Below are 689,119 nucleotides of genomic sequence, written 5' to 3'. Positions count from 1 at the left end.
TTCCTCAATACCTCACGCAAAAGTCAGCGGATCTTCCGCGTACATCTTTCACTTGAACTTTTTGCATTTTACTCTTATAATAACTAGAAGGGAAAGGAGGCGCTCTCTTGGCACAACAGAAGGTAAGGCCCCGAAAGAAGGAGGCGGCCCCGAAAAAAAAGAATAAGAAGATCATTAAATACCGGAAGCCGCTTCATATTAATGTCGGAATGATCATCTTCGCATTGATTTTTGTTTATATGGTGTTCAGCGTCTATACCTACATACGGAGGGACAAGGTCCAGTTCTATGAAGTACAGGAAGGAAGCATCGTGAATAATACCGATTATACCGGTATTATTTTGAGAGAGGAAGAGGTGAAGACCGCCGACCGCTCCGGATACATCAACTATTATATCCGGGAGGGAAAGAGGGCGTCGGTGGGAACTCGGATCTATTCCATTGATGAAACAGGAAATATCGCATCATTCCTGGAAGAAAATACAGAAGAAAATGTCACACTGACAGCGGAGAATCTGGCTGATTTAAAGAAACAGCTGACAGTATTCAGCCTTACGTACGACGACAACCGTTTTAACTCGGTTTACGATACGAAGTATACGCTGGAAGCGGACGTGATGGAATACATGAATTTTAATGCGCTCGATAACGCGGGAAGCCTCCTTGACGAGGCGGGATTTAATTTTCAGCAGGTGCGGGCCGATGAGGCCGGTGTCGTGTCCTACGGAGTGGACTCTTATGAGAGTCTGAACGCTTCAGGAATTTCGGAAGCGGTATTCGACCGCAGCAAGTATACGAAGACGATTACAAAAGCAGGGAATCTGATTGAAAAGGGAATTCCTGTCTATAAGATGATCACGTCGGATCAGTGGTCCGTGGTATTTCCGCTGAGTGACGATGATGTGAAGGCTTATGGGGATAAGACAAGCTTGACGGTCACATTTTCCGGTCATGACTTAAAAGCCACAGGCAGCTTTTCCATGCTTACCGGAACGGACGGAAAGCCATACGGCAAACTGGATTTTGATAAATACATGGTCCAGTTCGCTTCAGACCGTTACGCGGACTTTGAGATTATTTCTGATAAGGTGGACGGGCTTAAGATTCCGGCCAGCGCCGTGACGACGAAGGACTTCTATCTCGTTCCCATGGAGTACTTAACCCAGGGCGGCGACAGCTCCGAAAGCGGATTTAATAAAGAGGTCTATTCGGAATCCGGAAGCTCTGTGGTATTTGTTCCGGCGACGATCTATTATTCCGAGGAGGACAACTATTATATTGAGATGGGCGGAGAGAACGGCTTTAACGCAGGCGATTACATCGTGAAGCCGGATTCCACAGACCGCTACCAGATAGGGGCGAGCGCGTCCTTACAGGGTGTGTACAATATCAATAAGGGCTATGCTGTGTTTAAGCAGATCGATGTGCTGGCGTCCAACGATGAATACTATACAATTAAGAAGAATATGACGTACGGTCTGGCTGTATACGACCACATCGTGCTGGATGCGTCGACAGTCAGTGAAGGTGAATTAATCTATCAGTAAAGAGGTGTTACAATATGGTAAAAGAAAATCTGGAAGAGGTAGAAAGACGGATTTCAGAGGCCTGCAGACGGGCGGGAAGAAGCCGTGAGGAAGTGACGCTGGTAGCGGTCAGCAAGACGAAACCGGTTTCCATGATTGAAGAAGCGTACGGGACCGGAATCCGCGATTTTGGAGAAAACAAGGTTCAGGAGCTGTGTGAAAAGCACGAGGTGCTGGAATCAGATATCCGCTGGCATATGATTGGCCATTTACAGAGAAACAAGGTACGCCAGGTGGTGGACAAGACCGTCCTGATTCACAGTGTGGATTCGGTCAGGCTGGCGGCCCAGATCGACGAGGAAGCAGCAAAAAAGGGCATTACCGCAGACATTCTGCTGGAAGTGAATGTGGCGGCGGAGGAGAGCAAATACGGCTTCCGCCTGGAGGAAACGGAGCAGGCGCTGAGAGAAATTGCGGCATTTTCCCATGTGCATATTCAGGGATTGATGACAATTGCGCCTTTTGTAGATAATTCCGAAGAAAATCGGCCAATTTTTAAAAAATTATATCAATTTTATGTTGACATGCGCGGGAAAAACATTGATAATGTTACTATGAGTATGCTCTCAATGGGTATGACCGGAGACTATGAAGTAGCGATAGAGGAAGGAGCAACTCTGGTAAGAGTCGGTACCGGCATTTTTGGTACAAGATATAAGATTGGAGAGAATGAAGGATGAGCATAATTAGCAAATTGCTGGAGAGTGTGCATTTAAACGGTGACGATGAAGAGGATGACTACTACTTAGATGACGATTACGAAGATGAAGATGACAGACCTGCCAGAAAAGGACTCTTTGCCAAAAAAGATGAAGATGACTATTACGATGACGATGAAGAGTACGATCAGAAGCCGCGCTTTCTATCACGTTCTCCAAAGGTAGTACCGATGAAACAGCGCTCCATGATGGAAGTTTCCATGGTGAAGCCGACGTCCATCGAGGATGCCAAAGAGATTTGTGATTATATGCTGGCTGGAAAAGCAGTTGTGCTGAATATGGAAGGAATCCATACGGAAGTGGCACAGCGAATTATCGATTTTACATCGGGTGCGACATACTCTATGAACGGCAATCTGCAGAAGATCTCGAATTACATATTTATAGCAACTCCGGAATCCGTAGAGCTTTCCGGTGATTTTCAGGACTTGCTGAATAATGGTACGCTGGATATGGGCGGAATGAATCTTCGTCTGTAGCCATGACGATAAAAGACAATCAGATTTTAGGTATAGTACAAGCAGACAATCTTCCAACCACCGGCCTGCCGGCGCCGCGGGATTTTTCGTGACGGGGACCGTCAGGAAGGAAGATTGTTTGCTTTCTATTTTACTTTGGAGGAACCGTAATATGGAGAAAAGAATTCCGGTACATATGGATGGAAGAAAAGTATACGATATTGTAATGGAACAATCCTTCGGTCAGCTGGAGGAAGAGCTGCGCGGGATGAATCTGGAGGAACGGAAGATCTGCGTCGTCACGGATTCCAACGTGGCCCCGCTCTACCTTGAGGAGGTGGAACGGATTGCCTCGGCCTGCTGCCGGAAGACAGAGCATTTTATATTCCCGGCAGGGGAGGAGAATAAGAACTTAAATACGGTAAAGGATCTCTATGAGACCCTGATCTTGAAGAAGTTTGACCGCCACGATTATCTGCTGGCCCTGGGCGGCGGCGTGGTAGGAGATTTATGCGGCTTTGCGGCCGCGACGTATTTGAGGGGGATCTCCTTTATTCAGGTTCCCACCACCCTTCTTTCGCAGGTGGATTCCAGCATCGGAGGGAAGACCGGAGTTGATTTTGACGCCTACAAGAACATGGTCGGCGCTTTTCATATGCCGAAGCTGGTCTATACGAATATTTCCACGCTGAAGACCCTTACGGATGAGCAGTTTTCTTCCGGTATGGGAGAGATCATCAAGCATGGCCTGATTAAGGATGCGGCATACTATGAGTGGCTGGGAGAGCATGGGGAGGAGATCGGCCGGAGGGATCTGTCCGTCTGTGAGGAGATGGTCCAGGTCAGCAACCGGATTAAACGCGATGTCGTGGAAATGGATCCGACGGAGCAGGGAGAACGGGCGCTGCTTAATTACGGCCATACGCTGGGCCATGCAATCGAGAAGCTGGCTGATTTTAAGCTGATGCACGGCCACTGTGTGGGACTGGGATGTATCGCGGCCATGGGAATCTCTGCTGCCAGAGGTACGATGGCGGAGGAGAAACTGCTGCGGTTAAAAGAGATGATGGGGCGTTTCGGCATGCCTCTCACGGTCAGCGGACTTTCTGCAGATGAGATCATTGAAACGACGAAGAGTGATAAAAAGATGGATTCCGGGACGATACGCTTTATTCTGCTGGAAGAGGTAGGAAAAGCTTATATTGACAAGACCGTAACGGATGATGAAATGAATGCGGGACTTTCACGCATTTTGGCATAAGGAGACATACATGAAACAGAAAGCAAAACTTGTTACAGGACTTATCATAGGATTTCTGGCGGCAATCGGTCTGGACCAGTGGACGAAGCTGCTGGCGGTCAATCATCTGATGGACCGGCCGGCCTACGTCATATGGGATGGGGTGTTCGAATTCCTGTATTCGGAAAACCGCGGCGCGGCCTTCGGGATGCTCCAGGGAAAACAGTGGTTTTTCCTGATTATCGCTGTGATTGTGGTGGCCGCGGCTGTGTACTCCATAAGCCGTATGCCGGCTACGAAGAAGTATCTGCCGCTGCATTTGATCGCCATGTTTCTCTCTGCCGGCGCAGTTGGCAATATGATCGACCGGTTTACGAGGGGCTATGTGGTGGACTTTTTGTATTTCAAGCTGATTGATTTCCCCATCTTCAACGTGGCGGACTGCTATGTGACGGTGTCCATGTTTATCTTTATCCTGCTGTTCCTGTTTCTGTATAAAGAAGAGGATTTGAATTGCCTGTCAGGCCGGAAGGAAAGGGAAGCGGATTGAAACAGCAGTTTACGGTAGGAGAGGACGAGAAAGCCATACGGATCGATAAATACTTATCGGAGCAATGCCCCGATATCTCCAGGTCCTATCTTCAGAAGCTGCTGAAGACAGAGGCAGTTTTTGTGGGCGGAAAGCCGGTTAAGAGCAGCTATAAGACGGCGGCCGGAGACTTGATTGAGCTGGAGATTCCTGAGGCGGTAGAGCCCGAAATCGTTCCGGAGGAGATGGAACTGGATATCCTGTATGAGGACTCCGATATTATTTTAATTAATAAACCGAAGGGGATGGTGGTGCATCCCGCCGCAGGGCATTACAGCGGTACGCTGGTAAACGGGCTGATGGCCCACTGCCGGGCGGATTTATCCGGTATCAACGGCGTGATGAGACCGGGTATCGTTCACCGTATCGACATGGACACGACCGGTGTTCTCATCGTCTGCAAGAACGATATGGCGCACAACTCCATTGCGGAGCAGCTGAAGGTGCACTCCATTACGAGGAAATACTACGCCATTGCCCATGGCGTGATGGGGGACGACGAGGGGACCATAAGCGGGCCCATCGGCCGCCATCCGGTGGACCGAAAAAAGATGTGCATCAATGAGAAGAATGGCCGCGAAGCCGTGACCCATTACCGGGTATTGGAACGCTTCCGCCAGTTTACGTATGTGGAGTGCCGGCTGGAGACGGGACGTACCCATCAGATTCGCGTTCACATGGCGAGTATCGGCCACCCGCTTCTGGGTGACGCGGTATACGGTCCGGCCAAGTGTCCCTATAAGCTTACGGGACAGACACTGCACGCAGGCGTGCTGGGAATCGTGCATCCGAGAACCGGGGAATATATGGAATTTACGGCCCCGCTGCCGGAGTATTTTGAAGAATTATTAAGAAAATTACGTACCACCTAGAACTCTTTCTGGGTGGTATTTTTAAAGAAACTGTTAAGAATCAATAAATATATAGATTTTTCTGAAACTTTGATGTATAATAGGCATATAAGATAACTGGAAGGAGCGGTCTATATGAGCGGAAATTTAGTAATTACAATAGGAAGACAATGCGGTAGTTCCGGTAAGATCATCGGACAGAAGTTAGCCGAGGAGATGGGCGTGAAGTGCTACGACAAGGAATTGCTGGCACTGGCAGCCAAGAACAGCGGTTTATGCGAGGAATTATTTGAGACTCATGACGAAAAGCCGACCAACAGCTTTCTGTATTCCCTGGTAATGGATACCTATTCCATGGGATATACGACGTCCGGCTATATGGATATGCCGATTAATCATAAGATATTTCTTGCACAGTTTGATACCATCAAACAGCTGGCAGAACAGGAGTCCTGTGTGATCGTCGGAAGATGCGCCGATTATGCGCTGTCCGATTATCCGAAGGTAGTGTCCGTATTTATTACGGCCAGCGACGAGGACCGCATCGCTTCCCTGAAGAAGCTTTACAATGTGGATGATGCAAAGGCAAAAGACATCATGGTGAAGACCGATAAAAAGCGTGCAAGCTACTATAATTACTACTCCAGCAAGAAGTGGGGCGATACGAGAAGCTACGATCTCTGCATCAACCGGAGCGCGGTAGGCGTTGACGGCGCGGTGAAGATGATCCGTGCATTCGCGGAAACCAAGCAGGAGTGGCTGAATAAGAATACTTAAACCAACCGATGTGGGGCCCGGAAACGGGAGCATCAGGGAATTAAAGACCCGCCGCTCGCGGGAAGAACGGGGAACGGCCGCAGGATCAATCATTGATTCTGCGGCCGTTCTTCGTTCTTATTCCACGGTAACGGATTTTGCCAGGTTTCTCGGCTGGTCCACATCGAGATTCTTGCCGGTGGAGGCGTAGTAGGCGATCAGCTGGAGCACGACCGCGATAGGGAAGACGGTAAAACGGTCCCCGATCTTCGGAATGCGGATATGAATATCGGCGACTCCTCTATCTAAGACGGCGTCCTCCTTGGTGATGAGAATTACGAAGGCGCCGCGGGCCTTGACCTCGCGGATGTTGGAGATGGTCTTGGCGAAGACTTTTTCCTGTGTGGCGATAGCGATAACAGGTACCTCCTCTGTGATCAGAGCGATGGTACCGTGCTTCAGCTCGCCGGCCGCATAGGCTTCCGCGTGAATATAGGAGATTTCCTTCAGCTTCAGCGCGCCTTCCAGGGAAAAGGAGTAATCCAGTCCACGGCCGATGAAAAACGCATCGGGTTTGTTGATTAAATGTGTGACCAGAGCCTTGATGGAATCTTTCTGAGCGATCATGGCCTCCATGGCGGGAATGGCCTCCAACAGCTTCTTCATGAACTCGGTGGCCTGGGGGACGCTGTATTTGCCCCGCACAAGGGCCATACGGCAGCCAATCATATAGAGGGCGGCCAGCTGCACGGAGTAGGCTTTCGTGCTGGCTACAGCGATTTCAGGGCCTGCATGGGTATAGAGCGTGTAATCACTCTCCCTTGCGATGGTGGATCCCTTTACATTGACGACGGATAAGGCGGCCGCGCCGTAATTCTTCGCCAGCCGCATGGCGGCCAGCGTATCGATGGTCTCTCCGGACTGAGAGATGATGATGACGAGTGTGTCCTCGCCGATCAGGGGCTCCTCGTAACGGAATTCCGACGCTACCGACACTGTGACCGGGATTCGAAGGAGGGGCTCCATCATGCTCCTGGCTGCCATCCCGGCGTGCATGGCAGTGCCGCAGGCCACGATGTGGATCTGGGAGCAGGAAGTGAACACATCATCCGGGATCTGATCGTCGGTAAAATCGGGCAGCCCCTTGCTCAGACGGGGGAGTATGGTGTTTCTCAGCGCCTCCGGCTGTTCGTGGATTTCTTTCAGCATGAAATGGGGGAAGCCGTTTTTCATGGCGGCATCCATGTTCCAGTTTACTTCCATCAGTTCCGGCATCTCTTCATGGCGCTGCAGGTTGTAGAGGTGGACCTTATAGGAGGTCAGACGCACGATATGGTCTTCGGGGACGACAAAATACTGTCTCGTATAAGGGATGAGCGCCGTTAAGTCCGAGGCCACGAAGGAGCCTGAACGCGTGTAAGCCGCTACGAGGGGGCTTACATTCCGGATGGCATAAATCTCTCCCGGGTAGTCTTCGAACATGATACAGAAGCTGTAAGAGCCCTTAATCAGGGCTACAAGCCTGGTGATGGCCTCCAGCGGGTCACCCTGGTAGAGGCTGTCGAGCACCCAGGCGGCCACCTCGCTGTCCGTCTCGGAATGAAGCTTAGCTTCCAAGTGAAACTGTTCGGTCAGCTGATGGTAATTCTCGATGATCCCGTTGTGGACCAGAGTGACTTTTCCGGCCTGATGGGGATGGGTGTTCTGTGTTGTCACACCGCCGTGGGTCGCCCATCTCGTATGGCCTAAGCCGCAGTGGGAGACGTCTGTGATCCGTTCCATCGTCTCCTTTAAGTTTGCCACCTTGCCGGTCCGGCGGACCAGGCAGATGTGGGAGTTCTCCATGCAAAGCGCGGCTCCGGCGCTGTCATACCCGCGGTATTCCAGCTGGGAAAGTCCGTTTAAAAGTATTTTTTTAGAGTCCAGGGGTCCTGTATAACCAATAATTCCACACATAGTTGTTAATCTCCTCTCAGTTTTTCTGATAAAAGGCCGCACAAAAAAGAGACTGTCTGTTTCTCGTCTTTGAGAACGGCAGCTTTTTCAGCTTCGGTTTTAATTTTTGTCTGTCAGTCTGTCATTTTAGTCTGTTATGCTGTTTAGTCGCATCAGTCCGGTTCCTGCGCGTTTGTTTTGCGGTTACCCGCATATTTCGTTCAGGATACACGCCCGGATGGCATGGAAGAGCATCCGCCGAATTCTTCGATAAACTCTTCTCCTCGTTAACCTTCAGTACCGGTCTTCACCGTTCACGCTCGTACTTACAGGTGCATGGCGCTTAGCTTTGCTATTGAAATTTATGCCTCCTCATAAATTTAGTCTATTATATCCCGAACAACTTTGTGCGTCAATAGAAGGTTTACAACCATTTTACGAAAACTTTCTTTTTCATTTTACATTGCCCTTATAAAATTAGAGCATACCGGAAAGAAAAGGAAGGAACTGTTATGGCGAGTTTATCGTTAGTAAATGTGTGCAAAACCTATAAGAACGGTTTTGAGGCGGTGAAGGATGTGAACCTCGATATCAGGGATAAGGAGTTCCTGATTCTGGTGGGACCGTCGGGGTGCGGGAAGTCGACGACGCTCCGTATGATCGCCGGGCTGGAGGAGATTTCCTCCGGTCAGCTCTGGATTGACGGTCAGCTGGTCAACATGCTGGAACCAAAAAACAGAGATTTATCCATGGTGTTTCAGAACTACGCGCTGTACCCTCATATGACGGTGTATCAGAATATGGCCTTTGGGCTGAAGGTGCGGAAGACACCGAAGGAGGAGATCGACAGACGGGTGAGGCAGGCCGCAAAAATTCTGGATATCGCCCATCTGCTGGACAGAAAACCACACGCGCTGTCGGGAGGCCAGAAGCAGAGAGTGGCGATTGGCAGCGTGATTGTAAGGGAGCCGAAGGCGTACCTCATGGATGAACCTCTCTCTAACTTAGACGCGAAGCTGCGGTCGCAGATGAGGGTGGAGCTTTCGAAGCTGCACCGGGAACTGGGCGCTACCGTGATCTATGTGACTCACGATCAGGTAGAGGCCATGACGCTGGGGACGAGGATTGTCGTTATGAGGAGTGGTAAGATTCAGCAGGCCGCTGCCCCCGGGGATTTATATCAGAATCCCGTGAATAAATTCGTGGCTGGTTTTATCGGTTCTCCGGCGATGAATTTTCTGCCGGCGTGGGTGGAACGGCGCGATGAGAGAGTCTGCCTGGAATTTGGCAGCAGCAGACTGTATGTAAACCGTATGTGCGCCTCCCGGCTGATCGAAGGCGGATACCTGGGAAGACGGGTGTATCTGGGGATCAGGCCGGAAGACTTTCATGAGACGGGACCCGGGGAAAATGCGCTTCCGCTGGAAGTGGAAATCAAGGAAATGCTGGGTGCCGAACAGCTTCTCTATGGAAACAGCGGACGAAATGAGCTCTGCGTCCGTACGAAACCGGATTTCAAAGCGGAACCGGGAAGCACGGTGACGGTCTTTGTCGACATGGACCGCATCAAGCTGTTTGACATGGAGACGGAAGAAAATATTTCATTTCATAGGGGAGTTCGTCCTATGTAATGAAAGCCCTACGGGGTATGCGCACTACGCGCTGAGGAAATATGGCCGCTAAAGCGACCGCGCTCCGGCGCGCGAGTCCGGCAAAACGGACTCTTTATTCTATCTGTAAGGAGTGAGTATTCCAATGAAAGTGAAAGCAATGGTAAAAAAGGCCGGCCCATACGCCTATCTCGTCCCGGCCCTGGCGGTTTTCGCGGTTTTCCTGTTCTATCCCTTTTTCAAGACCATCTATTTAAGCCTCTATAAAACGAACAAAATGGGGCAGGCCAGGCTCTTTGTGGGAGCCGGAAACTATAAGGACTTATTAACGTCCTCCTCATTTTTAAACAGCCTCGTGGTAACGGGTGTGTTCGTGGCGATTGTGGTCTCTGTAAGCATGCTGCTGGGACTCTTTACGGCCCTGCTGTGCAATAAGACATTTCCGGGAATCCGGGTCTTCAGCACAGCCTATGCGCTTCCTATGGCGATCGCCTCCAGTTCGGCAGCCATGATCTTCAAAATTATGCTTCACCCGTCGATCGGCATTGTAAACAAGCTGACGGGACTTAATATCAACTGGATCAGTGATCCGAAATATGCGCTTCTCTGTGTGGCTCTTGTGACCGCATGGCTGAACAGCGGGATCAATTTCCTGTATTTCAGTGCGGGACTCAGCAATATCGATGAATCGATCTACGAAAGGGCGTCCGTGGATGGCGCCGGCGCGTGGGCCAAATTCTTTCATCTGACACTGCCGGGACTCAGCCCTATTCTGTTTTATACGCTGGTGGTCAATATCATTCAGGCCTTTCAGTCCTTTGGCCAGGTCAAGGTCCTGACACAGGGCGGGCCGGGAGAATCCACCAACTTAATCGTATATTCGATCTACCGGGATGCGTTCTTTAACTACCGGTTCGGAGGCGCGGCGGCGCAGTCGGTTCTTTTGTTCGGCATCATTATGATTCTCACGCTGTGCATGTTCCGGCTGGAGAAGAAGGGGGTAAACTACTGATGGATTCTACCATAACTGCAGAGAGAAACAAAATGAGCGAGGCGGAGATCGCCAGACTCTACCAGGAGGCCAATCAGAAGGCCCTGATCAAAAGAAGAGTGGAACGGACCGCGCTGGTAGCTGTCAACGTCGTGGCGGCTTTTGTGATCCTGCTGCCGCTTTTCTACGCCGTGAGCATCGCTTTTATGCCCTCCAGTGAGCTTTTTACCACGGAACTTAATCTGTTTCCGTCGAGTCCTACCATGGATAATTTTAAGGAGGCCATGAGAAAAATTCCGCTGGGACGGTTTATTCTCAACTCGTTTATCGTGGCGGGCGCCATTACCTTCGGGCAGATCATATCCTGCTCTCTGGCGGCATTTTCCTTCTCTTTTTTAGACTTTAAAGGCAAAAATGTCCTGTTCATGATTGTCATGGCGACGATGATGATACCGGGCGAGGCCACCATCATATCCAATTACTTAACCGTCAGCCGTCTCAAATGGCTGGACAGCTATCAGGTGCTGATTATCCCGTACCTGACATCGGCCATGGGGATCTTCCTGTTTCGTCAGTTTTATATGACGTTTCCCATTTCACTGTATGAATCGGCGAAGATCGACGGATGCTCGAATATAAAATTCATTTTCCGAATTCTGATTCCGCTTACGAAGGCGGCGATCGGAGCTATGGCGGTCTATACCTTTATCAACGCCTGGAACATGTATATGTGGCCGCTGCTGGTTACCGGCTCTGATTCCATGCGGACCGTGCAGATCGGAATCGGAATGCTGGACAGTGTGGATTCCCAGTCCATATCCATGATGATTGCCGGCGTGGTGATGATCATTATACCGTCCATTTCGGTATTTTTGATCGGACAGAAACAATTGATCCATGGAATGTTTTCGGGCGCCGTCAAAGGCTAGTTCCGGCGGTATTAGCAGACCGGCGCCAAATGAGGCGCACGGCAATCCCGATGCAGATAAAATAAGAAAGAAAATTCTGGAGGAATAAGCATGAAGAGAAATGCAATTGCTGCCTGCATGGCCCTTATGGTGGCCGCAGGAAGCGTGACAGGCTGCAGCAGCCAGACAGGAACGAAAGAAAGTGATACGACGGCACAGGATACGTCTGCGGGAACAGAGGCGGTGAAGAGCAGCGCGGCAGAGAATAAGGCGGATGGTGTAACCATCACCTTCTGGCATTCCATGGGCGGCGTGAACGGTGAGGCGATCAATACTCTGGTGGAGCAGTTTAATAAGGAGAACACAGATAAAATCACCGTGGAAGCCCAGTATCAGGGCAGCTATGACGATGCGATCAACAAGCTTAAGAGCGCCCAGATCGGCAGTATGGGGGCCGACCTCGTTCAGATCTATGACATTGGCACCCGGTTCATGATCGATTCCGGCTGGGTGATCCCCATGCAGGATTTGATCGACGGGGAAGGATGGGACTTAAGCCAGGTAGAACCGAACATCGCGGCCTACTATACGGTGGATGACGTCCTTTACTCCATGCCGTTTAATTCCTCTACTCCAATTCTCTATTATAACAAGGACATGTTTGAGAAGGCGGGAATCACGGAGATACCGGACAGCCTGCCGAAGATTGCGGCTGTGGGAGACGGGCTTCTCGAAAAGGGAGGTGCCGGAGAGGTGATTTCCCTGGGAATTTACGGCTGGTTCTTTGAACAGTTTACTTCCAAACAGGGCGCGGACTATGCGGACAACGGCAACGGAAGAACCGCGGCGGCAACGGCAGTCGATTTTGACAAAAACGGCGCGGGCGTTAAGACGCTTACCGCATGGAAGGCTTTGGCAGACCAGGGGTATGCGCCTAATGTGGGACGCGGAGGAGATGCCGGACTGGCTGATTTCAGCGCAGGAAAGGCGGCTATGACGCTTGGATCTACCGCTTCGTTAAAACAGATCTTAAATGACGTAAACGGCAAATTTGAAGTGGGCACCGCTTATTTCCCGAAGGTGAGCGACGAGGACCAGGGCGGCGTGTCGATCGGCGGCGGTTCCCTTTGGGCGCTGAACAACGAAGATCCGGCGAGACAGAACGCGGTCTGGCAGTTCGTGAAATTCCTCGTTTCTCCGGCCAGCCAGGCTTACTGGAATTCCCAGACCGGTTACTTCCCGGTAACCGTGGCTGCACATGAGGAGACGGTATTCCAGGAGAATATTGCGAAGTATCCCCAGTTTGAGACGGCGATCGACCAGCTTCATGATTCCACACCGCAGTCAGCGGGGGCGCTCTTAAGCATTTTCCCAGAGGCGAGACAGATCGTGGAGACAGAAATTGAAAATATGTTAAACAACGGCACTTCCCCGGAAGATACGGTGGCGAAGATGGCCGATAGCATCAATAAATCCATTGAGGATTACAATCTCTTGAACGAGTAAAGAAAAGGAGTACGGGACGATGAAAACGAAGGTTTGGGCACACAGAGGGGCGTCGGCCTATGCGCCGGAAAATACGCTGGAGGCATTTGAACTGGCGGTCAGCCAGGGCGCGGATGGAGTGGAGCTGGATATCCAGATGACGAAGGACGGCTCTCTGGCCGTAATACATGACGAGACCATCGACCGGGTCTGCGACGGCAGCGGCTGTGTGGCAGATTTTACGATGAAGGAGTTAAAGAAGTTCCGATGCAGCAGGCTGCACCCGGAGTTTGCGGATGCGAGGATTCCGGAGCTGGGAGAGGTGCTTTCCCTTATCAAACCTTCGAAGCTGACCGTAAATATCGAACTGAAGACGGGGATCGTCCGTTATAAGGGGATCGAAGAGGCGGCCGTTAAGCTGGTAAAGGAGATGGGAATGGAGGACCGGGTGATCTATTCGTCCTTCCACCATCCCAGCCTCTTAAAGGTGAAACGGTTGGACCCGGATGCCAAAACGGGACTCCTGTATTCGGATGGCTGGATCCATGTGGCTTCCTACGGGAAGAAGCTGGGAGTGGATGCGCTCCATCCGGCACTCTACCACCTGCGTTCCGGGAAGCTTCTCAAGGAGGCGAAGGAGAAGAAACTGCCGCTCCACGTGTGGACTGTGAACGAGGAAGGGGCCATGAGGATCCTTGCGGAGCAGAAGATCGCCGCCCTGATCACCAACTACCCGGATGTGGCGCTGCGTGTGGTGCGCGAGATGAGCCGATACTGAATCTTAATAAACAATTAATTCTTTTTCTCTGTTTTTTGACGGGACAATATGGTATATTCTTACTTTAGAAACGATAACAGGAAGATGAAAACCGATGAAACGAAACAGAACCGTCAGAAACCAGACTATATCCGCCATTTTTATGGCTCTTGTGGGAACCGCGATTCATGCGGGGGCCCAGTCTTATCTTTCATCCTATGATATACCAGAAAATAAACCGGCGCGGCCTGTGGTCTCTATACCGCCTGTCGTGCCGGAGGAAACAAAGCCGGTGGAAACTATGCCGGAGACGGAGGCGGAAGAAGTATTTTCGCCTTCTCTTGCTGCGCTGAATCTGGCTTATCTCTATCCGGAGGGCGCAGACCGCACGGATGCGCAGAACAGTCTGGCAGGGCAGATCCTCCGTGAATTATCTGTAAAAGACTCGGAATGGCTGGCCTCCATCTATGATTTATCCAACCGGAAGCCGGCAGAAGCCGCTGCAAAGCTGGGACTTCCCGCGGACCGTGTGCGGGGACTCTACAATCCGCTTGATGAATCGCAGACAGAAGACAATCCTGACAGCTGGCTGCTCTCCGAGTGGTCGCGCATCGACATGGTCTTTACTGATGAAAATGGAAACAGAATTATGGCTGATTCCAATATCAAGGAAATCATGGCCATGGCAAATACATACTTTTATTACACGGACCCTGAGGACAGTGATGCCTTTCTGAATTACGTGCTGAATCTCTGGGACAAGTCTCACTCGATTCATTATTCCATCGGAGAGGTGTATTACTGCGACGGCTGTCTGGAGGAGGCGTCCGGTGATACGGAAGCCTCTGAGGCAGCAGGAACCGCCGGTTCGGGAGAGAACCCGGAGAATGCATCAGGAGACGGTTTGACGGGCTCTGAGGAGGCGCAGAGCGGAGCGGACGGGACTGCGGCTGCCTCCGCTTCAGATCATTCACAGGCGACGCCGGAAACAGCGGAGATTGGGGCGGGAGTGCCGTCTGCTTCAGAGGCAACGGCTTTGGGAGAAGACAACAGGACAGGGAGTGGAATGGCGGAAGGGGCAGCAGAAGCCGTGGAACAGGAGACCAAAGCGGAGATCGGCCCTGGAATCGCACTGATGGAAGCATCTAAAGCCGCTGAGACAGAAACGGCAGAGGAAACGGATAAGGAAGAGGAAAGGGATAAGGAAGAAAAAACGCCTCTGACGAAGTGTCCGGGGCATGTGGACCTTCATATTACTGCGGCTGTTGCAGGCGCCTCTTCATCGGAAAAATCGCTGTTCTCCATAGCGGAGGAAGTGACAGCCGCCGAACAGGAAGCTGGTTTTCCCGGCTGGACCGAGGAACATAAAAACGCGGTACTAGAACTGGCCGCCCAGGACTGGAAGGCTGCCTATGGGCTGACGGTTTCGTCCACCTATATTTCGAATCCGCTTTCGCAGTCTGAGACGGAATACTACTTAAGCCTTCTTCCTGCGGACACCTCTCTGGAACGAAGGCGCCTGATCCGCTACGCCCTGTCTTCTGTGGGAAAAGTCCCGTACTACTGGGGCGGAAAGCCATCGGCGCCGGATTACGACGGGAATCATTTTGGCTCCCTGGCGGCTGCCGATGAGAAGGGCCGCACGATGAAGGGACTGGACTGCTCGGGATGGATCAGCTGGGTATACTGGTCGGCGCTGGGAAAGAGGCTTCCTGCAGAGAGCACCGACGGACTCGCCAACTGCGGCACCGCTGTGGCGAGAGCGGATTTAAAACCGGGAGATATTATTGTCCGGCTGGGCGACGAGGGGCATGTCGTCATGTTCCTGGCATGGGAATCAGAGGATCGGATGAAGGTGGTGCATGAGTCCAGCGGAAGCGTAAATAATGTGACAGTCAGCACCATGCAGGCCAGCTGGCCTTATTATAGAAAGCTGATTGACTGAGAAACGTAAGAGAAAAGCAAGAAACAGTAAGATTGTTTCTGGTAGAATAAGTAAGGTTTGCCAAAGTAAATCACAGGAAAGGACTGAATAACCTGTTATGGATTATGAGGATGAATTAGACCGTATGCGTGCACAGAAGAGGCGCAGCAGCGGTGCAAAAAGAAAGGTGGACAACTTAAGCGGCCGTGCATATCATGAGAAAGGTGACGGTAGAAACCCAAGAGTGGAATATGCGGGACGCCAGGATGTACACCAGAAGCTGCGGGAGGAACGGATCCGCAAGAAGAAAAAGAAGAAACGGATGCTGATGATCGAACTGGCCGTTTTGGCCATATTGGTGGTGAGCGCATTTTTGATTTTTGGGAAGGGAACGAATCAGAAGGGATACTGGACGATTGCAATATTCGGTGTGGATTCCCGCGATGGAAAACTGGAAAAAGGCGCCCTGTCCGACGTTGAGATGATCTGCAACATTGACAAGGCCACGGGGGAGATCAAGCTGGTGTCCGTATTCCGTGATACATATTTAAAGATTAACAGCGAAGGAACGTATCATAAGATCAATGAGGCCTATTTTAAGGGCGGCCATAAGCAGGCAGTAGAGGCGCTGAACGAAAACCTGGATTTAAAGATCGATGATTACGCCACATTTAACTGGAAGGCGGTGGCGGAGGCCATCAATATCCTGGGCGGCGTGGATATTGAGATTACAGATGCGGAATTTTCTTATATAAACGGTTTTATCACTGAGACGGTTAATTCCACTGGGATCGGCTCCTACCAGCTGAAGAGCGCGGGTATGAATCATCTGGACGGAGTGCAGGCGGTGGCGTATGCCAGACTGCGTCTGATGGATACCGATTTTAACAGAACGGAACGTCAGAGAAAGGTTGTGACCCTCGCGCTGGAAAAGGCAAAACAGGCCGATTTTGGTACGTTAAAGACACTGGTATCCACGGTATTCCCTCAGATTTCAACGAGCATTGGGATCGATGATTTATTTACGATTGCCAAGGGGATTACAAAGTACCATATAGGCGAGACAGCCGGTTTCCCATTTTCCAGGACAACCATGAGAATCGGGAAAATGGACTGCGTAATTGCGACGACACTGGAGAGCAACGTCATTCAGCTTCATCAGTTCCTGTATAATGTTGAAAATTACTCCCCGTCTTCCACGGTGAAATCCATCAGTGCGAGAATATCGGAGGAGAGCGGAATCAGCGAACCGGGAAAGAACGCTCCCACAGGCGGCGGCTCTACGAAAAAGAATTCGGGGGCAGCTTCTGCGCCCAAAGAGACGGCTCCGCCTGAGACGGAAAGAGTGACAGAGGTGAGCGTGGAAGAGACCATGGAAACCACGGAGGAGACCGAAGCCGAGACAACGGAGGAGGAGACCACCGCGGCTGAGACCAATGGTGACGGAAGCCTCATCGGTCCGGGCGCCGGCCTTGACGGTGCGGCGAAAGAATCGGAGGAGACGAAGGGAACGAAAGAGACGAAGGAAGAAACTAAGGCAGAGACGAAGGCCTCTGAGCCGGCTGCGTCTGAGACGACGAAGGCTCCGGAGACACCAGCCCCCTCAGCGCCTGGTGATAAAGGTCCGGCAGGAGGTTCTTCGGGTGGCCCGGGAGAAGTGGGACCTGGGGTCTGATGCAGTGACAGGAATAGTGAAAAATAGCGGTATGAAATAGAATCACAGCCGACAGGTTGACATAAAAATATTATGTTGACCTGTCGGCTGTTTTTTATGGAAATGAAAAAACGAAAACTTTAAGAAAACTTAAGTCTTTCTCTTCCTTTATCTTTAGATTCCGGGTGTACGATTAAGAAAAAGAAGAGAATGAAAATGGATTGGAGGGTATTATGAAGAAAATCATCTGTATTCTGAGCACAATGTTCGCGGCATTGCTGCTGATGGCCTGCAACGGCCTGTCGTTCAGCGGCAGCAGAATGGGGAATGGCAGCCAGCTTATTATGAGGTACAGCATATTTAATACCACGGATTCCCAGTACTTTGAGATGGATCAGGGGGACGTGATCGACGCCGATATCGTGAGTGATTCGGGAAAGCTGTCGGTAACCGTTCAGAGTGAAGACGGGGAAACGGTATATGAAAACGAGGACGTCCCCACAGGCGCATTCCAGATCGAGATCAAGAAGAAGGGGATATATAAGATCAAAGTAACCGGAAAGAAAGCGAAGGGCAGCTTAAGCTTTATAAAGAGCACGGAGCAGGATACCCTGGAAGCCAATCTGGCAGCGCTGAGCAATTCTTATTATGAGGGGCAGTCTTCACGGGCTTATGAGATGGTGCAAAAATCCATCTTCAAAAAATTGCTGTTAAACGGATGGCTCGATGAGATAAGCGGCATGGAAAACGCCAGGTGGAATTACGATACCTTTACGAAATATACGGTTTTAGACCGTGATCCGGTTCCTGATGAGGAGCAGGGGGAGCTGTACTGCTGTACATTTTCCGCCGATAACGGCAGATATGGTTACATCGTGATATCGTACAGCGGCGACGGCCTGTCAAAAATTCGCGCGGTTGAAACTCCATACCTCTATGATTTCTTTTCTGAACGGGATCAGATTAAGAAGGAGCTGGAGACGTCCGGAGTGGATTTATCAACGGCCTCCGCGCAGAGAGCGGAAGCATTGGGAGAGGACGGCAGCGATCCGGCAGAAGGAATTTACTTTACCGACAGCAAAGGAAACCACTATTTTTACAGCTTTTCATAGTACATGTAAGTGGGAAATAGAAAACGAAGACTGTGCAGCAGGCTGATTTTAGACAAAAATATATGCCATTCTGGAATTTGGGGAGTGTCCATGAATGGCATGTAAAAGAAGAGCTGAATGTAGTATAACACAAAAAGTTACAAAAGTCATGCTAAAAATGCGTTAATTATCAAAAATGTAACCAAAACCGCTAATTATATAGCAAAAATATAACTGTATGGCAGGAATATGGAACGAAAAATTCATATTTCTGCCATTTACAATGTGCTTGACAAATGGATGGGACTGCGTTAAGATTAGTGTAATATATGATAGTAACAAAATAATAATATCTAAATGATAATAACTAAAAGAAAATAAGAGAGACGGAGAAAGGGGACGCCATGAGAAACAGAATCTACGATCTGGAAACTTTAAGAAAGGCCTATAACAGAGGCGATCATTTAAAATATCTATTTTTCTGGGGACACACGCCGCCTGCGGACGGACGCATCAACGAGTCGTGCTTCAGCCAGTGGTGGATGTGCCGGTTTGCGGTTGACGGTACGGAATATACGTGTGCGGAGCAGTTTATGATGGCGGAAAAGGCCAGGATGTTTGGTGACGGGGAGATGCTCTCCATGATTCTTAAGGCAAAGCATCCGAAGGAGATGAAAGCGTACGGGCGTGCCGTCAGGAATTTCGATAAGGATAAGTGGGACGGCGCCTGCTATGAGATCGTTAAGCGGGGGAATCTGGCGAAGTTTTCCCAGAATCCGGAGTTGTGGGATTATTTGAAGACCACGAAATCGCGAATCCTGGTGGAAGCGAGTCCGAGAGACCGGATCTGGGGCATCGGTATGGGAAAAAGTAATCCCGATGCGGAATGTCCTGTGAAGTGGCGGGGGACTAATTTCCTGGGCTTTGCCCTGACGGAGGTCCGTGACCTTCTCCTGGAAAGGGAAGAGGGGGAAAACGGATGAAGAAGAAGGAGCTGCGTGACCGGAACGGGCTGACAGAGGCTGAGTATCTGAGCAGTTACGAACCGGGCGATTACGTGCGGCCGTCTGTTGCGGCCGACATGGTTATCTTTACCGTCATGGAGACGGAGGAGGAGAATTACAGGAAGCTTCCGGAAAAGGAGCTGGAAGTGCTGCTGATTCAGAGAGGCGTCCACCCTTATCTGGGCTGCTGGGCGCTTCCCGGCGGCTTTGTGCGGCCTGATGAGACGACGGAGGCGGCGGCCAAGCGGGAGCTGAAGGAGGAGACAGGAGTTGACCACGTCTATCTGGAGCAGCTTTATACCTTCAGCGAGCCGGAGAGAGACCCGCGTACATGGGTTATGAGCTGTTCCTACATGGCGCTCATCGACTCTTCCAAGGTTCGGGTAAGTGCCGGGGACGATGCGGATCAGGCGGTCTGGTTCCGTACTTCCTTCCGCTTAATGGATGAACACATCGAGTACAGAAAGAACATGACCTACGACGGCATGAAGACGATACGCACAAAACGGTATGAACTGGAATTAAGCCATGAGGACGTGGTGCTGCGTTCCATGATAGAAAAAAAGATTGTAAAAACAGAACACGAAACAGTTACGGAATACAGAATTCTGGAAAATGACGGGCTGGCCTTCGACCATGCGAAGATCATTGCCTATGCGCTGGAACGGCTGAAGGGAAAGGTGGAGTATACGGATCTCGCCCTCCATATGATGCCGAAGGAGTTTACACTGACCCAGCTGCAGCAGGTGTATGAGGTCATCCTGGGGAAAACGCTGCTAAAGGCGGCGTTCAGGCGTAAGATTGCCCATCTGGTAGAGGAAACCGATTCCTTCACGGAGAATGAGGGCCACCGTCCCTCCAGACTGTTCCGCAGAAAATTGGAGGAAGAATAATGGACAGAAAAGCGACGGCGCGGGAAACGCTCCGGATCCTGGAACAGGGATATTATCTGTATGGAGACCAGAGGATTTCCATCGAAGAAGCACATGAAAAGTCAGTAAAGGAGAGCGTCCTGATCACCCCGGAGGAGGGGGCGCAGCTTTTGGAGGCGTATGAAGAAGGCGGCCGCACAGGAGATGAGCAGTGCGGATGCACCGTGGGAGACATCTCCACCGTGGAGGCAGCCTGGAAGTTATCTCTGGAGGGAAAGAAGAATATCGCCATCCTGAATTTTGCCAGCGCCAAGAATCCCGGCGGCGGTTTCATAAACGGAGCCATGGCCCAGGAGGAAAGCCTGGCTGCCTCCAGCGGGCTTTACAGGACGCTGACCGTCCACGAGGAGTATTACAGAAACAACCGGGCGTGCCAGTCCATGATGTATACGGACCACGCCATCTATTCTCCGGAGGTAGTATTCTTCCGGGACGGAGGCTTCCGGCTCCTGGAGAAACCGTTTACTTCGTCGGTCCTGACACTGCCAGCCGTCAATATGGGCCAGGTCCTGTTAAAGGGCGAAGACTGCGACACGGCGGAACGCGTAATGCGGCGCCGGATGAAGCTGGCTCTCGCTGTTTTTGCAGAGAGAGGGGCAAAGAATCTGGTTCTGGGAGCGTACGGATGCGGCGTATTCAGAAACGATCCGGTAAAAATCGCCGCATGGTGGGAGGAACTGCTGAGCGGAGAGTTTAAAGGCGTTTTTGAACAGATCGTATTTGCGGTTCTGGACAGAAGTAAAAATAAGGCATGTCTGAACGCATTTGCATATTATGGGGTTCTATGCTAAAATTGTTACAAATGGCCAAAATTATGAGCCTTTGGCAGACAGGTACGGCACCTGCAGGAGGGGTAAAGGAAGATGAACGAACAGATAACAGCCAGGGAATGTGTGAAAGCGCTTTGCTGCGCCTGGTTTGAACGACGCAGTATGGAGGAGACCATTGCTTTTTTTGCAGATGACGTCATGTTTATCGGTACCGGTGAGGAGGAAGCGGCCCACGGAAAGAAAGAGATGGCCGAGTATATCGCTCAGGACATCCAGGAGATACCGGAACCGTTCGCGGTGGGAGTTACGATCGTTCACGAGCAGCGGCTTGGAGAGGATCTCCGGAATTTCTCCATTGGGCTGACGCTTAAAAATACTCTATATTCCTGGCTCCTGCGCGGCTTCTTCATTCTGATGCGGGAGCACGGTGTGTGGCTGGTTAAGAGCCTTCATTTTGCAGAACCCAGCGACAAGCAGGGGGACGAGGAACACTATCCGCAGACGCTTGTCATGGAGAACATCGCAAAACAGCGTCAGAAGCTGCTGGACGATTCTCTGCCGGGCGGCATGATGGGCGGATACATAGAGGAAGGATTTCCATTTTACTTTATCAACCGGCGGATGCTGGATTATCTGGGCTATGAGAATGATGAGGCCTTTATTCGGGATATCGGCGGAATGATTACCAACTGCATGCATCCGGAGGACCGGGAGCGGGTGGACAGCGAGGTGGCCGGTCAGATAGCGGTCTCGGGGGAGTATGTGACCGAGTACCGGATGAAGAAGCGCGACGGCTCCTATATCTGGGTTCACGACCAGGGACGCGAGGTGACGGCGGAAGACGGCAGACCTGCGATCATGTCGGTCTGCGTCGATGTCACCGCTCAGAAACAGGCCAGGGAAGAGGTCCTGAATCTTTATAATAACATTCCAGGCGCCGTGTTCCGGTGCCGTTTTGACGCGGAGTTTTCTGTGATTGACGCCAATGACGGTCTGTTTGAATTCCTGGGCTATACCAGAGAGGAATTCGCGGCTATGGGGAATACCATGGCTTCCGTCATTTACCCCGATGACCTGGAGATTATGGCAGACCGGCTGAACCGGCAGCTGACCCATGGCAACACGATTCACAACGAGAACCGGCTGATCTGTAAGGACGGAACGGTGAAGTGGATCTCCATCAAGGCCCAGCTGCTGAAGGAAGAGGGAAGTGAACAGTATTTTTACTGCGTTTTCGTGGATATAACGGAGGAAAAGCTTCTGCAGGAACGTATGAGGGAGCTGTACGAGAAGGAACTGACCTATTTTGCGGAGATGTCTTCCTCGGACGGCAGCATCCAGGGACGCATGAACGTCACGCAAAACCGGGTGGAGAGCTATCTGTCCACCTCGGATATCATCCTGACCCATACGGGAACTTCCTACGATGAGACGATTGAGAGTCTGTCCTCCTGTGCCGTGGACGCTGCATATGGAGAGGAACTCCGCTGGGCGCTGCGGCGGGAGAAGCTGCTGGAAGACTATGCGGCCGGAAAGACGGATTATCATTACGAGTTCCTGTGCAGATATAACGGCGGAACCTTCTGGGGGAGCATGAACTTCAAGTCCTGCTTAAACCCGGAGACCGGCGATATTATCGTTTTCTTTTATGTCCTGGATATTACGGAGCAGAAGCTGACGGAGCGCCTGCTCAAGAGGATTGCGGAGCTGGATTATGACAGCATTACGGATGTCGATATCCGGCGGAATACGTACCAGCAGGTTTCTTTCAACAGTTCGGAGAAGAATCTGATTCCGTGGCAGGGAGAATTCCAGAAAGAGATTACCAAGATTGCGGAACAGTATATGGACAGCGCGGCGAAAAAGGAGTACTTAAGCCAGCTGGACAGCGAATATATGAAGGAGATGTTAAAGGATCAGAACACTTACTCCTTTGTGGCGGAGATGCGGGATGAGTACGGCAACGTGCGGGTCAAGCGGTTTAAAGTGTTCTATATCAGCAGAGAATTGGGGCGGATCTGTATCGTGCGCACCGATGTAACCGATATCGTGCGGGGCGAGCAGCGCCAGAAGGAGGAGCTGGCGGCTGCGCTGGCGGCCGCGGAGCAGGCGAACGCAGCCAAGAGCGATTTCCTCTCCAGGATGAGCCATGAGATCAGGACGCCCATGAACGCCATTATCGGCATGAGCACCATTGCGGCCAAATCCATCGGGGACGACGATCAGGTAGCCGACTGCATCTCCAAAATCGGCATTTCCTCCCGCTTCCTGCTGTCGCTGATCAATGATATTCTGGACATGAGCCGGATTGAAAGCGGAAAGATGCTGCTGAAGAACGATAAAATTCCCATGGAAGAATTCCTCTGCGGAATTAATTCCATCTGTTATCCGCAGGCGGCCTCGAAGGAGGTTGACTACGAGTGCATTGTGGACCCGGTTCTGGACGATTACTACATCGGCGACGCCATGAAGCTGCAGCAGGTTCTGATCAATATTTTGAATAATGCGATCAAATTTACCGGCGAGAGCGGGAAAGTCACCCTCTCGGCGTCTCAGCGGAGCAAGATGAAGAACGATGCCGTTCTGCGCTTTATTATCAACGATACAGGCATCGGTATGAGTGAGGAGTTCCTGCCCCATATTTTTGAGCCGTTTACCCAGGAGTCCATCGGCACTACCGCCTTATACGGAGGCACGGGCCTGGGGATGGCGATCTCCAAGAGCATTGTGGATATGATGGATGGCAAGATCACGGTGCGCTCCATCAAGGGAATCGGCACGGAGTTTACCGTGGATGTGAAACTGGGGATCACGGAGGAGGAGAAGCTGCGCCATAACCAGAAGAAGCAGAATTTTAATTTCTCCCACTTAAAGACGCTGGTCGTGGATGACGATGTGGCTGTCTGTGAGAGCGCCGTCGTGACGCTTCATGAGATGGGAATCAAGGCGGAATGGGTGGACAGCGGGCGCAAGGCCGTGGACAGAATCAGGGAATGCTGGGGCCGGGGCGCCTATTACGATATGGTCCTGATCGACTGGAAGATGCCGGAGATGGACGGAATCGAGACGGCGAGACAGATCAGGCAGATTGTGGGGCCTGATGTCACGATCATTATCATGACCGCCTACGACTGGAGTTCCATCGAGCACGAGGCGAAGCTGGCCGGGGTCAATCTACTGATGAGCAAGCCCATGTTCAAGTCTTCCCTGGTGTCCGCGTTTTCAAGGGCGCTGGGAGAGAAGGATGAGCAGGAACAGGTATCCGCAGGCTTTGATTTCGATTTTTCAGGGAAACGCGTGCTTCTGGTGGAAGACAATGCGATCAACACCGAGGTGGCGGCTCTGCTGCTCACGGATCAGGGCTTCGAGGTGGATACGGCGGAAAACGGACTGCGGGCGCTGGAGATATTCAGCAAAACGGAGCCTGGCTATTACGACGCCATACTCATGGATATCCGTATGCCGATCATGGACGGATTGTCGGCCACGGTCAATATCCGCCATTTGAGCAATCCGGATGCCAGGGATATTCCGATTATTGCCATGACGGCCAATGCCTTTGACGATGATATCGAAAAGAGCCGGGCGGCGGGGATGAATGCGCACCTGGCCAAGCCCATAGAGCCGGAACGGCTGTATCAGACACTGTATGATTTTATCTTTGGAAAGGAGGAGTGACACAGATGCGTGAAGACTCTCTCTCCATGAATCAGCCGGCTCCTCTGGAGCCTGAACGGACATCCTGCGTCGAAGAAACGATGCAGGATGTTTTCGATGCGGTTCAGGGCGGTCTTTCGGTCTACCGCGTCGCCGGAAAACAGTTTGTGCCCTCTTTTTTCTCGGATGTGCTGGGCCTCATCTGCGGCCGGGACAGGGAACGGGTGATGGAGGCGGTATGTGCGGCTTATGACAGCGGTGAATTATTGGACCTTTCATGCAGGATCAGGCAGAACAACGGAGATCCTGTGTGGATTCGTCTGAATGGACGGCGGGCAGCAGGCAGGGATAAATTTTGTATTGTGTATACAGTCATGTCCGCAGAGAACCGTCTGCTGAAGCAGATTGCAGATGAGACGGCGGACGGAATCTATGTGATTGACAGGGAGACGTATGAGCTTCTCTATGCCAATGAATCAGGCCGGTTTCGCGGGCAAGAGCGGGGCAGAGTCGGACGGGCGTGTTATGCCGCCTTGTACGGCAGAACGTCGCCCTGCGAGTTCTGTACACTTACCAGCCATGAGCCGGATGGAACGTCTCATATCATGGAGACGGGAGAGACGGGGCGGTTTTACAGCACCCATTTCCGTGAAATTGACTGGAATGGAAGGCCGGCCATTGTAAAATACGTCCGGGATGTCACGGAGGAAGTGACCAACAGGAGAGAACGGGAACGTCTGGAGCAGTATTTCCAGACGGTTTTAAAGCATCTTCCCGGCGGTATCGTGGTGGTTCATTATGAGAAGGACGGGACGCTGAAGCCGGAATTTATCTCCGAGGGCTTTGCGGACATGACGGATATGACACTGGAGGACGCGTGGCAGCTGTATGAGACGGATGCCCTGGCCGGTGTCCATCCGGATGACAGAGTCCGGGTGAACGCGCAGATGGAGGCGTACGTCGGGGGAAGTGACCGGAACGGTGAGATCGTGTACCGCCTGGAAAAGGGCAGCGGCGGTTATGTCTGGATAAAGAACAGCCTGACCATGAACCGTGATAGCGAGGAGAAGCGGATTTATTCGGTTCTGAGGGATATGACGGGGGAACTGGAGGAGAAGGAGCTGATCCGGAAGCAGTACAAGGATGTGATTCTTCAGCATTACCATACACAGGATTCCAACGCCCTGATCGTGGGTCACTGCAACATTACGCAGAACAGAATTCTGGAAATCATCGATTACACGGGAGTGAACCCGCTAAAACTGTTTGGAAGCGTGCGGGAGGAGTTTTTTACCGGAATGGGCACTCTGATAGTGGATGAGGAAGAGAGGCGCAAATTCTATGGTATCTATTTGAATGAGCCGTCCCTTGCCGCGTTTAAGCGCAAAGATTTTGAGCAGTGTATGGAGTGCTTCGTCCAGATTCCGGGAGAGGCGACGGGCCGGTACGTGCAGATTATGATGACTCTGGTGGATACGCCGGACAGCAGCGATGTCACCGGTATCCTGGCGATCACCGACATCACCGATCAGACGATTAACGACCGGATTCTGCATCGGCTTACCACCGCCAGCCATGACTTTGTCGTGGATATTAACCTGACGGCAGACTATTACCGGGTACTTACGCAAAGCGACAGCATCTTATGTGTTCCGCCGCCCCAGGGAAACTATTCGGAGTGGACCTCCTGGGTGCAGACCTCGGGCGTTATGGCGCCAAGAGACCGGGAGCGGTATAAGTACAACATGAATCCGGAGTATGTGATAAAAAAGCTGCAGTCAGGGCCTTATTCCTTCACCTTCTCCCTTATGGATCAAGACGGGGATATCCGCACAAAAAGTATAACTCTGTCCCCGGTCGACCTCCGACTTGGAAGAATCTGTCTTACGAGAACGGATATTACGGATTCTGTCAGGGAGCAGCAGGGAATGCTGCGTCTGATCGCTTATACCTTTGAACTGGCCGGATTTATCAATCTGGCCAGCAGGAGTCTTACCATGTACACGAGGGCGACGGTTCTGGAAAATCTTCCTCCCGCCTATTCCGAGTGCTATGAGGAGGCGATTTTGGGATTTATCGACCAATGCATCACCGAGGAAAATGAGGCGGAAGTCCGCGCCAGATTCCGCATCCATACGATTCTGGAAGGCCTTCGGGAGAAGCCGGACGGATACGATTTCCTTCTTTCGTACCATACGGATGAGGGGGAGCGGTACAAACAGATCACCGTCATGTGGAGCGATGTCAATCACTCGACGGTAGGCCTGGTGAGGGCAGACGTGACGGATACGCTGACTGCCGAGAGGAAGGCCAAGAAGGCGCTGGAAGACGCCCTGGCCCTCGCGGAAGAGGCAAACCGGGCGAAGAGCGACTTCCTTTCCACCATGAGCCACGATATCCGCACGCCCATGAATGCGGTGATGGGCATGACTGCTCTGGCGATCGCCCATTTAGGGGACCGGGACAGGGTGGCGGACTGCCTGCAGAAGATATCCATCTCATCCAGGCATCTGTTAAGTCTGATCAATGATATTCTGGATATGAATAAGATCGAACGTTCCCAGATTACGCTGAACCGTATGAAGATATCCTTAAACGAGCTGCTGGCGCAGATGTCCGCGATGATGGCGCCTCAGGCCAGGGCGGCGGGGCTTCAGTTTGCGGTCCATATGGAAGACGTGAGACACAAGCATTTTTACGGCGATTCCCTGCGGTTAAATCAGATTCTGATCAATATTCTGGGAAATGCGGTAAAGTATACGCCGGTGGGCGGAAGCGTGGAGTTCCGGCTGACTGAGATTTCTCCGGTCGAGCCTTCGGCAAATGAGGCCGGCCGCGCCCGCTATCTCTTTACGATCAGCGATACGGGTGTTGGCATGTCGGAAACGTTTCTGGCCTGCATGTTTGAACCGTTTATGCGCAATGAGAGCACAGAACGCATCGAGGGAACGGGACTGGGGCTCAGCATTACGAAAGGGCTGATTGACCTGATGGGAGGCAGAATCCAGGCAGAAAGCCAGGTGGGCAGAGGAAGCTGCTTTAAAATAGAACTGGAATTCGACTGCCTGGAGGCGGAGGAAGAGGCCGCGGCGGAGGCTGAAAGGAAGACGGAGCCAGAGGCGGCCAGGTGGAATGCATTTTCGCTTGCTGACGGCGATACGTTTGCCGGATGTCTCTTTCTGGTGGCTGAGGATAATGCGATTAACGCGGAAATTCTCTGCGAGCTTCTCGCCATGAGCGGCGCCAGGACTGTGGTAACGACCGACGGAAAACAGGCGGTACGCGCGTTTATGGAGTCGGAACCCCATACATACAGCGCTGTTCTGATGGATGTCCAGATGCCGGGGATGAACGGATATGATGCGACCAGAGCGATCCGCAGCATGGAGCGGGAGGAAGCGGCAGCTATTCCGATTATTGCGATGACGGCCAATGCGTTTGCCGAGGACATACAGGCGGCGGCAGCGGCGGGAATGAACGCCCACGTGGCAAAGCCTGTCGATATGGCGGTGCTTCGGGAGACCCTTTTGAGGGCACTTAAGAAAAAGACAGTTTGGGAGGCAGAAGATAGTGATAGATAATCAAAAGACCGTTTTATTTGAGCAGATGCCAGTGCCGAAGGCGGTTATGAAACTGGCAGTTCCGACTATTTTAAGTTCCCTGGTTATGGTCATTTACAACCTGGCGGACACGTATTTCGTCGGAATGATGAACAATCCGGTGCAGAACGCTGCGGTTACGCTGGCGGCCCCGGTGCTGCTGGCATTTAATGCGGTCAACAATCTGTTCGGCGTCGGCAGTTCCAGCATGATGAGCCGCGCTCTGGGACGAAAGGATTACGAAACGGTCCGCCAGAGCTCAGCCTTTGGCTTCTACTGCGCGCTGTTTTTCGGCTTCCTGCTGTCCTTCGCCTGTACCGTGTTTCACCAGCCGCTGCTGACGCTTTTAGGCGCGGATGCGAACACGGCACAGGCTACGGCGGAGTATTTAAAATGGACCGTGTCTTTCGGCGCAGCGCCCGCGATCTTGAATGTGGTTATGGCATATCTGGTGAGATCGGAGGGCGCATCGCTCCATGCCAGTATCGGAACCATGAGCGGATGTCTGTTAAATATAATCCTCGATCCCATATTTATTCTCCCGTGGGGGCTGAACATGGGGGCGGCCGGAGCGGGGCTTGCCACCTTTTTATCCAACTGTGTGGCCTGCATCTACTTTTTCGTCCTGCTTTACGTGCGCAGATCGAATACCTTTATCTGCATCCTTCCGAAGAATTTCCGCCTGAAGAAGGCGATTATTCTCGGCGTGTGCGGTGTGGGAATCCCGGCGGCTATCCAGAACCTGTTTAATGTGACGGGGATGACGATTATGAATAATTTCACCTCTTCCTTTGGGGCCGATGCGGTGGCGGCCATGGGAATCGCTCAGAAAATCAACATGGTGCCGGTGCAGATCGCCCTCGGCTTTTCCCAGGGCATCATGCCGCTGGTCAGCTACAGCTATGCCAGCGGAAACAGGAAGCGGATGAAGGAGGCGATCCTCTTTACGGTGAAGACGCTGCTTCCCTTCCTGTTCTGCGTGTCCGTGTTCTATTATATCGGGGCGGGCAGCCTGACCAGGGCATTTATGAACAATGAGGCCATTATCGCCTATGGAACGCGGTTCCTGCGCGGCTTTTGCCTGGCGCTTCCGTTCCTCTGTATGGATTTCCTGGCAGTCGGTGTGTTTCAGGCGGTTGGTATGGGAAAAGCGGCGCTTACCTTCGCCGTGCTCCGTAAGATTATCCTGGAGATTCCGGCACTCTATGTGCTCAATTACTTATTCCCGCTTTACGGCCTGACGTACGCCCAGTTCACGGCGGAATTTGTGCTGGCAATCGCGGCCGTGTGGATGCTGACACGCATCTTCAGAAGAATGCGGGAAGGCGAAGCATCGGTGGGATAGAGTATGGCTGAAAAACTATATCTGCTCCGCCTCAGCGTTTCGGGCGGTAGATGATTTCATTGACGGTGTAAACCGTGACAAATGCATTTTTATCCGTTTTCATGATATAGGACATCAGCATGGCGTATTCGTTTTTATCGACGATGGTGATGATCTCTTTTTTCGGCTGGTTGTCGTAGGCTCCGATTGCCTCATAGATGGTGGCGCCGCTGTGGAGATGGTGGAGGATGAAGTCTCTGATTTCTTCCTCGCGCTTCGAGATGATGCACACCCGTTTCTTTAAGTTGAAGCCGAAGATGAAATGATCCAGTGCGATCCCGTTTAAATACGTTCCCAGCACGCTCAGCACCACGATCTTCTTATCGTAGACCAGGGCGGAGGACAGCGCGACGCACATGCCGGCAAGGGACATGGCCTTTCCCAAGTCCATGTGAAAGTATTTATTCAGAAATTTTGCAACGATATCCAGGCCGCCGGATGACGCATTTCGGTTAAACAGCATGGCGAGTCCGATGCTGACCACGAAGATGTAGCAGAGCATGTCCAGAAACGCATCGTTTGTAATCGATTGATTGTTCGGGAAAAGCAGTTCAAACACACCCAGCATTACAGGGAGCAGAAGCGAGGTATAGACGGTTTTTGCGCCGAATTCCCTGCCGATAAACAGAAATCCCAGGATCAGAAGGAAGATATTTAAGACAAGGGTGATGGCCGATATTTTCAGCGGAATAAAGTTGCCCAGAACGATGGCCAGACCAGAGATGCTTCCTACCGACACGTGGCTGGGGATCAGAAAGAAAAACACGGCAGCCGCCACGATGACGGTGGCAAAGGTTATAATTAAGAATTCCCGGATTGCTTCCCATTTCTTCATATGGAACCTCCAATAAAATAAGTGATATTCTCCGCGGCGCGTCATCGGCCGTGAGGAGTTCTGTCTCGTATTGTAACATAAGGAAACCGTTCTTGCGAGAGCAAAATGCAGTAAAATTATAAAAACAGGAGGCATTCGGCCTCCTGTTTTCTATTGCTGCGGCAATTACAAAGGTACCTTCATTTTCTTCTTGACATTTTACTAAGGTACCTTTATAATGTGAAAAGAAGGTACCTTAGTATTTGACTGTTGAAAGGAGGGAGTACCATGTCAACAATAATAATCGGTCTGGTTTTATCTGCAATGGCGGTCTGTTCGCTGAGACTTTCTGCCTTGCGTCTGGCAGGGGGCTGCAGCGGCGGGTCCGGTCAGCCGTACATTCCTAAAGTGAAGGTTCGGGATCGTAATCGGTTCCATTATCCATACCATACGAGTTTAAAAGTATCCGGGATGTCGTCCGGCAACAGCGCCGTCTGTGTGGAGAACGCGTTAAACAGCATGGAGGGCGTATGGGCAAAGGTGAATCTGCTCAATGAAAAGGTCAGCGTTTATATGAAACGGGAGGTGGACGAGGCGGCGCTTCGGATTGCACTCAAGGACGCGGGCTATGCAGTCAGCAGGGAGACGGAATATGGAGCGGCGGAGCTTTGATCAAACGACGACAGGGTATGAGAGGAGAAGGACGATGAAACAGAATGCGCACGAACTGATGGAGCGGTTAATGCGGATGCAGTGGCTGCTCAACCGGTATTTTCACCGGAATTTAAGAGATCGCGGCGTTCCCTACAGCGGGCAGGGAAGGGTGCTCAAGGTATTGAAGATGAAACCGGAGATTCCCCAGAAGGAGCTGTCGGAGATTCTGGGAATGAGGCCTCAGTCCATTGGGGAACTGCTGTCCAAGCTGGAGAAGAAGGGCTTTATCACGCGGACGCCGTCACCGAATGATAAACGCGTCATAATCGTTCACTTGACGGAGAAGGGGGCCGGCGCAGAGGAGAGCGAGAACAGCCAGCCCGGTCCCGACGATATATTTGGCTGCCTTTCCGAGGAAGAGCAGAGTACATTTAAGGAGTATTTAGACCGCATGATTGACGATCTGGAGGAACGCTGCGGTGAAGGCGGCGAACGGAGACGGCGCTGCCGCCGGAGTCAGGAATTCTCCTCTGAGTACCAGGAAGACGCAGAGGGGGCTGACTTTGACCGAAGACAGAGGCGCGACCGGTTCTTTCGCGGCTGACAGTTTATTTTGTAGTTACCATTTTACTTTCCATACCAATATTGAACAGGAGGCAGATGTTCCTATGGCACTGACGATGTCACGTGAAAATTATTTGAAGATTATTTATATCCTGAAGAAGGCGAACGGGGAGGTCCGGTCGATTGATATTGCAAATTATATGGAGCTGTCAAAACCCAGTGTCTGCGCGGCGGTGAAGCAGCTGCAGGCGCAGGGCTACATTACAAAGGATGGGAACGGGATCATCGAGCTTACGGAGAGCGGCAGAGCGGAGGCCAAAGAGGTGTTTGAGAGGCACTGCTTCTTCGAGGAAAAGCTGATTGCCGTCGGCGTTTCCCCGGAGCAGGCGCATGCAGATGCTGCCAGACTGGAGCACGCGGTCAGCAATGAGAGCTTTCATGCGCTGAAAAAGGCAGGCCTGCCCGCAGGCAGCTAAATATGCACAATGAGATATAGGAGATATGCACAATGAAATTAAAATAGTGTCATACCATGGTTTCTGTGCTATACTGGACATGTGTCAATTTACTTACGATTATTAGGAGATAGCTGCATGAAGAGAGATGTCATACGAAAGAACAGTCAGGACGCTGAGCTCTTTCCCTTCGCGCCGATCCGCAGACGCTTTCTCATATTCTGCATCGTATGTGTCCTGGCGGTCCTGTTCAGCGGCGCATGTCTTACGGTCCGAAGAATGAGGCAATCCGCAGAGGCCGCGTATCAAAGCGCTTCTGCACAGATATCGCAGAAGGCAGGGGAGTCCATAAAGCTGCTGACTTCACTGGCGGCGCTGCCGGAATTTTATGATCCGGACGTCCCGTGGGAGTCGAAGACGGCGAAGCTTGATGAGATCAATCAATATTTCGGGTATATGTTCATCTGCTATGTGGATGAGGACATCGAGGTCTATACTCTGGGAGAGGAAGCCGCGAGCCTGGCCAGCCGTGAGTATATGCAGACGCTTTATTCGACCAGGGAGATTCAGGTGACGGATGGCTTCGTCGCAGGGGCGGACGGCCGGACTTTGAATTACACGGTCGCGGTGCCTCTGATTCAGGATGACGTCATGACCGGCAGTCTGTTCTGTTCCATCTATTTCGATGATGCCGTCAATCTGTTAAAGCAGTCCGCGGCGGCCAACGGGGCGGAGGCCGTGCTGATCGGTTCCAAGGGCCAGATCATGTCGTCCACCGGAGGCCTGGCGTTTGGCGCGTCCTACACGGAGATTCTTCATGAGTATAAGCTGATCGGACTCACGACGGACAAGCTGGAGACGCTTCTGCTGGCGAGGGATTCCGGCTCTTTCCGGAGTCTGAAGGCGGGGAATTCCCGCTATACCGTGTTCGGGCCGATCGAGAATACGAACTGGGATATTCTGGTGACAGTCGATTTCCTGTCGCTGTTTTCTGCGGAGCTGCCATCCCTTCTGCTGGCTGCGCTGTTTCAAATACTCATTACACTGATTCTGTATCTGTTCGTTAAAAAGCATATTTTCGGTCAGATGGCGATCATGGAAAATCTTCTGACCTCGATACATAAGATGGAGAAAAAGCTGTACAGCAATGCAATCGCACCGGAGAGCGTTGATTATGAGGATATTCTCCAGATGTCCAGCAAGGGGCTGCGGGATGAACTCACAGGTCTTGCGACCAGGACATTCTTCCTGAATCAGCTGGAAAAACTGCTGCGGGACGGAAATTCTTCAGGCAAACTGTCTCTCTGCTTTGTAGATCTGGATGATTTAAAGCTGCTGAACGACACATACGGCCATGAGGCCGGAGATTCCGCGCTGAAGAAGATCGGCTTTATCCTGCGCGGATATGAAAAGAAATATGAGGGCGTTGTAGGCAGGTACGGCGGTGATGAATTTATTCTGATCCTTAAGGACATCGACAGCGTGGAAGAGCTGAATGATGTTTTGAGCGAGCTTGCCGAACGGCTGCATTTTTCCATTACCGTAAACGGGACGGAGATCCCTGTCCACTGCAGCATGGGAGCGTGTGTCTGGAATCGGAAGGATACGTTAAAGACCCTGATCTCAAAGGCGGACAAGGCCCTGTACGATGTGAAACGCCATGGAAAAGGAACGTACTCCCTTTTCCTGAATGGAGAATAATACTATGTTTTTCAAAGACAAAAGAAAGTGGATTCCATTCGGTATCCTGATTGTGTTTGTGATCGGTACTGCTGTGCTGGTACGGAGTGAGATTCAGTCTGCCTCCGTTCAGAAACGGCAGAAGGAGGCGCAGACGGCGCTCAGCTTCTTCTATGAAAATCTGTCGGTAAACTTTGAAAAGCTCAATTATGCGAAGCAGCTGTCTTATACCGATCCTTACCTTGACAGGGATCTAACGCTGTTTGAGCAGGTATCGCTGAGGCTGCTGGCGGAATATTCCGCCATTGAGGCGATCGCTTACTTTGAAGGAGATACGCTGACGGCAGTATATCCGAAGGAGGAATACGGGGAAGTCGTGGGAAAAGAGCTTCGGGAGTTTTCCTACAGCTATACTCTGGCAAAAGTGATAAAAGACGGCGTGATCGAGGGACCGGAGCAGCTGGGAGTCAACCAAAAGGACGTATTTCTTTTTCTTTATCCCATGATTGTGGAAAATGAGTATAAGGGAGAAATCGCGGCGGCCCTCGACCGGGACTACGTGATCTCACAGATGGGACTCGGCTTTCTGGAGGAGGCAGGCTATGATTATGAGCTGTGGAGAGTCAATTCCATGGGGGAGAATAAAAACGTAATCGCCGTATCCGACTCGTCGATTGATTTTTCCGATGCAGTGAAATTTACGTTCAGTCTTCCTGCCGTATGGACGCTCAGCATCATACCGGAGAATGGCTGGTTTTCTGTAAAACAGCGTGTGGCCGTTAATGTCTGCTGCGGTGCGGCTGCACTTCTCATCATAGCGCTGGCTATGCTTGCGTGGCGGATCACGGAGCAGAAACGGGAGATTTACAAAGCTGGCTATACGGAGCCGGACAGCGGTCTGTATACCGTCGAAGGCTTCTGCAATTTTGTTGACCGCCGGATTGGGAGAAGGCCGCAGACCAGCCTCTGCGTGCTCTATGTCCGGCTGTCCAATTTCCGCAGGCTGTCCGGGGCGGCCAGCAGGGAGGAAGTGCTTGCCTACCTAGGCCGGATCCGCGGGAGCATCGGGGAGAATTTCCCTGCCGGAACGCTGGCTGCAAGGCTGGGCGAGGAGGTTATTGCGATCGCTCTGTTTGAAGACAGGGAGAGTGGGGCTGCTGAGGAGATGATCGAGGAGTTTGTTCTGCAGCTGTTCTGGAAGCGGAGCATGAATGGTAAAAAGGAATTCGTGAATCCAGAATACTGCACGGTGTCCTATTCGGCAGACGGTTCCCATGCGGCAGAGCTTCTAAGGCATGCGGCGGAACGTTTTGAGAGGGAATTTAAAGAGAAAGAACAGATGGTGTGAAGAGGACATGCCTGAGAGGAAAACACATGAGAAAAAGGACTGACAGATGGAGGGCAGCAGTGGCCTGTATCGCTCTTTGCGGCGTGCTGACTGCCTGTGGACAGAAGGAAAAGGTACAGGACTTAAAGGAAACGGGAATCACAAAGGAAACGGGAATCACAGCGGAAGCGTCAGAGGGTGAAAACGGCGGCGGAGAACCTGAGATTAAGATCGAGAACGGGAGCAAAGAGCAGCAGGCAGCAGGAACCCAGGGAGCGGATTCTTCCGGCACCGGGGAGAATGGATACAGGATCATCAGGGACCAGACGTTTGAGGCGAACTTAAATCCTTTGGGAAAGGTGACATTTGTCTCCTATGAACCGGAGGCAGGGGAAAATTCCACCGCAGATGCACGGTTCGAGCTGAAGGACGGCGGTCGGACTGTCGCGGTTCTGGACGGCGTATATAAGGATAATAACCGTGAAAAGGAACGGTTCCAAAAGGTGGAGGCGGTGTCCTTCCCAGACTATAACAGCGACGGTTTCAACGATATTATAATCATATGCAGCTATTTACCGATGTCCGGGACAGAGGCCGGCCGTTCCGAGGTGAGAATCTACAGCGGAAGTGAAAGCGGCGCATTTACCCTGGAAAAGGGACTGTCGGAGGCAGCCGATTCTGCACTTGCAGAGAAGACGGTTCAATCCGTGCTGGGATTTCTGGGAGCGGGAAAGAAGAATGAAGCGCCAGCCGGATGGAAGCAGGCGTACATCGATTATCTTCAGGCCCAGGACGGAGAAGAGTGGGTTGGATATCAGCTGATCTATCTCAATGATGACGACATACCGGAGCTTGTAAAGATCGGAAACAGTGAGGCGGTGGGCTGTATGATTGCCGCCTACGCCGGCGGCTCTGTCGTTGATAACCAGCTGAACCGGCTGTATTTCAGTTATATTGAGAAGGGAAACCTTCTCTGCAATTCTGAGGGGAATATGGACAGCTACTATGATCTGGTATACACCATGGCAGACGGTCAGTTATCGCTGGCTGCCAGCGGTTACTATGGGGCAAAGGACAATTCAAAGCTTGAATTCGACGAAAACGGGGAGGTGGTCTACCAGTATGAATGGAATGGCACGCTGATGTCCCGTGAAGAATACAGCCAGGCCCTAAATGCAGTCTATGACACCTCGAAGGCCAAGGACGGGTATGCGTGGGAGCAGTATCTTTCCAGGGAGCAGGCTATTCAGAAAATCAGTGAAATGCAGCAGTAACATTGCAAAGATGGAATGACTATGGTAAAATATAGAAAAATTCTGTAAGAAAGAGAGGCGTCAATGATGGATAAAAACGTATTGGATTATGTTGTTGAGAAGACGAACGATTTAATGGGTGCACCGTCATGCAGCGGCGAGGCAAAGGCAGCGGCCCAGGCCTGGCTCGATGCGGTTGGAACGGACCGGGAAGCGGAAGAAACCAGGAAGTATGTGGAGGAACTGGAAGCGGATATTATGCCGATTGACGGCCTGATTGGTTTTGCAGAATCCGAGCACGGTGCTCAGGTCTTCGGAGCGGATAAGGCGAAGGCGGTTGCGGCTCATGCAAGAGAGATCAAAGCAGCCGGAGCAAAGTACTGTGATTGTCCGGCCTGTGCGGCAGCGGAGGCAATTCTGGATAAGAAGGATACACTTCTGGGCTAGGAGAAACGAAGAAACGGAATACTTAACAGGGCATCGGTCAGCAATGGCCGGTGCCTTTTACCACATGAACAATACAGGTTTAGAAAGCGAATTGTATGGAGCTTAAATTAGAATTAGACAGCCGGTCCTGCGGCGTGTCTCTCTTCCTTCCGGAGGGAACGAAACCGGATAAAAAAGCCGTGGATGAGCTGAGAAGTATGATGCAGATGGAACGTACCGTGGAGCGCATGAAGGCGGAGGGAGGCTTTTTTGAGAATCCGGACAGCTCAGTGAGAAGAGCCGCTGTGACGCCGGATTTTCACAAGGGCGCAGGCATTCCCATCGGCACGGTACTGATGACGGAGGGATTTGTGATTCCCCAGGCCATGGGCAATGACATTAACTGCGGGATGCGGCTGTATACCACGGATTTGAAGGAGGAAGAACTGGAGCGCAGGCTGTCCTCCCTGCTGCCGGAGGTCCGCCGTATCTTCTTTGAAGGCGGCCGCGGCATTGCCATGAATGGAATTCAGAGGGAAGCCATGCTGAAAGATGGCCTCACTGGCCTGCTTGAGACATCCGGAGAGGCGGCGGGAAAAGGAATCTGGAGGCTTTACAGCCGGGAGGAGCAGGAAAAGGAACTGGAGTACACCGCATTTCGCGGAAGTCTGAAGGCCGGAGATACGGAAGGCTTGGGAGATTTTACCGGAGATCCCCATTCCCTGTCCTACGATGATCAGATCGGTTCCATAGGAGGCGGAAATCATTTCGTGGAAATGCAGCGCGTGGCAGAGATCTATGACGGGCAGACCGCCAACGCCTGGGGAATCAGGAAAGGCGCGGTCCTTATTATGATACATACCGGTTCTCTGACGATCGGCCATCAGAGCGGCAGGATCAACCAGATGATAACGAAGGGACTGTACCCGAAAGGCATTCCCCATCCGGACAATGGGATTTACCTTCTGCCGGAAAGAGGCGGAATGGACAGGGAATGGCGCCGTTTCCGCGATACCACCCGCAATGCCGCTAATTTTGGATTTGCCAACCGGATGTTTCTGGGGCTGATGCTTCAGAATGCCGTTGAAAATACGGTGCGCGCCTTTGGGATGAAGCTTCTGTACGACTCGCCCCATAATTTTATCTGGGAGAGAGAGGCGGAAGGCCGGAAGTATTACATTCACAGAAAGGGCGCCTGTTCGGCCAGAGGCATGGAAGAGATGGAGGGAACCCCCTTCGCCTATTACGGGGAACCGGTGATGATTCCCGGTTCCATGGGAAGCTCCAGCTATCTCCTCAGAGGCATGGGGAATCCGGATGCGCTGTGGAGTGCAAGCCATGGGGCGGGCCGAAGGCTGTCCAGAGGGGAAGCGATCCATGGCAGCGATGAGGAATTCCAGAAGTTTATGAAGAAATTTCACGTTGTAACGCCCATCGATCCAAACAGGAGTGATTTGAAGGGGCGGAGCGATATACTGAAGAAATGGGAGGAATCCATACGTTCTGAGGCTCCCTACGCTTATAAGGATATCGACCAGGTGGTGAAGGTCCATGAGGACCACGATATGGCCGGGCTGGTGGCAAGAATGGAGCCGTTGTTTACGGTAAAGGCATAAGGATTGTGAACAGATTTGACGGCGAAGTGATCAGAAGCTACGAGGTGGAAAGCACGGCCGATGAGATTTGGATTACAGAGAGAGTCAACAATCTCTTATTTCAGAAGAAGTGTTAAAGTGACAGAAGAAAAAACAGAAGAAAGAACAGAAGAAAGACGGCAGAAAGACATTGGAAAGGTAATAGACAGATCATGATAAACAGAGAAGATATGCTGGAACTGACAAGGCGTATGACCCTTGCAAGAACATCCTTCACGAGGATCGCGGGCTGTTATGTGGACAGGGACGGAGATTTTGAGGGGAGTTTCAATACGAATTTTCTGAAAATATCCGCGCCGGAGAGGACGAAAAAACTGAAGCTGGCAAAGGAAATCCCTTTTTCTGCGACAAATGTTAATCTGAAGAAGTACGAGTTTCCCCAGAGCATGCGAAAGCCGGGAAGTATGTGGCAGCTGCTTATGGCCATGAATGAGTGCGGCTTAAAGAACGATGCCCTGATGGACACCTTTTACGACCTGGTCATGGAAAAATACCATAAAAATGCGGCATACGCGATTCTGGTTTTTCATGACCGGTACGATATCCCGGCAAAGGGGTCTGACGGGGAACGGCAGTGGGAGTCTGAGGAAGTGTTTGAATATATGATCTGCGCCATCTGCCCGATGACCGGGGAATATGAGCCGGGAAAACCGGAATGCGGCTTCCTGTTCCCCGCATTTACGGACAGGAGCGGCGATCAGAACCATATTAATATCTTCCAGGCGGATGCCGACCGGCCTCACAGGGAACTGCTGGAGCTATTAGGGTTGGGATGAGGGCTGGAACTGCCTTTTCAGAACGATGTTAAGGAGTTGGGGAAACTATGTGGGGTGTATGTCTCGATTTTGGAACCGTGCAGGCTGGATTGTTTCAGACTGTCATACAGTATGAGATTAATGATGCAGCAAACTATGAAAATGGAAAAGTGACCATTCTTGCGCCTGTGACGAATCTTACCATAGAAGCAGATAAGATTAAGCGGTTGGAGGAAGCGCCGGGCCATCTGTACGGAGAACCGGTTTCTCCAAGGAACCATCCGGAAGTGACTGGCGTTGTCACAGGTATCTGCTGGCATTTTAAAAGAAACTGTTATTATTACAAAATAGCGGTTGACGGAAAAAGAAAAAGCAGGCGTTATTTTGAGGGTGATTTGAGAGATTAGATCAGAAAAGACCATATTTTCAGGGGATTAAGTAGTTCGGAGCATGAGAAAAGGGCTCGATTGATGCAGGGAAAAGCAGGTATGATAAGTGCCTGCTTTTTATGACTGCAAAAGTGATGTTAGAGAAAGGCCGGGAGCTTAAAATATGGAATGGTATGAGAAAATGGAAAAGTTTCTTTTTGTCAATAATTTCGGCCAGTACCTGCTGAACTTTTTAGCGGACAGGGCAGAAATTACCGGGCAAAGCAATTCTGAAAAATGGAATCTGTTTTTTGAAAAGGTTGAGGGCTGGAAGAATCAATTCTTTATCTCTTCAGAGCCGGTTGAACTCTACGGAGTGAACGGCTGGTATGTGGATCTGGAATTCAGCCGCTTCCGGCGCCCGGATGGTACGGAGGTTGCAGACGAGATCATCCGTTATGCTTTTGATCTGTAGGTACCTGGACCGGAGTTTCAGGTAGTTTGTTAAATAGCAGGCCAGGGTGAAGTGAGATCAAACAGATTGCATTTTCATGGTCATAGTGTTAAAATAGAATATAATGACTGATACACATATGGACACTGTATTTGCGGAAGAGACGTTTGACTGGGTAAGAAGAGGATTTATCGTGATAAAAAAACTGTGCAAATTTTGCGGATGAGATTTTTGAGGGATTTATATTCGAATGCCGGTGATGGACGGCTGAGCCGCATCGGTTAAAATGAGAGTGCTGGAACGGCAGGATGTCAGGACGATACCGATCATCGCGATGACTGCCAATGTGTTCGCAGATGACCGGCAGAAGACTGTGGAATCCGGAATGAACATTTGGCGATACCGATTGATATTCCGCAGTTATATCAGCCCCTGGACCGATGGCTATAGATGGCTCTCTAAAAACGCAGCGCATGCCTGCTCCAGCTGCATCAGTCCCGGTTCTTCTATGGGAAAATGCCCAGCGCCTTCCAGTATGACCGTGTGCTTTTCGCATGCCAGACGTTGATAGAAGAGAAGACTAAACTTTAAATCAGTCCAATGATCTTCGGCGGGATGAACCAGAAGAAAGGGACAGGATTTGAAATCTTCGGGTTCTGTTTTTATAACCGGATTCAGCATGGTGTGGATGAAGGCCAGAGATACCCTGGCTCCGGAAGATTTTTTGTCTTTCATCAGAACCGCGGCAAGCTCTTCATTGTTGACAATCGCTTTCATATTGCCAATCCATTTCATTGGAATTCTGACACGGCCTGCAACTCTTTGCAGCAGCGCCAGAGCGGGCTTGGCGGCCATTCCCACATAGGGATTTTTTGCAGAATGCTTCGTGACTTCCTTGTCTCTCTGATCGAGAATACAGGAGGCCATCAGACCGTTAAGCTGGGGGCATTCCGTGGCTGTTTGATAGGCCAGCATGCCGCCTGCGCTGAGTCCGAATAAAAATGTGGGGAGTTGTTTCGTACTTTGATAGTGATTTACAATTTCTGTTCCGACGGAAACCCATGTCTGCCAGGTTACGTTCTTTGAACAGCGGGTATACCCATATAATGGCAGATCCGGACAGATCACTTCGAATCCATTTCTCATTAAGGGCAGCGCTAGAGCAGAGAGCATGCGCCCGTTTCCGCCGACTCCATGAAAGAGTATGACTCTTCCTTTGGGGGAAGCAACTTTATAATGATCAATATGGATCTCCATAGTGTCTATGGTTAAATAATATTCTTCGGGCAGTTCCGCTTTCTCCAATCGATTATGAGGCGGCAGATATTCCTGAACCTTTAACCAGGTCCGGTCATTTTGATAGCTGTCCATTCTGTTTATCTCCTTACTGTTTAAATGTCCCACTTGTGGCATTTATGATTTTATATTATAATAAGACTATAGTCAATGAGGGGGAGACATGTTCCCCATATGACATAAAATGTGGCAGGAGACGCCTATGAACATGAAAAAAGAGAATCCCCTTACGGTTCAGTCGAAACAGTGGATATTAGAAGCGCTGCTGAAATTAATGGAAGAGAAAAATTATGAGAAGATCACGATCAAAGAGCTGACGGCCCGTGCGGATCTGGACCGGAAGACCTTTTACCGTAATTTCCGTTCCAAAGAAGAGGTGTTATACTTACAGCTTCAGGAACTGTGTGATCTCTATATTCAAATGCTTCAGGATTTGCCGCAGCTTTCAGCCTATTCCGTGACAGAAGCGTACTTTTCGCTATGCCGGCAGTACGCCCATTTTTTCATGCTGCTGAAGCGGAACAATCTTCTTTTTCTGGTGCTGCAGAAATTTGACGAGTATTTGCCTGCGATCAATGATCTGTTTCTCAGTAATCCCGTGTATAGGGGCAAATCAAAGCAGGAGCTTATCTATCAGGCAGGCGGGTTCTGGAATATCACGATTCACTGGATAAACGATGGAATGGAAGAGAGCCCGGAGGAGATGGCGGAGGTGATCAGCAGTATCATGCCGTCACCGTTTAAGTAGATACAGGATCGTAAGAAACAGAAGGACTCGGCCGGAAAACGGTGATGGTTGATTCCTTCTGTTTTTATTTGATTTCTGGCCTATTTTTTCCTACAATGAGAAACAAGCGCTATAGGAACCAAGTGCTGCATGTATCATAATTTCCCTAATATTCATTATATGGATATAATGAATATTTCTGTTTAACATACCGGGGCCCCCTCGGGCGTATTTAGTAATAGCCAGCAGAAGTGGTGATGGCGGCAGTGATTAAAAAAGAGTTATAGATAGTGAAAAATTATTTCCACGCATAGTTGAAAACCAATCCAAACCATGGTACGATAAAGAGAGCGATTTCCAACTATGCGCGAAACACTTCTTAAATGCGAAAAGTAGTAGAAGAGAAACACTACGTTTCACAGTCTTTCAAATCATCTAAGCCGATTTGTAAATTCACTTTATTTTTAATCGATTCCATAACCTGTTTCTCCGCCTCCAAACAGCCTATTTTCCTCTCCATAAGCTCCAAATCAGCAGAGCCACCATAATATCGCATATTCCGTTCAAAACGCCTGTCAAGCCATTCTAAGCGCTCTACAACAAGGCGACGAAGATACAACAGTTCAATCACCGAAAAAACCAAAATAACACCTCCCATAAAGGTAACTCCGCGACGGCGGGCCCCCCGGCGATGCTCCCACCGTCCGACCGCAACAACGGATTCTCAAAACGGTTAATGGGTAAACAAGGAAAAGCAGCTAAATCACCACCCGGCCGGGACTGAATAACGAGCGGTAAATCGTAAACAACAGGAACAAAACACCTAAAAACAAAACGGCATATAAATACAGGGAATCCCGAGCAAGGACCGGATACCCCCCAAGATCAGAATACACAATATAGCTATCAGCACGTAAAGTAAAAGAACCTTCTGCGCCAGAAGCCCACGTGTAATAACGGGAATCATAAGCAATATAATCAGCATCAGCAGAGGTAAAGACGTTACCATCACATTGCAAATCATCAGCATACACCAACCTATAAGAATACTGACCCGATCGGAACAACACATATGACACATTGCCAATCTTCGGCAGCGCATCAGACATGTATTGAATCACAGCCGTAGAAATAGAGGAATCATAAGGAGTGTAATTACTATAAAGCGCCAGTGCCGAAGGAGACGTTCTCATTACATTCGAACGCGTCGCCACCGACGGAGAGGCCAAAGAATCCATATAATCCTGCCACTCGTAAAAATCATCAAAGCCGTCTAAAGAGTTACCTTCATCAGCACTTTCCCGAATATCCGGCGAATAAACTTCCCAATCAGCCGCAAAAGCCGGTACGCAGAATAAAGCATTGAACAGTAAATATAAAATTCCAACATGAATTAACCTCCTCATAAGCGGACCTCACCTTTAAAGGCCATACCAAGAAACAATGTGACCACACGTTGACCAATAGCAAAAACTACAGCATAAGGCATAGCCAAAGCAACAACATCAGCAAAAAGTGTAATAGCATTCTGCATCATCTCACCCCCAATCCTGCCGATAGCGATTCATAACTGCATAAGTATCATAAGAGTCATAGAGCTGCGGAGAATGGAACCAGAAAAAGCGTTTAATACTAGAAGCAACAACTTCGCCGTTTTCTTCATGAGCGTTCTTTGCATCGATCAGCGAATTGATCTGAATGCATTTAAACAACGTCCGGCAGGCCACCGCATAGCGGAATTGCTCCCGGAAAGGTTTCGCGATCCGAGAAAAGACCTGCGAGGTACCAACAATATGTTTACGCTGTTTCCTCTGCTGGGACACAACAGTAAAGATATTGGAATCCATCTTTTTCGACTCCAAGGAATTAAATTCCAGGTGGATCTCGTCCAGCAGATAGATAACTCCAGCGTAGCCATTATCAATATCAGTAAAGCAATGGACTCCGTCCCATGGGATAAATTCGATATTCTCAGGTAGTTTCAGCGTCATATTGCTGCATACTTTCACCTGCGGATACTTTTCACAAAGCTTTTGAACATACTGAACAGCCGAGATCGTCTTTCCGGCTCCCTGCATACCACAAAAAACAATAATGCCCTCCGGGTCAAAAAATTCCGGATGCTGTTTCCGGAAATCTTGATTATATTTAACAACCCTTAACATATTGACTGGATCAAGTGAACCCATATACCATTTAAACGACATAGAACCCTCCAAATAAAAATATGGGGGAGACCCATCTCCCCCATATAAGACTACATGGAAACTTTGCCTTTACGGAAAGCAGACATGAGAGTCCGTACAGCTTTGCGACCGCCCCACCACATGAATACAAGACCAATACCAGCAGAAATCGCAGAAGCAATCACACCAACTACCGTAGACACAGAAATCTGAGCCGTCATAGCTGTAATAATTGGCGCCCAATCGGCAGGCTTAGCAACCGAACTAGATTCAGAAGCCCAGACCGGAAAAGAAGCTAAAACACAAAGCCCCGTAGCTACTGGAACAGTACCAAAACGCTTAATTGACTGATACAGTTTCATGACATAACACCCCTTTCTTAATTGATCGAAATCAAATTAATTTTGCCTGATACCGGATTATAATCAAACTCGGCTTCTACATCCGAATAAGGCTCAATAGCAGCATAGCGGACGTAAGACTCAGCGTCCACATAACAGCGCAGAGAATCCAGACCCTGACTGAGTCCAATGATATAAAATATTTGAGACGGATCTTTAAAACCCTTACGCGTCTCCGCACCCATAAACTTACAAAACCCAGTAAACCTCATAATGTAACCTCCTTTTTATCTATTAATAAAATCTTAACAAAAATGTGTCATTATGACAAGTTAAATATGTGCCAAAAAGGCACATATTTTTTCGGTACATATGCTACAATAAAACTATAGAAAGAAGGTGAAACATTGTATACAGAACAATTCCCAAACAAACTAAAAGAAGCACGTAAAAGATGCGGAATGACACAAGAAGAAATAGCCAAAGAGCTAGGATTGCCCAGAGGAAATATCGCAAATTACGAAACAGGCAGAAGAGAACCAGACTTAGAAACAATAGCCAAATTAGCAAACTATTACAATGTTTCTACAGACTGGCTATTAGGAGTAGGAAAACAAAAACAAATAGAAAATTAAACAAAAAGGACTAGGAAAACCCAGTCCTTTTATATTAATCACACGTACAGACAACTTCATCAATAAAATCAATAGCATCATCTACAGAATTAAAAAGACGTTCCGAAAGAAAAGGATCATCAATACGATATCCCAATTCATCACCAGCAGCCGGATCAGACGACTTAAGACAACAAATACTAAAATACTTATGACTCCACACTTTCACATAACGATCACTTAAACATTTCATAAAAGCACCTCCAAAAACGTATTGACAAAACAAAATTAAACCATTACAATGAATTTACAACTCAAATAGTTTTAACCCTTGGGTCATTTCCCCATACTGTACAACACTAGATTTTTTATACTCTGCAACCTCATCAAGTTCAGTGGATAAGATAAAACGGTCCGTAGCGTCAAGATAGTAGGTTTCCTCTACTGGTAATAGAAGATTCCGAGAACACCAATAACGCTTACGACCATACGACGCATTACACAAATCTTTTGTGACGTACTTCGTTATGTAGGAAGTGACCCTTTCTTTTTCCCGAATCTTCGTTGCCGTCATCCAACCTAACTTATAACTACCAAACTTATATATCTTATCCGCCGTTCTTACATACTTACTTCTATTCAACATTCTAACACGCTTAATCACATACTTACCAGTCCATACAATCTGCCTATCATTCAAACCACTAAATAACCCATGAAAGTGCCATGCACCGTCCTTATGACGTTCAGGAACAACCAAATACGAAAGATCAGGAGAAGAACGACGAACAATTTTAAGCCAGTTTGTAAGCTTCCTAACACATTCATCATAATCATACCGATCAACCTTTTCAGGACTAAAAGTAAACGTAACAAACCATTCCCACTCATTACAACGAGCATAATCAAATACTTTCTTCTGTGTCCTTTTCATACTAACTTCTGAAACATGTTGGAAATGCTTATCGATATCCATATCTATATCTTTTGTCCAACGATCATCAAAAGGATTCTTCACCCGATCTTTCCTAAAATACCCCCTATAATACACATCTTGATGATAGATACGATACTGCTTTGTTAAATCCGGATATGTAATTACTTTTACATTATACGGTTCCATTTTTACCTCCTTTTACCCTAAAAAGTTCCTTAAGTGTTTATACTGTCAAGTAATGGTCTCGGCCCACGCCGCTGGCGTTGGGCCGAAACCATCTCACTTTATCCCCAAAAAAGGAATTTTTCTCAGAACGAACATTACAAGCTTATATACCTTATCAAAGTTCGCAACCACAATCACCAGCGGCAACATAATACGAATCAGATCAATGCTAAAGAAAAGGAATACAAAACACATCCCGGATTTCATATATTCGATTAACTGATTCACTACGGATGATATTTCGGCGGGAAGCTCCGGGAGAGATATCCAGCCAAAAATAAGTTTCAGGGCAGAAGAGAAGAGGTTTAAAATACTTTCTACTATCAATTCATCATAACCTCCTCCCATTTTCGCTCACACAGATGGATAAAATTAAAGACCAAAATGACACTGGTACCCAACTTAATAGCATCTAATACAAACTTAAAATTCTCATTCAGAAACGACGTCAAATTAAAAGAGGATTCTTCCCATAACTTGAAGCCGGATATAGAGAAACTGGGAAGAGTAAGAATACAATCAGTGGAAGAGGAGCCAAGGAACATTTCCGCCAGCTCCGCGAGCAGGTCGATCGGGAAGGACAGAAAGCCAAGTCTTTCCCCAAACCACGAATACAAATCATCAAAATAGCTTTTAAAAAAATCTTCGGACGGAATAAACAGGTTCTTCAGCCCTTCAATAATTCCGCTTATGATTCCGGTTTTCACATCTTCAAGTTTTTCCGTAACCTTATTTGTATTTTCGTCCTGGTTTTTAGTAAGTTTGTCGGTATTCTCATCCTGATTTTTTACAACCTTATCAGTATTCTCATCCTGATTCTTTATAACCTTATCGGTATTTTGATTCTGATTATTTGTAATTGTATTCGTTTGCCCCTGTATCTTGTCTGAAAGAGTATTTGTCTGCGAATTAATAGAACCAGTTACCTGATTCGCAACATTGTTCACAGCATTCGTGATCGTAGTGGTAGAAGTAGTAATCTGATTACTAATATTACTCACGGTGTTACTGATATTCGTGACTACATTTTTTATGATAGTAGTGTTGGCGGCAGTAGTCTGACCTTGTTGCCCCGTATCAGATGCAGGTATATAACTGGAAGATGAAGAAATGTAATAAAATACCCCTTGTAGATTTTCTTTACCAATTCCTTTATCAACATAAAAAAGCAAATCAGACGTATTCAAATCACGAGTTGGAGTAAATGTAAAAGTAACATAATTACCATCATTAACCCCCTCACAAATATTAGTTAAATTTGTTTGCAAACGTAAAGCAGACCAAGAGGACGACCCAAACGAATTATAAAAAGTAAAAGAATATTCATAACCCTTTTTTAAAATACCGCCACCTGTAAAAACATAGTTTAACCATCTGTTTGATGTGCGCGCAAAAGATTTTGGATACAATGAAACTCCATCAATTTTAACCGTTTTTAATTTAAATTTAACATCTGAATTATCATAAATACCGCTTATATCCAAGGACAAAGATGAATCAACATATTGATTAACACCTATCATAAACGATGATGAAGTATTAACAAAAAAATACACGGGTGAAGACTTAGGATTAAAATTGCCCATATAAAAAATACCATCATCATCAAGATAATTTGAAAAATAATCCCAAACAGAAGAAAAACTACCATCAGCATCATCGGGATAGTAAACAACTGAACCAAATTTACCTAAATCAGAAGAATCCACACGTAAACGTAAATGACGAGTCCCGGAAGGAGCAATCCAACAAAGACGAGTACAGTCAGAAGGCACCCACACGTAATTCAAAGAATTATCATACGGTAATTGTGTCCATTGATTCTGAGCATTAACAGAATACAAAGGAGACAACTCAGAAGCCGCCGCCTTAACTATAGATGATTCAACAGATAATAATTGATTCGAATAATAATCAGCATCGGAAGCCGTTGCCAGATCATCAGCAAAAACAGGGAACGCAAAAGACACGGCCAGAGCAACAGCCAGAACAAGAGAGTAGACAGATTTTCGATTCATAAAAGGCCCCCTCAAAAATTAATAACGAATAGTTGAAAAAGCCTTAAAACCATGGTACGATAAAGAGAGCGATTTCCAACTATGCGCGAAACACTTCTTAAATGCGAAAAGTAGTAGAAGAGAAACACTACGTTTCACAGTCTTTCAAATCATCTAAGCCGATTTGTAAATTCACTTTATTTTTAATCGATTCCATAACCTGTTTCTCCGCCTCCAAACAGCCTATTTTCCTCTCCATAAGCTCCAAATCAGCAGAGCCACCATAATATCGCATATTCCGTTCAAAACGCCTGTCAAGCCATTCTAAGCGCTCTACAACAAGGCGACGAAGATACAACAGTTCAATCACCGAAAAAACCAAAATAACACCTCCCATAAAGGTAACTCCGCGACGGCGGGCCCCCCGGCGATGCTCCCACCGTCCGACCGCAACAACGGATTCTCAAAACGGTTAATGGGTAAACAAGGAAAAGCAGCTAAATCACCACCCGGCCGGGACTGAATAACGAGCGGTAAATCGTAAACAACAGGAACAAAACACCTAAAAACAAAACGGCATATAAATACAGGGAATCCCGAGCAAGGACCGGATACCCCCCAAGATCAGAATACACAATATAGCTATCAGCACGTAAAGTAAAAGAACCTTCTGCGCCAGAAGCCCACGTGTAATAACGGGAATCATAAGCAATATAATCAGCATCAGCAGAGGTAAAGACGTTACCATCACATTGCAAATCATCAGCATACACCAACCTATAAGAATACTGACCCGATCGGAACAACACATATGACACATTGCCAATCTTCGGCAGCGCATCAGACATGTATTGAATCACAGCCGTAGAAATAGAGGAATCATAAGGAGTGTAATTACTATAAAGCGCCAGTGCCGAAGGAGACGTTCTCATTACATTCGAACGCGTCGCCACCGACGGAGAGGCCAAAGAATCCATATAATCCTGCCACTCGTAAAAATCATCAAAGCCGTCTAAAGAGTTACCTTCATCAGCACTTTCCCGAATATCCGGCGAATAAACTTCCCAATCAGCCGCAAAAGCCGGTACGCAGAATAAAGCATTGAACAGTAAATATAAAATTCCAACATGAATTAACCTCCTCATAAGCGGACCTCACCTTTAAAGGCCATACCAAGAAACAATGTGACCACACGTTGACCAATAGCAAAAACTACAGCATAAGGCATAGCCAAAGCAACAACATCAGCAAAAAGTGTAATAGCATTCTGCATCATCTCACCCCCAATCCTGCCGATAGCGATTCATAACTGCATAAGTATCATAAGAGTCATAGAGCTGCGGAGAATGGAACCAGAAAAAGCGTTTAATACTAGAAGCAACAACTTCGCCGTTTTCTTCATGAGCGTTCTTTGCATCGATCAGCGAATTGATCTGAATGCATTTAAACAACGTCCGGCAGGCCACCGCATAGCGGAATTGCTCCCGGAAAGGTTTCGCGATCCGAGAAAAGACCTGCGAGGTACCAACAATATGTTTACGCTGTTTCCTCTGCTGGGACACAACAGTAAAGATATTGGAATCCATCTTTTTCGACTCCAAGGAATTAAATTCCAGGTGGATCTCGTCCAGCAGATAGATAACTCCAGCGTAGCCATTATCAATATCAGTAAAGCAATGGACTCCGTCCCATGGGATAAATTCGATATTCTCAGGTAGTTTCAGCGTCATATTGCTGCATACTTTCACCTGCGGATACTTTTCACAAAGCTTTTGAACATACTGAACAGCCGAGATCGTCTTTCCGGCTCCCTGCATACCACAAAAAACAATAATGCCCTCCGGGTCAAAAAATTCCGGATGCTGTTTCCGGAAATCTTGATTATATTTAACAACCCTTAACATATTGACTGGATCAAGTGAACCCATATACCATTTAAACGACATAGAACCCTCCAAATAAAAATATGGGGGAGACCCATCTCCCCCATATAAGACTACATGGAAACTTTGCCTTTACGGAAAGCAGACATGAGAGTCCGTACAGCTTTGCGACCGCCCCACCACATGAATACAAGACCAATACCAGCAGAAATCGCAGAAGCAATCACACCAACTACCGTAGACACAGAAATCTGAGCCGTCATAGCTGTAATAATTGGCGCCCAATCGGCAGGCTTAGCAACCGAACTAGATTCAGAAGCCCAGACCGGAAAAGAAGCTAAAACACAAAGCCCCGTAGCTACTGGAACAGTACCAAAACGCTTAATTGACTGATACAGTTTCATGACATAACACCCCTTTCTTAATTGATCGAAATCAAATTAATTTTGCCTGATACCGGATTATAATCAAACTCGGCTTCTACATCCGAATAAGGCTCAATAGCAGCATAGCGGACGTAAGACTCAGCGTCCACATAACAGCGCAGAGAATCCAGACCCTGACTGAGTCCAATGATATAAAATATTTGAGACGGATCTTTAAAACCCTTACGCGTCTCCGCACCCATAAACTTACAAAACCCAGTAAACCTCATAATGTAACCTCCTTTTTATCTATTAATAAAATCTTAACAAAAATGTGTCATTATGACAAGTTAAATATGTGCCAAAAAGGCACATATTTTTTCGGTACATATGCTACAATAAAACTATAGAAAGAAGGTGAAACATTGTATACAGAACAATTCCCAAACAAACTAAAAGAAGCACGTAAAAGATGCGGAATGACACAAGAAGAAATAGCCAAAGAGCTAGGATTGCCCAGAGGAAATATCGCAAATTACGAAACAGGCAGAAGAGAACCAGACTTAGAAACAATAGCCAAATTAGCAAACTATTACAATGTTTCTACAGACTGGCTATTAGGAGTAGGAAAACAAAAACAAATAGAAAATTAAACAAAAAGGACTAGGAAAACCCAGTCCTTTTATATTAATCACACGTACAGACAACTTCATCAATAAAATCAATAGCATCATCTACAGAATTAAAAAGACGTTCCGAAAGAAAAGGATCATCAATACGATATCCCAATTCATCACCAGCAGCCGGATCAGACGACTTAAGACAACAAATACTAAAATACTTATGACTCCACACTTTCACATAACGATCACTTAAACATTTCATAAAAGCACCTCCAAAAACGTATTGACAAAACAAAATTAAACCATTACAATGAATTTACAACTCAAATAGTTTTAACCCTTGGGTCATTTCCCCATACTGTACAACACTAGATTTTTTATACTCTGCAACCTCATCAAGTTCAGTGGATAAGATAAAACGGTCCGTAGCGTCAAGATAGTAGGTTTCCTCTACTGGTAATAGAAGATTCCGAGAACACCAATAACGCTTACGACCATACGACGCATTACACAAATCTTTTGTGACGTACTTCGTTATGTAGGAAGTGACCCTTTCTTTTTCCCGAATCTTCGTTGCCGTCATCCAACCTAACTTATAACTACCAAACTTATATATCTTATCCGCCGTTCTTACATACTTACTTCTATTCAACATTCTAACACGCTTAATCACATACTTACCAGTCCATACAATCTGCCTATCATTCAAACCACTAAATAACCCATGAAAGTGCCATGCACCGTCCTTATGACGTTCAGGAACAACCAAATACGAAAGATCAGGAGAAGAACGACGAACAATTTTAAGCCAGTTTGTAAGCTTCCTAACACATTCATCATAATCATACCGATCAACCTTTTCAGGACTAAAAGTAAACGTAACAAACCATTCCCACTCATTACAACGAGCATAATCAAATACTTTCTTCTGTGTCCTTTTCATACTAACTTCTGAAACATGTTGGAAATGCTTATCGATATCCATATCTATATCTTTTGTCCAACGATCATCAAAAGGATTCTTCACCCGATCTTTCCTAAAATACCCCCTATAATACACATCTTGATGATAGATACGATACTGCTTTGTTAAATCCGGATATGTAATTACTTTTACATTATACGGTTCCATTTTTACCTCCTTTTACCCTAAAAAGTTCCTTAAGTGTTTATACTGTCAAGTAATGGTCTCGGCCCACGCCGCTGGCGTTGGGCCGAAACCATCTCACTTTATCCCCAAAAAAGGAATTTTTCTCAGAACGAACATTACAAGCTTATATACCTTATCAAAGTTCGCAACCACAATCACCAGCGGCAACATAATACGAATCAGATCAATGCTAAAGAAAAGGAATACAAAACACATCCCGGATTTCATATATTCGATTAACTGATTCACTACGGATGATATTTCGGCGGGAAGCTCCGGGAGAGATATCCAGCCAAAAATAAGTTTCAGGGCAGAAGAGAAGAGGTTTAAAATACTTTCTACTATCAATTCATCATAACCTCCTCCCATTTTCGCTCACACAGATGGATAAAATTAAAGACCAAAATGACACTGGTACCCAACTTAATAGCATCTAATACAAACTTAAAATTCTCATTCAGAAACGACGTCAAATTAAAAGAGGATTCTTCCCATAACTTGAAGCCGGATATAGAGAAACTGGGAAGAGTAAGAATACAATCAGTGGAAGAGGAGCCAAGGAACATTTCCGCCAGCTCCGCGAGCAGGTCGATCGGGAAGGACAGAAAGCCAAGTCTTTCCCCAAACCACGAATACAAATCATCAAAATAGCTTTTAAAAAAATCTTCGGACGGAATAAACAGGTTCTTCAGCCCTTCAATAATTCCGCTTATGATTCCGGTTTTCACATCTTCAAGTTTTTCCGTAACCTTATTTGTATTTTCGTCCTGGTTTTTAGTAAGTTTGTCGGTATTCTCATCCTGATTTTTTACAACCTTATCAGTATTCTCATCCTGATTCTTTATAACCTTATCGGTATTTTGATTCTGATTATTTGTAATTGTATTCGTTTGCCCCTGTATCTTGTCTGAAAGAGTATTTGTCTGCGAATTAATAGAACCAGTTACCTGATTCGCAACATTGTTCACAGCATTCGTGATCGTAGTGGTAGAAGTAGTAATCTGATTACTAATATTACTCACGGTGTTACTGATATTCGTGACTACATTTTTTATGATAGTAGTGTTGGCGGCAGTAGTCTGACCTTGTTGCCCCGTATCAGATGCAGGTATATAACTGGAAGATGAAGAAATGTAATAAAATACCCCTTGTAGATTTTCTTTACCAATTCCTTTATCAACATAAAAAAGCAAATCAGACGTATTCAAATCACGAGTTGGAGTAAATGTAAAAGTAACATAATTACCATCATTAACCCCCTCACAAATATTAGTTAAATTTGTTTGCAAACGTAAAGCAGACCAAGAGGACGACCCAAACGAATTATAAAAAGTAAAAGAATATTCATAACCCTTTTTTAAAATACCGCCACCTGTAAAAACATAGTTTAACCATCTGTTTGATGTGCGCGCAAAAGATTTTGGATACAATGAAACTCCATCAATTTTAACCGTTTTTAATTTAAATTTAACATCTGAATTATCATAAATACCGCTTATATCCAAGGACAAAGATGAATCAACATATTGATTAACACCTATCATAAACGATGATGAAGTATTAACAAAAAAATACACGGGTGAAGACTTAGGATTAAAATTGCCCATATAAAAAATACCATCATCATCAAGATAATTTGAAAAATAATCCCAAACAGAAGAAAAACTACCATCAGCATCATCGGGATAGTAAACAACTGAACCAAATTTACCTAAATCAGAAGAATCCACACGTAAACGTAAATGACGAGTCCCGGAAGGAGCAATCCAACAAAGACGAGTACAGTCAGAAGGCACCCACACGTAATTCAAAGAATTATCATACGGTAATTGTGTCCATTGATTCTGAGCATTAACAGAATACAAAGGAGACAACTCAGAAGCCGCCGCCTTAACTATAGATGATTCAACAGATAATAATTGATTCGAATAATAATCAGCATCGGAAGCCGTTGCCAGATCATCAGCAAAAACAGGGAACGCAAAAGACACGGCCAGAGCAACAGCCAGAACAAGAGAGTAGACAGATTTTCGATTCATAAAAGGCCCCCTCAAAAATTAATAACGAATAGTTGAAAAAGCCTTAAAACCATGGTACGATAAAGAGAGCGATTTCCAACTATGCGCGAAACACTTCTTTAACGAATAGTTATCGCTAAAAAGCGCCATTTTACATCAATTACATAAAGGAGCCAATTTACATGAAACTTCAACGGCTATACAGTCTCACCCGCCAGGCTATCGACCACTACCATCTGATTGAGGACGGCGACCATATCGCTGTCGGTATATCCGGCGGTAAAGACAGCCTCACTTTATTATATGCCTTACAGGGATTAAAACAATTTTATCCGAAGCAATTTGAATTATCCGCTATTACAGTAGATTTGGGCTTTGGAGAATTTGACTTATCTCCTGTCAAAGAACTCTGTGAGCGATTTTCAGTTCCTTATACGATAGTTTCTACGGAAATTGGAAAAATATTGTTCGACACACGCGAGGAATCCAATCCGTGCGCCCTTTGTGCAAAGCTTCGCAAAGGTGCTTTAAATGAAGCGGCCATAAAGCTGGGCTGCAATAAAATTGCTTATGCGCATCATCGTGAGGACCTGATCGAAACCATGTTATTATCATTAATTTATGAAGGCCGGTTTTACGCATTTTCTCCCAGTACGTATTTGGACCGTACCGGATTAACGGTGATTCGCCCGATGATTTACGTTAAGGAAGCCGATGTAATTGGCTTTAAGAACAAATACGATTTACCGGTATGTAAAAATCCGTGTCCTGTGGACGGCCATACAAAACGGGAATATGTTAAAAATTTAACGAAAACACTGGAACGGGAAAATCCGGGTGTAAAAGATCGTCTTTTCCATGCGATTGTCGATGGAAATATTGAAGGCTGGCCGGAAATTCTCAGAAAACCCACAACGGAAGTTATAAAAAATCATGAATAAATCATGAAGGAATCATGAACGAATCAGGAGGTATTAATTATGAGTACACTCTCCTACCATCAGCAGAGAGATATTGAGAATGTAAAACATTTAAGGGAACTGATCCGGGAACTTCCGCCCTTCTGCGCCGATTTCTTTCGTGGAATCGAGCCGCGCACCTCCTCCAGGACCAGAATTGCCTATGCGTATGATTTAAAAGTATTCTTCGATTTCCTTTTAAAGGAAAACCCTGTGATTGCGAAAATGGATATGAAAGACATCAGTCTGGACCATCTCGACAATTTAAAGCTTGTGGACATGGAAGAATATATGGAGTATTTGAAATACCGTTTTAACGATAAAAATCAGGAAGTCACCAATAAAGAACGCGGAATCATGCGAAAAATTTCTTCGCTGAAGAGCTTCTATAATTATTATTACCGGAATGAACGCCTTGTAAACAATCCGGCGGCTCTGGTACAGCTTCCCAAGCTTCACGAAAAAGAGATTATTCGTCTCGACGTGGACGAAGTCGCTCTTCTGCTGGACGAGGTAGAAAAGGGAGATGCGCTCACGGAGAAACAGAAAAGCTATCACGATAAGACGAAGCTGCGCGACCTGGCTCTGCTGACGCTGATGCTGGGGACTGGTATTCGTGTGTCGGAGTGCGTTGGCCTGGATATTGATGATATAGACTTTAAAAATGGCGGAATCCGCATTCACAGAAAAGGCGGAAAGGAAGTAACTGTTTATTTCGGCTCTGAGGTTGAAGACGCCCTTAACGATTATCTGGAAGAACGGAAAATGATCATTGCCGAGGAAGGCCACGAATCGGCCCTGTTTCTCTCTCTCCAGAGAAAGAGACTCGCCGTGCGCAGTGTGGAAAATCTGGTGAAAAAATACGCGCGGATCGTGACCCCTTTAAAGAAAATTACGCCGCATAAGCTGCGCAGTACCTATGGAACCAATCTGTATAAAGAGACAAATGACATCTATCTGGTCGCAGATGTACTGGGACACGCCGACGTCAATACGACGAAAAAACATTACGCGGCTCTTGAAGATGAACGCCGGCGCAGTGCGCGGAATAAAGTATGGCTGCGTGAGGACTGAGATGTCCTTAATTTAAAAGAATCGATTGAAAAGTGGGTAGAGATTAGACACTCTGCCCACTTTTCTTATGTTACTGTCCCGCAGTATTTTTGACAAATTCCCTGACTGCATGCAGCTGCTTCTCACTTAAGTCAAAATACCCTTTGCTCCCAAACGCGGCATGATTCGTAAGAAACACTTTTACAGGCAGTGTTTTCTCACATACGCATATCCCCTTTTCTTTTGCAAGCGCGCCGATCTTACGAGCGCCATCCATTCCGCCGGCAGTCGAGAACGCCGCAATGGATTTTACCAGATTGGAATCCAGCGTTCTCAAATACGCTTTCAAATCAGGATCGATGTCCCATTTATATACCCCGCCGCCCACATACAACAGATCGACGGGTTCCTCTAGCGGAACACCGATGGCCTGCGCTCTGACGCCTGCGATTTTGCTAATAGCTTCTGCGACGGTCTTGGTATTGCCTCCGCGTGATTGGTACCGTATCGCGATTTTCATAATCCGCCTGTCCTTTTACGAGTGTCTGCAGGCCATACGCAATCCCGCGTAAAATTCCATGGCCAGATGCAGGGAATGGCCGCTCACAATTTCATCCGGCGTATTTTCAGGCCAGTAAACGGCCAGCTTGGCCTCAAACCCATCCGCTGCAGGCTTAAACTGATGATAGGGAGTATTGATTTCAGTCACCCCATCCGTTAGATAGGCACGCCCAGCCATAGATACAGGATAATCCGGGTCTCTGTCTGCCCGAATTTGCTGCCCCAGCTCGGAAATGTCAACCACCCGTACGTTGCACAGCGTCGGGGTTCCATACATGCCAAAGGGTTCAATGCCGCAGAGTTTCCCGTCGTCAAACGCTACATTGCAGATAAAGTGCTCCGGGTGCGCGGAGAGGCCGACGCGGTCATCGTCCTGCATAGAACGCATCATCATCATAAACTCCTGTAAGGAAACGCCGCTGACTGACATATTACAGCGTGAAACCCTCATAGGCTTGTCCTGGGAAAATGCAAGCTCACGCCACATTGCATCGGACTTTGCCAGAGAGTCCTGATACAGTTCAATGATTTTATCGCCGGTATACTGTATGCGGGTATTAATCGAAATCTCCCACGCTTTTCCGGCTGTGAGATGGTCGATCTCGTCGTCGGTCAGAGTCGCCTCCCCCTCCTTGATTTCCACGCCATGGCGTTTCATCTGGTGCAGAACATGGAGGTTCCGCTCATATTCCAGCCGTTCCAGATGACTTTTTTTCCATACCTCACCGTTGACGGTGAAGGTGTAATTCATTTGAGACATAAAATTTCCTCCTTGTGATGGTTGATATTATGGTGATGATTGTATTGTGCAACAACGTGTTGTGTGATATATTATCAGATATACAGCTTTTCAGTCAACAACACTATACCAGGGAGATGTCGGATTGTTATGAACAAACAGCCGGAAATTACAGATAGAACGAGGCAGACTTTTATGGAGGCGTTTTGCCTGTTATATAGCAAAAAGCCCCTTGAAAAGATAACTGTTCAGGAAATTGCAAGGAAAGCCGGATTCAATCGAAGTACATTTTATCAGTACTTTTTAGATGTTAATGATTTGCTCTGCGATGTCGAAAATGAATTTTTAAAGTATATTTCTGATAAACGCGGGCAGGCTGGAGCCGGCAGCACGCCCTTTATCGAAGACATTGTGGTGCTGTATGAAACAAAGTCCATCTACATCAATGCTCTGTTTGGCAGATATGGCAGCAATCAGTTTTTAGAACGATTAAAGGCAGCGGTTAAGCTGGAGATGCCGGAGCTTGACCGGTCGACGAATGACGGGCTAAAACCGTATTTGATGGAATACCGTTTCTCTGGTGCGTTGTCGTTGTTTCGCTTCTGGCTAAGCAGGGGAAAAGACCTCTCCACACAAGAATTTTTGACTTTGATAGCGAGCCTGTATGAGCATGGAGCATCCTCCATCAGTTTTATTGAAAATGGAGAAAAAGAATCACAGTAATAATCAGGCCGCAGCGGAATATCCCCCCTGTGGCCTGATACTTATACAACCGTAGCTGCATACCCCTTCTGCATTTTTCCTTTTTCAACACACTGTATCACCCCATCTACGTAGAAGGGAATATTATCTTCGCTCCCATTGATAATGCGTCCCTTTACCTTTTCCCAGGCTTTAATGGAGACAGAAAAATCAGGAAGCCCAATCACGAGAAGCGGCTGCTCTTCCTTCTGGAGCCATACGTATTCGCCGCCCAGATTTCTGCGGACCGTTTCAAACACGTATGCGCCAATCATGGTGGAGGCGTTATAAACCGCCTCGTCGTCTTCGAAAATATAGTCCGCCATTTCATCAAGAAGTTCCTCTGCAAGCGTTAAGCTGTCAAAGGAGTAATCGAATGTCCCCCTGTCTGAAAAATTCACAGCAAAACTGTCTGCAGTACTGATCATATCATCATATAAACGATTCATATTCACACCCTTCCGAATATCACTGTAACTATACCATCCAGCCTCTGCCATTTCCATACTTTTTCACATTTTCCCTGTATATGATAAAAAACACTTGACAGAATGATGCGAAGCCATTATGATCAAGCTAGGTAATTTCAGGAACAACAGAAAGAAAATTATAGAAATCAGAGGTCTGAGAGATTGTTTATTAGATTAAGATAGTAAAGACTGTTCGTTATAAGAGATCATGTATAAATTCCATGGTGGCACGGTACCGTATCCATTCGCAGGTACGCTTGTTTTGCATGGTTTATTTATATATGTTTATAACCGGAACAGTTTTTTTGTGTCTTAGTCTGCCGATCCGGCATGGATACAATCTCTTTTTTTGTACCTGAAATTACCAATATCACGATTAGGAGGTACGCGATGATGTCAGGAATGATATGCTTTTTTATTCGGTTACGATTCAAATGTGTGAATAACAGGATGATAACCCGTTTATAATCAGGCGGTTACAGCCGCGTACTGCACAGAGCCAAATCGATCCGGCTCGCTGCCCGCGGAAATAAATTTGCCGCCTGAAGCTGCGCCGCGCCCCTCTCCTTTCCAGGACGGTGAGAAATGGGAACGGCAGCAAGGAGGCTGAACAATATATGAAACAACAGAATGAAACCATAAGACCCCGCGCTCTGCTGGCTGGGGTACATTTAAACGAAAACAATGATTTTGAAGCATCCATGAAAGAACTGCACAATCTGGTGAAGGCCTGCGATATGGATCCGGTGGCCAGAGTCGATCAGAATCTCTCCTGTATTAACGCCGCTTACTATATCGGCTCGGGAAAGGTTGGCGAGATCAGGGAAGCCGTGGAGACGCTCTACGTGGACTATGTCATTTTCAACGATACCTTATCTCCCTCCCAGCTTAAAAATCTGCAGAGGGAGATCGATGTGCCGGTATGGGACCGGACCTACCTGATTCTGGAGATATTTTCACGGAGAGCCCGGACCAAAGAGGCTAAAATGCAGGTGGAATCGGCCAGACTTCAGTATATGCTGCCGAGACTTATGGGACTCAGAGACTCTCTGGGGCGCCAGGGCGGAGCCAGCGGTTCCTTGAGCAACAAGGGATCCGGTGAAAAGCAGATTGAGCTGGACCGGCGAAAAATCGAGGGGCGTATCAGCGAACTGAGGCGCGAACTGGAACGGATGGAGCAGGAACGCGAAGTCCAGAGAAGAAAACGGACCCAGGGAACGTGTCCGCAGGCCGCGCTGGTCGGATATACCAACGCAGGCAAATCCACGCTGCTGAACAAACTGGTGGAACTGTCGAGCGGAAAAGAGGAAAAGATGGTTATGGCGAAGGATATGCTGTTTGCCACGCTGGACACCACCGTTCGAAAGATATCCCTGAGCGGCAGCCAGGATTTCCTGCTCTCCGATACGGTCGGTTTTATCAGCCGCCTTCCCCACAGCCTGGTCAAGGCGTTCCGCTCCACGCTGGATGAGATACGTTATGCGGATCTTCTGCTTCATGTAGTGGATTTTTCGGATGAGCATTACAAAGAACAGATAGAGGTAACAGAGGAAACGCTGAAAGAACTGGGGGCCGGTGATATTCCAAGGATCTATATTATGAACAAGGCCGATTCCGTTATGGAGGAGGAAACGTTCCCTAAAATTTCGGATAACCGGATCTATATGTCGGCGAAATACGGCATCGGAATCCCGGAGCTGATGCGTATGATGGAGAAGATTCTCTTTTCTGAATACCAGGAGGCCCAGTTCCTGATCCCTTATGAGAACGGTAATGTGGTCCACTACTTAAACAGCCGCGCCATGGTTCACAGCCGGGAATTTCAGGAAAATGGAGTCTGCCTGACAGTCAGCTGCCGGGAAGGCGACAGGGAGAAATATAAGCAGTATTTGACGAGATAAGATAAGAGTACCAATGAATAAAAGTACCTGATGCGCAGAAACCGTGTAACCGGTCTGCGGTATCAGGTACTTTTTTCACATGGCTCAATCTGTTTTCTTTCACTAAATCACGGAGTTTCTGATATGTATCTTTGTCAGCCTCTCGATCTGCTGCATAATCTCCGGAATTCGAAGCTTATGGGGACACTGCTTCATGCAGGACATACTGGTACAGCTTCTGCAGGCCGCCGCGCTCTCTTCTATTCCCAGATCGAGCTTTCTGAGGGCCCAGTAATCCTTTCCCAGAAAAAAGTAGTGATACTGCCGGAAAACCGTATGAATTTCCGTTCCATGCGGGCAGGTACACCGCTGGCACCTGTCGCAGGAAATCGGCTCGTAACGCTTCCCCAGGACGGTGAGCACCCTTTGAAAATCGGGGCGTTCCGGGACCGTATCCCCGGCTGCGGCTGCGTTTACCTCTTCCACTGTCCCTAGTCCGATCAGGGCGCAGGAAACCGGATAAGTAAGAACCCCTTCAATCAGTGTCTTTACAGGGAAAAAGGAAGGCAGAATCCCGGCGGCGTAAACCTTATTAACCAGAAATCCCTTTTGCCTGAAAAGCGGCTCTCTTTCGATGCGGTCCAGCATGCCGCGTTCCAGAATGTTGCCGCTTCCCTGCAGCACATCGATCCGGTCATCCTTTGCTCCTCTTAAGAGGATGTCGTAGTAATGGGAGGCAATACCTGTGAAGCGAATTTTCCCCTCAGCCTTCAGTTCAGCCAGAGCATCGGCGGCGCCGTACCGGCCAAAGACCTGATCTTCGTGATCCGGATCCACCTGATGGGAAAAATAGATGTCCGGTGCGGTTCCCAGGTTCTTAGTCGATTCAAGAACAGCCTGATACATCTCATTGCCGGTATAGAACCGGGCTTTATCAGAGATGACGATCTTATCGCGGCCGATTTTTTTCGCAAATGCTCCCAGTTTCAGTTCGGCGTCTCCATATTCCGGGACAATGGCCGTATCGTACAAATTGCATCCGAGTCTCCAGGCGTGCTCCATGACGGCGACAGCCCCTTCTGTATCAGGGCTGTAGTAGCCTGGAAGAACCGGGACATTGCCGCTTAATATGGGAATGGTTCCAAAACCGATCTCCGATACGCGCAGACCGGTAGTTCCGAGATCTCTGTATTTCATGGCATCACCCTTTCTGCCTCATGATTACGGCACCAGGCAAACGCCCTTTCCCCAACCTGTTCGATCCCCTCTGGCAGCGTGATATCCGTCAGGTTATAGCAGAATGCGAATGCCTCTTTCCCGATTCTCTTCAGTGTAGACGGGAGCACCACCCGTTTCAGCTCATGGCACCGGTAAAAGGTTCCTGGAAGAATCTCCTCAATGCCTTCCGGCAAAATGATTTCCTCCAGTGAGGTGCAGTTTTCAAATGCGCGCTCTCCCAGAGACTGGAGCATGGGCAGTTCTTCGATCCGTTTCAAACGGACGCAGCCGGAAAAAGCCATGCGGCCGATACGGGTGAGGCGGGAGGTGCCGCTCACCGTTTCCAGCCATTTACACTGTTCAAATGCGCACTCACCGACTGCTGCGGCAGAGTCCGGCAGCGTGATGCTGGTGAGAAGGTTGCTGTCCTTTAACGCACCGCGCCCGATTTCCGTGATTCCCTCCGGCAGAATTAAGCGGCTTATATTTCCCGTACATTCCAGCAGCAGTCCCGTTCCGTCTGTCTTGAAACAGTTACAGCAGTCCTCGAAAATCTGTCTTACCATGGATGGAAGCTCCTGATCCAGCGAAGGAAGGCCCTCCAGGCAGTACTCTCTCCCATCGGCTGTAACAATGCGTTTCAGCCGGATACAGTTTCGAAACGCATGTATCTCCACCACTGTCCGGGAGGAAGAAAATCTGATTCCGGTTAAATCGATGCAGTTGGCAAAGGCCCACCCTGAAACCCGTTTGACGATAGGGCTGATTACCACGTCGCCGGAGCAGGCGGCCGCGTCAATGATTATATTTTTAACGGTAACAGGATCTGTTCCGCTGACGGCGCGCAGCTGTTCCAGCCAGGGGGTCTTGTCAAATGCCCGCGGACCGATATACTCCACGGAATCCGGGATTGAGACTGCCTCAAGCCGTGCCTGATCCTTAAACACCTCTTCCCCGATGGTTTTCACGCCTTCGGGTATGGCCACAAACCGGCCGCAGTTCCTGTATTCGGTTAATGCGAACTCCTCATCGATGGTAAAACAGCTCAAGGCACTTCCATAGATGCGCCTGATGGCCTCCGGCAGCTTCCGGTCAAACAGAGTCTCATATCCCGTAAGCTGATACACTGTGTTCTCCAGTATAACCCTGCGCATGGCGGTACAACCGGAAAATGCATAGCTGGCCGGAAAATCCATGTTCTGTCCGTCACGCAGTAGGATTTCCTCCAGATGTCCACAGTCCTCAAAGCTGTGATCGGACAAGGCGGACAACGTGGGAAGCAGCATGCTTTTTAATGCATCACAGCGCTCAAATGCCCGTGTACCGATCCGTTTGGCCAGCGGGAAGTGAACCGCCTCCAGACTTTTGCAGCAGCTGAAGGCTTCTCTCCCCATGCGGCGGAGATTTTCCATGCGGCATATTTTTAAAGCCGAACAGCCGCAGAACGCGCCGTCCCCCAGGAGAACCGTCTCCTCTAACGTGACTGATTCAAGACTTTGACACCAGGCAAATGCTCTGGCGCCGATTTCTGCAATCCGGCAGGAGAAAGCGGTCAGGGAGATACATTTTTCGAAGGCGGAACTGCCCATCTCCTCAAGCGGGGCTGAAACATGAACCGACTTTAAATTCCGGCATCCTGCAAAGGAAGAGCTGCCAATTCTTTTTAAGCTTACTGGAAAATAGAGCGACCGGAGGCGGTCATTTCCGGCAAAGGCGTAGTCCGCGATCCCGGCAACGCCTTCCGGAATGGTCACGTCACCGCTTAAGCCTGAGCCGTCAATCAGAATACCGGAGACGATGGCGGCTCCGGGAAGCGGACCGTTTTCCAGCCGCTTCTGTTCCGCCAGAAATGGTGTACCGGAAAATGCCGAGTCTCCGATCTGAAGAAATACCCCCTCAATCCTTCTTAACTTTTCACAACCGGAAAACGCACTGGTTCCCACCACAGTACAGCGTTCCAGAGAAGGAACCTCTGTCAGTTCCCGGCAGTTTAAAAATGCGCGGGCCGACACCGAAGTCAGCTGACCGTCAGGCTGTGATGCTGAAACCGTCTGTAAGGCCGTGCAGCGGGCGAAAACGCCTTCCTCGAGGATTTTAACGCCAGGAGGGAGAAGGACCTCTGTGAGCCCGGTACAGCCGCAAAACGCATATGGCCCAATCTGCGACAGCGTCTTCGGCAGGGTGATGGAGGTGAGCTCCGTGTTCCCGTAAAAAGCGCCTCCCGCAATGGCCCGAACCTCATCTCCGAGAACGACGCCGCCGGAGAATCCGCTGCCGTCCAACAATATGTGACGGACCGTTTTACCGGCTGGAAGCTCCTTTAGAAAGCGGCTGCCTTCAAATGCGTGTTTTCCAATGGCTTCGATCGAATCCGGCAGTATGACAGCGGCGAGCTTCTCACACTGGAATGCAAATTTATCTCCGACATACCGTACCCCGTCTTCAAATGTGAGCCGTCTCATCTTCCCGCACTGGGAAAATACGTCGGTTCCGCAGGAAACCGGATTGCAGAATACCTGGGCATTTCGAATCCCGGAATGGGTAAATACGTTGCGCCCGATCACCTTCAGGGAAGGCGGCAGCACGATATCCCGCAGGGAGAGGCACCTGTAAAAGGCCATGTCGCCCAGAACGGTCACTGTCTCCGGCAGCACAATGTCTTTTAATTTCTCACATCCGTAGAAGGCCAGCTCTCCGATCTCTTCGAGCCTGGCGGAGAAACGCACTTCGTTTAATACACGGCACCGGTTAAATACGGATGGACAGATGCTTATAAGAGAATCCGGAAGGATGGCCCGAATCAGTTTTACGCAGTTTTCAAATGCGGATTTTCCAATATGTCTGACTCCCTCCGGAAACTGGATGGTCTGCAGGACGAGACAGTCTGCGAATGCTTCCTCCCCGATCATCTCCACCGAATCCGGAAGGATGACCCGGTCGATGGCTTCATTGCCTGCAAAGGCCCGCTCGCCGATCACGGTAATTCCATCGGGAACGACGACCCGTTCCTCGCTTCCGCGATACCGAAGCAGCGTGGTCCCGCTGATGGAGAAATTCCCCAGGACCTGGGCGTGGATTTCCCGGACTATGGACGGAGCGCCCGTTTCATCCTGGCCGCTTAAGCCGGTAAGCTCGTATTCACTTCCGTCCGCCAGGCGGATGGTATGAAGCGTGGAGCAGTTCTTAAACGCGTCTTTGTGAATGGCCACCCGGCCGCTGGCAAATTCCACCCGTTCCAGGTTGATGCAGTTTCGGAAGGCGCGGCTCCCGATTTCTGTGAGACTGACGGGAAGCCTTACGGAAATGATTCCTTTTTTATCAAAGAAGCAGCTTTTCCCGATCGCGGTAATTCCCTCGGCAAGTTCCACGTGTTTTAAATTCGTGAGAAAACGGGTGATGACGCCATCCTGTATCTCCATCATCCGGCAGATATCGGCGGCAATGGCGCGGACCGTCTCGGGAGCGTCGGAACCGGGTGCCATGGCGGCGACGGCATTGGCCATGTGATAGGAGGTCCCGTCGGAAAACGCGATATCCAGAAGACCGCTGCATCCGGTAAAACAGTCACAGATATGTTGAATATCAAGCTCCGGAGAGATCAGGATGCGTCGGAGCCTGATATCATTTAAAAATGTCTGAAGGCCCAGAGACTGAACACCGGGCATATTTACGGTCTCCAGGCTGTCACAGTAAAGAAAGACGCAGTTGCCAAGCGCCTTGACGGAGGCAGGGATCGTGATGGCCGTAAGGCTGTGGCAGCGGTGAAATGCGTAATTGCCGATGGTGTCCAGCCTGTCCGGCAGCGTGATTTCCGTCAGCTTCCGACAGCCCTTAAAGGCGTCATCAGAGATGACCGTGACCGTATCCGGAAGAAGAATCTGCTCCAGGGAGGTACAGCCCTTAAACGCCCCTTTTCCAATGGTGTGAACGCCACTGGGGACGGCAACGGAACGGTTCCGTGTCTCACATTGTTCCAGAATTCCGTTTTTTATGACCAGGCCGTCATTGTTATTCAGTTCTGAGCCTGCGCTGCTGCTGTTTGGGATATTTGTATCTGTTCCATTCATCTCCGGTCCACCTCCTCCTCATAGAATATTGCTTTTAATATCTGTTTCATTTCTTCCACATTGCCGCAGTGATAGAGAAGCTGCTTGTATTTTTTCGTTCCGCTCCTCTTCTTCATGCAGTAGGATGCCAGCTTCTTCATATAGGTCAGCGTGTAGGTCTCATCATAATGGCGGGAGGTCAGTTCCAGCTGGCCCATTAAAAGGCTGTATTTGTCTTCGGTAACACTGCGGCCGGTAAGACGGCTGAAAATGTACGGATCCTGGAGGGCGTAACGGCCGATCATCACTCCATCTGCGCCGGTGGCCTCCAGCATGTGCTGCGCTTCGCTGTCGGAAAAGATTCCGCCGTTGGCGATGACAGGGATGGATACGGCGGATTTTGCCTGTTCGATCTGATCGTAATACGGAGTGCCGTCATACATCATGCTGCGGCTCCTCCCGTGGATAGAGACCATGTCAGCGCCGGCTTCCTCACACATCTTCGTGAATTCCGCGGCAATCAGCTCGTCCTGCCGGATGCCGACGCGCGTTTTTACGGTTACCGGTTTTCCGCTTTTTTTACAGCCGCGGATGACAGCGGCCGCCCGTCTGGGATTGGCCAGAAGCGCGCTGCCCTCTCCGCTCTTAAAGATATTCGGTACCGGACATCCCATATTGATATCGATGATATCGAAGCCGGACAGAGCCTCGCTGCAGGCGGCCCGTTCCATCACCGCAGGATCGGAGCCAAGAAGCTGCACGGCCCGGATCCGTTCTTCTCTGGTGGTGTACAAAAGCTTTTCTGTGGCTTTATCTTTATATTTCAGCGCGTTGGCGCTGACCATTTCCGTAAAACAGAGGCCGGCTCCCAGCTCCTGACACAGCATTCGAAAGGGCCAGGAGGTGTAGCCGGCCAGGGGCGCCATCAGCACATTGGAAGGGAGAAGCAGATGGTTAAGCCTTAAAGGATTTGTGTTCATACTAATTACTCCATAGGTGTTGTCAGTTCCTTTTATTTTACCGTAAAAGAGCCGTTACGGCAATGAAAATTAAAACGGTGGATAAAGGAAGGGAGAACGCTGTTCTTCCCCTCTCTTTATCCACCGCAGAATTAATCCATGGTGACGAGATCGATGGACGCCGGATTGACGAATATGCGTATGCGCTCCACGGAAACCGTGTCGTAAGAGCCGATCTGCCGATTCTTTATATCTTCCAGAAGCTGATCCTTACCTGCCATAAAGAGCTCCATATCATCAAGAAGATAATCGAACTCGATTCCTACATACGGGTCATCCGATTCCTTATCCGAGTATCGCAGATAAGGGGCAACCGCTTTTACATTATAGGTGATCTGAAAACGAATGGTGTTCTCCGGAACGGTCTCATCCGGTAAGATCTCTGTGGAATCAGCCGAGTGTCTGCGAAAATAGTAATTACCGTATATTCTCAGCTTCTGCTCTTCCTGAAGCTGAAAGGAGTAGTCGAGATTCTCAGTTGTCATCTTCACATCGCCAATCATGGTCCTGCCGGAATAGGCGAAAGATGAAAATTCGGAGAAGGAAATTCCGGTGCCGATTCCGGTAATGAATACTCCGCTGCAGAAAACTGCGATCAGCGCTTTATGTAAGTTACGCATCCTGTACCTCCTCTGTGAGTGGAACGGCGGTTTCTTCCGCCTTATAACGATTCGTTTTATTCATGCGAAGCAGGCTTACGCAGAAAAAGGTAAATGCACCGCTGCAAAGCACGGTGCCGAACAGAACCAGGGTAATCCCTGTCAGGGGATATCCCTTAAACAGCCATACGATCAGAATGCCGAAACAGAACAGTGATCCCAGCACGAACAGACCGCCAAACAGGGCCAGAAACATCATAAACAGATTCCAGCACCACTTAAGGCCCCACAGGCAGAGGCGAATGATTCCGTGAAAGCAGCTTCCAATGACGAAGGCGATGGAATGGCCCAGCGTGTGCATGACGGGGACTGCCCTTCCAGAGACGCCGGCGGATGTTCTACTGTGTTCTCTCTTTTTTCTTTCAGTATCAATGGTCACGTTTTTTTTCTCTCTGTGCAGCAGCGAGCGAATCTTTCGTATGGGACAGAGGATCAGATAAGCCGCCTTTTTTCCTATGGCCTTTCCCGCTTCATAGCAGCAGACAGCGCCGTGGCGTGCTGCGGCAGACAGCTTCTTAAAAAAGCGGGCAAACTTATCACGCAGGTCGGCCCCGTGAACCGTGATCGGCTTTACCGGGAGCTTCCGGCCGTCCTTCGCCGCATCACCGGAAAATTCCGCTTTGACGTGGTAAGCCTCCAGAATCTGGGCGGCCAGCTCCTTAACACTTCCAAAATCGCGGATGGCCTCGTCCTCACTTAATCCGCTCTCCACCTTCATATCAATATGCTGGGAGTACTCCTCCAGAATATCCTGCTGTTCCTCATCTTCAAGGATAAGGAGGTGCCGGTTTAACTCTTCCAAAAATTCATTCTTATTCATCCTTCTGCTCCTTCAAAAATGTACATACCCGCTGTTGAAATTCGTTCCACTCCTGCTCCAGTGTCTCCCGGTAGAGAACTCCGGCAGCAGTCAAGTGGTAATACTTCCGCGGCGGCCCCTCTGTGGATTCCCGCAGATATGTCTCAAAATAGTGCTCATTGGTCAGCCGCTTCAGCAGCGGATAAATGGTTCCCTCATTCACATCGATGACCTTGGATACCTCTTCCACCAGCTCGTACCCATACATATCCTTCTTCCTCACGGACTCCAGCACCACCAGTTCAAGGACTCCTTTTTTAAACTGTGCATTCATTTTAAGTCCTCCTTTAATACTATATTATACATACTACTATGTAATGTCAAGTACTAATTAAAATAAAATACTGAAAGTGCACGAAATGTATTTATAATTCTGAATCCGATCGGGTCACGTGCATCAAAAAAACACCGGCCTCGCATGACCCGATTACAGATCATGGAAGCCGGTGCTGCCTATATTGATAGAGGAATGGAGGATATGGCCAGAAAGATACGGCTCTCTGCCCTTTGCCCTCTTCTACTCTTCGCTGTTTTTGTCTATGTTCTGCTTTCTTTTTTCTCAATGAATCTCTGGATTTGTCTCTTCATGTTCTCTGCCTCTGATTCTCTGTCTTTTATCTCTGCCTCTATTTTTCTGCCAGAACCTCAGTAACAGGCACACAGTACATGATGGTCAGATGCTGGCCGCTGTGGATCACATCCTCCTTCAGCCCGTTCATACTCTTCAACTCAGCGACGTAATCGGTGGTGGACATGCGGCAGCTCTCGGCATATTCATCGGCGATTCCCCAGAGTGTATCGCCTTTCTGAATCTCGATGCTGGTATAATACTTTTGAGACTCCGGAAGCTCTGTTTCATCGGCCAGTGCATTCATCAGAGAATGACCGCAGACGTTCGACAGAATCAAAACAACAAGTGCCATCGTAATCATTAATTTTTTCATCTGTATTTACCCCCTGTAACTCTTTTGTGACAAAAAGAACGTTTGTTCTGTATAGGTATATCATACCACTCGAACAAATGTTTGTCAAGAAAGAAAGCCACTTTTTTCGAACAAAGGTTTGCATTTTTATCGAACATATGTTACTATAAAAGAAAGAAAAAGGATTGAGGAGGCTGTGTTATATGGCTCAGGAGAAGATAACAGCGAAACAGCAGGAAATTTTAGAATATATCAAAGAAACGATCTTAAAAAAGGGGTATCCGCCGGCTGTCCGGGAGATCTGTGAAGCGGTACATTTAAAGTCAACCTCTTCCGTCCACTCCCATTTAGAGACACTGGAGGAAAAGGGATACATAAGAAGGGACCCCACCAAGCCGAGAACGATTGAGATTATCGACGACTGCTTTAATTTGACGAGACGCGAGGTTGTGAACGTGCCGCTCGTTGGTACCGTGGCCGCCGGTGTTCCGCTTCTGGCTGAAGAGAACATTGAGAATTACTATCCCATCCCCGTGGAGCTTCTCCCGAATGCGGAGACCTTTATGCTGAATGTAAAGGGAAACAGTATGATTAATGCCGGTATCTTCGATGGAGATCAGCTGATTGTGGAACGGTGCTCCACCGCTTACGACGGAGAGATCGTTGTGGCGCTGGTTGATGATTCGGCTACAGTAAAGCGTTTTTACAAAGAAGACGGCTACTACAGACTTCAGCCTGAGAATGATGAGATGGATCCGATTATTGTGGATCACCTGGAGATACTTGGAAAGGTGATTGGACTGTTTCGTTTGGGAATTAACTAGATTGCTGACAGCCAGAAACACGGAATTTTAGGAAAATAGAAAGCAAAAGCAGGAAGAGGTTGACATAATTAATTTATGTCAACCTCTTCCTGCTTTTGCTTTCCGGTTTCTATCTGTTTCGACCTGCTTCTGAATCCAGTCAGTTTCGTTCTGTTATTTCAGTTCACTGACATCCAGTGTCTTCCCATCGCGCCAGATGCGCTCCAGATCATAGAAGAGTCTGTTGTCACGGTCAAAGACGTGTACGATGATGTCGCCGTAATCCATAAGGATCCAGTTGGCAGACTGATAACCTTCCACCTGACGGCAGGTGCAGCCCATTTTGCCAAGTTCCTCTTCCACGTTGTCTACCATGGCCTGAACCTGGTTGGAATTGGAACCGCTTGCTATAATAAAGTAATCCGCCATAACGGAAACGTTGCGGATATCGATGATGCGGATATCTTCGCCCTTTTTGTCGGATAAAGCCGCGTAAGCTGCTTTTACCATCTCGCTAGAATGATTCATTGTTTAATTTCCTTTCTTTTCCTCGTGAAGCTGTTTGTAATAATCATATGCCAGATTCGTCATGGAATCCACATAACAGCCTTTCCCATTCAGATAATCCAGGGTATCCTTTAAAATCTGATAGATGCATTCCTTCAGATCCGTAAATGCCAGCGGGCGCACCAGAGGTAAATCCGGGGCCTCATACCGGCGCGGTTCGATATAATCCGCCGTGAAGATAATCTCCTCCAACAGTGTCATATCGGGCCGCCCGGTGGTGTGCCACCGGATTGCCGAAAGCACTTCCGGATCCGATATCTGATATTTCGTCTCGGCCAGCCAGGCGCCGTATTTCGCATGAAGGACAGCCGGGGCCTTCTTCTCATCTTCGGTCAGCGTGATCTTCTGCTTCTCGCATTTTTTGATGATGGTCTCATTGCTGTAGTGCTTTGCGCAGTCATGCAGAAGACCGGCCAGTTCCGCCTTGTCCAAATCACAGCCATAGCGCATGGCCAGTGCCGCTGCGGTAAATGACACGCTTATGGTGTGTTCGTATCTGGAAGGCGTCAGTTTTCCGCTCAATTCGTTTCTCAGCTGTGCAATGATTTCCTGCATTCCGCCACCTCCTGATATAGATGATGCTCTTTAATATACCTGGCTACCGGCTCCGGGACGAATGGTTCAATGGACTCTCCAAGCGCGGTCATCCGGCGCAGCTCAGCCGAGGAGATATCGATCTCCCTGCAGTGCAGCATGCGGACGTCAGCCTGATATTTCTCTTTCAAATAGGCAATCTGTGTTTCCATGGAACGGCCTGCCGACTCATATTCCCGTACTGCCGCCAGGATTACGGCCTGTGCCAGTACCTTTGCCGGTTCATGCCAGTGCTCGATCTCATAGAGGGAGTCTGCGCCGATGATGAAATAAAACGTATGGCCGGGATATTTCTCATGAAGAATTTCAAGCGTCTGCGACGTATAGGTGTTGCCGCTGCGCATGACTTCAAAATCCGAACAGGAAAATCCCTCGCGGCCCTCCATGGCGAGCCGGGTCATCTCCAGACGTATATGGCTGTCTGTTACACGGTGGTCCTTTTTGTGCGGCGGCTGTCCCGAAGGCATGTACCAGATCTGGTCCAGACCGTATTCGTGATAGGCCTGTTCTCCGAGGAGAAGGTGACCGTTATGGATCGGGTCGAATGTACCGCCCATGATTCCGATTTTCCCCATATTCAGTAACTCCTTACGTTACGCCGGCTGAACCTATGGAAGGATGATCTTTCTCTTCTTCTCTTCTTTCGCCGGTTTATAAAGGACAATTTTTCTTCCAATAACCTGAACCACCTCAGAATGGGTGCGCTCAGCCAGTGTCGCGGCGATTGCACTGCCGTCATCGAGACAGTTTTTTAATACCGTAATCTTAATCAGTTCCCTTGCTTCCAGAGCTTCCGCAATGGCGGTGGTAATCTCCGGCGTGATGCTGGATTTACCGATCTGGAAAATAGGCTCCATGGTCATTGCTAAGCCCTTTAAATAAGAACGCTGCTTGCTTGTCATATTTCCTCCATCATATTACTTCTCAATTTTATCATTAGTCTATTTGTAATAGTCGAATTCCAGACCGTACATACGGACGGTATCGCCTTCTTCGATTCCGGCTTTTTCCAGTTCTTCGAGAATTCCGTTTCCTTTTAAGAATCTCTGGAAGAATAAAAAGCCCTTTTCTGACTCTAAATTGGTATATCCCAGCATTTTTTCGATGCGCGGGCCCTCTACGACGTAGATGCCTTCCTCGTTTCTCTCCACCGTATAAGGCAGCGTCTCGTCGATCATCATCGCCGGATCGAATTCCTTCTCGAAGATAACCGGTGTAGAATCTACCGTCTGCAGCAAATCGTAAACAGCGTATAAAAGTTCCTTGACTCCCTGGCCGCTGACCGCGGAGATCGGATAAACCTTGATTCCCTTCGGTTCAAATTCTGCTTTCAGCTTTGCAACCGGATCCTCGTCCTCGGCGTAAATGACGTCGGTCTTGTTGGCTGCGATGATCTGCGGCCTTTTCATAAGATCCGGGTTGTAGGCTTCCAGCTCTTTATTAATGGCCCGGATGTCCTCAAGCGGATCACGGCCCTCTGTAGATGCGGCATCCACGACGTGAACCAGTACACGGGTGCGCTCGATATGACGGAGGAAATCATGACCGAGGCCGATTCCCTCGGAGGCTCCTTCGATCAGACCCGGGATATCCGCCATGACAAAGCCCTTGCCGCCGTCGATATCCACAACTCCCAGATGAGGATTCAGAGTGGTGAAATGGTAATTGGCGATCTTGGGACGGGCGTTGCTGACGCGGGAAAGCAGCGTGGATTTACCCACGTTTGGAAATCCCACGAGACCGACATCCGCGATGACCTTGAGTTCCAGCTGGACCCAGAGCTCCTGGCCGGACTGTCCAGGCTGGGCGTATTTCGGTGCCTGCATGGTTGGAGTGGCGTAATGCATGTTGCCCTGACCGCCGCGGCCGCCTTTTAAGATGACTTCTCTCCGGTTTTCACCGGACATATCGGCGATGACTTTTCCTGATTCAAACTCTTTGATGACCGTTCCTTCCGGAACCTTGACGATGAGATCGCCGCCATTTTTCCCGTGGCAGCGCTTCTTGCCTCCCTGTTCTCCGTCCTGGGCAGCGTATTTGCGCACCTGGCGGAAATCGCTTAAGGTATTTAAACCGTCATCCACTTCAAAGATAATATCGCCGCCGTCGCCTCCGTCACCACCGTCTGGACCGCCGCAGGGAACATAGAGTTCCCGGCGGAAGCTGACGTGGCCGTCGCCGCCTTTTCCTGATTTAATAAATATTTTTGCTCTATCGGCAAACATGAATTCACCTGTTTCCTTTCCATTGGCATTTTAAAAGAAACGGCTTCATACGGTGAGGTATGAAGCCGGTCTAATTATTCGCTTATTACTCTTGGATAAACAGAAACCTGCTTTTTGTCTCTGCCTTTTCTTTCAAATCTGACAACGCCGTCCACCGTAGCGAACAGTGTATCGTCTCCGCCGCGGCCTACATTAAGACCTGGATGGATATGAGTACCACGCTGTCTGTAGAGAATGTTGCCGGCTAATACGAACTGACCATCGGCTCTCTTAGCACCTAACCTCTTAGACTCGGAGTCTCTGCCGTTCTTTGTAGATCCAACACCTTTTTTATGAGCGAAGAATTGAAGGTTCATCTTTAACATCACTTACACCTCCTCAAATCGAATTTTTATATATTGTTTCCCATATGATTCCATGATATTCGTAAGCCCGAGCACCAGAGAATTCATAAGGAGTTTTGATTCCGGACTGATCTCTCCTGAAAAACGCAGCTGAAAGTCTCCCGAACGTTCATCGGCACTTCCCTCAAAATCGTCTTCCGTAAAGGTCTCGATCGAGTTATAAGCGGAGAATACCAGGGCTGAAACGGCGGCACAGACGATGTCCTGCCCTTCCTCACCGTACCCGGCATGTCCTGTAAGCTTAAGTTCGCGGACCACTCTGTCTGAATCTTCCAAAACTGTTACTTTAATCATAGTCTCTGCCTGAATTAAGCGTTGATCTTTTCAATCTTCACCTGGGTATAAGCCTGTCTGTGACCATTTTTCTTATGGTATCCGGATTTTCTCTTATACTTGTAAACAATGACTTTTTTCGCCTTGCCTTCTTTCACAACTGTACCTGTTACGGTAGCACCTGTTACTGTCGGGCATCCAACTGCTAATTCGCCGTTGTTTACTACCAGTACCTGATCAAATGTGACTGCTTCACCAGCGTCAACACCAAGCTTTTCTACTTTAATGATATCGCCTTCAGCTACTTTGTACTGCTTACCACCTGTTGCAATAATCGCGTACATATGGCACCTCCTATTATCATTACTCGCCAACTGTGGTGCTTCGCTTTTACACGAAAACTTTTAGACCTCATTGTGCGGCATACTGTAACATAATACCATTTGTCTTTTGTAAAGTCAACATAAATAAAACAAAATTATAAAGTTTTTCTGGCCGTTTTTGCCTTGTATTTCCACTTTCTTCTTAGTATAATGGAAAAAGTTTGGTTTGACAAGGAGGGGTAATACCCATGAAAACAGATAGAAGGAAACAAATTTTTATCCGCTGCTGCTACGGCTATTCGGTCAGCGGGATGGCGGTGCTGGTGATCGGAGCGATTCTGCCGTCGGTGATTGCAGAGGCCGGAATCAGCTTTCTGGCTGCGGGCGGACTGCTCTCCGTGATGGCGGTGGGGAATCTTCTGGCCAGCTTCCTCTTCCCCGTCATGGTTCCCGCCATGGGAAGACGGTTCTCCATCACAGTGATGACCGCCATGGCGCCGCTCTGTCTGCTGGGACTCACTCTTCTGCCGCCGCTTCCTGTCATGTACGGCATTATGCTGGTCTACGGCCTTGTGAGAGGTTCTGTTACAATTATAAATAACGCCGCCGTCAACGATATTTACGATGGAGGCGCGGCCGGGAAGCTGAACCTTCTGCACTGCAGTTTCGCGGTCGGGGCGTTCCTGGCGCCATTTCTCACCGCAGTCCTGCTGAAGCTGGGATTTGGCTGGCGGTCGGTCGTCTATCTCCTGATCTTCATCACCGCCACCTCTGCACTCACTTACGGAACCATGGATTACAGTCTGTTAAATGAACGGGCCAGAGATGCGGCGCATTTAAAGCATTCCGGAAAACGGGAGGGGCGGGAATTCTTAAAGTCCTTTCAGTTCTACTGCATCGCTCTAATTCTTTTCTTCTACCTGGGTGTGGAAAATTGTATTAACGGCTGGTTTGTCACGTATTTGCAGAATACCGGGGTCATGAGCGAGACGTATGCCACCACGCTGGTGTCGGTGACCTGGCTGGTCATCATGGCGGGCCGGCTGGTCTGCGCCTCACTGTCCGGAAAGATGAGGCGCAGCTCTCTCATACTGATGAACGCACTGGGAAGCGGTATCTGCTTTTTCCTGCTGATCTCTACGAAGAGCCTTCCGCTCATTACACTCGCGCTGATCGGCTTCGGCTTTTTCCTGGCGGGCATCTATCCCACCTGCATCGCCGACGCGGGACCGCTGATCCAGGGATCAACCTTCGGCATGTCGGTGCTTACGGCGATCTCTGCCATGGGTGGCATTCTGACACCCCAGATAGTGGGCGGCGCAGCGGATCATGTCGGGATCGTGGCGGCGATCGGGATCCTGGTGGTGAATGTAATTCTGGTGATTCTGCTTGCAGCGATTAATAGGAAGAAGTACTGTGATTGAGGCTGAGAGCATAGGAAGAAGTACTGTGACTGAGGCTGAGAGCATAGGAAGTAGTACTGTGACTGAGGCTGAGATGCATAGGAATAGGTATATTGACTGAGATTGCGATAAATAGAAGGAAGTATCGCGGCTGCGAACAGGATGCAAAGAGCACAGAGGGAAAGAATATCCATTCAGCCCTCTGTGCTTTTTTTGACAAAAATATTTACTTTTTCCATGTGGATGGTGCAAACAGCAGAAGCATCGGGAAAACCTCCAGACGTCCGGCCAGCATATCGAACATCATCACCCATTTCGACATGGCCGAGAAGCCGGAGAAATTGCCGGTGGGGCCGACAGCGCCGAGTCCCGGTCCGATGTTGTTGAAGGTCGCCGCTACAGCGGTAAAATTCGTTGTAAAATCAAAGTTATCGAGGCTTACGATCACGGTCGAGAGAACGAAAATCACCAGGTAAGCCACCAGAAGTGTATTGATGGACCGGATGACCTGATGCTCGACCGGTTTGCTTTCGATCTTTATGATCTTGACACTTCTCGGATGAAGCAGGGAAAATAACTCCTTTTTCACCGATTTAAGCAGAATAATGACCCTGGATACCTTGAGGCCGCCGCCCGTACTTCCGGCGCAGGCGCCGATGAACATCAATACGACGAGCAGGCCCTTGGAGAATTCCGGCCATTTGTCAAAATCTACCGTGGAGAAGCCGGTGGTCGTGATGATGGATGCTACCTGGAACGCCGCGTGGTGGAAGGCCGCAAAGATGCTGGTAAAGCTTCCGCGGATATTGAGGGTGATGAGAAGAACGGTCACGCCGATAATTCCCAGATAAGCCCTCGCCTCCTCGCAGCGAAGCGCGTCCTTCGGATGGTGAATCAGGAATAAGTAATACACGTTAAAGTTAATGCCAAAGAGTATCATGAACACGGTGATGACTCCCTGGAGATAATAGCTGTCATAGAAGGCAATGCTGTTGTTTTTGATGCCGAAACCGCCGGTACCGGCCGTACCGAAGCTGGTTGCCAGCGAATCGAACAGCGGCATGCCGCCGACAAGCAGGAGGATGACCTCCACCACTGTCATGAAGAAATAGATTCCGTAGAGAATCTTGGCGGTGGATTTAACCTTTGGAACCAACTTGCCTACAGATGGCCCCGGGCTCTCCGCTTTCATGAGGTACATGTTATAACCGCCTGCCAGCGGAAGGATGGCGAGAATAAACACGAGAACACCCATGCCTCCGATCCAGTGTGTAAAACTCCTCCAGATCAGCATACAGTGGGACAGACCTTCCACATCCGTTAAAATACTGGCTCCCGTCGTCGTAAAACCGGAGATTACCTCGAACATGGCATCCTCAAAACGGGGAATCTCCCTGCTTAAGTAAAAAGGCAGGGAACCGAAAAAACTGAGCACAATCCAGCTCAATGCAACAGAGACAAAGCCCTCCTTGGCGAAGAATACCATATTATCCGGTTTCCTGCGTGTCAGAAGAAGACCGGTCGTTCCGCATACCGCCATGACGGCCAGGAACCAGATTCCGCTGCTTTCCCGGTAAATGGCAGCAACCACACATGGAAGCAGCATAAAGATGGCTTCCATATTCATAATCCATCCCAGAAGATAGACGATAATTTTCTTATTCATTTCCTTCGCCTTTTCCTACTTTAGTATATCCTTTAAATCATTTAATCCGGTATTGGTGGTAACGATGATGACACGGTCGCCGGTTTCGATAACATCTTTGCCGCGGGGGCTCCGGATCCTTCCATTGCGGTTAATACAGGCAACCAGAAGATTGTCCTTTAAGCGAAGCTTTTCCAGCGGAATGCCGACGATCGAGGGATCGTTCATCACGCGGAATTCCAGAGCCTCGGCGCGGTTAGCCACGATTTTATAGAGCGTCTCCACATTGCTGCCCATGGAATTCTGCATGGCGCGCACGTACTGCAGGATGGAATCAGAGGTAATTAACTTGGGATAGATCACACTGCCTAAATTCATGGAGTTAATTACATTTTCAAAGGCTATCTTATTGACCTTTGTGATCAGCTTCGCCTTCGACTGGCTGGCCGCGTACAGCGACAGCATGATGTTTTCCTCGTCGAATCCGGTCAGGGATGCAAATGCCTCTGTCTGGCGGATGCCCTCCTGTAAAAGCAGCTCCTGATCAGAACCGTCGCCGTGGATAATCATGGCCTTTGGCAGCAGCTCGCTGAGCTCGTTGCAGCGTTCGCCGTTCTGTTCGATGATTTTAATCTGAATCTTCGTGTTTTCCAGAAGCTTTGCCACGTAATACGTGATCTTGCCGCCGCCCACAAACATGGCGGTTTTAATGGTATTATTGATGATTCCGGCCTGCTTGAAGAATTCCGTGGATTCTGCAGGAGGCGCGATGATGGAGATCTTGTCTCCCGCCTGCATCTCGAAATCACCGCTGGGGATGATGACCTCCTCTCCCCTCTCCACCGCACAGATCAGGACGGTACAGCGAAGCTTGTCCAGAACGTCACGGACCTTCATGGCATGGAGCTTCGAGTGGTCGGGAACGAGGAATTTTAAAATCTCGATACGGCCCTTGGCGAAGGTATCGATCTTGATGGCCGACGGAAAGCGAAGCAGTCTGGAGATCTCCATGGCCGCAGCCATCTCCGGATTGATGGCCATGGACAGCCCCAGCTCCTCCCGGATATAACGCGTTTCCGAGTTGTATTCCGGATTCCGGATTCTCGCGATCGTATGACAGTTACCTGCTTTTTTTGCAATCAGACAGCAGAGCATATTTAACTCGTCTGAATTGGTGGTGGCGATGAGTAAATCTGTTTCCTGGATTCCCGCCTCCATCTGAACCTTGTAAACCGCACCATTTCCCACGACACCCATGACGTCGATCCGCTCAGTGATAGCGCTTAGAACAGCTGTGTTCTTATCAATGATCGTGATGTCATGATGTTCGTTGTTCAACTGTTCGGCCAGGGTAGTTCCTACCTTCCCACACCCGACAATTATGATTTTCATGTGTCTGCCTTCCCTTTTATAAGCGCGGCCTGTTCATGGAACGGCCTGCGTATTTTTTTCCTGGTGACTTCCACCAGATTCAGTTTTGTAATTTCCACAACGGATGTCTTAACCGGATCCTTTGCCAGAACCCGGGACAATACGGATAAGAGTTCCCGCTGATCCTCTTCTGTCTCCATATCGATGAAATCGATGATGATGATTCCGGATAAGTTGCGCAGCCGCAGCTGGCGGGCGATTTCCACGGCCGCCTCCGTGTTGATCTTCATAATCGTGTCATGGAGATTCTTTTTGCCGGAGTACTTCCCGGTGTTGACGTCGATCACGCAGAGCGCCTCCGTAGGCTCGATGACGAGATAGCCGCCGGATTTCAGCCATACCCGTTTGCCCAGCGCTTCACTCATGAATTTTTCCACTTTGTAAAGCTTGGACAGCGGCAGCAGGGCGTCGTCATAAAATGTCAGCTTCTGTAAGTCTCCGGGCTGAAAGCTTTTGAGATAAGCCTGAATGGCCTCGTAAATATCGGTCTCATCCGTCACGATCGCTCCCAGAGAACCGTGAAAGCTGTCGCGGATATCAGTCAGATACGACGGAGGGGTCCGGTATAAGAGACTGTAGCATGTCCGGTGAAGGGCGTCCTCCATGACTCTGCGGTATAACGCCTTTAAGCTCTTAAGTTCTTCCAGAATCGCATCAAAAGAGGCTTCCGGCGCATTTGTTCTCACAATTATACCGAAATCCTCTTCCTTTTCTGCTTCCAGAATGGGTTTGATCCGTTTCTTCCACTCCAGATCCGACAGCTTTGAGGAAAACCCCAGCTGCCGTTTACCGGCCGTCAGGACGATGTAGCGCCCCGTGAAGTTTAAATTGCCGGTAAGGACGGGTGCCTTTGTCTTGACTGCGTCACGGTCAACCTGTACGATGATCTCATCGCCGGCCCTCAGCTTCCCATCCGGACTGGCGGCGGAGGCATGATGAATATAGCCGTCCGCAAGGCTTAAATATCCCATACAGCCGTCTCCGATCTCGACGAAGGCCGCCCCAATGTTCTTCACGATGTTCTTTACTTTACCAATATAAATGCTGCCGAGAATGGAACGCTCTTCCTCCGGCTCAAGGTTCAGGGAGACGGTATCACCATCTGACTGAACCATCGTAAGGATTGCTCCGTTCCATCTCGTAATGATGAGCTTATTCAACTTCTTCACCTATAAGTCCCAAAGGTACCAGGTTTCTGTGTTCTTCATCACCGGTATTGCCGTAGACCTCTTCCCGCTGGATTAGAAAGGCGAATTCCGGGCAGGACTCGCCCCGCCACCGGTCATACGTCTCCATGATCAGCTCCGGCTTTAAGTTGTCCTGGCTTCCGGCGGAAACCTTCATGAAGATACGGTCTCCTTCTGTGGTAAGCTCGTAGATGGCCGGCTTTAAATCCATCTCCCGCTCACCCTTTTTTGTCTTTTTCACTGCGAGAATCTGATCCTGCTGATAAAATTCCTTCAGGCCTGCAAAAAAGGCTTCCAGATCCTCCGGCGCTTTTCCCTCGCGGAACGTAAGCGTATAGTCCGCGGCGGCCACGATGGACATGGCATTTTTCGCCTTGTCCTCCAGTTTATGGCACTCCAGAACTTCAATTCCGTCCACCATAACCGCGTTCAGCTGTTTCACCATGGTATCGCAGTCGCTCATGGAATTTACCTCAATGTCCATGTACTCTCCGCTGCTCGTGAGGCCGAGCCCCAGGGGAGCCGCAAAGGACATGATCTGGTGGGGGCTGAAGCCCTCACTGTATTTGATATCGATGCCGGCACGCCGCATGGCCTTCTGAAAATACCGCATGACATCGAGATGACCGATAAATTTAACGGGGCCCTGCTTCGAGAACTTAATTCTTACTTTCATAGCAGACACCTCCTCCAAAACGCATCCCGCCGCAGGCAGAACATCTCTGTCGGCAGTTCGGCGTTAATTTTTCATCAATGGCGTTCAGCCACTCTCTCTTTAAGAACTCCTTGGAAACACCCGCGTCGATGAAATCCCATGGGAAAACTTCGTCCAGGCTTCGTTCTCTCGTCGTATAGAAATCCACGGAAAGGCCGCAGGTCTCAAAGGCTTTCATCCAGATTCTGTTGTCGAAGTATTCGGACCAGGAGTCGTAGATGGCACCGTTTTTATAGGCTTCCTCGATCAGCGCTCCGGTCTTTCTGTCGCCGCGTGCCAGAACTCCTTCCAATACGGTTAAATCCGCCTCGTGGTAATTGTACTTAAGGCTCTTCTGGTTCTTCATCTGCCGGAACTTGTCCTTGACGATGTAAGCCCTTTCGATAAACTCTTCTTTCGTACACATGCGGGCCCACTGGAATGGAGTAAACGGCTTTGGTACGAAGAACGAAGAACTGGCCACTACGTTGACCTTACCGTTTCTCTGTTCCTTCGGAATCTCATAGTAGATTTCCGCCACCTTTTCAGAGAGTTCGGCAATGCCTTCCATGTCCTCCTTCGTCTCCGTCGGAAGACCCAGCATGAAGTAAAGCTTCACACGGTTCCAGCCGCCATGAAAGGCGTCGTTCGCGCCCTGTAAGATCACTTCTTCCGTCAGTCCCTTGTTGATTACGTCGCGGAGTCTCTGAGAGCCGGCTTCCGGGGCAAAGGTCAGGCTGCTCTTCTTTACATCCTGTACCTTGCTCATGACGTCTAAGGAAAATGCGTCGATTCGGAGGGAGGGCAGGGAAATATTCACGCCCTGTCCCTTGAACTCATCGATCAGGAAATTCACAAGCCCTTCCAGGTACGTATAATCGCTGGAGCTTAAGGAACTCAGGGAAATCTCCTCGTGTCCCGTGCTTTTCAGCATCTTATAGGCGTAATCTTTTAGATATTCGAGGCTGTGTTCGCGCAGCGGACGGTATACGTTGCCGGCCTGGCAGAAACGGCATCCGCGGATGCAGCCCCTCTGGATCTCTAGAACCACGCGGTCCTGAGTCGCTTTGATAAAAGGAACCACGGGAGTCTCGATATAGTATGCGTCGTCCATGTTCACCACCAGCTGCTTGGTGATGGTCTCCTTCGCATGGCTGTTATTGGGGCGGAAGCTTTTTATGGTTCCGTCCTCATGGTATTCCACATCGTAAAAGGCCGGAACATAGATACCTTCAATCTCGGCGGCCTGTTCCAGGAATTCACGGCGGCTCCTGCCCTGTTTCTTATTTTCTTTATAGCGGTCCATCAGTTCGAAATAAACCGTCTCTCCCTCACCGATATAGAACATGTCGAAGAAATCGGCCAGGGGCTCCGGATTATAGGCACAGGGGCCGCCTCCGATGACGATGGGATCACTCTCCGTCCGGTCCGCCGCGTGAAGCGGAATCTGTGCCAGATCCAGAACCTGCAGAATGTTCGTGTATGACATCTCATACTGAAGCGTGATTCCAAAGAAATCAAAATCTCTGACCGGTTCCTGCGATTCCAGGGCGAACAGCGGAATCTTCTTTTCCCGCATAATCTTGTCTAAATCGGTCCATGGGGAATAGACACGTTCGCAGTAGATGTCTTCCCGGCGGTTGAACATATCGTAGAGAATCTGCATGCCGAGATGCGACATACCGATTTCGTACACGTCGGGGAAGCACATGGCAAAGCGGATGTCCACTTTTTTCGGATCCTTATTTACTGTATTTACCTCGCCCCCAATGTAACGGGCAGGCTGCTGAATACTTAGTAATATTTCATCATTTAAAGCTAGTTTTCTCATTCTTTTTCCTTATTTATTGTGCTGTCTGCACAGTATTTTTGGTTTGCGCAAAGGGCCAAACTGAATTGAAAAGAGCTTGAAAATACATCCTGATTTGCTCTTATTTGTTCCTTTTTCACCCCTTTTTTCAAGAAAATCGGGCCCTTTTTTGAAAAAAACGACAAATCTTTTTTATCCCGACTACTTAACATGGGATAACACAATATGCCACAATGCATAATTATAAGGCATTTCACAGTATTAAGCAACACCATTCGGCAGAACATAATCAAGAAAGGACGGTGAAAATGCACAATCGATCACCTGTGGCTCATCAGACGGAAGAATCTCGTCAATGAAGCTGTCAAATTCCGGAACCCCGTGGCTGATAATTTGATCCGAGCCCGTATAGACATTTAATGTAAACAACTCATCATAATGTCCCAGCGCTATGGACAATTCTTTTAAAGTTGTCAAAATTAAATTATCCTTCTTAGCCTGAATTGGCTTCCTGTGATGTTATCAGCTGTATTTTATCCGAATCAAATACAATATCGCCGACTTTTTCTTCGCCTTGCAGCAGAGAGATATCCACAAAAGATTTCACGTCTACGTCTGCCTCATAGAGCGATAATGAATGGTTCTCGTTAACAAAAACCATATCCTTATTAAAATAGGAATAATCAAACAGAACAACCTCTTTATTATGTGTGTCAAAATATCCGGCCAACGACCGGTGGATACCTGATCCCCATGAGTAAGTAAAGTACAGTTCGCTTTTACCATTCTGGTCGATATCTGCAACAGCAAACGATGTGATTCCTAATCCGCCGAAGTACTCGCCAAGATTATATGTCTCGTTTTCATACAAAAGAAAACCCGCGCAGCATTGATCCAGCTTGAAAATTTGAAAGCCGTATTCATCGGAAATCGTTTGTGGTGTAACATTATAGCAAAACTCATTCTGATACAACATTTTTATTTCACTGATTTTCAGGAACTCTTCTACCCCATTGGCAGACGGGGTAAGCTGAAACAGGACAATATTGCTGTTATCGTCCGGCAATGTGCTCTTACCATCACTGCAAGCGGCTACCCATAACACAATTGTGAGTGTAAAAGCAAAGAAATATAGTTTTTTCATTCCGCCACCTCCAGGAAAACGAATCAAGGTGTCACCTTACATCCGGTGTCATTTAATAACCCAAGAGGGGTTACCGCACCGGGTACCAAGCCCATAATTCCCATTAAATCATCTGCCGATGCAAAGGATAATGGTCTTGTATTGTTGTTTTTACGAAACTCTTTTAAATTCACTCGTTTATCGCCTTTGACAGTAATGAGATAATAATTTCTTTTTTTGTCATCCCGAACAAATAGATTTTTTGCATCGTATTCAGGATATGGTATCTCTATATTAGAAAGTTCCGCCATATTGTAAACAGCCTCGTGTTAACCTGGAATTTACACTTCTGAAATATTTTTGATTTGTTCTAAATCACCACTGCATAAGACTTCAAGGTTTCTGAATATCTTTTCAGGTGACCAATCCCACCATTTTAGTTCCTGCAAATATGAAATAATTTTATCATCAAATCGCTTTCTAATAATTTTACAAGGATTTCCGCCTGCGATATGATAAGCAGGAATATCTTTTGTTACAACTGAATTTGCCCCAACGATAGCCCCATCACTAATATGAACACCTGGCATAACAGTAACATTTTGACCGAGCCAGACATCGTTTCCAACAATTGTATCGCCTTTGTATGGCAAATCTTCCAAGGCAGGTGTGCATTTTTCCCAACCACATCCCATGATATTAAATGGATAGGTCGTTACGCTTTTCATTTTGTGATTAGCACCGTTCATTACAAATTCAATGCCCTTTGCAATGGCACAAAATTTCCCAATAATCAACTTATCTCCGAGAAACTCATAATGGTGGGTCACATGTTCTTCAAACTTTTCTGCACCATTTACATCATCATAGTAGGTATAATCGCCTATTGTAATATTAGGGCGAGTGATTACATTTTTAATGAAGCAGACACTTTTAATTGCTTCATTTGGATAAACTGCATTTGGATTCGGTCCGTATTGCATATTCAAATCCTCCTTGATAAATTCAAAGTTATTAATCAAAATTATTAAAAACTGATATCCCTAAAATCTTTATATTCCACCCATCATTGTAACCTGTTTCTGATTCTAAATCTAACTGATGATATTTTGAAATGTCATACAAAACTGCTCTATAGCGAACACTGCCGCCATCTTTATATCTTGTTGGAACAGGTATCAAAAGCACAAGTAAAATAATAACTGCAATAATAATTTTTGATTTCTTCTTCATCTACATGATCTCCCGTACAAATTCAAACTTATCAGGCAAAATATTCTGTCTCTATGAAGCCGACTTGCGGGCAGCAACCTCCGCACAGACCAGCCTGGCTATTTGCTCCGCTGTTTCATTTGTCAGTAGGAAGAACATTCCATCATTCCGGCATTTTTTATATGTGTCACCATTCAAGGTATAAACAAAACCTTTCACACAGGTGCCGCTACAAGCATTAGGATCAATCAGTCTCTTGCAATCACGAGAAGCCGTCATTTTCTTTTGCATATCAGCGGGCAGAGAAGCGATTACATCTCTATACCTGCCAGCGTTGTCACCGTAAATCCGTGCTAATACACCCGACTTCCGAAACACCCAATTCATTACTGTTTTCTTCTCTAATTGATATGAAGCAGCATAACCGCTCTTTACTTCTTTAATTACAAGGTTACAGCCTTGTTCTATAAGTTTATAATTAAGTTTCTCGACAAACGCACGGTGTTTTGGTTCAACTGCCGTTAGAAACTCTCTAAATGAAGCCTTTTCATTTGCCATTATCTTTTTCTCCCTCAACTTCCAATTGAACAAAATCGCTGCGCGATGGCCTGCCAAGGCTGTGGCGCAGCGATTTTGTTCAATTCAAATTTATCCAGTTTGTCAAACTGGAAATTCACTAATTGAAATCATGGTTTATAAAGATTAAAACCATGTTCCCGCTGATAAGCTGGTCCTTGTGATTTTATTCCAGCCCAATCCCTATCGCTTTTTACTTTATCAAATAGCCTCCGCAAATTCTTATTTTTCTGCCTGAAAAGCTGGGGATTTGTTATATTACTTCTCTATTGAAATAAACGGAGGAAAGGTGTCCGAGCTATCGTTACGTTGCATGGTTCTTGTATCCACCTCAAAAGACCTGCCATCATATTCATAGTGAAGCTTTTCATTTTTAACATAAAAACGATGTTCCGCTTGAAATGCAACGGGCTTAAAACGCCCTCCCTGTATCGGCTGGTCACGATACAATACTTGGTCTTCTGATAATTTTAGCACATCATTTTCAAGACGCAAATCATAAATACCACTTACGATAGCCTCTGCCGCCACATTTTTTCCCGAAGCCGAAATGAAACGAAAACACCCTGTAATACCATCAGTGCTTTTTCTCTTTGCCAGTTCAAATCGGAACAAGGATACAGCGCTGAAATCTTTTCGTAATTTTTCTCGTTGTCCCTCCTTATCTATAAGCCATATCTTCTCATTTGATACAATAAACATATCCAACTGAAATCCACTCTGAGAATATTTTAAATTAGAAAAAGATATTTGATCAGAGTAAACGCCCTGTAACGCTCCATTTTCCAGCTTGTAAACTAATTCATTTGTAAACAACGTTTTACCATCCACATTCGCTTCAATGAAGTTGATAATTTCTTTCATTTTCACCTGTCCGCCCTTTCAATCTGAAATACACCTTCTCTGCAAAAAAAACGTAGCCCATTTATCGTTGGATTAATTATACTTCATTTTGCCATATATGTATAGCGTGAGCGTGAAAGAGCCCATGGCCTCTACAGGATAATTCAGACTTGTGAAACAAAGCAGTCAGGGGGCTGATATTGCTTCAATAAGTAGGCGTTATAGTAACAGTATCCGTCAATCCAGTACCAGCCATTTTCGAAAGCTGCACCGTATGTGCCATCATGGATCGGGTAAAAAAACACCAGATACCACTAATAAGATGCCACCCTTCTGCCAACTGGCCGCTTTCATCCAGATAATAAAGTTTTCCATGTCCTGGCAAAAGCCGTCATACACTGAGACACTGTAAGCAGCACAATAAGCGGCTTTCCTACTACTTTCCTAATCTTCATAGATTGACCTCCTTTCTCTGATAATTATGGAGGCCAACTCTTTTATTTTGGTTCTGCCAGCAGCAGGTCGGGAGTTTCCGTATATTTCGAAGTGTACTCAGTCACATTGAAAATCCGATTTTGATATGATATGATGATTTAAGCAAAAGCCTATGGAAAACGACCACAATTAAAGTTATACCGCTTCGGCGATATGATAAATAAGAAAAAAAGAAGGAGTGATTGCGATGGAAAAAACAGTTTTCTCATTTACTATCAAACAAAAAGAAAAAAGGAGAAATTACTATGAGTACAATCACTTATCAAAAACTATGCAAAAACCATCTGCATGATGAGGTTCTCGACAAATTTAATCGTTACCAAAAAGTCAGCCGTTGCTGGAGAAAACAAAATGATGAATGGGTTCTGATAGATCATCCGTATATTGAAGATTGGGATTTAGAAAAAAAACGGAATATTGTATCCGAATTGGTTAATTGCGTTAACAACAACGGAGTGGTTTATGGAGCGATTATTGACAACACGTTAATAGGGTTTTCCTGTATTTCTGCTGATTTTTTCGGCAAAAATAACGAGTACCTTGAACTGTTAATGATGCAAGTTTCTACAGAATATAGGAACAAGGGCATTGGCAAACAGCTTTTTAAATTAATTGCCGATAGTGCAAGGCAGCTTGGTGCAAAGAAAATTTATATTTCTGCACATTCTTCAGAGGAATCTCAGGCTTTTTATCGAGCAGTTGGTTCTGTAGATGCAGTGGAAATCAATCAAGTTATTGCCCGAAACGAACCCTTTGATTGTCAAATGGAATATGTACTTTAACGACAAAACTTAAGTAGCAGAAGCCAGCCCGCCCTTATCAACGATAAAATGAACGTCATGCCGTTGTTGACAAGCTCGCCAGCCTCAGCTTATGTGGCAATTAAGAGGGCGAAAGCAAAGAGGGCTTTCGCCCTCTTTCTATGATGAAATGAAAGTCACGCAATAGGAACCAGTACAGCCTTGATTTGAGCGGTTTTCAAGATACAGAAAACACCCAGTATCCATCGTATGCATATCCTGTTTTACCAATCAGCAAATCTTCCGTTTTAGTAAATACAACTTTCTTAATAGCATTGATTCTATCTACAGCATATATTTGAGCCTTTGTAAACACGCCTTTACACCCTAACAATGCATCAATTTCTGGTGTGATAAGCGAAAAAATATCATACTCTCTTCTATGACAAAATCCGGAAGCGGCCGCGGCCGCACTTCAATCAACGTATCTCTCCGAACACTGTTAATTTTCATATTACCAATTTTAGGATTAATATAGTTATATATGATATTTCGGTACGATACATATGTTCCGTTTGCTATTTTAACATCATCAATCATATGGTAGTAAAGCCGATAATCATAAAACTCTTTTACTGTTACTTCAAATGCAACAAATTCATGATTATGTGATTGTACGCTCATTTTTATATTGCCATAGTTTCCAATACACAGAAATTCACCCCCCACCGTACTCCACTACTTTCCCTCTGCCGGAATTCTTAGCCATATACATGGCGGCGTCCGCGCGCCCGACTAACTTACCGAATGTGTATGCCTCCTCCTCAACCCAGGCCACACCGGCCGATATTCTGATTGGCAGCTGCTCACCATCAGGCAGGACGATTGGATGCCGGTCGAGTGTATCAAAGAAAGACTTAATCTGCTCATGGAGAGCTTCTCTGTTCTCATAGCCGTACAGCAACATGAAGAATTCATCCCCTGACCGTCTTCCCACCACAGTATGTTCCTTTGGAATTTTCATCATGCACACGGCCGTCTCTTTAATATAGAGGTCACCGTACTCATGGCCAAGCCGGTCGTTGACTTTTTTCAAGCCGTCCAGATCCATCATAACCATGGCCGCTGTGCCGATTTCCTTTTGCTGGCGCAGCTTCTCCTCCGCGCATTTCCGGAATGCCTCCCTGTTATAGATCCTGGTCAGGCTGTCATGATCACGTTCGTACTGAATCCTCCGCTTCTCTGTCATGTCCGCTGTCACATCTTCTATGATCCCCAAGGAGTTTCCCTGGTGCTGCGACATTGAAATCCGAATCCAGCGCTCCGTTTCACCGTCCCTGTAGACATCCCTTTCCTCCGGCTCCGGATTTTTGCGCACCTCATCCAGTCTGGCCCAAAATGCCTCATTGTCCACATACAGGCGGCCTCCGTCCTCCTCCGGCAGGTTCAGAAGGCCAAATATCTGCTTTGTAACCTGGACCTCGCCGCCCTCCGGACTATATTCAAAGGCGCCGATCGGTATACCCACAAGATCCATAATATGCGACATTTTTAACGTGGAATCCAACAGGTTTTGGTTGGATATTTCCACTGCCTGCGACAGCAGATCCAACTCCTCAAGCCCGGTCCGCTCCAGCTTTATTTTCCTGGTAAAATCAAAATTCCGAACCTTTTCCGCCAGTTTTGTGATGGGTTTCGTAATCCTGCGGCTGATAATGCCGGCCGCAATGGCACCGAGAACCAGGGATACCAGCAAAGCGAACAGGAATATCCGCAAAATGGTGTATGGAAAGCTGAATAATGTATCCCCCTTCATCAGGCCGACCACCACCCAGTTTCCGCTGTCGTAGGGCATATTTTTAGCATTATACAGATCCAGACTTTTGATGCAGGCGTAGATCTCTCCTCTGCTGTTCGCATTCTCCACTTGGCAGATCGAATACTTACCGTCCTCTCCTTTCACCTCCAGGCGGTCAACATTTCCAAACAGCCGCTTTTGGTACTCCCCCTTCCGTATCAGAGGGATCAGGTAATTTTCCCCCTCCGGATAAACGGCAATCATGTAACCCGGTGAATCCTGTGTCGCTAATTCATTGGCAGGCAGAAGCTTTTTTATATACTCCTCCGATACCTCCACGCCGACAACGCCTCTCACCTCACCGCCCTGGTCAAACAACGGCACCGTATAGGTGATGACAGGTACGTCTCCGGGTGTTATTGAAAATGGTTCGCTCCAATACCCCAGCGCCCTATAATCCAGGGACTGACCGGCCGCGCTGATTGGCATCCTGTAAAAATCCTGGCTGCCGCCTTCCTGGGAGAGACCATAATGCCAGACACTGTCCAGGGGAATCTGATATTTTCTCGAAATATCAGCCGGTCCCAACACCTGATACAGATCGCTGTTGTCCGTGCTGTTCGTCTCAGGATCATAGTCCCTGATGTACAGTCCCGCATGGCTCTTCGCCTCCCCTGTTTCATGCAGAATCACAAATGTTCCTGTAGTTCCGCTGACCCTGAGCATGGAGATAAGAGTATCGGCAACATCCGTCAGATATGCCTTCTCCTCATTTCCATCCCAGTCAGCAGGCAGTTTCCGGGACAATTCCTGGACATAAGGGTCGATATTGGTCCATCGGTTGTCAATCTGATCCTTCAGGGAACTGGCTCTGAGCGTTACAGTAGACTCGAAGGACTGATACACTGTTTCCCTGGCCTGTTTTATTATTCCCCCGGCTATCAGCATCCCCAGCACCAGCAGCGACTGTGTCAGCACCAGGCAGACTGTAAATAAAGAGTATTTTGAAGCAATGGATTTCCATTTCCATTTCATATTAATAATTAACTCCCCACTATTTTTGCCATGTTATTAAGCCAGCCCTCGTACCATATGCGAAAATGGGCTTCGTCCGTCACCAGTTTTTCCGCTTCCTCAGGGGGCATCCCTTTTTTTGTTTCTTCCTGAACCTTCATGCGGGCACTGTTGACCGTTGTCATCATGTAATCATTGTAGAACTGGCGCATTTCATAGCTGCCGCTAAAGGGCGGATTCGAATAAAAATGATATTCCGCCAGCATTTTCTGAGTTGCCTGCGCAGAAAGCCCAACTGCCGGATTCACCTCCGGAGCCTGGGAATAGGATTCCATTGCCCTGGTATATACCTGCTCCAACGCTCCGTTTTCAACGGGCAGATATCCGCTGTCCACCGCAAAATCAAGATTCTGTTCTTCCTGGGTAAGCCACTTTAAAAAGACCGCTGAGGCATACTCATGGGCCGTGTCGCTTTTTCCCATAGCAAATCCCGCGCCCTGCACCATCGCCCAGGGCTTCCCCTCCCGGAAACAGGGGTATGGAAGCACAGCACTTTCGATGTTATAAACCTTATCCTGACTTAGGGTAACCTCCTGGGGAAAATAGGCCGAGCCTGCGCTGGAACCCACATACATCAGAATATCCCCCACCTTTTCATCATCAGAGCGGAACTTGCCCAGATTTGCGTAGTATCCCTTCACATATGGCACATACAGATTTTCCCATATAATACGGGCCAGTTCTTCATCAAATGAAAACTCTGCCTCATTGTTCTCAAATTTGTAGATATTCCGGTCCGTCTGCACGGACGCGATAATGATATAGTTGGCCAGACTGTCAATTCCCAGCAATGCCTTGCCGCCGGACCACTCATAATAAGCTTCCGCTGTCTCTACAGTTCCCTCCCAGGTAGAAAGGCTGCCCAAATCGGCCCCTGTTTCGCCGGAAAACTTATCCCAATCCGTCTTGTTTAAAAATAAATTCTCCGTGGACCGCACCACCGGCATGATTTTAAGACCATATTCTCTGCCGAAGCTGCAATCCTGTAAAAAATCGGTCCGGTAAGCACTCAGCTCTTCCTCCGAAAAATACTGGTTCAAATCCACCAGCATTCCCAACTCCTCTATGCGGTAGGCGTTCTCCGGATATGCCGCGAACAGATTGGGCATCGCATCCGCCCCCAGCCTCTTGCTGGCCGCATTGAACGTTTCCTCCGCAAGCTGGTTAACATCTCCGTGGCTGACGCTCTCCACTATAATTCCCTTCTCCATGCCTACCGTATCGTTAAACCGTGACACCAGATCATCAAACGCACTTTTTGTCCGTCCATTGTAATAATTCCAGACCGTAATCATAACCGGCTGCTTAGGATCCAGCTGATGTTCAGCCTCCCCACCACGCGAACAGCCGCTTCCCGCAACTAAAATAACTGCCATAACCACAGCCATCAGGCGGGCACACCGTTTTTTTATCATACTGTGCCTCCCTACTATTCTATAGCTTTTATTTTATCATGTTTTTAAATTTTAGGAAACTGGCAATTTAACCGGCATACCCCTTCGAAAATAACGAAAATCCCCAGCACAGCTGTTATGAATATTCAATGCAGAATATTCAACAAACATTCAGCCATGCCGGGGATTTCCTTATGATCAGTTCCGCCGTAATTCATTTTAATCAAACATTAATCCGCTCTGCATACGCCTGTGGGCGAGATATTTACTTTCCCTTCTTGCATTGATATCCAGCCGTAAGTCTATCGGTTATGCCTACGCAGCTTCTATGACGGCAGAACTGGCTGTAGAGGCCGTAAGAAACGCCTGCCTGAATGTGAAGGAAACCAGAGGAATTCTTCTGCATACATACGAAGACGCTAAGGAAGCCAGGAGGGCAATTTTCGAGTATATAGAATCCTGGTATAACCGAAAAAGGCTTCACAGTGCAATTGACTATATGACACCCCAACAGAAAGAAGATGAGGGATTTAAAAAAGCAGCGTGAGCTTTCAACTTTTTTTGTCCAAAGTATTGACATAGGTCCAGACATAGACAGTAAACAACTTATGATGAAAGGACCTCAACCGCACAGCTATGTTTCTTATCCACCTTATCATAGCTAATGCCGACAGCAAGAATCCTTCCACCATACTGTGGAGTTTCTCCCAAATGCCTCCTGAACCGGAGTGCATATTCTTTATCTTTTATTTGTTGGATCGCCTCCTGAGGTGTATGGCCTACTTTCAACTCTAATATGATACAGTCCGCACTTTTGTCTCTCTCCGGATAAAAGATAAAGTCCACATATCCCTTTCCGGCCTTGTCTTCACGTTCCACTTTATAAATATCGCGTGCCGCCAGGTATACAAGATTTACGATTGCGGTTAATTCCGTCTCATAATTATAGATTAAAAGAGGTACCTCTGTATTGTGCGTCTGCTCCAGAATCTCAGCCATCGTTTTCGTATCTGCATCAAGAGTGGCCCGAAGCATACGTCCGGACTCTTTTGCAAGATTATATACATATCCCAAAGTTGGTTTCTTTTGCAGCATGTCTGAAATTTTATCCATCAGCTCTTTGTTTGGAATCGATACCTTCCCATTTTCAAAGCTTAGGAATCCATAAACCACCATGGCAGAGAATATCTCCTCCCTGGTACTGAGATTCATCGATGTTGCCGCATATTCCCTGATTTTGATAGAGATTGCCTCACCGGAAACCATAAGTGCCAGGTCGTCACGAACTGCATCCACACACATGGGTTCAGGCCCAGCAGGATACTCTGGAGCATTTCGGCAGTAAAAAGCTGACGCCTGCTCCCGTCAAACGCCTCATACTCAGCTTCCATGAAGGCGTAAAGGTCAGGCAGGATCGGATAATCCTCCGGATCCCTCCATCGTGATCACTCTGGTCACTGATGTTCCATCTGGCATAATTAATATGTAATGCTACATTTATGTTATTTTCTCCCTTCCTACTTTGGGCCAAATTGGCCGAAGCTACAAAGGCTGGCTGTCCAGGCTGTTACTCTCCTCCTCCACATGATTCACAGTAATATAAATCCTGCGAACCGGCAGGGTCTTATCGATGATCCTGTCGTACAGATCCATGGTGGCGTCCATAATCAGTTTTGTGGAAGAAGTCTGCCAGTTTAGATTCGCCGTTCCATGGGCGTGTTTCGGAACCCTGCGGCCATAGTGATCTGTGGTGACGGCTCCCTTATACTGTTTGTTAATTTCCGGTCTCGTCAGATTCTCTATATCGCAGCCTACTGTGAGCACCACTTGGTCTGTTACAAGCCCTTTATCAACTAAATCCAATACCAACAAATCCGTCATCTCCTGGACAATTAGTTTTGCTTTGACATGGTCTATAAGAAGCTCTGCATTGATGCCAGCAGCTTGTAGAGCATATCGTTTGCAAGGAACCACCGAAAGTTTTCTCCACAATATTCCGGCTGGCATTCTGTACTACCTGTTCTCGCAAAACACAGGAACGCACGATTAAGTTCTCGTTGATTAGAACTCCCTTGACCACCATTTTTTTTAACTTGGTACATGTTGTGGATTTCTTCCAGCCCAGCTTTTCGTTACATAATCTAACCAATTCAGAAGACTGTACCGGCTCGTTTTCCCACACGATGTCTGCCAGGTGAAATTCGCTCTCCCATAATCTCAGTAGTTCTTCATTCATAAATCGTCGCCCCCCTCAGTCTATCATTGTAATTCAATTATTCGCAAAAGGTCTATTAAAGAAGACCTTATATGTCGATACATTAGCATACTCCTTTTACATATATTTACATGCAATTAAAAAAACGAAAAGAGTCCAATTTTTAGAACTCTTTTCGTTCCTTGACTATATGTACATCAATCTCTTATACCTGGCTCCGCAGAAACTCCAAAAACTTCTCCACGCCGCCGCCCAGCACCTGCACCTTATCTGGTCTGGCGCCAGCCGCCTCTGAGACATCAAAGAAATCCCCGTCTCCGGTCAAAGGCGTTTTCATATAACTATCACTGCCAAACAAACCATCATCCAGCCCAATATATTCGTCCCCCCAATAAGCGCAGTCCTTCGGCGCTATTGCGTCTTCTTCCATCAACAGTGTCAATATAGTATTCACATTGTCACTTTTGCTGGAGACACCCACTTCCAGGTATTTTGCATCGGTCGTAGATGCAGCTTTTACGCCGTACGCCGCCGCCGTCTCATCCGCCAGCTTCACAAGTCCCAGGAGCCCTCCGTGAAAATTATGGGCCTCCAGAGTCTGTTTCACCTGATCAAGTTCGCTGGACTGGAAGAACAGCTGATCACCACGGTTATTATCCACCATCAGATCGATCTTGCAGTAATTGGGGCGGCTGAACACCACATCGGTGGGATAGCCGTATTGCTCTAGCAATATACGGTGAATCGCGTAGGCCGTATCATGAATGGCCAGCATCTCCTCTTTTCCAGGGATGCAGTGCTTCCAGATATACGGTGAACCGTCCTCGTGATAACGGTAATTATATGCGCCTCTGCCCAGACCAAGCCACAGATGCGTTAACTCCTCCGGTGTAAAATATTCATGCAGACGCCCCCCAGCTATATTCTCATATGTTGTACCGCTGACCACCACCAGCTTTATGCCTTTGGCCAACAGAGGTTTCATCACTGCTACCGCGTCATCCACCGGCGCCTTCCGCGAGATGACAGCAGTGCCATCCCAATCAAAGAAAATTGCTTTATATTGTTTTTGACTCATGGACGATATCCCCCTCCTTTGCGAGATGGTATTCCGTATTGTTAAGTTTAAATGAGACAGCGTTTCCCTGCTCCAGTGTGATCTGGGTGCCATCTTCCTTTACAGATACTTCCAGGCGGCTTCCCTGATAATTAATCTTAAAGGTATAGCCTTTCCACTGTGACGGCAGATACGGAAGTAATTCCAGGTACCCGGCATTCGATCTAAGTCCTGCGAAACCATTGACGATCGCCTGCCAGGTGCCGGCCATATTGGCCGCATGGATTCCTGCGTAGAAGTTATTATGATAATCATCCAGATCCATTCTCGCGGACTGGGTGAAATATGTGTACGCTTCCTCATAATATCCGATTTCACAAGCCAGGATACCGAAGATGCAGGTCGAGAGCGAGGAATGATGTAACGTGACCTCCTGATAGAAATCATAATTTCGTTTTAATTCCTCTTCCGTAAATAAGTTGCTGTGCAGATACATGCCTAATATGGCATCCGCCTGCTTTGACATCCTCTGGCGGTACACAAAAAGCGGGTGGAAATTCTCATACAGCAGATGACGTTTCTCCGGGGCGATCTTAGAATCATCCCAGGGCTTGCGCATCATAAAACCGTCATCCAAAGGGTACACCTGACGTTTTTCATCATATGGGAAATACATATTATCTATGATCCGCTGCCAGTAGACAGTCTCGTCACTGGTCAGTCCAAGCTTTTCTATCAACTGCTGACAGGCAGCCGGCTCATGCTTTTTCAAAAGCTCCAAAGCTTCCAAAGCATTCCTTAAGTTCTCTCTGGCCATCAGATTGGTGTAGAAGTTATTGTCAACGATAGCATTATACTCATCCGGCCCGGTGACCGCGCAGATACAGTACCGGTTCCCCTTGCATTCCGCAAAGCTGCCCACATCTGCCCACACTCTGGCCGTCTCGCACAATACCTCCGCCGCGCAATCCTTCAGATATTCCATATCTCCGGTCACAGTCACATAAAGCCAGAATGCATATGCGATGTCCGCATTGATGTGATACTGGGCTGTTCCCAGCGGGAAATATGTGGATGCTTCCTCACCATTGATGGTTCTCCACGGGTAGAGTGCGCCGGTCTGGTGCCCCAATACCCTGGCACGATCCCTTGCGATATCCAGAGTATTGAATCTGTAGTCCAACAGTTTTTTCGCTATATCTGGAGCTGTGTAGATAAATACCGGCATAACATACATTTCCGTATCCCAGAAATAATGGCCTTCGTAACCCTCTCCAGTCAGCCCCTTGGCCCCCATGCCGGTCTTCCCGTCACGCCCGGCGGCCTGCATAATGTGGAATAAATTAAAACGGATTCCCTGCTGCAGAGCATCATCTCCATCCACTGTAACATCAGCGTTTTTCCAGAAATCATGGACATAGTTCTTGTGAGATGCGCTTAGTGAATCGTAACCTTCTTTTTGTGTTGATTTCAATTTGCATAACACAAATTCATGCAGATCATCTTTTGCCATGTCCAGATCTGATGTATAGACGATAAATTTCTCCAGGCACACAGTCTCCTGCTCTGCTATTTTTATCTGATAATCAGCATCTGCCGTGTATTCTCCTGTTTTAAAAAATACTGAATAATTTTCTGCCGGGTACCCCGTTAATTTATGCCCTTCGGGCAGGGGCACGACCTGCGACAAGGTATGAGTCGCCCCGCAGGCCATCGTCAGTCCGCTTTTCAACGTATGCCCCTGATAAAACAGCCCATCATCGCCTGCCTCCAAAGCTTCCGGCACAAGCCTTCTTCCAAATGGTCCATAATCCACAAGAGGATTCGTCACTCTGGTATGATTTTCCACATCCCCATTCAGTTCAGATACAAACCGGATCGTTCCGCTGAAATTCAGCGCTGTCACCCGATACCTCATCGCCATCAGATTCTTATCCGTGAATGATACAAAGCGTTCCAGTTCCACCTTCACACTTCGTCCTTTTGGTGACGTCCAGACGAACTCCCTTGTTATGGTGCCTTCCTTCATGTGAAGCGCGCGGCTGTACTCAGTCACAGCCCCTTCGCGCATATCCAGCATCTCATCATCCAGATACAGTCTCACAGCCTTTACATCCGGGAGATTGAGCAGCGACTGGCTCTTTTCAGGGAAGCCAAAATTCCACTCCCCGTACCGGATATCCTCGCTCTCATAGAATCCATTGATAAAATTCCCTTCCAGCCCTTCCGTTGCAGGGAAATCATAGGCTTCCTCATAGGTTCCTCTGGTCCCAATATAGCCGTTTGACAAGGCAAAGGTTGTCTCATTCCGGTAATTATTCTGTGGGTTATATTCTGTCTCTGTCACATCCCATGGTTCGATGGGATAGATCGGTTCTCTATACTGTTCCATAAAATCTCCTCATTCCTTACTCTTTTACAGCCCCCGCAGTCAGACTCTCCATCACCTGTTTCTGCAGAATAATAAATATAACAATAGTCGGCAACACCGTCATGACTACAGCCGCAAACAACGCCGAATAGTTATTCGCAAAGGTACCCATATAATAATTCAAAGCAATGGGGATCGTCCTCGCACGGTCACCACTGGTCAACATAAGTGCGAAATAGAACTCATTCCATGTATTGATAAACTGAAGCATAGCTATGGTTACCAGCCCCGGTTTCGCAAGCGGCAGAATAATATAGACAAATGTTTTGAAAAATGTCGCTCCATCAATATACGCGGACTCTTCAAGCGCCGGAGAAATGGTTTTATAATAACTCATCATAACAAAGAACGACATAGGAATTCCCATCGCCGAATACACAATCACCAGTCCCAGCTTCGTATCAAATATCTTAAGTGCCCTCATAATCGTAAACAGCGGCTGTGAGATCGCCTGTGCCGGCAGCATCAGAGATGCAGAGATCAGAAGCACGATCACTGCCTTCATTTTAAAATCAAACCTGGACGTCACGTAGGCGCACATAGCCACAAACATCACTGTCACCAACACACTGCAGCCTACAATCATCACACTGTTAAAGAAATATTTTGCTATCGGCGCATACTGGAACGCGGAGGCATAGTTCTTAAATGTAATGCTCTTTGGCAAAGAGATTGCGGAAGAGTTGATCTCCGCATAAGTCTTAAAGGAGCTTAAAAATGCCCAGATGAGCGGACCAATGGCGATAGCAACGAAAAAGATCATATAAGCATATTTAAAAATGCTGCAGATTACCCGAATCGATTTTGGAGTCTCTCTCATCTTACTTTACCTCCTTCTTGATCTTTTCCTTGCCCATGGCAAACAATCCCTGAATCAGAACAACCAGCACAAGACCTACGAGAATCTGAACAACACCTACGGCGTTGGCTTTTCCGTAGTTATTCTCCAGCGTGGCCGTCTTGTACAGATAGATCGGCAGGTTCAGCGTCGCAGTGCCGGGGCCGCCTTTTGTGGTCACATAGATAATGTCAAACTGTGATACCATAGCTACAGATGCCAGAACCACACAGGTTCCCACCACATTTTTCATAAGGGGAAGCGTGATGTAACGGTCAAGCTGCCACGGTTTGGCGCCGTCCACTCTGGCCGCCTCATAGATCGAGGTATCGATAGCTCCCATCTCTGCCAGGAATATAATCGTGTTAAATGCAGAGTAGAAAATCCAGGTGCAGGTCACAGTCCAGAATGCAAATTTGGAGTTGCCGAACAGGTTGGGAATCTTTGACATATCAAGGCCGAACACGCCGTACATAGATTTGAGGATACCAAAGCTGGGGTTTAACAGAAGTGTAAACATAACGCCGGTCGCTGCTGTCGGAATAATATTGGGAATCATGTAAGCTGTTCTCACAAACTTCCAGCCCTTCGGTTTTCTTCTCAACACCAGAGCCATCAACAGTCCCAGCATAACGTGGAATGTAGACTGCAGAGCTACCCATACCAGCGTATTTTTTATCGAGATCAGAAAATCCTTATCGCCGAAAATAAGCTGGAAGTTCTTCAACCCTGAAAATGCCGGTTTCGTTGTGATTGTGTAATCGCAGAATGAGGTGAAGAGCACCGTCACGATAGGCACTGCATATACAATACAGAACAGTACCATACAGGGCATAACAAAAAGCGTGATCCACAAATTCTTTTTCTTAACCATAATGAACTCCTTTCACAATTCTTTCGTGGAAATATGTAAATATAAAAATGTGTAATTTACCAAACCATTGTAAACAAATATTTATATGAGCATAAATATAGCGGGAAAGGCCGACGGCCCTTTCCCGCCCAGATTACAAGCATTCTACGCTCTCGATACCGGGAGTTCGAGGGCAGAGCCCTCGAACTGGAATCACGTAGGTGAAATTCACTTCCGCACGTATCCTAAAATTTATGGCGCAGCCATGAATTTTAATTTTTCGCTGCTGACTCACTAAGCTTGTTGCAGAACTCTTCCGGTGTCATATTCTTATATGCCAGCTCTGGAAGTACGGTAGAGAATGTATCGATTACGTTCTGATACCAATATGCCTGGTTCTGTCCATATGTATATTTTGCAAGCGGCTGTAAATCAAGTACCTCTGCCATCAGAGGATCACTGCTCTTTAAGCTGTCAGGAATGGTGATCTGAGAGGATACTGGCTGTAAGCCTGTCATCTCAAGCGCTTTGACCTGATTTTCTACGGTTGTCTCAAATTTTAAGAATGCAACTGCTGCATCAATCTTAGCCGGATCTTTTGCGCCTACCATGTCGCCAGGAGTTGGAACCATCTCCATACCGCTGCATGGAAGAAGCATAACGCCAACCTTGTCATAGAAGCCTTCCGGAGCTTTCTCTGTGTTCTTGAAATCCGGGATCATCCAAGGGCCATTCGGGAACATAGCAACTTCGCCATTGAAGAAATGGGTAGCCATCGGATCGTATTTGCCGCCAACTGCATCTGCTGTGGTGTATTCGCTCAGCATTTTCTGTAAATCTGTGGTTGCTTTGATCACTTCCGGTGTAGCATAATCTGTCGGGTACATGGTGTTCATCCAGGTATTTCCTGCATCGCCGGCAGTTCCGATCAGTCCGCTGTACCAGAGGTTGGTCAGCCAGCCGCTGTCTGCTGTATCCATACCTAACGGGATACATCCTGCTGCTTTTAACTTCTCACATGCTGCAAAGAAATCATCCCAGGTAGCAAAACCTTCTTTTGGAGCCTCGATACCAGCTTTCTGGAACAGTTCTTTATTATAGTAGATGTAAGAAATCTCTTTGGAAACCGGAACACCGTAGATCTTGCCGTCAACCGTATTGAATTCCAGAGATTTATCATCAAATAATGCTTTCCACTCAGGATCCTTCTCAAAATATGGTGTCAGATCGGCTACCTTACCGGATTTAGCTGCCATCTCAGTGATATTATTTCCACCGTTCAGAACGATATCAGGTAAATCTCCGCTGGAGATCAATAATTTAATTTTCTGGTTGTAAGCATCTGTTGTAGGAATTTCCTCAAAGTTGAATTCTACATTCTTGCCTGCGTCCGTCTGCTTGAATGCGTCAAACAGATAGGAATAATATTCTGCTGCGTAATCCGTACCTACGTGGTAGTTGATCACATTTAATGTTACCTTGTCTGCAGTAGTACCTTTATCTGCTGAACCACTCTCCTGCGCTTTTGTAGCTTCAGCCGCCGGCTGTGTGCTGGTACCGGATGAACACGCTGTCATACCTGCTGCCATCACGCCTGCCAATGTCATGGCTGCTGCACGTTTCAGAAAACTTTTTTTCATATCATTTCCTCCTTGTATTATATCGTTATGATCGTATTATATCGGTTCTGAGAGTCCATTTGAATTCAGATTCTTGCCCGTTTCTATGAAATATTTGCATAAGTTTCGATTGATTTTGTACGAAATTAGCACCATTTTACTAAAACTATGAAAATCTTGACATTTTCTGTGAAATATCTGCGCATTCTTCAAATTCCGTTGAATCCCCCCAATTCCTATGAGATAATTAATGCAATTACTTTCATTCACTGGAAGAGGGGAATCAACATGAAAATCAACACGCTTCGTTCCTTTATCACACTGGCTGTATCCGCAACCGTGGCTGCTGCTCTGTTTTGTGCCGCTACTTTATTTTATACGAAAAGTGCGGACACACTCAAGGACAATTACAGTAAAGATATCACCAGACAATTGAATCAGATCAATAACCAGGTCGAAGATCAGATCGACATCATAGATTCCGTATATCCACTGTTCATGTCCAACAATCTGATCCGTGAATATCTGGACCCGGCCAGCAGTGTATACACCAGCAAAAGCCCGGTAGAGAAGCGGCTGGAGATCGAGCGCCAGATGAGCTACCTTCTGATCAGCACTTACCTTTGGGATGAAAAGTTTGTCAATTCCGTCTATATATTTGATATGAACGGAGGCTACTCCAAAGTATCCTTATATGAGAATAATTCAGAACTGGACCAGGTAAAAACCATATATGACCAGGTATCCAAGGAAGGTGCCTCCCTGCAGATCAAGACATTAAACAGCGATAACCACTCGATCTATTTCTCGCGGAACGTGAACAGTATGTACACAGGCAGTCAGATTGGCACCATTATCCTTGATATCAGCCAGGATGCCTGGAAGCAGTCATACAGCAGAAATACGGACGAGAACTGGCTGATCTGCATCTTTAACAAGGATATGCAGGTGTTAAGCCATGCACAGTCCAGCAACACTGCCGTATTTCAAGGTCTGATGGAACAGGCTTCCACCGGAGGAAGTCCATTCAGGGAAATCAAGCTGGACAAGACCAGCTATTTCATGGCCTCCCAGCAGTTGGGTACCAGCGGGATCACCTCCGCTGTGGCAGTTCCAAAACCGTACTTATTAAAGGATTTGAACCAGACGCTCCGAAGCTTCCTCTTTATCTTCCTGATCATCATCTTGATTACACTGGTTTTCACCATTCTTCTGAGCCATCTGATCACGGCACCCATCGAGCGAATGATACAGCACATTAAATGTATCGCCGATGGCAAACGGGAACAAGCCGGAAGCGCTCCGGTCAGCCTGTATTCAGAATTTAATGATCTGGCGGGAGCATTTGAGGCCATGCTTGAACAGCTTGATATCTATTACAATGATATTTACCAGAAACAGCTTTTGCTGAAGAACTCAGAGATCAAGGCACTCCAGTCACAGATGGATCCCCATTTTCTGTTCAATGTTCTTGATACCATCGCCTGGAAAGCACAGATGAGTGGAAATGAAGACATTTACCAGATGATCATATCCCTGGGTGAGCTGCTTCGCTCCAACATTCTGTCCCACGAAAAGGATTTTGTAAGTCTGGAAGAGGAACTTACCTATGTAAGATTCTATATCTACCTTCAGCAGACCAGATTTGAGGACAAATTTACCGCGGAGATCCACGCAGACCTGGACGCAAAACACATCACAGTGCCGCGTTTCTGCATTCAGCCGCTTGTGGAGAATTCCATCGTCCATGGGCTGGAACCGAAAGCAACCTTTGGCAGACTGGCCGTGAACATCATTGAACAGGATGATTTTATAGAGATCAATGTGGCAGATAACGGCGTAGGATTTGCAGATTCCAAATCTTCCACAGAGCACGGCAGTGCAGACTCACCGCTTAATATTGATACCTTGAAACCCTCGAAGGAAGACTCCCGCACCCATATCGGTCTGCGCAATCTAAACAAGCGCCTGATACTCCTGTATGGTGAGAATTGCCGTCTGCAGATTATGAGTATCCCGGACAAATGCACCACTATTACTTTTAAAATTCCAAAAGAAAGAGGAAACGAACTATGACCTTTCATCTGATGATAGTAGATGATGAACCTACCATAAGAAAAGGATTATCTAATTTTATCAAATGGGACACCTTAGACAGTATCGTGGATGCCACAGCCTGCGATGGAGCTGAGGCCATGGAACTGATTCGCCTGAAGCAGCCGGATATCGTAATTACAGACATCCGTATGCCTCAGGTGGACGGTATCGCCCTGGCTAAATTCATATACGAAGAATATCCTCAGATCAAAGTGATCCTGCTGACGGGCTACGCCGATTTCCAGTATGCCCAGTCGGCAATCTGCTATGCCGTCAGCGATTTTTTACTGAAACCAACCTCAAAGGATAAGCTGATTGAAGCCGTGAAGAAAGCCCAGGCTGCCATCGCAGAACTTCGGAACCGAACCGTCATCCAGAAGGAAGACTTCTCCTACCTTCAGGAGCAATACCTGGCGGAGGTCACCAGCACCCTCAGAACCGACATCGAGCTTCTGGAGCGCAGTTCAAACTATAAGATTGAATTAGACAGGTATTACGCCGCAGCATTCCAGATCAACGCACCGCACAATCAAGTAAACGAACATGATATCTCCGCCCTGAAGAGCATTCTCGCAGGGCAGTCAGAGACTGGCTACGTCTATGGCTATGAGAACCGTCTGCTGATCTGGCTGTACCGGACAGAGCTGGCGGATACAAGGCGGCTTCAGGAGCTAAGGAATACCTGTGATGAACTGCTGAGCAGTATGCAGTCCCTCTATGATATCCGATTGAACGCCGGAATCAGTCTGCCTCACCGCGGACTGGGCGAATTATCTGCTGCTGCGATTGAGGCCATCGGTGCCCTAAACATGAATTTTTATAATGACGCTTCCATCTCCGTCTTTGAAACAAGGGTGGAGAGGGAGTATTTTGACACGGAATCGGAATTCACCATGGAACTGTACCATTTTGAAAATATGATGAAAGAATGGGCTTTTGAGGACGCCCGAAAATGGATTCACGTCCTGTTCTCAAGGCTCCGCGTCAATCTGACCCGCTCCTTTGACGTGAAAAGTGTGTGCGTACAGATCTATTATATATGCTCCCGCATACTGATCAAAAAGAATCTGATCCCGCCCTCTCCCGCAATGATCGAGCAGCTGCAGTCCTGTACCACGCTGAGCCAGCTGGAAGATAATATCAATCATCTGTTTGACCAGGTAACCGAAATGCTGGCCAACAAAGGTATGGTCTTAAGCCCATTAATAGAAAAAGCTATGATTTACATTCACTCGCATCTGGATGAAGCGTTGTCGTTGGAGACCATTGCAGACTATGTCCATGTGAACCCAACGCATTTGAGCCGGACGTTTAAAAAAGAGTGTGGGGAAAGTATTACAGAATTTATCAATAAGGTGAGAATAGAGAAGGCCCAGGAGCTGCTGTCTTTTTCGAATACATTGGCTTATGAAGTGGCCGAGAAGGTTGGGTTTAATGACCCGTCATACTTCTCTTCTATCTTCAAGAAATATACCGGGCTGAGTCCTAAGGAATTTAAGCAGATGCACTCTATATGATGGCTTTAACCGGGGGCTAAGGAGGACGCCATAAAAGCCGCAGGGGGGGAGAGCTAACCGTAGCACCCAAAGCTTCTGGCTTCGTAGGCGGAAGCGGCTTTTACCACGTTCCCAGCAACACCGGCTATTGCAGCCCCCGCTACTGCACACTCTTCCCGCTTGGATCGATATAATTCGGCGTTTTCAGGATAACAAATATCATCATATGGAATTGAGTATACTTCATTATTATTTAATAAAAAACGTAACATATATACTTTTCGTTGTATAATAAACGACTTTTTCGTATAAACCTATCAATAATCTTATTTCTTGATAGAACCCATGTATTATTGATATCCTCGATAACTAGCGCATCATATTCTTTGGGAAAATTAGGTAAAAACGTTTCCTTTATTGGTATTGAATAATGATAAAGTCCGTTTTTTAACATAAGCCCCTCATTCAGAGCTAGATCACAAGCCTCCTTTAATAATTTTCCATCATAGAATTCAACATAAGGACTTTTGTTTTTCTTTAAGGTCATCCCTAAAATCTATGGATCTACGCCGCACCATCGACTTCTATAGCCAAAGTTCCAATTCAAGAACTTTTCACTGCTAAACGCAAAACAACCTCTTCCATGTAATTTATAATTAATACCATTTACATAAAATTCCATAATATGAGTCTTGCTAATATATTCAAAAAAATCCCACTTTGTTTTAAGTTTTAAATTTTTCTGTTCATTTCCCCCTTCCAGCAATATACGTATATCATTTACATTTGCAATATATTCATCAATAATAAAATTTATTTTATCCTCCACAGTATCATCTCCCACAAATTTCAAATTATCGAACTCCTCGCATTGTCCTCTTGCTCTTGTAAAGCAACATGACCGCCCGTGTTGCTTTCTGGCTGGCTTGGAAAGATCCACCTATATCGACTCATTGCCCCGATGTGAAATAGTACCATTGTTCAGATAAATTATGAAAAAATCGTAAGGTTGAAAAGTGTGCGGGTTAAAGTGAAGAAAACTACCCATACATTTAAACCGCCATAAGCGGGGAGCAGACTCCCTATAAAGTCACCATTTTTAACCTGTACTTTATCACTGGACACAGAGATTACAAAATCAAAATTAACAATGAAGGATTTGTGGATCCGTATAAAATTGGTATGGCGCCTGTCCATCTGTTTGATAAATTCCTCCAGCTTACCTTTTACAGATATAATTTCATGAACTGTAATCAGTTTTACATAATGCCCATCAGACATTATATATAGTATTTTTCCATATTCAATATGTTGAAAACTCTGGCCGCCATTAAAAGCTAAAAGTGCCGCCCTTCCATTCAGCTTATCAATGGCTCTGGAAAAGGAAGAAAAGAATTTCTCTTCACTGATTGGCTTTCCTATGAAATCAAATACATCCGCTGGAAGAAGGGTTATCAGAACCTGCTCATGATTTGATACATATATCAATATGGCATCCTTTGTGCCCAGTACTTTTCTCATCATCGCATAGCGCAATATTAATCATTTAATTTTACCCATTATTAGGAGTATAGCAAGAACTGCGACCGCATAGAACATACTTCCACTGATTTACGGCTTAAACTGATAGAGGACGGCCATGAAAACAAGTACGATGACCAGTCCTAACCGCGTCCGTCTCCTATATATACATAGTTCAGTTTCAGACAGGGGTTTATTACTGCTTTCCAATGGAACAACAAAGAAAATTATACCAGAGGATACAGCCATAATGAACAGAAACACCCAGAAATCCAGTTCCATATATTTCAGCCCCAAGAGGGACACAATAACAATAAGGATAGAAAATAGGTAACATCGAGCGGGAGTCTGTGCATGATACCCACCAGCATAACTGCGGATGGGAATGGAGGTGAGCATGAAAACCATGCATTGCCACCCCATTCCCATTAACAAGCATCAGGCCATACCTACAGAGTTCTTTTACTTCTGCTGTGATTTTTCCCTGCTGGAAAAGAAATTCAGTTATTTTGTCCGATAAAACCCGGATCATTTAATTTTGGTGAAATTATTACTATACTCTCCTTTTTCAAAATTACTTTAGGGCAGGCATTTACAACGTTCTTAAGAGATTATTAATTGAAAATCCCCCTCTGGTATGATAGGGTAATATTGAACTTTACAGACGATTCCAAAGCATTCAAATCCTATCATGAAAAGAAAGCAAAGGGAGTCCATTATGATAAAATCACTGAACCTTTTCGTTCCTGCTGTCCTGGCGGCCGTCATGCTGTCAACTGTTTCCTGCGCAAAAGCGCCGATTTCCATCGACAGTGAATCCGCCTCTTCTTCCCCTGCTGCCGTTCCTGACATGCCCCTTGGGACGGAACCTGTCCAGACTGTCAGTCCGCTGGAGGAATACCTTTCCGTCGTTGAAAGATATATTGACGATGTCATATTTCAGACAGCGGACGAAGAAGATGTAAGACAACTATCGGACAAGCTTCAGGGGCATTATGAGATCACCGGACGGACAGACGGCGGCGGACTGGAATATTATGTAGCTGTCAGACGTGAGGATGCTCCGGTATATGATGACTACGATTCACTGAATGTGGGTGAGCTCGATGCTCAGCTTTATGTTGGTTATTATGACCAAAATTCCGATCCTGTCGTCCTCTATGAGTTGGGAGGCTACTCCCTGCTGGACATGCCTTTTGGGTATGATACCGGTCTGGACAGCTTCTGTTTTGGAAAATACGATGATGACGCCTTGACAGAGAACCCATCCTTTCTCTATGCATTCAGCCAATCCGGCAGAGATATGCTTGATTTCATGAAGAGCAGGCCGGAACTGTCCTTTTACCAGGAAGGACAGTCTTATGTCCAGTTTTATTATCAGGATGAGAGCACGATAAAATTTTATTCTGAGCCATATACCTGCAGCATCGCCCTTACCGGCGCGGAGCAGGAAGAACTCCGCCAAAAACTGGAGACTTCTAAGACCGAAGAAGGCATCGGGAGCTTCCAGGAAGCCATGACTTTTATGCGTAAAAGGGGCGGTATAAAAGACGGAATCTACTCCACAGGTTCCTCCCTGCTGCTCGACGGCCACCGCTATAAGAGCTTCGGTAATTCTGAGTTTCCAGGATATTTGATGGTTTTGGATGAGGAAACGGGCGATCTTCTCTCCCTCGAATATAACGAGGATATCTGCCGGTTCATCAGGGAAAAAGTGAAGGCGGCCGTCGGTTTGGATTATGGATATGTGGATTCCGGCTGGTTTAAGACGCCGCTCAAGAGTGCTTCTATTGCATTTCCAGAATATATGGGGATAAGCGGCGCCGAAGAGGCCCAGCTGCGGACACAGACTATAGAAGACAGGACTAAGCTGGATGCCCTTGAAAAGCTTATGGATCAGGCGCTGAACAACGGAGAAGTCTACGGATTTTCCGCCTGCCCTTACGTTGCCCCTGTTGATTTTGTCCGGGAGGACGGCGAGACGCTGCGCATATTCGTTGCCACAGATTCCTGTGATTCCATGGCCTATGAGGGCCGGATCAGCTTCGAATACGGCAGGCAGGCCGATTTGGCAGCCATCTTTGATGAGGCGATGGTGAAACGGCTGGAGGAATAGAACATAAAAAGGAGGAGCATACATTCGCTCCTCTCCATCAAATGACGCCAGTTTATACTGTTTATTTCGTTATTCTGTCAACCATGCCAATAACTCTGATTTCACCTGTTCCAAAATCTGTTGTCCAATGATTTCGTCTCCTGCACTTCCTGCTAAGGTACAGTTGAATGTGCATACATCCCGAAAGGTACTAATTGTCAATTGAAAATATGGTGGAAGCCGAAATGTACCTGCTAAAGAGCAGCTTACAACATCGATATTTTTAAAATAAAGTCTCATATTAGCTATGGTTAAATGGTCAGGCTCTGATTGAAACCTGCGCAGATCAGCCGGACAAGGAATGACAACCTTATTGATATGTTGGAGACGGGCAATCACGCGAACATAGGCCGTCATAAAAACATCGTTGAGGCTTACACCGCATTTTTTTGCTTTCGCCTGAAGTGCTGTCAGATCATCGGACGTAATGCTGCAGTTTAACCAGAAATAGTTCTTCCCATTTGAAACAGGCCGCAATGGCGGAACGGCGGTATAGCGCCCTCTTCTGGTCTGCACGGTTGGCGGCTGAACATGAATATTTTTCAAGAGAGGGGCAATCTCTCTCTTGTTTTGTAAATGAACAGCTGGAGACTTGCCGTTATATAAAGAGGCCAAAAGGTACAGATATTGTAAAAATCCATTGCCGTCTGTTAGTATGTGGCTTATTCCAATCAGAACCGTATCTTTTCGCTCTTCTCTATAAATGGTAATTCGAAGCTGGGGGCACTGACTTAAATCCCATCGCAGAGCTTCCACCAGATCGACTTCCACCAGATCGTATTGTTTGATAATAACTGTATGATCCGCAGTAAAACCTTGATTGACAAAGCACCCGCGCCTGAAATTGTAAGAATATAGAACCTCCGGTACGATTTTGCTGGATAAGTGTATCGCGTTTTTTAGGCGGGCTGTATCGAGATTTCCCATTGTTTCCATGCGGCAATACAGCAAGGGATATACCTGGTTCCTATGGGTGGCTTCTACGAAATCCATACATTCACATTTTGTGATGTTGTTACTTCCTTTCCCTGTCTTCCTGCGGCAAAAGCCGATGACGATCTTTTTTTGATTTTGAGTTTGCTTATCCATTCGTTTGATCTCCGTTTTCTTCGCATGATCTCCGTTTTTTATTTTGTCACATTGATGTCCCCATTCTTTGTTTCCAACCCTATTTTTACGTCAGCGTCATTGCCAATCGTTCCCCCAGCTGTTTTTTCAGTAATGGATAACAATTCCGGAAAGGACGTTTGGGTAGTGCCGTTTTGGGTTGTGGCAGTAAACGCAAAATGCAGGCTATCTGGAATTACCAGCGTAATGCTGCCGTTTTTGGTGTATGCGGATAGGTCGCCGGTTACTTCCGCAAAAGTAAGCTTTAAGCTCCCATCTCCTGTTACTTTAAAGTTTCCAGAGCCAACGCCTTCGTCCACTGTCAAATCTCCGCCTTTCGATTTGTATTCAATCATGCCGGTTATGGAATCCAGCCGTGTATCTGCATTGGTAGTATCAATTGCACAAACTTGCGCGGAAATATTTTTTGCCGTCAGCTTTCCTCCGGTGCTTTTAAAAACAATTTTGTCAGCGGTAAGGTTGGAAACTTCAAGTTCGCCGTTGGTCGTATCGGCGTGGAAACTGTCTAATGTCAGGGCAACACCGGATAAAATGTTTCCGTTCGTTGTATGAATGGAAAGGCTGTCCTGATAGGCCTCCGGCAAATAAAGCTCCATATAGGAATGCACGCCGTTCCCGATGGGACGCGCGCCCTCGGATATGGTTAGTACGCCTCCCACTAAATCTATTTTGGCGAAATACGATTTTTGGGTTTTATCCATATACTCCACAACAACAATTTTGTCAGAATTACACTCTTTCATGGTCACGCTTTCCCCATCATAATCGACCATAATTGACTTCACATCGGTCAGTGAAAACTCTTTCGTTTGGGTGGGACCCTGCGAGCTGGAACAGCCGCCGGATAATGCAGTAAGACACAGAAGACTTGCCAGTGCGGCAGCGATTTGCGTTTTTGAAAACATAATAATTCCTCCTATAATTGAATGGTTCATTTAATAAAATGGGTATTTTTATACGGGGTCTCTCTGCGCCCCGTATAAATGATTTATTTCTTGTAGGCATATAAAAGATTATCCATACAAATCTCTTTTGCCACAGAAACAGGAATGTTCTTTTGCGTTTCAAATGCATCGTTCTGGACGTGCATGCCCCACCAGGCTAAGGTTTCGACAATTTGTTGCGCAGTCAGCTCCGGGTATTTAACCGCCCGCATCTCTCCGCTGTGAAGATAGATCTTGACGTAGCGTAAAATATTATCAAAAAAGCTTTTACGGTATCTTTGATAGTAGTCTCCCAATACGCCCATATCGTTTATGTTTTTTTCTAATACGAGACAGCCGGTTCCATATCGCGCTATTGTATCAAAAGCGTCAGAAATCATTTGTTCAAATAAATATCCGTCTGCTTCTCTTGATAACGGTTGGCTGAATTTTGCGTGGCTTTCATTCAGGACCGTAATAATTTCTTCGGACAGCCTCTCGAAAAAACGTTCATCAATCGGATATTGAAATTCCTGCTGTATAAAATCAGGGTCAATGGTACATTTCAAAATAAAGTCCAAGATGTCCTTTTTCCCCTTAAAATATACATACAGCATACCTGTTGATAAACCAATCTCCTTAGCGATATCTTTCATTTGAGTTCTCATATATCCCTTGTTGATAAACAAAGAACTTGCGGCTTCATAGATTGTCTGCAGTCTGTTCTCCACGGGTGCCCTCCTTTTATTGAACTGTTCATTCAATTACAGTATACACTGCTCATTAGAAATGTCAAGTGCACCAGATGTCAATCGCGAAAATTTCCTTTTGTTGTGGTTTCAAGGGCTGTGATAGAGCATAACAGTCCCAGCCGTATTCCTCTTGACCGCAATCTCTTTTCGCGTGATCACTCCGCGCGATTGCAGGAAGCTTCGAAAGATTGTCAAAAATACATTCAGACAATTGGTTCGGGCGGTATGACAGTAAGATTATTATTATAAATGTCCAGCTCCGTAATCCAGCTTCGATACTGCTCATATGCGGCCTTCTGGGAGACGTAATTCTGCTCTTCCGCAATGCATTCCTGTATGATCGTATTCTGGCTTTCTATTCTTTCTTTCAGGGAACTGCGCAGGAGATGGTTATTCTGTAGAGCAGCGGACACCTCCTCACGGACCTCCGTTTTGTCTGTCGAGCAAACCAACTGATCGGATATGGGACAGACGGGTTTGTCAAGGCTGGAAAGTGTCGTATGGAAAAGCTTAATATTACGTTCAATCACCATGAGTTCGCAGTTCATAGCCATTCTTCTGCTTTCTGCTTCTGCTTTTCGCGAACAGGTATCTATGAACTGGCGGTCAGACGGCTGAGCAACCGGCACCTCTCCGATCAGCTTCTGAAGCTCAGTGATCCGCCGATTCTGAACAGCGCGCCGTTTGACCGCCTCTTCGTACTGATTCCATTGTTCCAACACACAATTCATACAGTTTTGCTGCATGGTTCGTTCTGGCAGCAGGTTTCGGATTACTGACAGCACGCCCTGGCAGGTGAGCTTCCGAAATAAAACCCTGACCCTTCCATATCTGCGCCGCTGCCCCGGAGGGTGCCCTGAAATCCAGCCGCGGTTCTGAGGGCTGACCACAGAGGCGTCTCTGGGAAGCATGGCCAGAGACGCATAGTCTCTTTCTGCTTTTATTTTCAGGCGCTGATCCCCGTATTGTTCTGTTGTTTTCTGCTGCCTTTTTAATTTCTCGGCTTTCGATTCCTTTGCCATTTTCAGTTCTCCTTTTTGAGGGTTAAAAGTATGGATAGACATACTCTGTTGCCGGTTTCTCTGCTTTGTCAATACTCTGTGCTTTCAGCATCAGGGTCTCGCCGTCCGCGCTGGCTTCGAGCGTTCCTTTTACGACCACCCAGTCGTCCTCCTTAAAATCCAAAGTTCCGCTGCAGTCTACCAGGAAGCCGATCGGTGATAAATCCGCCGCGCAGCACCACATAGACAGACGAACCAAAGCGAAATCACTGATTTTTTCTATCTCAGGGTCTTTGTATATAAATCCTTTCATCACGACGGTGTAGCCCTCATACTTTTCGTAGAAGGAACTCAGCTCATACATCCAGGTATAGTAATCTTCGTCTGCGATTGTGATGGTTTTTGTATCCTCGTCCAAACCGTTTAAGTCGTACCAGGGACTTTCGTCTTCGTTGACGGCTGTTTCATCGGCTGTTTCATCGGCTGTTTCACCAGCTATTTCATCGACGGATTCATCAGCGATTCCTTCCGTGATTCCTTCCGGGGATCCTGTGTTTTTTGTGGCTGTTCTGTTTTCAGACGGTGTATCGGTTTCTAAAGCTTCCTGGCTGTCTGCCACGGAATCCTTTTTTTCACTTGGCGTCTTCTGATTTCCTCTGGCAGACAGAAGCCCGCCGCCATTTCCTGCTGCCATCGAGATCCCGGGACCGTCGTAATTTTGAATCATACTGCTTCCTCCCGGTGCAGCAGGACGGACGGCGAGCAGCAGAATCGGTATAATAAAAACGAAGGAGCGTGACAGGTTTGCCTTGTACTGCGGTGTCAGCAGTTTCCTTCCCTCCAATACAGTCCAAAGAAGCATCAGAGCCGACATTCCGTAGAGGTACGGCTTCATTCTCGGCGTCACATAGTTCAGATACTCACCCGAGTATGTCAAACGAAAAAGCAGATATCCAAAAATCAGATAACAGCAGCATTCCGTCAGCACCTGGAGATTCCAGCCTTTTCCTTTCAGCATCATATCCATATACCTCCGCTTCCGCACAGCATAAACAGTGCGACTACAATGAAACAGACAAGAAACGCGGTCACGGCCAGCCGGACCACAAACTTCGACCGAAAGCCCGACAGCAGCATGGCAGCATTCTTAATGTCCATCATCGGTCCGAATACCAGGAATCCGATCAGTGGCCCGGCAGGGAGGCTTCCTGCCATACTTCTCGCCACCACCGCGTCGGAGGATGAGCAGAGTGACAGAATAAAGGCCAGCCCCATCATCAGAAGAAGGGCTTTCCACGGGGCAGACCCGCTTCCGGCCAATACGGCAGAAGGAATGAGGTCCTGAAACAGCGTTGATACAAAAATACCGGTGAGAAGATATTTTCCCACGGCAAAGAACTCGTTCTGCGCATGACGGATCATCATGGAAAAACGGGCCGCCCGGGTATTTTCATTACCGGTGGGAAGACTGTAATCTCCACAGCCGGATTGTACCGGCACGGCTTCCTCCAGCAGATAATCCCCCGGTGTCCGGATCAGATAGGTCAGTCCGCAGATCACCGCGCACAGAATCCCCAGACCGCAGCGGACCGCAATCATCCGGTAATTGCCGTTAAAGGCATACCAGGTGGAGAGAATTACCACAGGATTAATAACCGGGGATACCAGCATAAAGGTTACCGCAGAAGGCAGAGGGACGCCTTTCTTAACCAGACTTTTAAAGACCGGGATGGAGGCGCAGTCGCAGACTGGCAGGCAGAAGCCAGCCAGAATCGCAAACAACTGGCCTGTCAGAACTTTTTCCGGGAACCTTCTCTGAATCCAGTCCGGTGGTATATAAACCTGGATGGCGGAGGAAAGCAGGACTCCGATTGCCAGAAACGGGGCTGCCTGTAAAAATACTCCGAGAAATATGCTGGCATAACGCCCAACAGGAACCCCGAAATCTCCGAGCAGGTTAAACGCAAACAGATAAGTCAATGCAGCAGTCAGAACAATCAGGAACCAGTGTCCTGGCTGTGCGTTGAAGTGAAACATTTCACGGACAAATCGCTCCCATTTCCGCTCGGAAAACACCCGGATATCCGGATTGCAGTTATAAAGGAGCCTGGCGTCTGTTTTGCTATGTAAGTGTTTTGTGGCTCTGATGTAAGCGCAGTCGCTTCCTGCAATCTGCGAGAATGCCGCGGCTCCGGCATCGGGAATCCTGTACTGCAGTCCGGTCTCATCCGCCATATAGATTACTTTTTCCACGCTCACCATCGGTGCGGCTGAAAACTGGAGCAGCATTTCCTCCAGCTTGTGGAAGTGCTCCATCCCGTTCCATTCTACCAGCATTAAATCCGGATTGTGCTGTTCTAAATACTCCAGAATCCGGTCGGTAATACTCATGGGTAACTGCTCCAGCTGGCTCTTGGAGAACACCAGCTTCTGAATCTGTCTGTCATTTCGGAGCGCCTCTTCCCCGGACTCGAACTGGATAACCAGGACGTTCAGCTCATGCAGCTCCTCTTCCATCAACTTGTTAATCAGTGTTGTTTTTCCCGAATCCAATAATCCGGTTATGACCCATGCGGGTGTCCTCATATCACAATTCCTCGCTGAATAATGTCTTGATCTGCTGCTCGTCAAGCCCTGTTCCGATAAAACAAAGCTGGTTTCCTTCTATATTTGCAGGCACTATCTCCAGGCTGCCCGGCATAAAATGAAAAATCAGACTATGAGGAGAACTTTTTACAATTCCCTTTCCCCTAAGAATCTCTCCATCCGCCTGCTTTACGACATGCAGCACCTTTTTTCGAAGCTGTTCTTCTGAAAGCGGCTCCGTACACTCCAGCGTTACTGCCGAAAAAACCTCTCTGGCAAAATGACGGTAAAGAATCCCTTTTTTCTGTTTGCTGTCCTTCCGGTATCCCGTTCTGATCTGAACCGGCTTCATGGATACCGTCTGCTCCATACCCAGCTTAAACAGGGCAATATTTCGCGGCCCATACTGGAAGACAGGGCGTGGAATGGAATCCCAGAAGTCCGCTTCAATTCTGGCTTGCGGATTGATATCCAGAATACTTTTTTTTACCCGTCCGATTTCTTTCTGACACTCCTCCTGGTGGCTCAGCAGGATTAGATCTGCATAGGATATCTGGTCCTTAAAAAACTCTCCATAGTTTTTCAAATACTTATCAAAGAAACGGATATCCACCACGGTAATCGTTCGTTGAAGGTGAAGGTTTCCCTTATCCTCCTGTTTTAAGCATAGTCTGGCGATGTCAGAAAGCTTCCCCACGCCGGACGGTTCCACCACAATGGCGTCCGGCGCATAATCCTTCTGAATCCGTTCCAAGGCTTTTTCAAAATCGCCGGTCAGGCTGCAGCAGATACAGCCTGCATTCAAGCTGGTGACCGTCAGGCTGCATTCCCGAAGCAGCCCCGCGTCAATCCCCGCCTCCCCGAAATCATTTTCAATGACAACGATCTTCTTATCCCGGAATACAGAACGTACCATGGTTTTAATTAATGTTGTCTTACCCGCGCCTAAAAAGCCGGATATAATATAAATATCTGTCATTTACTCTCCTTTTCCGCCAGCCTTCCTATCGCGGCAGGCCGGCTTCCTGTTTTAGCTGACCTCCAATCCTCCGGAACAGCCTTTTTCCTGCAAATACCAGAAGCAGGAATATGACGCCAACTAAAACAATGGTTCCTCCCGGTTTTAATCCCAGATAGTAAGCAGCAAACAGTCCGGTAATCATAAAGGTCACATCGAGTCCCACCGCCCATAAAACGGTCTGGCGGTAATTTTTACCGAACTGCATGGCGCAGGCCACCGGAACTACCATCATGGAGGACACAATCAACGCTCCCACGGTTCTGGCTGCGACGGAAACCGTCACTGCGATCAGAAAAGTGAACAGAAAATTTACCGTCCGCACCGGCACGCCGGCCAGCCTGGCGCTCTGTTCATCCAGGGACACGTAGAATAATTCTTTATACAGCAGCAGGAACATCAGAAGCACTGCGGCGCTGACTGCCACCACGAGATGCAGCTCCATATCACTGATTGCCACGATGCTGCCAAACAGAAAGCTGTTAAAGTTTGCCGCATTCTTTACAAATCCGGACAGGACGCCAGCCAGCCCCACTCCTGCGGACATGATGATGGCAATGGACATCTCGGAATAACGCGGCAGCTTCCTGCGGATCAGTTCAATTCCCAGGGAGGCGGTGATACAGGCAATCGCTGCTGCCGCCACCGGATTTATGCCCAGAATCAGTCCGGCCGCAACTCCGGCCAGAGAAGTATGGGACAACGCATCACCGATCATGGACAGCCGTTTAAACACAATGACAATTCCAATACAGGGAATAACGGCCGCAAGAAGGATTCCAACAACAAAGGCACGCTGCATAAAGCCGTAATTAAAGATCTCCATGAGCGCATTCCCCCTCTCCGGCCCGTATCAGTTCCATGCCCCCATTCTCCAAAAGCCAGATATCATCTGCAAAGGCTTCCAGCCGTTTCCGGTCATGGGTAACCATCAGTACCGTTACCCCCTGTTCCAGGTTAATCCTCTTTACCAGCTGGTAAAAATCCTCCGTGCTCCGTTCATCCATCCCCGTTGCCGGTTCATCTAAAATCAACAGCCTGGGTTGACTCACCAGCGCCCTTGCCAGAAGGATTTTCTGCTGCTGGCCGCCGGACAGCCGTCCAATCAGCCGTTTTGCATAATCTTCCATCCCAACCTGGAGCAGTGCCTGGCGGACCTGGTCTTTTTCTCTTTTTCCGGCAAAACGAAAGAGTCCGATCTGGGCATATAGGTTTGCCTGGACGATCTCCTCCACAGAGGCCGGGAAATTCTGACAGGATGCCATGCCGCTCTGGGGGACATAGCTTAAGCACTTCCAGTTTTTAAACTGCCGGATATCGCATCCGAAGATAGAGATTCCCCCATTTTTTTCACCGGAGGATAGTTCCCCCAGCAAAAGCTTTAACAGAGTGCTTTTCCCTGCTCCATTTTGCCCCAGCAGAACCGCAAAGCGGCTCTCGGGAACTGTAAAATCAATTTGTTTCAGGACCTGAGTGCTTCCATAAGAGAAGTTCAGTCCTCTGACTGCAATGGCATCCATCCCGTTATACTCCTTGTCTGTCTTTTGTCATTTTTATTCAGCCTCTCTTATTTCAGCGCTGCCTCCAGCTGTTTTAAGTTCTCCTCCATTACCGAGAAGTAGTCGGCGCCGCTTTCCAGTTCCTCATCGCTTAAGCCTTCCAGCGGATTTAACACCTGTACTGACGAACCGGTTTCCTTTGCAATGGTTTCGGCAACCTTTGGGCTTACCAGCTCTTCGAAAAAGATAACCCTGACATGATTGGCTCTTACAAAATCGATGATCTCCGCCATTCTTGCAGGGGAGGGCTCAGAATCCGGGGACAGTCCCTCGATTCCCACCTGATTGAGACCGTAGGCGTCACAGAGATAGCCGAAGGCTTCATGGGATACCACAATATCCTTGTTCGGCAGGGAAGACAGGGTATCTTTAAATTTCTGATTTAAGTCAGCGAACCTGGAGGCGTACAATTCGTAGTTGGCTTCATAGTAATCCCTGTTGTCAGGATCTGCTTTTATGTAGGCATTCTTGATATTTTCCATCTCTTTTTCCGCATTCAGAGGGCTGAGCCATACATGAGGATCATACCGCCCCTCTTCTTCCGGTTCCCCGGCGCCTTCCTCCTCCTCATGGCTGTGGCTGTGGCCGTCTCTAAGCGCCACCCCCTTGGAGGCCTCCACCGATATCAGATTTTTGTTATCTAAGCTGGCCAGCACATCGTCCACCCAGTGCTCCATTCCGGCTCCGCTGTAAATGAACAGATCGGCTTCTTCCAGATTCCTGATATCGGCAGCAGCCGGCTCCCAGTCATGGGGTTCTGTGCCGGACGGAACCAGGGTAATCACTTCCGCCTTGTCGCCGCCGATTTTAGCTGCAAAGTCGTACATGGGATAAAAGCTGGCCATAACCTTCAGCATTTTTTTGCTCTCCATGGCATCTGCTTTGGCTGCCGGGTTCGGCGCAGCGGCTCTTGTGCAGCCGGAAAGCATGGTAGCGGAAACAAGCGCTGTCATAGCCAGCGCACACAGCATTTTAATCGAATAAAATTTCATAAAATAAATCCTCCAGATTGTGTTTTTTAGTCATTCAGCCCTTCGGGCAGAGAAAAAGGGTACACAAAAACAAGGCAGATTTCATGACAGGCGTATCCTGTCAAGCCATACACAAAAAGTGAACGGCTAACTGCCTTGCGCGAGGATGATTCAATTATCTAAACGGATTTTTAAGCTGACCAAAGATACCGGGCACAGAAAGAGTCCGGTCTGACAGAGTGATAAGATTTTTGAAATGACAAGATATGCAAAGATGACAGCTGCTCCTGTTCCAACTGCTTTTGACAACAGCTGTATTGTACATACGCAGGCTTCGATCTCCGCGCAGACAAGGCAGTCTTCACCCGTACAGTCATGCTCAGCATGTGTGACGATAAAAAGACCGGAGAGAAGCAGCACTGCGGTCACAAGAAACGCAGCAAGAAATGCATAGAGTCGTTTGTTTTTATTAAAATAGTTCACTTCCTCTCCTCCTTTCCGTCTCACTGGCATTTTCAATCCAGCATTTTTACATTTTATATATTATAACAACAGTTATGACATTGTCAAGGAATCATTTTCGCTTCCGCTGCTAATAGGGATACACATACCCGTCCACCGGTTCCGCCGGCATGATATGGGATACCATAATCAGAGGATTGGCATACTTGTGTCCGCCATACTCCTCGTAGGCTGCCGTAAGCGTTCCCTCTACCGTCACCCAGGAATCTTCTTTCAAGTCCGACGCACCCGGATAACTGCACATCAAACCAGCCGGGGCTAAATCAGCCACACAGCAGGTCATGGCAAGGCGGGCGGCTGCGAATTCATCTTTCCCGAAGGACTCCGGATCTTTTAGTACATATCCGGTTATGACAATCGTGTATCCTGTATACTGCTCCATGTGTAAATACAGTTCAGAATACCACATGCCAAACAGGTCATCAGATATTGTGATCTTCTTCTCCGCCGCATTCAGCCCGGGCAGCTCCGCTCCAGTCTCAGTTCGTGTACTGATTAATGAATCCGCCGGTCCATGGAAAATCATGAACAGAAGAAACGGGATTATCAGCAAAAAGATCACCTTTTTCAATTTAAAGTTCGTTTTTCCCGCATCCAGACTTCCTGTGACAACATAAACGGGGCTTTTCATAGTTCTCCTTATAAAAAAGTTCTCCCTAATGTTGTATTCTCTGTTTTTAGAATTTATACACGTCCTGCTGAAACATAGTTCCCCCTGTTCCTGCATACTATAAAGAGAAATTTTATGTTGTGAGGCTTTCTATGAACCGTCTTAAGCGTTATACACTGGCTGGAATCCTTTTTGTTTCCGTGTTCGGTACTCTGTCACATTTTCTCTATCAGCTGTCAGGAAACAGCTTTCTGGTCGGACTGTTCGCTCCCGTAGGGGAGTCTACCTGGGAACATATCAAGCTGTTATTTTTCCCGATGCTGTTCTATTCTCTGTGGATGTCAGTTCGTCTTCGGAAGGAAGAACCCGGTGTCATACCGGCGCTGGCAGCCGGAAACCTTGCGGGCTGTGTGCTGATCCCCACCATTTTTTACACATACTCGGGAGTCCTTGGATTTCATCTGCTTTCCCTGGATATCATCACCTTTCTGGTGAGCGTTTTGGCCGCCTTCGCCCTTGCCCTGCGTCTGACTCCAAATGGGAAAATTCGAAAGTATGAACCTGTTCTTGTGGCCGTAATTGCGCTGATTGCAGTGCTGTTTTTCGTTTTCACATACGGTCCGCCGGAAATCGGATTATTTGCAGAACCGGGAATCTGAATAGAAAGCCGATAAACTCGTGAATAATCACGGTTTATCGGCTTTCTTATCACAGGAAATTTAGCCATTGGTCCAGCGTCCGCCTCAACTGTTCCAGATTAATGGGTTTAGCCAGGTGCTCGTTCATTCCGGCTTCCGCCGTCTTCTGACGGTCGTCGGCAAAGGCATTCGCGGTCATGGCTATAATCGGAATGCGTTTGGCATCATCTCTCTCTATGGCCCGGATTTTCCGGGTCGAGGTGCAGCCATCCATCACCGGCATCTGCATATCCATAAAAATCAGATCGTAGTATCCGGGAGGGGATTCCATGAAACGCTCCAGGGCAACTTTCCCGTTTTCAGCGAGTTCCACCGTAACTCCCAGCATTTTCAGCATTTCTGAGGCAATTTCCTGATTCAGATCGTTGTCTTCCACCAACAGGATTCGTTTTCCCATAAACAATGAGCCGGTCTGCGTCTGCTCTTCCGGCTGAGCGGTGCTTTCGCTGTCCAGAAACTGCTTCAGCTTCGAAACCAGGCGGGAGCGGAACAGTGGTTTGGTAATGAAGTCATTGGCTCCTGCCGCCGCTGCCCTGTCTACATAGGTCGAAAAATCATAGGCGGATATCAGAATAATCGGTATCCGGTTCCCCAACGCCTCCCGCAGCCTCTGTGTCGTCTCGATTCCATCCAGTTCCGGCATTTTCAGGTCGAGGATTACCGCAAAGTAATCGCGGCCGCTCTCATGCATCGCAGAGGCCCGTTTTATCGCCTCCTGGCCGTTTAACACCCATTCACACCGGATGCCAAGCGCTTCCAGGCGGGCGCAGGTGTTGATGCAGGTGATTTCATCGTCATCTGCCACCAGGACAGACAGTCCCCTGAGCGCTTCGTCGTCAGCGATTCCGTCGCTTCTCCTTAATATCACCGAGGCGGTAAACCTGCTGCCTGCGCCGTACTTGCTCTCCACCTGTATGCTGCCGCCCATCTTTTCTGCAATGCTCTTACAGATGGCAAGGCCTAAGCCAGTGCCCTGTACGGCGTCGATCTGCTTCTCATCCGCCCGTTCAAACGGCTCAAAGACACGCGTCAGAAATTCGCTGTGCATCCCGATTCCGTTGTCCTCTACCACGAACTCATAGCAGCTTTTCTCCGGATCGTTTGATGGCTTTTCAAAAATCTCCAGCCGGATTAACCCTTCCGTCGGGGTGTATTTGATTGCATTGGTCAGCAGATTCATGATCAGCTGCTGGAGCCGCTGCACATCACCAAGCACAGATTCATGCTCTATATCGTTGAGATGGATCTGAAACTGCTGCTGTTTTTCATCGACCAGAGGCTGTACCATGGATACCACACTGTGAATCAGCTCCGCCAGATGAACCTCCTCCTCAGACAGCGTGATCTTACCGCTCTCTACTTTGGACATATCCAGAACCTCATTGATAATACTCAACAGCAGCTTTGCCGAGGAATCGATCTTATCGAGACAGTCCACCAGACGCTCCTTTATCTCTAAATGAGCTCTCGCAATGGACGACATCCCCATGATCGCATTCATGGGGGTACGGATGTCATGGCTCATGCGGGACAGAAAATCTGATTTTGCCCGGTTGGCTTTCTCTAAATCTGCTGTTATCTGTTTCTCTTTTTGAAGCATCTCCATTAAATTCGACTGGAGGCTGATCTCCTCCGACATATCTGTGTAGGTAGCGTAATAGATGCGGCACTCCGCGGTTGACTCCCGCAGGCTCAAATCGGATCTGACCCACACATACGTACCGTCACCGCGGAGCAGCCGGTACTTCTTGACACTGAAATGATCCTTTTTGAACCCCTCCTGATAATCCTGCCGTACCCATTGATTGTCCGGTTCCGGAATATTGGCGAAAAAATCGTCAAAATACTCACTTTCCAGAACTGCGGCGTTACGGTCAGGAACAACGGCGTCCTCCGCGGTCCGGGGAATTCTGAGGATCCGGTACATCCCCAGATTGGCGTACAGCGGTTTTGCCCTGCCATCCGGATAGAGACGCACGAGAATGACACCCGATGAAATGGAATCCAGCAGATCGTATGCGGCGTCCGTCCGTTTCTGCGACGCCAGAAGCGATTTCTCCAGTTTATTCTGGTAATCTCCATTGATCTGTTCATACCGGGTTTTCAGCAGGAAGATACCGATGATCTGGGCGATCGTCATGACGCATTCCCTGGTCTTCGTGTTGCCTTCCCAGTCTGTACGGAAACGGACGGAGTCGGACAGGCCAATGCAGGCGGCCAGATGGCCCTGAGCCTGAATCGGCGCCTGAAGTAACGAACGGGTGCCGAGCCGTTTCAGAATCGCAGCCGATTCCTCAGGCAGGGTATCCGTGCTCCAGAAAGCGGTGGTACTGCCCATGGCGAAGGCCCCCTTCTGTGCGGCCAGCCTCTTCTGATTGGTGTCCTTCCTATTCCAGGCGGAATCCATGAAGCCTGGTGCGGTCCAGAGATAGGTGTTGATAAACTGACTGTCGGAAACGGAATATTCCGATATGTAGACACTATCAGCTGAAAACTCGTTTCCTACTAATATCAGCACGCGGCGGACTGCCGCGTCAAAATCCGTTTCGTTCCATAGAATGTCCAGGATCCGCGTTTTTAACTGGCTGTAATTATCTGTATTCATATGCTCCTCCGCATGATTCTCTTATCTTCTGTTTCGAGTCCTGGCTCTTCTTATCCTTGTAACGGGAAATGTCCCGGCAGCACACAAGGCATGCTTCCATCCGGTTCCACTGTACAATCGAGGCGTCAGTCAGAATCCACATTCCCAGAATATCGTTGTACAGCTCCATGGTACTCTGCCCGGTCTCAAGGGCTTGTTTAAGCGCACAGTTTTCGCAGGGACTGTCCCGCTTATAAAACACCTCATAGCAGGGCCGGCCGGGTTCTGCTTCCGGCACCAGTTCCTTTGTCTTTCGGTTGAGGTAACGCAGGGTGTAGGTATCCGGATCCAGGACATACAGCCATACCTCCTGCTGATCCAGAACACTGTGCAGGTTCAGCACGGATTCACTCAGGGCATCCTGCGTCCGGTACTTGAGCAGGAACACGGACAGCAGCTTGCCTGTAAAGGTCAGCGCCTCGATCTGCTCCCTGGTCCAGAAACGGCGGATTCCGCAGTCATCAAAGCCTACCAGACCGTAGAAGGTACCATTTTCCCGTATGGCGTACTGCAGGGTGGACAGCACTGCCCGCCCCTCCAGAAATCCCTTTTCCCGGTCCGCCAGTTTGCTGATATTCTGACAGTAAAAGAGTCCGTCTTCACCAAAGTTCTCCCGGTAATCAAAGCCGTTACTCACATAGGGAACCTGCTGGAGGTAATGGATCTGCGGCTCGATGCCTTCGGCGCACCACTCAAAGGTGTTGTTGCAGCGCCGCCCATCTTTGCTGCTTTCAATGATATAAGTCCGGCTGATTTCAAACATCTCCCCGATCAGGGCCAGAATGGACTGCACCGCCCTCCCGAAATCCTCAGCGCCGTATAAAATATCAAACGCCCTCGAAATCAGGGTGGGAAGATTCCACTGCTTCAAACGGTCCGAATCAATCTCCGTGCGGCAGACAGCCGCTTCCGCCTCCGGTCTGCCGATAAGCCCATTCCGCATCTCATCCTGATAGCAGACCGCCTGCTTTTTGCCTGCTGCCTTGGCCCTGTAAAGGGCACGGTCGGCGTGTTCGAATAAATCCCGAAAGCTCAAGGCGCCGCCCCTGGCAAAGGCCAGGCCGACACTGCACGAAAAGGCCATATCTCTCATGTTTTCATGAAGCAGATCCTTCAGAACCGAAAGGATCTCCTCTGCACGCTGCTCTGCCACCTCTTCCTTACGGACGTTTGGCATAAAGATCAGAAATTCATCGCCGCCGATCCGCGCGACCGTATCCTGGCCGCGGAACAGCTTCGCCACATTTGAGGAGAGCTCGACCAGTACCGCATCCCCGAACATGTGGCCGTATCGGTCGTTGATCTGTTTAAAATCATCCACATCCAGAATCATCAGGGCCGACAGGTCATCGGGAGCGCAGGCCGAAAAGTGTGCTTCTATCCTGCCCTGGGCAGAAACCTTGTTATAGAGGCCGGTGAGCACATCGCGTGCCGCCCGGTCCTCCAGGGACGCTTTCTCTGCCTTCTGTGAATCGATATCCACGATCACCCCGACGGCCTTAAATGGCTTGTTGTCAATATCAAACTGAGCGGTGGCGCGCACCAGCCTCCAGCGATAGACGCCGGCTCCATCCGCAATGCGGAATTCGGCTTCCTTATAGGGGATGCCGATTCTCATGGTCTGCATCAGATCCTGAAATACCGGTACATCGTCCGGATGGATGTGCGATATTCTGGGGATCTCACTGCTCACATTCTTTGTAATAGGCTGGTAACCGTACTGACTCTTCCATTTGGGGGAGAGATACAGTTCATCGTTTCGGATATCCCATTCAAAAATAATATCATTCGTCTGTTCCATAATGATATTGTGCCGTTCCAGGGACAGACGCAGCTCCTCCTCCGCCTGATGGTGGCGGGCTGCATCCAGAATTACGCAATACGCAACCTCAGCACCATTCTCCACCGTGATGAGACAGTGATCGGATACCCAGACCGTAAGGCCATCCTTTGCCACAAGACGGTATTCGAGTTGCAGAATCTTTCCCTCGTTGCGCTGTTCCTTAAACTGCTTTGCCAGCTTCTCCCGGTCAGGGGGATATACGAGTTCCATCAGATGGTTTTGAAACTGCGTTTCGATCTCGCGTTCGGAATAATGCAGCAGATTCACGAGGCTGTGGCTGATTTGGATCAGTGTAAAATGCTGATCGCACCGGCACTTCTGAATGCCGCCTAAGAGCAGGTCGGCCGCCGGATAAGCGACCGGCAGCGGTTCGAAAGGAGCCGGATGGCCTGGCTGATCCGGCTGCGGAAATTCTTCCTTGCGCCACACCAGCAGTACCCGGTGCTGACGGGGATTCTCCAGATTGATACGAAGCAGAGAGGCTCTGCACCAGACGTATGTATCCCTGCTGCGGTCCAGGATCCGGTACTTCCGGTCGCGGCAGGTCAGTCCTTCGTCGAAAAGCTCCCTGATATAATTATCCAGCAGGGCTAATACCTGCGCACGGTCTTCGGGATGAACCGCCGCTTCCGTAAAATTGCGGATGGCGTCCTCGAAACGGTTCCCAGACCGCAGCGCGGAAAAATCCTGATCCGCTAAGTAGACCAGATGATAGACACCGGTATCGTAATCCAGTTCCATGACCGTTGAATCCATATGGCGCAGCAGGGTGAAATATTTAAGCTGGCTCTGTTCCAGTGTGTTGTCTCCCGTATCATAGAGGGAGGCGGACGGAATATGCGGAGCCGTCTTGATCTTGCCGGGCAGATGGTCGGCATACTCTGCGGAAAGCTGAGCAAATTTATCCCTCACATTTTTGAAGCATTCCAGAAGCCGCGGAGAAAATTTCCCGCATTCTCCATTCAGAATCATACTGAAGGCCTGGCTGGGGGCGATGGCTTTTTTATACACGCGGTCTGTCGTGAGCGCATCGTAGCAGTCCGCGATGGCCACCACCTGTGCGCAGATGGGGATGCTGTCCCCTTTCAAGCCATCCGGATATCCGTTTCCATCCCATCTCTCGTGATGATAGCGGCAGATCCGGTAGGCATATTCAAAATACTCCTGATCCCGCAGACTGTCCAGGTCTGTGAGAAGCTCGCAGCCTTTCATCGTATGGGTCTTCATGACTTCGAATTCTTCATATGTCAGTTTCCCGGGCTTGTTGAGAATACTGTCGGGAATGGCAATCTTACCGATGTCGTGCAGGGAAGAGGCCTCCATAATAAGCTGGATCTTCCGGCTGTCCAGGTTGTAGACCTGGTAGTTCTCCGCCACGTCCTCCAGCAGAATCTGTGTGAACATCCGGATGCGGCGGATGTGCTGACCGGATTCAAGGCTGCGGTATTCGATGACCGAGGTGAGCATATCGATCACCGCGGCATTGGCCTCCCGCGTGCGCGCGGACTGTTCCGCGACCATCGTCTCCAGCTGCCGCCTGTAGCGGCCCAGTTCAATAATATTTTTAACACGGTTTTTAATTTCAGCGGGATCGAAGGGCTTGGCGATGACATCGGATGCGCCCAGTTCAAATACCCTGGCGCGGTTTCCCATGCTGTCATCCGCCGTGATCACGATGACCGGTGAGTGGTAAAGAAAACGGTTCTCCTGCATCTCCTTTAATACCTCGTAGCCATCTTTTTCCGGCATGACGAGATCGAGGAGAACCACGGTGATTCGTTCGCGGTACTGCCGCAGCAGGATCAGGGCCTGCTCTCCGTTCTCTGCCTCCAGCAGGTTGTATTCATCCTCGAATAAGTTTCTTAATATAGCCCGGTTGAGATCTGCATCATCTGCAATTAATATAGTTTCTTTCCCGTCCAAAGGATCACCTCACTTTTTCTCCGCTGACATATCATATAAATAATTATTATAAAGCATAACCGAAAAAAACTCAACCACATATGGACAGAGTAAATAGCGCGTGAAACAAGCAAATAAAACCGGCAAATGAAACCGGCAAGTGAAACCGGCAGCAGGCGGGACATATACGCATGAAATAGAAAAACGGACTCCGAAGAGTCCGCTGTTTGTAATCCTGATTCTATGGCAGGAAGATGAAAGAATCCCCATCCATCTTTTTTTGTTCCTTTCTATGACAGCATCTGCGACACTACCGGACGCAGCCTTGCAGCCAGCATAATGGCAAGAATGCACAGCAGGCCATCCGGAAACATGGTAGGCAGACAATAGACTGCGAAAATCGCCGCCCAGCCTACGGTGTTCGGTGTAACGACTATAAAATGTGTAATAAAGTAAAAATATAAGATTCCCGTTCCATAATAAATGACGTAACCGATCGCCGCCGCAAGGATCCAGGTCCTGATCTTTGACGAATGCAGGATCTCACATACCTTTCCCATCGCATAGGCCGCAAAGGCAAAGCCCAGCAGAAAGCCAAAGGTCGGCCGGATTAAATAGGCAGGGCCGCCGCCGCGCGCAAAAACCGGAAATCCTACCAATCCAATGACCAGATACGTTGTGACACTGTAAAATGCCCGCTTCGATCCCAGCAGAAGACCTGCCAGAAGCACGAAAAGCCATTGAAGTGTGAAATTCATCGTATCCACGCCAACCGGAATTACAATCTTTAAAAAGGCCCCTACCGCAATTAATGAGGCAAAAAGACCACAAATCGCCATATCCTTCGTCAGTTCTCTTCTTTGAGCTATCACTCCATTTTTCTCTCTCATCTGTATCCTCACCTTTCTGTCTCAGCTTTCGCAAGTGCTCATGATGATTGTACACTTTTTTTATAAATTTTACAATCTTTTTTTAGACGGACTGCGGTGTGAAACGTAGGCGTGTACCGCAGCGTCACAGCCGCAGCCCCTTGATATCCTTGATCCGGGACAGAATCATGTTGCAGCTGCTGCTGAGTACTCCGGGAAGCGGGTCTATCACTTCCTCGATCAGCTGTTCCATCTCCTCTCCCGACGCGGCGACCGCGTGTACATGGAGCTTGTTCTTTCCGGTGACACGGTAGATCTGGGTGATGGTTTCGTTCCGGCGCAGTGTCTCTGTTACCTGGGCCAGTGTGTCCGGGCTTGTCTCAATCTCAAAGTAGCAGGATACGGCTCCGCTGATCTTCTGGGGATTGATAATGGTGGTATACTCTTCGATCACGCCCCGTTTTTCCAGCGACTGGACCCGCATCTTGACGGCCACCCGTGAGATACCGACCAGGCTGCCTATTTCCGAATAGGACATGCGGGCATTTTTAATCAACAGCTGTACAATTTTCTCATCCAATTCATCCAGGCCTTCAAGAAACATGTTATCTCCTTCTTTTACGATCGTTTTTCACGGTCATAGATACAATCATTTCACCAGTTACTCTCCTGATATTATAAAATCAATTGCTGCAAAAGGCAATCTATTAATTGACACACGCTCTTTTAACCGATATAATAATTACGAAACGTAAGTTATAAATTACATATAGAAAGGTTTTGCGCGATGATGAAAGGTGATTTAACACAGGGGCCGGTGATGAAAACCATGCTTCTCTTTGCGGTTCCCATGATTTTAGGCAATCTTTTACAGCAGTGCTATAATGTGGCGGATACTCTCATTGTGGGCCGTTTCCTCGGGCCGGACGCACTGGCTGCGGTGGGATCCGCATTTACCCTGATGACTTTTCTGACCTCAATCCTGCTGGGACTCTGTATGGGAAGCAGCGCCGTCTTTTCGATCCGGTTTGGGCAGAAGGATTTTGACGGGCTGAAAGAAAGTATCTTTACCTCCTTCCTTCTCATTGCGGTAATCAGTATCCTCCTGAATCTGCTGGCCTTTTGGAGTGCGGATCTGATTCTTGTTTTTTTAAGAGTGCCGGAGGAAATACGGGGGATGATGCGGGAGTACCTGATTGTCATATTCTGCGGTATCATGGCTGTGTTTCTCTATAACTATTTTTCCTGTCTCCTGCGCGCCATTGGTAATTCCGTCACGCCTCTGCTGTTTTTAGCTGTTTCCGCCGTGCTGAATATCGCTCTGGACCTCTGGTTTGTGCTGGGACTTCACCGCGGTGTCGCCGGAGCCGCTGAAGCCACCGTAATCTCCCAGTACGTTTCGGGAATTGGAATTGCCGTCTATTCCTGGTTTTCCTGCCCGTGGCTGCGTATCGGGAAAGAACACATGAGAATCCGCCGCTCCTGCTTAAAAGAGATTGCCGGATTTTCCGTGCTGACGTGTGTCCAGCAGTCCGTCATGAATCTCGGCATCCTGATGGTGCAGGGTCTTGTCAACAGCTTTGGTACAACAGTGATGGCGGCATTTGCGGTCGCCGTGAAGATTGATTCCTTTGCCTATATGCCGGTACAGGACTTTGGCAACGCCTTCTCCTCCTTTATTGCCCAGAATTTTGGCGCAGGAAGGAAGGACCGGATTCAGACCGGATTTAAGGGAGCGGTCCTCGTCTCCTTTCTGTTCTGCCTTGGGATTTCCGCGATTATCTGGATCTTTGCGCGTCCGCTGATGCTTCTGTTTGTCAGTGAACGGGAGACGGCTATTATTGCGGAAGGAATGCGGTACCTTCATATTGAGGGGGCTTTTTACTGCGGAATCGGCTGTCTGTTTCTGCTCTATGGACTTTACCGTGCGCTGGGAAAGCCAGGCATGTCCGTGGTGCTCACGATCATCTCCCTGGGAACCCGCGTCCTGCTCGCCTATGTTCTGTCTTCCATTCCGGCGATCGGTGTGGTTGGAATCTGGTGGTCGGTGCCCATTGGGTGGTTTCTGGCGGATGCGGTTGGGTTGGGGTACTTTATCCGGTACAGACGGCGGCTGCTATAGAAGTGCCGGCCAGGACGTTGTAGAAAGGGCATTATAGGTATTACGTGCATTACGGGGATTATGGGTATTATGGGCATTATAAAAAGATGAAGTATGGATCACAGGGTCCGGACTTCATCTTTTTATTTTATGCTTTGGGCGTTCACGTTTCTTTGTATTTTCGATTCCTTACTGCTTTTACAGGCTCATACCAGAGTACAGAAACGGCAGCGATGCAGAGTGCTGTAAAGAATTGGAGCAGGGATAAGGGCGCCAGCTTCAAAAATGAATGAATTGGGCTGTAAAGGCTGACTCCCAGAAGCAGCAACGTCATAAAGGCGGCCAGACGCATGACGCGGTCCCGCGCCAGTTTCTTCGCGGAGCACCAGGCGCTGTCGCACTCGGAAGCATTGACCAGCACAAGGAACAGATTGCCCAGGATCACGATGGAAAGCCCCATGGAGCGCGCCTGCGGGGCAGATTCCCCCTGACTGAGCGTCAGGTAATAGCTTCCGAAGGAGGTGCCGAAAAGGACAAGCCCCTGCACGATACTTTTTGTCAGAGAGGAAAGGCGCAGCAGCTTTTCCGATCGTTTCCGCGGCGGTCTGCACATGACGCACGATTCTGCGGGCTGCCGCTCCAGGATCACGGAGCAGGTCGGATCAATCATCAGTTCCATTAATACGATGTGTACAGGCAGAAACATGAGCGCAGAAGGTGCGATCCCCAGCATGGAGGCCGAAAGGGAGGCCAGGGCAATGGGGATATGGATGGTGAAGATATATCCCACCGCTTTTCGGATATTGTCGTAGATCCGCCGCCCATCCCGCACGGTCTCGACAATGGTGTGAAAGTTATCATCCATCAGGATTAAGTCTGCGGCCTCCCTGGATACCTCACTTCCCCGTTTTCCCATAGCGATTCCAATGTCCGCATATTTCAGCGCAGGCGCATCATTGACTCCGTCCCCGGTCATGGCGACGATCTCCCCGCTATCCTTCAGAGCCTTGACAATCCGCATTTTGTGCTCGGGAATGACCCGCGCGAAGATCGATACCGACTTTACGGTCTGCAGCAGCTCTTCCTCTGTCATGCGGTCCAGCATCTCACCGGTGACACTGCCGCTCTCCCAGTCGATGCCGGTCTGCGCAGCGATGGCCGCCGCAGTTAAGCCGCTGTCTCCGGTGATCATGACGATACGGATACCTGCCCACCGGCAGAGGGCAATATCTTCCCTTATGCCTTCCCTCGGCGGATCATAAAGTCCTGCAAGCCCGGAAAACAGGAGGCCGCATCCAGCCAGAGAGTCCGGGACATTTTCATCCGGGGGCAGGGCCGCAGACGCCATGGCGATGACACGGAGTCCTTCTCCGGACAGCTCCGCGACCTTCTCTTCCACCGCCTTCCGCTCATCTTCAGAGAGGGAACAGAGTTCGAGAATGGCTTCCGGAGACCCCTTGGCAGCTACGAGGCGTTCCCCATCCAGCTCCCAGACATGCCCCATTCGCCTGGATTCGTTGGTAAATGCATACTCCTGAATAAGCGTGCCGCGAAAGAGATCATCCTTTGTAACTCCAGACTTCTCACAGTATTCCAGCATGGCTTTCTCCATGGGGTCATAGGCGTCGGTCTCGCAGGCCAGCCCCATAAGGAATACCAGCCCGCTGTCCCTGGCGGCCTCGGGCCACAACGTTTTCACTTCCATATGGTTCTTCGTGATGGTTCCGGTCTTATCCACACAGAGGACAGAGACGGCTCCCAGAGTCTCGACCGAAGGCAGATGACGCACCAGAGAGTGCTTCTTAGCCAGCCGCCATGCTCCCATGGAGAGAAAGACGGTGAGAACCACGGGAAATTCCTCCGGTATCATGGCCATGGCCAGGGTGACTCCCGACAAAATGCTTTTGATCAGGCGTTCCTGGAAGGGATAACCGGCCAGATTGATGTACGTGAAGGCGCTGACGAGGAGAAACAACAGCGCTGCGATTCCCGCACAGACGGTGACCAGGCTCTTCGTCTGCTTCTGAAGCGGAGTCATCACCTTTTCCGCTTCCAGAACGTGGCTTCCCGCCTTTCCGTATTCCGTGGCCGCACCTGTCTTTTCCACCAGAACATAAGCATTTCCCTGTACAGCCAGGGTGCCTGCGTAGCAGAAATCGTGTTTCCAGTAGCCTTCGCTGCTCTCCGGTTCCGGGGACGGATCGGTATTGGACGACCGGGCATGCTTCCAGACACGGACCGGTTCACCGGTAAGCGTTGATTCATCGACACAGAAATCGCTGCAGGATACGATGGAGCCGTCGGCCGGAATCTTGATGCCCTCGCAGAGCACCATGATATCCCCGGGCACCAGCTCCGCGCTGGCAATCTCCTGTCTGACACCGTCGCGGATTACCGTTACTCGCGGAGCAGACAAATCCCTGAGCGCACGCAGCGTGCGGTCGGTCTTCCATTCCTGGGCCACATCGATGGTGATCATACAGGTGACAAACAGGAGCATCACTGCTCCATCCCGCGGCTCTCCTAAGATGAAGTAGATCACCGAAGCGATCATCAAAAGGAGAAACATGGGTTCCGCCATAACGTGGAGTGCTTTCTTAAAAAAACTTTCTTTCTTTTGCGGAGTCAGTTCATTTCTTCCGTACTTTTCGAGAAGCTTTTGTGCACCGGCGGTTGTCAGACCTTCCGGCATCCCATTGTTCCAAGTCTCCATAAGGAACCTCCCATAATAGATTACGACAAAAAAGGCGCACCTGTGGAACATACTACTGTCCCACAGATGCGCCTGATACCCATCTGCTGCCGTCTCGACGGCCCGGCTTCATGTCATTTACAGACATTGCCTGCTCAGTTTGTACTGTTGATCCCGCATCCTTTCAGATGGAATGCAGTGCAAAGAGATTATCTGATGTTATTTTATGATGGAGGAGAGAAAGATGTGACAAAGGATTTGTCAAGAGGATTGAATGCAGGATTATAACAAGAAAGAGTCCGGCTCGCCGGACTCTCGCGCCGAAGCGCGGTCGCTTCAGCGGCCATACTTCCTTGGCGCGGAGTGCGCATCCTCCCGGAGGTTTTTTATTTCATAGGACGAACTTTCGTGTAAGAAAATAAAAAACGACAGAGGATACCGCACAACGCGGTACACTCTGTCGTTCTTTATAAATTTCAGAAAACCAGGCAGCCCGATTCTAACGAAACGAATTATAAAAGTCTTTCAAATCCGCCTTTGTTTCCGCGTCAAGCTCCGTTTTCTTTATGCCGAGTATGGCTCCCTCCAGCGAATAGAGACGATGAATGCAGGCGGAGTCATCGATGGCCTTGATACGCAGCCAGGCCTGACGGCTTCCGAGCTCCTTAAGTTCTTCATAAGTCGTGATACCGACCTGATTTAACTGTTCCTCCACTACTTTGCCGATATTCGGCAGCTTCGCCAGTTCTCCCATAAAGAATCCTCCTTTAGCGTTCTGCGAATTTTTCTACAATCTTTAGCAGGAGCTCAACCACTTTTTCCATGGACTGTACCGGAATAAACTCATACTTACCGTGGAAATTATAGCCTCCGGTGCAGAGATTCGGACACGGAAGACCCATGTAGGAAAGACGGGCGCCGTCGGTGCCTCCGCGGATCGGAGTTACGATCGGTTCGATGCCGATCTCTTCCATCGCCGCTTTGGCAATGTCGATCAGATAGATATTCGGCTCGATGATTTCTTTCATGTTGCGGTAGCTTTCCTTGAGTTCCAGATTCACGGTGCCTTTTCCGTATCTGTCATTTAAGTAGGCGGCAACACGCGTGATAAACTCTTTCTTCTCCGCAAACTTTTTCTCGTCAAAATCGCGGATGATGTAGTCTAAATGAGCCTCTTCCACGGTTCCGCGCATGGAATCCAGATGGAAAAATCCTTCATAGCCTTCTGTATACATGGGATTTTCAAAGACCGGAAGCATGTTGTGGAACTCCATGGCCATGAGTATCGCATTCCTCATCTTTCCTTTGGAGGAGCCTGGATGAATGCTGGAGCCGTGGATATCCACCTTCGCGGAGGCTGCATTGAAGTTCTCATATTCCAATTCTCCTAATCCTCCGCCATCCACGGTATAGGCGGCATCTGCGGCGAATCCTGCCACATCGAATAAATCTGCGCCGTGTCCCACTTCCTCATCCGGTGTGAAGCCAATGCGGATCGTTCCGTGGGGAATCTCCGGGTGAGCCAGAAGATACTCTGCCATGGTCATGATTTCTGCGACACCGGCCTTGTCGTCCGCACCAAGCAGTGTGGTGCCGTCCGTGGTGACAATGTCCTGTCCCTTATACTTTAACAGATCAGGGAAATCGGCTGTCTTCATGGTGAGACCGGTCTCCTGATTCATCAGGATGTCTCCGCCGTCATACTGTTTTACAATCTGCGGGTGTACATTGGCACCGGAGTAAGCCGGAGCCGTATCCATATGAGCGATAAAGCCGATTACCGGAACCTTCTTGTCCATGGTGGCCGGTATGGTGGCATATACGTATGAGTTCTGATCCACGCGCACGTCCTGTGCATGCATGGCGCGCAGTTCTTCCGCCAGTACCTCCGCTAAGACACGCTGGCTTTCCGTGCTCGGAAATTCTTCCACGTCTTCCTTCGATTCGGTATCGTAGGAAACATACTTTAAAAAGTGATTTAAAACTTCTGACATGATTCATGTCCTCCTTTGAGCTATAGATCTCTGTATCGTTGTGATAAGTATCTGACGGTTTCTGTCCCTTCAGACCTTCTTCTCTCAATTTTCTAATTATAACATAAACACGAACAGGGTGAAAGCCCCTATTATGTGTTTCCTGGCCTGACTAATCCCGCCTGCTGTCCGCTAATTCCGCCCTCACAGCTTCTGGAAATACGTAGTCCCATGAAAGCTGCAAAGCAGGGTTATCCAGCATGTCGCGATAGGGGGCAATTTCATTTTCCCACTGTTCCTTCGTACAGGGATCACCGTCCATCGTATAGGTATTCTTGTCAGGGTCGCCGTCCACCGCAAATTCCACGAGGAAATCACGGGATTCGGAATCGATAAGGAAACCGTCAAAATCCAGTCTTCGATAGTAATAGCAGTCGTAGCTGAGACCGGTTGCCTTATAACCGATCATTCCGCCGTCCTTCAATGGAGTCAAAGGCCTGGCATATCTGTCAGAGCTTCGGAGCAGGGCGAGCTTTCCGCTGCGGCACGTATAGATATTATAGAAATAACCGCCCACGATATGCAGCTCCGGGACCCCGTCTCCATTGCAGTCTCCGAAGGCATAAACGGCATTCCCATCTCCCATTGGATAGTCGGCCGTAGCCGTAAGGGAATACATGGTATCATCCTTTAAAAGTTCGCGGTACAGGCTGACTGCGGTCTCAGGAGAAGTCTGCTGGGAATAGATTTCTTCTTCGCTGGCTGCCGCTGTCTCAGGGCTTACTACTGCCTTTTCATATATGTCAGCCAGTTCCTCCGGCGTATAGACGAATTCGATCACATCTGTCATAAGGATTTGATCCCTGAGACGGTCGTAGCGATAGCAGACTCCATCTATAAGAATACCTTCCGTCAGCGTCTGCTCCAGTATGTCAGTCTCTCCTATGATGATGGGAGGAACGCAGTAATCTTCCTCCAAGCTGGTATAATAAATAAAGTGACTGGTGAAAAAATAATTGCTCTCCATGCGACCGGTCTCACCATAAAGAACCAGTCGGTACCGGTATATTTTCCCCCCTTTATCCGTATAACGGGTAATGGTTCCGCCCTCTGTGCTGAGATCCACGAAATCTCTTGTACTGCCTTTGATATTGATGACAAACGAATCGGTTGGCTCATCGTAATAGACGCTGGATCGGTATTGGCTCATAAAGGTGCTGATCTGTGCGGCAATCTTGCCGCAGGTATCGGGAATGGAGGGCTGGTTGGCTGATGACGACTCTGATGGCTCAAATGTTTCAGATGGTTCCGATGTCGCAGAATCGTCTGTGGTCACGGGCATGGTGGCAGACATGCTTTCTGTCTGTAAAGTTTCCTCACCCATGCCCGGAGCCTGTCTGCACGATATAAGTAAGATGGAGATCAACGGAAACAGAAAACAGGCCAGTGCATACTTTCTTCTTCGTGACATTTTATTCTCACCTGCTCTTTCTGCATTTTGCTTTTTCTGCATTTATAGGGAATAGAGCTGACTTTGTATATTGATACGATATGATATAGCGAAACAATATCATATACAGTAACAGAATCATATACAGCAACAGTATCATATACAGTAACAGTATCATACCCCACATAAAAAGTCACTGTTTACATGAACAGATTTTATCTTTGCAGCCTCCATTTTTCACCACAAAAAATCCTTTAAAAGAAAATAGCATTTATCTTCTCTCAAAGGATTTTTCTATACAGATTAACATAAAATTATTATGTCAACTCATCGCCTCTATCTTATTTCTTACTTACCTGTTTGCCAGTTCCCGCGTAATATCTTCCCAGGTTACACCCTTATCCGCCATCAATACCATCATGTGGTACAGGAAGTCGGAAATCTCATACTTCACTTCCTCCGGGTCAGGATTTTTAGCCGCAATCACAATCTCTGTCGCTTCCTCGCCCAGCTTCTTCAGGATCTTATCGATTCCCTTGTCGAACAGATAATTGGTATAGGAACCCTCCTTCGGATTCTCCTTGCGGTCGAGAATAATGGCGAAAACGTCTTCAAATACCTTTAAAGGATTCGTCTCCTGATACTCCTTCTTTACCAACGTCTGGAAGAAGCAGCTGCGCGCTCCCGTATGGCAGGCCGCGCCGATCTGATTGACCTTTGCCAACAGGGTATCGTTGTCGCAGTCTAAGGAGAGAGACTTCACATACTGGTAATGGCCGGAGGTCTCACCCTTCAGCCAGAGACTCTGGCGGCTTCTGCTGAAATACGTCATGAGGCCGCTGTGAAGCGTCGCCTCAAAGGCTTCCTGATTCATATAGGCCATCATAAGAACCTCGGAGGTCCGGTAATCCTGGACGATCACGGGGATCAGTCCGTCGGAGTTCAGCTTAAAGTCTTCCCACGCCACCGCACTTTCAAAGGTATCAACTGCAATACCGTTCTTCTTTAACTGCTGCTTTAATTCCATGCAGGAAGGTGATTTTCCGGTCATGGAACCGATGACGCCGGATACACGGCCAGAAGCCAACATAGAGGAAAATACAGCCGCATCAGGACAATCAGATGAGAGGATAAACGTCTCTTCCTTCTCCTCCAGCCGCGCGGTCTCCGCTTCCGACGGACAGGCACATCCGAGAATCATGACGGAAGCGCCAAGCTGGCTGTATTCCGCAGTCCGTTCCAGCCAGGTGAAATCCGGCAGCCAGGCGTAGATCTTATCATCACCGAAACGGTCGGAGGCCTCCTTCATCAAGTCTACATTTTCATCTACATCTACATTGAGAAATACGGCCTTTGCGCCTGCGTAGAGGTATTTCTTCACATCCTCCAGACGTCTGACGCGGCCTCCGGTTATAATGGGGACATCGGCCGTTCTGGCGATTTCCTTGATCAGTCCGATGGAACGCTCGTGATCCTCATCCGTTTCGGACAGATCATAGAGGAACAGCTCATCGGCGCCGCTGTCACCGTAATACCGGGAAAGCGCGAGGACATCATTCTCACAGCAGTCTGCACCCCACAGTGCGGCCGCCTTTCCCTCGCGGATACCGAATCCCGGAATCACCTTTTTATATTCGTTCATAACATCATTCTCCTTCCGCACCACTGTCATTCGAATGCTTCCACCGCTTCTTTTAGATTAATTCTGTTTTCATACAGAGCTTTTCCAATAATTGCTCCCTTTACACCAGCCTCATGAAGGCGTCTCAAATCGTCCATGGAAGACATTCCTCCGGAAGCGATGATGTCCATGCCGGTTGCCTCTGTCAGGGCCTTTGTGGCCTCCACATTGGGGCCGGTGAGCATGCCGTCTCTGGAAATATCGGTATAAACCACATGGCGGACGCCGTATTCCTTCATCTGACCGCATAGATCCGATGCCGTTATTTCGCTGACCTTCTCCCAGCCTTCGATGGCTACCAGCCCATTTTTCGCATCCACACCGGCGACGATCCGGTCTGCGCCGAAATGGGTAACTGCGTCGCGAAGGAAAAGGGGATTTTGGACCGCCTTTGTCCCGATGATTACGCGGCTGACGCCCAAATTCAGCATACGCTCGATGGCCTCCTCTGTCCGGATTCCGCCGCCGATCTCGATCGGCTTGGAGAAGGCTGCGACGATCCGTCTGATGGCGTCTTCATTGACCGAATAGCCTGCCAGCGCGCCATCCAAATCCACCAGATGCAGGAATGTGGCCCCCTGTGATTCCCAGTATGCCGCCACCTTCTCCGGAGAATCGGAATAAACGGTGATCTCTTTGAACTTTCCCTGTCTTAAGCGGACACACTGTCCGTTTTTCATGTCAATAGCCGGATATAACTGCATAATATTCTCCTTCTTCCCGGTTTACAGTGTCCCTTTTGTCGACAACACATCCGTGATTCTGGGGTCCGTCTGTGTGGCCTCGTCGAGAGCCTTGGCAAATGCCTTGAAGATGCCCTCAATGATATGATGGTTATTCTCCCCGGACAGCTTTCTGATATGAAGATTCATTTCCGCCGCATAGGAAACGGCGTAGAAGAACTCCTTTACCATCTCGGTCTCAAGCTGCCCGACTCTCTCGGCTGTAAAGGCCGCGTCGAAAACGAAGTAGGGGCGGCCCGATAAATCGATGGCACAGAGAAGCAGGGACTCATCCATGGGAAGAATCATATTTCCATACCGTTTAAGCGATTTCTTATTGCCAACCGCCTCTTTGATGGCGGTGCCCAGCACGATGCCCGTATCCTCGATCGTATGGTGGGTATCGACCTCCAAATCGCCCTTCACTTCCACGTCCAGATCAAACAGGCCGTGGCGGGCAAAGCTGTTCAGCATATGATCAAAGAAGCCGATTCCCGTCTGAACAGAAGCGCTGCCCGATCCGTCCAGGTTCAGCTTCAGGCGGATATCCGTCTCTTTCGTCACTCTCGTTATTTCCGCAGTTCTTCCCATATCCTCGTCCTCTCTTCTCTATTTTTCAAATCTGACCCTGACAGAATTGGCATGTGCGGTCAGCTGCTCTGCCTCTGCAAATGCCTCGATATCCTCATGAATGGCCTCCAGAGCGTCTTTGGAATAGTAAATGATGCTGGATTTCTTCACGAAGTCGTCTACGTTCAGCGGGGAGAAGAACTTTGCCGTTCCGTTGGTCGGAAGCACGTGGTTCGGGCCTGCGAAGTAGTCGCCAAGAGGCTCAGAACTGTATTCCCCGATGAAGATGGCTCCCGCATTTTTCACACGAGTCATGTCTTCAAATGGATTCTTCGTCACGATCTCCAAATGCTCCGGAGCGATTTCATTGACCGTTTCCAGGGCGTCTGCCATGGTGTCTGCCACCAGGATGTAGCCGTAATTATCCAGTGATTTCTGAATGATCTCTGAGCGGGAGAGCTCCTTTGTGAACCGCTTCGCCTCTTCCGATACCTTCTTTGCCAGGTCCATGCTGGTGGTAACCAGAATGGCAGAGGCCAGTTCATCGTGTTCCGCCTGAGATAAGAGATCCGCCGCTACAAAACGGGGATTGGCACTCTCATCGGCCAGGACCAGAATTTCGCTGGGACCGGCGATGCTGTCGATGCTGACATGGCCGTATACCGCCTTCTTGGCCAGCGCCACGAAGATATTGCCGGGGCCTACGATTTTATTGACCCGCGGGATGGATTCGGTACCAAACGCCAGTGCCGCGATAGCCTGGGCGCCGCCCACTTTATAGACCTCGGTCGCCCCTGCAAGATGCGCCGCGGTGAGGGTCACGGGATTGACCTTTCCGTCTCTGCCCGGAGGGGTTACCATGACGATCTTCTCGACTCCGGCCACCTCGGCGGGAATGATGTTCATGAGAACGGAGGACGGATAAGCCGCCTTGCCGCCGGGAACGTAGACGCCGACACTGGAAAGCGCTGTGATCTTCTGGCCCAGTATCGTTCCATCCGGCTTGCTGTCAAACCAGCTGTACGTCTTCTGCTTCTCGTGGAAGGCCCGGATATTCTTCATGGAGCGCTTCATGACCTCCAAAAGTCCCGGTTCCACCTCTCTCATGGCCTCTTCAATCTCCTCTTTTGTCACCCGGATGGTGGAGGCGTCTATCACGGCATGGTCAAACTGCTCTGTATAGGAAAATACGGCCGCGTCGCGGTCACGTTTTACTGTGTCCACGATCTCCTGGACCGTATCTGAATAGGCGGTATAATTGTTCGGATCACGCTTTAATAAGTCTGCGAGAATATCCTTTTTGGAAGTTTCGTCTAACGCAACAATTCTCATTTGTTTTCCTCCTTGTAGTGAGCGTTTTAAAACATCAGCCCATCGACTGCATTAAATTCCTCAAATCATGGATCAGACGGGTAATCCGGTCGTTTTCCCGCTTCATGCTGACCTGGTTGACTACCATGCGGGCAGACAGCGGACAGATCTCTTCCAGCACAGTTAAGCCGTTTTCCTTGAGCGTCGTGCCCGTCTCTACAATGTCCACGATGACCTCGGAGAGGCCGACGATGGGGGCAAGCTCAATGGAGCCGTTCAGCTTGATAATCTCCACGGTCTGGTGCTTTTTATTGTAAAAGTAATCCTTTGCAATGGCCGGATATTTGGTGGCCACACGGATTCTCTCGTGATGCTTTAACAGCTCTTCTGCCTCTTTCGGTCCGCAGACACACATACGGCAGTTACCCAGCCCTAAGTTCATCACCTCATAGAGCTTCCGGCCCTCTTCCAGGATGGTGTCCTTTCCGACCACGCCGATGTCGGCGGCGCCGTACTCCACGTAGGTCGGCACATCGCTTGCCTTGGCCAGGAAGAAACGCATCCCCAGCTCCTCGTTTGTAAAGATCAGCTTCCGGGAACTCTTATCCCGCATCTCTTCACATGTGATTCCGATTTTTTCCAGCAGATCCAGCGACTGTTCTGCCAGACGGCCCTTTGCCAGGGCAAATGTCAAATATCTCATGTCATCCCTCATCTTGTAACAGTTCAGACGGCTCATCTTCTTGACCGAAAAAACGGTCAAGAAGCATCGAATGTCCATCCGATGGAATAATCAGTGCAAAAACGGTCTTATAAACAAGCTTAACGCCCGCCTTTGCACTGATTTTTCCGCCGTCTGAACTGTTACCTCATTTTAAGTATTCGGACAGCGGTATCTCGTCCATCCGGTCTAAGTTCAAGTTCACGATCTTTACGGAAAAGCCCTTCTCATCTAAGTACAGCAGGTTCGTAATGGTGGTGCGCCCCGCATAGGCTTTATACGCCTCCAGCGTCTTGTCTGCCTTCTTAAGCTGAAGCTGCACCGGCATGGAGGTATCGCGGAAGTGCTTCGCAAGCTGGATCGCCTGCTCTCTGGATTCCGGCTCGAAGAGAATCATGGTATTGACCACCCGGACCGGCGTATCGATCTTCTGTCTGGATAAAGCCAGCATCAGATCATCGACGGAGATTCCGAAGCCCACGGCCGGTGCATCCTTTCCGAACTGGACGAGAAGCTTGTCGTACCGCCCGCCGTTTACGATGTAATCTCCGGTTCCGTAAGTATAGGCCTTGAAAATGATTCCGGTGTAATACTGGTACTGGCTCAGCATTCCAAGGTCATACGAAACGTATTCCGACAAATCGTAATATTCCAGAATCCGATTCACCTCTTCCAGACGGTCAATCGCCCGTAAGGCCCGCGGGTTTTTCGTAAACTCTCTGGCGGCCTGGATCTCCTCCAGGGAACCGAACAGTTCAGGAAGCTTTAGAAATGCATCCTTTAATTCCTGTGGAATGGGCTGTTCCATCACCAGCTCCTCCACGCCGAAATAATTCTTGTTCTCGATCAGCTCACGAAGCTTCTCCTCCATCTCCTCGTCCATGCCGGCTTCCTCTAGAAGGCCGCGGAAGAAATCGACCTCTCCCAGCTCCACCTGGAATTCCGTGAGGCCAGCCGCCTTCAGGGCCCGGATAACCATGGCGAGAATCTCCGCATCCGCGTCGGACGAGTCGTCACCGATCAGTTCCACACCGGTCTGGGCCGCTTCCTTGAGCCGTCCCTGGTAGCTGGTGTTATTGATAAAGGTCCGCTCCAAATAGCAGAGCCGCAAAGGCATATCCTCTTCTGTAAAATACTTCGTCACACATCTGGCGATCGCCGGCGTCTCATCGGGCCGGAGCACCAGGGTATGGTTGTCCCTGTCGAAAAACTTAAACATCTCTTTCGCTTTAACGCTTCCGCGGGATTCATTAAAGATATCAAAGAATTCAAAGGTCGGCGTTTCAATGTCCTGATATCCGTACAGATGGAATATCTCTAAGATCCTGTTCTGAATGGCTGCCTTTCGGGTACATTCCACTCCGTAGATGTCCCGGACGCCATCCGGTGTATGTAATAATTTGTTTGCCATAGCTTCCTCCGAACGTTGCTGCATACTGCTTTCGTATGGTAAAGTGCTACCATGATAACGTGTAGTTTATTATAAGGGACACTGCCCGACTTGTCAATCTCTTCTGTCCAAATCTTTCTGAATCATCTCCAGATAGTGGACAAAGATATCCCGGCAGCTGCGTATCTGCCAGGACTTATCCACTTCCTCATAGGTGAAGCTTTTGCGCCCGCCCTCCTCCATTCGAGTCCAGAATCGAAGGATTTCGTCGAACGGAAGATAATATATCTCATTTTTCACCGTATAGGACAGGATGATGAAGGAGATGCCTCCCTGCTCCTCGAATTCACGCATAAAGGCAATCTGATGCGGGTGGATATTGTGCAGGGGAAACGTCTCCACGGCGCACTCCTTGGCGTCAAAACAGACGGGAATCCCCTGTACGGCCCCGATGTAGTCTACCGTACTCTTCTGATCAAAATAAGCCAGCGTGATGTGGCGGCTCTCCTTATCGATGGAGATGGGGGTAATCGGGGTCGGCACCTTCTGGATCAGGGCCAGTTTCTTCTCACGGTAGCTGTCGTTGCTGCGGTTTATGATATCTTCCAGTGCGGAGCCTCTTAAGCCCCTCGTGTTCCATGTTCCCATAGCCTAACTCCAATCCCGGCAGATTTTCCGGAAGGTCTGCGGGAGCGGCGCTGAAAAGGTTTTGCCGGAAAGACCGGTCAGCGGTTCCGGCAGCTGCGGAAATGTCACCGTACAGGAATGAAGCATCTGGGAACGGATATTCCAGCGCTTTTTCGCCTCTTCATTGACCGAGCTGTCGCCGTATTTGTAGTCCCCAAGAATGGGATGGCCGATAGAGGCCAGATGCGCCCGGATCTGATGGGTCCGCCCTGTAATCAGCTTGACGCTTAACAGCGTGCAGTCCTCCGCCCAGCCGAGCGGTTCATATTCCGTCATAATGGGAACGCTTCCCGCCGTTTCCGTTGTGGTGACGGTCACCTGGTTCGTGGCCTCGTCCTTTTTAAGAAATCCGGTAATGACCTGTTTTTCCGTCACACGGCCCTTTACCACGCACCGGTAGTATTTATGCAGGCTTCTGTCCTTGAAGACCGCGGACATAATCTGAAGGCCCGGCAGAGACTTGCCGGCGACGACGAGGCCGCTGGTGTTTCTGTCCAGGCGGTTGCAGACGGATGGGCGGAAGCTCTGGAGCTGTTCTGTGGATAACTGTCCGCTGGATATGAGGTAATCGATGATGTATTCCACCAGGGATTCATCGGTGTCCTTCGCTTTCTGGGAAAGCATTCCCGAAGGCTTGTTGACCAGTAGAATATGGTCATCCTCATAAATGATATGCAGATTCACCTTTTTGACCTCCTGGAGCGTATGAGAGGAAAACTTCTCAATGGTCTCCTCGGAGAAGAACAGCTTGACCTCGTCTCCCTGGACGAGCTTCTCCGAGCCATCGCATTTTTTCCCATTCAGCGTGATGTTCTTCTTGCGCATCATCTTATAGAGAAATCCCTTACCGGCCAGATTTAAGTATTTGGCCAGCAGCTTGTCGAGCCGCTGACCCGATTCATTTTCAGAAACAATGAGAGAACGCATCTTTCAATTCCCCTTACATGGATAGATTTTTAAGCAGCTGGAGCGTGTAGTCCACACTGCCGTCATCCTCGTATTCTTCCGCCGGCTTCAGGCTCTCCATCCGGTGGAAAAATGCCTTTTCATCGAGAATGATCTTCACGCTAAGATCCAGCTTGTGTCCCGCAAACATCTCTTTTAAGAATTTCTCCGCTTTTGCAGTGTCCAGCTTCGGCGAGGTACAGTATAGGAATACGCCGCTGGGATGGACAATGGCTGCATCCGCCGGGATGATAGCGTCTCTGGTGGTGATGATTAAGTCGTAGAGAATGGAAAAACGTCCCTCATACCCTGCCGCTCTCCGGTGAAAGTCCTCGGAGGGCGTCTTATAACGCCAGGCCGCGAGAAGCGGTGAGGCCACGTTGGCCGTGGGAAGAACGGAAAGGATGGCCATGACCGTCAGAATATTCTTCCAGGCCGTGTTGTCCACAAAATATCTTGCGATCAGCTGGGCGATAATCATGGCTGCTCCGAAGGCGACTTTGCCTGTCTCCACTTTCTTATGATGGTTCCGGTATCCGTACTGCCCCTTGTTGTATTTTTTCACAGTTGTCATTCCTTTTTTATCGGTATAGTGTTGATTCAATCCCCGTTTGTTATAGCGCCTTCATGATTCTTAAGATCATGCCGTGAGGCAGAACCTTGCAGAGCAGATGAAATGCCTTCATGGTAATGCCGTAGACCGACACGGTCCGTCCCATCATATTGTCGCGGATCGCTTTCTTTACTACGCGCTTCGGATCCGCCATGACGATCCGCTTGTAGACCGGAATCTCGCCCGTGGTCTCCGCAATATCGAAGAATTCCGTCTTGACTGGTCCGGGGCATACTGCGGTCACATAGATGCCGCGCGGTTTTAACTCCTCGTTAAGCGCCCGGCTGTAGCTGAGTACGAAGGACTTCGTGGCCGCGTAGATGGCAAAATCCGGCTGCGGAAGAAATGCTGCCGAGGAAGCCAGCTGAATGATGCGGCTGTTCCCGGAGAGGTAGGGAAGCACCATATGCGTGACCACGCAGAGCGCTTTGCAGTTTAAATCCACCATACCGGCTTCATCGGCAAGATTTAAAGAACCTACCGGTCCAATCTTTCCGAAGCCCGCCGAGTTGATCAGCCATTTGACATCGGGGTGCTCTTCCTCCAGCGTGCACTGAAAATCCATCAGTTCCTTATGGTCTGTTAAATCCACGGCGAAGATGCGCAAACGCACTGGAACCGTGGATACCAGCTCCTTCAGCCGGTCTTCGCGTCTGGCGATAACCCAGATTTCATCGATTCCGTTAAAACGGTCCGCCAGCTGCCTGACAAATTCTCTGCCCATTCCTGAGGAGGCCCCTGTTACAACTGCAATCTTCATTTGAATCCCTTCTTTTCTCTTTTATTTTTTAACCTTTTTATGAACGTTTCTTATAGTCTTTCTCTTTCCCGCCGGTTTGTCATCCCGCTGCTTTGCAGCCGGATAACCGCCTGATGGCTGTCCATTCCCCGGCCTTTTCCCGCCGGCAGACTGTCCGCCCCCGGAAAATCTGGGACGGATCAGACATTTTTTGTCGTAACCGATTAAGTCGGTGCGTCCGGCTTTCTTCAGCGCTTCCTCCACCAGTTCGTAATTCTTTGGATTGCGGTACTGGATGAGTGCTCTCTGCATGGCCTTTTCATGCGGATTCGTGGGGACGTAGACCTTTTCCATGGTGCGCGGATCGTATCCGGTGTAGTACATGCAGGTGGAGATGGTGGACGGCGTCGGATAGAAATCCTGCACCTGTTCCGGCATGTATCCCAGGTCCCGCAAGTACTCGGCCAGTTCGATGGCCTCGGGCAGGCCGGAGCCTGGATGGGAGGACATCAAATACGGGACGAGATACTGCTTCATGCCAAGCTGTGCGTTCATATCTTTATATTCTTTGACAAACTGTCGGTACACCTTATTCTGCGGCTTGCCCATGCGGCTTAGCACCTTGTCCGCCACATGCTCCGGTGCTACCTTTAACTGGCCGCTGACATGGTACTGGCACAGTTCCTTTAAAAACTTCCGGCTGGGGTCTGCCAGCACGTAGTCAAACCGGATTCCGGAACGGATGAAGACCTTTTTCACCTTTGGCAGAGAGCGAAGCTTCCGGAGCAGTTCAATATAATCCGAGTGATCTGCCTTTAAATTCCTGCACGGTTCCGGGAACAGGCACTGGCGGTTCGGACATGCGCCTTTGGTCAGCTGTTTCTCGCAGGCAGGCGAGCGGAAATCAGCGGTGGGGCCGCCCACATCGTGGATATAGCCCTTAAAGTCCGGTTCTTCGGTCAGAAGCTTTGCCTCAGCCACCAGCGAATCATGGCTTCTCACCTGAATGATCCGTCCCTGATGGAAGGTCAGTGCGCAGAAGCTGCATGCGCCGAAACAGCCGCGGTTGCTGATCAGGCTGAATTTGATCTCCCGAATGGCCGGAACACCGCCCTCCTCTTCGTAGGACGGGTGATAGTTCCTCATATACGGAAGGTCGTAAACCTCATCCATCTCCTCGGTGGTTAATGGCTTGGAAGGCGGATTCTGAACGACGTAGCAATTGTCCTGGTACGGTTCCACCAGACGTTTCCCTGTAAATGGATCCGTGTTGCTGTATTGGATATAATAGCTCCTGGCGTATTCTTGTCTTTCCTCTTTCATGGCGCCGTAGGATGGCAGGGTCAGCGCGTCGTAGACGCTGTCCAGGCTGCTGGTCTTGTAGACCGTTCCGTCTATGAAGGTAATGTCTTTGATATCGATTCCGCTGTTTAATGCGTCTGCAATCTCGACGACGGACCGCTCTCCCATTCCGTAGGAGATTAAATCAGCCTGGGAGTCGATCAGGATCGAATGCTTTAACCGGTCAGACCAGTAATCGTAATGGGCCAGCCGCCTTAAGCTGGCTTCGATGCCGCCGATGATGATGGGAACCCGTTTGTAGACGCTGCGGATCAGGTTGCAGTAGACGACCGTCGCGTAATCGGGCCGCTTTCCCATAACGCCGCCCGGCGTGTAGGAATCCTGCTGTCTCCGCTTTTTGGAAACAGAATAGTGGTTTACCATGGAGTCCATATTTCCGCCGGATACGAAGAAGCCCAACCGGGGTTCTCCCAGCACCCGGATGCTCTCCGGATCTTTCCAGTCCGGCTGGGCGATGATCCCCACCTTGTAGCCGTGCGCCTCCAGAAGCCGGGTTATGATGGCGTGTCCGAAGGAGGGGTGGTCCACATAGGCGTCACCGCTCACATAGACAAAGTCACATTGGTTCCAGCCGCGGATATTCATATCGGCGCGGTTCATTGGCAGGTAATCGTGTATCATATTGCAGCTCCATTTCTGTTTATAATATCGTAATAATCGCGGATAAAGTAGTCGGCCAGACTCTTCTTCTCCGCTTCCATATGCCTGGAAAATTCGTCATCCACAGCACAGACCGTCATGCCGGCCCGTTTTCCAGCCAGTATTCCGGCGGGTACGTCTTCGAAGACAAGGCATTTACCAGGGGCTACGCCCAGACGGCCAGCTACATTCAGATAGATGTCGGGCGCCGGTTTTCCGGCTGCCACCTCGCAGGCGGTGGCGATAACTTGAAAATAGTCTCCGATCTTCAAAGTATCGATGACTGCGTCTACCATCTCTCTTCCGTTGCTGGTGGCAATGCCGGCCGCGATGCCGCGGGACTTCAAATGGCTGAGAAATTCACGGGCACCGGCCTTTAACGGCACCTGATGGCGGTATTTCTCAATGGACATCTCCCGCCAGATGGCTTTGATGTCTTCGATGGATTCCCTCAGTCCGAACCGGTCCTTGAAATAGACGGCGGTCTCGGAAAAACTCATTCCCTCGATCTCCTTCTGCAGCTCCGGAGGACAGTCGTGTCCATAGTTTTTAAGGAACTCAATGTCGATATCCTTCCACATCCACATGGAGTCCACAAGCGTTCCATCCAGGTCGAATATGACCGCTTTTGTCTCTTCTATCATCATCATTACTCCTGATTTGTCTTTTTTAGCAGTTCCAGTTCCTCATGGGTCAGCGGCCGGTACTCTCCCGGCTTCAGTGCCTCATCGAGCACGAGCATCCCCATGGATAACCTCTTTAAGTATACCACATGACACCCCAGTGTTTCAAACATCCGTTTTACCTGATGGAATTTTCCTTCATGAATCGTAAGGCGGATCTCAGACAGCTCACCGGAGTCCCCTCGATGAACGACTTCCAAATCAGCAGGAAGCGTTTCCGTTCCGTCTGAGAGAACCAGGCCCTCCGCCATACGGTCTTTCGCGTCTTCTGGAAGCATTCCCTCTATTTTGGCGTAGTAGACCTTGTCCACGTGCTTTTTCGGCGAGAGCAGGCGGTGGGTTAAATCTCCGTCATTGGTCAAGAGGAGCAGCCCCTCTGTGTCGATATCGAGGCGGCCCACAGGAAATAAATCATCCCGTTTCCTGTCGGTGATCAGATCCACCACCGTCTCATGCAGCCTGTCTTCCGTCGCAGAGACGACGCCCTGCGGTTTATGGAGCATATAGTATTCATATTCCACATAGGACACGTTCCGTCCATCTACGGCAACCGTGTCGGAGGAGGGAGAAATCTTACGCTCACTCTTCTTCTCCGTTACACCGTTTACAGCGATGCGTCCCTTTCTGGCCATCTCTTTGATCTGGCTTCTCGTTCCCTCGCCCATCTCCGTTAAATATTTGTCCAGCCTAATGGTATCCTTCATCACTGCCACCGCCATCCCGGATAGTATTTGTTCTTGAGCGCCATGCCCGTTCCCTTGGCAAACCCCAGGGGATAGCCGTCCACGCAGACGAGGCACCAGCCCTTGACAGGCCCTTCCTCCGGCGTCAGGGAGATCGTTTCTCCCTTTAAATACCGGATGACGCGGTCATCCTCCTTTTTCCAGGAGATAGTCTGCCTAAATTCTTCTGCATGAAGGGTCATGGCAAGAACCTGTCCAGGCTCAAAGCGTTTGTTCTTCAGTTCGCCCAGGAGAAGCCCCGTTCTCAGATAACGGAGTTCCTTTGCCGGAACAAAGTTTTCCGGCAGATAGTAGACAGAATCATTTTTAATCATGATTCTGGAGTCCTCGAATTCCCGGTTCATGAGGGCGAGAAAATCCGTAAGCTCCGTTGGAAGGGCTGGGGCCTTTTTCCCCTGCGGCTCCGTCCTGGAACGTTCCCGGCTGCCAGCAGCCGTCCTCTCCGCTCCACCGCCATTTTTCCGCAGCAGGGATATGAAATGCCCCTCGCCCTTTATCTTATGAGGAAACAGACGGATACAGCCGTCGAGGCCGATTCCCCCCGATGCGCCTTCAAACAGAGGGAGCCTGATCAGTTCCATCTCCTGGTGGTTCTCCAGAATATGGCAGATAATCTCCTCATCCTCACAGCGTGAAAAGGTGCAGGTAGAGTAAAGCAGCAGGCCGCCTGGAGCCAGCATGCGGACCGCCTGGTCCGTGATCTCCTTCTGGATTTCACTGTAGTACTCCGGTCCGCGCTCCTCATAGCTTTTCACCATATCATCGTCCTTGCGGAACATCCCTTCCCCGGAGCACGGCGCGTCGATCAGAATCTTATCGAACCACGGGCCGAATACATCGGCCAGTTTATCGGGAGTCTCGCTGGTGACACAGATGTTGGAAATCCCCCAGAGCTCCAGGTTTTTAAGCAGCGCTTTCGCCCTCGAATTGCTGATGTCATTGGAGATAAGGACGCCTTTTCCAGCCAGCTTAACACCCAGCTCCGTGCTCTTCCCTCCGGGCGCCCCGCACAAATCCAGGACCCGGTCTCCCGGCTTCACCGGAAGAAGCATGGCCGGAGTCATGGCGCTGGGCTCCTGCAGGTAATAGAGTCCGGCGTAATAATAGGGATCCTTGGCCGGACGTTCCGTTCCCTCGTAATAAAATCCGTTTGGAATCCAGGGCACCGGTTTTAAATCCCAGGAAACCAGTTCCGGAAATGCTTCCGGCGTGACCTTTGCCGTATTGACCCGCAGTCCATACAGCCGTTCCTCGTCGAAGCTTTTTAAATAGGCGGAAAATTCCTCTTCCCCCAGTAAGTCTCTCATTCTGTTTAAATACTCTTCGGAAAGTTTCAATTCGCTCACGTGTGTAACCCCTGCCTTTCTCTATGGCAATCTTAATATACTAATAGGAATATTTCAACCGGTATTTCTGCAGATATTTTAATACCCAGTAGGGATTTAAGCTCATTTCGTCTTCATGGTCCGTCTTCATATAGATCCCGACATGAAGATGAACTTCAAAATTACCGGTGGTCCCTTCCACCGTGCTGTACCCGGTGTCACCCATGAAGCCCAGCAGTTCTCCGGCCTTTACGGCATCGCCCTCCTGCCACTGCCGGCTGTAGCCGTACAAATGGGCGTAATAGAGATAAGCGCCGCCGGGAGCGCGGATTCCGATCCGCCATCCGCCTTTCTCCAGCCACCCCACCTTTTCCACAACCCCATCCGACATGGAGACAACGGGATAATATCCCCGGGGCCGCTCTGTCCCCATGATGTCACAGCCCTCGTGGCCGCGCTCTCCGCCGTACGTGCGCTTATCCATCCAGCCGTTTTCAAAGGTGACGGGGGGAGATGCGGCGTTCGTATTTTCCGGGATGGGAAAGAACTTTAAATCGCCGAGGACAGTCTCATACGCCTGTTTCAGCTTCCGGTATTCCGCCGGTTTCACGGCCAGCAGGCGGTCTGTATGGCAGGCGGTATCCTTGACATCGGTCAGATCGTAATTGTGCTCGATCATCAGGGAAGTGAGCAGATCGTAATCGAGGGGACCGGATTCTGCGATCAGGTTACCCAGCCTCATACTGCGGAAATCATCGCTCTCACAGGTATAGGCGTCCAGCTGGTAATAGGTAGGATTGTTGTAAAGGTAATCGATCATGGTCACATGAAAGAAGGAAAGAAGCAGGATTAAAAGAAGAATCATCATCATATCGATACGGCCTCATCATATATTTGTATAAAACAATCTATTCAGGTGCTCATGAAAAAATCCTTCTTCCGCTTCTGTTCCGTTGCGGTGCTCTGCGTTCTTCTGTTAAGTCCGGCGGCCGCGACTCAGGGGGCAAAAAACGGACTGGTTCTGTGGGCCACGGTAGTTCTCCCCACACTCCTGCCGTTCATGATCTGTTCCAACGTCATCGTCGCACTGGACGCGATCCATATTCTTACATTTCCCTTCCGCGGGTTCCTTCGTAATTTTTTAAAGCTTTCGGATGCAGGAAGCTACATTCTCGTCTCCGGCCTCCTCTGCGGCTATCCCATGGGAGCCAGAAACTGCAGCGATTTTCTCGATGGGAAACGGATCACGAAGGCGGAAGCCAGATACTTATTAAGCATCTGCAACCATCCCAGTCCCATGTTTCTGCTGGGCTACGCGGCTTCAGAGCTGCCGGGTGCCGTACCGGTGTGGATGCTTATGGCCGCTGTTTATTTACCGGTGGTCCTGATCGCCTGGCTGTCCCGGAAGCTCTATGGAATCCAGACAGTCTCTCCGTCGCTTCCATATTCCAGGGAAGCACAGCTGACCTTCGATGAGAGTCTGATGGATTCCTGCGAGGTCATGGTGAAAATCGGCGGCTATATCATGCTGTTTTCGATTCTTGTCTTTTATATTACGGAACTCCCGTTACATAATCCGGCCGGAAAAGCGGCACTGCTTGGTTTTGTGGAGATCACAACAGGAATTCGCGCCATCTCCAGTTCGATTCCGTCCATGGCGGGGGGCATGTGGATCGCCGCCGCTACCGCCTTCGGCGGGCTGTCCGGAATCTTTCAGACAAAGAGTGTCATAAAAAATGCCGGATTATCCATCCGGCACTATGTAGCATGGAAAGCGGTTCACAGTCTGCTTTCTGCAGCAATCTTTATTCTATTGGCATGCTGCCGTCAGCTTCCGTGGGCGGCATAACCGCGCCGGTCAGCTCCTGACGGTTGGAGGAGACAATATCATAGCTGGACTGCATGGAAGTCATAAAGGCATCAAACCTGCCCTGTGCTCCTTCCATGGAGTGGCTGATGATGGTCTGAAGGCTCTTTAACATATCGTCCGTGTACTGGACAGCGCTCTGGCGGATATCGTTGGCGTCGGAAACGGCCTTCTCGACGATGTCCTGGGCCTGTAAATTCGCCTGATTGATGATCTCATTGGCCTGGGCGTATGCCTTCTGCATGATCTCATGCTCGTTTACCAGTTCATCCGTATGGGCGGATGCCTGGGCGAGTATGGAATCTGCCTGCTGATGAGCCTCGTTTAAGATCACGTCGCGGTTGCTGATGATCTTCTGATACTGTTTGATCTCATCCGGAATCCGAAGGCGCAGCTCCACAAGAAGCTCTTCCAGTTCGTCACGGTTTACGACGATCTTACTGTTGGAAAGCGGCTGGTACTTACAACCATCGATATATTCTTCAATTTCACCAATTAACTGTTCAATTCTACTCATCATAATGCGTCTCTCTCCTTACCCGTTTTTCTATCTATTTTCTATCTGCCATCTTCCTCCTGATGCATTCTGCCACACTGGCAGGAACGAATGCACTGATGTCTCCGTCATAGAACGCGATTTCCTTGACGATACTGGAGCTCAAATAGGAGTATTTTAAATTCGTTGTCAAAAATATGGTATCCACTTCCGGTGCGATAACCCGGTTGGTCTGTGCCAGCTGAAGCTCGTACTCAAAATCAGTGACGGCACGGAGTCCGCGGACTACGACATCAGCCTGATTCGCCCGCACAAAATCGATCAAAAGCCCTGCAAAAGCTTTCACTTCCACATTGCCTAAATCTTTCGTTATTTCCTTTAACATATTAACACGTTCTTGGACAGAAAACAACGGAGTTTTTGAATTATTATTCAAAACTCCGATAATTAACTGATCGGACATCCGGGCCGAACGCTCGATGATATCGAGATGGCCCAGCGTCACCGGATCGAAGCTTCCCGGATATACGGCCGTTTTCATAAAACCACTCCTTTTGCTATAAAAACATGTTTATTCGTCTTATAGATCTTTTCTCTGCGGCATTCGTACCCCAAGGATTCCAGATATTCGAAGCCGGTGTTTAAATCCGCTTCCACAATTAGGAGCGTGTCCTCTGAAATAAGCGGAGAAGATGCCAGATACTCTAGAACCTGGCGTTCGGATTCCTTCCCGTAGGGAGGGTCCATGAAGACGAAATCAAAGACGTAATCCTTACCCTCCAGGCGGCGCAGGCCGGTGATAACGTCACAGTTCATGACAATGGACTCTTCCTCCAGCTTCGTGGTCTGTAAGTTCTCCCTGATGCATTCCGCGGCCTTTGGATTCATCTCGATAAAGACTGCCCTGTCGGCTCCGCGGCTTAAGGCCTCGATGCCGATGCCGCCGCTTCCGGAAAAGAGATCGAGAAAGGTGCTGCCCGGCAGATCCGGATTTAAAATGTTGAATAAAGTCTCCTTGATGCGGTCTGTGGTGGGTCTCGTATCCTGACCCTCTATGGTTTTTAAAAGAAGCCTTCTGGCTTTTCCTGCTATTACTCTCATGAAATGGTGTCCCTCATTCTTCTGGTGTTATGTACCATTATAGTATGAAAACGGAAGATATACAACCCAATTACAGTAAAAAAGAACCTTCAGTTTTAAACTGAAGGCTCTTCCTTATTGTTTCTTGGCTTATTTACCAGCCATCTGTCTTTCCTGAGCTTCGATCATTTTCTTAACCATATAGCCACCAACAGAACCGTTCTGTGCAGAGGTTAAGTTTCCGTTGTAACCGTTAGTTAACGGAACACCGATCTCGTTTGCAACTTCCATTTTGAATCTGTCCATTGCTTCTCTTGCTTCTGGTACGTTTGTTGTGTTAGAAGATTTTCCTGACATATTGATATGCCTCCTTTTCGTCTATCACCATGCTTTTGTTTTGTGTTTTTCATGGTGTGTTTTGTGCTACACTCCTATTATGGCTCTGAAGGAGAATAATACACTAGAAGGTTTTTCCAAAATTTTATGTCATAGAATACAGACTTTTCTAAAAATTATCTTCCATATGAACAAACTGTACCTTCATACCCAGCGCCCGGTAAAAGGCGGCCGCGCTTTCGTTAAAATTCCAGACGGTCAGTTCTGCACCTTCTGCACCAGACAGAACCGCAGCCTCTTTGATTTTTGCATACAGCATACGGCCAATGCCCCGACGCCGAAACGGTTCCGATACAATAAAATCTTCAATATAAAGAAATTTCTTTTTGCAGAGCAGTGGGGAAGCGGTTTCCGTCAGCTTCGCAAAACAGAGCCCGGCCGTTTCACCTCCGCTGGTCCTGGCCATATACAAGAAGTATGTATCATCTTTTTGCATGGCCTCATACTCATCTTTTGTTAAAAGAGTCCCACACGGCTGAAAAATATCAGGACGGGCCGTAACGTGCATCGCATGTTCCTCGGTGATCAGACGGCATATCACAGAGTAATCGCTGGAAACTGCTCTTTCTATATGAAACGGTTGAGACTGCTCTTGACTCATGACTGCCTCCTTCTTTTTTCGCAGAAGATCCGACCGCGTTTACCGTTTCCCACCAGTCAATACGGTCTTCACGAGATATTCTGCCCTCTCATACTCTTTTTTTTCAACATAAAGGTAATACTGTCTTAAGACGGATTCATCCATAAAGGCAGTTCCCAGCGTCCGGCGGCCCCGTCTTCCGCAGTCAGGCACGGTTTTCCAGTCATACGGGATCTGATTCGCAGCCAGAATATCCTTTACACGGTTAAAATCGTTCAGTGAAAATGTAACCAGAACTTCTTTTTTCTGCCAGAAAAACATGGTTTGTGTCCTCCTATTGATCCGATGGTTCTCCCAGTATTTTTTCGATCGAGGTCTTTACCAGCTGGAAGGCCACTTCGTTCATTCCGCTGTTGATGATGATGTCCGCCAGCGGTTTGGTAGGTTCTACATATAAGTAATGCATGGGCTTGACGGTCGTCAGATACTGTTCCACTACGCCCTCGATATCCCGTCCGCGCTCCTTGACATCCCGGATCACCCGACGCAGAATCCGTTCATCCGCGTCCGCCTCCACAAATATCTTGATGTCAAACATATCGCGGAGCCGCTGGTCGGCAAATACCAGAATTCCCTCCACCAGAATTACCCTTTTTGGAAGGACTGTGAGAAACTGATCCGACCGGTTGTGCTGGGAATAATCGTATACGGGACATTGGGCGGACTCGCCGCGCTGCAGTCTGGACAGCTGATCCAAGAGAAGCTCCGTCTCAAACGCCTCCGGATGATCGTAATTCATTTTTTTCCGCTCCTCAAAGGGAATGCCATCCTGCTTTTTATAGTAATTATCGTGATAAAGGACGGCGATATCATCGTGAAACGCATCCTTTAACCGGTTGGTAAATGTGGCTTTCCCTGATCCGGTTCCCCCTGCGATTCCAATTAATATGCTCTTCATAGATTTATTCCTCCCGCGTTTTTTTGTATTTACTCTCTGTATTCTTTTGATTCGATCTGCGAATCTCATTCAAACGCTCCAAATCCTCTTTGGTGCATCCATTTCCGTAACGCGCCTTCTCGTATACCTGATGGTAGATCCCGCAGAGGGAAGGCTCCTCCGGAAATCCGCTTTTATGTTCCAGCTCCTCCGGTGTTTCCGTCCGGGAAATCCGGCCTCTGCCGTCAAGCCGTCTTAAAATTTCTCTTTTATACGCCCTGCGGATTCTTCCCTCAATGGTAAAATCTCTCCACAGAGGCGTCCCCTTCGCCTGTCCGGTATGGATCCTGCTGAAAACAACGGCCGGTTTCATGAATTCCTTTTCATCTCCGTCTTCTCTCGGCTTTAACAGACGGATCAGCAGGAAGAACAGCTGTCTGAGCAAATATACAGCGAGAAGTACTATGAAAACGACGGCAACGGCTGTGAGAGCCGCATCCAGGATTTTTGCGATGAGCGAAGGCGCCGCCGCCTCTTCTCCCAGCTCCGGAGGGATAAAGCTCCCGGAAGGCATGGATTCCACCGGCTCGTTTACGGCTTCCGGAAGAAAACGGGCCAGAAAGCGAAGAATGGCGGTCAGGACAGACTTTAACCCGTTCACCAGCCACTCCAGGTGAAGAAGGGAAAACACAGCCATGAAAGCTCCTGTTACAGCCAGAAACACGGCCATGTACACTCCATTTACCAGCTTCATCTGCGATTTCGGAATCTGATCCGTTGCCGGATGCATGCTCAGAAAACTGTCGCAGGAATGGAGCTGCAGATGAAGCAGATAGAAAAGGATTACCAGAAATAATCCCGCATACCCTGCTGTCATGAGCCGCGAACTGGGAATGAAGTATCCAGCAATGTAGAGGAAAACAGACACGACGGCCAATATTATATGGATTCCGCTTAAATCGGCGGTAATCCAGCGGTTGATCCATTTAAATCTTGTCATAAGGCACCTCCCACTTCATCGTCAGTGCAGCCGGGCAGAGGGAAAACACTGCCTCATCTTCCGGCCGCAGCGGTGCGATCCATAAGGATCCCGGACTATAGCGGCAGAATTCCTGGTATGCCGTCTGAAGCTCCGGCCGTTTGCAGGATGAGATCATGATATATAGACAGTCTTCCGCCTTCTTTTCCAGACTTCCTTCCCTCATCAGTGTCTCGAAGGGAGTCAGGGAAATGTCATAGCGGAGACGGCTGAGCGCCTCCATGCACCGGGTGACGTGGCCCGCTCCCGCCCCGGCGGGGACGAAGGAGGGCTCTTCGGCCGCCGCGTCGATGCCGTTGCTGAAAAATCCGGTTGGAATTCCCGCGGAGACAAAGGCGTCAATGAAGGAACCGCAGATCGAGATGGCCTCCTCCCGAAGCGCCTCCGACGCCCACGGATAGTCCGAATCCATATTCAGAAAGAGGAAGATATTCTGGGAGGCCGTGGACTCATGGACGTTGACCTTTAAAGCGCCGGTTCGGGCCGTGGCCTTCCAGTTGACACTGCGCATGGAGTCGTAGGTCTGATACTCCCGGATTCCCTTCAGTTCAAAAGGATCGGTAACCAGTCTGCTTCTCGACAGGCAGGTGCCCATCATCTTCTGAAACGGAACATTCAGACGGCCGCAGTCCGCAGCCGCCGGATAGACGTATAAATGAGAATCCAGGGACAGAGTCTCGATGAAATGGCCGGAAAAGAACAGATCATGGCTGACCAGATCCAGACTCTTTATTTCGTAATATCCGCGTTTGCGGCAGTAGAACCGCAGCTTTCTCGTGATCTTCTGATAAGGAAAGACGGAGAAGACGTCGTTGCGGTACGTATAGTCGGAGACAGCGGAGTTCTCCCCCGTGACGAATTCCAGTTCTCTGCCGATGCGGAATTTGACCCGCAGAATCGAGAGCGGAAGAAACTTCGCATTGACAACGGTCTCCAGGAGATACGCCTCTCCGCCGCAGACCGCGGGATTTCCCTGAAACGCAGCGTCCGCAGTCAGCCCCTTTTTCCAGAACCGCTCGTATAAGACGCGCTGAAGGACATAGAGAAAGCAGGCCCCGAGGGCCATCAGGATCAGTTCCATTTATGTATTCCACTCCTCTGTAGGCACAAAGACGGTATTTAAGAGCTGTTCGATAATTTGGCGGCCCGTACTTCTTCCGGTCAGCGTTCTGGCGAGAACCAGCCTGTGAGCCAGGACGGGAACGGCCAGCGCCTTGATATCTTCGGGAACCACGTAGTCCCGCCCCTTCACCAGGGCATAGGCCCGGGCTGCCCGGTAAAAGGCCAGGCTGCCGCGGGGACTGACGCCCCCTTCCACTTCGCTGTGCTTCCTGGTGGCGAGAACCAGTTCGACGAGATAATCCATCAGATGGGGATGGACGTATACCGCCTCCGCCTCCTTCATCAGGTTTAAAAGCGCCTCCCGGCCACACACGGCGGTCAGGCTGTCATAGGGATTCTCTTTGCCGAAGCGTTCAAGGATCTGCCGCTCCTCCCCCGCGTCCGGAAGTCCCATGGGGATCTGCATCAGAAAACGGTCCAGCTGGGCCTCGGGGAGCGGATACGTCCCCGCCGTCTCGATGGGATTCTGAGTCGCAATAACGAAAAACGGTTCTTCCAGCTTCTTCGTCTCCCCGTCGATGGTCACCTGGTGCTCTTCCATACACTCCAGCATGCTGGACTGCGTCCTGGGCGTGGCCCGGTTGATCTCATCCGCCAGAAGCAGATTGGTAAACACCGGACCGCCGCGAAAGACGAACTCTCCGGCCTTCTGATTGTAATAGTTGAGGCCGGTTATGTCAGACGGCAGCAGGTCCGGCGTAAACTGCACCCTCGAAAAAGACAGCTCCATGCTCTTTGCCAGAGATTTTGCCAGCATGGTCTTGCCGGTTCCGGGAACATCCTCCAAAAGTACGTGGCCTCCTGCCAGAATCGCAGAGAGAAGTAAGTCCGTCACCTCTTCTTTTCCCACCAGTACCCGTCCTATATTTGCCTTGATTGCTTCGATCACTTCTTTCATTCCAGTGCCTCCTGCCATAATATGGAAATTATAACCTTTCCTGCTATTTTATCAAATTAACCGCAGGCATACAAGAAGAACCGCCTCTTTCCGGATAAAGAGGCGGTCGTTTTTCCTGGTTATTCAGTTAATTTATGGTATCTGCATTCTCATAGACCACGGAAACCGGCTTCAGTTGGTTGTAGTAATTGGCAAATGTAACCGTCATATACGGATATACATAGATATACGCCAGACCGCAGGTAACGCCGCCAAGCAGCATCCAGAAGAAGAAAGAGAGCTCCAGGATAAAGTATTCCATCTTGTGGCCGGCCATCATCTCCTTGCTCTCGCGGATACACTGCATAATTCCCTTATTGGGATCCTCAACCATGATGAAGATGGCCTGGGAATAACGGTACGCTGCAATGATACCCGGTATTACAAGCAGTATACACCAAAGCAGGACAAAAACCGATATCATAAGCGTCAGCCCTACGGCTTTCAGCAGATAACGAACCGATGAAAACAAATCTCCATAAGACATGGACCCATCCCGGTTTGCCACTTTCAGGCAGTAGCTGCTGTATCCAAACTGTAAAATCGTGCTGATCACTAAGTAAATGACAAAAAATACGAGAGAAGATACGATATACGTGCTGGCTTCCCCTGTGTTTACGGAAGATCCCGTGCCGATGATATTGCCCCAGAAATCGAGAATAAATTGAACACCCGACAGAACCATGAGGATCACTCCCATGATGAGCGTAACCACATAGGGGTTAACAGCCGCCTCCCGCATCTTATTTTTTGCGTCAAATTTTAATTCCTGCCTGTTCATTCATGCCCTCCTTATATATCGTTGAACTATTATATTTTTAACAGCATAAGTCTATCACGCCGACTTACTAATTTCAACCATTTTCTGAAAATGTACTTAATTTGAAAGTAATACGTTTACAGATTTAGCTTGTCATAACTTTTTTCCAAATACAGATTGAGTTTTTTGCCAAGCTCGGCGTGATCCTCTGAGCTGAGCTCCGGATCCTCATCCAACAGCCGGTTGACCTCCTCAGACACCGTCTTTAAGATATTGGCATCGGTAAAGATGTCGGCCAGCTTGAATTCCAGATCACCGCTCTGTCTGAGCCCGAAGATGTCTCCCGGGCCGCGCAGCTTTAAATCCTCGGAGGCAATGAAGAAGCCATCGTTGGATTTGCTCAGGATCGTCAGACGTTCCCTGGTTCCATCCTGGCCGGAGCCGTCCACCAGGATGCAGTAGGACTGGTGCTTTCCGCGGCCGACACGGCCCCGCAGCTGATGAAGCTGGGCCAGTCCGAAGCGCTCCGCATTTTCAATCATCATGACGGTGGCATTGGGAACGTTGACGCCTACTTCCACGACGGTGGTGGAGACGAGAACCTTGATCTCCCCGGCGGCAAACCGTTCCATGACCGCATTTTTCTCTTTCGCCTTCATCTTACCGTGGAGATATTCCACCGGAATCCCCGGCAGCGCGCTCTGGAGTTTCTTCGCATAATTCAGAACATTCTCCGCCTCGATCATCTCACTGGCCTCCACCATGGGGCAGATCACATACGCCTGACGCCCGGCGGCCACCTCCCCTTTGATAAAGGAATATGCCGTGTTCCGGTAGCTGGTGTCCACGACACAGTTCTTGATGGGGAGCCGGTTGGCCGGCAGTTCATCGATGATGGAAATATCGAGGTCGCCGTAAATGATGATGGCCAGAGTTCTGGGGATCGGCGTCGCACTCATGACAAGAACGTGAGGCTCGTCCCCTTTCCCGCCCAGCATCTCCCGCTGGCTGACACCGAACCGGTGCTGCTCGTCGGTGATGACGAGGGCCAGCTTGTCGTAGACCACCTTCTCCTGTATGAGCGCATGGGTTCCGACAATGATATCGGCTTCGTGGGAGGCGATTTTCCCGTAGGCGGTCCGCTTCTCCTTTGCCGTCATGGAACCGGTTACCAGCACCACCTGTTTGTCAATGCCATTTTCCTCGAACAGGGAGAGCATGGACTCGTAGTGCTGTCTGGCAAGAACCTCTGTCGGCACCATGAGCGCGCCCTGATATCCGTTGTAAGCCGCCTCCAGCAGGGCGAGGACGGCGATAATGGTCTTTCCGGAGCCGACATCACCCTGAATTAACCGGTTCATCACCTTTCCGCCTGTCATATCGCGAAACACCTCCGTAAGCACCTTGTTCTGCGCGCCCGTAAGCGCGTAGGGAAGATTTTTCACGAGGCTGATCACTTCATCGGAGGGCGTCATCCGAAAGTGGCTTTCCCGGTCCACACGCCTGTCCTTTAGACGGCGAACAGCCATAAGAAACAGGAAGAATTCGTCGAAAACGAGCCGTTTCCTGGCGAAGAGCAGTTCCGTCCGGTCTGTGGGGAAATGAATATGTTCGATGGCAAAATTATATTCCGCCAGTTCATGGCGGATCCGCAGATCTAAGGGCATGTAATCGCGGACCATCTGTCTCACCGACAGGGCCTGCTTCACTGCCCGCACAATGGTCTTGTTGGGAAGCCCCTTTGTCTGTCCGTAGATGGGCTGCATGGAGTGGATAACCTCCCCGTAGGCATCGCCCAGAAAGATCTCCGGCTGCTCCATCGTAAGGCGTCCGTTTTTCTTAACCACCCGTCCGCGGAACACGGCGCGCATACCGGCCTTTAAAGTGGCGTGCAGATAAGGCATATTGTACCAGGTAAGGGTCAGGGAACCCGTAATGTCCCTGATCATGGTGGTAATCACCTGAATATGGCTGTAACGCTTCACTTCCGCGCTTTTAAACAGCACTCCGGAGACTGCCATCACGGTATCCGGCTTCAGTTCTCCGACAGAGACCGGTTCCTCGTAGGCATCATAGGCCCGCGGATAGTATTCCAGCAGTTCATCCACGGTTCCGATACCCAGCTTCCCAAACAGTTTTCCGGTCTTCTCACCAATGCCTTTTAAGGTATCCAAAGGTTGTTGATTCATGTTTCTTTCACCTTTCCCAAAAAAGTTCCCGGGCAGATTGTCTGCCCGGGAGCTGTTCCTGTTTCTTCTGTTCTACTCTACGGATATCAGATAATAGTAGATTGGCTGACCGCCCGGATGGAGCTCTACTTCACAGTCGCCGAACGATTCCTCTGCCTTCTCACGAAGCGTCTCCGCATCTTCCTCCGACACGTCCGCGCCGTAATAGATGGTAATCAGCTCAGATTCGTCATCCACCATGGATTTCAAGGATTCCAGCGCCGTGTGCTCGATGGCTTTCCCCACCGCCAGGATTCCGTGGTCTCCGAGAGCCATGATGTCACCCTCGGTGATCTCGATGTTGTCAATCATGGTGTTGCGCACCGCATAAGTAATCTGTCCGGTCTTGACTCGCTGCATCTCCTCGGTCATTACTTTCTCATTCTCTTCCGCTGATAAATCCGGTGCGAAATTGATCAGAGCGGTAATTCCCTGCGGGATCGTTCTGGACGGAATTACGATGACATGCTTATTCTTTGTAAGCTTCTTGGCCTGTTCTGCCGCAAGTATGATGTTCTTGTTGTTCGGAAGAATATAAACCGTATCGGCATTGACACGGTCGATGGCGTTTAACATATCTTCGGTGCTTGGGTTCATGGTCTGGCCGCCCTGAATCAGGTAATCGGCTCCAATTCCCTTAAAGATCTCGTCGAGCCCCTCGCCGACGGATACGGAGATGAAGCCGTAAGGCTTTCTCGGTCCTGCGTTCTTCTCTTCGTCCGCTTTCTGCTGAGCGGCCAGCTTTTCCGAATCCTTAATCAGTTTTTCCTGATGCTCTTCCCTCATGTTGTCGATCTTCATACGTGACAGGGAGCCGAAGGTCAGTGCCTTCTGAATCGCGAGTCCCGGATCGTTGGTATGGACGTGAACCTTGACGATATCGTCATCTGAAACGACAACGATGGAATCGCCGATGGATTCTAAATATCCCTTAAATTCATGTTCGTTCTTCTCATCGTAAGGCTTCTCCAGATTCACGATAAATTCCGTACAGTAACCGAACTTGATATCGAAATCATCGGTTACCGCAGCACCGCCTGATACGCTTCCGGCGCTCGCTGCACCTTCCACGGATAAATCCAGTTCCTTGCCCATCAGGCAGTCGAGAGCGCTCTTTACGACCTGCATAAGGCCCTGTCCGCCGGAATCGACGACACCGGCCTGTTTCAGCACGGGAAGCATCTCCGGAGTCTGGCTCAGCACGTAATCGCCGTGTTCGATGACCTTCTGACAAAATTCGATGATATCTTCCGTCTCTGTCACCAGTTCCACAGCCTTGTCCGCCATCCCCTTGGCAACCGTCAGGATCGTTCCCTCTTTCGGCTTCATAACGGCCTTGTAAGCCGTCTCTGTCGCTCTGACGAAGGAATTCGCAAGAGTCGTCGTCGTGATCTTATCCACCGTCTTTATTTCTTTTGTAAAGCCTCTGAAAAGCTGGGAAAGAATAACGCCGGAGTTGCCGCGGGCGCCTCTTAACGAGCCGGAAGAAATGGCCTTTGCCAGAGATTCCATGTCCGGATGCTCGATGGCCGCCACTTCCCTTGCCGCTGACATGATGGTCATCGTCATATTCGTACCCGTATCCCCGTCCGGAACCGGGAACACGTTGAGTTCATTGATCCATTCCTTCTTAGCTTCCAATCCTTTTGCACCGGCCAGAAATGCTTTCTTCAGCATCTCTCCGTCTATATACTTCATACCCACAGGTAGTTTCCTCCTTAATCTATCACTCTTACACCTTCAACGAAGATGTTGATCTTATCTACCGTCATGCCGGTGAACTCTTCTACTTTGTACTTCACATTTTCGATCAGATTGTCAGCTACCGCCGAAATGCTGATTCCATATGCTACGATGACATGGAAGTCGATGGTGATATGGTTGTCCTGTATATTCACGTTAATTCCGTGCGTCAGACTTTCGCGTTTTAAAAGCTTAACAAGGCCGTCCTTCATGCTGACAGCCGCCATGCCGACAATACCGAAACATTCTACTGCAGTAGTGCCCGCGTACATAGCGATAACATCAGGGCCAATCTGGATTTCACCCAGTTTATTATTGATGTAACCCTTCATAATTTTTACCTCCTATCATTCTGACTGATTTGATTATACATTATTTTCCCAAAAAAAGAAACAAATTTTTAAATTTCACTTGCAAAAGTATGCAATTTCTGTTATCATACATTTGTTGTGGATTTTTATAACAGAAAATCCAAGTAGCGTTTAAGGAGGTGCAATCATGGCTAAATGTGCAATCTGTGAAAAAGCTGCTCACTTTGGTAATGCGGTGAGCCATTCCCATAGAAGATCTAACAAGATGTGGAAAGCAAACGTAAAGTCCGTTAAAGTTAAAGTTAACGGAGGCAACAAGAAGATGTACGTATGTACTTCCTGCTTAAGATCTGGTTTAGTTGAGAGAGCTTAATCATTTAGGAAAACTCCAGGCTGATAATAGCCTGGAGCTTTTTTTGTATTGCCGGAAAATGCTCCTGCTGAAGCAGTTTTAGAACTCTTTATTTTAACTGGAAACGGGTATCAGCGCATCTCTCCCGTTTCCAACAAACACTCTCTACCAACAGAATAAGTTGTATCCCAGTACCATACAGGCGATGATGAACAATATCGTCATGATTGTTGCCGGGATAAAAAGCAGAATTGCCATTCCTGCGCCAAAGCAGAACAGCATCAGACCACATACTCTCTTCATATAATCCCTCAATCCATTTACATGCTATATGATATAGTATGCGGCTTATCCTCTTCTTATTCAGTTTTTTCCTCGTCTGCCGCAGCCATCTCTTCCGCTACCTTTAATGCCTCAGGGGAAACATCTTGGGACCCCCCTGTAAACTTATTGACAAAATCAGGCACCATGTCCAGGATCTTCGTCATGGCATCCTGCTGTTTGATGTTGACCAGCTTCGTTACGCCGTTCTGAATGATTAAAATGGCGCTGGGGCTCATCTTGGCATTCATACCGCCTGCGCCCTTCTGCTTTGCGCTTTCAGCAAATGAACCGGCAGCCATGCCGCAGGTCACATCAACCAGAGGAAGAATGATGGTATCGTCCACCTTTACTGCCTCTCCCACTACGGTTTTTGTCGTTACAAAGGTATCCATACCCTTGAACAGAGCCTCCACTGTAGATGTAAAATAATTATCTGCCATCTGATCTGTTCCTCCTTTAACGAAGCCATTTTCTTAACAGGCCTCTGAAATTCTTATCGAGCAGCATCCTCCCCGCAATGAGAAGCAGTGTGCCGGCCCGGATTCTTCCTTTAAAATGTCCCTCTGCTGTAAATACCTGTCTGTCAAATACCGGGTAAATGTCAAGCTGCTTATGGCAGAACGGGTAAACCGCACTGACCGCAGTTAAAACCTGACCGGTCGTATAGGGATCGTCGAAGCCGAATACCACTTCGCCCTTTCCTTTTTTGGGAAGGAGGTGGCGGATCAGCTTCTTTAACTGCCTCAGAAGAAGACGGATTGTCTTTCGGTTATTTTCATTGGAAATCCAGGCTTGAATCTCTTCTTTTTTCTCTTTTATGGTTTTTAGTTTATCACAGATCCCCTCGAAAGAATACTTAAGTTTTGCGAAAATTGACGAAAGCCTGTCGACGGCCGCCAGGGCCTTTCCGCCGATTGTCTTTTTACTTTCATGTTCCTTGTCGGAACTATTCTGATCTGAACCTTCCTGCACTGAACCATTCTGATTTGAATTACCCTGACTTGGCTCTTCATTCAGCCGTGACGTTTTCTGCTGCTCCATTTTCTGCGGCTCTTTGCGCTTTTCTTCTGAATTTGTGCGCTCGCTGCCAGAAGCATTGTCTTCGGGAAGTTTTCCTTCTTCCGTGAGCCGTTTTTTCCCGGAGCGTTCCACATCCTTCAGGATATCGCCGGAGAATTCTTCCGCATCCTCGTCAGTCACTTCCATGGCGTGGACCAGCATCTCTTCCGCATCCTCTCTGCTCTCTTCCACGGGTTTGAAGAGCCGGAAGCCGAACAGCCGGATGAGAATGGAGAACTCGTCCTCATAAGCTGCCGTTACAGAGACAATATGTAGCAGCCATGTGACACGGACTTTCCCTTTCAGCCGTTCGTAATAAGAGCCTTCGATCCGGTATCTGACCGGTACGAAGAGAATCAGAAGGAGCACGCCGAGAACGAGTCCCAGCAGAATCAGAACCAGAATTCCCAGCAGTTTTAAAATAAATAATATGATAGGAAGCATGGACACCTCACATCTCGCCGGCTTCTGGAACATGTTCAGACATGTTTCGGGCCTGATTGTCGCGGCCGCTCGTACACGGAGCGTGCGAGTGATCGTTTATATAACCGGTCAAATCGAAGCCGCCGGTATTCCGGTACAGTTCATCTATAATCTGCCTTGTCACCTCCAGGGCCTCCCAGTAGTCGGCAGCAATTCCGATGATGAAGAACTCCTCATCCCTGTACCACGGGGCCGAAAGCTCCATGGCCGGATAGATATCAAGTACATTATTCCCACTTAATGAGGGTGTAATCACATAGGCCCCTGAAATCAGGCGGGAATTTCTGATTGCCTGAATGATTTGATACCGTTTCTTTTTCGCTTTGTCACCCACATATAAGTGGTCATACCAGCTTATCTTCATAATCCATCAGCTCTTCCAATAATTCCTTGCAGGTTTCTTTTTCCGCCTCGTCCCCGCAGCTTTCCAGGCTCCCTCTGATGTAGGATTTGATCTCATCAATTGAATTAAAGTACACCGGAAGGTCCGAGAGCACTTTCGCCATAATGGCGCGCATGACTGGTCTGGAGGTGCCGGAAAATACGGTTTCCAGCTGACCAAAATATGCTTCTGCGGTTTTTTCCAGGTACGCCCTGTCTACCAGCTCCTGCGTGCCGTCCTCTTCTTCGCCGCTTTCTGCGGTGACCTTCTTTAAATCCATAAAGGAACTTCCGGAAAGGAGAAGATCAACGTTGCCGGCTCTCACATAATCGGGATCGGCGAGCAGCTCCGGTGTCTCCGGCGGAAATTCCGAACGGAGATATCTCTCATAATAGGCTTCCTGACGCCCTTCCAGCTGCGTAAGAAGCGCCGTGAAGGACTCTTCCGCTTCTCCGCCGCCATTTTTCGTTAAGCCATTTAACACTCCGGTGATGATGGAACGATAGAGCTTCTCCTCGCTGACATCGATTACTGCGTCGCTCTTAGCGAGAGAAAGAACGTATAAGTCGTTGATAATTTCCTGCAGGCTTACGAAGCATTCTGCTTCTTCATTCAGCTCTGCACTCACACCCATAAGCTTCGCCTGGGCTTCCGAAAACGCCTCCGGTGAAAGGCTGCGGTAATCCATATGGCCGAACTGCTTAAGCGTCTCATATAAGGATCTGCGTCCCTCCGCCATCCCTTCCGGAAGGGATGCCATGGATTCGGTCTTAAGCGTATACATCATGTCATTTAAGCTGTCCACAGGAGAACCGGTATAAACCGAGAGCCCCTCCAGCACGAGGCTGTAGAATTTCTGCTTTGTCAGACGAACAGGGAGCTGGCCGATGATCTGGCGGATGCGCCCGTTCATAACGGCAGATTCCTTGGTATTCGTGATAAATGCCATCAGCATATCCGTAAAGGTCTCGTCGTTGTAGCCGGTTTCCGGCAGAGTCTTATAGGATCTCTCCAGCCGGTTTAACACGTATTCGTAAATCTGAAAGCAGTCTGTGTAAGCCGTCAGAATCTCCACCTCACGGGTAACCTCTTCCCGAAGCTGGTCCAGCCGGTTAAGGATCTCTTTCCCCTCCAGATACGCTCCAATGAGCTCATTGAGGGTCAGAAGAAACGCGCCGCCTTTTCCGGGAAGCTCCGGTTCCTCTGTCAGGGTTTCGTATAAAGTATAGTAATTGAGTGCCAGCCTCGTATAAGAATATTGATACGCCGCTGTCATCTGTTTTTTTATGAAACGGGTTTCCAATGTATTATCCTCCTGAAGACTTATCCCCGATAATTTGCGAGTATGGACCTGCGCAATAGATCGAGAGACTTTACGACGGCCTGCTCTCTGATCTTATCCCGGTTGCCCTTGAAGTGGTACTCTTCCACTTTCACCTTATCTTTCATATAGCAGGCAATATAAACGAGCCCCACAGGCTTGTCTCCCTCGGTCGAAGGTCCGGCGATTCCGGTGACGGCGATACAGACATCGGCGTCGGTTGCAAATACACCGCCTGTGGCCATCTCCTTCGCAGTCTGTTCGCTGACGGCACCGTATTTCTTGAGGGTTCCCTTGCTGACATCGAGAATTTTCCTCTTTGCCTTATTGGAGTAGGTGACGAAGCCCTCACGAAATACTTCGGAGGCTCCCGATACATTAACCAGGCGTCCGGCGATCAGGCCGCCGGTGCAGGACTCCGCGGTAGTAACCGTGAGCTCATACTTTTTAAGAAGACGAACGACCGCCATCTCCAGGGTCTCCTCTTCCTTTGTGGTATAGATATCATCACCGAAACGGTTCTTGATCTCCTTTACGACAGGCTTAATCAGGCTCTTGGCCGTCTCGTCATCGGCCGCGCGTGCCGTTACACGCAGATGTACCTCCGCCGTCTTTGCGTAAGGGGCGATGGTCGGATTCGTCTGTGCGGCGATCAAATCCTTGATCTGGTCTGCCACCTGGCTCTCCCCGTGGCCGCAGATCTTGATCATCTGGGAACGGATTACCTCAGGCTGTAATTCCTGAAGATAAGGGGATACCGCGTCCAGGAAAAGCGGCTTTAACTCATTAAAGGGGCCGGGAAGGAGAATCGCTGCCTTTCCTGCCTTTTCCAGAATGAGTCCGGGGGCTGTGCCGTTATGATTGTCAAGAACTTTGCAGCCTTCCGGAATAAGCGCCTGTTTCCAGTTGTTTTCCGTGATAACCGGATAGATGCTATTCTTAAAATACGTCTCGATCCGCTCTCTCGTATGAGGGTCTTCCACCAGCTTAAAGCCCATAACCTCGGCGCAGACTTCCTTTGTGATATCGTCCTCCGTAGGTCCAAGGCCGCCGGTCAGGATGATGATATCCGCCCTTTGCAGAGCCGTGTTAATATCTTCTGCCAGCCGTTCCCGGTTGTCTCCCACTGTTACCTGATGGTACATGGAGAGGCCGAGTGACGCGCATTTCTCCGCGAGAAACTGGGCGTTGGTATTCACGATATTTCCGAGTAAAAGTTCTGTTCCGACTGAAATTAATTCAACAACCATAATGATTTACAGACTCCCTTCCGTAAGAACACGATAATTTTTCGCAATGTAATCGATCAGTGAAACCACTGTCAGAACCAGCGCGATGACGCTGAAAATGGTGGTCAGAATGGACAGTGCCGGGATATTTACAATCAGCAGCACAGACATAATCATCTGAGAGACGGTCTTAAATTTCCCCCAGTAGCTGGCGGCAATCACGACACCGTTGTCAGACGCTACCAGACGGAAGCCGCTGATGATGAACTCGCGGCTGATGATGATAATCACGAACCAGGCCGGAAGCTGGCCAAGGCCGACGAAACAGATTAAGCCGGAACAGACCAGAAGCTTGTCTGCCAGCGGGTCCATGAATTTTCCAAAGTTGGTTACCAGATTGTATTTCCTGGCGATCTTTCCATCCAGTAAGTCTGTAAAGCTGGCTACGATGAAAATGACCGCGGCGATATAGCGGTACGTCTGGCTCACACCGCCGTCAAGCAGCATAAAGAGTACAAAAAACGGAATCATAATGATTCGAAGAATCGTCAGTTTATTCGGTAAATTCATCTTCTATCTCCCCTATTAAATCGTATTCCAGCGCGCCTGTCACCCTGGCCCTTACAAAGGCTCCGGACATCAGCTCCTCGCCGGTCTGGATGAAAATCATGCCGTCCACGCCAGGGCCGTCCATATAGGTTCGTCCCACATAGGCGTTTTCATCGGCAACCTTGCCTTCGATCATGACATCCAGGGATCTTCCAACCATGGACTGAGAATGGTCAAAGGAGATTTCCTGCTGAAGCTCCATGATGGCATCGCGCCGTTCTTCCTTCACTTCCTGCGGAATCTGATCCGGGAATCCGGCCGCCGGAGTGTCTTCCTCCGCGGAGTAAGCGAACACGCCGAGGCGCTCAAACTCCATCTCGTCCACGAATTCCATCAGCGTCTCATGATCCTCCTCCGTCTCTCCCGGGAATCCGGATATGAGGGTCGTACGGATTGCGATATCGGGAATCTCACTGCGGAGTTTACCGACGATCTCCTTTAACTGCTCCCTGGAAGTTCTCCTTCCCATGCGGCGCAGGATGGTATCGCTGGCATGCTGAATCGGCATGTCAAGATAATGGCAGACCTTTTCCTCTGTTTTTATGGTTTCGATCAGCTCATCGGTGATCTCCTCCGGATAGCAGTACTGAATCCGGATCCACTGAAGGCCGGAAATGCGGCATAGTCTCTTTAAAAGCTCCGGAAGCGACTTCTTTCCATAGAGGTCCACGCCGTACAGCGTCGTCTCCTGGGCTACCAGGATCAGTTCCTTTACGCCCTGATCGGCCAGTGACTGTGCCTCCGATACCAGCCGTTCCATGGGAACACTGCGGAAATTGCCGCGCAGGCTGGGAATAATACAGTAGGTACAGTGCTTGTCACAGCCTTCGGCAATCTTTAAGAATGCGTAATGGCCTCCGGTAGTGATTACCCGGTCTGTCTTCACCTCAGGAATGAGATCCAGATCGTGGAAGCACTGGACGTGCTCCCTGCCGCCAAGCGCCTCGGCCAGCACATGGGATATCTCGTCATAGGTGGTGGTACCGAGGATTCCATCGACTTCCGGAATCTCATCGATGATCTCCTGTTTGTAGCGCTGAGCCAGGCAGCCGGTAACGATCAGCGCCTTACACTTCCCCACTTCCTTCATCTGCGCCATCTCGAGGATTGTGTTAACGCTTTCCTCCTTGGCGTCACCGATGAAGCAGCATGTGTTGATGACAATGACATCCGCATCGTACTCGTCATCCGTAAAGGTATAGCCGTCCTTGTTTAAAAGCCCCAGCATCATCTCCGTATCCACCAGGTTCTTATCACAGCCCAGCGAAATGCATAGTAATTTCATAAAATATTATAACTCCTGTCTTTTCGTATGTCTTTTTGCATCTTTATTTCGTATCATGTATTTGCATCATTGCATCATTGCATCATTGCATCATTGCATCATTCATTTCGTATCTTTGTTTCAATCCTCGCGGCCAGTGAACTGGCGGACATGCTGCTGTCCGTAACACCACGGTGAATGGAAAATGGAAAGGCCATCTCTGCCAATGTGGAGACGGCCTTCAACCCCGGGCACTGTTAAGAAGTAACGCAGCCATCTGATTTGTCTAAAGCTCCATACGCCGCGTTGTCGTCAATCGCCGTACTCCGTACGCCTCATTCCTCCGCCTTGCGCATGAAGCTTTATCCTGCATCATCTGTCCAAGTTGTTTCTTAACAGTGCCTTATCAATCGTCTTCTTCCGTTGCGTCCGCTTCGCTTAAGATCTTTACATCGCCGTCATATAATTCTTCTACGGCAACGGAAAGCGGCTTCTTTCCAGCGGTTGGAAGATCAGACTCAGCTCCTCCGATGATCTGTCTCGCTCTCTTTGCAGCGGCGATCACGATGGAATAACGGCTCTGAACAACCGGCTGTTCTCCTGGCTCTACCTCGCTGTTTACTACTTTAATTAAATCTGAATAAGATGGATGTAACATCTTTCATTCCCCTTTCCTAATAGCTATATATTCTTTAATTCTTCCCTGATCTGGGATAAAAATGCCAAATTATTTGAAACTCTGCTGTGCTGTACCGCAATCATCTTATGAAGCTGCTCTGTACAGGAGCTGATTTCATCGTTGATTAAGATATAATCGTAGGAATCCATGCCCTCCGCCTCTTCCACTGCCCGGCGAAGTCTTGCATTAATCACATCCATGCTTTCCGTGCCTCTGCCGATCAGGCGTCTCTTTAATTCTTCCGCGTTGGGCGGCATGACAAAGATCAGGATGGCTTCCGGAAAACGCTCCTTTACTTTTAAAGCGCCCTGAATCTCAATCTCTAAAAGCACGTCTTTTCCCTGTTCCATCTGGCTTAATACATACTCCTTCGGAGTTCCGTAGTAATGATTGACGTACTGCGCGTATTCGATCAGCGCATCCTGTTCCATCATCTCTTTAAAGCGGTCTTCCGTCACAAAAAAATATTCCCGTCCATCCACTTCTCCCTCTCTGGGATTCCTGGTGGTAGCGGATATGGATAACGCATAATTGTCATACTTCTCAAGCAGAGCCTTCATAAGGGTGCCTTTTCCGGCGCCTGAAAATCCCGATATGACTGCCAGCACACCATGTTCGTTCATAAGTTTCCACCTCGTTATGAGCACTTAGCGCCTCTACTTAGCGTCTGTACTCTATTCTATGTTCTGAATCTGTTCCCTTACCTTCTCGATCTCGGTCTTCAGCGCAATGGCCTTATCCGAAATCTCCAAATCATTGGCCTTCGATAAAATGGTGTTGGCCTCCCGGTTCATCTCCTGGGCAATGAAATCCAGTTTCCTTCCCACGCTGCCGCCGGCTTCCAGCTCCGCCTTCGTATTCTCAATGTGGCTTCTCAGACGTACGGTCTCTTCATCCACACAGATCTTATCGGCAAAGATCGTCACCTCTGTGGCGATTCTTCCTTCATCAATGGTCGTATTGGAAAGCAGTTCTTTTACCTTGTCTTCCAGCTTGGTGCGGTACTCCTCCATAATCCGCGGGGAGCGCTCCTCGATAAAATCCACAAGACTGGTCATAAAGCTTAACTTGCCCTGTAAATCAGCCTTTAGATTCTCACCCTCCGTGACTCTGGTATCAACAAACCGTCTGGCGGCCTCTTCAACCGTCTCGGACAGAAGCTTCCACATGTGTTCCTCATCTTCCGGAACCTCCTCCATCGAGAGAACTTCCGGACATCTGGAAAGCGTGGATACTGTCACATCATTTCGTATACCAAACTGAGTCTCCATCCTGGCAAAATAATCCATATATTCGGCGGCAAGCGCGCTGTTATACTTCAAGCACAGCTTGTTCTCCGTGTAGTCTTCATAAGTAATAAATACGTCGACTTTTCCGCGCTGGATATAATTCTTCAGCAGATTCCTGATTCCGGCTTCAAAAAAATTGAACTTCTTTGGCATCTTGATGCTTAAATCCAGGTATCTGTGATTGACCGCCTTCATCTCGACGGAAATCTTATATTCATCCGTGACGGTTTCGAATCTTCCAAAACCTGTCATGCTTTTTATCATTCCTTGTGCCTTCCTTTCGCCATAGATACCATCCATTATAAGTCATAATAAAAAACAAGTCAAATAGTTTTCTGGACGGTTCTTTCTCGTATATAAACCTCTTTGCAATAATAGGCTGCTATTGCGTCTTTAGCAAAATAGCAGACCTGTGAAGGTCTGCTATACAAATATTGCTTTTAATATTAACTACTTTTAAACGCTCATCTATTCCCGTGGTTATTATACATTTATTGTCTTATAGGCTATATCGCACCGTTTTTTATCATGCGCTATTCCCACACACAGAACTTCACCAGTCAGTCCCGTATAATATTGGTTGTCAAGGATTTGTTTTAACGCCTCCTCTTTTAACTGGTCAATATTCTCTCCCTGTTTAAATTCCAAAATCACATTGATATTCTTTGGTGATACCGACTGCAGTGTAATATCGCTCCGACCATAACCGGCTTCCAGATTACTTGTCACCTTATAGGATCCGCGCAGAGTAATGCACATCCCCAGAAACAGCATATGGTAAGCGTTTTCCCTCGCGTCCATGTAGCTGGTACAGGAAAGCACAGTATCCTGATACAGTGAAAGAAACAGATCCATGTCCTTATTTAAAAGGCAGGACATCATCTGCTGCAAATCCAGTCCATCTATGCCGGATAGCTCGGCAATCAGCATCTGAAATTCTGACATCACCTCGTCATTTGGAATACGCACCACCACTGTGTTTTGGTCTATCCGCCGTATTGCTGTCAAATAACCGGAATTTACTAAAAGCCCCCACAAGCTGTAATTACTGTCCCTTTCTACATATGAAGTTTCCAGTGTAATCCACACAGCAATTTCTTTCCCTGCAATCAACTGTTCAAGTTTTTCCCAGAACCTCCGGTCCGCTTTTTTTAAAGCCATTTTCACGAGATAGTTTGAGGAAGTATTTATCCAGTAATTATCCAGGCTTCCCAGATCGGCATAATTTAGGATTGACCAGGGATTATACATCTCAATATCCCCAAACCGATATCCGTCATATTTTCTGCGCACACTCTCGTCCATCTTCAAGCCGTAGTCAGCTAAAAGCTGCTCTGTCTCTTCAGCGGTAAGTCCAAAATACGGAGCATATGTTTTATGCAGCACCGTATAAACCCTGGCATTATTAAACTGTGAAAAGACGCTCTCTTTTGCAACCCGCTGAACTCCTGTAAGAAGAGCCTGCCCCAATGCAGGGTTTCCTTTCATGGCGCTTCCATACAGATTGGAGAAAAACTGGCCTAACTGATCGTGATAACCATATTCATGACTGCTCATGATTGGCTGGTCATATTCATCAATCAATAAAATTGGCGAAATACCGTAGCTGTCTTTCACAAATTGTGTCAGCATCTGTATTGAAAAGGAATACTGCCCATGGTTGGCCTGCGGATCCCTCAAAACATCAATCATTTCATAAAAATCCCTTGTTTCAAAGCAATCCTTATCTAATTTGTTTCGAAGGATTTTTTCGTATTTCAAGTATTCCTGGTACAGATTCCGCTTAACAAGGTACAGCAGTTCATCAACCGTGGCACCTTTGCAGTCTTTAAATGTAAAGTAAATGACCGGGCGGGAATTAATCTGCTCTGCATATTCCGTATCCATAATTGCCAGTCCTTTAAAAATGTCCCTGCTGTCTTTTGTAATATCAAAGAATTCCCGGAGCATCGTCATGTTTAACGTTTTGCCAAAACGTCTTGGACGGGCAACTAGCGCAACCTCGTCCTTCATCTCAATAAAATCTTTTATCATCCGTGTTTTATCTACATAATATGCATCATTCTCTCGCAGTTTTCGGAAATCATCATTTCCAATGGGTAAAATTTTTCTTCCTGCCATATGCTGATCCTTCTTTCCCATTCACTCATCTGTCCTCATCATACCATATATCCAAGCGGCTTTCCATAGATATCTTTTCATAACGTAACTGGACGAAAGGTGGATTCCATAGTATAATATAGCCAGTTTCATTCAGTCAGTTAAAAAGGAGAACAGCTATGAAGAAGGAAAGTATGATCTGGTACGATAGAAAGCGTCTCTGGTGCGGACTCCCATGGACCTTTACGAAGTATGGAATGGACGAGGGCCGGCTTTTTGTAGAGACCGGCTTTTTAAATACGAAGGAAGAGGAAGTTCGCCTCTACCGCATTTTAAATATCAGTTTGAGCAAAAATATTATCCAGAGGATTTTCGGACTGGGTACGATTCACATTGACAGCACGGATCTGGATTTAAAATGCTTAAGAATTACCAATATTAAAGACAGCGACCACGTGAAGGAGATGCTCTCCAAGAAGGTGGAGGAAGAACGCTTAAGGAACCGTGTCAGCGCCAGGGAATTCATGAATCACGGCGAGGACGGCGATGATACAGAGGCGGACTTAGACTCGTTTGAAGGGCATGAACATTAAGCGGACATAGATATTAGACAGACATGGATATTAGAAGACAGGAACACGGAAGGATCGAGGTACGACAATGGCATTAGACGGAACTGTAATGGCCAGTCTCACAGCGGAAATCGGAAATCGGCTGGAGGGCGGAAAGATTGCGAAGATCGCCCAGCCGGAAAAGGATGAACTGCTGTTTACAGTCAAAAATCAAAAAAACACATGGCGCCTGCTCATTTCGGCAAGCGCCAGTCTTCCGCTTCTCTACTTTACGGAGCAGAACAAGCAGAGCCCTATGACAGCGCCCAATTTCTGTATGCTCTTAAGAAAGCATATTGGAAACGGCCGTATCATGAGGGTCAGCCAGCCAGGGCTGGAGCGAATCATCTGCATGGAGATTGAGCATCTCGACGAATTGGGGGACAAGCGGATCAAGAAACTCTATATTGAGATCATGGGCAAGCACAGCAACATTATCTTCTGCAATGACGAAGACATGATTCTCGACAGCATCAAGCATATTTCGGCCCAGGTCAGCTCCGTTCGTGAGGTTCTGCCCGGACGGCCCTATTTTATCCCGCAGACCGTGGAGAAAAAAGACCCGCTCACCATATCGGAGGCGGAATTTACGGAACTGATCGGCCACACGGCCGCGCCGGTACAGAAAGCGCTCTATATGAAGCTGACAGGCATCAGCCCGATCGTCGGCACGGAGCTTTGCCATCTGGCCTCCATCGACGGCGATGTGTCAGCCAATGAACTGACGGAGGCAGAGCTTATCCATCTCTACCATATGTTTTCCCTGATGATGGACGACGTGAAAAGCCGCAGCTTCACCCCGAACATTATTTATTACCAGAACGAGCCGGTGGAATTTTCCGCTCTACCGCTTACCTGTTTTGAAGGAGAAAAGTACCAGGCCGTAACTTACGATTCCATCAGCACGCTGCTGGAGGAATACTATGCGTCCCGGAACATCTTAACGAGAATCCGCCAGAAGTCCGTGGACCTGCGGAAAATCGTCCAGACCGCTCTGGAGCGAAACTATAAAAAGTATGACCTTCAGATGAAGCAGTTAAAGGATACGGAAAAACGCGATAAATACAAGGTCTACGGTGAACTGCTCAACACGTACGGCTATGAGCTGGAGGGCGGCGAGAAAAAGCTTACCTGCCTGAACTACTATACGAACGAGGAAATCACTATCCCGCTGGATGACCAGCTGTCGGCCCGGGAAAATTCTCAGAAATTTTTTGATAAATACAACAAACTGAAGCGGACGTACGAGGCCCTGTCGGAACAGACCCTGGAAACGAAACGGGAAATCGATCATCTGGAATCGGTCAGTGCCGCGCTTGATATCGCGCTGAAGGAAGAAGATCTCGTTCAGATCAAGGAAGAACTGATGGAGTATGGTTACATCAAGCACAGGCGCGCCGGAGACAAGAAACCGAAAATCACCAGCCGTCCCTTCCATTATATCACCTCAGACGGATTTCACGTCTACGTTGGCAAGAACAACTACCAGAACGACGAACTCACCTTCAAGTTGGCGAATGGCGGCGACTGGTGGTTCCACGCAAAGGGCATTCCCGGCTCCCACGTCATTGTAAAGACGGAGGGAAAAGAGCTGCCCGACCACGTATTTGAGGAGGCCGGCGCCCTGGCCGCTTACTACTCCAAGGGCCGGGAGAACGAGAAGGTGGAGATCGACTACATTCAGAGAAAGCATATCCGGAAAGTGGCCGGTGCTGCACCGGGATTTGTCATTTACCACACGAATTACTCCTTGGTGGCCGAGCCGAAGCTGCTTCTCGAGGAAGTCAGCGAAAAAAAGAATTCCTGATCCGGGAGATGATTTTATACAGATAAGAATTTGCCCATTTCATACAGGCGGCATAGAATCAGGCCGTCCTGGAGGAAATGGGCTTTTTTGTGTTATATGACCGCTGAAACGGCCGCGCTCCGGCGCGCGGGTCCGGCTTAGCGGACTCTTTGTGAAAGAATAAACTTGACATGAAATGTCGTATTTCGTATGATAGAGCCACTGGAGGTGAAACGTTTGAAGAGTGACCGCATGTTTGGAATTCTGTGTATTCTTCTGGAACGGGAGAATGTGACCGTAAGAGAACTGGCCGGATATTTTGAGGTTTCCACACGCACGATTCACAGGGATTTGCTGGATTTATCCGCTTCCGGATTTCCGGTGGTGACGAGACAGGGAGTCGGCGGCGGTGTCTCCCTCCTGCCGAATTTCCGCTATAATAAATCGGCGCTCAGCGAAGATGATATGAAAGTGATACTGGCCGGCATCGAGGGGCTGGCCACCATCGATGACAGCGCGCGGATGAAGACGCTGCTGGCGAAGCTCCGCTTCAGCGACGGCAATCGGCTGCTGCTGGAAAATGACATCATTCTGGATTTCACTTCCTGGAATCAGAACAGCTCTTTCCTATCCAGGATCGGGATGCTGCGGAAAGCGATCGCCGGGCATTTTATCGTGGAAATGGGTTACTGCAGCCCCAGCGGCACGGTGACGAGACGTGTCGAGCCGTATAAGCTGATTTTCAAACAGGAGACGTGGTACCTGCTGGCCTTCTGTCTGCTGAGACAGGAATTCCGCATGTTCCGCCTGAGCCGGATTACGGATTTAGAGGTCAGTGATTCCGTCTTTGATGAACGGAGCGATTATGAGATTCCTTCGATGGAAAGCCATTTTGTCAACGACGGAGGCCAGACGGTTACCGTGAAAATGGACCGTTCTCTTGAATTTCTGGCGATTGATTTCTTTGGCCGCGAAAATCTGGTTTACCGGGAGAAGGATATTGTTGTTACATTTCTCACCGGAAGGCCGGAATGGGTTCTGAGCACTTTTTCCGGATTCGGAAACAAAGCCGAGATTCTGGCGCCGGACAGTCTCCGGCAGGAAATGAAACAGTATCTGGAGCAGATGGCAGCATTATATTAGACGGATAACGTGAAATATGACAGGACGCTGTCATATTTAAACAGTTATACTTGTATCAGAAAGATCTGAATGTTCTCAGACATTTACAGAATATGTTCTCAGACATTTACAGAATATGTTCTCAGACATTTACAGAATGAAATCGATTGGAGGTACCGTATGGCAGTTGATAAAAAATACGAGGCGGACGTGGCCGCGATCCTCTCCCACCGCTACGACCAGGGAGGCACGCTGTGGGACACACCGGATCACCGCCTGCAGAAAGGGGCGCCGTTTTCCACTCTGGACTGTGTGAGCTATCTCCTGGAGCTGGGGATGGACCCGGAAGAACCCATATTAAAGGAGGCCGCAGATCTGATACTCAGCGCATGGCAGGAGGATGGCCGTATCAGGCTTTACCCGAAGGGAAGTATTTATCCCTGCCATACGGCCTGTGCGGCGCAGGTGCTCTGCCATCTGGGATATGCGAATGACGGGCGGCTGCAGACCACATTCCGTTATTTTCTGGATACCCAGTATCCCGACGGCGGCTGGCGATGCAGGAAATTTTCCTTTGGACACGGTCCTGAGACGGAATACTCCAACCCGCATCCGACACTTCTGGCACTCGATGCCTTCCGCTTCAGCGATTATTTAAACCGGGAACCTGCATTGGACCGGGCGGTGGAATTTTTACTGGAGCACTGGACGATCAAGAAGCCCATCGGCCCGTGCCATTATGGAATCGGAACGCTGTTCATGCAGGTAGAGTATCCGTTTCGGAACTATAATCTTTTTGAATACGTCTATATCCTCTCCTTCTATGACCGCGCCAGAAAGGATCCCCGTTTCCTGGAGGCATTTCACGAGCTGGAGGCGAGAACGGTAAACGGGCAGATCGTGGTGGAACGGGTCGTGCCGAAGCTGGCTAAGCTCACCTTCTGTAAAAAGGGGGAGCCAAGCGAACTGGGGACAAAGCGCTTTATGGAAATACAAGATCATTGGAGGAAGATGCCATGTACGAATTGATTCCGGTTACAGAACAGAGCTACTATATTCAAAACCCCTCAAAAATCGGACTGGTCAGGTTAAATGATACCGACGTGTGTCTGATAGACAGCGGAAACGATAAGGACGCCGGGCGTAAAGTGCGTCAGATTCTGGAAGCCCATTGCTGGCGTCTGACTGCCATTTACAATACGCATGCGAACGCCGATCACATTGGCGGAAACAAATATCTTCAGGGGCAGACCGGATGCAGCGTCTATGTCCCGGAGATCAACTGTGAGTTTACAAAGCATCCGGTGTTAGAGCCGGCATTCCTCTACGGAGGATTTCCGCCGGAAGACCTGCGGCACAAGTTCCTTATGGCACAGGAAAGCGATGCGTCGCTTCTGACTGAGGACACGCTGCCCGAGGGCTTTGAGATCATTCCTCTGCCGGGACATTACTTCGACATGGTGGGTTTTCGCACCCCGGACGACGTGGTCTTTCTGGCCGACTGCTTATCCAGCCGACAGACACTGGACAAATACCAGATCAGCTTCATTTACGATGTGGCTGCGTACTTAAAGACGCTGGAGATGGTGAAGTCCTTAAGCGGGAAAATGTTTGTTCCCGCCCATGCGGAGGCCGTGGAAGACATCGCGCCCCTTGCACAGTACAACATCGATAAAGTATGGGAAATAGCAGAAAAAATCACGTCTCTCTGCAGAGAGGCGCTCAGCTTCGAGGATCTGATGCAGAAGCTGTTTACAGAATACGGTCTGGCTATGAATTTCGAGCAGTACGTTCTCGTGGGCAGCACTGTCCGCTCCTATCTTGCGTGGTTAAAGGACACGGGCAGAATCACGGTCTCATTCGATCAGAACAGGATGCGTTGGACAACCATCTAAAGACAATAAAAGTATCCCCGCCCTTTCGGCCTTGCTTTACAGATGGCCGAAGGGGCGGGGATATTTTTACTAGTTTTTCTTTTCCTGCACTGTATCGTCTCTGACTCTGTCCCACAGAAACGGGTCCTCTGTCAACTCCAGATAATGCTTCAGCCGTTCCCGAAATGCCAGGATCCGCGCATCCGCACAGTCCTTTTCCACTTCCAGGGGATTCATTTCATACGGGTCAAGCTCTCTGTCATAGAGAAGCTCTCTCTGCGGCTCATCGGGAGTGTAGCCATTGGTGATGACGTAGGTATACCGTTTGTTCCTGATACCCCGCCAGCCATAGGCTTTGTGCGTCAGACCGCGCTTTGAAAATGCGGCAACCATGTCCGCGCCCCCGGGATAGGAACAGATCAGCATATCTTCCGGTTCGCCGGATACTGCACTGCCGGCCTCTGCCGGAGTCGTGGTCAAACTTCCTGCGTGGCTGTAACCCTCGCACGTCTCCGGCACCTCCAGATCCAGAAGCTCCAGAAGCGTCGGCATGTGGTCGGGACTTGCGAAGATCGCCTCATTCTTTCCGGGCTCCAGTCTTCCCTTCTGCCGGAAAATAAGCGGAATGTGAAGCGCCTCATCGTACCAGATGTTCTTGCTCATAAGTCCGTGAGAACCCAGCATCTCCCCGTGATCGGCGGACAGCACCACCAGCGTGTTTTCCTCCATGCCGTTTTCCTTAAGCCAGGTCAGGATTCTGCCAAACTGTTCGTCGATTCCATGAACCGCGGCTAAATACTGGCGTGTCTGCGTCTCTAAGAGACCGCCCTCTTCCCGCATGGATTCCGGCACATTGGGACGGTAGCGAACCTTTAAATCCTTAAACTTTTCATAATAGCGCTCCGGCACCAGCTCATAAGGCAGGTGCGGCGGATTATAGGATACAAACAGTGCGAACGGTTCGTCTTCGTCCTTCTTCTGATCCATATATTCGATGGCTTTGTCGGTCTCATATTCCGCGGACCATTTGCCGGGCCTGATCTGAGTCTCGTCATTCAGCCAGTAGTGGGGATCGAGGTGATCGTCGCACGCCCCGTAGGACAGGAAATAGTCGAAGCCCTGTCTTCTCTCTCCCGGCGGCGTATAGGCGTCCCACTCTCTGGCGCCGGACTTCGGATGCGGACTAAAATTGAGCTCCGACGCATCCAGATGCCATTTGCCGATATAACCTGTCGCGAAGCCCGCGTCTTTTAAAACATTGGCGATACAGGTCTCCTGGGGCTTCAGCATGATCTTCTCTTCCAGACCGATCTTGCAGTTCGTCCACATTCCCACGCGGAACGGGTATTTGCCCGTCATGAGCGAAGCCCGGTGCGGGGAACATAAGGGAAAGGTGCTGTACGCATTGGTACAGCAGACACTTTCCTCTGAAAAACGGTCAATATTCGGCGTTACTGCCTGATCGCTTCCGAGAGCGCCTATGGCCTCAGCGCGCCACTGGTCCGCGAAGACATACAAAAGATTGGTTTTCATCGATGTCTCATCTCCTTTACCAGTATAACTTCCAATCCTTCGAAAGCCGGGTCAGGGCTTCCATATAGAAATAATCTCCCCATGTATTGCATTCATCCACACCGCGGTTCGTGCAGGTATTCTCCCTGGAATCCCGTGCATACGTACCGTGGAGCAGCAGTCCGTTGGATTTCGTGATGTCTGTGTTGGCGCAGTGATCCACGAGGGCCTTAAGCATACGGTCCGCGGCCGTTAAATAGCGGTCAGCCTTCTCCTGATCCAGATACTTTGCCATCTCCAGGATTCCGCAGACAGCGATGGCCGACGCGGAGGAATCCCTCGGTTCTGTGCTTCCCGTGTCGAAATCAAAATCCCAGTAGGGAACGAGATCTTCCGGCAGATGTTCGATGAAGTAGTCCGTAACACGGCAGAATAAATCGATGTATTCCGGGTTCTTTAAATAGCGGTAGCTGAGCGCGATCCCGTAGACGCCCCATGCCTGGCCTCTCGCCCATGCGGAACCGTTCCGGTTGCCCTGATGGGTTACGCCGTAAGTGGGCTCTCCCGTCTCCACATCGAAGAAATGGGTATGGTAGGTGGAATTGTCGGGTCTCAGGATGCATTTCATGGCGGTTTTGATGTGATGCTCCGCCTTCTGTGCGTAGGACTCATCTCCGGTCACCTCCGTCGCCCAGTAAAGGATGGGAAGGTTTAACAGACAGTCGATGATCAGCCGGTACTCCTTAGGCTCTCCCGGATTTCCCCAGGCCTGAAGGAAGTTTCCTTTCTCCCTGTAGCGCTCCGCCAGATGATCGGCCGCCAGAAGCGCCGCCTTTTTTGCGTGCTCATTGCCGGTCAGCTTGTAAGCAGCCACACAGGACAGGCTGTATAAGAAGCCCATGTCGTGGTGGTTTACGTCGATTTTCTTCTCGATTCGCTCTAAAAAGCTTTCCACCTGAATGTCGGCGGCCTTTTTAAATGCCTCATCCCCGGTATGCTCATAGGCCAGCCAGATCGAGCCGGTCCAGAATCCGGTGGTCCATTCCACATTTTCCGTCGGCTCATAGAAGCCGCCGAAGCTGTTGGAGGACTGAAATTTTTCTGTAAATACAGGAAGGTTTTCCCGGATAACAGCTACGGCGCCGTTAAGCGCCGTAGTTGTCATCCCCTCTTCCATGCCCGGATAATTCCGGATTGTGTTAAGGGTCTGTGCCATAATCAATTCTCCTTATTCTTTTCCTTTCATTTTACCCCTTAATTCCGCTGGCTGCAACGCCTTCCACGAAGAACTTCTGACAGCTTAAGAATACGATGACAACCGGGATCAGGGAACAGACGGAAGCCGCCATGATCCATGCGTAGTCGGCACCATACTGGGAAATAAACATACGGATACCTAACTGAATCGTCTTTAATTCTTTTGTCTTTAAGTAAATGAGGGGTCCCATGAAGTCGTTCCACACATTGGTGAAGGTGAAGATCGTCAAGGTCGCCATCGCCGGTTTTCCCAGCGGAAGAACGATTCTCGAGAAGATGCCGAATTCATTTAAACCATCGATTCTGGCGGCCTCGCAGAGCTCATCCGGGATACTGATATAGAACTGACGGATTAAGAATACGCCGAATGCGGAGAATGCCTGCATCAGGATCAGTCCGATATGAGTATCATTTAAGCCCATCTTGGAGATCAGAATGAACTGAGGAATCATGTATACCTGCCACGGAACTGCAATAGTGGTAACATACATCAGGAAAATCAAGTCTCTTCCCTTGAATTTCGTCTTTGTGAAGCCGTAAGCCGCAAGACAGCTGGTGAACAGCTGGATTACGGTGGTACAGATTGTCAGCTTCGCAGTATTTAAGAAGAAGGTCGTAAGCGGAAGCTTTTTCCAGATAATCTGGTAATTGTTCCAGTGTATGGAATCCGGCCACCATTTCATGGGAATGGAGAATACGTCCTTGTTAAGCTTTAAGGAGGAAATCACCATCCAGTAGAAAGGAACCAGCATGAATAAGGACAGTAAAACTAATAAAATATAGATCAAACCTTTGTATGATTTCTGTTTTGTCTGCATACCGTTTCCCTCCTTTACATTAAGTCCTGAGACCATTTTTTCTCACCGGCGAACTGTACGAGCGTGATGACAAGTACAACGGCGAAGAGAATGATCGCGCCTGCGCTTGCCGGCCCCAGCTGCCAGCTGGTAAATGCTTTTTCATAGATGTAGTTGACCAGGGTCTTGGTCGCATTGCCAGGGCCGCCGCCGGTCATAACGTATACTAAGTCGAATACCTTGAAGCACTGGATCGTCAGCATGATCAGGACGAAGAATGTGGTAGGTGTCAGCATCGGAATCGTAATGTAGCGAAGCTTCTGCCAGCCGTTGGCTCCATCGATGCTGGCCGCTTCGTAGAGGGAGCTTGAGATTCCCTGAAGGGCTGCCAGGTAAACGATCATGTAATACCCCATGTATTTCCAGATACTGACGATGGAAATGGCCACCATGGCCCAGTTCACATCGACCACCCAGCGGGGTGGATTGGCAATTCCTATGAATTTCAGGAATTCATTGACCGGTCCGAAATCCGGCTGAAACAGCATGTTCCAGACAGCTCCCACCGCCACGATGGAGGCGATATATGGGAAATAGATTGCCGTACGGAAAATGGCGATTCCTTTCAGCTTATTGTTTAAAAGAACGGCCAAAAGCAGAGAAAGCACCAGGGTCGGAAGGACCGTCATGAGTGCGTACTCGATGGTGTTCCAGAAGGACTTCATGAATATTTCGTCCTGAAAGATCTGAGCGAAATTGGCAAGCCCGACAAACTCCATGGGAGCCTGGGAGGCATCCCATTTCATAACACTTAATACAAAAGAAAAACATACGGGAATGAAGATGAAAATCGCGTAACCGATCAGATTCGGCAGTATGAACGCGTAACCGACCATATTATCGCGGATCACTCGTTTCTGACGCGAGGAAAAACCTTTCTTTTTTTTCTCTTCCATTTATTATACCTCCTGGCTTCTGCACTTTTTCCCATAAGAAAGAGCGCTCACTATAATAAGTTTACAGAGGCGCTCTTTCTGTCATGGGAACCTGTTAATAATTAGTTCCAGCCCTTTATTTCTGCTACACGTTTGTTCAGTTCTGCAATACCATCATCGATGGAGTAAGCCTTGATCATGATCATCTCATGTACTTCGTCTAATGGCTTACGGATCTCTTCGATCTGCGGATCAAGAGGACGGTCAAATGCGTAATGTGTATAGGTTAAAGCTTCCTTGTTGCTGTCGCCTTCCGGGAAATACTCTGCGGATGCGATGGTGTTGATGGATTCGTCTGTCTGGATACCTGTGAATACGCCCTGCTCAGCAAGAATGTTGGCTGCTTCTTCAGAGGATGCAAACTTTACGAAATCCCATGCTAAATCTTTCTGATCTGTGTAAGCGCTGATTCCGATTGGTGTTAAAGCACCTACGGTGTAACCGGATTCTGTATCTTCCGGATGAGGAATTCTTGCTACGCCCCAGTTGAAGTCTGTCTCGCCTTCTGCCTGAGCCTGCATCATGGTTGCGATGAACCAGCTGCCCATCGGCATCATGGCACACTGCTGATTTTTAAATACAGATGAATAATGAATGTTGGCTGTCTTTAATGTGGAGTAGTCCTGCATATAACCATTTTCCTGTAATGCAAGTGCTTCCTCATAATATGGCTTTAAGAAGGAGTAATCTTTCTCAACAACGGTGTGCTTTCCGTCCTGTACAGCCCAGTTGGTAACGAGCGCCTGCCATGTATGGTCATGTGTTCCGTATACCTTTGCGCTTCCCTCGCCGGAGGTCATCTTTGCTGCCAGTTCGTCGTACTCTTTCCATGTCATGTCGTTGGATGGATACTCTACGCCGGCTGCGTCGAATAAATCTTTGTTATAGTATAATACGTACCAGTCTGAACGGTACGGAAGTCCGTATGTAGTGTCGTTATACATTAACTGCTCTGCTGCGCCGCTGTATACGGATAAGTCCAGACTGTCTGCTTTGATCATTTCATCTAACGGAAGCAGCTGGCCCTTATCTGCCATCTGAAGCATGGAGCCCATGTCCTTCACCCAGATAACGTCAGGATCGGCCTGAGCAGCGGATAAGCTGATTCCCAGGGAGTTGTTGTACTCATCTGCGGAAGTGTCGATTACCTTGATCTCTACGTTTGGATTCTTTGCTTCATATGCTTTTACTACTGCGGAGAACTGTGGGGTTGTGTCGTAATCCCATGTGGTTACAGAAAGAACCTGCTTCTCACCGCTTGCGGCCGCTGTGGTCTCTTCCTTGCTCTCAGCCCCTGCCGCTGTTGTGGCCTCTTCCTTCGCTGTCGTCTCAGGTGCCTTTGTTGCTGTGTCCTTGCTTCCGCATGCTGCGAGTGATGTGCATACCATACCGGCTGCAAGTGTCAGTGCTGCAACTCTCTTTAACTTCATGTTAAAACCTCCCTATTCTTGAATCACATTTGTCTGTGTTCCTTTGATGACATAAGAATACCAGATTTTTCCCTTCCGTTAAATTAACGATTTTTATAATTCTGTTACTATTTTTCTGATTTGGGAAAATGGAAAAGAGAAAAAATATAATATTTGCAGATTCTTGTATTTTTTTCATATCAGGCCTTTCTGGCAATTGAAATCCTGCTGTTTTATTAGTATGATATCCATAAGAATGTGGAGAAAGGGATGGAATATGAATAAAGAAGAGAGACAGAAAAACGGGAAAATGCCGAAGACATTTCAGAAAAAACTGATCTTATATAATATGCTGGTCATCATCTGTATCGCAAGCGCGGTAAGCTTCTATAACTATCGCTCCTATTGCCAGGATGTCATCATCAGCGAGACCAATAACTCCGCAAACCGTGTCCGCACCCTGTCTGAACGTCTGCAGGTTGCATACGATGAGATGGTGAATATCGTATTAAACTGCGCGGAGCGCAAGTCGCTGTTTTTCGCCACCACGCTGGACAGCCCAAACAAGCCTTATAATACCTCCATGACCGTCTACGCCTCCGATGTGCTCCGGGATTTCTGTGCCATCTCCGGTTACAGCAGGTACATCAATAAAATCGTTCTCTACCATAACGGTCTCGTCCTTCAGGCCGGGAATTCCTTCGGTGCGTCCATGGATGTGGAAAACATTATGAAAGCCCCATGGTTTTCCTCCCTTTTATACAGAGAGAACGCTCAATATACCCTCTCGCTGGAGGACAATCCGTTCAAGTCCGGCAAAGGCCGGCCCACGGTACCGAAGCTTCTTCCGCTTCTCCGGCCCCTCCAGTACAGCGCACGCAACAAGCCGGAGGAATCCTGGGTCTTTTTAGGGATTACGCCCACCCTGTTCTCCGACACGTTAAAAAGTCTGCCTTCGGATGTCCTCGTATACGCGGTTACCGAGGGAGGGGATATCATCGCCTCCACCGACGAGGAACAGGAATTTGATACCTCCCCTATTATAACCAGACTCCTGGCTTCCAAAGAGCAGGAAGGCAATTACCAGATGAAGCTCCATCACGAAAACTGTGTGATCACCTATACGAAGCAGCCGGTCAGCGGCCTTCTTTTCTTTGAAATCCGGCCTGAGAGCCGGATGCAGCTGGATCACGGCGTCATCAGGAGAACCGTTCTGATCATATTTTTCTTCTGCATCGCCATCGGGCTCACTCTCTCACTTCTGATCTCCCGCCAGTTAGGCGCGCCCATCAGCCGTCTGACGAAGCGCCTGGAGCTGATATCAAAGGGGGATTTCGAACCGGATCACTCCATTGAGACGGACGACGAGATCGGTATGATCGGGCGGCAGATCAATCAGATGTCGGGACGCATCTCCAACCTTTTAGAGACCAGGGTGGAAAGTGAAAAAGAAAAAAAGGATCTGGAAATCAAGATGCTGCAGGCGCAGATCAATCCCCATTTCCTCTATAATACACTGGATTCCATCAAATGGATCGCCACCATGCAGAAAAACAGCGGAATCGTGTCCGTAGTCACGGCCCTCTCCTCGCTGTTAAAGAACATGGCGAAGGGCTTCAATGAGAAGGTTACGCTTCGCCAGGAGTTGGATTTTCTTCAGAATTATGTTATTATTGAGAAGATTCGGTATATTGAACTGTTTGATATCGATATTATTGTCGATCAGGAGGAGCTCTACGATGCGAGGATCATTAAGCTGACGCTGCAGCCCATCGTGGAAAACGCCATCTTCAGCGGCATTGAGCCCAGCGGTCGCACCGGTCTCATCACAATCCGCGTCTGGGTCAAGGCCGGCGTCCTGCACATATCCGTCACGGACAACGGCATTGGCATTTCTCCGGAAAACATTGAAAAACTGCTGACCGATACATCCAGAATCACCCGCAGCAACATGAGCGGCATCGGTCTTCCCAATGTAGACCGCAGGTTTAAACTGGTCTATGGCGAGGATTACGGCCTTACGATTGAAAGTGTCGTTGATCAGTATACCACTATTACCATAACGCTGCCGCTGGAATTTTAGAGGCTGGCCGCAGGGAGGAAAGTAAAATATGTACAGAGTTATTATCGTGGACGATGAACCGCTCATCCTGGCTGGTATTGCATCTCTTATCACCTGGGAGGAGTATGACTGTACCATCATCGGAAAGGCCACCAACGGCCCGTCTGCTTTCGATATGATCATGGAACTGAAGCCGGATATTGTCATCACTGACATCCGGATGCCAGTGTTAAACGGACTGGAGCTGGTGGAGAAATGCAAGGATGAAGGCTGTACCTTCTCCTTCATCGTGCTGACGAATTTAGAGGAGTTTCATCTCGTTCGGAAGGCGCTCTCCCTGGGTGCCTCCGACTATCTCGTCAAGCTGGATTTGAATGAGGAAGCGCTCGCCGCCTCCCTGGCGCGGGCCAAAGACGCCTGCGAACTGCTTGTAAGCCAGAAGCAGCATCAGCTGCTGAATGATCTGATAAAAGACAATCAGGAGAATTTGTCTAAGAACTATTTAAGCCAGCTTCTGCTGTCCGGGAATGCGCCGGAAGTGCCGGATAAGGTGAAGGAGGAGTATCCGGAACCATTCCTTCTCCTCTTTTCCGTAAGTCCCATCAATATCGCGTTTGAGACGGATGACGATCCTTACGATTTCCACCAGATCAGCAAACAGCTGATGGATATTCTGGGCGGAATCGCTACCAGAACCTTCCTGCGCCACACGCTTCTGGAGTTCCGGACGGATACGTACTTACTGGCCGCTTCCTTAAAGGACGGCGATGTGTTTGAGACGGTTGTATCGGAGTTCTGTCAGAAGATGGCGGTGGCTCTAAAGACGTATTTCGAGTTCAGCGCCGTATTCGGTGTGAGTACAAGGAAAAAGGAGATCCCGCTTCTCACAGACGCGCTGGCAGAGGCGCAGACCGCGCTGGAAGTCTACTATTTCGAGTCCAGCTCTCCGGTGGTCTTCTACCAGGGGCAGAGGTATCACATGAGCCGGGCAAAGGATTTCAATATCAATATTTTTAAAAAAGATTTATCTGCCGCGATTGCGCAGAATGACAGCGATAAGCTGGCGGCCGTCTTTGAACAGATCATCACCCTGTTTAAGGAAAACCAGCCGGGCAAGGAGCAGGCGGCCAGCGCATGCATCAACCTATATACGTATCTGTATTCCTATTTCGAGAGTGCGGACAACAGCTACGGCGATATCTTCCCTTACGCCATCAATGTGGCGGGGCGGCTCTATCAGTTTAACAGCCTGGCCGATATACTGACATGGCTTCAAAGCTTTTGCAGCAAGCTCTGCCGCCTGTTGAATGACCGCAAATCCACCCGTTCCGACAAGCTGGTGGAGCAGGCCAGGGCCTATGTGGACGAGCATTATATGGAAAAGCTGACCCTGGCCGATATCGCGGACAGTCTGAATATCAGCGCCGGCCATTTGAGCAATACCTTTAAAAAGCTGACCGGCAGCACCCTGTCCGATTATATCGCCGCGGTGAAAATCGAACATGCCAAGGAACTGATCGATACTCACCAGTATCTGATGTATGAGATTTCAGATATGCTGGGGTTCGACAACCCCTATTATTTCAGCAAGGTATTTAAGAAAGTGACGGGAATCTCGCCAAGAGAACATGAAAACAGGACGCCTGCCTCGTGAAAACCGGCTCGTAAAACCTGTCACATATAACCTGTCTCATAAAACGGCGGGGGCGTCTCCGGTACCATACGTTTGCAGTATGGACTGGAGACGCCCCCGCTTTTTCCGGGATATTGCAGTTAGAGGTCGTCGTCAGCGCCTGGGATCAGGAACAGGAAACTTTTCTTCCCTTCCTTGTAGGCCCGTTTGGCCAATTCCTCACACTGATAGGAGTTTAAGGCTTTAGCGGCGATCGCGAAAACCTGCTCCCGTCCGTCTTCGTAGGCCCGGTATGCGTATTTTATCTGGTCTTCCTCGGGGAGATCTGAAAACAGGAGGGAAAAGAAAGAGATTTTTTCATCTTGATACGCCTGCTCTCCGGTCTCTTTTAAGAGATCCCCGTCTGCCTCATCCATGAGAATGCTGAAAAATGGGACCTGGTCATCCTGATAGGCTTTTTTCAGATACTGGCGCCTCTCCTCTGTCGTCAGAAGCTTATCTGACAGACTGAAACAGGGAATATTCTTCTCCTGATAAGCCCGGTCGATCATCGTGTTCTGCGTCTTCTTCGATGCTTTTTCCAGCACAGCAGAATAGTAGTCTAACTTATTTCCTTCATAAAATTTAACGGCCAGCTCATCGTATGTCTCCCGATAGGGACCGTCCACTCCCACCACGACCGGATTCGTCATGATAAAGTTTGTGACCCACTGATTGGTGGAATTCTCTTCTGCCTTGCGTTCCTCCAGAATGGCCAGACGAATGGCTTCCAGAACCTCCGGATCCTCCGCATACTGTTTCATCTCCTCGATAAAGGACACCGTATATACGTCTCCGGCCGTGACCTGGCGGGTCGTCTGGTACAGGGAGGAATCGTTGTTCCACGCCAGACGGATTCCGTACTTGTTTGCGAAAAAGCCTGTGACTTTAAAGCTGTGCCGCCATTTTTTGCTTTCGGGATTCTCCGAGTCGTTGAGCCAGGCATCCTTTTTCTCTGAACTTTTCTGCACCTTCAGGCCCGTCTCCTGCGCTCCTGCCGAAAAACCGCCGAGGACCAGAAGTGAACCGGTTAAAAGTGCGGTTATCATGAGTGATGCCATCTTTTGAATTCTTGTGGTCTTTCTTGTCTTCATAACAGCCTCCAGTCTTTCTTTAAGCATATGGGTATTTTCACAGAGCGGCATGGAAACCGCGTGTCCGGCTGTTCCGTTTGTTCCCTTCAGGGAGAAAAGGAGCGTATCGCCGTAGGCCATCCGCTGTTCCGCGGACAGGCCGGAAATCGCTTTCTCGTCGCAGGAAAGCTCACACGCGTGATCGCATTCCCGGCGCATAAAATAGACGAGCGGGTTAAACCAGTGGATGGAGACAGCAAGCTGGATCATCCATTTATAGAGAATATCCTTCCGCTTGTAGTGAATCAGCTCGTGGCGGAAGATATCGTATAGCTCAGACGGCATAAGGTCGATCTCCGGAAGCAAAATACAGGGCTTTAAAATCCCCGCCAGCATGGGAGAAAACGTTTCTTTGCAGTAAGACACCGGGATCCTGCGCCGGATCTTCAGTTCCAGCGCCACACTGCGGCAGATTCCGGCGGCCGCGGTGTCTTCTGCGGACACAGAGACCGACCGGAGAAGCTTTAAACATCTGCGGTACGCGAAGATCTGGCGGCAGAAAATCAGCAGCGCAGGGATAAGCCAGATAACCCACAGGAACGAAAACGCCCGTGAGCCGACGGCGGCCATTGCAACAGGATTACTGAAAGGCCTCTGCGGCCCGGAATCGCCTGCTGTGAACGGTTCTTCCAGGTCAGACATCTCGTCATCGGGCTGCGCGTATCCATCATCCATCGGAGAAACGGGAATCGTAGAAACCGGAACTGGAGAAACCGGATCCGTAGAAATCTGATCTTGGGGAGCCATGACAGCAGAGACGCCTGCGGCCAGACGCTCCGAGCCCCAATCGGCGGCGCGGCCGATCATGCCGGGAGCCGGGGACAATGGAATCAGCAGTCTCATCACAGCCAGCAGCCAGATATAGTACTGCCATGATTTGCTGAACCGGCGTTTCCACAGCGGCCGGCACAGGAACAGTACGGCGATAATGACAGAGGCCGATAAAGAAACGGATAAGTAGAGGTAAAAAAGCTTCTGCATCAGGACTCCTCCTTACACTTCTCCCAAAACCGTTGCAGCTCATCCGCCGCTTCGGAGTCCAGCTGCTCCTGACCAAACAGGGAGGTGAGCAGATGCTTGACACTGCCGTCGAAATATTCCCGTACAAACGTGTGGGCCTGCCCTGACAGATACTCTTCTCTCGTCACCGCGGCCGTATATTCGCTCATTCTGCCGCGGCGGGTGGAAATGATAAATCCCTTTTCAATCAGACGGGTGATAAAGGTGCGAATCGTGGTCCGCTTCCAGCCCCGCCCGTTCTCTTCAGCTTTTTCTAACAGCTCGGCGATATAGATGGATCCGCCGCTATTCCAGATAATTTCCATAATTTCTTTTTCCGCATCGGACATTCCCTGTATCTCTTCCATAATGGCACCTCTTTTTTATTACATGATGTAGTCATACTTTGATATTACATCATGTAGTCATTAATGTCAACACCATTGTGGAAAATAATGGCCGGATGCACAAAGGGCCGGGGCGCACAAAAGTCGTCCCGGCCTGCTGATATCACTGATATGGTTCAGAGAAAATATGGTTTTTTGTTACAGACTGCAGTATCCGACGATCTCACAGTCTGCCGGCAGTTCATACCCGTTCAGACTGCCGATGGCCCACTCTGTCGGGAATGGACGGCGCTCGTCGAGAACCGCCGCAAAATTCAGCATGACAGCCCCGCAGTTTAATCTGGCGTCGAGTTCTCCGGTCATGGAGTCCATCATCTTCACCAGGATTGCTTTTCCGTCTGCCAGAAGGAGGCGGAAGGACTGGCGGTTTAAAAAGGTAGGCGCGTAGCTTGCCGCATATAAGGCCTCTCTGAGGCCGTCATCGATATACATCTCATCTAAATCGGCTTCTTTTCCCCATGCATCGCCGTATACCATCTGTGCAAGTGAAATCTTCGGGGCAAGATGGCCCTCTCTCGTGATGACATCCACATCGGAAATACTTCTGATATGCAGTCTCGTTAAGCTTCTCTCTTTTTTTCCATAACCAAAGGCTGTGACGGCCGCCACCTTTTTGCCGTCCCCGATCTTTAACGCCGCCCGGAGCGCCGGATCGTCGTCAACCGTCAGCCAGCAGCTGTCGAGTCCCAGGTCGGTCATGTGAAGAATCATATCTTCATTCATATAGCCGGCGTTTTCAAGATACCCCGGCTTCACTTCCGACAGGAGAAGTAAGTAGGCCGGCGCCTCGAACGTAAGGCCTTCGTATCCGGCATTCCCCTGAAGCTGGCCGCATTCTGATCCATCGAGTATAACCATGTCTGTGCTGATATCTGGTACAAGACGCCTGCATTCTGCGAAACATTTTGTGAGTGCTGCTTTCAGTTCCCCGGATACTGGTTTGTCCGTAAATTCTCTGATTGATTTTCTGGCTTCCGCCGCTTTTCTGTAATCCATATTGCCCTCCTTGTTTTGTCATTCTTTTTTTATTATAACACTGCCCTTCCTGTCGGGCAAGACTAATGCCTGCGCTTCTTTCCGGAAGAGCCCTTACGTTTGGCAAGCAGGGCCTCGAATTCTTCCGCCGAGCAGCCGGATTCCTGCATCCACTGCTCTCTGCGGTGTTTTCTCACGGCAGCGACTCTCGCCTCCCTGATTTTCTGCCTTTTTAAGAAGAACAGAATACCACATGCGACGGCGGCCAGTGCAGCGGCAGCTCCGGCAGCCAGGAGCCAGCCGCGGGACAGATTCATCCGGAAACGCCCGCCGGGGGCGGCCTGGTCTGACAGGCCTTCGGGAACGGCGGATCTGGTGAGACGGCTCCTGACCGCGGGATTGGGGGAAATCCAGGCGTGGCCGACCGTCCGCTCTCCGTATAAGTAATTGACCGTGACCACGGTTCCCGACGGAGTCAGGGACGTCTCATCATAGCTCACAATGGGAACGACGGCAGACAGATCCGCCTCCTTCGGCAGCACGATCCGGCTGTTCTGGTTCAGCAGAAGAAGCGACTGATCCGTATTGGAATCCGAGTAGGTCAGATGATTCTCCGGTACGAGGCTGCCTTCATAGTCGGTAAGCTTCATGGACTGAAAGCGGCTGAAACCGAAATCCAGCAGCTTTTTCGTATCGGTATAATGAGTCTGATGGCCGTTTAAAATGACAGCGATCAGCGTCATATCGTCTTTCTTTGCATAGGTCACCAGCGTGTTGCCGGCCAGCGATGTAAATCCGGTTTTTCCGCCGAAAACCCTGGAATCATAGGCGGCATCGTTCTTCTTAAGCATCTTGTGACCCGGCGAGATTGTCTGTCCCTCGGGAGCCTTCTGGGAGGGCGGAATCTTATAGACTCTCGTCCCCATGATTTCAACGATCTCGGAATAATTCAGCGCCGCCCGGGCGATCAATGCCATATCGTAGGCCGTCGTGTAATGCTCCGGATCGTTCAAACCGCTGGGATTGACGAAATTAGACCCGGTACAGCCAAGCTCCTCTGCCTTTTGATTCATCAGCTTTGCAAATTCTTCCGTGCTTCCGGCCGCATGCTCCGCCAGCGCATTGGCAACCTCATTGGCAGAATGCAGGATCAGGCCGTACAGGCTGTCCTTCACCGACATCCGGTCTCCCGTATCCATGCTCAGGCTCTTGCTCCCCTGTTCCACGTTGTAGACTGCATTCTGTGAGAATTCCACTGTTTCATCCAGTTTACAGCGGTCCAGCACTACCTGGGCCGTCAGAAGCTTCGTGATGCTGGCCGGATAATACGCCTCGTTGATATTCTTCCCATAAAGGATCGTTCCGGTCTCCGCGTCCATCAGGATTCCGCCATCCGCCTCGATGGCCACCTCGGACGGCCAGTCTGCCGCCCCGTACGCTGTCATGGGCATGAGGCTCGCAAATACCACTGCCAGACAGAGTACAAAATAACTCCAAATGTTCTTTTTATGCCGCATAATCAAGTCTCCTGAACATAAACATATTCATTTTCAAAGGAATATTCTTCCCGGTAACGGTATCCTAATGCATGAAATTCCTTTAGCCCTTCGGCGGTCCTTACGCCGTTTGCGGCCATGAAACGCACCATCTCGCCCCTCGCCATCTTCGCGGCGGTCGCTCTCACACGGACCTTTCCCTCCTGCTCTGTGCCGAAGACACAGGTGATGAAGGTGTCGGAAGCGGTAAGCCACGGTTCCACCGCGCGGCTGTACTCTTTCGATGCGAGATTGACAATCACGCCATCCCCATCTGCCGTCAGCTCCTCATAAAGCCGGTTTCCCCAGAAACCATACAAATCTTTCTTTCCATCGACCGGGAGTCTGGCCTGCATCTCCAGCCTGTATGGAACAACGCCGTCACATGCCTTTAAAACGCCGTAAAATCCGCTGAGTATCCGTAAATGTTCCTTCACATATTCCCACTGGGAACCGGTGAAAATATCGGGAGCCATGGACTGGTACTGGAGGCCGACATAAGCCAGTACGGCCGGTGTCAGGCTCCTCTCTAAATCCATTGTCTGGTAACGCTCGTAGTTCTGCTTTGTAATCGCGTCATTGGCGCCGAACAGCTTCTTCAGCTGCTCCATGGAATACGCCTTTAAAATATCGTGAAGCCGTTTTGCATCCTCTAAAAAAACAGGCATGCCCGTCTCCTCTATGATGTCTGTCTGTACCCGCATCTTCTTGGCCGGGGATATGATAATTTTCATTCGCATTCTCCTTGTTGTATAGTCGTAACTATTCAGCCGTGCAGCGGCTCATCCTGCAGTAAATCGTAAGCAATGGCGGAAAATACCCGTATTCCTTCTTCCAGCACCTTTTCGTCGAAATCGAAATCTGCCGTATGCTGCGGTGCTTCCATGGCCGTTATATTCCGCATGCAGATGGCCTGGCCGCCATGAGATTGAACACGGTTCATCATCAGGGATATGTCCTCACTGCCCCAGTTTCTGGCGCAGCGCACACTGCTGACCCGGATATCGGGAAGCTCCCGCTCAATAACCGCAGCGGCCCTGTCTGCCAGCGTCAAATCGCTGTGGTGGGAATCGGCGGCGCCCATGCAGATCATCTCACAGGTACAGCCGTACATGGCCGCAGCCGCCTCACAGACGCGTCTGGCGTTCTCTGCCATATACTCGTTGATCTCAGTCGTCTCCCCTCGCAGCTCTATCTCCATTTTTGCGTAATCGGGGATGACATTTCTTCCGGTGCCTGCGTGAAGCGTCCCCACATTGACCCGGCTGGCGCCTTCGCTGTGACGCGGTATCGCCGCTAACCCCATCGCTGCGCAGGCCGCCGCAAGAAGGGCGTTTCGTCCCTTTTCAGGGAAGCCGCCCGCATGGGCCGGTGCACCGCGGTAGATGACGTCGTACTTGGTGGTCGCAAGGGAGCCATAGGTCGCCGGAGTCACCGCTCCGTCATCGGGGCCGTCCAAAGGCGCAAGATGCGTTCCGACGAAATAATCCACATCGTCCAAATGGCCTTTGGAAACGATGGCTCTGGCTCCCCGCACGCCTTCTTCGGCGGGCTGAAAGATCAGTTTTACCGTTCCGTGCAGCTGTGCCCGCAGATTCATGAGCACTTCCGCCACGCCGAGGCCGATGGCGGTATGGCCGTCGTGGCCGCAGGCGTGCATGACGCCGGGGCACTGCGATGCAAAGCCCTCCCGCGCCGGTCTGTGGCAGGTGTTTTCATCCTCCAGGACGCCGAGGGCGTCGATATCAAAACGGAGGGCGCATACGGGGCCCTGCCCGCAGCGCAGGATTCCGATTACCCCGGTGTATCCCGCCTCCATCTCCTCTGTCAGGTATGTAAGGGGCGTATCCCAGCCTTCCCTAACCAGCTTTGCGTGCTCCCGCCGTGCCTCGTCGGATGGAAGGCCCATTCTGGCTCTGTCATCCACCACCTGGCGGCCAGTCAGCACTTCATAGCCCAGATTCGTTAAAATCCCGGCGATGACGGCAGAGGTGCGCATCTCCAGCCAGCCCATCTCCGGGTGCCGGTGCAGGTCTCTTCTTAGCGCCACGCTTTTCTCATAAAGTTCCTTTGCCATAACTGTGATCTGATCGTACATCTATCTTCATCTCTCTTCTTTCGTATTTAGCAGTTCCCTAAAAGTTTAACATAGGAAACATGGAAAAGCAATTGAAGGAACTTCCAGTTCCGCGTATAATAATCTTAAGTTTTTATAACGAAAAAATTAGGATACCGGAGGCACTTATGAAAAAAATACTGGTTGTCGGTTCCACCTGCGTGGACATCATCCTGAAGCTGGATCATCTTCCCATAACCGGAGAAGATCTCCATCCAAAGAGTCAGACCATGGCACTTGGGGGCTGTGCCTGCAACGTGGCGCACGTGCTGCTGTACTCCGGCTCACAATTCACCTTCCTCTCCCCGGTCGGCGGCGGAATATACGGCAGCTTCGTCAAGGATGCGCTGACTGCTCATGGTTTTCCCATCCCGGTTTATCTCCCCGAAAAAGAAAATGGCTGCTGTTACTGCCTCGTGGAGGCTTCCGGGGAGCGGACATTTCTCTCTCTGCACGGGGTCGAATACACCTTTCAGAAAGAGTGGATGGAGCCTTACCGCATGGAAGATTACGCCATGGCCTATCTCTGCGGACTGGAGGTAGAAGAACCTACGGGGGAGGCGCTGGTGGAATATTTCGAGAAAGAGCGGGGCCCGCAGCTCTTTTTTGCGCCCGGCCCGCGTGGAATCAGACTTTCCGGAAACCGGCTGGACCGGATCCTGGCACTCTCGCCCGTGCTCCATATCAATGAGCAGGAAGCGCTGGAACTGGGAGGCCGGGACAGTGTGGCAGACTCTGCGGCCGCCCTCTTTCAGATCACGGGAAGTCCGGTAATCGTAACCCTGGGTGAACGCGGCGCTTACTGCCATGAAAGCGCAGAAGTCTCCTATTCGGTCCCAGGAATCCCTTCACAGGTCGTGGATACGATCGGAGCAGGCGACGCCCATATCGGGGCGGTTCTCGCCAGCCTTCAGAAAGGAAAAAGCCTGTACGATTCCATCGCGGCAGCCAATCGGGTGGCGGCGGCCGTGGTGAGCCAGGAGGGCGCGATCCTTCCAGAGGATTCGGTTTTGTTTAGAGAAGGCTGAAAGAAAAAATCGACTTTTCCATGATGCAAAATAAAGGCATCAGAGCCGCGGTATCGTCATTCCCCGCAGTTCTGATGCCTTTTTATAATCTTCTAATCTGCATAATTCTAATCCGTATAGTTTTAATCCGCATAAGTTCCTTTGGATTTCACCAGCTTCGGACGGTATCCTGCCTCGGTGAGCGCGGCCATGATGGAGTTCTTGTGGTCGGTGCCGTAAGCCTCCAGTGTGATGCGCAGTTCCACAGCCGAGTTTCGGTTGATGCTGATGAACTGGTTGTGTTCCAGACGGATTACGTTGCCCTGCTCTTTGGCGAGAAGTGTGGAAACCTTGGCCAGCTCGCCTGGCTTGTCCGGAAGCAGGACGGATACGGTGAAGACTCTGTCTCTCTGGATCAGGCCGTGCTGTACGATGGAGGCCATGGTGATGACGTCCATGTTGCCGCCGCTCAGGATGGAGACGATCTTCTTGTTTTCCACCTTCATATGCTTTAAGGCCGCTACGGTCAGAAGGCCGGAGTTCTCCACGATCATCTTGTGATTCTCCACCATGTCGAGGAAGGAAACGATCAGTTCCGAATCTTCGATGGTGATGATGTCATCCACATTCTCCTGGATGTAGGGGAACAGCAGATCGCCGGGGCACTGCACCGCCGTGCCGTCCGCGATGGTGTTGACACCGTTTAAGGAAACTACCTTGCCCTGGCGCAGGGATTCCTGCATACAGTTTGCGCCAGCCGGTTCCACGCCGATTACCCTGATCTTCGGATTGAGCATCTTCGCCAGAGTGGCAACGCCGGTACAGAGTCCGCCTCCGCCGATGGGAACGAGTATGTAATCCACGGTCGGGAGTTCCTTGATGATCTCCATGGCAATGGTTCCCTGGCCCGTAGCTACGTCCAAATCGTTAAACGGATGGATAAAGGTAAGGCCTTTTTCCTCTGCCAGCCTGTAGGCGTAACTGCAGGCTTCATCGAATACATCGCCTTCCAGAACGACTTCCGCGCCGTATCCCTTCGTCCGGTTTACCTTCATGAGAGGCGTTGTCGTCGGCATCACGATGGTCGCGGAGATTCCGGCCAGCTTCGCGGCGTATGCCACGCCCTGAGCATGATTGCCGGCGGAAGCGGTAATTAATCCCTTCGCCTTCTCTTCCTCGCTCAAGGTGCTGATCTTATAGTAAGCGCCTCTTACCTTATAAGCGCCTGTATACTGCATGTTTTCCGGCTTGAACCAGACCCTGTTGCCGGTCTGGGAGGAAAAATATTCGCTGTACACCAGCTTTGTCTCCTGCGTTACCTTGCTTACAACCTCTGTTGCCTCTTCAAATTTCTCCAATGTCAACATAACTTACGCCTCTTCTTTCTCTTCCACATGGAATAATGCATTCACAAACTCCCCTGCGTTAAATTTCTGCAGATCGTCGATCTTCTCTCCAACCCCCACGTATTTGACTGGAATTCCCAGTTCCGACTGGATTGCCACGGCGATTCCGCCCTTGGCGGTTCCGTCCAGCTTCGTCAGGATGATTCCTGTGATATCCGCCACTTCCATAAACTGTCTGGCCTGTGAAAGTGCATTCTGCCCGGTCGTTCCGTCCAGCACCACCAGCGTTTCCCGGTATGCCTCCGGGAACTCCTTGTCGATGATCCGGTTAATCTTCTTAAGCTCTTCCATCAGATTTTTCTTATTGTGAAGCCGCCCCGCCGTATCGCAGATCAGAATATCCGCATGGCGTGATTTGGCTGCGGCCACGGCATCATAGACGACAGCGGCCGGATCGGAGCCTTCCTGCTGGGCGATGATGTCCACGCCCGCCCGGTTGGCCCACTCCGTCAGCTGCTCAATCGCCGCCGCACGGAAGGTGTCTGCCGCCGCGAGAATCACCTTTTTCCCGTCGTCCTTTAACTGGCCGGCCAGCTTGCCGACGGAGGTGGTCTTTCCCACTCCGTTGACACCGATGATCAGCAGAACGGACTGGCGGTTCTCGTATTCATACGCATTTTCCCCTAAATCCATCTGATCCCGGATGCTTTCCATCAGAAGCTCCTTGCATTCGGCCGGGTCCTTTATTCCCTGTTCCTTTACTTTCTTTCTCAAATCCTCCACAATCGACATGGTGGTCTGAATTCCAAGATCTCCCATAATCAGAGTCTCTTCGATCTCCTCATAAAACTCATCATCGATGGCTGAAAAGCCGCTGAAAATGGAATCCATCCCCGATATAATATTATCCCTTGTCTTTTGCAGTCCTGCTACCAGTTTCCCAAAGAATCCCTTTTTCTCACTCATAGACGGCCTCCTTTTACTTATCTAAATCTTCTTCTATCAGATTTACCGAAACAAGCGTTGAAACGCCTTTCTCCTGCATGGTAATACCGTATAAACGGTCTGCGGCCACCATCGTTCCGTGACGGTGGGTGATAACGATAAACTGTGTATATTTCGTCAGTTTATGTAAATATTTTGCGTATCTGTCCACGTTCGAGTCATCTAACGCCGCTTCGATCTCATCCAACAGGCAGAACGGAGACGGTTTTAAGTTCTGAATTGCAAACAGCAGCGCAATGGCTGTCAGGGCCTTCTCTCCACCGGAAAGCTGCATCATGTTCTGCAGTTTTTTGCCCGGCGGCTGGGAGATAATCTGAATGCCCGCTTCCAGGATATCCTCATCTTCCACCAGCTCCAGAGTGCCGCGGCCGCCGCCGAAGAGCTCCTTAAACACCTTGTCGAACTCGGTGCGAATCTCCCTGAATTTCTCCTCAAACTGCCTTCTCATGCCGGTGTCCAGCTCCTCGATGATCTTAAGCAGCGTCTCTTCCGCCGTGACCAGATCGTCGTGCTGGGTCTTCATGAACACATAGCGCTCCGATACTTCCTTATAATCCTCGATGGCGTTGACATTGACATTGCCAAGCTTTTTGATCTCTTCTTTCAAGGATGCGATATGCTTTCGGATCTCCGGCAGAGATTCCTCCTCCCCGCCCTTAAGCTCCAGTGCGGCGGAATAGGTCAGCTCGTACTCATCCCACATGTAGTTTGCCGAGTTTTCCAGGCGCTCCTCCAGCTTCTCCTTCTGACTCTGCAAACGGAATAAATCCTTATCCAGACGGCTCATTCGGTCGGAAAGCTCTTCCCGCTTCTGGAAGAGTTCCTTCTGCTGTCTCGACTTTTCCTCTCTCTCTGCCGTCTTCTCCGCGATCACGGCAGAGAGGCCGGCAGCACGTATAACGGTATTCTCAATCTGTGCCTTTAATCCGGCGATTTCCGCCAGTTTTTCTTCAATAATCAGGTTGGAGTCATCGGTGCCCCCGGATAGGCCGGAAAGCTCTTCCTCCAGGCGGCGGACGTCTTCCCTGACCCGCCGGATATTCTCCAGTTCAAAGTCATCCTTCTGCTTGAGTCCGGACGCCTCCAGCTGGACGGTGGAGAGCGCTTTGGAAGCGTCCTCCCGTTCTGCCTTGGCCGTGTCAAGACGCTCGTGGCAGGAATCCAGACGGCTGTTGATATCCTGATTCTGCCCCTCCAGCCGGATGACCTCGCCTGCCAGCTCGTTCCGGCTCTTGCCGATCTCCCGGATCTGATCCTCCAGCTGGCTGTTTTCGCGTTCCAGATCGCCATAGGATTCCCGGATCTCTTCCTTTTTATCCTCGGTCCTGGAAATGCTCATGCGGACCGTATTCTGGCGCAGATAGCTCTCCTGCTTCCTGGATTTCAATGATTCCAGCTCTTCCCGGCTTTCTGCCAGGAGCGCCTCATTCATCACCAGATCCTGTTCGATCCGGTCCACATCGGTCAGCGCCTTGGTGCAGGCGGCTTCCAGTTCCTCGATCTCACGCTTTCTGCCCAGCAGGTTGCTGGTGTTCTTAAACGCACCGCCGGTCATGGAACCGCCCGCGCTTAAAAGCTCGCCCTCCAGGGTGACGATCCGCAGGGAATACTGGAATTTCCTGGCCAGTGCAATGGCGTTGTCGATGGTATCCACCACCACGACCCGCCCCAGCAGATACCGGATCAGCCCTTCATACTGGCCGTCTGTCTCCACCAGACTGTTGGCTAGTCCTAAGACACCAGGCTCCTTTAACGCCTTGTCCTGATTAAAGGTGTTCCTGTTGCCGATACTGGTAAGCGGTAAGAAGGTCGCCCTTCCGTACCGGTTTTTCTTCAGATATTCGATCAGCTGCTTTGCCGTCTGCTCGGAATCCGTCACAATGTTCTGGATGCTTCCGCCCAGCGCCGTCTCCACCGCGATCTCATACTTCTTCGGAACAGTGATTAAATCGGCCACAACGCCGTGGATGCCGTGAATGCGGTCTCTGACCTCCATGACGCGGCGGATGCTTCCGCCGTAGCCCTCATACCGTTCCGCTATATTCTTCAGCGATTCCAGCTTCGTATAGCTGGTGTGGTATTCCTGCTGCCTGTCGTTTAAATTCTTATTCAGACGGCGGACCTCGTGTTCCAGCTCCTCCGTCCTCGTCTCAGCCGCCGCCTGGGCGTCTCCGAGACTGGCGATCTCGGCTTCGATCTCTTCCAGCTGACGGTTTAATTCATCTAGCTGGCCGTCCTGCTCCGATTCGTCGCTTTTGTACTTTAAAAGCTTCTGACACACCTCGGAACGCCGGACATTTACCTGTTCCAGCATGGTTTCGTACCGCTGCTGTCTGGCGTTAATGGAGGCCTTCTCGTTTAAGGTGTCGATGATGCTGCCCTTGCCGGATTCAATCTCTTCTTCCAGCGCCCGGATCTCCTCATCCTTCTCCTTAAGCGCCTCTTCGGCCGCGGCCAGACGCTCTAAGGATTCCTTAACCTGGGCGGCAATGCCGCTTCGTTCTTCTTCGTAGGCGGAGACCTTCGTCTTCTTATCCGCGATTTCCCCATGGATCGCTGTCATTCGCTTTCCAATGTGTTCCGCGTTCATCTTTTCCGTGTTGATCTGCTCGTTCAGCACGCCTACACGGCCTTCGAGGGTGCCCTTTTCCATGTTGGTCTCGCTGAGAGCCGTTCTGGCCTCGCCTGCGGCTGCCTCCAGCCCGGATAAAAGGGCGTCCAGGGTCTCATATTCCACACGGATATGTTCGGAAGCCTGCCTCGTATCTTCCAAATCCTTCGATACGATGGCGGCCTTTTCCTCCGTCTCCTTTAACTGGCTACGCGTTCCGGCTGTTTCCAGCAGGAACTGGTTCACATCGTATTTCTTTAAGTCTTCCTTTAAACGCAGATATTCCTTCGCGGCCTCAGACTGTTTTGCCAGAGGGCCGACCTGTTTCTCCAGTTCCGTTAGAATATCGGTCACACGGACCAGATTCTGTTTCTCATCCTCCAGCTTCTTCTGGGCGATGGCTTTTCTGCGCTTGAATTTTACGATTCCGGCCGCCTCGTCGAAGAGCTCCCGCCGTTCCTCCGGTTTACCGCTTAATATCTTGTCGATCTGGCCCTGTCCAATGATGGAGTAGCCTTCCTTGCCGATACCGGTGTCGTAGAACAGCTCGTTGATATCCTTCAGGCGGCAGGTGCTTCCGTTGATCATATATTCGCTTTCACCGGAGCGGTAGACACGTCTCGTGACCGTCACCTGATCGTAATCGATGGCCAGCTGGTGGTCAGAGTTGTCCAGAGTGATGGCGACGCTGGCAAAGCCCTGGGGCTTCCTCGTCTCCGTGCCGGAGAAGATGACGTCCTGCATGCTGGAGCTTCGAAGCTGCTTCACCTTCTGCTCTCCCAGCACCCAGCGCACCGCGTCGGCGACATTGCTCTTGCCGCTGCCGTTGGGTCCCACGATACCAGTGATTCCGTTATGAAATTCGAACACGATCTTGTTGGCAAATGATTTAAAGCCCTGTATCTCAATGCTTTTTAAATACATACTTTATGTTGGCAGACGTCTATGCCTGCCTTTCCTTTTCCATTTTCTTAAGCTTTAAAATTCCGTGATAGGCGGCTACTGCTTCCGCAGCCTTTTTCGTCCTTCCGGTCCCCCGGCCGATCTCTTCCTCTCCAATGAGTGCCCGGGACTCAAAGATTTTATTGTGATCGGGCCCTTCTTCCCGCAGCAGTTCATAGGCAAGCGGTTTTTCCGTCTGACTCTGTACGATCTCCTGCAAGATAGTCTTGCTATCAAAAAAGAGCTGTTTATGCTCGATGTCGTTCATGATAAATCGAAGGATAAACTCTTTTGCATTAGCAAAACCACCGTCCAGATATATGGCGCCGATGAGCGCTTCCATGGCGTCCGATACGACTGAGGCCCTTCCGCGTCCGCCGGTCGCCTCTTCTCCCTTTCCCAGCAGTAAGTAATTTCCTAATTCAATGTCCTCGGCGCAGTAGGCGAGCGTCGGTTCGCATACGATGCTGGCGCGGATCTTCGTCAAATCCCCTTCCGGCTTATCCGGATATTTGTGATATAAAAAATCGCTGGAAACGACCTCCAGCACGGAATCACCTAAAAATTCCAGCCGCTCATTGCATTCCAGCTTGTTTAAGCGGTGTTCGTTGGCGTAGGAGCTGTGGGTCATGGCCCTTGTAAGCAGCTGCCTGTCCGAAAAACGGTAGCCAATCCGCCCTTCCAGCTCATTCAGTTTTTTGTTCATTGCGGTCCTCTTTCCTTTACTATGAAAGAAGGTGTTGCGGACAGGCGGCATAATGCCGCCCTGCAACACCCACATCTATTAATTCAGCGCGTTCTTAATCTGTTCTACCGCATCACCGACTGTAGCGATCTTCTCCGCTACCTCGGACGGTATCTCGATATCGAATTCTTCTTCGATACCCATGATGATCTGGAATACATCCAGGGAATCTGCACCTAAGTCATCTACGAATGTAGAAGCCATGGTTACCTCCTCCGGTTCAACGTTAAGTACCTCTGCGACAATATTCTGTAACTTTTCAAATTCCATCTTTTCCCTTCCTCTCTCCTATTCTTTATTTTCCTGATTTTCAGCAGTCAGGCTCTCTCTTATCTTATCATTAATCCCCTGTTCTTTAAAGGCCACGCATTGAAGAATGGAATTACACACTTCCTTTGCCTTGGAATTCCCGTGGGTTTTCACCACCAGACCGTTCAGACCGAGAAGCGGTGCTCCTCCGTACTGAGACGAATCAAAGGATTTCAGTGTCTCCTTAAGCGCTGGTTTTACAAGCAGTGCTCCAATCTTACTTCTTAAGTTCACCATCATGCCGCTCTTGACCTTACTGATCAGAGTGGCACCTACTCCTTCGTAAAGCTTCAGGATTACGTTGCCTACAAATGCCTCGCATACGATAACATCTGCGCCGCCATGCGGAATCTCCCTCGCCTCAATGCTTCCGATGAAGTTTATGTCCCTGCATTCCTTGAGAAGCGGAAACGTCTCCTTAACAAGTGCGTTTCCTTTCTCTTCCTCTGCCCCGATATTGACGATGGCGACCCGTGGGTTCTTCACCCCCATCACATGTTCCATGTAGATGGAGCCCATGCGTGCAAACTGTACCAGATGGGAAGCCCTGGCGTCGACATTGGCACCACAGTCAATCAGCAGAGACGCGCCCTTTTCAGTGGGGATTAACGGCGCAAGCGGAGGTCTTTCCACGCCCTTTATTCTTCCGACAATGACCTGACCGCCAACTAATATGGCGCCGGAACTGCCGGCTGAAACGAAGGCATCCGCTTCCTTCTTTTTCACCAGATTCATGCCAACCACAATGGAAGAGTCTTTTTTCTTTCGTATGGCATTCACCGGAGGTTCTTCCGTCTCGATTATCTCTGTTGCAGGAACAATCTGTATCTGTTCCGCCGGAAAGTTATGCTTTTTCAGCTCCTCAGCTACTGCCGGTTCCTGCCCTACCAGGAGAACGGAGATCTCCCTGTTCGCGTTCACCGCCTGCACGGCACCTGCTACCATCTCAGCCGGTGCATAATCGCCGCCCATGGCATCTACAGCTACTTTTATCATCACAATTCCCCTTTCAAGTCTGGCCTAAGATAACCTATTACATAATATACTAAATATTATTCTATAAATCAATATTAAATTTAAGAAATAAGAGTTCCTTATAACGGTCCTTCTTCTTTCCCTGTCTCTCATCATAGCAGATATTTCCAGTTAAAAAAACCCCTTTTTACGAAAATATACCCGCTTTTCACAGAAAACATTCCACTTACCCTGCCGTGACGGCCACTTACCGGAAAAGCGTGGATATTTTCCCAAGCGTACCTTATAATAAAACCAGATGAACCGGCGACCGCTGTGCGCATGGTAAGAGATCAAAGAACAGAAGGCAGGAGGCGGCAGACATGAAAACGTTGATCAGAGAAATTCCACAGGAGGAACCGGAGCACGCGGATCTATATGTGCACCGCAGGGATCAGGCGGTTTTGCGCCTGGCAGAATACGTGGAGCAGGAAGAGTTTCGCAGTGTCATCCTGACGTGCTTTTGCGGAGAGAAAATCGAGAGGATTCCCAGCAGTGAGATCGATTATATCGAGACGGTACAGGAAAAACAGCTGGTGCACACGGCTCATGGAACATTGGAAGTGAGGAAGAGGCTGTATGAGCTGGAGCATCTTCTCCCTTCCGGCTTCATACGGATCTCAAAATCCGTCATCATGAATATGGATCACGTAAAAACCTATAAACCGATGGTGAACGGCCTGATGGCGGCGGCATTTACAGATTCTTCCGTCGTCTATATTTCCCGGAAATACTTAAAGGACGTGCGCAGTCAGATCATGGAGGTGCGAAATGAAAGAAAATCAAAGGAAAGAACATCGATTCAACTGTAATTTTATTCAGGAAGAAGGTCTTACAGAGATTCTGAAGAAAGGGAGTCTTCTGGGGATGATAATGTTTATCAGCTCACTTGTGACGCTGCGCCTGGCGGCTCCGGAGGGACTTGAGACATTCTGGTCACTGCTCCTTGTAATCCTTCTTTCTTACCTGGCAGCCGGCTGTCTTCTGCAGCTCATCCGAGGCTTTACGCCGCAGCTGGATTCGGCATGGTTTCGGGGAGCGGCCGCCGTGTCCTGGTGCTATCTCCTACTGTTCTTCCTCTCTTTTCTGACATGGCGCCTTCCATCGTTTGTGCGCGCCATGCTGCTGACCAGCGCCGCGGTTCTTCTGCTGCTTATGGAGGCAGAATACCGTTATTTGAAAAAGGTGGCAAAGGACTTGAACAGCAGCGCCGCGGGAAGGACGCTCATCATCGATCTGGACGAAAAGCCGCGTTCCCCGGAAGCGTTTTTCGATCTTCTGGAAACCTACTGCCGGAAAAGCTCTGTTACGCTGGAATACGTAAAGAAGGACATTCCGGCCACCGTGAAGCTTGAAGGCCGCCTGCACACGGTGGCTCTTACGGAGTCCTACATGTACGGCGGCCCTGTCTGGTCTATGGAAATCCGGGAGATTTTATGATGGGACCGTGTCAGCCCATGCTTTCCGTATCCTTGAAGCCATTTTCTGCGAAGTTCGCATGCATCCTCGCTAATGCGCTGCGCAGAACAACGATCTCATCCCCCGGTATCCCCTGATACTGAAGCTCATAGATCTTTTCAGAGATCCTGCAAAGTGTGGCCGCCAAACGTGCGCCCGGGTCCGTCAGGGCGGCCATGGTCACCCGGTTGTCCTCCGGAGCCTTTCCGGTCTCCACATAACCGGATTTCACCAGCTTCTTTACGAGGCTGGTAACCGTCTGAGGCGTCCTGTCAATGTGGCGCGCCAGTTCGTTCATGGGCAGCTGTCCATGCTTCATCAACTCTACGATAATGGCACCGTGGGAAGGCACAATATCTGTGATGCCTTCCTTCGCCAGTTCTTCCGTAATAAAACGGCGTATCTCCCCGTCTATGCGGCTGATCAGTGTAAAGGTATTGTCGATCATTACGCTTCCCTCTGTTTCTTTCCCACATCCAGCATGGCGCCGTTCAGCTTAAGGGTCTCGCCGTTTCCTCTCAACTGTCTGGCGCACGCCAGATAATAGTGGCGGGCATTGGCGCTCGTCTGCCTCCGGCCAAGCTCGGTCAGCGCATCGGCCTTGAGACCGGAAGCTGCTTCTATCTCCTGGCCGCAGTCTAACAGGAGATCACACAGCTCTGCGGCCCACTGCGCCTCTCCGCGCTCCAGGGCGGCCTTTCCCTCAGCCAGCACCTGACCGGCGCCTCCCATCATCGCAACCGTCTTTTCTGCCCGTTCCTTCGTGTTCATATGACCCAGCTTCGTTGGGTTTCCGTCAAACCACCCCAGATAACCGGTATAAATGGACCGGACAGACCACTCCACGGTTCCGTAGTACTCCTGTAAATAGGAAAGTGACGCCAGGTGCTCAGGAAGGCGGACGCTGTCAGCCAGTTCATCCGGTGTCCGGCCCTCATTCATGCCGTGAAGCGTCTCTGTCAGCACGTATTCCAGCGCATCCCGGTAATTTTTAAGCGTCGTCTCCACCTCCGCGCTTCCAATCACGGCTCTGGTGTGGCCGGGAAGCAGATAATCGGCCCTGTACTCCCTCATCTTATCCAGGGAATCGATCCAGCCGCTGATATCCCGGTACTGGCCGCCGCGGATGGCGTATAAATTAGGCCAGGATTCATAATAGTTGTCACCGCAGCAGAGAACGCGGTGCTGAGGGAACCAGACAAAGATCTGATCGTCCGTCTCCCCTGGGGCGGCCGCGAGTACGACCTTCGTACCGTCGATTTCCAGCTCCAGCAGCTCCTCCTCGAAGAACTCCCTGCATGGAAGACTTCCTTTTTCCCCGTTGATTTCATTTCTCGGCCCGATTCCCACACAGATGTTTTCCTCCGGCGTCAAGCCGACGCCGAACTGTCTCGCCCCGCGCACGCCGCAGATGTCCTTGATCAGGCCGGTCCTTCCATACTGGGGATACGTCGGCTTTCTCCCGATAATCCGCGTATCGGGGCCTGCGAATACCGACGCGCCCGAGGTGTGGTCGAAATGAAAATAGTGCGTGTAAATGATCGTCCGGACAGGCTTATCCGTCAGCTTCTCAAATTCTTTCCTGGCTTCCATGGCCGGTGCAACGCCGTTTAACGTATCCACCAGAATGCAGGACTCCTCCCCTATCACAAGTGTACACGTGCTCCCGCCATATCCCAAAGCAAAATATACACGGTCACAGATCTTCGTAATCCCTTTTGGAAATCCGTTTTCCGCCTGTCTTTTTAATTTTTCCTCGCCCTCATAGATCATGGTCCGGCCTCTCTTTCCCGATTTACTTCGATATCGAATGTTTTTCTTTTATAATACTTCGATATCGAAGTAATGTCAACAAAATCTCGCCACTTCCTTATTTCACAGGACCCGCCTTTTTATGAAGGAAAAATACTGCCGCCAGGATGGCGCAGACAAATTCCGAGACGACCGGCGAAAGCCAGATTCCGTTCTCTCCCAGGAGAACGACCATGACGCCAAGAGCCGCAGCCAGGAAGAACAGACCTCTTCCCGCCGATACGGCAAAGGACTGCCAGGGACGCTCCACTGCGGTAAAGTAACCGGCCGACACCACATTAAATCCAAGAAACAAAAACGACAGCGAATAGAGGCGCAGCGCCCTCATGGTATAGGCAAACAGTTCACCCTCCCCCCGGTCCAGAAACGCGCCGACAAAGATCTGCGGAAACAGTTCCAGGACAAATACATAGACAACCGACACGATCACCTCCATCAGGAGCGAATACTTTAAGAGCTTCCGGCACTGACCGAATTCTCTGGCGCCGTAATGGTAGCTGGTAACCGGCTGCATCCCCTGGGCAATCCCCGCCATGGTGTTCAGCACCAGGGTATTGATATAGGAAATGACCGTATAGCTGACGATACCGCTCTCCCCGATCACGCGAAGAATGATCTGATTGAACAGGAACACCACAAGACCGCCCGAAAGCTCCGTGAATCCATTAGCCAGGCCGAGGGGAATAATTTTTTTATAAACGCCCGGATTCCATTTGAATCTGCGGAAACAGAGTTTCTTCCGAAAGCGTGTAAAATATGTAAAGAATATGATTGTGGAGGCGACCTGAGCCAGTCCGGTCGCGAATGCCGCTCCCCAGACGCCCCAGTGAAATACCATGACAAAGACATAATCCAGAATGACATTGGTCAGTCCGCACACCATGACACCGATCGTCGAAACGACAGGCGTTCCATCCGTTTTCACCAGTGCCTCCATATTATAGGACAGGATAAAAAATACGGCAAAGGCCCCGATGGTCCCCACATAGCTCTTTACGTACTCCAGGTTGTCCGGCGAGGCGCCGAGAAACACGGCGAGAGGCTCCAGAAACAGAAACGTGAGCACGGTCACCACAAGGGAGACAATGGTTAAGACGACCAGATTCATGGTGAACAGGCTGCTCGCCTCCTCTTCCTTCTTCTGTCCCAGTGCAATGGAAATCAGCGTGGAGGTCCCCGTCGCCATCAGCAGGCCGATGGAAAAAATGCAGATCACATAGGGCATGGAAAGATTCACTGATGCCAATGCGCGCTCACCGACTCCCCATGCCACAAACATCCCGTCCACCATGGTATACAGTGCAAAGATCCACATGGATACAATCGATGGAATTACGAACTTGAAAAACTTCTTTAACAGCAAGATAAAACCTCCCGGAGGGAACTATCCCTCGTTTTTATAGTGTCTCAAGAATTGCGTTCAAGTAGGAGAGGCTGTTTTTGGCGGCTGTTTCCGTATCCGGATCATTCGTGATTTCCAGTGCCAGCACGCCGTTGTACCCCACACGGCTTAAGGCTGCCAGTGTTTCCGCAAAATTATAGTGCGCATGCCCCGGATACCAGCGGTTATTATCCGCCACATGGACGTGGCCGATGGCGCCGCCGGCGCTTTCGATGGCTTTCCCGATATCATCTTCCTCAATATTTAAGTGTACCGTATCCAGGTGAAGCTTCAGCCGGTCAGAGCGGACCGCGCGAAGAAGCTCTAATGCCTCTTTGATCGTGGTTCCATAATCGCTCTCGAACCGGTTCATCACCTCGAAGCCTAAGGTTACGCCGTGAACCTCTGCTTCTTTCGCACAGAGCTTTAAGCTCTCCGTCAGATTTCTTTTAAATGCTTCTCCATCCTGACCGCAGTCGGAAAATCTTCCCGCGATGAGACCAATGATAACTATACCATGAAATGGAGAGGCTGTCACCATGTGCCCGGTCAGGCGGCGGATAGCCGCAGCCCGTTTCTCAGGATCCAAGCTGCCGAGACAAATTCCGTCTCTCTCGTAGGCAGAGCCTGTACCGATGGAGGTGAGGACCACGTGGTTCTCCTCCAAAAGCCGGTATAACTGTTTCCGGTCGATCTGATCCGAGTCGTAAATGTGAAGTTCCACGGCGCGGTACCCCAGCGCGGCCATCTGGGGAATCGTCTCTTCAAACGGTCCCCGAAACAGGATGGGATCATCCCCGCCTGCGGATATACTTGCCGTAGCGGCAATCGTCATGCTCATGTCTGTTCTCCTTCCGTGGTGAAGCCTGAATTTCCGGTTATTTTATCGATGTTTTCCAAAAGCAGCGGTTCCCCGTCGCATCCGCTTATGGAGACGTCGTTCAGAACCAGTTCCTGTACATTGTTGATGTAGAGGCCCATCTTTGCAGTCAGCTGGATGTCATCCATCATGGCGGGCTCATCCGGTTCCGGGTTCTCATCGTAATCAATGGTCACATGGTCAAACTCCACGTAATCCACCTTCCTCTCCGGCAGTCCGTATATAAATGCTCCGGCCACGTGGCAGTTATGCGCCTCAATGTTTCGGAAAATCATCTGCTTCACCGATGGGGTCCGCTCGTCTGCCGGAAGCGGCGACTTGCATTTCACATAATCCGAATGGCAGTCGGGATCACAGCAGTTGTAGTAGGAATTCAGGACAAAGGGCGTCAGCACATGGTCCATGCGGATATTTTCAAAACAGATATCTTCGACGACGGCGTCTTTTCCTCTTCCACGTCTCGTCTTGATCCGCAGTCCCCGGTCGGTGTGCAGGAACAGGCAGTCTTTCACATGGACGTGTTTCACGCCCGCTGCCATCTCGCTTCCGATAGTCACCGCCCCGTGCCCGTTGTTCATGCAGCACTGGCGAACCTCGATGTTCTGTGACGGCACTTTGTATTTATGGCCCATATAATACTTTCCGGACTTAAGTGCAATACAGTCGTCCCCCAGGGAAAAATAGATGCCGGCGATTTCCAGGCCGTTCACCGATTCGGGGTCCATGCCGTCTGTATTCGGGGAATCCCAGGGATTTAAGATGGTCAAATTCAGGAAACGGAGATCATCTGAGAAATAGGGATGGATATTCCAGGAAGGACTGTTCTGCACGGTGACCCCATGAAGCACCACGTGATCGCAGTGGTTCAAAAATACCATACGGGGCCGGAATGCGATGATTTTCGCCCTGTCGTCCTCCCACCAGTCCTGAAAGGTGGCATTCCCATCCAGGATTCCCTCTCCGGTGATCACCACATTTGAGACATGGATTCCCGTAATCATGCTGGTAAAGATATCGAGGGGATTTCCCTCCCAGGATCCGAGATTGTACTCCGCTGTCTCATCGTAGCTCTGAATCATACCGGGAAGCACGCCGAACCGCTCCCGCTCTGCATGGCCCAGGAGCACGGCGTTCTTCCCGATATCCAGCGTGAAGTCACTCTTTAAAAACAGGCTGGTTACGAGATACGTTCCCTCCGGGATAAACACTCGCCCGTCTTTCGGACAGGAGGCGATCGCCGCCTGGATGGCCAGTGTATCGTCATGGATTCCGTCTCCCTTTGCTCCAAAGTGCCGCACGTTCAGCGTCACAAACTCATAGTCGGTACGGACTGAAAACTCCGCGTAAATCTCTCCGCCGCACCGCAGGGATACGCGGTATTCCGTGTCGGGCGTAAGGCCCGATACGGTCTGGATGACGCGGCTGCCTGTTAAGACGAACCGGTCATCCAGCCATACTTCATACTCTTTTTCTGTATAGAAGACTCCGAAGTCCTCCCATTCCAGAAGGAACTTCCGGGAAGTCTTAAAAATCACGTTTGCTTTCATTTTCTTACCCCTTTACACCGCCTGCCGCAATGCCGTCCACGAACTGATCCTGTGCCAGGAAGAATACGATCAGAGACGGAAGCAGGGTGATGACTGACAACGCCAGAACCTTATTCCACTCAAAGCCTGTCTCCGCATCCGTCAAGAGACGGAGCCCCAGGGAAGTCGGATACTTCTTTACACTGTCGATATAGATTAACGGTCCCTGGAAGTCGTTAAACGCCCACATGAACTGGAACAGCGCCACCGAAACGATGGTTGGCTTTACCATAGGCACCACGATGTAGACCAGCCGTTCGAAGGAATTGCAGCCGTCGATCTCCGCCGCTTCCTCCAGCTCCCGCGATACAGACCGCATGAACTGAACCAGCATGAAGATGAAGTACGGCTCGGCTCCGAAGAAGGCCGGAACCACCAGCGGCAGATAGGAATTCGTCCATCCCCATGTCCGGAATAAGAGGAACTGGGGTATGTTAAGCACTACCTGCGGCAGAAACAGCGTCGCCAGCAGGATGGAGAACCAGAAAGTCTTTCCCGGAAACTCGAAACGGGAAAATCCGTACGCCGTAACGACGCTGGCCACCACCGCTCCGACCACCTTCGGTATGACAATCTTAAAGGTATTGATCAGATAAAGGCTGTATGGATTGCCTGTCGCGGTCCAACCGTCAATGTAAGCCTGAAACGACGGACTCTTCGGAAGAAAGCTGATGGTTGAATAAATCTCGTTGTTGCTCGCCTTAAACGATGCGCCCACCATCCAGAGCATAGGGTAAAACATGACGAAGCCTACCAGGATCAGAACGGTATAGCGAACCACGGTACTGACCTGTTCTCTTGTTTTCTTACTCATCTCAATCGTCCCCCTTATCTCTCATCATCCGAGTAATACACCCAGTACTTCTGGCTGGCAAAGGAGGCCACGGTCAGAGTACAGATGATGATAAACAGCAGCCACGCCATTGCACTGGCAAGCCCCATCTCATACGTACGGAATGCATTCTGGTAAATCAACAGGGAGATCAGCGTCGTCGATCCCAGCGGTCCGCCCTTCGTGATGATAAATGCGCTGTTGAACTCCTGGAATGCCTCACAGAGCTGTGTGATCAGGTTATAGAAAATAACCGGCGTAATAAGCGGTACTGTGACGGAGAAAAACTGTCTCCATTTGCCGGCTCCGTCGATGGAGGCGGCCTCGTAAAGCTCCTGCGGAACGCCCTTTAACGCGGCGAGAAAGATCACCATGGCGGAACCGAACTGCCATACACGAAGCAGACAGATGACGAAGAGCGCATAGTGCGTGCTGCCGAGGAAATTAATCTTTTCACCGCCAAACATCTGGATAAACTGGTTAATCAAACCGTCTCCCTGGAAAATGAATTTCCACACGACTGCGATCGCCACGGAACCTCCCAGGATAGAAGGGATATAGTAGATGGTCCGGAACATTTTGACGAATTTCAGCTTAAAATTCAAGATATATGCGATGAACAGGGAAAATGCCAGTTTCAGCGGCACCGTAAGAAACGCATATTGAAACGTAACCTTAAATGCCTTTATGTATTTCTTCGTATGAAATATACTTAAGTAGTTGTCGAGACCGACGAATTCCGTTCCCGGCTTAAATAAGCTGTAGTTAGTAAAGCTGTAAAACAGGGACATGATAAATGGATAAAACTTAAAGATCATGAATCCGATGATCCACGGCAGGATGTAAAAAAATCCCCTGTATTTGCGGTAAAAATTCTTCCAGTTTCGTGTCTTTGCGGGCTGTGCTTCCATACTCTCACTCCTATCATTCCATTTTCATCAGTTCGGCCGTTACCATCATAAGTACCCCCATGGCCTTTACATCATCATCGACTACCGGTTCAGACAAGTAGTAGGCGATGCTTCCATCCCGCTCCGTGCGCGGTCCAAGGCCTGCCACTGCGCATGTGCCGGATAAATGGTATGCGCCGTCGTCTGCCTGGTATATTTTCTGCTCCAGAACAGCATTATAGATTTCTCTTCCCCTTGCGGCATACTTTTCTTCCAGAAGCACCCCCAGGCGGCAGCCTTTTAAGACCGCGTAAGCCACCATGAGTGATCCGGAGGTTTCCAGGTAATTCCCCTCCTGCTCCGGAAGTGCAGGAAGCTGGTAGAAAAGCCGGCTCTCCTGATCCTGATACGTTAAGATTCCGTGAACCGCTTCTCTTAAAAGCTCGCCAAACCTGGCTTTTACCTCATAGATCTCCTCGGAGGCCAGCTCGCAGCAGTCAACGAGAGCCATTAGATACCAGCCGATGGAGCGGAGCCAGAAGTTCGGGGAAAGCCCTGTTACGGGATCGGCCCATTTTCTGTCCTTGTACTCGTCGTAAGCGTGGTAATACAGGCCGGTCTTCTCATCGAACAGAAGCTTCCTTGCCTGGTTAAACTGATTCATGATATCGCTGTAATTCTTCCTCTCGTTAAAACGGTTTTCATATTCCATATAAAACGGCTGTCCCATATAAAGGCCGTCCAGCCAGACCTGGAAGGGATAGATCAGCTTATGCCAGAAGTTTCCTGTAGTCAGGCGGGGCTGGTAGATCAGCTGGGTCATCAGGGTATCGCACGCCTTCCTGTACCGCTCCTCTCCCGTCTCATCATAGAGAAAGTAGAAGATTTTCCCTGCATTGATAAAATCCAGATTGTATTCTTCACGGTGATAGCTCTTTATGGTTCCGTCCTCTTCAATGTAGGGACTCACCATCTTAACGATAAAATCCAGATACTCACGGTCTCCCGTCAGCTCGTAAAGACGGGAGGCGCCGACAAATAAGCAGCCGTCCTCATAGTTCCATTCATACATGGACTGGCCGTCGATTTTCACCAGATAATCGTCAAGCCCCTCGTAATTTTTCATGTATTCTTTAAAAAATGGCATCAGATTCATAAAATGACTTCTCCTTTTTTCGTTGAATACAAAAAGGAACGCCGCCCCGGCAGCGCCCCTTTCTGTTATATCCGATCACTCTTATTAGTATGGGTTAGCCGCATTTACGTCATTGATGGAATCGATTAGGTACTGGGCCATCTCCGCCGGATCTGCTCCCGCGCTTAAGTTGTCAAATACTTCGTAATAAGCGCCGGTACGTTCCTTTAACGCAGAGTTTTCGAAGTTCGGATCAAAGGTATAGTGACAGAACGCAAGCACCTTCTGGTTGCCTTCCAGAGTTTGTCCGCCTAAGATATCCGCATCCTCCAGAATCTTCTTTGCCGCCGTGTTGCACACGGTGCCGCGCTCGGTTCCCATTAATTTTACGCCGTTTTCATTGGAAGTGATGTATTCCAGAAGTAAGGCGGCCTCTTCCTTATGTTCGGAGGTCTCTGTGATGGCGAAGCCCTGGGAAACCTTGCTCATGCCGGCTGGATTGGACCCCAGATCGGTCGGGTAGTCTCCAAGTACCAGTTCCTGGCCTTCATCTAAGGAATCGGCGATTTCCTGGACGTTGGAGTCGTATTCGGTCAGTCCGGCATAGTGGCCGTCCATCCACTTCTTGTTGGATAAGAAGTTTTCCGCACCGTCTCCGGCGATCGTGGAAATCTTTGGGAATACGTGGTCTTCTTCCAGAGAATTGATCCATTCCATGCCCTCTGTCGCTTCTTCCACCGTGTAATTGACGGATAAATCCTTAATCCATTCTTTTCCGTACTTCTCCTGAAGGTACATTACCATCCAGATCATTCTCTCGTAGCCTTCCTCAGCCAGCGGATAGTAATCATCGCCGAGTTTTTCCTGAAACGCCTTTCCTGCGGCGCGAAGCTCTTCAAATGAGGTGGGAATGGCCACGCCGGCCTTGTCAAAGGTAGTCTTGTTGTACATCGGAAGCTTTCCCGTGATGGAAACCGGTACGCCCTGAAGCTTTCCGCCGACGGTCATGGCCGCCAGGTTGGTCTCCGACCAGTTATCCAGGGAAACAATGTCTTTAAACTGATTTAAATCTGCGAATTTGGAGCCGTCAGATGAAAACTGGTAAAGCCAGTTCCAGTTGACCTGCATCAGATCCGGAGCCGTTCCGCCTGCCAGCTGGGTAGCTACCTTATCGGTCCAGCCATCCCAGGAGGAGTATTCACATTCTACGGTTACCCAGGGATATTCCTGTTCAAATGCCTCAACGGCCGCCATGGTCGCCTTATGTCTCGTCTCCCCGCCCCACCAGGAAAAACGCAGGGTAACAGGTTCTTTTCCGTCCGTCGTGGATGCGCCTCCCGCAACGGTGGCCGCCTCCTGCGACGTCTGTGCCGTAGTCTGTGTCGTCTCTTTCGCGGCATTGCCCCCGCATGCCGTAAGTGATGCTGCCATTGCTGCGGCTAAAACCGCAGCTGTCATTTTTTTCATCATGATCATTCCCTCTCCTTTTATCGGTTACCGCGCTTTTTTTGCTTCCAGCTCGGCTTTCGTCAGCTCAATTTCAAACCAGACGTAGTTTACATTTTCATCCTCTTCGATTTCGATGGCATGCTCAATATCGGTCGGTATAAACGCCCAGTCTCCCTCATGAAGCTCGATTTCCTCATCCGCCGCGCGGTAGATGAACTTCGTTCCCGGCATTCCGTAATACCACTGATATAGGTTATCATGGCTGTGAGGAGCCGCCTTGTTCGGTCCCTTACCGATGATAGCGCCCATGGTCATGCGGGTGAGGAAATGGGTATCCAGAATGGAAAGCGCCTTGATGCCTTCCGGACGGAAGCCCTCGATATATTCGATACAGCCGCTTAATGGACAGAATCTCGGCAGCGCAATGTGCCAGTGATCAAACTGCTCGTAATCCTCCGGAAGCATGACAGAAGTCAGCTGTAAAAATTCCATGTCTGTTGCGGCGTGTAAGATATTCGCTTCTTTGTCCATGTTTGGGATAAACAGAGAAGGTTCTTCGATATTAAATGCCTTCTTCGGTGTGGCCACATAGCCTTCGCCCCTGGTAAAGTAGTAAATCTGTGTCTGATCGCCAAAGGTTTCCAGCGTAACTACGGTACCGGCTGCCACTTTGCATTTGTAGGTATGTACGCCGTCTACCATCCCCGGAAGCATCTCCGCTCTTAAAATTCCGTCTCCTGCTGTCTCAAATTTCATGTCTTCTTTTTTCTGGTAATGAATCACTGACATCTTAAATAACCTCCCTAATTATGTTTCATATAATCTTTCCAGAGAGATTGATAATCCTTTAAAACCTCCTCCCGGCTCAAATCGCCGGTCAGATAAAAGCCCCAGAGTTCAGCACTCTTTTTTTTCAGTTCCCCGGGAAGACAGTTTACCACGTCGAGCGCGGTCCCGCCTTTCTTGATGCTTTCCTTTACTTCGGCCGCCAGAGGGGACAGCCCCTCCAGGCTTTCGTCGTTCATGGCCATGACCGGAAGGCAGCCCATCGTCTCTCTTAAATACCGGGACGCCTCTGTTGAAGTGGCGAGCCAGTATAAGAATTCCTCGGCTTCCTTCGGATGCCGGCTGCTTTTCACCACAGACAGTGCCTGGACTTCCACGATCAGCTTATTTCTCTCCGCTTCCTCGTAGAGGGGAATCGCTCCGATGGAGATATCCCGTTCCAGAGCCGGTTTGGACTTTGCCAGAACCGGCGCGAGCCAGCTGCCCTCGTCATTCAGCATTGCGTATTTTTCAATGAAGAAGTAATCTCTTGCGGTCGGGGCTCCGGTTGTTAAGGAATCCCGGTTTCCGAAACGCAGGGTCAGATCAAAATAGTCCGCCAGCGCCTGCCAGTTCTCTTCATACTCCTGCTGACGGTCTTCCTCTAACAGAGATTCCATATACGCGGTGGGATTGTCCTCCGCCATCGCAGGAAGCATGAATAAATTGCCCGCCATGGTAAGCAGCGTTTCTTTATAGTGGTTCATCATGGGCTTTATGTCCTGTTCCTCCAGATCCAAACATAACTGTTCGAATTCGGATTTCGTTTCAGGAAAACGCTCCCAGCCGGCTGCCCTTAAAAGCTTCTGGTTATAGGCGATACCGATCCCCTGAATCTGGAGCGGTACCGAGTATACCGTTCCCTCCAGACTTCCCATGGTGCGGTACGGCATCGGAAGCTTCTGCAGTACGTTTTGATCTTCCAGCGGAAGCAGATGGTCCTTCCACTCTTCCATGGAACCCTCGAAGCCGACGCAGATAATATCTGGAAGCTTCTGAGACGCCAGGCTGACCCGCAGCAAATCGGAATACATACTCCGGTCCACCAGATTCCATTCGATGCTCCCGATCTCCGGGTGCTCCTTTCTGTACAGATCCGACAGTTCCTTCACATATCCGCTCCATTCGGAAGACGGCATGCTTACGGTAAGTACAATTCCTGGTTCTGCGGCTGCTTCTGCCGCGCCGGTTTCTGTGATTTGACTTTTGCATCCCGCTGCAGCCAGCACAATACCTGCTGTTATTAAACCGATTCTAACCCTTCTCTTCATCGTAAAACACTCCCCCTGATGTGTTGTTGTCACAGTATTTTTTATAGTATACCATGACAGTTACAGGGGCGGAAACTAAAAATAACCATCACTCTGTTTCCAGGATTTTCTCTCTCTTTCTTTGTTGTGCCTTCATTGTAATAGAACGTGACTTCTTTTTACACTCATGTTTTTGATATGATAGGAGGACTATTTTGACTTCATGCCATTTTAAGCGGGTATGTTTTGTAAAACGCTGAGTAAAAGGAAATGTACACGGAAAAATGCGGCGTGATCTTCTTTCTCGGAAAATAATAAGGTCTTTCGCGTGTTTTCTGTTTATGGTATAATTATTTATTATTGTTTCTATAAAGATATAGGTAAAGGAAAGGAAAAGGGCAGATACAGGGGAAACGGAGGAACAGTCCCTTCCATAGCTGCGTCGATAAGCCCCGGTGCGTTCTATGAAAAAATATAAGCTGCAAATTTCCTATGTAATACTGCTTACGCTGTGCCTTCCACTCAGCGCCCTCTACTTCACACTGTTCGGCGAAACAGCCGCCGTGGCGGAGAATGCGGATTCAGCCAGTCATCTGTTGTCTGCGTATATTCCCTTGGGTTTTGTATACTGGACAGGTGTAACGGTTTTGGGAATTTTCAATATGATTCAGTCATTTCGCAGTTTTAAAGCGGGCAGTGTTTCTGAGTGCGTCAATGGGATGCTCATACATAAATACGGTCTGGTTGTCTTTTTTGTCATCAACTTCTGTACCATAGCGCTGCTGATGTTTTCCACCGGTCTGATTGCAATGATCGCAAGTCAGGGAACGATTATTTTTGCACTGCCCTTTCTGCTGCCCTGGCTATTTGCGGCTTTGATCGCGGCTTCCTTTTTTACCTGGCTGGCCATGATCCCCGGCGCCTTCTGGGGAATCCAGGTAATCCGCTTCACCAGAGTTCAGCGCGGCATGAGTATGGGGAAAGCCATTTTTCATGGATTCCTGCAGTTTGTTTTCATGGCGGATGTACTGGATGCCGCTTATCTTTCCGTTAAAAAATGGGGACGCGGAAAACGAAGTGCGGCAGTCATCTGCGCTCTGTATGTGCTGCTGGTCGCAGGAGCTGTCTGGTCCATCTGCCGTATTTTCGCATAAAAAGATTAGTCACCGTGAAGCAGCACCCGGTCAGGTCCTTTGCGAATTTACTGTTATGGCAGAATGATGCCATTTATGTGTTTTGGGGGAAGTAAGTATGAACAGTCAGCGTTTTGTCAGTATCCGAATCAAATTATTATCACTGCTCTTTATCTGCATTCTCGTTCCGTTTCTGGTATACTGGTTTTTTTCCTATGAGTATATCAAAACGTCACTGGACGAGGAGTTCGTCTCTCAGACGACCGATACGATGCGCGCCACCGGGAACAGTATTTCCGATTACGTGAAGCTGGTGGATTATACGGCGCGCGGCCTCTATTTTAACTCTGAGGTCATGGACATCCTGTCGGAAAAGGAACAGTCTGTATCCAGCTACCGCCTGCTTCAGACGGAGTCCCGCATCTTCGATTTCCTTCAGACCCTTTATTCCAGTGTGCCGGATGCCTCACAGATCCAGCTTTCCGCATTTAATTTAAAAAAGTCCCTGCTGCTCCAGTCCGATATGCAGCGGTATGAAAAGGACCATATCTATTTAAGCCAGGAACGGCGTTTCCCATGCGAACCGTACCACTCCTATGTGACGTCAGCCCACATGCAGTCCAACTATAATTTTCAGGAGCTGTCGGGGCGGGAATTTTCCCTGGTTTTTTCTCTGCATATGCCCATTTATCAGATTCCTTCCGTCACCGATTCCCTGGGAGAGATTACCATCGACATTCCCATATCGGTTCTGGATTCCATCTGCTCTCCCCTGTTCAAGGAAAAGGAGTACCTCTGCCTGGTGGATGGAAATGGCAGCTATGTCTACAGCAGCACTCCCGCAGAGATCGCCACGCAGACCCGCAATCCGGTTATTCAGGATATCCTCTCCTCTTCCCTGGAGCCTGGCGTCCCGCTGGTTCTCGACACGGATTCCGAGGACATCGTCATTTGCAGCCGCATTCTGGAGGATCCGGTGGACTGGTATTTAATCAAGATATCTCCGAAAGCCTTTGTCTATGAAAAGGCAAGCCGCTTCTTCCACATGATGCTTTACTCCTTTATCATCGTGACTCTGGCGGAGATTCTTCTGATCGTTATAACCGTCATACGTTTTACTGCGCCGATCCGAAAGGTGACAGCCTATGCGGAAGCCGTCAGCGCCGGTGATCTGGATGCCAATATGTCGTCCTACATCACATACACGAAAAATGACGAGATTGGCTCTCTGCTCATCACGATCCGCAAGATGATGTACTCCATCAAAAACTTTATCATTCACCAGTACCAGCTGGAGCTGGCAAACCGGACAAGTGAATTAAAGGCCCTTCAGGCCCAGATCAATCCTCACTTTATCCACAATACGCTCCAGTGCCTGGCGACCAATGCCCTGGAGGGCGGCAATCTGCCTCTGTACCAGTCCATCACGGCCCTGGGACAGATGATGCACTACTCCATGGACACCGCTCACAATCTCGTGCCCATAAACGATGCGCTCCATTACATCGAGCTGTATCTAAAGCTGCAAAAGCTGCGTTTTCCCAACACGCTGGAGACAGAATTTGACATATCCGATGAGGCAGGCGCCATGCTGATTCCGAAGATGACGCTGCAGCCGCTGGTTGAAAACTCGATCCGGCACGGTAATCTTCTGAAGCTTGACAACAGCCGCCTGACCATACGCGCTTTTGTGGAAGGCAATTACCTCCATTTGTTCGTCAAAGATACCGGAACCGGCATTTCTGCTGAAAGACTGGAGGAGCTCACGCACTCGCTTCAGCAGGTAAAGGCAGCTGCCTCCTCATCCGATGCGGAAACCTTTGTCGATGCGCTCAACCGTTTTTCCGAAGAACGTCCCGTTTCCAGAACCGCTGATATTCAAAGTGAACAGCAGCTGGAGACAGACCGGGAAAACCGATACGTGTCAAACAATATCGGCATGCGCAACGTCTACCAGCGCCTCCTGTTAAATTACAAGAACCAGTGCTCCATGGAGATCAGTTCTGATGGAAAAAGCGGGACGGTGATCCATATCCAGGCAGATTACCGGATGCTGGAGCATCACTGAATATCACAGAAGAATGGAGAAAATCATGAAAGTCTTAATTGTAGATGATGAAGCCCATGTCATCAGGGCCGTAAAACTCCTGGTGCCGTGGCAGGAACTTGGAATTACGGAAACTTACGAGGCGCTCACGCCCCAGGATGCGATCCGCATCATTGAGGCGGAACAGCCGGAGATCTTAATCACCGACATTGTCATGCAGGATTTAAGCGGAATCGACCTGATGAAATATATTGCGGGTTCCCTGAAGCATATCAAGGTCATCGTTATTTCCGGCTATAATAACTTCGATTATGTGAGAAGCTCTCTCCAGCATGGAGGTGTGGATTATCTTTTAAAGCCACTGGATCAGGATCAGCTGATCGAGGCCGTAAAGAAGGCGGCTGACGCCTGGAATCAGGAGCACGATTTATACCATACGGCTCAAATCCACAAGGACCAGATCGATTCCATGGCCACCCTGTGCCGTGAGAATCTGCTGTCGCGTCTGATTCACGGCGACCATCCGGAGCAGGCCTGCAGAAAACTGATGGAGCTGTCTCCCGAGCTTTCCGAGCTTACCGCCTGCGGATTTACCTACTGCAATCTGGAACCATTTATATCCGGGGAAGAAGCTTCCTGGAACGAGCCCTTTCACCGCTACAGAGACGCGCTCGCCTGCTTTCTTGCCGATTCTGGTGCGGGCTTTCTGCTGCCTGCGGACAGCCGTTATGAGATCGCTGTTTTTCTCACCGATTACAGTCCGGCCTTTCAGGAGCAATTAAAGAATTTTTTGCAGTCTGTGCGGCAGTCACTGCCGTTTCCGGTCTGCATGGGGGTGGCAGCCGGTATTTTTCCCGGAGGAATTATGGAGACGTACCAGAAGGCAAGAGCCGCCTTTGGAGCCTGCAATATGGCGAGCCTCTCTCCTGTTCTCTGCAGTCTGGAACCCGGTTTCCACAGGCCGTTCCATGGTTTGACCGAAAAACAGAAGGAAGTGGATGACCGAATGCTGCTTTCCGCTCTGCTGACAGGGAATGAGCAGCTGATTGACGACAGTATCTCTCTCTGGATTCGCAGCCGCATTCCGGAAGATGCTCCGCTTCTTGCCATTGTGCTGGAAGCGGTTCAGGATGAAAACCGTCTGTTTGCCTCTTGGGCCGAACTGTTCGAAAACCGTCACAAAGGATTCCGCCATCAGACGGAGTATGTGGTCTTAAACTTCCGCGACATCATGGACGGATCGATGCGGATATCCTTCGAACGCTTCCGCCGCCGAATGCGGGCGGATATCCTGTTTCTCTATGGGGAGCTGAAGTCCATTCACTCTCCTGAGGCCGATATGATCTATCAGGTCGCACACTATATCGAATTGAATTATAACCAGCCTTTCAGCCAGGCAGCGTGCGCCCAGACCTTTTTCGTCAACCAGGAATACCTTTGCCGGAAATTCAAGCAGACATTCCACGTGACCATGATCACGTATTTGAATGATCTTAGAATCAACCAGGCCAGGCAGATGCTGAAGGATCCCATGATAAAAATCCGCCAGATCGCCCACGAGGTCGGTTTCGAAGATGAAAAATACTTTTCACGCCAGTTTAAGAAGTCCACAGGGATGACGCCCAACGACTACAGGGCGCGCTATCAGGAACAGCTCGGTGAGTAAAATCTGTATTTGCCGGTAAAGTAAAAGGTGCAGCCGCATCAGGCAATTCATATGCCTGGTGCGGCTGCACCTTTTCTATACCCATTATCTGTCCTTATCTGATAAACTCAATCTTTCCCGCAGTCACACATTTTCCGGACTTGCGGTCAAACAGCAGAATATCATTTCCTTCAATATCCACACCCGTCTTCTCTCCGATCTGATAGGTAACGCCTCCGAAGATTACTCCGGTCAGCAGGAAATCGCCGACGCGCAGTTTAACGGTGGACTCCATACCGGTAGGCATGGCGCCGTAGACGGTGGCCTCTAAGCTTCCCTGGCCGGCGGGACTCAGTTTCAGGCATTCCGGTCTGACACCGATGACAAAGTCCTCGTCTGTGATCACGGGATCGTCTTCCACCGCGTAATCGCTTTCGTCTACCTTCGCAATATGGTATTTAAAGGTCTCATCTTTATTTCCTTTTTCCACGGCCTTCTTGTCTTTTAAGACTTCCTGTTTTTTCTTCTCGGCCTCCTCATCAGCCTGGTTCCGTTCCATAAACCAGCGATCCATGGAAAGCGGTTTTTCCGGCAGGAATACGGCTTTTTCACCGTCCAGGACGGTCAGCTCCATGGAACCATCCGATCTCTGTCTGCCCTTTGCCTCCATGAAGTTGATGGAAGGATTGCCGACGAAGTCTGCCACAAAGAGATTGTGCGGACGGTTGTAAACGTCTAAGGGCGCCTCATACTGCTGGAGTACGCCGTTGTTGATGAGGCAGATCTTTGTAGCCAGTGTCATGGCCTCCATCTGATCATGGGTAACATAGACGAAGGTACTGCCCGTCTCCACATGCAGACGCTGAAGCTCATAACGCATCTCCAGACGCAGCTTGGCGTCTAAGTTCGACAGCGGCTCATCCATGAAGAGCACCGAAGGTTCAGGCGCCAGGGTTCTGGCAATGGCGACTCGCTGCTGCTGCCCGCCGGATAGCTCTGCCGGGTAACGGTTCATGAACGGTCCGATCTTGACGATGCGGGAGACACGTCTCACCGCCTGCTCCACCTCTTCTTTATGGAGCTTTCTGTTTTCTGTCAGCACTTTTCCGCCGCTTACCACGGCGAAGTCATTGTTTAATTCCTGGCCCTTGCCCTTATAGGAAGCACGGAGGGAATCCAGCTTTGCCTGAAGCTCTGCGGCCTTTGCCTTCGCAGCGCCGTCCGGATCAGAGCTTTCCTGAATATTGAAGCCGAACAGTGTCTTTGCTGTGTAGATCGACAGTGTGTAGGCGTCGATCAGCTTTAAATAGACCTTATCCATATCCAGCTTGCCTTTTTTGTCACGGCACTCTTCCACCAGTTCACCGATTCGTTTTCCGCTCTTTAGGGCCTGGATCAAATCATTGGTGGTCTTTGCCTCGAAATCAATCTGCGGCAGTTCCTCCTTGATGTTGCTGAGCCCAAAGGAGATGTTCTGATAGACGGTCATATTGGGCCACAGCGCGTAGTTTTGGAATAAGAATCCCACTTTTCGTTTGTTGGCCGGCACATTGATGCCTGCCTCACTGTCAAATACCACCCGGTCGCCGATGGAGATCCGGCCGCTGGTAGGTGTCTCCAAACCTGCGATCATACGAAGGGTTGTCGTCTTTCCGCAGCCGGAGGGGCCTAGCAGGGTGATGAAAGAATTATCTTCTATATCGAGGTTCAAGTTGTCTACTGCGTAGAACTTCCCCCATCTCTTTGTCACATTTGTCAATTTTATTTCTGGCATGTTAATTACCTCCGATACCGTCGTCCAGACTCGCTCCGGTCAGTTTATTTACTAATGTATTGAATATCAGGATCGTTACGATCAGGATTAAGTTGATGGCGCTGGAAAATGCGTATAAGCCCATCTCGTCAAAGTAATCCAGAGTCGTGGAAAGAATGAAGCCCTGCGTACAGAGAAGCAGGAATAAGGATAGCTCTCTTAAACACGTCATAAACGGAAGCATGTATCCGCTGATGATGGCCGATTTCTGAATCGGAATGATGATCCGGAACATCCTCTTAAACCACGGCAGATCCTGAATAATCGCCGCTTCCTCGATCTCATTGCTGATCTGCAGCATGGAGTTTAATGCGCTCCTGCTGGCAAATGGTATGTACTTGATGGTACCTGCAATGATTAACAGCGTATAGGTGTTGAATAAATTGATCTTCTCATTGGAAAAGAGAATGAAGAACGCCGCGCCTACTGCGATGGACGGCATTAAGTATGGCAGGAAAGCCATTCCGTTCACGTAGTTGGCCCATTTGCTCCTCCGGTTCTTCGATACCGCGTATCCGATTAAGGTACCGATCGTTCCGGCAATCAGTGCGCAGCATATGGAAACGAGAAGCGTTCCCCAGAAAGCGTGCCAGATCGTGGAGTTATATAGGATTCCCTTCTGGCCGTACATTCCGTTTTCCGTGATATTTTCACTGGTGATCCACCATTTAGTCGTTAAGTTGCTTAAATTTCTCGTGTACAGGAAGCTGTAATCTCCCGGGTTCGGAAGGAAGGTCTCCAGTGCGAAGGAAAGGATCGGGAAAATACTCGTAAAGAAGGTTGCCACGATCATCACGATACCGATGACATACTTTCCCATTTTCCCGAGATTGATCTTGGAGAGCTGGCCCGATTTACCGGTAACCGTCGTGTAATTCTTTCTGCTCTTTAAACTCACCTGGTTCATGGTCAGGATCGCCACGCCGAATACCATCATAATAATGGCAAGAATACTGGCTTCACCGGTATACTTGGAGTTCATGGAGATATACTTGGTGGAAAGCGTCGTAAAGCCCAGATAATGCGGTACCGGATAACTTCCCATGGCGCTTCCGAATACCAGAAGAACGGTGGAGAGAATCGCCGGTTTTACCATTGGAAGCGTGATCCGGAACATGGTTTTCCATTTCGGCGTATCGAGAATGGTGGCCGCTTCCTCCAGGTTGGCATCCATGTTGCGGAAAATACCGCCGATCAGGATATAGGCGAATGGCGCATAGTGAAGGCCCAGGACGACCGCACTGGGAAAGAGTCCCTGGCATACCCATTTGGGCGCCAGAATCCCGAACAGCGAAGCCAAAAGCCCATTGGACGTTCCTACAACCGCGTTGCTGTTAAATAAGTTCTGCCATACGACCGCCAGTGTCCACTGAGGCATAATGTACGGGAAAATGAAGATAGAGCTTAAATACTTCTTGAATTTTAAATTGGTCCTCGTGACAAGGAATGCGAACACGCCGCCATAGAGAATCGAGATAAGACAGGTCAATACCGCTAAAAGCAGCGTATTCCATAACGGTTTCCACAGATTCGTTCTGGCCAGCCGGCTGGTAAATAAGTCAACATAGTTGACAATTGTATAGCCAGATGCCTTTCCCGTTAAATGGGCATCGATGGTTCCCGGATGGATCATGAGCGTATCCTTCACAATTGCCACGATTGGTGCAACCGTTGTAAAAGTCAGCACAATGCCGAACAACAGAAGGATGACATTCTGCGGTTTGGAAAAGTATGTCTTGATCTTATTAAGCACGATGACCTTATTGTTTGACTTACGATTAACTGTCTGGTCCATAACTAACTCCTTATAAAATGGGCTGCCGCATTAAGAACAGCCTTAATGCGGCACACCCGTTATCTCATTGCTGCGGTGACCCGCTTAAGCTTCTGCGAGTGATCGTTTACTGAGCAGAATCGCTGTATTTTGTCAGCAGCTCAATCCAGCTTCCTACTGTAAAGGATACGTCCGCACAGTATTCCGGATCTTCCAGAACCAGTTCGCCGTCAGTGGTCCACCACTCATATCCTCTGTCGTTCTTGCTGTCGAATTCGTTCTCGCCCTTGTCATTGTAGCCGCCCTTGCTGTGGCCGTAGATCTTTTCGGTCTCTTCCATAACCTTCGGGTTAGAGGAGTAACCGCCCATATCTTTGCCCCATGCGGAGAATCCGTCTGCTGTGTTGGTCATATAGGCGATGAATGCACAGGAGGTCCACGGAAGCGGGCTGTTGTTAGTCAGGAATAAGTAATGGCAGTAGCCGTAGCCGCCGATGCCCTTGTAGCCATCCTGGTAGGCTGCAACTTTAATATTGTTGACGGATACTTCCGAAGATTCCTCAACGGAACGAAGCTTTGAATATACGAGAAGTCCGCACTGGTCTGTAGCAGTCTTGGATACCAGGGTGTTGCAGATCGGGCCGTCATCGGTCTGTTCATTGTAATTTTCTACCCAGAGTTTGATCCATGCCAGGGCGTAGGCGCCATTTTCACCGAGTCCCAAATCCTGAGCATCGGTTGCCATCTCATCGACCACCGGCTTGAAATACGCCTGTTTGCTGCTGTCTAACGCATCATATGCCTCTTTTAACCATCCGGCGTACGTATCTTCTGTCAGCATGTATAAGAAGTTCTTTCCTACAACCTCTGAATCAATGTCCATGTATAACGGGTGAACACCTTCTGCCACGAAATCCCAGCAGTTATTGAATTCCGCATTTCCGGTGGAATTGTACATGAATACCTTGTTCAGTGTCTGCAATGGAAGGAACCCTGTGTAAGCGTCTGCTGTAGTGCCGTTGGCATCTGCCCATTCCTTCGGAATAAAGGTCTTTAAAATACCGGTCTGAACCATCTTGGATTCGATCTGGTTGCCATCCTGGATCAGAGTCATGGCAAATGTTCCCGAAGACTTCAAGGAGTCAGCCGACAGCTGTTCGAAGATCTTATTATTCTTCGGCTGCTGCAACTCATATTCCATGGTATAGGAAGGATCGATGGACTGTAAGTATTCGATGAACAGCGGTAAAGCGGTCTTTCCACGGCTGGAGTTGCCAACTCCGTAGAAGGTCTTTCCGTTGGACTCTTCGATTGCCTTTTTTGCCAGCTCTTCCATGCTCATGGACTCGGCTTCTTTAATGATCTTTTCCACTTCCGAAAGATTTGCGTCGTCCACTTTCGGTTCCTCTGCTTTTGCTTCGGTCTCCGGGGCCTTTGTCTCCTCCCCCTTCGCGGCCTCTGTCTGAGCCGCTGGTGCTGCGGTCGTTGGATCCGCCGCCTTAGAACCGCATCCGGCAAGTGTTGCCGCCAACATGGTACTGATTAGAACTGCTGATAAAATTTGTTTTTTCACTTCTTACTCCTCCTTCTTATTTCCTGCCTTTTCGATGCTGTAGCATCATCTGATGTAATTATTATATCTGGTCTCTTCGTCATTTTGAACTGGACAATACTGTTATTCCTTTGTGTATTCTGATATTTTTGTATGTTTTTCCTGCTATCCCATCAAAATTATTATATATATTGTACATTACATAGACATAACAACTTAATACGACTGTGTATAGTGGCGGTTTTTGCCGGTTTTAACTGTTTTTGTACTGCACTTTTATTTATACCGTTTGTTATTTATACCGTTTGTTATTTATGCCGTTTGAGAAAAGGACATACCTGTAAACATCGTTGGGTTTAAAGGTTATTATGCGCTAATGCGGTTACGCTTAAATACTGCCATACTTTTCGAAATCCCCCGCTTATGCTATACTTGATACAATACAGAAACAATCTCCCCAACATTTATTTCCAATCATTATTTCCACATGAAAAGGAGCCGTCATCCCATGAAACATTATATCATTGTAAAATTTTCTGAAACCGTCAAAGAGAAAGAAGCCCTGTATCCGGAAATAGAAGTCCTGTTTAAAAAGGCAGAAAAAATAGAAGGTATACACCAGGTATCCTTCTATCCTTCCGTGATTGATCTGCCTAACCGATACGATTTCATGATTTTAATAGAGCTGGAGCGCGAGGCGCTTGCTGTTTTCGACGCTTCCGATATTCACCGTGACTGGAAAGCAAAGTACGGCAGCTTACTCACTGCCAAGACGATCTTTGACTGCTGCTAAAGCGTTGAATGGCCTTAAGAATGGCCTTAAGAATTCGCAGCCTGGTATTCGGAGGGGGTGACGCCCGCTATTTTCTTAAATGTGCTGGAGAAATAAGTGATATCGCGGTAGCCTACCATCTCTCCCACCTCATACACCTTATAGCGGCAGTTGGTCAGAAGCTTCATCGCCTCCCTGATTCTGCACCGGGTTATATAGGCCATAACAGTGTAATCCGTCTCTTTCTTGAACAGATGGCTTAAGTGTCCTTCGCTGATTCCAAGAGATTCGGCGATCGTTCCCACACTTAAGTCACTGTCATTGTAATGCTCGGTTATGTAGGCGATTGCCTCTTTGATATACCGGCTCTTATCACCCGTCTTGATTCCGGGAGAAAGAATCTTTGACTCCTCCTGACGTTCCTTTTCTTCCCGTTCTTTTACCAGCTTATCGCGCACCCTGCTGACTGCGTCCTCCAGTTCGCCATCCTCAAACGGTTTCAGTAAATAATCGAAAGCCAGCAGCTTTAACGCGTTTCTGGCGTATTCGAATTCGCTGTAGGCGGTCAGAAAGATGACGGAGACATGGTTTCCCTCCTCCCGAAGGACTCTTAGCATCTCGATCCCATCCATCTTCGGCATCCGGATATCGGAGATGATCAGATCTGGGTTGTATTTGCGGCACGCCTCCAGGCCCTCGAGGCCATTGGCCGCCTCTCCGGCCACCATGCAGTCTAAGGACGCCCAGTCCGTCTCCATGACAATTCCTTTTCTCACAAATACCTCATCGTCAATTACCAATACCTTAAGCATCTCATAACTCCTCTCCCTGTCTGACCGGAATCATGATGGTCACCTTCGTGCCTCCTTCTTCCGGCCTGCAGACCGACAGCCCATACTCCGCACCGTAGTGCAGCCGGATAATCGTATCCACATTGTAAAAACCGATATGTCCGAGCTGGAGCAGATCTTCCTCTCCGCCCTCTGACGGTACGCCCGCTCCTGCTGTCCGATTATTTAAATGGTTCAGTACCTCGTCGCTGATTCCGCAGCCGTCATCCATCACCTCTATAAAGAGCCGCTCCTCCTTCGAAAACGCCCTGACGAGGATATGGCCTTCCTCACAGTCTCTCAGCCCGTGTATCATGGCGTTTTCCACAATTGGCTGAACGACCAGTTTCGGAACCACACAGTCTGCAAGCTCCTGCGGAAGCTCGTAATCGAAACAGAATTTCCCCTGAAAACGGATCTTTTGTATCTCCGCGTAGCAGTCCACAAGCTCCAGCTCCTCCTTCAGGGTGATAAACTGGGCGTTGGATATGCTGGTCCGCAGAATCTTCGCCAGCTTTGCCGCCAGGGTGGCGATCTCCGGGATGTGGTTCGCCTTGGCGACCCATTTCATCGTATCCAGTGTATTGTACAGGAAATGGGGATTCAGCTGGGCCTGCATCATTGCGATCTGTACCTCGTTCAGCTTCTTCTGCTGGCTGACCTGCATTTCCATATAGGCCTTCAACTCCGACGCCATGGTGTTGAAGCTGCCGGACAGCTGGCCAAACTCATCATCCCTCGTGGAAATGACCCTCGCGTCGAGATTTCCGTTCTGCACCTCGTGCATGGCCTCATTCAGGCTCTGGATCGGACGCGACAGATGGTTGCTCATCTTCGCTGCCACCGCCACACAAAGCATCAGACTGGCGGCCGTCATGACGATCAGCACGCTGTACATGGATTTCGTCGTGTCAGCCGTAAATACCTTCGGCCGCAGAAAGACGCTGTAGAGTCCCGTCCCGCCGATCTCAGAAATATAGATGCTGTTATTATGAAATGGCTCATCAACTGCCGCGCCCGCCATCAGTCGGTGCCTCAGAACCGTCCCGATCTCCTCACGGACCGCGGTTCCCGTACTGTAGACCGTTTCCCAGAAGCTGTTTAAGATACAGACGCCATCCTGGCTGCCGTAAGTTCCGCCCAGGATCTTTTCAAAATTGGAGCCATTGATACTCACAAGAACATACCCCACGCTGCTGTCTTCGGAATCCAGGATGGGACGGGCGGCCCGCAGCAGAATATTGGACGATCCTGAATATTCCTTCTCACGCCGTACGGTCATCTCGTCCGGGTGGGCCTCCGCCACCTTTAAGATTCCCCAGTAAACCGGAAGCTGGGTATGAAACATGCCTGCGCCGGTAGAGTAGAGGCAGACGCCCTCTTCTGAGTAGAGATCAAACTGAGCCATCTCCCGCAGGCTGGCAGTCTCCTCGTACAGCTTCGCATAGACCGCGCTTCTGCCCCGGTTGCCGGATTCCCTGATGGAAGCCGCAATCTCCGGCTCTTCGCTCAGACGCAGCGTCACCTCATCGATGGTCTGAAACAGGGTGGTCAGCTTTTCTTCCATGACAGCCGCCTGTTCCATATCTTTTTTCTGGTAGTCGCGTTCCAGTTTCACTTTGAACATCTGAATCAGGAAGATACAGCTGAGGACCAGAGGAAGCAGCGCGACGGCCACAAAGCTTACGAGAAGTTCCCGTTTAAACGATTTTTTGATAAAGTTCCACATGGCGATTCCTCTCTACCGGATCAGTTCCGACCATAGCGCCAGGATCTCATCCTGATGCGCGCTGGCCCATTCGAGATCAAAATCCATGATCTTCATGTCTTCACCGGCCGTTTTCATCTGTAAATCCTTCCTCACTGTCCTGCGGCAGAACTGGTCCATAATCAGATTCTGGACATCGTCGCTGACCGTAAAATCAATGAACAGCTTCGCATTGTCCTCATGGGGAGCCCCCTTGACCAGGGCACAGCCATCCGGCACGGTGCTGGTGCCTTCCTCCGGATAAATCATGGTGATATCCGCCCCTTTGGCTATCCGCTTTTTTGCTGTCTCCTCCAGTGTGATCCCGACGAGATGAATTCCCGTACTGACCTCATCCACGACCTCCCCGGAACCGGCTGAGACCTTTCCATCCAGAGCGGATACAAAGTCCTCCATCAGCTCCCGCTCGTCCATGTCAAGCACCTGAATCATGGTAGCGAGAGCCGTATAGCTGGTACCCGATTTTCCAGGTGCCGCAAATGCGATTTTCCCCCGCCACTTGTCATCTAAAAAGTCCTTCCAGCTGTGAGGCGCCGCCTCCGCACTTACCAGCTTGTTGTTGTAGATAAACACGATAGGAAGCTCCGTAAACGCGGTCCAGCTGTCATCCGGAGACAAATACCTGTCGTCCAGTTTATCGCTCAGCTTACACCGGTACGGCTCAAAATACTCCCGGTAAGCCTCATAGCTTTCCACTCCGCCTCCGAACATGATGTCACACGTCTGCTGCCCCGCTTCCCGGCCGATGGCCTCTAAAAGCTCGGTGGAACCGCCGTCCCTCACCTCGACCCATATGCCGGTCCGCTCTTCGAACTCCCTGATAATAGGGCCGTATACTTCCTCTTTATGGGAGGTGTATACGATCAGTTTTTTGTCTTCGCTGACTCCGTAACCATCCGCCTGCCGCCTGGCCTCGGTTCTGGCCGCGGCCGCGGGACCGGTTTCTTCTGTTTTGCTGCATCCATATAAAACGGCGGACAGCAGGATCAACAGGGCCATACATATCATGATCCTGACAGCCTGCTTCCGCCGAATTTGTTTTTCCGATCTGATAAACTCGTCCATAAGTCCCTCCCCCTGGAGCATCACTTTTTCCATTATACCATCTTAGGGAGAGATTTCCAATATGGACTCATACTCTTATTTTCTGTAATGTTGATACACTGCATACGATTAGAGAGACTGCGGGTGAAGGAATCGAACCTTCCTTACCGGAGTCAGAATCCGGTGTATTACCGATATACGAACCCGCATGACAGGTTTTCTTTACAGTTTTCTTTCATTTCCTCCTTTTTCATGTTACTCCATTGGTTTCCAGGACTTCGCTGGCAACGATAATATCATTCATGGGAATGCCGAACAGGACGCTTAAGGCGAACATATTGTCCAGACTCGGCAGCGTCTCGCCTCTCAGCCATTTATAGACGGCGTTTGTCGTTGCAAAACCGAAATATTCCTTTAAAAAGGGAACAGAATAACCTTTCGCCTTTCTTAATTCATTGATTCGTGTCCCGGTCGCCTCCGGGTCAATCGCAGGGCAGCTCATACATCTCCTCCTTCCTTCTCTGTTCAGGGCGGCCGGCGGGATTCGAACCCGCATGAACCGGAACCACAATCCGGCGCATTACCAGGTCTGCCACAGCCACTAAAAAAGCCGTTTACCCATTATGGATAAACGGCTGAAGGAATACGAGTGAATTACAGGCAGATACCGCCCTGCATCATACTTTCCGATTATGCGCATACCATAAGGGTAACAAAATAACACGCTGTCTATAAGCGTTTTCCTGTCGCTGGTCCTTATGGCTGTGATGTACAGATAATCGAATCATGATGGCTTCCTCCTTCTCTCTTAACTGACTTTATTCTATCCAGGATGTCTATATCCTGGCAGTATACAGGCGCGGGCGATCGACTGAGAGGCGGATTTACGAGATCCACGCCCCGTCGCTCCCCACATAATACCCATCCGGCGTCGTAGTATTTGCGAGCATCGCTCCGCTGTCGCTGCAGTAGTACCATTTGGAGTTCCACTGGACCCAGCCGGTTACCATGTAGCCGGTCTCATTAAAATAGTACCAGACGTTGTCGATGTACTGCCAGTTGCTCACAGTATAGCTCCGGTCTGCGTTGCAGTACCACCAGCCGATGTCATCCTTTAACCATGCCCCGCTACCGGCCGTGGCCCCCGGACCGCTGGCGCCCGAGCTGCTTCCTGAGCTGCTTCCATCGGAGTTGTCATCGGAGCTGCTGTTGGAACTGATTTCAGCGGCTTCTGCGGAGGTCACATACCAGGACTCCGACTCCTTCCAGCTTCCCTTGTTTGAAGAATTGTAGACTCCGCGCACCTGGAAGGTGTAATATCCGCCTTTCGTTATGTAGCTGCCGAAGTGGTAGCTGGTCTTTGTCGTGGTAATGACGGAGGTGACGGCGGTGCTTCCCCTGTAAAGGCGGATCTCATACTTTTTAGCTTCCTCATTTTCATTCCAGTAGGCGGTCCCATCCTCCGCATCCCAGTCCAAGCCGTCTACATCCAGATCGTACTCGCTCTCTCCTTCCAGTGCCTCCAGGGTGATCGAGACGACGAGAGTGCTGCTGGTACGGCTCACCGAAGTGACCGTGCCGTCATTTCCGGTTAAGTTGACGTCTCCCTTCGAAAAACCGGAGGCAAAGTAGTAATCATCGGCCGCCTCCAGAGTTACCTTGATCTTCGGCTTGTCTCCGTCCTCCCACTCGTCGGAAGGTTCATTCTTTATCTCCACCTCTTCCACATAATACTTGCTGGAAATTGTGGAGACCGACACATCTGCTCCGCTGCTTCCGACTTCAATATCCGAGGCGATCCGAAGGGATACGCCGCTTATCTTCGTACTCGTGGCCGCCATGGCTGTAAATGGACTGGTCATCAGTACTGCCGCCAGGAAAAAAGCTGTCACTCTTTGCACAATACGCATATATGTTCCTCCTCTTTCTGTTCTGTAATAAAAGTACCACAGAAAGCTGAAATATACCTGAAAGAGACAGAAAAGATACTGGCTGTATTTAACCGCAGGCTACGGAAAGCAGTTCCTTCCCCAGAACTTCATACGTATAATCGCCGTTTCCGCCATTTACAGAGAGAAAGATTCTGTTTCCTTCTCTCCGTGCGCAGGCCGTCATCACGGTTTTTCCGGACAGGTCCGTCACAGCCGATGCAGCCTCCATACCATCCTCCGGCAGATACAGAAGGAATTTCACCCCTTCTGCGTAGTTGTAATCAGGCTTTTCGCTGTTTGAGCCAACTGCGATCACACTTCCGGGACGGACCATAAGCGGCAGGGAGAAGTAATCGTGGGTCTCCTTCTGCCAGCGTCCGCCTGTCACGGTTTTACCGGTCAGCAGGTTTACCCAGGTTCCTTCCGGCAGATAGTATTCCACCTCCCCGGATTCCTTGAAGACCGGAGCCGCTAACAGAGAATCGCCCAGCATATACTGTTTATCCAGCGTCTCGCAGGCGCGGTCGCCCGGAAATTCCACGAACATCGGACGCATCATCGGAATGCCTTCCTCGTGAGCCTTTACCGCCTGAAGGTAAAGATACGGCATCAGCGCACATTTCAGCTTAACGAATTTCCGAAGCACACGGCACGCCTCCTCGTCGAAGAGCCACGGAACCCGGTAGGAGGAGGACCCGTGAAGGCGGCTGTGGGAACTCAGGAGGCCAAACTGGCACCATCTTTTGTAGATGTCGGCCGGCGCCGTATTCTCGAAGCCGCTGATATCGTGGCTCCAGAAGCCGAATCCCGCGCATGCCAGGGAAAGGCCGCTGCGGATAGTCTCCGCCATAGAAGAATACGCCGCGGAACAGTCGCCGCCCCAGTGTGCGGGAAACTGCTGGCCGCCCACCGTCGCGGACCGTGCAAATACTACTGCTTCCCCGGTTCCGCGCTCCCGTTCCAGAAGGTCAAATACCGCCCGATTATAAAGGTATGTGTAATAATTATGCATCTTCACCGGATCGGAGCCGTCAAAATATGTAATATCTTTTACCGGAATCCGCTCACCGAAATCCGTTTTGAAGCAGTCCACGCCCATGTCCAGAAGCGTCTTCAGCTTTGTCTGATACCATTCCACTGCGCCGGGATTTGTGAAATCCACCAGTCCCATTCCGGCCTGCCACATATCCGTCTGCCATACGTCCCCGTTTGTCTTTTTCATCAGGTATCCCAGCCTCATCCCTTCCTCGAATAGCGGGGACTTCTGGCCGATATAGGGATTGATCCACACACAGATTTTCAAGCCTCTGTCGTGATAGCGCCGCAGCATGCCTTCCGGATCCGGAAATGTCTTCGGGTCCCAGGTGAAATTGCACCACTCATACGCCTCCATCCAGTAACAGTCAAAGTGAAAGACGTGCAGGGGAATGTCCCTGTCCGCCATACCGTCAATAAATCCGGAGGTCGTCGTCTCATCGTAATTGGTCGTGAAGGAGGTGGTGAGCCACAGGCCGAAGGACCAGGCCGGCGGCAGAGCCGGCCGGCCGGTCAGCTCCGTATATTTGGAGATGGTCCCTTTGGGCGTGGAGCCGTTGATCACACAGTAATCCAGGCGTTCACCTTCCACGGAGAACTGTATACGCTCCACCTTCTCGCTGGCAATCTCATAGGCGGCATCCCCTTCGTTTTCTAAAAGCACGCCATATCCTTTGTTGGTAATGTAAAACGGAATGTTTTTATATGTAATCTCACTGGCCGTTCCGCCGTCTTCATTCCACATCTCAACAGACTGTCCATTTTTTATGAACGGGGTGTAGCGTTCTCCCAGCCCGTAGACATACTCGTCCACGTCGAGGGCCAGCTGTTCCACCATGTAGCATTTTCCGGTCTCCCGGTTTGTCATGTGAGCCATATTCCGAAATCCGGTACTTGTCAGTTCCCGGTCGCCATCCAGAAAATGGATCCCCCAGGAATTTGGCCTCTTGTCGATTACAGCGGTCGTTCGTCCGCTTCGGTAACGGATCTCCTCATCGGTCTCCTCGACTACGGTGTGAGGTGATGTCCCGTAAATCCTGGCAAAGGGACCGCGGCAGACCGTTCCTTCGAAATGGCTGACCGACACCCGGATGACATCCTCCATCGGGCTGGTCAGCCGGATCGTCAGCATGCCCAGGTTCAGACAGTCGCCGCGGTCTGCTATGTGTTTTCCCGGCGCATAGACGATCAGTTCGTTATCGTTCCGTCTGCTGTCCGCATACTCCACCGCATAAAGCGGTGTCATCTCCTTTTTTATACACCAGTATCCTTCTGTAAATTTCATCGTGTCCCTCCTGAAACGGCGTCCCGTTTTCTCTTTCATTCTCTTTTATTATAAGTAATTATAAGCACCGAATATAAATACGGGAAGGTTGAAAATTTACCCACCCCAAAAGGGAAAAATATGCATTATTTTTGCCAATTATTGAAAAAAATACTTTCAAACTGAGCCGCCTTATACTAGAATAGACTGAAGAGAAACCACCCGGACTCAGAAGCGGTTTCTTCCTGTCCCTGACGGACTGAATTATGTATCTATAGATGAGTCTACATTTGTGACAGTTCAGACGGCTCATTTTCTTGACCGAAAAATCCGGTCAGGAAGCATCGGATATTCATCCGATGTGAAAATTGGTGCATAAAGCCGCTTACAAGTAAGCTTGACGCTGCTTCCTGCGCCAATTTTCCCGCCGTCTGAACTGTTACAAACATTTTACAAGGAGGACATTATTATGTCACAGAGAACGGATATTCACAAAGTACTAATTATCGGTTCCGGCCCAATCATCATTGGTCAGGCATGCGAGTTTGACTACTCCGGTACTCAGGCCTGCAAAGCGCTTCGGAAACTGGGATACGAAATTGTACTGGTTAATTCCAACCCGGCTACGATTATGACAGACCCGGAGACAGCGGATGTAACTTACATCGAGCCATTGAATGTGGAACGCTTAGAGCAGATTATAGCAAAGGAACGGCCCGATGCCCTGCTTCCCAATCTCGGCGGCCAGTCTGGCTTAAACCTTTGTTCCGAGCTTAATAAAGCAGGAATTCTGGAAAAATATAACGTACAGGTCATCGGTGTACAGGTGGATGCCATCGAACGCGGCGAGGACCGTGTCGAATTCAAGAAGGCCATGAATGAACTTGGGATCGAGATGGCGCGCAGCGAGGTGGCTTACAGTGTGGACGAGGCGCTGAAGATCGCGGACCAGCTGGGCTACCCGGTCGTTCTGCGCCCGGCTTATACCATGGGAGGCGCCGGCGGCGGTCTCGTATACAACAGGGATGAGCTTCAGACAGTCTGCGCCAGAGGCTTACAGGCCAGCCTGGTAGGCCAGGTTCTGGTAGAGGAATCCATTCTCGGATGGGAGGAGCTGGAGCTGGAGATCGTCCGTGACAGGGAAGGACGTATGATCACCGTATGCTTTATTGAAAATATAGATCCGTTAGGCGTTCATACGGGAGATTCCTTCTGTTCTGCCCCCATGCTGACCATCTCTGAAGAATGCCAGAAGCGCCTTCAGGAACAGGCCTACCGAATTGTGGAATCGGTGCAGGTAATCGGCGGCACCAACGTACAGTTTGCCCATGATCCTGTTTCTGACCGCATTATTGTCATCGAAATTAATCCGCGTACCTCCCGCTCCTCCGCGCTGGCTTCCAAGGCCACCGGCTTCCCCATCGCCCTTGTGTCCGCCATGCTGGCTACCGGCCTGACCTTAAAGGACATTCCGTGCGGAAAGTACGGCACCCTGGATCAATACGTGCCGGACGGCGATTATGTGGTTATCAAATTTGCCCGCTGGGCATTTGAAAAGTTTAAAGGCGTGGAGGACAAGCTGGGAACCCAGATGCGCGCCGTCGGCGAGGTTATGAGTGTCGGCAAAACCTATAAGGAAGCCTTCCAGAAGGCGATCCGCAGCCTGGAGACGGGACGTTTTGGTCTGGGCCATGCGAAGGATTTCGATACGTACACGAAAGAACAGCTTCTCCACATGCTGATTACCCCTTCCAGCGAACGCCATTTCATCATGTATGAGGCACTGAGAAAAGGCGCTTCTGTGGAAGAAATCCATGAGATTACCAAGGTTAAGGCCTGGTTTATCGAGCAGATGAAGGAACTGGTTGAGGAGGAGGAAGCACTCCTCGCCTGCAGAGGCGGACTCCCGTCTGACGATATGCTCACCACCGCTAAAAAAGACGGTTTCTCCGACAAATACTTAAGCCAGCTGCTCCAGATTCCGGAGGAAACCATTCGCAGCCGCCGTATCGCCATCGGTGTGGAGGAAGCGTGGGAAGGTATTCACGTAAGCGGTACTGAGGACAGCGCTTACTACTACTCCACCTACAACGCGCCGGATCAGAACCCGGTCAGCACAGCCAGGCCAAAGATCATGATTCTCGGCGGCGGTCCCAACCGGATCGGCCAGGGCATAGAATTCGATTACTGCTGTGTACACGCCTCTCTCGCTCTTAAGAAGCTGGGATTTGAGACCATCATCGTCAACTGTAATCCGGAGACCGTATCCACCGATTACGATACCTCGGACAAGCTGTATTTCGAGCCGCTGACGCTGGAGGATGTGCTGAGTATTTATAAGAAGGAACAGCCGGCAGGCGTGATCGCCCAGTTCGGCGGCCAGACACCGTTAAATCTTGCGGCGGATTTGGAAAAGAACGGCGTGAAGATTTTGGGAACACCGCCTTCTGTCATCGATCTCGCCGAGGACCGCGATTTATTCCGGGCCATGATGGAGAAACTGGAGATTCCGATGCCCGAGTCCGGTATGGCGGTGGACGTGGAAGAAGCGCTGGCAATCGCGGCGAAGATTGGCTATCCGGTGATGGTTCGTCCTTCCTATGTGCTGGGCGGACGCGGCATGGAGGTCGTCTACGACGACGAGAGCATGATCGGTTACATGAAGGCCGCAGTCGGAGTGACTCCTGACCGTCCCATTCTGATCGACCGCTTCTTAAATCACGCGATGGAATGTGAGGCAGACGCCATCAGCGACGGCACCCATGCGTTTGTGCCTGCAGTCATGGAACATATCGAGCTGGCCGGCGTTCACTCCGGTGACTCCGCCTGTATCATTCCGTCCGTACAGATTTCTCCGGAAAATGTGGAGACAATCAAAGAGTACACCCGCAAAATCGCGGAAGAGATGCACGTGGTCGGTCTGATGAATATGCAGTACGCCATTGAAAATGATAAAGTATACGTTCTGGAGGCCAACCCGCGCGCTTCCCGTACCGTACCGCTGGTATCCAAGGTCTGCAACATCCGTATGGTGCCGCTGGCTACCGATATCATCACCTCCGAACTGACCGGACGTCCGTCCCCTGTGCCGACTTTAAAGGAACAGACAATTCCGAACTACGGCGTAAAGGAAGCGGTATTCCCGTTCAATATGTTCCAGGAAGTAGACCCGATCTTAGGGCCGGAGATGCGTTCTACCGGAGAAGTGCTGGGACTCTCCCACTCCTACGGCGAAGCGTTCTATAAGGCTCAGGAGGCGACACAGAACAAACTGCCGCTGGAAGGAACCGTGCTCATTTCCGTCAACCGCAAGGATAAGGCGGAGGTCGTGGACGTTGCGAGAAGCTTCCTTGAGGATGGATTTAAGATTGTGGCAACCGGCAATACCTGCGAACTGATCCAGGCCGCCGGAATTCCGGCGACGCGCGTCAACAAGCTCTACGAAGGACGCCCCAACATCCTGGATATGATCACCAACGGACAGATCCAGTTAATTGTCAACTCCCCGGTCGGAAAAGACAGCATCCATGATGACAGCTATTTGAGAAAGGCCGCCATCAAGGGAAAAGTTCCATATATGACCACCATCGCCGCCGCCAAAGCAACGGCCAGCGGCATCCGGTATGTGAAGGAACACGGGCAGGGAGAGGTTCATTCCCTCCAGTCTCTTCACAGCGAGATCAGGGATAAAGAATAACCTTACTTTTCTAATGTAAAAATCCAAAAGCACCGATAACGGTTGAAATCAATCGTTGTCGGTGCTTTTATGCTTCGGAAAAATTGTTTCACCGGATAACTGCGTGCCTCGTTTTTCCGGTTTCACCATGTCTTCCACCATGGAGATCAGCGGAAACACATCGTTGTAATGCTTCTGTATAAACATTCCGTTTCGTTCCTGGAACAGCCGTTTTGCCAGCTTGTCAACGACTGGTATCACGATTCGTTCATGCTGGCACAGCATGGGGGCCACGTGGTCTATACTGCCTGTCACCTGATAATTCAGGCAGCCGCAGTGACAGTTGCAGCGGCCGATGACGGCACATCCCTTACACTCCTCTTTTTCCAGTTCATTGCGTTCAAACAGCTTCGTGCGCTTTTTCTCATCGATTCCGCCCGCGACATCCCCGATCGAGAACTCTCTGTGTCCCACAAACTGGGTACAGGGATAGAGGAGGCCGTCAGGGGCGACGGATATCTGTTTTCTCCCCAGCTCACACCGTTCGTGGCAGTACTGTTTTCCCTGTATATGGCTGGCTATCTTCACCTCAAAGGGGCTAAAATAAAATTTCTCCTCCCGCTTCGTCAGTTTATAGTAAAAATCAGCCAGTTCCCGGTACTGGCGTCTTAATTCGCGAACCGATTCCTTCGTCCAGTTCCCCGCGTAATTCAGGCTGCAGATGAAGTAATGAAATCCCTTCTGCCACAGCTCCTTCACCCCCTGCGCATACTCTGCCGCTGTTTCCGGCGAGACGGTCATCATAACCGGCGCATAGGGGCGCGAGGCCAGGAGCATGTCCGTCACGGCTTCCAGGCGGTCATACGTGCCCGCTCCGCCGTGATCCCGCCTGAAGAAATCGTGAGCCGCTCTCGTTCCGTCGTGGGACAGAGCGATAAATATATTCTCTTTTCGGGAAAACTCCAGAAATTCCCGGTCCAGCAGCGTTCCATTGGTCGTCATCTTAAAATGAAACCGGACTGGCCTTTCCCTTTCCATGGCCCTGCAGTATGCCACCGTATCGCGAATCGTATCGCGGCACAAAAGAGGTTCCCCTCCAAAGAATATAATACCGCAGGAAGGCTCTCCGGAAGCGGCTGCCAGACGGACTGCGTGTTCCGCGGTGGAACGGTTCATATACTCCGGTTTCTGACATACGTAACAGTAACTGCACTGCAAATTACAGTCATTGGTCAGGTGCAGGGTCATATGCATCAGATTACCCCCTGTCCCTTCAGCCAGTCTATGAAGTCCCTTACCTGCGCCTTTAAATTCTCTTCGGCAGCTGCCCGTGCCATCTCATCCTGCTCTTCTGACATGGCCGCCCAGTAGTTTCCCTCTCTGCCTTCGTACTTCTTCTGGATTTTATTGTATTCTTCGATCAAATCGCCGTAGTCATAAGGATCATAGAATATTCCTACGACCTCTTCCGGAGAGGCCTTTTCCAGGCTTTTTTGCAGCCTCACCGCGGTATCCTGGATCGCATAGCCCTCTACGGTTGCATATACGCCTTCTTCCGTCTCATTCCAGTTTCCGACATCTGACTTGGACACGAACTCTATGGCGATCTTTTTATCAGGATCCCAGCCATCTGTCTGGAGACTGCCTTTCACTGTTTTTTCTTTCGCCTTTTCTGATTCGGGATAGATATGCGTGACGGGTAGCTTTACATTTTTCAACTCCGGCGCGGCCTCCTGTGTCAGTATGAGGCCGCCGTAGCTTTCCGCCTCCGCCCGTATGATCTCAAATGCCTCCTCTTCAGACAGAAAGTATGGCGAAACGACCGCAACACAGCCGTAGGCCCCGCTTCCACCGCCGTGAATAAAGACCGGAGCGACCCGATCCGATGCTCCCTGGGCGCCTTCCGCGCTTGCACCGCAGGCGCTTAAGGATACAGTCAGACCTAATGCCGTCATAACGTATGCGTTCTTTTCCCATCTGGACGGAATTCGTCTCAGCAGCTGCGGATCCGCCAGTATCTCCTCTTTTACCGGGTATCCGGGATTTTTATATCTGGTTACCGTTTTTACCTTCATCGCTCATCCTCCTCTGCGGGAATTCGCTGTGTGCTTCCTCTGTGTGCTTCCGCGTCCGGTTACTGTTTTCTATTAGAAAAGTATACCAAATTGTCCGGACGAAAGCAACATTTGCCCGATAAAGGAAATCAGTACGGTACCTCCGACACAGGAAAAAGCAAGGCTTCTTAAGTCTTCCCCAAAAGCCTTGCTTTTTCCTGTGTCTTCAATAATAGAAATCTGCTTTGACGATCCCCGGACGGAACCATCTCTTCCCTGAATGTCAGTTTAGCGTAGCCTGAATCAGCTTCTCATGGCTGTGAGGCTCCGCCAGTTCCAGAACGCGGTTTAAGTCAAGGCCTATGGCCTCCGTGATCCGAATGCCATACTCTTCATCGGCCCAGCAGCAATGAACGGCATGGCGGTATTTGATATTCTCCGTGACAGGCGCAATATTTCTCGCGGTGTTGCCGATCAGCAGCTCCCGCTTGTCCTCTTTCAGTACTCTCCACAGGTCGCCGCCTGCCCGGAAGCAGTCGTCTGTAGGATCGTCCTGAGGATCGTAGGCATACATCGCCCCGGATAAATCCAGCGGCGGTTCCATGACGTCAGGCTGAGCCGCCCAGTCTCCCATGCTGTTCGGTGAATAGGCGGGAGCGCCGCCGTAATTGCCGTCCGTCCGCATGAGTCCGTCTCTGTGGTAATCGTGAACTTCGACCTTGGGACGATTGACCGGAATCTGATTGTAGTTGATGCCCAGACGGTATCTCTGCGCGTCGCCGTAGACAAATAAACGGCCCTGCAGGAACTTATCCGGTGAAAAACCGATTCCGGGAACGACATGGGCCGGTGTAAACGCGGACTGCTCGACTTCTGCGAAATAGTTTTCCGGATTGCGGTTTAACTCCAGCACGCCCACCTTCTGAAGCGGGAATTCCTTATGACGCCAGATCTTTGTGATATCAAACGGATTTTCATAATGATTCCTCGCCTGTTCCTCTGTCATAATCTGGACATACATAGTCCAGCGCGGATATTCGCCCTTTACGATCGACTCATACAAATCACGGCCATGGCTCTCCCTGTCTTTTGCGATCAGCGCCCCGGCCTCTTCGTCCGTCAGGTTTTTAATTCCCTGCTGGGTAATAAAATGGAATTTACACCAGAATCGCTCATTGTCTTTATTGTAAAAACTAAAGGTATGTTCTCCATAGAGATTCATATGACGGAAAGACGCGGGAATTCCGCGGTCAGACATCACAACGGTCGTCTGATGGAACGTCTCCGGCAGCAGCGTCCAGAAATCCCAGTTATTCTGCGCAGAGCGCATGCCGGTCTGAGGATCGCGTTTTACCGCACGGTTCAAATCCGGGAAATTATGCACATCACGGAGGAAGAAGGTTGGTGTATTATTTCCGACCAGATCCCAGTTTCCTTCTTCTGTATAAAACTTGATCGCCACGCCGCGGATATCACGCTCTGCGTCAGCCGCGCCCCGTTCTCCCGCTACCGTTGAAAAACGTACAAAAAGATCTGTTTTTGTGCCCTTCTGCAGCACCTTTGCCTTCGTAAAAGCGGAGATATCCCCGGTACATTCAAAGGTCCCATAAGCGCCCCAGCCTTTGGCATGCATACGCCTCTCAGGAATTACTTCTCTGTCAAAATGTGCTAATTTCTCCAAAAGCCAGACATCCTGCATCATGACAGGGCCTCTTGGACCCGCGGTCAGCGAATGCTCATTTTCAGCGACAGGTGCTCCTACTTCATTGGTCAGTTTTTTCGCTTTTGTATCCATAAGTACCTCCTTCTTTCATAATTTTATTATATTCCTACATTTCCCAAAAGTCAAAATATATTTGTATACATTGTATATACACATGCCTCCGTATGTGATATATAATTGTCAAATTGCACAATACCCCTTTATAATTTCAAAATCATCTTCTGACAGGGATAATCAAATACAACGAGTTCCTCCGCATCTGTAAACCCGCAGGAATGGTAACATGCCCGCGCTGCGATTCCCTTTGGATCACCGTCCTGAAACGTAACGACAGAGACCTGATCGCCGGCTTTAAAGCACTCTGCCATCTTTCGAATCAGCCCTTTTGCCACCCCATTTTTCCGATAATCCGGATGGGCCGCCAGAAACGTGAGTTCTTTTCCCGCCTTTGTGAATAGAATCAGACCTGCCGACGTGCCGTTCCTGTCGTCTATGAAAGCCTCGTTCTTACCGATTGCCTCACTGAGTGCCGCCAGAAAATCCTCTTCCTTATATCCGGCGAAATCATCTTTCACCAATTCCATCATAGACAGAATCATTTCTTTATCTTCCTGTAGTACGTATCTTACCATAGTCCCTCCTTCTGCCTGCCAATCCTCTGTATTACTACACAGTAGTTTAACACAGGCGACCGTCAGCAGCAACAGATAATTGAGCCGGGAAAGCGCTCAGGATTCCATCGGGATTCCCAAGTGTATGCCAGAAAAAAACAATCGTTCGTGTTCGTGATACAAATACACTTCTTTCGAAAATGTCCGCCCAATACGGAATATTTTTCTTGCTATTTGTCCTGCCGCCCCTTATAATGTAGGTATCAGATACACGGAAACAGTATTTTCCATAATCAAACAGTTTAAAGGGGGTAATATCATGCAGGAACAAACCATGTGGGCATTGACGAAAAAGAAAGCGGAGGAAGGGCTCTGGATGGAGCGCGTGCCGGTTCCGGCCGTTGGACCGAACGATGTAAAAATCAAGATCCATAAGACGGCCATCTGCGGTACGGACGTACACATCTATCAATGGAATGACTGGGCACAGCACACCATTCCGATCGGCCTTACCGCAGGCCATGAATATGTGGGCGAGATCGTGGAGACAGGCGCGGGCGTAACCGGACATCAGGTGGGGGATCTGGTATCCGGTGAAGGCCATATCACCTGCGGTAAGTGTCGGAACTGTCTGGAAGGCCATAAGGAAAACTGCCGGGATGCAAAAGGAGTCGGTGTAAACCGAAACGGAGCGTTTGCGGAATATCTGGTGATTCCGTCCTCCAACGTGTGGCCCTGTAATCCGAATATTCCGGAGGAGCTCTACTCCATCTTCGATCCGTTCGGCAACGCCACCCATACAGCGCTCTCCTACGACCTTCTGGGCGAGGACGTCCTGATTGCCGGGGCAGGCCCTATCGGTATCATGGCCGCGGCCATCGCAAAATTCTGCGGAGCGCGCCATGTGGTCGTGACGGATTTAAACGATTACCGGCTGGATCTGGCGAAGAAGCTGGGGGCTACAAGAACGGTCAACTTAAGAAAAGAGACGCTGGCCGATGTGATGAAATCCATCGGGATGACGGAAGGCTTTGACGTGGGCATGGAGATGTCCGGAAGTCCGGCCGGTCTTTCCGATATGATCCATAACATGAAGCACGGCGGTAAGATTGCACTGTTGGGACTTCAGGGACGGGAAACCACGGTTGACTTAGAGACCGTTATATTCAATGGCCTGAATCTTCGCGGTATTTACGGCAGAAAGGTCTGGGATACCTGGTATAAGATGACCACCATGGTTCAGGCCGGTCTGGATATATCGCCGATTATCACTCACCGGTTTGATATCCGCGATTACGAAAAGGGATTTGAAGCTATGATTTCCGGACAGTCGGGCAAAGTAATTCTGGACTGGTCCCATATCAATGATTAAGGAAAAGGAGATTTGAAGATGGCACGCAAAAACGATATTTTAAGTATTTATACGAAAGAAGTGGAGGACATCAGGGAAGCCGGCCTGTTTAAGGGAGAAGCACCGATCGCTTCCGCCCAGGGCGCCCGCGTAAAGCTGGAGGATGGCCGGGAGGTCATCAACATGTGCGCGAACAACTATCTTGGCCTTGGCGACAACCAGAGACTGATCGATGCAGCAAAGAGAACGTACGACAACCGGGGCTACGGCATGGCTTCTGTCCGTTTCATCTGCGGAACCCAGGACATTCATAAGGAACTGGAAGCAAAGATTTCCACTTTCCTTGGGACAGATGATACGATTCTTTACTCCTCCTGCTTCGATGCCAATGGCGGCCTGTTTGAGACGATTCTCACAGAGAACGATGCGGTTATCAGCGACGAGTTAAACCACGCTTCCATCATCGACGGCGTCCGGCTCTGCAAGGCCAAACGGTATCGTTACAAAAATAATGATATGGCCGATCTGGAAAAGAAGCTTCAGGAGGCGGATGCTGCCGGAGCAAGAATCAAGCTGATCGCCACAGACGGCGTTTTCTCCATGGATGGAATTATCTGCAACTTAAAGGGTGTCTGTGATCTGGCAGACCAGTACCATGCGCTGGTCATGGTGGATGACAGCCACGCGGTAGGCTTCATCGGAAAGCACGGCCGCGGAACGGCAGAATACAACGGCGTGGAAGGCCGCGTGGATATTATCACTGGTACTCTCGGCAAGGCCCTGGGCGGAGCGTCAGGCGGATACACCTCCGGACGCAGGGAAATCATCGATCTGCTTCGTCAGAGAAGCCGTCCATACTTATTCTCCAACACTCTGGCCCCTGCGATCGTCGGCGCCAGCTTAGAGCTGTTTGACATGCTGGAGGAAAGCACGGAGCTGCGGGATCATCTTGAGGAAACCACCGCATACTACAGAAAGCAGCTGACGGACAACGGATTCGATATCATTCCGGGAACCCACCCTTGCGTGCCGGTCATGTTGTATGATGAAAAACTGGCTGGAGAATTTGCAAAGAGAATGATGGCAAAGGGTGTCTATGTCGTGGCTTTCTCGTTCCCGGTCGTACCAAAGGGGAAGGCGAGAATCCGCACCCAGGTATGCGCAAGCCATACAAAAGAAGACATTGATTTTATTGTAAAATGCTTCATGGAAGTTCGGGAAGAAATGGGCCTTAAGTAACGCGGATATTCGGTCTGCAGCCGTAAGGATATAAAGAAAAGGAAGTGATTTCGGCAAATCACTTCCTTTTCTTTATATCATGCCCTCATATCATGTGAAATTACAATCCTATTCCCGCAATCCTTTTCCTTCTCTCAAGGAATAGATTCCATAGGAAATGCTTTGAATCAACATGATCAGGCCTAACAGCAGGATCGACATACTGCCCGTTCCCATGTTTATCTTTCCTATAAATGCGATCACAAGTCCAAACAAAAGTGAATGTCTCGTTATCTGAAATGCCTTATAGCCGCAGCGGTAAATCTGCAGCCGTTCCGCTTCATCACAGCTCTCTTCCCACGTCCTCAAAAAGGACAAATCCGCAGGATCTCCCTTTTTCAGTGGATTCGTCTTTTTCACCTGTTTGATAACCGCTATTTCCACACAGACCATGGAGATTGTGGATACTAAAAATACGACCACAGACAAAAGCGCAAACGTGTTTCTCTTATCGAATCCTATGCCGAATGCCATAAACTGAATGACCAAATTGACATTGGTAAGAGTCAAAACAGTATTCTGAGCGTTGCCTACCTTTTTCTCCGTTACGCCTTCCTCATCGGAATCCATAAGGGGAGACCACTTTTTTGCCTTGTTCATCAAAACCAGGGAGCAGCCTCCCAGTACCAGCCAGACTATCAGCTGAATCCATAAGGCAGACCGCACTGCTCCCACATACAGCAGTTCTGCCAGGGATGCAGCCCTCCCTTTTGCAAATAAGATGGATCCGGCTCCAAGCCCGGCTCCAATCGCCGCCCCTGACAAAGTCCACAGCATTAATTTTAAATATGAATTTTTCACTTTCATTTTGTCTCCTCCTCTTCATACGCAAAAATGTCTTCCACTGTCACGGACAGAATCCGTGCCAGCTTAAGCGCCAATGTCACCGAGGGGGAGTAATCGCCCCGCTCTATTAAGCTGATCGTCTGCCTGGACACACCTGCCAGATTACCCAACTCCGCCTGATTCACGCCGAGCCTTGCCCGGTGTTCCTTCAACCTGTTATATAATGGCATAGCTCTCCTTTCCATATGACAATTACCATTTGCAAATTGACAACTATTCTTGTCACCTCAGTATAGCATTGACAACTTTCCTTGTCAACATATTTTGACAACAATATTTGTCAGCCAACCGCTGCATTTAAGGAACAGATCCCGTTATCAATGAATCAGGAATATAGCGGATCAGGAACACAGTGAATCCGGAGCATACAAAATGGGCTGACGGTTAAATATATTTTTTAACCATCAGCCCATCTCTTTTATCAGATTACCGTTTTATTTATCAGATTACAGGCTTATCCCGTCCGAAAACCTGATCAGGCATGCAATGCCCTGATTAACGCCTCTGAAACCAGGCCTTCATCGTATCCAATACCATTACCAGCTCCGCCTCCTCGATCACATACGGAACCATCGCGTACAGATATCTCAAAAACGGACGGCTGAATACGCCCCGTTCAAATGCGAACTGCTGGTATCCCTCCAATACAGCCGGATCGAAGACCTCCACGCAGACGCAGCCCCCCATCATGCGCACCTCTTTTATGCGGCTGTCCTCGAAGCCCTCCATCTCTCTCCTGGTAATTGCCGCGATCCGGCTGATTTTCGCCATATAGTCTTCCGACTCGAAAAGTTCAATCGATTTTAACGCCACGCTGCAGGCCAGGGCATTTCCCATAAAAGTAGGGCCATGCATCAGCGCCAGGAAGGGATCATCCCCGTAAAAGCCCTGGTATACCTTATGGTTCGCAACCGTCACCGCGTGCCCGATATAGCCGCCGGTCAGCGCCTTTCCCAGCACCAGAATATCCGGGCATACCAGATCGGCCACAAACCGGTGCCCTGTCCGGCCAAAGCCGGTGGCCACCTCATCGAAGATCAGAAGCACATCATACTCATCGCACAGCTCTCTGGCCCGCTTTAAGAAAGATATGTCGTACATAAGCATGCCACCGGCCCCCTGCAGAAGCGGTTCGACGATCAGGCAGTTCAGTTCGTCGTGATGAAGGTAAAATGCTTCCTCCAGCGCCGGTATTTCCGTCGGTATATGAATAACATTCTTTTTCTCCCCGAAGGCGAAGTGGTAATCCTCATCGTCTCCTACCTCCATCGCTTTAAAGGTATCGCCGTGGTAAGAATGAGTCAGAGACAGGACTTTCTCCCGTCTGATATTCCGGTTTGTATAGAATTGCAGCGCCATTTTCAGGGCCACCTCCACCGCCACGCTTCCGGAGTCCGAAAAGAAGCAGTAGTCTAAATCTCCCGGCAGCCATTCCTGTAGTTTGGCCGACAGCTTTTCCACCGGTTCATGGGTCAGTCCCCCCAGCATGACATGGGAAAAGCAGTCCGCCTGAGACTTGACCGCCTCAGTCAGCACCGGATGCTTATATCCGTGAATCACGCTCCACCAGGACGATACAGAGTCTATCAGTTTCCGATCCTCCGTATAAAGACAGACACCCTCCGCGTTGACAATCCTATAAGGCGGTTTCATCGTCTTCATCTGCTGATATGGATACCAGATCATATGGATACCTCCTCTCCCGGCTCATATAACGACGCCAGCGCCTCTGCCTCCATGGCCAGCTCCGTATCGCCGTCTTTGACACAGGCCAGCACGGTAAGGCCTGTCAGCGATTCACACATGTTCCGATTGTCCTCCTCCATCACATCTCCGGCATGGTAATGGTTGAAAATAATTCCTTTCACAGGAATATTCCGGGCGCGCATGTACCCGGCCGTGAGGACCACATCGTTGATTGTGCCGAGCCCCGCGTCTGCGACGATCAGGCAGGCCAGTCCCAGTTCCCGGATCACATCCTCCAGCTGAATCTTTGCTTCGTCGTAACAGAGGGGACAGAGGATGCCGCCGCTGCCCTCCATGGTGACGTATTCATACTTCCGGCCTACGGCTTCGAAGCCCTCTTTCACCACCTGCATCTGCACCGGATTTCCCTCAAGCCGCGAGGCAAGGTGAGGCGAAAAGGCATTTTCATAGATGTACGGACACATTTCCTCCAAAGGCTGTCCGATGCCGGAGACTGTCTTTACATACAGCGCATCCCCCGGTATCAGGCTCCCATCTTCCCTGCGTTCATTTCCGCTCATGGCAGCTTTATAGTAGGCGGCGCTGCGTCCGCTCTCATGCAGCTTTTTGACAATCAGACCAGTCACAAACGTTTTTCCGATATCCGTCCCGGTCCCGGTGATAAAGATATTTTTACTCATCGTCCAATTTTACCTCGTATCCAATGTTTTTCAGCAGTTCCATATCCGTCTGTACCGTAATCCCTGCGGTGGTCAGCATATCTCCGCTTATGGCTGCGTTAGCCCCGCTCTTAAAACACATTTTCCCTTTATCCTCCACCAGCCCCCGGCCGCCTGCCAGGCGTATGGAGGCATCCGGGATCAGAAAACGGAATACGGCCGCCGTCCGGCATAATTCTTCGTTGGTGAGAACCGGATTATGTTCATAAGGGGTTCCGGGAATCGGATTCAGCAGATTTACCGGAATCGATTTAACGCCCAGTCCCCTGGCAGTCAGGACCATATCGATACGATCCTCCATAGTCTCTCCCAGGCCAATGATGCCGCCGGAACAGACGTCAAGCCCGGCTCTTACGGCGGCCTTTAAGGTCTCAATCTTATCGCGGTAGGTGTGCGTGGTGCAGACCTGGGGGAAATAGCGCTCAGACGTCTCCAGATTACAGTGAACCCGTGATGCCCCGGCACGTTTCAGTTTCTCAAACTGCCTTTCTGATAAGAGCCCGAAAGAAACGCATACCAAAATTCCGACCTGCGCTCTTATTTCGCGTATGCTTTCACAAACTGCATCCACTTCCCGGTCAGAAAGCCTTTTTCCGGAGGTCACAATGGAATAACGAAGGACGCCCTGTTCCGCGTTATATTTTGCCTGTTCCACAAGCTTTTCCGTTGACAGGAGCTCATATGCCCCGGTGCAGGCGGTGTGGTAATGGACACTCTGGGCGCAGTACTTACAGTCCTCCGAACATCTGCCGCATTTTCCATTGATAATTGTGCACAGGTCAAATGTGCGGCCGCAAAAGCGGGTACGGATTTCATCCGCTGCTTCGGTCAGCTCCTTTAACGGCGCCTCTGCCAGACACAGCGCTTCTGCCCGATTAATCTGTTCTCCTGCCAATACCCGTTCCTTTAACTCTTCAATCATATTCCCATTCCCCTCATTTTCCTCATAACAGGCTGAATGCGCTTTACAAGATACGCGGCCAGAACGCACAAACAGAGATCACCCGGAACTGCCAGAATAAAGCAGTACAAAAACAGAGGCCACAGTCCGATCGGCGTATTGATGATGAAATTGCAGATAATATAGTAATAAATCATCCCCACGCCGTAAACGATGAACAGACCGGTGAAATTTGCGGTCAGCAGCTTTTTAATCGTCAGTGGATACTGCTTTTCAACCATTTTTCCAGTTACATAGCTTGCCAGACAGAAACCGATGATATAACCGAAGCTGGGTTTTAAAAGGTACCAGAGCCCGCCTCCTTCCGCAAAAATCGGAAGCCCGGCCAAGCCTAATATCATATAGAGGGCTACACTGAGCGCTCCGCCCTTTCCGCCTAACAGCAGCCCCGCCAGCATGGTAAATAAAAACTGAAGCGTAAACGGCACCACGGGCACCGGAATTTTGATAAACGCTCCGGCGGCAATCAGCGTTGTAAACATGGCGGTGTATGTAAGGTTTATCGCCGAGGTGTATTGTAGTTTCTTTTCTGCTCTTTCTGCCATAGTTCCTCCTGTTGCTTTTTTGATTGTAAACTATAATATATATTAAGTTTACAATTGTAATAATATAGATATTACCAATAAATAACGCAAATGTCAACTTATATCATTATAAAGTTTACATTCTCTCCCTGCCAATATAACTGTATTTAAACAAATAATTTAAAGAAAGAATCTCAGAAAACTCCACGCAAAATTCAAAGAGCCATGATATACTGGCTTACAGGAGGAGTAACCTATGAAACGAATTTTAGTTATTGAAGACGAACCCGATATTCAGGAAATGCTTTGTGCATATCTGCGTGACGCCGGTTACAGCGTGTCTGCGGCCAGTGACGGAATCCAGGCGATGGACTGTTTCCACCGGGAAAGCTGGGATTTAATCCTGCTGGACTTAATGCTTCCCAAGATCGACGGCTACGGCGTATGCGAGCTCATCCGCAGGGAATCTGATGTGCCGGTCATCATGGTGACGGCTCTGGATACAGAGGAAAACCAGATCCGCGGATTCGATCTGCAGATCGATGACTACGTGACAAAACCATTTTCCATGCCCATACTTTTGAGAAAAATTGCCGCGGTCCTGCGCCGGACCGGGTCTGATGCAGAAAGCCGTCAGCTCATCTACCGTGACATCGTCATGGACTTAGACGCGTACCGGGTAACCGTAGATGGAGCATTGCTCGATCTGACCACCCGGGAATTTGAACTTTTAAAAGAGCTTTTACAGAATCAGGGGCGTGTTCTGACCCGTTCTGTGCTGTTGGGACAACTATGGAATTACGATTTTATCGGTGATGAGCGCATCGTGGACAGCCATATCAAAAATCTGCGAAAGAAGCTGAACCGTGACTATATTGAAACGGTAAGGGGGGTGGGATACCGTGTTGAAAAGATTCATTGATATCCGGACAAGTCTGACAGCGCGCATTTTCTTGATGACGATCGTGATTCTGCTCATATCCAGCAGTGTAACCTATCTCTTTCTCGCATGGGCGACGCCGATATCCTATCGCTCCATCATTGCCGATAATTTAAACGAAAAGGTGGACCGGCTGATCAGCGATTTAGGGGAAACGACCTTTGAGGAAAGCGGTCCGCTGATCTCCCGTTTTGAGAAGGAGAACAACGCGGAGATTCTGATTACGGCCGGAGACGGAGAAACGTCCCTCCTGCCCGGCAATGCACCGGAGGAGGAGGCTGTGGATTCAGTCATCATAGAAGATGATGGCTCTTCCGTATCCACATGCCGTTCCACTGCTACCGCAGTCGTTTCCGATTCCTCGGAAGTCGAATATACGAGTACGGACTGGGATGCGGCCGTAACGTTCAAGGGAAGCGGCAAGCCGTATGATTTAAGCGTCGTTATCCGTGTTTCCGCTGTCAATGAGACCTCCGAGGCCATGCGGCGTGTGCTGCCCTGTCTTATTCTGATTATGTTTGTCATCTCCCTGCTGGGGGCTCTTTTTTACTCCCGCTGCATCACCCGGCCCATTGTCAGGCTCAGCGGTATCTCCCGAAAGCTGGCGTCCCTCGATTTCGACTGGAAATGTCCGGAGACACGAAAAGATGAAATCGGTATGCTTGGCAGAAATTTAAACGAACTCTCCGATCATCTCAGAGACGCATTGTCGGAGCTCCGGGATGCGAACGCTTCTCTTCAGGAGGACATTGACCGGGAACGCGAGATGGAACACCGCCGGTCCGCCTTTTTTGCCGCCGCTTCCCACGAACTGAAAACACCGGTTACAGTCCTGAAAGGACAGCTTTCCGGTATGCTGGCCGGGGTGGACATCTATCAGGACCGGGATAAATATCTGGCCCGGTCTCTCGCTGTAACCGGCCGCATGGAGAAGCTGATTCAGGAAATGCTGACGATTTTCCGTATGGAACAGGACGACTCCGCTGTCCGCAGCGATCCGGTCAGCTTGACGGAACTGATTCAGGAACAGCTCGATCTGGCCGAGGATTTCGCCCAGCTGAAAGAACAGCAGATATCCGTCTCTTTACCACCAAAAGCCGTGATCCAGGGAGACCGGGTCCTGTTAAGCTGCGCCATATCCAACCTGCTGACCAATGCCTTGAAATACTCACCGGATGCGGCTCTTATTTCAGTCACTCTCTCCGAAGGGGACACGGGGTTTATTCTGGACATAGAGAACAGCGGAGTCCACATCCCACCAGAATCACTCCCCCGCCTTTTTGAACCCTTTTACCGGGTAGAGGCATCCCGCAGCCGTGAGACCGGAGGCAGCGGTCTCGGGCTCTATCTTGCCAGGATGATTCTGGACCGTCATGAAGCCGCGTGCACGGTCATGAATACCGGGATCGGAGTCCGGGTAACGGTGAATTTCAGTTGTCAGAAAGACGACAGTCTCCATGAAAACTACACATAAAATCCATCTCACCTCCAAATGGATCATTTATAATCAATGGGAATACACGCAGGAGGAAAAACAATATGCGGATAAATATTGAACACGTAAATATGATCTATCCAACAGGAAAACAGGCGCTTCACGATATCAGCCTGACGATGGAGAGTCCAAGCCTCATCGGCCTTCTCGGCCCCAACGGCGCCGGAAAATCAACGCTGATGAAGCTGCTGGTCGCAGGGCTTCTGCCGTCCTCGGGAAGTATAACCGTTGACGGCGAGCCCCTGGTGAAATGTGAAAGAGCTTTAAAGGGAAAACTCGGCTGCCTGCCCCAGCATTTCGGACTTTACGACGAGCTTACGGTCTGGCAGTTTCTGGACTATATGGCTGCTCTCAAGGGCTGCCCTGACAGCAGAGCCGCTATTGACGAGGCGCTCGCTGCCACCGGCTTAAAGGAGCTGCGCAAAACCCGTATACGGACTCTGTCCGGCGGACAGCGCCAGCGGGTAGGAATCGCACAGGCTCTGTTGGGAATGCCTGAATTCCTGATATTCGATGAGCCTACCGTAGGTCTGGATCCCGAGGAACGTATTCGCTTTCGGAACTTATTTTCGGAAACGGCACAAAACAGGCTGGTGCTGCTGTCCACTCATATCATCGACGATGTACAGTCTGTGTGCAACCGCCTCATCATCATCAACCATGGCCGGATCCTTTTCACAGGTACTCCGGAGGAGCTGATCCGCCAGGCTTCCGGGCATGTGGGCGTGTTTCTTGAAGATGCCAGTATACGCAGAGATTCTGGCCTTCACATCACCTCCCGGATCAATACGGCAAAGGGTGTGCTCTGCCGCGGCGTGGCAAAAACTCTTCCACCGGAGGCCGAGGCGGCAGAACCCACACTGGAGGACGCTTATCTCTACCTCATCACGAAGGAGGAGCAATAATATGAATGCATCCTCACTCTTTCGTGTGGAATTCGGCCGTCTCATGCGGAATCGTCTGGCCTGGCTGGCCGCCGCACTGACCGCGCTGGCCCCCATTGCCGGCTATTCCTTTTATCATCCTACCATCGGAGATTCTATGGGCGCGCTCTATCTGGCGAATCCGATGCTGACCGGCGGAATGGCAGGGACGCTTCTCTTCGCCCTGCTGATCCTTGCGGCCCTGGATCAGCCCGCCCGCAGCGGCACTGCAGCCCTCATAGAGACGATTATCCCGCCAGTGAAGATGCACGCCATACGGCTGCTGGCTGTGTTGAGTCTGGCTGTCCTGACGTCCCTGGCTGTCGGAATTCTCTACCTTCCGTACACCATGTGGAAATTAAATATCGTGTTCTCCTTCTCAGATTACTGGCTGGCCGTTCTCTTATTTCTGCTGTCAGGTCCTGTCATGGGGACTCTGGCTGCCGCCATGGCGATCCAGATAACCGGACGGCTGGATGTGAGCGTTCTTGCACTGCTGGTCGCTGTGATCTTTTCGCGCAGCCGCTGGTGCAGCCAGTACTTTCTCGCTCACTGGAATATTCCTCTGGTTTCCACCCTGTCCGACGCCTTCGGGAGCGCTGTCGTATGGCGCACCGCGTTCTACAGCCGTCTGGTCTGGCTGTGCCTGCTGGGCGGCGGCTGGCTTCTCTCTCTTCTGTGTGTCCGGCAGTACGGAAAAGGGGCAGCCGGTTCCCTGATTCACAGAATCAAAAGACCGGTACTCCCTATTTTCTCCATACTGCTTCTGCTTCTGGGTGCTGTTTTATGGAACAGGCAGCCCTTTATAGACCACTGTCCCGAGGACTGGATTTCCATGGAGACAGCCGATCGGTTTCATGAACATCTGACCACAGAGAGTACATCCCTGAACGTGACCATCGACAGCTTCCTGATGGGGACTCTATCGGGGGAGGCCTCCTGGCAGATTCGCAACAATTCCGGCAGTCCACAGGAGCTTTACTTCAATTTAAACAGTGGCTATCGTGTCCGTTCCATCACTGCAAATGGGGAGCCGCTTCCTTTCGAGGATCTGAAAAATGACTATATCGCTTCCAGAGAGCTGCGGTGTACGCTGCCTGCGGATGAGGAAATCAGCCTTGTGATTACATACGGAGGCATGCCCCGCATCTGGAATGCGCAGGAACGGGAGCTGTCCGGAAACTACATCAGCAGCAGAGGCATTTATCTTGCAAGCCACCATCTCGCTCCCACGGTAGCAGGCTGCGCCCCCGTGGAGGATGAAGATACGCCTGTCACCTTAACCATCACGCTGCCGGCTGCCATGACTCCCGTCTCTACCGGTTCTCCAAAGCAGCTTTCCGATAACCGTGACGGGACCGTCAGCTGGGTTATTACCGATCAGGGAACCGATCGGATACAGCTGTTTGCCGGAGACTATGTCTATAAAGAGCTGGCCACAGGCAGCGGTATGCCTATCCAGTTTTACTACAGCAAAAAATACCAGTCACGCCTGGAAAACGGAGCCCTGGAGCTGATGGAACAGGCCATCGCCTACTGCACCAGCCACTATGGTCCCCGTTCCTTTACCGAAGACAAACCGTTTAAGATCGTCCAGCTGACTGCATTTCAATTCGGCGGTTTTGCTAACCGCAGCATCAGCGGCATGGGTGAAACGTACTTCAGCGACGAGAATCTCAACAATCCGGACAAAGGACCGGCCAGCGCCGAGGTCCTGGCCCATGAAATCATCCACCAGTGGTGGGGCTTAGGCGCAACGCTGTACGATCCGGAGGACGAGGACTGGAATGACGAGGGAATCACCGTCTATACCACCTACCGTCTTATGAGTGAAATTATGGGCGAAGACTATGCCCGGGAAAACTATACAGACAAATGGAAGGCTGTCATGGAGGATCAGCACGCGTCCTTTTATCAGCGCCATCCGGAATACTTAGACCGCCTTCCCAAACGCTACTCAAATGAGATTCTGGCCTCCAGAAGCAGCGCCAACTGGTATGACGGCAACGCCCTGATGATCTACCGCGCTGCCGAGAAGGCAGGTCCGCAGAAAATTGATGAAATCTGGTCCGAACTCTACACCAGGCAGGCCTCCGGATCGTCCGATATGATCACGCTGAAGGATTTTTTAGATGCCTGTGGCTTAAAGAAAGGGGAGGTGGAACGTGAATAAGATATTCCGATATGAGCTGCGCCGTATGGTGTTCAGCAAATTTTACCTCGGCTTAAGCGCCGTAACCATCTGGTATGGATGGCAGCTATTAAATACCACAACGATTCTGGGCACAGCCCATACCGCGCCCTTTTCCCCCTGGAGTTTTGGCAGCTATCTGTCACAGCTTCTGCCCCTGCTCTGCGTGGCCCTGCTGTTCCTTGTGTGGAACCAGTGCAGCAATACGGCCCGCCGAACAGCTGTGCTGACCACCACGGCCGCGCAGAATCCAAGTGTCTACCGGCTCGTAAAATGCGGCGCTGCGGCCGCTGCCTGGCTTTTGCTGGTGCTTCTTCTGGCCGCCCTGGGAATTGGATTCCTGCTGGCCTTATTCGGCAGGGACGTCCCTGTCGGTGAGTACGTGGTGCCAGCGCTGGCGGCGGTTCTGCCTCCGATGATTCTTCTGCTGGGAACCGGTCTGCTGGCGGGACAAATTCACGCCTCCCTGCTTTTTCCAATGATGGCTCTGGTATTTGGAACAGGCTTTCTCCCGCTTCCCGACAGCCTCGATCTCTACAGCGGCGCTCTTTTCTCGCAGTACCCGCTGACACTGGAATACCTGGATCCCGCGTTTTCCATGCCGGTCTCGTCCGTAGCAGGAAAATGTGCCATGGTTCTCATTGGCGCTGCGGCATTTATTTACACGCAAAGGCCGGAACTGTTTCATATTCATAAACGGAATGTTCCATGGTCGGCTTGAAACGGTGATAGAATTTATCAATAAAATCTAAAGTCCACAGGGCATAATGCCTCACCCTCTATTTCAACAATATCATCGAGGGGAATTACCGTTCCATCCAGCATAATCAGCACGTCCCTGTAACGATCCACTTTCCTGACACGGCCATGGACAGTGACGTAGGAACCGCCGGCTTTTCGCTCGTCTGCAACGAAAAAGATGACCGTTACGGCTGGCTGTTCCTTTATTTTTTCTATCAACAGCAGCAGCTTATCATTCAGGATCTCCTTGCTGTTATCATCAAGTTCAATCTTCTGGTCAGTCAGCCGCGCCGTTTCCTGAATGGCCGCATCATGGCCGGTCAGGGCCGCAAACGGAGAAAACTGTGCCGCGCGGTCAGATACCGCCATGCTGGGATGCGCTGTGGAAACATGGTGGGGCAAATGAATGATGTCGTCATAGCGATCTGGTCGATCCGCCTCTCTCTGCATGGATACCTCCTGTATAATTACGCCTTATGACCGCCGATCTGGTGGTTGCGTTCGATTGTCATGGCCCCCTCTTCAAGGTTCATACCTTTCAGGAGGGCATTTTTCCCGAATTTCTTCTTAATATCCAGGACAGCCTTCTGAAGCTGCCTTTCCCGTTCCAGTTCCTGTTCTTCCAGTTCCCTCTGCTTTTGAAGAGCCTCGTAATCGGTAAACAGGTCCATCTGTTCAAAGCTCTCCTGCCTTGAAATACTGCTTTCCTCCACCACATGATTCACGGTAATGTAAATCCTGCGGACCAGCAGCTCCTGATCGACGATCCTGTCGTACAGATCCATGGCCGCGTCCATGATCAGTTTTGTGGAAGAAGTCTGCCGGTTTAGATTCACCGTTCCATGGGCGTGTTTCGGAACCCTGCGGCCGTAGTGGTCTGTGGTGACGGCGCCCTTATACTTATTACTGATCTCAGGCCTCGTCAGATTCTCAATGTCGTAGCCCACAGTCAGCACCACCTGATCTGTTACAAGTCCCTTATCCACCAAATCCAGCACCAGCAGATCTGTCATCTCCTGGACGATCAGTCTCGCTTTCGCATAGTCGTAGGGACACTGCAGCACCTGGCCGGAGCCGGTGCTGTTCGTCTCCGGTTTATAAGCCTTCACGTCTGCCATCGTACACGGCTCCCAGCCCCACGCATGGTCTATGAGAAGCTCTGCGTTGATGCCGAACAGCTTGTAGAGCAGCTCCTCATTATGGTAATCCGTCGGCTTCCCCAGGGAGCATCTGGCAATGTCCCCCATGGTATACAGACCGGCGGCCTCCAGCTTCTTGGCATACCCCCGCCCTACTCGCCAAAAATCCATAAGCGGTCTGTGTGTCCATAATATGCGGCGGTAGGAATCCTCGTCCAGTTCCGCGATTCTGACCCCATTCTCATCCGGCGCGATGTGTTTGGCTACGATGTCCATGGCGACTTTCCCTAAGTACAGGTTCGTCCCTATGCCTGCCGTGGCCGTAATACCGGTCTCCTTTAGCACATCCATGACCATCCTTCTGACAAGCTCACGGGCCGTAAGCCTATAGGTACGCAGATAGTCGGTCACATCCACGAACACCTCATCGATGGAATAAACGTGGATATCTTCCGGCGCAATGTAGCGCAGATAAATATTATAAATCCTTGTACTGTATTCCATATACAGCGCCATACGGGGCGGCGCCGCGATATAGTCGATGGAAAGGGCCGAATCCGCCTTTAAATCCCGGTCATTCACAGAAGACCCGGAAAAACGGAATCCAGGAGCCCCTTGTCTCCGTCCCGTGTTCGCCTCTTTCACCTTCTGAATCACCTCAAACAATCTGGCACGCCCCGGAATGCCATAGGACTTGAGCGCCGGGGAAACCGCGAGACAGATCGTCTTGCTGGTCCGGCTTGCATCTGCCACGACAAGGTTGGTAGCCAGCGGATCAAGCCCGCGTTCGATGCATTCCACGGAGGCGTAAAACGACTTTAAGTCGATGGCCGCATAGATTCGATTTTCAGATGTTTTCATAGCTGGATGCCTCCAATGCAAACATATGTTCTTATTAAGAATAGAATACCACAATTACTGAAAAATATCCAGTGAAATGATAGTTGGGAAAAAATAGTACTGATGAAAACGGATTGGAAAAATACTTTTGTTTATTATGACAAGAGTATTTATAGACCACAGAAAAAAAAGATATGATTGTTTATTACCAGCCGAAGGCAGACCCCCCGGCTGGTAAAGCTTCCATACAAACTCTTACTCGATGCCAATAGACGCATAGCTGGTGAGTCTGTTCTTATCATGGGACTTCGAATAGTATAACGCCTTATCCGCATACTTAATGACAGTCTGCGGCTCTGTGCTGTCTCCAGGAAAAACAGCGCTTCCTATGCTGCATCCCACCTGGATCCTGTGATTCTCACAGTAGAACGGCTGATTGATCGCCTTGATAATGCGCTGTGCGGTCTGTTCAACGTTGGATGCCGTCATATCAATGGGCGCAATCAGGGCAATTAAGAATTCATCCCCGCCAATTCTGGCGATAATCTCATGACTGCGTACAGCAGCAGTAAGCCGTCTGGAAATCTCGATCAGTAATTTATCGCCGATGTCGTGGCCGAATTGGTCATTGACCGTTTTGAATCCATCCAAATCCATATAAAGGATTGCAAGAGATTGGGCCGACCGGTCCAGCGTATCGCTGCACTGATTGATATAGGTTTCAAAGGCCAGCCTGTTTTTCAAACCGGTGAGCGGGTCGGTGGTCGCGATGGTCTTCATTTCACATAACGCGGCATCAGTTACATTTAAATCGCTGAACAGGTCAGAAAGGGCCGATTCCAGCTTCTCCAACTCATAGATTCCATTGCAGTCAGGCATCGGAACCTTATGTCCCGCTTTTAAAAGCGTAGCCACCTCGGAAAGCTCATTTAAGGGTTCGGTGAGCTTTCTCGATATCGCTCCACCTAGAATCATAAACAGGAACAGGAGAAATACACCGCTGACAGCCAGCCAAAGCAGAAGCTGCACGATATTTTGATAAGCGATATTTACCGGCTGGCGAACGACCACCGTCCAGCCGAGACCGCTATAGTCGTCATAACCGACAGAGGTACTGAAACCAGTCAAATACTTCTGCTTGTCCGGCCATGTGATGGAAGCCCAATGGCGTTCGCTGCTCCTGCTAATGGGGACCATTGTCTGTTCCAGAGATTCACCGATGAGTTCATTCGGCCCCAGCAGAACGTCGTAATCCTTACTGAGTACAAGTACATCCATTCTTTTGCTGTCGCTGAAGGTATCGGCGGTCATTGCAACCCGTTCCTGAGCCCAGTTCCAGTTTAAGTGAGCGGCCAGGACACCTTTGAAATTCCCCTCTTTATCATAGAGAGGAGAACTGATATCGACAAAGCGAAGCGGCTCTCCCGAAGGATTGGGGAGCAGCTCCGAAAGCAGAAGGGCTTCATGGACATCCCCTATAAAATCCCCTTTCGCTCCCTCTATAAATACGGGTCTGGCGGAAATGTCCGAATCTAACAGAATATCGCCGCTGGACGCTTTGACGATGCCGTTCGCATCGGTAACCCCTACCCAGGAAAAGGACGGAAAGGAAGCCTGAAGCTGTTTTATCAGTGTGGAATCGATTCTGTAATTCCCATCGGAGACAAGGGAGCTGGCGGCCTTCAGCATATCGAGCTGGTGATAATGATTCCACATAAACTGGTCGAGCTGCGCGGAGATCTGACCGGCCATATCGGTTAAGTTCTCCCCTGTTTCTGTCTGCAGCTTATAACCAGAGTACCGGCCGATCATCACCGACAGCGTGACAATAATACAAACAATAAATATCGTAAAATACTTGTTTATTTTTGTCTGCAGCTTTTCTGATTTCATAAAGTCCTCATTTCCCATTGTGCGATATTCCGTTTATCGGTTGTTACAGCAGTACACCGTTCTTTTTATCGATCTTAGTCATAGTTTACCACTCCCCTGCGCGTATGTCATCAACAATCACATCGCACCGGTCACAAATACATCACGCCATCCAATAACAAAAACCCCCGGAGGAAATCCTCCGGGGGTCTTCATTGCACTTCATGCTCATGTCATAAAGATTGTTGAAAATTAGTCTTCAACGCTGATGATTTCTTTCTTGTTATAAGAACCGCAAGCCTTGCAAACTCTGTGAGGCATCATAAGTTCGCCGCACTTGCTGCACTTAACTAAGTTCGGAGCACTCATCTTCCAGTTTGCTCTACGTTTGTCTCTTCTAGCTTTAGAAGATTTGTTCTTTGGACAGATAGACATGGTTACACCTCCTTAAACTGTTTAAAAATATCCTGGATGACCGCCATTCTGGGGTCCAAAGACCTTGTATCGCAGTCGCAAGTCTCATGGTTGAGATTTGTTCCACATCTATTACAAATCCCCTTACAGTCTTCACTGCAGAGAACCTTCATAGGCAGATTCAGTATGAGTTCATCACAAACCAACTGGTCCACATCCAGATTATAACCACTTAAATATGGTTGTTCATCGAGATCTTCTACACGCTCTTCCTCAGATTCATTCAAATCCAGAGTGCGGATAATATCAAATTCCAACGGTACTTCCACCGGATCGAGGCAGCGGTCACACGGAACTTTCAGAGTAAGCTTTGCCTTCCCCTCAACTTCCAGCTTCCGGTCACCCAGATTCATAATTCGCAGAACCACCTTATCCTTGGAGGCCACCTCATAATCGCCGTTAGGGCAATGATAGATGTCCATTTCAATATCGGGTGTATAAGTTTTCTCTTTCCCTTCCAGGGTAAACAACTCTGACAAATTAATAAGCATATTAATCTCCATTAATACGCACCTATGCTATTATACACAGGCGCGCATCATTTGTCAACAAAATATTTCCAATATTAAACAACCAGTTATTTCACAAGGGCTAATGTTTCTCTGGCGATGGACAGTTCCTCGTTAGTCGGGATCACGCATACTTTTACCTTGGATTCCGGAGTGGAAATGGTCACTCTCTTGCCTCTTGCCTTGTTGATCTCAGGATCGATTTCGATGCCGAGATATCCTAAATATTCACATACAGCGCCTCTGATCGGCTTATCGTTTTCACCGACACCAGCGGTAAATACGATGGCATCAACGCCGTTCATAGCGGCTACATATGCGCCGATGTATTTGGCTACACGGTAGATGAAGGCCTGGATCGCAACATCTGCCTTATGGTTTCCTTCACTCTGTGCCTTCTGAACATCTCTGAAATCGCTGGATACGCCGCCGGACATTCCGAGAATACCGGATTTCTTATTCAGGATATTCAGGACTTCATTGACATCCTTGCCCTCTTTGTTGCAGATAAACTGAACAACAGCCGGATCGATATCACCGCTTCTGGTACCCATGATCAGGCCCTCTAACGGAGTTAATCCCATGCTGGTATCAACGCACTTGCCCCCGATGGAAGCAGATACGCTGGCGCCGTTTCCTAAATGGCAGACAATAACTTTTGCTGTCTCAGGATCTAATTCACAGTACTTGATCGCTTCTTTGGATACGTAGCTGTGGCTTGTCCCGTGGAAGCCGTAACGGCGAATGCTGTACTTCTCATAATATTCGTAAGGAATCGCATATAAGCTTGCCTTCTCCGGCATCTTCATACCAAATGCAGTATCGAATACGGCTACGTTCGGTGTTCCCGGCATCGCTTCCTCACACGCTTCAATTCCCATTAAGTTTGCAGGATTGTGAAGAGGTCCTAAATCGAAGCAGTCGCGGATTACTTTCTTTACATCCTCATTAACAACGATGGAGTCACTGTAGACAGTCCCTGCGTGCAGTACGCGGTGTCCTACTGCCGAGATTTCGCTGGTATCCTTGATCACGCCGTATTCCGGGTCTACCAGAGCGTCCATAACCATCTTGATCGCTACCGTGTGATTCGGCATCTCTTTCTTAACTTCCAGCTCTTCCTTACCTGCTGCTTTGTGGGATAAATTGGAGCCTTCGATACCGATTCTTTCACACAATCCTTTTGCTAAAACCTCTTCGTTCTCCATATCGATTAACTGATATTTTAAGGAAGAACTTCCACAGTTGATAACTAAAATCTTCATTTTACAGTATTTCTCCTTTTATTATTTTACAATTTCGCCGTACTGTTCTCTGCCACAGGCAGCGGCATTGGATTCATCCGTGTCAATATGCATAGCCAGCGCATAGCTGTCGCTTACACGAACTACTACGTCGCCGAATACAAGGCTTCTGCCGTCTGTATCAACCTTAACGGATACAATGTCGCCGTTCTTAACGCCCAGTGCCTCGGCATCTGCGTTGGTTGCATGAATATGACGCTTTGCAGCGATTACGCCCTCTGCGATCTCAATCTCTCCGCATGGTCCGACGATCTTACATGCTCCGCTTCCAGCGATGTCTCCGGATTCCTTAATCGGCGCAGCTACGCCAATGGCACGGGCATCCGTTAAAGAAAGCTCTACCTGAGTTGCCTTTCTGACCGGTCCTAAGATGGATACGCCGGCTAATTCTTTTTTGGAACCTACAATGGTAACTCTCTCTTCGCATGCATACTGTCCTGGCTGGGATAAATCTTTCTTTCTTGTGAGTTCATATCCCTTACCAAATAAAATCTCAAGATGTTCCTGAGTTAAATGTACATGACGCGCTGACGTTTCTACCAAGAATTTCATACCTATATTCTCTCCTGTTCTTTTTAATAATATGAATGAATATTACAATTCTGCTTCTATTCTATGTGCTTTGATTAAAATTTTCAAGTGCTGTCTCGAAATAATTTGCATTTTTTATGAAACAATTGCATAATAGAGTGGAAAACAGCAAAAAAAGGACGTAATTTATGACGAAAAATGAAAATGCTTACATCGTCGGCATTATAGCGGAATACAATCCGCTCCACAAGGGACATGCCTGGCACATACAAAAAGCCAAAGAACTGGCCGGCGCTAAATACTGTATCGCCGTCATGAGCGGTGACTTTGTTCAGAGGGGCGCCCCGGCGCTTTTCGACAAATACGCAAGAACAGCCATGGCCCTGGAAGCCGGCGCCGATCTGGTACTGGAGATGCCGTCCATCTTCGCCGCCAGCAGTGCGGAAGATTTCGCGGCCTGCGGGATCGCGCTCCTGGACCGCCTGGGCGTTGTCGGTTCCGTCTGTTTTGGAAGCGAATGCGGCAATATGGAAGAAATTTCCCGTGCTGCTTCTATTTTAGCCTCAGAACCGGACCTTTATACGGCGGCACTGAAGGAACAGCTTAAAAAAGGCTTCACCTGGCCCCAGGCGCGGGCGCATGCACTCTCTTTAACCGGCGACTTCGATAAAGAGCTCCTGGATTCTCCCAACAACATCTTGGGAATCGAATATGCAAAGGCTCTCATAAGACGAAAAAGCCCGATCCGGCCCATCACGGTTCTGCGTCAGGGAAGCGGATATCACGACACCGGATTTTCCGACGTCTTCTGCTCCGCCTCCGCAATTCGAAAAGAGCTGGAAGCAAACGCATCAAACGGCGGCGAGGGGCTTCCCGCATCCGTTCTCCAGGGCATGCCATCATTTGCCGGAGACTTCCTGGAACCGGCTTATCCGGTCTTTTTAAATGACTTCTCGACGCTGCTTAATACGGCGCTGCTGCGCATGACGGCGGCATCGGATCCCTTTGAGCAGTATCTCGATGTCTCGGACGACCTGGCGGCCAGAATCAGGAAGGAGCTTCTCTCCTTCTCTTCTTTTGAAGACCGGATAGGCGCGCTGAAGACCCGGCAGTACACCTATACCAGAATCAGCCGCGCCCTGCTCCACCTTCTGCTCGGCATCACGGATCAGGAGATTATGGCCGGCCGCGCCGCAGATTACGCGCCTTACGCCCGTGTCCTCGGCTTTAACCGCGGTGCTTCCGCGGTCCTTTCAGACATCAAAAAAAGAGGGACCATCCCTCTCATCACGAAAACGGCCGACGCCGGCGATCTTCTGGAAGGAACGGCGTGGGAGATGTTTCAGAAGGATCTGTTCTGTTCTCACCTCTACCAGGCCGTCGTTTCCGGAAAATATCATACTCGTTTGAAAAATGAATATACGCATTCGGTCGTCATGAAGTCATGACGGCCGGATGAAATTCTCTATCTTATCTTTATAGAGCAGAAACCTGGATTTCGGAACCACGATTCCCTGACGCCACATCTCCATCAGCTCATCAAACACGACAAACTTCGCATCTACCACTTCCTCCGCCTGAAGCTTTAAATCCTCCAGATTTACATTCTGGCGGGTAATGTACGTATCCACAAACCGCTCCTTTAAACAGATGGAGTGGATCAGATGAAGCTCGTCTTTTGACGCGTGGATTCCGACTTCCTCTGAGAGCTCACGGAGCGCCCCTTCCACGCTGTTCTCACCTGTCAGCACAGATCCTCCGGTACACTCCCACAAAAGGCCGTACGGCTTATCCGGGTGCCTTCTGGTGAGCAGTATCTCCGATCTCTGGTTCACGGTCCAGACATCGGCTATAATATGGTACTCCCCAGGTCCCAGCGGCACGCCCCGCTCATGTGTCTTACCGGTCAGTTTCCTGTTCTCGTCGTAAACATCCCACAATTCCATAGGTTTTTCCTCCTAGAAATTGGCGCCGTTCCAGCCCCAGTGTTCCACTTCCTCGTATTTGATGTAAATCTTATCCTGAGGAATCCCCAGCACCTCCTCATAGATCTGACACAGTCTGGCCGTAAGCTTATCGTAAGCTTCATCCGTAGTTCCGCCGAAAATCTTCACCTCCACATAAGCCAGTTTCGTATCATTCTTCCCCTTGAAATAAAGAGAATAATTGTCCTCAAAGCCAACCATCAGCCAGCTTTCTGATTTCCCCGGAATCAGGGATATTGCCTGTCCCAGCTTACCCTTCAGCGTTTCCTTCTCGCTGTCCGTAAGCGGCACACTTACCTTGGAATTAATAAATGGCATAATTTTACTCCTTCCTATAATTTTCTCTATCATACCACAGTCAAAGAGAAAATGCCATTCTGATTTCCGTAATTCCAGCCCGGTTTTATTCTTCCAGCAGCAGCCCGGCCAGCGTCTGTTCCGTCCCCAAAAACTGCAGGATATCCTCGATCTCTTTCCGGTTGTCCTTCGGCCCGCCCTGTTTCACCGCGCGGATCAGAATGTTTTTCGGAGTGTGTTCCATATCGATAAATTCCAGGATCTGAGTCCGGTAGCCCCTGTTTTCCAGGATCTCCGCCCGGAGGGCATCAGTGTATAAGGCTGCCATACGCTCCTTGATCAGCCCGTACTGGAGCACCGGGCGCAGCAGCTCGTTGTCCATCTGTTTATTCAGCTCATGCTGACAGCAGGGGACAGAGAGAATCACGGAGGCATCCCATTTTACCGCCTTTTCCAGGGCGTAATCCGTAGCCGTGTCGCAGGCGTGAAGCGTCACAACCATGTCCACATGGTCCACGCCGTCGTAGGAAGCAATATCGCCGTGATAAAACTTCAGCTTGTCGAAGCCATAGGCCACGCTTAGGCGGTTGCAGTGGTCGATCACGTCCTGCTTTAAGTCCAGTCCGATAATGCGCACCTCATAGCCCTTCAGCTCATGGAGATAATAATACATGGCAAATGTCAGATATGATTTTCCGCATCCAAAATCGATGATTACATTTTCCCTGCTCTTGTTCAGTCTTGGGAGAATGTCCTCGATAAATTCCAGAAAACGGTTGATCTGGCGGAACTTATCGTAGCGGGAACGGACGACCTTACCATCGGCCGTCATGACACCTAAGTCCTCCAGAAATGCAACATGCTTTCCTTCCTCCAGGATATAGCGCTTCTGCCGGTTGTGGGAGGCCACGTTCGGAGCCGCCACCATTTTCTGCTGATTTTTCTTAACTTTAATCGTGACAGTCCCTTTCTTGCCAACCAACACACGGGCCTGTCCCCTGGACGATTCCACCTCTGCCTGCTTAAAACCGCTCTCCATCAGTCCCAGCAAGTAGGATACGCCTTCTTCTCTCGTCAGATTTCGGTGAAATGCCTGTTTCTCCGTCAGTTCTTCCGCCTGGAAAACCATGCCGCCTTTCAGCATAACCGGGCGTACCCGGACCTTCAGTGCTTTGCACGGGCCTGCACCGTCCTTAAAGGCCGGATTGCTCAGGATTATCCTGAGCAGGCTGTCGTCTAAAAAGTCCTCAAAGATCTTCTTAACCTCTTCTCTTTTTTCCAGAACCATACTGCTCTGCTCCATAAAATATTCCCCTGTCCTCTTAATTCTCCGCCGATACCCAGCTGCTTCTTAAGAGCTCCGGATGCGGCTCCAAATGCGCGTAATCATTAAAACGTTCCACGGTAAAGCGCGCATTGCCCGGGTTATAGGCCACCTCGGTAATGCTGCAGTTTTCCAGTGAATTCCCGAGAAGCCGGTATCTGGCCGGTTCCATGCCTAATAATGCGGAGGTCATGCTTCGGATTACACCGCCGTGAGTGACTACCGCAACCGTCTGATAACCGCTCTCAGCAATCTCACGAAATACCGGCATCACCCGCCGGATCACGTCTCCCGCACACTCTCCGCCCGGATACGGTAAGTCGGCTTCCATCTTTTCCTGTTCCTTCTTAAATGCGGCAAATTTTACCGCAATATCCTCGTCGCACATTCCTTCCATCTCGCCGAAGGAGATCTCGCGCAGCTCCTCCTTTACAATGTGTTCCACATTCCAGAAGCGGTTTGCCGTCTCCGCAGTCTGAAACGCCCGCAGCAAATGGCTGGAGTATACAGCTTCAATCTTCTCTCCTGCCAGACGTTCTCCCAAAAGCTCCGCCTGTCGGAAGCCCTCTAAAGCCAAATCCACATTAACGTTGCACAGCTGGCTGCACTGGCGGCCATGACGAATCAGATACAGTCTCATCCGATCTTCCTCCCAATTTCTCTTCTCTGTTAAGTACGGCCCAGATGGGTGTTCATTCATCTGGGCCTTTCTTTATTTAATCCTAATTTTTAAAGCTGTGGATTGGAGCCGGAATTCTGCCTCCGCGGGTCACGAACTTCTCACAGGAATAGGGATTGACCGGCATAACCGGGGCGTAGCCAAGCAGTCCGCCAAATTCCACCGTATCCCCAATGGTCTTTCCGATCACCGGTATAAGTCTGACAGCGGTTGTCTTCTGGTTGATCATACCGATAGCCGCCTCATCCGCAATAATGCCAGCTATGGTCGTCGAAGGTGTGTCGCCTGGGATCGCGATCATATCGAGGCCTACGGAGCAGACGCACGTCATCGCTTCCAGCTTTTCGATCGTCAAAGCTCCCATGGAAACCGCATCGATCATCCCCTGGTCCTCGCTGACCGGGATAAATGCGCCGCTTAAGCCGCCTACATAGGAGGAAGCCATGACGCCGCCCTTCTTCACCTGATCGTTTAACATGGCGAGAGCCGCCGTCGTTCCCGGAGCGCCTACACGCTCCAGACCGATCTCTTCCAGAATCTCAGCGACACTGTCGCCGACAGCCGGAGTCGGAGCAAGGGACAGATCGATGATGCCGAACGGGATATTTAAGCGTCTGGAGGCCTCCTGAGCCACCAGCTGTCCGACTCTCGTGATCTTAAACGCCGTCTTCTTGATAGTCTCGCAGAGGACCTCAAAATCCTTTCCTCTCGCCGTCTCGATGGCGGTCTTTACAACACCCGGTCCGCTGACGCCCACATTGATGATGGACTCGGCCTCCGTCACGCCGTGGAACGCGCCCGCCATAAACGGATTGTCATCAGGTGCATTACAGAAGACGACCAGTTTGGCGCAGCCCAGAGAATCAGACTCCTTCGTTGCTTCCGCCGTCGCCAGCACGATCTCGCCCATCAGCTTCACGGCATCCATGTTGATGCCCGTCTTTGTGGAACCCACGTTGACAGAGCTGCACACACGCTCCGTAACGGCAAGCGCCTGCGGAATGGAACGGATCAGCCTTTCGTCCGCGTCGGTCATACCCTTGCTCACCAGAGCGGAATAACCGCCGATAAAGTTTACGCCAACCTCGTGAGCCGCCCGGTCGAGGGTCTTTGCAATGGTCACATAGTCCTCCGGACTCTTGCAGGCCGCCGCGCCAACCATGGCGATCGGGGTAACGGAAATTCTCTTATTTACGATCGGGATGCCGAAATCGCGCTCAATCTCTCTGCCGACTGCGACGAGATTTTTAGCTGTAGTGGTGATCTTGTTATAGATCTTCTCATTGACCGCATCTAAATCGCTGTCGCTGCAGTCCAGAAGGCTGATGCCCAGGGTAATCGTTCTGACATCCAGCTTCTCCTGTTCTATCATTTTATTTGTTTCATTTACTTCAAACATATTCAACATATCGGGGGCCCATCCTTTTTCTTATGCTTATTCTTTCATTCCGAAGTGCAGTACTGGCAAAATGCTCCGTAAGTTTCTTCGAAAACGCAGAGTGGTACAGCATTCGCTGCTGTCAGATACGGTGCATCTTGGTAAAAATATCCTCGCGCTGGCATTTTACCTTAACACCGATCTCGTCTCCGATCTGTTCCAGTTCATCGGCAAGCTCTCCAAAAGGTTTTGTGGCGTCGTTCGTGTCGACAATCATCATCATATTAAAGAAATCCTGTACGATGGTCTGTGAGATATCCAGGATATTCACCCGGTTGTTCGCCAGGTATGTGCAAATCTTTGCAATGATCCCTACGGTGTCTTTTCCAACTACTGTGATAATGGTTTTCTTCATGCTGCTTTTTCTCCTCTTTTATATAGTGATAATTTCCGACATCCTGTCTCTTCCCGCAACCGCGATCGAAAAATCGGACGCCTTAAATGGATTATCTCCGTCTGTAATCTCCAGCTTTACGGTCTCGTAAGCCAGCTCCTCATAATTATTTTCCTTGCTCAAATGGCCAAGCAGAATCCGTTTTAAATTATCGTGCAGAATGCAGCACAGAAGGCGTCCGGCGTTCTCATTGGAGAGATGGCCGTGATCCCCTAAAATACGGCGCTTCAGGTAGTAAGGATACGGTCCTGCCTGCAGCATGTTGACATCGTGGTTGGATTCCAGCAAAAGCGCATCGAGTCCCTGCAAATGATCGATTATGTACTGGTCATAGTGCCCCATGTCCGTCGCCACCGCCACCGATTTATGGTCATGCTGGATCCGGTACGCCACCGGATTTGCCGCGTCGTGATCGATCGAGAAAGGCTTTACCTCCAGATCACCGACGAAGAAGTCCACATCCGGACAGATGGGATGGTACAGCTCTCTGGGATACTCTCCCAGATACTTCTGCTTTGATACCTCCTCCAGCGTTTCCTTTGTTCCATAGAGAGGAACACCGTATTTTCTTGCCAGGACTCCCAGTCCCTTTGTATGATCAGAATGCTCGTGCGTGATGACGATTCCGTCGAGCTCGCTGCCTTTTAAACCAATTTCATTTAAGCCCTGCTCAATCCTCTTATTGCTGATGCCGGCATCCACCAGAATATGGGAGTTGTCCGAACCAACATAGATGCAGTTTCCGCTGCTTCCGCTCGCTATACTTACCAGTCTCATGTTTCCCGTCCTTTATCTTTCAATAGGGCCTCCAGCCCGGCTTTTACCTCTTCCACGGTCCCGTTGTTATCAATCACCCGGTCCGCCAGTTCCCGGAATTCCTCATCCGACAGCTGATTCTTCATAATGCTTAGGGAACGCTCTCTGCTGTATCCCCTGTTTTCTTTCAGGCGCCTGATACGATTCTCTTCCGATGTATAAACATACCACATTTCATCGTAGATGTCATCCTGTTCCCTGCCCATAATTGCAGATTCTACCACAATTAAGTCCGCTTGTGAAGAACAAATTTTATCTTTGATCGTTTTCCATACCATCGGATGGATGATTTCGTTCATCGTCTCAAGCGCATTTTGGTCATGAAAAATGAGTGTGGAAAGCAGCGGACGGTCAATGGTGCCATCCGGTTTTAAGAAGCTGTTCCCCAGGGCGCGGACGACCATCTCGTAGCCCTCGTGCCCCGGTTCCATCAGCTCATGCGCCACCTGATCGGCGACAATAATTTCTGCTCCGTACTCTGTCTGCAGGATATCGAGAATCCGGCTCTTCCCGGCGCCGACTCCGCCTGTCAGTCCTATCACTCTCACTTTTTCTCCCTCTCTCCTGTAAGGCAAATAAACGCCCTGGTCCTATTTGGCGTCAAACCAGGAATCTCCGACGTTCGCTTCCACCTCAAGAGAAACTGATAAATCCGCTGCATGCTTCATCTCGTCCACCAAAAGCGCCTTTACCGCTTCCACTTCATCCTTCTGCGTCTCGATCAGAAGCTCATCGTGAACCTGTAAAACAATGCGCGATTTAAGGCCTTTCGCCTTTAATGCACGATCCACACGTATCATTGCGATCTTCATGATATCGGCCGCCGTTCCCTGAATCGGGGAGTTCATGGCCACACGCTCCCCGAAGGAGCGCTGCATAAAATTGGTAGATTTCAATTCCGGCACCGGACGTCTTCTGCCAAACATGCTGACTGCATAGCCGGTCTCTTTGGCGTCCGCCACAAGCCTGTCCAGGAATTCCTTAACGCCCGGATACGTCTCAAAATACTTATTGATATACTCTGTCGCCTCTTTCCTGGATATGCTTAAGCCCTCGCTCAGTCCAAAGGAGCTGATACCGTACACGATTCCGAAGTTTACCGCCTTAGCATTTCTTCTCTGCAGCGGCGTCACCTCGTTCAGAGGCGTATGGAAGACCTCGGATGCCGTGATGGCATGAATGTCATCCGCATGGCGGTAGGCTCCGATCAGCCTCTCATCTCCGGACATATGCGCCAGGACACGAAGCTCGATCTGGGAATAGTCGGCGTCGATAAAGACACAGCCATCCTCCGGCACGAATATCTTCCGAATCTCACGTCCCAGCTCCATACGAACCGGGATGTTCTGAAGGTTCGGCTCCGTACTGCTGATTCTTCCCGTAGCCGTGATGGTCTGGTTAAAAGTCCCGTGAATTCTCTCATCCGGCCCGATATAGACGGCCAGACCTTCCGCATAGGTGGAATTCAGCTTGGTGAGCTGACGATAGTCGAGAATCATCTGTACCACCGGATAATCGGGAGCCAGTTTGTCCAGCACATCGGCTGCCGTGGAATAACCGGATTTCGTCTTTTTCCCATTGGGCAGCTTCATATGGTCAAACAGAACCTCGCCCAGCTGCTTGGGAGAATTGATATTAAAGGTTTCCCCTGTTTCTTCATAAATCTTCTGCTCCAGCGCGACAATCTGCACCTTTAAACGGTCTCCGTACTCCTTCAGCCGCTCTCTCTCCGCCTTGATTCCCACCTGCTCCATGTGGAAAAGGCTGTAGATCAGCGGCATCTCAATATCGGTAAAGAGGCTGTACATCTCGGCCTTCTTAAGCTCCTCGGTCAGACGGTCCGCACTCATAAAGGCGATATAGCCCATGTAGCAGATGCACGTAAACGCCTTCTTCTCATCGCTCTCAAGCGCCTTTTTAATCGTCTGTTTTCCTAATAAATCGGCTCTGGACGGGACGGTCATGCCCAGATAATCACGGGCAAGATCATCGTAATCATACGTATCCTTAAGCGGATTTAAGAGGTAACCAGCCACACTGGCGTCAAACAGCGGGCTGTCTGATTCGGCTTTCAAAAATGGAAGCAGCGGCTTTAGCTTAAGCACAGATACCCGTTCGCATGATCTGCACAAATCCCTTGCCTTTTCTACCAGATATTCCGCCCGCATAAAGCCCTGGGGGACGAAACAGTAGGTGGCTTCCTCTCCTGTGCAGAGCGCCATGGCAGTCAGCTCATGGTCCTCGATCACAAGTTCCAGGCCAATCTTCGCCCCGGCTTTGCAGGCGGCAAAGATGGCTTCCGCTTCTCCAAAATCGGTGACCATCTGAAAATGCGCCTCCGCCGACGGACTCTCTACCGGCGTATCCGAGAAACGGGAAAGGAGTGATTTAAACTCCAGACGCTTCATATACTGGTAAGCGGCCGGTGTATATAAGTTGTCCGCTTTGGCATCGTCATAGGAAAATTCTATTCCGCAGTTTATATTGATCGTTGCCAGCTCCTTGCTCAGCTGTGCGAGACTGTAATTCTCTTCCAGTGACTTCTTCGCTCTTGGCGGTTTGATCTCCTCTATATGGGCGTAAGCGTTCTCAATACTTCCGTATGCCTCTATAATGGCAGCGGCCGTCTTCTCTCCGATGGACGGTACTCCTGGAATGTTGTCGGAGGAATCTCCCATCAGGGCCTTCATATCGATAAATTCCGTTGGAGTCACATGGTACTCATTCTTCACATCCTCCGGATAGTAGTCTTTAATCTCCGTACCGCCCCTGCTGGTCTTTGGAATCCGGATCTTGATATGCTCGTCGGCCAGCTGGAGCAGATCGCGGTCACCTGATACCACGACCACCTCCACGCCCTTCGCCTGGCTTTCTTTCGCCACAGTTCCCAGAATATCATCGGCCTCGTAGCCTGCCATCGTAAGGATGGGCACCTCCATGGCGCCGAGGACTTCTTTCATCAAATCCACCTGCTCGTGAAGCTCCTCCGGCATGGGTTTTCGCGTTCCCTTATACGGTTCGAACATCTTATGGCGGAATGTGGGTTCCTTTCGGTCAAAGGCCACCGCCACATGGTCTGCCTGCTCTTCTTCCAGAATCTTAAACATAATGTTCAAAAATCCGTATACGGCGTTGGTATGGAGCCCCTCTGAATTTGTCAGCTCAGGAACTCCGTAGAATGCCCTGCTCATGATGCTGTGTCCGTCTATTAATACTATTTTCTCTTTGTCCATGTTCTCTCCTGTCAGATGAGTCCCGACTGCAGCCAGATGCGGCACTGCAGAAGGACCGTAATAATTAATGCCATAACGCTGAGTGTGGATACCGCATAGCGCACGATCTTAACGAGCCGAACGGCTTCCAGTCTTTCCCTTGACTGTTCGATCGCTGTCTCAAGCGCTCCCTTGATGTTGTAATTGCCCGTCTCGGAGTCCAACTGCCGGATTCCCACGTCAACAGTAAAATATATCTCCAGCTCTTCCCTGCATTCCGGGCAATGTTCAATATGCTCCAGAAATTCAAAGAGTTCTTCATCAGTCAGTTCGTTCTTAATATAAGGCATTACAAGGCTTTCCGCTTCTTTACATGTCACCTCCGGACACCTCCTTCCACAAATCTCTATCTATCATACAATATATTTCCACCATTTTCAATTTAATAATCATAAAAAACACTTGCCAAATGGAAAATCCTGTGATAAAATAATCAACGCTGTGATTGTTACGCCGGCTTGTCGGAATGGCAGACGAGGTGGACTCAAAATCCATTGGTGGCAACACCGTGCGGGTTCAAGTCCCGCAGCCGGCACTACACCCTTGGCAGGGAATTGGACTAAAAATAACGTATCTGCGTTATTTTTGGTCCTTTTTTCTATTAAAAAAGGGGACCCGCCGAATGCAGCAGATTCCCTTTTACTTGAAACGCGATACCGTTCTATGATACCGTTCTATAATTCTTTCCGGACGCTTAACCCCAGCGGCTTGGCCACACGGTCCTTTATACTCTCCACTTTCCCCAGCATCAACCATTGCTTTGTGCATTCTGCGCTTGCTCTTTCGCCGTCATCCGGCCACATGGAACGCCATTTTGCAAAACATTTATTCTCCAGCTTGCTGAAAACCATATAGATCATCTGTAATTCTTCTTCGGTAAACTCTAAATTATAAATTTGCTTTTTTATCACTGTATGTACTCCCCCTCCATTGTCAATTATCTTATCCCGACCGGCTCCTGGTATAAAAAGTATACAGCTTTTCTTAAATTCGGTCAACTATATGAATATTTAATCCACCATATAAACATACCATATGTAGTAAACTACTGAAAAAAGGAGAATTGATATGGTTGACTTTGGAAACACCTTAAAAACATTACGATTACATGAAGAAATGACACAAGCCCAATTATCCCAGAAATTAGGGCTGACAAAATCCGTAATCAGTGCCTACGAAACCGGCCTGCGCCTGCCGTCTTACGATGTTTTGATTCACATTGCACAGATTTTTAAAGTATCCACGGATTACCTCTTAGGCGTAGAGCAGAAGGACAGTCTGGATCTGTCCGGGCTGACGCAGAATGAAAAGTCCGCACTGTTGGCACTGATCAAGGCTATGAAAAGCAGATAAGACTCCAAATGATACGCAGACTCTACTATGGGCTGCTGTTAATAACCAGGCTGCATGTCCCGCAGAGAAACGCTGCAGCCTGTCTGACTGCCGTAATAAGGTTCATTGGAATGCGCTGCGATGCATTCCTCCAGATGATCTGAGTTTAAAGAAAAACCAATTCCTTCATCCCTGTAATCGGTATGGTACCCCCCTCATCTTCATACATTTATATTCAAAAAGCGACAGTTCTCTGTATATGAAACCGTATTGAAGATATGCGATCTCCCGATCCTGATAATTGATGCTTTTACTCGTCGATATGGGACCGTCGTCCAAATCCCGATATGTAACTGCCCGGTTTCCGATGATCTTATACTCACCGTAATACGTCTCCTCCTCAGTTTGATTTGTCGAAAAAGCCGGCAATGGAAAACAGAAGCCCGGCCACTCCCACGATTAGAATCAGCCAGTCCATTCCGGACGAACAGAGCGCCAGCACAATTGCAAATAACAGTATTGCGATACCTAATGTGATTTTTTTCATAGTTTTCTGCTCATACACCTCCTCATCCTCAAGCCTCCCCTGTTTCATACGGTATTTCGGCTATATGCAGAATGCCGTCTGTTGAATTTTCCTTCCTGTTATTCTTCTCTGCTTCGTGTTCCACTTAATCTCCCTCCTTATTTTCTCTCAGACGTTTTCACTTTCTTCGTCCTTTTCTTTTTTTAGCTCTCTCGATACCTCATCCAGTTTTTTCATAATCATACAGGTGCAGACAATTACAATGGCCGCAAGAGCCGCAATCCCACTGTAAACCGGATCGACATAAGACTTTATAAATGCATCGCCTCCCGGCACAAGCACAGAGCTTATTCCTGCCAAAATAATAAAATTAAAATAATAAAACACCAGGAACGTTACAATTCCTATTACTGTTTCTTTCATATAGAATTCTCCTTTTTCTCAATAATCCTGCTTTTTTATGGAATCGGCGCATTCCACATTTACCGGATGGGGAACCTGTTCTGAGGTGACATCAAGATACGATATCAGCCCCAGTCTCTTCTCACCATCTTTACCCAGCTCATTATAACACGGCAAGCCCCTTTCCGCATACACTTCATAAGAAACTAATTACATCGAAACAAAATCTTAAGCAATTCTGCAATACATTTCCCCACCATTATGGTATACTATTCCTATCGAATTCAAATGATAAAGGAGGCTTTTTATGAAGCGATATACGGTTATTCTCACCCTTTCACTCGTCTGTGCCCTTTCACTTGCAGGATGCGGTAAGAAGAATCAGGACAAAACAGATTTGACAAGCACCCACACCACGGCGGCGGAGACCATGTCTCCCACCACGACAGCGGCAGAGACGAAAGAGACGACGGCCGCGGACAAAGAGACCACAGATGCGGCTGGCGGCGAAACGAAAAAAGATGACTCGAAGAAGGCAGACAGCGCTTCCAGCGTCACCACATCCATACACACCTACACCACCGGAAACATTTCCGTCGAATACCCGGTTGTCTCTAATTTGAGCAAGGCTGCCGTACAGGAAAAGATCAACAAGCTGCTAAACGAGCATGCGCTGGAATTCATCAAGGCCTATGGCGTGAATGAAAGCAAGGATTCCCTCACCGTGAAATGCAGGGTTGTCTCTGCGGACCGCAGACGCCTGACCGCTGTTTATACAGGTTCCTACATGCCGGAGGGCGGCGCGCATCCGGTCAGTCTCTTCTATACGAATACCATTGACACCGCACTCGGCGAAGACATGGGGCTCACGAACTACGCGGACCCTTATACACTGGCCGGTTATGTGCTGTCCGGTGACTGCCAGTTTGCGGACGCGGATACCGCTTTGGAAAAAGAATTGATGAAGGTTAAGAATGACACGGACATTGAGACGTATACCGAGATGTTCCGCCGCGCAGATTTCCCATGGAAGGCGCCGAAAACCACCTCCAAGAACTCTGACGAAGCCGTGAAATTTCCGGAAGTGTTCAGCTATGAGGAGCAGGGAACCATCTATGTTTCCATACCGGTACCTCATGCTCTTGGCGATTATGCTCTAATAAAGTACACTCCTGACACAAAATAGTGAAAATAGTTGCTATTTAACCCCATATTTGATAAAATAGTACGGAAAAATACAAAGATATGAAATGGGGTAGCAAAATGAGTGAAAAAACGCAACTGACAACACGAGACTATCTGCTCAGCATCCAACACCTGTTTGCCATGTTTGGCGCGACGGTTCTGGTTCCTTTGCTGACCGGTCTCAATCCATCGCTCGCACTGTTTTCCGCAGGTGTGGGCACCTTAATATTCCACTGCTGTACTAAGTTTAAGGTTCCTGTTTTTCTCGGCTCTTCCTTCGCATTTCTGGCCGCATTAAGCGCCATCATTCGACCGGAAGGTGCTGTGGTTGCAGAAAACATTCCTTTAGCACAGGGTGGAATTATTTTTGCCGGTCTGATCTATCTGCTGTTTGCACTGATTGCGTTTTTAATCGGAGCGGACAAGATCAAGAGGGTATTTCCTCCGGTTGTAACAGGGCCCGTGATCGTGGTCATCGGTATCAACCTGGCGAGCACCGCGATCGGTGATGCGACCGGCGGCTTAAGCCTGGCGGACGGCCTTACCTCTGAGATCGCCTTAAACCTGGGCATCGCCCTGTTTACGCTCTTCGTGGTAATCCTCTGTTCCATATTCGCACACGGTTTTTTCAAACTGGTCCCGATCCTAATCGGAATCGCCGCAGGATACGTTCTGTGTATTATTCTGGGCGCGGTCGGAGTCTTCCATATGGATTATTCCGCCATTACGTCCGCAGCATGGATTAATATCCCCTTTGTGACAAAGGATATGAATGGAGTTCCCTTTATGTCTCTTCCGAAATTTGAGCTGGGCGCCATTCTCTCCATCGCACCGATCGCCTGTGTTACCTTTATGGAACACATCGGTGATGTTACCACCAATGGTACGGTTGTCGGAAAAGATTTCTTAAAGGATCCGGGTCTCCACAGAACCCTGATGGGCGACGGACTCGCAACCTTATTCGCCGGATTCGTCGGTGGACCTGCCAACACCACGTATTCGGAGAATACCGGTGTTCTGGCCACTACAAAGAATTACAACCCGCGTCTTCTGCGTGTGACCGCCATCTTCGCGATCATCCTCGGCCTTTTTGGTAAGGTAGGCGCAATTCTTCAGACTATTCCGGGCCCGGTCAAAGGCGGCGTAGAAGTTATGCTGTTTGGTATGATCGCCGCAGTCGGAATCCGCTCTCTCGCGGAATCGGATCTTGATTTCACTCACAGCCGCAATCTAACCATCGTCGGACTGATCCTTGTATTCGGCCTCGGTTTTGCACAGATGGGCGGACTCAATGTCCACGCAGGCTCCATAACGCTTAACATCTCCGGCCTTTTCATCGCCGTTGTAATCGGAGTCCTCATGAATATCATACTGCCTCAGGCAGCCGATACTGTAAAAAACTAAAGAAAGGATTCATATACCATGGAATATCCAATTGAAAATGTAACTGTCTTCAGCCACCCGTTAATCCAGCACAAGATCTCTATCCTGAGGGATAAAAGAACCGGCACCAATGAGTTCCGCGCTCTGATCGAAGAGATCGCCATGCTTATGGGCTACGAGGCCTTAAGAGACCTACCCTTAAAGGAGGTTGAGGTGGAGACTCCGATCGAGACCTGTATGACTCCCATGATCGCAGGGAAGAAGCTGGCCATCGTTCCTATCCTTCGTGCCGGCCTCGGCATGGTGAACGGAATACTCGCTCTCGTTCCTTCTGCCAAAGTCGGTCACATCGGTCTTTACCGCGACGAAGTCACACACGAGCCTCACGAGTACTACTGCAAGCTTCCGAACCCCATTGAGCAGAGAACCATCGTGGTAACCGATCCCATGCTGGCTACAGGCGGTTCTGCCGTCGCAGCCGTGGATTTCATCAAGGAACACGGCGGAAGGAACATCAAGTTCATGGCCATCATCGCCGCTCCGGAAGGTCTGGAACGCCTTCACAAAACCCATCCGGACATTCAGATCTATGTCGGCCATCTCGACCGCCAGTTAAATGAGAACGCCTACATCTGCCCAGGTCTGGGAGATGCCGGAGACAGAATTTTCGGTACGAAATAAGACAATAAAACTGTAAAGCTGACAGAAGCTGTAAAATAAGTTCCAAAAAAAGAAACGCCAGTTCCGGCAAATGCCGGTTCTGGCGTTTCTTTTTAATCTTCTCTTATCCAATTCCTTTGTATACAATGCTCATAATAAACACCAGGACGGCGAGTCCCACGTAAATATATTTTGCAGCAAAGCAAAACAGCTTCCCAACCGGCTTTTTCCGGCCGGTATTCAGCTCCTCTCCGATCCTGTTTATTCCCAGAACCCAGTAGATCATGATCGCGCAGAGCACGGCTCCGAACGGCACGACGTAGATCGTTATCATATCCATCCAGGACCCCATATACGGCTCATACTCGATGAAAAGTCCGATCAGGAACACGAGACATCCCACGAGAAGAACCGCCTTCTTCCGGTCGAAATGCAGATGAGTCTGAACCGCTTCCGCACACACCTCGAACATGTTGACGAGGGACGTGATTCCTGCAAACAGCACGGATAAGAAAAACAGAACGGCCACCCATCTTCCGGCCGGTATCTGCGCGAAAACCTTGGGAAGCGTGATGAACATGAGCGGCGGACCGCTGGCCGGATCCATCTGAAACGCAAACACCGCCGGAATGATGGCAAAGCCTGCGAGCAGGGCCGCCACCGTATCGAGCAGAGCGGTCGTCATGGCCGCCTTCGGTATATCTTCCTTCTTGTCCAAATAACTGCCGTATATGATCATTCCAGATCCGGTAATCGACAGGGAGAAGAATGCTTGTCCCATCGCCATCACCCACGTCTCCGGCTTAAGCAGAAGCTCCCAGCGCGGGATCAGCAGATACTCATACCCGGCAAGGGCGCCGTCCAGGAAGAACACCCGCACCGCGATAATCACGAACAGGATGAAAAATGCAGGCATCATAATGCGGTTGACCTTCTCGATCCCCTTCAGGACACCGCCCACCAGCACCACCATAGTGATTACCACCACCATGAAATGCCACGGTACGCTGCCGAAATGGCCGGTCGCCTGGGAGAAATAGACCTCTGCCTCCATCCCCATCATAACTCCCGACAGAGAGCCAAACAGGTAACGGAGCACCCAGCCTACGATAATCGCATAACCGATCGCGATTCCCAGAGAACCGATCAGAGGGATGGCGCCAAGAAGTCCCCCGCCTCTTCTCCCTCTGCTCTTCAGCGCATAGCCGTAAGAACCGATGGGTCCGGTCCCAGTCAGTCTTCCGAATGCAAATTCCCCCGACAGCCCTACCATACCGAATAGAAAGATAAATCCGAAATAAACGAGTAAAAAAGCTGCGCCTCCGTACTGCCCCACGCGGTAGGGGAACATCCAGATGTTCCCCATTCCGACCGCAGAGCCCACGGAGGCCAGTATAAATCCAAGCCGCGAGCCGAACTTGCCGTTCTTCCCCGCAGTATGTGTTTTTTCTGACATGTCTCTTTGTACCTTACTCCTTGATTTTATCGCTGGCCTTCCTCATTGGGCGGCCTCTTTCCCGGCCTTTTTATCGGCCTTCTTTCTTATGCTTCCTCTGTTTCGCGTTTCTCTGCCACTTCGCCCTGCTTCTTGTAGATGCAGCCGCCGTCAACACAGCCTCTCACGCTGGAAAGCGGATAGATATTGGATTTCGGTCCGATTACGGTTCCTGGATTTAAGACTGAGCCGCAGCCGACTTCCACGAAATCACCCAGGATTGCGCCGAATTTCTTTAATCCGGTCTCGATATCTCCATCCTCTGCGTGGACTTTAACCAGAGTCTTGTCAGACTTCACGTTGGAGGTGATGGAACCGGCACCCATGTGTGACTTATAGCCCAGGATGGAGTCGCCTACGTAGTTGTAATGCGGTACCTGAACGCCGTCAAACAGGATAACGTTCTTTAACTCACAGGAGTTTCCCACAACGGCGCCTTCACCAACGATGACGTTGCCGCGGATAAATGCGCAGTGACGGATCTGTGCGCCCTTACAGATGATTACGTTATCGGCCAGACACGCGGTCGGCGGCATCTTGACGGATTTGTGAATCCAGATGGATTTGCCCATGCGGTTGTATTCGTCTTCCGGAAGCAGCTCGCCGAGGGAGGTAATATACTCACCGATCTTCGGGAGGATCTCCCACGGATACGTGTTTCTTTCAAATAAAAGTTTTGCTATGGTATGGCTGGTATCAAATAAGTCCTGGATTTGCATATCTTCTTTTTTCATGGTCTTAAGTCTCCTATTTTGTTTTTTTATAATTAGCCGCCGCCGCATCAAAAGCGCCCCGAAGGCCGTATTGATTGTTCAGCCTTAATACATTGGCCGTGCGTCCAGCGACAAAATTCTCGAGTTTCTGCATGTATTCGTCGGAGGTAATGCTTCCCTCCGCCACGTAGGTAAGCCCTTTTTCCCAGCTGGCCGTCAGCTCCGGATTCAAAAGCTGGCGGATCGAGGCGTTTACCACGTCAAAGATCATCTCCCCTAATAGTGTCGGGGTAATAACCTGGGTCTTCTGGTTCAAAGCCAGATATTTAATATTGAACAGCTTCTTTAAAATCTCGGCACGGGTCGCACTGGTACCGATGCCGCTTCCCTTGATCTGGGCCCGCAGCTCATCGTCCTCGATCAGCTGGCCCGCATTCTCCATAGCCAGAATCATGGAACCGGAGGTGTAGCGCTTGGGAGGTGATGTCTCTCCCTCCTTGATGGCCAGACTCTTAAGCGGGATTACGGCGCCCTTCTTCAGAGTCCCCAGCATGGCGATGAATTCCGGATTATCCATGTTTTTCTGTGTGGAATCCGTGCTGCCCTCCTCGGAGTCTCCGGAGGCATTCTCCGCCTGTCCGTCCTTTGGTTTGGCATCCGTTTTTTTCTTGCTTCCCGAAACATCCGCCACCTTTAAGTATCCCGCCTCCAGCATGACGCGGAAATTAGCGTAAAAGTGTTCCTTATCGATAACCAGCTCCAGTGCGTATTTCTGGTAGATGGCCGGAGGATAAAAGATGCTTAAAAATCGTCTGGCAATTACCTCATAGACCTTCGCGGAAAGCGGCGACAGGCTTCGTAAGGCCCCCATGCCCTGTCCGGTCGGTATGATCGCGTAATGGTCCGTAATCTGTTTATCATTCACATACCGCGTTTTTGCAATCCCTTTAAAGGAACCGGACTCCAGTGCTTCGGCCGCGAATCCGGCCAGTGGTTCAAAGTTCTTTAAGCCTCCGATGTTCTTGTAGATCTCCTTCGCCACCGCGGTGGAAAGGACTCTGGCATCGGTTCTCGGATACGTTACCAGCTTCTTCTCATACAGTTCCTGGACGACCTTCAAGGTCTCATCCGGACTGATCTTAAACATCTTGGAGCAGTCATTCTGAAGCTCCGCCAGGTTGTAAAGAAGCGGAGGATTCTTCGTCTCCTTCTTCTTCTCAATGGCCTGCAGCACCGCATTCATGGGCTGAACCGCGGAAAGTGCCTCGATTAAGGCTTCCGCTGTCTTTCTCTCTTTAAATCCGTTCTCCTTATAGAGATACGGGGATTCAAAATATCTGGAGCCCGGGGCACTTTTCCACTCTCCGTCAAAATCCATGTCCTGAGGAGAGAACGTACCGATCACCCGGTAAAACGGAGTCTTGACAAAGTCCCTGATCTCCCGCTCCCGTCGGATTACCATGCCCATAACACACGTCATGACGCGTCCCACGGAAATCACTGTGTTCTTTCCGGTTCTTAAGTAATTCGAAATATTCTGCCCATACTTTAGTGTGAGCAGACGGGAAAAATTAATTCCCATCAAATAATCTTCTTTTGCCCTTAAATAGGCTGAGGCGGAAAGATTATCGTATTCCGTCTCATCTTTTGCCTCCCTGATTCCTCTTAAAATCTCTTCCTCTGTCTGAGAGTCGATCCATACCCGCTTCTGGGCCTTATCCTTCACATCAGCCATCTGGGCCACCAGACGGTAAATATATTCTCCCTCGCGTCCCGAGTCGGTGCAGACATATATCGTATCCACGTCCGGCCGGTTCAGCAGACCGCTCACGATTTTAAACTGTTTTTCGACGCTGGGAATCACTTCGTATTTAAATTCCTTCGGTAGAAAAGGCAGAGTCTCGAGACTCCATCTCTTGTATTTTGGATCGTAGCATTCCGGATAGCTCATGGTAACTAAATGGCCTACGCACCATGTGACAATTGCCTGTTCCGATTCAATATAACCATCGCTGCGCCTTCCGTTTATCTTAAGCGCGTTGGCAAATTCCTGTGCTACACTTGGTTTTTCTGCAATGTATAAAGATTTTGACATGTATATCCCCACTGATTTCTATTCATAACCCGTCTATTATACCATTGAAAATCCGGAATATCAATGATACAATTATAAACAATTCTATTTCTATTTTATTACGTTAAAGTGAAGGAGTCCTATTATGTCTATTGCAAAAGTAAAAGAATATCTGAGAGATTATGGCAGAGACTGTGACGTACAGGAGTTTCCGGTGTCCAGTGCCACGGTGGAATTAGCGGCCAAAGCGCTGTCTGTAGAACCTGCCCGCATCGCCAAAACCCTTTCTTTTCATGGAGATGAAACGAACGGCTGTATCCTGATTGTCACAGCCGGAGACATGAAGATCGATAACGCCAGGTTTAAGAAACAGTTCGGTTTTAAGGCCCGGATGCTGGGCGCCGAGGAAGTCGCCATGCTGACCGGCCACGAGGTGGGCGGTGTCTGCCCGTTCGCCAATCCGGAACACGTGACGACTTACCTGGATGTCTCCATGCAGCGGTTCCCCTCCGTATTTCCGGCGGCCGGAAGCGCCAGCTCCGCGATTGAGCTTACCTGTGAGGAGCTCTTTAAGTATTCACAGGCAAGGGAATGGATCGATGTCTGCAAGGCAAAAGATGTACAGGCCATATAAAGAATGTCCAGGTTATCCAGGTTGAACTTATGATATAATTGCTTGTTTCTTTATATGAACAATGATATACTAACATTGGCTGAAGATGGTAACGTGATACAAGTAATCCATATCAGGAGGTATTCATATGTTAGAACATAGTGATTTGCAGGCAATCAGGGACATCATGAAAGAAGAAATCGGAAGGTCAGAAAATCTTGTTCAAGATATTATAAAGACCGAGATTGGTGGATCAGAAAATCTTCTCAAAGATATTATAAAGACCGAAATCGGAAGGTCAGAAAATCTTCTCAAGGATATTATAAAGACCGAGATCGGAAGGTCAGAAAATCTTCTCAAAGATATTATAAAGACCGAGATCGGCAGATCAGAAAATCTTCTCAAAGATATTATAAAGACCGAGATCGGCAGATCAGAAAATCTTGTATTAAATGAGGTTGACAGAGTACAGGAGAATCTTGAAACGAAGATGGAACAGCTCAAAAGAAATATGGATGAGTTGACACAGTATTATCGGACGGTAAAACTAGATCATGAAAACAACGCCCTTTTCCTTCAGATGATTCAGGAAATCAAAAAAGAAGTGAATGAACTCAAAATGAAAATCGCATAAACATTCCAAATGAAAGTATTGCATTCCTGGCAAAAGCAAGTAAAAGAAGAGGCAGTGAAAAAGAGTTGATCTAACTCCATTTTTAGCTGCCTCTTCCGCTCCTATCGCAGTTTGTCATTTTAAACACATCTTTATCCTGTATACTGGCTTGCCTGCATCTGAAACATCTCCGCGTACTTCCCGTTTAAGCGCATCAGCTCCTCATGATTTCCATCCTCTGTGATCCTTCCGTTTTCCAGAAAGATAATCCGTCTGCAGAACTTGCAGCTGGAAAGGCGGTGTGAGATGTATACGGCAGTGCGTCCTCCCGTCAGTTCACTGAAACGCCCATACACCTCTTCCTCCGCGTACGGATCCAGAGCCGCTGTCGGTTCATCCAGCACAATAACCGGGGAATCCTTATACAGCGCTCTGGCAATCGCCAGCTTCTGAAGCTCTCCACCCGAAAATTCCGTCCCGCTTTCCTCAAACTGCTTTCCAACGAATGTCTTGCTTCCATTCGGAAAAGTCTGAACTTTTTCAAAGATCCCTGCATTCTTAAGCGCCGATTCCAGGCGTTTCTCTGAGACAGCCGTTCCGGCAGCCACATTTTCTTCAATGCTGAATTCAAATATCTTAAAATCCTGAAATACCACGGATAAAAGCTTCCGGTACACTAGAGAATCAATCGTATGGATATCCACGCCGCCGATCAGGATCTGACCGCCAGTCGGTTTGAACAATCTGGACAGCAGCTTGATCATGGTGGTTTTTCCAGCGCCGTTTCTGCCCACGACAGACAGGCTCTCGCCCGGCTTCAGTTCGAAGTTCACATCACTTAAGATGTCGCGTTCTGTTCCCGGATACCGGAACGACACATGACGAAATTCCAGAGTTAGCTGGCTGGTGTCAATGTCCTTTTGGCCTTCCATCTCCGTTTCCACCGGAATCTCCTCCAGTTTCACGAATTCTTCCAGGTAACGGCAGTCCTGTCTCAAACGCACGATAATATTCAGCAGATTTGCTGTGGAACTGGAAAATGTCGCCGCCGCTCCCGTATACATACTGAAGCTGCCAATGGTAATACCGGTCAGCAAAGCCTTCACGCCGATGTATCCGTACACAAACGCACTGCGGAACGCCTCTAAAATCCTGGAAATCCCTTCAAACCTCCGTTTCAGCTCCATGGTCTGCTTCTTGAACTTGAATATGTTGTCGTCACATTCGTTATTGCGCTTCATCAGCAGTTCATGGAGGCGAAACAGCCGAATATCCTTTCCAGGTCCAAAATCTTCGAGAATCTGATAGTAATAGATAAAGAAGCGCTCCATACTTACGGATTCTTCGTGAATCTCCATCTCCTTTTTCTGATATCCTTTGTTGAGCCAGGCGATCACAATTGTGGGAATCATGATGACTATCAGGCTGATCACATCGAAGCTTAAGAGAATTCCAACGGCCCCTGCTGCCGTAAGGACACAGCGGATCAGTTCGGGAAACTGGCGCACAATATAGAGATGAGTCATTCGTTCCCGGATGGGAAGCATGGCTTTATCCTTCTGCTCTATGTACTTCGTATCCTCCAGATTCTCGTAGGCCACCCCCATGTTGTGGCTGCCGATGTCATACTCAATCTTAACCAGAATATCCCTTGTCACCGCATTCATATACCGTTTCAGCGCGCCTGCCGCCATCGATAAAAACAGCGCTGATAACGCGGCCGCCGCCACATACCCGGCCAGAAGGGAAAGACGTTTCTCTCCCATCATCTCATCGATCATGTATTTGGGAAAGAGTATTGCCACAAATGGAAGCGCCGCCTCCAGCATGGATTCCACAAACGCGGCCAGAACGTAGCCTGGCGATGCCTGAACTACTTTTTTAGCCAGAAATTTCAAATTATAAAGTTCTTTTTTTATGTTATGCTTCATGCGTCGCCTCCCCCTCCTCATAATATTTCTTCTGAGCCATAAACATCTGGTAATACTTTCCCTTCTTTTCCAGAAGTTCCTCGTGAGTTCCCAGCTCCGCCACACGTCCCCCGTCGATCAGTGCAATCTCATCACAGAATCTGGTGGAGGCCAGTCGATGGGATATAAACAGCAGTGTCCGGCCTTTTGAAATCTCCGCCAGCTCATGATACAGAGTATATTCCGCATGGGCGTCGAGGGCCGCCGTCGGCTCGTCAAAAATCAAGATCTTTCCATTTTTGTAAAGTGCCCGGGCGATTCCAATCTTCTGTTTTTCTCCTCCGGATACATCAACGCCGTCATGGTAGAGATACTTTGTCAGCGGAAGATCCGGATTCTTCCCGTGCTGTTCATAAAACGCCGAAAGCCCGGCTTCCTCTATGGCGGCCAAAAGGCGTTCTCCATCCGCACCGTCCTCCTCACAGGTGATATTTTCCTGGAAGGTCATGGCAAATAAGTTGATGTCCTGAAATACAGCTGCCAGCAGATTTCTGTAGTCCTGAAGTGCAAAACGGCGGATGTCGGTTCCATTTAGAAGAATCTCCCCCTCCGTCGGGTCATAGAGCCGTGTAACCAGCTTGACCAGTGTCGTTTTTCCTGCCTGTGTCAAGTAAGAACCAAAAAAAATCATAAACTATCTAAAAAAGCACAGCTAATAAGCAAGTTCTGTTGCTGATTAGTTCTACTTTTTTAATGGTACACCGCACCATAAATTAGTGCGGTTGTATATTATCTCCCCCCTTGTACCATGGGAGCATGTAGATTAGGTATAACCACAACCTTCCTGACACTTTACAGCGCCTTTACTTGCTGCTCATGCCTCCAGCGCTACCTGGACCGCGATTCAATTATTACGGAGGTATCATTATCATCTTGGGTTTTAGACCATTGGTTATATGATCCATGAGAAAGTGCCGCTCATACCTTTTACTTCTTCTATTACGATTCCTGGTGTTTACCTTATACTTGCATTTAAGGCAGGTAGCTCGTGGCGTAGCTAATTACTTTCTCTTCATGCTTAAAAGCATGTCCAAAACGTTTAGTATCTCAAAAGATGATTTTCAATATGCCATTTATGACACAAATAAGACAAAAAACATCTACCATGCTGATATTCTATTGTCAAAGTACGCAAACCTGAATCATTCAATTCAGTAACACATCAGTTAATCATTGCTAAATTGCCTGATGCTTATAAGCCTATTTTACGATGATTACCTATACTTATCCATTGACTATCAGTCCATAAATAATTAGTACACAATACAACAAGGGCCTTCCACTAACTCCTAAAGGATTGATGGGTCTGTTTTTATGATACAGTAATATAAATCTAAGAAATTATGTAATTTATTTTTAATTTTATATATTGTATAATAAGATAAAATTAAAAGATTTAGAGGATATATTAATGAAGATACTATTACGAATTAAATTTATCTGTTATGTTTTATATTATTATTTTTATACTAATCTACATCTTATGATTAATTTAACACTTACCATAATTATTATAACCGTAACACCTAATATTCTTTTAAAAATTGTGGCACCAATACCTATATTACTAATATTCAATTTTGTTATTTTTCCAATAAAAAAGTATGGAACTCATTTGCAGCTAATTAAGTCAGGAAAAACTTATGAATTAACTATGTGTGGAAAAATAAAAGATTTATCTAAAGAGGAAATACAACATCATTTCTTAAATAGTCTTGAAGAAGTTATTGATAACCCTTCTATCTTTCAATTAAAGAGCAAAATTCGTGTCCACACACATGGTTTGTTTGCAACTAAACTTTTTGAGGCTTTATACAAAGCGCATAACATTGATTACAACAGCAAATTATGGCGTGAAGGGATCGCCAATGGTTTTTTTGAATTAGAGCAATTTAAAATTGAGATTTATAAGAAGAAGGGCAAAAATATTATGATTGCTGGAAATTATGGATACAGTGTTATATTAAAAGATGAAAAACTAATTCAGGCTCTTAAGCACATAGAAAGATCCATTGATTATTATGACATAATTTTACCTCCTGATGTATTTAGAGTAACCAAAAATACATAGTATAAAATCAATCTGCTTAAATTAATCATTTTTAATTTGATTTTCAGTCAGGGGACTGCACTATACTCTTACTGATTAACACAAGAATGAAAGAAAACGGTATCATTTCGAAAAAGTATTTGGCTGCCATTTGAAAAGGCGCTGTACGGCATAAACCTGACAGCGCCTTTCTAATCGTTTCATAAATCACTTTGTAATTTCTTAAATATAGTAAACCAAAGTTATTATTTTTCTTTATCTATTGTAATTTTTCCTTATTTCGTTATTTCATGTAACTATTTCTCAGCACGCTATTCTCTCATAGATTTTATCAATTTCGTCCTGAAATTTAAAAATAATCTCTATATCGTGATTCCTATCCACTAATACCTTCTCAATGAAAGCATCGGCTATATCTGACGTAAGTATTTTTTCTTCCTTGTATTTTTCAACCAATCCAGCATATTCTGAACTAAATATAAAATTATCTTCATTATGCCTGTTAATATCATCTTCTATTTCAGCAATACGTTTATCCAATACGTCTATTTGCTTTGTCAGATCATCTTTTCTTTTCATATATTCCTTTTTTGTAAGCTGCTCTGATTTATATTTCTCATACAATTCCATCTTTTGACAACTTATTAAGTCAACAGATTTATGAAGACATGCCATTTCTTCATGCCGATCAGTTATATTACTCTTTAAAGACTTTTTAATGTTTCTTTCATTATCCAAAAATAAGTATATATTAAACTGTAATGCTTTAAAAACCGCTGCCTCCAAAACTGATGTCTGAATAGGTTTCGTAGTACAGACCGAAAAGGGATTTTCCCGTTTGTCCAAGCAAACGTAAACATCATAATTATATTCTAATCTTCTAGTCATGCCACAACCACATTCTGTACAATAAACCTTTTTATATAGTGCAGAAACTCTTTGCCGTTTGGTTTTTTTATGGCCAGCCTTTTCAGCTCTATCATCAAGCCAGTCATTCACACTATCAAACTGCTCTGTCCTGATAATGGCTAGCTGCCTATTCGGAACCAAAACTTGCTGATCCCGTTTAATAACACGAGTCTTCTTTGTACCCAAAGAACAGCTCTCCACTGTATGACGCACAGAATATCCTAAATAGGTTTTATTCCTTGCTATTTTAAGGATCGTTGCTCTATTCCATACAGATTTTTTACTAACCTTACTCAACTTCACTCCATACCTACTCGTTAAATAAATACTGGGGGGTTCTATCTTCTTTTCTGCCAGGAAGCAGATGATGTATTTATAACTTTTTCTCTGTTCCAAAAAATCCATTATCATCTGAACAACCGTAGCAGCTTCCCAATCTACTTCATATTCACGTTCCTTGGTATACCGATATCCATAAGTTGGTATCGGTCCATTATGCTTTCCCTGTTTGGCCTCTTCCATTTTGATTTTTTTATGCGCATATGAAAGCTGCATTGGATATATACCATTAATCAAATTTTTAAACTTATTTTCAAAGTCCAAACCATACGGATAGTCATTACTATCGTAATCGTCATTTACCGCAATATAGCGCACTTCCAAAAATGGGAATATTTTCTCTAAATAATTTACCGTATCAATAGTATCACGTCCCAAACGTGAAAAATCTTTAGTTACTACAACGATCTTATTGCCATATAAACTTCTAATTTTTTCCATCATTCTCTGGAAATCAGGACGTTCAAAATTCGCCCCTGTGTAGCCATCGTCAATAAACTCCTTTACTTCATAATCTGAAAATTCGTCCTTCTCTTTTTGGAAACGCTGCAATAATCTTCGTTGATTCCCAATGCTGCAGCTCTCATCGTCCCCATCCTCCTTTGAAAGACGTTCATAGAAAAACAAATATTTTTTTATCATTATCATACCACCTCGCATTCTACATCTATGTTAAATATGTCTTTAAATTTAAAGATAACCTCAATAGACGTTTTATCTACAACCCTAACTTCCGCAATCAATTCATCAATCACCTCTGCGGTGATACAAATATTTCCATGAATATCCAGTAAACTCGAAATCCATTTATTCTTCATAGAATACTTCCGGACTGCATCATTAAGTTCCATATCCAGCTTTCCTTTTTTCTCGATCAACTCTTCTCTTTGTTCTGAATACTGATTTTTAATTTGAAGATATTCTCTTTTATCCAAAAGTCCACCGACATAATCTTCATATATCTGCTGTTGTTTTACCGTTATTCTCTGCAACTCATCATCTGCTATTGCCATATTCTGTTGAAATTCCCTCTTTAGTTTAGTTAGAAATATGCCTTTTTTATATAACTTTCTTTCCTTCATTGCAGCTTTTACCCATCTATCCAAGAGAACTGTTACAGCTTTCAGAATATATTTTTCATTGACAAATTGAGCTTTACAGATACTTGGAGCTATATCATGTCCTGGGCAATGATACTCAAATCCCAACCCTTTTTTGGTCTTATACCTGTGTTGGCTCATATTTCTTCCACAAATACCACAGATTATTTTTCCGCCAAACAATCCAAGTTTCTTGTCGTTCTCTCGATTAAAATTATTTACCCACGCCTGTTTCGCAAGCTCCTGTGCTTCATCGTAAACTGATTGTCCAATGATACGCGGCAAAACGTTCTCATCTATGATCCACTCTTGCCGAGGGACCCTTCTGATTTTTTGGTTTTTGTAATAACTCTGCTCTGTTTTATGAGTTACCAGGCACCCTATGTAGGCCGGATTCTGAATTATTTTTGATATTGTATTACCAGTCCATAAATATTTCTCGGGATTCTTTTCTACCTTGTCTTGTTTTCCGTGTTTTATAAGATAATATGCTTGCGGACAGGGAATTCTCTCTTCATTAAGTTGCTTTGCCAGCCTAAAATATGTATATCCTTCTAAGACAAACATATTAAAAATGCGTATCAATACAACTGCGGCCTCATCATCACGGACAAGTATCTTACTGTTTTTTTGAGAACGTGCAAATCCATACGGTGGTCTTGCTCCCCAAAACTCTCCGCTTCCTCGATTCAGTTCATGAGCCTGTGACAACTTTTTCGATGCGACCCGAGCATAATACTCATTTGCCAGATGTTTAATAATATAAATCATCCTGTCTTTGCTACAGCGCGGATCTGCGCTGTCATATGCATCATCAATACTGATAAATCTTACGTCGAGGGAAGGAAACACAACTTCCAGAAGTTCAAGAGCCTCCAGGGAGTTTCTTCCAAACCGGCTGAAATCCTTGACGATGACTGCATTGATCTTCCCGCGTTTGATATCTTGAAGCAATTCATTAAATCCGGGACGGTCGAATGTTGTTCCTGAAATGCCATCATCATAATATTCTCCCGCCAGTAAGCCGTCCTGTATATTTTTCCTGATAAAATCCCGGTTCCTCTGAAGTTGATGTATAATAGAATCATCAATACCCACTTTGTTGCTTTTCACTGATAATCTTGCGTAGGATGCCCATCGGTTCTCTCTAAAAACAGGAGCTGATCTTTCTGCTTTAGAACTTTTTCTACTTGTTCTAGCCACACAAAACACCTCCTTCTCCTATTTGATTCAAGAAGCCTTGCATTTTGGCGTTGGGCAGTTCGTAATGAATCTGTTTGATCTTTTCTATTACTTGCCTGTATTCGTCTTCAAACCAGAATGTCACTTCCAGATTTCCCTGGGCCGTAACCTGTATGTCTTTAATAAAGCTGACCACCAGTTTTCGGTCGAGTTCCTTGATCTGACCAAATTTCAGAAAATGTTCAATCCAGTTATTCTGTCCACAGATATTTCGGAATATATTTCTGCTCTCCTCTTCCTGATTTTCCATCAACTGTTCCAATTCTCCACAGCGCTCTGAATACTTTTTTTTCATCTGCAGATACTCCTCTTTAGTAAGAATTCCCTCTTGGAAACTTTCGTAAAGAGACGTAGACAGTTTCAGATTCCATTGGTACTCCTTTTTTAACATTTCCATCCGGTTACTTTCTTTTTCAACTTTGCGGTCAGAAAACGGAATTGTCTCCACATATTGTAAAATTGACTTCAAGTTTACCATCATAGAAATTTGGTGTCGGATCAGCAGAAGCATACTTTTTTTAAGCTTTGCTTCAGATACACGGTGTGGTGAAGAACACTGCTCTTTATGATCCCTATTTGTTGAGCACACATAGTATCCGTATTCCTTCCCATTATACTTTGCAGGTTTTCTCACAAGTGACTGATGGCAGTCCGCACATTCAAGAATACCCGAAAAAAGGTAAACCGTATCCTGCCCTGGCGCAGTCCGCGTGTCTTTTTCCAAAAGATGATTAACAATCATAAAATCAATCCAGCTTACAATTGGCGGAATAGCCCCCTCCACAATGTCCCACTCTTCCTCAGTCTTATATATTGTTTTATGTACCTTAAAATTGGGAGTTGTGGTTTTTCCCTGAACCAATATTCCCACGTAGGCAATATTACATAGTATCCGCCCCACCGCCACTGCCGTCCAATGGCTGCGCTCATACAATTTGAAGGTTGTTTTATATGGGATACCTTGTGACACCTTGTAATCTGCAGGCGGCAAAAATCCAAGGCTATCCAATCTCCTGGCTATGGCATCCTGGCTAAGACCGCATATTTTCCATGCAAAAATGTCCCGAACCACCCCAGAAGCAATAGGGTCGAGGATCAGCCTGTGACGGTCTTCCGGGTCTTTTTGGTAGCCATAATATGCATATGCCCCAACAAAAAGCCCCTGCTCACGCATAGCTTTTAATGTGTTCCGGATACTGATGCTTGTATTTGCCGGGTAACTCTCATTTAGTAAACTTTTAATGGGTAAAGTCAGAAAATCCTGTTTACAGGATTCATCGTCACTGTCATAGTTATCATCGATTGCTACGAAACGGATCCCCCACTCAGGGAACCGGCGTTGGACATACCGCAGCACTTCCGTAAAGTCTCTTCCCAATCGGCTCAAGTCCTTCACTATAATACAGTCGATCATGCCCTTCTTGATCAATTCCAGCAAATTCTGAAAACCTGGGCGCTTGAAATTAGTACCGCTATATCCATCATCAATCTCCTCACCGACCAATTGGATTTCTGGATGATTTTCCTTATAACGGTTAACTATGACTCTTTGATTTTTGATACTGTCACTCTCGATTTGATCGCCATCTTCTACCGATAGGCGCAGATAAGAGTACGTTCGAAAGATATGATTATACTTTTTAAACATAAAAACAGCTCCTAACCACTTATTAGTCAGCTGTATGACCCTCCTGAAACGGACGGCTATACACCAAATAAGTAGCAGGAACCTGCTTAATCTTTAGTTCTATTCCGCCTTTATTCTACCATGATCCAAATCAGTTGTCCATACCATCTAACATAATCACCTACTTTTTATTTTTTCTCATTTGTGTTCTTATTCAAATCTCTGCTTTTTCCACTAAATTTTCGATAATATCAGATAGTGTTTTCCCTGTATTTGAATAAGCAACTTTTATTTTCATATTTCCCACCCGAAAAAAATATGGATTGATTCCACTTTCCAACAGCATTTTAATGCGCTTTTCTTTGGGCTGGGAAGTATCAACTCTTATACTGTTCAAATCCACCAATGTATTTGGATCCATCTGATCTATACTTATATTTTGTAATTCTTCTAATTCTTCAACGGTCAGCATTTTTAACTCCTATTAACTTATAATAAGCACAATTACAAAGACAATAATTGAATTAAACATAAATGCCAAGTCAATTAGAAAAAAATGGGCCACCAATATATGTATTCTTTCATCTTGTTCTCCTTTAATGCCAAAAATGTCATGATCATAACATATCATTATCCAGTTATTATTTTCCGCTTGCAGTAAGTCCAGTTTTTATCATATTTTCTTTCATACTTACAGCCATATTCAATAAAAAGGCCACTTCTCTTCCGGAACAGTCTTTAATGATCTCCATAAAATCCGAAATATATTTTTTCGTTTCTTTCCCATCATCTGCCCCTGCAACAAAAACCGGATATACATCTAATGCCTGTAATACATTTAAATATGACTCCATACTTAAATTTCTTAGGCCATTCTCTACTTTGCTCATATGATTTGCCGAAACGCCTGCTAATTCTGCAAGTTTTTCTATTGTAAGTCCTTTTGTCTCTCGCACTAACCGGATATTTTGGGCAATATCAAAACTGTTAAGTATCATATCCCTCTGTTCCTCCTTTTCATTTGGTAGTATTTTACAGTATTAAAGTATATTTTAAAATGGACTGGCTGGAATAATTCTACATGAATTTTCCCTAAAATTATCCATTTCAGTTTTTTTGCTATATAACGACACTTTTTTCGTGCAAAAATATCCGATCAGCCTTCCAATCCTTTGATTTACATTTATGGTAAATAATCCCATACACAAAAAAACGCCAGGCGTAATAACCATTTGGCTGCTACGCCTAACGTTTCTTTGTGTATAATTTATCTGTCTGCCTGAGATGCTTCAAAAGCGGCTGTCCACTGCCTGACAAAATCTTTAGCTAAACCGTTGGCTCCGAATATCCGTGTAAACGGTATAGCTCCTGCCTCCATTTTCCAATACTTGCACTTAGAGGCACCGACAGTGGTAAACTAGAAAAGTGTATGATCATTTCGCATTTTTGAAAGCAGGAAAAAGTGGAAGCAGAGGATATCGTGCTTAAAAAGGCAGACTTTAAGGACTGGGAGGCGATGTACCAAAACGTTTGGTCAAGACCGGAGACCACTCTGTTTATGCAATCGTGGGTTTTCTGATACTCTATCGTTTTTCGTATCCGTTCTATCGCCTTTGTCTCATCTGTTGTGATATTCCACGTCAATTGTTGATACAATCAGTGCAGAATAGCATATTTGCTAAAAAGGCTTTTAGAAGACGAAGGAAAAAGATGGTAGTGACATGGGAAAACAGTTGTACTGGCCCTCAACTATATGGTGGAGGCTATAGTAAAATGACTGCTTGACAGATTGATGCTGACAGCCCGAGATTTTCAAATAACAGAGTTACCTGCAGCGGCTCCGCTGACTGTGCGCTGACTCTTAATCCGCAGGAGTACAGAATCAGGAGGGCACTGAAACCGTTTGACATCGGATATCAGCCTACCGATATGATTATGAAAAAATAAGCAAGGAGCAGCTTTCTATGCTTGGAGGCTGCTCCTTGCTTTTCTATTTCAGAGTGGAAGCTCTATTCTTACACTTAATCCATGCGAGACAGCACTGAAAAAACATGCTTCAGCCTCCAACAAAAACACTTATCTTGTAGCCATCTGGATTGTGTACAATACTGTTGCATATCAGATTGCTTAACATTCGTTGCAATAATGAGCTATCGCCGTTCAGTATATCATCAAAAGCACATTCGTAATAAATGCAACAACACCGATCATTACTGGCTGTATATATCGTACAGTAATGGAGAAGTAATAATTGACAGCACTTCTCTGTGGTAATCCGATTACCAAAAGTCCATCGCTTCGTTTCCAGACATGGATTGGGTAATCTTCAAGATATCAGCGGCTGAACATGGCAATAGCGGGTTGTAGATATTTCGCGTGCTCAACTGAGTCTACCCGACGCATAATGAAAAGTGTCGCCATATTAATGACTCTCCTTTAGCGAAATGACATCATGAAGCCCATTCCCTAGACAACTTATCATTTGAACAGGTATTGCGTGGAAATCTGACCTTTTTCTTTTCTTCATCTGATTTTAATTTATTTATATTATCCTTCATGGATTCCAACATGTCCATGAAAAATCTTAATTCAACCTCGGAACACTCTTTTATTAAACATATAAAACGCTCCAACAACTCCACATGCCTCTCAATTCGTTCTACTTCTGATAACAAAACAGGAACAGCTCCTAATGCTTCCAGAATCCTTGTATATGTTTTCATTCCAATGTTTCTGGAGCCAGCTTCAAACTTACTCAGATGGCTTTGAGATATTCCTGCTAATTCTGCTAGTTCTTCTTGTGTCATTCCTTTTTGCTCACGTAATTTTCTAATGTTTTCTGCAATAGAACGAATATAATCCTTCATAAGTCATTCTCCTTTTAGTCATTCAATGAGTGTATTCCGTATTATGGCATCTATGCCTGTCATGATACCGTTTCCATATATATGTACTATCAAATTTTCCCTACATACATCTTTTGTAATAAGTACTTTCATCACATCTGGTCACCCCCATGCCACATATGTAGTTTTCTTCTCTGGCACTAATGTTTTCTACAAGAACCAGGACTGGTTTTAATTAATGATACCGATTATCCCATGCTGGCTGCCATAAGTATTTCTTCCATTAAACCCGCTCTTGTGGATCACGCGCCCCACTCAGGACATGCGCTGGAGATCGGTAAGTATCTCTCTTATTATCTGCTACTATGTGAATGCTGCTGCAAATTTTACGCCGTTTCTGACGAAACTGTGGTAGTTTTAATTCTCTGATATACAGCTACGAATACCGCAGACTTGATTCATCTGCGGTATTCGTAGTTTTTCTTTCCAAGTCTGCTTAAGTGTTATTCATCACTTAATCCATTTTCCTTCTGAATCCACCTGATATCCATCCGGTGTTATATCACTTACCAGCATGTCTCCATCTCTTCCAAGATAGTACCAGTCTTCCTTATAGAAATACCACTCATTGCACTTCATAGACCCATCTGCATTGAAATAATACCATTTCCCGTTCACCAGGACCCAGGTATCGGCACACATGGCACCATCCGGATTTAACAGATACCACTTGTTCTGGTCAGACAACCAGCCGGTCTGCATATTGCTATCCTGATCAAAATGATACCATTTCCCATTTATTTTAGCCCATTCATTTGTTGCATATGTTCCAGTGCTCTTTTTAAACTTCCACGGTTCATTCTGGCCGCCCTGCCACGTTCCGGTGATACTGTCATCCGGTATATAGACGCTTCCGCTGCTGTCGCTGTCGTTGTCATTGCTGCTGACCGTACGTCCCAGAACCTTAACTGTAAAGGTATCCTTAAAGGTTTTATCCTCTCCGTTTTTATCCACTCCCTCATACACCACTTTGATGGTCTTGCTTCCCTGTATTCCAAAGGACGGGATATCCAGATCGTACTCATCTTCCGTAAGCACTCTTTCCCTGCGCTCTGCATTGCTGGCGGTTGCCCGTCTTTCATAAGCGACTACTTTCATTCCCTCTGGGTCGAAGTCTTCTCCTGTCTTATAAACCGTCTTATCCGGCTTTTTCCGTACTTCTATTCCGGTTGTATAATACTCTTCCCAGACTTCTGTTACGGTTACGGTGAAGGAATCGGTAAATACTTCATTATCCCCTTCCTTATTTTCTGCCTCGTAATAAACTGTAACCTTCTTTGTCCCGTCTGTATCGAACGATTCATGCCTTATCTGGTACTCATCAGGATTTAGTGTTCGTTCGTTCCGTGATGCATTGCTGGCACTTGCCACTTCATAAGCGACTACCTTCATCCCTGCCGGGTCAAAGTCGTCTCCGGTCTCATACATTAACTTATTTGGTTTTCTCGTTACTTTAATTCCGGTTGTATAGACTTCGTTCTCCAGCGCTTCTATTACTTCCACTGTAAAGGAATCATAAAACGCCTCTTCTTGTCCATCACTTCCAACTCCATGATATACTGTGGTAACCGTTTTCGTTCCTGCAGTTTCAAAGCTCTCAGACTCTACTTCATACTCCTCCGGCGAAAGCACTCTCGAACGTGCAGCATTACTGCTGCTGGCAATTTCATAAATCGTAACTTCCATTCCCTCCGGATCAAAGCGGTCACCAATTTCATAGTTGGTACGTTCTGGTTTTTTCGTTACTTTAATACGTTCTGTGTAATATCCGGTTTCTGTTCCCTTCAGTTCATCCATTGCCTTTTTCAGCTGTTTGATCTGATCGTCCACTTCTTTCTGCGTTGCAAATACTTTTTCAGCTGTCTTTTTGGCCGCTTCGATTGCCTTTTTAACCGCTTCAATTGCCTCTGGAGAGTAGATATCCGTTTTCTCCGTTTCTTTTTCCGCCTCTTCTATCAGAGCTGTCAGGACCTCTTTATCTGATGAGGGCACCTCTGGTCTGCGCAATGCCCCGGTAACTGCAGGTACATAGAATTCTTCAATCGCCGCTAAATTTGGATGCGTTCCCGATCCATTTGTTCCCGGAAGGCCATTACTATCCAGGGAATTGAAGGTATATCGGTTCTTGTGGGGTTCCTTTCTAGTATCCAGTTCTGAATCGTCATAGAGATTGGCAACCGCTACTTCCCACTTTGCACAGGCGGCAAGCTCCAGTTCATGAAGTTTATCCTGCATTGACTCATCCCGTGAGCCAAGCTTATGTACCGCTACATAAACCAACTGAGCATCCGGCCATTTCTTCTTCATCTCATAAACCGTCTTCTCAAAAGCACCTGCAAAAGTATCTGTATCGAATCGTTCCGGATCACATTCCTCCACGATTGTGCCAAGGGACTCGCTGTCCTTGTTTAAGAGATACTCTGCGTCATTTGTTCCACCATCAAAGATAATATAATCCGGTGCTTCGTCCGGCGCACTATTTAACTGGGATAAAATCTGCCCTCCAGAATAACCGGCCTCCATAATGGTAGCCCCGTTTACCGCATATTTCTGAAGGATCATTCCCTCCTGATCTGCTATGAAATCAGCAAAGCTGTGTTTCGTATACTGATGGCCTGCAACAATACTGTCGCCAAACGCATAGAGCGTTTTTCCTTCCAGCGGCAGATCCAGTGCTGCTTCAGGAGCTGTCAGCCTGAAATTATCGATATACTGAGGCTGCCCGACCCACCAGTTGCAGGCAATCATCTTTGCAAGATTGGAAGCTTCTGTAGGAATTGCAATCTCCTGCGCTGCCACCTTGCCGTCTTTTTCCGTGATGGAATAGCTGACTGTTTTCTCCTCAAAATCAGCGTGCACACGGATCGTATACGTTGTATCCTTATTCATGTCGATATGATTCCAGGATGGTTCTTCGGCGGCTGCCGCTTTTGAATCATCTACTGCTCCTCCGGTTACGGATGGCCTTAAATCATTCTTATCTGCTGCCGCACATATCGCAAACAACAGTCTTCCGTATGAATCCCGGAATTCAAATCCCTGTTTATCTCCCTTTGTGCAGACATAATCGAATGTCATGTCAATTCCTCTTTGCCCTGTAATCTCAGGGCCAAAGGTCTTAACTGCTGTGGTTGCATTTCCCATACTGCCTGCCGTCAGTACCAGTTTTCCATTCTCAATCTTTGTTCCATGTGAAAATCCGAAATTATCAGGATCCGTCTGTTCTTCAAAGTTTTCTTCTATCAGAACATTTTCAAATGATCCCGGCATGTCTGCCATCGGAACTGTCACATCGTGCTGATTGACTTTTCCTCCCTCCAGTGTGATAGTGTCTGTTATATCTTCTTTCTCGCATTTAACCGTAATTGTAGCTACACCCGGAGCCAAGCCCTGCACAATCGAGTAAACGCCGCTCTTATTAGTCACAGCCTCAACCGTTTTATCTCCACTTGTCACTTCTACAACTGCACCCGTGACAGGATTCAATCCATCTGTAACAGTGCCGCGGAGAATTACCGCATCTGGAGCCAGGCTTAGTTCAAACATGCCGATCGTAGGTGCATTCTGATCCGCTACCGTCTGTGTCTTTGGCGAATCAAAGGTTGCCTCAGCATCCGTTTTTTCGAAAGTTGGATAATCCATTCTTCCAATATTAATACAGTCGCCCAGGTAATTCGTATCTGCCTTGTCCAGTGAAGTAAAATTAAACTTGCTTCCTTTGGATTTCAGACCATCATCTATGCTGTATCCATTCGGATCCCGGTCAACTCCCGCTGCAATCAATGGAGAGTCTACTCTGGGTCTCAATCCATTTGCCTCCAAAAGAACGCCGGTCTTGAAATTTCCCTTTCTGTTCAGAGAGGGCGCGTCTCCCTCAAACGGATCATCAGTCAGCAGAATCGGATTTTTATCCTTACTTGTAGGTGCTGTTCCGTAATATGCATTATTGTCATAGGCAAAGTTGCTGCCTCCGCTGAAATTAAATCCCTGTCCTTTTCCATCATAGAACACATTGTTAAAATAGGCGGCACTTCCACCTCCCCAGGGATCGAAATTATTGGTACCATTACCGTCTTTACTGCGGTAGAAGATATTATTATAAATCTGGAAATAGCCGCTTCCCATAGAGTAATGAACATAACTTCTTCCACAGTCCTGCACCAGGTTATAACGGATTACCCCGGAGTTAAAATGAACACCGCATAAAAGGAAGCCTTCCCCTGCATCATGAATGTAATTATACTGGATCAGAGAATTTGTTACCCGCCAGTCCGGATCTATGGCATTGTCATCGGCGCCGCCGCCCTTTTTAACCACATCAGAAATCTCATTATACTGAACTGCCACATTATCGGCAAAATACAGTTCGATTCCACAGGTTCCAATGTGTTCCAGGACATTTCTCTGAATAACGGAATCTTTACTGCTGGTCAAGTAAATACCATTGCAGGCATAGGCAGAAGCCCCCTGGTTGATGTAGTTATCCTGAATTATAATATTGCTGTGGGGATACCAGTTGGCATCGTAGTAATCCGGCGCTCCGCCTGCCCTGTTCCGATTCGCCCAACCTGGATTATTACTATACTGGCTGCCTTCACCATTCCATTGCTTAACTGTTATGCCACAGAAAGAATTATTGATAAATTCACTGTCCTCGATTACAATATCGCTGAACTGGGTTGGCTGGTTACCGCTCGGTTTCAGGCATTCGATAAGGATTCCTCCGGTACGCTTGGAGCCGTCAAGACCTGCATTGTTCACAATTCCGGCATCCTTAAGTCCGGTATCACCAATCCAACTCACTACACCGGTCACATCATGTATCAGCAAATCATGAAGATGGTAACCTTTTAAAGAAGCTACATCACGGCCCGCGATATGGATTCCCCGGTACTCACCCAACAATTTTCCATCTGCAGCGTTTCGGTCTGCATTATTAGTTTCAGGCGGTGTCCCGTCTCCGTTTCCATCTCCCGACAGTTGGGAAAAACCTTCCACGGTATTGGAGATATCCAGACCGCAGATTTCCCAGTATTCCTGATTGTACAGGCAGACCGCATCCGCAGCCTTTCCGTTTGTGGAGATTTTAGGCATAGCCCCCTCTCCGTAGCTGCCAAGAACTATTTTTTCATCCGCACTACCGCTTCCCTGTGGAAAAAGCGTCTCATTTTCCCATTCATCTCCGCAACGGAACAAGATCCTGTCTCCAGGGATAAAATGCTCGCGGTTTACCCGCCCAAGCGTCTTCCATGCAGTATTCTCCGATGTCCCCGCCGCTTCATCATTGCCCTCGCTACTCACATAGTAAGTCGTTCCTGCCTTATGCTCCTGCTGCCCCATCACTTTTACTGACTGAATGTAAACAGTTCCGCGATTCCAGCTGTCCGCATAAAACTGGATTGTATCAAGGCTGTCTGCTGCACTTCTCGCATTCTCATCGTACAACACATAAGAGCCGTCCACAGAGACACGGAACGTATTCTTTTCCAGGTTAATATCCATGCGGACGGTCTGCCACGTTCCGGGAACCGCTGTGCCTGCTGCCTGGTTGTTCGTACCATTAACATGGGTTTTATACTGGCTCCACTGGTTCGCATCATCACTTACGAAGACTGTATACGCTACCTTTCCATTTTTATCCTTAATATACGGGATACTCCACTGCTTGTTGCCTTTTTCTGTACCAAGCTTCAGTCTGGTTTCTATCGATACATAGGAGCAGTTACTTTTGTCGATTCCCAATGCACTTCTTACTAATTGCGTGACAGCTCCATCTGATGACCGTGTAAGCTTCAGGGCCTTTCCCTCTGCACTCTCACCTGCCTCAACCAGTTCTGCTGTTCCTGAACCTCCGCTGACCACCCAGCCGTCCTTTAAGTTATCCAAACTTTCCAGCCCGCTGAAATCTACGGCAGCAATTTCTTTCCAATCACTGGCGCCGGCCGTTTTTCCACCATTCCCCGGTGCAGCCAGTGTAAACATACCCGTTGCAACCGTCATGCCGGCCACAAGTACTGCCGCTATCGTACGGCGAAACCATGTTCTCTGTTTCAATCTCATACTATTCTCCCTTCCTTTTTTCTCCCTTCGCTGCGGGTACTCCCAACGAGCTTTCAGGATGTGCCTATATTCTATCCAAAACTTTCTGTTTTTCCTATGTAATTTTCCGGTAACCTTGCTGGAAAATTCCGACTTTATTATATTTTTTATAATTTTTATATTCAGCAGCCTCAAAAAAACGCCATTATAACCAAACAAAAAACACATAAATTATCAACAAAAGTTGCCGCCTCCCGTCTAAATTCTGCGCTTCGCGCACTCAACTGAGTCCTGCCGCCCCATACTAAAAGAACAGTATGGAATACTCTTGACATATTCCATACTGTTCCATATCATACCATTAACTGTTGCTGCAATCTGTCTGTTTCTATCCCTTGATGCCATCCATGGCAATTCCATCCACCAGATATCTTTGGAAGATAATAAAGAAAATAATTACCGGCAGCAGCGAAATTACTGACATTGCAAACAGTCCACCATAGTTGTTATAAGAGTTTGGATCCAAATACATATTCAGTGCCAGCGGAATTGTAAAGCGTTCCACACTGTTCATAAAAATCAGCGGCTGGAAGAAATCCTGCCAGATCCAGTAAAACGCAAAGATAGAGGACGTAATAATCGCCGGTTTTACCACTGGCACAAGAATTCTAAATAAGGTCGTTATCTTTCCGCATCCGTCAATTTCTGCCGCTTCATCCAGTTCTCTCGGAATTCCACGGAAAAACTGAACCATCAGAAAGATAAAAAACGCACCGCCAAAAATCCACGGAAGAACAAGTGCCGTTTTCGTATTAATCAAATGCAGCTGCTTTAAGATAATGTATTGAGGTACGACCATAACCTGCGGGGGAATCATCATGGTCATCATGACACAGCCAAACCAAAAGCCGGAAAATTTAAATTTAAGTCTGGACAATGCATAGGCCGCCAACAGGGAGGTCAATACACAGCCTACCGTTCCGATAACAGTTACGATCAGCGAATTGGTAAAAAATGTTGTAAACTTCACACCGCCGATCCCTGAAAAACCGCTGTTATAGTTAGTACCTGCATCCCATACCTTTGGGATCAGAGAATACGTATCCAGAAACATGGTATCATTGCTCTTAAAGGAACTGGCCAGAAGCCAGAGCAGGGGATAAATCATCAAAAATCCAAGCGCGCACGCTCCTATGTGAAATATTACCGAATTTATCTTTTTCTTTGTGTGCATTCCCATTTTCTCACCCCTCCTCAGATTCATAATAGACCCAGTTCTTCTGTGTTTTGAAAATAATCACGGTGAAGACAGCGATAATTGCAACCAGGATCCAGGCAAGTGCACAGCTATAGCCCATATCAAAATACGTAAAGGCTCTGCGGTATAAGTAAAGCACATAGGACAGTGTACTGTCTAACGGGCCGCCGTCGGTGATTACATAGCTCTCTGTAAATACCCGGAAGCCGTTGATAATCTGTAAAATCAGATTAAAGAAAATCGTCGGGGTCAGCATCGGAAGCGTAATTCTGAAAAATGTATAGGACGGCTTCGCTCCATCCACCATAGCCGATTCATAAAGGGTATACGGGATCTGCTTTAATGCGGATAAGAAGATCAGCATAGAGGAACCAAACTGCCATACTCCCATGAGAATGATGACACTGAGCGCCGTCTTGGGATTTCCCAGAAAGGAGGTGGTCTGCTGGATTCCAAATACGGACAGCAGTGTCATAACCACACCCTTATTTCCGAATATCTGCTTCCACACAACGGAAACCGCAATGCTTCCGCCTATGATGGAGGGAACGTAATAGAGGGTTCTGTAAAGCCCAAGTCCCTTGTGTTTCTTATTTAAAAGCATGGCTACAAAAAGGGCAAATGCAAGTCTTAGCGGAACGAGTACCAATACATATAAAAATGTCACTTTGAGCGCCTGTACAAACGTCTCATCCTGTGTGAAAGCACGTGCATAGTTGGCAAATCCAATGATCTTGGGATCGTTTAACAGGTTAAAATCCGTGAAGGAATAATAGATGGAAATAATCGCCGGAATCAGCCACATCCCGATAAATCCCACAAGCCAGGGTGCCATGAGCAGGTACGCAACTGCATTATCGGCCTGTCTGGAAACGGCTTTTTTCTTTTTACTTTTCATAATGGTTATCCAATCTCCTCTTTACTGTCAGAGGGGACCATGGTATATGGTCCCCTCCTTCTGCCAATCAGTTATTCCGTGAAAGAATTGCATCTGCGTCTTTTCTGAATTTAGCTGCTGCTTCTTCTGGAGTCATCTGCCCGTAGAATGCGCTGTAAGCAGCATTCTTAAAGGACTCATTAACCTCTGACATTCCAACCGGATCTGGATCAGGTGTTTCACCGCAGAGTGCCAGGGCATCTTCTACACCCTTGAACATCGTTGCCTGCTGATCCGATAACTTGCCAGATGCCACCATATAATCACGGATCTCTGAAGATACCGGAGTCCCTCTCTCCGCCATCATGATGTCGTTGGCTTCCTCTGAATTAACAAACCAGTCGATAAATTCTGCAGCTTCTTTTTTAACCTTGGACGTTTCCGCGATGGAGAAGAACATGCCTGGTTTCATCCAGAGACCTTTGGCGTCAGAACCGGCAACCATCGGAGGGGTTACCATTTTCAGCTTGTCGTTGGTTCCGCTTACTTTTGTCGCATAGTTGTTCCACTCTGTCAGCATGGCGCCTTCTCCGGTTACAACCGGTCTTCCTTCCTCTCCCAGAGTCTGGATCGCCGCATACTCATCCGGATTCGGTGCAGCCCCCTTTGCCATCAGATCAGCCCACATTTGGATAAAATCTGAGCAAAGCTTGTCATCCGCATAGCCGATCGCCTTCTTGTCTTCACTGAACAAGCTTTCTCCATGCTGTCTTACCCAGTAGTTAAATAAGTTGGTATCATCGACCGGTCCGCCTGCCATACCATACTTACCGGTCTTTTCCTTGACCGTTTCAGCCGTCTGAATAAAATCATCCCAGGTCCAGCTGCTGTCCGGCTCTGTCACGCCAGCATCCGCTAATACCTCCGGATTATATCCGACCGATAAATAAGAACTGCTGAGCACCATTCCATTTAGTTTACCATTGATGTTTCCTGTGTTAAGCAGATTTTGATCTATCTTGGAGGTGTCAATCGTTCCATCGTCCACAAACTGCTGTAAATCAGCCAGAGAATTATTTTTAGCATATGTAGTGATATAGAGATAATCCATCTGGACAATGTCAGGCATGGAACCGGAAGCAGCCTGGGTAGCCAGTTTGTCAAAATATCCATCCCAGCCTGACGGCATTGCCTCAAATGTTACATTTGGATGGGAGGCAGTATAGGCATCCAGCATTTTCTGTGTGTAGTCGTGACGCCCCTGGCCTCCCCACCAGGTAATTTTAAGGGTAACCGGTTCACCCGTACTCTCTGTCCCGGCCGCCTGTGTATCTGTCTTAGCGGCTTCTGCTGCCGTTGTCTCTCCTCCGTTCCCTGAACTGCATCCTGCCAGTGAAAACGCCATGGCCGCCGCCATACTTAAAGCTGTTAATTTTTTTAAAGACCTTTTCATAAATACGACTCTCCTTTTCTAATCTGGTTTTGTTTATTTCTGATAGCCTTATTATACTGTTTTCCACTGGAAATCTGAATGGAATTTACAGATTACTCATCTGTAAAATTCCGACTAAAACGTAAAAAAAGAAGCATCCAGGAAAAAAATATACTTTCTTAGATACCCCTCTTTTTTCATTTATTTGTAATTTTCCGACTTTAATCAACGAACGGTTAGCATTTTTCGATATTCAGACGGTACCAGCCCTGTAGTCTTCTTAAATACCTTGGCAAAATACTGTCCATCTGCGGGATACCCAATCTGCTCGGCTAATTCAGATATCCGGATATCCGGATCAAAAGCCATCAGTCGTTTTGCCAAATCTACCCGAATCCTGACTAAAAACGAAGAGTATTTCTCATTGGTGTAACGGTAGAAGAAACGTCCAAAATAATCTTCATTCATAAATAGTACTTCTTTCGCCAGATACTGCAGACTTAAATCCGGATTTTTGATATTCTGATAAATACTATATAATATATGTTTCATGCGGCTCCCATCTTTTGTATCAGGCAGTGACAGTTTCAGATAAGCAGTGCATTCTTCAATCACCATTTCCAGAATTCCCCAGATATCTCCATCGTTCAATTCGCATTCCGCTTTCCCACAGAATATCTTCAAAAAGAAACGAAAGGAATCTGCGATCCTTTTCCTTGAAAACCCACGAATTTCCATCTTTACAAAAGAAGTATAAATCTCAAACATCACCTCCGCGTAATCCTTTGCCTCCCTGATTCGGTCATAATCCAATACCATAACGGAATTGTCATCGGCCTCACCCAAAAAATCAAAGCTGATAAACTCCATCTTCCCTTCCGAATCACCTAAAAAGAACAACTCCTGAAGCTGAGAGTACAGATGGCTGACGTCCTCAATCCCCCCTGTTCTGCTGATCGCCGAACGAAGCTTTGTCTGTTTATACTTCCGATACTCCTTATGAACCTTTATAATCAGAGGCCGCAGATTTTCTGCCATCTCCGCTGGAATCAGATAAACCATCTCATTTTTTGTGGCTGTACTCATATAGACGTTCTCCACACCTAAAAGCTCTGTTAATATATTTGTCAGAGCAAACTGATCCAGCTGATCCAACTCCAGGGAGGACTGAATTCCCAGCAATACAAAGGAGTTTGTAATATCCTCCATAAATTTCTCCAGAAGGATTTCATCAGCCCTGGACACCTCCTCTTTGGTTATCAAGATTCCGAGTATCTGTTCTTTTACACGTGGAAGCATACGGTCAAAGGTGCTCCGGTACTCCTGTTCCGACTTTCTTCTGTTCTCCAGTTCTTCCAGTTCCTTCTTCACTCCCAGCAGCACTTCTACAATCTTTTCCTCATCACAGGGCTTTAAAATATAATGCCGGATTCCAAGTTCCATTGCTCTGCTGGTGTATTCATATTCCCCATATCCGGACAGCACCACAAAAAGTATGTCCGGATAAAGCTCTTTCGTATTGCGGATCAGCTGAATCCCATCCATAACCGGCATTTTGATATCTGTAATTACAATGTCAGGAATATGCATCCGTATTTTTTCAAGCCCTTCAATTCCATTCCACGCCATATCCACCAGTTCCATGTCCAGCTTCTTCCATGGAATAATCTCCGCCATTGCCTCGCGTTCAATATCCTCATCATCTACCAACAACACCTTATTCATCGCTTATCATCACCTCTGCCTTTGGAATCTTAATTGTCACCGTCGTTCCGCCTCCCGGTACACTGCTGATATCAAAATACGCCTCCTGATCAAATGCCATTTTCAGCCGTTCGTAAATATTCTTTAATCCAATACCATGGCCTTTCGGCTCTGCGGTAAAAGTACGGACCGCTTCCAGTTCTTCCTCCGTCATTCCGGGGCCGTTGTCCGATACAGTTATGGTAATTCTCCCTCCTTCTTCTCTGATCGTAACGGATATCTTACACGGCGTCAGCATCTTTTCCACCCCGTGGTAGATAGAATTCTCTACCAGCGGCTGCAGTGTCATATGGGGGATTAGATACTGCCCCGAGACTTCACATTCCACAGAAAAGGCCACACGCTTCCTGTACCGGTACTCCTGAATCGTCATATATTTCCTCAGACTGTCCAGTTCCTCATCAACGGCGACATATTGCTGTTTATTCAGGGCAGACCGTAAGATCGTTCCCAGAGCCACTGTCATTTCCGCCGCCTCGTCATTTTTTCGGGCACGGATCATCCAGTTTATGCTGTTTAAAGTATTATAAAGGAAGTGCGGATTGATCTGCGCCTGGAGCATCTTATACTTAGTATCCTTCAAAAGAAACTGTTTTTCATAATTTTCATGAATCAGATAATCGATTTTATCCAATGTCACTTTAAATTCCTGGGTCATCAGGCCGATCTCATCTTTCTGCGTACTGGTTCCTAAAAACTCTCTTGCCTGATCAAAATCTCCGGTTTCCACAATCTGCATACTTTCTGTTAAATGTTCCAGCGGCTTCACAATCATATGCGCAAGTTTTTTCAAAATCAGTGCGGTAATAAGAAACAGCAGAAGAAATCCACCAATCATCATATACCGCAGATTCTGATTCTGTCCGTAAATTTCCGAATAAGGAAATATATTGACATAGGTCCAGCCTGTCTTTGATGATTGTAAATAACAAGCAAAATATCGCTGTCCGTGTTCTTTAATAATCTGATACCCTTTATCTCCCTCCAGCTTAGGCAGACGCTCCATCATGCCCTTCTGCTTTTCATAGATAACGCCCTCATTTGAGTACACACAGAGCGTGGAACTGTCAGCTTCCAGATCGTCAATATTCTTTTCGATCATTCCTGCAACATCGCAGGTGATCAGAAGGCTCCCGAGATACTCCAGGCTCGCATCAATATGTTTTCTTACATCACGGCCCGTCAGCAAATAGGGATACTCTGTCGTTGGCGGCTGTACCACATAGGCCCCTTTTGCTTCATGAATCCGGTTCATCACTGAATCGTACAGTTCCTTACTGATCGTTCCCGTTGCAAGCCCCACAACAAACTGAGTTTTATCCCCGTCCGTATATACCATGTTGGATATCATATTTGAATTTGCCAGTTCTTTATTAAACAGCATACGGAGCTGATAAACTTCATAAGAATAATCCGCAGTAAAATGTTTCAAATTTTTCATTTTTGTGAGCTGTTCCTGAATCTGCGTATCGATTGCTATGTTATAGGAGATTCCTTCCACCTCGTCTAAACTCCGGTTTACCTCCTGAGTAAAAAAATCCAGTTCCTGCAGGGACTTTTCATACAATTTCCCATCATAAATATTGAAGCTGACCTGTAGTGCAGCAACGCTTATAAGAAAACAGATTCCCAACATCAGGACGTAAACAATAATCATCTTTTCCGCCAGTTTTAAATCTCTGTATTTCTGGTACCAATATTCCAGATATCTTTTCATCGACTGTCCTTTCAACGCTGCTCCTCTATTCTTCATTTTCCTGTTTTCGATTTGAAAAAAGCGACTTTTCCAGATAATTATAACCGAATACAGAGAAAACTGCAAAGACATAATAGAAATCAACTGCAAAACCGGCCATTGGATTTTCTGTAAAGGAAATAATGACCGGCTATATTTATTTCTGCAAAAGCAGGAGCTCTTCGCTTAAAAGCTAAAGGCTGATTTTGTCAAATTTATTATTTTCTTTTTCCTTCATCGCCTGATACAGTTCTCCATCCGTCAGGTGATTTTCATAATTTAGAAGAAGCATGATCTTTCTGTCTCGTTCCGGATATATAATTAATCTCTGCCATTGATAAAAGTATGGACCATCTCCAATATTTCTGATATACCCCATTAACAGCCTGAGTAAGTATGCCGTTTCTTTTATGTCTGTCTGACAGTCGTTATCGTAAAAGCCCTTCCATTTATCGTGTCCGCACTCTTTCATAGCCTCCTCCGCCAGATAAAAGTGGTCTGCTGCCTGGCCAATTTCGTAAAAGGCATTCAGATAATCGCTGCTTTCATATGCCGAATATCCCTTTCCGAAATGGATCACGCCCTCCAGGCAGAACGTGTGAATTTTTACCTGGAGCAGGAGGGAATCCTTCCATAATCTACGGCAGTCTTCCGGCAGTTCATCTGCCAGACTTACGCATCTGTCGAGCAGTCCTTGAAAGCGTGGACAGGCATTTTTACATTTTGACACATACCACTGAAGCTGTGCGGCGAAACTTTCTGCCGGTCCACACCAGCGAAGTTCCTCACAGGCAGCGTTTCCGCCATCCTTCATCCACTGATGAATCAAAACCCGGGTGACATAATTATAAAACTGTTCGCCCGCATGTTCGTCTTCCTCCTCTCCATACGGAAGCGCGGCTTCAAAATATTCCATAAAGCATTCTCTCATTTCCTTTAAGGATCTGTCCCCATAATACCTGCTTATGTACTGTTCCAGATGCTTTTCCGGCTCCGTTTCCAGAGAGTTCCATAAAGTGGCAGCAAAATCCAGAGGATAGACATGGGGCTTAATATTGGAGCAGTTCACGAGCCACAGCGTTGAAATCCCACAATCATAAGCATGCTTCAGTTCCTTTTTAACAAATTCCATGGGATTCGGCAGCATCGTGAGCACATTGGCAGCCTGAAGATCATAAAAAGAAACGTGATAGTAAACGCCATGTCTTCTGTCGCCCAGCCCTTCACCCGGAAGTGCAGGAACTCGCGGATTATGATTGCCCTGCCTTCTGGATACCATCTTTCCGTAACCGTTATCAGCCCAGATCATAATTACATTATCCGGAAGTTCGATCAGCCCCTGCTGATAAAGCTCCATGGTTTCTCCATACAGATTTGTGCCAAAAACAGGATTCGCAACGTATTTTTTTACCAGGTCATACTGTTCCTGCATAATACTGCTGATCAACTGTCCTCTCTTCTCCGGAGTATCATACTGGGGATCATTCTCCCAGAATGGGGTATCACCCTGGCCTCGGAAGCCAAGATTCCAGATGATTTTATGATTCATCTGTCTCTTTATTCCTTCCTCCCAAAGACCTCGGAACAAGTCTGGATACTCTTTGAATGAAGGGGTTTTATCCGGATAAGCCCGCAGGAACATCTCTGCCCCCAGGGGTTCCGCATGGTGTTGGGTAAGCCACAATCCCATGTCTCCCGCAAGACCGGCATATTTTTTTGAATTGCTGTCCGTTCCCGGAATCACCGTATTGCCGCCGCAGCGCAGCAGCGCTTCAAACGCCATTTCCCACGGATAGGCTGCATCTTTCTCCGCGTCCCAGTGGCTGATCAAAACCTCGTCGTTAATAAACCAGCCCCGGTAAGCGACCGGCTTTTTTTCTGAATGGTATTTTTTAAATAAAATGGGTATTTCTTTTTGTTTTACGAATCTCTGATCATTCCAGAACCAAAACGGAAGTATTTGCAGGCAGTGCTCACTAATGTAGATCAGTGCATAAATGAAGCCCAGTTCCTCCGAGGCCGTAATTGTCACCTTTCTGTTATTTTCTACATAAATATCATATTCTTCTGCCGCCAAATCCCCCTTTTTCAAGCATATCTTTCCTGATTCTGCTCTCTCCGTTCCTTCATCTGCTGGTTCCAGCACCATCGAAAGATCCCGGTAAAAACGTGATACTGCACGCCGGACAGGTTCACTCTTTAATTCCGCATCGATTGTGACGTCCCTGTTCAATATAAAAAAATCATTCTGCATATCCATAATCTCCTCTTCCCTTGCTTTTTATTTCTTAATTTTAATCCTTCTTATTAACAAAGAAAATGATCTTTTCCTATATTCTTACTGAAAAAAAGCGACTTTTTATCAGAGAATCCGCTCCAAGGAAATACTACTGACTCTTTACATTTAAAAATTTAATTACAGTTTCATATATAAAGTCTGTTTTTTCCAAATAACCTATCGGTATTCTCCATTCATATTTTAACGAAAAGTGTTAAACTTAGTTTATCACCAAACGAAAACCCGAATATGAGGAGGAATTTATTATGGAACATAAATTTATAACATTTCAGAACACCAAGCAGATCCTGCAGTTTGTTAATCTGGTAAGCAAACTGGATTTCGATGTGGACGTAAAATACGGAAGCCGCATAGTTGACGGAAAATCCATCTTGGGAGTGCTGTCTCTGGCTTCCTTTAAAACAGTCGAAGTAATCTTTCATTCTGTTACTGACTGTATTGCACAGTTAGATGAACTATTTGAACTGGCATCGTAATACTGCTTTACAAAATACTATGACAACGGGTGAACATTATATGGAAATGCAGACTTTAAAGGGGCATTGTAAAACAGATGGGCTATTCATCTATTTTATAATGCCCCTTTAACATATTTGGCAGTTACAAAAAATCCTTAAAATTATAGCATTGACTGGTCTACATAAAAAGACTATCCTGAATGAATATCAAAGATCAATAATCTTTGGGTACCCGGATCTTATATGAGAAGTGAGCGATAACTTTTCGTCCCTTTTACTCTGCCTGTAGCAAAATACTCTATCCTGTCTTGTTTCGCCCAGTCTTTCAGTGTACTGCATACCGCTTCCACTTCCCACGCCTGATTAGAAAAGATTCGCACGGCTACGTCTCCCGAAGCGGTTCTCGTCACACCTCCGCACACATATGGAAGCCCCTCCACGTATTCCCGAAAACGTGTCAGCAGCTCGTCACTTATTCCCATGTGAAACAAAAGAAGACTGGCCATGTGGGAATATCCTTCAAACAAGCCGATTCCCTCCATCATTGTCTCCGGCGGATTAAAACGACATTTTTCCCGGTAAAGCAGTTTTTCCTGTTGCCAGATACGGATGCCAGAGTGATAGAAACGGTAAGAAAACCGTTCCCCTCTGGCTGCGCGCCCACAGGCCATGATCTCCTGCCAGATCAGACTGCTGCTGTCATCCTCCAGCACAATATCCGTTGACGCCTTGAACGCGGAATCAGCAAAAGGAATCACAGGCATTGGACTGTAATCCAGAAAACTGCCGGCTCCTACTGTCAGGCGGATATTCCGGACTGCATATCCATCTCCCATTTTGTGGATCTTTTCGAATGACTGTGACGTACATTCCAGACTGGCTCCCCTTTCTGTACAGATGGAAATTTCCTGTACATCGCCCTCCATGATACCGGCCGACGCCATGAGCATCATAATCTTCATACCACCGTTTTCCTGCTCAAACGGCGTCATAACCTTGAAGGGCGCAGTAAATCCAAGTTCCTTTAAGTAGGTTTTCCCCTCCTTTGCAGAAGCGCTTATATTTAACACAGAAGTTCTGCCAAATGCATTTTTCCCGCTGTCTCCAGTGTTCTCCTTACTGAAATCCGTCTTCAAACAGAACACTTCGCTTGATCCATTTAACAATCTGATCCACCCCTTCATCTCCCCGGATATTGGTAAATACAAACGGCCTCGTTCCACGCATCTTTTTTGAATCCCGCTCCATCACCTGGAGACTGGCTCCTACCAGCGAAGCCAGATCTATCTTATTGATAACCAGTAAGTCAGAACGCGTGATCCCAGGCCCTCCTTTTCGTGGTATTTTATCGCCTTCTGCCACATCAATAACGAATATTGTCGCATCCGCTAACTCCGGGCTGAAGGTGGCAGACAGATTATCTCCTCCACTCTCTATGAAAATGATCTGTATGTCCGGAAATTTACCCATCATCTCGTCCACAGCCTCCAGATTCATGGAGGCATCCTCCCGGATAGCCGTATGAGGGCATCCTCCTGTCTCCACACCGATAATGCGCTCCTGAGGCAGGATGCTGTTCTTACAAAGGAACTGTGCATCCTCCTTCGTGTAGATATCATTGGTGATAACTCCGATACTGTAATCGGAGGCCATTTTTCTCGTCAGAATCTCAATCAGAGCAGTCTTTCCCGAGCCCACGGGGCCTGCCACTCCTATTTTTACATACTTCATCTTTTTCCTCCCTGTCTCTCCCGGCGTTTTCTTCCCTGAGTCCTCTCCTGATAGTTTCTCTCGCAGCGTCCCTTTCCTGGTATATTATGACATATAGAGCCTTGAGTATAATCCCTCATGCTGCATGCACCTGATTTCAAATCCAGGAGCCGACGCACCGAAATCTTCTTCTGTCAGCGTGTCCAAGCGTTCCATAACCTTCCGGAATATATCCTGGCATCCATATAAAAGCTTTTGGCCAGAAGTCTGGCTTAATGGTATGGCTTTCACACAATTGGTCACCATAGCGGAAGTCTGTCCGTACAAATAATGTTCCAGTGTCTCTTCCTGTCCGATTCCATGAGCGGCGCAGTAAGTTCCATATGCAATCACATGATTTTTCAGCCCGCCTTCCCGGACATACCGTGCGAATATACTCTTCTCGCACGGTGCAGCCAGGGCCTGCACCGTTTTCACGAATCGGGATCCCATCTTCTCACCTGCCTGCCGCACCTCCATAGGCGTTCTCTGTGCCGTAATACACTGATCCAAAAGAAGGAGTGCCTCCAGGTTCTCCATGTCCCCTGCAGCCCAAGCGAACCGTACCGCCAAAAGTTCATTTTGGCAAAAGCTGTACAACAGCATATTTTCAATATACTGCGCGGCAGTCTCTTCGCTGTTCACCATATTTTTCTGAATATACGTTTCCAGGCCATAGGAATGCGAATAACCGCCGATAGGAAACAACGCATCATTAAGCTGAAGCAACAGATACCGTTTCTCCTGTTTCATCATCCGCATCCACCCTCCTTACCAAATTTGCATTTCAAAATTTTCCTGTTAATGTGTGTGACTGCTCACCTTGCTTGAAATACTCCGGTCAAAATCCAGCTTTCTGACATCACTCCAGACAGTGACTCCATGAAGCTTCGAAAGCAGTACCAGAGTCGGTTCATTGTACGGGGTAATAAACTGGAGTTTTGTATCTCCCCACATCAGCGCCGCATGCTTATTTCCAATCTCATAACAGACCTTGCATGCCATACGGGCATGATCCTCCCTCACATCGATAACGATGACCTCGCAGGGGGGAACACATACCGTAATCACCGTATCCCCCTCCCGGTACAGTACATCGCCATCCCTCAGTCCTCTCGTCAGGATCTCCGTGCCAAGACGGATTCCAATCTCCCTGTCACCTTTTGTCGTTTTCTGGTTAATCCGCTTATATGCCTCATGCCATTCGATCTCCACCTCGTCTCTGAAACAACCGGAAAATTCCTTATCTTTTACATTACCCAAAATCTCCTCACATACAATCATATACTCTGTTCTTCCTTTCTCTCCTGCTGTTTAAAACAGGGAATACATCTGGGTGAGCGGCAGCCTCTCCGCCGGTTCGGATGTCAGTTTCACTCCATCCGCCCTCACTTCGTACGTCTCAGGATCTACAAAGATCTCTGGCGTCAGATCGTTGAGCTTCATGTCTTTCTTTGTAATCGTCCTGGTACAGTGAACCGGGAGTACCTGTTTTTCAAGTCCCAGCTTTTCCTTAATTCCGCTGTCATAAGCCGCCTGTGACACAAAGGTGGCGCAGGTTCGGTATTTTGCCTTTCCGTGGGCACCGAACATGTGCTGGTACATCACTGGTTCCGTCGTCGGAATGGACGCATTGGCATCCCCCATTTTTGAGGCGATGATCATGCCTCCCTTAATGATAATATCGGGCCTCACTCCAAAAAATGCCGGATTCCACAGGACTAAATCAGCCATCTTGCCCGTTTCAACAGAACCTGTGTAATCGGAAATTCCATGGGTAATGGCCGGATTAATCGTATATTTTGCGATATAACGGCGGATTCTTAAGTTGTCGCTTCCCTCTTTATCTCCAGGAAGCGGCCCTCGTTCCCCCTTCATCTTATGTGCCGTCTGCCACGTTCTGGTGATGACCTCTCCGATGCGCCCCATTGCCTGAGAATCAGAGCTCATCATACTGAATACCCCCATATCGTGAAGCACATCCTCTGCAGCAATCGTCTCTGGTCTGATCCTGGAATCGGCAAACGCCACATCCTCAGGGATGTTCTTATCAAGATGGTGGCAGACCATCAGCATGTCGAGATGCTCATCCAGCGTATTGACCGTAAACGGCATGGTCGGGTTGGTGGATGACGGAAGCACATTTAACGCTCCAGCCGCACGGATGATATCGGGCGCGTGGCCTCCTCCCGCCCCTTCCGTATGGTATGTATGAATCGTACGGCCGCCGATGGCCGCCAGCGTGTCTTCCACACAACCGCCTTCATTCAGCGTATCCGTGTGGATGGCTACCTGCACATCGTATTCGTCGGCCACGCTTAGGCAGTGGTTGATCACAGCCGGAGTGGCCCCCCAGTCCTCATGAATCTTTAACCCCATAGCTCCCGCCTCTACCTGTTCTCTCAGCGGTGCCTCGTCGGAGCAGTTTCCCTTTCCCAGGAATCCCAGATTCATGGGGTATTCCTCCGCCGCCTCCAGCATCCTGTGAATATTCCAGGGTCCCGGCGTACACGTTGTGGCATTGGTTCCATCCGCAGGTCCGGTACCGCCTCCGATCATGGTGGTCACTCCGGAGAACAAAGCGCAGTCGATCTGCTGAGGGCATATAAAATGAATATGGGAGTCAATTCCTCCCGCCGTTACGATCAGTCCTTCCGCCGCCAGCGCCTCTGTCGAAGCCCCCACCGTCATTTCAGGTGTTACTCCGTCCATGATATCGGGATTGCCAGCTTTGCCAATTCCTGCTATTTTTCCATCTTTTATTCCGATATCAGCCTTATAAATTCCCGTATAATCAATAATAAGCGCGTTGGTCAATACCAGATCCAGATCTCCCCCGGCGCTGGTTGTTAGTACGGACTGTCCCATCCCGTCCCTTATGGTTTTACCTCCGCCAAATTTTATTTCATCCCCATATCTCGTATAATCCTTTTCCACCTCTGCATACAGATCCGTATCTGCCAGCCGTATCCGGTCGCCTGCCGTAGGACCGTACATCATCGCATACTGTTTTCCGCTTATCCGATAACTCACCTATTTTCTCCTTTCCGCTTTTCCTCTCGTCAAATCATTACAGCCGTAAACCAGTTTCTTTCCACCCAGTTCCACCAACTGTACCTTCTTTTCCTCCCCCGGTTCAAACCGTACAGAGGTTCCGGAAGGGATATCAAGTCGAAAGCCAAATGCTTCGTCCCGGTCAAATTTCAGCAGTTTGTTCACCTCAAAGAAATGGAAATGAGAGCCAACCTGAATCGGCCGGTCCCCGATGTTTGCAACCGTCACGCTCTTTGACTCCCTGCCCTCATTTAATATAATATCTCTGTCCTGTGTTATTACTTCACCAGATTTTCTGTCCGTCCGTTTCGATATTCCCGGCCCAATCGGATTATGAACAGTTACCAGCTTCGTCCCGTCGGGAAACGTAGCCTCTACCTGCACCGCCTCCACCATATCCGCAACTCCGTCCATCACATCATCCGCATTTAAAATACCGCGGCCTTTCTCCATCAGTTCCGTCACGCTTCTGCCGTCCCTGGCCAGTTCCAGAAGTTCAGAGCTTAGGTAAGCCACAGCCTCCGCGTAATTAAGTTTCAATCCTCTGCTGCGCCGCTCCTTCGCCAGATTACCAGCCAGATGAAGCATCAGCTTTTCTTCTTCCTTCGGCGTAAGCCTCATAATCATTCCTCCTGTCTTTCCTCTTTTTAAGTCAGCCCTGTCGGCTGCCGGCGTCGCTTTTCTTACAGTGACATGGTCGCCTGCAGCCGCTCCTGATCAAGCGAATCCGGCTCACCGTCCATTATAATTCTTCCATTTTCCATGACATAGCAGTAATCCGCTATCTCCATGACAAACTCTAAATACTGTTCCACAATCAGGACAGCCATACGGGTTTTAAGCCCGGTAATCACGCGTCCGATCTCCTGAATAATGGAAGGCTGGATTCCTTCCGTAGGCTCGTCGAGTATCAAAATCTTTGGTTCTGCAACCACGGCCCGGGCGATTGCCAGCTGTTGCTGCTGGCCGCCAGATAAATCCCCGCCTTTTCGGTTCAAAAACTCCTTTAATATTGGAAATGTTTCGAAAATAAAATCGGGAATCACCCCTTTCCCATTCTTTGCTTCCAGGCCCAGAAGAATATTTTCCTCTACAGTAAGCTGTGGAAAAATCTCCCTGCCCTGGGGAACGTAACCGATTCCTCTCTTGGCCCGCTCATAGGAAGGCAGGTGGATCACCGGCTTTCCATCGAGAAGGATTTCTCCCTCTGGCGTCTTCACCAGACCCATAACAGCTTTTAAAGTGGTGGTTTTTCCTGCCCCGTTTCTGCCCACCAGACAGGTGACCCGGCCAACCGGCGCTTCCAGGCTTACATGGCGCAGCACCATACCATCGCCGTAGGCTGCATAGAGGCCTGCCAGTTCAAACGCCGCTTTATTCTCCAGTTCTGTTCTATCCATAATTTCACCTTTCCTCTCAGCTCCTGCCCAGATAAACATCGATCACCTTCTGATTCTGCTGTACCGATTCCATTGTACCCTCATCCAGAATAGATCCTTCATGAAAGACAGTGACCGTATCCGATACATCCCTGGCAAACTGCATGTCGTGCTCCACTACGATAATGGAACACTCCTTTTTGATATCCAGAAGCATTTCGGCTGTTTTTTCCGTTTCCTTGCGCCCCATGCCTGCCACTGGCTCATCGAGAAGCATAAGCTTCGGTCTGGCCGCCAGAAGCATACCGATCTCCAGCCACTGTTTCTCGCCGTGGGATAAGCTTCCCGGATATTTAAACCGCTTATCCGCCAGTCCGATGAATTCCAGAACATGGTTCATGTAATCCTGCTTTTCTTTTGACAGTTTTCGGAAGGTAGTGGAGTAAAGGGAATGGCGTCTTGCCACCGCCAGTTCCATATTTTCCTCAATGGTAATACCCTGGAACACACTGGGGGCCTGGAATTTCCTGCCGATTCCCAAATCTGAGATAGCGTATTCCTTCATTTTTGATACATCTTTCGTGCCATTTTCACCATGGAAGATAATATGGCCTCCACTTACACGGTTTTTTCCGCAGATAGCATCAAGAATCGTCGTTTTTCCGGCACCGTTGGGTCCGATAAAGAACCGGACCTCATTCTTTCCGACCTCCGTGGAAACATGTTTAACCGCCTTAAAATCACCGAACTGAATGCTCACATCTTCGATAGTCAGCACCGGAGCTTCCTCCGGTGTCATGAGGACTTCCGCCTGTGTCATATGCTTTCCCTCCCTTTCTTCATGATGCCGTCCGCCCGTTCTTCTTTGCAGAAGCAGGATAAGCCTCCCGATCTTCCATCAATTCCGGCCGTTCTTCCCGGCGCCTCTTCACCGCATTCCGGATCCGACCCGGTACTTCTTTTAAGGATACAAACCCACCCGGAAGCCACAGAATCACAACGACAAACAGAATTCCTATAAAATACGACCACAGCTCCGGGAAATTCTCACTCGCCAGGGTCTTAAACCCATTTACGGCCAGTGCTCCAAGTATGGGGCCTGCCAGCGTTCCTTTGCCTCCGATGGCCACCCATATAATCATTTCCACAGATGGGACAATCCCTACCTCTGCTGGAGAAATGATTCCCACCTGCCCCACATACAGCATACCAGCCAGCCCTGCGATCATGGCTGAGAGTGCATAGACAAACACCTTATATTTTGCCGTATTGTATCCGGCAAATCCGGCTCTGTTCTCGCCGTCACGGATAGCGATAAACACTTTACCAATCCGGCGGCCCGTCAGGAATCTGCATAAGCCATATACAGCAATCAGGCAGGCCAGTGTGACATAAAACATGGTAATCTTTGTCAGCGGTTCATTGATATTGCGTCCGAAAATCGTTTTAAAATCCGTCAGGCCGTTAGAGCCGCCTGTAAATGCCTGGCTGCCGACCAGCAGTGTACTCATGATCAGTGCCATAGCCTGTGACAGGATGGAAAAGTAAACTCCCTTAATCTTGTTATTGAAGGTCAGATATCCCACAAGGACTGCCAGTGCCACGGGCACCAGAAGCGCCATGGTGATAGCAAATGCCGGATTTCCAAACAGCTGCCAGACAAATGGAAGCTGCGTCACCCCGCTCCACGTCATAAAATCAGGCAGACCGCCGCTGGCCTCCATCTTTAAATACATGGCCATACAGTATGCTCCCAAGCCAAAATAGACACCATGGCCCAGACTCAGGATACCGGTATAGCCCCAGATCATATCGAGCCCGATGGCTATAATGGCAAAACACATATATTTTCCAAACAGTCCCACACGGAACATGGACATGCAAAAGGGCATGACGGCGAGAACCAGAAATATAAGCAGCGCCAGAACTGTCGTACCCTTGATTTTTTTCCTTTGATTCATACCTGTGCCTCCTGTTTTGATTCAAACACCCTCTAGTCTTCCAGTGCCCGGTTCTGTACCGCAAAGATTCCTTTGGGCCTGAACTGAAGCAGGACGATGACACACGCGAAGATGAGCACCTTGCCGATGGAAGCGCTGGTCAAAAATTCGAACGCTGTCTGTCCGATTCCAATAAATCCGGCTCCCAGCACAGAACCTAAGATACTTCCCGCGCCGCCTACAACAACAGTCATAAAAGTATCCACAATATAATTCGTTCCCAGTGTCGGCCCGATAGCGCCGATCCATGTCAGTGCACAGCCGGCCAGTCCGGCCAGCCCTGATCCGATAGCGAATGTCATGGAGTCAATCCGTTTCGTATTCACCCCAAGGCTGGCGGCCATCTCGCGATTCTGCATGACCGCTCTGATATTCCGCCCCTGCCTCGTCTTATACATCAGCACATAAACTCCGGTAAGGCAGCACACGGCAATCAGCAAGATGAAAATTCTCTTCATGGGAAGCGCCACCATCCCGGATATCCGGATGGTTCTCTCCAAAAATGCAGGAGCCTTTACCCCTACATTGGGGGAGCCGAAGATACTCCTGGCCGCCTGCTGTAAGATCAGACTGATTCCCCAGGTGACCAGAAGGCTGTCTGCCGCCCTCCCGTACAACCTGCAGATCACCAGCCGCTCCAGCACATAGCCCAAAGACGCAGCCGCCAGAAACGAAAGGATAATTGCCACGATACAGTAGACATCAAACACTTGCGACGGGAAATACGCCTGAAATATATTCTGCACCACATACGCCGTATAGGCGCCGATCATGATGAATTCGCCGTGAGCCATGTTAATGACCCCCATAAGCCCAAAGGTAATGGCGAGTCCCAGCGCGGCCAGCAGGAGAATTGAGCTTACGCTGATTCCGTTAAACAGCTGCATTAAAAACAGTTCCATACATTTCCTCCCATCTCATGTTACCGGACACACTTCCGGCATTTTAGCATCTACTGTGCTCCGGCAAGACCTGACGCCCAGTCATACCCCTTTAAATATGGATCTGGCTTCACCGGCTCCGGTGTACTCCACACTTCATCAATTAAGCCTTCTTCGTTGATCTTTCCGATGCGTACCGGCTTATAGATATGCTGATTTTCTCCGTCAATTGTAATTGTTCCCTCCGGCGCTTCTATGGATATGCCTGCCGCTGCTGCTTTTACGGAATCTACATCAGTGGAACCAGCCGCTTCCACTGCCGCCGCCCATAAATATACCGCATCATAACCGGCTTCAATGGGATCATCTGTCACACGGTCCGTGCCGTATTCCGCTTTGTATGCTTCCACAAATTTCTTGTTCTCCGGTGTATCGGTGGTCTGATAATAATTCCATGCCGTGAGATGGCCCTCCAGATAGGAGGCTCCGATACCCGCTGCCTCTTCCTCTGCGATAGATACGGACAGAGTCTGAATCTGTTCCGGAGTTAATCCTGCATCCTTAAATTGTTTGAAAAACGCAACATTGGAATCTCCGTTTAGTGTATTAAAGATAAAATCAGGCTCTGCCTGTTTAATTTTGCTTAAGATCGTCGTGTAATCCGTATGGCCCATGGGCGTGTACTCCTCTCCCACAACCTCCATCCCCAGCGACTCTGCCTGTTTTTTTACAATGGAATTGGCAGTACGCGGGAATACGTAGTCTGATCCCAGTAAAAATACTTTCTTTCCATAATTTTCATTCATATACTCAATAGCCGGCACGATCTGTTGATTTGGCGCCGCACCGATATAAAAGATATTCGGAGAAGACTCCATGCCTTCGTACTGAACCGGGTACCACAAAAGTCCGTTATTGCTTTCAAATGTCGGTAGAACCGCCTTTCTGCTGGCTGATGTCCAGCAGCCAAATACTGTAGCCACCTTGTCATTTAACAGAAGTTTCTCCGCCTTTTCCTTGAATGTGGCGTTATCCGAAGCCCCATCCTCAACCACAGGAACAATCTGTTTTCCAAGAACGCCTCCGGCGCTATTGATCTCTTTAATAGCCAGCAGTTCCGCATCCCTTACAGAGGTTTCACTGATTGCCATGGTACCGCTTAGAGAATGGAGGATTCCCACCTTGATGGTTTCTCCTGCGGAAGTCGTAACCGCTGCCGTTGTGGAATCACTCTCCGCTTCCGCCGCCTGTGGTTCTGCCTGACTGCTTTCCGCAGCGGAATCTGCCGCTGTTGTCTGACTTCCTATCTCCGACATCGCACCGCCGCTGCACCCCGCCAGTGAAACTGCAGTCACCGCCGTTACTGCCAAAGCTCCTAATTTCTTCCATAAAGTCTTTCTCATTCTTTGTCCTCCTTATTGATTCTGCCTGTACAACAGGAAAAAGCTGTCGGTCTCCCGTACCGGGAGTTTACCGACAGCTTCGTCTGCTCTTACTTATCCATATTTTCTTGTGTGATCTAAAACATGGATATATCATAGCGGATTTTTTTAAAGAAAAAAACCTTACAAATCCGGTATTACACATGACAAATCCGGAAATCACTGAGCAAGCGTGAAATCAGTCAGGTCGAAATTCCAGAAAAATGCCGGGCCTTCTCACACCACATCTCCGTATTTCCTATAATATGCCGGAGTACATCCTGTATAGTTCTTGAACAGCCGGGTAAAATAGTCCACAGTCGTATACCCCAGTTCTTCACCAATTTCGTACACTTTCTTATTCGTGTCTTTTAAAAGTCGTTTGGCATACTCCATTTTTACCCGCATACAGTATTCCGACATGGTAATTCCGATTTTGCCCCGAAATTGCTTTGCCAGATAATCCTTGCTGAATCCCATCTCCTCAGCGACAATATCCTGAATATGTTCCTGCAAAACACTCTCACTGATTATGGTGGTAATCCGTACCATCATACTGTCTGGTTTCTCCAGATGGTAACGGTCGATCAGATACCGAAGTTCCTGAAGTACCCGCTCCACATCCGTCAATACACGTTCTCCAATACAGACATCCATCTTATCGAGTACCGGTATCCACGGTGCCTGTTTTCCCATATACTCCAGCACCAGTTCCAGTTGTTTCTCCAGGGTCGCCCGAACTTTTAATGTCTGTCCCTGGAAACGCAACTCTTCGCCTTTTATTATCTCAGCTGCAATGCCCCCTGTCGTCTCCGTCACTTCCAGAAGCTTGTGATACAGCATTTCAGTCTGCCTGTCCCCATTCTGTTCCAGATAGTTTCTGGCAATCTCCAAAGCCTCCTCCATCTTTTCACAACTGTAGGGCTTTTCTATGTACTCCAGAGCCCCCAGCCGCATCCCCTCTTTCGCATAAGCAAAATCGCTGTAGGTACTGGCAAGAATTACAGGCATCTCATATCCCCGCCGCTTCATCTGGCGACAGAGTTCCAGCCCATCCATAACTGGCATACGGATGTCTGTGATCACCACATCGTATGTTTTCTGTGCCATCAGCGCCAAAGCCTCCTTCCCGTTGCCGGCCTCACCGGCCACCGAGAAATCTGACTGTTTCCAGAAATGGTATTTCGACACTAAAAATCTGATTGCCTCATCGTCTTCAACAAACAGTATCCGGTACATATACTGCTCTCCTTTCTGCAAATCATACTTTTATCCGCTGCAGAATCATTTCATAGTCAAACCGCAGCAGCGCTCTCTCCAGCTGCTCCGCACAGCCGCGTCCAAAGGCAGAGATAAAGACCTCCCGGTTGTCGCTCCACAACTCCTCCGCCGCAAAATCAGCCCGCTCCACCATGCCATACCATTCTTTGATTAAGTCTTTCTGCAGCTCACCGGAGAATCTTATGACTTCATTAAGGCTGATTTCTTCCATATTCTTCTGATTTTCCTCAAACTTCATGCAGGCACTTTCCGAGACTTCAACTGGCATTTTCCCAATCGGTTCCTCATTCAGTTTCTTATTCATATCTCCAATCAAATCCTTAACCAGCTTCTCAATCCGGCATACCCTCTCCTTTAATTCTCCTTTGACAAGCTCTTCTCCTTTCAGTTCATCTTCCAATCTTTCACAGGCCTTTGACAGCGGCTCCGCCCCGATAGCGCCGGACGCCCCCTTTAATGCATGCAGTAGTGCATAAATTTCTTCACTATCACCTTTTTCTGCCAAATCCATCAGCTTTTTTCCATCCCGGCCGTGTTCCTCCGCAAACATTTCAGTCACCTGCCGGTAAAGCAATTCATTTCCACCCAGCCTCCCAATTCCAAGTTCCACGTCAAGGCAGGATGGTGATATGTATGTTTTCAATACCTTTTCCAGTTCGGCCAGACTGATTGGCTTCATCACCACCTCCTCCATACCGTATGCAAGTGCTCTTTCTCTTATCTGTGCCTTCCCATCGGCTGTTAACGCAATAATAGGACATTGAAAAGTTTTTAAACTACGAATCCTCCCAGCCGCCTCATATCCACTCATTCCCGGCATGCGCAGATCCATAAAAATCAGGTCGAAATGCCTTTCAGATGCCATGCGGACCGCTTCCTCCCCGCTTTCCGCCTCCATAACTGCAACTCCCAGTACAGCAAACAGCTCCTTCTGAAGCCTGCGGTTGATCCGGTTATCATCTACAAGCAATACCAAAGCCCGGCAAAAATCCCCTTTTTTTGGTCCGCCTATCTTCATCGGAATCCTCGCCGTAAAAGCGCTGCCTTTTCTCCAGCAGCTCTCCACTGTCAAGCTACCCCTCAAAAGTCCGGCAGTCCGTTGGCAGATCGCAAGCCCCAGCCCCGTTCCTGCTACTGGAGCGCTCTCCTCCTTACTCCCACGCTCAAACGCCTCGAAAATCCGTTCTTCATCTTCCTTTTTTATTCCTCTACCTGTATCTTCCACACGCAGAACCAAAACGCCTTCATCCTCCGTACCTTTCTCCCATAAAAGTTCCGCATGCACCAGGCCTTCATCCGTAAACTTTATTGCATTCGAAATCAAATTTCCTGCAATCAGCCGAAATTTTCCTTCATCTGCTAATACCTGCTCCGGAACTTTGTCATCTGCCTCAACTGAAAATTCAAGCCCCTTTTCCACCGCCAAACAGCAGAAACTGTTTTCAAGATCCTTCGCCGCCTCTCTTAGGCTCCACTCTGTCTCCTGTATTTCCATTTTCTTCTCCAGACTTGCATAATCAAGAAGTTCATTAACCATATCCAGAAGCTGTTTCGAAGCTGTCTCCATACAGGCCAGATATTCTCGCTGTTTTTCATTTAATCTCGTTTGTTTAAGCAGCGTTTCACATCCGATTACCGAATTCAGAGGAGTCCTGATCTCATGGCTGACAGATGCCAGAAATTCGTCTTTAGCCTTCATAGCCTCCGCCATCCGACAATACATATTCAAAACAGACTGCCCCAGCCTGTAAATTTCTGAAATTCCATCAGGTTTTAACTCCGCTGCTCTTCCTTCCTCAAGACACATCTGATAGGCAAGCGCCGGATATATAGTTCCGCGATAGCAGAAAAAAGCATATAAAAGGAACAAAAGCATAGAGGCTCCCTGTAACCCCCACAACATGACAAGAGCGCGGTCCGTTCTTCTCCTCGTTGCCGCCAGCTCCTCGTTCATCCGTTTAACAGCAGATTCCATAAACTCCGAAGCGTACTGGTCGATAACCTTCTTCTCCCCCGCATACCGATCTCCGCATAGCAGAGATATGGCTTCCATACGTTTTTCTTCCGGAGTCATAGCCGCCTCCACGACATTCAGAACATAAGTCTGGACCTCCAAAGGCAGCACTTCCTCATTCTCCCCCTTCCCATCCGCGGCCAGGCGCATAGCCCGCGTCTCCAGATAAATAAGTAGATCCGAATTTTTCTTTGCTGATTCGACCAGTCTCATGTCTCTGTCATCCAGTCCCAACTCACCTAAACGCTTTACAACCCCGTCCCGTCGTTTTCCCGAATGCACCTCTTCCCAATATCTTTCCAGACATGAGTTATCCCCAGTAACCGCATACAACCTTGCCTGTTCTGACAAGTAATCCGCAGCTTCTTTTAATTCCTCACACAGTTTTCCGCATCGATCTCGTTTAGCAGCCACCCGTACCTCGGCAGCCACCGACCGCTTAACATTCCACGTGCTGATAATCATGGCCAGCACCACAAAAATCAGTGCAGCCGCTCCTATACAATTCATAATCTTCTGATTAAAACGAAATTTTCTTTTCATTTATATCCTCTGTTTCTACTGTTTTCCAAAAAATATTCAGGAATGGCTTTTACGAATTTTGTGAACATGGTATACTATGAGCACTGGGTACACCCCCTCACGAACCTGATTCGAACTATCCCAACCACTTGGTCAGGTCTTTTATGAACTTAGTGCAAACGGTATAATATAAGCAAAAAAGTACGGAGGCAATAAATATGGAAGAATCTGCTGTCATTCTCATTGTTGACGATATGCCGGAACAACTGCGGATCACGGCATCACTCCTGAAAGAACACGGCTATTCAGTCCGGGCGGCAATAAGCGGATCTGCTGCGTTACACCTGGTAGAGCGTGAAATCCCCGATCTTATTCTGCTGGATATCCACATGGATGATATCGATGGCTTTACCGTCTGCCAAAAGCTGCGGTCCAGTTCCCGGTACGAAGATACGGCCATCTTATTCATGACAGCCTCCGGGGACCATGACAGCCTCCAAAAAGGGTTTGAAGCCGGTGCCCAGGACTATATTATAAAACCATGCCATGCTTCCGAACTACTGGCCAGAGTCAGCACTCACGTCCAGATCGTCACACAGGCCCGCCGCTTAAAAGCCGCCTACCAGGAGATGGATCAGTTCTGTCACAGTGTCTCCCACGATTTGAAGTCTCCGGTTCAGGTAATGAAACAGCTGACAGGCTGTCTGCGTGAAGAGCTTTTCTCTTCCCCCACAGGTATCGCCGAAGGCACAGAAGCAATCCTGTCCCGCCTCGATGAAAAATGCATTCAGATGGAAAGCATGATCGGGCGTCTTCTTGATTTTTCACAGATGACAACAGTCAAATACCATCCGGAACTTCTGGACGCAGCAGCCATGATCCGTGAAATCTTTGAGGAGCTGTCCAGCCTTGAGCCAGACCGCGTCATCCTCCTGTCCGATTCCCAGTTTGCCTGTCCGCCCATTCCGGGAGATCCCACTCTCCTCAGACTGCTGTTTCAGAATATTATAGGAAACGCTGTTAAATTCACAAAAGGCCGTGATCCAGCGGTTATCACCATCTCTGCCCGCCAGACCTCCTCCCACACTCTTCTGGAAGTGAAAGATAATGGTACCGGATTTGATATGACTGACTCCGGCCGCCTTTTTCGTGTATTCGAACGTCTTCATACCCAGGCAGAATACGAGGGAACCGGCGTCGGTCTTGCCATTTCAAAGCGAATCATGGAAAAGCACGGCGGTACCATTTCCATCATTGGAAAAAAGGGGAAAGGAGCAACCGTAACCTTGAAATTTCCAGTAAAACTTACACCTTTATTCTCTTCCAGTCGGACCCCTTAAAAGAAAAAGCAGGGCATTCAACGTTATCATTCGCCGTTGAATGCCCTGTTTCCTTCTGTATTATTGATGAGTATACCTGAATACTAATGAACGGAATACCTTATTAAATGCTCATAGTATACACGATGGGTTAAAAAACTTCAATGCTTTTATATGAAACCCCCTTATTAACTACTAAAATTTCATTTATGTGATATGTTTTATTACATTGTATTTTCTTTTATGTATGTTATAATATACAAAAGAATTATTAATTAGGCACTTGAAAGAAGGAAGCATGACAACACCAACTGAAATGATTGGAATGATGTTAGGACAAATTGAGCGGGGACAATCTTCCCCAACAATCAACACTCTCTGGAAAATAGCCACCGGTCTGAAAATTCCGCTCTCACTTCTATTGGAGGAGCAATCATCAGAATATACCATTGCTGCCGCAGAGGAGCAAAACGTCATACTTGAGGATAACGGGCGAATGAAGGCCTACCCCATATTTGCTTATGATCCAATCCGTAGTGTTGAATCCTTTTACATTACCTTTGAGCCAGACTGTAAGCATACGTCAGATAAACATAATGACGGTGTAGAGGAACAGGTTTTTGTCCTGCATGGCAGTTTGCAGCTTGTTTTGAACGGAAAAACAATTATCGTAACAGAAAATCAGGCAATCCGTTTTCACGCAGACATCCCCCACGAATACAACAATCCCTTTGCTGATAGCTGCACCGTTTATGATATGATCTTCTATTCCAAAAATGAAAAGTGAGGCATTCCAAAATGTATGAATTAATTCAGGTGGGAACAAATAGTTATTATATCCAGAGCCCGGCCAAAATAGGACTTTATGTAGAGAATGAGAAGGATGTTTGTTTGATTGACAGCGGAAATGACAAGGATTCCGGGCGAAAGGTACGCCAAATTCTGGAAGCACATAATTGGCGGTTAAAAGCAATTTACAACACTCATTCTAACGCTGACCATATAGGAGGCAACAAATATCTGCAGGGACAGACCATGTGCAAAATCTATGCTCCGGGTATTGACTGCGATTTTACACGCCATCCGCTTTTAGAACCATCTTTCCTCTATGGAGCGTTTCCCCCAAAGGCTTTACGGCATAAGTTCCTTATGGCACAAGAAAGCGATGTAGAATATTTAACAAAAGATAATCTGCCAAAAGGCTTTGAGGTAATCCGATTGCCGGGACATTTCTTTGACATGGTTGGTTACCGTACACCAGATAATGTTATTTTTCTTGCGGATTGCCTGTCGAGCATGGAAACATTGGACAAGTATCAAATTGGGTTCGTTTACGACATTGCTGCATACATCAAGACTCTTGAAATGGTGCAAACATTAAATGCTGAAATGTTTGTACCATCACACGCGGAAGCAACAAACGATATTGCACCTTTAGCACAATATAACATTGACAAGGTTTTAGAAATTGCAAAAAAGATTACAGATCTTTGCAAAGATCCGCTCTGCTTTGAAATGATTTTACAAAAGCTATTTACTGACTACTCGTTAACCATGAATTTTGAGCAGTATGTTCTTGTTGGCAGTACGGTACGCTCCTATCTTGCATGGCTCAACGATACGAATAGAATAAATGCCTGCTTTGAAAACAACATGCTGTTATGGAAAAAGAATAACTGATGAAATACGTTGTTATTAAAGGCCTATAAACAAAAGATAAACAACCTCTTAAGAAGAACAGCCATAACTGTAGCCGCAGCTTACAGTTATGGCTGTTCTTCCTCTTGGAAAGAGCCAATACACCGACATTCTGAATATATTCTTATCCTGCCAATGTCAGCTTCCTAAAGAGTCCCCTACTATAAAGTTTATAACAAATCCGCCAGTGTTTTTTCATAAAAATAGTCATGGACCATTTTATCAAACTCTGACCATAAAGGAAGGGTTTTACATATGGCGGCCCTGCTGCAGGGTTTGGCATCCTTGGAAAGACATGCAACGGTAGCAAGCGAGCCTTCCATTAATTCCAATATCTCACCTACTTTATATTCTTCCGGCTTACGGCAAAGTTTGTACCCGCCCCCACGTCCTCCCAGCCCAATCAGCATCTTTCCTTTGATAAGCTCTTTTACAATGATCTCCAGGTATTTTTTAGAGATTTCCTGCCGCTCTGCCACTTCTTTCAAAGGAATATATCCTTCACCACCATGTTCCGCCAGATCTATCATGACACGAAGAGCATAGCGTCCTTTTGTTGAAATCATACCATACACCGTCCTTTCTGTGATTTATGCCTATTATACCGCAGGGTGAATAGGTAAATCAATAATATTCAAAATTTTTCCAAATCACCTATTGACATAGTAGGCGATTGGTGATACTATAAGCGCATCAGTTTTGAGCTGATCATCAGGAAAGGAGGCGAAAGCAATGACCGGATTCTATACCCTCAAAGTTAATACTGTCATGTGTTGTCGAATGCGAAACTCCCGGGCATATTATATGGCTGGGGTGCGGTTATGCGCAGATTGCAGCATAGCTGACTGCCTCGATACAATGCTTAATTGATCTGTCAGCATATCGTATGCCATTTGCCCGGGAGCTTGTGATGAGCTTCCGGTTTTTTATTTGCTGAAACCGGAACAGCAGCCGATTGAACCGACAAATATAAATCCAAAGGAGATTACAAATATGAGTAAATATAAAAACGAATACAAATTTGAAACCCTGCAGCTCCACGTTGGACAGGAGCAGGCCGATCCTGCCACCGGTTCCAGAGCAGTTCCCATTTATCAGACCACCTCTTACGTGTTCCATGATTCAGCACATGCCGCAGCGCGCTTTGGGCTTGCAGATGCAGGCAATATCTATGGACGCCTTACAAACTCGACGCAGGACGTACTGGAAAAGCGGCTTGCCGCGCTTGAAGGCGGCGCTGCTGCACTGGCAACTGCATCTGGTGCTGCCGCAATCACCTATACCATTCAGGCTCTGGCACAAGCCGGGGATCATATTGTAGCACAGAAAACAATCTATGGCGGCAGCTATAATCTGCTGGCACACACGCTCCCCCAGTTCGGAGTTACCACAACCTTTGTGGATGCCCATAACCTTGAAGAACTAACCGCCGCCATACGGCCAAATACCAAAGCTGTCTACCTGGAAACGCTGGGAAACCCAAACAGCGATATCCCGGACATTGATACAATTGCAGAGATTGCCCATGCACACGGTCTGCCGCTTGTGATTGATAACACCTTTGGCACCCCATACCTCATCCGCCCGATTGAACACGGCGCGGATATCGTAGTCCATTCTGCCACCAAGTTCATCGGCGGCCATGGCACTACCCTGGGCGGTATCATCGTGGATTCCGGCAAATTTGACTGGAAAGCCAGCGGTAAATACGATCCTATCGCAAAACCCAATCCCAGCTATCACGGTGTCTCTTTTGTGGACGCGGCAGGCCCGGCAGCCTTCGTCACCTATATCCGTGCCATCCTTCTCCGTGATACGGGTGCAACTCTCTCCCCCTTCAACGCATTCCTGCTTCTGCAGGGCGTGGAAACCCTTTCCCTGCGCCTGGAACGTCATGCAGAAAACACGAAGAAAGTGGTGGAATATCTGTCTAATCATTCACAGGTGGAAAAGGTGAATCATCCCAGCCTGCCGGATCATCCCGACCACGCATTGTATGAGAAGTATTTTCCCGACGGAGGGGCCAGTATCTTCACCTTTGAGATTAAGGGCGGCCAGGAAGAAGCCTGGAGGTTTATTGACAATCTGAAAATCTTCTCCCTGCTTGCCAATGTAGCCGACGTAAAGAGCCTCGTAATTCACCCGGCCAGTACCACCCATTCCCAACTCTCCAGGGAAGAGTTGCTGGATCAGGGCATTAAGCCGAATACTATCCGCCTGTCCATCGGCACAGAGCATATTGATGATATTCTCGCTGACTTAGAGAATGGGTTTGCTTCATTATAACAAGTAATAGGAATGAAATTGAGATAGAAGGAGGCGGCTGGCTTGAACTGGGAAATTATCGGGAAATATTTGCCGTTATACCAAAAAGCAGCGGTACTGACAGTAAAAATCGGGTTTATGGGGATAGCGGCCGCCATCATGATTGGGTTACTATGTACCATCATTCAGTATTATAAGATTCCGGTCATCCGCAGGATCGTATCTGTGTACATTGAAATCAGCCGGAACACCCCTCTTATGGTGCAGCTGTTCTTCATCTATTATGGCCTGCCCAAAATAGGTATTCAGACAGATGCCGCTGCGTGCGGTGTTGCAGGACTGGCTTTCCTCGGCGGGAGTTATATGTCAGAAGCATTTCGCAGTGGGATTGAGGCGGTTGCGCCAATCCAGGAGGAAAGCGCATATAGTCTCGGGCTCAGTAAACTGCAGACTTTCTCTTATGTAATCTTGCCGCAGGCATTTTCCATCAGCGTTCCGGCATTTATGGCGAATGTGATTTTTCTGCTGAAAGAAACCAGCGTATTCTCTGCCATAAGCCTTATGGATTTAATGTTTACAGCAAAGGATCTGATTGGACTGTATTACAAAACTGCGGAGAGCCTTTTCCTGCTGGTAGTGTTCTATCTTATTATTTTGCTTCCGGTTTCCGTTTTGGGAAGCCTCCTGGAAAGGAGGTCACGCTATGCCGGATTTGGGTCTTGAGGTGCTGCTGAAAGGGAAAAATCTTGCCCGTATCCTTGGCGGATTAGACGCAGCACTCAAAATCAGCATGATTTCCGTCGCCATCAGTATCCCATTGGGAATCATTTTGGGCATTCTCATGACATGGAAAAATCCAATCTGCCGGGCGATCCTGCGATGTTACCTGGAATTTGTCCGGATTATGCCTCAGATGGTGTTACTGTTCCTCGTCTATTTCGGCACCACGAGAGCCTTTGGCTGGGACCTATCCGGGGAGCTGGCATCTGTGATTGTATTCACAGTCTGGGGAGCGGCGGAAATGAGTGATCTGGTCCGGGGTTCTCTGATCAGCATTCCCATACACCAGTACGAAAGTGCTGAGGCGCTGGGACTGTCGAGAATACAGAGCTATCAGTACATTGTTCTGCCGCAGGCCGTGCGGAGGTTAATTCCACTGTCAATCAACCTCATCACAAGAATGATTAAAACCACAAGCCTGATCCTGATGATTGGCGTCGTGGAGGTACTGAAGGTTGCCCAGCAGATTATAGAGGCAAACCGGATGGGCAGTCCCAATGCTGCATTCGGAATTTACTTAACGGTATTCTTCCTGTATTTTATTGCCTGCTGGCCAATCAGCCTTTTGGCGAAATACCTTGAGAAACGATGGAGGTGAGGAGATGTCAGAATCGGTATTAACCATAGAACATCTGACAAAACAGTTTGACAATTCTACTGTTCTGAATGATTTAAGCCTGCAGATTCACGAGGGCGAAGTCGTCGTGATTGTCGGTCCCAGCGGATGTGGAAAAAGTACACTGCTGCGGTGTATCAATGCCCTGGAGGACACCCAAAATGGTGAGATCCGGCTCCATGGGGAACTTGTCACGAAGCGAAGCAGAAACTTAGCCGGAATTCGCCAGAAGATCGGTATGGTGTTCCAGAGCTATGAGCTGTTCCCGCACCTGAACGTGTTGGACAATATCCTGCTGGCACCGACCAAAGTGCAGAAAAGGACAAAGGACGAGGTAAAAAAAGAAGCTCTTGCACTTCTGTCCCGTGTTGGGCTTTCGGAAAAAGCGAAAAGTTTTCCACGGCAGTTATCTGGCGGACAGAAACAACGGGTTGCAATTGTCCGTGCATTATGTATGCACCCTGAAATTCTGCTGTTTGATGAGGTGACGGCGGCGCTTGACCCGGAGATGGTCAGGGAAGTATTGGAGGTTATCTTAAACCTTGCAGACCAGGGACGAACGATGATAATCGTCACTCATGAAATGCAGTTTGCAAAGGCCGTGGCTGACAGAATTATTTTTCTGGATGATGGAAATATCAAAGAGGAAGGAACACCGGAGCAGTTTTTCGATGCACCGAAAACTGACCGGGCGAAAAAGTTTTTACAGACATTTACCTTTGAGCGGAAAGGTTCAAAATAAAATTGATATAGGGCGATGCCCGGAATGGAGATTATTATGAAAAAAATTCGTAAGCTTGTAACTGTTACACTTACTCTGTCGCTAGCGTTTTCTCTGGCTGCCTGCGGATCAGAGAATTCTTCAAATAATAATGTGACAGCCAACAGTAGGAAAACCCAGAATGTTGTTTACCGTACTTTGGATGAAATTAAGGAGAGCGGCACCATTAACATCGGCGTTTTCTCTGACAAGAACCCGTTCGGCTATGTAGATGAAAATGGAGAGTATCAGGGTTATGATGTGTACTTCGCCAACCGCATCGGTGAAGATCTTGGTGTGAAAATCAACTATATCTCCACCGAGGCGGCAAACCGCATCGAATATCTGCAGACTGGTAAGGCAGATATCATTCTGGCAAACTTCACAGTAACACCTCAGCGTGCAGAAGAAGTTGATTTCGCGCTTCCATATATGAATGTTGCACTGGGAGTCGTTTCTCCAGACAGCCGTGTAATTGAAAGCCTGGATAACTGGAATGCGGAGGATCCGATCATTGTCATTTCCGGCACAACTGCAGAAACCTATCTGATTGAGAACTACCCTGACATCCCACTTCAGAAGTATGATTCTTACGCAACCGCAAAGAATGCCCTGGAAAATGGGAACGGGGCCGCATGGGCCAATGACAATACCGAGGTTATTGCCTTTGCTTTGCAGAATGCCGGCTACACTGTGGGAATTCCGTCCTTGGGCAGTCAGGACAGTATTGCACCTGCAGTTTCCAAAGGGAACAGCACGCTTCTGGACTGGTTGAATGAGGAAATCAAAGCCCTTGGCGAGGAACAGTTCTTCCACAAAGATTACGAAGCAACACTGGTTGATACCTATGGCCTGGACTACGAAGACAGCCTGGTTGTTGAAGGCGGAAAGACAAAATAAATGATGAAGAATATACTGGTCTTTGGCGATTCCAATACCTGGGGACTGATTCCCGGCACTCATGAACGGTATCCATGGGGAGTGCGCTGGACAAGTATCCTACAGGAAAAAGAACGATGTAATAACACCCGCATAATAGAAGAAGGTCTATGCGGAAGAACCACCATTTTTGAGGATGAACTGCGCCCCGGAAGAAAAGGGCTCGATATGCTTCCTGTCCTGCTGGAAACCCATAATCCCCTGGATGCGGCAATCATCATGCTTGGAACCAATGACTGCAAAATATTGTATCGCGCTCCTGCCCATGTGATTGGGAAAGGGATTGTGCTTTGCCTGGACGAATTGCTAAAAGTAATTCCAGCAGACAGGATTTTATTGGTGTCCCCTCTTCTCCTTGGAGAGAATGTCTGGAAGCCGGAAAAAGATCCGGAGTTTGATCAGGCTTCCGTGTTAATTTGCAAACAACTGAAAGAAGAATACAGAAAAATCGCCTCTGCAAAAGGAACGGCCTTCATTGCGGCATCAGACTATGCAGCCGCAAGCAGCATTGATGATGAACATCTGACGGAGGACGGACACTCGGCACTTGCGGATATTTTGTACAACAAGCTGATAGAAATGAAAGTGATTTAGGAGGCTCAATCCAAACCTTCCATACCGGCATGGACTATGCTGAGGAGACCGCGTAGTCTATCGGAATGTGAGCTATATGACCGTCTATCGAATGTTTCACGAACTATTCAAAAAAAACAACGTGGATACGGTTATGGCAGATATGACTGATCTTGAAGCAGTAAAAAAGGCAATCATTCCCGGAACAAGGCTTGTCCATATTGAAACACCAGACAATCCCACTGTTGGCATAACAGATATAGAAGCAATTGCAAAAATCGCATGCAGTCAGCTGATAACACCTTTACTTCCCCGCTGAATCCCCCCCGGAGCTGGGAGCCGTTTTTGTGGTGGACGCCCTCACAAAATTTATCAATGGTCATGGTGATGCCCAAGAGGGAGCAATCCTTACCAACAATCTGGAGACGATGGACCGCATCCGCTATGAGGCACACAGGTTAACGTTGGCTCCGTCATCAGCCCATTTAATACATGAAGATTTTCCGTAGCTCAGTCACTTTCACGATACGTATGCAGAGAAGCCTGCTTCGCCGGTTTCTTTCAGCAAGGCTAAAATTTATCTGTTCCAGTTTTTGGGCAACCACATCAACATTCTCCGAGGGGTCTATTGGGCTGCCTAACAGCTCGCCTACAGAAACTTCCAAAATTTCTGCGTCCCGTATCAGTATGTCTGCGTCCGGAACAGACAGGCCTTTCTCCCATTTTGAAATCATTTGTCACACGACATGCAGCTACTCAGCCATGACCTCTTGAGAAATGCTCTTTGCTTTACAAAGATTTCCTAAATTCTCGCTAAACATCAAAATTGCTCCCTTCTAATGCTTACAGAATAACGGATATCTGCTGTTGCATTAAGCAATGCAAAGTAACATGAAGGATTATAGAATGTAATTTTCAGAATACGGTCCCTGCCTTTACAGTTTTTTGCTATAGATTTCCAACTCATACTTATTCCCGTTTCGCAAGTCAATTTTCTGTTCTGAATATTGGTAAGAAAATCTGCAGGGGATCGCAAGGGCTTTTGATGTACTATTCTCAGCCCGTGTCGAGTAAAAAAATTCTTTCCCGCCTAAATTGCTGCAATATTATAACAATAATTGCAAAATCTGTTTTCCATACCCTTTGCCTGTATAATCTGGGCCAAGGGTATTTTTCTGATATTCAATGGTTTTGCGAATACATTCCCTGGCCGCCGCTTCACTCTCTGTCACTCGCCATTGCATATACAGTGCTGCTTCCGACCGCGACCATACATTTTTGTACATCGTTTCCCAGTCTTCAAATTTAGCTTTCTCAAGTATGAGATCTTTTGTTTCTTCTGAAAATTCACTTGGCTTTATAATCATCGTTTCGTTGTGTGTCGCTTCTTTCTGCTTGCTACTGCAAACAGTCAGAAGCACTGCGAATAACACAAAGATGAGAAAAGTACCTTTTTTCTCGTCTTTCCGTTTTAATGTCAGTCCTCCCATCAGGACTTTTATAACCTGATTTCATAACTATACCTCTATCAAAAGCCAGTTTAAAAATATGGTATTCATTCATCACATTTCAGGCCAGAAATCCCCAGCCCTATTCCGCTAATAAAGCATACTAACTCTCCCCAACCGCCTAAACTGCTGTCCGGCGATATTAGAAAAAAGCCGCCAATCAGAATTATCGCAATACCAAATAAAATCCGTTTAAGTCCCTGCATTATGTATACTCACATATGTCAATTCAAGTATTTCTGATTCTCAAAATCTATTATCACAATAAAAATTAATCCGGCACTGAATTTCACAGCCCTAATCTGGTAAAATAAACAGACCATAAAACTACTAGACCAATGAATGCGAAGATGCGGTTTAATAAAATATATGTACCACTCGGTTCCGGCTTGTCTCCATTATGTTTCCAGAAATCAATATACCATAGAATTCTGGGATTTATTATATCTAATAGCAGTACAATGCTTACAATTATATAAATAGCCATATGAATCAATCCCCTCTGCCAAGAATACCTGATCCACCAAATGTCTACTGAAAAAACATCCTGTTTGCCAAATCTAAAACAACATCACAACCATTTCGCCCAATCGCCATAGTCAAAAATTCTACGTCCACCTTCTCATTCACTACAATGGTTTTCCCTTTCGTCCTCATGTGACAGCCTTTATGTTTTATGAATTATGGGTGTTCCATGTAATACGCCAATATTTTAAATTAAGTAATCCTATCATTGAAGAAGCTGCTATATGACCGATTAAGACATTGATACCATGCTGCAACGGAAGTATTACTGGCAGAACGAATATTGAGCCAATCAGGAGTAGCCCCAATACAATCTGTAAAGGCTTCATCCGCGCTTTCTTGAAATAGCTGATAGATGTTATAACCAGCAATATGATTCCCAACGCAAAAAACGCCATCCAATAATAGCTAGATAACCCACTATTATAATATCCTGCATAACCGGAATATCCCGTGATCAGAAAAATATATCCTAACCAACGGCAGCAAAGCATTTTAGAATTGTTTCTATTTTCTCGCCACTCGTTTTCCTGTGCGGCCTGTTCCGCTTGATATTTCTGCGGCTCAACCAGCCCGGACAGGCCAACATGGAATACAGTTGCCAATTCGGTAAGATTTTTTGCCTTAGGTTGGCTTTGGTCAGTTTCCCACTTTGAAACAGCCTGCCTACTGACGCCTAACTGCTCGGCAACATACTCTTGTGATAATTTCAGTTCGTTTCTTTTGGTTTTAATATTTTCACCTAGTGACATATCTATCGCCTCCTTTGCCCTAATTTTATAAGGAATCGTAGTTGCATACCACCAACTATACGTCAACTCATGGTTGCAATATGATTTTGTGAGCTTTTGTATGAGGAGATAAGGGCTATATACCCAAAATAAATTTTAAATAATCTGCGGTACTCACTTCAGCTATCATTAAACGTACATCAATCTGTTCGTTGCGTTAGCCTTTTATTATACATTTTCTTGGTACTTGCCTTATCATTTTTCAATCCTCGATTTGTCACTCTGTGTAACTCTTCATAAATTAGATTAAGTCTTGTAAATTATGTATTTATTTTAACAAATATTTCTCAAATGCTTTATGGGCATTAAAATGTACATCCCTAAAAAATAGAATCAACCATATAATGTATGCTCCGATGGCTGCATATGGTGTTAAAACATAAGATGAAACAGCGCCAATCAACATAATTGCTGCCCATACAAAACATGAATTTCTTATATCTCTTGCAATCCATGCCTTATCATACATTTCCTGCTCCTCTTTTGATAATGTATTAAATCCAGAAACAAATTTTGCTGACTTTTCCTTAAATATAGCAAATAGTACACCTATAATGCCAAAAGGAAGAACCAAAACAATACATGCCCAAAAACCAACGAAATTCATAATTATCACCCCTTTGAAAATTTAATTTTTCGGTTCTGCAAACCTGGATTCATTTTTTTGATTTCGATACCCTTCCTTAGTAAAAACATTATTCAGTTTTATTTCTGTAGGAATAATTGTAAGGGCCATGATTGCTATTTGTGTAAAAACTAAATAAACAATCAGCGTTTCAAAGTCTGGGCGGCCTTGAATATATAGGACAAATGCACTTGAAATCACTGCCAATATAACACCTATGCAAAAATTTATTTTCCCCCAATATTTATGCGCGTAAGACCACGTATCCTTATTTAATCTTGACATAGTGGTTCGGTAGCCTGAAAGCCCATTTATATCTTCAGGCGGATTGTTTTCCCACCGTTTGCCTAATATAATCATAGAAAGCGGAACCAGCAATGAACAAACCAATAAAAATATAAACACTTCAACTCCTCCTTCTGTCGCTCTTTGATATGTCTTTATGTGGATTGATTCAAGCCCTCTTAGTTAAAACAGTACTGGCAATATTTAATATTCGCTTGAAATCCTGCCTTTTGAGTACATGCTTGTTGAGGAAACACCTCCGTCTACTGGAAATGCCCCTCCTGTTATGTAGCCGGCTTCATCACTCACCAGAAATGCTACCATATGGGCAATGTCTTCTGGCCGGCCGATGCACTTCATCGACATCCGCATACTGCTGTGCAAGACATTTCTTCAGCATAATCAGCCCAGCTTTCGTGGCACAGTATAAAGGGGAAGTCAGTTCCGGCACCAGGCCTAGGCAAGATGCAATTATGACAATATTTCCTTTTGCTTCCATGATTTTGGGAAGCGCATTCCCAGTCATCCGATAAGTTCCTTTGATATTAACATCTACCATCTGATCCAGCTCCTCATTTGAGGTATCCTCCAGATATTTTTCAAAATATATACCCGCATTATTTATCAGAATGTCTACCCGCGGAATCTGGGATAACGCAGTTAAAATCTGATCATCTTTCCGGATATCCACTTGATAATATTGAAAGCCCTCCGGTGGCGCCTGGATGTCAAAAATAATAACATCCATGTCCATCTGAGATAATCGTTTTGCAATGGCAAGCCCCATGCCTGAGCTGCCTCCCGTCACAATCGCAACCTTTATCCTATCGCTCCTTCTATAAAGTATAACAGTATTTGCTTGTCATCTTGCTAAAAAGCTTCACGCTTTCACTCTACCAATTTGTTCTTTGCACAGCTGCCCTTTTCCAGGTATATAGAAACAAAAGTAAGATTCCACCCGATAGTGCATAGGCAACAGACCACATTCTTTCCGCCGCAAAAAGGCTGTATCCAAACAACATAAGAAAACAGGTTATTATAATAAAGCCGGCTCTGGATATCTTTGCCCTTTTAGAAAGTCCAGATAGATGAAATACATCCAAAAGGTGAATTATTTGTTCCTTTTTTATATTCATTCCTCGAATAAGCGTACATATGTTGAGGACGACGAGGACAAATACCGCTATAATCCAAAGAAAGGGAATAAATAATAATGCTGCTTGATTGTCAACCCCGTTTAAACCGCGATTCAATGCACTTATAGAAGCTCCAAAAAAGGCGGCTCCATTTAAAATTGAAACAAGACACATTGTAATCCAAAAAAACCATTTTTTCATTTCTCTTCTCCTTCCAAATGTGGAATCAACTCAATCAAAACCACTATTTTACTCATAAAAGAGCCTCCAAATAACCATATAAACATAAGAGAATATCTCCAGAGTAGGATGATCCTCTCCATATTCCGGCAGACAGGGATGTTCCCAGCAATGTGTGTATTCGGTATTCCTGTCATTTTATCAAGCCAGACTCTGCGCAGATCTCTGACTTCCCCTATAATATTACAATGGAACACTTTTTTGTAGAAGTCTATTAGCTTTATTTCGCAATAATATTGGTATGGGCATATCGAAACATCTATTAATTCCTCATTTCCATAATGAGAGGTCTACATTCCCTAAAACGGTATTCTTAATGACGAGCCACCTGCATTTATTTATCATTATAATGATATTATCTGAAAATGGCACAAAAATCCTTTAAATATTATCTTACAATTTCATGAAGAAACAGCGATACATACCATTTCTCTATTTCCTCAATAAATTTTTATTTTAATACCCGGTTAAATACAAATCCACATAAAAGCGAAAACAGACTCTGATATAACGTCTGCTTTCGCCTTCTATGTTCATATTGCTGTTTCACATATTTTTTAGAATTTATGTCTGGCACTAGTTTGATGCAGCTCTGCACCGTAGCGTATTCAACAACATTCCATGCATACTCTCTATTGATTCAATGGGCTATCTGTATTTGTCACTTACAATTATTTTTGATTGATTGCATCCAGAGCTGCCTGCGCGGTTTCTGCGGCCTCCTTGAGGGCATCGGCTGCCGGAACATTTTCAATTTCCACTTTATCTGCTGCAATGGCCAAAGCATCAAAAATTTTTCCGCCGGTAGGATCAATAGGATCCGGGGAGGCATGCATGGCCTGAGATAAAGGAACAAGGGCATGGGGATTTTCAGCGGTATAGGACTGATATTCCGGGATATCCAAGGTAGTTTCGCGGACTGGTATATAACCGGTTGCCATGGACCATCTTGCCTGCTGGGATGCATCCGCAAAATATTTCATAAACTGGTAAGCGCCGTCCTTGGTTTTATCTTTTCCTGTTTCCACCATCACTATCTGTAACACTCTGGCAACCGGCGCTGAGGGATTATCCCCGAACCCAGGCTGTTCCATGGCGCCCACCTTAGAAAAATCCAAATCGGCCTGATCGCCGGAGGAACCGGTATACCCGCCCGCTTTGTCTTGAAGTACGTCATCCATGGTATCATACCAATATTCCCAGCCCTGGCCCCCATAGTGTATTACCATGGTCTTATCCTCATGAATCCATCTGCGGGCTGCTTCCCATGTTTCAACCCATGGTTCCGTATTGATGAGCACGGTGCGGCCGTCATCACTGATCATGGCACCGCCGTTGCTGAGGGCCATATCAATCAGGTTGTCTTCTCCCCACATCGGTTCCCATCCATTAGCGCCCGTATTTTGTTGGATAAGGGCGGAGGCTTTCGCTAAATCTTCCCAGGTCTTAATCGTATCAGGCTGAATACCTGCCTTTTCAAACAAATCTCTGTTATAGTACATAACCTGTGTGGTTCCATAAGCCGGCATGGCATACAGGATGCCATCGTCACCAAGGCATTGGCGATAGAATACAGGAATCAAATCTTCTTTATTAAAGGATGAGTCCTGTTCTATATATTGGTCCAGAGGCGCTAACAGTTCCTTCTTTGCAAGGTTTCTGGTTTTATCAGAATCCAGAAGTGCAATGTCAGCAGCATTTTTCCCTGCGATTCCAGCCTGCAGCTTAGTGTATGTCTCATCATAATCAGCCTGCTGAACCCCGATTACCGTATACTCGGATTGGGACAGATTGAAATCCTCTATGATGTCCTCCATGACTCCCGCTGCGGTCTTACCGCCGGAATACCAGAATCTAACCTGAACTTTGCCATCGGCTGTAACGGTATCATCAGGCGCTTTCCCTCCGCAGCCTGTCAAAAGAGAAAGGCTGACTGCCAGTAAAACGGCAGCGCTTGTTCCTGTTCGGAAAGCTTTTTTGAATATTGATGTCCGGCAATGATTGATTAAGGGGCATTTTAGCTTCATTTTATGTTCCTCCTGTTTTGTGATTTATGATTGAATTGTTTTCATTAACCTTTACAGCCAAAGTCAGTAATGCCCTGAACAATCAGGCGCCAAGTACCAGCAAATAAAATCAGTAACGGCACGACAGTTACCGTGCCTGCTGCCATTACCAGGGACCACTGGGTCCCATAGGCGCCTCCCTCATAGAGAAAACGCCGCAGTCCCTGTGATACCAGGCTCAGATCCGGAGAATCGGTTATCAGAGACGGCCACATATAACTATTATAGGTATTAATAAAAGAAAGAAGGATAAATGTAACAAAGGAGGGCCGGGTCATAGGAACAATGATTCTTGTAAGAATCATGAGATGACCGGCGCCGTCCATCCGGGCCGCCTCCATGGTCTCCGAAGGAACTCCTGCGAATGCCTGGTGAAGCAGGAAGATACCGAACACACTGACACCATTGGAAAGAATAAGCCCCCCATAGCTGTCTAAAAGTCCTAACCTGGACAATATCATATAGCATGGAATGTAGGTTACTGCGGTAGGCACCATATAGGTGAACAGAACCAGCCGAAATAGAATATTCTTTCCTTTCGCCTTCATAAAAGTCACGGCATATGTAAAAAGAGCGCAGCATATGACCTGGATTATCACAACACTGACTGCTACCAGCAGGCTGTTAGCCAGATAGCGCGGAATTGGAGAGTGAAATAAAATCTCGCTGTAATTTTGGTATTGTGGATCTGATGGAAAGAAGATATCCACTGCCATGACCTCTTCTTTTGTTTTAAGGGAGCTGACAGCCATCCATAAAAATGGAAAGGCAGTAAAGCAGCATGCACCTCCTAATATAAAATGGACAACACAGGACCGGATGATATGGAGGGTGCGAGGGATATACTTCATGATTAAGCCTCCTTGCTTTTTAGTCTGATCTGGAGCAGCGCCAGGCTCAGACCAATAATCATAAGGATGACTACCGCCGCGGCTGCCCGCCCCATATCAAATTGTTCAAATCCCATCTGATAATATAGATATAGCAATGTCCGGGTGCTTCCTGCGGGACCGCCCTGAGTCAGGATTTGTATCTGGTCATAGGCGCGCAGGGAATCTGCTGTCATAATAATTCCTGTCACTAAAATAGCCGGCCGTAAAAGAGGCAAAGTAATATGTAGGAAGCGCTGCATACTTCCTGCACCATCAGCAGAAGCAGCTTCGTGAAGTTCTGATGGTATCCGGGACAAAGCTCCTGTAAAAAGGAGCATGACATATCCCAGATTCTTCCAGACAGTTACCAAAGCTACGCTGGCTAACGCTGTATTAGAACTGTGGAGCCAAGCAGATCCCGGAAGTCCAAGCAGGTGCAGAAGCTGATTTGCCAATCCAGAGTCCGGTTCAAATATCCAGGTCCATACAATCGATACAGCCACGGCTGGTGTTATCCATGGAGAAAAAATAATAAGTGAGTAAATCGTGTGCTTTCCTGCAGACCATATAAGAACTGCCAGAAGAAGCCCCAGAACCAGGACAGGAATCACAGTCTCCAGTGCAAACAAAAGAGTGTGTGTGAGTGCATCCCAAAAAGCCTTATCTTTAATAAGGGAAGTATAATTAGCCAATCCTGTTACATGAAATCCTGCGGTCATGTAATCCCAGTCCGTAAAGCTGATTCCAATAGATGCCACAATAGGAAGCAGCCAGAACAGGATTAGAAACATAAAAGCAGGTGTTACAAATGCTATGAATGTGAATTCAGACTTCCACTTCTTACTGCAATGAGAATCATTCATAATCTACCACTCCCATAACTGTATTTTTTGTTCAATAGCATACTTTTTATCATATATTTGAACACAAAAAATAGTAGCACAGATACCAGAATATGTCAACAGAATTGTTCAAAATAATTATTTATCATTAATAATTGAACAAAAAAAATACTTAATACCGGAAAATTTAATATGATTCCTGGCGACAAAATCATTACCAGGAATCACATTTTTATAAATGCCGCAGATTCGTCCGATAATGGCGTAATGCCATTTCATTTTCTGGACTACATACTTTTTCCAATTCGGAAACCATCGACTGCCTGTCTTCGGGGAGTCTCCCTTCCACCCACACAGCATTAGAGGCTCCCAATGTTGCAAAGTATACCGGTATCTCCAGATGCTCGATGAGCGCTTTGACTTCTTCCAGCTTTTCCAGTTCGCTTTCCTCCTGCCATCTGCCTTTTTGAACTTCTCCATACAGCTCGGACTCCGGATAAATAGTTAGCATAGAAGAACCTATAATCTTTGGCCGGGTCATATTAAAAATCTTCGCACTCTCCAACGCCCCCTCAACGCCGCGCCCAGAACCGGAAACCCCGGTAAGATAGAAAAAATTATAGGTGATATGGGCATTATCAAGACGTTCCGCCTGAATGGCAATATCCTGTACTTTATATCCTTTGTCCATAAAATCAAGCGCCGCTTCGTCCCCCGTCTCGGCTCCAATCGTAATGCCGTCATATCCTAAACCATGTAGTTCCTGCAATTCCTCATCCGTTTTCAGTGCAACATCTGTTACACGGGCAAAGCAGCCAATTGTCTCACATTCCGTGAAATACTGATGGATAAGTTCAGAAATTTCCTTCAGCCGCTTAAACTGCAAAACAAACGGATTCGCCCCAACGAGATAAACGCGCTTTACCCTGCTACTCCTTTCGTGAAGTTGATACTGCGCCTCCTGAAGATCCGCCTCTATATCCGTTAGCGGCGACATACGAAATTGAAACGGAAGATCATCATACAAAGTGCAGAATTTGCATTTGTGGTGCGTACAGCCAGCAGTAACTTCAATAAGCAGTGAACCAGCCTCATAAGGCGGGCGCCAGATTGTACCTGTATAGTGCATAAAACAGCTCCTTTCCTGAACAAGCAGAATTAATATTTTTTTCTGGCTCTATCATAAAGCCATGCTCCTCCCATGACAAGTACGGTCTTTTTTTGAATATAGTATTATTTTTCCTACTATGTATTTCTTTTTACCGTACATTGATTTTCTTCTTTTTTCAGGGTATAATCCGGATGAGATAAGGAGGGTCGGTAGAATGGCAGACAATAAATTCCAGACAAAAGACGCGATGGCCCGCTGTGTTCCTATGAGCAGCCTTCAGGCCGTATTAAGTGGTAAATGGAAAATTCTGATTCTTTGGTATGTCGCGTTTTACAAAGTACAGAGATTTGGGGAACTGATGCGCCGGCTGGACGGCATCACGCAATCCACGCTGACCAAACAGCTCCGGGAACTGGAACAAGACGGTTTTCTGCACCGTGAGATCTATAAAGAAATCCCGCCAAAAGTAGAATATACATTGACAGAATTAGGAAAAAGTTTTATACCTGTTTTAAATCAGATGATGACATGGAGTGAAATACATCTTTGCCCTCCAGATTATACCAGCCCTTATTCCGGCAAAAAACTGCCGGATTGATTATTTCAGTTGAATCTAATCTGATATATAAGTTTCAGGAGGTGATACCATGAAAATAGGAATCTGTGATGACGAACCGCATGTCTGTAAGCAGATGCAGGCGGAAGTAAACCATTACTATCATAGCCTAGACATTCTCCCAGTAACTTTTTCCCATGCTGAACAGCTGATTGAGGCTCTGCGAAAGGATCCTGACAACTTTCTGTGTATTTTTATGGATATTGAGCTGGAGGGACTGGATGGAATCACCGCCTCCCGCCTGATACAGGGCATGAACCTGAATATCCCCATCATCCTTCTTACCAGCCACAGCGAATTTGCCCCGGAAGGCTACGAAATATCCGCTTTCCGCTTCTTGACAAAGCCGCTGGACCGTAAAAAAATGGTGGAGGCTTTGAAAGCCGTGGAAACCATGCAGATACGGAACCGGAAAATAGCAATCTGCCAGGATGGGCAGGAGATTTACGTCTCCTATCAGGACATCTGCTATATAAAAAGCGAAAATGTTTACCTGCGAATACGTTCAACCCGGCAATCCTATCTGGTACGAGGCACACTGCAGAAATACCTTGAGCAGATGCCTTCCCTCCTGTTTTGCCGGGTACACAGAAGCTATGCCGTTAATCTTTCGCATGTTCAGTCATTTGACGGGACGGATGTGATTATGGAAAATGCCTTGCTTTTTTTGGTTTCCCTGTACTCTTGCGGGGAGATTCCATACTCTTTCTTAAATGCCCGGTAAAAGCCGGAGTAATCCTGAAACCCGAACATCGGATACACCTCGCTTATCTTCACATGATTCAGGAGCGCTTCCCTGCACGCCGCCACCCGCTTCTTTGTGATGTACTGGTGGACGGACAGACCCATATTGTCTTTAAACGCATGGGAAATATGATATTTGTTCACATAGAACTCTCTCGCCAGACGCTCCAGTGTCAGCTCCTCATCCAGATGCTCTTCTATATAATCGATAAGCTTCTCATACAGATCACGCTCTTCCTTAGGACTCTTCGGGTGATTCTGCTCATAAACGACCCGGTTCAAATGCAGGATCAAATCATTGACACACAGCGGTATCTTTGCCGTTTTCCCGAAACGCTGTGAGTGGATTTCCTCAATCAGATGAAAGACCTTCGACTGAATCGTATTGAATGCAATCACGTCATTGTGAAAGATATACTCCTTTCTGACTGTCACATACTGCATCAGATATCCATAGTCCCGGCACAGCTCCACAAGCTGGTTACAGTATTCCCGGCTGATCCAGAACACAAAGCGCCGGTATGGCGTTTCTTCATCATGGACGACGGCGCGGTGCCTGATCTCCGGCGGAATTAATACCAGATCCCCATACTGCAATGGATATTGCTTCTCTTCGATTTTCATCGAAATATTTCCCTCTAAGAAAAAATAAAACTCATAATAGTCGTGAGTGTGCAGTTCTACCTTCGACAGATAATGTTCTTTATAATAATAGATTTCAAAGTCCTCCGACAGCATATACTGCCGGGTACTGAATTTTGTCTGCAAATTTTTCTTCATCTTATTCCTCCTCTTTTATCTTAACACCAGACCGCAACCCTTGCAATACACACAGCACTCCTGACAATTGGATTTTTTCCCTGAATGTCTATAATGTATTTCATAGTTAAATATTAATTTACAAAAAGAAAGGAAAAGAACACTATGGAAATGACACTCAGATGGTATGGTTCAAAATTTGATACTGTTACCTTAAAACAAATCCGCCAGATTCCCGGAGTCACAGGAGTTATCACTACATTGTATGACACCGCCCCGGGGGAGGTATGGAGCCGGGAACGCATCCGTGCCATGAAAGATGAGGTGGCTGCCTCCGGCCTTCACGTATCCGGCATTGAGAGCGTCAACATACACGATGCCATCAAGACAGGATCCGCCGACCGTGATACTTATATTGACAATTACATTGAGACACTTGAGAATCTTGGAAAAGAGGACATCCATCTTGTATGCTACAACTTCATGCCGGTATTTGATTGGACCAGAACCGAACTGGCGCGTGTACGCCCAGATGGCTCCACCGTACTTGCATACACTCAGGAGGCGGTTGACGCACTTGACCCTGAAAATATGTTTGAGTCTATCGCAGGCGATACAAACGGCACCATCATGCCGGGCTGGGAGCCGGAGCGTATGGCTAAAATCAAGGATCTTTTCGCCATGTACGAGGACATTAACGATGAAAAATTATTTGCCAATCTGAAATACTTTCTGAAGCGTATCATGCCGGTCTGCAACAAATACGATATCAATATGGCAATTCACCCGGATGACCCGGCCTGGAGTGTATTCGGACTTCCGCGTATCATCATCAACAAGGAGAACATCCTGCGCATGATGGAGATGGTGGACAATCCGCACAACGGCGTGACCTTCTGCTCCGGCTCCTACGGTACAAATCTGGAAAATGATCTGCCGGATATGATTCGCTCCTTAAAGGGCAGGATCCATTTTGCCCATGTCCGCAACTTAAAGTTCAATTCTCCGACAGATTTTGAGGAATCCGCACATCTTTCTTCTGACGGAACCTTTGATATGTACGAAATCATGAAAGCGCTCTATGACATTGGATTTGAGGGACCGATACGCCCTGACCACGGGCGTATGATCTGGGATGAGGTGGCGATGCCCGGATATGGTCTTTACGACAGAGCGCTCGGCGCAACTTATTTAAACGGTTTATGGGAAGCAATTGTGAAAGGGGCAGATAAGTCATGCAGGTAAATGAACAGGGTTTAGCAAACAAAAAGCAGTGGGAAGACAAGGGTTATTCTCTTCCGGGATTCGATAGGGCAGCCGTATCTGAGAAGACCAGACAGAACCCCTTCTGGGTTCACTTCGGTGCGGGCAACATCTTCCGTGCCTTCCAGGCAAAGGTCGTGCAGGATCTTTTGAACGAAGGTGTTTTAGACCGCGGACTGGTAGTCGCCGAAGGCTTTGACTATGAGATTATCGAAAAAATGAACCACCCTCATGATGACTACAATATCCTGGTAACCTTAAAGGCAGACGGCTCTGTGGAGAAAACCATTGTGGGCAGCGTGGTAGAGTCACTCACTGTTGACTCTGAAAATGATGCTGATTTCACCCGCCTTCGTGAGATTTTCCAGAAGGACTCTTTACAGATAGCCAGCTTCACCATCACTGAAAAAGGCTATAGCCTTGTAAATGGCAAAGGCGAACTTCTCCCCTCTGTTGCAGATGATATGAAGAATGGCCCGGAGAAGCCGCAGAGCTACATCGGTAAGGTAGTAAGTCTTCTCTACACAAGATTCCAGTCCGGTGAGAAACCGATTGCCATGGTAAGCATGGATAACTGTTCCCACAACGGCAGCAAATTGTTTGACGCAGTCCACACATTCGCCGCAAAATGGTCCGAAACAGGTCTGACAGCCGCTTCCTTCGTGGAATATATCGAAAATCCCGCAAAAGTATCCTTCCCATGGTCCATGATTGACAAGATTACTCCAAGACCGGACCCGTCTGTAGAGGAACTTCTGAAAAAAGACGGCGTAGAGGAATTAGACCCGGTAGTCACCTCCAAAAATACATATGTTGCACCCTTTGTAAATGCAGAAGAATGCCAGTATCTTGTTATTGAGGATGTATTTCCAAACGGGAGGCCCCAGCTTGAAAGAGGCGGCCTGATTTTTACCACACGCGAGACTGTGGATAAAGTAGAAAAGATGAAAGTCTGCACCTGCTTAAATCCGCTTCATACCGCTCTCGCTATATTTGGCTGCCTCCTTGGTTATGACCTGATATCGAAAGAAATGCAGGATGTTACATTGAAAAAGCTAGTAAAAGAAATCGGCTATACTGAAGGACTCCCGGTGGTCATCAATCCCGGTATCCTGGACCCGAAAGAATTTATAGATACGGTACTCAATGTCCGCATACCGAATTCGTTCATGCCGGACACCCCGCAACGTATCGCCACCGATACCTCTCAGAAGCTGGCAATCCGGTTTGGCGAGACAATCAAAGCATACGAAGCGTCCGATACACTTTCTACTTCTGACTTGAAATTTATCCCGCTTGTATTTGCCGGATGGCTCCGGTATCTGATGGGTGTAGATGATCAAGGCAATCCGTTTACTCTAAGTCCGGATCCTATGCTTGACACTCTGCGGCCCTATATATCCGGTATAAAGCTAGGCGATGCCGTAGACGATGCACTGCCAAAGCCGATTCTTGAAAACAGCACTATCTTCGGCGTCAATCTTTATAAAGTGGGACTGGCTCCCCTTGTATGCCGCTATTTCCGGGAAATGACAGCCGGATGCGGTGCGGTGAGGGCAACACTTGAAAAATATATATAACATTTTATATAGTCCGGAAGGGAACCTTTACGATGAAACCATTTATTAACGACGACTTTTTATTACAGACCAATACGGCCAGGGAATTGTTTTCCGGCCATGCGCGCAAGATGCCCATCATTGATTTTCACAACCATCTGAATCCGCAGGAAATTTACGAAGACAGATGCTATGACAACATCGCCCAGGTATGGCTCGGAGGCGATCATTATAAGTGGCGCGCCATGCGTGCCAACGGTATACCGGAACAGTTGATTACTGGCGGCGGACAGCCTTATGAGAAGTTTCTTGCTTGGGCGGATACCGTACAGAATTGTATCGGTAATCCTTTATACCACTGGACCCATCTGGAGTTAAAGCGGTATTTTGACATTGATGAAACACTGTCTCCCGATACGGCAAAAGACATCTGGGATATCTGTAACCGGAAGCTAAGGTCACCACAATACTCTGTCCGCAATCTTCTGAACATGCAGAATGTGAAAGTCCTCTGTACCACGGATGACCCTGTTGATGACTTAATCTGGCACAAGAAGCTTGCCCAGGAGCAGTCAGATTTCCAGGTGCTGCCCACCTTCCGCCCTGGAAATGCCCTGGATATTGAAAAGGATAATTTTCCGTCCTATGTGGCCTGCCTTGGTTCCGTATCACAGTCAGACGTGTCTTCACTGGACGGGCTGACCGAAGCGTTAAAGAAGAGGCTGGACTTCTTCATCAGCGCAGGCTGCCGGGTGACCGATCACAGTCTGGAGAATAGCTTCTATCTTCCGGCTTCCTACGAGACAGCCAATGGGCTATATCAGAAGAGACTCACTGGCGTTTCCCTTTCTTCCGAGGAAGCAGCCATGTACCGGGGATTTTTACTGACAGAGCTTGGACGGGAATATGCCCGGAGAGGACTTGTCATGCAGCTTCATATCGGCGCGCTCCGCAACAATTCTTCCAGAATGTTTGAAAAACTGGTTGCGGATACAGGCTTTGATAGTCTGAATGATTTTAATTATGCTCCACAGCTCTCCGCGCTATTGAACGCCATGGATTCTACTGACGAGCTGCCCAAAACAATCCTCTATTATCTGAATTCGAAGGATGTGGACATGCTTGCCGCCATGGCCGGGAATTATCAGGGGAACAGCACCGGTATCAGGGGAAAGATTCAACTTGGTAGCGCCTGGTGGTTCTGTGACCATAAGCGTGGGATGGAACGCCAGATGGACGCTCTGTCCGACGTTGGGCTTATCTCCCGCTTTGTAGGAATGCTTACCGACTCAAGAAGCTTCCTCTCCTTCCCGCGGCATGAATACTTCCGACGTATCCTGTGCAGCAAGCTGGGTACCTGGGTGGAGAATGGAGAATACCCGAAGGACATGGCCTATCTTGGCAAGCTGACAGAAGACATCTGTTATTACAATGCCAAAAACTATTTTAACTTATAGGATACATCATGTCCGATGCATATCCCGACATTCTGGTTAGCACAGGAACAGTCCTTACCATAGAATACTAACATCGGAAGGAAAAGGATATATAAAAATGTATGGGAAATCGGATACCGATTTTCCCGGAACGCGCCTATTGAATGTAATAGCCTGTATTAATGCTGGTTTTGATATAAGCGGTATGATATTAATTCTGGCTCTTATGTTCATCGGGGGTGAATTGACTATACGCAGCGTTTCACGTAATCTGTCAAAAGAAGATAAATTAGAAGAAATGGATGAGCGCAACCAGCTGATTGAACTGAAGACAAAAAGTCAATCCTTTCGGTTAACACAGTAGATTTGTTTCGGACTAATGCTTACATTTCTTATTATGGGAAAAATATCAGGAGAAAAAGCATTTATCGGTATGGGAGTCGGACTTGCATTTGCATATACCATTTCCATGTTTGCAGAGATTTTCACTTACTGCTATTATGAAAAACATACTTAAAGGAGGCAGCGGCAAATATTTAAAAAAACTTATAGCATTCATTGAAAGATAAGCGTGACGGGCAAATTGATATCCGTTCAAAGTACCACGCATAGGATAAAATAGATGATTGACAAATGGGTACAATATGCTGGGAAGTGAAAAAATCAGTAGACCGTTCTGCGTCAAACAGCAGGTTTCCAAGTTACTGAATACCTGCTGTTTATTGTTATTTGACTTAAATCGCCATATCTTCCGGTACCATGTCAATCCCTCTCTTTCATAACCGGTTGGAACCTGACCTCAATTTCCTGTCCACCCTCCTTGATAGAAATCGTTCCCTCATGGGCCATGATAATCTGCCGCACAATCCGCAGTCCCATCAGGTGTACATCCCCGTCAGGCATCTGTCCCTCATTTAAAAAACGGCAGATAGACGGCGGAATGCCTCTGCCGCTGTCATAAAATACCACATGAGGGCAGCCGTCTTCCAGCCAGGCACGCACCCCAAGGCTGCATCCGTCTTCATTATGGCGGATTGAATTACCAAGTATGTTTTGGAATGCCCGGAACAGGAGCTGTTCATCCGCTTCAAACGAGAATGCCTCAAATTCAGGCTCAATACAGATGGACAGCGGATAATACTCTGCATCTTCCAGGGAATTCAGTACATCTGCAGCGACCCTGCGCAGGATTGCTGCCAGAAAGACCCTTTTCTTTCGCAGCGGCTGCACATTATACTCCAGCTTGGATGCAAGGTTCAAATCCTCGATCAGATTCCGGATTCGGACGCTCTGTGCACGGATTAAGCCGGCCTTTTCCCGGATTTTGGGATCTGTATCCAATTGACGCTCTATCATATCTGCATATCCCATAACCAGGGACAGTGGGGTCCGTATATCATGGGATACCCCGCTAATCCACTCCGTGCGCGCCTCATCCCGTTTCTCCAGCTGTTCCCGCTGTGTTGTCAGACGGTCGGAGGTCCGGTTGATGGTATAGGCAATCTCCTTCACATTCCCTGTTTCCGCCAGATGGACGCTCCCTCCTGACGCCAGCTTTCCAATCGAATCCGCGATCATCCGCATCCTTCTGTAATAGCGGAATCCGGATACCAATAGAATCAGGACTGCCGCTGCCAACGTACTGGTAAAGCTCAACGACAGGAATGTAAAAACCGCCTTTAGCTTATCCATATCCTGATGGACCGCATAATTCCATATGCTTCCTTTCGGATAGCCAACCACCAGAAGTCCCTTTTCACCGCCCCATACATAAACCGGATAATCCTCCAGATACCAGCGTGTAAAAGAGGCCACCTGGGAGGTTGTGTATGTGTGGTTTAACTGCTCCGGCAGCTGATAGCTCCAGACCGGAGTTCCTGCATCATCCAAAAGCATGGCAAAGGAAGCCCCCATCTCCTGGAGACAGGCGGCCGCCTCCTGCCCATCTTCATCTACCGCCTCATATATCCGGGCGATGGAATCCCTCTTTCCGCCGCTGTCATTATCATAAAGCTTTGAGGTAATGACAGCCAGCAATACAAACTGCATTAAAACAAACATAAAAATGATCGCCAGTGCCGTAGCAATATAATTAAAATAAATCCTCATCAGGCTTTTCATCTGTTCATCCGATACCCTAATCCTTTCACCGTAATTAAAAACGCCGGTTCCGATGGCTTCTCCTCTATCTTTTCCCGCAGTTTGCGGATATGTACCATCAATGTATTCTCATAATCAATATAATTCTCTCCCCAGACCGACTCCGACAGGACATCAAATGTCAGTATCCTTCCCCGGTTTTCCATGAACAGTTTCAGAAGCTGGTACTCTTTATTCGTCAGAGAGATGGTCCTCCCCGATCCGTCCAGAACCCTCACCACCCCTGCAGACAGGTCCACCTCCCGATTACCTAGCCGGTAACACTCTGGCTGCTCCTCCAGCCGGTAGGTCCGTTTTAAGATCGCTGAGATACGCAGTACAAGCTCCCTTGGAAGGAATGGTTTCGTCATGTAGTCATCCGCCCCCAAATCGAGTCCCTGGAGCCGGTCCTCATCCTGATCCCGCGCGGACAGGAACAGAACCGGGATCCGCTGATTTTCCAGCACGGTCTTGATCCGCTGTAAGAAAGAAAACCCGTCCTCAAACGGCAGATTGACATCCAGAATCAGGAAGTCCACATCGCCGCTTTTTATCCTACTCTCTGCCTCCCTGCAGGAAAAAGCTGTCTCCACATGGGAAAAACCCTCCTGCCTGCAAATATTTTCCACCAGACTGCATAGCTCCTGGTTGTCATCCACCACTAAAATACGTGCTTCCGTAAGCTTCATTCCAATCACCTGCCTTTTGGTTTTATTATAGCCGATTTACCGTGACAGGGAATCACTTTTTAAATCATTTAAGGTAAATTTAAGGTTGGAGAAAGGAAGGCATAAGGATATTACGCTATTCTGAATTCGATAGAAAGCGGCGGCGGAGAAAACAGAAGATGTTCTGCACATTATGCCGCTCGACTGACAAGGAGGATAACAAAATGGCACAATATAGCATCGAAACCAGCCAGCTTACAAAAACCTACCGGGGTACTCCCGCCGTGGACCATCTGGACCTTCGCATTCCGGAGGGCGCCATCTATGGTTTTCTAGGCCCCAACGGCGCAGGCAAAAGCACCACCATGAAAATGCTTCTGGGATTAATCAGCCGGGACGGCGGGAGTATCCGCATTGGCGGAACAGAGCTGAATGACCGCAGCCGCATCTCCATCCTGAAGCAGGTGGGTTCCCTGATTGAGAACCCCTCTTATTATGGCAATCTCACCGCATATGAAAACCTTCAGATCAGCTGCATGCTGAGGGGGCTTCCTTACACGGAAATTGACCGGGTCCTGTCCATCGTGCGCCTGGATGGGCAGAAAAAGAAACGGACCGCGCATTACTCTCTGGGTATGAAGCAGCGCCTTGGCCTGGCAAATGCCCTCTTAGGCGCTCCCAAACTGGTGCTTTTAGATGAGCCTACCAATGGACTGGACCCAGCCGGTATCCATGAGATGCGGGAACTGATTAAGAGCCTCCCGAAACAGTTCGGAATGACGGTGATGGTGTCCAGCCACCTTTTGTCGGAAATGGAACAGACCGCCGATCACATCGGTATCATATCAGGAGGGCAGCTGATATTCCAGGATACTATTGCCATGCTCCAGGCACGCAGCACAAGCCAGATTTACCTGCGCACCTCGGATGACACAGGCGCCGCCTCCCTGCTGCGGGAAAATGAAGATCTCTCCAACCTGTTTTGTGAAAGAAAGGATACCATTTCTCCGGACAGCTTCTGTTATTTCACCGACAACGGCATCCGTCTTCCCTTCCTTCCGGACCGGATACTGGCACAGGTGATCCGCACCCTTATAAACCACGGAATTGAACTGTACCGGGCGGAGGAAAAGCGGCAGAACCTTGAGGATATCTATCTTGGCATGGTAAAGGAGGCGGGACTATGAGTAAAAAGACAGAATTTGCCCTGGAAATGCGCAAACTGCGCCGCCGCCACATCCCAATTCTGTTCCTGATGGTATTTGTCCTCATCACGGCCTGGACATACTGGTGCATTGATGACCTGGACGTCTCCCGTCTGAATGATGTGAGCGCCATGGTATTCACCAACCTACTTCTGATGAACACGATCCTGTGTCCCATTGTCATGGCGGCCCTGGCCAGCCGGATGTGCGATATGGAACAGATGGGGAATACCTACAAATGGCTCTGTACCATGCAGAAACCGGAACATATCTACCGTGGAAAAGTGATGGCAGGCAGTTTTTATATTCTCCTGTTCACCCTGATGCAGACGGTTCTGTTCTGGATCATTTCACAGCCATATGGCGCGGGCGTCGTGTCCCGTCTGCCGGGATACTTTACAACGATATTCCTGACCTCTCTCTGCATCTTTATCCTTCAGCTGAACCTTTCCCTCAAATTTACCAATCAGCTGACGCCTATCTTTATAAGCATAGGAGGCACGTTTACCGGACTGTTTTCCTGGTTCTTGAACCGGTGGCCGCTGCGATATCTGATTCCATGGGGCTACTATGCATCACTGTGTAATGCAGGGTATAACTATGATGAAACAACACGGTACACCACCTATTACTGGGATATGTATCCGTTTCTTTGGATGGCCGTCCTGACTGCCGCAATTATCATCCTGTACCGCCATGGACAGAAACATTTTTTAGAAACGGTCCGCGAAACCATATAAGGAGGAAAATCTGATGATCGTAAAAGCAATAATCTGCGAACGCATGAAATGCAAGGGGACCCTGATATGGCCGGCCTTTCTATTGATTCCCGTCATACCAATTTTACTCGGAGCGGGGAATTACCTGTCCAACCTGGAGATTTTGAAATCCGGCTGGTACTCCTACTGGACCCAGGTGACCTTATTCTATGCCACCTTCTTCTTCGCTCCTTTAATCGGAGCATACTGCGCATTTTTGTGGAGATACGAGAATTTCAACAGCTGCCGGAATACCCTGTTCGCCCGCCCGATCCCGTATCACACCATCTACTTATCCAAGTTCATCCTGGTATGCGCCATCTCTGCTATGACCCAGATATGGTTTGCCCTGCTCTTTATTGCCTCCGGGAAGCTTATCGGCCTGCCGGGCCTGCCGCCAGCCGACCTCTGTTTCTGGATGATCCGCGGACTTGCCGGCGCCTTTGTAATCGCAGCCCTGCAGTTTCTGGCTGCCACTGAAATACGGAATTTTGCCACTCCCATTGCTATCGGATTGGTGGGTGGCGTTACGGGCATGATTGCCGCCAATACCAGGGCCGGTCTCCTCTGGCCCTATTCCCAGATGCTTTTAGGTATGAACTCCAACAAATCGGAGGACGTACTTGGACAGAATGCCGCAATCTTCTTTGTGATATGCGTGGTTTATCTGCTGGGGGTATCTTTGATAGGGATTAAAAGAATAAAGCGGAATAATTGAATATAATAAAGCAAAGATATCTTTAAAAAGGCAGGCTGAAAGAAAATATCAGCCTGCTTTTTAAATTAACAACTATTATCTTCTTTAATCCATCTTATGGGGCCTGCGTATTTTTTTCACTGACAATGTTTTATTCTCTGATTCATATGCCTAACGGACGGAGTTGCCCATTCTTCATGATATACCAGTGTCCACACAGAACGCATTACCGGTGCTGTCTCCTCCACAGTAAAGTCCACCACAGTATGTATATCATAATCCACATGGTATACCCTCTATTCCACATATAAGTACCGATATCCTCAGGACACCTACTCTCTTCAGCATTCCTACATTATAGGCCCAATGTCCTGTTCATAATTACTTTCCTCACCTTTTCAAAAATCCTGCCGCTGAAACATTAGAAAAACTGATTCCCTCGCACATCTGCAGAGTAATTATATGCTTACGATTCTCTCCCGGCCTCCCCAGTCTGATATCCTTAAATTCGATTTCTCTAAGCTCATAGCCTTCTTCATCAAATCCACACAGTTCAATGGCATCGCAGGGAATCCATTCTCTCTGTTTGCTCAGACTCATTCCCGTCACATCTATATTCTCAAAGATGCATTTCTCGAAAACCGGCGGTTTCGGAGCACCGGCCCCGTCATCATTATATCCAACCGAATGGAACAGGATTCTGGCTGTCCGGCTGTCTCTAACTTTTACATTTTTCACATATCCGCCACGTTTCTTTGTTCCTTTGATTTCAATCCCATGCCGGGAACTGCTGATATCGCAGTCCCAAATCTGCACGTCGTTAATTCCTCCCGACATCTCGCTGCCAATGGTAATCCCGTGTCCCATGGCACATTTACAGTCAAAAATCCGGATATGCTCACTGGGCCTGCTAATTTCGTTTCCCTCCGGATTCTTGCCCGATTTAATGGCTATGGAATCATCCCCGGTATTAAATGTACATCCAAAGATCGTACAGTTGGTGGAAGAATCTGGATCCCAGCCGTCCCCGTTCCAGATTCCCTCCGAATAAAATGTGCAGTTATTGGTCACAATGCCGTCAGAGTAGATCATATGGACATTCCAGCTTGCGCCATCTTTTAACTTCAATCCTGACATGGTAATATTCTGGCAGTTGCTCATATTGATCAGTCTCGGCCTCACCCTTCCTGGAATCGTCTCCGGCTTCTCGCATTCCCTAATCTGCTCCCCAAGGGAAAGTAAATAATCCTTTAAATGCTCCGTTTCAGACGCAATCACCTTCTCTGCCAGGCTTCTCCCTCCGCTTGCGATAGTTCCTTTTCCGCGTATTACCACATTTCGACAGTTATAATCCCCTTGATGTTCCAGACTCCCCAGATTTAAAACGCTGCTATAGCATTCCTGCTCAATCCCTTCAAAACGGCTCCAGATTCTGGGAAGATAATCTTCCACCTGGTCCGTTCCCTGAAGAACCGCGCCTTCCTCCAAATACAGTTCCATATCGCTATGCAGCCGCAGCGCCCCAGTTAAGAATACTCCCTTTGGAAGATAGACCGCCTCTTCGTCCATGCAATCGTCAATCGCACGTTGGATCACCGCTGTATTTAAAGTTTTTCCATCCCCCACAGCGTGATATGGTCCTCTCGTAATATCCAGTAGAACCTTCTTTTTCCCTGTTTTTACCATAATTTCATCCGACACTGCCCGACCTTTCTCACTGTCCGTTTTTACTTTAAGCCTGTATTCCGTATCTGGCTCCAGATCTTCTAGTTCACAGTGTGTCCGGTCCACCGTATCTGCCTGCTTCCGGTTCAAAAACACCTGATATTGTACGCCTCCTTCCAGCCCCTCCGGTTTGTCCCAATAAAGAGTAATTGAATTCTCTGTCGTGAAACTGTGAAGTTCCTTTATCTGATTCATACTGTCTTTCCTCCTCTTTCTTCTAAAGATATTCCTGGAGTCTTCCGTCTCTTTTTCTCCATTTCCCCGTATTCTCCCGGCGTGACTCCAGTATACTTTTTAAATACTCTTGAAAAATAGCCAGAATTGGAATACCCCACATGAAAAGCCACCTCTGTTACTTTCCAATTCGTTTCCCTTAACAGATTCATTGCCTTTTCCATGCGGATTCCTTCAATATAAGAGGTGATATTGATTCCGGTCCGTTCCTTAAACAGTGTCGATAAATAGCTTACATTCAAACCGTATTTACGGGCCAAATCCGCTACATTTAAAGAGTCGTCATAATTTTTTTCGATATATTCTCTGATGCTGATAATTACATCCGCTGACTCCTTATTGCGGACTCCGTCCAGCAGACGGCTGACGATCTTTTTCAAACTATCTTTTAACTCATCAGAGGTCTGGTAAACGAGCAGATAATCCCGGCTTTTTAAATCATGGAACAGTATCTCAAAATCCATGTCTCCGCCCGCCTCCCTGGGCAAATGCCCCAATAGAACCAGGAGTTCTCCTACTCCGTCTTCAATTAAAGTAATGGAGTTCGTCTCCGAGATCAGCTCATTAATAATTCCCAAAAGTTCTCCCTCCAGGCGGTCAAATTCCTCCTTTCGTATCAGACTGTAAAGCTGCCCCAGTTTTCCTCTCATTTTCCGTTTCTTTTCTGCTTTTTCCGATGAATCCCTGTTCTCACAGGAAGAATAGGAAATAATTTTTTTCTGGGGACAGAACATTTTCCGCTTTAGAAAACAGAGGCTCTGGGCAACCGCGACCTTGAACTCTCCACGCTCGAACACGGTTGAAACCGCCGCCCGCATCTTTTGATCCCCCATGAGTTCCAGAAGATCGCTGCCGCACTTTTTCGCAATATCCTGACTCTGCGTCTCAGTGTTAATCAGAAACATAAAACAACTGCTCCTGGAACAGTCCCGCAGATAATAGGCAGAGCAGTCACTGTACTGTGACAAATGATCCTCTACCTTCATCCTGATCTCCACCCCATTCTCCTCGTCTGATGGCGCATAGATAGCCAGTGCCGTCACATACCGGTACTGAAAGATCACATTCTTCTCCGGTTCCTTTACAGAGATACTCCGTAACATTCTGTCCAGCTTCTCCTCATTGGCCTTATGAAGCAGCTGGCCCAGCATTTTTTCCAGTTCCTCTTTATTCACGGGTTTCAGCAGATATGCTTCCACTCCCAGCTGAATGGCCGTCTTCGCATAAGAAAAATCGCTGTATGCACTCATGATGATATAATTGATGCCCGGATATCGTTTTTTCGACTCCGTAATAAATGCCAGCCCATCCATCTTCGGCATCCGGATGTCCACCAGTACGATAGTCGGGCGGAAAGATTCCTGGAGCGCCAGCGCCTCCTGGCCGTTTGCTGCCTCCTCAATCTCTGTGATACCGAATCTCTCCCAGTCAATCCTGTTCCGGATGCTTTTTCTGATAAATTTTTCATCGTCAACAATCATCACCTTGTACATAACTCTCTCCTCCCTCAAGTATTATGCTGTTTTCCTTCTGTCTTGTATTTATGCAGACAAAAGGAATCTTCATAACAATACAGGTACCCTTTTCTTCCCTGCTGAATATCTCTATAGAATAAGTATCTCCGTAGAAAAGTTTCGACCGCAGATGAACGTTTAAAATTCCAAGGCTCTTGTACTGCTCGATAAATTCGAGTGGGCGTTCTCCTGTCACTTTCAACCTTTCGTTCAGCTCCTTCAGTTTCTCCTCCGGGATTCCTATTCCGTTGTCGAATATCATGATTGAAACCATATTCTCTTCCTTTTTAATCCGTATCCGAAGCATCCCGCCTGAATCCGTCTCAGCAAGACCGTGGGAAATGGCATTCTCTAACAGCGGCTGCAGGGTGAATTTTAGAATCCTGCAGTTTAAGCATTCTTCATCCACATCGTAATACACTTCGAACCGGTCCTCGAACCTTATTTTGATCACTGTCACATAGTTTTTAATCTGTTCCAGTTCTTTTTCAACTACAGTCACATTTTCAAATCTTGTATTGTAACGCAGCATCTCACTTAAGCAGGTACTGACCTCAATAACCGCATCATCCATTCCCTCGCTTGCAAGTCCCATAATGGTTTCCAAAATATTATAGATAAAATGAGGGTTGATCTGCTGCTGGAGCGCCTTGATTTCTGCCTCCTTTACCAGAAGCTGCTCGGACTCCACACGCCTCATCAGCTCGTTGATCCGTCTCATCATATCGTTGAATTCCCGGATCAAAATGTTGATTTCGTCTTCTGTATCAGGCTTAACCCTGGTGGTTAAGTCTCCGCGTTTTACCTGTTCCATGCCTTCCGCCAGACGCTTGAAATTCACCGTAATGATTGAGAAACACCGTTTGGAAATCAGGAGCGTGAATCCAACAATTACCAGCAGTATCAGGATCAGCACCGGGATAATCTGGTTCTGCCCTTTTAGAATCTCCTCTTTGGAACTGGCCAGGCAGAGATGCCAGCCGGTACTCTCCGAGGTGCCGTATGTAATAATATAGTCCTCTGTCTCATAGGTTCCGCTCCCATTTTCCGTCATTAATTCTGCAGGGATTTTAATCTCAATTTTATCATAGAAAAGAACATTCCCGTCCCCGTCCAGAATCGTCGCCCCGGCAATCTTGCTGAAGCTGTGGAGAAACCGTTTCTTCAGATAATTCATATCTATATCGATTTTTAAATATCCCACCACACCCGGTGTATATAAATCCTCAATTTTATAGACACAGGACTGGACAGAGGCACCATTCTCCGCATTCACGGTCATCAGCACCTTCTTATCCCTCGTCCATATGATTTCCTGATACCAGTCCGTATACCGGTAATCCGGAACGTAGACGGCTCGCTCTTCATTTTCGATGGAATATACACCATTCCAGTGGCCAGCCTTATAAAAACTCAGGGCTAGATCCGGATTGGAATAATAGTACTGGCTTTCAATTCCCCGAAGTAACGCTAAATCAGATACCGTGTCTTTATCATTTCTCATAAAACGGATCATGTCGCGGTTGTAGATGATTGCGTCCGCGATTCGGTCCACATCTTCAAAATACTGCTGCATCATGGTCAGATTTGATTCCATCAGATTCTGCCTCATATCCCTCGCCTGTCTCATGGCATTCTCTCTCATAATTCCGTACAGAAAGATAGCCACCAGAAGATTGGAGCTGATAATGATCAGAATCAAATACCTTAAAAACCGATGTGTAATTGTCTGCTTCATGCTCTCTCCCTCATCCTCGCACTATCTTACTCTTAACTTGGCCAGCTCTTCTTCAATCGTCTTAAATGTATACTCCAGCTCCTGTTCCCCCAGTAAATACATGGACACTTCCCTGCGCATCACTTCAATTCCCCCATTGTGAAGTGTGCCAACAGCCAGCCCGCGGGGCGCCTGGTCCATCAGGAAATATTCCGCATGTTCCGGAATCTGCGTGCCGGAGAGATAGATTTTTAAAACCTCTGGAGACTGCAAAAATGGAACAGTCCGGTTTTTTGCCAGAATCTTACCGCCTTCTTCTCCTGTACAAAATTTCATAAAACGATAGGTTTCTTCCGGATATTTGGTTGCCTCGGCCATGGCTACCACCGCGGTATTGTATACGTCCGCTTTCTCCGTTCCCTCCCAGGATGGAAGTTCCATCACATCGTATTCGATATTCATGCCTGTTTTCCTCAGTTCCTGGTTGATGGTATTTACTTCGCCATCTTCCCCAAAATACATTCCAAGCCTGCCTTCCGCAAATAAGATGTGATAGCCGCTCCAGTCATCATCTGTCCGGGACATATAGGGAGTTTTCTCCGCTGACTCACTGATAAACGCATGGCACCACTCCGCCGACTCGCGGAACATCTTTAAATCTTCTTCCTTAAAAGGGTCGAAAGCTCCTCTCGTTCGTGCAGGAAGCATCCACCACGAGCTGGAATTTTCAAATCCCAGTGCTCCGTAGACCTTCTTGTTATTTCCCCAGCCTGTCAATATTCCTGCCTTTTCTCTGTAATCCTCCCAGGTCCAGTTCTCCTGCGGGTACTCCACGCCCCGGCTGTCAAAAAGAGTTTTATTATAATACACACAAATTTTCCCAACCCGGTAGGGGATCATATACAAAGCGCCGTCCTTCTCCACATCACCATACAGAGAAGCATTTACCTGATTCTTCGTCTCATACCAGGGGCTTAAATTTTTCAAAATCTTCTTATTTTTCCAGATCGCTGCCTCCCCGGCCTCCGGAAAAAAGATACAGTCCGCCTCACTTTCACCATTTTTAATACGCATCATCTGCTGGCTGTACTCTGAGTCCGGAATCCAGTGAAGTTCTATGGATACATCCTGATTCTCTTTCTCATACGCCTGTACCAGAAGTTTTAAATTTTTTTCCTCATTTTTTCCCGCATATACGTCCAGAACCGGCACCATCTCTGCTTCCACTTCCACGGTTTGCTCTGTTTTCTGCCAGCATCCGTTTACTGATAAGGCCACCGTGGCAGCAAGTACAAAACTTCCCAATTTCAGATTCATGATGATCCCCCTTTTTCTGTAAAATCCTGTTTTCTCCAAAATGCAGATGAAAGCTGTCGTCCAGACGGAGGGACTCCCTCCGGGACAGCAGCTTTATCGTTTTTATTATCCTTTTAATCCGCTGGTACTGATTCCTTCCACAATATATTTCTGGAAGCAGAAGAATAAGATAACCGGCGGAAGCAGTGACAGAATACCCATTGCGAACATGGCCCCCCAGTCTGTCATGGAGGTGGGGTCAGAGAACAGCCGCAGTGCCACAGATACAGTATACTTCTTCGGGGAAGTCAAGTAAATAAGTGGGCCGAAGAAATCCTCCCATTTCCAGTAAAACTGGAAGATGATTGAGGTCACAAGGGAGGGTTTGATCAATGGCAGAATTACATTTGTGTATACCTTGAATTTACTAGCCCCGTCTAAAAATGCGGCTTCATCAAGTTCATTGGGGATGGAGCGGATAAACTGCATATGCTGGAAGATAAAAAACGCGCTTCCAAACCACAGCGGCAGGATCAGCGGCAGATAGGTATTCAGCCAGCCCAGTTTGTTAAACATGATGTACTGAGGGATCATAACCACCTGCCCAGGCAGCATCAGTGAGATTAAGATGGTCATAAAGCATACATTCTTAAATGGAAAATCCAGCCTTGCAAACCCATAAGCGACAAAGGGACATGTAACAACAACCCCAAGAACGCTCAAAATCACGACAATAAACGTATTCTTAAAAAAATAGGCAAAGGATATCCCTCCGAACCCTCTCCAACCATTTATATAGTTTTCTATTTTAAACTCATGCGGGATTAAATTGGCCGCGTCCACAAACACCTGGGAGCTTTCTTTTAAGGAACTGGAGATCATCCACAAAATCGGATATAAGGAGGTCAGGGCAAATAAGATGCAGATCACATGAAACGCAATGTTTCCGATTTGTTTTTTTCTTCTCATTATTTTTTCCCTCCGCTCTCATAGTAAACCCACGCGTCCGAACTTCTGAATACCAGTGCGGTAAAAAACAACACAATCACCAGCATGATGCACGACAGGGCTGACGCATATCCCATATTAAGGTCTTCAAAGCCTTTTTGGTACACATAAAGTTGATAGAATAAGGTCCGGTTCATAGGACCACCGTTGGTGACAACCAATCCCTGTGTAAATGTCATGAAGCTGTTGATCATCTGCATGATCAGGTTAAAGAAGATGATAGGGGACAGCATCGGCAATGTGATGGAGAAAAAGCACTGTACCTTATTGGCTCCATCCACCGTTGCCGCTTCATAATAGGTGGAGGATATATTCTTTAAGCCTGCCAGGAAGATCAACATCGGAGATCCGAACTGCCAGATGGCCATTAAGATTAAGGAGCCCAAGGCTGTCCTCGGGTCCGCCACCCAGGATATGTCCATATTGATTCCAGTAACCGCCGTAATCAGAGCATTGAAAGCACCGCTTCTGGAAAATAAGTTTCGCCACATAACGGCCACTGCCACACTTCCGCCGATGATAGAGGGAATGTAGAATAAGGTTCTGTAGATTCCAATCCCCCTTCTCTTCTGATTCAAAAGCATCGCAACCAGAAGAGCTGCCAGAAGCTTTAATGGCACAGACACCAGTACATAGAGAAAGGTTACTTTCAGGGATGCAATGAATTTTTTATCTTTCGTGAATATTTCAATATAATTCTGAATTCCGTTCCACTTCGGCACGCTTAACATATTATATTCTGTAAGGGAGAAATAGATCAGGCAGAGAAATGGGATCAGAGTCAGCACGATAAATCCGAATAACCAAGGCGCCACATAGAGATAACCTTCACAGCGCTTTCTTAATTTTTTGTTTTTCATATTTACCTCCGGTTTTTACATGCAAACGGGGGCAGGCCGTTGCCGCTCTGCCCCCGCATATCTCCTATGGAATCAATTAAGCTTAGCAGCTTCCACTAATTCGTCATATGCCTCGTCTGGCGTGATATCCTGATACATCATTCTCTCTTCGTACTCTGCCAACAGCTTCTGAATCTTGCTGCTGCCTGCCATAGACGGCCGATCATTGGCTGAGCTGTACTCTACAGCCTGGTCTACAATTGCAGACACTTTCTTCTGATTTTCATCAAAAGTGCTCTCCATGCTCTCACGCACTTTATCGGAAGCCGGCATACCGCGCTCAGCTTTCATGATCTTATTTGCCTCCACATCATTGATCAGGAAATCAATCAGTTTCGCTGCTGCCTCCTTATTCTCAGACTTGCTGGACATACATAAATGAAGGGAAGCCGGAACCATGGTTGCCTTTCCGCTTGTAGATCCCGGAAGCAGGATCATCCTAAGCTCCTTGTTCGCCGCATTAGCAAAATTTGCATACTGAGAGGCAGGAATAATATTAACCGCTGTTTCTCCCTTTACAATTGAAGAATCTTCCGGTCCGTTCTCTGCCTGTGATACATCATATGGCGGAATGAGACCCTCACCAGCCCACTTTAATTTCATGCCATAAAAGTTGTTAAATGTATCCTTTGAGAAGTTAATCAGGCTGTCGCCTTCCGGTGCATATACACTCTCCCCCTGCTGTCTGCAGTAATATTTAAACACATCGCCTTCCATCATCAAAAAATCGGCAGCAGCGTATTTGCCTGTCGCTTCTTTTAACTTTGGCAAATCTGCCTCTAATGCTTCCCAGGACTCATAACCATTTTCCGGAATTGTTAGGCCGGCCTTCTCATAGATGTCCGGTGCCACTAACATTGCTCTGGTGTTTACTCCGAATGGCAGCCCGTAAAGTTTTCCGTCCACCTGGCCTTCAGCAATTAAATTCTCCGAGATGGAAGATAAATCAATCAGGCCGGACTCTGCATAGCTATCTAAAGGTTCCACGATTCCGCCATCCATGAACTGCTGGAAGTCTCCCGAACCGATGTAGCCCTGATAAACATCAGGAATGTTGTTAGCCGTTGAAGCTACCGATAAATTTTCCCAGTAGGAATCCCACGGATAAAAGCTTGTCTCCACTTCAATATCCGGGTTCTTCTCCATGAACAATTTCACTGCTTCATTAGTCAAATCGGCCCGTTCCTGGCCGCCCCACCAGGCAAATCGGATCGTCGTCCTGCCGTCCTTCCCGTTTTTCACTGCCGATGTGGTCTCCACACTGCTGGTTCCGTCAGCACTTGTATTGTCGGTCGTCTGGGAGTTCCCGCCGCCGCATCCGGACAGCACCCCCGCCGCCATCGCTGCTGTCAAAAAAAGTGCCATAATTTTTTTCATTCTCATTACTTTTTCCTCTCTTTCTTTTTCTGTTTTTATTGTACTATCTTATTTTTATGTAAAATACAAAAATTCTTGGATGTTATGTGCACTTTTTTTGTTTTTCTTATTCCCAGGAACAGTCAACCGGCGGTCGGTCTCCTTTTCTGGTCAGATACAGCCGATCAATTCTGACACCAGAGGCCAGCACCGCAAGAGTGAGTACATGCTTTCCGCCGGAAAGTGCCAGACCCGCAAGAGGAATCCATCTCCAGACCTGTTCCGCCTCATATCTCCAAGTTTTTCCGCTGTTATATAAAAGTGTACGGTCCACAAAGTTTCCGTCAGCCGCTACTCCCAGATAGGAAGGGGAAGCCGGATCAATCCGGAGCAGAACCCAGAAATCATAGGTTCCTCCGTCACACCGGATCTGATAATTCAGATTCGGAGCCTCTTCCTCCTGTTTCCACTGCTGCCCACGCTTTCTCATATAAATGGCCAGGCCGCTCCTGCCATAGGATTCGCTGCTGCAGTACTGCCACTGGCCATTCTCCGTATAAGCGAATTCCGTCTGCTCATATGCAGTCACTGCATCAATCTTTACCACGCCGTCTTTTTCGCAGAATAAACTGTGAGCAGCGGTAAGTACTTCCTTCGGGCTTTTCGTCTTCCCATATTCCACCGGTTCTTCAAAATGATCCGTCGCTACAAGACTGTCTCTTGTCACCTCCCGGTTCGCATAAATTTCTTTCCTGGGCTTTAATTCAGGGGCTCCGTAAAACCGATCCGACCAGTCAAGGATCCGACCATTATTCAAAAGCGCCTGTTCTCTAGGAAACTCCCGATTTACCTGACCCGCACAAATAATTCCCAGATTGTTCTCCGCTCTTTCTTTCGTATAAATCACAAACCGCGAAATCGCGAAATAGGGATCAATCACCTTAAACGTCACCTGATGCGCGCCTTTTTTTAAATACGGAAGTTTTAAGTACAATTTATCGACGTTATTGGTGGAGTTATACGTCCAGGTATCACGCCATTCGTCATTTGCTAGGCTTTCAACCGTTAACACTGTCCCACGGTCGATCTTTACTCCCATGCGGATTCTTCCCGTAGAATTCAAAGATGGAAAACGGTGGATTTCTAATAGGAATTCTCCCTCGCTGCTAAAATATACCGGGAATGAGGCTTCTGCCCCTTCCTTATATCCTTCCAGTAAATCTCCCTCTTCCCGTCCCAGGTAGGAAATCAACCGGAATCCGTCCACGCGGAGTCCTGTCACGGAGACTGACACTACCCCAGCCTCTTCCGGATTCTCACAACCGGCAGGAACCGGGCTTACAAGAACTGGTACTTCACACTGCACATTGTCCGTCTCGTTCCGGATCAGAATAATCCCTGTTTTCTCTTCCTGAGTTTCCTTTACCGTTACCAGGATTCTTGTCTCACAGGATATCTCCCCGGATGTTTCGGAAAGCTGTATCCAGTCTGGAGTCTCCGCCCGCCAGGCGAAGCTTCCTTCCCCACCGTTGGAAATCTCGAACCATTTTGTTCCTGGCCTCACAAAACAGAGTTCCTCCCCGTTATTCCATATATGAACCAGCATATTCCTGCCACCCATATGAACAGACGGCGTACAGGCCGGATACATGGCAGTTCTGGGCGGCGGAAAATCTTCCGGCGTAACGATTCCCTTCCATTTTCCGCCCGAGATCCGTTCATTGTAGTAAAGAAGCAGTTTCCTCCTGGCGTCCTCATAAGCCCTGGTCTCCTTCACATAAAGATCGGCTGCCTGCTGCTTTCCCTGTTTGTGGCACAGAGTACTTCTGTCAGAGAAATAATATTGGCCCATTGTCAGGTAAAGGGCATGAATCCGCAGAAGGACTAACTGGAAGAACGCGTCTTTTTCCTCCTCCAAAAGTCCCTCATAGACCACATCTGCCTGATCCAGAATTTCCTGCAGTTTATGAAGCCGCATAACTCCCTCATCACCATAAGCAGTCTGGGAAAATACATCGTCCTCCATCATTTCCAGCTTGCGCACGTTGGCAATCTGGGAAAACCGGTTGAGCAGCGGTCCCATTTTCTCTCCAATTTTCCCGGTAAAGTTCCGGTCAATCCAATCGCTTACATAGCTGTCCACGTCCTGAGTCCGGCCCTTCGCGCTTCCCGCTTCCCAGGCAAGACGCAGGAAGAATTCCACCTCCATTTCAAGAGGCTTTAACGCTCCCACATTCAAGATCCACAACTTCTGAATCCCTTCGTCATATGCTTTCATCAGTTCGTACTTCGTATGGGTAAGAGGGATGGAACAGAAGAATAAGTAGGACCTTCCAGGCGGGGACCAGTAGGAATTATGATAATAGATTCCATGTCCGCCCACTCTCTTTCGGTCTTCTTCTGAAGGATAACGGCGGACATAGCCGTAGTTGTCATTCGCCCAGATCATCGTAAAATCGTCCGGTACCTTCAGGCCATGGTCATATAGCTCTAGGACTTCCTTATAAGGAATGAACAATTTTAATGGTGTCTTGTCCAGCTCCTCCTTAAGGATTTCATTCTGACTGGCGATGATTGTCTCCAGCAGTTCAATCTTCTGAGTCCGCAGTTCTTCCTCAGTTCTGCCATTTAAATTGCTGGTCTCAAATCCTGAATCATGGATTCCCCTCATTCCCAGGGTATAGCTCACCTCAAAATCCCGATTCTGGATCACGCTCTCCCTCCAGTATTCATGGAGAATTTCCCGATTTCTGCCCTCAATGGTGTAGTCATACTTCACACCTTCGTATCCCTTTTCTTTCAGCCATGGAAGCCATTCCCGGTTATTACTCCGCATCAGCATATCGCAGTGTGAGGTACCGACTACAATCCCCATCCGGTCTGCCAGGGCGCCGTTTTCCTTCCTGCGGTTAAAGGAATTCACATGCATGGCCGGCCATATATAGTTCGCCTTTAGCCGAAGAAGAAGTTCAAAGATCTTCTCATAGGTATGGACGCCGATAGTGTCCTCCTCCATATGAAGCTTCGCCCAGCGTTCCAGTTCCTCCTCATCATTGATAAATATTCCTCTGTATTCCACGGAAGGATAGTCGATAATTTCATAGTCCTCTGGAAATACCAGCCACTCTTTCTTCTTTACCGGAACGTCCGCCCAGAAATACCAGGGTGACACACCGATTTCCTCACATAAATCGTAGATTCCATAGATAGTTCCCCGCCTGTCCGTCCCTACAATCACTAATCGGTCTTTCGATACCGTCCGGATATATGCCTCTTTCCTGAAATTTCCATTTTTATCCTGAAGTTTTTTTTCATCAAAGAGACCTTCTATCTCTGCTGAAACGCCTGCCGTTCCCACAAGGATTGATTCTCCACCTTTGAATTCTCCAAGGGTTACTTCCGTTCCCAGTACTTTTTTTAAATCGTTTTTCAGATTTTCCGCTGCGATGCGGACAGCAGAATTTTCTTTCCAACTGATACCTATATGAATAGAGCTTTCATTTTTTATGGTTAATACCGCCAATTTTTCCTGCCTCCTTATTCCGTCACCTATTTGTATGCATCAACAGGCCCTATAGAAAAACTTTTAGCCTCCGCATATGCACTTGTCTGCTTTTGGGCCAGTGCGTAAAGTCCCACCACGGTTCCGGTAAAGCATTTTCCTGCAATCTCGCAAGATAAAAACCTGGTGGATGCCGTACCGGCCAATGTAAAGGGGCCACCTTCCAACGCATAGTAAAAATGATACTGTTCCCTGTCACATTCAATCCTGAGCCAGATATTCCCATCCCTCACCGGCGCAAAACAGATCGTCTGCTTAAAATCCTCTGCGGTCTTCTCCAGGACCAGGAAAACTCCATCATCTAGCCTTTTTTTACAAAAACGGTAATGGAATTTGGATTCCAGATAGATTAGCAATCCTGCCTCATCCCCTGTCTGCTCCGGACAGAACCGAAGTTCAGTCTCCACAATACATTCAAAATCCAATGGTCTTACGGCCGCAAACGTGCTTCCAATATCTGTACCGTCAGCCTGTACCGAAGGGATAAGAGAAAGCTTCCCATCTCCCCGTTTAAAAAGCGAATCCCTGCGTTCCCGCAGAAAAAGCCAAGGCGCCTCCCAGTTTTTAGAGCTAAAATCTGCACTCCAGAGCTGCACACGCTCCTGTCCGGCCCAAAGCGGCCCTTCCCGTTCAATGGTCTCCAGCTTATTTCCGCCCACATATGGCCAGCCATCCTTCCATGTAACAGATGTAAGGAATGTCTCTCTCCCCAGATGGCTCATGGTCCGCCTTGCCGTCCTGACTGCCAAATGAACCATCCACCAGTTTCCCTGGTGATCTTCAATTAGATCCCCATGGCCGGAGCATTGAACAGCTTTAACCGTATCATGGCGGTTGGTCAGAATCGGATTGTTTTCATACCCCTCATACTCTCCCCAGATGGACTTACTTCTGGCAATTGTCACCATATGGTTGAAAAAGGTGCCTCCCTCTGCGGCCATCAGGTAATACCAGCTGTCCTTATAATAGATATGAGGTCCCTCCAGGTGGCCTCCACCTGTCCCTGACCAGATGGGCGTGATGGGGCTTTTCAGCTTCCCGGTTGTCACGTCAATCTCCTCCAGTGTAATTTCCTCTTTTCCCGGGTGGACGCTCTGATTTGTACAGTAATACGCCTTTCCCCCCTCAAAATACAGGGAAGGATCAATCCCCCCCACCGGCACCCACACAGGATCCGACCAGCCCTCACGCGGATCCTGTGTAGAAATGATAAAATTGCCGTACTTCTCTACAGTGGCCGTCACATAGAAAACTCCCTCATGATACCGGATCACAGGGGCCCAGATCCCTCCTGAATTACCGGCATGTTTTAACGACAGCTGTTCCGGCCTGCTGATGCAGTTTCCGATTTGCTTCCAGTTTACAAGGTCCCGGCTATGGTAAACTGGAATTCCTGGAAAATATTCAAAAGAACTGTTGACCAAATAATAATCTTCACCAACTCGACAGATACTTGGGTCCGGGTGAAATCCTTTTAAAATGGGGTTCTGATATTTCATATTATATTCTCTCCTAAGTCAGTTTACTGTATAATCCTGCAGACGACAGCCGCAGATTTCAGCCCAGGCGCCCAGGCTAAGACACGGAAGCTTTCTCCACTCTCGCCGCTCCTTACAAGCACACTGGCCTCGCCCTGGAACATATGAATCATGGTTTCATGATACGGTTCACTCCCCATCAGATTTCCGTTATCCACAGCCAGGATTTCACCAGCTCCTTCCGCCGTAAATGTCACCATAGAGCTTTCACGGAAATATGGGTTTCCTGATTCGTCGCAGGCCGCCACGGTCAGAAGCCGCTGCTCTCCCGCCGGGATTTCCACCACTTCCCCTTCTTTGAATTTCAGCTGTACCGGTGCTTCCGGCGTGACCACCTCCCGATTGCACACCTCTTTCCCCTGGTTGTAGCCCACTACCTTCACCCGTCCGCGGACATAGGGAAGAAAGCCGGTAATCATCCGGTTGGGACACTCTGCCGGCTTCGGAAGATAGAACTCCTTTTCATTTAAGAACAGTTTTACCTCCTCGCAGTTACTGGCAATCATATACGGAATCACAGCCCTGTGAATCTGCGGAAAATGCCAGTGTTCTGCATACATGGGGATATCCCAGTGTTCCTTCACCCCTTCATCCTCCAGGCTGTAATCCATCACTGCGAAATACACCATGGGTTTCCTGCTCCAGTAACTCTGCATTATGTAATAGGATGCCCTGCGAGAACCGTTGGTACGGATTAAAGAGCCGCCCCAGCCCTTAGCCGGATACCCCATAGATTCTCCCAGATAATCGATTCCGGTCCAGATGATTCCGCCGATCACATAATTTTTCTCCAGAGGGACAAGGGACGGATTCTCTGCGGTAAAATTCTGCATCTGGTTCTCATTTCCCTTGAAAAACTGGTAAATCTCTGTTCCCAGAATCAGCTTTTCCGGAAAACGCTCATGGATCCTCTCATACCATTGTTCCTGGTAATTACAGGAAATAATATCCACCACCTCCGCAATCCTGGATATCCGGTCTAAACGCTCCTCCATATCATAGATTTCCGTATTGTCCTCCTCATCTACAAACTTCTGAATATCCTTAATTTTTGACAAATCCACATTGCTTTCCCTCTTAAAATGTGGATTCATCGCGTAACTCACCGGTCTGGAGGAATCCAGTGATACGGTATACCCTTTCAGCATTTTTAAAATTCGGATCATGGAATCCTGGGCCTGGTTTTCAACCTCGTTTCCCACGCCCCAGATGAAGATACACGCCCGGTTCCGGTCTCTCTCCACCATGGCTGATACGTCCTTCTTCCACTCTGTCTCAAAATATCTCCCATAAAGCCCCCCTGTCCATTTGTCGAAGCACTCCTCATAGACATAAAACCCCAGCTCGTCGCAGAGATCTAAGAATTCCTCCGCGTAGACATGGTGGGCTGCCCGAATGCAGTTGCAGCCCAACTCCTTTAAATCCATAAGCCGCGCCCTCCAGAGCTCCTTAACAGCGGCATTCCCCCGGCACCCCACATCCTGATGGATGCAGACGCCTTTTAACACAACCGGTTCTCCATTCACAAACATTCCCTGATTGGGGACAAATGAAAACTCGCGGATTCCCACTTTCTGCGTAATACGGTCTGTGCTCCTCTCCCCGTCCATTAATTCCAAAGTCAGTTCGTATAAATTTGGCTCCTTTGCTGACCAGCGCTTCGCATCGGGAATCCACAGGGTGAGGGGCCATTTACCGCCCTTGCAGGAATACGTCTCGTCCCCGCCGCGTACAGTCACGCGAACAATCCCCTCGATCCCTGGATTCACCTCAATGATCCCGACCTTCCCCTTCAGGCTGGTTTTTATGATCACCTGATTCTCTTCCAGATGGCGTTCTTCCATCTCAATCCATTTCACTGTTCGGTAGATTCCCGCTCCGCTGTACCAGCGGTCCGCGGGCTTCTTCGTATTATCCACCCGCACCAGAATCTCATTGTCTCCGGTATGCACGAAATCCGTGATGTCCAAGCGAAACGGGCTATAGCCGTACTTCCGTCCGCCCACCACTTTATCATTGACCCATACCGTGCTGTCCTCGTAGATGCCTCCGAAATACAGGTAATAGCGGTAACTCGACTTTTTCTCCTCCAGCACCTGAATCTTCCGGTACCAGCCGACGCCCCACCGGTCGCGGAAGCCTTGGGCCTCCCCCTCAGCCATCTCCCTGGAAAACGGGGCCGTAATCGCCCAGTCATGCGGCAAGTCTACCGTCTGGAAATGCTTTTCGCCGTCTTTCTCCAGTGCAAATTCCCAGTTATTCATGATTTTCGTTTCTTTTCTTGGCATGTATGTTCTCCTCCTCATAGGAACTTAACAGTTTTATCTAATTTAATCTTATCCGATTGCAGCTTAAAAATATAGCATTATTCTCGGATTGGACTTATAAAATTTTTGGATTCTATATATATGATTTGATTCACTGCGAAAAAAATACCAAGGTGTCAATACTCCAATAAAACTAACACTCTTTTGCAACTGTAAAAAGCAAAAAAACAAGCGGATTTATGCAAAACCGCTTGTTTTTTCTAATAATTATCTATTCTGTATTCCCTTTAACCAATCCACCGGCCCTCTGCATCAACCTGATACCCATCTGGTGTAATGTTGCTTACCAGCATTTCTCCATCACTGCCCAGATAATACCAGGTCTCCTTGTAGAAAAACCATTCATTACACTTCATGGATCCATCTGCATTGAAATAATACCATTTTCCATTCACCATTGACCAGATATCGGCACACATGGAACCATCTGGTCCCAGGAAATACCATTTATTCTGATCAGACAGCCATCCGGTCTGCATATTGCTTTCCGTATCAAAATGATACCATTTTCCGTTTATTTTAGCCCATTCATTCGTTGCATAGGTACCGTTGCTCTTCTTAAACCTCCATGGTTCATTCTTTCCACCCTGCCAGGTTCCTGTCACATTGTCATCCGGTTTGTATGTGGTCTCATGTTTGTATGTGGTCTCATCATCGTCGTCGCTGTTATCATCATCTGTCTGGTTTCCCAGAACCCTGACCGTGAAGCTGTCACGGAAAGTTTTCTCCTCACCCTTCTGATCCACGCTGCAATACAATACCTTTACCGACTTGGCCCCCTGTGTATCAAAGGGTGGAATGTCCAGTTCATACTCGTCTTCCGAAAGCACTCTCTCCCTGCGTTCCGCATTACTGGAGCTTGCCCTTCTCTCATAGGCCACTACCTTCATTCCTTCCGGCTCAAAGTTCTCACCAGTCTTATAAACAATCTTTTCAGGCTTCTTTTCCACCTTGATTCTGGTTGTATAATAGTCTTCCCAAGCCTCTGTAACCTTTACACTGAAAGATGCACTGAAAGCCTCTCCTTCTCCATCTTTATTTTCCGCATGATAGGTAACGGTAATCATTTTTGTTCCAGCTGTATCAAACTCTTCCTGGCTAATGTCATAGTCCTCTGGAGAAAGCTCTATTTCTCTGCGTATCGCATTGCTGGAACTCGCTGTTTCATAAGCGACTACTTCCATACCTTCCGGATTAAAGTCTTCACCAATTTCATATTCTGTTTTGGTCGGTTTTTTCGTAACTTTGATTCCGGTTGTATAAAATTCTTCCTCAGATTCTATGACACGTACAGAAAAGGAATCAGTAAAGTCTTCATTTACACCTTCCGCATTCTTTCCTGAATAAGTTACCGTAACTTCATTTACTCCGGCAGTATCAAACCGATTCGGCGTCACTTCATAATCCTCGGGAGAAAGTATCCGCTTTCTATCCGCATTGCTCTTACTTGCAGTCTCATATACAGTAACCTCCATGCCGGCCGGATCGAATTTTTCACCTGTTACATACTCCATTTTATCCGGTTCTTTTGTTACTTTGATGGTATCTGTATAATACTCTGCGTCCTGTACCGTTAATGCATCCAACGCTTTTTGCAGTTCCGCTTTCCGAAGGTCTATCGACTCCTGGTCCGTCTGATCCTCATCCATAATCTTTTTGGCTTCGTCAATTGCCTTTTTCAGTATTTCTATGCTTTCAGCCGTATAACTACCGGTTTTCTGTACTTCCTCCTTAGCTTTTTCCAACAACAGCTTTAAATCTGTCTTATCCGCCACATTGGCGTAAGCAACTCCAAGAAATGTAATAACTGCTCCTTTTTCACTGTTTGCATAGATATTTAAAGTAACCTCTGTCTCGTGGTCTACCGTTAGGCGGCCCGTCCGCAGCGCATCTATGCTGTTTCCTGCACCCACCTTCACGTTTTCTGCAATCATCACTGAGACCTTCTTACCGTCTTTGTCCTCGTATACAGCTTCAAAATTAGAACTGCGGGAATCGTTCCACCATTCATGGGACTGAACAGTAATATCATACTCTCCTGCTTCCAAAGTCAGCTTATAAGCGTATCCGTTCTCTTTTCCTGCTTTGTTTTTTCCATAATAGCCATCATGGAATTTATCACCATCGCCATCTGACTTTTTTCCGTCATATGTATCTGTAATTCCCCATTTATCATCGCTGTTTTTCCAGCTTTGGTCTGCCCTATCATTTAGCAGATCCAGCCCCAGTTTCTCTACGGCTTTATAGCTTTCGGAATCTTCTGAATTACAGTCAATAAAATATACCAGATTCTTCGGAACTACCTCTACCTTTGCCTGTGCAACTACATCAGAATCTTCTACTTTTCCATTTACTGTAACAACGGAATAATTTTCTTTAAAATCTTCCGGATCCAAATCCCATTCAACATTCTTTTCTACTATTTTCCCCTGTTCCATCACCTCCAGTGTCTTCGGGAGTTCCGGGAGCTCTCCATTCACCACAGCCGTCCGCTCTGCGGCTGGTACCTGCGGAACCAGTCTTATATAGTCAAGTCCGATTACATAACCAGAACTTTTACTGTTCTTTCCGGTTACCGTAAATCGCATTTTCTTTGTTCCATCTGAATCAAACTTTACGCTTCCGAAAGATTTTTCTGTAAATTCACTTCCAGAGGCATACATATCGACAGGATCTCCGCACTCTTCTCCATTGACAGCAAGCTGAATCTGGCCTCTATTATTAGCGGATCTGTATCCTGCGATCACTTCATATTCATAATCCGATGCCGGCATATCCAGATCAAATTCAACCCAGTCCCCAATTCCTTTCGGGATAACCTTCATCCATTTACCGCTGACACCTTTATCTTCCCACCAGAATCCGTCCAGTTTTGAGTCCGGAGACAGATTATATGGCAGGGATTCCACCTCAAAGAATGTATCTCCAGGAGCCATGGCACTGCCTGTTACTAACCGGATACAGGAGTATGCAGGGATTTCAATGATCACATCGTTTCCGGATATCGTGAATTCTGCCTTTTCATCTGTTCCCTTTACCCAGTTTCCTTCCTCATCATAATACCCTTCCTCAAGGCTGCTCACGCCATAGCCGGCAAGTCCTTTCAGTGTATACTTCGCATCCCGGGTACTTTCCAGAATAATTTCCTTTTCACCATGATCTACCACGATTCCAACACCCTTTTCGGGAGAAACATAGCTCACTTCAATATTTCTTACCTTTTTTTCAGCGCTTGTGCTCTTCCCCAACTGATTGAGAAATACTAATTTTTTTCCGCCATCTCCATCCGCCACTTTCGTAGCCAGATCAAAGGATATTTTATTAAGCATATGATTGATATTTCGCATATCCTCTACATACTCACCGTGTGGAACCGGTATCCCATTTTTATTATCATATAAGCCGTTTCCGTCTGGGCTGCATAAATCATATACATTATAAAAACTGCCGCCGGCCAGCGCCGCCAATATCCAGTTTGGTGTGCCGGACTTAGAACCGCTGTTTTCCATAATCATAGTCAGGTTATCTCCCTGGTCATATGGCCCGAGCCAGGTATTTTTATGTCCGAAATCATAGCAGAGCTGGGTATCTGCCCCATATGGGTCAGGCCCGATAAAATCTACGTTTGTTCCACCCTGTTTTCTCATTTTTTCATTATACGTAACACCGACTGCATCGGTTCCAGTATAGTTATTCACCCTCGTCCATACCGAATAATCGGATTCCTTTACACCTGCTGCCAGATTATTGGTGTACTCCCACATAGTCAAATCACGGAATTCCTGATCTGACATGGTTCCTTTTTTCTTCATACAGGTATCACAGTAACAGTGCTCTCCGTATTTAGTTTGATGCAGCCTTCCAACGGCTGGTTCATTGGCCACCTGGCAGCCAACTACCGTATTTAAGTTTCCATTTTCTCTGTTATACTCTGCGATATGGTCAAACATGGCTTTCATGGCTTCTTTTTCCTTTGCCCGAAGCTCAGGATCATTCTTGCACATCAAAAACCAATAGGTTCCATAAACCGGATCTGTCTTTTTCTCGAAAAACGGTGTTCCGTCCGTCTTTAACGATTTCTGGTATCCCTGGAATACATAATATGGAACACGGTTATCAATCGTGGAATTAACTGTATCCGTTGAAAACCACAGAAGCTCCAGTTTAATTCCAGCCTCCTCAGCCCAGCCGATTACTTTATCGAGATAATCCCAGTTATACACATCGTCTCTTGATATAACCAGCTGCGGAGCCGCCTTTTCACCCTCTTTACCGTCGATTCCAACCATATTTTTTGTATCTTTATCCGTCCTAAGAATAAAACTGGCTTTCTTATCCTCATCACAGTATTCATTGATGAAATCCGTCACATCAAAATCATAATACTGTGCTTTATTTACCGGATCATAGGAGGGAGTTAAGCCAAGATCGATGACGCCTTCTCCCGTAATCTCATAGCCATTGTGATTAGGCGCTCCGGAATTCCATGTCATCGTACTGCTGTCCCAAGAGTCATCCTCAATTCCATAAAGCCTCAGACTATTGGCCTCTTCTGCCGAATTGACCCATACACGCAGTTTCGATCCCGCCCAGTCAGCCCCAGCCAATTCTGCAAAATCAAATTTGAGATATGTAAGAGACTGTTCATCTGGAGTATCCGAATAACCTGACAGCATTGATTTTTCGTCTGAAAAATTCTGATCCGCATACTCTCCGTTTCGTATATAGGTTGTCTCTGATGCATCGTAAAATTGATCCGGCTGAATGTCCATCCACCGCAGCTGTGCATTAGCCACTGTGAAACCATCATCCCTGGCAATCTGAAACAGATTCTGTATCTGCTCATCGGAATAATGATAAAAATCCTTAACCTTGTCAATTCTGATTTGGACTCCATTGAAAAAAAACGGTTTTCCGTCCACCATCAGTGTCTGCCGCTCATAGGTATCTCTGGAATTGTCAACCCATGATACAGGCCGCCCATTATCGGAGGCCAAAGGCATTCCTGAGGCTGGAATTGTCATCATTGTCAGGCATAGTCCTGATACTGCCACAGTTTTGATACTTCTTTTTAAAGACATAATTTTCCCCCTTGCTCTTAAATTGTTAGTAGTTTTACTTACTCCCCGGAAATTGTAACATTTACATTATGTAAAATATATAAATATTCTCAGGTATGGCATATAAATATTTTGGATGATTTTGATAAAAGCAACAAATCCCTCATCATATAGCAAAAATATGCCATATGATGAAGGATTTAAGTCCATTGTACTCATGTATTTTTCTTTGCGTCTTTGATTTTCTATGTCATAGACACATCTTATACCTTATACAGTTTAATGCTACACTGACGTAATAATAATTACTCATATAAAATAATTTCATAAATATAAGATAATCCGTCCCTCAAGAAAGAGCCTGAGTCCTTATTTTCGTCCACCAAGCTGCTGATCCATGTTATTTACTCTATAATGTAAACCGACACAACGCTTCAGACACGCACACTTTATTTCTGATGAACAATTATCTTCTATTCCTTCTAACAAACAAGCTGCCCATTCCATATAAAATTTTTCATGATGTTTCCTCCATTCATTATATTTCTTATATATGAATTAACTATCCAACTCAAGGTTCTCCCTATATAGAAGTTTTGAGATGAAATTTTATTTCTACATTATCAATAAATCATTAATCCTTTTCCTTTTCCATATCTGGTTCCGTCCCTGTCATACAGAACCGTATATTCCTTCTTCCCAACTCGCACCCCTTCTAAGAGAACATAATCCCACTCCGGCGGAATCATCGGTTTAACGGCCAAAGATATTTGCTGCGGATCAAGCCCCAGAAGTCCTGTTATGATCAAATCACAGTACATAGAATGATTGTAGTCCTTTCCACGTTCATACCCTCCTTTTTCCGCTTTCCACCCGTCCTTTTTCAGAATTTCCCTGGATATCCATTCTCCGGTTTCCGGATCAGAATCCTCATCGATCCATGGAATTTTCTTCCCAGATTCCGTGATGCGGTGCTGGCTTTCAGCATAGATTTTAAGCGCTCTATGATAATCTTTCTCTGTCACAATCTCCTGATGGTAATTTCGCAGGAGATTTGCCATTGCCACCAGTGCCTGGGACGTTGCAAAAGGCCATACCGGACCATTCCACAGACATTCGTGAGGAACTTCATATTTGTATCTGGGATGTGCCTGATCTGCTGTACAGAATCCGTATTTTCCCAGAAAATGCTTCTCATCCATAAGATAAGCAAATGCCTTTTCATATCCCGGATCCGGCAGATTAAAGTACCAGGGAATGTATCCGATTAGTTCCCTCACGTTATGTTCCATTGGGATTTTTTCAAAATCCAGAGTCTTACAGTTTAAAAATCGCCCTGGCTTCGGATCAATCTCTGCCGGAATCACCTGAAAGAAGTCTCCACTCCATAAGGTCTTTTGCATCTGCTTCTTTATATTCTCTGCTCTCTCTGCATATTCTTCCGCCAGACTCTTTCTCCCGGCTTTTTCCGCAAATTGGGAAATCGCCCTGGCATCTGCATACAGATACGAGTTCAGTGTGGGGCGAAATCCCGATCCACTGATAGAGAATTCCATGGCATCCCGATCATCGATGGACCAGAATAAACCAGTTTCCGTCCCATGTTCCTTTATCCAGCCCTCAAAATTATCTGTCAGGCTGTCCAAAAGTTCTGTCCCAAGGCTGTAATCATCCAAAACACAGCAGTAATCCCATAATGCATCTGCTATCCAGGTGCTGTAAGAGCGGATGTCCCCGCTCCCTTGCAGCCAGAAGCGTATTGTATCCTCCATGATCTGCTGTCCATTTCTCAGCCATCTTCCTTCCCTGATGTGAAACCCTGCGGCGCAGTTTATTGAATTATATTTCCCCGACCACGGAACCTCTGGCAAGAATTCCGTAATCAGATAACCTTCCGGAATTTTCTTAATATGCTTCCGATAAGTCCACCATCTAAAATAATAGATTTCCTCAATTACGGGATCGGGACATTCAAACAGCGGCACGTTGTCCTTTAGCCAGCCCAGCGCATGCTCATTATCAATCTCTTGCTTATAGACCTCCTCATCTTCGTTATTAAACTTTTGTATATATTCTTCCAGTCTCCTATCAAGAATCATATCTTCCTGAATTTCCTTTCTGTTTCTATTTATTAAAACTCAAAATCCCGCCCCTCATGAAATGCCAGTCCAATCTGCTCCGGCGCACCGTTTCGGCCATTATACCAAAGCATCCATTTTCCATCCCAAAATATAGTAAATGGCTTATAGCACGCACTTTTGTCAAAGCCTTCATCGGGAGCGATAATCGGATTTAATTCCGATCGTTCCCAGTTTCGAATACCATCCTTTGAACGTGCCATTCCGATCTGGGCATAGTCCTCATCATGATAACCGATATAAAACATATAGAAATATCCGTCCTTTTGAAATACCTGGCACCCAGCAGCTTTGTGCTTTTCCCACTCAATCTTTGGATCTGCTTGGAATATGGGATTTTCGGCATATTTTTTCCAGCTGATACCGTCCGAACTCTCCGCATAACCGATGGCATTGGGTTCATACTGTTCCCCTGCGGAATACCACATCTTCCAAAGTTTTTTCTCCTCCGATTCGGGGATTTTCCGATATCTCGCTGCACCAATATATCATGGATAAAAAGATGTCGGAGGCCAGTTACTATTTGTCTGAAACTACCCTTGACGTAAAGGAGATTGCTCAAAAGTTAGGCTTTAGCGACAGCCACAATTTCATGAAAGTCTATAAAAAGGAAACCGGGATGACTCCCTCGGAATACCGGAATTCTTTCCCAAACAGACTAAATTATGATAGCTGAAGCTAAGTCCGTATCCTGCATATCAGACAGTAAAAGTGCAAGTAGAAAAATGCTGGGTGCGCAGCCCATCGACTACCGCACCCGGCATTGATAGCAAATCGTTTCCTGGCAAATTCCGTATCGGCCATGGCTCCCAACTTGGCAAGCATATCGTGAGCCATATCCATTCCCTAAATATGAAATCAAACAGCACAATTACCTGCTACGGAGCCAATCCAGCACCATAATCTTCTATGTCTCTCTCCGTGTCCAGACTTGCATCTCATTTTCACCACGATTCGCCCAGGCATAATAAGGAATATATTGCAATTGTATTTGTTCTCCTCTTTTATCGTCCGCATCATAATACAGCGGTGTATTTTCTTTCAGCTTTGCAACCTGCTTTCGTCCGCTTAATTCTACGCAAACCATAGTAACCCCTGCAATATCCCTGTACATTGTTTTGACTTCCGCGTCCTTCACTATACTTAACAGATGCAGACTACTTCCATTATCCACTTCTTCCAGACAATACACCAGCGGTCCTCTCATAACCGCGTTCTTACCAATGTTCTCTCTGACAAACGGATTTGCTTCGATCAACCGGACCTCCATAGGAAACTGCAAATGAATTTCTTCCTCCTCTTCCCATTTCTTTGTCACATAAAGGTATCTCTCCTTCACCTTTATCGTTGCACCGTTAATTTTACTTAATTGATATGCCTCTCCCCATTCCGGAATGTGGAAAGCAATGGTACATACTTCCCGAACGCCTTTTACATATACATTCACTTTACCATTCCACGGAAACTCTGACTGAATCTTAACTTCCATCTCCTTTCCGTTTATCTGCTTTTTAAGGATAGCTCCTATATAAAGATGTATAAATATGGTATCCTCTTTTTCCGTATAGGCATAAGAACCTACAGAACTTAGCAGCCTTGCCACGTTAGGCGGACAACAGGCGCAGCCAAACCATTTCTGGCGCACTGGTTTTACATGAGATTTTCGTTCATCCCTATGACATGCTTCAGGAACCACCTCTAGGGGATTTACGTAGAAAAAGCTTTTTCCGTCTAATGCCATCCCACTTAATACTCCATTATAGAGCACACGTTCCATCACGTCCGCATACTGGGCATCCGGTCTTATTTGAAGCATTCTTCTTGCAAAAAATACAAGGCCGACCGATGCGCATGTTTCCGCATAGGCAGTATCATTTGGTAAGTCATAAGGAAAAGAAAAAGCCTCTCCTATATTTGTGCCTCCAATTCCACCGGTAATATACATTTTTCTGTTAACAATATCACTCCATAAACGCTCGCAGGCCTCATAAAGTGTTCTATCTTCCATACATCTGGCCGTATCTGCCATTCCGGAATAAAGATATACTGCCCGCACTGCATGCCCTACAGCCTCTGTCTGCTGTCTTACCGGCATATGTGCCTGTTGATAAGCATACCGGATATCCTCCTCATGACCTGCCTTTATAGATTCAGGATGTTCCAAATCAAAATAATAGGGCCTTGTTCCCCGTTCATTTATAAAAAAACTACCAAGCTTCAAATATTTTTCTTTTCCCGTTGCCTCATAAAGACGCACCAGAGCCATTTCTGCTATCTCATGTCCAGGATATCCTTTTCGCTTTCCTTCTTCCGATCCAAAATTCTGCAATATACAATCCGCATAGCGTTCTGCCGCCTTTAACAGCTTATCTTTTCCTGTTGCCTCAAAGTACGCAACCGCACCTTCCGCCAGATGCCCTAGGCAATATAATTCATGATAATCCCGTAGATTCGTAAAAGCCTTATTAATCCCATTAATAATATAATATGTATCCAGATAACCGTCATCCTGTTGAGCATTGCATACAATATCAATGCCTTGATCCGCGACTTTTTCCAACTCCGGATCCGGTTCCTGAGCCAGTGAATACCCTACAGCCTCAATCCATTTATAGAAATCGCTGTCCTGGAAAACATATCCATAAAACTCCTCTTTCAGTTCCTTCCTGTCTTCCGGTAGTATCTCAAATCCACGATCCGTATATGCGGGTTCCTTAAAAGCTTTTCCCTGACGTTTTCTTTCTTCACTACGTTTACCAGCCACTTTAAAATTGTGCATGCAAAAACTGGGCGGGGCTTCTTCAAGCTGGTCGTTCAAAGCTTTCCACTGGAACGGAATCATTTCCTTACGTACCAGTTCCATCTCGCTTTTCCAGAAGGAATCCGTAATACGAATCCTGTTTAATGGTATCGGACTGCTATATTCTATTTTATTCATATTTCCCCATTCCTCTCTTTCTGATGGCACCTATTCTGCCTGACATAGATTTATTCTTTTACGCCTCCCAAAGTAATACCCGTAACAAAATATTTTTGTAAAAAAGGATAAATACACAGAACAGGTACCATGGAAATAAATATCTTTGCTGCATTTAATGTTGTATTAGACATCATCGTCATCTGTTTCAGCTGTTCCGCAGTCATCTGCGATGCATCCAGTTGGAATACAAGCTGCTTAATATAGGTTTGGAGAGGATAGTGGGTTGCGCTTGTGGAGAGTACGAGTCCCTGAAAAAACTCATTCCATTGCGCCACAATAGTAAACAAAGCAATTGTCGCAAGAACTGGCTTCGACAGCGGAACCACAATGCGAAGCAGAATATACCAGGAGCCTGCACCATCCACCATAGCCGCCTCCTCCAGCTCTGTTGGAATGCCTTGAAAAAAGTTCACCATCAGTATAAGGTTGAATACTGGAATTCCTCCGCATATTGCCAGACCAAATACATTATTAATTAATCCGTAGCTCTTCATGACCATATACCACGGGATCGTTCCTCCAGAAAACATCATGCAGAAAACAAATACCCATAGTATTGAGTTTCTGGGAGGAAATTCTTTTTTGCTTTTTGCCAGAGGATAGGCTGCCATTGTCAATATAGGTAAAGTAGTGATAAGAGAAAGCACCACTCTTTTTAAAGCCACAAGAAAAGACAAGAAAAAATTCTTTTCTTTCATAATATCGCGGTAGGCATTTGCGGTGAAATCCACAGGCCAGAAAGCCACCCGTCCGGCTTCAGCAGCAGCTTTCGAACTGAATGATACTGCCAGATTATAAATCAGTGGTAAAAGACAGCTGAGCGCCAACGCTGTCAGAATTACTGCAAATAATGCATTTACCGCACTTTTACCTAATGTCTTTTTTTCTACCATATCATATTCTCCTTTAAAAAATGGTGTAATTGGCTTTTTTATTCGCTATGTAATAGGATGATGATATGAGTAAGAAACCGGCTACTGACTTTAATAATCCGACTGCTGTTGCCAAAGAAAACTGCATATCATTGAGTCCTACCCGATAAACCCATGTATCGATAATATCGCCTGTGGAATACACTGCCTGATTATACAGATTATAAATCTGATCGAATCCTGCATTTAAAATATTTCCAAGTGCCAGAATCGTCATCAGCACAATAACTGTTTTCAATCCCGGAAGCGTAATATGCAACATTCTCTTCCAACGGCCCGCACCATCAATTGCAGCCGCTTCATATAGACTCGGACTAATACCTGTCAATGCAGCCAGGTAAACGACTGCATTAAATCCGAATTCTTTCCAAACATCGGTCCCCACTGCCAGCCCCCGAAATAAATCCGCCCTCCGGAAAAATGCAATCTTCTCCAACCCCATGGACGATATAATGCTGTTAACAGGGCCATACAAGCCAAATACGTCCAAAAGAATACCGCCCATAACCACCCAGGAAATGAAATGGGGAAGATATACAATGGTCTGTACCGTTCTCTTAAAATACACGTTTTTTATCTCATTTAATAGAAGGGCAAATGCGACTGGAACAGCTACATTCAAAATCAGTTTAAATACCGCGATTACAATAGTATTAACAAAAATCTGCAACACATCTTTCATTTCAAACATATAACGGAAGTTTTCCAGACCTACAAATTCCGATCGAAGAATCCCTTTGCCCGGATTGAAATCCTGAAATGCCATAATGATACCAAACATAGGAACGATGTTAATGAAAAACATCCAGATTAATGCCGGACATACCATGAGCCAGTAAATTCCTGTCTTACCCTTGAAAAAAGCAGTTTGTTTTCTCTTCACCTTTTATCTCTCCTATCTTTTTATAAGAACCGCCGCATATTCTGCGGCGGTTCCCCGATTACTGATTCGCGGCTTCCTGCACTTCAGCTGTTATTTCATCTCCTCCCTCTGCTTTCCATTCTTTTACGAAAGTATCGAAAGAATCAACAGGCTCTTCTCCAATAATAATTTTCATAAATATTTCATCTTCTTTTTTCTTTAAATTTGTCCACTTCTTCTCCATTGTGGGTGTCTGTGTGTAAATCAAGCTGTATACTTTATTGACAACACCTGCTTCTTCCGCATCGGCAACAGCTCCTGAACCAACCAGAAGAGAATATATTCTTCCAGAGTTCACATCACTCATATTCCATGTATGGACATCAAAATCATCATATGGCACCTGTTTTACATCTTTTACGGTTGCAATATCATTGTCCAGAAGCTTATATGCAATATTGTCATATTCAGGGATTTCTTCCCCCTTTAAATATTTTCGTAACACCTGCATGGTAAAAGAATTCTCGTCCATCGGGGTAATAACGATCCTGCCCGGATAATATGAAGCATCCAGTGATTTTACATCCATCTTCGCTTCATCTCTACGCAAAAAATTATTCAATAGGAATGCTGCTTCCGGATGCTCATAGCCTTTGCGTACCACCACATACTGATTCGTTGGACTTCCCAACTTAGGATACCACTGTCCGTCTTTGGCTTCCGGCGCCGCATAAGCTACCCATGTTGCATCTGGATCATTTGCGATTGCTTCTGCCAGATTATATCCGAGCCACCATGGATAAAAAAAGATTCCGGCCTGTCCGCTCTTCCATGCTTCATCCGCATCTTTTCTGACTCCTAATTCCTGATCCAATGCGCCGTTCTTGTACATTTCCTGCAGTTTGCCCAAAGCTTCTTTAGTTTCAGCTGTTGTGGAACCATAAACCGCTTTACCATCTTCTCCCTTTATCCAAAATCCGGGATAAGACTGATATGCCTGAAAAATGCCATCAAGGGTACAGAGGTTATTGGAAGCCTGGAGGAAATCTCCATAAAGCCGATTATTTACCGTTGGTCCAAGAATTCCTACAGTTCTGTCGCCTCCCATCTTGTTATCAACAAAAGCCTTTGCAACAGTCTCCAACTCATCTACGGTCTTAGGAACTTCCAAACCCAGTTTATCCAGCCAGTCCTTCCGAATCCACATCAGACTATATCCGTCTGCCTCTGTATTCACACTTGGAAGTCCATACATCTTTCCATCCACCGTAGCAGCTGCCATCGACTTTCCATCAGTGGACTCGATATTCTGCCGGATGGTATCGGAAATAAACTGGTCATAATAAGGCGTTAAATCTTCTATCTGGTCTGACTTAATCAATTTTTTAAATTCATTTTCTCCAACCACCATGATATCCGGAAGGTCATTGGAGGCAATTGCCAGATTCAGCTTCTGTGAATAATCCGCTGTGGATGCCTGCCATTTTACCTTGATATCAATATTAATATTATCCTTTATATATCTGGTATACTGATTGTCTGTCGTAGACTGTCCTTCCGGAATTGTCATGGTCGGATTAATGGACTGAACGATTTCGACCGTAATCGGTTCCTTATATTTTCCAAATGGACTTGGATTTCCGTTCTCATCAATCGGAATATTTTCTTTTACCACATTCTTTAACGCTGACTCATCTTTTGTACCGCATCCCATTATCCCTGTGGTTACTGCCATACATGCCATTACAATACTGATGTAACTTTTAATTTTCATGTACGCTCCTCCTTATTTTTTCGAATTAATGCCTTTCGATTCGATAAGTTCATTATATAATTACTCCTCTTATCTTTGAACTCCTTTCAATCATGCATAAGTGGATTATGATGATTATATTAGTGATTTCAAAGCATCAAAGTCCACCTACTCAGTAAAATAATCCCCCCGCGTTAATTGACTTTCGATTTTTCTCTCCCTATAATGATACTAGAAAATTATTAAATTAACGATAAATCAATTGGAGAATAGTATTGAAATGAAAACTTGTCAGAAAAATTTGTCACTAAAAAAAAGAATCTTTATTTTATTCTTTTGCATTCTAACGCTCATGGTGTGTGCCTATATCTTTGTCATTACACGTTTTATTACGCAGTTTACTCAAAAACAATTGGATTTTGACTACAATACTATTTTATCAGAAGCCAGCGATACTTTAGAAAATATTCTGTGGAATCTCACACTTACCTCTCAGCAGCTTCTGGACAGCAAAGAGCTTCTGAAAAATATCGAATCTTACCTGAGTACCGAAGACCTCTTAGAAAAAAAAGACTGCTATTATGAAATGTTAAATACAGTATCATCTCTTACAATGTCAAATACCGATATTGCATTAATTTATCTTTATGATATCGATGAAAATGAAATTATTTATAATACGCTCCCTAACATAAAAAGCAGTGACTCGCCAGTTCTGTATCAAAATTCCGATTACACCTTTTATGGACCTGGTAAAAGCCAGAGCAACTTCGTCGGTTCCCCCGTCGTCTGCTTAAAACGACAGTTTGAAGATGAGAATGGGCATAGATTTCTTTTATCCATTGAATCAGGATACTATTCTCTTGATAAACCATTTCACTCTGCCGAACAAAAATCTTCCTATTTTATATTTACAGACGAAAAAAAATCGGTTATATATAACACGCTTCCCAAGTCATGGAATGTACCAGATATCATGAAAAGCCTGAGTTTAAATGCCCGTCATGACTTTCACTCTTTTTGCAAAACAGGTCCCCAAGGATGGTCTGTCTATATTGTAATACCCAATGATATATACGCTCATGATTACAGAATGGTACTGCGTGATTTTGGAATTTGTACGCTCATCATTTCCATTATTGTCAGTTTTCTTGCCATATACTTTTGGAAGAGTGTTTATCATCCTCTGCAATTATTTGATAATCAGCTGAATCGGCTGCTTTCCGATGACGATTCCCTGGAAGAGATTCATTCTTCTATCCCGGAATACGATCATTTACTCCAGAAAATATTGGTCCTTCAGCAGCAGATCCAGCAAATGATCCCACAATTTGTTAATCAGGAAAAGCTTCATTCACGGATGCAGCTGGAAAAACTGCGCGCACAGATTAACCCTCATTTCTTAATGAATACGCTGAACACACTTCACTGGATGGCGCTGATGAAACATGAAACAGAGATTGACCGTATTACCCAGTCCCTCTCTCATCTGCTTAGCTATAATTTGGACAAACAAAGTTATTCCACAAATCTGGAAAGGGAGCTCATGGCATTAAAAGAATATGTTACTTTGCAAAAAGTCCGGTATGCATTTCAATTTGATATCAGCTTTTATCCAGAAAATACCACATTGAACTATCCATGCCCTAAATTTATCCTGCAGCCATTAATCGAGAATTCCCTCAGCCACGGCTATCAGGAAAACATGGATATCTATCTCACTGTACATGTTAATGATTCTATTGAAATTATAATCAGGGATACCGGTGCCGGTATCCAGGAAAACACTCTGTTAAAATTACAGCAGTTGACTCCCATACCGGAATCTCATCTTTCCGACAACATGCAGTTTGGAATTGGGCTTCAGTATGTGGTTCAGAGTTTGAACGATTTTTATGGCGGCAATTATAATTTTTCCATTACAAGCAGTTTAGGGAACGGAACCGAGATTACACTGAATTTTCCAAAATTAAAGGGAGGCGGATATCATGCTGAAAATATTAATTATTGACGACGATGCACTGACGCGCAAAGGTATACAGACACTGATGCCTTGGAATGCGCATAACATGGAAATTATAGGAGAAGCTTCAAATGGGAAAAATGCCCTGGAATTTCTGGCAGATCACGATGTGGACTTAGTGTTGGTTGATTTAGATATGCCTATCATGGATGGGATGACTTTCATAGAACAGGCAAAGTCCTTATATCCGAATCTAAACTATGTGGTACTCACCATTCACACTGAATTTGAATATATACAAAATGCGCTGCGTATGGGAGCAATTGATTATATCGCCAAAACCCAGTTTGACCAGGAAAATTTTGATCAAATACTGAACCGTATCAATTCCAGCATTTCAAAAAAGCTATCACAAAAACAAGTACTTAATCCTAAATGGAAAGAAAGCAAAATTCTTTATCCTTTTATTTATGTACTTATTACAATGGAGACCGAAAGCGATGAACACATCTACCAGTTCTGGGATATGAATGGGCTTTCTGGCCGCTCAGATATTTTTGAAATCATTTCCGGGGGATGGGTATTCACCGATGAACGCAGCACGTTCCTGTTTCCAGAGTGCTTTCCAAATACCACACTGCTGTGTATCTCAGATGTAAGCGACCTGACTTACTCACAGTTAGGCGCTCTTTTGAGGAACTATAAAAAGGAACAATTTTTCTACGACTATCAACCGTTGCTTTTGATTAATCACAAACGTGCTTTTGAACTCCAGGAAAGTACCTATATCACGGACGAAGCTTCCTTGGAAAGTTTAAAAAATAAATGGATTTCTTTGAATTGGGTATATAGAAATGAACTTTTTGATAAGATTAAATTCGATTTAAAAAACAGCAAGCTGACTTTCTCAAAATTATATCACCTTCTGCTGTCATTGGAAAATGTCTGGAATGCCTCTTACTCCCAGATGACCGGACAATCACTTGAACTTCCCACAACATTCTATTGCTGGGAAGAGGTAGAAGCCTGGCTGATATCCGTTTATGAGAAGACAAATATGATCAGTGCATCATCGAAATATTCTCAGGATATAACCAATCATATTCTTGCAGTAAAGCAGTATATAGATTCTCATTTTTCGGCCAACATTGTCACAAGTGAAATTGCCCGGAAAGCACATATGAGCTATGGATATTTCAGCCGCTGTTTTCATGATATCATAGGCATCTCCTTCAGTGATTACTGTATTCAGCTTCGGATTAATAAGGCAAAAGATTATCTTCTTTCCACTGACGAGCCAATACAAAAGATTTCATTTTGCGTTGGATATAATGATGAAAAATATTTCAGCAGACTGTTTAAGAAAATAACCGGTTACAGTCCCAGTGATTACAGAAAATTGCACACGGAAGATTAATTATAACAGCGCATCACTTCCATTAAAGGACTGGGCAATTGAAATCTTATTTATTTCCAGCAATTATGCTCCCTCCTTTACAGTTTTTTGCTATGGATTTCCAACTCATACTTATTCCCGTTTCGCAAGTCAATTTTCTGTTCTGAATACTGGTAAGAAAATACGCAGGAGATCGCAAGGGCTTTAAATGCACTATTCCCAGCCCGTGTTGAGTAAAAATTTTCCATAACCTTGGCCTGTATATTCTGGGCCAAGGGCAATACTTGCCTCCTGATAAATATCCGGCGTAATCTGCTCTACTCCGGCAAATCCAATAGCCTGGCCCGTCCTTTTTTCATATACAAAATACGTATCGTGATTTTTCTGATATTTAATGGTATTGCGAATACGTTCCCTGTCCGCTGCTTCACTGTCTGTCACTCGCCATTGCATATACCGTGCTGCTTCTGGCTTGGACCATACATTTTTGTTTTCAAACCACTTTTGAGTTCAGCCTGTTAAATTTTCTTATTTATTACGCTAATTATCCTCTGCAAACGGAATAAATACTGGATGCTCATAGACATACTTGTCCCTGTTTTCCATCGCCCTCCCTTCGCTTATGGGTTTCGCATCTTCCGCATCATATTCATATTCTGTGGAATAAAATCAAGGCTGGTCCGCATCCTTCATCCTATCCTATATGACTGCTTCCACCAAATTGCGTTTCGATTCTTTATAAGTAAAGTAAGAGTAACTGGAATTACCAGCGCCACTGGAGCCCTCATGAGCAAGCATTCCATTTTTACAGAAATAGTATCTGCTCCTGAAATCGTAATCCATCCGCATTTTATCATTATGCTTTACAATATATTCTCTTGCGGCCGCTATCAGTTTCTCATAAGAACCGCTGTCTTTTATCCGACATTCCCAATCACCATCCTTTCCTTCTTTAAATGCGGTAAAGCCGTTATAATAGTTAAACAGATACACGGTGCCGTGTTCATCTTCTGCTTCTATAATAAACTCTTTAGCAGCTTCGTCGTCAATTACGGACAGGCTTCCGCTCTTAGATGGTGCCAATATCTGCCTGGAACTGATAATCGTATCATCCGGACCCACATCAATGATATTGACACTCCCCTGTTCCCTGTATCTGGCGTCAGTAGCATGAAACCATTCATTTTGTTTGGTTACCTCCGGTAAATAGCTGTCCCAGAAATCATCTATATCCTCACCGTCAATAACAAACGTATAGGGTGCCACTAATTTTAAGTTCTTATCTGTAAGCTTTAGTTCCTCTGGCTGCGCCCTGCTCTCTGCCGGGGGGGGCATTCTGCGAGGTTTCCACAGGCTTTTCCGATGTACAGCCAGATAGTAAAATGGCTGCTGCCATAGCCGTCAATAATAAACCTGCGGTCTTATTTTTTGTATACACTCTTCTCTTCCTCCCTACCCGGCAACCGGAATATTAGTAAACACGCTTATTACAATGCCATCTTTTACAAGAGCTGTTATACTGATCCGCCCCCCTGTTATAATGGAATTTTCTTTAACCGCCTCCTCTGGTATCCTGCCAAACTGGTATAGATAAATTGCATCATAATCCTGTGCCTGAAACGGACTGCCCGGGTCTTCCAGGAAAAGAGAATCTCTGGGATAATCCTCCTTACTGCAGGCGGTAAATGGAAGCGAGGTAATGACCATACTTGATACTCTTTTGAAGCAGTTCATCGCTGGAAAAGTAGTCTGGATATTGGTCCTGGATAAAACCGCACGCCTCGCTCCAGCGCCCATCCGCTCCCTCATCTCCAAGCGCTTCCAAAATAAAATGCCTATCCTGTTCCGCCTCGTCCTCTGCCTGCTTTTTCAGGTTATTTATAATCTCTTTTTTCTCCGTCCTGGTACTGCCGGCTTGGTCTTCAGCCTGAGGTTCGGAGCTGCCGGTTGTAACTTTTCCGGACTCAGCTGATGGTTCTTCCTTTGACGGTTCGGTGCTCTCTGACAAAGGGACCATTATGGAAGCTGGTTCTGTTTCAACCTTTGCATATTGTGAGCACCCCACTCCTAAGCTGCATACTATAAATAAGCTAACTATTGTAATAATTTTCTTCATACAGACTCTCCTCACATCGCATTTACCGTTTACCAACAATCGTATACAAAACGGTATTTCTTACTGTATTTTATTTTCTGGTAAGTGTTCCTTCATATACAATATGTAGATAAAAACCTTCTTTCATTTCCCCCTTCTTTAATGTTAAATTTCCAGCATATTCTCCCTCAAGTTTTTCATTGTACTCAGAATAATAAATATCCATAGGTATGGTACTTCCATCAAAAGAATAAACACTTATAATTTGCTTTTCGTATGAATCATCCAGCATATTATTTGCATAAGACGTAAAAGATAATGTTAAAAATATAGTCACTAAACTGAACATACAAATAAATTTTTTCATGTTTTTTCTCATGGCCTCCTCCTTGTAAAGCAGCATTTTTATCGTCCCTATCAATTTCTTTCTATACCTGTATCATTAAATGAATCCTCTTTTTCCGCCTCTCCGCTTGTGACGTCAATCTTCGGCCTGTTCTCTTCCCATGTAGGATTTCCCTCCTTCGCATCAAATCCCAATGGCAGATACTTTTGAGGAATCACTTTTTCATAATCAATATCTGTAAAATGATTACAAAAGGTCAATTCTACATAGACGATTTCCTGCTGCGCTTCATCTGCCAGTGCATAGATATATCCGTAATAGCTGGCATTCACAGCTAGAAGCGGGTAGGGAAAATCCGTTGCGCCATAAATCAAATAATCCGTTGGCCGCGGAATCTGTTTCAACCGCTCTGTCTCTGCTTTATAGTCATTTACATCGCAGCGATACACCAGATAACTGAGATAGCATGGGTCCCAGGGATTATAATACTCATAATAAAAATCTTCTACTTCTGCCGATTCCGGCAATTTTTCCGGAAATATGTTGTTAATTACCAGATATGACTCACTTGTTTTCTTCAGCTTGGAAGTATTACTGGTTCGGTGAATTCCCTGTGCGCCAAAATATGTCTCATAATCCTCTATATCTGTAACTATATTTTTCTCTACCCAATGGGTGATAATACAAACCACCGGGGTTACGATAATTCCTACCAGTAAAATAACAATCAGAACGATCCTCAGCTTCACTTTTGTTCTTTTATCCATTATACGCTCCCAGCCTCTGCCTGCCCAGAGCCATGATTACTCCGCTACTGGCCGGCGCAGCGTTCTTCTCCCATCCCACTTTTTATTTCTTTGCTTCTGCATTAGGAATAACAATAAGAGTACCCGGACATATCATATCCGCATTTTTGATCCTGTCCTGATTTCTTTCCAGAATATAAATCCAGTCATCACTGTCTGCATAATAGTGCCCGGCAATTTTTTGCAGGCTGTCGCCTTTCCTGATGGTATATGCCTCAAGGTCTGTCGGAGTAAGAAAATAGCAATCCGGCTTACTTTTATACAAATTGGTGACATAGCTCACCCTTGACGTATAGGTATATGTGCTTCCATCCTTTAAGGAGCGGACCGTGACAAGTGGGTACACCTCCAGGGTTGTTCCGCCATGGCTTTTCCAATCATAATCCTTTGGGAAATCCGGTATAATTGGAGGTTCTTCCGGTTCATTGCTGATGTAAGTGCATTGTTTTCCAGAACCGGATGCCGTACTTAACGGTACTGCCCTGTAATACGGCGTAATTTTCCCTCCCTCTATGACAGTCACATCCGCGTCGTCCGAAGTGAAATCCTTAATATGATATTCATAAGATATCTCGTAACCGTCTGCCATATCCATGAGGATCTGTCCGCCTGCAAGGTTCCGATACCTGCTCATATCATGGGTATTATCTATGAATCCTTTCCCGTCAGGCGACAGCAGAATTTCCCTGTAATGGAACTCATAATTAAATGTATCCGCAGCCGGGTTTTTCAGAGGCGGATGTAGGGAGCGTGTCTGCACAGCGTGGTTATCCTCACAGACCCTGGCAAATTCCTGTTCGTTCAGTCCGCTGCTTTCTGCGTAAGATGAAAAAGGAACTGCTGACAGAAGCGCAATAAAAAGGGAACACATTAATAGTTGGATTTTAATATGGTGTTTCATAGACTTTTTCTCCTATCCTGCCTTTGAGACAAAGATTTTACATCATTCGATACCATAAAACTGTATTTTCCACCCCTCCGATTTCTTAATCAGCTCTATTGTAAGCGATTGCACTGTATCGTCAGAGGCAGATTGTTTATACTGCATTGCAATCACACAAATATCATCCACATTTTTATTTCCAATATCAGAAATACCATTAATCGCTATGACTGAAATATCCGCTGATTTTTCGGGATTAGAATATACTTCTATATCCCAGTCATACGGATCTGTAAGATATTTTTTAATCTCCTCCACATCCCCGCTAAAATAGGCCGCTGAAAATGTTTCAACAATATCCTGAATCTCCTTAGCGTCTTCGGATAAAGCAGGATCTGTTATTTCGGTATCTGCGGTCTCTGTACGTTCCATGCCCTGCAATAATTCATCCGTCTGGCTTTCCTCTTCTGTTGTGTTTTCAATCGCATACTGACTGCTTGTTTCCACTGTTTCTAATACTGTTGACGAACTCTCTCCGATGTTTTTCTTATTGGCACAGCCTGCCAAAGAGATTAGGGTTATAAATAATAATAATGTATTCATTTGAATATTCTTCATAAACATACTCCTTCCTTCTGTCTATAACTATAACGTATATCTGCCATATAATATCTTGTTCATCTGGCAGATATCCCCTTGATTAAAAACTATTTTACTGTATAAGTTGCATATAAAGCCGCACCATCTATCTTATTAAAAATCACTGCATAATAGTCATTACCTCCGACAGAGATATCTGTTACAAATTTTCCATCGTTCTGAACCGCATCAATGGTTGCTGCATACATTCCATCTGCCGTATAAATTTTCACGCAATGACTACCATCTGCTGACGTACTAAAACCTCCTTCCACATAATATGTATTGGGGAACAGAAAATCACGAATCCCATTCCAATTTTGAGAATAAGGCAATTCCGTCTTTTTTATTTCGGGTAATGTAGTCTTTTCCGCCCAAACCATATCCTGATCCATAATCCATTTCGCTTTATCTTCCAAATAAAGGATTCCAAGCTGGGAAGTAATATTTAACTTAGTGACTTCATAAATCAAATCCTTTATCTGCTCTTCAGACCTTTTGTTACCATTTTCATCTAATGACGGGCAGTCATCGTATACGAATCCTTTTCCCGGATATATAGGTACATTTATATTTTCATACTCTGAATGAAATGCCGCCGCTTCTTCTGGCGTTAGTTTCCTTGCTTCACCATTTGCTACAGTTTTTGTTCCCTGTGCCGCAAAAACCGATACTGATTTTGCAATTGTTAATATGAGAACTAAAATCAGTCCGCCTTTTTTCTAAAACTTTTCATTTTTTATCCCTTTCTTCCAAAAAATTTATACTTTCTGCAACTTTTAATATCTCATCTTTACCAAGATACGTGGTTATAATAAAAAAGCCTTTATCATTGTTCCAGATTAGTACATTCTCAAACCGTTCATCAGTGGCTGAAAAATATTGTCCCAGCGAACCATTTATCGTAATATCAGTAATAATATGATTTTCATTATCTACGTTTACACTTACGCTTTTATAGTTTTCCAGAGAAAGTCTTTCTCCGTTTTCATTTTCATATGCAATGTGGTACATACTAGCAGAATTAGATTCCTCTACTTTATAAAACCCCTCCGGGACATACCCTATATTAAACGGTTCCAGTTCTTCATCAGGTGCGTTATAGTCAATTTCGATATATCGGCTGGTAAACCGCACCAGAATATCATAACAGGCTGCTCTTACTTCATTGAATTGAAGCAGGGCAATGAAACTGACTCCTACGGTTATAAAGATCACAGCGACGATTTTTTTCGTAATTCTCTGAACTTTGCTAAACCATTGCCTGCGCCAGAAACGCTTAATCATCTTCCGGATTTTATAATCACAGGCATCCGATATCTGGAGATTGTCTATTTCCTCCTGAGGCGGATAAGGTTCTATTTCATTCATGCTGTTTTGTATAACAGCTGCTTTTAGCAGAACTTCAAACCACTCATCATTCAATCCGTTCTTCATGATTACGAACCTCCCTTATTGTGCCGCAATATTTTGTCCCAATATAATCTCATTTTGATGGTTTACTTATTTCTGCTCAACAGGTTACTTATTTTATATTTTCGGCTATTTTTAATATCTCATCTTTATCAAGATACGTGGCTATAATAAAAAAGCCTTTATCATTGTACCATATTAGCATGTTTTGGGACTTTTCATCTGTGGCTGAGAAATACTGTCCGGGCGAGCCATTTATCGTAACATCCGTAATAGCATGATGTTCGTTATCCAAATTTGAACCTCCGCTTTTATAGTTATGCAGAGAAATTTTTTCTCCATTTTCATTTTCATATCTAATGGAATGCATACCGGCGTAATTAGAATCCTCTATTTTATAAAATCCCTCTGGAACATATCCTATATTAATTGGCTCAAGTTCTTCGTCAGGAGCGTTATAATCAAATTGAATGTATTTACTGGTAATCTGCACCAGAATATTATAACAGGCGGCCCTTACCTCCTTAAATTGAAGCAAAGCAATAAAACTAATCCCTATAGTCATGAAAATTATAGCAACGGTTTTTTTCATAATTCTCCGGGCTTTGCTGAACCTTTGCCTGCGGCAGAAGCGCTTAATCATCTTCCGGATTTTATGATCACAGGCATCCGATATCTGGAGCTTGTGCATTTCCTCCTGAGGCGGATACTGCTCTATTTCATTCAAGCTGTTTTGTATAACAGCCGCTTTTAACAGGACTTCAAACCACGTATCATTCCATTCACTTTTCATGGTTATGAACCTCCCTTCTTATTGCGCAGCAATATCTTGGCCCGATATAATCTCATTTGAACGGTTTTCTTTTTTATATGCAGAAAATCGGCTATCTCATCATCACTAAGCTCTACTATATATTTTAATTCAAGAACCTCTTTATAATGTTCTTCCAGTTTATTGATTTCCTCCACCAGATAATCAAAGTATTCCCTATTTATGATATCTTCCAGAATATCGTTCTGTTCGGTCTCCACAGTTTCAATATCCTCAAAGGAATCTTCCTCGATTCTGCTTTTTCTGCGCAGGTAACTCCGGCAATAATTACGGGCTATGGTAATGACATAATTCCTGCTTCTCTGCTCATCAGACATATCTATTTTCTGCAGATTTTTACCGATGATGATGTAAATATCCTGCAATAAATCCTCTGCCTGAAATTTATCTTTTTCATAGATTGATATTGTGTACAGGACTATCTTCCTGTATTTTTCGTACAGAATTGTAAATTTATCACACTCCTCTTTCGTATCAAATACAAACAATATCATCCTCAGTCTCCTCCCGGTTATCAATGCTTTGCCTCTGGCAATCATTCTTATATCGGTATATCACAGTTTTCACTTCCTTACTGAATCTGTCTCCAGTCCAATGCTGTTGTAAGTGCGGTTTCGTAGCTTTGAATTTTAGTATTGTATTCTTCCTCTGTAATTTCAGTTCCATTTTGAGAATAGGTAAACATGGCAGTATCTCCCTCCTGGGAACCTGCTGAGGCAAAGGAATCCACCAATTTGTGACTTACCCCATCGGCATCTATCCTGTAAAAATCAACTCCAGATTCTCCCGCGCTGCCGCTATAACACACTTTTATAATTCCATTTGCATAAAGTGAAACATTCGTTCTGTACCCAAAGTCCATTTCCGGAAAAATATGAACCACATTGCTTCCATCAAAGGTATACAGGTCATAATTCCTGAGGGGAAGGCCGGAACCTGATGCGCTGTCTTCACCGCCCGCAATAATCAGTTCCTCTATCCCATTTCCGTCTATGTCATAAAATGCATAGTATACATCCTGCTTGTAGTTACGGATTTCAGCACCAATGTCCTCTCCAAAACTACTGTCATAGGCTTCCAAGTCCCCATGATCCAGAAGGTCTGTGTAAAAATCATTCTGAACCATATCCTTATATTCTGCCAGAACATGATTATAAACATCTGTATCACCAGATGATGTCTCCTGATTATCTGTCACATCATTCTTATTTTCTGAATCCATAATTTGAATTTCTTCCTTGGTTGAGTCATATCCGGCCTGTGCTTGTTCAGTACCAGGCCCGCATCCTGCAATTAAAAGTGTTACTGATAATGCCACTGCTGCTATCACATATGTTTTACTTATTTTTCTGTTTTTCATAATGCTCCTTAATCGAATTTGACTTTCTCTTTCTTCATCTGTGGGGCCTGTTTTAAAGCAGGACCGCGTTACTGTGGAAATGACACAGTAAGAACTTTCGTATCAAATACAAGCAATATTTTCTTCAGTCCCCTTCCGGTTATAAATGCTTTTCCTTCAGCAATCGTTTTCATGTCGATGTATCATAGAGGCCATAATATACTTAAACGGGCCTCTATAAATACATTAACGCATTTTTTTCGCATTGTACTACAAGTTTAATTTGATTTACACATTTTTTTACAAGCTGAATGTATATATCACAGGTTTTCTCCATAGAAAATATTGTACTCATGCCCAGCAACCATATTGTCACCCTCCTCATAAAAACAGCCCACAGATATCTTTAGACATATCCATGGGCTAATGTGAGGCTTATGCTACAAATTTTTAGTTTCAGTTTGTTTTTTATTTCGGCACTCATCATCTGTCTGGATGATCCTTGTAACTGGCGATATGCTTTCTGCTGAGCATATTAGGAATCAAAAAAATAAGTTGACTGTTCTGTTATAAACAGCATATCTCAATTGCCGGATACCTATTGTTTATCGTTACTCATCGTAAAGCATTTTACTTTTTTGAAAATTCCTGTAACTCCATATTTACAAATCGTGAAATCATTTCCCGATATAATGCTTCTACCATGTCTGCATCCGCACCATATTCTTCTGCTTTCTTCCGGACTTTGGCAATGACTGCTTCCACACGATCAGGGGCTTTGACACCGGCCTCATTCTTCTTAAATTTAGAAGCCTGAATCACATAATTCCCCCTCTCTGCTATCAGTTTTATGATCTCGTTATCGATTCGGTCAATATTGGAACGTACTTCTTCTAAACTGCTGCACTGCATAATCGTATCTCCTTTTGCCATATCCATTATAAAGTTATCTTTATTTCTGCAGAACTATTTCTTTCCACCTCTCATCATCCTTCAAAAATCCATAGCTTTCTTCATCCCGAAAACATTTTAATAAATTGTTCTTCAGTTCAGCCAGGAACTCCTCCCTCATTTCCTTAAATTCCATATGCCCGTAAAGAGGGGACCTATAAAAGCTGCCTATCTGCCCTATGCTGGAAAGCATTTCTTTCATTGTAGCAATGACTGTATCTGCATCCTGTTCCACTGTTGCAATATCAAGCCGGGAAGACACCTCACAATATTTTCCCATTTCAAAGCATCTCGCCAGCTCCTCCTGCTTCCTTACCAGCATATGCGCCCGGTCCATCTCGCCCTGATCCATTGCCAGCATATACATTCCATGAAGCGCCCCACTTGCCAGCTGATAATGTGAGTAAAGAAGCTCCTCATAGGCTTTATATGCCTCGGAGATACAGTTAGTCCTGCCGTAAATTTGTGCCTGTTTCATTTTCTTTATCGGATCCTGCACAGAAAAATATTTTAGATATTCCTCTGCCTTATCATATCTCTTTTTTCGCAGATAAAAGCTAAATAATGCATCGGCCGCACGGCTGCGGATTGTCTCGTCATCGCTTTCTAACCCCCGGGCATACAGGGAACAGATATAATCATCATATTGATTTGCGTCAGGCAGTTCCTGCACCATACGTTGTGCATCCAGAATTACTGCCAGCTGCAAAATCAGCTGTTCACAATTCGGATACTGTTCCAGTTTCTTCTTTACCCACAGAAACGCCTCTTCATAAGGCTTTTCCTTCAGCATGGAATCCGCTTCATAAACAAGTGCTTTTATTTCCTCTGCTGTCAGTTCCTCACGGAATGACAATAAAATATCCGTCGTAATGCCTAAAAGCCTGGCAATGGGCGCCAACAGCGTGATATCCGGCATAGAAGCTCCATTCTCCCACTTATTTACCGCCGGCGCCGTAACTCCAAGCCTGCCCCCCATCTCTTCCTGTGTCATGTTTTTATTTTTACGATATTTACGGATTACCTGTCCTAACTGCATATCAATGCCTCCTTATTTTTTGCATTGGCCTTTGCTGATTTTATGATAGCAGACAGCTACCATCTTCACAACTGAACAGGCGTTAAGTATCTTTCAAAAATATTAACTATCGCTCATATTCAAGATAGGCCGCCTCTTTTCAATTAGGCAAAGATAATCCGACCGTATGTATTTCAATTTGCTACTCTGCATTCTTAAAATATGTCGAATAACCATTATTTACAATTGTTCCATTTTGGGAGACTTGCCCCGCAATAAGAAACATATTCAAAATATCAACACATGAACCGCCGGCATTTATAATACAAAGGATAATAATAAACCAATTTGAGATTCCTAAAATTAATAAAACCGCAGGAAGTATGAAAGATAGCAGCAACAGCGGCATGATCGATATAAGCATAAATCTCTTTTTTGTCATTATTTCTTCCGTATACACAAAGCCGAATCCACCGTTAAATCCCCAATAGGTACATGGTGAATGAAATACACCGGGAACAAATAGGGCATGTATCAGCTCATGTATAAGCAGGAATAGAATGACAGCCAAAATATATCCCAGGCTTTTTATGCTAATTTGAAATTCGACTATAAAACCGTCCGAATTGATAAAACTTTTAAATACAGGTGAGAGTAAAAAAAGCCATATTCCATTGACCGTCATCAATATGATAGAAATTGGAAGCGAATACAAAATTGCTATACCCAAATTGGAGGGTTCCTTTAATCTATTCCAGCCAGATGATAGTAATTCTTTTGTTCTCTTTTTATTCTCGCCAGGTATTTTTTTCATAAATTGCATGTTTAAGTAATCTCCTCAGTCTCCTATTTGTGTTCCGTTCAACCTACCTGCAGGCGAAAAGCTGCTTTACGGGAAATAGTGGTTTACCATGCTCCTGGCCTGATTTAACCATTCTTCCCGCTCAGTGCAGCTGCTGTAAGCAACCACTCGAAACATGATTCGATCAAACACCGATACGCCGCAAAAATCAAAGATACAGTCCTTCCAAAGGCGGTTTAGCGGGTCACCAAATGTTTCAACTTCTCGCCTCTCGGGGGTATTTGAAGTATTGAATACAAGCCCTGCCTTTGCATTCAAAAGCCCAATAGGAAGTCCGCCGCCATTATCACCTTTCGGAAAAGTATAAGCAATGTTTTCCCGTAATACCCGGTCAACCCAGCCTTTTAATATTGCCGGCGGCTGTCCCCACCAGTTTGGGTGAACAATAATAATCCCGTCTGCTTCCCGGATTTCCTGTTGATGGAGCGCAACCAGACTATCTTTAGTTTGGTCGCTCACCAATTCTTCTTTGGGAATAACAGGATTAAAATTCTCCTGGTATAAATCATGAAACATAACCTGATGGCCGTTTTCCCTTAATGCTTCAACAACCGTTTTTGCAATAGCAGCATTAAAGCTGCCTTCATATGGATGTCCTAAAATAACCGATACTTTCATTGATACCTCCTTGTCAACTTTCCATTTATTCTGAATTCTACCCGTTATCTGCACCACCAATCCACATCCATAGAACCAACTCCTTTCAAAAAACAAAAAGCCCCTGTCCCCAAAGGAACAGAAGCCATAAACTCTGCAATGCCACCTACTCGGTTTTTCACATACAAACATATGCTCTCATCATAACGGTTAGAGTTTCCGTCAGCGCCTACTTGAAATTCGGGCTGCACTCATAAGCCCATTCACCGCAGCTTGAAATGCCTTCTTCCACCAATGAAGGCTCTCTGTGATTTCTCCGCCATGGTTACTCCGCTTACTCAACGGTTTTTCATGTAAAATTGAACTTATTGTACTCCTCTGCAGAAACACTGTCAATAAGGCATTTGTAAAAACTAAAATTCATAAGCCGCTCATAGACAATTCATAACCTCTTCATAGCTCAGCCCTGAGATTTCACAGCTTTCTGATTATGCCTGGAATTTCCCGCATAGTCAAATCTTGGACCGCACAGTCTAAATTCAAAGGTTTCCCGGTCAACCGCGCCAACTACCTGGTCACTGTCATACAGCTCCATCAGGAACGCTGCCATCTGCCAGCTGGTGTGGTAGGTTCCAAAGAGCCTGTCATAATCATACTCACCGGCATTGTTTGCCACTCTTCCAAATTCTGTTTTTGTGGCTGCCGGCGCCAGAACCTTGGCCCGCATCTTCGCCCCAACTTCCTCTAATTCCCTTGCCAGGCCTTCCGTGAATGTACTGACATAAAATTTTGCCGCACAATAAGTAACGGCAGTAGGTACGATTGTGTATCCGCCACAAGAGGATATATTAATAAGCTGCGTCCCCTCTGTGTCCTTATAATCCCGCACAAACAAGGAAGATAAAATCGTAAGCGCTTCCACGTTTAAGTGGAGCATACTTTCAATCTTTCTCAAATCCTGATGCGCCACGCTGTCATAGTTCCCAAAACCTGCATTATTAATCCATGTATCCAGCGGATACTCCTTCAGGCTTTCATAGAACTGATACACATTTTCCATAACGGATAGATCCGTGGCTCTGACCACCACATCCAGCGCAGGATTGTTCGATAAAATGTCTTTCTTCAGGGCTTCAAGATTATCCTGGCGGCGTGCTGCCACAACCAGGTTCCTTCCACGGGCGGCAAATGCCTTGGCTGTCTCATCACCGATGCCGGAACTGGCACCGGTGATTACCGTATATGCTCCTTTTTTCTGTACCATTTGAAAATCCTCCTTTATCTTGATATAATCGACTATACAATGTAGAGTAAACTCTATGTCAAGAAATTTTACCTGGAGGTGAATTTACCTTGGAATATTCAATCGGTGAATTTTCCAGGCTCACGGGCCTGGGAATCCATACCCTGCGCTATTATGAACAGGAAGGCCTTATTGCCCCGGAACGTAATTCCGGCAACCGCCGCCGGTATTCAGACCGGGACATTGCATGGATCAGCTTTATTAAACGCCTCAAGGATACCGGAATGCCCATTAAAGAGATTAAACGGTACGCACAGCTGCGGGCCGAGGGGAATCCGACGCTTCAGGCACGGCTGGAAATGCTGGTGCAGCACCGGCAGGCATTAAATGAACAGATTATGCAGCTCCAGGAGCACCGGGACCGGCTGGATGAAAAAATTGATTTTTACAGGAACGAAATCGGGAAGTAAAAGCACCATGCAACCAATAGTTTCCTGATAGTTGGTAGAAAGTAGCCACCCAGGCAGATATCATTTGCTTAAATACATTTCAAGGAGGCATATAACATGGACACACTGGGAAAACGCATCGCATACTACAGAAAACTACAGGGACTTTCACAAGAAAAGGTGGCCGAGCATATTGGTATCAGCCGGCAGGCAGTTACTAAGTGGGAGAACGATAATTCCAGGCCAAATACAGATAATCTGCTGCAATTATCCGCGCTGTTTGAAATTCCATTAAATGAACTGGTTTCTTCTTACTCGGAAGACCATTCACCAGAGGAGAAAGCAACGCGGATAGATGAAAATGGTTTGTTAAGAAACCGTATGCGAATCATTATCCCCATTTTCCTATTTACGTGTGGGATGAATTTACTGGGAATCAGCTTTCATACTTACAATGCAGATGGAGCTATAAACCGGGCGTTTTGGCTTTTTTCGATGCTGTCGGTTTTTATCCCTGCCTGTTTCATGGGTACTAATATCCTGCTTGACAAAGAACTTGACAGAGTAAAAACTGCAAGAGTGGAATTACTCTATGTCATTTTTCAGGCAGGGATTCTTATTTTAGGAGAAGTGTTGATTGGAAATATTATCAGTTTGGCGCTGTCTGCTCTGGTATACTGGGGTTATGTTGTGAAAATCAACAGGAGCAAATTAAACAGGCCGCTTTATATTGACAAATCAAAAAAACAAGCCAAACGTGATAGTTCTTCTCCTGATTTCCATTAGATATGCTCTGCGAATACCGTAAAATAGAAAGAGCTGCCAAAGTTTCTCCTGGCAGCTCTTTCGTTATACTCATATGGAATATCATTTATCTATAATTGCTCATAGGATACCGTACTGGAAAGCGGCTTGCGGAGCCTTCCATGGCGATCCGGCGACAATGCAGGTTCTTTCTCTGTATCTGCATAGCCAATCGCCAGGATATTGACCGGTTCCAGCCCCTCCGGAATTGCCAACTCCTCTTTCAGTACATCCGGCTTAAAATAGCAGATCCAAACGGAACCCAGACCCAGATCTGTGGCCTCCATCATCATATGGTCCGTAATGATACTGGCATCAATATCCGTCAGCTTTTTGCCGTCAAAAGGCCTTGTCCAGGTTACATTCCTGTCACTGCAGATGATGATTACCAGCGGCGCCCCATAAGTATTTGCTGCTTTTCCGACCTTATTCATTCCCTCATCACTCTCTACAACAATCAAATGCTGAGGCTGGTTATTTGCTCCCGTAGGCGCCACATGGGCGGCCTCCAGAATCGCTTCCAGTTTCTCTTTCTCCACCTTTTTTTCGGTATAAGCCCGAACGCTGTACCTCTTTTTTGCCAAATCCAAAAAGCTCATGATAATCCTTCCTTTCCTGTGTCAATTTTATTTTTAACCGAATACCGGAGGTAATTGCCTTATCCGTTATTCCATGCTATAATTCTAACATTGATTTTCAAAAAAGGAAGAACGCACTTTTTCCATATATACTATATAAAAAGATAGCGTGAGGAGGAACTTATGAAAAGCTGTCCCAGCAGTTATAACTGTCCGGTAGAAGCCACGCTGGACCTAATCGGCGGGAAATATAAAGCCCTTATCCTGTGGCACCTGATCGACAATATATTAAGGTTTAATGAAATCAGTAAGTTAATCCCCCAGGCGACACCTAAAATGCTGACGCAGCAGTTAAGGGAACTGGAAGCAGACCAGTTAATCACCCGCACAGTCTACCCAGTTGTGCCACCCAAGGTAGAATATTCTTTAAGCAGCTTTGGAAAAAGCATTATTCCGGTTCTGGATTCAATGTGCAATTGGGGAGCCGCTTACCTGGATGGACTGGATGTAAAACCGCCTTGTTCAAAATAACTGGTATCATTTACATGATCCACATGAAAGATACCTTCCTGTCAGATAATTGTCGTAATACTGGCGTTCCTTATTTTTTCCACTTCGGACAAATGGCTGTTGTCGAACAGGTAAATCATGGTTTTAACCGCAAATGCATGTGAGACAATCAGGACATTGTCGCCTTTCTCCAGCGCAGAATTCCCGATACCCTCCAATGCAGACTTTAAGCGTGTTCAGATTTGGTTCAAATGGTGATATGTGGCGGCAAAACTCTTGCTATTGCCACCTGTTTTGCTATTTCTTTTCTTGATTTTTTCTTGATTTTTTTCTATGACTTAAATAAGCTAATGTTCTCAACACTCCAAAACCTACTATGGCAATTCCTACAAAAAATATAAGTGCGCTATGAACCGCCTGAGGCATTGTTGCGCCCAGTCTAATATAACAAATTGCCAATACAATAGCGAATGCTCCCGCGCATATTACAGCTATCAACATATCTATAAAGGGAGTGCTTTTGAATCTGGAGCCGGTCTCCCAAACCCCATTATAGGTCATTACACCAATATACGCCACCCCGCCAACAAGTAAAACGACGGTTTCTCCCACAACAACCGATAAATTTGCCGCAATAAGCAACTGAATCACTATCACCACCGTACAAACAACAAAAGTCAAACCAAATGCAACATTTCCAGCCTTTGTCACCTTTTCTTTTTCCAGCTTGTTGTAATCAGCTACTTTCGATAACGTTTCTTTCAATTCTTTATCCATAATCTCGCTTTTCCTTTCTCCATCTAAAATTTCTTTTACTTCTACATCATAAAACTCTGCCATTTGAATTAGGACACTTAAATCTGGCATATTCATTCCCGTTTCCCTTAGTTAAAGATATTGTTGGGTATTTCAAGATGTGTCATTCGATTTTGCCGATAAAGCGGTAGAAGATTTCTACCTCCTGTTCCCGGCTTCCGTCCTCATTTTTGACCGCTTCATGGACAAGGATTTTTTCAATCAGCGTATTCAGAAGTTCAGCCGTCAATTCTGTGGGATTGACATACTGTTTCATCAGACCTATCCACTTTTCAGCGTCAACCGCTGTCTGGGCGGCGGCCTCCATCGCTTCGTGAAGCCGTTCAATTTTTGCGTCCAATTCTCGCTGTTCGCCCTGATACTTTTCGGACAGCATATTGAAATTGTATTCTGTAATGCGTCCGGCAGACCAGTCCTCATACATTTTTGCAAACAGGGTGTCTACTTCTGCTTTGCGCTTTTCCACCTTTTTCAGTTCGGCTGTCTGCCGCTTCCTTGCGGTATTGCGTTCCTTGTCGCTGGCGTTAAGTAGCCGTTTCAGAAGTTTGTCCCCGTCCTGCTGTGCCAGCACAGACCAGTATTGCAGACGGGAAAGAACATAGGCGTAAAGCACATCATAGCGGATATAGTGCATGGAACACTGGTGCAATCCTTGCCCGTACTTGCTACAATGGTAGTGGGCATAGGGATTTTTGTTCTGACTGTTCACACCATAGGCCAGCGACCAGCCGCAGTCCGCACATTTTACCAGCCCGGAAAATATCTGCGTTGTGCCGTTCTTCTGCCGTCTGCGCCTGTTGCAAATCTGCTCCTGTACTTGACGGAACACATCTTCGGAAATAATCGCTTCATGGGTGTTCTCCACACGATACCATTCCTCTTTTGGCTTGCGTACTTTCTTCTTGTTTTTGAATGAAATGTTGGTCTGCTTATTGTGGACGCTGTGTCCGATATAGGTTTCCTCTTTCAGAATACTTTTTACCTGCGCTATCGTCCACGCATAGGCTTTTTCCTCCGGCGCTCCGGCATAGATATTTGCGAAAGTGCCGTATCTCTGGAAATTTAGCCAGCCGGGAGTAGGCACTTTTTCTTCGACCAAAATCCGTGTAATGCTGGCGGCTCCCCGGCCATGAACGGCAAGGTCAAAAATCTTTTCGATAATCCACCTTGTTTCCGGGTCAATCAGAAGATGGCCTTTCTTATCCGGGTCTTTGACATAGCCCAGCGGGGCATAGGCTCCATAGTGTGCGCCATTTGCAAACCGTGTCCGCATGGCCGCTTTTACCTTTTTGCTGGTCTGGCGGGCGTGCATTTCATTCAGAATGTTGAGGAATGGGGCAAGTTCATTCTCTCCGTTGATGGTGTCCACATTGTCATTGACAGCGATATAGCGGACGCCTTTGCTGGGAAAGTAGATTTCCGTGTATTGGCCGGTCAGAATGTAGTTTCTGCCTAAGCGGGATAAATCCTTCGTAACAACGCAGTTGATTTTCCCGTCCTCAATGTCATCAATCATTCTCTGAAAATCCGGCCTGTCAAAGTTCGTTCCAGACCATCCATCGTCGATATATTCATCTATGACATTCAGGCCATGCTCGGCGGCATATTGCCGGAGCATCATGCGTTGTGTCTGAATACTCCCGCTTTCTCCTTGCAGTTCATCGTCCCGGCTCAATCTCATATAAAGCGCCGTGTTGTAAATCGTAGTATTGTAAGGTTGTTTCACCGTTAAAATCCTCCTTCTAAAGAAACAACCCACGCTTACAATACTTTTGCTCTATGGCAATTATATCATAAGCGTGGGCGTGTTATCAATGATGGGCTATCAGGTTGAAGCGGCTTTTTCTGCGGTATGCCGCACCACATCTACAATCAGATCACCGAGGGGCTTCCCGCCTGCGGCGAAGTGTTCGGAGATTTTTATACGGTTGTTCCCACATACAAAATACTGCGTGCCGTTCTCTGCTTGTATGACCTGCCCTGTCCGGGGTGTAAAAATATCGCTTTCGCTTTTTGCCATCCAGTGTCCTCCATATTCAGTTTTCAAGGTACAATGCCGCACAAAGGCGGCGAAAATTTCTGCTTATATCTATCACCTTTCCTTTACCGTGTGCCGCTGCTGCCGTTTCAGTTCCGCCAGTATATCCGGCGGGATACGGTCAACCAGCCGCTGTAAATTGTCCAGTTCGCTTTTCAGCTTTGCCCGTTCCATCGTATCTTTCATCTTGCCTTTTTCACTGGCCTTTGCCCTTGCTTCCAGCTTTTTGTTTTCTTCCAGCAGGTCATTGATTGTGACCTTGTACTTTTTCAACTGCCCGGAGAAGTTCTCCATCTGCGGGAACCACTTTTTCAGCATGGAGAGGGCTTCCTCTTTTTTCTTTCCGGCGTTCAGCGGGTTAATGCCGTCAAGGGCGGCTTCAATGGCTCTGGCCTGTTTGGAGAGGGAAACCGCCTGTTTGAAAAGCCGGGTGGGGATATGCTTCCGGCCTGTCTTGCTGGCACTCTCCCCACGCTCCAAGTCGGGATATTTCACCACCATATAGGCGTGAAAATCGTCCTGCCACTTCGTCAGGTTTGCCCGGTTGCCGATAATCTCCTTTGCACACAGGCGGTTGTCCTTTGTCAGCGGAACAAAGGTCAAATGCAAGTGGGGCGTTTTCTCGTCCATGTGTACCACCGCCGACACGATATTTTCCCGTCCTACCCGGTGGGTGAGGAAGTCCGTCGCCCTTTGGAAGAACGCCTGTATCTCCTTTGGGGATTTCCCCTTGAAAAACTCCGGGCTGGCGGTTATCAGCGTATCGACAAACCGTGTACTGTCTTTCCTTGTCCGGCATCCGGCCTGCTCGATACGGCTCTGAATGAAGTGGTAATAGCGTCCCGACCGCTTGACGATATGGAAGTTGTATTTGCTCCGGCTTGTGTCAATGTCGGGATTGCTGGCATACTGTTCTTTCTGTCTTTCGTGATGGGCTTCCAGCGGCCTTGCCGGGTTGCCCTTGTGCTTCTCAAACCGTAAAATTGCGTGTTGTGCCATTCTGCTCCTTTCCCCATTCCTTTCCTATCCGGGGTTTTCCACAGGGAAAATCCCGCAGAAAATAGCTCGGATAGGATTGGAATGGATAGAATATAAATCAATCTTTTTATCTTTGTATTTCTATATACCGTCCGGTTTTCGTACTTCAAGGGGGCGGTTTCCGTACTTCATGGGTACGGTTTTCAGTCCTCCGGCGTACCAGAACCGGATTTCTTGAAGTCGGTGTTTGGAACCGCTTCATAGGATTTTGGAAAAATGCGGTTGGGTTTTCCACAGCCCTGCTTCTGGATCTCCACCAGTCCGGCGTATTGCAGTTCCCGCAGGGTGTTCACCGCTTTCTGCCGCCCACAGTGGAGCAGGTCAACCACTTCACAGATAGGGTAATACAGGAAAACCCGTCCGCAGTCATCCGCCCACCCATTCTTGCGGGATAACTCTGTCCGGCGCAGGATAAAGGCGTACAGTACCTTTGCCTCGTTGGACAGGGGCTTGAATGTGGGGGCTTCAAAGAGGAAATTCGGGAGCCGGGTGAAGCTGAACGCCTTTTCCGGCTGATGGATATAGATGGTATTTGTCATAGTGCGTTTTGTGGACGGTTAGAAGCCCGTTTTCCGGGGCGGGCGATACTTTATACCACCCGCCCCGGTTTGGGGCTTGTAAAGCCTGATAAATCAAGGCTTTTTTCGCTCCTAACTGTCCACAGCAGACCTCCTTTTCCGTTCACTTTCTGTTTTCTGTCGCCTGTGAACTCTGGCGGCACAGCCGGGGCAGTATTTTGCCCGGTTGGATTTGGGGACGAACACGCCGCCGCAGACCGCACAGCGTTTCAAGTCCCTATCCCGGAAAATCTCCGCTTCCAGCGTTCCGTCCAGCGGCAAGACCGACCAGCGGAACCACTTACAGCAGACCGAGAAAGAAATCGTCTGCGGGCAGGTGCAGGTGTCCCCATCGTCAAGGACAATGCAGTTGCCGTCCTCACAGCAACAGCACTCCCGGCGTATCAGGCTGGCCGCCTGTTTCCTCTGCGCCGGTGTCATGCGGTAAAGGGAACCGTCCGGCCTGCGTTCCAGCGGCGGCAAGTCTTTATAGGGGTTATCTCTCATGCGTTCCCTCCATTTTGCTTTCCGTTGCCGTTCCTCCCGAAAAGGCTTCCTGCCTCGTCGTCGCAAGCTGCGTATCGCTCGTTTCGCCGCAAGCGGCAAAACTCACTCGCTCCGCTGCTCCTCCTCTCCCCACAAAGCCATGCGGCTTTGCGGGGGCCCCGACAATAGCGGCGTGTTCCGGCGTTAGCACGCTCCCCGCAACTTCGGGACATTTTGTCCCGAAGTCCGGCTCCTTGCGGTGCTTCCCCAGCCGGGGTATTCCTTTTCGGACGGTCATTCTGTTTTCAAGGTGCTGTCCATCGATGAACTAACCTAAGTCTACACCTAAATGACCGTCCGTCCCGTATATCCAAGAGGTAGGAAATCGGCTTAAAAAACAGGCTATTTCCACGCTTTCGGAATTGTGGTATAATAAAAATGATATTTGCAGACAAGGAGGGAGAGCATGGAATTATCCATACAAGAACGATTGAAAGACCTGCGTGTGGAGCGTAGGCTGACACTGGAACAGCTTGCGGAGCAGACACACCTCTCCAAGTCTGCGTTGGGAAGCTATGAAGCGGAGGACTTCAAGGACATCAGCCACTATGCCCTTATCAAGCTGGCGAAGTTTTACGATGTGACCGCCGATTATCTGCTGGGGCTGTCGGAAACAAAAAATCACCCAAATGCCGACCTTGCAGACCTGCGTTTGAGTGATGAAATGATTGAACTGTTGAAAAGCGGGAGGGTGGATAATTCCCTCTTGTGTGAGCTGGCGGCGCACCCGGATTTTCCCCGGCTCATGGCTGACCTTGAAATCTATGTGAACGGCGTGGCGGTGAAGCAGGTGCAGACCGTAAACGCCATAGTGGACACTATGAGCGCAACCATTATGAAGCAGTACAATCCCGGCTTGACCGATCCGCAGTTAAGACAGCTTATCGCCGCCCATATTGACGACGACAGCTTTTGCCGCTATGTGATACAGCAGGACATGAACGGTATAGCCCTTGACCTGCGGGAAGCCCACAGGGACGATTTTTTCAGCGTCCCGGAGGATAACCCGCTGAAAGGATTGTTGCAATCCGCCGATGAAACCGCCAGTGAGGACAGCGACCCGGAGCAAGCGTCACTGGCATTTATCTGCAAACGGCTCCGGCTGAATTACAGGAAGCTATCCGAGGAAGAAAAGAAATGGCTCAAAAAGATTTCGGAGAAGTCCGACTTGCTGAAAAATCCAAAGCCCCAGCGGGGGAGAAAATAAGTGGGCGACAAAAACAAATTTTACAAACGGAGGATACCATGAAGAAAGACGATAGAGAAAGATGTTCGTGGGCAACCACAGAACTCTATAAAGAATACCATGATGGGGAATGGGGAAAGCCCGTTCATGATGATAGAAAACTATTTGAAATGTTGGTTCTTGAAGGTATGCAAGCCGGATTATCATGGCTGACGATATTAAATAAAAGAGCTGCATTTAAGGAAGCCTTCAACGAGTTTGATTATCAAAAAATTGCTCTCTATGACGAAACTAAAATTGATGAGTTAATGCAAAATCCCAATATTGTTCGCAATAGATTAAAAATTAAGTCGACAATCACAAACGCACAGCAATTTATCAAAATCCAAGAAGAATACGGAAGTTTTGATAAGTTTATTTGGTCTTATGTTAAGAATAGACCGATTCATAATCATTTCAAATCGGAAGCGGACATTCCTGCAACAACGCCACTTTCAGATAGAATCAGTAAAGACTTAAAAAAACGAGGCTTTAAGTTTGTAGGCAGCACGATTATATATGCGTATATGCAGGCAATCGGAATTGTAAATGACCATGTGAAAGGTTGCTATTTGTATGTACCAGAATAATTCAATATTTCGGTACAATTTATCGAGAGATAGCAAAGCCAGCCGAGCCAGTCAACGGTCAAGATGAACGGCGCATTTCATGCGCCGCCGTTGACAGTCCCGCCCGTCTTTGCTAAAGGGTAATCAAGGCGGGAAAGCCCTAAAATGGCTTCACACCTATTTCAATAATTGGAGGAGATAAAAATGAGATCAGAAAAGGAAGTTTATGATATTGTTTTGAATTTTGCAAAAACAGACAAACGCATTCGCATGGTTACTTTGGAAGGATCTAGAACAAATACAAATATTCCGCCTGATGATTTTCAGGATTTTGATATTACTTTTTTTGTTACGGATATGGACAGCTTCACAAGTGATGATAAATGGCTAGATATATTTGGTGAAAGGTTGATTCTGCAAAAGCCGGAAGATATGGAATTATTTCCAGCTGTAGAAAAGGGATTTTCATATTTAATGCTGTTTACTGATGATGTTAAGATAGATTTAACTTTGCTGCCGCTGGAACTGATAGACGAGTATTTTACATGGGATAAACTGGTAAAGTTACTGTTGGATAAAGACAACCGTATCGTAAAGCCGCCAATACCAACGGATATAGACTACCACTTGCAGAAGCCTACTCAAAGAATGTTTGACGATTGCTGTAATGAATTTTGGAATACTACAACATATGTAGTAAAGGGCTTATGCCGCAAAGAAATTCTTTTTGCTATTGACCATATGAATGATATAGTACGAAAAGAATTGCTTCGCATGATTTCCTGGCTGATTGGTATCAAACAGGGATTTCATTTCAGTTTGGGAAAAAACTATAAATTTATGAAGCAATATGTCCCAGAGGAATTGTGGGAACGACTTATGTCCACTTATAATATGGATTCCTATCCCCATATGTGGGAATCCTTTGAACAATGTATGGCATTGTTCCGGGAGGTTTCGTCAGAAGTGGCATGCCAGTTGGATTACCAGTATCCACTATATGATGAAAAAATCAGTAATTATGTGATTCGGCAAAAGAAAAAATATGGCATAGAAGATGATAACAAATAAAATTTTTTCAATCGAAAAAATTTATTTTGATTATTCAATTTTGAAAAACTGAATACCTCAAAATCAGAAAGAGCGCGGACAAGCACTTTGAGGGATTGGCCTCCTTGTCCACCCATTCAGTGGGACGGCGGGTGACGGTCAAGGTCGGGTGCAAACCCGTTCATTTCAGCCTTGACGGTTGCCCGCTGTCCTGCTACTTTTCCGGGAGTGTGGCCACAACTTCGGGACACTTTGTCCACAAGTCGGAGCGTAGGACGAGGGACGGGGGCTTTCATATACGCCCAGTCTGCTGTTGAAACCAGACCTGTGCTTACAGCTCCACGCCACGCAAGCATAGCCCTGTTTTCCTGCCGCTTCAAATGCCCTTGCCCTCCCCGGCGGCAACGGCATTTTCACGGCAACGCCGACAGAGCGTATAACACACTACACTTTGCTTCGCAAAGTCGTGTGCCAAATGGGGGCGTTGCCCCCTTTGGAAACCCCCACAAGAAAAGGCGGTACGCTACCCCTCCACGGGGCGCATACCGCCTTTTCTTGTTATCCAGCCCTCCGGCTGTATCGGTTGAGCAAAAGTCAGCGTGGGATTGATGTGGTATCTTTATCTAAGTGAACCCCCTGTTTCCCACCGGGAGACTGTTCTTCCCGATACAAGAAGACTTTCCGCAAGCTGTTCTTGCGTCAATCCCTTTTCCTTGCGAAGTACCTTTAGAAATTCTCCTATCTTTTTCGTATCCATACTTTCACCTCACTTTCACTTACACATTATCATTAGTGCCAATAGCAAAACACGACACAAAACGAGAAATGCCTTATTTTCACTATTAGACACGATTGTCTAGCTGAATTTTCTTATTTTGCAAAACGATTTTACCAGATACTCACTTGATGACGGAATCTTCGAATTTAAGCATTCTTTTTGAAAAGATGAGGATAAAAATATCCTGCGTATAACGCCGCTTATGCACATATGCGGATAAGCGGCGGAACGCAGCATCCGACCATTTAATCGTCAGAAACAACTGGTTCCAGATCAATACGGTCAGCGGAGCCAAAGCCAGCGCAATCGCATACAGCATTGCTGAAACCGCGAAAGCAAACAAATTGAAGCCGTATTGGTATTTTCACTATCTGCTGGAAGAGCTGCCAAAGCATGGGGAACTGGGATCTTTCTTATATCGAGCAATTGTTTCCATGGTCGGAAACATTGCCGGAGTGCTACCAGAAAAAGATATCCAAAAACTGATCCGTTTTGTTTCTATCTGCCGTCCACAAAAGACGGCATTATTTTTAGCCAGATACTGGCTATGGGGCATTTACATTACATCTTCTATCACAGCCAAAAAGACCTACACCACATAAATAGTACCCCATATATGATATTCATAGGCTACTATCATATATGGAGTACTATATATATTCAAATATTATTATGACATAAAAAATAGGATTTTATTTTAGAGATAATCTAAAATATTATTGTCAAAATAATTACAGGTTACATCTAAGGACCATGTACCAGAACCCGCATGGTTTAAGTCTATATGAGAATTTGCTCCCAATACGCCTGTAGCAATGTCGGACACGTATGTAGTATATCCGGTGCTGTAGGAGAAAGTATTGCTGCTTGGGAACTTGGCAGTAATTTGATTCTGGTGGTTAACATCTTGGCATGTATATGAAACACGCCGATTTGACATTGTTACAGCATTATCTGATTTTTCCCATTTTCCATTCACTTTGGTTAATTTATAGCCTTTCAAACCGTTAGAAAGTGTCGTTGACGCATATGTAATCGTAATATATCCATGAACACTTATAGAGTCATCCCATTCATCATTACTCTGGCCACCTCTAGTACTAGGAGTAACTCGCTGCATATTTTTGCTATCTAACGAATAGCTATACGTTTTTGCTATATCACCATTACTACTTCTAAGCTGCATCTGAGGTTCTTCAACCGCCATAACATTGTATTTAATGCCATTTGGGCTGGTCAACGTAATAATACATGTCTCATGTGGTACATCAGACGATAAAGTACTGTTTTCGTTTGCAAAGCTGTAAATGGTATTACTTGCCACAAAAACTAAAGTTAATAATAAAGTTACTATCTTTTTAATTTTCCTCATAATTTCCTCCTAAAATTCTGGTTTTTGTTTTCTTATGTCATAACATATTTAAAATCTTAATTAATCATTGGTATTCATCCTTTGCATATTTTTTTATCTGTTCATCTATTAAAAACTTAGCTTTTGATGCATCACTTTTTGAAGTATAAATATAATACATTATTTCACAAGATGTATTTTCTCCAAACTGCCCTAATATTCTGCCAGTTCTCCTATTTGTTGAGCCCATATTGTTATTTTTTATTTCATATTTTATATTTCCACTTTTTAATGCCTGTTGAGCATAATGAAATAAATCCACTCTATTTGTCATGTATACTTCCTGTCTATTTAACCAAAACATATTTTAACCTCGATTCATATATAAATAATTATTGAACTTTATACTTTAAAACAAACGACTATTTTTTGTAGTCAACTAAATTGTATCACTATGTCTTAACTTTGTCAATGTAATTTGTCCTTGAGTTTCCGTAGTTTAATCCACATATAAATTTTTAAAGTAAACGCAACCCCTATATACGCTGCCAGTTGCATTTACTTTAAAAATATAAAAGGTTGCATTTAGTATGACAAATTTTGTATCATCCTCCTGTCGTGTCTGGGATTACGATTGGAGGTTATCATCATGAAGAAAACTCATTTATCATTAGAAGACAGGTTCACAATCTCACAGATGCTTTCACAACAGTCCTCCTTTAAACAGATTGCCGATGCCCTAAACAAAAACTGCTCCTCCATCTCCCGTGAGATCAGAAATCATTTGCAGTTAGACGCTCCGGCGGATACGGACGCTCCTATAATGCCTGCCTTGCAGACTTTAAGCGTGTTCCTATGCACTCAAAGCTTTCCAACCAGCCGGACTCATCTGCCCATACAAGGATATCAGGAATTTCTTGCAGACGCTGATTCAACTCTTTCATTCCGATTTCCGTCTCCAGCTCCTGGCGAATCTTCTGAGTAAAATCCCTATTTGAAATTCCTTCCAGGCTGCCAAAGCACCACTCACGCAGCCGTTTATCCTGTTTTAGCTTTACCGGATGCTGATGCCGGCCAGAATAATTCGTGCCGTCTCCACCGCCCGTCCACTGTTCGGATATATCCGCCATTGGGATTTTCCTGTTTTAACTTTCGCCGGATCTGGCTGATGATGTTGGTTACTGCTGTTACACAATGTTCACCTGCTTCTTTCCTGACGAACTCATAAATCTGTTCTTTAGAGAATACCCACCCCTGATGTCCGGCCAGGAAGCAAAGAGTAAAAAATTCATATCTGCTTAGTGAAATCTGCACGCCGTCCGGATGCACAGTCTATTCTCTCATCCGGATTTGCCGGCCAGCAAAAGATAATTCCTTCTGGTTCTTCAAGGAGGCAAGTATATCTGCCATTTTATCAGACCGCCTTTCCCAACAGATTTTTCTATCTATACAAAAAAAGCGGGGAATATCACTATACGATACTCTTCCGCTTCCTCGCAGACCAACTCACCCTAGATCTTAAAAAAAAAAATTCAAGAAACTTTCACATTATTTTCAATACTTTTTCACTTTAATCAGTTATATTATCCTCAAAAGAACCTTACGATTCCCATAGCCGCAAAATAGACTACACCTAAATGAAAGGAGCTTTCCATGGATAAAAAAAGAGTTTCCATACCCGTCTTGTTATTCTCCATAATCTGCACAGCCCTATGTACTGTAATTGCATCACAATGGTATTTTATAAAACAGGACGGGGATAAATACAGGACCCAGCTGGCAGGAGAGGTTGTCTCCAATGATGGCCGCCAATTAACTATTAAAGGCCAGGTAACCAATCCAAAAGGCCAGAATGGTACATATGTGGTTAAATATCATACTGGATTAACTGTATATGATTCAGCCAGAAATGAAATAAACTTTTCTGATTTACAACCAGGCAGCCCGATATCTGTTTACTATCACTGGAACATTCCTAAATATGTATCGCCCCGTACGGAATTTGATGAATTATTTGCCCTGGAAGAAAGCCAGCAAATACCTGATGTATCAGCAATTGCCCTTCTTGGGGATGACGAATCAGCAAAATCAATCGACTTTTTTAATACCAACCTTACAACCCCCTGATTAGAGGTTTAAAGAAAAAATTCTGATTTTTAGAAGTCTTCTTTTTTATAATAACATTTTCAAGCTCACAATTACCATGGTAATCTAAGTCAGTGAACCAAAGAATAAACTGCCATGCTACTTTAAATATGCAGAAGTTCCTTAATGTTATTGCCTAAAGCCATATCAGCAATTTCCTTTGATGGACTGACAAATTCAATCAGTTCCCGATATAGATATGGCTCTCCATATGGAGCATCGGAACTAAACAGACACCTTTGAGGCAGCTCTATCAATGCCATTCTGGTAGCTATCGATGCAAATGCAGCCGATAAATCCAAGTACACATTTTTATTTGTTTTTGCGAACTTTATTACCTCAATCCAATTTTTCCCGCCTAAATGTCCGAAGATAACAGGCACTCGCGGATATCGTTCGCACAATCCCATTAACAATTTTATTCCCCCCATTGTAACAGGTGAGAATGTATGCACCCACACAGGACAGATTTCAGTAGCTTCAATGGCCTGAAATACGGTATCTAATTGTAAAATCTGCTGCTCATTTCCCGGTGTGAATTCTCCAATACCCAATAGCGAGTTGGATATGATATAGTCCGTTATCCAGCTCTGTGTTTCATTGAAAGACATCCCTAACGGTACTGGTCCGAATCCCCCGAAACGGTCCGGATGTTTTCTGATAATGGAAACAAGCTCGGATATACTTTTCTGTTGCCGAATGATATTTGCTTCTATACTGTTGGATCCAGATAAAACTTTATAAAGCTTATCCATTTCTATTTCAAGCCCATTCAGTGAAGAGGCTTTTTCCGGATGCGGCACCGTGCTGAATAGGATTGTTTTATCAATTCCGGCTGCGTCCATCATCTGCATCTGCATTTCTGTGGGGAGCATCATATGCTCATGACTGTCAATAATCATATTTTAATCATTCCTTTCCAGCAGATTTTCTGCTATAATCAGGGTATCATTCCTACTAAAAAGACACAAGAACGCACTATTTTGATATGTAGCATCGTTTTTGATACTACAATCAGAGGAGGTTTTACATTGGCAAAAACAATGGAAGTTCCAGAACACTGTCCCATGGATGTAGGCTTAAATATATTAAGCGGAAAATGGACACTCCGGATCCTGTGGCACCTTTCCAAAGGGCCAGTCCGTTTCAATGAACTGCAGAGATTATTAGGTACAATCACCACCAAGACATTGAGCCAGCAGCTCCGCCAATTAGAAGAGCAACAAATTATCCTTCGTACTGTTTATCCGGAAACGCCTCCAAAGGTTGAATATTCATTGACAGAAGTAGGAAAAACCATCCAGCCAATCTTAAAGGAACTGTGCGAATGGGGAACAAATTATCAAAAAGCGATATCATGAACATCTCATAATTTAATGCTTGCAAAATGAAGCTGGAATCTCCTGTTTTAAATCTTCAGGACCTACAATATTTAAAAGAGAGCTTTTCATAAACACAGAGATTCCATGTTTTTCAGCCTGTTTTGCAATATTGAGAATCCATGTTTTATCAGAAGTAATTTTCCCGTTTCGATTTCCCGTTTCTGTTCCAATCACTACCCAGCCGATTCCGTTAAAATCAACCGGCCCCATATCCCCGAACAAAGGTTCAAAGGTTATAAAGTAATTGGGGGCTTTTATGTGTTTTTTCATACATAAAATTCTGTCCTTATCTGCCTGGCTTGTTATGGTCACTCCAATCCACACCTGCTCCATCATTGTTTCAAAATTGATTAGCTGTGGGCGTTTGGTTAAAAACAGATATACATGCTGCGGGTTCTGACCCATAATCTGAAATACTTTTTCACGCCACTCTGGTTTCCAACAGGAAAAGTCACTCATGCTTGTCATTAAATATGTGTGGGGGGATTTTACTGCTATCCTTTTCAGGCGTGTTTCCATAAAATCATCTCACAGTTTGATCGCATTATTATAACTTTTTGATTGCGGCATAAGGACATGTTTTGTAACAGGTGCCACAGTGAATACAGTTCTCCTCTCTGATCTGGAACGGGGGTCCCTGTTCTATACAGTTTGACGGACAGACAGAAAGGCATTTTCCACACTGATTACATACAGCCAGTATTTTATATCCCACAGGAGCAAGTTTTCTTCCGCCAAAAGCAAAACTCTGATGAAACGGCGGTTGCTGTCGCAGGTCAAAAAACTCTCCCTCCCCTTCATAAAGCTGGAACACAGTAAGCATTTAAATCAGTAAGATAGAGATTGACAACGGTAATGATATCAGCAGCATAGATATAGACAGCACAAAACCATTTGTTGTCATTCTCCCAGCAAACAGCGGCGCCATTACAATATATGATACGAATGGCAATTCGATTAAAAGCACACAGTATAATTTGTAGACTATCACTAAAGAGGTGCCACTATGTTCTATTCATACAAAAATATGAAACTGCATTATGAAATGATTGGTGATGGAAAGCCCATTATTATATTGCATGGTTTAGGTTGCGACTGGACTTTAATGAAAAGCTGTTTGGAGCCTATATTTGATACTCAATTCAATTATAAACGCATATATATAGACTTGCCCGGCATGGGGCAATCAGCGGCTTCCTTAGAGTATGCAGCCTCCGATTATATATTGGAAATATTGATTTCATTCATCAGAAATTTAGATTTGCAAAATTTTCTGTTAATAGGTGAATCCTATGGCGGATATTTGGCACGCGGAATTCTGGCACGACAGTTTAAGGATGTGGATGGGATGATGCTATTATGCCCTGTAATAGAACCGGATCATAGCAAGCGTACTCTGCCATTAACTGATATATTTTTTTCAGATGAAAAATACTTAAACACACTGACCGATACAGAAAGAACGGATTTTTGTGAGTATTCTGTTCTCGCTAATCAATATACACATCAGAGATATAAAAATGAAGTTCTGGCCGGCTTGGTACTGGCTGATAATAATTTTATAAATATCCTGGAAAATAACTATGAATTTAGCTTCAATGCTGACGAGATCATTCGGGATATTACTTATCAAAAGCCAGTTCTATTTATATGCGGTAAACAGGATAAGTGTGTCGGCTATCAAGACGCATGGCGGCTTACAGAGAGCTATTCAAGAGCAACATTTTCTGTATTGGATATGGCTGGACATAATCTGCAAATTGAACAGCCCCATTTATTTAATGAACTGGTTATTGACTGGTTATTAAGAATCGAACAAGAGTAAACTGATTTTTTGCATAGCGGCAAAACAAGGTGCAGTCTCTAAATATGAGAAAACTGCACCTTGCTTATTTCCACCTGTCTTTATTGTTAAATCTGCATCCTATTCAGACGATTTCAATGCCATCTGGGCCAGTTAGCTTCCACAGTACCTTTTGACTCTCCCCAATGTGGTAGCGGATGGTTTCGTCCTCATTGATGGATACAAATTCATCCCAGCTGTGGGTATATATCTGCTCCTTTGGAAAAATTCTGCCGGAATTAATTGTTTCTTGCAATACAGCGTTTCTAATTATCGCTAAACAATCATGTTTTAGAAAATGGTTTAAGAAACTGAATGCCCGACATCCATGGTAACAATGCGAATTTTTTCAGTAGCCAGTTCTTTATGAAGATGGACGGCCATAAATACCGTAACAACAGCAGAGAGCACATCCGCAATGGGCTGTGCATAGAGAATGCCGTTCAATCCCAAAAGTCCTGGAAGAATTAGAATAACCGGTACAAAACAGATTCCCTGCCTGCAGGCTCCAAGAATACAGCCCTCTGTCGCTTTCCCCATTACAAGGAACAGGAAGGAATAGACTGTATAGAATCCAAAAAGCATGAAGGAAAGGCCATTTGCCCGTAATGCAATCTGCCCCACACGTATCATTTCCATATCTCCCTTCGTGAATAGCGACACAATCCCCTCTGAAAATATAACCGCAGCCAAACCAAAGATGACACAAAATATAGTTGACCAAAGAATCGATGTTTTAATGGCCTCATGCAGACGGTCATATTTTTTTGCTCCGTAACTGAACCCGGCAATCGGCTGAAAACCCTTCAAAAATCCAAAGACAATCAGGGTCCCTACGGTCATGATTTTTGTAACCGGCCCCATTGCAGCCAGTGCGGAACTGCCGTATTCTTTTGCGGCGCTGTTAATCATTGCAATAGAGAGGCTGGTCAATATCTGAAAGAGCAGTGTTGGAATTCCAATCTTCAAAATCTCAGACATGATTTCTTTAGAAAAACAGCAGTCCTTGATACGGAATGAAAACACGCTCTTTTTTCTAAAAATGTAGAACAGATAGACCACCGTAGAAATAATCTGTGAAATGGCGGTGGCAATGGCTGCGCCGGCAACTCCAAAATTCAAAACATAAATGAAAACAGGATCTAAAATAACATTAAGCAAAGCACCTGACATCAATGCACACATGGCCGTTTTTGCTGCGCCCTCGCTTGATACGATATTATTCATCGTGACGTTGAACACATTGAAAAGCGAAAACGTGATATAGATTGCTGTGTAAGTCATCGCATAAGGCATGATACTTTCTATTGCACCCAACTGTTTCAGAATCGGCTTTAGAAAAATGACAGATCCGATGATAACAATTGCTCCAATTAAGACGCTGCTGTATACGGCAGTGCTGGCAACTTTGTTTGCGGTATCTTTATCTCCTCGTCCAAGCAGACGAGACAAATAGGCGGCAGCGCCATTGCCAAATAACAGGCCAAGGCCGACTACCACCTGCCCAAGAGGAAAAGCTACCGTAATGGCACCCATCTGGTCGGTTCCCAAGCCCCCCACGAAGTAAGTATCCACCAGATTGTAAAGCGCGTTGATCAGCATACCAATCATGGTTGGAAGCCCCAGCGCCAGAAGTGCTTTCGGTATCGGCGCACTTCCCAGCAGTTCCATTTTTTTGTTTGGTTGATTCATGATTCGATCTCCTTTCACTCAATGCAAATTGTTAAATACAATACTATAAATTATAGCATGTAATGAATATTACTATAATTTATAGTATATGTCAAGAAAAAAATAAATCCCCCAGCAATCAAGGGATCAACTTCATTTTTTCAGGTAAGCGGATAATATCCATTTTGTGAAGCGCTCTGGTAATCGCAACATACAAAAGCTTAATATCCAAATTGCTACATGCGTAGTCATCTTCGATACAGGTTACAATAACCGCGTCAAATTCCAGGCCTTTTGATAAGTAGGCAGGAAGCGCCATGATGCCTCCGCCATATGCAGTATCACAATCCTTTAATAGCTGAATTTCCGGGAATACAGGAAGCATTTTACTATATATTTTCTTGGCGTCTGTTTCTGTTTTCGTAACGATTAACCTTTTCTGCGATTGCTTCAAATAGCTGCTTTTCAGAAGAAACCGTGATACATTGGGGCCTGTCGCCATGACGGACCACAGGTTTTGCCCTAACCAGACTTTCATCTTGAATAAGAGAAAGCACCTGATTTGCAAAATCCATAATTTCAATCGTTGTACGATAGCTCTGCTCCAATACCCGGTATTCGCAGATTCCGTGGAATACGTCTTTACAAATAGTATCCCAGGTGTCTATGCCACGGTATCCATGTATCCCCTGTGACAGATCTCCCAAAATAGAAAACTTATCGGTTCTAAGCACCTGTTTTAATACGGCAAACTGCAATTCGCTGAAATCCTGTGCTTCATCAATTGCTACAAACCGCGCGGGTATCGTATCATCAATCCCTTTTAGCTTCATCTGCAGAAACATAAGCGGAGCCAGATCCTCAATTTCAACCATATTCTTTTTGCTCATGAGCTGGCACTGCCCTGCTACATATTCTGCAACTTCCGGTATCAGGGCGCTGCCGCACAAATGGCATAGTTTTTCAGGATCAGACAAAAGCCTGCGATAATCTTTCAGCACATCAATTTTGGGGAAATTGTCCATATAGACAGATACGGCCGGCTTACATTCTTTTTTGAATTCTTCCTCTGCCTGATCCCGCTTATTGATTAAGTCTATTATCCGTGTGCGGCGTTCTTCGCCTACAGCCATATGATTGTGTAGATATTCAATTTCATCATCGTATGGCTTCTGAAGCTCTTCTTCAATTTTATCCCGCATTTTCTTGACATTGATTTTAAGCCGATTACGCAGGGACTCCAGGCGTTCAGCCCACCCTGCATCTGATTTCAAAAATATTTCACGTTGCACTTGCTGGGAAGTATACAGCACATGCCCCCATAGAACGAAGTCTTTATCCGGTACGGTTTTCTCGGTCAGCTCCAGAACATACTGTTCCAACGCCTCCAAGAATACTAATGAACCTTTAAACCGGCCGGCCTTTTTTATCAGGGCTTTCTCTTTTTCATCCGTCTTTGGCGAAATCAATGCAGCGAGTTTTGCATTTGAGTCTGCAACCTTATACTTTCCACCTGTTATGCTGGATGCAAGTTTGATAAAGGTGCTCTGTCTGACTTGATCCACGCCCAGTTCCGGTAAAACTGCAGAGATATAATCCAGAAACAAATCATTGGGCGCAATGATTAAAAAATCATGAGCGGAAAAATCTTTCTGGTAAGTGTAAATCAAATAGGCAATACGGTGTAATGCGATTGTGGTTTTGCCGCTTCCAGCCACCCCCTGCACGACCAGAGGAACAGAGAGCGGCGCCCTGATAATCTCATTTTGTTCAGACTGTATGGTAGAAACAATATCCTTCAACCGATTGTCTTTACTGTCGCCAAGTGCCATCTGCAAAAAATCATCATTGGCTGAAACGTCCACATCCATCATGGATTCCAGTTTCCCGTCCTCGATAAGATAATGCCGCTTTAAAGATAAGTTCCCATTAATTTTACCGCCCGGTGCCATATATGACACTTTTCCAATGGTATTCGCATAATAAACATTAGCAATAGGGGTCCGCCAATCCAGAACAATCTGTCCGCCTGAATGATCGCTTAAACCACTTTTGCCAATATAGAATGCCTTCGGCTCTTTTGCATGCTCTTCCGCGAAGTCAATTCTGCAAAAATAGGGGCTTTTTAACGCGCGAAGATATTGCCGGCGGCGGTTTTGGGCATCCTCCTCATTTTGAGCAGAAGTGGTCATAATTCCGAGCTGTTGGTTTATGTCTGAATAGCTTAGATTGTGGAGCAGTTCCTGAGCCTCTTTCCGTTGGCTTTCCTCCAAACTGTCCACACCTTGAATCAGTGCTTTTACCGTCTGAATCGTTTCTTCCAGCCTTACTTTTTCCTGCTTTAATTCTAATTCTTTATTCGCCATATTCTTCTCCTTTCGCTTGACATGGTTTGGAAAATATATTACTATAATTTATAGCTTTTGCAATGTTGAATATACTACTCTAAATTATAGTATGTGTCAAGAGAAAAAGGAGAATATTATGGCAACCATTGACTTGATCGTATTAGGGATATTAAAAAAAGAATCATTAAGTGCCTATGACATACAAAAATTAGTGGAATACCGCAATCTTTCAAAATGGGTAAAAATCAGCACTCCATCAATATATAAAAAAGTAATTCAGTTGGAGGAAAAGGGCTATATTAAAGGTACTCCGGTAAAAGAGGGGAAGATGGCAGAAAAAGCGGTCTACTCATTGACTGAAGCCGGGGCGCAGGAGTTTGAAACGCTCATGCTGGAACTTTCTTCTAAGCCTATCCATATATTTCTGGATTTTAATGCAGTCATTGTTAACCTGTCCAGCCTTTCTCCAGAAAATCAAAAAATCTGTCTGGAACAGATTGAAAGTAATGTGCAGACTTTGAAAACATATTTGCAGGAAAATATTGATCAAAAAGAAAATATGCCTGATATTCCCGAAACGGGTATGGCCGTTTTACAGCAACAATTTATATTGGCTGAGGCAATTGATGCCTGGATTGCAGATTTGAAAAATAAATTTGAAACGAAACAGGGTTGAAGTGTTTAAATAAACAAGGTACAGTCTCCACTCTTTGAGATACTGCACCTTGCTTATTTTTTCCTTCTTGCATTGCTAAACCTGTATTCGATGCCCTAAATGGTTTCAATGCCAACCTGACAAGTCAGCACCCATGTCACCACCATCAGCAAACATGTCAATCTGCACTGATTGTATCAACAATTGACAAATCACGAATACGTCTAGCTGGGTTCCTGACGGCTATAAAGGCTGTAACAACTACAAGCCCCACTATAATGCCTACAGTGAGCACCGGAACTTTCCACGGGTCGCCCCAGCGGGATGATACCATTTGAACAAACAGATATCTGTTTATGCACAGGCCAATCATACAGCCTACAATACTTCCGGCAATAGAGTAAGCAGCCGCTTCCGCTGTTACCATTTTTATAAGCTGCCGGTTACTCATTCCAATAGCCCGCATAGCACCATATTGCCGGATACGGGCCGATACGCTCATATTGATACTGTTTACAACATTGAACACGGTAATTAAAGCAATCACTACCAAAAAGCCATAGATAAATAAAGCAAATGAATAATAGGCTCCCACAGACTGCTGGTTGCTTTGACGGCGATCTGAAAAGCTGAACTCTGATCCCGCCATCTCACGGATACTATTTACCTCCTGATTGGTGACGCCGCGTTTAAATTGTAAATCAATAATTGTATATTGTGTTTTACCGTAAATGTGTTGGAATGTATCTTCCGTACAAATAACATTGGCCGTTCCCGGCGTGTTCGTAAATGGGCTTTTAGAAAGTATCCCTACAACATTCAAATCCTGTTGCTGTCCGTCTATATTCATCGTAATCTTATCGCCCACATGTAACATATATTCTGAATTGTACACTGCCAATACCGCGTTATCTGAGGCATATATATCCTCCACTTCACCCTCAACCAGATTTTCCTTCGCCCACGAAAGCTGATGCTCCTCATAGGAAATCAAATTGATCAACTTGTCTTCATTATTTGTAGGTATATCATAGGCGAACATTCTTCCGTATACCCGCATTACAAAGGACTGTTCTTCAAACTGTGGCAGCAGTTCCCTGGGTACATTGCCCGTATTGTCTTTACTTGTAATTGAGACATCTGGTGTATATGGTTCCAACGCATTGATAGCATGGTTCATAAAATCAATTGCTGGGGAGAACGCTAAAAACAGAATAATACTCAGTGCGAATGAGCCAACCATCAGAACAAAGCTCTTTTTATTTGACATAGCATGATTGACCCCCAACGAAGTGTCAATATGGAACAGGCGCGTATTGGCAGCCGTTTTTACAGACTGGCGGCTGAAGGCATTGCCGGAAACGGCCGTCAATGGAGAAACACTTGCAGCCTTTTTTGCTGGGGCCTGAGCTGCCAGCAGTACGGTCAGAAACCCTATAATAATGCCGCAGAGAATACTAATCCAGCTCACACGGAAAACAGGCAGTTCAGCAAAATATTCCGGGCTGATAAACTTGAGAGCCGCACACAAGCCCCAGACCACCACAATACCACAAATCAGTCCAATGGGGATTGCAAATTTACACCAGCGCAGCCCCTCCCGGCGGACAAATTTCATGATCTGCTTTCGAGTGGCGCCAACACAGCGAAGCATACCAAAAAACTCTGTTCTCTGCATAACATTACTATTTAGGCTGCTTGTAATCATCAGGACACTGGCAATCAGAACCAATAGGAATAAGATAACGGCACAGCCATAGAGCTGTATAATAAAATTGTTGTCGCTTTGGCCGAGAACAGCCAGTAAGTTTCCATTCTGGATCACTTGCTTTTCAGACAGATGGAGCTGATCGGCAATGTCCGCAATTACTTTTTGCATATTACAAAAAGGTGATAACTGCACGACCAACTGCTCCGTGTAATTTTCTGCCGGAATATGAGTACGGAACCCATTCATAGACAGCAGAGCTGAAAAAGTGTCCTGACGCATTTGTTTTGCTGAATTCTCGGCAAAACCGGAAATCACCAACGGTTCATTAATACCATCAATCTGTATGGTATCACCGATATCAACCTTTAGAAGAGATTTGGCATATTCCGATAAAACCACTTCATACACAGTTTCCGGAAATCTCCCCTCTGAAATTTCGGACAAGAACATGGAACGGAATGCCTGTTCATCAATACCGCTGACGGAGATTTTTCTTCCATCAACCCAAAATCCGTTTGTCTCATTCACATAGCCATACCAACCTGAACCAGTAACTTCAGGACGGGCCTGTATTAAAGCTCCTGTCTTTTCATCAATACCTGAGAAAATAACATGCCAGTTACCACCATTTTTAATCTCCTGATACTGCTGGCTGCGAATCTCCATTTCTGCCATACCGAATATAACCGTTACTAAAAAGACCGAGAGAATAATACAGATCAGCGTCATTTTCCCTTGTCGTTTATGCCTTTTAGCAGATAGGGGAATCAGATCAAGATAACTTTTCATTCTCTTTCTCCTCCCAAATCTGTCAACACACCATCTTTCACATGAAGCACACGATCTACGGAAGATGTTAAATTGTTGTTGTGAGTAATCATTAAAATTGTCTGTTGATAGCGGCGGGAAGCCTTCGTTAGTAAATCCATAACATCCTGACTATTTTTACTGTCAAGGTTCCCGGTCGGTTCATCTGCTAAAATCAGCTTTGGCCTTGTTATAAGCGCCCGCCCAATTGCTACGCGCTGCTGCTGTCCTCCGGATAATTGACTTGGCAGATGATGGCGTCTGTCTTTCAATCCCAAAACTCCCAAAATTTCTTCAATCGTTCCCGGCTCCGGTTTTCGGTAATCCAACAAAATAGGAAACATAATATTCTGCTCGACTGTCAGGTCAGCCACTAATTGAAAGGACTGAAAGACAAAACCGATATTACGGCGTCTGAATACTGTCCTCTGTTCCTCTTTCATAGAAAATAAATCCTGTCCATCCATCAATACGTTGCCAGATGTCGGCATATCCAATGCACCAATGCAGTTCAGCAGCGTACTTTTCCCGGATCCGGATTCCCCAACTACCGCCGCAAACTCTCCCTGCTCTAAAGTAAAGGAAACATCCTTCAGCGCCTCCACTTTTGCCTCGCCTTTGCCATAGGTTTTACATAAATGCTGTACTTTTAAAATTTCCATGTCCAGTTACCTCCTTTCCCCAAAGGATAACAGGCTTAGCTTACAATTAGGTGAAAAGCAGATTACAGTTCCGTAAGGAAGGAGAGGGTGAACATCGTCCCCTTATTTAAACTGCTTTGAACAGAAATAATGCCGTCCTGTCCTCCAATAATAGACTTTGCCAGCGGCAGCCCAAGACCAATCCCTTGTGTATCCAACGACTTTTTGCTGCGATAGAACCGTTTGAATATGTGGTGAATGTCCTCCGGCGCAATCCCTGAGCCATTATCTGAAATATAAACCCGCAGCATAATCGGACTATGTTCCCATGATATATGGATTTCCCCACCCGCTTCCGTGTGGTCTAAGGCGTTTTTAACAATATTCCCAATGGCTTCACTTGTCCATCCTACATCACAGAAAATCATTTCCTCTGTGGAACCGTCTGTTAAAATTTTCTTACCTTCGCGTTCCGCCCGTATTATAAGTTCACGAATAGAACGTGCTATTAAATCTGCGACATAGCAGCGTTCCTTTTCAAAATCAATACTGCCTGCATCAAGCCGGGTTATTTTCAGCATGGACTGAATCAATATATCCATGCGGTTTATGGCTAGTCCAGTTTTTTCTGAATACTCTCTTACCGTCTCTACATTCTCCGGCTCATCTGAAATAATCTCATGGTACATGGAGAGGGCGGTCAGCGGTGTTTTGAGCTGATGGGATATATCGGAAATTGTATTCTTCAGAAATTCCTTTGCTTTTTCCTGTGTATCGTTCTTTGATTGCAGAATGGTAGCCAGTTGATCTACAGATGCAAAAAACTGAAAGATGGCTCCTTCGTTTGCCTGCGTAAGATGGTGGGAAAAGTCTCCTTGGATAAAATGCAGGATTACTTGTGTGGCCTGTCTGTAAAGCTGTTCCCGCTTTCTAAAGAAAAGAAATGTTCCGGTAAAAAGCATCCCTGTAAGAACTACCCAGGCAATCATCATAAACAACCCTGTTTGCTGTTGAAGATCCGTTATAAACGGGAAAAATTTGATAGCGGTATGTGATGTTATGCCAATCCGGGTAAGCAGTTCTGTTCCCACCTCTGTCCCTGAAGTATTTGTTATTGCTCTGGCAATAACGTCCTCTGAAATGCCTTGCTCTAAGAGGGATGTTACAACAGCTCTGTCATGTTCCAGAAACAGGTCCCGGACTATGCTTGCCTGTTGCGAATACGCCCACATTCCAGAAAAAAAGAGCAGGAGCACAAAAGCAATCAGGAATTCACAGTAATGTCTGATTTGCCTGTCTCTGCCAAAGCTCATAATGACACCTCTTTCCACTGATAACCAAAACCACGGACCGTTATTAAATGTTCTGGCTGTGAGGGTATGGTTTCGATTTTCTCACGAAGCCGCCGCACATAAACAGACAATGTATTATCATCAACAAAATCGCTGGTGTTATCCCATAATTCATTCATTATATTATCCCGTGTTACGGTCCGGTTGGCATTCCGCACCAATAGACAAAGCAGGCGATATTCTGCGCTGGTCAAATCTAACGGCTGTCCTTTCAGCAGGACACGGCTCCCGTACAGGTCAATGGAAATATCCCCGCACTCAATCATGCTGCTGGTACTGGCCGTCCCTGCCCGACGCAGCAAAGCACGAATGCGTGAGCAGAGTTCTCCCAGTTTAAATGGTTTCGTAATATAATCATCACCGCCACTATCCAATCCCCTTATAATATTTACTTCCTCATCGGATGCGGTTAAAAAAATGATAGGAATTTGATTCCCCTGTTTCCGTACCTTATTGCACACATCAAAGCCGGTTCCGTCTGGCAGGGTAACATCAAGCAGCAGTAAATCGTAACTGCCAATTTGTTGCAGACATTTGATTGCTTCCTCTATAGTGCGGGCAATCGTAATATCAAATCCATTCCTTTTCAAGGAATAACGCAGTCCATCAACCAAACTGACATCATCTTCTAAAAGCAATATCTGACTCATGTGTATCACCTCATTTTCTCCTGTCAACCAGCTTTTCCATGTCTTTAAGAAAAACCAGGTCTTCACCATCTTCACTGCACCGGGGATGCGATCTTCTGCATAATAGTAATCTATCTGCAGAGTAGTCATGTTCCATTCCTGGCCTGCCTCTTTTAAGGTCACATTATTTCATGTCTGCACCTTTAATGGCTCTATTATAGTTCTGACATTGAAACAACACAAGCATGATTCAATGAGCTAACAAGCAATTCACACATAAAAACAAGGTGCAGCCTCTTAATATGAGAGAACTGCACTCTGCTTATTTTATACTAATTTTTCTACATTTAAATCCACAATAGAAATATCTTTTTCTTCAGATATCCTCCATTTGCATCTGGCAGTTAAACCTTCAGCATCCGGTATCCAACGCCAATATGTGTCTGGATATACTGCGGCGCATCCTGCGTATTTTCAATCTTTTTGCGCAGGGTTGCCATAAAAACCCGCAGAGACGCCACATCATTGTCCCATGAGCTGCCCCAAATTTCCTGTGTAATATAGGTGTGCGTAAGCACCTTGCCGATATTTTTGGCGAGCAGGCACAACAGCTTATATTCAATGGGTGTCAAATGTAACTCGGTATCTTCAAGAAAGACACAGCCCGCCGCATAATCAATTCTTAGTCTGCCGTTTTCGAAAAAGGTCTGCTGTGCTGGCATAACACCTTGTGTAGCAATCAGTCTACGCTGTGTCGCCCGAAGTCTTGCAAGAAGTTCTTCAACGGAAAAAGGTTTTGTGAGATAGTCGTCCGCCCCGGCGTCCAAAGCGTCTATTTTATCCGTATCCTCGCTTCGGGCGCTGATGACAATAATAGGCATAAGCGACCATGTGCGGATTTTTTTGATGATATCCACACCGTCAATATCCGGCAGACCCATGTCCAGCAGTACAATATCCGGATTATGCGAGACTGCTTCCAAAATGGCGGCTTCACCGGTAGACGCAGTCAAAAAACGATAGTCCTGAGTTTCCAATGTTGTCGTAATCAGATTGCGCACGGCTGCATCGTCTTCTACGACCAATATTAAAGATTTATTCATGAAGCGTTACCTCCTCAATGGGTAATGTAAAGCAAAAAACAGTTCCCTCCGGTTCATTGTCCCGCACTTCTATTGTTCCGCCATGGGCAGTGATAATTGATTTACAGAGTGCCAGTCCCAAACCAAGGCTGCGTCGGCTGTCGGCAATTTTTGTACTGGAAGTATAGAACATGTCAAAGATCCGGAGCTTGACCTCGTCAGAGATACCTGGACCGTTGTCAGAAATTTCGGTAACAACCCAATCGCCTGAAGTAAATGTGCGAACGGTTATAGTGGACCCTTGGGGCGTATATTTAATAGCATTGTCAACAATATTTATTACGACCTGTACGATAAGCCGCCCATCCATTCTGGCGAGCGCCAGCTCGTTTGACTGCGCCACCGTAATGTGATGCTCCACACTTTTCCGGTTTATATGGTGCAAAGCTTCCGCGACCACATCGTCCATAAGCTCCGGTTTCAGCCGCAGATTCATACTGCCGTCCTCTATGCGCGTAACCGCCAGCAGATTTTCCACTAAATTAATCAGCCACAATGAATCATCATAAATATCGCCATACAACTGTCTGCGCTTTTCCTGTGGGATAACTGTGTCATTGGCCAGAAGTACGCCCGCATTTCCAGAAATTGAGGTCAAAGGAGTTCGCAGATCATGGGAAATAGCCCGCAGCAGATTCGCACGAAGCTGCTCGTTTTTAGCAAGAACCGCCGCCTGCTCTTTCTCACGGGTGGTCTGCTCATTTTTAAGCGCCATTGCACATTCACCGAGTATGGAAAGCAGAATACTGCTTTCAAATGGCTCCAATGCTCCTTGTTCCATTACAATCCCCACAACACCGTATACCGCGTTTTCAATACGCACCGCCAAATACAGGCATTTGGCACTGGAAAGGGTGTCGGTTGTTGCGCCGGCACGTTTATTGTTTTGATAGACCCATGCGGCAACGGCCCGCTCGTTTTCTGAGCAATAGTCCTGTTTGTTCTGATTTTCGGAAAAGGAGAAAAACAGCGGTTCTGCCAGAGTATTGCCATCCTGTTTAGCATAGAATACAACACTGCGTTCCAACAGCCTTACTATCTGATGGGCGGTAACAGAGATAATATCTTCATTCCCGTTTACCTGCTGCAGCGCCTGATTAGTGTCAAACATGACTTTGGTTCGGTACGCTGCCTGAGCCGACTTCCGCGCCTGCCCTTTAATCCGTATTGCCAGATTGCCGGTGATTAATGCCGCCAAAAACATGATAGGAAACGTCACAAAATAGCTTGGATCATAGGCTTTAAACGTAAAACGCGGCGAGGTAAAAAAGAAATTAAACATCAAAACGCTTGCCAGCGAAGTTACTAAACAGTAAATTCGAGCGGAAGTGCACACCGCTGTCAAAAGGACGCCCAATATGTAAACGGTAATGATATTTGCTTCGCTGAAGCCAAAATGATAAAAGACAAAGCCAATACCGGTTGCCACAGCCAGAATTGCCGCGCTACGCAGTAGATCAGCGACAGAAAAAGGGGGGACCGGGTTTCCTGCCTTCTGCGGACGATAGCCCGGAACTGGTCTGTCCGGAAGGATGTAGACCTCCAGCTTCGGCGCGTATATGGTCAGCTTTTCCGTTAAAGTCTGCTTGGCAAACAGCCGCCTTTTCACGGCGTTGTCACGCCCTAATACGATTTTGGACACACCGGACAGACGCGCGTATTCAGCGATTTGCAGCGCGATATCATCTCCATAGGTAGTTTCAACCGATGCGCCAAGCTGCTCCGCAAGACGTATGTTTTCCCGCAGGCGAGTTTTATCGTCTGCGGACATGTTTTGAAATTCAGGCGTTTCCACAAAAAGTGCTGTGAATTCACCACGAAAAGCCTGTGCCATTCTTGCCGCCGCCCGAATAATCTTCGGATTGGTAGGGGAAGACGAAAGGCAGACCAGAATATGTTCGTCTGTATAATAATCACTGTTGTTCTGAACCTTCACACTTTCCGCCATACGGTTTACCCGGTCGGCGCAGCGTCTGAGCGCAATTTCCCGCAGTGCTGTCAGGTTCTCTACGCTAAAAAAATGATTAAGAGCCTGCCTTGCCTGTGCTTCCCGATAGATTTTTCCCTCATTTAATCGTTCAATCAGCTCCTGCGGCTCAATGTCCACTAATTCCACCTGGGATGCTCAATCAAACACCTCATCGGGTATGCGTTCCCGGACAGTGACACCAGTGATTGAGGCAACCATATCGTTGAGGCTTTCTATATGCTGGACATTTACGGTGGAATAGACATCAATCCCCGCCCGCAACAGTTCCCTGACGTCTTGATACCTCTTCCTGTTGCGGCAGCCTTTGGCATTGGTATGCGCCAGTTCATCTACCAGAATGAGCTGCGGCCTGCGGGCCAGCGCCGCATCCAAGTCAAATTCCTTCAATGCAATTCCATTGTAAACATCCTCCATAAGCGACAGGCATTCCAGATTCTGTGTCAGTGCGGCGGTCTGCGGTCTTGCGTGAGGCTCTACATAACCGATTACCACGTCCACACCGCGCCGCTTCGCGGCATTGGCATCCTTCAACATAGCATACGTTTTTCCTACGCCGGCGGCATAACCGAAGAATATCTTCAAATGTCCGTTCTTGGAACTTTGTTCGTCTTCCTGTATTACACGGAGTATTTCATCCGGTTTGTTTTTCTTCTCTTCCATATTACACCTCTCTCATCCCTGTGAATATAGAATACCATATTGAAAATAAATCAGATATAAGTATTACAAACTGTCTATTAAGATTGTATAAAAATGGCGTTAACCAGTATCCGTTCTATTTAAGCTGACAACATATCCATTATATCATACGCTTCACACATGCTCTGATTCCATAGGCCGCAGTATATTGTCTCATGACATTATAGCATAAAAGTGCGGAGAGACAGAAAAACCGTCTCCCCGCTTTTTTTACAGAATACCATCCAGCATTAAATTGACCTTTAACACATTCACTATTTTCTCTCCAAAGATGCCCAGGAATTGACCATCTGTGCATTTTGCTATGATTTCCCGCACCTCCTGCTCGCTTTTTCCGCTGGCTGTGGCAACACGCGTTACCTGATATTCCGCCGCTGCCGGAGAAATATGTGGGTCAAGCCCGCTGCCCGAACAAGTGACCAAATCCACAGGGATGGCCGTATCCTTCATTATGGGATTTGATTTTTGTATTTTTTCCACTCGTTCCGCTACCAATGCGGCATATTCGGCGCTTGTTGGGCTTAAATTAGAGGGCGCGGAGTACATTAATATATTGCCCTCCCCATCTCGATAAGTCGTCACATCCAAATTCATAATTCGTCCCCAAAAATGAGCATCATCCGTATAATACTGGCCAAGCAGCTCGCTGCCGTATTTCACTCCGCCGATTTCAATCATACTTCCATTTGCCTTCTGAGGGAACAATACCTGTGCAAAACCTGTCACTGCGCCAGTATAAAACACGCCGCACAATAGGGTAAAAATCAGAAAGAGGCCAGCCGCGCGCAGCAAAATATCTTTCATTGTTTTCATAAAGACACCTCCAAATTCTAATTGACTATGCAAGCCCGCAGGCTGCTAACAACATATCAATCAGTTTCACAAAAATGAACGGTGTGGCAAGCCCGCCAAGGCCGTAAACCTGCAGATTGCGGGAGAGTAACTTTCCAGCCGGTACTTCGCGGTATTTCACGCCCCTGAGCGCCAGCGGAATCAGCGCAATGATGATAAGTGCGTTATAAATAATTGCGGACAATACCGCACTCTGCGGAGAATGCAGTCCCATGACGTTCAGTGCGGCCAGACCGGGGTACAGTCCCATGAACAGCGCCGGAATGATTGCAAAATATTTCGCTACATCATTGGCGATTGAGAAAGTCGTCAAACTGCCGCGCGTCATCAAAAGCTGCTTTCCAATCCGCACAATTTCTATCAGCTTAGTGGGTGATGAGTCCAGATCTACCATATTGCCAGCTTCCTTTGCCGCCTGCGTACCGGTATTCATCGCAACCGCTACATCTGCCTGGGCCAATGCCGGTGCATCGTTTGTACCATCGCCAGTCATGGCTACAAGGTGTCCCTTACTTTGAAAATCGCGAATCATCATGAGCTTTCCTTCTGGGGTTGCTTCAGCGAGAAAGTCATCCACTCCGGCTTCCGCCGCGATAGCCGCCGCTGTCAGCGGGTTGTCTCCGGTAATCATAATGGTCTTAATTCCCATTTTCCGAAGATCTGCAAACTTCTCCTTCACGCCCTGCTTAACGATATCCTTCAGATGGATAACACCCAAAATTTTGTGATCTTTCGCCACAACCAGCGGCGTGCCACCCTGGTTAGCGATTTCCTTGACCACCCGGTCACAGTCGTTGGAGAATGTTCCTCCGGCCGCCTCCACATAGTCACGGACAGAATCCGCCGCCCCTTTACGGATTTCAAGCCCGTCATAGTCCACGCCGCTCATACGTGTGGCCGCAGTGAACGGGCTAAAAACCATGCCCCTGTCCTGCAGTGTCCGGCCCCGCAGTCCAAACTTTTCTTTTGCAAGTATCACAACGCTTCTGCCCTCCGGCGTCTCGTCAGCGAGGGAGGAAAGCTGTGCTGCATCGGCAAGCTCTCTTGGGTCGGCTCCGTCCACAGGAATGAAGTCACAGGCCTGTCGATTGCCCAGCGTGATTGTGCCGGTTTTGTCCAACATCAGAATATCAACATCTCCGGCTGCTTCAATGGCTCTGCCGCTCATAGCAAGCACATTGGCCTGATTGAGACGGCTCATTCCCGCAATACCGATTGCGGAAAGCAACGCGCCGATGGTGGTGGGCGCGAGGCAGACCAGCAGCGCCACTAATGTCGTAACCGAGGTTGGATTCGATATGTCAGCCAATTTTGCTGAAAAAGCAGAGTAAGCGTACAAAGACATCGTAACCAAAATAAAAATGACAGACAACGCAATCAGAAAAATCTGGAGTGCAATTTCATTCGGTGTCTTTTTACGTGCCGCGCCTTCCACCATAGCAATCATCTTATCAAGAAAACTCTCTCCGGCCTCATTTGTCACCTGAACAATAATCCAGTCGGAAAGAACTGTCGTGCCACCGGTCACAGCGCTGCGGTCTCCGCCCGCCTCCCGGATCACCGGAGCGGACTCTCCGGTAATGGCGGACTCATCCACGCTGGCAGCACCCTCGATTACTTCACCGTCCGCGGGAATCTGTTTTCCGGCTTTTACAATTACGATATCACCCTTTTTGAGAAGTGATGAGGATATTGCAATCGCGTCATTTTTACGGCTTATGGACGGGATGCGATGCGCTTCCACATCTTTTTTTGCAGCCCGCAGAGAATCCGCCTGCGCCTTGCCGCGTCCCTCGGCAATAGCCTCGGCAAAGTTTGCGAACAGGCAGGTGAACCATAAAATCACCGCGATGGTCAGCGTATAGCCCGAGGGGGCGTCCATAATTCCAAACAGGGAAACAACCCACAGTACGCTGGTCAGGACCGCGGACAGATAAACCAACAGCATAACCGGGTTTTGCGCCTGCGTTTTGGGATCCAGCTTTATAAAAGAATCCTTAATGGCTCTGCCGAGCATTTTTTTGTTGGCAAAAACGCTTGTTGCGTTCGTCATTTATGATACCTCCTTTATGCAATGCCGCTGAAGAACTCTGCCAGCGGCCCCAGCGCCAGCGCTGGGAAGAAACTCAGAGCGCCCACCAGCAGCACGACAAAGATGAGCAGGAATATAAACATTCCATTAGTCGTGGAGAGCGTTCCGGCAGTTACAGCAATTTTCTTTTTTTCGGCCAGGCTGCCCGCGATGGCCAATGTCCCTACAATGGGTAGAAAGCGTGCGAACAGCATGACAAGGCCGATTGAAACATTGAGGAATACAGTATTGGCATTAAAGCCCGCAAAGGCCGAACCGTTATTTCCTCCAGCGGAAGTGTATGCGTAAAGCATCTCGGAAAAGCCATGCGCGCCGCCGTTATTGAGACTGTCCATTACTTCCGGTACCATTGCCGCAGTTCCGCTTCCGGCTAAAATAGCAATCGGTGTGGCAAGACACGCCAGTACCGCCCATTTCATCTCACGAGGCTCAATTTTTTTACCAAGAAATTCCGGAGTGCGACCTACCATCAGCCCTGCAATGAACACGGTCAAGATGGCGAAGGCCAGCATCCCGTAAAGTCCACAGCCTACGCCGCCAAAGATTACTTCGCCAATCTGCATTTGCAGCATCTGCGCCAAGCCGCCAAGCGGAGTGTAACTGTCGTGCATGGAGTTTACCGATCCGTTGGAGGCTGCCGTAGTAAAAGCTGCCCAGGTAGATGATGCCGTAATACCAAAACGGGTTTCCTTGCCCTCCATGTTGCCGCCCGCCTGATCTATCATGCCCATATTTACATTATTATTTGGGGAAAGCATTGTAGCGGCGCTTTGTTCATTGACCGCAATCAAGCTGAGTGAAGCAATCAGCATTAGAAACATGGCTAAAAAGATTGCAGTACCCTGCTTTTTGTTTTTGACCGCCTTGCCGAAGGTAAAGCAAAGCGCCATGGGAATTAAAAGCAACGAGAGCATTTCCAACAAATTAGTGAGTGCATTAGGATTTTCAAACGGGTGAGCTGAATTGACGCCAAAGAAACCACCTCCGTTGGTTCCTGTCTGCTTGATGGCAATCTGGCTTGCTGCTGGACCCATTGGAACAAACTGCTCCGTTATAATTCTGGCATCAGGAACGAGTTTTCCGTCAACTGTTACCTTCTTTGTTTCAAGGTCGATATCTGCGTCTTCGAGAATCTCACTGCTTGCGCTAACCGCCACAGGCTCCAGCAGCATTACCTCCTCTGCCGGTTTCAGATTTTGTACCACGCCTCCAGCCACTAATAGCAGGGCGAGCACAAGGTTCAGCGGAATCAGAATATGTAAGACAATCCGCGTCATATCTACCCAAAAACTGCCGATTCCCTTTGCCTTGACCCTGGTAAAGCCACGAATCAAGGCAAACAGCACAGCAATGCCGGTGGCGGCAGATACAAAGTTCTGCACTGTCAGGCCAACAGCCTGCGTCAGATAGCTCAAAGTCGATTCACCGGAATACGACTGCCAGTTCGTGTTGGTTACAAAGCTGGCGGCGGTGTTAAAAGCTAAATGCCAGCTTGTGCCGGCGAGTCCCTGTGGATTGCCCGGCAGCGCGCCTTGTAAAAGCTGGAGCAGGAACAGGAAAACAAATCCAATACCAGAGAAAAGAAAAACGGATGAGAGATACTGCTTCCAAGTCATATCCTCACTCTCTTGCACATGAAGGACTTTGCATACAATCCGTTCGCAGGGTGTGAAAATTGAGGAGAAAATGGTTTTCTCGCCATACATCACCTTTTTCATGTAAGTTCCTAACGGAATTGCCAGCACAACCAAAACCGCCAGGTAAAGAACATATTGCATGATTGAACCAGCCATCAGGAATCCCTCCTTTTTTGCACCTGCACATCATATTTTTGCATAGGATGGATGTGCTTTGTAACTTTGTTATAAATAAACACAAACAGGGCGAAGGATGCAAGTATGACAATTACCATGCCCAAACGCCATAAAAAATAGATTCCCATTATTTCTCGTCTCCTCCCATTAAAATGTAAATGTAGTAGATTAGCAGCGCAGCCATGCACATGCCAATGATACCAATAAGTATTTGCATAGTTTATGTCCTCCTTATCGTCACAAATTATATATGAAAATGAATAAAAACAGCGTTAGCAGCCATGGAACCACATAAAGTTTCCATAAAATCAAAGCCAGCCAAACATCCATGCAATAGGTAATATGACTATCGTCGTACTGACACCAACTGCCGCTAAAATAAAAATGGGGACACCCACAACAATTCCCACAAAACTCAGGAACGGATGTTTAAATATAAAATGTTCTGCTTTCTGATCAAATGTGATTTCCCATGTCTTTATTGTCTGTATCATGTATGTCATGTTTTATTCCTCCTGCACATTCAGAATAGCAGAGAAAAAATAAAACCGGTAAAAAGAGGTGACTTTACAAGATTAAGATAAAGTAAGTGTGAGAAAAAATTGGAAAAAACGACAGATATATCACTTTCGAGTAGTGTTTCTTATTTTTTCTGCTGTTTAGTTTTTTTATCAACCACAAAAACTCCGTAGAATTGTTTAAATGCTCATGTTTCTATGGCTTGGGGTCATAATATTGCTGCATAGCCATCAGATTTCATGAATATGATGAAAAATTTATTCAGACATTGCATATAATCCTAATTCAGTAAAGCTGCTTTTAGCAATAAAATCTTGTCCCCATTATGCAAAGAACAGGGGCATGATGCCAGTCTATTGGCTCCCATGCCCCTGCTTATATTTAGATTTTGTCGTATATGCCCTTTAACGTATGCTTATCTAAAATATGCCCTTCCATCTTGTGATACAGCTCATTTAAGTAAAATCCCGTCTGCAGATCCAACAGGCCATCCAGTGCACAAACATGCAGCTCATAGGTATGTGCCTGATCGGGCGGTGTCATCCCCCCATAGAAGCAGGACCACTCCCTGCTCTGCTGTCCGCCCTGGATACTCGTCCAGCTATTGCAGCCCTGTATAAAGTCACTGGCCGTCTGGCTCTCATTATTCTTCAGCTCATTGCGCGTGATGTTCGCGGCCAGCCAATGAACCCATACAAATCCACCTGTAACCGGATAAGAGTCTTTGTCTTCCAGAATGACCGCAAAAGAAACGGTCTTCTCTGGCGCCTCCTCAATTTTAAATGGCAGGGAATACGTTGGAACCCCGTTTTCATTAAACTGGGTTCCGCGCCCTCCATATTGGTCCTGGATCTTTCCGCCAATGATTCCTGTACTCGTCACAATCATAATTCCACCTCCATGCGGTTTATTCAATACCATCATAGCCACATGGATCCCCGGCGTAAATTACCCACTTTTTCGTAGGTATTATTCCGGGACAACCCCCTTTTCAATCAGCAGCGCCTCTTTTCCCTGTGCTTTCAGATATTCAATCCCAATATGCTGCATGATTTTTAGTGCCTGCAAAAGCTCCCGGCCCTGTCCGTCCGTTAAGGAATACTCTACATGCAACGGATAGCCCTCAAAGGATTTCTTCTCTACAAAACCATAGTCAATCAGCTCCTTTAGCTGCTCCAACAGCATCTTCTGTGTAATCCCGTCAATATCCTTTTCCAGCCTGGCAAGGGAGGTCGGTCCCAGGCGCAGCCGCCATATAATGATTGGCTTCCATTTGCCTTTTATCATATCATGCACCAGTTCCAGGGGGCATGTAAATTCTTCCCGCATTTTCATATTGCTGTCACATCCTTTGCCCCCTATCTTACCTCAAATTCTCTTTTTTCTCAATGCCATTGACAGCTTTGTAAATCAGATCAACATCCCATTATTAGGGCTTATAATTTGTCCTGTCATGGAATCCTGGACTTGAACCGTACAGATTAATTCCGCAATGTCTTCCGTTGTTGAAATCCTCTGTAATGGAATAATGCTTGCTAGAACAAATTAGCGATATCTGTCAGAGATATTTATCTATTTTGCAGTTCTATCCCATTCTCCTCTGGATAACATACCAGACGAATCAGTTCAGCACTCCCCGTTTCTTCTTCATGCAGTTGTATCGATAGTTCTGTACATAACCTATTTTCCTGGTTATAAACACAGTAATTCAAAATAGGTGATGACAACGCATTTGATATCATAAGCTCACTGCCATCTGTATCGTAAAGTTTCCCGCTGCTATCCTTCCAGTAATCCGGAATCCAATATACATCATTATCTCTAATGAAAATTGTTTCAAGACCAGTCCCCATATCCTCAATATTCAGTTCATAATGGTAGCCTTCTTTCGCAACCATCTGCAAAGTATAGCCTTCCCCCAATGGTGTCTCCGTTCTGGTCAACGAAAATACTCTCCCTGAACCTATGTCCAATACCTCTTTTCCAGAAACATCTTTCGCATACACCGTCAAAGGAAGCAGCCCCCTCTCATTGGATATGTGGGAATCGTTGCTTAATGGGAAGACAATACTGGCGATTACAACAGCACCCACAAGAATTCCATTCCTCAGTCGCGCCTGTTTTCTTCTCTTTTGTGCAATCGTCCTGCCGTTTCTAAGAATTCTTTGTTTCACCTGGTCATCTAAAACCATTTCCTCTGGTAAATCAGATAGTTTTCTCATTGTCTCACTCCTAACTGCCTGCTTAATTCCTCACGGCCTCTCTGAAGTCTCTTTTTGATTGCTGACTCCGATATTTTTAGCATTGCTGATATCTCTTTTATGGAATATCCCTCGACAGCAAATAATATCAAAACCTCCTTTGATTTGCCTCGCAGCCGGGAAATCTCATGTAACAGTTCCCATTCTTTGAATGAATCAATCTTAATAGGAATCTCCTCAAGCTCATACTGCGGATGTCGCTTCCAAAAACGTATCTGATTCTTACAAATATTGATACATACCCTCAACAGCCATGCCTTTCCATGTTCTTCATCAGCAAACTTTGGCTTTTTTACAAGCATACGCACATAAGTTTCCTGTACCGCATCCTCGGCATCATGAGTATTCGACAGCATAAAAAAAGCCATCCGGTATATCTGATCCATATATTTCAAAAATAATTCTTCTCTATCCATTAGCACTTGCACCTCTATAATAGTACACACCAAATAAGCCTCTTTCGTGACATTATATTTTTATTTTAGCATACTGCTGGACCTGTTCCGTTATTTTAATAGTAATTGACAAATCAGCTAAATTAATGCTACAATACATACGACTAATATAATTAGTCATAAAATATTTTGGGGGAAATTTTATGAAGCAAAACTTAACTCCTGCAGAGCAGGCAATTATGGAGATTTTGTGGAAAAATAATCACTGGATGACGATCAGTGAGTTAATCGAGATTTTTGAACACTTAGGTAAAGATTGGAAACGCCAGACAGTAAATACATTTTTAGCTCGATTAATAGAAAAAGGTCTTGTTGTAAAAAACGGTAGAAAGTATTTCTATACTTATACCAAAGATGAGTATGAAGCGCAGATCGCTTCGGAAATGCTCAAGACCCTTTATGGAGGATCTTTAAAGAATTTTATAGCTGCTCTGTCTGGCAACCATACCTTAACCGATGAAAATTTAAAAGAGTTAAGGGAATATCTAGATAATTTTTAACTACTAAGCGGGGTACGAATCTTGAACATAATTTTTACTATGTGCTTCACTGGAAGCACCTTATTTTTATTATACTTATTAGCCATCAAAGTTTTTAAAAATAATTTAAGTAACCGTTGGAAATATGTTATATTGAAATTTGTACTCCTTTTTTTTCTTACTCCATTAGGTTTTTTTAAACTGCTTCTACCTAAGTTGGAAAAACTGTCAGAGTTCCAATTATCCGGAGATTTGCCGATTATGGTATCAACCCCTGATGGAATTTATCCAAATTTTACATATCAAACCAATAAAACTGTTGTAATTATATGGATTGTTACGGCAATTATTATATTCATTTGGCAACAACTAAAATATTTCCATTTAAAAAAATTAGTAAAACAGTCCATGACAGATATTGTTGATTTAAATATATTAAGTTTTATTGATTATTGTCGCCATAATATGGGGATAAAAAGAAAAGTCCAGGTTTTTTATTCAAACTACCTAGGTCCTTTTACAACAGGATTTTTTTCACCCGTGATCGTTCTTCCCACTGGTTTGCCCTTTGAAAAACAAAAACTTATTATCAAACATGAGATGGTTCATATTCATCGCTGTGATACACTTTTTTTATTTCTAAGACATCTCGTTGCTTGCTTTTACTGGTTCAATCCCTTGGCTTATCTTTTTGAAGCTCAAGTTGAAAAAATAGTGGAAGCTTCATGCGATGAATCTGTTATCCGCGATATGAGTCAAAAAGAACGTAAAGCTTATGCTTTGCTTATTATAGATATGGCTGCATATGACGTGCAATATCGCAGAACTTATGCATCTTCATTTAGTAACTCAACCACTAGTCTAAAAGAAAGGATGGATATTATTATGACTCCACCAAAAACAAAGAAATTTAGCAGAAAATTATCTGTAATACTCACCTCATGTATGGTTTTATGCAGTAGTTTTACTTCTTTTGCCTACCAGCCATCAACAGAGCTTGATATGCTTGGAACTTTTTCAACGAATCCTTTATCTAATATTAATTCCTCTGACACTGTAGTTTTTCAAAGTGGGGACTTTCAACCCGAGAATCAATATGGGCCTATTTTGTATAATAACCAATTTACCGATATTAATGGAAATATTTATAACATTGATTCCGACCGTTCCAGTTATGCGACCTGTGAACATAATTATATTGATGGGACGCTTTCAAGACATACAAAAAAAAGTGATGGCAGCTGCATTACAAAATTCTATGATTCTCAGCGCTGCACTAATTGCGGTCAATTAATAGTGGGCGAATTAATTAATACAGAGACATATACAAAATGTCCTCATTGATGATATCTAATTTTTTCTATTAAGAAACACAGGTCTTGAATTTCCAACAAGATTCTGTGTTTTTTATTTATAAGAATTCAATGCTCTTAGGGCAGCCAGGATTTCCCCTTTAGGATCTCTCCCGAATCATCTTCAAATAAAGTCGTGCAAACGGCGTAAAAGCCATCATACCTTGCTTCCTCCACAATCTTTTGTTCATCCAGAACATATAAGATGTCTACGGTCTCTCCATCATTTGTAACTGCTGATTTATCAATGAATCTTGCAGGATCATTCGGATTTTTCCATGTTTTCTTATGATTTCCGCCTGCAAGTATGGCTTTTGTCCGCTCCACCTGCTTTTCTCTGAGTTCTCTCTGGTACTCCCGCGAGTTTAGAAACCATTTCATGTGTTTTTCCTATACCTCGACCAAAAGAAGGTACTGTTCCCTCTGCGAAAAATGTAACTTGATCTGTTCTGTTTTTAAAGGAAATCGATACAGCAAACTGGACACCCCCCTGCGTCTGCAATGGTTATTTCGACAGGCACAGCTGTACCCTGAAGAATCAGTCCTACTTTACATGATAAATGCGTAAAACAGCCCTACTTTACATTTTTTGCAAAATAGGGCTGATTGAGTTGCATTTAATTTGATAAAGTTGCATTAATTTTGAAATTTAACCCTTTTCACATTTTTTTAATGTGACTGGTGGAATTTACTCTTGCACTGAAATTTACTTTTTCAAGTCAGCAAACAAATACTCTCCCTTTGAAGAACCATATCTGTTTAATGCTTCAACGGTAGTTTAACGTTTATGTTCTTTAATATACTTGATACAGCAGATAATAATACAAATTAACGCACTAAATTCCAAGATTTTTAATATTACAGAAAAAATCAATGTTAATAACGGAATATATTGCATGCTACTACCTCACTTATAAAAGATAAAAAACATAGAAGGAAATGACAGCTTAATTTTATATATACTAAACACTAAGAGTTGTGTCAACACATATTTTATTACGATTATCACCAGAGTTACCCGGAGAATACATTAACATTTCAACATAGCAGTTCATTGTATATTGGCCGCCCACGTCAAAAGTTTCATAGCCATCAATGAGATATTCTTCATCAGTCATCTTAATTGTATAGCTTGAACTTTTATCCGTTATGGAAGCCCCTTGTGGATGAACTGCTGTTATTGTGGAACCTATCACACGAAATCTCTGAAAATAGGATCGGTCTTACAAATACCTGCACATCTTGGCGGAATTAAAGTGTTAAAAACGACTAATTATTATAGTCATTATGTTAGCACCTTTTTTTACTATTGTCAATACAATTACTTATAAAACATCGCCGGTGACGTATCCCTCTCTTCTCAACACACACTGGATACCGGTTCTATTTTTTCATTTACAGGCTATTCAAAGATCAAGAACTGGTCTTCTACAACTATATTCTGGTCCGTCAAAACAACTTCACATGCCTGCCCTTCAATCTCTTCCCAACTCAACCCGGTAAAATTGTGGATACAGGTAATCAGGGAACTCCCCTGTTCCATGTACAGATAAACCTTTGTTTCGGCATCAAAAAACATATAAAAATCAAAATCTGGTTCAAAGTTACCGTCTTTATCATCTTCATATTTTTCGTACCAGACGCCGCTATGTATTTCCAATCCAAGCCCCCGGAGAATCAAGTAGTTTTTATCCAGCCAAACCTGGTGTTCCTCATCTTCCTCAAAAAGAAAGTTTTCCGTTTCCCACTCCTCATTCTCCATCAGTTCTTCCAGGTTTCCTATGGTAATTTTGATTTTCTTCTCCATATAACTACCTTGCCTTTTCTTTCGCAGTCCGCTGCTTATCCAGATTCTGTTCATACTGTTTCATGATATCTCCGTACAGCGTGTCATGAAAATCCTTTGTTACCGGATATGCAATATCCTGATATTCTGCCTTACCGTCGATCATCCTTCTTTGGGAAGGCATGGCTACAAAGTTATTCCCGGCAAAGGATCTTTTCACAGAGATCTGATTGACTACAAATACATCATCAATCACCAGTCTGGCAAATGCTTTCGTGGCACAGGATAAATCTTTGTTGTTTACCACCTGAACGTAATACTCAAAACCCGTGTCCCCATATTCAAGGTCAACCTCATTTCTTCCATCTTCCCGATTCTGATACGCCTCTAAGATCTCCCCCCGTAACAGGGTGCTAAAATCCGTAGTTTTGGGGAAGAATACATCGCTGTATATCAGCTTGTTATCCTCCCCCCTTTCACCTGTAGGATACTGTGGCATACTTACGTAAAGATTCCCTGCTTTTCCTTCCCTGACTGTGATACCTGTCACCTTAAAGCAGTCTCCAAACGTCACCGCAGCAAACGCCCTCAATTTTGTGTCCTTTTCTGTTGATACTTCATAAATATTTACTGTGTATTTCATATTCATTCTCCTTTTCTACATAAAATCATCTGGCCACTGCCTGTTCCGGAAGATTATCTGTCACCACCAGTTCCTCTCCCTCTTCTTTGATTTCCAATTCATCATTGATTTCTTTTTGGCGGACCAGCTTCTGTCTCAGCTCCAACTCATATGTAAAGGTCTTATTAAATTCTTTTTTGGACTCCTCCATATTTCTCTTGTACTGCTCTAAGTTTTCTTTGTGTGCGGCGACTCTCTTTTCCAGTCCACTCAATAAATTTTCAAGACGGACCATATTTCCGGAGGCACTGCTGCTCATATCTGCTGTATACTTCATATTTCCACATAACTGCATGGTACAGTCGGAAAATTTCTTATTGATCACCACATCAAATCCTTTGTAGGTCCCTATTTTACGGCTTTCCATACTATCAAGCGATTGTCCGATCTCTAAAAGAAGACTGCCTGCCGCTTCACGCTCATCATATGTATGTCCATTCAATGTGATCAGAAAATCCGGTTCCATCGCAAGTTCATTGTCCCGTTTGCGGATATCCTTTTCTATACCGAACAGCCGGTTTTCAGTCTCTGAAATTAATTTGGGATACTTAAAAAGAAAGTTATCCTGATGAGCATAGCGCTGACTTTCATAATTTGCCTTTAACATCTGCAGACGTGCAACCTCTGTGTCAACTTCTGTTTTTTCCATAATCAGGGGATTCCCAGAAGCGATAGCCTTAATTTCTGCAAAAGATAAAACCGTTTCATCTACGTCCTGACATTCTCTCTCCACTGTCTTATTGGTCATGATCTGGGAGATAAACCGCTGTTTATTTTCCACAATTCCCCAAAGGTAACTATCGAACGTCTTTTTTGTGATATAGCGGTAAATGCTGACCTCTTCGTTATCATTACCCTGGCGTATGATACGCCCTTCTCTCTGTAGGCTAAGTACCCAGCGCCTTGCCATATTGCTATGGTAGGTTTCCAAATACTCGCCCCCGAACCGTACTTACAACTCTCGCTGTATACGGCTCTCCGTTTATAAACTCAATTTAACTGTCCACAGTGTAATTTCTTATGACATTCTCTACACAAAGCTATTGTTTTGCGATTTCTTGCTATCATAAGAGCTTCCCAAAAAGTTTTACCTTGTAAATCTTTAAGCCGATGAACGTGATGAATTTCTATGGGAGTATTAGTTTTTCCGCACAGCTCACATTCTCTGGCTTTTAATCTGTCGATTAGCTTTGTACTGCTGAAATATTTAATTGTATTTGGAACTAAGTCTGCATTAGATTGAAATACTTTTTTCTGCCGTTTGAAACCTTCGTTATAAAATACTCTCATTTTCTCAAATCCTTTGGAATTACGGAATTTTACAGCAAAATCTTTACCTACTCTGAATTTTCCGATTACTTTTGAAATTGATGTTCTGTATTTTGTGCCGTAGGTTTTGTACATACTGTATTCCATAATATATTTGTAGCTGTTGATGATTGAGCTGTTATTGGCTATACAATAATAATTGTAAAATCCTCGTATCATACTGTTGTAATAATCGAGTATTTCCAAATCATCACAGTTTTTCAATCTGTATATTGCTTTTGGCTTCCAGATTTCTTTTCCATTATGGTAGATTAGCTTCATAGCACCTGTATCAATTAAATGTTTCTTGATTGTATCGCTTGAAACCTCCAGTACAATTCTGCCCATATAATTACGAACAAGCTTGCCTGTTTTATCTCTTTTGGTCAGGTTGCTATGCCGTACTCTGATTTCATAGCTGAGAAATTTCGCACTTTTTTGAGCATTGGTAATCAGCGTTTTTTCTTCCGATAACTCCAACTGTAATTTTTCATTAAGAAAATTCTTAAAATCTTCTTTGATTTTCTTACAGTCCTCTTTCGAGCCGATAACTCCGCACAGCCAATCGTCAGCATATCTGACATAAACCAGCCTTGCATATTTGTTATCCATAGGGTCACTTTGTGGAATAGTCACCCGCTCTTTTTCCAACTGCCTTATGAGTGCAATCGCACTTTCTCTTTCATAGTCGCCATTTGCATTTTTCAATGCTGTTCTGGCTTTGCTTAATTCGACTTCGTTCTTGCGGTACTCTTTTGTACGCATACGCTTTTTGCCTTTGTTAAACTTTTGGACATACTCATTTACATACTTATCAAATTTATCCAAATAGATGTTTGCAAGAATAGGACTGATAATGCCACCCTGCGGTGTTCCCGAATAAGTGTTATGAAAGGTCCATTTTTCAATATAGCCTGCGTTCAGAAATTTTCTTATCAATCGAAGAAATCTTTCGTCATTTATGCGTTCTCTTAAAATTCCAATCAGCGTATCATGGTTGATATTATCGAAAAAGCCTTTAATATCTCCCTCGATAAACCATTTCACACCCGTGAAAGTTCTTTGAATTTCATTGAGTGCCGTATGACAGCTTCTGTTTGGTCTGAACCCATGAGAGGTATTTTCAAAATGTCCTTCATAGATGGCTTCTAAAATCATTCTGATGACTTCTTGAAGCAATTTATCCTCAAAGGACGGTATTCCAAGTGGACGCATTTTTCCGTTCTTCTTTGGAATATAGGTTCTTCTTGCAGGTTTTGGTTGATAGCTTTCATCTTTGAGCGAAACTATGATTTTTCGTATTCTTTCGACACTCATACCGTCAACAGTTTGGTTGTCAGTACCTTTTGTCATACTTCCGTCATTGGAATAAATGCTTTGATAAGCGGTTAAGTACAGTTCCTCATTGTAGAGCAAACGGTATAAACGCTCGTATTTGTAATCTTTTTGGTTACTGTGTTTTGTTAAGCTGATTAACACATTTTCAGGATTTCTCATAATGTATCGCACATTATCCTTTCTATATTGTTAATGTTATAAACTGCCTTCCTTCGCCATGTAAGTGTCATTAGCACTCTCGGACTACTATGAAGGCTCCGTTACCATATCGAATATTCATAAGCCTACGCTTAATAGCTTAAGTTTTTTAAGCATCTCGACTTAGGTAATCCCCGTTTAGCACCATAATAACTATTTGGCTTGTTAGGTTGTCGGATACGACTTCCATCCTTTTATGCTTATTGCATATACGTCTCAGCCTATCTTTGCTTATGCTCCTGAGCAGCGGAACATAAGTGCTGAGATATGGCGAATAATAATTACCTTACGCCATAGTCCCGACACAGACCGTTTGGACTATCGTTCAACCAGTATGGGCTTTATCCTCATACCTAACTTTTCATCTCCCCATTCAGTCGCAGCTTGGTAATTAGCTGACTTATGGCTTTACCGACGTGCTATTTTCCCTGATATTTGGTCTCCCTCACAGGTAAATCGGTTGATGATAGGACTATAAGATACTATCCTAATACCTTGCCAAAGGTATATTTATTATGATGCCTTTACGGGCGCACGCTCAATGTCTGACGGTTTCCAGGGGCAGTCAATATGATGAGCCGCACAGAGCCGTTTCTGAATATTGGTTCCTGTCCCCATCATGGATGTACTGCCAATTAAAATCCTCTTTCTTCCTGACCGCATATCCGCAAAGAGTTCCTCTTTTTGCTTATCATTTTTTGCATCATGAATAAAGGCAATCTCATCACGGGGAATCCCCTTTTTGATAAGCTCGCCTTTTAGAAAATCATATACATTAAACCCTTTTTTTCCGGTAGGTGTTCCTATATCGCTGAAAACAACCTGGGTCCCTTTAAAATCTTGTGAGGCAACATATTCCTGATAAATATTTTCTGCTGCCTGATAAAGTTTTCCATCTTCATCCACCTCTGCATCTGGGTCGATCAAACGGGGATCCGTACCCAACAATCGCGCTTCGTTGGTAATTTTCAGCATATTGTCTTCTGAAGGATCTACGCTTCCGTTTCGAATTTGCTCTGCCCGTCGCACTAACTCCTGCATCATAATATCAACACTATCAGACGCTACACTTTCCACGATCTTGTATTTTCCGCCCTTTAATTTCGGGACGTTTAGGTCTAGCATGGATGGAAGTTGAATGTCTGCCACTTCCCGGAACATGTTCATGAGTTCAGGTAAATTGCAGAATTTATTGAAACGGCTCCGCATCCGGTATCCGCCCTCCGGGGACATCTCGAGTGAAGTAGTCACTTCACCAAAGTTTGCGGCCCAGCTATCAAAATGTTCAATCCCTTTTTCGCGTAATTTTTGGGATTGCAGATACAACTGCATTACATACATTTCGCACATTGTATTGGAGATTGGAGTCCCTGTTGCCAGGAATACGTTTCTTCCTCCTGTATGTTCCTGTATATACTGAATTTTCTGGAACATATCCATTGCCCGCTGGGAACCATTTGTTGCAATCCCCGCCACATTACGAATTTTTGTAAAAATAGACAAATTCTTAAAAACATGGGCTTCATCAACAAACAGAGCGTCAATCCCTAGCTGTTCGAAATCCAGCACATCATCTTTTTTCGCATCATTCCGTAACTCCAATATCTGGGCTTCCAGGTTTGCCCTCTGGCGCTCCATATCCTTTATTCCCCATTTTGCTCCCTGTTCCTCTTTCAATTCAGATACCGCATTTGAAATACGGTCAACCTGCTCCTCCAGCATTGCAGCACGTCTGTCCGCAGATAAAGGGATTCGTTCAAACTGGCTGTGTCCTAAAATAACGGCATCATAATTATTTGCTGCTATTTTACAGGTTAATTTACGCCGATTCTCTTTTGTAAAATCTTCTTTTCTGGTAACAAGTAAATTTGCGCCTGGATACAAAGTAAGGAACTCGGACGCCATCTGTCCCACCAGATGATTAGGCACTACGATCATTGCCTTATTCATTAGTTTCAGCCGTTTCAGCTCCATACAGATAGCTGCCATCTCATAGGTTTTTCCAGCCCCCACCGCATGAGCCAGAAGGGTGCTGCCATGGATTGCCCGCTCAATAACGTTACGCTGATGGGGACGCATCTTTTTTTCCGGATTCATACCGGGAAAGGTCAAGTAAGAGCCGTCATATACACGGAGCCTGTTATCATTGAAATTCTGATTGTAAAAATCAACATATTTCTTTCTCCGATCAGGGTCTTTCCAGATCCATTCCTTAAAGGCTTCCTTTATCATAGTTGCCTTTTCTCTCGCCAGAGTTGTCTCTTTTTGGTTGACTACATATTTCACGCTGTCGCCCGATTCAATTGCATCTTTCACGGTGATTATATTCTGGTTCAGAAGGGCTTCAATGATAGAGTATGCGTCGATCCGCTTCGTACCGTATGTCTGTTTTGCGACCACGGAAGAATAATCTGCGGACTTGTTTGTAACCTTATACGACATAGTATACCGATTTAGTTGTACTTTGATTGCATAAGGTCCAGTTCTATATGACTCGGGCGTGTTTAACAGTTCATAAATAAAAGCCTCATAATCCTCCAGTTCAACCCAGGCAGTCCCCAGTTTCACGCTGATATCAGCCGCACTTAAATCTTCTGGCTGCACAGCTTTCAAGGCTTCTACATTTGCAGAATATTGAGACTCACGCTGTGCATACATTTCCGCTGTTTTCAGTTTTTTCCGGACCGGACCGCTCAGATATTCACTCGCCGTCTCCCACCCCTGATTAGGATTCGTTTCATCAGCCTTAACAGGGTTCAGGAATATCTGCCCCTTTAGTTCGGCAAGGAGTTGTTCTCGGTCCACTGGATACAAACTTTGCATGTATGGAATGTGGACCTTCCCATATTCTGCTAAGCTTATTTGCAACGCGTCCATGGCCGTGTCAGCCTTCTCGATATATGTCTGTGGCGCAATCGTCTGCTTATAAAATATATCTGATTTTTTTACATTTTTATTTTCATCTTCTGTTTCCAAACTGCACAAAAGATAATAATCATTGTCTTCCCGAAATGCCAGTTTGTTTCCTCTGCTGGACAGATATCCGTATTCCTTCACATAGGCATCATAGATTTTATTTAGTTGTGCCTGCCCTTCGGTTAGCTGTTCCTCGGTGCATCCCCGAGTCTGGATGTCTATCAGATATCTGACAGACTGCCGGATAGCATGCATTCCAAGGATCCGTTTTCTTTTTGTCTCATTGCCTTTCCATCTGACCATGGAATCATTATCCCGGTAATAGATCTCGCCCTCTATGACGGTATAAGTATTATTTGCCACCTCCAAAAGTGCCGGTATAGTATCAGGAAGTTCCTCTTTATTGTTTTCCACACCCTCTGTTTTCTTTTCTTCCGGAAGATAAGTGGCCGACAAAAAAGAAATAGCACGGTTCAGTTGTTCCTCAAAATCAAAATGTTCTTCATCTTCAACGATCAATTCTGTGTAATTAGAATTTGGTCCATAGGTATGTGTATCAAAGGCCATCTTTCCCAACATCATTTCAGGGTGTCTGCTAAAATACTCATTGACCGGAACACCATCATCTGTATAGGTTATATTCATCCAATCCTCTGATGTATTAGCAGTCAACAGCCGTCCTTTTTTTTGGAGGAAAATGATATCTGACGTAACTTCGGCACCTGCGTCCTTTTTGAAGGCGATTCCCGGCAGACGCACCGCGCCAACAAAGTCTGCACGTTCCGCTATATATTTACGGATTATAGAATTAGCCTTATCCATAGTGAATTTTGTCGTCACTACTGCTATCATCCCCCCTGGACGGACCAGGTCTATGGATTTTGCCAGAAAATAATCATGTATCCGAAAACCATACTTTTTATATTCTGGGTCAAAAACCTTGTAAGCGCCAAATGGCACATTTCCCACAACGACATCAAACTTGTTTTTTTCAAACTTTGTTTTCTCGAAACCTTTCACCTGAATAGTTGCGTGAGGATGAAGCTGCTTTGCAATCCTTCCACTGATACTGTCCAGTTCAACTCCGTAAAGCTGTGAGTTTCTCATATCTTCTGGCAGTACGCTGTAAAAATTTCCGATTCCCATACTGGGTTCCAGGATTGAGCCGCCCTCGAATCCGAATTGTTGCAGCGCCTTATAAATCACCTTTGCCACAACAGGCGGGGTATAAAAAGCAGAATTAACGCTTGCTCTTGCCTGCTCATATTCTTCTTCTGTCAGCAGCTCCTGCAATTCCTGGTATTCATTTGTCCAATTGGGGCTTTTGGGGTTGAACGCATTGGCAAGACCACCCCAGCCCACATACCGGGCCAGGATAATCTGTTCTTCTGGTGTTGCCGGCCTGGATGATTGCTCCAGCTCCTTCAACAGTTGTATAGCTGCCACGTTGCTTTTGTACTTTGTTTTATCACCAGAAGGTATTTCCCAGGCATCAGGATAAAAAAAATCCGAAGCCTGGCTGACGCTTTGGTTTCGGTTTTGCATTTCCTTATATAATTGGTAACTTTCTTCCGGACACAGGGAAAAACCTTCCTTTACAGCCGCTTCGTATTCCCCAGGTGATAGATATTCTCCAGCATCAATCGCTTCCTGTATCACACGCGCAGCCTCCTGCATCGTGAACCTTCCGTGTCCTTCCTTCTCACCATGCATTAGCTGAAAATCAACAGTCCCTTTTTCAATGGTATAATGGACTAACCCCTGGTCTGTATTTAGAACAGATTTTCCGTAATCTCTTTTGGACTGCAATTCCAAAAGTCTCAAAAGAAATTCTTGCTTATCTTTATCTCCTGCCTGTTTGAAAAAATTCTGAATCAATGGCTTTGAAGGAATCAATGTCATGGAATGCAGGGAAAAAGCTTTTGTAACATCATAAAAAACTGTCTCTAAAATATCACTTTTCTCATTGTCGGGTACTTCCTCTTTTTCCCCATCTGTATTCTCTTTCTCAATAGCAGCTTCTGAACTTAGATATGGTATTTCTACCGCCGGTTCCTCTCCTGCCTGCTCCAATAAATCCTGATATTGGACAGCCAACCTTTGGAACCAGGGGAATTCTATTAATTTTTCAACTGGCAGATCGTTTTTTGATTCCGGATAATTATCCTGCTCAATGCTCCGTGCCAAAATGTCTCTGATTATGCTCCATGAATAGGCCAGTGTCTCTTTCCCGTCTATGGAACAGGACACATCCTGCTCGTGGAAAACCAGTGTTGCGGAGAAAGACCATTCTGCATCGGAGCCAAGCAACGCCAGAAAACTTTGCCGGACAAATTCCGTCTCCTGCTGTGGCAAAAGATTTACGGTCATGACATCATAAATCATGTCAAAAATCACCTTGCCATCTGCAACTTCCACAAAATTTTCAACCGTATCGACCAATGGCTGCGGGATTTCCATATCCGTTTTTATTGGTTGATAATACTTCCCCCTGTCGATCAAATGGAGTATCTCTTCCGCTGCTACCTCAAACGGAAGATAACCGCTCAGATATTGTCCGTTCTCATGCCAATATAATTGGATTCCTGCCTCGTCCGTTTCATATCTAAATACATGCCCCGCCTCTGTTGAAATAGTGTCTCCAGCTTCATACATCTGGCACAGGTATCTGGCACGATCTCTTAATCCCTCATTCAGTTCAAAGAAATGATAAATTTTCTGTCTCGCCATTGGCTCTGATGTTCCCGCCAAAAGCAGTTCTATGCGAAGTTCTTCGGATATTTCTGCCGGTATCGAAGAAAAAGAAGGAACTGCAACAGCAGTTCCTTCTTTAACATCACTATCATTTATATCAGTTATCTCGGTTTGCAGATAACCTCCTGAATCACGGTCTCCTGGGCTATCATTGCCGCCTCGTTCCGCAGTCTGGTCATTTCCATCGTATCCGATGGATTGATCTTCCGATCCGCCGCTTTCATTTTCACGTAGCTCTCCACGATCTGGTCGTGCAGATCCCACGCCTCTTCCTCTATCTGTTTCAACGTCTCCTGCAGCTTGCCTGTCCTCAACAGCAGGCTGTACCTGCTTTTGTCTTTTACTTTCAGGTATTCCTCCGCCAACTTCCCGTATCTGCCCAGAGACATAGACTCCGTCTCTTCCATCATGCTCCCTGTTTCCAGCAACGGGTACAGTAACCCGTTCTTTTCTTTGTAGCTCAGTTCTACCATTTTGATTTCTCCTTTCATCTTCACGGATCTCTTTTGCGACTGCCGCAAATCTCCGCAGTGTTGTCTCTGCAATATCTGATATGAGGATCCCTATTTTTGATAAAATAATCTCTTCCTGGTAATCTGTTATTGCAGACAGACCTGTATCAAAAGTATCAATCCCACATCTCCGCAAGATCAGATATGTGGCGCTCTGCAAGATGAATTTTTCAACCGGTGATTCCCCATCGGTATACGCTTCATCCCTGGTAAGAACTGCTATTTCATGAATCCTATCGTTTTCCTCTTTCATTATAGCACGCACATATGTTCTAGTAAAGTTTTTTATTGCAATTCTAAAACTATTCTCTGTCTGATATTCCTCTGGAAATAGCTTATTAGCGAATGCAAGTGCATTCTCATCATTGATCTCCCAAATCCAGGGCATGGTTCTCCCACCGGTACTTTTGATGTCGTAGACATATTGAGCTCCTCCCAACATCTCGATTGGGAATGTTGCGATTCCAATCTCACCTCCCCGGACATAGCGCCTCGCTTTTTTCCAGTCCGCAAAGTCCAAAAGAATTTCCGCTTCTGGATATTGCTCATAGATGATACAGGTATTCAGGAAGTCATAACGATACAAGTTTCCCCTCGCTGCAAACTCCAGGAATTTCTTCCACTGCTCCCCATCACGAGAAATATCGAAAATTGCAATATCATACAGATCTGATACTTTCATGGTATGCTGGTCCATATATTCACCTGCTTTCCCCAGCAAATAGGCTCATCTGCTCTATTTTGGGTTCTATTCTCTCGGAGCTTCTTTCCACGATCAGTCTGCACTTTTTAAAGTCGGGCTTTTCGTAATATCTCCTCATAACAACAAAATCCTGTTTTTTAATTGCACCTTCTAACTCTTTTACATTTTTGAGTGCATTTATGACCTCAGCCATCCTATCCATTTTAGGATTCAATTCCAGTCCACACAAAAACTGATAGTCCGCATCATCTCTGCACTGACGGAAGATATCTATAGCCGTCTGATAAATTTTCTCTGCCTTTACCATAAATGACTCCGGCAATTCTTCCGGTGTTTTCCGGTGATATATTTCTGGCAGCTCCCCGGTTTCCAGTATCTGCGTTTTATAAGCAATAATATGTTTTCTTAGAAGATTCATATCCACTCCATCTGAATAATATGGATCGCTGCCCCCACTATAAAGTTCATTGTCCCAGCGCTGGAAGGATTCTTCCAGTTCTTCTTTTAATGTTTTCTTCATCTTCCTCCTATACTTTTCTGTTTTTCCAGATCCAGATGAATGCCCGCCATAGAGAAGGTTACTTCCTGCATATCTTCATAATCCATAACATATCCTTTTTTTGCATCTGAATAATTATCATGTGCATCTGATAAAGCCGATTCCATGCTCTCTGCCCGGACAGTTACTATTTTGCTAAGTCTTTCTGTAATACGGATATCATAATCCTGTACGCTTTTCGCCTCCTCCATATGACTCCCCTGATTCTCCCCTTCTCTGATTCCAAACCGTCTTCTGAATTCTGACAATAATGTATCCACACCCTCAAGTTTTTTCCTGGCCTTAATTTCAGGTATATAAAATTTGCCGTCATCGCATTTAAAAAAGGGGATTTTTTCACCATCCTTTTCTATTCCTAACTCCAGTTTTCTGTATGTAATCCCTTCCTGCAGACTGTTTATGAATGTCTCCCTGGCCTCCCAAATCCCCATCAGGGCTTTGTAAAGCGCTACATGATATTCCTCTCCCGTCTTTACTTTTTCGATATAATAATAATTGTCCTCTGCATAGTCATCCATTAGTCTACTCCTTTCAAGAAGGCAGCCCTGTCAGCCGCCTTCCAGCATATTCCCTCATTTCTGTTCTACAATACGCATCTGCTATCGGCATGGTCTTCCGTATAGGCCAATATTGGATGGAACCAGCGGACGGTAAACCACCCCATATGCTGTGCCGCGTGCATCTACCTGCATACCGTTACCCACATAAATAGCAACATGTCCAATCGACATAAATTCATCGGCATTATCATCACGGGCGTGAAAAATCAAATCTCCTGGTCTTAACTCGTTTTCACTGACCTGCAACCCATTATCTACAATATACTGCCCCTGTGTCGAAGCAACAGAAGGAAGATTTACCCCGAACTGTGCATAACACCTTTGAACAAGGGAACTACAATCATAATATCCTTCTTCATATCGAAGATCCTGGCTATACTGGCACCCAACTTTCTCCTGCGCCAAAAGTGCTACCTGTTCGCCAATGCCACTTGCCGGCATACTGTGTAAAAATTCTTCACTCATAACCTCTCGCAGCAAATCCTCCTGGCTGGGTGTCAGTTTCCCTAATTCAATATAATCCTCATAGGAAAGGTTATACACATATAAAGATGTGTGTGTCACCTCCACACTATTACTCCCATTGGAATCCGCAAGATACACTTCCATATCCTGGTGACCGAAATTTTGTGCTGTCTGATGGTCCCCAAAATACATATCAAAATCTACACCATAGCGGTCAAAATCACCGGTGTCCTCCACCACATACTCTTTCCCATTTGCTATGATATGGGTTCCCATAGGCAACGTAGGGTTATAAGCATCTACTGCCAGCGTATGGTCTGCTTTCGGCATGGCTCCGCTCGCAGTGGGGCCGCCAGACCATTGACCACAACAAATTGAACAGTTACAGTATCCACTAAAGGTCATGACTCCAAGGCTTTCACCCACCCGTACTGTATCTGTTGTTTCCGAAGCAAAATGGTTCATTTCGTCAAAAATTTCTTTCAGCTTCTCCTTATTCTTATCATTCATAACAGTGGAAAAATTTCCCTGTCCAGTCCCATATCGGACCATATAAACCATCATCACATCGGTAAAATTACTCCGTGCCACCCCATTCTGCATATTTTTATAAGTCACCTCTTCATCGTTTTCCTCTTCCGCCTCCCTGATATCATCGTAAAATTCCTGATAGTATCCTGACAGAACACTTTGCACCGTGTCACCTCCCAGCAATGGGGGCAGGAAAAGTGCCAGAGGGGTATTATACAGGATTACAATGATCAAAATAAACGGCAGGGCCACAGTGACCAGTCCTCCCAGCAACGGCCCCAATAGCCCAAGAAGATATAAAAAAAGCTGCTTGACAACCAGTCCAACTTTTATGGTTGCGATATCTTTTACCGTTTTAGCAAAACTGTCCTTTTGCTGTTCGTCCGTAAGTTTATTCACCATATAGGCAAACATACGCCTGCGAACCGCTTTTTTCATTCCAGTATTCTCTGTATCTTTCTTTACTCTTTTCTTATTCCCTTCACCCTTAGAGGATATCTTCTCGTCTTTTTTTCTCGTTTTCAGTGGGTCCTCTTCTTTTCCAAAACCGCCCATTGTCTCCTGTCGGTTTCCTCCAATCTCCGATTGTGTTTCCGGAGTCCCCAAGGGTGATTTTTCACGGGAAAATATGACATTATCTTTAAAGCCATACTCATGATTTTTGCGTCGGACCTCGGGACCAGACTTCCTTGAAAAATGAAATTTCTCGTCGTTCCTGGCTTTCTGTTTTTGCTGTTCCTTAATATACTTCTCTTTTTGCCGTTTTTTCTGCCCATCCTCCCCCTGCGGTGCACCCTCCGGTCCCTTCTTATTCGATTCTTTCTTCGGATTGCTATGGACAGTCTGCTCAGACTGCATTTTTGTTCGCCCGGCTTTACCAGCCGTATTTTCATATCCCGGTGTATCATCTTCTCTACGTTTTGTCCGTTCCCCAAGCCCTGACGCAGAATTCACCGCCAGGAACACACGATTATTATCTTTCTGTTCCTGTGGTTCTGAAAATTCTGTGGTCTTCATATGGATTTTTCTATCCAGTCTGGGCGGTTCATCTCCTGAAACACCTGATTTCTGTTTCGGCACCCCAGGACCGGAATCAGACTTTTTATTCCCAAGATAATTATGGTTTTGCAATTTTACTTCTGCGTCTGTTTTTAGCTTTATCTGCGTTTCCTTTTTGGTCTTAAATCTGCTGTCAGTGATCAATATCCCTCCTTTCAGCCCTTCAAATTTGAATCACCTGATAATATAAGCTTTTAAAGTGAAAACCTTTTTCGCCTTTCAGCTCCGCGCAGCCAAGGCCAAATGGAAGTTCCTGCTGTGGCCCATACTTCTCAGCCAGCAATTGGTATGCCTCGTCCACAGGCAGATCCAGTTCCAGGTAATCCGTCTCATCAAACATATAGTTTTCAGCAAGTAGGATTTCAGCGAAAGTCCCCTTATCAATTAGTTCACTGATATCCTCCGGACACAACAAAGCCCCAAATTGTTCATATACTTCGTCTCTAAGTTTCCGAAAATGATAAGATTCCCTGTCATCCAGTATCATGTACTCCCTCTCAAACAGGACGGCAATTCCATCTGGAAATAAGGCAGCCTCCACGTTCATATTCCGACAGGCTTCCCGTGCCTCTCCCTCAGAGGGATATTTGTAATCTTTTGGTATTTCAATTTCCACTTCCCATTCATTCAGTTGGAATCCAAAAGTGAATACAAATCTCATATATCCAACCACCTTTCAAATAAAAAAAGGCCACGAATATCCGCAGCCTTTTCTCCACGAAAAAAAGCAGTTGCTTCTGCTAACTGCTTTTTCCCTGTTACATATTATTAATTTTTAAAGAACCTTTTTATCCTTCAAATACTTTTCGACCGCTTCAATAAATTGCTTCGCCCTCTCAATCTGCTCCTCTGCGTCTTGCTTCGACGCAATAAAGAAGTCCAAATAATCCGACTGCTCCTTCATGATGGAAGCACTTTTAATGATCTTTGAGGTCTCCTTTGCAAAGATTCCCGTCTTTATAAAATTTTGATTAAAATAAGCGATCACCCCGCTATGTTTGCTGCAATCAAATCCTTCCAATACGGTGATAGCCCGCATAGCATGAAAAATGGAATAATAGGATCGGTTCAAGGATGGTTTATACATTCCACCCGAAAGCATTTCCTTAGCGGCGGCCAAATCCTCCAAAACCCGCTGAAAGCGGTATTTTGCCAATGTCTCTACGCTGCCCAAAGTACCACCCCATCCTCTCTTACATTTTTATAAAATGGAAGGGTGTCCTCCCACTCCAGGAAATTTTCATAATCAATATTTATGATGGAAAACACCTGGTCATACTCCAAATCCATATCCACCGCCAAATCAACCATCTGATCGTGCATTTCCTTTGTTTCCCTGCCTTTAAGCAGGATTGCTATATCAATATCTGATTCCCGCGTATTAGTTCCACGGGCAAATGATCCATAAAGCAGAATACTTACCAGCATATCCCCATAAATACCACGAAGGCCCTTTACCAGCTTCTCAAACATTTCCTGATTCTCGTTCACGCTGTTTTCCCTCCTATCTTATCTTTTATATGAATATTGTACCGTATTTTTTGCTTTTATTCAATCTATATGTTATCTGCCTTGTTTTCTCTCATTCGGTATAATGGTGCGGCACTGTACCAGCTCAATTATCTCCAATTCTGGCATGAGTTGTCTTATCCTCAACTGCCTTTTGGACTAATGAGCTATCACGATAATATGGGATCGAATTAAGGATATCCAGATCTACCCAGTCCCATGTCATCAGCTCAAAATCACCGGAGTACATGGATTCTTCACTATCTTCAATCCTAAAGCCAATCCCATTTCACATGCATTTCACATGTTCTGGGAGCTTATGATAGATATCCACTGCTTGTTTCAGCTCCCTGCATTCGTATACCTGCCCCAGAGACGGAAATTCCATGCACTCCGCTACAAAAAAAGATATTTTCGGAACCGGCTTCTTTCCATATTCAATTCCACTTTCTGCCACAAATTCACTATATTCTTTTTCTGCATCTGGAAACATCTTTTCCTCCCTCATGCTCAAATACGTGTTTCTTCCTAATGGCCCTGTTATCTAAGGCTTTTTGGGATAATCCGTCCAATGATTTCAGCATATTTTCCGTGTGTCCTGCCATATTCTTAACGATTTTTCCACAGAATTCGATTGCCTTCCTGATTTTTGCGATAATGCCCTTATCGTAGTCATACTCAAATGTATCCGATGTCTCCTTCCCCTTAAGGAGTTTACGGACATTTTTTTTATGGCCCTTAGCAGCGTTAAGTTCCACTCCAATATCCCCCATCGTCTCGGCACTGTGTTCCAGGCTTGCGGCAGCACTTTCCAAATGTTCATGTATTACGGACAGCGCCCTGGCTGCCTTTGTTTTATCAATGGCAGCATATAAAGCCTGTCCTCCATGATACTTTACACTATCTACCGCTTTTCTAACCCCCGCCGATAAATCATTTTTAAGAGCTGCAAGCCACATTTTTGCCGCCCCCACCCGATCACCGGCATTTTGAATGAAATGTTCCATTTTAGCCTTCAAAGTTTTTTCATTCAGACGGTCTAGCTGGTCGCGTAAATAAATCAGTTCTTCCTGCATATCTCCAAAATATCGTTCCATTTGGTCAAAGTATTGTAAAAAATTCTCAAGATTCTGGGACTCTATCTCCATATGATTCTCTTCCAACACAGAGAACATTTCTTTTAAGTGCATCTGTTCTCCTAAAGGAACCTGTAACGTTACATCCATCATAATAACCTCCTATCTCTGTTTTCCCGTTTTTCCCGAAACATTGCTTCCACGCTCCTTTTCCGGACTGCGCTGTTCTTCCACTTCGATCATACGCTCATTCACTTCTGCATCGTTGAAACACTCGTAAACCGCGTCCAGATCAACGTCCTCCGGTTCCAGAACCTGCGCCGAATCGCAAAGGAAAAAAGCATGTTCCGATATCAGATCATAGTCTGATTTTTGGATTGTTGTGATTCCATAACGATATTCCAGCAATTCCATACAGGCATTAATGAGCTGCACGACCAGGGAATCCACAGGCTTATATGGCAGTGGAATCTCTGGGGTCTCCTGCCATGTCTTTGCAGCCTGCAGGATCCTGTAAAGATTTTCTTCACTGTATGAGCTGATGTCCATACGTTCTGCCCTGCACTTTTCCATGTTAGCCATATCTTCTTCCAGAGTCCCCTCATGGATCATCTGCAGGATATCTTTTCCGGTCCCGCCATCTTTTAATACCCGCGCTGCCACATGCATTTCATTTGGATATAAACACAATTTTTCCTCCGACAGATTTAGGACCTTTATTGCGGTGTCTCTGTCAAAATCTGTTTGGATCCTGTTAAAAGCAAAATAATAAGAGTCCAGCCATTTCTCTACTGCCTGATTTCTCGGCATTTCCCTGAATCCGTCATATTGCCCCATATCGACGCATTCCTCTGCCCAGGCAACCCATTTCTTGATATTTTCCTCTGTCTGAAGTAAGAGCCGCTTTTTTACAGCCAACACAAAAATCTCTCTATTCAACTATATTCCTCCTCACAACCCGCCAGTCTTGCCTTTTCCGTAATACCGTTTCTTTGGCACTCACTCTTTTTCCTGCCATTAAACATGGTTATTTTTCTCCCGAATCTCATGAATGTTTGTATTAAAGAGATCGTAGATAATATTATTTTTTCTGACTCTGGCATCAAAAGGAATAATGGTCTCCCCATGCTTTAAAATTCCCATACCGGAAGCACAGTTGCTAACGTACTGCAACTGTGCTTCTGGTATGCCTGCTACTTTGGAAAGTTCCTGGCTGTCTACATTGGCTTGTTTTAGCAAGGCGATAAATTCCGAGTTGGCTAACATCGTAACAGCCGTATAGCTCTGCAGCATATCGGTAATATTCTGTGTCAAGGCCGTGCAAAGCCCGCCTTGCTTTCTTACCTTTTTCCACAGGGAATAAAGGAATTTTCCAGAGTATTCACTGTGTCCGGAATGCTCTCCCGTTCCTAACAGCACATGGCATTCATCTATGTATAACCATGTCGCCCTCCCTCTCTCCGCATTTCTGGCGATCCTCGTCTTGACGTTCTCGAGCATTACCAGCATGGCGATTGCACTCAGTTCCTTTCCCAGATCACGAATGCCATAGACAACGAAACGGTTATCAACGTCTATATTTGTCTGGTGGTTGAAGATATTTAAAGAACCATTGACAAATAACTCCAAGGCAAGGGCAATATCCCTGGCTTCTTCCTCTGGCTGCTTCATTAAAAGGTCATAAAAATCCGACATCACCGGAATATATTTTTCCTTGCTCATAGCAATATCCAGATATAACTTTCTGATACAGCGGTCAATGATGGATTTATGGCGGCTGTTCAGCAGATCTAACATAGCCTGTTCGCACAGTCCGAGCATGAACTCCCCTTTTTCACGGATCAGCCCCTTACTGTCGGCAAGGTCTAACTGGTCCACATCAATCCACAGAGGGTTGATGTAATTTTGAGTATAATTTGACAGGTTAAGGCATTCACCGCCCAGATTCCTGGCAATATCAAAGTATTCGAGCGTCGGGTCGATGACCAGGATATCATCATCGGTCTTTAAAAAAACGCCAAGCATTTCGGACTTGCAGAAGAATGATTTTCCGCTGCCAGGCACTCCGAATACCATGGCATTGCCATTGGTCAACTTTTTCCGGTCTGCAACGCACAGGTTTTTTGAGATTCGGTTCATCCCATAACATAAGCCGGACGGCTCATAGATTTCCTGTACGTTAAATGGCATTAAAGCCGCGATATCCCGTGTCAGCATCGTCCGCATCGTTTCTACCTGGCGTACCCCAACCGGTAATGCAGTATTTAACGCCTCTCGCTGCTGCAGGTGATGGATCTCCATGTTGCAGAGATATTTATTTCCAATCGTCTGGATTGTCTCTGTGATACTGTCGAGTTCTTCCCTGGTGTCAGCGATCAGGACCATATTGACACCGCTGAAGAACAGATTTTGGTCATTTTCCCGGACGTCGTCCATCAGCGCTTCCAGATTTTTCTTTTCTACCTTCTTTCCGTAGCTGATTTCAGATGCAAAGTCATTGTTCTTATTTCGGACCCGCTGCTGACGTAAAATATCTGACTCTACACCAAGATATTTTTTTTGCAGGGTTTTTGTTGTAAGGTCCTTTGGAACAGGTACAATGTCAATGGATGTTATACTATGGACTGGCACGCCGGTAAGCTCATTCACAAAAGTATCTGGCAGGCTTGTAGGATAGCGCTTAATAAAAATAGCCCTGCATACTTTCCGATCTGTTTCAAATTCGTTGGGAAAAAACTTAATCATGGAACCACAAATATCATTTTTGTAGTCCTTTTTGCTTTTCACATATTCGTCAAAATCAAACGAAAAAGTTTCCTCCTCGCCAATCCGGTAAAAATTATAAAGGATACGGAGCCGTTCTGCCGCATCAAGCGGCTCCAGCTTAGAACCTATCTCCTGGAATTCCTGCTGCATCCCCCCTTCAAAAGTATTGAAAAATGCTTTTGCCTGTTCATAGTCTTTTCGTTCAACGGTGACTGTTAGATAACGCTCCTGCTCAATTCCCTGTTTTCCCGCTACGATCCGTTCTTCTACAATGTCATTATAAACATCACGCAGATGGTCAAAACCATCATTCTTATCCGGGATCAGGACATTACGCCTGAACTGGCTCATATCTTTGTTTTTATTGTAAATGGTGATTTTAAATGCAACATCAATCGCATTCACCAGTTTGCAATACTGTTTTAAGAGCTCATATTGATCACCTTCCGAAACCGTAACATAATTAATATCTGCAAAGCGGTATACTCTGCTGTATCTATTTTTGGTATTTTCAAAGATTCCGTCCTTCGCGATCCGAAGGATCTCAATCTGCTGCTGTACACTTTGGGGGGCTGTATATAATGGCTTATCTGCCTTTTTTAATAATGTAAATCTATCTGTAAAAATTCCCACTTCCGTAATCCTCCTTCATTCAAGGTAGGCTACGGGAAGTAAGTAGTTTAACGAATCCCGTAACCTGCTGGTCGCTAAACTACTTCCCACTATTTAAGTGGGATTATTTCAATCTATCTCATAAATTTATAGGCAAGAACCCCTGCCACTGTCACGGTTAAAATTCCTACAGTGAGGATTATTAACCGCTTTGCTCTCTTCTTTACTGCATGAAAGTCCTCTTTTCCGTCAGGATGTGCTTTTGCCTCTTTTTTCTGCTGCTGTGCAATCAGTTTCTGCTCCTCTGCAAAAGCTTCCTTTATCAACTCCACATCTTCTGTTGACCTGTATAAACATGGCTTATTAAAAAAAGACATCTTTATCATTTTCCGGACAGTCTGCCAAAAACTAAGTCCATTGTGATTGTAAAATCCGGTTAATGCTATTGGCACCACGATAGGCGTTGCCAGATAACAGGATAATGTCATGCCAATCTTATTGTACAGGCCAAGCACGACCCCCGCCCCTGCCCCTAGGGACAGAGCGCTGAATATAAACTGTTTTGCAGTTAGTCCCATCACAAAGCTTTCTTTGTAATGCTGCAAATCTCTGCTGATCTCTATGTCCATTTACCTCATCTTACCTTTCTTTACATTTTCAATCCGCTTTTTTCCCTCTTCAAAATAGTCCTGGCTGATCTCTATTGATATGGAATCCCTATCCAGATCCAGTGCGGCTTCAGCAAGGGAAAATGAACCCGCATACTGGTCCAATATCAGCTCTTTTTCGTTTGTGACAAACTCTATGATCTGCTTCAACAGCTTTACCGGCTTTTCTGCCTGGTGTACACGCTCCCCCTTTGGGGGCGGTTGTATGTCAAAAGCCGTGGGCAGCATCCCCTTCACGCCTGACATATAATGGCAGGTTCCCGGCTCCGCCTTATCTTTTTTTGCATCTGGCCTCATATCTCTCGCACGCCCTTTGCTGAAAAAAAAGATATCTTCTGTGTTTTTCGCCTTCCTGCCCGTGTTAGCAACAAAATTTCCTTTTTTCCATGCCACCTTTGCATAGTAGGAAAAGCCGCTTTCCTTCGCCATAGCCTTCACCTGGTAAAGATATTCGTAATTATCTCCATTCTCCTCTGGTAAAAACTCCACGAGAAAATGTCCTTTCTTCAGAACACGGAATTTTTCATCCAAATCCTCCTGTGTATATTGAAACAGGTCATAGGAAGCAAAATCTCTGTTTCCCCCCTTTAAACTGTTTTTCAGCAGATAGGGATGGTCTGTGATGATGGCATCAATGCTGTTATCCGCAATGAAACTTATATCACGGCCATCTCCCTGTATCAGCATACAAGTGATATCTTCATCTTCTGCATTTTTCTTCGTTACGGTATATACGCCTTTGCCAAGCCGCTTAAACAGTCCTTTATTGATACCTTCATAGATTCTCGCCCGGATGCTGGGCTCTTTCACCTGTTTTTCCGCATACTGATATACACATTCTTTTGCATCGTCCAACGAAAACTGGTCTGCGTCAGCAAAATACTCAAATAATGTCATCTGTATCCCTTTATCCTGTGCCGCAGCTTCCATAATACCGGCCTCCTTTGCTTATAGCCCCAGGGCTTTGCTCGTCAGACTCTGCGCGCCCTTGACACTACCCACTGTAAGGGCAACTGTGAATGTCATTTCTCCGAGATAGATCAAAGTCTTTGTCCAGTCCGCATAATTTCCCATGAACTGGGGCAACCCTGAACTGATAAATGCATTACACAAGATAATTGCTAACGCCATCGTTACCGCTTCAAAAACAACCGAAAGAAAGTATTTCGTAAATTGAACGCTTGTCGCACTTACTCCACGATTTCCGGCAACGGTCGCATATGCGATACTGCCAAACGGCACGACAATAAGGATTTTCAGGAACCTGAAATAAACATTGTAGATCAGGAAAAAACCGCATATTAAAATGATAAGACATAAAAATACAGCCAATATCAAAAACACCAAGCTTTCTACAAATCCCAGATTTTTTATGATATCTGCCTGCGCCGGGTCTATTGTAACCTGTGTGGCCTCACTCCCTCCAATCAGGCCGACAAGATTTCCAACACTTGTAAATATGGCCCGCATGATGTCCACATTGTAAACCACCAGCCACTGTGCGATCCCAATCCGTATCAGCATACGGAGTATCACTTCAAACCGCATTTCCTCCCGCACGTCAATACTTTCCGAGCAGAAACCTATCACAAAAAATAAAACAACCAGACTCGAACCTACAGCAACAAAAATTGGCTCAATTCCAGTAATGATTCCCCACGGGGCGCCGCCTTTAAATGATGTTGGAGACTGTCCAAGCAGTTCAAAGACCATATTCACTTGACTATTCCAAAAGCCAAAGACAACTTCGAGAAGTGACAGGATTGCTTCGCCCAAATTAAAAATATCCATTTACTCTCACCTCCTGTATTTGGATATTGCCATTACCAATGTTCCTTTATAATAATATCTAAATTTTATCCCTGCTCTCCCACCACTGTCACCTTCCCTTCCTGTACGGATAACCACGTTTATTTTCCTGGTAAGACTCTGGAAGAGCAAAACGCGGCGCTACTTGTGCGCCATCGGATATGATCAATCCTTTGTTTACCATATCTTTCAGCACTTCATCTATCTTGAAACTGAAAAAATAGATGACATCATGACCCAGACAAATACGGATATCACCCTTATAATACGGCACCGGATTCGAAATCCAGGCTGCATTCAACCTCTCGTGGGATATTTCCATAAACTGAATCACCGTTTTCTCATAGGCATCCAGATGTTTGTTATAATAGTCCCTTGCCTCAATAGTCGATGGTATGTAAACCGTTCCATAACTTTTCAGAGCCTTATAGTGGAATGTTTTCCCACTCTGCAATTTTTCTTCTATTTCAGAAAGTGAACTGGAAAAGAGGTTTCCGTCTATTGACTGCTCCATGATTCGCAGGCATTCATCCCCCCGCTGTACCAGGTCATCGTCTGTTTCTAAGCCTAAGCTGGTGTGTAAATTTCTGAACGCTTCACGTACTTTACATGCTTCTTTCACATGGAATCCCATATCGGTAAATAAATCTTTACACTCTTTCCTGAATTTCGGATTCCCCCCTTCTTGCACGGTCTCACCCCGCCGGCCTTCTATTTCAATCAAAAAAGACACATGTAGTAATTTAAGCATGATTTTTCCTCCATTAGCTGATTCCCAGGAAAGTTAAGACCGTACTAATACCTGCCATGATCAAGCCTGCCACAATTCCTTTGATTGCGGAGTTCATGCTACTCGAATCCTGCTGCTGATAACTCTGTGCAAATTCCATTACGTTTTTTGCGAGGATAATCACGCCGACCGCTCCGATAATCGCAATCACAAGATTTTTAAGATTATTAAGTGGTGCAGTGACTACATCCGCCCCGGACGCATATACATTTGTCGTCCAGAGTACCGTTGCAAAGGCAGCGCCTGCGGCTACCTTTCCTGCTTTGTCAATCATTTTTTTAATGCTGTTCTTCTTTTCAGTTAATTTCTTCATTTTTATAATTCTCCTTTCTTAAAAAGGGCGCAAAAAAAAACAGGCATAAAAGAACCTAATGCTTGCGTCCTCTGGTTTGCAACAGACTCCCATATATCTGCTCTTAGGCAAAAGAAATATGGAAAAATCAAGATTCTGGCAGCCCAGTCAATTGTCCGCGGATTTCCCGCATTTCACCAGCACTGCTTTCAGCTTTGAAGTGAGTTAAAATATCCTGGTAAGAAAGTCCTCCTACCAGTCCGAGACGTATTTCTTCTAACTGCTCCAATGAATAATTCTCATTTAGAAGCGCTTCGTTGAATTGTTCTTCTGTAATCTGCCCGGAATCCTGTCCAGAATCTGGTTTTTCCAGATTATCTATTTCAGAGATTTTCCGGTTTTTCTTTAATTCATCCTCAGAAAATACCTTTGCTGGCATATCCGGTTCCTGCAATGCCAGTAATTCATCCAATGTTATTTCATCAATATGGACATTAAGCCCCTGGTCCCGCTGCCGTTCATAATATTCAAATGACTTGCGATTCAGCAATTCACATGTAGGTATCACGTTATCCTTACGGTTAGGAGTATGATGATAGGGCGGCGCGCCCCCATCGAATGTCTCTCCGTAAAGTTTATGTCCCGGCGTATTGTATTTTGAGTCTATAATGGGGTCAAACCCTCTGATAAAGATCAGGCACTTTTTATTATCTAATTTACGTGCTTCATCCGGTGTCAAAAGTTCTCTCCCTAAGACATCAAAATTCCGGCTGCTGCTTCCATTTTTTCCTCTCGTCTCCCCGGAACTGCGTTTATCTATCGTAGCCTTTCCCAGCATTTTGGAAATGTACTCATGAGTGCTTTGTTCATTTCCACCCAAATACACCAGTGTATCACAGTTTCCTGGAATCACCTCCCAGGTTTTCTCAAATAGCGCCTTAATCTGCGCCAGATTCTGTATTATGATGATAGAACTGATCTCCCTGCTTCTCATTGTTGAAAGCAGGGAACAGAAGTCATCCGGTAACGCGACGTTTGCAAACTCATCAAGCATGAAGGTCACATGGATAGGCAGCCTGCCTTCATAGATAAAATCCGCCTGAAAATATAATTCCTGGAAAATCTGGCTGTAAAGCAGTCCTACAATACTATTATTTGTTTTGTCCGAATCTGGTATCACGCAAAAAAGAGCGGTCTTTGTCTTTCCATCTCCATTCCTGCCTACACCAATTTCCGGAATATTCATATCATCATGGTCCAAGATACGCAGTATCTGTGGGTTTTCCAAAAATGCCAACCTGGAATTGGCACTGATCACGATGCTTCGCACCGTGTCTGCCGCTCCCCTGATTACTTTGTAATACTGTTTCACAGCAGGATGGTTACTGCCCTTTTTCCGCTCAAGCCGTTTAATCCTTCGGTCCAGATCAGATGGAGAACCATCGTCTCTTACTTCTGCCTCCCCCAGAAGTTTTAATACCGTGGAAAAATTCTGTTCACTTCTGGGACATTCCAGCCACACATAATAAAACAGAGCCTGAAGGTATAACGACTCTGCTTTTTCCCAAAACGGATCATTACTCTGGGAGTTTTTTGGTGTTGTGTTTGCGATCAGGTTTGTAATCAGTTTCACCACATCGGATTCCCTACGAATATACATGAATGGGTTATAACAATCGGATTCTTCCATGTCCAGCAGATTCAAAACCTTGACGACATAACCGTGCTCTTTTAGAAAACCTCCACAGGCTTTTAAAATTTCGCCTTTTGGATCAGTGATTATGTAAGAGGAACGGTTAAGCTGTAATAAATTCGGCTTAACAAAGTAAAAAGATTTTCCCGCCCCGCTGCCTCCGATGACAAGCGTATTCAAATTTAATTTGGTTTTCCTGGTATCCATTCGCATACGGACATTTTGACTCAAAATCCTGTTTTCTGTTTCATCTTTTTCAGACAGCGCCTGGTTTACCTGGTTGATATTTGCAAAAACAGCAGTTCCGTATTCTTTTCCCGGCATATAGTTTCTTCTGCTGGTCAGATACATGGCAATAGCGATAACATATACAAACTCTGCCAATAATATCCCTTTTAAGGTTGTGCCATTAAAGTAATTCCCAATGGGATGTGCCATCACCAGATTAAGGCGCTCCATAAAAGTATTGATATCAATACCCTTTTCCCAGATTCCATTGAGCAGATAACCGCCATATGCGGCCAATATCCCGCCAAGCACAAGCAGCCAGACAGGAGTTTTTTTCTTACTTTCCACTATCTCCCTCCCCGCTTTTTCATCTGGGAGGCCATCTGCCGTTTCCGCGTTTCTTCTTTTTTCCTGTACAGCATGTCCCTGGTTTCCTTCAGGACCGGATCATAACTCTGGCTGTATAGCTGTTCTCCCGTCCGTTTTCCAATAACCCGGCCTTCATTATTCACAATGCTGTAGTCCTTATCTTTTTGAAGGCTGGCAAATATCGTCCTCTTCTCTTCACTGATATGGGAGATTGCATTTTTCTCAATCCACAGATATTCATTCCGTTTACCCGGAATCCGTGTGAGGATCCTGTTGTCAGTTTCTTCTACAGCCAGACTTCGGGCAATAAATATCTGATGGATATTGGGATCACCTTTCGAAGCCTCTTTCGCATGCTGCAGTACCTTCTTTTGCCGGTCATTCATTTCAGACATCTGCTCTGTTTTCTGGGGCTGCCCCATCCCCTGTATGATAGGTTCCATCGCCTCGGTCTTCTGCCATTTATCAAGTCTGACATATTCATCGAACTCTCCTGTATCCATTTTAAAGGCTGTACTGCCTTCCTCATTGATTTCCAGGATTCCCAGGTCCTCCATATGCTGTAGTATTGGCTCCACCTCCGCCCAAGGCATATCAATCGCATTGCTGATCTCCCCAACACTTGCCCCCGGTGTCTCTGCCAGAAAAGTACCAACTGCTCGGAATCCAAACGGAGAAATGGACGGTTCTTTATGGGCGATCTCCCCGTTTGGGTTCTCTTTTCCCCCCTTTTCTATCCCATATGTTTCCTTCAGCTCATTTTCTTCCCCATTATCAATATAGTCCTGTATGGATTCAATCCTGCCGCCGGACACTTCCCCTATGATCTGGTTCACCCGTGGCGTAGCATCAGAATGAAATAATATCTCACTCTTGCCGTCCGCTTTATTTATATCTGGCAGAAGGGCATAACGGATTTTATACTTATCCGCCAGTTTCTTAACTTTTTGGATATCAACCGTGTCAAATCGAAAAACCTGTAGGTCTCCCCCAGTTTTCAGAAGGTCTTTTACACTTGTTCTTCCGTATAACCGTTCCATCTCCACCAGCTTACCAAAGATTTTCCCGATATCTTTTGCAGTATGTATCCCTCCGCCGATAATCTTCATAAAAATTTCTATACCCTCGAAGGATACCCGCAGGATTTGGGTTGCTTCCTGTATTTCTCCCATTTCATTCACCTCCTGGACACTTCATTTTCCCTTTTCTTCTCCTCGTCCTGCTTCTGCAGTTCCGTTATCATACGGTCCAATTCGTAGTCCACATTTTTATCACGCAGGATCTCCATCAGAAGTTTGTTTGCTCTTTCCTGGTTAATATTTGCAACCTCCAACTGGATGATGTATTCCACGATCTTTCCCTGCAGTTCACTTTTGCCGCGTATACTGTACTGCTCAATGATACCGGAATCCAGATCCTCCTGTGACTTTTCTCGGACTGCGGCGATATGGATAACTGCATCATGCACACAATCCAAATCCCGCTGATGAAATGCATACCCTAAAAGAAGCCTTTTATCATCCTGGGTAAATGTAAAGTCCTGCTGTTCCATCAACTGCATCATATAATAGCATTCCCGGACCATCTTGATATTGAATGCCTCACTCATCAGCAAGCCTCCTCTCACGCACCAGCATCATAATCTCACGCATTTTCCGCATTTTATCGGCAGTCAGATCCTTCTTGATGATCCGCATCACTTCCATATCTGACAGGCCGGAATCAAATGCAGACCGGATTTCTTCAAGCTGCTCCGAAGACAGCCCTTCCGCTGCAATCTTGTCCAAAATATCCGGCGTCTTCTGTGGAAACAACTTATCCAAAAGTGTTTTTTTCGCTGTCTGTGGCGGCTCCGGTCTCCAATATGACGTAGGTACAGGCTTTTTTCCTGCCCTCTCAATTTCAATAGATTTTTCAGCCCCCTGTACTGTCTGCACTTTAACATCTGACAGCTTCGCTTCCAGATCTTTTATCTGTGCCTCCCGCCCGGCTGCTTCCTCCTGCAGTTTCTTAATCAGGTTGTCCTTTTCTTTCAGGTTGTCATATAAATCCTTGATTTCCTGGTTTTTTTCATCCAGGACATGCTCTTTGACCAGAGACGAAAGCACTTCAAATTTTTCGTTGTTCTCCTTAAACTGCTGTAGGGACGTCTCCATCATTTTGATGAGATTTTCTGTGTACTCCCGAAAAGCGGTCCCCTCCGCTGTATCACTTGCGTTTTTTTTCGCTTCGATCAATTGGCTTCTCATTTTTTTCATACGGCTGGCCGGGAGGTCCGGTGTCGCATAGGACAATATTTCCTCTTTCGTAAGCCCGGAAACAGATCCAGAAACAATTTCTGGAATCTGATACTGGTCAAATGTCCCCTGACAGCACAATTCGATCAATTCACTGTCAACATTTTCGAGAACTGCATAAACTGTCTGGCGCATCTGCTCCGCGTTCAGCTTCGGGATTGCAAGCCGCCGCACATCTTTAATGCCTAACCCATATTTAAATGCCATCTGTATGACCTGAACCTGCTCCGGTCCCAGCTTTTTACGGCATTCCTCAACATACTTCTGCTCTTCTACCGTCATGTCTCATATCCTCCTGCATTAAAAAAGACAGTCCAATCGGCTGTCTCTGCTTCAAATTTCTCATCTCACTTTTTGAGAATCCACCCTATTCTTCTTTCCACCAGCCTGCACTTCCTGCCGTTCTACGGCTTTCTCTCGCAGTGGTCTATACACGGCTCCATTCCTGTGCATTTTTTCTTCGAACTCATTTATATGGTAAAGATTACTCCCTACCTCAACATGTTCGTCATCAATGTAACGGCATTTGTGTTCAATAGCCTCATTCAATTTTGTAGTCACTACAATTTTTTCCCCATCCGGAATACGGAATAAATCCTCACCATCATAGTCAACAAACCGTATCCCTCGTTCTGCCCTCCTAATGTGCTCGTCAAGCCGCTTTCCCTCATAACAGGAGCAGTAGAAATTCATACGGAACGCATCGCAACGTAATAAATAGATATGTTCATCTGTGTCCACACGAATCCCATATTCTGTGTTATATTTCCCTTCGAAGGCACTGCCTGGATGATTGCCTCCATATTTCACTGCCCCAAATCTGTCCTCCAATATCCCTTCATAACGATCAGAACGCAGAGCCTCGATAACCTGGTCAAACTCTTCTTTAAACTCCGGTGTTCTCATATGTTCCCGGTGATCAGGCCAGACAATTAAAAATGTTTTCACATTCCGGAAAAAAAATCCCTGCGCAAACCCAATATTACCTGTCAGCCCATCAATCTGCGTACTTTGTGGATAAGCATACTTCCTCTCTTGTTCATTTAATGGTCTTATTTCTAAAATTGTTGTTTACCTGCCTTTCCTCGCTTTTTTAGTTGCATTGTTTTGCAAATTGCTCTTAGCCTTCCCCATTCCAACAGGAATTTCAATGGTAATCCCCTTCTCTGATCCAGTAAGACCATTTATCATTTTTTGCTGATACGGTTTTACGGTTCCCTTTTTTCCTTCTGAAATCGCATTTTCCTCAAGCCAGCCCTGCAAGTCTGCTAACGGCATTATGATTATTTTTTCCATAAAATCATTTGCAGCAATCGCCTGATAACCAAAGCCCTGATTCATACGGATTATTTTTTCTGCGTATTCTGACAGCCAACTGTATTGTGCATGACTTTCTAACAGCTTGATTTTTTTCCGAAAAGATGAAACAAATAAATCATATGGCATGGAAAGGCACATAAGGTTATGACTTTCAGCATAACTTTGTGCATCAGCATAACTTTCCTGCTCTGCTTCTGTCACATTCCCTGCATTATCTAAAAACTGATATTTCATATTTTCCTCTCAAATTATATATTCTACCGTCCCTTACTTAAACGATCCGGAACTTTATCAGCAATCTTTTCCAGGGACGCAATCATATCTGAAATCCTTTTTCCGGCCCCATATCCTTTATCCAGCGCAGATTCCAGACAGTCGATCATACTCTGACGTTTCTCTTTAATTCCAATATCCCTGTAGATACGTCTCACAGGGTCAGACTGGTCATCCCAGGCTTTTGCATATCCGGCTTCAATATAAAAGGGAAAAGCTACATTTTTCATTACTTCGTTTATTTCCCATGCCAATTCCTGTTTTTCTCCATGCTTATCCGCTTCTCTTACCGTACCGACCGCGTCTATTTTGTCTGTCAGGCTGATACCCTGTTTTCTGGCTGATTCTGGTAAAAGAGAAGAGCGGTATAGCAGAAAACAGGTAAGATTATTCCTTAACTGGTGATTGCCCAAAACTTCCTTGATCCCCGGAATCCTCATACCTGCAGGTACACGCTCTCGAAAACTCTCGATATAGGCTTCTCCCAGGCTGTATTTCTGTAGATATCCTGTCACTTCCGATGCCAGTGCTTCTATTTTTTTATTTTCATAAATCATAATGCGGTTCTCCCCTTCCTTTATCTATATGCTGTTTTTTACTTTGCAATCGCTCCTTCTGTTCCTGCAGGATTTTCTTTCCTATTCTCTGCTGCCTTTTCACCCCCGCCAAAACTTCGTCTATGCGGCGGATTTTCCCCTGGGAATCCTGGAACAACTGAACCGTCTCCGAAAAAGAAATGCCTAAATCAGACATTTGCTTTTTCAACTGTTCTGACCTCTGATATTCTCCTTTGAACTCCTGATACCCCTCTTCATACAGAGAAACTTCTATACTCAGTTCCTGTATTTGTTCCCACAGGGCAAATGCCTCTGGATTGGCATCTTCCAAGTCTTTTAGCTGCCTTTTCTCCTGTCTCAGCGCTTTTGCCTGACCTGCTAATACTTTCAGGACATTATCCAGGTCATGGTCTGTATATATCTGATATGCAGACAGGAAATTATATTCTTCCTGCAGCTCATGAAGTCTCCGGATATCCTCCTTATACTTCCAGGCATTAGAGTATGGTTGTTTTTTGATGACTCCCAGCCGGTATAGCCTTGCAAAGTATATTTTTTGATATCCAGTCAGCTCAGACTTCCTTCTGGGAATATAACCGGATATCTTCTTGATTTTGGGCGGCAGTTTCAATACAGGCTTTGGTAAATCTTCCTCCCGCATAGGATTACACAGCCGTTCCCGTATCTTTTCCTCTGTATAATCACCTTTTAGAGTATCCAGCCTTCGCCCTTTATCCATTCCTGGAGGTTTTATCAGCGTATGTGCTCCATGCTTTATCTCATAGCCACGCTCCTCCATTCCGCTCAAAAATTCGTCCCAGTTTTCCGCCTGTGCTACAACCTGGTCGATGTCACGACGGATCATATCATTCCAGACAAAAATTCCGTCCTTACTCTGGTCCCAAGTCTTATCTCTTTTATGCTTCCTGTTCTCTCGAACCTTGTCCATATCGAGAGTAGCCATATGGTACTCTTCACAGATTTTATTGACGAGAGGCTGTATGATGTTATCCCAGTCGCCATTTCTGTAATCGTACTTCAATCCCTGCTCGACACAACGAACACTGTTAAACACAATATGCCCGTGGATATGGTCCGTATCATCATGCAGGGCATAAACAGCCTCAAACTCTTTACCCAGGTATTCCTTCACAAATTTACCTATGATCTCCATGGCAATATCTTTATCAACGGTATCTGCCGCCTCTTCAAACGATATGATAATATGGTATCCCTGACGGCCTCCCATCTTGTTATACCGGCGTTTTGTATTCAGCATCTGATTTAGCGCCGTCTCAGGCAAACAATTATACCCTGAAACATACAGCCCGTTTTCAGACTTAAAATCTTTTGTAATATAAGAGATCGCGTTTGCAAGATATTTTGCCTTAAATCCTGACTTTGCACATCCCATGTGCAGTATTTTGCTGACAGCCATAGTTAAGTACCTGCTGATTCCAACAAACTGACTACCTGTTTCACGGCTTCCTTGATCTGCTTCATATAGACATACAGCCGTTTTTTATCTGATTCATGGTACAGGCCGCTGTTATTGTTTTTGGTGATCTGATTGATATTTATGCCAATATGGTTCACTTCATTAGTAAGGCTCTGCATTGCCTCCAGCAAATCCGGGTAATCCCTGGGGCGGTTGGTTATCAGCATTCTCATGTATTGGGATTCTTTTAACCCCTGTTCTTCTGCTTTCCTCCTTAACTCCTCCAATTCCTCCGGGGATAGCCGTATTTCCTTACGGCAATTCTTAATTTTTGCTTTTCCCAGCCTGTTCACTCTCCTTCCAGCAAAGAAAAAGGAAGGAAACACAGCAATCAGCAATGTTCCTTCCTACCAGATACACTCTTACTATCTATCTTATCACCCGACGGCCCGCTGTTATCTCCACAGCAGGCAGTACGCCATGTAACCTCACCTGCAGCTCCTTTTGAAAATATGTCCTGCTGAAAGCAGTATTTAATATCTTCTCATCAGATAACAACCCCTGCAGGACCTGAAACAGGTTATCCCGTTCCTTCCCGCCGCAAAACACAAAATAATCCCTGATATCAGATATCATTTCATAATTTGATTCGCAGGCATCATCTATCATATGGTCAATATCTGTCTCCAGACACTCACCGTTTTCCAAGTCTGTCCTGTAGAGTTGCCCATAACCGTCCGTTTCCAGTGTATACCCGCTGTTTTTTATATATTCCAGCACCTTTTCAGCTTCTTCGGCGGTCAATGGCAGCAATATATCAAATTCATCAAGATATTCTCTCAGTTCGTCCGGTGTGTCAATCCGTCCCAAATCATCCCCTTCTTTCCGTAATTAATCGTATCATCAACAGGATTTTTTTCTCCAGTGATTCCTTCTTTAGTTGGTTATAGAATAAAGTCTGTTCAAACATGACATCCAGCAGTCCTTCATCTTTCTTTAGGTTTTCAACTGGTCCAGAATTTCCTGCTCTGCACTTTCATCTTCCACTTCTTGATAGTCAGAAGTTCAGCCAGTTTTTTCTTAATCTGCTTCCGGAATATCCTTCTTTTCACAAATTGCCCGCAAGAATAACGCTTCTGATTCCCTTCCTCGGCGGTTTTCAGTCTGCTATTCCCGCTCAACGACTTTTAATCTTATGTTGGGATCTTACTATTTTCATAGAATCCTCATCACGGTTTTGTAAAGTATTCTGTAAACCTCCACTTTCCCTAACTGGAAATAAGTCATTTTCCAAGCAAAAAGCAGCATATCTTCCGAATCCCTGCATGTATTTTAATTCATTTGTATCTGTTTCCTTTAAATTATCCCATATAACCAGGCTCGCCTCCTTTGTTATCTCCACGATCTGATAACCCTCTTCCAAGAGCTGGAACAACTTTTGATTTGTCATACATTCTTCTTCGGAAAAGGTTTCCGTTTTATAACTAAAAGGATCAATGAATTCCATTTCGCCTTCGTCACACTTAATACATGCCAGATAAGCCGGATTCCCTTCATGGTCCTGTTTCATAAGAATATAATAGAGTTCATACACATCACAGACACTGTCTTCCCTGCGTTTTTCTATTGCCATATTCAATCTCTTCACGGATATCACAGGCCATTGTTCCAGCGCTTCTATTACTTCCTTCATCGGTCTTCTATCTATGTAGTAGCTTATATCTCCAAGGTGTTCTTTCCAATATTCAACCAATTCACAGCGTTTTTCTGTTTCTTTGATCTGCTGGTATATTCTACGGACTACATCCGCCTCAGACTCCCCTGCATGTCGGATACGCCGCCATTCCATTTCGCTTATGGACTTCACAGCCCCGCATAGATCCCAAGCTAAAGACTTCAATGATCAAGTACCATACCATGTTTCAGGTTATCAAATTCAGCCAAACCGTTTAATGCATCGTAAATTAAATCTATTGTCTCCCTGTCTGCTGCTTCTTTACTTTTATCCAGCAGAAAAATAAGAAGTTCTGTCCTTGTATCCGCAAGTTTCAATGAATCCAACACATCGCCTCCAGGCACATAGGTAAAATCCAAGAAAGCTTTTTCAACAGGAACTTTTTCAAATAACTCTGTTACCTTTTTCTTTAGCTGTTCAAAATCCTCCTGCTCATATTGCACAAATATATCCCCTTTCCTGTGAGGCCGGTCCGGACTGGCTCCGCCAGTCCTCTGCAAGATACGGATTTTGCCGTACAAAATCCATTCTTGTTAGGGGAGTCCCCCTAATACCCCCGTATCAGCCTCAAAATGCTGATATCACTCACACATTTCTGCTGTCATCTTCGCTCAAAATGAGCTGATATCTGATAGCAGAAAAGGGAAACTGACAGCAGTTTCCCCACAACTCGCATATTAACCTGCTATCAGCTTCGATTATCTGACAGCAGGCAATATGAAATCTGATATCACCAAAACCTTTTAGATATCAATGTTTTGAAGTTCCTGCTATCAGTTACGGATAACTGATAGCGGGATTTTTATTCCATACATGATACCAGATTCCTGTTCCTGATAGCATATTAAATTCTCATGTCTTGAACTCTTTATTGGATTGGGCTTTATCACCCCCTTTCAATTGTCCACATTTTTAAAATCTATCTCGCTGTATGTTTCATTTTTTTCTCTCTCTGATCCGTTGCCGGCTGTAACGTAAGTCTATGTGCATCAAACTGGAATACCATATCCGATACATGCAGGGGGATCAGTCCGTATAGTTTATCTTCCTTACTCTTCATCTTTACTACCTCCTGCAATTTCTCCAGATTATACTCATTTTTAGAACACACTAAAATACGGTCGTTTAAAATTGGTATTACAAACAAATCCCCGCCAAGCCGCTGTGCAACTTGAGACAAAACAACCGGATAAAACATCATCCCGATCCCATTTTCTCCTGTTATACTATAAATCCCATATGTGTCTGGCAGAAGCTGCTCATAGCTTCCCAATACTCTTTTGAAGGCGTCCTTACTTGCATCCAATACTGTCTGTAAACGCTCGCCCACATCAAAATATTTGGCTTTGTCAAATAATTCCTGTGCTGTAAATCCCCACTGTTCTAAATGTTTGTTGCAGACTGGCCTTATATAATCGTTAGGCCAAACCTCACCGTCTTCCTTGCTGACCTCGTATACTTCGTCGAAAAACTTAAAATACACAGCGATATCCCCCACTGTGACATAAGGTGTCTCATTCTCTTCCAGTTTTTTTGCTGACTTCTCCAGATTAGCTGCCCAAATAGTAACGTTGTCCAACTGTTCGATCTTTTTGATCAGTCGTACCCGGTCAAAATAGTCGCAGATTCTATCTACCTGATTCGGCATTGTATATCTACAATACTGGTTATACAGGTGCCATAGCGATAGTGACTGGCTGCACATGGATTCGGTTTCCCTCGAAATTTCAACAGCTATCTCCTCATTGGCTGTCCCTTCGCCTATTACAACTAACTTTTTGTTGGTTTCATCTAACTGCCGGCCAAGTTCTAAATATAAATTCTGTTTATAATCCTCATATGTCATTCACGCATCACCTTTTCCCATTCCCGGATCGTCAGCAGTTTATTATCTGATGGGGAATAATGAAAACCATGACTTGAAACAGCATAACCGGACAGACTGCGGCGTACCTGATGATTCCCGTTCCTGTGGATTTCTTCAATGGAAAATCCCGGTGTCAGCGCTGCCATCGTATCAGGCAGGATGTAGGCTTCTCTTTCGGTATATGGAAGGATATAAAAGCTGTCGTGCATCAGTTGCTGCAGCTCACGGAGGACATCCCAATATAATATGGTTGCAGCTCCTCCCGGTCCGGTAACAGTATATCCAAGGGTATCCTCCGCCTCCCCGTCATTCAGGACACAAGGGATTCCATCCAGCATGTTTTCAATCATATTGTGTAAAGGATAGATTCTGCTCTCCATGGAAACGAGGGAGTGTTCCCGCACAAAACTGTGAAGTTCTCCTTTTCTCATATTCCAATTTTTCAAATGTCTGTTTGTCACCTCGGCCTGATAATAACGGCCATCTCCCAGCGGTGCGTAAAACATATAGTAAAACACCACATTCCCCATAACAAGGTAAGGCATATCATTATTTTTCAGTGCATCGAGGTCAAGTCTGTGGTTGGCAGCGTATATCGCCACATTTTCCGGCTGTTCCAACTGACTTACTGCTATCTTCAAATCCGCCGTCTGTGAATCGGAAAAAACCTCAATTGCCCGGTCCACCAATTCCTCTTCCCACATGTTTAGCATCTCCATTCTCAGAAATGCTTCCCTCATGGAAATGACAGGACAATATCTCTCCTTCTTTTCAAATAACATTGTGATCCCCTCGGTTGGAAGCCCTTTTGCCACAATCTTCACGTCCCCCTGGATATGGGAATCTTCCAAAGCCGCCTGAACGCATTGCTGATAAGCACCACAAAATTGTTTATATAATTTAAGATTCATATTCTTACTCTCCTTTATAATTAATAAAAAAAGCAGGTACTTTTCCGAATCACTCTGAAAAGTTACCTGCCCTGTCTTTTATTCATTTGAGGTTTTGGTTTCTGCCTCACCCTTTGACTCGTCTTTTGGATTTCATCCATTTTCTGGCTATAAGTATAAATAAAATCGGATAAATCCTTATCTCTCTGCTGATAACCGTTTTTCTTACTATCATAGAGGGTTTCCTGAATCCATTTTTTCCCTTCCCTATTTTCTTTTGGTAACGCCAAACATTGATTAATACTATTAGGAAACAGTATCAGATCTCCTCCTAACTTATCCGCCAATTCGTGTACTTTGTCCTTATACAGCATAGCAGACTCACCCCAATAAAAGCTCTCCGTTGTCATGATAAAAATATTTCTTCTATCTGGTTCTGTTTCAAATGGATCCATTTGAATGGCTCTTTGGTTTTCTGGGTTTTCTAATGACCTTTGATACAGAGCATTAAAATCCATGCCAAACTCACTCAACAGGTCAGCCGTCACTTTCAGATTAAGACGCATATCCTCAAGCAGACTATCCGATGAATGATAAATAACCCTCAATACAATCGCAATTTCGCCAGCCCCATATAATTCATGTGGCGTCTCCTCTAACAGCGCTTGATTCCGTTTTGCATTCACTAATGTCGGGACCACCATATCAGGTGATATTATCCCCATATCCCGAAATGCTGTTTCGGTAACTCTATCACGAAGAAAACGCCCAATGGAATCACTTGCCACCTTCCACATGGGTTCCCCCAATTCTGTATAGCGGTTGAACGCCACAGAAAGAAGCATCCCGGTTTCTGATATTTGTGGACATCCTCTCATGATAAGCATACAGCCATCTGATATATGGGACGGTAAAACTGCCTCCCACTTTAACCCCAGCTTTTTCAAAATGCTATTTACTTCATGAGTGAAGGATACATAAAAGTCCAACCTCTGTTTTAATATTGCTGCATATCTACTTGCCAAATGATAGCCCCATATCTGCCTCGTTTTTTTGTTTCTTTCGGTACATCGGAGATCATGCGAAACTGTTCTGTCCTGCAGTTATAATGATATAAGTTTTCGGACAGTGGCATCGTCCCATTGCTTTCACGCAATACATTCGCTATGTACCGGACACCGCTGCTATCCAGAAGAGGCATGGCGATGAATTGGTCAATACTCATAGGGACCAGCAAGATATCCTCACCGAGACTGTCCGCTAGTTCACGCATTTTTTCTTTATACAATATGGAAGCTGCCCCCAAATACTGCCCCGTGTTTGTTATTACGTAAAAGAGTGGCAAATTCTTTGCTGCCCCCTCATAAGATGCCATTTCATCTAACATTTTATATAATTCCACCATCTGGACGGACTCAATATTTCTGGGATTATCCAATGATCTCTGATATAGTTCATCAAAACTCAGCTCCCACTCCTCCAATATGTCATCCGTAACAGTCATATTTAGGTTGATTCCCCCAAGCGATTGATATGCAACCTGCAGGACGACTGCAAGGTCCTCAAACCTTATATGCGGAATCTGTTCTAACCGTTCCGCATTTTCTTTTACATTCGCAAATGTGGGGATCACCATATCTGGGGCGAAAACTCCCATATCCTCCAATGCACTTCTGGTTATTTTATCGTCAAAATATTCCTGCGTTGCCTCACGCGCGGCAACACCCCACAGTGTCCCTTGTAAAAACCTTTGATAATACTCATATATAGAAATAGGTGGCAGGTCGGCATAACCACCGCCACGGATAACCGCCATAGCGCCCTCTTTTCCCTCCCCAATTACAGGACTTGCCCGCCATGTAACTCCCAGCATTTTCAGATTATAGCTGATTTCATGAGTAAAATACTTGATAAATTCTTCATAATCCATCTGTCTGCCTCCTTATGGTAGTGATCTCACCTTCCCTGTTTCTTACTGGCCGCTTTTTTTTATACTCACTGGTTCCCTGGACTAAAGACAGCATATCTCCTATATCCTTAAACCTGTTTAATTTTCCATTGTCATACATATAAACATGTTTAGACAGTGATAACCGTGTCGCTGTGTGCTCAATGCTTTTCCGCATTTTTGTCTGTACCCATGTTTCCTGTACAAGCCCTGCCGGAAATAGGGCTGCTTTCCGTCCCGAATATGGCGCGTTTATAATCTGATCGAATACTTTCCAATCTGTCGGTTCCATCAACAGCCCCCTACCTTGTTCTATATTTTTCTATTTTAGAGTCGATAGCAGGAACCAGACTTTTTTTCACCGCATCATACTTAAAAACATGTCCAGAGATAACATGACGCCCATCTCCAATCGCTTCCTTTGTCTCATTCTGAAATTGCAGTTCCTCCTGCACATCTGATAAATCCTTCACATCAAATGTCTGTATATAAGCAGTGAAGCCATCGTCAGGAACGATCACCATATCGCCTCCCAGCTTTTTAATTACTTCCTCCATTACTTTAGGATAGAAAACAGCGCCAAAGCCATTCACCCCGTAGACCTGATATACCTGCCTTGCCTCCTCCCGTACATCCTCTACTGAACTAAATATGATGGACTGGTTATTTTCCAATGATTTTTTTACATTATCATACACATTTATAATTTGTGTACCAATTTCCTCTACCTCCTTATATCTGACCTTTTCAAATAGTTCTTCAACATTTATACCCCACTGTATCAAGTGGTCTTCTTTAACATCTTTGCAATAGGATCTATTTTCCGTTTCATAAATGAACTGAAATGTGATTGCCATATCCCGATAGGGCATGTACGTGATGTGATTCTTTTCTAGTTTTTCCCAATACTTAGACAGGTTCATGGGGAAAATCAGGACATTATCAATCTGCTCCAACTGTTCGCAGGCAATTCGCTCTGCATTATCATGCATCCCCAATATATACCGGGCGGCTTCATCAATCTCATAAGCAGCAATTGTATAACAATTTATATATACCAGTTCCATTGACATGCTGGGGCATATCGAAGCTCCATCACCTTTTATCATAAAAGATTCAAAGGGGGTTCCTTCTGCTATAAATTCCATTTCCTCCCCCTTTCCTCTCTGTTTTAACTGATCTTTAAATTCTTCTATAAAATCCTCCCGGACTTCATCGTATGCCTGATCTTCATCATAATCTCGCATCTTTGCTCTCCTCTCTGCCATATGCAGTTATCATTCCTGCCAAATTTTAACCCCTTCTTACCACACTGCATTTTCGCGGCTGTGGGACCACCACTAAGGACTTACACTTTTGCTTATAATGCAGGACGGCCCCTGACAAAGCATGGTTTTCAAAATCCTTGAAATGTTTCTGCCTTTCAAGACCCATTTTAATATCTACAAGTGTATATTGATCTGCGGCATAAATGCGCGTCTGACCGTTTGTTGTTGGCAGAAGATACAGATCTGTATTTACCCCTTCCGCAAATTCATCCAACGTGTTATTATAAAGCATACCAGCGGCACCTCCCGGTAAACCGTCCAGCACCAGATTTAATGCCCCAATGTCCTGCTCCGTTCCATCAAGTCGATCAACTGATAGATAAGTTCTTCTTTATAATTAAACCAATCCATATTTCTTCTTTTCTACTGGATTTTTCCAATTGCCTGTTTCCGCACCACATTCCTGCTTCTATCCAAATATTGAACAGTTGCTTTTTTTCTCTCTGTAACGAGAAATTCATTCCAATCTTTTCCGTGTGGTGGAAATCGGACTTTGACCCGATAACCCATTTCCCTATATTTTTTACGGCATGCTGCCGCTGCTTTTCTACCGGCTTTATCGTTGTCAAAATACAGGCTAACCAGCTTGATCTGGGGATTTTCTAACAAAAACCGGTCTAATGCTCCATCCCAGGTTGTCCCCAATGCCAGTTTATTTGACTGCCCGTCTCGTTTATAATCCATGTAGGACATTAAATCAATAGCCGCCTCAAATACCTTGACTTCTTTGTTTCTCCTATTTCGAACATTAAATCCATAGGTTTTGTCGTTATTGTCCACATCCCCTTTAAATGGCTTTCCATAATTGTCAACCGTTCCTCTCATGCTGGCAAAACGGGCTGTTCCGAATGAATCTCGACCAATAAAAACCACGTTATGGTATCTACGCGTTTCATAGATCAGTTTCTTTTTTACAAACCAGTCCACCACCGCTTTGCTCAAGCAACGTGTTTTCAACAGATAAGCATATAAACGCCGGTAATTATCATTCGCCTCTGGGAGCACAAATTCCCCCTTTTCCTCTGGTTCCGTCTCCTGTTCTGCTTTTCTGCATTCGTGTCTTTTTCTATATGTATCACTTTCAAACTCTTTATCCTCATATCTATAACCGGCTTCATTTAGTAGATAAATGACAGATCCGCGGAAGTCCATCCCGCAAAACTGTTTCAAAAATTCGATAGTATCACCATTATGGCCTTCCATACTCTGGGGGATAGAATAACGCAGCCAAGTCCTCCGGTTTTTTATCCTAACGGAATCATGTTCCTTTAGCGTATAGTAACTGCCAACTCTTTTTGTAGTGAACCCCTGACGTTCAGCAATGGATACCAGGTCCACGCTCCTCGCAATATCCAACTCTTCATCCGAAAATTTTATATCGCCACCTCCTGGATCAGAATCTTAATCTATAAACTTCATATCCAAGTAACTCCTGCCCTCTGGAAAGTTTCTTTCAAATTCTTGCAGATAGTTTCTACAGGCACTTCCATCTTTAGCCAGAAAGCAAAAATCCCGCAAGCTCATCCGCTTAAACATATGGGGCTGGTTGCACCACCTGGACAGGTTCACATACATTCCCCGGTAAGGAGACTCCCTGTATTTTTCATACCTCATAATATACGGGTAGGCACGCATCCCCATCAATATCCTTATGCGTTCAAATGTTTGTAGAAGGTCCTGCCGCCAAAATGATTGGTCATATCTCCCTTTTGAATCAAATCCTGTCAAGACATAGAATCTCACTCTCTTTGATCCCTGAAATACATTATTTATCACTTTCATCTTCTCAACAATCACTCTTTTATCCTTGATGTTGTTAAAAGCAAAAATCAAATCTCCATCCAGCCTGCAAGCTGCCAGTTCCTCAGCTTTTTGCGAAGTGATAAGCCGGATATCCAAGCCTTGCCGGAACTGTATCGGACGGCCTGTTTCCCGTAGCTGCTCCAACAAAGTGTGCCACTCCCTGCATGCCAGGAAATTATCATCCAGCAGGCATATTTTCTTTCTCTTAGGGTCATAAAACTCTGTCACAGGGCTTGCAGGCACCGATGCCGTCTTATTACGGTTTACACAAAAAGGGCATTGCCGAAAGCAGCCCCTTGTCAAAAAACCCACAGAATACTCCCGGTAATATTTGAATTTCTTACTTCTTTTCCCGTCCTCACCCTGGCTGGCAAGCCAATTTGCGTAAAGACTGTAATCGGGCATGGTATGTTCTACTTCATAAGGTAATCCGGGGGCCTGGTCTAAATAGAAACCAGTCCCCCCATATTTGACATGTTCCATAGTAAGAACTTCCTCCGGGCATCTTGTTCCTGTAAAAACCTTTGAAAGATACACCCGTCCAAACTCTTGTACATTGGAATAATCAGTCAATAATTCTACCTGATCACCCATCTGCTTATGATATGAGCTGATTTTCATACATGCCAGGTTTGGCATGCGATGTCTGTTTTTTTCCAGTAAGTCAGCATCAATAATCCCAACTTTTACATTCATCACCTCTTTACCGTAAATCTTTTACCCATTTCTGTTTCTTGCATTGCGGTGCTGTTGTGCTTCTCCGCTTGGAAAGTATATCCCATGAACCGCCGCCCGTGCATTCTCTGTCACAGCTCCAGCCGGCAGGGAACTCTCGGATTCCTGATGACTAAATGTTATTGTCTGGTCCCATGTCCATAAAATCTGCCAGGCACAACTGCCCTTCAATATTCTGATCCTGCATCCACCATCGAAACACATCTTCTCCGTTCTTCCATTTTGTCTCTTTTCCTGCCGCATGGATCGCCACCAGCATTTTTTCAAATGCCCGGATATAAGCTGCTTTGTACTTCGGAAAGTCTGCAAATTCCTTGTACCGGTTTTTGCCGGCCATCGGACACCCTACGCAGCCAACCCTCTTATACCCCATATTGTATAGCGGATTATAAGACATATGGTTGGAGCGGATATAGTCCCAGATATCACGGTGCTCCCAGTCAATGATCGGATTCGATACCACACGGCCACGGACTGCACACCGTTCTATAACCAGGCGCTTATCATCGTTATCGTTCATTAATGTAATCCGGTTTTCAACCTTCGCCGCTGCTGCTTCTAACTGCCCCCGTTTGGAGCGTTTCACACTTTCGTCCCACCGCACCCCGGTAGCAACCATTCTGTCCGGTGTTGTATTCTCTTTTAGGATTTCACAACAGTAGCGCTGCATCCTCGTGGGCGGCATCTTCTTTTTAACGATCAACTGCCACATACTTAACGATGGCATATGGATGTAACATGGGATCCCTTTTTCTTTTAAACCTCGAAATTTCTCCCGAATGTAATACACGGTATCGGGAGCATCGACTGTTGTATGAGAATTGTGGACCTCAAACTCAACGTTGGACCGTATAAACAAATCCAGAAGCACATCAGAATCCTTCCCCCCACTGTAAGTACAGATTATGGGGGCATCATAGTACCTCTTTGACATTTCACTTGCTAATTTGATTCGTTCAATGCTTTTCGCCTCTAAATCCAATAACTTCCGAAGAGACTATCGTTTTACATGGCCACAACTTCTTATCCCTCCTTTTGTGTTTCAATTTAGATTTTTATAAAGGAATCCAGAAAACCTTTCTACTTGAAGGATAGATGTTCTCGTATTCTGTCTTGTTACAATAGCAGACTCTTAAATCTTGTTACCTGTAGCTGCCTGTATTTTTTCTAATAGGTATTGTCTCCTTCCAGGGTTCCATCTTCTGAACCTTATGGATTCTCCCACATATGTCAGATATTCTTTCATACTCGGTGTCTGACTTATCCAATATCTCCAGCAGCTCCTTAAAATACTCTGAAGCTTCTCCGCAGCCTTTGGAGTTTGTCAGCCACTGATATACTTCCCTGATCCTGTCTTCCGGTGTCTTTTTAGGTTCTTTATCGTCCATGCACCCAAAAGTCCCAAGGTCATCTACCAGCCTGTTCACGTCCTCCGCCAGACGCTGAATATAATCATTTGCTTTATCTTCCATAAATTATCATTACCCTTTCTCACATTTACAGATTTATGGTTATCATTTTTCACCGCGCCGCTTAATGCTCTCTTTGATTTCCTGGCGCATTCTTCTTGTATTATTACTGGGTACGGCGATTGCTGCCGCCTCATCAATGCTCAGATGGTTATACAGGAAAGCTTCTTTTATCGTTCTCATCTGATAACAGTCAAAGTGCTCTTTCGCATATACTGCTACCTGATCATAGGTGAGGCCATACTGAAAACTTGATAAGATTTCTTCAATTTGGTCCTCATCAAATCGGTTATCTGTAGCCAGTTCCATTTCCTGGACACTCCTACCTATATAAAACCCGTAAAACACTAATTCCATTTGTCTATAATTGTGTTTTCCATCTGCTACAATCCGTATCTTCTGGATATCCAGCTTCCTTTCCAGTGCTCCGGCAATTGCCCGGACCTCCTCCGATCCGTCTGAATCATGCACAAGACCAATAAGACTATCCCAATCTATACCCATCAAATACGCTTTGCGCAAAGCATTTATTTTGTTACTATATCCTCCAACCTCCATGATCTTCTTCACCAACTCATAGGGGATCCGGTCAGCAGATAACGCCTCCTCCGCGATCCGCAGTTTTTCCTTTAATAAGAAGATCTCATTTTTCAGGGTATCCAAAGTTTTGATTTTATTGTCCATGTCACTCCTCCTTATGTAGCAAAAGAGGAAGATTCCGCGTCTCCCTCTTTTTGTAACCATTTCTTTATTTTGTTCTAACTATTAATCTGGTGCCTGCGGCGAAATATGCCAGTCTGTCCACAAATTTCCGTTGATTGTCAGGTTATCCGTTAAATTTAAAGATAACATCCCTGACGGCGTCCATGCATCAATCAGCCAGGTATACGGTGTGTACCTGCCATCAGGCATCCATATAGGTGTAAAGTGTGTCCTTCGCTTAAAAGTGCTGTATTGGTTTTGCTTAAACTCAAATTGTGACTGTAAGCCCCCTGACATCCGATCCAATAATCGCCAATATGTTTTATATTGGAACTCTGGAAAATAGGTTACTGCATTTTGGGCTCCAGTGACAGCACTGGACTGATTCGTACTTACATTACTGCTGACAAATTCATTAAATCCGTAACCGCTCTTTAGTGTTTTTCCACTAGCTGTAGGGGATTTACCGTCTGGCTGGACACGCATTGTCGCGTTCATATTTGCGTGATATCTATCGATATTGAACTTCCACCAGCCATGGTCGCACCAGAAGCCATCATCGTCATCATTACCACTATGCCATACCCAGTAGGAATACCAATAAGGACGCCAGATACTCCAGTCAGCGGACGTCTGCTGGTTTTTTGATGGAACTTCCGGCCTCGTATAACTGTCATTACGGTCGTCCGCGATCGGATTCGGCGGCGGATTCTTGTCCAGGTTTACGATTTTGACCCGTATCGTACCTTTATCTGTATGTCCGCCGCCTTTAACCGTGACTGGAATTTCCATAGTCTGCTCCGTTGACGGTGTTGTCCATCGAACCCATGCGAGCTGACTCCCCCCTTCCGGGTAATATACGTTGCTTACCTTATAATTTCTCCCCTTTAATTTAAAGGTCACAGATACTGGGTGGTCTGGATCACTTTGACTGCCACCTACACGGATACTTGTGATAACCTCTGTATTGGTATGGTATTCATAATCAAAGGAAGCAACCTCTGGTGATAGATCTGGCAATTCTTCATTAAAACGTATAATTCCAAGCCCCAACGAAGTTTTAATCTCCTGGTGTGAACGTAGTCCGGTAATTGGGCCGTTCCACGCTGGGTATCCTAAATCAGGTTTTTCAAGGAACATTGAAAGGGGCAAATTTTGAAAGACAACCCCACGCATCCAGGAATATACCACCCCTCCTGCCACCTCATCGTATAATGCCGCTTCGGTTGCTGTCATAGCAACTCTTACTCCCTGCAAAGTCACGTAGGCAATCGGCTCTATCATGATCCTGTACTCGCCGTTGATTAGTACATTAAAATCTATTCCCACATAGCCTGCAATCCCACGTACTGTCTGTTCATCCGTAAAGTACCGCTTTATCTCCGCAATGCTGGCCGGTCCGAGACTTTGAGAACTTATGATTTTGGGTAATCTCTGCGCTGGTCTTATGTATTGATACCTGGAACCGGAAATACCAATCCCCCGGCCTGATGTATAAGACATTTTGCTCACTTTTCCAAAATGAAGCCTGATATCAGATGGGCTTCTGTTGGTAAGATCAACAGGCGTGCCTACTACTTTATGGTCGCTTGTACTGATTACCGACACACGTACTCCTTCATCACCTGGGGACCAATAATTTTCCGAAGAACCTTGTCCCATGCCGCCACCTCCGCCGTCCACATTACCTTGCCCTGTCGCATAAGCAGGAACCGACATGATCAAAAAACACAGACTGAACAGTGCAATCCCTGTCAGCCATCTTATTCGGCTTTTCAAATTTCGAAATGTTCTCCTTTCCAATGAAAAAGCACAGCCATAAATAGCTGTGCTAAACGATAAGTAAATGATATTTTTGATTTCACTCTATGCCTGGTAGGACGAAGGTTGCCATCTTGTCAATCCATGATCCCGATTTTATTACCATTTTCATAGATTTCACTGTCTTCAATTCCTTCCCCTTCCCCAATGTCATCTATCCAGCCGAATCCTGGGGCATATATTTTTCCTTCCTGCGACTCACCCTCCGGTGCAGCTCCGGGAACTGTGTCTGTCTCTGGCTGTTGTACTTCATCATGGTTTTCCGGCACCGGCACACCCTCGACACTCTCCCCATCTGGTTTCTGATTGGGATTTTTCAATACTTCTTGATCCGGTGTCTCTGGTTTTGTCACTCTGGGCTGGATATTCTGAACGGGCTGCCCGTTATCCTGATCCCCCTCTTTTCCTTCCTCTGATTCTGGCTGTCCCTCTGTGGTTTCCGGTTCTTTCTTTGATTCCTCTTTTTTACTGTCAGTCTCTTTTGGTTTCTTATCCAATTCTGACTTTTTTATATCCGGTTTCACCTCTATTTCTGTAGACTGGCTCTCTGCCAGCTTATCTTTCGTCTTCGCTGGTCCTTTAAAATTACTGGCAATCATGACTACAAGAACAATACAACACACTACACAGCCCGCTATAATCATACCTTTTTTCACTTTATCACTCATATGGTTCTCCTTCCTGTCTCAATCATTTTGTCGCATCAAACATACTACATTTTTCCAATTCTGTCTACCAAATTTTAAAAGACTTCAATATACCCTGCCTGAACCTTTAACCTGATCTTCATTTCAGGCAGACGCTTTCCTGCAAACTGGACTGGTACTTTTAATGTCACGACTGCATCAATCTCAAACCTCTGTTCATTCTCCGGTGTTCCCGGTGCAAGCGGCGCATTACGTGCAGTAACACTTAAATCCGATATGCTGTACTCCAGAACCCCATCTGTATACTTTACATGCCGCCCGGATTCCACCCTTGTTCCCAGGATTTTATCCATTTCAGACAGTACATCCCCCTTATCTACGCTATACTTAAAACCTCCATTATTGGGCTGGTATCCTCCACTGTATCCTTCCCTTACCCCGTGATATACATTGGCATAATTATCATTTACCGTTATCATGACAGCTTCCTGTGCGGCGTCCCTTACACCATTGGCAATAATCTTCAGGCGGTAAAATTCCAAAAATCCGCACATGATCAGCATTAATACCAATGTAACCGCAACCACAAATGGGAAAGAGGAACCACGCTTATCCTTTAAACAGCAAATCAGGCGCTTCATTTATGATATACCTCGCTCTTTCCAGTAGCACTAGCCTTTAAAGTAATCGGAAAAGAACCAAAATTTCCAAATAGCCCAAGGTCCCGATGTAATGTCAGTTTTACAGTGACTTCATGATTTAACTGGATATCCCCCCTTTGTGACCACTCAACTGTAGGATCTAATCCCGTCCGTTCCCGAAGTACCTGTTCCCGCCTGGCAGTCTCGGTTCCAACTCTGCCACTGATTTCAGCCTCCCGGCACAATTCCGTTGCAAACGTGTCCAACTGATTCTTAGCCAGAAAAACCGGGAATACACTGACAGCTAATGCGATCACCAACATGGCACACAACACCAGCACACAGATATCTATATATCCCTCTCCACGGTTCGTTTTTAATATTTTTTTCAAGTCCCTTGACCTCCTTTCATGTGGAGTATATGGCTGCTTAGAACATCCCTCCTAATGATTTGATGATTTCAAATACAATGATCGCAAGGTAAGTCAGCAAAAAACACATCAGCATGAGAAACGAAAAAAACCTGATCTTAGGCGGTATCTTCTGGGCCTCACTTTTTAATTTCTGCAATTCAATCTGCTTAAAGTCGTGAGCAAGCATCTGAAAATATACCACGCTGTTATCTCCGCGCAGAACCCCAATCAATCCCCGGACAACATCAGACAGCATTGGTGAGTTTAACCGCGCCTCAAACCGGGTAAGTGCCGCCTCATAACTGGATGATCTCATATCTGCCGCAAGGACCCCCAGCTCTTCCCCAAATTCTGTACCGGCATTTTTCCTGAAATTCTCCACCATGGAAAGCACATCACGGTTATTCTGCAGCTCCTGTTCCAAATTGGCAACAAAACGTGGCAGTTCGTCTTCGATTGATTTTCTTTTTGACTTTAGCATCTCGTCTGCGCGCTGGATTTCCTTAAAGTAAACCATGACTGCCAGAAACACTACAATCGGTGTCAAGAGAGGAAAGAGAAGCAAGCATGGAATGATACCAGCCATCAGTAAGCCGGCTTTTGTAAGTGCATACGCCTGATATACTTCCGGTGTCATCTTAATCCCTGTTGCTTTCAGCACGTTTTTCATTCGGCTTTTCCGATACTCATCCATTCGTATTACATGGGACAGTCTCATGGCTCCCTGCAATAGGAACGCATCGAATGCCGCCGATCCTTTTTTATTGTTTCTTCCTGTGTCCAGCAATGCCTTTTCTGTCTTCATATATGGCACTTTTAGCAAGTCTGCAGCCAGGAAGAACATTCCCAGGAAGAGGAATCCTCCAAATAATAACAGTAATAACACTGACATATCCCTACCTCCTGTATTCTAGTGGTTTTGTCAGCCTGACAACGACCGCTGTAGAGACAAAAATGATCGCTGCAGTAATGGCAAGTATCACCTGTCCCATTGGTGTGTGCATCAAAGTGTCATACCAGCTTTTGTTAAGGAAATAGAGAAGCGGGATATTGCCAATCACAAAGATTGCCATCGTGATAAATTCTTTTCTCGGCTCTACAATCAAATATTCCAGTTCAGCATTGACGATACGGATATCACTTAATTTTGATACGATTGGTGTCAAGGTTGTTTTCAAACTCCTGTCATACTGGCAGTCACACAGGGCATCGCACCATTCCTGGAACACATCGTTGTCAATTTTCTCTCTCAACTCTTTTAGTGCCTCATGGATGTCCGGATTCACCAGGTTGATCCGTACAATGAAGTCCTGGAATACCCTCTGGACTGGCGGATTCAAATACTGAATATTTTCCTCTATCGCTGTCAGAATGTCCTCCGTCCGCAGATAGCCTGTAGTAATGACGCTTAATGCTGTCTCCAATTCCGCAGCTACATTCTTTTTATAGCTGCTGGCGGAAAGTATGACGTACCAAAAAGGGAAAAACATAAATCCAACAGCCATCACCGGAGCCAGAAAAAAGTTTCCAATCATGATGGCAGCCGAGGCTCCTACTGTAAACAATATCAAGGCCACCACACAAATAACCGAAAACTGCTTTTCTCGTCCCGTCATTTTGAGTGTCTGCTGGGCCTCAATAATTGCTTTTTTCAAAAATCTGGCCTTTTTCCTTTTTGTTACTGTCTGTATTTCATTTCTGATATTTGATGGTTCTTTTGACAGGAAACCAAAAAGTCCATCCGTAAATTCCATCGGACGGATCCCAAAAAGGAGAAAACCGCCTACGATCAAGCCCAGGCAGGCGAAAAGCTGTATACTTGTCAAGCCTCTTCCCCTCCCTCCCCTTTAGAACGAAATCTGTTAAGGGTTTCCATAGGCATTCCATTTTCTAACAGACGTTTATAAAGTCCGTCCGAAATGGTATTCATAGCCCGGTGCTTCCCATTTACTACAAAATAGTCTCCCTCCAACTGATTTTCCAAAATTTCATACTGATATAAAGGACGATATTTCCGTGAGCCGTCCGGTTTAATTTCGCATTCCATGATTTCCATGATCACTCTCTGACGGTTCTCCAACTGTTTACAAAAAACTATGATAGGATATGCTTCTGTCACGTACCCCATCAATGTTTCGTCTGACATGTCCACAGCACGCTTGCACAGGGACACCATACGGCGGTATGTAGCCTCGCATGAATTAGAGTGGATGGTAGTAACCACCGCCACACCGGTTCTTGCAGCTTCCTGGGCGGCATTTGCCTCCGCCCCTCTCATTTCCCCGACCACCAGAATATCCGGGTTAAATCGAAGCGCAATATCCAGAAGGGCAATCTGGTCAATTCTCTGCCTGTCATTTTCACTGTCCCTTGTCAGAGTGTGAACAACGGAATTAACTACTCGTCCATCATATTCCCTTACCAGGTCCAGTTCACGGCTGCCATTTTCAATTGAAAATATTCTCTTCCTGTCTGGAATTGTGGTAAGAAGCCAGCCGGCCACCGTTGTCTTCCCGGAACTTGTTGCCCCTGCAACACACACTGATATTCCATATCGGATACATTCGCTTAAAAAGTCCAGCATTTCTCCTGTAGCCGTTCCACCCGAAACAAAATCCTCCTTTTTCATACTCTGGGGATTTACAATTCTGATTGAAGCGGCAAGACCTACCTCTTCATCCACAATCGGAGTTTTCAATACTGCTATACGGATATTTTTAGCCAGAGTCCCTGTTACCACGGGACTTGCATCATCAAGGATAGTTCCTGACACATGGAGCATCCTTCGGATCACATTGATAGCATGCGCGGGGCTGTCAAAGTGTTCTTCCAGCTTTTCCGTCCTGCCGCCGCTGTACTGGATTTCGATATCCTTCCAGCTATTGATGTCTATTTCTTCAACACCTTCTCCAAAAATATATTTAGTCAAAAAGGAGAACTCCGCCATCTCTGTGTACAGATTGTCAACGAGTTCCTGATTTGACATACCCTGGACCGCGACCCGGTTTTCCTGGACATATTTTGTAATGTAGCGCTTCATCTGCCTTTTTACATCATCACTGTTTCCATCCGTCAAAAGCGAACTGTACCTGCTGGCAATATGTTCCTGCACCTCCTGCAGCACCGTTGCAAAATCTTTCCCTTCCACGGCTGCAAAAAAGATATCATCTGCACTCTTATTCACCACTTCTGCCGGTTCTCTTACAACTGGCTCTGCCGGGGCCGTCTGTGCCGGCATAAGTTCCTGCATCCGTGCGCTCCATTCAGAATTTCTGCCTTCGTTAAATACTCCTCGCGTTTTTCTTTCCCCTAACATCCGTATACCTCCTTAACAATCCTCTCTATTTCATTATTAAAACCACGGCTCTTTTTTCCTTCCAGACCCGCCAACAGGTTCCCCGCCATCCCCTGTTCTGTAACTTCGGATGCGGACGGGATCTGAAAACTGACTTTTCCAAGCACCTGTTCCATGTGGTTAATGGCTTCCTGCCCCTTGATGTTATTGATCGCTTTTAAATGTCTTTCTACCTTCCATTTGGGTTCCTGTAATAACGGTAACTGGCTTGCCAGATAACTGATGGATTTAAGATCACAATTTACCATCTGTAAAACTGCGTCTGCCTCCATCAGTGCAACGGCTGAAAGGATATCGTTGGCGATATAACTGCCGCAGTCAATGATGATATAGGAAGACAATTCCCGCAGCCCAGCAAGAAATTCCAAAGCCTGTTCCGCCTCATAGGGGGCGTAGGTGTATTCATTCTCCCCTCTCAGCATCCCAAGCATTGCCAGATATTTTATTTTTTTATGGACAATGCAGTTTTCTTCTATCAGCCCTTTTGTAATATGCGGCGCTGCAAGTACATTTCCCAGGGACCATATGTTTTCCAACTCGTCCATCGGGCATATACAGGGAATCATGGGTACGGTCATATCAGAAATTACCAGGATAACATTTTTCTTCTTTTCTGCCAGGTATTTAGCAATCTTCACTGAAATCGTAGTTTTCCCACAGCCGGGGCTTCCCCAGACAGCCAAGACCTGTGCCTTGCGTTTCCCTGTTTCCGGTTCCTCCTTACTGTCCGATTTATCCACACGTTTTTTGCCTTTAAAATTCAGCATTTATTCTGCACTCCCTTCTGTCTCTCCTTCGGGCTGTCCAGTTTCCGGTTCTGATTCCACCGCCTCCGTTTCCGGCGGATAAAGTTCCTGCAATGCCTGTTCCTGCTCTGCGATAAACTTTGCTGCATTTTCTTTTGTCCCCCGGTACACGAGCGATATGTGCAGGTTCCCGTCCTTCTCCATCATGGCGAGTATCCTGCTCTGTTCAGGTGTAGCCAGGAGCGTCACCGTGCTGGGCAGTTCCTTTTCCTCCGGATCTTCTTCTCCTGTGTTGGCATCATAGCCACTGCCCGCAGTTACCGCAATGACTTCAACATATTTGAGTTCGGGAGGGATGACCGTTTCGCCCTGTTTCTGGTAGTCCGGTGCGATCACAGATACAATATCTCCAGATTTGAGTTTTCCAGATAATCCGGTTGCAAAAGATTTCACAGACACGGAAATAGCCTGTTTTTCACCTGACAGATTATATAAGTAGGCATTTTCAGCAGCCGGCTCGTCCGCAACCTTGCTATTGATGATATAATCACCTGGGACCATATCTGCAGATGCATATTTCCCAATGACATTTTCTTTATTTTTCATGACCTCGGACGGCAGGTTTAAACTCCCCACTTCAACCGACCTTACCATATCACCGGTGACCTTATCCCCGATTTTTATATCCTTTACTACCCGCACGATCTCAATCTTTTTGCTGATTTCTTTATTGAACAGCGGGGTGATGCCAAAGCAGATAAGCAGTGATACTACAATGCAGATCACACCCAGCACAGTACGGCTTTTTAATATTTTCATATTTTATATCCATTCCTTTCGATTCAAAGTTATCGTTTTAAGTGCGGCAGGGGATACCTGCCGCCATGATTACCTCACAATGTATCTCTTTTTCCTGCGGCACCTGTAAAATGCCAGAACAGCACCCACAAAGGTAATTGGAGCCGCTACACAAATACAATAAAATGCTTTTCTTTTCATTACATCCTCCTATCCAATCAAATATCCCACTGCACATCCAGCCGATAAAAAGGGGACTAACGGTACTGCGATCACCTGGGTTTTCTTACATATTTTTAATAGTACAGAATAAACAAGTACCAGCGACAATCCTACAATAGTTGCAGCAATTCCTGCAGGAAGCCCCAGGACAAGTCCTGCGGCCGCCATCAGTTTGATGTCACCGCCACCCATTCCGCCATAAAAAACCGCCGCAAGCAGAAATGGGAGCGCGATGAAAATCCCCCATACATATTCTGGGTGAAAAGAAATAGCGGCGGTTAATGCGATCAGCATACATAACAGATCCGGCACAACTCTTTTCTTTATGTCCGTCACCGACGCTGCCAAAAGCAACAGTAAAAATACAATGGCCTGAACTGCCCTTCTATCCAGCATAGTTAAACATTTCGGTGATACGCCGCGTTAATGTCGGCAATACTGTGTCACCGAACAATGCATACAGTCCTGCCAGAAGCAGCGCCCCGATTACAACGGCCATTAAAATTTTGAGTAGGCTAGGCCCCCGGCGCCTTACCGCTTCACGGCGGCAGGTTTCCAAAAGCCCGCCCCCGAACCGGACTTACACCTCTCGATGTATCCGGCTCTCCATTTATCTATCAGTCTAATTCTCCTGCATGTAAACAATCATGCCACTGCACGCACAATGCAAGTGTCTTACGTTTTCGGGCTATCATCAGCCATGCCCACCGCTTTTCCCCTTTTAAGTCTTTTTTTCAATGATGAATTTCAAACATTTTCAGCTCCGCACCACTCACAGTGTCCCGCTCTTAAACGGGCAATCAGACCGGTTGGGTTATTATTGCGGTATACTTTGGGAACATTATCGACCTCTGGTTTTGCAATCCCTGTTTTTACCTTCTTGAAACCGTCCTCATAATAATACAGTATCTTTTCGCCTTGCTTTGTCTGGTATTTCACCCCAAAGTGCTTGTAACCGTATTTCTTTCGGACACCGCTGATATGGAGCTTATATTTTGCCCCAAAGGTTTTAAACATGCTGAATTTCATCACATAATTAAAGTGGCCGAGGACATTTACATTGTCTGCTATTTTGTAATAGTTATAGAGTCCTCTGACTTCAGCATTGTATTGCTGCACAATTTCAAAGTCGTCATTGCTGATTAAATAGGTTCGATGAACAGGGATAAATATTTCCTTTCCATTTTGATACTTGATTTCAAGAGCCTTATAATCCATGAGCTTCTTCTGCCATTTTTCACGGGGAACATACAGCTTTACCTTGCCCCTTCTCACACGTCTTGTATGACCGTTTTTATCCTCGCGCAGACTTTCATTGTCTGATAAGAAAATATCATAGCTAAGAAAACGGGCCATATCACGGGCATTGGTTATCAAGGTTTTTTCTTCTGATAATTCCAGCTTCAAAGTTTCTGACAGGAACCGTTTCATATCTGCCTTGATCTCTTCTGCGTCCTGTTTGCTGCCGATTACTCCGCACAGCCAATCGTCTGCGTAACGCACATAAAACAGACGCCGGTATCCGCTGTCCTGCGGATCAGAGTATTCGCATTTCAACATTTTGCTCCTGACTGCATGAATCTGGTCATTTGCTGTTTTACGTTCTTCTGCCGTCAGATCCACCCACTTGTCCTTTGCGTACACCTCATAACGCAGATATTTAAGTTTGTATTCCCAGTTTGCGTATTCTGCTGACTTCTGACGCCTTTTTCCACGCTCAAACTCTTTCATATAAATTTCCATGTATCTGTCCAGTTCGTCCAGATATATATTTGACATAATCGGACTGATAATCGAGCCTTGCGGGGTTTCGGAATAAGTATTATGAAACATCCAGTCCTCCACATATCCTGCTTTCAGAAACTTCCATAACAATGCAATAAAGTATTCGTCATGGATACGTTTGCGCAGAATGTTTATCAGCACCGCGTGGTCTATATTGTCAAAAAATCCGCAGATATCGCCCTCTATGAACCACTTTACACCTGTAAAAGTACTTTGTATCTGCTGCAAAGCTGTGTGACAGCTGCGGTTTGGGCGGAATCCGTGTGAATAGTTGGAAAATGTCGGCTCATAAATGCTCTCTAATATCAGCCGCACGACTTCCTGCACCAGCTTATCGTCAAAAGATGGGATACCCAAAGGGCGTTTCTTTCCATTCTTTTTCTCGATATAAGTACGCCGTGCAGGGTTCGGCTGATAGCTGTGATTCTTCATTTTTCCTATCAGCCTTTGTATCCTGTCCATGCCCATACCGTCTATGGTTTTTCCATCTGCTCCTGCAGTCATGTTCCCCTCTCTGGCATAGATATTTTGGTAGGCCAGAAGGTAAAATTCCTCATTATACAGATTCCGGTACAGACGTTCGTAACAATAGCCCTCATCACATGCTTTCGATTTCAGACTGTTTAACACATCAATCGGATTTCTCAATGCCTCACGCACCTTTCCTTTTTTTGTATTAAGAGATAAACTGCCGCCCTTCGCCATGTGCATGGCTTTCCCATACTCGGACTACTATGGCGGCTCCGTTGCCATGCCGGATATTCAGCGTCATCTTTCCCCCGCTTTTAGGTCTTGAAATTTCTCACCTTACGGTATTACGCATAGCTTAAAGAAGCTTTCCAGTTTAGGCAATCTCCGTTTAGACGGTTAAAAACACAGCCTGCCAGATTGTCGGATAGAACGTTCGTCCTTTTCCATTTATCATGGATGGGCGGTGCAAATATCATGGACTGTCGTGCCAGCTATCTACACAGCTCCTACACCGCCTGACACCTAAACTATCGTGTGCCAGGGACTCGACTATGACCCCTCGGACTATTCATAAAGCAATCAAGCCTTTATCCTCGTATCTGGCCTTTCTTCTTGCCATTCAGTCGCAACCGTGATAGTTCGGCTGACTTATGACGTTACCAACATGCTACACTCTCTGTCTGGTTTCCCTTTCAGATCAGTTGGTTGAAGAGGATTGTGGGTATAAAACCCGGATATTTTTCAATCCCTGCTTTGCTAAAGCAGATTTTCTAACCGTCCGCGTTCGTAACAACTTTGTGCAGTTGTTACGCCCTTACGGACGCACTGGCCGTATCCACGAACCCCTCCGCCTTATTGTTTTCCAGCGCTGCTTTTACCTTCATTCCCTTTTTGATTAAATAATCTTTCATTTTCGCTTTCATTCCTTGACCTCCTGGTTTAATTGATTTTAAATTTGCGCAAAATAAAGCAGGCCATAAATCAGCCTGTCTTTTATCCCCTAGTATTTCTTCTATCCAGTCCTACCTAGATACACTACCATATCAGTTCTCACCTTCCCGACCTAATGCTTTTATTCTTTACGGGATTAATGATATATTCCTGCAATTCATAGGCGCATGGTACATATTACTTGCCATTCTCCTCACAGAGAAAAATATCAAATACCTTGCCGCCCGCAGCTTTGTAAAATTCTTCATAATCATATGGATATTTTTGCCATGTCTCATCACATTTTGTCAGTCCGATTTCCCGGTCCTGTCCCAATTTGCGAGTTAATTCATAAAAATCACCATCTTCTGCGGTAAATGTACGTAATGGATAGAAATGGTATCCTCCATACTCAAAGCTTGTCTTATTCAAATCCAGTACCCCCTTTTGCCTCAATAGCCATATCGGCGCAAAACAGGTTACTACACATCAGCGTGTCCTCCCCTGGTCCATACGGAATCTGTTAAAGGCTCATCACGTATCCTGTTCATATCCACCTCCCTTCTGCCAGCCTGCATATAATCCAAAGGATATTTCATTTCCAATTTTTCTTTTTATCTTTCGCTGAACATTTTTACATTACAGCAGTCATCCCTATTGGGATTGAAATTGTCCCTCCTTCAAAATCTCTGCCCTATTTGATATCTTTATGTAATTTAGAAATGAAATTTTATCCCTTTGATTGCGGAGTGCAGTACCGCCCTGCATTCTTCTGGTCAAGCATCCAGATATGTTCTTTACACTACCCCGCTCCATTAATTTTCAATTCTTCACACAAAAAAAGCAGGCTGACGAATCAGCCTACTGCAGAGATACTCATTATTCACTGTTTACATATTACTTTTTCCTGGTAATTTTTAGTTCTGTTTCTCTAAATAAAGAAATTTTAATTCCTCTGTTATTTCTTTCTCTTTGAAAATCGCGTAACCAAGACGTTCATAAAGACAAATATTTTTTTCGCTCTTAGTGCTTGTAAATAGTTCATACCTGCACCCAGGATACTCATTCTCAATATTAATAAGAAGTTTTGTTCCAATCCCTTTTCCTTGTCTTTCAGGATGAACAATCAATTTTCCAATATAGACTGTGCCATTTTCAGAATAAGCCCTAACCGAACCAATGATATTGCCTTTTACGTCTTCTGCTTTAAGTACAATACCTTTCTGGTATTCATTGACAACATCCGTAAGAGACTGCTTCAAGGGTGGAATATCAGGATTATTAAAAAGCTTTGCTTCACTCTGATAAGCCAAATACTGTAAATTAAGAATTTTCTGCAGATCGTCCTGTTCAGCCCTTTTAATGATGACCAAATCTTCTAAATCAGGAAAAACTAAATCGCACTTGCAATCACCATAGATTGCCTCCCCACATACTGGACACTCTTCAATATCACAGCCAAAATGGTGAAAACTCCCAAATGGTGCTAAACAATCCGGACAGCTATCCTCTTCACCAAACACATCCTCAAACCTTTTCTCTGCCCCAAACCTGATACGCGGATAACTTTTCCCGTTACAATCACATATCCCTATTTTACAACCCACACGTTCCAGCATTTCTCCGCCACAAATCTCACAAATAGCCATGATCGTATTCTCCTTGAGTTTTTAGAATCGGGTTCCGTCTACTAAAAGCATGAAAATATGAAATACAAACAAAAACATGCAGCCTATCACTTTGACACTAAATGATGCAATTTTTAATAACGCATAAGCAATTCCAAGCAACAATTTTCCTATAAATTTTATTATAGCACACAATATCGTCATATTCTATCTTCTCCTTCGTCTTCAAATCCAGTGAATGAACTATAGAAATCAAGCAAATTAAAATCTTTTTCCGTCGCCTGATCCGTCATCTCTGCCGGCCGCTCACTCTCACTATTGGTTTCCTGTTCCTCTTTAGTTTTCATATCGCTTTCAGCCACTGCCGGAATGGTAGTTATCTGCATTGATCCCAGCACGTCTTCCAAGGCTCGTTTTGTCAGTTCACGAAAGTAATCCTCCTTCTCTCGTATATTTGATAAGGTACGTTCCAGCTTCTCATATTCTGTTTTCTGTTTCAGATACTCTGAATAGTGGATTACCGCCTCGGCAATAAAGTCATTTTGAGAAGCGAACAGCTCCCGGTTGTACGCTTCCAGACAGGTTAGTGCCTGGAAATGCGCCGGGTTATTTTTATAAAGCCGAAGCGTTGTAACATATTTGTCGTCCATTTATGGCCTCCTTAACCGGCCATGTTCTGCCTGGCCTTCCATATGCTTTTTAAGGTTTCTTCATATCCTCTTGCATTTGCGTGTATATCTGGAATGCAGATCACATCCTTACCCTCGTTATCGCCAAAATTCTGCATGATTGAGGCTCCTCCACCCATAAAGATTATTTTTTCCAAATGCAGATTGTATCCATGCTTCTTGATCAGGTTATAAATGTATTCCGTATATTTGTTCAATTCCCTGCGGATTACACGAAGATACATTTCGTCGCCTGCATAAGTACCTGTCCGCATAATCGTTTCAATGATATATGGTTTGGCCTTCTCTCCAAACTCAGCCATTAATACCTCATTTACATTGGATATACATTTTATTGTGCCATTATTATCTATAATAGGCTGTGCTCCACTGGGCCGCATGTTCTCAATCGGAACCCCGTCAACGGTCCCACCTCCAATATCTACCAGAAGACAGGACTTTCCCTGTGTCTCTGCCAAGATATCTGTGATCGCGGCAAATCCCTGCATATATACGCTAACACCTTCCAGATAGACATTGAACTCCTCCCCCTGATAACGAAAACACAGTTCCCGCTCCCTGCCCAAATACTTCCTGAACGCCTTCATTTGTGATTCATACCACCGAGGCGGTAATCCTGTAGCCAGCCTGACAGCCGCCTGATTCTTACCTCTGGCTTTCAATTCAGCGGCAAGTGACGCCAATGTGAGAATATAGTAATCATCGTCCACCGTCTTATCGACTTTTGTATCCACATCTTCCCTACTGCCACCGATTGAGTAATACTTCCCCTTAAATTCTAAAATCTGGCTTAAATTACTGGTTTTCACCTTGTTTTGCGTCACTGTAGACAAAAATGCCGTATTCGCTGTTTTCATTTGCCTATTGCCGTGGTCGATTCCAAGTATTTCTCTATCCATTATGACTGTTTCCTCCTTATGTTTAATATTCTCCAGCATGTTCCAAAAGTTCAACCTCTTCAACCGCTTCTCCGAATCCCTCTTCATCTTCCCAATCTGGGGCATGTTGCTTTAATGTAATAACTAGGTTTCCCTTTTCATTGTTCTCAAATCCTACATAGTCATCTTCTGATTCTTTTCCTAACCGTAATAACTCAATGATTTGGTCAATCTTATACATTTTCATCGCTTCTACCTCTTTTATATGTCATAACGCAGTTTAACGGCTTCAAGAAAATATTTTGCATATGGGCAGTCAAAAATTTCTCCAACCGCATAAACCGAACTGTCTACCCCTATGTAATACCCTTCTTCCGAATTGTCCCGTTTCACTTCCTGTGCAAATCCGGTATAGAGGTTTATCGCCAGCCGTGTCACTTTTTCCGAAGCGGAGGTCTGCCACCCGGCGAATAAAACCAAGGGATTCACCTGTAATGTTTTCTGGTCCACAATTTTTGAAAAAGCAGCTCTTGTCTTGTCACAGATGCCAAGAGTATATATCATAGCAATCTCTTCATTGTCCCTGCGCGAATTTGGAAGTTCCCGCACCTTCTCACGAAAGAAGCGCTCATGTGCTTCATCGGCAAATACTATGTCCATTACTTCCAATTTGTTAATATCAAACATACATTTCCTCCACTTCTTATTTGGCAGTTATAATTCCTGCAGGATAGATTCAATATTCTCGTTAAATATCTTTTGCAAGATTAAAATGACTCTGTAGGACGGCTTTTGCTGCCCGTATTCGATTCTCTGATATGTACGGAGGCTGATACCCAGCTTGTCCGCTAATTCCCACTGTGTCAAATCCTTCGCTATGCGTAATTGTCTAACCCTGGTTACTGTTCATCACCCCCTTTACTCATACATGTTCAGGGGAGATGTCACCATTCATCACCACTTGATTCATAACGGAATTACTTAATGTGAATGCTGAATTATATAAGGCTGTTAGCAATACTGCCCGCATATTCCTGATTTTTGTTTTCGTCTCTGTCAGGCTATTTAAAATAAACTGTATTCTAAACATATCCAATTTCCAGAACACGGATTTAACAATGGCCGTCGGCTTTTCTTCCTGATTAATCCGTACTGTATCTTTCGTTGTTGTCAGTACGTCAACCGCAATTCCCACAATTTCATCCAGACGGTCCACATCAAATGGACGATCAATACATATCGCATCATATCCAATCTTCTCTTGAAATGCCTGCAATGTGTCCTGATATGATTGGATGGTATAATCTGTAGTTGAAATATCTGTGGTAATATCTGTATTTGTCTGCCTGTTGACAGATAGTGCTGTACCTTCTACAAAGTGGCACCTGCTATTTTTCGGCGTGGCAGGTATCTCTTTTCTGGGGGACACCCTCTCCCTTTTTTGGGGACAGCCCCCTCTCCAAAGACTACCATCTCGCTATTTTTCTCAGCAAAGCACTGTTCTTCAATGATTTCCTCTTTAATGTCTTCACCCCTGTCTCCCATAAAAGGGATAGGGGGATCATAACAGCGTGGATATGTTAATTCTTTCAGTCTTTCAACGATCAATTCAATGTACAGTACATTATTTACAACAAGTCCATTCAGATTGATCGTCCTAAAAACTCTTTTTATCACGCCTAATTTTTCCAGAAAAATGATGGCATTTGTAGCTTCCTTTTTGCTTAAACCAAACTGCTCCGCTATTTGCTGATAACTTCGCTGGAGTAGATCCGCCTTAAATTTCTTACGTATGGCTATAATCTGCCCGGTACTTTCGTCCCTCAATTCAGTTGGGCGATACCAGTAAACAATATCCGCGAGTATGACAATAGCGGTTAAATGCGGTTTGCCTGTTTCCTTTACAATCGTTTTATACCATGTCTGCGGTGTAATATTACCCGTAATGCTGATTTCCGCGCTTGCATCTACAATCGAATTTCCTGTTGTATATTCCCGCATCCCATTCACCTGCCCTTCTCTTCAAGAGAGGTACAGATGGCACGTAATCTTTCGTCAGATTTCTTTGCCGTTACAGCCAGGGCAATACTTACAACCGCTGACAAAGTAATCAAAAAACCAATACCAATAAATACTATCTGCATACCCTTTTCCTCCTAAAACGCATAAGAGGACTAAGATCAGCTAACAAAGTTGCTTCACTTAGTCCTCTATATTCATTTATTTTTAACAGCGCTGTTCTCCCGAAAGAGAGCTTTACTTCAGACGAAGTAAAAGAAAAGGATATTTGGAATAGGACTAAGTATAAGCAGGTCCCAAACCACTCGGTTGCGGCCTTGATCCTAAAAAATATCCCACTCTTTGGAAAACGACACTGGATTTTCATGAAAAAGCAGTTCGATTGTGGTATAATAAATTAAGACCTAAGCAGCCGCAAACCCTTGATTTCATTGGGTTCCTTGCTAACTTGGTCTTATTATAACACGGTCACCAGCACCGTTGATACCGACGATTGCCAGCTTCTTACCAGCTTTTATCGTAAAACTGAAATCTGTATACACATTTTCATCCGTCCCCGGATAATGAAAGCTCACATGGCGAAAGGTGATCTCATAGTGATCCGCCTGCGGAACGGGTACCGTTTCTTTCGGTCCGCCCTCATCCTCATTGGGAAGGTCCAGAAACGTTCTCATCTCGTCAATCCGGAATAAATCGCCCTTTACAAATGCCATATCCTCAAATACCTTTTCCAGCGTAACCGTAAGTGTTGCTGCCGCCATGAAACACATAGTAAAATCAGCAATGGAAATCCGTCCCTCAAGGACGCTGCAGATCAGATAGCTGTAAATAATGATATCACGGACGCAGGAAAGGATGCTTTCTGCAAGGTCTGCACCGTAATGGTGTTTCTGGATATCCACATCAATCTTTCGTCTGGATTTGTGGTTAAGCATCAGCTTCTCCAGCAAAATGTTGGAGAGGCCGTAGATTCTCAAATCCTTTCCATAAGCCAGGTTGCCCATGACATTCGTCAGGTAGCGCTGACGCCTTCCAAACGGTGATGCCTTCCTTGATATCTCCACCTCATACTTACTGGCTTTTTCCCTTAAGAGATAGACTATGTAAATATCAGCGATCAGCAGGAGAACGATCAGAAAATTAAGTTTTCCTAAAACGCTTAAATAAAACACGGCTGAGACACCATTTGCCGACAGCACAAATAACTGGGTCAAAATTCCCTGGACCCCGAATTCGATATCGGAGGTGGCCGAGGTGACACGCCAGAATTCATTTAAGTATTTGGGGTCTTCCAGCTTTTCGTACCGTACCCGCATGATCTTTTCCTTCATCCTGCTGATAAAGGAATACCGGAAACGGGAAATATCCATCTCATATCCGGCCTTCACAACGGCTGAGATCGTTCCTGCCGCCGCGGTTGCCACAAAAAAGACTGCAGCAATCGTGATCACGGCCTTCACTCTCGCTTCTCCTGTCAGCTCTGCGATTAAATATCTGGGAGTAAGGATCGCCGCCGCCGACAAAATCAGTGTAAACACGATGTTTAAAACAAAATAAAGGTACAGGATTCTCTTGCTGCGCCACGCTTCCTTCAGCAAATAAAGGAGGTTCCCTCTGCTTTTCTTTTTTCTTTTCATACTCTCACTCCTGTCAGACTATTTTTATGATCTTTCCCCACTCCTTTACCAGCATTAGGTAAATTTCACTCCCAACTGGCCAGGATCGAAAAAAAGTGCTGCAAAAGCCTTATTTCCAGTGTTTCAATTCATTGGAAACAGGTCCTTTGCAGCACTTTCCTATAATCTTTTCAATCGTTAATACTGGGAAATGGTCCAGCCTCTAAAACCGTCTCTTATAAGCTCTATGAAGATTATAAAAACCGGATGTCGCCCGTCTTCCGTGGCGCCGTTCTCTGATATTTCACGGCCGGATACCCCAGAAGCATACAGCAGGCAAGAGTTCTGCCTTCGAGTCCCAGCCACTCCATCAGTTTCGGGCTCACGCTGACCGTTCTCTGCAGATAGCCGCTGTATAGGGCACCTGCGCCCTCGGCCACCGCCATATTTTCCATATTGGCCGCCGCCAGACCTCCATCCAGCGGATTGTCTGCTGCCGTAATCAGCAGGCACGGCGCATTAAAGAAGAAGGTGTCATCCTTGGGGTCCTTCTTCCATTTCTCATAGAAACGCGTAAAGGCGCGCACGTAGTCCGGTTTCGTCTCCCGCAGGATCTCCAGAATGTAGGGAAATTCTGACCAGAACAGTTCCTTAAACTCGGGGAGGCGTGTCTGTACTGCCACAAAGGTACATGCCTGTGCGTTCTTCGCCGTTGCCGTATAGCGCCCCGCTTCGATGATCTGCTCCAGCACTTCCCGGCTGATCCGTGTATCCTTATAGCTGCGGATGCTTCGGCGGAATTTTACCGCGTGAAGAAAGTTTTCCGGAGATACGGTGAACGAATCCTTTTGATACGCTTCCACCCCCGCCATATCATACTCCGGTATGGAAACCGCCTCGGAGGGACAGACTGCCACACAGTGGCCGCAGGTGATGCAGGGCCGTTTGACAGCGGCCTTTTTCTCGTTTAATACAATCGCGTTTCCCGGACAGTCCTGCACGCAGAGACCACATCCGATACACCGTTCTTCATCAATTATAACTGCACTGTTCATCATTCAGTTCTCCTTTTCCCACTTCATTTTAAGATGCCGTTTTTTTCCTGTATTCGGAGAGAATCACTGCCGCAAACATGAATACACAGCCGGCCATCAGCCGGACTGTCAGCGGATCTCCCAGGAAGATCACGGAAAAGATAAGACCGAATACCGATTCAAACGATAAGAGAATGGATGAGGTGTTCGGCGTTAAATATTTCTGTCCCACATTCTGGAGCAGGAACCCGATCATTGTGCTGAAAATCCCCAGATACAAAAGACCGATCATCATCGTGTTGTCAATTACCCCTCCGTCAAACGGCCCTTCCAGAATCGGCGCGATAATCCAGCTCAGGGCCGCAGCCACCACCATCTGCAGCACCGTCATCGTGACCGGGTCGTGATCCGTCGTATAGCGGTCAATAAATACGATGTGGACCGCGTAGAAGAAGCCGCAGATCAGGGTCAGCAAATCTCCGAGGTTGATGGATAAATCCCCTTCCAGCGACAGAAGCGCAAGGCCCACAACCGCGATACAGGCAGCGATGACATTATTTCTCTTCGGTTTCTTGTGGTTAAAGAACCAGTGAAGAAATGGTACGAGGATCACATACAGTGTGGTGATAAACGCATTTTTGCTGGCCGTCGTGTACTTTAATCCATACGTCTGAAAGAAATAGCTGACAAAGAGAAACACGCCCAGCAGTCCCCCGCAGAATAAATCCGATTTGTTGATCTTCATCACCTTTCTCCAGAATACCAGGATCAGTGCGATAGCCGCTATGGTAAAGCGAAGCGCCAGTAAGTAGGTGGGGGAAATGATATCCACCGAATTTTTCATGACAACAAATGCGCTTCCCCAGATGATGGTCGTGATGATCAGCCCGATAGCTGCCAGTATTTTGATTCCTTTTCCGTCTTTCGTACCCATAGGTCTTCCCTAATGTCCTTTCACATACACATGGGCTGCCAAGGCCGGATTATGGCCGTGGCAGCCCTTTGCTTTCTATGGTGCTGCAGTGTTTAAAGCGTTACCAGCGTGTAAACCGGTATATCGTAGTAGTCCGGTATTCCTCTCCCGCTTTCAGTACCGGCGAAGGAAATTCCGGCATATTCACTGCGTTTGGATAGTACTGTGTCTCAAAGCAGTAGCCGTATCTCGGTGCATATACCATGCCGTTCTTGCCGGCCGGACCTGCGCCGAGGAAATTGCCGGTGTAGAACTGCATTCCGGGAAGGTCCGTGTAGACCTCCATGCGGATCCCCGTTTTGTCGGATTCAGCTGCCGCGGAAAGTTCGGTCTCCCCGGGAGCGTGGTTTAAGATCCAGTTATGATCGTAGCCCTTGCCGAGAATCAGAGCCTCATACTCCTCTTCGATGTCGCGGCCGATCACCTTCATGGCAGTGAAGTCCATAGGCGTACCTGCCACCGGCACGATCTCTCCGGTCGGAATGGAGCCTGCGTCCGCCGCCGTATACGTATCCGCGTCGATCCATACTCTCTGGCTCATGGCATTTCCGCTGTCCTGGCCATCCAGATTAAAGTAGCTGTGATTCGTAAAGTTTGCAACCGTATCGCTGTCGGAAACCATATGGTAAGCGATGACCAGGCTGTCATCCGGTGTCAGCGTGTAGCTCACCGTGATGTTGGCGTTTCCCGGGTATCCCTGATCGCCATCGGGACTGAACAGCGAAAAGCTGATGACGGTTCCGAGAGCGCCCTCCTCTGTCTCGGCCTCCCAGAGACGGTCGTGATACAGATCCGGCGCGCTGTGCAAATTGTTCGTTCCGTCGTTAGCCGCCAGCCGGTACTCTTTCCCGTTCAGCGTAAACTTCGCCCCTGCAATTCGGTTGGCGTTGCGGCCGATCGGTGCTCCGAAGTGGGGCGGATTCTCCAGGTACGCCTCCACACTGTCATATCCCAGAACCACATCGACGAGTTTTCCGTCTCTGTCAGGCACGTTCATCGTCACCCATGTGCCGCCCAAATCGGTAAAAGAGGCCGACACGCCATTATCATTATACAGCGTATAGAGAGTGACCGCTTCTCCGGAAGGCATAACTCCCCACTGTTCTTTCCTGTAAGCCATTTCAGCTACCTCCGCGTTTCTCTTATTTGTGTCACTATTTTGCCTGAATATATCCCTGCGCCGTTAAAAGCTCTGCGCAGAGCACCGCGCCGCCGGCCGCGCCGCGGACCGTGTTGTGGGACAGACCGACAAATTTATAATCGTACACCGTGTCCTCACGGAGACGTCCGATGGAAACACCCATACCATTTTCAAAATCCACGTCCATGGTAACCTGCGGACGATTGTCTTCATACAGATACTGGATAAACTGCTTTGGAGCGCTTGGAAGCTCCAGTTCCTGAGGAAGCCCCTTGAAGCTTACGAGGCGCTCGATCAATTCCTCCCTGGTTGGTTTTCTGCGGAATTTCACGAAAACTGCAGCTGTATGGCCGTTTAAGACCGGAACACGGATACACTGGCAGGTGATAACCGGCTCGCTCGCTTTGACGATCTCTCCGTTCTCTACCTTTCCCCAGAGTCTTAACGGCTCCTGCTCGCTCTTCTCTTCCTCGCCGCCTATGTATGGGATGATGTTGCCTTCCATCTCAGGCCAGTCCTTAAAGGTCTTGCCTGCGCCTGAGATTGCCTGGTACGTTGTAGCCACCACCTCGTACGGCTCAAACTCTTTCCAGGCGGTTAATACGGGAGCGTAACTCTGGATGGAACAGTTCGGTTTTACAGCGATGAAACCGCGCTCTGTGCCGAGGCGCTTTCTCTGATCCTTAATCACTTCGAAGTGCTCCGGGTTGATCTCCGGTACTACCATCGGCACATCCGGTGTCCATCTGTGCGCGCTGTTGTTGGAAACGACCGGTGTCTCCGTCTTCGCATATGCTTCCTCGATCGCTTTGATCTCTTCCTTCGTCATATCGACGGCGCTGAATACAAAATCTACGCTGGAGGCAACTTTCTCCACCTCGTTTACGTTCATCACGGTCAGCTTCTTTACTGCTTCCGGCATCGGAGTCGTCATCTTCCAGCGGTCTCCTACGGCCTCCTCATACGTCTTTCCAGCGGAACGGGGGCTGGCAGCCACGGTCACCACCTCATACCAGGGATGATTCTCAAGCAGAGAAAGAAATCTCTGTCCCACCATACCTGTCGCACCTAACACACCAACCTTTAACTTCTTTTCCATAGTTTTCTCCTCATTTCATTTCTTTTTTCAGACTATCCTATAACAAAGTTAAAAAAAAATCAAGGTTTATTCGTCACAAAAATACATTTGTACGCCTATGAGAGACATTTTCCTGGAATGTACGTCCTGGAAAAGAATCGCACGCTTTTATTTTATGATTTTACAGCAAATATAATTCCCAGCGTGTTTGGGCCGCAGTGGCTGGACACCGTACATCCGGCCTCCGTCACCAGTATCTCCGAAAAGATTCCCCGGCTCCGGATCAGCTCCCTGGCTTCCACCACCAACGCCTCCGGGCAGGCCGCATGGGTGAGAAAGATTACGTCCGGTACGCAGCGTCCCTGCACCGCGTCGAGCCGTTCCCCGATATATTTTCTCACACACTGCCGGAACGAGCCGCGGTACTTTCTGTCCACCGCCAGTTCCCCGTCCCTCACGCTGATGCTGGGCCTGATGTTCAGCAGATTGGCGCCGAACGCGGTAACCGCCGAACAGCGTCCGCCCTTCCGTAAATAGTCCAGCTTGTCGATGACAAAGCTCACATCCATGCAGGTCTTCAAATTCTCCAGCTTCGTTGCAATCACTTCCGGTTCCATGCCAGCCTCCGCCATCTTTGCGGCGGCTACGGCCAGATAACCGATTCCGGTGGTAAGATTCATGGAGTCCACCACCGTGACGCCAGGAACTTCCTCCGCGGCCAGAACTGCGTTCTGATAACAGCTGGACAGCGCCGAACCGATGGTAAAATGAATCAGCGCACCGCACTCCTTCCTAAGCTCCGTAAAAGCGCCGCAGTACTCCGCCGTATTGATGGCGGTCGTACTGCAGATCTCTCCTCCCGCCGAAACATGGCGAAAGATATCGGCCGGTTTCAGTTCGATTCCATCCCGGTATGTCCTTCCCTCCATAATAATGGCCTGAGGGATTACCGTAATTCCATACTGTTCTGCAATTTCTGCCGACAGATCGCAGGAGCTGTCGGCAGATATCCCTATTCTCTTCACCGTGATTCCTTTCCCGTGGCTGCCGCAGGCTCTTTCTTATGAAAGACGGACCTTGCTGCCCTTTCCGTCACGCTTTCCGATCTTTAAGCGGTTCAAATGAACTTCCTTCTTCTTGTATTCGACCACCGGATCCTCTCCCAGTAAATAGACCGTCTCCAGTTCCTCTCCCTGGGCCAGCTTAATGCCCCGAACGCCTCTGGAATTCTTCTTCATCTCTGGAATCTCTTCCAGTGCAAACCGCAGGAATACACCGCTTGAGGTCTGAAGCACCACCTCAGTCTCTGCCCGGAGAACTAAAATCGATACCACATCGTCGCCTTCTAAAAGCTTGGTAGCGGCTACGGTCCTGTTGTTTGTCTCGAATTCCTCTCCCGGCACTCTCTTCACGAGAGCCTGCTTCGTGGCGAAGAGGAAGCGGCTGCCCTTCATGGATTCCGCGCTGCAGAGATAGATAATCTGCTCTTTTGTGCCGTCGTACTTGCTTAAGTTGTCGATCGGCGTGCCCTTGTCCCTCAGCTTTCCGTAAGGGATATCGGCGGCCTTCACCTGATGCAGGTTGCCGGTATTGGTGAAAATACAGATCTTGTCTGTATTGAAGCACGATACCACGTGAACGTTCTCCGTCTCGATGGTCTCTCTGTTGCGGTCGTATGTGGACTTGTCCAGCAGCTTGCAGTAGCCGAACCGGTCCATGACGAACACCACCTCCGAGACGGCCACGGCTGTCTCATCGTAAACAGCTTCTTTTCCATCCTCGATGAGCGTGCGGCGCGGTGTGGCAAATTCCTCTTTGATGGCCTCCAAGTCCTTCTTGATCACGACGTCCATATTGGCCCGGCTCTCCAGAATATGCTGGTACTCGGCGATCTTCGCCATCGTCTCCTTATACTCCTTCTCCAGGGCCAGAATCTCCAGACCGATCAGCTTATATAAACGCATCTCTAAAATGGCGCTGGCCTGCTTCTCCGTAAAATGAAGCTCCCCCGCCTCCTTTTCAAATCCGGCTGTCCGGAATTTGATGTTGGAAATATCTCCTGTCATCAGGCAGGCCTTGGCATCCTTTAAGCTCTTGGAGCCTCTCAGCACGGCGATAATCAGATCGATGATATCGCAGGCCTTGATTAAGCCTTCCTTGATCTCCTTTTTCTCCAGTTCCTTCTCCAGCAGCGCCTGGTATTTGCGCGTTGCGTTGTGATACTGGAAGTCCAGGTAATTTTTGAGGATTCCCTTTAAATTCAGGGTCTCCGGCCGGCCGCCGGCGATGGCGAGCATGTTGACGCCGTACGTATCCTCCAGCTTCGTCTTCTTATAGAGGATGTTGCGGATCTTTTCCACATCGGCGTCTTTTTTCAGCTCCAGCACGATGCGGATGCCGTCCTTGTTGGACTGATTGGAAATGTCCACCACATCGGTCAGCTTCTTTGATTCCACCAGTTCCGCCACGTCCACAAGGAACTTGTTGATACCCGCGCCGATCATGGTATACGGAATCTCCGTAATGACCATCTTGTCCTTGTCGGCCTTCCGTTTTCCCAGTTCGATATCGATCTTTCCGCGAAGCTTGATCTTTCCGCTTCCCGTCTCGTATATCTCCGCGAGACCGCTCTTATTGGCGATGATACCGCCGGTTGGAAAATCCGGGCCCGGCATGTATTCCATCAGTTCCCTTGTTGTTATCTCAGGATTGTCGATGTAGGCTCTGACGACGTCGATGACTTCCCCCAGGTTATGAGGCGGAATGCTGGTGCTCATACCGACCGCAATTCCCTCCGCGCCGTTAATCAGAAGATTCGGCACACGGACCGGAAGCACCTCCGGCTCCTTTTCCGTCTCGTCGTAGTTGGGGATAAATTCAACCGTCTTATCCAGATCCTTTAAATAGACTTCCTCTGCAAACTTCTCCAGCCTGGCCTCCGTGTAACGCATGGCAGCCGCGCCGTCGCCCTCGATGGAACCGAAGTTGCCGTGTCCGTTTACAAGGGGCATTCCCTTCTTGAATACCTGGGACATCACGACCAGGGTTTCATAGATGGAGCTGTCGCCGTGGGGATGGTACTTACCCATAGTATCGCCCACGATACGCGCCGACTTTCTGTGCGGCTTATCGTGGTTTAACCGAAGCTCACTCATATCATATAATACACGCCGCTGTACCGGCTTTAATCCGTCTCTCGCATCCGGGATTGCCCTGGCAGTGATAACGCTCATGGAATAGTTCATGTAGCTCTTCTGCATTTCCTCGGAATATTCTGTTTTTACAATCTTCTCAGCCATGTTCCCTCTCCTTACGCATCAATCTCTGCTTCATCCGCATGCTCGTATATAAACCGGCGCCGCGGCGGAACTTCGCTGCCCATCAGCATCTCCGTGATTTCGGAGGCCATGCGGGCATCCTCGATCTCCACCTGCTTCAGCACCCGGTGATCCGGGTCTAACGTAGTTTCCCAGAGCTGCTGCGCGTCCATCTCACCAAGACCTTTGTAGCGCTGCAGCGTAAAATCACCGGTGTGGGTCTTCCGGTAGCGCTCCAGCTCCTTCTCATCGTAAAGGTACTGTTCCTCGCCGCGCTTCGGAATCACCTTAAAGAGGGGCGGCATGGCGATAAACACATGGCCGTCATAGATCAGTTCCGGCATGAAACGGTAGAGGAACGTCAGAAGCAGGGTGTCGATATGGCTTCCATCCACATCGGCATCCGTCATCAGTACGATCTTATTGTAACGAAGCTTGGAAATATCGAAATCGTTGCCATAGCCCTCCGAAAAGCCGCATCCGAAGGCGTTGATCATCGTCTTGATCTCGGCGTTGGCCAATACCTTGTCCATGGAAGCCTTCTCCACGTTGAGAATCTTTCCGCGGATCGGCAGAATGGCCTGGTACATCCTGTTTCGTGCAGTTTTGGCAGAACCGCCGGCGGAATCTCCCTCGACGATGAAGATCTCGCATTTCTCCGCGTCACGGCTCTCACAGTTGGCCAGCTTTCCATTGCTGTCAAAGGAGAATTTCGACTTGGACAGCATGTTCGTCTTGGCCTTTTCCTCCGCCTTTCTGATCTTTGCTGATTTTTCTGCACAGGAAATAACTGCCTTCAGAATCTCTAAATTCCGGTCGAAATAGCGCTGCAGTTCGTCTCCCGTCACTGTGAAGACCGCCTTTGTGGCATCGGCGCTGGCCAGCTTCGTCTTCGTCTGTCCCTCGAAGATGGGATCCGGATGCTTGACCGCGACCACAGCCGTCATACCGTTTCTCGTATCTGCGCCCGTAAAGTTGGCGTCCTTCTCCTTCAATATCCCCAGTTCCTTGGCATAGCTGTTGATCATCTGCGTAAAACGGGTCTTAAAGCCGGCTAAATGGGTGCCGCCCTCCTGGGTGAAAATATTATTACAGAAGCCCAGAATGTTCTCCTCAAAGGTATCCACGAACTGGAAGGCTACCTCCACCTCCACCCGGTCGATGGTGCCTTTATAATAGATCGGATCGTGAACCGGAGCCTTTCCGGAGTTCAGTTCCTTTACGTAAGAGATGATTCCCTCCGGCTCATGGAACAGGACGGTCTCCTCCTCACCCACTCTCTTATTCTGATATGTGATCTGAAGGTTGGGATTTAGATAGGCCGTCTCGTGAAGACGGCTCTTCAGCCAGTCCGCCTTAAAACGGGTCTTTTCAAATATCTCTCCGTCCGGCAGGAAATTGATCTCAGTTCCCGTCTCCTTCGTCCTTCCCAGCGTAGGAAGCAGGCCATCCACCAGTTCTACCGTCGGAATGCCCCGCTCATATGCATCATAATGAATCTGACCGTTCTTATATACCTTTACGCTCATCCGTTCCGAAAGAGCATTTACAACAGAAGAGCCGACTCCGTGAAGTCCGCCGCTTGTCTTATACGCATCATTATCAAATTTGCCTCCCGCATGAAGGGTGGATAATACAATTCGCTCCGCGGACATGCCCTTCTTATGCATCTCCACCGGAATTCCTCGTCCCGCGTCTTTCACGGAACAGGAACCATCCGCTTCCAGTGTAACCCAGATCTGGTTACAGAAGCCAGCCAGATGCTCGTCCACCGCGTTGTCCACGATCTCATAGATCAGATGGTTAAGCCCCTTCGTGCCGACACTGCCTATATACATACCCGGACGTTTCCGGACCGCTTCCAGCCCTTCCAGTACGGTAATACTGTCCGCATTATACTGTGTTTTCGCCATGATACTCCTCCACATCTTGTATTGTCTTTTGCTATTATACAATGAAATTCCTGCACTTGGCAAGTTTTTAACACATTTTTTCAAAAAAGTATTGAAATTTATACCAGAGTCGTGCTATAATATATGACGTGTCAGTAAACTGGCTAAGCAGATATAGTTCATTGGTAGAACATCAGCTTCCCAAGCTGAGGAGGCGGGTTCGATTCCCGTTATCTGCTTTTTTTATTGCCCAAATATTGATTTATGGGCATGCATTTTTATTTTCACCACAGGAAAATTTTATGACAAAAAGAGGATTTACGCTCATTCAAATAAGCTGGAAATCCTCTTTTTTTATCAGGGTGTGTTTCACATCCTCTTTGATCTTTAATTATATATCTCCGAAATCTTTCCTTCGTTACTCTTCGCTGCTCCAGTCCACATCGTATTCCTTTTCCAGCGAAAAACTGCTTAACATATGGTCCGTTGGGTCAAATGACATGAAATATTCATAGTCTTCCCCCTTCTGCAGCCACATATAGTCATCGCCGCTGAAATCTGGAAACATCTCTCCAGCCTTCTCCCGGGACATCTCACTGACAGGCACACCGTTAAAGGCGATCCTCTTCAGTTCGCTCTCTTCGCCGCTGACCAGGCTGAATTCCAGACGGGCGATCACTGCGTCTCCCATACGAACAGCCTTTTCATCCGTAACCAGGGAAATATGGGCAAAGATGGAATCCGTAACCCAGATCGATCCGCCGGTATAGTAAGTATTAGGCTCCAGCTCGGCCTCCGGGTCGATCTCATACTGATTGATCTGTTTGTCCTCCGTCATCTCAGACACCGTCACATTCATTCCCTGATCCAAAAGTGTCTGTACCGTGGTCTCACCGACCAGAATCTCTTTCCCGTCTATCGCAACCGGATACAGCACCTGGGCCGGTTCCGCCGACGCGGTCTCCTCTTTTCCGTTCTTCCCGGAACAGCCGGATAACAGCGCCGCTGCCGCAAGCAGGATCATACCTGTTTTAAAAACTCTTTTCATCACTCGCATCCCTCTTCTTTTGTAATAACATAAAAACCCCTGATAAAATCAGGGGTTTACAGTCAGCTCCCGGCCGGACTTGAACCGGCGACCCACGCATTACGAATGCGTTGCGCTACCAACTGCGCTACGGAAGCAGCTTTGTTTGTCAGACTTAACTGTCGGACCTTAGATAGTATATCAGCAAAGGGGAAAAAAATCAACCCTTTTTTTGAAAAAATTGTAAATAGCGAGAACTGTTACAATTGATGTATTAGTTGCAAAAATTAGGGTGAAAAGTTATAATGAATAACAGTAAAAACGTCCCCAAATGACTGGCATTGGATAAAAGGTGATCAGATGAAGGAAAAAGAACCCGTCAGAAAACACATTCTGGTAAGCGGCCGGGTCCAGGGCGTCGGCTTCCGCTACAGGACCTATTATCTCGCCCAGAATCTTGGTCTGACCGGCTGGGTTCAGAACCTGGATGACGGCCGTGTCGAGATGGAGCTTCAGGGTGATGAAGCAGACATGAACCAGCTTTTCCGAAGGCTGGAGCAAAACAGTTTTATCGATATTACGGACTGTGTGGTAAAGCAGATTCCGACGGAACGGGAAAGCAGTTTTCGCGTGCGGTAGCTTCCATATTTTTCCAGCTTCACCTCTCCCATAAAGTTGTATAGTTACCTTATGGGGGTGAATTGAAATGCATAAAAAAGGAGAAAAGGAACTGGCAGATTTATTCGACCACGCCGCTGAAAGCGACGATCCCGTACCACCAGCACCGGACGATGAATTTCAGACGATTCTGGCTGAGATGAAACGCCGGGGGATTGAGCCCCGGATTCGCAGGGAGCTGAAGGAAAAGAAATAGGCGGTCTTTACAGACCGTCTGTTTCTTTTTCCGCGTATCCCGCCACCTCTTTATCCCAGGACATAATGTGGTTCTGAAGCCACTCCTCCACGTTCTTTCTCACAGCCTCCACGAAGGCCTCACTCGGTCCTTCCTCTTCCTCCAGCATGATCCGCAGTTCCTCCACGGCCCGCTTAAATTTTTCATGCTCCCGGTGGTGGGCCGAAAGCTTCGGATACCCGCTCTTTTTCTGGAGCGCTTCCTCCTCGGAAAAATGGTAATCCGTATAATCCAGCAAAAAATCGAGCGTTCCCACCGCGGTTCTCTTTTCCGTTCCCGGAACGCACTCCTCCGCCAGTTTATTCACCCGGCTGATCAGTTCTCTGTGCTGCGTGTCGATCAACTCATTCCCCGTCACCAGACTCCTGTCAAATGTAATGCTCATTCTTTCATTCCTCCTTTTATCATTTTTACTCGTATGCGCCTCAAGCGCACTTTCCCGGTGCTCCGTCTATTCCGGAAGCACCATGACCCATCTTCCCTCTTCCGGATAAAAAATCAGTTTAAACTCCTGGGTCAGCCCGCCGATCACCGCCCGGCAGGCGTATTCCATGGAAGGGATTCCGGAATAATACTTTTCTTCTCCAAAACGGACTGCCACATGGTTTACGGTCTGCATCATCCCATCGTCCCCTTCGAACTTAAAGGACAGGGGCTGGATCGCTCCGGTACTGGTAAACCACGCCTTGCACGCGATTTTGATCTGCCTGCCAGCCAGAAGCCCACTGTCCGCTCTTTCCGCATTTGTCCCTATTCCGAACGCCGACATGTCACCACTCCTTTAAAAAACTTCCTGTCTGCTGTAATCCACCGTGCGCTTCTCCCTTGCGATTCCGCCGCCCATGTGATCATGTACGGCGGCACCCTCCGGATGCTCCGGGAGAAAAGCTGCGCGTTTTACAGCATCGTTGCCGAACCGCCTCCGGATTTCATCGACTGCCTTATCCATTCTCTCCAGCTTTTCGTAATCCATGCGGTCGAAGAGCCCAATCTGCCTGGATTCCTCTGAGGAAACGTGACTTGTATGGATGCCCAGATGGCGGACCGGCGTCTTATCCCACGCCTCGTCAAATGCCCGGCATGCCGCCTCATACAGTTCCCTCGTGATGTTGGTCGGCGTTTCCAGCGAAATCTGATGAGAATGGTATTCGAACAGATAATCCCGGATTCCCACCGCCACCACACCGATTTTAACACCGTCCTTCCTGAGTCTGGCGCCCAGCGTTTCCGCCAGGGACAAGAGGACCAGTTTTGCCGTTTCCGCGTCACAGACGTCAAAGGCCACCGTGGTGGAATTGCCGTATCCCTTATTGGGCGGAGCCTCCGCCTCCACTGCAGATAGATCGACGCCGTTGGCAAAGCCCCAGATCACCTCTCCCTGTTTTCCCAGGTGACGCCTTAAAATATCCGGATCGCTCTGTGCCAGCTCACCGATCGTGGTGATTCCGATCCCCTTGAGCTTCCGGTAGGTCGCACGCCCGATGAAGAAAAGCTCCGACACGGGAAGCGGCCACATCTTCACCGGAATCTGCTCCTTCCACAGCGTGTGGACCCGGTTCGGCTTCTTAAAATCAGAGGCCATCTTTGCCAGAAGCTTATTCTGCGCCACGCCGATGTTCACCGTAAACCCCAGTTCCTGTAAGATCCTCTCCCTTATCGTCTCCGCGGCCACCTCCGGCGGTCCAAACAGCGCCGTGCTCTCCGTCATATCCATATAAGCCTCGTCGATACTGTACTGTTCCACCAGCGGCGTATACTCCTTTAAGAGACGGATCAGTGCATCACTGGATCTCTGATAGAGATTATAATTAGGCGGAACCAATACCAGCTCCGGGCACTTTTTCAAGGCAGAAAACACAGTCTCTCCCGTCTTGATCCCGCATGCCCTGGCAGGAATGGACTTTGCCAGTATAATTCCGTGACGCCTCGTCACATCGCCTCCCACCGCAGAGGAAACCGTCCTCAAATCCAGTCGGCCGCCCAAATGCTTCATCCGGTAGACTGCTTCCCAGGAAAGAAACGCCGAATTCACATCCACATGAAATATGGTGCGTTCCATCAATCATCACCTCAATACTATTGTATCGAATATATGTTCGATTGTAAATGGAAAGTAAAGGAAGCTGTCACAGCTTCCCCTACCGTCGTTCTATTCCTTTAAAGCGCCTTTTTCATCGGTTTTTAAATGCAGCTCCCCTTCGAACATGGCGCCGTCTTTCTTTGCCCGGTAAAGCTCTCCCTTCCAGATGATCCACTGGTCTCTGGCCATGGCGCCGTCGGTCTTTAAGTAATACCAGATCCCGTCAGAGCCGGTCTTCCAGGTATCGTGCACCATCATGCCCGCGCCGTCAAACCAGTACCACTGATCGCCGTCCTCGTACCAGTCATCGGCCACATAGTTTCCCGAATCTCCGAGATAGAACCGCCACCCGCCGTCCTCCTCCAGCCATCCGGATTTCTTTTCCTGCACAGTGATTCCGTAATACAGGGCGATGGCATCGGCTTCCGCCCTGGCCAGACGGTCCAGATTCGATTCCTTTAAGAGCCATGCGGCTATCTGCGCGTTGGTATGAAAGGAGTGCTCCAGGATGAGCCCTGGAGTCCCTACGGAGGCCGCGCCCCGGAGCACACCGTAATAATCCCCGTTCTGCCCTCTTCTGTGCTCAATTCTGGCAGGCTGTTTCGTCTTCATCACCTTTTCCACACACTGCGCGAGGGCCATTCCGATCCCATCCGCGCTTCCGTTAATGACGCAGTAGGCGGCCGGATAGTCCACCTGATTGTTCACACTGGTTCCCACCGCGTTGGAATGGTCGGACAGGAACAAATCGCATCCTTTCGACTCCGCACCTCTGGCGAAAAGACCCTTGTCCTCATCCTCCCGGCGCCTCGTGGTGATCACTTCGATTCCATACTCTTCCAAATACTTTTTCTGCAGAAGGTGCAGTTTCCATACCATGACAGACTCGTAATACCGATGGTCTGCCGGGCTCTGGTTATACCGGCCCTGATGGCCCGCATCCAAACATATCTTCATATCGCTGCTGACTCCTTTTTAAGCTTATACTACAGGATATGAAACTTTGGGACAGGTGTTGCATCAGGCTCCCGTACCCATAATTTTGTGTGATAACGAAAAAAGCTTCCGGATTTATTTTCCGAAAGCTTTTTTATGACCTATCCGAGAATCGAACTCGGGTTTCCGCCGTGAGAGGGCGGCGTCTTGACCGCTTGACCAATAGGCCACGTATCGAATGTTAACCAAAAATCGTCGAGGCGACAAGATTCGAACTTGCGACCTCTGCGTCCCGAACGCAGCGCTCTACCAAACTGAGCCACGCCTCGATACCTTTGGTAGTATAATATAAAAATGATGGATTGTCAACTATATTTTGGAATTTTTTTAATTTTTTAAAATATAAGAAAAATTCTACTGCTGTTCCACCGCCGTAAAGCCCAGATCATCGAGAATTTCCACTGCTTTTCCGTAGTCCTTCTCTTCCTCGATCACCACGGTCTTGGTCTCTAAATCCACTTTGTGGCCGATTCCCTCGTGATCCAGCCCTTTGTTGATTCTTGATACACATCCGTTACACATCATTTCATCACAGCGATAAGTCTTCATAGTCTTTATCTCCTTTTCTTTTTCATAAATTGCGGTTGGTCAATCACTTCATAACCTTCTGTATCGTCATACACAGCTCATCGACCGCTTCTAAATTGCCGTCCTGAATCTGTTCCACGACACAGCTCTTGATATGGCTCGACAGCAGCACCTTATTGAAGCTGTTAAGTGCCGCCTGAACCGCGGATACCTGTGTTAAGATGTCCACACAGTACCGCTCGTCTTCCACCATGCTCTTGATGCCGCGGATCTGGCCTTCGATCCGGTTTAAGCGGTTCAGTAAGTCCTTTTCCTCCGCGGCCTGACGATGCTTGTGCTTCACCGCACAGTCACATGTGCGTTCCTCCATATCATACCTCCATTCCTTATGCCCCTACAGCTTTACTGTCTTTAAGCGAAGCGCGTTGCTCACCACGCAGACCGAACTCAATGACATGGCAAATCCGGCAAACATCGGATTTAACAGCGGGCCTCCAAATAAGTATAACACACCTGCGGCCACAGGGATACCCAGACTGTTATAGAAAAATGCCCAGAATAAATTCTGTTTGATGTTCCGAATCGTGAGACGGCTTAATTTTACCGCCTTATAGACGTCGCGCAGATCGGATTTCATGAGGACGATATCGCCGGATTCCAAAGCGATGTCGCTTCCTGAACCGATGGCCGTTCCCACATCCGCGGATACAAGCGCCGGAGCGTCGTTGATTCCGTCTCCAACCATCATGACGGTCTTTCCCTGCTTCTGCAAAGACTCCACCACGTTGGCCTTGTCTTCCGGCAGAACTTCTGCGATTACGGTGTCGATATGGGCCTGCCTGCCGATGTAGTCCGCTGTCTTCTGATTGTCTCCCGTCAGCATACACACCGTGATTCCCAGACTCTTTAACTGGTCCACAGCCTCCACGCTGGTCTCCTTAATGGTATCGGCTACACAGATAATGCCCTTTAACGTGCCATCCACCATCAGATACATCGGTGTCTTTCCCTGGTTCGCCATCTGGTGGGCCTGCTCTCTCACGGGATCGCCCATGGATACCTTCATCTGCTCCACCAGTCTTCCATTACCCACGGCCACCTGGCTCGTTCCGATGGATGCGATGATTCCCGCTCCCGTCACGCTCTCAAATTTCTCCGGCATGGCAAGCTCCAGCCCCTGTTCTCTGGCCTTCAGTACGATGGCCTGCCCCAGCGGATGCTCCGACATCTGTTCACAGCCGGCCGCCAGCTTAAGAAGACCGTCGGAGGTCTCCGTCTGATCCAGAACCACGATGTCCGTGACCTTCGGCTTCCCTTCCGTAATCGTACCCGTCTTATCAAATACGACAGTGTCTACCTTATGAGCGGTCTCCAGCGCCTCACCACTCTTGATCAGGATTCCATGGCTGGCTCCCAGACCGGTTCCGACCATGATCGCCGTCGGTGTCGCCAGTCCCAGCGCACACGGGCAGGCAATAACCAGAACCGCCACAAAGATGGTCAGGACAAAAGACAGCTCCTTGCCGCCAAACAGCCACCAGAGGAGCGCCGCAACCAGTGCGATTCCCATGACCGTCGGAACGAAGTATCCCGCAACCTTGTCTGCCAGTTTGGAGATAGGCGCCTTTTTCCCCTGCGCGTCCTCGATCATCTTAATGATCTTGGAAAGCGTGGTATCCCCGCCTGTATGGGTAACCTCCATCTCCATGGCCCCGTTGTAATTCATGCTGCCGCCGATCAGGGTGTCGCCCTCCTGCTTCTCCACAGGGATGCTCTCTCCTGTCAGCATGGACTCATCCACGCTGCTGCTGCCGCCCGCCACGATACCGTCCAGGGGTATCCTGCTGCCCGGCTTGATAAGGACATGCTGTCCCACTCTCACACTGGCCGTTTCCACTTCCCGTTCCGTACCATCCTCATAGAGAATCGCGGTGTCCGGAGCCAGCTCCATCAGCTTTCTGATCGCTTCAGAGGTCTTGCCCTTGCTTCTGCTCTCCATGTATTTGCCCAGCATGACGAGAGTGACGACCACGGCCGCCGACTCGTAATAGAGGTGATGGGCGTTCATCGGATTCACCGGTATCGTAACCGTCATACAGAGGCTGTAGATAAACGCACTGCCGGTGCCGATCGCCACCAGGGAATCCATGTTCGGATTGCCCTTAAACAGCGCCCTTAAACCTACCAGGTAAAACTTCCTTCCCGCAATAAGCACCGGAACCGTGAGTACCAGCTGTGCCAGCGCATAGTTAAAAGGATTTGCCTCCATATGGAGGAAATGCGGAAGCGGCAGTTCAAACGGGAGCATATGCCCCATGGAAATGTACAGAAGCGGAACCGCAAAACAGATGGCCACGATCAGCCGTCTCTTCATCGTGTCGCGCTGCTGCTCCTGCTTCCCCCAGTTTTCCTCCTCCTGGGCCTTTACATCTTTCTCCTCCGCCAGAGGGCAGGCGCCGAATCCGGCCTTCTCTACCTTCCCCATAATCATCTCCGGAGTGACTTTCGTCTCGTCGTAGGTGATGGTCATCTTGTTCGTCGTCAGATTCACGTCACTCGACTCCACACCTTCCAGTTTTCTCGTGACCCGTTCCACCGCACTGCTGCAGGCTGCACAGGACATGCCTTCAATATCGTAAACTTCAGTTCTCATAAGATCATCCTTTCTCATATACCCCTATAGGGTATATTCATTATAGTATGATTTCTTATCCCTGTCAATGGTATCTGTCAATATTATTTCTCAATAAAGGAAAATCTTGCTGGAAATCTTCGGAAATAAAAAGGCAGGTTCCGCGGCGCTTCTTGAAGAAGCCGCAGGTTCATGGTAGAATTAGACAGTCTTGTTTCAGCAAAAGCGTTACAAAACAAACAAATGAGAAAGCAGGTATTGATTATGTGGGCAAATCCCTTGAATCCGGGAGATACCATCGGCATTATTTCCCCCAGCCATACCGTCACTCCGGACGACTACGCGAAAATCATCTCCGGGATCGAAGCGAAAGGCTTTCGGGTGAAAACGGGGAGCCGCTTATACCGGCATACGTACGGCTACGCGGCAAGCGAGACGGAGCGCGCCGATGATCTCAATGAGATGGTTTCCGATAAAGACGTCAAACTGGTTTTATTCGGCGGCGGGTACGGCAGTATTGAACTGCTGCCCTATATCGACTATGAAGCGATCAGGAGGAATCCAAAGCTGTTTTCCAGTCACAGCGACGGTACCTCTATTCTCAATGCGATTTACACGAAAACAGGCCTGGTCACGTATTACGGTCTGCCGCCCAGGCTATTCGAGGATATCGACGCCTACGCCTATGAACAATTTTCCTCCCATCTGGTTCGCCGGGATGCCGTTCATTTCGTCAGCAACAGCACCTGGTATTCCCTGAAAGACGGCATCTGCAGCGGCACCTTAATCGGCGGCTATACCTTAAATTTTGCCCTGTCTCTGCACAGCGGCTATCTGGAAACAGAAAAAGACCGGAAGTATATCCTGTTTCTGGAGGATCACGAGAAATTTAGTTCCGTCGCTGCAGTGAGCATGTATCTGTCCCATATTGAGCAGAGTTCCTTCATAAATCAGGTATCAGGGCTGCTGTTCGGCAACTATTCAGACACCTTATCGCAGCTGCTGCTTGGCAGGCTGGAACGTTTCGGCCGGAAACACAGCATCCCGGTCGCGTACTGCGATGATTTCGGCCACGGAAAAAATCACGCCATCCTGCCAGTTGGCTGCCGCGCTGTGCTGGATACGAAAAATAAGACACTGCGGTTTCTCCCTTCATAATTGGCAGCAAAAAGGCAGGTCTGCACAGAACCTGCCTTTTTGCTGTATTGCCAAATCAGATTATTTATTTATTTCACTCCGTATTCTGAGTCCAGAATACAAAACCCAGAATGACATAATAGCTATGCTGCCATTAAAATTTAAAAATCAAACAGTGACAGCTGATTAGACTCCGGCAGTTCGCCCAGCAGTCCTAAATCTCCCATCAGATCGCACACCGTCTTACTGACCTTCGTCCTGTTCCGGAAATCTTCCTTTGATAAGAACCTGCCGTCCTTCACGGCATCAACCACGGCATCAGCCGCTTTTTCACCAAGTCCGTCAATACTGCTTAAGGAAGGCATCAGCTTGCCTCCGATGATCTGGAAATGGCGGGCCTTCGCCTGATAGATATCGATCGGCGTAAAGTCATAGCCTCTCGCGTACATCTCCTGAACGATTCTCATATCGCGGAGCGTATCCTGTTCCTTCTTTGACAGCGTATCCATCCGCTTCCTGTAGTCAGCCAGGTAATATTCCAGCTTATCGCGTCCCTGGCACATCAGCTCATAGGAGAAGCCGCTGGCTCGGATACTGAAGAATGCCGCATAATACGCCAGCGGATAAAACACCTTACAGTAAGCGATACGCCACGCCATCATAACGTAGGCGGCCGCATGGGCCTTCGGGAACATGTATTTGATCTTCTTACAGGACCAGATATACCAGTCCGGCACGCCGTGGCCTGTCATCTCCTCTTCCCACTCCGGCTTTAAGCCTTTTCCCTTTCGGACACTCTCCATGATGGTAAAAGAGAGTCCCTCCTCCAGCCCCATGGAAATGAGATAGATCATGATGTCGTCACGGGTACAGATCGCGGTCTGAATCGTCGCCTTTCCCTCCTGAATCAAGGTCTGGGCATTTCCCAGCCATACGTCGGTACCGTGAGCCAGACCGGCAATTCGCACAAGGTCAGAAAAATACTTGGGCTGGGTATCAATAAGCATCTGCATGGCGAAGTCCGTACCGAACTCCGGCACGCCCAGCGCTCCCAGCTTACATCCGCCGATATCATCCGGCGTAATCCCCAGAGCCGATGTATCCTGGAATAAGGACATGACCTCCCTGCTGTCCAGCGGAATATCCTTAACCGGATCAAAACCGATTAAATCCTGAAGCATTCTTATCATGGTCGGATCATCGTGCCCGAGTATATCGAGCTTCAGCAGGTTATGATCGATGGAATGGTAATCAAAATGGGTGGTGACCGTCATGGTCGTCATATCGTTGGCCGGCCTCTGCACTGGAGTAAAGGAATAGATCTCCTCCCCGTGAGGAAGCACGATGATACCGCCGGGATGCTGTCCCGTGGTTCTTCTTACCCCGACGCATCCCTGGACAATACGGTTAATCTCACAGTTTCGTTTATGTACGCCGTGTTCCTCATAGTAATTCTTCACATAGCCGTAAGCCGTCTTATCCGCCAGTGTACCGATGGTTCCCGCGCGGAAGGTCTGGCCTTTTCCGAAGATGACCTCCGTATAGTCATGAGCCTTACTCTGGTACTCGCCGGAGAAGTTCAAGTCGATATCAGGCTCCTTGTCTCCCTTGAATCCCAGGAATGTCTCAAAGGGGATATCAAAGCCATCCTTTGTGAGCGGATGGCCGCAGACCGGACACTCCTTATCCTGCATATCACATCCGGCCATACCGGAATACTTCTTCACTTCCTCCGAATCAAAATCGTAATAATGGCAGTTGGTACAGTAATAATGCGGGCTCAGGGAGTTAACCTCCGTGATACCGGACATGTACGCGACAAAGGACGATCCTACCGAACCACGGGAACCTACGAGATACCCGTCCTCGTTGGACTTCCACACCAGTTTCTGCGCAATGATGTACATAACGGCGAAACCGTTGGAAATGATGGAGTTTAACTCCCTCTCCAGACGCTCCGTAACGATCGTCGGCAGGTTGTCACCGTAGATCACGTGGGCCCTGTCGTAACAGATCTGCCTTAAATCCCCGTCTGAGTTTTCGATGACCGGAGGGCATTTATCGGGGCGCACCGGCGAGATTCGCTCGCACATGTCCGCGATCTTCCGCGTATTCTTTATGACGACCTCTTCCGCCTTGTTTGGTCCCAGATACTCGAATTCCTTCAGCATCTCCTCCGTCGTCCGCAGGTAAAGCGGCGCCTGGTCATCACTGTCCTTAAATCCCTGCCCCGCCATGATGATCCGGCGGTATACCTCGTCCTCGGGATCCAGGAAGTGAACGTCGCAGGTGGCGCAGACCGGTTTTCCGAACTGGTCTCCCAGTTGCACAATTTTCTTGTTGATGTCGATTAAATCCTGCTCCGAATTTATGCTGCTCTTCTCATCACGGAGCATGAAGCTGTTGTTTCCAAGAGGCTGGATCTCCAGATAATCATAGAACCGGACCAGCCTGGCGATCTCTGCGTTGGAGCCGCCGCGAAGCAGGGCCTGATACAGTTCCCCCGCCTCACAGGCCGATCCCACGATTAAGCCCTCCCGGTTCTGGTTCAGCAGACTCTTGGGTATTCTGGGCCTTCGGGCATAGTAGTCGATGTGGGACCATGAGATCAGCTTATAGAGATTCACACGCCCGATATCGTTGGTTGCGATAATGATTACGTGATAGGTCGGAAGCTTCTTGATCATCTCCGGAGTCATCGTCTTTAAGCTGTTTAACTCGATCAGCGTCTCCACGCCGCGCTCCCGCAGCATCTGGACGAATCTGACAAAGATCTCCGCCGTACATCCTGCGTCATCCACGGCGCGGTGGTGGTTTGCCAGCGAGATATTCAGCGCCTTGGCGACCGTGTCCAGCTTGAATCTGTTTAGGTTCGGCAGAAGGAACCGCGCCAGAGTCACCGTATCCAAAACCGTAGGTTCAAAGGGAAGCCCCTGCAGCTCCGCGTTGCGGTTGATAAAGCTCACGTCGAAGGAGGCATTGTGAGCCACCAGAACAGATCCCTGACAGAATTCCAGAAACTGCGGCAGAATTACATCAATCTTCGGATATGGGAGCACCATGTTGTCATTGATGCTGGTCAGCTGCTCAATCTCGAAGGGAATCGGTACATCCGGATTTACAAAGGTGCTGAATTTGTCCGTAATGACTCCATTCACCACCTTGACGGCGCCGATCTCTATGATCCGGTTCTTTTCCGGGCTGAAGCCTGTGGTCTCGATATCGAATACCACGAAGGAGTCCGCAAATGTCTGGTCTTTCGGATTATCCACCAGCAGCTTCAAGTCGTCGACAAGATACCCCTCCACCCCATAGAGGATCTTGAAGGTGTCCCCCTTGTCCAGAGCGTGGTTGGCATCCGGGAAGGACTGCACGCATCCGTGGTCTGTGACGGCGATGGCCGGCATACCCCACTTTTTTGCACGCTTTACGATATCCTTTACCTCCGAAACGCCGTCCATATCGCTCATCTTCGTATGACAGTGAAGCTCGACCCGTTTTTCCAGGCTTCCGTCCACCCGTTTTCCGGTGAAGTCCTCTGACTTCTTGATGCCTGCCACAGAGCCCAGAGTCAGCTCGCCGTCGAACTTGTCGATGGTCGTCACACCCTTAATCTTAATAAACGTCCCCGCCACAACGGCAGCCTTCAGATCATCCAGCTGTTCCTCCCTTGCGAACATCTTCACGGTAATCGTATCCGTAAAGTCAGAGACATCGAAAATCATAATCGTCTTTCCGCTCCGCAGTTCCCGGCTGTCCACCATGAGAATCTTTCCGCGGATGGTTACCTCTCCGATCTCCCCGTCGATCTTTTCGATCTCCATCGTCTCTCCATCGAAATCACGGCCATAGAGCACGTCCGGATTATCTGAACGTTTTCCTCCGTAGCCGCCATAACCGCCGTTTTTCTTATAATCCTTATATTCTTTCTTCTGGTCCTTCTTTCCGTAATCCCCGTTCCTGTCTTTTTTATTTTCGTCCTTCTTATTCTCGTCCTTCTTACCGCCCATACGCAGAACCGGAGCGCCTGCCCCGCTTTCCGCCGCTCCCTGCCGGGCCGGGCCCTCGTCGAAGGGAACTTCCGCGGAATATCCTGCCGCCAGTGCCTCCAGAGATGCACCATCCGCCATGGAAGGACCGCCGTATCCGTCCTCTGTCCCAGTTTTCGACAGCATCTGCTCCTCGTTTAAGGCAGCGGCCAGAGAGGTCCTGCTGACGATCTCCTCCACCTCGCGCTGCATCTGAAGCTCCTTCTGCTTCGCCAGCGCATTCTCCTTCGGCTCCACGTACTCGTAGCGCACCTCAACAGGGAGGCCGCAGCGCTCATAAAAAATCTTCTCCAGAACGCGTTTTAACTCGGCTTCCTTTTCATGGGTGACAATGGTGTCTTCCACCGTCATCTTAAGCAGATCCGGCTCCGGAAATTCATACTCTGTCTTCCGGAAAATATTATATTCGATGATACTGTAGTTTTTGAGTTCCATCAGGATGCTGTCCCGGTACACATCCAGCAGCTTCTCCGGCGTGTACTGGTCAGACAGGCGGAACTTCTCGATAATCTTGATCGATACCTGCTTAGAGGGGAAGAGCTGGTCCTTAATGCCCTTCTCCAGCCCATAGATATTCTGTTTATGGATCAGTCTGGGGCTCACGATATAAACGCGAATAGAGCTTCTATCCCTGGTGGAAGTGACCTTCTCAACTTCCACCAGATTTAAAAGCTCCCGCAGTTCGTCTGTCATATTCAGATTTGGAAATACATCCAAAAATGCTTTTGTCATTCCATCACCTGTTGCTTTCTGCCAAACATTATCTCCTCTTATCCTGGAGCGTGTCTGAAAATTCATTTCCGCCATCTGCACATCACACTTCGCGGCATATTTGATCCCAATTCAGTCAGCGTAGCCCACTACGCCTCCTTCATCGGGACCAAATCTCCCACAAAGTGTAATGCACAGCTGACAGAAAGCAATTTTCAGATACGCTCCAGCTTTAAGAGCTCCTCTCTCAAAGCGTCAAGTAAGTTCTCCTCAGGTACTTTACGGATAATCTCTCCCTTGCGGAATAAAAGGCCCTCGCCGATACCTCCGGCCACGCCCAGATCCGCTTCCTTCGCCTCACCCGGCCCGTTGACGACGCAGCCCATAACGGCTACCTTGACATCGAGATGGTCAAATTCCGTCACCATGGCTTCCACCCGGTTCGCCAGGGAAATGAGATCGATTCTGGTCCGTCCGCAGGTTGGACAGGAGACAACCTCCACTCCGCCCTTTCGTAAGCCCAGGGTCTTTAAGATCTGCTTCGCCGTCGTCACCTCTTCCACCGGATCTCCGGTTAAGGAGACACGGATCGTGTCGCCAATACCCTGATGCAGGATAATGCCCAGCCCGACGGAGGACTTGATCGTCCCCGAACGCACGGTTCCCGCTTCGGTAATCCCCACATGAAGTGGATAAGCGGTCTGCTTTGCGATCAGTTCATGAGCCTTTATGCACATCAGCACATCGGAGGACTTGATGCTGATCACCAGATTATCATATCCCATCTCCTCGATCATGCGCACCTTCATAAGGGCGCTCTCCACGATGCCCTCTGCCGTCACTCCGTGATACTTTTCCAGTAATTCCTTCTCAAGCGAACCGCTGTTGACACCGACCCGGATGGGGACGCCGAATTCCTTCGCCTTATCCACAACGGCCCTGACCCGGTCCTCACTCCCGATATTGCCGGGATTAATCCGGATCTTATCCGCGCCGTTCTCAATGGAGGCCACGGCCAGCCGGTAATCGAAATGAATATCCGCCACCAGCGGAATATGAATCTGTCTCTTGATCTCCTTTAAAGCCTCTGCCGCTTCCATCGTCGGTACCGCCACACGGATAATATCACAGCCGGCAGCCTCCAGCGCCAGAATCTGGGCCACCGTGGCAGCCACATCCTCTGTCTTTGTATTGCACATGGACTGGATCAGAATGGGATTCCCGCCCCCAATCTTCCGGTTCCCGATAGAAACCGTCTTCGTCTGTTCTCTGTCCGTCATCGCACTTTCCTCCATTTGCACACTCCCGGGAACCCCTTCCCATCTCTGTGGGGGAATTCCGGGATATACACAGTATTTTTCTTGTTTTTCATGCCCACTTTAGGTAAAGCGGCTGATATCGTTAAATACAACGAACACCATCAGGGCCATGAGCGCCATCATACCGATCAGATTCACCATGCCTTCTTTTTCCGGGTCCATGCGTTTGCCCCGGACCGCCTCGATGATTAAGAACAGCAGTCTTCCGCCGTCAAGCGCCGGAATCGGAAGAAGGTTCATAATCCCCAGGTTCGCACTCAAAAGAATGCACATACTGAGGACATTCATAATGGCCGCCATGACGCTCACTGTCAGCCCTGCCTTCACGGAATCATCGATCATAACCACGATTCCCACCGGACCGCTCAAGTCATTGACACTGGCTTTTCCCGTCAAAAGCATACCGAGACTCTTAATCGTCACGGTAATATCATATTTCACCTCATAGGCTCCGTATTTCACCAGTTCCAGGAAAGACGCTGCCCGGACATTTACCGGAGTTACGGAAATGCCTATCATATACTGGTTGTATTCTTCATTAAATTCCGGTGTCACCAGAACCGTACCGCGCTCTTTTCTGCCCGTCTGCGCATCGGTTCTCTCATAGGACACCCGGCTCATCTTCTCATCCGGTTTTAACATGCGGTAAAGGATATAATCGCCGTAAACCGTCATCTTCTCATCGTTTACACCGGTGATTACATCGCCCGGCTTAAGCCCCGCCTCGTAAGCAGGAGAACCCTCTGTGACTTCTTTGATCTGAGTGATATTGTATCCGCCCATTCCCACGAGAATCAGTGCCAGGAAAAAGGCAAGAATAAAGTTAAAGACCGGACCGGCCGCGATAACCGCCATCCTGCCCGGGATGCTTGCATTCTGAAATGCTCCTTCCGCCGGATTTTCCTCGTCTTCTCCGAGCATCATACAGGAGCCGCCGATCGGCAGCAGCTTTAAGGAGTACGTCGTCTCCCCTTTTTTGACATGGAACAGCCTCGGTCCCATACCAATGGAAAATTCCACAACGGCGATGCCGTTTAATTTTGCAAATAAAAAGTGCCCTAATTCATGAATCAGCACGATCAGTCCAAATACAAGAACTGCTACGATAACGCTGGACAATCTACCACCTGCTTTCTATATAGTCATAAGCCGAAGCCTCTGCTTCCAGAATCTCATCTACAGATGGATTCTCTTTCACAGTATGCCCTTTCATAGCCCCCTCTATCATATCCGTGATGGTAAGATAAGAAATTTCTCTGTTTAAAAATTTTGCAACGGCCCGTTCATTGGCCGCGTTGAATACAGTCGGCATGGTCCCGCCGGTTCTTCCGGCCTCGTAAGCCAGGGAAAGCCCCGGGAAATTGTCCATATCCGGCTTTTCAAATGTGATCTGCCCGATGCTCCAGAAATCCAGCCGGTCCCCGGCCAGAAAACGGCGCTCCGGGTAGTAAAGTGCATACTGGATGGGCAGCTTCATATCGGGTGTTCCCAGCTGTGCAATCACCGCCCCATCGTCGAACTGCACCATGGAATGGATAACGCTCTGCGGCTGAACCACAACCTGTACCTGATCCATGGAGACATCGAAGAGCCAGTGCGCCTCCATCACCTCCAGGCCTTTATTGACCATGGTGGAAGAATCGATGGTAATCTTCCTTCCCATCGACCAGTTGGGATGCTTTAAGGCATCCTCGATACGCACCTTTTTAAGCTCCTCTCTCGTCTTTCCGCGGAACGGCCCGCCTGACGCGGTTAAGAGAATCTTATGTACCGCCTTTTTGTCCTCGCCGTTCAGGCTCTGAAAAATAGCGCTGTGCTCACTGTCCACAGGCAGGATCTTTACACCCTTTTCCTTTGCCAGAGGCATAATGATATGGCCGGCCGTCACCAGCGTCTCCTTGTTGGCGAGCGCGATGTCTTTCCCCGCCTCCATGGCCGCAATGGTGGGCCGTATTCCGATCATGCCGACGATGGCCGTCACCACAATCTCCGCATCCGTCTCCACGGCCGCCGCGATCAGCCCATCCATGCCGCATACCACCTTCACCGGCAGATCGCTGACCGTCAGGGCAAGCTCCTTCGCCTTCTCCTCTTCCCACACGCAGACAATCTCCGGATGAAACTCCCGGATCTGTTCTTCCAAACGTGTAATATTACTTCCAGCCGCCAAAGCGGTTACTTCTATATCCTTCTGAGCTCTCACCACTTCCAGGGTCTGTGTTCCGATGGAACCGGTTGAACCCAGAACTGCAATCTTTTTCATGCTGTTTTTCGCTCCTTTTATCTTTCTCGCGTTCCTCTTTTCTCATCGCCGGAATTTGCTCATCGCAGAAATGTTACTGCAAAGAATATGGCAGGCGCCGTAAACAGCATACTGTCAAACCGGTCCAGAATACCGCCGTGGCCCGGAATCAGATGGCCGTAATCCTTCACTGCGTGATTGCGTTTTACCGCCGATGCCGCCAGATCGCCGATCTGGGAAATAACCGCCGCTATGGCACAGGCCAAAGCGCAGGCCACCTGCGGGTTCTGTACCTCCGCCATGGAAGCGCCGAACACCGTCGCATAAAGGAAACCCAGAAGCGCAGCTCCTGCTACGCCACCGATCGCCCCCTCAATCGATTTCTTGGGGCTCAAAACCGGCGCCAGCTTATGTCTGCCGATCAGCATGCCCACGCAGTACGCGCAGGTATCGCATCCCCAGGAACTCAAAAAGATCAGCCAGACGAGATACTTTCCATCCGCCATGACGCGAACCTGATACAGATAAGACAGCATAACCGCCACATAAAAGACGCCGAAGAACGCTACCGTCACTTCCTCTGTCTTATATTTGGGGAACGTAAAGACATAGATGGTCATCAGTATCATAAGAAATGCGATGGACATTAACATCATATACTGCTCTCCATGGAACCACAAAAGCCCGTAGTAGGACACCACGGTCAGATAGCCGGCAATTCCAATCACATTCTTCTGTATCTTCATAACACGATATAATTCAAACAACCCTATCATGGAAATGGCCACAGTCGTAGCAAAAAGAATCATCCCCCCGCTTCCCACAGTGACGAGGGCGATCAGGACCAGGACAATTCCACTGATCAGTCTGGTTGTAAACATCGCGCTTCCTCCCTTCGGACTATTTCACTCCTCCAAATCTTCTATCCCTACTATTGTACGCAGCTATCGCCTTTTTCAGTTCTTCTTTATTGAAATCGGGCCAATAGCAGTCCGTCACATACAGTTCCGTATAGGCTAACTGCCATAAGAGATAATTGGACAGCCGCAGTTCACCGCTGGTACGGATCAGAAGATCCGGGTCTGGAATCTCCGCCGTATCGAGATACGATGAAAATGCCGCTTCATCCATCTGGTCCGGAGTAATCTTCCCATCAGCCGTGTCCTTCATGATCTTTCTGGCTGCGCGCACGATCTCATCCCGTCCGCCGTAATTCACAGCGATAACAAAGGTCAGGCCCGTATTATTCTCGGTCTCTCTCTCCAGCCGGTTAATGCCGTCGATGATATCCTGGTCGAAACGGCTTCTCTCACCGATCATCCGCACCCGGACATTGTTCGCCCTGGCAATCTTTAAGAGCCGTACCATATAGTAACGGAACAGCTGCATCAGCGCGCCCACCTCATCGCCGGAACGCTTCCAGTTCTCCGTGGAAAAACCGTAGACAGTCAGATATTTGATTCCAATTCTGGCCGCATCCTCTACCGTCCGTTCCACCACCACACATCCTTCCTTGTGGCCCATGCTTCTGGGCAGTCCACGCTTCTTCGCCCAGCGTCCATTGCCGTCCAAAATGATGGCGATATGGTCAGGAATGACCATATTATCTATATTAATTTCCATTATATTCTCCTTTATCATTCCAGGCTGCCCTGAAACATAAACAGGACAGGCACTTTGAAAGCCCCCTCACTTGCGTGGGTTGGAAACATGCCTGCCCCGGTTCTTTCTGTTATACAGTAAGAAGTTCCTTTGATTTCGCTTCGATTGCTTTATCGATCTTGCCGATCATCTTGTCAGTTAATTTCTGAATATCGTCCTCTGCCTCAGCTAAGTCGTCCTCGGAAATCTCATCCGCCTTCTGCTGTTTTTTGAAAAAGTCATTGGCGTCACGGCGGATATTACGAACCGCCACCTTGGCTGCCTCGCCTTTTTTCTTGACATCCTTAACCAGTTCTTTTCTGCGTTCCTCGGTCAGTTCCGGGAAAACGAGACGGATTACGCTGCCGTCGTTGGTCGGATTGATCCCCAGTTCAGAAGTCAGAATCGCCTTTTCAATCGCCTTTAAGAGGCTCTTCTCCCATGGCTGAATGATGATCATGCGGGCTTCCGGAACGTTGATGTTGCCCACCTGCTGAAGCGGTGTAGGAGTTCCGTAGTAGTCAACCTTGATTTTATCAAGTACATGCGGGTTTGCACGTCCTGCGCGGATCGTCATATAATCACTCTCCAGCACTTCTAAAGTCTTATTCATCTTGTCCTCGTAAACCTGTAAACTCTCCTGCATATTGTCCTCCTAGTTTATGCGGTCACAATCGTGCCGTTTATTTTCCCCTGCATCGCGTTCGCAATGCTGTCTTTTTCGTTCAGGCTGAATACTGCCAATGGCATGCGGTTCTCCATACACATGATGGAGGCAGTCAGATCAATCACGCCCAGCTGCTTGTCAATGACCTCCTGTATGGAAATCTCATCATACTTCTTCGCCTCCGGATTGATCTTCGGATCGCTGTCGTAAACGCCGTCGATGGCCTTCGCCAAAAGGATGCAGTCCGCTTCCATCTCAATGGCCCGAAGAGCAATTCCGGTATCGGTAGAAAAATAAGGATGGCCGGTACCGCCTGCAAAAAAGACGACCATTCCCTTTTCAAAATACTTGTTTGCTCTGTCCTTGGAAAAAAGCTTTGTCATGGAGCCGCACTCAAACGGTGTCAGAATCTGAGTCGTCATCCCGGCACACCGGAAGATCTCAGAAACATAGATACAGTTCATAACCGTGGCCAGCATTCCGATCTGATCTGCCTTGGTGCGGTCGATTGCATTGCTCGTCCTTCCCCTCCAGAAGTTGCCTCCGCCGATGACGATGCCTACCTCGACACCAGCATCCACGGATATTAAAACCTGCCGCGCTACTTCCTTCACAGTCGCTTCATCAAAGCCTGTTTTATTCGGTCCGGCAAGGGCTTCACCGCTTAATTTCAGTAATACACGTCTTGGGTTCATAGCTATCATTCTCCTGTTATTGAAGCGTTTTCCGCTTTGGTATTGTCATGAATGATTATAGCATATTTCCTTTTGGTTGGAAAGAGAAAGTTTTTATGAGGAAATACGCCCTGTCATCCACTGCCTCCCGCATAGTACAAAAAGTCCGGTGGCGGAGTACTTTCCTATTACATAAAAAGTCCCCGGAAGAAGTTCTCACCTCTTCCGGGGACCGTTAAAATTCTTTTACGTCAGACAATTAATCCATTGTCGCATACTGGAAGAACCAGTAGCCGTATGGAGAATGCCATGTTCCTTTTAACTTCGGATCCTGTAAATAGAAATCGTTGTAGTAAGCAATCGGTGCCATAGCTGCATCTGCAAGAATCATGTTCTCTGCTTCATGCAGTTTTGCATAATGCTCAGCAACGTCAGCTGTAGAGTTGGCATCGTTTAACATCTTGTCAACGTCAGGATTGCTGTACTTACCGTCGTTGTTTCCACCGCCGGAAATCATTAAGTTCAGCATGTTGGAAGGATCATCGTAGTCATATACCCAGCCGTTACGTGCAACCTGGAAATCGCCGGCACGACGGGTTGGTGTAAATGTAGACCACTCAACAACCTTGATATCCATGTTGACGCCAAGTGCTTCTTTCCAGCAGCTCTGTAAGTACTCAGCCAGTGGTTTGTGGTAACCGGCATCGTTGGTCATGTATTCAATCGTTGGGAATCCTGCTCCGTCCGGATATCCGGCGTTAGCAAGTAATTCTTTTGCTTTTGCAATGTCAGCGTCATGATCAGCTACATTGAAGAAGTCTCCGCCGTTATTCTTACGTGTTACTTCTTCGAAGGAGGAACCATCTTCTGCATCAGAAAGGCCAGGTCCAACAAAGTTGGTAGCTGGGGAATAAGTTCCCTGCATAACAGTGTTGGCAACGTAATCACGGTCGATAGCAAGGCTTAATGCCATACGTACGTCAGGATTGTTAAATGGTTCTTTTTCTGTCTGGAAGCTGATATAATATGTACCCATTAAAGGATCTACATGGAAATCTTCGTTGCCGCGCAGGCTCGGAACTTCTTCTGTAGGAACATCCTTGATCATGGAAACTTCGCCTGTCTGGTATGCGCTGTAAGCCGCATTGGAATCTTCCATCAGGACAAACTTTAAGGTATTCACTGTAACCTTATCCGCGTTCCAGTAATTTTCGTTCTTTGCAAAAATAATATGGGAACCTGGTACCCATTCGATCATTTTTAAAGGACCGTTTGATACATAGGTCTCTGGTGTTAAAGTCCACTGGTCGCCGTTCGCTTCAATCGTTGCCTGCTGAACAGGAACCATGGAACCATGTGTAATCAGTTTTGAGAAATATACACAAGGAGATGCCATCTCAACAACGAATGTATCATCATCCGGTGCGGATACTCCAAGTGCGTCTAAATCACCATTAGAAGCTTCTTTATAGCCTTTTACGTAGCCAAGCATATCCATCGCATACGGTGCTGCTGTGTTCGGATCTGCAAGTCTCTTCCAGGAATAAACGAAGTCATTCGCTGTAAGAGGTGTTCCGTCACTCCACTTTAAGCCTTTGCGAAGATGGAAGGTATAGGTAAGTCCATCATCAGAAACTTCCATAGATTCCGCCTGCCCTGGTACGATCTTATTCTCTGAGTCAACGCTCATCAGAGTCTCAAATGCATGAAGAATCATGTTTCCACCGTCTACCGCGCTGTTTAAAGCCGGGTCAACTGTCTCGGGATCAGGTCCGATCTGAACTGCAAGATCAAGGCCAGCGCCTCCGTTTTCAGCCGGTGCAGCAGTCTCGCCCTCTGCGGCAGCAGCTGTTGTTGTGGTATCGGCAGCTTTTGTTGTTGGAGCATCAGCGGTCTTGTTGCCGCCGCAGGCAGTAAGAATCATGCCGGATGCCATAACAGCAGCCAATACAAGTGCTGTTTTTTTCATATCAATTCCTCCTCTAAAGAATTTATTCAAATTAGCACAGCAGTACTTTACCTGACTACTGTGCTGATTTGTCTTTTAGCATACCACAAATCTCCAGGAATAGCAACTTAGAAATTAATTTACTTTGTCTAAGTGGTGGCATGCTGCGTAATGACCAGTGGAAACTTCCTTCCACTGCGGCTCTTCCGCTGCGCAGAGCTCGTCTGCATACGGACAGCGGGTACGGAAACGGCAGCCGCTCGGCGGATTAACCGGGCTCGGCACGTCGCCTTCCAGAACAATTCTCTTAGATTTTCTGCTGATCTCCGGATCAGCGATCGGAATCGCCGAGATCAGGCTCTTAGTATACGGATGCACACTGTGGAATGTCAGCTCATAGCTGTCTGCCAGCTCCACCAGCTTGCCCAGATACATAACTCCGATTCGGTTTGATATATGTTTTACAATGGATAAATCATGTGCAATGAAAAGATAGGTCAGTCCCAGCTCTTCCTGAAGCTGCTCGAACATGTTGACAACCTGGGCCTGGATGGATACATCCAGTGCGGATACAGGCTCATCACACACGATAAACTCCGGGTTTACCGCCAGAGCGCGCGCAATGCCGACACGCTGACGCTGTCCGCCTGAGAACTCGTGAGGATAACGGTTCGCATGCTCGGAGTTTAAGCCAACGGTGGAAAGCACGGATAAGATTCTCTCGTGACGGTCCTTCCTGTTGGCAGCCAGACGATGGATGTCGATGGCCTCGCCGACGATATCTTCGACCGTCATACGCGGATCAAGGCTCGCGTACGGATCCTGGAATACGATCTGCATCTTACGGCGGTAAGGAAGCATATTCACATGCGTGATATCCTTGCCGTCATAGAGAATCGTTCCATCCGTCGGTTCATATAATCGAAGCAGAGTACGGCCGGTTGTCGTCTTTCCACAGCCGGACTCGCCTACCAGGCCAAGTGTCTCTCCTCTTCGGATACCGAAGGAAACGTTATCGACCGCCTTTACAACCTTCTTTTCAAAAAGCTTACTTCCTGCAACCGGGAAATACTGCTGTAAGTGTTTTACTTCTACCAGATACTTGTCTTCCATCATGCATCCCCCTTCTGTGTCCTGGAATCCTGCTGTTTGTCAAACTCTCTCTTCTGCATCAGCCAGCATGCACTGTAATGGATATCGGATAAATCTGTATACGGCGGCATCTCTCTTAAACAGATCTTCATGCAGGCGCGGCACCGCGGCGCAAACGGACATCCCGCAGGCGGATTCAGCATATCGACAGGGCTTCCCTCGATAGGTACCAGCTTATTATGCTCTTTTTCCGTCAGCTTCGGAATACTCCGGATCAGTCCCTTTGTGTACTCGTGGGATGGACGGTAGAAGATATCATCTGTCGTGCCGTATTCTACAACCTTGCCGGCATACATAACGGCGATTCTGTCACACATGTTGGCAACAACACCTAAGTCATGGGTGATCATGATAATCGCCATACCCAGTTTTTCCTTTAAGTCCATCATAAGCTCGAGAATCTGGGCCTGGATGGTAACGTCCAGAGCCGTGGTCGGCTCATCTGCAATCAAAAGCTTCGGTTCGCAGGCAAGGGCGATGGCAATCATCACACGCTGGCGCATACCGCCGGACAACTCGTGAGGATACTGTTTCAGACGCTTCTCCGGCTCGTTGATTCCAACGAGAGTCAGAAGTTCCTTCGCTCTCTCATTCGCCTGCTGTTTATTCTTATCCGTATGAAGCATAATTACCTCACGGATCTGGTTTCCGATGGAATAAACCGGATTCAAGCTGGTCATTGGATCCTGAAAAATAATGGAAATCTCATTTCCACGCACTTTTCTCAGTTCCTTTTCTGACATCTTTTCGATCTCATGACCGTTGAATTCCAGGGAACCGCCGATCAGACGGCCCGGATATGCGGTAATTCCCATTAAACTGTATGCGGTTACGGATTTACCGGAACCGGATTCGCCGACAATTCCCAGCACTTCGCCTTCTTTTAAATGAAGAGACACATCATTTAATGCCTTTACTTCACCCGCGGGAGTAAAGAAAGAAAGGCGTTCATTTTTGATATTTACCAAATACTCGCTCATCGTATCTCTCCTCCTTTAGTCTTTGAGTTTCGGGTCAAACGCGTCACGCAGACCGTCGCCCAGTAAGTTAAAGCTTAAAATAATGACGGAAATCGCAAGCGCAGGTGCAAACAGACGGTGCGGATAAGACTGCAGACCATTTAACGCAGCACTGGCAAGGCTTCCCAGAGAAGGCATCGGCGCAGCAACGCCAAGACCTAAGAAGCTTAAGAAGCTTTCCGTAAAGATCGAGGACGGAATCTGCAGCGTTGTGGTAACAATCAGAGTACCGATACAGTTTGTCAGTAAGTGCTTCTTAATGATACGGCCATTGGAAGCACCCAGTGCCCTGGCCGCGGTCACGTATTCCTGTTCCTTCAGAATAAGGATCTGGCTTCGAACGATTCGGGCCATACCAACCCAGTAAAGAAGGGCGAACACGACGAAAATACTGATCAGGTTGACACCGATTACCTGAATCCATTCAAATCCCGGTTTTTGAGCCAACGCCTTTAGGGGCTGATCAAATGCAACCGATAAGAGAACGATGATCAGGATATCAGGGACCGTATAGATCATATCGACGATACGCATCATGATCATATCGACCCAGCCGCCGAAGAAGCCCGCGACGGAACCGTAAAGGGAACCGATCAACAGGATGATGGCGGAGGCCACAAGACCTACGGTAAGGGAGACACGGCTGCCCATCATGACACGGACTGCATAGTCACGTCCCAGGTTATCCGTTCCCAGAACATGCGGGAATACACTCTCTCCCGCGGCCTTCGCCTCCAGTTCCTTTTCCGAATACTGCATGGGTGCCAGATTCTCACTTCCGCGAATCTGCTGCTCGTAGCTGTATGGGTAGAACTGCGGTACCAGGAATGAAAAAATGAATACAAAAACAATAACTACCAGGCTGACCATGGCAATCTTATTCTTCTTTAAACGACGTATTCCATCCTGCCAGAAGCCAACGCTCTTGCGGAGGACGGTAAGACTCTCTTTTTCCTCGTCACTTGCCGGGAGAAAGTCGTCTACGTTAAGCTGTAATGATAATTTATTATTCGACATCTTCTTTCTCCTTTCTATTTAAGATTAATACGTGGATCGATGAATTTGTAGGCAACGTCTACGATCACGTTCATAACAACCATCAATGAGGCAAGGAATATGGTAGTTCCCATGATCAGCGGATAATCACGTCCTGTGATGGAACCGATAAACTCGGAGCCAAGGCCCGGAATTGTGAAAATTTTCTCGACAATAAAGCTTCCCGTTACCGTATAGGCAAGAAGCGGTCCCAAATACGTAACAACCGGAAGAATCGCGTTACGAAGCGCATGTTTGAAAATGCTGATTATCTGAGAAAGTCCCTTTGCGCGTGCTGTTCTCATGTAGTCCTGGCCCATAACATCCAGCATGGAAGAACGCATCAGACGTGCGATATAGGACGACGGATACAGTGCCAGCGCAATAACCGGCATGATGTAGTTTTTCCACGATGCCAGTCCGTACGTGGGCAGCAGCCCCAGCTTCAGACTCAGGACATACATCAGGATCGTACAGATTACGAAACTGGGAATCGCAATTCCGCACGTACTGAATACGATTATGATGTCATCCACCACCGTCCCTCGTTTAAAGGCGGCAATACTCCCCAGTGGAACGCCCACCAGAACTGCCGTTAAGATTGCGATGCCGCCGACTCTTGCGGACACCGGGAACTTCGATGCGATGATCATATTCACGGTACGGCCGCGCTGTTTTACGCTTAAACCGAGATTTCCGTGAAGAAGATCTTTCATATATGTAACATACTGCTCACTTAGAGGCTTATCAAGACCGTATTTCTCATTCAATGCGGCCTGTGCCTGCGGACTTATGGCCTTCTCTGACATGAAAGGGCCGCCGGGTACCATGTTCATAACGAAGAATGTAACAGATGCAACCGCAAATATTGTTACAATCGCCATGATGATACGTTTAAAAATATATTTAGCCATTGTGTCAACTCCTTTGGTATAAGGTTTCCTTCGCGCAGCCCGGACGGAAGCTTGCAGGCTTCCGTCCCTGCGTTCTGCGAAATATCAATAGTCTCTCCTGCTCTGAACCTGGGAAAAGGGCGAAATGTCCGTCCAATCTGGAAACATCTGTCAACGCTAAACGGACACTGTCTCTATAGAAAAATCCCATGGATGCCCATGGGATTCCCCCCTGAATCCTCTTTCCTTGGAAAGTCCTCCTCGTTTATGCGCGGCGGAATTTTGTAAGTCCTCCTCACATACGTTCGGCGGAATCTATTACTGCATCTGTTTTGCAACTTCAGCAGCAAAATCTTCTTCTTTTTTCTCAAGACCTTCGCCGGTTTCAAAACGAACGAATTTCTTCAGTTCGATCTTTCCGCCAACTTCTTTGGAAACCTGCTCTAAGTATTTAGCAACAGTTAAATCGCCATCTTTCACGTAAGCCTGGTCTAACAGACAGAATTCTTTTAATTCCTTGTTGAGACGGCCAACGATCATCTTCTCGATGATAGCGTCCGGCTTATCCGGATTCTCGTTCTTAGCCTGAACCTTTAAGATCTCAGTTTCATGCTCAACGAATTCCTGAGGAATCTCGTCTCTCTTTACATACTTTGGTGTTAAAGCTGCAATCTGCATTGCAATGTTCTTTAAAGCCTCTTTTACATCATCGCTGACAACTTCCGCAGAAGCTTCCAGTAATACGCCGATTCTTCCGCCGCCGTGGATATAATCGATTACAACACCGTCTGTGGTGATCTTCTCGAATCTTCTGATGTTCATGTTCTCGCCGATTACTGCGATCTGGCTGGATAATACCTGAGCTACAGTCAGGGAAGTATCCTTTGCCCATGCTTCCGCCATAAATGCATCCATATCCTGCGCGCTGCTGGCCAGTACCTGTGCTGCCACATCGGCAACATAGCCCTGGAACTGTGCGTTCTTTGCTACGAAGTCTGTCTCACTGTTTACTTCAACGATTGCTGCAGACTTTCCATCTTCACTTACAAGGGTCTTAACAAGACCTTCTGCCGCGATTCTTCCCGCCTTCTTGGATGCAGCTGCAAGTCCTTTTTCTCTTAAAAATTCTACAGCCTTTTCCATATCTCCATCGGTTGCCGCAAGTGCTTTCTTACAATCCATCATGCCTGCACCGGTCATTTCTCTTAACTCTTTTACCATTCCAGCCGTAATTGCTGCCATTTGATTTCCCTCCATGTTCTTTTCGTTATTCATATTATACAGGTTTAAGCTTCCTGGTCTATAGGGAACTTCTTCCTTTTCACCCGCGGCAGTATCTGCCGCAGTGCGGATCCCGCTGCCCCATAAATCGAAAAATGCTTCAACCCGCTTATCACAGCCGGTCGAAGCATTCATCTGCCTGAACAATTAAGCCTCTACAGCCTCTTCCATTTCCTGAGCTGCTTCTGCTTCTTCAGCTGTTGCCTCGCCCTGGTTTGCCTCGATTACTGCGTCCGCCATCTTGGATACGATCAGCTTAACGGCTCTGATTGCATCGTCATTACCCGGAATTACGAAATCGAGTTCTTCCGGATCACAGTTCGTATCAGCAATGCCGATTAACGGAATTCCCAGTGTATGAGCTTCCTGAACGCAGATTCTCTCTTTCTTAGGATCTACAACAAAGATAGCATCCGGAATCTTCTTCATTTCTTTAATTCCGCCGAGGTTTTTCTCCAGTTTCTCCCATTCTTTCTTGAGAGCAATAACTTCCTTCTTAGGAAGAACATCAAATGTTCCGTCTTCGGACATGGTCTCGATCTGTTTTAATCTTCCAATTCTGGACTGGATTGTCTTGAAGTTTGTAAGCATTCCGCCCAGCCATCTCTCATTTACAAAGTACATACCGCAGCGCTCTGCTTCTGTTCTGATCGCGTCCTGAGCCTGCTTCTTGGTTCCTACGAAAAGGATCTTGCCGCCTTCTGCAGCGATGTCGGCTACGGCTTTGTAAGCCTCGTCTACTTTTACAACAGACTTCTGTAAGTCGATGATGTAGATGCCGTTTCTTTCTGTGTAGATGTACGGAGCCATCTTAGGGTTCCATCTTCTTGTCTGGTGACCAAAATGTACACCAGCCTCCAACAGCTGTTTCATTGAAATAACGCTCATGTTATTACCTCCATTTGGTTTTTCTTCCGTCTGCTTCTCTTGCTTCCAAGGAGACCGATATTTCGGCACCTTCCTCCAGAATCCGCAAACGTGTTTTTTAGTAAGCTTAGCTAGTATAGCATATCTTTAATGCCTGTGCAAGTCATTTTTTACTTTTAATGACAATTTTTTTCATACTTTCGTAAAAAAAAGAAGCAGTTTTTCTTCGCTGCTTCTTTTTGCCGCCGTCCTGATTTACGGTTCTTTTATCTCTCTGTGTCCCTGCATCGACTTGCCGTTGCCGGCCTTGATCGCCTTCAGTTCATCGAAAACCACATCGTTTAAAACTTTGATGTAGGTTCCCTTCATACCGGAAGAACGGGACTCGATAACGCCTGCACTCTCGAACTTTCTGAGAGCGTTGACGATTACAGAACGGGTAATTCCCACGCGGTCAGCGATCTTGCTGGCTACCAGGATTCCCTCATTTCCGTCAAGTTCGTCGAAAATATGAGTGATTGCCTCCAGCTCTGAAAAGGATAAGGTGCTGATCGCGGATTTTACGATCTGAACCTTTCTCGTCTCCTCTGCATTCTCCTCATTTACGGACCGCATCATCTCAAGGCCTACGACCGTCGTTCCGTATTCGCTCAGAATGATATCGTCAATATCGTACTGAGCATCTGACTTGTAGATGAACAGCGTTCCCAGACGCTCACCCGCAATATCGATAGGAGTGATAATGGCCTGGTACTTGCGGATATTGTCGCCTGTAAATCCGAGAGTCTCGAGATTCACATTCTCCTTGGTGGAAAGAATACCGAGCAGACGTTCATTCAGCATACCGTCCACGTAGCCGCCGACCTGATCTGCAATCAGTTCCTGTATCTCTTCTACATCAGAGCTGATCGCAACACCCAGTACCTTCCCCTTTTTACTGATCACGAGAATATTAGAATTTAATATCTCGCTGAGCACTTCACAGATATCGTTAAATACTACTTTGTGCGAGTTGTTGTTATGCAATAACTTGTTAATTTTCCTAGTTTTGTCCAACAATTGAACACTCATAACCGAAAACCTCCTTAAGAATTTGTAGGAAAGCTCAAAATACCCCTTTAATATTTAAATATTAACACTATTCCAGCAAAATAACAATCATTTTTTGAAGATTTTCGATTTTCTTAATAATTATTCTATTTTGTATTTTTGCTCGTACTGTAACCACACTGTTCGTTGGAGCAGAGCAGTTTATTGCCTTTTTCGACCATATAAGCACCACATTTCGGACATTTCTCTGTGGAAGGTCTCTGCCAGGACATGAAATCACACTCCGGATTAGCTTCGCATCCGTAATAAATTCTGCCCTTCTTCGTCTTCTTGATGACGACGTCCTTTCCGCACTTGGGACACGGTACGCCAATCTTCTCCAGATACGGCTTTGTATTCTTGCATTCCGGAAATCCTGGACACGCCAGGAACTTACCGTGAGGGCCGTATTTTATTACCATGTTCCGGCCGCAGAGCTCACAGATCTCCTCTGTCACCTCATCCGCGATGGTCACGGACTCCAGTTCCACCTCTGCCTTGTCCACAGCTTCCTTTAAATCTGGATAGAAGTTGCGCACCACGGTCTTCCACGGAACGGAACCGTCCCCCACCTTATCCAGAAGGAACTCCAGATTAGCGGTAAAGGTGATATCGACAATGCTGGGAAAGCTCTGCTTCATCATGCTGTTGACAACTTCCCCCAGTTCTGTTACATAAAGATTTTTATTTTCCTTTGCCACATAGCGTCTGGCAATGATTGTCGTGATCGTCGGCGCGTACGTACTTGGACGGCCGATTCCCTGTTCTTCCATGGACTTTACCAGAGATGCCTCGGTAAAATGTGCCGGTGGCTGGGTAAAGTGCTGGCTGCTGTCCAGCTTCTCAAGAGTTAAAACGCTTCCCTTCTCCAGCTTTCCAAGAAGGGCGTTGCTCTCTTCCTTCTCGTCCTCCTGAATGTAAACAGACATGAATCCATCGAAAGCCAGTTTTGAAGCTGCTAATGTAAAGTAGTAATCTCCTGCCGCAACCTTGACGGATGTCGTCTCATAGACAGCCGACTGCATACGGCTCGCCGCAAAGCGTTTCCAGATCAGCTGGTACAGGCGGAATAAATCACGCTGAAGCGATTCCTTAACGATTACCGGTGTCAGGCTGATATCGGTGGGACGGATCGCCTCGTGTGCATCCTGGATTTTGGCTCCGCTCTTCTTCGCCTGTTCTCCGCTGGCCACGTATTTGCTTCCGTACTGCGCTTCAATAAACGCTCTCGCCGCTGTATCGGCCTCCTCTGCGATTCTGGTAGAATCGGTACGCAGGTAAGTAATAAGACCGACGGTTCCGTGTCCCTTCACCTCCACGCCTTCATAGAGCTGCTGGGCCAGACGCATCGTCTTCTGTGTAGAGAAGTTTAAGACCTTGGAAGCCTCCTGCTGAAGCATACTGGTCGTAAACGGAATCGGCGCCTTCTTGATCCGCTCCCCGTTCTTCACCTCATCCACCACGTAGTCGCTGCCTTCCAGATCCTTTAATATCCCATCCAGCTCTTCTTTATTGCGGATCGTGATCTTTCCTTCTTTATTGCCATAGAACTTGGCGGCCAGGGCCTTCTTGCTTCCCTGCTGTTTTAAATCCGCCTCAAGGTTCCAGTACTCTTCCGGAATAAAGGCGTTAATCTCCTCTTCCCTGTCACAGATCATGCGAAGCGCCACCGACTGAACACGGCCTGCACTTAAGCCACGCTTTACCTTTGCCCAGAGAATCGGGCTGATCATATATCCAACCATACGGTCCAGGATTCTTCTCGTCTGCTGCGCGTCCACGAGATCCATGTCGATCTCCCTCGGCGCCTTCAAGGATGCCTTCACCGCGTTTTTCGTAATCTCATTGAAGCTGATCCTGTATACCTGCTTATCCTTCTGTTCATCCAGCTTTAAAGCCTTCACCAGATGCCAGGAAATCGCTTCTCCCTCACGGTCAGGGTCAGTTGCGAGATAAATCTTATCTGCTTTTTTCACTTCCTTGCGAAGCTTCGCAAGAATATCACCTTTTCCCCGGATCGTAATATACTTTGGTTCAAAATCCTGTTCCGGGCTGATTCCCAGCTGACTCTTAGGCAAGTCTCTTACATGACCGTTTGAAGCATCAACCTCATAGCTCGTTCCCAAAAATTTTTTAATCGTTTTCACCTTCGCGGGTGACTCCACAATAACTAAACAATTCGCCATACAAAACTCCTCGCCTATAATCTCTTACCATAATATTGATGGGATGTCTGAACCACATAACCGCCCAGTTCCAGATCCAGAAGTGTGCCGATACATTCACTCACAGACAGTCCGCTTAAGATCACAATCTCTTCTAACCCCTTCGGTTGCAAATCGAGGCAACTATACACCATTTTTTCTTTTTTGGCAAGCCCGTTCTCATTTTTTTCATGAACTCTTAATATTTTACCTTCCCTCAGAGTGAAATATTCCAGCACATCCTCCGGACTTAAAAGAACGCCTGCGCCCTCCTGAATCAGCCGGTTGCAGCCCTCGCTCAGCGGATCTGATATCCGTCCCGGAAGCGCAAAAATTTCTTTTCCCTGTTCCAGTCCAATTCCTGCGGTAATAAGAGATCCGCTCTTCTGTCTGGCCTCCATTACAAGGATCACATCGGAGAGCCCGCTGATGATCCGGTTCCTTATGGGAAAGTTTTTCTGCTGCGGCTGCTCCCACGGCATCCATTCCGACAGAACACCGCCCTGGCGGCACATGCGTTCGTAGAGTCCGTAATTCTCCCGCGGATAACAGATCTTGATCCCGCACCCCAATACGCCGAATGTCTTCCCGCCGGCCTTCATCGCTCCCCTATGGCCTGCGCCGTCGATGCCATAGGCAAGGCCGCTGATGATCTGTACTCCGGCCTTCGCCAGCTCCGCCGCCATGTATTCAGCTTCCTGCTTTCCGTAATTGGTGCAGTTTCTTGCTCCGATCACGGCAGCCGCCGGCCGCTCCTCATCCGGAAGTTCTCCTCTGACGAAGAGTCCCACCGGATAATCGTGTATCTTAAGCAGCCGCTTTGGATAATTCCCATCCAAAAACGCAATCAGGCGGATACCCTCCTTTTCCAGTTCTTCCAGTTCCCGTTTTCGTCTGTCCAGTTGGCGTTTTTCCGCATCGAACGCGGCAGCCTCCTTCGCCCTCAGCAATCCTGCATTTTCCAGATTTTTTCCTTCTATATTATATATCTCTTCAAAACTTTTATACTGTTTGAAAAGACGCATGCCGGTAACCGCGCCGATTCCGGGCACGGATAGAAACCAGCAGAGATATTGACGTTCCTTATATGATATCATGATGACTGCCTCCCCAGTATTTTTCTTCCAGGCTGCGAAGCCCTGCCGCTTCCGCCAGATGTTCTTTTTTTATATCACCGCTGCCTTCCAGATCCGCGATGGTTCTGGCCACTTTCAGTATTTTTCCGTATCCTCTGGCACTAAGCCCCATGTGTTCAAAAATACGCTTTAGAAATACCTGTTCACGCTGACCCAGGCGGCAGAAATCTCCGATCTGCGCCCCGTTCATGGCACTGTTAAAATAGATTCCGCTGCCCTCAAAACGCTGTCTCTGAATCACCCTTGCTGCCTCGATCCTCTCCCGGATGGCACCGGAGGGTTCCGCCATCCCCTTATCCTTCAGTTCCTCATACTTCATCGGCACCGCCTCGGCGCAGATATCGATCCTGTCCAGCAATGGTTTTGAAATTCGGTTCAAATACCGCTGTATCTGCGGCTCCGTACATGTACACCGGCTCCGGTCGGGATAATAGCCGCATTTACAGGGATTCATAGCGGCAGCGAGCATAAAATCCGCAGGAAATTCGTAAGCGCTGTGCAATCTGGAGATCGTAATCTTCCGTTCCTCCAGCGGCTGTCTTAAGACCTCTATGCTGTTTTTCTGAAACTCGGGTAACTCATCCAGGAACAGAACGCCCCTGGAAGCCAGAGAAATCTCTCCGGGTTTAGGAATTCTTCCTCCGCCGGTCAAAGCCTGCGGACTGATGGTGTGGTGCGGACTCCGAAACGGCCGTCTGGACAGCAGCGGCTGATCCTGATGAAGAAGGCCGCAGATGCTGTATATCTTCGATATCTCTACATTCTCCTCGTGGGACAGGGATGGCATGATGGTTGGAATTCGTCTCGCCACCATAGTCTTTCCTGTCCCGGCCGGACCGATATAGAGGATGTTATGCATGCCGGCCACCGCGACCTCCGTGGCCCGCTTGAGAAGAAACTGACCATTTACCTCAGAGAAATCCACATCGTAAGCATCTTTCTCCGAAAAGCACGCTTTTTCCTGTCTTATGGCCGGTGACAGCTGGTCAGGATCATTTAACATACCCGCCAGCTCTCTGATGTCCTCCACGCCAATGATGTCGATGTTCCCGATGATCTGTCCCTCGCTCACATTGGGAATCGGAAGAAAACACCGTTTCTTTCCCGCATTCCCGGCTGCAGCCACGATCGACAGAATTCCGGAAACCGGTTTGATTCTTCCATCCAGCCCCAGTTCTCCCACCAGGACGCTGGTATCCAGAATCGACTGGTCCACCAGTCCGGTGGCCGCCAGAACCGCGACTGCGATGGGAAGGTCGAATCCGGTTCCCTCTTTCCTGATATCCGCAGGCGACAGGTTCACCGTAATCTTTCTGGCCGGAAGCCGGAAACCGGAATTCTTCAGAGCGGTCCGAACCCGGTCCTGCGCCTCCCTCACCGCTCCCGAGAGATAACCAACCATGGTAAAGCCGGGGAGACCTTCGCTCACATCCGCCTCCACCACGACAGGGTACCCTTCGACACCTAAAATACCTATACTATGCACTTTGCTGAACACACTTTCTCCCTTCCTGATTTTAATTTCTGTGTTTTATTCTGTGTTTTCATTTTGTGTTTTCATTCTCTGTTGGAAATATGATGCAGAACCGCATCGATTCATAGAACGTTCCTGAATTGGAACCTGTATTAATCATACAGGATTTTAGATTGCCTGGCAAGCAGTTTTTAAACTGCCTGCCAGTCTCTGTCAAAGCTCATGATACGTAATCCAGCTTAGAATATCATGCCAGACCGCTTCTTTATCTGTCTCGTTCAACAGCTCATGGCGGTCATCCGGGTAGAGAATCATCTCGGTATCCGTCATGCCGATCTTCTTATACCTGCGGAACACGCGTCTGACGCCTCTCCCGAATTCACCGACCGGATCCTGTGCCCCTGACAGAATAAAGAGCGGCAGGGATCTGGGAATCCGGTCCTCCTGGCGGTGCAGCTTTAAATCCAGCATAATATTGAAGAAATCACAGTACGCCGAAGCGGTGAACTTAAAATTACAGAACGGGTCACCGCAGTACTGATCCACAGATTCACAGTTCTTGGAGAGCCAGTCATTGTCTGTTCTGGACGGCATAAAAGAACGGTTGTAATTCCCCAAAACCAGCTGGTGCATCCATTTGCTCTGATACTCTTTTCCCCGGATCAGGCCGATGGAGGCGGCAATCAGTTTGCCTGCGATCACAATCGGCATCGCCTGATCTCCCGTTCCCATAATGATCGCACCTGCCAGTTCTTCCCCATACAGTGTAAGATACCGTCTGAGGAAAAAGGATCCCATGCTGTGCCCCAGCATATACAGCGGACGCCCCGGGTACATGACGCGGATGCGGCTGGCTGTCCTATGTAAATCCCTGATAACGCAGACATGGCCGACCTTATCGGCAAAGTAGCCATACCGCCCATTCTGCACCGTTCCTCCATGGCCGAGATGATCATGGCCGATCACCGCAATTCCCTGTTCTGCCAGGAAGCGGGCGAATGGATCGTACCGAAGGATATGCTCCGTCATTCCGTGAGAAATCAAAAGAAGCTGTCTCACCTCTCCATCCGGTTCCCACAAAACGGTATGCAGTCCTGATTTTCCATCGCTGGAAGGAACTCTGAACTCTCTTCGTTTTATCATGAAAGTGACTCCTCTCTGAAACATGAACAGAATCATTCTGTCGTATAGGAGAAGTATACCATAAATGTAAAGTTCGTGAAAGACTTCATCCGGTCTTTCGGACTGTAATCAGCGCTGATCCTTTAAGCCCTGGTCAAATTCCGGCATATACGCCCTGTACCTCAGCGGCATATGAGTCCTCTGGCACACCGGGTTCCACCGCTCTTTTATAGTAATGCTCCTCCTTAATGCCTTCCACAGTTCCCGGTATTCGTCGTCTTCTGTCGCCTTATGAAGCTTTTCCTCCCACTCTCTGGAATCCAGATCCATAAGAAACCACGGCCGTCCGGCCTGATGAAGGGCGGCCTTCTTCCTTTTCTCGTCGTAGATAATCCAGTTCTCCGCCGGCATGCGGTCTGCAAAATGAGGGGCGATTAACACCAGCACATCATTCTTCGGGCCAATCCGGCTGACCAGCATGTCCTCATCCATCTGGATAAACCGCAGAAACTCCGTCTCCAGATGCGCCTCGTTGTCGAGATTCCTGCACATATCGAATATCTGGAATACCTCGGGCAGCTGAAGGCTCTGGGTGATGCCTGCTCCCTTCTGGAACCCCCGGATCAGGAAACGGTAGATATGATCCGCCTTCTCTCCGTTTCGGCTTAAGGAGGCCTTGTAGATGGCTTCATACGCTGCTTCCGATATTCTGGTCCGCACCGATTGGATCACCTTTTCCACCTTTTCCTCGTCGGGTATAACATCAATGTAATCGCAGAATAATTCCATGGTGCTGTATTGGCCCGCGGTCTCCAGTCTCACATTGGAATGGCCCTTCCGGCTCATCCATGCGTCATACACACCGGTTAAAATCCCTTCAAAGCTATCTTTACACGTATAAACCGTCATATCACTCACATACTCCCTGTTACTACTGAATACCGGTCCGCCGGGGCCGGGGCCATATTAAGCTTCATATCATCGAACAGCGACAGCTGGCGGTAGGCCCCCTGCTGGCTGATATCCCATACTGCACGGCGCTCATCCCCGACTAAGTGGCTGGTGATATAATCCTCATCCATCCTGGTCGGATACATCATCCGGCCGGAACACGTAATAAAATACATGGCTCTCTTCAGTACGACCCCCATCTTCTTTAAGGATTCGAAGTCCAGCAGGCCCTGCCTTCTGGCCGCGATGATTCGTTTTACGGATTTCACTCCCATTCCCGGAACCCGCAAAAGCGTATAGTAATCGGCACGGTTGATCTCTACCGGAAACAGTTCCAAATGGCGGAGCGCCCAGTCACACTTGGGATCCAGAAACACATTGAAATTCGGCCGGTCCTCTGTCAAAAGCTCCGATGCCTTAAAGCCGTAAAACCGCAGGAGCCAGTCCGCCTGATAGAGCCGGTGTTCCCGCAGTAGCGGCGGCCCGCCCGGAAGCGCCGGAAGGCTGGAATCCTCGTTGACCGGGACGAAGGCGGAATAGAAAACCCGCTTTAAATCATAGTTCTGGTACAGCGCCTCCGCCACCATCATCATCTGATAATCATTTTCCGGCGTCGCGCCCACAATCATCTGTGTACTCTGTCCCGCAGGCACGAAGGAGGGCGTCCTTTTATATTCCATCAGCTCGAATTTATTCGCGGTTATGCCACGCTGAATCTGTCTCATGGGAGTCAGTATCTTGCTTCTGCTCTTTCCGGGAGCCAGCTTTTTTAAGCCATCCGCGGTCGGCAGTTCCAGATTTATGCTCATTCGGTCTGCCAGAAATCCTACTTTTTCAATTAAAACCGGGTCGGCCCCCGGAATTGCCTTTACGTGGATATAGCCATTAAAGCGGTATACCTCTCTCAGCTTCTTTAAGGTCTGGTAGATCAGATCCATGGTGTAATCCGCGCTGTATAAAATTCCGGAGCTTAAAAACAGCCCCTCAATATAATTCCGCCTGTAAAACTCCATGGTCAGCGTGCAGACCTCATCCGGTGTAAATGCGGTCCTTACCACGTCATTGGAACAGCGGTTGATGCAATACTTGCAGTCATAGATGCACTGGTTGGTGAAGAGAATCTTCAAAAGAGAGATGCATCTTCCATCTCCCGCAAAGCTGTGGCAGAGTCCGGCTGCAACCGTGTTGCCAAGCATCCCTGCTTTACCTTTTCTGTCAACGCCGCTGGAGGTGCAGGCCACATCGTATTTGGCAGCGTCGGAAAGGATCTCCAGTTTTTCCTGTATACTTAAATCTTCCTGAATCAGCATAGGTCACCTCGAACATGTGTTCTTTTTCTTTTATTTTAGCATACTGTAAAGAATATATCAAGTATTTTCGAATATATGTTCGGGCAATAATTTAAACAGGCTCAGGAGATTTTGGGAAACGGCGTTATACAGATCATTTGTACGAATCATTATTTATATGTGCTCTATGTTCTACTTTTGTCTTTATTTTCTATCTTCGTATCGCTTTCTATCCCGTTACAAAAAACAAAAAAACGGCTTCCTCCGGCGCCTGAAATCCAGCGCTGGAGAGCCGTCCACACCGCATAAGCGGTTGTATTTTCCATTACTTCATAACATCACAGTATTTCCTTTTATTCCGCATATCCTTCCGGATTATTCTTCTGCCAGTTCCAGGAATCACGGCACATGTCCTTTAAATCGCGTTCCGCCTTCCAGCCCAGCTCACGTTCTGCCTTTGCCGGATCGGCGTAGCACTGAGGTACATCGCCCGCTCTCCTCGGCTTGAACTCGTAAGGAACCTTTAAATCATTGGCTTCCTCAAAGGCATGAATAACGTCGAGAACGCTGTATCCGCAGCCGGTTCCCAGGTTGTAGATCAATACGCCGCCCTTTTCGCCTTCCATCTTCTTAAGCGCCTTGACGTGGCCATCCGCCAGATCCACAACGTGAATATAATCCCTGACACACGTTCCATCCGGGGTATCGTAATCATTTCCGAAGACACCAAGAGATTCCAGCTTGCCGACTGCAACCTGGGTGATATATGGAAGCAGATTGTTCGGAATTCCCTTCGGGTTCTCACCGATTCTTCCCGATTCATGAGCTCCAATCGGATTGAAATAGCGCAGAAGCATGACATTCCACTCCGGATCGGCCGTATGTAAATCGGTCAGAATCTGCTCCAGCATTCCCTTTGTCCGGCCATATGGATTGGTGATCTCTCCCTTCGGGCACTCTTCCGTGATCGGAACAAATGCAGGATCGCCATATACGGTCGCGGAGGAACTGAATACAATGCTTTTTACGCCATGTTCGCGCATGACGTCACAGAGCACGAGTGTACCGGTAATATTGTTGTGATAGTATTCCAGCGGTTTGTAAACAGATTCTCCCACCGCCTTAAGGCCTGCGAAATGGATCACCGCGTCGATCTTCTGCTCCTTAAAAATACGGCTTAACGCTGCTTTATCCAGCAGATCAGCCTCGTAGAATGCAAGCGTCTTTCCCGTAATCTCCTGTACACGTTCCATGGATTCCTCACAGGAATTACAGAGATTATCCACTACTACCACCTCATAGCCCGCCTTTAAAAGCTCCACGCAGGTGTGGCTTCCGATGTATCCGGCTCCGCCAGTAACTAAAATTGCCATTGTCATGTCCTCCTTCTAAAATTGTCTACGGTTATTATAGCAGTCTGAACTGGAATAACAATGCAGATTTCTTTGAAAAACCTATAGATTTTTTCTATTTTTAAAATGCAAACGTGTGCGGCAGTCTCCCGGCCGGAAGACTGCCGCCCGCGGTACTGCTGTCTTTATGGCTCGAAGACGCGGTCTCCTTCCAGGATATCATTGCAGACGTATCCCTCCATCTCCATATACTGGACCGTGTAGGGATAATCGTCCCCTGCTCTGTTTACCAGATAAAACTGGATAGCCGGCGGATCTGTTTCCTCTGTGTTCCATGTTCCCGTAATCTTCACATGGTCCTCATCGACAGGTTCCGGCTCCGAAAAAGTAAAGCTGCCGTCAAATGCTCCTTCTATGTGAAATATGACAGCGTCATCCTTTTCGTCGGGCACGATAAATCCGGCCATGGATTCCGGTATGGCAGGCAGCTCTTTTTTTCCTTCAAAAAGTACGGACATATACTCCTTCAGCTTTCCCGTCTTCACGGAAACTTCCGGCTCTCCCTGCGCTGCTCCGGTCCCCGCGATGCCGTAGAGACACCACCACGCAAACGAATTATCAGCCGTATTATAGACCATCCGCTTCTCCGATGCAGTCCAGACCATCCCTTTTAAGACGGTTTCCTGCAGCTTCAGAGGGTCCAGTGACGTCCGGCTTTCAGCCTCCGCGGCACCATTTTCGCTGCTGCCATTTACATGATTCACCGGTTCTGCCGACATCTCTTTGTCTGACGGAGAGGTCTCTTCCTGAATGCCGGATGAGGTTGTCTCCGCATTCACCTCCTGGCTGCTTTTCGCAGAAGTCGGGGCCGTCTGTCCTCCCGTTGTTCCATTCTCCTGTGCCGCGTGTCCGGAGGCGCAGCCGCCTGACGCAAGAACGCACACAAGAGCCGCGGCTATAAGGGCCGTCCTAGGCCTGTTCATACCTGTCATACACTTCCTCACTTTCCCAGGGCGTAAATACGCCTTGTATCGTACCTGAAGAACGGACTACTCGTCCCATTCTTTCCATATCTCCGGGCGGTATCCCACAGTCGCCTTTTTCCCATTCCGAACCACAGGAGTCTTTATAACCTGGGGATTTAGCAGAAGCTTTTCCTCCCGGTCCTCAGGTGACAGATACTTTAAGAGAGCCAGCAGATCCTTGTCTTTGCAGTTTTCGTCGATCAGCGCTTCCACACCTCCAACCGCCTGCTTCACATTGGTAAACTCTCCTTTGCTCATGCCCTTTTCCGCCATATCGATCATCTGAACGCGGATATTCCGTTCCTTAAAATACCGCTCCGCCTTCTTCGTATCAAAACACTTCTTTTTTCCGAATATCTGTATGTTCATCCGTCAAGCCTCCACCACAAATTTTCCTCTGTCTTCCACCTCTTAAAGCCGCATCTGCCCAGTACACGTATAGAGGCCAGTCCGTCCGGCTCGGTCTCCGCGATCACTGCGCGCACCTCTTCCTGCTCCAGCGCCCACCGGCACATGGCTTCGGCCGCCTCCGTCATATAACCCTTGTGTTCATATTTCAGTCCCAGGCCGTAACCGATCTCCACCTGGCCTTCCGGATCCGGTACGTTTTTAAAATCTGCGGATCCTACGACCACACGGTCTTCCCTGCGCACCAGGAACCAGAAGGTGTGGTATACGTAATGCGCCTCATCCTTCTCGGTTATCCCGCACTGCCCTTCCACAATTTTCAGGAAAATACCTTCCATCGGCTCAGCATCATAGACAACACCGAGTTCCGACTCCAGTTCTGCCATATCAGTAACCCAAAGCCTTAATTGATCCGGCGTCAGCGGAATCAGCTGAAGCCGTTCTGTCTCTATCATCAATTTCCTTTTCCTCCATCCTGTATCTCCAGTGTTTCGTATTTAAGCATTCATCATACCATAAACACAAAAATTGCGAAAGACCTCATCCAGCATTTCCCGCATAGCCTGGCATTCTCCTGCTGTTCTGCCTCCAAAAGCCCGGTGCTCCATTTCGTTCCAGCTTCATCAGCATCATAAACATAAAAATCCCCGCCGCTTTGAACCTCCGCAGAAGCGGTTCAGTCAAGCCGGCGGGAACATTCTATTTTGAGGCTTCCGGTTCCCGGCAGTCTATCCCATAAGGAAGACTGCCAGTAAATATCCCAGTGTCAGGCAGAGCCCGATACAGAACAGCATCAGGCCAAAGGAAAAGCTTTCTTCGACCAGCTTTCCGGTCCGTTTCAGCTCCTCCTCCGCCTCTATAAAACGTGGAATCGCAGACGTGCGGTCCGTTTTGATTTTCCTGCCCTTCCTGCCTTTCCATGCCGCGATTTCATCCGCCATACCTCCAAGGATGTAGGCGAGTCTGTCATTTTCCCTTATTTTTACGGTTCCCGGAAGCTGTCGGTGAGTCGTCTTTCTCGCAAGGAGAATCAGGCCGTCGACGAATGAATCCATGGCCCGGCAGACTACGGAGGACACCGCCAGAAATACAGTCACCACCGCGGAGACCAGATACCGGTCGATCAAGGCGCATACCGTGCCGCAGATTCCAGGCAAAATATGCAGAAGAAGCGGCCGGTAGACCAGATTCTCCAGATCCAGCCAGGACGGCAGGCGGTCTGCATAAATCGCTGTGCCTCGTTCGTCCTTTTTCATCAGAAGCAAACGTACGACGAGGACATAGAGCACGACGCCTATTCCGATGGAAATGACTCCGCCCTTTAGATTTCCCAGAGAAAAATAAGCCACGGAATGAAGCATCTCATCTCCCTGGAAAAAGGGTTCGCCTGCTCTAGCGATCCGGTCCATGGACAGATGCGGTGTCATGCCCAGAAGCGGAATGAGCGCCGAACAGCCAACCAGCACGAAACGGCTGAGAGGCTTCATGCAGGAGGTGGACATCGCGTCGTACTTCGCCTGCTCGGTCGGATGTTTTTCCACAAAAAGGGCGATAAACAGCTTCAGCATATAGGCCACGGTCATTCCTCCCGTCAGAAGAAACACCCATTCCGCCGCTTTCCAGATTCCCGGATTCAGCAGAAGCGATGTGACGATGCCAGGTATTCCGGCGGAGGCAGAAGCCATTCCCGGATTCACCAAAACGGCGGCCCCCTCTCCCACGGCCTTCGCATACTCCACCATGCTCTCATGGAGCAGCGTCTTGCTCACATAACCGCTCCACAGCGGGATTCCGCCGATCCCCAGGCTTCCCATGAGGAAACAGAAGCCAAGTGCCGGCTTCTTCCTGCCGAAACCGCGGATATCATTTAAATTCAGCTTATGCAGATTCATATACACCGCCCCGGCGCAGAGAAAGAGCACCAGTTTGAACAGCGAATGATTGACCATGTGAAGAAATGTGCCCCACACCGCCAGACCATTTTCTTCTCCCACGCTGGAAAGAAGAACTGCCATACCGATTCCCGTTAAAATGAATCCGATCTGAGAGATGGACGAACACGCCAGCGTCCTCTTTAAATTAACGGACAGCAGCGCCAGAAGCGCGCCCAGAAGCATGGTCACAAGCCCCAGCACGGTGAGGAGAAGCCCCCAGTTTCCATCGGAAAAGAACAGGCCCCCGGTAATCACAATGATTCCGAATACGCCGGCCTTCGTCAGTATTCCAGACAACAGCGCGCTGGCCGGTGCCGGTGCCACCGGATGGGCCTTGGGAAGCCAGATATGGAGTGGAAAGCAGCCCGCCTTGGCTCCAAAACCGAATAGAAGCAGTCCCCCCGCAGTATAAAGCTGTGCGGCAGGCGAAAGGTAACCGCCGCCGTTCTCCAGGGCTGCCCGCGCCGCCGGACCGATCAGATCCATATCCAGGGTCCCCGTCAGGTCATAGAGAAGGAACAGCCCCATGAGCATGGCAAGGCCGCCGATGACCGCCACAGCCAGATAGGTTTCCGCCGCCTTAAGGCTCTCCTTCTTCTCGTCGAATGCCACCCAGACATACGAAGTAAAGGACATGATTTCGAAGAAAATAAAGGTGGTATACAAATCCGCAGACAGAAACACTCCCACGGTAGCAAAAAATGTCACCCATAAAAAAACGTAGTATTTCCGGCGTTTCTCATAGTGAGCCATGTATTCCAGGGAAAATGCACCGCTGGCGGCCCACATCAATACGGCGATACAGGAATAGACCAGACGGAAGCCGTCCAGCTTAAAATGCAGTCCCAGCCCACAGAATCCGGGTATCGCTACATCAAACAGGGTCTTCATCCGGCCTCACCTCCTATCGCCGTAAGCAACTCCATCAGAGGCCCGGAATACAGGCCAAACACCAGCACTGCAGCCGCGAAGATCAGAAGCGGCACCATCATCATCCAGTTGGGATCGGTGTACGGTTCCTCTTTTACCGCGGCGGCGGCCGCAGCCTTTGGAAAATACGCCCGCACCAGCACAGTAAGCATATAGACACCGGTCATCAGGGCCGAATAAAGGATCACAGCCGTTCCCAGATACGGGAGAATTCCCATTCTGCTGCCGCCTGCCAGAGCGAGACTGCCGCAGGCGAAGGCCGCTTCCGCAATGTTCCATTTGCTGATAAAACCGGCAAACAGAGGGATCCCCATGAGGGAAAGGCTGGCCACAGTCAGACAGCCGAACGTCAGCGGCATCTTCTTCGCCAGGCCGTCCACTTCATAGACGTATGTCTTTCCGGTCTGATGCATCACAGCTCCCGCGCAGAAGAAGGAACAGATCTTCATAAATGCGTGAAAGACCATGTGGCTTAAGGCGGCCGCCAGCCCCAGAGGACTCATCATCGACGCTCCCAGCAGAATATACGACAGATTGCTGATCGTGGAATACGCCAGACGGCGTTTCCAGTGAATCTCCTTGACTGCCATGGTAGAGCCGAAGATAATCGTCACCATGGCTGCGGCCATAACCACCCACTGTGCCGCGCTTCCCCGCAGGAACTCCGTTCCATAGCTGAAATAAGTGAATCGCAGTATGGCAAACGCACCGGATTTCACCACAGCCACCGCGTGCAGCAGGGCCGTCACCGGCGTAGGCGCCACGGTGGCCTTCGGAAGCCAGCCGTGGCATGGAAATACGGCCGCCTTGACACCGAAGCCGAAGAACGCAAGGATATAGACGAACAGCAGCGTTCCACGGTCGCCTTCAGCCGCAGTCAGGGACAGGACGCCGCCCGGAACAAATTCCGTGGTTCCCGTGGCTGAATATTTCAGCACGAAAATCAGGCCAATAAAGGCGAACGCCGCTCCACCGATGGAATAATAGAGGTATTTGCGGCTCGCACGCATGGCTTCCTTTGTCATGGGATGGAGCACCAGAGGGAAGGTGACCAGCGTCAGCAGCTCATAAAACAGATACATGGTGACTAAGTTGCCTGAGAACGCAATTCCGATCGTCACCCCATACGTCATCAGATAATAGGCAAAAAAGGAGGCCCGCCTCTTTTCATGCCTCATATATTCAAATGAATAAAGCGTTGCCAGAGGCCACAGAAACGCCACCAGGCCCGCAAATACCGAGCCCATGCGGTCCAGCTTAAACCGGACCGTCAGATTCCCGTAGAGCTTAAAGAGCACCAGACCATTATCCATGCCGCTTCTGCCGGCGATCAGCAGGGCCACCAGCAGGCTGTTTAAAAGCACCAGTCCTTCCACGACAATTTCCAGATGCCTGTATGTGCTATCATCCTCGGCCCCGTATCCGGAGGCGAGAATCGCCGTACCTCCCACGATCGGAAGGAGCGCCGGCACCGCCAGTAAGATTCCGTTCATACGCATTCCTCCGTCAAAGTACGGCCGCGGCAATGGATTCCAGCATAGCCAGGAACCGGCCCGGGAAGCAGCCGAAAAGCAGGGCCCCCGCCGTAAATATCAGTATCGGTACCATCATGCAGAGCGACGGTTCCCGCCCTATAAGCCCTCTTGCCTTTAATCCGCTCTCATCAAAGTCTTCCCCCGGGAAGAACCCATGGATGGTGAGAGGAAGCAGATAACCGGCAGTGAGCAGCGCACTGATCAGCAGCACGGCCGGTCCCGCGATCGTCCACACTCCCGTTCCGGAGGCAAGAGCCCCGCACGCCAGATACCATTTGCTCACAAAGCCGCTGCAGGGCGGAATTCCGATCAGCGCCAGGGACAGAACCGTATAGCCGCCCAGCATCACCGGCATCCCCCGGCCGAGACCGCGCATCTCTTCCACTCTGGTCCATCCGGTTTTAAATATGATGGCGCCGGCCGCCAGGAAGAGTCCGTTCTTGATCATGGAATGGAACACCACATGGGATAAGGCCCCCACAAATGCCGTCGGCTCCAAAAGACTCAGCCCGAACAGTATATAGGAGACCTGGCTGACCGTCGAATACGCCAGCCGTTTCTTTAAGACCGGTTCCTTATAAGCCAGCATAGAGCCCATAAATACGGTGAGCAGGGACAGGAGAATCCACATGGTCTGTACCCAGGTTCCGCGGAGAAGCTCCGGCCCGACGATATAATAGACCACCCGGATTACCGCCAGTACGCCCGATTTCGTAATCAGGCCCGACAGCACGGCACTGGCCGGCGCGGGAGCAACCGGATGAGCTGTGGGCAGCCATCCGTGCATGGGAAACATACCGGCCTTCGTTCCAAAGCCCAGCAGCATGCAGCACACCGCCGCCAGCAGGATTCCTTCCTTCCCATCAAGGGACACACCTCCCAGCACACCTCCCGGAGTAAACGCCAGAGTACTGGAGATGCTGGCCAGAAAGAGGATCCCAAACAACGCCAGGAAAGCGCCCGCCACAGAGTAAAATAAGTATTTGAGTCCCGCCATAACCGCATCCTTTGTGAGCTCGTGGAGAACGAGGGGAAGCGATGTCAGCGTCATCAATTCGTAAAAGACGTACATGGTCACCAGATTGGCGGAAAAATCCAGTCCGATCAGCACTCCGAGGACGATTAAGTAAAACCCAAAGAACCGGTGTTCATCCCGTTCATGGGTCATATAGGTTATGGAATAGATCCCTACCAGAAGCCAGACCACCGCCGTCAGCACGGCAAAAAGCCTGCTGATCCCATCCACCCGGAATTCAATGGTAATGGTGTCAGTCAGCTTCCAGAGCGTAAGCCCGCCTCCCGACGCCACCGCGGCAAAGGCGCACAGTGCTCCCGCCGTCAGCGCAGCCACGACCAGGCACAGCATCGCTTTCCGGCTGCTTCTGAGCCGTTTCACCGTCAGAAGCAGGATTCCTGCCGCAATCGGAATGAGAACCGGAAGCAGCAATATCACGTTTTGATCCATCTCTTGGTACATAAGGTTTCTGCCACTCAAAACATAAGGAAACTTACTCACAAGTTCCTTTACACTCCACAGTCGTAAATTCCCGAAATAGCCTTCGGTACACACTTACGCCAGCGTAATTTTTCTCTTTGAGTGGACTCTCCTTTCTAAATTTTCATATTTAAGGCGGAGGATTTACGAGCTTAATAGAGTAACGCTTATTCGAGCGTTGAAAGTCCGGCTGCAATCGCCTGAACGATCGGCTGGGATTTCAGTCCCAGAATCAGATTCAGAAAGATGAAGCACAGGACGGCCAGCCTGAGTTTCCAGGAACTTTTCCTGACTGCGGACCGCTCTCCTCTGGTCTCCCGGTCTCCCTCTCTGGAGTACAGGGTGATGACGAGGCGCAGAAAGTAGATGGCATTTAATGTCGTGCTGACGGCCAGACCAATCAGCGTGATAATCATCTTATTCGGACTCTGGAGTGCCGACGTAGCAAACAGCAGCTTGGATATGAAGCCGGCCAGCATGGGAAATCCCACCATGGAGAGTGCTCCCACGGAAAATCCGATTCCGGCCAGAGGGTTCCGGTATCCCGCTCCACGCAGGCTCTTGTAATCCTTTTTATCACCGGACACCTCATAGAGTCCGACCGCGCTGATAAACAGCAGCGCCTTGGTCGCTGAATGGGTGAACATGTGGAACACCGCCGCCACCATCCCGGCCTCCGTTCCAAGGCCGATTCCCATGTAAATATAGCCGATCTGAGCCACAGAAGAATAGGCGATCATCCTCCTCGTATCCTTTTCCAGAATCGCATGAAGGGACCCCATAAGCATCCCGGCCAGGCCGAAGACGAACAGAACGTTGACAATCCGGCTGGCCACCACATTTTCTCTTCCCAGCACGCGGTAGAATATCTTAATCAGCAGGAAAATATACCCTTTGGACACGAGTCCGGACAGAATGGCGCTGGCCGTCGGAGTCGCATAGCCATAGGTATCGGGTATCCAGTAATGAAACGGATACAGTCCGCTCTTGATGGCCAGTCCGACGCTGATCACCGCCAGAATTACCAGCATGGGAATCTCATAGCTGCCCGCGGCTTCGATGGCCTCCACCGCCGCCCTGGCCGGGCTCATCAGCAGATGGCCCGTTACATCGTAAAGCATACTGAGCCCGATTAAAAACAGGCCCGAGCCCAGCTGGCTCATAATCATATACCGGATCGCCGCCGACAGGCTCCTGCCCTTCTGCCGTATCATGATCAGGCCGCATCCTGCGATGGTATTGATCTCCACAAATACATAGGCGGTAAATAAATCGTTTGTATAGATAAGGGCCAGAAGCGAACTGAGCATCAAATCGATCATTACATAGAATAAATTCAGCTTTGTCCCTTCCACATCCTCCGCGGTATGATCCATGCCTCCCAGGACGGACAGCAGCATGACCACGCCGAATACAGTGGCAGTCAGGCCTTCTAAGACGCCGGCCCTGATCTCATTTCCCCAGGGTGCCGGAAAATGTCCCATCATATAGGTATAGCTCTCCCCCGTCCCCATACAGAAGCGAAGGACGGCGGCCGACATGACCGTCGTAGCCGCAATAACCGCCAGGCTTAAATTCCTGGCCTTTTTACCAGAGAGGGCGCACGACAAAATACCGGAAAACATGGCGATGATGATGGAGAAAAAAGGAAAGTTCTGAACAAGAGTCATGTCTTTTCCTCCTCTTTCGCCTGTGTCAGAATCTCATCCAGATCCAGGGAACCGTACCGCTCATACAGGCGGATCGTCAGCGCCAGCATCAGCGCCGTCGTACTGACTGATACTACGATGCCCGTCAGGACAAGGCCGCTGGGTACGGGATTGATGTAAGCCGACACCTCTCTAATACCGTTCATCTCGATAGGAACGGCTCTTCCCTGGATATACCCCTTTGCCGCCAGGAATAAATAGACCGCCGTGTCCATGATGTTCATTCCCATAATCTTCTTGATTAAGTTCTTATGAAGCAGCAGCATGGTAAATCCCACGCCGAACAGAATCACCGCCACCGTCTCTTCTATGTTAAACAGCAAATGGACCGCCATGTCACATCCCTCCTTTTCGGAACAGCGTGTAAAATGCGTACATGGTGCACGCCACAACCAGACCCACGCAGATGTTGAGAGGCAGAATCAGCCCGCTGCTTAAGATGGCCCCGGGAGTTCCAAGAGGGATTCCGCTCTCTAAATGGTTCGCGCCGGTAAAGAAAGAATAGCTTTTCGCCACACAGTAAAATGTCAGCGCGCAGAGTGTAATTCTGCGGTACACTTTCTCTGTGAAGAAGCGTTCCGTCTTCTCGAAGCCGAAGGCATTTAAATAGAGGATCAGACCCGATCCCAGTACCGCGCCTCCGGAAAACCCGCCTCCGGGCGACAGATGGCCGTTTAAAATGATGTAGATGCCGAAGATCATGATAAAAGGGACCAGCACGCAGGCGCATTTCTGTAAAATGATATCGTTCTTCGGTTCAAAGAGCCGGTCATTGGCCTCATCGAGCCGTTTGCGCGTCTGTGCGTCACGGCTCACCGCATCGATCCGGAGCAGAGCCAGGACACAGCAGGAAGCGATAAACAGCACGCACGACTCCCCAAATGTATCGAAGGCGCGGTAATCCAGAATCATACCGGTGACGTAGTTGAGCGCGCCGGTCTCCTCCACTCCCTTTTCTATGTACCGGGCGGACACCTCGTTGTTGTCCGGATTTCCTGCATTACCAAAGACCGGCAGATAGGCGATCGTCCAGAGCAGAACAAAGATAATCGTCAGGCACAAGAGAACCGACATGATCTGATAAAACCGGTGAAACAGGAGAAGCCCCCGTTCTTCCTTCTTCCGCATTCTGGCGGCCTTTCCCGGATCATCTCCCGGAAGCTCCGCCTGTGCTGACTGCGCCGCCTGCGTAAGTACCTTTGAGTCTTCCTCCGGAACGCGGATCTCCATTCCGTCTGCGAGAAGGTCCGTCTCGCCGTCGATCCATTTCTTGAATTTCAGCCACAGGCTGTTTTCGTAATTATCCTTCGTCCTGCTCATCACGGTCCTCCTTTCGGATGGCTCTGATCTTCTTTAGCGTAATGAAAAAGAGGATGCTGGTCACGCCCGCTCCCACCGCCGCCTCGGTAATAGCCAGGTCGGGCGACTGAAGCAGAATCCATATGATACACATGATCAGGCTGTAGGACATAAAAATAACGATGGATGTCAGTAAATCCTTCGTAAATGCAACCGATACCGCACATACGATCAGACAGATTAAAAGAATGATTTCAAAGAGTTTCATCGCCCTTTTCTTCCTCCTTCTGTTTCTTATCGGTTTTTCCCTTCCGGATCACGAGTATCTCACCGAGATTTTCGTCGGTCATGGCTTCCAGGCGGCTGATCATATGGCCGGATACCGGACCCGCAGTCCAGAAAAACAGGATAACCAGGAATAATTTTAAAGAATCCATGGAAAATCCACGAATCAGGATGAGTCCCGCAAATACGAACAAAATCCCCAGCGTGTCTCCCATAGCCGCCGCATGCATCCGGTTCAGCGCCCGGTGAAAACGGTTTACTCCAAACACGGCCAGTATCATAAAAACAAGGCCCGTCACGAGACAGGCGGCCGAAAGTGCGAATCTGATCCACTGCCACGTCATAGTGAGTCCTCCTCTTCCGCCTGTATGCCTACGTTGTCCTCGATCGCTCCTAAATCGGCTTTCCGGTTCTTCTTCTGCAGATAGACTCCCGTGTATACCTTGCAGAGAACGACAACGCCTAAAAAGCTGATCATGGCATAGATCAGGCTCACATCCACCAAATAGTTTTCATCCAGGTAAACGGAAAGGATGGCGATGACCATGATCACCATGGTTCCTGTCATATTGACTGCGATAATCCGGTCCGAGATCTTCGGCCCCAGAACGGAACGAATGATGCTGATGATCATCAGGACTGCCAGAATCAGGGCTGCCCCGGTTAAAAGCATCTCATAAGCCTGTCCTATTTTGTCCATTTTGCTTCCATGTCCTCCATTTCCTTCAGCAGCTTTACGAATACAGAAGTCTCCATCCCCTCGGCCAGTTCTTTATCCAGACAGTGCACGCAGAACCGGTCGTCCTCCACGGACACGGTGATGGTTCCCGGCGTCAGCGTGATGGAATTGGCCAGCAGAACCCGCGCCAGTCCCGTCTTGAAATCCGTGTCAAAATACACGAAGGCCGGCTCCGGCTGAAGCTCCGGCGACAGGATGATCTTTAACACGCACACGTTGGCCTTTACGATCTCCTTCACGAGAACTCCGAAATAACGGATAAACAGCGGGATCAGACGAAACAGCAGCAGCTCCTTTTTCAGGCTGTATTCCATGTAGCGGCACATAAAATAAAAAAGTGCGGCTGAAATCAAAACGCCAAAGATACAGATTTCCGCCGTCACTTTACCGTTTAAAATCATCCACACTGCAAAAAATAAAAGAAACACAGGCATATCCCCCTTCCGCCCAGTTTGATTTACTATGTATTATACCTCTCCTTTGGGGGAAATACAAGGATGTCTGCACGTTTCGGTCCGCGTCGGCAGATCCGGATATTACGGCAGAACTTTACATTCTTTTAAAGCTTTTTGGTTGTATCATTTTTCCTATTGCGATATAATAAACATGTAACAAGAAACCAATGAGGAATGTGTATGGATTTGATTAACCAGTTTATTGAAAATTATAAGAAAAAGTTGAACTTTTACGAGACGGCCGGGCACATCGCAGCCAGGCAGCCGGTATCCGCGCCATGGTGACATCCAGGGCCAAGAATCCTGTGAGATTAAAAAGCAAGGTATTGAGGAGGAACAGCCGGCGGCCGGTTCCCTATAAAAACATGAGGGAAATTTACGAGGATATCGCCGATTTATCCGGAGTCCGGGTATCCCTCTACTTCCCCGGAGACCGTGACAAGGCCAACAGCCTGATCGCCGATCTGTTTACCATTATAGAGACTAAGCAGTTCCCGGAGCAGTCCAAGCCGCCCACCTACAACAAGCGTTTTTCCGGCTATTGGGCCAACCATTACAGGGCTCATATGAAGGAAGAATCCTTAGACAAGTCACAGCAGAAATACGCCGCCGCACGGATTGAGATTCAGGTGGCTTCTGTTTTGATGCATGCATGGTCCGAGGTCGAACACGATCTCGTCTACAAGCCTCTTTCGGGAACCCTGTCGGAAGAAGAGCTGGCTATCATCGATGAGCTGAACGGACTCGTCCTCGCCGGAGAGATCGCCCTGGAACGGCTGCAGAGTGCCGGCAATGAAAGGGTCCAGAGCAAAAACGCCACATTCGGCAGTCAGTATGAGCTGGCTTCCTACCTCTACAATTACTTAAGCAATAATTTCCGCCGTGAGGACATCGAGCTCCGCATGGGAAATATCGAGTTATTATTCAAGCTCTTAAGCAGGCTTAAGATGAACGGCGTCAAAGAGATCGAACCGGTCTTAAAATCAGTCAAGTTCGAAAAGGACCGCCGCAACATCTCCCAGCAGATCATCGATCAGATCATTACGGGTAATGAAAAACGGTACCAGATTTACCGGGAGCTCCGCATCGCCGGCGATGCCGACGAGGTGGCCGGCAACTCCATCACCTACTTCTTTAACCAGTGGGTGCCTCTGGAGCATTTCCTGAACCGTATATCATACAAAAGCTCGCCGAAGACGCGCGGCGCCTTTAATATCAATACCTTAAAGCGGCTGGATATTCTCGACAAGGAATGCCTCAACAAGATCGTCGCCCTCCGGAAGACGCGGAATGTCCTGATCCATAATATCGAAACTCCCGAGGTGGATGATTTACTGGAACAGGGAAATGAGGCAAGGGACTTACTCGAAAAGCTGACGGAGCAGTTCTCCTCTCCCGCTCCTGCGGCGGAATCTGTGAAACAGGCAAACTAATATCGGTATGAATGAGACAGCACATAAAAAGCAAGCAGCACCGGATAGATTTCTGCATCTGGTGCTGCTTGCTTTCGTGTGAAAGCCCTTTGTCAGGAATGTATACAAACCATGCTGTGCTTGCTGCTAATAAGGCCGATGAGAGCGCTGTAGTAAGGACACGGTATGTCTGCAAGATAAGAATGGCAGACGACAGCGCAGTGCCCAGGAGCTGTGTACCGCTTCTTAGCTACGTCTGTGTCAGATCGCCGGCTAAGACAGCCCTTATCTGCATGGCCAGGCTGACATTGGTATTTCCACCGTTTGTCAGCAGTCAGACGGCGGTTTCTTCCTTTGGAAACAGGACAGCTTCCGTTCTGAAATCTTCCGTTCTGAAATTGGGATTTCCTCCTGCGTGCTCCCCATCTGTATGTCCAGACAGTGCGACATATCTTTTGTGCCGGAAATGATGCAGCCTGCGGGTTTATTTCCGGCATAATACGGCGCCGGGCATGAACGCCAGTTCTGCGTCTGTCAGCGTTTCCGCCGTCTTTCAAAGCATATCCCAAAATACTATGCCAGTTCCACGGTATAAAGCTCTTCCACAGGAAATGTAACTTTGACTAAGCCGATCGATTTAAACATACCCTGTATCTTTTTAAATTTATGCAGAACAAAATCTGACGCATCAAAAAAAGCTTTTTCCGGTTCATCCTTTGTCATAGCGACAGTACAATGTGGTACCCACCGATCAGGACAATACCATTCCCAACCAGTTGTATCAAACGAGTTCATACATTCATGCAAATCTCTTTGCAAATCATACATCTCTTTCGTCATAATTGGTGAAAGAAATATAGTTTTTGTATCATTAAACATTCCAACAGAGCCAATATACGCTGGCTTTTTAGAGTGTTTCACCGCAAAGCTTTTTAACAGTTTTTTACACTGCTCTTCGTCTACATCATTGAAACACGCAAGCGTAATATGCGGACGAGTTTTCCACTCCAAAAATTTGCTGCTGATTCCATTTTCAGCTATCTGAAACGCTAAATTGCAGATGGCATTCTCAGTCACCTCATCATAGTACATTTCAATGGCATATTGCATACTAAATCCTCCTTCAAATATATATCATTTGATCCAATTATACTCGATCCCTGTCAATTTTCCGCTTGCTTCGGAACACACGCATAGATAATCGTTTGAGAAAAGCATTGCGGATTTGGGAACATTTCCAACAAGCCCTTTTTCGGTAGTGCAGCCACTTTTCCTATGTTTTCCTGGTAATTTCTTTACCCTGAAAACGGAATAGAGATGAATAGATCTCACCAATCAATTTAATGTGGAATAACAGACACTCACCTGAAACTCTCAAAGCTGCTGAGCGATAGTGTTGCCCGGCTTTGCAGCATTTTCGCATGTCGCAACAAATTGACTGTTATACTATTTTTTATTATAACAGAGCAGAACATAAAAATGAAGCGCTGCATACTTTTATTTCCCTATACAGCGCTTCGAATAGCATTTATTTTACAAAGACGTAATTTGCAAGGTAAAACAGCAAAAACGTATGTGCCGGATAGAAAACATAGAAAAAGTATTTTAATCCGGGGCCTTTCTGGTTATTGTAGCTGAGCATGAACGGCAGGGCGAGCACCATCATCCACTGTGTGGCGGTGCCTGCGGCCAGCATCTCCTCGCTGAACTGGGCGATGCAGAAAAGCAGATACACGACTGTTAATAAATCCTTCTTCTCTTTCAGGAAATACATCAGCACGCCCAGGACAATGAATTCAAGCCCATACTCATTCAGCGCCAGATTGGGAATGACACCGGTGAGCGTATCTCCGCTGAGACTGTGAAGGAAGGGGAAGAAGCCGGGCATCATATAAAATAAGACCTGAACGAGAAAAATGATGCCGATCATGATACCGCCCTTTTTTCTGTCCTTCATAAACAGTTCAATGGTGCTGATTAAAACGCCCACCAGAAACATGGACAGGAAAATATTATGGTATCCATAGTCAATGGAGGCATCAAACCTGATTTTAATGAAGTAAGTAAAAAAGGTCATAAAAATACTCATCAGGTATAAACGAAGCAGGTATTTTTTCCTGTCTCTTGTGTAGTGATATCCCCAGACCATACTGAATAAAAACAGAGGGTAGGAAGCTCTCCCCACCCAACGGAACCACATCGGCGCACCTTCAAAATAGAGTCCTGCGTGGTCGAGAAACATAAGGATAAGGGCTGTGATCTTTAACGCGAATGTACTCATTGTCAACCTCCATGTTGGGAATTATTGTTTAGCCGTCCTGATCCTGCAGCGTAACCGCAAGAACCGACGGGTAGTAATTCTTGAGTTCTTCTACAGGCACGGATTTTCCCTTATACTTCTCAAGCCAGTCCTCATATTCTGGATTTTCCCATACCTCTCCATCCGAAAATACTATCCTCCGGTCGCAGTAAAGCGCATAGGCCACCCGATTTGGTCCGCCGTCTCCGATCTTCGGCCATCCTGTCATCTTCTCTCCGTCATAAAGCGTCCAGCCGGAATCAGCGGACGCCCCGGGTATTATCTCGTCATGATCATCGTACAGACAGGCATATGCCGGTTTATCGCTGGAATCCATGATATACCATTGAAGCTTCAGCGGCTGCCCCTCTTTATCGTAGGCCAGCATGCAGTACTGTCTGGATGAGATGGTTTTATCGGTATGATTGGTGTAGGTATCATATAAATACGGCCATCCGCTGTCTTCATATTCACGCAGCTCCACGATTCTGGAAACCGAATTTCCTGAACCCACTGCCTTTTTCTGATTTCCGGTGCTCTCACACGGATTTGCCGCACACGGTGTCTCCGCAGCACTCGATCCCCCCGTCACGCCCAATGCCTCCGGCGCACACGATATTACGCCGACGCACAGCAACGCAAAAATCACAACTGCCGTCATCACTCTTTTTCTGTTCACAGAACACCTCCCTGTCTGATTCTCATATTCTTATCTGCGACAGGTAAATATTACCACAAAATGCTTGGGAAACACGGAATGAATCCTTAAGAAAGATGGATGGAAATGTGCATTTTATCGGATATGGCTGCTGTTTGTCTGAAAATATGACTATGTGAAAGACACTTGTGAAAGGGTACAGACAAAAAATCAGGGGCGTTCTGCGCCCCTGAAAATTCTGTTCCTATCAATGTCTCTTAATTTTGTATTTTCATTATCCCCAAACCAGTATCCGGTTCATTCCTTCTTTCAGGCCTTCAATCGGGCCTGCCGCAGGCTGTCCGTTCCTGGACTGATCCAGATAGTCGGTATCGAATACGACTGGTGTGCCGTCCGGATTTTCGTATGCGGCCTCCGTGATGCGCGGCGTTCCCAGTTTTTCGGAATTGTAGATTTCTGTCGGAATCTCCAGCATCTCCTTTTCCACATTCAGCTCCAGATACGTTTTTCCATCAGCCTCTACAATCCGAACGGCAGGATCCATATCGCTTACGTGCGTATTTTCTTCCCGTCCATAGGGCTTAGCCCCCTTTAAGTAGGCGTTTCCACGGATGTATACCGGCTGTTTTACATGCTTGAACTGCTCTAAATCACCGTTTCCACGGGAGATGACATCGCTGATATACTCTTCCAGGGAATTCGTATGGCCGTCATAGCCCTCGGTTCCGTGAAGGGACTGCTCCGTATAGGTCACGGCTCCTCCCAGGAATACGTTCTGATAGATCCGGTCGTCACCGCTGTAAACCACCGTGGTTCCCGCCACCTCTGTCGTGTGAGGGAAATGGTAAGGAGTGGACCGGTCCAGCACGTCCTCTCTGCGCATGGTGCCGCAGCAGAGATTGTGAAGGTAGGCGCCGCCCTGGGCGATATTGTCGAAATTATAATCGGATGCAAAGATATTGTTGTCCACCAGATATGGGCCGTGGGTTACTTCCACCATGAGATCACGGTCGTTGGCATAGTATAAGTTCTTGCTCACTCTCGTTCCCTGGGCCTGCCAGTCCAGCCACGTTCCCAGCGTGCAGTTATGTATGTTGTTGTGATAAATCTGTACATCGATGGCGGCGTGCAGCTTGATTCCTCCGATCTCATATCCGAAATATTCATGCTTTACCGCGATATTATAAATATGGTTATGGGCAATCTCGCTGAAGACACAGCCCATATGGCCCACGATACCATTCTGTCCGCAGTCATAAATCTCATTGTTCCGGATTACGTGGGAACCGATCGTCTCCTTGCTCCATCCGATCTGTCTTGCCCGGAATACTGCTTCCATCTGATACTGGTATCCCGGCTTTCTGTGGGTCCTGGTACAGAGATTATGGCCGGTAGAGGCTTCCTTTCCGATACTGATACCGCTGCATTTGGCATCGTGAATCTTATTGTTCTCAATGATCCAGCCCTTGCTCCAGTTCGTTCCCAGAAGTCCTGGCTGATCTGCGGTCGGCGGGGTCCACGGGCATGCCGCCTGTGCCATCTCGAAGCCGCGTACCGTGATATAGTTTAATCCTGTTTTCTCAGGATAGAAACAACATTTGCGCACGTTGATTTCTGTCAGTTCCTCGTTGGGATTCACTCCCTGGAAGTTGGCATAGATCACCGTAGTCTCCTGATCTGTCTCGGCATACCACTGATACATGGTATCCTCCGGATGCAGAATCGGCTCCGGATGCCTGGTCCACGGCGGATTCACTCCCTCGGTGCGGATAACCGGATTCTTCACTTCCTCCAGGCTCTTCGCTTCATAAAAGGATTTTCCATTTAGGTAGACGTCCCCGGCGTGCAGGGAATTGTCATTCGGATAGATAAACCAGTCTCCTCCCAGAACCTCCTTATACGGATTATAGGTGCCAAAGAAGGAATTGGGAAGTACCGCTTTCCAGACACTGCCCTCCACCGGCTCCCAGCACGTGATCTGCTCAGAACCCTTGATTACGACGCGTTCTCCTTCCGCTGCCTCGTATGTAATTCTTGAAACACTGCTGGTTCCGCCCTGCGCTGGTTTAACCCACTCCCGGTACTCTCCCTCATGGACAATGACACAGTCTCCCGGCATGGCGAGTAACGCGGCCCTCGATATGGTTCGGAACGGATGGTCCTTTGTGCCGTCTTCAAAATCACAGCCGGTTACCGCCACATGATATTCTCTCATTATATTACCTCCTGGATCAATGATGTACTTAAGATGACTTAAATATAGCAGATTATGACAGTTTTGACTTTACAATTATTGCGCCATCTATATCAATAGTTGCTTCTTTAAAATAGCATTTTTAACGAAAGAAGGCGGGATACAGCGGTTTTATATTGCATTCTTGCCATAATAGCGGTATGATAGCAGGAAAAACAGCGCACTTTTTTTGTTTCAATTTGCTGTCATGGCCTTTTGTCCGCGGTTTGCGCTTTCAGGCATATTTTTATTTCCGCAGGAAATAAGCCAGACAGCCATGCCGGTATGTCCATCCGGCGACTGCGGCAAAGGTTAAGGCCCTTGCGGCGATGTAGGTTTGACGCTCCGCTGCCTGCAGCGGGATTATTGACCCTGGGAGGTAATCTTATGCTTACAGATGGTTTTCCAGCTCGGCTGTATGAAGATGCAGCGGCTGTGCTGTCACGTATTTCCAGAAACACATACCATGATATTCCGATCACAGAGACGGGCAGGACCTGCACTTATACGCTGCCCGACAGACAAACGGTTTCATTTCCATACCGAATCTATTATGTCGATACGTATGAGGACCTGCGCTCCGGGTTATCATGGACGCAGAGAATGATCTGTCACGCCATTTTTACGAGAAGCTTTGACGGTTATATACGGGAGAAACACGTAAGGGCAATCCTTCTGGAAGATTATCCGGACTGGTGTTTTCCATACATCTTAAAGCTTTCGGATGAGTATGTAGCCGAAATTCTGGAGCTGATCTGCCATGAAATGGCGGGAAAAAATACAGACCGGATGAAATCATTCTGCCGCCTTAACATGAATTCGTTTCTGCTGAGCCATGACCGGATGATCAGCTACTGGAATGAGTTTTACCGTCACAACTGTTTTCACTACCGGGATTACATTGGCAGAAAGCTGTTTTCAGAGTGCTTTGGATACACGCGAAGCATGGAAAGGGAACGAAAGGGGATTATCAATGATTGAACATCTTGACGGCATCTTCGAGACGGTCACATTTCGTGAAAATCTCCGGATGCGAATCAGTGACATGAGTATTTGTGAAAATTTCCCGGATCACTGGCACACTCCGATGGAAATCATACATGCGAAGAAAAACTGGTATAGGATCGTGGTGGATGACCAGACCTATCAGCTAAAGGAGGGGGATATTGCCATCATCCGTCCTGGCACCATACATGCGCTTTACGCGCCGGAAACAGGCAGCCGGACCATCTATCTGGCGGATTTATCATTTTTAGGAGGAGTCTCCAACCTGGAGACCATGCTCGCCCTGCTGGCGCCGGTAACCACTATCACGCCTAAGGGAGAGCCTGATCTGTACAGAAAGGCCGGCGAACTCCTCTCCTTCATGGAAGAGGAATACGCCGGCTCCCGGTCCTTTTACGATATGCTTCTTTATGGCGCGCTCATCGAGCTGCTGGGGCTTCTTGGACGATACGCCATCTCCCCGTCTGCCTCCGTGGGCACGCTGGGTCCCCAGTCCGCCAAATACGCGGAACGCTTTCTTTACGTCTGCAACTATATCAATGAGCACTGTACGGAGGACTTATCCCTGGAAACCATCGCCGGGATCGCGGGCTTCAGCAAATACCACTTCACCCGGCTTTTTAAGGATTTCACACATACCTCCTTCTACCGCTACTTAAACAAAAAACGAATCTCCCACGCGGAGCAGCTCCTGATCAATCCGGAATACTCCGTAACGGAGGTGGCACTCCAGTCGGGCTTCTCCAGCCTTTCGGCCTTCATCCGTATGTTTAAACAGCTGAAAGGGTGTACCCCCACGGAGTTTAAACGCATGTACTCGCTGGACTGCATGAACCGTGTGGATGGTGAACCGGCAGCGGAACTGCCGTCAGGAAAATAATGCTTTCGCCTGCCCCATACGTTCCACCACATGGACGCCAAAGGGACACCGCGTCTCACAGCTTCCGCATCCGATGCAGTCGGCCGCTCCCGCAGACAGTCCGTCATAATGTGCCCGCAGGGAGGCCGGGACCTCATTCTGCATGACTGCAAGATCGTAAAGCTTATTTACCATGGCGATATCGATGGCCGCCGGACATGGCGCACAGTGGCCGCAGTACGTGCACTGGCCGGCATATGCGTGGTGAGGCGCCCCTGCAAGCACGGTCGCGTAATCTTTTTCTTCTTCTGACGCGCTCTCGTATGCCACCGCGGCCGCCACGTGGTCCGGGGTATCGTATCCCACCATGACGCTGGCCACAGCGGGTCTGGTCAGTGCATAGTGGAGACACTGAACCGGTGTCAGCGCCACGCCGAAGGGAGACGCCTCCGCCGAGAACAGCCGGCCGCCGGCATACCCCTTCATGACGGTAATGCCAACCTCTTCCTGCTCGCAGATCCGGTACAGCTCTGCCCTCTCCGGCGCAATACCGCCCAATTCCTCTTCGTACCGCTCCTTAAAATAATCCTCTATGTTCTCGCTGGCGGGAAGCATATCAAACGCCGGATTGATGCTGAAGAGAATCATCTCGATCTCACCGCACAGCGCTCCCATCTTCGCCACCGCCGGATTATGGGTGCTCATGCCGATATGCCGGATAATCCCCTGCTCCTTCAGCCCTCTGACATATTCCATGAATTCCCCATTTATGATCGACTGGAACTCTGCGGCCTCATCCACGAAATGAATCATTCCCAGATCGATATAATCTGTGCGCATGCGGTCCAGCAAATCCTGAAACGCCGGTTTTACCTTGTCTAAATCACGGGTTCTGACATACTGTCCATCCTGCCACGTGGAACCGATATGGCCCTGAATGATCCAGCGGTCCCGTCTGCCCGAGAGCGCCGCTCCGATATTGGAGCGAACGTTCGGTTCGGCCATCCAGCAGTCCAGAATATTGATCCCCGCCTCCTCACAGCAGTCGATGACTGCCTTTACCTCGTCTGCATTATGGCGTTCCAGCCACTCGCCGCCCAGACCGATCTCGCTGACCATAAGTCCTGTTTTCCCCAGTTTTCTGTAGTTCATATGTATTTCCCCTCTTCTTCCTTTATTCCCGTACCACGGGTTTGTAATCCATTTTGGATTCGTCCTCGGCTGCTTCTATCTTGTTAGTTTATTTATTTCAATCCCCACCCGGTAATTGCTCAGAGTGCGGCTGCATCATTTATCGATGCGCAGCTTGACTTCATATCAGTGGGGGATAGCGATTTTTTTCCGTCCGCCACTGCCGTTAAACTTGTTTTTGGCGATTCAGCCCTCCGGTTTCACGTAATCAGCAAAGAACATCTGTCCCGCCTTCACCATGGGACATGCCTGTAATCCCGGTGCTCCGTACTCCCTCGCCAGTTCCTCATCCAGTGTTGTCTTTCAAACGGTGATCTTACACCTTCTCATATTTCATTCCTCCAGTTCAGATTTGCAACAGATGCTGTGGTGGTTCACAATTTGGACTTGACATTCATAACTGTAATATATATAATTACAGTTACAACTACTCTATTTATATATTTCATTTTAATCGAATTGCGGTTGGCTTTCAACCACTTTCGATGGTGAGGAGGATTCATATGATCGAAGAAGGAACTGTGGTCTATTACCTGGACGAGGATGCGGTTCATTCTGGTCGGGTGATTGATGTGACACCGGAAAACGGTGGATTCACATTCAGCATTGACAGTTATGGAGCATGCGAGGGACCGTACGTGATCGCTTCCGGACAAATCGGAAAGACGGTATTTTTCTCGGAAAAAGAGGCTGAAGACAGGCTGGGAATATAATTTCCCAGCCTGTTTTATCGTCAAAGACCCAGGATAGGAGGACACTCAATGTTGACACCTGTTAATATATATGGTACTATAATATTAACAGGTGTCAACATAATATTATCATGTGTTAATATCGTTTGTAGAATTCATTTATTTAAGAATAAAACACTTAAGAAAGGCTGAATTATGAAAGAAAAACCATACCATCACGGAAATCTGCAGACAGAGCTGATCGAAGAAGGGCTGGCGCTGATTCACGAGGAAGGAAAGGGGAATTTCTCGCTGCGGAAGCTGGCTAAAAGGCTGGGGGTCTCTCCCACTGCCTGCTATAACCACTATGCTGATGTCGATGACCTGATGCGCGAGATGAAAAACTATGTCACAAGGAAATTCTGTGATGCGCTGATCGAGGGCACGGATAAGGATGATCCCGCGGGCGCCGCCATCAACATGGGAATCGCTTATGTAGAATTCTTTGCGGACAATCCCCACTATTTTACCTTCATCTATGACAGCGGAGATTACAGGATTGATTTGACAGAGGATACCTTTGACGGAGACTTTGAACCATTTCACCTTTTCAAGGAAATAGGGCTGCTGTGCATGGAATATAATCACGTGGAAAAAGAAAAGCACAGGGACAATTTAATCGTTATGTGGGCCACCGCACACGGACTGGCCGCCATGGCAAATATGAAGGGATTTCACTATAACGGAGACTGGGGCGCTCTCACCAAAAAGCTTCTGTACGAAAAAATAATTTTATCATAATGAAAAGGGAGACAAAACATGACAATCCAGGAAGCGATAAAAAACCGGCACTCGGTCAGAAGCTATCAGGCAAGGGAAATAGACGCTGCCACGTTTCTGACACTGAAGGAAGAAATTGAGAAATGCAACCGCGAAGGCGATCTTTCCATACAGCTGATTACAAATGACAGCAGCGTCTTCAAGGGACTGATGGCTCATTACGGAGGCTTCCGCGGTGTCTCAAACTACATTGCACTCATAGGTCCCTCCGGCCATGATCTGGAAGAAAAGCTGGGATACTACGGAGAACGGATCGCACTGCGGGCGCAGCAGCTGGGACTGAATACCTGCTGGGTGGCGGTCACCTATAAGAAAAAGCTGTGCAAGGCAGTCGTCAAGCAGAATCAGCAGCTTGTATGCGTGCTGGCGCTTGGATACGGAGACACCCAGGGCGTCCCTCACAAATCAAAACCAATGCCGCAGCTTTGCAAGGTGGACGGAGAGATGCCGGAATGGTTCCGAAAAGGCATGGAAGCCGCCCTCCTCGCACCAACCGCCATGAATAAGCAGAACTTTCTGATTATACTGGACGGGGAGACTGTGAAATATGAGGCAAAGGAAGGCAAGTACCGCAATCTGGATCTCGGGATTGTGAAATGCCATTTTCAGACGGGCGCAGGACTTTGATACAACGGTATGGAAGGAAAAAAGCGGAAGATTTTACGCTGTAGAGTGTAAAATCTTCCGCTTTTTATGAAATACTTTTATTCATCCCTTTATGTATCCGAAATATCCTCAGTAATCTTTAGTTGATAAAAAGCTGGGTCCAGTAATCAACGCCGGCCGCGTTCTTATAATGGCCGATTCCGATTGAGCTGTAATTTGCATTCATAATATTAGCTCTGTGTCCTGCGCTGTTCATCCAGTCCTGCATAACCTGCTTCGCTGATTTCTGGCCGTAGGCAATATTCTCGCCGGCTGCTCTATAGCTCACACCAGCTGCGGTCAGTGCTGTGGTAAAGTTGCTTCCGTCCGGTCTTGTATGAGAAAAAGAGGTCTCGATCTCTCCTGCTCTCTGCTGTGCCGCACGGGTCGCGCCTGCATGAAGGGTCAGCGCCGGAAGGCCTGCTTTGGCACGTTCTTCATTAACAAGCTTCAGTACTGCGCCCACGGCCTCATCCTGATTTTCATCGGACGGCTGATCCGGTGTCGGAAGGCTGTTGTCCGGAAGCTCCGGTGTTGGCAGGCTGTTGTCCGGAAGCTCCGGTGACGGCAGTTCCGGTGTCGGAAGGCTGTTGTCCGGGTAATCCGGCATGGGGTAATCCGGTGACGGCAGCTCCGGCATCGGCAGGCTGTTGTCCGGCAGCATATCGCCCGGGTAATTCGGGAATACAGGCTGGCAGTCCGGGGAGAAGTTTACTCCGGGAATCTGGTTTAAGATATTATTGAAATCCATCCGGTTATTCCCGGTCACCATGATAACTCTTCCGCCGCCTGCGGAAAAATTATATGTATTAACGGCTGCATTTGCCGTCGACGGGATGGTGCCGGCCGTTGCCAGTGCCGCTGCTGCGGTCAGTGCGTATGCGGTTAGTCTCTTCATGTTTAATACCTCCTGATATTGTTACATATTTGTTACATTTCTGTTACAAAAATATAATAACACAGGATGGCTGGAAATTGTCAGGAAAAGGATGGAAATCATTTTTACAGATACAGGGTGTTCGCTTTGCGGCCGCTGCAGGCCTTTTTCATCTTTTGTTCTGCGGCAAACAGCACTACCTTATCATTGCGGCGCGCCTGCTCCGGACATATGGCGATACAGTGCATACAGGAGATGCAGCGTTCCTTGTCCAGAGATGACGGATTATCCTTCGGGATCGCCTGGACCGGACATTCTGCGGCGCACTTTCCGCATTTGATGCAGTCCTTGTCCGCCTTCGGTTTCATCGGAACGCCGTGATATTCTCTGTACGGATGGCCGCCAGGCACTGATACCTCGCCGTCTCCGTTTTCCTCCAGATGACGTTTGATCCGTTCCGAAAACTCTTTCAGTTCCCGGCAGTCTTCCTCATCCGGCCTACCGGCGCCGAACTTACGAATGATCGAATGCTCTGCCACAGCCGCTGCGGCTGCCGAACAGCGAAAACCCGCCTCCGACAGCGCGTCTTTTAATTCCATCAGCGTATCTTCGAATTCCCTGTTTCCATAAACGGCCACCAGAACCGCTCTCGCTCCGTTGCCCGCCATCTTTTTCAGACGTTCCACTGCCGTTACCGGCACTCTGCCGCCGAACGACGGGACTGCTACGATGCAGATGTCATCCGCCGAGAAGACGTATTGTTCCGGCTGCAGTGCCGGATTCATCAGATCAACCCTCTCTGCTTCACACGCCCACGCGCCTCCAATGATCTCTGTGACCTTCTTCGTCCCTCCGGTAGGGCTGAAATAGATTTCATACATTGCCATATTATTGCCTCCTGATTTTTATTTCTGGGGACAGTCAGCCGGATGGCGATAAAGTTAGTCCACCCGGCTGGCAAATGCCTCGAATTTTAAACACCCCGCCGCGAACGGCGGGGATACTTGATTCCTTTGATTTTATCACATTCCGGCCGCCAGCACCAGTTCTATTTCTCCGTATAGCTTGCTTTCACATCCACCTTTTTCTGGAACAGAAAGGCCAGTACAACGGCAACTCCTAAAATACAGCAGTTTCCGCAGATCTGAGCCATGGAAGTCGTCACAAACAGCATGACCACGGATACGCCCGCAAGGAACATCGCGGCGATGCAGATCACCTTCAATTTGCCGTCACTGACGTAGAAGGAAGAGCGCTTCCACAGCTCCGGCAGCTTTTTCGGCAGAGCCAGTGCGACAAATGCGATGACGCCGCGGATGGAGGTCGTCAGGATGACCGTGCTGTTTGCAATCGTGCTTAAGTCCAGTCCTGCCAGGATAGGAAGTACGCTGATCAGGTAGATGGCAGCGATAATCCAGTGGGTCGTGCCGAACCGTTTGTTTGTGGCGGCCAGGCCTTTCGGGAGCCAGCCGTCCTCGCTTGCTTTTTTCAGCGGGTATACGAGCATGCCGATATTGAAGTTCAGTGTCGTCAGGAGGGCAAACATTGCGCCGCCTACTACGAAAAAGGTGTATACCGCTTTCGGCATGAAGGAGACCGCAGAGACGCTCAGCGGCTTTCCGGCTACCTCCTCGACCGGGAGCACCCCTGCGGCGATTGTGGACATTACCGCGTAAAGGATGACGATAGCCGCAGTGGAAACGATAATAACGAACGGAATATCCTTCGTCGGATTCTTGGCTTCCGCGCTGAAATTGACCACATAGGTCGCTCCTCCGGCGGCAAAGGTCAGGTAAATGGAGGCCAGAACGAAACCGCTGGCTCCGCCTGTGAAGAATCCGGGGGACTGCGTGTAGCCCGGCTGAATGTGGCCGATGCCGAACACGATATAGGCGGCAATTCCTGCAGCCAGGATGACGCACATCAGATTCTGGAGCCTGGCCGCCTGCTTCATTCCAACCATATGCATAAGTGCCAGCACGGTCAGGACAACGAAGGACACCAGTTTTGCGTTAGCTCCTGGAAACAGCGACAGAAAGTATTCACTGAAGGACAGCGTATACATGGATAACGCCAGCGCCATTGCAATCTGAATATAAATAAATACTCCTGCCAGCCTCTTGTTCCCCAGCACCGCGATCTGAGAATACTGACCGCCTAAAAAGTTCGCCGTACCTCCGATATAAATCTGCGGAATAGCCGCCACAATCGTCAGTATTCCCGCCAGAACATAAGCGATGTTGACGCTTCTCCCCGTAAATCCGATTGCAATTCCGGTCATGGTCATGATCCCCACACCAATAATCTGACCGATTGCCATAGAAAATAAATCCGCTCTCGTTAATTTGTTTTCGCTCATACCAATTCTCCCCTTTATCCTACCGCGTCTTTGATTCGCCGCAGCGCCGTCTCCAGTGTTTTTCTCTGACAGCCGATATTCAGCCGCAGATGCTTCTCTCCGCCTTTTCCAAACCACTCGCCGGGTACACAGACTACTCCGGCACCCAGGTTCACCCGTTTTAACAGTTCCTTATCCGTGATGCCGTATTCTGAGAAATCAAGCCAGCACAGGAAGGTTCCCTCCGGCCGCTCCATCCGTACCGCCGGCATCTCCGTCCGGATAAAGCTGCATACCAGGTCCACATTTGACTCCAGATACGCAAGCAGTCTGCCCAGCCATTCCACTCCTTCCTCCGTGTAGCATGCCTGAACGCATTCCACGCCGAAGGTGTTCTTAATATCCAGAGACATGGCGAGCTGCATCTCATCGAATGCTGCCTTTATCTCCGGATTTGGTATCAGTGAGAAGCTCATCTTCAGCCCCGGTACGTTGAAGGTCTTACCAGGAGCCGACAAATGGATAAACTTCGAAGCGTACCGCTCATTCAGGGAAAGAAGCGGGTGATGGCAGTGATCTCCGTATACGATGTCGGAATGGATTTCATCTGTCACAATCATGATATCGTGTTTTAAGCATATCTCCGCCAGGCGCCGCAGTTCTTCCTCGCGCCAGACTCTTCCCACCGGGTTGTGCGGACTGCAGAGAATCAGCATCCGGTTGTTGGGATCCGCGGCCAGCACTTCCAGGCCGTCGTAATCCATTTCATAGTGACCGTCCGTGTTCTTCAGGCAGTTAAACACCGGAACCCGTCCTGTCCGTTTCACAATGTTGATGAACGGATCGTATACGGGAGTCTGGACAATGATTCCGTTCCCTTCCTCCGAAAAGGCGCGCACGGCAATGTTTATGCCGCTGACCACCGATGGAAGAGCTGTCACCCAGCCAGACTGGATGTCCCAGCCAAACCGCATTTTCTCCCAGTAAGCGACCGCGCTGTAAAAATCACTTCCCGGCGCACAGTAGCCGTAAATCTCGTGTTCTGCTCTCCTTTTGACCGCTTCCACAATCCCTTTCATACAGCCGAAGTCCGTATCGGCGATCCACATGGGAATCATGTCGTCCCGTATGGGCTGGGATAAGTAGGCCTCGACCCCGGCACGGCGCCATTTTAAATCATGGGTGCTTTTCCGGTCGAACTCCCGGTCGAATTCCTGGTCGAATTCCTGATCGAATTCCTGATCGAATTTCTGATCGAATTCTCCGCTGAACGCTCCATCAGGTTCCCGGCCGCTTTCGCAGAATTCTTCTTTGCTTTTTTGCATCTTGGTTCTCCTTTACTTTAGTTGCTAAAGTAAATATTCAAAAAAATGACAGCATTTTTATCGTTTCATTTACTTTAGCTGTTAAAGTAATTATAGACAAGGAATCCTCTCCTGTCTATGGTAGTTTTAGACAATTAGGAGAGGATTTTTTATACAACCTGCCGATTCATTCGTTCGCTTTCGTGTGCAGCGCACGCCGGAATATCCGTTCCGCCTCGATTAATTTCATCACTTCTTCATCCGAAAAATCATGGAACATGTCGCTCATTGACATCAGACTTCTTCTGTCATACTCCAAGTGTTCCTGAAACAGCCTCGCCCCGGACTCCGTGAGGCTGACCATGGTCCGCCGCCGGTCCCCGGGATCGGGAAAACGGCTGACCAGTCCTTTCTTCTCCAGCTTTGTCGCCATCTGGGATGCAGCTCCAAGCGTAACGTCGAGGGAACTGGCCAGATCCGAGATGGAGACCGGATTCTCAGGATCCGCCGAAATGATAAAATGCATCTCCCTCATATAAAGGTCGGTTCCGGGAGCGTATTCTCTCAGAGTATTTAAGTAATGCTCGTGTACTATCGTTGTATTATGTTTTTCGTCCAAATACTGTTTAAAAAGCGTAATTCGGTCCATGTGATTTTTCTCCTGCTCATAATTTCTATCCCGCCGCATCCAGCCTGCACTTTCCCCACATCCGGCCTATCCTTCCTCCGCTTCCAGCCTATCCTTCCTTCGCGTCCGGCCCGCCATACTTCTCAAACCGTCCCTTTCCGCTCTTCTTCACCCGGTACATCGCCTGGTCCGCCAGATGAAGCATCTCTGTACAGTCAGCGCAGACCTCGGGATAGATCAGATACCCGCCTGATACGCTCACCTCAGCCTCCTCGCCGGAGGGCAGCGTAATTCTGGCCTCTCTTATACTCTGTTCCAGCCGTTCCATGCACGCGTACAGCTCCTCTTTCTCCTCCGCGCCGTAGATCAGCAGAACAAACTCATCTCCGCTGAGCCGCGCCGCCAGCTTCTCAGGAGCCTTGAGACCGGCAAACAGATTCGCAGCGGTCTTCAGAAGCTTATCGCCGTATTCGTGGCCCCAGGAATCGTTGACATGCTTCAGATTATCTAAATCCATCATCAGAAGCATTGCCGTCTTCAGCCGGTCCGGATCTGCAAACAACTGGTCTGCCGTGCGGAAAAATGCCCGCCGCGTCAGGAGACCGGTAAGCAGGTCGATATCGCGTTCCTGCTCGATCTGCTGTTTTTCCACGATTGCCTCCGTTACGTCGATAACGATCCCCAGCGTCTTCCCTTCCCCTTCGTACGTCTTGATCCTCACGTAACGGCGCTCCTCTCCGTTCAGGCAGCAGATTTCCTTCTCTTCCTTCAGCGGCTCGGAACGGATCTCCCTAATCTTTTCCACGAAAAGCGCCCTGTCCGCAAGGACGGCAGAAAGCTCCTCCTCCGGTATCATCAGAATCTCTCCCAGCTTTTTCGTCGCCAGCACGCGCTTCATATCCTGATTGTACTCGTAAACTGCAATCGGAATATCGACGTTCTGGAAGACCAGGGACAGCTTTCCTGTCGCCTCCAGAAGGCTGCCGACCATGCGGTTGATATTGGCGCTCAGTTCCTTGAATTCCGGCGTGTGATCAATCTCCAGACTGTAGTCGAGATTACCGGCGGCAATCTTCTGCGTTCCGTCTATCGTCCCGTAAATATCGTTTAAGATAAAGGTATCCAGCATCTTAAGGATCAGGAACACGGTGACAAAGGAGAGCACGCAGAGGCTGAAAATGATCAGCATCATATTGCCCGGAACGTTTTCGTAGAGCTTCTCGTATGTAGCGCTGACGCCTACCAAAATACCGTCCGTCATCTCCATCATGCAGTAATTCTTCTGCCCGTCAAGAACCATCTCCCTGCTATAGAGGGTGCCTTCTCCGATGTCTTCAGGCAGACAGAGTCCGAGGGACGCCAGCGGAGTCCCCACCGGAATCTCTCCCGTAGCTCCGATAATCGCCCTCGTGTCCTGATCAGCCGCGAAAATAGTGACGCCTCTCTCGGTCGTCATCATGGAAAATACGTAAGAGAGCTCATTCTTTTCCATGGCGGCCATCAGGCGGGCCGGTTCCATGCCGATCTGGACGATTCCTCCGTGATCCTCCCTCCATACCGCGACGTACTGCATCATCTTGCCTTCCGCGGTGTTGGGCGTCACGTCCTGGCAGAGCTGAAGGCTGTCGTCGTCAAGCATCGGAAGAAAGAACTGCATCTGTTCCCCCGAACGAAACGTATAATCATAGTATTTCGGCTCGGAACCGGCATAAAGGCGGCCCTCCATGTCAAACAGATGAAGTTCATCAACCTGGAGCAGTGAGGCGATCTTTCGCATTTCCTCTAAGTCTCCCACCACGTCCGGCTGGTTCTGTACGATATACGCCGCCGCTTTTGCCCGGATAAAATAATCCTCCTTCAGATTCTCCCGCAGCTCCGCGATCTCGGTGTCATTTCTCTTAAGGACCTCCGAAACCTGGTTGAACCGGATCTCTGAATTCGTTCTCATCGCTTCTTTTGCCGACTTCGTCAGCAGATAGTATCCGAGAAGAGCCATCATCACCATGGCGGTGATGATCACGACGCACAATCTGAACGTGATGGCTTTTTTCATGCTTCATCCTCCTGTCTGATTACCGGCAGTATATTACTTTTCGAACCATTGATCCGGCTGCGGATGGATATAATGGGTGTCAAACTCCGCCCATCTGTAATCCTGTATCCCATTCCGTTTAAAGGGTTCCGCGGCCAGATACGACTCTATCTCCTCCGGCTTCTCCGCCTTCATGAGAAATATGCCGCCGCTCATGTCCGTCTTAAGCCCCGATAAGAATATCATGCCGCTGTCCATGGCCTTCTGCGTATAGGCCATGTGTTCCTTCATAATCGCGTCATCCATCTTCCCGGCGTCCAGTATGATTCCTTCCACCATATAATATTTCATGTTTTCCCTCCGATTTCACAGTATGTCTGCCGCTCACTTTACCCAGCGGCTCATAATTTCAAGAAGCCGGTTGATCTCCAGCGGCTTCGCCACATGTTCATTCATTCCCGCAATCCGCGCCTGGTATGCATCATCGGCAAATGCATTTGCCGTAAGCGCGATAATGGGGATCTCCGCCGCATCGGGTCTCTCCCCGGACCGGCCCAGTCTGCGGATCGCCCTGGCGGCACCGTATCCACCCAGAACCGGCATCTGGATATCCATCAGAATCAGGCCGTACGTGCCGGGAGGCGACGCGCAGAATAAATCTACTGCCTCCTGTCCGTTGGAGGCGCTTTCCACCGTGATCCCGGACAACGCCAGCAGCTCTTCCACGATTTCCCGGTTAAGCTCATTGTCCTCCGCAAGCAGCACACGAAGCCCCGGCTTAAACTGCTTCTTTACCGGAAAGGCATCTATGGGCGGCTCCGGGCGGAATGTCTCGCCGTCTCCCGCCAGCTTTAAGTAAATAGTGACGACGAACTTCGTTCCGACGTCCATCCGGCTCTCCACCTGTATGGTACCGTTCATCATGGAGACGAGGTTCCGCGTGATGGCCAGTCCCAGCCCGGTTCCCTGGATCCGGGAGACTCTCGGGTCCTCCGCCCGCTCAAAGGGCATAAACAGCCTGTCTATAAATTCCGGCGCCATTCCGATTCCGTTATCTTCCACGGTAAATTCAAAACAGCCCACACCGCTCTCGCTGGACAGCTTTTCGTCCAGGCTCAGGCCGATCCGGCCGCCCACAGGCGTGTATTTGACAGCATTGGACAGCAGATTGATCAAGATCTGCTTGATCCGCACCGCATCCCCGCAGACCGTTCCATGCTCCAGCCCCCGGATCTGCGCTTCGTACTTCTGCTTTCGGTTTTCGGCCTCCGGACGTATGATCTGGGCCACCTCGCCGACCAGTTTATCTAAGTGAATCACCTCTTCGCTGAGGCTCATCTTGCCGGATTCGATTTTCGACATATCCAGGACCTCGTTGATCAGTTCCAGGAGATGGGCTCCCGAAAGACTGATCTTGGAGAGGCAGTCCTTCACCTTCTCCGTGTTCTGCAGGCTGCTCTCCGCGATCACGGTCATACCCAGAATGGCGTTCATGGGTGTCCGGATATCGTGGCTCATCCGGGACAGGAACTCCGACTTCGCCTGATTGGCCTGGTTCACGGACTCATAGGCTTCTTCCAGCGCCTGCTTTGCTCTCTTTTCCTCTTCGTAATATTCCAGCTCTCTCTGCTTCTCTTTATTGATATCACGGATCGCCAGGATTACCGTCCTGGGCTTTCCGTCCTTTACTGCCACCTGATGAATCTCCAGCCTCAGCCACTCCGCAGACCGGTTATGGCGGAATTCCGTCTCGATATGGACGTTCTGCTCCGTCAGTACCCGTTCGATCTGCTCCCTGCTGCAAAGCTCCGCCACCCTGTGTTTATCCTCCGGCCTCACGGAATCCAGAATATAGCCCCGCAGGCCGCCGGTATAGCCGCCGTTCCTGGGCGGAGGCGCTCCCCGGCCCGCTTCCGGAAGACGGACCGCGTAGTAGCTGTCTGTCTCTAAATCCACGTAATAAATACTGACATACACGCCGCCGATCGCCTGGAATGCTGACTGGCTCATATACAGGCGCTCACTGTTCTCCGACAGCTTTGCTTTCATCTTATGGATGTTGTGGAGCGCGCCGACCACCCGGTACGGCCTGCCGTTCTCCTCCATCAGCCTGCTGTCTGCCCGGAACCAGGTATACTGTCCCCTCACTCCATCCGGAGTGGAACAGCGCACCTCGAACACCTCGGAACGGCCGCGGCAGATATTATCCAGAACGGTCGGGACATCGTCCGGATGTACGATCTGCTGGTCAAGAAGAATCTTTGAGTAGTTTTTCAGCTCGTTTCGCAGAATTCCCTGCCCTGCCCTGGGTTCGTAGCTGATAAAGGTATCCGAATCCATCAGATACTCAAACATGACCGCAGAACTCGCTTCCATGGACACCCGGTACATCTCCTGTTCCCGGTCCAGCCGCTCTTTTAAAGCCTTTCTCTGGGTAATGTCCACCACCGTGCGCTGGAGAATGGCCTCCCCGTCGGCTGTGAAGCCAACGATCATGCTGGTTCCTTCCATCCAGCGGACAGAACCAGCCTTCCAGCCTACACGGTATTCGCTGTCTCTCCGGTCTCCAACCTGCTTAAGACTGTCATACGCAGCACGCAGAAGAAGGCGGTCCTCCTCCAGAACCGCGCCCAGCGTACCATCCTGCCAGTCCTTAAGCCCTTCCTCCATCGTCCCGTAACCCATAAGCGATAAAACCGCTTTATTTAAAGAGACAAGGCGGTAACCGCCGTCATGCTCCCGTACAAAACGGATGATTCCGCAGGGAACCGTGTCGTAAATACTGGAGAGCAGCTGTGCCTGCTCCCTGATCCGCTCGGCATCCTCCTCCGAACGCGTAATATCCAGATAAAGGCTGTTGACCATCCATCTGCCTGACGTGTCCTGGCACTTCTTTCCGCTGTCAATCACCCACTTCAGACTTCCATCCCTGCAGCGCACCCGGTACCGGGTGGAATAGGTAAGACCGCCATCCCGAAACGCCTCCGCGCAGTCTGAGAGCGCCTTCGGCAGATCCGGCGGATAGACGTTCCCCACCGCATTGCCCCCGGTAGCCTCCATAAACTCTTCCACCGTATACCCAAAGAGGGCCGCCGCCTCCCTGCTGACAAAGGCAAAGGAATAGGTGTCGTCGTCGTTGCTGATCTTTAAGCCGCCCGCGATGGAGGACATGATAACCTCCATCTGCCGGTTCTGCTGTCTCAGCTCTTCCTCCAGCGCCGAGACGCGCTCCTGCACGTAGTCGTAGGACTGCCTGCCTATTTTTTCCGGAAAATACTCTCCGGCCATCATCTCCTGATACGGATTGGAGCAGTGAATATGATTGCACTTAAGCCCTTCCTCCGTCTCCTGGAACACAAAGGTTACCCGCTGATGCACCTTTAAATACATCTCGGCGCTGGGATCTGTGGCGATCCACATCCGGCCCGTCACGATGTAAAGGCCTTCTGCCGGACAGATGACCTCATACTCCTCAGCCTCGATGTTGCACTTCGGAATAGCTCCCCTGTATTTCAAAAACTGCTCCACACAGGCGTCTCTGCCCGTGATGTATTCCTCTTCCCCTGCTCCAAGCCATGAAAACTCCGTTGAAAAAAGAGCCGTAACCGCCTCCACATCATGCTCACAGTAATGCTTATGCATGATATAACCAGCCAGACGCTCCGCCTCTTTCATACGCGCTTCCCGTTCTTTCCCTGTCTCTGCTCCCACGCCGCATTTACCCGCTTTCCCTGTCTGCATACCCGCTCAGTTTTTCTGTTCACTATTTCATATTATACTGAATCCACGCTTAAAACTCAATGCATTCTTAGTCATTGCGCAAAATAATACGGCCGTGCTCCCTCTCAGTCAGGAACACGGCCGTGGTCATATAATCGGGTATCCGGTGCGATACCGCTTACTCTTCTATTTTTACTCTGCCAAAGCTCATTAAAAATCCCAGCTTCTCAATGGCTTTGGACGCCTTCCACCAGTTCTCGCTGACGGCAAACTCCTTCGGGTACTTCTCTCCCAGCGCGAACCAGGACCATGTAATATCCCACACGCCGCCCGGCTTTCGCGTATCGATGAGGTACTCCAGTTCCTTCTCCACGATCTCTTCATTTCCCTTGTAAAACGGGCTGTCCGGGGCCCAGATAAACTCCGACGGACGCGGGGTATAGCCCGCCCATTTTTCCGTGTCGCGCTCGATGGAACGGTTTACGACCTCCGCCATTTTCCCCATCAGTCCTTCACAGGGGAAAGAGGCGTTTAAGCCGCTCATCATCACTTCTCCCAGCAGCATACAGACTCCGCCGGCTCCCATCTCTCCAAAATCTTCCGCAGCAGCCGCTTTCCCAAGGATTCCTGCCGTATGCTTCAGGGCAGTCTGATAAACCGCAGATTCCGGTTTTCCGTAATGAAGGATAAATGCACACAGCCCCGCGGTAATTCCCATGCTCTGAAGCTGATTCTCTGCCTCGTCATAGCTCCACCAGGGAGCGCGGGGCCATCCGTCGTTGGATGGGATGGAGAACATCCAACCGTTTTCATCGCGGCCAGCTCCGCTTTCCAGATAGCGGAAAATGCCCTGCATCATGGGATGGCCGGCTCCCATAGCATCTGCGGCTCCCGTTCGTCTTAAGATTCCCGTAACCACCAGCGTGGCGTAAGGAGATGATTCCGGGTTCCAGCCATCCGGCTCCACTGCATGTCCAAAGCCTCCGTCCTCATTCTGATAATATGACAGCGCATCGATCACAGCCTCTCGGCTCCCATTCTCGAAGAAATAATTCCAGACGGACAGCTCCAGTTGTCTTGCATTGCGGTGAATCCAGGTGCGGATCTCCTGATAGTCGTTTTTGTTCAGTACTTTCATGTTCATTCTCTCCTTCCGTGTTGTAACCGATACTATACCAGGGAATGGCGAAAATGTATTGTAAAAAAACGACACGCTACCGGTTCTGCCACGCGATTCGCCTCGCCTCCTCGGGCGCCGTCCCGTGAAAGCGCCGGAATTCCTTCAAAAGATGAGCCTGATCGGTGTAACCATACCGGTAAACTGCGTCCTGGATATTGAATTCTTTACTGGAAACCATCTCTCTCCACACGTTCTGATAGCGCACCATACCGGCAATCCGTTTGATCGGGAGTCCTACCTCTTTTAGAAACAGTCTCTCCATCTGTCTCTGGCTGACACAGCTGTACTCGCAGATCTCTTTCACGGAGATCCGTCCCGAAGAGGCGAGAATCCGGTGTACGGAATTGTACAGATCCGGCTTCCACTCCATCGATACCAGCTTGCTCAGCAAAAATTCCTCCACAAGAGCGATCTGGTCCTCTATCCTGTTTAAATAGAAAAAAGGTTCGAACAGCATTCTCCAGTCCCGGCCCAGCTCCTCCAGTCCGATCGTTGCATTTGACGTATCCCTGTAGTTTAAATTCAAAAACAGTCCTGCGCTCCAAAAATAGAACCGTACGGCAAAACAGCTGACCTCATCACCGCTGATGCGGGGAACTGAAAGAAAGGGCTGATCCTGAATCCCGCACAGGTACCCCGAGATCTCCTGTCTCGTATGGTTGATACGGATAATAATATCGGCACACGTATCCGGGATCACCAGGACGGGGGTGTTCGCTTCGCTCCCGCTCTTATCCGGTGTGACCTCGTCCTCCATGGTCCAATAACATAAAATATAGGGGCGCAGCAGTTCGCACGGCCTGTATTCCCTGTAGCGTCCGTCCGATAAGAACGGACGCGATGTCATGGGATGATACAGCCTGTGGAATACCGGCGCCCCTGCCTCAATTGCCCTGCTCATTGTGATTCATCGCCAGGTGATCCGTCCCGCCCAGCATCGCCTCAAATTCTTCCTTCGGCATGGGTTTTGCAAATATGTAACCCTGGATCACGTCGCAGTCTGCGTTCTGTAAAAATTCCACGGTGTCTTCCTCCTCCACGCCCTCTGCGATTGTAGTAATATTCAGCTGCTTTGCCATGTTGATGAAATTGGAAACCACGATCCGTTCCCGGCGCACGTCCCGGCTTTTCCGGAAAAACAGGATATCCAGCTTCAGCGCGTCGACAGGCAGATCCTTTAATAAGTTCAGGGAACTGTAGCCGGAACCGAAGTCATCCAGGGAGCAAAGAAAGCCTTCTTTTCTTAGTTTTATAACCAGATCGGAGAACAGCTCGGTATCCACCGCAAGAATGTTCTCCGTAAATTCCAGTTCCAGCATATGGTCCGGAATTCCGTATTTCTTCTTGACGGCCGCATAGTATTCGACGAAGCCCGGCTGGAAGATTCCGACCTTTGACACGTTGACCGCGATATTCACCGGCCTTCCGCCCCCGTCCAGATACGATTTCAGCCAGATACAGGCCTGTTCAAACATATAGCGGTCCAGCTTAATGATAAGATCGCTCTTCTCAAACAGCGGAATAAAACGTCCCGGCGGGATCAGTCCCAGACGGGGATTCTGCCAGCGCACCAGCACCTCGGCGCCGCAGATCCGGTTTCCGTTCTGTATGTCCACCTTGGGCTGCATGTAAAGCCGGAATTCCCCATTTCTTATGGCGGGCTCTGCCTCCGCTTCCAGGGTGGAATCCTCCAGCGTCTTCTTCCGTATCTCGTCATCGTAATAGACAAACGCGCTGCCGTTTTTCTCCTTGGCCGTCTTATGGGCCATATTGGCATAGTTTACCAGGACATCCACCGTCTGCCCCCGGTCGCTCTCTTTCAGGCGGTAGACCCCCAGCGGAATCTCCAGAAACGGAAAATTCTCCATACCGGACTGTTTTAGATAGTCCAGAATCTCCTTATGGCCCCGGGCCAGACTTTCGTCTTCCCTGCATCGCATGATTCCGGTAAAATTATCCGCGGCGATCCGGCAGCTCATACAGTCCGGACTCTCCACCATCTTTAAATACTCCGCCACCATGGAGAGCAGCCGGTCGCCCTCCTCATAACCCAGCACGTCATTGATAAACTTAAAATTCTTAAAATCCGCGTACCAGATCATGCAGGCGGAAAGCTCCTGCTCCGCCAGGAATTGCTCCGCGTCCTTCTTAAAACCGTCATAATTGCGCATACCGGTCAGGGAATCACTGTAAGCCAGCTTCATCAGGGTCTTCTGATTCTCAGCCGCCATACGCCTCTGTGAGCTGATCAGCCAAATAAACAGCACACAGGCCGCCAGAATAATCGCCATGATGCCTCTTGCAGTCTCAATATAGCTGGAACGAAGCACCGCCACCGGAACCGTACTGACCTGGTACCACTGTCCTTCAATCAGAGGAAGGACAGTCACCATGTATTTTCTTCCTTTTTCGTCCTTTACAGTAAAGCTCCCACTGTCTTCCTCCCGAATCCTTTCCGTGATCGCCTCCTGATTTGACGACAAAGCCGTCTCAGCCATGGAGGGTTTGCTGATTATTACAAAATCACCGGATTCATTCAGGATATCAGAATAGCCGGAATTTTTCAAAAGAGGCATATCGATAATCGACCTTAATACATTCGTTGCATGGACTGCACAGAGGACGCCTTCCGTCTCTCCGTCGCTGTTTAACACTCTTGCTGCAAAATAATTGACGTATCCTCCAGCCGAATTGGAATCCTCGAAGGTCATGGATATACTCTTTTCCCCCTCCATCGCCCTTTGAAAAAATGCTGCCTTTGCGATGGATATCGTCTCAATATTTCCAGCCAGATCAACCATTTCCCCCTGTCCGGAGGCATCCGCGTATCCCATGCGGATAAAGGCATTCTTATCGTTGACATCCGCCAGAATCTCCATGAGCTCGTCTGTTCGGATATTCGCCAGGCTCTGCAGACTTACGGACAGTCCCTCCAGAGTCTGCCAGTCACCTTCTATCTGTTTTAAAAGGGCGGTTTTGGTCTGATTCGCCGCGTTATACAAATCCGTAATGTTCTCTTCCTCGCTCTTAACAATCATCTGAACGAGAAATAAAAGACTGCTGGCAATAAAACACATACACACAATTACTGGCAGCAGCATCCCCTGCATTTCCCTCTTACCGCGTTCTGACCATCCCATCTCCCGTTACCTCTTCTGTAGTGTTACTCAAATCATAATATATTTGCGAAGAATTATCAAGCAGTATGTCTCCTTTATCCGGGTACCGGCGGCGGGGCCGGGGAACTGCAACAGTACAGCCTCAGTAAAGCCTGCAAATAGTGTCGAAACTTGACAAGTATGCAAAAAATTGTTATAGTATTTTTTGTAATATTTTTGTAACATTTATGAAAAAACAATTTTACAGAAAATCAGAGGTTTTTATGAAGCATTCATGGAAAAACACCCGGGGAAACCGCACCGTAATCACTGCGGCGGCCATTGCAGCAGCTTTTACTCTTACTGCGTTTTCATCACCGGGACACTTGACCCCGTCTCTGCCGGAAACGGCAAAGGAAGGTATTATCACCGACGGCAGTTCCGTAAACGTCAAAGCGGCGGCTGCGGTTCCCCAGGTCGGTATCGAGCGAAAAGAAGTTCCGGTAACCCACGCTCCTGCTGCCTCCGAATATGATAACAAGGCTGTCGCCAATGTCACCGACGTCCTCAATCTGCGTGCCGAGCCTTCACTCGACAGCAAGGTTCTCGGCAAATGCTACCGGGGAGCCGGGGGCACCGTTTTAGAAAAGAAAGACGGCTGGACAAAGATCCGCTCCGGCGGCCTGGAAGGCTGGCTGAAAAACGATTACCTCGTATTCGGCCAGGATATCAAGCCGCTGGCCAAAGAGCTTGGACTGTTCACAGCCAGGGTAACGACTCAGACGCTGCATGTGAGGGAGACGCCTTCCACCGACGCGGCGATCATCGGGCTTGCCGCGGCAGACGATTACTATCCGGTTCTCGAAGAGTCCGACGGCTGGATCAAGGTTCAGCTGTCCTCCGATACGTCCGGCTATGTCTCCAGCCAGTACACAAAGGTGAGTCTCACTCCCGGCAAGGCAGTCAGCATAGAAGCAGAGCAGGCCGCTCTAAAGGCCTCGGAAAATAAAGAGCAGAAAAAGAAAGAGGAAGAAAAGCCGAAGTATGTGATCAATGCTTCCTCCGACGAAATCTATCTGATGGCGGCCTGTGTGATGATGGAATCCGGCAGCTACTCCTACGACGGCCAGCTGGCCGTGGCCAGCGTCATCGTCAACCGGGTGAAATCCGGGCGCTGGGGAAGTTCCATCACAGATGTCATCTACGCCGACGGCCAGTTTCCCGGCGCCACGTCGGGCCTCCTGGATAAATACCTGGCAAAGGGACCTTCCTCCGAAGCGTTAAAAGCGACGAAGGCAGCGCTCTCCGGCTCAAACAACATTGGCGATTACCTATTCTTTAATTCTGCAAAACGCGCCGATTATAACAATTACTCCTCCTATACGGTTGTGGGCGGAAACTGTTTTTATAAAAAGTAAACTTTAATAGAGCGCAAAAGTGCCGGACTGCCGGGAAACATCGTGTTTCCCAGGCAGTCCGGCACTTTTCAGTGGTAACGCCGCCATGATTTGCACCGCATAATTTCTATGCCTGATGCCGGCATTCCGTTTACCGCCTGTCTTCTGCTTCACTGCATACCGCTCTCATCCTCACAGTAAATCTCTTCATCCAGAAGTTTCTGCAGACGGTGGTCGCGCAGCTCCTCATGCAGCTTACTCCCATACCGGAGCCACATGGCGTCTTCCTGAAATATGTATTCACAGCTCTGCAGCTGTTCCATGTCTTCGGACAGGACCGTATAGATCTTCTTTCCCGCGGCGCACAGCTCTTCCGCGGACATCTCCGCTTCTGTCTCAGGCTTAAGCGCCGTTAAGTCCACCGCTCTGATATGGCCATCCGACAGAGCTATCACCAAAGCATCCTTCCGTTCTATCACATCCAGTAATTTTTCCATCTCCAGAATCTCCTCCTTGAAATCTGCTCCCTGACAATCATAGTACTATTATACAGAACACACGTTCTTTTATCAACTACTATTTTTTGCCATATTCTCCCTGGACGGAAAAAGCCTGGATTTTCAGGTTATAACACCGTAATTTTCTTTCTTTTTTATTTTGAAAAGACCAGCCAGTGGCCTCGGTCATCATCGTCTATGACGCTGCATTCACAGCCGTACTTGTGCCCCAGCCTGATATATTCTTCGTCAGGCAGAGCCCTGGAACGCTCCGGATGGCCTCCCATACAGGCCAGTCCGTAATGCTTCATCTTCTTCATAATCACTTCCCGCTGATCCGGCCTTCCCAGACTGCCTCCGATACAGCCTTTCCCGCCTGGAGCCAGAACCCGGCAGATCTCGGAAACCGCCTTCTCCTGGTCGTTCCAGAACGGCATGGAGCCGCGGCTGACAATCAGCTGAAAGCGGCCGTCTGTAAATGGCATCTGCTCCACACTGGCGCAGATGAACTCGGCACGGCTCTCCAGCCCGCGTTTTGCTGCGCGCTCTTCTGCGCACGAAACCGCCGTACGGTTGATATCCATGAAGGTACACTGAAGCTTCGACTGCACCATGACGGCCAGCCCCAGATGGCCGCCTCCGCAGCCGATGTCCAGCATCTGTCCGGAGACAACGCCGGTCTCTTCCAGCAGATCGGTCGCGATCACCTCATAGATCGGCAGGAAAATATTCTCTGCGATATCATCAAATTCGAAGTCCGGATGGTGAAACGCAAGCGTGCTCGCTGTCTTCTTCTCATTCTGTTCCATCTTCATCCTCCCATTCCTCCAGGTATTCCATTCCGCGAAGCAGGGCTACCTCGATGATTTCCCCCTTCTTCCGCTCAGACTCTCCCACGTCAGAGATATAGATTCCATCGGACGCCAGGGAGGCTGGAAGGCTCTGGTTGAAAAACGACTGATAGCGGGCATGGTATACGCCATCCTTTGCCCTTGTAATCTTCATCAGGCACATGATCGCCATATTGGGATTGCTGCCGAATGCATGATCCAGAATGCAGGATACCACCGGCCTCTGAGGCGCCGGAATTCCCAGGAACCTTGCCGTCACTCTGCTCAAGCACCACTCCAGACCGAAGACAGCCGCCAGAGTCGGCCCCGGCAGATTGATGACCGGTTTTCCCTTTGCCACGGCCAGTGCCATCGGCCTTCCTGGAGCGGCCGCAATGTAATGGTGAATCAGCCTGCCTTCCTGCTCCAGCAGCTGGAAGTTGTAGTCTTCCCCTCCCTTGGCCGTCCCGCCGTTTAACACGATGAGATCGGCAGAGCGGAGCGCCTCATGGAGCGCACGTTTTAACGCCTCTGGGTCATCGTCGATAATCGGGAATACCAGCGGGTCCGCCCCCAGAGCCTTCAGTGACGTCTTCACCAGAACGCTGTTCGTGTCCACGTTCTGCCCTCTCTTCGGTGCAATCCCCGCCGGTACCAGCTCGCTGCCGGTCGGTATAAATGCCACCACCGGCTTCTTCCTGACGGGAACCATGGAGATTCCTCCCACCGCGAGGGAAGCTAAATCCACAGGCCGGATCACCATGCCGGCCCGGATCAGAAGTTCGCCTTCCCGCAGCGAATCTCCGCGCGGCCGCACATTCCAGCCCGGCTTTACCGGCACATCGGGGCTGATCACAACGGAGGTATCCGGCGCGGTCTCCACCTCCTCAATGGGGATCACTGCATCGAACCGGTCGTCGAAATCGTCCCCTGTGTCGGCGCGCTCATACTCGCTGCCGCATCTCCATGCGGAAGTGTCCGGTACGCCTTCGGCAAACATGGACGAGTTTACCGCGATCCCGTCACACGCAGATGACCGGTATACCGGAAGCGTGTTGACCGAGTATAAATCCTCCGCCGCAACCCGTCCCACCGCTTCCTCAAGCGCCGCCAGTTCCGTCTGCATCCGCGGCTCCCAGGCCGCAAAAAAATCATTCAACGCTTTTTCCCTTGCGGGGAATCCGCTCATTTTTTTCCCTTTCAAGATCTGTTCCCTCCTTATTCTCTCCTATTCTCACACAGCAGGAACCGCACGCCTAGTAATCAGCGATACAGGTCATCCTTCCCTCCGGATCTACCTCCACGATCCGGCTTCCGATATCGTACATATATCTGATCCGCTCCTCTGTGACGATCTCCGTTCCTTTTCCAACTCCCAGCACGCCGCCCCGGTCAAGTAAAATGACGCTGCTCTCCGGCATAAAAGCGTGGTCGGGACAGTGGGTGGTCATCACTATCGTCTTACCGCCAGCTGCCAGCCGGCGCACATGGGATAAAACGCGGGCGTGATTGCCAAAATCCAGATTGGATACCGGTTCATCTAAAAAGAGAGCCGGCGTCTGCTGGGCGATGGCTCTTGCCAGCAGCACCAGCTGCCGTTCGCCGCCGCTGATCTGCGTATAAATCTTATTGGCCAGCCCGTCGATATGAAGCGTTTCCATCGCTTCCGCCACGATCCGGCTGTCCTCAGGTGTCATCCTTCCATAACCGTTCTGATAGGGATTGCGTCCCATGGCAACCATCTCCCACACCTTAAAAGGAAACGGCGGTACGTGGTTCTGCGGCACATAGGCCACCAGTCTGGACAATTCTTTCCGGCTCCACTGTTCCAGCGGCTTATCCTGAATCAGGATCTGTCCCGACATGGGCTTTAAGAGGCCCAGAAGCGTCTTAAACAGCGTGCTCTTCCCCACTCCGTTGGCCCCCAGGACACACCAGAGTTCACCCGGATTCATGGTAATATTAATGTCGTGCAGCACCTCGCATCTGCCGTAGCCGCATCCCAAATGTTCTGTCCGTATCATATTCCATCACCATCCTTTGTTCTGCCGCGTCAGCAGATATAAAAAGAAGGGAAGCCCAGCCAGCGAAGTGACGATTCCCAGGGGGATTTCCACCGCGAACACCGATCGGCAGAATCCGTCCATAATGAGCAGATAGCTGCTTCCCAAAAGGGCGGAGGCAGGAATCAAATACTTAAAATTAGGGCCGATCATCATGCGGGCCAGATGCGGAACAACGAGTCCCACCCATCCGATCATCCCGCAGAAGGACACGGAAAATGCGGTCAGCACCGTAGCCGTCACGATCACAAAGCCCTGAAGCAGCACCGTGTTGACGCCCAGCGTCTTCGCCTCCTCGTCTCCCAAGGCCAGAATGTTTAACTGTCCGGAACAGAATATCAGGATTCCGGTGCAGACGGCAAAGGGAACGAGCATAATCTTTACATCCTGCATCGTCGCCTTCGATAAGCTTCCCATCAGCCAGAAGGTAATGGCCGGAAGCTTATCCGTAGGGTCCGCCGCGTATTTCACCAAAGATATCAGGGACTGGAACAGGTTCGACACAATAATTCCGCCCAGAATGAGCAGGAAGAGATTGTCGCTGCCTTTCCCGAACCGCTGGCTGATAAACCAGGTCAGGGACACGGCCAGAATGCCGCATACAAAGGACGACGTCTTCACTCCCGCCACACTGAATGACAGGAGAATTCCCACTGCCGCACCAAATCCCGCCCCTGCAGAGGAGCCCAGAATATCAGGGGAAACCAGCGGGTTTTTGAACATTCCCTGATACGCGGCCCCCGACAGCGACATGGCCCCTCCGATCAGGACTGCGGCCAGGACTCTCGGCAGACGGACCACAAAAAGGACCTGTGCTATTTTATCGGACACCTCCCCGCCCAGGAAAGCCTTTCCTATATCCCTGACCGGAATATAGTATCTTCCCACCGCAAGGGAAAGAACGATCCCCACCAGCAGGATTGCCAGCAGAGCCAGCAGCGTTCCCAACGCCCGCCGGCTCTCATGCTCATATACCGCAATTTCACTCGATGCCATGACTTCTTACTCCCATCTCATTTTCTTATAGTTTCCTTTCAGGTACTCTTCTCCGATCCTGGTCTCTCCCAGACAGTAAGAACAGAGGGCGGACGGCATGGAGAATCTCAGCCGGCTTTCCTTCAGCCCGTTATTCAGCTCCGGAGCCTCCAGCCAGGCCCTCGATAAATCGAAGGCCCCCTGTCCCGTGATGCCGTTGACAAAGATGATCTGTGCTCCCGCGTTGGCCTGCCTGACCTTGAACGCGAAGACCTCGCGCTCTGCCTGTGATACGATATCGCCCTTTGTCACCACGACAATATCCGCGTATTTCAGCATGGGACCGATTTTCTGAGGCGTGTTGATTCCAGAGAGATTATCAATCACACAGACGGCCAGACAGCCCTTTAAATGGGGCGCACAGCGGTTGCAGAGCCCTGCGCTCTCCACGATCAGAAGGGAGCGTTCCTCCTTCTCTCCCTGTTTCACACAGTCTTCCACATTGGTGATATAAAAATGATCGGGACACTGGTTCCCCGACAGCCCCGTCACCGCCCGGATGCCGCCTGCCCGGTAGCGCTCCTGGTCAGTGGACGACAGGCAGTCGAACTTGACCACCATGACCCGTTCCGGATGCTCCAGCTGTTCGATGGTCCGGATTACCACGGAGGTTTTGCCCGAGGAGGGCGGACCAGATACTGTTATCAGTTTCATAGAAAGAGCTGTCCTCCTTCGTGAGTCCTGTTCCATTCCTCGAAAAAGACATCCTTGCACTGCTCTGCTATCGCATTGATGTCATGGGAACGGATATAATCCCAGCCCAGCCATGCCAGCGTTCCCGGGAAGGTGTCATCCACGTTTCCGTTGGCCGGAGGAGTAAATGCCTTCACACAGGCATCCGCAAACGCATCTCCGATTATGTAATCCACGATGTCACGCACCTGTTCCAGGCGGTCTTTCCGCACCAGCACGTACATGGGAAGTGTCATACAGCCGTCAGCCGGAAAATGGATCTCGACTCCCGGCCGTACGCAGGTTCTTGCGAAGAACCAGGATACGAGACAGATTCCCGCACCTTCCGGATTGGCCGATCCGGCCAGCCTCGCCATCTGTGAGCCGTGTGCCGCATGGCGCACATTATGCGCGAGCCTGCGGATTCCCTCCATCCCAAATTCCTTATAAATATAAAGAAAGGTCGCGTTAGACAGCTCTGTCCTGTCTTTTCCAAACAGAATGATCTGATCTTTGTATTCCGGATCCAAAAGCTTCGCGCGCGTCATTGGAACCGGAATATCCCCCAGCTTCTTTCGGTCCACAAGCAGAACGTCGGCCATGACGCCATAGACTCCATACTGTTTTTGAGGATCCATTAACCCCGCCTGTTCGAAGTTAGGATTGATCTTTAAATCCCCATAAAAATCAGCGGTAAAATACCCTTTCTCCGCCATCCGTTTTTGAAAATCCTGTCCCAGATACTGGTTGAACTCTTTGGAAAGGAGCAGCGACGGAAACATCTCCGGATCGGGATTGGACCACAGTTCGTCACAGCTGTCGTTGGAATTCTTTCCCGCCTCCACATAGCATTTTCTCTTCTGCCCCGTATCGGATGCGTGGTTCCGCTCAAGCACCTCCAGGGCGTCTTTGAACGTAAACTTCAGCGGACAGATGGTATTTCCGTAGAAATCCAGATGATCCCACGGATTAAAGTCCTCCAGTACGCAGTTCCGCTCCTGCTCCGCCTTTAAGACCGCGTTGTCCAGATAAAAACGGAACAGCTCGGGATTGATCTCCCGGATCTGAAGAACGGTCTGAAGCAAGGTCTCTTCTCCGATTTCCCGGATCATCGTCTCCGCGTCCGGATACTCAAAGCCATTGCTTAAAAATATGGAAAAGGTCTCCGGATACTCCCGAAGAATCCGGCTGACCGGTGTCGTTCCTGTTATCATTGTTTATCCCTCCAAATGAAAAAAGCCGGCCACCGGGTACTCCACCCTGCTGCCGGTCCTGATCTGATTTCTCAGTTCCTGCATCCTCCGATCGATCCGTTCCAGCTCGTATAGATTGCTCCGCTCTCTGTCACTGGTCTCGATCACCGCCTTGACCCCGCCATTTTCAATGACCAGCCTACGGTCCCCCATCAGAGCCAGCAGCGGATCATGGGTGGACATTAAAACCATCTTCTCCTCGCGTACGAGAAGCTCCAGGGCTTTCTTCCTGTCCACGCCCGCATTCTCGATCTCATCGATCAGAACGACCGGGGAGCTGCTGAGCATTGCCGTGTCGGCGATCATCAGCGCCCGCGACTGGCCGCCGCTTAACTGGGTCAAAGGGGTATTCTCCCCGAAGGGCTCGCCGGCCAGCTCATTGGCCTGGTCAAAGATCTCTCCGGCCGTCTCCTCAATCCGATTCACCATCCGGCTCTCCCCGTGGAATTTTAAAAATTCCATCACGGGCAGGTCCATCACGAAATTCATATTCTGGGACAGCTGGGCAATCAGCTTATTCTCAATGGAAAAGCGTTCGGCGGACACAGGCGGCCTTCCGTCAATGAGCACGGTCCGCCCCGTCTGTGTATCCTTCTGCGCCAGACATTCGATATCGGCAAGCAGCCTGCTCTTTCCCGAACCGGTCGGTCCGACAATCGCCAGCACATCGCCTTTTCTGATGGTCAGGTTAAGTGTTTCCGGCGTCCCGTCCTTTCGGCGGCCTCCAAGTATCGTGATGGTGCTGATAGAGGACTGCTTCCGTTTCAGCTTCTCCATGCGGCTTAAAAACTCCAGGAAGTGCTCTTTAAGCTCCTGCTTTGAAATACCAATGTCTTCCAGGGTATCCTCATTAAGTCCCATGATATCGGCAAGCAGCGGCTGCCCTGTGTGATGGAGCCCCTTCAGGCCCTGTGCCAGGAAGAAATCCCCGGCATAGGGATAGCGCCGGAGAATCTCTTCCCATGACAGGCGGAGCAGCTCCTCTGTGATCTCTGTCTCTGCTCCCATAAGCTTACTCTGCCCGTAAGGAGCGGGCCAGAAGCTCGTCCACTTCACTGTCACTCAATTCATAGTGATAGAACATCTTATAAAATTCTTTCGCCTCTTTTTTGATATCATAATCCGCATAGTCGGGATACAGTAAATTCTGCACCCATTTGATGCCGATGATGGTGTTTACACTCGGCGGACGGTCGAACCAGTTCTGAGGCACGGCTGGAGTCTCATAGACGTGCTTGTCCTTTACTGCCTGGATCACAGACCACTGGGAGTCACTTAAGATCTTGCTGTAGCTGCCTGAATCGTCGTAGCCGTTGTCGGTACACGCGATTATGTATTCCGGATCCCAGGATATCACCTGCTCCATGGAAACCTCTGTTCTTCCGTAGCCCGGGCTGACATCACAGTCTGCCACGTTAATCCCGCCGCACAGGTCGATTAAACGGGAGTGGGCTGACCCGGAGGGATCCGTGTTGAGACCCAGGGATTCTTCCGCATAGTATACCGTCACCTTCTTATCTTCCGGGATTGCGGCGGTGATCTCTTTCGCCTTATTGATGGTATTCTCCGTGTAGACAGCCAGTTCCTCGCCTCTCTCCGTATTTCCCACGATCTCGCCAACAAAACGGTATGCGTCCGCCATATAATCAAAATCCGTGTTAATCAGCACCACCGGAATGCCCAGCTTTTCCTGAAGCTGATCCGCCGTGTCGATGGATGACTGGTCTACACCGGATGCCAGCACCAGGTCCGGAGCCGCCTTTATGATCTCTTCCACATTGCCCTCATTGCCTTTTCCATACCAGCCGCCCAGATTCGGAAGGCTCTGGTAATGGTCGCTTGTAAACTTCTTCTCCGCGTCGGACAAATCAAAATTGGTACCGGCCACCATCGTATCGTCAAATGTATACATGAAATTCGTTCCCACCGGGCTGGTGGAATATACGCTCTTCACTTCATCGGGCACCTGGATATCACGCCCCGCCATATCCTTTACCGGTTTTTCAGATGATGCTTTTTCTGTTTCCGCCGTCTCCGGCGCAGTTGTGGTCTCTGCCGCCGCAGTCGTCTCCGCCGCAGTCACCGCAGTTGCTGCTGCGGTCGTTGTGTCCGCCGGCTTATTCCCGCATCCGGTTACGATGGACGCGGTCAGAACTGCCGCTAGACCCAGTGCATAAAATCTTCTTCTCATAGTTTCCTCCTGATTGGTTATTACGTTATTTTTTTAAAAATATAACGAGTAGGTACATTTTACCATAATCTTCCTCTATTTTCAAGTTCTTTATCCGATTTGACAAAAAAACAGAGCTCCGGATTCAGTTTTTCGTGATTCTAAACTGAATTCGAAGCTCTTTTTTCAATTTCCGGAACATGGATTCTAATCTCTTGTCAGTTTCCTCATCCAGTTTCCATACCTCACTTCCAGGAATGCCGGAACCACCTTAAATATCTGATCCGCGTTCAGGCAGCAGACTACCACGACCGGAGATGCCTTTACGACAAACGCCATAAAAAGAGAGACCGGTATGACGATCAGCCAGATACTGATCAAATCCATCTTGACCACGAACATGGGATTTCCCCCACCGCGGATGATTCCGTTGTTGGTGGGCATCTGGTAGGACATTCCCACGCATACGACGCTTAGGATAATCAGGAACGTATTGGCCATATCCCGGGTCTCCGCCGATAAATCGTAGAGGCCCAGCACCGGTATCCGAATAAAGAACAGAATCGCACCGGATACAATCCCGATCAGGACAAAGACTCGCTGAAGGCTCCGCGCGTAGCTTCTGGCCAGTTCCCGGTCCCCTGTTCCCACCGCCTTGCCGATGATGACGGACGTGGCCGCGGCCGATCCCACCGCCATGGACTTCACCATCAGGAACAGGGTCGACGCCACGCTGTTGGCCGCGATGGCATTGGCCGTCATATGCCCCAGAATTACGGTCTGCAGCGCTGTGTTGACGCCCCAGAGCCCCTGCACGGTGAGCATGGGAATCGTAATTTTTAAGTAATCGCCGGTCAGGACACGATCCCATGCGAGATAATCCCGCCATCTCAGGTTGAGTCTCGTCTCTTTTTTCGCTATGTAGAGAATTAAAACAACGCATTCCAGAATCCGCGCGGCCAGTGTGCCGATGGCGGCTCCCTCTACGCCCATCTCCGGTGCTCCGAAATGACCGTTTATAAGCACGTAATTAATTCCGCAGTTGACGAACAGGGTGAGCACCGACAGCTTAAATGCGATCTTCACCGTCTCCACACTGCGGAGCGTAGCCAGCAGAATCTGGGTCACTGCAAAAAACAGATAGGTAAATCGAATGATATTGAGATACCGGGCGCCCTCTTCGATGATTCCGCTGTCGCGCGTGAAGATTCCCATGACACGGTACGGAATCAGGCTCATGACTGCCAGCAGAACAGCCGAGAGAATCAGCGCGAAACGCATGGCCGACGACGCGAGCTTCTTCATGGGCTCTGTCTGATGCTTTCCCCAGTACTGGCTTCCCACAATCACCACACCGTCTCCCAGTGCGTGCAGGAGCTGCTGGTACACAAACTGAATCTGGTTGACAGCGGCCACCCCGGCCAGAGCCGTCTCGCTATACGCTCCCAACATCAAATTGTCTGCCAGATTAACGCTCAGTGTCACCACATTCTGCAGCACCAGAACGACCGCCAGCGACAGAAAGCGGCGGTATAATTCCCAGTCTTTTTTCACAGTCTCTTCCCCCGAATATCAAAAAATGCCGTTTTTCGGCAATAAAGTCCTATCCATTATACATCATCGGGAAAATATTTCCAAGATTAAAGAATCATAATAAAATATCCCTGCCGGGATCTTCATCACAAGATTATCCAATATATGGCAAATCTGTCTCTGCACACTGCCGCGCTGCCGTGATATACTAGGTTCAACTTCTCCTGAGTACCGCTTTTCCCCCAAACTGCGCGGTACTCTTTTTATTTGTCAGAGTGTCTCATTTTTGTGCGGCGGCTCTTCCATTTGATTTATATTTTTCGTTCTCTCACCGGAACCAGGAGATCCAGCTGAAACTCTTCCGGCTCCGTATTTGCCAGTTCCACATGGCTTATATAATTTAAGTGTTCCTCCAGCAGGCCGCACATATGCTCCTGGTCCGCCATATCCCCCGCAAACTCGTACTTCTCATTGCTGTTAACCCAATTGAGCAGCAGATCCCACTCATTAAAACTGCCGAAGGAAATCATATGGGCGGCGTAGATACCTCCCACAAACAGTTTCTTTACAAGCGGAGCCGGGACCTCCATGTCCTCCGGGATCGTCACCCAGCTCTCATATCCATGGAAACCGGTCGCATCCGTTGGATTCGGATGATTAAAGCCATAGTGCCTTAAGTCAGGCTTTCTTCTATGAAGACCTGTCTCCCTCACAAAACGGTCCAGCATCTCATTCACATGAATTTCCGGCTCATCGCCGACATAGTGGGCAGCCGCCACAGCGGAAGGCGGCAGGTAGATAATCCGTACATCCCCGATTCTGGACAGTCCTGCTTCCGCTTTCTTTAATTTCTCCATCGTCTGATCCTCCTTAAAGTTAATACTGATAAGGCCGAAAGACTCAATGGAGTCTGCCAGAACATCATCCTTCAGCAGAATTTTCTCCAAAGGCAGTTCTGCGGTTCTGCTCAGTTCTTCCACAAAATGGTTCAATATCTCTTTGACCACAGAGAGTGCCGTCATTTCTTCATTTAGATTTCTAATGTTCTCGCGGAATATTTCAATCGCCGCTACCGCGTCCTCCTTCAGCAGAATCGCCTTGATCTGGCGCACAGGGATACGCAGCCTGCGGAGCAGCAGAATCTGCTTCAGCCGCAGTACAGCCTTTTCATCGTAGATCCGGTATGCATACCCCTCCTGCCGCAGGCTCTCCACGAGGCCCGCCTGCTCGTAATAACGCAGCATCCTCGTGGATATCCCCAGGCTCCTCGACACCTGGCTCACAGTCATAAGCTCCATGGTTCTCACCTCCTCATGACTTGAGTATAAACGACGACACGGTGTCGAAGTCAACTGTTTTTTGTAATTCATGCGATCATGCATTTCATTTTATTTTTCTCTCACCGGCACGAACTTTGCCCGGTTCATCAGGGGATGCTCCAGCCTGACAGCCCCTTTTACCGGACAGGCCATGACGCAGGCGCCGCAGTAGTAGCATTCTCCCGGATACATAACAATGGGCGGTTTTCCCTTCGTTTCTGACGGAAGCAGGATATCGCACTGGCAGACCGATGCACACCGGTTGCATCCGATACAGAGGCTTTCATCGTAAATGATCGGCCTGGCGCTGCTGGCAACCGGCTTCACTGTAAATTCAGGCTTTTTCATGGCTGATCTCCTCCATATAATCCTGGTTGCGCCGTTCGTACTCCTCCTGAAGATTTCCGAAGAAATCGAGAGGAACGCTTCGCTCCCTCACCTGGCCGTCTTCCTGGCGGATGACGATATGGCGCCGTTCCCCTTCCGGATCCATCTGCGGATAATCACTTCTTTGAAAGCACAGCGGCTGCGAACTGGACCGCCGCCGCAGGCAGGCGTGAAGCACCAGCTGGGCCACGGTCAGAATATCCAGGACCTCATGGGTTCTCATGAGGTCGTGAGGGTTGGCGCACGACAGAGTGGGAACCACCTCCCGCTCATAGCTCTCCAAAAGGTCCAGCCCCTCTTTTAGAAGCTCCTCACATTTCACACCGCCGCAGTAGTTCTGCATTGCCTTGGATATCGCCATATTCAGCTCTTTCCAGTTGGTTCCATCCTTCACGTAAAGAGGCGCGTACAGCCTCTCTTTTTCCCGATCGGCCTCTTCCCTGCTAAAATCCTCCAACTCATGATCCGAAGCGCAGTCTGCCGCCTTTCTTCCCGCGTAATATCCCGTGGCACAGGCAAATCCCGCGCAGTCGGAGGCGTACAGCTGGTCTCCGGCCGCATAGACGCCATCGATGTTCGTCATTAAATCCCAGTCGTGCATGATTCCGCCCGGCGCTCCGAAGAACTGGCGCTCCTGCTCCAGAAAGCTGGCGGACTGCCAGCCGGTGCCGTAGCTCTGGAGCATGTCCTTTTCCGGATCAAATCCCCGTTCGGTATAATTTTCCAGAATCGGAATTCTGGTCTTCGCCTCCTCGCCGACCATCATTCCCCAGATAACGCGGCGTTCATCCTCCGGCATGCGGCTCAAATCCGCATAGAACGGGAGCTGGTATCCCCGGCGGATCAGTTCCTCGAAGTCCAGAGTTTCCGGCCCCCGGTATTCATACTTCGGATTGTCGATGACTCCGCCTTTTAGGAAGAATTTCTGGCCCCGGGCCGGATAGTACCGCTCGGATACGGTTTTCAGTTCCTTTCCGTCACGGTCCACGTATGGAATCTCCACGCCTCTGGCATCCACCATGGTGGCCGCGTACCAGGTATTGTGGTTATTGCCGGTTCCGTATGCGGGGAAACTTCTTCCTGCACCCGAAAATTCCGCGCGCACCGATTTCTCCATCATGGTAAATTCCACTCCGGCCCGCCAGCCCATGGCATGGCCGCTTCCGATGCTCTGCATGGGACGAAATTCGCATAAGCCCACCAGATCCGGATTAAACAGCCAGACTCTGGCCGGCCTGGACATGGTGAGAATCGTGGCCTTCGACCGGAAGATATAGAATTTTCCCGTATGGACATCCATTCCGCAGGCCCCGGCTCCCTTCTTCTTTCCGTCCTTTACCGCGGTAAGCAGAGCCGTGGCCTCCGTCCTCTCATACACCTTCACGCCCAGTCTCTTCAGTTCCCGCGCCAGGGCAGGCTTAAAGGTGGTCCCCCAGACGCGCAGGGTAAATTTGTTTTTATAGTCATAGGCAAACATCAGCTTCGTCTTCTCATCCCGAAACTCTGCGCCCTTAAATTCATCTCCGGTATCCCTCACCTTTCCGCCGAAAGACTCCAGGTCCAGGAGCCGGTCGTATCCCTCGCGGCATTCGATGTAGTGGGCGATTCCATTGCTGTACCAGTCCTGTTCATGGACGTAGGCCTCCGCGATCTCTTCGGGCGTCACCCCGGAACAGGGATTGGTACAGGCTGATTCCCAGTGGTCAAAACCCGTTCCTGCAGAACCGCTTCGTTCCACGGCCCCCTTTTCCACCAGCACCACGGATTTTCCTTTTCTGGCCGCGGCTATGGCGGCAAAGCAGCCCGCCAGCCCGCCGCCCAGGACAAGGACATCGCTGGTTACGGTCTCCTCATCCCCAATCTCATTGGCATAGGGCCAGCTGTATGTTTCTGCACTCATTTTACTCCTCCATTCTGTCCACGCATCCCGGACATGCCGCAAAGTGTCCCGGGCTGACTTCTTCAAGCATAATCTCGCCGGTCCTGCATTCCTCTTTCACAAACGGGCACCGCGCCGCAAACCGGCATCCAGGCCCCGGATTCACCGGACTGGCCACCTCTCCCTGGAGAAGACTCCTCTTCTTGTTCCTCGATTCCGGGCTGGGATCGGGGATCGCCGCCAGAAGGGCTCTCGTATACGGATGGAGCGGCTTCCTGAAAAGCTCGGCCGACGATGCCTGTTCCACGCATTTCCCCCGGTACATGACCATGATCTCATCGGATATGTGTTTGACCACAGACAGATCGTGTGTAATAAACAGATACGTCAGATTCATGCTGTCCTGAAGGTCCATCAGGAGATTTAAAATCTGAGCCTGAATCGACACGTCGAGGGCCGACACCGGCTCGTCGCATACGACAAAGGCCGGTTCCATAATCAGCGCCCGGCCAATTCCGATTCTCTGGCGCCGGCCTCCGTCCAGCTCGTGCGGATAGGCGCCCGCAAGGCGTCTGGCCAGGCCGACGGTCTCCATCATGGCATCCACCCGCGCCTCGATCTCCTTCTTATCCTTACAGACCTTATTGACGATCAGGGGTTCCGCAATCAGCTGCCGGACATTCATGCGCCCGTTTAAGCTGGAGTAGGGATCCTGAAAAATCATCTGCATTCTGGGGCGTATCCGTTTGAATTCCTTCTTTCCTACACTCTGAAGGTTCGTTCCCTCAAACAGGATCTCGCCGCCCGTGGGCTCGTCAAGGTATAAAAGCGTGGAACCCAGCGTGGATTTTCCGCAGCCGGATTCTCCCACGACTCCCAGCGTCGTTCCCCGCTTAACGGAAAAGCTCACATCATCCACTGCGTGAAGCAGACCGGAGGGCGTTCCAAAATATTTTTTTAAATGTTTTACATCCAACAGCAGATCTTCCATCACTCTTGCCCTCCTTTGTTATCGCGGTACAGATGGCAGCGGATCAGATGGCCGTTTTCCTCATATACGGCCGGTGCTGTCAGACTGCACGGCTCCATGCACTTCGTACACCGGGGCGAGAATTTGCAGCCCTTCGGCAGGTTCGTCGGATCCGGCAGAATTCCCTCGATGGGATGAAGGCGCTTCGTCTCCTCCGTAAGGCTGGGAATGGATCCAAACAGCCCTTCCGTATAGGGATGGTGCCTGCCGCCGTTAAAGATATCGCTCAGCGTTCCGTACTCCACAATCTCCCCGGCATAGACGATGGCCACCTTGTCACACGTCTCCGCAACCACCCCCAAATCATGGGTAATCATGATTACGCTGGTTTCGTATTTTCTCTGAAGGTCACAGATCATCGTCAGTATCTGCGCCTGTATGGTAACGTCAAGGGCGGTCGTCGGTTCATCCGCGATTAAAAGCTCCGGACTCAGAATCAGGGCCATGGCGATCACCACGCGCTGGCGCATGCCGCCGGAGAACTGATGGGGATAATTGGCCTTCCGCTCTTTCGGAATACCTACCATCTCCAGAGTGTCCTCCACCCGCTTTTCAATCTCTTTCTTTGACAGGCCGTCGGTGTTGTGAAGCTCCAGGGCCTCGGCGATCTGGCTGCCCACTGTGAGGACCGGATTTAAGGCCGACATGGGATCCTGAAATATCATGGATATTCTGGCTCCCCGGATTTTCTCCATCTCATGGGCGCTCAGTTTCCCAAGCTCCGTCCCCTCAAACCGGATGGCTCCTCCCGTAATCTTTCCTGTCCGTTCCGGCAAAAGCCCCAGGATGGTCAGCGCCGTCGTCGTCTTTCCGGCCCCCGTCTCTCCCACCAGCCCCAGAGTCTCCCCTTTTCCCAGGGAGAAGCTGATTCCGTTTACGGCGTGCACCGTCTCCATATCCGTCTCGTATACCACGGACAGATTTTCGATCTCCAGTATCGTTTCACTCATTGCGCCACCTCCTTAGTCCTTCAGTTTGGGATCCAGGGCGTCGGTAAGTCCGTCCCCCACCAGATTAAACGCCAGGGAAGCGAGCAGAATAAAGACACCCGGGAAAAACAGCAGATACGGTGAAGTAAACATATACTTCTGAGCACCGGAGAGCAGCGCGCCCCATTCCGGAGACGGCGGCTGGATTCCCATGCCGATAAAGCTCAAGCCTGCGGCCGATAAGATCATGCCGGAAATGCTCATCGTCGTGTTTACAATGATCGGCCCCATGGCGTTGGGCAGCACGTATCTGAAAATAATGCGCGCATTGGAGGTCCCGTAGGACTTTGCCGCCCGGATGTAATCCTGTTCGGCCACAGTCATGACCACCGACCGGATCAGTCTGACATTCCCCGGAATACACGATATGGTAATTGCGATAATCAGGTTCTTTAAGTTCGTTCCCAGCGCCGCCACCACGGCCAGAGACATGAGAATCGGCGGCACGCAGATAAACACGTCCATGATGCGGCAGATGGTATTGTCGATCACTCCGCCGAAATATCCCGCGCTGGCTCCCAGCACGGCGCCGATCACCAGCGCCATTAAGCTGGTGGACACGCCGATGAAGAGAGAATACCTGGAACCGTGAACCACACGGGCAAATAAGTCCCGGCCGTATTCATCCGTCCCGAAGAAATGCGCGGCTCCCGGCATCAGAAGTCTTGCACCCCCGTCCTGTTCGATGCATTTGGAATAGGGGACAATGAGGTCGGCAAACACGGCGATGGCGACGATCACCACCAGGATAACGAGGCCGAGCATGGCCGCCTTATTCTTCTTAAACCGGTACCAGACTTCGTTCCGGATGGCGTTCTTGCGTTTCTTTCCCTTAGCCACGGCTCTTTCCTCCCTCCTGGTATTTGGCCTTGATTCTCGGATCGATGAAGGCGTACAGGACATCGACCAGAAGAATGATAAGGCTGAATAAAAATGCCAGAAACAGGGTGGAGCCCATGACCACGGGAATATCCTTCTGCCGGATAGCCGTCGTGATTAAGGTTCCCATCCCCGGCATGGCAAACACGGTCTCCGCAATGATCGCGCCGCCTAAGGAGGCCCCGAAGCTGGTGCCCAGCGTTGTGACGACCGGCAGGAGGGCATTTCTCAGCGCATGGCGCATGATAATCCGTTTCTCGCCCGCTCCCTTGGCCCTGGCCGTCCGGATATACTCCTGCCTCACCGTCTCAAGCATGGCGGATCTGGTGAGGCGGAGCAGGCTGGCGGCCGACCCTAAGGATATGGTTATGGTAGGCAGAATAAAATGCTTCAGAGTGCCTGCGCCGTAGGATGGCAGCAGCCCCAGATGCAGGGAAAATACCAGCATCAGCATGAGCCCCAGCCAGAATCCCGGTATGGAGGCAAACACCAGCGCCACAATCACGCACGTATGGTCCAGCACGGAATACTGTCTCACCGCAGAGACAATCCCAAGCAGTATTCCGATAAAAGCGGAAAGGGACATGGAAAATACGGTCAGAAGCAGTGTGTTCGGGAACCTGGCGACAATATCCTGTATGACCGGCTGCCGGCTCTGGTAGGATACTCCCAGATTAAAATGGAATACGATATCCCCGATGTAGTTAAAAAAGCGGATCAGAAACGGCTTGTCATACCCGAATTCCGCGTTCAGAGCCGCGATATCCTCTTTCGACGCCGTGATTCCGAGGATAATGGAACCTGGATCTCCCGGCGTCATAGATAAGATGGAAAATACTAAAAATGCGACTCCGAGCAAAACAGGAATCATGTACAGAAGCCGCTTGGCCACGTATTTGGTCATGGAGAATGTCCTCCCTTCCACGGATTAAAGCCTTACCAGGCAAAATCATAGATGTAATACACTGCCTCGTACGGAATTTCCGGGCATTTCAGTGAAGAGCTGTATGCGAACAGCGTAAGCGGATTAGCCAGCGGAACGTAGATGGCTTCCTCCTGCGCTTTCGTAAAGATCTGGTTAAAGAGCTCCGCGCGCTCTTCCTTGTCGTTGGAAACCCGTGTCCTGTCAAACAGCGCATCCATCTCCGCATCCGAATATCTGGCATTGTTGGCAGTTCCGATGTAATCGCTGGCGAAGGCCATCTCCATCATCTGGGTATCCCCCTCCAGCGTCATATTCAGTGCGCTGATGGTATAGCTGCCGCTGGTCAGATCTCCGATATAGGAATTAAATTCCTTTACGGAAATCGTCGTCTCCAGTCCGACTGCCTTTAAATCATTCTGGATTACGGTGGCGAGATTGGAATACTTTTCGGCCACCAGCATTTCTCCCAGCTGATACGGCGTCGTGATGCCTGCCTCGGCCAGAAGGGATTTGGCCTTCTCCGGATCGTACTCGTATTTCGGCTGTTCCTCGGAGTAGCCGAACCGGTTGGCGGAACATAAGTTGGAGTTTACCGTGGCCTCTCCGTCATAGCAGATCTGCACCAGATTCTCGCGGTTGATGGCATAGTTTAACGCCTGGCGCACTCTCACGTCATCAAATGGTGCCTTATCCAGGTTCATGCATACATAGGAGAAGCTGGAGGTTGGAATCTCAGCGATGGTGACATTTTTGTCCGCCTTCAGCTGCGGAAGGCTGGCCGAGTCGATTTCCGCAAAATCCACCTCGCCCGTCTGAATGGCGATCGCCATGGTAGACTGGTCCGGAATGACCTCGAAGGTCACTTTTTTAATCGCCGCATCCCCGCGGTAGTAGCCGTCATACGCTTCCAGCGTTACACTGCTTCCCTTGCTTCTTCCCGTAAATTTGTACGGGCCGCTGCCCACCGGCTTATTGACAAAGTCGTCGGCCGATTTTTCATAATACGCCTCGGAAGCGATATGGACGGAACAGGCCCCCAGCAGGAACGGGGAGTACGGATTATCCAGGTGGCAGACCACGGTGTGGTCATCTGCAGCTTCCGCGCTCGCCAGTCCCGTCACCTGGGAATTCTGGTACTGGGAATCCTTATACAGATTCAGGGAAAATACCGCATCCTTTGCCGTAACCGGCGTGCCGTCGTGGAAGGTGGCGTCCTCCCGCAGATGGAAGGTGTAGGTCTTTCCATCCTCGCTCACCTCGTATGATTCCGCGAGACGCGGCTCCGGATCGTGTTCGCCATCCGGATTCATATACATCATCGTGTCATAGAGCTGGTTTAAAACCGTAAGCTCTGCGGTAGTGGAGTAATCCGACGGATGAAGCGTGTCAATATCGGCGCCCATGGCCACCACCATATCGGTATTTCCGGAGCTGGACGCACCCGCGCCCGTCTCCGATGACTGACTCTGTGTATCGTTCTGTGTATTGCCTGCGGTTCCTGAACCGCCGCAGGCGGTAAGCGACAGCGCCGTCACCGCCGCCAGAATAACTGCCATACCCTTTTTCATAATCTTGCTCCTCTCTCTTTACCAATGGATAAATTCGATCTCTTCTTTCTTCAGGAAACCCGCCTTACTGCCGTAGGCCCTGATGGTCTCCTCATCGTATAAATTCGTACCCTGGAATACCATGCGGACTTTTCTCACATTTCCGATATCGGCCAGTGGATTCCCATCCAGCACCACGAAATCGGCATCCATGCCTTCCCGGATACTTCCCTTCTTCTCTTCCAGGCCAATATGTGCGGCCGGATTGACCGTAGCCGCCTTCAGAGCCTCGAAAGCCGTGCATCCGTAGAGCTCCACCAGCTTCTCCAGCTCATCTGCCATGGAAAAGCCTGGGATAATTCCCGGATAAGCGCAGTCTGTGCCGGCCATGAACCGGTCCGAATATTCCAGAAAGGTTCGTCCTCTGCCGATCACCACACGGATATCGGGGCGAACGCCCTGGCTGCGGTAGCTCTCGATGATTTTCCTGTTTCTGTTCTCCCAGCTCTTCCGCTCACATTCCGGGAGATCTTTAAAATGCTCCAGCTCCGGCAGCATTTTACCGTTCCAGACATAGTCCGGCAGTGTTTCGCATACGGCCTGTGTGGGAGTAAACCACATCCCGGCTTCGGCCAGATAGCGGATATCGGCCTTGTGGGACGGAAGGGAGCTGCTGTGCTCACAGCAGTAATAGCCGGCGTCTGCCAGCACCTTGTCGTCCAGCTTCTTGCTCATATGGCCGCATACGGGAAGCCCCTGCTGTCTCGCTCGTTTAAGCAGATACCGGTACAGCTCCGGCTCAATGGACGGATACGTCTTTAGCCACAAGAACCCATTCCGGATCGTATACTCGATCGCCTGCTCCACGTCCGCCTCCGTGCGGATGATCTCATTGGAATTGTCCGGTATACTCGGATCTTCTCCGTCATAGATGGGACCGCTGGAATAGATATAGGGGCCTGTCCGCTTTCCTGCCAGCGTCTCCGCGGCATATTCAGCGTGGCGTTTGTACCCCCGCATGTTTCTGACGGAAGTAACGCCGCAGGCCAGGAACATCTTTCCCATATAATCGGCGTCGTAGTGGCAGTGGCTGTCAATCAGCCCGGGGATCACGTACCGGCCGCTTATATCGAGGAACTTTGTTTCACCGTTTAATGTATCTGCCTCGCATCTCCAGGCATCTGCTTCACCGTTTAATCCATTCACGGGTTCCGCCGCTTCCTGAGCTGCAAATGCAGTCAGATTCCGGCCGATTTTCTGTATTTTCCCGTCCCTGATCAGGATATCCGTATCGTATTTTATGGTGCGGTCCCTCATCGTCAGGAGGTTTCCATGTGTCAATATGTACTGTTTCACCCGGCGCCTCCCATCCCACTCAGAAGCGGAATTCATGCTTTGAAATTGCCGTACATAATCTCGCTCCCGCCTCGATGTCATCCTTTGAGGCTACACAGCTCTGGCAGTGGGGATATCTGGTCACGACGGCGATTCCGCCCGCCCTGGCTCCGACACCGGACATATTCATGCTGGATGCATCCGTTCCGCCCTTGTCGATGACTTCGGGCTGCCATGCAATTCGTTCGCATTCACAGCATTCCTCCATGGCTGCAACCACTTCCTCGTCGCAGATTACCGACGGATCCGCGTATTTGATCGCAACGCCCTTTCCCACGGTATTGCTGCCTTCCAGATCGCAGGGATAATCGTGGGCCGGTGTGATGTCCACCGCAATGCCGATATCGGGACGAATCCGCTCTGCCGTCGGCTTCGAACCTCTGCATCCCACTTCTTCCTGCACGGTAAACACATAATAAATATCGTTTGGATACGTGCCGTCATTCTCCTTCAGCGCCTCCAGAAGCTGGTAGCAGCCGATCCGGTCATCCAGGGATTTGGAACACACCAGATTGTTCTGCAGATCCACGTATTCTCCGTAATAGCCGCAGACGGAGCCGACTTTAACGTATTTTAATGCGTCCTCCTTAGATTTTGCTCCGATATCGATATAGAGCTTGCCCACATCGTTATGGGCGTCCTCGATGGCTCCCATACAGCCAAACACGCCGGTTACGCCGTTGCGGAACCGCACTCTGGCGTTGTAAGCCGAGGCCGCCCAGTTCCACCCCACGTTGCAGACACGAAGACGGCCGTCCTCCTCGATCTTCTTCACCATGAAACCGATTTCGTCCATATGGGCCGCAAACATGATCCTCTTCGACTGCGGGCCTCCCTGTCCTTTCTTAATTACTATCAGATTACCGATCGCATCCGTTATCATATCGTCCGCATAGGCTGCGGCTTCCTTCTCAATCAGCTCTCTCACTTCTTTTTCATAGCCGGCGATTCCCTGGGCCTGGGTCAGCCGTTTCAGTAATTCCTCGTTTCTCATATGTCCTTCTCCCGTTCTCTGCTTTTTCGCTTTAACGCGTCACATAATTATTGTTTTAAGAATTGTACCATCTATGATTACATTTTGCAATATGCATTTTGCAAAATGTAAAATAATAAGGTTGACCTACTATTTTTTCTGTTGTAATATGAATATAAATGATGGATATGAGTTTTTTAATGAGGAAGGATACGGCATGGATTTAAATAAAACCACTCTCTCCGGGCAAATCTACGATATTCTCCGTCAGGATATTCTGACACAGAGAATCCGGCTCGGCGAGAAATTAACGCTAAAACACTTACAGGAACGCTTCGGAGTCAGCTCCACCCCGATCCGCGAGGCGCTGACCCGGCTTGCGGAGGAAGAACTGGTCGTCTCCTACTCCAACATCGGCGTCAATGTCATAAGTATCGGGGAACAGGACTTGAAAGAGCTCTATGAATTTATGGGGGATTTAGATGCCTTGGCCATTCTCTATACCTCTCACTATCCGGATCAGGAAAAGGTACAGAAGGCACTGGCGGAAAATATACATTATACGGAAAAGGTTTTAGAGACAGAAAGTCTCACGGAAGAGGAAATCAGGACATGGACAGGCTATTCTGATCATTTTCATCTGATCTTCTACGATTACTGCGCCAACAGCCGCCTGGCCCGCGCCGCCGGGAAACAGAGGAGCCAGCTGACGATCTTCTCCAATATGTATGAGGCGTCACTGCAGCACCAACGGGAAATAGAACGCGGACATTTAAAGATTTACGGGGCGTATTTACAGAAGGATTACCAGCTGGCCGCTTCACTGATGAAGGAACATCTGAATACTTCCCTGTCTTATGCGATGGAATATTTATTTCAATGCCACTGCCTATAATTTTTGACAACGCCTCTCCCAACCTCAACAGGCGGGAGAGGCGTCGTTATTCTTTGCAGAAAAAGACTGCTCTATTATCTCTTTAAATTCTTGGATATCTTCGTCCTCACCGATTCCGTCATGGGCAGTCCGGTATCGTAGTCCAGCTGTCTTGGCTCATACTCTTCATTTTCCCGCTGTCTGGTATAGCCATCGTTGCTCCAGGTCGGATCCTTGTCCGTGCGCCAGCTTCTGCAGGCCCACTGATATCCACGATAAAGGTCGCGGGTCCGGTTCATCTGCTCCAGGATTTTGTCATGCAGGGAATTGCGGATTTCGGAATAATCATCATCCTGGATCCGGTTGCAGATCTCTGCCGGATCCTTTTCCATATCGTACAGCTCATCACTGTCCAGAAGATGGATCACCAGCTTATACCGGTCTGAAATGACAGCACGCATCATCTGCAGGCCGCCGAATCCGTCGTGGTCCGCTTCATACCGGGTAAATTCTGTATAGACCTCATTATTGATCCGGATATCCGTGCAGTTGATCTGAGGCAGCATACTTTTCCCCTCCAGCAGCTTTGGGATGGGAAGGCCCATGTAATCCAGAATCGTGGGAGTCAGATCAATGTGGGAAGCCGGGTAATCCACCACCTTGCCGGCCTCGCCGCCTTTGATGATCAGCGGGATGTTGGCAACCTCTTTGTAGCAGGCAGCATTTTTGGAAGTAAGCCGGTGATTTCCCAGCATGTCTCCATGATCAGAGGTGTAGATGACCATAGCGTCCGGAGCCGTCTCCCGGATTTTGTCCAGGACTTTCCCGATTTCGTAATCTACAAACGAGTTGCATCCTAAAAACAGGGACAATTTTCCGGAAGGGCAGTTGATTTCCTCCCTGTTTTTGTGTAAGTTCTCCCCTGCCCATAAGCGCTGCATCAGTGGCTTTTGACTTAAATCGTCCTCATAATTGGGACTGTCCTCAAAGCAGAATCCGTCATACATGGTGTTGTACGGCGCAGGACAGAGCGAAGGACCGTGAGGCTCATCGTAAGAAACTGCCAGGAAAAAGTCCTCATCTTTATACTGTTCCAGAAAGTCTGCCGCCCTTTTGGAACAGCGGTGAGCGTATGTAAACTCCTCTGTCATATCTTCCTCAAAGGAGGTGGCGGATTTTCTGGATTTCAGCCGTTCCTCCTCCGTCAGCTCTTCCAGGTACCGGCGCATATCATACCAGTATGCCTCATCCCAGCCCTCCGGGCAGATGCCATTGCCAAAATAGTCACCGCCGTCTAAATGCCATTTGCCGATATAGCCGCAGTGAATTCCGTTGTCCGTCAGACGCTGGCCTACGGTTTTTATATTATCTCCCATGGCTACACAGTTCGTCACCTCCCCATTGGTATGCGGAAAGGTTCCGGTAAATATGGCGGACCGTGCCGGGCCGCAGACCGGCTGGCACGTATAGGCATTCTCGTACCGGATGCCTTCGGCGGACAGCCGGTCCAGATTCGGTGTGATCATTTTAGGATTTCCATAGCAGCCCAGCATGTCTTTGCGCGTGGTGTCTGTCATTATAAGGATGATTTGTTTTTTCATATGCTATTCTCCGGTTTCTCTATATCTGCAATTGATCTTTTAATGTCTTTTCTGTTTTAGGAAAGGACGGGCGGATAGGGGCGTCCAGGCACCAGTCTCCCATTTTCCACAAAACCTTCCCTGCGGTTCTCCAGGGATTCTATAAGATGCCCGCGAAGCTCCTGAATCCGCATCTTACAGGCATCTTCCGCAATCAGATCCGTGAGTTCATGGGGATCTTTTTCCAGATGGAAGTACTGCTCCTGACCGGTCTGTGAGTGCCAGATGTATTTGTCTGTTTCGGTGACGATCCAGTGGTTGGAATACTCATCAAAGGAATGCTCTCCGTGAAGCCAGGGACGCACGGACCGCGCCGGATCTTCAAGCAGAGGAAGGAGCGATTTGCCGTCCACCGTATCCGGAACAGGGGCGTCTGCCAAATCGAGCAGCGTGGGCATAATATCCCGAAGCTCCACTACGCTGCTGCACCTGGAGGAACCGGCCCCTTTCGGCAGAAACTTCTTTCCTCCCGAGATGATAAGCGGGATGTGGCAGCTTCCCTCGTAAGGTCTGGCTTTGCGGAACATGTGGTGGTCACAGAGTTCCTCCCCGTGGTCTGCGGTAAAGATAATAATGGAATTATCGTAAAGCTCCTGCTCCTTCAGAGCCAGAATCAGCCGCCCTATCTGATGGTCCAAATGGGTGATGCAGGCATAATATCCCACCTGGGCCTGGCGTATAAGCTCTGCATCAATGGGACCTGTCTTTGAATCATAGATCCGTCCGTCCCTTTTTAATAATTCGTCCGTCTCCCAGGTGCCTACATACGGTGGGCGCAGCTCCTGATCCCGGTATAAATCGAAGTAATGCCGAGGCGCATCAAAGGGAGGATGCGGTCTGAGATAAGAGGCCATAAGGAAAAAAGGCTTCCCCGGATCACGCCGTCTCAAAAAGTCTATGCTTCTCTCGGTAACCCAGTTGGTGGGATGGTATTTCTCCTCATGCATCCAGGGCCTCGCCACATAACTGTTGCATTCAATCCCCGTGTCTGTCACATCGGCGGAAATTCCCAGCTCATTTTTCAGCCAGTAGAAATAATCGTCGGCTACCAGCTGGGACTCACGGTAGGGAATCGTTGCCCGCCTGGAATATCCCAGATATCCGTCATGAAGCTCCACATGATGAAATCCCAGATAATTCCTTAAAGGATGGACGTGCATCTTGCCGACGCACTGGGTGTAATAGCCAGCCTGGCCTAATTCCCCGGCCAGCGTATGCTCATATTCCCAGGGAACGCCATCCAGATAGCCTACACGGCCGTGATGGTTCTGCCCCATCCCTGTATGGATGGCGGCTCGGGAAGCGATGCAGCTCGGGCAGGCGCTGTAGGCGCGGTCAAAGGCTGTACCGGTGGAGGCCAGTGTATCAAGATATGGCGTTTTTACATCAGGATGACCTGCATATCCCAGACAGTCCCCGCGAAGCTGGTCGGTCATAAGCAGTATAATATTGGGACGGCTCATAAGAAAACTCCTTTGTTTTTTTATCATCATAATATAATAGAAATTAAAAAGCAAGAGTCCGCGCGAAAAATTGTAGTGCAAACTGTTGATAAAAAACGTCAAATGAAGTTTTTTATTATAAATATGCTACAAAAAATAGCAAAAAATATAAAAAACAAAACAATATACTGATAGCTAATGAATGTTAGATCAGTATATAATTTACTTATGAATTTAAGATATTTCAAATGGGCAGTGCCCAACAAAAAGGAGGATTTATCTATGAAGAAAAAACCGATTAGCGTTCTGCTGGCTGCTGCCATGACGGCAGGTCTTTTAGCAGGCTGTGGAAGCAACAATGCAAAACCAGCAGAGACTCCAGCAGAAACTCCGGCAGCAACGACTGCCAAAGCCGAGACCGGCGAAACAACTGCTGCACCAGCCGCGGCTGAGGGAGACAAGAAGTACGAAGGTGTTGAACTTACATACTGGTCCATGTGGACAAACAATGAGCCTCAGGGACAGGCACTTCAGCAGGCTGCAGAGGCTTTCGAGGCTGAAACCGGAGCCAAGATTAAGTTCGAGTGGAAAGGCCGTGAAAACAAGAACATCCTCTCTTCCGCACTGGAAGCTCAGGAAAGATTTGATATGTTTGAGGACGACTACACCAGAATCTCCAAGAACTATGTCAATTATGTTGCTGATTTGACGGATATGGCAAAGGAAGCCGGATACGCTGACAAGAGCTACGCTGTATTCAACAATCAGGCGACTGAATGGGCCGGATTCCTTCCATGTGTTACCGAGCAGCCATCTGTAGGCGGCGTGTTCTATAATAAAGATATCTTTGATGACTGCGGCATCACTGCTCCGGCAACATGGGACGAGTTCATGACTGCCTGCCAGACCATGAAGGACAAAGGCTATCAGCCTCTGGCTCTCGATAGTACATATGCCCCATTCCTGTTTGGTTACCATCTGTCAAGGCATATTGGACAGGCGGCTGTTGAAGATCTGGCAACTAACGGCGGCTGGAGCGGCAATCCCGGCGTAGTAAAAGCAGGCCAGGAAATGATTGATTTTGTAAAAGCAGGCTATCTGGCAGACGGCGCTCCTGATGAGTATCCGGCAAGCCAGAACAAGATCGGTCTTACACAGAAAATCGCTATGGTAGTATGTGCAAACTACATCACTGCAGAAGTTAACGCCAATACAGGCACAGAACTCAATTGGGGGCTGTTCGCTTATCCGGCCGTAGAAGGCGGCGTGGACAATACCAGTACATTTGCAGGAGCGAACTCCATCGGTATCACCAAATACAGTGAGAATCCTCAGGCGGCATTTGATTTTGCTGTATACTTAACTAGCGGCAAGCAGAGCCAGAACATGGCTGATTTGTCCAATAATATCCCAGCGGATCCAAGCAATACTCCACCGGCTGTTCAGAGCGGAACTAACGAGGTATTGATGAATACCACAGCTCCTCTTTCCTGGAATATGGGTCTGAACGCTAACGCAGACAAGATTTCCGTTATTCAGGAAGTAATTGTAAAACTGTATGAAGGAAGCTATGCAACAGGCGAAGATTTTGCAAAGGCTCTGGACGCTTTATATTAAAGAATGCTGGAAAACCGGAGGTGACGCTTATAGCGTCACCTCATTTGGTCAGAAAGGTGAAATAAGAAATGAAAAAAAACAAATTGTTTATCGTTGGTTTTATAACACCTTGTATACTTGCTTTAGTTGTCATGTATCTATACCCGGTTGTCAGAACCGTAATCATGAGTTTTTTTAAGATTGAAAGCGTGACCTCCAGTGCATCTGAATGGAGCTTTAACGGTCTGGCTAATTATGCAAAGGTATTTTCCAGTCCCACCTTTCAGAGAGCGGCGACAAACATTCTGATTATCTGGTTACTGGGAGGCATTATTATCCTCAGTTTTTCACTGCTGTTTTCTGTTATCATCACCAGTGGAATCCGGTTTAAAAAATTTTTCCGTGCAGCGATTTATCTTCCCAATATTATCAGCGCCGTGGCTCTGGCTACCATGTGGATTCAGTATATCTACAATCAGGATTACGGTCTCATTAACCAGATTTTAAGGACGATGGGGCTGGAGGGGAAGAACTGGCTGGGAACCGACATGAAATTCTGGGCCATGCTGGCTGCCTTCACATTTGGCGCGGTAGGCTACTATATGCTGATTTTCATCAACGGCATCGAACAGATTCCCTCAGATATCTATGAAGCTGCCACGATTGACGGGGCTAACAAAGTTCAGCAGTTTGGCAGGATTACCATGCCTTTGCTCCGCGGCATTTTTAAAACTAACATCACATTCTGGAGTGTAAACTGTGTTACCTTTTACTTATGGTCCAAGATGTTCTCACCGGTCAGCACGGAAGCTTCCACAATTACACCGGTGGTATACTTATATGATACGGTATTTGGTACAGTCGGCAATGTTCAGCGAGATGCCGGCGCCGGTGCTACCATTGGCGTCGTCATGGCAGTCTTTATTGGAATTGTTTATTTCATTATGAACAGGCTGCTTAAAGATGATGATCTTGAATATTAATGTGTGAGAAACGTGGCGCAAGAAAGATGCTTATCTGACATGTCCACAGAATGGAGTAAAAAATGAGAAAAAGGAACAAAGAAAACGTGTTTAGGAGTAAGGTGAACTGGAGAAAAGAGCTGACCCTTCTTCCGGGATATCTCATTCTGGCCATTTGGATTGCCTTTACAGCGGCCTTCCTGATCTGGATTCTGGGTGCCAGCCTTTCCACCTCCAGAGAAATCTTCACCGGCACGGTATTTAAGTTTGAATCAGGAGTTCACTTTGAAAACTATGCCAGCGCGTGGAAGGGCAACAATGTTTCTGTTTATTTTGCAAACTCTCTGCTTTATGCGGTATCTTCCTGTATCGTGGTTATATTGATCTCAGCTCCGGCCGCGTATGTGCTTTCGCGCTTTACATTCCTTGGAAATAAAGGAGTCAAGACAGGTTTAATCCTGGCCATGAGTATCCCTGAGGTTATGATTATCATGCCGATCTATTCACTGACGGCCCAGTATCACATCCGGGGAAGAATTTTACTGATTATTCTTTATATCCTTTTACGTGTACCCTTTACCACCACTTACCTGCTGAACTTCTTTGCCAGTTTGTCAAGAAGTTATGAAGAAGCGGCAGCGATTGACGGCTGTACACCCGCCAAGACCTTTTGGAAGATCATGTTCCCACTGATCCAGCCGGCTATCGTTACGGTTACCATCTTTAACTTTATGAGCGTTTGGAACGAGTTCTTCATGGCTCTTATCTTTGCAACGTCTACGGAGACCACTCCGGTCGGCGTAGGACTGCTCCAAATCGTAAATGCAATGAAGTATACCGGAGATTACGGCGGATTGTTCGCAGCAGTAATTATTGTCTTCCTGCCTACCTTCCTGTTGTATATCATCCTCTCCGAAAAGATTATTGCCGGTGTTACAGGCGGCGGTGTGAAAGGCTAAAAATATTAACTTGACAGCAAAGGAGAACGATAATGAAAAAGGATTTTATTGGAAGAGTTACAATACCCACAGACGTGGACGTAGTTCCGGAGACGCTGGAGCTGCTGAAACGCTGGGGCGCCGACGCCATTCGGGACTGTGATGGTACCGATTATCCGGATGAATTAAAGAATGTGGAGGCCAAAGTCTATTCCACCTACTACACCACCAGGAAGGACAATGCCTGGGCTAAGGCCAATCCCGATGAGATTCAGCAGATGTATATTATGACACCGTTCTATACGGCAGTAAAGGATGAGCTGTCTATTCATCTTATGAACCATTTACATACAGATTTATTGAAAGTGAACGACAGGGACGATATCAGGCGTTGGTGGGAAGTAATAGACAGAACCACCGGTCAGCCTGTTCCGGTATCTTCCTGGGAGTACAGCAGCCAGACCGGGGATGTGATCATCCACGGAGCAAAAGAATTCCATGATTATACGGTAAGCTTCCTGGCTTACATCATGTGGGATCCGGTACACATGTACAATGCAGTCACCAACGGCTGGACTGATTTTGAAAAGCAGATCACCTTTGATGTACGTCAGCCTAAGACACACAAGTTTTCCATGGACAGGCTCAGGAAGTATCTCGAGGCCAATCCTCATGTGGATGTGATCCGCTATACCACATTCTTCCACCAGTTCACTCTGATCTTCGATGAACTGGCAAGAGAAAAATACGTGGACTGGTACGGCTATTCAGCATCGGTAAGTCCCTATATCTTAGAACAGTTTGAGAAGGAGGCCGGCTATCCGTTCCGCCCCGAGTTCATCATCGACCAGGGCTATATGAACAACAACTACCGGATTCCTTCCAAAGAGTTCCTGGATTTCCAGGCCTTCCAGAGACGTGAGGTAGCCAAGCTGGCTAAGGAAATGGTTGATATCACTCACGAATACGGCAAAGAGGCCATGATGTTCTTAGGAGACCACTGGATCGGAACAGAGCCTTTCATGGATGAGTTTAAGACCATTGGTCTGGATGCCGTGGTCGGCAGCGTAGGAAACGGCTGCACGCTCCGTCTCATCAGTGATATCGAAGGAGTTGCCTACACAGAAGGACGCCTGCTCCCCTACTTCTTCCCAGATACCTTCCGGGAAGGCGGGGATCCTGTGAAGGAGGCAAAGATAAACTGGGTGACCGCCAGAAGGGCCATCTTAAGAAAGCCCATTGACCGGATCGGATACGGCGGCTATTTAAAGCTGGCCTTACAGTTCCCGGAATTTATCAGCTATGTGGAGGACGTATGCAGCGAATTCCGCACCCTGTATGACAATATCAAAGGCACGACCCCTTACTGTATAAAGACAGTAGCCGTGCTGAACTGCTGGGGCAAGGCCCGTGCATGGGGCAATCACATGGTTCACCATGCCATCTATCATAAACAGAACTATTCCTATGCAGGGATTATAGAGGCTCTGAGCGGAGCGCCATTTGACGTGAAGTTCATCAGCTTTGACGATATCCGGGAGAACCCTGAGATTTTAAATGACATCGACGTGATCCTCAATGTGGGCGATGGCGACACTGCTTACACCGGCGGAGACAATTGGACGGATGAGACCATTATAACCGCAGTAAAAAGATTCATCTACAACGGCGGCGGATTTATCGGAGTCGGGGAACCGGCTGCTCATCAGCATGAGGGCCATTTCTTCCAGCTGGCTACGGTTATGGGCGTGGAAAAGGAAACCGGCTTCACGCTCAACGTGGACAAATACAACTGGGATCAGCATGACCACTTTATCAAAGAGGACTGCACCAGAGACATCGATTTTGGTGAGGGCAAGAAAAACATCTATGCCCTTGACGGAACCCGGATTCTGGTTCAGAGAGACAAGGAAGTACAGATGGCAGTGAATGAGTTTGGACAGGGACGATGCGTCTACATCAGCGGACTTCCCTACAGCTTTGAAAACAGCCGCATTCTGTACCGCTCCATCATCTGGTCCTCCCACGATGAAGACAATCTTTACCGCTGGTTCAGTTCCAACTTTAACGCAGAGGTACACGCCTACGTTAAAAACGGAAAATACTGTGTTGTCAACAACACCTATGAACCGCAGCATACCACGATTTATAAAGGTGACGGTTCCAGCTTCGAACTGGACCTGGATGCCAATGAAATTATCTGGTATGAGATCTAACCGTCTGGATCAGACGAAATACGCAGCTTATTGAAACAAAGTAAAAATAACAAATTCCCAGGCAGACTGCTCTGGGGATTTGTTATTTTGCGTTGTTATTTATATCTCGTCAGACTCTCCATTCACTGACACCTGTTCCGTTTTGAAGGAATTGAGATAGACAGTAATTTTTTCTATATGTGTCAATACCATGGTATCCTCTAAACCACGCCCTTTTGCAGCAGAATATTCGCATATAACGCCTTCTCTCCCGTAGCGATAACCGCATAGGCCTTCTTCGCTTCCTCATAAAATGCAAACCGCTCGATATGGCCTATTGCACTGCTCTCCAGTCCGCTGCGCCGCTTCACGATTTCCTCATACGTATCCCATATGGGAGTTTCAGCCGTATCTCCGCTCATAACTTCCATCAGACTGACCGGCTGGCTGACATAGGAGTCCAATGGGAAGAGCTCCAATACAGCCTCCAGCACTTCCGGGGCGGAGTGTCCATCCATGCGGATCACGATCCCTTCCCTTCCCATGGATTCCGACGGAAAATTACCGTCAGCGATCACGAGGGTGTCACTGTGTCCCATCTCGCATAATACTTTGAGAAGCTGCGGGGACAGGATTGCAGGTATTCCTTTCAGCATAGTTCTGCTCTCCTCACTTTCCGTATTTCCTGTAGCCGGGATGTCTTCCAGTCACCTGATAGCCTTCCCGCATGGAAATCAGGCGGTCAATATTCTCCCTTGAAATCTCTTTTGCCCCTCCCAGCAGATAGGCGTTGAGACTGATTTTCGCAAACAGCTCCAGCGTCTCCATCCGGTAATACGCCGTGATTAAGTCGGCTCCGACAGTCAGCGCTCCGTGGTTCTGCAGGAGGAGGGCATCATGCTCTCCCAGATACGGTGCAATACGGTCGGGTACCTCGTAGGTGGAGGGAGTTCCGTAAGGCGTCACGGGTATGGAGCCAAGCGCGATTACTGTCTCAATCATGGAATATTCGTCCAGAGGCTTATTGGCTACAGCATATCCGGTTGCGACAGGCGGATGAGCGTGAAGAACAGCTCCCACATCCTCCCGCTCTTTATAACAGCGCAGATGCATCTTGATCTCCGAGGACGGTTTCAGCCCGGCGGGCGCATCCAGGACCTGACCGTCCTGATCGATGTGTACCAGTTTTTCCGGCGTGATAAAGCTCTTGCTCATCCCGGTCGGTGTTGCCAGAAATGTTCCATCCGGCAGTTTTACCGACACATTGCCGTCATTGGCCGCTACCCAGCCCAGCTGCCACATTTTATGGCAGATATCGCAGATCTGTTCTCTCAATTCCATATACGTTAATTCCATGTTCTTACCTCCGGATTTTAAAGTATTTCCCTGTATCTTTCATAGGCCTCTTCCCAGATTTCCCGGTCGCGCGGCTCGTAGACAACGGTATGCAGAGTATTCGCCAGCGCGCGTCTCGCCTGAGTGAGGCCGTTTAACTCTCCCAGTGCCATGAACTGAGCCATGGTATTTCCATAGACGGTCGCCTCCACCGGTCCTGCCACTACAGGCAGGCCGCAGGCATTGGCAGTCATCTGACACAGCAGTCCGCTCTGGGCGCCGCCGCCGATAAGATGAATGACCGGGTACTGCTTTCCCGTACATGCTCTGATCTCGTCCATGGCTTTCCGGTACGCAAGCGCGAGGCTCTGATCGATGCAGCAGACGGTTTCCCCCTCAGACTGCGGAACCGGCTGCCCCGTTTTCTGACAGAACTGCCGGATTCGCTCAGGTATATCACCGGCCGGGACAAATTCCGGCGCGTCCGGATTAATCAGGCTTTTTAAAGGTTCCGTGCAGGCGGCCTTCGTCTCCAGTTCTCCAAATCCGTATTCCTTTCCTTCCCGTATCCACTGTCTTCTGCTCTCCTGAATCAGCCACAGACCGATGATATTCTTTAAGAATGCGTATTTGCCTTCCAGCCCCGCCTCGTTGGTAATATTAAATTTCTTTGACATTTCGCTGATGACCGGCTCCGTAAGCTCCGTTCCGAACAGCCCCCACGTTCCGCAGCTGATAAACAGGAAATCCTCTTCGCAGGCCGGGATCGCTGCCATGGCGCTCTGGGTATCATGGCCAGCCACGGCGATCACCTCCATGGCCGGCACCCCCAGTTCTTTTCGGATTTCCGGACGCAGGCTTCCCGTTCTGACTGCTCCGGGGAGTATGTCACGCATCATTCCTGCCTGGAGTCCAAGCGTTTCCAGCAATCCGAAGGCCCATTTTCCCTGTCTCATATCCATCATCTGGGTGGTGGAGGCAATGGATTTTTCACTGATTTTCTCTCCGGATAAGAAATACTGGAACAGATCCGGCATCAGAAGGAGGGCGTCTGCCCTTTCGAGAAGCTCCGGCCTCCGTTCCTTTACAGCCATCAGCTGAAAGAGCGTGTTGATCTCCATCAACTGATTCCCGGTCAGTTCATAGAGAGGGTCTCTGCCGACCATTTTCAGCGTCTTTTCCATCATTCCGGCTGTCCGTCCATCCCGGTAGTGAACCGGATTGTCCAGCAGCCTTCCCTCCCGGTCCAGCAGACCGAAATCAACGCCCCAGGTATCCACGCCGATACCGGAAATCGCTCCGTAAGCCTTTGACTTTACGATTCCCTGTTTCATCTCGAAGTAGAGACGGAGCACATCCCAGTACATGGTATCTCCCAGTTTCACCGGATCATTGGGAAAACGGTGGAGCTCGGAAATGGTAAAGGAAGCCCCGTCAAACCCGCCCAGCATCACACGGCCGCCGGAAGCTCCGTAATCAACGGCCAGTACCTGCTTTTCACTCATACTGCCACCGCCTTACCGGTACACAGGCCCGAACGCGGCGCACGCGCGGTAATCCTGGCCCTCCGGATCCATGCCAAAGGCATTCCATGCGGCCGGACGGAAGATCTTCTCCTCCGGCACATTGTGCATGCTCACGGGTATTCTGAGCATGGAACACATAGTGATCAAATCGGCGCCGATATGGCCGTAGCTGATGGCGCCGTGATTGGCCCCCCAGTGATTCATCACGTCGTATGCAGTGGCAAATGCTCCCTTTCCGGTCACTCTCGGTGCGAACCAGGTACACGGCCACGTATAATCGGTTCGTTTCCAGAGTGTATCGCTCACTTCTTCCGGCAGCTTTACGGTCCAGCCCTCCGCGATTTGAAGGACAGGTCCCAGCCCCTTCACAAGATTTAAACGAATCATGGTTACCGGCATCTCACAGTCGGTCAAATATCTGGATGAAAATCCGCCTCCACGGAAATATCCGAAATCTGCTTCATTCCAGGTCGTGGCTGCCATGATGGCCTTCTGATCCTCTTCCGTCACCTCATACCACGGCTTCATCACGGATTTTCCGTCAGCGTCCTTCGCGCCTCCATTGGCATCGAGGCACGCCGCGCCGGAATTAATCAGATGAAGGAACCCATCCGCCTCCTTCGCCCGTCCTTCCAGCTCATAGCCTGCCGCCCGTTTTACCGCGTCGCCGCTCCAGTAGGTCCGGACATCGGCAAATATCTGTGCTCTGCCTGTCAGCAGTTTCATGAACATCATGCCAAGGCCGTTTAAGACATCATTTTCCGTCGCCAGTATGTAAGGCTCTCTCGCTCCGTTCCAGTCGAAGGAGGTATTCAGCATTGCCTCCGGGAAGTCACAGTTAGGGTAGAAATCGGTCCACTGGCGCTGTCCCTGGAAACCGGCGGCAATAGCGTTATGGCCCACCTTTTCCTCCTCACAGCCTTCCGGAAGGTTCTGGTTTCCATTCATCAAATCTTTGATGATGCACATCATTTTCGCTAAGAATTCCCAATCCTTATCCTTCTGTTCGCGGCTCTTTCTCACTTCCTCCGGATTCTTGTCAAAGCCTTCCATACAATACTTCTTCGTCCAGGCCAGAGCCTTTTCATATTCTGCATGATCGTAGATTTCCTCTGACATTCTGCGGATGATCTCCACCTCATCGACCGACTCCACGCGCATGCCTAAATATTCTTCAATAAAAGCAGGGTCAATGATGGACCCGCCGATTCCCATACAGATGGATCCGATCTGGAGATACGATTTTCCCCTCATGGTCGCCACCGCCACCGCGGCACGGCCGAAACGAAGCAGCTTCTCCTTCACATCCTCCGGAATCTCCGTATCATCTGCTTCCTGTACGTCGTGGCCATAGATTCCGAACGCGGGAAGCCCTTTCTGCGCATGGGTGGCCAGGACAGAAGCCAGATAAACCGCGCCCGGACGTTCTGTCCCGTTGAATCCCCAGACTCCCTTGATGGTCATCGGATCCATGTCCATCGTCTCCGCCCCATAGCACCAGCATGGAGTCACTGTCAGGGTGATATCCACGCCTTCTCTGCGGAACTTATCGGCGCAGGCCGCCGTTTCCCCCACTCTTCCGATGGTCGTATCCGCGATCACCACCTTCACCGGCTCGCCGTTGGAATAGCGTAAATGTTTCTCGAAAAGCTCTGCGGCCGCCTTCGCCATATTCATGGTCTGATCCTCTAAAGACTCCCGCACCTTTAAATACCCTCTTCTCCCGTCAATGGTCGGTCTGATCCCGATCACCGGATAACTTCCCACTAATCTGCTCTCTGCCATGTTACATTCCTCCTTGGAAAATCGTTTATTCTTATGAGATCATAGTACCATCTCTTCGACGTATTTTCTTGTCTTATCATGGCAAATAATTGGACGATATTCCGATTCATCCATTGCGCAATCCGCACCTGTACCGTATAATTGGAAATTATATAGAATAAAATTCATGTTTGGAGTTGGTGATATTAGATATGCATTATATAAAATATAAAGAAATGAAACATCATGGAACTGCAGATTTTCCGGCAGGCTATTACCATGTCACGGAAAGTCATCCGCAGTATGCCATGCCCTACCACTGGCACGAGGAACTGGAGCTGATTCATATCGTAAGCGGTACGTTCCACGTGACGATCAATGAAACCACACGGACTGCGGCCGCCGGCGACATTCTGCTTGTCAACAGCGGCGGGCTTCACGGCGGAACGCCCTATGACTGCGTCTACGAATGCCTTGTATTTCCTGTCGGCCTCCTTTTCAGTCAGACCTTTGACTCTGACTTTTTAAAGCGGCTGGACAGACAGGATTTGATCCTGGACGAATATTTTCCGGCTGGGGAAGATACTGCGATTCACAGTCTGCTTAAGCGCCTCTTTGCGCTCATGCAGAATTCGGAGGAGGGAGGAAAGCTGCAGTGCCTGGGACTGCTCTACCAGCTTATGGGACTGCTCTGCCTGAATAAGCGGTATACCGTCTCTGACAAATCGGACTTATCCAGCCACAGGAATCTCTATCTTCTAAAAAATGTACTGAACTACATCGATGCCCATTATACCGAGAAGATCACCTTAAATGAACTGGCCCGCACGGCCGGGATGTCACCGAAATACTTCTGCCATTTCTTCTCCGAAATGACCGGGCGGACGCCCATCGATTACGTCAATTACTACCGGATTGAGAGGGCCTGCTGCCTGCTGGCGGGCACAGACAGCCAGATCACGGATATCGCCATGCTCTGCGGCTTTAACGATGTCAGTTATTTCACCCGGGCGTTTAAAAAATATAAGGGAAAATCACCGGGGCAGTATTTAAAGGCTCCGCTGTAATAAACTTTATTCACGCAGAGCGCATGTATCAATATCTGTTACCGGTTTCTTCTCCTGTCCACTGTCCGGTTTAATTTCTCCGACATCACAAACAGAAGAACCGTCAGGATGAGTATGTAATACGGAAAACTGCTGATATTGATGCTGGAGGCCATAAAGCCGAACAGGGGCGGCATAAATGTCGTTCCGATATAGGCGCTGGCCATCTGTACGCCTATAATGGACTGGGAGTTTTCCCTTCCAAAATTATAGGGTGTTGCATGGATAATCGCGGGATATACAGGGGCGCAGCCGAAACCGACCACAACCAGACCGGCAAGAACCAGCATATTGGTTTTTACCGGAGCCGCCACAAGAATCAGTCCCACCACGATCGTCGCGATACCGATACGGACCAGCCCGCGGTCTCCCAGCCAGTCGGCTGCAAAACCGCCTAAAAAGCGTCCAAATGTAATACCGAAAAAGAACAGGGCGGAATATCCTGCCGCCAGATTCACGTCGATTCCCCGATGCTGCACCATGTAGCTGCTCGCCCAGAGCATCGTCGTCTGTTCCAAAGCGCAGTAAGAAAAGAATGCCACCATCACCAGCGGAACACCCTTGATTTTCATGGTCTGAAGGAGGCCGAGAGCCTTCACAGGGCCATTCTCTGTGCCTTCTTCCTGTGTACGGCTTTTCTTTCCCCCATTCACCTGTTTCCAGAGCGGCAGGCTGATGAAAAGTCCGGCTGTCAGAACAAACTGTATGATGGAAACCGTGCGGTACCCGCTGTGCCAGCCATAGCCTCCTGTCAGGCAATATCGCATGATATAGGGACTGGCAGCGGCGCCGAGTCCCCAGAAGCAGTGAAGCCAGCTCATGTGGCGGGAAGCATAGTGCAGAGCCACGTAGTTATTAAGCGCCGCATCGACCGCTCCCGCGCCAAGGCCATAAGGGACGGCCCACAGGCACAACAGGACAAAGGAACCGGATACGGAAAATCCGAATAATGCGACTGCCGTCATGAATACGCTGACGGCGGTCACCAGACCAGCCCCAAACCTCTTCGTGAGACGGTCAGAAAGAAGGCTGGAAACAACGGTGCCAGCCGCAATTACCATGGTGATCATACCCGCATAGGAAACCGGCACATTCAGCTCCGTATGCATCACAGGCCAGGCGGAACCTACCAGTGAGTCCGGCAGTCCCAGACTGATAAAAGCCATATAAATGATAACAAGCAAAAATGAATACATAATCTTCTCCTCGCCCTTTCTTTTACCGGCGCGTAACGGCGAAAACCAATTCCGGCAGTATTTCCGCCGCGCCCTATTTCTTCAATCCCATGCATTTTCCCAGAATCTCCAGCATCTGATCCACCTGGATCGGCTTTGAGAGATGGCCGTTCATGCCGCTGGCCAGCGATTTTCTCGTATCCTCGTCGAATGCGTTGGCCGTCAGGGCGATAATGGGAATTCTGCGGGCATCCGGGCGTCCCGAGGTTCGGATACGCCTGGCTGACTCCAGTCCATCCATGACCGGCATACGGATATCCATCAGAATCACGTCAAACCAGCCGGGTTCTTCGCCGCAGTAGAGATCCAACGCTTCCTGACCATCGGCCGCACAGGCCACGGTGAAGCCGTTCATCTCCAGAATCGTCTGCGCTATCTCCCGGTTCAGATCATTGTCCTCGGCCAGAAGAACACGACTGCCATGGAAATCAGGAATGTCCACGTTCTGTTCCTGCACAGGGATCTCCTCCGCATCTTCACAGGCATATTCCAGGCTCAGGGTAAAGAAGAACTCCGATCCCGTTCCCGGTTCGCTGCGTACTTCCAGAGTACCGCCCATCATCTGCACCAGGCGGCTGGATATGGACAGTCCCAGTCCCGTTCCTCCGTGGCGGGAGGCGGTAAGCGCAGCCGCCTGCTCGAAGGCATTGAAGATTCTTCTCATGGCAGCCGGTTCGATGCCGATTCCCGTATCCGTGACAGAAAAACGAATCAGCGCTCTGGGCTCTTCCTCCAGCACCTTGACCCGGACCGCAACGCTGCCAAGCTCCGTAAATTTTATGGCATTTCCAATAATATTGACCAGAATCTGGTTAAGCCGCAGGCTGTCTGCCCGGAGCAGCCGTTTTTTCCTGTAGTCATTTTCAAAGGTCAGCTCCAGATGCTTCTCCTCGGCCTGGGCGCGGAATAAGGATTCCAGATTGGAGAGCTGCTGTTCCAAATCTATGGATTCATAGCTTAGCTCCATCTTACCGCTCTCGATCCGCGACATATCGAGAATATCATTAATCAGCCCCAGCAGATAGGTGTTGGCCGACTCGATCTTCTCTAAACAGTCCAGTGCTTTCTCACGGTCATCCAGCACACTCTTGGCGATAATCGTCATGCCACTGATAGCATTCATCGGAGTGCGGATTTCGTGGGACATACGGGACAGGAAATCTGTTTTTGCCTGGCTCACCGCGTCGGCTTTGGATTTCATGATAAAAGAGGGAATAATTTTCACCAGCTCTTTTAAAAGCTTCCTCTGTTCCCGGGTCCACTGATAGTTTTCCTGATCGACCTCAAAGCTCATGGACCCCACGTACTCCCCATAGTTCCAGATCGCGGCATGAAGGCAGGATGCGATATGGGAGATTCCGTCTCTCACATTGTGATCGGCCAGGCCATCCTCGTCATACATGTTGGCGCAGATTTCAAAATCCTCCTCCGAGGCATAGAAATCCTGCCCCAGCTGCAGATCCGAGTGGTGGCGCGCCCACTGGTAGGAAAAATGGTAGGATAAAAAGGCTTTATCCGCCTCAATAATCGATACCCGGTCGAAATGGTAGTTCTTTCCGATACGGGATAGCAGCAGAAACACGGCGTCGTTGATATTCTTCGACCGCCCCAGCAGTTCCAGCGCGAAGGAAACGAGATCCTTCTCCGGGTGCAGAATCTCCCGGTCAACCGTGTTTACCTGGAACTCATCCGGATACAGCTGTGTAAGCAGCACGCCCACCTCCCTGGAGGTATCCAGATAACAGGCGGCGTTACCCCTGCCGTGATCCTTGACGTATTTCAATGTGCTCTCGGCACAGCAGTACAGCGCGTTATATTCGTCCGTCACTTCGGTGCTGCACATACCGATGCTGGCCGCAATCCGAATGTCCTTTTCCGTATTGAGGATGATATTCCGTATCATGGCAGCGATGCGCGGCCCGATGATCCCGGCCTCCTGTTTGTTGCAGTCTTTCAGGAAAAGCATAAACTCATCTCCGCCCAGGCGGACCTTAATGCTCTCCTTATCCGTCACCTGCCGCAGAACATCCGCCACCTCCTGCAGAACCGCATCCGCGAAGATATTGCCCTCCTTCTGATTAATATCCTCAAAATCATCCATATCCAGAAGCATCATAACGCCATGTTCCCCCGGCTCTCTTCCTGAGGCCAGGTACTCCTGAATCAGACGGATCCCGCTCTCCTTATTGCAGAGTCCGGTCAGGCTGTCGCGGGATCTGGCTTCTTTCAGCGCCGTCTCCATCTCCTTCTCACGGGTAATGTCCTCCACAATCCCAATGACAAACTGCGGATTTCCTTCTTCATCGCTGAGTATCACAGACATGGTCTCGCGGCTCCAATAACGGCTGTCCTTTCCGCGGAATTCGCAGGTAGCCGTCCGTTCTCCGCGGTGAATCTGATCGTACATCGCATAGAAGGCTGGATAATACGCTTCATCCACCTGTTCCTCTGCAAAACTGTACGGCATATTTTCATACCGGCTCCGACAGTGGTATGCCTCGCAAGTCCGCTCCGGAACCTGACACTCACAGGTCTGCGGATAGTAATAAAATTCACAGGTCGTGGTATGCTCAAGAGCCAGATGTATGATCTCATTGCTCGCCTCTACCTGTCTGGTCAGACGCAGTTCATTCAGTTCCGCCCTCTTCCGGGCGTTGATATCGATAAATACGCTCTGGATAAACTGCTCTCCGTCGCTGTCCTGAAGGACTTCCGCGCTGCCGATGATCCAGCATGGGATTCCATCCTTCTGAAGCAGTCGGTACTCAAAATCGGACTTATCACCGGTCTCATGCAGCGTATCGATCTCTTTTAATACGGTCTCCCGGTCTTCCTCCATGATCAGCATCGGCAGATCCCAATCCTCTTTTTGCCAGAACTCCTCCGGTTCATAGCCGAATATGCGGATCGCCTCCCGGTTGGCATTTTTAAATTCAACGCCCATACCGGTCAAACGGTACTGCACAATGCCGCAAAGCACGGACTGAAAAAGATGGTCATACTGGTTCACCTGCCGCTCCCGCTCCAGTTCATACCGGTCCAGCATGGATTTCGGAAAATACCCGCCTTCTTCCTGCTGCCTTTCGGGTGTCGATGCGTGAATCGATGCGATTCTGCATATCCCATCCTCTTCCTTGACACAGGCGGCGCTCACCCGAAACCAAATCCCGGGTTCTTCACTCCCCGGCGGATATACATCAGCCGTGAGAAGCACGACGGCACACCGGTCGGAAACAACCGTCTCGTCGAAGCTGTCATACTCTATTTTCATCGGTTCCGGCGCCTGAGAAAATTCCGTAAGCAGCGCCTGTTCCGTCTGGTCCCGTCCCTTTGACAGTTCAGACTTTCCAGTTCCCACCCAATGCACGGTATCTGTCACACAATCCAGCGTGTCCTTCACATTCCGCCGGATCAGATACGCATCAAAAAAAGAACGGACCGTTCTGCCAGCCTCGCCCGGTTGTATCATAATTCCACCTCTTTCTGTACTTTATCTATATAAATACAAAATTGTATCACATTCTGACTGTTCGTTTGTTCTGATTATTCTTAAATTATAAAGCAGATCGGGGAAAAACTCAATCGAATAAGTCAGATAGATCACAGCCGCCGCGCAATCTCCCTCATATGTCTCCCATCCGTCCCACAGCACCCGCCATATATCTACAGCCTACAAATTTCCTCACATGATTATACACGGAAACGCCCCTTCGGACAGCCTGTAACCACACACAGCTTCCCCGCATAATTTATACAGAGGAGGAGACACCATGAAAAAACTACTTTTTTGCAGAAAATGCCTCTGTGCGGCATTCAACAGGATTCCTCTGGTCGATAAATGCCTTCTTGTATTTTTCCTTGTACTGCTGACTCAGTCTGCATACAGCCTGTTTTCACACAACGGAACCGGTTCGGAAATTGAGCATATCGATGTGATTGTGCGGACATCCTCTGCCGCCATATTCGGCTATATCTTAAGCGCCAACTTTATTCTGCAGGCCGAGGGGAAATCCAGGCAGACCAAGATCAGGCCAGAACCCCCGGATAACGGAGACGAACACTTTTCTTCACAGAGCGTCCCCTCCTACGATTCCGCAGAGGATGCAGGCCCCGGTTTTGAACTGGAAAAAGAACTGGCCGAAACCGAAAACGCCGAAAATGACGATTCAGAATCCCTCCCGGCAAAATTTCTGACCGGCAGGCTGCAAATCCTGATTGCCACATTCATCGGATTATTCTGCCTGATTACCCTGATCCTTCTGCGCAATGTCAACGCCCTTAACTCCGACCTGCTGTCTTCCTCTTCGGTGGCAGCCACAACAGCGCAGTTCAGGGATTTCGTATCGGGATGTGTGGGATTTTTAATCGGATGCCCCACGGAGAAACAGAGTTAAACAGAGCTCATAAAAAAAGGTACGGCTGGCAGACCCATGAAAGTCTGTCAGCCGTACCTTTTCTTCTGCATACTTATCCGTATTTCGGACTCTGAAGCTCAAGCGCTCCCCGGAACGCGTAGATTCTGCAGTCCTGAAACCGCAGAGATATCAGGACAGGGCGCTGTCCCCAATCCTGAATATTCCGATTTTTAAAGTGAATCTTATAATATCCGCCCTCACCCGGCAGTATCTCGCATTCCGCATATCCAAAGCCTTCGATTGGCCGGTTCCATTTTGTGCATAAGGCGGCCTCCAGATATCCCTGCTCCCCCATTTCCGTAAGCACTTCTAGGTCTTCCCCGAAAAAGCGAAAGGCGGCAGTCGTCAGCAGGCCGCGCTTCTCACGGTCCACAGCCGTATAAAAGGCCAGTTTATCCTGCTCAAACGACGCTCTCCCCAGAGAGCTTTCGCGGAAATCGGAATGCTGTCCATTTCCACCCATGTAATACACCCACATCTGGCCATCGATTTCTACAGGCGCCGAAGCGAAGATACATCCACAGTCGAATTCTCCTGGATAGCGCCCCTTTCCTCTTTGAATCACAGGGCTTCCGGGACAGACCCAGTCAAAATGTTCCGGCTCCGCAGCAAAAGCCAGCTCGCAGTCCACCGTGTCAAAATCGTCGGACGACCGGTCACCCTCATGAAACACGGATGGAAGTCCCAGATACAGCCCCTCATACTGAAATACCGGCATGGAGTAAACCTGAGCGGAAAAGCGCCGCCCCCTCAATATCTCCACAGGCTCACTCCACCTGATAAAATCACGGCTCTCACTCATGACTGAAATTCTGACCCCATTTTTCCAGGTTCTGGTGATCAGCCTGAATGTCCCGTCCCTCTCGTCCCGGAACACAAAGTTATGGGAATCAGCCCTCGGATTGTGCTCCGGCCATGGAACCATCTCACCCCAGTGAATCCCGTTCTTCGAGAAATTCACCGCCATAAAGCCGGATTCATCCGGCCCTTCCACCTTCGTTACCAGCTTATACCTTTTTTTCGGGTCTTCCTCTCTCTCATCCAGAAATACCCCCGTTCCGTGCGCATGCAGAAACAACAGATTATTCTCCGTATTTCCTTCAAAGGAAACCAGCCCCAGCGCCGGTTTATACCACATTACACCGTCTCTGCTCTCCGCGTATGCAAGAGATGTGATGCGCCCGGGAAGAGGCTCATAATGGGTTATCTTACGCTCTGAGAGGGGAGTATTTGCCGACGCCGGATCGTACGTACACAGGGTATAGTAACACCGGTAAATGCGTTCCGCCGAATCGTAGATGACATTCGGATACCCGTTATCAATTCTCACTTCCCACCTTCTCGCCGGCTCCCGAAAGTAATCTTCCGTAAAGAATGGAGTGTGCATGGTATCCTTCTTCATCTCACAGATCTCCAGACGGACATTATCAAGTCCCTGCGGAGTCAGTGTTCCGCTGTCCAGCAGCAAATATTTGTTCATTTCCAGTCTCCTTCATCTCTTGCCGGTACTCTGCCTGCGGCTGCCGGTCATATCTATTATCTCAATTTCTTTTTCATAATGTACATCGCCTTTATACCAGCCAGGCGCATTAAGATACTCTTCTTCAGGCTTTCTGTTCTGTACCCCATCTTCTCATAGAGTGAGACAGCAGGCAGATTGTCCTTCAGCACGTCGAGATACAGCTCATCAAAATCCAAACCGGCCTCGGCAAACGTTAAAAGCTGCCCTCCCACTCCTTTCCTTCTGTATTCCGGTGAGGTCGCTATAAAATCAACGTATCCGCTTCGGTCCCCCTTCACAGCGGGTATGCTAAGCATTTTGCCCAGCTGCCACGCAAGTATCTTCCCTTTTACCGGACCGAATACAGAGACACACGTCTCCTCATTCATCACGATGGCCCTTCTCCTGGAATCCGAGACTGCGATCAGGCCGGCTACCCGGTCCTCCTTTAAGAGCACGTAAATCAGATCCAGCTGCATACAGGGTGTAAAAAGTCTCTGCAGAAGCTCCCGTTCCTTCGTTATTCCCTTAAACATGGAGTAAAAACTGTCCACTAACAGCGCGGCTGTCTGCTGAACATGACTCGCCTCCAGCTGATTTAAGCACCTTATCTCTGTATTTTCCATACTACGCGGTCCCCTCCGTCCCTTTTAATATGCTGACGATCCATTCCGCCTGCGGAAACGGAGTCTGCGGATATACAGCAAGCTGTTCCGCGATTCCCTGGATGCTGCACCAGAACGTGCAGGCCAGCGCCTCAGGATTCCCTCTGCGGATCTCTCCCGCCTCCTGCCCCTTCCGGATCAGCTCCACGGTTTTGGCATAACGGGTCTCCTGGGACGCCAGAATCTGCGTGATCCGTTCCGGTGTCGTGCTGCTTCTCAGCGCCTGTGCGATCAATACAAAGAATTCCGCCCCCTGCGGATTCACGCGAATCATATCCAGGATCTGATTTGTCACATCTGTAAAAAAGTTCAGCGGCGAGCGCTCATCGGTCTCCATCCACGCCTGGGAGGATTCTGTCCCGATGCGGATAAGCTCCTCGTACAGGCTCTCTTTCGTCGCAAAATAATGAAACAAAAGGCCGTCGCTCATATTTACCGCCTTTGCGATATCGCTGGTCTTCGTCGCCGCATACCCCTTTTTTACAAACAGATCCAGGCCTGCAAGTAAAATTTCTTCGCGCCGTTTCTCTTTTTGCTGGTCACGTGTATTCATAAACGGGATCCTCCTGTTCACTTATTAAGTTTCTATTCATTAAGTTTGCATTCATTGAGTGTTTACTTAATCAGTTTAATAGAAGTCATACCGAATGTCAAGAAAAATCACCGTTTTTGCATTCATAGCTTTCACATACGGTTAAATCGTCTCTGCTTTTTCACTTACAGAGTATCCCATCTGGTAAAATGCCAGGCTGAACACCAATATGATGCACAGGACGGCGAACATCATGGAGGCAGTCGCCTCTTTCAGCAAATATCCGCACAGGACCGGTGATATGGACAGTCCCAGAACGATCATATTCTGTGCGCCGAGGTATACACCTCTCTGCTCTTTTGGAGTAATCTTTATAATAAATAAGTACTCCGCCGGTACAATGGCCACTTCGCCAAAGGACAGCAACACGATCGCCGCAGTAAGCCACAGCAGGTCCGACCGAAAGATTAAAATTATCAGGCCTGCCATCATGGACCCGACAGCGAACCTCACCCATCTCATGATTGCTTTCTTCCTGATAAGTGCGCTCACAAAGTACTGCAGCCCCATCACAATTGCAGCATTCAGCGCCGAAATATAGGCCACTCTTTGATACGCCTCATCATAGGGCAATACGGAAGAAAAGAACAATGACATAAATGTAACCAGTGCTCCATATATCATCATGGACAGCACGCCGCCAATTGTAAAATAAAGCAGCCGCTTATCCTGTACCAGCAGCCTCATGGTCTGCCCGATTCCCAAATCTTCCGTTTTGCCCACATCAATTTTCCCATTGACCGGACTGCTCACCAGCGCCTTTGAATAGACAAAGAAAATGAGCGTTATCAAAACCAGGCTTGCGGATGCCACATAAAACGGAAAGCGAAGATCAAGCTTCACCAGCACCGTACCCAGTACAGGCCCCACCATAGCGCCAATGTTCTCCAGTATATATTTAATGGAAAATGCTTTCGTACTTTCCTCCTCTGACAGCATTATGGAAAACCAGGCATTGGTAACAATCGCCAGAGATGAGGACGCAATATTAATCACCATCAATACGCCAAGAATAAGGAATCCATTTGACATTCCCGGAAAGATTAAGTAACTGACTGCCATCACAGAAAGTGACAACGCAAAAATCTTTTTCTTATCACGGCGGTCTATGAGAAATCCGCAAAAAATGCTCATAATCGTCCCCGATAAACTGCCCAGTCCGATCAGATATCCGCTGTTCTCTACGCTGATTCCGAGACGGTTTCCCAGATACATGGGCAAATAGGGCGTCAGCGCCCAGTAAGCCACTGCTTTAAAAAATGCACACAAAATAATTACACAGACTGCCTTTGGAAATTTCGGCAGTATTCTTCCAGTTACTTTCATTTTCCCTCTTTCCTGCAGCCTTTCCGTGTATTCTGAATAACAGTGAAACCCATCATTCAGCGCCATGTTTTTAGCATTAAAAAAAGTGCTTTTGACAAATCAAAAGCACCCACTGATCGACAATAAGAGAAAGGCTACAGAAAACTCCCGATCGTAAACAGCATGACTTTTTGATTTATCAATAATCTCTTATTCGTCATGATATTCACCACCCTTCCTGATTTTTTTAAGTATACCATAAAGACCACTGCCCGTAAAGCAATTCTTATTCGCCGCAAACGATTAATTTTGTAATCCCGTTCCGATTCATGTATACTTCCTGGTCTCCGCCCAGCATACCTTTGGAATAAAATAAAACCATCCACATCTCACCCGGGATATCATCATAAACCTCTGTATCTGTATACAAAATCGTGCATTCCTGTTTCGCCCGGTTTACAACGGATTCTTCATCAACCAATTCCACTGGATCCGTATTTCTGAAATCACTGCACCGGATTCCTCCCGATTCTTCCCTGTATCTCAGAAGAACCTCCTCATAGGAAAAATAGCCTTTTCCAGCCGCCCTCTGCGTGTCACAGACAAAACGAAGACAGTCCGGGACACCGGTTTTATCAATCATTTCCAGGGCCTCAATCCGGTTGAGCCGCTCTGCAACGATACAGGGATATGGCCCCTTCAGCCACGGAAGCGCCGATGCTTTCGGCTGAAAGACTTTTCTGATCTCCGTCAGTCCCTCCACCTTTTTATCCGGCAGACGAACCAGCAGCACTTTGCCGGTCAGATTGTCTGCGGGGTCCGTTTTCTTTCCTAAGAAGGCAAACATCTCCGCCTCACTGAGCGTATATTCACACGGTTCTTCCTGATCGATCAATCCTTCCCACTCATCCATTTCCATCTCCGTTCCCCCATTTTTCAACGCCAGATCCCCCTCTATCTCCGGTCATCTCCCGTTATTTTCATCAGGTCAGATATTGATAATCCGAATAATCCACAATCCCCTTTATCGTTTTCAGAGAACCTTCCGCTAATTCCTTTACCATCAGACACTCCGGTGCAGGAAGCTGAAGCCCCGGACCGGCAAAAATCCCATGGCTGCAGGAAGTCTCAAATCCTCTTGGATTATAGTTTTGGGGATTGCCCTCTACAATCACCGCTTTATATCCCATCTTCCCCGCCTTTTCAAAGCCATATTCGATCAGCTCCTTGGAAATGTGCCTTCTCTGTAATTCTGTTTTGACCGCCACAGGTGAAAGCAGCAGTAATTGCCCTTCATACCTGCCTTCCAGATGAAAGCCTGAAAACATGGCGTATCCAATCACCTCATCCATTTCATCCGTCATGATTAATTCCAGTTCCGGCAGATAGAACCGCTTGCTTCTTATTTCCTCCACCAGCCTTCTCACCGTATTCCCTGACTCTGCATTTTCCGATTCCGTAAAGACCCGTTCCACCAAATCCAGTGATTTTGTCAGGTATTTCTTATCCATACATTTCATTTTCCAGCTCATGAAACCTCCAATTTTTTCAAAATATCCTTCGTCAGAAGTTAGGATCATCGGCTACGAGTCTGCATTGATGGCAGACAAAATCATACCGTATCTTACGGGATATCGCATGCTTCTGATTAACCCACGGTTGCCCGCACTTTGGGCAGACCGGTTTATTCTTTTTGTAATAAGTAAACAGAAAATAATAAAATGGCTTTCCCGTCTTTTCTTCCATGATACTGCAGTATTGAAGCGCTTCCTTCGATAAAAGGCTGTTCGGGTCGTGCATCATTTTATAGCCATGCCGCTCTCCGATTCCTTCAAAAAATTGCCGGTCACAGGCCCGGTAAGCTTTTTGCCAGCCTAACAGGTCGAAATACTCCGTGCCGTCATAGGTTTTCGGAAACTTGTAGAGCGGTACCGGGCATTTACAATCACCGCAGATAATCGGAGATGCCGCCCACAGACACTCCGAAAACAGGATATAATGGCTGGGAGCTTCACACGTACAGCTGTCCTCCACATCGTAATTTTCTCCGATATAGAGCAGCTCCGGCGGCTTTGCAGAGTCTTTGCATACATCCTCAAAAAACTCTCGGGTATACCGGTTTCCATACTTTTCACTCAGAGAATCCCGTTCCGGCGCTACGATTCTGCAGGCAAAATATTCTGCGCATTTGACTGTATTTTGAAATTCAGACAGAATCTGGCCATTCTTATACAGACAGGATATAAACCACTGCATATTGTCAATAAACACATCGAGTTCCTCCGGTTCGAATGACCGGGGATAAAAGCGGTATTCATATGTATACATTAGGATACCTCCCTTTTATATTAAAATTTTCTCATGATCAAAACACGTTTCTGCTCTGCAGAAGTTCCTTCAGAACCACCATCTCACCGGCCGTCACCGTCACGCCTTTTCCATACGCCGTATGGTCCTCGTTCCACGTTCTGATATCATAGACGGGTTCCCGGTCATCCCAGCTGATATAATTCAGTTCTTTTGTCCAGCCGTTATTGGGCCTGGAGATGGGGCCAATCTGTTTATAAATGTCAAACTTTTGCAATCCATTTTCCTCCTTTGCCGTTATCGCAGCGCCTCCCTCTGGTGCTATTTTCTTATCGATCCCATCCATCTTATGCTCCTGTCGTGCCTGTTTGCAGCTGCTGCGTGATACCTCGAGCTTTAATTACGTTAAGTATATCACAAGCCAGACCATTTTGTGCAAGTTACTTTACTGCTTTATCAGAGGCGGCACTGCCAGACAATTTCATTTGGATTACAGAGAATCTACAAACAGGCAATAAAGACTGGACAGAAATCGATTATAGATTCCTGGCCCATCTTCATTGCCTGCTAATGTGCTTCTCTCAATACACCCCCAAAAACCGAATCACCGGAGCAACCCGGCTCTCCAGAATCTCCACCCGAATTTCATTCGTTGTCACAGACTCAAACACCGCGTTCTTCCGGCAGCCAACCGTCTTCCCCTCGCAGAGCACCTGACGCTCTTCGCCGCAGACGCTGGTTATCCGGTATTTTTCAATTCTCTGGCTGAACCGGATGTCCTCCTTGATCACTACCATGGATACTTTAACCGGCTCCTCCCAGGTCAGACGGATCTCACAGCTTCGGATACCATCGGGAGTCTTATAACTTCCCTCATCATCTGACCGGAGATTTGCCGCGTCGTGACCTGGCTCAGACCCGGTGGCAGTCATCTCCGCTTCCTCCACCAGATTATGGGCCTCGCGCCGTCTTAAATACGCCCCCAGTTCTCTCAGCCTCTCGGCATCGCGATCATGGATCAGCCCCTCCTTAGTCGGCGGGACATTCAGCAGCATCGTGCTGTTGCCGCCCACGGAGCGGTCGTAGATGGATACCAGATTCTCCAGGCTCCTCACCTGATCATTCTCGGACTCATGATAGAACCAGCCCGGTCTTATGGAGAAATTCACCTCGGTAGGATACCAGACCAGTTCGTTTTCTCCCTCCAGCACTGCCCGGCTTCCAAGATCCTGGTCACTGCTCGAAAGGGTTCTCTGCCGAAACTCCGTCTCATCACTCTGCTGGCTGTTTTCCCTGATTTTTTCTGTGTCCCGGAGCCGTCCGGGCACCACGCTCCACTCCTGCTCCCTGGTGTCTCCGGCTTCGTTGCCGCACCAGCGGACATCGGGGCCGCAGACGGAGATACAGGCTACCGGCTGCAGACGTCTGATTACATCATAGTACCGCTCCCAGTCGTAGCTCTGCACGTTTCCATCAGGCCCCTCGCCACAGGCGCCGTCAAACCAGACACAGAATATATCACCGTATCCTGTCAGCAGCTCCGTCAGCTGTCCCACAAAAAAATCGTCGTATTGGGTTCCTTTTCCATAGCATGGTTCGTGACGGTCCCAGGGCGATAAATAGATACCAAACTTTAAATTGTATTTCCGAAGGGCCTCCGACACCTCCCGCACCACGTCGCCGTTTCCGCCCCGAAACGGGCTGGCGGCTACCGTATGAGCCGTATACCGGCTGGGCCAGAGACAGAAGCCATCGTGGTGCTTGCAGGTGAGAATCGCGCCTCTCATACCGGAAGCCGCCAGAGTTTCCGCCCACTGCTCCGCATCAAAATGCTCCGGACAAAAAACAGAGGGGGATTCTGTGCCATCCCCCCACTCCCTGTCCGTAAAAGTATTTACGGTAAAATGGAGAAAACCGTAAAATTCCAGCTTCTGGTGACGCATCTGCCGCTCGGAAGGCACCACCCGGACCAGCTTTTTTTCCTGATCACTGATTACCAATATCGTTCCCAATCCTTTCTCATCCTCATAAGGGCTTCCATATAGAAGTAGTCCCCCCACAGGTTGAATTCATCCACGCCCGACTGATTGACCCCGTTCTCCTTCGACCGTTTCGCATACGTTCCGTGAAGCAGAATTCCGGCTCCCGGCGCGCCATCTCTCAAAAGACAGCGGTCCGTCAATGCCTTCATCAGCTTAGATGCCATGGAAATGAGGAGGCCTGCCTTTTCCTGCTCCACATAGCGGGCCATTTCCAGGAGGCCGCAGGCGGCGATGGCCGCGGCGGAGGAATCTCTCGGTTCCGGGCTTCCGTCATTAAAATCAAAATCCCAGTAAGGGATCAGATCAGACGGCAGATTCTCCATAAAACAGGCTGTCACGCCGTCAAAGAGGCGCATATACTCCGGGTCGTGGAAATAGCCGTAGCTCAGGGCGGATCCATAGATTCCCCACGCCTGACCTCTGGCCCAGATGGACCCGTTGCGGTTGCCCTGCTGGGTGATTCCCTTCACGGGAGCGCCCGTCTCCGGATCAAAGTAATAGGTGTGATACGTGGAGTAGTCGTCTCTCACCACATGGGCCATGGCTGTCCTGATATGGCACTCCGCCTTCTCCCGGTAAATGGGATTGCCGGTTACTTCTGATGCCCAGAACAGAAGGGGCATATTGAGCAGACAGTCGATAATCAACCGGTATTCTTTTGGATCGCCTGCCGTCCCCCACGCCTGGAAGAAACCGCCTTTCTCCTGAAATCTTCCCATCAGGTTGTCGGCCGCGGCCAGAGCCGTCCGTTTCGCCTGCTCTATGGCGGCGTCATTCATCACGCTTTCGTGCTGCTCCTCTTCCATGGCTCCTTCTCTCTTTAGGAGACGCCATGCCGCCACACACGACGGGCTGAACAGAAAACCCATATCATGATGGTCCACCACCACCCGTTCCTTCATACGCCGTTCAAAGTCTGCCACCGAGGCCAGGGCTTCCCGCTTAAAAGCGGAGTCCCCCGTCTCCTCGTAAGAGAGCCACATCTCTCCGGTCCAGAATCCGTCGGTCCAGTCGTCATTGGCCGTCTTCGGATAGATTCCATCCACACTGGCTGCCGCCGGAACGGTGCTGCCAAAGTATGCCATGTTCCTTTTTACAGTTTCCACGCAGACGGCAAAGGCTTCATCCGCCTCCCGGGCCGTCATCTCCGGCGCTTCCGCCAGCCGGTTCGTCCTTTCATACCGCTTATTTTCCATATTTTTTCTCCATATACTCCACTTACGTCTTCTGGCTCAGATTTCTGACTCAGGTTTCAGACTCAGGTTTCTGGCTCAGATTTTTGACTCAGGTTTCAGACTCAGATTTCAGACTCAGGTTTCTGGCTCTGGCTTCTTGCTTCCGGCTTAAGCTTCAAACCACAGAATATCGTTAGCCTTTAAGCTCATGGCCTCAGCCTCTCCCTCTCCGTTGTAGATGACCGTCTCCTGCGGCTCATACGTATTGTTTACCACACAGTATTTGCCCGTAGCCGGATAATAGTTTACTTCCACATTGAAGTTGTCGCTGTACCATCTCTTCATCTCCTGCTCCCTGCCGGCCGCCCAGAAAATGGCGCGGTACAGCATTCTGGAATTCTCGAAGGAATACGGAATACCGCTTATATATACGCTTCTTCCCTTTCCAAACTCGTGAACCGCCATCTGAACATCCTGGCCGGTGCTGCGTAAGATCTTCGTACCGGGAAGCGCGTAAATGTTCTTCATACCCTCGCCAAACCGGATCTCCTCCGCGCTGTCCTCAGTAATGAAATGGCTGTGTATCTCCCAGTTATATTTGTCAGAAGAAAGGCTGAAGCCCACTTCCTTATCCACGCCCAGGACGCCTGCCAGTGCAAAGTATCGCCCCTCGTGCTGACAGGCAGTCGGCTCGCCTACACCGATGAGGCCGCCGCCTTCCGCCACGAATTCCTTCACCGCGCAGGAAACAGCCGGGTTCAGCCAGTAACTGCCGCCGCTCGGGGCCGTGTATGCATCGCCTGCATTGATCAAAACGCTGCATTTCTTTAAGACAGACGGATTTTCGATCACATCGTCAAAGCTGATGAAGGCGACGTCAAAGGGCATGCCGCTCAGTCCTTCCAGCACACCGGCGTAGGAATACGTCTGCTTGTAATCGATGGCGTGAGCAACCATATGGGTGCCCCAGGACCGAAGCTTTCCCCAGCTGTTTAACACGCCCACGGTGAAATGATTGTAAGGGGCTTGTCCTCCCACATTCTCATAGAGAAGGCGGAACTCATCACAGATTTCCTCGATATACTGGATAAAATCCGGGAATTGAAGAGCCAGCTTCAAGTAGCCGCCGTAACCGATCCGGTCGATCGGCTTGCGCAGGATGGCACGTCTCGCAGTCACCCAGTTGACCTTCGCCTCCCTGATCGGATCGCCTCCCTCATGGAACACATCCGGGAAGAAATACGGCAGGAATCTGCCTTCCGTATACTTCACCCCCGGAATATCGGAGATGAGGCGAAGGGTGGTTCCATTCCCTACGGAGCCTACCACCGCGTCTAATCCCACTTCCTTAAAATACTCGCCGAACGGTTCGGTGCCGATCCAGTGATCGCCCAGGAACATCATGGCTTCCCTGCCATTTTCGTGACAGATATCCACCAGGACCTTCATCAGCTTCGCAACCTCACGCTGCTGGAACCTCTGAAAATCCTTGAATTCCTTAGTCGGAACGCGGTTCGTGTTGTTGTGATAGCCCTGGTCGATGATATACTCCGGACGGAACCGATAGCCCGCTTCTCTCTCAAACTGCTCCAGAATATAGGGGCTCACACTGGCGCTGTATCCGAACCAGTCCACAAACTTTTCTTTTGCATATTCATTGAATACCAGGGTAAACTGGTGGAAAAAGGTAGTAAAGCGGACCACATCCGTATCCGGGTTTTCCACCATCCATTTTTTCAGCTTCTCGATGACGTGCTGCTGCGTCTTCGGCTGCCTCACGTCAAATGTGATCTGGTGCTCTACATTTTCCCAGCTGTTGGTAATAAAATTATACATATGTACCGGGTCCCAGATGATAAAGGCCAGGAAGCTGACCGTATAATCGTGATAACGTTCCGGCTGTGCCAGAATGACCTCCCGGCTCCCCTCCTCATAGTTCCACCGGTCCGGCGCCACGACCTCTCCGGTCGTGCGGTCAACAACCTCCCACCAGCGTTTGATATCATCGATGGTGTTGGGCTTCAGCTGCTGATCGTATAAGTGCTTCATCACCGGAATACGCAGTTCTCCCTCTTCCATTGCCGTGTAAAACTCCGTCATCAGATACATTTGCTGTACTTCATCCGGATTAGCCTCTGCCCACGCATTGTCTTTTCTCGTTGTGTAGTAGGTGGAGTAGATTTTTACCGGCATGGACTTTAATTCATCCGGCATACTGGTACCGTCGCAGTCACGGAGAGCGTCGGCTCCCCAGCGCTTAACGATTTCCTTAGTCTCTTCAATCATATCCACATCGGTGGGTACGGTTACCCGTCCATATTTATCACTCATTGCTGCTTCTCCTCAGATTAGTCGTTGTTTATTTTGTATGTACGAAGCACCGGTTCTTTTCCGTTCAGTTCATACGCATTGGAATCGGCGCGCAGTCCTCTTCCGTCCTGGCAGGTCACCCGGATATACGTCTCGCTGCCCGCCAGCGCAAAGGAGGCTTCCGTTACAGTCTCCCCCGGTTTTGCCACCTTCTTATAGCAGTTGCGGCCTTCCATCAGCACATAGATCTTTTCCACCGGACTGGTCTTCACATGCAGAACGCCGTCTTCCACATACAGTTCCTTTATCTCCGGCCCCATGGAGCTGTAAAAATTGCCCTTTAAGAGAGCATCCACAATGCTGTCGTAAGTCAGTTTTTCCGCCTTAATCATGGTGAATCCACCGAAGGAATCACAGAGGGGATCTCCGAACGGAAAGCTGTTGTGATTATCATCCGTGGAAACACAGAACAGCCGGTTGCCCAGACGCAGCATCTCGTCATAGCTTTGCGGATTATAGCCGTACAGTCCGTCGTGCTCACATCCATAGTTATAGATCTCCATGCCCCAGAAGCCGCGGAGATTCTTGTAATCGTCGTAGTTCTGCAGAGACCAGTAAGGGTGGTTGTAACAGGCGAAGAAGCCGTATTCCTTCATGTGATCAATAAATCCGTTAATATAATGGTAATCGCCATAACGGCTCTCCGGAAGGGGGCTCTCTTTCTTTTCCTCCTGAAACTCCTCCGGCTTCGAATCGTACAGGTTAATATGGTACGTCTTTACCCTGGAAAAATCCCCAGGAACTTTAAAGTGCTCGTTTATGTCCACCTCGTAGGCGGCCAGCGCCACAAAATTATCATCCATCAGCTCTCTGTGCCACTGATATCTGCGGTGGTCCGTGTAGGCTACCACGGAATACCCCTCGTCCATATACGCTTTTTTAACCTCCTCCGGTGTCAGCCGGCCATCGGAATGGATGGTGTGACAGTGAAGGTTTGCTTTGTAGAAGGTACCTGTTTCCGGGATTAAATTTACTTTGTTTGACATTATCTTACTCCTTCCAAATTTAAAGAACTTCCTTCCGGTAAGCAATCCATTTCCGGACTGTCAGGAAACAGATCACCGCCGAAACCGCCGCCATCAGAAACCAGATTACGATGGTAGCGTTCCATCCCAGGGCTACAGACAGTGCTCCGATTCCGTAAGTGGAGACGGCGCCGCCTGCGTAGACCGAGGAATTTAAAAGGCCTGATACGGAAGAGGCTCTTCCGATCACGCCAAAATACGATGGGAGCACCGCGATCAGCATGGTGTTGACCGCCATCATCGCCGTCGTCGCCAGCGCCAGCATCAGAAATGACACCGCCATGCTCCGCCCCGACGCCAGACGCAGCACCAGTATGGCCGCCGCGCTGACCACGAAAAATGCTCCCGCTGTCCGCACCTCATTCCGAAACCAGTGAAGATTGGCAAAGGAGGCCAGATAGACCCCCAGCAGGTTAAAGACCGGAATAACCATGGTGCTTGTGATTGCCAGAATGGCGCTCAGTCCGTAAGTCTCGCTGATATAAGTTGGCACCCAGGTAGTCACGCCGTCCTTCAGCGCCCCCTGGACAAAAAGGGCCATCATCAGAAACAGAAATCCAGACTGGATCAGAAGACTCTTCCAGTTTACGGCAGCTTTTGCCGAACCGCCGGTCTCACCAGAGGGTATTTCCGCCATTTTCCCGGATTCTGCCGCATACCGCTCCACCCGCTTCATGCCTGTAATCCAGAACAGCGAGGTACCGATCAGCGCCGCGCCTGCCAGAACGAACATGGTCCTCCAGCCGGACAGCCATATCACAAGCGCCGTCAGGCCGTAGACCGCCATTGTTCCGAGGGGAACGGAGCTGTTTAAAGATACACACGCCTTCATCCTTGTTTCCGTCTTATAATACTCATACATCAGCCGGATCATGGGCGACCAGATAAATGCCTGGAACAGGCCATTTACACACCAGACCGCCGTCATCAGACCGGAGCCCTTCGCCCCCGCCATAGCCAGGTTGCAGAGGCCGGATACCATCAGCCCTGTGAAGACCATTTTCTTCGGGGCCAGGCGGTCGCCTAAGAAGCCGCTGACAAACTGCCCCGCTCCATAGGCGAAAAAGAACGCCGTTCCGATCATTCCGGCCTGCCCTTTGGAAAACCCTTCCGAAAGGATGATCCCCGTCAGGCTGGCCGAATAGTTCAGCCTGCCGATATACGTGGAAAAGTATGCGATCCAGCACAGCCAAAACAGAAGTTTTTCCATCCTCGCTACCCTTTTACTGCGGAGGAGTTGACGCCCTCCACGAAGTATTTCTGCGAGAATAAGAACAGCACCAGCACAGGCATCAGGACCAGCGTCGCAGCGGACATCTGAAGCGCAGGATCCGTCACCGTGCCTTCCGTAAACAGCTTAATACCAACAGACAGCATCTGCTTCTCCAGGCTGGAGATGAAGATGTAAGGCCCCATATAGTCGTTCCAGGACCACACGAACGTAAACAGAATCAGCGTCACGATCGAGGGCTTCGCCAGCGGCAGAATGATCCTTGAATAGATCTGGAAATGGCTGCATCCGTCGATGCGGGCCGCCTCGCTGATCTCCTCCGGAATGCCGATAAATGCCTGACGCATCATGAATACAAAGTAGATATCGAAGGTAGCCGGCAGCACCAGAGACCACATGGTATCCAGGATGTGAATCTGCTTAAATATAACATACCTCGGAATCAGCATAATGTCACTAGGAATCATCAAAGAAGTCAGAAGAACCAGAAAAATTCCGTCTCTTCCCTTGAAATTAATCTTGGAAAATGCGTAAGCCGTGATGGAAACCACGAAAACCTTGATGACAATGGTGGTAACCGTCATCACGATGGTATTGATATACCACTGTCCAAAATCATAGTATGGGTCACCGAACAAGTCCGAATAGTTGGAGAAAATGATCTGATCGGGAATCAGCTGAAGCGGCTTCGTGAGCACATCACCTGAAATCTTGAAGGATGATGACACCATGAATAAAAACGGGTAGATGCAGACAAGGCCGATGGCAATCAGAACAATCGTCCAGCCCCATGACATCTTTTTATCTTTCTTAAGCATAGCTCTTCCTCCTTAATAGTTGACCCATTTTTGCTGTCCGCGCCACTGAATCAGAGTGATGATTAAGACGATGATAAACATCACGAGAGCCTGTGCACTGGCATAGCCTGTCTGGTAGTTGGTGAATGCGGTTCTGATAATGTTGATGGACATAACCGTGGTTGCCTGTCCCGGACCGCCTCCGGTCAAAGCCTGAATGGTGGTAAAGTTCTGCAGGGATGTGATCACAGAACTGATCATTAAGAAAAATGTAGTCGGAGAAATCATGGGGATCACAATATTCTTAATTCTCTGCCATTTGCTGGCGCCGTCGATCTGAGCGGCTTCCAGAAGATCCGCGGAGACGTTCTGAAGCGCAGCCAGATACGTAATGAAGTTAAGGCCGATGCCTTTCCACACAGCGATACACACTACCGTCGGAAGCGCGGTATTTAAGCCGTACAGCAGATACGGCGGATTCTCGCTTCCGAGAGCCGAAAGTATGTACACTACCGGACCGTCGGGACCGAGCAGCAGCTTGAATACGACGGCTACTGCCACCATGTTGGATACGTAAGGAAGAAAGAACATGGAACGGACCAGGTTCTTACAGTGGATTCCCTTGTTTACCATATACGCGATGAAAAAGCCGCATACCATGATTAACGGCACATACATCAGGGAATAAAGGCCGGTGCGCCCTAAGGCCTTCATGGTATCCACATCCGTAAACATGCGGATAAAGTTGTTGATACCGACAAAGGACGCATCCTCCAGCTTGCTGATATAGCGGACATTGGTGAAACCAAGGACCACCGCGATCAAAAACGGCAGCCCCTGGAAAATAACGTAGCCGATCAGATACGGAGCGATAAAAAGAGCCCCTGTAAAATTCTCCTTTTTCTGAGCAATGGAGGTTTTCACTTTTACTTTTGCATTACCATTACTTTTCATAAACACACCTCTTTTTCCATCTTTTGGCACAAAAAGGGCAGCCCCTAAGGTTTCCCGAATGGACTGCCCGTCAGGTCAGACTAGATTACTGCTTATCTTCTTCGATTGCTCTGTTTGCCTTATCCTGAATCTTGGTTACTGCGTCATCGATGCTTTCCGCACCCTGGCCGTAAAGCTGGCCCTCTTCGATGATTGCCTGAGAAATGGCTGCGTCGCCGTCGCCAATGATTTTTTCAGAAAGTGCCTTGCGGCTGCTGTCAAACCATGCGGTCTTGAAGTCTTCCACAGTGAGACCGTCAAACTCAAATGGCTTTGCCAGGGAGTTCTCAACGTACTCATTGATCTCTTCGTCTGTTAAGTCGATTCTTGCAGGTACACGGCCCATGCCCAGTGTGTACTGGTTCTCCGCCATGCAGGCTGCCGCTGCGAATGCTGCGTCCTTGTTCTTGCTGGTAGTCGGCACTGCGTAGCATCCCGGTACCGTCAGCGTAGACGGATCGGTTCCCTCCGGATAAGGCATCGGAAGCAGACCGACTTTCCAGTCTCTCGGGTACTTGTCAAACTGATTTAAGATGGAAGTTACCCAGCCGCCGCACATGAACATACCGTACTTGCCGGTGGTTGCAAATGCGTTCCACGGTGTGTTGGAGGCCTTGAATTCCAGAATAGAGGGCTGAATCTTTTCTGTATTGCCTAAGCCGTAATAGAACTCCAGGCTCTCTTTGAATAACGGATCGTCGAAGTTTCCCGTGCCGTCGGCCTTGTATGGCTCCCAGCCCTTCTGTAATGCGTACATGTAGTTGTAGCAGTCATAGTCCAGCATTAAGGATCCGTATATTCCCTTGGAGCTGTCTGTCAGCTTCTTCGCTGTCTCGATGTATTTTTCCCATGTCCAGCCGTCTGCTGTCGGGTAGTCAACACCGGCATCGTCGAAGATCTGCTTATTATATAAGGTGATCCAGATATCGGAGAATGCCGGAAGACCGTATACGTCTCCGCCAAATTCCGGAACGTAGTCGCCAAAGGTTCCGGCGATATCGTAGCCTGCCTTCTCAGCAAGCGCGTTCATCGGCTCTAAGACGCCCGCGTTGTAGAACGCCTTTAGGCCTGGCTTTGTGTTGTAGATCAAGTCGATCTCATCACCAGCCATCAGGCTGACCAGAGTCTTATCCACTTCACCGGATTTCGCACTCGGAATCACATAGAACTCAATGTTAATACCGGTTTTTTCCTTAACCAGTTCGATTAACTTCTGGTTTTCTTCTCCGGTACTGGCTGTCTGTGTGGTCGCATACTTTAAGGTCACGCCGTCGAATGGCTTGTCGGAAGCAGCCTCTGCGCCCTCTGCTGCTGTCTCACCCTCTGCTTTTGTGGTCGTTTCTGCGGCTGCCGCTGTTGTGGCTGCATCCGCCGGTTCCGCCTTCTTTGAAGAGCAGCCTGCCAGTGATCCCACTGCCATTGCTGCACAGAGGGACAGGGAAACAACGCGTTTTATATTTCTTTTCATTGTGGTAATTCCTCCCAACTAATTTATTTGATAGCATAATTGTAACGTGTAATCCGGTCAGAATCCATAGTTGGAATTTTACCTTTATTGGTTATTCTTGTCCTTTACCGATATTTTCGGAACCGTAATGATTACGATCGTTCCGGCTCCCTGCTTGCTCAAAACCCGCACGCTGTTCTGGTATCCGGTATAGATGGCGATTCGCTCCTTCACGCTGTAAAGGCCGATTCCGGTCCCTTTTCGCCTTCGTTTCCCCGGCTCTGTCTCGCATCTCACCGCCCCCGTCTCAATCTGGCGGCGCACCTCCTTTAACTGACTTCTCGTCATGCCGCAGCCGTTATCTGCCACACGGAACCGGATCACCTCCGCCTCCTCCCGGATATCGAGCCGGATCTTCAGCACCCGGTCAATCCCTTCCATGCCGTACATAAAACAGTTTTCCACCACCGGCTGCAGAGTCAGCTTGATCATGGCATAGTTATACAGCTGATCGTAATCGACGGTGCTGTCGAATTCAATCCGCTCCTTATAACGGTTCTTCTGGATATTCACATAAGCCATGACGTGTTCCACCTCCTGCCGGATGGGGACGATCGTCTCCCCGTTTCCGATGGACAGCCGGTACAGCCGCCCCAGCGCCGCGGCAATCCGCCCGATGTCAGGACGTCCCACCTCATTGGATTTCCAGACGATATTTTCCAGTGTATTATAAAGGAAATGGGGATTGATCTGCCCCATGAGCACCTCCAGCTCCAGCTCCTTTTTCTTCTTCTCGCTCTCCACCTGTTCTTTTATATAGTGGTTGATCTGCACCAGCATGGCGTTGTAGTACATCATCATGCTCTTGATCTCCCCCTGGTACGCCTCCGGTTCCACGTAGGCCTCCAGATTGCCGTCGTATACCTCCTTCATGGAAGCGTCCAGCACCTCCACCGGCTGAAGAAATCGCCTGGAGATCCAGTTGATGATGGCGATACATGCAGTCACACAGACCACCATGGCCGCAATAATCTCCTTGAACAGGCGGTCGATGGGCTCGGTGGCCGCATTTAAGGGAACCACGGTAAAGATCTGCCAGTCCGCGTTATTTAACGGACTCAAATCCGTAATATAAGGCTCATCGTTATACTGAATCTGATGGCTGCCCTCCTCAGCCGCTTCTGCAAGTTCCATGATCCGCCCCGGCATCCGGCACGTCTCGACGGCATTCTGATCCGACGAAGAGATCAGGCGGCCGCTGCCATCCACGATGTAGACGGTTCCCTTCATTTCCTCGGCCGACGTCTTATAAAGCTGGTAGACCTGATTCTCCTCCAGCACAAAAAACTGGGTATAGAGCCACGTTCCGGTAAATGGATGAAGAATCCGGCGCATACACGTGATCACCTGATCTGTCCTCACATCCCCTTTTTTCGTCCTGCTGAGGAAATTACTCCGCAGGGGCTGCCACTGAAACATGGACAGCTTCGTCCGGTCCACGGCTCCCATGTCAATCATGATCCGTTTGATATCCTCTCCCTGAAAATAGGGATCCAGGAAATTATATACTTCCTTGTTATTTCCGTAGATGGCGCTGATCCGCTGGCTCTTCCCCAGCGGGTCCGTCTTCAGAAAGTAGTTGTTCAGTCCATAGATATCCCGCTGCTTTTCGATGGTCGCCCTGTCGTAATCCCTGGCCAGGAAATCCTCGATCTCCGCGTCGTAGGCAAATTTATCGGACACCAGCTGCACATTATAGAGCAGCTCGTCTACCTGTGCGGCGATGGCGTCGGCTCTCTGGCGGATATTTCCAATTGCCTGATTCTTCATTTCCATACGCGTCTTCAAAAACAGCACGGACGCAACCACCGTAAAGGGCAGAAGCACCCCCACCACCAGATAGAAAAACAGCTGCTGTCTTAAGCCGCGGTCCATATAATGACTGAGCCGTTTCCACAAATCTCTCATCCTGTCTGTCCCTTTCGTTTCCATCAGTTGTGGAGTCCCCGGTATTCATTCGGGCTCATGCCGCAGTGCTTCTTAAATACTTTAATGAAGTTAGAAGCATCGGCGTATCCGGTCATCTCTGCGATCTCGTAGATTTTTAGTGACATGTCCCGCAGCAGCAGCTTGCTGTGAGCCATCCGCTTCTGTGTGATATAATCGCTGAAATTAAATCCGGTTTCTTTTTTAAATACCTTCGATATGTAGGCCGGATTTTTCCGGAATTGTTCCGCCGTAGCCTCCAGTGAGACGAGATTAGAGCAGTACTCCCGGTCCAGATACTCCCGAATGGAGGTCACCAGCATCCCGGTCTTCTTCTGGCCCGCCGACAGATCCGGCGCCATGGAAGAGACATGCTTCCCCGTGTTCCCGTAGATCTCAGGCAGTTTTTCTTCGCTGCTGCACAGGCCGCTCAATCCGGCCAGAAGGGCCAGGCCGTAGATGTCACCGATCTCTCCCTGAATCTCTTTGATGCAGCGGCCTATGGCTTCCAGCTCCCCGTCGCTGCCGTCCTTCAGCGTGATAATCCCTACCACCTTCCGGTCCCGGTTTAGGAAGAAATGTTTCTCCCAGACCATCTCCCGGCTGTTGCAGTACCGGATAATCCGCTGCTTCAGCTGGTAGTGATCGTCTCTCTCCCCATTTCCCACAGGCTGGGCATCCAACACCGCCATCATACAGCAGTCAAAATTCATGCCGGCGTCTTCCATCTCCTCCTTCCAGCCGTACTCTTCCTCTCCGCCCACATACCCGTCCAGGAGATTACTGAGAACTCTGGCGTAGGACAGTTCTTTATTCTGCATGGCCGAAACCTTCAGCGACTCCAGCTCCCGCCGTCTGATCCCCTCTTCATCCAGCTTCTCCTTCAGCCGGTGAAACAGCGTCTCAAACTCATCGATATCCGTGGGCTTTAAGAGATACTCCGTTACCTGGTTGCGGATGGCCATGTTTAAATACTCCACATCGTTGTATCCGCTGAGAATGATGATCTTGATCTCCGGATTATTTTCGTGGAGGTACTGCATCAGCTCGATCCCATCCATCTTCGGCATTCGAATATCGGACAGCACCACATCCGGGTGCTTTTCCCCAATAATGCGCACAGCCTCTTCCCCATTCTCCGCCTGCCCCGCCACTTCAAAGCCCCATTCATTCCACGGAATCCCCCGGGCCATCCCGCGGCGGATATCTTCTTCATCGTCTACGATCAGTAACTGGTACATGGCTGTTTCCTCCTCGTCGTATTTTCATGCTGCATTTTACCATTTTCTGGATACTTCTGTCATTTATTGTATAACGTCTTTTGCTTCCTGACAATAAAAAATGTTTTGGGCGGTCTTTACCAGAAGCAAATATTTATAGATATTTTTATTACAGGTACCTGTAAATTTCCTCTTGACTTTTTCTAACGGTACCGTTATAATAGTTTCAGACGGTACCGTTAGAACAGGTACCGGCACGACGTACCGATAAGGAGGTATTACTTATGAACGAAGCGAATACACAATTATATGAAAAATTCACAAAGCTCCAATGGCTGCTGCACAAGCACCAGCACCGCACGCAGGCAGAAAACGGGCCGATGGCCGATCCCAGCCGCGGCCAGGGACGGATTCTGGCTATCCTGAAGCTGCAGGATGGCATCTCTACCAAAGACCTTTCCTATCTTTTAGGAATCCGGGTCTCCTCCCTGAACGAACTGCTCGCAAAGATGGAAAAAGGGGGATATATCAGCCGAGAGCCATCTGAGGCGGACCGCCGCGTCATCCTCGTCAAACTGACGGAGAAAGGAAAAAACGAACCGCAGAAAAAAGTTAATTCCGACGATGTGTTTGAATGCTTCTCGGAAGACGAAAAGATCACACTCAGTGAGTACTTAGACCGCCTTATTACCGCGCTCGCCGCAGACCTGGAAGACGAAGCCGATGAGTCTGAACGCGAATGGTGGATGCGGGGCGCACGGGAACGCATGGGAGACGAAATGTTCCGGCGGTTCGCCACAGGTGCCCCAGGCGGCTTCATGGGCGGCGCTGGCGGCCGGCCTGGGAACTTCGGTGATTGGCCCCATACCATGGAATAACAATTAATCAAACATTACAAGCACCATCAAACAAATGAACCAGTCCACCCAAAGCATTGGCGCTGCCTTTCCAAAACAGCGGAATGGCAGTGCCTTTCTTTTTTTGCGCCTTTTTTGGCGCCACACCTGTAGAAAGAAGGGGTATTCTATGTTTAAAATCATCAAACGCCTGCCGCCAGCCAAGACGCTGCTGGCCGTTCTGTTTCTGCTGCTGCAGATAAGCTGTTCCCTCTATCTTCCCTATCTGACCGCCGATATCCTGAACAACTGTGTCGTTGTCGGCGATACATCCCGGATATGGCAGAAGGGCGGCTTTATGATCGCCGTATCCGCAGCAAGCCTTGTGGGAGCAGCGTTAAACACTCTGCTGTTTTCAAGAATTTCCTATAAAACCGGCGAGGAACTCCGTGAGGATGTATACCACACAGCGCTGACATTTTCTAAAAATGAATTCGACAAATTCGGTGTCTCCTCCCTGATCACCCGCACCACCAATGACGTCACTCAGGTACAGAACCTTATTGAGATGGGTCTCAAATTTCTGATTCTCGCTCCGGTGCAGCTGATCGGCGGCATCGTCATGACGTGGCTGCTTTCACCGGAGCTGGCACTGATCTTTATCGGTGCAATTCCATTTCTGGCCGTCTCCTATCTCATCATCTCCTGTCTGGCCAATCCCCTGTATTCCAGGATGCAGACGCTCCTGGACCAGTTAAATCTGTCTTTTAAGGAAGGTCTTACCGGTGTCAAGGTCATCCGGGCGTTCTGCCGGGAGGATGCAGAATTTGAAAAGTATCACAAAATAAACGGTGAATACGTGAAAGTATCCATCGCCGCCGGAGGCATCATGAGTTTCTTTTTCCCTGTCATCAGTCTGCTGCTCAGCCTTTCCACCCTCCTGATTCTGTGGGCCGGCGGAGCAGGTGCAGAAAACGGCACGCTGGAGGTGGGTTCCATCATCGCGGCCATCAGCTACGGCGCCCAGATCCTGACAGGGTTTGCCATGCTGACCCAGATAATTCTTGCGGTTCCCAGAGGACAGACCTCGGCGAAACGAATTCATGAGGTTCTGGAGATGCCGCTGTCCATCCAGGACCCCAGCGGTTCCGCTCCACAGGCATGCGGGAAGAGTCTGACCTTTGAAAATGTGGATTTCCGCTATTTCGGAGGCGAGAAGAAGACCCTGTCCGGCATCAGCCTTACGGTTCACGGCGGCCAGACCCTCGCTGTCATCGGCTCAACAGGCGACGGCAAGTCATCACTGGTCAGCTTAATCGCCAGGCTCTATGACGTGGAAAAGGGACAGATCCGCCTGAACGGAGCGGATGTCAGAGAGCTTCCGCAAAAAGTCCTGCATGACCGGGTAAGCTTCGTTCCCCAGGCATCCACACTCTTTTTCGGCACCATCCGTTCCAATCTGCTGGTAGGCAGACCCGACGCCACCGACGAGGAAATATGGGCCGCCCTGGACATGGCGCAGGCCTCGGACTTCATACACAGCCTGGATCTCGGGCTGGACAGCATCGTCGAAAAAGCGGGCGGTAACTTCTCCGGCGGACAGAAACAGCGGCTCTGTATTGCCCGTGCCCTTCTGAAAGAGGCCGACGTCTATGTGTTTGATGATTCCTTTTCCGCACTGGACTTTAAGACTGACGCCGCCATCCGGTCCGCCATGCGCGGCAGAGTCAGGGATGCCGTCACCGTCATCGTCGCCCAGCGCGTTTCCACCGTCATGAACGCCGATTTAATCGCCGTTCTGGATAACGGGATGCTGGCAGGACTCGGCACCCATGAAGAGCTAAAAGACGGCTGTTCCGTATACCGGCAGATCATCGAATCACAATTATATAAGGAGGTGGCGTAATATGGCCATGAACAACAGAACTGGATCCGGCGCAGATAAAATGAGCCGCGCTCCGCAGAAAAAGCCCGAAAACACCTGGAATACCATCAGGCGTCTGACAGGCTATATGAAAAAATCCATCCCGCTGATTATCGTTACATTTCTTATTATTATAGCCGGCACGGTGATGCAGGTGCTGAGCCCAAAACTCCTGGGCAGTGCCACCACCCTGATATTTCATGGCATCACACAGGGAACCGGCGTAGACTTCCACGCGCTGGGAGCGATTCTCTGTACCGTCGGAGCGCTGTATGCCGGAGTGTTCGTCACTTCCTTCCTGCAGCAGTATATCATGACAGTAATTTCACAGAAAACCACACATGCCATGCGAAATGAGCTGAAAGCAAAAATGAACCGTGTTCCCGTATCCTATTTTGACAAGCATCCCAACGGCGAGCTGATGAGCGTGGCCGTCAACGATGTAGATAACATTGTCACTAATTTACAGCAGAGTCTGGTAAGCCTGCTCTCCAGCGCTGTGCTGGTGGCCGGAGTGCTCTGGATGATGCTCTCCATCAGCCCGTTTCTCACGCTGCTGGCCTGTATCACACTCCCCGGAAGCCTTCTCGTGATGAAGTTTATCTCTCCGAAGGCAAAGAGATACAGTACCGACTATTTTTCCTCTCTTGGCAGGCTTAACAGCCAGATTGAGGAAAGCTATCAGGGATTTTCCGTGATTAAAACCTTCAACGGCGAGGACAACGCCCTGGATGCCTTTGATGAAATAAACCGGGATATGTACAGCACAGGCTGGAAGGCGCGTTTCATCGGCGGCCTCTCCATGCCGGGCATGCTGCTGGTACAGAATATCGTCTATGTGCTGATTGCCGCAGCCGGCTGCTTCCGTGTGGTGTCCGGCGCGATCACGATCGGCGACATTCAGGCATTTTTACAGTACTCCTCCCAGTTTTCCAGTCCGCTGATGCAGCTTGCACAGATCTGGACCAATGTGATCTCCATGGTGGCCTCCGCCGAGCGGGTGTTTGAGATGCTGGACGCAGAGGAAACCGTGGATTATGAGTGTGAATTCCCGGACCACACGGATGATACGGCCAAGGTGGTATTCGATCATGTCGAGTTCGGCTACACCGAAGCGCCGCTACTGAAGGATTTCAGCATGGCGGTGGACGAAGGGCAGATGGTCGCCATCGTCGGCCGCACCGGAGCAGGAAAGACCACGCTCATCCATTTGCTGGAGCGGTTTTATGAGATCCGGAGCGGATCTCTGCGCATTGACGGCAAAGATATCCGTAGTGAGACGCCCCACGAGCTCCGATCCCGCATCGGAATGGTCCTGCAGGACACCTGGCTGTTTTCCGGTACCATCTATGACAATATCAAATACGGAAATGAATCGGCCACCGACGAGCAGATCTTCGCAGCAGCCCGCGCTGCCTATGCCGACGACTTCATTCAACAGCTGCCTGACGGCTATCAAACCGTTCTGGGTGAGGACGCGGGAAATATCTCCCAGGGGCAGCGCCAGCTTATCACCATTGCATGTGCCTTTGTATCCGACCCGGAAATCCTCATACTCGATGAGGCGACCTCCAGTGTCGACAGCCGGACAGAGCTGACGATCCAAAAGGCCATGAAGCATCTGCTCAAGGGACGCACCAGCTTTGTAGTGGCCCACAGACTCTCCACCATCTACGATGCCGACCGTATTCTGGTCATGGACGACGGTGATATCGTAGAAACCGGAACCCATAAAGAACTGCTGCTTCTCAATGGAACCTATGCGGACATCTATAACAGCCAGTTCGCACAGACAGCCGTATAGGCATAACAGGGAAAGCGGAGCCGCGGCTCCGCTTTCCCTGTTATACCTGTCTGTCTCACACCTTTCCTTCCGGCAGATGATCCAGACTGATATACATACTTCCTACTCCCCATCGTAATAATCAACCTCATCCTCCACCTGAAACACCTTGTTCGTCCCGCTCCCCCAGATCCCGATCTTATTTGAATCCGGATAAATGACGGCCTCAACATCATTGTTGGTATCAAAATCGATATACGTCAGCATTTCCGCAGGGGAGGTATTGGTAAGCTTATGGGCGCCGCCGGCATCCGCGGGGAAGAACAGTAAGTCTCCCGCTTCTACCGCCATCTCCCCTTCCGGCGTTTTTAACGTTCCGCTGCCGCTGATAATATAAAACGTTTCTTCATTTTTACAGTGGTAATGGTACGGGTAGGCGGATTTCATCGGAGGAATGTGGTAAATATTCACCACGCACTGACTGGCCTCGCCTCTCGAAACGAATGGCCTCTTATGGTACTCATACTTCGCATTGGTGCATTTGTGCTCTGCCTGTAACTCATTGATTTTTGCTTTTTTAATCATACGATTTCTTCCTATCCCCTGCATCTGCCTCCGTGTTCTTAAGATAGTTCTGTGCCTCTTCCTTTGAAATAGATTTTATGCCAGTAATCTGTCCGGCCGAGTCCCGCACGACTGCCAGATCAGCCGTTCCGGTCTCATCCACCCAAAACGCAGGGTACCAGCCGTCAGTCTCATCAACAAACAATCTCACTTTCTGTCCATTATAGTACACGGCGTTTTCATCCGCACGAAACGTTATTCCGTAAGCGCCGTAATACATATTATATTTCTTTCCGTTTTCCAGAGGCTCCGGATTGGAGTCCCTGGTCTCATCTGCAAAAAATACGTAGTAGTATTCCTGTGCTTCCTTCTCGGATATTGCGCTCACACCAGTGATTTCTCCGGCTGAACTGCGTACAGCCGCCAGATTCACTGTGCCGTTCTCATCATAATAGAAAGTTCCATCAGAATACGGATCATTGAAAAGCCTTATTTTCTGTCCCTTGTAGAGAAGTGATGTGCCATCATTCGATATCGTAACGCCAAAGGAGGAATACTTCGCATAAACAGATGGGTCGGGCACGAACCTGACTGCAATATCTTCTTTAATGTATATGAAATCATCCGGAATTCCTGCTGCGGCAGCAGAGGTGGCAAACGAACTTCCCACAACAGCCACAACAGCGCAGGCGATGATCATGGAACAAACCGTTGTCTTTTTTATCTTCATAATTGCTTCTATCCTTTCTTCAATTGCATTTTTGCTGAAATGGTTGCATAACGGGGTAAGTCCGCTCTTCTTTTCCTCCATGTCAATCAGCGTAAGCGCATAGGCTGATTTCATGGTTTCTCCGAACATCCGCACAACTCGTTCGTCGCAGGACAGTTCCAGATCCCGATTTGCTAATGTATACATGATCCACACCAGGGGATTAAACCAGTGAATACACAGTGCGGCAGTCAGTAAAATCTTCGCCGCTCCATCAAAACGCCGGATATGCACGTACTCGTGTGCGAGGACGTATTGTAACTTTTTCGAATCTGTCCAGTCCGTTTCTGCCGGCATTAATATGACAGGCCGGAAGATTCCATAGGTAAGCGGAGCCGTTATACCGCTGGTCTGGCGAATTGCAATGGAACGTCTGCACTTATGTTCTGCCAGCCATCGGACCGTAAATTCGTTTACCACCAGCTGGGAAGTCATGAACTCGAAGCGGCATCTGATATAAGCTATGGCAAAATACAGCGTGCAAAACACCAGTCCGATGCCCCAGATCCAGCCCCCTGGTGTCAGCCCCACGACCGCGGCAGTATTTTGTACAGCATCCGGCGCGGCGGTGACCGGGATAACGGGCAGCACGTTTGCGATTGGAACGCCGCCGATCTGTCCTGCTCCAGAATACTTTGCCAGGGAGTAGACGCTGAACGGCGAAGGCCAGGTAAATGGCACCAGCAGCCGCACCAGGACAAGCCCCCATAAGGCAAGGAACGTCTTTTTAGGCAGCCGGTTGATGGAAATCGCCCGAATGGCGGTTATAACAAAGATCATCACTGCAGCAGAAATACTCATTTGAATCAGGCTCATGCTCCATCCTCCCCCAGCTCCTCGACCATCTCTTTCAGCTTCTCCACCTGTTCCGCAGTCAGATTCCTTCTGCCCAGCAGAGATGCAAACAGCTTATCCACCGAGCCGTCGAAAACCTTATGCAGCAGTTCGTCTGTTTCCTGTGCCTGCACCTGTTCCTGTTTAATAAGCGCATGGCAGACAAAGTTGGGATCGGTCCGTTCCACGGCCCCTTTTTTGATGCACCGCTTTAACAGTGTATAGGTGGTATTGACATTCCAGCCGTACCGCTCTTTCATCACATCGGCAACGTGCTTTGCCATGCTGTCGCCCTCTTTCCAGAGAACGTCCATAACCTTTATTTCACTGTCAACCAGTTTCATATCCATTTGATTCACCTCTTTTCCTTTCATTTATAAGACAGGAGTAGTATCCATACCCATATACTACTCCTGTCTTACGAGAATGTCAATACTACAACTGTCTTATTTTTAAATTTATTTCAGAAAGAGGTATTTTCATACGCTCTTCTGCCATCTATGGTGTCAAAACGACCATCTGTCGAAAATCGGTTGAAATCAGCTGAGATACAGTGTTTTCGGAGGCATCCTGTATTTCGGAATATTCTTTGATATCTACTTTGTCATCTGGCTGTCGCAATACTGGACCATAAAAAAGCGTGTGATGCAGATGAACGAAAAAGTGCAGAAAGAAGGAGCGGACCGCTGACAGCAGCGGACCGCTCCTTCTCTCCTCATACAGGCTCACGCCGCAGACTCCAGATTTATCCCGTCTTAAAACGTCAAATATAACGTCTGACCGTCTTCATGTACTGCCGGTACGCATCACCGAACGTGTCCATACACCACCGCTCTTCTGAGAGAATGATCCAATGAGAGGCGATCTGGAATACAATGACAATGCCGCACAGAATTACAGACCGGGTCAGTATCACACAGCCGATAAAATACAGAAAATACGACAGGTACATCGGATTGCGTGAAAAACGGTAGAGTCCGTTCTGATTGATTCCGCCTTCGGATGGGGATGCAAAATCTTTGATTGTGGCTGCGCACAATGCCAATCCCAGCAGATAAACCGCCGCTCCTGAAAAGAACTGCCAGGAGACCTCCGGTTTCACCCTGAGAAAACATAAGTACACAAAGATCGCGGCATTGGATATCTGGTAGACCCAATATGCAAACACTTCATTCCCCGACAATGGGGCGAAATGGGCTGCGCGTTTTACTGCCTCGCTGCTGAATCGCGCCAGGAGGCCAAATCGTATCAGGATAAACGGGATTATCAGGAAAAAGCCATTCATTTGCAGTCCGCCTTTCAGCCTCACTCCTGCCCTGTCCGGAGCGGTTATGGATCATCACATCGGTTTTAGATTCTTATTGAGCCGATCCACAATCCATGAGAGACGCTTTGCCCGCCCCTCCTCGGTTTTGGGGTCCAGAAATGCTTTCGTATACGTCTTTTTCACGGATAAGGACATCGCCTGAAAATTCGTACAGGCCGGTTCAAACGTCTGGAGAGCGGCCGCTAAGGAAGCAATCTGCTCCTCTGTAACCGGCTGAGGCTTAGGGGCGTCCCACTGACCGTTTTTCCTGGCCTCCTCGATTTTCAATCTGCCGTAATCAGTCATCAGCCCCTGTTTTTCGAGGGCCTCCGTCAGCTTCTTATTTTTCTCCGACCACTTGCAGTTCGCTCTGCGCAGAGAAAAATACTTTTTATAGGTTTGATCGTCGATACTCTGCATCTGCCCATCAATCCAGCCAAAACAAAGGGCTTCTTCGAGAGCTTCCCCCGCCTTCACCGTTTTGGGGCCGCCTGACTTGCCAAACAGCAGCCACACGCCTTCGCTCGACAGGCAGTTGGCTTCCAGCCATTTCCGGAAGTGTTCTCTGTCTGGGAATTCCATTACTTCGTTCATATTGAAACCTCTCCTTCTGGTAAACGGCTTCTTCCTACTTCTTTTCGATGATCTCAAGATTCACGCCATCCGGATCGTGGATGAAAAAAAAGCGGGTATTGGGGTTCGGCTGGAATGGTCCGCTGACGATCTCCACGCCCTGTTTTTTCATGTGCTCCATCGCCTGGTCCAGATCTTCCACGGAAAGCCCCAGTGACGGACATTCTCCGTATACAACAGGCTCTGCCTCCGTATTACAGATTAATTCAATCTCCGCCGGACCATCTGCCATAAATGCGATCTCCGTGTGGGGGCCGCCAGGAAATCGGCGTGCCAGCTTCATCCCCACTACGTTTTCATAAAACTGAATGGACTCTTCCAAATTCTTAACGTGCAGCGTTGCAAATATGAATTTCATGATTTTTCCCTCCAAAGTATATAGTCAGAACGTTGATGTCGCTTCTGTCTGTTATTATATCGTATCCGGCCGCTTCTGTCACTTTCTTTTGAAACCGTCTTCAGCCTTTTATCGCTGGTTTTCGGCTGCTTAAGAACCTCAACTGAAAAAGCTTTTCAAGTATCCAGCCGCCTCTTCTTTATCATGAAAGCTCCAGGAGCAGCCGGTAATATACTGTACCGCATCCGTCCATTCCTTCAGGGCATAATCCCCCGTTTTCAACAGTTCCTCTGCCCTCTTCACCAGATGTTCAACGGATCGTTCCGGACCGCGCAGATCGGAAATACAGTCACAGTGCGCGGCTTCACGGAGTTCCTCCAATAATTCTTTTTTCTGATGATTTCCCATCTTCTCCGCCTCCCTGACTCTGGCCAGCGGCCGTATCACTCCCCACCTGTCATAACCGGCCGATAACGCCTGATATAGTTTAAAATTATCCCACCCGGTCCACCGCTCGTTCACACTGCTCCCTATATGGACAGAGTATTTAAATTGAGTATAGCATAAAACAAAGTAGCGGACAATATGTAAGAGGCCGTCTTTCCTGCAAAAAAGCAGAAATGAAAAGTAAAAGAACGAACAGGGACGCATAGGTTCTATAGAACCATGCGCCCCTGCTCCTGATAATCCGCCAGTATCTTTTCCGCTCTTTTCTGTTCATATTCCATCAACGCCTTCCAGCTGTCCGCATACCCCTCCCAATCGTCATTCTCCAATAATTCGGCTGATTTCCTGACCATCTGTGTGTATTCTTTGTGGAGATGCTGCTTTCTGATCCGGTATAATGCAAACGGATATCCCCAGACCAGGAATTCGGCCAGCCTGGTATAGCACTCCCGGACCGCGGCTGACGGACACCGTTCGACGATAAATTCCAGCGCCAGCTTAAAACACCGCTCGCTCTGATTCTCATTCAGCAGCTGTATAAATCCATGTCTCAGCTTCTCAAGATCTTCCTTCTCTACATGCTCCAGAGTATACAGGAAGACTGGACGGACCGTCAATGCCATAAACTGAAGGCTTTCCCTGTAAAGCCGGAATCCTTCCTTCACTTCCGGGCGCTGGAAATCGATCTGTTCAATATCTTCGCAGACGTCCGAGACTTTTCCCTGATGTAAGCGGATAATACTCAGGCTGTCCAGAATACAGAGAGTCCGGCGAAGGGTACGGTACGATACATTCAGCTGCTTTGACATAACCGGCATGGACGGAAGAGTCCCTCCCACCGGATACGTTCCTTTTATAATCTCAGTTATGATGCGCGAAGCCATGGTATAGCACAGCTGCGGCCGCTGCCAGTATATGTTCCAGTAAAAAGGAACCTTTTCCGTCCGGCCGTACTCCCCATCCATCTCTGCGCAGAAGGCCAGAAGCTGGCTGATGCAGGCAGCAAAGTCACCTTCAAATGCCGCATTCATAAACTCCAGTTCCTGCTCCCTCCCGTCAGCCAGGAGTTCCCTGTCTCTTTCCTCGTGCATCCCGTGATTGGCCAGATACGGAAATCGAATGTAGCGCAGCAGCTCCCAGTAAAAATTCAAAATCAGTTTATTTCCCAGGTCTGAAAAAACCTGAATATGCATCCTGGTGGATATGGACAAATCCACGTTCTTCAGCTTTGCCATGTTTTCCTTTAACCGGTCCCAGGATTCCTTGTCATAGCTTTTCTGTGCATACTCCCAGACCGGCTCAATCAGAAGCTTACCGGCCTGACAAAAGTCTATGATCCCGCTGCATCTTGGCACAAAATACAGCGCGGCGTTCTCTTTTATCTGGTCTGCACTGGCCTGATAGATCACCTTTGCCGTTTTTCTGGGGCTGACCTCGATATATCCGTTTTTTTCCAGCCGGGAAAGCGCAGCGCGCACGGTCCGGGGAGCCATCTGAAAACTCCCGCCTATCCTGGGAATCGCCGGTAAGTTCTCCCCATATCGGCAAGCCCCCAAAAGGATTCTTGTCTCATAGTAATCGTAAACCAGATTGCAAATCAAATCTGCATTTTCAACCAAAATTCTTCTCCTTTTTCCCCTGTCAAGTTCACTTCAACCATAAAATACCCGGACAATTATACCACACGAACGGGAAACACACAAGAAAAGGGAGTTTTAACGGCATATACATTTCTGAAGCGCTGCCAGCAGACGGTCAAAATCAATCGGTTTTGTGACGTGATCGTTCATTCCCGCGGCCATCACCTTCGAGATATCCTCTGCAAATGCATTGGCAGTCAATGCGATGATCGGAACAGTCTCCGCCTCCGGATGGCCGCTGCCGCGGATCTCACAAGCCGCCGTATATCCGTCCATCACCGGCATCTGCAGATCCATGAGAATCGCGTCGTACGTCCCCGGCTCTGAGTCGTTAAAGAGCTTTAGCGCCTCATACCCGTTCTCCGCCCTGTCCACGATAAAGCCCGCGTCCCGAAGCAGCGTCTCCGCGATTTCCATATTCAGTTCATTATCTTCCACCAGCAGAAGCCGCAGTCCCTGGAGACACGTCTCCAGCTTTCTCCCGGTATTGCCTGAAAGTGCCCGCAGGACTGCCGCCTCGTCGTCTTCCTCTTCCAAGGTCCTGATGGTAAGTGTGACAATAAAGCGGCTGCCCGCGCCCTGTTTGCTTTCCACCCGGATACTTCCCTGCATGGCCGTCACGATGCCGTGAGAGATGGACATACCAAGACCAGTGCCCTGAACCTTTCTCACATGGCAGTTCTCCTCCCGGGCAAACGGAACAAATATATGATCCAGGAACTCCTCGCTGATGCCGATCCCATTGTCCTCAACCGTAAATACAAAGCCTCCCACCCCCGGAATTCCCGACATCATCTCCTTGGAAGTGACAGTAATTGTGCCTCCGTGGGGAGTATATTTGATGGCATTGTTGATGAGATTGATCAGGACCTGGCGGATCTTGCCGGCATCTCCCAGGAGATTGTCATGGATGATATCATCTGTCAGGAAATGCAGGGTCTGTCCCTTTTCCATCGATTCATTATAGACGATGCTGCCGATCTCGTGGAACAGGCCTTTTAAAGAAAACGGCGCTTCGGTCAGCGTGATCTGCCCTCTCTCGATCTTGGACATATCCAGGACCTCGTTAATCAGATGCAGCAGATGGCTGCTGGAAAGACTGATTTTCTGAAGACAGTCCTTCACGCGTTCTTTATGATCTGCCTGTCCCATGGCGATCGCCGTCATTCCGATTATGGCGTTCATCGGTGTCCGGATATCATGAGACATCTGCGCCATGAAATTACTCTTGGCCTCGTTGGCATTCCTGGCTGCCTCATACGCTGCAAACAGCGCCTGCTGGCTCTGCGCCTCCTGCTCCTTTTCCTTCTCAACATTGTGAGAGGCTAAAATAATCTTGATCGGAGCCCCGTTCCTGCTCTCTGCCAGGATGATGTGAATCCGCATCCAGCCATAGTAACCGCTGTAATCCCTGCGATACTCCAAATTATAGATCGTCTCGCCTTCCTGCACCCGTTTCTTAATCGCCGTCAGACACATTTCCTGCTTAAAACGTTCCTTGTCCTCCTCATGAATCAGATGTTCATGGTAGATTTCAAACAGCGCCCCATACTCATCTGAATGGTTCAGCCGCTCTGCAACATCCTCCCGGATGACGAAGGTCTGAAAGGTCTCTTCCACCAGGTCCACGTAGAAAACAGAGTGGTAGAAAGCGGAAAGTCCCTTAATGATATTCTGAGATTCGAAATACAGTTTCTTTTGCTGCTCTTCCTTTAATTCCGTCAGCTTCTGCTCGTTGATGTCCATGTTGGCAAAAATAACCCTGGTGATAACACCATCCTGAATTTCCGCAATGCTGAACCGGGCGCGGACCCATCGGATACAATCCGGATAGAGTCTTCGGAAATCGACTTCGTAGACTGGCTGCTCCGCCGACAGGGTCTGACGCAGGAAATCAATACTCTCGGCTCTGCGCATTTTCTCCTGATCTTCCGGGTAGACGTAGTATTTCACAAACTTCTCATAATAGACATCGAGCGCCCCTTTGGGGAACTCTCTGTTTTTTTGAATGAAGTCCTCCTGCCAGATCGCCTCCTCCGTGTTGTTCACATAGTCGAACAGGTAGATGGAATAGTAGCACTCGCACAGATTGGCCAGGATGGCTTCCCGTCTCTGAATCTCATACTTATCATCCACATTTCTCACGGTCAGAAGAATCCTGTCTTCATAATTCTGACTGATGAGGGCGGAATAATAGCTGTAAGCATGCAGTCTGCCCTCCTGATCGTACATGTGCAGCATACCTTCCCTGTATTCACCGGCGCCATAATTTTCCGCATCAAAAATGCGTTCAAACTCCCTCCGGTCTTCCTCCGGCATATTTTTCACAGCCTGCTCCCGGAAATCCGGATACCGTCCTCGTCTGGTAAGCTTTAACAGTTCTCCCGAATAGTAAATGCAGTTATACCCTGCCTTTTCGCAGTCCACACTGATGAGCAGCGTATAAATCTGAGACACCGCAACCTGTGCGCTGGCCTGATCGATCCGTTTTTCCATCTCGCCATCCTGCTCTTCCATGGCTGCGATAACCCAGGGATATTCCTCGGAGTACTGCTTTAGGGGCACCACCTTGATTCTCCGCCACCGTTTTTCCTTCGTCCTGTAAATCGCTTCCACGCCGGAACTGTCCGCATGAAATCTTTTTCGGATATACTCGGGATTGACGGCATTCAGAAACAGTTCACGGTTTTGCCGTACGATCTCACGTTCTGCATAGTTACGGAAAAATGTCTCAAAATCCGCCGCCCCTTCGCCAAACGCTTCCAGCTGATCAGTGGCTTTTATGATTCTATATTCACCGGTATGGAGGTTACAGAGGATGATCCCCTTAAAATTCTCATTCAGTTTCTCCAATATGGTATCATACTCCTGCTTCAGCATAACCGTGTTGGTGATATTCTGGTGGTATCCCAGCAGACAGGTGCCCCCTTTATAGTTCTTATCTCTGATCCCGCCGCAGCGCACATAAATCTGCCCCCATAACGGGTGGTGCCACGGATACTCCACCTCGGCCCTCTCATCGGCACACATCCGACGGACCACGTCCTGGACCATGGGATAGTAATCTACATCGATCCGGTCATACCAGCCCCGGTAACACTCCTCCGGAGACGGCTCGCCGGTAAAGCCAAGAAGCTCCAGCATGGCCTTATCCGCGTACATTCTCGGTTCCCGTCCCTCTTCCAATTCTATCGCCCACAGACCGGTCTGGGCCTCATGCAGTATATCCTGAATCTTCTCTATATCCCTAAAGTGTTCCGCCATTCGCCTTATCCCCCAGCTTCAAATAGTAACCCGGCGGTTTTCTCACCAACTCCGGTCCCCTGGTCTTCCCTCATACTGTACTTCATTTTATCAGATTCGGCCTCGTATTACAACTTATTTACACTTGCTGGTTGTATGAAAAAGGAGTTACAAAAAACAGCCCGGCTTATCACCAGGCTGCTTGTTTGTAATCTCTATACCTCTGCTGTTTTCTGAAACGCTTTCCCATTACCGACTCTGTCGTCTTTCGTTACCTGGAGAGCCCGGACTGCATTTAAGATGGCAATAACGGAGACACCCACATCCGCAAATACCGCCGCCCACATGCTGGCAAATCCGATGGCTCCCAGGATCAGCACGATCGCCTTGACTCCCAGCGCAAAGACTATATTCTGGTGAACGATGCGCAAAGTCTTTCTGGATATTCTCATGGCCGCCGCGATCTTGGACGGCTCATCTGTCATAATGACCACATCAGCCGCTTCAATGGCCGCATCGGAGCCGAGTCCGCCCATGGCAATGCCGATATCGGCACGGGCCAGAACCGGAGCATCGTTGATGCCGTCGCCCACAAATGCCAGCTTTCCTTTTTCACTGGTCTGAGACAGCAGCTGCTCCATATGGCTTACCTTATCCGCGGGAAGCAGCTCTGTATACACTTCATCCAGGCCCAGCCGCTGCGCTACATTCTCGCCCACGGCCTTTGCGTCGCCCGTCAGCATGACAGTCTTCCGGATTCCCGACTGTTTCAGTTCCCGGATCGCAAAGGCCGCATCCTCCTTCACTTCATCCTCGATCAGGATGGCTCCCCTGCTGATTCCGTCCTCAGCCACGTAGACAACCGTTCCCGTCTCTCTCACCGGTTTGAATTTGATGTGATTTAGATTCATCAGCTTGCTGTTGCCAGCCAGTACGGTCTTTCCGTCTAAGGATATGGAGATTCCATGGCCGGCAATCTCCTGAACGTCAGCCACTCTGGAGGCATTCAGTTCTTTTCCATACGCATTTACAATGGATTTCGAGATCGGATGGTTGGAATCCTTTTCCGCGTAAGCGGCCAGCTCCAGAAGCTTCTCCTTCGTAATCTTTTCCGGGTAGCACCCGCTGACTGCAAACGAGCCTTTTGTCAGCGTACCCGTCTTATCAAAGACAACCGTCTCTGTTCTAGCAAGCGCTTCCAGATAGTTGCTGCCTTTGATCAGAACGCCGCATTTGGAAGCGCCGCCGATTCCGCCGAAGAAACTGAGCGGTACGGAGATAACCAGTGCACAGGGACATGAAATAACCAGGAAGGTCAGCGCCCGCTCAATCCAGACCGCGAACGGCTGTCCTGTCAGGAGCGGAGGAAGGACTGCAAGAAGCACTGCCGCAGCTACAACGGCCGGCGTATAGTATCTTGCAAATCTGGTGATAAATGCCTCGGATTTCGACTTCTTGCTGCTGGCATTTTCCACCAGATCGAGAATTTTGGCCACGGTGGACTCGCCGTATGGTTTCGATACCAGGATTTTTAAGGTACCGCTCTGATTGATGCAGCCGCTTATCACATCGGCTCCCGGTTCCACCTCCCTTGGCAGGGATTCCCCGGTCAGGGCCGAGGTGTTCAGGGCTGAACGGCCTTCCAGAATGGTTCCGTCGAGCGGTACTCGCTCTCCCGGCTTTACCACGATCACTTCGCCGACAGCCACCTCATCGGGATCGACGGACACGATCCCGTCTTCTCTCACCACATTTGCGTAATCCGGCCGGATATCCATCAGCCCGGATATGGACCGGCGCGACTTGCTGACCGCGTAGGACTGGAACAGTTCACCCACCTGGTAGAACAGCATGACCGCGACGCCCTCCGCGTATTCGCCTAAGAACATGGCACCCACGGTCGCCACCGTCATCAGAAAGTTCTCATCGAATACCTGGCCGTGTAAAATATTCGTAACCGCCTTCCAGATGATATCCCATCCAATCACCCCATAGCACAGCAGGAATCCGGCCAGTTTCCCCGTTGGACTTAACGGAAGGGCCATGGTAATCAGATAGATCGCTGCTGCCGCTAAAATCCGGTATAACTGTTTTTTCTGTTTTTTTGTCATATCATTTCCCTCTTCGTCTGCGGCGGCGGGAATATGCTGTGCCGCCGCGCTTTTATAGATGCAATTGTCTCTCGCTTACACGTGATTCTCAATTAAATCTTCTTAACGGTTACATCCGGTTCTATTTTCTTTATCAGCTTTACGGCTTCTTCCGCAATCTCCTGGAACCGGTCATCGGCTGCCTCCAGAACCATCTTCTGGCTCAGGAAGTTGACCTCCACATTTGTAACTCCGCTTATCTTCTTAACAGCGCCCTCAATCTTCGCAGCACAGTGTGCACAGTCTAAATCTAACAGCTTAAATGTTTTCTTCATAAGGAATATCCCCTTTCAATTTTTGTTTCATATGAATACTTGTTCATATGTTCATTTGTATTCTATAATAGATCAAACGATTCGTCAATGGATAGAGCCATTTTCTGTCCGTTTGGATCAAAATGCTGTCTTTTTGGAGCCATTTGATTTTTTTTTGCTGAATCTTGATTTGTATGGCTCTCCAATTTGTCCATTCGGGCTCTATTCAGGTCTTTTGGGAGCGTACAGAAGAAATATCTCTGTGATATAATCCGGTTGGTTAGAAGGAGCTAACCGGAAAAGAGGCTTACGCAAATCCAGAATAAAAATAAGCTTACATAATTCCACACCAAACAGAAAAGAGGGATACATATGACATTGGAAAACGGAAATCCTGGACAGACCTACCAGGTGATGCGGTCTGATCTTCCGCTGAAGCTGGAAAAACGTATGGAAGCGCTCGGCATGACTGCCGGGGCAAAGCTGTCATTGATTCATAAGAAAAGAAGCGGAACCGCTGTCATTCTGCTGCGGGGCACCCGCTTTGCAGTGGGACGCAGGATCACTTCGCTGATTCAGGTCAGGGAGGTGTCTTAAATATGGAAAAAGAAATGACTGTTGGTTTTATCGGCAACCCCAACTGCGGAAAGACAACGCTGTTCAACGCATTTACCGGGGCAAATCTGAAAGTCGCCAACTGGCCCGGCGTCACCGTGGAAAAGGTAGAGGGCGCCATGCAGTATCACAACCATACCTATCGTCTGGTGGATCTGCCGGGTACCTACAGCCTGACCTCCTACACCATGGAGGAACAGGTGTCGCGCCAGTATATCTTAAGTGATGACGTGGACGTAGTGGTTGATGTGGCGGATGCGTCCTCGCTGGAACGGAACCTTTATTTAACGCTTCAGCTTCTGGAGCTGGGAAAGCCGGTGATCCTGGCGCTGAACATGATGGATGTGGTGGAAAAACGCGGCATGGAGATCGATCTGCACCGTCTCCCGGAGATGCTGGGCATTCCGGTGATCCCGGTCTCCGCCCAAAAGCGCACGGGGCTCGACATCCTTCTTCATGCCATCGCCCATCATAGAGACCAGAGGAGTACGGATCCGCTGATCCACCACCATATCTCCCTGTCCCGGAGCGAAAAGCACGCACAGTATGCCGTCGTCTACAGTGATGACATGGAAAACAGGATCGACCGGATTACCCTGGCGTTAAAACGGCGGTACCCGCAGATGGAAAACTATCGCTGGCACGCCCTGAAGCTTCTGGAACAGGACCAGGAAATCACAGAAAAATATCCGGTGAATCTTCCTGATATCCTGGACCGTAGCTATGAGAGCGACATCATCAACCAGAAATATGATTTTATCGAGGAAATCATACAGGAGGTTCTGGTAAACAGAGAGAAGCAGTCCGCTCTCACCGCGCGTGTGGACGGAATTCTCCTGCATAACCTTCTGGCGATTCCGGCCTTCCTGTGTATTATGGCGCTGGTATTTTTTTTGACGTTTACCATTGGAGACTGGCTGAAAGGCTATCTGGAAGCATTTGTCGGATGGAGCTCTGATGCCGCGGCGTCGGTACTGGCCTCTCTTCACACAAATCCCATGATGATTTCCCTCGTTGTTGACGGAATCATGGCCGGAGTGGGCGGTATCCTCTCTTTTCTGCCCAATATCTTCATTCTGTTTCTGGCGCTGGCATTTCTGGAGGACAGCGGCTATATGTCCCGAGTCGCTTACGTCATGAACGGAATCATGGGACGGCTGGGTTTGTCCGGACGCGCATTTATTCCCATGGTGCTCGGCTTCGGGTGTACCGTTCCCGCCCTCATGGCGTCCAGAGTGTTAGAGGATCCGAAAGACCGGTACCGCATCATGCTGATCACCCCGTTTATGTCCTGCAGTGCGAGACTTCCCATTTACCTCCTGTTCTCTGAACTGTTCTTCCCGGACCACGCCATGCTGGTATCTTACTGCATGTATCTGATCGGAATCGCCGTTGCGATTGCGTCGGCATTTCTCCTGCATAAGATGGACCGGAAAAAGAATGAAGATCTTCTGCTGATCGAACTGCCGGAATACAAGCTCCCCAGCGCCAGGACCGTGTGCATCTACGTCTGGGAAAAGGTAAAGGACTACCTGACAAAAGCCGGTACCACCATATTTGTAGCTTCTATTATTATCTGGTTTATTTTAAACTTTGGTCCACAGGGGTATACTTCGGATATGGCGGCCAGCTTCGGGGCGAAGCTCGGTTCTCTGCTGGTTCCGCTGCTGGCTCCGGTCGGCCTTGGCTTCTGGCAGATTGTCGTGGCGCTGATCGCGGGTATTTCCGTAAAAGAGGTGGTGGTTTCCAGCTTTATTGTCCTCTTCGGAATCCAGGGGACGAAGACCGCCGGAGAAATGGCTGCACTGAACGGCCAGCTGTCTTTCATAGGCTTCGGACCGCTGAACGCGTTCTGCATGATGCTCTTCTGCCTGTTGTATATCCCGTGCGCCGCCACCTTAGCGACGGTGAAAAAGGAAACCGGAAGCGCCCGGAGCATGGGGAAGACCGCCGCATTTCAGCTGCTTGTGGCATGGGGACTCACGTTCCTTGTCTATCAGACCGTCACTCTGTTCACCGGAATCTGACGTTTTTTATTTCGAAGCAGAATATTTCTTCCAACTGTGTTACAATAGCGGTAAACAGACGAGGAGGCTTTCCGATGGATGAACTAACAAAACCGCGCTATCAGATCTATTATAATCAAAAGCCGCTGGCCCCGCAGGTTTTCTCCGATCTGCATGTCCAGTACCAGTATGGGAACCGCGAAAATCCCGGAAGTATGGATGTATTTACCATATTTCCGGGAATCGAACTGATCTATAATGACTTTTCCATGGTTTACTGTGACAGCAGCCTGAAGACAGAGAGCGAACTGCTTGAAATAAATTACTGCTACCAGGGCCGCGAAGAATGCCAGTGGCTCTGCGGCGATTACCTTTACCTGGGCGAGGGCGATTTATGTATTACCCGCATGGAGGATGGCACTCCCGGCCTCTACTTTCCCACGGGCCGTTACTTAGGGATCACGATTGTGCTGGATCTGGGGATTCTAAAAGACCATATGCCCCCGCTTCTGGACAATGAAAAACTGCGGCTGCAGGAATTCGGCGACAGATTCTGCCCCGGCAGTCACTTCCTTGCAATCCGTGCCAACCGGCAGATCGATCATATATTTGGCGAACTGTATCAGATTCCTCAGGAGTTCCGCCATGATTATTATAAGATCAAGGTTCTGGAACTCCTCCTGTTCCTGAGCATGATCGATCCGGAACAGGAACGCGCCCTGGACCGTGTCACCAAGAATCAGATCGACATTATCCGGCAGGTACAGCGCCGGATCACGCAGAACCTCCAGGAAAATATAACGATCGATCAGCTGGCAAAGGAATTCTGCATCAGCCCAACCTCCTTGAAAAGCAACTTCAAGCAGGTCTACAGCACGACCATCAAGGACTACTTAAGAAGGGAGCGCATGGAGCGGGCCTCCGCTCTGCTTCTGACCACCGGCAGCACCGTGGCCGATATCGCGGCTTCCCTGGGTTATACGAATCAGAGTAAGTTTTCCGCCGCATTCAAGGCAGTCCATGGGCTGACCCCGGTGGAGTATCGCAGGAAGTGCCGGCATGAGCGGAAGGATTGATTTTCATTGCAGCTGTTTTTCACTCTTTTTTTACTGCAATCCAGACCTCCTGCCGCCCTTCCTGCATATAACACTCCATAATCGGCAGATCCTCCAGCTGATACCCTGAATTTGGCAGCCACTCGGTATAAAACTGCCGATATATGTTCTGCACCGCATCCGGAAGCCGGCCATTGGCCTCAAGTACTGCCCATGTCGCGGATTTCACCTGAATTTCATCCATGCCATCTGGCGCAGGAACATGTATGCAGCCTTCAGCCTCCACATGGTTTGTCACACCTATGATATAATCCATCTCTTCGGAATTCTCCTGCTTCCCGCCAATTGACATTCCGATAAAGCCGGCGGGTCTGTAATCCGTCTTCCGGAAAAGATCCGTCAGCAGGTTCATCGTTCCATCTTTCCAGGCAGTATCCCACATTTGCGGGATTTGCCCGAAAGCCTGATCCGTTTTTATCCGCCTCCTGATTCCCGCGACTTTAATGGCCGGCCACTGTTCTATCTGATAGCTCATGTGATGTTCTCCTCTCATTGTTATTTGAACGGAGAGTTTTGGACAGGACTTCAGCCTGACGGGCTCATGTCTGACTTTTGACGGCAAAATTCCGTGAAAGCTCTTAAACGCGCGGGTAAAGGAATCCTGAGATTCATATCCATATTTCACCGCAATATCAATTATTCTATCGCTGCTATTTAAAATATCAAATGCAGCCAGAGTAAGCCTCCTGCTTCGGATATATTCTGACAGCGATTTATCCGTTATATAGGAAAATACCCGTTGAAAGTTGTACACTGAACAGCCCGCAATTTTAGCTATTTTCTGATAGGAAATAGTTCCGTCCAAGTTTTCTTCGATATAGTCTATCGCTTTATTTAAATGTTGTATCCAGTCCATCTTCTCACCTCCATCACATCATTATAAAGGTTCTGCCAGACAGTCTTCCGACAGTTTCTGCCGTATAAAGGCGGAATCCCGGAGAATTTATCCTTCCTGTTATTTTACCATCATTCCGCCGTCCGGTATATATACCTCCTCTCATATTCCTCCTGCGGCATGGGCTTCGCATAATAGTAGCCCTGGACATAATCGCATCCGACGGTACTGAGGAAATCTCTCTGTTCCTGCGTTTCTACGCCTTCCACAATCACCGGGATTCCAAGGCGGCCGGCCATCTGGATCACCGATGAGAGTATGATCTTCCCCTTCTCTGCCTCCATGCCTCCGGAAAGGAAATTCATATCCACCTTGAGGACATCCACATCGATGTCCTTCAGCATGTTTAATGAGGAGTAGCCGCTGCCGAAATCATCCATCATAGTCACAAAACCGGCGCGCCGCAGCGCATGGATGGCTGCCATGATCTGCTCCGGATCGGAGGCATAGGCGCTTTCGGTGATTTCCAGATTCAGCAGGGATACGGGAACGTGATATTTCTCTGTCAGCTTCCGCAGCACCTCGACCAGTTCCGGATCAAGGAGAGTGACCCTGGAAAGGTTGATGGTGACGGGATTTATATTTTTTCCATCACGGCGCCATTTCCCGATGATCCGGCATACATGCTCCGCCACATAGTAGTCCAGCTGGACGATAAAGCCGATTTTCTCGAATACCGGGATAAATTTCCCTGGCGGGATCAGACCGGCTTTCGGATGGTTCCAGCGCACCAGCGCCTCGGCGCCAAAGTCCGTATCTGTGGAAAGGGCGAATTTGGGCTGAAAAAACATGATAAACTGCTCCTGTTCCATCGCCCGACGCATGTCATTCATGATCGCCGTCTCTTCCGCTTCCCTCTCTTTCTCCCCTTCATCATAAAATCCAAGACAGGTGGCATACAGATGCTTGCACTTTTTACTTCCGATGAAGGCTCTGACGTACATTTCCTCAACGGACAAGTCCGGCTCCGCCACGACGTAGGCGCCGACCGTTGGTTCCAGCAGGTAATCTTTCTGATATTCGTTTAAGTATTCTCTCAGGTCCTTAATCTGCTCATCCAATATATCAGGATCAAAGGGCTGGCAGATGCAGAATGTATCCGCTATGATTCTGCCGTATGTACACATTTCAAAACGTTCTGCATGTTTCCTTATGACCTCAGCCAGGAAAATAAGCAGTTTATCGCCTTCCTCCTCGCCGTATACAGAATTGTACAGCCGGAACCGGTCGATATCAAACCGCAGCAGTACGAATCGTGTATCCCGGTACGCGTCAATCATGCGCCGCGTCTCTGCAAACATCTTGCCCCGGTTGTATAAGCCGGTCAGCGTATCGTGCTGCATCAGAAATTCCATACGGCCGGGCAGCACCCGTTTCCTCTGCATCCATCGTTCTCTACTGCCGGCGGCTCCCCCCGGCATAGTTCTCTTTCTTTTTCTCTTCATCACAGTCACCTCTGTTCCGGGAAATTATGCAGGCAGGCATTCACAGATCATGCGGAGCACCTCCATACCGCTTCTGAAGCAGGCACTCCCCCTGCTGTTTCTGATAATGCCCTGTATGCTGGCGTTCTGTCTGGAATATATCGTGACAGCAAATACATTTTCCCTGGTATTCAGGCGGTTTCGAATTGGGCAAAACTTCACTTTACGCGGAACCGTTTCGGCGTCCGAAATGATTTTCGTTCTCTTTTTTACCGGATCCATCTTTGCCAGGTGACGGAATTCTCCGCTATCCGCCGGCATTCCTTCTCTGTCCAGAATGTATTCCATCAGAAGCAGCATGTGATCAAGCCCGTGAAAGCAGAACGATTTTTCCTGGTATAAAGACTGCAAATATCCGTTTATCGTCTGATTTCTGCAGTTTTCAATGACAATTATCAATACCGCTCTCATATGATTTCCTTCTCTCATTCGTATGGGCCGCCTGATACCACAGAATAACTATTCTGTGGTATCAAAAAGCCTTATTAAAGTTAAAAAATGAAACTCTAATTATTTTACAACAAAAAATAAGGGGAGTCAATGTACATATCTATGGTTTTACCCACAATAAACAGGCCGGAGAGAACGCTGATTCTTGCCGGTCTGGTCGCGTAGCAGTATAGAACCCATTTTTATCCTGAATGGAAGAAAAATAGCAGATATGGAGAGCGCGCTCTGTGATTTTTGGACTGCCGATGGAGCTGTAAAATAAGTCCCTAATTAAGAAACGCCAACTCCGGCAAACGTCGGTTTTGGCGTTTCTTTGTATGAATTTTTTCTATTTTTGAACAGGTCTGCATCTTTGGGTATAAAAAA

Annotated in this window: 629 protein-coding genes, 7 tRNA genes, 17 pseudogenes and 1 riboswitch; of the genes and pseudogenes, 145 read left to right on the top strand and 508 right to left on the bottom strand. The window is 47.9% G+C overall.

The genetic code is table 11. The features are described 5' to 3' along the window. The first annotated feature begins 107 nt into the window (after window positions 1–107). The 7 genes from H8S80_RS08835 to H8S80_RS08805 all read left to right on the top strand — a co-directional run bounded on the left by H8S80_RS08835 (window position 108) and on the right by H8S80_RS08805 (window position 6,220). Complete coding sequence (locus tag H8S80_RS08835; protein WP_002604021.1) at window positions 108–1,547, top strand: biotin/lipoyl attachment domain-containing protein; 1,440 nt, start codon at window positions 108–110, stop codon at window positions 1,545–1,547. Between the two features lie 14 nt (window positions 1,548–1,561). Then, window positions 1,562–2,266: a YggS family pyridoxal phosphate-dependent enzyme gene (locus tag H8S80_RS08830; RefSeq protein WP_002604022.1), complete on the top strand. Its 705-nt coding sequence runs from the start codon at window positions 1,562–1,564 to the stop codon at window positions 2,264–2,266. Continuing rightward, entirely contained in the window at window positions 2,263–2,784 is a 522-nt protein-coding gene (locus H8S80_RS08825; RefSeq protein WP_002604023.1) for a cell division protein SepF, read from the top strand. The genes H8S80_RS08830 and H8S80_RS08825 overlap by 4 nt, the downstream gene beginning before the upstream one ends. Window positions 2,785–2,935: 151 nt before the next feature. Continuing rightward, the gene (aroB, locus tag H8S80_RS08820; RefSeq protein ID WP_117631847.1) at window positions 2,936–4,024 is read left to right on the top strand and encodes a 3-dehydroquinate synthase; all 1,089 of its coding nucleotides are present in this window, start codon (window positions 2,936–2,938) and stop codon (window positions 4,022–4,024) included. 10 nt (window positions 4,025–4,034) lie between these two features. Next, window positions 4,035–4,553: a signal peptidase II gene (gene lspA, locus H8S80_RS08815; protein ID WP_002604025.1), complete on the top strand. Its 519-nt coding sequence runs from the start codon at window positions 4,035–4,037 to the stop codon at window positions 4,551–4,553. Continuing rightward, window positions 4,550–5,464, top strand: a complete 915-nt coding sequence (locus H8S80_RS08810; RefSeq protein ID WP_029466326.1) for an RluA family pseudouridine synthase — start codon at window positions 4,550–4,552, stop codon at window positions 5,462–5,464. The genes lspA and H8S80_RS08810 overlap by 4 nt, the downstream gene beginning before the upstream one ends. A 114-nt stretch (window positions 5,465–5,578) precedes the next feature. Continuing rightward, entirely contained in the window at window positions 5,579–6,220 is a 642-nt protein-coding gene (locus tag H8S80_RS08805; RefSeq protein WP_002604027.1) for a cytidylate kinase-like family protein, read from the top strand. 117 nt (window positions 6,221–6,337) lie between these two features. Here H8S80_RS08805 and glmS read toward each other — a convergent pair whose 3' ends face one another. Continuing rightward, window positions 6,338–8,155, bottom strand: a complete 1,818-nt coding sequence (gene glmS / locus H8S80_RS08800; protein ID WP_002604028.1) for a glutamine--fructose-6-phosphate transaminase (isomerizing) — start codon at window positions 8,153–8,155, stop codon at window positions 6,338–6,340. 491 nt (window positions 8,156–8,646) lie between these two features. Between glmS and H8S80_RS08795 the strand changes: the two genes are divergently transcribed. The 14 genes from H8S80_RS08795 to H8S80_RS08730 all read left to right on the top strand — a co-directional run bounded on the left by H8S80_RS08795 (window position 8,647) and on the right by H8S80_RS08730 (window position 29,861). Next, window positions 8,647–9,765 (top strand): ABC transporter ATP-binding protein, encoded by a 1,119-nt coding sequence (locus H8S80_RS08795; RefSeq protein ID WP_117631845.1) that lies wholly within the window; start codon window positions 8,647–8,649, stop codon window positions 9,763–9,765. A 124-nt stretch (window positions 9,766–9,889) separates the two neighbouring features. Continuing rightward, window positions 9,890–10,756, top strand: a complete 867-nt coding sequence (locus H8S80_RS08790; RefSeq protein WP_002604030.1) for a carbohydrate ABC transporter permease — start codon at window positions 9,890–9,892, stop codon at window positions 10,754–10,756. Window positions 10,757–10,788: 32 nt separating this feature from the next. Further along, the gene (locus tag H8S80_RS08785) at window positions 10,789–11,664 is read left to right on the top strand and encodes a carbohydrate ABC transporter permease (protein WP_373265045.1); all 876 of its coding nucleotides are present in this window, start codon (window positions 10,789–10,791) and stop codon (window positions 11,662–11,664) included. 90 nt (window positions 11,665–11,754) lie between these two features. Further along, window positions 11,755–13,149, top strand: a complete 1,395-nt coding sequence (locus H8S80_RS08780; protein WP_117631841.1) for an ABC transporter substrate-binding protein — start codon at window positions 11,755–11,757, stop codon at window positions 13,147–13,149. A gap of 19 nt (window positions 13,150–13,168) precedes the next feature. Further along, on the top strand, window positions 13,169–13,906 hold the full coding sequence (locus H8S80_RS08775; RefSeq protein ID WP_025530488.1) for a glycerophosphodiester phosphodiesterase: 738 nt from the start codon (window positions 13,169–13,171) through the stop codon (window positions 13,904–13,906). Between the two features lie 94 nt (window positions 13,907–14,000). After that, entirely contained in the window at window positions 14,001–15,830 is a 1,830-nt protein-coding gene (locus H8S80_RS08770) for an NlpC/P60 family protein (protein WP_117631839.1), read from the top strand. A gap of 124 nt (window positions 15,831–15,954) precedes the next feature. Continuing rightward, window positions 15,955–17,484, top strand: a complete 1,530-nt coding sequence (locus tag H8S80_RS08765; RefSeq protein WP_347562423.1) for an LCP family glycopolymer transferase — start codon at window positions 15,955–15,957, stop codon at window positions 17,482–17,484. Between the two features lie 212 nt (window positions 17,485–17,696). Further along, window positions 17,697–18,575: a hypothetical protein gene (locus H8S80_RS08760; protein WP_002604036.1), complete on the top strand. Its 879-nt coding sequence runs from the start codon at window positions 17,697–17,699 to the stop codon at window positions 18,573–18,575. Between the two features lie 383 nt (window positions 18,576–18,958). Further along, on the top strand, window positions 18,959–19,537 hold the full coding sequence (gene ybiA, locus H8S80_RS08755) for a riboflavin biosynthesis intermediates N-glycosidase (RefSeq protein ID WP_117631835.1): 579 nt from the start codon (window positions 18,959–18,961) through the stop codon (window positions 19,535–19,537). Next, window positions 19,534–20,451: an NUDIX hydrolase gene (locus H8S80_RS08750; protein WP_117631833.1), complete on the top strand. Its 918-nt coding sequence runs from the start codon at window positions 19,534–19,536 to the stop codon at window positions 20,449–20,451. Before ybiA ends, H8S80_RS08750 begins: the two co-directional genes overlap by 4 nt. Then, window positions 20,451–21,281 carry a TIGR02452 family protein gene (locus H8S80_RS08745; protein WP_117631831.1) on the top strand — a complete coding sequence of 277 codons (831 nt, stop codon included), beginning with the start codon at window positions 20,451–20,453 and terminating at the stop codon, window positions 21,279–21,281. Before H8S80_RS08750 ends, H8S80_RS08745 begins: the two co-directional genes overlap by 1 nt. Before the next feature lie 72 nt (window positions 21,282–21,353). After that, complete coding sequence (locus H8S80_RS08740; RefSeq protein ID WP_029466319.1) at window positions 21,354–24,938, top strand: response regulator; 3,585 nt, start codon at window positions 21,354–21,356, stop codon at window positions 24,936–24,938. Window positions 24,939–24,943: 5 nt separating this feature from the next. Next, entirely contained in the window at window positions 24,944–28,498 is a 3,555-nt protein-coding gene (locus H8S80_RS08735) for an ATP-binding protein (RefSeq protein WP_117631829.1), read from the top strand. Window positions 28,499–28,523: 25 nt separating this feature from the next. Continuing rightward, window positions 28,524–29,861: an MATE family efflux transporter gene (locus H8S80_RS08730; protein WP_207729810.1), complete on the top strand. Its 1,338-nt coding sequence runs from the start codon at window positions 28,524–28,526 to the stop codon at window positions 29,859–29,861. A gap of 31 nt (window positions 29,862–29,892) precedes the next feature. Here H8S80_RS08730 and H8S80_RS08725 read toward each other — a convergent pair whose 3' ends face one another. Further along, window positions 29,893–30,735, bottom strand: a complete 843-nt coding sequence (locus tag H8S80_RS08725) for a YitT family protein (protein ID WP_025530854.1) — start codon at window positions 30,733–30,735, stop codon at window positions 29,893–29,895. A gap of 267 nt (window positions 30,736–31,002) precedes the next feature. Between H8S80_RS08725 and H8S80_RS08720 the strand changes: the two genes are divergently transcribed. From H8S80_RS08720 to H8S80_RS08670, 11 genes are all read left to right on the top strand, one after another. Continuing rightward, a complete protein-coding gene (locus tag H8S80_RS08720; RefSeq protein ID WP_002604044.1) occupies window positions 31,003–31,386 on the top strand; it encodes a heavy-metal-associated domain-containing protein in 384 nt (127 codons plus the stop codon). A 34-nt stretch (window positions 31,387–31,420) separates the two neighbouring features. Then, window positions 31,421–31,972 (top strand): MarR family winged helix-turn-helix transcriptional regulator, encoded by a 552-nt coding sequence (locus tag H8S80_RS08715; RefSeq protein ID WP_025530853.1) that lies wholly within the window; start codon window positions 31,421–31,423, stop codon window positions 31,970–31,972. Window positions 31,973–32,036: 64 nt separating this feature from the next. Beyond that, window positions 32,037–32,408: a metal-dependent transcriptional regulator gene (locus tag H8S80_RS08710; RefSeq protein WP_002604046.1), complete on the top strand. Its 372-nt coding sequence runs from the start codon at window positions 32,037–32,039 to the stop codon at window positions 32,406–32,408. 117 nt (window positions 32,409–32,525) lie between these two features. Further along, window positions 32,526–34,088 carry a sensor domain-containing diguanylate cyclase gene (locus H8S80_RS08705; protein WP_025530852.1) on the top strand — a complete coding sequence of 521 codons (1,563 nt, stop codon included), beginning with the start codon at window positions 32,526–32,528 and terminating at the stop codon, window positions 34,086–34,088. 4 nt (window positions 34,089–34,092) lie between these two features. Next, complete coding sequence (locus H8S80_RS08700) at window positions 34,093–35,415, top strand: sensor domain-containing diguanylate cyclase (RefSeq protein ID WP_181987942.1); 1,323 nt, start codon at window positions 34,093–34,095, stop codon at window positions 35,413–35,415. A 26-nt stretch (window positions 35,416–35,441) separates the two neighbouring features. After that, window positions 35,442–36,668 (top strand): hypothetical protein, encoded by a 1,227-nt coding sequence (locus H8S80_RS08695; RefSeq protein WP_117631823.1) that lies wholly within the window; start codon window positions 35,442–35,444, stop codon window positions 36,666–36,668. Window positions 36,669–36,734: 66 nt separating this feature from the next. Continuing rightward, window positions 36,735–37,094, top strand: coding sequence for a hypothetical protein (locus tag H8S80_RS08690; protein WP_002604050.1), 360 nt, complete (start codon window positions 36,735–36,737; stop codon window positions 37,092–37,094). A gap of 95 nt (window positions 37,095–37,189) precedes the next feature. Next, window positions 37,190–38,689: an RtcB family protein gene (locus tag H8S80_RS08685; RefSeq protein ID WP_117631821.1), complete on the top strand. Its 1,500-nt coding sequence runs from the start codon at window positions 37,190–37,192 to the stop codon at window positions 38,687–38,689. Window positions 38,690–38,880: 191 nt separating this feature from the next. Further along, window positions 38,881–39,504, top strand: coding sequence for a DUF4317 family protein (locus H8S80_RS08680; RefSeq protein ID WP_038258072.1), 624 nt, complete (start codon window positions 38,881–38,883; stop codon window positions 39,502–39,504). Window positions 39,505–39,551: 47 nt separating this feature from the next. Then, complete coding sequence (locus tag H8S80_RS08675) at window positions 39,552–39,890, top strand: DUF6960 family protein (protein ID WP_117631819.1); 339 nt, start codon at window positions 39,552–39,554, stop codon at window positions 39,888–39,890. A gap of 145 nt (window positions 39,891–40,035) precedes the next feature. Continuing rightward, window positions 40,036–40,326 carry a hypothetical protein gene (locus H8S80_RS08670; RefSeq protein WP_117631817.1) on the top strand — a complete coding sequence of 97 codons (291 nt, stop codon included), beginning with the start codon at window positions 40,036–40,038 and terminating at the stop codon, window positions 40,324–40,326. A 423-nt stretch (window positions 40,327–40,749) separates the two neighbouring features. Here H8S80_RS08670 and H8S80_RS08665 read toward each other — a convergent pair whose 3' ends face one another. Continuing rightward, on the bottom strand, window positions 40,750–41,676 hold the full coding sequence (locus H8S80_RS08665; protein WP_117631815.1) for an alpha/beta hydrolase: 927 nt from the start codon (window positions 41,674–41,676) through the stop codon (window positions 40,750–40,752). A 127-nt stretch (window positions 41,677–41,803) separates the two neighbouring features. On the opposite strand from H8S80_RS08665, the gene H8S80_RS08660 reads away from it, so the two are divergent. Continuing rightward, window positions 41,804–42,349 (top strand): TetR/AcrR family transcriptional regulator, encoded by a 546-nt coding sequence (locus H8S80_RS08660; protein ID WP_117631813.1) that lies wholly within the window; start codon window positions 41,804–41,806, stop codon window positions 42,347–42,349. A gap of 388 nt (window positions 42,350–42,737) precedes the next feature. Here the strand turns inward: H8S80_RS08660 and H8S80_RS08655 are convergent, their stop codons facing one another. The 6 genes from H8S80_RS08655 to H8S80_RS08635 all read right to left on the bottom strand — a co-directional run bounded on the left by H8S80_RS08655 (window position 42,738) and on the right by H8S80_RS08635 (window position 45,127). Continuing rightward, window positions 42,738–42,986, bottom strand: coding sequence for a hypothetical protein (locus tag H8S80_RS08655; RefSeq protein WP_187049049.1), 249 nt, complete (start codon window positions 42,984–42,986; stop codon window positions 42,738–42,740). A gap of 100 nt (window positions 42,987–43,086) precedes the next feature. Further along, on the bottom strand, window positions 43,087–43,734 hold the full coding sequence (locus tag H8S80_RS08650; RefSeq protein WP_187049048.1) for a hypothetical protein: 648 nt from the start codon (window positions 43,732–43,734) through the stop codon (window positions 43,087–43,089). Then, complete coding sequence (locus tag H8S80_RS34605) at window positions 43,731–43,865, bottom strand: hypothetical protein (RefSeq protein ID WP_279292802.1); 135 nt, start codon at window positions 43,863–43,865, stop codon at window positions 43,731–43,733. The genes H8S80_RS08650 and H8S80_RS34605 overlap by 4 nt, the downstream gene beginning before the upstream one ends. A 1-nt stretch (window position 43,866) precedes the next feature. Then, on the bottom strand, window positions 43,867–44,535 hold the full coding sequence (locus H8S80_RS08645) for an ATP-binding protein (RefSeq protein WP_117631807.1): 669 nt from the start codon (window positions 44,533–44,535) through the stop codon (window positions 43,867–43,869). A 50-nt stretch (window positions 44,536–44,585) separates the two neighbouring features. Beyond that, entirely contained in the window at window positions 44,586–44,876 is a 291-nt protein-coding gene (locus H8S80_RS08640; protein WP_187049047.1) for a hypothetical protein, read from the bottom strand. Between the two features lie 17 nt (window positions 44,877–44,893). After that, window positions 44,894–45,127, bottom strand: coding sequence for a hypothetical protein (locus H8S80_RS08635; RefSeq protein WP_118519122.1), 234 nt, complete (start codon window positions 45,125–45,127; stop codon window positions 44,894–44,896). Between the two features lie 135 nt (window positions 45,128–45,262). Here H8S80_RS08635 and H8S80_RS08630 point away from each other — a divergent pair, with 135 nt between their 5' ends. After that, window positions 45,263–45,490 carry a helix-turn-helix domain-containing protein gene (locus H8S80_RS08630; RefSeq protein WP_207666217.1) on the top strand — a complete coding sequence of 76 codons (228 nt, stop codon included), beginning with the start codon at window positions 45,263–45,265 and terminating at the stop codon, window positions 45,488–45,490. A gap of 34 nt (window positions 45,491–45,524) precedes the next feature. Here H8S80_RS08630 and H8S80_RS08625 read toward each other — a convergent pair whose 3' ends face one another. From H8S80_RS08625 to H8S80_RS08585, 10 genes are all read right to left on the bottom strand, one after another. Beyond that, window positions 45,525–45,722 carry a hypothetical protein gene (locus H8S80_RS08625; protein ID WP_187049046.1) on the bottom strand — a complete coding sequence of 66 codons (198 nt, stop codon included), beginning with the start codon at window positions 45,720–45,722 and terminating at the stop codon, window positions 45,525–45,527. 54 nt (window positions 45,723–45,776) lie between these two features. Then, a complete protein-coding gene (locus tag H8S80_RS08620) occupies window positions 45,777–46,592 on the bottom strand; it encodes a rolling circle replication-associated protein (RefSeq protein ID WP_187049045.1) in 816 nt (271 codons plus the stop codon). Window positions 46,593–46,685: 93 nt separating this feature from the next. Further along, window positions 46,686–46,958 carry a hypothetical protein gene (locus H8S80_RS08615; RefSeq protein WP_117631792.1) on the bottom strand — a complete coding sequence of 91 codons (273 nt, stop codon included), beginning with the start codon at window positions 46,956–46,958 and terminating at the stop codon, window positions 46,686–46,688. Then, window positions 46,955–48,649: a hypothetical protein gene (locus tag H8S80_RS08610; protein WP_187049044.1), complete on the bottom strand. Its 1,695-nt coding sequence runs from the start codon at window positions 48,647–48,649 to the stop codon at window positions 46,955–46,957. The genes H8S80_RS08615 and H8S80_RS08610 overlap by 4 nt, the downstream gene beginning before the upstream one ends. Window positions 48,650–48,776: 127 nt before the next feature. Continuing rightward, complete coding sequence (locus H8S80_RS08605) at window positions 48,777–49,025, bottom strand: hypothetical protein (protein ID WP_187049049.1); 249 nt, start codon at window positions 49,023–49,025, stop codon at window positions 48,777–48,779. 100 nt (window positions 49,026–49,125) lie between these two features. Next, window positions 49,126–49,773 carry a hypothetical protein gene (locus tag H8S80_RS08600; protein WP_187049048.1) on the bottom strand — a complete coding sequence of 216 codons (648 nt, stop codon included), beginning with the start codon at window positions 49,771–49,773 and terminating at the stop codon, window positions 49,126–49,128. Next, window positions 49,770–49,904, bottom strand: coding sequence for a hypothetical protein (locus H8S80_RS34600; protein ID WP_279292802.1), 135 nt, complete (start codon window positions 49,902–49,904; stop codon window positions 49,770–49,772). The genes H8S80_RS08600 and H8S80_RS34600 overlap by 4 nt, the downstream gene beginning before the upstream one ends. Before the next feature lies 1 nt (window position 49,905). Then, the gene (locus H8S80_RS08595; RefSeq protein WP_117631807.1) at window positions 49,906–50,574 is read right to left on the bottom strand and encodes an ATP-binding protein; all 669 of its coding nucleotides are present in this window, start codon (window positions 50,572–50,574) and stop codon (window positions 49,906–49,908) included. 50 nt (window positions 50,575–50,624) lie between these two features. Continuing rightward, the gene (locus H8S80_RS08590) at window positions 50,625–50,915 is read right to left on the bottom strand and encodes a hypothetical protein (protein ID WP_187049047.1); all 291 of its coding nucleotides are present in this window, start codon (window positions 50,913–50,915) and stop codon (window positions 50,625–50,627) included. 17 nt (window positions 50,916–50,932) lie between these two features. Next, complete coding sequence (locus H8S80_RS08585; RefSeq protein ID WP_118519122.1) at window positions 50,933–51,166, bottom strand: hypothetical protein; 234 nt, start codon at window positions 51,164–51,166, stop codon at window positions 50,933–50,935. Between the two features lie 135 nt (window positions 51,167–51,301). Here H8S80_RS08585 and H8S80_RS08580 point away from each other — a divergent pair, with 135 nt between their 5' ends. Continuing rightward, entirely contained in the window at window positions 51,302–51,529 is a 228-nt protein-coding gene (locus tag H8S80_RS08580; protein ID WP_207666217.1) for a helix-turn-helix domain-containing protein, read from the top strand. 34 nt (window positions 51,530–51,563) lie between these two features. On the opposite strand, the gene H8S80_RS08575 is transcribed toward H8S80_RS08580, so the two are convergent. From H8S80_RS08575 to H8S80_RS08560, 4 genes are all read right to left on the bottom strand, one after another. After that, complete coding sequence (locus tag H8S80_RS08575; RefSeq protein WP_187049046.1) at window positions 51,564–51,761, bottom strand: hypothetical protein; 198 nt, start codon at window positions 51,759–51,761, stop codon at window positions 51,564–51,566. 54 nt (window positions 51,762–51,815) lie between these two features. Next, window positions 51,816–52,631 (bottom strand): rolling circle replication-associated protein, encoded by an 816-nt coding sequence (locus H8S80_RS08570; RefSeq protein ID WP_187049045.1) that lies wholly within the window; start codon window positions 52,629–52,631, stop codon window positions 51,816–51,818. A 93-nt stretch (window positions 52,632–52,724) separates the two neighbouring features. Then, window positions 52,725–52,997 carry a hypothetical protein gene (locus H8S80_RS08565; protein ID WP_117631792.1) on the bottom strand — a complete coding sequence of 91 codons (273 nt, stop codon included), beginning with the start codon at window positions 52,995–52,997 and terminating at the stop codon, window positions 52,725–52,727. After that, window positions 52,994–54,688: a hypothetical protein gene (locus H8S80_RS08560; RefSeq protein WP_187049044.1), complete on the bottom strand. Its 1,695-nt coding sequence runs from the start codon at window positions 54,686–54,688 to the stop codon at window positions 52,994–52,996. Before H8S80_RS08560 ends, H8S80_RS08565 begins: the two co-directional genes overlap by 4 nt. Window positions 54,689–54,849: 161 nt before the next feature. Here H8S80_RS08560 and H8S80_RS08555 point away from each other — a divergent pair, with 161 nt between their 5' ends. Both H8S80_RS08555 and H8S80_RS08550 read left to right on the top strand, forming a co-directional pair. Next, a complete protein-coding gene (locus tag H8S80_RS08555) occupies window positions 54,850–55,608 on the top strand; it encodes a tRNA lysidine(34) synthetase (protein WP_117631788.1) in 759 nt (252 codons plus the stop codon). Window positions 55,609–55,647: 39 nt separating this feature from the next. Then, window positions 55,648–56,700: a tyrosine-type recombinase/integrase gene (locus H8S80_RS08550; protein ID WP_117631786.1), complete on the top strand. Its 1,053-nt coding sequence runs from the start codon at window positions 55,648–55,650 to the stop codon at window positions 56,698–56,700. A gap of 70 nt (window positions 56,701–56,770) precedes the next feature. Here H8S80_RS08550 and H8S80_RS08545 read toward each other — a convergent pair whose 3' ends face one another. Both H8S80_RS08545 and H8S80_RS08540 read right to left on the bottom strand, forming a co-directional pair. Further along, on the bottom strand, window positions 56,771–57,199 hold the full coding sequence (locus H8S80_RS08545; RefSeq protein ID WP_117631784.1) for a flavodoxin family protein: 429 nt from the start codon (window positions 57,197–57,199) through the stop codon (window positions 56,771–56,773). Window positions 57,200–57,214: 15 nt separating this feature from the next. After that, window positions 57,215–58,000, bottom strand: a complete 786-nt coding sequence (locus H8S80_RS08540) for a hypothetical protein (RefSeq protein WP_118033150.1) — start codon at window positions 57,998–58,000, stop codon at window positions 57,215–57,217. Window positions 58,001–58,129: 129 nt separating this feature from the next. Here H8S80_RS08540 and H8S80_RS08535 point away from each other — a divergent pair, with 129 nt between their 5' ends. Next, a complete protein-coding gene (locus H8S80_RS08535; protein ID WP_117631780.1) occupies window positions 58,130–58,702 on the top strand; it encodes a TetR/AcrR family transcriptional regulator in 573 nt (190 codons plus the stop codon). Window positions 58,703–58,743: 41 nt separating this feature from the next. On the opposite strand, the gene H8S80_RS08530 is transcribed toward H8S80_RS08535, so the two are convergent. Next, complete coding sequence (locus H8S80_RS08530; RefSeq protein WP_038258079.1) at window positions 58,744–59,169, bottom strand: hypothetical protein; 426 nt, start codon at window positions 59,167–59,169, stop codon at window positions 58,744–58,746. Between the two features lie 638 nt (window positions 59,170–59,807). On the opposite strand from H8S80_RS08530, the gene hflX reads away from it, so the two are divergent. Further along, on the top strand, window positions 59,808–61,091 hold the full coding sequence (hflX, locus tag H8S80_RS08525) for a GTPase HflX (RefSeq protein ID WP_117631779.1): 1,284 nt from the start codon (window positions 59,808–59,810) through the stop codon (window positions 61,089–61,091). A gap of 102 nt (window positions 61,092–61,193) precedes the next feature. On the opposite strand, the gene H8S80_RS08520 is transcribed toward hflX, so the two are convergent. From H8S80_RS08520 to yneA, 7 genes are all read right to left on the bottom strand, one after another. After that, a complete protein-coding gene (locus H8S80_RS08520) occupies window positions 61,194–62,267 on the bottom strand; it encodes an aldo/keto reductase (protein ID WP_117631777.1) in 1,074 nt (357 codons plus the stop codon). Beyond that, window positions 62,264–66,355: a leucine-rich repeat domain-containing protein gene (locus H8S80_RS08515; RefSeq protein WP_118033151.1), complete on the bottom strand. Its 4,092-nt coding sequence runs from the start codon at window positions 66,353–66,355 to the stop codon at window positions 62,264–62,266. The genes H8S80_RS08520 and H8S80_RS08515 overlap by 4 nt, the downstream gene beginning before the upstream one ends. Next, a complete protein-coding gene (locus H8S80_RS08510) occupies window positions 66,352–67,314 on the bottom strand; it encodes a tRNA dihydrouridine synthase (protein WP_117631774.1) in 963 nt (320 codons plus the stop codon). Before H8S80_RS08510 ends, H8S80_RS08515 begins: the two co-directional genes overlap by 4 nt. A gap of 131 nt (window positions 67,315–67,445) precedes the next feature. After that, window positions 67,446–67,973 (bottom strand): hypothetical protein, encoded by a 528-nt coding sequence (locus tag H8S80_RS08505; RefSeq protein ID WP_117631772.1) that lies wholly within the window; start codon window positions 67,971–67,973, stop codon window positions 67,446–67,448. Next, window positions 67,966–68,832, bottom strand: coding sequence for a DUF1700 domain-containing protein (locus H8S80_RS08500; protein WP_117631769.1), 867 nt, complete (start codon window positions 68,830–68,832; stop codon window positions 67,966–67,968). The genes H8S80_RS08505 and H8S80_RS08500 overlap by 8 nt, the downstream gene beginning before the upstream one ends. Next, a complete protein-coding gene (locus H8S80_RS08495) occupies window positions 68,825–69,145 on the bottom strand; it encodes a PadR family transcriptional regulator (RefSeq protein WP_002604069.1) in 321 nt (106 codons plus the stop codon). The genes H8S80_RS08500 and H8S80_RS08495 overlap by 8 nt, the downstream gene beginning before the upstream one ends. A gap of 352 nt (window positions 69,146–69,497) precedes the next feature. Beyond that, on the bottom strand, window positions 69,498–69,815 hold the full coding sequence (gene yneA, locus H8S80_RS08490; protein ID WP_002604070.1) for a cell division suppressor protein YneA: 318 nt from the start codon (window positions 69,813–69,815) through the stop codon (window positions 69,498–69,500). Between the two features lie 182 nt (window positions 69,816–69,997). Between yneA and lexA the strand changes: the two genes are divergently transcribed. Beyond that, window positions 69,998–70,618 carry a transcriptional repressor LexA gene (lexA, locus tag H8S80_RS08485; RefSeq protein WP_110323267.1) on the top strand — a complete coding sequence of 207 codons (621 nt, stop codon included), beginning with the start codon at window positions 69,998–70,000 and terminating at the stop codon, window positions 70,616–70,618. A gap of 153 nt (window positions 70,619–70,771) precedes the next feature. Here the strand turns inward: lexA and rsfS are convergent, their stop codons facing one another. From rsfS to rplU, 8 genes are all read right to left on the bottom strand, one after another. Continuing rightward, complete coding sequence (gene rsfS / locus H8S80_RS08480) at window positions 70,772–71,125, bottom strand: ribosome silencing factor (RefSeq protein ID WP_002604072.1); 354 nt, start codon at window positions 71,123–71,125, stop codon at window positions 70,772–70,774. A gap of 3 nt (window positions 71,126–71,128) precedes the next feature. Next, window positions 71,129–71,719 carry a bis(5'-nucleosyl)-tetraphosphatase (symmetrical) YqeK gene (gene yqeK / locus H8S80_RS08475; protein ID WP_002604073.1) on the bottom strand — a complete coding sequence of 197 codons (591 nt, stop codon included), beginning with the start codon at window positions 71,717–71,719 and terminating at the stop codon, window positions 71,129–71,131. Next, window positions 71,695–72,333 carry a nicotinate-nucleotide adenylyltransferase gene (gene nadD, locus H8S80_RS08470; RefSeq protein ID WP_002604074.1) on the bottom strand — a complete coding sequence of 213 codons (639 nt, stop codon included), beginning with the start codon at window positions 72,331–72,333 and terminating at the stop codon, window positions 71,695–71,697. Before nadD ends, yqeK begins: the two co-directional genes overlap by 25 nt. Before the next feature lie 33 nt (window positions 72,334–72,366). After that, entirely contained in the window at window positions 72,367–72,660 is a 294-nt protein-coding gene (gene yhbY, locus H8S80_RS08465; RefSeq protein WP_002604075.1) for a ribosome assembly RNA-binding protein YhbY, read from the bottom strand. Between the two features lie 39 nt (window positions 72,661–72,699). Next, window positions 72,700–73,983, bottom strand: a complete 1,284-nt coding sequence (obgE, locus tag H8S80_RS08460; protein ID WP_117631768.1) for a GTPase ObgE — start codon at window positions 73,981–73,983, stop codon at window positions 72,700–72,702. A gap of 74 nt (window positions 73,984–74,057) precedes the next feature. Next, window positions 74,058–74,348, bottom strand: coding sequence for a 50S ribosomal protein L27 (gene rpmA, locus H8S80_RS08455; RefSeq protein ID WP_002604077.1), 291 nt, complete (start codon window positions 74,346–74,348; stop codon window positions 74,058–74,060). Between the two features lie 3 nt (window positions 74,349–74,351). Beyond that, complete coding sequence (locus tag H8S80_RS08450) at window positions 74,352–74,681, bottom strand: ribosomal-processing cysteine protease Prp (RefSeq protein ID WP_002604078.1); 330 nt, start codon at window positions 74,679–74,681, stop codon at window positions 74,352–74,354. 14 nt (window positions 74,682–74,695) lie between these two features. Beyond that, window positions 74,696–75,004, bottom strand: a complete 309-nt coding sequence (gene rplU / locus H8S80_RS08445; protein WP_117631766.1) for a 50S ribosomal protein L21 — start codon at window positions 75,002–75,004, stop codon at window positions 74,696–74,698. Window positions 75,005–75,231: 227 nt separating this feature from the next. Between rplU and H8S80_RS08440 the strand changes: the two genes are divergently transcribed. Continuing rightward, window positions 75,232–76,407: an MFS transporter gene (locus tag H8S80_RS08440; protein WP_117631764.1), complete on the top strand. Its 1,176-nt coding sequence runs from the start codon at window positions 75,232–75,234 to the stop codon at window positions 76,405–76,407. A gap of 205 nt (window positions 76,408–76,612) precedes the next feature. Here the strand turns inward: H8S80_RS08440 and H8S80_RS08435 are convergent, their stop codons facing one another. From H8S80_RS08435 to H8S80_RS08380, 12 genes and pseudogenes are all read right to left on the bottom strand, one after another. Then, window positions 76,613–78,052 carry a TrkH family potassium uptake protein gene (locus tag H8S80_RS08435; RefSeq protein WP_117631762.1) on the bottom strand — a complete coding sequence of 480 codons (1,440 nt, stop codon included), beginning with the start codon at window positions 78,050–78,052 and terminating at the stop codon, window positions 76,613–76,615. Between the two features lie 15 nt (window positions 78,053–78,067). Then, window positions 78,068–79,423, bottom strand: a complete 1,356-nt coding sequence (trkA, locus tag H8S80_RS08430; protein ID WP_025530826.1) for a Trk system potassium transporter TrkA — start codon at window positions 79,421–79,423, stop codon at window positions 78,068–78,070. Further along, window positions 79,420–80,622: a ribonuclease E/G gene (locus H8S80_RS08425; RefSeq protein WP_181987941.1), complete on the bottom strand. Its 1,203-nt coding sequence runs from the start codon at window positions 80,620–80,622 to the stop codon at window positions 79,420–79,422. Before H8S80_RS08425 ends, trkA begins: the two co-directional genes overlap by 4 nt. Beyond that, window positions 80,615–81,325, bottom strand: a complete 711-nt coding sequence (locus tag H8S80_RS08420) for a TIGR03936 family radical SAM-associated protein (protein ID WP_117631760.1) — start codon at window positions 81,323–81,325, stop codon at window positions 80,615–80,617. Before H8S80_RS08420 ends, H8S80_RS08425 begins: the two co-directional genes overlap by 8 nt. Next, complete coding sequence (locus H8S80_RS08415; protein ID WP_117631758.1) at window positions 81,309–83,174, bottom strand: TIGR03960 family B12-binding radical SAM protein; 1,866 nt, start codon at window positions 83,172–83,174, stop codon at window positions 81,309–81,311. Before H8S80_RS08415 ends, H8S80_RS08420 begins: the two co-directional genes overlap by 17 nt. A gap of 240 nt (window positions 83,175–83,414) precedes the next feature. Beyond that, window positions 83,415–83,630 carry a hypothetical protein gene (locus tag H8S80_RS08410; protein ID WP_117631756.1) on the bottom strand — a complete coding sequence of 72 codons (216 nt, stop codon included), beginning with the start codon at window positions 83,628–83,630 and terminating at the stop codon, window positions 83,415–83,417. Window positions 83,631–83,646: 16 nt separating this feature from the next. After that, window positions 83,647–84,297 (bottom strand): hypothetical protein, encoded by a 651-nt coding sequence (locus tag H8S80_RS08405; RefSeq protein ID WP_117631754.1) that lies wholly within the window; start codon window positions 84,295–84,297, stop codon window positions 83,647–83,649. 23 nt (window positions 84,298–84,320) lie between these two features. Continuing rightward, window positions 84,321–84,593 (bottom strand): annotated as a pseudogene (locus H8S80_RS08400) (YbaK/EbsC family protein); the annotation flags it as partial. A 24-nt stretch (window positions 84,594–84,617) separates the two neighbouring features. Beyond that, on the bottom strand, window positions 84,618–85,259 hold the full coding sequence (locus H8S80_RS08395) for a Vat family streptogramin A O-acetyltransferase (RefSeq protein ID WP_117631751.1): 642 nt from the start codon (window positions 85,257–85,259) through the stop codon (window positions 84,618–84,620). 31 nt (window positions 85,260–85,290) lie between these two features. Further along, on the bottom strand, window positions 85,291–85,509 hold the full coding sequence (locus H8S80_RS08390; protein WP_002604090.1) for a hypothetical protein: 219 nt from the start codon (window positions 85,507–85,509) through the stop codon (window positions 85,291–85,293). 51 nt (window positions 85,510–85,560) lie between these two features. Next, entirely contained in the window at window positions 85,561–86,046 is a 486-nt protein-coding gene (locus H8S80_RS08385) for a hypothetical protein (protein WP_002604091.1), read from the bottom strand. Window positions 86,047–86,322: 276 nt separating this feature from the next. Beyond that, window positions 86,323–86,928, bottom strand: coding sequence for a hypothetical protein (locus tag H8S80_RS08380; RefSeq protein WP_025530819.1), 606 nt, complete (start codon window positions 86,926–86,928; stop codon window positions 86,323–86,325). A 719-nt stretch (window positions 86,929–87,647) separates the two neighbouring features. Between H8S80_RS08380 and H8S80_RS08375 the strand changes: the two genes are divergently transcribed. Beyond that, entirely contained in the window at window positions 87,648–88,184 is a 537-nt protein-coding gene (locus H8S80_RS08375; protein WP_002604094.1) for a GNAT family N-acetyltransferase, read from the top strand. A 345-nt stretch (window positions 88,185–88,529) separates the two neighbouring features. On the opposite strand, the gene H8S80_RS35070 is transcribed toward H8S80_RS08375, so the two are convergent. From H8S80_RS35070 to H8S80_RS08360, 3 genes are all read right to left on the bottom strand, one after another. Continuing rightward, on the bottom strand, window positions 88,530–88,742 hold the full coding sequence (locus H8S80_RS35070; RefSeq protein ID WP_490424115.1) for a tyrosine-type recombinase/integrase: 213 nt from the start codon (window positions 88,740–88,742) through the stop codon (window positions 88,530–88,532). A 118-nt stretch (window positions 88,743–88,860) separates the two neighbouring features. Further along, window positions 88,861–90,975, bottom strand: coding sequence for a sensor domain-containing diguanylate cyclase (locus H8S80_RS08365; protein WP_117631747.1), 2,115 nt, complete (start codon window positions 90,973–90,975; stop codon window positions 88,861–88,863). Between the two features lie 8 nt (window positions 90,976–90,983). Further along, the gene (locus H8S80_RS08360) at window positions 90,984–92,429 is read right to left on the bottom strand and encodes an extracellular solute-binding protein (RefSeq protein ID WP_207729799.1); all 1,446 of its coding nucleotides are present in this window, start codon (window positions 92,427–92,429) and stop codon (window positions 90,984–90,986) included. A gap of 241 nt (window positions 92,430–92,670) precedes the next feature. On the opposite strand from H8S80_RS08360, the pseudogene H8S80_RS08355 reads away from it, so the two are divergent. Next, window positions 92,671–92,955: pseudogene (locus tag H8S80_RS08355) on the top strand (IS3 family transposase); the annotation flags it as partial. Between the two features lie 59 nt (window positions 92,956–93,014). Here the strand turns inward: H8S80_RS08355 and H8S80_RS08350 are convergent. The 8 genes and pseudogenes from H8S80_RS08350 to H8S80_RS08315 form a co-directional block, all read right to left on the bottom strand. After that, window positions 93,015–93,695 (bottom strand): annotated as a pseudogene (locus H8S80_RS08350) (PD-(D/E)XK nuclease domain-containing protein); the annotation flags it as partial. A 282-nt stretch (window positions 93,696–93,977) separates the two neighbouring features. Then, a pseudogene (locus tag H8S80_RS08345) lies at window positions 93,978–94,322 on the bottom strand (Y-family DNA polymerase); the annotation flags it as partial. Then, window positions 94,258–94,644 carry a BlaI/MecI/CopY family transcriptional regulator gene (locus H8S80_RS35065; protein ID WP_117631854.1) on the bottom strand — a complete coding sequence of 129 codons (387 nt, stop codon included), beginning with the start codon at window positions 94,642–94,644 and terminating at the stop codon, window positions 94,258–94,260. The pseudogene H8S80_RS08345 and the gene H8S80_RS35065, both read right to left, overlap by 65 nt. A gap of 184 nt (window positions 94,645–94,828) precedes the next feature. Next, window positions 94,829–95,701 (bottom strand): HAD family hydrolase, encoded by an 873-nt coding sequence (locus H8S80_RS08335; protein ID WP_117631743.1) that lies wholly within the window; start codon window positions 95,699–95,701, stop codon window positions 94,829–94,831. Further along, window positions 95,682–98,072 (bottom strand): glycoside hydrolase family 65 protein, encoded by a 2,391-nt coding sequence (locus H8S80_RS08330; RefSeq protein WP_117631741.1) that lies wholly within the window; start codon window positions 98,070–98,072, stop codon window positions 95,682–95,684. The genes H8S80_RS08335 and H8S80_RS08330 overlap by 20 nt, the downstream gene beginning before the upstream one ends. Window positions 98,073–98,088: 16 nt before the next feature. Further along, complete coding sequence (locus H8S80_RS08325; RefSeq protein ID WP_002604102.1) at window positions 98,089–98,931, bottom strand: carbohydrate ABC transporter permease; 843 nt, start codon at window positions 98,929–98,931, stop codon at window positions 98,089–98,091. 1 nt (window position 98,932) lies between these two features. After that, the gene (locus H8S80_RS08320) at window positions 98,933–99,823 is read right to left on the bottom strand and encodes a carbohydrate ABC transporter permease (RefSeq protein WP_207729798.1); all 891 of its coding nucleotides are present in this window, start codon (window positions 99,821–99,823) and stop codon (window positions 98,933–98,935) included. A 251-nt stretch (window positions 99,824–100,074) separates the two neighbouring features. Beyond that, window positions 100,075–101,442: an ABC transporter substrate-binding protein gene (locus H8S80_RS08315; protein WP_002604104.1), complete on the bottom strand. Its 1,368-nt coding sequence runs from the start codon at window positions 101,440–101,442 to the stop codon at window positions 100,075–100,077. A 267-nt stretch (window positions 101,443–101,709) separates the two neighbouring features. On the opposite strand from H8S80_RS08315, the gene H8S80_RS08310 reads away from it, so the two are divergent. After that, entirely contained in the window at window positions 101,710–103,497 is a 1,788-nt protein-coding gene (locus H8S80_RS08310) for a sensor histidine kinase (RefSeq protein ID WP_181987940.1), read from the top strand. Then, window positions 103,494–105,035: a response regulator transcription factor gene (locus tag H8S80_RS08305; protein ID WP_025531887.1), complete on the top strand. Its 1,542-nt coding sequence runs from the start codon at window positions 103,494–103,496 to the stop codon at window positions 105,033–105,035. Before H8S80_RS08310 ends, H8S80_RS08305 begins: the two co-directional genes overlap by 4 nt. A 535-nt stretch (window positions 105,036–105,570) precedes the next feature. On the opposite strand, the gene H8S80_RS08300 is transcribed toward H8S80_RS08305, so the two are convergent. From H8S80_RS08300 to H8S80_RS35060, 3 genes are all read right to left on the bottom strand, one after another. Continuing rightward, on the bottom strand, window positions 105,571–105,858 hold the full coding sequence (locus H8S80_RS08300) for a DUF6896 domain-containing protein (RefSeq protein WP_412299600.1): 288 nt from the start codon (window positions 105,856–105,858) through the stop codon (window positions 105,571–105,573). Window positions 105,859–106,004: 146 nt separating this feature from the next. Further along, window positions 106,005–106,538 (bottom strand): LytR/AlgR family response regulator transcription factor, encoded by a 534-nt coding sequence (locus H8S80_RS08295; RefSeq protein ID WP_117631733.1) that lies wholly within the window; start codon window positions 106,536–106,538, stop codon window positions 106,005–106,007. Between the two features lie 87 nt (window positions 106,539–106,625). Then, window positions 106,626–106,958 (bottom strand): accessory gene regulator B family protein, encoded by a 333-nt coding sequence (locus tag H8S80_RS35060; RefSeq protein WP_412299598.1) that lies wholly within the window; start codon window positions 106,956–106,958, stop codon window positions 106,626–106,628. 295 nt (window positions 106,959–107,253) lie between these two features. Between H8S80_RS35060 and H8S80_RS08285 the strand changes: the two genes are divergently transcribed. Beyond that, window positions 107,254–108,651, top strand: coding sequence for a hypothetical protein (locus tag H8S80_RS08285; protein ID WP_117631729.1), 1,398 nt, complete (start codon window positions 107,254–107,256; stop codon window positions 108,649–108,651). 69 nt (window positions 108,652–108,720) lie between these two features. Here H8S80_RS08285 and H8S80_RS08280 read toward each other — a convergent pair whose 3' ends face one another. The 12 genes from H8S80_RS08280 to H8S80_RS08225 form a co-directional block, all read right to left on the bottom strand. Continuing rightward, window positions 108,721–109,779: a hypothetical protein gene (locus H8S80_RS08280; RefSeq protein ID WP_117631727.1), complete on the bottom strand. Its 1,059-nt coding sequence runs from the start codon at window positions 109,777–109,779 to the stop codon at window positions 108,721–108,723. A 38-nt stretch (window positions 109,780–109,817) separates the two neighbouring features. After that, window positions 109,818–110,723: a DUF4097 family beta strand repeat-containing protein gene (locus H8S80_RS08275; protein WP_181987938.1), complete on the bottom strand. Its 906-nt coding sequence runs from the start codon at window positions 110,721–110,723 to the stop codon at window positions 109,818–109,820. Between the two features lie 83 nt (window positions 110,724–110,806). Next, entirely contained in the window at window positions 110,807–111,472 is a 666-nt protein-coding gene (locus H8S80_RS08270; protein ID WP_002604114.1) for a TetR/AcrR family transcriptional regulator, read from the bottom strand. Window positions 111,473–111,696: 224 nt separating this feature from the next. Continuing rightward, entirely contained in the window at window positions 111,697–112,515 is an 819-nt protein-coding gene (locus H8S80_RS08265) for a hypothetical protein (RefSeq protein WP_117631723.1), read from the bottom strand. Between the two features lie 22 nt (window positions 112,516–112,537). Beyond that, entirely contained in the window at window positions 112,538–113,515 is a 978-nt protein-coding gene (locus tag H8S80_RS08260) for a TIGR03943 family putative permease subunit (protein WP_117631721.1), read from the bottom strand. Continuing rightward, window positions 113,512–115,080, bottom strand: coding sequence for a permease (locus H8S80_RS08255; RefSeq protein ID WP_117631719.1), 1,569 nt, complete (start codon window positions 115,078–115,080; stop codon window positions 113,512–113,514). The genes H8S80_RS08260 and H8S80_RS08255 overlap by 4 nt, the downstream gene beginning before the upstream one ends. Window position 115,081: 1 nt before the next feature. Continuing rightward, window positions 115,082–116,059: a CobW family GTP-binding protein gene (locus H8S80_RS08250; protein ID WP_117631717.1), complete on the bottom strand. Its 978-nt coding sequence runs from the start codon at window positions 116,057–116,059 to the stop codon at window positions 115,082–115,084. Window positions 116,060–116,084: 25 nt separating this feature from the next. Beyond that, complete coding sequence (locus H8S80_RS08245; RefSeq protein ID WP_002604119.1) at window positions 116,085–116,924, bottom strand: metal ABC transporter permease; 840 nt, start codon at window positions 116,922–116,924, stop codon at window positions 116,085–116,087. After that, window positions 116,911–117,618, bottom strand: coding sequence for a metal ABC transporter ATP-binding protein (locus H8S80_RS08240; RefSeq protein WP_117631715.1), 708 nt, complete (start codon window positions 117,616–117,618; stop codon window positions 116,911–116,913). The genes H8S80_RS08245 and H8S80_RS08240 overlap by 14 nt, the downstream gene beginning before the upstream one ends. 47 nt (window positions 117,619–117,665) lie before the next feature. Then, the gene (locus H8S80_RS08235; RefSeq protein ID WP_117631713.1) at window positions 117,666–118,649 is read right to left on the bottom strand and encodes a metal ABC transporter substrate-binding protein; all 984 of its coding nucleotides are present in this window, start codon (window positions 118,647–118,649) and stop codon (window positions 117,666–117,668) included. A 150-nt stretch (window positions 118,650–118,799) separates the two neighbouring features. Beyond that, the gene (locus H8S80_RS08230) at window positions 118,800–119,141 is read right to left on the bottom strand and encodes an AraC family transcriptional regulator (protein ID WP_117631711.1); all 342 of its coding nucleotides are present in this window, start codon (window positions 119,139–119,141) and stop codon (window positions 118,800–118,802) included. Window positions 119,142–119,220: 79 nt separating this feature from the next. Continuing rightward, the gene (locus tag H8S80_RS08225; protein ID WP_117631709.1) at window positions 119,221–119,781 is read right to left on the bottom strand and encodes a TIGR03943 family putative permease subunit; all 561 of its coding nucleotides are present in this window, start codon (window positions 119,779–119,781) and stop codon (window positions 119,221–119,223) included. Between the two features lie 131 nt (window positions 119,782–119,912). On the opposite strand from H8S80_RS08225, the gene H8S80_RS08220 reads away from it, so the two are divergent. Next, window positions 119,913–120,419, top strand: a complete 507-nt coding sequence (locus H8S80_RS08220; protein ID WP_117631707.1) for a DUF6512 family protein — start codon at window positions 119,913–119,915, stop codon at window positions 120,417–120,419. A gap of 49 nt (window positions 120,420–120,468) precedes the next feature. Here the strand turns inward: H8S80_RS08220 and H8S80_RS08215 are convergent, their stop codons facing one another. The 4 genes from H8S80_RS08215 to H8S80_RS08200 form a co-directional block, all read right to left on the bottom strand. Continuing rightward, window positions 120,469–123,063, bottom strand: coding sequence for an ATP-binding response regulator (locus H8S80_RS08215; protein WP_117631705.1), 2,595 nt, complete (start codon window positions 123,061–123,063; stop codon window positions 120,469–120,471). After that, entirely contained in the window at window positions 123,050–126,868 is a 3,819-nt protein-coding gene (locus H8S80_RS08210; RefSeq protein WP_117631703.1) for a diguanylate cyclase domain-containing protein, read from the bottom strand. Before H8S80_RS08210 ends, H8S80_RS08215 begins: the two co-directional genes overlap by 14 nt. A gap of 269 nt (window positions 126,869–127,137) precedes the next feature. Next, window positions 127,138–127,737 carry a biotin transporter BioY gene (locus H8S80_RS08205; RefSeq protein WP_002604127.1) on the bottom strand — a complete coding sequence of 200 codons (600 nt, stop codon included), beginning with the start codon at window positions 127,735–127,737 and terminating at the stop codon, window positions 127,138–127,140. A gap of 124 nt (window positions 127,738–127,861) precedes the next feature. Next, window positions 127,862–128,320: an Lrp/AsnC family transcriptional regulator gene (locus tag H8S80_RS08200; RefSeq protein WP_117631701.1), complete on the bottom strand. Its 459-nt coding sequence runs from the start codon at window positions 128,318–128,320 to the stop codon at window positions 127,862–127,864. A gap of 186 nt (window positions 128,321–128,506) precedes the next feature. On the opposite strand from H8S80_RS08200, the gene H8S80_RS08195 reads away from it, so the two are divergent. Continuing rightward, window positions 128,507–129,838 carry an MATE family efflux transporter gene (locus H8S80_RS08195; RefSeq protein WP_117631852.1) on the top strand — a complete coding sequence of 444 codons (1,332 nt, stop codon included), beginning with the start codon at window positions 128,507–128,509 and terminating at the stop codon, window positions 129,836–129,838. Window positions 129,839–129,980: 142 nt separating this feature from the next. Here the strand turns inward: H8S80_RS08195 and H8S80_RS08190 are convergent, their stop codons facing one another. From H8S80_RS08190 to H8S80_RS08100, 19 genes are all read right to left on the bottom strand, one after another. After that, window positions 129,981–132,530 (bottom strand): cation-translocating P-type ATPase, encoded by a 2,550-nt coding sequence (locus H8S80_RS08190; protein WP_117631699.1) that lies wholly within the window; start codon window positions 132,528–132,530, stop codon window positions 129,981–129,983. 53 nt (window positions 132,531–132,583) lie between these two features. Then, window positions 132,584–132,678, bottom strand: a riboswitch (NiCo riboswitch). A gap of 330 nt (window positions 132,679–133,008) precedes the next feature. Continuing rightward, window positions 133,009–133,263: a TfoX/Sxy family protein gene (locus H8S80_RS08185; RefSeq protein ID WP_002604131.1), complete on the bottom strand. Its 255-nt coding sequence runs from the start codon at window positions 133,261–133,263 to the stop codon at window positions 133,009–133,011. A 13-nt stretch (window positions 133,264–133,276) separates the two neighbouring features. Then, window positions 133,277–134,503 (bottom strand): peptidase T, encoded by a 1,227-nt coding sequence (pepT, locus tag H8S80_RS08180; RefSeq protein ID WP_002604132.1) that lies wholly within the window; start codon window positions 134,501–134,503, stop codon window positions 133,277–133,279. A 151-nt stretch (window positions 134,504–134,654) separates the two neighbouring features. Next, the gene (locus tag H8S80_RS08175) at window positions 134,655–135,953 is read right to left on the bottom strand and encodes a hypothetical protein (protein ID WP_117631697.1); all 1,299 of its coding nucleotides are present in this window, start codon (window positions 135,951–135,953) and stop codon (window positions 134,655–134,657) included. Window positions 135,954–136,284: 331 nt separating this feature from the next. Beyond that, window positions 136,285–137,574, bottom strand: a complete 1,290-nt coding sequence (gene hisIE, locus H8S80_RS08170; RefSeq protein ID WP_038258666.1) for a bifunctional phosphoribosyl-AMP cyclohydrolase/phosphoribosyl-ATP diphosphatase HisIE — start codon at window positions 137,572–137,574, stop codon at window positions 136,285–136,287. Window positions 137,575–137,600: 26 nt separating this feature from the next. Next, window positions 137,601–138,317 (bottom strand): 1-(5-phosphoribosyl)-5-[(5-phosphoribosylamino)methylideneamino]imidazole-4-carboxamide isomerase, encoded by a 717-nt coding sequence (hisA, locus tag H8S80_RS08165; protein ID WP_002604135.1) that lies wholly within the window; start codon window positions 138,315–138,317, stop codon window positions 137,601–137,603. Window positions 138,318–138,338: 21 nt separating this feature from the next. Beyond that, window positions 138,339–138,926, bottom strand: a complete 588-nt coding sequence (hisB, locus tag H8S80_RS08160) for an imidazoleglycerol-phosphate dehydratase HisB (protein ID WP_117631695.1) — start codon at window positions 138,924–138,926, stop codon at window positions 138,339–138,341. Window positions 138,927–138,944: 18 nt separating this feature from the next. Continuing rightward, on the bottom strand, window positions 138,945–140,237 hold the full coding sequence (hisD, locus tag H8S80_RS08155) for a histidinol dehydrogenase (protein ID WP_002604137.1): 1,293 nt from the start codon (window positions 140,235–140,237) through the stop codon (window positions 138,945–138,947). Window positions 140,238–140,271: 34 nt separating this feature from the next. After that, a complete protein-coding gene (gene hisG / locus H8S80_RS08150) occupies window positions 140,272–140,919 on the bottom strand; it encodes an ATP phosphoribosyltransferase (RefSeq protein WP_002604138.1) in 648 nt (215 codons plus the stop codon). 166 nt (window positions 140,920–141,085) lie between these two features. Further along, complete coding sequence (hisZ, locus tag H8S80_RS08145; RefSeq protein WP_002604139.1) at window positions 141,086–142,348, bottom strand: ATP phosphoribosyltransferase regulatory subunit; 1,263 nt, start codon at window positions 142,346–142,348, stop codon at window positions 141,086–141,088. Window positions 142,349–142,441: 93 nt separating this feature from the next. After that, window positions 142,442–142,975, bottom strand: a complete 534-nt coding sequence (locus H8S80_RS08140; RefSeq protein WP_002604140.1) for a Holliday junction resolvase RecU — start codon at window positions 142,973–142,975, stop codon at window positions 142,442–142,444. 3 nt (window positions 142,976–142,978) lie between these two features. Then, a complete protein-coding gene (locus H8S80_RS08135; RefSeq protein ID WP_002604141.1) occupies window positions 142,979–143,941 on the bottom strand; it encodes an RluA family pseudouridine synthase in 963 nt (320 codons plus the stop codon). A 13-nt stretch (window positions 143,942–143,954) separates the two neighbouring features. After that, the gene (locus tag H8S80_RS08130; protein WP_117631693.1) at window positions 143,955–144,533 is read right to left on the bottom strand and encodes an O-linked GlcNAc transferase-like protein; all 579 of its coding nucleotides are present in this window, start codon (window positions 144,531–144,533) and stop codon (window positions 143,955–143,957) included. Window positions 144,534–144,573: 40 nt separating this feature from the next. Further along, window positions 144,574–145,332, bottom strand: a complete 759-nt coding sequence (locus H8S80_RS08125; protein WP_002604143.1) for an SDR family NAD(P)-dependent oxidoreductase — start codon at window positions 145,330–145,332, stop codon at window positions 144,574–144,576. 21 nt (window positions 145,333–145,353) lie between these two features. Continuing rightward, window positions 145,354–147,294 carry a YgiQ family radical SAM protein gene (locus H8S80_RS08120; protein ID WP_117631691.1) on the bottom strand — a complete coding sequence of 647 codons (1,941 nt, stop codon included), beginning with the start codon at window positions 147,292–147,294 and terminating at the stop codon, window positions 145,354–145,356. Next, window positions 147,291–147,959 (bottom strand): HAD family hydrolase, encoded by a 669-nt coding sequence (locus H8S80_RS08115; RefSeq protein ID WP_002604145.1) that lies wholly within the window; start codon window positions 147,957–147,959, stop codon window positions 147,291–147,293. The genes H8S80_RS08120 and H8S80_RS08115 overlap by 4 nt, the downstream gene beginning before the upstream one ends. Before the next feature lie 2 nt (window positions 147,960–147,961). Next, window positions 147,962–148,699 carry a pseudouridine synthase gene (locus tag H8S80_RS08110; RefSeq protein WP_117631689.1) on the bottom strand — a complete coding sequence of 246 codons (738 nt, stop codon included), beginning with the start codon at window positions 148,697–148,699 and terminating at the stop codon, window positions 147,962–147,964. Continuing rightward, window positions 148,699–150,084: an RsmF rRNA methyltransferase first C-terminal domain-containing protein gene (locus H8S80_RS08105; RefSeq protein ID WP_117631687.1), complete on the bottom strand. Its 1,386-nt coding sequence runs from the start codon at window positions 150,082–150,084 to the stop codon at window positions 148,699–148,701. Before H8S80_RS08105 ends, H8S80_RS08110 begins: the two co-directional genes overlap by 1 nt. A 40-nt stretch (window positions 150,085–150,124) precedes the next feature. Continuing rightward, a complete protein-coding gene (locus H8S80_RS08100) occupies window positions 150,125–150,928 on the bottom strand; it encodes a M23 family metallopeptidase (protein ID WP_463323697.1) in 804 nt (267 codons plus the stop codon). Window positions 150,929–150,985: 57 nt separating this feature from the next. Between H8S80_RS08100 and H8S80_RS08095 the strand changes: the two genes are divergently transcribed. Beyond that, window positions 150,986–151,912: a nucleoside recognition protein gene (locus H8S80_RS08095; RefSeq protein WP_117631685.1), complete on the top strand. Its 927-nt coding sequence runs from the start codon at window positions 150,986–150,988 to the stop codon at window positions 151,910–151,912. On the opposite strand, the gene H8S80_RS08090 is transcribed toward H8S80_RS08095, so the two are convergent. The 14 genes from H8S80_RS08090 to H8S80_RS08025 all read right to left on the bottom strand — a co-directional run bounded on the left by H8S80_RS08090 (window position 151,869) and on the right by H8S80_RS08025 (window position 163,580). Beyond that, window positions 151,869–152,450 carry a hypothetical protein gene (locus H8S80_RS08090; RefSeq protein WP_002604150.1) on the bottom strand — a complete coding sequence of 194 codons (582 nt, stop codon included), beginning with the start codon at window positions 152,448–152,450 and terminating at the stop codon, window positions 151,869–151,871. The genes H8S80_RS08095 and H8S80_RS08090 overlap by 44 nt on opposite strands. 31 nt (window positions 152,451–152,481) lie before the next feature. After that, window positions 152,482–152,967, bottom strand: coding sequence for a pantetheine-phosphate adenylyltransferase (gene coaD / locus H8S80_RS08085; RefSeq protein WP_002604151.1), 486 nt, complete (start codon window positions 152,965–152,967; stop codon window positions 152,482–152,484). Next, the gene (rsmD, locus tag H8S80_RS08080) at window positions 152,964–153,527 is read right to left on the bottom strand and encodes a 16S rRNA (guanine(966)-N(2))-methyltransferase RsmD (RefSeq protein WP_029466289.1); all 564 of its coding nucleotides are present in this window, start codon (window positions 153,525–153,527) and stop codon (window positions 152,964–152,966) included. Before rsmD ends, coaD begins: the two co-directional genes overlap by 4 nt. Before the next feature lie 129 nt (window positions 153,528–153,656). Next, window positions 153,657–153,863, bottom strand: a complete 207-nt coding sequence (locus H8S80_RS08075; RefSeq protein ID WP_002604153.1) for an alpha/beta-type small acid-soluble spore protein — start codon at window positions 153,861–153,863, stop codon at window positions 153,657–153,659. 148 nt (window positions 153,864–154,011) lie between these two features. Continuing rightward, window positions 154,012–154,503, bottom strand: coding sequence for a GNAT family N-acetyltransferase (locus H8S80_RS08070; protein ID WP_117631683.1), 492 nt, complete (start codon window positions 154,501–154,503; stop codon window positions 154,012–154,014). A 39-nt stretch (window positions 154,504–154,542) separates the two neighbouring features. After that, window positions 154,543–154,803: a hypothetical protein gene (locus H8S80_RS08065; RefSeq protein WP_025530409.1), complete on the bottom strand. Its 261-nt coding sequence runs from the start codon at window positions 154,801–154,803 to the stop codon at window positions 154,543–154,545. Between the two features lie 13 nt (window positions 154,804–154,816). Next, complete coding sequence (gene udk / locus H8S80_RS08060) at window positions 154,817–155,440, bottom strand: uridine kinase (protein ID WP_117631681.1); 624 nt, start codon at window positions 155,438–155,440, stop codon at window positions 154,817–154,819. Window positions 155,441–155,444: 4 nt separating this feature from the next. Next, a complete protein-coding gene (locus H8S80_RS08055; protein WP_002604158.1) occupies window positions 155,445–156,419 on the bottom strand; it encodes a hypothetical protein in 975 nt (324 codons plus the stop codon). After that, window positions 156,406–157,539, bottom strand: a complete 1,134-nt coding sequence (locus H8S80_RS08050) for a DUF58 domain-containing protein (protein ID WP_117631678.1) — start codon at window positions 157,537–157,539, stop codon at window positions 156,406–156,408. The genes H8S80_RS08055 and H8S80_RS08050 overlap by 14 nt, the downstream gene beginning before the upstream one ends. Next, window positions 157,540–158,478, bottom strand: coding sequence for an AAA family ATPase (locus H8S80_RS08045; protein WP_117631676.1), 939 nt, complete (start codon window positions 158,476–158,478; stop codon window positions 157,540–157,542). A gap of 127 nt (window positions 158,479–158,605) precedes the next feature. Further along, entirely contained in the window at window positions 158,606–159,298 is a 693-nt protein-coding gene (locus H8S80_RS08040) for a DUF975 family protein (protein ID WP_117631674.1), read from the bottom strand. Between the two features lie 116 nt (window positions 159,299–159,414). Further along, entirely contained in the window at window positions 159,415–161,466 is a 2,052-nt protein-coding gene (recG, locus tag H8S80_RS08035; RefSeq protein ID WP_117631672.1) for an ATP-dependent DNA helicase RecG, read from the bottom strand. A gap of 72 nt (window positions 161,467–161,538) precedes the next feature. Then, window positions 161,539–163,209, bottom strand: coding sequence for a DAK2 domain-containing protein (locus tag H8S80_RS08030; RefSeq protein WP_002604163.1), 1,671 nt, complete (start codon window positions 163,207–163,209; stop codon window positions 161,539–161,541). Between the two features lie 14 nt (window positions 163,210–163,223). After that, window positions 163,224–163,580: an Asp23/Gls24 family envelope stress response protein gene (locus H8S80_RS08025; RefSeq protein WP_002604164.1), complete on the bottom strand. Its 357-nt coding sequence runs from the start codon at window positions 163,578–163,580 to the stop codon at window positions 163,224–163,226. Between the two features lie 166 nt (window positions 163,581–163,746). Here H8S80_RS08025 and rpmB point away from each other — a divergent pair, with 166 nt between their 5' ends. Beyond that, window positions 163,747–163,932 carry a 50S ribosomal protein L28 gene (rpmB, locus tag H8S80_RS08020; RefSeq protein WP_002604165.1) on the top strand — a complete coding sequence of 62 codons (186 nt, stop codon included), beginning with the start codon at window positions 163,747–163,749 and terminating at the stop codon, window positions 163,930–163,932. Window positions 163,933–164,076: 144 nt separating this feature from the next. Here the strand turns inward: rpmB and H8S80_RS08015 are convergent, their stop codons facing one another. The 12 genes from H8S80_RS08015 to H8S80_RS07960 all read right to left on the bottom strand — a co-directional run bounded on the left by H8S80_RS08015 (window position 164,077) and on the right by H8S80_RS07960 (window position 174,671). Continuing rightward, window positions 164,077–164,214: a hypothetical protein gene (locus H8S80_RS08015; RefSeq protein ID WP_002604166.1), complete on the bottom strand. Its 138-nt coding sequence runs from the start codon at window positions 164,212–164,214 to the stop codon at window positions 164,077–164,079. 56 nt (window positions 164,215–164,270) lie between these two features. Then, window positions 164,271–164,675, bottom strand: a complete 405-nt coding sequence (locus H8S80_RS08010; RefSeq protein WP_002604167.1) for a GerW family sporulation protein — start codon at window positions 164,673–164,675, stop codon at window positions 164,271–164,273. 16 nt (window positions 164,676–164,691) lie between these two features. Next, window positions 164,692–165,738, bottom strand: a complete 1,047-nt coding sequence (locus H8S80_RS08005) for a DUF2953 domain-containing protein (protein ID WP_117631670.1) — start codon at window positions 165,736–165,738, stop codon at window positions 164,692–164,694. Window positions 165,739–165,745: 7 nt separating this feature from the next. Beyond that, entirely contained in the window at window positions 165,746–166,141 is a 396-nt protein-coding gene (locus H8S80_RS08000) for a hypothetical protein (RefSeq protein ID WP_002604169.1), read from the bottom strand. After that, window positions 166,122–167,462: a hypothetical protein gene (locus H8S80_RS07995; RefSeq protein ID WP_002604170.1), complete on the bottom strand. Its 1,341-nt coding sequence runs from the start codon at window positions 167,460–167,462 to the stop codon at window positions 166,122–166,124. Before H8S80_RS07995 ends, H8S80_RS08000 begins: the two co-directional genes overlap by 20 nt. Window positions 167,463–167,482: 20 nt before the next feature. Then, complete coding sequence (locus H8S80_RS07990; protein ID WP_002604171.1) at window positions 167,483–168,730, bottom strand: competence/damage-inducible protein A; 1,248 nt, start codon at window positions 168,728–168,730, stop codon at window positions 167,483–167,485. A 6-nt stretch (window positions 168,731–168,736) separates the two neighbouring features. Further along, window positions 168,737–169,279, bottom strand: a complete 543-nt coding sequence (gene pgsA / locus H8S80_RS07985; protein WP_002604172.1) for a CDP-diacylglycerol--glycerol-3-phosphate 3-phosphatidyltransferase — start codon at window positions 169,277–169,279, stop codon at window positions 168,737–168,739. Beyond that, window positions 169,263–170,603, bottom strand: a complete 1,341-nt coding sequence (gene rimO / locus H8S80_RS07980) for a 30S ribosomal protein S12 methylthiotransferase RimO (protein WP_002604173.1) — start codon at window positions 170,601–170,603, stop codon at window positions 169,263–169,265. Before rimO ends, pgsA begins: the two co-directional genes overlap by 17 nt. A 385-nt stretch (window positions 170,604–170,988) precedes the next feature. After that, complete coding sequence (gene rpoZ, locus H8S80_RS07975; protein WP_002604174.1) at window positions 170,989–171,240, bottom strand: DNA-directed RNA polymerase subunit omega; 252 nt, start codon at window positions 171,238–171,240, stop codon at window positions 170,989–170,991. A 23-nt stretch (window positions 171,241–171,263) separates the two neighbouring features. Continuing rightward, entirely contained in the window at window positions 171,264–171,884 is a 621-nt protein-coding gene (gene gmk / locus H8S80_RS07970; protein ID WP_029466287.1) for a guanylate kinase, read from the bottom strand. A gap of 51 nt (window positions 171,885–171,935) precedes the next feature. Then, window positions 171,936–172,814 carry a YicC/YloC family endoribonuclease gene (locus tag H8S80_RS07965; RefSeq protein WP_025530418.1) on the bottom strand — a complete coding sequence of 293 codons (879 nt, stop codon included), beginning with the start codon at window positions 172,812–172,814 and terminating at the stop codon, window positions 171,936–171,938. Window positions 172,815–173,033: 219 nt separating this feature from the next. Further along, window positions 173,034–174,671, bottom strand: coding sequence for an AAA family ATPase (locus H8S80_RS07960; RefSeq protein ID WP_181987935.1), 1,638 nt, complete (start codon window positions 174,669–174,671; stop codon window positions 173,034–173,036). 158 nt (window positions 174,672–174,829) lie between these two features. Between H8S80_RS07960 and H8S80_RS07955 the strand changes: the two genes are divergently transcribed. The 5 genes from H8S80_RS07955 (at window position 174,830) to H8S80_RS07935 (ending at window position 180,064) form a co-directional block, all read left to right on the top strand. Beyond that, the gene (locus tag H8S80_RS07955; RefSeq protein WP_002604177.1) at window positions 174,830–175,243 is read left to right on the top strand and encodes a PH domain-containing protein; all 414 of its coding nucleotides are present in this window, start codon (window positions 174,830–174,832) and stop codon (window positions 175,241–175,243) included. Between the two features lie 67 nt (window positions 175,244–175,310). Then, window positions 175,311–177,068 (top strand): Rqc2 family fibronectin-binding protein, encoded by a 1,758-nt coding sequence (locus tag H8S80_RS07950; RefSeq protein ID WP_029466285.1) that lies wholly within the window; start codon window positions 175,311–175,313, stop codon window positions 177,066–177,068. A 207-nt stretch (window positions 177,069–177,275) separates the two neighbouring features. Next, entirely contained in the window at window positions 177,276–178,190 is a 915-nt protein-coding gene (locus tag H8S80_RS07945) for a helix-turn-helix transcriptional regulator (protein ID WP_243010353.1), read from the top strand. Window positions 178,191–178,349: 159 nt separating this feature from the next. Next, the gene (locus tag H8S80_RS07940; RefSeq protein ID WP_002604180.1) at window positions 178,350–179,198 is read left to right on the top strand and encodes a prenyltransferase/squalene oxidase repeat-containing protein; all 849 of its coding nucleotides are present in this window, start codon (window positions 178,350–178,352) and stop codon (window positions 179,196–179,198) included. Continuing rightward, window positions 179,186–180,064: an MBL fold metallo-hydrolase gene (locus H8S80_RS07935; protein WP_117631664.1), complete on the top strand. Its 879-nt coding sequence runs from the start codon at window positions 179,186–179,188 to the stop codon at window positions 180,062–180,064. The genes H8S80_RS07940 and H8S80_RS07935 overlap by 13 nt, the downstream gene beginning before the upstream one ends. A gap of 69 nt (window positions 180,065–180,133) precedes the next feature. On the opposite strand, the gene H8S80_RS07930 is transcribed toward H8S80_RS07935, so the two are convergent. The 5 genes from H8S80_RS07930 to H8S80_RS07910 all read right to left on the bottom strand — a co-directional run bounded on the left by H8S80_RS07930 (window position 180,134) and on the right by H8S80_RS07910 (window position 186,034). Next, the gene (locus H8S80_RS07930) at window positions 180,134–181,576 is read right to left on the bottom strand and encodes a sulfatase family protein (RefSeq protein ID WP_117631662.1); all 1,443 of its coding nucleotides are present in this window, start codon (window positions 181,574–181,576) and stop codon (window positions 180,134–180,136) included. 16 nt (window positions 181,577–181,592) lie between these two features. After that, a complete protein-coding gene (locus tag H8S80_RS07925) occupies window positions 181,593–182,771 on the bottom strand; it encodes a glycoside hydrolase family 88 protein (protein ID WP_117631660.1) in 1,179 nt (392 codons plus the stop codon). 31 nt (window positions 182,772–182,802) lie between these two features. Continuing rightward, window positions 182,803–183,630: a carbohydrate ABC transporter permease gene (locus H8S80_RS07920; RefSeq protein ID WP_002604184.1), complete on the bottom strand. Its 828-nt coding sequence runs from the start codon at window positions 183,628–183,630 to the stop codon at window positions 182,803–182,805. A 14-nt stretch (window positions 183,631–183,644) separates the two neighbouring features. Then, the gene (locus H8S80_RS07915) at window positions 183,645–184,565 is read right to left on the bottom strand and encodes a carbohydrate ABC transporter permease (protein ID WP_002604185.1); all 921 of its coding nucleotides are present in this window, start codon (window positions 184,563–184,565) and stop codon (window positions 183,645–183,647) included. A 101-nt stretch (window positions 184,566–184,666) separates the two neighbouring features. Continuing rightward, window positions 184,667–186,034 carry an ABC transporter substrate-binding protein gene (locus H8S80_RS07910; protein WP_002604186.1) on the bottom strand — a complete coding sequence of 456 codons (1,368 nt, stop codon included), beginning with the start codon at window positions 186,032–186,034 and terminating at the stop codon, window positions 184,667–184,669. A 256-nt stretch (window positions 186,035–186,290) separates the two neighbouring features. Here H8S80_RS07910 and H8S80_RS07905 point away from each other — a divergent pair, with 256 nt between their 5' ends. Beyond that, window positions 186,291–188,096 carry a sensor histidine kinase gene (locus H8S80_RS07905; protein WP_002604187.1) on the top strand — a complete coding sequence of 602 codons (1,806 nt, stop codon included), beginning with the start codon at window positions 186,291–186,293 and terminating at the stop codon, window positions 188,094–188,096. 28 nt (window positions 188,097–188,124) lie between these two features. Continuing rightward, on the top strand, window positions 188,125–189,729 hold the full coding sequence (locus H8S80_RS07900) for a response regulator transcription factor (RefSeq protein ID WP_002604188.1): 1,605 nt from the start codon (window positions 188,125–188,127) through the stop codon (window positions 189,727–189,729). Between the two features lie 119 nt (window positions 189,730–189,848). Here H8S80_RS07900 and H8S80_RS07895 read toward each other — a convergent pair whose 3' ends face one another. From H8S80_RS07895 to H8S80_RS07870, 6 genes are all read right to left on the bottom strand, one after another. Continuing rightward, on the bottom strand, window positions 189,849–191,861 hold the full coding sequence (locus H8S80_RS07895) for a M56 family metallopeptidase (protein ID WP_117631658.1): 2,013 nt from the start codon (window positions 191,859–191,861) through the stop codon (window positions 189,849–189,851). Then, a complete protein-coding gene (locus H8S80_RS07890) occupies window positions 191,861–192,247 on the bottom strand; it encodes a BlaI/MecI/CopY family transcriptional regulator (RefSeq protein ID WP_002604190.1) in 387 nt (128 codons plus the stop codon). Before H8S80_RS07890 ends, H8S80_RS07895 begins: the two co-directional genes overlap by 1 nt. 177 nt (window positions 192,248–192,424) lie before the next feature. Then, complete coding sequence (locus tag H8S80_RS07885; protein WP_117631656.1) at window positions 192,425–193,282, bottom strand: nitroreductase family protein; 858 nt, start codon at window positions 193,280–193,282, stop codon at window positions 192,425–192,427. Between the two features lie 62 nt (window positions 193,283–193,344). Next, window positions 193,345–194,778: a serine hydrolase gene (locus tag H8S80_RS07880; RefSeq protein ID WP_002604192.1), complete on the bottom strand. Its 1,434-nt coding sequence runs from the start codon at window positions 194,776–194,778 to the stop codon at window positions 193,345–193,347. Window positions 194,779–194,780: 2 nt separating this feature from the next. Continuing rightward, window positions 194,781–195,530, bottom strand: coding sequence for a peroxide stress protein YaaA (gene yaaA / locus H8S80_RS07875; protein ID WP_117631654.1), 750 nt, complete (start codon window positions 195,528–195,530; stop codon window positions 194,781–194,783). Between the two features lie 32 nt (window positions 195,531–195,562). Next, window positions 195,563–196,894, bottom strand: coding sequence for an amidohydrolase (locus H8S80_RS07870; RefSeq protein ID WP_117631652.1), 1,332 nt, complete (start codon window positions 196,892–196,894; stop codon window positions 195,563–195,565). A 146-nt stretch (window positions 196,895–197,040) separates the two neighbouring features. On the opposite strand from H8S80_RS07870, the gene H8S80_RS07865 reads away from it, so the two are divergent. After that, the gene (locus H8S80_RS07865; protein WP_117631650.1) at window positions 197,041–197,940 is read left to right on the top strand and encodes a PfkB family carbohydrate kinase; all 900 of its coding nucleotides are present in this window, start codon (window positions 197,041–197,043) and stop codon (window positions 197,938–197,940) included. Window positions 197,941–198,062: 122 nt separating this feature from the next. Here H8S80_RS07865 and ilvA read toward each other — a convergent pair whose 3' ends face one another. The 6 genes from ilvA to plsX form a co-directional block, all read right to left on the bottom strand. After that, the gene (gene ilvA, locus H8S80_RS07860; RefSeq protein WP_002604196.1) at window positions 198,063–199,286 is read right to left on the bottom strand and encodes a threonine ammonia-lyase; all 1,224 of its coding nucleotides are present in this window, start codon (window positions 199,284–199,286) and stop codon (window positions 198,063–198,065) included. A gap of 3 nt (window positions 199,287–199,289) precedes the next feature. Then, the gene (gene ftsY, locus H8S80_RS07855) at window positions 199,290–200,231 is read right to left on the bottom strand and encodes a signal recognition particle-docking protein FtsY (protein ID WP_002604197.1); all 942 of its coding nucleotides are present in this window, start codon (window positions 200,229–200,231) and stop codon (window positions 199,290–199,292) included. Between the two features lie 13 nt (window positions 200,232–200,244). Further along, window positions 200,245–203,805: a chromosome segregation protein SMC gene (gene smc / locus H8S80_RS07850; RefSeq protein WP_117631648.1), complete on the bottom strand. Its 3,561-nt coding sequence runs from the start codon at window positions 203,803–203,805 to the stop codon at window positions 200,245–200,247. 19 nt (window positions 203,806–203,824) lie between these two features. Further along, window positions 203,825–204,529: a ribonuclease III gene (rnc, locus tag H8S80_RS07845; RefSeq protein WP_002604199.1), complete on the bottom strand. Its 705-nt coding sequence runs from the start codon at window positions 204,527–204,529 to the stop codon at window positions 203,825–203,827. Window positions 204,530–204,607: 78 nt separating this feature from the next. Further along, window positions 204,608–204,838 carry an acyl carrier protein gene (gene acpP, locus H8S80_RS07840; RefSeq protein ID WP_002604200.1) on the bottom strand — a complete coding sequence of 77 codons (231 nt, stop codon included), beginning with the start codon at window positions 204,836–204,838 and terminating at the stop codon, window positions 204,608–204,610. Window positions 204,839–204,856: 18 nt separating this feature from the next. Continuing rightward, window positions 204,857–205,873 carry a phosphate acyltransferase PlsX gene (gene plsX, locus H8S80_RS07835; protein ID WP_002604201.1) on the bottom strand — a complete coding sequence of 339 codons (1,017 nt, stop codon included), beginning with the start codon at window positions 205,871–205,873 and terminating at the stop codon, window positions 204,857–204,859. A gap of 341 nt (window positions 205,874–206,214) precedes the next feature. On the opposite strand from plsX, the gene H8S80_RS07830 reads away from it, so the two are divergent. Both H8S80_RS07830 and H8S80_RS07825 read left to right on the top strand, forming a co-directional pair. Beyond that, entirely contained in the window at window positions 206,215–206,703 is a 489-nt protein-coding gene (locus H8S80_RS07830) for a LytTR family DNA-binding domain-containing protein (RefSeq protein WP_002604202.1), read from the top strand. Then, window positions 206,663–207,331: a DUF4318 domain-containing protein gene (locus H8S80_RS07825; protein WP_117631646.1), complete on the top strand. Its 669-nt coding sequence runs from the start codon at window positions 206,663–206,665 to the stop codon at window positions 207,329–207,331. Before H8S80_RS07830 ends, H8S80_RS07825 begins: the two co-directional genes overlap by 41 nt. A 10-nt stretch (window positions 207,332–207,341) precedes the next feature. Here the strand turns inward: H8S80_RS07825 and H8S80_RS07820 are convergent, their stop codons facing one another. The 11 genes from H8S80_RS07820 to H8S80_RS07770 all read right to left on the bottom strand — a co-directional run bounded on the left by H8S80_RS07820 (window position 207,342) and on the right by H8S80_RS07770 (window position 219,410). Then, on the bottom strand, window positions 207,342–207,797 hold the full coding sequence (locus tag H8S80_RS07820) for a MarR family winged helix-turn-helix transcriptional regulator (protein ID WP_117631644.1): 456 nt from the start codon (window positions 207,795–207,797) through the stop codon (window positions 207,342–207,344). Continuing rightward, window positions 207,797–209,122 carry an alkyl/aryl-sulfatase gene (locus H8S80_RS07815; RefSeq protein WP_117631642.1) on the bottom strand — a complete coding sequence of 442 codons (1,326 nt, stop codon included), beginning with the start codon at window positions 209,120–209,122 and terminating at the stop codon, window positions 207,797–207,799. Before H8S80_RS07815 ends, H8S80_RS07820 begins: the two co-directional genes overlap by 1 nt. Window positions 209,123–209,219: 97 nt before the next feature. Further along, window positions 209,220–210,524: an MATE family efflux transporter gene (locus H8S80_RS07810; RefSeq protein ID WP_117631640.1), complete on the bottom strand. Its 1,305-nt coding sequence runs from the start codon at window positions 210,522–210,524 to the stop codon at window positions 209,220–209,222. A 34-nt stretch (window positions 210,525–210,558) separates the two neighbouring features. Then, on the bottom strand, window positions 210,559–211,383 hold the full coding sequence (locus H8S80_RS07805) for a sugar phosphate isomerase/epimerase family protein (RefSeq protein ID WP_117631638.1): 825 nt from the start codon (window positions 211,381–211,383) through the stop codon (window positions 210,559–210,561). After that, window positions 211,380–212,969: a glycoside hydrolase family 28 protein gene (locus tag H8S80_RS07800; protein ID WP_117631636.1), complete on the bottom strand. Its 1,590-nt coding sequence runs from the start codon at window positions 212,967–212,969 to the stop codon at window positions 211,380–211,382. The genes H8S80_RS07805 and H8S80_RS07800 overlap by 4 nt, the downstream gene beginning before the upstream one ends. A gap of 4 nt (window positions 212,970–212,973) precedes the next feature. Then, window positions 212,974–213,822: a carbohydrate ABC transporter permease gene (locus H8S80_RS07795; RefSeq protein WP_002604209.1), complete on the bottom strand. Its 849-nt coding sequence runs from the start codon at window positions 213,820–213,822 to the stop codon at window positions 212,974–212,976. A 14-nt stretch (window positions 213,823–213,836) separates the two neighbouring features. Beyond that, window positions 213,837–214,751, bottom strand: a complete 915-nt coding sequence (locus tag H8S80_RS07790) for a carbohydrate ABC transporter permease (RefSeq protein ID WP_002604210.1) — start codon at window positions 214,749–214,751, stop codon at window positions 213,837–213,839. Window positions 214,752–214,764: 13 nt separating this feature from the next. Then, window positions 214,765–215,886, bottom strand: coding sequence for a glycoside hydrolase family 88/105 protein (locus tag H8S80_RS07785; protein WP_117631634.1), 1,122 nt, complete (start codon window positions 215,884–215,886; stop codon window positions 214,765–214,767). A gap of 84 nt (window positions 215,887–215,970) precedes the next feature. Then, entirely contained in the window at window positions 215,971–217,335 is a 1,365-nt protein-coding gene (locus tag H8S80_RS07780; RefSeq protein WP_187049043.1) for an ABC transporter substrate-binding protein, read from the bottom strand. Window positions 217,336–217,359: 24 nt separating this feature from the next. After that, window positions 217,360–218,103: a cupin domain-containing protein gene (locus tag H8S80_RS07775; RefSeq protein ID WP_002604213.1), complete on the bottom strand. Its 744-nt coding sequence runs from the start codon at window positions 218,101–218,103 to the stop codon at window positions 217,360–217,362. Between the two features lie 14 nt (window positions 218,104–218,117). Further along, a complete protein-coding gene (locus H8S80_RS07770; protein WP_117631632.1) occupies window positions 218,118–219,410 on the bottom strand; it encodes an ABC transporter substrate-binding protein in 1,293 nt (430 codons plus the stop codon). 443 nt (window positions 219,411–219,853) lie between these two features. On the opposite strand from H8S80_RS07770, the gene H8S80_RS07765 reads away from it, so the two are divergent. The 3 genes from H8S80_RS07765 (at window position 219,854) to H8S80_RS07755 (ending at window position 224,235) form a co-directional block, all read left to right on the top strand. Beyond that, window positions 219,854–220,543: a DUF6652 family protein gene (locus tag H8S80_RS07765; RefSeq protein WP_117631631.1), complete on the top strand. Its 690-nt coding sequence runs from the start codon at window positions 219,854–219,856 to the stop codon at window positions 220,541–220,543. Between the two features lie 97 nt (window positions 220,544–220,640). Beyond that, the gene (locus H8S80_RS07760; RefSeq protein ID WP_117631629.1) at window positions 220,641–222,590 is read left to right on the top strand and encodes a sensor histidine kinase; all 1,950 of its coding nucleotides are present in this window, start codon (window positions 220,641–220,643) and stop codon (window positions 222,588–222,590) included. 25 nt (window positions 222,591–222,615) lie between these two features. Next, window positions 222,616–224,235 (top strand): response regulator, encoded by a 1,620-nt coding sequence (locus H8S80_RS07755; protein ID WP_182464691.1) that lies wholly within the window; start codon window positions 222,616–222,618, stop codon window positions 224,233–224,235. 94 nt (window positions 224,236–224,329) lie between these two features. On the opposite strand, the gene H8S80_RS07750 is transcribed toward H8S80_RS07755, so the two are convergent. The 3 genes from H8S80_RS07750 to H8S80_RS07740 all read right to left on the bottom strand — a co-directional run bounded on the left by H8S80_RS07750 (window position 224,330) and on the right by H8S80_RS07740 (window position 229,335). After that, window positions 224,330–225,988, bottom strand: coding sequence for an ABC transporter ATP-binding protein (locus H8S80_RS07750; protein ID WP_117631622.1), 1,659 nt, complete (start codon window positions 225,986–225,988; stop codon window positions 224,330–224,332). Between the two features lies 1 nt (window position 225,989). After that, window positions 225,990–227,822 carry an ABC transporter permease gene (locus H8S80_RS07745; RefSeq protein ID WP_002604219.1) on the bottom strand — a complete coding sequence of 611 codons (1,833 nt, stop codon included), beginning with the start codon at window positions 227,820–227,822 and terminating at the stop codon, window positions 225,990–225,992. Window positions 227,823–227,928: 106 nt separating this feature from the next. Beyond that, window positions 227,929–229,335: a hypothetical protein gene (locus tag H8S80_RS07740; protein ID WP_207729807.1), complete on the bottom strand. Its 1,407-nt coding sequence runs from the start codon at window positions 229,333–229,335 to the stop codon at window positions 227,929–227,931. A gap of 526 nt (window positions 229,336–229,861) precedes the next feature. Here H8S80_RS07740 and H8S80_RS07735 point away from each other — a divergent pair. Then, window positions 229,862–230,146, top strand: coding sequence for a hypothetical protein (locus H8S80_RS07735; RefSeq protein ID WP_002604221.1), 285 nt, complete (start codon window positions 229,862–229,864; stop codon window positions 230,144–230,146). 26 nt (window positions 230,147–230,172) lie between these two features. Here the strand turns inward: H8S80_RS07735 and H8S80_RS07730 are convergent, their stop codons facing one another. The 8 genes from H8S80_RS07730 to yicI form a co-directional block, all read right to left on the bottom strand. Continuing rightward, the gene (locus tag H8S80_RS07730; protein ID WP_002604222.1) at window positions 230,173–230,937 is read right to left on the bottom strand and encodes a response regulator transcription factor; all 765 of its coding nucleotides are present in this window, start codon (window positions 230,935–230,937) and stop codon (window positions 230,173–230,175) included. Window position 230,938: 1 nt separating this feature from the next. Further along, window positions 230,939–232,684 (bottom strand): sensor histidine kinase, encoded by a 1,746-nt coding sequence (locus H8S80_RS07725; protein WP_002604223.1) that lies wholly within the window; start codon window positions 232,682–232,684, stop codon window positions 230,939–230,941. A 12-nt stretch (window positions 232,685–232,696) separates the two neighbouring features. Beyond that, window positions 232,697–233,788, bottom strand: coding sequence for an ABC transporter substrate-binding protein (locus H8S80_RS07720; protein ID WP_117631618.1), 1,092 nt, complete (start codon window positions 233,786–233,788; stop codon window positions 232,697–232,699). A gap of 117 nt (window positions 233,789–233,905) precedes the next feature. Beyond that, window positions 233,906–233,976, bottom strand: a tRNA-Gln gene (locus H8S80_RS07715). A gap of 41 nt (window positions 233,977–234,017) precedes the next feature. Then, entirely contained in the window at window positions 234,018–234,269 is a 252-nt protein-coding gene (locus tag H8S80_RS07710) for a helix-turn-helix domain-containing protein (protein ID WP_002604225.1), read from the bottom strand. Window positions 234,270–234,296: 27 nt separating this feature from the next. After that, window positions 234,297–234,369, bottom strand: a tRNA-His gene (locus tag H8S80_RS07705). A 282-nt stretch (window positions 234,370–234,651) separates the two neighbouring features. Further along, window positions 234,652–235,677 (bottom strand): hypothetical protein, encoded by a 1,026-nt coding sequence (locus H8S80_RS07700; RefSeq protein ID WP_117631616.1) that lies wholly within the window; start codon window positions 235,675–235,677, stop codon window positions 234,652–234,654. Between the two features lie 88 nt (window positions 235,678–235,765). Continuing rightward, window positions 235,766–238,018 (bottom strand): alpha-xylosidase, encoded by a 2,253-nt coding sequence (gene yicI, locus H8S80_RS07695; protein ID WP_117631614.1) that lies wholly within the window; start codon window positions 238,016–238,018, stop codon window positions 235,766–235,768. 448 nt (window positions 238,019–238,466) lie between these two features. Between yicI and carB the strand changes: the two genes are divergently transcribed. Beyond that, window positions 238,467–241,694, top strand: a complete 3,228-nt coding sequence (gene carB / locus H8S80_RS07690) for a carbamoyl-phosphate synthase large subunit (RefSeq protein ID WP_117631612.1) — start codon at window positions 238,467–238,469, stop codon at window positions 241,692–241,694. A 48-nt stretch (window positions 241,695–241,742) separates the two neighbouring features. Here the strand turns inward: carB and H8S80_RS07685 are convergent, their stop codons facing one another. The 4 genes from H8S80_RS07685 to H8S80_RS07670 form a co-directional block, all read right to left on the bottom strand. After that, window positions 241,743–242,927: a radical SAM/SPASM domain-containing protein gene (locus H8S80_RS07685; RefSeq protein WP_117631610.1), complete on the bottom strand. Its 1,185-nt coding sequence runs from the start codon at window positions 242,925–242,927 to the stop codon at window positions 241,743–241,745. Next, a complete protein-coding gene (locus tag H8S80_RS07680; protein ID WP_117631608.1) occupies window positions 242,927–243,748 on the bottom strand; it encodes a metalloprotease in 822 nt (273 codons plus the stop codon). The genes H8S80_RS07685 and H8S80_RS07680 overlap by 1 nt, the downstream gene beginning before the upstream one ends. Before the next feature lie 262 nt (window positions 243,749–244,010). After that, the gene (locus H8S80_RS07675) at window positions 244,011–245,522 is read right to left on the bottom strand and encodes a catalase (RefSeq protein ID WP_117631606.1); all 1,512 of its coding nucleotides are present in this window, start codon (window positions 245,520–245,522) and stop codon (window positions 244,011–244,013) included. A gap of 128 nt (window positions 245,523–245,650) precedes the next feature. Next, complete coding sequence (locus H8S80_RS07670; RefSeq protein ID WP_117623497.1) at window positions 245,651–246,082, bottom strand: GNAT family N-acetyltransferase; 432 nt, start codon at window positions 246,080–246,082, stop codon at window positions 245,651–245,653. A gap of 298 nt (window positions 246,083–246,380) precedes the next feature. Here H8S80_RS07670 and tdh point away from each other — a divergent pair, with 298 nt between their 5' ends. Together tdh and H8S80_RS07660 are read left to right on the top strand one after the other, a co-directional pair. Continuing rightward, window positions 246,381–247,433, top strand: coding sequence for an L-threonine 3-dehydrogenase (gene tdh, locus H8S80_RS07665; protein ID WP_002604233.1), 1,053 nt, complete (start codon window positions 246,381–246,383; stop codon window positions 247,431–247,433). 18 nt (window positions 247,434–247,451) lie between these two features. Next, window positions 247,452–248,651 (top strand): glycine C-acetyltransferase, encoded by a 1,200-nt coding sequence (locus H8S80_RS07660; RefSeq protein WP_117631604.1) that lies wholly within the window; start codon window positions 247,452–247,454, stop codon window positions 248,649–248,651. A 108-nt stretch (window positions 248,652–248,759) separates the two neighbouring features. On the opposite strand, the gene H8S80_RS07655 is transcribed toward H8S80_RS07660, so the two are convergent. The 6 genes from H8S80_RS07655 to H8S80_RS07630 all read right to left on the bottom strand — a co-directional run bounded on the left by H8S80_RS07655 (window position 248,760) and on the right by H8S80_RS07630 (window position 253,468). Then, window positions 248,760–249,497 carry a DUF3169 family protein gene (locus H8S80_RS07655; protein WP_117631602.1) on the bottom strand — a complete coding sequence of 246 codons (738 nt, stop codon included), beginning with the start codon at window positions 249,495–249,497 and terminating at the stop codon, window positions 248,760–248,762. Then, the gene (locus H8S80_RS07650; RefSeq protein ID WP_025530979.1) at window positions 249,494–249,706 is read right to left on the bottom strand and encodes a helix-turn-helix transcriptional regulator; all 213 of its coding nucleotides are present in this window, start codon (window positions 249,704–249,706) and stop codon (window positions 249,494–249,496) included. Before H8S80_RS07650 ends, H8S80_RS07655 begins: the two co-directional genes overlap by 4 nt. Window positions 249,707–250,031: 325 nt before the next feature. After that, window positions 250,032–251,222: an adenosylmethionine--8-amino-7-oxononanoate transaminase gene (gene bioA, locus H8S80_RS07645; RefSeq protein ID WP_117631600.1), complete on the bottom strand. Its 1,191-nt coding sequence runs from the start codon at window positions 251,220–251,222 to the stop codon at window positions 250,032–250,034. Continuing rightward, window positions 251,219–251,923 carry a dethiobiotin synthase gene (gene bioD / locus H8S80_RS07640; RefSeq protein WP_117631599.1) on the bottom strand — a complete coding sequence of 235 codons (705 nt, stop codon included), beginning with the start codon at window positions 251,921–251,923 and terminating at the stop codon, window positions 251,219–251,221. Before bioD ends, bioA begins: the two co-directional genes overlap by 4 nt. Next, on the bottom strand, window positions 251,916–252,884 hold the full coding sequence (bioB, locus tag H8S80_RS07635) for a biotin synthase BioB (RefSeq protein ID WP_117631598.1): 969 nt from the start codon (window positions 252,882–252,884) through the stop codon (window positions 251,916–251,918). Before bioB ends, bioD begins: the two co-directional genes overlap by 8 nt. Next, window positions 252,881–253,468, bottom strand: coding sequence for a biotin transporter BioY (locus tag H8S80_RS07630; RefSeq protein WP_002604240.1), 588 nt, complete (start codon window positions 253,466–253,468; stop codon window positions 252,881–252,883). Before H8S80_RS07630 ends, bioB begins: the two co-directional genes overlap by 4 nt. A 235-nt stretch (window positions 253,469–253,703) precedes the next feature. Here H8S80_RS07630 and H8S80_RS07625 point away from each other — a divergent pair, with 235 nt between their 5' ends. The 5 genes from H8S80_RS07625 (at window position 253,704) to H8S80_RS07605 (ending at window position 259,717) form a co-directional block, all read left to right on the top strand. Continuing rightward, window positions 253,704–254,369 carry a response regulator transcription factor gene (locus tag H8S80_RS07625; protein ID WP_002604241.1) on the top strand — a complete coding sequence of 222 codons (666 nt, stop codon included), beginning with the start codon at window positions 253,704–253,706 and terminating at the stop codon, window positions 254,367–254,369. Beyond that, entirely contained in the window at window positions 254,350–255,861 is a 1,512-nt protein-coding gene (locus H8S80_RS07620; RefSeq protein ID WP_117631597.1) for a sensor histidine kinase, read from the top strand. The genes H8S80_RS07625 and H8S80_RS07620 overlap by 20 nt, the downstream gene beginning before the upstream one ends. Before the next feature lie 65 nt (window positions 255,862–255,926). After that, window positions 255,927–256,787, top strand: coding sequence for an ATP-binding cassette domain-containing protein (locus H8S80_RS07615; protein WP_117631596.1), 861 nt, complete (start codon window positions 255,927–255,929; stop codon window positions 256,785–256,787). Window position 256,788: 1 nt separating this feature from the next. After that, window positions 256,789–258,978 (top strand): M1 family aminopeptidase, encoded by a 2,190-nt coding sequence (locus H8S80_RS07610; protein WP_117631595.1) that lies wholly within the window; start codon window positions 256,789–256,791, stop codon window positions 258,976–258,978. Then, the gene (locus H8S80_RS07605) at window positions 258,971–259,717 is read left to right on the top strand and encodes a hypothetical protein (protein WP_117631593.1); all 747 of its coding nucleotides are present in this window, start codon (window positions 258,971–258,973) and stop codon (window positions 259,715–259,717) included. The genes H8S80_RS07610 and H8S80_RS07605 overlap by 8 nt, the downstream gene beginning before the upstream one ends. A gap of 17 nt (window positions 259,718–259,734) precedes the next feature. On the opposite strand, the gene H8S80_RS07600 is transcribed toward H8S80_RS07605, so the two are convergent. The 7 genes from H8S80_RS07600 to pduL all read right to left on the bottom strand — a co-directional run bounded on the left by H8S80_RS07600 (window position 259,735) and on the right by pduL (window position 266,427). Next, entirely contained in the window at window positions 259,735–260,187 is a 453-nt protein-coding gene (locus tag H8S80_RS07600; RefSeq protein ID WP_117631590.1) for a YolD-like family protein, read from the bottom strand. Between the two features lie 17 nt (window positions 260,188–260,204). Continuing rightward, window positions 260,205–261,737, bottom strand: a complete 1,533-nt coding sequence (locus H8S80_RS07595; protein WP_117631589.1) for a Y-family DNA polymerase — start codon at window positions 261,735–261,737, stop codon at window positions 260,205–260,207. Window positions 261,738–261,971: 234 nt separating this feature from the next. Next, window positions 261,972–263,609: a diguanylate cyclase domain-containing protein gene (locus H8S80_RS07590; protein ID WP_002604248.1), complete on the bottom strand. Its 1,638-nt coding sequence runs from the start codon at window positions 263,607–263,609 to the stop codon at window positions 261,972–261,974. Window positions 263,610–263,840: 231 nt separating this feature from the next. Continuing rightward, window positions 263,841–264,023, bottom strand: coding sequence for a 50S ribosomal protein L32 (gene rpmF / locus H8S80_RS07585; RefSeq protein ID WP_002604249.1), 183 nt, complete (start codon window positions 264,021–264,023; stop codon window positions 263,841–263,843). 2 nt (window positions 264,024–264,025) lie between these two features. Continuing rightward, the gene (locus H8S80_RS07580; protein WP_002604250.1) at window positions 264,026–264,553 is read right to left on the bottom strand and encodes a YceD family protein; all 528 of its coding nucleotides are present in this window, start codon (window positions 264,551–264,553) and stop codon (window positions 264,026–264,028) included. Between the two features lie 86 nt (window positions 264,554–264,639). Next, on the bottom strand, window positions 264,640–265,836 hold the full coding sequence (locus tag H8S80_RS07575; RefSeq protein ID WP_002604251.1) for an acetate/propionate family kinase: 1,197 nt from the start codon (window positions 265,834–265,836) through the stop codon (window positions 264,640–264,642). Between the two features lie 21 nt (window positions 265,837–265,857). Beyond that, window positions 265,858–266,427, bottom strand: a complete 570-nt coding sequence (gene pduL / locus H8S80_RS07570; protein ID WP_002604252.1) for a phosphate propanoyltransferase — start codon at window positions 266,425–266,427, stop codon at window positions 265,858–265,860. Window positions 266,428–266,594: 167 nt separating this feature from the next. On the opposite strand from pduL, the gene H8S80_RS07565 reads away from it, so the two are divergent. Further along, window positions 266,595–267,854, top strand: a complete 1,260-nt coding sequence (locus tag H8S80_RS07565; RefSeq protein WP_118033154.1) for a nucleotidyltransferase — start codon at window positions 266,595–266,597, stop codon at window positions 267,852–267,854. On the opposite strand, the gene H8S80_RS07560 is transcribed toward H8S80_RS07565, so the two are convergent. The 10 genes from H8S80_RS07560 to H8S80_RS07515 form a co-directional block, all read right to left on the bottom strand. Next, a complete protein-coding gene (locus H8S80_RS07560) occupies window positions 267,849–268,352 on the bottom strand; it encodes an NUDIX hydrolase (protein WP_025531790.1) in 504 nt (167 codons plus the stop codon). The two genes, H8S80_RS07565 and H8S80_RS07560, sit on opposite strands and share 6 nt — an antisense overlap. A 12-nt stretch (window positions 268,353–268,364) precedes the next feature. Beyond that, on the bottom strand, window positions 268,365–268,709 hold the full coding sequence (locus tag H8S80_RS07555) for a phenylpyruvate tautomerase MIF-related protein (RefSeq protein WP_002604255.1): 345 nt from the start codon (window positions 268,707–268,709) through the stop codon (window positions 268,365–268,367). Window positions 268,710–268,794: 85 nt separating this feature from the next. Further along, window positions 268,795–269,976 (bottom strand): class I SAM-dependent methyltransferase, encoded by a 1,182-nt coding sequence (locus H8S80_RS07550; protein ID WP_117631849.1) that lies wholly within the window; start codon window positions 269,974–269,976, stop codon window positions 268,795–268,797. Between the two features lie 34 nt (window positions 269,977–270,010). Then, window positions 270,011–270,652 carry a histidine phosphatase family protein gene (locus H8S80_RS07545; protein ID WP_025531789.1) on the bottom strand — a complete coding sequence of 214 codons (642 nt, stop codon included), beginning with the start codon at window positions 270,650–270,652 and terminating at the stop codon, window positions 270,011–270,013. An 82-nt stretch (window positions 270,653–270,734) separates the two neighbouring features. Next, entirely contained in the window at window positions 270,735–272,099 is a 1,365-nt protein-coding gene (locus H8S80_RS07540; protein ID WP_002604258.1) for a PFL family protein, read from the bottom strand. 112 nt (window positions 272,100–272,211) lie between these two features. Then, complete coding sequence (locus tag H8S80_RS07535; RefSeq protein ID WP_002604259.1) at window positions 272,212–272,484, bottom strand: ACT domain-containing protein; 273 nt, start codon at window positions 272,482–272,484, stop codon at window positions 272,212–272,214. 18 nt (window positions 272,485–272,502) lie between these two features. Further along, window positions 272,503–273,300: an MBL fold metallo-hydrolase gene (locus H8S80_RS07530; protein WP_002604260.1), complete on the bottom strand. Its 798-nt coding sequence runs from the start codon at window positions 273,298–273,300 to the stop codon at window positions 272,503–272,505. Next, window positions 273,297–273,881, bottom strand: a complete 585-nt coding sequence (coaE, locus tag H8S80_RS07525) for a dephospho-CoA kinase (protein WP_337649616.1) — start codon at window positions 273,879–273,881, stop codon at window positions 273,297–273,299. The genes H8S80_RS07530 and coaE overlap by 4 nt, the downstream gene beginning before the upstream one ends. A gap of 48 nt (window positions 273,882–273,929) precedes the next feature. Continuing rightward, on the bottom strand, window positions 273,930–276,572 hold the full coding sequence (gene polA / locus H8S80_RS07520; protein ID WP_117631583.1) for a DNA polymerase I: 2,643 nt from the start codon (window positions 276,570–276,572) through the stop codon (window positions 273,930–273,932). Between the two features lie 11 nt (window positions 276,573–276,583). After that, a complete protein-coding gene (locus tag H8S80_RS07515) occupies window positions 276,584–276,931 on the bottom strand; it encodes an anti-sigma factor family protein (protein ID WP_002604263.1) in 348 nt (115 codons plus the stop codon). Between the two features lie 132 nt (window positions 276,932–277,063). Between H8S80_RS07515 and H8S80_RS07510 the strand changes: the two genes are divergently transcribed. Beyond that, a tRNA-Leu gene (locus H8S80_RS07510) sits at window positions 277,064–277,146 on the top strand. Between the two features lie 139 nt (window positions 277,147–277,285). On the opposite strand, the gene H8S80_RS07505 is transcribed toward H8S80_RS07510, so the two are convergent. Continuing rightward, window positions 277,286–277,522, bottom strand: coding sequence for a hypothetical protein (locus H8S80_RS07505; protein WP_002604264.1), 237 nt, complete (start codon window positions 277,520–277,522; stop codon window positions 277,286–277,288). Between the two features lie 157 nt (window positions 277,523–277,679). Here H8S80_RS07505 and H8S80_RS07500 point away from each other — a divergent pair, with 157 nt between their 5' ends. Next, a complete protein-coding gene (locus H8S80_RS07500; RefSeq protein ID WP_002604265.1) occupies window positions 277,680–277,964 on the top strand; it encodes a helix-turn-helix domain-containing protein in 285 nt (94 codons plus the stop codon). Window positions 277,965–278,343: 379 nt separating this feature from the next. Here the strand turns inward: H8S80_RS07500 and H8S80_RS07495 are convergent, their stop codons facing one another. The 3 genes from H8S80_RS07495 to H8S80_RS07485 all read right to left on the bottom strand — a co-directional run bounded on the left by H8S80_RS07495 (window position 278,344) and on the right by H8S80_RS07485 (window position 279,048). Continuing rightward, window positions 278,344–278,490 (bottom strand): hypothetical protein, encoded by a 147-nt coding sequence (locus tag H8S80_RS07495; protein WP_181987933.1) that lies wholly within the window; start codon window positions 278,488–278,490, stop codon window positions 278,344–278,346. 147 nt (window positions 278,491–278,637) lie between these two features. Next, the gene (locus tag H8S80_RS07490) at window positions 278,638–278,892 is read right to left on the bottom strand and encodes a hypothetical protein (protein WP_117631580.1); all 255 of its coding nucleotides are present in this window, start codon (window positions 278,890–278,892) and stop codon (window positions 278,638–278,640) included. 18 nt (window positions 278,893–278,910) lie between these two features. Further along, on the bottom strand, window positions 278,911–279,048 hold the full coding sequence (locus H8S80_RS07485; protein WP_181987932.1) for a hypothetical protein: 138 nt from the start codon (window positions 279,046–279,048) through the stop codon (window positions 278,911–278,913). Between the two features lie 130 nt (window positions 279,049–279,178). On the opposite strand from H8S80_RS07485, the gene H8S80_RS07480 reads away from it, so the two are divergent. From H8S80_RS07480 to upp, 3 genes are all read left to right on the top strand, one after another. Then, window positions 279,179–280,057, top strand: a complete 879-nt coding sequence (locus H8S80_RS07480) for a polysaccharide deacetylase family protein (RefSeq protein ID WP_117631578.1) — start codon at window positions 279,179–279,181, stop codon at window positions 280,055–280,057. Between the two features lie 77 nt (window positions 280,058–280,134). Next, on the top strand, window positions 280,135–281,460 hold the full coding sequence (locus tag H8S80_RS07475) for a uracil-xanthine permease family protein (RefSeq protein ID WP_029466258.1): 1,326 nt from the start codon (window positions 280,135–280,137) through the stop codon (window positions 281,458–281,460). A 30-nt stretch (window positions 281,461–281,490) separates the two neighbouring features. Then, complete coding sequence (gene upp / locus H8S80_RS07470; protein ID WP_029466257.1) at window positions 281,491–282,120, top strand: uracil phosphoribosyltransferase; 630 nt, start codon at window positions 281,491–281,493, stop codon at window positions 282,118–282,120. 103 nt (window positions 282,121–282,223) lie between these two features. Here upp and H8S80_RS07465 read toward each other — a convergent pair whose 3' ends face one another. From H8S80_RS07465 to H8S80_RS07455, 3 genes are all read right to left on the bottom strand, one after another. Next, window positions 282,224–283,555: a sodium-dependent transporter gene (locus H8S80_RS07465; protein WP_117631576.1), complete on the bottom strand. Its 1,332-nt coding sequence runs from the start codon at window positions 283,553–283,555 to the stop codon at window positions 282,224–282,226. Window positions 283,556–283,641: 86 nt separating this feature from the next. Next, window positions 283,642–284,328, bottom strand: a complete 687-nt coding sequence (locus H8S80_RS07460; RefSeq protein WP_002604272.1) for an acyltransferase — start codon at window positions 284,326–284,328, stop codon at window positions 283,642–283,644. A gap of 13 nt (window positions 284,329–284,341) precedes the next feature. Beyond that, window positions 284,342–286,402, bottom strand: coding sequence for a DNA topoisomerase (locus H8S80_RS07455; RefSeq protein ID WP_117631574.1), 2,061 nt, complete (start codon window positions 286,400–286,402; stop codon window positions 284,342–284,344). A 124-nt stretch (window positions 286,403–286,526) separates the two neighbouring features. Between H8S80_RS07455 and H8S80_RS07450 the strand changes: the two genes are divergently transcribed. Then, a complete protein-coding gene (locus H8S80_RS07450; protein WP_002604274.1) occupies window positions 286,527–287,015 on the top strand; it encodes a YbaK/EbsC family protein in 489 nt (162 codons plus the stop codon). A gap of 127 nt (window positions 287,016–287,142) precedes the next feature. Continuing rightward, the gene (locus H8S80_RS07445) at window positions 287,143–287,628 is read left to right on the top strand and encodes a hypothetical protein (protein ID WP_002604275.1); all 486 of its coding nucleotides are present in this window, start codon (window positions 287,143–287,145) and stop codon (window positions 287,626–287,628) included. A gap of 131 nt (window positions 287,629–287,759) precedes the next feature. Here the strand turns inward: H8S80_RS07445 and H8S80_RS07440 are convergent, their stop codons facing one another. Further along, window positions 287,760–289,538, bottom strand: coding sequence for an ABC transporter ATP-binding protein (locus H8S80_RS07440; RefSeq protein WP_181987931.1), 1,779 nt, complete (start codon window positions 289,536–289,538; stop codon window positions 287,760–287,762). Further along, window positions 289,528–290,208 (bottom strand): ATP-binding cassette domain-containing protein, encoded by a 681-nt coding sequence (locus tag H8S80_RS07435; protein ID WP_117631569.1) that lies wholly within the window; start codon window positions 290,206–290,208, stop codon window positions 289,528–289,530. Before H8S80_RS07435 ends, H8S80_RS07440 begins: the two co-directional genes overlap by 11 nt. Before the next feature lie 780 nt (window positions 290,209–290,988). Here H8S80_RS07435 and H8S80_RS07430 point away from each other — a divergent pair. Next, the gene (locus H8S80_RS07430) at window positions 290,989–291,648 is read left to right on the top strand and encodes a hypothetical protein (protein ID WP_039892778.1); all 660 of its coding nucleotides are present in this window, start codon (window positions 290,989–290,991) and stop codon (window positions 291,646–291,648) included. 282 nt (window positions 291,649–291,930) lie between these two features. On the opposite strand, the gene H8S80_RS07425 is transcribed toward H8S80_RS07430, so the two are convergent. The 5 genes from H8S80_RS07425 to H8S80_RS07405 all read right to left on the bottom strand — a co-directional run bounded on the left by H8S80_RS07425 (window position 291,931) and on the right by H8S80_RS07405 (window position 297,842). After that, window positions 291,931–293,517, bottom strand: a complete 1,587-nt coding sequence (locus H8S80_RS07425) for a recombinase family protein (protein WP_055650824.1) — start codon at window positions 293,515–293,517, stop codon at window positions 291,931–291,933. Between the two features lie 2 nt (window positions 293,518–293,519). Beyond that, entirely contained in the window at window positions 293,520–295,178 is a 1,659-nt protein-coding gene (locus H8S80_RS34775) for a recombinase family protein (protein ID WP_080552317.1), read from the bottom strand. Further along, window positions 295,171–296,865 (bottom strand): recombinase family protein, encoded by a 1,695-nt coding sequence (locus H8S80_RS07415; protein ID WP_006775928.1) that lies wholly within the window; start codon window positions 296,863–296,865, stop codon window positions 295,171–295,173. Before H8S80_RS07415 ends, H8S80_RS34775 begins: the two co-directional genes overlap by 8 nt. A 193-nt stretch (window positions 296,866–297,058) precedes the next feature. Next, window positions 297,059–297,316: a DUF6870 family protein gene (locus tag H8S80_RS07410; protein WP_006775929.1), complete on the bottom strand. Its 258-nt coding sequence runs from the start codon at window positions 297,314–297,316 to the stop codon at window positions 297,059–297,061. A 169-nt stretch (window positions 297,317–297,485) separates the two neighbouring features. Continuing rightward, on the bottom strand, window positions 297,486–297,842 hold the full coding sequence (locus H8S80_RS07405; RefSeq protein WP_207729795.1) for a helix-turn-helix domain-containing protein: 357 nt from the start codon (window positions 297,840–297,842) through the stop codon (window positions 297,486–297,488). Between the two features lie 300 nt (window positions 297,843–298,142). Between H8S80_RS07405 and H8S80_RS07400 the strand changes: the two are divergent. Next, window positions 298,143–298,265: pseudogene (locus tag H8S80_RS07400) on the top strand (hypothetical protein); the annotation flags it as partial. A 1,029-nt stretch (window positions 298,266–299,294) separates the two neighbouring features. On the opposite strand, the gene H8S80_RS07395 reads toward H8S80_RS07400, so the two are convergent. The 8 genes from H8S80_RS07395 to H8S80_RS07360 all read right to left on the bottom strand — a co-directional run bounded on the left by H8S80_RS07395 (window position 299,295) and on the right by H8S80_RS07360 (window position 315,109). Further along, window positions 299,295–299,711, bottom strand: a complete 417-nt coding sequence (locus H8S80_RS07395) for a helix-turn-helix domain-containing protein (protein WP_055650823.1) — start codon at window positions 299,709–299,711, stop codon at window positions 299,295–299,297. Window positions 299,712–300,200: 489 nt separating this feature from the next. Next, complete coding sequence (locus tag H8S80_RS07390; protein ID WP_181987958.1) at window positions 300,201–305,810, bottom strand: bacterial Ig-like domain-containing protein; 5,610 nt, start codon at window positions 305,808–305,810, stop codon at window positions 300,201–300,203. Between the two features lie 367 nt (window positions 305,811–306,177). Then, window positions 306,178–307,029 (bottom strand): carbohydrate ABC transporter permease, encoded by an 852-nt coding sequence (locus H8S80_RS07385; RefSeq protein WP_039892412.1) that lies wholly within the window; start codon window positions 307,027–307,029, stop codon window positions 306,178–306,180. 4 nt (window positions 307,030–307,033) lie between these two features. Further along, window positions 307,034–307,945, bottom strand: coding sequence for a carbohydrate ABC transporter permease (locus H8S80_RS07380; RefSeq protein ID WP_006775463.1), 912 nt, complete (start codon window positions 307,943–307,945; stop codon window positions 307,034–307,036). Window positions 307,946–308,012: 67 nt separating this feature from the next. Further along, window positions 308,013–309,377, bottom strand: a complete 1,365-nt coding sequence (locus tag H8S80_RS07375; protein WP_117632227.1) for an ABC transporter substrate-binding protein — start codon at window positions 309,375–309,377, stop codon at window positions 308,013–308,015. Window positions 309,378–309,581: 204 nt separating this feature from the next. Further along, window positions 309,582–311,081, bottom strand: coding sequence for a response regulator (locus H8S80_RS07370; RefSeq protein ID WP_006775459.1), 1,500 nt, complete (start codon window positions 311,079–311,081; stop codon window positions 309,582–309,584). Continuing rightward, window positions 311,074–312,837, bottom strand: coding sequence for a sensor histidine kinase (locus H8S80_RS07365; RefSeq protein ID WP_055650820.1), 1,764 nt, complete (start codon window positions 312,835–312,837; stop codon window positions 311,074–311,076). The genes H8S80_RS07370 and H8S80_RS07365 overlap by 8 nt, the downstream gene beginning before the upstream one ends. Before the next feature lie 211 nt (window positions 312,838–313,048). Beyond that, complete coding sequence (locus tag H8S80_RS07360) at window positions 313,049–315,109, bottom strand: glycosyl hydrolase 115 family protein (protein WP_070102809.1); 2,061 nt, start codon at window positions 315,107–315,109, stop codon at window positions 313,049–313,051. Window positions 315,110–315,399: 290 nt separating this feature from the next. Between H8S80_RS07360 and H8S80_RS07355 the strand changes: the two genes are divergently transcribed. Beyond that, window positions 315,400–315,630 (top strand): HPr family phosphocarrier protein, encoded by a 231-nt coding sequence (locus H8S80_RS07355; RefSeq protein ID WP_006775456.1) that lies wholly within the window; start codon window positions 315,400–315,402, stop codon window positions 315,628–315,630. 221 nt (window positions 315,631–315,851) lie between these two features. Here the strand turns inward: H8S80_RS07355 and H8S80_RS07350 are convergent, their stop codons facing one another. The 13 genes from H8S80_RS07350 to H8S80_RS07290 all read right to left on the bottom strand — a co-directional run bounded on the left by H8S80_RS07350 (window position 315,852) and on the right by H8S80_RS07290 (window position 329,934). Continuing rightward, complete coding sequence (locus H8S80_RS07350; protein ID WP_167594034.1) at window positions 315,852–316,778, bottom strand: urease accessory protein UreD; 927 nt, start codon at window positions 316,776–316,778, stop codon at window positions 315,852–315,854. Next, the gene (ureG, locus tag H8S80_RS07345; protein ID WP_006775454.1) at window positions 316,729–317,343 is read right to left on the bottom strand and encodes an urease accessory protein UreG; all 615 of its coding nucleotides are present in this window, start codon (window positions 317,341–317,343) and stop codon (window positions 316,729–316,731) included. The genes H8S80_RS07350 and ureG overlap by 50 nt, the downstream gene beginning before the upstream one ends. 84 nt (window positions 317,344–317,427) lie before the next feature. Beyond that, complete coding sequence (locus tag H8S80_RS07340) at window positions 317,428–318,117, bottom strand: urease accessory protein UreF (protein ID WP_117632246.1); 690 nt, start codon at window positions 318,115–318,117, stop codon at window positions 317,428–317,430. Between the two features lie 45 nt (window positions 318,118–318,162). Continuing rightward, on the bottom strand, window positions 318,163–318,645 hold the full coding sequence (locus tag H8S80_RS07335; RefSeq protein ID WP_006775452.1) for an urease accessory protein UreE: 483 nt from the start codon (window positions 318,643–318,645) through the stop codon (window positions 318,163–318,165). 30 nt (window positions 318,646–318,675) lie between these two features. Beyond that, the gene (ureB, locus tag H8S80_RS07330; protein ID WP_006775451.1) at window positions 318,676–320,394 is read right to left on the bottom strand and encodes an urease subunit beta; all 1,719 of its coding nucleotides are present in this window, start codon (window positions 320,392–320,394) and stop codon (window positions 318,676–318,678) included. Further along, window positions 320,395–321,036 (bottom strand): urease subunit gamma, encoded by a 642-nt coding sequence (gene ureA / locus H8S80_RS07325; RefSeq protein ID WP_039892416.1) that lies wholly within the window; start codon window positions 321,034–321,036, stop codon window positions 320,395–320,397. Window positions 321,037–321,098: 62 nt separating this feature from the next. Beyond that, window positions 321,099–321,815 carry an urea ABC transporter ATP-binding subunit UrtE gene (gene urtE / locus H8S80_RS07320; RefSeq protein WP_050797839.1) on the bottom strand — a complete coding sequence of 239 codons (717 nt, stop codon included), beginning with the start codon at window positions 321,813–321,815 and terminating at the stop codon, window positions 321,099–321,101. Between the two features lie 16 nt (window positions 321,816–321,831). Next, on the bottom strand, window positions 321,832–322,614 hold the full coding sequence (urtD, locus tag H8S80_RS07315; RefSeq protein ID WP_006775448.1) for an urea ABC transporter ATP-binding protein UrtD: 783 nt from the start codon (window positions 322,612–322,614) through the stop codon (window positions 321,832–321,834). Window positions 322,615–322,633: 19 nt separating this feature from the next. Next, a complete protein-coding gene (gene urtC / locus H8S80_RS07310) occupies window positions 322,634–323,755 on the bottom strand; it encodes an urea ABC transporter permease subunit UrtC (RefSeq protein WP_055650819.1) in 1,122 nt (373 codons plus the stop codon). 32 nt (window positions 323,756–323,787) lie between these two features. Beyond that, a complete protein-coding gene (gene urtB / locus H8S80_RS07305; protein ID WP_055650818.1) occupies window positions 323,788–324,696 on the bottom strand; it encodes an urea ABC transporter permease subunit UrtB in 909 nt (302 codons plus the stop codon). A 50-nt stretch (window positions 324,697–324,746) separates the two neighbouring features. Next, window positions 324,747–326,078, bottom strand: a complete 1,332-nt coding sequence (gene urtA, locus H8S80_RS07300; RefSeq protein ID WP_055650817.1) for an urea ABC transporter substrate-binding protein — start codon at window positions 326,076–326,078, stop codon at window positions 324,747–324,749. Between the two features lie 255 nt (window positions 326,079–326,333). Next, window positions 326,334–327,335: a response regulator transcription factor gene (locus H8S80_RS07295; RefSeq protein WP_055650816.1), complete on the bottom strand. Its 1,002-nt coding sequence runs from the start codon at window positions 327,333–327,335 to the stop codon at window positions 326,334–326,336. A 22-nt stretch (window positions 327,336–327,357) separates the two neighbouring features. Next, complete coding sequence (locus H8S80_RS07290) at window positions 327,358–329,934, bottom strand: response regulator (RefSeq protein WP_187049042.1); 2,577 nt, start codon at window positions 329,932–329,934, stop codon at window positions 327,358–327,360. A 197-nt stretch (window positions 329,935–330,131) separates the two neighbouring features. Between H8S80_RS07290 and H8S80_RS07285 the strand changes: the two genes are divergently transcribed. The 3 genes from H8S80_RS07285 to H8S80_RS07275 all read left to right on the top strand — a co-directional run bounded on the left by H8S80_RS07285 (window position 330,132) and on the right by H8S80_RS07275 (window position 332,912). Continuing rightward, window positions 330,132–331,253, top strand: coding sequence for a response regulator (locus H8S80_RS07285; protein ID WP_006777406.1), 1,122 nt, complete (start codon window positions 330,132–330,134; stop codon window positions 331,251–331,253). A 277-nt stretch (window positions 331,254–331,530) separates the two neighbouring features. Beyond that, window positions 331,531–332,019, top strand: coding sequence for a helix-turn-helix domain-containing protein (locus H8S80_RS07280; RefSeq protein ID WP_117632225.1), 489 nt, complete (start codon window positions 331,531–331,533; stop codon window positions 332,017–332,019). Between the two features lie 11 nt (window positions 332,020–332,030). Continuing rightward, complete coding sequence (locus tag H8S80_RS07275) at window positions 332,031–332,912, top strand: MBL fold metallo-hydrolase (protein WP_055650814.1); 882 nt, start codon at window positions 332,031–332,033, stop codon at window positions 332,910–332,912. 188 nt (window positions 332,913–333,100) lie between these two features. Here the strand turns inward: H8S80_RS07275 and H8S80_RS07270 are convergent, their stop codons facing one another. Further along, on the bottom strand, window positions 333,101–333,496 hold the full coding sequence (locus tag H8S80_RS07270; RefSeq protein WP_006776831.1) for an RrF2 family transcriptional regulator: 396 nt from the start codon (window positions 333,494–333,496) through the stop codon (window positions 333,101–333,103). A gap of 427 nt (window positions 333,497–333,923) precedes the next feature. Between H8S80_RS07270 and H8S80_RS07265 the strand changes: the two genes are divergently transcribed. The 7 genes and pseudogenes from H8S80_RS07265 to H8S80_RS34595 form a co-directional block, all read left to right on the top strand. Next, entirely contained in the window at window positions 333,924–335,216 is a 1,293-nt protein-coding gene (locus H8S80_RS07265) for an O-acetylhomoserine aminocarboxypropyltransferase/cysteine synthase family protein (protein ID WP_039893414.1), read from the top strand. A 42-nt stretch (window positions 335,217–335,258) separates the two neighbouring features. Then, window positions 335,259–335,918: an amino acid ABC transporter permease gene (locus tag H8S80_RS07260; RefSeq protein ID WP_006776829.1), complete on the top strand. Its 660-nt coding sequence runs from the start codon at window positions 335,259–335,261 to the stop codon at window positions 335,916–335,918. Next, a complete protein-coding gene (locus tag H8S80_RS07255) occupies window positions 335,899–336,573 on the top strand; it encodes an amino acid ABC transporter permease (protein ID WP_006776828.1) in 675 nt (224 codons plus the stop codon). The genes H8S80_RS07260 and H8S80_RS07255 overlap by 20 nt, the downstream gene beginning before the upstream one ends. 4 nt (window positions 336,574–336,577) lie before the next feature. After that, window positions 336,578–337,333, top strand: coding sequence for an amino acid ABC transporter ATP-binding protein (locus H8S80_RS07250; RefSeq protein WP_006776827.1), 756 nt, complete (start codon window positions 336,578–336,580; stop codon window positions 337,331–337,333). Between the two features lie 36 nt (window positions 337,334–337,369). Beyond that, window positions 337,370–338,251 (top strand): transporter substrate-binding domain-containing protein, encoded by an 882-nt coding sequence (locus tag H8S80_RS07245; RefSeq protein WP_039893418.1) that lies wholly within the window; start codon window positions 337,370–337,372, stop codon window positions 338,249–338,251. Next, window positions 338,252–338,884, top strand: a complete 633-nt coding sequence (locus H8S80_RS07240) for a GDSL-type esterase/lipase family protein (RefSeq protein WP_006776825.1) — start codon at window positions 338,252–338,254, stop codon at window positions 338,882–338,884. Window positions 338,885–338,939: 55 nt separating this feature from the next. Further along, window positions 338,940–339,182, top strand: a pseudogene (locus H8S80_RS34595) (PLP-dependent transferase); the annotation flags it as partial. A 787-nt stretch (window positions 339,183–339,969) separates the two neighbouring features. Here H8S80_RS34595 and H8S80_RS34175 read toward each other — a convergent pair. From H8S80_RS34175 to H8S80_RS07185, 11 genes and pseudogenes are all read right to left on the bottom strand, one after another. Then, a complete protein-coding gene (locus H8S80_RS34175) occupies window positions 339,970–340,353 on the bottom strand; it encodes a hypothetical protein (protein ID WP_006776518.1) in 384 nt (127 codons plus the stop codon). 307 nt (window positions 340,354–340,660) lie between these two features. After that, window positions 340,661–340,858: a DUF6199 family natural product biosynthesis protein gene (locus H8S80_RS35055; RefSeq protein WP_039893212.1), complete on the bottom strand. Its 198-nt coding sequence runs from the start codon at window positions 340,856–340,858 to the stop codon at window positions 340,661–340,663. Between the two features lie 187 nt (window positions 340,859–341,045). After that, window positions 341,046–341,648, bottom strand: coding sequence for a helix-turn-helix domain-containing protein (locus H8S80_RS07225; RefSeq protein WP_039893213.1), 603 nt, complete (start codon window positions 341,646–341,648; stop codon window positions 341,046–341,048). 307 nt (window positions 341,649–341,955) lie between these two features. Next, the gene (locus H8S80_RS07220; protein WP_006776522.1) at window positions 341,956–342,294 is read right to left on the bottom strand and encodes a DUF3784 domain-containing protein; all 339 of its coding nucleotides are present in this window, start codon (window positions 342,292–342,294) and stop codon (window positions 341,956–341,958) included. 21 nt (window positions 342,295–342,315) lie between these two features. Then, on the bottom strand, window positions 342,316–342,717 hold the full coding sequence (locus H8S80_RS07215) for an SdpI family protein (protein ID WP_039893215.1): 402 nt from the start codon (window positions 342,715–342,717) through the stop codon (window positions 342,316–342,318). Window positions 342,718–342,801: 84 nt separating this feature from the next. After that, window positions 342,802–343,405, bottom strand: a pseudogene (locus H8S80_RS07210) (SDR family NAD(P)-dependent oxidoreductase). Window positions 343,406–343,490: 85 nt separating this feature from the next. Further along, on the bottom strand, window positions 343,491–343,934 hold the full coding sequence (locus tag H8S80_RS07205) for a hypothetical protein (RefSeq protein WP_006776526.1): 444 nt from the start codon (window positions 343,932–343,934) through the stop codon (window positions 343,491–343,493). 710 nt (window positions 343,935–344,644) lie between these two features. Next, the gene (locus H8S80_RS07200) at window positions 344,645–346,000 is read right to left on the bottom strand and encodes an ABC transporter substrate-binding protein (protein ID WP_006776529.1); all 1,356 of its coding nucleotides are present in this window, start codon (window positions 345,998–346,000) and stop codon (window positions 344,645–344,647) included. 44 nt (window positions 346,001–346,044) lie between these two features. Then, a complete protein-coding gene (locus H8S80_RS07195; protein ID WP_039893217.1) occupies window positions 346,045–346,890 on the bottom strand; it encodes a carbohydrate ABC transporter permease in 846 nt (281 codons plus the stop codon). 2 nt (window positions 346,891–346,892) lie between these two features. Continuing rightward, window positions 346,893–347,630, bottom strand: coding sequence for a carbohydrate ABC transporter permease (locus tag H8S80_RS07190; RefSeq protein ID WP_347561451.1), 738 nt, complete (start codon window positions 347,628–347,630; stop codon window positions 346,893–346,895). Between the two features lie 355 nt (window positions 347,631–347,985). Next, window positions 347,986–348,882, bottom strand: coding sequence for a radical SAM protein (locus tag H8S80_RS07185; RefSeq protein ID WP_117632222.1), 897 nt, complete (start codon window positions 348,880–348,882; stop codon window positions 347,986–347,988). 196 nt (window positions 348,883–349,078) lie between these two features. Here H8S80_RS07185 and H8S80_RS07180 point away from each other — a divergent pair, with 196 nt between their 5' ends. Further along, complete coding sequence (locus H8S80_RS07180) at window positions 349,079–349,462, top strand: winged helix-turn-helix transcriptional regulator (RefSeq protein WP_039892760.1); 384 nt, start codon at window positions 349,079–349,081, stop codon at window positions 349,460–349,462. Window positions 349,463–349,511: 49 nt separating this feature from the next. After that, window positions 349,512–350,204 carry a LytR/AlgR family response regulator transcription factor gene (locus H8S80_RS07175; RefSeq protein WP_006775898.1) on the top strand — a complete coding sequence of 231 codons (693 nt, stop codon included), beginning with the start codon at window positions 349,512–349,514 and terminating at the stop codon, window positions 350,202–350,204. Here the strand turns inward: H8S80_RS07175 and H8S80_RS07170 are convergent. After that, a complete protein-coding gene (locus H8S80_RS07170; protein WP_006775899.1) occupies window positions 350,099–351,004 on the bottom strand; it encodes a helix-turn-helix domain-containing protein in 906 nt (301 codons plus the stop codon). The two genes, H8S80_RS07175 and H8S80_RS07170, sit on opposite strands and share 106 nt — an antisense overlap. A gap of 144 nt (window positions 351,005–351,148) precedes the next feature. Here H8S80_RS07170 and uxuA point away from each other — a divergent pair, with 144 nt between their 5' ends. From uxuA to H8S80_RS07150, 4 genes are all read left to right on the top strand, one after another. Beyond that, window positions 351,149–352,228, top strand: coding sequence for a mannonate dehydratase (gene uxuA, locus H8S80_RS07165; protein ID WP_006775900.1), 1,080 nt, complete (start codon window positions 351,149–351,151; stop codon window positions 352,226–352,228). After that, window positions 352,219–353,826: a mannitol dehydrogenase family protein gene (locus H8S80_RS07160; protein ID WP_055650811.1), complete on the top strand. Its 1,608-nt coding sequence runs from the start codon at window positions 352,219–352,221 to the stop codon at window positions 353,824–353,826. Before uxuA ends, H8S80_RS07160 begins: the two co-directional genes overlap by 10 nt. Window positions 353,827–353,858: 32 nt before the next feature. Then, complete coding sequence (gene uxaC / locus H8S80_RS07155; protein ID WP_055650810.1) at window positions 353,859–355,262, top strand: glucuronate isomerase; 1,404 nt, start codon at window positions 353,859–353,861, stop codon at window positions 355,260–355,262. Between the two features lie 97 nt (window positions 355,263–355,359). Then, window positions 355,360–355,605, top strand: coding sequence for a hypothetical protein (locus H8S80_RS07150; RefSeq protein WP_006775903.1), 246 nt, complete (start codon window positions 355,360–355,362; stop codon window positions 355,603–355,605). Window positions 355,606–356,003: 398 nt separating this feature from the next. Here the strand turns inward: H8S80_RS07150 and H8S80_RS07145 are convergent, their stop codons facing one another. Both H8S80_RS07145 and H8S80_RS07140 read right to left on the bottom strand, forming a co-directional pair. Beyond that, the gene (locus H8S80_RS07145; protein WP_006775905.1) at window positions 356,004–357,362 is read right to left on the bottom strand and encodes a histidine kinase dimerization/phospho-acceptor domain-containing protein; all 1,359 of its coding nucleotides are present in this window, start codon (window positions 357,360–357,362) and stop codon (window positions 356,004–356,006) included. Further along, window positions 357,359–358,069 carry a response regulator transcription factor gene (locus tag H8S80_RS07140; RefSeq protein WP_055650809.1) on the bottom strand — a complete coding sequence of 237 codons (711 nt, stop codon included), beginning with the start codon at window positions 358,067–358,069 and terminating at the stop codon, window positions 357,359–357,361. The genes H8S80_RS07145 and H8S80_RS07140 overlap by 4 nt, the downstream gene beginning before the upstream one ends. A 203-nt stretch (window positions 358,070–358,272) precedes the next feature. Between H8S80_RS07140 and H8S80_RS07135 the strand changes: the two genes are divergently transcribed. The 3 genes from H8S80_RS07135 to H8S80_RS07125 are packed head-to-tail and all read left to right on the top strand — an operon-like array spanning window position 358,273 to window position 360,729. Next, window positions 358,273–359,235 carry an ABC transporter ATP-binding protein gene (locus tag H8S80_RS07135; RefSeq protein WP_055650808.1) on the top strand — a complete coding sequence of 321 codons (963 nt, stop codon included), beginning with the start codon at window positions 358,273–358,275 and terminating at the stop codon, window positions 359,233–359,235. Then, on the top strand, window positions 359,232–359,993 hold the full coding sequence (locus tag H8S80_RS07130; protein ID WP_006775911.1) for an ABC transporter permease: 762 nt from the start codon (window positions 359,232–359,234) through the stop codon (window positions 359,991–359,993). The genes H8S80_RS07135 and H8S80_RS07130 overlap by 4 nt, the downstream gene beginning before the upstream one ends. Window positions 359,994–360,006: 13 nt before the next feature. Then, the gene (locus H8S80_RS07125) at window positions 360,007–360,729 is read left to right on the top strand and encodes an ABC transporter permease (RefSeq protein WP_006775912.1); all 723 of its coding nucleotides are present in this window, start codon (window positions 360,007–360,009) and stop codon (window positions 360,727–360,729) included. Window positions 360,730–361,098: 369 nt separating this feature from the next. Here the strand turns inward: H8S80_RS07125 and H8S80_RS07120 are convergent, their stop codons facing one another. From H8S80_RS07120 to H8S80_RS07060, 13 genes are all read right to left on the bottom strand, one after another. Further along, window positions 361,099–362,628: a glycosyl hydrolase family 28 protein gene (locus H8S80_RS07120; protein WP_055650807.1), complete on the bottom strand. Its 1,530-nt coding sequence runs from the start codon at window positions 362,626–362,628 to the stop codon at window positions 361,099–361,101. After that, window positions 362,625–364,160 carry a response regulator gene (locus tag H8S80_RS07115; protein WP_055650806.1) on the bottom strand — a complete coding sequence of 512 codons (1,536 nt, stop codon included), beginning with the start codon at window positions 364,158–364,160 and terminating at the stop codon, window positions 362,625–362,627. Before H8S80_RS07115 ends, H8S80_RS07120 begins: the two co-directional genes overlap by 4 nt. Further along, window positions 364,138–365,919, bottom strand: a complete 1,782-nt coding sequence (locus H8S80_RS07110; protein ID WP_055650805.1) for a sensor histidine kinase — start codon at window positions 365,917–365,919, stop codon at window positions 364,138–364,140. Before H8S80_RS07110 ends, H8S80_RS07115 begins: the two co-directional genes overlap by 23 nt. Window positions 365,920–365,940: 21 nt before the next feature. Further along, window positions 365,941–367,215 (bottom strand): extracellular solute-binding protein, encoded by a 1,275-nt coding sequence (locus H8S80_RS07105; protein WP_117632220.1) that lies wholly within the window; start codon window positions 367,213–367,215, stop codon window positions 365,941–365,943. 105 nt (window positions 367,216–367,320) lie between these two features. Continuing rightward, the gene (locus tag H8S80_RS07100) at window positions 367,321–368,163 is read right to left on the bottom strand and encodes a carbohydrate ABC transporter permease (protein ID WP_006776865.1); all 843 of its coding nucleotides are present in this window, start codon (window positions 368,161–368,163) and stop codon (window positions 367,321–367,323) included. Beyond that, the gene (locus tag H8S80_RS07095; protein ID WP_187049041.1) at window positions 368,163–369,062 is read right to left on the bottom strand and encodes a carbohydrate ABC transporter permease; all 900 of its coding nucleotides are present in this window, start codon (window positions 369,060–369,062) and stop codon (window positions 368,163–368,165) included. Before H8S80_RS07095 ends, H8S80_RS07100 begins: the two co-directional genes overlap by 1 nt. A gap of 72 nt (window positions 369,063–369,134) precedes the next feature. Continuing rightward, window positions 369,135–370,484, bottom strand: coding sequence for an ABC transporter substrate-binding protein (locus H8S80_RS07090; protein ID WP_055650802.1), 1,350 nt, complete (start codon window positions 370,482–370,484; stop codon window positions 369,135–369,137). Window positions 370,485–370,584: 100 nt separating this feature from the next. Beyond that, window positions 370,585–373,980 (bottom strand): glycosyl hydrolase 115 family protein, encoded by a 3,396-nt coding sequence (locus H8S80_RS07085; protein ID WP_081034923.1) that lies wholly within the window; start codon window positions 373,978–373,980, stop codon window positions 370,585–370,587. A gap of 26 nt (window positions 373,981–374,006) precedes the next feature. Next, on the bottom strand, window positions 374,007–375,518 hold the full coding sequence (locus tag H8S80_RS07080; protein ID WP_055650800.1) for a glycoside hydrolase family 43 protein: 1,512 nt from the start codon (window positions 375,516–375,518) through the stop codon (window positions 374,007–374,009). 23 nt (window positions 375,519–375,541) lie between these two features. After that, window positions 375,542–377,845, bottom strand: a complete 2,304-nt coding sequence (locus tag H8S80_RS07075; protein WP_055650799.1) for a glycoside hydrolase family 2 TIM barrel-domain containing protein — start codon at window positions 377,843–377,845, stop codon at window positions 375,542–375,544. Between the two features lie 266 nt (window positions 377,846–378,111). Continuing rightward, window positions 378,112–382,965 (bottom strand): CBM96 family carbohydrate-binding protein, encoded by a 4,854-nt coding sequence (locus tag H8S80_RS07070; RefSeq protein WP_055650798.1) that lies wholly within the window; start codon window positions 382,963–382,965, stop codon window positions 378,112–378,114. A 602-nt stretch (window positions 382,966–383,567) separates the two neighbouring features. Further along, window positions 383,568–385,043 (bottom strand): MGH1-like glycoside hydrolase domain-containing protein, encoded by a 1,476-nt coding sequence (locus tag H8S80_RS07065; RefSeq protein WP_006776816.1) that lies wholly within the window; start codon window positions 385,041–385,043, stop codon window positions 383,568–383,570. Window positions 385,044–385,075: 32 nt separating this feature from the next. Continuing rightward, window positions 385,076–385,510, bottom strand: a complete 435-nt coding sequence (locus H8S80_RS07060) for a glycoside hydrolase family protein (RefSeq protein WP_006776817.1) — start codon at window positions 385,508–385,510, stop codon at window positions 385,076–385,078. Between H8S80_RS07060 and H8S80_RS35050 the strand changes: the two genes are divergently transcribed. Continuing rightward, on the top strand, window positions 385,495–385,758 hold the full coding sequence (locus H8S80_RS35050) for a helix-turn-helix domain-containing protein (protein WP_412349648.1): 264 nt from the start codon (window positions 385,495–385,497) through the stop codon (window positions 385,756–385,758). The genes H8S80_RS07060 and H8S80_RS35050 overlap by 16 nt on opposite strands. Window positions 385,759–385,989: 231 nt before the next feature. Here the strand turns inward: H8S80_RS35050 and H8S80_RS07050 are convergent, their stop codons facing one another. From H8S80_RS07050 to H8S80_RS07035, 4 genes are all read right to left on the bottom strand, one after another. Beyond that, the gene (locus tag H8S80_RS07050) at window positions 385,990–388,020 is read right to left on the bottom strand and encodes a glycoside hydrolase family 127 protein (protein ID WP_055650797.1); all 2,031 of its coding nucleotides are present in this window, start codon (window positions 388,018–388,020) and stop codon (window positions 385,990–385,992) included. A gap of 50 nt (window positions 388,021–388,070) precedes the next feature. Continuing rightward, the gene (locus tag H8S80_RS07045; protein ID WP_055650796.1) at window positions 388,071–388,955 is read right to left on the bottom strand and encodes a carbohydrate ABC transporter permease; all 885 of its coding nucleotides are present in this window, start codon (window positions 388,953–388,955) and stop codon (window positions 388,071–388,073) included. 13 nt (window positions 388,956–388,968) lie between these two features. Next, on the bottom strand, window positions 388,969–389,760 hold the full coding sequence (locus H8S80_RS07040; protein WP_502709020.1) for an ABC transporter permease: 792 nt from the start codon (window positions 389,758–389,760) through the stop codon (window positions 388,969–388,971). Window positions 389,761–389,935: 175 nt separating this feature from the next. After that, the gene (locus H8S80_RS07035; protein WP_006775214.1) at window positions 389,936–391,630 is read right to left on the bottom strand and encodes an extracellular solute-binding protein; all 1,695 of its coding nucleotides are present in this window, start codon (window positions 391,628–391,630) and stop codon (window positions 389,936–389,938) included. A 259-nt stretch (window positions 391,631–391,889) separates the two neighbouring features. Here H8S80_RS07035 and H8S80_RS07030 point away from each other — a divergent pair, with 259 nt between their 5' ends. Both H8S80_RS07030 and H8S80_RS07025 read left to right on the top strand, forming a co-directional pair. Then, window positions 391,890–393,620 carry a sensor histidine kinase gene (locus H8S80_RS07030; RefSeq protein ID WP_118033130.1) on the top strand — a complete coding sequence of 577 codons (1,731 nt, stop codon included), beginning with the start codon at window positions 391,890–391,892 and terminating at the stop codon, window positions 393,618–393,620. After that, window positions 393,598–394,989 carry a response regulator transcription factor gene (locus tag H8S80_RS07025; RefSeq protein ID WP_118033131.1) on the top strand — a complete coding sequence of 464 codons (1,392 nt, stop codon included), beginning with the start codon at window positions 393,598–393,600 and terminating at the stop codon, window positions 394,987–394,989. The genes H8S80_RS07030 and H8S80_RS07025 overlap by 23 nt, the downstream gene beginning before the upstream one ends. 192 nt (window positions 394,990–395,181) lie before the next feature. On the opposite strand, the gene H8S80_RS07020 is transcribed toward H8S80_RS07025, so the two are convergent. From H8S80_RS07020 to H8S80_RS06940, 17 genes are all read right to left on the bottom strand, one after another. Further along, on the bottom strand, window positions 395,182–395,421 hold the full coding sequence (locus H8S80_RS07020; protein WP_006775217.1) for a GNAT family N-acetyltransferase: 240 nt from the start codon (window positions 395,419–395,421) through the stop codon (window positions 395,182–395,184). 246 nt (window positions 395,422–395,667) lie between these two features. Next, window positions 395,668–396,303, bottom strand: coding sequence for a hypothetical protein (locus tag H8S80_RS07015; protein ID WP_118033132.1), 636 nt, complete (start codon window positions 396,301–396,303; stop codon window positions 395,668–395,670). Between the two features lie 334 nt (window positions 396,304–396,637). Then, a complete protein-coding gene (locus tag H8S80_RS07010) occupies window positions 396,638–397,084 on the bottom strand; it encodes a hypothetical protein (RefSeq protein ID WP_006775221.1) in 447 nt (148 codons plus the stop codon). 70 nt (window positions 397,085–397,154) lie between these two features. Next, complete coding sequence (locus tag H8S80_RS07005; RefSeq protein ID WP_055650795.1) at window positions 397,155–397,442, bottom strand: hypothetical protein; 288 nt, start codon at window positions 397,440–397,442, stop codon at window positions 397,155–397,157. Between the two features lie 38 nt (window positions 397,443–397,480). After that, the gene (locus H8S80_RS07000) at window positions 397,481–398,176 is read right to left on the bottom strand and encodes a hypothetical protein (RefSeq protein ID WP_006775223.1); all 696 of its coding nucleotides are present in this window, start codon (window positions 398,174–398,176) and stop codon (window positions 397,481–397,483) included. Between the two features lie 82 nt (window positions 398,177–398,258). Further along, entirely contained in the window at window positions 398,259–399,116 is an 858-nt protein-coding gene (locus tag H8S80_RS06995; RefSeq protein ID WP_006775224.1) for a LysM peptidoglycan-binding domain-containing protein, read from the bottom strand. 42 nt (window positions 399,117–399,158) lie between these two features. Next, window positions 399,159–399,716 (bottom strand): hypothetical protein, encoded by a 558-nt coding sequence (locus H8S80_RS06990; protein ID WP_147348847.1) that lies wholly within the window; start codon window positions 399,714–399,716, stop codon window positions 399,159–399,161. Window positions 399,717–399,805: 89 nt separating this feature from the next. Beyond that, window positions 399,806–400,210, bottom strand: a complete 405-nt coding sequence (locus H8S80_RS06985; protein ID WP_006775226.1) for a hypothetical protein — start codon at window positions 400,208–400,210, stop codon at window positions 399,806–399,808. 259 nt (window positions 400,211–400,469) lie between these two features. Further along, window positions 400,470–401,174: a DUF4367 domain-containing protein gene (locus H8S80_RS06980; RefSeq protein ID WP_006775227.1), complete on the bottom strand. Its 705-nt coding sequence runs from the start codon at window positions 401,172–401,174 to the stop codon at window positions 400,470–400,472. Between the two features lie 88 nt (window positions 401,175–401,262). Next, window positions 401,263–401,943: a DUF4367 domain-containing protein gene (locus H8S80_RS06975; protein WP_055650794.1), complete on the bottom strand. Its 681-nt coding sequence runs from the start codon at window positions 401,941–401,943 to the stop codon at window positions 401,263–401,265. A gap of 2 nt (window positions 401,944–401,945) precedes the next feature. Continuing rightward, window positions 401,946–402,476 (bottom strand): RNA polymerase sigma factor, encoded by a 531-nt coding sequence (locus H8S80_RS06970; protein WP_039892286.1) that lies wholly within the window; start codon window positions 402,474–402,476, stop codon window positions 401,946–401,948. A 77-nt stretch (window positions 402,477–402,553) separates the two neighbouring features. Next, complete coding sequence (locus tag H8S80_RS06965) at window positions 402,554–403,342, bottom strand: hypothetical protein (RefSeq protein WP_006775231.1); 789 nt, start codon at window positions 403,340–403,342, stop codon at window positions 402,554–402,556. Window positions 403,343–403,951: 609 nt separating this feature from the next. Then, entirely contained in the window at window positions 403,952–404,233 is a 282-nt protein-coding gene (locus tag H8S80_RS06960) for a chorismate mutase (protein ID WP_039892287.1), read from the bottom strand. 40 nt (window positions 404,234–404,273) lie between these two features. After that, the gene (locus tag H8S80_RS06955) at window positions 404,274–405,311 is read right to left on the bottom strand and encodes a helix-turn-helix domain-containing protein (RefSeq protein WP_006775233.1); all 1,038 of its coding nucleotides are present in this window, start codon (window positions 405,309–405,311) and stop codon (window positions 404,274–404,276) included. A 181-nt stretch (window positions 405,312–405,492) separates the two neighbouring features. Next, complete coding sequence (locus H8S80_RS06950) at window positions 405,493–406,113, bottom strand: DUF3267 domain-containing protein (RefSeq protein ID WP_006775234.1); 621 nt, start codon at window positions 406,111–406,113, stop codon at window positions 405,493–405,495. A 66-nt stretch (window positions 406,114–406,179) separates the two neighbouring features. Continuing rightward, window positions 406,180–406,770 (bottom strand): NAD(P)H-dependent oxidoreductase, encoded by a 591-nt coding sequence (locus tag H8S80_RS06945; RefSeq protein ID WP_039892288.1) that lies wholly within the window; start codon window positions 406,768–406,770, stop codon window positions 406,180–406,182. A 439-nt stretch (window positions 406,771–407,209) separates the two neighbouring features. Beyond that, the gene (locus tag H8S80_RS06940) at window positions 407,210–408,013 is read right to left on the bottom strand and encodes an SDR family NAD(P)-dependent oxidoreductase (RefSeq protein WP_006775237.1); all 804 of its coding nucleotides are present in this window, start codon (window positions 408,011–408,013) and stop codon (window positions 407,210–407,212) included. Between the two features lie 89 nt (window positions 408,014–408,102). On the opposite strand from H8S80_RS06940, the gene H8S80_RS06935 reads away from it, so the two are divergent. Further along, window positions 408,103–408,462 carry a MerR family transcriptional regulator gene (locus H8S80_RS06935; RefSeq protein ID WP_055650793.1) on the top strand — a complete coding sequence of 120 codons (360 nt, stop codon included), beginning with the start codon at window positions 408,103–408,105 and terminating at the stop codon, window positions 408,460–408,462. Between the two features lie 96 nt (window positions 408,463–408,558). Further along, window positions 408,559–409,227, top strand: coding sequence for a helix-turn-helix domain-containing protein (locus tag H8S80_RS06930; protein WP_055650792.1), 669 nt, complete (start codon window positions 408,559–408,561; stop codon window positions 409,225–409,227). Between the two features lie 89 nt (window positions 409,228–409,316). Here the strand turns inward: H8S80_RS06930 and H8S80_RS06925 are convergent, their stop codons facing one another. Then, window positions 409,317–409,844 carry a nitroreductase family protein gene (locus H8S80_RS06925; protein ID WP_006777254.1) on the bottom strand — a complete coding sequence of 176 codons (528 nt, stop codon included), beginning with the start codon at window positions 409,842–409,844 and terminating at the stop codon, window positions 409,317–409,319. A gap of 162 nt (window positions 409,845–410,006) precedes the next feature. Here H8S80_RS06925 and H8S80_RS06920 point away from each other — a divergent pair, with 162 nt between their 5' ends. Beyond that, window positions 410,007–410,354 (top strand): winged helix-turn-helix transcriptional regulator, encoded by a 348-nt coding sequence (locus H8S80_RS06920; protein WP_006777253.1) that lies wholly within the window; start codon window positions 410,007–410,009, stop codon window positions 410,352–410,354. A gap of 276 nt (window positions 410,355–410,630) precedes the next feature. Here H8S80_RS06920 and H8S80_RS06915 read toward each other — a convergent pair whose 3' ends face one another. The 6 genes from H8S80_RS06915 to H8S80_RS06890 form a co-directional block, all read right to left on the bottom strand. Then, window positions 410,631–411,206: a DUF6773 family protein gene (locus H8S80_RS06915; protein WP_243272797.1), complete on the bottom strand. Its 576-nt coding sequence runs from the start codon at window positions 411,204–411,206 to the stop codon at window positions 410,631–410,633. A gap of 46 nt (window positions 411,207–411,252) precedes the next feature. After that, window positions 411,253–412,830: a recombinase family protein gene (locus H8S80_RS06910; protein WP_207729804.1), complete on the bottom strand. Its 1,578-nt coding sequence runs from the start codon at window positions 412,828–412,830 to the stop codon at window positions 411,253–411,255. A gap of 144 nt (window positions 412,831–412,974) precedes the next feature. Further along, on the bottom strand, window positions 412,975–413,169 hold the full coding sequence (locus tag H8S80_RS06905; protein ID WP_002334813.1) for a hypothetical protein: 195 nt from the start codon (window positions 413,167–413,169) through the stop codon (window positions 412,975–412,977). 72 nt (window positions 413,170–413,241) lie between these two features. Continuing rightward, window positions 413,242–414,186: a MobV family relaxase gene (mobV, locus tag H8S80_RS06900; protein ID WP_118090681.1), complete on the bottom strand. Its 945-nt coding sequence runs from the start codon at window positions 414,184–414,186 to the stop codon at window positions 413,242–413,244. Window positions 414,187–414,368: 182 nt separating this feature from the next. Continuing rightward, window positions 414,369–414,764, bottom strand: a complete 396-nt coding sequence (locus H8S80_RS06895; RefSeq protein WP_118090682.1) for a replication initiator protein A — start codon at window positions 414,762–414,764, stop codon at window positions 414,369–414,371. Between the two features lie 111 nt (window positions 414,765–414,875). Further along, window positions 414,876–415,289, bottom strand: a complete 414-nt coding sequence (locus H8S80_RS06890; protein ID WP_044940356.1) for a cysteine-rich VLP domain-containing protein — start codon at window positions 415,287–415,289, stop codon at window positions 414,876–414,878. Between the two features lie 445 nt (window positions 415,290–415,734). On the opposite strand from H8S80_RS06890, the gene H8S80_RS06885 reads away from it, so the two are divergent. From H8S80_RS06885 to H8S80_RS06875, 3 genes are all read left to right on the top strand, one after another. Next, window positions 415,735–416,535: a helix-turn-helix domain-containing protein gene (locus H8S80_RS06885; RefSeq protein ID WP_187049040.1), complete on the top strand. Its 801-nt coding sequence runs from the start codon at window positions 415,735–415,737 to the stop codon at window positions 416,533–416,535. Window positions 416,536–416,573: 38 nt separating this feature from the next. Then, window positions 416,574–417,143: a DNA-3-methyladenine glycosylase I gene (locus H8S80_RS06880; RefSeq protein WP_118090684.1), complete on the top strand. Its 570-nt coding sequence runs from the start codon at window positions 416,574–416,576 to the stop codon at window positions 417,141–417,143. Between the two features lie 183 nt (window positions 417,144–417,326). Continuing rightward, the gene (locus H8S80_RS06875) at window positions 417,327–418,193 is read left to right on the top strand and encodes an aminoglycoside 6-adenylyltransferase AadE (RefSeq protein WP_001255868.1); all 867 of its coding nucleotides are present in this window, start codon (window positions 417,327–417,329) and stop codon (window positions 418,191–418,193) included. Window positions 418,194–418,791: 598 nt separating this feature from the next. On the opposite strand, the gene H8S80_RS06870 is transcribed toward H8S80_RS06875, so the two are convergent. Further along, window positions 418,792–418,929 (bottom strand): helix-turn-helix transcriptional regulator, encoded by a 138-nt coding sequence (locus H8S80_RS06870; protein WP_347565760.1) that lies wholly within the window; start codon window positions 418,927–418,929, stop codon window positions 418,792–418,794. A 241-nt stretch (window positions 418,930–419,170) separates the two neighbouring features. Between H8S80_RS06870 and H8S80_RS35045 the strand changes: the two are divergent. Further along, window positions 419,171–419,436 (top strand): annotated as a pseudogene (locus tag H8S80_RS35045) (transposase domain-containing protein); the annotation flags it as partial. Window positions 419,437–419,647: 211 nt separating this feature from the next. Here H8S80_RS35045 and H8S80_RS06860 read toward each other — a convergent pair. Together H8S80_RS06860 and H8S80_RS06855 are read right to left on the bottom strand one after the other, a co-directional pair. Continuing rightward, the gene (locus H8S80_RS06860) at window positions 419,648–420,322 is read right to left on the bottom strand and encodes a hypothetical protein (RefSeq protein WP_006777676.1); all 675 of its coding nucleotides are present in this window, start codon (window positions 420,320–420,322) and stop codon (window positions 419,648–419,650) included. Window positions 420,323–420,386: 64 nt separating this feature from the next. Continuing rightward, on the bottom strand, window positions 420,387–420,635 hold the full coding sequence (locus tag H8S80_RS06855) for a hypothetical protein (RefSeq protein WP_039894240.1): 249 nt from the start codon (window positions 420,633–420,635) through the stop codon (window positions 420,387–420,389). 315 nt (window positions 420,636–420,950) lie between these two features. Between H8S80_RS06855 and H8S80_RS35040 the strand changes: the two are divergent. Beyond that, a pseudogene (locus H8S80_RS35040) lies at window positions 420,951–421,067 on the top strand (helix-turn-helix domain-containing protein); the annotation flags it as partial. A gap of 52 nt (window positions 421,068–421,119) precedes the next feature. Here H8S80_RS35040 and H8S80_RS35035 read toward each other — a convergent pair. Beyond that, a complete protein-coding gene (locus H8S80_RS35035) occupies window positions 421,120–421,431 on the bottom strand; it encodes a hypothetical protein (RefSeq protein ID WP_006777335.1) in 312 nt (103 codons plus the stop codon). Beyond that, window positions 421,340–421,615, bottom strand: coding sequence for a winged helix-turn-helix domain-containing protein (locus H8S80_RS34765; RefSeq protein ID WP_341461068.1), 276 nt, complete (start codon window positions 421,613–421,615; stop codon window positions 421,340–421,342). Before H8S80_RS34765 ends, H8S80_RS35035 begins: the two co-directional genes overlap by 92 nt. 339 nt (window positions 421,616–421,954) lie before the next feature. Between H8S80_RS34765 and H8S80_RS06840 the strand changes: the two genes are divergently transcribed. Beyond that, on the top strand, window positions 421,955–422,428 hold the full coding sequence (locus H8S80_RS06840; protein ID WP_006777337.1) for a hypothetical protein: 474 nt from the start codon (window positions 421,955–421,957) through the stop codon (window positions 422,426–422,428). 122 nt (window positions 422,429–422,550) lie between these two features. Here the strand turns inward: H8S80_RS06840 and H8S80_RS06835 are convergent, their stop codons facing one another. Next, window positions 422,551–423,348, bottom strand: coding sequence for an amidohydrolase family protein (locus H8S80_RS06835; RefSeq protein WP_039893876.1), 798 nt, complete (start codon window positions 423,346–423,348; stop codon window positions 422,551–422,553). Between the two features lie 129 nt (window positions 423,349–423,477). On the opposite strand from H8S80_RS06835, the gene H8S80_RS06830 reads away from it, so the two are divergent. Beyond that, window positions 423,478–423,807, top strand: a complete 330-nt coding sequence (locus tag H8S80_RS06830; protein WP_055650826.1) for a winged helix-turn-helix transcriptional regulator — start codon at window positions 423,478–423,480, stop codon at window positions 423,805–423,807. Window positions 423,808–423,819: 12 nt separating this feature from the next. Here H8S80_RS06830 and H8S80_RS06825 read toward each other — a convergent pair whose 3' ends face one another. Both H8S80_RS06825 and H8S80_RS35030 read right to left on the bottom strand, forming a co-directional pair. Next, window positions 423,820–424,347, bottom strand: coding sequence for a DUF5131 family protein (locus H8S80_RS06825; RefSeq protein WP_006777524.1), 528 nt, complete (start codon window positions 424,345–424,347; stop codon window positions 423,820–423,822). A gap of 28 nt (window positions 424,348–424,375) precedes the next feature. After that, window positions 424,376–424,651 (bottom strand): 4Fe-4S dicluster domain-containing protein, encoded by a 276-nt coding sequence (locus H8S80_RS35030; protein ID WP_080552361.1) that lies wholly within the window; start codon window positions 424,649–424,651, stop codon window positions 424,376–424,378. Between the two features lie 183 nt (window positions 424,652–424,834). Here H8S80_RS35030 and H8S80_RS06815 point away from each other — a divergent pair, with 183 nt between their 5' ends. Next, entirely contained in the window at window positions 424,835–425,653 is an 819-nt protein-coding gene (locus H8S80_RS06815) for an alpha/beta fold hydrolase (protein ID WP_055650791.1), read from the top strand. A gap of 321 nt (window positions 425,654–425,974) precedes the next feature. Here H8S80_RS06815 and H8S80_RS06810 read toward each other — a convergent pair whose 3' ends face one another. The 3 genes from H8S80_RS06810 to H8S80_RS06800 all read right to left on the bottom strand — a co-directional run bounded on the left by H8S80_RS06810 (window position 425,975) and on the right by H8S80_RS06800 (window position 429,708). Continuing rightward, complete coding sequence (locus tag H8S80_RS06810) at window positions 425,975–427,363, bottom strand: MATE family efflux transporter (protein WP_055650790.1); 1,389 nt, start codon at window positions 427,361–427,363, stop codon at window positions 425,975–425,977. 118 nt (window positions 427,364–427,481) lie between these two features. Further along, a complete protein-coding gene (locus H8S80_RS35025; RefSeq protein WP_167594040.1) occupies window positions 427,482–427,661 on the bottom strand; it encodes an ATP-binding domain-containing protein in 180 nt (59 codons plus the stop codon). 70 nt (window positions 427,662–427,731) lie between these two features. Beyond that, window positions 427,732–429,708: a HelD family protein gene (locus tag H8S80_RS06800; RefSeq protein ID WP_055650789.1), complete on the bottom strand. Its 1,977-nt coding sequence runs from the start codon at window positions 429,706–429,708 to the stop codon at window positions 427,732–427,734. Window positions 429,709–429,826: 118 nt separating this feature from the next. Here H8S80_RS06800 and H8S80_RS06795 point away from each other — a divergent pair, with 118 nt between their 5' ends. Continuing rightward, on the top strand, window positions 429,827–430,366 hold the full coding sequence (locus tag H8S80_RS06795) for a PadR family transcriptional regulator (RefSeq protein ID WP_055650788.1): 540 nt from the start codon (window positions 429,827–429,829) through the stop codon (window positions 430,364–430,366). A gap of 157 nt (window positions 430,367–430,523) precedes the next feature. Here the strand turns inward: H8S80_RS06795 and H8S80_RS06790 are convergent, their stop codons facing one another. The 14 genes and pseudogenes from H8S80_RS06790 to H8S80_RS06725 form a co-directional block, all read right to left on the bottom strand. Next, window positions 430,524–432,845, bottom strand: a complete 2,322-nt coding sequence (locus H8S80_RS06790) for an ABC transporter permease (protein WP_055650787.1) — start codon at window positions 432,843–432,845, stop codon at window positions 430,524–430,526. Continuing rightward, window positions 432,829–433,525, bottom strand: a pseudogene (locus H8S80_RS06785) (ABC transporter ATP-binding protein). Before H8S80_RS06785 ends, H8S80_RS06790 begins: the two are co-directional and overlap by 17 nt. Window positions 433,526–433,587: 62 nt before the next feature. After that, window positions 433,588–434,817 (bottom strand): sensor histidine kinase, encoded by a 1,230-nt coding sequence (locus H8S80_RS06780; protein WP_006775768.1) that lies wholly within the window; start codon window positions 434,815–434,817, stop codon window positions 433,588–433,590. Then, window positions 434,814–435,506, bottom strand: coding sequence for a response regulator transcription factor (locus H8S80_RS06775; RefSeq protein ID WP_055650825.1), 693 nt, complete (start codon window positions 435,504–435,506; stop codon window positions 434,814–434,816). The genes H8S80_RS06780 and H8S80_RS06775 overlap by 4 nt, the downstream gene beginning before the upstream one ends. Window positions 435,507–435,889: 383 nt before the next feature. Next, window positions 435,890–436,588 carry a response regulator gene (locus H8S80_RS06770; RefSeq protein WP_006775765.1) on the bottom strand — a complete coding sequence of 233 codons (699 nt, stop codon included), beginning with the start codon at window positions 436,586–436,588 and terminating at the stop codon, window positions 435,890–435,892. After that, window positions 436,581–439,277, bottom strand: a pseudogene (locus tag H8S80_RS06765) (ATP-binding protein). Before H8S80_RS06765 ends, H8S80_RS06770 begins: the two are co-directional and overlap by 8 nt. 249 nt (window positions 439,278–439,526) lie before the next feature. Continuing rightward, entirely contained in the window at window positions 439,527–440,129 is a 603-nt protein-coding gene (gene kdpC, locus H8S80_RS06760; RefSeq protein WP_006775762.1) for a potassium-transporting ATPase subunit KdpC, read from the bottom strand. A gap of 25 nt (window positions 440,130–440,154) precedes the next feature. Then, window positions 440,155–442,221 (bottom strand): potassium-transporting ATPase subunit KdpB, encoded by a 2,067-nt coding sequence (gene kdpB, locus H8S80_RS06755; protein WP_006775761.1) that lies wholly within the window; start codon window positions 442,219–442,221, stop codon window positions 440,155–440,157. Window positions 442,222–442,235: 14 nt separating this feature from the next. After that, window positions 442,236–444,053: a potassium-transporting ATPase subunit KdpA gene (kdpA, locus tag H8S80_RS06750; RefSeq protein ID WP_055650785.1), complete on the bottom strand. Its 1,818-nt coding sequence runs from the start codon at window positions 444,051–444,053 to the stop codon at window positions 442,236–442,238. A gap of 329 nt (window positions 444,054–444,382) precedes the next feature. Beyond that, window positions 444,383–444,577, bottom strand: a complete 195-nt coding sequence (locus tag H8S80_RS06745; RefSeq protein ID WP_006775758.1) for a hypothetical protein — start codon at window positions 444,575–444,577, stop codon at window positions 444,383–444,385. A 397-nt stretch (window positions 444,578–444,974) separates the two neighbouring features. After that, window positions 444,975–445,481, bottom strand: coding sequence for a YbhB/YbcL family Raf kinase inhibitor-like protein (locus H8S80_RS06740; protein ID WP_055650784.1), 507 nt, complete (start codon window positions 445,479–445,481; stop codon window positions 444,975–444,977). Window positions 445,482–445,562: 81 nt separating this feature from the next. Next, window positions 445,563–445,928 carry a winged helix-turn-helix transcriptional regulator gene (locus H8S80_RS06735; RefSeq protein WP_006775756.1) on the bottom strand — a complete coding sequence of 122 codons (366 nt, stop codon included), beginning with the start codon at window positions 445,926–445,928 and terminating at the stop codon, window positions 445,563–445,565. 233 nt (window positions 445,929–446,161) lie between these two features. Continuing rightward, the gene (locus tag H8S80_RS06730) at window positions 446,162–446,815 is read right to left on the bottom strand and encodes a hypothetical protein (RefSeq protein WP_006775755.1); all 654 of its coding nucleotides are present in this window, start codon (window positions 446,813–446,815) and stop codon (window positions 446,162–446,164) included. After that, entirely contained in the window at window positions 446,812–447,300 is a 489-nt protein-coding gene (locus H8S80_RS06725; protein ID WP_243010345.1) for an RNA polymerase sigma factor, read from the bottom strand. Before H8S80_RS06725 ends, H8S80_RS06730 begins: the two co-directional genes overlap by 4 nt. A 152-nt stretch (window positions 447,301–447,452) precedes the next feature. On the opposite strand from H8S80_RS06725, the gene H8S80_RS06720 reads away from it, so the two are divergent. Then, window positions 447,453–447,809, top strand: coding sequence for a BlaI/MecI/CopY family transcriptional regulator (locus H8S80_RS06720; protein WP_006777049.1), 357 nt, complete (start codon window positions 447,453–447,455; stop codon window positions 447,807–447,809). 21 nt (window positions 447,810–447,830) lie between these two features. Next, window positions 447,831–449,132 carry a M56 family metallopeptidase gene (locus tag H8S80_RS06715; protein WP_118033135.1) on the top strand — a complete coding sequence of 434 codons (1,302 nt, stop codon included), beginning with the start codon at window positions 447,831–447,833 and terminating at the stop codon, window positions 449,130–449,132. A 107-nt stretch (window positions 449,133–449,239) separates the two neighbouring features. On the opposite strand, the pseudogene H8S80_RS06710 reads toward H8S80_RS06715, so the two are convergent. The 75 genes and pseudogenes from H8S80_RS06710 to H8S80_RS06355 all read right to left on the bottom strand — a co-directional run. Next, a pseudogene (locus H8S80_RS06710) lies at window positions 449,240–449,494 on the bottom strand (IS1634 family transposase); the annotation flags it as partial. 1,048 nt (window positions 449,495–450,542) lie between these two features. Further along, entirely contained in the window at window positions 450,543–450,902 is a 360-nt protein-coding gene (locus tag H8S80_RS06705) for a hypothetical protein (RefSeq protein WP_243010346.1), read from the bottom strand. Between the two features lie 49 nt (window positions 450,903–450,951). Then, window positions 450,952–451,569 carry a septation protein SpoVG family protein gene (locus H8S80_RS06700; protein WP_039893629.1) on the bottom strand — a complete coding sequence of 206 codons (618 nt, stop codon included), beginning with the start codon at window positions 451,567–451,569 and terminating at the stop codon, window positions 450,952–450,954. Window positions 451,570–451,594: 25 nt separating this feature from the next. Continuing rightward, window positions 451,595–452,539 carry a hypothetical protein gene (locus H8S80_RS06695; RefSeq protein WP_147418912.1) on the bottom strand — a complete coding sequence of 315 codons (945 nt, stop codon included), beginning with the start codon at window positions 452,537–452,539 and terminating at the stop codon, window positions 451,595–451,597. 59 nt (window positions 452,540–452,598) lie between these two features. Beyond that, window positions 452,599–454,413 (bottom strand): reverse transcriptase domain-containing protein, encoded by a 1,815-nt coding sequence (locus H8S80_RS06690; protein WP_055650144.1) that lies wholly within the window; start codon window positions 454,411–454,413, stop codon window positions 452,599–452,601. 552 nt (window positions 454,414–454,965) lie between these two features. Then, a complete protein-coding gene (locus tag H8S80_RS35020) occupies window positions 454,966–458,475 on the bottom strand; it encodes a helicase-like domain-containing protein (RefSeq protein ID WP_419066706.1) in 3,510 nt (1,169 codons plus the stop codon). A gap of 1,748 nt (window positions 458,476–460,223) precedes the next feature. Continuing rightward, on the bottom strand, window positions 460,224–460,529 hold the full coding sequence (locus H8S80_RS35015; protein ID WP_419066705.1) for a TnpV protein: 306 nt from the start codon (window positions 460,527–460,529) through the stop codon (window positions 460,224–460,226). An 806-nt stretch (window positions 460,530–461,335) separates the two neighbouring features. Next, a complete protein-coding gene (locus tag H8S80_RS06680) occupies window positions 461,336–461,857 on the bottom strand; it encodes a hypothetical protein (RefSeq protein WP_006776038.1) in 522 nt (173 codons plus the stop codon). Then, entirely contained in the window at window positions 461,854–462,414 is a 561-nt protein-coding gene (locus H8S80_RS06675; RefSeq protein WP_006776039.1) for a DpnD/PcfM family protein, read from the bottom strand. Before H8S80_RS06675 ends, H8S80_RS06680 begins: the two co-directional genes overlap by 4 nt. An 81-nt stretch (window positions 462,415–462,495) precedes the next feature. Then, window positions 462,496–464,655, bottom strand: a complete 2,160-nt coding sequence (locus tag H8S80_RS06670; protein WP_243007912.1) for a C40 family peptidase — start codon at window positions 464,653–464,655, stop codon at window positions 462,496–462,498. A 19-nt stretch (window positions 464,656–464,674) separates the two neighbouring features. Then, window positions 464,675–465,172 carry a hypothetical protein gene (locus H8S80_RS06665; protein WP_006776041.1) on the bottom strand — a complete coding sequence of 166 codons (498 nt, stop codon included), beginning with the start codon at window positions 465,170–465,172 and terminating at the stop codon, window positions 464,675–464,677. Window positions 465,173–465,286: 114 nt separating this feature from the next. Continuing rightward, window positions 465,287–465,685: a HEPN domain-containing protein gene (locus H8S80_RS06660; protein ID WP_006776042.1), complete on the bottom strand. Its 399-nt coding sequence runs from the start codon at window positions 465,683–465,685 to the stop codon at window positions 465,287–465,289. After that, window positions 465,673–466,002, bottom strand: a complete 330-nt coding sequence (locus H8S80_RS06655; RefSeq protein ID WP_006776043.1) for a nucleotidyltransferase domain-containing protein — start codon at window positions 466,000–466,002, stop codon at window positions 465,673–465,675. The genes H8S80_RS06660 and H8S80_RS06655 overlap by 13 nt, the downstream gene beginning before the upstream one ends. A 307-nt stretch (window positions 466,003–466,309) precedes the next feature. Beyond that, window positions 466,310–466,513 (bottom strand): hypothetical protein, encoded by a 204-nt coding sequence (locus H8S80_RS06650; protein ID WP_055651432.1) that lies wholly within the window; start codon window positions 466,511–466,513, stop codon window positions 466,310–466,312. Beyond that, window positions 466,485–467,249: a DUF6674 family protein gene (locus H8S80_RS06645; RefSeq protein WP_006775115.1), complete on the bottom strand. Its 765-nt coding sequence runs from the start codon at window positions 467,247–467,249 to the stop codon at window positions 466,485–466,487. Before H8S80_RS06645 ends, H8S80_RS06650 begins: the two co-directional genes overlap by 29 nt. 9 nt (window positions 467,250–467,258) lie before the next feature. Beyond that, window positions 467,259–468,035, bottom strand: a complete 777-nt coding sequence (locus tag H8S80_RS06640; protein WP_055651431.1) for a hypothetical protein — start codon at window positions 468,033–468,035, stop codon at window positions 467,259–467,261. A gap of 78 nt (window positions 468,036–468,113) precedes the next feature. Then, window positions 468,114–470,495, bottom strand: a complete 2,382-nt coding sequence (locus tag H8S80_RS06635) for a VirB4-like conjugal transfer ATPase, CD1110 family (RefSeq protein WP_055651430.1) — start codon at window positions 470,493–470,495, stop codon at window positions 468,114–468,116. A 113-nt stretch (window positions 470,496–470,608) separates the two neighbouring features. Next, a complete protein-coding gene (locus H8S80_RS06630; RefSeq protein WP_006775119.1) occupies window positions 470,609–471,103 on the bottom strand; it encodes a PrgI family protein in 495 nt (164 codons plus the stop codon). Then, a complete protein-coding gene (locus tag H8S80_RS06625) occupies window positions 471,104–472,072 on the bottom strand; it encodes a DNA-methyltransferase (RefSeq protein WP_006775120.1) in 969 nt (322 codons plus the stop codon). A gap of 18 nt (window positions 472,073–472,090) precedes the next feature. Beyond that, entirely contained in the window at window positions 472,091–472,933 is an 843-nt protein-coding gene (locus tag H8S80_RS06620) for a hypothetical protein (RefSeq protein ID WP_006775121.1), read from the bottom strand. 88 nt (window positions 472,934–473,021) lie between these two features. Next, window positions 473,022–473,702, bottom strand: a complete 681-nt coding sequence (locus tag H8S80_RS06615) for a hypothetical protein (RefSeq protein ID WP_006775122.1) — start codon at window positions 473,700–473,702, stop codon at window positions 473,022–473,024. A 13-nt stretch (window positions 473,703–473,715) separates the two neighbouring features. Continuing rightward, a complete protein-coding gene (locus tag H8S80_RS06610) occupies window positions 473,716–474,054 on the bottom strand; it encodes a hypothetical protein (protein ID WP_006775123.1) in 339 nt (112 codons plus the stop codon). Between the two features lie 127 nt (window positions 474,055–474,181). After that, on the bottom strand, window positions 474,182–476,305 hold the full coding sequence (locus H8S80_RS06605) for a VirD4-like conjugal transfer protein, CD1115 family (RefSeq protein ID WP_172682285.1): 2,124 nt from the start codon (window positions 476,303–476,305) through the stop codon (window positions 474,182–474,184). Then, window positions 476,302–477,495: a PcfB family protein gene (locus tag H8S80_RS06600; protein WP_207729794.1), complete on the bottom strand. Its 1,194-nt coding sequence runs from the start codon at window positions 477,493–477,495 to the stop codon at window positions 476,302–476,304. The genes H8S80_RS06605 and H8S80_RS06600 overlap by 4 nt, the downstream gene beginning before the upstream one ends. Window positions 477,496–477,500: 5 nt before the next feature. Further along, on the bottom strand, window positions 477,501–477,932 hold the full coding sequence (locus H8S80_RS06595) for a hypothetical protein (protein WP_006775128.1): 432 nt from the start codon (window positions 477,930–477,932) through the stop codon (window positions 477,501–477,503). After that, window positions 477,925–478,902 carry a hypothetical protein gene (locus H8S80_RS06590; RefSeq protein WP_006775129.1) on the bottom strand — a complete coding sequence of 326 codons (978 nt, stop codon included), beginning with the start codon at window positions 478,900–478,902 and terminating at the stop codon, window positions 477,925–477,927. The genes H8S80_RS06595 and H8S80_RS06590 overlap by 8 nt, the downstream gene beginning before the upstream one ends. Before the next feature lie 60 nt (window positions 478,903–478,962). Next, window positions 478,963–479,568 (bottom strand): hypothetical protein, encoded by a 606-nt coding sequence (locus tag H8S80_RS06585; protein WP_181987956.1) that lies wholly within the window; start codon window positions 479,566–479,568, stop codon window positions 478,963–478,965. A gap of 123 nt (window positions 479,569–479,691) precedes the next feature. Then, on the bottom strand, window positions 479,692–480,174 hold the full coding sequence (locus tag H8S80_RS06580) for a hypothetical protein (RefSeq protein ID WP_006775131.1): 483 nt from the start codon (window positions 480,172–480,174) through the stop codon (window positions 479,692–479,694). A 23-nt stretch (window positions 480,175–480,197) separates the two neighbouring features. Further along, entirely contained in the window at window positions 480,198–480,770 is a 573-nt protein-coding gene (locus H8S80_RS06575; RefSeq protein WP_006775132.1) for a hypothetical protein, read from the bottom strand. Beyond that, window positions 480,760–482,208, bottom strand: a complete 1,449-nt coding sequence (locus H8S80_RS06570) for a relaxase/mobilization nuclease domain-containing protein (RefSeq protein WP_055651426.1) — start codon at window positions 482,206–482,208, stop codon at window positions 480,760–480,762. The genes H8S80_RS06575 and H8S80_RS06570 overlap by 11 nt, the downstream gene beginning before the upstream one ends. 2 nt (window positions 482,209–482,210) lie before the next feature. Next, window positions 482,211–482,561, bottom strand: a complete 351-nt coding sequence (locus H8S80_RS06565) for a plasmid mobilization protein (RefSeq protein ID WP_242663992.1) — start codon at window positions 482,559–482,561, stop codon at window positions 482,211–482,213. A gap of 76 nt (window positions 482,562–482,637) precedes the next feature. Further along, window positions 482,638–483,078 (bottom strand): hypothetical protein, encoded by a 441-nt coding sequence (locus H8S80_RS06560; protein ID WP_006775136.1) that lies wholly within the window; start codon window positions 483,076–483,078, stop codon window positions 482,638–482,640. Window positions 483,079–483,385: 307 nt separating this feature from the next. Beyond that, window positions 483,386–484,108 (bottom strand): hypothetical protein, encoded by a 723-nt coding sequence (locus H8S80_RS06555; protein WP_006775138.1) that lies wholly within the window; start codon window positions 484,106–484,108, stop codon window positions 483,386–483,388. Next, complete coding sequence (locus H8S80_RS06550) at window positions 484,105–484,386, bottom strand: hypothetical protein (RefSeq protein ID WP_147338545.1); 282 nt, start codon at window positions 484,384–484,386, stop codon at window positions 484,105–484,107. Before H8S80_RS06550 ends, H8S80_RS06555 begins: the two co-directional genes overlap by 4 nt. 476 nt (window positions 484,387–484,862) lie before the next feature. Next, window positions 484,863–485,789 (bottom strand): DUF5688 family protein, encoded by a 927-nt coding sequence (locus tag H8S80_RS06545; protein WP_055651425.1) that lies wholly within the window; start codon window positions 485,787–485,789, stop codon window positions 484,863–484,865. Continuing rightward, the gene (locus tag H8S80_RS06540; RefSeq protein WP_242866215.1) at window positions 485,786–486,721 is read right to left on the bottom strand and encodes a DUF5688 family protein; all 936 of its coding nucleotides are present in this window, start codon (window positions 486,719–486,721) and stop codon (window positions 485,786–485,788) included. The genes H8S80_RS06545 and H8S80_RS06540 overlap by 4 nt, the downstream gene beginning before the upstream one ends. 62 nt (window positions 486,722–486,783) lie before the next feature. After that, window positions 486,784–487,725 (bottom strand): DUF5688 family protein, encoded by a 942-nt coding sequence (locus H8S80_RS06535; protein ID WP_039892247.1) that lies wholly within the window; start codon window positions 487,723–487,725, stop codon window positions 486,784–486,786. After that, window positions 487,698–488,630 carry a DUF5688 family protein gene (locus tag H8S80_RS06530; RefSeq protein ID WP_006775143.1) on the bottom strand — a complete coding sequence of 311 codons (933 nt, stop codon included), beginning with the start codon at window positions 488,628–488,630 and terminating at the stop codon, window positions 487,698–487,700. The genes H8S80_RS06535 and H8S80_RS06530 overlap by 28 nt, the downstream gene beginning before the upstream one ends. A 320-nt stretch (window positions 488,631–488,950) precedes the next feature. Next, window positions 488,951–489,916, bottom strand: a complete 966-nt coding sequence (locus H8S80_RS06525) for a DUF5688 family protein (RefSeq protein WP_243007910.1) — start codon at window positions 489,914–489,916, stop codon at window positions 488,951–488,953. Window positions 489,917–489,941: 25 nt separating this feature from the next. Beyond that, window positions 489,942–490,208 (bottom strand): hypothetical protein, encoded by a 267-nt coding sequence (locus tag H8S80_RS06520; RefSeq protein ID WP_055651422.1) that lies wholly within the window; start codon window positions 490,206–490,208, stop codon window positions 489,942–489,944. 131 nt (window positions 490,209–490,339) lie between these two features. After that, window positions 490,340–491,332 (bottom strand): DUF3991 and toprim domain-containing protein, encoded by a 993-nt coding sequence (locus tag H8S80_RS06515; protein WP_006777207.1) that lies wholly within the window; start codon window positions 491,330–491,332, stop codon window positions 490,340–490,342. 45 nt (window positions 491,333–491,377) lie between these two features. Then, a complete protein-coding gene (locus tag H8S80_RS06510; protein ID WP_006777208.1) occupies window positions 491,378–492,475 on the bottom strand; it encodes a hypothetical protein in 1,098 nt (365 codons plus the stop codon). A 151-nt stretch (window positions 492,476–492,626) separates the two neighbouring features. After that, on the bottom strand, window positions 492,627–493,496 hold the full coding sequence (locus tag H8S80_RS06505; RefSeq protein WP_006777209.1) for a phosphoadenosine phosphosulfate reductase family protein: 870 nt from the start codon (window positions 493,494–493,496) through the stop codon (window positions 492,627–492,629). Between the two features lie 160 nt (window positions 493,497–493,656). Beyond that, window positions 493,657–493,986: a hypothetical protein gene (locus H8S80_RS06500; RefSeq protein WP_006777180.1), complete on the bottom strand. Its 330-nt coding sequence runs from the start codon at window positions 493,984–493,986 to the stop codon at window positions 493,657–493,659. A gap of 42 nt (window positions 493,987–494,028) precedes the next feature. Next, entirely contained in the window at window positions 494,029–494,667 is a 639-nt protein-coding gene (locus tag H8S80_RS06495; RefSeq protein ID WP_039893727.1) for a hypothetical protein, read from the bottom strand. An 81-nt stretch (window positions 494,668–494,748) separates the two neighbouring features. Continuing rightward, window positions 494,749–496,404 carry a DUF8193 domain-containing protein gene (locus H8S80_RS06490; RefSeq protein ID WP_006777182.1) on the bottom strand — a complete coding sequence of 552 codons (1,656 nt, stop codon included), beginning with the start codon at window positions 496,402–496,404 and terminating at the stop codon, window positions 494,749–494,751. Between the two features lie 179 nt (window positions 496,405–496,583). Further along, entirely contained in the window at window positions 496,584–497,174 is a 591-nt protein-coding gene (locus H8S80_RS06485) for a DUF6550 family protein (protein ID WP_006777183.1), read from the bottom strand. 74 nt (window positions 497,175–497,248) lie between these two features. After that, complete coding sequence (locus tag H8S80_RS06480) at window positions 497,249–497,794, bottom strand: hypothetical protein (RefSeq protein WP_006777184.1); 546 nt, start codon at window positions 497,792–497,794, stop codon at window positions 497,249–497,251. Beyond that, window positions 497,791–498,186 carry a DUF4320 family protein gene (locus tag H8S80_RS06475; RefSeq protein ID WP_055651421.1) on the bottom strand — a complete coding sequence of 132 codons (396 nt, stop codon included), beginning with the start codon at window positions 498,184–498,186 and terminating at the stop codon, window positions 497,791–497,793. Before H8S80_RS06475 ends, H8S80_RS06480 begins: the two co-directional genes overlap by 4 nt. 37 nt (window positions 498,187–498,223) lie before the next feature. After that, a complete protein-coding gene (locus H8S80_RS06470; protein ID WP_055651420.1) occupies window positions 498,224–499,099 on the bottom strand; it encodes a type II secretion system F family protein in 876 nt (291 codons plus the stop codon). Between the two features lie 4 nt (window positions 499,100–499,103). Further along, window positions 499,104–500,033: a type II secretion system F family protein gene (locus H8S80_RS06465; protein ID WP_006777397.1), complete on the bottom strand. Its 930-nt coding sequence runs from the start codon at window positions 500,031–500,033 to the stop codon at window positions 499,104–499,106. After that, window positions 500,030–501,523 (bottom strand): CpaF/VirB11 family protein, encoded by a 1,494-nt coding sequence (locus H8S80_RS06460; protein WP_055651419.1) that lies wholly within the window; start codon window positions 501,521–501,523, stop codon window positions 500,030–500,032. Before H8S80_RS06460 ends, H8S80_RS06465 begins: the two co-directional genes overlap by 4 nt. Continuing rightward, complete coding sequence (locus tag H8S80_RS06455) at window positions 501,517–502,329, bottom strand: AAA family ATPase (RefSeq protein WP_006777365.1); 813 nt, start codon at window positions 502,327–502,329, stop codon at window positions 501,517–501,519. The genes H8S80_RS06460 and H8S80_RS06455 overlap by 7 nt, the downstream gene beginning before the upstream one ends. Then, window positions 502,330–503,127 carry a Flp pilus assembly protein CpaB gene (cpaB, locus tag H8S80_RS06450; RefSeq protein ID WP_055651418.1) on the bottom strand — a complete coding sequence of 266 codons (798 nt, stop codon included), beginning with the start codon at window positions 503,125–503,127 and terminating at the stop codon, window positions 502,330–502,332. A 189-nt stretch (window positions 503,128–503,316) separates the two neighbouring features. Further along, window positions 503,317–503,724, bottom strand: coding sequence for a prepilin peptidase (locus H8S80_RS06445; RefSeq protein ID WP_006776980.1), 408 nt, complete (start codon window positions 503,722–503,724; stop codon window positions 503,317–503,319). Next, window positions 503,714–503,839: pseudogene (locus tag H8S80_RS34155) on the bottom strand (DUF6133 family protein); the annotation flags it as partial. The gene H8S80_RS06445 and the pseudogene H8S80_RS34155, both read right to left, overlap by 11 nt. A 106-nt stretch (window positions 503,840–503,945) precedes the next feature. Next, window positions 503,946–505,761: pseudogene (locus tag H8S80_RS06440) on the bottom strand (reverse transcriptase/maturase family protein). 951 nt (window positions 505,762–506,712) lie between these two features. Next, a complete protein-coding gene (locus H8S80_RS06435; RefSeq protein ID WP_242664021.1) occupies window positions 506,713–506,946 on the bottom strand; it encodes a hypothetical protein in 234 nt (77 codons plus the stop codon). A 485-nt stretch (window positions 506,947–507,431) separates the two neighbouring features. Continuing rightward, window positions 507,432–508,163: a GNAT family N-acetyltransferase gene (locus H8S80_RS06430; RefSeq protein ID WP_006776984.1), complete on the bottom strand. Its 732-nt coding sequence runs from the start codon at window positions 508,161–508,163 to the stop codon at window positions 507,432–507,434. Window positions 508,164–508,342: 179 nt separating this feature from the next. Then, the gene (locus tag H8S80_RS06425; RefSeq protein ID WP_006776986.1) at window positions 508,343–508,792 is read right to left on the bottom strand and encodes a hypothetical protein; all 450 of its coding nucleotides are present in this window, start codon (window positions 508,790–508,792) and stop codon (window positions 508,343–508,345) included. Window positions 508,793–508,803: 11 nt separating this feature from the next. Then, window positions 508,804–509,730 carry a ParM/StbA family protein gene (locus tag H8S80_RS06420; protein ID WP_055651436.1) on the bottom strand — a complete coding sequence of 309 codons (927 nt, stop codon included), beginning with the start codon at window positions 509,728–509,730 and terminating at the stop codon, window positions 508,804–508,806. Window positions 509,731–509,752: 22 nt separating this feature from the next. Beyond that, window positions 509,753–509,956, bottom strand: coding sequence for a hypothetical protein (locus H8S80_RS06415; protein ID WP_006777228.1), 204 nt, complete (start codon window positions 509,954–509,956; stop codon window positions 509,753–509,755). Window positions 509,957–509,970: 14 nt separating this feature from the next. Next, window positions 509,971–510,396 carry a DUF6075 family protein gene (locus H8S80_RS06410; protein ID WP_006777229.1) on the bottom strand — a complete coding sequence of 142 codons (426 nt, stop codon included), beginning with the start codon at window positions 510,394–510,396 and terminating at the stop codon, window positions 509,971–509,973. Window positions 510,397–510,423: 27 nt separating this feature from the next. Beyond that, window positions 510,424–510,594, bottom strand: a pseudogene (locus tag H8S80_RS06405) (helix-turn-helix transcriptional regulator); the annotation flags it as partial. A gap of 37 nt (window positions 510,595–510,631) precedes the next feature. Then, window positions 510,632–511,138 carry a DUF6017 domain-containing protein gene (locus tag H8S80_RS34150; protein WP_243010347.1) on the bottom strand — a complete coding sequence of 169 codons (507 nt, stop codon included), beginning with the start codon at window positions 511,136–511,138 and terminating at the stop codon, window positions 510,632–510,634. Beyond that, window positions 511,081–511,710 carry a hypothetical protein gene (locus tag H8S80_RS34145; RefSeq protein ID WP_242866213.1) on the bottom strand — a complete coding sequence of 210 codons (630 nt, stop codon included), beginning with the start codon at window positions 511,708–511,710 and terminating at the stop codon, window positions 511,081–511,083. The genes H8S80_RS34150 and H8S80_RS34145 overlap by 58 nt, the downstream gene beginning before the upstream one ends. A 5-nt stretch (window positions 511,711–511,715) precedes the next feature. Beyond that, window positions 511,716–511,853: a hypothetical protein gene (locus H8S80_RS06395; protein WP_006777598.1), complete on the bottom strand. Its 138-nt coding sequence runs from the start codon at window positions 511,851–511,853 to the stop codon at window positions 511,716–511,718. 318 nt (window positions 511,854–512,171) lie between these two features. Continuing rightward, window positions 512,172–513,365 carry an ABC transporter ATP-binding protein gene (locus tag H8S80_RS06390; RefSeq protein WP_117632212.1) on the bottom strand — a complete coding sequence of 398 codons (1,194 nt, stop codon included), beginning with the start codon at window positions 513,363–513,365 and terminating at the stop codon, window positions 512,172–512,174. A gap of 233 nt (window positions 513,366–513,598) precedes the next feature. Next, window positions 513,599–514,402, bottom strand: coding sequence for a nitroreductase family protein (locus tag H8S80_RS06385; RefSeq protein WP_117632210.1), 804 nt, complete (start codon window positions 514,400–514,402; stop codon window positions 513,599–513,601). 25 nt (window positions 514,403–514,427) lie between these two features. Continuing rightward, window positions 514,428–515,312: a DMT family transporter gene (locus H8S80_RS06380; protein WP_002604279.1), complete on the bottom strand. Its 885-nt coding sequence runs from the start codon at window positions 515,310–515,312 to the stop codon at window positions 514,428–514,430. Between the two features lie 100 nt (window positions 515,313–515,412). Continuing rightward, window positions 515,413–516,471, bottom strand: coding sequence for an aldose epimerase family protein (locus tag H8S80_RS06375; protein WP_117632208.1), 1,059 nt, complete (start codon window positions 516,469–516,471; stop codon window positions 515,413–515,415). A gap of 34 nt (window positions 516,472–516,505) precedes the next feature. Beyond that, window positions 516,506–517,591, bottom strand: a complete 1,086-nt coding sequence (asd, locus tag H8S80_RS06370; protein WP_002604281.1) for an aspartate-semialdehyde dehydrogenase — start codon at window positions 517,589–517,591, stop codon at window positions 516,506–516,508. A 152-nt stretch (window positions 517,592–517,743) separates the two neighbouring features. Beyond that, window positions 517,744–518,595, bottom strand: a complete 852-nt coding sequence (locus H8S80_RS06365) for a DegV family protein (protein ID WP_117632206.1) — start codon at window positions 518,593–518,595, stop codon at window positions 517,744–517,746. A 36-nt stretch (window positions 518,596–518,631) separates the two neighbouring features. Further along, a complete protein-coding gene (locus H8S80_RS06360; RefSeq protein WP_002604283.1) occupies window positions 518,632–520,869 on the bottom strand; it encodes a DNA gyrase/topoisomerase IV subunit A in 2,238 nt (745 codons plus the stop codon). A gap of 11 nt (window positions 520,870–520,880) precedes the next feature. Further along, window positions 520,881–522,800: a DNA gyrase/topoisomerase IV subunit B gene (locus H8S80_RS06355; RefSeq protein WP_002604284.1), complete on the bottom strand. Its 1,920-nt coding sequence runs from the start codon at window positions 522,798–522,800 to the stop codon at window positions 520,881–520,883. A 147-nt stretch (window positions 522,801–522,947) separates the two neighbouring features. Here H8S80_RS06355 and H8S80_RS06350 point away from each other — a divergent pair. Continuing rightward, window positions 522,948–523,018: transfer RNA gene (locus tag H8S80_RS06350), tRNA-Gly, on the top strand. 179 nt (window positions 523,019–523,197) lie between these two features. Here the strand turns inward: H8S80_RS06350 and H8S80_RS06345 are convergent. Both H8S80_RS06345 and H8S80_RS06340 read right to left on the bottom strand, forming a co-directional pair. After that, window positions 523,198–523,830 (bottom strand): hypothetical protein, encoded by a 633-nt coding sequence (locus tag H8S80_RS06345; RefSeq protein WP_147338544.1) that lies wholly within the window; start codon window positions 523,828–523,830, stop codon window positions 523,198–523,200. A 61-nt stretch (window positions 523,831–523,891) separates the two neighbouring features. After that, window positions 523,892–523,964 (bottom strand) — tRNA-Thr (locus H8S80_RS06340). A gap of 202 nt (window positions 523,965–524,166) precedes the next feature. Here H8S80_RS06340 and H8S80_RS06335 point away from each other — a divergent pair. Together H8S80_RS06335 and H8S80_RS06330 are read left to right on the top strand one after the other, a co-directional pair. Next, window positions 524,167–524,445, top strand: coding sequence for an acylphosphatase (locus H8S80_RS06335; protein WP_117632204.1), 279 nt, complete (start codon window positions 524,167–524,169; stop codon window positions 524,443–524,445). Between the two features lie 67 nt (window positions 524,446–524,512). Beyond that, on the top strand, window positions 524,513–524,680 hold the full coding sequence (locus tag H8S80_RS06330; RefSeq protein WP_002604287.1) for a hypothetical protein: 168 nt from the start codon (window positions 524,513–524,515) through the stop codon (window positions 524,678–524,680). 7 nt (window positions 524,681–524,687) lie between these two features. Here the strand turns inward: H8S80_RS06330 and H8S80_RS06325 are convergent, their stop codons facing one another. The 9 genes from H8S80_RS06325 to H8S80_RS06285 all read right to left on the bottom strand — a co-directional run bounded on the left by H8S80_RS06325 (window position 524,688) and on the right by H8S80_RS06285 (window position 530,976). Continuing rightward, window positions 524,688–525,104 (bottom strand): bacteriohemerythrin, encoded by a 417-nt coding sequence (locus tag H8S80_RS06325; protein ID WP_002604288.1) that lies wholly within the window; start codon window positions 525,102–525,104, stop codon window positions 524,688–524,690. A 66-nt stretch (window positions 525,105–525,170) separates the two neighbouring features. Continuing rightward, complete coding sequence (locus tag H8S80_RS06320; protein WP_002604289.1) at window positions 525,171–525,488, bottom strand: hypothetical protein; 318 nt, start codon at window positions 525,486–525,488, stop codon at window positions 525,171–525,173. Window positions 525,489–525,500: 12 nt separating this feature from the next. Further along, on the bottom strand, window positions 525,501–526,778 hold the full coding sequence (locus H8S80_RS06315; protein ID WP_110323411.1) for a Y-family DNA polymerase: 1,278 nt from the start codon (window positions 526,776–526,778) through the stop codon (window positions 525,501–525,503). A 90-nt stretch (window positions 526,779–526,868) separates the two neighbouring features. After that, the gene (locus tag H8S80_RS06310) at window positions 526,869–527,756 is read right to left on the bottom strand and encodes an N-acetylmuramoyl-L-alanine amidase family protein (protein WP_117632202.1); all 888 of its coding nucleotides are present in this window, start codon (window positions 527,754–527,756) and stop codon (window positions 526,869–526,871) included. Window positions 527,757–527,892: 136 nt separating this feature from the next. Beyond that, window positions 527,893–527,964: transfer RNA gene (locus H8S80_RS06305), tRNA-Glu, on the bottom strand. Between the two features lie 26 nt (window positions 527,965–527,990). Further along, window positions 527,991–528,064 (bottom strand) — tRNA-Pro (locus tag H8S80_RS06300). Window positions 528,065–528,149: 85 nt separating this feature from the next. After that, window positions 528,150–528,344 carry a heavy-metal-associated domain-containing protein gene (locus H8S80_RS06295; protein WP_002604292.1) on the bottom strand — a complete coding sequence of 65 codons (195 nt, stop codon included), beginning with the start codon at window positions 528,342–528,344 and terminating at the stop codon, window positions 528,150–528,152. 43 nt (window positions 528,345–528,387) lie between these two features. Then, complete coding sequence (locus H8S80_RS06290; protein WP_055652616.1) at window positions 528,388–528,693, bottom strand: metal-sensing transcriptional repressor; 306 nt, start codon at window positions 528,691–528,693, stop codon at window positions 528,388–528,390. Window positions 528,694–528,717: 24 nt separating this feature from the next. Continuing rightward, window positions 528,718–530,976, bottom strand: a complete 2,259-nt coding sequence (locus tag H8S80_RS06285) for a heavy metal translocating P-type ATPase (RefSeq protein ID WP_117632241.1) — start codon at window positions 530,974–530,976, stop codon at window positions 528,718–528,720. A 243-nt stretch (window positions 530,977–531,219) separates the two neighbouring features. Here H8S80_RS06285 and H8S80_RS06280 point away from each other — a divergent pair, with 243 nt between their 5' ends. Further along, window positions 531,220–532,113: a S66 peptidase family protein gene (locus H8S80_RS06280; RefSeq protein ID WP_117632200.1), complete on the top strand. Its 894-nt coding sequence runs from the start codon at window positions 531,220–531,222 to the stop codon at window positions 532,111–532,113. Between the two features lie 140 nt (window positions 532,114–532,253). On the opposite strand, the gene H8S80_RS06275 is transcribed toward H8S80_RS06280, so the two are convergent. Next, a complete protein-coding gene (locus H8S80_RS06275) occupies window positions 532,254–536,873 on the bottom strand; it encodes a PolC-type DNA polymerase III (RefSeq protein WP_117632199.1) in 4,620 nt (1,539 codons plus the stop codon). On the opposite strand from H8S80_RS06275, the pseudogene H8S80_RS34760 reads away from it, so the two are divergent. Beyond that, window positions 536,835–537,029 (top strand): annotated as a pseudogene (locus tag H8S80_RS34760) (DUF6783 domain-containing protein); the annotation flags it as partial. The gene H8S80_RS06275 and the pseudogene H8S80_RS34760 overlap by 39 nt on opposite strands. Window positions 537,030–537,067: 38 nt before the next feature. On the opposite strand, the gene ispG reads toward H8S80_RS34760, so the two are convergent. The 35 genes from ispG to H8S80_RS06100 all read right to left on the bottom strand — a co-directional run bounded on the left by ispG (window position 537,068) and on the right by H8S80_RS06100 (window position 574,000). Further along, the gene (gene ispG, locus H8S80_RS06270; RefSeq protein ID WP_243007907.1) at window positions 537,068–538,132 is read right to left on the bottom strand and encodes a flavodoxin-dependent (E)-4-hydroxy-3-methylbut-2-enyl-diphosphate synthase; all 1,065 of its coding nucleotides are present in this window, start codon (window positions 538,130–538,132) and stop codon (window positions 537,068–537,070) included. A 99-nt stretch (window positions 538,133–538,231) separates the two neighbouring features. Next, window positions 538,232–539,290 carry an RIP metalloprotease RseP gene (rseP, locus tag H8S80_RS06265; protein WP_025530370.1) on the bottom strand — a complete coding sequence of 353 codons (1,059 nt, stop codon included), beginning with the start codon at window positions 539,288–539,290 and terminating at the stop codon, window positions 538,232–538,234. A gap of 1 nt (window position 539,291) precedes the next feature. Beyond that, complete coding sequence (locus tag H8S80_RS06260; RefSeq protein ID WP_117632194.1) at window positions 539,292–540,434, bottom strand: 1-deoxy-D-xylulose-5-phosphate reductoisomerase; 1,143 nt, start codon at window positions 540,432–540,434, stop codon at window positions 539,292–539,294. 59 nt (window positions 540,435–540,493) lie between these two features. After that, a complete protein-coding gene (locus tag H8S80_RS06255; protein WP_055652612.1) occupies window positions 540,494–541,294 on the bottom strand; it encodes a phosphatidate cytidylyltransferase in 801 nt (266 codons plus the stop codon). 19 nt (window positions 541,295–541,313) lie between these two features. Continuing rightward, window positions 541,314–542,036 (bottom strand): undecaprenyl pyrophosphate synthase, encoded by a 723-nt coding sequence (gene uppS, locus H8S80_RS06250; protein WP_117632192.1) that lies wholly within the window; start codon window positions 542,034–542,036, stop codon window positions 541,314–541,316. Window positions 542,037–542,145: 109 nt separating this feature from the next. Further along, window positions 542,146–542,700 carry a ribosome recycling factor gene (gene frr, locus H8S80_RS06245; protein WP_002604302.1) on the bottom strand — a complete coding sequence of 185 codons (555 nt, stop codon included), beginning with the start codon at window positions 542,698–542,700 and terminating at the stop codon, window positions 542,146–542,148. A gap of 14 nt (window positions 542,701–542,714) precedes the next feature. Continuing rightward, window positions 542,715–543,416 (bottom strand): UMP kinase, encoded by a 702-nt coding sequence (gene pyrH, locus H8S80_RS06240; RefSeq protein WP_002604303.1) that lies wholly within the window; start codon window positions 543,414–543,416, stop codon window positions 542,715–542,717. Between the two features lie 238 nt (window positions 543,417–543,654). Then, window positions 543,655–545,364 (bottom strand): peptide ABC transporter substrate-binding protein, encoded by a 1,710-nt coding sequence (locus tag H8S80_RS06235; RefSeq protein ID WP_002604304.1) that lies wholly within the window; start codon window positions 545,362–545,364, stop codon window positions 543,655–543,657. Between the two features lie 114 nt (window positions 545,365–545,478). Further along, a complete protein-coding gene (locus H8S80_RS06230; protein ID WP_242840576.1) occupies window positions 545,479–546,456 on the bottom strand; it encodes an ABC transporter ATP-binding protein in 978 nt (325 codons plus the stop codon). After that, the gene (locus H8S80_RS06225) at window positions 546,456–547,475 is read right to left on the bottom strand and encodes an ABC transporter ATP-binding protein (RefSeq protein WP_002604306.1); all 1,020 of its coding nucleotides are present in this window, start codon (window positions 547,473–547,475) and stop codon (window positions 546,456–546,458) included. Before H8S80_RS06225 ends, H8S80_RS06230 begins: the two co-directional genes overlap by 1 nt. 15 nt (window positions 547,476–547,490) lie before the next feature. Further along, window positions 547,491–548,531: an ABC transporter permease gene (locus H8S80_RS06220; protein ID WP_117632190.1), complete on the bottom strand. Its 1,041-nt coding sequence runs from the start codon at window positions 548,529–548,531 to the stop codon at window positions 547,491–547,493. A gap of 14 nt (window positions 548,532–548,545) precedes the next feature. Next, on the bottom strand, window positions 548,546–549,463 hold the full coding sequence (locus tag H8S80_RS06215) for an ABC transporter permease (RefSeq protein ID WP_002604308.1): 918 nt from the start codon (window positions 549,461–549,463) through the stop codon (window positions 548,546–548,548). 297 nt (window positions 549,464–549,760) lie between these two features. Then, window positions 549,761–550,717, bottom strand: coding sequence for a translation elongation factor Ts (tsf, locus tag H8S80_RS06210; RefSeq protein WP_181987960.1), 957 nt, complete (start codon window positions 550,715–550,717; stop codon window positions 549,761–549,763). 153 nt (window positions 550,718–550,870) lie between these two features. Continuing rightward, on the bottom strand, window positions 550,871–551,611 hold the full coding sequence (gene rpsB, locus H8S80_RS06205) for a 30S ribosomal protein S2 (protein ID WP_055652605.1): 741 nt from the start codon (window positions 551,609–551,611) through the stop codon (window positions 550,871–550,873). 234 nt (window positions 551,612–551,845) lie between these two features. Beyond that, a complete protein-coding gene (gene codY / locus H8S80_RS06200) occupies window positions 551,846–552,661 on the bottom strand; it encodes a GTP-sensing pleiotropic transcriptional regulator CodY (protein ID WP_055652604.1) in 816 nt (271 codons plus the stop codon). 125 nt (window positions 552,662–552,786) lie between these two features. Next, the gene (gene topA, locus H8S80_RS06195; RefSeq protein ID WP_117632189.1) at window positions 552,787–554,865 is read right to left on the bottom strand and encodes a type I DNA topoisomerase; all 2,079 of its coding nucleotides are present in this window, start codon (window positions 554,863–554,865) and stop codon (window positions 552,787–552,789) included. Window positions 554,866–554,879: 14 nt separating this feature from the next. After that, window positions 554,880–555,980, bottom strand: coding sequence for a DNA-processing protein DprA (gene dprA / locus H8S80_RS06190; RefSeq protein WP_002604313.1), 1,101 nt, complete (start codon window positions 555,978–555,980; stop codon window positions 554,880–554,882). Next, window positions 555,967–557,517 carry a YifB family Mg chelatase-like AAA ATPase gene (locus H8S80_RS06185; RefSeq protein WP_117632187.1) on the bottom strand — a complete coding sequence of 517 codons (1,551 nt, stop codon included), beginning with the start codon at window positions 557,515–557,517 and terminating at the stop codon, window positions 555,967–555,969. Before H8S80_RS06185 ends, dprA begins: the two co-directional genes overlap by 14 nt. A 189-nt stretch (window positions 557,518–557,706) precedes the next feature. Further along, window positions 557,707–558,636: an alpha/beta fold hydrolase gene (locus H8S80_RS06180; RefSeq protein WP_002604315.1), complete on the bottom strand. Its 930-nt coding sequence runs from the start codon at window positions 558,634–558,636 to the stop codon at window positions 557,707–557,709. A gap of 108 nt (window positions 558,637–558,744) precedes the next feature. After that, window positions 558,745–559,524, bottom strand: a complete 780-nt coding sequence (locus H8S80_RS06175) for a TIGR03915 family putative DNA repair protein (protein ID WP_117632185.1) — start codon at window positions 559,522–559,524, stop codon at window positions 558,745–558,747. Window positions 559,525–559,529: 5 nt separating this feature from the next. Further along, entirely contained in the window at window positions 559,530–560,876 is a 1,347-nt protein-coding gene (locus H8S80_RS06170) for a putative DNA modification/repair radical SAM protein (protein ID WP_110323431.1), read from the bottom strand. A gap of 332 nt (window positions 560,877–561,208) precedes the next feature. Then, on the bottom strand, window positions 561,209–562,228 hold the full coding sequence (gene galE, locus H8S80_RS06165; RefSeq protein ID WP_002604318.1) for a UDP-glucose 4-epimerase GalE: 1,020 nt from the start codon (window positions 562,226–562,228) through the stop codon (window positions 561,209–561,211). 164 nt (window positions 562,229–562,392) lie between these two features. Further along, window positions 562,393–563,190, bottom strand: coding sequence for a hypothetical protein (locus tag H8S80_RS06160; protein ID WP_243007906.1), 798 nt, complete (start codon window positions 563,188–563,190; stop codon window positions 562,393–562,395). Window positions 563,191–563,256: 66 nt separating this feature from the next. Beyond that, window positions 563,257–563,601 (bottom strand): arsenate reductase family protein, encoded by a 345-nt coding sequence (locus H8S80_RS06155; RefSeq protein ID WP_025530385.1) that lies wholly within the window; start codon window positions 563,599–563,601, stop codon window positions 563,257–563,259. Continuing rightward, window positions 563,598–564,095: a GNAT family N-acetyltransferase gene (locus H8S80_RS06150; RefSeq protein ID WP_117632181.1), complete on the bottom strand. Its 498-nt coding sequence runs from the start codon at window positions 564,093–564,095 to the stop codon at window positions 563,598–563,600. The genes H8S80_RS06155 and H8S80_RS06150 overlap by 4 nt, the downstream gene beginning before the upstream one ends. A 273-nt stretch (window positions 564,096–564,368) precedes the next feature. Next, window positions 564,369–566,465 (bottom strand): complex I subunit 5 family protein, encoded by a 2,097-nt coding sequence (locus tag H8S80_RS06145; protein WP_117632179.1) that lies wholly within the window; start codon window positions 566,463–566,465, stop codon window positions 564,369–564,371. Continuing rightward, entirely contained in the window at window positions 566,462–567,997 is a 1,536-nt protein-coding gene (locus tag H8S80_RS06140; protein ID WP_117632177.1) for a complex I subunit 5 family protein, read from the bottom strand. The genes H8S80_RS06145 and H8S80_RS06140 overlap by 4 nt, the downstream gene beginning before the upstream one ends. A gap of 13 nt (window positions 567,998–568,010) precedes the next feature. Continuing rightward, a complete protein-coding gene (locus H8S80_RS06135; RefSeq protein ID WP_243010354.1) occupies window positions 568,011–569,516 on the bottom strand; it encodes a complex I subunit 5 family protein in 1,506 nt (501 codons plus the stop codon). A 185-nt stretch (window positions 569,517–569,701) separates the two neighbouring features. Then, the gene (locus tag H8S80_RS06130) at window positions 569,702–571,204 is read right to left on the bottom strand and encodes a complex I subunit 5 family protein (RefSeq protein WP_029466243.1); all 1,503 of its coding nucleotides are present in this window, start codon (window positions 571,202–571,204) and stop codon (window positions 569,702–569,704) included. Then, window positions 571,201–571,578, bottom strand: a complete 378-nt coding sequence (locus H8S80_RS06125; protein ID WP_002604326.1) for a sodium:proton antiporter — start codon at window positions 571,576–571,578, stop codon at window positions 571,201–571,203. The genes H8S80_RS06130 and H8S80_RS06125 overlap by 4 nt, the downstream gene beginning before the upstream one ends. Window position 571,579: 1 nt before the next feature. Then, window positions 571,580–572,563 carry a hydrogen gas-evolving membrane-bound hydrogenase subunit E gene (mbhE, locus tag H8S80_RS06120; RefSeq protein ID WP_117632175.1) on the bottom strand — a complete coding sequence of 328 codons (984 nt, stop codon included), beginning with the start codon at window positions 572,561–572,563 and terminating at the stop codon, window positions 571,580–571,582. Then, window positions 572,544–572,810, bottom strand: a complete 267-nt coding sequence (locus H8S80_RS06115) for a hydrogenase subunit MbhD domain-containing protein (RefSeq protein WP_055652591.1) — start codon at window positions 572,808–572,810, stop codon at window positions 572,544–572,546. Before H8S80_RS06115 ends, mbhE begins: the two co-directional genes overlap by 20 nt. Beyond that, on the bottom strand, window positions 572,797–573,171 hold the full coding sequence (locus tag H8S80_RS06110; RefSeq protein ID WP_055652590.1) for a cation:proton antiporter: 375 nt from the start codon (window positions 573,169–573,171) through the stop codon (window positions 572,797–572,799). Before H8S80_RS06110 ends, H8S80_RS06115 begins: the two co-directional genes overlap by 14 nt. Then, window positions 573,168–573,527, bottom strand: a complete 360-nt coding sequence (locus H8S80_RS06105; protein ID WP_002604330.1) for an MrpF/PhaF family protein — start codon at window positions 573,525–573,527, stop codon at window positions 573,168–573,170. Before H8S80_RS06105 ends, H8S80_RS06110 begins: the two co-directional genes overlap by 4 nt. After that, the gene (locus tag H8S80_RS06100) at window positions 573,515–574,000 is read right to left on the bottom strand and encodes a Na+/H+ antiporter subunit E (protein ID WP_080665462.1); all 486 of its coding nucleotides are present in this window, start codon (window positions 573,998–574,000) and stop codon (window positions 573,515–573,517) included. Before H8S80_RS06100 ends, H8S80_RS06105 begins: the two co-directional genes overlap by 13 nt. 201 nt (window positions 574,001–574,201) lie before the next feature. Between H8S80_RS06100 and H8S80_RS06095 the strand changes: the two are divergent. Continuing rightward, window positions 574,202–575,454, top strand: a pseudogene (locus H8S80_RS06095) (RelA/SpoT-related domain-containing protein). A gap of 552 nt (window positions 575,455–576,006) precedes the next feature. Here H8S80_RS06095 and H8S80_RS06090 read toward each other — a convergent pair. From H8S80_RS06090 to H8S80_RS06075, 4 genes are all read right to left on the bottom strand, one after another. After that, complete coding sequence (locus tag H8S80_RS06090; RefSeq protein WP_002604334.1) at window positions 576,007–576,543, bottom strand: 2'-5' RNA ligase family protein; 537 nt, start codon at window positions 576,541–576,543, stop codon at window positions 576,007–576,009. Between the two features lie 418 nt (window positions 576,544–576,961). Beyond that, on the bottom strand, window positions 576,962–577,714 hold the full coding sequence (locus tag H8S80_RS06085; RefSeq protein WP_002604335.1) for a TraX family protein: 753 nt from the start codon (window positions 577,712–577,714) through the stop codon (window positions 576,962–576,964). Between the two features lie 28 nt (window positions 577,715–577,742). After that, window positions 577,743–578,411 (bottom strand): DUF5780 domain-containing protein, encoded by a 669-nt coding sequence (locus H8S80_RS34590; RefSeq protein WP_117632173.1) that lies wholly within the window; start codon window positions 578,409–578,411, stop codon window positions 577,743–577,745. A 253-nt stretch (window positions 578,412–578,664) separates the two neighbouring features. Next, a complete protein-coding gene (locus H8S80_RS06075) occupies window positions 578,665–580,605 on the bottom strand; it encodes a right-handed parallel beta-helix repeat-containing protein (protein ID WP_207729793.1) in 1,941 nt (646 codons plus the stop codon). A gap of 405 nt (window positions 580,606–581,010) precedes the next feature. Here H8S80_RS06075 and H8S80_RS06070 point away from each other — a divergent pair, with 405 nt between their 5' ends. Together H8S80_RS06070 and H8S80_RS06065 are read left to right on the top strand one after the other, a co-directional pair. Then, complete coding sequence (locus H8S80_RS06070; RefSeq protein WP_181987954.1) at window positions 581,011–581,604, top strand: hypothetical protein; 594 nt, start codon at window positions 581,011–581,013, stop codon at window positions 581,602–581,604. Continuing rightward, complete coding sequence (locus H8S80_RS06065) at window positions 581,597–582,508, top strand: AraC family transcriptional regulator (RefSeq protein WP_002604339.1); 912 nt, start codon at window positions 581,597–581,599, stop codon at window positions 582,506–582,508. The genes H8S80_RS06070 and H8S80_RS06065 overlap by 8 nt, the downstream gene beginning before the upstream one ends. Here the strand turns inward: H8S80_RS06065 and H8S80_RS06060 are convergent. After that, entirely contained in the window at window positions 582,497–583,639 is a 1,143-nt protein-coding gene (locus H8S80_RS06060) for an aldo/keto reductase (RefSeq protein ID WP_117632166.1), read from the bottom strand. The genes H8S80_RS06065 and H8S80_RS06060 overlap by 12 nt on opposite strands. Window positions 583,640–584,181: 542 nt before the next feature. Between H8S80_RS06060 and H8S80_RS06055 the strand changes: the two genes are divergently transcribed. From H8S80_RS06055 to H8S80_RS06045, 3 genes are all read left to right on the top strand, one after another. Continuing rightward, entirely contained in the window at window positions 584,182–584,391 is a 210-nt protein-coding gene (locus H8S80_RS06055) for a hypothetical protein (protein ID WP_002604341.1), read from the top strand. A 174-nt stretch (window positions 584,392–584,565) separates the two neighbouring features. Further along, a complete protein-coding gene (locus tag H8S80_RS06050) occupies window positions 584,566–585,150 on the top strand; it encodes a TetR/AcrR family transcriptional regulator (protein ID WP_002604342.1) in 585 nt (194 codons plus the stop codon). Window positions 585,151–585,168: 18 nt separating this feature from the next. Beyond that, window positions 585,169–585,816, top strand: coding sequence for a nitroreductase family protein (locus H8S80_RS06045; RefSeq protein ID WP_117632165.1), 648 nt, complete (start codon window positions 585,169–585,171; stop codon window positions 585,814–585,816). Between the two features lie 118 nt (window positions 585,817–585,934). Here the strand turns inward: H8S80_RS06045 and H8S80_RS06040 are convergent, their stop codons facing one another. The 11 genes from H8S80_RS06040 to H8S80_RS05990 all read right to left on the bottom strand — a co-directional run bounded on the left by H8S80_RS06040 (window position 585,935) and on the right by H8S80_RS05990 (window position 601,053). After that, entirely contained in the window at window positions 585,935–586,732 is a 798-nt protein-coding gene (locus tag H8S80_RS06040) for a CAP domain-containing protein (protein WP_117632163.1), read from the bottom strand. Between the two features lie 104 nt (window positions 586,733–586,836). Next, entirely contained in the window at window positions 586,837–587,598 is a 762-nt protein-coding gene (locus H8S80_RS06035; protein WP_002604345.1) for a 4Fe-4S dicluster domain-containing protein, read from the bottom strand. Window positions 587,599–587,759: 161 nt separating this feature from the next. Continuing rightward, window positions 587,760–589,070: an APC family permease gene (locus H8S80_RS06030; protein WP_002604346.1), complete on the bottom strand. Its 1,311-nt coding sequence runs from the start codon at window positions 589,068–589,070 to the stop codon at window positions 587,760–587,762. Between the two features lie 14 nt (window positions 589,071–589,084). Then, window positions 589,085–590,374 (bottom strand): MalY/PatB family protein, encoded by a 1,290-nt coding sequence (locus H8S80_RS06025; protein WP_117632161.1) that lies wholly within the window; start codon window positions 590,372–590,374, stop codon window positions 589,085–589,087. Window positions 590,375–590,540: 166 nt separating this feature from the next. Continuing rightward, window positions 590,541–591,002, bottom strand: coding sequence for a MarR family transcriptional regulator (locus H8S80_RS06020; RefSeq protein WP_002604348.1), 462 nt, complete (start codon window positions 591,000–591,002; stop codon window positions 590,541–590,543). Window positions 591,003–591,090: 88 nt separating this feature from the next. Next, window positions 591,091–593,034: a GGDEF domain-containing protein gene (locus H8S80_RS06015; RefSeq protein WP_117632158.1), complete on the bottom strand. Its 1,944-nt coding sequence runs from the start codon at window positions 593,032–593,034 to the stop codon at window positions 591,091–591,093. 33 nt (window positions 593,035–593,067) lie between these two features. Then, window positions 593,068–593,364 carry a YciI family protein gene (locus H8S80_RS06010; protein WP_002604350.1) on the bottom strand — a complete coding sequence of 99 codons (297 nt, stop codon included), beginning with the start codon at window positions 593,362–593,364 and terminating at the stop codon, window positions 593,068–593,070. Between the two features lie 33 nt (window positions 593,365–593,397). Beyond that, window positions 593,398–596,688 (bottom strand): hybrid sensor histidine kinase/response regulator, encoded by a 3,291-nt coding sequence (locus H8S80_RS06005; RefSeq protein ID WP_117632235.1) that lies wholly within the window; start codon window positions 596,686–596,688, stop codon window positions 593,398–593,400. A 223-nt stretch (window positions 596,689–596,911) separates the two neighbouring features. After that, a complete protein-coding gene (locus H8S80_RS06000) occupies window positions 596,912–597,871 on the bottom strand; it encodes a hypothetical protein (RefSeq protein WP_117502704.1) in 960 nt (319 codons plus the stop codon). Between the two features lie 76 nt (window positions 597,872–597,947). Then, a complete protein-coding gene (locus H8S80_RS05995; protein ID WP_242840559.1) occupies window positions 597,948–598,814 on the bottom strand; it encodes a helix-turn-helix domain-containing protein in 867 nt (288 codons plus the stop codon). Further along, window positions 598,798–601,053 carry a bifunctional diguanylate cyclase/phosphodiesterase gene (locus tag H8S80_RS05990; RefSeq protein WP_117632156.1) on the bottom strand — a complete coding sequence of 752 codons (2,256 nt, stop codon included), beginning with the start codon at window positions 601,051–601,053 and terminating at the stop codon, window positions 598,798–598,800. Before H8S80_RS05990 ends, H8S80_RS05995 begins: the two co-directional genes overlap by 17 nt. A 242-nt stretch (window positions 601,054–601,295) precedes the next feature. Between H8S80_RS05990 and H8S80_RS05985 the strand changes: the two genes are divergently transcribed. Continuing rightward, window positions 601,296–602,429: an SH3 domain-containing protein gene (locus tag H8S80_RS05985; RefSeq protein WP_117632155.1), complete on the top strand. Its 1,134-nt coding sequence runs from the start codon at window positions 601,296–601,298 to the stop codon at window positions 602,427–602,429. Window positions 602,430–602,578: 149 nt separating this feature from the next. Here H8S80_RS05985 and H8S80_RS05980 read toward each other — a convergent pair whose 3' ends face one another. The 20 genes from H8S80_RS05980 to H8S80_RS05885 all read right to left on the bottom strand — a co-directional run bounded on the left by H8S80_RS05980 (window position 602,579) and on the right by H8S80_RS05885 (window position 623,805). Further along, window positions 602,579–602,905: a hypothetical protein gene (locus H8S80_RS05980; protein WP_002604356.1), complete on the bottom strand. Its 327-nt coding sequence runs from the start codon at window positions 602,903–602,905 to the stop codon at window positions 602,579–602,581. 155 nt (window positions 602,906–603,060) lie between these two features. Further along, the gene (locus H8S80_RS05975; protein WP_181987953.1) at window positions 603,061–603,714 is read right to left on the bottom strand and encodes a class I SAM-dependent methyltransferase; all 654 of its coding nucleotides are present in this window, start codon (window positions 603,712–603,714) and stop codon (window positions 603,061–603,063) included. Further along, complete coding sequence (locus tag H8S80_RS05970) at window positions 603,701–604,939, bottom strand: molybdopterin molybdotransferase MoeA (protein WP_117632151.1); 1,239 nt, start codon at window positions 604,937–604,939, stop codon at window positions 603,701–603,703. Before H8S80_RS05970 ends, H8S80_RS05975 begins: the two co-directional genes overlap by 14 nt. 52 nt (window positions 604,940–604,991) lie before the next feature. Further along, window positions 604,992–605,759 (bottom strand): ABC transporter ATP-binding protein, encoded by a 768-nt coding sequence (locus tag H8S80_RS05965; RefSeq protein WP_181987952.1) that lies wholly within the window; start codon window positions 605,757–605,759, stop codon window positions 604,992–604,994. 6 nt (window positions 605,760–605,765) lie between these two features. After that, the gene (locus H8S80_RS05960) at window positions 605,766–606,794 is read right to left on the bottom strand and encodes a FecCD family ABC transporter permease (protein WP_117632149.1); all 1,029 of its coding nucleotides are present in this window, start codon (window positions 606,792–606,794) and stop codon (window positions 605,766–605,768) included. A 6-nt stretch (window positions 606,795–606,800) separates the two neighbouring features. Continuing rightward, window positions 606,801–607,487, bottom strand: a complete 687-nt coding sequence (locus tag H8S80_RS05955) for a GTP-binding protein (RefSeq protein WP_117632147.1) — start codon at window positions 607,485–607,487, stop codon at window positions 606,801–606,803. Continuing rightward, window positions 607,484–608,719, bottom strand: coding sequence for an ABC transporter substrate-binding protein (locus tag H8S80_RS05950; protein WP_117632145.1), 1,236 nt, complete (start codon window positions 608,717–608,719; stop codon window positions 607,484–607,486). Before H8S80_RS05950 ends, H8S80_RS05955 begins: the two co-directional genes overlap by 4 nt. Window positions 608,720–608,722: 3 nt before the next feature. Next, the gene (locus tag H8S80_RS05945) at window positions 608,723–609,766 is read right to left on the bottom strand and encodes an ATP-binding cassette domain-containing protein (protein ID WP_117632143.1); all 1,044 of its coding nucleotides are present in this window, start codon (window positions 609,764–609,766) and stop codon (window positions 608,723–608,725) included. A gap of 4 nt (window positions 609,767–609,770) precedes the next feature. Further along, window positions 609,771–610,949 carry an ABC transporter substrate-binding protein gene (locus H8S80_RS05940; RefSeq protein WP_038258146.1) on the bottom strand — a complete coding sequence of 393 codons (1,179 nt, stop codon included), beginning with the start codon at window positions 610,947–610,949 and terminating at the stop codon, window positions 609,771–609,773. Between the two features lie 186 nt (window positions 610,950–611,135). Next, window positions 611,136–612,482 carry an MATE family efflux transporter gene (locus H8S80_RS05935; protein WP_002604365.1) on the bottom strand — a complete coding sequence of 449 codons (1,347 nt, stop codon included), beginning with the start codon at window positions 612,480–612,482 and terminating at the stop codon, window positions 611,136–611,138. A 290-nt stretch (window positions 612,483–612,772) separates the two neighbouring features. Further along, complete coding sequence (locus H8S80_RS05930; RefSeq protein ID WP_117632141.1) at window positions 612,773–613,759, bottom strand: MerR family transcriptional regulator; 987 nt, start codon at window positions 613,757–613,759, stop codon at window positions 612,773–612,775. 90 nt (window positions 613,760–613,849) lie between these two features. Next, a complete protein-coding gene (locus H8S80_RS05925; protein WP_117632139.1) occupies window positions 613,850–614,128 on the bottom strand; it encodes a 4Fe-4S dicluster domain-containing protein in 279 nt (92 codons plus the stop codon). Next, the gene (locus tag H8S80_RS05920; RefSeq protein ID WP_117632137.1) at window positions 614,115–616,067 is read right to left on the bottom strand and encodes an FAD-dependent oxidoreductase; all 1,953 of its coding nucleotides are present in this window, start codon (window positions 616,065–616,067) and stop codon (window positions 614,115–614,117) included. The genes H8S80_RS05925 and H8S80_RS05920 overlap by 14 nt, the downstream gene beginning before the upstream one ends. A gap of 1 nt (window position 616,068) precedes the next feature. Continuing rightward, window positions 616,069–617,037, bottom strand: coding sequence for an ABC transporter ATP-binding protein (locus H8S80_RS05915; RefSeq protein ID WP_029466230.1), 969 nt, complete (start codon window positions 617,035–617,037; stop codon window positions 616,069–616,071). Next, entirely contained in the window at window positions 617,037–618,026 is a 990-nt protein-coding gene (locus H8S80_RS05910) for an ABC transporter ATP-binding protein (RefSeq protein WP_002604371.1), read from the bottom strand. The genes H8S80_RS05915 and H8S80_RS05910 overlap by 1 nt, the downstream gene beginning before the upstream one ends. Before the next feature lie 12 nt (window positions 618,027–618,038). Then, a complete protein-coding gene (locus H8S80_RS05905) occupies window positions 618,039–618,905 on the bottom strand; it encodes an ABC transporter permease (RefSeq protein WP_117632135.1) in 867 nt (288 codons plus the stop codon). Further along, a complete protein-coding gene (locus H8S80_RS05900) occupies window positions 618,898–619,848 on the bottom strand; it encodes an ABC transporter permease (protein WP_002604373.1) in 951 nt (316 codons plus the stop codon). Before H8S80_RS05900 ends, H8S80_RS05905 begins: the two co-directional genes overlap by 8 nt. Before the next feature lie 32 nt (window positions 619,849–619,880). Beyond that, the gene (locus tag H8S80_RS05895) at window positions 619,881–621,437 is read right to left on the bottom strand and encodes an ABC transporter substrate-binding protein (protein WP_025531280.1); all 1,557 of its coding nucleotides are present in this window, start codon (window positions 621,435–621,437) and stop codon (window positions 619,881–619,883) included. A gap of 18 nt (window positions 621,438–621,455) precedes the next feature. After that, window positions 621,456–622,772 (bottom strand): amidohydrolase family protein, encoded by a 1,317-nt coding sequence (locus H8S80_RS05890; protein WP_181987951.1) that lies wholly within the window; start codon window positions 622,770–622,772, stop codon window positions 621,456–621,458. Between the two features lie 19 nt (window positions 622,773–622,791). Continuing rightward, window positions 622,792–623,805, bottom strand: a complete 1,014-nt coding sequence (locus tag H8S80_RS05885) for a M42 family metallopeptidase (RefSeq protein ID WP_025531278.1) — start codon at window positions 623,803–623,805, stop codon at window positions 622,792–622,794. 196 nt (window positions 623,806–624,001) lie between these two features. Here H8S80_RS05885 and H8S80_RS05880 point away from each other — a divergent pair, with 196 nt between their 5' ends. Next, a complete protein-coding gene (locus H8S80_RS05880) occupies window positions 624,002–624,679 on the top strand; it encodes a GntR family transcriptional regulator (RefSeq protein WP_002604377.1) in 678 nt (225 codons plus the stop codon). Window positions 624,680–624,753: 74 nt separating this feature from the next. Here H8S80_RS05880 and H8S80_RS05875 read toward each other — a convergent pair whose 3' ends face one another. Both H8S80_RS05875 and H8S80_RS05870 read right to left on the bottom strand, forming a co-directional pair. Continuing rightward, window positions 624,754–626,259: a sulfatase-like hydrolase/transferase gene (locus H8S80_RS05875; RefSeq protein ID WP_117632131.1), complete on the bottom strand. Its 1,506-nt coding sequence runs from the start codon at window positions 626,257–626,259 to the stop codon at window positions 624,754–624,756. 56 nt (window positions 626,260–626,315) lie between these two features. Then, entirely contained in the window at window positions 626,316–627,761 is a 1,446-nt protein-coding gene (locus H8S80_RS05870) for an arylsulfatase (RefSeq protein WP_117632129.1), read from the bottom strand. A 261-nt stretch (window positions 627,762–628,022) separates the two neighbouring features. Between H8S80_RS05870 and H8S80_RS05865 the strand changes: the two genes are divergently transcribed. The 4 genes from H8S80_RS05865 (at window position 628,023) to gnpA (H8S80_RS05850) (ending at window position 633,452) form a co-directional block, all read left to right on the top strand. Beyond that, on the top strand, window positions 628,023–629,357 hold the full coding sequence (locus H8S80_RS05865) for an ABC transporter substrate-binding protein (protein WP_002604380.1): 1,335 nt from the start codon (window positions 628,023–628,025) through the stop codon (window positions 629,355–629,357). A gap of 68 nt (window positions 629,358–629,425) precedes the next feature. Next, complete coding sequence (locus H8S80_RS05860; protein WP_002604381.1) at window positions 629,426–630,319, top strand: carbohydrate ABC transporter permease; 894 nt, start codon at window positions 629,426–629,428, stop codon at window positions 630,317–630,319. Window positions 630,320–630,381: 62 nt separating this feature from the next. Beyond that, on the top strand, window positions 630,382–631,257 hold the full coding sequence (locus tag H8S80_RS05855) for a carbohydrate ABC transporter permease (protein ID WP_002604382.1): 876 nt from the start codon (window positions 630,382–630,384) through the stop codon (window positions 631,255–631,257). Between the two features lie 32 nt (window positions 631,258–631,289). Then, window positions 631,290–633,452 (top strand): 1,3-beta-galactosyl-N-acetylhexosamine phosphorylase, encoded by a 2,163-nt coding sequence (gene gnpA, locus H8S80_RS05850; protein ID WP_117632127.1) that lies wholly within the window; start codon window positions 631,290–631,292, stop codon window positions 633,450–633,452. A gap of 200 nt (window positions 633,453–633,652) precedes the next feature. Here gnpA (H8S80_RS05850) and H8S80_RS05845 read toward each other — a convergent pair whose 3' ends face one another. The 4 genes from H8S80_RS05845 to H8S80_RS05830 are packed head-to-tail and all read right to left on the bottom strand — an operon-like array spanning window position 633,653 to window position 638,077. Next, a complete protein-coding gene (locus tag H8S80_RS05845) occupies window positions 633,653–634,087 on the bottom strand; it encodes an RbsD/FucU family protein (protein WP_117632125.1) in 435 nt (144 codons plus the stop codon). Window positions 634,088–634,100: 13 nt separating this feature from the next. Beyond that, a complete protein-coding gene (locus tag H8S80_RS05840) occupies window positions 634,101–634,787 on the bottom strand; it encodes a class II aldolase/adducin family protein (protein WP_002604386.1) in 687 nt (228 codons plus the stop codon). 17 nt (window positions 634,788–634,804) lie between these two features. Next, a complete protein-coding gene (locus H8S80_RS05835; protein WP_117632123.1) occupies window positions 634,805–636,271 on the bottom strand; it encodes a rhamnulokinase in 1,467 nt (488 codons plus the stop codon). 12 nt (window positions 636,272–636,283) lie between these two features. Then, window positions 636,284–638,077: an L-fucose isomerase gene (locus H8S80_RS05830; protein WP_117632121.1), complete on the bottom strand. Its 1,794-nt coding sequence runs from the start codon at window positions 638,075–638,077 to the stop codon at window positions 636,284–636,286. A gap of 191 nt (window positions 638,078–638,268) precedes the next feature. Here H8S80_RS05830 and H8S80_RS05825 point away from each other — a divergent pair, with 191 nt between their 5' ends. Beyond that, the gene (locus tag H8S80_RS05825; protein ID WP_002604389.1) at window positions 638,269–639,123 is read left to right on the top strand and encodes a helix-turn-helix transcriptional regulator; all 855 of its coding nucleotides are present in this window, start codon (window positions 638,269–638,271) and stop codon (window positions 639,121–639,123) included. A 38-nt stretch (window positions 639,124–639,161) separates the two neighbouring features. Here H8S80_RS05825 and H8S80_RS05820 read toward each other — a convergent pair whose 3' ends face one another. Continuing rightward, window positions 639,162–640,358: an MFS transporter gene (locus H8S80_RS05820; RefSeq protein ID WP_117632119.1), complete on the bottom strand. Its 1,197-nt coding sequence runs from the start codon at window positions 640,356–640,358 to the stop codon at window positions 639,162–639,164. A 73-nt stretch (window positions 640,359–640,431) separates the two neighbouring features. Continuing rightward, entirely contained in the window at window positions 640,432–643,866 is a 3,435-nt protein-coding gene (locus tag H8S80_RS05815; RefSeq protein WP_117632117.1) for an ATP-binding protein, read from the bottom strand. A gap of 301 nt (window positions 643,867–644,167) precedes the next feature. Here H8S80_RS05815 and H8S80_RS05810 point away from each other — a divergent pair, with 301 nt between their 5' ends. Then, the gene (locus H8S80_RS05810; RefSeq protein ID WP_117632115.1) at window positions 644,168–644,791 is read left to right on the top strand and encodes a hypothetical protein; all 624 of its coding nucleotides are present in this window, start codon (window positions 644,168–644,170) and stop codon (window positions 644,789–644,791) included. A 73-nt stretch (window positions 644,792–644,864) separates the two neighbouring features. Here H8S80_RS05810 and H8S80_RS05805 read toward each other — a convergent pair whose 3' ends face one another. The 18 genes from H8S80_RS05805 to H8S80_RS05720 all read right to left on the bottom strand — a co-directional run bounded on the left by H8S80_RS05805 (window position 644,865) and on the right by H8S80_RS05720 (window position 665,489). Then, window positions 644,865–646,292, bottom strand: coding sequence for a hypothetical protein (locus H8S80_RS05805; protein ID WP_117633652.1), 1,428 nt, complete (start codon window positions 646,290–646,292; stop codon window positions 644,865–644,867). Window positions 646,293–646,348: 56 nt separating this feature from the next. Then, window positions 646,349–646,939: a GNAT family N-acetyltransferase gene (locus H8S80_RS05800; protein ID WP_002604394.1), complete on the bottom strand. Its 591-nt coding sequence runs from the start codon at window positions 646,937–646,939 to the stop codon at window positions 646,349–646,351. Between the two features lies 1 nt (window position 646,940). Further along, window positions 646,941–647,531 (bottom strand): TetR/AcrR family transcriptional regulator, encoded by a 591-nt coding sequence (locus tag H8S80_RS05795; RefSeq protein ID WP_117633651.1) that lies wholly within the window; start codon window positions 647,529–647,531, stop codon window positions 646,941–646,943. Window positions 647,532–647,672: 141 nt separating this feature from the next. Beyond that, complete coding sequence (locus H8S80_RS05790) at window positions 647,673–648,896, bottom strand: MFS transporter (protein WP_181988072.1); 1,224 nt, start codon at window positions 648,894–648,896, stop codon at window positions 647,673–647,675. 265 nt (window positions 648,897–649,161) lie between these two features. Further along, the gene (locus H8S80_RS05785; RefSeq protein ID WP_002604397.1) at window positions 649,162–649,815 is read right to left on the bottom strand and encodes a hypothetical protein; all 654 of its coding nucleotides are present in this window, start codon (window positions 649,813–649,815) and stop codon (window positions 649,162–649,164) included. 43 nt (window positions 649,816–649,858) lie between these two features. Beyond that, window positions 649,859–650,407: a GNAT family N-acetyltransferase gene (locus H8S80_RS05780; protein WP_117633649.1), complete on the bottom strand. Its 549-nt coding sequence runs from the start codon at window positions 650,405–650,407 to the stop codon at window positions 649,859–649,861. A gap of 31 nt (window positions 650,408–650,438) precedes the next feature. After that, window positions 650,439–651,203, bottom strand: a complete 765-nt coding sequence (locus H8S80_RS05775) for a DUF2310 family Zn-ribbon-containing protein (RefSeq protein ID WP_117633648.1) — start codon at window positions 651,201–651,203, stop codon at window positions 650,439–650,441. 37 nt (window positions 651,204–651,240) lie between these two features. Then, on the bottom strand, window positions 651,241–651,528 hold the full coding sequence (locus H8S80_RS05770; protein WP_117633647.1) for a YdbC family protein: 288 nt from the start codon (window positions 651,526–651,528) through the stop codon (window positions 651,241–651,243). A 235-nt stretch (window positions 651,529–651,763) separates the two neighbouring features. Continuing rightward, complete coding sequence (locus tag H8S80_RS05765; protein ID WP_117633646.1) at window positions 651,764–653,194, bottom strand: alpha-L-fucosidase; 1,431 nt, start codon at window positions 653,192–653,194, stop codon at window positions 651,764–651,766. Then, window positions 653,176–654,420, bottom strand: coding sequence for a glycoside hydrolase family 88 protein (locus H8S80_RS05760; protein WP_117633645.1), 1,245 nt, complete (start codon window positions 654,418–654,420; stop codon window positions 653,176–653,178). Before H8S80_RS05760 ends, H8S80_RS05765 begins: the two co-directional genes overlap by 19 nt. Window positions 654,421–654,567: 147 nt before the next feature. After that, on the bottom strand, window positions 654,568–656,730 hold the full coding sequence (gene gnpA, locus H8S80_RS05755; protein WP_117633644.1) for a 1,3-beta-galactosyl-N-acetylhexosamine phosphorylase: 2,163 nt from the start codon (window positions 656,728–656,730) through the stop codon (window positions 654,568–654,570). 17 nt (window positions 656,731–656,747) lie between these two features. Continuing rightward, window positions 656,748–657,755, bottom strand: coding sequence for a CehA/McbA family metallohydrolase domain-containing protein (locus H8S80_RS05750; RefSeq protein WP_117633643.1), 1,008 nt, complete (start codon window positions 657,753–657,755; stop codon window positions 656,748–656,750). Window positions 657,756–657,774: 19 nt separating this feature from the next. Then, window positions 657,775–659,004: an MFS transporter gene (locus H8S80_RS05745; protein WP_117633642.1), complete on the bottom strand. Its 1,230-nt coding sequence runs from the start codon at window positions 659,002–659,004 to the stop codon at window positions 657,775–657,777. 5 nt (window positions 659,005–659,009) lie between these two features. Further along, complete coding sequence (locus H8S80_RS05740; RefSeq protein WP_002604406.1) at window positions 659,010–659,843, bottom strand: carbohydrate ABC transporter permease; 834 nt, start codon at window positions 659,841–659,843, stop codon at window positions 659,010–659,012. A 12-nt stretch (window positions 659,844–659,855) separates the two neighbouring features. After that, window positions 659,856–660,776, bottom strand: a complete 921-nt coding sequence (locus H8S80_RS05735; protein WP_029466216.1) for a carbohydrate ABC transporter permease — start codon at window positions 660,774–660,776, stop codon at window positions 659,856–659,858. A gap of 85 nt (window positions 660,777–660,861) precedes the next feature. Next, on the bottom strand, window positions 660,862–662,283 hold the full coding sequence (locus tag H8S80_RS05730; protein ID WP_002604408.1) for an ABC transporter substrate-binding protein: 1,422 nt from the start codon (window positions 662,281–662,283) through the stop codon (window positions 660,862–660,864). Between the two features lie 84 nt (window positions 662,284–662,367). Further along, window positions 662,368–664,230, bottom strand: coding sequence for a cache domain-containing sensor histidine kinase (locus tag H8S80_RS05725; protein ID WP_243010355.1), 1,863 nt, complete (start codon window positions 664,228–664,230; stop codon window positions 662,368–662,370). 23 nt (window positions 664,231–664,253) lie between these two features. Then, window positions 664,254–665,489 carry a response regulator transcription factor gene (locus H8S80_RS05720; RefSeq protein ID WP_025532116.1) on the bottom strand — a complete coding sequence of 412 codons (1,236 nt, stop codon included), beginning with the start codon at window positions 665,487–665,489 and terminating at the stop codon, window positions 664,254–664,256. 263 nt (window positions 665,490–665,752) lie between these two features. Between H8S80_RS05720 and H8S80_RS05715 the strand changes: the two genes are divergently transcribed. From H8S80_RS05715 to H8S80_RS05705, 3 genes are all read left to right on the top strand, one after another. Further along, entirely contained in the window at window positions 665,753–666,346 is a 594-nt protein-coding gene (locus H8S80_RS05715) for a MarR family winged helix-turn-helix transcriptional regulator (RefSeq protein WP_117633640.1), read from the top strand. Between the two features lie 148 nt (window positions 666,347–666,494). Continuing rightward, the gene (locus tag H8S80_RS05710; protein ID WP_117633639.1) at window positions 666,495–668,210 is read left to right on the top strand and encodes an ABC transporter ATP-binding protein; all 1,716 of its coding nucleotides are present in this window, start codon (window positions 666,495–666,497) and stop codon (window positions 668,208–668,210) included. A gap of 1 nt (window position 668,211) precedes the next feature. Beyond that, on the top strand, window positions 668,212–670,032 hold the full coding sequence (locus H8S80_RS05705; RefSeq protein ID WP_118033157.1) for an ABC transporter ATP-binding protein: 1,821 nt from the start codon (window positions 668,212–668,214) through the stop codon (window positions 670,030–670,032). 102 nt (window positions 670,033–670,134) lie between these two features. Here the strand turns inward: H8S80_RS05705 and H8S80_RS05700 are convergent, their stop codons facing one another. From H8S80_RS05700 to H8S80_RS05690, 3 genes are read right to left on the bottom strand one after another with little or no spacing between them, the layout of a single operon-like run. Further along, window positions 670,135–670,596, bottom strand: coding sequence for a cupin domain-containing protein (locus H8S80_RS05700; protein WP_002604416.1), 462 nt, complete (start codon window positions 670,594–670,596; stop codon window positions 670,135–670,137). Beyond that, window positions 670,589–672,160, bottom strand: coding sequence for a M56 family metallopeptidase (locus tag H8S80_RS05695; protein WP_117633638.1), 1,572 nt, complete (start codon window positions 672,158–672,160; stop codon window positions 670,589–670,591). The genes H8S80_RS05700 and H8S80_RS05695 overlap by 8 nt, the downstream gene beginning before the upstream one ends. Next, complete coding sequence (locus H8S80_RS05690) at window positions 672,157–672,528, bottom strand: BlaI/MecI/CopY family transcriptional regulator (protein WP_002604418.1); 372 nt, start codon at window positions 672,526–672,528, stop codon at window positions 672,157–672,159. The genes H8S80_RS05695 and H8S80_RS05690 overlap by 4 nt, the downstream gene beginning before the upstream one ends. 193 nt (window positions 672,529–672,721) lie before the next feature. Here H8S80_RS05690 and H8S80_RS35010 point away from each other — a divergent pair, with 193 nt between their 5' ends. Further along, window positions 672,722–672,868: a DUF3021 family protein gene (locus H8S80_RS35010; protein ID WP_117633653.1), complete on the top strand. Its 147-nt coding sequence runs from the start codon at window positions 672,722–672,724 to the stop codon at window positions 672,866–672,868. A 73-nt stretch (window positions 672,869–672,941) separates the two neighbouring features. Here H8S80_RS35010 and H8S80_RS05680 read toward each other — a convergent pair whose 3' ends face one another. The 8 genes from H8S80_RS05680 to H8S80_RS05645 all read right to left on the bottom strand — a co-directional run bounded on the left by H8S80_RS05680 (window position 672,942) and on the right by H8S80_RS05645 (window position 682,209). After that, window positions 672,942–673,463: a methyltransferase family protein gene (locus H8S80_RS05680; RefSeq protein WP_117633637.1), complete on the bottom strand. Its 522-nt coding sequence runs from the start codon at window positions 673,461–673,463 to the stop codon at window positions 672,942–672,944. A gap of 54 nt (window positions 673,464–673,517) precedes the next feature. Next, entirely contained in the window at window positions 673,518–674,078 is a 561-nt protein-coding gene (locus H8S80_RS05675; protein WP_117633636.1) for a YdeI/OmpD-associated family protein, read from the bottom strand. A 34-nt stretch (window positions 674,079–674,112) separates the two neighbouring features. Further along, the gene (locus H8S80_RS05670; RefSeq protein WP_117633635.1) at window positions 674,113–674,475 is read right to left on the bottom strand and encodes a VOC family protein; all 363 of its coding nucleotides are present in this window, start codon (window positions 674,473–674,475) and stop codon (window positions 674,113–674,115) included. A gap of 138 nt (window positions 674,476–674,613) precedes the next feature. Then, window positions 674,614–674,976 carry a hypothetical protein gene (locus tag H8S80_RS05665; protein ID WP_147338576.1) on the bottom strand — a complete coding sequence of 121 codons (363 nt, stop codon included), beginning with the start codon at window positions 674,974–674,976 and terminating at the stop codon, window positions 674,614–674,616. 134 nt (window positions 674,977–675,110) lie between these two features. Beyond that, window positions 675,111–676,520: a GntR family transcriptional regulator gene (locus H8S80_RS05660; RefSeq protein WP_117633634.1), complete on the bottom strand. Its 1,410-nt coding sequence runs from the start codon at window positions 676,518–676,520 to the stop codon at window positions 675,111–675,113. 96 nt (window positions 676,521–676,616) lie between these two features. Further along, on the bottom strand, window positions 676,617–679,805 hold the full coding sequence (locus tag H8S80_RS05655; protein WP_117633633.1) for an ATP-binding protein: 3,189 nt from the start codon (window positions 679,803–679,805) through the stop codon (window positions 676,617–676,619). A 194-nt stretch (window positions 679,806–679,999) separates the two neighbouring features. Next, on the bottom strand, window positions 680,000–681,895 hold the full coding sequence (locus H8S80_RS05650; protein ID WP_117633632.1) for a heavy metal translocating P-type ATPase: 1,896 nt from the start codon (window positions 681,893–681,895) through the stop codon (window positions 680,000–680,002). A 92-nt stretch (window positions 681,896–681,987) separates the two neighbouring features. Further along, window positions 681,988–682,209, bottom strand: a complete 222-nt coding sequence (locus H8S80_RS05645; protein WP_002604426.1) for a cation transporter — start codon at window positions 682,207–682,209, stop codon at window positions 681,988–681,990. Window positions 682,210–682,560: 351 nt separating this feature from the next. Here H8S80_RS05645 and H8S80_RS05640 point away from each other — a divergent pair, with 351 nt between their 5' ends. The 3 genes from H8S80_RS05640 (at window position 682,561) to H8S80_RS05630 (ending at window position 685,885) form a co-directional block, all read left to right on the top strand. Then, window positions 682,561–682,785 (top strand): FeoA family protein, encoded by a 225-nt coding sequence (locus H8S80_RS05640; protein ID WP_002604427.1) that lies wholly within the window; start codon window positions 682,561–682,563, stop codon window positions 682,783–682,785. 2 nt (window positions 682,786–682,787) lie between these two features. Continuing rightward, window positions 682,788–684,830: a ferrous iron transport protein B gene (gene feoB / locus H8S80_RS05635; protein WP_117633631.1), complete on the top strand. Its 2,043-nt coding sequence runs from the start codon at window positions 682,788–682,790 to the stop codon at window positions 684,828–684,830. Window positions 684,831–684,904: 74 nt separating this feature from the next. Continuing rightward, complete coding sequence (locus H8S80_RS05630; RefSeq protein ID WP_002604429.1) at window positions 684,905–685,885, top strand: helix-turn-helix domain-containing protein; 981 nt, start codon at window positions 684,905–684,907, stop codon at window positions 685,883–685,885. A 19-nt stretch (window positions 685,886–685,904) separates the two neighbouring features. Here H8S80_RS05630 and H8S80_RS35005 read toward each other — a convergent pair whose 3' ends face one another. From H8S80_RS35005 to H8S80_RS05615, 3 genes are all read right to left on the bottom strand, one after another. Then, window positions 685,905–686,780, bottom strand: a complete 876-nt coding sequence (locus tag H8S80_RS35005; RefSeq protein WP_117633630.1) for an AraC family transcriptional regulator — start codon at window positions 686,778–686,780, stop codon at window positions 685,905–685,907. Between the two features lie 110 nt (window positions 686,781–686,890). Continuing rightward, window positions 686,891–688,264, bottom strand: a complete 1,374-nt coding sequence (locus H8S80_RS05620) for a putative bifunctional diguanylate cyclase/phosphodiesterase (protein WP_117633629.1) — start codon at window positions 688,262–688,264, stop codon at window positions 686,891–686,893. Between the two features lie 24 nt (window positions 688,265–688,288). Continuing rightward, entirely contained in the window at window positions 688,289–688,714 is a 426-nt protein-coding gene (locus H8S80_RS05615) for a hypothetical protein (RefSeq protein WP_147338575.1), read from the bottom strand. Window positions 688,715–689,119: the final 405 nt, after the last annotated feature.

The organism is Hungatella sp. L36 (assembly GCF_014288035.1).
This window is presented reverse-complemented; position numbering and strand designations above follow the sequence as displayed.

Bases quoted from the DNA above. Each gene is read 5' to 3' on its own strand.
- H8S80_RS08830 (WP_002604022.1), top strand. From the start codon at position 1,562: ATGGTAAAAGAAAATCTGGAAGAGGTAGAAAGACGGATTTCAGAGGCC.
- H8S80_RS08825 (WP_002604023.1), top strand. From the start codon at position 2,263: ATGAGCATAATTAGCAAATTGCTGGAGAGTGTGCATTTAAACGGTGAC.
- aroB (WP_117631847.1), top strand. From the start codon at position 2,936: ATGGAGAAAAGAATTCCGGTACATATGGATGGAAGAAAAGTATACGAT.
- lspA (WP_002604025.1), top strand. From the start codon at position 4,035: ATGAAACAGAAAGCAAAACTTGTTACAGGACTTATCATAGGATTTCTG.
- H8S80_RS08805 (WP_002604027.1), top strand. From the start codon at position 5,579: ATGAGCGGAAATTTAGTAATTACAATAGGAAGACAATGCGGTAGTTCC.
- glmS (WP_002604028.1), bottom strand. From the start codon at position 8,155: ATGTGTGGAATTATTGGTTATACAGGACCCCTGGACTCTAAAAAAATA.
- H8S80_RS08795 (WP_117631845.1), top strand. From the start codon at position 8,647: ATGGCGAGTTTATCGTTAGTAAATGTGTGCAAAACCTATAAGAACGGT.
- H8S80_RS08790 (WP_002604030.1), top strand. From the start codon at position 9,890: ATGAAAGTGAAAGCAATGGTAAAAAAGGCCGGCCCATACGCCTATCTC.
- H8S80_RS08785 (WP_373265045.1), top strand. From the start codon at position 10,789: ATGAGCGAGGCGGAGATCGCCAGACTCTACCAGGAGGCCAATCAGAAG.
- H8S80_RS08780 (WP_117631841.1), top strand. From the start codon at position 11,755: ATGAAGAGAAATGCAATTGCTGCCTGCATGGCCCTTATGGTGGCCGCA.
- H8S80_RS08775 (WP_025530488.1), top strand. From the start codon at position 13,169: ATGAAAACGAAGGTTTGGGCACACAGAGGGGCGTCGGCCTATGCGCCG.
- H8S80_RS08770 (WP_117631839.1), top strand. From the start codon at position 14,001: ATGAAACGAAACAGAACCGTCAGAAACCAGACTATATCCGCCATTTTT.
- H8S80_RS08765 (WP_347562423.1), top strand. From the start codon at position 15,955: ATGCGTGCACAGAAGAGGCGCAGCAGCGGTGCAAAAAGAAAGGTGGAC.
- H8S80_RS08760 (WP_002604036.1), top strand. From the start codon at position 17,697: ATGAAGAAAATCATCTGTATTCTGAGCACAATGTTCGCGGCATTGCTG.
- ybiA (WP_117631835.1), top strand. From the start codon at position 18,959: ATGAGAAACAGAATCTACGATCTGGAAACTTTAAGAAAGGCCTATAAC.
- H8S80_RS08750 (WP_117631833.1), top strand. From the start codon at position 19,534: ATGAAGAAGAAGGAGCTGCGTGACCGGAACGGGCTGACAGAGGCTGAG.
- H8S80_RS08745 (WP_117631831.1), top strand. From the start codon at position 20,451: ATGGACAGAAAAGCGACGGCGCGGGAAACGCTCCGGATCCTGGAACAG.
- H8S80_RS08740 (WP_029466319.1), top strand. From the start codon at position 21,354: ATGAACGAACAGATAACAGCCAGGGAATGTGTGAAAGCGCTTTGCTGC.
- H8S80_RS08735 (WP_117631829.1), top strand. From the start codon at position 24,944: ATGCGTGAAGACTCTCTCTCCATGAATCAGCCGGCTCCTCTGGAGCCT.
- H8S80_RS08730 (WP_207729810.1), top strand. From the start codon at position 28,524: ATGCCAGTGCCGAAGGCGGTTATGAAACTGGCAGTTCCGACTATTTTA.
- H8S80_RS08725 (WP_025530854.1), bottom strand. From the start codon at position 30,735: ATGAAGAAATGGGAAGCAATCCGGGAATTCTTAATTATAACCTTTGCC.
- H8S80_RS08720 (WP_002604044.1), top strand. From the start codon at position 31,003: ATGTCAACAATAATAATCGGTCTGGTTTTATCTGCAATGGCGGTCTGT.
- H8S80_RS08715 (WP_025530853.1), top strand. From the start codon at position 31,421: ATGAAACAGAATGCGCACGAACTGATGGAGCGGTTAATGCGGATGCAG.
- H8S80_RS08710 (WP_002604046.1), top strand. From the start codon at position 32,037: ATGGCACTGACGATGTCACGTGAAAATTATTTGAAGATTATTTATATC.
- H8S80_RS08705 (WP_025530852.1), top strand. From the start codon at position 32,526: ATGAAGAGAGATGTCATACGAAAGAACAGTCAGGACGCTGAGCTCTTT.
- H8S80_RS08700 (WP_181987942.1), top strand. From the start codon at position 34,093: ATGTTTTTCAAAGACAAAAGAAAGTGGATTCCATTCGGTATCCTGATT.
- H8S80_RS08695 (WP_117631823.1), top strand. From the start codon at position 35,442: ATGAGAAAAAGGACTGACAGATGGAGGGCAGCAGTGGCCTGTATCGCT.
- H8S80_RS08690 (WP_002604050.1), top strand. From the start codon at position 36,735: ATGGATAAAAACGTATTGGATTATGTTGTTGAGAAGACGAACGATTTA.
- H8S80_RS08685 (WP_117631821.1), top strand. From the start codon at position 37,190: ATGGAGCTTAAATTAGAATTAGACAGCCGGTCCTGCGGCGTGTCTCTC.
- H8S80_RS08680 (WP_038258072.1), top strand. From the start codon at position 38,881: ATGATAAACAGAGAAGATATGCTGGAACTGACAAGGCGTATGACCCTT.
- H8S80_RS08675 (WP_117631819.1), top strand. From the start codon at position 39,552: ATGTGGGGTGTATGTCTCGATTTTGGAACCGTGCAGGCTGGATTGTTT.
- H8S80_RS08670 (WP_117631817.1), top strand. From the start codon at position 40,036: ATGGAATGGTATGAGAAAATGGAAAAGTTTCTTTTTGTCAATAATTTC.
- H8S80_RS08665 (WP_117631815.1), bottom strand. From the start codon at position 41,676: ATGGACAGCTATCAAAATGACCGGACCTGGTTAAAGGTTCAGGAATAT.
- H8S80_RS08660 (WP_117631813.1), top strand. From the start codon at position 41,804: ATGAACATGAAAAAAGAGAATCCCCTTACGGTTCAGTCGAAACAGTGG.
- H8S80_RS08655 (WP_187049049.1), bottom strand. From the start codon at position 42,986: ATGGGAGGTGTTATTTTGGTTTTTTCGGTGATTGAACTGTTGTATCTT.
- H8S80_RS08650 (WP_187049048.1), bottom strand. From the start codon at position 43,734: ATGAGGAGGTTAATTCATGTTGGAATTTTATATTTACTGTTCAATGCT.
- H8S80_RS34605 (WP_279292802.1), bottom strand. From the start codon at position 43,865: ATGATGCAGAATGCTATTACACTTTTTGCTGATGTTGTTGCTTTGGCT.
- H8S80_RS08645 (WP_117631807.1), bottom strand. From the start codon at position 44,535: ATGTCGTTTAAATGGTATATGGGTTCACTTGATCCAGTCAATATGTTA.
- H8S80_RS08640 (WP_187049047.1), bottom strand. From the start codon at position 44,876: ATGAAACTGTATCAGTCAATTAAGCGTTTTGGTACTGTTCCAGTAGCT.
- H8S80_RS08635 (WP_118519122.1), bottom strand. From the start codon at position 45,127: ATGAGGTTTACTGGGTTTTGTAAGTTTATGGGTGCGGAGACGCGTAAG.
- H8S80_RS08625 (WP_187049046.1), bottom strand. From the start codon at position 45,722: ATGAAATGTTTAAGTGATCGTTATGTGAAAGTGTGGAGTCATAAGTAT.
- H8S80_RS08620 (WP_187049045.1), bottom strand. From the start codon at position 46,592: ATGGAACCGTATAATGTAAAAGTAATTACATATCCGGATTTAACAAAG.
- H8S80_RS08610 (WP_187049044.1), bottom strand. From the start codon at position 48,649: ATGAATCGAAAATCTGTCTACTCTCTTGTTCTGGCTGTTGCTCTGGCC.
- H8S80_RS08605 (WP_187049049.1), bottom strand. From the start codon at position 49,025: ATGGGAGGTGTTATTTTGGTTTTTTCGGTGATTGAACTGTTGTATCTT.
- H8S80_RS08600 (WP_187049048.1), bottom strand. From the start codon at position 49,773: ATGAGGAGGTTAATTCATGTTGGAATTTTATATTTACTGTTCAATGCT.
- H8S80_RS34600 (WP_279292802.1), bottom strand. From the start codon at position 49,904: ATGATGCAGAATGCTATTACACTTTTTGCTGATGTTGTTGCTTTGGCT.
- H8S80_RS08595 (WP_117631807.1), bottom strand. From the start codon at position 50,574: ATGTCGTTTAAATGGTATATGGGTTCACTTGATCCAGTCAATATGTTA.
- H8S80_RS08590 (WP_187049047.1), bottom strand. From the start codon at position 50,915: ATGAAACTGTATCAGTCAATTAAGCGTTTTGGTACTGTTCCAGTAGCT.
- H8S80_RS08585 (WP_118519122.1), bottom strand. From the start codon at position 51,166: ATGAGGTTTACTGGGTTTTGTAAGTTTATGGGTGCGGAGACGCGTAAG.
- H8S80_RS08575 (WP_187049046.1), bottom strand. From the start codon at position 51,761: ATGAAATGTTTAAGTGATCGTTATGTGAAAGTGTGGAGTCATAAGTAT.
- H8S80_RS08570 (WP_187049045.1), bottom strand. From the start codon at position 52,631: ATGGAACCGTATAATGTAAAAGTAATTACATATCCGGATTTAACAAAG.
- H8S80_RS08560 (WP_187049044.1), bottom strand. From the start codon at position 54,688: ATGAATCGAAAATCTGTCTACTCTCTTGTTCTGGCTGTTGCTCTGGCC.
- H8S80_RS08555 (WP_117631788.1), top strand. From the start codon at position 54,850: ATGAAACTTCAACGGCTATACAGTCTCACCCGCCAGGCTATCGACCAC.
- H8S80_RS08550 (WP_117631786.1), top strand. From the start codon at position 55,648: ATGAGTACACTCTCCTACCATCAGCAGAGAGATATTGAGAATGTAAAA.
- H8S80_RS08545 (WP_117631784.1), bottom strand. From the start codon at position 57,199: ATGAAAATCGCGATACGGTACCAATCACGCGGAGGCAATACCAAGACC.
- H8S80_RS08540 (WP_118033150.1), bottom strand. From the start codon at position 58,000: ATGTCTCAAATGAATTACACCTTCACCGTCAACGGTGAGGTATGGAAA.
- H8S80_RS08535 (WP_117631780.1), top strand. From the start codon at position 58,130: ATGAACAAACAGCCGGAAATTACAGATAGAACGAGGCAGACTTTTATG.
- H8S80_RS08530 (WP_038258079.1), bottom strand. From the start codon at position 59,169: ATGAATCGTTTATATGATGATATGATCAGTACTGCAGACAGTTTTGCT.
- hflX (WP_117631779.1), top strand. From the start codon at position 59,808: ATGAAACAACAGAATGAAACCATAAGACCCCGCGCTCTGCTGGCTGGG.
- H8S80_RS08520 (WP_117631777.1), bottom strand. From the start codon at position 62,267: ATGAAATACAGAGATCTCGGAACTACCGGTCTGCGCGTATCGGAGATC.
- H8S80_RS08515 (WP_118033151.1), bottom strand. From the start codon at position 66,355: ATGAATGGAACAGATACAAATATCCCAAACAGCAGCAGCGCAGGCTCA.
- H8S80_RS08510 (WP_117631774.1), bottom strand. From the start codon at position 67,314: ATGAACACAAATCCTTTAAGGCTTAACCATCTGCTTCTCCCTTCCAAT.
- H8S80_RS08505 (WP_117631772.1), bottom strand. From the start codon at position 67,973: ATGCGTAACTTACATAAAGCGCTGATCGCAGTTTTCTGCAGCGGAGTA.
- H8S80_RS08500 (WP_117631769.1), bottom strand. From the start codon at position 68,832: ATGAATAAGAATGAATTTTTGGAAGAGTTAAACCGGCACCTCCTTATC.
- H8S80_RS08495 (WP_002604069.1), bottom strand. From the start codon at position 69,145: ATGAATGCACAGTTTAAAAAAGGAGTCCTTGAACTGGTGGTGCTGGAG.
- yneA (WP_002604070.1), bottom strand. From the start codon at position 69,815: ATGAAAAAATTAATGATTACGATGGCACTTGTTGTTTTGATTCTGTCG.
- lexA (WP_110323267.1), top strand. From the start codon at position 69,998: ATGGCTCAGGAGAAGATAACAGCGAAACAGCAGGAAATTTTAGAATAT.
- rsfS (WP_002604072.1), bottom strand. From the start codon at position 71,125: ATGAATCATTCTAGCGAGATGGTAAAAGCAGCTTACGCGGCTTTATCC.
- yqeK (WP_002604073.1), bottom strand. From the start codon at position 71,719: ATGCAGGAAATCATTGCACAGCTGAGAAACGAATTGAGCGGAAAACTG.
- nadD (WP_002604074.1), bottom strand. From the start codon at position 72,333: ATGGGGAAAATCGGAATCATGGGCGGTACATTCGACCCGATCCATAAC.
- yhbY (WP_002604075.1), bottom strand. From the start codon at position 72,660: ATGACAAGCAAGCAGCGTTCTTATTTAAAGGGCTTAGCAATGACCATG.
- obgE (WP_117631768.1), bottom strand. From the start codon at position 73,983: ATGTTTGCCGATAGAGCAAAAATATTTATTAAATCAGGAAAAGGCGGC.
- rpmA (WP_002604077.1), bottom strand. From the start codon at position 74,348: ATGTTAAAGATGAACCTTCAATTCTTCGCTCATAAAAAAGGTGTTGGA.
- H8S80_RS08450 (WP_002604078.1), bottom strand. From the start codon at position 74,681: ATGATTAAAGTAACAGTTTTGGAAGATTCAGACAGAGTGGTCCGCGAA.
- rplU (WP_117631766.1), bottom strand. From the start codon at position 75,004: ATGTACGCGATTATTGCAACAGGTGGTAAGCAGTACAAAGTAGCTGAA.
- H8S80_RS08440 (WP_117631764.1), top strand. From the start codon at position 75,232: ATGAAAACAGATAGAAGGAAACAAATTTTTATCCGCTGCTGCTACGGC.
- H8S80_RS08435 (WP_117631762.1), bottom strand. From the start codon at position 78,052: ATGAATAAGAAAATTATCGTCTATCTTCTGGGATGGATTATGAATATG.
- trkA (WP_025530826.1), bottom strand. From the start codon at position 79,423: ATGAAAATCATAATTGTCGGGTGTGGGAAGGTAGGAACTACCCTGGCC.
- H8S80_RS08420 (WP_117631760.1), bottom strand. From the start codon at position 81,325: ATGAAAGTAAGAATTAAGTTCTCGAAGCAGGGCCCCGTTAAATTTATC.
- H8S80_RS08415 (WP_117631758.1), bottom strand. From the start codon at position 83,174: ATGAGAAAACTAGCTTTAAATGATGAAATATTACTAAGTATTCAGCAG.
- H8S80_RS08405 (WP_117631754.1), bottom strand. From the start codon at position 84,297: ATGAAAAAACTATATTTCTTTGCTTTTACACTCACAATTGTGTTATGG.
- H8S80_RS08395 (WP_117631751.1), bottom strand. From the start codon at position 85,259: ATGCAATACGGACCGAATCCAAATGCAGTTTATCCAAATGAAGCAATT.
- H8S80_RS08390 (WP_002604090.1), bottom strand. From the start codon at position 85,509: ATGAAGAAGAAATCAAAAATTATTATTGCAGTTATTATTTTACTTGTG.
- H8S80_RS08385 (WP_002604091.1), bottom strand. From the start codon at position 86,046: ATGGCAAATGAAAAGGCTTCATTTAGAGAGTTTCTAACGGCAGTTGAA.
- H8S80_RS08380 (WP_025530819.1), bottom strand. From the start codon at position 86,928: ATGAAAGAAATTATCAACTTCATTGAAGCGAATGTGGATGGTAAAACG.
- H8S80_RS08375 (WP_002604094.1), top strand. From the start codon at position 87,648: ATGAGTACAATCACTTATCAAAAACTATGCAAAAACCATCTGCATGAT.
- H8S80_RS35070 (WP_490424115.1), bottom strand. From the start codon at position 88,742: ATGATTGATGATGTTAAAATAGCAAACGGAACATATGTATCGTACCGA.
- H8S80_RS08365 (WP_117631747.1), bottom strand. From the start codon at position 90,975: ATGAAATGGAAATGGAAATCCATTGCTTCAAAATACTCTTTATTTACA.
- H8S80_RS08360 (WP_207729799.1), bottom strand. From the start codon at position 92,429: ATGATAAAAAAACGGTGTGCCCGCCTGATGGCTGTGGTTATGGCAGTT.
- H8S80_RS35065 (WP_117631854.1), bottom strand. From the start codon at position 94,644: ATGAATGAAGAACTACTGAGATTATGGGAGAGCGAATTTCACCTGGCA.
- H8S80_RS08335 (WP_117631743.1), bottom strand. From the start codon at position 95,701: ATGAGTCAAAAACAATATAAAGCAATTTTCTTTGATTGGGATGGCACT.
- H8S80_RS08330 (WP_117631741.1), bottom strand. From the start codon at position 98,072: ATGGAACAGTATAGAGAACCGATCTATCCCATCGAACCATGGGATGTG.
- H8S80_RS08325 (WP_002604102.1), bottom strand. From the start codon at position 98,931: ATGAGAGAGACTCCAAAATCGATTCGGGTAATCTGCAGCATTTTTAAA.
- H8S80_RS08320 (WP_207729798.1), bottom strand. From the start codon at position 99,823: ATGGTTAAGAAAAAGAATTTGTGGATCACGCTTTTTGTTATGCCCTGT.
- H8S80_RS08315 (WP_002604104.1), bottom strand. From the start codon at position 101,442: ATGAAAAAAAGTTTTCTGAAACGTGCAGCAGCCATGACATTGGCAGGC.
- H8S80_RS08310 (WP_181987940.1), top strand. From the start codon at position 101,710: ATGAAAATCAACACGCTTCGTTCCTTTATCACACTGGCTGTATCCGCA.
- H8S80_RS08305 (WP_025531887.1), top strand. From the start codon at position 103,494: ATGACCTTTCATCTGATGATAGTAGATGATGAACCTACCATAAGAAAA.
- H8S80_RS08295 (WP_117631733.1), bottom strand. From the start codon at position 106,538: ATGATGAGAAAAGTACTGGGCACAAAGGATGCCATATTGATATATGTA.
- H8S80_RS35060 (WP_412299598.1), bottom strand. From the start codon at position 106,958: ATGGGGTGGCAATGCATGGTTTTCATGCTCACCTCCATTCCCATCCGC.
- H8S80_RS08285 (WP_117631729.1), top strand. From the start codon at position 107,254: ATGATAAAATCACTGAACCTTTTCGTTCCTGCTGTCCTGGCGGCCGTC.
- H8S80_RS08280 (WP_117631727.1), bottom strand. From the start codon at position 109,779: ATGGATAAGCAAACTCAAAATCAAAAAAAGATCGTCATCGGCTTTTGC.
- H8S80_RS08275 (WP_181987938.1), bottom strand. From the start codon at position 110,723: ATGTTTTCAAAAACGCAAATCGCTGCCGCACTGGCAAGTCTTCTGTGT.
- H8S80_RS08265 (WP_117631723.1), bottom strand. From the start codon at position 112,515: ATGGCAAAGGAATCGAAAGCCGAGAAATTAAAAAGGCAGCAGAAAACA.
- H8S80_RS08260 (WP_117631721.1), bottom strand. From the start codon at position 113,515: ATGATGCTGAAAGGAAAAGGCTGGAATCTCCAGGTGCTGACGGAATGC.
- H8S80_RS08255 (WP_117631719.1), bottom strand. From the start codon at position 115,080: ATGAGGACACCCGCATGGGTCATAACCGGATTATTGGATTCGGGAAAA.
- H8S80_RS08250 (WP_117631717.1), bottom strand. From the start codon at position 116,059: ATGACAGATATTTATATTATATCCGGCTTTTTAGGCGCGGGTAAGACA.
- H8S80_RS08245 (WP_002604119.1), bottom strand. From the start codon at position 116,924: ATGGAGATCTTTAATTACGGCTTTATGCAGCGTGCCTTTGTTGTTGGA.
- H8S80_RS08240 (WP_117631715.1), bottom strand. From the start codon at position 117,618: ATGGATGCCATTGCAGTCAGAGGACTGAACTTCTCTTATGGAAGCACT.
- H8S80_RS08235 (WP_117631713.1), bottom strand. From the start codon at position 118,649: ATGAAATTTTATTCGATTAAAATGCTGTGTGCGCTGGCTATGACAGCG.
- H8S80_RS08230 (WP_117631711.1), bottom strand. From the start codon at position 119,141: ATGCCAGTGAGACGGAAAGGAGGAGAGGAAGTGAACTATTTTAATAAA.
- H8S80_RS08225 (WP_117631709.1), bottom strand. From the start codon at position 119,781: ATGAAAAGCCCCGTTTATGTTGTCACAGGAAGTCTGGATGCGGGAAAA.
- H8S80_RS08220 (WP_117631707.1), top strand. From the start codon at position 119,913: ATGAACCGTCTTAAGCGTTATACACTGGCTGGAATCCTTTTTGTTTCC.
- H8S80_RS08215 (WP_117631705.1), bottom strand. From the start codon at position 123,063: ATGAATACAGATAATTACAGCCAGTTAAAAACGCGGATCCTGGACATT.
- H8S80_RS08205 (WP_002604127.1), bottom strand. From the start codon at position 127,737: ATGAGAGAGAAAAATGGAGTGATAGCTCAAAGAAGAGAACTGACGAAG.
- H8S80_RS08200 (WP_117631701.1), bottom strand. From the start codon at position 128,320: ATGTTTCTTGAAGGCCTGGATGAATTGGATGAGAAAATTGTACAGCTG.
- H8S80_RS08195 (WP_117631852.1), top strand. From the start codon at position 128,507: ATGAAAGGTGATTTAACACAGGGGCCGGTGATGAAAACCATGCTTCTC.
- H8S80_RS08190 (WP_117631699.1), bottom strand. From the start codon at position 132,530: ATGGAGACTTGGAACAATGGGATGCCGGAAGGTCTGACAACCGCCGGT.
- H8S80_RS08185 (WP_002604131.1), bottom strand. From the start codon at position 133,263: ATGGGAGAACTGGCGAAGCTGCCGAATATCGGCAAAGTAGTGGAGGAA.
- pepT (WP_002604132.1), bottom strand. From the start codon at position 134,503: ATGTCAGAAGTTTTAAATCACTTTTTAAAGTATGTTTCCTACGATACC.
- H8S80_RS08175 (WP_117631697.1), bottom strand. From the start codon at position 135,953: ATGTCACGAAGAAGAAAGTATGCACTGGCCTGTTTTCTGTTTCCGTTG.
- hisIE (WP_038258666.1), bottom strand. From the start codon at position 137,574: ATGAACGAATATAAAAAGGTGATTCCGGGATTCGGTATCCGCGAGGGA.
- hisA (WP_002604135.1), bottom strand. From the start codon at position 138,317: ATGCAGTTATATCCGGCTATTGACATGAAAAACGGACAGTGTGTCCGC.
- hisB (WP_117631695.1), bottom strand. From the start codon at position 138,926: ATGGGAAGAACTGCGGAAATAACGAGAGTGACGAAAGAGACGGATATC.
- hisD (WP_002604137.1), bottom strand. From the start codon at position 140,237: ATGAGAATTGTTGCGTTAGACGAAACTTCCAAAAAGGATATTCTCGCA.
- hisG (WP_002604138.1), bottom strand. From the start codon at position 140,919: ATGAGATATTTGACATTTGCCCTGGCAAAGGGCCGTCTGGCAGAACAG.
- hisZ (WP_002604139.1), bottom strand. From the start codon at position 142,348: ATGGCAAACAAATTATTACATACACCGGATGGCGTCCGGGACATCTAC.
- H8S80_RS08140 (WP_002604140.1), bottom strand. From the start codon at position 142,975: ATGGGAACATGGAACACGAGGGGCTTAAGAGGCTCCGCACTGGAAGAT.
- H8S80_RS08135 (WP_002604141.1), bottom strand. From the start codon at position 143,941: ATGCGTTCTCTCATTGTTTCTGAAAATGAATCGGGTCAGCGGCTCGAC.
- H8S80_RS08130 (WP_117631693.1), bottom strand. From the start codon at position 144,533: ATGACAACTGTGAAAAAATACAACAAGGGGCAGTACGGATACCGGAAC.
- H8S80_RS08125 (WP_002604143.1), bottom strand. From the start codon at position 145,332: ATGAAGATTGCAGTTGTAACAGGGGCCTCCTCAGGAATGGGCAGAGAA.
- H8S80_RS08120 (WP_117631691.1), bottom strand. From the start codon at position 147,294: ATGATACACGATTACCTGCCAATGAACCGCGCCGATATGAATATCCGC.
- H8S80_RS08115 (WP_002604145.1), bottom strand. From the start codon at position 147,959: ATGATGATAGAAGAGACAAAAGCGGTCATATTCGACCTGGATGGAACG.
- H8S80_RS08110 (WP_117631689.1), bottom strand. From the start codon at position 148,699: ATGAAGGATACCATTAGGCTGGACAAATATTTAACGGAGATGGGCGAG.
- H8S80_RS08100 (WP_463323697.1), bottom strand. From the start codon at position 150,928: ATGATTCTTCTTTTAATCCTGCTTCTTTCCTTCTTTCATGTGACCATG.
- H8S80_RS08095 (WP_117631685.1), top strand. From the start codon at position 150,986: ATGAAAAAATCCTTCTTCCGCTTCTGTTCCGTTGCGGTGCTCTGCGTT.
- H8S80_RS08090 (WP_002604150.1), bottom strand. From the start codon at position 152,450: ATGATGAGTAGAATTGAACAGTTAATTGGTGAAATTGAAGAATATATC.
- coaD (WP_002604151.1), bottom strand. From the start codon at position 152,967: ATGAAAACGGCCGTATATCCGGGAAGCTTCGATCCGGTGACGCTGGGC.
- rsmD (WP_029466289.1), bottom strand. From the start codon at position 153,527: ATGAGAGTAATAGCAGGAAAAGCCAGAAGGCTTCTTTTAAAAACCATA.
- H8S80_RS08075 (WP_002604153.1), bottom strand. From the start codon at position 153,863: ATGTCAGGAAAATCTTCTAACACAACAAACGTACCAGAAGCAAGAGAA.
- H8S80_RS08070 (WP_117631683.1), bottom strand. From the start codon at position 154,503: ATGAGTCAAGAGCAGTCTCAACCGTTTCATATAGAAAGAGCAGTTTCC.
- H8S80_RS08065 (WP_025530409.1), bottom strand. From the start codon at position 154,803: ATGTTTTTCTGGCAGAAAAAAGAAGTTCTGGTTACATTTTCACTGAAC.
- udk (WP_117631681.1), bottom strand. From the start codon at position 155,440: ATGAAGAGCATATTAATTGGAATCGCAGGGGGAACCGGATCAGGGAAA.
- H8S80_RS08055 (WP_002604158.1), bottom strand. From the start codon at position 156,419: ATGACAAGATTTAAATGGATCAACCGCTGGATTACCGCCGATTTAAGC.
- H8S80_RS08050 (WP_117631678.1), bottom strand. From the start codon at position 157,539: ATGGAACTGATCCTGATGGCCCTCGGGGCCTGCTTTCTCTATGTCCTT.
- H8S80_RS08045 (WP_117631676.1), bottom strand. From the start codon at position 158,478: ATGAAAGAAGTGATCGAAGCAATCAAGGCAAATATAGGACGGGTACTG.
- H8S80_RS08040 (WP_117631674.1), bottom strand. From the start codon at position 159,298: ATGAACAGGCAGGAATTAAAATTTGACGCAAAAAATAAGATGCGGGAG.
- recG (WP_117631672.1), bottom strand. From the start codon at position 161,466: ATGAATCAACAACCTTTGGATACCTTAAAAGGCATTGGTGAGAAGACC.
- H8S80_RS08025 (WP_002604164.1), bottom strand. From the start codon at position 163,580: ATGAAGGGTTACATCAATAATAAACTGGGTGAAATCCAGATTGGCCCT.
- rpmB (WP_002604165.1), top strand. From the start codon at position 163,747: ATGGCTAAATGTGCAATCTGTGAAAAAGCTGCTCACTTTGGTAATGCG.
- H8S80_RS08015 (WP_002604166.1), bottom strand. From the start codon at position 164,214: ATGAAGAGAGTATGTGGTCTGATGCTGTTCTGCTTTGGCGCAGGAATG.
- H8S80_RS08010 (WP_002604167.1), bottom strand. From the start codon at position 164,675: ATGGCAGATAATTATTTTACATCTACAGTGGAGGCTCTGTTCAAGGGT.
- H8S80_RS08005 (WP_117631670.1), bottom strand. From the start codon at position 165,738: ATGCTTCCTATCATATTATTTATTTTAAAACTGCTGGGAATTCTGGTT.
- H8S80_RS08000 (WP_002604169.1), bottom strand. From the start codon at position 166,141: ATGAAGATAAGCTGGTATGACCACTTATATGTGGGTGACAAAGCGAAA.
- H8S80_RS07990 (WP_002604171.1), bottom strand. From the start codon at position 168,730: ATGGTTGTTGAATTAATTTCAGTCGGAACAGAACTTTTACTCGGAAAT.
- pgsA (WP_002604172.1), bottom strand. From the start codon at position 169,279: ATGAATTTACCGAATAAACTGACGATTCTTCGAATCATTATGATTCCG.
- rimO (WP_002604173.1), bottom strand. From the start codon at position 170,603: ATGAAATTACTATGCATTTCGCTGGGCTGTGATAAGAACCTGGTGGAT.
- rpoZ (WP_002604174.1), bottom strand. From the start codon at position 171,240: ATGTTACATCCATCTTATTCAGATTTAATTAAAGTAGTAAACAGCGAG.
- gmk (WP_029466287.1), bottom strand. From the start codon at position 171,884: ATGAACGAACATGGTGTGCTGGCAGTCATATCGGGATTTTCAGGCGCC.
- H8S80_RS07965 (WP_025530418.1), bottom strand. From the start codon at position 172,814: ATGATAAAAAGCATGACAGGTTTTGGAAGATTCGAAACCGTCACGGAT.
- H8S80_RS07960 (WP_181987935.1), bottom strand. From the start codon at position 174,671: ATGGCAGGAAGAAAAATTTTACCCATTGGAAATGATGATTTCCGAAAA.
- H8S80_RS07955 (WP_002604177.1), top strand. From the start codon at position 174,830: ATGAAGAAGGAAAGTATGATCTGGTACGATAGAAAGCGTCTCTGGTGC.
- H8S80_RS07950 (WP_029466285.1), top strand. From the start codon at position 175,311: ATGGCATTAGACGGAACTGTAATGGCCAGTCTCACAGCGGAAATCGGA.
- H8S80_RS07940 (WP_002604180.1), top strand. From the start codon at position 178,350: ATGGCAGTTGATAAAAAATACGAGGCGGACGTGGCCGCGATCCTCTCC.
- H8S80_RS07935 (WP_117631664.1), top strand. From the start codon at position 179,186: ATGTACGAATTGATTCCGGTTACAGAACAGAGCTACTATATTCAAAAC.
- H8S80_RS07930 (WP_117631662.1), bottom strand. From the start codon at position 181,576: ATGAAAACCAATCTTTTGTATGTCTTCGCGGACCAGTGGCGCGCTGAG.
- H8S80_RS07925 (WP_117631660.1), bottom strand. From the start codon at position 182,771: ATGGCACAGACCCTTAACACAATCCGGAATTATCCGGGCATGGAAGAG.
- H8S80_RS07920 (WP_002604184.1), bottom strand. From the start codon at position 183,630: ATGCAGACAAAACAGAAATCATACAAAGGTTTGATCTATATTTTATTA.
- H8S80_RS07915 (WP_002604185.1), bottom strand. From the start codon at position 184,565: ATGGAAGAGAAAAAAAAGAAAGGTTTTTCCTCGCGTCAGAAACGAGTG.
- H8S80_RS07910 (WP_002604186.1), bottom strand. From the start codon at position 186,034: ATGAAGTTAAAGAGAGTTGCAGCACTGACACTTGCAGCCGGTATGGTA.
- H8S80_RS07905 (WP_002604187.1), top strand. From the start codon at position 186,291: ATGAATAAAGAAGAGAGACAGAAAAACGGGAAAATGCCGAAGACATTT.
- H8S80_RS07900 (WP_002604188.1), top strand. From the start codon at position 188,125: ATGTACAGAGTTATTATCGTGGACGATGAACCGCTCATCCTGGCTGGT.
- H8S80_RS07895 (WP_117631658.1), bottom strand. From the start codon at position 191,861: ATGCAGAAGCTTTTTTACCTCTACTTATCCGTTTCTTTATCGGCCTCT.
- H8S80_RS07890 (WP_002604190.1), bottom strand. From the start codon at position 192,247: ATGGAAGAGATACAGGGAATGTCCGATGCGGAAAAAGAAATTATGGAA.
- H8S80_RS07885 (WP_117631656.1), bottom strand. From the start codon at position 193,282: ATGGATTACAGAAAAGCGGCGGAAGCCAGAAAATCAATCAGAGAATTT.
- H8S80_RS07880 (WP_002604192.1), bottom strand. From the start codon at position 194,778: ATGCGGCATAAAAAGAACATTTGGAGTTATTTTGTACTCTGTCTGGCA.
- yaaA (WP_117631654.1), bottom strand. From the start codon at position 195,530: ATGAAAATTATCATATCCCCGGCCAAGAAGATGCGGGTACAGACAGAC.
- H8S80_RS07870 (WP_117631652.1), bottom strand. From the start codon at position 196,894: ATGTACGATCAGATCACAGTTATGGCAAAGGAACTTTATGAGAAAAGC.
- H8S80_RS07865 (WP_117631650.1), top strand. From the start codon at position 197,041: ATGAAAAAAATACTGGTTGTCGGTTCCACCTGCGTGGACATCATCCTG.
- ilvA (WP_002604196.1), bottom strand. From the start codon at position 199,286: ATGTTGACATTGGAGAAATTTGAAGAGGCAACAGAGGTTGTAAGCAAG.
- ftsY (WP_002604197.1), bottom strand. From the start codon at position 200,231: ATGAGTGAGAAAAAGGGATTCTTTGGGAAACTGGTAGCAGGACTGCAA.
- smc (WP_117631648.1), bottom strand. From the start codon at position 203,805: ATGTATTTAAAAAGCATTGAGATACAGGGCTTTAAATCATTTGCCAAC.
- rnc (WP_002604199.1), bottom strand. From the start codon at position 204,529: ATGAACAAAAAACTGAATGAGCTGGAAGGGCGGATTGGCTACCGTTTT.
- acpP (WP_002604200.1), bottom strand. From the start codon at position 204,838: ATGGAATTTGAAAAGTTACAGAATATTGTCGCAGAGGTACTTAACGTT.
- plsX (WP_002604201.1), bottom strand. From the start codon at position 205,873: ATGATAAAAGTAGCTGTAGATGCCATGGGCGGCGATTATGCACCGGCT.
- H8S80_RS07830 (WP_002604202.1), top strand. From the start codon at position 206,215: ATGAAAACGTTGATCAGAGAAATTCCACAGGAGGAACCGGAGCACGCG.
- H8S80_RS07825 (WP_117631646.1), top strand. From the start codon at position 206,663: ATGAAAGAAAATCAAAGGAAAGAACATCGATTCAACTGTAATTTTATT.
- H8S80_RS07820 (WP_117631644.1), bottom strand. From the start codon at position 207,797: ATGATCGACAATACCTTTACACTGATCAGCCGCATAGACGGGGAGATA.
- H8S80_RS07815 (WP_117631642.1), bottom strand. From the start codon at position 209,122: ATGATCTATGAGGGCGAGGAAAAATTAAAAAGACAGGCGGAAAACGGA.
- H8S80_RS07805 (WP_117631638.1), bottom strand. From the start codon at position 211,383: ATGAGCATGACGATTGCCGCTACGGCAAGTATATCCGCAGGCGGGGAT.
- H8S80_RS07800 (WP_117631636.1), bottom strand. From the start codon at position 212,969: ATGAAAGCAAACGTGATTTTTAAGACTTCCCGGAAGTTCCTTCTGGAA.
- H8S80_RS07795 (WP_002604209.1), bottom strand. From the start codon at position 213,822: ATGAGTAAGAAAACAAGAGAACAGGTCAGTACCGTGGTTCGCTATACC.
- H8S80_RS07790 (WP_002604210.1), bottom strand. From the start codon at position 214,751: ATGGAAGCACAGCCCGCAAAGACACGAAACTGGAAGAATTTTTACCGC.
- H8S80_RS07785 (WP_117631634.1), bottom strand. From the start codon at position 215,886: ATGAATCTGATGCCATTTTTTAAAGAATACATGAAAAATTACGAGGGG.
- H8S80_RS07780 (WP_187049043.1), bottom strand. From the start codon at position 217,335: ATGATGAAAAAAATGACAGCTGCGGTTTTAGCCGCAGCAATGGCAGCA.
- H8S80_RS07775 (WP_002604213.1), bottom strand. From the start codon at position 218,103: ATGTCAGTGATTCATTACCAGAAAAAAGAAGACATGAAATTTGAGACA.
- H8S80_RS07770 (WP_117631632.1), bottom strand. From the start codon at position 219,410: ATGAAGAGAAGGGTTAGAATCGGTTTAATAACAGCAGGTATTGTGCTG.
- H8S80_RS07765 (WP_117631631.1), top strand. From the start codon at position 219,854: ATGAAAAAATATAAGCTGCAAATTTCCTATGTAATACTGCTTACGCTG.
- H8S80_RS07760 (WP_117631629.1), top strand. From the start codon at position 220,641: ATGAACAGTCAGCGTTTTGTCAGTATCCGAATCAAATTATTATCACTG.
- H8S80_RS07755 (WP_182464691.1), top strand. From the start codon at position 222,616: ATGAAAGTCTTAATTGTAGATGATGAAGCCCATGTCATCAGGGCCGTA.
- H8S80_RS07750 (WP_117631622.1), bottom strand. From the start codon at position 225,988: ATGCCAGAAATAAAATTGACAAATGTGACAAAGAGATGGGGGAAGTTC.
- H8S80_RS07745 (WP_002604219.1), bottom strand. From the start codon at position 227,822: ATGGACCAGACAGTTAATCGTAAGTCAAACAATAAGGTCATCGTGCTT.
- H8S80_RS07740 (WP_207729807.1), bottom strand. From the start codon at position 229,335: ATGTTGGCGGCAACACTTGCCGGATGCGGTTCTAAGGCGGCGGATCCA.
- H8S80_RS07735 (WP_002604221.1), top strand. From the start codon at position 229,862: ATGAAACATTATATCATTGTAAAATTTTCTGAAACCGTCAAAGAGAAA.
- H8S80_RS07730 (WP_002604222.1), bottom strand. From the start codon at position 230,937: ATGCTTAAGGTATTGGTAATTGACGATGAGGTATTTGTGAGAAAAGGA.
- H8S80_RS07725 (WP_002604223.1), bottom strand. From the start codon at position 232,684: ATGTGGAACTTTATCAAAAAATCGTTTAAACGGGAACTTCTCGTAAGC.
- H8S80_RS07720 (WP_117631618.1), bottom strand. From the start codon at position 233,788: ATGGACGAGTTTATCAGATCGGAAAAACAAATTCGGCGGAAGCAGGCT.
- H8S80_RS07710 (WP_002604225.1), bottom strand. From the start codon at position 234,269: ATGAGCTGCCCTGCGATTGACCCGGAGGCGACCGGGACACGAATCAAT.
- H8S80_RS07700 (WP_117631616.1), bottom strand. From the start codon at position 235,677: ATGCGTATTGTGCAAAGAGTGACAGCTTTTTTCCTGGCGGCAGTACTG.
- yicI (WP_117631614.1), bottom strand. From the start codon at position 238,018: ATGAAATTTACAGAAGGATACTGGTGTATAAAAAAGGAGATGACACCG.
- carB (WP_117631612.1), top strand. From the start codon at position 238,467: ATGTCACAGAGAACGGATATTCACAAAGTACTAATTATCGGTTCCGGC.
- H8S80_RS07685 (WP_117631610.1), bottom strand. From the start codon at position 242,927: ATGCATATGACCCTGCACCTGACCAATGACTGTAATTTGCAGTGCAGT.
- H8S80_RS07680 (WP_117631608.1), bottom strand. From the start codon at position 243,748: ATGAAGGTAAAAACGGTAACCAGATATAAAAATCCCGGATACCCGGTA.
- H8S80_RS07675 (WP_117631606.1), bottom strand. From the start codon at position 245,522: ATGGATACAAAAGCGAAAAAACTGACCAATGAAGTAGGAGCACCTGTC.
- H8S80_RS07670 (WP_117623497.1), bottom strand. From the start codon at position 246,082: ATGGTAAGATACGTACTACAGGAAGATAAAGAAATGATTCTGTCTATG.
- tdh (WP_002604233.1), top strand. From the start codon at position 246,381: ATGCAGGAACAAACCATGTGGGCATTGACGAAAAAGAAAGCGGAGGAA.
- H8S80_RS07660 (WP_117631604.1), top strand. From the start codon at position 247,452: ATGGCACGCAAAAACGATATTTTAAGTATTTATACGAAAGAAGTGGAG.
- H8S80_RS07655 (WP_117631602.1), bottom strand. From the start codon at position 249,497: ATGAAAGTGAAAAATTCATATTTAAAATTAATGCTGTGGACTTTGTCA.
- H8S80_RS07650 (WP_025530979.1), bottom strand. From the start codon at position 249,706: ATGCCATTATATAACAGGTTGAAGGAACACCGGGCAAGGCTCGGCGTG.
- bioA (WP_117631600.1), bottom strand. From the start codon at position 251,222: ATGATCTGGTATCCATATCAGCAGATGAAGACGATGAAACCGCCTTAT.
- bioD (WP_117631599.1), bottom strand. From the start codon at position 251,923: ATGAGTAAAAATATCTTTATCACCGGGACCGGGACGGATATCGGAAAA.
- bioB (WP_117631598.1), bottom strand. From the start codon at position 252,884: ATGATTGAAGAGTTAAAGGAACGGGTATTGGCAGGAGAACAGATTAAT.
- H8S80_RS07630 (WP_002604240.1), bottom strand. From the start codon at position 253,468: ATGGCAGAAAGAGCAGAAAAGAAACTACAATACACCTCGGCGATAAAC.
- H8S80_RS07625 (WP_002604241.1), top strand. From the start codon at position 253,704: ATGAAACGAATTTTAGTTATTGAAGACGAACCCGATATTCAGGAAATG.
- H8S80_RS07615 (WP_117631596.1), top strand. From the start codon at position 255,927: ATGCGGATAAATATTGAACACGTAAATATGATCTATCCAACAGGAAAA.
- H8S80_RS07610 (WP_117631595.1), top strand. From the start codon at position 256,789: ATGAATGCATCCTCACTCTTTCGTGTGGAATTCGGCCGTCTCATGCGG.
- H8S80_RS07600 (WP_117631590.1), bottom strand. From the start codon at position 260,187: ATGCAGAGAGAGGCGGATCGACCAGATCGCTATGACGACATCATTCAT.
- H8S80_RS07595 (WP_117631589.1), bottom strand. From the start codon at position 261,737: ATGAAAACATCTGAAAATCGAATCTATGCGGCCATCGACTTAAAGTCG.
- H8S80_RS07590 (WP_002604248.1), bottom strand. From the start codon at position 263,609: ATGAAATCAGAAAAGCTGCAGACAAAAATAAACAAGTATTTTACGATA.
- rpmF (WP_002604249.1), bottom strand. From the start codon at position 264,023: ATGTCTATCTGTCCAAAGAACAAATCTTCTAAAGCTAGAAGAGACAAA.
- H8S80_RS07580 (WP_002604250.1), bottom strand. From the start codon at position 264,553: ATGCTTATTAATTTGTCAGAGTTGTTTACCCTGGAAGGGAAAGAGAAA.
- H8S80_RS07575 (WP_002604251.1), bottom strand. From the start codon at position 265,836: ATGAAGATTTTAGTTATCAACTGTGGAAGTTCTTCCTTAAAATATCAG.
- pduL (WP_002604252.1), bottom strand. From the start codon at position 266,427: ATGAAATTCTTGGTAGAAACGTCAGCGCGTCATGTACATTTAACTCAG.
- H8S80_RS07565 (WP_118033154.1), top strand. From the start codon at position 266,595: ATGACGAAAAATGAAAATGCTTACATCGTCGGCATTATAGCGGAATAC.
- H8S80_RS07560 (WP_025531790.1), bottom strand. From the start codon at position 268,352: ATGGAATTGTGGGATGTTTACGACGAGAACAGGAAACTGACCGGTAAG.
- H8S80_RS07555 (WP_002604255.1), bottom strand. From the start codon at position 268,709: ATGCCATTTATTAATTCCAAGGTAAGTGTGCCGCTTACGGACAGCGAG.
- H8S80_RS07550 (WP_117631849.1), bottom strand. From the start codon at position 269,976: ATGGTTCTGGAAAAAAGAGAAGAGGTTAAGAAGATCTTTGAGGACTTT.
- H8S80_RS07545 (WP_025531789.1), bottom strand. From the start codon at position 270,652: ATGAGACTGTATCTGATTCGTCATGGCCGCCAGTGCAGCCAGCTGTGC.
- H8S80_RS07540 (WP_002604258.1), bottom strand. From the start codon at position 272,099: ATGTTGAATATGTTTGAAGTAAATGAAACAAATAAAATGATAGAACAG.
- H8S80_RS07535 (WP_002604259.1), bottom strand. From the start codon at position 272,484: ATGAAGAAAACCATTATCACAGTAGTTGGAAAAGACACCGTAGGGATC.
- H8S80_RS07530 (WP_002604260.1), bottom strand. From the start codon at position 273,300: ATGAGACTGGTAAGTATAGCGAGCGGAAGCAGCGGAAACTGCATCTAT.
- polA (WP_117631583.1), bottom strand. From the start codon at position 276,572: ATGGACAAAGAGAAAATAGTATTAATAGACGGACACAGCATCATGAGC.
- H8S80_RS07500 (WP_002604265.1), top strand. From the start codon at position 277,680: ATGGTTGACTTTGGAAACACCTTAAAAACATTACGATTACATGAAGAA.
- H8S80_RS07495 (WP_181987933.1), bottom strand. From the start codon at position 278,490: ATGAAAAAAATCACATTAGGTATCGCAATACTGTTATTTGCAATTGTG.
- H8S80_RS07490 (WP_117631580.1), bottom strand. From the start codon at position 278,892: ATGAAAGAAACAGTAATAGGAATTGTAACGTTCCTGGTGTTTTATTAT.
- H8S80_RS07480 (WP_117631578.1), top strand. From the start codon at position 279,179: ATGAAGCGATATACGGTTATTCTCACCCTTTCACTCGTCTGTGCCCTT.
- H8S80_RS07475 (WP_029466258.1), top strand. From the start codon at position 280,135: ATGAGTGAAAAAACGCAACTGACAACACGAGACTATCTGCTCAGCATC.
- H8S80_RS07465 (WP_117631576.1), bottom strand. From the start codon at position 283,555: ATGTCAGAAAAAACACATACTGCGGGGAAGAACGGCAAGTTCGGCTCG.
- H8S80_RS07460 (WP_002604272.1), bottom strand. From the start codon at position 284,328: ATGAAAAAAGAAGATATGCAAATCCAGGACTTATTTGATACCAGCCAT.
- H8S80_RS07455 (WP_117631574.1), bottom strand. From the start codon at position 286,402: ATGTCAAAATCTTTATACATTGCAGAAAAACCAAGTGTAGCACAGGAA.
- H8S80_RS07450 (WP_002604274.1), top strand. From the start codon at position 286,527: ATGTCTATTGCAAAAGTAAAAGAATATCTGAGAGATTATGGCAGAGAC.
- H8S80_RS07445 (WP_002604275.1), top strand. From the start codon at position 287,143: ATGTTAGAACATAGTGATTTGCAGGCAATCAGGGACATCATGAAAGAA.
- H8S80_RS07440 (WP_181987931.1), bottom strand. From the start codon at position 289,538: ATGAAGCATAACATAAAAAAAGAACTTTATAATTTGAAATTTCTGGCT.
- H8S80_RS07435 (WP_117631569.1), bottom strand. From the start codon at position 290,208: ATGATTTTTTTTGGTTCTTACTTGACACAGGCAGGAAAAACGACACTG.
- H8S80_RS07430 (WP_039892778.1), top strand. From the start codon at position 290,989: ATGAAGATACTATTACGAATTAAATTTATCTGTTATGTTTTATATTAT.
- H8S80_RS07425 (WP_055650824.1), bottom strand. From the start codon at position 293,517: ATGATAAAAAAATATTTGTTTTTCTATGAACGTCTTTCAAAGGAGGAT.
- H8S80_RS07415 (WP_006775928.1), bottom strand. From the start codon at position 296,865: ATGTTTAAAAAGTATAATCATATCTTTCGAACGTACTCTTATCTGCGC.
- H8S80_RS07410 (WP_006775929.1), bottom strand. From the start codon at position 297,316: ATGCTGACCGTTGAAGAATTAGAAGAATTACAAAATATAAGTATAGAT.
- H8S80_RS07405 (WP_207729795.1), bottom strand. From the start codon at position 297,842: ATGATACTTAACAGTTTTGATATTGCCCAAAATATCCGGTTAGTGCGA.
- H8S80_RS07395 (WP_055650823.1), bottom strand. From the start codon at position 299,711: ATGAAGGATTATATTCGTTCTATTGCAGAAAACATTAGAAAATTACGT.
- H8S80_RS07390 (WP_181987958.1), bottom strand. From the start codon at position 305,810: ATGAGATTGAAACAGAGAACATGGTTTCGCCGTACGATAGCGGCAGTA.
- H8S80_RS07385 (WP_039892412.1), bottom strand. From the start codon at position 307,029: ATGGGAATGCACACAAAGAAAAAGATAAATTCGGTAATATTTCACATA.
- H8S80_RS07380 (WP_006775463.1), bottom strand. From the start codon at position 307,945: ATGAAAAGTAAAAAGAAAAAAGCCGTTTCCAGACAGGCCGATAATGCA.
- H8S80_RS07375 (WP_117632227.1), bottom strand. From the start codon at position 309,377: ATGAAAAGGTCTTTAAAAAAATTAACAGCTTTAAGTATGGCGGCGGCC.
- H8S80_RS07370 (WP_006775459.1), bottom strand. From the start codon at position 311,081: ATGAATAAGGTGTTGTTGGTAGATGATGAGGATATTGAACGCGAGGCA.
- H8S80_RS07365 (WP_055650820.1), bottom strand. From the start codon at position 312,837: ATGAAAAGATATCTGGAATATTGGTACCAGAAATACAGAGATTTAAAA.
- H8S80_RS07360 (WP_070102809.1), bottom strand. From the start codon at position 315,109: ATGCAGAATGATTTTTTTATATTGAACAGGGACGTCACAATCGATGCG.
- H8S80_RS07355 (WP_006775456.1), top strand. From the start codon at position 315,400: ATGGAACATAAATTTATAACATTTCAGAACACCAAGCAGATCCTGCAG.
- ureG (WP_006775454.1), bottom strand. From the start codon at position 317,343: ATGAAGTATGTAAAAATAGGAGTGGCAGGCCCCGTGGGCTCGGGAAAG.
- H8S80_RS07340 (WP_117632246.1), bottom strand. From the start codon at position 318,117: ATGATGAAACAGGAGAAACGGTATCTGTTGCTTCAGCTTAATGATGCG.
- H8S80_RS07335 (WP_006775452.1), bottom strand. From the start codon at position 318,645: ATGATTGTATGTGAGGAGATTTTGGGTAATGTAAAAGATAAGGAATTT.
- ureA (WP_039892416.1), bottom strand. From the start codon at position 321,036: ATGAGGCTTACGCCGAAGGAAGAAGAAAAGCTGATGCTTCATCTGGCT.
- urtE (WP_050797839.1), bottom strand. From the start codon at position 321,815: ATGGATAGAACAGAACTGGAGAATAAAGCGGCGTTTGAACTGGCAGGC.
- urtD (WP_006775448.1), bottom strand. From the start codon at position 322,614: ATGACACAGGCGGAAGTCCTCATGACACCGGAGGAAGCTCCGGTGCTG.
- urtC (WP_055650819.1), bottom strand. From the start codon at position 323,755: ATGAATCAAAGGAAAAAAATCAAGGGTACGACAGTTCTGGCGCTGCTT.
- urtB (WP_055650818.1), bottom strand. From the start codon at position 324,696: ATGGAACTGTTTTTAATGCAGCTGTTTAACGGAATCAGCGTAAGCTCA.
- urtA (WP_055650817.1), bottom strand. From the start codon at position 326,078: ATGAGAAAGACTTTATGGAAGAAATTAGGAGCTTTGGCAGTAACGGCG.
- H8S80_RS07295 (WP_055650816.1), bottom strand. From the start codon at position 327,335: ATGTACCGGATACTGTTTGTTGAAGACGATGAGGCAATCAGATTTTTA.
- H8S80_RS07290 (WP_187049042.1), bottom strand. From the start codon at position 329,934: ATGAAAAGAAAATTTCGTTTTAATCAGAAGATTATGAATTGTATAGGA.
- H8S80_RS07285 (WP_006777406.1), top strand. From the start codon at position 330,132: ATGGAAGAATCTGCTGTCATTCTCATTGTTGACGATATGCCGGAACAA.
- H8S80_RS07280 (WP_117632225.1), top strand. From the start codon at position 331,531: ATGACAACACCAACTGAAATGATTGGAATGATGTTAGGACAAATTGAG.
- H8S80_RS07275 (WP_055650814.1), top strand. From the start codon at position 332,031: ATGTATGAATTAATTCAGGTGGGAACAAATAGTTATTATATCCAGAGC.
- H8S80_RS07270 (WP_006776831.1), bottom strand. From the start codon at position 333,496: ATGATTTCAACAAAAGGACGCTATGCTCTTCGTGTCATGATAGATCTG.
- H8S80_RS07265 (WP_039893414.1), top strand. From the start codon at position 333,924: ATGAGTAAATATAAAAACGAATACAAATTTGAAACCCTGCAGCTCCAC.
- H8S80_RS07255 (WP_006776828.1), top strand. From the start codon at position 335,899: ATGCCGGATTTGGGTCTTGAGGTGCTGCTGAAAGGGAAAAATCTTGCC.
- H8S80_RS07250 (WP_006776827.1), top strand. From the start codon at position 336,578: ATGTCAGAATCGGTATTAACCATAGAACATCTGACAAAACAGTTTGAC.
- H8S80_RS07245 (WP_039893418.1), top strand. From the start codon at position 337,370: ATGAAAAAAATTCGTAAGCTTGTAACTGTTACACTTACTCTGTCGCTA.
- H8S80_RS07240 (WP_006776825.1), top strand. From the start codon at position 338,252: ATGATGAAGAATATACTGGTCTTTGGCGATTCCAATACCTGGGGACTG.
- H8S80_RS34175 (WP_006776518.1), bottom strand. From the start codon at position 340,353: ATGGGAGGACTGACATTAAAACGGAAAGACGAGAAAAAAGGTACTTTT.
- H8S80_RS35055 (WP_039893212.1), bottom strand. From the start codon at position 340,858: ATGGCTATTTATATAATTGTAAGCATTGTACTGCTATTAGATATAATA.
- H8S80_RS07225 (WP_039893213.1), bottom strand. From the start codon at position 341,648: ATGTCACTAGGTGAAAATATTAAAACCAAAAGAAACGAACTGAAATTA.
- H8S80_RS07220 (WP_006776522.1), bottom strand. From the start codon at position 342,294: ATGAATTTCGTTGGTTTTTGGGCATGTATTGTTTTGGTTCTTCCTTTT.
- H8S80_RS07205 (WP_006776526.1), bottom strand. From the start codon at position 343,934: ATGAAAAAATGGTTTTTTTGGATTACAATGTGTCTTGTTTCAATTTTA.
- H8S80_RS07200 (WP_006776529.1), bottom strand. From the start codon at position 346,000: ATGAAGCTAAAATGCCCCTTAATCAATCATTGCCGGACATCAATATTC.
- H8S80_RS07195 (WP_039893217.1), bottom strand. From the start codon at position 346,890: ATGAAGTATATCCCTCGCACCCTCCATATCATCCGGTCCTGTGTTGTC.
- H8S80_RS07190 (WP_347561451.1), bottom strand. From the start codon at position 347,630: ATGACCGCAGGATTTCATGTAACAGGATTGGCTAATTATACTTCCCTT.
- H8S80_RS07185 (WP_117632222.1), bottom strand. From the start codon at position 348,882: ATGCACTATACAGGTACAATCTGGCGCCCGCCTTATGAGGCTGGTTCA.
- H8S80_RS07180 (WP_039892760.1), top strand. From the start codon at position 349,079: ATGGCAGACAATAAATTCCAGACAAAAGACGCGATGGCCCGCTGTGTT.
- H8S80_RS07175 (WP_006775898.1), top strand. From the start codon at position 349,512: ATGAAAATAGGAATCTGTGATGACGAACCGCATGTCTGTAAGCAGATG.
- H8S80_RS07170 (WP_006775899.1), bottom strand. From the start codon at position 351,004: ATGAAGAAAAATTTGCAGACAAAATTCAGTACCCGGCAGTATATGCTG.
- uxuA (WP_006775900.1), top strand. From the start codon at position 351,149: ATGGAAATGACACTCAGATGGTATGGTTCAAAATTTGATACTGTTACC.
- H8S80_RS07160 (WP_055650811.1), top strand. From the start codon at position 352,219: ATGCAGGTAAATGAACAGGGTTTAGCAAACAAAAAGCAGTGGGAAGAC.
- uxaC (WP_055650810.1), top strand. From the start codon at position 353,859: ATGAAACCATTTATTAACGACGACTTTTTATTACAGACCAATACGGCC.
- H8S80_RS07150 (WP_006775903.1), top strand. From the start codon at position 355,360: ATGTATGGGAAATCGGATACCGATTTTCCCGGAACGCGCCTATTGAAT.
- H8S80_RS07145 (WP_006775905.1), bottom strand. From the start codon at position 357,362: ATGAAAAGCCTGATGAGGATTTATTTTAATTATATTGCTACGGCACTG.
- H8S80_RS07140 (WP_055650809.1), bottom strand. From the start codon at position 358,069: ATGAAGCTTACGGAAGCACGTATTTTAGTGGTGGATGACAACCAGGAG.
- H8S80_RS07135 (WP_055650808.1), top strand. From the start codon at position 358,273: ATGGCACAATATAGCATCGAAACCAGCCAGCTTACAAAAACCTACCGG.
- H8S80_RS07130 (WP_006775911.1), top strand. From the start codon at position 359,232: ATGAGTAAAAAGACAGAATTTGCCCTGGAAATGCGCAAACTGCGCCGC.
- H8S80_RS07125 (WP_006775912.1), top strand. From the start codon at position 360,007: ATGATCGTAAAAGCAATAATCTGCGAACGCATGAAATGCAAGGGGACC.
- H8S80_RS07120 (WP_055650807.1), bottom strand. From the start codon at position 362,628: ATGAATCAGATAAAGGAACTTCACAGTTTCACGACAGAGAATTCAATT.
- H8S80_RS07115 (WP_055650806.1), bottom strand. From the start codon at position 364,160: ATGTACAAGGTGATGATTGTTGACGATGAAAAATTTATCAGAAAAAGC.
- H8S80_RS07110 (WP_055650805.1), bottom strand. From the start codon at position 365,919: ATGAAGCAGACAATTACACATCGGTTTTTAAGGTATTTGATTCTGATC.
- H8S80_RS07105 (WP_117632220.1), bottom strand. From the start codon at position 367,215: ATGAATCTGAAATTGGGAAGTTTTGTACTTGCTGCCACGGTGGCCTTA.
- H8S80_RS07100 (WP_006776865.1), bottom strand. From the start codon at position 368,163: ATGAGAAGAAAAAAACAAATCGGAAACATTGCGTTTCATGTGATCTGC.
- H8S80_RS07095 (WP_187049041.1), bottom strand. From the start codon at position 369,062: ATGAAAAACAAAAAATTAAGAAAGCGCTGTGAAGGTTATCTCTATGTG.
- H8S80_RS07090 (WP_055650802.1), bottom strand. From the start codon at position 370,484: ATGAGAATGAAAAAAATTATGGCACTTTTTTTGACAGCAGCGATGGCG.
- H8S80_RS07080 (WP_055650800.1), bottom strand. From the start codon at position 375,518: ATGAAATATCAGAACCCCATTTTAAAAGGATTTCACCCGGACCCAAGT.
- H8S80_RS07075 (WP_055650799.1), bottom strand. From the start codon at position 377,845: ATGCCAAGAAAAGAAACGAAAATCATGAATAACTGGGAATTTGCACTG.
- H8S80_RS07070 (WP_055650798.1), bottom strand. From the start codon at position 382,965: ATGTCTTTAAAAAGAAGTATCAAAACTGTGGCAGTATCAGGACTATGC.
- H8S80_RS07065 (WP_006776816.1), bottom strand. From the start codon at position 385,043: ATGATTCTTGATAGGAGACTGGAAGAATATATACAAAAGTTTAATAAC.
- H8S80_RS07060 (WP_006776817.1), bottom strand. From the start codon at position 385,510: ATGTGGTATTCCGCAGGGGAACAGTATGAACCCAATGCCATCGGTTAT.
- H8S80_RS07050 (WP_055650797.1), bottom strand. From the start codon at position 388,020: ATGAATAAAATAGAATATAGCAGTCCGATACCATTAAACAGGATTCGT.
- H8S80_RS07045 (WP_055650796.1), bottom strand. From the start codon at position 388,955: ATGGTAGAAAAAAAGACATTAGGTAAAAGTGCGGTAAATGCATTATTT.
- H8S80_RS07040 (WP_502709020.1), bottom strand. From the start codon at position 389,760: ATGGCATTTCAGGATTTCAATCCGGGCAAAGGGATTCTTCGATCGGAA.
- H8S80_RS07035 (WP_006775214.1), bottom strand. From the start codon at position 391,630: ATGAAAATTAAAAGTTACATCAGTATTGTAATGGCATGTATGGCAGTA.
- H8S80_RS07030 (WP_118033130.1), top strand. From the start codon at position 391,890: ATGAAAACTTGTCAGAAAAATTTGTCACTAAAAAAAAGAATCTTTATT.
- H8S80_RS07025 (WP_118033131.1), top strand. From the start codon at position 393,598: ATGCTGAAAATATTAATTATTGACGACGATGCACTGACGCGCAAAGGT.
- H8S80_RS07020 (WP_006775217.1), bottom strand. From the start codon at position 395,421: ATGCAATGGCGAGTGACAGACAGTGAAGCAGCGGACAGGGAACGTATT.
- H8S80_RS07015 (WP_118033132.1), bottom strand. From the start codon at position 396,303: ATGCCCCCCCCGGCAGAGAGCAGGGCGCAGCCAGAGGAACTAAAGCTT.
- H8S80_RS07010 (WP_006775221.1), bottom strand. From the start codon at position 397,084: ATGAAGAAAATTATTACAATAGTTAGCTTATTTATAGTATGCAGCTTA.
- H8S80_RS07005 (WP_055650795.1), bottom strand. From the start codon at position 397,442: ATGAGAAAAAACATGAAAAAATTTATTTGTATGTTCAGTTTAGTGACT.
- H8S80_RS07000 (WP_006775223.1), bottom strand. From the start codon at position 398,176: ATGGATAAAAGAACAAAAGTGAAGCTGAGGATCGTTCTGATTGTTATT.
- H8S80_RS06995 (WP_006775224.1), bottom strand. From the start codon at position 399,116: ATGAAACACCATATTAAAATCCAACTATTAATGTGTTCCCTTTTTATT.
- H8S80_RS06990 (WP_147348847.1), bottom strand. From the start codon at position 399,716: ATGAAGAATATTCAAATGAATACATTATTATTATTTATAACCCTAATC.
- H8S80_RS06980 (WP_006775227.1), bottom strand. From the start codon at position 401,174: ATGAAGAACGGATTGAATGATGAGTGGTTTGAAGTTCTGCTAAAAGCA.
- H8S80_RS06975 (WP_055650794.1), bottom strand. From the start codon at position 401,943: ATGAAAAGTGAATGGAATGATACGTGGTTTGAAGTCCTGTTAAAAGCG.
- H8S80_RS06970 (WP_039892286.1), bottom strand. From the start codon at position 402,476: ATGATATTGTTTGTATTTGATACGAAAGAGGAGTGTGATAAATTTACA.
- H8S80_RS06965 (WP_006775231.1), bottom strand. From the start codon at position 403,342: ATGAAAAACAGAAAAATAAGTAAAACATATGTGATAGCAGCAGTGGCA.
- H8S80_RS06960 (WP_039892287.1), bottom strand. From the start codon at position 404,233: ATGCAGTGCAGCAGTTTAGAAGAAGTACGTTCCAATATTGACCGAATC.
- H8S80_RS06955 (WP_006775233.1), bottom strand. From the start codon at position 405,311: ATGCAGTTAGGACAGGTAATCCGTAAATATCGTAAAAATAAAAACATG.
- H8S80_RS06950 (WP_006775234.1), bottom strand. From the start codon at position 406,113: ATGCAATTTATGAAAAAAATACCTGGCGAGAATAAAAAGAGAACAAAA.
- H8S80_RS06945 (WP_039892288.1), bottom strand. From the start codon at position 406,770: ATGAAAGTATCGGTTATTTTAGGACATCCATATGAAGGCAGCTTTAAT.
- H8S80_RS06940 (WP_006775237.1), bottom strand. From the start codon at position 408,013: ATGGTACAGAAAAAAGGAGCATATACGGTAATCACCGGTGCCAGTTCC.
- H8S80_RS06930 (WP_055650792.1), top strand. From the start codon at position 408,559: ATGGACACACTGGGAAAACGCATCGCATACTACAGAAAACTACAGGGA.
- H8S80_RS06925 (WP_006777254.1), bottom strand. From the start codon at position 409,844: ATGAGCTTTTTGGATTTGGCAAAAAAGAGGTACAGCGTTCGGGCTTAT.
- H8S80_RS06920 (WP_006777253.1), top strand. From the start codon at position 410,007: ATGAAAAGCTGTCCCAGCAGTTATAACTGTCCGGTAGAAGCCACGCTG.
- H8S80_RS06915 (WP_243272797.1), bottom strand. From the start codon at position 411,206: ATGAATATGCCAGATTTAAGTGTCCTAATTCAAATGGCAGAGTTTTAT.
- H8S80_RS06910 (WP_207729804.1), bottom strand. From the start codon at position 412,830: ATGAGATTGAGCCGGGACGATGAACTGCAAGGAGAAAGCGGGAGTATT.
- H8S80_RS06905 (WP_002334813.1), bottom strand. From the start codon at position 413,169: ATGGCAAAAAGCGAAAGCGATATTTTTACACCCCGGACAGGGCAGGTC.
- mobV (WP_118090681.1), bottom strand. From the start codon at position 414,186: ATGGCACAACACGCAATTTTACGGTTTGAGAAGCACAAGGGCAACCCG.
- H8S80_RS06895 (WP_118090682.1), bottom strand. From the start codon at position 414,764: ATGACAAATACCATCTATATCCATCAGCCGGAAAAGGCGTTCAGCTTC.
- H8S80_RS06890 (WP_044940356.1), bottom strand. From the start codon at position 415,289: ATGAGAGATAACCCCTATAAAGACTTGCCGCCGCTGGAACGCAGGCCG.
- H8S80_RS06885 (WP_187049040.1), top strand. From the start codon at position 415,735: ATGGAATTATCCATACAAGAACGATTGAAAGACCTGCGTGTGGAGCGT.
- H8S80_RS06880 (WP_118090684.1), top strand. From the start codon at position 416,574: ATGAAGAAAGACGATAGAGAAAGATGTTCGTGGGCAACCACAGAACTC.
- H8S80_RS06875 (WP_001255868.1), top strand. From the start codon at position 417,327: ATGAGATCAGAAAAGGAAGTTTATGATATTGTTTTGAATTTTGCAAAA.
- H8S80_RS06870 (WP_347565760.1), bottom strand. From the start codon at position 418,929: ATGGATACGAAAAAGATAGGAGAATTTCTAAAGGTACTTCGCAAGGAA.
- H8S80_RS06860 (WP_006777676.1), bottom strand. From the start codon at position 420,322: ATGAGGAAAATTAAAAAGATAGTAACTTTATTATTAACTTTAGTTTTT.
- H8S80_RS06855 (WP_039894240.1), bottom strand. From the start codon at position 420,635: ATGACAAATAGAGTGGATTTATTTCATTATGCTCAACAGGCATTAAAA.
- H8S80_RS35035 (WP_006777335.1), bottom strand. From the start codon at position 421,431: ATGGCGGATATATCCGAACAGTGGACGGGCGGTGGAGACGGCACGAAT.
- H8S80_RS06840 (WP_006777337.1), top strand. From the start codon at position 421,955: ATGGATAAAAAAAGAGTTTCCATACCCGTCTTGTTATTCTCCATAATC.
- H8S80_RS06835 (WP_039893876.1), bottom strand. From the start codon at position 423,348: ATGATTATTGACAGTCATGAGCATATGATGCTCCCCACAGAAATGCAG.
- H8S80_RS06825 (WP_006777524.1), bottom strand. From the start codon at position 424,347: ATGGAAACACGCCTGAAAAGGATAGCAGTAAAATCCCCCCACACATAT.
- H8S80_RS35030 (WP_080552361.1), bottom strand. From the start codon at position 424,651: ATGCTTACTGTGTTCCAGCTTTATGAAGGGGAGGGAGAGTTTTTTGAC.
- H8S80_RS06815 (WP_055650791.1), top strand. From the start codon at position 424,835: ATGTTCTATTCATACAAAAATATGAAACTGCATTATGAAATGATTGGT.
- H8S80_RS06810 (WP_055650790.1), bottom strand. From the start codon at position 427,363: ATGAATCAACCAAACAAAAAAATGGAACTGCTGGGAAGTGCGCCGATA.
- H8S80_RS35025 (WP_167594040.1), bottom strand. From the start codon at position 427,661: ATGGCGCTTCCTGCCTACTTATCAAAAGGCCTGGAATTTGACGCGGTT.
- H8S80_RS06800 (WP_055650789.1), bottom strand. From the start codon at position 429,708: ATGGCGAATAAAGAATTAGAATTAAAGCAGGAAAAAGTAAGGCTGGAA.
- H8S80_RS06795 (WP_055650788.1), top strand. From the start codon at position 429,827: ATGGCAACCATTGACTTGATCGTATTAGGGATATTAAAAAAAGAATCA.
- H8S80_RS06790 (WP_055650787.1), bottom strand. From the start codon at position 432,845: ATGAAAAGTTATCTTGATCTGATTCCCCTATCTGCTAAAAGGCATAAA.
- H8S80_RS06780 (WP_006775768.1), bottom strand. From the start codon at position 434,817: ATGAGCTTTGGCAGAGACAGGCAAATCAGACATTACTGTGAATTCCTG.
- H8S80_RS06775 (WP_055650825.1), bottom strand. From the start codon at position 435,506: ATGAGTCAGATATTGCTTTTAGAAGATGATGTCAGTTTGGTTGATGGA.
- H8S80_RS06770 (WP_006775765.1), bottom strand. From the start codon at position 436,588: ATGAATAAATCTTTAATATTGGTCGTAGAAGACGATGCAGCCGTGCGC.
- kdpC (WP_006775762.1), bottom strand. From the start codon at position 440,129: ATGAAAACAATGAAAGATATTTTGCTGCGCGCGGCTGGCCTCTTTCTG.
- kdpB (WP_006775761.1), bottom strand. From the start codon at position 442,221: ATGACGAACGCAACAAGCGTTTTTGCCAACAAAAAAATGCTCGGCAGA.
- kdpA (WP_055650785.1), bottom strand. From the start codon at position 444,053: ATGGCTGGTTCAATCATGCAATATGTTCTTTACCTGGCGGTTTTGGTT.
- H8S80_RS06745 (WP_006775758.1), bottom strand. From the start codon at position 444,577: ATGACATACATGATACAGACAATAAAGACATGGGAAATCACATTTGAT.
- H8S80_RS06740 (WP_055650784.1), bottom strand. From the start codon at position 445,481: ATGATTGTGACGAGTACAGGAATCATTGGCGGAAAGATCCAGGACCAA.
- H8S80_RS06735 (WP_006775756.1), bottom strand. From the start codon at position 445,928: ATGAAAATGCGGGAAGAATTTACATGCCCCCTGGAACTGGTGCATGAT.
- H8S80_RS06730 (WP_006775755.1), bottom strand. From the start codon at position 446,815: ATGAGAAAACTATCTGATTTACCAGAGGAAATGGTTTTAGATGACCAG.
- H8S80_RS06720 (WP_006777049.1), top strand. From the start codon at position 447,453: ATGAAGCAAAACTTAACTCCTGCAGAGCAGGCAATTATGGAGATTTTG.
- H8S80_RS06705 (WP_243010346.1), bottom strand. From the start codon at position 450,902: ATGGAGAATGAGGAGTGGGAAACGGAAAACTTTCTTTTTGAGGAAGAT.
- H8S80_RS06700 (WP_039893629.1), bottom strand. From the start codon at position 451,569: ATGAAATACACAGTAAATATTTATGAAGTATCAACAGAAAAGGACACA.
- H8S80_RS06690 (WP_055650144.1), bottom strand. From the start codon at position 454,413: ATGAGAAATCCTGAAAATGTGTTAATCAGCTTAACAAAACACAGTAAC.
- H8S80_RS35020 (WP_419066706.1), bottom strand. From the start codon at position 458,475: ATGAGAAACTCACAGCTTTACGGAGTTGAACTGGACAGTATCAGTGGA.
- H8S80_RS35015 (WP_419066705.1), bottom strand. From the start codon at position 460,529: ATGGAAGAGACGGAGTCTATGTCTCTGGGCAGATACGGGAAGTTGGCG.
- H8S80_RS06680 (WP_006776038.1), bottom strand. From the start codon at position 461,857: ATGAAGAAAACATTAAAAGAAGAACTGGAAGAATCCTTCCAGCGCTGG.
- H8S80_RS06675 (WP_006776039.1), bottom strand. From the start codon at position 462,414: ATGGATGACTATGCAGAGGACAATTATTATTATATCGAAAAAGTAAAG.
- H8S80_RS06665 (WP_006776041.1), bottom strand. From the start codon at position 465,172: ATGAGATTTGTATTCACTTTTGGATTCCAACTGAATGAATGGGAAGTG.
- H8S80_RS06650 (WP_055651432.1), bottom strand. From the start codon at position 466,513: ATGTTTCCAGATGCAGAAAAAGAATATAGTGAATTTGTGGCAGAAAGT.
- H8S80_RS06645 (WP_006775115.1), bottom strand. From the start codon at position 467,249: ATGATGGATGTAACGTTACAGGTTCCTTTAGGAGAACAGATGCACTTA.
- H8S80_RS06630 (WP_006775119.1), bottom strand. From the start codon at position 471,103: ATGGACATAGAGATCAGCAGAGATTTGCAGCATTACAAAGAAAGCTTT.
- H8S80_RS06625 (WP_006775120.1), bottom strand. From the start codon at position 472,072: ATGGAAGCTGCGGCACAGGATAAAGGGATACAGATGACATTATTTGAG.
- H8S80_RS06620 (WP_006775121.1), bottom strand. From the start codon at position 472,933: ATGGATATTTTTAATTTGGGCGAAGCAATCCTGTCACTTCTCGAAGTT.
- H8S80_RS06615 (WP_006775122.1), bottom strand. From the start codon at position 473,702: ATGCTTAAATTACTACATGTGTCTTTTTTGATTGAAATAGAAGGCCGG.
- H8S80_RS06610 (WP_006775123.1), bottom strand. From the start codon at position 474,054: ATGAAGAAATTAACTGAAAAGAAGAACAGCATTAAAAAAATGATTGAC.
- H8S80_RS06600 (WP_207729794.1), bottom strand. From the start codon at position 477,495: ATGGGAGAAATACAGGAAGCAACCCAAATCCTGCGGGTATCCTTCGAG.
- H8S80_RS06595 (WP_006775128.1), bottom strand. From the start codon at position 477,932: ATGAGTGAGGCATTCAATATCAAGATGGTCCGGGAATGCTATTATATG.
- H8S80_RS06590 (WP_006775129.1), bottom strand. From the start codon at position 478,902: ATGACGGTAGAAGAGCAGAAGTATGTTGAGGAATGCCGTAAAAAGCTG.
- H8S80_RS06580 (WP_006775131.1), bottom strand. From the start codon at position 480,174: ATGAAATATCAGTTTTTAGATAATGCAGGGAATGTGACAGAAGCAGAG.
- H8S80_RS06575 (WP_006775132.1), bottom strand. From the start codon at position 480,770: ATGATTTATGAAAATAAAAAAATAGAAGCACTGGCATCGGAAGTGACA.
- H8S80_RS06570 (WP_055651426.1), bottom strand. From the start codon at position 482,208: ATGGCTGTCAGCAAAATACTGCACATGGGATGTGCAAAGTCAGGATTT.
- H8S80_RS06545 (WP_055651425.1), bottom strand. From the start codon at position 485,789: ATGACATATGAGGATTATAAACAGAATTTATATTTAGAACTTGGCCGG.
- H8S80_RS06540 (WP_242866215.1), bottom strand. From the start codon at position 486,721: ATGAATCTTAAATTATATAAACAATTTTGTGGTGCTTATCAGCAATGC.
- H8S80_RS06530 (WP_006775143.1), bottom strand. From the start codon at position 488,630: ATGGATTATGAAGAATTTATCAAGTATTTTACTCATGAAATCAGCTAT.
- H8S80_RS06525 (WP_243007910.1), bottom strand. From the start codon at position 489,916: ATGGCAGAGAGGAGAGCAAAGATGCGAGATTATGATGAAGATCAGGCA.
- H8S80_RS06520 (WP_055651422.1), bottom strand. From the start codon at position 490,208: ATGCTTTATAATAACACGTTGGATGAATTTGCGGAAGGGGTAAATACA.
- H8S80_RS06510 (WP_006777208.1), bottom strand. From the start codon at position 492,475: ATGAATGTAAAAGTTGGGATTATTGATGCTGACTTACTGGAAAAAAAC.
- H8S80_RS06500 (WP_006777180.1), bottom strand. From the start codon at position 493,986: ATGGAAGATAAAGCAAATGATTATATTCAGCGTCTGGCGGAGGACGTG.
- H8S80_RS06495 (WP_039893727.1), bottom strand. From the start codon at position 494,667: ATGGACAATAAAATCAAAACTTTGGATACCCTGAAAAATGAGATCTTC.
- H8S80_RS06490 (WP_006777182.1), bottom strand. From the start codon at position 496,404: ATGTCGGTTCCTGCTTATGCGACAGGGCAAGGTAATGTGGACGGCGGA.
- H8S80_RS06485 (WP_006777183.1), bottom strand. From the start codon at position 497,174: ATGAGTGATAAAGTGAAAAAAGGTATGATTATAGCGGGCTGTGTAGTG.
- H8S80_RS06480 (WP_006777184.1), bottom strand. From the start codon at position 497,794: ATGAAGCGCCTGATTTGCTGTTTAAAGGATAAGCGTGGTTCCTCTTTC.
- H8S80_RS06470 (WP_055651420.1), bottom strand. From the start codon at position 499,099: ATGTCAGTGTTATTACTGTTATTATTTGGAGGATTCCTCTTCCTGGGA.
- H8S80_RS06460 (WP_055651419.1), bottom strand. From the start codon at position 501,523: ATGTTAGGGGAAAGAAAAACGCGAGGAGTATTTAACGAAGGCAGAAAT.
- H8S80_RS06455 (WP_006777365.1), bottom strand. From the start codon at position 502,329: ATGCTGAATTTTAAAGGCAAAAAACGTGTGGATAAATCGGACAGTAAG.
- cpaB (WP_055651418.1), bottom strand. From the start codon at position 503,127: ATGAAAATATTAAAAAGCCGTACTGTGCTGGGTGTGATCTGCATTGTA.
- H8S80_RS06445 (WP_006776980.1), bottom strand. From the start codon at position 503,724: ATGCTGGATAGAAGGGCAGTTCAGGCCATTGTATTTTTACTGTTGCTT.
- H8S80_RS06430 (WP_006776984.1), bottom strand. From the start codon at position 508,163: ATGGCTATTTGTGAGATTTGTGGCGGAGAAATGCTGGAACGTGTGGGT.
- H8S80_RS06425 (WP_006776986.1), bottom strand. From the start codon at position 508,792: ATGGACGACAAATATGTTACAACGCTTCGGCTTTATAAAAATAACCCG.
- H8S80_RS06420 (WP_055651436.1), bottom strand. From the start codon at position 509,730: ATGGATAGAGAAATACTTGGAATCGACCACGGCAATAGGCAAATGAAA.
- H8S80_RS06415 (WP_006777228.1), bottom strand. From the start codon at position 509,956: ATGAAAATGTATAAGATTGACCAAATCATTGAGTTATTACGGTTAGGA.
- H8S80_RS06410 (WP_006777229.1), bottom strand. From the start codon at position 510,396: ATGTTTGATATTAACAAATTGGAAGTAATGGACATAGTATTTGCCGAT.
- H8S80_RS34145 (WP_242866213.1), bottom strand. From the start codon at position 511,710: ATGCGGGAATATACAACAGGAAATTCGATTGTAGATGCAAGCGCGGAA.
- H8S80_RS06395 (WP_006777598.1), bottom strand. From the start codon at position 511,853: ATGCAGATAGTATTTATTGGTATTGGTTTTTTGATTACTTTGTCAGCG.
- H8S80_RS06390 (WP_117632212.1), bottom strand. From the start codon at position 513,365: ATGAAAAGAAAAAAGAAAAGCAGAGGGAACCTCCTTTATTTGCTGAAG.
- H8S80_RS06385 (WP_117632210.1), bottom strand. From the start codon at position 514,402: ATGATGAACAGTGCAGTTATAATTGATGAAGAACGGTGTATCGGATGT.
- H8S80_RS06380 (WP_002604279.1), bottom strand. From the start codon at position 515,312: ATGGGTACGAAAGACGGAAAAGGAATCAAAATACTGGCAGCTATCGGG.
- H8S80_RS06375 (WP_117632208.1), bottom strand. From the start codon at position 516,471: ATGGCTTACAGGAAAGAACAGTGGGGAGTTATGCCTTCCGGAGAAGCG.
- asd (WP_002604281.1), bottom strand. From the start codon at position 517,591: ATGGAAAAGAAGTTAAAGGTTGGTGTGTTAGGTGCGACAGGTATGGTG.
- H8S80_RS06360 (WP_002604283.1), bottom strand. From the start codon at position 520,869: ATGGCTGAGAAGATTGTAAAAACAGAATATTCCGAGGAAATGCAGAAG.
- H8S80_RS06355 (WP_002604284.1), bottom strand. From the start codon at position 522,800: ATGGCGAAAACACAGTATAATGCGGACAGTATTACCGTACTGGAAGGG.
- H8S80_RS06335 (WP_117632204.1), top strand. From the start codon at position 524,167: ATGAAGGAAAAAGAACCCGTCAGAAAACACATTCTGGTAAGCGGCCGG.
- H8S80_RS06330 (WP_002604287.1), top strand. From the start codon at position 524,513: ATGCATAAAAAAGGAGAAAAGGAACTGGCAGATTTATTCGACCACGCC.
- H8S80_RS06325 (WP_002604288.1), bottom strand. From the start codon at position 525,104: ATGAGCATTACATTTGACAGGAGTCTGGTGACGGGGAATGAGTTGATC.
- H8S80_RS06320 (WP_002604289.1), bottom strand. From the start codon at position 525,488: ATGTCGGCGTTCGGAATAGGGACAAATGCGGAAAGAGCGGACAGTGGG.
- H8S80_RS06315 (WP_110323411.1), bottom strand. From the start codon at position 526,778: ATGGAACGCACCATATTTCATGTGGATGTGAATTCGGCGTTTCTTTCC.
- H8S80_RS06310 (WP_117632202.1), bottom strand. From the start codon at position 527,756: ATGAAGATATGTTTGGATGCGGGCCATCAGGGCCGGTATAACCAGAGC.
- H8S80_RS06295 (WP_002604292.1), bottom strand. From the start codon at position 528,344: ATGAAGACTTATCGCTGTGATGAAATGATGTGTAACGGATGTGTATCA.
- H8S80_RS06290 (WP_055652616.1), bottom strand. From the start codon at position 528,693: ATGGAGGAACGCACATGTGACTGTGCGGTGAAGCACAAGCATCGTCAG.
- H8S80_RS06285 (WP_117632241.1), bottom strand. From the start codon at position 530,976: ATGAGAACTGAAGTTTACGATATTGAAGGCATGTCCTGTGCAGCCTGC.
- H8S80_RS06280 (WP_117632200.1), top strand. From the start codon at position 531,220: ATGTGGGCAAATCCCTTGAATCCGGGAGATACCATCGGCATTATTTCC.
- H8S80_RS06275 (WP_117632199.1), bottom strand. From the start codon at position 536,873: ATGACAAAAGCATTTTTGGATGTATTTCCAAATCTGAATATGACAGAC.
- ispG (WP_243007907.1), bottom strand. From the start codon at position 538,132: ATGACGGACAGAGAACAGACGAAGACGGTTTCTATCGGGAACCGGAAG.
- H8S80_RS06260 (WP_117632194.1), bottom strand. From the start codon at position 540,434: ATGAAAAAGATTGCAGTTCTGGGTTCAACCGGTTCCATCGGAACACAG.
- H8S80_RS06255 (WP_055652612.1), bottom strand. From the start codon at position 541,294: ATGTTTACAACCAGACTGATCAGTGGAATTGTCCTGGTCCTGATCGCC.
- uppS (WP_117632192.1), bottom strand. From the start codon at position 542,036: ATGGAAATTAATATAGATAATATGGTCATTCCTGACCATATCGCCATC.
- frr (WP_002604302.1), bottom strand. From the start codon at position 542,700: ATGCAGGAGAGTTTACAGGTTTACGAGGACAAGATGAATAAGACTTTA.
- pyrH (WP_002604303.1), bottom strand. From the start codon at position 543,416: ATGAACCCAAGACGTGTATTACTGAAATTAAGCGGTGAAGCCCTTGCC.
- H8S80_RS06235 (WP_002604304.1), bottom strand. From the start codon at position 545,364: ATGAAAAAAACAGCACTTGTATTGGCTGCTGTTATGGCATCCGGCATG.
- H8S80_RS06230 (WP_242840576.1), bottom strand. From the start codon at position 546,456: ATGGAAGACAAGTATCTGGTAGAAGTAAAACACTTACAGCAGTATTTC.
- H8S80_RS06225 (WP_002604306.1), bottom strand. From the start codon at position 547,475: ATGAGCGAGTATTTGGTAAATATCAAAAATGAACGCCTTTCTTTCTTT.
- H8S80_RS06220 (WP_117632190.1), bottom strand. From the start codon at position 548,531: ATGTCGAATAATAAATTATCATTACAGCTTAACGTAGACGACTTTCTC.
- H8S80_RS06215 (WP_002604308.1), bottom strand. From the start codon at position 549,463: ATGGCTAAATATATTTTTAAACGTATCATCATGGCGATTGTAACAATA.
- tsf (WP_181987960.1), bottom strand. From the start codon at position 550,717: ATGAATAACGAAAAGAACATGGAGGGAAATCAAATGGCAGCAATTACG.
- rpsB (WP_055652605.1), bottom strand. From the start codon at position 551,611: ATGAGCGTTATTTCAATGAAACAGCTGTTGGAGGCTGGTGTACATTTT.
- codY (WP_055652604.1), bottom strand. From the start codon at position 552,661: ATGAGTGTTCAATTGTTGGACAAAACTAGGAAAATTAACAAGTTATTG.
- topA (WP_117632189.1), bottom strand. From the start codon at position 554,865: ATGGCGAATTGTTTAGTTATTGTGGAGTCACCCGCGAAGGTGAAAACG.
- dprA (WP_002604313.1), bottom strand. From the start codon at position 555,980: ATGATATCATATAAGGAACGTCAATATCTCTGCTGGTTTCTATCCGTG.
- H8S80_RS06180 (WP_002604315.1), bottom strand. From the start codon at position 558,636: ATGATAAAACGAAGAGAGTTCAGAGTTCCTTCCAGCGATGGAAAATCA.
- H8S80_RS06175 (WP_117632185.1), bottom strand. From the start codon at position 559,524: ATGACGGTTTATACGTGTAAAGATAGCTTTGAAGGGATTTTAACCGGT.
- H8S80_RS06170 (WP_110323431.1), bottom strand. From the start codon at position 560,876: ATGCTGATTCAGGAAGATTTAAGTATACAGGAAAAACTGGAGATCCTT.
- galE (WP_002604318.1), bottom strand. From the start codon at position 562,228: ATGGCAATTTTAGTTACTGGCGGAGCCGGATACATCGGAAGCCACACC.
- H8S80_RS06160 (WP_243007906.1), bottom strand. From the start codon at position 563,190: ATGAACAGGCCTAGGACGGCCCTTATAGCCGCGGCTCTTGTGTGCGTT.
- H8S80_RS06155 (WP_025530385.1), bottom strand. From the start codon at position 563,601: ATGAACATACAGATATTCGGAAAAAAGAAGTGTTTTGATACGAAGAAG.
- H8S80_RS06150 (WP_117632181.1), bottom strand. From the start codon at position 564,095: ATGATAGAGACAGAACGGCTTCAGCTGATTCCGCTGACGCCGGATCAA.
- H8S80_RS06145 (WP_117632179.1), bottom strand. From the start codon at position 566,465: ATGAAGACCCTGTTTGATGTAGCGATACCCGGATTCTGTGGGCTGGGA.
- H8S80_RS06140 (WP_117632177.1), bottom strand. From the start codon at position 567,997: ATGAACGGAATCTTACTGGCGGTGCCGGCGCTCCTTCCGATCGTGGGA.
- H8S80_RS06135 (WP_243010354.1), bottom strand. From the start codon at position 569,516: ATGTACCAAGAGATGGATCAAAACGTGATATTGCTGCTTCCGGTTCTC.
- H8S80_RS06130 (WP_029466243.1), bottom strand. From the start codon at position 571,204: ATGACTCTTGTTCAGAACTTTCCTTTTTTCTCCATCATCATCGCCATG.
- H8S80_RS06125 (WP_002604326.1), bottom strand. From the start codon at position 571,578: ATGGCGGTCCATTTGCTGTTTAACATAGAAGAGACGGTGGCGGTGATT.
- mbhE (WP_117632175.1), bottom strand. From the start codon at position 572,563: ATGAGCAGGACGAAGGATAATTACGAAAACAGCCTGTGGCTGAAATTC.
- H8S80_RS06115 (WP_055652591.1), bottom strand. From the start codon at position 572,810: ATGAAACTCTTTGAAATCATTCTTTTAATCTGTCTGATCGTATGTGCG.
- H8S80_RS06110 (WP_055652590.1), bottom strand. From the start codon at position 573,171: ATGACGTGGCAGTGGATCAGATTCGCACTTTCGGCCGCCTGTCTCGTG.
- H8S80_RS06105 (WP_002604330.1), bottom strand. From the start codon at position 573,527: ATGGACAAAATAGGACAGGCTTATGAGATGCTTTTAACCGGGGCAGCC.
- H8S80_RS06100 (WP_080665462.1), bottom strand. From the start codon at position 574,000: ATGCCTGTGTTTCTTTTATTTTTTGCAGTGTGGATGATTTTAAACGGT.
- H8S80_RS06090 (WP_002604334.1), bottom strand. From the start codon at position 576,543: ATGCAATATGCCATTGAAATGTACTATGATGAGGTGACTGAGAATGCC.
- H8S80_RS06085 (WP_002604335.1), bottom strand. From the start codon at position 577,714: ATGAGTACATTCGCGTTAAAGATCACAGCCCTTATCCTTATGTTTCTC.
- H8S80_RS06075 (WP_207729793.1), bottom strand. From the start codon at position 580,605: ATGAGAGAATATCATGTGGCGGTAACCGGCTGTGATTTTGAAGACGGC.
- H8S80_RS06070 (WP_181987954.1), top strand. From the start codon at position 581,011: ATGCTTACAGATGGTTTTCCAGCTCGGCTGTATGAAGATGCAGCGGCT.
- H8S80_RS06065 (WP_002604339.1), top strand. From the start codon at position 581,597: ATGATTGAACATCTTGACGGCATCTTCGAGACGGTCACATTTCGTGAA.
- H8S80_RS06060 (WP_117632166.1), bottom strand. From the start codon at position 583,639: ATGAACTACAGAAAACTGGGGAAAACAGGACTTATGGTCAGCGAGATC.
- H8S80_RS06055 (WP_002604341.1), top strand. From the start codon at position 584,182: ATGATCGAAGAAGGAACTGTGGTCTATTACCTGGACGAGGATGCGGTT.
- H8S80_RS06050 (WP_002604342.1), top strand. From the start codon at position 584,566: ATGAAAGAAAAACCATACCATCACGGAAATCTGCAGACAGAGCTGATC.
- H8S80_RS06045 (WP_117632165.1), top strand. From the start codon at position 585,169: ATGACAATCCAGGAAGCGATAAAAAACCGGCACTCGGTCAGAAGCTAT.
- H8S80_RS06040 (WP_117632163.1), bottom strand. From the start codon at position 586,732: ATGAAGAGACTAACCGCATACGCACTGACCGCAGCAGCGGCACTGGCA.
- H8S80_RS06035 (WP_002604345.1), bottom strand. From the start codon at position 587,598: ATGGCAATGTATGAAATCTATTTCAGCCCTACCGGAGGGACGAAGAAG.
- H8S80_RS06030 (WP_002604346.1), bottom strand. From the start codon at position 589,070: ATGAGCGAAAACAAATTAACGAGAGCGGATTTATTTTCTATGGCAATC.
- H8S80_RS06025 (WP_117632161.1), bottom strand. From the start codon at position 590,374: ATGCAAAAAAGCAAAGAAGAATTCTGCGAAAGCGGCCGGGAACCTGAT.
- H8S80_RS06020 (WP_002604348.1), bottom strand. From the start codon at position 591,002: ATGGACCGAATTACGCTTTTTAAACAGTATTTGGACGAAAAACATAAT.
- H8S80_RS06015 (WP_117632158.1), bottom strand. From the start codon at position 593,034: ATGAAAAAAGCCATCACGTTCAGATTGTGCGTCGTGATCATCACCGCC.
- H8S80_RS06010 (WP_002604350.1), bottom strand. From the start codon at position 593,364: ATGAAATATTATATGGTGGAAGGAATCATACTGGACGCCGGGAAGATG.
- H8S80_RS06005 (WP_117632235.1), bottom strand. From the start codon at position 596,688: ATGAAAGAGGCGGAGCGTCTGGCTGGTTATATCATGCATAAGCATTAC.
- H8S80_RS06000 (WP_117502704.1), bottom strand. From the start codon at position 597,871: ATGAAAGTACTGAACAAAAACGACTATCAGGAGATCCGCACCTGGATT.
- H8S80_RS05995 (WP_242840559.1), bottom strand. From the start codon at position 598,814: ATGAGCAGGGCAATTGAGGCAGGGGCGCCGGTATTCCACAGGCTGTAT.
- H8S80_RS05990 (WP_117632156.1), bottom strand. From the start codon at position 601,053: ATGGGATGGTCAGAACGCGGTAAGAGGGAAATGCAGGGGATGCTGCTG.
- H8S80_RS05985 (WP_117632155.1), top strand. From the start codon at position 601,296: ATGAAGCATTCATGGAAAAACACCCGGGGAAACCGCACCGTAATCACT.
- H8S80_RS05980 (WP_002604356.1), bottom strand. From the start codon at position 602,905: ATGGAAAAATTACTGGATGTGATAGAACGGAAGGATGCTTTGGTGATA.
- H8S80_RS05975 (WP_181987953.1), bottom strand. From the start codon at position 603,714: ATGGAACAGAATGAGAAGAAGACAGCGAGCACGCTTGCGTTTCACCAT.
- H8S80_RS05965 (WP_181987952.1), bottom strand. From the start codon at position 605,759: ATGATACGGACAGAACATTTGGGATGCGGCTACGGCAGATGCGAGGTG.
- H8S80_RS05960 (WP_117632149.1), bottom strand. From the start codon at position 606,794: ATGGCATCGAGTGAAATTGCGGTATATGAGCATGAGAGCCGGCGGGCG.
- H8S80_RS05955 (WP_117632147.1), bottom strand. From the start codon at position 607,487: ATGAAACTGATAACAGTATCTGGTCCGCCCTCCTCGGGCAAAACCTCC.
- H8S80_RS05950 (WP_117632145.1), bottom strand. From the start codon at position 608,719: ATGATAACAGGAACGACACCGGTCAGCCGGATTCTTCGGGAGTATCCG.
- H8S80_RS05945 (WP_117632143.1), bottom strand. From the start codon at position 609,766: ATGGGAGCAGAGACAGAGATCACAGAGGAGCTGCTCCGCCTGTCATGG.
- H8S80_RS05940 (WP_038258146.1), bottom strand. From the start codon at position 610,949: ATGAGAAGAAGATTTTATGCACTGGGTCTAGCGGCAGTTCTGACCGCG.
- H8S80_RS05930 (WP_117632141.1), bottom strand. From the start codon at position 613,759: ATGGAGCTTATGACTGTGAGCCAGGTGTCGAGGAGCCTGGGGATATCC.
- H8S80_RS05925 (WP_117632139.1), bottom strand. From the start codon at position 614,128: ATGAAAAAGCCTGAATTTACAGTGAAGCCGGTTGCCAGCAGCGCCAGG.
- H8S80_RS05920 (WP_117632137.1), bottom strand. From the start codon at position 616,067: ATGAGTGCAGAAACATACAGCTGGCCCTATGCCAATGAGATTGGGGAT.
- H8S80_RS05915 (WP_029466230.1), bottom strand. From the start codon at position 617,037: ATGGAAGATCTGCTGTTGGATGTAAAACATTTAAAAAAATATTTTGGA.
- H8S80_RS05910 (WP_002604371.1), bottom strand. From the start codon at position 618,026: ATGAGTGAAACGATACTGGAGATCGAAAATCTGTCCGTGGTATACGAG.
- H8S80_RS05900 (WP_002604373.1), bottom strand. From the start codon at position 619,848: ATGACCAAATACGTGGCCAAGCGGCTTCTGTACATGATTCCTGTTTTG.
- H8S80_RS05895 (WP_025531280.1), bottom strand. From the start codon at position 621,437: ATGAAAAAGGGTATGGCAGTTATTCTGGCGGCGGTGACGGCGCTGTCG.
- H8S80_RS05885 (WP_025531278.1), bottom strand. From the start codon at position 623,805: ATGAGAAACGAGGAATTACTGAAACGGCTGACCCAGGCCCAGGGAATC.
- H8S80_RS05880 (WP_002604377.1), top strand. From the start codon at position 624,002: ATGGATTTAAATAAAACCACTCTCTCCGGGCAAATCTACGATATTCTC.
- H8S80_RS05875 (WP_117632131.1), bottom strand. From the start codon at position 626,259: ATGAAAAAACAAATCATCCTTATAATGACAGACACCACGCGCAAAGAC.
- H8S80_RS05870 (WP_117632129.1), bottom strand. From the start codon at position 627,761: ATGAGCCGTCCCAATATTATACTGCTTATGACCGACCAGCTTCGCGGG.
- H8S80_RS05865 (WP_002604380.1), top strand. From the start codon at position 628,023: ATGAAGAAAAAACCGATTAGCGTTCTGCTGGCTGCTGCCATGACGGCA.
- H8S80_RS05860 (WP_002604381.1), top strand. From the start codon at position 629,426: ATGAAAAAAAACAAATTGTTTATCGTTGGTTTTATAACACCTTGTATA.
- H8S80_RS05855 (WP_002604382.1), top strand. From the start codon at position 630,382: ATGAGAAAAAGGAACAAAGAAAACGTGTTTAGGAGTAAGGTGAACTGG.
- gnpA (WP_117632127.1), top strand. From the start codon at position 631,290: ATGAAAAAGGATTTTATTGGAAGAGTTACAATACCCACAGACGTGGAC.
- H8S80_RS05845 (WP_117632125.1), bottom strand. From the start codon at position 634,087: ATGCTGAAAGGAATACCTGCAATCCTGTCCCCGCAGCTTCTCAAAGTA.
- H8S80_RS05840 (WP_002604386.1), bottom strand. From the start codon at position 634,787: ATGGAATTAACGTATATGGAATTGAGAGAACAGATCTGCGATATCTGC.
- H8S80_RS05835 (WP_117632123.1), bottom strand. From the start codon at position 636,271: ATGAGTGAAAAGCAGGTACTGGCCGTTGATTACGGAGCTTCCGGCGGC.
- H8S80_RS05830 (WP_117632121.1), bottom strand. From the start codon at position 638,077: ATGGCAGAGAGCAGATTAGTGGGAAGTTATCCGGTGATCGGGATCAGA.
- H8S80_RS05825 (WP_002604389.1), top strand. From the start codon at position 638,269: ATGCATTATATAAAATATAAAGAAATGAAACATCATGGAACTGCAGAT.
- H8S80_RS05820 (WP_117632119.1), bottom strand. From the start codon at position 640,358: ATGTATTCATTTTTGCTTGTTATCATTTATATGGCTTTTATCAGTCTG.
- H8S80_RS05815 (WP_117632117.1), bottom strand. From the start codon at position 643,866: ATGATACAACCGGGCGAGGCTGGCAGAACGGTCCGTTCTTTTTTTGAT.
- H8S80_RS05810 (WP_117632115.1), top strand. From the start codon at position 644,168: ATGAAAAAACTACTTTTTTGCAGAAAATGCCTCTGTGCGGCATTCAAC.
- H8S80_RS05805 (WP_117633652.1), bottom strand. From the start codon at position 646,292: ATGAACAAATATTTGCTGCTGGACAGCGGAACACTGACTCCGCAGGGA.
- H8S80_RS05800 (WP_002604394.1), bottom strand. From the start codon at position 646,939: ATGGAAAATACAGAGATAAGGTGCTTAAATCAGCTGGAGGCGAGTCAT.
- H8S80_RS05795 (WP_117633651.1), bottom strand. From the start codon at position 647,531: ATGAATACACGTGACCAGCAAAAAGAGAAACGGCGCGAAGAAATTTTA.
- H8S80_RS05790 (WP_181988072.1), bottom strand. From the start codon at position 648,896: ATGAAAGTAACTGGAAGAATACTGCCGAAATTTCCAAAGGCAGTCTGT.
- H8S80_RS05780 (WP_117633649.1), bottom strand. From the start codon at position 650,407: ATGAGCTGGAAAATGAAATGTATGGATAAGAAATACCTGACAAAATCA.
- H8S80_RS05775 (WP_117633648.1), bottom strand. From the start codon at position 651,203: ATGTATACATATGAATACCGCTTTTATCCCCGGTCATTCGAACCGGAG.
- H8S80_RS05770 (WP_117633647.1), bottom strand. From the start codon at position 651,528: ATGGATGGGATCGATAAGAAAATAGCACCAGAGGGAGGCGCTGCGATA.
- H8S80_RS05760 (WP_117633645.1), bottom strand. From the start codon at position 654,420: ATGGAAAATAAGCGGTATGAAAGGACGAACCGGCTGGCGGAAGCGCCG.
- gnpA (WP_117633644.1), bottom strand. From the start codon at position 656,730: ATGAGTGATAAATATGGACGGGTAACCGTACCCACCGATGTGGATATG.
- H8S80_RS05750 (WP_117633643.1), bottom strand. From the start codon at position 657,755: ATGTCAAACAAAGTAAATTTAATCCCGGAAACAGGTACCTTCTACAAA.
- H8S80_RS05745 (WP_117633642.1), bottom strand. From the start codon at position 659,004: ATGGAAAAACTTCTGTTTTGGCTGTGCTGGATCGCATACTTTTCCACG.
- H8S80_RS05740 (WP_002604406.1), bottom strand. From the start codon at position 659,843: ATGCTTAAGAAAGATAAAAAGATGTCATGGGGCTGGACGATTGTTCTG.
- H8S80_RS05735 (WP_029466216.1), bottom strand. From the start codon at position 660,776: ATGAAAAGTAATGGTAATGCAAAAGTAAAAGTGAAAACCTCCATTGCT.
- H8S80_RS05730 (WP_002604408.1), bottom strand. From the start codon at position 662,283: ATGAAAAGAAATATAAAACGCGTTGTTTCCCTGTCCCTCTGTGCAGCA.
- H8S80_RS05725 (WP_243010355.1), bottom strand. From the start codon at position 664,230: ATGAGAGATTTGTGGAAACGGCTCAGTCATTATATGGACCGCGGCTTA.
- H8S80_RS05720 (WP_025532116.1), bottom strand. From the start codon at position 665,489: ATGTACCAGTTACTGATCGTAGACGATGAAGAAGATATCCGCCGCGGG.
- H8S80_RS05715 (WP_117633640.1), top strand. From the start codon at position 665,753: ATGAACGAAGCGAATACACAATTATATGAAAAATTCACAAAGCTCCAA.
- H8S80_RS05710 (WP_117633639.1), top strand. From the start codon at position 666,495: ATGTTTAAAATCATCAAACGCCTGCCGCCAGCCAAGACGCTGCTGGCC.
- H8S80_RS05705 (WP_118033157.1), top strand. From the start codon at position 668,212: ATGGCCATGAACAACAGAACTGGATCCGGCGCAGATAAAATGAGCCGC.
- H8S80_RS05700 (WP_002604416.1), bottom strand. From the start codon at position 670,596: ATGATTAAAAAAGCAAAAATCAATGAGTTACAGGCAGAGCACAAATGC.
- H8S80_RS05695 (WP_117633638.1), bottom strand. From the start codon at position 672,160: ATGAGCCTGATTCAAATGAGTATTTCTGCTGCAGTGATGATCTTTGTT.
- H8S80_RS05690 (WP_002604418.1), bottom strand. From the start codon at position 672,528: ATGGATATGAAACTGGTTGACAGTGAAATAAAGGTTATGGACGTTCTC.
- H8S80_RS05680 (WP_117633637.1), bottom strand. From the start codon at position 673,463: ATGAATGGCTTTTTCCTGATAATCCCGTTTATCCTGATACGATTTGGC.
- H8S80_RS05675 (WP_117633636.1), bottom strand. From the start codon at position 674,078: ATGAACGAAGTAATGGAATTCCCAGACAGAGAACACTTCCGGAAATGG.
- H8S80_RS05670 (WP_117633635.1), bottom strand. From the start codon at position 674,475: ATGAAATTCATATTTGCAACGCTGCACGTTAAGAATTTGGAAGAGTCC.
- H8S80_RS05655 (WP_117633633.1), bottom strand. From the start codon at position 679,805: ATGGCGGAACACTTTAGGGATATAGAGAAGATTCAGGATATACTGCAT.
- H8S80_RS05650 (WP_117633632.1), bottom strand. From the start codon at position 681,895: ATGACAAAAAAACAGAAAAAACAGTTATACCGGATTTTAGCGGCAGCA.
- H8S80_RS05645 (WP_002604426.1), bottom strand. From the start codon at position 682,209: ATGAAGAAAACATTTAAGCTGTTAGATTTAGACTGTGCACACTGTGCT.
- H8S80_RS05640 (WP_002604427.1), top strand. From the start codon at position 682,561: ATGACATTGGAAAACGGAAATCCTGGACAGACCTACCAGGTGATGCGG.
- feoB (WP_117633631.1), top strand. From the start codon at position 682,788: ATGGAAAAAGAAATGACTGTTGGTTTTATCGGCAACCCCAACTGCGGA.
- H8S80_RS05630 (WP_002604429.1), top strand. From the start codon at position 684,905: ATGGATGAACTAACAAAACCGCGCTATCAGATCTATTATAATCAAAAG.
- H8S80_RS35005 (WP_117633630.1), bottom strand. From the start codon at position 686,780: ATGGACTGGATACAACATTTAAATAAAGCGATAGACTATATCGAAGAA.
- H8S80_RS05620 (WP_117633629.1), bottom strand. From the start codon at position 688,264: ATGAAGAGAAAAAGAAAGAGAACTATGCCGGGGGGAGCCGCCGGCAGT.
- H8S80_RS05615 (WP_147338575.1), bottom strand. From the start codon at position 688,714: ATGAGAGCGGTATTGATAATTGTCATTGAAAACTGCAGAAATCAGACG.